General features: G+C 59.0%; 811 protein-coding genes, 19 tRNA genes, 1 other RNA gene, 9 pseudogenes and 2 riboswitches (2 of these 842 running past the window's edge). Of the genes and pseudogenes, 364 read left to right on the top strand and 476 right to left on the bottom strand.

What is annotated here, in order from left to right; translation table 11 throughout:
* Nucleotides 1-569, top strand: the 3' portion of a protein-coding gene (locus ACZZ0A_RS06750) for a DNA cytosine methyltransferase (protein WP_463542687.1). The gene continues 1,237 nt to the left of window position 1, outside the view; 569 of the gene's 1,806 nt are visible here — the last part of the coding sequence; its start codon lies beyond the left edge, outside the window; it ends in the stop codon at nt 567-569.
* 48 nt (nt 570-617) lie between these two features.
* On the opposite strand, the gene ACZZ0A_RS06745 is transcribed toward ACZZ0A_RS06750, so the two are convergent.
* Complete coding sequence (locus ACZZ0A_RS06745; protein WP_463542686.1) at nt 618-1,181, bottom strand: hypothetical protein; 564 nt, start codon at nt 1,179-1,181, stop codon at nt 618-620.
* A gap of 103 nt (nt 1,182-1,284) precedes the next feature.
* On the opposite strand from ACZZ0A_RS06745, the gene ACZZ0A_RS06740 reads away from it, so the two are divergent.
* The 7 genes from ACZZ0A_RS06740 to ACZZ0A_RS06710 all read left to right on the top strand — a co-directional run bounded on the left by ACZZ0A_RS06740 (nt 1,285) and on the right by ACZZ0A_RS06710 (nt 5,099).
* Nucleotides 1,285-1,599, top strand: coding sequence for a hypothetical protein (locus ACZZ0A_RS06740; protein WP_463542685.1), 315 nt, complete (start codon nt 1,285-1,287; stop codon nt 1,597-1,599).
* On the top strand, nt 1,596-2,234 hold the full coding sequence (locus ACZZ0A_RS06735; protein ID WP_463542684.1) for a hypothetical protein: 639 nt from the start codon (nt 1,596-1,598) through the stop codon (nt 2,232-2,234). The genes ACZZ0A_RS06740 and ACZZ0A_RS06735 overlap by 4 nt, the downstream gene beginning before the upstream one ends.
* A 73-nt stretch (nt 2,235-2,307) precedes the next feature.
* Nucleotides 2,308-2,646: a hypothetical protein gene (locus ACZZ0A_RS06730; protein WP_463542683.1), complete on the top strand. Its 339-nt coding sequence runs from the start codon at nt 2,308-2,310 to the stop codon at nt 2,644-2,646.
* A gap of 297 nt (nt 2,647-2,943) precedes the next feature.
* A complete protein-coding gene (locus ACZZ0A_RS06725) occupies nt 2,944-3,336 on the top strand; it encodes a hypothetical protein (RefSeq protein ID WP_463542682.1) in 393 nt (130 codons plus the stop codon).
* A 54-nt stretch (nt 3,337-3,390) separates the two neighbouring features.
* On the top strand, nt 3,391-3,594 hold the full coding sequence (locus ACZZ0A_RS06720; protein ID WP_463542681.1) for a hypothetical protein: 204 nt from the start codon (nt 3,391-3,393) through the stop codon (nt 3,592-3,594).
* A gap of 36 nt (nt 3,595-3,630) precedes the next feature.
* Nucleotides 3,631-4,047, top strand: a complete 417-nt coding sequence (locus tag ACZZ0A_RS06715; RefSeq protein ID WP_397478964.1) for a hypothetical protein — start codon at nt 3,631-3,633, stop codon at nt 4,045-4,047.
* Nucleotides 3,948-5,099, top strand: coding sequence for a tyrosine-type recombinase/integrase (locus ACZZ0A_RS06710; protein ID WP_463544078.1), 1,152 nt, complete (start codon nt 3,948-3,950; stop codon nt 5,097-5,099). The genes ACZZ0A_RS06715 and ACZZ0A_RS06710 overlap by 100 nt, the downstream gene beginning before the upstream one ends.
* A gap of 82 nt (nt 5,100-5,181) precedes the next feature.
* On the opposite strand, the gene ACZZ0A_RS06705 is transcribed toward ACZZ0A_RS06710, so the two are convergent.
* From ACZZ0A_RS06705 to thrS, 9 genes are all read right to left on the bottom strand, one after another.
* Nucleotides 5,182-5,258 (bottom strand) — tRNA-Pro (locus ACZZ0A_RS06705).
* Nucleotides 5,259-5,346: 88 nt separating this feature from the next.
* Nucleotides 5,347-5,703, bottom strand: coding sequence for a MerR family transcriptional regulator (locus tag ACZZ0A_RS06700; protein ID WP_003179985.1), 357 nt, complete (start codon nt 5,701-5,703; stop codon nt 5,347-5,349).
* On the bottom strand, nt 5,684-5,986 hold the full coding sequence (gene ihfA / locus ACZZ0A_RS06695) for an integration host factor subunit alpha (RefSeq protein WP_002553164.1): 303 nt from the start codon (nt 5,984-5,986) through the stop codon (nt 5,684-5,686). The genes ACZZ0A_RS06700 and ihfA overlap by 20 nt, the downstream gene beginning before the upstream one ends.
* Before the next feature lie 3 nt (nt 5,987-5,989).
* Complete coding sequence (gene pheT / locus ACZZ0A_RS06690; RefSeq protein ID WP_463542680.1) at nt 5,990-8,368, bottom strand: phenylalanine--tRNA ligase subunit beta; 2,379 nt, start codon at nt 8,366-8,368, stop codon at nt 5,990-5,992.
* Nucleotides 8,369-8,394: 26 nt separating this feature from the next.
* Nucleotides 8,395-9,411: a phenylalanine--tRNA ligase subunit alpha gene (pheS, locus tag ACZZ0A_RS06685; protein ID WP_003226365.1), complete on the bottom strand. Its 1,017-nt coding sequence runs from the start codon at nt 9,409-9,411 to the stop codon at nt 8,395-8,397.
* Between the two features lie 109 nt (nt 9,412-9,520).
* Complete coding sequence (rplT, locus tag ACZZ0A_RS06680) at nt 9,521-9,877, bottom strand: 50S ribosomal protein L20 (protein ID WP_007913489.1); 357 nt, start codon at nt 9,875-9,877, stop codon at nt 9,521-9,523.
* Nucleotides 9,878-9,905: 28 nt separating this feature from the next.
* Complete coding sequence (rpmI, locus tag ACZZ0A_RS06675; protein ID WP_002553160.1) at nt 9,906-10,100, bottom strand: 50S ribosomal protein L35; 195 nt, start codon at nt 10,098-10,100, stop codon at nt 9,906-9,908.
* A 60-nt stretch (nt 10,101-10,160) separates the two neighbouring features.
* On the bottom strand, nt 10,161-10,712 hold the full coding sequence (gene infC, locus ACZZ0A_RS06670; RefSeq protein ID WP_171057393.1) for a translation initiation factor IF-3: 552 nt from the start codon (nt 10,710-10,712) through the stop codon (nt 10,161-10,163).
* A complete protein-coding gene (thrS, locus tag ACZZ0A_RS06665) occupies nt 10,712-12,634 on the bottom strand; it encodes a threonine--tRNA ligase (RefSeq protein WP_007913488.1) in 1,923 nt (640 codons plus the stop codon). The genes infC and thrS overlap by 1 nt, the downstream gene beginning before the upstream one ends.
* A 371-nt stretch (nt 12,635-13,005) precedes the next feature.
* Between thrS and ACZZ0A_RS06660 the strand changes: the two genes are divergently transcribed.
* On the top strand, nt 13,006-13,308 hold the full coding sequence (locus ACZZ0A_RS06660; RefSeq protein WP_095111728.1) for a hypothetical protein: 303 nt from the start codon (nt 13,006-13,008) through the stop codon (nt 13,306-13,308).
* Between the two features lie 288 nt (nt 13,309-13,596).
* Nucleotides 13,597-13,809 (top strand): cold-shock protein, encoded by a 213-nt coding sequence (locus ACZZ0A_RS06655; protein WP_003179963.1) that lies wholly within the window; start codon nt 13,597-13,599, stop codon nt 13,807-13,809.
* 72 nt (nt 13,810-13,881) lie between these two features.
* Here ACZZ0A_RS06655 and ACZZ0A_RS06650 read toward each other — a convergent pair whose 3' ends face one another.
* Together ACZZ0A_RS06650 and ACZZ0A_RS06645 are read right to left on the bottom strand one after the other, a co-directional pair.
* On the bottom strand, nt 13,882-14,199 hold the full coding sequence (locus ACZZ0A_RS06650; protein ID WP_007913486.1) for an I78 family peptidase inhibitor: 318 nt from the start codon (nt 14,197-14,199) through the stop codon (nt 13,882-13,884).
* A gap of 169 nt (nt 14,200-14,368) precedes the next feature.
* Entirely contained in the window at nt 14,369-14,674 is a 306-nt protein-coding gene (locus ACZZ0A_RS06645) for a hypothetical protein (protein WP_007913485.1), read from the bottom strand.
* Between the two features lie 131 nt (nt 14,675-14,805).
* Here ACZZ0A_RS06645 and ACZZ0A_RS06640 point away from each other — a divergent pair, with 131 nt between their 5' ends.
* Entirely contained in the window at nt 14,806-15,018 is a 213-nt protein-coding gene (locus tag ACZZ0A_RS06640; protein ID WP_007913484.1) for a hypothetical protein, read from the top strand.
* A 32-nt stretch (nt 15,019-15,050) separates the two neighbouring features.
* On the opposite strand, the gene ACZZ0A_RS06635 is transcribed toward ACZZ0A_RS06640, so the two are convergent.
* The 8 genes from ACZZ0A_RS06635 to ACZZ0A_RS06600 all read right to left on the bottom strand — a co-directional run bounded on the left by ACZZ0A_RS06635 (nt 15,051) and on the right by ACZZ0A_RS06600 (nt 22,669).
* Complete coding sequence (locus ACZZ0A_RS06635) at nt 15,051-16,079, bottom strand: nucleoside hydrolase (protein WP_007949847.1); 1,029 nt, start codon at nt 16,077-16,079, stop codon at nt 15,051-15,053.
* Nucleotides 16,080-16,111: 32 nt separating this feature from the next.
* Entirely contained in the window at nt 16,112-16,516 is a 405-nt protein-coding gene (gene rbsD / locus ACZZ0A_RS06630; RefSeq protein WP_007913481.1) for a D-ribose pyranase, read from the bottom strand.
* Entirely contained in the window at nt 16,513-17,430 is a 918-nt protein-coding gene (rbsK, locus tag ACZZ0A_RS06625; protein WP_095111731.1) for a ribokinase, read from the bottom strand. The genes rbsD and rbsK overlap by 4 nt, the downstream gene beginning before the upstream one ends.
* Nucleotides 17,431-17,454: 24 nt before the next feature.
* Nucleotides 17,455-18,474: a LacI family DNA-binding transcriptional regulator gene (locus ACZZ0A_RS06620; protein WP_007913479.1), complete on the bottom strand. Its 1,020-nt coding sequence runs from the start codon at nt 18,472-18,474 to the stop codon at nt 17,455-17,457.
* Nucleotides 18,475-18,477: 3 nt separating this feature from the next.
* Nucleotides 18,478-19,455, bottom strand: a complete 978-nt coding sequence (locus ACZZ0A_RS06615; protein WP_007913478.1) for an ABC transporter permease — start codon at nt 19,453-19,455, stop codon at nt 18,478-18,480.
* Nucleotides 19,452-21,005, bottom strand: a complete 1,554-nt coding sequence (locus tag ACZZ0A_RS06610) for a sugar ABC transporter ATP-binding protein (protein WP_463542679.1) — start codon at nt 21,003-21,005, stop codon at nt 19,452-19,454. The genes ACZZ0A_RS06615 and ACZZ0A_RS06610 overlap by 4 nt, the downstream gene beginning before the upstream one ends.
* A gap of 56 nt (nt 21,006-21,061) precedes the next feature.
* Nucleotides 21,062-22,018, bottom strand: a complete 957-nt coding sequence (locus tag ACZZ0A_RS06605) for a sugar ABC transporter substrate-binding protein (protein ID WP_007913476.1) — start codon at nt 22,016-22,018, stop codon at nt 21,062-21,064.
* A gap of 201 nt (nt 22,019-22,219) precedes the next feature.
* Complete coding sequence (locus tag ACZZ0A_RS06600; protein WP_007913475.1) at nt 22,220-22,669, bottom strand: hypothetical protein; 450 nt, start codon at nt 22,667-22,669, stop codon at nt 22,220-22,222.
* Between the two features lie 348 nt (nt 22,670-23,017).
* Between ACZZ0A_RS06600 and ACZZ0A_RS06595 the strand changes: the two genes are divergently transcribed.
* The 3 genes from ACZZ0A_RS06595 (at nt 23,018) to ACZZ0A_RS06585 (ending at nt 25,268) form a co-directional block, all read left to right on the top strand.
* The gene (locus ACZZ0A_RS06595) at nt 23,018-24,106 is read left to right on the top strand and encodes an asparaginase (RefSeq protein WP_463542678.1); all 1,089 of its coding nucleotides are present in this window, start codon (nt 23,018-23,020) and stop codon (nt 24,104-24,106) included.
* Nucleotides 24,107-24,304: 198 nt separating this feature from the next.
* Entirely contained in the window at nt 24,305-24,574 is a 270-nt protein-coding gene (locus ACZZ0A_RS06590) for a DUF1654 domain-containing protein (protein WP_090282667.1), read from the top strand.
* 4 nt (nt 24,575-24,578) lie between these two features.
* Nucleotides 24,579-25,268 (top strand): endonuclease, encoded by a 690-nt coding sequence (locus ACZZ0A_RS06585; RefSeq protein ID WP_007913472.1) that lies wholly within the window; start codon nt 24,579-24,581, stop codon nt 25,266-25,268.
* A 57-nt stretch (nt 25,269-25,325) separates the two neighbouring features.
* Here ACZZ0A_RS06585 and ACZZ0A_RS06580 read toward each other — a convergent pair.
* Nucleotides 25,326-25,557 (bottom strand): annotated as a pseudogene (locus tag ACZZ0A_RS06580) (SIP domain-containing protein); the annotation flags it as partial.
* 16 nt (nt 25,558-25,573) lie between these two features.
* Nucleotides 25,574-25,942: a hypothetical protein gene (locus tag ACZZ0A_RS06575; protein WP_007913471.1), complete on the bottom strand. Its 369-nt coding sequence runs from the start codon at nt 25,940-25,942 to the stop codon at nt 25,574-25,576.
* Between the two features lie 250 nt (nt 25,943-26,192).
* Between ACZZ0A_RS06575 and csrA the strand changes: the two genes are divergently transcribed.
* Nucleotides 26,193-26,387: a carbon storage regulator CsrA gene (gene csrA, locus ACZZ0A_RS06570; RefSeq protein WP_003179932.1), complete on the top strand. Its 195-nt coding sequence runs from the start codon at nt 26,193-26,195 to the stop codon at nt 26,385-26,387.
* 218 nt (nt 26,388-26,605) lie between these two features.
* Here csrA and ACZZ0A_RS06565 read toward each other — a convergent pair whose 3' ends face one another.
* Together ACZZ0A_RS06565 and ACZZ0A_RS06560 are read right to left on the bottom strand one after the other, a co-directional pair.
* The gene (locus ACZZ0A_RS06565) at nt 26,606-27,061 is read right to left on the bottom strand and encodes a DUF2214 family protein (protein ID WP_463542677.1); all 456 of its coding nucleotides are present in this window, start codon (nt 27,059-27,061) and stop codon (nt 26,606-26,608) included.
* Between the two features lie 579 nt (nt 27,062-27,640).
* Nucleotides 27,641-27,717: transfer RNA gene (locus ACZZ0A_RS06560), tRNA-Val, on the bottom strand.
* A 183-nt stretch (nt 27,718-27,900) separates the two neighbouring features.
* Between ACZZ0A_RS06560 and ACZZ0A_RS06555 the strand changes: the two genes are divergently transcribed.
* Nucleotides 27,901-29,184, top strand: coding sequence for an NAD(P)/FAD-dependent oxidoreductase (locus tag ACZZ0A_RS06555; protein ID WP_095111744.1), 1,284 nt, complete (start codon nt 27,901-27,903; stop codon nt 29,182-29,184).
* 42 nt (nt 29,185-29,226) lie between these two features.
* On the opposite strand, the gene ACZZ0A_RS06550 is transcribed toward ACZZ0A_RS06555, so the two are convergent.
* The 23 genes from ACZZ0A_RS06550 to leuC all read right to left on the bottom strand — a co-directional run bounded on the left by ACZZ0A_RS06550 (nt 29,227) and on the right by leuC (nt 54,440).
* Nucleotides 29,227-30,198, bottom strand: a complete 972-nt coding sequence (locus ACZZ0A_RS06550) for an XdhC family protein (RefSeq protein ID WP_463542676.1) — start codon at nt 30,196-30,198, stop codon at nt 29,227-29,229.
* Between the two features lies 1 nt (nt 30,199).
* Nucleotides 30,200-31,435: a c-type cytochrome gene (locus ACZZ0A_RS06545; RefSeq protein ID WP_414894140.1), complete on the bottom strand. Its 1,236-nt coding sequence runs from the start codon at nt 31,433-31,435 to the stop codon at nt 30,200-30,202.
* 2 nt (nt 31,436-31,437) lie between these two features.
* Nucleotides 31,438-31,977: a (2Fe-2S)-binding protein gene (locus ACZZ0A_RS06540; RefSeq protein ID WP_463542675.1), complete on the bottom strand. Its 540-nt coding sequence runs from the start codon at nt 31,975-31,977 to the stop codon at nt 31,438-31,440.
* On the bottom strand, nt 31,970-34,801 hold the full coding sequence (locus ACZZ0A_RS06535) for a xanthine dehydrogenase family protein molybdopterin-binding subunit (protein ID WP_414894141.1): 2,832 nt from the start codon (nt 34,799-34,801) through the stop codon (nt 31,970-31,972). The genes ACZZ0A_RS06540 and ACZZ0A_RS06535 overlap by 8 nt, the downstream gene beginning before the upstream one ends.
* A gap of 473 nt (nt 34,802-35,274) precedes the next feature.
* Nucleotides 35,275-35,351 (bottom strand) — tRNA-Asp (locus ACZZ0A_RS06530).
* A gap of 94 nt (nt 35,352-35,445) precedes the next feature.
* Nucleotides 35,446-35,522: transfer RNA gene (locus tag ACZZ0A_RS06525), tRNA-Asp, on the bottom strand.
* A 56-nt stretch (nt 35,523-35,578) separates the two neighbouring features.
* Nucleotides 35,579-35,654: transfer RNA gene (locus ACZZ0A_RS06520), tRNA-Val, on the bottom strand.
* Between the two features lie 216 nt (nt 35,655-35,870).
* On the bottom strand, nt 35,871-36,647 hold the full coding sequence (locus tag ACZZ0A_RS06515) for an SDR family oxidoreductase (RefSeq protein WP_007913464.1): 777 nt from the start codon (nt 36,645-36,647) through the stop codon (nt 35,871-35,873).
* On the bottom strand, nt 36,644-37,855 hold the full coding sequence (locus ACZZ0A_RS06510) for an O-succinylhomoserine sulfhydrylase (RefSeq protein ID WP_007913463.1): 1,212 nt from the start codon (nt 37,853-37,855) through the stop codon (nt 36,644-36,646). Before ACZZ0A_RS06510 ends, ACZZ0A_RS06515 begins: the two co-directional genes overlap by 4 nt.
* A 73-nt stretch (nt 37,856-37,928) precedes the next feature.
* Nucleotides 37,929-39,434, bottom strand: coding sequence for an amidophosphoribosyltransferase (gene purF / locus ACZZ0A_RS06505; protein ID WP_007913462.1), 1,506 nt, complete (start codon nt 39,432-39,434; stop codon nt 37,929-37,931).
* A gap of 41 nt (nt 39,435-39,475) precedes the next feature.
* Entirely contained in the window at nt 39,476-40,036 is a 561-nt protein-coding gene (locus ACZZ0A_RS06500) for a CvpA family protein (RefSeq protein WP_007913461.1), read from the bottom strand.
* 98 nt (nt 40,037-40,134) lie between these two features.
* Nucleotides 40,135-40,785: an SPOR domain-containing protein gene (locus ACZZ0A_RS06495; RefSeq protein ID WP_463542674.1), complete on the bottom strand. Its 651-nt coding sequence runs from the start codon at nt 40,783-40,785 to the stop codon at nt 40,135-40,137.
* Nucleotides 40,769-42,076 carry a bifunctional tetrahydrofolate synthase/dihydrofolate synthase gene (folC, locus tag ACZZ0A_RS06490; RefSeq protein ID WP_414894143.1) on the bottom strand — a complete coding sequence of 436 codons (1,308 nt, stop codon included), beginning with the start codon at nt 42,074-42,076 and terminating at the stop codon, nt 40,769-40,771. Before folC ends, ACZZ0A_RS06495 begins: the two co-directional genes overlap by 17 nt.
* Complete coding sequence (gene accD / locus ACZZ0A_RS06485; RefSeq protein WP_007913458.1) at nt 42,073-42,993, bottom strand: acetyl-CoA carboxylase, carboxyltransferase subunit beta; 921 nt, start codon at nt 42,991-42,993, stop codon at nt 42,073-42,075. Before accD ends, folC begins: the two co-directional genes overlap by 4 nt.
* Before the next feature lie 226 nt (nt 42,994-43,219).
* On the bottom strand, nt 43,220-43,840 hold the full coding sequence (locus ACZZ0A_RS06480) for a phosphoribosylanthranilate isomerase (RefSeq protein ID WP_007913453.1): 621 nt from the start codon (nt 43,838-43,840) through the stop codon (nt 43,220-43,222).
* A gap of 65 nt (nt 43,841-43,905) precedes the next feature.
* A complete protein-coding gene (gene truA / locus ACZZ0A_RS06475; RefSeq protein ID WP_034152768.1) occupies nt 43,906-44,730 on the bottom strand; it encodes a tRNA pseudouridine(38-40) synthase TruA in 825 nt (274 codons plus the stop codon).
* A gap of 244 nt (nt 44,731-44,974) precedes the next feature.
* Nucleotides 44,975-47,626: a motility hub landmark protein FimV gene (locus ACZZ0A_RS06470; RefSeq protein WP_414915420.1), complete on the bottom strand. Its 2,652-nt coding sequence runs from the start codon at nt 47,624-47,626 to the stop codon at nt 44,975-44,977.
* A 208-nt stretch (nt 47,627-47,834) separates the two neighbouring features.
* Nucleotides 47,835-48,845, bottom strand: coding sequence for an aspartate-semialdehyde dehydrogenase (locus tag ACZZ0A_RS06465; RefSeq protein ID WP_463542673.1), 1,011 nt, complete (start codon nt 48,843-48,845; stop codon nt 47,835-47,837).
* 276 nt (nt 48,846-49,121) lie between these two features.
* Nucleotides 49,122-50,234, bottom strand: coding sequence for an aspartate-semialdehyde dehydrogenase (gene asd / locus ACZZ0A_RS06460; RefSeq protein ID WP_007913448.1), 1,113 nt, complete (start codon nt 50,232-50,234; stop codon nt 49,122-49,124).
* Nucleotides 50,235-50,300: 66 nt separating this feature from the next.
* Nucleotides 50,301-51,383 (bottom strand): 3-isopropylmalate dehydrogenase, encoded by a 1,083-nt coding sequence (leuB, locus tag ACZZ0A_RS06455; RefSeq protein WP_463542672.1) that lies wholly within the window; start codon nt 51,381-51,383, stop codon nt 50,301-50,303.
* A 54-nt stretch (nt 51,384-51,437) separates the two neighbouring features.
* Nucleotides 51,438-52,205 (bottom strand): class I SAM-dependent methyltransferase, encoded by a 768-nt coding sequence (locus ACZZ0A_RS06450; RefSeq protein ID WP_463542671.1) that lies wholly within the window; start codon nt 52,203-52,205, stop codon nt 51,438-51,440.
* Between the two features lie 160 nt (nt 52,206-52,365).
* Nucleotides 52,366-53,010 (bottom strand): 3-isopropylmalate dehydratase small subunit, encoded by a 645-nt coding sequence (leuD, locus tag ACZZ0A_RS06445; protein ID WP_007913445.1) that lies wholly within the window; start codon nt 53,008-53,010, stop codon nt 52,366-52,368.
* 11 nt (nt 53,011-53,021) lie between these two features.
* Nucleotides 53,022-54,440, bottom strand: coding sequence for a 3-isopropylmalate dehydratase large subunit (gene leuC, locus ACZZ0A_RS06440; protein ID WP_007913443.1), 1,419 nt, complete (start codon nt 54,438-54,440; stop codon nt 53,022-53,024).
* Between the two features lie 140 nt (nt 54,441-54,580).
* Between leuC and ACZZ0A_RS06435 the strand changes: the two genes are divergently transcribed.
* From ACZZ0A_RS06435 to ACZZ0A_RS06425, 3 genes are all read left to right on the top strand, one after another.
* Entirely contained in the window at nt 54,581-55,465 is an 885-nt protein-coding gene (locus ACZZ0A_RS06435; protein WP_463542670.1) for a LysR family transcriptional regulator, read from the top strand.
* Between the two features lie 74 nt (nt 55,466-55,539).
* The gene (locus ACZZ0A_RS06430; protein ID WP_095111755.1) at nt 55,540-58,818 is read left to right on the top strand and encodes a sensor domain-containing protein; all 3,279 of its coding nucleotides are present in this window, start codon (nt 55,540-55,542) and stop codon (nt 58,816-58,818) included.
* An 86-nt stretch (nt 58,819-58,904) separates the two neighbouring features.
* A complete protein-coding gene (locus ACZZ0A_RS06425; RefSeq protein ID WP_414915417.1) occupies nt 58,905-60,596 on the top strand; it encodes an Hsp70 family protein in 1,692 nt (563 codons plus the stop codon).
* On the opposite strand, the gene ACZZ0A_RS06420 is transcribed toward ACZZ0A_RS06425, so the two are convergent.
* The 12 genes from ACZZ0A_RS06420 to gltX all read right to left on the bottom strand — a co-directional run bounded on the left by ACZZ0A_RS06420 (nt 60,593) and on the right by gltX (nt 70,189).
* Entirely contained in the window at nt 60,593-63,295 is a 2,703-nt protein-coding gene (locus ACZZ0A_RS06420; protein ID WP_463542669.1) for a DUF805 domain-containing protein, read from the bottom strand. The two genes, ACZZ0A_RS06425 and ACZZ0A_RS06420, sit on opposite strands and share 4 nt — an antisense overlap.
* Nucleotides 63,292-63,987 (bottom strand): DUF1266 domain-containing protein, encoded by a 696-nt coding sequence (locus tag ACZZ0A_RS06415; RefSeq protein ID WP_007913435.1) that lies wholly within the window; start codon nt 63,985-63,987, stop codon nt 63,292-63,294. Before ACZZ0A_RS06415 ends, ACZZ0A_RS06420 begins: the two co-directional genes overlap by 4 nt.
* Nucleotides 63,988-64,175: 188 nt before the next feature.
* A complete protein-coding gene (locus tag ACZZ0A_RS06410) occupies nt 64,176-64,622 on the bottom strand; it encodes an Hsp20 family protein (protein WP_007913433.1) in 447 nt (148 codons plus the stop codon).
* Between the two features lie 121 nt (nt 64,623-64,743).
* Nucleotides 64,744-65,703 carry a tRNA dihydrouridine synthase gene (locus ACZZ0A_RS06405; protein WP_007913426.1) on the bottom strand — a complete coding sequence of 320 codons (960 nt, stop codon included), beginning with the start codon at nt 65,701-65,703 and terminating at the stop codon, nt 64,744-64,746.
* Between the two features lie 164 nt (nt 65,704-65,867).
* Complete coding sequence (locus ACZZ0A_RS06400) at nt 65,868-66,305, bottom strand: acyl-CoA thioesterase (RefSeq protein WP_123374808.1); 438 nt, start codon at nt 66,303-66,305, stop codon at nt 65,868-65,870.
* A 46-nt stretch (nt 66,306-66,351) separates the two neighbouring features.
* Nucleotides 66,352-67,185, bottom strand: a complete 834-nt coding sequence (locus ACZZ0A_RS06395) for an alpha/beta fold hydrolase (RefSeq protein ID WP_007913423.1) — start codon at nt 67,183-67,185, stop codon at nt 66,352-66,354.
* A 30-nt stretch (nt 67,186-67,215) separates the two neighbouring features.
* Nucleotides 67,216-67,755 carry a TetR/AcrR family transcriptional regulator gene (locus ACZZ0A_RS06390; RefSeq protein WP_007913421.1) on the bottom strand — a complete coding sequence of 180 codons (540 nt, stop codon included), beginning with the start codon at nt 67,753-67,755 and terminating at the stop codon, nt 67,216-67,218.
* Between the two features lie 182 nt (nt 67,756-67,937).
* Nucleotides 67,938-68,013: transfer RNA gene (locus tag ACZZ0A_RS06385), tRNA-Glu, on the bottom strand.
* A 78-nt stretch (nt 68,014-68,091) separates the two neighbouring features.
* Nucleotides 68,092-68,167, bottom strand: a tRNA-Ala gene (locus tag ACZZ0A_RS06380).
* Between the two features lie 53 nt (nt 68,168-68,220).
* A tRNA-Glu gene (locus tag ACZZ0A_RS06375) sits at nt 68,221-68,296 on the bottom strand.
* A 79-nt stretch (nt 68,297-68,375) separates the two neighbouring features.
* Nucleotides 68,376-68,451, bottom strand: a tRNA-Ala gene (locus ACZZ0A_RS06370).
* A gap of 256 nt (nt 68,452-68,707) precedes the next feature.
* Nucleotides 68,708-70,189: a glutamate--tRNA ligase gene (gene gltX, locus ACZZ0A_RS06365; protein ID WP_007913414.1), complete on the bottom strand. Its 1,482-nt coding sequence runs from the start codon at nt 70,187-70,189 to the stop codon at nt 68,708-68,710.
* 228 nt (nt 70,190-70,417) lie between these two features.
* On the opposite strand from gltX, the gene ACZZ0A_RS06360 reads away from it, so the two are divergent.
* Entirely contained in the window at nt 70,418-71,467 is a 1,050-nt protein-coding gene (locus tag ACZZ0A_RS06360) for an HlyD family secretion protein (RefSeq protein ID WP_095111759.1), read from the top strand.
* Nucleotides 71,457-73,007, top strand: coding sequence for an MDR family MFS transporter (locus ACZZ0A_RS06355; RefSeq protein ID WP_007913412.1), 1,551 nt, complete (start codon nt 71,457-71,459; stop codon nt 73,005-73,007). The genes ACZZ0A_RS06360 and ACZZ0A_RS06355 overlap by 11 nt, the downstream gene beginning before the upstream one ends.
* 115 nt (nt 73,008-73,122) lie before the next feature.
* On the opposite strand, the gene uvrB is transcribed toward ACZZ0A_RS06355, so the two are convergent.
* On the bottom strand, nt 73,123-75,138 hold the full coding sequence (gene uvrB / locus ACZZ0A_RS06350) for an excinuclease ABC subunit UvrB (protein WP_007913411.1): 2,016 nt from the start codon (nt 75,136-75,138) through the stop codon (nt 73,123-73,125).
* Nucleotides 75,139-75,475: 337 nt separating this feature from the next.
* Between uvrB and ACZZ0A_RS06345 the strand changes: the two genes are divergently transcribed.
* Both ACZZ0A_RS06345 and ACZZ0A_RS06340 read left to right on the top strand, forming a co-directional pair.
* Nucleotides 75,476-76,672, top strand: a complete 1,197-nt coding sequence (locus tag ACZZ0A_RS06345; protein ID WP_463542668.1) for an amino acid aminotransferase — start codon at nt 75,476-75,478, stop codon at nt 76,670-76,672.
* 225 nt (nt 76,673-76,897) lie between these two features.
* The gene (locus ACZZ0A_RS06340; protein WP_038363595.1) at nt 76,898-77,098 is read left to right on the top strand and encodes a hypothetical protein; all 201 of its coding nucleotides are present in this window, start codon (nt 76,898-76,900) and stop codon (nt 77,096-77,098) included.
* On the opposite strand, the gene ACZZ0A_RS06335 is transcribed toward ACZZ0A_RS06340, so the two are convergent.
* The gene (locus tag ACZZ0A_RS06335) at nt 77,095-77,325 is read right to left on the bottom strand and encodes a hypothetical protein (protein WP_007913405.1); all 231 of its coding nucleotides are present in this window, start codon (nt 77,323-77,325) and stop codon (nt 77,095-77,097) included. The two genes, ACZZ0A_RS06340 and ACZZ0A_RS06335, sit on opposite strands and share 4 nt — an antisense overlap.
* 220 nt (nt 77,326-77,545) lie before the next feature.
* Here ACZZ0A_RS06335 and ACZZ0A_RS06330 point away from each other — a divergent pair.
* A tRNA-Asn gene (locus ACZZ0A_RS06330) sits at nt 77,546-77,621 on the top strand.
* A 229-nt stretch (nt 77,622-77,850) separates the two neighbouring features.
* Here the strand turns inward: ACZZ0A_RS06330 and ACZZ0A_RS06325 are convergent.
* Complete coding sequence (locus ACZZ0A_RS06325; RefSeq protein WP_007913403.1) at nt 77,851-79,374, bottom strand: nucleobase:cation symporter-2 family protein; 1,524 nt, start codon at nt 79,372-79,374, stop codon at nt 77,851-77,853.
* 210 nt (nt 79,375-79,584) lie between these two features.
* Between ACZZ0A_RS06325 and ACZZ0A_RS06320 the strand changes: the two are divergent.
* The 4 genes and pseudogenes from ACZZ0A_RS06320 (at nt 79,585) to ACZZ0A_RS06305 (ending at nt 81,322) form a co-directional block, all read left to right on the top strand.
* A pseudogene (locus ACZZ0A_RS06320) lies at nt 79,585-80,084 on the top strand (PAAR domain-containing protein).
* 48 nt (nt 80,085-80,132) lie between these two features.
* Nucleotides 80,133-80,297: a hypothetical protein gene (locus ACZZ0A_RS06315; RefSeq protein ID WP_463542667.1), complete on the top strand. Its 165-nt coding sequence runs from the start codon at nt 80,133-80,135 to the stop codon at nt 80,295-80,297.
* Nucleotides 80,298-80,560: 263 nt separating this feature from the next.
* Nucleotides 80,561-80,890 carry a hypothetical protein gene (locus ACZZ0A_RS06310; RefSeq protein ID WP_463542666.1) on the top strand — a complete coding sequence of 110 codons (330 nt, stop codon included), beginning with the start codon at nt 80,561-80,563 and terminating at the stop codon, nt 80,888-80,890.
* Complete coding sequence (locus ACZZ0A_RS06305) at nt 80,891-81,322, top strand: DUF4952 domain-containing protein (RefSeq protein ID WP_463542665.1); 432 nt, start codon at nt 80,891-80,893, stop codon at nt 81,320-81,322. It begins immediately after the preceding gene.
* Here ACZZ0A_RS06305 and ACZZ0A_RS06300 read toward each other — a convergent pair.
* Nucleotides 81,304-82,146 carry an arylamine N-acetyltransferase family protein gene (locus ACZZ0A_RS06300; RefSeq protein WP_463542664.1) on the bottom strand — a complete coding sequence of 281 codons (843 nt, stop codon included), beginning with the start codon at nt 82,144-82,146 and terminating at the stop codon, nt 81,304-81,306. The genes ACZZ0A_RS06305 and ACZZ0A_RS06300 overlap by 19 nt on opposite strands.
* 101 nt (nt 82,147-82,247) lie before the next feature.
* Nucleotides 82,248-83,042, bottom strand: coding sequence for an exodeoxyribonuclease III (gene xth / locus ACZZ0A_RS06295; protein ID WP_007913395.1), 795 nt, complete (start codon nt 83,040-83,042; stop codon nt 82,248-82,250).
* A gap of 129 nt (nt 83,043-83,171) precedes the next feature.
* On the opposite strand from xth, the gene ACZZ0A_RS06290 reads away from it, so the two are divergent.
* Entirely contained in the window at nt 83,172-83,753 is a 582-nt protein-coding gene (locus ACZZ0A_RS06290; protein ID WP_463542663.1) for a GNAT family N-acetyltransferase, read from the top strand.
* A 3-nt stretch (nt 83,754-83,756) separates the two neighbouring features.
* Here ACZZ0A_RS06290 and ACZZ0A_RS06285 read toward each other — a convergent pair whose 3' ends face one another.
* From ACZZ0A_RS06285 to ACZZ0A_RS06270, 4 genes are all read right to left on the bottom strand, one after another.
* Nucleotides 83,757-85,199, bottom strand: a complete 1,443-nt coding sequence (locus tag ACZZ0A_RS06285) for a mechanosensitive ion channel family protein (RefSeq protein ID WP_127926561.1) — start codon at nt 85,197-85,199, stop codon at nt 83,757-83,759.
* Between the two features lie 209 nt (nt 85,200-85,408).
* Nucleotides 85,409-86,035, bottom strand: a complete 627-nt coding sequence (gene ycaC, locus ACZZ0A_RS06280; RefSeq protein WP_007913392.1) for an isochorismate family cysteine hydrolase YcaC — start codon at nt 86,033-86,035, stop codon at nt 85,409-85,411.
* A gap of 56 nt (nt 86,036-86,091) precedes the next feature.
* On the bottom strand, nt 86,092-86,775 hold the full coding sequence (locus ACZZ0A_RS06275; RefSeq protein ID WP_038363568.1) for an isochorismatase family protein: 684 nt from the start codon (nt 86,773-86,775) through the stop codon (nt 86,092-86,094).
* A gap of 86 nt (nt 86,776-86,861) precedes the next feature.
* Nucleotides 86,862-87,728, bottom strand: coding sequence for a pirin family protein (locus ACZZ0A_RS06270; protein ID WP_123374800.1), 867 nt, complete (start codon nt 87,726-87,728; stop codon nt 86,862-86,864).
* Nucleotides 87,729-87,832: 104 nt separating this feature from the next.
* Here ACZZ0A_RS06270 and ACZZ0A_RS06265 point away from each other — a divergent pair, with 104 nt between their 5' ends.
* On the top strand, nt 87,833-88,741 hold the full coding sequence (locus ACZZ0A_RS06265) for a LysR substrate-binding domain-containing protein (RefSeq protein ID WP_007913389.1): 909 nt from the start codon (nt 87,833-87,835) through the stop codon (nt 88,739-88,741).
* Nucleotides 88,742-88,903: 162 nt separating this feature from the next.
* Nucleotides 88,904-89,707, top strand: coding sequence for a 2,5-didehydrogluconate reductase DkgB (gene dkgB / locus ACZZ0A_RS06260; RefSeq protein WP_463542662.1), 804 nt, complete (start codon nt 88,904-88,906; stop codon nt 89,705-89,707).
* Nucleotides 89,708-89,718: 11 nt separating this feature from the next.
* Here dkgB and ACZZ0A_RS06255 read toward each other — a convergent pair whose 3' ends face one another.
* From ACZZ0A_RS06255 to ACZZ0A_RS06225, 7 genes are all read right to left on the bottom strand, one after another.
* Nucleotides 89,719-92,937, bottom strand: a complete 3,219-nt coding sequence (locus ACZZ0A_RS06255; protein WP_463542661.1) for a transporter substrate-binding domain-containing protein — start codon at nt 92,935-92,937, stop codon at nt 89,719-89,721.
* A gap of 10 nt (nt 92,938-92,947) precedes the next feature.
* A complete protein-coding gene (locus ACZZ0A_RS06250) occupies nt 92,948-93,574 on the bottom strand; it encodes a response regulator transcription factor (protein WP_007913386.1) in 627 nt (208 codons plus the stop codon).
* 135 nt (nt 93,575-93,709) lie between these two features.
* Nucleotides 93,710-94,153, bottom strand: coding sequence for a chemotaxis protein CheY (locus ACZZ0A_RS06245; RefSeq protein ID WP_463542660.1), 444 nt, complete (start codon nt 94,151-94,153; stop codon nt 93,710-93,712).
* Between the two features lie 173 nt (nt 94,154-94,326).
* Nucleotides 94,327-95,043, bottom strand: a complete 717-nt coding sequence (locus ACZZ0A_RS06240) for an MgtC/SapB family protein (protein ID WP_007913384.1) — start codon at nt 95,041-95,043, stop codon at nt 94,327-94,329.
* 135 nt (nt 95,044-95,178) lie between these two features.
* On the bottom strand, nt 95,179-97,878 hold the full coding sequence (gene mgtA, locus ACZZ0A_RS06235; RefSeq protein WP_463542659.1) for a magnesium-translocating P-type ATPase: 2,700 nt from the start codon (nt 97,876-97,878) through the stop codon (nt 95,179-95,181).
* Nucleotides 97,879-98,455: 577 nt separating this feature from the next.
* A complete protein-coding gene (locus tag ACZZ0A_RS06230) occupies nt 98,456-99,790 on the bottom strand; it encodes a lysine N(6)-hydroxylase/L-ornithine N(5)-oxygenase family protein (RefSeq protein WP_463542658.1) in 1,335 nt (444 codons plus the stop codon).
* Between the two features lie 131 nt (nt 99,791-99,921).
* A complete protein-coding gene (locus ACZZ0A_RS06225) occupies nt 99,922-100,404 on the bottom strand; it encodes a sigma-70 family RNA polymerase sigma factor (protein WP_042704912.1) in 483 nt (160 codons plus the stop codon).
* 321 nt (nt 100,405-100,725) lie between these two features.
* Between ACZZ0A_RS06225 and ACZZ0A_RS06220 the strand changes: the two genes are divergently transcribed.
* Genes ACZZ0A_RS06220 through ACZZ0A_RS06210 form a run of 3 tightly spaced genes read left to right on the top strand, consistent with a single transcriptional unit; the run spans nt 100,726 to nt 105,265 of the window.
* A complete protein-coding gene (locus ACZZ0A_RS06220; protein ID WP_095111774.1) occupies nt 100,726-101,889 on the top strand; it encodes an efflux RND transporter periplasmic adaptor subunit in 1,164 nt (387 codons plus the stop codon).
* On the top strand, nt 101,890-103,863 hold the full coding sequence (locus ACZZ0A_RS06215) for a MacB family efflux pump subunit (protein ID WP_463542657.1): 1,974 nt from the start codon (nt 101,890-101,892) through the stop codon (nt 103,861-103,863). It abuts the gene before it with no gap.
* Between the two features lie 7 nt (nt 103,864-103,870).
* Nucleotides 103,871-105,265 (top strand): efflux transporter outer membrane subunit, encoded by a 1,395-nt coding sequence (locus ACZZ0A_RS06210; protein WP_414894161.1) that lies wholly within the window; start codon nt 103,871-103,873, stop codon nt 105,263-105,265.
* Between the two features lie 180 nt (nt 105,266-105,445).
* Here ACZZ0A_RS06210 and pvdP read toward each other — a convergent pair whose 3' ends face one another.
* On the bottom strand, nt 105,446-107,071 hold the full coding sequence (gene pvdP, locus ACZZ0A_RS06205) for a pyoverdine maturation tyrosinase PvdP (protein WP_095111777.1): 1,626 nt from the start codon (nt 107,069-107,071) through the stop codon (nt 105,446-105,448).
* A 207-nt stretch (nt 107,072-107,278) separates the two neighbouring features.
* Between pvdP and pvdM the strand changes: the two genes are divergently transcribed.
* From pvdM to ACZZ0A_RS06180, 5 genes are all read left to right on the top strand, one after another.
* Nucleotides 107,279-108,649 (top strand): pyoverdine-tailoring dipeptidase-like protein PvdM, encoded by a 1,371-nt coding sequence (pvdM, locus tag ACZZ0A_RS06200; RefSeq protein WP_463542656.1) that lies wholly within the window; start codon nt 107,279-107,281, stop codon nt 108,647-108,649.
* On the top strand, nt 108,646-109,932 hold the full coding sequence (pvdN, locus tag ACZZ0A_RS06195) for a pyoverdine-tailoring periplasmic protein PvdN (RefSeq protein ID WP_463542655.1): 1,287 nt from the start codon (nt 108,646-108,648) through the stop codon (nt 109,930-109,932). The genes pvdM and pvdN overlap by 4 nt, the downstream gene beginning before the upstream one ends.
* A 37-nt stretch (nt 109,933-109,969) precedes the next feature.
* Nucleotides 109,970-110,857, top strand: a complete 888-nt coding sequence (pvdO, locus tag ACZZ0A_RS06190) for a dihydropyoverdine dehydrogenase (protein ID WP_007913354.1) — start codon at nt 109,970-109,972, stop codon at nt 110,855-110,857.
* 109 nt (nt 110,858-110,966) lie between these two features.
* Nucleotides 110,967-112,616 (top strand): cyclic peptide export ABC transporter, encoded by a 1,650-nt coding sequence (locus ACZZ0A_RS06185; RefSeq protein ID WP_095111780.1) that lies wholly within the window; start codon nt 110,967-110,969, stop codon nt 112,614-112,616.
* A 114-nt stretch (nt 112,617-112,730) separates the two neighbouring features.
* On the top strand, nt 112,731-115,211 hold the full coding sequence (locus ACZZ0A_RS06180) for a TonB-dependent siderophore receptor (RefSeq protein ID WP_007913351.1): 2,481 nt from the start codon (nt 112,731-112,733) through the stop codon (nt 115,209-115,211).
* Nucleotides 115,212-116,484: 1,273 nt separating this feature from the next.
* On the opposite strand, the gene ACZZ0A_RS06175 is transcribed toward ACZZ0A_RS06180, so the two are convergent.
* From ACZZ0A_RS06175 to ACZZ0A_RS06145, 7 genes are all read right to left on the bottom strand, one after another.
* Nucleotides 116,485-117,441 carry an alpha/beta hydrolase gene (locus tag ACZZ0A_RS06175; protein WP_463542654.1) on the bottom strand — a complete coding sequence of 319 codons (957 nt, stop codon included), beginning with the start codon at nt 117,439-117,441 and terminating at the stop codon, nt 116,485-116,487.
* Nucleotides 117,442-117,515: 74 nt separating this feature from the next.
* A complete protein-coding gene (locus tag ACZZ0A_RS06170) occupies nt 117,516-129,836 on the bottom strand; it encodes a non-ribosomal peptide synthase/polyketide synthase (protein ID WP_463542653.1) in 12,321 nt (4,106 codons plus the stop codon).
* Nucleotides 129,837-129,849: 13 nt separating this feature from the next.
* Nucleotides 129,850-137,673 (bottom strand): amino acid adenylation domain-containing protein, encoded by a 7,824-nt coding sequence (locus tag ACZZ0A_RS06165; protein ID WP_463542652.1) that lies wholly within the window; start codon nt 137,671-137,673, stop codon nt 129,850-129,852.
* Nucleotides 137,670-141,071 carry an amino acid adenylation domain-containing protein gene (locus ACZZ0A_RS06160; protein ID WP_463542651.1) on the bottom strand — a complete coding sequence of 1,134 codons (3,402 nt, stop codon included), beginning with the start codon at nt 141,069-141,071 and terminating at the stop codon, nt 137,670-137,672. Before ACZZ0A_RS06160 ends, ACZZ0A_RS06165 begins: the two co-directional genes overlap by 4 nt.
* Nucleotides 141,072-141,249: 178 nt before the next feature.
* Entirely contained in the window at nt 141,250-142,233 is a 984-nt protein-coding gene (locus ACZZ0A_RS06155) for a TauD/TfdA family dioxygenase (protein WP_095111786.1), read from the bottom strand.
* A gap of 37 nt (nt 142,234-142,270) precedes the next feature.
* A complete protein-coding gene (locus ACZZ0A_RS06150) occupies nt 142,271-143,011 on the bottom strand; it encodes a thioesterase II family protein (RefSeq protein WP_007917127.1) in 741 nt (246 codons plus the stop codon).
* Between the two features lie 72 nt (nt 143,012-143,083).
* Nucleotides 143,084-144,256, bottom strand: a complete 1,173-nt coding sequence (locus ACZZ0A_RS06145) for an MFS transporter (protein WP_447784384.1) — start codon at nt 144,254-144,256, stop codon at nt 143,084-143,086.
* A 241-nt stretch (nt 144,257-144,497) separates the two neighbouring features.
* Here ACZZ0A_RS06145 and ACZZ0A_RS06140 point away from each other — a divergent pair, with 241 nt between their 5' ends.
* From ACZZ0A_RS06140 to ACZZ0A_RS06130, 3 genes are all read left to right on the top strand, one after another.
* Nucleotides 144,498-145,298: a glucose 1-dehydrogenase gene (locus ACZZ0A_RS06140; RefSeq protein ID WP_414893378.1), complete on the top strand. Its 801-nt coding sequence runs from the start codon at nt 144,498-144,500 to the stop codon at nt 145,296-145,298.
* Entirely contained in the window at nt 145,291-147,117 is a 1,827-nt protein-coding gene (locus ACZZ0A_RS06135) for a glycoside hydrolase family 15 protein (RefSeq protein ID WP_007917130.1), read from the top strand. The genes ACZZ0A_RS06140 and ACZZ0A_RS06135 overlap by 8 nt, the downstream gene beginning before the upstream one ends.
* A gap of 311 nt (nt 147,118-147,428) precedes the next feature.
* Nucleotides 147,429-147,818 carry a hypothetical protein gene (locus ACZZ0A_RS06130; protein ID WP_007917131.1) on the top strand — a complete coding sequence of 130 codons (390 nt, stop codon included), beginning with the start codon at nt 147,429-147,431 and terminating at the stop codon, nt 147,816-147,818.
* On the opposite strand, the gene ACZZ0A_RS06125 is transcribed toward ACZZ0A_RS06130, so the two are convergent.
* Both ACZZ0A_RS06125 and ACZZ0A_RS06120 read right to left on the bottom strand, forming a co-directional pair.
* Entirely contained in the window at nt 147,790-148,422 is a 633-nt protein-coding gene (locus tag ACZZ0A_RS06125; protein WP_463542650.1) for a hypothetical protein, read from the bottom strand. The two genes, ACZZ0A_RS06130 and ACZZ0A_RS06125, sit on opposite strands and share 29 nt — an antisense overlap.
* 76 nt (nt 148,423-148,498) lie before the next feature.
* Nucleotides 148,499-149,482 carry a GlxA family transcriptional regulator gene (locus ACZZ0A_RS06120; RefSeq protein WP_463542649.1) on the bottom strand — a complete coding sequence of 328 codons (984 nt, stop codon included), beginning with the start codon at nt 149,480-149,482 and terminating at the stop codon, nt 148,499-148,501.
* 89 nt (nt 149,483-149,571) lie between these two features.
* Between ACZZ0A_RS06120 and inhA the strand changes: the two genes are divergently transcribed.
* From inhA to ACZZ0A_RS06100, 4 genes are all read left to right on the top strand, one after another.
* Complete coding sequence (gene inhA, locus ACZZ0A_RS06115) at nt 149,572-150,258, top strand: isonitrile hydratase (RefSeq protein WP_414893380.1); 687 nt, start codon at nt 149,572-149,574, stop codon at nt 150,256-150,258.
* 231 nt (nt 150,259-150,489) lie between these two features.
* A complete protein-coding gene (locus ACZZ0A_RS06110; protein WP_007917138.1) occupies nt 150,490-151,281 on the top strand; it encodes a CPBP family intramembrane glutamic endopeptidase in 792 nt (263 codons plus the stop codon).
* Between the two features lie 102 nt (nt 151,282-151,383).
* Nucleotides 151,384-152,949, top strand: a complete 1,566-nt coding sequence (locus ACZZ0A_RS06105) for a methyl-accepting chemotaxis protein (RefSeq protein ID WP_007917140.1) — start codon at nt 151,384-151,386, stop codon at nt 152,947-152,949.
* A gap of 205 nt (nt 152,950-153,154) precedes the next feature.
* On the top strand, nt 153,155-153,679 hold the full coding sequence (locus ACZZ0A_RS06100) for a hypothetical protein (protein WP_463542648.1): 525 nt from the start codon (nt 153,155-153,157) through the stop codon (nt 153,677-153,679).
* A 177-nt stretch (nt 153,680-153,856) separates the two neighbouring features.
* Here the strand turns inward: ACZZ0A_RS06100 and ACZZ0A_RS06095 are convergent, their stop codons facing one another.
* From ACZZ0A_RS06095 to ACZZ0A_RS06085, 3 genes are all read right to left on the bottom strand, one after another.
* Nucleotides 153,857-154,222, bottom strand: a complete 366-nt coding sequence (locus ACZZ0A_RS06095; RefSeq protein WP_463542647.1) for a DUF6124 family protein — start codon at nt 154,220-154,222, stop codon at nt 153,857-153,859.
* 605 nt (nt 154,223-154,827) lie between these two features.
* Nucleotides 154,828-155,193, bottom strand: coding sequence for a DUF6124 family protein (locus ACZZ0A_RS06090; RefSeq protein ID WP_463542646.1), 366 nt, complete (start codon nt 155,191-155,193; stop codon nt 154,828-154,830).
* 1,061 nt (nt 155,194-156,254) lie between these two features.
* Nucleotides 156,255-156,935 carry an alpha/beta family hydrolase gene (locus ACZZ0A_RS06085; protein ID WP_463542645.1) on the bottom strand — a complete coding sequence of 227 codons (681 nt, stop codon included), beginning with the start codon at nt 156,933-156,935 and terminating at the stop codon, nt 156,255-156,257.
* 95 nt (nt 156,936-157,030) lie between these two features.
* Between ACZZ0A_RS06085 and ccoN (ACZZ0A_RS06080) the strand changes: the two genes are divergently transcribed.
* From ccoN (ACZZ0A_RS06080) to ACZZ0A_RS06035, 10 genes are all read left to right on the top strand, one after another.
* A complete protein-coding gene (gene ccoN / locus ACZZ0A_RS06080; protein WP_008082029.1) occupies nt 157,031-158,455 on the top strand; it encodes a cytochrome-c oxidase, cbb3-type subunit I in 1,425 nt (474 codons plus the stop codon).
* Nucleotides 158,456-158,465: 10 nt separating this feature from the next.
* Nucleotides 158,466-159,074, top strand: a complete 609-nt coding sequence (ccoO, locus tag ACZZ0A_RS06075) for a cytochrome-c oxidase, cbb3-type subunit II (protein WP_003223389.1) — start codon at nt 158,466-158,468, stop codon at nt 159,072-159,074.
* Between the two features lie 5 nt (nt 159,075-159,079).
* Nucleotides 159,080-159,277 carry a cbb3-type cytochrome oxidase subunit 3 gene (locus ACZZ0A_RS06070; protein WP_007917155.1) on the top strand — a complete coding sequence of 66 codons (198 nt, stop codon included), beginning with the start codon at nt 159,080-159,082 and terminating at the stop codon, nt 159,275-159,277.
* Complete coding sequence (ccoP, locus tag ACZZ0A_RS06065) at nt 159,274-160,227, top strand: cytochrome-c oxidase, cbb3-type subunit III (RefSeq protein WP_007917157.1); 954 nt, start codon at nt 159,274-159,276, stop codon at nt 160,225-160,227. The genes ACZZ0A_RS06070 and ccoP (ACZZ0A_RS06065) overlap by 4 nt, the downstream gene beginning before the upstream one ends.
* Before the next feature lie 482 nt (nt 160,228-160,709).
* Nucleotides 160,710-162,152: a cytochrome-c oxidase, cbb3-type subunit I gene (gene ccoN / locus ACZZ0A_RS06060; RefSeq protein WP_007917159.1), complete on the top strand. Its 1,443-nt coding sequence runs from the start codon at nt 160,710-160,712 to the stop codon at nt 162,150-162,152.
* Nucleotides 162,152-162,760, top strand: a complete 609-nt coding sequence (gene ccoO, locus ACZZ0A_RS06055; protein WP_007917161.1) for a cytochrome-c oxidase, cbb3-type subunit II — start codon at nt 162,152-162,154, stop codon at nt 162,758-162,760. The genes ccoN (ACZZ0A_RS06060) and ccoO (ACZZ0A_RS06055) overlap by 1 nt, the downstream gene beginning before the upstream one ends.
* A gap of 5 nt (nt 162,761-162,765) precedes the next feature.
* A complete protein-coding gene (locus tag ACZZ0A_RS06050; protein ID WP_003175465.1) occupies nt 162,766-162,951 on the top strand; it encodes a CcoQ/FixQ family Cbb3-type cytochrome c oxidase assembly chaperone in 186 nt (61 codons plus the stop codon).
* Nucleotides 162,948-163,931, top strand: coding sequence for a cytochrome-c oxidase, cbb3-type subunit III (gene ccoP, locus ACZZ0A_RS06045; RefSeq protein ID WP_007917163.1), 984 nt, complete (start codon nt 162,948-162,950; stop codon nt 163,929-163,931). Before ACZZ0A_RS06050 ends, ccoP (ACZZ0A_RS06045) begins: the two co-directional genes overlap by 4 nt.
* Before the next feature lie 530 nt (nt 163,932-164,461).
* The gene (locus ACZZ0A_RS06040) at nt 164,462-164,716 is read left to right on the top strand and encodes a type II toxin-antitoxin system Phd/YefM family antitoxin (RefSeq protein ID WP_042705038.1); all 255 of its coding nucleotides are present in this window, start codon (nt 164,462-164,464) and stop codon (nt 164,714-164,716) included.
* Entirely contained in the window at nt 164,716-165,135 is a 420-nt protein-coding gene (locus ACZZ0A_RS06035) for a type II toxin-antitoxin system VapC family toxin (RefSeq protein ID WP_007917175.1), read from the top strand. Before ACZZ0A_RS06040 ends, ACZZ0A_RS06035 begins: the two co-directional genes overlap by 1 nt.
* A gap of 37 nt (nt 165,136-165,172) precedes the next feature.
* Here the strand turns inward: ACZZ0A_RS06035 and ACZZ0A_RS06030 are convergent, their stop codons facing one another.
* Nucleotides 165,173-166,177 carry a metallophosphoesterase family protein gene (locus tag ACZZ0A_RS06030; RefSeq protein ID WP_463542644.1) on the bottom strand — a complete coding sequence of 335 codons (1,005 nt, stop codon included), beginning with the start codon at nt 166,175-166,177 and terminating at the stop codon, nt 165,173-165,175.
* A 149-nt stretch (nt 166,178-166,326) separates the two neighbouring features.
* On the opposite strand from ACZZ0A_RS06030, the gene ACZZ0A_RS06025 reads away from it, so the two are divergent.
* The 7 genes and pseudogenes from ACZZ0A_RS06025 (at nt 166,327) to hemN (ending at nt 173,969) form a co-directional block, all read left to right on the top strand.
* Complete coding sequence (locus tag ACZZ0A_RS06025) at nt 166,327-166,719, top strand: hypothetical protein (RefSeq protein ID WP_463542643.1); 393 nt, start codon at nt 166,327-166,329, stop codon at nt 166,717-166,719.
* Nucleotides 166,719-168,135: pseudogene (gene ccoG / locus ACZZ0A_RS06020) on the top strand (cytochrome c oxidase accessory protein CcoG). The gene ACZZ0A_RS06025 and the pseudogene ccoG overlap by 1 nt, the downstream one beginning before the upstream one ends.
* Before the next feature lie 11 nt (nt 168,136-168,146).
* A complete protein-coding gene (locus ACZZ0A_RS06015) occupies nt 168,147-168,686 on the top strand; it encodes a FixH family protein (protein WP_007917181.1) in 540 nt (179 codons plus the stop codon).
* Between the two features lie 365 nt (nt 168,687-169,051).
* On the top strand, nt 169,052-171,502 hold the full coding sequence (locus ACZZ0A_RS06010) for a heavy metal translocating P-type ATPase (protein ID WP_463542642.1): 2,451 nt from the start codon (nt 169,052-169,054) through the stop codon (nt 171,500-171,502).
* A 24-nt stretch (nt 171,503-171,526) separates the two neighbouring features.
* Nucleotides 171,527-171,739 carry a cbb3-type cytochrome oxidase assembly protein CcoS gene (ccoS, locus tag ACZZ0A_RS06005; RefSeq protein ID WP_007918328.1) on the top strand — a complete coding sequence of 71 codons (213 nt, stop codon included), beginning with the start codon at nt 171,527-171,529 and terminating at the stop codon, nt 171,737-171,739.
* The gene (locus ACZZ0A_RS06000; protein WP_016984739.1) at nt 171,732-172,415 is read left to right on the top strand and encodes a sulfite exporter TauE/SafE family protein; all 684 of its coding nucleotides are present in this window, start codon (nt 171,732-171,734) and stop codon (nt 172,413-172,415) included. The genes ccoS and ACZZ0A_RS06000 overlap by 8 nt, the downstream gene beginning before the upstream one ends.
* Nucleotides 172,416-172,586: 171 nt before the next feature.
* Nucleotides 172,587-173,969 carry an oxygen-independent coproporphyrinogen III oxidase gene (hemN, locus tag ACZZ0A_RS05995; protein ID WP_463542641.1) on the top strand — a complete coding sequence of 461 codons (1,383 nt, stop codon included), beginning with the start codon at nt 172,587-172,589 and terminating at the stop codon, nt 173,967-173,969.
* On the opposite strand, the gene ACZZ0A_RS05990 is transcribed toward hemN, so the two are convergent.
* Entirely contained in the window at nt 173,966-174,448 is a 483-nt protein-coding gene (locus tag ACZZ0A_RS05990; protein ID WP_447784365.1) for a hypothetical protein, read from the bottom strand. The two genes, hemN and ACZZ0A_RS05990, sit on opposite strands and share 4 nt — an antisense overlap.
* Before the next feature lie 153 nt (nt 174,449-174,601).
* Here ACZZ0A_RS05990 and fnr point away from each other — a divergent pair, with 153 nt between their 5' ends.
* Nucleotides 174,602-175,336, top strand: coding sequence for a fumarate/nitrate reduction transcriptional regulator Fnr (gene fnr / locus ACZZ0A_RS05985; RefSeq protein WP_007918332.1), 735 nt, complete (start codon nt 174,602-174,604; stop codon nt 175,334-175,336).
* A 78-nt stretch (nt 175,337-175,414) separates the two neighbouring features.
* Nucleotides 175,415-175,963 carry an adenine phosphoribosyltransferase gene (locus ACZZ0A_RS05980; protein ID WP_024012326.1) on the top strand — a complete coding sequence of 183 codons (549 nt, stop codon included), beginning with the start codon at nt 175,415-175,417 and terminating at the stop codon, nt 175,961-175,963.
* Nucleotides 175,964-176,073: 110 nt separating this feature from the next.
* Here the strand turns inward: ACZZ0A_RS05980 and ACZZ0A_RS05975 are convergent, their stop codons facing one another.
* The 5 genes from ACZZ0A_RS05975 to dnaX all read right to left on the bottom strand — a co-directional run bounded on the left by ACZZ0A_RS05975 (nt 176,074) and on the right by dnaX (nt 181,839).
* Complete coding sequence (locus tag ACZZ0A_RS05975; RefSeq protein WP_007918334.1) at nt 176,074-177,222, bottom strand: acyl-CoA dehydrogenase family protein; 1,149 nt, start codon at nt 177,220-177,222, stop codon at nt 176,074-176,076.
* Nucleotides 177,223-177,375: 153 nt separating this feature from the next.
* Nucleotides 177,376-177,978: a recombination mediator RecR gene (recR, locus tag ACZZ0A_RS05970; protein WP_007918335.1), complete on the bottom strand. Its 603-nt coding sequence runs from the start codon at nt 177,976-177,978 to the stop codon at nt 177,376-177,378.
* Between the two features lie 66 nt (nt 177,979-178,044).
* On the bottom strand, nt 178,045-179,079 hold the full coding sequence (locus ACZZ0A_RS05965) for an NADP-dependent oxidoreductase (protein ID WP_007918336.1): 1,035 nt from the start codon (nt 179,077-179,079) through the stop codon (nt 178,045-178,047).
* Between the two features lie 276 nt (nt 179,080-179,355).
* On the bottom strand, nt 179,356-179,694 hold the full coding sequence (locus ACZZ0A_RS05960; RefSeq protein WP_007918338.1) for a YbaB/EbfC family nucleoid-associated protein: 339 nt from the start codon (nt 179,692-179,694) through the stop codon (nt 179,356-179,358).
* A gap of 66 nt (nt 179,695-179,760) precedes the next feature.
* The gene (gene dnaX / locus ACZZ0A_RS05955; protein WP_463542640.1) at nt 179,761-181,839 is read right to left on the bottom strand and encodes a DNA polymerase III subunit gamma/tau; all 2,079 of its coding nucleotides are present in this window, start codon (nt 181,837-181,839) and stop codon (nt 179,761-179,763) included.
* 145 nt (nt 181,840-181,984) lie between these two features.
* Here dnaX and ACZZ0A_RS05950 point away from each other — a divergent pair, with 145 nt between their 5' ends.
* Nucleotides 181,985-182,734: a substrate-binding periplasmic protein gene (locus ACZZ0A_RS05950; RefSeq protein ID WP_095111807.1), complete on the top strand. Its 750-nt coding sequence runs from the start codon at nt 181,985-181,987 to the stop codon at nt 182,732-182,734.
* Between the two features lie 211 nt (nt 182,735-182,945).
* On the opposite strand, the gene ffs is transcribed toward ACZZ0A_RS05950, so the two are convergent.
* From ffs to ACZZ0A_RS05920, 6 genes and pseudogenes are all read right to left on the bottom strand, one after another.
* An RNA gene (ffs, locus tag ACZZ0A_RS05945) (signal recognition particle sRNA small type) lies at nt 182,946-183,042 on the bottom strand.
* Nucleotides 183,043-183,176: 134 nt separating this feature from the next.
* Nucleotides 183,177-184,340 carry a zinc-binding metallopeptidase family protein gene (locus tag ACZZ0A_RS05940; RefSeq protein ID WP_463542639.1) on the bottom strand — a complete coding sequence of 388 codons (1,164 nt, stop codon included), beginning with the start codon at nt 184,338-184,340 and terminating at the stop codon, nt 183,177-183,179.
* A 151-nt stretch (nt 184,341-184,491) separates the two neighbouring features.
* Nucleotides 184,492-186,850 (bottom strand): annotated as a pseudogene (ligA, locus tag ACZZ0A_RS05935) (NAD-dependent DNA ligase LigA).
* Between the two features lie 158 nt (nt 186,851-187,008).
* Nucleotides 187,009-187,872 carry a cell division protein ZipA gene (gene zipA, locus ACZZ0A_RS05930; protein ID WP_007916269.1) on the bottom strand — a complete coding sequence of 288 codons (864 nt, stop codon included), beginning with the start codon at nt 187,870-187,872 and terminating at the stop codon, nt 187,009-187,011.
* 259 nt (nt 187,873-188,131) lie between these two features.
* Nucleotides 188,132-191,620: a chromosome segregation protein SMC gene (gene smc, locus ACZZ0A_RS05925; protein ID WP_414893390.1), complete on the bottom strand. Its 3,489-nt coding sequence runs from the start codon at nt 191,618-191,620 to the stop codon at nt 188,132-188,134.
* Between the two features lie 2 nt (nt 191,621-191,622).
* Nucleotides 191,623-192,282, bottom strand: a complete 660-nt coding sequence (locus ACZZ0A_RS05920; RefSeq protein ID WP_007918384.1) for a GntR family transcriptional regulator — start codon at nt 192,280-192,282, stop codon at nt 191,623-191,625.
* Nucleotides 192,283-192,550: 268 nt separating this feature from the next.
* Here ACZZ0A_RS05920 and xdhA point away from each other — a divergent pair, with 268 nt between their 5' ends.
* The 4 genes from xdhA (at nt 192,551) to guaD (ending at nt 198,718) form a co-directional block, all read left to right on the top strand.
* Complete coding sequence (gene xdhA, locus ACZZ0A_RS05915; protein WP_463542638.1) at nt 192,551-194,005, top strand: xanthine dehydrogenase small subunit; 1,455 nt, start codon at nt 192,551-192,553, stop codon at nt 194,003-194,005.
* A complete protein-coding gene (xdhB, locus tag ACZZ0A_RS05910; RefSeq protein WP_463542637.1) occupies nt 193,998-196,397 on the top strand; it encodes a xanthine dehydrogenase molybdopterin binding subunit in 2,400 nt (799 codons plus the stop codon). Before xdhA ends, xdhB begins: the two co-directional genes overlap by 8 nt.
* A 145-nt stretch (nt 196,398-196,542) precedes the next feature.
* Nucleotides 196,543-197,400, top strand: coding sequence for a xanthine dehydrogenase accessory protein XdhC (gene xdhC / locus ACZZ0A_RS05905; RefSeq protein ID WP_095111812.1), 858 nt, complete (start codon nt 196,543-196,545; stop codon nt 197,398-197,400).
* Between the two features lie 13 nt (nt 197,401-197,413).
* Nucleotides 197,414-198,718, top strand: a complete 1,305-nt coding sequence (guaD, locus tag ACZZ0A_RS05900; protein WP_463542636.1) for a guanine deaminase — start codon at nt 197,414-197,416, stop codon at nt 198,716-198,718.
* Between the two features lie 182 nt (nt 198,719-198,900).
* On the opposite strand, the gene ACZZ0A_RS05895 is transcribed toward guaD, so the two are convergent.
* Nucleotides 198,901-199,665, bottom strand: a complete 765-nt coding sequence (locus ACZZ0A_RS05895; protein WP_007918375.1) for a GntR family transcriptional regulator — start codon at nt 199,663-199,665, stop codon at nt 198,901-198,903.
* A gap of 354 nt (nt 199,666-200,019) precedes the next feature.
* On the opposite strand from ACZZ0A_RS05895, the gene ACZZ0A_RS05890 reads away from it, so the two are divergent.
* The gene (locus tag ACZZ0A_RS05890; protein ID WP_042704944.1) at nt 200,020-201,210 is read left to right on the top strand and encodes a benzoate/H(+) symporter BenE family transporter; all 1,191 of its coding nucleotides are present in this window, start codon (nt 200,020-200,022) and stop codon (nt 201,208-201,210) included.
* A 256-nt stretch (nt 201,211-201,466) separates the two neighbouring features.
* On the opposite strand, the gene ACZZ0A_RS05885 is transcribed toward ACZZ0A_RS05890, so the two are convergent.
* Nucleotides 201,467-201,811: a YggL family protein gene (locus ACZZ0A_RS05885; RefSeq protein WP_007916365.1), complete on the bottom strand. Its 345-nt coding sequence runs from the start codon at nt 201,809-201,811 to the stop codon at nt 201,467-201,469.
* Nucleotides 201,812-202,045: 234 nt separating this feature from the next.
* Between ACZZ0A_RS05885 and dacB the strand changes: the two genes are divergently transcribed.
* Nucleotides 202,046-203,506 carry a D-alanyl-D-alanine carboxypeptidase/D-alanyl-D-alanine endopeptidase gene (gene dacB, locus ACZZ0A_RS05880; RefSeq protein ID WP_007916366.1) on the top strand — a complete coding sequence of 487 codons (1,461 nt, stop codon included), beginning with the start codon at nt 202,046-202,048 and terminating at the stop codon, nt 203,504-203,506.
* A gap of 137 nt (nt 203,507-203,643) precedes the next feature.
* On the opposite strand, the gene ACZZ0A_RS05875 is transcribed toward dacB, so the two are convergent.
* Both ACZZ0A_RS05875 and rlmKL read right to left on the bottom strand, forming a co-directional pair.
* Entirely contained in the window at nt 203,644-206,025 is a 2,382-nt protein-coding gene (locus ACZZ0A_RS05875) for a sensor domain-containing diguanylate cyclase (protein WP_414916901.1), read from the bottom strand.
* Nucleotides 206,026-206,170: 145 nt separating this feature from the next.
* A complete protein-coding gene (rlmKL, locus tag ACZZ0A_RS05870; protein ID WP_007916371.1) occupies nt 206,171-208,441 on the bottom strand; it encodes a bifunctional 23S rRNA (guanine(2069)-N(7))-methyltransferase RlmK/23S rRNA (guanine(2445)-N(2))-methyltransferase RlmL in 2,271 nt (756 codons plus the stop codon).
* Nucleotides 208,442-208,973: 532 nt separating this feature from the next.
* Between rlmKL and rmf the strand changes: the two genes are divergently transcribed.
* Nucleotides 208,974-209,189: a ribosome modulation factor gene (gene rmf, locus ACZZ0A_RS05865; protein WP_003223300.1), complete on the top strand. Its 216-nt coding sequence runs from the start codon at nt 208,974-208,976 to the stop codon at nt 209,187-209,189.
* 256 nt (nt 209,190-209,445) lie between these two features.
* Here the strand turns inward: rmf and ACZZ0A_RS05860 are convergent, their stop codons facing one another.
* Nucleotides 209,446-210,465 carry a quinone-dependent dihydroorotate dehydrogenase gene (locus ACZZ0A_RS05860; RefSeq protein ID WP_007916374.1) on the bottom strand — a complete coding sequence of 340 codons (1,020 nt, stop codon included), beginning with the start codon at nt 210,463-210,465 and terminating at the stop codon, nt 209,446-209,448.
* A 223-nt stretch (nt 210,466-210,688) separates the two neighbouring features.
* Here ACZZ0A_RS05860 and ACZZ0A_RS05855 point away from each other — a divergent pair, with 223 nt between their 5' ends.
* The 8 genes from ACZZ0A_RS05855 (at nt 210,689) to cobA (ending at nt 222,522) form a co-directional block, all read left to right on the top strand.
* Nucleotides 210,689-211,900, top strand: a complete 1,212-nt coding sequence (locus ACZZ0A_RS05855) for a CmpA/NrtA family ABC transporter substrate-binding protein (protein ID WP_447784337.1) — start codon at nt 210,689-210,691, stop codon at nt 211,898-211,900.
* Nucleotides 211,901-211,915: 15 nt separating this feature from the next.
* Nucleotides 211,916-212,491, top strand: a complete 576-nt coding sequence (locus tag ACZZ0A_RS05850) for an ANTAR domain-containing response regulator (RefSeq protein WP_007916390.1) — start codon at nt 211,916-211,918, stop codon at nt 212,489-212,491.
* Between the two features lie 465 nt (nt 212,492-212,956).
* Complete coding sequence (locus ACZZ0A_RS05845; RefSeq protein WP_095111816.1) at nt 212,957-214,168, top strand: nitrate/nitrite transporter; 1,212 nt, start codon at nt 212,957-212,959, stop codon at nt 214,166-214,168.
* 7 nt (nt 214,169-214,175) lie between these two features.
* The gene (locus tag ACZZ0A_RS05840) at nt 214,176-215,846 is read left to right on the top strand and encodes a protein kinase domain-containing protein (protein WP_463542635.1); all 1,671 of its coding nucleotides are present in this window, start codon (nt 214,176-214,178) and stop codon (nt 215,844-215,846) included.
* Nucleotides 215,847-216,259: 413 nt separating this feature from the next.
* Nucleotides 216,260-218,713: a nitrite reductase large subunit NirB gene (gene nirB, locus ACZZ0A_RS05835; RefSeq protein WP_463542634.1), complete on the top strand. Its 2,454-nt coding sequence runs from the start codon at nt 216,260-216,262 to the stop codon at nt 218,711-218,713.
* Nucleotides 218,710-219,027, top strand: coding sequence for a nitrite reductase small subunit NirD (gene nirD / locus ACZZ0A_RS05830; protein WP_008076837.1), 318 nt, complete (start codon nt 218,710-218,712; stop codon nt 219,025-219,027). Before nirB ends, nirD begins: the two co-directional genes overlap by 4 nt.
* Nucleotides 219,027-221,741, top strand: coding sequence for a nitrate reductase (locus ACZZ0A_RS05825; protein WP_463542633.1), 2,715 nt, complete (start codon nt 219,027-219,029; stop codon nt 221,739-221,741). The genes nirD and ACZZ0A_RS05825 overlap by 1 nt, the downstream gene beginning before the upstream one ends.
* 13 nt (nt 221,742-221,754) lie before the next feature.
* A complete protein-coding gene (cobA, locus tag ACZZ0A_RS05820; RefSeq protein ID WP_007916397.1) occupies nt 221,755-222,522 on the top strand; it encodes a uroporphyrinogen-III C-methyltransferase in 768 nt (255 codons plus the stop codon).
* 97 nt (nt 222,523-222,619) lie between these two features.
* Here the strand turns inward: cobA and ACZZ0A_RS05815 are convergent, their stop codons facing one another.
* The 8 genes from ACZZ0A_RS05815 to ppsA all read right to left on the bottom strand — a co-directional run bounded on the left by ACZZ0A_RS05815 (nt 222,620) and on the right by ppsA (nt 230,775).
* Complete coding sequence (locus ACZZ0A_RS05815) at nt 222,620-223,654, bottom strand: OmpA family protein (protein WP_007916399.1); 1,035 nt, start codon at nt 223,652-223,654, stop codon at nt 222,620-222,622.
* 107 nt (nt 223,655-223,761) lie between these two features.
* Entirely contained in the window at nt 223,762-224,352 is a 591-nt protein-coding gene (sigX, locus tag ACZZ0A_RS05810) for an RNA polymerase sigma factor SigX (protein ID WP_011333251.1), read from the bottom strand.
* A gap of 90 nt (nt 224,353-224,442) precedes the next feature.
* Nucleotides 224,443-225,267 (bottom strand): mechanosensitive ion channel family protein, encoded by an 825-nt coding sequence (locus tag ACZZ0A_RS05805; RefSeq protein WP_007916401.1) that lies wholly within the window; start codon nt 225,265-225,267, stop codon nt 224,443-224,445.
* Nucleotides 225,268-225,269: 2 nt separating this feature from the next.
* Nucleotides 225,270-225,515 carry a hypothetical protein gene (locus ACZZ0A_RS05800; RefSeq protein WP_007916402.1) on the bottom strand — a complete coding sequence of 82 codons (246 nt, stop codon included), beginning with the start codon at nt 225,513-225,515 and terminating at the stop codon, nt 225,270-225,272.
* Between the two features lie 63 nt (nt 225,516-225,578).
* Nucleotides 225,579-226,574 (bottom strand): zinc transporter ZntB, encoded by a 996-nt coding sequence (locus ACZZ0A_RS05795; RefSeq protein ID WP_007916404.1) that lies wholly within the window; start codon nt 226,572-226,574, stop codon nt 225,579-225,581.
* A gap of 22 nt (nt 226,575-226,596) precedes the next feature.
* A complete protein-coding gene (rraA, locus tag ACZZ0A_RS05790; protein WP_047599043.1) occupies nt 226,597-227,088 on the bottom strand; it encodes a ribonuclease E activity regulator RraA in 492 nt (163 codons plus the stop codon).
* A gap of 225 nt (nt 227,089-227,313) precedes the next feature.
* A complete protein-coding gene (locus ACZZ0A_RS05785; protein WP_095111821.1) occupies nt 227,314-228,303 on the bottom strand; it encodes an alpha/beta fold hydrolase in 990 nt (329 codons plus the stop codon).
* A 96-nt stretch (nt 228,304-228,399) separates the two neighbouring features.
* Complete coding sequence (ppsA, locus tag ACZZ0A_RS05780; protein WP_007916410.1) at nt 228,400-230,775, bottom strand: phosphoenolpyruvate synthase; 2,376 nt, start codon at nt 230,773-230,775, stop codon at nt 228,400-228,402.
* Nucleotides 230,776-230,949: 174 nt separating this feature from the next.
* Here ppsA and ppsR point away from each other — a divergent pair, with 174 nt between their 5' ends.
* The gene (gene ppsR, locus ACZZ0A_RS05775; protein WP_007916411.1) at nt 230,950-231,768 is read left to right on the top strand and encodes a posphoenolpyruvate synthetase regulatory kinase/phosphorylase PpsR; all 819 of its coding nucleotides are present in this window, start codon (nt 230,950-230,952) and stop codon (nt 231,766-231,768) included.
* Between the two features lie 123 nt (nt 231,769-231,891).
* Here the strand turns inward: ppsR and ACZZ0A_RS05770 are convergent, their stop codons facing one another.
* Nucleotides 231,892-233,301, bottom strand: a complete 1,410-nt coding sequence (locus ACZZ0A_RS05770; RefSeq protein WP_463542632.1) for an aminotransferase-like domain-containing protein — start codon at nt 233,299-233,301, stop codon at nt 231,892-231,894.
* A gap of 114 nt (nt 233,302-233,415) precedes the next feature.
* Between ACZZ0A_RS05770 and ACZZ0A_RS05765 the strand changes: the two genes are divergently transcribed.
* Nucleotides 233,416-234,330: a DMT family transporter gene (locus ACZZ0A_RS05765; protein WP_463544077.1), complete on the top strand. Its 915-nt coding sequence runs from the start codon at nt 233,416-233,418 to the stop codon at nt 234,328-234,330.
* An 89-nt stretch (nt 234,331-234,419) separates the two neighbouring features.
* Here ACZZ0A_RS05765 and prpD read toward each other — a convergent pair whose 3' ends face one another.
* The 6 genes from prpD to ACZZ0A_RS05735 form a co-directional block, all read right to left on the bottom strand.
* Nucleotides 234,420-235,904, bottom strand: coding sequence for a 2-methylcitrate dehydratase (prpD, locus tag ACZZ0A_RS05760; RefSeq protein ID WP_463542631.1), 1,485 nt, complete (start codon nt 235,902-235,904; stop codon nt 234,420-234,422).
* A 437-nt stretch (nt 235,905-236,341) separates the two neighbouring features.
* A complete protein-coding gene (gene prpF, locus ACZZ0A_RS05755; protein ID WP_463542630.1) occupies nt 236,342-237,532 on the bottom strand; it encodes a 2-methylaconitate cis-trans isomerase PrpF in 1,191 nt (396 codons plus the stop codon).
* A 54-nt stretch (nt 237,533-237,586) separates the two neighbouring features.
* Nucleotides 237,587-240,142 carry a Fe/S-dependent 2-methylisocitrate dehydratase AcnD gene (acnD, locus tag ACZZ0A_RS05750; protein ID WP_463544076.1) on the bottom strand — a complete coding sequence of 852 codons (2,556 nt, stop codon included), beginning with the start codon at nt 240,140-240,142 and terminating at the stop codon, nt 237,587-237,589.
* A 246-nt stretch (nt 240,143-240,388) separates the two neighbouring features.
* Nucleotides 240,389-241,516 (bottom strand): bifunctional 2-methylcitrate synthase/citrate synthase, encoded by a 1,128-nt coding sequence (gene prpC / locus ACZZ0A_RS05745; RefSeq protein ID WP_463542629.1) that lies wholly within the window; start codon nt 241,514-241,516, stop codon nt 240,389-240,391.
* Between the two features lie 126 nt (nt 241,517-241,642).
* Entirely contained in the window at nt 241,643-242,533 is an 891-nt protein-coding gene (prpB, locus tag ACZZ0A_RS05740) for a methylisocitrate lyase (RefSeq protein WP_007916432.1), read from the bottom strand.
* Nucleotides 242,530-243,252 (bottom strand): GntR family transcriptional regulator, encoded by a 723-nt coding sequence (locus ACZZ0A_RS05735; protein WP_172828118.1) that lies wholly within the window; start codon nt 243,250-243,252, stop codon nt 242,530-242,532. The genes prpB and ACZZ0A_RS05735 overlap by 4 nt, the downstream gene beginning before the upstream one ends.
* Nucleotides 243,253-243,609: 357 nt before the next feature.
* On the opposite strand from ACZZ0A_RS05735, the gene rloA reads away from it, so the two are divergent.
* The 4 genes from rloA to pabB all read left to right on the top strand — a co-directional run bounded on the left by rloA (nt 243,610) and on the right by pabB (nt 248,346).
* Complete coding sequence (gene rloA, locus ACZZ0A_RS05730) at nt 243,610-244,146, top strand: retropepsin-like aspartic peptidase RloA (protein WP_007916436.1); 537 nt, start codon at nt 243,610-243,612, stop codon at nt 244,144-244,146.
* 5 nt (nt 244,147-244,151) lie between these two features.
* Entirely contained in the window at nt 244,152-245,687 is a 1,536-nt protein-coding gene (gene rloB / locus ACZZ0A_RS05725) for an osmotic stress tolerance membrane protein RloB (protein ID WP_007916437.1), read from the top strand.
* A complete protein-coding gene (locus ACZZ0A_RS05720) occupies nt 245,687-246,673 on the top strand; it encodes an alpha-L-glutamate ligase-like protein (RefSeq protein ID WP_095189425.1) in 987 nt (328 codons plus the stop codon). Before rloB ends, ACZZ0A_RS05720 begins: the two co-directional genes overlap by 1 nt.
* A 329-nt stretch (nt 246,674-247,002) precedes the next feature.
* Nucleotides 247,003-248,346, top strand: a complete 1,344-nt coding sequence (pabB, locus tag ACZZ0A_RS05715) for an aminodeoxychorismate synthase component I (protein WP_463542628.1) — start codon at nt 247,003-247,005, stop codon at nt 248,344-248,346.
* A 131-nt stretch (nt 248,347-248,477) separates the two neighbouring features.
* Here pabB and thrH read toward each other — a convergent pair whose 3' ends face one another.
* Nucleotides 248,478-249,095 carry a bifunctional phosphoserine phosphatase/homoserine phosphotransferase ThrH gene (gene thrH / locus ACZZ0A_RS05710; protein ID WP_007916444.1) on the bottom strand — a complete coding sequence of 206 codons (618 nt, stop codon included), beginning with the start codon at nt 249,093-249,095 and terminating at the stop codon, nt 248,478-248,480.
* A 165-nt stretch (nt 249,096-249,260) separates the two neighbouring features.
* Here thrH and ACZZ0A_RS05705 point away from each other — a divergent pair, with 165 nt between their 5' ends.
* The 3 genes from ACZZ0A_RS05705 (at nt 249,261) to ACZZ0A_RS05695 (ending at nt 252,896) form a co-directional block, all read left to right on the top strand.
* Nucleotides 249,261-249,995: a phosphoadenylyl-sulfate reductase gene (locus ACZZ0A_RS05705; RefSeq protein ID WP_414893405.1), complete on the top strand. Its 735-nt coding sequence runs from the start codon at nt 249,261-249,263 to the stop codon at nt 249,993-249,995.
* Between the two features lie 578 nt (nt 249,996-250,573).
* On the top strand, nt 250,574-252,112 hold the full coding sequence (locus ACZZ0A_RS05700; protein WP_123374751.1) for an NCS1 family nucleobase:cation symporter-1: 1,539 nt from the start codon (nt 250,574-250,576) through the stop codon (nt 252,110-252,112).
* A gap of 55 nt (nt 252,113-252,167) precedes the next feature.
* Entirely contained in the window at nt 252,168-252,896 is a 729-nt protein-coding gene (locus ACZZ0A_RS05695; RefSeq protein WP_007916448.1) for an aspartate/glutamate racemase family protein, read from the top strand.
* A gap of 120 nt (nt 252,897-253,016) precedes the next feature.
* Here the strand turns inward: ACZZ0A_RS05695 and ACZZ0A_RS05690 are convergent, their stop codons facing one another.
* Nucleotides 253,017-253,943, bottom strand: coding sequence for a LysR family transcriptional regulator (locus tag ACZZ0A_RS05690; RefSeq protein ID WP_463542627.1), 927 nt, complete (start codon nt 253,941-253,943; stop codon nt 253,017-253,019).
* Nucleotides 253,944-254,070: 127 nt separating this feature from the next.
* Between ACZZ0A_RS05690 and ACZZ0A_RS05685 the strand changes: the two genes are divergently transcribed.
* The gene (locus ACZZ0A_RS05685) at nt 254,071-254,817 is read left to right on the top strand and encodes a 3-oxoacyl-ACP reductase family protein (RefSeq protein WP_007916450.1); all 747 of its coding nucleotides are present in this window, start codon (nt 254,071-254,073) and stop codon (nt 254,815-254,817) included.
* 72 nt (nt 254,818-254,889) lie between these two features.
* Here ACZZ0A_RS05685 and ACZZ0A_RS05680 read toward each other — a convergent pair whose 3' ends face one another.
* A complete protein-coding gene (locus ACZZ0A_RS05680) occupies nt 254,890-255,585 on the bottom strand; it encodes an HAD-IA family hydrolase (RefSeq protein WP_007916451.1) in 696 nt (231 codons plus the stop codon).
* 246 nt (nt 255,586-255,831) lie between these two features.
* On the opposite strand from ACZZ0A_RS05680, the gene ACZZ0A_RS05675 reads away from it, so the two are divergent.
* Together ACZZ0A_RS05675 and ACZZ0A_RS05670 are read left to right on the top strand one after the other, a co-directional pair.
* Complete coding sequence (locus tag ACZZ0A_RS05675; protein ID WP_463542626.1) at nt 255,832-260,610, top strand: RHS repeat-associated core domain-containing protein; 4,779 nt, start codon at nt 255,832-255,834, stop codon at nt 260,608-260,610.
* Nucleotides 260,607-261,038 carry a DUF6896 domain-containing protein gene (locus ACZZ0A_RS05670; RefSeq protein ID WP_463542625.1) on the top strand — a complete coding sequence of 144 codons (432 nt, stop codon included), beginning with the start codon at nt 260,607-260,609 and terminating at the stop codon, nt 261,036-261,038. Before ACZZ0A_RS05675 ends, ACZZ0A_RS05670 begins: the two co-directional genes overlap by 4 nt.
* A gap of 145 nt (nt 261,039-261,183) precedes the next feature.
* Here the strand turns inward: ACZZ0A_RS05670 and ACZZ0A_RS05665 are convergent, their stop codons facing one another.
* The 4 genes from ACZZ0A_RS05665 to ACZZ0A_RS05650 form a co-directional block, all read right to left on the bottom strand.
* Complete coding sequence (locus tag ACZZ0A_RS05665; RefSeq protein ID WP_007914082.1) at nt 261,184-261,351, bottom strand: hypothetical protein; 168 nt, start codon at nt 261,349-261,351, stop codon at nt 261,184-261,186.
* Nucleotides 261,352-261,473: 122 nt separating this feature from the next.
* Nucleotides 261,474-261,899 carry a glycine zipper domain-containing protein gene (locus tag ACZZ0A_RS05660; RefSeq protein WP_095124920.1) on the bottom strand — a complete coding sequence of 142 codons (426 nt, stop codon included), beginning with the start codon at nt 261,897-261,899 and terminating at the stop codon, nt 261,474-261,476.
* Nucleotides 261,900-262,036: 137 nt separating this feature from the next.
* Complete coding sequence (locus tag ACZZ0A_RS05655; protein ID WP_007914079.1) at nt 262,037-262,408, bottom strand: glycine zipper domain-containing protein; 372 nt, start codon at nt 262,406-262,408, stop codon at nt 262,037-262,039.
* 324 nt (nt 262,409-262,732) lie between these two features.
* Nucleotides 262,733-262,921, bottom strand: a complete 189-nt coding sequence (locus ACZZ0A_RS05650; protein WP_007914078.1) for a hypothetical protein — start codon at nt 262,919-262,921, stop codon at nt 262,733-262,735.
* Between the two features lie 240 nt (nt 262,922-263,161).
* Here ACZZ0A_RS05650 and ACZZ0A_RS05645 point away from each other — a divergent pair, with 240 nt between their 5' ends.
* On the top strand, nt 263,162-263,440 hold the full coding sequence (locus ACZZ0A_RS05645; protein ID WP_007914077.1) for a hypothetical protein: 279 nt from the start codon (nt 263,162-263,164) through the stop codon (nt 263,438-263,440).
* A 60-nt stretch (nt 263,441-263,500) separates the two neighbouring features.
* Here the strand turns inward: ACZZ0A_RS05645 and ACZZ0A_RS05640 are convergent, their stop codons facing one another.
* Entirely contained in the window at nt 263,501-263,821 is a 321-nt protein-coding gene (locus ACZZ0A_RS05640; protein WP_007914076.1) for a YbjQ family protein, read from the bottom strand.
* Nucleotides 263,822-263,963: 142 nt separating this feature from the next.
* Nucleotides 263,964-264,053 (bottom strand) — tRNA-Ser (locus ACZZ0A_RS05635).
* A 295-nt stretch (nt 264,054-264,348) separates the two neighbouring features.
* Between ACZZ0A_RS05635 and ACZZ0A_RS05630 the strand changes: the two genes are divergently transcribed.
* From ACZZ0A_RS05630 to ACZZ0A_RS05620, 3 genes are all read left to right on the top strand, one after another.
* Nucleotides 264,349-265,038 carry a crotonase/enoyl-CoA hydratase family protein gene (locus tag ACZZ0A_RS05630; RefSeq protein WP_007914074.1) on the top strand — a complete coding sequence of 230 codons (690 nt, stop codon included), beginning with the start codon at nt 264,349-264,351 and terminating at the stop codon, nt 265,036-265,038.
* A gap of 216 nt (nt 265,039-265,254) precedes the next feature.
* Nucleotides 265,255-265,977: a lysophospholipid acyltransferase family protein gene (locus ACZZ0A_RS05625; protein WP_007914073.1), complete on the top strand. Its 723-nt coding sequence runs from the start codon at nt 265,255-265,257 to the stop codon at nt 265,975-265,977.
* Between the two features lie 134 nt (nt 265,978-266,111).
* Nucleotides 266,112-267,083, top strand: a complete 972-nt coding sequence (locus ACZZ0A_RS05620) for a magnesium and cobalt transport protein CorA (protein ID WP_007914072.1) — start codon at nt 266,112-266,114, stop codon at nt 267,081-267,083.
* Nucleotides 267,084-267,191: 108 nt separating this feature from the next.
* Here ACZZ0A_RS05620 and ACZZ0A_RS05615 read toward each other — a convergent pair whose 3' ends face one another.
* The 3 genes from ACZZ0A_RS05615 to ACZZ0A_RS05605 all read right to left on the bottom strand — a co-directional run bounded on the left by ACZZ0A_RS05615 (nt 267,192) and on the right by ACZZ0A_RS05605 (nt 271,382).
* A complete protein-coding gene (locus ACZZ0A_RS05615; RefSeq protein WP_463542624.1) occupies nt 267,192-267,914 on the bottom strand; it encodes an amidotransferase in 723 nt (240 codons plus the stop codon).
* Between the two features lie 93 nt (nt 267,915-268,007).
* Nucleotides 268,008-270,152 carry a 3-hydroxyacyl-CoA dehydrogenase NAD-binding domain-containing protein gene (locus ACZZ0A_RS05610; RefSeq protein ID WP_463542623.1) on the bottom strand — a complete coding sequence of 715 codons (2,145 nt, stop codon included), beginning with the start codon at nt 270,150-270,152 and terminating at the stop codon, nt 268,008-268,010.
* A 24-nt stretch (nt 270,153-270,176) separates the two neighbouring features.
* The gene (locus tag ACZZ0A_RS05605) at nt 270,177-271,382 is read right to left on the bottom strand and encodes an acetyl-CoA C-acetyltransferase (protein ID WP_007914069.1); all 1,206 of its coding nucleotides are present in this window, start codon (nt 271,380-271,382) and stop codon (nt 270,177-270,179) included.
* Between the two features lie 585 nt (nt 271,383-271,967).
* On the opposite strand from ACZZ0A_RS05605, the gene ACZZ0A_RS05600 reads away from it, so the two are divergent.
* Nucleotides 271,968-272,789: a c-type cytochrome gene (locus tag ACZZ0A_RS05600; protein ID WP_463544075.1), complete on the top strand. Its 822-nt coding sequence runs from the start codon at nt 271,968-271,970 to the stop codon at nt 272,787-272,789.
* Between the two features lie 119 nt (nt 272,790-272,908).
* Here the strand turns inward: ACZZ0A_RS05600 and ACZZ0A_RS05595 are convergent, their stop codons facing one another.
* From ACZZ0A_RS05595 to ACZZ0A_RS05550, 10 genes are all read right to left on the bottom strand, one after another.
* Nucleotides 272,909-273,712, bottom strand: a complete 804-nt coding sequence (locus ACZZ0A_RS05595; RefSeq protein WP_007914065.1) for a transglutaminase family protein — start codon at nt 273,710-273,712, stop codon at nt 272,909-272,911.
* Nucleotides 273,709-274,659, bottom strand: a complete 951-nt coding sequence (locus ACZZ0A_RS05590; RefSeq protein WP_007914063.1) for an alpha-E domain-containing protein — start codon at nt 274,657-274,659, stop codon at nt 273,709-273,711. The genes ACZZ0A_RS05595 and ACZZ0A_RS05590 overlap by 4 nt, the downstream gene beginning before the upstream one ends.
* 12 nt (nt 274,660-274,671) lie before the next feature.
* Nucleotides 274,672-276,081, bottom strand: a complete 1,410-nt coding sequence (locus tag ACZZ0A_RS05585; RefSeq protein WP_463542622.1) for a circularly permuted type 2 ATP-grasp protein — start codon at nt 276,079-276,081, stop codon at nt 274,672-274,674.
* A gap of 487 nt (nt 276,082-276,568) precedes the next feature.
* Nucleotides 276,569-276,916, bottom strand: a complete 348-nt coding sequence (locus ACZZ0A_RS05580; protein WP_007914059.1) for a ribonuclease E inhibitor RraB — start codon at nt 276,914-276,916, stop codon at nt 276,569-276,571.
* A gap of 209 nt (nt 276,917-277,125) precedes the next feature.
* Nucleotides 277,126-277,359, bottom strand: coding sequence for a hypothetical protein (locus ACZZ0A_RS05575; protein ID WP_007914057.1), 234 nt, complete (start codon nt 277,357-277,359; stop codon nt 277,126-277,128).
* Between the two features lie 219 nt (nt 277,360-277,578).
* Nucleotides 277,579-278,454 carry a polyamine aminopropyltransferase gene (speE, locus tag ACZZ0A_RS05570; RefSeq protein ID WP_007914055.1) on the bottom strand — a complete coding sequence of 292 codons (876 nt, stop codon included), beginning with the start codon at nt 278,452-278,454 and terminating at the stop codon, nt 277,579-277,581.
* 237 nt (nt 278,455-278,691) lie between these two features.
* A complete protein-coding gene (locus ACZZ0A_RS05565) occupies nt 278,692-278,883 on the bottom strand; it encodes a PLDc N-terminal domain-containing protein (RefSeq protein ID WP_007914053.1) in 192 nt (63 codons plus the stop codon).
* Nucleotides 278,884-278,954: 71 nt separating this feature from the next.
* Nucleotides 278,955-279,485, bottom strand: a complete 531-nt coding sequence (locus tag ACZZ0A_RS05560; RefSeq protein ID WP_007914051.1) for a hypothetical protein — start codon at nt 279,483-279,485, stop codon at nt 278,955-278,957.
* A gap of 164 nt (nt 279,486-279,649) precedes the next feature.
* Nucleotides 279,650-280,168 carry an ankyrin repeat domain-containing protein gene (locus ACZZ0A_RS05555; RefSeq protein WP_123374706.1) on the bottom strand — a complete coding sequence of 173 codons (519 nt, stop codon included), beginning with the start codon at nt 280,166-280,168 and terminating at the stop codon, nt 279,650-279,652.
* A gap of 96 nt (nt 280,169-280,264) precedes the next feature.
* Nucleotides 280,265-282,103, bottom strand: coding sequence for a long-chain-acyl-CoA synthetase (locus ACZZ0A_RS05550; RefSeq protein WP_463542621.1), 1,839 nt, complete (start codon nt 282,101-282,103; stop codon nt 280,265-280,267).
* A gap of 390 nt (nt 282,104-282,493) precedes the next feature.
* Here ACZZ0A_RS05550 and ACZZ0A_RS05545 point away from each other — a divergent pair, with 390 nt between their 5' ends.
* Complete coding sequence (locus ACZZ0A_RS05545) at nt 282,494-282,772, top strand: DUF3509 domain-containing protein (protein WP_008080936.1); 279 nt, start codon at nt 282,494-282,496, stop codon at nt 282,770-282,772.
* Nucleotides 282,773-282,962: 190 nt separating this feature from the next.
* Here ACZZ0A_RS05545 and mtnC read toward each other — a convergent pair whose 3' ends face one another.
* The 5 genes from mtnC to aroC form a co-directional block, all read right to left on the bottom strand.
* The gene (gene mtnC / locus ACZZ0A_RS05540; protein ID WP_007914045.1) at nt 282,963-283,646 is read right to left on the bottom strand and encodes an acireductone synthase; all 684 of its coding nucleotides are present in this window, start codon (nt 283,644-283,646) and stop codon (nt 282,963-282,965) included.
* Nucleotides 283,647-283,650: 4 nt separating this feature from the next.
* The gene (locus ACZZ0A_RS05535; RefSeq protein WP_007914042.1) at nt 283,651-284,196 is read right to left on the bottom strand and encodes a 1,2-dihydroxy-3-keto-5-methylthiopentene dioxygenase; all 546 of its coding nucleotides are present in this window, start codon (nt 284,194-284,196) and stop codon (nt 283,651-283,653) included.
* Between the two features lie 94 nt (nt 284,197-284,290).
* A complete protein-coding gene (locus tag ACZZ0A_RS05530; RefSeq protein ID WP_007914040.1) occupies nt 284,291-284,917 on the bottom strand; it encodes a methylthioribulose 1-phosphate dehydratase in 627 nt (208 codons plus the stop codon).
* Nucleotides 284,914-286,059 carry an MFS transporter gene (locus ACZZ0A_RS05525; protein ID WP_007914038.1) on the bottom strand — a complete coding sequence of 382 codons (1,146 nt, stop codon included), beginning with the start codon at nt 286,057-286,059 and terminating at the stop codon, nt 284,914-284,916. The genes ACZZ0A_RS05530 and ACZZ0A_RS05525 overlap by 4 nt, the downstream gene beginning before the upstream one ends.
* Before the next feature lie 31 nt (nt 286,060-286,090).
* Nucleotides 286,091-287,182: a chorismate synthase gene (gene aroC / locus ACZZ0A_RS05520; protein ID WP_007914036.1), complete on the bottom strand. Its 1,092-nt coding sequence runs from the start codon at nt 287,180-287,182 to the stop codon at nt 286,091-286,093.
* Between the two features lie 130 nt (nt 287,183-287,312).
* Here aroC and ACZZ0A_RS05515 point away from each other — a divergent pair, with 130 nt between their 5' ends.
* Together ACZZ0A_RS05515 and ACZZ0A_RS05510 are read left to right on the top strand one after the other, a co-directional pair.
* Nucleotides 287,313-288,266, top strand: a complete 954-nt coding sequence (locus ACZZ0A_RS05515; protein WP_042704995.1) for an alpha/beta hydrolase — start codon at nt 287,313-287,315, stop codon at nt 288,264-288,266.
* A gap of 99 nt (nt 288,267-288,365) precedes the next feature.
* The gene (locus ACZZ0A_RS05510; RefSeq protein ID WP_007914033.1) at nt 288,366-289,157 is read left to right on the top strand and encodes a hypothetical protein; all 792 of its coding nucleotides are present in this window, start codon (nt 288,366-288,368) and stop codon (nt 289,155-289,157) included.
* A gap of 93 nt (nt 289,158-289,250) precedes the next feature.
* Here ACZZ0A_RS05510 and prmB read toward each other — a convergent pair whose 3' ends face one another.
* Nucleotides 289,251-290,159: a 50S ribosomal protein L3 N(5)-glutamine methyltransferase gene (gene prmB / locus ACZZ0A_RS05505; protein WP_007914027.1), complete on the bottom strand. Its 909-nt coding sequence runs from the start codon at nt 290,157-290,159 to the stop codon at nt 289,251-289,253.
* Between the two features lie 239 nt (nt 290,160-290,398).
* Between prmB and ACZZ0A_RS05500 the strand changes: the two genes are divergently transcribed.
* The 5 genes from ACZZ0A_RS05500 (at nt 290,399) to ACZZ0A_RS05480 (ending at nt 293,170) form a co-directional block, all read left to right on the top strand.
* Nucleotides 290,399-290,989: a cysteine hydrolase family protein gene (locus ACZZ0A_RS05500; protein ID WP_007914026.1), complete on the top strand. Its 591-nt coding sequence runs from the start codon at nt 290,399-290,401 to the stop codon at nt 290,987-290,989.
* 130 nt (nt 290,990-291,119) lie between these two features.
* Nucleotides 291,120-291,440, top strand: coding sequence for a hypothetical protein (locus tag ACZZ0A_RS05495; RefSeq protein ID WP_007914024.1), 321 nt, complete (start codon nt 291,120-291,122; stop codon nt 291,438-291,440).
* 74 nt (nt 291,441-291,514) lie between these two features.
* Nucleotides 291,515-292,072 (top strand): Smr/MutS family protein, encoded by a 558-nt coding sequence (locus ACZZ0A_RS05490; RefSeq protein WP_463542620.1) that lies wholly within the window; start codon nt 291,515-291,517, stop codon nt 292,070-292,072.
* A gap of 77 nt (nt 292,073-292,149) precedes the next feature.
* Nucleotides 292,150-292,695, top strand: coding sequence for a GTP cyclohydrolase I FolE (gene folE, locus ACZZ0A_RS05485; RefSeq protein WP_003204506.1), 546 nt, complete (start codon nt 292,150-292,152; stop codon nt 292,693-292,695).
* A 103-nt stretch (nt 292,696-292,798) separates the two neighbouring features.
* Nucleotides 292,799-293,170 (top strand): glutathione S-transferase N-terminal domain-containing protein, encoded by a 372-nt coding sequence (locus tag ACZZ0A_RS05480; RefSeq protein WP_007914020.1) that lies wholly within the window; start codon nt 292,799-292,801, stop codon nt 293,168-293,170.
* 165 nt (nt 293,171-293,335) lie between these two features.
* On the opposite strand, the gene ACZZ0A_RS05475 is transcribed toward ACZZ0A_RS05480, so the two are convergent.
* Complete coding sequence (locus ACZZ0A_RS05475) at nt 293,336-294,502, bottom strand: aminotransferase-like domain-containing protein (RefSeq protein WP_463542619.1); 1,167 nt, start codon at nt 294,500-294,502, stop codon at nt 293,336-293,338.
* An 82-nt stretch (nt 294,503-294,584) separates the two neighbouring features.
* On the opposite strand from ACZZ0A_RS05475, the gene ACZZ0A_RS05470 reads away from it, so the two are divergent.
* The 9 genes from ACZZ0A_RS05470 (at nt 294,585) to ACZZ0A_RS05430 (ending at nt 309,698) form a co-directional block, all read left to right on the top strand.
* The gene (locus tag ACZZ0A_RS05470; protein ID WP_007914011.1) at nt 294,585-295,031 is read left to right on the top strand and encodes a MarR family winged helix-turn-helix transcriptional regulator; all 447 of its coding nucleotides are present in this window, start codon (nt 294,585-294,587) and stop codon (nt 295,029-295,031) included.
* Nucleotides 295,032-295,321: 290 nt separating this feature from the next.
* Entirely contained in the window at nt 295,322-296,671 is a 1,350-nt protein-coding gene (locus tag ACZZ0A_RS05465) for an NCS2 family permease (RefSeq protein WP_007914003.1), read from the top strand.
* A gap of 90 nt (nt 296,672-296,761) precedes the next feature.
* Complete coding sequence (locus ACZZ0A_RS05460; protein ID WP_007914001.1) at nt 296,762-297,391, top strand: LysE family translocator; 630 nt, start codon at nt 296,762-296,764, stop codon at nt 297,389-297,391.
* Nucleotides 297,392-297,919: 528 nt separating this feature from the next.
* Nucleotides 297,920-301,468, top strand: coding sequence for a calcium-binding protein (locus tag ACZZ0A_RS05455; protein WP_463542618.1), 3,549 nt, complete (start codon nt 297,920-297,922; stop codon nt 301,466-301,468).
* Between the two features lie 190 nt (nt 301,469-301,658).
* Nucleotides 301,659-301,862, top strand: a complete 204-nt coding sequence (locus tag ACZZ0A_RS05450; protein ID WP_463542617.1) for a hypothetical protein — start codon at nt 301,659-301,661, stop codon at nt 301,860-301,862.
* 230 nt (nt 301,863-302,092) lie between these two features.
* Nucleotides 302,093-303,943: a hypothetical protein gene (locus tag ACZZ0A_RS05445; protein WP_463542616.1), complete on the top strand. Its 1,851-nt coding sequence runs from the start codon at nt 302,093-302,095 to the stop codon at nt 303,941-303,943.
* 191 nt (nt 303,944-304,134) lie between these two features.
* Nucleotides 304,135-305,844 (top strand): hypothetical protein, encoded by a 1,710-nt coding sequence (locus ACZZ0A_RS05440; protein WP_463542615.1) that lies wholly within the window; start codon nt 304,135-304,137, stop codon nt 305,842-305,844.
* A 91-nt stretch (nt 305,845-305,935) separates the two neighbouring features.
* Nucleotides 305,936-307,768, top strand: coding sequence for a hypothetical protein (locus ACZZ0A_RS05435; RefSeq protein ID WP_463542614.1), 1,833 nt, complete (start codon nt 305,936-305,938; stop codon nt 307,766-307,768).
* A 49-nt stretch (nt 307,769-307,817) separates the two neighbouring features.
* The gene (locus ACZZ0A_RS05430) at nt 307,818-309,698 is read left to right on the top strand and encodes a hypothetical protein (protein ID WP_463542613.1); all 1,881 of its coding nucleotides are present in this window, start codon (nt 307,818-307,820) and stop codon (nt 309,696-309,698) included.
* 172 nt (nt 309,699-309,870) lie between these two features.
* Here the strand turns inward: ACZZ0A_RS05430 and uraH are convergent, their stop codons facing one another.
* Nucleotides 309,871-310,224: a hydroxyisourate hydrolase gene (gene uraH, locus ACZZ0A_RS05425; protein WP_007913983.1), complete on the bottom strand. Its 354-nt coding sequence runs from the start codon at nt 310,222-310,224 to the stop codon at nt 309,871-309,873.
* A 431-nt stretch (nt 310,225-310,655) separates the two neighbouring features.
* Here uraH and puuE point away from each other — a divergent pair, with 431 nt between their 5' ends.
* The 8 genes from puuE (at nt 310,656) to ACZZ0A_RS05385 (ending at nt 318,822) form a co-directional block, all read left to right on the top strand.
* Nucleotides 310,656-311,582, top strand: coding sequence for an allantoinase PuuE (gene puuE, locus ACZZ0A_RS05420; RefSeq protein WP_007913981.1), 927 nt, complete (start codon nt 310,656-310,658; stop codon nt 311,580-311,582).
* On the top strand, nt 311,579-312,094 hold the full coding sequence (gene uraD, locus ACZZ0A_RS05415) for a 2-oxo-4-hydroxy-4-carboxy-5-ureidoimidazoline decarboxylase (protein ID WP_007913979.1): 516 nt from the start codon (nt 311,579-311,581) through the stop codon (nt 312,092-312,094). The genes puuE and uraD overlap by 4 nt, the downstream gene beginning before the upstream one ends.
* A gap of 88 nt (nt 312,095-312,182) precedes the next feature.
* Complete coding sequence (alc, locus tag ACZZ0A_RS05410; RefSeq protein WP_007913974.1) at nt 312,183-313,178, top strand: allantoicase; 996 nt, start codon at nt 312,183-312,185, stop codon at nt 313,176-313,178.
* A gap of 141 nt (nt 313,179-313,319) precedes the next feature.
* Nucleotides 313,320-313,823: an ureidoglycolate lyase gene (locus tag ACZZ0A_RS05405; protein WP_007913973.1), complete on the top strand. Its 504-nt coding sequence runs from the start codon at nt 313,320-313,322 to the stop codon at nt 313,821-313,823.
* A gap of 51 nt (nt 313,824-313,874) precedes the next feature.
* A complete protein-coding gene (locus tag ACZZ0A_RS05400; RefSeq protein WP_007913971.1) occupies nt 313,875-315,188 on the top strand; it encodes a urate hydroxylase PuuD in 1,314 nt (437 codons plus the stop codon).
* A gap of 169 nt (nt 315,189-315,357) precedes the next feature.
* Nucleotides 315,358-316,716, top strand: coding sequence for a nucleobase:cation symporter-2 family protein (locus tag ACZZ0A_RS05395; RefSeq protein ID WP_007913967.1), 1,359 nt, complete (start codon nt 315,358-315,360; stop codon nt 316,714-316,716).
* Nucleotides 316,717-316,878: 162 nt separating this feature from the next.
* Nucleotides 316,879-317,664: an outer membrane protein OmpK gene (locus tag ACZZ0A_RS05390; RefSeq protein WP_123374693.1), complete on the top strand. Its 786-nt coding sequence runs from the start codon at nt 316,879-316,881 to the stop codon at nt 317,662-317,664.
* Between the two features lie 372 nt (nt 317,665-318,036).
* The gene (locus ACZZ0A_RS05385; protein ID WP_077571766.1) at nt 318,037-318,822 is read left to right on the top strand and encodes an outer membrane protein OmpK; all 786 of its coding nucleotides are present in this window, start codon (nt 318,037-318,039) and stop codon (nt 318,820-318,822) included.
* 63 nt (nt 318,823-318,885) lie between these two features.
* On the opposite strand, the gene ACZZ0A_RS05380 is transcribed toward ACZZ0A_RS05385, so the two are convergent.
* From ACZZ0A_RS05380 to ACZZ0A_RS05370, 3 genes are all read right to left on the bottom strand, one after another.
* Nucleotides 318,886-321,684 (bottom strand): RHS repeat domain-containing protein, encoded by a 2,799-nt coding sequence (locus tag ACZZ0A_RS05380; protein WP_463542612.1) that lies wholly within the window; start codon nt 321,682-321,684, stop codon nt 318,886-318,888.
* 73 nt (nt 321,685-321,757) lie between these two features.
* The gene (locus ACZZ0A_RS05375; RefSeq protein WP_150794444.1) at nt 321,758-322,927 is read right to left on the bottom strand and encodes a patatin-like phospholipase family protein; all 1,170 of its coding nucleotides are present in this window, start codon (nt 322,925-322,927) and stop codon (nt 321,758-321,760) included.
* 35 nt (nt 322,928-322,962) lie between these two features.
* Nucleotides 322,963-323,895 (bottom strand): lipid A biosynthesis lauroyl acyltransferase, encoded by a 933-nt coding sequence (locus ACZZ0A_RS05370; protein ID WP_095114336.1) that lies wholly within the window; start codon nt 323,893-323,895, stop codon nt 322,963-322,965.
* 117 nt (nt 323,896-324,012) lie between these two features.
* On the opposite strand from ACZZ0A_RS05370, the gene minC reads away from it, so the two are divergent.
* From minC to ACZZ0A_RS05330, 8 genes are all read left to right on the top strand, one after another.
* Nucleotides 324,013-324,750, top strand: coding sequence for a septum site-determining protein MinC (gene minC, locus ACZZ0A_RS05365; RefSeq protein WP_026000431.1), 738 nt, complete (start codon nt 324,013-324,015; stop codon nt 324,748-324,750).
* Nucleotides 324,751-324,919: 169 nt separating this feature from the next.
* Nucleotides 324,920-325,732, top strand: coding sequence for a septum site-determining protein MinD (gene minD, locus ACZZ0A_RS05360; protein ID WP_007913953.1), 813 nt, complete (start codon nt 324,920-324,922; stop codon nt 325,730-325,732).
* On the top strand, nt 325,732-325,986 hold the full coding sequence (gene minE / locus ACZZ0A_RS05355) for a cell division topological specificity factor MinE (protein WP_003223146.1): 255 nt from the start codon (nt 325,732-325,734) through the stop codon (nt 325,984-325,986). The genes minD and minE overlap by 1 nt, the downstream gene beginning before the upstream one ends.
* A 169-nt stretch (nt 325,987-326,155) precedes the next feature.
* On the top strand, nt 326,156-326,791 hold the full coding sequence (locus ACZZ0A_RS05350) for an RluA family pseudouridine synthase (RefSeq protein WP_034151766.1): 636 nt from the start codon (nt 326,156-326,158) through the stop codon (nt 326,789-326,791).
* Between the two features lie 176 nt (nt 326,792-326,967).
* Nucleotides 326,968-328,257, top strand: a complete 1,290-nt coding sequence (locus ACZZ0A_RS05345) for a M18 family aminopeptidase (protein ID WP_095114335.1) — start codon at nt 326,968-326,970, stop codon at nt 328,255-328,257.
* Nucleotides 328,258-328,426: 169 nt separating this feature from the next.
* Nucleotides 328,427-328,603, top strand: coding sequence for a hypothetical protein (locus ACZZ0A_RS05340; RefSeq protein WP_163004785.1), 177 nt, complete (start codon nt 328,427-328,429; stop codon nt 328,601-328,603).
* 77 nt (nt 328,604-328,680) lie between these two features.
* Nucleotides 328,681-330,834 carry a mechanosensitive ion channel domain-containing protein gene (locus tag ACZZ0A_RS05335; RefSeq protein WP_414893417.1) on the top strand — a complete coding sequence of 718 codons (2,154 nt, stop codon included), beginning with the start codon at nt 328,681-328,683 and terminating at the stop codon, nt 330,832-330,834.
* A 64-nt stretch (nt 330,835-330,898) separates the two neighbouring features.
* Nucleotides 330,899-332,233 carry an amidohydrolase gene (locus tag ACZZ0A_RS05330; RefSeq protein ID WP_463542611.1) on the top strand — a complete coding sequence of 445 codons (1,335 nt, stop codon included), beginning with the start codon at nt 330,899-330,901 and terminating at the stop codon, nt 332,231-332,233.
* Nucleotides 332,234-332,798: 565 nt separating this feature from the next.
* Here ACZZ0A_RS05330 and ACZZ0A_RS05325 read toward each other — a convergent pair.
* Nucleotides 332,799-333,512 (bottom strand): UTRA domain-containing protein, encoded by a 714-nt coding sequence (locus tag ACZZ0A_RS05325; RefSeq protein ID WP_007916338.1) that lies wholly within the window; start codon nt 333,510-333,512, stop codon nt 332,799-332,801.
* A 351-nt stretch (nt 333,513-333,863) separates the two neighbouring features.
* On the opposite strand from ACZZ0A_RS05325, the gene ACZZ0A_RS05320 reads away from it, so the two are divergent.
* From ACZZ0A_RS05320 to ACZZ0A_RS05295, 6 genes are all read left to right on the top strand, one after another.
* Nucleotides 333,864-334,931, top strand: a complete 1,068-nt coding sequence (locus ACZZ0A_RS05320) for an ABC transporter substrate-binding protein (protein ID WP_007916337.1) — start codon at nt 333,864-333,866, stop codon at nt 334,929-334,931.
* A gap of 133 nt (nt 334,932-335,064) precedes the next feature.
* On the top strand, nt 335,065-335,871 hold the full coding sequence (locus ACZZ0A_RS05315) for an alkaline phosphatase family protein (RefSeq protein ID WP_007916336.1): 807 nt from the start codon (nt 335,065-335,067) through the stop codon (nt 335,869-335,871).
* Complete coding sequence (locus ACZZ0A_RS05310) at nt 335,868-336,713, top strand: ABC transporter permease (protein WP_463542610.1); 846 nt, start codon at nt 335,868-335,870, stop codon at nt 336,711-336,713. Before ACZZ0A_RS05315 ends, ACZZ0A_RS05310 begins: the two co-directional genes overlap by 4 nt.
* Nucleotides 336,700-337,500 (top strand): ABC transporter permease, encoded by an 801-nt coding sequence (locus ACZZ0A_RS05305; RefSeq protein ID WP_007916333.1) that lies wholly within the window; start codon nt 336,700-336,702, stop codon nt 337,498-337,500. The genes ACZZ0A_RS05310 and ACZZ0A_RS05305 overlap by 14 nt, the downstream gene beginning before the upstream one ends.
* A complete protein-coding gene (locus ACZZ0A_RS05300; RefSeq protein ID WP_463542609.1) occupies nt 337,497-338,486 on the top strand; it encodes an ABC transporter ATP-binding protein in 990 nt (329 codons plus the stop codon). Before ACZZ0A_RS05305 ends, ACZZ0A_RS05300 begins: the two co-directional genes overlap by 4 nt.
* A 34-nt stretch (nt 338,487-338,520) precedes the next feature.
* The gene (locus tag ACZZ0A_RS05295) at nt 338,521-339,174 is read left to right on the top strand and encodes an HAD family hydrolase (protein WP_007916329.1); all 654 of its coding nucleotides are present in this window, start codon (nt 338,521-338,523) and stop codon (nt 339,172-339,174) included.
* A gap of 145 nt (nt 339,175-339,319) precedes the next feature.
* On the opposite strand, the gene ACZZ0A_RS05290 is transcribed toward ACZZ0A_RS05295, so the two are convergent.
* Nucleotides 339,320-340,282 (bottom strand): zinc-binding dehydrogenase, encoded by a 963-nt coding sequence (locus ACZZ0A_RS05290; RefSeq protein ID WP_007916328.1) that lies wholly within the window; start codon nt 340,280-340,282, stop codon nt 339,320-339,322.
* 138 nt (nt 340,283-340,420) lie between these two features.
* Here ACZZ0A_RS05290 and ACZZ0A_RS05285 point away from each other — a divergent pair, with 138 nt between their 5' ends.
* Together ACZZ0A_RS05285 and ACZZ0A_RS05280 are read left to right on the top strand one after the other, a co-directional pair.
* Nucleotides 340,421-342,505 carry a carboxy terminal-processing peptidase gene (locus tag ACZZ0A_RS05285; RefSeq protein ID WP_176472379.1) on the top strand — a complete coding sequence of 695 codons (2,085 nt, stop codon included), beginning with the start codon at nt 340,421-340,423 and terminating at the stop codon, nt 342,503-342,505.
* A gap of 133 nt (nt 342,506-342,638) precedes the next feature.
* Entirely contained in the window at nt 342,639-344,429 is a 1,791-nt protein-coding gene (locus tag ACZZ0A_RS05280) for a bifunctional diguanylate cyclase/phosphodiesterase (protein ID WP_463542608.1), read from the top strand.
* 37 nt (nt 344,430-344,466) lie between these two features.
* On the opposite strand, the gene ACZZ0A_RS05275 is transcribed toward ACZZ0A_RS05280, so the two are convergent.
* The 7 genes from ACZZ0A_RS05275 to ACZZ0A_RS05245 form a co-directional block, all read right to left on the bottom strand.
* Nucleotides 344,467-344,883: a hypothetical protein gene (locus tag ACZZ0A_RS05275; RefSeq protein ID WP_463542607.1), complete on the bottom strand. Its 417-nt coding sequence runs from the start codon at nt 344,881-344,883 to the stop codon at nt 344,467-344,469.
* 8 nt (nt 344,884-344,891) lie between these two features.
* Nucleotides 344,892-349,652, bottom strand: a complete 4,761-nt coding sequence (locus ACZZ0A_RS05270; RefSeq protein WP_463542606.1) for an RHS repeat-associated core domain-containing protein — start codon at nt 349,650-349,652, stop codon at nt 344,892-344,894.
* Between the two features lie 238 nt (nt 349,653-349,890).
* A complete protein-coding gene (locus ACZZ0A_RS05265) occupies nt 349,891-350,298 on the bottom strand; it encodes an SEL1-like repeat protein (RefSeq protein WP_463542605.1) in 408 nt (135 codons plus the stop codon).
* The gene (locus ACZZ0A_RS05260; protein WP_003223109.1) at nt 350,299-350,670 is read right to left on the bottom strand and encodes a hypothetical protein; all 372 of its coding nucleotides are present in this window, start codon (nt 350,668-350,670) and stop codon (nt 350,299-350,301) included.
* Nucleotides 350,667-351,008 carry a helix-turn-helix domain-containing protein gene (locus ACZZ0A_RS05255; RefSeq protein ID WP_007919748.1) on the bottom strand — a complete coding sequence of 114 codons (342 nt, stop codon included), beginning with the start codon at nt 351,006-351,008 and terminating at the stop codon, nt 350,667-350,669. The genes ACZZ0A_RS05260 and ACZZ0A_RS05255 overlap by 4 nt, the downstream gene beginning before the upstream one ends.
* A 113-nt stretch (nt 351,009-351,121) precedes the next feature.
* Complete coding sequence (locus ACZZ0A_RS05250) at nt 351,122-351,577, bottom strand: YkvA family protein (RefSeq protein ID WP_007919749.1); 456 nt, start codon at nt 351,575-351,577, stop codon at nt 351,122-351,124.
* Nucleotides 351,578-351,871: 294 nt separating this feature from the next.
* Nucleotides 351,872-352,588 (bottom strand): FKBP-type peptidyl-prolyl cis-trans isomerase, encoded by a 717-nt coding sequence (locus ACZZ0A_RS05245; RefSeq protein WP_007919751.1) that lies wholly within the window; start codon nt 352,586-352,588, stop codon nt 351,872-351,874.
* Between the two features lie 270 nt (nt 352,589-352,858).
* Between ACZZ0A_RS05245 and ACZZ0A_RS05240 the strand changes: the two genes are divergently transcribed.
* Both ACZZ0A_RS05240 and ACZZ0A_RS05235 read left to right on the top strand, forming a co-directional pair.
* Nucleotides 352,859-354,667 carry a di-heme-cytochrome C peroxidase gene (locus ACZZ0A_RS05240; protein WP_414916975.1) on the top strand — a complete coding sequence of 603 codons (1,809 nt, stop codon included), beginning with the start codon at nt 352,859-352,861 and terminating at the stop codon, nt 354,665-354,667.
* Nucleotides 354,664-355,830: a catalase family protein gene (locus ACZZ0A_RS05235; protein ID WP_463542604.1), complete on the top strand. Its 1,167-nt coding sequence runs from the start codon at nt 354,664-354,666 to the stop codon at nt 355,828-355,830. Before ACZZ0A_RS05240 ends, ACZZ0A_RS05235 begins: the two co-directional genes overlap by 4 nt.
* A 113-nt stretch (nt 355,831-355,943) precedes the next feature.
* On the opposite strand, the gene ACZZ0A_RS05230 is transcribed toward ACZZ0A_RS05235, so the two are convergent.
* The 4 genes from ACZZ0A_RS05230 to ACZZ0A_RS05215 form a co-directional block, all read right to left on the bottom strand.
* Nucleotides 355,944-356,020, bottom strand: a tRNA-Asp gene (locus ACZZ0A_RS05230).
* 19 nt (nt 356,021-356,039) lie between these two features.
* Nucleotides 356,040-356,115 (bottom strand) — tRNA-Val (locus tag ACZZ0A_RS05225).
* A 191-nt stretch (nt 356,116-356,306) separates the two neighbouring features.
* Nucleotides 356,307-356,383, bottom strand: a tRNA-Asp gene (locus ACZZ0A_RS05220).
* 19 nt (nt 356,384-356,402) lie between these two features.
* A tRNA-Val gene (locus tag ACZZ0A_RS05215) sits at nt 356,403-356,478 on the bottom strand.
* Nucleotides 356,479-356,637: 159 nt separating this feature from the next.
* Here ACZZ0A_RS05215 and rdgC point away from each other — a divergent pair.
* From rdgC to sugE, 3 genes are all read left to right on the top strand, one after another.
* Nucleotides 356,638-357,558 carry a recombination-associated protein RdgC gene (rdgC, locus tag ACZZ0A_RS05210; protein WP_007919763.1) on the top strand — a complete coding sequence of 307 codons (921 nt, stop codon included), beginning with the start codon at nt 356,638-356,640 and terminating at the stop codon, nt 357,556-357,558.
* Nucleotides 357,559-357,709: 151 nt separating this feature from the next.
* A complete protein-coding gene (locus ACZZ0A_RS05205) occupies nt 357,710-358,675 on the top strand; it encodes a bile acid:sodium symporter family protein (RefSeq protein ID WP_095114098.1) in 966 nt (321 codons plus the stop codon).
* A 119-nt stretch (nt 358,676-358,794) separates the two neighbouring features.
* Nucleotides 358,795-359,109, top strand: a complete 315-nt coding sequence (gene sugE / locus ACZZ0A_RS05200) for a quaternary ammonium compound efflux SMR transporter SugE (RefSeq protein ID WP_003223093.1) — start codon at nt 358,795-358,797, stop codon at nt 359,107-359,109.
* 114 nt (nt 359,110-359,223) lie between these two features.
* Here the strand turns inward: sugE and ACZZ0A_RS05195 are convergent, their stop codons facing one another.
* The 4 genes from ACZZ0A_RS05195 to ACZZ0A_RS05180 form a co-directional block, all read right to left on the bottom strand.
* Entirely contained in the window at nt 359,224-361,098 is a 1,875-nt protein-coding gene (locus ACZZ0A_RS05195) for an MFS transporter (RefSeq protein ID WP_123374682.1), read from the bottom strand.
* A gap of 99 nt (nt 361,099-361,197) precedes the next feature.
* Nucleotides 361,198-362,349 carry a TDT family transporter gene (locus ACZZ0A_RS05190; RefSeq protein ID WP_463542603.1) on the bottom strand — a complete coding sequence of 384 codons (1,152 nt, stop codon included), beginning with the start codon at nt 362,347-362,349 and terminating at the stop codon, nt 361,198-361,200.
* A gap of 105 nt (nt 362,350-362,454) precedes the next feature.
* The gene (locus tag ACZZ0A_RS05185) at nt 362,455-362,766 is read right to left on the bottom strand and encodes a cupin domain-containing protein (protein ID WP_095114101.1); all 312 of its coding nucleotides are present in this window, start codon (nt 362,764-362,766) and stop codon (nt 362,455-362,457) included.
* Nucleotides 362,767-362,817: 51 nt separating this feature from the next.
* The gene (locus tag ACZZ0A_RS05180; protein WP_463542602.1) at nt 362,818-364,005 is read right to left on the bottom strand and encodes an MFS transporter; all 1,188 of its coding nucleotides are present in this window, start codon (nt 364,003-364,005) and stop codon (nt 362,818-362,820) included.
* 91 nt (nt 364,006-364,096) lie between these two features.
* On the opposite strand from ACZZ0A_RS05180, the gene ACZZ0A_RS05175 reads away from it, so the two are divergent.
* Nucleotides 364,097-364,639 carry a TetR/AcrR family transcriptional regulator gene (locus ACZZ0A_RS05175; protein WP_095114103.1) on the top strand — a complete coding sequence of 181 codons (543 nt, stop codon included), beginning with the start codon at nt 364,097-364,099 and terminating at the stop codon, nt 364,637-364,639.
* A 257-nt stretch (nt 364,640-364,896) separates the two neighbouring features.
* Nucleotides 364,897-368,367, top strand: a complete 3,471-nt coding sequence (locus tag ACZZ0A_RS05170) for a hybrid sensor histidine kinase/response regulator (RefSeq protein ID WP_463542601.1) — start codon at nt 364,897-364,899, stop codon at nt 368,365-368,367.
* A gap of 100 nt (nt 368,368-368,467) precedes the next feature.
* On the opposite strand, the gene ACZZ0A_RS05165 is transcribed toward ACZZ0A_RS05170, so the two are convergent.
* Together ACZZ0A_RS05165 and ACZZ0A_RS05160 are read right to left on the bottom strand one after the other, a co-directional pair.
* Nucleotides 368,468-369,832, bottom strand: a complete 1,365-nt coding sequence (locus ACZZ0A_RS05165; protein WP_177321054.1) for a DNA recombination protein RmuC — start codon at nt 369,830-369,832, stop codon at nt 368,468-368,470.
* A 175-nt stretch (nt 369,833-370,007) separates the two neighbouring features.
* A complete protein-coding gene (locus ACZZ0A_RS05160; protein ID WP_007919780.1) occupies nt 370,008-370,331 on the bottom strand; it encodes an SEL1-like repeat protein in 324 nt (107 codons plus the stop codon).
* Nucleotides 370,332-371,293: 962 nt separating this feature from the next.
* Between ACZZ0A_RS05160 and ACZZ0A_RS05155 the strand changes: the two genes are divergently transcribed.
* The 3 genes from ACZZ0A_RS05155 (at nt 371,294) to ACZZ0A_RS05145 (ending at nt 373,693) form a co-directional block, all read left to right on the top strand.
* A complete protein-coding gene (locus tag ACZZ0A_RS05155; RefSeq protein ID WP_003214941.1) occupies nt 371,294-371,518 on the top strand; it encodes a hypothetical protein in 225 nt (74 codons plus the stop codon).
* Nucleotides 371,519-371,792: 274 nt separating this feature from the next.
* Nucleotides 371,793-372,275 carry a hypothetical protein gene (locus ACZZ0A_RS05150; protein ID WP_007919783.1) on the top strand — a complete coding sequence of 161 codons (483 nt, stop codon included), beginning with the start codon at nt 371,793-371,795 and terminating at the stop codon, nt 372,273-372,275.
* A 146-nt stretch (nt 372,276-372,421) separates the two neighbouring features.
* Nucleotides 372,422-373,693, top strand: a complete 1,272-nt coding sequence (locus ACZZ0A_RS05145) for an OmpP1/FadL family transporter (protein WP_007919786.1) — start codon at nt 372,422-372,424, stop codon at nt 373,691-373,693.
* A 182-nt stretch (nt 373,694-373,875) separates the two neighbouring features.
* Here ACZZ0A_RS05145 and ACZZ0A_RS05140 read toward each other — a convergent pair whose 3' ends face one another.
* From ACZZ0A_RS05140 to cobO, 14 genes are all read right to left on the bottom strand, one after another.
* On the bottom strand, nt 373,876-374,436 hold the full coding sequence (locus tag ACZZ0A_RS05140) for a glutathione peroxidase (RefSeq protein ID WP_123374677.1): 561 nt from the start codon (nt 374,434-374,436) through the stop codon (nt 373,876-373,878).
* 54 nt (nt 374,437-374,490) lie between these two features.
* Complete coding sequence (locus ACZZ0A_RS05135; RefSeq protein ID WP_256586225.1) at nt 374,491-374,613, bottom strand: hypothetical protein; 123 nt, start codon at nt 374,611-374,613, stop codon at nt 374,491-374,493.
* Complete coding sequence (locus ACZZ0A_RS05130) at nt 374,610-375,818, bottom strand: MFS transporter (protein WP_123374676.1); 1,209 nt, start codon at nt 375,816-375,818, stop codon at nt 374,610-374,612. Before ACZZ0A_RS05130 ends, ACZZ0A_RS05135 begins: the two co-directional genes overlap by 4 nt.
* A 53-nt stretch (nt 375,819-375,871) precedes the next feature.
* The gene (locus ACZZ0A_RS05125; RefSeq protein ID WP_007919794.1) at nt 375,872-376,276 is read right to left on the bottom strand and encodes a MarR family winged helix-turn-helix transcriptional regulator; all 405 of its coding nucleotides are present in this window, start codon (nt 376,274-376,276) and stop codon (nt 375,872-375,874) included.
* Between the two features lie 176 nt (nt 376,277-376,452).
* Entirely contained in the window at nt 376,453-377,184 is a 732-nt protein-coding gene (locus ACZZ0A_RS05120; protein WP_463542600.1) for an adenosylcobinamide-GDP ribazoletransferase, read from the bottom strand.
* 1 nt (nt 377,185) lies between these two features.
* Nucleotides 377,186-377,761, bottom strand: coding sequence for an alpha-ribazole phosphatase family protein (gene cobC, locus ACZZ0A_RS05115; RefSeq protein WP_463542599.1), 576 nt, complete (start codon nt 377,759-377,761; stop codon nt 377,186-377,188).
* Nucleotides 377,758-378,813, bottom strand: coding sequence for a nicotinate-nucleotide--dimethylbenzimidazole phosphoribosyltransferase (gene cobT / locus ACZZ0A_RS05110; protein ID WP_463542598.1), 1,056 nt, complete (start codon nt 378,811-378,813; stop codon nt 377,758-377,760). Before cobT ends, cobC begins: the two co-directional genes overlap by 4 nt.
* Nucleotides 378,810-379,331: a bifunctional adenosylcobinamide kinase/adenosylcobinamide-phosphate guanylyltransferase gene (cobU, locus tag ACZZ0A_RS05105; protein ID WP_123374673.1), complete on the bottom strand. Its 522-nt coding sequence runs from the start codon at nt 379,329-379,331 to the stop codon at nt 378,810-378,812. The genes cobT and cobU overlap by 4 nt, the downstream gene beginning before the upstream one ends.
* A 151-nt stretch (nt 379,332-379,482) precedes the next feature.
* Nucleotides 379,483-380,934 (bottom strand): cobyric acid synthase, encoded by a 1,452-nt coding sequence (locus ACZZ0A_RS05100; protein WP_463542597.1) that lies wholly within the window; start codon nt 380,932-380,934, stop codon nt 379,483-379,485.
* Nucleotides 380,931-381,923: a threonine-phosphate decarboxylase CobD gene (cobD, locus tag ACZZ0A_RS05095; RefSeq protein ID WP_007919813.1), complete on the bottom strand. Its 993-nt coding sequence runs from the start codon at nt 381,921-381,923 to the stop codon at nt 380,931-380,933. The genes ACZZ0A_RS05100 and cobD overlap by 4 nt, the downstream gene beginning before the upstream one ends.
* Entirely contained in the window at nt 381,916-382,824 is a 909-nt protein-coding gene (cbiB, locus tag ACZZ0A_RS05090; protein ID WP_463542596.1) for an adenosylcobinamide-phosphate synthase CbiB, read from the bottom strand. Before cbiB ends, cobD begins: the two co-directional genes overlap by 8 nt.
* Nucleotides 382,821-383,471 carry a 5,6-dimethylbenzimidazole synthase gene (gene bluB, locus ACZZ0A_RS05085; RefSeq protein WP_123374669.1) on the bottom strand — a complete coding sequence of 217 codons (651 nt, stop codon included), beginning with the start codon at nt 383,469-383,471 and terminating at the stop codon, nt 382,821-382,823. The genes cbiB and bluB overlap by 4 nt, the downstream gene beginning before the upstream one ends.
* Entirely contained in the window at nt 383,468-384,868 is a 1,401-nt protein-coding gene (locus ACZZ0A_RS05080; protein WP_463542595.1) for a cobyrinate a,c-diamide synthase, read from the bottom strand. Before ACZZ0A_RS05080 ends, bluB begins: the two co-directional genes overlap by 4 nt.
* Nucleotides 384,865-385,476, bottom strand: a complete 612-nt coding sequence (gene cobO / locus ACZZ0A_RS05075) for a cob(I)yrinic acid a,c-diamide adenosyltransferase (protein WP_463542594.1) — start codon at nt 385,474-385,476, stop codon at nt 384,865-384,867. The genes ACZZ0A_RS05080 and cobO overlap by 4 nt, the downstream gene beginning before the upstream one ends.
* Before the next feature lie 82 nt (nt 385,477-385,558).
* Nucleotides 385,559-385,789, bottom strand: a riboswitch (cobalamin riboswitch).
* Nucleotides 385,790-385,952: 163 nt separating this feature from the next.
* On the opposite strand from cobO, the gene ACZZ0A_RS05070 reads away from it, so the two are divergent.
* A complete protein-coding gene (locus tag ACZZ0A_RS05070) occupies nt 385,953-386,537 on the top strand; it encodes a hypothetical protein (RefSeq protein WP_095114116.1) in 585 nt (194 codons plus the stop codon).
* Nucleotides 386,538-386,603: 66 nt separating this feature from the next.
* Nucleotides 386,604-387,917 carry a PQQ-dependent sugar dehydrogenase gene (locus tag ACZZ0A_RS05065; RefSeq protein ID WP_007919824.1) on the top strand — a complete coding sequence of 438 codons (1,314 nt, stop codon included), beginning with the start codon at nt 386,604-386,606 and terminating at the stop codon, nt 387,915-387,917.
* Nucleotides 387,918-388,049: 132 nt separating this feature from the next.
* On the opposite strand, the gene ACZZ0A_RS05060 is transcribed toward ACZZ0A_RS05065, so the two are convergent.
* From ACZZ0A_RS05060 to ACZZ0A_RS05040, 5 genes are all read right to left on the bottom strand, one after another.
* Nucleotides 388,050-388,586, bottom strand: a complete 537-nt coding sequence (locus tag ACZZ0A_RS05060) for a C40 family peptidase (protein ID WP_007919825.1) — start codon at nt 388,584-388,586, stop codon at nt 388,050-388,052.
* 219 nt (nt 388,587-388,805) lie between these two features.
* Nucleotides 388,806-389,423: a C40 family peptidase gene (locus ACZZ0A_RS05055; protein WP_007919826.1), complete on the bottom strand. Its 618-nt coding sequence runs from the start codon at nt 389,421-389,423 to the stop codon at nt 388,806-388,808.
* A 214-nt stretch (nt 389,424-389,637) separates the two neighbouring features.
* Nucleotides 389,638-390,342 carry a DnaA regulatory inactivator Hda gene (gene hda, locus ACZZ0A_RS05050; RefSeq protein ID WP_007919828.1) on the bottom strand — a complete coding sequence of 235 codons (705 nt, stop codon included), beginning with the start codon at nt 390,340-390,342 and terminating at the stop codon, nt 389,638-389,640.
* 207 nt (nt 390,343-390,549) lie between these two features.
* A complete protein-coding gene (locus tag ACZZ0A_RS05045; protein ID WP_463542593.1) occupies nt 390,550-391,623 on the bottom strand; it encodes an AI-2E family transporter in 1,074 nt (357 codons plus the stop codon).
* A 34-nt stretch (nt 391,624-391,657) separates the two neighbouring features.
* Nucleotides 391,658-392,716 carry a DUF2066 domain-containing protein gene (locus ACZZ0A_RS05040; protein ID WP_463542592.1) on the bottom strand — a complete coding sequence of 353 codons (1,059 nt, stop codon included), beginning with the start codon at nt 392,714-392,716 and terminating at the stop codon, nt 391,658-391,660.
* Nucleotides 392,717-393,089: 373 nt separating this feature from the next.
* Here ACZZ0A_RS05040 and purM point away from each other — a divergent pair, with 373 nt between their 5' ends.
* From purM to ACZZ0A_RS05025, 3 genes are read left to right on the top strand one after another with little or no spacing between them, the layout of a single operon-like run.
* Nucleotides 393,090-394,148, top strand: a complete 1,059-nt coding sequence (gene purM, locus ACZZ0A_RS05035; protein ID WP_007919839.1) for a phosphoribosylformylglycinamidine cyclo-ligase — start codon at nt 393,090-393,092, stop codon at nt 394,146-394,148.
* A complete protein-coding gene (purN, locus tag ACZZ0A_RS05030) occupies nt 394,148-394,798 on the top strand; it encodes a phosphoribosylglycinamide formyltransferase (RefSeq protein WP_007919841.1) in 651 nt (216 codons plus the stop codon). Before purM ends, purN begins: the two co-directional genes overlap by 1 nt.
* A gap of 8 nt (nt 394,799-394,806) precedes the next feature.
* Complete coding sequence (locus ACZZ0A_RS05025) at nt 394,807-395,520, top strand: DUF3108 domain-containing protein (protein WP_095114118.1); 714 nt, start codon at nt 394,807-394,809, stop codon at nt 395,518-395,520.
* A gap of 286 nt (nt 395,521-395,806) precedes the next feature.
* Here ACZZ0A_RS05025 and ACZZ0A_RS05020 read toward each other — a convergent pair whose 3' ends face one another.
* Both ACZZ0A_RS05020 and ACZZ0A_RS05015 read right to left on the bottom strand, forming a co-directional pair.
* Nucleotides 395,807-397,432: a methyl-accepting chemotaxis protein gene (locus ACZZ0A_RS05020; RefSeq protein WP_095114119.1), complete on the bottom strand. Its 1,626-nt coding sequence runs from the start codon at nt 397,430-397,432 to the stop codon at nt 395,807-395,809.
* A gap of 130 nt (nt 397,433-397,562) precedes the next feature.
* On the bottom strand, nt 397,563-398,618 hold the full coding sequence (locus tag ACZZ0A_RS05015) for an amidohydrolase family protein (protein WP_463542591.1): 1,056 nt from the start codon (nt 398,616-398,618) through the stop codon (nt 397,563-397,565).
* Between the two features lie 128 nt (nt 398,619-398,746).
* On the opposite strand from ACZZ0A_RS05015, the gene ACZZ0A_RS05010 reads away from it, so the two are divergent.
* Complete coding sequence (locus ACZZ0A_RS05010; protein ID WP_007919858.1) at nt 398,747-399,163, top strand: OsmC family protein; 417 nt, start codon at nt 398,747-398,749, stop codon at nt 399,161-399,163.
* 61 nt (nt 399,164-399,224) lie between these two features.
* Entirely contained in the window at nt 399,225-400,091 is an 867-nt protein-coding gene (locus ACZZ0A_RS05005) for a pirin family protein (protein WP_095114121.1), read from the top strand.
* Nucleotides 400,092-400,337: 246 nt separating this feature from the next.
* Here the strand turns inward: ACZZ0A_RS05005 and ACZZ0A_RS05000 are convergent, their stop codons facing one another.
* From ACZZ0A_RS05000 to ACZZ0A_RS04985, 4 genes are all read right to left on the bottom strand, one after another.
* A complete protein-coding gene (locus ACZZ0A_RS05000) occupies nt 400,338-401,066 on the bottom strand; it encodes a dienelactone hydrolase family protein (protein ID WP_463542590.1) in 729 nt (242 codons plus the stop codon).
* 68 nt (nt 401,067-401,134) lie between these two features.
* Entirely contained in the window at nt 401,135-403,039 is a 1,905-nt protein-coding gene (gene htpG, locus ACZZ0A_RS04995; RefSeq protein WP_034156253.1) for a molecular chaperone HtpG, read from the bottom strand.
* An 82-nt stretch (nt 403,040-403,121) separates the two neighbouring features.
* Nucleotides 403,122-403,574: a PaaI family thioesterase gene (locus tag ACZZ0A_RS04990; protein ID WP_007919863.1), complete on the bottom strand. Its 453-nt coding sequence runs from the start codon at nt 403,572-403,574 to the stop codon at nt 403,122-403,124.
* Nucleotides 403,571-404,047 carry a PaaI family thioesterase gene (locus ACZZ0A_RS04985; RefSeq protein WP_463542589.1) on the bottom strand — a complete coding sequence of 159 codons (477 nt, stop codon included), beginning with the start codon at nt 404,045-404,047 and terminating at the stop codon, nt 403,571-403,573. Before ACZZ0A_RS04985 ends, ACZZ0A_RS04990 begins: the two co-directional genes overlap by 4 nt.
* Nucleotides 404,048-404,205: 158 nt before the next feature.
* On the opposite strand from ACZZ0A_RS04985, the gene ACZZ0A_RS04980 reads away from it, so the two are divergent.
* On the top strand, nt 404,206-404,442 hold the full coding sequence (locus tag ACZZ0A_RS04980) for a hypothetical protein (protein ID WP_007919867.1): 237 nt from the start codon (nt 404,206-404,208) through the stop codon (nt 404,440-404,442).
* 78 nt (nt 404,443-404,520) lie between these two features.
* Here ACZZ0A_RS04980 and ACZZ0A_RS04975 read toward each other — a convergent pair whose 3' ends face one another.
* From ACZZ0A_RS04975 to sdhC, 12 genes are all read right to left on the bottom strand, one after another.
* Nucleotides 404,521-404,922, bottom strand: a complete 402-nt coding sequence (locus tag ACZZ0A_RS04975; protein ID WP_463542588.1) for an MAPEG family protein — start codon at nt 404,920-404,922, stop codon at nt 404,521-404,523.
* Complete coding sequence (locus ACZZ0A_RS04970; protein ID WP_007919871.1) at nt 404,922-405,659, bottom strand: DUF599 domain-containing protein; 738 nt, start codon at nt 405,657-405,659, stop codon at nt 404,922-404,924. The genes ACZZ0A_RS04975 and ACZZ0A_RS04970 overlap by 1 nt, the downstream gene beginning before the upstream one ends.
* A gap of 257 nt (nt 405,660-405,916) precedes the next feature.
* Entirely contained in the window at nt 405,917-407,230 is a 1,314-nt protein-coding gene (gene brnQ / locus ACZZ0A_RS04965) for a branched-chain amino acid transport system II carrier protein (RefSeq protein WP_007919876.1), read from the bottom strand.
* 402 nt (nt 407,231-407,632) lie between these two features.
* The gene (gene sucD / locus ACZZ0A_RS04960; protein WP_007919877.1) at nt 407,633-408,514 is read right to left on the bottom strand and encodes a succinate--CoA ligase subunit alpha; all 882 of its coding nucleotides are present in this window, start codon (nt 408,512-408,514) and stop codon (nt 407,633-407,635) included.
* Complete coding sequence (sucC, locus tag ACZZ0A_RS04955) at nt 408,514-409,680, bottom strand: ADP-forming succinate--CoA ligase subunit beta (RefSeq protein ID WP_007919879.1); 1,167 nt, start codon at nt 409,678-409,680, stop codon at nt 408,514-408,516. Before sucC ends, sucD begins: the two co-directional genes overlap by 1 nt.
* A gap of 199 nt (nt 409,681-409,879) precedes the next feature.
* Nucleotides 409,880-411,316 carry a dihydrolipoyl dehydrogenase gene (gene lpdA / locus ACZZ0A_RS04950; RefSeq protein WP_007919881.1) on the bottom strand — a complete coding sequence of 479 codons (1,437 nt, stop codon included), beginning with the start codon at nt 411,314-411,316 and terminating at the stop codon, nt 409,880-409,882.
* Between the two features lie 97 nt (nt 411,317-411,413).
* The gene (odhB, locus tag ACZZ0A_RS04945) at nt 411,414-412,634 is read right to left on the bottom strand and encodes a 2-oxoglutarate dehydrogenase complex dihydrolipoyllysine-residue succinyltransferase (RefSeq protein WP_007919883.1); all 1,221 of its coding nucleotides are present in this window, start codon (nt 412,632-412,634) and stop codon (nt 411,414-411,416) included.
* 44 nt (nt 412,635-412,678) lie between these two features.
* The gene (locus tag ACZZ0A_RS04940) at nt 412,679-415,510 is read right to left on the bottom strand and encodes a 2-oxoglutarate dehydrogenase E1 component (protein ID WP_007919886.1); all 2,832 of its coding nucleotides are present in this window, start codon (nt 415,508-415,510) and stop codon (nt 412,679-412,681) included.
* Between the two features lie 251 nt (nt 415,511-415,761).
* Entirely contained in the window at nt 415,762-416,466 is a 705-nt protein-coding gene (locus ACZZ0A_RS04935) for a succinate dehydrogenase iron-sulfur subunit (protein WP_007919888.1), read from the bottom strand.
* Between the two features lie 11 nt (nt 416,467-416,477).
* Nucleotides 416,478-418,250: a succinate dehydrogenase flavoprotein subunit gene (gene sdhA, locus ACZZ0A_RS04930; protein WP_007919889.1), complete on the bottom strand. Its 1,773-nt coding sequence runs from the start codon at nt 418,248-418,250 to the stop codon at nt 416,478-416,480.
* Nucleotides 418,251-418,253: 3 nt separating this feature from the next.
* Complete coding sequence (gene sdhD / locus ACZZ0A_RS04925) at nt 418,254-418,622, bottom strand: succinate dehydrogenase, hydrophobic membrane anchor protein (protein WP_007919900.1); 369 nt, start codon at nt 418,620-418,622, stop codon at nt 418,254-418,256.
* Nucleotides 418,616-418,990 (bottom strand): succinate dehydrogenase, cytochrome b556 subunit, encoded by a 375-nt coding sequence (gene sdhC, locus ACZZ0A_RS04920; protein ID WP_038363944.1) that lies wholly within the window; start codon nt 418,988-418,990, stop codon nt 418,616-418,618. Before sdhC ends, sdhD begins: the two co-directional genes overlap by 7 nt.
* A gap of 362 nt (nt 418,991-419,352) precedes the next feature.
* Here sdhC and gltA point away from each other — a divergent pair, with 362 nt between their 5' ends.
* Nucleotides 419,353-420,642, top strand: a complete 1,290-nt coding sequence (gltA, locus tag ACZZ0A_RS04915; RefSeq protein WP_007919904.1) for a citrate synthase — start codon at nt 419,353-419,355, stop codon at nt 420,640-420,642.
* Between the two features lie 1,039 nt (nt 420,643-421,681).
* Here the strand turns inward: gltA and ACZZ0A_RS04910 are convergent.
* From ACZZ0A_RS04910 to ACZZ0A_RS04900, 3 genes are all read right to left on the bottom strand, one after another.
* Nucleotides 421,682-423,340, bottom strand: a complete 1,659-nt coding sequence (locus ACZZ0A_RS04910) for a cation acetate symporter (protein ID WP_007919906.1) — start codon at nt 423,338-423,340, stop codon at nt 421,682-421,684.
* The gene (locus tag ACZZ0A_RS04905; protein WP_007919908.1) at nt 423,337-423,648 is read right to left on the bottom strand and encodes a DUF485 domain-containing protein; all 312 of its coding nucleotides are present in this window, start codon (nt 423,646-423,648) and stop codon (nt 423,337-423,339) included. Before ACZZ0A_RS04905 ends, ACZZ0A_RS04910 begins: the two co-directional genes overlap by 4 nt.
* A gap of 242 nt (nt 423,649-423,890) precedes the next feature.
* Nucleotides 423,891-424,742: a glycine betaine ABC transporter substrate-binding protein gene (locus tag ACZZ0A_RS04900; protein WP_007919916.1), complete on the bottom strand. Its 852-nt coding sequence runs from the start codon at nt 424,740-424,742 to the stop codon at nt 423,891-423,893.
* Between the two features lie 286 nt (nt 424,743-425,028).
* Here ACZZ0A_RS04900 and ACZZ0A_RS04895 point away from each other — a divergent pair, with 286 nt between their 5' ends.
* Nucleotides 425,029-426,624, top strand: a complete 1,596-nt coding sequence (locus ACZZ0A_RS04895; protein ID WP_463542587.1) for a glycoside hydrolase family 17 protein — start codon at nt 425,029-425,031, stop codon at nt 426,622-426,624.
* Nucleotides 426,625-426,746: 122 nt separating this feature from the next.
* Here ACZZ0A_RS04895 and ACZZ0A_RS04890 read toward each other — a convergent pair whose 3' ends face one another.
* A complete protein-coding gene (locus ACZZ0A_RS04890; RefSeq protein WP_463542586.1) occupies nt 426,747-427,115 on the bottom strand; it encodes a hypothetical protein in 369 nt (122 codons plus the stop codon).
* Between the two features lie 224 nt (nt 427,116-427,339).
* On the opposite strand from ACZZ0A_RS04890, the gene ACZZ0A_RS04885 reads away from it, so the two are divergent.
* Together ACZZ0A_RS04885 and ACZZ0A_RS04880 are read left to right on the top strand one after the other, a co-directional pair.
* A complete protein-coding gene (locus ACZZ0A_RS04885) occupies nt 427,340-428,638 on the top strand; it encodes a serine protein kinase PrkA (protein ID WP_007919928.1) in 1,299 nt (432 codons plus the stop codon).
* The gene (locus tag ACZZ0A_RS04880) at nt 428,631-429,419 is read left to right on the top strand and encodes an MlaA family lipoprotein (protein WP_123374660.1); all 789 of its coding nucleotides are present in this window, start codon (nt 428,631-428,633) and stop codon (nt 429,417-429,419) included. Before ACZZ0A_RS04885 ends, ACZZ0A_RS04880 begins: the two co-directional genes overlap by 8 nt.
* A 92-nt stretch (nt 429,420-429,511) precedes the next feature.
* On the opposite strand, the gene ACZZ0A_RS04875 is transcribed toward ACZZ0A_RS04880, so the two are convergent.
* Nucleotides 429,512-430,426: a DUF808 domain-containing protein gene (locus ACZZ0A_RS04875; RefSeq protein ID WP_414916248.1), complete on the bottom strand. Its 915-nt coding sequence runs from the start codon at nt 430,424-430,426 to the stop codon at nt 429,512-429,514.
* A 135-nt stretch (nt 430,427-430,561) separates the two neighbouring features.
* Here ACZZ0A_RS04875 and ACZZ0A_RS04870 point away from each other — a divergent pair, with 135 nt between their 5' ends.
* Complete coding sequence (locus ACZZ0A_RS04870; RefSeq protein ID WP_141130011.1) at nt 430,562-431,167, top strand: TetR/AcrR family transcriptional regulator; 606 nt, start codon at nt 430,562-430,564, stop codon at nt 431,165-431,167.
* Between the two features lie 131 nt (nt 431,168-431,298).
* Here ACZZ0A_RS04870 and ACZZ0A_RS04865 read toward each other — a convergent pair whose 3' ends face one another.
* The gene (locus ACZZ0A_RS04865) at nt 431,299-431,757 is read right to left on the bottom strand and encodes an REP-associated tyrosine transposase (RefSeq protein ID WP_042704959.1); all 459 of its coding nucleotides are present in this window, start codon (nt 431,755-431,757) and stop codon (nt 431,299-431,301) included.
* Nucleotides 431,758-431,968: 211 nt separating this feature from the next.
* The gene (locus ACZZ0A_RS04860) at nt 431,969-432,409 is read right to left on the bottom strand and encodes a GlcG/HbpS family heme-binding protein (RefSeq protein ID WP_007919933.1); all 441 of its coding nucleotides are present in this window, start codon (nt 432,407-432,409) and stop codon (nt 431,969-431,971) included.
* 268 nt (nt 432,410-432,677) lie between these two features.
* Between ACZZ0A_RS04860 and gcl the strand changes: the two genes are divergently transcribed.
* The 8 genes from gcl (at nt 432,678) to ACZZ0A_RS04820 (ending at nt 442,318) form a co-directional block, all read left to right on the top strand.
* A complete protein-coding gene (gene gcl / locus ACZZ0A_RS04855; RefSeq protein ID WP_007919935.1) occupies nt 432,678-434,453 on the top strand; it encodes a glyoxylate carboligase in 1,776 nt (591 codons plus the stop codon).
* A 192-nt stretch (nt 434,454-434,645) separates the two neighbouring features.
* On the top strand, nt 434,646-435,428 hold the full coding sequence (gene hyi / locus ACZZ0A_RS04850; protein ID WP_414893355.1) for a hydroxypyruvate isomerase: 783 nt from the start codon (nt 434,646-434,648) through the stop codon (nt 435,426-435,428).
* A 143-nt stretch (nt 435,429-435,571) separates the two neighbouring features.
* Nucleotides 435,572-436,465, top strand: coding sequence for a 2-hydroxy-3-oxopropionate reductase (locus tag ACZZ0A_RS04845; RefSeq protein ID WP_007919937.1), 894 nt, complete (start codon nt 435,572-435,574; stop codon nt 436,463-436,465).
* A gap of 163 nt (nt 436,466-436,628) precedes the next feature.
* Complete coding sequence (locus tag ACZZ0A_RS04840; RefSeq protein ID WP_447784218.1) at nt 436,629-437,903, top strand: glycerate kinase type-2 family protein; 1,275 nt, start codon at nt 436,629-436,631, stop codon at nt 437,901-437,903.
* A complete protein-coding gene (gene pyk, locus ACZZ0A_RS04835) occupies nt 437,900-439,315 on the top strand; it encodes a pyruvate kinase (protein WP_095114130.1) in 1,416 nt (471 codons plus the stop codon). Before ACZZ0A_RS04840 ends, pyk begins: the two co-directional genes overlap by 4 nt.
* Before the next feature lie 139 nt (nt 439,316-439,454).
* Complete coding sequence (locus tag ACZZ0A_RS04830) at nt 439,455-440,369, top strand: urea transporter (protein WP_463542585.1); 915 nt, start codon at nt 439,455-439,457, stop codon at nt 440,367-440,369.
* A 21-nt stretch (nt 440,370-440,390) separates the two neighbouring features.
* Nucleotides 440,391-441,215: an ion transporter gene (locus ACZZ0A_RS04825; RefSeq protein ID WP_007919942.1), complete on the top strand. Its 825-nt coding sequence runs from the start codon at nt 440,391-440,393 to the stop codon at nt 441,213-441,215.
* Between the two features lie 104 nt (nt 441,216-441,319).
* A complete protein-coding gene (locus ACZZ0A_RS04820; RefSeq protein WP_007950301.1) occupies nt 441,320-442,318 on the top strand; it encodes a sulfate ABC transporter substrate-binding protein in 999 nt (332 codons plus the stop codon).
* 255 nt (nt 442,319-442,573) lie between these two features.
* Here ACZZ0A_RS04820 and ACZZ0A_RS04815 read toward each other — a convergent pair whose 3' ends face one another.
* Complete coding sequence (locus ACZZ0A_RS04815; RefSeq protein ID WP_007919944.1) at nt 442,574-443,185, bottom strand: DUF5666 domain-containing protein; 612 nt, start codon at nt 443,183-443,185, stop codon at nt 442,574-442,576.
* A 241-nt stretch (nt 443,186-443,426) separates the two neighbouring features.
* On the opposite strand from ACZZ0A_RS04815, the gene ACZZ0A_RS04810 reads away from it, so the two are divergent.
* Complete coding sequence (locus tag ACZZ0A_RS04810) at nt 443,427-444,614, top strand: MFS transporter (RefSeq protein ID WP_007919947.1); 1,188 nt, start codon at nt 443,427-443,429, stop codon at nt 444,612-444,614.
* A 69-nt stretch (nt 444,615-444,683) separates the two neighbouring features.
* Here the strand turns inward: ACZZ0A_RS04810 and ACZZ0A_RS04805 are convergent, their stop codons facing one another.
* The 12 genes from ACZZ0A_RS04805 to ccmA form a co-directional block, all read right to left on the bottom strand.
* Nucleotides 444,684-445,088, bottom strand: coding sequence for a type II toxin-antitoxin system HicB family antitoxin (locus ACZZ0A_RS04805; RefSeq protein ID WP_038363904.1), 405 nt, complete (start codon nt 445,086-445,088; stop codon nt 444,684-444,686).
* A complete protein-coding gene (locus ACZZ0A_RS04800) occupies nt 445,088-445,300 on the bottom strand; it encodes a type II toxin-antitoxin system HicA family toxin (RefSeq protein WP_007919951.1) in 213 nt (70 codons plus the stop codon). Before ACZZ0A_RS04800 ends, ACZZ0A_RS04805 begins: the two co-directional genes overlap by 1 nt.
* 208 nt (nt 445,301-445,508) lie before the next feature.
* Entirely contained in the window at nt 445,509-445,913 is a 405-nt protein-coding gene (locus ACZZ0A_RS04795) for a hypothetical protein (RefSeq protein ID WP_463542584.1), read from the bottom strand.
* A 25-nt stretch (nt 445,914-445,938) separates the two neighbouring features.
* Nucleotides 445,939-447,141: a c-type cytochrome biogenesis protein CcmI gene (gene ccmI, locus ACZZ0A_RS04790; RefSeq protein WP_007919959.1), complete on the bottom strand. Its 1,203-nt coding sequence runs from the start codon at nt 447,139-447,141 to the stop codon at nt 445,939-445,941.
* Nucleotides 447,138-447,608 carry a cytochrome c-type biogenesis protein gene (locus ACZZ0A_RS04785; RefSeq protein WP_463542583.1) on the bottom strand — a complete coding sequence of 157 codons (471 nt, stop codon included), beginning with the start codon at nt 447,606-447,608 and terminating at the stop codon, nt 447,138-447,140. Before ACZZ0A_RS04785 ends, ccmI begins: the two co-directional genes overlap by 4 nt.
* On the bottom strand, nt 447,605-448,141 hold the full coding sequence (locus tag ACZZ0A_RS04780; protein ID WP_007919961.1) for a DsbE family thiol:disulfide interchange protein: 537 nt from the start codon (nt 448,139-448,141) through the stop codon (nt 447,605-447,607). The genes ACZZ0A_RS04785 and ACZZ0A_RS04780 overlap by 4 nt, the downstream gene beginning before the upstream one ends.
* Nucleotides 448,138-450,126 (bottom strand): heme lyase CcmF/NrfE family subunit, encoded by a 1,989-nt coding sequence (locus ACZZ0A_RS04775; protein ID WP_007919962.1) that lies wholly within the window; start codon nt 450,124-450,126, stop codon nt 448,138-448,140. Before ACZZ0A_RS04775 ends, ACZZ0A_RS04780 begins: the two co-directional genes overlap by 4 nt.
* A gap of 3 nt (nt 450,127-450,129) precedes the next feature.
* Nucleotides 450,130-450,585, bottom strand: a complete 456-nt coding sequence (gene ccmE / locus ACZZ0A_RS04770) for a cytochrome c maturation protein CcmE (protein ID WP_007919964.1) — start codon at nt 450,583-450,585, stop codon at nt 450,130-450,132.
* Nucleotides 450,582-450,758, bottom strand: coding sequence for a heme exporter protein CcmD (ccmD, locus tag ACZZ0A_RS04765; protein WP_019692354.1), 177 nt, complete (start codon nt 450,756-450,758; stop codon nt 450,582-450,584). Before ccmD ends, ccmE begins: the two co-directional genes overlap by 4 nt.
* The gene (locus ACZZ0A_RS04760; protein WP_016987487.1) at nt 450,755-451,510 is read right to left on the bottom strand and encodes a heme ABC transporter permease; all 756 of its coding nucleotides are present in this window, start codon (nt 451,508-451,510) and stop codon (nt 450,755-450,757) included. The genes ccmD and ACZZ0A_RS04760 overlap by 4 nt, the downstream gene beginning before the upstream one ends.
* 78 nt (nt 451,511-451,588) lie before the next feature.
* On the bottom strand, nt 451,589-452,257 hold the full coding sequence (gene ccmB / locus ACZZ0A_RS04755; RefSeq protein WP_007919970.1) for a heme exporter protein CcmB: 669 nt from the start codon (nt 452,255-452,257) through the stop codon (nt 451,589-451,591).
* Nucleotides 452,254-452,889 carry a cytochrome c biogenesis heme-transporting ATPase CcmA gene (gene ccmA, locus ACZZ0A_RS04750; RefSeq protein ID WP_007919971.1) on the bottom strand — a complete coding sequence of 212 codons (636 nt, stop codon included), beginning with the start codon at nt 452,887-452,889 and terminating at the stop codon, nt 452,254-452,256. The genes ccmB and ccmA overlap by 4 nt, the downstream gene beginning before the upstream one ends.
* 197 nt (nt 452,890-453,086) lie before the next feature.
* On the opposite strand from ccmA, the gene fliK reads away from it, so the two are divergent.
* Nucleotides 453,087-454,661, top strand: a complete 1,575-nt coding sequence (fliK, locus tag ACZZ0A_RS04745; protein ID WP_007919973.1) for a flagellar hook-length control protein FliK — start codon at nt 453,087-453,089, stop codon at nt 454,659-454,661.
* On the top strand, nt 454,658-454,987 hold the full coding sequence (locus ACZZ0A_RS04740) for an EscU/YscU/HrcU family type III secretion system export apparatus switch protein (RefSeq protein WP_141128997.1): 330 nt from the start codon (nt 454,658-454,660) through the stop codon (nt 454,985-454,987). Before fliK ends, ACZZ0A_RS04740 begins: the two co-directional genes overlap by 4 nt.
* A 96-nt stretch (nt 454,988-455,083) precedes the next feature.
* Here the strand turns inward: ACZZ0A_RS04740 and ACZZ0A_RS04735 are convergent, their stop codons facing one another.
* The 14 genes from ACZZ0A_RS04735 to flhA all read right to left on the bottom strand — a co-directional run bounded on the left by ACZZ0A_RS04735 (nt 455,084) and on the right by flhA (nt 469,649).
* On the bottom strand, nt 455,084-455,476 hold the full coding sequence (locus tag ACZZ0A_RS04735) for a DUF2802 domain-containing protein (protein WP_007919978.1): 393 nt from the start codon (nt 455,474-455,476) through the stop codon (nt 455,084-455,086).
* A complete protein-coding gene (locus ACZZ0A_RS04730; RefSeq protein WP_007919980.1) occupies nt 455,477-455,962 on the bottom strand; it encodes a chemotaxis protein CheW in 486 nt (161 codons plus the stop codon). It abuts the gene before it with no gap.
* 90 nt (nt 455,963-456,052) lie between these two features.
* Entirely contained in the window at nt 456,053-457,012 is a 960-nt protein-coding gene (locus tag ACZZ0A_RS04725) for a CheW domain-containing protein (RefSeq protein ID WP_123374654.1), read from the bottom strand.
* 116 nt (nt 457,013-457,128) lie between these two features.
* Nucleotides 457,129-457,917 (bottom strand): ParA family protein, encoded by a 789-nt coding sequence (locus ACZZ0A_RS04720; protein ID WP_007919990.1) that lies wholly within the window; start codon nt 457,915-457,917, stop codon nt 457,129-457,131.
* Nucleotides 457,918-457,960: 43 nt separating this feature from the next.
* Complete coding sequence (gene motD / locus ACZZ0A_RS04715; protein WP_007919992.1) at nt 457,961-458,851, bottom strand: flagellar motor protein MotD; 891 nt, start codon at nt 458,849-458,851, stop codon at nt 457,961-457,963.
* Nucleotides 458,852-458,863: 12 nt separating this feature from the next.
* Entirely contained in the window at nt 458,864-459,604 is a 741-nt protein-coding gene (locus ACZZ0A_RS04710) for a flagellar motor protein (protein WP_003222929.1), read from the bottom strand.
* On the bottom strand, nt 459,604-460,752 hold the full coding sequence (locus tag ACZZ0A_RS04705) for a protein-glutamate methylesterase/protein-glutamine glutaminase (RefSeq protein ID WP_123374653.1): 1,149 nt from the start codon (nt 460,750-460,752) through the stop codon (nt 459,604-459,606). Before ACZZ0A_RS04705 ends, ACZZ0A_RS04710 begins: the two co-directional genes overlap by 1 nt.
* 49 nt (nt 460,753-460,801) lie before the next feature.
* Nucleotides 460,802-463,084, bottom strand: coding sequence for a chemotaxis protein CheA (locus ACZZ0A_RS04700; RefSeq protein ID WP_463542582.1), 2,283 nt, complete (start codon nt 463,082-463,084; stop codon nt 460,802-460,804).
* A gap of 54 nt (nt 463,085-463,138) precedes the next feature.
* On the bottom strand, nt 463,139-463,927 hold the full coding sequence (locus ACZZ0A_RS04695) for a protein phosphatase CheZ (protein WP_007920000.1): 789 nt from the start codon (nt 463,925-463,927) through the stop codon (nt 463,139-463,141).
* A gap of 18 nt (nt 463,928-463,945) precedes the next feature.
* Nucleotides 463,946-464,317: a chemotaxis response regulator CheY gene (locus ACZZ0A_RS04690; RefSeq protein WP_161986607.1), complete on the bottom strand. Its 372-nt coding sequence runs from the start codon at nt 464,315-464,317 to the stop codon at nt 463,946-463,948.
* 166 nt (nt 464,318-464,483) lie between these two features.
* The gene (gene fliA / locus ACZZ0A_RS04685; RefSeq protein ID WP_007920004.1) at nt 464,484-465,224 is read right to left on the bottom strand and encodes an RNA polymerase sigma factor FliA; all 741 of its coding nucleotides are present in this window, start codon (nt 465,222-465,224) and stop codon (nt 464,484-464,486) included.
* Nucleotides 465,221-466,051: a flagellar synthesis regulator FleN gene (fleN, locus tag ACZZ0A_RS04680; protein WP_003222917.1), complete on the bottom strand. Its 831-nt coding sequence runs from the start codon at nt 466,049-466,051 to the stop codon at nt 465,221-465,223. The genes fliA and fleN overlap by 4 nt, the downstream gene beginning before the upstream one ends.
* Nucleotides 466,052-466,167: 116 nt before the next feature.
* Nucleotides 466,168-467,508 carry a flagellar biosynthesis protein FlhF gene (gene flhF, locus ACZZ0A_RS04675; RefSeq protein WP_007920012.1) on the bottom strand — a complete coding sequence of 447 codons (1,341 nt, stop codon included), beginning with the start codon at nt 467,506-467,508 and terminating at the stop codon, nt 466,168-466,170.
* 11 nt (nt 467,509-467,519) lie between these two features.
* Nucleotides 467,520-469,649, bottom strand: coding sequence for a flagellar biosynthesis protein FlhA (gene flhA / locus ACZZ0A_RS04670; protein WP_463542581.1), 2,130 nt, complete (start codon nt 469,647-469,649; stop codon nt 467,520-467,522).
* A gap of 629 nt (nt 469,650-470,278) precedes the next feature.
* On the opposite strand from flhA, the gene ACZZ0A_RS04665 reads away from it, so the two are divergent.
* Entirely contained in the window at nt 470,279-470,638 is a 360-nt protein-coding gene (locus ACZZ0A_RS04665) for a DUF6124 family protein (RefSeq protein WP_463542580.1), read from the top strand.
* Nucleotides 470,639-470,776: 138 nt separating this feature from the next.
* Here ACZZ0A_RS04665 and ACZZ0A_RS04660 read toward each other — a convergent pair whose 3' ends face one another.
* The gene (locus tag ACZZ0A_RS04660; protein ID WP_463542579.1) at nt 470,777-471,445 is read right to left on the bottom strand and encodes a hypothetical protein; all 669 of its coding nucleotides are present in this window, start codon (nt 471,443-471,445) and stop codon (nt 470,777-470,779) included.
* Between the two features lie 261 nt (nt 471,446-471,706).
* On the opposite strand from ACZZ0A_RS04660, the gene ACZZ0A_RS04655 reads away from it, so the two are divergent.
* Together ACZZ0A_RS04655 and ACZZ0A_RS04650 are read left to right on the top strand one after the other, a co-directional pair.
* Nucleotides 471,707-472,807: a hypothetical protein gene (locus tag ACZZ0A_RS04655; RefSeq protein WP_463542578.1), complete on the top strand. Its 1,101-nt coding sequence runs from the start codon at nt 471,707-471,709 to the stop codon at nt 472,805-472,807.
* Between the two features lie 649 nt (nt 472,808-473,456).
* Complete coding sequence (locus ACZZ0A_RS04650) at nt 473,457-473,816, top strand: DUF6124 family protein (protein ID WP_463542577.1); 360 nt, start codon at nt 473,457-473,459, stop codon at nt 473,814-473,816.
* 167 nt (nt 473,817-473,983) lie between these two features.
* Here the strand turns inward: ACZZ0A_RS04650 and ACZZ0A_RS04645 are convergent, their stop codons facing one another.
* The 55 genes from ACZZ0A_RS04645 to ACZZ0A_RS04375 all read right to left on the bottom strand — a co-directional run bounded on the left by ACZZ0A_RS04645 (nt 473,984) and on the right by ACZZ0A_RS04375 (nt 536,862).
* Complete coding sequence (locus ACZZ0A_RS04645; protein WP_095114143.1) at nt 473,984-474,220, bottom strand: hypothetical protein; 237 nt, start codon at nt 474,218-474,220, stop codon at nt 473,984-473,986.
* A gap of 139 nt (nt 474,221-474,359) precedes the next feature.
* Nucleotides 474,360-475,499, bottom strand: coding sequence for a flagellar biosynthesis protein FlhB (gene flhB / locus ACZZ0A_RS04640; RefSeq protein ID WP_463542576.1), 1,140 nt, complete (start codon nt 475,497-475,499; stop codon nt 474,360-474,362).
* Nucleotides 475,500-475,502: 3 nt separating this feature from the next.
* Entirely contained in the window at nt 475,503-476,288 is a 786-nt protein-coding gene (gene fliR, locus ACZZ0A_RS04635) for a flagellar biosynthetic protein FliR (protein WP_007920024.1), read from the bottom strand.
* 3 nt (nt 476,289-476,291) lie between these two features.
* Entirely contained in the window at nt 476,292-476,561 is a 270-nt protein-coding gene (gene fliQ / locus ACZZ0A_RS04630) for a flagellar biosynthesis protein FliQ (RefSeq protein WP_007920026.1), read from the bottom strand.
* Entirely contained in the window at nt 476,558-477,316 is a 759-nt protein-coding gene (gene fliP, locus ACZZ0A_RS04625; protein ID WP_007920027.1) for a flagellar type III secretion system pore protein FliP, read from the bottom strand. Before fliP ends, fliQ begins: the two co-directional genes overlap by 4 nt.
* Complete coding sequence (gene fliO, locus ACZZ0A_RS04620) at nt 477,316-477,768, bottom strand: flagellar biosynthetic protein FliO (RefSeq protein WP_007920029.1); 453 nt, start codon at nt 477,766-477,768, stop codon at nt 477,316-477,318. The genes fliP and fliO overlap by 1 nt, the downstream gene beginning before the upstream one ends.
* Nucleotides 477,769-478,218, bottom strand: a complete 450-nt coding sequence (fliN, locus tag ACZZ0A_RS04615) for a flagellar motor switch protein FliN (RefSeq protein WP_007920031.1) — start codon at nt 478,216-478,218, stop codon at nt 477,769-477,771.
* Between the two features lie 56 nt (nt 478,219-478,274).
* Nucleotides 478,275-479,243: a flagellar motor switch protein FliM gene (gene fliM, locus ACZZ0A_RS04610; RefSeq protein WP_007920032.1), complete on the bottom strand. Its 969-nt coding sequence runs from the start codon at nt 479,241-479,243 to the stop codon at nt 478,275-478,277.
* A gap of 9 nt (nt 479,244-479,252) precedes the next feature.
* The gene (gene fliL / locus ACZZ0A_RS04605) at nt 479,253-479,756 is read right to left on the bottom strand and encodes a flagellar basal body-associated protein FliL (protein ID WP_007920033.1); all 504 of its coding nucleotides are present in this window, start codon (nt 479,754-479,756) and stop codon (nt 479,253-479,255) included.
* A gap of 599 nt (nt 479,757-480,355) precedes the next feature.
* Nucleotides 480,356-481,726 (bottom strand): flagellar hook-length control protein FliK, encoded by a 1,371-nt coding sequence (locus tag ACZZ0A_RS04600; RefSeq protein ID WP_463542575.1) that lies wholly within the window; start codon nt 481,724-481,726, stop codon nt 480,356-480,358.
* A gap of 104 nt (nt 481,727-481,830) precedes the next feature.
* Entirely contained in the window at nt 481,831-482,178 is a 348-nt protein-coding gene (locus ACZZ0A_RS04595; protein WP_007920035.1) for an Hpt domain-containing protein, read from the bottom strand.
* Between the two features lie 31 nt (nt 482,179-482,209).
* Nucleotides 482,210-483,913, bottom strand: coding sequence for an ATP-binding SpoIIE family protein phosphatase (locus ACZZ0A_RS04590; protein WP_463544074.1), 1,704 nt, complete (start codon nt 483,911-483,913; stop codon nt 482,210-482,212).
* 5 nt (nt 483,914-483,918) lie between these two features.
* Nucleotides 483,919-484,224, bottom strand: a complete 306-nt coding sequence (locus ACZZ0A_RS04585; protein ID WP_095114148.1) for an STAS domain-containing protein — start codon at nt 484,222-484,224, stop codon at nt 483,919-483,921.
* Nucleotides 484,225-484,382: 158 nt separating this feature from the next.
* Nucleotides 484,383-484,835: a flagellar export protein FliJ gene (fliJ, locus tag ACZZ0A_RS04580; protein ID WP_007920039.1), complete on the bottom strand. Its 453-nt coding sequence runs from the start codon at nt 484,833-484,835 to the stop codon at nt 484,383-484,385.
* A gap of 6 nt (nt 484,836-484,841) precedes the next feature.
* Nucleotides 484,842-486,200 (bottom strand): flagellar protein export ATPase FliI, encoded by a 1,359-nt coding sequence (gene fliI, locus ACZZ0A_RS04575; RefSeq protein ID WP_007920040.1) that lies wholly within the window; start codon nt 486,198-486,200, stop codon nt 484,842-484,844.
* Nucleotides 486,190-486,996 carry a flagellar assembly protein FliH gene (gene fliH, locus ACZZ0A_RS04570; RefSeq protein WP_007920041.1) on the bottom strand — a complete coding sequence of 269 codons (807 nt, stop codon included), beginning with the start codon at nt 486,994-486,996 and terminating at the stop codon, nt 486,190-486,192. The genes fliI and fliH overlap by 11 nt, the downstream gene beginning before the upstream one ends.
* A gap of 4 nt (nt 486,997-487,000) precedes the next feature.
* Complete coding sequence (gene fliG, locus ACZZ0A_RS04565) at nt 487,001-488,020, bottom strand: flagellar motor switch protein FliG (protein WP_007920042.1); 1,020 nt, start codon at nt 488,018-488,020, stop codon at nt 487,001-487,003.
* Entirely contained in the window at nt 488,013-489,800 is a 1,788-nt protein-coding gene (gene fliF / locus ACZZ0A_RS04560; RefSeq protein ID WP_463542574.1) for a flagellar basal-body MS-ring/collar protein FliF, read from the bottom strand. Before fliF ends, fliG begins: the two co-directional genes overlap by 8 nt.
* Before the next feature lie 15 nt (nt 489,801-489,815).
* Nucleotides 489,816-490,145, bottom strand: coding sequence for a flagellar hook-basal body complex protein FliE (gene fliE / locus ACZZ0A_RS04555; protein ID WP_007920044.1), 330 nt, complete (start codon nt 490,143-490,145; stop codon nt 489,816-489,818).
* A gap of 128 nt (nt 490,146-490,273) precedes the next feature.
* Nucleotides 490,274-491,665: a sigma-54-dependent transcriptional regulator gene (locus tag ACZZ0A_RS04550; protein ID WP_007920046.1), complete on the bottom strand. Its 1,392-nt coding sequence runs from the start codon at nt 491,663-491,665 to the stop codon at nt 490,274-490,276.
* Nucleotides 491,666-491,670: 5 nt separating this feature from the next.
* Nucleotides 491,671-492,879 carry a sensor histidine kinase gene (locus tag ACZZ0A_RS04545; RefSeq protein ID WP_007920048.1) on the bottom strand — a complete coding sequence of 403 codons (1,209 nt, stop codon included), beginning with the start codon at nt 492,877-492,879 and terminating at the stop codon, nt 491,671-491,673.
* A 110-nt stretch (nt 492,880-492,989) separates the two neighbouring features.
* Nucleotides 492,990-494,465 (bottom strand): sigma-54 dependent transcriptional regulator, encoded by a 1,476-nt coding sequence (locus tag ACZZ0A_RS04540; RefSeq protein WP_007920053.1) that lies wholly within the window; start codon nt 494,463-494,465, stop codon nt 492,990-492,992.
* 172 nt (nt 494,466-494,637) lie between these two features.
* Nucleotides 494,638-494,934, bottom strand: a complete 297-nt coding sequence (locus tag ACZZ0A_RS04535) for a hypothetical protein (RefSeq protein WP_007920054.1) — start codon at nt 494,932-494,934, stop codon at nt 494,638-494,640.
* An 11-nt stretch (nt 494,935-494,945) separates the two neighbouring features.
* Nucleotides 494,946-495,344, bottom strand: a complete 399-nt coding sequence (gene fliS / locus ACZZ0A_RS04530) for a flagellar export chaperone FliS (RefSeq protein ID WP_007920055.1) — start codon at nt 495,342-495,344, stop codon at nt 494,946-494,948.
* Between the two features lie 129 nt (nt 495,345-495,473).
* Complete coding sequence (fliD, locus tag ACZZ0A_RS04525) at nt 495,474-496,916, bottom strand: flagellar filament capping protein FliD (protein ID WP_007920056.1); 1,443 nt, start codon at nt 496,914-496,916, stop codon at nt 495,474-495,476.
* 82 nt (nt 496,917-496,998) lie between these two features.
* The gene (locus ACZZ0A_RS04520; protein ID WP_007920057.1) at nt 496,999-497,355 is read right to left on the bottom strand and encodes a flagellar protein FlaG; all 357 of its coding nucleotides are present in this window, start codon (nt 497,353-497,355) and stop codon (nt 496,999-497,001) included.
* Nucleotides 497,356-497,428: 73 nt separating this feature from the next.
* Nucleotides 497,429-498,280, bottom strand: coding sequence for a flagellin domain-containing protein (locus ACZZ0A_RS04515; protein WP_007920059.1), 852 nt, complete (start codon nt 498,278-498,280; stop codon nt 497,429-497,431).
* Nucleotides 498,281-498,522: 242 nt separating this feature from the next.
* The gene (locus ACZZ0A_RS04510; RefSeq protein ID WP_007920062.1) at nt 498,523-498,789 is read right to left on the bottom strand and encodes a hypothetical protein; all 267 of its coding nucleotides are present in this window, start codon (nt 498,787-498,789) and stop codon (nt 498,523-498,525) included.
* On the bottom strand, nt 498,786-500,075 hold the full coding sequence (locus tag ACZZ0A_RS04505) for a motility associated factor glycosyltransferase family protein (RefSeq protein WP_007920063.1): 1,290 nt from the start codon (nt 500,073-500,075) through the stop codon (nt 498,786-498,788). The genes ACZZ0A_RS04510 and ACZZ0A_RS04505 overlap by 4 nt, the downstream gene beginning before the upstream one ends.
* Before the next feature lie 88 nt (nt 500,076-500,163).
* Complete coding sequence (locus ACZZ0A_RS04500; RefSeq protein WP_007920064.1) at nt 500,164-501,090, bottom strand: ketoacyl-ACP synthase III; 927 nt, start codon at nt 501,088-501,090, stop codon at nt 500,164-500,166.
* Nucleotides 501,091-501,316: 226 nt separating this feature from the next.
* A complete protein-coding gene (gene pseI, locus ACZZ0A_RS04495) occupies nt 501,317-502,369 on the bottom strand; it encodes a pseudaminic acid synthase (protein WP_095050171.1) in 1,053 nt (350 codons plus the stop codon).
* The gene (gene pseG, locus ACZZ0A_RS04490) at nt 502,362-503,867 is read right to left on the bottom strand and encodes a UDP-2,4-diacetamido-2,4,6-trideoxy-beta-L-altropyranose hydrolase (RefSeq protein WP_463542573.1); all 1,506 of its coding nucleotides are present in this window, start codon (nt 503,865-503,867) and stop codon (nt 502,362-502,364) included. The genes pseI and pseG overlap by 8 nt, the downstream gene beginning before the upstream one ends.
* Complete coding sequence (gene pseF / locus ACZZ0A_RS04485; protein WP_123376260.1) at nt 503,864-504,559, bottom strand: pseudaminic acid cytidylyltransferase; 696 nt, start codon at nt 504,557-504,559, stop codon at nt 503,864-503,866. The genes pseG and pseF overlap by 4 nt, the downstream gene beginning before the upstream one ends.
* Nucleotides 504,556-505,176, bottom strand: a complete 621-nt coding sequence (locus ACZZ0A_RS04480; RefSeq protein WP_007920069.1) for a pseudaminic acid biosynthesis-associated methylase — start codon at nt 505,174-505,176, stop codon at nt 504,556-504,558. Before ACZZ0A_RS04480 ends, pseF begins: the two co-directional genes overlap by 4 nt.
* Nucleotides 505,177-505,207: 31 nt before the next feature.
* Nucleotides 505,208-506,365, bottom strand: a complete 1,158-nt coding sequence (gene pseC, locus ACZZ0A_RS04475) for a UDP-4-amino-4,6-dideoxy-N-acetyl-beta-L-altrosamine transaminase (RefSeq protein WP_414916121.1) — start codon at nt 506,363-506,365, stop codon at nt 505,208-505,210.
* On the bottom strand, nt 506,362-507,363 hold the full coding sequence (gene pseB / locus ACZZ0A_RS04470; protein WP_007920072.1) for a UDP-N-acetylglucosamine 4,6-dehydratase (inverting): 1,002 nt from the start codon (nt 507,361-507,363) through the stop codon (nt 506,362-506,364). Before pseB ends, pseC begins: the two co-directional genes overlap by 4 nt.
* 23 nt (nt 507,364-507,386) lie before the next feature.
* Nucleotides 507,387-510,302: a glycosyltransferase family 2 protein gene (locus ACZZ0A_RS04465; RefSeq protein WP_463542572.1), complete on the bottom strand. Its 2,916-nt coding sequence runs from the start codon at nt 510,300-510,302 to the stop codon at nt 507,387-507,389.
* A gap of 54 nt (nt 510,303-510,356) precedes the next feature.
* Nucleotides 510,357-511,094 carry a cephalosporin hydroxylase family protein gene (locus ACZZ0A_RS04460; protein ID WP_007920080.1) on the bottom strand — a complete coding sequence of 246 codons (738 nt, stop codon included), beginning with the start codon at nt 511,092-511,094 and terminating at the stop codon, nt 510,357-510,359.
* A 17-nt stretch (nt 511,095-511,111) separates the two neighbouring features.
* The gene (locus tag ACZZ0A_RS04455; protein ID WP_007920082.1) at nt 511,112-512,182 is read right to left on the bottom strand and encodes a class I SAM-dependent methyltransferase; all 1,071 of its coding nucleotides are present in this window, start codon (nt 512,180-512,182) and stop codon (nt 511,112-511,114) included.
* Nucleotides 512,179-513,030 (bottom strand): NAD-dependent epimerase/dehydratase family protein, encoded by an 852-nt coding sequence (locus ACZZ0A_RS04450; protein ID WP_463542571.1) that lies wholly within the window; start codon nt 513,028-513,030, stop codon nt 512,179-512,181. Before ACZZ0A_RS04450 ends, ACZZ0A_RS04455 begins: the two co-directional genes overlap by 4 nt.
* Nucleotides 513,027-514,253 (bottom strand): methyltransferase domain-containing protein, encoded by a 1,227-nt coding sequence (locus tag ACZZ0A_RS04445; protein WP_463542570.1) that lies wholly within the window; start codon nt 514,251-514,253, stop codon nt 513,027-513,029. Before ACZZ0A_RS04445 ends, ACZZ0A_RS04450 begins: the two co-directional genes overlap by 4 nt.
* Complete coding sequence (locus ACZZ0A_RS04440) at nt 514,250-514,810, bottom strand: dTDP-4-dehydrorhamnose 3,5-epimerase family protein (RefSeq protein WP_007920088.1); 561 nt, start codon at nt 514,808-514,810, stop codon at nt 514,250-514,252. The genes ACZZ0A_RS04445 and ACZZ0A_RS04440 overlap by 4 nt, the downstream gene beginning before the upstream one ends.
* Entirely contained in the window at nt 514,807-515,889 is a 1,083-nt protein-coding gene (gene rfbG, locus ACZZ0A_RS04435) for a CDP-glucose 4,6-dehydratase (RefSeq protein WP_007920090.1), read from the bottom strand. The genes ACZZ0A_RS04440 and rfbG overlap by 4 nt, the downstream gene beginning before the upstream one ends.
* The gene (gene rfbF, locus ACZZ0A_RS04430) at nt 515,871-516,644 is read right to left on the bottom strand and encodes a glucose-1-phosphate cytidylyltransferase (RefSeq protein ID WP_414893332.1); all 774 of its coding nucleotides are present in this window, start codon (nt 516,642-516,644) and stop codon (nt 515,871-515,873) included. The genes rfbG and rfbF overlap by 19 nt, the downstream gene beginning before the upstream one ends.
* A 782-nt stretch (nt 516,645-517,426) precedes the next feature.
* Complete coding sequence (locus tag ACZZ0A_RS04425) at nt 517,427-519,415, bottom strand: calcium-binding protein (protein ID WP_463542569.1); 1,989 nt, start codon at nt 519,413-519,415, stop codon at nt 517,427-517,429.
* Nucleotides 519,416-519,685: 270 nt separating this feature from the next.
* A complete protein-coding gene (locus ACZZ0A_RS04420) occupies nt 519,686-522,706 on the bottom strand; it encodes a beta strand repeat-containing protein (RefSeq protein WP_463542568.1) in 3,021 nt (1,006 codons plus the stop codon).
* Between the two features lie 227 nt (nt 522,707-522,933).
* Nucleotides 522,934-526,527 (bottom strand): glycosyltransferase, encoded by a 3,594-nt coding sequence (locus ACZZ0A_RS04415; protein ID WP_007920102.1) that lies wholly within the window; start codon nt 526,525-526,527, stop codon nt 522,934-522,936.
* Between the two features lie 108 nt (nt 526,528-526,635).
* Entirely contained in the window at nt 526,636-528,204 is a 1,569-nt protein-coding gene (locus ACZZ0A_RS04410; protein WP_095114164.1) for a flagellar hook-associated protein 3, read from the bottom strand.
* A gap of 13 nt (nt 528,205-528,217) precedes the next feature.
* On the bottom strand, nt 528,218-530,263 hold the full coding sequence (gene flgK, locus ACZZ0A_RS04405; protein ID WP_463542567.1) for a flagellar hook-associated protein FlgK: 2,046 nt from the start codon (nt 530,261-530,263) through the stop codon (nt 528,218-528,220).
* A 24-nt stretch (nt 530,264-530,287) separates the two neighbouring features.
* The gene (gene flgJ, locus ACZZ0A_RS04400) at nt 530,288-531,580 is read right to left on the bottom strand and encodes a flagellar assembly peptidoglycan hydrolase FlgJ (protein ID WP_414916114.1); all 1,293 of its coding nucleotides are present in this window, start codon (nt 531,578-531,580) and stop codon (nt 530,288-530,290) included.
* A gap of 11 nt (nt 531,581-531,591) precedes the next feature.
* A complete protein-coding gene (locus ACZZ0A_RS04395; RefSeq protein WP_042704956.1) occupies nt 531,592-532,680 on the bottom strand; it encodes a flagellar basal body P-ring protein FlgI in 1,089 nt (362 codons plus the stop codon).
* Nucleotides 532,681-532,707: 27 nt separating this feature from the next.
* Nucleotides 532,708-533,403: a flagellar basal body L-ring protein FlgH gene (flgH, locus tag ACZZ0A_RS04390; RefSeq protein WP_007920116.1), complete on the bottom strand. Its 696-nt coding sequence runs from the start codon at nt 533,401-533,403 to the stop codon at nt 532,708-532,710.
* A gap of 52 nt (nt 533,404-533,455) precedes the next feature.
* Nucleotides 533,456-534,241, bottom strand: a complete 786-nt coding sequence (flgG, locus tag ACZZ0A_RS04385) for a flagellar basal-body rod protein FlgG (RefSeq protein ID WP_007920118.1) — start codon at nt 534,239-534,241, stop codon at nt 533,456-533,458.
* Nucleotides 534,242-534,286: 45 nt separating this feature from the next.
* Entirely contained in the window at nt 534,287-535,027 is a 741-nt protein-coding gene (locus ACZZ0A_RS04380; RefSeq protein WP_007920119.1) for a flagellar basal body rod protein FlgF, read from the bottom strand.
* 272 nt (nt 535,028-535,299) lie between these two features.
* Complete coding sequence (locus ACZZ0A_RS04375; protein ID WP_007920121.1) at nt 535,300-536,862, bottom strand: sigma-54-dependent phenylalanine hydroxylase transcriptional regulator PhhR; 1,563 nt, start codon at nt 536,860-536,862, stop codon at nt 535,300-535,302.
* Nucleotides 536,863-537,235: 373 nt separating this feature from the next.
* Between ACZZ0A_RS04375 and phhA the strand changes: the two genes are divergently transcribed.
* From phhA to ACZZ0A_RS04345, 6 genes are all read left to right on the top strand, one after another.
* Entirely contained in the window at nt 537,236-538,027 is a 792-nt protein-coding gene (gene phhA, locus ACZZ0A_RS04370; RefSeq protein WP_007920123.1) for a phenylalanine 4-monooxygenase, read from the top strand.
* 117 nt (nt 538,028-538,144) lie between these two features.
* Complete coding sequence (locus ACZZ0A_RS04365) at nt 538,145-538,501, top strand: 4a-hydroxytetrahydrobiopterin dehydratase (RefSeq protein ID WP_003222798.1); 357 nt, start codon at nt 538,145-538,147, stop codon at nt 538,499-538,501.
* Nucleotides 538,501-539,694: an amino acid aminotransferase gene (locus ACZZ0A_RS04360; RefSeq protein ID WP_463542566.1), complete on the top strand. Its 1,194-nt coding sequence runs from the start codon at nt 538,501-538,503 to the stop codon at nt 539,692-539,694. Before ACZZ0A_RS04365 ends, ACZZ0A_RS04360 begins: the two co-directional genes overlap by 1 nt.
* 267 nt (nt 539,695-539,961) lie before the next feature.
* Nucleotides 539,962-540,093 (top strand): hypothetical protein, encoded by a 132-nt coding sequence (locus ACZZ0A_RS04355; protein ID WP_016987951.1) that lies wholly within the window; start codon nt 539,962-539,964, stop codon nt 540,091-540,093.
* 70 nt (nt 540,094-540,163) lie between these two features.
* Nucleotides 540,164-540,346 (top strand): hypothetical protein, encoded by a 183-nt coding sequence (locus ACZZ0A_RS04350; protein ID WP_025113527.1) that lies wholly within the window; start codon nt 540,164-540,166, stop codon nt 540,344-540,346.
* 114 nt (nt 540,347-540,460) lie between these two features.
* On the top strand, nt 540,461-541,648 hold the full coding sequence (locus ACZZ0A_RS04345; protein WP_177321057.1) for an MFS transporter: 1,188 nt from the start codon (nt 540,461-540,463) through the stop codon (nt 541,646-541,648).
* Here ACZZ0A_RS04345 and arfB read toward each other — a convergent pair.
* Entirely contained in the window at nt 541,645-542,058 is a 414-nt protein-coding gene (arfB, locus tag ACZZ0A_RS04340) for an alternative ribosome rescue aminoacyl-tRNA hydrolase ArfB (RefSeq protein WP_007920134.1), read from the bottom strand. The two genes, ACZZ0A_RS04345 and arfB, sit on opposite strands and share 4 nt — an antisense overlap.
* A 455-nt stretch (nt 542,059-542,513) precedes the next feature.
* Between arfB and ACZZ0A_RS04335 the strand changes: the two genes are divergently transcribed.
* The 7 genes from ACZZ0A_RS04335 (at nt 542,514) to queC (ending at nt 551,680) form a co-directional block, all read left to right on the top strand.
* Entirely contained in the window at nt 542,514-542,777 is a 264-nt protein-coding gene (locus tag ACZZ0A_RS04335) for a PAAR domain-containing protein (RefSeq protein WP_007920142.1), read from the top strand.
* A gap of 116 nt (nt 542,778-542,893) precedes the next feature.
* Nucleotides 542,894-547,564: an RHS repeat-associated core domain-containing protein gene (locus ACZZ0A_RS04330; protein WP_463542565.1), complete on the top strand. Its 4,671-nt coding sequence runs from the start codon at nt 542,894-542,896 to the stop codon at nt 547,562-547,564.
* On the top strand, nt 547,561-548,025 hold the full coding sequence (locus ACZZ0A_RS04325) for a hypothetical protein (protein ID WP_095114477.1): 465 nt from the start codon (nt 547,561-547,563) through the stop codon (nt 548,023-548,025). Before ACZZ0A_RS04330 ends, ACZZ0A_RS04325 begins: the two co-directional genes overlap by 4 nt.
* A gap of 490 nt (nt 548,026-548,515) precedes the next feature.
* Nucleotides 548,516-548,917: a hypothetical protein gene (locus ACZZ0A_RS04320; RefSeq protein ID WP_463542564.1), complete on the top strand. Its 402-nt coding sequence runs from the start codon at nt 548,516-548,518 to the stop codon at nt 548,915-548,917.
* Nucleotides 548,918-549,333: 416 nt separating this feature from the next.
* Nucleotides 549,334-550,065 (top strand): hypothetical protein, encoded by a 732-nt coding sequence (locus tag ACZZ0A_RS04315; RefSeq protein ID WP_463542563.1) that lies wholly within the window; start codon nt 549,334-549,336, stop codon nt 550,063-550,065.
* Nucleotides 550,066-550,326: 261 nt separating this feature from the next.
* On the top strand, nt 550,327-550,713 hold the full coding sequence (locus ACZZ0A_RS04310; RefSeq protein ID WP_463542562.1) for a hypothetical protein: 387 nt from the start codon (nt 550,327-550,329) through the stop codon (nt 550,711-550,713).
* Nucleotides 550,714-550,981: 268 nt separating this feature from the next.
* Nucleotides 550,982-551,680 (top strand): 7-cyano-7-deazaguanine synthase QueC, encoded by a 699-nt coding sequence (queC, locus tag ACZZ0A_RS04305; RefSeq protein WP_401044028.1) that lies wholly within the window; start codon nt 550,982-550,984, stop codon nt 551,678-551,680.
* A 67-nt stretch (nt 551,681-551,747) separates the two neighbouring features.
* Here the strand turns inward: queC and ACZZ0A_RS04300 are convergent, their stop codons facing one another.
* Complete coding sequence (locus tag ACZZ0A_RS04300; RefSeq protein WP_007919658.1) at nt 551,748-552,626, bottom strand: queuosine precursor transporter; 879 nt, start codon at nt 552,624-552,626, stop codon at nt 551,748-551,750.
* Nucleotides 552,610-553,215 carry a helix-turn-helix transcriptional regulator gene (locus ACZZ0A_RS04295; protein ID WP_042704939.1) on the bottom strand — a complete coding sequence of 202 codons (606 nt, stop codon included), beginning with the start codon at nt 553,213-553,215 and terminating at the stop codon, nt 552,610-552,612. The genes ACZZ0A_RS04300 and ACZZ0A_RS04295 overlap by 17 nt, the downstream gene beginning before the upstream one ends.
* 532 nt (nt 553,216-553,747) lie before the next feature.
* Between ACZZ0A_RS04295 and ACZZ0A_RS04290 the strand changes: the two genes are divergently transcribed.
* The gene (locus ACZZ0A_RS04290; RefSeq protein WP_463542561.1) at nt 553,748-555,097 is read left to right on the top strand and encodes a serine hydroxymethyltransferase; all 1,350 of its coding nucleotides are present in this window, start codon (nt 553,748-553,750) and stop codon (nt 555,095-555,097) included.
* Nucleotides 555,098-555,165: 68 nt separating this feature from the next.
* Here the strand turns inward: ACZZ0A_RS04290 and ACZZ0A_RS04285 are convergent, their stop codons facing one another.
* Nucleotides 555,166-556,584, bottom strand: coding sequence for an amino acid permease (locus ACZZ0A_RS04285; RefSeq protein WP_007919666.1), 1,419 nt, complete (start codon nt 556,582-556,584; stop codon nt 555,166-555,168).
* 299 nt (nt 556,585-556,883) lie between these two features.
* On the opposite strand from ACZZ0A_RS04285, the gene ACZZ0A_RS04280 reads away from it, so the two are divergent.
* The 3 genes from ACZZ0A_RS04280 to ACZZ0A_RS04270 all read left to right on the top strand — a co-directional run bounded on the left by ACZZ0A_RS04280 (nt 556,884) and on the right by ACZZ0A_RS04270 (nt 558,651).
* Complete coding sequence (locus ACZZ0A_RS04280; RefSeq protein WP_463542560.1) at nt 556,884-557,270, top strand: hypothetical protein; 387 nt, start codon at nt 556,884-556,886, stop codon at nt 557,268-557,270.
* A 207-nt stretch (nt 557,271-557,477) separates the two neighbouring features.
* Nucleotides 557,478-557,615, top strand: a complete 138-nt coding sequence (locus ACZZ0A_RS04275) for a hypothetical protein (RefSeq protein WP_003222780.1) — start codon at nt 557,478-557,480, stop codon at nt 557,613-557,615.
* A 70-nt stretch (nt 557,616-557,685) separates the two neighbouring features.
* Nucleotides 557,686-558,651 carry a M29 family metallopeptidase gene (locus ACZZ0A_RS04270; protein ID WP_095114467.1) on the top strand — a complete coding sequence of 322 codons (966 nt, stop codon included), beginning with the start codon at nt 557,686-557,688 and terminating at the stop codon, nt 558,649-558,651.
* Nucleotides 558,652-558,882: 231 nt separating this feature from the next.
* Here ACZZ0A_RS04270 and rluB read toward each other — a convergent pair whose 3' ends face one another.
* The 6 genes from rluB to ACZZ0A_RS04240 all read right to left on the bottom strand — a co-directional run bounded on the left by rluB (nt 558,883) and on the right by ACZZ0A_RS04240 (nt 563,879).
* A complete protein-coding gene (rluB, locus tag ACZZ0A_RS04265) occupies nt 558,883-560,103 on the bottom strand; it encodes a 23S rRNA pseudouridine(2605) synthase RluB (RefSeq protein WP_038363752.1) in 1,221 nt (406 codons plus the stop codon).
* Between the two features lie 143 nt (nt 560,104-560,246).
* Nucleotides 560,247-560,438: a DUF1289 domain-containing protein gene (locus tag ACZZ0A_RS04260; RefSeq protein WP_007919669.1), complete on the bottom strand. Its 192-nt coding sequence runs from the start codon at nt 560,436-560,438 to the stop codon at nt 560,247-560,249.
* Nucleotides 560,439-560,543: 105 nt separating this feature from the next.
* A complete protein-coding gene (gene scpB / locus ACZZ0A_RS04255; protein ID WP_095114463.1) occupies nt 560,544-561,539 on the bottom strand; it encodes an SMC-Scp complex subunit ScpB in 996 nt (331 codons plus the stop codon).
* A gap of 11 nt (nt 561,540-561,550) precedes the next feature.
* Nucleotides 561,551-562,249 carry a segregation and condensation protein A gene (locus ACZZ0A_RS04250; protein WP_172828192.1) on the bottom strand — a complete coding sequence of 233 codons (699 nt, stop codon included), beginning with the start codon at nt 562,247-562,249 and terminating at the stop codon, nt 561,551-561,553.
* A 123-nt stretch (nt 562,250-562,372) separates the two neighbouring features.
* A complete protein-coding gene (locus tag ACZZ0A_RS04245) occupies nt 562,373-563,002 on the bottom strand; it encodes an L-threonylcarbamoyladenylate synthase (RefSeq protein WP_095114461.1) in 630 nt (209 codons plus the stop codon).
* A 13-nt stretch (nt 563,003-563,015) separates the two neighbouring features.
* Entirely contained in the window at nt 563,016-563,879 is an 864-nt protein-coding gene (locus ACZZ0A_RS04240; protein ID WP_095114459.1) for a PHP domain-containing protein, read from the bottom strand.
* 87 nt (nt 563,880-563,966) lie between these two features.
* Between ACZZ0A_RS04240 and ACZZ0A_RS04235 the strand changes: the two genes are divergently transcribed.
* From ACZZ0A_RS04235 to ACZZ0A_RS04210, 6 genes are all read left to right on the top strand, one after another.
* Complete coding sequence (locus ACZZ0A_RS04235; protein WP_007919675.1) at nt 563,967-564,566, top strand: septation protein A; 600 nt, start codon at nt 563,967-563,969, stop codon at nt 564,564-564,566.
* A 1-nt stretch (nt 564,567) separates the two neighbouring features.
* Nucleotides 564,568-564,867, top strand: coding sequence for a YciI family protein (locus tag ACZZ0A_RS04230; RefSeq protein WP_007919677.1), 300 nt, complete (start codon nt 564,568-564,570; stop codon nt 564,865-564,867).
* A gap of 149 nt (nt 564,868-565,016) precedes the next feature.
* Nucleotides 565,017-565,427, top strand: coding sequence for an SH3 domain-containing protein (locus ACZZ0A_RS04225; RefSeq protein ID WP_038363742.1), 411 nt, complete (start codon nt 565,017-565,019; stop codon nt 565,425-565,427).
* 7 nt (nt 565,428-565,434) lie between these two features.
* Nucleotides 565,435-566,112 (top strand): response regulator transcription factor, encoded by a 678-nt coding sequence (locus ACZZ0A_RS04220; RefSeq protein ID WP_007919679.1) that lies wholly within the window; start codon nt 565,435-565,437, stop codon nt 566,110-566,112.
* Between the two features lie 176 nt (nt 566,113-566,288).
* A complete protein-coding gene (locus ACZZ0A_RS04215; protein WP_007919681.1) occupies nt 566,289-566,738 on the top strand; it encodes a Spy/CpxP family protein refolding chaperone in 450 nt (149 codons plus the stop codon).
* A gap of 175 nt (nt 566,739-566,913) precedes the next feature.
* Nucleotides 566,914-568,254, top strand: a complete 1,341-nt coding sequence (locus tag ACZZ0A_RS04210) for a sensor histidine kinase (RefSeq protein ID WP_007919688.1) — start codon at nt 566,914-566,916, stop codon at nt 568,252-568,254.
* A 313-nt stretch (nt 568,255-568,567) separates the two neighbouring features.
* Here ACZZ0A_RS04210 and ACZZ0A_RS04205 read toward each other — a convergent pair whose 3' ends face one another.
* Nucleotides 568,568-569,134, bottom strand: coding sequence for a nitroreductase family protein (locus tag ACZZ0A_RS04205; RefSeq protein ID WP_007919690.1), 567 nt, complete (start codon nt 569,132-569,134; stop codon nt 568,568-568,570).
* A 121-nt stretch (nt 569,135-569,255) separates the two neighbouring features.
* Between ACZZ0A_RS04205 and ACZZ0A_RS04200 the strand changes: the two genes are divergently transcribed.
* Complete coding sequence (locus tag ACZZ0A_RS04200) at nt 569,256-570,710, top strand: TrkH family potassium uptake protein (protein WP_007919691.1); 1,455 nt, start codon at nt 569,256-569,258, stop codon at nt 570,708-570,710.
* Here the strand turns inward: ACZZ0A_RS04200 and ACZZ0A_RS04195 are convergent.
* Nucleotides 570,667-571,728, bottom strand: a complete 1,062-nt coding sequence (locus ACZZ0A_RS04195) for an AraC family transcriptional regulator (RefSeq protein ID WP_202949280.1) — start codon at nt 571,726-571,728, stop codon at nt 570,667-570,669. The two genes, ACZZ0A_RS04200 and ACZZ0A_RS04195, sit on opposite strands and share 44 nt — an antisense overlap.
* A gap of 164 nt (nt 571,729-571,892) precedes the next feature.
* Here ACZZ0A_RS04195 and ACZZ0A_RS04190 point away from each other — a divergent pair, with 164 nt between their 5' ends.
* Together ACZZ0A_RS04190 and ACZZ0A_RS04185 are read left to right on the top strand one after the other, a co-directional pair.
* On the top strand, nt 571,893-572,204 hold the full coding sequence (locus ACZZ0A_RS04190; protein WP_414916104.1) for an Mpo1-like protein: 312 nt from the start codon (nt 571,893-571,895) through the stop codon (nt 572,202-572,204).
* A gap of 14 nt (nt 572,205-572,218) precedes the next feature.
* Nucleotides 572,219-572,809, top strand: coding sequence for an HD domain-containing protein (locus ACZZ0A_RS04185; protein WP_150692154.1), 591 nt, complete (start codon nt 572,219-572,221; stop codon nt 572,807-572,809).
* Between the two features lie 117 nt (nt 572,810-572,926).
* Here the strand turns inward: ACZZ0A_RS04185 and ACZZ0A_RS04180 are convergent, their stop codons facing one another.
* Nucleotides 572,927-573,742 carry a UDP-2,3-diacylglucosamine diphosphatase gene (locus ACZZ0A_RS04180; RefSeq protein ID WP_007919701.1) on the bottom strand — a complete coding sequence of 272 codons (816 nt, stop codon included), beginning with the start codon at nt 573,740-573,742 and terminating at the stop codon, nt 572,927-572,929.
* A 135-nt stretch (nt 573,743-573,877) separates the two neighbouring features.
* Between ACZZ0A_RS04180 and ACZZ0A_RS04175 the strand changes: the two genes are divergently transcribed.
* Both ACZZ0A_RS04175 and ACZZ0A_RS04170 read left to right on the top strand, forming a co-directional pair.
* Entirely contained in the window at nt 573,878-574,642 is a 765-nt protein-coding gene (locus ACZZ0A_RS04175) for an AraC family transcriptional regulator (RefSeq protein WP_007919703.1), read from the top strand.
* A gap of 284 nt (nt 574,643-574,926) precedes the next feature.
* Entirely contained in the window at nt 574,927-575,820 is an 894-nt protein-coding gene (locus tag ACZZ0A_RS04170) for a DMT family transporter (protein WP_463542559.1), read from the top strand.
* Here ACZZ0A_RS04170 and ACZZ0A_RS04165 read toward each other — a convergent pair.
* Entirely contained in the window at nt 575,814-576,101 is a 288-nt protein-coding gene (locus tag ACZZ0A_RS04165) for an Rdx family protein (protein WP_007919707.1), read from the bottom strand. The genes ACZZ0A_RS04170 and ACZZ0A_RS04165 overlap by 7 nt on opposite strands.
* A gap of 71 nt (nt 576,102-576,172) precedes the next feature.
* On the opposite strand from ACZZ0A_RS04165, the gene ACZZ0A_RS04160 reads away from it, so the two are divergent.
* The gene (locus ACZZ0A_RS04160) at nt 576,173-578,374 is read left to right on the top strand and encodes a patatin-like phospholipase family protein (RefSeq protein ID WP_007919709.1); all 2,202 of its coding nucleotides are present in this window, start codon (nt 576,173-576,175) and stop codon (nt 578,372-578,374) included.
* A 123-nt stretch (nt 578,375-578,497) separates the two neighbouring features.
* Here the strand turns inward: ACZZ0A_RS04160 and ACZZ0A_RS04155 are convergent, their stop codons facing one another.
* From ACZZ0A_RS04155 to recQ, 3 genes are all read right to left on the bottom strand, one after another.
* On the bottom strand, nt 578,498-580,258 hold the full coding sequence (locus ACZZ0A_RS04155) for a motility hub landmark protein FimV (protein WP_123376280.1): 1,761 nt from the start codon (nt 580,256-580,258) through the stop codon (nt 578,498-578,500).
* 127 nt (nt 580,259-580,385) lie between these two features.
* Nucleotides 580,386-580,820, bottom strand: a complete 435-nt coding sequence (locus tag ACZZ0A_RS04150) for a MarR family transcriptional regulator (RefSeq protein WP_007919713.1) — start codon at nt 580,818-580,820, stop codon at nt 580,386-580,388.
* 313 nt (nt 580,821-581,133) lie between these two features.
* On the bottom strand, nt 581,134-583,263 hold the full coding sequence (recQ, locus tag ACZZ0A_RS04145; RefSeq protein WP_123376281.1) for a DNA helicase RecQ: 2,130 nt from the start codon (nt 583,261-583,263) through the stop codon (nt 581,134-581,136).
* A gap of 376 nt (nt 583,264-583,639) precedes the next feature.
* On the opposite strand from recQ, the gene ACZZ0A_RS04140 reads away from it, so the two are divergent.
* The 3 genes from ACZZ0A_RS04140 to ACZZ0A_RS04130 all read left to right on the top strand — a co-directional run bounded on the left by ACZZ0A_RS04140 (nt 583,640) and on the right by ACZZ0A_RS04130 (nt 586,973).
* Complete coding sequence (locus tag ACZZ0A_RS04140) at nt 583,640-584,227, top strand: UPF0149 family protein (RefSeq protein WP_007919726.1); 588 nt, start codon at nt 583,640-583,642, stop codon at nt 584,225-584,227.
* Between the two features lie 10 nt (nt 584,228-584,237).
* Entirely contained in the window at nt 584,238-584,633 is a 396-nt protein-coding gene (locus ACZZ0A_RS04135; protein WP_123376282.1) for a YbaN family protein, read from the top strand.
* 291 nt (nt 584,634-584,924) lie between these two features.
* Nucleotides 584,925-586,973, top strand: coding sequence for an Ig-like domain-containing protein (locus ACZZ0A_RS04130; protein WP_463542558.1), 2,049 nt, complete (start codon nt 584,925-584,927; stop codon nt 586,971-586,973).
* Between the two features lie 60 nt (nt 586,974-587,033).
* Here ACZZ0A_RS04130 and ACZZ0A_RS04125 read toward each other — a convergent pair whose 3' ends face one another.
* From ACZZ0A_RS04125 to ACZZ0A_RS04115, 3 genes are all read right to left on the bottom strand, one after another.
* Nucleotides 587,034-589,322 (bottom strand): autotransporter outer membrane beta-barrel domain-containing protein, encoded by a 2,289-nt coding sequence (locus ACZZ0A_RS04125; protein WP_463542557.1) that lies wholly within the window; start codon nt 589,320-589,322, stop codon nt 587,034-587,036.
* 182 nt (nt 589,323-589,504) lie between these two features.
* Nucleotides 589,505-591,445 (bottom strand): hypothetical protein, encoded by a 1,941-nt coding sequence (locus ACZZ0A_RS04120; protein ID WP_463542556.1) that lies wholly within the window; start codon nt 591,443-591,445, stop codon nt 589,505-589,507.
* A 150-nt stretch (nt 591,446-591,595) separates the two neighbouring features.
* Complete coding sequence (locus ACZZ0A_RS04115) at nt 591,596-593,509, bottom strand: hypothetical protein (protein WP_463542555.1); 1,914 nt, start codon at nt 593,507-593,509, stop codon at nt 591,596-591,598.
* 339 nt (nt 593,510-593,848) lie between these two features.
* Between ACZZ0A_RS04115 and ACZZ0A_RS04110 the strand changes: the two are divergent.
* Nucleotides 593,849-593,955 (top strand): annotated as a pseudogene (locus ACZZ0A_RS04110) (DUF6124 family protein); the annotation flags it as partial.
* A 217-nt stretch (nt 593,956-594,172) separates the two neighbouring features.
* Here ACZZ0A_RS04110 and ACZZ0A_RS04105 read toward each other — a convergent pair.
* Complete coding sequence (locus tag ACZZ0A_RS04105; protein WP_463542554.1) at nt 594,173-603,517, bottom strand: retention module-containing protein; 9,345 nt, start codon at nt 603,515-603,517, stop codon at nt 594,173-594,175.
* Nucleotides 603,518-604,049: 532 nt separating this feature from the next.
* On the opposite strand from ACZZ0A_RS04105, the gene ACZZ0A_RS04100 reads away from it, so the two are divergent.
* The 3 genes from ACZZ0A_RS04100 (at nt 604,050) to ACZZ0A_RS04090 (ending at nt 609,133) form a co-directional block, all read left to right on the top strand.
* Nucleotides 604,050-605,408, top strand: a complete 1,359-nt coding sequence (locus tag ACZZ0A_RS04100) for a TolC family outer membrane protein (protein WP_007914523.1) — start codon at nt 604,050-604,052, stop codon at nt 605,406-605,408.
* Nucleotides 605,409-605,601: 193 nt separating this feature from the next.
* Nucleotides 605,602-607,761: a type I secretion system permease/ATPase gene (locus tag ACZZ0A_RS04095; RefSeq protein ID WP_123376288.1), complete on the top strand. Its 2,160-nt coding sequence runs from the start codon at nt 605,602-605,604 to the stop codon at nt 607,759-607,761.
* Nucleotides 607,762-607,771: 10 nt separating this feature from the next.
* A complete protein-coding gene (locus tag ACZZ0A_RS04090) occupies nt 607,772-609,133 on the top strand; it encodes an HlyD family type I secretion periplasmic adaptor subunit (protein ID WP_007914514.1) in 1,362 nt (453 codons plus the stop codon).
* 144 nt (nt 609,134-609,277) lie between these two features.
* Here ACZZ0A_RS04090 and ACZZ0A_RS04085 read toward each other — a convergent pair whose 3' ends face one another.
* Nucleotides 609,278-609,874 (bottom strand): tRNA-uridine aminocarboxypropyltransferase, encoded by a 597-nt coding sequence (locus ACZZ0A_RS04085; protein WP_095113736.1) that lies wholly within the window; start codon nt 609,872-609,874, stop codon nt 609,278-609,280.
* Nucleotides 609,875-609,879: 5 nt separating this feature from the next.
* Nucleotides 609,880-610,773: a LysR family transcriptional regulator gene (locus ACZZ0A_RS04080; protein ID WP_007914510.1), complete on the bottom strand. Its 894-nt coding sequence runs from the start codon at nt 610,771-610,773 to the stop codon at nt 609,880-609,882.
* 396 nt (nt 610,774-611,169) lie between these two features.
* Between ACZZ0A_RS04080 and speB the strand changes: the two genes are divergently transcribed.
* The 6 genes from speB (at nt 611,170) to ACZZ0A_RS04050 (ending at nt 616,744) form a co-directional block, all read left to right on the top strand.
* Nucleotides 611,170-612,120: an agmatinase gene (speB, locus tag ACZZ0A_RS04075; protein ID WP_003222717.1), complete on the top strand. Its 951-nt coding sequence runs from the start codon at nt 611,170-611,172 to the stop codon at nt 612,118-612,120.
* A 10-nt stretch (nt 612,121-612,130) separates the two neighbouring features.
* Entirely contained in the window at nt 612,131-612,553 is a 423-nt protein-coding gene (locus ACZZ0A_RS04070; RefSeq protein WP_123376289.1) for a YybH family protein, read from the top strand.
* A gap of 55 nt (nt 612,554-612,608) precedes the next feature.
* A complete protein-coding gene (locus ACZZ0A_RS04065; RefSeq protein WP_463542553.1) occupies nt 612,609-614,111 on the top strand; it encodes a purine-cytosine permease family protein in 1,503 nt (500 codons plus the stop codon).
* A 151-nt stretch (nt 614,112-614,262) separates the two neighbouring features.
* Complete coding sequence (locus ACZZ0A_RS04060) at nt 614,263-615,642, top strand: sodium:solute symporter family protein (RefSeq protein ID WP_007914497.1); 1,380 nt, start codon at nt 614,263-614,265, stop codon at nt 615,640-615,642.
* 85 nt (nt 615,643-615,727) lie between these two features.
* Nucleotides 615,728-616,453: an MBL fold metallo-hydrolase gene (locus tag ACZZ0A_RS04055; protein ID WP_123376291.1), complete on the top strand. Its 726-nt coding sequence runs from the start codon at nt 615,728-615,730 to the stop codon at nt 616,451-616,453.
* Nucleotides 616,454-616,495: 42 nt separating this feature from the next.
* Complete coding sequence (locus ACZZ0A_RS04050) at nt 616,496-616,744, top strand: phosphopantetheine-containing protein (protein ID WP_095113740.1); 249 nt, start codon at nt 616,496-616,498, stop codon at nt 616,742-616,744.
* A 105-nt stretch (nt 616,745-616,849) separates the two neighbouring features.
* Here the strand turns inward: ACZZ0A_RS04050 and ACZZ0A_RS04045 are convergent, their stop codons facing one another.
* Both ACZZ0A_RS04045 and ptrR read right to left on the bottom strand, forming a co-directional pair.
* Nucleotides 616,850-616,978 (bottom strand): PA1414 family protein, encoded by a 129-nt coding sequence (locus ACZZ0A_RS04045; RefSeq protein ID WP_007914492.1) that lies wholly within the window; start codon nt 616,976-616,978, stop codon nt 616,850-616,852.
* A 142-nt stretch (nt 616,979-617,120) separates the two neighbouring features.
* Nucleotides 617,121-618,014 (bottom strand): putrescine utilization regulator PtrR, encoded by an 894-nt coding sequence (gene ptrR, locus ACZZ0A_RS04040; protein WP_007914490.1) that lies wholly within the window; start codon nt 618,012-618,014, stop codon nt 617,121-617,123.
* Between the two features lie 104 nt (nt 618,015-618,118).
* On the opposite strand from ptrR, the gene ACZZ0A_RS04035 reads away from it, so the two are divergent.
* Complete coding sequence (locus tag ACZZ0A_RS04035) at nt 618,119-619,300, top strand: MFS transporter (protein ID WP_463542552.1); 1,182 nt, start codon at nt 618,119-618,121, stop codon at nt 619,298-619,300.
* Here ACZZ0A_RS04035 and ACZZ0A_RS04030 read toward each other — a convergent pair.
* The 3 genes from ACZZ0A_RS04030 to ACZZ0A_RS04020 all read right to left on the bottom strand — a co-directional run bounded on the left by ACZZ0A_RS04030 (nt 619,245) and on the right by ACZZ0A_RS04020 (nt 621,728).
* Nucleotides 619,245-620,177 carry a DMT family transporter gene (locus ACZZ0A_RS04030; RefSeq protein ID WP_463542551.1) on the bottom strand — a complete coding sequence of 311 codons (933 nt, stop codon included), beginning with the start codon at nt 620,175-620,177 and terminating at the stop codon, nt 619,245-619,247. The two genes, ACZZ0A_RS04035 and ACZZ0A_RS04030, sit on opposite strands and share 56 nt — an antisense overlap.
* A 266-nt stretch (nt 620,178-620,443) precedes the next feature.
* Nucleotides 620,444-620,845: a DUF2177 family protein gene (locus ACZZ0A_RS04025; protein WP_007914485.1), complete on the bottom strand. Its 402-nt coding sequence runs from the start codon at nt 620,843-620,845 to the stop codon at nt 620,444-620,446.
* Nucleotides 620,846-620,891: 46 nt separating this feature from the next.
* Complete coding sequence (locus ACZZ0A_RS04020) at nt 620,892-621,728, bottom strand: CvfB family protein (protein WP_007914483.1); 837 nt, start codon at nt 621,726-621,728, stop codon at nt 620,892-620,894.
* Nucleotides 621,729-622,069: 341 nt separating this feature from the next.
* On the opposite strand from ACZZ0A_RS04020, the gene ACZZ0A_RS04015 reads away from it, so the two are divergent.
* The 3 genes from ACZZ0A_RS04015 to ACZZ0A_RS04005 all read left to right on the top strand — a co-directional run bounded on the left by ACZZ0A_RS04015 (nt 622,070) and on the right by ACZZ0A_RS04005 (nt 624,129).
* On the top strand, nt 622,070-622,258 hold the full coding sequence (locus ACZZ0A_RS04015) for a hypothetical protein (protein WP_016985943.1): 189 nt from the start codon (nt 622,070-622,072) through the stop codon (nt 622,256-622,258).
* A 206-nt stretch (nt 622,259-622,464) separates the two neighbouring features.
* Nucleotides 622,465-623,181, top strand: a complete 717-nt coding sequence (locus tag ACZZ0A_RS04010) for a TorF family putative porin (protein WP_447784114.1) — start codon at nt 622,465-622,467, stop codon at nt 623,179-623,181.
* A 78-nt stretch (nt 623,182-623,259) separates the two neighbouring features.
* Nucleotides 623,260-624,129: a DUF6279 family lipoprotein gene (locus ACZZ0A_RS04005; protein WP_007914478.1), complete on the top strand. Its 870-nt coding sequence runs from the start codon at nt 623,260-623,262 to the stop codon at nt 624,127-624,129.
* A gap of 87 nt (nt 624,130-624,216) precedes the next feature.
* Here ACZZ0A_RS04005 and ACZZ0A_RS04000 read toward each other — a convergent pair whose 3' ends face one another.
* Nucleotides 624,217-624,609 carry a transcriptional regulator gene (locus ACZZ0A_RS04000; protein WP_463542550.1) on the bottom strand — a complete coding sequence of 131 codons (393 nt, stop codon included), beginning with the start codon at nt 624,607-624,609 and terminating at the stop codon, nt 624,217-624,219.
* Nucleotides 624,610-624,785: 176 nt separating this feature from the next.
* Between ACZZ0A_RS04000 and ACZZ0A_RS03995 the strand changes: the two genes are divergently transcribed.
* The 4 genes from ACZZ0A_RS03995 to ACZZ0A_RS03980 all read left to right on the top strand — a co-directional run bounded on the left by ACZZ0A_RS03995 (nt 624,786) and on the right by ACZZ0A_RS03980 (nt 627,330).
* A complete protein-coding gene (locus tag ACZZ0A_RS03995) occupies nt 624,786-625,523 on the top strand; it encodes a DUF899 domain-containing protein (RefSeq protein WP_463542549.1) in 738 nt (245 codons plus the stop codon).
* 71 nt (nt 625,524-625,594) lie between these two features.
* Nucleotides 625,595-625,870, top strand: coding sequence for a hypothetical protein (locus ACZZ0A_RS03990; RefSeq protein ID WP_007914473.1), 276 nt, complete (start codon nt 625,595-625,597; stop codon nt 625,868-625,870).
* Between the two features lie 263 nt (nt 625,871-626,133).
* The gene (locus ACZZ0A_RS03985; protein WP_007914472.1) at nt 626,134-626,718 is read left to right on the top strand and encodes a papain-like cysteine protease family protein; all 585 of its coding nucleotides are present in this window, start codon (nt 626,134-626,136) and stop codon (nt 626,716-626,718) included.
* A 12-nt stretch (nt 626,719-626,730) separates the two neighbouring features.
* A complete protein-coding gene (locus tag ACZZ0A_RS03980) occupies nt 626,731-627,330 on the top strand; it encodes a hypothetical protein (protein WP_007914471.1) in 600 nt (199 codons plus the stop codon).
* A 54-nt stretch (nt 627,331-627,384) separates the two neighbouring features.
* Here the strand turns inward: ACZZ0A_RS03980 and ACZZ0A_RS03975 are convergent, their stop codons facing one another.
* The 12 genes from ACZZ0A_RS03975 to speD all read right to left on the bottom strand — a co-directional run bounded on the left by ACZZ0A_RS03975 (nt 627,385) and on the right by speD (nt 640,302).
* Nucleotides 627,385-628,725: a DEAD/DEAH box helicase gene (locus tag ACZZ0A_RS03975; protein ID WP_007914470.1), complete on the bottom strand. Its 1,341-nt coding sequence runs from the start codon at nt 628,723-628,725 to the stop codon at nt 627,385-627,387.
* Nucleotides 628,726-628,896: 171 nt separating this feature from the next.
* On the bottom strand, nt 628,897-630,237 hold the full coding sequence (locus tag ACZZ0A_RS03970) for an MATE family efflux transporter (protein WP_095113743.1): 1,341 nt from the start codon (nt 630,235-630,237) through the stop codon (nt 628,897-628,899).
* Nucleotides 630,237-631,064: a dimethylarginine dimethylaminohydrolase family protein gene (locus ACZZ0A_RS03965; protein WP_463542548.1), complete on the bottom strand. Its 828-nt coding sequence runs from the start codon at nt 631,062-631,064 to the stop codon at nt 630,237-630,239. Before ACZZ0A_RS03965 ends, ACZZ0A_RS03970 begins: the two co-directional genes overlap by 1 nt.
* Nucleotides 631,061-632,017, bottom strand: a complete 957-nt coding sequence (locus ACZZ0A_RS03960; RefSeq protein WP_463542547.1) for a fatty acid desaturase family protein — start codon at nt 632,015-632,017, stop codon at nt 631,061-631,063. Before ACZZ0A_RS03960 ends, ACZZ0A_RS03965 begins: the two co-directional genes overlap by 4 nt.
* On the bottom strand, nt 631,998-633,482 hold the full coding sequence (locus ACZZ0A_RS03955) for an ABC-F family ATP-binding cassette domain-containing protein (protein WP_463542546.1): 1,485 nt from the start codon (nt 633,480-633,482) through the stop codon (nt 631,998-632,000). Before ACZZ0A_RS03955 ends, ACZZ0A_RS03960 begins: the two co-directional genes overlap by 20 nt.
* Entirely contained in the window at nt 633,469-634,893 is a 1,425-nt protein-coding gene (locus tag ACZZ0A_RS03950) for a phenylacetate--CoA ligase family protein (protein WP_463542545.1), read from the bottom strand. Before ACZZ0A_RS03950 ends, ACZZ0A_RS03955 begins: the two co-directional genes overlap by 14 nt.
* Nucleotides 634,894-634,897: 4 nt before the next feature.
* A complete protein-coding gene (locus ACZZ0A_RS03945) occupies nt 634,898-635,809 on the bottom strand; it encodes a hypothetical protein (protein WP_007914458.1) in 912 nt (303 codons plus the stop codon).
* Nucleotides 635,802-636,968 carry a type III PLP-dependent enzyme domain-containing protein gene (locus tag ACZZ0A_RS03940; protein ID WP_007914456.1) on the bottom strand — a complete coding sequence of 389 codons (1,167 nt, stop codon included), beginning with the start codon at nt 636,966-636,968 and terminating at the stop codon, nt 635,802-635,804. Before ACZZ0A_RS03940 ends, ACZZ0A_RS03945 begins: the two co-directional genes overlap by 8 nt.
* Nucleotides 636,965-637,879, bottom strand: coding sequence for a fatty acid desaturase family protein (locus ACZZ0A_RS03935; protein ID WP_463542544.1), 915 nt, complete (start codon nt 637,877-637,879; stop codon nt 636,965-636,967). Before ACZZ0A_RS03935 ends, ACZZ0A_RS03940 begins: the two co-directional genes overlap by 4 nt.
* Before the next feature lie 17 nt (nt 637,880-637,896).
* Complete coding sequence (locus tag ACZZ0A_RS03930) at nt 637,897-639,003, bottom strand: amidinotransferase (RefSeq protein ID WP_007914450.1); 1,107 nt, start codon at nt 639,001-639,003, stop codon at nt 637,897-637,899.
* Between the two features lie 2 nt (nt 639,004-639,005).
* Complete coding sequence (locus ACZZ0A_RS03925; protein ID WP_007914449.1) at nt 639,006-639,878, bottom strand: spermidine synthase; 873 nt, start codon at nt 639,876-639,878, stop codon at nt 639,006-639,008.
* Between the two features lie 61 nt (nt 639,879-639,939).
* On the bottom strand, nt 639,940-640,302 hold the full coding sequence (gene speD / locus ACZZ0A_RS03920; protein WP_463542543.1) for an adenosylmethionine decarboxylase: 363 nt from the start codon (nt 640,300-640,302) through the stop codon (nt 639,940-639,942).
* A gap of 524 nt (nt 640,303-640,826) precedes the next feature.
* Here speD and ACZZ0A_RS03915 point away from each other — a divergent pair.
* Nucleotides 640,827-642,125, top strand: a complete 1,299-nt coding sequence (locus ACZZ0A_RS03915; protein WP_007914447.1) for a mechanosensitive ion channel family protein — start codon at nt 640,827-640,829, stop codon at nt 642,123-642,125.
* Between the two features lie 20 nt (nt 642,126-642,145).
* On the opposite strand, the gene ACZZ0A_RS03910 is transcribed toward ACZZ0A_RS03915, so the two are convergent.
* From ACZZ0A_RS03910 to ACZZ0A_RS03900, 3 genes are all read right to left on the bottom strand, one after another.
* Nucleotides 642,146-643,012: a carboxylate/amino acid/amine transporter gene (locus ACZZ0A_RS03910; RefSeq protein WP_007914446.1), complete on the bottom strand. Its 867-nt coding sequence runs from the start codon at nt 643,010-643,012 to the stop codon at nt 642,146-642,148.
* A gap of 271 nt (nt 643,013-643,283) precedes the next feature.
* Complete coding sequence (locus ACZZ0A_RS03905; protein WP_463542542.1) at nt 643,284-643,883, bottom strand: FMN-dependent NADH-azoreductase; 600 nt, start codon at nt 643,881-643,883, stop codon at nt 643,284-643,286.
* 229 nt (nt 643,884-644,112) lie between these two features.
* Nucleotides 644,113-644,427: a 3-phosphoglycerate kinase gene (locus ACZZ0A_RS03900; protein ID WP_463542541.1), complete on the bottom strand. Its 315-nt coding sequence runs from the start codon at nt 644,425-644,427 to the stop codon at nt 644,113-644,115.
* A 49-nt stretch (nt 644,428-644,476) separates the two neighbouring features.
* On the opposite strand from ACZZ0A_RS03900, the gene ACZZ0A_RS03895 reads away from it, so the two are divergent.
* The 5 genes from ACZZ0A_RS03895 to aqpZ all read left to right on the top strand — a co-directional run bounded on the left by ACZZ0A_RS03895 (nt 644,477) and on the right by aqpZ (nt 649,590).
* Nucleotides 644,477-645,400 (top strand): LysR family transcriptional regulator, encoded by a 924-nt coding sequence (locus ACZZ0A_RS03895; RefSeq protein WP_007914443.1) that lies wholly within the window; start codon nt 644,477-644,479, stop codon nt 645,398-645,400.
* Nucleotides 645,401-645,414: 14 nt separating this feature from the next.
* Complete coding sequence (locus ACZZ0A_RS03890) at nt 645,415-646,218, top strand: alpha/beta fold hydrolase (RefSeq protein WP_463542540.1); 804 nt, start codon at nt 645,415-645,417, stop codon at nt 646,216-646,218.
* A 3-nt stretch (nt 646,219-646,221) separates the two neighbouring features.
* Nucleotides 646,222-646,779 (top strand): peptidylprolyl isomerase A, encoded by a 558-nt coding sequence (locus tag ACZZ0A_RS03885; RefSeq protein WP_007914440.1) that lies wholly within the window; start codon nt 646,222-646,224, stop codon nt 646,777-646,779.
* An 88-nt stretch (nt 646,780-646,867) separates the two neighbouring features.
* Entirely contained in the window at nt 646,868-648,700 is a 1,833-nt protein-coding gene (locus ACZZ0A_RS03880; protein WP_007914438.1) for an ABC transporter ATP-binding protein, read from the top strand.
* A gap of 194 nt (nt 648,701-648,894) precedes the next feature.
* Nucleotides 648,895-649,590, top strand: a complete 696-nt coding sequence (gene aqpZ, locus ACZZ0A_RS03875; RefSeq protein WP_064586473.1) for an aquaporin Z — start codon at nt 648,895-648,897, stop codon at nt 649,588-649,590.
* Between the two features lie 55 nt (nt 649,591-649,645).
* On the opposite strand, the gene ACZZ0A_RS03870 is transcribed toward aqpZ, so the two are convergent.
* Nucleotides 649,646-650,770, bottom strand: a complete 1,125-nt coding sequence (locus ACZZ0A_RS03870; protein ID WP_463542539.1) for a GNAT family N-acetyltransferase — start codon at nt 650,768-650,770, stop codon at nt 649,646-649,648.
* 283 nt (nt 650,771-651,053) lie between these two features.
* Here ACZZ0A_RS03870 and ACZZ0A_RS03865 point away from each other — a divergent pair, with 283 nt between their 5' ends.
* Entirely contained in the window at nt 651,054-652,376 is a 1,323-nt protein-coding gene (locus ACZZ0A_RS03865; RefSeq protein ID WP_007914428.1) for a putative porin, read from the top strand.
* A 195-nt stretch (nt 652,377-652,571) separates the two neighbouring features.
* On the opposite strand, the gene ACZZ0A_RS03860 is transcribed toward ACZZ0A_RS03865, so the two are convergent.
* The 5 genes from ACZZ0A_RS03860 to aceK all read right to left on the bottom strand — a co-directional run bounded on the left by ACZZ0A_RS03860 (nt 652,572) and on the right by aceK (nt 660,902).
* Nucleotides 652,572-652,811: an anti-sigma factor family protein gene (locus ACZZ0A_RS03860; RefSeq protein WP_007914426.1), complete on the bottom strand. Its 240-nt coding sequence runs from the start codon at nt 652,809-652,811 to the stop codon at nt 652,572-652,574.
* The gene (locus tag ACZZ0A_RS03855) at nt 652,805-653,416 is read right to left on the bottom strand and encodes an RNA polymerase sigma factor (protein ID WP_007914424.1); all 612 of its coding nucleotides are present in this window, start codon (nt 653,414-653,416) and stop codon (nt 652,805-652,807) included. Before ACZZ0A_RS03855 ends, ACZZ0A_RS03860 begins: the two co-directional genes overlap by 7 nt.
* 137 nt (nt 653,417-653,553) lie before the next feature.
* Nucleotides 653,554-654,675 carry a beta-ketoacyl-ACP synthase III gene (locus tag ACZZ0A_RS03850; protein ID WP_007914423.1) on the bottom strand — a complete coding sequence of 374 codons (1,122 nt, stop codon included), beginning with the start codon at nt 654,673-654,675 and terminating at the stop codon, nt 653,554-653,556.
* A 319-nt stretch (nt 654,676-654,994) separates the two neighbouring features.
* Nucleotides 654,995-658,906: an ATP-dependent RNA helicase HrpA gene (gene hrpA / locus ACZZ0A_RS03845; RefSeq protein WP_414915350.1), complete on the bottom strand. Its 3,912-nt coding sequence runs from the start codon at nt 658,904-658,906 to the stop codon at nt 654,995-654,997.
* Between the two features lie 274 nt (nt 658,907-659,180).
* Nucleotides 659,181-660,902 (bottom strand): bifunctional isocitrate dehydrogenase kinase/phosphatase, encoded by a 1,722-nt coding sequence (gene aceK, locus ACZZ0A_RS03840; protein WP_007918081.1) that lies wholly within the window; start codon nt 660,900-660,902, stop codon nt 659,181-659,183.
* 400 nt (nt 660,903-661,302) lie between these two features.
* Between aceK and ACZZ0A_RS03835 the strand changes: the two genes are divergently transcribed.
* Together ACZZ0A_RS03835 and ACZZ0A_RS03830 are read left to right on the top strand one after the other, a co-directional pair.
* Entirely contained in the window at nt 661,303-662,928 is a 1,626-nt protein-coding gene (locus tag ACZZ0A_RS03835; RefSeq protein ID WP_095113752.1) for a methyl-accepting chemotaxis protein, read from the top strand.
* Nucleotides 662,929-663,013: 85 nt separating this feature from the next.
* Nucleotides 663,014-663,922 carry a DMT family transporter gene (locus ACZZ0A_RS03830; protein ID WP_463542538.1) on the top strand — a complete coding sequence of 303 codons (909 nt, stop codon included), beginning with the start codon at nt 663,014-663,016 and terminating at the stop codon, nt 663,920-663,922.
* An 88-nt stretch (nt 663,923-664,010) separates the two neighbouring features.
* Here the strand turns inward: ACZZ0A_RS03830 and ACZZ0A_RS03825 are convergent, their stop codons facing one another.
* On the bottom strand, nt 664,011-664,874 hold the full coding sequence (locus tag ACZZ0A_RS03825; RefSeq protein WP_447784091.1) for a DMT family transporter: 864 nt from the start codon (nt 664,872-664,874) through the stop codon (nt 664,011-664,013).
* A 449-nt stretch (nt 664,875-665,323) separates the two neighbouring features.
* Here ACZZ0A_RS03825 and ACZZ0A_RS03820 point away from each other — a divergent pair, with 449 nt between their 5' ends.
* Nucleotides 665,324-665,857, top strand: coding sequence for a hypothetical protein (locus ACZZ0A_RS03820; RefSeq protein ID WP_463542537.1), 534 nt, complete (start codon nt 665,324-665,326; stop codon nt 665,855-665,857).
* A 48-nt stretch (nt 665,858-665,905) separates the two neighbouring features.
* Nucleotides 665,906-666,085 carry a hypothetical protein gene (locus ACZZ0A_RS03815; protein WP_463542536.1) on the top strand — a complete coding sequence of 60 codons (180 nt, stop codon included), beginning with the start codon at nt 665,906-665,908 and terminating at the stop codon, nt 666,083-666,085.
* A gap of 45 nt (nt 666,086-666,130) precedes the next feature.
* Here the strand turns inward: ACZZ0A_RS03815 and ACZZ0A_RS03810 are convergent, their stop codons facing one another.
* Entirely contained in the window at nt 666,131-667,069 is a 939-nt protein-coding gene (locus ACZZ0A_RS03810) for an aspartyl/asparaginyl beta-hydroxylase domain-containing protein (protein WP_007911288.1), read from the bottom strand.
* Nucleotides 667,070-667,253: 184 nt separating this feature from the next.
* A complete protein-coding gene (cysK, locus tag ACZZ0A_RS03805) occupies nt 667,254-668,228 on the bottom strand; it encodes a cysteine synthase A (RefSeq protein ID WP_007911289.1) in 975 nt (324 codons plus the stop codon).
* A 127-nt stretch (nt 668,229-668,355) separates the two neighbouring features.
* Between cysK and ACZZ0A_RS03800 the strand changes: the two genes are divergently transcribed.
* Complete coding sequence (locus tag ACZZ0A_RS03800) at nt 668,356-669,432, top strand: DUF748 domain-containing protein (RefSeq protein WP_150692119.1); 1,077 nt, start codon at nt 668,356-668,358, stop codon at nt 669,430-669,432.
* 7 nt (nt 669,433-669,439) lie between these two features.
* On the opposite strand, the pseudogene ACZZ0A_RS03795 reads toward ACZZ0A_RS03800, so the two are convergent.
* Nucleotides 669,440-669,697 (bottom strand): annotated as a pseudogene (locus tag ACZZ0A_RS03795) (DUF2442 domain-containing protein); the annotation flags it as partial.
* A 279-nt stretch (nt 669,698-669,976) separates the two neighbouring features.
* Between ACZZ0A_RS03795 and ACZZ0A_RS03790 the strand changes: the two are divergent.
* Both ACZZ0A_RS03790 and ACZZ0A_RS03785 read left to right on the top strand, forming a co-directional pair.
* Nucleotides 669,977-670,822 (top strand): AAA family ATPase, encoded by an 846-nt coding sequence (locus tag ACZZ0A_RS03790; RefSeq protein ID WP_095113756.1) that lies wholly within the window; start codon nt 669,977-669,979, stop codon nt 670,820-670,822.
* A 12-nt stretch (nt 670,823-670,834) separates the two neighbouring features.
* Complete coding sequence (locus ACZZ0A_RS03785; protein ID WP_007911295.1) at nt 670,835-672,013, top strand: vWA domain-containing protein; 1,179 nt, start codon at nt 670,835-670,837, stop codon at nt 672,011-672,013.
* A 64-nt stretch (nt 672,014-672,077) separates the two neighbouring features.
* Here ACZZ0A_RS03785 and ACZZ0A_RS03780 read toward each other — a convergent pair whose 3' ends face one another.
* From ACZZ0A_RS03780 to ACZZ0A_RS03760, 5 genes and pseudogenes are all read right to left on the bottom strand, one after another.
* Nucleotides 672,078-672,626, bottom strand: a complete 549-nt coding sequence (locus ACZZ0A_RS03780) for a hypothetical protein (protein WP_095113757.1) — start codon at nt 672,624-672,626, stop codon at nt 672,078-672,080.
* Nucleotides 672,627-672,744: 118 nt separating this feature from the next.
* Nucleotides 672,745-673,662 (bottom strand): 5-oxoprolinase subunit C family protein, encoded by a 918-nt coding sequence (locus ACZZ0A_RS03775; protein WP_123376305.1) that lies wholly within the window; start codon nt 673,660-673,662, stop codon nt 672,745-672,747.
* Nucleotides 673,659-674,363 (bottom strand): 5-oxoprolinase subunit PxpB, encoded by a 705-nt coding sequence (pxpB, locus tag ACZZ0A_RS03770; protein WP_463542535.1) that lies wholly within the window; start codon nt 674,361-674,363, stop codon nt 673,659-673,661. The genes ACZZ0A_RS03775 and pxpB overlap by 4 nt, the downstream gene beginning before the upstream one ends.
* Entirely contained in the window at nt 674,360-675,112 is a 753-nt protein-coding gene (locus ACZZ0A_RS03765; RefSeq protein ID WP_007911313.1) for a 5-oxoprolinase subunit PxpA, read from the bottom strand. Before ACZZ0A_RS03765 ends, pxpB begins: the two co-directional genes overlap by 4 nt.
* Nucleotides 675,113-675,174: 62 nt before the next feature.
* Nucleotides 675,175-676,462, bottom strand: a pseudogene (locus ACZZ0A_RS03760) (MFS transporter).
* Between the two features lie 159 nt (nt 676,463-676,621).
* Here ACZZ0A_RS03760 and ACZZ0A_RS03755 point away from each other — a divergent pair.
* Nucleotides 676,622-677,536, top strand: coding sequence for a LysR family transcriptional regulator (locus tag ACZZ0A_RS03755; RefSeq protein WP_007911319.1), 915 nt, complete (start codon nt 676,622-676,624; stop codon nt 677,534-677,536).
* 109 nt (nt 677,537-677,645) lie between these two features.
* Here ACZZ0A_RS03755 and ACZZ0A_RS03750 read toward each other — a convergent pair whose 3' ends face one another.
* From ACZZ0A_RS03750 to ACZZ0A_RS03740, 3 genes are read right to left on the bottom strand one after another with little or no spacing between them, the layout of a single operon-like run.
* On the bottom strand, nt 677,646-678,188 hold the full coding sequence (locus tag ACZZ0A_RS03750) for a DUF2937 family protein (protein WP_007911321.1): 543 nt from the start codon (nt 678,186-678,188) through the stop codon (nt 677,646-677,648).
* A gap of 13 nt (nt 678,189-678,201) precedes the next feature.
* Nucleotides 678,202-678,978, bottom strand: a complete 777-nt coding sequence (locus ACZZ0A_RS03745) for a class II glutamine amidotransferase (protein ID WP_007911322.1) — start codon at nt 678,976-678,978, stop codon at nt 678,202-678,204.
* A gap of 15 nt (nt 678,979-678,993) precedes the next feature.
* Complete coding sequence (locus tag ACZZ0A_RS03740) at nt 678,994-679,491, bottom strand: hypothetical protein (protein ID WP_007911323.1); 498 nt, start codon at nt 679,489-679,491, stop codon at nt 678,994-678,996.
* A gap of 225 nt (nt 679,492-679,716) precedes the next feature.
* Between ACZZ0A_RS03740 and ACZZ0A_RS03735 the strand changes: the two genes are divergently transcribed.
* Together ACZZ0A_RS03735 and ACZZ0A_RS03730 are read left to right on the top strand one after the other, a co-directional pair.
* Nucleotides 679,717-681,771, top strand: a complete 2,055-nt coding sequence (locus ACZZ0A_RS03735) for a S9 family peptidase (RefSeq protein ID WP_463542534.1) — start codon at nt 679,717-679,719, stop codon at nt 681,769-681,771.
* Between the two features lie 198 nt (nt 681,772-681,969).
* Nucleotides 681,970-682,443, top strand: coding sequence for a cyclic nucleotide-binding domain-containing protein (locus ACZZ0A_RS03730; protein ID WP_007911332.1), 474 nt, complete (start codon nt 681,970-681,972; stop codon nt 682,441-682,443).
* Here ACZZ0A_RS03730 and ACZZ0A_RS03725 read toward each other — a convergent pair.
* The gene (locus ACZZ0A_RS03725) at nt 682,440-682,724 is read right to left on the bottom strand and encodes a hypothetical protein (protein WP_095113762.1); all 285 of its coding nucleotides are present in this window, start codon (nt 682,722-682,724) and stop codon (nt 682,440-682,442) included. The genes ACZZ0A_RS03730 and ACZZ0A_RS03725 overlap by 4 nt on opposite strands.
* Nucleotides 682,725-682,804: 80 nt before the next feature.
* Between ACZZ0A_RS03725 and ACZZ0A_RS03720 the strand changes: the two genes are divergently transcribed.
* From ACZZ0A_RS03720 to ACZZ0A_RS03705, 4 genes and pseudogenes are all read left to right on the top strand, one after another.
* A complete protein-coding gene (locus tag ACZZ0A_RS03720) occupies nt 682,805-683,491 on the top strand; it encodes a spermidine synthase (RefSeq protein ID WP_414893534.1) in 687 nt (228 codons plus the stop codon).
* A 48-nt stretch (nt 683,492-683,539) separates the two neighbouring features.
* A pseudogene (locus ACZZ0A_RS03715) lies at nt 683,540-683,905 on the top strand (YajD family HNH nuclease); the annotation flags it as partial.
* Between the two features lie 210 nt (nt 683,906-684,115).
* The gene (locus ACZZ0A_RS03710; RefSeq protein WP_007911337.1) at nt 684,116-684,586 is read left to right on the top strand and encodes an RNA methyltransferase; all 471 of its coding nucleotides are present in this window, start codon (nt 684,116-684,118) and stop codon (nt 684,584-684,586) included.
* Between the two features lie 81 nt (nt 684,587-684,667).
* Entirely contained in the window at nt 684,668-685,045 is a 378-nt protein-coding gene (locus ACZZ0A_RS03705) for a YgaP family membrane protein (protein WP_007911338.1), read from the top strand.
* A 96-nt stretch (nt 685,046-685,141) separates the two neighbouring features.
* Here ACZZ0A_RS03705 and ACZZ0A_RS03700 read toward each other — a convergent pair whose 3' ends face one another.
* Nucleotides 685,142-686,371: a hypothetical protein gene (locus tag ACZZ0A_RS03700; protein ID WP_463542533.1), complete on the bottom strand. Its 1,230-nt coding sequence runs from the start codon at nt 686,369-686,371 to the stop codon at nt 685,142-685,144.
* 34 nt (nt 686,372-686,405) lie between these two features.
* Entirely contained in the window at nt 686,406-686,855 is a 450-nt protein-coding gene (locus tag ACZZ0A_RS03695; protein ID WP_007911343.1) for a YcgN family cysteine cluster protein, read from the bottom strand.
* A 279-nt stretch (nt 686,856-687,134) separates the two neighbouring features.
* On the opposite strand from ACZZ0A_RS03695, the gene ACZZ0A_RS03690 reads away from it, so the two are divergent.
* Nucleotides 687,135-687,728 carry a nitroreductase family protein gene (locus ACZZ0A_RS03690; protein ID WP_463542532.1) on the top strand — a complete coding sequence of 198 codons (594 nt, stop codon included), beginning with the start codon at nt 687,135-687,137 and terminating at the stop codon, nt 687,726-687,728.
* A 132-nt stretch (nt 687,729-687,860) separates the two neighbouring features.
* Here ACZZ0A_RS03690 and ACZZ0A_RS03685 read toward each other — a convergent pair whose 3' ends face one another.
* From ACZZ0A_RS03685 to ACZZ0A_RS03670, 4 genes are all read right to left on the bottom strand, one after another.
* Complete coding sequence (locus tag ACZZ0A_RS03685; protein WP_007911347.1) at nt 687,861-688,793, bottom strand: D-2-hydroxyacid dehydrogenase; 933 nt, start codon at nt 688,791-688,793, stop codon at nt 687,861-687,863.
* Between the two features lie 104 nt (nt 688,794-688,897).
* Nucleotides 688,898-689,191, bottom strand: coding sequence for a YcgL domain-containing protein (locus ACZZ0A_RS03680; protein ID WP_007911350.1), 294 nt, complete (start codon nt 689,189-689,191; stop codon nt 688,898-688,900).
* Nucleotides 689,188-690,321 (bottom strand): ribonuclease D, encoded by a 1,134-nt coding sequence (gene rnd / locus ACZZ0A_RS03675; RefSeq protein WP_463542531.1) that lies wholly within the window; start codon nt 690,319-690,321, stop codon nt 689,188-689,190. Before rnd ends, ACZZ0A_RS03680 begins: the two co-directional genes overlap by 4 nt.
* Before the next feature lie 163 nt (nt 690,322-690,484).
* Nucleotides 690,485-692,134 carry a phosphoethanolamine transferase gene (locus ACZZ0A_RS03670; protein ID WP_463542530.1) on the bottom strand — a complete coding sequence of 550 codons (1,650 nt, stop codon included), beginning with the start codon at nt 692,132-692,134 and terminating at the stop codon, nt 690,485-690,487.
* Nucleotides 692,135-692,539: 405 nt separating this feature from the next.
* Between ACZZ0A_RS03670 and ACZZ0A_RS03665 the strand changes: the two genes are divergently transcribed.
* Together ACZZ0A_RS03665 and ACZZ0A_RS03660 are read left to right on the top strand one after the other, a co-directional pair.
* Nucleotides 692,540-693,733, top strand: a complete 1,194-nt coding sequence (locus ACZZ0A_RS03665) for a cyanate transporter (RefSeq protein WP_463542529.1) — start codon at nt 692,540-692,542, stop codon at nt 693,731-693,733.
* Nucleotides 693,734-693,909: 176 nt separating this feature from the next.
* Complete coding sequence (locus ACZZ0A_RS03660) at nt 693,910-694,845, top strand: LysR family transcriptional regulator (RefSeq protein WP_007911368.1); 936 nt, start codon at nt 693,910-693,912, stop codon at nt 694,843-694,845.
* A 3-nt stretch (nt 694,846-694,848) separates the two neighbouring features.
* Here the strand turns inward: ACZZ0A_RS03660 and ACZZ0A_RS03655 are convergent, their stop codons facing one another.
* The 6 genes from ACZZ0A_RS03655 to ACZZ0A_RS03630 all read right to left on the bottom strand — a co-directional run bounded on the left by ACZZ0A_RS03655 (nt 694,849) and on the right by ACZZ0A_RS03630 (nt 700,528).
* On the bottom strand, nt 694,849-695,214 hold the full coding sequence (locus ACZZ0A_RS03655; protein ID WP_093438263.1) for a 5-carboxymethyl-2-hydroxymuconate Delta-isomerase: 366 nt from the start codon (nt 695,212-695,214) through the stop codon (nt 694,849-694,851).
* A gap of 165 nt (nt 695,215-695,379) precedes the next feature.
* A complete protein-coding gene (locus tag ACZZ0A_RS03650) occupies nt 695,380-696,300 on the bottom strand; it encodes a LysR substrate-binding domain-containing protein (RefSeq protein ID WP_007911372.1) in 921 nt (306 codons plus the stop codon).
* A gap of 72 nt (nt 696,301-696,372) precedes the next feature.
* Nucleotides 696,373-698,469: a DUF6311 domain-containing protein gene (locus ACZZ0A_RS03645; RefSeq protein WP_463542528.1), complete on the bottom strand. Its 2,097-nt coding sequence runs from the start codon at nt 698,467-698,469 to the stop codon at nt 696,373-696,375.
* The gene (locus tag ACZZ0A_RS03640; RefSeq protein ID WP_095113770.1) at nt 698,466-698,852 is read right to left on the bottom strand and encodes a GtrA family protein; all 387 of its coding nucleotides are present in this window, start codon (nt 698,850-698,852) and stop codon (nt 698,466-698,468) included. Before ACZZ0A_RS03640 ends, ACZZ0A_RS03645 begins: the two co-directional genes overlap by 4 nt.
* Nucleotides 698,849-699,559 (bottom strand): class I SAM-dependent methyltransferase, encoded by a 711-nt coding sequence (locus tag ACZZ0A_RS03635; protein WP_463542527.1) that lies wholly within the window; start codon nt 699,557-699,559, stop codon nt 698,849-698,851. The genes ACZZ0A_RS03640 and ACZZ0A_RS03635 overlap by 4 nt, the downstream gene beginning before the upstream one ends.
* 3 nt (nt 699,560-699,562) lie before the next feature.
* Nucleotides 699,563-700,528, bottom strand: a complete 966-nt coding sequence (locus ACZZ0A_RS03630) for a glycosyltransferase family 2 protein (RefSeq protein ID WP_007911386.1) — start codon at nt 700,526-700,528, stop codon at nt 699,563-699,565.
* A gap of 276 nt (nt 700,529-700,804) precedes the next feature.
* On the opposite strand from ACZZ0A_RS03630, the gene ACZZ0A_RS03625 reads away from it, so the two are divergent.
* Complete coding sequence (locus ACZZ0A_RS03625) at nt 700,805-700,996, top strand: YegP family protein (protein ID WP_007911387.1); 192 nt, start codon at nt 700,805-700,807, stop codon at nt 700,994-700,996.
* A gap of 438 nt (nt 700,997-701,434) precedes the next feature.
* On the top strand, nt 701,435-703,432 hold the full coding sequence (locus ACZZ0A_RS03620; RefSeq protein WP_463542526.1) for an acyltransferase family protein: 1,998 nt from the start codon (nt 701,435-701,437) through the stop codon (nt 703,430-703,432).
* A 546-nt stretch (nt 703,433-703,978) separates the two neighbouring features.
* On the opposite strand, the gene ACZZ0A_RS03615 is transcribed toward ACZZ0A_RS03620, so the two are convergent.
* The 5 genes from ACZZ0A_RS03615 to dapA all read right to left on the bottom strand — a co-directional run bounded on the left by ACZZ0A_RS03615 (nt 703,979) and on the right by dapA (nt 707,673).
* A tRNA-Ser gene (locus ACZZ0A_RS03615) sits at nt 703,979-704,068 on the bottom strand.
* A gap of 83 nt (nt 704,069-704,151) precedes the next feature.
* Nucleotides 704,152-704,865 (bottom strand): phosphoribosylaminoimidazolesuccinocarboxamide synthase, encoded by a 714-nt coding sequence (gene purC / locus ACZZ0A_RS03610; protein WP_007911389.1) that lies wholly within the window; start codon nt 704,863-704,865, stop codon nt 704,152-704,154.
* A 28-nt stretch (nt 704,866-704,893) separates the two neighbouring features.
* Nucleotides 704,894-705,655: an MBL fold metallo-hydrolase gene (locus tag ACZZ0A_RS03605; RefSeq protein WP_007911390.1), complete on the bottom strand. Its 762-nt coding sequence runs from the start codon at nt 705,653-705,655 to the stop codon at nt 704,894-704,896.
* A 6-nt stretch (nt 705,656-705,661) separates the two neighbouring features.
* Entirely contained in the window at nt 705,662-706,777 is a 1,116-nt protein-coding gene (bamC, locus tag ACZZ0A_RS03600; RefSeq protein ID WP_095113787.1) for an outer membrane protein assembly factor BamC, read from the bottom strand.
* Nucleotides 706,778-706,794: 17 nt separating this feature from the next.
* The gene (gene dapA / locus ACZZ0A_RS03595; RefSeq protein ID WP_007911392.1) at nt 706,795-707,673 is read right to left on the bottom strand and encodes a 4-hydroxy-tetrahydrodipicolinate synthase; all 879 of its coding nucleotides are present in this window, start codon (nt 707,671-707,673) and stop codon (nt 706,795-706,797) included.
* Nucleotides 707,674-708,001: 328 nt separating this feature from the next.
* Between dapA and ACZZ0A_RS03590 the strand changes: the two genes are divergently transcribed.
* Nucleotides 708,002-708,562, top strand: a complete 561-nt coding sequence (locus ACZZ0A_RS03590) for a glycine cleavage system transcriptional repressor (protein ID WP_007911394.1) — start codon at nt 708,002-708,004, stop codon at nt 708,560-708,562.
* Between the two features lie 10 nt (nt 708,563-708,572).
* Nucleotides 708,573-709,046 (top strand): peroxiredoxin, encoded by a 474-nt coding sequence (locus ACZZ0A_RS03585; protein ID WP_007911395.1) that lies wholly within the window; start codon nt 708,573-708,575, stop codon nt 709,044-709,046.
* Nucleotides 709,047-709,185: 139 nt separating this feature from the next.
* Here ACZZ0A_RS03585 and ACZZ0A_RS03580 read toward each other — a convergent pair whose 3' ends face one another.
* Entirely contained in the window at nt 709,186-710,256 is a 1,071-nt protein-coding gene (locus ACZZ0A_RS03580) for an AI-2E family transporter (RefSeq protein WP_007911397.1), read from the bottom strand.
* A 30-nt stretch (nt 710,257-710,286) separates the two neighbouring features.
* A complete protein-coding gene (locus ACZZ0A_RS03575; RefSeq protein ID WP_007911399.1) occupies nt 710,287-710,526 on the bottom strand; it encodes a sulfurtransferase TusA family protein in 240 nt (79 codons plus the stop codon).
* A 98-nt stretch (nt 710,527-710,624) separates the two neighbouring features.
* Between ACZZ0A_RS03575 and ACZZ0A_RS03570 the strand changes: the two genes are divergently transcribed.
* Complete coding sequence (locus tag ACZZ0A_RS03570) at nt 710,625-712,058, top strand: M48 family metalloprotease (RefSeq protein WP_016984698.1); 1,434 nt, start codon at nt 710,625-710,627, stop codon at nt 712,056-712,058.
* Nucleotides 712,059-712,139: 81 nt separating this feature from the next.
* On the opposite strand, the gene ACZZ0A_RS03565 is transcribed toward ACZZ0A_RS03570, so the two are convergent.
* The 4 genes from ACZZ0A_RS03565 to rpoE all read right to left on the bottom strand — a co-directional run bounded on the left by ACZZ0A_RS03565 (nt 712,140) and on the right by rpoE (nt 715,957).
* Nucleotides 712,140-713,573, bottom strand: a complete 1,434-nt coding sequence (locus ACZZ0A_RS03565) for a DegQ family serine endoprotease (RefSeq protein ID WP_463542525.1) — start codon at nt 713,571-713,573, stop codon at nt 712,140-712,142.
* A gap of 210 nt (nt 713,574-713,783) precedes the next feature.
* Nucleotides 713,784-714,749 carry a MucB/RseB C-terminal domain-containing protein gene (locus ACZZ0A_RS03560; RefSeq protein ID WP_007911407.1) on the bottom strand — a complete coding sequence of 322 codons (966 nt, stop codon included), beginning with the start codon at nt 714,747-714,749 and terminating at the stop codon, nt 713,784-713,786.
* 8 nt (nt 714,750-714,757) lie between these two features.
* The gene (locus ACZZ0A_RS03555; RefSeq protein WP_007911408.1) at nt 714,758-715,345 is read right to left on the bottom strand and encodes a sigma-E factor negative regulatory protein; all 588 of its coding nucleotides are present in this window, start codon (nt 715,343-715,345) and stop codon (nt 714,758-714,760) included.
* A gap of 30 nt (nt 715,346-715,375) precedes the next feature.
* Entirely contained in the window at nt 715,376-715,957 is a 582-nt protein-coding gene (gene rpoE, locus ACZZ0A_RS03550) for an RNA polymerase sigma factor RpoE (RefSeq protein WP_003172477.1), read from the bottom strand.
* A gap of 557 nt (nt 715,958-716,514) precedes the next feature.
* Between rpoE and nadB the strand changes: the two genes are divergently transcribed.
* Nucleotides 716,515-718,131 carry an L-aspartate oxidase gene (gene nadB, locus ACZZ0A_RS03545; RefSeq protein WP_095113788.1) on the top strand — a complete coding sequence of 539 codons (1,617 nt, stop codon included), beginning with the start codon at nt 716,515-716,517 and terminating at the stop codon, nt 718,129-718,131.
* Here nadB and ACZZ0A_RS03540 read toward each other — a convergent pair.
* Complete coding sequence (locus ACZZ0A_RS03540; protein WP_095113789.1) at nt 718,100-718,552, bottom strand: protein YgfX; 453 nt, start codon at nt 718,550-718,552, stop codon at nt 718,100-718,102. The two genes, nadB and ACZZ0A_RS03540, sit on opposite strands and share 32 nt — an antisense overlap.
* On the bottom strand, nt 718,536-718,790 hold the full coding sequence (locus ACZZ0A_RS03535; RefSeq protein WP_007911418.1) for an FAD assembly factor SdhE: 255 nt from the start codon (nt 718,788-718,790) through the stop codon (nt 718,536-718,538). The genes ACZZ0A_RS03540 and ACZZ0A_RS03535 overlap by 17 nt, the downstream gene beginning before the upstream one ends.
* Nucleotides 718,791-718,940: 150 nt before the next feature.
* On the opposite strand from ACZZ0A_RS03535, the gene ygfZ reads away from it, so the two are divergent.
* Together ygfZ and ACZZ0A_RS03525 are read left to right on the top strand one after the other, a co-directional pair.
* A complete protein-coding gene (ygfZ, locus tag ACZZ0A_RS03530) occupies nt 718,941-719,882 on the top strand; it encodes a CAF17-like 4Fe-4S cluster assembly/insertion protein YgfZ (protein ID WP_463542524.1) in 942 nt (313 codons plus the stop codon).
* A gap of 35 nt (nt 719,883-719,917) precedes the next feature.
* The gene (locus ACZZ0A_RS03525; RefSeq protein ID WP_007911420.1) at nt 719,918-720,739 is read left to right on the top strand and encodes an HDOD domain-containing protein; all 822 of its coding nucleotides are present in this window, start codon (nt 719,918-719,920) and stop codon (nt 720,737-720,739) included.
* A 106-nt stretch (nt 720,740-720,845) separates the two neighbouring features.
* On the opposite strand, the gene ACZZ0A_RS03520 is transcribed toward ACZZ0A_RS03525, so the two are convergent.
* Nucleotides 720,846-722,231 (bottom strand): sensor histidine kinase, encoded by a 1,386-nt coding sequence (locus tag ACZZ0A_RS03520; protein ID WP_007911421.1) that lies wholly within the window; start codon nt 722,229-722,231, stop codon nt 720,846-720,848.
* On the bottom strand, nt 722,224-722,895 hold the full coding sequence (locus ACZZ0A_RS03515) for a response regulator (RefSeq protein ID WP_007911422.1): 672 nt from the start codon (nt 722,893-722,895) through the stop codon (nt 722,224-722,226). The genes ACZZ0A_RS03520 and ACZZ0A_RS03515 overlap by 8 nt, the downstream gene beginning before the upstream one ends.
* Before the next feature lie 236 nt (nt 722,896-723,131).
* Between ACZZ0A_RS03515 and ACZZ0A_RS03510 the strand changes: the two genes are divergently transcribed.
* Genes ACZZ0A_RS03510 through ACZZ0A_RS03490 form a run of 5 tightly spaced genes read left to right on the top strand, consistent with a single transcriptional unit; the run spans nt 723,132 to nt 728,513 of the window.
* Nucleotides 723,132-724,424 carry an OprD family porin gene (locus tag ACZZ0A_RS03510; protein ID WP_007911430.1) on the top strand — a complete coding sequence of 431 codons (1,293 nt, stop codon included), beginning with the start codon at nt 723,132-723,134 and terminating at the stop codon, nt 724,422-724,424.
* Between the two features lie 53 nt (nt 724,425-724,477).
* Entirely contained in the window at nt 724,478-725,455 is a 978-nt protein-coding gene (locus ACZZ0A_RS03505) for a Bug family tripartite tricarboxylate transporter substrate binding protein (RefSeq protein ID WP_007911432.1), read from the top strand.
* Between the two features lie 56 nt (nt 725,456-725,511).
* Complete coding sequence (locus ACZZ0A_RS03500) at nt 725,512-725,970, top strand: tripartite tricarboxylate transporter TctB family protein (protein WP_007911434.1); 459 nt, start codon at nt 725,512-725,514, stop codon at nt 725,968-725,970.
* 1 nt (nt 725,971) lies between these two features.
* Nucleotides 725,972-727,486, top strand: a complete 1,515-nt coding sequence (locus ACZZ0A_RS03495; RefSeq protein WP_007911435.1) for a tripartite tricarboxylate transporter permease — start codon at nt 725,972-725,974, stop codon at nt 727,484-727,486.
* Entirely contained in the window at nt 727,479-728,513 is a 1,035-nt protein-coding gene (locus ACZZ0A_RS03490) for an AbrB family transcriptional regulator (protein ID WP_463542523.1), read from the top strand. The genes ACZZ0A_RS03495 and ACZZ0A_RS03490 overlap by 8 nt, the downstream gene beginning before the upstream one ends.
* An 85-nt stretch (nt 728,514-728,598) precedes the next feature.
* On the opposite strand, the gene ung is transcribed toward ACZZ0A_RS03490, so the two are convergent.
* The gene (ung, locus tag ACZZ0A_RS03485) at nt 728,599-729,291 is read right to left on the bottom strand and encodes a uracil-DNA glycosylase (protein WP_007911441.1); all 693 of its coding nucleotides are present in this window, start codon (nt 729,289-729,291) and stop codon (nt 728,599-728,601) included.
* A 132-nt stretch (nt 729,292-729,423) separates the two neighbouring features.
* Between ung and ACZZ0A_RS03480 the strand changes: the two genes are divergently transcribed.
* On the top strand, nt 729,424-730,536 hold the full coding sequence (locus ACZZ0A_RS03480) for an enoyl-CoA hydratase/isomerase family protein (protein ID WP_463542522.1): 1,113 nt from the start codon (nt 729,424-729,426) through the stop codon (nt 730,534-730,536).
* 68 nt (nt 730,537-730,604) lie between these two features.
* Here the strand turns inward: ACZZ0A_RS03480 and ACZZ0A_RS03475 are convergent, their stop codons facing one another.
* The 4 genes from ACZZ0A_RS03475 to ACZZ0A_RS03460 form a co-directional block, all read right to left on the bottom strand.
* Complete coding sequence (locus tag ACZZ0A_RS03475; RefSeq protein ID WP_463542521.1) at nt 730,605-734,906, bottom strand: calcium-binding protein; 4,302 nt, start codon at nt 734,904-734,906, stop codon at nt 730,605-730,607.
* A 203-nt stretch (nt 734,907-735,109) separates the two neighbouring features.
* Nucleotides 735,110-736,153, bottom strand: coding sequence for a hypothetical protein (locus ACZZ0A_RS03470; protein ID WP_463542520.1), 1,044 nt, complete (start codon nt 736,151-736,153; stop codon nt 735,110-735,112).
* 2 nt (nt 736,154-736,155) lie between these two features.
* Nucleotides 736,156-737,010, bottom strand: a complete 855-nt coding sequence (locus tag ACZZ0A_RS03465; protein ID WP_463542519.1) for a hypothetical protein — start codon at nt 737,008-737,010, stop codon at nt 736,156-736,158.
* Nucleotide 737,011: 1 nt separating this feature from the next.
* Nucleotides 737,012-738,256, bottom strand: coding sequence for a glycosyltransferase family 4 protein (locus tag ACZZ0A_RS03460; RefSeq protein WP_007911448.1), 1,245 nt, complete (start codon nt 738,254-738,256; stop codon nt 737,012-737,014).
* A 387-nt stretch (nt 738,257-738,643) separates the two neighbouring features.
* Here ACZZ0A_RS03460 and ACZZ0A_RS03455 point away from each other — a divergent pair, with 387 nt between their 5' ends.
* Nucleotides 738,644-743,935, top strand: a complete 5,292-nt coding sequence (locus tag ACZZ0A_RS03455) for an SET domain-containing protein-lysine N-methyltransferase (RefSeq protein ID WP_463542518.1) — start codon at nt 738,644-738,646, stop codon at nt 743,933-743,935.
* Between the two features lie 132 nt (nt 743,936-744,067).
* Here the strand turns inward: ACZZ0A_RS03455 and ACZZ0A_RS03450 are convergent, their stop codons facing one another.
* A complete protein-coding gene (locus tag ACZZ0A_RS03450; RefSeq protein ID WP_007911452.1) occupies nt 744,068-744,475 on the bottom strand; it encodes a hypothetical protein in 408 nt (135 codons plus the stop codon).
* Between the two features lie 180 nt (nt 744,476-744,655).
* Nucleotides 744,656-744,919: a hypothetical protein gene (locus ACZZ0A_RS03445; protein WP_007911455.1), complete on the bottom strand. Its 264-nt coding sequence runs from the start codon at nt 744,917-744,919 to the stop codon at nt 744,656-744,658.
* 283 nt (nt 744,920-745,202) lie between these two features.
* A riboswitch (guanidine-I (ykkC/yxkD leader) is annotated at nt 745,203-745,303 on the top strand.
* Nucleotides 745,304-745,366: 63 nt separating this feature from the next.
* Between ACZZ0A_RS03445 and ACZZ0A_RS03440 the strand changes: the two genes are divergently transcribed.
* The 13 genes from ACZZ0A_RS03440 to ACZZ0A_RS03380 all read left to right on the top strand — a co-directional run bounded on the left by ACZZ0A_RS03440 (nt 745,367) and on the right by ACZZ0A_RS03380 (nt 759,919).
* Nucleotides 745,367-746,434, top strand: coding sequence for a putative urea ABC transporter substrate-binding protein (locus tag ACZZ0A_RS03440; protein ID WP_007911457.1), 1,068 nt, complete (start codon nt 745,367-745,369; stop codon nt 746,432-746,434).
* A gap of 18 nt (nt 746,435-746,452) precedes the next feature.
* The gene (locus tag ACZZ0A_RS03435; RefSeq protein WP_007911459.1) at nt 746,453-747,268 is read left to right on the top strand and encodes an ABC transporter permease; all 816 of its coding nucleotides are present in this window, start codon (nt 746,453-746,455) and stop codon (nt 747,266-747,268) included.
* Nucleotides 747,265-748,053: an ABC transporter ATP-binding protein gene (locus ACZZ0A_RS03430; RefSeq protein ID WP_463542517.1), complete on the top strand. Its 789-nt coding sequence runs from the start codon at nt 747,265-747,267 to the stop codon at nt 748,051-748,053. Before ACZZ0A_RS03435 ends, ACZZ0A_RS03430 begins: the two co-directional genes overlap by 4 nt.
* Nucleotides 748,054-748,078: 25 nt before the next feature.
* The gene (locus ACZZ0A_RS03425; RefSeq protein ID WP_042704882.1) at nt 748,079-748,804 is read left to right on the top strand and encodes an urea amidolyase associated protein UAAP1; all 726 of its coding nucleotides are present in this window, start codon (nt 748,079-748,081) and stop codon (nt 748,802-748,804) included.
* Nucleotides 748,805-748,815: 11 nt separating this feature from the next.
* Nucleotides 748,816-749,457, top strand: coding sequence for an urea amidolyase associated protein UAAP2 (locus tag ACZZ0A_RS03420; protein ID WP_463542516.1), 642 nt, complete (start codon nt 748,816-748,818; stop codon nt 749,455-749,457).
* 278 nt (nt 749,458-749,735) lie between these two features.
* Entirely contained in the window at nt 749,736-753,368 is a 3,633-nt protein-coding gene (uca, locus tag ACZZ0A_RS03415; protein ID WP_463542515.1) for an urea carboxylase, read from the top strand.
* Nucleotides 753,369-753,392: 24 nt separating this feature from the next.
* The gene (gene atzF, locus ACZZ0A_RS03410) at nt 753,393-755,165 is read left to right on the top strand and encodes an allophanate hydrolase (RefSeq protein WP_463542514.1); all 1,773 of its coding nucleotides are present in this window, start codon (nt 753,393-753,395) and stop codon (nt 755,163-755,165) included.
* 384 nt (nt 755,166-755,549) lie between these two features.
* A complete protein-coding gene (locus ACZZ0A_RS03405) occupies nt 755,550-757,037 on the top strand; it encodes a sensor domain-containing diguanylate cyclase (RefSeq protein WP_095113801.1) in 1,488 nt (495 codons plus the stop codon).
* Nucleotides 757,030-757,260 (top strand): cysteine-rich CWC family protein, encoded by a 231-nt coding sequence (locus tag ACZZ0A_RS03400; protein WP_463542513.1) that lies wholly within the window; start codon nt 757,030-757,032, stop codon nt 757,258-757,260. Before ACZZ0A_RS03405 ends, ACZZ0A_RS03400 begins: the two co-directional genes overlap by 8 nt.
* 33 nt (nt 757,261-757,293) lie before the next feature.
* Nucleotides 757,294-757,986: a pseudouridine synthase gene (locus tag ACZZ0A_RS03395; RefSeq protein ID WP_447784004.1), complete on the top strand. Its 693-nt coding sequence runs from the start codon at nt 757,294-757,296 to the stop codon at nt 757,984-757,986.
* A gap of 316 nt (nt 757,987-758,302) precedes the next feature.
* Nucleotides 758,303-759,187, top strand: a complete 885-nt coding sequence (locus ACZZ0A_RS03390; RefSeq protein WP_007911470.1) for an alpha/beta fold hydrolase — start codon at nt 758,303-758,305, stop codon at nt 759,185-759,187.
* 158 nt (nt 759,188-759,345) lie between these two features.
* Nucleotides 759,346-759,419 (top strand) — tRNA-Gly (locus ACZZ0A_RS03385).
* A gap of 254 nt (nt 759,420-759,673) precedes the next feature.
* The gene (locus ACZZ0A_RS03380) at nt 759,674-759,919 is read left to right on the top strand and encodes a hypothetical protein (protein WP_007911471.1); all 246 of its coding nucleotides are present in this window, start codon (nt 759,674-759,676) and stop codon (nt 759,917-759,919) included.
* On the opposite strand, the gene ACZZ0A_RS03375 is transcribed toward ACZZ0A_RS03380, so the two are convergent.
* Entirely contained in the window at nt 759,875-760,393 is a 519-nt protein-coding gene (locus tag ACZZ0A_RS03375; protein WP_042704881.1) for a BRCT domain-containing protein, read from the bottom strand. The genes ACZZ0A_RS03380 and ACZZ0A_RS03375 overlap by 45 nt on opposite strands.
* A 366-nt stretch (nt 760,394-760,759) precedes the next feature.
* On the opposite strand from ACZZ0A_RS03375, the gene ACZZ0A_RS03370 reads away from it, so the two are divergent.
* The 4 genes from ACZZ0A_RS03370 (at nt 760,760) to ACZZ0A_RS03355 (ending at nt 763,114) form a co-directional block, all read left to right on the top strand.
* Entirely contained in the window at nt 760,760-760,939 is a 180-nt protein-coding gene (locus ACZZ0A_RS03370) for a type II toxin-antitoxin system HicA family toxin (RefSeq protein WP_007911472.1), read from the top strand.
* A 36-nt stretch (nt 760,940-760,975) separates the two neighbouring features.
* Nucleotides 760,976-761,383 (top strand): type II toxin-antitoxin system HicB family antitoxin, encoded by a 408-nt coding sequence (locus tag ACZZ0A_RS03365; RefSeq protein WP_463542512.1) that lies wholly within the window; start codon nt 760,976-760,978, stop codon nt 761,381-761,383.
* Nucleotides 761,384-761,526: 143 nt separating this feature from the next.
* Entirely contained in the window at nt 761,527-761,844 is a 318-nt protein-coding gene (locus ACZZ0A_RS03360) for a helix-turn-helix domain-containing protein (protein ID WP_007911474.1), read from the top strand.
* Nucleotides 761,837-763,114, top strand: a complete 1,278-nt coding sequence (locus ACZZ0A_RS03355) for a type II toxin-antitoxin system HipA family toxin (protein ID WP_463542511.1) — start codon at nt 761,837-761,839, stop codon at nt 763,112-763,114. The genes ACZZ0A_RS03360 and ACZZ0A_RS03355 overlap by 8 nt, the downstream gene beginning before the upstream one ends.
* 58 nt (nt 763,115-763,172) lie before the next feature.
* On the opposite strand, the gene ACZZ0A_RS03350 is transcribed toward ACZZ0A_RS03355, so the two are convergent.
* Nucleotides 763,173-763,535, bottom strand: a complete 363-nt coding sequence (locus ACZZ0A_RS03350) for a DUF6124 family protein (RefSeq protein WP_007911476.1) — start codon at nt 763,533-763,535, stop codon at nt 763,173-763,175.
* Nucleotides 763,536-764,108: 573 nt separating this feature from the next.
* Here ACZZ0A_RS03350 and ACZZ0A_RS03345 point away from each other — a divergent pair.
* Nucleotides 764,109-764,837: a class I SAM-dependent methyltransferase gene (locus ACZZ0A_RS03345; protein WP_463542510.1), complete on the top strand. Its 729-nt coding sequence runs from the start codon at nt 764,109-764,111 to the stop codon at nt 764,835-764,837.
* Between the two features lie 160 nt (nt 764,838-764,997).
* Here the strand turns inward: ACZZ0A_RS03345 and tam are convergent, their stop codons facing one another.
* Nucleotides 764,998-765,768 (bottom strand): trans-aconitate 2-methyltransferase, encoded by a 771-nt coding sequence (tam, locus tag ACZZ0A_RS03340; RefSeq protein WP_463542509.1) that lies wholly within the window; start codon nt 765,766-765,768, stop codon nt 764,998-765,000.
* Nucleotides 765,769-766,145: 377 nt separating this feature from the next.
* On the opposite strand from tam, the gene ACZZ0A_RS03335 reads away from it, so the two are divergent.
* From ACZZ0A_RS03335 to ACZZ0A_RS03325, 3 genes are all read left to right on the top strand, one after another.
* Nucleotides 766,146-766,649, top strand: a complete 504-nt coding sequence (locus ACZZ0A_RS03335; protein ID WP_007911481.1) for an inclusion body family protein — start codon at nt 766,146-766,148, stop codon at nt 766,647-766,649.
* 125 nt (nt 766,650-766,774) lie between these two features.
* Nucleotides 766,775-767,314 (top strand): AidA/PixA family protein, encoded by a 540-nt coding sequence (locus tag ACZZ0A_RS03330; protein ID WP_007911482.1) that lies wholly within the window; start codon nt 766,775-766,777, stop codon nt 767,312-767,314.
* A gap of 121 nt (nt 767,315-767,435) precedes the next feature.
* Complete coding sequence (locus ACZZ0A_RS03325; RefSeq protein ID WP_007911483.1) at nt 767,436-767,846, top strand: low affinity iron permease family protein; 411 nt, start codon at nt 767,436-767,438, stop codon at nt 767,844-767,846.
* Between the two features lie 86 nt (nt 767,847-767,932).
* Here the strand turns inward: ACZZ0A_RS03325 and ACZZ0A_RS03320 are convergent, their stop codons facing one another.
* The 8 genes from ACZZ0A_RS03320 to ACZZ0A_RS03285 all read right to left on the bottom strand — a co-directional run bounded on the left by ACZZ0A_RS03320 (nt 767,933) and on the right by ACZZ0A_RS03285 (nt 773,754).
* A complete protein-coding gene (locus tag ACZZ0A_RS03320; RefSeq protein ID WP_007911484.1) occupies nt 767,933-768,436 on the bottom strand; it encodes a DUF4142 domain-containing protein in 504 nt (167 codons plus the stop codon).
* A gap of 76 nt (nt 768,437-768,512) precedes the next feature.
* The gene (locus ACZZ0A_RS03315; RefSeq protein ID WP_007911485.1) at nt 768,513-768,668 is read right to left on the bottom strand and encodes a KGG domain-containing protein; all 156 of its coding nucleotides are present in this window, start codon (nt 768,666-768,668) and stop codon (nt 768,513-768,515) included.
* 116 nt (nt 768,669-768,784) lie between these two features.
* The gene (locus ACZZ0A_RS03310) at nt 768,785-770,134 is read right to left on the bottom strand and encodes a sensor domain-containing protein (protein ID WP_095113809.1); all 1,350 of its coding nucleotides are present in this window, start codon (nt 770,132-770,134) and stop codon (nt 768,785-768,787) included.
* A 79-nt stretch (nt 770,135-770,213) separates the two neighbouring features.
* Nucleotides 770,214-770,852: a LysE family translocator gene (locus tag ACZZ0A_RS03305; RefSeq protein WP_095113810.1), complete on the bottom strand. Its 639-nt coding sequence runs from the start codon at nt 770,850-770,852 to the stop codon at nt 770,214-770,216.
* Between the two features lie 60 nt (nt 770,853-770,912).
* Nucleotides 770,913-771,329, bottom strand: coding sequence for a fosfomycin resistance glutathione transferase (gene fos / locus ACZZ0A_RS03300; RefSeq protein ID WP_095113811.1), 417 nt, complete (start codon nt 771,327-771,329; stop codon nt 770,913-770,915).
* Between the two features lie 4 nt (nt 771,330-771,333).
* Nucleotides 771,334-772,050 (bottom strand): PA3715 family protein, encoded by a 717-nt coding sequence (locus tag ACZZ0A_RS03295; RefSeq protein WP_007911492.1) that lies wholly within the window; start codon nt 772,048-772,050, stop codon nt 771,334-771,336.
* A gap of 37 nt (nt 772,051-772,087) precedes the next feature.
* Entirely contained in the window at nt 772,088-772,822 is a 735-nt protein-coding gene (locus ACZZ0A_RS03290) for a PA3715 family protein (RefSeq protein ID WP_463542508.1), read from the bottom strand.
* Between the two features lie 20 nt (nt 772,823-772,842).
* Nucleotides 772,843-773,754 (bottom strand): LysR family transcriptional regulator, encoded by a 912-nt coding sequence (locus ACZZ0A_RS03285; protein ID WP_463542507.1) that lies wholly within the window; start codon nt 773,752-773,754, stop codon nt 772,843-772,845.
* 78 nt (nt 773,755-773,832) lie between these two features.
* Between ACZZ0A_RS03285 and ACZZ0A_RS03280 the strand changes: the two genes are divergently transcribed.
* Nucleotides 773,833-774,321 carry a DMT family transporter gene (locus tag ACZZ0A_RS03280; protein ID WP_463542506.1) on the top strand — a complete coding sequence of 163 codons (489 nt, stop codon included), beginning with the start codon at nt 773,833-773,835 and terminating at the stop codon, nt 774,319-774,321.
* Between the two features lie 167 nt (nt 774,322-774,488).
* On the opposite strand, the gene ACZZ0A_RS03275 is transcribed toward ACZZ0A_RS03280, so the two are convergent.
* Nucleotides 774,489-775,811, bottom strand: coding sequence for an NHL repeat-containing protein (locus ACZZ0A_RS03275; RefSeq protein WP_463542505.1), 1,323 nt, complete (start codon nt 775,809-775,811; stop codon nt 774,489-774,491).
* Nucleotides 775,812-776,030: 219 nt separating this feature from the next.
* On the opposite strand from ACZZ0A_RS03275, the gene ACZZ0A_RS03270 reads away from it, so the two are divergent.
* The gene (locus ACZZ0A_RS03270) at nt 776,031-776,636 is read left to right on the top strand and encodes a hypothetical protein (RefSeq protein WP_463542504.1); all 606 of its coding nucleotides are present in this window, start codon (nt 776,031-776,033) and stop codon (nt 776,634-776,636) included.
* Nucleotides 776,637-776,650: 14 nt separating this feature from the next.
* On the opposite strand, the gene yiaY is transcribed toward ACZZ0A_RS03270, so the two are convergent.
* Nucleotides 776,651-777,799, bottom strand: a complete 1,149-nt coding sequence (gene yiaY, locus ACZZ0A_RS03265; RefSeq protein ID WP_007911504.1) for an L-threonine dehydrogenase — start codon at nt 777,797-777,799, stop codon at nt 776,651-776,653.
* A 156-nt stretch (nt 777,800-777,955) separates the two neighbouring features.
* On the opposite strand from yiaY, the gene ACZZ0A_RS03260 reads away from it, so the two are divergent.
* Complete coding sequence (locus tag ACZZ0A_RS03260; RefSeq protein WP_463542503.1) at nt 777,956-778,975, top strand: DUF4917 family protein; 1,020 nt, start codon at nt 777,956-777,958, stop codon at nt 778,973-778,975.
* 111 nt (nt 778,976-779,086) lie between these two features.
* Here ACZZ0A_RS03260 and ACZZ0A_RS03255 read toward each other — a convergent pair whose 3' ends face one another.
* Entirely contained in the window at nt 779,087-779,629 is a 543-nt protein-coding gene (locus ACZZ0A_RS03255) for a helix-turn-helix domain-containing protein (protein WP_007911509.1), read from the bottom strand.
* Nucleotides 779,630-779,735: 106 nt separating this feature from the next.
* Here ACZZ0A_RS03255 and ACZZ0A_RS03250 point away from each other — a divergent pair, with 106 nt between their 5' ends.
* Both ACZZ0A_RS03250 and ACZZ0A_RS03245 read left to right on the top strand, forming a co-directional pair.
* The gene (locus ACZZ0A_RS03250) at nt 779,736-780,518 is read left to right on the top strand and encodes an aldolase (RefSeq protein WP_007911518.1); all 783 of its coding nucleotides are present in this window, start codon (nt 779,736-779,738) and stop codon (nt 780,516-780,518) included.
* A gap of 22 nt (nt 780,519-780,540) precedes the next feature.
* Nucleotides 780,541-781,422: a dihydrodipicolinate synthase family protein gene (locus ACZZ0A_RS03245; RefSeq protein ID WP_414893900.1), complete on the top strand. Its 882-nt coding sequence runs from the start codon at nt 780,541-780,543 to the stop codon at nt 781,420-781,422.
* A 138-nt stretch (nt 781,423-781,560) separates the two neighbouring features.
* On the opposite strand, the gene ACZZ0A_RS03240 is transcribed toward ACZZ0A_RS03245, so the two are convergent.
* From ACZZ0A_RS03240 to ACZZ0A_RS03230, 3 genes are all read right to left on the bottom strand, one after another.
* Nucleotides 781,561-781,905 carry a YegP family protein gene (locus ACZZ0A_RS03240; RefSeq protein WP_463542502.1) on the bottom strand — a complete coding sequence of 115 codons (345 nt, stop codon included), beginning with the start codon at nt 781,903-781,905 and terminating at the stop codon, nt 781,561-781,563.
* 192 nt (nt 781,906-782,097) lie between these two features.
* On the bottom strand, nt 782,098-782,403 hold the full coding sequence (locus tag ACZZ0A_RS03235) for a ribbon-helix-helix domain-containing protein (RefSeq protein WP_007916314.1): 306 nt from the start codon (nt 782,401-782,403) through the stop codon (nt 782,098-782,100).
* Between the two features lie 13 nt (nt 782,404-782,416).
* Complete coding sequence (locus tag ACZZ0A_RS03230) at nt 782,417-782,998, bottom strand: DJ-1/PfpI family protein (protein ID WP_007916312.1); 582 nt, start codon at nt 782,996-782,998, stop codon at nt 782,417-782,419.
* Between the two features lie 269 nt (nt 782,999-783,267).
* On the opposite strand from ACZZ0A_RS03230, the gene ACZZ0A_RS03225 reads away from it, so the two are divergent.
* Nucleotides 783,268-784,158 (top strand): DMT family transporter, encoded by an 891-nt coding sequence (locus tag ACZZ0A_RS03225; protein WP_007916309.1) that lies wholly within the window; start codon nt 783,268-783,270, stop codon nt 784,156-784,158.
* A gap of 24 nt (nt 784,159-784,182) precedes the next feature.
* Here the strand turns inward: ACZZ0A_RS03225 and ACZZ0A_RS03220 are convergent, their stop codons facing one another.
* From ACZZ0A_RS03220 to ACZZ0A_RS03205, 4 genes are all read right to left on the bottom strand, one after another.
* Nucleotides 784,183-785,400 carry a class I SAM-dependent methyltransferase gene (locus ACZZ0A_RS03220; RefSeq protein ID WP_463542501.1) on the bottom strand — a complete coding sequence of 406 codons (1,218 nt, stop codon included), beginning with the start codon at nt 785,398-785,400 and terminating at the stop codon, nt 784,183-784,185.
* Between the two features lie 334 nt (nt 785,401-785,734).
* The gene (locus tag ACZZ0A_RS03215; RefSeq protein WP_007916305.1) at nt 785,735-786,352 is read right to left on the bottom strand and encodes a TPM domain-containing protein; all 618 of its coding nucleotides are present in this window, start codon (nt 786,350-786,352) and stop codon (nt 785,735-785,737) included.
* Between the two features lie 33 nt (nt 786,353-786,385).
* Complete coding sequence (locus ACZZ0A_RS03210; RefSeq protein WP_447783974.1) at nt 786,386-787,141, bottom strand: TPM domain-containing protein; 756 nt, start codon at nt 787,139-787,141, stop codon at nt 786,386-786,388.
* Nucleotides 787,142-787,154: 13 nt separating this feature from the next.
* Nucleotides 787,155-787,763 (bottom strand): LemA family protein, encoded by a 609-nt coding sequence (locus ACZZ0A_RS03205; RefSeq protein WP_007916301.1) that lies wholly within the window; start codon nt 787,761-787,763, stop codon nt 787,155-787,157.
* A gap of 261 nt (nt 787,764-788,024) precedes the next feature.
* Between ACZZ0A_RS03205 and bglX the strand changes: the two genes are divergently transcribed.
* Entirely contained in the window at nt 788,025-790,316 is a 2,292-nt protein-coding gene (gene bglX / locus ACZZ0A_RS03200) for a beta-glucosidase BglX (RefSeq protein ID WP_007916298.1), read from the top strand.
* A 132-nt stretch (nt 790,317-790,448) separates the two neighbouring features.
* Here bglX and ACZZ0A_RS03195 read toward each other — a convergent pair whose 3' ends face one another.
* The 5 genes from ACZZ0A_RS03195 to ACZZ0A_RS03175 form a co-directional block, all read right to left on the bottom strand.
* Nucleotides 790,449-791,606 carry a phospholipase D-like domain-containing protein gene (locus ACZZ0A_RS03195; protein ID WP_447783969.1) on the bottom strand — a complete coding sequence of 386 codons (1,158 nt, stop codon included), beginning with the start codon at nt 791,604-791,606 and terminating at the stop codon, nt 790,449-790,451.
* 1 nt (nt 791,607) lies between these two features.
* Nucleotides 791,608-792,198, bottom strand: a complete 591-nt coding sequence (locus ACZZ0A_RS03190; RefSeq protein ID WP_007916295.1) for a YceI family protein — start codon at nt 792,196-792,198, stop codon at nt 791,608-791,610.
* 220 nt (nt 792,199-792,418) lie between these two features.
* Nucleotides 792,419-792,715, bottom strand: a complete 297-nt coding sequence (locus ACZZ0A_RS03185) for an amidase (protein ID WP_463542500.1) — start codon at nt 792,713-792,715, stop codon at nt 792,419-792,421.
* On the bottom strand, nt 792,712-793,785 hold the full coding sequence (locus ACZZ0A_RS03180; protein ID WP_414893906.1) for a serine hydrolase domain-containing protein: 1,074 nt from the start codon (nt 793,783-793,785) through the stop codon (nt 792,712-792,714). The genes ACZZ0A_RS03185 and ACZZ0A_RS03180 overlap by 4 nt, the downstream gene beginning before the upstream one ends.
* 166 nt (nt 793,786-793,951) lie before the next feature.
* The gene (locus tag ACZZ0A_RS03175) at nt 793,952-794,830 is read right to left on the bottom strand and encodes an acyl-CoA dehydrogenase middle domain-containing protein (protein WP_463542499.1); all 879 of its coding nucleotides are present in this window, start codon (nt 794,828-794,830) and stop codon (nt 793,952-793,954) included.
* Nucleotides 794,831-794,983: 153 nt separating this feature from the next.
* Between ACZZ0A_RS03175 and olsB the strand changes: the two genes are divergently transcribed.
* Nucleotides 794,984-795,739, top strand: coding sequence for an L-ornithine N(alpha)-acyltransferase (olsB, locus tag ACZZ0A_RS03170; RefSeq protein WP_007916280.1), 756 nt, complete (start codon nt 794,984-794,986; stop codon nt 795,737-795,739).
* The gene (locus ACZZ0A_RS03165) at nt 795,739-796,530 is read left to right on the top strand and encodes a lysophospholipid acyltransferase family protein (RefSeq protein WP_007916278.1); all 792 of its coding nucleotides are present in this window, start codon (nt 795,739-795,741) and stop codon (nt 796,528-796,530) included. The genes olsB and ACZZ0A_RS03165 overlap by 1 nt, the downstream gene beginning before the upstream one ends.
* A gap of 124 nt (nt 796,531-796,654) precedes the next feature.
* Here the strand turns inward: ACZZ0A_RS03165 and ACZZ0A_RS03160 are convergent, their stop codons facing one another.
* Complete coding sequence (locus ACZZ0A_RS03160; protein ID WP_123376352.1) at nt 796,655-797,233, bottom strand: acyl carrier protein phosphodiesterase; 579 nt, start codon at nt 797,231-797,233, stop codon at nt 796,655-796,657.
* A gap of 170 nt (nt 797,234-797,403) precedes the next feature.
* Here ACZZ0A_RS03160 and ACZZ0A_RS03155 point away from each other — a divergent pair, with 170 nt between their 5' ends.
* From ACZZ0A_RS03155 to ACZZ0A_RS03145, 3 genes are read left to right on the top strand one after another with little or no spacing between them, the layout of a single operon-like run.
* Entirely contained in the window at nt 797,404-797,706 is a 303-nt protein-coding gene (locus tag ACZZ0A_RS03155) for an ArsR/SmtB family transcription factor (protein WP_007917068.1), read from the top strand.
* A 34-nt stretch (nt 797,707-797,740) separates the two neighbouring features.
* Nucleotides 797,741-798,907 (top strand): MFS transporter, encoded by a 1,167-nt coding sequence (locus tag ACZZ0A_RS03150; RefSeq protein WP_007917078.1) that lies wholly within the window; start codon nt 797,741-797,743, stop codon nt 798,905-798,907.
* Between the two features lie 28 nt (nt 798,908-798,935).
* Nucleotides 798,936-799,985, top strand: a complete 1,050-nt coding sequence (locus ACZZ0A_RS03145; protein WP_463542498.1) for an alkene reductase — start codon at nt 798,936-798,938, stop codon at nt 799,983-799,985.
* A gap of 374 nt (nt 799,986-800,359) precedes the next feature.
* On the opposite strand, the gene emhR is transcribed toward ACZZ0A_RS03145, so the two are convergent.
* On the bottom strand, nt 800,360-800,992 hold the full coding sequence (gene emhR, locus ACZZ0A_RS03140; RefSeq protein ID WP_007917080.1) for an efflux system transcriptional repressor EmhR: 633 nt from the start codon (nt 800,990-800,992) through the stop codon (nt 800,360-800,362).
* A gap of 266 nt (nt 800,993-801,258) precedes the next feature.
* Here emhR and ACZZ0A_RS03135 point away from each other — a divergent pair, with 266 nt between their 5' ends.
* The 5 genes from ACZZ0A_RS03135 to ACZZ0A_RS03115 all read left to right on the top strand — a co-directional run bounded on the left by ACZZ0A_RS03135 (nt 801,259) and on the right by ACZZ0A_RS03115 (nt 809,734).
* Complete coding sequence (locus ACZZ0A_RS03135; protein ID WP_007917081.1) at nt 801,259-802,416, top strand: efflux RND transporter periplasmic adaptor subunit; 1,158 nt, start codon at nt 801,259-801,261, stop codon at nt 802,414-802,416.
* Between the two features lie 3 nt (nt 802,417-802,419).
* Entirely contained in the window at nt 802,420-805,569 is a 3,150-nt protein-coding gene (gene emhB / locus ACZZ0A_RS03130) for an efflux RND transporter permease subunit EmhB (RefSeq protein WP_007917083.1), read from the top strand.
* The gene (emhC, locus tag ACZZ0A_RS03125; RefSeq protein ID WP_095113831.1) at nt 805,566-807,026 is read left to right on the top strand and encodes an efflux RND transporter outer membrane subunit EmhC; all 1,461 of its coding nucleotides are present in this window, start codon (nt 805,566-805,568) and stop codon (nt 807,024-807,026) included. The genes emhB and emhC overlap by 4 nt, the downstream gene beginning before the upstream one ends.
* A 439-nt stretch (nt 807,027-807,465) precedes the next feature.
* Nucleotides 807,466-808,725 (top strand): OprD family porin, encoded by a 1,260-nt coding sequence (locus tag ACZZ0A_RS03120; protein WP_414893909.1) that lies wholly within the window; start codon nt 807,466-807,468, stop codon nt 808,723-808,725.
* Nucleotides 808,726-808,930: 205 nt separating this feature from the next.
* Nucleotides 808,931-809,734 (top strand): methyltransferase domain-containing protein, encoded by an 804-nt coding sequence (locus ACZZ0A_RS03115; RefSeq protein WP_463542497.1) that lies wholly within the window; start codon nt 808,931-808,933, stop codon nt 809,732-809,734.
* Nucleotides 809,735-809,865: 131 nt separating this feature from the next.
* Here the strand turns inward: ACZZ0A_RS03115 and pcaC are convergent, their stop codons facing one another.
* The 11 genes from pcaC to pcaR all read right to left on the bottom strand — a co-directional run bounded on the left by pcaC (nt 809,866) and on the right by pcaR (nt 820,888).
* Nucleotides 809,866-810,258, bottom strand: coding sequence for a 4-carboxymuconolactone decarboxylase (pcaC, locus tag ACZZ0A_RS03110; protein ID WP_007917093.1), 393 nt, complete (start codon nt 810,256-810,258; stop codon nt 809,866-809,868).
* A gap of 13 nt (nt 810,259-810,271) precedes the next feature.
* Nucleotides 810,272-811,060 (bottom strand): 3-oxoadipate enol-lactonase, encoded by a 789-nt coding sequence (pcaD, locus tag ACZZ0A_RS03105; RefSeq protein WP_123376356.1) that lies wholly within the window; start codon nt 811,058-811,060, stop codon nt 810,272-810,274.
* Nucleotides 811,061-811,072: 12 nt separating this feature from the next.
* Complete coding sequence (locus ACZZ0A_RS03100) at nt 811,073-812,437, bottom strand: 3-carboxy-cis,cis-muconate cycloisomerase (RefSeq protein ID WP_463542496.1); 1,365 nt, start codon at nt 812,435-812,437, stop codon at nt 811,073-811,075.
* A gap of 46 nt (nt 812,438-812,483) precedes the next feature.
* Nucleotides 812,484-813,779: an MFS family transporter gene (locus ACZZ0A_RS03095; RefSeq protein ID WP_007917096.1), complete on the bottom strand. Its 1,296-nt coding sequence runs from the start codon at nt 813,777-813,779 to the stop codon at nt 812,484-812,486.
* A 187-nt stretch (nt 813,780-813,966) separates the two neighbouring features.
* Entirely contained in the window at nt 813,967-814,533 is a 567-nt protein-coding gene (gene pcaG / locus ACZZ0A_RS03090; protein WP_102902710.1) for a protocatechuate 3,4-dioxygenase subunit alpha, read from the bottom strand.
* 1 nt (nt 814,534) lies between these two features.
* Nucleotides 814,535-815,239 (bottom strand): protocatechuate 3,4-dioxygenase subunit beta, encoded by a 705-nt coding sequence (gene pcaH, locus ACZZ0A_RS03085; protein ID WP_007917099.1) that lies wholly within the window; start codon nt 815,237-815,239, stop codon nt 814,535-814,537.
* 36 nt (nt 815,240-815,275) lie between these two features.
* Complete coding sequence (gene pcaF / locus ACZZ0A_RS03080) at nt 815,276-816,481, bottom strand: 3-oxoadipyl-CoA thiolase (protein WP_463542495.1); 1,206 nt, start codon at nt 816,479-816,481, stop codon at nt 815,276-815,278.
* Nucleotides 816,478-817,260, bottom strand: a complete 783-nt coding sequence (locus tag ACZZ0A_RS03075) for a CoA-transferase subunit beta (protein ID WP_176472360.1) — start codon at nt 817,258-817,260, stop codon at nt 816,478-816,480. The genes pcaF and ACZZ0A_RS03075 overlap by 4 nt, the downstream gene beginning before the upstream one ends.
* Nucleotides 817,257-818,114 (bottom strand): CoA transferase subunit A, encoded by an 858-nt coding sequence (locus ACZZ0A_RS03070; RefSeq protein WP_007917105.1) that lies wholly within the window; start codon nt 818,112-818,114, stop codon nt 817,257-817,259. Before ACZZ0A_RS03070 ends, ACZZ0A_RS03075 begins: the two co-directional genes overlap by 4 nt.
* Nucleotides 818,115-818,404: 290 nt before the next feature.
* Nucleotides 818,405-819,751 carry a 4-hydroxybenzoate transporter PcaK gene (gene pcaK / locus ACZZ0A_RS03065; RefSeq protein ID WP_007917107.1) on the bottom strand — a complete coding sequence of 449 codons (1,347 nt, stop codon included), beginning with the start codon at nt 819,749-819,751 and terminating at the stop codon, nt 818,405-818,407.
* 294 nt (nt 819,752-820,045) lie between these two features.
* Complete coding sequence (gene pcaR / locus ACZZ0A_RS03060) at nt 820,046-820,888, bottom strand: pca regulon transcriptional regulator PcaR (RefSeq protein WP_007917109.1); 843 nt, start codon at nt 820,886-820,888, stop codon at nt 820,046-820,048.
* Between the two features lie 650 nt (nt 820,889-821,538).
* On the opposite strand from pcaR, the gene ACZZ0A_RS03055 reads away from it, so the two are divergent.
* From ACZZ0A_RS03055 to ACZZ0A_RS03045, 3 genes are all read left to right on the top strand, one after another.
* Complete coding sequence (locus ACZZ0A_RS03055) at nt 821,539-821,739, top strand: hypothetical protein (RefSeq protein WP_008080067.1); 201 nt, start codon at nt 821,539-821,541, stop codon at nt 821,737-821,739.
* Between the two features lie 374 nt (nt 821,740-822,113).
* Entirely contained in the window at nt 822,114-823,589 is a 1,476-nt protein-coding gene (locus ACZZ0A_RS03050; protein WP_007917114.1) for an inorganic phosphate transporter, read from the top strand.
* 825 nt (nt 823,590-824,414) lie between these two features.
* Nucleotides 824,415-825,598 (top strand): IS3 family transposase gene (locus tag ACZZ0A_RS03045; RefSeq protein WP_208867554.1). Its coding sequence is split into 2 segments (ribosomal slippage): nt 824,415-824,679 and nt 824,679-825,598, totalling 1,185 coding nucleotides; the frame shifts between segments, so codons are not numbered across the junction.
* A gap of 480 nt (nt 825,599-826,078) precedes the next feature.
* Here the strand turns inward: ACZZ0A_RS03045 and ccoM are convergent.
* From ccoM to ACZZ0A_RS03030, 3 genes are all read right to left on the bottom strand, one after another.
* Complete coding sequence (ccoM, locus tag ACZZ0A_RS03040) at nt 826,079-826,192, bottom strand: cytochrome c oxidase subunit CcoM (protein ID WP_003222396.1); 114 nt, start codon at nt 826,190-826,192, stop codon at nt 826,079-826,081.
* 146 nt (nt 826,193-826,338) lie between these two features.
* Nucleotides 826,339-826,500, bottom strand: a complete 162-nt coding sequence (locus ACZZ0A_RS03035) for a hypothetical protein (protein WP_007918490.1) — start codon at nt 826,498-826,500, stop codon at nt 826,339-826,341.
* A 96-nt stretch (nt 826,501-826,596) separates the two neighbouring features.
* Entirely contained in the window at nt 826,597-826,938 is a 342-nt protein-coding gene (locus ACZZ0A_RS03030) for a hypothetical protein (protein ID WP_003222394.1), read from the bottom strand.
* 252 nt (nt 826,939-827,190) lie between these two features.
* Between ACZZ0A_RS03030 and rapA the strand changes: the two genes are divergently transcribed.
* Nucleotides 827,191-830,037, top strand: coding sequence for an RNA polymerase-associated protein RapA (gene rapA, locus ACZZ0A_RS03025; RefSeq protein WP_095113838.1), 2,847 nt, complete (start codon nt 827,191-827,193; stop codon nt 830,035-830,037).
* Nucleotides 830,038-830,223: 186 nt separating this feature from the next.
* Here the strand turns inward: rapA and ACZZ0A_RS03020 are convergent, their stop codons facing one another.
* Nucleotides 830,224-831,573, bottom strand: coding sequence for a spinster family MFS transporter (locus tag ACZZ0A_RS03020; protein WP_007918495.1), 1,350 nt, complete (start codon nt 831,571-831,573; stop codon nt 830,224-830,226).
* A gap of 301 nt (nt 831,574-831,874) precedes the next feature.
* On the opposite strand from ACZZ0A_RS03020, the gene ACZZ0A_RS03015 reads away from it, so the two are divergent.
* Both ACZZ0A_RS03015 and ACZZ0A_RS03010 read left to right on the top strand, forming a co-directional pair.
* The gene (locus ACZZ0A_RS03015; protein WP_007918504.1) at nt 831,875-832,243 is read left to right on the top strand and encodes a YkgJ family cysteine cluster protein; all 369 of its coding nucleotides are present in this window, start codon (nt 831,875-831,877) and stop codon (nt 832,241-832,243) included.
* A 149-nt stretch (nt 832,244-832,392) separates the two neighbouring features.
* Nucleotides 832,393-834,675, top strand: a complete 2,283-nt coding sequence (locus ACZZ0A_RS03010; RefSeq protein ID WP_463542494.1) for a putative bifunctional diguanylate cyclase/phosphodiesterase — start codon at nt 832,393-832,395, stop codon at nt 834,673-834,675.
* Here ACZZ0A_RS03010 and ACZZ0A_RS03005 read toward each other — a convergent pair.
* Nucleotides 834,566-835,462 (bottom strand): NAD(P)-dependent oxidoreductase, encoded by an 897-nt coding sequence (locus ACZZ0A_RS03005; protein WP_463542493.1) that lies wholly within the window; start codon nt 835,460-835,462, stop codon nt 834,566-834,568. The two genes, ACZZ0A_RS03010 and ACZZ0A_RS03005, sit on opposite strands and share 110 nt — an antisense overlap.
* A gap of 197 nt (nt 835,463-835,659) precedes the next feature.
* Between ACZZ0A_RS03005 and ACZZ0A_RS03000 the strand changes: the two genes are divergently transcribed.
* Nucleotides 835,660-837,858: a hypothetical protein gene (locus ACZZ0A_RS03000; protein WP_064119773.1), complete on the top strand. Its 2,199-nt coding sequence runs from the start codon at nt 835,660-835,662 to the stop codon at nt 837,856-837,858.
* A 303-nt stretch (nt 837,859-838,161) separates the two neighbouring features.
* Here ACZZ0A_RS03000 and ACZZ0A_RS02995 read toward each other — a convergent pair whose 3' ends face one another.
* Nucleotides 838,162-838,482, bottom strand: a complete 321-nt coding sequence (locus ACZZ0A_RS02995; protein ID WP_007918516.1) for a DUF2288 domain-containing protein — start codon at nt 838,480-838,482, stop codon at nt 838,162-838,164.
* 352 nt (nt 838,483-838,834) lie between these two features.
* Here ACZZ0A_RS02995 and ACZZ0A_RS02990 point away from each other — a divergent pair, with 352 nt between their 5' ends.
* From ACZZ0A_RS02990 to ACZZ0A_RS02950, 9 genes are all read left to right on the top strand, one after another.
* Complete coding sequence (locus ACZZ0A_RS02990) at nt 838,835-839,962, top strand: branched-chain amino acid ABC transporter substrate-binding protein (protein WP_007918518.1); 1,128 nt, start codon at nt 838,835-838,837, stop codon at nt 839,960-839,962.
* Between the two features lie 231 nt (nt 839,963-840,193).
* Nucleotides 840,194-841,117 carry a high-affinity branched-chain amino acid ABC transporter permease LivH gene (gene livH / locus ACZZ0A_RS02985; protein WP_007918526.1) on the top strand — a complete coding sequence of 308 codons (924 nt, stop codon included), beginning with the start codon at nt 840,194-840,196 and terminating at the stop codon, nt 841,115-841,117.
* On the top strand, nt 841,114-842,370 hold the full coding sequence (locus tag ACZZ0A_RS02980; RefSeq protein WP_038358181.1) for a high-affinity branched-chain amino acid ABC transporter permease LivM: 1,257 nt from the start codon (nt 841,114-841,116) through the stop codon (nt 842,368-842,370). The genes livH and ACZZ0A_RS02980 overlap by 4 nt, the downstream gene beginning before the upstream one ends.
* Nucleotides 842,367-843,134: a high-affinity branched-chain amino acid ABC transporter ATP-binding protein LivG gene (gene livG, locus ACZZ0A_RS02975; protein ID WP_007918535.1), complete on the top strand. Its 768-nt coding sequence runs from the start codon at nt 842,367-842,369 to the stop codon at nt 843,132-843,134. Before ACZZ0A_RS02980 ends, livG begins: the two co-directional genes overlap by 4 nt.
* Complete coding sequence (locus ACZZ0A_RS02970; protein WP_007918536.1) at nt 843,135-843,836, top strand: ABC transporter ATP-binding protein; 702 nt, start codon at nt 843,135-843,137, stop codon at nt 843,834-843,836.
* A gap of 292 nt (nt 843,837-844,128) precedes the next feature.
* A complete protein-coding gene (locus ACZZ0A_RS02965) occupies nt 844,129-844,434 on the top strand; it encodes a BufA1 family periplasmic bufferin-type metallophore (RefSeq protein ID WP_007918537.1) in 306 nt (101 codons plus the stop codon).
* A gap of 25 nt (nt 844,435-844,459) precedes the next feature.
* Nucleotides 844,460-845,347: an MNIO family bufferin maturase gene (gene bufB / locus ACZZ0A_RS02960; RefSeq protein ID WP_463542492.1), complete on the top strand. Its 888-nt coding sequence runs from the start codon at nt 844,460-844,462 to the stop codon at nt 845,345-845,347.
* Nucleotides 845,344-846,102, top strand: coding sequence for an HvfC/BufC N-terminal domain-containing protein (locus ACZZ0A_RS02955; protein WP_463542491.1), 759 nt, complete (start codon nt 845,344-845,346; stop codon nt 846,100-846,102). Before bufB ends, ACZZ0A_RS02955 begins: the two co-directional genes overlap by 4 nt.
* Nucleotides 846,099-846,575, top strand: coding sequence for a DoxX family protein (locus ACZZ0A_RS02950; protein ID WP_123374644.1), 477 nt, complete (start codon nt 846,099-846,101; stop codon nt 846,573-846,575). The genes ACZZ0A_RS02955 and ACZZ0A_RS02950 overlap by 4 nt, the downstream gene beginning before the upstream one ends.
* Nucleotides 846,576-846,690: 115 nt before the next feature.
* Here the strand turns inward: ACZZ0A_RS02950 and ACZZ0A_RS02945 are convergent, their stop codons facing one another.
* The gene (locus ACZZ0A_RS02945; protein WP_095113845.1) at nt 846,691-847,605 is read right to left on the bottom strand and encodes a LysR family transcriptional regulator; all 915 of its coding nucleotides are present in this window, start codon (nt 847,603-847,605) and stop codon (nt 846,691-846,693) included.
* A 104-nt stretch (nt 847,606-847,709) separates the two neighbouring features.
* Between ACZZ0A_RS02945 and ACZZ0A_RS02940 the strand changes: the two genes are divergently transcribed.
* The 3 genes from ACZZ0A_RS02940 to ACZZ0A_RS02930 all read left to right on the top strand — a co-directional run bounded on the left by ACZZ0A_RS02940 (nt 847,710) and on the right by ACZZ0A_RS02930 (nt 850,733).
* Nucleotides 847,710-848,309: a short chain dehydrogenase gene (locus ACZZ0A_RS02940; RefSeq protein WP_007918548.1), complete on the top strand. Its 600-nt coding sequence runs from the start codon at nt 847,710-847,712 to the stop codon at nt 848,307-848,309.
* 59 nt (nt 848,310-848,368) lie between these two features.
* Entirely contained in the window at nt 848,369-849,022 is a 654-nt protein-coding gene (locus ACZZ0A_RS02935; RefSeq protein WP_463542490.1) for a COG3650 family protein, read from the top strand.
* Nucleotides 849,023-849,119: 97 nt separating this feature from the next.
* Complete coding sequence (locus ACZZ0A_RS02930) at nt 849,120-850,733, top strand: NAD(P)/FAD-dependent oxidoreductase (protein ID WP_414894625.1); 1,614 nt, start codon at nt 849,120-849,122, stop codon at nt 850,731-850,733.
* A gap of 130 nt (nt 850,734-850,863) precedes the next feature.
* Here the strand turns inward: ACZZ0A_RS02930 and ACZZ0A_RS02925 are convergent, their stop codons facing one another.
* Complete coding sequence (locus tag ACZZ0A_RS02925; RefSeq protein WP_463542489.1) at nt 850,864-851,958, bottom strand: PLP-dependent cysteine synthase family protein; 1,095 nt, start codon at nt 851,956-851,958, stop codon at nt 850,864-850,866.
* Between the two features lie 251 nt (nt 851,959-852,209).
* Here ACZZ0A_RS02925 and nhaA point away from each other — a divergent pair, with 251 nt between their 5' ends.
* The 6 genes from nhaA (at nt 852,210) to ACZZ0A_RS02895 (ending at nt 856,451) form a co-directional block, all read left to right on the top strand.
* Nucleotides 852,210-853,397 carry a Na+/H+ antiporter NhaA gene (gene nhaA / locus ACZZ0A_RS02920; RefSeq protein ID WP_414916515.1) on the top strand — a complete coding sequence of 396 codons (1,188 nt, stop codon included), beginning with the start codon at nt 852,210-852,212 and terminating at the stop codon, nt 853,395-853,397.
* Nucleotides 853,398-853,519: 122 nt separating this feature from the next.
* The gene (locus ACZZ0A_RS02915; protein ID WP_007918554.1) at nt 853,520-853,789 is read left to right on the top strand and encodes a hypothetical protein; all 270 of its coding nucleotides are present in this window, start codon (nt 853,520-853,522) and stop codon (nt 853,787-853,789) included.
* Nucleotides 853,786-854,526, top strand: coding sequence for a zeta toxin family protein (locus ACZZ0A_RS02910; protein WP_007918555.1), 741 nt, complete (start codon nt 853,786-853,788; stop codon nt 854,524-854,526). The genes ACZZ0A_RS02915 and ACZZ0A_RS02910 overlap by 4 nt, the downstream gene beginning before the upstream one ends.
* Before the next feature lie 189 nt (nt 854,527-854,715).
* Entirely contained in the window at nt 854,716-855,945 is a 1,230-nt protein-coding gene (locus ACZZ0A_RS02905) for an S-type pyocin domain-containing protein (protein WP_095113850.1), read from the top strand.
* Nucleotides 855,946-855,953: 8 nt separating this feature from the next.
* Nucleotides 855,954-856,208 carry a colicin E3-like toxin immunity protein gene (locus ACZZ0A_RS02900; protein ID WP_007918564.1) on the top strand — a complete coding sequence of 85 codons (255 nt, stop codon included), beginning with the start codon at nt 855,954-855,956 and terminating at the stop codon, nt 856,206-856,208.
* A gap of 9 nt (nt 856,209-856,217) precedes the next feature.
* Complete coding sequence (locus ACZZ0A_RS02895; RefSeq protein WP_007918565.1) at nt 856,218-856,451, top strand: DUF7683 domain-containing protein; 234 nt, start codon at nt 856,218-856,220, stop codon at nt 856,449-856,451.
* A 60-nt stretch (nt 856,452-856,511) separates the two neighbouring features.
* Here the strand turns inward: ACZZ0A_RS02895 and ACZZ0A_RS02890 are convergent, their stop codons facing one another.
* The gene (locus ACZZ0A_RS02890; protein ID WP_007918566.1) at nt 856,512-856,976 is read right to left on the bottom strand and encodes an outer membrane lipoprotein; all 465 of its coding nucleotides are present in this window, start codon (nt 856,974-856,976) and stop codon (nt 856,512-856,514) included.
* A gap of 180 nt (nt 856,977-857,156) precedes the next feature.
* Between ACZZ0A_RS02890 and ACZZ0A_RS02885 the strand changes: the two genes are divergently transcribed.
* Nucleotides 857,157-857,393: a hypothetical protein gene (locus tag ACZZ0A_RS02885; RefSeq protein ID WP_123374638.1), complete on the top strand. Its 237-nt coding sequence runs from the start codon at nt 857,157-857,159 to the stop codon at nt 857,391-857,393.
* 5 nt (nt 857,394-857,398) lie between these two features.
* Here the strand turns inward: ACZZ0A_RS02885 and pdxH are convergent, their stop codons facing one another.
* The 5 genes from pdxH to dinG all read right to left on the bottom strand — a co-directional run bounded on the left by pdxH (nt 857,399) and on the right by dinG (nt 865,346).
* Complete coding sequence (pdxH, locus tag ACZZ0A_RS02880) at nt 857,399-858,046, bottom strand: pyridoxamine 5'-phosphate oxidase (RefSeq protein WP_123374637.1); 648 nt, start codon at nt 858,044-858,046, stop codon at nt 857,399-857,401.
* Nucleotides 858,047-858,070: 24 nt separating this feature from the next.
* Complete coding sequence (locus ACZZ0A_RS02875; RefSeq protein ID WP_095113852.1) at nt 858,071-859,177, bottom strand: OmpA family protein; 1,107 nt, start codon at nt 859,175-859,177, stop codon at nt 858,071-858,073.
* Nucleotides 859,178-859,290: 113 nt separating this feature from the next.
* Entirely contained in the window at nt 859,291-860,436 is a 1,146-nt protein-coding gene (locus tag ACZZ0A_RS02870) for a serine hydrolase domain-containing protein (protein ID WP_463542488.1), read from the bottom strand.
* A 189-nt stretch (nt 860,437-860,625) separates the two neighbouring features.
* Nucleotides 860,626-863,106 (bottom strand): beta-agarase, encoded by a 2,481-nt coding sequence (locus ACZZ0A_RS02865; RefSeq protein WP_463542487.1) that lies wholly within the window; start codon nt 863,104-863,106, stop codon nt 860,626-860,628.
* A gap of 95 nt (nt 863,107-863,201) precedes the next feature.
* Complete coding sequence (gene dinG / locus ACZZ0A_RS02860) at nt 863,202-865,346, bottom strand: ATP-dependent DNA helicase DinG (RefSeq protein ID WP_007918588.1); 2,145 nt, start codon at nt 865,344-865,346, stop codon at nt 863,202-863,204.
* Nucleotides 865,347-865,445: 99 nt separating this feature from the next.
* Here dinG and ACZZ0A_RS02855 point away from each other — a divergent pair, with 99 nt between their 5' ends.
* Nucleotides 865,446-865,910 carry a CopD family protein gene (locus tag ACZZ0A_RS02855; protein WP_007918589.1) on the top strand — a complete coding sequence of 155 codons (465 nt, stop codon included), beginning with the start codon at nt 865,446-865,448 and terminating at the stop codon, nt 865,908-865,910.
* A 207-nt stretch (nt 865,911-866,117) separates the two neighbouring features.
* Here ACZZ0A_RS02855 and ACZZ0A_RS02850 read toward each other — a convergent pair whose 3' ends face one another.
* From ACZZ0A_RS02850 to ACZZ0A_RS02835, 4 genes are all read right to left on the bottom strand, one after another.
* Nucleotides 866,118-866,876, bottom strand: coding sequence for a hypothetical protein (locus ACZZ0A_RS02850; protein WP_007918591.1), 759 nt, complete (start codon nt 866,874-866,876; stop codon nt 866,118-866,120).
* Nucleotides 866,869-867,150, bottom strand: coding sequence for a DUF1145 domain-containing protein (locus ACZZ0A_RS02845; RefSeq protein WP_038358130.1), 282 nt, complete (start codon nt 867,148-867,150; stop codon nt 866,869-866,871). Before ACZZ0A_RS02845 ends, ACZZ0A_RS02850 begins: the two co-directional genes overlap by 8 nt.
* A gap of 163 nt (nt 867,151-867,313) precedes the next feature.
* Nucleotides 867,314-868,036: a PA1041 family peptidoglycan-binding anchor lipoprotein gene (locus ACZZ0A_RS02840; protein ID WP_007918595.1), complete on the bottom strand. Its 723-nt coding sequence runs from the start codon at nt 868,034-868,036 to the stop codon at nt 867,314-867,316.
* 91 nt (nt 868,037-868,127) lie between these two features.
* Nucleotides 868,128-868,823 carry a PA1041 family peptidoglycan-binding anchor lipoprotein gene (locus ACZZ0A_RS02835; protein ID WP_007918596.1) on the bottom strand — a complete coding sequence of 232 codons (696 nt, stop codon included), beginning with the start codon at nt 868,821-868,823 and terminating at the stop codon, nt 868,128-868,130.
* A 199-nt stretch (nt 868,824-869,022) separates the two neighbouring features.
* On the opposite strand from ACZZ0A_RS02835, the gene ACZZ0A_RS02830 reads away from it, so the two are divergent.
* From ACZZ0A_RS02830 to ACZZ0A_RS02815, 4 genes are all read left to right on the top strand, one after another.
* Nucleotides 869,023-869,520: a DUF6231 family protein gene (locus ACZZ0A_RS02830; protein WP_095113856.1), complete on the top strand. Its 498-nt coding sequence runs from the start codon at nt 869,023-869,025 to the stop codon at nt 869,518-869,520.
* Between the two features lie 4 nt (nt 869,521-869,524).
* On the top strand, nt 869,525-870,001 hold the full coding sequence (locus ACZZ0A_RS02825; RefSeq protein WP_007918599.1) for a YchJ family protein: 477 nt from the start codon (nt 869,525-869,527) through the stop codon (nt 869,999-870,001).
* A 122-nt stretch (nt 870,002-870,123) separates the two neighbouring features.
* On the top strand, nt 870,124-870,618 hold the full coding sequence (locus ACZZ0A_RS02820; protein ID WP_095113857.1) for an LEA/WHy family protein: 495 nt from the start codon (nt 870,124-870,126) through the stop codon (nt 870,616-870,618).
* Nucleotides 870,615-870,821, top strand: a complete 207-nt coding sequence (locus ACZZ0A_RS02815) for an SEC-C metal-binding domain-containing protein (protein ID WP_007918601.1) — start codon at nt 870,615-870,617, stop codon at nt 870,819-870,821. The genes ACZZ0A_RS02820 and ACZZ0A_RS02815 overlap by 4 nt, the downstream gene beginning before the upstream one ends.
* 148 nt (nt 870,822-870,969) lie before the next feature.
* On the opposite strand, the gene ACZZ0A_RS02810 is transcribed toward ACZZ0A_RS02815, so the two are convergent.
* Nucleotides 870,970-871,527 (bottom strand): cysteine hydrolase family protein, encoded by a 558-nt coding sequence (locus tag ACZZ0A_RS02810; protein ID WP_463542486.1) that lies wholly within the window; start codon nt 871,525-871,527, stop codon nt 870,970-870,972.
* 146 nt (nt 871,528-871,673) lie between these two features.
* Between ACZZ0A_RS02810 and ACZZ0A_RS02805 the strand changes: the two genes are divergently transcribed.
* The 11 genes and pseudogenes from ACZZ0A_RS02805 to pdeM all read left to right on the top strand — a co-directional run bounded on the left by ACZZ0A_RS02805 (nt 871,674) and on the right by pdeM (nt 885,954).
* Nucleotides 871,674-872,318: a glutathione binding-like protein gene (locus ACZZ0A_RS02805; protein WP_007918604.1), complete on the top strand. Its 645-nt coding sequence runs from the start codon at nt 871,674-871,676 to the stop codon at nt 872,316-872,318.
* A gap of 225 nt (nt 872,319-872,543) precedes the next feature.
* Nucleotides 872,544-874,994 (top strand): penicillin acylase family protein, encoded by a 2,451-nt coding sequence (locus ACZZ0A_RS02800; protein WP_414916522.1) that lies wholly within the window; start codon nt 872,544-872,546, stop codon nt 874,992-874,994.
* 411 nt (nt 874,995-875,405) lie between these two features.
* Nucleotides 875,406-876,440 carry a ligase-associated DNA damage response exonuclease gene (locus tag ACZZ0A_RS02795; protein WP_007918606.1) on the top strand — a complete coding sequence of 345 codons (1,035 nt, stop codon included), beginning with the start codon at nt 875,406-875,408 and terminating at the stop codon, nt 876,438-876,440.
* A pseudogene (locus ACZZ0A_RS02790) lies at nt 876,437-878,124 on the top strand (ATP-dependent DNA ligase). Before ACZZ0A_RS02795 ends, ACZZ0A_RS02790 begins: the two are co-directional and overlap by 4 nt.
* 325 nt (nt 878,125-878,449) lie before the next feature.
* Complete coding sequence (locus ACZZ0A_RS02785; RefSeq protein WP_007918608.1) at nt 878,450-879,232, top strand: transporter substrate-binding domain-containing protein; 783 nt, start codon at nt 878,450-878,452, stop codon at nt 879,230-879,232.
* Between the two features lie 56 nt (nt 879,233-879,288).
* Nucleotides 879,289-880,017 carry an ABC transporter permease gene (locus ACZZ0A_RS02780; RefSeq protein ID WP_007918609.1) on the top strand — a complete coding sequence of 243 codons (729 nt, stop codon included), beginning with the start codon at nt 879,289-879,291 and terminating at the stop codon, nt 880,015-880,017.
* A complete protein-coding gene (locus tag ACZZ0A_RS02775; RefSeq protein WP_007918610.1) occupies nt 880,014-880,724 on the top strand; it encodes an ABC transporter permease in 711 nt (236 codons plus the stop codon). The genes ACZZ0A_RS02780 and ACZZ0A_RS02775 overlap by 4 nt, the downstream gene beginning before the upstream one ends.
* A gap of 12 nt (nt 880,725-880,736) precedes the next feature.
* Nucleotides 880,737-881,855, top strand: a complete 1,119-nt coding sequence (locus ACZZ0A_RS02770; RefSeq protein ID WP_095113861.1) for a succinylglutamate desuccinylase/aspartoacylase family protein — start codon at nt 880,737-880,739, stop codon at nt 881,853-881,855.
* A 13-nt stretch (nt 881,856-881,868) separates the two neighbouring features.
* On the top strand, nt 881,869-882,633 hold the full coding sequence (locus ACZZ0A_RS02765) for an ABC transporter ATP-binding protein (RefSeq protein ID WP_007918612.1): 765 nt from the start codon (nt 881,869-881,871) through the stop codon (nt 882,631-882,633).
* Nucleotides 882,634-882,811: 178 nt separating this feature from the next.
* On the top strand, nt 882,812-885,301 hold the full coding sequence (locus ACZZ0A_RS02760) for a ligase-associated DNA damage response DEXH box helicase (protein ID WP_463542485.1): 2,490 nt from the start codon (nt 882,812-882,814) through the stop codon (nt 885,299-885,301).
* On the top strand, nt 885,298-885,954 hold the full coding sequence (gene pdeM, locus ACZZ0A_RS02755) for a ligase-associated DNA damage response endonuclease PdeM (protein ID WP_007918614.1): 657 nt from the start codon (nt 885,298-885,300) through the stop codon (nt 885,952-885,954). The genes ACZZ0A_RS02760 and pdeM overlap by 4 nt, the downstream gene beginning before the upstream one ends.
* A gap of 46 nt (nt 885,955-886,000) precedes the next feature.
* Here pdeM and ACZZ0A_RS02750 read toward each other — a convergent pair whose 3' ends face one another.
* Together ACZZ0A_RS02750 and dcd are read right to left on the bottom strand one after the other, a co-directional pair.
* Nucleotides 886,001-886,210, bottom strand: a complete 210-nt coding sequence (locus tag ACZZ0A_RS02750) for a hypothetical protein (protein ID WP_007918615.1) — start codon at nt 886,208-886,210, stop codon at nt 886,001-886,003.
* A gap of 106 nt (nt 886,211-886,316) precedes the next feature.
* Nucleotides 886,317-886,883: a dCTP deaminase gene (gene dcd, locus ACZZ0A_RS02745; RefSeq protein ID WP_007918616.1), complete on the bottom strand. Its 567-nt coding sequence runs from the start codon at nt 886,881-886,883 to the stop codon at nt 886,317-886,319.
* Between the two features lie 354 nt (nt 886,884-887,237).
* Between dcd and ACZZ0A_RS02740 the strand changes: the two genes are divergently transcribed.
* On the top strand, nt 887,238-887,447 hold the full coding sequence (locus tag ACZZ0A_RS02740; RefSeq protein ID WP_002554837.1) for a cold-shock protein: 210 nt from the start codon (nt 887,238-887,240) through the stop codon (nt 887,445-887,447).
* A 164-nt stretch (nt 887,448-887,611) separates the two neighbouring features.
* On the opposite strand, the gene ACZZ0A_RS02735 is transcribed toward ACZZ0A_RS02740, so the two are convergent.
* A complete protein-coding gene (locus ACZZ0A_RS02735) occupies nt 887,612-888,619 on the bottom strand; it encodes a DUF481 domain-containing protein (RefSeq protein WP_463542484.1) in 1,008 nt (335 codons plus the stop codon).
* Nucleotides 888,620-888,783: 164 nt separating this feature from the next.
* On the opposite strand from ACZZ0A_RS02735, the gene ACZZ0A_RS02730 reads away from it, so the two are divergent.
* From ACZZ0A_RS02730 to ACZZ0A_RS02715, 4 genes are all read left to right on the top strand, one after another.
* Nucleotides 888,784-889,137, top strand: coding sequence for an MGMT family protein (locus ACZZ0A_RS02730; RefSeq protein ID WP_007918619.1), 354 nt, complete (start codon nt 888,784-888,786; stop codon nt 889,135-889,137).
* Between the two features lie 43 nt (nt 889,138-889,180).
* The gene (locus ACZZ0A_RS02725) at nt 889,181-890,740 is read left to right on the top strand and encodes an AmpG family muropeptide MFS transporter (RefSeq protein WP_007918629.1); all 1,560 of its coding nucleotides are present in this window, start codon (nt 889,181-889,183) and stop codon (nt 890,738-890,740) included.
* A gap of 129 nt (nt 890,741-890,869) precedes the next feature.
* Nucleotides 890,870-892,585 (top strand): proline--tRNA ligase, encoded by a 1,716-nt coding sequence (locus ACZZ0A_RS02720; RefSeq protein ID WP_007918631.1) that lies wholly within the window; start codon nt 890,870-890,872, stop codon nt 892,583-892,585.
* A gap of 17 nt (nt 892,586-892,602) precedes the next feature.
* Entirely contained in the window at nt 892,603-893,556 is a 954-nt protein-coding gene (locus ACZZ0A_RS02715) for a hypothetical protein (protein WP_007918633.1), read from the top strand.
* Between the two features lie 102 nt (nt 893,557-893,658).
* Here ACZZ0A_RS02715 and dinB read toward each other — a convergent pair whose 3' ends face one another.
* On the bottom strand, nt 893,659-894,720 hold the full coding sequence (dinB, locus tag ACZZ0A_RS02710; protein ID WP_095113865.1) for a DNA polymerase IV: 1,062 nt from the start codon (nt 894,718-894,720) through the stop codon (nt 893,659-893,661).
* 280 nt (nt 894,721-895,000) lie between these two features.
* Here dinB and ACZZ0A_RS02705 point away from each other — a divergent pair.
* From ACZZ0A_RS02705 to ACZZ0A_RS02690, 4 genes are all read left to right on the top strand, one after another.
* Nucleotides 895,001-895,077, top strand: a tRNA-Met gene (locus ACZZ0A_RS02705).
* 221 nt (nt 895,078-895,298) lie between these two features.
* Nucleotides 895,299-895,375 (top strand) — tRNA-Met (locus tag ACZZ0A_RS02700).
* 279 nt (nt 895,376-895,654) lie between these two features.
* The gene (gene mprF, locus ACZZ0A_RS02695; protein ID WP_095113866.1) at nt 895,655-898,294 is read left to right on the top strand and encodes a bifunctional lysylphosphatidylglycerol flippase/synthetase MprF; all 2,640 of its coding nucleotides are present in this window, start codon (nt 895,655-895,657) and stop codon (nt 898,292-898,294) included.
* The gene (locus tag ACZZ0A_RS02690; RefSeq protein WP_095126537.1) at nt 898,294-899,589 is read left to right on the top strand and encodes a virulence factor family protein; all 1,296 of its coding nucleotides are present in this window, start codon (nt 898,294-898,296) and stop codon (nt 899,587-899,589) included. Before mprF ends, ACZZ0A_RS02690 begins: the two co-directional genes overlap by 1 nt.
* Before the next feature lie 878 nt (nt 899,590-900,467).
* Here ACZZ0A_RS02690 and ACZZ0A_RS02685 read toward each other — a convergent pair.
* Nucleotides 900,468-901,166: a nucleotidyl transferase AbiEii/AbiGii toxin family protein gene (locus ACZZ0A_RS02685; RefSeq protein WP_007918643.1), complete on the bottom strand. Its 699-nt coding sequence runs from the start codon at nt 901,164-901,166 to the stop codon at nt 900,468-900,470.
* A 1-nt stretch (nt 901,167) separates the two neighbouring features.
* Complete coding sequence (locus ACZZ0A_RS02680) at nt 901,168-901,935, bottom strand: hypothetical protein (protein WP_007918645.1); 768 nt, start codon at nt 901,933-901,935, stop codon at nt 901,168-901,170.
* Between the two features lie 640 nt (nt 901,936-902,575).
* Between ACZZ0A_RS02680 and ACZZ0A_RS02675 the strand changes: the two genes are divergently transcribed.
* Nucleotides 902,576-902,914, top strand: coding sequence for a DUF3077 domain-containing protein (locus ACZZ0A_RS02675; protein WP_007918647.1), 339 nt, complete (start codon nt 902,576-902,578; stop codon nt 902,912-902,914).
* 68 nt (nt 902,915-902,982) lie between these two features.
* On the opposite strand, the gene ACZZ0A_RS02670 is transcribed toward ACZZ0A_RS02675, so the two are convergent.
* A complete protein-coding gene (locus ACZZ0A_RS02670; RefSeq protein ID WP_371857960.1) occupies nt 902,983-904,824 on the bottom strand; it encodes a potassium transporter Kup in 1,842 nt (613 codons plus the stop codon).
* A gap of 349 nt (nt 904,825-905,173) precedes the next feature.
* On the opposite strand from ACZZ0A_RS02670, the gene rimO reads away from it, so the two are divergent.
* The 6 genes from rimO (at nt 905,174) to tsaA (ending at nt 910,647) form a co-directional block, all read left to right on the top strand.
* Entirely contained in the window at nt 905,174-906,511 is a 1,338-nt protein-coding gene (gene rimO / locus ACZZ0A_RS02665; protein ID WP_123374629.1) for a 30S ribosomal protein S12 methylthiotransferase RimO, read from the top strand.
* Nucleotides 906,512-906,947: 436 nt separating this feature from the next.
* The gene (locus ACZZ0A_RS02660) at nt 906,948-907,421 is read left to right on the top strand and encodes a GNAT family N-acetyltransferase (protein WP_463542483.1); all 474 of its coding nucleotides are present in this window, start codon (nt 906,948-906,950) and stop codon (nt 907,419-907,421) included.
* Between the two features lie 189 nt (nt 907,422-907,610).
* Entirely contained in the window at nt 907,611-908,321 is a 711-nt protein-coding gene (locus ACZZ0A_RS02655) for an rRNA pseudouridine synthase (RefSeq protein WP_042704893.1), read from the top strand.
* Between the two features lie 72 nt (nt 908,322-908,393).
* On the top strand, nt 908,394-908,864 hold the full coding sequence (locus ACZZ0A_RS02650; RefSeq protein ID WP_007908719.1) for a YehS family protein: 471 nt from the start codon (nt 908,394-908,396) through the stop codon (nt 908,862-908,864).
* A 129-nt stretch (nt 908,865-908,993) separates the two neighbouring features.
* Nucleotides 908,994-909,764 (top strand): SDR family oxidoreductase, encoded by a 771-nt coding sequence (locus tag ACZZ0A_RS02645; protein WP_463542482.1) that lies wholly within the window; start codon nt 908,994-908,996, stop codon nt 909,762-909,764.
* Between the two features lie 175 nt (nt 909,765-909,939).
* Nucleotides 909,940-910,647 carry a tRNA (N6-threonylcarbamoyladenosine(37)-N6)-methyltransferase TrmO gene (tsaA, locus tag ACZZ0A_RS02640; RefSeq protein ID WP_463542481.1) on the top strand — a complete coding sequence of 236 codons (708 nt, stop codon included), beginning with the start codon at nt 909,940-909,942 and terminating at the stop codon, nt 910,645-910,647.
* A 158-nt stretch (nt 910,648-910,805) separates the two neighbouring features.
* On the opposite strand, the gene fpr is transcribed toward tsaA, so the two are convergent.
* A complete protein-coding gene (gene fpr, locus ACZZ0A_RS02635) occupies nt 910,806-911,585 on the bottom strand; it encodes a ferredoxin-NADP reductase (RefSeq protein ID WP_007908723.1) in 780 nt (259 codons plus the stop codon).
* A 133-nt stretch (nt 911,586-911,718) separates the two neighbouring features.
* On the opposite strand from fpr, the gene ACZZ0A_RS02630 reads away from it, so the two are divergent.
* The gene (locus ACZZ0A_RS02630; protein WP_007908725.1) at nt 911,719-912,645 is read left to right on the top strand and encodes a LysR family transcriptional regulator; all 927 of its coding nucleotides are present in this window, start codon (nt 911,719-911,721) and stop codon (nt 912,643-912,645) included.
* Here ACZZ0A_RS02630 and ACZZ0A_RS02625 read toward each other — a convergent pair.
* From ACZZ0A_RS02625 to ACZZ0A_RS02615, 3 genes are all read right to left on the bottom strand, one after another.
* On the bottom strand, nt 912,642-913,004 hold the full coding sequence (locus ACZZ0A_RS02625; protein WP_095188899.1) for a diacylglycerol kinase: 363 nt from the start codon (nt 913,002-913,004) through the stop codon (nt 912,642-912,644). The two genes, ACZZ0A_RS02630 and ACZZ0A_RS02625, sit on opposite strands and share 4 nt — an antisense overlap.
* A 74-nt stretch (nt 913,005-913,078) precedes the next feature.
* Entirely contained in the window at nt 913,079-913,729 is a 651-nt protein-coding gene (erdR, locus tag ACZZ0A_RS02620) for a response regulator transcription factor ErdR (RefSeq protein WP_007908734.1), read from the bottom strand.
* 223 nt (nt 913,730-913,952) lie between these two features.
* Nucleotides 913,953-914,702, bottom strand: coding sequence for a tRNA-uridine aminocarboxypropyltransferase (locus tag ACZZ0A_RS02615; RefSeq protein WP_007908736.1), 750 nt, complete (start codon nt 914,700-914,702; stop codon nt 913,953-913,955).
* Between the two features lie 186 nt (nt 914,703-914,888).
* Here ACZZ0A_RS02615 and ACZZ0A_RS02610 point away from each other — a divergent pair, with 186 nt between their 5' ends.
* Nucleotides 914,889-915,314: a PA3611 family quorum-sensing-regulated virulence factor gene (locus ACZZ0A_RS02610; protein ID WP_007908738.1), complete on the top strand. Its 426-nt coding sequence runs from the start codon at nt 914,889-914,891 to the stop codon at nt 915,312-915,314.
* On the opposite strand, the gene ACZZ0A_RS02605 is transcribed toward ACZZ0A_RS02610, so the two are convergent.
* A complete protein-coding gene (locus ACZZ0A_RS02605; protein ID WP_007908740.1) occupies nt 915,315-915,509 on the bottom strand; it encodes a hypothetical protein in 195 nt (64 codons plus the stop codon).
* 351 nt (nt 915,510-915,860) lie between these two features.
* On the opposite strand from ACZZ0A_RS02605, the gene ACZZ0A_RS02600 reads away from it, so the two are divergent.
* Nucleotides 915,861-916,979, top strand: coding sequence for an LOG family protein (locus tag ACZZ0A_RS02600; protein WP_095112454.1), 1,119 nt, complete (start codon nt 915,861-915,863; stop codon nt 916,977-916,979).
* 55 nt (nt 916,980-917,034) lie between these two features.
* Here ACZZ0A_RS02600 and recX read toward each other — a convergent pair whose 3' ends face one another.
* The 9 genes from recX to ACZZ0A_RS02555 all read right to left on the bottom strand — a co-directional run.
* A complete protein-coding gene (recX, locus tag ACZZ0A_RS02595) occupies nt 917,035-917,505 on the bottom strand; it encodes a recombination regulator RecX (protein WP_007908744.1) in 471 nt (156 codons plus the stop codon).
* A gap of 8 nt (nt 917,506-917,513) precedes the next feature.
* Nucleotides 917,514-918,569 (bottom strand): recombinase RecA, encoded by a 1,056-nt coding sequence (gene recA / locus ACZZ0A_RS02590; protein ID WP_007908746.1) that lies wholly within the window; start codon nt 918,567-918,569, stop codon nt 917,514-917,516.
* 83 nt (nt 918,570-918,652) lie between these two features.
* The gene (locus tag ACZZ0A_RS02585) at nt 918,653-919,153 is read right to left on the bottom strand and encodes a CinA family protein (protein WP_257357170.1); all 501 of its coding nucleotides are present in this window, start codon (nt 919,151-919,153) and stop codon (nt 918,653-918,655) included.
* 67 nt (nt 919,154-919,220) lie between these two features.
* Nucleotides 919,221-919,739, bottom strand: a complete 519-nt coding sequence (locus tag ACZZ0A_RS02580) for a lysis system i-spanin subunit Rz (RefSeq protein WP_007908749.1) — start codon at nt 919,737-919,739, stop codon at nt 919,221-919,223.
* Nucleotides 919,718-920,284: a glycoside hydrolase family 19 protein gene (locus ACZZ0A_RS02575; RefSeq protein WP_007908750.1), complete on the bottom strand. Its 567-nt coding sequence runs from the start codon at nt 920,282-920,284 to the stop codon at nt 919,718-919,720. Before ACZZ0A_RS02575 ends, ACZZ0A_RS02580 begins: the two co-directional genes overlap by 22 nt.
* A 36-nt stretch (nt 920,285-920,320) precedes the next feature.
* Nucleotides 920,321-920,575 carry a hypothetical protein gene (locus ACZZ0A_RS02570; RefSeq protein ID WP_007908751.1) on the bottom strand — a complete coding sequence of 85 codons (255 nt, stop codon included), beginning with the start codon at nt 920,573-920,575 and terminating at the stop codon, nt 920,321-920,323.
* Entirely contained in the window at nt 920,575-921,735 is a 1,161-nt protein-coding gene (locus ACZZ0A_RS02565) for a glycine-rich domain-containing protein (RefSeq protein WP_463542480.1), read from the bottom strand. Before ACZZ0A_RS02565 ends, ACZZ0A_RS02570 begins: the two co-directional genes overlap by 1 nt.
* Nucleotides 921,736-921,744: 9 nt before the next feature.
* Nucleotides 921,745-922,185, bottom strand: coding sequence for a phage tail assembly chaperone (locus tag ACZZ0A_RS02560; protein WP_463542479.1), 441 nt, complete (start codon nt 922,183-922,185; stop codon nt 921,745-921,747).
* A 2-nt stretch (nt 922,186-922,187) separates the two neighbouring features.
* Nucleotides 922,188-922,746, bottom strand: partial view of a gp53-like domain-containing protein gene (locus ACZZ0A_RS02555; protein ID WP_463542478.1) — the 3' portion only. 425 nt of this gene lie beyond the right edge of the window; the window shows 559 of its 984 coding nt (coding positions 426-984); the start codon falls outside the window, past its right edge — the gene reads right to left on this strand; the stop codon is at nt 922,188-922,190.

Below are 922,746 nucleotides of genomic sequence, written 5' to 3'. Positions count from 1 at the left end.
ATGGCGGCTTCTACAAAGGCGACGGCCGATCGGCCTACGATCCAATATCCACCATCTGCCAGTCCGGCGCCAACCAGCGGCTGGTGAGCGCATATCTGGTGAAGTATTACGGCAACGAGAAGGACGGCATCTCGCTCAACGAGCCGATGCACACGCTGCCGACGAAAGATCGCGTCGCGGTTGTGGAAACGGTGCAGGTGCCCGACACGCTGACTCCCGAGCAGATGGAAGGCGCACGCCGCTGCGCCGCGTTTATGCACAAATATCTACCGGAGCAATTCAAAGACCCGGCCGAAATGGTGATGGTCGGCGGCTATGTGCTAATCGATATCACGTTGCGCATGCTGCAACCGCCTGAGCTGAAGGCCGCGCAAGGCTTCGACAAGGATTACATCATCGATCGTGGGCTGTTCGTCGACCCGGTCACTGGCGCCGAGGAATGGCGGGACATCAAAAAGGTCGACCAGGTGCGGCTGATCGGCAACAGCGTTTGTCCGGATGAAGCAGAAGCACTTGTCGCCGCTAACGCAGCCGATATTATTGAGTTCTACCGAAAGCTCGCGGCGTAGCACGTTTCAACCTGAAAATTGCATCTAGCGACAGATGAATATCGTAACTCACATAAGTTTGAACTCGTAGTTTTTGACCGTTGTGGAAACTAGAACTCGTACATTCCCGCGCTTTCCTTCAAGGTTCCTTTCTACGAAATCGTCTAAAGTTTTCGAAAAGTCGTCTCGAAACTTAAATGTCGCATCGTCACCGTAACTCAAAAATACTGGAAGCGTGGAACTTCCCCACCCCCACTGCGCAACATACAAATGCATTTTCGCACCTGGGCCAGCAATACTTATAGAACGGACTTTTGCTGGACGCTTTCCCTTACTGACCAGGGTTAGGGCAAAAAAATCGCTTGAACCATCTGTAGCTACAAAAAAATTACCATCAAGGAGCTCTGTATCTTCCGTTGCCTGTTTATGTGCGAGCCAGAGAGAAACAGCTACCGCGCCTAATGTTCCAATACCTGCGATCCAGCTACCTATCATGCTGAGCACGGGAACCCAGTAATCTTTGAAACTGGAAGAGTCAGTAGTTGCGCCAAATGAAAGACCAAGCGCAAAACTGACGAAAACAAAAAATGAAATTGTGATCACGCCAAAAACAAACAAAAGCTTTTTATCCATGTCTACACCTCTGATCCGCAATTAGGTTTTTTGCTAAAAAAGACTTACCACAGTAACTCCCTCCCCCTTCAAAGTCAGCCGCTATAGCGGCAAGGACGAAGTCATGCCTGAAGAAAAGTTGATTGGCCCCGTCGAAGTCGTGCGCGATGAAGACGGGTACTGGTATCACCCGAACATTCCAGACTTCGACGAAGACGCCGAAGCATGGAAAGCGTGGCTCGATGCCCAAGGCCTGAAGGTCGTAGGCTGGCACATGGATTCGGACTTGGAATCCCATCCCTACTGGGAAGACGATTCGGCTCACTGCCTGGGCTGGGTGCCAGAGACTCCGTCAGACGATGGCTGGTTCCTGCTCGGTATTTTCGACACGGACGACGGCCCCTATGTGCAGTGGGCACGCTGCGATGTGACGCCATGACCGCTATCAAGGAACGGCCGGTCCTGTTCTCGTCGCCGATGGTGCGCGCCATTCTGGATGGCAGGAAGACGGTTACGCGGCGGCCGGTGAAGGTTCAGCCGCGTTCACGGGCCGACATTGGCAGCTACGGCACAGGCCAGCCGTTCATCCGCAACCCAGACGTCACGAAGCGCAACCCGGAATGCCCCTTCGGAAACCCCGGCGATCGGCTGTGGGTTCGCGAGACCTGGTACTGCGATCACAACGAGGTCATGTGCGGCCCTTACCTCAAACCGGATGACTTGGATGTCATCGAGGCGCGCGACGACGGCACGCTGGTGTACGCCGCCGACGGACTTACCCCATATGAAGCCGATCAGCCAGTCTGGAAGCCAAGCATCCATATGCCGCGCTGGGCATGCCGCATCCTTCTGGAGATCACCGACGTCCGCGTCGAGCGGTTGAAGGACATCAGCCGGTCCGATATCCGAGCCGAAGGCCTGCAATGCCCGCCGGAACTGGCAAGCGATGACGTTTCGCCAAACTACCGAGATTGGTATCCGGCGGCATGGCGGGAGTTGTGGGAGTCCACCGGCGGCGACTGGGACGCCAACCCGTGGGTCTGGGTCGTCGAGTTCAAGCGGGTGCAGCCATGATCACCAAGTGCATTGCCGGCTGCACCCTCTTCTTCTGGCTTCCATTGGTACTGACCATAAAGGCGGTGATCGGATGAGTGACCATTCAAAACTGAAACAACTGGCAGAGGATGCTGATCTGGTCGGGGGGTATATATCCGCCCCAGACTTCGAGGCGATAGGGCTGAATGCAGAGGATGCGGCTTTCGCTGCGTCCGCCAACCCCAAAGCAGTCCTGGCACTGATCGCCGAGAACGAAGCATTGCGCAGGAACGCTAACCGCTATCTGGTGCTGCGGCAGGCTGATGTCGACACCATCCATAACGGCGGCCTGTTCGCCGGGCTAACGCCGGACAACATCGTGATCAACGGCCACCATCTGGACGAGCAAACCGACGCGGTGATTGCCGCTCGCAAGGAGGTGACATCATGATCTTCGCCCCGCTCTACATGGCCTACCTCATCTACAAGGGGCCGTGGCGATGAGAACAGTCACTCGCATCATTGCCGACCCGTCGGCCAAATGGGGTTTCCGCAGAGAGCCATCCACTTATGAGGAGGCCGAGAAAATCACCGGCTTTCGTCTGGATCGGCGTTCCAACTTCCTGATCAACCGAGACAACGAGGTCGAGCAGGAGGCGCAGTGCACAATGGAATGCTCAGGCTGTAGCTGCGACTGCTCAAGCTGCAGCTACGGATACAACGCCCATCCGGCCGCCGGATGCCAAGAGTGCGGCTACACAGGCAAGCGGCGGATGTTCTTCGGATTTCCGCCATCGCCGCCGAAGGCATCGAGCGCTACGCGATGAACCGCATGGTCAGCGTCCGCACAGAGGAACTGACCGGCCCGGCGCTGGACTGGGCAATCAACGCGATAGAGGGTAATCAGCAGCCCGGTACCGGTCAGCTAGATCTCTTCGCCCTGCCCGACGCCGAGCACCTGATCACGAAGTACGGCGTCTGGGTCGATGTTGGCCGCCGGCACCCTTGGCTGGCCGACATGACCAACGATCCTTTCAACCGCCAGCCCGGCGAGACCAGAACTATCGCAGTGTTTCGCGCCGTGGTCTTCGCCAAGCGCGGCGCCGCAGTGAAGGTCCCCGCCGAACTCATTCAGTTGTAAACCAAAAATTGACAACTCAACAGCCTGCCGGTGTACGGCGGGCGAGGTGTACGCATGTTTATTTGCGCAGAAACCAAGATCGGGCGGTGCAAATCGCTCGGCGATCAGGTGCGCGTTCTGGCGCTTCGCCTCGGTGGCGGATGGAGCCAGGCCCGCGAGGATCTCGCGAAAGAAGCAGAGCGATGGTTTGGCCGCGAACCGGTTACCACAAAACAGGAATGGCGCGCGGTTCGAGCCGAAGTCTTCCGCACCGAATAACCACCTTCTGCCGCCACGCGCGGCATGGAGCACCACATGTCAAATCGAAGCGCGGCCCAGGTCGCGCCCATCCTCCCGCGCTTCATTCGCGCCGGCGAGGCATACGGCTACCTCGGCATGTGCCGGGACGAATTCAACAAAACGGTGCGCCCGAACGTTCGCGAATTCCCGATCGGGAAACAGGGCATCGGCTTCGACCGTCTCGAGCTGGACGAGTGGGCCGACCGTTACATCGAGTCGATGGCAATTGAAAAGGCCGCCAATCAGGACAACAATCGCCCTCGCAGCGAGCGCCAGGGCAAGAAGAAAGGAGCAACGCCGTGGCCCAAAAAGCAATCACCGGCCTCCAGCAAATGCCGAACGGCATCTGGAAGATCGACAAAAAGTACAGAGGAGAACGAATTCAAGAGAGTACTGGCACTTGTAACCGCACCGAAGCAGAGCAGTACCTGATCCACAAGCTGGAGCAGTTGCGCCAGCAGAAGGTGTACGGCGTCCGACGAGTCAGGACGTGGCGGGAGGCGGCGACTCGCTTCCTGCTGGAAGTGAAGGATCAGGCTTCCATCCACATCTCGGCCACCTATATGGAGCAGCTCGACCCGTTCATTGGCGATATGCCGCTGACCCACATCGACGACGATGCCCTCGCGCCTTACATCCAGTCGAAGCTGAATCCAGCGGTAGGGAAGCCAGTCACGAACCGGACAGTGAATATCGCGCTTCAGCGGGTCATCCGTGTGCTGAACCTCTGCGCGCGAAAGTGGCGAGACGAGGAGCGACGGCCGCTGCTGGATGTGGTGCCGATGATTTCCCTGCTGGACGAGAAGACAAACAGCCGAAAGCCCTACCCGCTTTCATGGGAAGAGCAGTCGATCCTGTTCGCCGAACTCCCGGCGCACCTTCAGACAATGGCCATGTTCAAGGTCAATACAGGTTGCCGGGAGCAGGAAGTTTGCAAGCTTCAGTGGAATTGGGAGATTGCGGTACCGGAGCTGGGAACGAGCGTGTTCCTGATACCGGCGGGATTTGGGGGAAGGAGCGCCAGGTCTGGCGTGAAGAACCGAGACGAGCGTCTGGTCGTAATGAATGACGTTGCCAAGTCAGTGATCGAGAAGCAGCGCGGCAAGCATCCGCTCTACGTGTTCCCGTTCGGCAAGCCAGATGGTGATGGGAATGAAACGACGGTTCACCGCATGAATGACTCGGCCTGGAAGAAGGCTCGGATCCGAGCGGCGAAGAAGTGGCAGGAGAAATTCTTGCGGCCGGCACATGACGGCTTTGCCAGAATCCGAATTCACGACTTGAAGCACACCTTTGGGAGAAGGCTGCGTGCGGCTGGCGTGACTGAGGAGGATCGCAAAGCGCTGCTCGGCCACAAGAACGGGAGCATCACCAGCCACTACTCGGCAGCGGAGTTGGATCAGCTCATTGCGGCGGCAAATAAGGTATCAGCAACCGACTCGCGCGCACCAGCGCTGACGATTCTGAAAAGGAGGGAAGCATGATCGAAAATGCCAAGGTCACTCGGAAAGTCACTATGGCAGAAACAAAAAAGCCGCTCGAAAGCGGCTAAGTCATTGAATTATATGGTCGGGACGGAGTGATTCGAACACTCGACCCCTAGCACCCCATGCTAGTGCGCTACCGGACTGCGCTACGCCCCGACTGGTCTTGCAACTCGTTCTTCACCTCGAAGAACGCTCAAGAATATAGCGCAAGCGTTTGAAAACTGGAAGTATTCAAACGCTGCTTTTATTTCTTGAGAACCACCAGTACATCTTCCAATTCGGCAATCATCTGCCGAATCATCTGCTTGTATTGGGTCGTGTCGTCTTTGGCTTCATCGCCGGACAAACGCAGTCGTGCGCCGCCGATGGTGAAACCCTGATCGTAAAGAAGCGCGCGGATCTGCCGGATCATCAGCACGTCCTGGCGCTGATAATACCGGCGGTTTCCGCGGCGTTTGACGGGGTTGAGTTGAGGAAACTCCTGCTCCCAGTAGCGCAGCACGTGTGGCTTTACGGCACACAGCTCGCTGACTTCACCGATGGTGAAGTAGCGTTTGCCCGGGATGACGGGTAGTTCGTCGTTATGACTTGGTTCCAGCATAAGCCTCAACTCGGGCCTTCAACTTCTGCCCTGGACGAAAGGTGACCACACGGCGAGCCGTGATCGGGATTTCTTCCCCCGTTTTCGGGTTGCGGCCAGGCCGCTGGCGTTTGTCCCGAAGGTCGAAATTGCCGAAACCGGACAATTTGACCTGCTCGTTGTCTTCAAGAGCGTGCCTGATTTCCTCGAAAAACAGTTCTACCAATTCCTTGGCTTCCCGCTTGTTCAGGCCCAGCTCTTCATACAGACGTTCCGCCATCTCAGCTTTCGTCAAAGCCCCCATACGTCACTTCCTTAACGTGGCGTTCAACCTTTGTTCGAGCGAGGTGAGGATATTTTGCGTCGTCGAATTCACCTCATCGTCATTAAGAGTGCGCGATGGATGCTGCCAGGTCAAGCCAACTGCAAGGCTTTTTCTATCAGGATCAATACCTTTACCCTGATACACGTCAAACAGCCTGAGATCTGTGAGCCATTCGCCTGCATTTTCACGGATTACGTCCAGTACGGCTGCAGACGCGACGTCTTTGTGCGCAATCAGTGCAAGGTCACGACGCACTTCAGGAAAGCGCGACAACTCATGGAATTTCGGCATTTTACCGAGTGCCACTTCTGCCAGAACCAGTTCGAAAACGAAGACCGGACGATCCAGACCCAAGGCTTTCGACAATTCCGGGTGGATGGCACCGATGAAGCCGACTTCACGCCCTTCGCGCTCGATGCGCGCGGTTTGACCCGGGTGCAGCGCCGGGTGTTTGCCCGGTGCGAAGGTGAACGAATCCAGTGCACCGGCAAAGCCCAGCACCGCTTCCACGTCAGCTTTGACATCGAAGAAATCGACGGTGTCGCGACCTTGTGCCCAGCCTTCCGGCAGACGGCTACCGCAAACCACGCCGGACAGCATCGGCTCTTGCTTCAGACCTTCCAGCTGACCAACGAAGCGCAGACCGCTTTCGAACAGACGCACGCGATCTTGCTGGCGGTTGAGGTTGTGCTGCAGCGCTTTGACCAGACCCGGCCACAGCGACGAACGCATGGCGGCCATGTCATTGGAGATCGGATTGGCCAGCAACAGCGGCTCGACGCCCGGGTTGAACAGTTCGAACTGACGCGGATCGATGAAGCTGTAAGTGATCGCTTCCTGATAACCACGCGCTACCAACAGACGACGCAGTTCCGGCAGATCGCTACGCGCTTCAGCCTTGGCTTGCGGCGCCAGGCGCGCTTGCGGGTAACGAACCGGCAGACGGTTGTAGCCGTACAGACGGGCCAGCTCTTCGATCAGATCGACTTCCAGGCTGATGTCGAAGCGATGGCTTGGCACTTCTACGCGCCACTGGCCTTCACCGTCGGCAGCAATGCCAAGACCCAGGCCGCCGAGCAAACGCTCAACCTGGGCGGAATCCATTTCCATACCGAGCATCTGAGTGATGCGCTGGGAACGCAGAGTGATCGGCGCGATCGACGGCAGATGCTGCGCACTGACGGTCTCGATGATCGGGCCGGCTTCACCGCCAGTGATTTCCAGCAGCAGGCCAGTGGCGCGCTCCATGGCTTCACGGGCCAGTTGCCAATCGACGCCACGCTCGTAGCGGTGCGAAGCATCGGTGTGCAGGCCATAGGAACGGGCCTTGCCCGCCACTGCGATCTGATCGAAGAACGCACTTTCCAGAAATACGTCGCAAGTGGTCGCGGAAACACCACTGTGCTCACCACCCATCACACCGGCAATCGCCAGCGCGCGAGTGTGGTCAGCGATCACCAGCGTATCGCTACGCAGGCTGACTTCCTGACCGTCGAGCAGCACCAGCTTCTCGCCCTCTTCCGCCATGCGCACACGGATGCCGCCATTGATTTCGGCGAGATCGAAGGCGTGCAGCGGCTGACCCAGCTCGAGCATCACGTAATTGGTGATGTCGACGGCAGCGTCGATGCTGCGCACGTCAGCGCGACGCAGACGCTCAACCATCCACAGCGGCGTCGGCCTGGACAGATCAACGTTGCGGATAACGCGGCCCAGGTAACGTGGGCACGCGGCAGGCGCCAGCACTTCTACCGAACGCACTTCGTCGTGCACGGCAGGAGTGGCCATGACCACCGGACGGGTCACCGGCGCGTCGTACAGCGCGCCGACTTCACGAGCCAGACCAGCCAGGGACAGGCAGTCGCCGCGGTTCGGGGTCAGGTCGACCTCGATGCTGGCGTCTTCCAGATCCAGATACACACGGAAGTCTTCGCCCACCGGCGCATCAGCCGGCAGCTCCATCAGACCGTCGTTGCCTTCACCGACCTGCAACTCGGCTTGCGAGCACAGCATGCCGTTGGACTCGACGCCGCGCAGTTTGGCTTTCTTGATCTTGAAGTCGCCCGGCAGCTCAGCGCCAATCATGGCGAACGGAATCTTCAGGCCCGGACGCACGTTTGGCGCACCGCACACGACCTGGAAGGTTTCCGCGCCATTGCTGACCTGGCACACGCGCAACTTGTCGGCATCAGGGTGTTGCTCGGTGCTCAGCACCTCGCCCACGACCACGCCGCTGAAAACACCGGCAGCCGGGGTCACGCTATCGACCTCAAGGCCAGCCATCGACAGACGAGCAACCAGCTCGTCGCGATTTACCTGCGGGCTAACCCAGCCACGCAGCCATTGTTCACTGAATTTCATCCTGCTCTCCTAAGAATTCGTTACGACTAGCGAAATTGCGCGAGGAACCGCAAGTCGTTGTCGAAGAACAGACGCAAGTCGTTCACGCCGTAACGGAGCATGGCCAGACGCTCGACGCCCATGCCGAAAGCAAAGCCGGAGAACTCTTCCGGGTCGATGCCGGACATGCGCAGCACGTTGGGGTGAACCATGCCGCAGCCCATCACTTCCAGCCAGCCGGTTTGCTTGCAGACACGGCAGCCTTTACCGCTGCACATCACGCATTCCATGTCGACTTCAGCGGATGGTTCGGTGAACGGGAAGTACGAAGGACGGAAACGTACGGCCAGCTCTTTTTCGAAGAACACCCGCAGGAATTCTTCGATGGTGCCTTTGAGATCGGCAAAATTGATGTCGCGATCAACCAGCAGGCCTTCGACCTGGTGGAACATCGGCGAGTGAGTGATATCGGAGTCACTGCGATACACGCGGCCTGGGCAGACGATGCGGATCGGCGGCTGCTTCGATTCCATGGTGCGGACCTGTACCGGCGAGGTATGGGTGCGCAGCAGCATGTTGGCATTGAAATAGAAGGTGTCATGCATCGACCGGGCCGGGTGATGGCCTGGGATGTTGAGCGCTTCAAAGTTGTGATAGTCGTCTTCGACCTCAGGGCCTTCGGCAATGCCGTAGCCGATACGGGTGAAGAACTGCTCTACGCGTTCCAGAGTCCGGGTCACCGGATGCAGACCACCGGAGGTCTGGCCACGGCCCGGCAATGTCACGTCAATGGATTCGGCAGACAGTTTGGCAGCCAGTTCGGCTTCTTCAAACAGAGCCATGCGCGCATTGAGAACGCCTGTAACACGTTCCTTGGCAACGTTGATCAGCGCACCGACTTGCGGACGCTCTTCTGCCGGCAAATTCCCCAGGGTCTTCATCACCTGAGTCAATTCACCCTTTTTGCCAAGGTATTGAACCCGGATTTGCTCCAGGGCATTGATATCTTCAGCGCTTTGCACAGCCTCTAGTGCTTGAGAGACCAGCGCATCCAGGTTTTCCATGTACAGACTCCAGATACAAAATAGGGGAAGAGCTTGAAGGCTCTTCCCCTATTTAAGACGTTTACCACCTGGCCCCACGGAAGTGAGGCCGGGTGATTGTCGGGGGTACTTAAGCCAAGGTGGCTTTAGCTTTCTCGACAATCGCAGCAAACACCGCTTTTTCGTTCACTGCCAGATCAGCCAGAACCTTACGGTCGATCTCGATGGACGCTTTTTTCAGGCCAGCGATGAAACGGCTGTAGGACAGACCGTTAACACGAGCACCAGCGTTGATACGAGCGATCCACAGAGCGCGGAACTGACGTTTTTTCTGACGACGGTCACGGTAGGCGTATTGGCCTGCCTTGATTACCGCTTGCTTGGCAACACGGAATACGCGGGAGCGTGCGCCGTAGTAGCCTTTAGCAAGTTTCAGAATTTTTTTGTGACGCTTACGGGCAATGACGCCACGCTTTACACGAGCCATGAGTTACTTCCTCTATTCTTGACTAAAATTAACGAAGGCGCAGCATGCGCTCGACTTTTGCTACGTCAGACGGATGCAGCAAGCTGCTACCGCGCAGTTGACGCTTACGCTTGGTCGACATTTTAGTCAGGATGTGGCTCTTGAAAGCGTGCTTGTGCTTGATACCGTTAGCAGTTTTCAGAAACCGCTTAGCAGCACCACTTTTGGTTTTCATTTTTGGCATGTTCGGATACTCCGCATTCAGTTGATAAACATAATCAGAAGGCCTGCCGTGCCCTGTTGATTACTTCTTCTTTTTCGGGGCGATGACCATGATCAGCTGGCGTCCTTCCATCTTAGGATGCTGTTCGACCGAACCGTACTCGAGCAGGTCAGCTTCAACCCGCTTGAGGAGTTCCATCCCCAGCTCCTGGTGGGCCATCTCACGGCCGCGGAATCGCAAGGATACCTTGGCCCTGTCCCCATCACTCAGGAAACGTACCAGGTTGCGCAGTTTTACCTGGTAATCCCCTTCCTCCGTCCCTGGACGAAACTTGATTTCTTTTACCTGAATCTGCTTCTGGTTCTTCTTCGCCGCGGCAACCTGCTTCTTCTTTTCGAAGATCGATTTGCCGTAATCCATCACACGGCAAACCGGTGGGATTGCGTCTGCGGAGATTTCCACCAGATCAAGCTTTGCTTCTTCAGCAATACGAAGCGCTTCATCAATCGAGACGATGCCAATCTGCTCGCCATCAGCGCCAATTAACCGAACCTCGCGTGCCGAGATATTCTCGTTGATCGGGGCTTTCGGTGCAGCTCGTTTATCTTGTCTCATTTCACGCTTAATAATAATTACTCCGAATCTGGGCGACCACGCCGGGAAACCGCTTGCGCGAGAAACTCAGCGAACTGGGCGACGGGCATCGAGCCCAGGTCAGCACCTTCACGAGTACGCACAGCGACAGTCTGCATCTCGACTTCCTTATCTCCGATAACCAAAAGATAGGGAACCTTGAGCAAAGTATGCTCGCGGATTTTAAAGCCGATCTTTTCATTTCTCAAGTCGGACTTGGCACGAAATCCGCTTTCGTTGAGAGTTTTTTCAACTTCTGCAACAAAATCTGCCTGTTTATCAGTGATATTCATGATCACCGCCTGCGTTGGCGCGAGCCAGGCAGGGAACGCACCTTCGTAGTGCTCGATCAGAATCCCGACAAAACGCTCGAAGGAACCGAGGATCGCACGGTGCAACATCACTGGGTGTTTGCGGCTGTTGTCTTCAGAGACGTATTCAGCGCCCAAACGGACAGGCAGGTTAAAATCGAGCTGCAGAGTACCACATTGCCAGACGCGGCCGAGGCAGTCTTTCAGCGAGAATTCGATCTTCGGACCGTAGAATGCACCCTCACCCGGCTGCAGATCGTACGGCAGGCCCGCAGAATCAAGGGCTGCAGCCAGTGCGGCTTCAGCGCGATCCCACAGTTCGTCGGAACCGACGCGTTTTTCCGGACGAGTGGACAGTTTCATCTCGACATCGGTAAAGCCGAAGTCACGATAAACGTCCATGGTCAGCTTGATGAACGCTGCGGATTCGGCCTGCATCTGCTCTTCAGTGCAGAAGATGTGGGCGTCGTCCTGAGTAAACGCACGTACGCGCATGATGCCGTGCAGCGCACCCGATGGCTCGTTACGGTGGCAGGCACCGAACTCGGCCAGACGCATCGGCAGTTCGCGGTAGCTCTTCAGGCCTTGGTTGAACACCTGCACGTGGCATGGGCAGTTCATTGGCTTGATGGCGTAGTCGCGGTTTTCCGACTGGGTGGTGAACATGTTGTCGGCGTAGTTGGCCCAGTGCCCGGATTTCTCCCACAGGCTGCGGTCAACGACTTGAGGAGTCTTGATTTCAAGGTAGCCGTTATCGCGCTGGATCTTGCGCATGTATTGCTCGAGCACCTGGTACAGAGTCCAGCCGTTCGGGTGCCAGAACACCATGCCCGGGGATTCTTCCTGGGTGTGGAACAGGCCCAGACGCTTGCCGATCTTGCGGTGATCGCGTTTTTCAGCTTCTTCAATGCGCTGGATGTAAGCCGCCAGCTGCTTTTTGTCTGCCCAAGCGGTGCCGTAAACGCGCTGCAATTGCTCGTTCTTGGCGTCGCCGCGCCAGTAGGCACCGGACAGTTTGGTCAGCTTGAAGGATTTCAGGAAGCGGGTGTTCGGCACGTGCGGACCGCGGCACATATCGACGTATTCTTCGTGATAGTACAGGCCCATGGCCTGCTCGTTCGGCATGTCCTCGACCAGACGCAGCTTGTAGTCTTCGCCGCGGGCCTTGAACACTTCGATCACTTCAGCACGCGGAGTGACTTTCTTGATGACGTCGTAATCTTTCTCGATCAGCTGCTGCATGCGCTGCTCGATAGCAGCCATGTCGTCCGGCGTGAAAGGACGCTCGAAGGCGATATCGTAATAGAAGCCTTCGTCGATGACCGGCCCGATGACCATCTTCGCAGTCGGGTACAACTGCTTGACCGCGTGGCCAACCAGGTGGGCGCAAGAGTGACGAATGATCTCCAGCCCCTCTTCATCCTTTGGCGTGATGATTTGCAGGGTCGCGTCGCTGCTGATGATGTCGCTGGCGTCGACCAGTTGGCCATTGACCTTGCCGGCCAGAGTGGCTTTGGCCAGACCGGCACCAATGGATGCGGCGACCTCGGCTACGGAAACCGGGTGATCGAATGAACGTTGACTGCCGTCGGGAAGAGTAATAGTTGGCATGGCGCCTCCTCTCCTAGTGGTGACCCCTACCAAAGGTCACGTGGGTTGGGATGAGCCAGTACAAGATCCGATCCAGGCCATTCAATGACGAACGCCTGCCTTACAGCGGCAGGAGCCTTGCGGCCAACCGGAAAACCGAACCAGAGTGACTGGGATTCAAATCGAAATATTCGTACGTTGACCGCTGCCGGGACTGAAGGTCTGCCGGAGCCTGAGAACGCTTGAGCCCGGCATGCTAGCACAGATGAGCGGTCACTTATGCCTCTGTTTTGCCAGAAGGCAAATCGTCCGTTTTTATGCCAGAGTGATGAACTTGATGGCCCCTTCAGCCCTCAGATAACAAGACATTGACCCACAAGGAGCATCCTCGCATGCGTCTGAATACCCTGTTCGCCGTCGTCGCCCCTATCGTTATGCTGCTACCGCTGAGCGCCCACGCCGACTGGCCGAAGGGCGAGCGTGAGAAGTACATGGCGCAGTGCACCCAAGCGGCAACTCCGCAAATTGGCGCTGCTGCAGCCAAATCGCACTGTGCTTGTGGTGCTGATGCCATCAAGTCCTATCCTGCCGCCGACATTCAGGCGCTGATGGACAATAAGGCCTCCCCAGAACTGCAGCAAAAAGCACTGGGTCAAATTGCCAAATGCAAGGCAAATACACCGGCGAAAAAGTGATCAAAACACCTTTCTGACCCGGCTCAGCGCCCCTGAAACGGGCTGATTTTGAGCCTTTTCAGACGATTTATGCAGGTTTTACAGGTTTTTTTATTGTCTTTACGTTCTGCCAAAAGCCTTGTAAACCGGGGCTTTCAGCCGAATCAGGCAGTAAAGAAAACACGACTGATTGGCAAACAGCACGTCCGGGGGGCTACCAAAGCGAACATTTCGACTATGATACCCGGGTGTGCCCAGTTGGCCTGAGCAGCACAGTACTGAAAAATATATGTTTCTTGGAGATACACCATGTCTAATCGCCAAACCGGCACCGTTAAGTGGTTCAACGATGAAAAAGGCTTCGGCTTCATCACTCCTCAAGGTGGCGGTGACGACCTGTTCGTACACTTCAAAGCTATCGAATCCGACGGTTTCAAAAGCCTGAAAGAAGGCCAGACCGTCTCCTTCGTGGCTGAGAAAGGCCAAAAGGGTATGCAAGCTGCACAGGTTCGCCCAGAGTAATTTCTGCGCGCACTAAAAAAACCCCGTCCATGTGACGGGGTTTTTTATGCCTGCAACAAAAGCCTTCGCTGATCAGCCGCAGTTGACGCGTGTGATCACCAGGTTGTTGTCGGTGTTCAGATTCAAGCGATCCGAGCGGTACTCGAGCGTGATCATGTCATTCGGCTTGAGGAAGCGGGCATTCTGCGCCCCGGCTTTGTTGCGCGCCTGCTCCAGCAGCTCTGGCGAAGCTTTCTTGCCAATGGCGAACTCCGCCGCCGTGGCTTCACAGCGGCTGTGACCGGCTTCGGTCGCCGCAGATTCCTTTGCCGACTCGCTGGAGGTCGTGCTGCAACCGGCCAACATGGCGGCGGCCATAAGTGCACCCAGTGTCGCGAACTTCAAAGGCATGAAGCCTCCTTGTTTTCAAAATAGTTAAGCTGAGATCGTGCGACCGCCATTCCGGCGTTTGGTTTCACGGCCAAGGCCATCACCCTGCCCCACGATTGGAAAAACGCCGAGTGTGCCTGAGCGGCATGCGTCTATTCATCAATCAATCGTGACTGAATATTAACGGCGCTCAGTAGACGTCGATGTAGTCATACGGTGGATTCGGCCAGTTGTCCTTCAGCGCGTTGAAAATCTGCATCACCCACACCTCATCACTGGCCGCGACATTGCCCACATACCCTGAACCCTTGGCCCAGGTTTCCAGGCGAAACAGCAAACCGTCGATATCCTGCCCACCGGTAACGCCGGAAGAAATGTAAGCGATACCGCCCTTGGTCACGCGCAGTTGCGTGTGTTCGTCATCGCTGGCCGAAGCGAGCAACTGGCGCACCGCATCGAGCGTGAGGCCGTCAGGGGTATTCAAATCGATCTGCACAGAACGGTCCTTGGAAAGCCTTGAAATACCAAGTGTCGCATAGCGCTCCGTTCATGCCTAAGTCGCAGTGCCAAATGCCCGACAAAATGGTTAACTCGAATCCATGATCTTCCGACTTTTCGAGCGCTCTCATGACCACCATCAGCATCGACGCCGCCATTAATGCCAAATGGACAGACGGACACAGCTCTTACAGCCCGGGAACCACCGAGGAGCTTGCGCTGATTGGTATCGATCTATTGGTCAAGGAGTTGGGCACTGAAGCGGCCAAGCACTTCATCAAGCAGATTTTCGAGCGTTACCCGACCGAACAGGTCGCGCATAAACACGCAGAGAAGGGATAAAACCCGCAGGCTGGCACCTGCGGGCGAATGATTTACTTCAGACGCTTCAGACGCTCGGTCAGCAAGTCAAAGAAACCCTGAGCATCGCCATTTTCAACCCAAAAGGCGTTCTTGGGTGCCTTCAGGCCGTCGTACCAATCGACGATGGTCTGACCAAAAGTCGGCCCTTCACGACTATCCACCACAACATTCACCGAACGACCGGTGAACAGTTCCGGCTTGAGCAGATAAGCCACAACGGTCGCGTCATGCACCGGGCCACCCGGAATACCGTAGTGTTCCATATCGCCTTTGATGTACTCGTTGAGAATGTCGCCGACAATCTTGCTCGCGTTGTTGTTCAGTGCAGCGATTTGTTTCAGGCGTGCATCACTGGTGAGGATCTTGTGGGTCACGTCCAGCGGCAGGTAAGTCAGTTTCACGCCGCTTTTCAACACGACTTCAGCCGCTTGCGGGTCAGCAAACAGGTTGAACTCGGCCACTGGGGTGATGTTGCCTCCGTTGAAGTGCGCACCGCCCATGATCACCACTTCCTTGATGCCCTGAACGATTTCAGGCTCCTGGATCAGCGCCAGCGCCAGGTTGGTCTGCGGCCCGAGCATGGCGATGGTGATGCTGTGCGGCTTGGCTTTTTTCAGGGTATCGATCAGATAGTTGACGGCATTACCTTCAGCCAGACCCTTTTTCGGTTCGTGCACGGTGACACCCGACAGGCCTTCCTTGCCATGGATGTTCTCGGCGTAGATAGGGGTGCGCATCAGCGGCTTCGGCGCACCGGCATAAACCGGTACGTCTTCGCGCCCTGCCCACTCGCGAGCCAGTCGTGCGTTACGCGACGTCTTGTCGAGGCGCACATTGCCGGCCACGGTGGTCAGCGCGCGAATGTTCAGCTCGTCCGGCGAGGCCAGGGCGAACAGCAAGGCAACCACATCATCGGCACCCGGGTCGGTGTCGATAATCAGGTCGATTTTCTCCGCCGCCTGGGCGCCGGTGGCAGTGATTACGGACAAAAGCAGAAAGCTCCGGATGAATTGATGCAGTTTCTGAGCATAGCGTTGCATGGCGCATTCCTTGTGCATGTGGAATCGAAAAATCAGAACGTAACTCCGGCGACCAGCACGATATTGCAGTACGGCTGGCATTCGCCTGTACGAACAATCGCCCGAGCCTGTCGGCTGAGAACCTTGAATTGCTCGTGACTGAGCAGATCACGACGACCGAGAGCACCTTCCTCATTCAACGCATCCAGCGTATTCAACGCGGTCGGCTGTTTGTCGAAGATTTCCTTGGCCAGTGCATGGCTTTCCACCTGCATCTCGCTGAGCACGACTTTCAGGGTGCTGACGAAATCCGGTACGCCATGGGTCAGCGCCAGATCAATCAGCTCGACACCAGGCGGCACCGGCAACCCGGCGTCACCAATGACCACCATGTCGCCGTGGCCCAGAGAAGCAATCAGCCGCGACAATGCGACGTTGAGCAGAGGAGTCTTTTTCATGCGGGTTTAAACGCCTGTACGTCGGACTGGGTTGGAATTGACGGTTGCGCACCGGCGCGGGTTACCGACAGCGCGGCGGCAATCTGTCCGTAGCGAATCGCCTCGGCCTCGGACTTGCCATTGGCCAGCGCCGCCGCAAAACCACCGACAAAAGTGTCTCCGGCGGCAGTGGTGTCGACAGCCTTCACTTTCGGTGCCGGGAAATGCTCAAAGCGTTGGCCATCGGCAAACAGCGAACCTTGAGCACCGAGCGTAATGATGACTTTGCCCGCCCCCATGGCGATCAACTGGCTGGCGGCACTTTCTGCGCTTTCCAGCGAGCCCACCGATAATCCGCTCAACACGGTCGCTTCGCTCTCGTTGGGGATCAGGTAGTCGATCGCGGTAAACCAGTCTGCCGGCAGTGGACGACTGGCTGGCGCCGGATTAAGGATGACAACTTTACCCAGCGCGCGCGCACGTTTGAGCGCATGCCCCACTGTCGCATCCGGAATTTCGAGCTGGCAGATGATCACGTCGGCGGCCTGCAGCACCGCATCAAAACGGTCGATCACTGCGGGCGTCATGGCGCCATTGGCGCCGGCGACAATGACAATGGCGTTCTGACTGTTGTCATCGACCACGATCAACGCCACACCACTGGAATCAGCGACCGTGCTGACGGCCTGACAATCGATCTGCTCGGCCAACAAGGCGTTGCGTAATTGCACGCCATAGTCGTCATTGCCAACGCAACCGACCATCGCGACCTGAGCACCCAAACGCGCCGCCGCCACCGCCTGATTGGCACCCTTGCCGCCGGACACCGTGGCAAACGAATGACCGATCAGCGTTTCACCGCCGACGGGCAGCCGCGGCGCCCGGGTCACCAGATCCATGTTCAGGCTGCCTATTACCACTACATTTGCTGGCATACATCATTACTCGTCAATTCGGTTTCAGCGATATTCGGTGAACACGCCGGACAACGGTGCGGTCGATTCGCGCAAAACAATACTCGGGGTCACGATCCGCTGATCAGTGCCCAGATTCGGCGTAGCGATCCTTCGCAGCAGTACTTCGGCCGCCATCTCGCCCAACTGCAGGATCGATTGCCCCACAGTGGTGAGTGCCGGATACACGTAACGACTCATCTGGATATCGTCGAAACCGATCACCGACAACTCGCTCGGCACACGAACATTGCGCTCTGCCGCGGCGCGCAGCACGCCGATACCGATCATGTCGTTACCGGCAAAGATTGCGCTGGGCGGGTTACCCTCAAGCAGAATCGCCGCTGCGCTGTATCCACCCGTACTGGTGAAATCACTTTCCAGCATGCGCTCCGGGCGGACTTCAACGCCCGCCTCTTTCAGCGCTCGGCAATATCCGGCCAGACGCATCTGCGCCACACTGGTACTCGCCGGACCGCCAATGGTGGCGATGTCGCGATGCCCCAATTCCAGTAAATGCCGGGTCGCGAGGTAAGCGCCGTATTCATGGTCGATACGCACCAGATCGGCATCGACACCGTCCAGACCACGGTCGACGATGACCATCGGCGTTTTCACCCCGGCCAGCCCCTGAGCCAGTCCGCTGTCACCGCCAGCGGAAGCGACGATCAAACCGTCGATGCGCTTCTCCAGCAACACACGCAAATAGCTGCGCTGCTTTTCAGGATTGTCGTCGGAGTTACAGAGGATCACGCAGTAGCCGTTACGCTCGCAGTAATCCTCGATACCCCGCGCCAGTTCCGCAAAGTACGGGTTGAGACTGTTCGGCACCAGCAGGCCAATGGTTGCAGTGGTCTTAGCCTTCAGCGAGCGCGCTACCGCACTCGGCACATAGTCGAGGCTCTTGATCGCCGCCTCGACTTTCAGCCGCACCTCCTGACTGACCGGCCGGGTGTTGTTCACCACATGCGACACCGTCGTGTAGGAAATTCCCGCGAGGGCTGCCACATCCTTGATCGTTGCCATGTTTTAGCCCCGGCGACTGGCGCGCTGACTGCGATAAGTGTCGAGCACCACCGCGATCACAATCACCGCACCGGTGATGATACGTTTGGTCGGCTCGGTCGCGCCGATCTGCGCCAGACCCGCCGCCAGCACGGAGATGATCAACACACCAAAGAAAGTGCTGATCACCGAGCCGCGCCCACCCATCAAACTGGTACCGCCAATGACCACAGCAGCGATCACTTGCAGCTCCAGACCGGAACCAGCGTTCGGGTCAGCGGCTTCCAGACGGGAAATCTGAAACAGCGCGGCGATACCGGCCAGCAGGCCCATCAAGCTGAACACCAGAATCTTGTAGGGTTTCGGATTGATCCCCGCCAGACGCACCGCCTCTTCGTTGGTGCCGATGCCGATCAGGTAGCGACCGAATACGGTGCGGGTCAAAACCGCTTGAGCAATGATGATCACCAGCAAGGCAATGATGAACGATGGCGAGATGCCGAACGCGATCGGGTTCGACAGCCAGGCGAACGAATCACCGATGTACGCGGTGCGCGATCCGGTCATCTGATACGCCAGACCCCGAGCCATTTCCAGCACACCCAGAGAGACGATGAACGATGGAATCCGCCACGCAACAGTAATCGAACCGGTGACGGTACCGGCCAGTGCCGCCACCGCCATGCCGAGCAATGCCGACGGCAAAACGCCCCAGCCCCAGCCGAGAATCGCGACGCTGACGGTCGAAGCGGCCAATGCGAGCACCGAGCCCACCGACAGGTCGATGCCGCCGATGATCAACACGAAAGTCATGCCGACCGCCAGCACCATCAGGTCAGGAATCTGGTTGGCCAGGGTGCTGAAGGTGTTATAGGACAAAAAGTGGCTGCTCAAGACCGAGAACAGCGCAATCATCGCCAGCAAGGCACCGGCCAGGCCCAGATAAGTGCCCAGACCATAGAAGTTGCCACTACGTTTGCCGGCAGGAGATGCAGTTTTCATGGGAGATCCCTAGGCGCCGCTTCGTTGAGCAACGCATCACGTTTTTGGTAGCCGGCGAACGCGGCGGCAAGCAAGTCATCCTGGGTCCAGCTGTCGCGCTCGAAGGTGTCAATCAGCCGCCCGGCGGACAGCACGCCGATCCGGTCGCAGATCAGCATCAGCTCACGCAGGTCACTGGACACCACCACCAGCGCTTTGCCCTGGCGCGTCAGTTCGCCGAGCAGGGCATAAATGTCAAACTTGGCGCCGACGTCGATGCCACGGGTCGGTTCGTCGAACAGCAGCACTGAACAGTCGCGCTCCAGCCAGCGGCCGATCACGACCTTTTGCTGGTTGCCACCGGACAACTCTGAAACCAATTGTGTCGGGCTCGAGCTACGGATGCGCATGGCGTCGATCTGACGCTGCGCCAGAGCGATCTCGTCGCCGTTGTTGACGACACCGCCACTGGAAATTTCCGGCATGTTGCCGAGTGCGATGTTGGCACTGATCGACTGACTGAGCAGCAGGCCTTCACCCTTGCGGTCTTCGGTAATCAACGCGATACCGTTGCGCACCGCATCGACCGGCGAGCGCACACTGACCACTTTGGCCGGGGAGCCGAGCGCGATGGTGCCGCTGTCGGCAACGTCCGCACCAAAAATCAGGCGCAGCAGTTCTGTGCGCCCTGCCCCGATCAGTCCGGAAATCCCGAAGATCTCGCCGGCACGCACTTCGAACGAGACATCGCGCACTTTGTCAGAGCGAGTCAAACCCGTGACAGTCAGCGCCGGAGCACCGATCTTGCGCGGGCCCATGTCGATCTGCTCGCCCAGTTCGCGACCGACCATCAGCGTGACCAGTTGCTCGCTGTTGTAATTGGCCATCGGCTCGACGCAGACCAGATTGCCGTCACGCAGCACGGCAATCCGTTGCGCGACGCGGGCCAGTTCTTCGAGACGGTGGGAAATGTAGATGATCGAGACGCCGCGTGCCTGCAAGCGGGTGATCTGCTCAAAGAGCATTTCGACTTCACGTGCGGTCAGCATCGCGGTCGGCTCATCGAGAATCAGCACGTGGCAATCGCCGATCAGGTTACGGGCGATTTCGACCATCTGCTGATGCCCGATACCCAACTCGCCAACCAGCGTATCCGGATCGATCGCGTCGAGACCGACCTGCGCCATGGCTTCGATCGCGGCTTTGCGCAACTGCTTGCGGCTGATCCAGCCGCCGTTGCTTGGCAGGTTGTCGAGAAACAGGTTCTCCGCCACCGACAGGGTCGGCAACAGATTGAGTTCTTGCATGACCATACGCACGCCGAGCTCTTCAGCCTGGGTACGGCTGCCCGGACGATAGTCCTTGCCGTGGAATTGCATCTGGCCGGTGGTCGGTGTGACCAGTCCGCCAATGATTTTCGACAGGGTACTTTTGCCGGCGCCATTCTCGCCGGTCAGCGCCAGCACTTCACCGCGCATCAGCGTCAAGTCGATGCCGGTAAGCACCGGTTGCGCATAGGTCTTACCGATACCGCTGACCGAGAGGACAGCGTTCGGGGCGGAAACTGACATAAAAACTCTCCATGCGCTCGCCCGGACGGACGAGCGCCGTTGTGTCGCCAGAAGACTTACTGGGTGACCAGCTCGACCGGTGTTTCGATCACACCATTGGCGCCGCTGTCGACTTTCTCGCCCTTGATGATTTTCAACGCGGTTTCGATACCGAACACAGCTTGCTTGGCAGCGAACTGGTCAGCGGTGGCCAGCACGCGGCCATCTTTCAACATCGGCTTGATGGCATTGATGTTGTCGTAACCGACGACCTTCACCTGCCCAGCCTTGCCGGCGGCACGCACAGCAGAGACAGCGCCTACTGCCATGCTGTCGTTGCCGGCCAGCAGCGCTTTGACGTCCGGGTATTCGCTGAGAATCGAAGCGGCAACCTTGTTGCCTTTGTCGATTTCCCAATCACCGGATTGCAGGGAAACGATCTTGATCTGTGCAGCGTCCATCGCATCCTTGAAGCCAGCGGTGCGCTGCTGGGCGTTGGTGGTCGTGGATACACCTTCAATGATGCCGACTTCGTCACCGGCCTTGAGCTGCTTGGCCAGATATTCACCGACCAGACGCGCACCTTTGCGGTTGTCCGGACCTACGAAGGGCACGCTGATGTTTTTGCTTTTGACGATGGCCGGATCGAGCTGGTTGTCGATGTTGATCACGGTGATGCCGGCATCGACGGCTTTCTTGATCACCGGCACCATGGCTTTGGAGTCAGATGGGGCGATAACCAGCGCGTTGACCTTGGCCAGGATCATCTGCTCGACGATGCGAGTCTGGCCGGCAGTATCCGTTTCGTCCTTGATACCGTTGGAGATCAGGTCGAAATCGGCGGAGTGTTCTTTCTGGTAGGCCTTGGCGCCATCTTCCATGGTCAGGAAGAATTCGTTGGCCAGTGACTTCATGACCAGCGCGACTTTGGGTTTCTCGGCAGATTCGGCGAATGCCGAAGAGACAGGTAGTGCGGCGGCTGTGGCAGCCAGCATAGCGACAGCAAGAAGACGTCCAGCGAATGGCAGCTTCATGGGTTCACTCCGATCTTATGATTATTGTGAGCAACGCTTGCGCTGACGTAAGCTACATGGCTTTCTTGCGGGCCATACAGCGCCGTGAAAGCCGCGCAAACGTTTGCGTAGACCGAACTATGCGAATCCCGCCGACATTTGTCAACAATCAGAAATCGTCATTTGTTGTAGGGCGAATCGTCGGACTCGCCCCTTCACTGCTTATGCCGTGGTGCTGACCAGATTACCGCTGGTGGAACTCTTCGTCATTTCCTTGACCAGTGCACCGGCCACTTCTGCCATCGCAGCGCTGGTTTGCGCGATTTGCCCCTGAATGGACATCACCGCTTGCGATTTGGCCTCAGGCGTCGGATAGGTCTTGGCTTGTGCGGCCGCCAGTTGTTGTTGCTGCTCCTGAAGTTGCTTTTGCAGTTCCTGCATTCGCTTGAGCAGCATCTTGACCGTGACGCTCAGGTTGTCGCCGCTTTCAGCCTTGCTGTCTTCTGGCGCGGCGGCGCCACCGGTCCTGACCTGATTGTTCGATTCCTTCTCAGTGCCCAGCGCCTCGGTGGAAGCCTCCGCTCCCGCCTCGCTCAATGCATTGATAGTCGCTGCGGTTTTGCCGCCGATGGTGACTGCCGCAGGATTAGATAAACCGACCGTCAGTGACATGTGAACTCCGTAGATTCTGTTTCCTTGGACAACCATCGGCCCCCGCGAAAGTTTCTTTAGCAGAAAAGCCGAAACCGGCCACTCGAAATACTCGACAAAAGCAGTAGTCCTTTTCGGAGAGCCGAACGCGAAAGTGCCCATCGTTCGGAAAACCGGATAAACGATTCACCCCGATATTTTCAAACCCATAAAATCTTGATGTAAATCATCAAGTTAAACATTTCTCTGACGCAAAGTACGGCTGGTACAGATCCTGCTCCCCTCACCGCACCCCAGGCATTCAGATCGGCTTGGGGCGCATCTAGATGAACCTGCATCAGCACCGTCTCACTACTAGAGAGAAAAATAATGAAATCTGCTTTCAACACTTTGGTTCCGGGCGCTTTGGCCCTGCTTCTGCTCTTGCCTTCCGCCCTTCAGGCGAAAGAAGTCGAAACCCAGACCAAGCTCGCTAACGTCGTGGTACTTGCAACAGGCGGCACCATCGCCGGTGCCGGCGCGAGCGCCGCCAATAGCGCCACCTATCAGGCGGCAAAGGTTGGCGTCGAACAATTGATCGCCGGCATTCCCGAGCTGAGCAAATTGGCGAACGTGCGTGGCGAACAAGTCATGCAGATTGCTTCGGAAAGCATCACCAACGAAAACCTGCTGCAACTGGGTCGTCGCGTGGCCGAACTGGCTGACAGCAAAGACGTCGACGGCATCGTCATCACCCACGGCACCGACACCCTGGAAGAAACCGCTTACTTCCTCAACCTGGTAGAAAAAACCGACAAGCCGATCATCGTCGTCGGCTCGATGCGTCCGGGCACGGCGATGTCCGCCGATGGCATGCTCAACCTCTACAACGCCGTGGCCGTGGCCAGCAGCAAAGAAGCGCACGGCAAAGGCGTACTGGTGACCATGAACGATGAAATCCAGTCCGGTCGCGACGTCAGCAAAATGATCAACATCAAGACCGAAGCGTTCAAAAGCGCCTGGGGTCCATTGGGCATGGTGGTTGAAGGCAAATCCTACTGGTTCCGCTTGCCAGCCAAGCGTCACACCATGGATTCGGAGTTCGACATCAAAAATATCAAGAGCCTTCCTAACGTAGAAATCGCTTATTCCTACGGCAACGTCAGCGATACCGCCTACAAGGCCCTCGCACAATCCGGTGCCAAAGCCATTATCCATGCCGGTACAGGTAACGGTTCGGTATCCTCCCGCGTGGTTCCGACCCTTCAAGCGCTGCGCAAGGATGGCGTGCAAATCATTCGTTCGTCCCACGTCAACGCTGGAGGCTTCGTTCTGCGTAACGCCGAGCAGCCAGACGACAAGTACGACTGGGTTGTGGCTCACGACCTGAACCCGCAAAAGGCCCGCATCCTGGCAATGGTCGCTTTGACCAAAACCAACGACAGCAAAGAGCTGCAACGGATGTTCTGGGAATACTGATTGACCTTCGCCCGATCAATTCTCGATCGGGCACCCTGCGCACTACTCGCCCAATGGGCGGGTGGTGCATCGCTTACAACTCTCTCGCACTTTTCCCACAAAAAAATCGACACGGCCTACACCAAATTCTGAAAACCGCTGTCAGAGGATTTTCTTGAATTTTAAGCAGTTGCGAAAATGCTTACAGTTAAATACTGTATGCACGTACAGCTTAATAAGGATAACCTCGTGGCCACTTCCCCAGATGCTCCTGACGCTTACGAACGCATGGGTATGCGCGTTCAAAAAATCATCAATTCGCCCACCGCTCAAAAAGCCAAAGCCGCACTGATCTTCCGCTTGCCCGACGAGCCGATGGACGACTGGGAGCGCCTGCTCGAGGAAATCGACGAGAACGACAACGTCACCCTCGCCTATCGCGACGACGGTGGCGTGCAGATTTTTTGGGTTGTGCCGAAGGAAGATTGATTCAATGAGTGTCCGTTGTTTTGCTTTGCTTTTTTTGTTCATCACCATGGGTGCCCAGGCTGGTGCACCCCGCACATTTACCGAAGCCAAGAAGGTCGCCTGGAAGCTGTACGCGCCACAGTCCACAGAGTTTTATTGCGGGTGCAAGTACACCGGCAACAAGGTTGATCTGAAAGCCTGCGGTTACGTACCGCGCAAGAACGCCAAGCGTGCGTCACGTATTGAATGGGAGCACATCGTGCCGGCTTGGCAGTTCGGCCATCAGCGTCAGTGCTGGCAGGAAGGCGGAAGGAAGAATTGCACCCGTTACGACCCAAGCTATCAGAAAGCCGAAGCCGACTTGCATAACCTGGTACCGAGCATTGGCGAGGTCAACGGAGACCGCAGCAACTTCAGCTACGGTTGGTTGCCGGTGCAATCCGGGCAATACGGCTCATGCCTGACCCAGGTCGACTTCAAGGCGAAGAAGGTCATGCCCCGCCCTTCGATTCGCGGCATGATCGCCCGTACGTACTTTTACATGAGCAAGCAGTACGGCTTGCGCCTGTCGAAACAGGATCGACAATTGTACGAGGCATGGGACAAGACTTACCCGGTGCAGGACTGGGAGCGTCAGCGCAATCAAAGCGTGGCGTGCGTGATGGGGCGCGGCAACGAATTTGTCGGGCCGGTGAACATGAAAGCCTGCGGTTGATTGCAGCACGAAAAAGGCCTCGAACATAACGTTCGAGGCCTTTTTATTTTGTGCTTGGCTGGCCGTCTTATTGTGCCGCCAGTAGCCCATCAGATTAAGTGTCTCACGAGGTATGAACGCGCTCTTTGATCTGGTATCTGCGCAAGCTCATCACGGCTGCCGACTCTCCGGCAATCCAGCCGTAAAAGCCTTCAGTGGCGGTGTCGGCGATTTCCCAGAGAATGTCCTTTTCTATGTCGACGTCAGCCAATTCAATCGTTTGTCCCGCTGAAGACGCATGAACGGGCAGAAACACGCGCGCACGTTTACGGCGCGAGCGGATGCTCGACCAACACCGATTCAACGTTCTGCTTCTTGGCCTTCACCAAAGCCGCATCCACCTGCACCTTACGCGCCTCAGCTTCAGCCTGAGAGTTGAACGGACCAATCAGAATTCGCGTTTTGCCGCTGCTGTCCTTGATCACCGTAGGCACAAAGGCGTGCTCGATCAGCCAGCCACTCAGGTCGCTGACAGCTTGTGGCGTTTCGCCGCGCACTTCGAGATCCCATTGTGGTGCCACAGCCGCCGACGGCGCCGTTACTGCAGCCGATTGTGGTTTTGGTGCGTCTACACTCTTGCCTTCACCACACCCTGCCAATACCAGTGCCGCGACTACCCAAACCAATTTGCGCACAACGCTTTCCTCGAAATTCTCAAAGCCGCGATCTTATCATTCATAAATACTTCGCGAGGCCCGCAAAATGGGCACAAAACAACGAGATTGATGGTTGCAGCCTCTGTATAGTTACGCCCTGGGAATTAATGCCGCTTCTGCGCGTCAGAAAGAGGCACCCAAACCGTGAGACTTCGCACTAATCTATACGTACCACCGACCTCTGCACTGTCTGAATCAGGTGCCCTACAAAGCAATCAAGGAGAAGACCATGCTGATACTCACCCGCAAAGTCGGTGAAAGCATAAACATTGGTGATGACATTACGATCACCATTCTGGGCGTAAGCGGCCAACAGGTCCGCATTGGTATCAACGCTCCGAAAAACGTTGCCGTGCACCGTGAAGAGATTTACCAGCGCATTCAGGCTGGCCTGACCGCCCCGGACAAGCCACAAACTCCCTGAGCCGCATCGCAGTCAGTAGCCAGTCCGTTTACCTCGTGGAATGACTGGCTAGAGATTCACGCGCCGTTTTGCCATCCGCTTCCCAAGCTCCTTGGGCACGGCGCCTGACACATGATCCTTCCGCGTTATCCTCCCGCCCTTTCTGCTGATCGATACTACCGAGCATTCTCAAGGCTGGCTGTCGGACATTTCCGATAGAGCGAAGGGAATTCGCCTTCCTACCCGAACGTCACACCACGTGCCATGCCTGTGGCTGCAACCATCATCAGCACCATTAGCAGCGCTTCGACGTGACTGATGCGTGCAAACAACTTTGCTCTCCCGGTATCGAGTACCGTCCCCCGCGCCTTGGTGATCCGCCATTTGATCAGCGTGATCATCGGCGCAAGCTCCATCAACAGAATCAGAACGAACAGCGTCATCTTCAGGTGAAACAGCGGCTGATGAAGATAATAGTCAGTGCCTTTTTCGTAACCGCCAAAGGCTCGCATCCCGCCTGTGATCAACAAGATCAGCGCGCAAATCCCCCAGAAATTGTCAGCCAGCAGAACCCGACCGGCCTCCCCCGTCCCGGCCGCCAGGCGACTGAACGCCGTCCCACGCGTCAGTACCGCCCAAAAACCCAAGGCAAATGCCAGCAGATGAACAGCTGCAAGAAACCAATGAACCAGCATCGATACACCCTCATCAGAAAGAGTTGAAAATCGGCCAGTCAGTAGTAGTTGAAAAAACAAGGATTTGCCTGCGGGGTGTCGCCAGGCTTTCAGGAGAGATCGAAAGGAGAGATTTCAGCCAGTTGAGGTAAATCGCAGGCAAAAAAAATCCCAAGCAGCTGATGGAAGCTTGGGATTTAAAAATGCATAAACCGTGGTGGTGAACGCGGGGCGGATGTTACTTAATTCAACGGACAGTAACAACGTTTTTTTGATAACTGGCTGGTTAGTAACACTCGTAAGCTGTTCAATATCCACACTTTTTCAAAGGATGCATGCGACGAGTGGCGATTTTTCAAGCGCCCGACGGAATCATTTGCACCAAAAGCAAAACCTGCCTCGGCGTAGGAACCGTTGGCGAAGCAGTAAGAACCAAGAAGGTCTACTTATGGAAATTCGAATGCCCTGAGATCGTCTAAACGCGAAGTCGAGCAGGCGCCCTGATGAGGGCTTTGCAAAAGTTTTGCAAATCGCAGACAACAAAAAAGGGCTCACCTTTCGGTGAGCCCTTCTAGACCGCCCAGCAGAGCGGATTTTGTTTGGTAGGCGCGATTGGACTCGAACCAACGACCCCCACCATGTCAAGGTGGTGCTCTAACCAACTGAGCTACGTGCCTGCTGTGAGGCGGCATTCTACGGAATTCCGGAGGGGTGTCAACACCTTTTTTTCACCTAACCCTATGAATATGCAAAATATTTAATTTCGGGGCTCCGACGAAGATTTTCCGGTGGCTGGCGGAGGTTTTTCAACTCGGGTAGGATCGACGCACTCGTAAAATATATTAAACAGAGGCTGCAGGATGGCGAACACCCTTTACCCAGAGTCCTATTACGCTGCGTCGGCCAACGCCGTACCGCCCCGCCCTGCCTTGCAGGATGATGTGGAGACGGACGTCTGTGTGATCGGCGCCGGGTATACCGGATTGTCTTCTGCCCTGTTTCTGCTGGAGAACGGTTTTCGCGTCACCGTACTGGAAGCGGCCAAGGTCGGGTTCGGCGCCTCCGGGCGTAATGGCGGACAGATCGTCAACAGCTATAGCCGTGACATTGACGTCATCGAACGCAGCGTCGGCCCCAAACAGGCGCAACTGCTCGGGCAGATGGCGTTCGAAGGCGGCAGGATCATTCGCGAGCGCGTGGCCAAGTACAACATCCAGTGCGACCTGAAGGACGGCGGCGTATTCGCAGCCCTTACCGCCAAGCAGATGGGCCATCTGGAATCGCAGAAACGCCTCTGGGAGCGTTTCGGCCATACGCAACTCGAGTTGCTCGATCAACGCCGCATCCGCGAAGTGGTTGCCTGCGATCAGTACATTGGCGGCATGCTCGACATGAGTGGCGGCCATATTCATCCGCTGAACCTTGCGCTCGGCGAAGCAGCGGCGGTCGAGTCACTCGGCGGCACGATCTATGAACAGTCACCCGCCGTACGCATCGAGCGCGGCGCCAACCCGGTGGTGCACACGCCGCAGGGCAAGGTCAGGGCCAAGTTCATTATCGTCGCCGGCAACGCTTACCTCGGCAATCTGGTGCCGGAACTTGCGGCCAAATCGATGCCGTGCGGCACGCAAGTAATCACCACCGAGCCGCTGGGTGACGAGCTGGCGAAAGCGCTGCTGCCGCAGGACTACTGCGTTGAAGACTGCAATTACCTGCTCGACTACTACCGCCTCACGGGCGACAAGCGCCTGATCTTCGGCGGTGGCGTGGTGTATGGCGCGCGCGATCCCGCCAACATCGAATCGATCATCCGCCCGAAAATGCTCAAGGCCTTTCCGCAACTCAAGGATGTGAAGATCGACTACGCCTGGACCGGAAATTTCCTGCTGACTCTGTCGCGCTTGCCACAGGTTGGGCGCCTGGGCGACAACATCTATTATTCGCAAGGCTGCAGCGGCCATGGCGTGACCTACACGCATTTGGCGGGCAAGGTCCTCGCCGAAGCATTACGCGGTCAGGCCGAGCGCTTCGATGCATTTGCTGACTTGCCGCACTACCCGTTCCCCGGCGGACAACTGTTGCGCACGCCGTTTGCCGCACTGGGCGCATGGTATTACGGGCTACGCGATAAATTCGGGATGTAAAAAAGGGCCGCTGATCGCGGCCCTATTTATTGAACACGGCACTCAGAGCTGATCCCGAGCAATCCCGCTGCGGATCCGCAAGATATCTGCCAACACTGCCAAGGCAATTTCCGCCGGCGTCTTGCTGCCGAGGTTCAGACCAATCGGCGCATGAATCCGCGCCAGCTCAGCCTCGCCCAAGCCGCCAATCCGACGTAACCGCTCGAAGCGCTTCTGCGAGGTCTGCAGCGAACCCATCACGCCAATGTAGAACGCTTCGGTGCGCACCGCCTCCATCATCGCCAGATCGTCGATGCGCGGGTCATGCGTCAGCGCCACCACCGCCGTATCACGATGACAGCCACCATCAGCAATAAACACCGACGGCAATTGCCGACGAATTTCCACGCCATCCAGCACCACGCCTTCGAGCACTTCATCGCGCGGATCACAGAGAATCACCTCAAACCCGAGGCCAACGGCAAACTCGGCACACGCCTGCGCCACACTGGAATACCCAGCGAGCAACAAACGCTGGGCCGCGCCAACGCGAATGCGCACCCGATCAATCTCGTGCTCGATCCGCGCACCCTGCTCGCGATCAGCGAACAGACTGCGCGCACCACTGGCCAGATCGACCTCGCGAATCAAGCGGCGCTGACCAAGCAGCGCCGACTCCAATTCGCGCAGATGCGCCTGCACCTCGCAGCCAGCGTCAAATTTCTCTACCAGCACATCGAGAATGCCGCCACAGGGCAGACTGACCCGCGAGCGCGGATCGTCGCCTTCGCCGTAACGCACGACATTGACTGTATCGAGAAACGCACCTTCGGCGACGCGCTCAAGGAAATCTTCCTCGACGCAACCACCCGAAAGCGAGCCGATCCACTGTCCGCCATCGTTCACCGCCAGCAGCGAACCCGGCGCGCGCGGTGCCGAGCCGTAAGTGGTCAGCACGGTGCAGAGCCAGATGCGCCGCCCTGCCACCGACCACTCCAGCGCTCGCCGCACTACTTGTAGATCGAGATGCTGCATATCAGTGGGCCTTGTGCTCGATGGACGGTGCGTCGGCCTGCAGTTTCTGCACATCGCTCACCGCCAGTTCAGCCGACTGACCGCCCCAACCTTGACGCAAGTAGTTGAGCAGGTCGGTCAGTTGTTCAGGCTTTAGCTTGCCGGCGAAACCCGGCATCGGTTGCATGTGCTCGAAGCCGGAGAACTTCTGCTCGCCGATACCGTCCTCGATCACCCGCAACAGGTTGCGTGGGTCTTCCAGGCGCAGCGTGGTGTTGCCGCGCATGGCCACCGCAATGTGCGGCTTGCCTTCGCCACCGACCGCATGACAACCGGCGCAGACGTTCAGGTATTCCTGCTGGCCGCGCTGAGCGCTGGCGCTGAGTTTCTCTACCGGCACTTCAACCAGCGCTTTGGCTGCCGGCGGTTTGTCGCCGAGCAGGAACGTCGCCATCGCCGCCAGATCGGTATCGTTCAGGCCCTGCGTGCTGTTGTGGAACACCGGGAACATCTCGTTGAACATCGTCCCTTGCGCACTCATGCCGTGCTTGAGGAACGTACTCAGGTCCTGCTCGTTCCAGCCGCGCGCGGCCAGATCAGTGGCCAGCAGGCTCGGCGCCAGGTAGCCATTGAGGATGCCGCCGGTCAGGCGCTTATCCAACTGCATCGCGCCCGGCAGGCCACGTGGCGTGTGGCATTCGCCGCAGTGACCGAGCACTTCGACCATGTACTGGCCGCGCTTCCAGGCTTCACTTTTGCCTTCGGCCGACTCCAGCTTCAGCGCTTTGCCGTACATCATGTTCCAGCCGATCAGGCCCGGACGCACGTTGAACGGAAAGCTCAGGCTGGTGACCGGTGCTGCGCGCTCGATCGGCTCGATGGTTTTCAGGTACGCATGGATCGCGTCCGAATCTTCACGCGGCATCAGGTGATACGAGGTGTACGGCATCGCCGGATAGAGGTTGGCGCCGTCACGACGCTTGCCTTCAGTCAGCGCAGCAAAGAACTCGTCATCGTTGTACAGACCGATGCCGTGCTCTTTGCTCGGTGTGATGTTGGTGCCGTAGATCGTGCCGAACGGTGAAACGATCGGCAGACCACCGGCAAACGGTGCGCCGCCCGCTGCCGTGTGGCAGGCCATGCAGTCGGCCGCGCGGGCAAGATACTCGCCGCGCTTGACCTGATCATCGGCGTGGGCAAACAACACTGGCGCAGCCAAGCCGACCGCCAGGGTCAGGCGGGTCAGAAAGAGCTTCATGCTTAACCCTCCTTGACCAGGCCGAGATCGGTCAGCACGTTGCGGGTGGCGTTGTAATAACGCACGTACCCGGTGCAACGGCAGACGTGATGGCCGAGGCTGTCCTCGATGACTTGTTCGAGCTTGCTTTGCACGGTCGGCTGGCGCTGCAGCTTTTCGACCAGCACGGTCGCGGCGTTGACGAAGCCCGGTGCGCAGTAGCTGCACTGGAAGGCGAACTCGTCGACGAAGCGCTGCTGGATCGGGTTCAGCTCGGTGACCTGGCCCGATTCGTCACGCTTGGCGTGGGATTCGATGGTGCGGACTGTCTTGCCTTCGAAGTAATGCGCGCCGGTGATGCAGGTGCGCACTTCCTCGCTGGTGCCGTCCGGGTTGTCGACGATCACCACGCAAGCGTGGCAGATGCCTTGGCCGCAGCCCAGACGCGAACCGGTGAGGTTTTTGTATTCGTGCAGGTAGTCGATCATCGGCAGATCATCAGGGATGTCCACCGGGCCGACGGATTGACCATTGAGGGTCAGTTGAAGCGGACGGTTAGCCATTGAGGGCCTCCTTGATGCGCGCAGCAGTGATGGGCAGATCGCGAACACGTTTACCGATGGCGTGCGCCACGGCGTTACCGATGGCACCGACGATCGGGATCATCACCACTTCGGCGATGCCTTTGGACGGATCGCTTGGCGACAGCGGCGGCAGAATCTCCGCGGTCTGCTTCCACACCGCAACGTGGCGCGCCATCGGCAGACGGTAACGGTTGAAGTTCCAGTCACCCTCCCCCGGCCCACCTTCGTACAGCGGCATCTCCTCCATCAAGGCGTGACCGATGCCCATGGCGATACCGCCTTCGAGCTGGCCCTTGACCAGTTCTTCGACCAGCACACGACCGCACTCGACCCACGAATGGTGATTGAGCACTTCGACTTCCGCCGAGCCTTTGTTGACCTTCAGCTCGACCAGCGTGGCGACCGGGCTGTAGTAAGTCACCGCAGCGTTGTTCAACTGCACAACCGGGTAATTGATGTTCTGGCGATCCAACAGGTGGAAACCAGACGTGGCCATCAACGCTTTCTTCGCTTTCGGCGCGCCATCACCGTATTTCACGGCGAGACCATCGAGCGGCAGGCGCTCGCGCACGCCGTCGATGCTGTATTCGGCTTCGGCCCAGCTCCAGCGGTTGAATGCGTGAACGGTGGCGCCAGTCACCAGACCACGCTCGTGAGCGCGCTTGGCCAGCTCTTCGAAGCTCAGCGGCTGCATGCCGTTAGCCGTGAGTTTGCCGTCGACCCAATGCGCATCTTCGCGACGCACAACGTAAGGGTTGGCTTGACCGCCGTAAGGACCCTGACGCCAGATTTCCATGGCCGCCGGCCACAAACCATTGTTGAACAGCACTCGCGCCGCTTCACGGGTGGCGTGACTGAAGTAGTACGCCGAGTTGGTCGCCGACGAGGCCGAAGCCAATTTGCCGACCCAACGCGGGTTGCGCAGCAGATTGTCCTGTTCGGCCTGGCTCATGATGTAAGGGTTGCCGCTGGTGATTAGCTGCATTTCCTTCCATTCGGTTTCGCCAGTCTTTACTTCGTGCGCCGGGCTGCCAAGGAAATCAGCTACGACCAAGGCTTGCGAGGTGGACATGCCGGTACCGATTTCAATGCCGATATGGCGCAGGGTGATGCGACCGTCAGCAGTGAATTCGATACTGGCCATCGGCGCTTCCGAACCTGTGCCGAAGTCCTTCTGGCAGATGGCGAAACCGACGCCGTACCAGTTATCCGGGTCTGCGGCTTCGCGTTGTTTCTTGATCGCGTCGCGGTTTTTCCAGACTTCGTGCACCGAGGCCTTGTCGAGGATTTCGTGCAGGCGCAAGGCACCGGCCGGGATCGCGCCCTGGGTATTTTTCATACCGGAACGCAGAGCATTCTTGCGACGCAAGTCGATGGCATCGACACCGAGGCGGTTGGCGATTTCGTCGACCATCATCTCGGTCGCCGCCATGCTTTGCAGGGTGCCGTAACCACGCATCGAACCGGCCTCAACACCACGCGAGTGGTAGGCAGTAACTTGCAGGTCGTTCTGCGGCATGTAGTAGATCGACTGCGCCGCCGTGGCGCCAACTGCGGCTACCGATGGGCTGTAGTTGATCCGGCCACCACCGTCGACGCTCATTTCGGCGCGGAAAATCTTGAAGCTGTAGTCGTTCTTGTCCACGGCCAATTGGTAGCGGATGTCGAACGGGTGACGCTTGATACCGCTCTGGAATTGCTCGTAGCGGTCGTTGGCCAGACGCACCGGCACACCGGCGCCGTACAGCGCAGCAAGGGCTGCGTAGTAGACGAAGATGTTGTGGTCTTTGGAACCGTAACCGACGGTGTAACCCGGGTGCATGTTCAGGTTATCGAGGCCGAAACGCGACGGCGCGATCATTTTCGCGGTCTCGGTCGCAGCTTCCAGTGGGCACTGGGTGGCTACCACGAAGTGCAGAGTCTTGGTTTTCGGATCGTACCAGCCGTTGCCGTTGTCCGGCTCCATGGCGGCCGGTTCGATCGACGGGGTTTTGTAGCGCTCGTCGAACACCAGCCAGTTGTCCGGCGGAGTATCGATCTCTTGCTTCATGCGGTCGGCGTAAAACAGGCCACGCTCGGTCAGGTTGCCGTGCAGGTTCGGCTGGGAATTCCATACCGGACGACGGTTTTTCAGCATCGGGAACAGGATCGAGTCCTTGAGGCTGGCGAATTCGTCTTCGTCTGCCGAGGTCGCGCCACCCACACGTACGTAGCGGAAGCTGCCATACGGATCGCCTTCGTAGAACGGCACTTTTGCACCGTAACGAATCGCTTTGTCATTGAATTTGAGTTTGTTCTTGGCCTGACGGAAACGCTCGAAGTCGTTCCAGATCAGGATCGCCACAGGATGACCGATGAACATCGGCACCTTGCCTTCCGGCAGCAGTGGATCCGGGGCGTGCTCTTCCGGGAAGACGATGCCGTCCTTGTCCAGATCTGCGGCAGTGACGATGCGATCAGGCTGCAAATCGGCGCCGAGCCACGACAGGTCGTAACCGGCGTAGATGCGGTCAGCCTTGATGGTTTTCAGCAGCATGGCGTGGCCTTGCTGCTCAGGCCAGCCCGGCATGTCCTTGGAGCGGATGTCGCGGGCAAAGACTTTGCTGCCGCAGACTTTGGACAGTGCGTCGTTACGCTGACGCGCCTTGCCATTGTTGCCGAGCCATTTCTCGGACGGCACGGTGACGCTGTTTTCCATCAAGGCAGCCAGCGCCTGACTGCTGAGCGGCGTGAGCGTGACGCTCACACCCGCCACCAGCCCGCCCTGGAGGAACGAGCGCCGGGATATTTCACGGTTGGACATGGATCATCCTCTGGGCGGTTATGTGTCCGCCCTTCTGGTTATCTACTGGGGAATCTCGAGTCTTGCAGAAGCCCTTTCTGGCGAAACAAAGGGCGTGTTGACAGTGCAAAGCTGACCGAAGGGTTAACTTTAAAGGTTTCTGCGCTCGCAGCAAACAACCAGTTACGAAAATTTGACTAAAGAATCAAAAAATCAATGCGACGTGGCACCGCAGGATGTTTACAGGCATCCCTTGCAGGAGCTGTCGAGTGAAACGAGGCTGCGATCTTTTGATCCTGTTTTTTACCATCAAGATCAAAGGATCGCAGCGTGCCGCAGCTCCTACAGGGAGCCGGGTTGCGTGATGGGAGCGGAAGGCAAATTTCAGACACAAAAAACCCCGGTCTTTCGACCAGGGTCTTTGCTATCGATTCCGAATCAACCAAAGGTTGCTTTCGGTGCTTCAAGGCGTTCAGTGGTCCTTGAAGCAGATATGGCGCAGCGGACGGGACTCGAACCCGCGACCCCCGGCGTGACAGGCCGGTATTCTAACCGACTGAACTACCGCTGCGTATCGCTTTGAGCTTGCGCTCAAGTAACTCGTTTTGACTGCAGGCTTCGGTGCCTTGCAATCGCGAACCAGACAATGCCTGACTCGTAAAATATGGCGCAGCGGACGGGACTCGAACCCGCGACCCCCGGCGTGACAGGCCGGTATTCTAACCGACTGAACTACCGCTGCGCGTCGGTGCAGGCACTTTCAGCCTACGTTCTTGCTTACGCAAGTTTCTCGGGGAGTGGTGGGTGATGACGGGATCGAACCGCCGACATTCTGCTTGTAAGGCAGACGCTCTCCCAGCTGAGCTAATCACCCGTTTGCATCTCCGAGGCCGCGAAATTTACGCAGGTAGCAGACCTAAGTCAATAGCAGGATTGAAGTTTTTCTGAAAAAGACGAAATTGTTTCCATCCTGCAAAACCGCTTTCGCGAGCGAACCCGCTCCCACAGGGGGTCTGCATTCCAAATGCGGGAGCGAGCCTGCTCGCGAAGGCGTCAGTTGATTCAACGCAAATTCAGAGAAAAAGGCGATCTACTCGCTGTAGATCATCTTTTTCGTCATGCCGCCATCGACGACGAACTCCTGCCCGGTGACAAACCCGGCATTCCTCGACAGCAACCAGGCGACCATGGCCGCCACGTCCTCGACCGTCCCTACCCTGCCCGCCGGATGCTGAGCATGATCAGCATCCGCCAAAGGCTCCGCTCGACGTGCAGAAGGATCACGCGCATCGATCCAGCCCGGACTGACGGCGTTGACGCGAATCTCCGGCCCCAGACTGATTGCCAGCGCATGCGTCAGCGCCAACAAACCGCCCTTGCTCGCCGCATACGCCTCGGAGTCCGCTTCCGACTGCCGCGCACGAGTAGAGGCCAGATTGACGATCGAACCGTTGTGCGCACGCAGATACGGCGCACAGTGCTTGGCCAGCAACATCGGCCCGCTGAGGTTTACCGCCAGCACGCGATTCCAGTAAGCCAGGTCGAGGCTTTCGAGCGTGATGTTGTGCGGGTCAGCGACCGCCGCATTGCACACCAGTGCATCGAGGCGACCAAACTGTCCCAACACCTCAGCGACACCCAGCGCAACCTGAGCCTCATCAGCAACGTCCATCGCGATGAACCAGGCATTTTCGCCCAGCACCTTCGCCACTTTCGAACCGCGCGCACGATCCAGATCCGTCAGCACCACTTGCCAGCCTTCGCTGATCAACCACGCCGCAATCCCCAGACCGATGCCACGCGCGGCCCCCGTGACCAGCGCAACGCGGCCATGGGTACCCGCTGACGGAGTGGACAACTCGATCACAACGCCGCCAGACCGCGCGCCAGGTCGGCTTGCAGGTCGACTACGTCTTCCAGACCGACCGCGATGCGAATCAGGCTGTCACGAATGCCCGCAGCTTCACGCTCCTGCGGCGCCAGGCGGCCGTGAGACGTGGTGCTCGGGTGCGTGATGGTGGTTTTGCTGTCACCGAGGTTGGCCGTGATCGAAATCAAGCGGGTTGCATCGATAAAGCGCCACGCGCCCTCTTTGCCGCCCTTGACTTCAAAACTCACCACCGCACCGAAGCCCTTCTGCTGACGCCGGGCCAACTCGTGCTGCGGATGACTCTTGAGACCGGCGTAATGGACCTTCTCGATGCCGTCCTGCTGCTCCAGCCATTCGGCCAGCTCCTGGGCATTGGCACAGTGCGCCTTCATCCGCAGGTTCAGGGTTTCCAGACCTTTGAGGAAGATCCATGCGTTGAACGGGCTCAAGGTCGGCCCGGCAGTGCGCAGGAAGCCGACGACTTCTTTCATCTGCTCGCTGCGACCGGCAACCACGCCGCCCATGCAACGGCCCTGGCCGTCGATGAACTTGGTTGCCGAGTGCACAACGATGTCAGCCCCCATTTTCAGCGGCTGCTGCAAAGCGGGCGTGCAGAAGCAGTTATCGACCACCAGCATCGCGCTTTTGGTGTGAGCGATTTCAGCCAGTGCGGTGATATCGACCAGTTCCGCCAAAGGATTGGATGGTGATTCGACGAAGAGCAGTTTGGTGTTGGACTTGATCGCCGCATCCCAGGCCGACAGATCGGCCAACGGTACGTAATCGACTTCAACGCCGAAACGCTTGAAGTACTTCTCGAACAGACTGATGGTCGAACCGAACACACTGCGCGAAACCAGCACGTGATCGCCGGCGCTGCACAAGCTCATCACCACCGCCATGATGGCGGCCATGCCGGTGGCGGTCGCAACGGCTTGCTCGGCGCCTTCCAGCGCAGCAATGCGCTCTTCGAACGCACGCACGGTAGGGTTGGTGTAACGCGAGTAAACGTTACCCGGCACTTCGCCGGCAAACCTTGCGGCCGCATCGGCGGCGGTGCGGAACACGTAGCTGGAGGTGAAGAACATCGGATCACCGTGCTCGCCTTCCGGCGTACGGTGCTGACCGGCACGTACGGCCAGGGTATCGAACGCTACGCCTTCGAGATCGCTGTCCAGCCGACCGGCATCCCATTCCTGACTCATGCTGTCACTCCTTGCCCTGTTCGCGAAAATTGAAAGTCAGATACAAAACCGGCCCCTCAGGGCCGGTAGAAACTCAGTTGTTGTACAGATCGATGATCGCACTGACCGCCTGGGTCTTGATCTTCGAGGAGTCGTTACGCGCCTGTTCGATCTTGTTCAGGTACGCCTCGTCGACGTCGCCGGTGACGTACTTGCCGTCGAACACTGCGCAATCGAAGTTCTCGATCTTGATCTTGCCGCCACCGACCGCTTCGATCAAGTCAGGCAGATCCTGATAGATCAGCCAGTCAGCACCGATCAGATCCGCCACGTCCTGAGTCGAGCGATTGTGCGCGATCAGTTCGTGCGCGCTCGGCATGTCGATGCCGTAGACGTTCGGGAAGCGAACCGCTGGAGCCGCCGAGCAGAAGTAGACGTTTTTCGCGCCGGCTTCGCGGGCCATCTGGATGATCTGCTTGCAAGTGGTGCCGCGCACGATCGAGTCGTCGACCAGCATCACGTTTTTGCCGCGGAACTCCAGCTCAATGGCGTTGAGCTTCTGGCGTACCGACTTCTTGCGCGCAGCCTGGCCCGGCATGATGAAGGTACGGCCGATGTAACGGTTCTTGACGAAACCTTCGCGGAATTTCACGCCCAGGTGGTTGGCCAGTTCCAGTGCCGCGGTACGGCTGGTGTCCGGAATAGGGATAACCACGTCAATGTCGTGCTCTGGACGCTCGCGCAGAATCTTCTCAGCGAGCTTCTCACCCATGCGCAGACGGGCCTTGTAGACCGAAACGCCGTCGATGATCGAATCCGGACGCGCCAGGTAGACGTGTTCGAAAATGCACGGAGTCAGGGACGGGTTGGTCGCGCACTGACGGGTGTGCAGCTTGCCGTCTTCAGTGATGTAGACCGCTTCGCCCGGCGCCAGGTCGCGAATCAGGGTAAAACCAAGCACGTCCAGCGAAACGCTTTCCGAGGCGATCATGTACTCGACGCCTTCGTCGGTGTGACGCTGGCCGAACACGATCGGACGGATGCCGTGCGGGTCGCGGAAACCGACGATGCCGTAACCGGTCACCATGGCCACTACCGCATAACCGCCGACGCAACGGTTGTGCACGTCGGTCACGGCGGCAAACACGTCTTCTTCGGTCGGTTGCAGCTTGCCGCGCTGGGCCAGCTCATGGGCGAACACGTTGAGCAGCACTTCCGAGTCGGAACTGGTGTTGACGTGACGCAGGTCGGATTCGTAGATCTCTTTGGCCAACTGTTCAACGTTGGTCAGGTTACCGTTGTGCGCCAGGGTGATGCCGTAAGGCGAGTTGACGTAAAACGGTTGGGCTTCGGCCGAAGTCGAGCTGCCCGCGGTCGGGTAACGGACGTGACCGATGCCCATGTGGCCGACCAGACGCTGCATGTGACGCTGTTGAAACACGTCACGCACCAAGCCATTGTCCTTGCGCAGGAACAACCGGCCATCATGGCTGGTCACGATACCGGCAGCGTCCTGGCCGCGGTGCTGGAGCACGGTTAGCGCGTCATACAGCGCCTGATTGACGTTCGACTTACCGACGATACCGACGATGCCACACATGCGACGCAACCCCTACTTAATGGATCTGAACTGAACAACACTCACTGAGGCGTTTTCGCCGACGGCAAGAGTTGCTCCTTGAACGGAATATCAGCGGGTACGCTGATTCCGCTGGCAAGCCACTGACTGCTCCACCCGAGAATCAGGTTTTTGGACCAATCAGCGACCAATAGAAATTTTGGTACGAGCTGTGATTCTTTCCACCACCCGTCCTGCTGTACCGGCCCCAGGCTCAACAGCCCGACCGCCACGACCACCAGCAACACGCCACGCGCTGCGCCGAAGGCCATGCCGAGGAATCGATCGGTCCCGGACAACCCGGTGACACGTACCAACTCGCCGATAAGATAATTGATCATTGCGCCCACGATCAGTGTGGCGACAAACATGATGGCACAGCCCGCGATCACGCGAGCCGATGGGGTTTCGATGTATCCGGCGAGGTACTCGGACAATGAGCCACCGAACATCCAGGCGACGACTCCTGCGATGATCCAGGTCACCAGCGATAATGCTTCCTTGACGAAGCCGCGGCTCAAACTGATCAAAGCGGAGATGGCGATGATTGCAACGATCGCCCAGTCAACCCAGGTAAATGGCACAGTGCAGCCTACAGACGGATAAGGCGGCGCATTTTAGCAGAGCGCATGCCTCTCGGTAAGCTGCGATTGTCAGTGCATTTCAATCGAGGTGATAGTTTTCAACCGCGCTCAGGCTGGAAGCGTACAACAAAACCCTTGAGGTTCTGCTGACGACCCAACAGATCACGCAGACGATCAGCCTCGGCACGCTCGATCAGCGGGCCGACAAACACCCGATTCTTGCCATCGGCCGAGCGGATGTAGGCGTTATAGCCCTGACTGCGCAGGGTTTTCTGCAGGCTTTCGGCGCTGGCGCGGCTCGACAGACTGGCCAGTTGCACCGACCAGCTCACCGACAGGCCGTTGGCATCGACGCGGCTTTTCGTGGTGTCCGGCTTGCTCGAGGATGCAGTGATCGGCTGAGCAGGTGCCGGAATCGGCTTGGCCACCGCGGGCGGCGCAACAGGCTTGGTGATCATGATAGGCGCTGTTGGCGCCGGTGCGACGGGCGCAGCAGGCGCTGTGTCTTCGGCGACTTCTTCATCCGTTGGCACTGGCTCCTGCGGCAAGGCTTGCGGCTCAGGCACGGCCACCGTTTCCATTTGCACTTGCGGCATGGCCGGCGCTTGCGGAGCTGCCGGCGCCTCAACGGTGACCTGACGCTGCTCGTCCTGGCGGGAAAACAGCATCGGCAGGAAGATCACCGCCAGCGCAACCAGCACCAAAGCGCCAACCATGCGCTGCTTGTACGCTTTATCCAGCAAAGCCATTTGCCGCTTCCTCCGTGGAGCGCCGGGCTAACCATTCAAGGGCCTCGGCGACACAATAAAATGATCCGAACAACAGAATCTCGTCGTCGCTGGTGGCTACCGCGCACTGCCCTTCCAGCGCGGCGGCGACACTGTCATAAGACGTGACGGACGCACCAAGGTTCTGCAGGGCCGCATGCAACTCACTCACCGGCCGAGCACGCGGTGAATCCAGCGGCGCTACCGCCCAATGCTCGACACTAGCATTCAACTCGCCGACAACACCATCCAGATCCTTGTCCGCCAGCAGACCAAACACCGCCAGGCGCTTGCCGACCGGTGGTCGCGAGGCCAGCCGGCGGGCCAGATACTCGGCCGCATGCGGATTGTGCCCAACATCCAGCAACAGATTCAGACGCTTGCCGTTCCACTCGAACGAGCGACGATCCAGTCGACCGACCACGCGCGTCGCCTGCAATGCCGCCACAATCTGTTGCGAATCCCACGGCAAACCGAGCAGCAGATACGCCTGCAACGCCAGTGCGGCGTTTTCCATCGGCAGATCGAGCAGCGGCAAGTCACGCAGTTCAACCACTTGCCCCTGCGCATCGGTGCCGCGCCATTGCCAGTGCTGATCAGTAATACCGAGGTCGAAGTCACGCCCACGCAGGAAAAACGGACAGGCCAGTTCACGCGCCTTGTCCAGCAATGGTTGCGGAGGATTCAGATCGCCGCACAAGGCAGGTTTGCCCTGACGGAAAATTCCGGCCTTCTCGAAAGCCACGGACTCGCGGGTGTCGCCCAGATAGTCGGCATGATCGACGCCAATGCTGGTGACCAGCGCGATATCGGCGTCGACCACATTGACCGTATCCAGACGCCCGCCCAGACCGACTTCCAGCACCACCGCATCAAGCCCGGCCTGTTGAAACAGCCAGAACGCCGCGAGGGTGCCCATTTCGAAGTAAGTCAGCGAAGTATCGCCGCGCCCGGCCTCGACCGCCGCGAAGGCTTCACACAGCTGCGCGTCAGTAGCTTCGACGCCATTGATCTGCACCCGCTCGTTATAACGCAGCAGGTGCGGGGAATTGTAGACACCAACGCTCAGGCCCTGCGCCCGCAGCAATGAAGCCACGAAAGCGCAGGTCGAACCCTTGCCGTTGGTGCCAGTGACCGTGATCACCCGAGGCGCCGGCTGGCCCAGCCCCATGCGGGACGCTACCTGTTGCGAACGCTCCAGACCCATGTCGATGGCCGACGGATGCAACTGCTCAAGGTAGGCGAGCCATTCGCCAAGGGTGCGCTCGGTCATAGGCCAGCAGGTACCGGAGGAACCACGATTGGCTCGATTGGCGCGGCGACGAATTTCGGCGTCGGCTTGCCAGTCATCTGTGCCAGCAGGTTACCCAGGCGCGGGCGCAGTTCCTGACGGTGGATAATCATGTCGATCGCACCGTGCTCCAGCAGGAATTCGCTGCGCTGGAAGCCTTCCGGCAGTTTTTCACGCACGGTTTGTTCGATAACGCGCGGACCGGCGAAGCCGATCAGGGCTTTCGGCTCACCGACGATCACGTCGCCAAGCATCGCCAGACTCGCCGAAACACCACCGTAGACCGGGTCGGTCAGTACGGAGATGAATGGAATGCCTTCTTCACGCAGACGCGCCAGCACAGCCGAAGTCTTGGCCATCTGCATCAGCGAGATCAGCGCTTCCTGCATGCGCGCACCACCGGAGGCGGCGAAGCAGATCATCGGGCAGCGATTTTCCAGCGCGTAGTTGGCGGCGCGCACGAAGCGCTCACCGACGATGGCACCCATGGAACCGCCCATAAAGGCGAATTCAAAGGCCGAAACCACCACTGGCATGCCCAGCAAGGTACCGCTGACGGAGATCAGCGCGTCTTTTTCGCCAGTCTGCTTTTGGGCAGCGGTCAGGCGATCCTTGTACTTCTTGCCGTCACGGAATTTCAGACGGTCAACCGGCTCCAGATCGGCGCCCAGTTCATTGCGACCTTCGGCATCGAGGAAAATGTCGATGCGCGCACGTGCGCCGATGCGCATGTGGTGGTTGCACTTGGGGCACACGTCCAGGGTCTTTTCCAGCTCCGGACGATACAGCACCGCCTCGCAAGACGGGCATTTGTGCCACAGACCTTCAGGGACCGAGCTCTTCTTGACCTCGGAACGCATGATCGAAGGGATCAGTTTGTCTACTAACCAGTTGCTCATGCTTTCTTTCTCCAGTACCGGCGGCCCGAACGCTCTGGTTCGCAGCCCCGCGTATGCCCTTCAGCTAAATTCATGTGTGTGGCGATGGTTGCCGGACTGCCACGATCAGCGCGAAACATGACCTGCGTGCGATCCAGAACCCTCAGCCGCGCCTGCTTTGTGCAAGTGCATTGATGGACGGCGGCAGACTGCCAGCCGTCACATCAATATCGGAACCGGCAGGTTCCTATATTCCTTTTACGGCGTTGATGAACGCGCGGATCTTTGCGTGATCCTTGATGCCTTTGCTCGCTTCCACCCCGCCACTGACATCCACCGCATACGGTTTTACCCGCTCCACGGCATCTGCGACGTTCTCCGGGGTCAAACCACCCGCGAGAATCAACGGCTTGCTCAACGTCTGCGGAATCAATGACCAGTCGAACGCCTCACCGGTTCCGCCGGGCACACCTTCGACATAAGTGTCGAGCAGCACGCCACTGGCGCTCGGATAGGCATCAACCGCCGCCGCAATGTCATCACCGGCCTTGACCCGCAACGCCTTGATGTACGGACGATGCCAGCCTTCGCAGTCTTCAGCGTCTTCATCACCATGAAACTGCAACAAATCCAGCGGCACGGCGTCGAGGATTTCACCCAACTCGCAACGGCTGGCATTGACGAACAGCCCTACGGTAGTCACAAACGGCGGCAATGCCTGAATAATCGCCCGCGCCTGCTGTACGGTTACCGCACGCGGACTCTTGGCATAGAACACAAACCCGATCGCATCCGCCCCGGCCTCAACGGCGGCCAGCGCATCTTCTATGCGGGTAATCCCGCAGATCTTGCTGCGAACGGCTGACATATCGAGAAAAACTCCGAGGCAAAATCCGGGAAAGTCCCGGATGGTAACAAAAGCGTTCGAGGGCGTCAGCCGTCAAGTTCGGAGAACCCCGTAAGGAAATGTGGCCCGATAAAACGCTCGGGCAACGGAAATTCATCGTGGTACTCGACCTGCACCAGATACAAGCCGTACGGATGCGCGGTCACCCCACCGGAGCGGCGCTCGCGGCTTTCGAGGACTTCCTTCATCCACTCCACCGGACGCTCGCCAGCACCAATGGTCATCAGCACGCCAGCGATATTGCGCACCATGTGATGCAGGAAGGCATTGGCGCGAATATCGAGCACGATCATCTTGCCGTGACGGGTCACGCGCAGGTGATGCATCTTCTTGATCGGCGACTTGGCCTGGCACTGACCGGCGCGGAACGCGCTGAAATCGTGAGTGCCGATCAGATACTGCGCGGCCTCGGCCATGCGCTCGACATCCAGCGGGCGATGATTCCAGGTGATTTCTTCATTGAGATGCGCCGGGCGAATCTGATCGTTGTAGATCACGTAGCGATAGCGCCGGGCGATGGCTTTGAACCGCGCATGGAAATGCGCCGGCATCACCCGAGCCCAACTGACGCTGATGTCATGGGGCAGATTGATGTTGGCGCCCATGACCCAGGCTTTCAGCGAACGATCGACCGTTGTATCAAAGTGCACCACTTGTCCGCAGGCATGCACGCCGGCGTCGGTGCGTCCGGCGCACTGTAGCGAAACCGGTGAGTTGGCGACTTTCGACAGGGCTTTTTCCAGCTCTTCCTGCACCGTCGCCACACCCGTCAACTGACGCTGCCAGCCGCTGTAACGCGAGCCTTTGTACTCAACGCCCAACGCGACGCGGTAAAAGCCGTCGGGAGCCATTTCGGCGACCGGGTTATCTATGTTTGCCAAGGTGGGACAGCCTGCTGTTTGTGCAAAGGCGGGCATTATAAGGCTGTGGACCGGGGATACCAGTTTCAAGATCAAAAGATCGCAGCCCTCGGCAGCTCCTACATGAGATGGCGTTCCCCTGTAGGAGCTGCCGAAGGCTGCGATCTTTTGATTCAAAAAAGACAAACAAAAACGGCAGCCTCAAAGGGCTGCCGTTTTTTGTTTACCGCTGGATTTATGCCAGGTGCGAAAGCATTTCCTGAGCTTCTTTTTTCTGTGCCTCGCTCCCCTCACTGGCGACCTCGTTGAGGATGTCGCGTGCGCCGTCGCTGTCGCCCATGTCGATGTAGGCCTGAGCCAGATCAAGCTTGGTAGCGGCTTCATCAGTGCCAGCGAGGAAGTCGAAATCGTCTTCACCCAGATCACCACCGATTGCCGCATCGGCTTCGGTGAAGGTCGGCTCGGCAATGGTTTGCGACAGACGATCCAGCTCGGCGTTGACGTCATCCAGTTCGGCAGCGAACGCATCCGGCTCAGCCGCAGGATTGCTGTCCATTTCGTCGGCCAGTGACAGATCGAAATCGGCCGGCAGCTCCAGATCATCTTGTGGCACGTCAGCCACCACCGGCGGTTCGACTGGCGGCAGATCCTTCACGCCTTCGTCCAGATCCAGCAGGAAGTCATCGTCCGCCAGGTCAACCGCAGGCGCCGGTTCGGCACCCAGGTCCAGATCGAGGTCGAAGTCCGACAGATCATCCAGGTTCTCTTTGATATCGGTCTGCTGTTGCAGCACCGATTCGAAGCTCAGGTCGTCGTCCGCCGGGAATTCATCCAGCTCGACCGGCGCTTCAGGCTCAACCACCGGAGCCGGCTCAACCGGCGTGATGTTGTCGAGATCGTCCAGACTCAGATCAAACGCGCTGTCCAGATCGTCTTCCACAGGCGCTGGCGCCGGTGCTTCAGGCTCATCCAGCAGCAAATCCTTGACGTATTGCGCGTCCAGTTCGGCGGCCACGGCAGCAGCGGCCAGACCTGTCGCAGCGACGACGGCCATGGCCGGGAAGCGGCTTTTCAGCTCTTCGACCTTGGCGAAGTTGTCACCATTGGCCACCAGTTGACGCTCTTGACCGACGAACGCATCGCGGTCGCCCTGCTGACCGTAGACTTCCATCAGCTTCAGACGCAGATCACTGCGTTGCGGCTCCAGGCTGACGCCCTCTTCCAGCAGTGCAGCAGCCTGATTCAGGCGACCGGCGTTGATGTGCGACTGCGCCTTGTCGAGCACGTCATCCGAGCGCTCGGCGGCCGGCGCCACCAGCGGCGCCGCAATCGGTTCAGCCATCACGATCGGGGCAACTACCGGAGCCACTACGGGTGCCGGAGCAGGTGCTGGCGCCGGCGTGTTGAGCTTGACGCTCGCCGCCGGGGTTTCCAGACCTTCGAAGCTGCTTTCCGGCAGATCCTGCTCGGCGGAGAACTCTTGCTCTTCAGACAGAGCGCGGGCCATGCGCAGATGTTTCTCAGCTTCCTGCTGGGCCTTGCGGCGACGTGCCAGCAACAACAGCAGGAGCAGCAGAACCACTACACCGCCACCGACCAGACCCAACAGGATCGGATTGGTCAGCAGCTCATTGAAGGTTTTCTCGTCATCGACAGGCGGCTTCGGCGCCACCACTGGCTCGACGACTGGCGTTTCAGCCGGTGGCGCAATGGCGGACTCTGGCGTCGGCGCCGCTTCTGCCGGAGTGGCTGGCGGCGTGGCAGCCAGTTCAGCCGTGATCGCAGGCACCGCCGGTGCAGCAGCGTTGGCGGCCGGCGCAGCGCCCGCCCCTTCGGCCTGCAGTTTTGCCAGCTGATTGTTCTTCAGCTCGATCAGTTTTTGCAGCTTGTCCAACTGACTTTGCAGATCGGACATGCGGCTTTTCAGTTCCTCGTTATCACGACGGGTCGTGTCGAGGCTTTCCTGAGTGACCGCGAGCTTGTTGCTCAAGGCTTTAGCATCACCCGCCGGGCCTTTGCCGCGGGACTTGGCGCTTTCAGCAGAAACCAGACTCAGATTGTCCTGAGCGTTCTGCGCAGCACCGGTATTGCCGCGACCACGATTGGTCGCATCGAGCTGCTGCTGACCGGTGCCCGGTTTGGCCACATAACGACGGCCCTGACGCCAGGCTTCGTTCTGCGCAGCGACTTCGGCAATGGCCTTCGACTGTGGCAACGCAGTGCTTTGCACGGAATCCGGCAGGCGCAGCACCTGACCGGTCTTCAGGCGGTTGATGTTGCCACCGATGAACGCATCCGGGTTCAGCGCTTGAATGGCCAGCATGGTCTGCTGCACCGAACCGCCGGTACGCGCTTTCGCAGCGATTTCCCACAGGGTGTCGCGCGGCGTGGTGGTGTATTGCGTCGAGTGCGTGGCGCCCGTGGTCGGCGCAGTGATGGTCTGCGACGGCGCCGGTTGCGCGGCGGCATCAGCGGTCTGCGGCGAGAATTTCGAGGGATCGAGCAGCACGCTGTAGTCGCGCAGCAGACGGCCGTTCGGCCACATCACCTGGACGAGGAATTTCACCATCGGTTCCGACAGCGGTTTGCTCGAGGTCACGCGCAGCACGCTTTTGCCGCTGGCGTTGAGCACCGGGGTGAAGGTCAGATCATTGAGGAAGGCCTGGCGATCGACGCCGGCCTTGGCAAAGTCTTCAGCTGAAGCCAGGCTCGGCACCACTTCGGCAGCGGTGAGATCCTTGACGTCGAGCAGCTCGATTTCAGCCACCAGCGGCTGGTTCAGGGTCGACTTCAGGGTCAGCTCCCCGAGCCCGAGGGCATGCGCCATACCGGAGGACAGCGCCGAGGCGGCCGCTATTGCTAACACCAGTTTGCGAACTTGAACCATAGCCTCATCCTTTGTTTGAACGTTCCTCGGCCAGCGAGAAGATGTTGAATACCGCTGCCGTAAGGCATTGCGCGCGACGACGACAGATGCCGCGCGCGATCATTTCTTTGATGCCCCGGAATGTCCCGGAGGGTGACACGTTATCAAGCGATCTGGGCAAGCATAGCGCTCACCTAGAATCAGTCGACAAATTGTTGCCAAGTATCTTTTACAGCAGGTCTTTTATCAACAACTCAGCCACCTGCACAGCGTTAAGGGCCGCGCCCTTGCGTACGTTATCTGACGTCAGCCACAGATTAAGTTCCGCTGGGTCGTCAACACCGCTGCGCACGCGACCGACATAGACAACATCCTGCCCCACCGCGTCACCGACAGCAGTCGGGTAATCACCGGCTTCGACCAGCTCGATACCGGCCGCGTCTTCGAGTGCAGCGTTGACTTTTGCCAGGTCGACAGCCGACGCTGACTGCAAGGTCACGCTAAAGCTATCGCCAAAAAACACCGGGGCTTGAACGCAAGTTGCGGAAATCTTTAATAAAGGCAGCGCCAGCACCTGACGCAACTCGCGCACCAGACGTTTTTCCAGCAGCGTGTGGCCCTGCGCGTCAGGCGTGCCGACCTGCGCCAGCAGGTTGAAGGCCATCTGCCGATCAAAGAAGGTCGGTTCCAGCGGGCGCATGTTCAGCAGCTCGGCGGTCTGTCGCGCCAGCTCGGTCACGGCTTCACGACCTTGGGCGGAAACGGCCAGATTGGCGGTGACATTCACATATTGCAGATCGATCAGGTCGAGCAGCGGCGCCAGCACCACGGCGAGCGAAGTGGCCGACGGGCTTGGGCTGCTGACCTGGAACGGTGCTTTCAAACTGGCGAGTACTGCGGCGTTGGCTTCCGGCACCAATTGCGGCGCCTGATCGGCCGGCAGCGCACCGGACAGGTCAATCAGCGAGCAACCGGCGGCGTGGGCACGCGCGGCGTAGCTCAAGGTGATGGCCGGGCCGGCGGCGAAGAACACCAGTTTGACCTTGCTGAAATCGAATTCATCGACTTCACGAACGCGCACGTTCTTGTTGCGAAACAGCACCGAACTGCCAGCAGATTCGCTGCTCGCCAGCAGGTGCAGGTTGCCGACCGGGAAGTCGCGCTCTTCGAGAATCTGTACGAGGGTTTCGCCGACAGTACCGGTGGCGCCGATCACGGCAATATCTAGGGTCTGGGTCATGGTGCGAGCCTCTGGCGAAACGGGGGGAGCGGCACTTTACCGGGTGACCGCCATGCAGGCAATTTCTGCCGAGGATTTGCGGCGCCTGCACCGGCCTCATCGCTGGCAAGCCAGCTCCCACAATGGGCGGTGCGATTCACAGATTTTATGTACTCCACAAATCCCTGTGGGAGCTGGCTTGCCAGCGATGGGGCCAATCCAGACACCCGAGAAACCACAGGCATAAAAAAACCCGCACCTCTCACAAGGCGCGGGCTCTTTCATTGCTGCAAACGATCAACGCTCAAGCAAAATCCGCAGCATGCGACGCAGCGGTTCGGCCGCGCCCCACAGCAGTTGGTCGCCGACGGTGAAGGCACCGACGAATTGCGAACCCATGTTCAGCTTGCGCAGACGACCCACCGGCACATTCAGGGTGCCAGTGACCTTGGTCGGGCTCAGCTCCTGCATGCTGATCTCGCGCTGGTTCGGTACCAGTTTGACCCAAGGGTTGTGCTGGCTGATCAGCCCTTCGATATCAGCGATCGGCACGTCTTTGTTCAGCTTGATGGTCAGCGCCTGGCTGTGGCAACGCATGGCGCCGATGCGCACGCAGATGCCGTCGACCGGAATCGGGCTCTTGAAGCGGCCGAGGATCTTGTTGGTCTCAGCCTGAGCTTTCCATTCTTCGCGGCTCTGGCCGTTCGGCAGTTCCTTGTCGATCCACGGAATCAGGCTGCCGGCCAGCGGTACGCCGAAGTTTTCGGTCGGGTACGCTTCGCTGCGCATGGCATCAGCAACGCGACGGTCGATGTCGAGGATCGCGCTGGCCGGATCGGCCAGTTGATCAGCGACAGCGGCGTGGGTCGCGCCCATTTGCTTGATCAGTTCACGCATGTTCTGCGCGCCGGCACCGGAAGCCGCCTGATAGGTCATGGCGCTCATCCACTCGACCAGACCGGCCTCAAACAAGCCGCCCAGGCCCATCAGCATCAGGCTGACGGTGCAGTTGCCGCCGATGTAGTTCTTGGTGCCCGCATCGAGCTGCTGGTCGATGACCTTGCGGTTGACCGGATCGAGAATGATCACCGCGTCATCGTTCATGCGCAGGCTCGAGGCCGCGTCGATCCAGTAACCCTGCCAGCCGGCTTCGCGCAGTTTCGGGAACACTTCGCTGGTGTAGTCGCCGCCCTGGCAGGTCAGAATCACGTCGAGGGTCTTCAGCTCATCAATGCTGTAAGCATCCTTGAGCGGAGCAATGTCCTTGCCCACGGACGGGCCTTGGCCACCGACGTTGGACGTGGTGAAAAACACCGGCTCGATTAGATCGAAATCCTGCTCTTCCAGCATCCGCTGCATGAGCACGGAACCGACCATCCCGCGCCAACCGATCAGACCTACACGTTTCATCGCAACTACACCTTCTTGAAAAGTGGGCCGCTGCTTTGTATTGAATTTCGCAGCGGGCCCGAGAGATTACAGATTCCGCAGCGCGGCGACTACTGCGTCGCCCATTTCCTGCGTACCGACTTTGCTACAACCGGCCGAATAGATGTCGCCAGTGCGCAACCCTTGATCGAGCACAACGCTGACGGCTTTCTCGATGGCATCGGCCGCGTCATGCAGATTGAAGCTGTAACGCAGCATCATCGACACCGACAGAATGGTCGCCAACGGGTTGGCGATGCCTTTACCGGCGATGTCCGGAGCGGAACCGTGGCAAGGCTCGTACATGCCCTTGTTGTTGGAATCCAGCGAGGCCGACGGCAGCATGCCGATGGAACCGGTGAGCATCGACGCTTCGTCGGACAGAATGTCGCCGAACATATTGTCGGTGACAATCACGTCGAACTGCTTCGGTGCGCGCACCAGTTGCATGGCGGCGTTGTCGACGTACATGTGGCTCAGTTCGACTTCCGGATAATCCTTGGCCACTTGCTCGACCACTTCACGCCACAGTTGACTGGACGCCAGCACGTTGGCCTTGTCCACCGAGCAGAGCTTCTTGCCACGGACCATGGCCATGTCGAAACCGACGCGGGCGATGCGGCGGATTTCGCTTTCGCTGTACGGCAGCGTGTCGTAGGACTGACGCTCGCCATTTTCCAGGGTACGGCTGCCGCGCGGCGCGCCGAAGTAGATGCCGCCGGTCAGCTCACGAACGATGAGGATGTCCAGACCGGCAACGATTTCCGGCTTCAGGCTCGAAGCGTCGGCCAGTTGCGGGTACAGGATCGCCGGACGCAGGTTGCCGAACAGGCCCAGTTGGGCACGGATTTTCAGCAGGCCGCGCTCAGGGCGGATATCACGCTCGATGGTGTCCCATTTCGGGCCACCGACGGCGCCCAACAATACGGCGTCAGCAGCGCGGGCGCGGTCGAGGGTTTCATCGGCCAGCGGCACGCCGTGCTTGTCGATGGCGGCGCCACCGATCACGTCATGGCTCAGCTCGAAGCCCAGGTTGTACTTGTCGTTGGCCAGCTCCAGCACCTTGACCGCTTCGGCCATGATTTCAGGACCAATACCGTCACCTGGGAGAATCAGAATCTGCTTGCTCATGCTTTCCTCGTGTCTTCAGTCGGTGCGCCACCTTAGGCGCGCCCGGAAAAATTCTTATCGCTCGGCCATCAGCACGATTACATCTGTACTGAACGAGCCATCGGCATCAATCTCAAAATATTCGCGCACTTCATTGCCCATCGACTGCTGCAACTGGCGGATCGCCGCGCGCATTACTTCAGGCGTGCGCATGCGCTCAACCCAACTGGTGTATTCCAGACGCAGGCGCTGACGCGTGGTACTGCGCACATGCAAACCGGCCTCGCTGACCTGCCGCAGCCACTCAGCGGCGGAATAATCGCGCACATGACTGGTGTCGCGCAGCACTTCGACGCTTTGCAGGTAAGTGTCGAACAACGGACTGCCCGGTGACAACACATCCACGAATGCCGCCACACCGCCCGGCTTCAGCACCCGACGCACTTCGCGCAGGGCGACACCGAGATCGCTCCAGTGATGCGCCGAATACCGGCTGAACACGAAGTCGAACTCGCCATCGGCAAACGGCAAACGCTCAGCGGCGCCGTTGACCGTGGCGATGTTGGTGAAACCGCGATCAACAGCAGCGGTGGCGACCACGTCGAGCATTTGCTGTGACAGGTCGTAGGCGACCACTTCCCTGACCAGCGGTGCCACGTGGAAACTGACGTGACCGGCGCCACAACCCAGATCCAGCACCCGGGCGTCGCCCTGCCCGACCAGCTCAGCTTGTAGCAGAGCGAATTCGGTGCCCTGAGCGTGAACGGCGCTGCTCAGGTAGGCTGCGGCCTGTTCACCGAATTGCTTCTGGACAACCTGGCTGTGTTGGGCGGTGCTGGTCATGGGATCTTTCCTTGAATCTTATGGTGCTTGTTCCGGCCTCATCGCTGGCAAGTCGAATCGTCGCACCGCAGCTCCCACAGGTTTTGTGAACAACGCAAATCCCTGTGGGAGCTGGCTTGCCAGCGAAGGGGCCGGCCCTGACTACATCAATCTCGAATCATTATGCGTCGCGGAACAACCAAGGCTGGCTCACACGATGCTTGGCCTCAAACGTCGCAATCGCATCGCCGTCCTGCAAGGTCAAACCGATATCGTCCAGACCGTTCAACAGGCAGTGCTTGCGGAACGCGTCGATCTCGAAGCTGTACACCTTGCCATCCGGACGGGTCACGGTCTGCGCTTGCAGATCGACCTGCAGTTGATAACCCGGCTCGGCCTCGACCTGCTTGAACAACTCATCGACTTCAGCGTCGCTCAAGATGATCGGCAACAAACCGTTCTTGAAGCTGTTGTTGAAGAAGATGTCGGCGTAGCTCGGCGCGATGATGCTGCGGAAACCGTATTCTTCCAGCGCCCATGGCGCGTGCTCACGGCTGGAGCCGCAACCGAAGTTCTCGCGGGCGAGCAATACGCTGGCGCCCTGATAACGCTCGGCGTTGAGGACGAAATCCTTGTTCAACGGGCGCTTGGAGTTGTCCTGATACGGTTGCCCGACATCCAGGTAACGCCACTCGTCGAACAGGTTCGGGCCGAAACCGGTGCGTTTGATCGACTTCAAAAACTGCTTCGGAATGATCTGGTCGGTGTCGACGTTGGCACGATCCAAAGGCGCGACAAGACCAGTGTGCTGGGTAAAAGCTTTCATGCTGCGCTCCTTTAGATCAATTCACGAACGTCGATGAAACGACCGTTCACCGCTGCCGCCGCCGCCATGGCCGGGCTGACGAGGTGGGTACGGCCACCGGCGCCCTGACGGCCTTCGAAGTTACGGTTGGAGGTCGAGGCGCAATGTTCGCCGGACTCCAAACGGTCCGGGTTCATCGCCAGACACATCGAGCACCCCGGCTCACGCCATTCGAAACCGGCTTCGAGGAAAATCTTGTCGAGACCTTCGGCTTCTGCCTGAGCCTTCACCAGACCCGAGCCCGGCACCACGATCGCTTGCTTGATGGTCGAGGCGACTTTGCGGCCCTTGGCGATTACCGCCGCAGCGCGCAAGTCTTCGATCCGCGAGTTGGTGCAGGAACCGATGAATACGCGATCCAGCTGAATGTCGGTGATCGCCTGATTGGCAGTCAAACCCATGTATTTCAAGGCGCGGACGATCGAGTCGCGTTTGACCAGATCCATTTCTTTGGCCGGGTCCGGCACGTTTTGGTCAACGGCCAAAACCATTTCCGGAGACGTGCCCCAACTGACTTGCGGCTTGATCTGCGCAGCGTCGAGTTCAACCACGGTGTCAAATTTGGCATCGGCGTCGGAGACCAGATCTTTCCAGGCTTCGACGGCCATGTCCCACTGCTCACCTTTCGGTGCGAATGGACGGCCCTTCACGTAGTCGACGGTTTTCTGATCCGCTGCCACCAGGCCAACACGGGCACCGGCTTCGATGGACATGTTGCAGATGGTCATGCGGCCTTCGACGGACAAGTCGCGGATCGCGCTGCCAGCGAATTCGATCGCGTGACCGTTACCGCCGGCGGTGCCGATCTTGCCGATCACCGCGAGAACGATGTCCTTGGCGGTCACGCCGAACGGCAATTGCCCTTCAACGCGCACCAGCATGTTCTTCATTTTCTTCGCGACCAGGCACTGGGTGGCGAGCACGTGCTCGACCTCGGAAGTGCCGATACCGTGGGCCAGAGCGCCGAACGCGCCGTGGGTCGAGGTGTGCGAGTCGCCGCAGACCACGGTCATGCCCGGCAAGGTCGCGCCCTGCTCCGGGCTGATGACGTGGACGATGCCTTGGCGCACGTCGTTCATCTTGAACTCGACGATGCCGTATTCATCACAGTTGTCATCGAGGGTCTGAACCTGCAAACGCGAGACCTGATCGGCAATGGCTGCGATGCCGCCCTTGCGCTCCGGGGTCGTCGGTACGTTGTGGTCCGGGGTCGCGATGTTGGCATCGATGCGCCAAGGCTTGCGCCCGGCCAGACGCAGGCCTTCGAAGGCTTGCGGCGAAGTCACTTCGTGGATGATGTGACGATCGATATAGATCAGCGCCGAGCCATCGTCGCGCTGCTTGACCAAATGCGAATCCCAGAGCTTGTCGTAGAGCGTTTTGCCGGCCATCAGACGGTTCCTCATCAGCTTGTTTCTATGCCCTGGGCTTATCAATAACCCTTTGGCTTGTGAGGCCGATCCTATGGGGTTAGATTAAATAACTCAAATTCATATTTTTTATGCTTTGGATAACCAACTGGAATACGAACATGGATCTGGCCAACCTCAACGCTTTTATCGCGATTGCCGAGACCGGCAGCTTCTCCGGCGCCGGCGAACGCCTGCACCTGACGCAGCCGGCGATCAGCAAACGCATCGCCGGGCTGGAGCAGCAGTTGAAGGTGCGGTTGTTTGATCGGCTGGGCCGTGAAGTCGGCCTGACCGAGGCCGGCCGCGCCCTGCTGCCGCGGGCTTATCAGATTCTCAACGTGCTCGATGACACTCGCCGCGCGCTGACCAATCTGACCGGCGAAGTCAGCGGGCGCCTGACACTGGCGACCAGTCACCACATCGGTTTGCACCGTTTGCCGCCGCTATTGCGGGAATTCACCCGTCGTTACCCACAGGTTGCGCTGGATATTCAGTTCCTTGATTCGGAAGTGGCCTACGAAGAAATTCTCCATGGCCGCGCCGAACTGGCGGTCATCACCCTGGCGCCGGAACCTCACGCACTGGTCAAAGCCACACCCGTCTGGGACGACCCGCTGGATTTCGTGGTTGCCCCGGAGCATTCGCTGATCAGCAATGGCTCGGTCAATCTGGCGGACATTGCCGGTCATCCGGCGGTTTTCCCCGGTGGCAACACCTTCACCCACCACATTGTCCAACGCTTGTTCGAGGCCCAAGGCCTGACGCCGAATATCGCCATGAGCACCAACTATCTGGAAACCATCAAGATGATGGTCTCGATTGGCCTGGCCTGGAGCGTTTTGCCGCGCACCATGCTCGATGAGCAGGTGGCAAGCATCGTATTGCCGGGCATACAGCTCAGTCGCCAGCTAGGCTATATCCTGCACACTGAACGGACGCTCTCGAATGCGGCACGGGCCTTTATGGCCTTACTGGATGCACAAATCGATCTGCCAGGGACTTGAGGCCAACTTGTGCTACTCCTATAGAGCCGCTGCCCCTGTGCCTAACGCCACCATCAGCTCAAGGCCTGTCCACGATGCCGAAATCTGTTGACCGAATTCCGCCGATGCCGCGTATTCAGGCGATTGACCCGCGTCATTCCGAGCAGAGCTGGGAAAGCGCGCCGCAATTGCTGGCGGCGCTCAACGGCGCGCGGCTCGGCGCCTGGTATTGGGACATCGAGCGCGGGCAGATCAGTTGGTCGCGTGGCACCCAGGCCTTGTTCGGCTTCGATCCTCGGCAACCGCTGCCCGAAGATCTGGAATACCTCGACCTGCTGCCGCCGGAAGACCGGGCGAAAACCGTTCGCGCCTTCCACGCGGTGATTGCCGGGGCGCCGCTGGAACAAGCGATGCACCACCGTATCCGCTGGCCTGATGGCAGCCTGCACTGGCTGGAGATCAGCGGCAGCCTGCTGCCGGATAAAAACGGCCGCCCCCGAATGATCGGGGTGATTCGTGAAATCACCCACCAGCGCCAACGCGAACAGGCCCTGAGCAGTTCGGAGAAACGTTTCGCGACACTTTTTCACCTGTGCCCGAACATGGTCCTGCTGACCCGTCAGGAAGACGGCCTGATCAGCGAAGCCAATCAGTATTTCGAAAGCCTGTTCGGCTGGCCGGTGCAGAGCGCCATCGGCCGCACCACTCTGGAGCTGGGTTTGTGGGTGCATCCGGAGCAACGCGGCGAACTGGTCAAGAAGACCAACACCAAGGGCGAATTGATCAGCATGGAGGTGCAGTTTCGCGCCAGTAACGGGCAGATTCACGACGGCATTCTCAGCGCACAGAAGGTCGAACTCGAAGGTCAGCCCTATCTGCTCAGCACCTTCCTCGACACCACCGAACGCAAAGCCGCCGAACACGCCTTGAAGGACAGCCAGGAACGCCTCGATCTGGCGCTGGACTCGGCACAGCTCGGCACCTGGGACTGGCACATTCCCAGCGGCATGCTCTACGGCTCGGCGCGGGCCGCGCAACTGCACGGTCTGGAGCCGAAACCGTTTCATGAGTCGTTCGAAGAGTTTTTCGAAGGCGTGCCCGGTGAGGAACGCGACAGCATGCGCGACGCCTACCGCAGCCTGCGCGAAGGCCCGGCGGGCAATTATCAGCTGACCTATCGCGTGCAACTGCCGGACGGCAGCTCGCGCTATCTGGAAAGCCGCGCCCGCCTCTACCGCGACGACAACGGCGCGCCGCTGCGCATGGCCGGCACGCTGCTCGACATCACCGATCAGGTCGAACGCGAACAGCGGCTGGTGGCCTCGGAAGAGAAGTTCGCCACGCTGTTCCAAGTCAGCCCGGACCCGATCTGCGTCACCCGCCAGGACAGTGGCGAGTTCATCGAAATCAATAACAGCTTTACCCAGACGTTCGGCTGGAGCGCCGCCGACGTCATCGGCCACACCGCCGAAGAAATCGGCCTGTGGGACGCCTCGGCGAAAAGCCTGCAACGCATCGAACGAGTGATTCGCGAACAGGGCCTGAGCAACGTCGCAATCATCGTTCAGCACAAGGATGGCCAATCACTGACCTGCGTGATTTCCAGCCGGCAGATCAGCGTCGGCGATCAACCGTGCATCGTCACCACCCTGCGTGACATCACCCAACAACAGCGTTCGGAAGCGGCGCTGAAAGCCAGTGAAGAGAAATTCGCCAAGGCCTTTCACTCCAGCCCCGACGCGATCACCATCACCGAGCGCGACACCGGGCGTTATCTGGAAGTCAACGACGGCTTCTGCCGCCTCACTGGCTACCGCGCTGAAGAAGTCGTGGGCAAAACGGTTTATCAGGTCGGGATTTGGGCTGAGGAAAAACAGCGCTCGGCATTACTCGCCGAATTGCAGATCAAGGGCCGCGTGCACCATCAGGAAATGCTCGGGCGCAACAAGCGCGGGGAGATGCTGACGGTGGAAGTCTCGGTCGAGCCGATCACCCTCAATGAAACGGCGTGCCTGCTGCTGACCGCGCGCGACGTCAGCCTGTTGAAAAACGCCGAAGCGCAAATTCGCCATCTGGCCTATCACGACCCGCTGACCAACCTGCCCAACCGCGCCTTGCTGATGGATCGCCTGAGCCAGCAGATCGCCCTGCTCAAGCGCCACAACCTGCGCGGCGCGTTGCTGTTTCTCGATCTCGATCACTTCAAGCACATCAACGACTCCCTCGGCCATCCGGTCGGGGATACGGTGCTGAAGATCATCACCGCGCGGCTCGAAGCCAGTGTGCGCATGGAAGACACGGTCGCACGCCTCGGCGGCGACGAATTTGTCGTGCTGCTCAGCGGTCTCGAAGGCTCGCGCAACGAAGTCAGCACGCAAGTGCGCAATCTGGCCGACACCCTGCGCGAATTGCTCTCGGAACCGATGTTCCTCGACGGCCAGCGCCTGCAAGTGACGCCGAGCATCGGCGTGGCGCTGATTCCCGATCATGGCTCGACGCCGACCGATCTGCTCAAACGCGCCGACATTGCTCTGTACCGGGCCAAGGATTCCGGGCGTAACACCACGCAGATGTATCACAACACCATGCAGAAAGCCGCCAGCGAGCGGCTGCGCATGGAGACCGACCTGCGCCTGGCGCTGTCGCGCGGTGAATTCAACGTGCACTTTCAGCCGCAGGTCGATGCCCGCGACAACCGCATCATCGGCGCCGAAGCCCTGGTGCGCTGGAATCATCCGGAATTGGGCGCGCAGTCACCCACCGAGTTCATCAAAGTACTGGAAGACAGCGGCCTGATTCTCGAAGTCGGCACCTGGATCCTCGACGAAGCCTGCAATGCCTTCAAACAACTGATCGCGCAGAAACGGGTCGACCCGCTGAATTTCAGCCTGTGCGTGAACATCAGCCCACGACAGTTCCGTCAGAATGACTTCGTCGAGCGCATCGAACACAGCATGAGCAGCCACGGCCTGCCCTGCTCGCTGCTGAAACTGGAAATCACCGAAGGCATCGTCATCCAGAATCTGGAAGACACCATCAGCAAAATGCGCCGCCTGAAAAAGCTTGGCGTGAGCTTCGCCATGGATGACTTCGGCACCGGTTATTCGTCGCTGACTTACCTCAAGCGGCTACCAGTGGACACACTGAAAATCGATCAGTCGTTTATCCGCGATGCGACGACCGATCCGAACGATGCCGAGATTATCCGCGCGATCGTCGCCATGGCGCGCAGTCTGGAGCTGGAGGTGATTGCCGAGGGCGTGGAAACCCCGGAACAACTGGCGTTCCTGCAAGGCTTGGGCTGCCATTTGTATCAGGGTTATCTGCACAGTCGACCGGTTGCACTGGAGGATCTGAAAAAGCTCCTGCCATAACCGGTGCACGTTGCAACAGACGCGCAATTGCCACGGTTTGCGGCAACCTGTAGGGTCGCGTTTTTTGCGCCGTTTCGAGATCTTTCATGCAGGATGCAACCCTCCTCCGCCCGGCTCTGCTGGGCATCGACCTTGGCACCACCAACAGTCTGATCGCCGTCTGGCAGGACGGTCAGGCCCGACTGATTCCCAACGCTCTGGGCGATGTACTGACGCCCTCGGTGGTCAGCCTCGATGAAGACGACACCATTCTGGTCGGCAAAGCCGCCCGCGCCCGCCTGACCACGCACCCGGAGCGCAGCGCTGCAGCGTTCAAGCGTTTTATGGGCAGCGATAAACGCGTCCAGCTCGGTGCACGTCAGTTCAGCCCGGAAGAATTGTCGGCGCTGGTCCTCGGTTCGCTCAAGCAGGACGCCGAAGCCTTTCTCGGCCACCCGGTGTCGGAAGCGGTAATTTCCGTGCCGGCGTATTTCAGTGACGAGCAACGCAAACGCACGCTGTTTGCTGCTGAACTTGCCGGGCTCTCGGTGACACGCCTGATCAACGAGCCGACCGCTGCGGCCATGGCTTACGGGCTGCATGAGCAGAAATTCGAACGCACGCTGATCTTCGATCTGGGCGGCGGTACTTTCGACGTCACGGTACTGGAATACGCGTTGCCACTGATCGAAGTGCACGCCTCCACCGGCGACAACTTTCTCGGCGGCGAAGACTTCACTGCCGCGCTGTTGCAGGCCTGCCTGAAACATTGGCAACTGACTCCGGCAATGGTCGATGCGCAAAGCATGGCCAGCCTCGGCGACGCGCTGGAGCAACTGAAATGCAAACTCGCTGAAGGTGTTCAACATCTGAGCTGGCGCCATGGCGACAAGACGCTCGAATGGTCGCTGGACGAAGCGGCGGCAGTGAAAATCTGGGAGCCGCTGCTGGCGCGTTTGCGCGCGCCGATCGAACAGGCGCTGCGCGATGCCCGACTCAAGCCCCGTGACCTCGACAGCCTGGTGCTGGTCGGCGGCGCCACGCGCATGCCGGCGGTGCAGCAAATGGTCGCCACGCTGTTCGGACGCCTGCCGTACCGGCATCTTGATCCGGACACGATTGTTGCGCTGGGGGCGGCGACGCAAGCGGCGTGCAAGGCGCGTGACGGGGCGGTTGAAGAGTTGATTCTGACGGATGTCTGCCCGTATACGCTGGGGATTGCGACCATGCGTGGAGAAGACATCAAAGGTGCCTTCTCGCCCATCATCGAACGTAACACCATCATTCCGACGTCAAGGGTGGAGCGTTATTACACCACCCAGCCCAAGCAATCGCTGCTGCGCATCGCCGTCTATCAGGGTGAGCGGCCGTGGGTTTGCGACAACATTCTGATTGATGCTTTCGATGTCACGTTGACGCCCACTGAACACATCCAGGAACTGGACGTGCGCTTCAGTTATGACATCAACGGTCTGCTCGAAGTCGACGTCACCCTGCTCGAAACCGGCGAGCGTCACAGTCACAGCATCGACCGCAGCCCCACGGGTCTGGATGAGCAAGCACGCCGAGACAGCCATAACCGGCTGTCCACTCTGAAAGTCCATCCACGCGACGCGCTGCCCAACCGCACGTTGCTCGCCCGTCTGGAGCGGGCATGGATGCAAAGCCTCGGCACGCAACGCGAGCACATTGCCGAATGGCTGCACAACTTCACTACCGTGCTCGCCGGCCAGCAACCCTCGGAGATTGCCAGCCATCGCTCAGAGCTGAACAAGGCGCTGGATCAACTACGCCTCTAACCGTTGAGCCGCCGCAAGGCAGCCTGCAAGCCGCCGGACAGCATTTCGGAATCACCGCTGTCCGGCGGCACACCATAGCGGTTGGGCAACTTGTCACCGGGAAAGCCGAACAGCACCAAAGGCAGGAATGGCAGAACCGGCGTCAGCGCCATGAAGATCAGCAACGTCGGAATGCCCCGGCCCATGTCGTGCAAACGGCGCAGAATGGCGCCGAACAACAGCAGCACGGCCAATAGCAGGATAAGAATGCCTGCGCCCGTAGTGCCACTGATCAGCCCTGCCACCGGCGCAATCACCACGCAGGCCAAGACCTGAGCGATAAAAGCCTTACGCCCCAACCGCGATCCCAGACGCCAGATCGCTGTCGCCGGTACCGGCTGAACATCGCTTTTCGCCAGCAGCAATCGTTCCGACCAGGACAATAATGCGCACAAGGCCAGGCGCAGCCCGATGCTGTTCTGCACATCGTCCTTGCCCTGTTGCAGTTGGCGCAGGACGCGCGTTTTCGGCACCCCGGCAGCGCCATAGCGAATCAAGCCCTTGAGCGCATCCAGCGCTTCATACGCCAGCAGTTTGTCGACAGCAAAATCGGTCAGCACTTTGCGCGGCGGCCACACCGGTTCGCCTTTGATCAAACCGTCGCGGAAGCCTTCGAACCAATCGTCCTCACAACTGATCGCCGCGATCGATTGCAACAATGCGCGATGCTGCTCGGCACTCAGGCTCGGATCGTGATAGAGCACGCCCCAGAACATCATCAAACCCAGTAAATCGTCGCCACAGGCAGCACGATCACTTTCGAGGCAGGTGTAAAGCAGGCTATTGGCCGGCAACCGCACGCTGTCGAGTGCCTGCTGCACGCTGAACAATTGCTGCACCAACAAACCGTGCACCGGGTCATTGCCTTGCAGCCATCCGAGCAAACCGGCGCAATGGCCTTGCTCACGCTGCAAGCGCCGCAACAACGGTTGCAGACGACTCAACGGATGGGCCGGATTGAAAGGCAGGCGCTCCACGCACTGCGCGTCAACCATCTGCAGCCAGCGTTCGGGTTGTTCCAGCAATGCCAGCAAAAACAGGGTCTGCGCGTGCCACTCCCAAGTGGCTTCACCCAGCCCGACTGGCGGCAACGGGATCCCGCGCCGGCTTAACTGCAGAATCAAATCGAGTTCGGACAAGTCGCAGTCGTCTTTGACCGCAGCCAGCTTGAACGCGTCTGCCAGTCGTTCCAGCGCAATGTCGTTGTAAGGCCGCAAGCGACGCAGCCACAGCCGACAGACCTTGTGCGGCTCGCCCTCCGTCAGTACCTGCGGCAATGCCTGCGAAACCGAATTTGCGTCGCTGAACGCGCTCATGGCCAGCGCAATCGGTGCCCCGCCCAGCCAACGCAGGTGTTGCGCGGCCTGATATTTGAATCCGCTCATCACCAAGCTTTCGAGGGCATCGATCGGCAGCGGTGCATCCACAATCTGCTGCAACAACGCCGAATCACCCCGATGCAACGCCCAGGCGTGGCGGTACAGATGCAGCAATCGGCTGTCGGCATTTTCGCCGAGCAATTGCGCGAGCAATGGCAGTTCATCACCGCTCATGCGCCAATCGACAAAGCTTTGCGCGAGGCTATCAAGCGCTAATCTTCCGACACCCAGCCAACGGTTCAGCGTCTCGGGATGTTGTGACGGGCTGCCATACACCTGGCCGTCATCGCCGAGATCCTCCGACCAGTCAGAGCAGTCCTCGAGGCGATCGAATGCCTGAATCAGCAGAGGCAGAAAAGTCGGCTGGCGCTTGGCACACAGCTCCAGCAGACGACTTTCCGCCATCGGATGGCGATGCTCGTTCCACAGCCGGATCCAGCACGGCAATGCCTGATCGTCTCGCCCCAGCAGACTGTTCTGGCACGCCAACAGGTAAAGCCAGTCGACATCATCCGGTGCGGCAAGCTGCTGTTCGATACAGCACTGCAAAAACGTCGGCCCGCCGATGCCTGCCTGAGTGAACTGCACCAACAGGCGCTTGAGGAACGCGGCATCATTCGGCAATGGCAGGCAGGTGTGCCGACTGGCGAAGTCGGCGAACTCATGGAGTGGGCGCTGGGTGAAGATAAAATCGAGGCTACGGGCGTACCACAGCGATTCGGTCTGTGCAGCCTCTGACCAAGTTCCCATCAGATCCGTGTCGAACGGGTCAGGCGTTGCGATTCGCTGTAGAAAGGATTCGACCTGATGGGCGTCGTCGAACGCAAGATCCAGCAACTGCTGATCCCAGGCCATACGTTTGGCCAACAGATTCGCGCAGCGGTACGACAACGGGCCGGCGTCGGCCAGCCGGTGGTAAAGCCCCCAACTGAGTTCATCGAGCACGTCCAGTGACAGCTCATCCAGCCCCCGGACAAACACCTGCCACGCAGCAAAATTGAACCGGCGGGCGGGATCATCCAGCAACTCGCAGAAATCCACGAACGCCTGAGGGACCTCGACGACCTCCTGCTCTAACGCTGGTGATTGTTCCTCGTACTCTTCTTCCTCATCCCCTTCCTCTCGCGCCAGACGCAGGGCGTTTTCGTAGGCCATGCGCAGCGCCTGAAACCCTTGCGGATCGGTCTCCGGGTGATGCGCCGGCAAACGTGCGCGGTAGGCGTTGCGAATCAGGTTTTCGTCGTTAGTAGGCTCGATGCCCAGGCGGATCCAGCAACTCATGACCAGTCGAACTCCTTGAGCGATGCCGGGCGCGGCGGCAAATCAATTTCCATGTGCCACGGCAAATCAGCAAGGAACTGAGGGATGTTCTCGGCAAGACCGCGGGCAATCCGCACGTTAAGGGCGTTGGCGCCTTGTCGATCCAGCTCACGCGCAAGCTCATCGTCGCTGGCGCTCAGGCACGACCAAAACGTCCGGCCCACCACAAAGCCATCGAAGTAAGCCATCCAGCTGCCGTAGTGAAATTGCGCTCTGAGGGCCAAACGACTGTGCAGCCAGTTGCTTTCGTCCAGATCGATCCACTGATTGCGCACCGCGCAACGCAAGAGAAAGCCCATGCGGCCATAGTCCCAGGACAAAATCCCGCCCGGCCCACAACTGCCGAACGTGCGACTGGCAAACTCATGCAGGATGCGTTCGCGGGGAGTGAGATCTTCAAGCAAGGCCTGCCATTCACTTGGCAGACAACGCTGCCAAGCCAAATAGGCCGCGCTGAGGTGCTTGGCATGGCCGTCGTCGGTCATCCGTTCGAGCATGTCGAACAATTGCCCACGGTCGTCGATACCCCAGCTGTCTTTCAGGTCGATGTAGCGATCGTTGCAGAAGGCCGGGTCGTCGTAGCTGGCGCCGGTATTGATCGCCGCCATTGGCGCAGACAAAGCGCACAGCCAGCGCTGTTGAATATCGTCCATGAAAAAAGGCTCCAGGCCGACCGGTGAGGAATGGGGGTCGGCAAAACTGCCGCGGATTGTAGAGAAACCGCCGCCAGCGGCAAAGTCGAACAACGGTTTTCTTTCGCCCACAAAAAAGGCCCCGACGTAGCGGGGCCTTCATTCAGCGGCTCATCGTCCGTTCAGACGATTGTGTTGCGGCACGTGACTCAGTGCTGCAACGCCGGCTTCTGCGTCCCGTTGATCGGGATGCGTTTGGCTTTCGCCTCTTCCGGGATCACACGCAGCAGGTCGATGCTCAGCAGACCATTGCTCAGATCCGCAGCCTTGATCTCGATGTGATCGGCCAGGCGGAAGGACAGCTTGAAAGCACGCTGGGCAATGCCCTGATGCAGGAAGGTCACGCCTTCATTGGCATCACGCTTGCCGCCACTGATGGTCAGCACACCTTTTTCGACTTGCAGCTCCAGGTCTTCTTCCTGGAAACCGGCTGCCGCTACAACGATGCGGTATTGGTCATCACCGTGCTTTTCCACGTTGTAAGGTGGGTAGCTGCTGCCCGGCTCGTTGCGCAGAGCGGTTTCGAACAGGTCGTTGAAACGGTCGAAACCCACCGAGGAACGGAACAGTGGTGCGAGGGAAAATGCAGTACTCATGGTTCAAATCTCCTGAAAACAATCAGCAAGGTTTTTTGACTCCGCGACCCGAATTCGGCATCGCGTAACCCTTAAATAGGGACCACTGAAATGATTTCAAGAGATTATTTGCAGATTTTTTTCAGGCCGCTTCGGCAACCGGCAGACCGAGTAAACGCGAGACATGATCCGGCTCAGTTTCACGACGCAGCACGGTAAACAGTTCAGTGGCCTCGGGATAATTGCGCGTCAGCATGGCCAGCCATTGCTTCAAACGGCCCGGCGACTGACGTGCAGTCATCTGCGCTTTGGCTTGCAGCCAGAAGTCCTGGATCAGCGGCATCAGCTCGGCCCAGGTCATCTCGACCACTTCTTCGCCAGCGCGGGCGGCAGCGATTTGCCTGGCCAGATCCGGACGCGACACCAGTCCGCGGCCGAGCATGATGTCTTCCACGCCACTGATTTCGCGGCAACGACGCCAGTCCTCGACGCTCCAGATATCGCCGTTGGCGAACACCGGGACTTTGACCACGTCTTGTACGCGTGGAATCCACTCCCAATGTGCGGGCGGTTTGTAGCCGTCCATTTTCGTACGGGCGTGAACCACAATGTGCTCGGCGCCGCCCTCAGCCAATGCCGTGGCGCAGACCAGCGAACCGTCGGGGCTGTCGAAGCCCAGGCGCATTTTCGCGGTCACGGGAATGTGCGCGGGTACGGCGCGGCGCACGTGCTCGACGATCTGGTTAAGCAATTCCGGCTCTTTGAGCAGCACGGCGCCGCCCCGGGATTTGTTCACAGTCTTGGCCGGGCAGCCGAAGTTGAGGTCGATCACTTCGGAGCCGAGTTCGCAGGCCAGTGCAGCGTTTTCCGCCAGGCATACAGGATCGGAGCCGAGCAATTGCACGCGCAATGGCACGCCGGATGCGGTACGCGCGCCATTGAGCAGCTCAGGGCCGAACTTGTGAAAGTAGGCTGGAGTGAGCAACTGGTCGTTGACGCGAATGAATTCGGTCACGCACCAGTCGATGCCGCCAACGCGGGTCAGCACGTCGCGGAGAATGTCGTCGACCAACCCCTCCATGGGTGCCAGAGCAATTTGCATGGGGAAAACACTACTTATGGAAAAAACGTGCGGCAGTTTACTGGATATCGCGCAAATCCGCAGATCCCTTGTAGGAGCTGCCGAAGGCTGCGATCTTTTGATTTTGCTGTTTGCAGATCAAGATCAAAAGATCGCAGCCTTCGGCAGCTCCTACAGGGATCGGGTCAGGCTAGTGCCAGGATCGCCGGTCCGTAGCCCTCGACGAACTCGACCGGCATGCGCTTTGGCTTGCCCGTGGACAGCTCGATACAGACGAAAGTGGTTTGCGCACGCAACAGCGTGGTGTTGTCACTCGGGCGCTTGAGCTGGAAATGCCGGGTCATTTTCAGGCGCTGATCCCAATCGACAATCCAGGTCGCCAATTGCAGTTCGTCGCCTTCATAGGCCGCAGCCAGATAATCGATCTCGTGACGAACCACGGCCATTGCCCGATCCAGGCGCCGATACTCGACCAGATCCAGGCCCAGACGCTGCGAGTGGCGCCAGGCGCAGCGCTCCAGCCAGGTCACGTACACCGCGTTGTTCGCGTGCCCCAAGCCGTCGATATCCTCGGCGCCTACTTGCAGATCAATGGTAAACGGCGTTGCCCGATCCCAGCCCATGCCCCACTCCCGGTCAATGTATTCAACCGGGGCAGTGTAACGGAGCTCAGGCTGATTGGCGCGCCTGGAGGCTGCGGCCGGCCAGCAGTGATAACACGCCATCAACCACGCGAGGGTCGGCCAGCACGCGCTGATGACCGCCGCCCTCAAGCCGCAGCAAGCGACTGTCGAACCAGGATTCGTGGATCAGTTGCGACTCTTTGACCGAGACAAAGTTGTCGTCCTCGGCATGCACGATCAGGCCGGGCATATCCAGTTGATAGTGGGCAACGTCGAGCGTAGCGGCGCGCATCCCGACATCTTGCTCGACCTGGCGGATGAAGGCGGAACGCGCTCGCGGCGGCATACCGACGTAGCGGGCAAAACCGCGCAGCACACCAAGAATTCGCGCAGGTGCGGCGATGCTGACGAGGGTTTCGGTGCGCAAGCCCAGTTGCACAGCGAGCATGGCGCTGGCGCCGCCCATGGAGTGACCGATCACCGCTTGCAGTGGCGGCAGTTCGGCAGCGGCTTCGAGCATTGCCCGAGCGAACAACACGACATTGGCTTCACGCCCCGGCGAACGACCATGGGCCGGACCATCGAGCGCCACAACGGTGTAACCGGCATCGACCAGTGCAGTGATCAGCGCGGCAAACTGGGTTGGCCGCCCTTCCCAACCGTGCATCAGCAGCACCGTCGGGCCTTGACCCCAGCGCAGCGCCGAGAGGCCAAAGCGCAAGGTGATCCGTTCAGAGCTCGCCAACAACGGCAACTCCCAATCCCGCAGCGGCAGCGAACGCGGCGTCATGAACGCCAGGCGCATTTTGCTCGCCACTCGTTGCGGTGCAATCCAGCCCAAGGTGCCATTAACGCCACGAACCCACTTCAACGTGTTCATCGCTCTCTCCTCAGGCGTGCTGCCTTCAGGTCAACGCACCGCCGACTTGGCAGCGCGCAGCAATCGATCGGATAAATCTCCCGGGCCCAGCGCCCTGGCGAGCGCCAGACCACCCACCATCAAGGCCACGTCGGCCAGGGCTTTGTCGGTGTCCTCGGGACTGGACGCCAACTGCGCGATCATCAACTCCAGGTGTTCGTTCAGCGCGATGCGGAACGATTCCGGCAAACGACCCAACTCGCCAATCGAAGCTGGAATCGGGCACGCGGCATCGCTGGAATCACGGTGCTTGCGCGACAGATAGAACGCGGCAACCAAGGCGCGGCGCTCTTCGCCGGTCAATTCGGCATCCATGTCGGCAATCAGGTCGCGGCGGCGACCGAGTAATTGCTTGAACGCTTCGAGCATCATTGCGTCCTTGCTTTCGAAGTGCGCATAGAAGCCACCGACGGTGAGGCCGGCTGCGCCCATCACTTCGCCCACGCTAGGGTCCGCCGGGCCACGCTGAATCAATGCAGCGCTGGCAGCCTTGAGGATGCGTTCGCGGGTTTGAGCTTTTTTATCGTTCATCGTTGCCTCCGAATATTACGACTAGAATATTATTCGCATAATAATATTCTGCAAGTCAAGGATATGACCGCTGGTCTGAAGCACAGTGTAAGGAAAAAGGAGAATTGGCCAAACGCCAGACAAACAAAAGGGCCATTCAATAATTGAATGACCCTTATAAAATCCCGCAGAGCGGGTAATCGTGGCGTCCCCTAGGGGACTCGAACCCCTGTTACCGCCGTGAAAGGGCGGTGTCCTAGGCCACTAGACGAAGGGGACACAAACCTTCTATACAACTGATCAGCGCTGAGAACTGATCGATTCAAGGCCGGTGTGGCCAGACCTTGAATTGTAAATTGGTGGAGCTAAGCGGGATCGAACCGCTGACCTCCTGCATGCCATGCAGGCGCTCTCCCAGCTGAGCTATAGCCCCGGATTTTTCGCCTCGCGGCGGAGCGACATTTTGCAACATCGCTTCTGTAAAACTGGCGTCCCCTAGGGGACTCGAACCCCTGTTACCGCCGTGAAAGGGCGGTGTCCTAGGCCACTAGACGAAGGGGACGCAAACCCTTCTATACAACTGATCAACGCTGAGTGTTGATCGCTTCAAGGCCGGTGTGGCCAGACCTTGAAGTGTAAATTGGTGGAGCTAAACGGGATCGAACCGTTGACCTCTTGCATGCCATGCAAGCGCTCTCCCAGCTGAGCTATAGCCCCTCATCGTTGATGTCATCGCTGAGGACGGGGCGAATCTTAAGGGCGTATCGAAAGCCTGTCAAACTTATTTTTGAAATTTTTCAAAGTTTTTCGTCGGCATAACAATCACTTACCGCCCTCCCCCGTAAATCCGGGACTTGGGATAAAGCATGCCCCTGTAGGAGCTGCCGCAGGCTGCGATCTTTTGACGTTGCCGTTTAAAGATCAAGATCAAAAGATCGCAGCCTTCGGCAGCTCCTACAGGGGGGTTAAGTTATCAGGCGATAGCGCCCAGCAGTTTTTCCCACTCTTTGTTTTCTTTCTTCGACACGCCGCCCAGCAGGTCGATCGCCTGACGCAGACGATAACGGGTCAGGTCCGGGCCAAGGATTTCCATCGCATCGAGTACCGACACCGAACTCGCCTGCCCGGTGATCGCCGCGAACATCAGCGGCATCGCATCGCGCAGCTTCAACTCCAGCGATTCGACCACTGCCTGAATCGTCGCGGTGATGTTGTCCTTCTCCCACTGACGCAGGCTTTCCAGCTTCCACAGGATCAACTGCATCAACTGGCGAACCTGATCACCCGAAAGCTTCTTCGATTCGAACAGCTTGGCATCCGGGTTAACGCCACCAGCGAAGAAGAACCCGCCCAGCGGTGCAACCTGGCTGAAGGTTTCGACGCGACCCTGAACATGCGGCGCGATCTTCATCATGTATTCGGAATTGAACGCCCACTTCTGCACGCGTGCGGCGAACTCTTCCACCGGCAGATCACGCAGCCACTGGCCGTTTAGCCACGACAGCTTCTCGATGTCGAAGATCGGCCCGCCCAGCGAAACACGCTTGAGGTCGAAGTTGTCGACCATTTCCTGCAGCGAAAACTTCTCGCGCTCGTCCGGCATCGACCAGCCCATGCGACCGAGGTAGTTGAGCATCGCTTCCGGCATGAAGCCCATGCGCTCGTAGAACGTCACCGAAGTCGGGTTCTTGCGCTTGGACAACTTGCTCTTGTCCGGGTTACGCAGCAGCGGCATGTAGCACAGCTCTGGTTGCTCCCAGCCGAAGTATTCGTACAGCAGAATCAGTTTCGGTGCCGATGGCAGCCATTCTTCGCCGCGCAGGACGTGGGTGATGCCCATCAGGTGATCGTCGACGACGTTGGCGAGGAAGTACGTTGGCAGGCCGTCGGTCTTCATCAGCACTTGCATGTCCATGCGATCCCACGGGATCTCGACATCACCACGGAGCATGTCCGGCACCACGCAAACGCCTTCGCTCGGCACCTTCATGCGGATCACGTGGGGTTCGCCAGCGGCCAGACGAGCGGCGACTTCTTCTTTCGACAGCAGCAGCGCGCGGCCGTCGTAGCGTGGCGTTTCGCCGCGAGCCATTTGCTCGGCGCGCATCTGATCCAGCTCTTCAGCGGTGCAGAAGCACGGGAACGCATGGCCCATGTCGACCAGTTGCTGGCAGTACTTCTGATAGATGTCGCCACGCTCGCTCTGCCGGTACGGGCCGTGCGGCCCGCCAACGTCCGGGCCTTCGCTCCAGTCGATGCCCAGCCAGCGCAGGGCGTCGAAGATCTGCTGTTCGGACTCGCGGGTCGAACGCAACTGGTCGGTGTCTTCGATGCGCAGGATGAACTCACCGCCATGCTGCTTGGCAAAGCAGTAGTTGAACAATGCGATGTAAGCGGTACCTACGTGGGGATCCCCGGTAGGCGATGGCGCGATGCGAGTGCGGACGGTGGTCATGGCATGTCTCGAAAAGAATGAAAAGCAAAACAATCAAGCGGCGAATGGTAACAGGCGACACCCGCCCCGCTCCAGCAGGCAGGGCATTTAAGCCAAGTTTGCGTCTGTAACGCCGGTAAGCCGTGGTGAATGGGCAAATATCAGCGGATGGCATTTACCGTTTATCGGCTGTATGCCAGATTCGCCTGCTGATAACTTTCCTTACAATTCCTCGACTACAGTTTGCCCATGCCTGCCCAACTCAAGCGTCGCCTGTTGATTTTCCTGCTGCTGGTCCTGTTGATTGCCGGGGGCTTCTTCGCCCACTGGTTTTTCAAGGGACGCTTTTATGAAAGCACCGACAACGCCTATGTCCAGGGCGAAATCACCCGTGTGTCGAGCCAACTGAGCGCGCGCATCGATGAAGTGCTGGTGCAGGACAATCAGCACGTGGAAAAAGGCCAGCTACTGGTGCGCCTGGAACCGAATGATTTCCGCCTGGCCATCGATCGCGCCAATGCCGCCCTCGCCACCCGCGAAGCCGAGCGCCTGCAGGCGCAAAGCAAATTGACTCAGCAATCGAGCCTGATCGCCGCCAGCGATGCGCAAGTGGCGACCACCCAAGCGACACTTGGCCGCTCGCAGATGGATTTGTCGCGCGCCGAAACCCTGCGCAAACCCGGTTACGTTTCCGAAGAACGCGTGACCACCCTCTCCGCCGACGCCCACATTGCCCGCTCGCAAGTGGCCAAGGCGCAAGCCGACGCACAAGGCCAGCGTCAGCAAGTCAACGCCCTGAACGCCGAAATCAAACGCCTCGACGCGCAGATCGCCAACGCTCGCGCCGATCTCGCGCAAGCCGAACTCAACCTGACCCGCAGTGAAATCCACGCACCGATCAGCGGTCTCGTCGGCCAGCGCGCCGCGCGCAACGGCCAAGTGGTGCAGGCCGGTGCCTATCTGCTGTCGATCGTCCCGGACGAAGATATCTGGGTGCAGGCCAACTTCAAGGAAACCCAGATCGGCCATATGCAACCCGGTCAGAAAGCCGAACTGACCTTCGACGCCTACGGCGACACACCGATCGAAGCGCGGGTCGACAGTCTGTTCGCCGCTTCCGGTGCGCAGTTCAGCCTGCTGCCACCGGACAACGCCACCGGCAACTTCACCAAAGTCGTGCAGCGGATTCCGGTGAAGTTGACGTTCAAGGCCGACAACCCGCTGCACGGCAAGATCCGTCCGGGCATGTCCGTCACCGCCACCGTGAACATCAAAGACGCCCCGGACAATGGCCGGTGATTCGCTGATCCGCCCGGTCGGCGAGCCGACTCGGCGCGACTGGATTGCGGTGATGAGCGTAATGCTCGGCGCTTTTATGGCCGTGCTCGACATCCAGATCACCAACTCTTCTTTGAAGGATATTCAGGGCGCCTTGTCGGCGACACTGGAAGAAGGCTCGTGGATTTCCACCTCGTATCTGGTCGCGGAAATCATCATGATCCCGCTGACCGCGTGGCTGGTGCAGTTGTTGTCGGCGCGTCGGCTGGCGGTGTGGGTGTCGCTGGGTTTTCTGGCTTCGTCGTTGCTCTGCTCGATGGCGTGGAGCCTGGAGAGCATGATCGTCTTTCGCGCCATGCAGGGTTTCACCGGTGGCGCGCTGATCCCGCTGGCGTTCACCCTGACCCTGATCAAACTCCCCGAACACCACCGCGCCAAAGGCATGGCGATGTTCGCCATGACCGCCACGTTCGCGCCATCAATCGGTCCGACGCTGGGCGGCTGGCTCACGGAAAACTGGGGCTGGGAGTACATTTTCTATATCAACATCCCGCCGGGCCTGATCATGATCGCCGGACTGATGTACGGACTAGAGAAGAAAGAAGCGCACTGGGAACTGCTGAAAAGCACCGACTACACCGGCATCCTCACGCTGGGAGTCGGCCTCGGTTGCCTGCAAGTCTTTCTTGAAGAAGGCCATCGCAAGGACTGGCTCGAATCGAGCCTGATCGTGACCCTGGGCAGCATCGCCCTGCTCAGCCTGATTACCTTTGTGATCGTGCAGATTTCCAAACCGAATCCGCTGATCAACCTTGGCATTCTGCGCAATCGCAACTTTGGCTTGTCGAGTATTTCCAGCCTGGGCATGGGTGTCGGGTTGTACGGTTCGATCTATCTGTTGCCGCTGTATCTGGCGCAGATCCAGAACTACAACGCCCTGCAGATCGGCGAAGTGATCATGTGGATGGGCGTGCCGCAGCTGTTCCTGATTCCGCTGGTGCCGAAGCTGATGAAGTTTGTTTCGCCGAAATGGCTGTGCACGATCGGCTTTGGGCTGTTCGGGCTGGCGAGTTTTTCTTCGGGGGTGCTCAACCCGGACTTTGCCGGGCCGCAGTTCAATCAGATTCAGATCATTAGGGCGTTGGGGCAGCCGTTGATCATGGTGACGATTTCGCTGATTGCCACGGCGTACATCCTGCCGCAGGACGCGGGGTCGGCGTCGAGTCTGTTCAATATTCTGCGTAACCTCGGCGGTGCGATCGGCATTGCCTTGCTGGCGACGCTGCTGGATGCGCGCACCAAGACTTACTTCGATTATTTGCGCGAGGCGGTGGTGCCGACCAATCCGCAGGTGGCTGAGCGGCTGGCATCGATGACGGATCGGTTTGGCAGTGACACGGCGGCGCTGGGCAAACTGAGTGAAATCGTCCATCAACAGGCGGCGATCATGGCTTACAACGATGCGTTTCACTTTGTCGGGATTGCGCTGGGGATCAGCATGTTGGCGATCTTGTTGACCAAGAAACTGCCGCAAGGGCTGAAGGCTGGGGAGTCACACTAACTGCAACTGATCGTTCCCATGCTCCGCGTGGGAATGACTCCGGTGACGCTCTGCGTCACAGCGGACGCGGAGCGTCCGGGCTGCATTCCCACGCAGAGCGTGGGAACGATCCTCCTTACACAGCCAAAAGCCGCTCGCGCAGTTTGGCAATCTCATCACGCATCTGCGCCGCCGCTTCAAACTCCAGATCCCGCGCCAGCTGATACATCTTCTCTTCCAGCGCACGAATGCGTTTGGTGATCTCGCTCGGCGAACGCAATTCGGCTTCGTACTTGGCGTTCTCTTCGGCGGCCTTGGCCATGCCTTTGCGCTTCTTGCTGCGCGAGCCCGGCACGGTGGCGCCTTCCATGATGTCGGCGACGTCCTTGATCACACCGCGCGGGGTGATGCCGTTTTCCAGGTTGAAGGCGATCTGCTTGTCGCGACGCCGCTCGGTCTCGCCGATCGCGCGCTCCATCGAACCGGTCATGCGATCGGCATAGAGAATCGCCCGACCATTGAGGTTACGCGCCGCGCGGCCAATGGTCTGAATCAGCGAACGCTCGGAGCGCAGGAAACCTTCCTTGTCCGCATCGAGAATCGCCACCAGCGACACTTCCGGCATGTCCAGACCTTCACGCAGCAAATTGATCCCGACCAGCACATCAAAAGTGCCAAGGCGCAGATCGCGGATGATCTCGACTCGCTCAACCGTATCGATGTCCGAGTGCAGATAACGCACACGCACGCCATGGTCGGCAAGGTAATCGGTAAGGTCTTCGGCCATGCGCTTGGTCAGCGTGGTGACCAGCACCCGCTCTTCGACCGCCACGCGTTTGCTGATTTCCGAGAGCAGATCGTCGACCTGAGTCAGCGCCGGGCGCACCTCAACCTGCGGGTCGACCAGACCGGTCGGCCGTACCACTTGCTCGACCACGCGCCCGGCGTGCTCGGCTTCGTAATTGCCCGGGGTCGCCGAGACAAAAATGGTCTGTGGGCTGACCCCTTCCCACTCGTCAAAACGCATCGGCCGGTTATCCAGTGCCGACGGCAGACGGAAGCCGTATTCGACGAGGGTTTCCTTGCGCGAACGGTCGCCCTTATACATCGCGCCGACCTGCGGCACGCTGACGTGGGATTCGTCGATCACCAGCAAGGCATCGGCCGGCAGGTAATCGTAGAGCGTCGGCGGCGCAGCGCCGGCCGGACGCCCGGACAGATAGCGCGAGTAGTTTTCGATACCGTTGCAGTAACCCAGTTCGAGGATCATTTCCAGGTCGAAACGGGTGCGCTGCTCCAGCCGCTGAGCCTCGACCAGTTTGTTGTTGCTGCGCAGGTATTCGAGGCGCTCCTGCAATTCGACTTTGATGTGTTCGATGGCGTCGAGCAGGGTTTCCCGAGGCGTCACATAGTGGCTCTTCGGGTAGAAGGTGAAACGCGGCATCTTGCGGATGACTTCGCCGGTCAGCGGGTCGAACGCGGAAATGCTTTCGACTTCGTCATCGAACAGCTCGATACGGATCGCTTCCAGATCGGATTCCGCCGGATAGATGTCGATCACGTCACCGCGAACACGGAAGGTCGCGCGGGCAAAATCCATGTCATTGCGGGTGTATTGCAGGTCGGCCAGACGCCGTAGCAGCGCACGCTGATCGAGTTTGTCGCCGCGATCGACATGCAGCACCATCTTCAAATAGGTTTCCGGGCTGCCCAGACCGTAGATACACGACACCGTGGTGACGATGATCGCGTCCTTGCGCTCGAGCAGCGCTTTGGTCGCGGACAGACGCATCTGCTCGATGTGGTCGTTGATCGACGCGTCCTTCTCGATGAAGGTGTCGGACGACGGCACATAGGCTTCGGGCTGATAGTAGTCGTAGTAGGAAACGAAGTATTCAACGGCGTTATTCGGGAAAAACGCCTTGAACTCGCCGTACAACTGCGCGGCGAGGGTCTTGTTCGGCGCCAGCACCAGCGTCGGGCGCTGAATCTGCGAGATGACATTGGCGATACTGAAGGTCTTGCCCGAGCCGGTCACACCGAGCAGCGTCTGGTGCGCCAGCCCGGCTTCGATACCCTCGACCAATTGGCGAATGGCTTCCGGTTGATCGCCGGCGGGCTCGAAGCGGGTGACGAGCTGGAATTCGGACATATACACCTCTGGGATCGCGGCATTCCGAACAAAGCGGAGCACCACGGGGACGACCGTAAACGACCGGTGTCGCGCAAGAAAAAACCTGGATTGTGCTCAATGTGGTGGCGATTGCCTCACCTTTCAAGGCAAACGTCCTACATCCGGTAAAGACTCTGACACGCGCAGTCGACTAACGGTCAAGAAATAATCGGAAAAACTTGCCTGAAAAGCCGAATCGCCTGTCGCCATTGTTCCGTAATGGCCTCTATACTAGCTCCCCGTTTGTGCACCGCTCTAGTGCATCCGGCTGGAGCGCGACACGTCCCTCCATTCTCCATTCAGAGCCGCCGCAATAATGAGCCTGTTCTCCGCTGTCGAAATGGCACCCCGCGATCCAATCCTGGGCCTCAACGAAGCATTCAACGCCGATACCCGGACCACCAAGGTCAACCTGGGCGTGGGTGTTTACTGCAACGAAGAGGGGCGAATTCCACTTCTGCGCGCCGTGATCGAAGCCGAGACGATTCGCGTCGCTCAACACGCTTCGCGCGGTTACCTGCCGATCGATGGCATCGCTGCCTACGACCAGGCCGTGCAAAAGCTGCTGTTCGGCAACGACTCGCCGCTGATCAGCGCCGGTCGCGTCATCACCACTCAGGCCGTCGGCGGGACCGGCGCACTGAAAATCGGTGCCGACTTCCTCAAGCAACTGCTGCCGAACGCTGTCGTGGCGATCAGCGACCCGAGCTGGGAAAACCACCGCGCCCTGTTCGAAACCGCCGGTTTCCCGGTGCAGAACTACCGTTACTACGACGCCGCCACCCACGACGTAAACCGTACCGGCATGCTCGAAGACCTCAACGCCCTGCCGAACGGCTCGATCGTTATCCTCCACGCTTGCTGCCACAACCCGACCGGCGTCGACCTGACCCCGGCGGACTGGAACAACGTGCTGGACGTGGTTAAAGCCAAAGGTCACGTACCGTTCCTCGACATGGCCTACCAGGGCTTTGGCGACGGTATCGACGAAGACGCCGCTGCCGTGCGCCTGTTCGCTGAATCCGGCCTGACCTTCTTCGTTTCGAGCTCGTTCTCCAAGTCGTTCTCGCTGTACGGCGAGCGCGTTGGCGCCCTGTCGATCATCAGCGAATCGAAAGAAGAAAGCGCGCGCGTGCTGTCGCAAGTCAAACGCGTGATCCGCACCAACTACTCCAACCCGCCAACCCACGGCGCAAGCATCGTAGCGGCCGTGCTGAACAGCCCGGAACTGCGCGCACAGTGGGAAGCCGAGCTGGCTGAAATGCGTCTGCGCATTCGTGGCATGCGCGAGCAGATGGTTGCCCTGCTGGCCGAGAAAGCGCCGGGCCGCGACTTCAGCTTCGTCGGTCGTCAGCGCGGCATGTTCTCCTACTCCGGCCTGACCACTGAGCAAGTGCATCGCCTGCGCAACGAGTTCGGCATCTACGCCCTGGATACCGGTCGTATCTGTGTGGCAGCGCTGAACCAGAGCAACATCAAGGCAGTAACGGATGCGATTGTTCAGGTCATCTGATTTCGCTGCGTGATGAAAAACGGGAAGCCTTGGGGCTTCCCGTTTTTTTATTGCCACGAAACAATCCCCATACCCTCTAAACTGCACACAAATCCCATTGTAGGAGTGAGCCTGCTCGCGATAGCGTTTTTTCAGCCGAAGCATCACTGTCTGACACACCGCTATCGCGAGCAGGCTCACTCCTACAGGGTTTTGTGTTTATCCGAGTATTTTGTGAGAAGCCAAATGAAAAACGACAACCTGCGCGCCGACCGTGACGATCTGGATGACTTCATCCCCCGCGCCTCAGCCAAACGCGAAAAAAGCCTGGTGCTGCAAGTAGCGGCCGGGGTGTTTCTCGGTGGTCTGGCGCTGTGGCTGGTGCAACTGGCGGCCACCGCGGCTTACGCCAAACTGATGATGGGCACCATCACCTTCGGCAGTTAAGCCAGTTCGCTCGCACGCTGACTCGCGGCATCGTCATAAACGACGTACAGCGATTCGGCGATCTGGCTTTTGATCGCCTTGGTGCTTTCAAGGCCCAGGACGAAGCCTTCGGCCTTGCCACCGGCGCGGTTCAATTCCTCAGCGGTGCTGGCCTGGGTGATTGCATCAAAGAGTTTTTCGGCGTGGGGACCGACGCCTTTGGGCAGGCTGATTTGCGCGATGCTCATGCGAACACCTCGCTGTTACAGGACAAACGGTTCATGACGCGGACCTTTTTCGGCAAATGGCCGGCAGCGCGTGTGACCACTTCCGGGCAGCCATGGTAGACCTCTGCTGCGGTTCTGGTAACCGCCAATCGCTGACAAGTCATCGTCCGTCCCGAGAATTCATTTAATTTTTCCGCCCATGCTTGACTTCTCTTTTTGAATCAGTAACATACGCACCAATTCCGCAATAGCTCAGTTGGTAGAGCAAATGACTGTTAATCATTGGGTCCCTGGTTCGAGTCCAGGTTGTGGAGCCAAATAGCAAAGCCCCTGAATCGAAAGATTCAGGGGCTTTTTTGTGGGCGCTCGAAAAGATCAGAAGATCGCAGCCTTCGGCAGCTCCTACAGATTCAGCGTTCATCCGCAGAATCGGCGGAGTATGAGATCTGTGTAGGAGCTGCCGAAGGCTGCGATCTTTTGATCTTGAAATGAAAAAGGGCCGATCTGCGGTTAACAGATCGACCCTTTTCTATTCAGCTACAGCGGTCAGACATGCTCGCTGCTTTTCACCTGCACCTTCGGCGCACCGTGCCCATGATCGTGGTCATCTGGCTCGATCACCGGCACTTCCTTGCCATCGCAGTCATGCAGCTTACCGTCGCTGAAGTAATCGCCTTCACGCAGCGCCGCCAGATCGCGATAGCGCAGGGTCCGCTCTTCCGCCGCCGCAAACACCGACTGCTGATCCGAGTTACCGGCAGTGAAGTGGTTGAACGCCAGGTTGAGCAGGATCGCCATGATCGCCGACGAACTGATGCCCGAGTGGAAAATGGTCGCGAACCAGCTTGGGAAGTGATCGTAGAAGTTCGGCGCAGCAATCGGGATCATGCCGAAACCGATCGAGGTGGCGACGATGATCAGGTTGACGTTGTTGCGGTAATCCACCTTGGACAGCGTGCGGATACCGCTCGCCGCCACCGTACCGAACAGCACGATACCGGCGCCGCCGAGTACCGACGTCGGCACTGCTGCGATAACCCGGCCCATGAACGGCAGCAGACCAAGGATCACCAAGAAGATACCGCCAGTCGCCACTACATAGCGGCTCTTGATTCCGGTCACCGCCACCAGCCCGACGTTCTGGGCGAAGGCGCTCTGGGTGAACGAACCGAAAATCGGCGCAAACATACTCGACAGCATGTCCGCCCGCAGGCCATTGCCCAGACGTTTGGAATCGACTTTGGTGCCGATGATCTCACCGACCGCCAGAATGTCTGCCGACGTTTCCACCAGGGTCACCATGACCACGATGCACATCGACAGGATCGCGGCGAAGTGGAAGGTCGGCATGCCGAAGTGGAACGGCGTCGGGAAGCCGAACATCGGCCCGGTGGTGACGCTGGAGAAATCCGCCATGCCGAGGAACACCGCCAGCACCGTGCCGATCACCATGGCCAACAGGATCGACAGACGCGAGATGGTCGAGCTGCCGACCTTGCTCAGCAACAGCACCAATACCAGCGTCACCGCCGCCAGACCGATGTTCTGCATGCTGCCGAAATCCGGCGCGTGACTGTTGCCGCCCATCGCCCAGCGTGCGGCCACCGGCATCAGCGTCAGGCCGATGGTGGTGATCACGATACCGGTGACCAAGGGCGGAAAGAACTTGGTGATTCGCGAGAACACCGGCGTGATCAGTAACCCGATCAAGGACGCCGCTATCACCGCGCCGAGCACCGACTGGAAGCCGCCCTCCCCGCCACTGCTGACGATTGCGACCATGGTCGCCACGCCGGAGAACGACACACCCTGCACCAGCGGCAACTGACAGCCAAAAAACGGCAGACCCAGGGTTTGCAGCAGCGTCGCCAGCCCCCCCGCAAACAATGAAGCAGCAATCAGCAAACCGATGTCCGCCGGCGACAGGCCGGCCGCCTGGCCGATGATCAGTGGCACCGCAACGATACCGCCGTACATGGTCAGAACATGTTGCAGGCCGTAAGCCATATTCGCGCCGACCCCGAGATTTTCGTCCTCGGGCCGTTGGTGTGAAACATGGGGCGTTTTCATGGTGGGGGGTTCCCTGGTTTTTGTTATGCGCACACTGTATTCAAAACTCGCGACAAGTGTCCATGGTTTTGTATACAAAATATCCGGAGCGGGTTACTCGTCACTCAAACGGCCTGATGACTTGAGGACCCCCTCATCACGTGGCACGATCAAAAGCCATGCCGTACGGATCAACGGATGCCCCCCGCCGGGCAAGAAAAGGAAGTCACCATGAGTGGAAAACCCGCTGCACGCGCCACAGACGCCACAACCTGCCCTGCCCTGCCCATGCGGCGCAGAAAATAGTTGCCGGCTCTCCCGACGTATTCTTCGATGGTTTGCCAGCCGCGCGCCTCGGCGACACAGCCTCTTGCGGCAGTTCCATCAGCGGCAACATTTCCGCAACCGTCTTCATCAACGGTAAAAACGCCGCCACCCAAGGCAGTCTTGGTAGCCATGGCGACGTTATCGTCGGCGGTTCCGGCACCGTCATCATTGGCCAGAGCGGCGGTGGCGCTGCGATCAGCCCCGTTCCGCCGATCAACCTCGGTTTCGACGAACAGTTCACGTTGCTGGACGCCGACGGCGAGCCTGTCCCGGACTTCGCTTACAAAATCACCACCGCGTCCGGCAAGGTAATCCGCGGCATCACCAATGAGCGCGGACTGACCCAGAGAGTCTCGACCCGAGCGAGCGAACTGCTGCATCTGGAGCCTGACGACCTGGCCTGAGCAGGAAAAACCAGTGGCTGAATTCACCTGAAGGGAGTTGTAACCAGCATGGCGCAGGCAATCCTCAACAATAACCGGGCTCCCTCGAACCGGCAGAGTGGCAGTACGCATCCCGCAGTCGTTGTCACCAAATACACCAAACGGGCTGACGAAAACGGCTGGCTGAGTGTAAAACTCGAACCTAAAGGCACGCTCGTCGCCCTCTGCGAATAAACCAAAGTGACCTTCACCAAGGAGTCCGGTGGTCGAACCTACTTCCGGATCGCCGACGGCAATTCGGAGTTCGTCGGGCAGACGGCCAGCCTGAAAACCGAAAATGCCTTGAAGTACCTGATGGACACCCCGCCAACGGCGCCTGCCACCGTCAAGGTCAAGTACACCGGTGCACCGGTGCACCGGCCCATGCGGTCTCGGAGTTCAAAGGCAAACTGCTGCAGCAATGGGCACAGGTCAGCTTCAATGGCAAAACGGCGAAGGTGACGCTGAACAGCCAGTGGGGCGGCGAATTTACCCCGATCCCACCCGGACGCCATCGGATCATGGCGCCTGACCGCTCCCACGGAAATATCTCCACGGATGGCTACAAGGTACAAGGTAATCTGCATTGCACCGACGTCTGGTTTCCAATCGAACTGCAAGGTACAAAAGGCAACAGCAGCCGTTACATCCATGTCGGTCATTTGTCCGACGGCTGTGTCACCTTTTATGAGTTGATAAAATGGAACGACATCTACGACTACCTGATCTGCCAGCGAGTCAAAGGTGAAGGCGGGAAATATGTCGGTGAATTGCTGGTGGAGAAATAATTGAAACGGTTGCTACTTATCCGATGGATACCCGCGCTGCTGCTGGTCATTGCCAGCAGTGCCAGTGCCAGTGCCGACTTTGGCTGTGATGACTTTCTTTCGAAGCTCGCAGACAAGCCATCGTTTGTTGAATTCAAAGGCTGCAAACAGGCGCTTGACCGCATGGGCCAGCCATTTTCAGCCAGCTATGAAGTATCCGGGGCCAATGCTTCGAAAGCCGAACAGTACCTTGAACAGCACTTCGGGATTTTGCCGATCACGCGCGCCTGTTGTGTCTGGGACTCGACCCAAAATGGTTTCAGAGATCCAGCAACAGGCATCAACTACCTCATCAGCATTGGCTCAGAGGAAACAGAGGTCAGGCAACGGGAATTGTGGGCCAAGATCAATCGCTTCACGATCCAGGTCGATGCTTACGCTGAGGATCCCTGACCAGGCTGGATAAGGCGTCCGAGCACCGGCCTCAACAACTGTGGACTCGCGACCCGTATCCCGAACTCAACCTCAATCAGATCGAGTAGATCCTCGACGTCCGCGACCTCACGCCGCTCGCTCTCGGCGCCCATGCGATGAATGGCGAAACTGCCGTTGTTCAGCGTCTTGCGCCAGCCATCGCCGGTACGCGCGACCATCAGACGTTGGGTAAACGGTGACTCGGGGTGTGTCGAGACGTACCAGTTGCCGATGGTGTAATCGATGTCTTCCTGGCGTTGCAGATCGAACAGGTACATCGATCGCCACTCACCCGCCACCTTGGCACGCAGCATGTAGCCGTCGGCCTGTTTTTCAATGCGATAAGGTTCGTGAGGGGTCGCTTGCTCAGTCTCGGTATCGAGAAGCAGCGGCGCGGTCGGCACCATGCCACCGAAACCGACATCGGTGATGTAGCGCACATCGTCGATGGTCACCAGACTCAAACGGTGTGTACGCGCTGTCCAACTGCCTTCGGGCTGATTCATTACCACGCGCCCGCTGATGGCCCGAGCTTCGAACCCCAGTTCCAGCAACAGGGCAAAGAACAGGTTATTCAGTTCATAGCAGTAACCACCGCGCCCACCGAGCAAGACTTTTTCTTCAATGGACGGCAGGTCGATCAACACCGGCGCCCCGCTGATCGTCGCCAGGTTCTCGAACGGAAACACGCCGGTATGACGCAATTGCAGCAGACGCAGGGTCGCAAGTGTGGGTTCCGGTGGCTTTTCAAAACCCAGACGTTGCAGGTACAGCTTCCGATTCGTCAGGCGTGGCTCACTCATTGCTCGATCCTTATGCATGGGGCCGCAGGTCACTGCGTTGATGGTCGCCATGTATACGGGATCCGGCACTGTTTTCGACAATTGATTTCGCCAATCGCCTGCTAGCGTTTCTTGCGTGAACCGATACGGATCCACGTCGGCGCATGGTCACTGGCGTGCGGTTCGTTGCGCACCCATGCGTCTACGCCGGCTTCATGCAGATAAGGACTCAGCGCCGGGTTGAGCAGCAGATGATCGATGCGCAGACCGGAGTTGGTTTGCCAGTGTTGGCGGAAGTAGTCCCAGAAGGTGTAGAGCCGATCCTCGGGATACAGATGCCGCAGCGAATCGGTCCAGCCCTGATCGAGCAAGCGCTGATAACACTCGCGACTCTCAGGTTGCAGCAGCGCATCCTTGAGCCAGGAACGGGTGTTGTAGATGTCCATGTCGGTGGGCACGACGTTGTAGTCACCGGCCAGCACCACCGGGTGATCGCTGCTTTGCAAATCCTTCGCATACGCGATGAGCCGTTCGAACCAGGCCAGTTTGTAATCGAATTTCGGTCCCGGTTGCGGGTTGCCATTGGGCAGGTACAGGCAGCCGACCAGCACGCCGTGCACCGCCGCTTCCAGATAACGGCTGTGCTTGTCATCCGGATCGCCGGGCAAACCGCGACGACTTTCCAGCGGTTGCGCGTCGCGGGCGAGAATCGCCACGCCGTTCCACGAAGCCTGGCCCTGCCATATCGCGCCGTAGCCGGCGGCCTCCAGCTCTGCGGCGGGGAATGCCGTGTCGACAGACTTGAGTTCTTGCAGGCAGGCGATGTCCGGTTGCTCGCGCTTGAGCCAATCCAGCAGATTCGGCAAACGTGCGCGCAGGCCGTTGACGTTGTAGGTGGCGATCCGCAGGTTTTTCATCGGCTGAGGCTCCTGCCCATGGGCTGTGAAAATTCTGACCTCGTGAACATCGCGCCGGTTGCATCGGATCCACCCGCTGCGGCGTAATAGGCGCTCGCCATTCGCCCGCTCCGCCGAGACCTGAACCCCATGCAAACCACGCTGCAAGGTCAGCGCATCCTTTTGCGCCCGCTCCAGTATTCAGATGCCGCTGCCCTGCTCCACGCTGCCGCTGACGGCGAATTGTGGAACCTCACCGTCACGGTCGTGCCGTCGGCGAGCACCGTCGACAGCTACCTGAAAAAAGCCCTCGATGGCCGTGACGCCGGCTCGGTGCTGCCGTTTGTCATTGTGCTCAAAGAGAGCGGCGAAGTGATCGGCTCTACACGTTTCTGGAAGATCGACCCGCTCAATCGCAAGCTGGAAATCGGTAGCAGCTGGATTTCCGCGAGCTGGCAAAAATCCTTCGTCAACACCGAAGCCAAATACCTGATGCTGTGTCACGCCTTCGACGTGCTCGATTCCGTGCGGGTGCAGTTCACCACCGACGAGAATAACCAGAAGTCACGCAATGCGATTCTGCGCCTTGGCGCACAGCAGGAAGGCATCGTCCGTCATGAGCGGATCATGCCGGACGGGCGCAAGCGCAATTCGGTACGGTTCAGCATCATCGACGACGAGTGGCCGCAGGTGCGTCTGCACCTGGAACGGAAACTCGCTGCCCACGCATAACCATCAGGCGCGGCTGCGCAGCCATTGCAGGAAGCCTTTCTTCGGCGCCACCACCGGCGCTTCCTCGGTCAGCGATTGCGCCTTGTGCAGGCGATAATCGAGCAAGGCTTGCATCGCGTCGTTGATGTCGTGACGGGCGTCGAGGCACGGCTTCAGGTAGGACTTTTCAATGCGGTACAGCACGCAAAAGGTTTTCGCCGAAAAGTCCGCCGGCAGCGAGGAATCGGACAGAATCCCCGCCTCGCCGATGACCTCGCCCGGCCCCATGCGCCCGGATTCGAACGGCGTGCCGTGACGCTTCAAAGTCACCGACACCACACCGGACTCAATAATGAACAGATGATCGCTGACCTCGCCGCCCGCGAGAATGACTTCGCCGGCACGGAAGGTTTGCAGGCTCATGTTCTGACTGAAGGTGTCTTTTTCTTCCTGGCGCAGGGTCGAGAAGATCGGCGAACTGTCGAGCAGCGCCCGTGGTCGCGACAAATTGGTCGGCGCAGTGCTTTCATCACTCGACAGCAGGTTGACCCCGGACGCCTGCAAGTGCCGATACGCCAGGTCAAACAGTTGATTGCGCACCACCCGCTTCTCACCCATCGAAGCGACGAAACCGCTGATCTCGTATTCCGCGCCACTGCTGCCGGAGCTTTTCAGGGCGACGCTCGGTGCAGGCGTGTCGAGCAATTGCCGGCAACCCTGCATGGCCCGCTCCAGCGCATCGATCACCGAACTGGGCCGCGCATGCGGGCTGACCTGCACACTGACTGCGACGCCAAACATATTGCTCGGCCGACTGAAGTTGATGATCTTGGCCTTGGCCGCCAGCGAGTTGGGAATCACCGCCATGCTGCCCTGACTGGTTTGCAGGCGCGTGGCGCGCCAGTCGATGTCGGTGACCCGTCCTTCGGTGCCGTCGATCGAGATCCAGTCATCCAGTTGATAAGGCTTGGTGGTGTTGAGGACGATCCCGGAAAACACATCGCTGAGCGTGCTCTGCAAGGCCAGACCGACGATGATCGCCAACGCTCCGGAGGTGGCCAGCACGCCTTTGACCGGCAGATCCAGCACGTACGCCAGCGCGGCAATGATCGCGATGAGGAAAATCACCGCGCCGAGCAAATCCTGCAACAGCCGCCCGGTGTGCCCGACCCGTTGCATCATCACCGCGCCGATCAACACCGTCAGGGTGCGCGCACCGAACAGCCACCAGCCAATCTGCAACCCGGTCGCTGCCAGGTGCAGCGGCACGTTGTCGGCCCACGGTGCGGGCTCCATCGGGTTGAGGCCTTCGTTGAACAGCAGCACGCTGAACAGCGTGAAAATCAGCACCCGCACCAGCAGTTTCCACTCGCTGCCATGGGAACTGATCAGACGCCACAGGCCCAGATCGAGGAGGATCAGGATCAACGCGCAGAACAACGGGTGTTCGGTGAGCAGAGACAGCATCAAACAACTCCGACGGGGGCCAATCGCGAGAAGATCGCACAGATTGAGCAAGTGTAGGAGCAATTGATTTCAGAGCATGAATGCCCGCGCAAAAACACCGCAAAACCCATGTAGGAGCGGCCGCAGGCTGCGATCTTTTGATCTTGAAAAAACAACATCAAAAGATCGCAGCCTGCGGCAGCTCCTACACAGGTTTACGGGGTGGCGGGTTATTTATCGTTGCTCAGGCTGTTGTAGCTGGTGAACAGGTTGCGGTAGTCCGGGATGTGGTTGGAGAACAGCGTGCCCAGCCCTTCAATATCGTTGCGCCAGTCGCGGTGCAGTTCGCAGGCCAGCCCGAACCAGGTCATCAATTGCGCGCCAGCGCTGGACATACGATTCCATGCCGAATCGCGGGTCAGTTCGTTGAACGTACCCGAAGCATCGGTGACCACGAACACATCAAAGCCTTCTTCCAGTGCCGACAGCGCCGGAAACGCCACGCAGACTTCGGTGACCACGCCAGCAATGATCAACTGCTTCTTGCCGGTCGCCTTGATCGCCTTGACGAAATCCTCGTTGTCCCAGGCGTTGATCTGGCCTGGACGGGCGATGTACGGCGCGTCCGGGAACAGCGCTTTCAGCTCCGGCACCAGCGGGCCGTTGGGGCCGGTTTCAAAACTGGTGGTGAGGATCGTCGGCAGCTTGAAGTACTTGGCCAGATCGGCCAGTGCCAGCACGTTGTTCTTGAACTTGTCCGGATCAATATCGCGTACCAGCGACAGCAGCCCGGCCTGGTGGTCGACCAGCAGCACTGCGGCGTTGTTCTTGTCCAGACGTTTGTATTGAGTGGTCATAGCAGTAATCCTCGCGGGTGGTAGAGGCCGACGGGGGGCGGCCTCAGGGGACTCGATCAGCGCTGGGAATCCAGCACTTCGTGTTCGTTCGCGACTTGCTGAGCCTTGAGGTAGCTCTCGATCAGCAATTGATAATGCGGCATGGCCTGGGCGTAGACCGCCGCCCACTGTTCGGCATCGGGACGGTTCCACGAGCCTTGCAGCTCGGAAAGCGTAGCCATGATGTCGATCGGCACCACCCCGGCCTGGGCCAAACGGGCAACGGTCAGATCAGTGGCGAGTTTTGAGTGATTGCCGGACGCGTCGACCACGGCAAACACCCTGTAGCCTTCGTGCACGGCGGCGATGGACGGGAACGCCAGGCACACGCTGGTCAGGGTTCCGGCGATCACCAACGTCTTCTTGCCGGTGGCTTTGACCGCTGCGTGAAATTCCGGATTGTCCCAGGCATTGATTTCGCCTTTGCGCGCCACGTATTGCGCATGCGGCGCCGCTTCGTGAATCTCCGGGATCAACGGCCCGTTCGGCCCTTGCGGCACGGAGGCGGTGGTGATTACCGGCATCTTCAACAGGGTCGCGGCTTTGGCCAGCGCAACGGCATTGGCGCGCAATTGCGGCACGTCGATGTCCTTGACGATCTGGAACAGACCGCTCTGGTGGTCGATCAGCAACATCGCTGCGTCGCTGGCATCGATGGTCGGTTTCTGGCCGTCGAAGTTCGCTGCATTGACAGTGTTCATGTGCGTGTCCTCTTTTCTATAGGCGACAGCCATCCCTGGCCTGCGAACCGGCCTACGCATCCTGTGTAGAGCGGAGTGGTGGTGCGTTAAGCGTGCATCTGGCCGAAGCGGCCGGACTGGAAGTCGGCGAACGCCTGATGGATTTCCTGCTCGGTGTTCATCACGAACGGGCCGTGGCCGACGATCGGTTCGTCGATCGGCTCACCGCTGAGCAGCAACACCACCGCGTCCTGGCTGGCTTCGAGCGTCATCTGATGGCCGTCACGCTCGAACAGCGCCAACTGCCCTTCGCGCACCGATTCCACACCGTTGACCTGCACCGAGCCTTTGAGCACCACCAGCGCGGTGTTGCGGCCTTCGTGCAGATCCAGCGTCAGCAACTTGCCGGCGTTGAGGCGCAAGTCCCACACGTCGATCGGTGTGAAGGTGCGCGACGGGCCTTTGTGGCCCTCGAACTCACCGGCGATCAGTCGCAGGCGGCCGGCATTGTCCTTGAGCGCGATGCTCGGAATGTCGCTGTCGAGAATGGTCTGGTAGCCCGGCGCGGCCATTTTGTCCTTGGCCGGCAGGTTGACCCACAACTGGACCATTTCCAGTTTGCCGCCGGTTTTGGCGAAGTTTTCCGAGTGAAACTCCTCGTGGAGGATCCCGGAAGCGGCGGTCATCCATTGCACATCGCCCGGGCCGATCACACCGCCGCTGCCGGTCGAGTCGCGGTGCTGCACTTCGCCTTCATAAACGATAGTCACGGTTTCGAAACCACGGTGCGGATGCTGACCAACGCCACGCCGTTCGGAGGTCGGGGTGAAATCGGCAGGGCCAGCGTGATCGAGCAGCAGGAACGGGCTGATGTGTTTGCCCAGGTTGTCGTAGGAAAACAGCGTGCGAACCGGGAAACCATCGCCGACCCAATGGCCGCGCGGGCTGGTGTAGATACCGATGATGTTTTTCATGGTTGTCTCCAATGGGGTGAGTGATGCGATGGATTAAGCTTAAATCCATGACCATTAATGCACTAGACTGCAAAAATCAGCCTTAGCGTTCTATCTGGAGAACGATGGTGGAAGACCTCAATACCCTCTACTACTTCACCCAAGTGGTCGAACACCACGGTTTCGCCGCTGCCGGGCGCGCACTGGACATGCCCAAATCAAAACTCAGCCGGCGTATTTCCGAACTGGAAGAGCGCCTCGGCGTACGCCTGCTGCACCGCACCAGCCGCCATTGCTCGCTGACCGAAATCGGCCAGGCGTATTACCAGCGCTGCCTGGCCATGCGCGTCGAAGCCGAAAGCGCCGCCGAGCTGATCGAGCGCAATCGCTCCGAACCGCAGGGCCTGGTGCGCCTGAGTTGCCCGACGGCGCTGCTCAACTCGTGGGTCGGGCCGATGCTCACGCGCTACATGCTCAAATACCCGCTGGTGGAATTGTTTATCGAGAGCACCAACCGCCGCGTCGATCTGCTGCACGAAGGCTTCGACATTGCCTTGCGCGTGCGCTTTCCGCCGCTGGAGAACACCGACATGGTCATGAAGGTGCTGGGCAACAGCACGCAATCGGTGGTCGGTAGCCCACAGTTTGTCGAACGCCTGTCGTCACCGCCCTCGCCCGCTGACCTCAATGGTTTGCCGAGCCTGCATTGGGGCGCGGCGCAGCGTGAATATCAATGGGAGTTGCTGGGGCCGAATGACCACACGGCGCTGATCCGCCACACGCCGCGGATGGTCACCGATGATTTGATCGCGTTGCGTCAGGCGGTGATTGCCGGGGTTGGCGTGGCGCACTTGCCGAGTGTGGTGGTGCGTGAGGATATTGCCGCCGGACGCGTCGTCGAGCTGATTCCGGGTTGGGCGCCGAAGTGCGGGGTGGTGCATGCGATCTTTCCGTCGCGGCGCGGGTTGTTACCGTCGGTGCGCACGTTGATTGATTTTCTCGGCGAGGAGTTTGCCCACAGTGACATTGCCTGAATCGGTGGTGCGCCCGCTCGCGAAGAGGCCAGTCCGGACAACACAAATCCTGGAAAAGATTCATGACTTCTGATCAACAGTGCTTTGCCCCACCAGCGGTTTTTCTCAACGATTCAGACACGGATACTCCTGCCCATTCCCACTGCAACCCTGGAGTCTTTCATGTCTGTACCCGCTTTCGGTCTTGGTACGTTTCGTCTGCAAGGCCAAGTGGTCATCGATTCGGTGAGCACCGCCCTTGAACTCGGCTACCGGGTCATCGACACCGCGCAAATCTACGAAAACGAAGCCGATGTCGGCGCGGCCATTGCGGCCAGCGGCATCCCACGCGACGAGCTGTTCCTCACCAGCAAGATCTGGGTCGCCAACTTCGCCAAGGATCGGTTGATCGACAGCCTCAAGGAGAGCCTGCAGAAATTGCAGACCGACTACCTCGACCTGACGTTGATTCACTGGCCATCGCCGGAAAACCAGGTACCGGTCGAAGAATTCATGGGCGCGCTGCTGGAGGCCAAGCGCCTGGGCCTGACCCGGCAGATCGGCGTGTCCAACTTCACCATCGATTTGATGCAGCAGGCTATTGCTGCGGTCGGTGCAGAAAACATCGCAACCAACCAGATCGAACTGCACCCGTACCTGCAAAACCGCAAAGTAGTCGAGTTTGCCCGCAGCCAAGGCATCCACATCACCTCGTACATGACCCTCGCCTACGGTGAAGTGTTGAAAGATCCGTTGCTCCAGCAGATCGCCGAACGTCTGCAGGCGACGCCGGCACAAGTCACCCTGGCCTGGGCGATGCAGTCGGGCTACGCGGTGATCCCGTCGTCGACCAAACGTGACAACCTGCAAAGCAATCTTGCTGCCACCGCGCTGACGCTAAGCGACGCCGATATGGCGCTGATTGCCACACTCGATCGCGGCCATCGCCTGACCAGCCCGAAAGGCATCGCGCCTGATTGGGACTGACCCGACACCCGTCAGCTTTGCAGACGTTGCGCGAGGCCGGCCATGGCCTCACGCAACGTCTCGACCGCGATGCCCAGCGTTGCCGCTTGCGCCTGTTGACTCGCCAGCTCCAGATCAACACACGCCGCCACTACCCGCGCTGCGCCCACCATCTGCGCCCCGCCCTTGATGTGATGAGTGAGCTCACGCAGCCCTGCGCGATCCTGCTCAGGCTGCAAATCATCAAGGCGTTGCAGATCGAGCTGCAAACTGTTCAACACTTCCTTGCGCAACTGTTCGATCAGGGCATGATCATCCCCGGCCATTTGCTCCAGGGTGCTCAGGTCGATTTCCGCCAACACCGGCGTTTCGCCGGGGGCAGCCGCGATGTCGCAATGACTGGCCGCCGTCAATGCCTGCGCCAGGTCGTGCAAGCGGATCGGCTTGAACAGACAGTCGTCCATGCCGGCATTCAGGCAGCGCGTGCGCTCCTCAACCTGAGCGTTGGCGGTAAAGCCGAGGATCAGACAGGGTTCGCGACCAGCCGTTGCTTCTTCATCACGAATGGCCTGCGCCAGTTGATAACCGTTGCGCCGCGGCATGTTGCAATCGGTGATCACCACATCGAACGCCTGTGCACGCCAGCGCTCCAGCCCTTCATCGCCGTTCACGGTGTCGACCGTGCGATGGCCGAGTTCACTCAACTGCCAGCACAACAGCAAACGGTTCACCGGGTGATCATCCACCACCAGAACACTCAGTGAACACGTAGCGGCGATCAGTGTGTAGGACGGCGCCGGGGCCTGAGCGAGGGCTTCCAACAGCGGCAGCTCGAGGCTGACTTCGACCTGCGTTCCTTCACCCTGTGCACTGTCGAGTCGCAGCGTGCCGCCCATCATTTCGCAGAGGCTGCGACTGATCACCAGACCCAGTCCGGAGCCGCTGCGGGCCGCTTGCGAATCAGCGCCCGCCTGCACGAACGGGCTGAACAGCCGTCGCCGGTCATCGTCGCTGATCCCCACCCCACTGTCTTCAATCAGTACCTTCACCGCCAGGTGTTCAGCGACCATTGCGGTCACCACCAGCCGCAGACTGACCTCGCCCTCCTCGGTGAACTTGATCGCGTTGCTCAACAGATTCGACAGCACCTGTTTGAAGCGCGTCGGATCGATCAGCACGTCAACATCGCTGCGAGCATCAAGTTCGATGTGCCACAACAAACGCTTCTGGCGCGCCAGCCCTTCAAACACCCGACACACCGACACCACCAGTTCGCGCAGGTTGGCGCGTTCCGGCGCGAGGGACAAATGCCCGGTCTCGATCCGCGCGATGTCGAGAATGTCGCCGATCAGCGCCAGCAATTGTTGCCCGGCATTGGAGGCCACCTGAATGGCCAAACGATCGGTCTGGCCTTCCTCGGCGCGCTTCAAGGCCAGTTCAAGCATGCCGATCAAGGCGTTCATCGGTGTACGGATTTCATGGCTCATGGTCGCCAGAAACGTGGTTTTCGCCCGATTGGCGTCGTCCGCCGCCTCCTTGGCTTCCTGCAATTGCTGCAACCATTGCTGGCGCCGACGAATCTGCTGGCGCTGAAAAACGATCCAGGCCAGCGCCAGCGTCAGCAAAACCGCGGCACCAGCAAAGCCCAGCAGAATTTCGCGACGATGCCGTAACCAGTAACTGTCATCCACAACCACATCGTGGCTCCAGCGCTCAACCAATTCGTCCATCTGTTGCGGGGCGATGCTCAGTAAAGCCTTGTTCAGGATCGAATGCAGTGCCGGCATGTGCGGCGCCGTCGCCAGCGCAATGCGCGCCGGTTGATCACCGACCGTGCCGCTGATGCGCAGACGCTCGCGGTAGTGACGGGCGATCAGAAAGCGCGCTACCAGCAACGAGCTGACCGTGGCGTCGACCTGGCCTTTGGCGATCAACGCCATGCCTTCGGCGGGGCTTTTGACTTCGATCAGACGGATGCGCGGCACCCGTTCCAATAAATATCCGCGTAACGGATGGCCGCGATAAATCGCCAGCCGTTTATCGTTCAGATCATCAAGGTTGAGCGGCCCCTGCACGGTGATTGCACTGACCAGCACAAACGGATTGTTCAGATAGGCGCGGGTAAATTGCAGTTCGGTTTCGCGCTCGCTGCTCGGTGTCACCACCGGCAATACATCGAGTTCACCGGCCTTGAGCTGTTCGATCTGGCGATCCAGCGACGTTCCGCGCACAACTTCGAAGTTCAGCCCGCTACGCTGGCTGATCAAGCTCAGCAGTTGCGCCGACAGCCCGCTGAAACGGCCATCGGCATCAAAAAAAGTCAGCGGTGCGAAATCTTCGATGGCACCGACGCGCACCACCGGATGCTGGTCCAGCCACTCCTGCTCGCTGGCACTGAGTTGCACCCGCGACTGTTCAGCCATTTCGGCAAGGCCTGCGCTCCAGCGTTGCTCGATACGTTGCCGGCGCTCCATGGGGATGGCGGTCAACGCTTTATCGACGATGCGTTTGAGGCGCGCGTCGCTGCGCAACAGGGCAAAGCCGAACGAATTGGCGTCCAGTCCCGCCGGGCCGGCCAACTGAAGGTCGTTACGATAATTGGTGTTGATCAGGTAGTTGGCACTGATGAAGTCGCCCAGATACACGTCATCCGCGCCGAACGCCACCGCCCCGAGCGCATCCATCGCCGAAGGGTAGCGCTGCACGCTGGCCTGGGGATAGAACGCTTGTACGCTGACCAGTGGCAGATAGTCCTCGACCATGGCCAGACGCTTGCCGGCCAGATCGCTCGGCAACCGCTCTTCGAGCCGAGTCACCAGCATCGGCTGATCTTCGGCGTAAGCACGGGACAGAACGAAGTCCGGGTCGGCGGCTTCAAAACTGTTGGAAGTCCCCAGCAGATCAAGATCACCGCGTTTGAGTGCCGCCATCACGGCATCGCGGTTGGCAAAACGCTGCACTTCGATGCGCACACCGAGCAACTGCGCCAGCAGATCAGCGTAATCGGCCGTCAACCCTTCGAGTTCATGCTGATTGCGGGTGATCTCGAACGGTGGGTAATCCGGACCAGAAACGCCCATGCGCAGTACCGGGTGCTGACGCAGCCATTGCCGGTCCTGTTCGTCCAGGCGCAACTGGTTGTTTTCCGGCCCGCTGCGGGTCAGCACTTGCAGCACTTGTGGCGTGTCACTCGCCCAGCAGGTGGCTATCAGACTCAGCCACAGCCAGAAAATCTGCCATCCCTGCTTCATGTCCGCTCGCTCAGATCACATGATTGCGCTTGGCGAAATCGCGCAAGTGCACCGCTGAGCGGACCCCGAGCTTTTTCATCAGACGGGTTTTATAGGTGCTGACGGTTTTGTGGCTCAGGTGCATGTCCTCAGCAATCGCCTTGTTGGACTTGCCCTGCCCCAGTTGCTGGAAAATGCTCAACTCACGATCGGAGAGCTGATCGATCATCTGTTTCTCCGTGGTTTGCACGGCATTCAGCGTGCTGAAAATGTCCGGGAGCGTAGAAAAATAGGTATGCCCCGACATCACCGCCCGAATGGCGTTGCGCAATTGCTCCAGTTGATTGGTTTTGGTCACGTAGGCCATGGCCCCGGCACGCACGCAGCGATCCTGATAGAACATGGGTTCGTGTGTGCTGAACACCAGCACGCGGCAAGCAAAATCATTGGCCTTGATCCGGGCAAGAACCTCCAGCCCACCGAGTACCGGCAAGTTCAGATCGAGTATCACCAATCGAGGCTGGTGTTCCCGAATCAGCGACACCACCTCGTTGCCTTGGGACGCCTCGTAGATCTCTTTGAATCCTGCAGCTTGCAACACGATCCGGATGGCGGCGCGCACCACTGGATGATCGTCGACGATCAGCGCTGACTTCATGGCCACTCCCGGTGCAGAGTCTGACGAACAGGCCACCGATGGGGGCTGATCCAGACTCAGTGGCTGCGCCGGGACTGTTACATGGAACGGCGAGCAAATCACCTGTCAGACCTGACAGTTGCGGCCAGTGTTTTTTTATGCATGAGCAGCGAATTTTAGCGGTGAATATGGCTGGCTGGCTGACAAAAGATGCCGCCTCGCAGGTGTATCGACCAGCGCCATCAACTGACTGATCGACTGTTTTGAGGGCAGTGCCAAATGGCTGATTTGCACATTTTCCTGGGCGAAACCCGAAGCCTGTTGTAATGGCGCGGTGGATTCGTTGTAGATCAGCGCCTGACAAACTTGCGGGTTATCCAGGAAAAACCCCAGCAGATCCAGCGAACCTGCGGCCAGCTCCGCATTGATGACCACCACATCGAACGGCTCGCAACCGTAGTCCACCAGCGTCAGCAGTTCGGTGAGGCTCTGTGCCGGAGCCACGCGGTAGTAATCGAGGCTGTTGAACAGACGTTCGATTTTCATCCGGTGGAAATGCTGCGTGTCGGCGATCAGGATGCGCAGGGTTTTCGTGATCATGGTCAATCTCCCGGGATTTGCGTTTTCTGGGTGTGGCAAGACTACGCAAGCCCTACGGCGGGTTCTGTAGGAATATTCCGAAAAATACGGCTATTCATCGCAGGCTCAACGAGCCAGCCCCCTCACTCGACGTTTTAGTGACCGACTGAAACCCCTTGAAGATGAAGAGCGCTTTATTCGGTGGTACTCGGACTCCAGAACGCCTGCACCACCAATGCCGACGTCGAGATTCTTGCGACCAGCGCATCCAGTTCATCACCATCGACCGACGTCGTCGCCAGCGTCGCTTCGATTTCGATTTCATCGGCGCCGAAGGCGTGCACATCGACATCGCTGGCCGGGTAGTTGCTGCGTTCAAGCTCGGCTTCGAGCAACGCGAACACGGCGGTTTGCTGGGAGCGCCGGGCGATGACGTAGACGATGTTGGTGACTTCAGCCGAAACCACGTCCAAGGGCTGGCGGTTGATGTTGTTGACGATTGGCCGCAGCAAGGTGTTGGCGGCCAGAATGAACAGCGTGCCGAGCACCGCTTCGGCAAGCAGGTCGGCACCGGCACAGGCGCCGACCGCCGCTGAAGTCCACAGCGTCGCGGCGGTGTTGAGGCCGCGCACATTGCCCTCTTCGCGCATGATCACCCCAGCGCCGAGGAAACCGATGCCGGAGACCACGTAGGCGACCACGCGCACCGCACCTTCAGCACCGGCGAGCCGGTTGGCCATGTCGACGAAAATCGCCGCGCCGACCGCGACCAGCACGTTGGTGCGCAGGCCGGCCGTGCGTTGCCGGTACTGGCGCTCGAAGCCGATCAGACCACCGAGAATGAACGCAGCGCTGAGGCTGACCAGGGTGTCGAGCAGCGAATCGAGGTTGAGGTTGTTGATGGCTTGCATAGTAATTTCCCTGAATACACACAAATCCCCCTGTAGGAGCTGCCGCAGGCTGCGATCTTTTGATCTTGTCTTTTAAAAACAAAATCAAAAGATCGCAGCCTGCGGCAGCTCCTACAGGGGAGAGCAATCCTGCTGTTATTGCCAGCCGAACCGGCGGATGTAGAAGCCTTTCACCGCCTGGGTCAGCGCCATGTACGCCAACAGAATCACCGGCAGGAACACGAAGTACAGCGATGGCAGCGCCTGCAATTTGAAGTAGTGCGCCAGCGGCCCCATCGGCAGAAAGATGCCGACCGCCATGATGATCCCGGTCATCACCAGCAGCGGCATGGCGGCGCGGCTTTGCAGGAACGGAATCTTCGGCGTGCGGATCATGTGTACGATCAGCGTCTGGGTCAGCAACCCGACCACGAACCAGCCGGACTGGAACAGGGTCTGGTGATCCGGGGTGTTGGCATCGAATACGTACCACATCAAAGCGAATGTGGTGATGTCAAAGATCGAACTGATCGGGCCGAAGAACAGCATGAAGCGCCCGACGTCGCCCGGCTGCCAGCGTTGTGGTTTCTTCAGCATTTCCTCATCGACGTTATCGAATGGAATCGCAATCTGCGAAATGTCGTAGAGCAGGTTTTGCACCAGCAGGTGCATCGGCAGCATTGGCAGGAATGGAATGAACGCACTGGCGACCAGCACCGAGAACACGTTGCCGAAGTTGGAGCTGGCGGTCATCTTGATGTACTTGAGCATGTTGGCGAAGGTGCGCCGTCCTTCGAGCACGCCCTCCTCCAGCACCATCAGGCTCTTTTCCAGGAGGATGATGTCAGCCGCTTCCTTGGCGATGTCCACCGCACTGTCCACGGAAATGCCGATGTCGGCGGTACGCAGCGCGGGCGCGTCGTTGATGCCGTCGCCCATGAAGCCGACCACATGGCCATTGCCTTTGAGGATGCGCACGATGCGCTCCTTGTGCGACGGCGTCAGTTTAGCGAAGACGTTGGTCTTCTCTACAGCCACCGCCAGTTCGGCGTCACTCATGCGCTCGACGTCATTGCCCAGCAACAGACCTTGTTGCGCAAGCCCTACTTCGCGGCAGATTTTCGCCGTCACCAGCTCGTTGTCGCCGGTCAGCACCTTCACGGCCACACCGTGTTCAGCCAAAGCCTTGAGCGCTGGCGCGGTGCTTTCCTTCGGCGGATCGAGGAACGCCACATAGCCGATCAGCGTCAGTTCATTTTCATCAGCCAGACTGTAAGTGTCGCGACCTTCCGGCATCGAGCGTGCGGCCACGGCCACCACGCGCAAGCCTTCAGCGTTGAATGCTGCGGTGACCTGACGAATCCGGGTCAGCAATTCATCGCTCAAGGCTTCATCGACCTCGCCATGACGCACGCGGCTGCACACCGCCAGCACTTCTTCCACCGCGCCTTTGCAGATCAGCTGATGCGGCTGGCCGCGCCCTTCGACCACCACCGACATGCGTCGGCGATTGAAGTCGAACGGGATCTCATCGACCTTGCGAAACGCCGTGCCGACTTTCAGTTCACGGTGGACTTCCACGTGTTCCAGCACCGCGACGTCGAGCAGGTTTTTCAGACCGGTCTGGTAGTAGCTGTTGAGGTAAGCCATTTCCAGCACGTCATCGGAATCTGCGCCCCAGACATCGACATTGCGCGCGAGGAAGATCTTGTCCTGGGTCAGGGTGCCGGTCTTGTCGGTGCACAGCACGTCCATGGCGCCGAAGTTTTGAATCGCATCAAGACGTTTGACGATGACTTTTTTACGCGACAGAAACACCGCGCCTTTGGCCAGCGTCGAGGTGACGATCATCGGCAGCATTTCCGGGGTCAGGCCAACGGCAATCGACAGCGCGAACAGCAGCGCTTCAGTCCAGTCGCCCTTGGTGAAACCGTTGATGAACAGCACCAGCGGCGCCATGACGAACATGAAACGGATCAACAGCCAGCTGACTTTGTTGACGCCTTGCTGGAACGAAGTGACCGCGCGATCAGTGGCGCCGACACGCTGGGCCAAAGCACCGAAATAGGTGCTGTTGCCGGTGGTCAGAATGACCGCCACAGCGGTGCCGGACACTACGTTGGTGCCCATGAACAGGATGTTGTCCAGCTCCAGCGGATTGCGCGTGTCGCGATCAGCCTGACGCGGAAATTTTTCCACCGGCATCGATTCACCGGTCATCGCCGCTTGGCTGACGAACAGATCCTTGGCGCTGAGCACGCGGCAATCGGCGGGAATCATGTCACCGGCCGAGAGCACGATCAGATCGCCCGGCACCAGTTGCTTGATCGGCAATTCGCTGCGCGGCGCATCACGGCGCATCACCGTGGCGGTGTTGCTGACCATGGCTTTCAGCGCGTCGGCGGCCTGGTTGGATTTGCTTTCCTGCCAGAAGCGCAGCAGCGTCGACAGCACCACCATGGAAAAAATCACCACGGCGGCTTTGAGGTCTTCGGTCAGCCACGAGATCACCGCCAACAACGTCAGCAGCAGGTTGAACGGGTTTTTGTAGCAGTGCCACAGGTGCGTCCACCACGGTAGAGGCTGCTCATGTTCGACTTCGTTGAGACCGTATTGCGCACGCAGCGCATCGACTTCGAAATCAGTGAGGCCATCGGAGTGCGTGCCCAGTGAAGACAGCAACACACCGCTGTCGCACTGCGCGGCATCGACCAGGGTGTTGGCCAAAGTCGGCGGGACTTCACGGCTGACCGTGGTGTCGTTGATCGATTCCAGCAGCGCCAGGCGACGGAAGTGCCGGGCGATGTGGCGGGTCCGCAGAAAACCTGCGAAGAATTCCTTGAGCGTAAGTTTCATGGCTGTTGCCCCTATGGTCAGCCGGGAAACCGTCAAGCAGGTACGGCCGCGCCTCGTGCGCCGGAAAAACCGGCACGGCAAGGCCTGGCGCGCCGGTCAGAAAAGACAGGCGTGTCGATAGGGCTGCGATCACAACAATAAAGTCGCAATCACGCTCTGTTCAGCGTCGATGAGAAGGAACGTCCAGACATGGCCCAGGACGGGTCATGCACGGGGTGCCGCTGCTCGCTGTTACGGCGAGACAACGGCAGAGAAAGGCTGCGCGTTATCTTGCCGAGAATCTGCCGGTTACCGAGACCGGCCGACAACTGTCACTCGAACAAGTACCCACTGTGGGTCTCCGCTATTGATGAAAACGCGCGAAGCTTACGCCCCGATGATGTGAGAGTAAACCGGCAAAAGGAGGTGTGTCGGGGAATGTGGGGGATGTTCAGGAAGGGTTCAGGATGATCGTTCCCACGCTCTGCGTGGGAATGCAGCCCGGGACGCTCCGCGTCCCTATCGAAGGCCGAACGCGGAGCGTCTGTTGAGGCATTCCCACGCAGAGCGTGGGAACGATCTGGCCTGGAAATCGGCGTTAGCTGGCAGTCGCCAACAACAGATCCGCCATCGCACGATGCCCACGGTTCTTGCCATGCTCATACAGCGAGCCGGCAATCTCGTCCGCGCGAATCGGCAACACCGACAACAGCGTATCGCTCAGACCATGGCTGGCCTGGCAGAAGCCCTGCATGTAGATGCCGGCCTTGCAGCGTTCGTCGGTGATCAGTTTGTAGTTGCGATCGACCTCGAAGTCGCCGAGGTATTCTTCCAGCGGTGCCAGCAGTTTGCGGTGCATCTGCCGCTCGTAACCGGTGGCCAATACCACCGCATCATAGTTGCGCACGGTGACTTCGCCGGTGGCGTTGTTGCGCACAGCCAGTTCGATACCGTTGTCGGTGGCGGTGGCTTTCTCGACGGTAGTCAGGGTGCGGAACGCGTGGCGGGCAATCCCCGAGACTTTCTGCCGATAAAAGATGCCGTAGATGCGTTCGATCAGGTCGATGTCGACCACCGAATAGTTGGTGTTGTGGTACTCGTTGACCAGACGTTCGCGCTCGGCACTGTTCTGCTGGAACACCAAATCGGTGAACTCCGGCGAGAACACTTCGTTGACGAACGGGCTGTCATCGGCAGGTTTCAAGGCCGAGCCGCGCAGGATCATGTCGACCTGCACCGACGGGAACGAATCGTTCAGGTCGATAAAGGCTTCTGCGGCGCTCTGCCCGCCACCGATGATCGCGATGCTCATCGGCTGATTGTTCACGCACGGCTGCTTGGCCATTTGCGACAGGTATTGCGAATGGTGGAACACACGGGTGTCGCCTTTCAGTGCCTTGAACGCCTCCGGAATGCGCGGCGTGCCACCGGCGCTGACCACCACCGAACGGGTGGTCCGTACATGCTGCTGGCCGTCGCTGCCACGGGAAATCACGCGCAGCGCTTCAACCTGTTGGTTGTGCAGCACCGGCTCGATGGTCAGCACTTCTTCGCCGTAACGGCTCTGCTCGGTGAACTGCCCGGCGACCCAGCGCAGGTAGTCGTTGTACTCCATGCGGCACGGATAGAACGTGCCGAGGTTGATGAAGTCGACCAGACGACCGTGGTGTTTGAGGTAATTGACGAACGAGTACGGGCTGGTGGGATTGCGCAGGGTCACCAGATCCTTGAGGAAGGAAATCTGCAACTCGCTCTGCGTCGACAGGGTGTTGCCGTGCCAGCTGTAGTTGGCCTGCTTGTCGAGGAACAGCACATCCAGCTCGCCGTGGGTCGGCCCGCGCTCTTGCAGAGCGATGGCCAGCGCCAGGTTCGAAGGGCCGAAACCGACGCCGATCAGGTCGTGAACGATGGGCGATGCAATTGCCTGTGTCATTTCCAGTGTCCTCTGGATGAACCCCTCAACGCGGGGATAAAGCCTGGGTGGCCTGACCGGCCTGAATCAGGTCAGCAGGTCGTCTGTTGAGTAGGAACGAGGACGATGAACGGAAATTTAACCAGCAAGGATCAATGGGCATCCCATTGTTTAATCCGCAAGCGGCAATGTTTCATGGCGTTGACGATGTGTTTTTCTACCAACGCCTTGGAAATCCCGAGGTGCTCGGCAATTTCCGGATGGGACAGACCTTCGATCTTGCGCAGCAGAAAACTTTCACGGCAACGCGGCGGCAACTCGGCCAGCGCGCGCTGGAGCATCTCCAGACGCTGGCCGTGGTCAAGCGTGCCATGGGGCGACGGGGTGAAATAGCGTTCTTCACTGTCCAGCACATCGAGTGATTCGACCTGACGCAAGGCGTTGCGCCGATGATCATCGATGACCAGGTTCAATGCCGTGCGGTAAAGGAAGGCCCGCGGTTGTTCGATCGGCGTGTCGCTGGAACGCTCCAGCACCCGCACATAAGCGTCATGCACCACATCTTCGGCCACCTGACGGTTGCCCAGCTTGGCGTTAAGGAAACACACCAGCTCACGATAGTAGTTTTCCAACATGACTCCCGACCGCATCGATGCAGTTCCTGTCCTTGAGCACACTGATCCCGCCACGGAATTGGCAGTAGCAAGATAGTGGCAACTTGAGGTGCGTAATTTATAGTAATTCTCATATAGATTTAAAGAGCTGATTCCACATCCCGACCAAATAGTCCTGCCCGGACACCTGTTACATGATGTGTGGGCGCTTAAATTCCCTTGCCCATGCATCGTTTACAGGACAGCTCCCCGTATCTGTCGTGCCATGCGACAGCGTTCAGCGCCCCTGCACGCCTGTGTACTGGCCGAATGACGGGCCGAACCCACTGGCCGGAACCCTGCATGAAACGTCCCCGCCCCGCCCGACGCGCCTTGTTCGCCGCCCTTTGTCTGATTCCCGTGATCGCCGTTGCCGCGTGGCAAGTCCTGCCGCCGGGGCGCGACGCCCTCGCCACGGTGCAAGTGACTCGCAGCAGTATCGAAAACAGCGTGACCGCACTGGGCACGTTGCAGCCACGCCGTTACGTGGATGTCGGTGCGCAGGCCTCCGGGCAGATTCAGAAGATTCATGTCGAGGCTGGCGATACGGTCAAGGAAGGCCAGTTGCTGGTGGAGATCGACCCCTCCACGCAAAAGGCCAAACTGGATGCCGGGCGGTTTTCCATCGAGAACCTCAAGGCGCAGCTGCAGGAGCAACGCGCCCAGCACGATCTCGCGCAACAGAAATACCAGCGCCAGCAAAAGCTCGCCGCCGGTGGTGCCACCCGTGAAGAAGACGTGCAGACGGCTCGCGCCGAAGTCCGCGCGACACAGGCCCGCATCGACATGTTCCAGGCGCAGATCCGTCAGGCTCAGGCCAGCCTGCGCAGTGACGAAGCGGAACTTGGCTACACACGCATTTATGCACCGATGAGCGGCACAGTCGTGGCCGTCGGCGCCCGGGAAGGCCAGACGCTCAATGCGCAACAGCAAACCCCGCTGATCCTGCGCATCGCCCGGCTCTCGCCGATGACCGTATGGGCCGAGGTTTCCGAAGCGGACATCGGCCACGTCAAACCCGGCATGACCGCCTACTTCACCACCCTCAGCGGCGGTAGCCGACGCTGGAGCAGCACGGTGCGGCAGATTCTGCCAGTGCCACCGCGCCCGCTCGAACAGAATCAGGGCGGCAGCCCCACCAGCGGTCGCAGCGGCAGCGAACGCGTGGTGCTCTACACCGTGTTGCTCGACGTCGACAACGCTGACAACAGCCTGATGACCGACATGACCGCGCAGGTGTTCTTCGTTGCGCAACAGGCACAGGACACCCTCACCGTGCCGACCGCCGCCCTGCAACCCGGCTCACGGCCGCAGTGGCAACGCGCGCAGATCGTCGCCGCCAACGGCGAAATCCAGGCACGTGACGTGCGCACCGGCATCAGCGACCGTTTGCGCACACAAGTGCTTGAAGGCCTGGTCGAAGGCGATCACATCCTCAGCGCGCCGGCCACCGGCAGCGGAGGCTGAATGCAAACCCCTCTGATTGACCTGCGGCAGATCCGCAAATCCTACGGCGGCAATGACAGCCCGCTGGTGGAAGTATTACGCGGTATCGACCTGTCGATTCATGCTGGCGAGTTCGTCGCCATCGTCGGCGCATCCGGCTCCGGCAAATCGACTTTGATGAATATTCTCGGCTGTCTCGACCGCCCTACCAGCGGCGAATATCGCTTCGCCGGCGAAGATGTCGCCCAGCTCGATACCGATGAACTGGCCTGGCTACGCCGCGAAGCATTCGGTTTTGTGTTCCAGGGTTATCACCTGATTCCGTCCGGCTCCGCCCAGGAAAACGTCGAGATGCCGGCCATCTACGCCGGCACCCCGGCCGCCGAACGCCACGCCCGGGCCAGTGCCTTGCTGGAGCGGCTCGGCCTGAGCAGCCGCACCGGCAACCGCCCGCATCAGCTTTCCGGCGGTCAGCAACAGCGGGTGTCGATTGCCCGGGCGTTGATGAACGGCGGCCACATCATTCTCGCCGACGAACCCACCGGTGCCCTCGACAGCCACAGCGGCGCCGAGGTCATGACCCTGCTCGACGAACTCGCCGGTCAGGGCCATGTGGTGATTCTCATCACCCACGACCGCGAAGTCGCGCAGCGGGCCAAACGCATCATCGAGATTCGTGACGGGCTGATCATCAGCGACACCGCCGAACAGCCGTCAGCCCCGCCGCGCAGCGCCAACCCCGGCGCCTTGCAAGCCGTGGATCTGCGCCAGCGCCTGAGCACCGGCAGCACCGAGACCGGCGCCTGGAAAGGTGAACTGGTCGACGCCGTGCAAGCGGCGTGGCGGGTCATGTGGATCAATCGTTTTCGTACCGCGCTGACACTGCTGGGGATCGTCATCGGCGTGGCCTCGGTGGTGGTGATGCTGGCGGTGGGCGAAGGCAGCAAACGCCAGGTGATGGCACAGATGGGCGCCTTCGGTTCCAACATCATTTACCTCAGCGGCACCGCGCCCAACCCGCGCACGCCACCGGGCATCATCACCCTCGACGACGTCGCCGAGCTGGCCGCCCTGCCCCAGGTGGAACGGATCATGCCGGTCAACGGCTCGACCGCTGGCGTGCGTTTCGGCAACGCCGACCACAGCAGTTACGTCGGTGGCAACGACACCAATTTTCCAACCATTTTCAACTGGCCGGTGGTTCAGGGCAGTTACTTCACCCAGGCCGATGAAGACAGCGCCGCCGCCGTGGCGGTGATCGGTACCAAAGTGCGCGACAAGCTGCTCAAGGATGTCGCCGACCCGATCGGCCAGTACATCCTGATCGAAAACGTGCCGTTTCAGGTGCTCGGCGTTCTTGCGGAAAAGGGCTCGAGCTCCGGCGATTCCGACAGCGACAACCGCATCGCCGTGCCCTACTCGGCGGCCAGCACGCGCCTGTTCGGCAGCCGCAATCCGGAATACGTGGTGATCGCCGCCAAGGACGCACGCAAGGTCAAAGACGCCGAGCAGGCGATCGAACAGGCGATGCTGCGGCGGCACAACGGCAAGAAGGATTTCGAACTGACCAACAACGCCGCAATGATTCAGGCCGAAGCACGCACGCAAGGCACGCTGTCGCTGATGCTCGGCGCCATTGCTGCAATCTCTTTGCTGGTCGGCGGTATCGGGGTGATGAACATCATGCTCATGACCGTGCGCGAACGCACCCGGGAAATCGGTATCCGCATGGCCACGGGTGCACGACAGCGCGACATCCTGCGCCAGTTCCTCACTGAAGCGGTGATGCTCTCGGTGGTCGGCGGCATTGCCGGCATCAGTCTGGCGATGCTGGTCGGCGGCGTGCTGTGGTTCAGCGGCGTGGCGATCGCGTTTCAATGGCTGGCCGTCATCGGTGCTTTCGCCTGCGCGCTGGTCACCGGCGTCCTCTTCGGCTTCATGCCTGCCCGCAAGGCTGCCCGGCTCGACCCGGTCACGGCCCTTACCAGTGAATGATCGATCTATGAAAGCGCCACTGACACTCCTTGCCGCCAGCCTGTTGCTGGCGGCCTGCAACAGCCCTGCGCCGCGCCCCGACAGCGGCGTGCAGCCACCGCCCGCGTGGCAGTCGCCTGAGCAGCCCGGTGCCGTGCAGAGCAACCGCCAATGGTGGACGCAGTTCGGCAGCCCCGAACTTGATCGACTGGTCGAACAGGCGCGACTGGGCAGCCATGACCTCGGCGCCGCTGTTGCGCGAGTCAGGCAAGCCCAGGCCAGTGCGACGATTGCCGGCGCCCCGCTGCTCCCGGAAATCAAGGCCGGGCTCAATGCCAATCGACAGAAACTGTTGCACGGCAAAGGCTATAGCCAGCTGGACGTCAGCCCGGATAATCGCTCGCTGGATTATTACGACGCCGAGTTGAGCGCCAGTTACGAAATCGACTTCTGGGGCGGCAAACGCGCGGCCCGCGACAGCGCCGTATTCGGCGTCCAGGCCAGCGAATTCGACCGTGCCACCGTCGAGCTGACCCTGCAAAGCGGCGTGGCCAGCAGCTACACCCAAGCCTTGGCGTTGCGCGAACAGGCGCGCATTGCCGAACTCAATCTGGCCAATGCGCAGAACGTCCTGCACCTGGTGCAAACCCGTTTCGACGCCGGCAGCGCCACCGCGCTGGAACTGGCCCAGCAAAAAAGCCTGGTAGCGGAACAGCAGCGCAAATTGCCGCTGGTGCAACAACAGGCCCGCGAAGCCTTGATCACCCTCGCCGCCCTGCTCGGCCAACCAGTGCAGACACTGTCGTCACCGCAACAGTCGTTCGAACAGTTGCAGTGGCCGAATATCGCCAGTGGCGTGCCCAGCGATCTGCTGAGCCGGCGTCCGGACATCGCCAGCGCCGAAGCCAAACTGGCAGCGGCTCAGGCTGACGTCACCGTCGCTCGCGCGGCCATGCTGCCGAAAATCACCTTGACCGCCAGCCTCGGCACCGGCGCCGATCTGGCGGCGGACCTGCTGCGCACCACGTTCTACAACCTGTCTTCCGGATTGACCGCACCGATCTTCAACAACGGTCGCCTGAGCGCCGAGCGCGACAAGGCCAAGGCGCGTCAGGACGAACTGCTGGAAACCTATCGAGGGGCGATCATCAATGGCTTCGCCGACGTAGAAAAAGCCCTGAGCAGCATTCGCGGCCTCGACGAACAGCGCCAGTGGCAAAGCGAAGAGCTGAGCCAGGCGCAGACTGCGTTCGACATCGCCCAGAGCCGTTATCAGGCCGGTGCCGAAGACTTGCTGACGGTGCTGCAAACCCAGCGCACTTTGTATGCGGCGCAGGATATGAATGTGCAACTGCGCTTGTCGCGACTGCAGGCGAGCATTGCCTTGTACAAAGCGTTGGGCGGTGGCTGGCAGGTTATCTGACAGCAACATCTCTTGTAGGAGCTGTCGAATGCAACGAGGCTGCGATCTTTTGATCTTGCTTTTAAGAGTCAAGATCAAAAGATCGCAGCCTTCGGCAGCTCCTACACGGGATCGCGTCGTGACTGATTGAATTCTCGGGGCAAAAAAAATCGCAGCATCAGGCTGCGATTTTTTTTGCGCTTAGAGTTGCCGGCCTTTCACTTTCAAATGTCGCGCGTACCACGGCCGCTGCGGCACTTTGCGGAACAGGTCGGCCATGTTGTCTTCATCGCCAAACGTGATGCGCAACGCCAGCTTCATGGTTTCCGGGTCCATTTCCACCGAACGGCCGATTTGCAACCCCGGCACGGTGCTGCAGCCATGGGTGTCCGGCCCCAGCCAAGGATCGTCGACCTCAACCCAGCGCCCCGGCGCAAACCACGGCACACCGTTGACTTCCAGCCGGCTGACTTCTCCCGGGTGGAAACGCTCATGTGCACGGAACCAGTCTTCGATACGGTCATCGATCCAGCCGTGGAAACGCCAGAACACCGGGTTCACATGGGAGGAAAACGGGTCGCCGAGAAAGTCGTTTTCCGGCGCATACCAGCGCGCCGCGAAGTCCGCCTGATCGCGCGCCATCGGCACCGGAATGTTGTTGGACGGATCCCGCGCCACCGACGCCCAGCGCATGTGCAGCCAGTCGTGCAGGCCCAGTTCGACTTCCGAGCCGAACTGGCCGAGGCTGAGTTTCGCCAGGTAGCGTGGGTCGCGGTACTGCGATTCCCACACCTGGAAATTGCTGTGGTAGGTCTCGGCCGCTTTGATGTCGCTGACCCACTTGGTGTACTCGTCGTCACCTTCGGTCAGCCAGGTGGGCGGCAGCGCGTCACCGTCGTGATTGTCGAAGTAGCGGGCGAAGCCCTGGCGGTCACGCTCCAGTTCCGGCTGCGGCATCGGGAAGGCCTGCCATGACGGCAGATCCTGCATCGAACGGGCCTTGCCGAGCATGTGCCGGTGCATGAAGAAGAAGTCGATACCCGAACCATTGCGATCCTTGCTCGGCCCACGGGCATCGCGCTCCTTGTCACGGGGGCCGGGTTGCCAGCCGATACCGCGCAGGGCGTCGCGTTTTTTCTCCGAGAGTTTGTGCCACTTGTCGCGGCTGGCGTGCCAGAGCTGGTGGAACAGGCGATGTTCCGGCGCGACCAGCCACGCCAACAGCGTCGGGTTCAACCCGGTGCGTTCGCGGGCCTCGGGAAAACGTCGCTTGATGGCGATGAAGTGATTGTCCAGTTCGGGCAGCGCCAACGGCCGATCCAGGCGCAACACTTGCCCGGTGAACGTGCCACTGCCGGCATTGCCGAATGCCGCCCAGACTTCGTCGAGTTTGACTTTGAATTCGTAGACCGGCGGCGCGTGCGGCGCATCGGTACGCATCAGCCGCCAGTACAATTCGGCGCCGTTGCCCGGTGCCAGATCGCCGATCACTTGATAACGCGCAGGTTCTGCTGAACGCAGATTGGCACCGGTATCGAGAAACCCACGCAGGCCGCGACCCCGGTGGGCAATGTCGAGAAACAGCTCCAGGCCTTCGCGTGGCAAGCCATCGAGCCCCGCCGCAGCGCCGCTGAAACGGATATCCCAGACGCCGCGCAGGTTGTCCGCCAACTGTTGACCAGCCGTATCGGCCAGGTCGACCGTGGCCTCTCCCGGGGTGATCGGAAACTCCTCGCGGGTCAGCTCACGATGTGCATAAAAAGCGGCAGGCAGCGCGGCGCCCGTGAGTGCCATGCCCGCCATGAACCAGCGTCGAGAGATCGTCATTGCCCTACCTGTGTCAGCCATGAAGCAGGCTTTATCCAAGCTAGAACGTTTGCTCGCCGGGGAAATTTACGGCCCCGGCAAAAGATCGCGATGCGCCGTCAGCGCTTTTCCTACGCGCGACTAAATTACCCGCCCGGCCACTCGTTCCTCCCAGATAGCAAAGGCCCCTGCGCCTGCACCTCGACGGCGAACCTGAATGAGATGGCAATGACAAAACCGCGTTCGAAAAAGGCTCTATTTATCGGCCTGCCGCTGGCCTTGGCGATCAGCGCCGGCGCAGGGTTTCTGGCTTGGGATTACTGGTTTCGGGACAACCCCGGCTACCCGGTAAAGGTGATGAAGCAGGCGACCGAATTGCAGGATCGCATCCTCTCGTTCGACAGCCACATCACCGTACCGCTGAGTTTCGGCGCCCACGGCAACGAAGCCGACAAGGACGGCTCCGGCCAGTTCGACCTGATCAAGGCCAATCGCGGGCGCTTGTCGGGCGCTGCGCTGACCGTGTTCGGCTGGCCGGAAATGTGGAATGGCCCCAATGCCCCGCATCGCCCCACCGAAGGTTTTGTCGAAGAAGCCCGCAACCAGCAGGAAGTCCGTTACAAGATCATCACCGGCATGGTCCGCGACTTCCCCAATCAGGTCGGCATCGCCTACACCCCGGATGATTTCCGCCGCCTGCATGGCGAAGGCAAGTTTGCGATTTTCATCAGCATGCTCAACGCCTATCCGCTGGGCAGCGACCTGAGCAAACTGGACCTGTGGGCCGGGCGCGGCATGCGCATGTTCGGCTTCAGCTACATCGGCAACAACAGCTGGGCGGACTCGTCGCGGCCGCTGCCGTTCTTCAATGACTCGCCGGACGCCCTCGACGGTCTCTCCGATATCGGCAAGCAAGCGGTGCAGCGTTTGAACGATCTGGGCGTGATCATCGACGTTTCGCAGATGTCGACCAAAGGCCTGGAACAGGTTGCGCAGTTGAGCCGCACGCCGTTGGTGGCCTCGCACTCGGCGCCGCGTGCGGCAGTGGATATTCCGCGCAACCTCAGCGACAAGGAACTGCAACTGATCAAGAACAGCGGCGGCGTGGTTCAGGTGGTTGGTTTCTCGCAGTACCTCAAACCGCTGACTCAGGGCACGCAGGACAAACTCAACGCCCTGCGCGCACGCTTCGATCTGCCGCCACTGCCAAACCTGGCCATGGCGCTGATGCCGGGCGATCCGATCATCACCGCCTGGTCGGAACAGAAACTCGGCCAGTACGCCAGCGGCCTCTACGGCATCCTTGAAGAAGAACCCAAAGCGACCCTCAAGGATCTCGGTGACGCCATCGATTACACGGTGCGCAAAATCGGTATCGACCATGTCGGCATCTCGTCCGACTTCAACGACGGCGGCGGCATCAAGGGTTGGGAGAACGTTGGCGAAATCCGCAACGTCACCGCCGAACTGATCCAGCGCGGCTACTCCGAAGCGGACATCGCCAAGCTGTGGGGCGGCAACTTCATGCGCGTCTGGGATCAAGTGCAGAAAGCCGCGAAACCGGCGCTGATTTCCCGTCAGGACACTGCCAAGCCATGACTGACCGCCGGACCTTTCTGAAACAGGCCGGTGTGATGGCGGCTGCCCTGCCATTCGGCGCCAGCCTCGCGGCGCCGGCAATGGCCACGACTTCGCCAGTGGCTTCTGCGAACAAATGGACGCAATTGCGCCAGCTGTTCGATCAGGACCCGCAGGCGATCCACTTCGCCAACTTCCTGATCACCTCCCATCCCAAACCCGTGCGCGAAGCCATCGAACGCCATCGCGCCACGCTCGACCGGAATCCGGGACTGGCGATGGATTGGGATCTGGGGAGCAACGAACAATTGCAGCAAAACGTGCGGGTCTGGGCCGGCAAGTATCTGCAAGCCAAGCCCGGCCAGATCGCCCTCACTGGCAGCACCACCGAGGGGCTGGCGATGATTTATGGCAGCGTGCAGGTGCGCACGGATCAGGAAATCCTTACCACCGAACACGAACACTATTCCACGCGCAACATCCTCGATTTCCGCAGCCGCCGCGATGGCACCCGGGTGCGCAAACTCAAACTGTTCGAAACGCCGCAAAGCATTTCCACGGATCAGGTGCTCGACACGATCAACCGCAACATTCGCCCTGAGACCCGCGTACTCGGCATGACCTGGGTGCATTCGGGCAGCGGCGTGAAATTGCCGATCAGCGATATTTCGCGGCTGGTCGATGAACACAACCGTCAACGTGACGACAAGGACCGCTTGATCTACGTGGTCGACGGCGTGCACGGCTTTGGTGTCGATGATCTGAGTTTCCCGCAGATGAACTGCGACTTCTTTATCGCCGGCACCCACAAGTGGATGTTCGGCCCACGCGGCACCGGCATCGTTTGCAGCCGCAGCGAAGAACTGAAGTACGTCAGCCCGAGCGTACCGACGTTCTCCGAAGCCACTTCCTTCGCCACCATCATGACCCCGGGCGGCTATCACGCCTTCGAGCATCGTTGGGCGGTGGACGAAGCGTTCAAATTGCACCTGCAACTGGGCAAGGCCGACGTTCAGACGCGCATTCATCAGCTCAACAGCTACCTGAAACAGCGTCTGCGCGAACACGCGGACATCGAACTGGTGACCCCGCTCGAGCCGAAATTTTCTGCCGGTTTCACGTTCTTCCGGGTCAAGGGCCAGGACAGCGACGAAGTGGCCGCCTACCTGATGCAAAACCGGGTGATCTGCGATGCGGTCAGCCGCGACGTCGGCCCGGTGATTCGCACGGCGCCCGGCCTGCTCAACAACGAAGCCGAGGTGGAGCGTTTCATGGCCCTCCTCGAAAAAAAACGGCGCGCCTGATCCCTCGACTCCAGTTTTCCTTTCACAGAGACGACTCATGAAAAAGCCTCACGCCTGTTTCACCTTCAAGGCCCTGCCCGCGCTGGCCCTGACCGCGCTGTGCGCCGGCCTGCTGCCTGGTGCTGCTCAAGCGGCGACGCCGCCGGCGCCGGGCAAAGTGTTCAAGGACTGCAAGGACTGCCCGGAAATGGTCGTGCTGCCGACTGGCACCTTCACCATGGGCACCCCGGATGACGAAGTCGGCCGCGAACCGGACGAAGGCCCGCGCCACGACGTGACCTTCAGCAAACCGTTCGCCATCAGCCGCTTTCAGGTGCTGGTCGGCGAGTGGGACGCGTATGTGCGCGAAACCGGCAACAAGCCTTACGACTTCGATGATCGCCCGGGCCGCCGCTGCACCGCTGGCAAACCGGAATTCAAACAGACTGCCCGCGACCCGGCCGTGTGCATGAACGTCGCCGAAGCCCAGGGCTACATCGATTGGTTGTCGAAAAAAACCGGTCATGCCTATCGCCTGCAAAGCGAATCGATCCGCGAGTACGCCGCACGCGGCGGCAGCAGCGGGCCCTTCCCTTTCCCGTTCGATGAAGGCAACAACTACCAGATCTCCAAACACGCCAACACCTATGGCGCCGCCGACGGTTACAACTTCACCTCCCCGGCAGGCACATTCCCGGCCAATGCCTTCGGCGTTTACGACGCTCACGGCAACGTCTACGAATGGACCGCCGACTGCTATCACAAGGATTATTCCGGCGTACCGAACGACGGTCGCCCATGGACTCAGGAAAACTGCGAACGCCAGGTCATGCGTGGCAACGACTGGGGCGAGGCGCCGGTGTTCTCGCGTTCCGGCAACCGCAACAGCAGCTGGCCAACCAGCAAGGGCGACTGGCTCGGGTTTCGCGTAGTGCGCGACCTCTGATCCTGCCCGCCACGACCGCAGTGCCGTCTGCGGTCGTTTAAAGAAAGTCCGTGACCATTCGTTTTCCTTTAGTACCGGCACTCCCTCCGCACCGAAGCAGGAATCCTCCATGACCAAGCCTACGCGTGGGGCGATCAACGAATTGTTCGCCTTGCTCAAGCCCTTCCGCCTGATCGTCTCTGTGTCCATCGTGCTCGGCATGATCGGCGGCCTGAGCGTCACCGTGCTGCTGGCAACCATCAACAATGCCCTGCACTCCGACGACGGCCTGACCCGCACGGTGGTGATGATTTTCGCCGGCCTCTGTGCGCTGGCCTTGCTGACGACGATCCTGTCCGACATCGGCACCAACTACGTCGGCCAGCACATCATCGCCAAATTGCGCAAAGAGCTGGGGGAGAAGGTCTTGTCGGCGCCAATCGACCAGATCGAACGCTATCGCAGCCACCGGTTGATCCCGGTGCTGACCCACGACGTCGACACCATCAGCGACTTCGCTTTCGCGTTTGCCCCGCTGGCGATATCCATGACCGTCACCCTCGGCTGCCTCGGCTATCTGGCCATGCTGTCCTGGCCGATGTTCCTGATGATGCTGGTGGCGATTGCCATCGGCACGACCATTCAGGCGATTGCCCGGGCCAAAGGCATGCGCGGTTTCTACGCCGCCCGTGATTCCGAAGACGAACTGCAAAAACACTACAACGCGATTGCCGAGGGTGCCAAGGAACTGCGCATTCATCGCCCGCGTCGCCAGCGTATGTTTGTCGCCGGGATTCAGAAAACCGCCGAGAAGATCTGCGACACCCAGATCAAATCCATCAACACCTTCGTCATCGCCAAGTCCTTCGGCTCGATGTTGTTCTTCGTGGTGATCGGCATGGCGCTGGCCCTGCAATCCTTCTGGCCCAGCGGCGACAAAGCGGTAATGAGCGGCTTCGTCCTGGTGCTGCTGTACATGAAGGGGCCGCTGGAGCATCTGGTCAGCACGTTGCCGATCATCAGCCGCGCGCAGATTGCCTTCCGCCGCATCGCCGAGCTGAGTGAGCAATTCTCCTCACCCGAACCGCACCTGCTGCTGGAAGATCAGGGCAAGAAACCCGGCGCGGTCAACAGCCTCGAACTGCACAACGTGCGTTACGCCTTCCCGCCTGTGGAAGGCAGTGAGCCGTTCCGTCTGGGGCCGGTGAACCTGCGTATTGAACAGGGCGACATCGTGTTTATCGTCGGCGAAAACGGTTGCGGCAAAACCACGCTGATCAAGTTGTTGTTGGGTTTGTATGCGCCGACCGAAGGCGAGATCCGCGTCAACGATCAGCCGATCACCGCGCTCAACCGCGATGACTACCGGCAGAATTTCACGACGATTTTTGCCGACTATTACCTGTTCGACGATCTGATTCAGGGCGACCGCGAAGTCCCGCAGGACGCGACTCGCTACCTCGAACGTCTGGAGATCGCGCACAAGGTCAGCGTGCGCGACGGTGCGTTCAGCACCACCGATTTGTCCACCGGCCAGCGCAAGCGTCTGGCATTGGTCAATGCCTGGCTCGAAGAGCGGCCGGTGCTGGTGTTCGATGAATGGGCGGCCGATCAGGACCCGACGTTCCGGCGTATTTTCTACACAGAGTTGTTGCCAGACCTCAAACGTCTGGGCAAGACCATCATCGTGATCTCCCACGATGACCGTTACTTCGACGTCGCCGATCAACTGGTGCGCATGGAGGCCGGCAGGGTCAAGAGCGAACTGCAAACCGCTTGATCGACGCGGCCGCGGCCAGGCCGGAAAAATAATTTTCCGGTTTGCCGCGGCTTCCTCGTCTTAATGAGATGAATAAGAACCATTAACAACTATACCTGCCAAGGTCTTAACCTCATGTCCGCATCCCGTTTCATGCTTCGCCCTCTGACTCGAGCCCTGCTGGTGCACGGCGCGACACGCACTCGACTGGCCGGCACCGGCCTTGGTCTGGCACTGACACTCACGGCAGCGCCGTATGTCCAGGCCCAGGAATGGACCCTGAACATCCCGTCGCAGCCACTGGCTCAAGCGCTGCAAACCCTTGGCCAGCAGACCAGCCTGCAAATCATCTACAGCCCGGAAAGCCTGCAAGGTTTGCGCTCCAGCGCACTCAACGGCCGCTACCAGGACGATGAGTCACTCAAGGCGATGCTCAACGGCACCGGCATCCGCTACCAGCGTGACGGCAACACCGTGACCGTCCTCGGCCCGGCCACCGGCAGCGCGATGGAACTGGCCCCGACCAACGTCAACGCCAGCCGCCTGGGCGCCACCACCGAGGGCAGCAACTCCTACACCACCGGTGGCGTGACCATTGGCAAGGGCGTGCACTCGCTGAAGGAAACCCCGCAGTCGGTCACGGTGATGACCCGCAAGATGCTCGATGACCAGAACCTCAACACCATCGAACAGGTGATGGAAAAGACCCCGGGCATCACCGTGTATGACTCGCCCATGGGCGGCAAATATTTCTACTCTCGCGGCTTCCGTATGACTGGCCAGTACCAGTACGACGGCGTGCCGCTGGATATCGGCAGCAGCTACGTGCAGGCCGACAGCTTCAACAGCGACATGGCCATCTATGACCGCGTGGAAGTCCTGCGTGGCGCGGCCGGCATGATGAAAGGCGCAGGCGGCACCGCCGGAGGCGTCAACTTCGTGCGCAAACGCGGCCAGGACACTGCGCACACGCAACTGTCGCTGTCGGCAGGCACCTGGGACAACTATCGTGGCCAGGTCGACACCGGCGGCCCGCTGAACGACTCCGGGACCATCCGTGGTCGCGCCGTGGTCACCGAACAGACCCGTCAATATTTCTACGACGTGGCCAGCCGCAAGGATCAGATCTACTACGGCGCCCTGGACTTCGACCTCAGCCCCGATACCACCCTGGGTCTGGGCTTCGCCTGGGAAGATGTTGACGCCACCCCGTGCTGGGGCGGCCTGCCGCGTTACGCCGACGGCTCCGACCTGCACCTCAAGCGCTCCACCTGCCTGAACACCGCGTGGAACAACCAGCGCAGCAAACGCGCCACCTACTTCGCCGACCTGAAACACCAGTTCAACGACGACTGGTCGCTGAAAGTCGCCGGGGTGTACTCGCGTAACACCCAGGACATGGAATACGCCTTCCCGAGCGGCGCGGTACCGGTCGGTGCCACCGCATCGAACACCCTGATGCTGGGCAGCATTTACGACTACGACCAGCGCGATTACGGCTTCGATGCCTATGTCGACGGCAAATTCGACGCCTTCGGTCAGCAACACGAACTGACCATCGGCGCCAACGCCAGCCGTTCGCACAAGGATGACTTCTACGCCGTCGCCGCGCTGCCACAACGGCAGAACGTGCTCGACCCCAACCACCACATCCCGCAACCGGACGAAAGCTACTACCTGGCCAACGCCTCCCGTGGCGGCCCGGTGGACATGCACATCAAGCAATACGGCGCCTACTCGATCGCCCGCCTGAAACTGGCTGATCCGCTGACCCTGGTCCTGGGCAGCCGTGTCAGCTGGTACAAGTCCGATACCGATTCGGTGCAGTACTTCCGTGGCGAAGGCACCCAGGTCGATACCAAGTCCACCGAAACCGGCCAGGTCACGCCGTTCGCCGGTGTGCTGTTCGACCTCAATGACAACCTGACTGCCTACGCCAGCTACACCGACATCTTCACCCCGCAAGGCGCCTACAAGACCATTGATGGCAGCACCCTCAAGCCATTGGTCGGGCAGAGCTACGAACTGGGGATCAAAGGCGAGTGGTTCGACGGTCGTCTGAACAGCTCCTTCAACCTGTTCCGCACCATTCAGAAAGATGCCGCCCAGGATGACCCGCGTTGCGAGGACAGTTCTTGCTCGATCAACTCCGGCAAGGTTCGCGCGCAAGGCTTCGAAGCTGAAGTCAGCGGTGAAGTGATTGACCGCCTGCAATTGCTCGCCGGTTACACCTACACCCAGACCAAGGTGCTGGAAGATGCCGACGCCACTCAGGATGGCGTGGTTTACAACTCCTATGTGCCGCGCCACTTGCTGCGTGTGTGGGGTGACTACAGCCTGAGCGGGCCACTGGATCGCGTGACAATCGGTGCGGGTGTCAACGCGCAGACGGGCAACTACCGGACTTCGCCTTTGGGCGGTGACAACATTGATGGCGCCGGTTATGCGGTCTGGAACGGTCGCATTGGCTACCGTATCGATGACACCTGGTCGGTGGCGCTTAACGGGAACAACCTGTTTGACAAGCGTTACTACTCGACCATCGGTACCGAAGGGTTCGGTAACTTCTATGGTGATCCGCGTAACTTCGTGATGTCGGTCAAGGCTGACTTCTGATTGGGTGTGATGTGAGAGAGCCCCGCTTTGGCGGGGCTTTTTTTCGCCTGTTGGTCTTGGCGGCCTTGGCGGCTCTGGGGCCGACCATGCTCCTTGGGTTTTGGGGGCATATCCGTTGCTGCGGGTGGTGCCGCTGGCGGTTTCGCTCTTACAGCGAGTCACCTTTTCCAAACGCCGAAAAGGTAACCCAAAAGGCTTTGCCCCGGCGTACGGCACTTCGCTGAGGCTCAGTGTTCCCTCGCTACGGTGTCCATCCGGGGGCATCGCCTACGGTTTGCTTCGCTGCACCTCCTCTCGATGTGTTCGACTTCGTCGAACGGCGCTGCGCGCCTACCCCCCGGATGAACACCTCCGCTCGGCCTGCCGAAGGGGCAAAAAATCAAAAGCCAAAGCCAGAGCAAGATCAAAAGCCAGATCAAAAGCCCCTCACCCTAACCCTCTCCCGGAGGGAGAGGGGACTGATTGAGGTGTTTGGGAGAGCTATACCGACTTGCGATACCGCATTGAACTCAGGCTCTAAAAAAGCAAACCAATCAGCCCCTCATCCTCCAAAAAAAAGAGAGGAATGATTGAGGTAATTGGGCGAGCTACGCTGACATGCGATACCGCGCTGAACTCAGGCTCTAAAAAGCAAACAAATCAGCCCCTCACTCTCCAAGAAAAAGAGAGGACCGATCGAGGTGTTTGGGCGAGCTACGCCGACGTGCGATACCGCGCTGAACTCAGGCTCTGAAAAGCAAACAAATCAGCCCCTCACCCTCCGAGAAGAGGGGACTGACTGAGATGTTTGGGAGAGCTACGTCGAAGTGAAATACCGAGTCGAACTCAGATTTTGAAAAGCCCAAAAATCGGCCCCCCTCTCCCTCTGGGAGAGGGCTGGGGTGAGGGGTGAATCCAACACCAATCCTAAGCCGAACACGCTGTTGCTCCTCACCACTCAACAGGATGAGCGTTAGCTCGGCTGCGGCTTTTGATCTGCAAGGCGACGTCGGAAGGCTGAGTGGAGGGATTGATCCGGGCGTGGGAGCGCAGCGACCGTTTGGCGCAGCCAAACACAGCGAGAGGAGGTGCAGCGAAGCAAACCGTAGGCGCTGCGCCCGGATCGATACCGCAGCGAAGGAACCCCGAGCCTCAGCGAGCGGGCCGGACGTAGGAGCAAGCCTTTTGGGTTACCTTTTCGGCGTTTGGAAAAGGTGACCCGCCGTAAGGGCGGAACCCTAATCAGCCGTTACCGCAGCAACGGATATTCACCCTAAAACCAACCAATATCCAATCACCCCAACACCCCCGCCAACGCCCGGCTCAGGCGTTCATGCACCCGCAAAACATCAGGCATCACCGAAGCCATCCGCAGCAAATCATGCGTCAGCCCCGGACAGTGCTCAACCTCGACACTCACCCCCTGCCCACGCAGTTTGTCAGCATAAGCCTGCCCCTCATCAAACAATGGATCGAAGCCCGCCAACAACACAATCGCCGGCGCCACACCGCGCAGATCCTCCGCCAACAACGGCGAAAAGCGCCAATCCAGATAGTCTTGCGGACTGCGAGCGTAATGCTGATAAAACCAGTCAAGCGTATCGTTCTCCAACAGATAACCCTCACTGAACAACAACCGCGAATCGTGCACGCGCGATGCATCGGTCACCGGATAGCACAACAACTGTGCCTTGGGTGCGATGGCCACAGTGTGCGGTTGCACCACCGCCTGCAGCGCCAGCACCGTGGCCAACGTGGCACCGGCGCTGTCGCCACCAAACGCCACGCGCGAGGCATCAAGGCCAAGACTTACGGCGTTTTCCGCCAACCATGACAAAGCGTCTTCGCCATCCTCCAGCGCCGTCGGAAAACGATGCTCCGGGGCCAGTCGGTAGCCGACCGACAACACCGCACACGGCGTGCGCTGGCAAAACTCGCGGCACACACCGTCGTGCGAATCGAGGCTGCCGACAACAAAACCACCACCATGGAAATACACCAGCACCGGCATCGGCGAGGCCCCAGCATTGGGGCGATACAGACGCAGTGCCAACGGCGCACCATCACGTGCCGAGGTGTCGATTTCGCTGACCATCAGGTCTTGCGGCGCCGGCCAGCGCAATTGCGCAGTGGTCTGCTCGAAAGTCGTGCGGGCTTCGCTCGGGGTCATTTGGTGCATGGCCGGCAGGCCGGCGTCCTGGCTGTCTTGGGCCAGGTCGAGAAAGGCTTCCAGATCAGGGTGTAACGACATCGCTAAAATCCTTGTATCGGCAAAAAAGGGGCGCACCTCGGCAGCGCCCCCGGAGATGACTGAGCGCGTGGCGATCAGCCCACGCGTGCCATGCAATGCTCGACCAACGCCTCCAGCTCACGCTGGAAATCGTCCATCAAGGCATCCATCGTGCCGGCGCGATAACGCTGGCTGCTGTAGATGCAACGCAAGGCCAACTGACCGTCATAGACCTGGCCGACAATTTCCAGCCAGTTGCCCAGATTGGCTTTCAGGCTGTAGTTGTCGCCGGTTTCTTCCAGCGCTGGCACCAGCAGTGCCTGCTCGTCGAAACTCTGGTCAAACTGCCCCAGGTAGTTGAACGTGACCCGTGCTTGCGGCAGTTCGGCCAGTTGCCGCGCCACCTCAGCCCCAGCCAGATGACGCAATACGCCATAGCCGATGCCCTTCTGCGGTACCGCTGCCAACTGTGCCTGCACATTGACGATCGACTGGCCGATGTCGTCGCTGTCGGGGCGCAAACGCACCGGGAACATGCTGGTGAACCAGCCCAGGCTGCGGCTCAGGTCGATGGACTCGAACAGGTCTTCACGACCATGGCCTTCGAGCAGAATCAGCGCCGACGGTTGTTGACTCCAGCGGCACAGGGCACGACTGAGCGCCGACAACAGCAGGTCGTTGATCTGCGTGCCGTATACCGCCGGAGCCTGTTTGAGCAGTTGTTCAGTGTGCTCGCGAGACAGTTTCAGTCGCGCCTGCGCCTGCTGACGCACGAGGTTTTTGCCCCGCAGGTTGTCGCAAGGCAGGTCGACGCCCGGCTGATCCAGTTGCTCCCGCCAGTACGCCAGTTCCTGCTCGGCAATCACCGGCGCCTGCGCCTGCAAAGCCTCGGCGAACGATCGGTAACTGCTGGTGCGAATCGGCAGTTTCGGTTCGAGCCCCTGCACACACGCCTCGTATGCCACTTTCAAATCGTCGAGCAGAATTCGCCACGACACGGTGTCGACCACCAAGTGGTGAATCACCACCAGCAGGCGCGCCTGGCCATCCGGCAAGGCGACATGCATCACCCGCCAGACCGGCCCGTCGTCGAGTTTCAGGCTGCGCTGGGCGAGGTTGGCCAAGGCTTCGACCTGTTCGCTGTTGTCCGCCTCGCGGCGCCAGAGCAACGCTTCGCCCTGTTCACTGAGGTCACAGTAACGCTGCAACCAGCGCCCGCCTTCGTGGGAGAACCGCAGGCGCAGCGAGTCGTGATGTTGCTCGATCCAGCCCAGTGCCTGCTCCAGTGCATCGAGGTCCAGCGGCTGGCGCGCACTCAACAGCAATGACTGGTTGTAGTGATGCGCCTCGGCCATGCCTTCGGCAAAGAACCACTCCTGAATCGGCAGAAGATTGAACAAACCCTCGGCGGCGACGTGCGTGACGTCCGCCTGCGGTTTTGGCGTGCCCTCCTTCGCCGCTTCCTGCTCGACGATGCCGGCGATGGTTTGATAACGCATCAGGTCGCGCAGCTTGAGATCCATCTGCAACGTCGGATGGTTTCTGACGCGGGAGATCACCTGCAAACTCAGAATCGAGTCGCCGCCCAGTTCAAAGAAATTATCGCTGATGCCCACTTGTTCGACCTGCAGCACCTGCGCCCAGATGTCCGCGAGCAGGCATTCCTGCTCGTTGCGCGGGGCCAGGTATTGCTCGGTTTTGAACTCGGGTTCCGGCAGCGCCTTGCGATCAAGCTTGCCGTTCGGTGTCACCGGGAAAGCACTCAGGCAAACGATCTGCGCCGGCACCATGTATTCCGGCAACGAGGTGCGCAGACCCGCCTTGAGTTCATCGCCAATGTCTTCGCCGGTCGCAGTGACCACATAACCGATCAGTTGCTTGCCGGAAGCATTGTCGCGGGCGATCACCAGTGCGTCGGTGACCGACGGCAACTGGCGCAGACTGGCCTCGACTTCGCCCAGTTCGATGCGGAAGCCGCGGACCTTGACCTGATGGTCGATACGGCCGACGTAATCGACCACACCGTCGGCACGCAAACGCACCAGGTCGCCGCTGCGATACAGGCGTTCACCCGCCGCGAACGGATTGGGCACGAAGCGCTCGCAAGTCAGCTCCGGACGGCCGTGATAACCCCGGGCGACGCCATAGCCGCCGATGTACAACTCGCCGGCAAAGCCTGGCGGCAGCGGGTTCATATCCTCGTCCAGCACGTACAGCGAGCGTGCGCCCACCGCACGGCCGATCGGCGCATACGCGGCTTCGCAATGCTGGCTGACCGGGACTTTCCAGAGCATCGGCGTGACCACGGTTTCGGTCGGCCCGTAGCCGTTGGTGAAGTACTGCGGACGCAGCGCAGCCTTGACCTGCTCGAAGGTCTGATCCGGCACCGCATCACCGCCGAAGCAGTAGATGCGCACTGGTGGCGGCGCGATACCGCTGGCCGCGGCGTACTCGGCCAGCTGCTTGAGATAGGCCGGCGGGAAGCAGGCAATGGTGATGCCGTAATCATGCAGCGCCTGATAGGTCTGCTCCGGTGTCCACAGGCAACCGTCGCGAATCACCAGACGACCGCCGCTGTACAGGGTGCTCAACCAGCGCTCATGAGCACCGTCGAAGGCGAACGACATGAAGTGCAGTTCGCAACTGCTGGCGTCCATTTCATACAACTCGGCGATGGCCTGACAGTGCATGCTCAGCGGGCCTTGCGTCACCGCGACGCCTTTCGGTCGGCCGGTGGAACCCGAGGTGTAAACCAGATACGCCAGGCCCTGTTCCTGCACCCGGCAATCGGGGGCGTGGTCGGCATAACGGCTTTCATCAAGGTGATCGATTTCCAGGCGCAGCAGACCTTGCGGCGTCGGCAAGGTCGCTCGCAGGCTGCTCTGGGTCAACAACAGCGCCATGCCCGAATCTTCGATCATGTACGCCAGACGCTCCGGCGGATACTCGATGTCCAGCGGCACATACGCCGCTCCGCTCTTGAGCACGGCGAGGAAGCTCACGACCATTTCCAGCGAGCGTGGCAAGGCCACGCCGATCACCACTTCCGGACCGGCGCCGTGTTCGATCAGGCAGTGCGCCAGTCGGTTGGCGCGTTGCTCGAGTTCGGCGTAGGTCAGGTTCATCCCGGCGCATTGCAGAGCAATAGCCTGCGGCTGTTGTTGCGCGTGACGGCTGATCAATTCCGGCAACAGCGCCGCTTGATGGGTATGCGCCGGTTCAGCACTCCAGACCTGCGCCGCTTGCCATTGCTCACCGCTCAAGCGCTGCAAATTACCGAGGCGTTCGTACGGCGCCGCCAGCATCGCGGCGAGGGTGTTTTCCATGGTCTGGCGAATACCGACGACGGCCTCGGCGCTGAAGTGGCTGCGCAAATACAGGTATTCGATCGATAACTCGTCACCGAGCATCACCGCGAGGTCCATCGGCACGTTGGTCACACCGTGGCCGATGGATTTGCCGAAGGTCAGGTCAGTGTCGTTTTCTTCCTGCAGACGGTCGTCGATCGGGAAGTTTTCGAACACCACAATGCTATCGAACAACGCCTGACCACCGAGGCTGGACCAGCGCTGTACATCGGCCAGCGGCGCCTGGGAGTAATCGCGAATGTCGAGGTTGTAGGCCTGCACTTCGCCCAGCCAGTCAGCCAGACGCTGATCGGCTTGCGGCGTCTGAATGATCGGCAAGGTATTGATGAACAGACCGAGCATGTTGCCGACATTCGCCAGACTTTCCGGACGCCCCGACACCGTGGCGCCAAAGGTCACCGTCTGCTGCCCGGTGTAGCGTTGCAACAGCAGCAACCATGCGCCCTGAATCAGCGTGTTGGGGGTGATGCGCAGGTCGCGGCAGAACTGCAACAGCCGCGCGGTCTGCGCTGTGTCCCAGTTCGAATAGATCGCATCGTGACCGGCAACATCGGCGCTGTGGCGCGGGTGCATCGCCTGGCTCAGTGCCGTCGGCTCGCTGACCACCGCCAGGCGCGCCTTCCAGAACAACTCCTGGGCGTCCTGATCCTGTGCCTGCAGCCAGGCGATGAAGTCGCGGTAACGACCGTTCTCGCCGATGATTTCGCCCTTGGCGTAATACTGCAGGACCTCACCGAACAGCCGCGAACTGCTCCAGCCGTCCATGAGGATGTGGTGGCTGGTCCAGATCATCTGGTACTGATCGTCGCTCAGGCGCAGCAGGGTCACCCGCAACAAACGCGCATCGGCCAGATTGAAACCGAGCGCGCGGTCATCGCTGGCAAACGCGGCAATCCGCTCCTCACTGGTCTCCTGACCACGCCAATCGAGCACCTGCATTTGCAACGGCGCATGGCGATGCACCACCTGCAACGGTTTGGCCAGGCCGTCCTGCCAATGGAAACTGGTGCGCAGAATCGCCTGACGGGCGATGACAAATTCCCACGCCTGGCGGAAGCGTTCCACATCCAGGCCCTTGATCGGCAGGCTGACCTGCTGCACGTACAGGCTGCTGCCGTTATCCGACAGGGTGTGGAAGAGCATGCCTTCCTGCATCGGCGACAGCGGGTAGACATCCTCGATCATGTCCGCCGGCACTGGCAACGCATCGAGCTGCGCCTGATCCAGTTCGGCCAACGGATAATCCGCAGGCGCCTCGCCAGTCGAGTGCTCGAGTGAGACCACTGCAGCCAGCTTCTGCACGGTCTGCTGCTGGAACAGGTCTTTGGGGGTGAAGCCAATCCCCTGCTGACGCGCGCGGCTGACCAGTTGAATCGAGATGATCGAGTCGCCGCCCAGCGCAAAGTAGTTATCGGTCACGCCGACCCGCTCGATCTTCAGGATGTCCTGCCAGACCTCGGCCAGTTGCTGCTCCAGCGGCGTCGACGGCGCGACGTATTCACGCTGCGACTGGCTGACGTCCGGTGTCGGCAAGGCCTTGCGGTCGAGTTTACCGTTGGGGGTCAACGGCAACTGTTCGAGGAACAGCCACTGCGCCGGCACCATGTATTCCGGCAGGTTCGCCTTCAGCGCGGCCTGCAGCGTTTCACTCAAATCGTCCAGTTGTTCGAGGCTGAGGCTGCTGTCACTTGGCACCACATACGCGACCAGTTGCTGGCCACTGTGGCCATCCACCGCCAACACCACACCTTCGCGCACATTGTCCTGAGCGAGCAGACGCGCTTCGATTTCACCCAGCTCGATACGGAAACCGCGCACCTTGACCTGATGATCGATACGCCCGACGTATTCGATTCGGCCGTCCTCCGTGAAGCGAGTCAGGTCGCCGGTGCGGTACATGCGCTCGCCACTGCTCGAGAATGGATTGGGCACGAAACGTTCGGCGGTCAGGCCCGGGCGGAACAGGTAGCCACGGGTGATGCCATCGCCGGCCAGATACAACTCGGCCGCCACGCCAATCGGTGCTTGCTGCAATTGCTCATCGAGCAGGTACGCCGTGGTGTTGACCAGCGGCCGGCCGATGTTCGCCTGACCACCAAGTTCGCGGCGGGTGCAGGTCGAATAGGTGGTGTCTTCCGACGGCCCGTACAGGTCGTAGACATGCGCCACCGCCGTCTCGCGGTAGAGCGTGTCGACCAGGCTCTGCTTCAACGGCTCACCGGCGAGGTTGATGATGCGCACGCCCGGCGGAATTTGCCCGGTGCGTTGCAGCGCGGCAATCGCCGACGGCACGGTGTTGATCAGGCGCACCTGATCGCGCTCCGGCAAGTCCGGCAGCTCCAGGGCATTGCGCGCCATGACGATCGAGCCGCCGCGTGCGAGGGTGACGAAAATCTCCCACACCGACAGGTCGAAGCACACCGACGTCGACGCCAGCACACCGTGCAGATCGTCTTCGCTGTAGACCTCGGCAGACCAGTGAATCAGCGCCTGTACGTTGCGGTGGGCGATGGCAACACCTTTCGGTTTGCCGGTGGAACCCGAGGTATAGATCACGTAGGCCAGATTGGCCGAATCAGCGCGCGCCGGAAGATTATCCGCAGGCTGCTCGGCAAACGCCGCACCACCCGCCTCGACCAGCACCACCTGCGCATCGGTCTGCGGCAGTTGCGCCAGCAGCGACTGCTGCGTGAGCAAGACTTTCGCCTGACTGTCGTCGAGCATGTAGGCCACGCGATCCGCCGGGTAATCCGGGTCCAGCGGCACATAGGTGCCACCGGCCTTGAGCACCGCCATCAGGGCAATGACCAGCTCCGCCGAACGCGGCATCGCCACGCCTACACGGATTTCCGCACCGACACCCAGTGCGACAAGATGATGAGCCAACTGGTTGGCGCGTTGATTGAGCTCGGCATAGCTCAGGGCGACGCCGGCATGACTCAGCGCCAGTGCCTGCGGATGTGCCGCGACGCGACGTTCAAAACTTTGCGGGATCAACCGCTCAGCCGGATACGCGGCCTGATGGTCGTTCCATTGCGCCAGGGTCTGGCGTTCGGCGAGTGGCAACAGGCCGGTCTCACCGAGCAGACGCTGCGGCGCCTCGATGAATTGACGCAGCACTTCTTCCAGATGCCCCGCCAGACCTAGCACGCTGCGTTCGGCAAAGTGTTCGGTGAGGTAGTTGAAGTCCAGGTTCAAGACATCGCTGGCCCCGGCGATCAGGGTCAGGCCGTAGTTGGTTTGCTCGCGATGCTCCAGGCCAGCGAAACGCAGACCGCCCGGATTGGCTTCCAGCGCTTCGGACACCGGATAGTTTTCAAACACCAGCAAGGTGTCGAACAGCGCTTCGCCACTCAACTGAGCCAGACGCTGGATGTCCTGCAACGGCGTCTGCTCGTAGTCGCGCAGCAACAGGTTTTTGTCCTGCACGCTGCGCACCCAGTCGCCGACGCTGAGCGTGGCCTGCGGGCTGGCGATTACTGGCAAAGTGTTGATGAACAGGCCCAATTGCTGCTCGATACCCGGCAGATCCACCGGACGCCCGGACACCGTGGCACCAAAGGCCACCGTGGCCTGGCCGGTGTAGCGCTGCAACACCAATAGCCATGCGGCTTGTACCAGGCTGTTGAGGGTCACTTGCTGCTGACGGGAGAAACCGTTCAGGCGCTGAGTGAAGGCTTGGTCAAAATGCAGGCGATGCATCTGTTTGCCCGGCCCCGGCACGGTACGCCCGTGGCAAGCCGAGGCCAGTCGGGTCGGTTCCTCCAGTGCGGCCAGCTGTCCGCGCCAGAAATCCTGTGAGGCGGCTTTGTCCTGACCTTGCAGCCAGACCAGGAAATCACGGTAACGACCCTGCGCGCCCGGCACCGGTTGACCGGCGTAATCCTGCAACACCTCGCCGAACATCCGCGAGTTGCTCCAGCCATCCATGAGGATGTGGTGGCAGGTGAAAATCAGCCGATGGCGATCATCAGCCGTGCGCAGCAGGCACAGACGCAGCAGCGGCGGATTCTGCAGATCGAAACCGCGCTCGCGATCAGCCTGCGCCCGCGCCTCAAGCACGGCCGGCAAGTCCGCCACACCGCGCACATCGACTTCGGGCATTTCCAGGGTCAACTGGCGATTGATCACTTGCAACGGCGCATCGAGACCGTCGCGGCCCCAGATGAACCCGGCACGCAACACTTCATGACGATCCACCACGCGTTGCCACGCCTGCTGGAAACGCGCCACGTCGAGGCCGTCGATATCCAGCAGCATCTGATAGACGTAGGCGCTGGCATCGGCGTCGTACAGGCTGTGGAACAGAATGCCTTGTTGCATCGGCGCCAGCGGATAGATGTCCTCGATGCGTTGGGCGGCGATCGGCAAGCTGTCCAGGTGCGCCTGGGACAACCCGGCCAACGGCACATCCGACGGCGTCAAACCACCGCTTGGATGGCTCAGGCAATGGTCGATCAACTCGCTCAGCGCCACTTCATAAGCACGGGCCAAAGCGTTGATGGTGGAGTCTTCGAAGACATCGCCACTGTAAGTCCAGGTCAGGCTCAGTTGGCCCTGATAGACCCGGCCATCGATGGTCAGCCAGTTGGCCATCGGCGCGTTTTCGTCCTGGCCGGCGCCCTTGTCTTCGGTAGCCGGCACCCACAGGGCGCCTTCGTCGAAGTTGTTGTCGAACTGGCCGAGGTAGTTGAACGTCACTTTCGGATGTGCGAGATCGTTCAATGCTGCTTGCGACTCGGCGCTGCCCAGATAACGCAGCAAGCCATAGCCGATGCCTTTGTGCGGGATCGCGCGCAGTTGCTCCTTGATGCCTTTGATCGAGGTTTCCAGACTCGCGTCCGGGGTCAGGCGCACCGGGAACATGCTGGTGAACCAACCCACCGTGCGGCTCAGGTCGACGTCATCGAACAGGTCTTCCCGACCGTGCCCCTCAAGCTGCACCAGTGCGCTGTCGGTGTTGGTCCATTGGCACAGCACGCGGGCCAGCGCGGTCAGCAGCAGGTCGTTGACCTGGGTGCGATAAACCGCCGGCGCCTGTTGCAGCAACTGACGGGTGCGTTCGACGTCGAGACGCGTATCGACGCTGCGTTCGAAACGGTTGCTCAACTGGCCCTGTGGATTGTCCAGAGGCAGTTCGACCGACACATCGCGCAGCTGCCCGCGCCAGTAATCCAGTTCGCTTTCCAGCTCGGCACTGCGGGCATGCTCCTGCAGACGCTTGCCCCAATCCTTGAACGCGCTGGTCTTGGCCGGCAGACGCACAGCCTGACCGCTGCTCAACTGTTGATAGGTCGTTTGCAAATCCTCCAGCAGGATCCGCCACGACACGCCATCGACCACCAGGTGATGAATCACCAGCAACAGACGCTGGCTGGCGTCCGGCAAGTCAACCAATGCCGCGCGAATCAACGGGCCATCGAGCAAATCCAGACTGCGCTGCAACTCCTGGCAAAGCGCGGGCAATGCGGCGCTGTCGTCCAGTGTGACCGTGCGCAGCAAGGCGTGCGCCTGATCCGCAGGCGCGTGGCTCTGCTGCCAGCCGTCGTTAGTCTGGCAGTAGCGCAGGCGCAGGGCGTCGTGGTGGCGTTGCAGGTGCAACAGCGCCTGCTCCAGTGGCGCCGCTTGCAGCGTGGTAGCCGGGGTCAACAGGATCGACTGGTTCCAGTGATGCCGCGCCGGGATGTCGCTATTGAAAAAGTAATGCTGGATCGGTGTCAGCAGCGCGTCGCCGAGCACTTCGCCCTGCTGCATCTGCACCGCGTCGCTCTGTTGCGCGACAGTCGCCAGACGTTGCACGGTCTGGTGCTGGAAGATGTCTTTGGGGGTGAAGCGAATGCCCGCATGACGGGCGCGGCTAACCACCTGAATCGAAATGATCGAGTCACCGCCCAGCTCGAAGAAGTTGTCGTTGAGCCCGACACGCTCGACCTTCAGCACGTCCTGCCAGATCTCGGCCAGACGCTGTTCCAGTGGGTTGCGCGGCGCGGCATACACTTCCTGTACCTGCGCAACTTCCGGATGCGGCAGTTGCTTGCGATCGAGCTTGCCGTTGGCCGTCAGCGGCAGACGCTCAAGGAACGCCCAACTGACCGGGACCATGTAGTCCGGCAGGGTCTCGCGCAAATGTGCCTTGATCGAATCGCGCAGTACACCCTGCCCTTCGCCGTCCAGTTGTTCTTTCGCGACGATCCACGTCGCCAGTTGCTGGCCGCTGATACCGTCGACCGCCAGCACCACCGCTTCGCGCACCTCAGGGTGCTTGAGCAGTTGCGCTTCGATTTCGCCCAGCTCGATACGGAAACCACGAATCTTCACCTGATGGTCGATCCGCCCGATGTACTCGATCACGCCATCGCCGCGCAGCCGCGCCAGGTCGCCGGTGCGATACAGGCGCTCGCCGGCCTGCGGATTGAACGGATCGGGAACGAATCGTGTGGCGGTCATGCCGGCCTGATTCAGGTAGCCCCGGGCCAGACCGGCACCGGCGATGTACAACTCACCGATGCAGCCTTGCGGCACCAGATTCAGCGAGCTGTCGAGCAAGTACCACGACAAGTCGACAATCGGCTCGCCGATCGGGCTGCTGTGGCTTTGCTCAAGATCAGCCATCGACAACGGTCGGTAAGTCACGTGCACGGTGGTTTCGGTGATGCCGTACATATTGATCAGCGTTGGCGCGCGGTCGCCGAAACGCTCGAACCACGGGCGCAGGCTCTGCACTTCCAGCGCCTCGCCACCAAACACCACGTAGCGCAATGAGTTGCTGCGCGTCGACTCGCTGGCGACCTGCATCAATGGCTTGAACGCCGATGGCGTCTGGTTCAGCACGGTGACGTTTTCATCGCACAGCAGGGTGTAGAAATCTTCCGGAGAACGGCTGATGTCATGCGGCACCACCACCAGTTTGCCGCCATACAGCAGCGCGCCGAAAATCTCCCAGACCGAGAAGTCGAAGGCGTAGGAGTGGAACAGCGTCCAGCTGTCCTGCGGGCCGAAATCGAACCAGTGCTCGGTGGCACTGAACAGCCGCATGACGTTGCCGTGCGGCAGCAATGCGCCTTTCGGTTTGCCGGTGGAGCCAGAGGTGTAAATGACGTACGCCAGGCTGTCCGGCGTGGTCAGGCACAGCGGATTGGTTTCAATGCTGTGTTCTGGCGCCTGATCCAGATCGAGGCACGCCAGCCCCGACGGCACCGGCAGTTGCGCGAGCAGATGGCCTTGGGTCAACAGCAGCTCGATGCCGCTGTCCTCGATCATGTAGCTCAAGCGATCATCCGGATAACCCGGATCCAGCGGCACATAAGCGCCACCGGCCTTGAGCACGGCAAGGATGGCGACAATCATGTCCAGCGAACGCTCGACCGCCACGCCAACACGCACATCCGGGCCGACGCCACGGGCGATCAACGCATGCGCCCACTGGTTGGCACGGCGATTGAGTTCGGCGTAGGTCAGGCGTTGCCCGTCATACGTCACGGCGACCGCGTCGGGATAACGCTCGGCCTGCGCTTCAATGGCTTGGTGAATGCACTGCTCAAGCGGTTGCTCGACAGACTGAGGATTCCACTGCGCCAGCAATTGTTGCTGCTGACCGGCATCGAGCATCGGCAATTGGCCGATACGTTGCGTCGGCTCGGCGACGATGGCCTGCAACAACGTGTTCCAGTGTTGCGCCAGACGCTCGATGGTCACCGCGTCGAACAGATCCGTGGCGTACTTGAGCACGGCTTCGATGCCATGGGCCTGTTCGGTGGTGTTGAGGGTCAGGTCAAACTGCGCAGTCTGGCTCTGCCATTCCAGCGGCTCGATGTTCAGGCCATTCAAACGGGTTTCGACACTCGCGCGGCGCTCGGCCTGATGGTTGAACATCACCTGGAACAGCGGACTGTGACTGAGGCTGCGGCCCGGTTCCAGCGCTTCGACCAGTTGCTCGAAGGGCAAGTCCTGATGGGCCTGCGCTTCCTGCGCGGTCTGTTTGACCTGACGCAGCAGATCGACAAAGGACATCTGCCCGTCGATGTCGGCCTTGAGCACCTGAGTGTTGACGAAGAAGCCGATCAGCCGCTCGATTTCCACCCGCCCACGGTTGGCATTCGGCACGCCGACGCGGATGTCGGCCTGACCGCTATAACGGTGCAACAGGGCCTGGAACGAGGCCAGCAAGACCACGAACAGGGTGACGTTTTCTTGCCGGGCGAAGGCCTTGAGCGCGTGGCTCAGCGCCGGGTCGAGAATCAGGTTGTGGCTGGCGCCGGCGAAGCTTTGCTCGATGGAGCGCGGGCGATCCATCGGCAGTTCGAGGACCGGTTGTTCGCCGCCGAGTTTCTCTTGCCAGTAAGCCAGTTGCCGCTCCTGCTCACCGGCCTCCATCCACTGCCGTTGCCACAAGGCGTAGTCGGCGTATTGAATCGGCAAGGCCGGCAGACCGGCATCGTGACCGAGGTTGAAACCGGCGTAGAGCTGCACCAGTTCCTCGATCATCACTTGCAGCGACCAGCCATCGGAGACGATGTGGTGCAGGGTCAGCACCAGCACATGGTCATTGGGGGTGACTTGCAGCAGCGCTGCGCGCAAGAGCGGGCCGTGCTGCAGGTCGAACGTTTTCTGGCTCTGGGTCTGCACGAACGCCTGGATCAAAGCATCCGCGTCGTTGGTCAGCTCAGCGCTCAGTTGATGAGTCTCCAGTGCAAAGGGTCCTGCGGGCAGGACCACTTGCAAGGGTTGCGCGGTTTCCTGAGAGAACACCGTGCGCAAGGTTTCGTGTCGTTCGATCAGCGCCTGAACACTGCGCTCCAGCGCGCTGACATCCAGCGGGCCCTGCAAACGTAGGGCCGTCGGAATGTTGTAGGCCGCACTGTGCGGCGCCCACTGCCAGAGAAACCACTGGCGCTGCTGAGCGTAGGACAGCAGCAACGGCTCCTCAGCCGTGCGCTTGAAAACCGGGGCAATGTCAAAGAGGTTGACGCCTTTCTGCTTGAGCAGAACCGCCAGAGCCTTTCTTTGCTTAGCCGAAAGTTGTCCTACCGACTCGATTAACTCTTGCACGCGTTTTTCCCTCTCAAGAAATCAGTTTTTCCAGATCATCGAGGGATAGACGTTTGAGGGCCTCCAGGGATTTAGCCAATTCATCCTGAACGGGCGACATTTCGACGCGCAAGGCCTCGATTCGCGCACAGAACGCCTTGAGGGTGTCGGTTTCGAACAGCTCTTTGAGCGGCACCTTGTCGCCCAGACGCTCCTTGATCCGGGTCACCACCAGCGTCGCCAGCAACGAGTGCCCGCCAAGCTGGAAGAAGTTGTCCGCGAGGCCCACCTGCTCAACCTCCAGCACTTCCTGCCAGATCGTCGCCACTTCCCACTGCAAATCGCTTTGCGGCGGTTGGTAATGCTGCTGCGCCGGGCCGTCGCCCAAGGCCATCAGTGCCTTGCGATCGAGCTTGCCGTTGGGGGTCAGCGGGATGGCGTCGATCAGGTGCACGTGGCCCGGCACCATGTGCGCTGGCAAGCGACTGGCCAGTGCACTGCGCAAGCGTTCCACCCACACCGTTTGATCGACCACTGCCTGCGCCACCACGTAGGCGTGCAGGTGTTTACCGGCGGCACCGTCTTGCGCGAGCACCACGGCTTCGCGGATCTCGTCCTGCTCCAGCAGCCGCGCTTCGATTTCGCTGAGTTCGATACGGAAGCCGCGAATCTTCACCTGATGGTCGGCCCGGCCGATGTACTCGATGTTGTCATCGCTGCCCTGGCGTACCAGATCGCCGGTGCGGTACAGGCGCTCGCCGTTGCTGGCGTACGGATTCGGCACAAAGCGCTCGGCGGTCAGTGCCGCGCGCATCAGATAACCCCGGGTGACACCGGCACCACCCAGGTACAACTCGGCGGGCACGCCACTCGGCAATACTTGCAACTGGCTGTCGAGCAGATAGGCCACGGTGTTCGGCAACGGTCGGCCGATGTTCGCCTGGCCCTGGGGTGTGCGCAGGGTGAAGGTCGAATAGGTGGTGTCCTCCGACGGCCCGTAGAGGTCGTAGACCAACTGCACCGACGTGCTCGCGTACAGCGTGTCGACCAGGCTTTGCTTGAGCGGTTCGCCGGCCAGATTGATGGTCGCCACCGAATGCGGAATCTGCCCGGCCCGTTGCAGCGCGGCAATCGCCGACGGCACCGTGTTGATCAGCGTGACCTGTTCGCGGGCCGGCAAATCGGCCAGCGCCAGCGCATTGTCCGCCAGCACCAGGCAACCACCGCAGGCCAGGGTGACAAAGATTTCCCAGACCGACAGGTCGAAGCAGATCGACGTCGAGGCCAGCACACCGCGCAGTTGGTCTTCGTGATAGACCCCGGCCGACCATTGAATCAACGCCGACAGGTTGCCATGGGTGATGGCCACGCCTTTCGGTTTGCCGGTGGAGCCGGAGGTGTAGATGACGTACGCCAGATTCTGTGCAGTGACATTCACCAGCGGTGCCGTTGTCGGGAACGCGCTCAACGCGCCCTCTTCCACCAACAGCACCTGCGCGCTCAACGTCTCAGGCAACAGCGCCAGTGCGGCCGGCTCGGTGATCAGCACGGCGGCGCGGCTGTCGTCGAGCATGTGCAACAAGCGTTCCTGTGGATAGTCCGGATCCAGCGGCACATAGGCGCCACCCGCCTTGAGGATCGCCAACAGCGCCACGAGCATGTCCGGCGTGCGGCGCATGCACACCCCGACCCGCACCTCCGACCCGACGCCCAGTGTTTGTAGCTGGTGCGCCAGGCGATTGGCCCGGGTATCGAGGCTCTGATAATCGATCCGTTGCTCGGCGAACAGCACCGCATGTGCTTGTGGCTGACGCTGCACCTGCGCAGCGAGATGTTCCAGCACTGTGCGCGCGTCCGTTGCCGTAACGTCGGCCTTGCCCCAAGCGATGGCCTGTTGACGCTGTGGTTCGGCGAGCAATTGCAGCGCACCCAACGGCTGAGAGGCATCGACGAGGAACTGCGTCAGCAGGCTCTGCAGTTGCGCGCTCAAACCGCTGATTGCGGCCGCATCGAAACTGGCCCGGTCGTAACTGATCCCCAGGCTCAGTTCACGCCCGGTCACCGCCACCAGCGTCAACGGGTAGTTGGTCTGTTCCTGACGACGAATCGCCGAGAACGTCAGCCCCGTGGCCGGGCCCTGTTGCAGCGCTTCGGCCATCGGGTAGTTTTCGAACACCAGAATGCTGTCGAACAACGCACCGTTACCCGCACCGGCCCAACGCTGAATGTCGTAGAGCGGCGTGTGTTCGTGCTCGCGCAGGGCCAGATTGACGTCTTGCACCTGTTGCAGCCACTGGCTGACGACGATCTCGGCGGACGGCGCCGCGACCACCGGCAAGGTGTTGATGAACAGACCGATCTGCTGCTCGACGCCCGGCAAATCCGTCGGACGCCCGGCGACGGTGGCGCCGAATGCCACATGGTCCTGCCCGGTATAACGCTGCAACAGCACCAGCCACGCCGCTTGCACCAAGGTGTTGAGGGTGACTTTCTGCTCGCGGGCGAAGCGGTTCAAGTCCGCCGTCAAGGTTTCGCTGAATACATGCTCGTGATCGGCGTAACCGCTGGCCGCGTGCTGCCCGCCCGACACGGCACTGGCCAGACGCGTCGGCTCATCAAGATCAGCGAGGGCTGTCGTCCAGAAATCACGACTGGCCTGCTGATCACGCTGACCCAGCCATTCGATGTAATCGCGATAACGCCCCTGCCCGACCGCCGGGGTCAGGCCGGCATAACGCTGCAGCACTTCGCCGAACAACTGCGAGGTGCTCCAGCCGTCCATGAGGATGTGGTGGCAGGTGTAAATCAGGTGATGCGTAGCCTCACCCGTGCGCACCAGCGTCACCCGCAACAGCGGCGCGCCGGTCAGGTCGAAACCGCTGGCCAAGTCCTCGCTGGCCAGTTGCTCCAGCGCCGCACCGATGTCAGCACGACCGCGCCAGTCCTGCATGCGCCATGGCATCTGAGCACTCTGACGAACCACTTGCACCGCCGCGGCGGCATCCTGTGGCCAGACGAATGCCGTGCGCAGGATCTCGTGGGCATCAACGGTTTGCTGCCACGCTAGACGGAAACGCTCGGCGTCGAGGTGTTGCACATCGACGCGCAATTGATTGGTGTACGCCGGACTGTCCGGATCGTTGACGCTGTGGAACAGAATGCCCTGCTGCATCGGCGACAACGGATAGAGGTCGACGATGTCGCGGGCCGGGATCGGCAGCGCCGACAGCTGTGCCTGGGTCAGTGTTGCCAGACTGAAGTCCGACGGCGTCACAGCCGCCTCGCCACTGTCGCAGCAATGCTCGATCAAACGCTCCAGCTCGCGACGATAGGCCTCGGCCAGCGCCTCGACCGTTTCTGTGCGATACATGCCGGTGCCGAAGGTCCAGGTCAATTCCAGCTCACCGCCATAGACCTGACCATCAACGCTCAGCCAGTTACCCAACGGTGCAGCCGCGTCCTGATTGGCGCCGGTGCTTTCACCACTCGGCAAGAACAGCGCGCCGGCGTCGGCGTTGAACGCGCCGTCGAACTGGCCGAGGTAGTTGAAGGTCACGCGCGGCTGCGGCAATCCCTGCAACTCGGCGGACTGGCTCAGGTAACGCAACACACCAAATCCGATGCCTTTGCCCGGCACCGCACGCAATTGCTCCTTGATCGCGCAGAGGGACGCACCCGGCGTAGCCTCGGGTGTCAGGCGCACCGGGAACAAGCTGCTGAACCAGCCCACGGTGCGGCTCAGGTCGATGTCGTCGAACAGGTCCTCACGGCCATGACCTTCGAGCTGAATCAGTACCGAAGGCTGTTCGCTCCAGTCACACAACACCCGCGCCAGGGCCGCCAGCAGCAGGTCGTTGATCTGCGTGCGATACGCTGCCGGCGCCACTTTCAGCAGTTTGTGGGTCAGTGTCTGGCTCAGGCGCGAGCTGGCGCGGCCCGCCTGTTCGCGGGTCTGGGTGTCCTGGGGGAAATCGCGTGGCAGTTGCGCGTCGCTCGCCTCCAGGGTTTGCCGCCAGTAACCACTTTCAGCGGCCAGCACCTCACTCTGCCCGTAACGATGCAGATGTTCGGCCCAACTGTGCAGCGAGCTGCTTTTGCCCGGCAAGACCAGCGGCGTGCCCGCCGCCAGCGCAGTGTAAGCGTGCTGCAGATCTTCCAGCAGAATGCGCCACGACACGCCATCCACCACCAAGTGATGAATAACCAGCAACAGGCGTTGCTCAGCGTTCGGCAGATTCACCAGCACCGCCCGCACCAAACGCCCTTGTTGCAGATCGAGACTGCGCTGGGCGTCGTCGGCGAGTGCCGGCAAAGCGTCCACGCTGGCAAGTTCGCGCACCCACAACAGCTCCGGATCACGTTGGGTCTGCGGCATTGCCTGCCACACGTCGCCGGACGCCTGGAAATTCAGCGTCAATGCTTCGTGCTGTTCGATCAGCGCCGCCAGCGCTGTGCGCAGAGGCGCGGCGTCGAGCGGTGTGGTCGGCTGCAGCATCACCGACTGGTTCCAGTGCTGACGCTGGGCAATCGCGGTTGCGAAGAACCGTGCCTGAATCGGCAGCAATGGCAACGGTCCGCGAGCGGCCGGTACCGCAGCCGTAACGGGTTTGGCTTCGATCAGCTTGGCCACAGCGGCCAGTTGGCCGATGGTCTGTTTTTCGAACAGTTGCTTGGGGCTCAGCTTGATGCCCTGGCGTTTGGCGCGAGCGATGATTTGCAGGCTGAGGATCGAGTCGCCGCCCAGCTCGAAGAAGTTGTCGGTGCTGCCCACGCGCTCCAGTTTGAGCACGTCGGCCCAGATCGCCGCGAGTTTTTCTTCGATTTCACCCACTGGTGCGACGAAGTGTTGAGTGACCACACCCGGCACCGGCAAGGCACGTTTGTCGAGCTTACCGTTGGCCGTCAGCGGCAATGCTTCCAGTAACACAATCTGTGTGGGAACCATGTAGTCCGGCAGGCACGCCTGCAATTGCTCGCGCAGCGCCTGCGCCTGCAAGGTCAGCCCCGCCGTTGGTACACACCACGCAACCAGTTGCAGACGCGTCGGGTCGTCATCCAGAGCCAGCGCCAGCACCGCCGCTTCGCTGACGCCGTCCAGGCCCAGCAACACCCGCGCGACTTCCGCCGGCTCCACGCGATAACCGCGCACCTTGACTTGGTCGTCGGCGCGGCCGATGAATTCCACCGTTTGCTGACGATTGCGGCGTACTCGGTCGCCGCTGCGATACACCCGCGCACCCGGCGCGCCGAACGGATCCGGCAGGAAGCGCTCGGCGGTCAGCCCTGGCTGATTCAGGTAGCCCAGCGCGACGCTGTCACCACCGATATACAACTCGCCGGCCACCTGATCGGCAACGTTGTTCAGCACATCGTCGAGCACGTAAACGTGAGCGCCGGCCAGTGCGCTACCGACCGGTACGCTGCGCGCCAGGGTCAGATCACCGACTTCATGGGCCAGTACGCCCACCGTGGTTTCGCTCGGCCCGTAGTGGTTGATGATGCGGCAGCCCGGTTTGAGCTCGCGCACGCGCTCCACCAGTGCTGGCGAGCATGCTTCACCGCCGACGATCAGCGCGTGTTCCGGTAGCACGTCGGCAGCCCGCGTGGCCTGCAGCAACGCGGCCAGATGGCCCGGGACGATTTTCAGCATGCCCACTTGATGCCTGGCCATGTACTCGGCAAACCGGTCCGGATCGAAGCCCAATTCTTCCGCCAAGACATGCAGCAGTCGTCCCGAACACAGCGCACCGAACAGCACGGTAAAACCAAGGTCGGCGGCGATGGTCGAGACCAGCGCCATGCTGGCGTCCGCGGTCGGCGCCAGTCGCTCAAGCACACCGCGCACATAACTGCCCAGCGCGCCATGGCTGACCAGTACGCCTTTCGGTTGCCCGGTGGAACCGGAAGTGTGAATCACATACGCCGGTGATTGCGCGCACAGCGTCACGGCGGGGCAAGTGTCCGGCATGGACTGCCACTGCTGCGCTGCAAAGGCGATGCCCTGACAACCATCGACCGCCAGCGCGGACACGCGTGCATCGCCGTTGGCGCACAACAGCAGCCGTGCTTTCGCAGCGCCGAGCATCTGCTGCAAACGTGCGTCCGGCGCTTTGACGTCCAGCGGCATGTACACCGCACCCGCCTTGAAGATCGCCAGCACCGAAGTCAGCCAGTCCAGCGAACGCTCCATCAGCACCGCCACCGGCTGGCCATCGCGCACGCCTTGGGCGCGCAAATGATGGGCCAGCCGATTGGCCGCCTGATCCAGCACCCGATAACTCAAGGCCTGATTCAGGTCGCGCGCAGCCAGCGCTTCAGGCTGGCGGGCGACCTCACGATCCCAGTGCTGCAACACCGACAACGCCGGTTCGGCGGGTGCCGGGAGTGGCGCTGGCGAGATCTGCGCAACACTGTGCAACGGCGCTTGCGGCGCTTTCAGCAATTCGCTGAACAGACCGAGCAAGGCCGGCACAAAAGCTTCGACGGTTTCCGCCCGATAGAGGTCGCTGGCATAGGTCATCTGGCCGTGAATCAGCGTGCCATCATCGGTAATGTCCAGCGCCAGATCGAAGTGAGTGCCATCCTTGTCCAGCGGATACTCGGCCACGCTCAGCCCGGGCAGCGCCATCGAACGCTGCTTCTGCATACCGACGTTCTGGTTGAACTTGGCCTGGAACAGCGGGTTGTGGCCCAAGGTGCGTTCTGCCACCAACTCGTCCACCAGTTGCTCGAACGGCAACTCCTGATGCGCCTGCGCACCGAACGAGGCTTCACGCACCCGCGCCAGCAAATCCTCGAAACTGCCGCGCTCATCCACCTCGCATCGCAGCACCTGAGTGTTGACGAAAAAGCCGATCAGCCCTTCGACTTCAGCACGGCCACGGTTGGCATTCGGCACGCCGACGCGAATGTCACGCTGCCCGGCCTGCCGCGACAGGAACAACGAGAACCCGGCCAGCACCAGCATGAACAGACTGATGCCCTGGCTACGGGCAAAGGCGTTGAGTTGCAGGGACAGCGGCGCACCGAAATCAAAACTCAGGGTCTGGCCCTCGAAGCTTTGCGTCAGTGGCCGGGCAAAGTCCGGCGCGACTTCCAGCAGCGGGTGTTCTTCACCCAGTTGCTGACGCCAGTAATCGAGTTGCCGTTCGCCCTCGCCGGCCTCCAGCCAGCGGCGTTGCCAGATCGCGTAGTCGGCGTATTGCAGCGCCAGCGCTGGCAATTGCGGTTCGCGTTCGAGGCTGAACGCCTGATAGCACTGGACGAATTCCTTGACCATCACGTCCATCGACCAGCCGTCAGAGACGATGTGGTGCATGCTCACCACCAGCACGAACTCTTCGTCGGCCAGCGCAAACAGACTGGCGCGCAGCAGCGGCCCGTGGCGCAAATCGAATGGCCGTGCGGTGACGCTCTGCACCTGTTGCGCCAACGCCTGCTCGCGCTCTGACGGCGGCAGCCCGGTCAGGTCAATGCGTTCCACGGCCAGGGGTTGCTGATCAAGGATGACCTGGTGTGGCTGATCACCGTCAGTCTGGAACACCGTGCGCAGGACCTCATGGCGCGCCACCAGGTGATCGAAGGAGCGCTGCAGCGCCGCTTCGTCCAGACGCCCGTTCAGGCGCAGGCCGGCGGCCATGTTGTAGGCGGCGCTTTGCGGTTCGAGTTGCCAGAGAAACAGCAGACGCTGCTGAGCGAACGACAACGGAATCGGCGCGACATCGTGCCGACTGACCGGCAGCGGCAACAGGCTGAAGTCCTTGCCGTCCTCGCGCAGCTTGGCCAGAAACAGCCGACGCTGTTCCAGCGGCAAGCCGACGAACCTCTTCGCGATACGTTCCGCCATGGTGCCGCTCATACTTCTTCTCCTTGCAAAGCATTCATGAACTGATCCATATCGGACCAGTCGTCGTTCGTTGCACTGTCAGCCAGTTGCGCCAGCACCCCCGCCAGTTCACCCAGCAGCGGTTTCTCGAACAGGCTGCGCAGCGGCAACACCACGCCCAATTGAGTTTTGATGCGCGCGATCACCTGCGCGGCCAGCAGCGAATGGCCGCCCAATTCAAAGAAGTGATCATCCAGACCGACCCGTGCCACTTGCAGGACCTCTGCCCAGATTTGCGCCAGTTGTTGTTCGGTATCGGTTTGCGGCGGGCGATAGTCGCCTTGCAGTTGACTCGGATCCGGTGCCGGCAAGGCCTTGCGATCGAGTTTGCCGCTCGGTGTCAGCGGCAGGTTCGCCAGCAACAGCAGATGGCCCGGCACCATGTAATCCGGCAGATTGGCTTGCAGCGCCGCGCGGATTTGCTGACGGAACGCCGTTTGCGTCGCTGCACTTTGCAGCACCGCCGGATCGCTGACCACGTAGGCCACCAGTTGCAAACCACCGCTTAGCGGAACTGCCAGCACCACCGCCTCGCGGATGCCGGGGCATTGCTGCAGGCGCGATTCGATTTCGCCCAGTTCGATGCGGAAACCGCGAATCTTCACTTGATGATCGACCCGACCGATGTACTCCACCGCGCCGTCAGGTCGCAGTCGCGCGCGGTCGCCGGTGCGGTACAGGCGCTGGCCGTCGGCGAACGGGTCGGCGATAAAGCGCTCGGCGCTGAGGGTCGGCTGGCGGTGATAACCCCGCGCCAGGCCAGGCCCGCCGATGTACAACTCGCCCACCGCGCCTTGTGGCAGCAGGTTCAAATCATCGTCGAGCACGTACAGGCGGCGTGCGTCGAGACCGTGACCGATCGGGATGCCGCGCCACGACACGGCGTCGGCCGTCAGCGCGGTGCAGTCGTGAATGGTCGAAACCACCGTGGCTTCGGTCGGCCCGTAGGTGTTGAGCAAGCGCACATGGCCCAAACCGGCCTGTTGCCACAGGCGCAAACCGTCTACCGCCATCGCCTCGCCGCCGACGTGAATCTGCCGCAGCGCAGCGAAACCGGCCGGTGGATTAGCGGCGTATTCCTGCACCAGCCAATACCAATAAGCGGCCGGCAGATCAGCCAGGGTGATGCCATGTTCGACAATGACCTGATGCAACGCCGCGCTGTCCCACAACCGCGCATCACGCAGGACGACTGCGGCGCCGTGACACAACGGCGGGAAAAACTGCTCGACGAAGCCGTCGAAGCTGCTGGTGGCGAACTGCAAAACGCGATCGCCTTCGCGCAAGTCGCTGTAATCGATGGCGCGGGCGATGAACTCGCTCAACGCGCCATGATTGACCGCGACGCCTTTCGGGCGGCCGGTCGAGCCTGAGGTGTAGATCACGTAGGCGAGGTTTTGCGCGGCGACCGTCACAGGCAGATTGTCGGCAGGATCACTGTCGGCCAACTGCTCCAGACACAGGCAATCGACGTCATCCAGATCCGGCAGGCTGGCGAGGCTTTCGCGATCGGTCAGCAGCAGTTTCAGGCCACTGTCATCGAGCACGTGGCGCAAACGTTCGGCCGGTGTCTGCGGATCCAGCGGCACGTAAGCGCCGCCGGCCTTGAGCACCGCCAGTAATGCCACTGCCAGTTCCAGCGAGCGCCCCAGCGCCACGCCGACCAGCACGTCAGGGCCGACACCGCGAGTGCGCAACTGATGGGCCAGACGATTGCTGCGGGTGTTCAACTCGGCATAGCTGAGTGACGGCGACGGCTTGGTCGCGAGAATCACCGCCGCTGCCTGCGGCGTGCGCGCCACCTGCGCTTCGAACAGGGTCTGCACACTGGCGAAAACCGGTTCTGCCTTGGTGACTTGAATCAGTTGTGCACGTTCAGTCTCCGCCAGCAGTTCGACTTCGCCGACGATTTGCTGCGGATCACGGCACACGGACGCGAGGATGTTGCGCCAATGCCCGGCCATCGCAGCGATGGTTGCGGCATCAAAAATATCGGTGGCATAGGTGAAGGCCGCGAACAACTGCTCGCCCTCCTCGCGGGTGTCGAGCATCAGGTCGCTGGTGGCGGCATGTTGGCGACCGCTGCCGGCCAATTGCTCCTCAGTCAAATAGCCCACCTGCAAACCGGACTCGAGTTGCACGTGCTGCAAGTCGGTCACCAGCGGCTGGTGGTTGAACATCACCTGGAACAGCGGGTTGTGGCTTTGGCTGCGCGCCGGTTGCAAGGCTTCGATCAAGGCGTCGAACGGCAGATCCTGATGAACCTGCGCGCCGAGTGCGGCCTGACGCAGGTTCTGCAACAGATCGGCAAAACGTGTTTGCGCGGTGACTTCGCTGCGCAGGATCTGCGTGTTGACGAAGAAGCCGATCAGCCCTTCGGTTTCGCTGCGGGTGCGGTTGGCGATCAGCCCGCCAACGCGAATATCGGTCTGGCCGCTGTAGCGATGCAGCAACGTTTTGAACGCGGCCAGCAACACCACAAACAGTGTCACGCCCTGACGCTGGGCAAGGCTTTTCAGCTCCTGACGCAGCGCTGCGTCGATCACCGTTTCCAGACGCGCGCCCTGATGACTGGATTGCGCCGGATAGGCACGATCGGTCGGCAGCTCCAGCACCGGATGCTCGTCGCCCAATTGCGTGCGCCAGTAATCCAGCTGACGCTCGCGCTCACCGGCCTCCAGCCAACTGCGCTGCCACAGCGCGTAATCGCGGTAATGCACGGTGAGCGCCGGCAACGACGGCTCGCGCCCCGCCACCCGTGCGTCATAGATGCGCATGAACTCATCGATGAGAATGTTCATCGACCAACCATCGGCGATGATGTGGTGCAGAGTGAGCAGCAATACATGCTCCTGCTCGGCCAGGCGCAATAACCGCAGGCTGAGCAGCGGGCCGTTCTCGAGATCGAAGGCTTGACCGGCCTCAGCCATCATGTGCTGTTGCGCCAGCGGCCAGCGCTGGGCTTCGGGCACCGCACTGAGATCGGTGATCGCCAGTTTCAACGGCTGCGGTTCAGCGACGCGCTGAACCGCGCGCTCACCATCCTGACCGAAGGTGGTGCGCAAGCACTCGTGCCGCGCCGCCAACTGACTGAACGCCTGCTCCAGCGCCTGCGCTTGCAAGTCTCCCGTAAGACGTACCGCCATTGGCAAGTTGTAAGCAGCGCTGTGCGGGTCCAGTTGCCAGAGAAACCACATCCGCTGCTGGGCATACGAAAGTCCGTCTCGCTCGGCGATCCCGTCACAGGCAGTCATGGGCAGCTGCGCAAAATCGATGCCCTCACGGGCCATACCGGCGAGGAACAAACGGCGTTTGTCCTGTGGCAGTTCGATAAAACGACGGGCTAGTTTCTGGGCGTCTGCGGCATTCATGCATGGGGTCCTTGCTGATCGGCGGCGTGACCAGGAGACCCGGTCGTATCAACAAGAACGAATGACAAACGCGATGATTTAGCGCGCTGGCGCAACAGCGGCTCGACGGTAGACACACAAATGCCGAAGCCGGTACGAGACCGGCTTCGGCAGCTTTACCAACAGATGTGGGAATTGCTCAGAGCGGACCCTGTGAATGCCCTTCAGCCATGGCGACAATCACTTTACGCGGACCTTCGAACGGCGAACGCGCGTGCGCCGAGAGCATGTTGTCGAGCATCAGCACATCGCCCTCCTGCCAGGGAAAGCTGATCGCGCACTCATCGAGCACCGCGCGAATCTGCGCCAGCACCTCGTCTTCAATCGCCGAGCCGTCACCGTAGTAAACGTTACGCGGCAAGTCTTCTTCGTCGACAATGTCCAGCAGGCTTTCACGCACTTCCGCTTGCAGGTTGGAAATGTGGAACAGGTGCGCCTGATTGAACCAGACGTTGTCACCGGTCACCGGATGGACCGCCACCGCCTGACAGGTCTGGCGGGTGCGCAGTTCACCGTCATCCTTCCATTCGCAGACAATGCCGTGGGCCTTGCAGTAGGCCTCGACGACCTCGCGATCTTCGGTGTTGAACACGTCTTCCCAAGCCACATCCAACCCGTTGCCGAAGTTGCGCACATACATCAGCCCTTTGCTGACGAAGCGCTCGCGAATCGCCGCGGGAATACGCCGATAGACTTCACGGCTGTCGGCAATCGGCGTCTCGCCACCGGACTTTGCCGCGATCATGCTGTAGAACCAGATTTTCATCGGCCAGTCGCGGGAGTAGGCCTGCTCGTTGTGCAGCGGAATGCTCTGGTGCGCCGGGTATTCGGTCGAGGTGTACACGCCCTGCGTCACGTTGGTGCGCGGCGTCGAGCCGAATTCATAGTTCAACAGCGGATGGCCAAAACTCGCCGCGAACTGCCGGAACTGTTCGGCACCGTTCAGACGAAAACCGCGAAACAGTACCCCGCCGTCGCGCAGCAGATGCTCGTCCACCAGTTCTTTCAATTCATCGAACACTGCCAGCAAGTCAGTGTCCGCATCGGTCGCTTCCACCAACAACGGCAAGCGCCCCCGTTGCGGCAGCAGTGGCCGAACGGAAAATCCCACAGCAACAGCCATGACTGGCCTCCTGTAATCACTCGATAGGTGAACCGCGCTAAAAGGCCGGCGCCGCTGCCTGGGCATGACGGCGGTGATGGACTTCCAGATGGGTCTTGATCGTGCGAATGACCCGGGCTTCGTGCTCATGAATGAAGAAGTGCCCACCGGTCATCATGTCCACGGAAAAACTGCCCAGGGTTTCCTTGCTCCAGCCGATCAGTTGCTCGGTGGTCGCGCGGTCTTCCTTGCCGCCCAGCACGTGCACCGGACAATTGAGCAAGGGCCGCTGCGCCGGTGTGAAACGCCCGCACATCATGAAGTCGGCGCGCAGCACCGGCAGGGTCAGGCTCATCAGCTCTTTGTTGGCCAGCACTTCTTCACTGGTGCCCTGAAAAGTGCGCAGTTGATCGATCAATTCCTCATCGCTGCGCGCTTCGGCAAAGCCGCGATCATAGTCACTGCGCAGGGTCGGCGCGGCCGTGCCGGAAGCGAACAGCGCCACCGGCTCCGGCGCACCGAGCTCGCGAAAAGCATGTGCCAGCTCGCACGCCAGCAGCGCACCGAGGCTATGCCCGAACAGCGCGTAAGGCGTTTGCAAGCCGGGCTTGTGCTCGCGGGCCAATTGCCGGGCCAGTGCACGCATGTCGATTTGCAGGGGTTCGTCGAATCGGGCACCGCGCCCGGGCAATTCCACCGGTTGCAGGTGCAACCACGACGGCAGTTGGCGCCGCCAGCGGCTGTAGACCATGGCGCTGGCGCCCGAATAGGGCAGGCACAGCAGTGTCAGCTTTGTCACCGCGTTTACCTCAATAAGGTTATCTGTAAAAGAGAACGGATGAGGTGACGCGGGAATTAGTCGGTTGGCCGATCACTTCAGATGACGGAAACTCTGCACCGCCGACGCGAGGACTACTGCCCCGGCAGCAATCGCCAACCAAAAGCCGCTGCGTGCGCCGAAAGCATCGACCAGCGCGCCCGAACCAGCGGCGCCAATGGCAACGCCGATACTCAAACCAGTCACCAGCCAGGTCAGCCCTTCGGTGAGCTTGGCCGGCGGCACGATGCGTTCGACCAGTGCCATCGCGACAATCAAGGTTGGCGCGAAGAACAGGCCGGCAATGAATACTGCCAGCGCGAGGCCGATAATATTGCTCGCCAGCAACAGTGGCAGCGTCGTCACTGCCGTCGCCACCCCGCCATACAGAAACAATTGCGGCAACGGCAGTTTCGAGCGCATCGCCCCAAACGCAATCCCGGCCAGACACGAACCGATGGCATACACCGACAGCACAATGCTCGCCGCCGCCGGTTGCCCCTGTTGCTGAGCGAACGCGACGCTGACGACATCGACCACACCGACGATCACGCCCATGGCGATCATTAACGCCAGCAACAGCTGAATGTCCGTCGAACCAATGATTGAGCCGTGGTGCTCGAGGGCGTGCGGATGCACCGGCGGCTCGGTGCTGCGCTGGGCGACAAACGCCGTCACGCCGATCGCCAGCGCCAACAGCGCCGCCAGCGGCCCGGCCTCGGGGAACACCGCCACGCACAAGCCCACCGACAGCGGCGGACCGACAATAAAGCAGACTTCATCGAGTACCGACTCCAGCGCGTACGCCGTCTGCAGTTGTGGCTGGCCGCGATAGATTTCCGTCCAGCGCGCCCGCACCATCGCCGACATGCTCGGCATGCACCCGGCCAGCGCGGCGAAGACGAACAGCGTCCAGGTCGGTGCCTGCAAACGCGTGCACAGCAGCAACATCAACAGCGCCCCGCCGCCGATCAATGCCGATACCGGCAGAATCCGCCCCTGACCGAAGCGATCAACCAGCCGCGAAACCTGTGGCGCACAGAACGCCGTTGCCAGCGCGAACGTCGCCGCCACCGCACCGGCCAGCGCATACCCGCCCTTCAACTGCGAGAGCATGGTGATCACGCCGATACCGGTCATGGAGATCGGCATGCGCGCGATCATTCCGGCCAGCACAAAATTGCGTGCACCGGGGGCGTTGAACAATTCGCGGTAGGGGTTTGCCATGGGTTGCAGCCTCGTCAAGGGCCGCCAAGTTGCCATAGGGTCGCGAGGCGTGGAAGCGAGGAATTGTTGGTGGAATGTGAAGGCCTTGCAGATCAAAAGATCGCAGCGTGCCGCAGCTCCTACTGGAGATCGCATTCCATGTAGGAGCTGCGGCACGCTGCGATCTTTTGATCTTCGAGCTGAACTCTCATCGCTCGCCACCAGTCAGCTTTATAAGCCCTCACTCAAGGCGAGACCCCGCATGCACATCTCCCTCACCGGACAAACAGCCCTGATCACCGGCGCCAGTTCCGGCATCGGCCACGCGTGCGCAAAAGCCCTCGCCGCCGCCGGCGCCGCAGTAATCATCAACTACAACCGGCAGGCAGAACCAGCCGAGGCACTGGCCCGACAGATCATTGCCGATGGTGGCCAAGCCATCGCCATCCGCGCCGACGTATCAAAGGAAGACGAGGTTGAACGGCTGTTCGCCGAAACCCTCGATGCCTTCGGTTCACTGGACATTCTGGTGGCCAACTCGGGTATGCAAAAAGACGCCGCCGCTGTGGATATGTCGCTGGACGACTGGAACGCAGTGATCGGCGTCAACCTCACCGGGCAGTTCCTCTGCGCCCGCGCTGCCCTGCGCATCTTCAATCGCCAAGGCATTCGTGAAGGCGTGTCCCGTGCGGCCGGCAAGATCATCCACATGAGTTCGGTGCACCAGCGCATTCCCTGGGCCGGGCACGTCAATTACGCCGCGTCCAAGGGCGGCGTCGACCAACTGATGCAGACCCTCGCGCAGGAAGTCAGCCACCAACGCATTCGTATCAACGGCATTGCGCCGGGGGCCATTCGCACGGCGATCAATCAAGACGCCACTGAAGGCGCTGCCGGCGAAAAGCTGCTTGAGCTGATTCCCTACGGCCGCATCGGCGACGCTGAAGACGTCGCCAATGCGCTGGTCTTTCTCGCCTCCGACGCCTCCGATTACATCGTTGGCACCACCCTGTTCATCGACGGCGGCATGAGCCTCTATCCGGAGTTTCGCGGCAATGGCTGAGCATCACCTGGAACGACAAAGCCCGATCGACGCCCACGGCATCATCGGCGACATGCGCAGTGCGGCACTGATCAACGACCGTGGCAGCGTGGATTTTTTCTGCTGGCCGGAGTTCGACAGCCCGTCGATTTTCTGTTCGTTGCTGGACACCCCCGACGCGGGGATTTTTCAGTTGGCGCCGGACCTGCCCGATGCCCGCCGCGAGCAGATTTACCTGCCAGACACCAATGTTCTGCAAACCCGCTGGCTGAGTGAGCGTGCGGTAGTCGAGGTCACCGACCTGCTGCCGATCGCCGATAACGCAGACGATTTGCCGTTGCTGATGCGCCGGGTGCGCGTGGTCAGCGGTGAAGCGACCTTCCACGTGCGTTGCGCGGTGCGCCATGACTATGCCCGCGCCGCCACCCGCGCGCGGATGGACCAGCAAGCAGTGATCTTCAGTGCCGATGGCCAGCCATCGATGCGGCTGACCTCGGATCAACCACTGCACATCGAGACCGACGCAGCGGTAACCTCATTTACCTTGAAACAGGATCAGACAGCCGCGTTTCTGCTCGGCGGCGAAGACGATCCGCGCTTCGAGGAAGGCGCTGCGCAATTGTGCATGGAGCGCACGCTGAAGTTCTGGCGCGACTGGCTCGGGCAGTCAATCTATCGTGGACGCTGGCGCGAAATGGTCAACCGTTCAGCCCTTGCGCTCAAGTTGCTGACCTCGCGCAAACACGGCGCGATTCTCGCCGCCGCCACCTTCGGTCTGCCGGAAACGCCGGGCGGCGAGCGCAACTGGGATTACCGCTACACGTGGATCCGCGACGCCTCGTTCACGGTGTACGCGTTCATGCGTCTGGGCTTTGTCGGCGAAGCCAACGACTACATGGGCTGGCTGCGCGGACGGGTCAGCGATTGCCACGGGCAACCGATGAAACTGAATATTTTGTACGCCATTGACGGGCAACAGGAATTGCCGGAAACCGAACTGACCCATCTGTCCGGACACGGCGGCGCGCAACCGGTGCGCATCGGCAATGGCGCGTACGATCAGATCCAGCTCGACATCTTCGGCGAGCTGATGGACGCGGTGTATCTGGTCAACAAATATGGCGACGCGATTTCCCACGAGGGCTGGCGACACGTGCGCGAAGTGGTCGATCAAGTCTGTGAAACCTGGCAGACCACGGACGTCGGCATTTGGGAAATGCGCGGTGAGCAACATCATTTTCTGCATTCGCGGCTGATGTGCTGGGTGGCGCTGGACCGGGCCATTCGCCTGGCTTCGAAACGCTCGCTGCCGGCCCCGTTTGCGCAATGGGACAAGACCCGGCAGGCGATTTACGCCGACATCTGGGACAACTTCTGGAACGAGGAGCGCGGGCATTTCGTCCAGTACAAGGGCGGTACGGCGCTGGATGGCTCGATGTTGTTGATGCCGCTGGTGCGTTTCGTCAGCGCCAAGGATCCGCGTTGGCTCGCGACCCTCGCGGCCATCGAAAAGACCCTGGTGCGCGACGGCATGGTTTACCGCTATCGCAATGACGACAGCAATATCGATGGCCTGGCCGGCACCGAAGGCGCCTTCGCTGCGTGCTCGTTCTGGTATGTCGAATGCCTGGCTCGCGCGGGGCAGGTTGAAAAAGCCCATCTGGAGTTTGAGCAATTGCTGCGCTATGCCAATCCGCTGGGCCTTTACGCCGAAGAGTTCGACGCCCATGGCCGGCACTTGGGCAATACCCCACAGGCATTGACGCATCTGGCGTTGATCAGCGCGGCGAGTTTTCTGGATCGGCGTTTGAGCGGGGAAAAGAGTGAGTGGCAGCCTTGAACTCGTCCGATTCTTCGTCAGCGTCTGTCAGATAAATCGCATTTTAAACGCCTCTTGTGGGAAGCCGGCCTACACGCCACACACATCACCCAGCGCCGAGTTTCGGCGCTGGGCCTTGCAGCGGTTACCTGCGGCGACACTTTGTGTAAATCAATGCCCGCAAAAAACTCACAAACACCACGCCAAGCTCCCCTCGTAACTTGCACTTACACCCCGAAATACCTTGTTGCCAGCGGTTACATCCGCCCCTACCATCCACCGCAACGGGCACAGCGGAGCTGTCCAACAAAACCCGAATTCAAGGAACCAGAATGAGCCAGCACGTCCAGCGCAACATCGCCGCCCCTCTTCGCACGGGCCTGACCCGCACCCAGCTCTGGGAAGCTGCCGACCAGGGTCTGATCAAATGCTGGGAAGTCGGCCGACAGCGCGCCGCGCGTTTCCCCCATATCGCCCAACAGTGCCTCGACGGTGAACTGCCGGTGCTCGGCTGGAAAGGTGGCGTGAGTCGCAGCCTGAAAAAGCTCGAAAAATACGGCTCGCTGAAATACCTGGCGCAGTGGCAAGGCTTGCGCGGCGAGGATCTGAATATTGATTTGAGTGAAGAGCGTTCGCTGACGTGCTCGCGGACGAAGATGGTGGTGACGTTTACCCCGGACCGGACGAAGTACTTTAATCAGATGGCGGAAGCCGAGGCTTAGCCGAACGGAAGTCCGCTCGGTAGCAATCCGGGAACAGCGCGCAGACGCCGTACTGGGCATCCAGATCGGCCATGTGCTGGTAAAACTGCTCAATTTCCCAGAACGTCTCATCCGCGACGGTGATCAAGTAGAAGTAACTGAGTTGATGATCATTGGGCAGCACCAGCGCAAACTCTGGCAGCGCGTCCATCCTCGGCGCATTGGCCAGCGCCGTGAGCATAGGTGTCGGCGCCTGGGACAACTGTTCGAAGTACTTCGCTTTATAAGCCGCCAGGCCGATAGCTTCGCCCTTGGCCCTGGCATCGATCAGTTGCGCCAGGTTGGCGCGGCGCTGCTGCCAGTACGCGGCTGGCAGGTCGACATTCATTTGTTGCTTATGCTTGGCCACTGCCTCATCTGCAGAGATTTGGCGTTTTGGTTCGCCCGGCTCGGCGGCGGCGCGTGCGTCGAGTTCCTTGAACGACAGCATGATCGTCGACTTGGCAAACATGCGCTCCATCAGTTCACGGCGTTGCGGGGTGTCCGGCAGTGACGGTGGCGGTGAAGCGCAACCAGCCAGCATCGCGACGAATACCAGCAGAGCAAGCAGCGATTTGAGTGACATGCATCGTCCTTGAAGTCGGTCGGCAGAATTAGCTGTGCAGTCTATCTGAACCCGGAGAGAGCCCCGCCGGAAATGCTCAAGGCATTACCGGATCTACTGCAGTGCTGAGCGAAAACCGCTCGCGATACGCCTGCGGCGTCACGCCAATCGCCCGTAGAAAGCTACGGCGCAAGGTTTCTTCACTGCCAAATCCGCAATTGGCCGCGATCCGTTTCACCGGCAGGCCGGTGTCGCTGAGCAAGCGCCGCGCCGTCTCGACACGGATCAGTTCAATCGCCCGCGCCGGGGTCTGGCCTGTGTCGGCACGATAATGGCGGGTGAAACTGCGTTCGCTCATGCCCGCCTGCTCGGCAAGGGTCGGCACGCCAAGATCGCAGGTCAGGTTTTCGGCGACCCACGCGTGCAGTTCATCAAACCGATTGCCCTGATTCTGCAGTGACAGGGTCACGCTGAACTGCGATTGCCCACCGGGGCGCTTGAGGAACACCACCAGATGGCGGGCGACGTCCAGCGCGATGTCGCTGCCCAGATCTTCTTCGACCATCGCCAGAGCCAAGTCGATGCCAGCGGTGACACCTGCCGAGGTCCAGACGGGGCCGTCGTTGATGAAGATCGGATTGGCCTCGACGTGCAAATTCGGATGTTGCTGCGCCAGTTGTTCGCAGCGGGTCCAGTGGGTGACGACTCGGCGACCGTCGAGCCAGCCGCTGGCTGCCAGCAAAAACGCGCCGGTGCAGACCGAGGCCACGCGTCGACATTTGGCGGCGTGTTCGCGCACCCAATCCACCAGCGCCATGTCTTCAGCCGCCGGATAGATGCCCCAGCCACCGGCGATGATCAATGTGTCGCTGGGCGCTTCGGGCAACGGTTCGGCCAACACCGCCAGACCAGCCGACGACATCACCGCCCCGCCGCCGCTGGCAATCACGCTCGGCGCATACGGAATGGGCAAACGGCGCTGACGGGCGATGTCGTTGGCCGAAGCGAACACCTGCAATGGCCCGGTGACGTCGAGAATCTGCATGTTGGCAAACGCGAGTACGTGGATGGCTTTGGGCATTTGGCGTAATTCGTGGGGTGATTGGCGTATGCGCCAGAACCTACGCGCCTACAGTGAAGCCGTCCACCCCTTTTCATGGAGCAAGAACAATGACGCTGCAGATCGGTTTTCTGTTGTTTCCGCAGGTTCAGCAACTCGACCTGACCGGGCCGTACGACGTGCTCGCCTCGTTGCCGGGCGTGCAGGTGCATCTGATCTGGAAGGATCTGATGCCGGTCACCGCCAGCACCGGCCTGCTGCTGAAACCGACCATCACGTTTGAGGATTGTCCCAATCTGGATGTGATCTGTGTGCCCGGCGGTGGTGGCGTTGGGGCGTTGATGGAAGACCTAGTGACGCTGGACTTCATCAAGCGTCAGGCTGCTCAGGCGAAGTACGTGACATCGGTGTGCACCGGCTCGCTGGTGCTCGGCGCGGCAGGCCTGCTGCAAGGCAAACGCGCGACCACGCATTGGGCGTATCACGATCTGCTGCCGACACTGGGCGCGATTGCAGTGAAGGATCGGGTGGTGCGTGACGGCAATCTGTTTACCGGCGGTGGGATTACGGCGGGGATCGATTTTGCCTTGGTGTTGGCGGCTGAGTTGGTGGATGCCGACACCGCGCAACTGATCCAGTTGCAACTGGAATATGCGCCGGCGCCGCCGTTCAACGCGGGCAGCCCGGAGACTGCGCCGGGGGCGATTGTCGATGAGGCCCGTTTGCGCGCCGCGCCATCGCTGAAGCTGCGCACGGAAATCACCGAGCGTGTGGCCGCGAAACTTAACCTGCACTGATTCCCAGCCATCCACAAAACCCTGTGGGAGCTGGCTTGCCAGCGATAGCGGTGGACCAGTCGATGAAGATGTCGGCTGTGCAGGCCTCATCGCTGGCAAGCCAGCTCCCACAGGGGACCAGTGTTGGTCACAGGTTCGCGCACTGTCCCGGTTTGCCACCACACCTTCACTTGTCCCCACGCCCCCACCCGTGTAGAAAGCCCTTCCACAAAATTTGCACAGGGACTTTCGATGAAGGCTTTGCCATGGCTCTATCTGGCGCTTCTCAGCCTCGGTTACGGATGGGCGCTGAGTTACGGTCACCTTGGCTGGCTGGCGTTGATTTCCGTCGGGCTGCTGGTATTCGCAGGCTTTGCCGTGCGCCAACAACAGGTGCCGGTCGCACGTTTTCTCGGCCATGGCCTGTTTATCGTGCTGGCTTTGGCGCTGGCCCTGCATTGGCTGCCGGGTTTCGCCAACGGTCGCGCCATTGACCCGCAGCGCTTCACCGACAACGCCGTGCCGTTTTCGATGTACCTGAATCTCGACAAACCACTGATTGGCTTCTGGCTGTTGCTGGTCTGCCCGTGGATTGTCGGGCGACGTTCGTTGCGCCTGAGCGTGTACGCCACCGCCCTCGCCCTGACGCTGAGCGCAGTTCTGGCCCTTGGCGGTGCGCTGTTGCTGGGTGTGATTGCCTGGGCGCCGAAGTGGCCGGATCAGGCGTGGCTGTGGGTGCTGAACAACCTGCTGCTGGTGACTTTGGTCGAGGAAGCGCTGTTTCGCGGCTATATACAGGGCGGCCTCAGCCAGCGCTTCAAACACCTGCCGTACGGTGAAAACCTCGCCCTGCTGCTGGCCTCGCTGCTGTTTGGTCTGGTGCATGCCGGCGCGGGCTGGACGTGGGTGTTGCTGGCGGGTCTGGCGGGTGTCGGCTATGGTCTGGCCTACCGTTTTGGCGGGCTCGGCGCGGCGATCGCCACGCATTTCGGCCTGAACCTGCTGCATTTCGGTTTGTTCACCTATCCGATGCTCGCTGGCTGAAGCAAGCGCCGTTTTGCGACGCTGTGCTGATTATTGAAAAAAAATTTCAATAAAAAGCTGTCACCGCCGACAACCTTTCAAAGCCTTGCGGATTGAAAAACCATGCGTAACAACCAGCCCATTACACAACGCGAACGGACTTTCCCGGCTCAGCAGCGGTTGATCTCCACAACCGACGCCAAGGGCGTGATCACCTACTGCAACGACGCCTTCGTCGAGATCAGCGGGTTTTCGCGTGAAGAACTGATCCGTGCGCCGCACAACCTGGTCCGTCACCCCGACGTCCCGGCGGCGGTGTTTTCGCACATGTGGGGCACACTGAAACAAGGCTTGCCATGGATGGGCATTGTCAAGAATCGCTGCAAGACCGGTGACCATTACTGGGTTAACGCCTATGTAACACCGGTGTTCGACGGCAATCAGGTAGTCGGTTACGAGTCGGTGCGGATCAAACCCACCGCCGAACAGATCCGCCGTGCCGAAGCGCTCTACCAACGCATCAACCAAGGCAAGTCGGCGATCCCTTCCAGCGACAAATGGCTGCCGGTGCTGCAAGACTGGCTGCCGTTCATTCTGGTCAGCCAACTGAGCTTCGTGATCGGCGCGACCCTGAACTCGCAGTGGGGCTTCGCCCTCGCCGCCGGTCTTTCGGTGCCGCTGGGTCTGATGGGCCTGCAATGGCAGCAACGCGGGCTCAAGCGCCTGCTACGTCTGGCCGAACAGACCACCTCCGACCCGCTGATCGCGCAGATGTACACCGACAGCCGTGGCGCCCAGGCGCGTCTGGAAATGTCGATCCTCAGCCAGGAAGCGCGCCTGAAAACCTGCCTGACCCGTCTGCAGGACACCGCCGAACACCTGACCGATCAGGCCAAGCAATCCGACCGACTGGCACACAGCAGCTCGACCGGCCTGGAACGTCAACGCGTGGAAACTGAACAAGTCGCCACCGCCGTCAACCAGATGGCCGCGACCACTCAGGAAGTGGCGAGCCACGTGCAGCGCACCGCTGACGCGACTCAAGAAGCCAATCGCCTGACCGGTCGCGGTCGTGACATCGCCGGCGAAACCCGCGAAGCCATTCAGCGCTTGTCCGTGGTTGTTGGGGAAACCGGCCTGACCGTGACCCAACTGGCCAAGGACAGCGACGAAATCGGCGGCGTGGTCGATGTGATCAAAGGCATCGCCGACCAGACCAACCTACTGGCACTGAACGCTGCGATCGAAGCCGCGCGTGCCGGTGAGATGGGCCGTGGCTTTGCCGTGGTGGCTGACGAAGTGCGTCAACTGGCGCAACGCACCAGCGAATCGACCGGGCAGATTCATGCCCTGATCGCCAAGTTGCAGCAGACGGCTTCGAGTGCCGTGCAAACCATGGAAGCCGGGCATCGTCAGGCTGAAGAAGGTGTGGCGCGAGTGCTGGAAGCGGATCAGGCGTTGGTCGGGATCAGTGAAGCGGTGGCCAACATCACCGACATGACCACGCAGATTGCTGCGGCGACGGAAGAGCAAAGTGCGGTGGCTGAAGAGATCAGCCGCAACATCAGCAATATTTCGGAGCTGGCGGATCAGACTTCCGAGCAGGCGCATAACTCGGCGTTGCTGAGTGAAGAACTGACGAAGACGGCTAACACGCAATACTCGTTGGTGGAGCGGTTTAACCGCTGATTGTTCTAGCAGGATAAAAAAACCGGACAGCGAAAGCTTCCGGTTTTTTATTACCTGAAAAAAAGAAAAAGGCGAAAATGCACATTCCGCGAACTTTGTCTAGCTGACAACTCTGACAGTAGACAACATTCTAACAACTGAATATCTATGAAATACCGCTCGATCAATCGACGGGATACCCCCTACGAGACAGAAGGATTTCATCGTGAACTTCAGAGATTTTTATAACGAAGACAACACCCCTCAGACAAATAACTTCGAAACAGAGGACAACGAATTTCAGTGGCAGATCGATTCTTTATCCACCGAAGCGCAAAGAACATTATTCTATAAATCAAGCACGACAACTAACAACTTATGGATATTTTACGGCTCCGTAGGCTCCGTCGACTCAGAGAATCTTTTTGGTTTTATGCTCGCAGTGCCGTATATCAACGAAGACATACTGAAAGACACTTATACACTTGCAACGGGCTTGTACTGTGACCACAGACATTCAATCAATAAGGGCGGACTGAAAGGCTGGCGAGTTATCCCAGCGGGTGATGCGATATTGAGCATTAAGCTTGATCCTGTACAAGGGACTGTTGAAGGTGAATTCGAAGCGACATTTACAAAAACAAAACCCGACGACACGCTCGAACAAATAAGACCCAAAGGTACTTTCAATTTAAAAAGAGATGACTTGAAAGCCAAACAGTATTTTGAGGCATTGCCGGATACTGTTTGATGTACCGCAAAGAAATAGCGGGAAGTTGGCCTGTGATTTTTTGGTGTTGTCTGTGATGCCGCTTTCGCGAGCAGGCTCGCTCCTACATTGGATATGCGGTGGTCACAGATATGTGCCCGACAACAATCCCCTGTAGGAGTGAGCCTGCTCGCGATGCGGCCATAACAGCCAGTTAAATTATTGAGGCAACTTCAGCTTATCCAGCAGCCGATTGACCAACAGCTCGATGAGCATGATCACCTGTTGTAGCGCCAGCAACGGTTTGCGCTCCGGGCCGCCGATTGAGTTGGCGATGTTGCCGGCCATGGCGTGGGCGTATGAAAGCGACTCGCTAGCCTCGACCAGGAGGGTTTCGTCATCCAGCGTGGGGTCGACGAGATAGACGGGGCGAAACTTGGGCGAGCTTGGTGGAGCACCCAGGGCTTCGGGTCGGAGGTAGTAGTCGAGGGCGCGGTCGGTTGCTTCTTTGATCTTTTGCGGGCTGAGCGCTGGGTCGTGGGGGATTGGATCAGTGGCTGGAGGGTTGGGCGTGATTTTGAACATGGATGAAACTCCTATCGCAGTTTAAGGAACCATCACCCTCGCTACCAAACGAGTGGGTGGTGGCCGTACGCGGGTTGGTAGACCGGCTGCAATAGGAACCCGGCGCTCACGAGTGAGCCCCACGCATGACCACCATTGAACTGGGCCTCTACAAAGAGACAGAACAGGGTGTTGCCACACGGCTATTACAGACGGGCTACCAAACCCGATCACTGATTTGCAGTGACAGGCAAACGATATAGCCCGGCCCATAGCCGCGTAAGCCGGCGGATTCTGGCGTACGCGTAGGTAACGGCGCAAGGTGTTGTAGGCCCGATGGCGTAACGGATTGTGTGATTTAAACGTGCTTACAGGATTGCGTTTGCGGGCAGAAAAAGCGCGAAGTCGGGCTGTGATTTTAATGTTTTCTGTGATGCCGCTTTCGCGAGCAAGCTCGCTCCCACATTTGGACCGGGTGCATCAGTGAGAGGTTGGTTAGTCGTCAGGCCGTCATCGCGAGCAGGCTCGCTCCTACATTGGATATGCGGTGGTCACAGATATGTGCCCGACAACAATCCCCTGTAGGAGTGAGCCTGCTCGCGATGCGGCCATAAGAGCCAGCGAAATTACTGAGGCAACTTCAGCTTATCCAGCAGTCGATTGACCAACAGTTCGTTGAGCATGATCACCTGTTGCAGCGCCAGCAACGGTTTGCGCTCCGGGCCGCCTATCGAGTTGGCGATGTTGCCGGCCATGGCGTGGGCGTATGAAAGCGACTCGCTAGCCTCGACCAGGAGGGTTTCGTCATCCAGCGTGGGGTCGACGAGATAGACGGGGCGAAACTTGGGCGAGCTTGCTGGAGCACCCAGGGCTTCGGGTCGGAGGTAGTAGTCGAGGGCGCGATCCGTCGCTTCTTTTGTCTTTTGAGACTCAAGCGCTGGGTCGTGAGGGGTTGGGTCGATGCCCGGAGGGTTTGGCGTGGCTTTGAACATAAATATCTAATTCCTGATCAAGGGCCGCGACCGTTCTCTACTAAAAGAAGGGTGGCGGCTGTGCGCAGGTTAGTAGACCGGAGGAATTAGCAAGACCGGCGCGCTCGAAAGCGCCCTGAGCACAGCCACCATTGAGTACAGGCAGATGCGCCTGACTTTATGGGACCTATGCACTTACTAAAACCATACGAGCTACTAAACCCGACCACTGATGGGCAGTGGCAGGCAAACGATATAGCCCGCGCTATGGTCGTGTAAGCCGGCGGATTCTGGCGTACGCGTAGGTAACGGCGCAAGGTGTTGTAGGCCCGATGGCGTAACGGCTCGTGTACTTTAAACGCGCTCGCGGAATCATGTTTACGCACAGGAAATGCTGGGTAGTGAGCGCTACCAGTTCTTGATCGTATCAGCGAAATAGCCCCTCACCCTAGCCCTCTCCCAGAGGGAGAGGGGACTGATCGAGGTGTTTGGTAGAGTTACGCCGACGTGAAAGTCCGAGTTGAACGCAAATTTTGAGAGGCCCACCATCGGCTCCCTCTCCCTCGGGAGAGGGCTGGGCGGGCGGCGTTCCGATGAGGGGCAAGAGCACCACAAAACCAAAGCCGAACACCCGCTTTTCACCACTCAATAGGCCGAGTGTCAGCTCGCCTGCTTTTGATCTTGATCCACGGGCGACGTCGGAAGGCTGAGTGGAGGGATTGATCCGGGGGTGGGAGCGCAGCGACCGTTTGGCGAAGCCAAACACAGCGAGAGGAGGTGCAGCGAAGCAAACCGTAGGCGCTGCGCCCGGATCGATCCCGGAGCGAAGGAACCCCGAGCTTTAGCGAGCGGGCCGTACGTAGGAGCAAGCCTTTTGGGTTACCTTTTCGGCGTTTGGAAAAGGTGACCCGCCGTAAGGGCGGAACCCTGAGCGGCCTTTACCGCAGCAACGGATATGTACCCAAAACGAAAAACCGTGTCGCATCTGAAATCGATCCCCCTCACCCCAGCCCTCTCCCCCATGGGGGCGAGGGGGAAAGGGAGCAGATCTTCATGCAGTTCAAAATCTCAACCCAGCTCGGTCAGTTGCTGAGAAACTCGGCTATTTTCTGCGCAGCGCTGGCCAAATGCTGTTCATGGGTAAACCCGGAAACCTTTAATGGCTTGAGATCATGATCGCCGGCAGCTAACCACGCCACCTCAATACTCGGTGACAAGGTGTAAGCCTCGACAGCCTCACGATTACCCAGCGCATCCCGCTCACCCTGCACAATCAAAGTCCGCGTCTGCAAAGAAGCCAAATGCTCAACCCGAGGCTTCTCCGGCTTCCCCACTGCATAAAACGGATATCCCAGACACACCAGCGCATCAGCCCCCAACTCATCAGCAAGCAGACTCGCCATCCGCCCACCCATCGACTTCCCGCCAATGGCCAAAACCCCAGCGACATGACGCCGCACCTCGGCATACACCTCACGCCAACATTCCTGCAGTTTCGCAGCAGGATTCGGCGGCCGCTTCACCCCATCCACCCGCCGCTGCGCCATATACGCAAACTCAAACCGCAACACATTCACCCCAAGCCCGGCAAGGCGCCCAGCCATATCATTCATCCAGTCACTGTCCATCGGCGCCCCCGCCCCATGCGCCAGGATCAACGTCGCAGAAACTTCACCATTGGCGGCATCCCAAAGCCACCCATGATCACGCACGCACTGCGCCCATTGATCCCCGTCAATACTGGCCTTGTGCTGTTTGTCCATGCTTGCCTCGCTTTTAGTCTGCCTATAACTCCAGACGAAGGATTCGCCGCGTGTTGCGCGCGCGCTCACTTCGGCTGAACCGTGGATGGGGAACCATGAACACTTCTATCAGTACCGCCTACAACTACAAGGTGGTCCGCCAATTCGCCATTATGACGGTGGTGTGGGGCATCGTCGGCATGGGCCTCGGGGTTTTTCTCGCGGCCCAATTGGTCTGGCCCGAACTCAACTTCAATTTGCCCTGGACCAGTTTCGGCCGTCTGCGCCCGCTGCACACCAACGCGGTGATCTTCGCGTTCGGTGGCTGTGCGCTGTTCGCCAGTTCGTTCTACTCGGTGCAACGCACCTGCCAGACCCAGTTGTTTGCACCAAAAATCGCCGCGTTCTGCTTCTGGGGCTGGCAGTTGGTGATCCTGCTGGCGGCGATCAGCCTGCCACTGGGTTACACCAGTTCCAAGGAATACGCTGAGCTGGAATGGCCGATCGACATCCTGATCACCATCGTCTGGGTCGCCTACGCCATCGTGTTCTTCGGCACGATCATGCAGCGCAAGACCAAGCACATTTATGTGGGCAACTGGTTCTTCGGCGCGTTCATCATCACCGTGGCGATTCTGCACATCGTCAACAACCTTGAGTTGCCGGTGAGTTTCACCAAGTCGTACTCGGTGTACGCCGGTGCAACCGACGCGATGGTGCAATGGTGGTACGGCCACAACGCCGTAGGCTTTTTCCTCACCGCCGGTTTCCTCGGGATGATGTACTACTTTGTGCCGAAACAGGCCGAGCGCCCGGTGTATTCGTATCGCCTGTCGATCGTGCACTTCTGGGCCCTTATCACCCTGTACATCTGGGCCGGCCCGCACCACTTGCACTACACCGCGCTGCCGGACTGGGCACAGTCGCTGGGCATGGTGATGTCGCTGATCCTGCTGGCACCGAGCTGGGGCGGCATGATCAACGGCATGATGACCCTGTCGGGCGCCTGGCATAAGTTGCGCAGCGACCCGATCCTGCGTTTCCTCGTGGTCTCGCTGGCGTTCTACGGCATGTCGACCTTCGAAGGTCCGATGATGGCGATCAAGACCGTCAACGCCCTCTCCCACTACACCGACTGGACCATCGGCCACGTACACGCCGGCGCCCTCGGTTGGGTGGCGATGATTTCCATCGGCGCGCTGTACCACATGATCCCGAAAATCTTCGGCAAAGCGCAGATGCACAGCGTCGGCCTGATCAACGCGCACTTCTGGCTCGCGACCATCGGCACCGTGCTCTACATCGCCTCGATGTGGGTCAACGGCATCGCCCAAGGCCTGATGTGGCGCGCAGTGAACGAGGACGGCACGCTGACCTACTCCTTCGTCGAAACCCTGGTGGCCAGCCATCCAGGCTTCGTCGTGCGGCTGATTGGCGGGGCGATCTTCCTCAGCGGCATGTTCCTGATGGCTTACAACACCTGGCGCACCGTGCGGGCCTCGCAGCCTGCTGACGTCGTTGCTGCCGCGCAGATGGCCTGAGGAGTCCGCCATGAAACACGAAACGATTGAAAAGAACGTCGGCCTGTTGATGTTGCTCATGGTGTTCGCCGTGAGCATCGGCGGCCTGACCCAGATCGTCCCGCTGTTCTTCCAGGACGTTACCAACAAACCGGTGGAAGGCATGAAGCCCTACACCGCGCTGCAACTGGAAGGCCGCGACATCTACATCCGCGAAGGCTGCGTCGGTTGCCACTCGCAGATGATCCGCCCGTTCCGCGCCGAAACCGAGCGCTACGGGCACTACTCGGTTGCGGGCGAAAGCGTCTGGGATCACCCGTTCCTGTGGGGTTCGAAACGAACCGGTCCGGACCTGGCCCGGGTCGGCGCACGCTACTCGGATGACTGGCACCGCGCGCACTTGTACAACCCGCGCAACGTCGTACCGGAATCGAAAATGCCGGCCTACCCATGGCTGGTTACGCAAGCGGTCGACAGCAGCCACACCGAAACCAAGCTCAAGACCATGCGCACCCTCGGCGTGCCGTACACCGACGACGACATCAGCGGCGCGGTGGCCAGCCTCAAGGGCAAGACCGAAATGGACGCCCTCGTCTCCTACCTGCAAGTGCTCGGCACTGCGATCAAGAGCAAGAGGTGAGCACGATGATCATTGAAATGAGTGCAGGTCTGATTCGCGGCCTCGGCACGGTCGTGGTGTTCGTCGCCTTCGTCGGTTTGACGCTTTGGGTGTTCAACCGCAAGCGCACGCCGGAATTCGCCGAAGCACGTCTGCTGCCGTTTGCCGACGAGCCACAGCCCGAACAAAACCAAGCATCTGAAACAAGGAGTACCCGGCCATGACCACCTTCTGGAGTACGTGGATCTGCGTACTGACCATCGGCAGCCTGATCGGCCTGACGTGGCTGCTGATCGGCACCCGCCGGGGCGAAACCAAGGGCAGCGTCGACCAGACCATGGGCCACAGCTTCGACGGCATCGAGGAATACGACAACCCGCTGCCGCAGTGGTGGTTCATGCTATTCGCCGGCACGCTGGTGTTTTCCGTGGGCTATCTGATCCTCTATCCGGGTCTGGGCAACTGGAAAGGCATCCTGCCGGGTTACGAGGATGGCTGGACCGGCGTGCACGAGTGGGAAAAGGAGATGAACAAAGCCGATGCCAAGTTCGGGCCGATCTTCGCCAAGTTTGCCGCCATGCCGGTGGAAGAAGTGGCGAAGGATCCACAAGCGCTGAAAATGGGTGGCCGCTTGTTCGCCTCCAACTGCTCGGTATGCCACGGCTCCGACGCCAAAGGTGCGTTCGGTTTCCCTAACCTCGCCGACAGCAACTGGCGCTGGGGTGGCGAAGCCGAGACCATCAAGACCACCATCATGGGTGGCCGGATGGCGGCGATGCCGGCCTGGGGCGAAGTGCTCGGCGAGGCCGGGGTGAAGAACGTGGCCGCTTATGTGCGTCACGAGCTGGCCGGTCTGCCATTGCCCGCCGACAGCAAGGCCGACCTGCAAGCCGGACAGCAAGCGTTCAGCACCACTTGCGTAGCCTGTCATGGGGCAACCGGCCACGGCACTGAAGCCATGGGTGCGCCGAATCTGACGCACCCGGCCGGGTTTATCTACGGCACCAGCCTGACCCAACTCGAGCAGACCATTCGCCATGGTCGTCAGGGTCATATGCCGGCGCAGAACGAACTGCTGGGTAACGATAAAGTGCAATTGCTGGCCGCTTATGTGTACAGCCTTTCGCACGGATTGAATACAGAAAAACTGATTACTGAAGACAACAAGAAGTAATCATTGCGTACACCTCTGCCGCACCATTCTCGGTGCGGCAGCATCCAGCCCCTTTGCGACGCATTGTCGCACCCCTTCACACCCTCTCCTTTCGGTTCCTCTGATTCGGGTCTACGCTTGCTCGATGCGGACTGGCTTGTGCCGGTTCCAGGTCAACGCTGACTGCTGTGTTCCGCGAACCGGCTGACTGATGTGGCCGCAAACGCCGGTAGATACCGGCTGTCGTGCCATTCACCGTCCGTCACCCGAACCGAGCGTTTGAACACACCCCGTTACAAGCGACCTGAACCCCTCGCTTTTTTCGTCCGCTGCGACATTTTGTCCGAGGCTGATTTTGTCCTTACGCGGCGCATGGAAAGGCCGCAGAATCAGCGTTGGAAAGCATTGACCCAGGTCATGGCGCGTTGCAATGACCCCCTGCTCTCTGCATACTTGCGGCCGATTTTAATCCTAATAAAACACCCAAACCGTGGAACCTTAGAATGAGCACAGCAATCAGTCCGACTGCTTATAACTATAAGGTAGTCCGCCAGTTCGCCATCATGACGGTGGTCTGGGGGATCCTTGGCATGGGGCTCGGTGTCTTCATCGCCTCGCAACTGGTTTGGCCGGAGTTGAACTTCGGTCTGCCGTGGACGAGCTTTGGACGCCTGCGCCCGTTGCACACAAACCTGGTGATTTTCGCCTTCGGTGGTTGTGCACTGTTTGCCACTTCCTACTATGTCGTGCAGCGAACCTGCCAGACGCGACTGATTTCCGACAGCCTCGCCGCCTTCACCTTCTGGGGCTGGCAAGCGGTAATCGTCGGCGCAATCATTACCTTGCCGCTGGGTTACACCACCACCAAGGAATACGCGGAACTGGAATGGCCGATCGCCATTTTGCTGGCCATTGTCTGGGTCACCTACGGTCTGGTGTTCTTCGGCACCATCACCAAGCGCAAAACCAAGCACATCTACGTGGGTAACTGGTTCTACGGTGCGTTCATCGTGGTCACGGCGATGCTGCACATCGTCAACCACATGTCGCTACCGGTGAACCTGTTCAAGTCCTACTCCGCCTACTCGGGCGCGACCGATGCGATGATCCAGTGGTGGTACGGCCACAACGCCGTAGGCTTCTTCCTCACCACCGGTTTCCTCGGGATGATGTACTACTTCGTGCCGAAACAGGCCGAACGTCCGATCTACTCCTATCGCTTGTCGATCGTGCACTTCTGGGCACTGATCACCCTGTACATCTGGGCCGGCCCGCACCACTTGCACTACACCGCCCTGCCGGATTGGGCACAATCGCTGGGCATGGCGATGTCGATCATCCTCCTGGCGCCAAGCTGGGGCGGCATGATCAACGGCATGATGACCCTGTCGGGCGCCTGGCATAAGCTGCGCACCGACCCGATCCTGCGCTTCCTTGTGGTCTCGCTGGCGTTCTACGGCATGTCGACCTTCGAAGGTCCGATGATGGCGATCAAGACCGTCAACTCGCTCTCGCACTACACCGACTGGACCATCGGCCACGTACACGCCGGCGCTCTGGGCTGGGTGGCGATGATCTCGATCGGCGCGATCTACCACATGATCCCGCGTCTGTTCGGCCGTGCGCAGATGCACAGTGTTGGCCTGATCAACGCGCACTTCTGGCTCGCGACCATCGGCACCGTGCTGTACATCGCGTCGATGTGGGTCAACGGCATCACTCAGGGCCTGATGTGGCGTGCAATCAACGACGACGGCACCCTCACCTACTCGTTCGTTGAAGCGCTGCAAGCCAGCCACCCGGGCTACATCGTCCGTGCGCTGGGCGGTGCATTCTTCGCCAGCGGCATGTTCCTGATGGCTTACAACGTCTGGCGCACCGTGCGCGCCTCGAACCCGGCTGAAGCCGAAGCCGCTGCCCAGATCGCTGTCGTTGGAGCTCACTGATGAAGCATGAAGCTGTCGAGAAGAATATTGGCCTGCTGGCCTTCTTCATGGTCATCGCCGTCAGCGTTGGCGGCCTGACCCAAATCGTTCCGCTGTTTTTCCAGGACGTCACCAACAAGCCGGTCGAAGGCATGAAGCCGCGTTCGGCGCTGGAACTGGAAGGCCGCGACGTTTACATCGCCAACGGTTGTGTCGGCTGCCACTCGCAGATGATCCGACCGTTCCGCGCCGAAACCGAACGCTATGGCCACTACTCGGTCGCCGGTGAAAGCGTCTGGGATCACCCGTTCCTGTGGGGTTCCAAACGTACCGGTCCGGATCTGGCTCGCGTCGGTGGTCGTTACTCCGATGACTGGCAACGTGCGCACTTGTACAACCCGCGCAACGTGGTGCCTGAGTCGAAAATGCCGGCTTACCCGTTCCTCGTGGAAAACAAGCTCGACGGCAAGGAAACCGCCAAGAAAATGGAGGTTTTGCGCACCCTCGGCGTCCCTTACACCGACGAAGACATCGCCGGTGCACAGGATGCCGTGAAGGGCAAAACCGAAATGGACGCGCTGGTGGCCTATCTGCAAGGCCTGGGCACCATCATCAAAAGCAAACGGTGAATCAGATGGATATCGGGATGATTCGTGGCCTGGGCACCGTTGTTGTGATGGTGGCCTTCATCGGTCTGGCGCTGTGGGTGTTCAGCCCCAAGCGCAAGTCGGAGTTTGAAGACGCGACCTTGCTGCCTTTCGCGGATGATCCCGAAGCCATCAAGCACGTCGAGCAAGCTTCTAGGAGTAACAAAGAATGACTACATTCTGGAGTCTGTACGTCACAGTCCTCAGTCTCGGTACGATCTTCGCCCTGACCTGGCTGCTGCTGTCGACCCGCAAGGGCCAGCGCAGCGAGCAGACGGACGAGACGGTCGGGCATTCCTTCGACGGAATCGAGGAGTACGACAACCCACTGCCGAAATGGTGGTTCATGCTGTTTGTCGGCACCATCATTTTTGCCCTGGGTTACCTGGTGCTGTACCCGGGTTTGGGCAACTGGAAAGGCCTGCTGCCGGGCTATAACTACCTCGATAACGACAAGCAGACTGCGTTCGCCAACGGCCAGACCGGCTGGACCGGCGTGCACGAGTGGGAAAAGGAAATGGCTCGCTCGGACGCCAAGTTCGGTCCGATCTTCGCCAAATTCGCTGCCATGCCAATCGAAGAAGTCGCCAAGGATCCGCAAGCACTGAAGATGGGCGGCCGTCTGTTCGCCTCCAACTGCTCGGTGTGCCACGGTTCCGACGCCAAGGGTGCCTACGGTTTTCCTAACCTGACCGACGCCGACTGGCGCTGGGGCGGCGAGCCGGAAACCATCAAGACCACCATCATGGGCGGTCGTCACGCGGTGATGCCGGCCTGGGCGGAAGTCATTGGTGAGCAAGGCGTTGCCGACGTGGCAGCGTTTGTCGTGACCAATCTGGATGGGCGCAAACTGCCGGAAGGCACCAAGGCTGATCCGGCCAATGGCGGCAAACTGTTCGCCGCCAACTGCGTGGCCTGCCACGGTCCGGCCGGCAAAGGCACTCCCGCCATGGGCGCGCCTGACCTGACCCACCCGGGTGCGTTCATCTACGGTTCGAGCTTCGCGCAACTGCAGCAGACCATTCGTTACGGCCGTCAGGGTCAGATGCCTGCGCAGGAACAACTGCAAGGCAACGATAAGGTGCACCTGCTGGCGGCGTATGTTTACAGCCTGTCCCACGGTGAAAAAGCACCGGAAGCGAACGCCGAGTAAGGCCATCGCTTGAAACAGAAAAGGCCCCGCCAATCTTGATTGGCGGGGCCTTTTTTCATGCTGGCATTCATGACTTGAAACGTTTGCTCGATAGACCTGAGGAAAGGTGCCCTGTAGGTTTTTATCACCCCGATGAGCAGCATCGGGTCAACCTTCAAGGATGAAGCCTACATGTCAAAAAATGACGAAAACACATTGCCAAAACGTTTGCAGCCCTGCCCTGATCATCACGCAACACCGGTAAAAACGCCTGCTGCGCCCGCACGCTCAACATCGCCAGACACCATGGACCATCCAGGTAACGGCGGCGGTCTGGACGGTCTCGGCGGCGGGCGATTGCCCTGACGCGGAGCAGCAAAACACAGCGAAAATTTGCCCAATACCCAGCGCCCCTGCCTTCTGGCAGGGGCGCTTTCGCCGGTGCCGTTATGACAGTGATAAACCGATCGTCCGCAACCCGCCTTTTCGATTGCAGCACAAACTTCAAGGTAGTAACGTTTCTACACCCGAATCACTGGAGGCCAAAAATGATGGCCATCACGACCATTTCCAGCCGCGAATTCAATCAGGACACCAGCGCTGCGAAAAAAGCCGCGCATCAGGGTCCGGTCATCATTACCGATCGTGGCAAGCCTGCCCATGTACTACTGAGCATTGAGGAGTACCAGAAGCTGACCGGTAGCCAGGCGAGCATCGTCGATCTGCTGGTCATGCCGAATGCGTCTGACATCGAATTCGAAACCGAGCGCGCCGTCATCACTCCTCGTAGCGTGGATCTGTCCTGATGTTCCTACTCGATACCAATGTCGTTTCCGAGCTGCGAAAACCCCAAGCCGACCAGCACGTGGTGACATGGGCAAACAGCGTCGCTCCGGCCAGCCTGTATCTATCGGCAATTACCGTGCTGGAACTGGAAACCGGCATTCTGCGCATCGAACGCCGTGACCCGCCACAAGGAGCAAGGCTGCGTCACTGGCTCGAGCGTCACGTCAAACCCGCATTTTCGGGAAGAATCCTCTCGGTCGATAGCGCCGTCGCTACCCGATGCGCACAGTTGCATGTGCCTGATCGCAGCAATGAATGCGACGCCTTGATCGCCGCCACCGCGCTTGTACATGGGCTGACGTTGGTCACCCGTAATGTTGCCGATTTTCAACTCAGCGGCGTGCATCTGATCAATCCATGGACCTCTGCCAATCCCTGAATCCGAAAGCCCCGCCAGATCACTGGCGGGGCTTTGATCATGGACGGTTGGCAAAGATTGAATGCACCGCCGTGGTATCGATCAGCGTTCGATTGCGCCACTGATTGTTCCTCACCAGATAGACCTGCAACTGCTTGCGGTCCTCGGTAAAACTGGCAATCAGATAGGTTTGCTGAGACGTACTGCCGCTCAGGTACATGGGCACGCTCCCCTCCCAATAGGCATCACCGCCATCCTTATGCAAATGGCCAGCAAAGATCGCCGTCACTTGATATTTGTTGACCATGTCGTGAAAGCGTTTCTGCTGGGCCTGGGTCCCTTTGTGGTCCAGCGGCTTGTGCATATTGATGATGATCGCGTACCCCGAGGCTCGGGCCAGTCTCAGGTCCTTCTCGAGCCAGTCCAGTGCATGGTTGATTTCAAACGTCGTCGGGTTCAGTGGATGAGCGATCCGTGTGGTGTAAGTCGGCTCGTTATTGAGCTGAACCATATGAACTTCGCCGATATTTTTAGAATAGGCAAGACTGCCGGAATACGTCTTGCCGAGAAATCCACTGGTGATATTCAGATCAAAGCTGTCCACCTTGCCTTCATGATGCTCCTTGAATTCGACGATACTTCCCGCCGCACAGCTATTGCTAAAACAATCATCAACATTGTTTTCATAATCGTGATTACCCAAGCCATACAAGTACTCACCCTTAAAGTACTTGTTCAACATATCTTTCATAAAAGACCGCTGCCAGCCATGACCGAAAGCGGTTATATCACCATTGATCATCAGTGGCACCTGGGCTTGCGAACCATGCTGATTTCTGAAATCAGCAATACTCGCAAGCTGACTGTCGACCAGCCACTTGGAGCGAACTTCGAATTCCGAGTCGGATTCGGGATCACGGTTATCTGTCTTGTCGGTCCAGGGATATTGAGTATCCGAGGCAAACACCATGTGTTTCGGGGTTCCAGTCACAGCCTGAGCGGAGACGACCGAAGCCCATAAACAAACCCCCAGCACTATGCTTGTAAACTTATTGAAAGCCATACTTATAATTCCATTTAAATTAATCAAATACACGCGAACACGTTTTCGCGACAACAGAACTTATTAGAAAAAAGAAAACCTCAAAGCACCAAGCCACAACAATCAAGTAGATATGTTTCCGACACAAAAAAAACCTACAACAATGCCTGATGCAAAAAGCAATGTTCAACGTTGCGCCTTTAACTATTCATTCGGAATCTTGTGCAATTGATAACCTGAAGATGACATCGTCCATGCTCGCCGCCCTCAAGTCGGTCCGGTTTTTTTCACGGCTTGCAGTGGCAATCGCATCGAACCGATCCGCCCTGAACAACAATGGATTAGCCGCTGCGCCAAAACCGTCCATACTCAACAAGTCAATTGACCTGCATCAGGCTTTGCTGCATTCGCTACACCATTCAGGTTTTTTACCCAACGCGACCAAAGGTCGCACCCTTGACCCAGAGCGACCGGCGTATCATTGCGCCACTGCAACACCCCTTTTTGACCTTGGTTCGCACGTATCGACCGAGGCATTTTTCCACTGCCGTGGGATGCAATGATGAGCAATCAGATTCCGGTACACGACGTCACACCACCAAGCAAAAACGCGAACAACAGCGTTGACCTTTACGCCTCAAGAGAAAAAATCTACACCCGTGCCTTCACCGGCCTGTTCCGCAATCTGCGGATGATGGGCGGTGCCGCCTTGTTCCTGCTGTATTTCGGCACGGTTTGGCTGAACTGGGGCGGCCATCAGGCCGTGTGGTGGAATCTGCCGGAGCGCAAGTTCTTCATTTTTGGCGCCACCTTCTGGCCGCAGGACTTCATCCTGCTCTCAGGCCTGTTGATCATTGCCGCGTTCGGTCTGTTCTTCATCACCGTGTATGCCGGGCGCGTCTGGTGCGGTTACACCTGTCCACAAAGCGTGTGGACGTGGATTTTCATGTGGTGCGAGAAGGTCACCGAAGGCGACCGCAACCAGCGCATCAAGCTCGACAAGGCGCCGATGAGCGCCAACAAGTTGCTGCGCAAAGCCGCGAAACACTCGATGTGGCTGCTGATCGGTTTTGTCACCGGCATGACCTTCGTCGGCTACTTCTCGCCAATCCGCGAACTGGTCTTCGAGTTCTTCACCGGCCAAGCTGATGGCTGGTCGTATTTCTGGGTCGGTTTCTTCACCCTCGCCACCTACGGCAACGCCGGCTGGTTGCGCGAGCAGGTGTGCATCTACATGTGTCCGTATGCGCGTTTCCAGAGCGTGATGTTCGACAAGGACACGCTGATTGTTTCGTACGACCCGCGTCGCGGCGAAAGCCGTGGCCCGCGCAAAAAAGGCATCGATTACAAGGCCCAAGGTCTCGGTGACTGCATCGACTGCACCATGTGTGTGCAGGTCTGCCCGACCGGTATCGACATCCGCGATGGTCTGCAAATCGAGTGCATCGGCTGCGCCGCGTGTATCGATGCCTGCGACAGCATCATGGACAAAATGGACTACCCGCGCGGGTTGATCAGCTACACCACCGAACACAACCTGTCCGGGCAGAAAACCCATAAACTGCGGCCACGCCTGATCGGCTACGCCGTGGTGCTGCTGGCGATGATCAGCCTGTTGGTCACCGCGTTCTTCATGCGTTCGCTGGTCGGTTTTGACGTCAGCAAGGACCGCGTGCTGTACCGCGAAAACGCTGAAGGCCGGATCGAAAACGTCTACAGCCTGAAGATCATGAACAAGGATCAGCGCGACCACACCTACGTGCTGGAAGCCAGCGGACTTGCCGGATCTGCGCCTGCAAGGCAAGCGCGAGATCAAGGTCGCGGCCGGCGATATCGTCAGCATGCCGGTCGAGTTGTCGAGCGCACCGGAACAACTGCCGTCAAGCACCAACGAGGTGAAATTCCTCCTCAAGGATGCCGATGACGACAGCGTCCACGTTGAAGCCAAGAGCCGATTCATCGGCCCACAAATCCGTTGAGAGAACTGAACATGCCCGCAGCAAACGCCGCAAGTCCCTGGTACAAGCACCTTTGGCCATGGATCATCATCGGGATTCTGGCCTGTTCGGTGACTCTGACCCTGTCCATGGTGACCATCGCGGTGAACAACCCGGACAACCTCGTCAACGACAACTATTACGAGGCCGGCAAAGGCATCAACCGTTCGCTGGACCGTGAACTGTTGGCGCAGACTCTGAAGATGCGTGCGGCGGTGCATCTGGATGGCGTGACCGGTGAAGTCGATTTGCGCTTGAGCGGTGACAGTCAGCCGAAGACTCTGGAACTGAATCTGATCTCACCAACTCAGCCGGAGAAGGATCGCAAGATCGTGTTGACCCGCAGCGAAACTGAAACCGGGCGTTACATCGGTCAATTGGGTGACAAGGTCGAAGGTCGCCGGTTTGTCGAATTGCTCGGCAGTCAGGATGATCACGTGTGGCGCATGTTCGAGGAAGAGCTGGTGAGCCATGACAAGGATCTGTTGCTCGGTGATGAGCCGCTGCAAGGTGCCGAAGACTTGAAGAAGTAAACAACTTCAAAAGCCCCCTCACCCTAGCCCTCTCCCCCAGGAGAGGGAACTGATCTCGAGCGTTTGCACGTTTTGTGTATGACAGTGAAAATCCAGGCTCACACCGATCGGCTCCTTCTCCCTCCAGGAGAGGGAACTGATCTTGAGCGTTTGCACGTTTAGTGTATGACAGTGAAAATCCAGGCTCACACCGATCGGCTCCTTCTCCCTCCGGGAGAGGGAACTGATCTCGAGCGTTTGCACGTTTTGTGTATGACAGTGAAAATCCAGGCTCACACTGATCGGCTCCCTCTCCCTCCGGGAGAGGGCTGGGGTGAGGGCAAGCGGACAACCCTAATGCAAGGGCTTAACCCCTCAACGATGCCATGACCACCCCACTCCCCTGCTACCACTGCGCCCTGCCCGTTCCGTCCGGCAGCCGCTTCACCGCTGTTGTACTCGGGCAATCCCGCGAATTCTGCTGCCCGGGTTGTCAGGCCGTGGCTGAAGCGATCGTCGCCGGTGGTCTGGAAAGCTATTACCAACACCGCAGCGAAGCCTCGGCCAACCCCGAAGCATTGCCGGTGCAACTGACCGACGAACTGGCGCTGTACGACCGCGCCGATGTCCAGCAACCCTTCGTCCGCCACGAAGGCGAACTGGCCGAAACTACCCTGTTGATGGAAGGCATCAGTTGCGCCGCCTGCGGCTGGCTGATCGAAAAACACCTGCGCACGCTGCCTGCCGTGGCCGAAGCGCGACTGAACCTGTCCAACCATCGTTTGCACGTACGCTGGGCCGATGCGCAATTGCCGCTGAGCCAAGTGCTCGCCGAACTGCGCCACATCGGTTACGCCGCCCACCCGTATCAGGCCGATCGCGCCAGCGAACAACTGGCCAGCGAAAACCGCCTCGCCCTGCGCCAGCTCGGCGTCGCCGGGCTGCTGTGGTTTCAGGCGATGATGGCGACCATGGCAACCTGGCCGGAATTCAACATCGACCTCAGCCCCGAGCTGCATACGATTCTGCGCTGGGTCGCACTGTTCCTGACCACGCCGATCGTCTTCTACAGCTGCGCGCCGTTCTTCAAAGGCGCAATGCGCGATCTGCGCACGCGCCACCTGACCATGGATGTTTCGGTGTCGCTGGCGATCGGCAGTGCCTACATCGCCGGGATCTGGACCTCGATCACCGGGGTCGGCGAGTTGTATTTCGATGCGGTCGGCATGTTTGCACTGTTCCTGCTCGCCGGGCGCTATCTGGAACGTCGTGCCCGCGAGCGCACCGCCGCCGCGACGGCGCAACTTGTGAATCTATTGCCTGCCTCGTGTCTGCGGCTGGACAAAAACGGCCAGAGCGAACGCATCCTGCTCAGCGAGCTACGCCTCGGCGAGCGGATTCTGGTGCAGGCCGGCTCGATTCTGCCGGCGGATGGCAAAATCATCGACGGCCAGTCGAGCATCGACGAATCGCTGCTCACCGGCGAATACCTGCCGCAACCGCGCGTACCGGGCGATGCGGTCACTGCCGGCACGCTCAACGTTGAAGGCGCGCTGACCGTGGAAGTGCAGGCGCTGGGCCAAGACACGCGCCTGTCGGCCATTGTCCGTCTGCTCGACCGCGCCCAGGCAGAGAAACCGCGACTGGCGGAAATCGCCGACCGCGCCGCGCAATGGTTCCTGCTGCTATCACTGATCGCCGCAGCCGCCATTGGCCTGCTCTGGTGGGAGCTGGATTCATCTCGGGCGTTCTGGATTGTCCTGGCCATGCTCGTCGCCACCTGCCCGTGCGCCCTGTCGCTAGCGACGCCGACCGCGCTCACGGCCGCCACCGGCACCTTGCACAAACTTGGGTTGCTGCTGACTCGCGGCCATGTGCTGGAAGGCCTGAATCAGATCGACACAGTGATCTTCGACAAAACCGGCACCCTCACCGAAGGGCGACTGGTGCTGCGTTCGATTCGCCCACTTGCGGCGCTCGACAGTGATCAATGTCTGAGCCTCGCCGCCGCTTTGGAAAACCGTTCGGAGCACCCGATCGCCCGCGCTTTCGGCCGTGCGCCGCTGGCCGCCGAAGACGTCCACAGCACGCCGGGGCTTGGCCTCGAAGGTCTGGTGGGTGGGCAGCGTTTGCGCATCGGCCAGGCGGAGTTTGTCTGCGCCCTCAGCGGCGCTGCAACACCGTCGATGCCGGACGAGGCGGGCCAGTGGCTGCTGCTTGCCGACACTCAGGGGCCACTGGCCTGGTTCGTCCTCGATGATCGCCTGCGCGACGATGCCCCTGCCCTGCTCGCCGCCTGCAAGGCACGCGGCTGGCGCACATTGCTATTGTCCGGCGACAGCTCGCCGATGGTCGCCAGCGTTGCCGCTGAACTCGGTATCGACGAAGCCCGTGGCGGCTTGCGCCCGGACGACAAACTGCAAGTCCTACAGCAGTTGCACAAGGAAGGTCGCAAAGTGCTGATGCTTGGCGACGGCGTAAATGATGTGCCGGTGCTCGCGGCGGCCGACATCAGTGTCGCCATGGGTTCGGCCACCGATCTGGCGAAAACCAGTGCTGATGCGGTGCTGCTGTCCAACCGCCTCGACGCCTTGGTGCAGGCGTTCACCCTCGCGCGCCGCACCCGTCGGGTAATCATCGAGAACCTGCTGTGGGCGGCGCTGTACAATGGCCTCATGTTGCCGTTCGCCGCCCTCGGCTGGATCACGCCGGTGTGGGCCGCCGTCGGCATGTCGATCAGTTCGTTGACCGTGGTGCTCAACGCGCTGCGCCTGACTCGCTTGCCGAGTCCGCCGCCCGCCAGCACCCGATCGCACACCCGCCCGCTGCCGGCCTGAGCCGCGCGGGCGCCTGGAGTACAGATGCCAGCTCTTTACGTGATGATTCCGGCCGCGCTGCTGATCGTGGCCATCGCCGTGTACATCTTTTTCTGGGCGGTGGACAGCGGTCAGTACGACGACCTCGACGGCCCGGCGCATAGCATCCTGTTCGATGATCAGGATCCGAACCACACCGCCGCCGTGGACGAAGCCAATTCCAACAAACCCGACGACAAGGCCCCACCCCATGCTTGAACTGGCGCCCTTGCTGGTCTCGGCATTGATCCTCGGCCTGCTCGGTGGCGGTCATTGTTTGGGCATGTGCGGCGGTTTGATGGGCGCGCTGACCCTGGCGATTCCCAAGGAACAGCGCAGCCGCCGCTTTCGTTTGCTGCTGGCGTATAACCTTGGGCGAATTCTCAGTTATGCCACGGCGGGCCTGCTGATCGGCTTGGCCGGGTGGGCGGTGGCGAACAGTCCGGCGGCGCTGTTCATGCGTGTGCTGGCCGGGTTGTTGTTGATTGCCATGGGTTTGTATCTGGCCGGCTGGTGGAGCGGGCTGACGCGCATTGAAAGTTTGGGGCGCGGTCTGTGGCGCTACATTCAGCCGGTCGCCAATCGCTTGCTGCCAGTGTCGAGTCTGCCTCGCGCGCTATTGCTTGGCGCGTTGTGGGGCTGGCTGCCGTGTGGGCTGGTTTACAGCACATTGCTGTGGTCGGCGAGTCAGGGCAATGCACTGGACAGTGCGTTGCTGATGCTTGCGTTTGGCCTCGGCACCTGGCCGGTATTGCTCGCCACGGGCCTTGCGGCAGAACGCGTCACGGCCATTTTGCGCAAACGCAGCGTGCGCATGGCCGGTGGATTGCTGGTGATCCTGTTCGGGATCTGGACCCTGCCTGGCCCTCATCAGCATTGGCTCATGGGCCATTAAGATCAGAAGATCGCAGCCTTCGGCAGCTCCTACCTTTGGAATGCGTTTCCCTGTAGGAGCTGCCGAAGGCTGCGATCTTTTGATCTTATGCTGTTGATGCAAATCAAGAGCCCCATCGCCGCCCCCCGATAGACTCGCTCACACTGCCAGCCTATCCGGGGGAATGCCCGCATGCTCGACGCCATTCGTTGGGACTCTGATCTGATCCGCCGCTACGACCTGGCGGGGCCGCGCTACACCTCGTATCCGACCGCCGTGCAATTTCACAGTCAGGTCGGCACGTTCGACTTGTTCCATGCCCTGCGCGACAGCCGCAAGGCTCTGCGCCCCTTGTCGCTGTACGTGCATGTGCCGTTCTGCGCGAACATTTGCTACTACTGCGCGTGCAACAAGGTCATCACCAAGGATCGCGGCCGCGCGCTGCCCTACCTGCAGCGGCTGGAGCAGGAAATCCAGTTGATCGCCTGCCACCTCGACCCGGCCCAGAAAGTCGAGCAATTGCACTTTGGCGGCGGCACCCCGACCTTCCTCAGCCATGACGAACTGCGCCAGTTGATGGCGCACCTGCGCAAGCACTTCAATCTGCTGGACGACGACTCCGGCGACTACGGTATCGAGATCGATCCGCGCGAAGCCGACTGGTCGACCATGGGCCTGCTGCGCGAACTCGGCTTCAACCGGGTCAGCATCGGCCTGCAGGATCTTGATCCGGCGGTGCAGCGCGCGGTCAATCGCCTGCAAAGTCTGGAGGAAACCCGCGCAGTGATCGATGCGGCGCGCACCCTGCAATTTCGCTCGATCAATATCGACTTGATTTACGGCTTGCCCAAGCAGACCCCGGAAAACTTCGCCCGCACCGTTGAAGAGGTTATCAGCCTGCAACCGGACCGACTCTCGGTGTTCAACTATGCACACCTGCCGGAGCGCTTCATGCCGCAGCGGCGGATCAATGGCAATGAGTTGCCGGCGCCGGCGCAGAAGCTGGAAATGCTCGAGCGCACCATCGAACAACTGACCGCCGCCGGCTATCGCTACATCGGCATGGATCACTTCGCGCTGCCTGACGATGAACTGGCCATTGCCCAGGAAGAGCAGACCCTGCAACGCAACTTCCAGGGTTACACCACCCACGGCCATTGCGATTTGATTGGTCTGGGGGTGTCGGCCATCAGCCAGATCGGCGACCTGTACTGCCAGAACAGCAGCGACCTCAACTCCTATCAGAACACCCTCGCCGCCGCGCAACTGGCGACCAGCCGGGGTCTGGTGTGCAACGCCGATGATCGCTTGCGCCGAGCGGTGATCCAGCAACTGATCTGCAATTTCAGTCTGGAATTCGCCGAGATCGAGCAGCAGTTCAACATCGATTTTCAGGGTTATTTCGGCGCGCTGTGGCCGCAACTGCAAGGCATGGCCAACGATGGCCTGATTGAGCTGGATCGCGAGCGGATTGCCGTGTTGCCGGCGGGGCGCCTGCTGGTGCGCTCAGTGTGCATGGTGTTCGATGCGTATCTGGAACAGCAAAACCGCCAGCGGTTTTCGCGGGTGATCTAGTTTTTCGTCAGCAACGAACCGACTTTCATATTCTGATCCGCCGTCAGGCCCGACTGCCCCACCACTTTGGACAAGGCCAGGTTGGCGGTGATCAGACCCGTATTCAACGCGGCGATGGCGCCGCGCAGAGCGGCCACCTTGATGATCTTTTCTTCGTTGGAAAGGCGCTTGTCGGCCATGACCGCTTCGATGAGCGCCTTTTTCTCGGCAATCTGCTTTTGCAATTTGCGGATCATTTTCAGCAATTGCTGGATGTTCTCCGGCAAGCCGCTGTCTTCGATGTCGCTGTTTTCGCCACCAGTACTGGCAGCCTTTTCAATCGATGCACCGGACAGCGACACTTTGACGCCCTCGACCAAGGTCGGGGTTGCCTCTTCGGACGAACCCGGGTCGCGTGCATTGCCTGACGCCGCTTTAAACGTTTCCGGCACTGCCGCAACGTCGCTGTTACCGGGGCCCAGCGTGCCAATGACGGCCATCGATTCGTTCCTTGTATGCACTTTGATACCTGTTTATCGGCTGCTGGCCCTGTGGCTTTACGCCTGTGGGCAAAGTCGCCCCAGACTGGCCTGAATGTCCTCCCGTGAGTTACCCTTACGGCTTATGTGTGTTTTCCCACAAGGATCTAAGAAATGTCCGAGCCAGTTAAACTGCGCGCTCACAACCAGGCCCATTGCAAGGATTGCAGCCTGGCCCCTCTCTGCCTGCCACTTTCTCTGAATCTGGAAGACATGGATGCGCTGGACGAAATCGTTAAACGCGGCCGCCCGCTGAAAAAGGGCGAGTTCCTGTTCCGCCAGGGCGACACGTTCGATTCCGTTTATGCAGTACGCTCCGGCGCCCTGAAGACCTTCAGCCTGAGCGACAGCGGCGAAGAACAGCTCACCGGTTTCCACCTGCCGAGCGAACTGGTCGGCCTGTCCGGCATGGACACCGAGAAGCATCCGGTCTCCGCCCAAGCGCTGGAAACCACCTCGGTCTGCGAAATCCCGTTTGAACGCCTTGACGAGTTGGCCCTGCAACTGCCGCAGCTGCGCCGCCAGTTGATGCGCGTGATGAGCCGGGAAATCCGCGATGACCAGCAAATGATGTTGCTGCTGTCGAAGAAAACCGCCGACGAGCGCATCGCCACGTTCTTGGTCAACCTGTCGGCTCGCTTCCGCGCTCGCGGTTTTTCCGCCAACCAGTTCCGCCTGAGCATGTCGCGCAATGAAATCGGTAACTACCTCGGTCTGGCGGTAGAAACCGTGTCCCGCGTCTTCACCCGTTTCCAGCAGAACGAACTGATCGCCGCCGAGGGCAAGGAGATTCATATCCTCGACCCGATCCAGCTCTGCGCGCTGGCCGGTGGCTCGATCGAAGGCTGATCTCGATCCGCGGTTGAGCGAAGCGTTTCAGCCGCGGGTATACTGCGCCGTTTGCAGCCCTGCCAGGACACCTCGACGATGGTCTTCGACTCCTTCGACATCAAATCGCTTATCCGCCCTGTGATCGACTTCCCGAAACCGGGCGTGATCTTTCGCGACATCACCCCGCTGTTCCAGTCGCCAACGGCCCTGCGCCTGGTGATGGACAGCTTCGCCCACCGCTACGTCGAAGCCGACTTCACCCACATCGGTGCGATGGATGCCCGCGGTTTTCTGATCGGTTCGGTATTGGCCTATCAGTTGAACAAGCCGCTGGTGCTGTTCCGCAAGCAAGGTAAATTGCCAGCTGATGTGTTGGCGGAAGGTTACGCAACCGAATACGGCGAAGCGTTCCTCGAAGTGCACGCCGACAGCCTGTGTGAAGGCGATTCGGTGGTGATGTTCGATGATTTGATTGCCACTGGCGGCACGCTGATTGCGGCGGCCAACCTGATTCGCCGCATGGGCGCGCGGGTGCATGAAGCGGCGGCGATTATTGATTTGCCGGAGTTGCAAGGTTCGCAGCGCCTGCAGGACATGGGTATCCCTACCTTCTGCCTGACGCAGTTTGCGTTGACCGATAAGTAAGCGGCGCCCTTCAGGCCGACATCGCGAGCAGGCTCACTCCTACAATTTGGAATGCGTTCCACTGTAGGAGTGAGCCTGCTCGCGATGAGGCCGGTCGCCTCACCAACAAATCAAAGCCCCATCTGCTTGCTGATGATCTCGTTCATCACCTCTCGCGTGCCGCCGCCAATCGACAAGATGCGGTTATCCCGATACAACCGCTCCACCAGACTCTCGCGCATATAGCCCAGCCCACCGAGAATCTGCACCGCCTCCGTGGTAATCCGGTCCGAGGTGTCCGTGGCAAAGTTCTTCGCCATGGAAATCTCCTTGATCACGCTCTGCCCCGCCGCCATCTTCGCCGCTTGCCGGTAAGTGAACTCCCGCGACACTTCCAGCGCCGTGGCCATCTCCGCCAAGCGATGTTTGATCACCTGAAACTTGCCGATCGGCTTGCCAAACGCTTCGCGCTCGCGTGCCCATTGCAGGCTCTCTTCCAACGCTAACTGTGAAGTCATGTTGGCCATCAGCGCCAACGCCAGCCGTTCGCTCTGAAAGTTGCCCATGATGCAGGCGAAGCCCATGTTCTCGGCGCCGATCAGATTGCCCACAGGTACATGGCAGTCGTCGAAGAACAATTCGGCAGTGTCCGACGCCCACCAGCCCATTTTTTTCAACTGACGGCCGACGGTGAAGCCCGGCGTGCCCTTTTCGATCAACAACAGACTGATACCGCCAAACCCCGGCGCACCGGTACGCACCGCGACGGTGTAGAAATCAGCGCGTACGCCACTGGTGATAAAGGTTTTACTGCCGCTGACGCGATAGACATCGCCGTCGCGCACGGCGCGGGTTTGCAGGTTGGCGACGTCGGAACCGCCGCCGGGTTCGGTGACCGCCAGGGCGCTGATCCTTTCGCCGCTGAGCACTTGCGGCACAACGCGCTCACGCACTTCGGGGCGCGCCCATTTGACGATCGGTGGCAGACCGATATCCAGCGATCCCAGCCCCGCTACCAGGCCGCCAGAGCCACAGCGCATCAATTCCTCACTGGCGGCAACCTTGGCGAACAGATCGCCTTCATGACTGCCTCCGAGAGCTTCGGGATAGCCGATGCCGAGAATGCCCGCCGCACCAGCCTTCAGGTACAGCTCACGGGGGAAACTTTCGGCTTCTTCCCATTGATCGATGTCCGGCAGGATCTCGCGTTCGACGAAACGCCTGACGCTGTCGCGAACCAATTGGTGGCTGGGGTCGAAGTATTCCTGAAAGGCAGGCATGGGCGAGCTCCACGGAAGGGTCCGCCGAACTTAACCGAGCGCTTGCTTGGTTTACAAGGTACAGAAGATCAAAAGATCGCAGCCGTCGGCAGCTCCTACAGGGAAACGCGTTCCAAGGTAGGACTGCCGACGGCTGCGATCTTTTGATTTTTATTAGAGGGAAATCGGTTTACGCCCGGCAAACGAATGCGCCAGCGTGCCGCCATCGACCAGTTCCAGCTCCCCACCCAACGGCACGCCGTGAGCGATCCGCGAAGCGATCAGGCCTTTGTTGCTCAGCAGCTGGGCGATGTAATGCGCCGTCGCCTCACCTTCCACGGTCGGGTTAGTTGCGAGGATGACTTCGGTAAACGTTCCCGCCTCTTCGATTCGCGTCATCAACTGCGGAATGCCGATCGCCTCAGGTCCCAGGCCATCAAGCGGCGACAAATGCCCCTTGAGCACAAAGTAGCGGCCACGGAATCCGGTCTGCTCGACCGCATACACGTCCATCGGCCCTTCCACCACACACAACAGCGTGTCGTCACGGCGGGTGTCGGCACATTGCGGGCACAGATCGTCTTCGGTCAGCGTGCGGCACTGGCGGCAGTGGCCGACCCCTTCCATGGCCTGGCTGAGGGCCTGGGCCAGACGCAAGCCGCCGCTGCGGTCACGCTCGAGCATCTGCAACGCCATGCGCTGGGCGGTTTTCTGACCCACGCCCGGCAAAGTGCGCAAGGCGTCGATCAGTTGGCGAATCAAAGGGCTGAAGCTCATGGGTAAAAAGTCCGACAAAACAACGAGACGCGGTTTATACCCGCGCCTCCGGCCAGCGTCAAATACTCAGTCCTGGGCAACCTTCACCACCAGTTTGCCGAAGTTGCGCCCCTCCAGCAGGCCGATAAACGCCTCGGGTGCCTGCTCCAGACCTTCCACCACGTCTTCGCGGAATTTCACCTTGCCGTCGCGCACCCACGGCACCATATGGCTGATGAATTCCGGCTGACGATCACCGTAGTCGTCGAACACGATGAAGCCCTGAATGCGCACGCGCTTGGTCAGCAGCGTGCGTTGCAGCATCGGCAGACGATCCGGGCCTTGCGGCGCTTCGGAAGCGTTGTAACCGGCGATCAGGCCGCACAGCGGAATGCGCGCCTTGGGGTTGAGCAACGGCACCACGGCATCGAACACATGACCGCCGACGTTCTCGTAATAGATGTCGATGCCATCAGGACAGGCCTTGGCCAATTGCTCGGCAAAGTCGGTAGCCTTGTGATCGATGCAGGCATCGAAACCCAGCTCCTCGACCACGTATTTGCACTTCTCGGCTCCGCCGGCCACACCGACCGTGCGCAGGCCTTTGATCTTCGCCACTTGTCCGACCACCGAGCCGACCGCGCCGGATGCCGCAGCAACGACTAGCGTTTCGCCCTCTTTAGGTTGACCGATGTCCATCAAGCCCATGTACGCGGTCATCCCCGGCATACCCAGCACACCCAGCGCCATCGACGGGCTCGGCAGCCCGGCCGGGATCGGAATGATGTTGCGGCCGTCGCTGATGCTGTGGCTCTGCCAACCGGTGGCGCCAACCACCAGATCGCCTTTATGGAATTTCGGATGACGCGAATCCTCGACACGGCTGACCGCGCCGCCGGTCATCACTTCGCCGATTTGTACCGGGGCAGCGTAGGACGGCGCGTCACTCATGCGTCCGCGCATGTAGGGGTCGAGGGACAGATAGAGGGTTTTCAGCAGCACCTCACCGTCCGCAAGATCCGGCAGCGCTTCGCGTTCGAGGCGGAAGTTTTCCGGGGTCGGCGCACCGACCGGGCGCGAGGCGAGGACGAAGCGTTGGTTGAGAGTAAGAGGGTCGGACATGTCAGCGTCTCCTGTGAATGGTGAATTCAGCGGGTATAGGGAGCAGACCGTTGAGGCTTTTGCGCGTTCGATGTTTATTCAGATGGCCGGGATTGATCGTTCCCATGCTCCGCATGGGAATGCCTCAACGGACGCTCCGCGTTCGGCTCTGTACTTGGGACGCGGAGCGTCCCGGGCTGCATTCCCACGCAGAGCGTGGGAACGATCAGTCAGAAACAAAAATGCCAGGCGCAAGGCCTGGCATTTTGTGTAGCTCATCTGCCGCCGATTGGCGAATCAGAATGGCAGCTTCATACCGGCTGGCAGGTTCATGCCGGCGGTCATGTTGCCCATTTTATCCTGGCTGTTTTTTTCAATCTGACGCACGGCGTCATTGACGGCAGCAGCGACGATGTCTTCCAGCGTCTCTTTGTCAGCGTCGTCCAGGCCCGGAATCAGGCTAGGGTCGATCATTACCTTTTTCACATCATGACGCCCGGTCATGACGACGCTGACCAATTTGCCACCGGCCACACCAGTGACTTCGGCGTTGGCCAGTTCTTCCTGCATCTTGGCCATTTTTTCCTGCATCTGCTGCGCCTGCTTCATCAGGCCGGCCATGCCACCTTTCATCATGGGAATCACCTCAAAGTACTTGGATCAAAACAGCGCCCGGCCAATGGAGCCGAACGCCTTCAGTTATTAGCCCTGAGTGACCAGGGCCTCGACAGGTTCAATAGTATCGTGTCGCACCACCGCGCCGAACTGCTGAACCATCTGCTGGATGAACGGATCGCCGTGAATCGATTCCTCCGCTTCGCGCTGACGGTTGGCACGGCGACGGGACGCGGCCTGGGCCGGGGTTTCCTGCTCGGGCTTGATCAGCTCGATGGTCAGGCTCAGCGTGCGACCGTGGAACTGGTTCAAGGCATCGTTCAGACGCCGCTGCTGCGTGGCGTTGAACAGTGCGCTGTGCGCCGGGTCGAGGTGCATCAGCCAATGGTCGCCATCGACCGCGATCAGCGTGCAGTTGGCGGCAATGCTGCCGGTCATGCCGGAAATCGGCAGTTTCGGAAACAGCTCCAGCCATTGCAACGCCAGACCGGTGGCCGGTGCCGCAGCCGGTTCTGGCTCGGGCTCCGGGGCCGGCTCGGCGGCGTGCTCACTGGCCAGTTCGTCGAGATAGCTGTACGCCGAGTCCATGTCCGGCTCGATGTAATCCTCGTCCAGCGGCGGCTCATCGTCCATGTCCATACCCGGGGTAGCGGCATCGACGTCGGCGACTGACGGCTCGGGGATCGGCGCAGCAGCCCACTCAGGCGCCTCCGGGACGACGCTGTCCGGGGTCGGCAGCGGCATCGGCGGCAACTCGGGCTGCTCGGCAGCGGTTTCCAGCACCGGTTCGACGGCGGGTTGCTGCGCTGGTTCGGGCTCTGGCTCGGGTTCAACCGGGTCATTCCACGGCAGGTCGACGACAGCTTCGGCGACGACCGGCGCGGGTTCAGGTTCCGGCTCAGCAACGGCAGCAACCGGCGCAGGCTCGGGAGCCGGTGCAGGTGCTGCAGCAGGCGCTGGCACAACCGCCGCAGCGACTACCGGCGCAGGTTTAGGCGCGGCAGCCACGGAGTTTGCGGAATCAACTGTGGCCTGGCTGATCCCCACTGGCTTTAGCGGTTGCCTCGGGGCGTCCACCGTATCTGCCGGCCGGAAGGCCAGCATCCGCAGCAAAACCATTTCGAAACCACCGCGCGGATCTGGCGCCAGCGGTAAATCGCGACGACCGATCAGGCCCATCTGGTAATAGAACTGCACATCTTCGGCCGGCAAGGCCTGCGCCAATGCCAACACGCGATCGCGATCGCCGTGCCCGTTGTCGACACCTTCCGGCAACGCCTGAGCGATGGCCACGCGGTGCAGCACGTTGAGAATTTCCGAGAGCACGCCGTTCCAGTCCGGGCCTTGCTCGGCCAGATGACGCACGGCTTCAAGCAACGCCTTGGCGTCGCCTTCGATCAACGAATGCAGGACGTCATAGACCTGACCGTGATCCAGCGTGCCGAGCATCGCCCGCACGTCGGTAGCGAGAACCTTGCCTTCACCGAAGGCGATGGCCTGATCGGTCAGGCTCATGGCGTCCCGCATCGAACCGTCAGCGGCGCGACCGAGCAGCCACAGCGCATCGTCTTCGAACGGCACGTTTTCGGCGGTCAGTACGTGGGTCAAATGCTCGACCACACGCTCCGGCGTCATGTTCTTCAGCGAGAACTGCAGGCAGCGCGACAAAATCGTTGCCGGAAGTTTCTGCGGGTCAGTGGTCGCGAGGATGAACTTGACGTACGGCGGCGGCTCTTCGAGGGTTTTCAGCAGCGCATTGAAGGAATGGCTGGAAAGCATGTGCACTTCGTCGATCAGGTAGACCTTGAAGCGCCCACGGCTTGGCGCGTACTGCACGTTGTCGAGTAGTTCACGGGTGTCTTCGACCTTGGTGCGGCTCGCGGCGTCGATCTCGATCAGGTCGACGAAACGACCCTCGTCGATTTCACGGCATACCGAGCACTCGCCGCAGGGGCTGGAAGTGATACCTGTCTCACAGTTCAGGCATTTGGCAATGATCCGCGCAATCGTGGTTTTACCCACCCCGCGCGTACCGGTGAACAGGTACGCGTGGTGCAGCCGCTGGCTGTCCAAGGCATTGATCAGAGCCTTGAGCACATGGGTCTGGCCGACCATTTCGCGGAACGAGCGCGGACGCCATTTACGTGCAAGAACCTGATAACTCATCGAAAACCGTCGCAACGAAGGAAGCTGAAGCGGCTAATGCTAGCGGAGCAAGGGCAAAATTGCATCCGGTGTCCTCGTCTAATATGGCTAAGCTGCATGAGCAGAGGCTTTTATCGGCTCGGGATCGGGAATTACCGGAGCGTTTATGCGTTGGGCCTTGGGGGCACTGCTGGGAATCAGCCTGAGCGTAACGGCAGCGGAAACCCCGTTGCGCTTCGCCATGCCCGACAGCTGGGCGATGCCGATGGTGCAATACGAACGCGGCCGCCCGACCCAGGGCATCCTTTACGACCTGATGCTCAGCCTGGCCACGCAGGTCGGCGTACCGGCCGAGTTTCACGTCCTGCCCCGCGCCCGCGTGCAGACTGCCATGGAGCATGGCGAGATCGACGTGCGCTGCTATGCCGCACAGTCGTGGCTGCCGAATCAGTCGGGGGATTACATCTGGAGCATCCCGCTGCTGTTTCAGCGAGATCTATTGATCAGCCGCAAGGATCAACCGGCCAGCGCCGATCCCGCCCGCCTGCCCCGCCAGTCCATCGGCACCGTGCTTGGTTATACCTACCCTACCCTGCAACCGCTGTTCGACGCTGACCAACTTCAGCGTGAAGATGCGCGCAACCAAGAGCAGGTGCTGGAGAAGCTGCTGGCCGGGCGTTATCGCTATGCGGTGAGTAATCAGTGGACGCTGGACTGGTTTAATCAGCGGTTGATGCCCGCGCAACAACTGCAAGGTGTCGCCGTGTTGCAGGAGCAGAAGGTGGGTTGCTATGTGAGGAATGACCCGAAGGTACCGGTGCAGCGGATCTTGCGCACGTTGTTGCGGATGAAGATGTCGGGGGAGATTGATGAGATTATCCGGCTCTACACCGGCCACTCCGACAACACCCCATAACCTTGTGGGAGCTGGCTTGCCAGCGATTGCGGATTTTCAGTCAAATAGATGAACCTGACACACCGCTATCGCTGGCAAGCCAGCTCCCACAGGGTCATCTTCAACAGGGGGAATATGTGTCGATTTGGCAAATCGCAGGCACAAAAAAACCGCAGTGGGCGAAACCCATGCAGTTCTGGTTGAAGCGTTCGATTGTTCGTTAAGGTGGTAACCCCACCAGCCACACCCCGGCACACAATGTTCCCGCTGTGGCTGCTGCCTTCCGGCTCTGACCAGGTTCACGGGTAATCGTTGCGGGGGGACCGATGGGGTCACCATAACGACGCTTGCCTGTCGGCGAGCCGCGCCATTGTACCTATCTGAGACGAAGTTACAACCGTTGGTTGCAGATTAAAAATATGAACGGGTTCAAGGACATAAAGATCGCAGCCAGCGGCAGCGCCTACAGGGCCAGAACTTCATCCGCCCTGCCACCCGCCTGCTGGATCACCAGATGAATGAAGTGCAGCTTGGCAATCGCTGGCGCCGGTAGCACGAACGGGTAGAAATCCGGCTGGCCCATGCTGCGTGACAGCTCATTGAGCATGCCGGCCAGTTCGATCCACGCGTTGACGAACGACAGAAACGCCTCGCCACCGGGATGCTCCGGGTCGTACAGCGTGCTGGTGGGAAACGGCTGGTAATCAAAATCCATTTCCCGCGCGCTCATGCCAAAACCCAGCGCGGTGTCCACAGCGTCCATCATGTGCAGGTAATGCGCCCAGGTTTCCGCCCAGTCTTCCCACGGATGCATGGTTGCGTAGGCGCTGACGTAGTGCTGCGGCCAGTCGAGTGGCGCGCCTTGCTGATAGTGACGATCGAGCGCCTCGGCGTAACTGGCGCGCTCGTCGCCGAACAGGTTGCGGAATGAGCCGAGCCACGGGCCGTTGGCGATCAGGCGATCCCAGTAGTAATGCCCGACCTCATGACGAAAATGCCCGAGCAGTGTGCGATAGGGTTCGTGCATCGCCGCCCTCACCTGCTCGCGGTGGGCGTCGTCGGCTTCTTTGATGTCGAGGGTGACCAGGCCGTTGGCGTGGCCGGTCATCGGCGCGTTGCCTTCAAGGTCGACGCCGATGAAATCGAAGGCCAGCCCTGTGTCTTCATCCACGGTTTTCGGGATGACCTGCAAGCCGAGGGTAATCAGTTGCGCGACGAGACGCCGTTTGGCGATTTCGACTTTGCGCCAGCGCTCAGGGTTGTCCGGATCAGACAGGTCGGGGATGGTGCGGTTGAGGCTGCAAGCGATGCACAGGCTGTCGTGGTCGTTGGCTGGCAGCAGCCAGTTGCACGCGGCGGCAGTGTCAAGGTTGGCGCAGCGGCGGAACAATCCCGAGTCGGGATCGGCGTCGAGCGTCCAGGTGCCCGCGTATGGCCCCGGCTGCAGCGAGGTCAGGCGGCTTTCTTCGGGTTGATAACCGAGCAAGGCATTACACGCCAGGCACTGGCTGTTGCGAAAGAACAGCGACTGGCCGCAGCGGCACGGCCAGACTTTGCTGTTGCGTGAGGATTCGCCCATGAACGGCGCGATGATGCGGGAACTGAGCTGCTCGAAAAAGCGGTGCATGGCGATCTCTCCCTGGGGCTTGCCAAGACTAGATCATTCCCGCGCGATGATCGTTCCCACGCTCTGCGTGGGAATGCATCCAGTGACGCTCTGCGTCACAGCGGACGCGGAGCGTCCGGGGCGGCATTCCCACGCGGGAGCGTGGGAACGATCAAACGTTCAGGCCGTGGGTTTTGAGGAAGGCGATAAAGGTTTCTTCGTCCATCACTTTCACGCCCAACTCGTTGGCCTTGGTCAGTTTGGAGCCGGCGCCGGGGCCTGCAACCACACAATGAGTCTTCGCCGACACGGAGCCGGCAACCTTGGCGCCAAGGCTTTCCAGGTGTTCCTTGGCGACATCACGGCTCATCAACTCAACCTTGCCGGTCAGCACCCAGGTCTCGCCGGACAGCGGCAAACCTTCGACGACTTTCTTCTCGCTCTGCCAGTGCATGCCGAAATCGCGCAGTTGCTTTTCGGATGCCTCAGCCAGTCGCCGGTTCTCAGGCAGTGCAAAAAACTCGCGCACCGAATTCGCCTGCTTCTCCGGCAAGGCCTGACGCATGTCCAGCCAGTCAGCATTCATCACCGCTTCCAGCGAGCCGAACTTGTCCGCCAGTTTCTGCGCGCCGCCCGGGCCGACCGAAGGAATGTGCAGCTTGTCGAGGAAGCCACCCAATGTGGTGCTGGCGGCAAACTCGGCGCCCAGTTCACCCTGATCCTGAATCTGCAAACCATGCCCTAGCAACTCGGTGATGACCTGCTGGTTATGCGCATCTTCAAAGAAGCTGTGAATCTCGTGCGCTACTTCCAGACCGACATCCGGCAGGTAGGTCAGCACTTGCGGCAGCGCCTGCTGCACACGCTCCAGCGAACCCAGCGAGCGCGCCAGCACCTTGGCCGTCTCCTCGCCGACATCGGGAATGCCCAGCGCATAGATGAAACGCGCCAGCCCCGGTTTCTTGCTGTCTTCAATGGCCGCGAGCAACTTGTTGCTGGAGACTTCGGCAAAACCTTCCAGATCGACGATGTCATCGAACTTCAGCGCATACAGATCGGCCGGCGAACTGACCAGACCTTCATCGACCAACTGCTCGACGCTCTTGTCGCCCAGGCCTTCGATGTCCATCGCCCGGCGCGAGACGAAGTGAATAATCGCTTGCTTCAGTTGCGCGCCACAGGCCAGTCGACCCACGCAGCGATACACAGCGCCTTCACTGACGGTTTCCTTGCCCTTGCTGCGTTTGATCAGTTGCGTGCGCTCGACGTGCGAGCCGCACACCGGGCAGCTCTTCTGGAATCTGTACCGCGCGCGCGTTTTCCGGACGGCGATCCATGACCACTTGCACTACTTGCGGAATCACATCACCGGCGCGGCGAATGATCACGGTGTCACCGATCATCAGACCCAGACGCGCGACTTCGTCCATGTTGTGCAGCGTGGCGTTGGCCACGGTGACGCCGGCAACCTTGACCGGTTTCAGGCGCGCCACTGGCGTCACGGCGCCAGTACGGCCAACCTGAAACTCGACGTCGAGCAATTCGGTGAGTTCTTCCATCGCCGGGAATTTATGCGCGATCGCCCAACGCGGTTCGCGGGCGCGGAAGCCCAGTTCGCGCTGGTCGGCAATGCTGTTGACCTTGAACACCACGCCGTCGATTTCGTAAGCCAGCGAGTTACGGCGCTCGCCGATGTCGCGGTAGTAGTCCAGGCATTCGCCGATGCCCTTGGCCAGTTTCAGCTCGTGGCTGATCGGCATGCCCCACTGCTGCAACTGCTTGAGGTTGCCGATGTGCGTGTCGGAGATGTCGTGGGAAACCTGGCCGATGCCGTAGCAGCAGAATTCCAGCGGACGGTTGGCGGTGATCTTCGAATCGAGCTGACGCAAGCTGCCGGCGGCGGCGTTGCGCGGGTTGGCGAAGGTCTTACCGCCGACTTCCAGTTGCGAGGCGTTAAGACGCTCGAAACCAGCCTTGGACATGAACACTTCACCGCGCACTTCCAGGGTCGCCGGCCAGCCTTCGCCGTGCAATTTCAGCGGGATGTTGCGCACAGTGCGCACGTTGACGCTGATGTCTTCACCGGTGGTGCCGTCGCCGCGCGTGGCGCCGCGTACCAGCACACCATCCTGATAAAGCAGGCTGACCGCCAGGCCATCGAGTTTCGGTTCGCAGCTGTATTCCACCGCCGCACCGCCACCGAACAGATCACCGGCCGGCAGATCCAGACCTTCGGTGACGCGGCGATCAAATTCGCGCATGTCGGTTTCTTCGAAGGCGTTACCGAGGCTGAGCATCGGCACTTCGTGACGCACCTGAGTGAACGCGGTCAGCGCCACGCTGCCGACGCGCTGAGTTGGCGAGTCGCTGGTGATCAGCTCCGGGTTGGCCGCTTCCAGCGCCTTGAGCTCGTGGAACAACCGGTCGTACTCGGCATCCGGAATACTCGGCTCGTCGAGGACGTGGTAACGGTAGTTGTGCTGATCGAGTTCAGCGCGCAGCTCGAGAATGCGGTTTTTGGCGGCGGTCATGGGTGTTCTCTCATAAAGCAAAAGAGCAGCCGAGGCTGCTCTAATTCATCTATCTCTGGCAGCAGAAGCAAAAGATCGCAGCCTTCGGCAGCTCCTACAGAAATCATTCCTGCAGGAGCTGTCGAGTGAAACGAGGCTGCGATCTTTTGATCTTGGCCTTAGCGCTTCTGGGTCAGGGCGCGGCGTTCGAATTCAACGATGCGCTGACGGTAGTGCTCGATGGTCTGCGCGGTCAGGACGCTGCGCTGATCATCTTTCAGTTCGCCGTTCAGTTCCTGCGACAGCTTGCGAGCTGCGGCCACCATCACGTCGAAGGCTTGCTTCGGATGACGCGGGCCTGGCAGGCCGAGGAAGAAGCTCACCGCCGGGGTGCTGAAATGGTCGATGTCGTCCAGATCGAAGATGCCCGGCTTGACCGCATTGGCCATGGAGAACAGCACTTCACCGTTGCCGGCCATGCTTTCGTGACGGTGGAAAATATCCATCTCGCCGAAACGCAGACCGCTTTCGAGGATGTTCTGCAACAGTGCCGGGCCTTTGAAACCGGCAGCGTCACGGCAGATCACGCTGATCACCAGCACTTCTTCAGCTTGCGGCTGGTCTTTGTCGACCACCGCCGGCGAAGGCTTGGTGTCTTCGGCGAAATCGTCGTCACGGCTGCTGAAGCTCGGGCCGCCGTCCAGATCCAGGTCGAGGTTCAGGTCACCCTGCGCCGGACCGTTGCTGCCACGCTTGCCACGTTTCGAACCGGATTCGCGAGGCTCGCGTGCTTCGCGGGCCGGCATGCTCACCGACGGCAGATCGTGTTCGTCCAGCTGTGGTTCTTTATGGTTGTCCAGAACACGGGCCGGGCCCAACAGCTCAGCGCTGGTGTCCTCGTCCGGCAGGTTGGACAGACTTCGGTCAAGACGGAATTTCAGTTTTCCCTTGCCGCCGCGCATACGGCGCCAGCCATCGAAAAGAATACCGGCTATCACAATGATGCCGATGACGATCAGCCACTCGCGCAGACCGATTTCCATGTAATCCCGTGCCTCTATAAAAAATGCTGAAAAATAAGGGGTTTACATTGTGCAAACCGCTTTAAAACGTGGCGCCAACTCTATGTTCTGACAGGCGTTTTGCCCACGTATACGAAAAATTGACATTAAACTAGCACGACCAAAGACAACTTTACACCGTCTGTCTCATTGGCTTGCGCGAATATGTCGATTGGCCAGCAAGTCGAACCCGGTAAAAAAGTCCTACAACACCAAATTACCTTTCCGACACCACGCTGACTCAGGCATCCACCATCGCCATCGCCTCCTCGACATCCACGGCCACCAGTCGCGAACAACCCGGTTCATGCATCGTCACGCCCATCAACTGCTCGGCCATTTCCATGGCGATCTTGTTGTGGGTGATATAGATGAACTGCACGGTCTGCGACATCTCCTTAACCAAGCGTGCGTAGCGTCCAACGTTAGCGTCATCCAGCGGTGCGTCAACTTCATCGAGCATGCAGAACGGCGCCGGGTTCAACTTGAAGATGGCAAAAACCAGTGCCAGTGCGGTCAGGGCTTTTTCCCCGCCGGAGAGCAAATGGATGGTGCTGTTCTTCTTCCCTGGCGGCTGCGCCATGATCGTTACCCCTGTATCGAGTAGATCTTCGCCCGTCAGTTCCAAATACGCGCGCCCGCCACCGAAAACTTTTGGGAAAAGCGCCTGTAAACCACCATTGATCTGATCAAAGGTATCTTTGAAGCGGTTACGAGTTTCCTTGTCGATCTTGCGGATTACGTTCTCAAGTGTCTCCAGCGCTTCAACCAGATCGGCATCCTGCGCATCCAGATAACGTTTACGCTCGGACTGTTGCGTGTATTCGTCGATGGCCGCGAGGTTGATCGCGCCCAGACGCTGAATCCGCGCATTGATGCGTTCGAGTTCTTCTTCGGCTTCGCGTTCACTGGCTTGCGCGGTTAATGTCGCGAGCACGCCGTTGAGATCGTAACCGTCTTCGAGCAATTGATCCTGCAAGGCCTTGCGGCGCACGGTCAGGGCTTGCCACTCCATACGCTGCTGTTCGAGTTGGCCGCGAATCAGCTGCGATTGCTGCTCGGCCTGAGTCCGGCGTTTTTCCGCGTCGCGCAATTCGCGATCGGCATCTTCCAAAGCGATCTGCGCGGTCTTGAGTTCTTCATCGACGGTCATGCGCTTGTCGAGCAGTTCTTCGAGTTTCAGACGCAGCTCTTCCAGCGGTGCCTCGCCCTCCTCCAGGTTCAGACTCAACTGTTCGCGTTTTTCCGTCAGACGCTCGGCCTGCATTTCCAGACGCTCCAGCGCCTGGCGCGTGGAGTCGTGCTGCGCGCGCAATGAGCCAAGACGCACGGCCAATTGATGGGCGTGATCCTTGTGCTGCCGCGCTTCCTGACGCACGCGGTCGAGGCGTTCGCGCAGACTGTCGCGCTGAGCCAACAGCAATTCGCGTTGCTCGGTGTCCAGCGCCATGGCATCCAGCGCTTCCTGCAATTGCATGCGCGCTTCGCCGATCTGTTCGTGCTCGAGCTCGCGTTGTTCGCCGAGTTCGACCAGCTCTTCATCGAGACGGGTACGACGCAGCGTCAACTGTTCGGCCTTGGCTTTGCCGGCGGACAGCTGTGCTTTCAATTCGCCCTGCTGACGCGCTTCGTCTTGCAGCAAACGGCGCAAATGTTCGCGGCCGTTTTCCTGCTGACGCTGTTGCGCGCGCAGGGTTTGCAGACGAGTTTCCATGGCCTCGACCGTGGCTTCTTTTTCTTCCCGCTCGAGATGCAGCGCTTCGATTTCCTGGCCCCGGGCGAGCATGCCGCTTTCCGCTTCGCTGGCCCGGCGCACGCGCAAGAAATGCCGGCCGACCCAGTAACCGTCGCGGCTGATCAAACTCTCGCCAGCGCTCAACTGCCCGCGCAAGGCCAAAGCCTGTTCAAGGCTGTCGACCGGTTTGACCTGACCGAGCCACGGCGACAGATCGATCTGCGCGTCGACCTTGTCGAGCAAGCTGCCAGCGACGCGCACGCCATCGCTGGCCGGGCTGAGCAGGCGCAGATCGCCTTGGGTGAAACCGGATAAATCGAAACCGCTGAAATCGTCGACCAGCACCGCTTGCAGGTCAGCGCCGAGCACAGTTTCCACCGCCAATTCCCAACCGGCCTCAACCTTCAGGCCTTCGGCCAGACGCGGACGCTCGGCGAGGTTGTGTTCCTTCAGCCATTCGGCGGTGCCGGTGCCCGGGTCGAGCGCGGCTTGCTGCAAGGCTTCAAGGGAAGCCAAACGACCGTTGAGGCGCTGCAGGTCACCCTGCGCCTGTTGTTGCGCGGTCAGCGCCTGCTGCAATTCCTGACGCAGTTGTTCAAGCTTTTCGACCTGCGCTTCTTCGCTGGTCTGCAAATCTTCGAGCGTCGCTTCCGACTCGGCGAGCTGCTCGTTGAGTTCCATGATCGCCGCGTCTTCCGGGTCAGCCGAGAGCAGCGCGCGCTCTTCGCCGAGACGTTTTTGCCGGTCGGCGAGACGCTCCATGCTGGTTTCCAGCTGCTGGATGCGCGACTGTTGCACTTCGGCCTGACGACGCGGTTCGGCAGCGGTCAGGTTGAAAGCGTCCCACTGCTCCTGCCAGCCGTGCATGACCGATTCGGAATCTTCCAGCGCGGCAGCGGCTTCTTCGGCGGCGGCGCTGGTGACTTCCTGCTCGGGGGTGAGCATGTCCAGCTCTTCGCCGAGGGTCAGCAGCAACGTGCGGTCGTGGCCCAGGTGCGATTCGGTTTCCAGGCGTGCGCGTTCGGCTTCTTTCAAGTCGTCCTGCAACTGCCGCAGACGTTGCTGGCCGTGCTGAATACTCTGTTCGACCCGGGCGATGTCGCCGCCGACCGAATAGAAGCGCCCCTGCACCAGATTGAAGCGCTCGGACAGGTCATGGTGACCGTCACGCAGGCGTTCGATGGCCGCATCCGCATTACGCTGCTCAGCAACCAAGGCTTCGAAACTGATTTCCTGGGTACCGATGATTGACTCGCGCTGGCCGACCTGATCGTTGAGATCCTGCCAGCGCAAGGCCGACAGTTGCGCCTTGAGCTGACGCTCCTCGGCTTTGAATTCCTGATACTTCTTCGCCGCTTCGGCCTGGCGGTGCAGGCGCTCGAGTTGACGCTCGAGCTCTTCGCGCAGGTCAGTCAGACGCGCGAGGTTTTCGTGGGTGCGGCGGATACGGTTTTCGGTCTCGCGGCGACGCTCCTTGTACTTGGAGATGCCGGCCGCTTCTTCGATGAAGTTACGCAGGTCTTCGGGTTTGGACTCGATCAGCTTGGAGATCATCCCCTGCTCGATGATCGAATAGCTGCGCGGGCCGAGACCGGTGCCGAGGAAAATATCGGTGATGTCGCGACGACGGCATTTGGTGCCGTTGAGGTAATAGGTGGTCTGGCTGTCGCGAGTGACTTTGCGGCGGATGGAAATCTCCGCGTAGGCCGCGTACTCGCCGAGCAAGGTGCCATCGGAGTTGTCGAAGACCAGTTCGATACTGGCCTGACTCACCGGTTTGCGGCTGGTCGAGCCATTGAAGATGACGTCGGTCATCGACTCGCCACGGAGGTTCTTCGCCGAACTTTCGCCCATCACCCAGCGTACGGCGTCGATGATGTTCGACTTGCCGCAACCGTTCGGCCCGACGACCGCCGCCATGTTACTGGGGAAGTTCACCGTGGTCGGGTCGACGAAGGATTTGAATCCCGCCAGTTTGATGCACTTGAGCCGCACGCTTAGGCAACCGTCAGGGCGGAAACCACCAGATCGCAGCTGCGCTGGGCATAAGCCGTCAGCACGATGCGGATCTGCGGTAAATCACGGGCAAGCACGGCGGCCAGCAGGCGTTCGAACAGTTCGAGGAACTCGCTCATTGAAGCCTTGCGCTGTTCGAGGGCGAGGAAGTAGGCGCGGCTCATCGCCGGTTGCAGGTTCTCGACGGTCTCTTGCAGGTACGGGTTGTTGGCGAACGGATAGGCGGCGCGCATCACGGCGAAGCTTTCATCGACGAAGCTGCGGATGTCCTGACGCTCATAGCTGGCGGTCAGGCGCTGCTGGATCTGCACGAACGGCGCCATGTCCGACTGCACTTGCCAGCCATTGGCCACTGAATTGCCGAGCAGGATGTACAACTCGCTCATCAGCGTGCACAGGCTCTGCACCTTGTGTGGCGTCAGCTCGGTGACGTGCGCGCCACGACGCGGCAGGATCGCGATCAGGTGGCGGCGTTCGAGGATCAGCAAGGCTTCGCGGACCGAACCGCGGCTGACGTTCAGCGCCAGCGTGACCTTCTGTTCCTGGATGCGCTCTCCCGGCTTCATTTCGCCACGAATGATGCGTTCGGCGAGGTGGTGAGCGATTTGCTCGGCGAGGCTGTCCGGCGCCTTGAACGTCATGGTTGTCCTTCAAACTCTATCGATCTGCACAAGCGGCGCAGTGTAGCGCAAATGCACGGTCATGGCGGAGTGCCCACTCAGCGGTTTTTGGCACGATTCCCGCAAAAAAGCAGGGGATCCAATGAGGGTCAATACTGAATAGACACGTAGTTGATCGACGAAACGCATTTTCCTGACCTTTAAGTCAGAAAACCATTGACCGAAAAGTCAGACCTGCTAAATTCGGTTCACGTCGGTTAACAACAATAATGAGTCTGCGAGGCCTTCCGTGATCCAGTTTTTACTTAACCAGGAACTCCGTAGCGAGCACGCCCTGGACCCGAATCTGACTGTGCTCAATTACCTGCGTGACCACGTGGGCAAGTCCGGCACCAAAGAAGGTTGCGCCAGCGGTGACTGCGGCGCCTGCACCGTGGTGGTCGGCGAGTTACAGACGGATGACGCTGGCCGCGAACACATTCGCTATCGCAGCCTCAACTCGTGCCTGACCTTTGTGTCGTCGTTGCACGGCAAACAACTGATCAGCGTGGAAGACCTCAAACACCAAGGCGAACTGCACAGCGTGCAGAAAGCCATGGTCGAGTGCCATGGCTCGCAGTGCGGTTTCTGCACCCCCGGCTTCGTCATGTCGCTGTTCGCCCTGCAAAAGAACAGCGATGCACCGGATCAGGCCAAGGCCCACGAAGCGCTGGCCGGCAACCTCTGCCGCTGCACTGGCTACCGGCCGATTCTGGCCGCTGCCGAACAATCCTGCTGCGGCAAGCAAGCGGATCAGTTCGATGCCCGTGAAGCGGAAACCATCGCCCGCCTGAAAGCCATCGCCCCGACCGATATCGGCGAACTCAACAGCGGCGACAAACGCTGCCTGGTGCCGCTGACCGTCGCTGATCTGGCCGACCTTTATGACGCGTACCCACAAGCGCGCCTGCTCGCCGGCGGCACCGATCTGGCACTGGAAGTCACTCAGTTCCACCGCACTTTGCCGGTGATGATCTATGTCGGCAACGTCGCCGAAATGAAGCGCATCGAAACCTTCGAAGACCGCATCGAAATCGGCGCTGCCACCGCCCTCTCCGACTGCTACGAAGCGTTGAACGCCGAGTACCCGGACTTCGGCGAACTGCTGCACCGCTTCGCCTCGCTGCAAATCCGCAACCAGGGCACCCTCGGCGGCAACATCGGCAACGCCTCGCCGATCGGTGACTCGCCACCGCTGCTGATCGCCCTCGGCGCGCAGGTGGTGCTGTGCAAAGGCGAAACCCGCCGCACCCTGAACCTCGACGATTACTTCATCGATTACAAAGTCACTGCCCGTCAGGAAAGTGAATTCATCGAGAAGATCATCGTGCCGCGCGCCAGCGCCGAGCAACTGTTCCGCGCCTACAAAGTCTCCAAGCGTCTGGACGATGACATCTCCGCCGTCTGCGCCGCGTTCAACCTGCGCGTCGAAAACGGCGTAATCACCGATGCGCGCATGGCGTTCGGTGGTATGGCCGCGATCCCGAAACGCGCCGCCCACTGTGAAGCCGCACTGATCGGTGCGCCGTTCAACAACGCCGTGGTCGAGCGCGCCTGCGCTGCGCTGGCGGAAGATTTCACCCCGCTCTCGGACTTCCGCGCCAGCAAGGAATATCGCCTGCTCAGCGCGCAGAACCTGCTGCGCAAATACTTCATCGAACTGCAAACACCGCACATCGAGACTCGGGTGACCGCTTATGTCTAACCATCACGGCGTAGAGAAAACTCAAGCTGAACTGGCTGAATTGTTCGCCAAGGACCTGACCTCCGGTGTCGGCCGCAGCGTCAAGCACGACAGCGCCGCCAAGCACGTGTCTGGTGAGGCGCAGTACATCGATGACCGCCTGGAATTTCCGAACCAGTTGCACCTGTACGCACGCCTGTCGGACCGCGCCCACGCGAAAATCATCAGCATCGACACCTCGCCGTGCTACGCCTTCGAAGGCGTGCGCATCGCCATCACCCACGAAGACGTGCCGGGCCTGAAAGACATCGGCCCATTGTTGCCGGGCGACCCGCTGCTGGCCATCGATGACGTGCAATTCGTCGGTCAGCCAGTGCTCGCCGTCGCCGCGAAAGATCTGGAAACCGCGCGCAAAGCCGCGATGGCGGCGATCATCGAATACGAAGATCTCGAGCCGGTGCTGGACGTCGTCGAAGCCCTGCGCAAACGCCATTTCGTGCTCGACAGCCACACCCACCAGCGCGGCGATTCGGTCTCCGCACTGGCGACCGCTGAACATCGCATTCAAGGCACGCTGCACATCGGCGGTCAGGAACACTTTTATCTGGAGACACAAATCTCCTCGGTGATGCCGACCGAAGACGGCGGCATGATCGTCTACTGCTCGACGCAGAACCCGACCGAAGTGCAGAAACTGGTCGCCGAAGTGCTCGACGTGTCGATGAACAAAATCGTCGTCGACATGCGCCGCATGGGCGGTGGTTTCGGCGGCAAGGAAACTCAAGCCGCCAGCCCGGCGTGCCTGTGCGCGGTGGTTGCGCACCTCACCGGTCAGCCGACCAAGATGCGCCTGCCGCGCGTCGAAGACATGCTGATGACCGGCAAGCGTCACCCGTTCTACGTCGAATACGACGTCGGCTTCGACAGCACCGGGCGCCTGCACGGGATCAACATGGATCTGGCCGGCAACTGCGGCTGCTCGCCGGACTTGTCCGCGTCGATCGTTGACCGCGCGATGTTCCACTCGGACAACTCGTACTACCTCGGCGATGCGACCATCAATGGTCACCGCTGCAAGACCAACACCGCGTCGAACACCGCTTACCGTGGTTTCGGTGGCCCGCAAGGCATGGTCGCGATCGAAGAAGTGATGGACGCGATTGCCCGTCACCTGCAACTCGACCCACTCGCGGTGCGCAAGGCCAACTACTACGGCAAGACCGAGCGCAACGTCACCCACTACTACCAGACCGTCGAGCACAACATGCTCGAAGAGATGACCGCTGAACTGGAAGCCAGCAGCCAGTACCACGAGCGGCGCGAAGCGATCCGTCGTTACAACGCCAACAGTCCGATCCTGAAAAAAGGCCTGGCGCTGACCCCGGTGAAATTCGGTATTTCCTTCACCGCGAGCTTCTTGAACCAGGCCGGCGCGCTGATCCACATTTACACCGATGGCAGCATCCACCTGAACCATGGCGGCACCGAAATGGGTCAGGGCCTGAACACCAAAGTCGCGCAGGTCGTGGCCGAAGTGTTCCAGGTCGAAATCGATCGGGTGCAGATCACCGCGACCAACACCGACAAGGTGCCGAACACCTCGCCGACGGCAGCGTCGAGCGGTGCCGACTTGAACGGTAAAGCGGCGCAGAACGCGGCGGAAATCATCAAGAAACGCCTGATCGAATTCGCTGCCCGTCACTTCAAAGTCACTGAAGAAGACGTTGAATTCCACAACGGCCATGTGCGTGTTCGCGACCATATCCTGACCTTTGAAGCGCTGATCCAGCAGGCGTATTTCAATCAGGTGTCGCTGTCGAGCACTGGCTTCTACAAGACTCCGAAAATCTACTACGACCGCAGCCAGGCGCGTGGGCGTCCGTTCTACTACTTCGCCTTCGGCGCGGCGTGCTGCGAAGTGATCGTCGACACCCTGACCGGCGAGTACAAGATGCTGCGCACCGACATTCTTCACGACGTCGGCGCCTCGCTGAACCCGTCCATCGACATCGGTCAGGTCGAGGGTGGCTTCATCCAGGGCATGGGCTGGCTGACCATGGAAGAGCTGGTCTGGAACAACAAAGGCAAGCTGATGACCAACGGCCCGGCCAGCTACAAGATCCCGGCGGTGGCGGACATGCCTCTGGATCTGCGGGTGAAACTGGTGGAAAACCGCAAGAACCCGGAAGACACCGTGTTCCATTCCAAGGCTGTCGGTGAACCGCCGTTCATGCTCGGGATTGCTTCGTGGTGTGCGATCAAGGATGCGGTGGCAAGCCTCGGTGATTACAAGCATCAGCCGCAGATCGATGCGCCGGCGACGCCGGAGCGGGTGTTGTGGGGTTGCGAGCAGATGCGTCAGCTGAAAGCGGTGAAAGCCGTTGAAGCTGAAACCGAGTTGGCTCCGCTCTAAAGACCGAGGCGCGGCCAATCGCTGGCAAGCCAGCTCCCACAGGTTTTTGTGGCGTTTAACCGATAGGCGTTACACCGCAAATCCTGTGGGAGCTGGCTTGCCAGCGATGAGGCCCGAACAGACAACGATGTTGTAGGGGTGAACTATGTACAACTGGATCGACGCCCTCGCCGACCTGCAGAACCAGGGCGAACCCTGTGTGCTGGTGACGATCATCGAAGAACTCGGCTCGACGCCACGTAACGCCGGTTCGAAAATGGTCATCAGCGCGAACCAGAGCTTCGACACCATCGGTGGCGGGCATCTGGAATACAAAGCCATGCAGATCGCCCGCGACATGCTCGCCAGCGGCAAGCAGGACACTCATCTGGAGCGCTTCAGCCTTGGCGCCAGCCTGGGCCAGTGCTGCGGCGGCGCCACCGTGTTGCTGTTCGAACCGATGGGCCAGGTGCAGGCGCAAATCGCCGTGTTCGGTGCCGGTCACGTTGGCCGCGCTTTGGTGCCGCTGCTCGCCAGCCTGCCCTGCCGGGTGCGCTGGATCGATTCGCGCGAGGCCGAATTCCCCGAACAGATCCCCCACGGCGTGCGTAAAATCGTTTCCGAAGAGCCTGTGGATGAAATCGATGAGCTGCCCGCCGGCAGTTATTGCATCGTCATGACCCACAACCATCAGCTCGACCTTGAACTCACTGCCGCGATCCTCAAGCGCAACGACTTCGCCTACTTCGGCCTGATCGGTTCGAAGACCAAACGCGCCAAGTTCGAACACCGCCTGCGTGATCGCGGTTTCGACAGCGGCGTCGTGCAACGCATGCGCTGCCCGATGGGCATCGGCGAAGTCAAAGGCAAACTGCCTGTGGAAATCGCCATCTCCATCGCCGGCGAAATCATCGCCACCTACAACGCCAACTTCGGCCAGCAGACTGCCAGCGCCGAACCGATTGCCAAACTGCTGCCGGTTTCGCGGCGCAGTCAGGCGACCAAACTCAAAGCCTCAAACTGATTAGAGAACCCTCATGCCTCTGACTCGCAAAGCCTACCGCGCCGCCATCCTGCACAGCATCGCCGACCCCGCCGAAGTCGGGATCGAAGCCTCCTACGAATATTTCGAGGATGGCCTGCTGGTGGTCGATGGCGGCAAGATCAGCGCCCTCGGCCACGCCAGCGAATTGTTACCGACCCTGCCGGCGGACATCGAGATCGAGCACTACCAAGACGCGCTGATCACCCCGGGCTTCATCGATACCCACATTCACTTTCCACAAACCGGCATGGTCGGTGCCTACGGCGAGCAACTGCTCGACTGGCTGAACACCTACACCTTCCCGTGCGAAAGCCAGTTCGGCGACAAGGCCCACGCCGACGAAGTCGCTGACATTTTCGTCAAGGAACTGCTGCGCAACGGCACTACCACTGCGCTGGTGTTCGGCAGCGTGCACCCGCAGTCGGTGAACTCGTTCTTCGAAGCCGCCGAAAAACTCGACCTGCGCATGATTGCCGGCAAGGTGATGATGGACCGCAACGCGCCGGACTACCTGACCGACACCGCCGAATCGAGCTACGTCGAGAGCAAGGCGCTGATCGAGCGCTGGCATGGCAAGGGTCGCCTGCACTATGCGGTCACCCCGCGCTTCGCACCGACCAGCACCCCGGAACAACTGACCCTCGCCGGGCAACTGCTGACTGAATACCCGGATCTGTACATGCAGACCCACATCAGCGAAAACCTCAAGGAAATCGAGTGGGTCAAGGAGCTGCTCCCGGAGCGTAAAGGCTATCTCGACGTTTACGATCACTACCAATTGCTCGGCGAGCGCTCGGTATTCGCCCACGGCGTGCACCTGTGCGACGACGAATGCGCGCGCCTGGCGGAAACCGGCTCGGCGATCTCGTTCTGCCCGACCTCGAACTTGTTCCTCGGCAGCGGCTTGTTCAACTTGCCGATGGCCGAGAAGCACAAACTCAATGTCGGTCTGGGCACTGACGTCGGTGGCGGCACCAGTTTCTCGCTGCTGCAAACACTGAACGAAGCGTACAAAGTGATGCAACTGCAAGGTGCGCGACTGAGCCCGTTCAAGTCGCTGTATCTGGCGACGCTGGGCGGCGCGCGGGCGCTGCGTCTGGAAGACAAGATCGGCAACCTGCAACCGGGTTCGGATGCTGACTTCCTGGTGCTGGATTACAACGCCACACCGCTGCTGAGCTACCGCTTGAAGCAGGCCAACAACATTGCCGAGACGTTGTTTGTTCTGATGACGCTGGGCGATGACCGCACGGTGCAGCAGACGTATGCGGCAGGTGCTTTGGTGCATCAGCGCTAAGCTTTTCCAAGGCATAAAAAATCCCTTGGTGGTGTGTACCCCGGGGGATTTTTTGTTGCCTGTCAGATTGCTATCGCTGGCAAGCCAGCTCCCACAGGTTTCTCGATGTATCGCAGATTTGGTGAACCCCACAACTCCCTGTGGGAGCTGGCTTGCCAGCGATTGGGGCGACTCGGTGTCATTTAGAGCTTGGCCGCAGGGCGCCCCGGCTTCTTGGTCTGCAACAAATGCGAGAACACCGCATGCAGATCATCCGACGCGCCTTCCTCGTCGAGATTGAGCTTGCTGTCGATGTGATCCATGTGATGCATCATCAGATTCACCGCCAGCTCACCGTCGCGCTTCTCGATCGCGTCGATCAACTGGGTGTGTTCGTCATACGAGCAGTGCGAGCGGTTGCCGCTTTCGTACTGGGCAATGATCAGCGACGTCTGCGAAACAAGGCTGCGCTGGAAGCTGATCAACGGGGCGTTCATCGCCGCTTCCGCCAGCTTCAGGTGGAATTCGCCCGACAGACGAATACCGGCGCCGCGATCGCCACGGGAGAAGCTGTCGCGCTCATCGTTGACCATCTGCCGCAGCTCGGCGATCTGCTCGGCGGTGGCGTGTTGCACGGCCAACTCTGTGATCGCGCGCTCGACCAGACGGCGAGCGAGAAACACCTGACGCGCCTCTTCAACACTCGGGCTGGCGACGACGGCGCCCCGGTTCGGCCGCAACAGCACCACGCCCTCATGGGCCAGACGCGAGAGCGCGCGGCGAATGATGGTGCGGCTGACCCCGAAGATTTCCCCCAGCGCTTCTTCGCTCAATTTTGTGCCGGGCGCCAGACGCTGTTCGAGGATGGCCTCGAAGATATGCGCGTAGACAATATCGTCCTGGGTTCCGCTGCGGCCGGCTTTGCCTGCTCGCGGTTGTTTCTTGAGGGGTTGCAACTGTTCGTTCATGGGCACTCGAGTCGGGAGAACTGCGGCGAATAGACCGTGACTGTAATACGGCACAGTAGGTCGCTGGCAAGTATCGCGTAAAAAACAGCGCGATTGTACACAATGGATGGTGGCAACACGACTGTATGGCTGTTTGTGACCTCCGCTGTATTGCAACGATCCGTTACGTTTGAGTTTAGGCTTGATCGCAGAATCCGCTGCCAGAACACCACCTACCCTGTAGGAGCTGCCGAAGGCTGCGATCTTTTGACTTTGATTTTGAGAAGCAAGATCAACAGATCGCAGCCTTCGGCAGCTCCTACAAGGGTTTGCGTTATGGCGGACATCTTCATTGGTATAAGGAACACCGTTGTCATGAACGACGCCACGCACACTCAACTGCGGCCCTTCTCCGACACCTCGCCGTCGGCCATCGTCGCCGGTTTCATTGCGATGATGACCGGCTACACCAGCTCGCTGGTGCTGATGTTCCAGGCCGGGCAAGCGGCGGGCCTGACCAGCGGGCAGATTTCTTCGTGGATCTGGGCGATCTCGATCGGCATGGCGGTGTGTTCGATCGGCCTCTCGCTGCGTTATCGCACGCCCATCACCATCGCCTGGTCGACACCGGGCGCAGCGTTGCTGATCACCAGCCTCGGCGGCGTCAGTTATGGCGAGGCCATTGGCGCCTACATCACCTGCGCCGTGCTGGTGACGATCTGCGGCCTGACCGGCAGCTTCGAACGCCTGGTAAAAAAGATCCCGGCCTCCTTGGCGGCAGCATTACTGGCGGGGATTCTGTTCAAGATCGGCAGCGAAATCTTCGTTGCCGCGCAGCATCGCACCGGGCTGGTGCTGGGAATGTTCTTCACTTATTTGCTGGTCAAGCGTCTGTCGCCGCGTTATGCCGTGCTCGCCGCGCTGCTGATCGGCACCGCGCTGTCTGGCTTCATGGGGCTGCTGGATTTCAGCGGCTTTCATCTGGAAGTGGCGACGCCGGTGTGGACCACGCCGCACTTCTCGTTGGCAGCGACCATCAGCATTGGCATTCCGCTGTTCGTGGTCGCGATGACCTCGCAGAACATGCCCGGCATCGCCGTCCTGCGCGCCGACGGTTACAACGTCCCGGCCTCGCCGCTGATCACCACCACCGGCATCGCTTCACTATTACTGGCGCCGTTCGGCTCCCACGGCATCAACCTCGCCGCCATCAGCGCGGCGATTTGCACCGGGCCGCATGCCCATGAGGATCGCAACAAGCGCTACACCGCTGCGGTCTGGTGCGGGATTTTCTACGGGATTGCCGGGGTGTTCGGCGCCACGTTGGCAGCGCTGTTTGCCGCGCTGCCGAAGGAATTGGTGCTGTCGATTGCCGCGCTGGCGCTGTTTGGTTCGATCATCAATGGTTTGAGCATTGCCATGGCCGAGGTGAAGGAACGGGAGGCGGCGTTGATTACCTTTATGGTCACGGCGTCGGGGCTGACGTTGTTTTCCATTGGTTCGGCGTTTTGGGGGATTGTCGCGGGGGTTTTGACGCTGGTGATTTTGAATTGGCGTAAAGCCTGAGGTCAAAAGCCCCTCACCCTAACCCTCTCCCCGAGGGAGAGGGGACTGACCGAGGTGTTTGGAAGACATACGCCGACGTGGGATACCGAGTTGAACTCAGGCTTTGAAAAGCCCACAAGTCGGCTCCCTCTCCAGGGGGAGAGGGCTGGGCGGGCGGCGTTCCGATGAGGGGTAGACTCACCGCAAATCCCAAACCGAACCCCCAAACACCAGACGAAAAAAAACGGCGACCCTCAGGTCGCCGTTTTTTTCAGTATCACTTAGCCGCGTTGATCGGCTTTTCCGGATACCAAACGTCCAGCAACGGGCTGACTTCATACTTGGTCAGCTCGGAGCGGGTTTTCAGCCAGGCTTCAACGGCAGCGCGCTGCTCTTCGTTGACCGAGCCACGCTTCTGCAGGCATACCAGACCGAAGTCGTCGCCGCCAACATAACCCAGACCGTTGGCTTCCATGGCTTCTTTGATGAATGCTTCGAGGAAAGCGTCAATGGCTTCTTCGGACAAGTCTTCTTTGAAGTCCAGGTTCAGTTCGAAACCCAGCTCTTGAAATTCATCAACGCACAGTTTTTTGCGCAGACGCTGGGAACGGTTAGTCGCCATTGGAACAATCCTCTTAAGTAAATACGGCGGGCACTTTACCAGTTTAAGCAATCGATTGCCCGCCTCTCTGGACACAGCGGCCGACCGTCTGTAAAAAAATCAACGAATCGCCACCCCGAGGACGGCACAATCGGTTACACCTTGGGGCATAATGCCGACACTTTCGTGACCACTGAGGACCTTTTCATCCATGTCCTCGTCTTTTTTCCCCTCGGCTGTAGGGTTTTATTTCATATGATCAAATCGTTGCGTCCACTGTTTCTCGCCGGCCTTCTTCTGCCACTGGCCCTGAATGTTTCTGCTGCCACCATCAACACCTCCCTCACCCCGAATGTCGAAAAAGCCCTCAAGGCGAGCAAATTGCAGCCCAGCGCCCTGTCGCTGGTGATGGTGCCGCTCGACGGCCCGGGCACGCCGACCGTGTTCAACGCCGACGTGTCGGTCAACCCGGCCTCGACCATGAAACTGGTGACTACCTACGCGGCGCTGGAAATGCTCGGCCCGAACCATCAGTGGAAGACCGAGTTCTACACCGACGGTGACCTCAACGGTGGCATTCTCAACGGCAACCTCTACCTCAAGGGTGGCGGCGATCCGAAACTGAACATGGAAAAACTCTGGCTGCTGATGCGCGACCTGCGCGCCAACGGCGTGACGCAGATCACCGGTGATCTGGTGCTCGACCGCAACTTCTTCGTGCAGCCAGTGCTGCCGGAATTCAACGATGACGGCAATGACGAGAACAAGCCGTTCCTGGTCAAACCCGATTCGTTGCTGGTCAACCTCAAAGCCCTGCGCTTTGTTGCCCGCAACGATAACGGCCGGGTGCTTATCTCGGTTGAGCCGCCAATCGCCAGCGTGCGCATCGAAAACACCGTCAAGGCGTTGCCCTCCAAGCAATGCACCGGCGGCGTGCGCTACAACCCCGTGCCGCAAGCCGATGGCAGCGTGACCGTGACCGTGGCCGGCCAGTTGGGCGAAGGCTGCAGTTCGCAGACTTATCTGTCGCTGCTCGACCACGCGACTTACACCGCCGGCGCAGTGCGCGCGATCTGGAAAGAGCTGGGCGGCAGCATTCAAGGCAAGGATCGTCTGGCCTCGACACCGGGCAACGCCAAACTGCTGGCTCGTGCCTACTCGCCAGATCTGGCGGAGATCATCCGCGACATCAACAAATACAGTAACAACACCATGGCCCAGCAGCTGTTCCTCAGCCTTGGCCAACGCTTCCGCAACGACGCCGACGGTGACGACGCCAAGGCAGCGCAACGCGTAGTGCGTCAGTGGATGGCGAAGAAAGGCATCACTGCACCACATCTGGTGATGGAAAACGGCTCCGGTCTGTCTCGCGCAGAACGGGTCAGCGCCCGCGAGATGGCAAGCATGCTGCAAGCGGCGTGGCACAGCCCGTATGCCGCCGAGTACATCAGCTCGCTGCCGATCGCCGGCACCGACGGCACCATGCGCAAGCGCCTGAAAACCACGGCGATGCGCGGTGAGGCGCACGTCAAGACCGGTACTTTGAACACCGTGCGGGCGATTGCCGGTTTCAGCCGCGACGTGAATGGCAATACCTGGGCGGTGGTGGCGATCCTCAACGACAAGGCGCCGTTTGGTGCATCGTCGGTGCTGGATCAGGTGCTGCTGGATCTGTACAAACAGCCGAAACTGGCGCAGACCGCTTCGGTTTTGTAACGCAGTTCAAGCAACACCACAAAAACCTGTGGGAGCTGGCTTGCCAGCGATTGCGGAATGTCAGTCACTGAATATGCTGACTGAAATGACGCTATCGCTGGCAAGCCAGCTCCCACAGGGGTTGCGCTGTATTGAAGTCAGCTCATCTGTTCGACACGATCACGCCCGCGCTGCTTTGCCATATACACACCCGAATCCGCCCGCAGCAACAGCGCATCCGCGCCCTCCCCCGGTCGCCAACTGGCGATACCGAAACTCGCGGTGACCACGCCGACCACATCCACCGGCGCACTGCGCAAACCCTGCCACAGCTCAACCGCCAACATGTACGCGTGTTCGCCGTCGATGTCCGGGCACAGCACCATGAACTCTTCGCCGCCCAACCGACAGAACACATCGGTACGCCGCAGACGATGGCCGATGCGCTCGCACACCGCTTGCAGCACCCGGTCGCCCACAGCGTGACCGTACTGATCGTTGATACGTTTGAAATGGTCGATGTCGAGCATAATCACCGACAGTTCGCCCCCGCCGCGCTCGACCCGGGCCATTTCCGTGGTCAGGCGTTCCTGGAAATAGCGGCGGTTGTGGATACCAGTCAGCGAATCGGTCACCGACAGCGCGCGCAATTCTTCTTCCACACGTTTCAGGTCGGAAATATCCGAAATATAGCCATGCCACAGCACGCCGCCGCCCGGCAGTTCTTCCGGCGTCGCTTCGCCGCGCACCCAGCGCAAGCCGCGCTCGGGCAATTGCACGCGGTATTCTTCGCGCCACGGGCTGAGGCTGTCGGCCGAAGCGCGAATGGAAGAGCGCACACGGGTGACGTCCTGTGGATGAATGCGCGTGAAGATCGCCTCGGCGTTGAACAGCAGCACATCCGGCTCCAGTTCGTAGATCTCGCGGATGCCGTCGCTGGCGTAGATCACACTGAAGCGCCCATCGAATTCCATCTTGAACTGATAGATGCCGCCGGGCACATGCGCGCTGAGTTTCTTCAGCAACACGTCCCGCGCCGCCAGCACCTCGTGCACGCGCTTGCGCTCGGTGATGTCGATGCAGATCGCCAGATGTCCGACCCACAAACCCTGCTCATCGAGCACCGGGGTGGCGAGCATGTTCACCGGAATATGGCTGCCATCGCTGCGTACCAGCGTCCATTCGCGAGCCTCGTGGCCACCGACTTCGCCGCCCTCGACCAACATCGCGTGGCAGGTCGGGATGCTTTTACCGTAACGCGCACTTAGCTCGGCGGCGCGGGCTGTCAGTTCTCGGGGCAGATGCAGGTTTTCCAGGGTCATGTGCCCGACGACATCGGCGCTGCTGTAGCCGAGCATTTGTTCGGCGCCGGGGTTGAACGTGTTGATCACCCCGCGCAGGTCGGTGGCGATGATCGCCACCTGCGTCGCCGCATTCAACACGCCGCGCAACTGACCGTGGGTGCCGCGCAATTCCTGTTCGCTGGCGTGCAGCTCCTGGGTGCGCAGTTCGACCATGCGCAAGGCGCGCTGACGCTGACTGACCAACACGTAGAGCAAGGCGCTGAGCAGCAGACTGAGCAAGCCACCGAGGATGATTACGCTGCCGACCGACGAATGATTAGCCTGTGCGAAGGCGTCGCTCGGCAAGATATCGACCTGATAGTCGTGATCGGCCATGCGCAGTAACCGCGTGGCCGACAGGTCGCTCGGTGCCGGCTCGTTGGTCGACTCGAACAACACTTCGTGCTGATCATTGGTCGACATGTCGAGAATGCGCACCGACAGATAGTCATGGAAAGCGTCCGGCAAACCGTCGGCCAGCAACTGACGCATGCTGATCACCGCCATGACGTAGCCAAAGGATTGCTGCTCGCCACTGTGACTCACGGGCGCCACCAGCAGCACGCCGCGCGCGTAGGACGGCTCAATGCTGACTAGGTGCATCGGTTGCGACACCGCCAGTCCGCCGAGCTTGTCGGCCCGTTGCAGGGTGTCACGACGCAAGGGTTGCGCGAGCAGGTCATAACCCAACGGTGAGCCGAGCCGGCTTTGCGTCTGGCTGTAGAGCACCGGCACGTATTCATCGCGCACGCCAGCCAGTTGCAGCTCGCCCTGGGCATTCAGTTCACGCAAGGTGAAGTTACTCAGGCCTTCATCACGCACCCGCTGCTCGAATGCGGCGCGCTCGGCTCCATTGACCTTGAGGGCAAACGAATAGGCCTGGGTACGCATCAATAAGGGTTGGGTGTAACCGTCGAATTCGGTGCGGGACACCGATTCAGAGTTGGCGAAGAAGCGGCGCAGGCCGTCGAGGCGTTGCTCCTGGTCCTGAAAGCGTTCTTCGATGCGGGTGTAACGTTCGTTGGTCAGCAGCTGAAAACGCTGGCGGGTTTGTTGCTGAAACTGATTGAGGGTGGCCCAGGCGAGCAGCCCCGTGAGAATCCCGCCGGCGAGCAATACCAGCACCGCGACCAGCCAGGCCGAGACGTCTTCGCTGATAAAACCCAGAATCTTTGGGCGCACGGGGTGCAACGACATAAGGACAACTCACTACGCCAGCATTTACGGGAAAACCCCATTGACCGTGTGTGAGTTATAGCTATTAGCCACTAATTTAGCTAGCGCGGGCAGATCCACGGAGCCTTTAAAAATCAAGGCTCTGTGGATCCAATTGCGCAAAGCGTCAACGAGCCGTAATTTTCCAGGCGCGGTGGATCTTGGTGTTACGGGCGAAATCCGGATCGATGGTCTGCGCGCTGATTTCCTCGACCGCGTAACGCTCGGCGAGGTTTTCTTCCAACTGGAACTTGCGGAAGTTGTTGGAGAAATACAGCACACCGCCCGGCGCCAGACGTGCCATGGCCAGGTCAATCAACTGCACCTGATCACGCTGCACGTCGAAGATGCCTTCCATGCGCTTGGAGTTGGAGAAGGTTGGCGGATCGATGAAGATCAGGTCGTACTCGTCGCGGCTGCTCTCCAGCCACGCCATCACATCGCCCTGCTCCAGACGGTTCTTGTCGGAGAAACCGTTCAACGACAGGTTGCGACGCGCCCAGTCGAGGTAGGTTTTCGACAGGTCAACGCTGGTGGTACTGCGCGCACCGCCCTTGGCCGCGTGCACGCTGGCGGTCGCGGTGTAGCAGAACAGATTGAGGAAGCGCTTGCCGGCGGCCTCTTTCTGAATACGCATGCGCATTGGCCGGTGGTCGAGGAACAGACCGGTGTCGAGGTAGTCGGTGAGATTGACCAGCAACTTCACGCCGCCCTCGCTGACTTCATTGAACTTGCCTTGCGCAGCCTGACGCTCGTACTGCTTGGTGCCGCTCTGGCGTTCGCGGCGTTTGACCACCACGCGGCTCTTGTCGACGTTCAGCGCCTGCGGAATGGCCGCCAGGGCATCGAACATGCGCGCCGAGGCTTTTTCCGGGTCGATGGATTTTGGCGCGGCGTATTCCTGGACGTGCACCCAATCGTGGTACAGGTCGATCGCCATCGCGTACTCGGGCATGTCGGCATCGTAGACACGGTAGCAATCAATGCCTTCGCGCTTGACCCACTTGCCCATGGCCTTGAGGTTTTTTTGCAGACGGTTGGCAAACATCTGCCCGCCTTCGCTCAAGCGCGGCTGCTCGATCACTGGCGCCGGAGCCGGCGTCGGTTTGATCGGGTTGCCGTTCTTGTTGAACTTGCGTTCTTGCGGCTCGTCCGGGGTCTGATCGTAAGCGGCTTGCTCGCGCTCGGCCTGACGCTGTTCCGGAGTGCGACGCTCACCGGTGACGAACTGATCCGGCAGCACTTTGATCAACAGCAGTTTGCACGGCAGCGCGCCGTTCCAGAACGAATACTGTTTGTGGCTGCGGATACCCATGCGCTTGCCCAGATCCGGCGCGCCGGTGAACACCGCCGCTTCCCAGTTCAGGCAAGCCTGACGCAGACGCTCGCCGAGGTTCTGGTAGAGGTACAACAGGCTGGCTTCGTCACCGAGACGCTCGCCGTACGGTGGGTTGCAGATCACCAGACCTTTCTGGTTCTGATCCGGACGCGGCTCGAAAGTCGCCACTTCGCCCTGGTAGATCTTGATCCACTCGCTCAGGCCGGCACGCTCAACGTTGTTGCGGCCCGGCTGAATCAGACGCGGATCGGCTTCGTAGCCACGAATCCACAACGGTGGCTTGGCCAGACCGGCAGCGGCACGCTCGACGGCCTCTTCATGGAGTTTTTTCCACAGTGCCGGCACGTGACCGAGCCACGCGGTAAAGCCCCACTGCTCACGACGCAGGTTCGGCGCCATGTCGGCGGCAATCATGCCGGCTTCGACGAGGAACGTACCGACACCGCACATCGGGTCAGCCAGCGCGCCGCCTTCAGCGGCAATGCGCGGCCAGCCGGAACGGATCAGGATCGCCGCCGCGAGGTTTTCCTTCAGCGGTGCAGCGCCCTGCTGCAGACGGTAACCGCGCTGATGCAGGCTGTGGCCGGACAGATCAAGGGAGAGAATCGCTTCGCCGCGATCCAGACGCAGGTGAATGCGCAGGTCCGGGTTGAGCTTGTCGATCGACGGACGGTCGCCCTGTGGGGTGCGCAGTTTGTCGACGATGGCGTCTTTGACTTTCAAGGCGCCGAAGTGGGTGTTGTCGATACCCGAGCCATGGCCACTGAATTCAACAGCCAGGGTGCCATCGCTGAGCATGTGATCCTGCCAGTCGATGTCGAGCACGCCGTGGTAGAGGTCTTCAGCGTCTTTCATCGGGAAACGCTTGAGCACCAGCAGCACGCGGTTGGCCAGACGCGACCAGAGGCACAGGCGATAAGCGGTTTCCATGGTCGCCATGCCACGCACGGCGGAAGTGTGCTCGCGCGCTTCTTCAAGGCCAAGCCCGACGGCTTCCTCGATGAGCAGGCCTTCAAGGCCTTTAGGGCAAGTGAGGAAGAGTTCGAAACGGTCGGACATGGTATTTCCAGAGCCTTTGGCTAGTGAATCGGCAACGCATTGCCGATCCGGTTTTCAATCAGGCGCTTTTCTAAAAGAACGCCCGCGTGGCACGAAGGTGTGCCGTTCCATCCCCGCTGCTCGGGTTAAAAGAGCTTAGATGCCGGGACAGATAAAAAAGTTGATGAAACAAAAAGTCTTAAAGCGACCCTTCGTCGCTTTATACCCCAGCGCAAACGTGGGTCATTCTCACTAAAGAATTAACCCCATCATCCAGCGCGGGGCCGATCATACCGGGGTTTGCTGAAAAACCGTGCATGAAACCCGTCGTTACTTATGGCTGTAGCACTAATTTCGTTACGTCCTTATGACAAAACGATCATTCCCTCGGTGTGACTCATTGGTTAGAACTGAACACAGGTTGACGTCGCAACGGCGTCAACACCTTGGCTCGCCACGCCGGCAGCGAGCCGCACCATGGCAGGTTTTTTCTGCCAGACCTCAGTTGAGGTCAACGCGATACAAAACAGTCAACAAGTGAGGGAAACACCCTATGAGAAGACTTAAGCGTGATCCGTTGGAAAGAGCATTTTTGCGCGGATATCAATATGGCGTTGGTGGCAAATCCCGTGAGCTTTGCCCATTTACTCTACCGTCGGTACGTCAAGCCTGGATTAACGGCTGGCGAGAAGGACGCGGCGACAACTGGGACGGTATGACCGGCACTGCGGGAATCCACAGACTCAACGAACTTCACGCCGTCGGCTGACACAGGGCACTTATTCCGACACGACAATCTGAATTTGTAACGACTTACCATGCACGTCCTTCCCGGACGGCGGGCTGCGGCCCAGGGGCTCCTTCGAGGAGCCCTTTTTTATGCCTGTCACATTATCTGTGCCCTACACAAAACCTGTAGGAGTGAGCCTGCTCGCGATAGCGGTCTGTCAGTCGCTGATGAAGTGACCGAAAGAAAGCTATCGCGAGCAGGCTCACTCCTACAAGGGAACAGTGGTGTCTATGGATCAGCGCAAGGCGGCGATTGCGTCTACCGATTCGCGAATCAGCGCCGGGCCTTTATAGATGAAGCCGGAGTAGATCTGCACCAGGCTCGCACCGGCGAGGATCTTCTCCGCCGCATGCTTGCCTTCGGTAATCCCGCCAGCCGCAATGATCGGCAACCGCCCCGCCAATTCACTGGCCAGCACCTTCACGGTATTCGTACTCTTCTCACGCACCGGCGCGCCAGACAAACCGCCCGCCTCGTCGCCATGCTCCATGCCTTCAACGCCAACACGGCTGAGGGTGGTGTTGGTCGCGATCACCGCGTCCATGCCGGTTTCGATTAACGCCTGGGCGACCTGCGCGGTTTCTTCATCGGTCATGTCCGGCGCGATCTTGATCGCCAGCGGCACATGCTTGCCGTGACGCAGGGCCAGTTCGGCACGGCGCGTGGCCAGATCCGCGAGCAATTGCTTGAGCGAATCGCCGAACTGCAGGCTGCGCAGGCCCGGGGTGTTCGGCGAGCTGACGTTGACCGTGACGTAGCTGGCGTGGGCATAAACCTTGTCCAGGCAGATCAGGTAGTCGTCGACCGCGCGTTCAACCGGGGTATCGAAGTTCTTGCCGATATTGATGCCCAGCACGCCTTTGTATTTCGCTGCGGCCACACGCGCCAGCAGGTTATCGACACCGAGGTTGTTGAAACCCATGCGGTTGATGATCGCCTCGGCTTCCGGCAAGCGGAAAATCCGTGGTTTCGGATTGCCCGGCTGCGGACGCGGGGTCACGGTGCCGATTTCAACAAAACCGAAACCCAGCTGTGCGAAACCGTCGATGGCCGCGCCATTCTTGTCCAGACCGGCCGCCAGACCTACCGGGTTCGGAAACTCGAGGCCCATGACCGTCACCGGTTTCTTCGCCGGCGCCTTGCACAGCAAGCCGTTGAGGCCCAAACGCCCACCCGCGCCGATCAGATCCAGCGACAGATCGTGGGAGGTTTCCGGGGAAAGTTTGAACAACAGCTGACGGGCCAGGGAATACATGGGCGGCAATGACTCGGGCGGCGAAAAGAGGCGGCGATTATAGCCGGGCATCGACCTGCCGCGCGAGGCGCACGCGCAAATCACTGGCAGTGGCATATGCCTTGCACCCTCCTTGACTATCAGCGCGCAGGCCAATGACGGCAGGCGGGCAAGGACAATGGCGTCGTCCCGGGTTTTGCCTGCGCAAAGTCCGCGGCGGCGCTTTTTTTCGAGGTGGCGGTGTATGAATGAACCTTCGGTAGGGCCACTGGCCTGGGTCAATGGCAGCGATGCGCCGGAAAAGACTGCAGTCAACCTCGGTTTCATGGCGTTGAGCGACTGCGCATCGGTTGTCGTCGCGGCCACGCAGGGCTTTGCCCAGCCTTACGGGCTGACCCTGAATCTCAAGCGCCAAAGCTCCTGGGCCAACCTGCGCGACAAACTGGTCAGCGGTGAACTGGATGCTGCGCACAGTCTGTACGGTCTGATCTACGCCGTGCATCTGGGCATTGGCGGTGGGGCGTCGAGCGACATGGCGGTGTTGATGGGGCTGAACCAAAACGGTCAAAGTCTCAACCTGTCCCACGGCCTGCAGAACATTGGTGTGACCAGTCCTGAAGCGCTGGACCGCCACGTGCACCAAAGCCGCGCAAAACTCACCTTCGCCCAGACCTTTCCCACTGGCACTCATGCGATGTGGCTGTATTACTGGCTGGCGAGTCAGGGCATTCATCCGTTACAGGATGTCGACAGCGTGGTGGTGCCGCCGCCGCAAATGGTTGCGCATCTGCAAGCCGGACGCATCGATGGTTTTTGCGTCGGCGAGCCTTGGGCCGCCAGCGCGGTGCAGCAGGATCTCGGTTTTACCCTGGCGACCAGCCAGACCATCTGGCCCGATCACCCGGAAAAAGTCCTTGGCTGCACCCGTGAATTTGTCGAGCAGTATCCGAACACGGCACGGGCGCTGGTGATGGCGATCCTTGAAGCCAGTCGCTTTATCGAAGAAAGTCCGGAAAACCGCCGCAGCACCGCGCAGTTGCTCAGCGCGCCGGAATATCTGGACGCTCCGCTTTCGTGCATTGAGCCGCGTTTTCTCGGTGACTATGCCGATGGCCTTGGCAATCGCTGGCAGGATCCGCACGCGCTGCGTTTTCACGGTAACGGCGAAGTGAATCTGCCTTATTTGTCGGACGGTATGTGGTTCATGACCCAGTTCCGCCGCTGGGGCCTGCTGCGCGAAGATCCGGATTACCTCGCCGTCGCCCGCCAGGTTCAGCAACTGGATATCTACCGCGACGCCGCCACCGCTGTCGGCGTGGCGGCGTGGGGCACCGACATGCGCAGCAGCCAGTTGCTCGACGGCAAAATCTGGGACGGCAGCGACCCGGCCGCTTACGCGCGCAGCTTCAAACTGCATGCGTTGAACGACGACGCTCCCCTTCTCGCCCGCCGCTGACAGGAGACCGCGAACATGTTGCGCATTCTGCTGATCAATGACACGGCGAAAAAAGTCGGTCGCCTGAAAGCCGCGCTGACTGAAGCCGGTTTCGAGGTGATCGACGAGTCCGGCCTGACCATCGACCTGCCCGCGCGCGTCGAAACGGTGCGCCCGGACGTGATTCTGATCGATACCGAGTCACCGAGCCGCGATGTCATGGAGCAAGTCGTGCTGGTCAGCCGCGACCAGCCACGGCCAATTGTGATGTTTACCGATGAGCATGATCCGGGTGTGATGCGCCAGGCAATCAAGTCCGGGGTCAGCGCCTACATCGTTGAAGGCATTCATGCACAGCGTCTGCAGCCGATTCTCGATGTAGCAATGGCGCGCTTCGAGAGTGATCAGGCGTTGCGGGCGCAGTTGCAGGCGCGTGATCAGCAACTGGCTGAGCGTAAGCGCATCGAGCTGGCCAAGGGGTTGCTGATGAAGATGAAGGATTGCAATGAGGAAGAGGCTTACACCCTGATGCGGCGCCAGGCGATGAGCCGGCAGCAAAAGCTGATTCAGGTGGCGGAGCAGATTATTGCCATGAGTGAGTTGCTTGGCTGAAAGTACTGAACGCTTGAAAAGCCCCTCACCCTAGCCCTCCCGAAACGTCGGACCGCCCATAGGGAGAGGGGACTGACCTAGGTGTCTGGCGTCAAACATCGACCTGAAAGACCGAGTCGATTATGGATTCACAGCAGAAAATCACAGGTCGGCGTACTTCTCGAGCATCCCCCAATCAGTCCCCTCTCCCTCTGGGCGGTCCGACGTTTCGGGAGGGCTAGGGTGAGGGGCTTTTGATTTTCCGCCTGTTGGCACAAATCTCGCTAAGTAAAACGCACAGGTAACCAACGGCGGTTGCCCCACCCACGACAAAGACGTCGCTCACCCGTTCGCCCCAACCGGCGCATCAGGTAGCGGCGTTTTTGCGTTTTGGCCCCACAGCCCGGGGTCGGTGGTGCGGCCGTGGCGGCGCCCCACCTGCTGTTGCATGACTCCTTTCGAGACTCTTTTCAGCTGAGGTGCGCGATGAATTCAAGCTTCTGGAAATCCGGCCACACCCCGACCCTGTTCGCGGCCTTCCTCTATTTCGACCTGAGCTTCATGGTCTGGTACCTGCTCGGCCCGCTGGCGGTGCAGATTGCCGCCGACCTGCACCTGACCACACAACAACGTGGCCTCGTCGTCGCCACGCCGATCCTCGCTGGCGCGGTGCTGCGCTTTGTGATGGGCATGCTCGCCGATCGGCTATCGCCGAAAACCGCTGGGCTGATCGGCCAGGTCATCGTGATCTGCGCACTGTTCGGTGCCTGGAAAATCGGCATTCATAGCTACGAGCAGGCGCTGATACTCGGCCTGTTCCTCGGCATGGCTGGCGCATCGTTTGCCGTCGCTCTGCCACTGGCGTCGCAATGGTACCCGCCGCAGCATCAGGGCAAAGCCATGGGCATCGCCGGTGCGGGCAACTCGGGCACCGTATTTGCCGCACTGCTCGCTCCGGTACTGGCGGCTGCGTTCGGCTGGAGCAATGTCTTCGGCTTCGCGTTGATTCCGTTGATCCTGACGTTGGTATTGTTCGCCTGGCTGGCAAAAAACGCCCCTGAGCGGCCGAAAGCCAAAGCCATGGCTGACTACTTCAAAGCCTTGGGCGACCGCGATAGCTGGTGGTTCATGTTTTTCTACAGCGTGACCTTCGGCGGCTTCATCGGTCTGGCCAGCGCCCTACCCGGCTATTTCAACGATCAATACGGTCTGAGTCCGGTGACGGCCGGTTACTACACCGCCGCCTGCGTGTTCGGCGGCAGTTTGATGCGACCGCTGGGTGGCGCACTGGCTGATCGCTTTGGCGGTATCCGCACACTGCTGGCGATGTACACCGTCGCCGCCGTCTGCATCGCCGCGGTCGGTTTCAACCTGCCGAGTTCCTACGCGGCGCTGGCACTTTTCGTCTGCACCATGCTCGGTTTAGGGGCAGGCAACGGCGCGGTGTTCCAACTGGTGCCGCAGCGTTTTCGCTTGGAAATCGGCGTCATGACCGGACTGATCGGCATGGCCGGCGGCATCGGCGGTTTTGCCTTGGCCGCCGGCATGGGCGCGATCAAACAGAGCACCGGCAGTTATCAACTGGCCCTGTGGTTGTTCGCCAGCCTCGGCGTGTTGGCGTGGTTTGGCCTGCACGGCGTCAAGCGTCGCTGGAGAACCACCTGGGGTTCGGCGGCGGTGACGGCGGCGCGGGTCTGAAGCGTCGATGGCCCTGCAACTGAGTTTTGCCGAAGCCAGCGCCACCGGCCCGCGTGCGGAGAATCAGGACGCTTTGCGCTTGGTCACGCCCGCTCCGGCGCTGGCGGCGAGCAAGGGCTATCTGTTCGCTATCGCTGATGGCGTCAGCCAGTGTGCCGATGGCGGACTGGCTGCGCGTTCGACCTTGCAGGCGCTGGCGCTCGACTACTACGCCACGCCGGAAACCTGGAGCGTGGCGCAGGCACTGGATCGCCTGCTGCTCGCGCAAAATCGCTGGTTGCAGGCCAACGGTGGTGGGCAACCGTTGCTCACCACGGTCAGTGCTTTGGTCATGCGCGGTCGGCGTTTTACCCTCGCCCACGTCGGCGATTGCCGGGTGTATCGCTGGCACGACGATAGTTTGCAGCGGATCTCGGAGGATCATGTCTGGGAGCAGCCGGGCATGCAGCATGTGCTCAAGCGTGCATTGGGGCTGGATCAGCATCTGGTGCTGGATTTCCTCGACGGTGAACTGCGTGACGGTGAAAGCTTTGTGCTGCTCAGTGACGGAGTCTGGTCGACGCTGGGCGATACCGCGATTGCCGCGATTCTGCGTGATCAGCCGGATCTGCAAAGCGCCGCGCAGACGCTGGTCAATGCCGCGCATCTGGCGGGGAGTCAGGACAATGCCAGCGCATTGCTGGTGCGCGTCGATGCGCTGGGTGAAGCGAATATCGGCGATGCATTGATTCATTTGCAGCAATGGCCCCTGCCGCCGCCGCTGAAACCTGGCCAATCCTTCGAAGGCTGGCAGGTGCAGGGGATTGTCGCTCAGAGTCAGCAATCGCTGCTGTATCGGGTTGTCGATGGACAAGGCCAGGCATGGCTGTTGAAAACCCTGCCGTCGCGCTCCAGCGATGATACTCGCGCCGGGCAAGCGCTGCTGTCCGAGGAATGGTTCCTGAAACGCGTGGCCGGCCGGCACTTTCCTGAAGTCCATGCCTGCCAGCAGCGTCAGCATTTGTACTACGTGATGCGCGAATATTCCGGGACAACGCTGGCTCAGTTGTTTCAGCAGTCCGGCCCATTGCCGCTGGCGCAATGGCAGGATATCGCCGAGCGCCTGCTGCGCGCGGTGGGGCTTTTGCATCGGCGGCAGATTCTGCACCGGGACATCAAACCGGAAAACCTGCATTGGGGTGACGACGGCGAGTTACGCCTGCTGGATTTTGGCTTGGCGTATTGCCCGGGCTTGTCCGAAGACGCGCCGTCAACGCTGCCCGGAACCCCAAGTTACATCGCCCCGGAAGCGTTTCGCGGTGATCCGCCGAGTGCGCAGCAGGATTTGTATGCAGTCGGCGTGACCCTGTATTTCCTGCTTACCGGGCATTTTCCTTATGGCGAGATTGAAGCGTTTCAACGGCCGCGATTTGGTCTGCCGGTGATTGCCAGTCGCTATCGGCCTGATCTGCCGGAATGGTTGGCGCAGAGTCTGCAGCGTGGCGTGGCGGCGGATCCGCAACAACGGTTTGAAACGGCTGAAGAGTGGTTGTTGGTGCTGGAACAGGGCGAGCGGCAGAGTTTGAGTGTGCGGCCTCGACCGTTATTGGAGCGGGAGCCGCTGAAGGTCTGGCGGACGATGGCATTGCTGGCGTTGCTCGGGAATCTGGTGCTTCTGGTTTTGTTGTTTCATCACTGACACCGCGTCGCGGCCATCGCGAGCAGGCTCACTCCTACAATTCGAAACGCGTTCCACTGTAGGAGTGAGCCTGCTCGCGATGACGTCAGCCCAATCACCACAAATCCATCTACCTGAGCGCCCCACGAACGAGCAACCCGCCTCGATTCAGTGCAAAAAATCACCCTCAGAACCTGCCAAACCCCAATAAACCCGCCACTGTTCCCACTTGGCACAACCACTGCATTAGCCCACTCAGCACACACATAAAGCCCAACCTTCAACGACGAAGGCTGCGCTTCCCGAGAGAACGGGACCAGGACAAAGGCGTCCTCGCTAGGCAACTAGCGGGACGCCTTTTTTTGTTTGCGCAAAATTTGTCGAGCAAGGCCTGACTGCCCACAAGAGGCCAGCCGCAGCTCCCGGAGAACCTGATGAAAAAACTCAAACTGGTGATGATCGGCAATGGCATGGCCGGGGTCCGCACCCTCGAAGAATTGCTCAAGCTGAGCAACGAGCTGTACGACATCACCGTCTTCGGCGCCGAACCACACACCAACTACAATCGCATCCTGCTCTCGCCGGTGCTGGCCGGTGAGCAGACCTTCGAGGAGATCGTGCTCAACGACCTCGACTGGTACCTGGAAAACAACATCAAGTTGTTGCTCAACCGCAAAGTGGTGGAGATTGACCGGGTCAAACGCCGGGTGATCGCCGAGGACGGCACCGAAGCCGAATACGATCGCCTGCTGATCGCCACTGGCTCGACACCGTTCATCTTGCCGATCCCCGGCAATACCCTGCACGGCGTGATCGGCTATCGCGACATTGCCGACACCCAGGCGATGATCGACACCGCGAAAACCCACAAACACGCGGTGGTCATCGGCGGTGGCCTGCTCGGCCTCGAAGCCGCCAATGGCCTGATGTTGCGCGGCATGCACGTCACCGTGGTGCACATCGGCGAATGGTTGCTGGAACGCCAACTCGATAAAACCAGCGGTCAACTGCTGCAAAGCGCCCTTGAATCCCGTGGCTTGCATTTCCGTCTGTGCGAACAGACCCAGGCCTTGCATGACGCCGGCAATGGCCGGGTCGGCTCGGTGCAATTCAAGAACGGCGACATTATCCCCGCCGACCTGGTGGTGATGGCCGCCGGTATTCGCCCCAACACCGAACTCGCGGAAAAGGCCGGCATCCCGTGCAATCGCGGGATCCTGGTCAACGACACCCTGCAAACTTACGACCCACGCATCTACGCCATCGGCGAGTGCGCCAGCCACCGTGGCATTGCCTACGGTCTGGTCGCGCCACTGTTCGAGCAGGCCAAGGTTTGCGCCAACCACCTCGCACAACTGGGCTTCGCCCGTTATCAGGGTTCGGTGACCTCGACCAAACTCAAAGTCACCGGCATCGACCTGTTTTCCGCTGGCGACTTCATGGGCGGCGAAGGTACGGAAACCATCACCCTCTCCGACCCGATCGGCGGCGTGTACAAAAAACTGGTGATCAAGGATGACGTGCTGGTCGGCGCCTGTCTGTACGGCGATACGGCAGATGGCGGTTGGTATTTCCGCCAGATTCGTGAGAATCACGCCATCGGCGAGATCCGCGATCACCTGATGTTTGGCGAAAACGCTTTGGGTGACGTAGGACATCAGGGCCAGGACAAAGCCATGGTCATGGCCGACACCGCCGAAGTCTGCGGCTGCAACGGTGTGTGCAAAGGCACTATCGTCAAAGCCATTCAGGAACACGGCCTGTTCAGCGTCGATGAGGTGAAGAAACACACCAAAGCGGCCAGCTCCTGCGGCTCCTGCGCCGGACTGGTCGAGCAGATCCTGATCAACACCGTCGGCGGCGCAGCGGATGTCAAACCGAAAAGCGAAAAAGCCATCTGCGGTTGCAGCGACCTCAATCACGGGCAGATTCGCCAAGCGATTCGCGAACAGCATCTGCTGACCATCGCCGGCACCATGAGCTACCTCAACTGGCGCACGCCGAACGGTTGCGCAACGTGCCGCCCGGCTCTCAACTATTACCTGATTTCCACCTGGCCCGGCGAAGCCAAGGACGATCCGCAATCGCGCCTGATCAACGAACGTGCACACGCCAACATCCAGAAGGACGGCACGTATTCGGTGGTGCCACGGATGTGGGGCGGCGTAACCAATCCTTCGGAACTGCGACGGATTGCCGACGTGGCCGACAAGTACAACGTGCCGATGGTCAAGGTCACAGGCGGGCAGCGCATCGATTTGCTCGGCATCAAGAAGCAGGACTTGCCCGGCGTCTGGAAAGACCTCGACATGCCGTCCGGGCACGCCTACGGCAAATCCATCCGCACCGTGAAGACCTGCGTCGGCAGCGAGTTCTGCCGCTTCGGCACGCAAAACTCGACACAACTGGGCATCGAGCTTGAGCACGACCTGTTCAACATGTGGTCGCCGCACAAGGTGAAACTGGCTGTCTCCGGATGCCCACGCAACTGCTCGGAAGCGGGGATCAAAGACGTAGGAATTATCGGTGTCGACTCCGGTTGGGAGATGTACATCGGCGGTAACGGCGGGATCAAAACCGAAGTCGCCGAATTCTTCGTCAAGCTGAAAACCGCCGCAGAAGTGCGCGAATACAACGGCGCGTTCCTGCAGCTGTATCGCGAAGAAGCCTTCTACCTCGAACGCACCGTGCACTACCTGCAGCGGGTCGGCATGGAGCACATCAAGAAAGCCGTGCTGGAAGACCCCGAGCGCCGCAAAGCCCTGAACGAGCGCCTGCAATTCTCCCTGTCGTTCGAACAGGATCCGTGGAAAGAACGTCTGGCGCAGCCGCAACTGAAGAAAGAATTCGACGTGATCCCCGTGAAAAATCTGGAGGTGCCAGCATGAACTGGCTGGATATCTGTGCCTTGGAAGAGATCAACGCACTCGGCTCGCGGATCATTGCCGGGCCGAAAGGTGACATTGCGATTTTTCGTACGAGCGACGACGAAGTTTTCGCCCTCGACGACCGCTGCCCACACAAGGGTGGGCCGTTGTCACAAGGTTTGATCTACGGAAAACGCGTGGCCTGTCCGCTGCACAATTGGCAGATCGACCTGCAATCCGGCGAGGCGCAGGCGCCGGACATCGGTTGCGCGCACCATCACCCAGCGCGAGTCGAAAACGGTCGTGTGCAACTGGCTCTGCGGGACGCCATCTGATGAACCGCCAGACGACCGCCTCGACCTGCTGTTATTGCGGGGTCGGCTGCGGCGTGCTGATCGAGCATGACGGCGAGCGCATCCTCGGCGTCAGCGGCGATCCGGCGCACCCGGCCAACTTCGGCAAACTGTGCAGCAAAGGCTCGACCCTGCACCTGACCGGCGACCTCGCGGCCCGCGCGCTGTACCCGGAACTGCGTTTGGGCAAAGGCTTGGCGCGCAGCCGCACGGATTGGGACACTGCGCTGCAACATGCCGCCAACGTGTTCGCCGAAACCATCGCCGAACACGGCCCGGACAGCGTCGCGTTCTATATCTCCGGACAGTTGCTGACCGAGGACTACTACGCCTTCAACAAACTGGCGCGGGCGTTGGTTGGCACCAACAACATCGACAGCAATTCACGCCTGTGCATGTCTTCAGCCGTGGTCGGCTACAAACGCAGCCTCGGCGCCGACGCCCCGCCGTGCAGCTATGAGGACCTGGAACTCAGCGATTGCGTAATGATCGTCGGCAGTAACATGGCCTACGCCCATCCAGTACTTTTTCGTCGGCTGGAGGAAGCAAAATCCCGCCGCCCGCAGATGAAAGTCATCGTCATTGATCCACGACGCACCGACACCTGCGACCTCGCCGATCTGCACCTGGCGATTCTGCCCGGTACCGATGTCGCTTTATTCCATGGGATTTTGCACCTGCTGTTGTGGGAAGACTGGATTGATCGCGACTTCGTCAAGGCGCACACCGATGGCCTCGCCGAATTGAAGAATCTGGTGCGCGATTACACCCCACAAATGGTTTCACAGTTATGCGGCATCAGCGTCGAGCAACTGCAGCAATGCGCCGAATGGGTTGGCACTTCGCCGAGTTTTCTGTCGTTGTGGTGCATGGGGCTGAACCAGTCCACGGCTGGCAGTGCGAAGAACAGCGCGCTGATCAATCTGCATTTGGCCACCGGGCAAATTGGCCGTCCGGGTGCAGGACCTTTCTCTCTCACCGGTCAGCCAAATGCCATGGGCGGACGGGAAACTGGCAGTTTGTCGAACCTGTTGCCGGGTCATCGTGACGCGGCCAACCCGGAACACCGCGCCGAAGTTGCGGCTTATTGGGGCGTTGATCGGTTGCCGGAAAGCACTGGTCTCAGCGCCATCGAACTGTTCGAGCAAGTGCGCAGCGGCAAGATCAAGGCGTTGTGGATTGCCTGCACCAACCCTGCGCAATCGATGCCGGATCAGAGTGCGGTGCGCGCGGCGCTGGAAGCTTGCCCGTTTGTGGTTCTGCAAGAAGCCTTTCGCACGACTGAAACCGCAGCATTCGCCGATCTGCTGCTGCCCGCCGCCAGTTGGGGCGAGAAAGAAGGTTCGGTGACCAATTCCGAGCGACGCATTTCCCACGTGCGCAAAGCCATTCTCCCACCGGGTGAGGCGCGGCCGGATTGGGCGATTACGGTAGATTTCGCGCAGCGTCTGGAGAAACGTCTGCGCCCCTCTGCATCGAGCCTGTTTACTTTCACCCAACCTGCGCAACTGTTCGATGAATTCAAAGGGCTGACGCGTGGGCGGGATCTGGATATGTCCGGGATCAGTCACGCGCTGATCGACGAGATCGGACCGCAGCAATGGCCCTTCCCTGTCGGAGCGCGGCGAGGAACGCCACGACTGTACGAAGACGGGATTTTCCCAACCGCCAACGAGCGCGCGCAATTCATCGCCGACCCGTATCGTGCCGCCAAAGAACAACGCGATGCACGCTTTCCACTGACGTTGATCACTGGCCGCTTGCGTGATCAATGGCACGGTATGAGCCGCACCGGTACGGCGGCGCAACTGTTCGGGCATGTCAACGAAGCGGTGTTGAGCCTGCATCCAGACGAAATGCGCAGGCATCGTTTGCAGCCGGGCGATCTGGTCAATCTGAAAAGTCGTCGCGGCGCGGTAATTGTTGCGGTCGCTAGTGATGACAGCGTACGTCCGGGACAAGCGTTTCTACCGATGCACTGGGGCGATCGCTTCCTCAAGGGCGGCGTGAACAGCCTGACCCTGCCGGCCTTCGATCCTTTGTCGAAACAACCGGAACTCAAACACAGCGGCGTGCGCCTGGAACCGGTCAATCTGCCGTGGCAGCTTTTCGCACTGATCGAAGGTGATGTTCAACGGCACTTCGAGACGCTACGACCGCTCTGTGAGGCATTTTCCTACGTTAGCCTCAGCCTTGTCGGACGTGAACGATCGGCATTGCTGATACGCGCTGCCAGCAGCGAGGCACCGGATGCGCAATTGCTCAGTGAAATCGACCGATGCCTGTCGCTGATCGACGGTCCGGTTTTGGCCTATGACGATCCGCGCCGGGCCATTGGCAAGCGCGTGCGTATTGAAAACGGCCGAATCACCGCGATTCGCCTGGCCGGCGAAACCCTCGCCCGGCATTGGCTGCAAGGGTTGTGGCTGGAAGGCCGTGCCGACGAACAACTGCGGCGCTGGTTGCTGGCACCGATGAGTGCGCCGCCGGGCAGTGCCGGGGCGCAGATCGCTGCGGATAAGACCCTGTGCAACTGCAACAACGTCAGCCTCAACGCGGTCTGCGCCGGTATTCGCCAAGGGCTGGATCTGCAAGGCTTGAAAAGCAATTTGGGTTGCGGCACGCAATGCGGTTCGTGCGTCCCGGAAATAAAGCGTTTGCTGGCTGCCGAGTTGCAGCCGGTCGCCATCATCTGATGAGGAAAGCAGCATGAATGCAAAAGTCTGGCTGGTAGGCGCGGGCCCCGGCGATCCGGAACTGCTGACCCTCAAAGCGGTGCGCGCTCTGCGCGAGGCCGACGTGGTGCTGATCGATGATCTGGTCAACGAGGCGGTGCTGGAGCACTGCCCTGATGCGCGCATCATTGCCGTGGGTAAACGCGGTGGTTGCCGCTCGACACCGCAAGCGTTCATTCATCGACTGATGCTGCGCTATGCCCGCCACGGCAAGTGTGTGGTGCGGCTCAAGGGTGGCGATCCGTGCATTTTCGGTCGAGGGGGTGAAGAGGCGCATTGGCTGCGTGAGCGTGGCGTCGAGGTGGAGTTGGTCAATGGCATCACCGCCGGGCTGGCCGGGGCGACGCAGTGCGATATTCCGCTGACGTTGCGTGGGGTCGCACGCGGGGTGACGCTGGTGACTGCGCATACTCAGGATGACAGCCAGTTGAACTGGCAGGCACTGGCGCAGGGCGGCACAACGCTGGTGGTTTACATGGGGGTGGCCAAGCTAGGCGAGATTCGCGATCAGTTGCTGGCGGGCGGGATGGCAGCGGATACGCCGGTGGCGATGATCGAGAATGCGTCGTTGCCAGAGCAGCGCGAATGCCGGAGTGATCTGGCGAGCATGAGTGCTGATGCGTTCAGGTTTGGGCTGAAAAGCCCGGCGATTTTGGTAATTGGTGCGGTGGCAGCCATTGTTGAAGAGCAAAAGATCGCAGCCTGCGGCAGCTCCTACAGGACGTATGCAGATTTCATGTAGGAGCTGCCGAAGGCTGCGATCTTTTAAAACTGCAAAGCCAAATCGCAGACAAAGAAAAGCCCGGCCTAAACCGGGCTTTTCTCAGAGCGGCAGCTAATTACTTAGCTTGAGCTTCAACCTGCGCTTCTACGCGACGGTTTACAGCGCGGCCAGCTTCAGTTTTGTTGTCAGCAACTGGGCGGGATTCGCCGTAGCCAACAGACTGAACGCGGGACGATTCAACACCGTACTGGTTGGTCAGAACTTGCTTAACGGCGTTTGCACGACGCTCGGACAGTTTCTGGTTGTAAGCGTCAGGACCGACGGAGTCAGTGTGACCTTCAACAGTAGTGGTGGTGGATGGGTACTGCTTCATGAAGTCAGCCAGGTTCTTGATGTCGCCGTAGCTGTTTGGCTTCACAACCGACTTGTCGAAGTCGAACTTAACGTCCAGCTCAACACGAACAACTTCAGCAACTGCTGGGCAGCCGTCAGCGTCAACAGTTACGTTGGCTGGGGTGTCCGGGCACTTGTCAACGTTGTCGCAAACGCCATCGTTGTCGCTGTCGGAGCAGACTTCAGCTGGTGCTGGAACTGGAGCAGCAGCAGGCTTGGAGCCGCCACCGAAGTTCACACCGATACCAACGCTAGGAGCCCACTCGGTGTCGCCCTGGTCGATGTTGTACTGAGCTTCAACGCCGGCACGGGCGTAGAAGTTCTCGGTGAAGTACAGCTTGGCACCGCCGCCAACGTTGGCGAAGGTGGAACGGTTACGACCGCCGGAACCGTTCTGACCGATGCTCTGATCGGAGAAACCAGCCGATACGTACGGACGCAGCATGTCGCCTGGGTTGTTGAAGTGGTACAGAGCGTCCAGAGCGGTGTTCGCGCCCTTGATGTTACGACCGTCGTCGGAACGCACGTTGTGCACTTCGTCGTAGCCCAGACGCAGTTCAACGTCGTCGGTCAGGAAGTAACCGATCGAACCGCCGAACAGGTTGCCGTTGTTCTTGAAGTTACGAGCGCTGTCGAATTGTTCTTTCTTTGCGAAGCCTTCGATTTCAACTGCGCCTTGGCCTTGTGCCAGAGCGCCGAACGAAGTGGCGGCAATCAGAGAACCAATGGCCAAGCCCAAGGTGTTTTTCAGTTTCATCCGTTAAATCCCCATCTGGTGATTGTGAAGCAGTCCCGCAAACCGGGGGACAACTCGGCGGCAAGTCTATCAGAACTTGCCTACACGTAAGAGATATTTGCGCTGAACTAAGTTTCAGCAATGCCTGCAAATTTCTCACGCAATTTATCTAGAGCACGTTTGTAACGCATTTTTGTCGCACTCAAACCCATGTGCATGATGTCTGCGATCTCCTGAAATTCCAGCTCTGCGACAAATCGAAGCACCAGAATTTCACGGTCAATCGGGTTCACATACACCAGCCAGCGATCAAGCCCGCCCTTCTCCTCGGGTTTCGGCGCCTTTTCTTCGGACGCTTCCTCGAGGGGGTCAAGACTCAATGCGTCCATCAAGCGACGCTTTCGCCGTTCCTTCCGATACTGCGTAATACATTCGTTGTACGTGATGCTGTAGAGCCACGTTTTGAACTTCGATTTCCCCTCGAAGTTCTTCAGGCCATACAGCACCTTCAACATGACTTCCTGACAGACATCGTCTGCGTCGCGATCGTTCCCAAGATATCTCGCACAAACGTTAAATAATGTTCGCTGGTAACGCCGCATCAGTTCTTCATAGGCGCGCGTTACGTGAAACAGCTCGGTATGCGAGCGCGCGACCAACTCCTCATCAGAGAGCTCGCGGGGGTCGTAGCGCGTGGATAGCGTTTGGGCTTTATTCAAAACAAGTCGTGCCGACAGTCAGGTCAATGTCCACCGCGACCAGCATCAGCTGGCATTTCGCGGCGGCATACATTAGCAGGGTTTGCCGGATTAGCGGCTACTCACATGCTGTTCCAGCAGGATCCGATTGGAAAGAGAGACTAGCTCACCCTCATCGGTCAGCAATGTGGTTTTAACCGTGCCGATCTCCTCGATCTGGCCTTCGACCTCGCCAACACGCACTTGTTGCCCAACCTGATACAACTCACGCACATAGATTCCCGCAAGAATCTGACCGGCAATTTCCCGGCTTCCCAAACCCATGGCCAGCGCAACGGCCAGACCAACGGTAATCAAAACGATGACAATCACATGGTTCAGCAGGTCGGTCTTGACCTCAAGCTGACTGATCGCGACCGAGATGCTGATGATGATCACCAGCCCCTGGGCAATTCGCCCAAGCCCCGAAGCGTAGTCCAGGCCTACGCCTTCTGCCGCCCCGCGCACCAGCCCGTTGGCCAGTTGTGCGAGCAAAACACCCACCAGCAACACCAGCGCCGCGCCGAATACTTTCGGCAAATAGAGCGCCAACATATCCAGCGTAGCCGAAACTCGCTCGAGGCCAAGGGATTCTGCTGCAGAAACCAGAAAAATCAGCAGAACGAACCAGTAAACGATTTTACCGATCAGCGTTGAAATCGGAACTTGCAGCCCCGCACGCGACATCAACTTGGTCAGCCCGGTACCACCCATCAGGCGATCAAGACCCAGTTTGGCGAGCAGCTTGGAGAGCAAGGTATCGAGCAGCTTGGCCACAACGAAACCCAACAGCAGCACGACCAGTGCGCCGAACAGGTTCGGGATGAAGTTGGCTACTTTGGTCCACAACGCAGTCATTGCAGTGACGAGGCTCTGAGTCCAGAGGTCGAGTTCCATATTCAATCAGCCTTATCAGCAGTGCGAGCGGTAGGTTTACGACGGGAAACCGGCGAGACATGGGCCGAGCCGTTATTCAGGGCGATCATCAGCGCGGGCAGCCAGCGGCCCAGCAGGCTGAACAAATCACCGGCGCCGACCTGGCGGTTGGCGGTTTTGAGTACGCGGCCCAGGCACGCATCGTCGTCGCGGCTGGACGGCGAAGCGTTGAGCATGTCGCGCAAAGACTGTTCAAACGGATCGTGCATACGCACCTCTCGTGATGTCTGTGAAAGACGCGGGCAGATTTGGTCGGGTCACATGCGCCATCGTCAGACCCAGCGCAAACGACGGAATAACCACCACTGACCGAAGGCCAGGGCGAGCACCGTCAAGCAGGCGATCAGGAAACCATAAGGGCTGCTGGAGAACGGAATTCCGCCGACGTTGATGCCCAGCAGACCGGTGATAAAACTCATCGGCAAAAAGATGCAGGTGATGATGCCGAAGCGGTACATGGTGCGATTCATGCGCTCGCTCAAACGCCGATCTTCAGCCTCCAGCACAAGCCCCACGCGCTCTCGGGTCAATTCGAGTTCTTCGAGATAGCGGGTCAGGCTGTTGTTCAATTCGTTCCAGTAATCGGCATCGTCATCGACAAACCACGGCAGTTTTATCCGCGTCAGTTGTCCGAAAATATCCCGCTGCGGCGCAAGAAAACGCTTCAACCCAGCGGCCCGGCGGCGGATGTGCAGAATGGCGCCATGCTCGGGGGTATACCGTTCGTCGGCATCCATTTTTTCTTCTTCCTCATCGGCGATTTCCGAGAGGCAAGTGACCAGATCCTGCACCTTGTTGGTGAGGAACTGCGCTAGATAAAGGATAAGTTCAGACGAGGTTTTCGGGCCTTTGCCGTCCGCCAATTGCACCAGCAGTTCATCGGTGGCGCGCAATGGACGCAAACGCAGGGAAATCACCCGCTGAGCTGAAGCGAAAATGCGCACCGAGACCATGTCTTCCGGCTCTGCACCCGGATTGAGATTGACCCCACGCAGAAACAGCAGCAACTCGGAATCCGGCAACGGCAACAGGCGCGGTCGAGTGTTCTCTTCCAGCAGCAGATCGCAGGTGAATTCATTTAGACCGCTGGATTTGCGCAGCCAGGTCTGCGTTTGCGGATGGCTGCGATCCCAATGCAGCCACAGACTTTCATGGGCCTGCAGCTGCAAATCGTCGAGCTCAGTCCGGGCTATCGAACGCGCACCGCCTTTTCCGTCCAGCACCAGGGCATGCACCAGCCCCCATTGCGCGTTTTCTTCCTCGAACATCCGCATCCCTTTGTCGAAAATCTTATTCAGGCATCTGCAGCGGACTCGGCGAGACGATCACGCCGTTGTTGTCCGCATAAATGTAGTGGCCCGGGTGGAACGTCACACCAGCGAAAGTCACCGGGACGTTGAGGTCACCAATGCCGCGTTTTTCGGTTTTCATCGGGTGGCTGGCCAACGCCTGCACGCCCAGATCGGTCTGCGCAATGACGTCGACGTCACGGATGCAGCCGTAGATGACCAGCCCTTCCCAGCCGTTTTTAGCGGCTTTCTCGGCGATCATGTCACCCAGCAGCGCGCGACGCAGCGAACCGCCGCCATCGACGACCAGCACTTTGCCGTTGCCCTTGAGCTCAGCCTGTTCCTTGACCAGCGAGTTGTCTTCGAAGCATTTGATGGTCACGATTTCGCCACCGAACGAATCACGGCCGCCGAAATTGCTGAACATCGGCTCCAGCACCTGCACCAGCTCCGGATAGGCGTCGCACAGGTCAGGCGTAAGGTAATGGTTCATCGAAAAACTCCTGTAAAAAGCAAGACGATCAAGGATGCCGCGTTCTGAAGAGACGAGTGCCGGTGGTCGCTGTTTACCTTAGCTCATTGAATGTTCGCTGAATGAACCTGAACAAACGCTGAAACGTAATCGCTAAACTGCCACCGAATATGACCAGAACCGCACAATTCGTCATATCTTAGCCGCAAGCCGACCTTTACGAAATGCCCTTTACCCAGCCCCGTCTCAGACCGCAGCAGCCAGATCAGGCTTCTCGCCTAGTAACGGCGTGTGCTGATCGTTCAACCAGCGCGCGACCAAGGGCCACACTTCATTCTGCGCCGCTTTGCTCACCAACATTTCAACATGACCGAAATTATCGGTGAAACCCTGCTCGCGCCCCAGATTGACGAATTGCTTGTGCTCGGAGCCGATCTGTTCGAACAGTTTGCGACAGGCCCAGGCCGGATCCTGATGATCCCCCGCCGCCGTCACTGCCAGCACCGGCACCTTGACGTCGGCCAGACCCGCCCACCAATCCTTGTCCTTGTCACCAAAACGGCCGAACAAGCCGTACCAGCGCATGCTTTCCAGCGCCAGGCCGATCGGCTCATCTTCCGGGCCACGCTTGAGGCGCGAACCCGACAGTTGCGCGAAGCGCTTGAGAATAAAGCGCCCACTCCACTCCACTGGCGGGATTTTCAGCGGCCAATAGGTGCGGCTGACCTGAGTACCGAAAAACGCCGCAGAAGCTACGGCAGGCTCGCCAAGGTATTCGCCACCGAGCGCCGCGGCCAAGGTGATGCCGCCCAGCGAATGGCCGATCCAGTGCGGAATCTGCCCGCTCTGCTCTCGCACGAATGCGGCAATCGCCGGCAGATCGTAACGGGCATAGTCGGCGACACGGTTGCGTCGGTATTCCTCATTGCGCTGCGACAGGCCGTGACCGCGCATCTCCGGAATCCAAACGTCGAACCCCAGTCGCGTCAGATATGCGCCCAGGCCCAGGCCTTTGGGTGAAAACCAGAAGCGTCGATTGGAAAAACTGCCGTGCAGCAAAATCACCGGCACACCGCGAGGCGCCGTGTCATCGGCCATGCCCAAGCGGGTCACAGCGATTTCCACGGACCAGTCGGGACTGTTGCCGGGTTTCAGTCGATACACGTCTTCGCTCAGATCACCACGCCGTTCAGCGCTGATCAGGGCGACAGGAAATAAGTTGCTGCTGCTTTGCATAATGCTCTTGCACAAAAAAGGGCGGCATCTACAGGAGCCCGCCCTACTTGAATCTCAAGGCCCGCCCCCTGTGGGAGCGGGCCGTTCACATACTCTTTAAGCCGGTGTCTGACCTTCGGCGAGGAAGAACCAGGTTTCCAGCACGGTATCCGGGTTCAGCGACACGCTTTCGATGCCCTGCTCCATCAGCCACTTGGCCAGATCCGGGTGGTCCGAAGGACCCTGACCGCAGATACCGATGTACTTGCCGGCCTTGTTGCACGCGGCAATCGCGTTGGCCAGAAGCTTCTTGACCGCCGGATTACGCTCGTCAAACAGGTGCGCGATGATACCGGAATCGCGGTCCAGACCCAGGGTCAACTGCGTCAAGTCGTTGGAGCCGATCGAGAAGCCGTCGAAGAATTCGAGGAATTCTTCAGCAAGGATCGCGTTGGATGGCAGTTCGCACATCATGATCACGCGCAGACCGTTTTCGCCGCGCTTCAAGCCGTTTTCGGCGAGCAGATCGACGACCTGACTCGCTTCGCCCAAGGTACGAACGAACGGCACCATGATTTCGACGTTGGTCAGGCCCATCTCGTTGCGCACACGTTTCAGCGCACGGCATTCCAGTTCGAAGCAGTCACGGAACGATTCGCTGATGTAACGCGAAGCGCCACGGAAGCCCAGCATCGGGTTTTCTTCTTCCGGCTCGTACAGCTTGCCGCCGATCAGGTTGGCGTATTCGTTGGACTTGAAGTCCGACAGGCGCACGATGACTTTCTTCGGCGTGAACGCCGCCGCCAGGGTGCTGATGCCTTCCACCAGTTTGTCGACGTAAAAGTCGACCGGGTCGTTGTAACCGGCGATACGCTTGTCGACGCTGTCTTTGATTTCCTGCGGCAGACCGTCGTAGTTCAACAGCGCTTTCGGGTGGACGCCGATCATGCGGTTGATGATGAACTCCAGACGGGCCAGGCCGACACCGGCGTTCGGCAGTTGCGCGAAGTCGAAGGCACGATCCGGGTTGCCGACGTTCATCATGATCTTGAACGGCAGCTCCGGCATGGCGTCGACGGAGTTCTTCTTGATGTCGAAGCCCAGTTCGCCTTCGAAGATGTAGCCGGTGTCGCCTTCAGCGCAGGACACGGTCACGCCCTGGCCATCCTTCAGCAGTTGGGTGGCATTGCCGCAACCAACCACAGCAGGAATACCCAGCTCGCGAGCGATGATCGCTGCGTGGCAAGTACGCCCGCCACGATTGGTGACGATGGCGCTGGCGCGCTTCATCACCGGTTCCCAGTCCGGGTCGGTCATGTCGGAAACCAGCACGTCGCCCGGCTGGACTTTGTCCATCTCGGAGACGTCCTTGATGATGCGCACTTTACCGGCGCCGATACGCTGGCCAATCGCACGACCTTCCACCAGCACGGTGCCGGTTTCTTTCAGCAGGTAACGTTCCATGACGTTGGCCTGGGTGCGGCTTTTCACGGTTTCCGGACGCGCCTGCACGATGTACAGCTTGCCGTCGTCACCGTCCTTGGCCCACTCGATGTCCATCGGGCAGCCGTAGTGCTTCTCGATGATCATCGCTTGCTTGGCCAGTTCGCTGACTTCAGCGTCGGACAGGCAGAAACGCGCGCGGTCAGCCTTGTCGACGTCGATGGTCTTGACCGAACGACCGGCCTTGGCTTCGTCGCCGTAGATCATCTTGATGGCTTTGCTGCCCAGGTTGCGACGCAGGATCGCCGGGCGACCGGCCTCCAGCGTGCCCTTGTGCACGTAGAACTCGTCCGGGTTGACCGCGCCTTGTACGACGGTTTCGCCCAGGCCGTAGGCGCCGGTGATGAACACCACGTCACGGAAACCGGATTCGGTATCGAGGGTGAACATCACGCCGGCAGTGCCGGTTTCCGAACGCACCATGCGCTGCACGCCAGCCGACAGGGCAACCAGTTTGTGGTCGAAGCCCTGGTGCACGCGGTAGGAAATCGCACGGTCGTTGAACAGCGAAGCGAACACCTCTTTGGCGGCGCGGATAACGTTTTCCACACCACGGATGTTCAGGAAGGTTTCCTGCTGACCGGCGAACGAGGCGTCCGGCAAGTCTTCGGCGGTGGCGGAAGAACGCACGGCCACGGCCACGTCAGGGTTGCCGGCCGACAGCGCGGCAAACGCGGTGCGGATTTCGGCATTCAGTTTTTCAGGGAATTCGGCTTCCATGATCCATTGACGGATCTGCGCGCCGGTCTTGGCCAGGGCGTTGACGTCATCAACGTCGAGCGCGTCGAGGGCCTGGTGGATCTGGTCGTTGAGGCCGCTCAGTTCGAGGAAATCACGATAAGCCTGAGCCGTCGTGGCGAAGCCGCCGGGGACCGAAACACCGGCGCCTGCCAGGTTACTGATCATCTCGCCCAGGGATGCGTTCTTGCCCCCCACATGCTCAACATCGTGTTTGCCGAGCTTATCGAGGGAAACTACGTACTCTACCAAGGTGATCTCTCCACTAACTGTGTTGGAAAAGCTCAGAAACCGGCGGCCCGGGGGAGCCTTGGCCGGTTGTATGGCCTGGACCTGGAAAATAAGTGAGAATGCGGGCCAATCGCGGCCGACAAATCGCGCCTATCATATCCAAGATTCGTTACTAGCTTAAGGCCCAAGGTGCAAATGAAACGATCTGCTTTCTTCATCTCCGATGGCACCGGCATCACTGCCGAAACCCTGGGTCAAAGCCTTCTGGCGCAGTTCGAAAACATTACCTTCAGCAAATTCACGCGACCGTACATCGACAGCGTGGATAAAGCGCGGGCCATGGTACAACAAATCAACAAAGCCGCCGAAACCGACGGCTTCCGCCCGATCATCTTCGACACCATCGTCAATCAGGACATCCGTGAGATTCTCGCAACGTCCAATGGTTTCATGATCGATATTTTCTCGACCTTCCTCGCCCCGCTTGAGCAGGAACTGACCGAGCATTCTTCCTACACCGTCGGCAAGTCCCACTCGATCGGGCACAACTCCAATTACATGGAGCGCATCGAGGCGGTGAACTTCGCCCTCGACAATGACGACGGTGCGCGCACGCACTATTACGACAAAGCCGATTTGATACTAGTGGGCGTGTCGCGATGCGGCAAAACGCCGACGTGTCTGTACATGGCCATGCAGTTCGGCATCCGCGCGGCCAACTATCCGCTGACCGAAGACGACATGGAGCGCCTGACCCTGCCAACGGCCCTGCGCGCCCATCAGCACAAGCTGTTCGGCCTGACCATCGACCCGGACCGCCTCACCGCTATCCGCAATGAGCGCAAGCCCAACAGCCGTTATTCGAGCTACGCCCAGTGCGAATTCGAAGTGCGCGAAGTGGAAAACCTGTTCCGCCGCGAGAACATCCCGAACATCAACTCCACGCATTTTTCGGTGGAAGAGATTTCGGCGAAGATTCTGGTGGAGAAAGGTGTGGAGCGGCGCTTCAAGTAGATTGCTGGTGTCTGTGCGACCGCTATCGCGAGCAGGCTCACTCCTACAGTTGATCTTCAGCGGGCACAGATCATGTGGACGACAGAGATTCATTGTAGGAGTGAGCCTGCTCGCGATGAACGATTACACGATCTCTGTCAGTGCCCGGCTTAAAGCTTCAAAACCTGCAAGCAACAACCGATCATCCCCCACCGCATTACACACACTCACCCGAATAAATTGCGGCACCGCTGCATGCCCCACCGCAAACGCCTCAGCGGTGGCCACCAGATAGTTGTTCTCCTTCAACTCCGCCGCAATCTGCGACGCCCGCCACAGCTCAGGCACTTGCACCCAGAAATGCGGACTGTAAGGGTGAGTCTTGTAGTCCAAGCCTTGCAGAACAGGTGCCACCAAAGCCTTGCGCCGAGCGATCTTGCTGATCTGTTCGTCCAGCAAACGCTCGGCCATACCGCTTTCAATCCACAGACTGGCCACTTCCATCGATAACGGATTGGCCATCCAGCACGTTGCGCGGATGGCGGCGCTCAAACGCCCGATCAACGCTTGCGGCGCGTGCAGATAACCGACGCGCAATCCGGCAGAAACAGCCTTGCTCAGGCTGCCGATCAACACCGAACGTTCCGGCGCGAAATAACTCAGCGGCAACGGGCGCTGACGATCCAGCACGGCATGGGCTTCATCCTCAATGATCAGCAGGTTGTACTGGCGACAGAGGTCGGCAATCGCCTCGCGCCGTGGGATCGACATCACAGCGGCTGTAGGATTCTGGATCGTTGGGGTGCAATACAGTGCAGAAACGCGATGCTGACGGCAGATTTCTTCCAGTGCCGACGGCACAAGTCCTTCGTCATCCATCGCCGCGCCAATGAGTTTTATCCCGAGCTGACGTGCGACGCCGATCAATCCCGGGTAGGACAAATGCTCGGTCACAACGGTGTCGCCGGCCTTGAGCAAACCCATCAACGCGCACAACAGACCATGTTGGCCGCCGTTGACGCACAACACCTGATCGACATGCGGGACAAACGTCCCGTGCTGCAACCAGACCGCACCCGCCAAGCGGTGCCGTGCCAGCCCACCTTCAGCGGTGTATCCAGTCAACTGCTGTAACACCCGTGGATCACTCGCCAAGTCCTGGAGACTCTGGCTCATGAACGCCGCCTCTTGTCCTGGCATCGGCTGATTGCGGCTCATGTCGAAGCAGGCTGACGGCTCATCGCTGACATTACGAAAGCCTTTGTCCTGCGGCCGCTCCATCCCGCGCTGACACACATAGGTGCCATCTCCTACGCGAGCAACCACCAATCCGACACGCTCAAGTTCACCGTAAGCACGGCTGATAGTGCCAATGGTCACGCCCAGGCTGTCAGCCAGCAATCGGTGGGGCGGCAACTTGCATCCCGTATCGATCACACCTTCGTCGATGGCCTGTGCGACCGCATCGGCCAAGCGTTTGTATTTCACGCCGACGCCATTGGCGAGGCCGTCGCGGAGGATTGACACCATGGCAATACTTACTTTGACAGTCATTCTCGCCCCGAATAGCGTACTGAAAACAGGTTCAATCAGAAATAGACCGTTTCTACGATCAGGTCAATTCCACCGTTCGGAGCACGCCGCATGTCGACCGCCGTCAGCACACCGATGAACATCAGCAAACCCTGGCTCGCCGGATTGCTCACCAGCACGCTGTTTCTGATCGTCTGCCTGAGTTGGGGTACGACGTGGCTGGGGATCAAGATCGCGGTGGAAAGCGTGCCGCCGCTGACCGCTGCCGGCCTGCGTTTTCTGATCGCCTTTCCGCTGTTCCTGAGCTTTGCGCTGTTGCGCAAGGAACCGCTGTTGTTTCCTCGACCAAGCCGCTGGTTTTTTGTGTTCGTCACGCTGTCGTATTTCAGTCTGCCCTACTACCTGCTCAACTATGGCGAGATGCACGTGTCGTCCGGCCTGACAGCGCTGCTGTTCAGTTGCATGCCGGTGTTTATCCTGTTGTTTTCCGCGCTGTTTCTGCGCGAGAAAATCTACCCGTCGCAAATGCTCGGTATCGCGATCGGTTTCGGCAGTCTGTTCATGATTATTCGCAGCCAGGGTCTGCATCTGGATCAGGCCGAATGGCTTGGCGTGTTGGCGATTCTGTGTGCGGCGGTGATGCATGCGCTGTGTTACGTGGTGACGAAAAAACATGGCAGCGCGATCAGCGTGATTACCTGCAACACGCTGCCGATCGGCATTGCCGGAGCGATGTTATTTATTGTCGGATTGAGCGTCGAAACGCCGGTGTTTGCGCAAGTGACAACACGCTCGTGGGCCGCCCTGTTCTATCTCGGGCTGGTGGCCTCGGTCGGCGGATTCATCGTTTACTTTTTGCTGCTTAAACGCCTAAGCCCAATCATCCTGTCGTTCGTGTTTATCATTTTCCCGGTGTTTGCCGTGATCATCGGCGCCTGGTACGAGGGACAAACCCTGTCCCGGGAGCTGATGATCTATTCGGCGATTTTATTGAGCGGCTTTGCGATCACCAAATTGCCCATCGAAAAATGGCGTACGCGGTCCATGTAGGAGCTGCCGAAGGCTGCGATCTTCTGATCTTGTTTTTTACAATCAAAGTCAAAAGATCGCAGCCTGCGGCAGCTCCTACAGGTTTTTCGTCAGATCACAAATAGGTCGACGAAACGGTTTACCGGGGTGGACTCCAGCTGCGTCTGATCCTTGCACAACGCGAAGATTTCGCCGCTGCGCTGGCCGGTGAAACGCGTGGCCAGGTTGGCTTTGAACTTGTCTTCCAGCAACGGAATGCCCTCGACACGGCGGCGGCGATGACCGATCGGGTATTCCACCACGACGTTGTCGGTGCTGCTGCCGTCCTTGAAAAACACCTGCACGGCGTTGGCGATCGAGCGTTTGTCGGCCTCCAGATATTCGCGAGTGAAACGCGGATCTTCGACGATAATCATTTTCTCGCGCAGCACATCGATGATCGGGTGCGCCTTGTGGAAATCATCTTCGTACTGCTCGGCGACCAGATTGCCGAACGCCAGCGGCACGGCGGTCATGTACTGGATGCAGTGGTCGCGGTCGGCGGCATTGGCCAGCGGCCCGACTTTGGAAATGATGCGAATCGCCGATTCGTGAGTGGTGATGACGATCCGGTCGATTTCATGCAGACGATTGCGCACCTGCGGGTGCAGTGTCACCGCTGCTTCACAGGCGGTCTGCGCGTGGAACTCGGCGGGGAAACTGATCTTGAACAGCACGTTTTCCATCACGTAACTGCCGAACGGCCGCGAGAAACTGAAGGCGCGTTTGTTCTCGGGTTTCAATGCCAGATCACTGTTGGTGTGGCTGAACAGCACGTCATAAAAACCCCACTGTTTCGCAGTCAGCACTCCGGGAATGCCCATCTCGCCGCGCAGGGCAATATCGGCCAGACGCACGCCACGACTCGACGCATCCCCCGCCGCCCAGGATTTTCGTGAACCGGCGTTTGGGGCGTGCCGGTAAGTGCGCAGCGCCTGACCATCGGCAAACGCGTGAGACAACGCCGACAACAGTTGCTCACGGTTGGCGCCCATCAGTTTGGCGGTGACAGCGGTTGAAGCAACTTTCACCAGAATGACGTGATCGAGTCCTACGCGGTTGAAGGAGTTTTCCAGGGCGATCACGCCTTGAATCTCGTGGGCCATGATCATCGCTTCCAGCACATCGCGAATGGTCAGCGGCGCTTCAGCGTTGGCCAGACGCTTCTGTGAGAGGTGATCAGCCACCGCAAGAATCCCGCCGAGGTTGTCGGATGGATGACCCCACTCGGCGGCGAGCCAGGTGTCGTTGTAGTCGAGCCAGCGGACGATGCAGCCGATGTCCCACGCGGCTTTGACCGGGTCGAGGCGATAGGAGGTACCGGGAACGCGTGCGCCGAACGGGACGACGGTGCCTTCGACAATCGGGCCGAGGTGCTTGGTGCATTCGGGGAAACGCAGTGCCAGCAGGCCACAGCCCAGTGTGTCCATCAAGCAATTGCGGGCGGTGTCGAGGGCTTCGGCAGAGGGGGCTTTGAAGGTGAGGACGTAATCGGCGATGTCCTGCAGGACATGGTCGTAGTCGGGACGGTTGTTCAGGTCGACGTTGGCGCTCATTGCGGTTCTCCTGTGCGGGAATGATGAGTGGTGCGGTCTTCCTCAGGGCTTGGCGGGTTTGGTTGATTGCAGGTCTGGGGTGCCTGCTTGTTTGGTGTTTCTTCAGTGGGTGGAGCCCCTCACCCTAGCCCTCTCCCGAGGGAGAGGGAACTGATTGGGGGATGCTGTAGAGGTTCACCGACGTGAACGATCGCCATTGAATCCATAATCGATCTGGTCAATGCATAATTTCAAACACCTCGGTCGGCCCCTGAACCCATAATCGACTCAATCTTTCAGGTCGATGTACAACCCCAGACACCTCGGTCGGCTCCCTGAATCCATAATCGACTCGATCTTTCAGGTCGATGTACAACCCCAGACACCTCGGTCGGCCCCCTCTCCCTTTGGGAGAGGGCTGGGCGGGCGGCGTTCCGATGAGGGTAAAAGATCTCGAATCAGAAAGAGTCACCGGGAATGCGCACGTAACCCTCCATCAGGACACGCGCGCTACGGCTCATGATGGCTTTCTTCACCACCCACTCACCGTTCTCCAGACTGGCTTCAGCGCCAACGCGCAACGTCCCGGATGGATGCCCGAAGCGCACGGCATTACGTTCAACGCCACCCGCTGCAAGGTTGACCAAGGTGCCGGAAATCGCTGCCGCCGTCCCGATCGCCACCGCCGCCGTGCCCATCATCGCGTGGTGCAACTTGCCCATCGACAACGCGCGCACCAGCAAATCGACATCCCCAGCGCCAACCGCTTTACCACTCGACGCCACGTAATCCGCAGGCTTGGCAACGAACGCGACTTTCGGTGTGTGTTGCCGTTTCGCCGCTTCATCCAGATTCGATATCAGACCCATGCGCAACGCGCCATAAGCCCGAATCGTCTCGAACATCTGCAACGCTTGCGGATCGCTGTTGATCGCGCTCTGCAGTTCGGTGCCGGTGTAACCGATGTCTGCGGCGTTGACGAAGATCGTCGGGATACCCGCGTTGATCATGGTCGCCTTGAACGTGCCAACACCCGGCACTTGCAGCTCATCGATGAGATTGCCGGTGGGGAACATCGAACCACCGCCGCCCTCTTCCTCCGCCGCCGGGTCCATGAATTCGACTTGCACTTCAGCCGCCGGAAAGGTCACGCCGTCGAGCTCGAAGTCACCGGTTTCCTGCACTTCGCCGTTGGTGATCGGCACGTGGGCGATGATCGTCTTGCCGATGTTGGCCTGCCACACGCGCACCACCGCGACACCGTTGTGCGGAATGCGGCTGGCATCGACCAGGCCATTGCTGATGGCAAACGAACCGACCGCTGCCGAGAGGTTGCCGCAGTTACCGCTCCAGTCGACGAAGGGCTTGTCGATGGAGACCTGACCGAACAGGTAATCGACGTCGTGATCAGCCTTGATGCTTTTCGACAGAATCACGGTTTTGCTGGTGCTTGAAGTCGCGCCGCCCATGCCGTCGATTTGTTTGTCGTAGGGGTCGGGACTGCCGATCACGCGCAGCAATAAAGCGTCGCGAGCCGGGCCTGGAATCTGCGCCGCTTCGGGCAGATCCTTGAGGCTGAAGAACACGCCTTTGCTGGTGCCGCCGCGCATGTAGGTGGCGGGGATCTTTATTTGTGGTGCGTGAGCCATGATGCTCCTTACCGAGGGCACGGGACTTAAAATCCCCTGCCCACATCAGTTGATTTAAACGGCAACCGCCGACTCTTCAAGGAAGTCCTGAGCGAAACGCTGCAACACGCCGCCAGCCTCGTAGATCGACACTTCTTCAGCGGTATCCAGACGGCAGGTCACCGGCACGTCAACGCGCTCGCCGTTCTTGCGATGGATCACCAGCGTCAGATCCGCACGCGGTTTGCGCTCGCCGATCACGTCATAGGTTTCGCTGCCGTCGATGGCCAGCGTGTGACGGTCGGTGCCCGGCTTGAACTCCAGCGGCAACACGCCCATGCCCACCAGGTTGGTGCGGTGAATGCGCTCGAAACCTTCTGCGGCAATCGCCTCGACACCGGCCAGTCGCACACCTTTCGCCGCCCAGTCGCGGGACGAACCCTGGCCGTAATCGGCGCCGGCGATGATGATCAGCGGCTGCTTGCGCTCCATGTAGGTTTCGATCGCTTCCCACATGCGCATCACTTTGCCTTCCGGCTCGACACGCGCCAGCGAACCCTGTTTGACCTTGCCGTTTTCCACGACCATTTCGTTGAACAGTTTCGGGTTGGCGAAGGTCGCGCGTTGTGCGGTCAAGTGGTCGCCACGGTGGGTGGCGTAGGAGTTGAAGTCCTCTTCCGGCAGGCCCATTTTTGCCAGGTATTCGCCGGCGGCGCTGTCGAGCATGATTGCGTTTGATGGCGACAGGTGATCGGTGGTGATGTTGTCCGGCAGCACCGCCAGCGGGCGCATGCCCTTCAGCGGACGGGCGCCGGCCAGTGCGCCTTCCCAGTACGGTGGACGGCGGATGTAGGTGCTCATCTCGCGCCAGTCGTACAGCGGCGTGACTTTCGGGCCTGTGTCTTCGTGGACGGCGAACATCGGAATGTAGACCTGACGGAACTGCTCAGGCTTGACCGAAGACTTCACCACCGAGTCGATTTCTTCATCGCTCGGCCAGATGTCTTTGAGGCGGATTTCCTTGCCGTCCACAACACCGAGCACGTCTTTTTCGATATCGAAACGGATGGTCCCGGCAATCGCGTAAGCGACCACCAGCGGCGGTGACGCGAGAAACGCTTGCTTGGCGTACGGGTGGATGCGGCCGTCGAAGTTGCGGTTGCCCGAGAGCACAGCGGTCGCATACAGATCGCGGTCGATAATCTCTTGCTGGATCAGCGGATCGAGCGCGCCGGACATGCCGTTGCAGGTGGTGCAGGCGAAGGCGACGACGCCGAAACCGAGCTGCTCCAGTTCAGTGGTCAGCCCTGCTTCGTCGAGGTACAGGGCGACGGTTTTTGAACCCGGCGCCAGCGAGGATTTCACCCACGGTTTGCGGGTCAGGCCGAGCTTGTTGGCGTTGCGTGCGAGCAGGCCGGCGGCAATGACGTTGCGCGGGTTGCTGGTGTTGGTGCAACTGGTGATGGCGGCGATGATCACCGCGCCGTCGGGCATTTGCCCCGGCACGTCATCCCACTGCCCGGAGATGCCTTTAGCGGCCAGATCCGCCACCGCGACGCGGGCGTGCGGGTTGCTCGGCCCGGCCATGTTGCGCACCACCGACGACAGATCGAAAGTGAGACCGCGCTCGTATTGCGCGCCTTTCAAACTGTCGGCCCACAGGCCGGTGAGCTTGGCGTATTGCTCGACCAACTGCACTTGCTGGTCTTCGCGGCCAGTGAGTTTCAGGTAATCGATGGTTTGCTGGTCGATGTAGAACATCGCCGCCGTGGCGCCGTATTCCGGAGCCATGTTGGAGATGGTTGCGCGGTCGCCGAGGGTCAGCGCCGCCGCGCCTTCGCCGAAGAATTCCAGCCATGCGCCGACGACTTTCTGCTTGCGCAGGTATTCGGTCAGCGCCAGCACCATGTCGGTGGCGGTGATGCCCGGTTGCAGCTTGCCGGTCAGTTCGACGCCGACGCTTTCGGGCAAACGCATCCACGACGCGCGACCGAGCATCACGCTCTCGGCTTCGAGGCCGCCGACGCCGATGGCGATCACGCCCAGCGCATCGACGTGCGGGGTGTGGCTGTCGGTGCCGACGCAGGTGTCGGGGAACGCAACGCCTTCACGCACCTGAATCACCGGCGACATTTTCTCCAGGTTGATCTGGTGCATGATGCCGTTGCCCGGCGGGATCACATCGACGTTTTTGAAGGCCTTTTTGGTCCAGTTGATGAAGTGGAAACGGTCTTCGTTGCGCCGGTCTTCGATGGCGCGGTTTTTCTCGAACGCTTGCTTGTCGAAACCGCCCGCTTCTACTGCCAACGAGTGGTCGACGATCAATTGCGTCGGCACTACCGGGTTGACCTGCGCCGGGTCGCCGCCCTGCAAGGCGATGGCGTCGCGCAGGCCGGCAAGGTCGACCAGCGCGGTCTGGCCGAGAATGTCGTGGCAGACCACACGCGCCGGGAACCACGGGAAGTCGAGGTCGCGTTTGCGCTCGATCAATTGCTTGAGGGAATCGGTGAGCGTGGCCGGGTCGCAGCGACGCACAAGGTTTTCCGCCAGCACGCGGGAGGTGTACGGCAGGGTGTCGTAACTGCCGGGCTGAATCGCCTCGACAGCCGCGCGGGCGTCGAAATAATCCAGAAGGGCTGCCGGGCAGGGTTTTGCGGAATTCTGTGTTCATCGGGTCAGGACTCGGGTCACGGTAGTTTCAAAGGGTGGGGCCAGACACCGACCTCAAAATTCACACTGAATCCTGTGGGAGCTGGCTTGCCAGCGATGCGGTGGGTCAGTCAGCATCATTGTTGGATGTGACGCCGTCATCGCTGGCAAGCCAGCTCCCACAGGGATTTAGGTGAGCTTCGAGATCAGTATTCGGCCCTCACCATTTCAGCGACGTTCGATTGGCACGAACTTGCGCTGTTCGACGCCGACGTACTCGGCGCTTGGACGGATGATGCGGTTGTTGGCGCGTTGTTCGAACACATGCGCAGCCCAGCCGGTCAGGCGCGAGCAGACGAAGATCGGTGTGAACAGCTTGGTCGGAATGCCCATGAAGTGGTACGCCGAGGCATGGTAGAAATCGGCATTCGGGAACAGTTTCTTCTGCTCCCACATGGTCTTGTCGATGGCTTCCGAGACCGCGAACAACACCTTGTCACCGACTTCATCGGCGAGTTTTTTCGACCAGCCCTTGATCACCTCGTTGCGCGGATCGCTGTCCTTATAGATCGCGTGACCGAAGCCCATGATCTTGTCTTTGCGCTCGAGCATGCCGAGGGTGCCTTTGATCGCCTCTTCCGGCGACGAGAAGCGCTCGATCATTTCCATCGCCGCTTCGTTGGCGCCGCCATGCAGCGGGCCGCGCAGCGAACCGATCGCCGCCGTTACGCAGGAGTACAGGTCGGACAGGGTCGAGGCGCATACGCGGGCGGTAAAGGTCGAGGCGTTGAATTCGTGCTCGGCGTAAAGGATCAGCGAAACGTTCATCACTTTGACATGTAGTTCGCTTGGCTTCTTGTCGTGCAGCAAATGCAGGAAGTGGCCGCCGATGGTTGGCTCGTCGCTGACGCAATTGATGCGTTTGCCGTCGTGGCTGAAGCGATACCAGTAGCACATGATCGCCGGGAACGCGGCGAGCAAGCGGTCAGTCTTGTCACGCTGCTCGGAGAAGTCTTTCTCCGGTTCGATGTTGCCGAGGAACGAGCAACCGGTGCGCATCACATCCATCGGGTGGGCGTCGGCGGGGATGCGTTCGAGCACTTCTTTCAGCGCTTGCGGCAAGTCGCGCAGCTTGCTCAGCTTGCCTTGGTATTCGTCGAGTTGCGCCTGGGTTGGCAGCTCGCCGTACAGCAGCAGGTACGCGACTTCTTCAAATTGTGCATCGGCTGCCAGTTCACGCACGTCGTAGCCGCGATAGGTCAGCCCGGCACCGGCCTGGCCCACGGTGGACAGTGCGGTTTGCCCGGCAACCTGGCCACGGAGCCCGGCGCCACTGAGTACTTTTGCTTCGGCCATTGTTTTCTCCAATCTTGAATTTGTTAGGGAGTGTGGCGAAAAGATTGCAGCCTCGTTGCACTCGTCAGCTCCTACAGGGGAATGCGGTTCATGTAGGAGCTGCCGCAAGCTGCGATCTTTTGATCTTTATTTTTTCGCGGCAAACAACGCGTCGAGCTTCTGCTCGAACGTGTGGTAATCGATGCGATCGTAAAGCTCCATGCGAGTCTGCATGGTGTCGATGACATTCTGCTGCGTGCCGTCGCGACGGATCGCGGTGTAGACGTTTTCCGCCGCCTTGTTCATCGCGCGGAACGCCGACAGTGGATACAGCACCAGCGACACGTCGGCGCCGGCCAGTTGCTCGGTGGTGTACAGCGGTGTCGAACCGAACTCGGTGATGTTGGCCAGGATCGGCGCTTTCACGCGGTTGGCGAACAGCTTGTACATCTCCAGTTCAGTGATGGCTTCCGGGAAGATCATGTCGGCGCCGGCCTCGATGCACGCCGCTGCGCGATCGAGAGCCGACTCCAGACCTTCCACCGCCAGCGCATCGGTACGCGCCATGATTACAAAGCTGTCATCGGTACGGGCATCGACGGCGGCTTTGATGCGATCGACCATTTCCTGCTGACTGACGATTTCTTTGTTCGGACGGTGGCCGCAGCGCTTGGCGCCGACCTGATCCTCGATGTGAATCGCCGCCGCGCCAAACTTGATCATCGACTTGACCGTGCGCGCGACGTTGAACGCCGACGAGCCAAAACCGGTGTCGACGTCGACCAGCAGCGGCAGATCGCAAACGTCAGTGATCCGCCGAACATCGGTCAGCACGTCATCCAGACCGGTGATGCCCAGATCCGGCACGCCGAGGGAACCTGCGGCCACCCCGCCACCGGACAGGTAGATCGCCTTGAAACCGGCGCGCTTGGCCAGCAGCGCGTGGTTGGCGTTGATCGCGCCGACCACTTGCAATGGGTGCTCGCTGGCGACCGCATCGCGGAAACGCTGGCCTGGAGTGCTGTGCTTGGAACTCATGACTCACCTCGTTCAGTGGCTGTCTTATTGTGGGCGCCGTCCTGATAGTGACGGGCGATGTTGCGTTTCGAGGCGCCGATGTGACGGCGCATCAACAATTCCGCGAGTTCGCCGTCACGGTCGGCGATGGCATCGAGAATCCGGTGGTGTTCGGCAAAGGCCTGGCGCGGGCGGTTCGGCGTGGTGGAAAACTGGATGCGGTACATGCGCACCAGTTGATACAGCTCGCCGCAGAGCATCTGCGTCAGCGTGCGGTTGCCGCTGCCCTGGATGATCCGGTAGTGGAAGTCGAAATCGCCTTCCTGCTGGTAATAACCAACGCCGGCCTGAAACGCGGCGTCGCGCTCATGGGTTTCCAGCACTCGGCGCAGTTCGTCGATTTCTTCGACGCTCATGCGTTCGGCCGCCAGACGGCAGGCCATACCTTCGAGGGATTCGCGGATTTCGTAGAGTTCGAGCAGTTCGGCGTGGCTGAGCGATACCACCCGTGCGCCGACGTGCGGCACGCGCACCAGCAGGCGCTGACCTTCCAGCCGATGAATCGCCTCACGCAACGGCCCACGGCTGATGCCGTAGGTGCGCGCCAACTCCGGTTCGGAGATCTTGCTGCCCGGGGCGATTTCGCCTTTGACGATGGCCGCCTGAATGCGTCGGAAGACGTTTTCCGAAAGCGTCTCGGAATCGTCGCCGCTGATGACCGGGGGATCGAGTTGATCCAGCATGATTGTCGACACCTTTAAATCCAATGCGGCAAAAACTAGCCAATTCGCCCGCATCAGTCAAAGGATAAATAGACATTGTCGACAATCGTCTAATAACCTTAAAAGATCGCAGCCTTCGGCAGCTCCTACAGGGCGCACGCAAATCCAATGTAGGAGCTGCCGAAAGCTGCGATCTTTTGATCTTTTATAGACCGGTGCAGGCGCTGGCGCCATAAACCCACCGTGCTAGAATGCCGCCCGCATTTGCTGGCCATTTGTACGGCTTGTCATAAAAAGCTGATAGGCACACGAAGGGCCTTGCGCAAGTTTTGCCAAGGACCTGAACCGAAAACGGAACGCTGCGCACCAGGATTTATGAGACTCAAGCCTTTCCCCACATTCTTTGCCCTGTTTTGCCTGCCCGGCCTCGCCGCCGCGGGGGAAAAAACCGTGTACGGCCTCAACGAATACGCTTCGCTTGACGGCATCAATCTGGAAGTCGCGGCCAAACTCGACACCGGGGCGAAAACCGCCTCGCTGAGTGCCCGCGACATCAAACGCTTTAAACGCAACGGTGAGTCCTGGGTGCGCTTCTACCTGGCCATCGACGCCGCGCATTCGCACCCGATCGAACGGCCGCTGGCGCGGGTCAGCAAGATCAAGCGCCGCGCCGGCGACTACGACCCGGAAGAAGGCAAGAAGTACACCGCCCGTCCGGTGATCGAGCTGGATATCTGCATGGGATCAGCGCTGCGCAGCATCGAAGTGAACCTGACCGACCGAAGTGCGTTCCAATACCCGCTTTTGATTGGCTCCGAGGCGCTGAAACGCTTCGACGCGCTGGTCGACCCCAGTCTTAAATACGCTGCCGGCAAACCCGCCTGCACCATCGCCGCTCATACCGCCGAGTAATTTCCATGCGTTCTCTAACCTTCCACCTGAAAATCCTGATCACCATTCTGGTGCTCCTGGGCGTTTCGGTTACGGCCTATCAGATTTTCGTGCTCGGCATTCCGGTGACCGAAGATGCGACCGACGACTTGTGGAACATCGACGCCAAGGTCGAATTCGTCGCCAGCACCAAGGATCCGGTGAAGATCCAGATGTTCGTGCCGCCGTTGAGCCGCGATTACGTCAGCCTCAACGAGAGTTTTATCTCCAATAACTACGGCGTCGCCGTGAACCGCGTCGACGGCAACCGCAAGGTCACCTGGTCGGCGCGCCGGGCCAAAGGGAATCAGACGCTTTATTACCGTCTGGTGCTGACCAAGCGTTACACCGCGGAAAAATCCAAGATCAAAGGCCCGACCTTCCGCGACAGCATGGTCATCGAAGGCCCGGAGAAAATCGCCGCCGAAGCACTGCTCGCGCCGATCCGCCAGCATTCCGCCGACGTCGAAACGTTTATTGGCGAGGCGATCAAACGCGTCAACAACGTTAACGACGACAACGTGAAACTGCTGCTGGCCGGCGATCCGTCGACGCCGCACAAAGCCAAAATCGTTGAACTGCTGTTGTCCATCGCCCACGTGCCGGTGGAAAAAGTCCACACCATCCGCCTCGTCGCCGACCAGCCGCAAACGCCTGAACTGTGGCTGCGCAGCTTCAACGGCAACGACTGGCTGTACTTCAATCCGGAAACCGGCGAACAAGGCCTGCCGACCGACCGTCTGCTGTGGTGGACCGGCGATGAGAACCTGATCACCGTCGACGGCGGCAAGAAGGCCAACGTGACCTTCAGCCTGAATAACAGCGAGATGAACGCGATTCGTCTGGCCAAGCTGACCGACGAAAACACCGACGCCAACTTCCTCGAATACTCGCTGTACGGCCTGCCGCTGCAGACCCAACAGACGTTCATGATCATGGTGATGATCCCGATCGGTGTGCTGGTGATCCTGATCCTGCGCAACCTGATCGGCCTGCAGACCCTCGGCACGTTCACCCCGGTACTGATCGCCCTCGCCTTCCGCGAAACGCAGCTGGGCTTCGGCATTCTGCTGTTTACCGTGATCACCGCGCTGGGTCTGTCGCTACGTTCGTACCTGGAACACCTGAAGCTGCAAATGCTGCCGCGACTCTCGGTGGTGCTGACCTTTGTCGTGGTGTTGATCGCGGCGATCAGCCTGTTCAGCCATAAGCTCGGTCTGGAGCGCGGCTTGTCTGTTGCGCTGTTCCCGATGGTGATTCTGACCATGACCATCGAACGCCTGTCGATCACTTGGGAAGAGCGCGGTGCCAGCCATGCGATGAAAGTCGCGATTGGTACGCTGTTTGCCGCCTCGCTGGCGCACCTGATCATGACCGTGCCTGAGCTGGTCTATTTCGTGTTCACCTTCCCGGCGATCCTGCTGATTCTGGTTGGCTTCATGCTGGCGATGGGGCGTTATCGCGGCTACCGCCTGACTGAACTGGTGCGTTTCAAGGCTTTCCTGAAGAAGGCTGACGCCTGATGTTCGGTTTCTGGAAGACCTGGAAGGCCCTCGAGGCGCGGGGCATCATGGGCATCAATCGGCGTAACGCCGACTACGTGCTCAAGTACAACAAGCGCAGCCTGTACCCGATCGTCGATGACAAGATCATCACCAAGGAGCGCGCCATCGCGGCCGGCATTCACGTGCCAGAGCTGTATGGCGTGATTTCCACCGAAAAGGAAATCGACAAGCTCGGCGAGATCATCGGCGGGCGCAGCGACTTCGTGATCAAACCGGCCCAAGGCGCTGGCGGTGACGGCATCATTGTCATCGCCGACCGTTTCGAAGGTCGCTATCGCACGGTATCGGGCAAAATCCTCGCCCACGAAGAGCTTGAGCATCACATCTCGAGCATCCTCACTGGCCTGTATTCGCTGGGCGGCCATCGTGACCGGGCGCTGATCGAATACCGCGTGACTCCGGATCAGATCTTCAAAAGCATCAGCTACGAAGGTGTGCCGGACATCCGCATCATCGTGCTGATGGGTTATCCGGTGATGGCGATGCTGCGCCTGCCGACCCGGCAGTCGGGCGGCAAGGCCAACCTGCACCAGGGCGCGATTGGCGTGGGTGTCGATCTGGCGACCGGTTTGACCCTGCGCGGCACCTGGCTGAACAACATCATCACCAAACACCCCGACACCACCAACGCGGTGGACGGCGTGCAACTGCCCTACTGGGACGGTTTCATGAAACTCGCCGCGGGCTGTTATGAGCTGTGCGGGTTGGGCTATATCGGCGTGGACATGGTGCTCGATCAGGAGAAAGGTCCGCTGATTCTGGAGCTGAATGCGCGGCCGGGGCTGAATATCCAGATCGCCAATGACTGTGGGCTGACATTGCGCACGCACGCGGTTGAAGCGCGTCTGGAAGAGCTGAAGGCGCGTGGGGTGACGGAATCGGTTGAAGAGCGGGTGGCGTTTACTCAGGAAATGTTTGGGCATATTCCTGCTGTCGAAGGCTAAGAGCTGCAAAACTAAAAGCCCCTCATCGGAACGCCGCCCGCCTACCCCTCTCCCAGAGGGAGAGGGGACTGACCGATGTGGATGTTCGAGGTACGCCGACCTGAACGTCTTGAGTCAAACTCAGGCCTTGAAAAGCATGCAGATCGGCTCCCTTCACCCAAAATATCGAGCCGAACCCAAGTTTTGAAAAGCCCCCGATCTGCTCCCTTTCCCCCTCGCCCCCCTTGGGGGAGAGGGCTGGGGTGAGGGGGTAGGCTTTTGATTTTGATCTGACAGCCGAGAGAGGACTACAATCCCCACCCCGCCTCAACGGCCGATCTGCCCCGCCCATGTTGACCTGCTCCGTACACCCGCTGCCCTACCGCGCCAATCCCGCCGACTATTTCGCGGCCATCCGCAACGCGCCTGGCGCCGTGCTGCTCGACAGCGGCCGACCGAGTGCCGACCGTGGCCGTTATGACCTGCTCAGCGCCTGGCCGCTGGAACAACTGGCGGTAATGCCGGACGAAAGCGGCGATCACTTCCTGCAGCGTCTGCGCGACAATCTGAATCGCCTCGGCGAAGCTGATTTGCCAACGGGTTTCGACCTGCCCTTCGCCGGCGGTTTGATCGGCTATCTGAGCTACGACTTCGGCCGCCATCTGGAAAACCTGCCGAGCCAGGCCCGCGATGATCTGCAATTACCGGATGCACGTTTTGGCCTGTACGCCTGGGCACTGATCAGCGATCACCAGACGGCCAGCAGTCAACTGGTGTTTCATCCATCCGTGATCGATAGCGAGAAAAAGCGGCTGATCGCGCTGTTCAGTCAGCCGCTTGTCGAGTTGATGGCGCCGTTCAAACTGAACCAGCCAATGACCGCCGATCTCTCGGCTGACAACTACCGTCAGGCCTTCGAACGCATTCAGCATTACATTCAGGCCGGCGACTGCTATCAGGTCAACTTCGCCCAACGCTTCCGCGCTTCGTGCCAGGGCGACCCATGGCTGGCTTACTGCGCATTGCGCAAGGCCTGCCCAACGCCGTTCTCCGGTTTCCAGAGCCTGCCCGATGGCGGCGCCGTGTTGAGCCTGTCGCCAGAGCGCTTCGTCAAAGTCAGCCAGCGTCAGGTGGAAACCCGGCCAATCAAAGGCACTCGCCCCCGTGGCCTGACGCCAGCCGAAGATACCGCGAACGCCGCCGAACTGCTGGCCAGCCCCAAGGATCGTGCGGAAAACCTGATGATCGTCGACCTGCTGCGCAACGACCTCGGGCGCACTTGCCGTATCGGTTCGGTGCGGGTGCCGGAGTTGTTCAGCCTGGAAAGCTATCCGAACGTGCATCACCTGGTCAGTAGCGTCACCGGTGAACTGGCCGATGATCGCGACGCACTGGATTTGATTGCCGGCAGTTTCCCCGGCGGCTCGATCACCGGCGCGCCGAAGATTCGTGCAATGCAGATCATCGATGAACTGGAGCCGACCCGGCGCGGGTTGTATTGCGGCTCGTTGCTGTACCTTGACGTGCGCGGCGAGATGGACAGCTCCATCGCGATTCGCAGTCTGTTGGTCAAGGATGGGCAGGTGTGTTGCTGGGGCGGTGGCGGGATTGTCGCTGACTCGGATTGGCAGGCTGAGTATCAGGAGTCGATCACCAAAGTCAGAATCCTCCTCGAAACCCTGCAAAACCTCTGAGTAATGATCGTTCCCACGCTCCGCGTGGGAATGCAGCCCGGGACGCTCCGCGTCCCATCCAAAGCCGAACGCGGAGCGTCCGTTGAGGCATTCCCACGCAGAGCGTGGGAATGATCGTCAGGTGGTTGGGTTTACAGGCTGAGGTCGCGGTTTGAGGCCTTAAGGAATTCCTGCTTCAACTCGGCAAAGGTGTGCACCGCGGGGAACTGCGGGAACTCGCGAATCACATTCTCCGGCGCGTGGAACAGAATCCCCGCATCCGCCTCGCCCAGCATCGTCGTGTCGTTATACGAATCCCCCGCCGCAATCACCCGGTAATACAGGCTTTTGAACGCCAGCACCGACTGGCGCTTGGGATCTTTCTGACGCAACTGATAGCTGGTCACCCGCCCGGTTTCGTCAGTGATCAGACGATGGCAAAGCAAGGTCGGGAAGCCCAACTGGCGCATCAGCGGCTGTGAAAACTCGTAAAACGTATCCGACAGAATCACCACCTGAAAGCGCTCGCGCAGCCAGTTGACGAACTCCACCGCGCCGTCCAGCGGCTTCAGTGTGGCGATCACTTCCTGAATGTCCGACAGCTTCAAACCGTGCTCATCGAGGATGCGCAGCCGCTGTTTCATCAGCACGTCGTAATCGGGAATGTCCCGGGTGGTGGCCTTGAGGGATTCGATTCCGGTTTTTTCGGCGAAGGCGATCCAGATTTCCGGCACCAACACCCCTTCAAGATCCAGGCAAGCAATTTCCACAAGACACTCCCGTTTGTATTGATTATTTGAGTCGAGCGAGGGCGAACTCTAGCGACTCACAGGCAGACGCGCAACGCACGGCAGGCCCCCGAGCCGTGCAGCTTTTTGTTACCATCGGCCCCATATAGAGCGCCCAGCGCCACCGACCTGTAGGAAGCCGCCCTGATGAGTGCAACGTTCGACGTCGTGGAACTCGCCACGACCTATGCCAACAAATCCGCGCAAGACATTCTCAAACTCGCGTTTGCCGAGTTCGGCGATGACTTGTGGATATCTTTCAGCGGCGCCGAAGATGTGGTGCTGGTGGACATGGCCTGGAAGCTCAACAAGAACGTCAAGGTGTTCAGCCTCGACACTGGCCGTCTGCACCCGGAGACCTACCGCTTCATCGATCAGGTGCGCGAGCACTACAAGATCGACATCGAACTGGTGTCGCCGGACTACACGAAACTGGAACCGTTCGTGAAGGAAAAAGGCCTGTTCAGTTTCTACAAGGACGGCCACGGCGAATGCTGCGGCATCCGCAAGATCGAACCTTTGCGGCGCAAACTGTCCGCCGTCAACGCTTGGGCAACCGGCCAGCGCCGCGACCAGAGCCCGGGCACTCGTAGCGCCGTGGCGGTGATGGAAATCGATACCGCGTTCTCCACCCCGGAGCGCACCCTGTACAAGTTCAACCCGCTGGCGCAGATGACCAGCGAAGAGATCTGGGGTTACATCCGCATGCTCGAGCTGCCGTACAACAGCCTGCATGAGCGCGGCTTTATCAGCATCGGCTGCGAACCGTGCACCCGCCCTGTCCTGCCGAACCAGCACGAGCGCGAAGGCCGCTGGTGGTGGGAAGAGGCGACGCAGAAAGAATGCGGGTTGCATGCCGGGAATATCATTAGCAAAGCGTAACTCCCTGCCGCGCTGATTTCCCCCTGTAGGAGTGAGCCTGCTCGCGATAGCGGTGTCTCAGTCGATGAATTTTTTGGCTGATACACCGCTATCGCGAGCAGGCTCACTCCTACATGGATTTGTAGCGACTCCAGAAATGTGTACACACGAATGTCACCATCGGTGCCATTTATGTGTGCACTTTTTACTTTCAGCGCCCTGAAAAGTTACATCCCTGCCAAAAACACCTCGCCTCCGCCCGCTATCAAAATCCCCCGCCAAAAATAAATACCTGTTCGAACGGTCAATTTTTAACCAGCCAATTTCAAAGACTTAGCACTCATCGATAACTTTTCGAAATGAACACGGCCGCCTATAGATCCGCAACTGGCACAAATCTGGCTTTGGTGCATGCATGTTTTGTATACAAAACTGCAAAACATAAAACCACTTTCGATCCGCAAGCCTGAAGCGCCCTATCCCGTACAGGCTGCAGATGCCCCGTAACCAGTGATGCTTTCACTGCTGCGACGAAGATTTGTCGAGCCTGACGGCTTATGCACAGTCATCGCAGCCTTGAACATCAGGAGCCTGCCGGAATGCGTACAAGTCTCTCCAACAACATCGCGCTGAATCTGCCCGCCTCTGTCCCCGCTCAACCGTTACCTCATGACGGTCTGAGCGAGCCGTTACAACTCAGTCCGCGCCTGCACAACAATGATCTCGCGCCGACCAAGGCCGAAGGTCGGCGCTGGGGCAAATACAGCATCTTCGCCCTGTGGACGAATGACGTGCACAACATCGCCAACTACTCGTTCGCCATCGGCCTCTACGCCCTGGGTCTGGGTGGCTGGCAGATTCTGCTGTCGCTGGGGATCGGCGCGGCGCTGGTGTACTTCTTCATGAACCTGTCCGGTTACATGGGGCAGAAAACCGGCGTGCCGTTTCCGGTGATCAGCCGGATCAGTTTCGGCATCCACGGCGCGCAAATTCCTGCACTGATCCGGGCAGTAATCGCCATTGCCTGGTTCGGGATTCAGACGTATCTGGCGTCAGTGGTTTTCCGCGTACTGCTGACTGCCGTGCATCCGGGCTTCGCCGAGTACGACCACGACTCGATTCTTGGCCTGTCGACGCTGGGTTGGGTGTGCTTCGTGGCGATCTGGTTTGTGCAGCTGGCGATTCTGGCCTATGGCATGGAGATGGTTCGCCGTTATGAAGCGTTTGCCGGGCCGGTGATTCTGCTGACCGTGGCCGCCCTCGCCGCGTGGATGTACTTCCAGGCGGACGCGACCATCGCCTGGTCGATCCGCGAACCGCTGACCGGTGGCGAGATGTGGCGCAACATTTTTGCTGGCGGCGCGTTGTGGCTGGCGATCTACGGCACGCTGATTCTGAATTTCTGCGACTTCGCCCGCTCTTCGCCGTGCCGCAAGACCATCAAGGTAGGAAACTTCTGGGGTTTGCCGGTGAATATTCTGGTGTTCGCTGCGATTACCGTCCTGCTGTGCGGTGCGCAATTTCAGATCAATGGCCGGATCATCGAGAGCCCGACCGAGATCATTGCCTCGATTCCCAACACCTTCTTTCTGGTACTCGGTTGCCTGGCGTTCCTGATCGTCACCGTGGCGGTGAACATCATGGCCAACTTCGTCGCCCCGGCCTTCGTGCTCAGCAACCTGGCGCCGAAGTACCTGACCTTCCGCCGCGCCGGGCTGATCAGCGCCACCATCGCCGTGTTGATCCTGCCGTGGAATCTCTACAACAGCCCGTTGGTGATCGTGTACTTCCTGTCTGGCCTCGGCGCCCTGCTCGGCCCGTTGTACGGCGTGATCATGGTCGACTACTGGTTGATCCGCAAAGGCCGGATCAACGTGCCGCAGCTCTACAGCGAAGATCCCAACGGCGCCTATTACTACAGCCGAGGCGTCAATTTCCGCGCGGTGGCGGCGTTTATTCCTGCGGCGTTGATTGCCATCGTCCTGGCGCTGGTCCCGGGTTTCCACAGTGTCTCGCCGTTCTCCTGGCTGATCGGCGCCGGGATCGCCGGAATGCTCTATCTGATCATCGCCAAACGCCAACCGCACTACGCCGACATCAGCGGCGAATCGATCGCTGTCGACAACGTCTGCCATTAACTCCCTCGCGGCCCGGACTTCGGGCCGCAGAACTGCCCGCTATAAGGATTTCCCCATGCGTATTCTCGTGGTCAACGTCAACACCACCGAATCCATCACCGAAGCCATCGCCCGCTCGGCGCAGGCTGTTGCGTCACCCGGTACCGAAATCGTCGGTTTGACGCCGTACTTCGGTGCCGACTCGATTGAAGGCAACTTCGAAAGCTATCTGGCGGCCATCGCGGTAATGGATCGGGTGATGTCTTACGATCAGCCGTTCGATGCGGTGATTCAGGCCGGTTACGGCGAGCACGGCCGCGAAGGCCTGCAGGAATTGCTCAATGTGCCGGTGGTGGATATCACTGATGCGGCGGCGAGTACGGCGATGTTTCTCGGCCATGCCTATTCGGTGGTGACCACGCTGGATCGCACCGTGCCGTTAATTGAGGATCGGCTGAAATTGTCCGGTCTGTGGGATCGGTGTGCTTCAGTTCGGGCCAGTGGTCTGGCCGTTCTAGAGCTGGAGCACGAACCACAACGCGCCCTGGAAGCGATCGTGCATCAGGCTGAACTGGCGGTGACGCAGGACAAAGCCGAGGTGATTTGCCTGGGTTGCGGTGGCATGGCCGGGCTGGATGAACAGATTCGTCGACGCACTGGCGTGCCGGTGGTGGACGGGGTGACAGCAGCGGTGACGATTGCGGAATCGCTGGTGCGCTTGCGCTTGTCGACGTCGAAAGTGCGGACTTATGCAACGCCACGGCCGAAGAACATCATTGGCTGGCCGGGGCGGTTTGCCCGCTGAGGTCATCAGCGAAAACCGAGTCAACCCATTCGCGAGCAGGCTCGCTCCCACAGGGGAAATGCACTCCAAATGTGGGAGCGAGCCTGCTCGCGAAGGCCACACCTCGGTCTGATACCTTGCTCAGATAGCACTGAACCGCCGCGCCACCCCCTGCTCCGCAAACTGCTCAATCACATAATCGACAAACGCCCGAGTCTTGCCCGGCAACAACTTATGCTCGGCGTAGTAAATCGAAATGTTGCCATCATCGACAAACCATTCCGGCAGCACTCGCTGCAACGTCCCCGCCTCCAGATACCCGACCGCAAACGGCATGCTCACCAGCGCGATGCCCAAGCCTTGTGCTGCTGTCCTGCAAGCGGCCTCGGAATCACTCATGGTCATCCGCGCCTTGAGCATCAACGGCTGACAGTTCTGTGGATTGCGTCCGGTCAATTGCCAGGAACGCACGCGTCCGGTCTGCGGCGAGCGGATCAGAATGCCGTCGTGATGATTAAGGTCATCCGGCTCGATGATCGGCGGATGGGCCTGTAAATAGTCGGTAGACGCGACCAATATCCGGTGCGCCGGGCTCAGCTTGCGCGCGATCACGCCTTGCGGCAGTTCGAAACCGCCACCGATGGCCGCATCAAAGCCCTGGGCGATCAGATCGACCTGTCGATTATCGAAATGCCAGTCCGGATTGATCGCGGGGTAGCGCTGCAGAAACTCACCCAGCATCGGCACGATATGCAGACAGCCAAACGCGGCGCCCATGCTGACTTTCAGCGTTCCCGCCGGCAGCCCTTCGACGCTGGAGAGATTGGCCACGGCATTTTGAATGGTGGTCAGGCTACCGCTGACTTGATCCAGAAACAGTTGTCCGGCCTCGGTCAGTGTCAGGCTGCGTGTACTACGCTGGAACAGCCGCACGCCGAGCCGAACCTCGAGTTTGGCCACGCTCTTGCCGACGGCTGCCGGGGTCAGACTCAAGCGTCGTGCGGCCTCGGCAAAGCTGCCGACTTCGGCACTGCGCACGAAGCATTCAATGCTGCTGAAGGTTTCCATGATCGCCACTATAAACTTCTGGTTTACACAGACTATAGCAATCATGGTCTACACAGTTGTCGATACTACGCCGATACTCGCCACCAACACCAAGGCACTCCCGCCTTGAACACTCTGGAGATCGAACATGACCACTCAACACCTCGGCGGCAAAGTCGCTCTGATTCAAGGCGGTTCCCGTGGTATCGGCGCAGCCATCGTCAAACGTCTGGCCGCTGAAGGCGCTGCAGTAGCCTTCACTTACGTCAGCTCCGCGGCGAAAGCCGAAGAGTTGCAGAACAGCATCACCAGCAACGGCGGCAAAGCCCTGGCGATCAAGGCCGACAGCGCCGATGCCGCCGCCATCCGCCACGCCGTCAGCGCCACGGTCGAAGCCTTTGGCCGCCTCGACATTCTGGTCAACAACGCTGGCGTGCTGGCTGTTGCACCGCTGGAAGACTTCAAACTCGAAGATTTCGACCAGACCGTGGCAATCAACATTCGCAGCGTTTTCATCGCTTCCCAGGAAGCCGCCAAACACATGGGCGAAGGCGCACGCATCATCAACATCGGCAGCACCAACGCCGACCGCATGCCCTTCGCCGGCGGCGGTGTGTATGCGATGAGCAAATCGGCGCTGGTCGGTTTGACCAAAGGTCTGGCCCGCGACCTCGGTCCTCGTGGCATCACCGTCAACAACGTGCAACCCGGCCCGGTCGATACCGACATGAACCCGGCGCACGGTGATTTCGCCGAAAGCCTGATCCCGCTGATGGCGGTCGGTCGTTACGGCAAAGCCGAAGAAATCGCCAGTTTCGTTGCCTATCTGGCAGGCCCGGAAGCCGGTTACATCACCGGTGCCAGCCTGACCATCGACGGTGGTTTCGGCGCCTGATTTATCTGAGTCGACTGAACGAAAAACGCCGCCCCTCTGTTTACACAGGGGCGGTGTTTTTTTGTCAGATGTTTACGCCCATTCCAGCGCCGGCAAGCCACAGGCACTTGGCGTGAACGCTTTCAGGCTACGAAGAATCCCGTCAGCGTGTGCGTATTTTTCATCGGCCATGGCGGCATCGGGGATGGCGATCGCGGTCATGCCGGCGGCTTTCGCGGCGGTCACACCGAACGGTGAATCCTCGAACACCAGGCAATCCTCAGGTGCCACGCCCAAGCGTCGGGCAGCGGTCAGAAAGATATCCGGCGCCGGTTTGGCCGCGCCGACTTCCGGATCGTCTGCCGTGACAATGAAATCGAACAGCGCGAACCAGTCGCGGTGCAGCGTGGTTTTCTGGCCGAACGACTGACGCGAGGAACTGGTCCCCACGGCAATCGGGATGTTGTGCGCCTTGAGATGGCGGATCAACTCTTCGGCACCCGGCATCGCTTGTGCGGTGGGAAAACGCTCGCGCATCAGCGGCTCGCGAATCACCAGAAATTCTTCGGCGGTGATCGGTAGATCCAGTGCCTGCACCACGTAATTGGCCAGATCGTTGGCCCCGCGACCAATGATGTTCTGCTTGATGCTCCAGTCGAAAGTGCGCCCGTAACGCTGGGCAATCAGCGAGGTGACTTCGGTGTAAATGCCCTCGGTGTCCAGCAGCAAACCGTCCATATCGAAAATCACGGCCTTGATCGGGCCGAACGCCTTCAGCGGTGCATTCATCATCGGATCCGTTAACAAAGACATCCCGGGCGGCACGGTTGGTGCCGCTACGCGGATCTGATTAAAGGGTTCAGCAGCATAACGAGCGCGACGGACATTGAGCAACGGGCAATGTTTGTTGGGCGATGAACTACTCGCAGATATTTAGCGAAACATCCTACAGATAACGCCTACTCGCCCGACTTCTTTCCTGATTGATCCCCCGCAAAGTCCCCGCACCTTTTTGATGTGCGCGAGAGACTGCGAATGCTTCCAACCGATCGGCTTCTGGTCCTGAACAACAGCATCGGCCTGCTCGTTGTTGCTGCTTTGAATCCCGATGAGCCGGACTTCGAACACCTGATCCGCGAGTTTCGCCTGTGTCTGAACCACTACGACGCTTGGGCCGAGCAGTTCTGGACCGGGACCGCGCTGGATGTCGAGCAGGTGTTTACTGTCGGCAACGACGTGCGCCTCAGCGCGCCGATCAAGTCGCGCCAGCCGCTCAGTTCATCGGTGGTCATGTGCCCGGCCAGCGGGGCGCTGACGCTGGTGCACATGTTCGACGCCGCGCGGTTTGTGCCGATTGGCGATACCCCGGTGACCCTCGAGACGGTGCTTGCCGATGTCGGCGGCGTGCTGACTTTCGGCGAAGCGCTGCATTACACCATCGGCCCCAGCGGCATTCTGCAGGTGACCGACTGCGATCGGGGCCAGCGTTATCGCATCACCTTCTTTCCCGATGTTTCCACCGACCATGTGCGTGCTCTGTATGCCTCTTATCAAGGTGTCATTGCAGGCCTGGAGGGCTGGCTGCGCTCTGAGTGGGCAGGGTTTCAACCACAATGGACGGAGTTTTCCAGCGCCGGATTTCTTGAGCGTTACGGTCAGCTGCAACAGGCCGACTGGCGTGGATTCGAGAGAGCACTGAATGGTGTTTGGGATGACATCCGCCAGGTATTCGCCCTGCTCGCCGATTTGCAGGCCAACAGTGAAAAATTGCTGGAATACCTCAGCGAGGCCGAGCTTGAGGCGTTGTTGAATGCCTCCAGCGACGCCATTGCCAACGGTCTGCTGGTCCTCAGTGACGAACCGCTGCTGTTCATTCATCTGGCCGCGTTTACCAGTTGGCTGAAGATGCTCCCGCCGCAGTATCTGGCTGAAGTGGTGGCCGAGGTGCGGGCCGAACTGCTGATCGGTTTTCTGCTGACGTCGTTGTCGGGTGGCGTCGGCGTGCCACTGCGTTTGAGCAGCAAAGTGCTGGCGAAGATCAAGTCGCCCCGGGCTCGAGAGTGGTTGGCGGCATCCGCGTTGCGGTTGGCGGAACTGACTTCTGCGCCGGAGCTGAATAGACACGCGGGCGCGTTGAAGCCACTGATGTTTCACGCGCGTGACGTTGAGTTGAAACCGACACCGTCGATACCGCTGAACATTCGTCAGGCCGATTCGCTGGTGTTGACGGTGCCGAATCCGGCGCCTGTGGTGCGGGACAAGCCTGGCGCTTCGAGCCGAATGGAACGGCATGAGCCTCACGACGACTCGCCGGATCAGGCGAAAAACCCTAACGGCGACAGCGCTGATTGCGTGCCCTTCACCTGCACCAACGGTTGTCCGGTGTCGATGGTCACCGGCGAAGAACTGCTGACCCTGAGCGATGCGGTGCTTGATGGCGTGTTGCCGTTTGAGTTTGCGCGGTTGTATCGCTCCAGCGCTGCTGAGATCAATGTCGGGCTGGGGTTTGGCTGGAGCCATTCGCTGGCGCATCGGCTGGAGTTTTTCGCTGATGAGGTGGTTTGGGTCGATCACGAAAACCGGCGTACGCGGTTTCCGTTGCCGAGCGTTGAAAGACCGGCGATTCACAACAGTCTGTCGCGGGCGGCGATCTTTCTGGGGGATGAACCGGAGGAGCTGATCCTCGCGCTGGCCGGGGAAACAGCGCGCTTTTATCACTTTCGTGCAGGACGGCTGACGGCGATCAGCGATGGCTATGGCAACCGTCTGACGGTGCAGCGCGATCGCTCTGACCGGGTGCAGCGACTGGACAACGGCGCCGGGCGTTCGCTGCTGTTGCGCTATGACCGCGCGCAGTTGGTTGGTGTGGATTACCAGGTGTTTCGCGACGGTGCCTGGAGCACCGAACAGGCGCTGGTCAGTTACCGCTACGACGCCTATCAGCACCTGATCGAAGCGACCAACGCCGTCGGTGACAGTGAGCGTTACGACTACGACGACGCTCACGTGATCCTGCAACGACAACTGGCGGGCGGGGCGAGTTTTTTCTGGGAGTGGGAACGGTCGGGCAAGGCTGCGCGTTGCGTGCGCCACTGGGCGTCGTTTTCGCAGATGGACACGCGTTACGTCTGGAACGACGACGGCAGTGTCGCAGTGCATTACGTCGATGGCACCGAAGAGACTTACGTCCACGATGATCGTGCGCGGCTGGTGAGTAAAGTCTCAGCGGATGGTGGCAAGCAGCTCAAGGCCTATGACTCTTCGGGGCGGTTGATCGCCGAACAGGATGCCTTGGGTGCGGTCACCGAATACCGCTACGACGAGGTCGGACGGCTGGTGGCGCTGATTCCGCCGGCTGACGCGCCAACGTCCTACGAGTATCGCAACGGTTTCCTGCATAAACGCTCTAGCGGTGACGCGGTGTGGATCTACCGGCGCAATGCCGAGGGCGATGTCACCGAGGCGGTCGATCCGGACGGCCAAGTTACGCATTACTACTACGACACCCGTGGGCAGTTGCTGTCGATTCGCTACCCGGACAGCAGTCGGCATCGGTTGGTCTGGAATGCCCTCGGCCAACTCATTGAAGAGACCTTGCCCGACGGTGGCGTGCGGCGTTTTTCCTACGACGCGCTGGGGCGGCGGACCACAACCGCCGACGAACACGGTGCGGTCACCCGTCAGCATTGGGATGCGGTTGGCCGACTGATCCAGACGACATTTCCTACCGGCAGCACCCGCGCTTACAGCTACGGCGCCTACGGTCAGGTCACCGCCGAGCGCGATGAACTGGGGCGCATCACCCGTTATGAATACGACGACGATCTGCATCTGGTCTCGCGGCGGATCAACCCCGACGGCACGCAGGTGCAGTACCGCTACGACCATGCGCAACTGCTGCTCACCGAGATTGAAAACGAGTCCGGGGAAAAATACCGGCTGGACTACACGCCGACCGGGCTGATTCGTCAGGAGGTCGGTTTTGACGGCCGCCGCACCGCGTACGTCTATGACCTCAACGGGCATCTGCTGGAGAAGACCGAGTTCGGTGATGACGGCTCGACGCTGATTACTGGATATGCAAGAGATGCTGCCGGGCGCCTGTTAATCAAGACCCTGCCCGACGGCATCAAGGTCACCTACCAATACGACCGCCTCGGCCGTTTGATTGGGGTCGACGACGGCCAGCAACACCCGCTGGCCTTCGAGTACGACCGTCAGGACCGCTTGATCACCGAGCATCAAGGCTGGGGCTCCCTGCGTTACCGCTACGATGCCTGCGGCCAGCTCAAGCGCATGCGCCTGCCGGACAACAGCGTGCTCGACTACCGCCACGCCAAGGGTGGCGCGCTGACCGACATCGACCTCAACGGCACGCCGCTGACCCGTCATGTCTATCAGTCCGGACGCGAACGGCAACGCCAGCAGGGTTTGCTGCTCAGCGAATACACCTACGACGATCAGGGCCGATTACTCGCGCATGCCGTAGGCCATCAGCGCGATGCGTTGTTCCGCCGCGATTATGCCTACAACGCCAACGGCAATCTCGCGCACATCGCCGACAGCCGCCACGGCCAGCGCACCTACGGCTACGACGCCCTCGACCGCCTCATCCGCGTACGCCACTCACGTGACGAACTGCCGGAAAGCTTCGCCCACGACCCGGCCGGCAACCTGCTGATGCAGGACCGCCCCGGCCCGAGCCAGATCAAAGGCAACCGCCTGCTGATGCAGGGCGACCGCCACTATGACTACGACGCCTTCGGCAACCTGATCCGCGAACGTCGCGGCCGCGCCCAGACCCTCGTAACCGAATACCGCTACGACAGCCAGCACCGCCTGATCGGCCTGACCCGCCCCGACGGCCAGACCGCCAGCTATCGCTACGACGCCTTCGGCCGACGCATCAGCAAAACCGTCAACGGCGAGACCACCGAGTTTTTCTGGCAGGGCGATCACCTCGTCGCCGAAAGCAGCGAACGCGAATACCGCAGCTACGTCTACGAACCCGGCACCTTCCGCCCGCTCGCCTTGCTCGACGGCAAAGGCCCGCAAAAAGCCTGCCCGTTCTACTACCAACTCGACCACCTCGGCACCCCGCAGGAACTCACCGACTACAGCGGCGACATCGTCTGGTCCGCGCAATACGACGCCTACGGCAAAGTCGCCGCGCTGACCCTCGCCGGCGACGACTACCTGAACCAGCCGCTGCGCTTTCAGGGACAGTACTTCGATGCGGAAAGTGGGCTGCATTACAACCGGCACCGGTACTACGACCCGAGGCAGGGGCGGTATCTGACGCCGGATCCGATCAAGTTGGCCGGTGGGCTGAATCAGTACCAGTACGTGCCGAATCCGACGGGGTGGGTGGATCCGTTGGGGTTGAGCTCTAACTGCCCGCCGCCGAATAAGCCGGGTTGTGAGATGTCGGGTGGGGTTGCTGGGGCTAAGGTAGATGAGGGTGAGCCACAATTACCGGGCTTGATTCATGGCGTTGACCCACATTCAGTGAAGCGAACGCACGCAATTATGGGGAAAAAATCAACTAAACACGTCGAAAAAATAAGGGATGCAATGCGAGCAGATGGGTACGACATGAACTATCCCATAGATGTAGCGGAACATCAGGGCACCCTCTATATTCTAGATGGGCATCACCGTGCAGCGGCTGCAAAACAAACAGCTACTCCTATAACTATAAAATTGATCACAAACATCAGAGAACACAAAGGAGAACTTAATACCATCGAAGAAGTAATTGAATCAGCTGAAAATGTCGGACACGACCGATTGGAGCATCACAGAAGAAGATGAACACAGACGATAAAAATCTTGAGGATCTAATAAATGACTTTCTTTCAAAAGTAGACTACGGCACGGAGTTACTACTAAAAAAATTCGGCACTCGAAATATTTTAAGACTTTGGCGGAGCAAGAAAATCGAACGTTGCGGTGAAATAACTAATGGAATTCAATATGAACTGCACGGCGTAGGGTGCGCCATTCATTTCCCATCAGAATCAGTGGACTTCGACTATGGATCGGACAACAGAATCGACGGCTTTGATGTGTGGCGCCTCTACATTTACGCTAGCGACAGGCCATCTAAATACAAAAAATACTGCGATAAAAAAATAGTTGAAGAGGAGTTTAAAGAATACATCTCATCAGGCCGAATAGAAAAAATGTCGCCATCAGACAACCTTTATATACGCGTCAACCATGCTTTAACTGCGAAATAACAAAAAATTAACGGCGACCTCTTCCGCTCCAACATTTTTACCAACGTTAACCTTCGCAAGCAAACCAATCAGAATCAAGGGGCCTGAAGTATAGGCCCCGGATATTTAAATTCAGTGCGCTGCCATGCTCGACTCTCAAGACAGCTTATTGCTCATCCTCATCCTCTTCATACTCCATATCCGCCTCATCCGAATCATTCAGCGGCACCGTCGCATCATCCATCAGTGAGCCCGGATCTTCATTCCCCGGATCATTGATAAACGGCAATCCACTCGAACCTTTCTCTTCCTTGCCCTCAGTTTCGGGAGTCATGGCAAACCTCATCATCTCGTGGCGTGTATAACGTTCGAAAAGCCCCACAGCCAATCGTTCCGAAGTCTGACGAGCAAATACAAAAAACCCGGCAAAATGCCGGGTTTCCGTTTAACCATCCATCAATGATGGCGGTTTTTATGTTTGTTCTTGTTCTTGTGCTTGTGGCCACCACCCGAATGAGATCCGCCATCGTCACCGAGGTTATTGCCGACCGCACCACCGGCCGCGCCGCCCAACCCAGCGCCAATGGTCGAACCGGTCGAGCCGCCGAGGCTGTTGCCGACGACCGAGCCGCCCGCCGCGCCGAGACCACCGCCAATGGCGGCTTCGGTTCGATTGCGTTTGTTCGCCCCGACGGCACTGCCGGCCGCGCCGCCAACGCCTGCACCTACCGCTGCGCCAGTACTGCCACCGAGTTGTCCACCGACCACATTGCCGAGCGCGCCGCCCAGGCCACCACCCACAGCGGCGGTGCCATCACCAGCGGCCATCGCCCCTTGTGCTACCAGCAAACCGAAAAACAGTGCAGATAATGACAAGCGCATATGAACCTCACAGTTCCCGAAGCGGGACAGTCCGCCCAGACATGGGCCTATGTGAGATTGGAGACGCAAACCGGGAAAACGTTCAGCCATGAAAAAGCCCGACATTGAGCCGGGCTTTTTCTGACAAACGATCAGTCTCAGTGACGCTTGTGTCCTTTGGACAAGTTGCTGCCCACTGCGCCGCCAGCTGCGCCACCCAAGCCTGCACCAATGGTCGCGCCGGTCTTGCCGCCCAGGCTGTTGCCGATCACCGAACCACCGGCTGCGCCAACACCGCCGCCAATCGCCGCTTTGGTCCGGCTACCCTTGCGCGCCGCCACTGCGCTGCCCGCCGCGCCTGCTACGCCAGCACCAATGGCCGCGCCAGTGCTGCCGCCCATTTTCTGGCCGACGACATTACCCAGCGCGCCACCCAAACCACCGCCCAGCGCCGCAGTGCCATCACCGGCAGCCATTGCACCTTGAGCAACCAGAAGCCCCAGAACCAGAGCGGGCAGTGTTAAACGCATGACGTAAACCTCAAAATAGGGATGACAAAAAGGGCCGGGATTTAATGCCGTCGCCGCGCAAAAGTCCAGACGAAATCAGAGGCTTCGCGCACATGGCGCCGATTGGACAGCGATTCTGCAAAAGGTTTTATGACAGGCAAAAAAAAGCCCGCTGGGGAGACGGGCTGGAGACTTGCTTTCTAACGGATGGCTTCACCCTACTGCGGCAGACGTGAAAAGTTTGTGAAAGCAAATTGATTTTTGCCGCCATCGAATGTAAGAAATTTCTTCACACGCACAGTCATAAAAAAACCCCGATCGATGACGGGGTTATTCAGACAAAGATTATTTTCTGGCTCGCGTGGTGACCTTGGGGAGAAATTTCGCCTTCGGTCCCTTGGGTGCCGTGGATTTGATCTTGCCGATCTGCACTGGATCTTCGCCAAATCCAGACTGATACTCAGTCTGGCCGCACCGTACGCAGTTGTTGAAGGAAAATTCAGAGCCATCGTCTTCGATATACGGATCAGTCATATCTTCGCCCCTTCGCAACAGATCGACACCGGCAAAACCCGTTTTGCCTGAAAAATATCGACCTCCAATGCTTTTGAGACTAGTTGGTCACTCTTGGACTTGTGATTCAGATTAGCTGGCGCCCGACGAGTGGCCTCAAAAAAATTAAACTCGACCACGAACCGCTGGTCTTGCTTTGCTAAAGAATTCTGCCGACAGGCCGTTGCCCTTTTTCATACAAATGAATCTCAAGGAGAGAACATGCAAATCAACGGATTCCCGAATCTACCCGTCGTAAAGCTCACGGACGAACAAATCGCTGCCGGCAAAGCCGGGGGTGAACTGCTCAAGGACAAGATCGCTTCCGGTGAAATCACCATCAAGTATCCGGACAAGCCGATTCTGCAGCCTGGTGTCATTTACCATCCAAGCGAGCCAGCGCAACCGAGCCAACCTTCGGACACGCCTACTCTTGTCGCCATCGACACACCACTGACCTACGACTCGAGAGGCACCGTAATCCTCAAGCCACAGGGCTGATGGCGTAGAAAAAGAGCCCATCCATTATCTGGATGGGCTCACATGACCAGCAATCGACATTCAGCGCAATTTCACCGCCGTCCCCGTCGCAAACACCACAACCATCCCGCCCTTCCCGCCAGGCATGCTGATCTCGAAGTCCACCCCGACCACTGCATCCGCCTGCAAAGCACGCGCCCTCTCCCTGATTTCTTCGGTGGCCTGAACACGCGCCTCCTTCAAAGCCCGCTCTAGCGTCTGCGAACGTCCGCCGAAAAAATCGCGCATACCGGCGAACATGTCACGAATCACATTGACGCCCTGCACCGACTCGGCACTGACAATGTCCAGGTATGCCGTGATTTGCCGACCTTCAATGGTATGAGTGGTGGAAATGATCATGGATGTCGTCCCTATACGGAGGAATAAATTCGCGATTGTAATGGCTCAAAGCGGACTTCACGCCGCTGCCAATAAAATCCAGACGCCAGAAACCACAAAACCCCTGACTTCTTTCGAAATCAGGGGTTTTGTGTACTGAATATGGCGGTGAAGGAGAGATTCGAACTCTCGATACAGTTTCCTGTATACACACTTTCCAGGCGTGCTCCTTAAGCCACTCGGACACTTCACCGTATCTCTTCAAACATGTTCTGTCTGTCGAGGCGCGCTAATGTAGTCGAAAGCTTTTGCGATGGCAAACTTTTTTTCAGAATTTTCATGCGGTTAAGAGAAAAAGTCGTTTTGCCCGCTGGCAGCCCATGGCAAACCGGCCAATCTTCGGTGGGCGCGGCCCTTCTATATAGAAGCAGAACGCCTCGCCACGCTGGACGGGCCGGGAAACGGTGACTGGCGGGTCAGTCACGGCGCTTTACCTGGCCTGCGGCGGTGGGTAACGTCTGCCCATCTTTCTTACAAGGAATAGCGTCATGAGTGAGTTGATTTCCTACCACCTCGAAGACGGTATCGCGACCCTGACTTTGAGCAACGGCAAGGTCAATGCCATTTCTCCGGACGTGATTGCGGCATTCAACGCGGCGCTGGATCAGGCGGTAACTGATCGTGCCATCGTGATCATTACCGGTCAGCCGGGGATTCTGTCCGGCGGCTATGACCTGAAAGTGATGACTGCCGGCCCTAAAGAGGCGGTGGCACTGGTAACTGCGGGGTCGACGTTGGCGCGTCGCCTGCTCTCCCACCCGTTTCCGGTGATCGTCGCTTGCCCGGGTCATGCCGTGGCAAAGGGCGCTTTCATTCTGTTGTCTGCCGATTACCGTATCGGTGTCGACGGACCGTTCAGCATCGGTCTGAACGAAGTGCAGATCGGTATGACCATGCACCACGCCGGTATCGAACTGGCGCGTGATCGTCTGCGTCGCTCGGCGTTCCACCGCTCGGTGATCAACGGCGAGATGTTCGATCCGCAAAGCGCTGTAGATGCCGGTTTCCTCGACAAGGTGGTTGCCGCCGAGGAGCTGCAAGCTGCCGCCCTCGCCGCTGCGCGTCAGTTGAAGAAGATCAACATGCTCGCGCACAAGAATACCAAGTTGAAAGTACGCAAGGCGCTGCTGGAAACCCTGGATAACGCGATCATCCAGGATCAGGAACACCTGGGTTAACCACCCGTTTATCTCTTCAAGAACAGCCCGACCGTCGTGTCGGGCTTTTTCTTGCACGCCTGGTTTAAAAGTCTGCGGCCGCTCTAGGACAGGTCTGACCCTCCATTCGGAAACATGCGCTTAAACATCGGCTATCTCCGGACTCTATAGTGGCAATTGCCGAAAACAGTGCACATCCGTACACTGCGCCACCTTTTGTCCCGGTGGGGCCTGAAAATGCTGTTCGTGTTTCGTATGTTATTGATGGGCCTGCACTTTATTCTGGCCGGCGTGCTCGGAGTGATTCTCGGGATCTGCCGCCCGTTCAATCCGGACAACAGCCGACTGTGCGCCCGCCTCTACGCGCTGCCGGCAATGTGTATTTTGCGTTTACGGGTGAAGTCCGATGTCAGTGGATTGATGAACAAACCTGACAGCTGCGTGATCATCGCCAACCATCAGTCCAACTATGACTTGTTCGTGTTCGGCAACGTAGTGCCGCGTCGAACCGTGTGCATTGGCAAGAAGAGCCTCAAGTGGGTTCCGTTGTTCGGGCAATTGTTCTGGTTGGCCGGCAATGTGTTGATCGACCGTGGCAATGCGCACAAGGCGCGCCAGTCGATGCTCACCACTACCAATACCTTGCAGAACGAAGACACCTCGATCTGGGTGTTCCCGGAAGGCACGCGCAACCTCGGCGAAGAATTGCTGCCCTTCAAAAAAGGCGCGTTCCAGATGGCGATTGCCGCCGGTGTGCCGATCGTTCCGGTTTGCGTCAGCAGCTACATCAAGCACATGCGCCTGAATCGCTGGCGCAGCGGGAAAATCCTCATACGCTCGCTGCCGGCGATTCCTACAGCCGGACTGACCATGGATGACATGCCCATGCTCATCCATCAGTGCCGCGAGCAGATGCGCGAGTGCATTGAATCGATGGACCGGCAACTGCAAGCCGCCTAAGAAGACAACCCGCCCTGTGCGGGTTTTCTTTTGCCCGGTGAACTGTACAGATTTCACTGACTCTCAAGCAGCGACACGGCTAAGCTGAAGCCTTGTATTCCCTGCCACCTGCCAAGAAGAAGTGAATCACCACCATGGGTCGAGTTGTTGCTGCTGCGGTATACAGCGCAGGCAAGAAAGTCACCAATATTACCCTCGACGAAGGCGCCGCCTGGGCCGCGAAAACCGGTCACTTTGTCTGGATCGGTCTGGAAGAGCCGGACGCTCAGGAGCTGTCCAATCTGCAACGTCAGTTCAACCTGCACGAACTGGCCATTGAAGACGCCCTGGAAAAACACAGTCGGCCGAAGCTGGAAACCTTTGGCGACGCTTTGTTTATCGTCACCTACTCGCCCATCCGCGAACACGGCGTTCTGCAGTTCATCGAAACGCACATCTTTGCCGGCAAGGGCTACATCATCACGGCACGTAACGGTCACTCGGCGTCCTACGCCCATGTCCGCCAACGTTGTGAGGCACGCCCGCTCTTGCTGGAACACGGGGAAGATTTCGTACTGTATGCGCTGCTCGATTTCGTCATCGAGAACTACCAACCGGTGGGCGAAGCCATTCATGCCGAAATCGATGAACTGGAACGCAACGTGTTGTGTAGCGCGTTGAACGAGCGTGACATCCAGAAGCTGCATGGCTTGCGCCGCGATGTCGTGCGCCTGCGCCGGTACGCGGCGCCGATGGTGGAAATTGGCGAGGAACTGCAGAAGCTGAGCTTCCCGTTTATCGACAAGAACATGCGCCCGTACTTCCGCGATGTGCAGATCCACGTAACCCGGCAGATGGAAGACCTGAGCACACTGGCCGATATCGCTAGCCAGACCATCGAGATCGGTGTGTTGCTCGAGGCTTCAAGGCAAAGCGTGGTGCAGCGCAAGTTTGCTGCCTGGGCGGCGATTCTGGCGTTTCCGACGGCAGTGGCGGGGATTTACGGGATGAACTTCCAGAACATGCCGGAACTGAGTTGGCACTATGGCTACTTCGGTGTGCTGGGGTTTATTACGGTGGGATGCGTGAGTTTGTGGGCGAGCTTCAAGAAGTCCGGGTGGTTGTAGAGCGGACCGAGTTGTCTGGAACATTCGCGAGCAGGCTCGCTCCCACATCAGATTTTCGGTGCGCCACCGATCAATGCGGGAGCGAGCCTGCTCGCGAAGCTTTTGGCCTTAGACAGTTTCTGGCTTGTGCGCGACAAACCGCATCATCCATTCCGCAACCGTAGCGCCATGGTGTTCCTGCTCCAGACTGGCTACGCCTTTGCTGTAGATCTGCGAACCCAACGCTTCCTGACGCAGATCCAGCAGCGCACGCGAGTAATCGTGGATGAATTCCGGGTGGCCCTGGAAGCACAACACCTGATCGTTGATGTGGTAAGCCGCAAACGGGCAAAAATCGCTGGAAGCAATCACCGTGGCGTTTTCCGGCAGCGCTGTGACCTGATCCTGGTGACTGATCAGCAGTGTCAGTTCCTCACGCACCGGGCTCATCCACGGCGCCTTGGCCGCGAGTTTGTAGTTATGGGTGCCGACACCCCAACCTTGCGTGGCGCGCTCACTCTTGCCGCCGAGCAGCAGCGCCAGCAGTTGATGGCCGAAGCACACGCCGAGCAGTTTGTCGCCGCGCTCGTAACGCGTCAGCAGGTATTCCTTGAGGGTCTGGATCCACGGATCAGTGCCGAACGAATCGGCCTTGCTGCCGGTGACCAGATACGCGTCGAACGTCTGGTCGTCGCTTGGGTATTGGCCCTGCATCACGTTGTAGACGGTGAACTCGGCGGCAATCGGTTGCTGCGAGAACAGGCGCTGAAACATCTGCCCGTAACCCTGATATTGATCGACCAGCTCCGGACGCAGGATGTCGGTTTCCAGAATGCAGATGCGTAGCGACATAAAAAATACCTGACACGTGATGGGAATAATGAACACCCCCAGAGCCTGCCCTGAAACACCTTGGCAAGGCAAGCCCCGGAATGCTCGCTGCCCTTAGAACATTTCACCTTTCGCTGCTTTATCCAACAGCAACGCAGGCGGCGCAAACCGCTCGCCATATTGCTCAGCCAGATACTGCGCGCGAGCGACGAAATCTTTCACGCCGTACTGGTTGATGAACTGCAACGCACCGCCGGTCCACGGCGCAAACCCGATACCGAAAATCGAGCCGACGTTGGCATCCGCTGTCGAGGTCAGCACGCCCTCTTCCACACAGCGCACGGTTTCAATGGCTTGTACAAATAGCAGCCGATCACGCACATCCTTGGGCGAAATCTGCCCGTCGGTTTTCTCGAATCGCGTCTTCAGTTCGGGCCACAAATGTTTCTGCGCACCGCTTGGGTAATCGTAAAAACCGCCACCCGCCGCTTTGCCCGGACGCTTGTATTCGTTGAGCAGCAAGTCAATCACGGCAAAGGCCGGGTGCTCAATCAGCGGTTTCCCTTCTGCCTGTAGGTCCTTGGCTGTTTGCTGACGGATATGGCTCATCAGGCTGAGGGAAACTTCGTCAGAGATCGCCAGAGGTCCGACCGGCATCCCGGCTTTGCGCGCTTCGGTCTCGATCATCGGCGCACTCACGCCCTCGCCGACCATGGCAATACCTTCGTTGGTGAAGGTGCCGAACACCCGCGAAGTGAAGAAGCCGCGACTGTCGTTGACGACGATCGGGGTTTTCTTGATTTGCACAACGAAATCGAAACCGCGCGCGAGGGTTTCATCGCTGGTCTGCGCGCCCTTGATGATTTCCACCAGCGGCATTTTTTCCACCGGACTGAAGAAGTGCAGGCCGATGAATTTGCTTTGATCCGGTACGGCAGCCGCCAGACCGGTGATCGGCAACGTCGACGTGTTGGAGGCGATGACCGCTTCGGCGCCAACAACTCGCTGGGCTGCAGCAGAGACCCTGGCCTTGAGGTCGCGGTCTTCGAACACCGCTTCGATGATCAGATCGCAACCCGCGAGGTCGGCATCATTTTCGGACGGCTTGATCCGCGCCAACACCTCATCACGCTTTGAAGCATCCATCTGTCCGCGAGAGACTTTCTTGTCCAGCAACGCGGCAGAGTGTGCTTTACCTTTTTCGGCAGCAACCAGATTGACGTCCTTGAGCACCACTTCAATACCCGCCGAAGCACTGACAAACGCAATACCCGCGCCCATCATTCCTGCGCCAAGCACGCCGAGCTTCTGCGTCTTGTAAGGCGCAAAGCCCTGCGGCCGCGAACCACCGGCGTTGATCTCATTGAGTTGAAACCAGAACGTGCCGATCAGGTTTTTCGAAATCTGCCCGGTGGTCAGTTCGGTGAAGTAACGGGTTTCGATCAAGTGCGCGGTATCAAAATCGACTTGAGCGCCCTCCACCGCCGCGCAGAGGATCTTTTCCGGCGCCGGCATCGTCCCTTGAGTCTTGCTGCGCAAAATCGACGGTGCAATTGCCAGCATCTGCGCGACTTTCGGGTTCGACGGCGTGCCGCCCGGAATCTGATAACCCTTCACGTCCCATCGCTGCACCGCTGTCGGGTTGGCCACGATCCAGGCTCGTGCTTTGGCCAGCAACTCATCGCGATCCGCTGCGAGTTCATCGATCAGCCCCGCCTGCAATGCCTGTTGCGGCCGCACCTTCTTGCCTTCAAGCAAATAAGGCAGCGCTTTCTCGATGCCGAGCATGCGCACCATGCGCACTACCCCGCCGCCGCCCGGCAACAGGCCGAGGGTTACTTCCGGCAGACCGAGTTGCACCGATGCATCCTCCAAAGCCACGCGGTGATGACAGGCAAGGCAGATTTCCCAACCACCGCCCAGCGCCGCACCGTTGATCGCCGCGACCACCGGTTTGCCGAGGGTTTCCAGGGTGCGCAACTGCGCTTTGAGGGTCAGCACCATGTCATAGAAGGCTTTGGCTTCAGGCTTGCCGACCTTGATCAGTTCGTTGAGGTCACCGCCGGCAAAGAAGGTTTTCTTCGCCGAGGTGATGATGACCCCGGCAATCTGGTCTTTTTCAGTCACCAAGCGTGCAACGCAGGCGGCCATGGCCTCACGGTACACGGCGTTCATGGTATTGGCGCTCTGGCCCGGCATGTCGATGGTCAGCACGACGATGGCGTCCTGGCCTTTTTCGTAACGGATGGCTTCGCTCATAACAAGGTTCCTTGAATTCGGGGCTCAGAGGCGTTCGATGATGGTGGCAATGCCCATGCCGCCACCGACGCACAGCGTCGCCAGGCCATAGCGCAGGCGCCGCGCTTCCAGTTCATCGAGCAGCGTTCCGAGGATCGCGCAACCGGTGGCGCCCAGCGGATGACCCATGGCGATCGAGCCGCCGTTGACGTTGACCTTGTCCGGGTCGACGGCCATGTCCTTGATGAACTTCAGCACCACCGAGGCAAACGCCTCGTTGACCTCGAACAGGTCGATGTCTTCAACGCGCAACCCGGCCTTGGCCAGTGCCTTGCGCGTCGCCGGTGCCGGGCCGGTGAGCATGATGGTCGGATCAGTGCTGGTGACCGCCGTGGCGACAATGCGCGCCCGGGGTTGCAACCCCAGCGCCCGGCCTTTGGCTTCGGAGCCGATCAGCATCAGTGCAGCACCGTCGACGATCCCGGAGCTGTTGCCCGGTGTATGTACATGATTGATTCGTTCGACATGGCTGTAGACCCGCAACGCCGTGGCGTCGAAACCCATCTGGCCGATCATTTCAAAACTCGGCTTGAGCTTGCCCAAGCCTTCAAGGGTCGATTCAGCGCGGATGAACTCATCGTGGTCGAGTAGTATGATGCCGTTCTGATCCTGCACCGACACCAACGACTTGTTGAACGAACCGTCAGCCCGCGCCCGTGCGGCTTTCTGCTGCGAGTGCAGCGCGTAGGCATCGACGTCGTGACGACTGAAACCCTCAAGCGTAGCGATCAGGTCGGCACCGACGCCTTGCGGAGTGAAATGACTGTGCAGATTAGTCTGCGGATCGAGCGCCCAGGCGCCGCCGTCGCTGCCCATCGGCACCCGCGACATCGACTCGACACCGCCGACCACCACCAGATCTTCGAAACCCGAGCGTACTTTCATCGCGCCGAGGTTGACCGCTTCCAGGCCCGAGGCGCAAAAGCGGTTGATCTGCACACCGGCAACGCTGACATCCCAATCGGCCACTTGCACAGCGGTTTTGGCAATGTCCGAGCCTTGATCGCCAATCGGCGTGACGCAGCCGAGCACCACGTCATCGACCTGACTGGTATCGAGCGAGGTGCGTTCTTGCAGCGCGGTCAGCAGACCGGCAACCAGATTCACCGGTTTGACGCTGTGCAAGGCGCCATCGGCCTTGCCTCTGCCACGGGGCGTGCGTAACGCATCGAATATCAAAGCTTGGGTCATGACGTCCTCGAACCTGTGCGGGGAGTGATTGCTTGTGTCCCCACTCTTGGCCCGAGCGGCCATGGATTCAATGACCACAGTGCTCAATGCGCTTGACCCACACGCTCAGACGGACGGTCATTAACTGTCAGGTGAACCGGTTCAGGTCGGCGAGTTGTCTAGCCAGCGGGCGGCAAAGAAGCTGGCAATAAGCCTCATGCCTTTTTTATCGCACATGGCAAGCGCTCCATATGAAATGGATCTAAGCCAAGCGTGACGTGGCCCCTAATGTAGAACATGTACGTCATGGTCGTCGGGTTTTGCCGAGGCAGACGTTCTTCAACAGGAAGTGCAGCGCTTGCCGTCATGGATATGCAGGCAAGCATCAGGAAATAACAATAAAGGCGGTCAAGCCATGTTCAAGCAACCGAAAGTTCGTCAAGCAGGGCTCATTCTTTTCGCCACGACGCTGTTGTTGATTTTGCCGAATCTGACCAAGGTCATCGGCTGAATCGAGCGGCAGGTGCTGTTTATCGCCACTGAAAATGTGACTGGCCCGCTACCCGGGCCAGCGTGGCTGTGCCAACCTTGGCGCACTCCCACGACATGGATGGCGATCATTTGAAAGCCCTTATTGTGTTCGGGGCCATGCTGCTGAGCATGCCCTTGTCTGCCGCACAGTTGGATCTGCAACTGGGCGCAAGCAGCCGCACCTGGCAGACCGAGGCATTGCTCAAGCATCCTCAGGTACAAACCCTCACCATCAAAAACGATGTGTCCTACAAGAAGGACATGACCTATCGCGCCGTGCCCGTGGCTGCGCTGCTGACCGGGATCAAACCGCAAGATAACCTGCAAGCGGTGGCACTGGACGGCTTTGCCGCCGAGCTGGCTGCAGCGCCGCTGCTCAATACAAATGGCGCACGGGCCTGGCTGGCCATTGAGGATCCGGCTCAGCCCTGGCCAGCGCTGTCTGAGGGCAAGCACAGCGCCGGGCCGTTCTATCTGGTCTGGACCGATCCGCAGGCCGGCAATATCAGCCCGGAGCAATGGCCATTCCAGGTCGCGAGCATCAAGCGCATGGCACCCGTGGCCGAACGCTTCCCGGCCCTGCTACCGGATCCTGCGTTGAAGGCGAATGACCCGGTGAATCTGGGGTTTGCGCTGTTTCAGAAGAACTGTCTGGCGTGTCACCGGTTAAACGGCGCGGGGGACGCGCAATTCGGGCCGGACCTGAACATTCCGTATAACCCGACCGAGTATTTCGGCGTGGATTTCTTGAAGCGTTACATTCGCGATCCGCAGAGTCTGCGGCAGTGGCCGCAGGCGAAGATGCCGGGGTTTTCGGTAGAGGTTTTGCCGGAGGGGGATTTGGAAATGCTTGTGGGGTATCTCCAGCACATGGCCGGACGCAAAGTTAAGCCCTGAGCACATTTCCTTGTAGGAGTGAGCCTGCTCGCGATAGCGGAGTGTCAGACACTGATAATTCAACTGTCAGACCGCTATCGCGAGCAGGCTCACTCCTACAAGGGTTTTGTGTGAGCCCGTTACTGTTGCTGGACGGAGATGATCGGCGTTGGCGAGACGAACACCTTCGCATGCATCTGCTCACACCCACCGCCACGGCGCATGCCGCGCACCGGGCAGGCATCCAGATAATCCAGACCCACCGCCAGCTTCAAATGCCGTTCCGGCCGCGCCAGCTCATTGGTCACGTCAAAGCTGTACCAGGCGTCATCCAGCCATGCTTCCGCCCAGGCATGGCTGGCCAGATGCTCGCAATCCTCGCTGTACAGATACCCCGACACATAACGCGACGGAATCCCGAGACTGCGCGCGCAGGCCAAAAATGCGTGAGCGTGATCCTGACAAACCCCGGCACGCCCGGCGAAAGCTTCCGCCGCGCTGGTGTCTACTTCGGTCGAACCGGGCGTGTAGGTCATGTGCTGATTCAAACCGTGCATCAAATCAATCAGCGCCGTGCGATCGCGCCGTTGCTTGCAGGACTTTTCGGCAAACGCGCGCAAGGCCTCGTCCGCCTCGGTCAATCGGGTAAAACGCAGAAACGGCAACGCCGACTGGCTCTCATGCTCCGCCTCACGCAGCTCATCGATATCGACCTGCCCGCGCGCGCCGATGATGATCGCTTCGTGCGGCTCGTCCATGGTCAGCACGTGCAGAATATTGCCGAACGGATCGAGCTGCGCGCGCACCGGGCGCGGCAGATCGAGTTGCCAGCTCAACACGTGCTGACGCTCGCTGTCGTGGGGGGTCAGTCGCAGGTACTGGATGCTCGCCCGCACCTGATCTTCGTAGTGATAGGTGGTCTCGTGGCTAATGGAAAGTCTCATGCAGCCTCCAGGTAGGAACTGTGAATGGCGTTACCCAACTGGCGCACCAGCGGGATGAATTCGGTCAGCCAGGCGTGCAGGCCTTCCTCGAGAATTTCGTTGATGCCGGTGTAGCGCAGGCGCGCATCCATCTCTGCCGCCAGACGTTGAGCCGGACGGCCATTGGCGCCGGGCAGTTGCGCGAGGATCTGATCGATCTCTTCGGTGCAGGCACGCAGTGAACGCGGTACGTCGGCACGCAACAGCAGCAACTCGGCGACATGTCTGGCGCCCGGCGCATCACGGTAGATTTCGGTGTAGGCCTCGAATGACGACAAGGCACGCAGCAAGGCACTCCACTGGTAATAGGCGTGGGCCGTGCCGTCGCTGACCGCTTCGGCCTGATCGCCAGCCATTTCGTAACGGGCATCGAGCAGTCGCAAGGTGTTGTCCGCACGCTCGATAAACGTCCCGAGACGAATAAAACGAAACGCATCGTTGCGCATGATTGTGCCGTACGACGCACCACGGAACAGGTGCGAACGTTCCTTGATCCACTCGCAGAAACGGCTCATGCCATAGCGACTGAGACCCTGTTCGGCGATTCCGCGAATCTCCAGCCACGTCGCATTGATGTTCTCCCACATGTCCGCCGTGATGCGTCCGCGAACCGCGTGTGCACTGGCTCGCGCTGCACCGAGGCAACTGTAGATGCTCGCCGGATTGGCCGCATCGAGGGCGAAGAAGTGCAGCAGCCGTTCGGCATGCAACGCGCCGTGACGCTCCAGGTAATCGTCGAGGGTGCCGGTAATCAGCAGCGGCATGGCCAATTCGTGCAGACCATCACCGCGACCGTCCTGCGGCATCAGCGACAGCGAATAACTGATGTCGAGCATCCGTGCGAGGTTTTCCGCCCGCTCCAGGTAACGCGACATCCAATACAGATCCGAGGCAGTTCTACTTAACATGGCAAGCTTCCTTCAATCCTCGACCACCCAGGTGTCCTTGGTACCGCCGCCCTGGGAGGAATTCACCACCAGGGAGCCTTCACGCAGTGCCACACGGGTCAAACCACCGGGCACCACGCGGGTTTCGCGCCCGGACAAGACAAACGGGCGCAAGTCGATATGGCGCGGCGCAACGCCGTTTTCGACAAAGGTCGGACAGGTCGACAGCGACAGCGTCGGTTGCGCGATGTACGCATGGGGCTTGGCCTTGATGCGTTCGCGGAAGGCATCGATTTCCGCTTTCGTCGATGCCGGCCCCACCAACATCCCGTACCCGCCGGACCCCTGAGTTTCCTTGACCACCAGATCTGGAAGATTGGCCAGCACATGGGAAAGTTCAGACGGGTTGCGGCACTGCCAGGTCGGCACGTTCTTCAGGATCGGCTCTTCATCGAGGTAGAAACGGATCATGTCGGTGACAAACGGGTATACCGATTTGTCGTCCGCCACACCGGTGCCGATGGCGTTGGCCAGCACCACGTTGCCAGAGCGATAGGACGACAGCAGCCCCGGCACGCCGAGCATCGAGTCGGGATTGAACGCCAGCGGATCGAGGAACGCGTCGTCGAGGCGGCGATAAATCACGTCCACCGCTTTCGGGCCGTCGGTGGTGCGCATGAAGACCTTGTCGTCACGCACAAACAGGTCCGCACCCTCGACCAGTTCAACGCCCATTTCCCGCGCGAGAAACGCGTGCTCGAAGAACGCGCTGTTGAAGCGCCCCGGCGTCAGCACCACCACGCTTGGGTCATCAATCGGGCTGGAGCTTTTAAGGGTGTCGAGCAACAGGTTCGGGTAATGATCGATCGGTGCGATGCGCTGGGCGGCGAACAGCTCCGGGAACAGGCGCATCATCATCTTGCGGTCTTCGAGCATGTAGCTGACGCCGCTCGGCGTACGCAGGTTGTCTTCGAGCACGTAATAGGTGCCGTCGCCGTCGCGCACCAGATCGACGCCGGAGATGTGCGAATAGATATCGCGGTGCAGATCCAGGCCTTGCATCGCCAACTGGTATTGCTCGTTGGCCAGCACCTGTTCGGCGGGAATGATCCCGGCCTTGATAATGCGCTGCTCGTGATAGAGGTCGGCGAGGAACATGTTCAACGCCTTGACCCGCTGGATGCAGCCACGCTCGACGATCCGCCACTCACTGGCAGGGATGCTGCGCGGGATGGTGTCGAAAGGAATCAGTCGCTCAGTGCCCTGCTCGTCGCCATAGAGCGTGAAGGTGATGCCGGCGCGATGGAACAGCAGATCGGCCTCGCGTCGCCGCTGGGCCAGCAGTTCGTCTGGCGTATCGGCCAGCCAGCGGGCGAACTCCCGATAATGCGGGCGAACCTGGCCGCCGGCATCGTACATCTCATCAAAATAGGTGCGGATCATGCCGTACTCCTTGTCACCCGGACATACAGGCCTTCGCAAGGCCCGTGCCATCGGCATAAACGCTTTGATTTCAATCGGTTGGAAATACACGCCGCAGGCACCGCACCATTCCTGTGCGGCAAATGCCCCAACCGGATTGCCCCCGCTTCATTGCGACGCACTGCATCGCCTATCACCAGCATAGTCAGAGTTGATTTCACTGCCCGGCGCTGCCTGCGGATAATCCGCGCATTCGCTGCAAAACTTCGCCGACTACAACGTCACGAAGCGCCCAGCTCAACTGATTGGGCTTGCCTCGGCAGCCCGCCCCGCTGTAACCCTGACCGGTTTCCTCTCCTTATCGGTCTTCCCTTTTAGCCACCCTCTCCGGTGGCTTTTTTTTGCCTCGGTTTCTTGTTTCAGGGTTTTGCCAGAGCATTTCGCTTACGCCGGAAATGACAACGGCCAACCCGAAGGTCAGCCGTTGTTCAACAAATGAAACCAGAGATCAGTTCAAACGGTGGCGGTTGCGCACCTCCTGTTTCACACCCCAGCCTTCGATAATGCCGCCCAGAGGTTCAACCACGGCAGAGAATCCCTGCTCGAAGTCGCCAATATCGTCATACGTCGCATACATCACTTTGCTTAATTCCAGCGCCCACGCACCGTCATCACGCACGCTGACCTGGGCATTGATGGATTCACCGCGAAATTTGCCTGCCGCCCTGCGCGCCCGCTCCTCGTCCGGGAAAATGGCGTAGAACTCGATGGGATGGAATCGGGAAAAATCGAAACCGCCTTCTTTCATGCGGCGCAGAACATTGCTGCTGATGTCTTCTTGATAGGCTGTGCTCATGAATCGTCCCCCTCGCATAGATGGATAGACTTTCCGTATTCCCGCCCCGGGCCTTTGGCCAAAGTACTACGGCAACGTGGTTGCACGCGGGAACAAGCATGTAGCTGACAAGACCAGACCTTAGCGATCCGTTCGCTGATCTCGCTTGCAGAGTAGCCCCAAGTTAGAGCTGCTGCCAAGGCCTGGTGTGAAAGGTGACAGGAAGAATGTCAGATGGGAGTGATGCTGCGGATTTCAATGCTGTTCTGGGTTTTCAGACTTTTCACGCCAGCATCGGCGGTACGCCCTTCCAGATCGTTCAGGTCCAGTTCGGCGGCGACGGGCAGAAGCCGTGCTTTGATCAATCGAGCGGCCTCATCGTCACTGGGGCATTCCGCGCGCTCGAACACCTCATCGACAATTTCACCATGATCGTCCACGAAAGTGACTTTCCACTTTTGCATCGGTGCCTCCTCGATCAAACCCGCAAATGGGCTTACACCTATCTCGACTGTATGCGCCGAAAGTTGGTTCAAAAGGATTACAGCGGACAAAGATGAAAAAAACGACATTTACTGTAGGAGTGAGCCTGCTCGCGATAGCGATTTCTCATCCAACGCTGATGTTGGTAGACAAACCGTAATCGCGAGCAGGCTCACTCCTACAAGACTTGCAGCGATTATTCAGTCGTTGCTTGGCTTGTTGATCGCCTGCAGCACGTACTGCGGCAAGGCAAACGCGCCGATGTGGATTTCCGGGTTGTAGTAGCGGGTGACGATACCGCTGCCAATGAAGCGCTGTTGCAGGGTTTCACGGCTCAGCTTGCGGTAAGCCGGGTTGGTCGAGCCCCAGGCGAAAGTCATCGAGCCACCGATGTAGGTCGGTACGGCCGCTTGGTAGAAGTGCCAGTCCGGGAACAGACTGTTCAGGCGACCGGCGGTGGTTTTCACTTCGTCGATCTGCATGAACGGCGTGCCGTTCTGGGTCACGAGGATGCCGCCCTCGTTCAGGCAACGATGGCAGGCCTGATAGAAGTTTTCCGAGAACAGCACTTCACCCGGGCCGATCGGATCGGTGGAGTCGGAGATGATCACGTCGAATTTTTCCGTGGTGGTGGCGACGAAACGCATGCCGTCGTCGATCACCAGGTTCAGACGTGGATCGTCGTAGGCGCCGCTGGAGTGGTTCGGCAGGAACTCTTTGCACATGTCGACCACGGTGCCATCGATCTCGACCATGGTGATGTGCTCGACACCGGCGTGCTTGGTCACTTCGCGCAGCATACCGCCGTCACCGCCGCCGATGATCAGCACACGCTTGGCGCTACCGTGGGCGAGGATCGGCACGTGAGTGAGCATTTCGTGGTAGATGAATTCGTCGGCTTCGGTGGTCTGGATCACGCCGTCCAGCGCCATGACCCGGCCCATGCGCGGGTTCTGGAAAATCACCAGGTGCTGGTGTTCGGTGCGCACTTCGTGCAGCAGTTTTTCCATGCGAAAACGCTGGCCGTAGCCTTCGTAGAGGGTTTCCAGGTACTCGCTGGTTTGGGTAACGGTCATGGTCAAGTGCTCCGATGAATGCGCGGGCGTCAATCGTGGGGACGATTGCCCGGGAAAGGCGCGCATTCTACGTTGCCGAAGATGACAGGTCGAACCTCACTTCATCGGCCCACCACAATCCTTGTGGGAGCTGGCTTGCCAGCGATAGGGTCAACTCGGTTCATCAGTGACACCGCAGTGATCCTATCGCTGGCAAGCCAGCTCCCACAGGTTTTGGGATGCTCACGAAGTTTGTGGCTAGATCCGCACGTTGCCGCGTGGTCCGGCGATTGCCCAGATGATCAGGCCCAGTACCGGCAGGAGGATGATCAGCAGCACCCAGACGATTTTCATCCCGGTGGTCGCGCCGCTTTTCAACACGTTGATGATGGCCCAGATGTCGAGGGCAAGGATGATCAGGCCAATCAGACCGTTGAACGTGGAACCCATGGTGTCGCTCCAGAATAGTGGCATGCACTTTTAGGATAGACGGTCGCGCGCAGGGTTCCTTTTTATTGCACTCAGACGTGAACGGCGATCTTCAACGCTTCGAGCGATGGCGCGGCGGCGATGCCGACTTCGGCGCACAGTTCTAGCACCCGTGGCACGTCGTTGCCGAAGACCAGCACCATTTGCAGTTCGTCGTCGAGCAACTGGCTGAAGTTCATCAGCGTGTAGCCGCCGTTTTCCTTGTTCATGCTGCTCATCTGCACCTGGATGCGGTTGAGTGCGACCAGCGCTTCGGTCTTGGCCAGTTGCTTGGGCTTGAGGTTGAAATCCACACCCGGACCGAACGAGGCGACGATCTGCGCGAACAGGTCAACGTAGGTGTCAGCCTGGAACAGCACGGTTTCCGGCAGGCTGCCGACGACGACCCACTCACCCAACGGGATCGGGAAGGTGTCGTCATAGTTGATGTCCGGGTTGGCGGTCAGAAAAGCACCGGCATCGGCGTAGGCTTGCGCGGCTTCATCGGCCACTTTCAGGATCTCGTCCTCGCCCATGCAGCCGGAGCTGATTTTGCTGATGAGTTCGACGAGTGCGGCTTTCATGAGGGCGGATCCTGTGGAAGGTGAAATTTGAGGGCGCGGAGGATAGCGCACAAAGCAAAAGATCGCAGCCTTCGGCAGTTCCCTACCGACTCAGCATCGTCCGCGAAACAGACGGCGAACGCATCATCGTAGGAGCTGCCGCAGGCTGCGATCTTTTGATCTAATCAACCCAACAGTTTTTCCAGCTGCGCGGTGGTATCAACCGCGCCCATCGTGCGGGCCGCATCCAGCGCCGTGACGCCATTGGCATCCTTGGCTTGCGGATTTGCGCCTTTGCTGATCAGGTAATCAACGATTTCCACACGATTGAACATCGCCGCCATCATCAGCGCCGTACGACCATCAAACGACGAGCCTTCGATCTCGGCGCCCGCCTCGACCAACGCCTTGACCACCGCCAGATCGCCCTTGAACGCCGCACCGGCAATCGGGCTCTGGCCGTTGCCATTGCGCATTTCCGGATCGGCCTTGTGTTTAAGCAGCACTTGCACTGCATCGACATGGCCGTAATAGCTGGCCAACATCAACAACGTGTCGCCCTTGCTGTTCTTCAGGTTGACCGGCAAACCGGCCGTGACCAGGCGATCAAGCATCTCGGCATCACCGTCGCGCGCCTTGTTGAAAACCTGCTCGGTGAATTCGGCAGCTTCTTCAGGGGTCATCTGGCGGCTTTGGTCGGACATGGGCAACTCCACTTTCGGTCTATCGGAAAGTCGACAGTTTCCCGAGCGAGGCGCTGGCTGTCACCCCCTTTTTCTCAAGTCGCGCCATAGCCAGATTCAATAACGATGCTTGCCCTGATGAATTTCCGCCAATACCTCATGGGTAACTCGAACGTAAGTCTGCGTGCCAGGCAGCCAAGCGTAAATCGGGTCATCGCCCGCCTGGCCGGGGTCGAAGCCTTCATTTTTCAATCGGGTTTTCTGGTATTTGAACGTGCCGGTGGTTTCCATTTTTACCTTCACTCGCAGAAACAACGGTACGGCGTAGGCCGGCATGCGCTCCCGGGCAAAGGTCAGCAACTCGGCGAAATCCAGGGTCGCGAGGGATTCCGCCGGCGTGATCGCCGCCATGCCGGCGCGGCCGTTGGTGTTGCGGATCTCCACGCCATAGGCCACCGCCTCGGAAATCTGCGGGTGTTGCAGCAGAAGGTTTTCGACTTCAGTGGTCGAAACGTTTTCGCCCTTCCAGCGGTAGGTATCACCGAGCCGATCAACAAATTGTGCGTGGCCGAAACCGATGTTGCGCAACAAATCGCCAGTGTTGAAAAACCGATCGCCTTTGCTAAACACGTCGTGAAGGACAACCTTGGCGGTTTTTTGCGGATCGGTGTAACCGTCCAGCGGCGCCTTTTCGTCGATCCGCGCCAGCAGCAAGCCCTGCTCGCCCTTGCCAACCTTGCGCATGAAACCGTCGGCGCTGCGCAGCGGCTCGCCGCTTTCATGGTCGTAGGCGACCAACTCCCAGGCCATCAGCGAGAAACCGATGGTGTTGTCGAAGTTGAGAATGTTGGTGAACCCGATGTTGCCGTCGCTCGCCGCGTACAGCTCACAGATGTGAGCGACGCCGAAACGCGTTTTGAACTCAGCCCAGGCACCCGGGCGCAAGCCGTTGCCGATCATCTTGCGCACATCGTGACGACTGTCATCGGCGCTGGCCGGTTGATCGACCAGATAACGGCACAATTCGCCGACGTAGCCAATGGTGGTCGCGCGGTAGCGGCGTACGTCGTTCCAGAACTGACTGGCGCTGAACTTGCGGCGGATCGCGAAACCCGAGGCGCCATTGACCGCCGAGCCCCAGCACACGCAGAGACCGGTGGCGTGGTACAGCGGCAAGGTGCAATAGACGACGTCGTCGGGGCCCATGTTGAGGGCGATCATGCCGAAACTGGCGGAGCTGCGCATCCAGCGCCCATGCTTGAACACCCCAGCCTTGGGCAGGCCGGTCGTGCCCGAGGTGTAAATGTAGAAACACGGGTCGTCAAAGAAGATCTGCTGGCTGCTCGGTGGATTCTCGCTGGAGGCATCGGCACTGGCGCTGATCAGGTTGACGTAGCCCTCGGGCGCAATGCCCGGATGGCTGTAAGTGTCTTGATCTGCCACGAACCAGGTACGAGGCGCGGCGATCGTCACTTGATCGCGAATGGCCGCATAAGCTGGAACCAGTTCATCGCCAACGACGATCGCCACCGGTGCCACCAGATTCACACTGTGGATCAGTGTGTCGCGAGTCTGTGAGGTATTGAGCAGCGCGCTGACCGCACCGACCTTGGCCAGCGCCAGAATGGTTACCAGCAGTTCCGGGCGGTTTTCGATGAACACCGCGACCACGTCGCCCTTGCCGATGCCTTGCCCGTTCAGATAGTGAGCGATGCGGTTGGCCCACTGGTTGACCTGCGCATAGCTCAGCCGCACATCGCCCTGCAATAACGCCGGCCCCTCGGGGTTGCGCAGCGTCGCTTGCTCGAACGTCCAGCCAAGGCCACAGCTTTGGGTCGGATCCGTGACGTTGGCCACCTTCATGCCTTTGACCACCCGTGGGATGGCCTTGGCGATCATCGGCAATTTGCGGAGCATCATGCCCCAGGTAATCGTGTCGCTTGGCGCGTGACTCATGGATGCTCCCCGTCCGACCTTGGCGTGCAGGTCGATGTTTTTATTTTTCGGGCTTTGGCTTGCAGCAACCGGCACATTCGAGCGCGGGTCGAGATCGAAAATACGTCAGCGCTTCTCGCGCTGTACACGCGGTTTTTGCAATGTTTTGTATCTGCTGATCGGCCGACGGCTGCGGTGATCATCGGGTAAGCGATTGGTTCCGTTGTTTCGACAACGATCCCGCAAAATGCAGGATGCACGATGGCCATTCATGCAGTTTGCACGACGCCTGGAATTTTCATATTTTTTAACTCATTGATTTACAAGGAATTTATTATTTTCAAATGCTGGCACAATCGCTGCAACCTCCTCTGCATGCTTGCCATTCAAGTGCATACGGAGCTGAAAGACATGAGCCTGATCCAAGAAAAATTTACCTCCCTGTTCTCCAACTTCGACGTCACCACTGCGCCACGTCCCGATGGCGGGATCCTGCTGACCCTGCGCAGCAGCGACGGCAAAGTGTTTAAACGTGCACTGACTTACCAGCAACTGCATGCCGGTGACCAACTGTCGTGGGCGATCAGTGCCATTCGTCGTGACCTGGCGGAACAAGCCAGTGAGCTGCCGCAAATTGCCATGCTGCAGAGCCAGCAGCGTTTTGCCCTGCCGACCTATCATTCGCTGTAATTTTTAAAGCGCTTTAAACAAGACAGGCCGTGGAGCTTTCGCTTCACGGCCTGTTTTTTTGTGCGCGATCTTTACTGCGATCTCTAACTCTTTGTAGGAGCTGCGGAACGCTGCGATCTTTTGATCTTGTTTTTGAAGATCAGGATCAAAAGATCGCAGCGTTCCGCAGTTCCTACAGGGATTGTGTGGGTTAGAAAGCTTCGGGTTCTATGCCGGTGAAGGTGTCGACGGTGAAGTGGCTGCCCAGCTCGCCGCCTTCACGGGCGAGGCCGCAGGTTTGCAGGCCGGCTGCTTGCGCGGCGTCGAGCTCTTCGACGATATCCGAGAGGAACAGGATTTCTTCGGGTTCGACGCCAATGGCTTTCTGGATATTGGTGTACGACTGCGCCTCACGCTTAGGCCCGGACGTCGTGTCGAAATAACCACTGAACAGCGGCGTCAAATCCCCCGCCTCCGAGCAGCCGAAAATCAGCTTCTGCGCCTGAATCGAACCCGACGAATACACAAACAGTTGATAGCCCGCCGCATGCCAGCGTTGCAGTGCGTCAACCGCATCCGGGTAAACATGCCCCTTCAACTGCCCGGCGTGATAACCCTGGGCCCAGACCATGCCTTGCAAAGCCTTGAGCGGCGTGGCTTTGCGATCCTCCTCGATCCAGCTCAAGAGAATTTCAACAACCCGTTCAACATCGGCCTGCGGCGCATTGCTGTCACGGCGCACGGCGTCGAGTTGCTCGGCAACATCGGCGCGTTCGGCGTTCTGGCGCACGAATTCCGGCAAATGCTTGGCCGCGTACGGAAACAGCACGTCAAACACGAAACTCACTGCGCTGGTGGTGCCTTCGATGTCAGTGACAATGGCTTTGATCGACATCGAATCAGTCCTCCAGACGCGGGAAACGACCGGCGATGTCTTCGCCGGTGAAGTTGGCAACCCAGCCTTCAGGGTTGTTGAACAGGCGAATCGCCACGAAGTGCGGATGCTCGCCCATGTCGAACCAGTGTTTGGTGCCGGCCGGCACCGAGATCAGGTCATTCTTCTCACAGAGAACCGCGTAGACGTAATCGTCGATGTGCAGGGTAAACAACCCACGACCCGCGACGAAAAATCTGACTTCGTCTTCGCCATGGCGGTGTTCTTCGAGGAACTTGGCGCGCAGTTCGGCTTTTTGCGGGTGATCGCTGTTCAGGCTGATGACGTCGACGGTGATGTAACCGCGCTCGGTCATCAGTTTGTCGATCTGCTCTTTATAGGCGCTGATCACTTCTTCCTGGGTCGCGCCCGGCTGGATCTTCGCCGCCGCTTGCCAGCGGTCAAAGCGTACGCCCTGCTCGGCCAGGGTCGAGGCGATGTCTTCAAAGTGGGTCAGCACTTTGTTGGGAATATCGGGGCTGGAAACGTGATAGACGGACAGGCTGCTCATTGGGGCAATTCCTCGGTATCGGCCTTGCCGTCCGGTTCTTGCAGACCGGTCGGGCACAGCATTTCATCAGGCAAATGGACTACTTCTGGTGAAGTCAGCCTTGGCGGTTCATGACGCTGCGGGTTTTCAACTCGCATTCAAACAGAAATTCAAAGGCCTCGATCTGCCGCAGCGCGTCGCTCATCTGCGCGCCCCAGGTGTAGAGGCCGTGACCGCGAATCAGATAACCGACGCAATCAGGATGGGCGTCGAGCCAAGGCTGCACCTTGGCGGCGAGGCGCGCAATGTCCTGATCGTTGTCGAAAATCGGCACGCGCACTCGCGATTCGTGGGTCGAGATGCCGCTGAAGGCTTTTTGCAGTTCGTAATCTTCGAACTCGATAAATTCGTCCGGCGTCAGGCGCGACAACACCGTGGCGTTCACCGAATGGGTGTGCAGCACCGCGCCGATCTCTGGTCGCCAGCTGTAGAGTTGGGTGTGCAGCAAGGTTTCGGCAGAGGGCTTTTTGCCCGGTTCCAGGCTGTTGCCCGACAGATCGGTGGCGAGCACATCGTCCAGACCCAACTGGCCTTTGTGCTTGCCCGACACTGTCAGCAGCGCTTCGCTCGGCGACAGGCGCGTCGAGTAGTTGCTGCTGGTGGCCGGCGACCAGCCGCGACCATAGAGAAAGCGCCCGGCATCGACGATTTGCTGGGCGAGTTGTTCACGCGTAAGGCTCATGGCCTGTCCTCTTGCATACGTGTGGCAATGATAACGGCAGCAGCGAGCGCCGCGAGACTGGCAATACTAAAGGTCAATGTCGCGCCGAGGGCATTCCAGCTGTAACCGGAATACAACGCGCCGAGCGCACCGCCGGTACCGGCCAGTGCTGCGTACAACGCCTGGCCCTGCCCTTGCTGGCGCGCGCCGAAGCTACGTTGCACGAAGGCGATGGCAGCGGCGTGAAAACTGCCGAAGGTCGCTGCGTGCAGCACCTGCGCGAATAACAGCACCCACAGAAACTCGGCGAACGAACCTAGCAGCAACCAGCGCAGCGCCGCCAGCAGAAAACTCGCCATCAATACGCGGCGCAGGGAAAACCGCGCGAGAATCCGGCTCATCGCCATGAACATCAGCACTTCGGCGACGACACCCACGGCCCAGAGCATGCCGATGGTGCCGCGTGTGTAGCCGAGGCGCTCAAGGTGCAAGGTCAGAAAGGTGTAATACGGGCCGTGGCTCATCTGCATCAGCGCGACACAAGCGTAAAACGCCAGCACGCCGGGATTGCGCAGCTGTTTGAGAAACCCCTCGCCGTGCGGCCGATTGCCTTGCGGTGGTTGCGCGTTCGGCACCCACAGACTGCTGAGGACGATGCCGGCCATGATCAGCACCAGCGCCGCCGGGTAGATATCGAGGCTCAGCCATTCGAACAGCCGGCCCAACGCAACCACGGTGATGATGAAACCGATCGAGCCCCACAGGCGGATCTGACTGTAACGCGAGGTCTGGCCCTGCAAATGCGCCAGCGTGATGACTTCGAACTGCGGCAGCACCGCGTGCCAGAAGAATGCGTGTAGCGCCATGACCATCGCCAGCCAGGCGTAGGTCTTGCTGACAAAAATCAACGAGAACGTCAGCAGCGTACACACTGCGCCAAAGCGCACGATGGCCAGGCGTCTACCGGTGTAATCACCGAGCCAGCCCCAGATGTTCGGCGCCACGCAGCGCATCAGCATCGGGATGGCAACCAGTTCACCGATTCGCGCCGGACTGAAGCCGAGGTGATCGAAATACAGCGCCAGAAACGGCGCCGTCGAACCGAGCAAGGCGAAATAGAACAGATAGAAACTGGACAGCCGCCAGTAAGGGAGCGCCGCCACGGTTATGCCGCGACGGCTTCAAGGCCTGCCATCAAAGCTGACCCAGCACCGGCGTGCTCACGCGCACATCGGCGTTCTGCCCACGATGACGCAGCAAGTGGTCCATCAGCACGATCGCCATCATCGCTTCGGCGATCGGCGTGGCGCGGATGCCGACGCACGGATCGTGACGGCCCTTGGTGATCACGTCGACCGGATTGCCGTGGATGTCGATCGAACGGCCCGGAGTGGTGATACTCGATGTTGGCTTCAGCGCCAAATGGGCAACAATCGGCTGACCGGACGAGATACCGCCGAGGATGCCGCCCGCATTGTTGCTGAGGAAGCCTTCCGGGGTCATTTCATCGCGGTGTTCGGTACCGCGCTGGGCGACCGAGGCGAAACCGGCGCCGATTTCCACGCCTTTGACCGCGTTGATGCTCATCAGCGCATGGGCCAGTTCGGCGTCGAGACGGTCGAAAATCGGCTCGCCCAGGCCCGGCATCACCCCTTCGGCAACCACGGTGATCTTCGCCCCGACCGAGTCTTGGTCGCGGCGCAACTGGTCCATGTAGGCTTCCAGTTCCGGAACCTTGTCCGGATCCGGGCTGAAGAACGCGTTCTCCTCCACCGAGTCCCAGGTCTTGAACGGGATTTCGATCGGGCCGAGCTGGCTCATGTAGCCACGAATGACGATGCCCTGAGTTGCCAGATATTTCTTGGCGATCGCACCGGCGGCCACGCGCATCGCGGTTTCGCGCGCCGAACTGCGGCCACCGCCACGGTAGTCGCGCTCACCGTATTTGTGGTGGTAGGTGTAGTCAGCGTGGGCCGGGCGAAACAGATCCTTGATCGCCGAGTAGTCCTTGGACTTCTGGTCGGTGTTGCGGATCAGCAGGCCGATCGAGCAACCGGTGGTGCGCCCTTCGAACACGCCAGAGAGGATTTCGACTTCGTCGGCTTCCTGGCGCTGGGTGGTGTGGCGGCTGGTGCCCGGCTTGCGGCGATCGAGGTCGCGCTGCAGGTCTTCGAGGGAGATCTCCAGGCCCGGCGGGCAGCCGTCGACAATGGCGACCAACGCCGGACCATGGCTTTCGCCAGCGGTGGTGACAGTGAACAACTTGCCGTAGGTATTGCCGGACATGCAGGACGCTCCGTGAAATCAAACCCAAATTCGTGATGCGCGCCAGTATACGCAGGCTAACCGAGTAGTTCATCCTCGAACCTTAGTGGTGCTGGCGAGTCCAACCGGCACCTTGGCGAATGATGGCGTGATGATGCTGCGAGTTTTGATCTTGAGTCTTACCCTCTTTACGGGCTTTGCCCAAGCGACGGTCCTACAACGCCCGGTAACTTTGGATACCGGCACCGGTGAGCTTTTCGGTTCGCTGTTGCTGCCAAAATCCGACAGTCCGGTGCCGGTTGTCCTGATCATTTCTGGCTCGGGTCCTACGGATCGCGACGGAAACAACCCCGACGGCGGGCGCAACGACAGCCTCAAGCGCCTGGCGTGGGTGCTGGCCAAACACAACATCGCCAGCGTGCGTTACGACAAGCGCGGTGTTGCGGCGAGCCTGGCGGCGACCCCGGATGAGCGCAATTTGTCGGTGGAGGCCTATGCAGCAGATGCGGTGGCGTGGGGGCAAAAGCTCAAGGCCGATCCACGTTTCGGCAAGCTGATCCTGCTGGGCCACAGTGAGGGCGCGCTGATAGCCAGCCTCGCCGCGCCGAAAGTCGATGCGGCGGCGGTGATTTCCCTGTCCGGCAGCGCCCGACCGGTCGATCAGGTGATCCGCGAGCAATTGGCCCGCAGTCTGCCGCCACCGCTGATGCTGCGCAGTAACGAACTGCTCGACAGCCTCAAGGCCGGTCACACCGACGACAATGTGCCGCAGCCGTTGCAGGTGATTTTCCGCCCGAGCGTGCAGCCGTATCTGATTTCACTGTTCCGTCAGGATCCGGCGAAAGCCTTCGCGCAATTGAAAATGCCGGCACTGATTGTTCAGGGTAGCAATGACATGCAGGTCGGCGTTGGCGATGCGCAGGCGCTGAAAGCCGCTAAACCCGACGCCGAACTGGTGGTCATCGAAGGCATGAACCACGTCATGCGCATCGTGCACAACGACATGAAGCGGCAATTGGCCTCGTACAAGGACCCGAATTTGCCGCTGGCCGCAGAACTGGGCAGCAAAATCATCGAGTTTATTGACGGACTTCGCACCCGTTAACCGTTGTTTGCCCTCTAGTCCTGACAGAAACGGCCGATAAGCCTTTGTCGCCAGCGCAACCGCTGGCGACAAGCAGGGCTTGGACAGGATCTCGCCGTTATGACTGATACCCAGACTTCACCCGACACCACCGCTGAAAAAGACGCACCGCCAGCGGCCGAGCTGCCGTGGGCGGATGTCCATGTCGAGCACCACAAGATGCTCCGCCTGGCCCCGTTGCAAACCGACCGCAACACCGGCGGGCGGCCGTTGCGCTTCGTCGAATTCGGTTACGCCGAGCGCAACAGCAAAGAAAAAAGCCTGATGCGCATGGCAATCAAGCTGCCGAGTCAACGCGTTCGCAAAGAGCAGAATCATCTCGATGTGTGGGTCGATCACACCACCAAGCGCGTCAGCTTTGGCCCGGACAGCGGCTTGCAAATCGAACCGTTGAACCGTGGCATCGGCCGTTTCATGGCCGCACAAGGCATCAACTGGGCGAAAAAACGCTGGCCCGCCTACACCGTCGATGGCATGGACTTGAACAACAAGGACGCGCTGAATGAAGACACGCGCCTGCGTCGCGATCATTTCCTGCGGGTGCATGGTTTTGATGTGGTGTACGCCGATGCCCAGCACTTGAAGGGCAGCGTCAAGGATGTGTTGGTAGGTGATCTGCTCGGTGACTGGAACAGCGAAAAGCTGCAGATCGTCGAGATTCTCGAGGCGGCGCAGATGCTTCAGCAGGCCGAGCAGAATCTGGCCGAGCAGGAAGTGAAGCTGAAGAAGCAGGAAGAGAAAGTCAGCAAGTTCAAGCGTGAAGACGCTGGTTTGCGTTTCACCATCACGTGTCTGGTGGCGTTTGCGGTGTTTCAGGCGGGGTTGCTGATCTGGATTGCCACGCACCGGTAGATCAAAAGATCGCAGCCTTCGGCAGCTCCTACACTGGAATGCGGTAATCCCTGTAGGAGCTGCCGAAGGCTGCGATCTTTTGCTTTTAACGGGTCAGACGCGGGAGGCGAACAGCGCCTGATGATCGCGGCACTGCTCCGCCGTCAACATGAACACGCCATGGCCACCACGCTCGAATTCGAGCCAGGCGAAATCGACTTCCGGGTACAGCGCGTCAACGTGCACCTGGCTGTTACCCACCTCGACAATCAACAAGCCCTTCTCGGTCAGGTGATCCGCCGCTTCGGCGAGCATGCGTCGAACCAGATTCAGACCATCATCGCCACAGGCCAGACCCAGCTCCGGTTCATGCTGATACTCATCCGGCATATCTGCGAAATCTTCTGCATCCACGTAAGGCGGATTCGACACGATCAAGTCGAAACGCTGCCCCGGCAAACCATCGAAACCATCGCCCTGCACGGTGTACACACGCTCATCGACGCCATGGCGCTCGATGTTCTGGTTGGCCACTTCCAACGCCTCGAAGGACAAATCGGCCAGCACCACTTCGGCGTTCTGGAACTCGTAGGCGCAGGCAATGCCGATGCAACCGGAACCGGTGCACAGGTCGAGAATCCGCGCCGGCTCGGTGCCGATCCACGGCGCAAAGTGATTTTCGATCAGTTCGCCAATCGGTGAACGCGGGATCAACACGCGCTCGTCAACAATGAACGACATACCGCAGAACCACGCCTCGCCCAACAGGTAAGCGGTCGGAATGCGTTCCTCGATACGACGCTTGAGCAGGCGTTGCAGATTGACCAACTCATCGTCTTCCAGCGCGCAATCGAGGTAGCTGTCGGCGATTTCCCATGGCAGGTGCAATGCACCGAGCACGAGTTGCCGGGCTTCGTCCCAGGCATTGTCGGTGCCATGGCCGAAAAACAGATCCTCCCCATGGAAGCGGCTGACGGCCCAACGGATGTGGTCGCGCAGGGTACGAAGTCGGGAAGTGATCACGGGGCAGAACTCCAGAAAAAACGACTGGCGATTCTACCAGCCAAAACGCCTGACGACGACGCAGGAAAAACATCGCGACGACGGTAGGAGTTTTCTGTTTTTTGCATCAGCTATTGAACAGAACGTGTAACTTGACAAGGCTGCAGGCCAATAACGACGGTGCCTACGATGGTAGCGATTCACAGAACCGCTCCGCCAGAGGACAATGTCGCAAAAGCCCCACCCCAAGGAGCCCCAGAATGTCCGTTCCAAAAACGATGTTTCAACTCAGCGGTCGCGGTTACGCAGCGGCCACACTGAGCCATGCCACCGTGGTCATCATCGATGCCCAGAAAGAATATCTCAGTGGCCCGCTGGCCCTGAGCGGCATGGACGCGGCCGTCGCGAACATCAAACAAGTGGTTGCCGCAGCCCGTGCAGCCGGTCGGCCGATCGTGCACGTGCGTCATCTCGGCACCGTCGGAGGCCTGTTCGACCCGCAGGGTGAACGCGGCGAATTCATCCCGGGCCTCGAGCCACAAGGTGATGAAACCATTATCGGCAAACTGCTGCCGAGCGCGTTCCATGGCACCGAGTTGCTGGACCGTCTGCAAAACCTTGGCTCGCTGGACTTGATCGTCTGCGGTTTCATGAGCCATTCCAGCGTCAGCACCACCGTGCGTGCAGCAAAAAACCTGGGGTTCCGCTGCACCCTGGTGGAAGACGCCTGCGCGACCCGCGACTTGCCGTTCAAGGGCCGCGTGCTCAGCGCCGCCGTGGTGCAGGAAGCTGAAATGGCGATCATGGCGGACAACTTTGCCACCCTCGCGTTGACTCAAGACCTGATCTGATCTGCTTTGATGAGCGGCTCAGCACGCCGCTCATCCGCAAATTCCTCTCATTTGCCGCAAATGCCATAGCCTCAGGAACAACCCGGTCAACTCCCGGTCGAAGGGCCGATACCCATTGAGGAAGGTCGGAATGAAGTTATCCGATGGATTTGACGCACGCCGCTTGCGGCCCAAAGGCCAAAGCAACTGGCGTTTTCGATTTGGCGCGGCGATCGCGGCCATTCTGGCCACGTTCGGCGTGCTGCTGGCGATGGCCGGAGCGGCCAGCCTGCTCGGGCGCCCACCGGCACTCGGTGACTTGAACGCTACGCCGATGGGCTCGGCGATCATTCTGGCAGTCGGTTTGCTGTTTCTGTATTTCGGTGTCGCCCTGTGGCGTCGCTGCCGCCGTCGCGCACGGCAATCGCGGGAACTGAACATGTCCCCGCACCTGATGAAAAAACACGACTGACTCACCGGCCTGGCTTTTTGCCGGGCCGTTTTGTTTCGACTTGGGTAAACTGGCCGCCCTTCGCGGAGGCTGACATGCAAGACGACGATTTTTCCCTGTTCAAAAGTGCGATCCAAGGCGTCAAGCCGATCAAGCACGATCGCGCCGACACCGGTAAACCCAAGGCTGACCGCGCTCAGATCGCCAAGCTGCGCCAGTCCGCCACCGTGCGCACCGATACCGCGACCGTCGATGGGTTGTCCGATCAGTTTGTGATTGATGTCGGCCCGGAAGACGAGTTGATGTGGTCTCGTGACGGCGTGCAGGAAAGTCAGATGCGCAAGCTCAAGGTCGGGCAGATCCCGTTCGAAGGCAGTCTCGACCTGCACGGCATGAGCGTGGAAAAGGCACGCGAGACCTTGTGGGCTTTTCTTGCCGAAGCGGCCAAGTTCGAAATTCGCTGCGTGCGCGTTACCCACGGCAAGGCTGTACGCCTGGACGGCAAGCGACCAATGATCAAAAGCCACGTCAACACCTGGTTGCGCCAGCATGCCCAAGTGCTGGGTTTCTGCTCGTGCCAAGCCAGACACGGCGGTGCCGGCGCGGTTTATGTGATGCTCAAACGCACCATGATGGAAGGCCGCGACGAATAATCCCGTTACACCGAACTTGCAGGGTTGTGTCCGCCACCGTACCCTTGCCCTTTGCGAAAATCCCCACAGGTAGTTTCATGTCCCTGGAACAGAATTACACCGCGATTCTCGGCCAATTGGGCGAGGACGTGTCCCGCGAGGGCCTGCTCGACACGCCAAAGCGTGCCGCCAAAGCCATGCAGTACCTCTGCCGCGGTTATGAACAGACGCTCGAAGAGGTCACCAACGGTGCCCTGTTCAGCTCCGACAACAGCGAAATGGTGCTGGTCAAGGACATCGAGTTGTACTCGTTGTGCGAACACCACCTGCTGCCGTTCATCGGCAAGGCACACGTCGCCTACATCCCGAGCGGCAAAGTGCTGGGCCTGTCGAAGGTCGCGCGGATCGTCGACATGTACGCCCGTCGCCTGCAGATCCAGGAAAACCTCAGCCGTCAGATCGCCGATGCTGTGCAACAAGTCACCGGCGCGTTGGGTGTGGCCGTGGTGATCGAGGCCAAGCACATGTGCATGATGATGCGCGGTGTCGAGAAGCAGAATTCGTCGATGATCACTTCGGTGATGCTCGGTGAGTTCCGTGAAAACGCCGCGACCCGCAGCGAATTCCTCAGCCTCATCAAGTAATTTGCGCCACGAAGAAAACCGGCACTCATCGCCGGTTTTTTTTCGTCCGTGAAAAATCGGGTAAGCTGCGCGCCTTCTCAATTTGCACCGTGAGGCTTTAAACGTGTTCGTCAAAGCGCTTCGTGTCGGCCTCGGCCAACTGGTTATCTTCATCGACTTCATCACCCGCCCGGGCAAGAAACAGCGTCCTGCCGAAACTCAGGCCCAGGTCAACGCCGCCGCGAAAGGCCTGACCCTGTATCAGTTCCATGCTTGCCCGTTCTGCGTGAAAACCCGCCGCACGCTGCGTCGCCTGAATGTGCCGGTGGCGTTGAAGGATGCGAAAAACAATGAGCAGGATCGTCAGACGCTGCTGGATCAGGGCGGCCGGATCAAGGTGCCTTGCCTGCGGATTGAAGAGAATGGCCAGACCACCTGGATGTATGAATCCAAGGTGATTATTGATTATCTGGACAAGCGCTTTGCTGCTGTCTGAGATTATGTGGTGATGCTGATGGCCTCATCGCTGGCAAGCCAGCTCCCACAGGTTTTGTGAACGCCACAGATCACTGTGGGAGCTGGCTTGCCAGCGATTAGGCCCTCTCAGCCACCGCAAATCCCAGTCAAAAATAAACCGGCCCTTGAGCCGGTTTATTTGTTTTCAGGCCGCTTTCTCTAGCTGCGCCCGACGTACCACCGCCGCCAGACGCTTCAAACCTTCATCCAGCCTCGCCGGATCGATGTGGCTGAAATTCAAGCGCAAATGCCCATGATGGTTATCCGGCTCCGGAAAGAACGGCTCCCCCGGCATGAACGCCACGTCATTGGCCAACGCCTCATTGAGCAACGTTCGCGTGTCCAGCGGTTGCTTCAGTTTCAGCCAGAAAAACAGCCCGCCCTGCGGCATGTTCCAATGCGCCAGATCAGAAAAGTGCATTTCCAGCGCTGCTTGGAAAGCATCGCGCCGCTGCCGATAGAAGCAACGCAATTCGCTCAAGTGCTGCTGATATTTCTCAGTGCCGATCCATTGCAGCGCCTGCCACTGACCGATGCGGTTGGTGTGCAGATCCGCCGATTGCTTGAGCTTGAGCAGATGCGGGAACAGATCGGGACTGGCAATCAGGTAGCCAACACGCAAACCAGGCAGCAGGGTTTTCGACACGGTGCCGGTGTAAATCCAACTCGCCTTCTTCAGGCGCCCGGCAATCGGTTTGGCGCTACCGCCATCGAAAGTCAGTTCACGATAGGGTTCATCTTCGATCAGGGTGACGCCGAATTCATCGAGCAATGCGGCGACGGCAGCACGCTTGGCCTCGCTATAGCGCACGGCGGACGGGTTCTGGAACGTCGGAATCAAGTAGATGAACGCCGGACGATGCTGCTCCAGACGCTCGCGCAGTTGCGCCAGGTTCGGCCCATCAGACTCTTGCGGCACGGTCAGGCAATCGGCGCCGAACAGTTGGAAGATTTGCAACGCGGCCAGATAGGTCGGCGCTTCGAGCAGAATTTCCGTGCCTTTGTCGATGTACAGCTTGGCCGCCAGATCGAGGGTCTGCTGGGAGCCGCTGACCACCAGCACCTGACTGGCCTCGCACTCCAGGCCCAGCGCCCGCGCCTCCGCCGCCAACGCTTCGCGCAACGCCGGCTCGCCTTCGCTCATGCCGTATTGGCCGAGCGCCAGCGGCATGTCCGCCCACTCGACCTTCGGCAGCATGGCTTCGGCCGGCAAGCCACCGGCGAACGACATCACCTCAGGACGCTGGGCAGCGGCGAGGATTTCACGAATCAAAGAACTTTTAAGGCGCGAGACACGTTCGGAAAAAGCCATGGCGGTCACCGGTAGCAAGGGATGCAAAAAATAAGTCAAACTGGTTGACTGAAATTACGACAGCCTGAGCGAGTACGTCAACATGCTTGACCTTAAAAACCCTGCAAGCCAACAACAGGCCATGGAAGCGTTTTTCTTCGGCTACCAGGCGTTCACCGCCAAAGCTGATGAAATGCTGGAACGCCGTGGCTTGTCGCGGGTGCATCAGCGCATTGTGTTTTTCATCGCGCGCTATCCGAATTTGAGCGTGAAAGAGCTGCTGGCCTTGCTCGGTGTGAGCAAGCAAGCGCTGAACATGCCGCTGCGGCAGTTGCAGGAAATGCATCTGGTGGACAGCGTCGCCTCGGAGGCTGATAAGCGTAAGCGCCTGCTGGAGTTGACAGCGGAAGGCGCGAAGTTCGAGCAGGCGTTGCGCCGTGAGCAGGTGAAGTTGCTGGAGCGGGTATTTGCCGAGGCCGGGGAAGCGGCGGTGAATGGATGGTTGGCGGTGAATCTGGCATTGGGGAAAACTCAGACGGCTCTCGATTGAATGGGAATACCTCTTCGCGAGCAGGCTCGTTCCCACAGGGGGACGCATACCAATGGGGGAGCGAGCTTGCTCGCGAAGGGGCCGGCACAGGCGATATATCCCTATTGACGGAACTTTCGTAAACAAAACCAAAAACAATATTTGCTTTATTTGTACACAAAAGCATAATCCACAGCGTGCGAGTTCCTGACCGCATGGTCAACAAATTCGCGTAAGCCTCAAAGGGCCGCTGCCACCCCTCATGGGTCCGGCCCTGGAAATAACAATAAAACTCTTGAGGAGTACTCGCTGTGGAAAGCCGCAAATCCGAAGCATCGACGCTGGACCTCTCGCCGCCATTACGCAGTGGCTTGCTGGAACGTCTGTTTAAACTCAGCTTGCATGGCACCACGGTGAAGACCGAGCTGATTGCCGGTCTGACAACCTTCATCACCATGGCTTACATCATCTTCGTCAACCCGAACATCATGGCCGATGCCGGGATCGATCACGGTGCAGCCTTCGTCGCCACCTGTATCGCCGCGGCATTGGGCTGCCTGTTGATGGGCCTGTACGCCAACTGGCCGGTGGGCCTGGCACCGGGCATGGGCCTCAACGCCTTCTTCACCTACACCGTGGTCGGCACCATGGGCTACAACTGGGAAACCGCGCTGGGTGCGGTATTTGTCTCCGGTGTGTTGTTCATGATCCTGACCTTCTCGCGGATTCGTGAGTGGCTGCTCAACAGCATTCCGGTCAGTCTGCGCTTTGCAATGGGTGCCGGTGTTGGTCTGTTCCTCGGTCTGATCGGTCTGAAAACCGCCGGGATCGTCGTCGACAGTCCAGCGACCCTGATCAAACTCGGCTCCCTGCGCGAACCCGGCCCACTGCTTGCGGCCATCTGCTTCCTGATGATTGCGATCCTCAGCTACCACCGCGTGTTCGGTGCGATCCTCATCAGCATCATCACCGTGACCCTGGCCGGCTGGGGCCTGGGCATCGTTCACTATGAAGGCATCATGTCGACCCCGCCGAGCCTGGCGCCGACCTTCATGGCGATGAACGTGGCCGGCGTGTTCAACGTCAGCATGATCAGCGTCGTACTGGCTTTCCTCTTTGTGCACATGTTCGACACCGCCGGCACGTTGATGGGCGTTGCCCAGCGCGCCAATCTGGTGAACGCCGACGGCCGTATCGAAAACCTCTCCCGCGCGATGAAAGCCGACAGTGCTTCCAGCGTCTTCGGCGCCGTGGTCGGTGTCCCGCCCGTCACAAGTTACGTAGAAAGTGCCGCCGGTGTGGCCGCTGGTGGTCGGACTGGTCTTACCGCAGTTACCGTAGGTGTGCTATTTATAGCAGCGATGTTTTTCGCACCGCTGGCCGGCATGATTCCCGCTTACGCCACCGCCGGTGCACTGATCTATGTAGCGATGCTGATGATGGGCGGCATGGCCCACATCGAATGGGATGAAGCCACTGACGCCATTCCGGCCATCGTCACTGCGATCATGATGCCACTGACCTTCTCGGTCGCCGATGGCATCGCGCTGGGCTTCATCACCTACGTGGCGTTGAAGGCCGGTACCGGCAAGTACAAGGAAATTTCCGTGAGCCTGTGGGTGCTCTGCGCGATCTTCATCGCCAAGTTCATCTTCTTGTAAGCGTCACGCGGTTCAAGCTTCAACACAGCCTCACCCTGACCGGTGGGGCTTTTGCACATTCTTGAGTACAACAAAAAAAGGAGGAAAGTGATGAGTCTGGAAACCTGGCTGCTGTTCAGCGGCGCTGCGCTGGTGGTGATCCTGATTCCGGGGCCACTGTCGTTGTTGATGATCAGCAACAGTCTGAACTATGGGTTGCGCCGCTCGTATCCGGCATTTCTCGGCGGCGTCAGCGCTTCAATCTGCCTGCTCAGCGCCTCGGCCCTGGGACTTGGTGCATTGTTGCTCGCGTCGGAAAAACTCTTCAGCGCCCTGAAGATCGTTGGTGCTCTGTACCTGTTCTACCTCGCCTGGCAGAGCTGGCAGCAATCGCGTCAGCCCTCGGTCGGCGCCGAAGTACCACAAGCAGCGCCGGTGCCACGTTTCCGCACGCTGTTCGGCCGCGCTTTTGTGCTGGGCGCAAGCAACCCGAAAGACATCCTGTTCTTCGCCGCATTCCTGCCGCAGTTCCTCAACGCCGAACAACCGTTCCTTGCGCAGTTGCTGGTGATGATCGCAACCTGGACAGTGCTCGATCTACTCTGCAAGCTGGCCTACGGACTGGGTGCCCATGGCGCTGCCCGTTATCTGCGCAGTGGTAAAGGCCAGAGCTGGTTCAACCGGATCAGTGCCGGTTTGTTTGGCGGTGCCGGCGCGGCGTCCTTGCTTAGTAGCCACTGAAACGCTGGCGGGCTCATCCTCACTGAATCAGCCCGCCGTGTTACACGCAGCCTGGAGAATCGCTCTCCTCCAGTTACGTCAAACGTATTGCCTCGTTTGCCTTCGCTTCAAGACATATGTACCGCACGCGGCCACTGACTTTTCCGCCCCCCTGACTGCCGAGTTCACTCGGCGCCACGTTGCACATCCGGCTTTCATGGATGCCGATTCAACAAGTCTGTTTAAAAATCCCGCTGGCGTCAGGTCGCTGTCGCCACTTGTGTACCCTGCCTGCGAAACAAAAAGTTACTGCGTCAACCCGACGACAAGGTCGTATCACGATGGCGACTTGATTTTTTAGTGTGTTCTGGATGGAATAACAAGTAACTCTCATTTGAAACAAGACGATTCATAGTTATTCAAACCGCTGACTTCCTTTCACTTATTTAATTGCAACACATCAGTTCTTTACTCGCACTACATGAAGTTATATCTCTATCTGCAACGTTGCCCTGCATGCTGCAGACTATATTGAACAAGGATGTTTCAATGTTAAAACCCATACCGGTTAAAAGCCACTATGCCCAGTTTGACACCTTCGAAGTGTTGGACATCGGCGTGCAAACCAATGAACGCACCGCCGAGACAATCGACTTCGAAGCGACGGGCGCCGATGATGCGGGAAAGACGCCTGCCTCGACTGGCCAACGAAAGCCCGGTCAGCTCAAGATGCTCGACGAGCTGTTCGGACCGTTCAAAATAGGTTCATACACAGTGACACGCCGAGCGCTGGATGCTATGGGAGCGACCATCGATGGCCAGCCGCTAACCGGTCATAACACCCAGTTCCGCCGGCCAAGTCGATCGTTCGTCAACGCCCTGCAACTCAGTTATGCCGCCATCGAACAGCGCATGAAAGTCTCCACCTTCGGTGATGACTATTTGCTGCCTTCCTTTTTGTTCGAACTCGCCAGTCTGCGTCCTTCCACTGCCCTTCCGGTCATCAGCGAAGACATCGGGACAAGTGTCGAGGATGGCGGATACGCGAAAAAAATGGCTCGCCTGTTGAAATCGGCGCAGACCCTCGATTTGCACTTGGTCTATTCAAGCAAGCGCAGCAATCCGGACTGGCTCATCATCAAGAACCATTCCATGATCGGCGCCAGTGTCGGCATTCAGGCTTTTGGCATATTCATGGGAATTCGCGGCATTTACGATGCCGTGAAGAATAATGATCAGGATGAAATCATTTTCAATGGCATCGGGATCGGCACCGAGGTGGCCTCGATTATCACCGACGTAGCTGTGACCAAAGTCGGCCAGCGCATGATCGAGGCAGGCAGTGGCGCCTTGAGCGACTTCACCAAAACCCGTGCCGGGATCCGCCTGGGCCGTTCCGGCGGACTCATTGGCGGTGCACTGACATTACCGTTCGATATCTACAGCGCCGTCAGAGAATTCAACGCCGCCAGCAATAAAACCGGCAAAGAGGCCATGGATCATTACGTCAGCGGCGGTTTGAACATTGCCAGTGCCGCTATGACCGTCATTCTCGGCAGCGCCGCCATGGCCGGTTTTTCCTTCGCCGGCCCGGTCGGCCTCGCGGCGGGTGCGCTGATGGCGATAGGATCGCAGGTCTACGGTGCCGTACGCATGGTGGATGAAATCGATGACTACATCGAACTCACCGTTGAAGAGCGCTGGCGCACCGGATGGTTTTCCTTTCTGCCATTGAAGGACATAGACCAGGACATCAAAAATCGTTACGAACTGGCCAAAGCCAAAATCGAAACCGCCAAACGAATGCAAGCGAGCGCCAGCCAGATACTCAACGAGACGCAGAAGGACACCATCGAAGCCGTCGTGCATGGCCGTTATGAAGACCGCCTGACGAAAAGACGCAAGCGCGTAAAACACTGGTGGGGAGTCGAAACCATGCCGATTGACTACGTCCCTGAAGTAGTCGGTCTTGACGATACCATTGACGCTCGCGACGGCGTAACGGCTCAAACCCCTGGTGCCGTGTTGGGAACGCCGGGGAAAACCAAAGGCATTTTGTGGCTGATCGGTAGTGGCAAAGACACCATCACCGGTGTCGCGGAAAAGCCTAATGCCTTTTATTACACGGAAGGCATAAAGGATCTCACGGGGGGCGACAAAGATGACAGGTTCACTGCCCAGGATGCGGCGGATGACCTGGCAAGATATATCGAAAGCAGTGAATTTTCCCGACTCGACGGCGGTGCCGGCAGCGACACTTTGATATTGGATGGCAACCAGTCGCATCCGATCACCGGCCGTGGCTACGCCATCGATCTGGCGGCGGGCACCTTGCGCATCTATACGCCGAACCCGGATGCGTCTGTAGTGGATGGCGAGACGTACTCGCTCAAGACACTACTCGAAAGCGTTGAAAACGTTCAGACGCTGCAAAACGGAAGAAGCATTGTCACGGGCACCGCAGCACCCAACGTGATTTCCTCAAGAGGCGCAGACACCATTAATGCTGGCGCCGGTAACGACTCGATTTATATGTACAAGGCAAACGCCACCGCATTCGGTGAATCGGGAGTGGATTTTTATCACGTGGAATTGGCGGAGGGTTCAGTTCTCATCTCGGAAGATGGTGTAGACGAAAGCAAGATATCGCTGGGCTGGCGAATGGACCAGATCGAGAAATGGGAGGTGGACAGATGCCGTCTTTCCATCGAAGTGAGCTTCGACTTTCATTACGGTCGCCGAAGCAAAATAGTCATCGATAACGTGTACAAAAAAACCGACGGCCGTCGGGTTTTGCACAATGACAAATTAATAATCATTACTCGCGATGGATATCACCTGAAACCGGATCTGCCCAAAACAATCGAACACGACCATCCCGTCAAGATACACACAGAAAAAACCAAAGGGGGACGCCCTGAACCAACGACCTTTGTCCACGCAACAGTGTGCAATGTACCCACCCGACAAAACACCCACTATTACGTTCAGCGCTACAACCTGCACACTCAATTCATAACCGGCAGCTCCGCCGATTCCAATTACGGCACGCGCATCTTTCTTGATTACGACTATGCCGAAATGACCAGTGCACATGTTGCTTTTGCCACCACCCCCGCCATTTTGATGAACGAAGCGGCGGACAAAGACAAGGTCAATGTCTCGTGTGATTTTCTGTTCTACTTCGGCAAGAGCCTGTTGCAGATCGCCGGCGTCGGCCAGTATTCAGAAACAACACTCGATGCTGCCCTGAAAAACCTCGCAGCCAGCGTCTCTACCCATGGCTATCAGCTGGTATTTCGCGATGGAAAATCCCATACGCTGATCCTGGAGAAAGAGTACGCCGTACCTCCGGCACACTATAAACACAGCGTTGTCGCCAATACACTGACCAGTCATGACTTGCGTTTCCCGCTGAGAACCCACGACAAAGCGGTTTTCGAATTACCCGTATCCCTCACGGAGAAACTGGATCACGTTTCTTCCTGCGTCAGGTTCTTGCCTTTAACCGAACAAACTGCAATCGAAAACTTTGCGGGTGCAGGTGCCACCTATACGATGCATTTGCGCGAAAACAGGGTGATACGGATTTCGACGCCGGGCGGCCTGGCAACTGCCAAAGTTCGGTTGAACAACTCATCCACCTGGCAAATCGATGCGACGCAAATCAAAGATTTCAAGATCGTATTGTCCGGCAATCAGCTGTACATCGGAACGGTCACTCTGCATCTACCGCAGTACGGTCCTGACGATCTGATTGATCAGATTTTTGTCATCGGACCAAAAGGCGTGATACATACCGTAGACCTGACTTTCGACCGGGTTTATATCGACAGCCTCGACGCCAGATATTTTGAACCGCCTACGATGGAAGATTTGCCCGAGGAATTTTCCGCGCTTGCTCAACGCGAACTGTACGTGCGCAACATTGCATTGAGCGACGGTACTCGAGGTAGGTTGAAGTACAATCTGGCGAACCGTAAATGGATTCTGGACAGTAACAAATCTCGGCAAATAACTTATTCGCAGCTGGAAATTTTCAATCGTTGCAACCATAAGTCAAAGCGGGTGCCGCCACTGTCACTGCCCGATAATTGACCACTGGCCAAACGACGTCAGCGCCTGAATAAACCGGCCCTCGGGCCGGTTTATTGTTTTCAGGCTGCGTTTTCCAGCAGCACCCGCCGCGCGCAATACACAGCAACAACCCGTTGATATACAGCGTTCAAAAATCGATCGTATTATCACGCCTCGCCTGACAAAAACCTGCCAGAACAAGGAAGTTCAGATGGCCACCACCGTACGCAAAGCGTCATTGGCAACAGCAAAAATTACTGACGCCGTCGTCATCACAGATATGCGCTTTGAAAGCGATGAGCACAATGCTTCGACCATTGATCGCAAACACAGCACTGATGAAATAACGAGCAAAAAAACCAAAAGCAAAGTAGATCAGTTGAAGCTCGCCGACTCAGTGTTCGGTCCGCTGTAACCATCAAGATCTCACCCTCTTCACGCCGCCGCCCTTGATGCATAGGCCTGCAACTTTGCACGCCGTACATCAGGCAAACCCGAAAACATGCGCGCGCACCGAAGTGTAAGTCATCGAACCTCTCCATCGTTTTCCCAACCTGGATTTTCCGGGATGCAGACGAGTGCACCTGAAAAATGCGGCGAGGCACTTCCGTGCGTTACGCATCATCCCTCAATGAGTAATTTCACATGGCGAAACCACCCAAGAAAGTTCCGGTGACAGCACCAGCCGATACAACGGTTACAACAAGACCTGCGCAGCCAGGCTCGGGCACCCGCGTCACCCCAACCTTGCCCGACACCCCATTGTCTGGCGTCGATTCAACCAGCGGGGCACACGCCACTGGCACCTCCACCCATCGACCGCCCGCCGTCATCGTCAACGAAATACCCGACACTTACAGGACCGCCCGCAGTGCAATTGCCTGGCCTCAGGACCGATTGCACGAACTGACGCCGATTGGAGAAAATACCGGCTTGTTCACCGGACCGGATCAGCGGACCTACGCACAAATCGGCAGCGAAGGCCGGTTCGTCGTCGAACGGGATTTGCAGGGCAATTATTACGTTCCTCTGACCTTTGCGCCCGGTGTTCCCGGGCCAGTACTGACCAGGACAGAAGGCCAGTCCAGTTGGCTTATCCAGCGCCCTGGCTGGCAATCGACAGTGTCTCGGACCGAAACACCTGTCACCCCGCCCCCCCTCTCCTACCTTGCGCCCGAAGACGCAAATACGCTGACCCGTGCAGAGCTTTCAGCGCATGCACTGCGTTACAACAAGCTCAACCATACCTTCGTCGATACGGCAGAAGGCACGGTCATGGTCCGTAAAAACCAACAAGGTGAGTATCAACTGGCCTCGCCGACGAGCAGGGAATCTCCCGATATTTTTTTTGAACAGATTCCCGGAACAGTACTCTGGCGCCGCAAGAGCCCGAACTCACCCACCAAAGAAAACCCTGTTGCCGGCACGTCTCGACCGATTGCCGAACCGGACGAAGCGCAACCAGGCCCAAGCAAACGACCACGGCTCGACGCACCTGTAGATCCAGTTCTGCCAATGCGCCTTGACGCGAGCGCCCCGACCGAGCAAACACCGCTTTTCTGGCTACCGTGGGGCCATCTGAACAAACCACCGCTGGTGGAGTCCGTGCAACTCGGCTGGTTTCATTATCCGATTGTGCCTGTCGGCTCCAACCGCACACCCAAAGTCTACTTTGTCCAACATCCAGACTTTACGCCTGCAGGCTTCGAGGCGTTCGACCAAATGCTCTATACAGCGCCCTTGTTGCAGCCCGTTGCAACGTTTCGCCTAGGTAACGATCCGGGAGAAATAAACCCCGGTAAACGTTTTTTTACTGAACCGATATCGCGGTCGGTTGCCAAGGCATTTCCCGACTTTTCTGATGCCACTGCACATGCCGTCGCCAAGAGATTGTTTGAACTCGCGGACAACTCACCTGTGATTACCGGCACCGGACTGATCAATATTCAGGCCGTCTTGCATCAGTGGAAGCAACGGCCGTTTCCCACGACACCAGCGTACGCCGACCCGCTAAACATGCTGAAGGTGGCACCCTCCATTGATCGCGACGGAAAAAAAATCATCCGGATGCCCTCCCAGGTCGACGGCGAGCTGCAACGGCTCAATTTCGATCCAACACGTTTTCCCGTCGAATGGAATCACTACAAAACCTATCCGACAGATCTGAACCTCAGGCGTCTGATTGGCGCCTTGCTGGTACGCAGCGGCTACGACGTCTTTCCTCTGACTTATGAGCATCGCATGCCCACTCTGGTTTTCCGGCGCAACTCCCATGACCAGATCTATTTCCTGAAACTGGGCGCAGTGGAACATGTCGGCTTTTCCCACACCCCAGGCAATGAGCTGGCAGACCCGAGCTTGCCGGCCAGGATTGGCACCGACGCGTTGCAAGCCCTGACAACCGCCACGGCACAGAACAAAGTGGTGTGGCTGATCGGTGGCGTATTGAGGGTGCAGTCGAATCCCGAAACCGTGTTCATTTTCAGAGAGCGGTAAAGGCCGATGCGAAACTCTCGTCGGCAGCGCGTCGATGAGAGTTTTTTACACATCCGACGGATTGCGCAACATCCTGCGGCAAATGCTGGCAGGACATTACATATGTACCGCACATCCGGATGATCTTTTCCCGACCATGGCTCCCCACCCCGATGCAAACGACTGGATAAACAATCCAAAGGAGTCATTCAATGGCCAAGCCACCGAAGAAAATTCCGCGTACGCTTTCGCCCGACGCGTCCGCAACCCCCGTCGAACTGTCAGGCAATCCTCTCGGAGCTACGGCCGGGGAAATCATTCATCCTGGCCCAGGCGGCGACAATGTGCCTGGCGCAGCCGGCGCGTCTTCAACTGCCTTACCGGCAGTAACGTCACCCCAAACGGTCACTATCCACCCCTTGGCGGACGTGACTTCCCCGCGCCCCACAATCACCGTCCACCACTTCCCTGAGAGCTCAGGTTCATCACGTGCCGCCGATTGGGTATCCCTGCACTTCAGCGAACGCCAGCAGGCAGCCGCCGCAAGCACCGCCACCAGCGCGAGTGTGCAACATCCGGTGTTCATCCATGCCGAATCGGCAAGCCAACTAAAACTTCAGGAAGGCACCGCAGAAGGTTTTCGCTACGACAAGTACAAGAAAGCGTATGTCGAAATGCACGACGGCATGGTCATGGTCGGCAAAACCGCGGATGGCTGGCGTCAGACACACGCCGGGGAAGCGTCTCCGACAGGTAAATGGGTTGAACAGATTCCGGGGACAAAACAGTGGCGTGAAATCGACGAGCCGCGACACCGCCTTCAAGCCGCAACCGACCCAGTGCCCACCGAAACGACCGACGCTCTACCCGGTCCGAGCAATCGCCCATACCCGGTCCAGGAAAGCGACGTCGCATCGACGACAGGCGTGCTGATCGAACGTCTGTCAGCCCAGCGGCCGGCTGCACTGGATCTGTCGGTAGCACAGTGGAAAAACTGGGGAAAAACCACCAAACCGGAAACAGGCGAGTCGATAGAAATAGAAAAATTGCACTATCCGCTGGTCAGGCAGGTTCTACGCGCCGACACCGATCTGGTTTATCTGCAACACCCGAGGTTTAAACCTCAAGGTTTCGACGAATTCGAAAACATGCTGCGCAATGACCCTTCGATACAGCCGAAATGGGCGCTGAAACGCAATGGCCAGTGGAAGGTTCTGGACAACCACGCGCCGTTCGAAATGTCGGCAACGCAATATGTATCCAGCGCCCTGAACTCTCTGTCCGAACGCTCGGCAAATAACCTCGCCAGAGCTGTATTTGAGCGTGTGTCCACGCCTCAAGGGATTGATGCCGGTGGACTTTCAGCATTGACGCTGACGCTCCGCCACTGGACCGACAGAGTCAACAACACCTCGCCCCACCCCAGTTTTTCAGACCCCTTGATGCTACTGCCCATTTTGCCCGCCCGGCACAATGACCAATACGCCGGAGGGCTGCTCGCTTTGCCGGCGCCTGTTTCGAGCCGTTTGCAGCGTCTGGACTTCGACGTCCAGCAACTGGATTCGATGCCGAGTGCTTCAAGCACACGCGACGTATTCGGAAGAATCCTTGGCCTCAGCGGTTACAGCATCAACCCGAACAGACACCCGCATCCAAGTGGCGAAGACGTGATGATTTTTCACCGAGAAGGCGTCGCTGCTGTTTTCGTATTGAAGTTGACCCCTGTTACGCAGACGCCTGTACCTCGTTACTCCGTTGTCGGCTCCGAAATTGCCAGCCCGCAGTTCCAGAGCAGACTCAGCGAAGCGGACAGACAGGCGCTGGCCGAACATCTCAAAAGTTACAAAGTGATTTATCTGGTGGGCGGCAAACAACAGATTTCCCCTGATAACTCGACCCTGTTCATTGTTAGAGAAGGGTGAATACACAACCCGGCATCTCCGCAACTTGTCCGCAGATTTTTGTGGACAAGCCTCAATAAAACCTCTTGTTCCATACACCGAGTTCAAATCAATGGTCAAACCACCGAAGCGCGTGGCCGGGGTCACTGCGCCCGATATTCGCCCAAATATGGCAAACACATCTCCCCGACTACCGGCAACCACAACACTCCCCGCAGCGCTGCCGGACGCCTCGGCGCAGCCCCCGTCAGTGCAGGTCAACGACATGCCTGCATCCTACTCAGCGCAAGTTGCCTCAGCACTGCAAGCAATCACCTGGCCTGCCGATCAAGCCCATCTGCTACAACGGCTGGATCACGACAGCGGTCTGTTCACCAGTCCGGATGGCAAGTTATATGCCCGTGTTGAGAATGAAGGCCATCTGCTGGTCGAGATGCAGCACGATGGCCGCTATCAGATTCCCTTCAATTTCTCCCCGCGTCTGCCTGGCCCCTTCTTGATCAGAACAGAACGCCAGCCCGTCTGGACGTTCGAACGGCCGGGTTGGCTGGCGCACAACTCGGAAAGTGACCGGCGAAATGCAGCCGCCGAGAGTCTTGCTGCGGAACAGCCAACCTACCTGGCACCCGATGCAGCGGCCCTGCTCTCCCCCTCCCGGCAGACGCCAGACGGAATCCGCTACGACAAGCACCGCAAAACCTACATCGATACGGCCGAAGGAACCGTCATGGTGCGAAAAAACGCCAACGGTGAGTATCAGCAAAGCTCTGCGACCGTGCGCGATGCCTCCGCATTATTGTTCGAACAGATTCCCGGGACGCGACTGTGGCGCCGCAAAACCGGTTCTGAACCGGAGCGTTCGCTACAGGAAAAACGCAAAGCCTCAACCGATACGCCGGAGCCCATGGCCGTCCCGGGCAAGCGTCTGCATCAGGAAGAAGGGACAGATGCCAGCCAAGCGCTGACCGATAGCTTGCTGTCCGCCAATCCCGAGGCGATCAACTTGAGTTTCGGGTTATGGCGAAACTGGGGACAGAGTGTCCGTCCACAGGTGGGCCATCATATCGAGATAGACGGGCAGTATTACCGGGTGATGCAACAGGACATGAGTGCCAACCCGCGACTGGTCTATCTGCAACATCCGTTGTTCTCACCCGTCTTGTACGACACCTTCGAATACATGCTGCGGGAAAACCCGTCGTTGCAGCCCAAGTGGGCGGTTAAACAGAACAACCAATGGACAGTGCTGGACAGTGTCGTGCCTTTTGAGATGCCGCTCACTCAATACATTTCCAGAACCTTCAAATACCTGTCGGATCAATCGGTCAACTCACTCGCCCGAGCCATGTTCAATCAGGCAAACCGATCTGAAATCATCATTGCCCCCGGTTTGGCGCTCATGAATCAAGTGTTTCGTTACTGGGCCAACAGGGATCAGCACACAGCGCCGCGTCGAGAACTGGCTGACCCGTTACTGATGTTACGGCCTCTTTACGGACCGGAAGAAAACCTGGCGATTCCCTCCTCACTGGGGGAAGGCTTGATGCGACTGGATTTTGACCCCGGACGCTTCTCCCGGCATTGGAACGAGTACGCCGCGACGCCAGACGGGCCCGGTTTGCGCAAGCTGTTCAGTCAGCTTCTGGAGGATGACGGGTACGTGCTGAACCACTCGACAAATACGCTTGCCGAGAACGAATTGCTCTTTTACCGGGAGAAAATCGACCACGTATTCGTGCTGAAACTGCCTCCTCTTATTAACGGGAGGTTGCAGCGATTTCAGCCTGAGCGCTTTGAACGCAGTGAGGCCGTGGTGCAAACATCCAGCAGCGAACCAAAGCCTCTGTCGGCTTACAGCAAAGATAAAAAGATCAGCTATCTGCTGGGTGGAACACAGACAGATGTTCTGGGGCAAACAACGCTGTTCATTTTCAAAGACCAGTGATTGAGCAGAACAGAGAGGAATGCACCATGAATCGCTCAGAGAAAGTTGAATGACCAGACCCACAAAGACCACCATTCGCCCTGCGTTGCCCGATACCTCGACGACCAACAGGTCTAACGCTGGCAATGGCAGCGGAACGAATCCTGGCGGCTCCAACATTTTTGCGCCAGGTACGAATCGACTGCCGGGGCCATCCATTTCCGCTCCATCTGGCAGCGAAGTAACTGATTACCCACATGTCGTGGTGAGTCACATCACGGACCCGGTGATCACCGAAGCCAATGCCAGACTGGCCGAGATATCCCTGCCGGTTTTACAAACCCATCTGCTACAACCGCACGAAACCATCGACGGGTTATTCGTGGCCCCGGGCGGTCAGACTTACGCGCACCTGGAAGACGGCCGTCATTACCGGGTTGAACGCAACACAACCGGGGACTATCAGATTCCCTGGCCAGCAGCGCCGGGCGTGACACCACCGATCCTGAAAAAAATCGACGGTTTGCCACTGTGGCGAGTCGAGGCCCAGTGGTACACGGCTCAATCCAGACAGAGGAAGCGATCGGCGCAACGGATTAACGAACCGTCACACGCGATTCCTTTCGTCGACCCGCACCTGGCGGCGCTTCTTCCTGCAGCGCAAGGTTCCCCGGACGGCATCCGCAAAGGACCGCGCGGGAGAACCTATATCGATATCGCCGACGGCACCATCCTGGTTCGCAGGAATGAACAAGGCGAATACAAACTGGCGTCTGCAACAACGACCAATGTGCCGGATATCACGTTCGAGCAGATCCCTGGGCAATTCGTCTGGCGCCGCAAGTTGCAGGCCTTCGCAAATACGCAGCAGGATCCGCAGCCAGGCAGTTCTCGCCACCTCACTCAGCCAGAAAAGCCCGGCCCCAGCCCAAGCAAGCGCCCTCGACTGTCAGAAGACAGTGATCCTCTCGATCCCTTCGTACTCATGGGCATCAGTGAACTATGGAAAGCCTGGGGAACAACGAAACCGCCAGCCGGCGACTCCGTGGAAATAGGCGGCAAGCACTTTGCGCTGCTTGACCAGGCGACCCACGCCGTTGACGGTTTTGCCTTCATCAAGCCTCCTCAGTTCTCTGCTTATCGTTTCGATGCTTTTGAACAATTACTGCTGACCAATCCTGAGTTACAACCCCGGGGGGTGGTGAAGTCGGCGGACAGGACGGCGCAAGGCAGTGAAGCATGGAAAATTGCAGGGAGTCGGCCATTTGAAAAAAGCCTCACTCAATATGTCAGCGATCAGTTCCCCTTCCTTTCTGATCACTCCGCAAGCGAAACCGCACGGGAGATGTTCAATCGGGCCAGTCACTCCAATAAACTGAGCGGGTCCGGGATCAGTGCATTGGTCGAGACTTTCAAGTACTGGGAAAATCGTTCTAAGTTCGTGGGCGATAACCGAGTCGTTCGTCAAGACTTGAGCGACCCGCTAATGCTTCTCTCGCCGCTTGCAGCCGACGTAAATGACTACACGCGTATGCCGCTCCCTTCCGCTGAAGGTCTGCACAGAATCGACTTCAATCCGAAGCTGTTATCCGGTTCACAACATCAAAGAGGTCGGCGAACAACGCGGACACTGTTCAAAGATCTTCTCAACGCACACGGCTACTACATTGCCCATGATTTCGGCGCCAACCAGGGGAACGCCTTACTGATCAAGCGAACGGGTGTTGAGCATATCTTCATCATGTTCATGGACAGGATTCAGAACAAAACTGTTTTTCTCCCAGATCCAATTGCCTGGCTCAAAAAAAGAGTCTTTGTCGACAACATGGACGCCCATATCAACAACGACCTGATGGAACACTTGCACACGAACAGGATCATTTTTTTGCTGGGCACCAACGAGCCTCTCCCCACTCACGAATACAACCTTGTCGTCAGCCGACACAGCTGAATAACCTTATCGTTAATGCTTACCCGAACGCGAAGCCGCGCGCTCCAGAGTTCTCCGGGGCGCGCGGCCATGCACAAAATACAGGCATAAAAAAAGCCCGCAGTGTGAGCGGGCGAAAGACCAAAGAAGCTATATGCGCAGTCGCTTCCCGGTGGGGGCAGCTGCTTGGGGGTCAGCTGCCCCGGTACGTGGAATAGCTGTACGGCGAAATCAGCAATGGCACATGGTAGTGATCCTGTTCGGCAGAGATGCCGAAGCGCAGCACAACCACGTCGAGGAATGCCGGTTCCGGCAACTGAACGCCACGGGCGCGGTAGTAATCGCCCGCATGGAACTGAACCTGATAAACGCCGGTACGATAATCATCGCCTTGCAGCAGCGGTGCATCGACCCGGCCATCGCTGTTGGTGACGGCACTGGCGACCAATTCCAGGTGCGATCCTTCAACGCGGTACAGCTCGACCTTGATCGAACTGCCCGGGCAACCGTGTGCAGCGTCCAAAACGTGTGTAGTCAAACGTCCCATTGATTCTGCGCGCCTGCCTGCACGGAGCAGTCAGACTTCGCGCCTCCCGAAGTCAGATAAAAAGGAAACCGCACCGATTCGGAGCACGAAAAGCTGCGGCGAGCGATTGATTAAGACACTTTTCAAAAAAATTGTACACAATAAAAACGACATTTTTCACATCACCCCCGCCATTCGGGGGTTTCCTGCCGATGAGCCAGCAATACGCCTATTCATTGCACCTCCTATCCATTAGCTGACTGGTCAGGCAGGTTTCTTGCAGGCTCACGCCAATAGCAGGAAAAGATGACAGTCGGTGAAAAATGCGAAAATTCAGGCTTACAAATTGCGAATAAAGTTGTATACAATCAGCCCATCGCTGTGACGCCAGCCTGTTAATTCACCGCCAGGCCGCCACACCAATCTGTCAACGAATAAGAAGGAAGACTGCAGTGAGCGCTGACTACCCACGCGACCTGATCGGTTACGGCAGTAACCCTCCTCACCCACACTGGCCGGGCAATGCCCGCATCGCCCTGTCCTTCGTACTCAATTACGAAGAAGGCGGCGAGCGCAACATTTTGCACGGCGATAAAGAGTCCGAAGCCTTCCTCTCCGAAATGGTTGCCGCTCAGCCGCTGCAAGGCGCGCGCAACATGAGCATGGAATCGCTTTACGAGTATGGCAGCCGTGCCGGCGTCTGGCGGATCCTGAAACTGTTCAAGGAGTTCGATATTCCGCTGACCATTTTCGCGGTGGCCATGGCCGCTCAGCGCCACCCGGATGTGATCCGTGCGATGGTCGATGCCGGCCACGAGATTTGCAGCCACGGCTACCGCTGGATCGACTACCAGTACATGGACGAAGCGCAGGAACGCGAGCACATGCTCGAAGCGATCCGCGTCCTCACCGAAATCACCGGCGAGCGCCCACTGGGTTGGTACACCGGCCGCACCGGCCCGAACACTCGTCGCCTGGTCATGGAAGAAGGTGGTTTCCTCTACGACTGCGACACCTACGACGACGACCTGCCCTACTGGGAACCGAACAACCCGACCGGCAAACCGCATCTGGTGATCCCGTACACCCTCGACACCAACGACATGCGCTTCACCCAAGTGCAGGGTTTCAACAAGGGTGACGACTTCTTCGAATACCTCAAAGACGCGTTCGACGTGCTCTATGCCGAAGGCGCTGAAGCACCGAAGATGCTCTCGATCGGTCTGCACTGCCGCCTGATCGGCCGTCCGGGTCGCCTCGCGTCGCTCAAACGCTTTATCGAATACGCCAAAAGTCATGAACAGGTGTGGTTCAGCCGTCGCGTCGACATCGCGCGTCACTGGCACGAAACCCACCCGTACCAAGGGGCCGCCAAATGAGCCGCTTTCAAACCCTGCAACCGTCGAGCCTGAGCCGCGACGCCTTCGTCAAAGCTTTTGCCGACATCTACGAACATTCGCCATGGGTGGCCGAGAAGGCCTACGACCTGGGCGCAGATGCCTCGATCGACGAGATCGAAACCCTGCACCAGCGCATGAGCGACATCCTGTTGAGCGCCGATCACGCCAGCCAGCTTGCGCTGATCAACGCTCACCCGGACCTGGCCGGCAAAGCTGCCGTCCAGGGCCAACTGACCGAAGCCAGCACCAATGAACAGGCTGGCGCCGGTATTCACCAATGCACGGCCGAAGAGTTCCAGCGCTTCACCGAGCTGAACGACGCCTACAAAGCCAAGTTCAAGTTTCCCTTCATCATGGCGGTAAAAGGCAGCAACCGGCATCAGATCCTCGCGGCGTTCGAAACGCGTATTCACAATTCGGTCGACACCGAGTTCAAATGCGCGCTGGCGGAGATCAACAAGATCGCCCTGTTCCGTTTACTGACTCTTTAGCGAAGCCTGACCCGAGTGCATCAGACGCGGAGAGCACCCAGGGTCTTGCAAGCATCCCCAGCCACTTTTTTAAAGGCAGACAAGAAGAATGAAAGCTTACGCCGTACCTTTCGAAAAATTCGTCAACCTGGCCGATGCCCGTCTGGGCACCAAAATCATCTCGGTCACCGATGACTGGTTCGCAGACGCCAATCGTCTGTTCCAACCGACTCCGGCCGTATGGAAGGAGGGCGTGTTCGATGACAACGGCAAGTGGATGGACGGCTGGGAATCGCGCCGCAAGCGCTTCGAAGGCTTCGACAGCGCCGTGATCCGTCTGGGCGTACCGGGCTCGATCAAAGGCGTGGACATCGACACTTCATTCTTCACCGGCAACTTCCCGCCATCGGCCTCTCTGGAAGCGTGCTTCCTGGCGTCGGGCGAGCCTGATGAAAACACCCAGTGGACGGAAGTGCTGTCGGCCGTCGAGCTGCAGGGCAACAGCCACCACTACCACGAAATCAGCAACGACCAAGCGTTCAGCCACCTGCGCTTCAACATCTACCCGGACGGCGGTGTCGCCCGTCTGCGCGTGTACGGCATTCCGTTCCGCGACTGGTCGGCGGTTGGCGACAACGAGCAAGTCGATCTGGCAGCAGCCCTCAATGGTGGCCGCGCCCTCGCCTGCTCCGACGAACACTTCGGCCGCATGAGCAACATCCTCAACCCGGGCCGTGGCATCAACATGGGCGACGGCTGGGAAACTGCACGTCGTCGCACGCCGGGCAATGACTGGGTGATCGTCGCGCTGGGTCACCCGGGCGAGATCGAGAAGATCGTCGTCGACACCCTGCACTTCAAAGGCAACTACCCAGACACTTGCTCGATCCAGGGCGCGTTCGTCAAGGGCGGTACTGACAGCCAGATCGAAACCCAATCGCTGTTCTGGCGTGAACTGCTGCCAAGCCAGAAGCTGGAGATGCACGCCGAACACACCTTCGTCGAGCAGATCAAGGCACTGGGCCCGATCACTCACATCCGCCTGAACGTGTTCCCGGATGGTGGTGTGAGCCGCCTGCGCGTTCTCGGCAAGGTCGCTAAATAACAACGCAATGATCGTTCCCACGCTTTGCGTGGGAATGCATCACTGGACGCTCTGCGTCCACTCTGGATGTGACGCGGAGCGTCACGGGCTGCATTCCCACGCGGAGCGTGGGAACGATCACTCAACGAAAAGAAGAACAGCATGCGCACACTACAGATTGAACCGCTGACCAAAGAAGCCTTCGCCCCTTTCGGTGACGTCATCGAAACCGACGGCAGCGATCACTTCATGATCAACAACGGTTCGACCATGCGCTTCCATAAACTGGCGACGGTCGAAACCGCTCAGCCTGAGGACAACGCGATCATCAGCATTTTCCGCGCCGACGCGCAGGACATGCCGCTGACCGTTTGCATGCTGGAACGCCATCCGCTGGGCAGCCAGGCTTTCATTCCGCTGCTCGGCAACCCCTTTCTGATCGTGGTCGCGCCACTTGGCGATGAACCTGTATCAGGCTTGGTCCGCGCCTTCGTCACCAACGGCAGGCAGGGCATTAATTACCATCGCGGCGTTTGGCACCATCCGGTGCTGACGATCGAAAAGCGGGATGACTTCCTGGTGGTTGATCGCAGTGGCACAGGCAATAACTGCGATGAGCATTTTTTCAAAGAGGATGAGCGTTTGATCCTCGCCCCCCACCAATAAGAGAAGGTCTGATCACTCGACAACAAGAGTGACAGGCGAGAGGTAAAGACTGTGGAAGCACATCTGTTGGAATGGCTGAACCTGAGCGTGCGCTGGGTTCACATGATTACTGGCGTGGCCTGGATCGGCGCGTCGTTCTACTTCGTCTGGCTGGAGAACAACCTCAACCGCGTCAACCCGAAAACCGGTCTGGCCGGTGACCTGTGGGCGATCCACGGTGGCGGTATCTATCACCTGGAAAAATACAAACTGGCCCCGCCGGCGATGCCGGAAAACCTGCACTGGTTCAAATGGGAAGCCTACTTCACCTGGATGTCGGGTATCGCGCTGCTGTGCGTGGTGTTCTACTCCAATCCAACGCTCTACCTGCTGGCTCCGGGCAGCACCCTGAGCGGCCCTGAAGGCGTGGCCATCGGTATCGGCTCGCTGTTTATCGGCTGGTTCATCTACTCCTTCCTGTGCGACTCGGCCCTGGGCAAACGCCCTGCTCTGCTCGGTTTCATTCTGTTCGTGCTGATCATCGGCGCGGCGTATGGCTTCAGCAAAGTGTTCAGCGGTCGTGGTGCGTACCTGCATGTCGGCGCGATCATCGGCACCATCATGGTCGGCAACGTGTTCCGCATCATCATGCCGGCGCAACGCGCACTGGTCGCGGCGATTGCCGAAAACCGCACGCCGGATCCGGCGCTGCCAGCCAAAGGCTTGCTGCGTTCGCGTCACAACAACTACTTCACCCTGCCGGTGCTGTTCATCATGATCAGCAACCACTTCCCGAGCACCTATGGCAGCCAGTACAACTGGTTGATCCTGGCCGGGATCGCGGTGTTGGCGGTGTTGGTGCGTCACTACTTCAACACCCGTCATGACAGCCACAAGTTTGCCTGGACCCTGCCAGTGGCAGCGGTGGGCATGATCAGTCTGGCGTACGTCACCGGCCCAATGCCGATGTCGACCGCGCCGGAAGTGGCCAAGGCGCCAGCGAAAATCGAGTACCAACCGCTGCCGGAAACGGCATTGGGCGGTGGCTTGAAACCGGCTGAAGCGGCGGCACCTGCTGCTCCGGCAGCCCCTGCCGCAGCACCGGCGCAAGCCTCCAACGCAGGTCCGGCCTTTGACAAAGTGCACAACGTGATTCAAGAACGTTGCGCGGTTTGCCACTCGGCCAAACCAACCAGTCCGTTGTTCAGCGCAGCTCCGGCGGGTGTGATGCTCGACACCCCTGAGCAGATCCGTCAGAACGCGGCACGCATCCAGGCGCAAGCCATCACCACGCAGATCATGCCACTGGGCAACATCACGCAGATGACCCAGCAGGAACGTGACCTGATCGGTGCATGGATCGCCCAGGGAGCACAGACCAACTAAGCAGTAAAAGCATCGCTGGCAAGCCAGCTCCCACAGGGTTTTGCACTGCCTGTGTGGGAGCTGGCTTGCCAGCGATTCGCCGCAACGCGGTTTCTACCTGATGCAAAGAAACAGCTGTGAGCAACCCGGCAGCTGTTAATCACAAGAATAAAAAGATCCGAGGTGTTGCATGTCCGAGCTGTCCAAAGCGCGCATCCCCGACGCACCCGCCATTCAGCGATTGCCCCTTTTGCAACTGATCCTGGTCGGTTTGCAACATGTACTGCTGATGTACGGTGGTGCCATCGCGGTGCCGCTGATCATTGGACAGGCCGCTGGCCTGAGTCGTGAAGAAATTGCCTTCCTGATCAACGCCGACCTGCTGGTCGCCGGTATCGCCACCATCGTCCAGTCCATGGGCATCGGCCCGATGGGCATTCGCATGCCGGTGATGATGGGTGCCAGTTTTGCTGCAGTCGGCAGCATGGTCGCCATGGCCGGCATGCCCGGTATCGGTCTGCAAGGCATCTTCGGTGCGACGATCGCTGCCGGTTTCTTCGGCATGCTCATCGCGCCGTTCATGTCCAAGGTCGTGCGCTTTTTCCCGCCGCTGGTGACCGGCACGGTCATCACCTCGATCGGTTTGTCGCTGTTCCCCGTGGCCGTGAACTGGGCCGGTGGTGGCGCCGCTGCTGCTCAATTCGGCTCACCGATTTATCTGGCCATCGCCGCATTGGTGTTGGGCACTATTCTGCTGGTCCACCGCTTCATGCGCGGTTTCTGGGTCAACATTTCCGTACTGATCGGCATGTGCTTCGGCTACATCCTATGCGGCGCGATTGGCATGGTCGACCTGAGCGGCATGGCCAACGCGCCATGGGTTCAGTTCGTCACTCCGCTGCATTTCGGCATGCCGAAATTCGAACTGGCACCGATCCTGTCGATGTGTCTGGTAGTCGTCATCATCTTCGTCGAGTCCACCGGGATGTTCCTCGCCCTAGGCAAGATCACCGGCCAGGAAGTCTGCCCGCGCATGCTACGTCGCGGCTTGCTGTGTGATGCCGGCGCCTCGTTTGTCGCTGGTTTCTTCAACACGTTTACCCACTCCTCTTTCGCGCAGAACATCGGTCTAGTGCAGATGACCGGCGTGCGCTGCCGTTCGGTGACCATCGTTGCCGGTGGCTTGCTGATCGTGTTGAGCCTGCTGCCGAAAGCAGCGTTTCTGGTGGCGTCGATTCCGCCGGCGGTACTCGGCGGCGCAGCAATTGCGATGTTCGGCATGGTCGCCGCGACCGGGATCAAGATTCTCCAGGAAGCTGACATCGGTGACCGTCGCAACCAGTTGCTGGTGGCGGTGAGCATCGGCATGGGCTTGATCCCGGTGGTACGCCCGGAATTCTTCGCGCACCTGCCGCTGTGGATGAGCCCGATTACCCACAGCGGCATCGCCATGGCCACGCTCAGCGCGCTGACGTTGAACCTGCTGTTCAACATTCTCGGCGGCAAAGAGCGTGCGGCGATCAACGACTGCCACGCCCACCAGCATTAACTGAAAAACGCTATCCCCCTGTAGGAGTGAGCCTGCTCGCGATGTCGTTATCAGATTCAACAGATTCGTTGACTGATTCACCGCTATCGCGAGCAGGCTCACTCCTACAAGGGCGCGCAACAGCTCTGCGCCTCAAACAATAAAAACAAGAGGGAGCAACAGATGATTCGCACGCAAACCAACGTTCTGTTGAGTGGCGGCCTGCTGGCCGCGAGTCAGGCCATGGCCGGCGATCTGCTGCTGTGGCAAACCAACAGCCTCAGCTACCTGTACGGCAAGAACTTCGCGATCAACCCGTCGATCCAGCAGACGCTGACCTTCGAGCACGCCGACAAGTGGAAATACGGCGACAACTTCCTGTTCGTCGACAAGATCTTCTACAACGGCAAGGAAGACGCGAACAAAGGCCCGCACGCGTTCTACGGTGAATTCACCCCGCGCCTCTCGTTCGGCAAGATCTTCGACCAGAAGCTCGAGTTCGGCCCGATCAAAGACGTCCTGCTGGCGATGACTTACGAATACGGCGAAGGCGACAGCGAGGCCTATCTGATCGGCCCCGGCTTCGACCTCAAGGTGCCCGGCTTCAACTACGTCACCCTGAACATCTTCCGCCGCCAGACCGAAGGCCCACGCCCCGGTGACGGCGTCTGGCAGATCACCCCCGGCTGGTCCTACAGCTTTCCCCTGGGCAATTCCGATGTGCTGATCGACGGCTACCTCGATTGGGTGGTCGACAACGATGAGAACTCGCGCGGCACCTACCACGCCAACCTGCACATCAATCCGCAGATCAAATATGACTTGGGCAAAGCCTTGGGCTGGAGCCACAAGCAACTGTATGTCGGCACCGAATACAGCTATTGGAAAAATAAATACGGCGTCGAAAACACCCACAACTTCGACACCAACCAGAACACCGCCAGCCTGCTGGTCAAGGTGCACTTTTAAGATGGCCCGCAACCGTGCCCCATACCTGTCGTCGGTGCTCTGTTGCGGGGCACTTGAGACCTGGCCGTTGAGTCAGTATTCTCCGCGGCCTCTTGAATTCGGTCTAAAAAAAAGCCCGAATTTAATTCCTGACCGAAAAGCCAACTTATCCCGGCCCGGTCAGTACCGAGGCATCCCGAAAACACACTCAATCGACTGTTTTTCAGCAGCCGAGCGGGTGTTTTTTTGCTTTTCGAAAGCCTTGGCTCGGCTCTTGCTAACAGCAACGAAGCTGACCGATCGGATGACTTTTGCAGCAACGAAAAAAGGCGCCACACCAGAGCGCCGATCTTAAAAAAAATAACGTGGAACACCTACTTTGGGAGCAACCGAATGAAACGTATGTGCACCAGCCTGATGCTCGCGGGATCGATGTTGGCCGGCGGCCAGGCCATGGCCGAAGGCCTGCTGCAGTGGCAGAACAACAGCCTGACCTACCTGTATGGCAAGGACTTCCAGGTCAACCCGCGCATCCAGCAGACCGTCACCTTCGAGCACGCCGATGCGTGGAAGTACGGGGATAACTTCTTCTTCCTCGACAAGATCTTCTACAACGGTGGCAAGGACTTCAGCAACGGTCCGAACACCTACTACGGTGAGTTCAGCCCGCGCATCTCGCTGGGCAAAGTGCTCGACCAGAAGATCGAGTTCGGCCCGATCAAAGACGTCCTGGTGGCGATGACTTACGAGTTCGGCGAAGGCGATACCGAGTCGTACCTGATCGGTCCAGGCTTCGACCTGGCAATCCCGGGCTTCGACTACTTCCAGTTGAACTTCTACCAGCGTCACACCCAAGGTGCTCGCGCCGGTGACAACGTCTGGCAGATTACTCCGGTCTGGTCCTACACCATCCCGGTCGGCAAGTCGGACATCCTGATCGACGGCTTCATGGACTGGGTCACCGACAACGACTCCAACTCCAAAGGCGATTACCACGCCAACCTGCACTTCAACCCGCAAATAAAATACGACTTGGGCAAGGCGCTGAGTTTCGGCGAGAAGCAGTTGTATGTCGGTGTTGAATACGACTACTGGAAAGACAAGTACGGCATCGACGACACCGGTGCGTTCAAGACCAATCAGAGCACCACGAGCTTCCTGGTGAAGTTCCACTTCTGATTGATATCGTTGCAGGCAGGCTTATCACGACAACCGTGAAAAGCCTGCCTGCACGGACCAATTTTAAGATAGTCCCTTCGACGGATAAGCTTTCGCTTTTGTTTCTCTTAGCTCTCGCGGATATGGCGGCGGTGGTGAACCATTCAGCGCGAACGATAAAGTTTTAACAAAGAAACTTAATACTCCCGCGTCCTGCATCAAAATGCTGGCTCTTATGCTTGGGTCTTCCTTGAGTTTACCCTCCAGACCAGACAAACCCTTTGATCCAAAAAAGTATTTTATGTCTGGTAGTCGAAGGCGATCAATGGCACGAGAAACAATCACACCATCAAACTCGCCACTTATCAGGTCCTCTCCGAAATAGGCAGTGGCATCCGGTGCAATCATCGGATACCCCCTCGTGTAGGGCATCACTTCGTGAGCGCCAAGACCTATTGCCGCAGCGTGAATAAAAGCAATATCAAGTGTGCCCTCGCTATTCAGTTCATCTTCAGTGATCACCATACGCTCCATGGGATCTTTGGGAACAATACGAACGCCGGCATAAAGCCTCTCGGCATCACGTCCCTCACCCGTCGCACGTTTGACATAAGGTCGATTAACAAAAAGAACATTCCCCGGGAGCAAGGAGTAAAAAGTCAGCACTTCCTTCATTTTGCCCAATGTCTCAACTAATGCAGAGAAATCCGCTTGCGGCCCAAAAGTGTTATCAACATAGTACGATGCCAAAGGGTCAATCCCCCTCTCGCCCTCTGAACCCAGTGAAGACTCCACAACTGCAATAGCAGCAATTGCGGCATCCAGCCCACCTTGTACAGTTTCAACTATTCTTTCTCCGGCACTACCCTCTTGCTCATCGAGATAAGTTGTCGGGCCATACCTCGATCGAAACCTTGATTCGCTCCACTGCAATCCTTGATGGTCAACCTTTGATACCGGTCCATTCCCACAAAACATAAAAAAATTCAAACCGTCTACATCACCCGCAGGATCAGCACTTAGCCATCGCTGTAACCAAGGCGCGTAATACCGATAACCGTAATAAACAAGTCCAGTCGCATCACGCTCCTTCCCCGAATAACGGACCGTTTTGTATTTGGCCTTGATCTCACTAGTGCCCGCCCATATAGCCGTTCCGCCATAAGCGTAATAGACTTCCCGACTCAACAACGCACCCCGCTCATCCAGGTCCAGAGTGCGCGAGTTTAAATGGTCGCTCAGACTAAACCTCAACTGGTCGCTACCAGTATCCCGAGGCGACCGGGTTACCCAGTGCAATGCACGAACCTTACATCGTCCAGCGTCAACACTTACAACGTGCCGTTCCTCTCCAGTGGCCATGTCACGATGGACTTCCAGCCCCGGCAAATAGCGAACTTCAGAGAGCAGCGTGCGACGAGCGGATTGCGTCGATCGGACTTTGCGCAAGCGCTGACCCGGGCGTTCGTAGCGATAACTTTCAGTGTCATCCGGACCGTCGACACGACTGACCATCGTCACGCTGCTTAACTGGTTGCGAACGTCCCACGTCATTTGCTGGCCGCGTGAAAGCTCCAACTGGTTGCCGTTTGCATCAAAGCCGCCAGTCAGATTGCTTTCTTCTGCAACGCTGCGATTGCTGTGCAACGAAGTGAACATCTCGAAGGTTTCCGCACCAGAGTGATGTCGTGTTTGAAGATTGCCGGCGGCGTCGTAGTTGAAGATTTGCGTGTAGTTGCGTAACTGATTGGGGTCCAGCGGCGTGGTTTGCCAGATCGGCAGCGCCGGGCCGTAACTCAGTTGGCTGACTTCACTGCCGATCGCTTTGATCAGTTGATAAAGGCTGTCATAGGTATATCGGCAAAGCGGATCGATACGCTCCTGGTTGAAGTGCCGGGCGAGTTGAGCCTTGTCTTCGATTACGGTGACGTTGCCGACAGGATCGTATTCATAATTAAAATCCTGCAGCGTTTGGCCATTAGCATCGCTGGATTGCAATTGCAGCAAACGCCCATCGTCAGCAGCGAAGCGAGCCGTGTTCAAGAGGCTGTTGCCTGCTCGTTCGCTAACGTTGTTGCCTAGCGCGTCGTAGTGGATTTCGCTGACCAGCAAGCTTGGTACGTCGCCAGAATCGGCAAGCTTGAGTCGGGTGTCACTCAACTGACCCGCCCTGTTGTAATTGAAAAGTCTGATGTTACCCTTGGCGTCGGTCTGACTGTGCAGCTCCCCCAACGGACTGTAGCGGTGCGCAGTCTCAAAAACCTCGTCTTCCAGGTTAGCGTGAGTACTTTCGTCAAGCCAGTCAGGCTCCTGCAGATCGCGCAGAAAACGCGTCTGCTCTGACAGCGGCAAACCCGTCACACCGTACTCGTCGAGGCCGCGACTGCCGGCAGGATGGTAGTGTCGGATGAGCTGACCGCATTGGTTGTGATCGGCAAACTCGCCAACCGCACTGCCATAGATAAATCGGTCGCAAACCTTAGGTGACTCGTGCATCAGATGTTCCGAGACAATTGTCGGACGCTGAAGCTCATCGTATTGAGTATGCCGCTGGTTGCCACGACCATTCCAGAATGAACACGTCTCACCTGTCTCATTCAACAAGCTCAACTGCCAGCCAGCGTCGACGCTATCAATCAGCAGAGGCCGGCCTTGCAAATCAAAGGTGTTTTCAAGGTTCGGTTTCGACGCTGCTTCCCGCAATCGCGGGTCCCAACAAGCCGCAAGCCTACCGACCGCATCAAATCGATTTTGCGTAATCCGAGCCTCAACAGCCGGATTCAACGGACTCCGGCAATAGCCAACATTGCGCACAGCAAAACCGCGCGAATCCACTACCGACAGTGACGGTGTGTGAGCATCAGTCCATTGTGCGGTCGTCATTGGCAAACCCTCTGGGCAAGGGCTTCAACTTATAGAGGTAAACGCACACACGTCTACTGTCAAACCTGACAGGTCAAGCGACTTCAGGTATCGAGACCCCGAGAAACCGGCACAACTCCTCGCGCTTGGCCAACGCATCGCGCCGTCCCAGATCAATCAACTCGCTGCAATACCCCGCCTCGAACAGCAGATAACTCAACACCCCTGCCCCACTGGTCTTGGTCGCCCCCGGCCCGCGCAGAAACAAACGCAACGCCGCCGGCAGCTCCTGGCGATGCCGTGCCGCAATCTCATCGATCGGCTGACTCGGCGAAATCACCAGCACCTCCACCGGTGCCACACCCAACTCGCGCGTCGGCGTGCCGGCAGGCATCAAGTGGCTGAACTGGTTGAGACGCTGGAGCAACTCGATGTCGCTCTCCAGGCTGTCAATGAACGTGCTGTTGAGCATGTGCCCGCCAATCTGCGCCAGCGTCGGTTGTTGCCCGGTGTAGGCGCGCTCCAGCGGCTGCTGCGGATCAAACCCACGCGGGTTGCCGCTGACACCGACCACGAGCACCCGGCTCGCCCCTAAATGCAGCGCCGGGCTGATCGGCGCCGATTGCCGCACCGCGCCATCACCGAAATATTCATCACCGATTTTCACCGGCGCGAACAACAACGGAATCGCCGAACTGGCCAGCAAGTGATCCACCGACAGTTGCGTCGGCACACCAATACGTCGATGGCGCAGCCATGAATCGATCTTGCCGCCGCCCTGATAGAACGTCACCGCTTGCCCCGACTCATAGCCGAACGCAGTTACCGCCACGGCATGCAATTGCTTGCGCGCGATCGATTCGGCGATACCGGGCATGTGCAGTTTTTCATTGAGCAGTTCGCGCAGCGGCGAACTGTTGAGCAGCGCCACCGGCAGTTGCCGACCGAGGCCGAGCAGGCTGTGACTGACAAAGCGGCTGGCCTGACGGATAACACCGGGCCAGTCACTGCGCAGCACGCGATGGCTGCGAAAGCCCTGCCAGAACAAGGTGAGGCGTTCGATGGCGGCGCGAAAGTCCGTGGCACCACTGGCCAGGCTGACCGCATTGATCGCCCCGGCCGAGGTGCCGACGATCACCGGAAACGGATTGTCCGCGCCCAACGGCAGCAATTCGGCAATCGCCGCCAGAACCCCCACCTGATACGCCGCCCGAGCCCCGCCGCCGGAAAGAATCAAACCTGTGACCGGTTCAGCTGGGCTCATCGCAACGCTCCATGGTGCTTATAGGGGTGGGTCAATCAACCGCGTTTGGCGTACAACTTCGGCTCGCCCGGTGGGCGGCTCTTGAAGCGTCGATGCGCCCACAGATACTGCTCAGGGCAGGCACGCAAGGCGCTCTCGACCCACTGATTGATGCGGATGCAGTCGGCTTCTTCGGTTTCGCCTGGGAAGTCTTCCAGCGGCGGATGAATCACCAAGCGATAACCGCTACCGTCAGCCAGACGCTCCTGCGTGAACGGCACGACCAGCGCCTTGCCCAGACGGGCGAATTTCGTCGTCGCCGTCACGGTCGCTGCCTGAATGCCGAACAACGGCACGAAGATGCTTTGTTTGGCGCCGTAGTCCTGATCCGGTGCGTACCAGATCGCGCGACCGGAGCGCAGCAACTTGAGCATGCCGCGCACGTCGTCACGCTCCACTGCCAGCGAATCGAGGTTGTGCCGCTCGCGGCCTTGACGCTGAACATAGTCAAACAACGGATTCTTGTGTTCGCGGTACATGCCGTCGATGGTGTGCTGCTGGCCGAGCAGCGCCGCGCCGATTTCCAGCGTGGTGAAATGCGCGGCCATCAGAATCACGCCTTTGCCTTCGCGCTGGGCCTTTTGCAAATGCTCCAGGCCTTCAACGTGGGCCAGCTTGGCCAGACGTTCACGCGACCACCACCAGCTCATGGCCATTTCAAAAAAAGCGATGCCGGTGGAGGCAAAATTTTCCTTGAGCAGGCGTTTGCGCTCGGCGGCGGATTTTTCCGGGAAGCACAGCTCTAGATTGCGCTTGGCAATGCGCCGCCGGTCGCCGGCCACGCGATACATCAAGGCGCCCAAAACTCGACCGATGGTCAGCAACGCCGGATACGGCAACTGCACGATCAGCCACAAAAGCCCCAGACCGCACCAGAGCGGCCAGAAGCGTGGCGATAAAAATGCTTTTCGAAAACGCGGGCGATCCATTAAAGCTTCCGTAAATACAGTGGCCGCGCATTCTACATCGTTCGACCCGGCTTGCGGCCTGCGGGCGTTCTCGTTATAAGTCTCGGCACTTTTAGTGACAAGCCGTTGTATGCCGACATGAGCCAAACCGAACCGTTAGACCAAGATCCCGTATTCCAGCTCAAGGGCAGCATGCTGGCCATTACTGTGCTGGAACTGGCCCGTAACGACCTCGAAAGCCTCGATCGGCAATTGGCCGCCAAAGTTGCCCAGGCGCCGAACTTCTTCAGCAACGCGCCGCTGGTTCTGGCGCTGGACAAACTGCCGCCGAGCGAAGGCGCCGTCGATCTGCCGGGCCTGATGCGCGTCTGCCGTCAACATGGCCTGCGCACCCTGGCAATTCGCGCCAGCCGCATCGAAGACATCGCCGCCGCCATCGCCATCGATATTCCGGTGCTGCCGCCGTCGGGCGCCCGTGAACGGCCGCTGGAAACACCGGAAGCCGAAGTCAAAAAGAAGCCGGAAAAACCGCCTGAGCCAACGGTCAAACCGACCCGCGTCATCACCACGCCAGTACGTGGTGGCCAACAGATATATGCCCAGGGTGGCGATTTGGTCGTGGTGTCTTCGGTCAGTCCGGGGGCGGAACTTCTCGCCGATGGCAACATCCATGTATACGGCCCGATGCGTGGTCGGGCGCTGGCCGGCGTGAAGGGTGACACCAAGGCACGGATTTTCTGTCAGCAATTGAGCGCTGAACTGATCTCCATCGCCGGTCATTACAAGGTCTCCGAAGATTTGCGCCGCGACCCGATGTGGGGCTCGGGCGTACAGGTCAGCCTGTCGGGCGACGTGTTGAACATCATTCGGCTTTAACGGATACTGCCGCATTTTCCAAGCATCTCTAAAACGTAGCGAAAACGGCTCAAACGAAGTAGGAAAAAGGCTCAACGCCGAATTCCAGCCAAGGCTGTCCGACTGCAGTAGTTTTCAAGAGATGTTTTTCAGGGGCTAAAAAGTCCTTCTTCCTTAGGGGTGAAACACCTTGGCCAAGATTCTCGTGGTTACATCCGGCAAGGGTGGTGTGGGTAAGACCACCACCAGCGCCGCTATCGGTACCGGCCTCGCTCTGCGCGGCCACAAAACAGTGATCGTCGACTTCGACGTGGGCTTGCGTAACCTTGACCTGATCATGGGTTGCGAGCGCCGCGTGGTGTATGACTTCGTCAACGTGGTCAACGGCGAAGCCAACCTGCAACAAGCGCTGATCAAAGACAAGCGCCTGGAAAACCTCTACGTACTGGCCGCCAGTCAGACCCGCGACAAAGACGCGCTGACTGTCGAAGGCGTGGAAAAAGTCCTGATGGAGCTCAAGGAACAATTCGAGTTCGTCGTCTGCGACTCCCCGGCCGGCATCGAAAAAGGTGCACACCTGGCCATGTACTTCGCTGATGAAGCGATCGTCGTGACCAACCCGGAAGTGTCCTCGGTACGAGATTCGGACCGCATGCTCGGCCTGCTGGCGAGCAAATCGCGTCGCGCCGAACGTGGCGAAGACCCGATCAAGGAACACCTGCTGATCACTCGCTACCATCCAGAGCGTGTTGAAAAGGGCGAGATGCTGGGCGTTGAAGACGTCAAGGAAATCCTCTCGGTAACCCTGCTCGGCGTGATCCCGGAATCCCAGGCGGTGCTTAAGGCATCCAACCAGGGCGTCCCGGTGATTCTCGACGACCAGAGCGATGCCGGTCAGGCTTACAGCGATACCGTCGACCGCCTGCTGGGCAAAGAAAAAGCCCACCGTTTCCTCGATGTCGAGAAGAAGGGATTCTTCGAGCGCCTGTTTGGAGGTAGGTAATGAACCTTTTTGACTTCTTTCGTGCCAACAAAAAGCCAAGTACCGCCTCGGTAGCGAAAGAGCGTCTACAGATCATCGTGGCGCATGAGCGCGGCCAGCGCAGCACGCCGGATTACTTGCCAGCCTTGCAGAAGGAACTGGTCGACGTGATCCGCAAGTACGTCAACATCGGCAACGACGACGTACATGTTGCACTGGAAAGCCAGGGCAGTTGCTCGATTCTGGAACTCAACATCACCCTGCCTGATCGCTGAGTCGATTTGGCAGTCGCTACGGCGGCTCGGACTATTGATGCTTGTGTAGGAGCTGCCGAAGGCTGCGATCTTTTGATCTTCAAAGTCAAAAGATCGCAGCCTTCGGCAGCTCCTACAGGGTTATCAGCAGTTCCGAGCCGCCGTTGGCATTTGTTACGAGGCTGTTTTAATGCCGCTGTCCAACATCCACATCATTCATCAGGACGCCGCCGTACTGGTGGTGAACAAACCGACATTGCTGCTCTCGGTGCCGGGTCGCGCCGACGACAACAAGGATTGCCTGATTACCCGCCTGCAGGAAAACGGCTACCCGGAAGCGCGCATCGTCCATCGCCTGGACTGGGAAACCTCCGGCATCATTCTGCTCGCCCGTGACGCCGACACGCACCGCGAACTGTCGCGCCAGTTTCACGACCGCGAAACCGAAAAGGCCTACACCGCTTTGGCCTGGGGTCAGCCGGAACTCGACAGTGGCAGCATCGACCTGCCTCTGCGTTACGACCCACCGACCAAGCCGCGTCATGTGGTCGACCACGAATTCGGCAAACACGCGCTGACCTTCTGGCGTGTGCTGGAGCGTTGCGGTGACTGGTGTCGCGTTGAGTTGACGCCGATCACCGGCCGTTCGCACCAGTTGCGCGTGCACATGCTGTCGATCGGGCATCCGCTGCTCGGCGACGGGCTCTACGCCCACGAGCAGGCTCTGGCCGCCTGGCCACGTCTGTGCCTGCACGCGAGCATGCTCAGCTTCACCCATCCGCAAACCGGCGAACGCCTGCGCTTCGAGTGCCCTGCACCGTTCTGACCACATCACCGTCCCCTGTAGGAGTGAGCCTGCTCGCGATAGCGCTCTGTCAGTCAATCAATAATGATCTGACACACCGCTATCGCGAGCAGGCTCACTCCTACAAGGGCTCCGGTTCGGATTCAATTGTCCGGCCGATGCGTTAAACTCCCGCCCACTGCTGTCTGGAGTTTCTTATGCGCGAAGAGTTGAACCAAGGCCTGATCGACTTTCTCAAGGCCTCCCCTACCCCGTTCCACGCCACTGCCAGTCTGGTACAGCGTCTGGAGGCTGCCGGTTTCGTGCGCCTCGACGAGCGCGAGCCATGGGCCACCGAGCCGAACGGCCGCTATTACGTCACCCGTAACGACTCCTCGATCGTCGCGATCAAAATGGGCCGCACTTCGCCACTGCACGGCGGCATCCGCCTGGTCGGCGCGCACACTGACAGCCCGTGCCTGCGGGTCAAGCCGCAACCGGAACTGCAGCGTCAGGGCTTCTGGCAACTGGGCGTTGAAGTCTACGGCGGCGCGCTGCTGGCACCGTGGTTCGACCGCGATCTGTCGCTGGCCGGCCGCGTGACCTTCCGCCGCGACGGCAAGGTCGAAAGCCAGTTGATCGACTTCAAAGCGCCGATCGCGATCATTCCCAACCTGGCGATTCACCTCAACCGTGAAGCCAATCAGGGCTGGGCGATCAACGCGCAGACCGAACTGCCGCCGATCCTCGCGCAATTTGCCGGTGACGAGCGCGTCGATTTCCGCGCCGTGCTCACCGATCAACTGGCCCGCGAACACGGCTTGAACGCCGACGTCGTGCTCGATTACGAGCTGAGCTTCTACGACACGCAAAGCGCTGCAGTCATCGGCCTCAATGGCGACTTCATCGCCGGCGCGCGTCTCGACAACCTGCTGTCGTGCTACGCCGGCCTGCAAGCCTTGCTCACCGCCGAAACCGACGAAACCTGTGTGCTGGTGTGCAACGACCACGAAGAAGTCGGCTCCTGCTCCGCCTGCGGTGCCGATGGCCCGATGCTCGAACAGACCCTGCGCCGTCTGCTGCCGGAAGGTGACGAATTCGTCCGCACCATTCAGAAATCCCTGCTGGTCTCGGCCGACAACGCCCACGGCGTGCACCCCAACTATGCAGAAAAGCATGACGCCAACCACGGCCCGAAACTCAACGCTGGCCCGGTGATCAAGGTCAACAGCAACCAGCGCTACGCCACCAACAGCGAAACCGCCGGTTTCTTCCGCCATCTGTGCATGGCCGAAGAAGTCCCGGTGCAAAGTTTCGTGGTGCGCAGCGACATGGGCTGTGGCTCGACCATCGGCCCGATCACCGCCAGCCACCTCGGTGTGCGTACTGTCGATATCGGCCTGCCGACCTTCGCCATGCACTCGATCCGCGAACTGTGCGGCAGCCACGACCTGGCACATCTGGTCAAAGTGCTGAGTGCGTTCTACGCCTGCCGCGAGTTGCCATAAAAACTTCGGCAAAAATGCGATTCAATGTAGGAGCTGCCGAAGGCTGCGATCTTTTGATCTTAAAAACAAAATCAAAAGATCGCAGCCTTCGGTTGCTCCTACTCAGATCAATACCGGCCGGCAGAAACCGACCTAGACTTACATCATTCATTTCGACAAGGCAGTCTCCATGATCTCGATGTCTTCGTTCCACGCCATGCTCATTCCGATTCTGAGCGGAATGATCCTGCTGGCCATCGGCTTCAACTTCCGTGACAAGAACGCCGGCGTATTCGCCATGTGGATCGGCATGCTCACGATCCTCGCCACCGTGGTCTACAAGATCCTCGCCAAACTCAACGAATAAATCCGCGCCCGGCTCGCATTGCTTTAGTGGGCCTCGTACACTCCAGCGAATCCGCCCCTTGCGAGGTTGACCGCCTAGTGTTCGCTCGTCTTTTTGCTTTGCCCAGTTTGTTCCTCGTCTGCCTGATGACGCTGCTGCCGCTGGCCCCCGCCCACGCGGTCGGCTTGCCCGGTCTGCTCAACACCAACAAAGCGCAGCCCGAAGCGCAGGAGCCGCTCGGCCAGTCCCTCGACGAAGTCATCAAGTCGCTGGAAAACGACAAGCAACGCGCACAGTTGCTGAGCGATCTGAAAAAGCTGCGCGACGCCACCAAAAAAGCCCAGGCCAGCCCTGAAGAAGGCGTGCTCGGCTTGATCGGCGGCACTTTGTCCAACTTCGAAAAACAATTTACCGGCGCTGACAGCCCGCTCAACCGCTGGGGCAACGAGTTCGATCTGGCCAAGGACGAACTGAGCGCGATGATGCTGCCGGCCAACGAGTGGCTGCCGATCATCTTCGGCTTCGCCATGATCCTCGCAGTGTGGAGCCTGCTCGCTGCCGCGCTGATCTGGCTCGGCCATCGGGTGCGCATGCGTTTCGGCCTCACCGAAGAACTGCCGCAACATCCCAAAGCCCTCGACATGCTGCGCTTCGCTTTGCGCAAGCTCGGGCCGTGGCTGATCGCACTGGTGATGACCGTCTACATGAGCTACGCCTTGCCGTCGTCACTGGGCAAAAGCCTGGCGATGGTGTTGGCCTATGCGCTGGTGGTCGGCACCTGTTTTTCGGCGATCTGCGTGATCGCGTTTTCCCTGCTCGATGGCCCGCACCGCCATCGCGCGCTGTACATTCTGCGTCATCAGGCGTTCCGGCCGCTGTGGCTGATCGGCAGCTTCGCCGCGTTCGGTGAGGCGCTGAACGATCCACGCCTGATCGAAAGCCTCGGCGTGCATCTGGCTCACACCGCCGCGACCATCGCCAATGTCCTCGCGGCGCTGTCGACCGGTCTGTTTATCCTGCGTTTCCGCCGACCGATTGCGCACCTGATCCGCAATCAGCCGCTGTCACGGCGCCTGACCCGCCGCGCGCTCAGCGACACCATCGAAATCCTCGGCACCTTCTGGTACGTGCCAGCGCTGGTACTGGTCGGCATCTCGCTGTTCGCCACCTTCGTCTCCGCCGGCGACACCAGCACCGCCTTGCGCCAGTCGCTGATTTGCACCGTGCTGCTGGTGATGTGCATGGTGATCAACGGTCTCGTCCGCCGCCATTCCTTGAAACCGCAACGCGGGCCGAAACGCCACGCGCTGTACTCCGAACGCCTGAAAAACTTCTTCTACACCCTCGCGCACCTGGTGGTCTGGCTGGTCTTTATCGAACTCGGCCTGCGCGTCTGGGGCCAGTCGCTGATCGGTTTCGCCGAGGGCGAAGGGCATGATGTCAGCGTCAAACTGTTCAGCCTGATCGGCACACTGATTTTCTCCTGGCTGATCTGGATCCTCGCCGACACCGCCGTGCACCACGCCCTCACCCGCTCGCGCAAAGGCCTGGCGAATGCCCGTGCGCAAACGATGATGCCGCTGATTCGCAACGTGCTGTTCGTGGCGATCTTTATCATTGCGCTGATCGTCGCGCTGGCGAACATGGGCATGAACGTCACGCCACTGCTGGCCGGTGCCGGCGTGATCGGTCTGGCCATCGGTTTCGGCGCGCAGTCACTGGTCGCGGACTTGATTACCGGCCTGTTCATCATCATCGAAGACTCGCTGGCCATCGATGACTACGTCGATGTCGGCGGCCACCTCGGCACCGTCGAAGGGCTGACCATCCGCACCGTGCGCCTGCGCGACATCGACGGCATCGTCCACACCATCCCGTTCAGCGAAATCAAAAGCATCAAGAACTACTCGCGGGAATTCGGCTACGCGATCTTCCGTGTGGCGGTGCCGTACAACATGGAAATCGACGACGCGATCAAACTGATGCGCGAAGTCGGGCAGAAGATGCGCACCGATCCATTGCAGCGACGCAACATCTGGTCGCCGCTGGAGATACAGGGCGTCGAAAGTTTCGAATCCGGCAGCGCGATCCTGCGCGCGCGGTTCAAGACCGCGCCGATCAAACAGTGGGAAGTGTCCCGAGCCTTCAACCTTTCGCTCAAACGCCATCTCGACGAAGCCGGACTCGATCTGGCGACGCCGCGCATGAGCGTGCAAGTGATCACTGCCGGTGGCGGTCAGCCGAAGGAATAGCACTCAGGCGCGCGGTTGCAGTCACAGGCAGGGAAGCCCGACAACAATAATCAAGGAGAACCCGATGCAACTGACGCGCATTGCCCAAGCCGTTCTATTCACCCTGTTCGCCAGCCACGCTGGCGCCGCGACGCTGGAAAGCACCCGCACGCAAATCGCCGAACAAGCGCAAAAGCTCGAGCCGGAACTGCTGGAAACCCGCCGCGACATCCACGCCCATCCGGAGCTCGGCAATACTGAAAAACGCACCGCCGAACTGGTCGCCAAACAACTCAAGGCCATGGGCCTGGAAGTCAAAACCGGCGTCGCCCGCACCGGTGTAGTCGCCATCCTCAAAGGCGCCCTGCCCGGCCCGACCGTGGCCCTGCGCGCCGACATGGATGCGCTGCCGGTCAAGGAAGTCGCCGACCTGCCGTTCGCCTCGAAAGCCAAAGGCATCTATCTCGACAAAGAAGTCGACGTCATGCACGCCTGCGGCCACGACGCCCACACCGCGATCCTGCTGAGCACGGCGAAAATTCTCACAGGCATGCGCGACACGCTGCCCGGCACCGTGGTGTTCTACTTCCAGCCCGCCGAAGAAGGCCCAAGCGACTTCATTCCCGACGGCAAAAACACCTGGGGCGCAAAAATGATGGTCGAGGAAGGCGTGATGAAATCACCGAAACCCGACGCCGTTTTCGGCCTGCACGTCTGGGCCGGCGTCCCCGCCGGCCAGATCGCCTACCGCCCAGGCGCCACCCTCGCCAGCTCCGACGACCTGCGTATCAAAATCCTCGGCAAACAAACCCACGCCGGCCGCCCCTGGGACGGCATCGACCCGATCACCGTCGGCGCACAAACCATCGTCGGCCTGCAAACCGTAGTCAGCCGCCGCACCGATATCTCCTCTTATCCGTCAGTGGTCAGCATCGGCACCATCAACGGCGGCACGCGCTACAACATCATTCCCGAATCCGTCGACATGACCGGCACGATCCGTTCCTACGACTACGGCATCCGCCAGAAACTGCATGCCGACGTCCGCCAGACCGTGGAAAAAATCGCCGAAAGCGGCGGTGCGAAAGCGGATGTCACCATCATCGAAAAATACGACCCGACCATCAACAACCCGGCGCTGACGGAAAAGATGCTGCCGACGCTGAAGTGGGCGGCCAAGGATGATGTGGTGAATGCACCGCTGGTGGGGGGCGCGGAAGACTTTTCGTTCTTTGCCAAGGAAGTGCCGGGGCTGTTTGTGTTTCTCGGCGTGACACCAAGAGACCAGGACATGAGCAAGGCAGCGCCGAATCATAATCCCGGGTTCTTTGTGGATGAGTCGGCGCTGGTGGTGGGCGTGAGGACATTGGCGTCGCTGGCGACGGATTATTTGTATGCCAATGCGGGGGCAGGTAAGTAGAGATGAGGTGACTGTGGGAGTGCCTTCGCGAGCAGGCTCGCTCCCACATTTGGACCGTGTGCAGTCTGCCAGAAATTGGTCGGCTCCCAGGCCGCATCGCGAGCAGGCTCACTCCTACAAGGGATCGAGTACATCCGCAAGAAACAGGTCGGCTCTCAGGCCGCCATCGCTGGCAAGCCAGCTCCCACAAGGATTGAGTCCAACCGGCAAACCAATATCGCTTCTGCTTCTCACCACTCAACACAATGAGCGCAAGCTCGAGTACCGCTTTTGATCTTGATCCACGGGCGACGTCGGAAGGCTGAGTGGAGGGATTGATCCGGGGGTGGGAGCGCAGCGACCGTTTGGCGAAGCCAAACACAGCGAGAGGAGGTGCAGCGAAGCAAACCGTAGGCGCTGCGCCCGGATCGATCCCGCAGCGAAGGAACCCCGAGCCCCAGCGAGCGGGCCGCACGTAGGAGCAAGCCTTTTGGGTTACCTTTTCGGCGTTTGGAAAAGGTGACCCGCCGTAAGGGCGGAACCCTAAGTAGCCGTTACCGCAGCAACGGATATACCCCCAAAACGCTCAAACAACATCCACCCCGACATGAATCGCATCATGCCGCCAAAACTCCAGATCACAATCAATCAACCGCTCATGCTGATCATAATTAACCCGAGCAATCCGCAACCCCGGACTCCCGACAGAAACTCGCAAGGCCGCCGCCGCATCCACCGACAATGACGTCGGCACAATCTCAAAGCGCACCCGCCCATAGTGCAAATCGTAATGCCGCGCATACAACTCGGTCATCGACTGATTCAAATCAAACTCAAGAATCCCCGGAAAAAACTGCGGATTCAAATAGTGCTCCACATACAACACCAACCGCCCATCAATGCGCCGCGACCGGCAAATCTGAATCACGCTCGACAACGCCGGCAGTTGCAACCACGCACACACCGCCGCCGAAGCCGGCTGCAAACGCGCCGAAATCACCTCAGTCGACGGCACCCGCCCCTGCGCACTGACCATCGCGTGAAAGTGACTTCTCTGCATCAGGTTGTAGGCCAGACGCGGCGGCGAGACGAACCAGCCACGGCGCTCCTCACGATAAATCTGCCCCTGCGCCTCCAGTTGCAACAACGCCTCTCGCACAGTAATCCGCGTCGTGCCGAACAACTCACTGAGCTTGCGCTCGGCCGGCAGCTTGCTGCCTGCCGCCAACAACCCGTGATCAAGCTGCTCCTGCAACACCTGGCCAATCGCTGTCACCGCTTTTGTTGCCTCATCGCGCATCAACGTTACCTATCTGGACTAGACCAGCACTGTTTCGGGGCAAAACCGCACGGCGATCAAGCCGTTTCCTGATATTGCAAGCCTAGGCAGTGCAGATGACCGAGAGATGACAAAACTACCGAACGGTCGTCCTCACGACTTGCAATACATCGGCCAAGTCCCTTGCTCTGCGGGCCTTTGAGCATGGTCTACGCTTATCTGGCAGCCGCCAATACCGGGCAAACAAGAGGCCTGAAACAAGGCCGCCGACATCAAAGTGTCATCCAGCCCCCTTAAATTGGCTCAGGTATTGCTGACCTAGACCAACACACACCGCAATCGCAGCGTTGAACACGACCAAGGAGCTTCGGAATGAAACAGCTTTTCCTGGCAACACTGTTAGGCTCGACCATTGCAATGTGCACCTCCGCCATGGCGGCCGGCACCGATCTGAAAACCCTCGAAGCCGCTGCGAAAGCGGAAGGCGCCGTCAACAGCGTCGGCATGCCCGATGACTGGGCCAACTGGAAAGGCACCTGGGAAGACCTGGCCAAAACCTACGGCCTCAAGCACATCGACACCGACATGAGTTCGGCCCAGGAAATCGCCAAGTTCGCCGCCGAAAAAGACAACGCCACCGCTGACATCGGCGACGTCGGTGCGGCCTTCGGCCCGATCGCGGTCAAGCAAGGTGTGGTGCAACCGTACAAGCCAAGCACTTGGGATCAAGTCCCGGACTGGGCCAAGGACAAGGATGGCAACTGGGCGCTGGCCTACACCGGCACCATCGCCTTCATCGTCAACAAAAAGCTCCTGCACGGTTCCGAAGTTCCGACCAAATGGGCAGACCTCAAGGGCGGAAAATACAAGGTTTCCATCGGTGACGTGAGCACCGCCGCCCAAGCCGCCAACGGCGTTCTCGCGGCGGCACTGGCCAACGGTGGCGACGAGAAAAACATCAAACCCGCCCTGCTGCTGTTTGCAGACATCGCCAAGCAAGGTCGCCTGTCGATGGCCAACCCGACCATCGCCACCATGGAAAAAGGCGAAATCGAAGTCGGTGTGGTCTGGGACTTCAACGGCCTCAGCTACAAAGCCAAGATGGCCAACCCGGATGACTACGTGGTGCTGATCCCGTCCGACGGTTCGGTGATTTCCGGCTACACCACGATCATCAACAAGTACGCCAAAAACCCTAACGCCGCCAAGCTGACCCGCGAATACATCTTCAGCGACGCCGGCCAGACCAACCTCGCCCGCGGCAACGCCCGTCCGATCCGCGCCGAGCACCTGCAACTGCCGGAAGACGTCAAGGCCAAACTGCTGCCGAACGAGCAGTACAAAAAGGTCACCCCGATCAAAGACGCCGATGCGTGGGAGAAGACTTCCAAGGCCCTGCCACAGCAGTGGAACGAAGAAGTCATCGTAGAGATGAAGTAATCCTTCATCTGTAGGAGCTGCCGCAGGCTGCGATCTTTTGATCTTGCCCTTTAAAAGCAACATCAAAAGATCGCAGCCTGCGGCAGCTCCTACAGGGGTTGGTTCCAGTTTTGTTTTCGGAGTTTTTGCCCCTATGAAGCACAACGTCATCCTTGTCGTGCTCGACGGCCTCAACTACGAGGTCGCGCGTCACGCCATGGGGCATCTGCAGGCTTATGTTGGCGCAGGACGCGCCGCGCTCTATCAACTGGAGTGCGAACTGCCGGCCCTGTCCCGACCGCTTTATGAATGTATCCTCACCGGCGTGCCGCCGATCGACAGCGGCATCGTCCACAACAATGTCTCGCGCCTGTCCAACCAGCGCAGCATTTATCACTACGCCCGCGACGCCGGCCTGAAAACCGCAGCAGCGGCGTATCACTGGGTCAGCGAGTTGTACAACCGCTCACCGTTCGTAGCCGCGCGCGACCGCCATACCGATAATCTGTCGCTGCCGATCCAGCACGGGCATTTCTACTGGAGCGATCACTACCCGGATTCGCACCTGTTCGCCGACGCCGAAAACCTGCGCCTGCGCCACGATCCGAATTTCCTGCTGATCCACCCGATGAACATCGACGACGCCGGGCACAAACACGGTCTCGATTCTTCGCAATACCGCAACAGCGCGCGCTTCGCCGACATCATCCTTGCCGACTATCTGCAGAACTGGCTCGACGCTGGCTATCAAGTGCTGGTAACTGCCGACCACGGCATGAACAACGATCGCTCACACAACGGCCTGCTGCCGGAAGAACGCCAGGTGCCGCTGTTTGTCCTCGGTGAAGCCTTCAGCCTCAACGCCGATGCCGCACCGAAACAGACGGAAATCTGCGGCACCGTCTGCGAACTACTCGGCGTGCCCCACGACAAACCTGTGTGCCGGGAGTTGCTCAAGTGAACTCAATAATTCGCGGCAAATGGCTGGCGACGCTGTGCGTGGTGCCCTTCGCGCTGTTCTTTATCGTCTTCGAAATCGCCCCGCTGACCTGGGTGATGATCAGCAGTCTGCAATCGGAAGAGTTCGGCTGGGGCTTGGCCAACTTCAGCAAGATCTTCAGTTCGAAGTTCTACTTGCAGGCGATCCAGTACAGCCTCGAAATCAGCTTCTGGTCGAGCTTGTTCGGCATCATCATCGCCGTACTCGGTGCGTATTCCCTGCGCCGGGTCGACTCGAAACTGCGCAATTTCGTGAATGCCTTCGCCAACATGACCAGCAACTTTTCAGGCGTACCCTTGGCCTTCGCGTTCATCATCCTGCTCGGTTTCAACGGCAGCATCACCATCATGCTCAAGCAGTCGGGGATCATTCAGGACTTCAACCTGTACTCGAAAACCGGGTTGATCATTCTCTACACCTACTTCCAGATTCCCCTCGGCGTGTTGTTGCTCTACCCGGCCTTCGACGCTTTGCGTGAAGACTGGCGCGAGTCCGCCGCACTGCTTGGCGCCAATGGCTGGCAGTTCTGGCGGCATATTGGTTTGCCTGTGCTGACGCCTGCATTGCTCGGGACGTTCGTGATTCTGCTGGCCAACGCCCTCGGCGCCTACGCCACTGTCTATGCGCTGACTACCGGCAATTTCAACGTGCTACCGATCCGTATTGCAGCGATGGTCTCCGGTGACATTTCCCTCGACCCGAATCTGGCCAGCGCCCTGGCCGTGGTGCTGGTGGCGTTGATGACCATCGTCACCGTCGTGCATCAACTGCTGTTGAAGAGGAGCTACCATGTCTCGCGCTGAATCCGGCCCGGCCGGCCTCTACCACCGCGTCGTGGTTTATCTGTTGTTCGCCATCCTCTTGCTGCCACTCGTGGGCACGCTGGTCTATTCGATCGCCAGCAGTTGGTCAGCGACCATCCTGCCCAGCGGTTTCACCTTCAAGTGGTACATCCAGTTGTGGAGCGATCCGCGTTTCCTGCACGCATTCGGCCAGTCATTGCTGGTCTGCGTTGGCGCGCTGGTGCTTTCAGTCGTGCTGATCCTGCCGCTGCTGTTCGTCGTGCATTACCACTTTCCGAAACTCGATGCGCTGATGAACATCCTCATCCTGCTGCCCTTCGCGGTGCCGCCGGTGGTGTCGTCGGTGGGACTGTTGCAACTTTACGGTTCCGGGCCGATGGCCATGGTCGGTACACCGTGGATTCTGATCGGCTGCTACTTCACCGTGGCGCTGCCGTTCATGTACCGGGCGATCACCAACAACCTGCAAGCGATCAACCTGCGCGACCTGATGGACGCTGCGCAACTGCTTGGCGCCAGCACCTTTCAAGCGGCGTTTCTGGTGGTGCTGCCGAATCTGCGCAAAGGCCTGATGGTCGCGTTGCTGCTGTCGTTCTCGTTCCTGTTCGGGGAGTTCGTTTTCGCCAACATTCTGGTCGGCACGCGCTACGAAACCCTGCAGGTTTATCTGAACAACATGCGCAACAGCAGCGGTCACTTCACCAGTGCGCTGGTCATCTCGTATTTCTTTTTCGTGCTGGTCCTGACCTGGATCGCCAACATCTTGAACAAGGACAAAAGCGAATGAGCTATGTCAGCGTCCAACACCTGCAGAAAAGCTACGCCGGCACGACCGTGTTCAGCGACATCGACTGCGAAATCAACAAGGGTGAATTCGTCACCCTGCTCGGCCCCTCCGGTTGCGGCAAATCCACACTGCTGCGTTGCATCGCCGGCCTGACACCGGTCGATGGCGGCAAGATCCTCCTTGATGGCGTCGATATCGTGCCGTTGAGTCCGCAGAAACGCGGGATCGGCATGGTGTTTCAGAGCTATGCGCTGTTCCCCAACATGACCGTGGAACAGAACGTTGCCTTCGGTTTGCGCATGCAGAAGGTCAATGCCGACGACAGCCATAAACGCGTTTCCGATGTGTTGAAACTGGTTGAACTGAACGACTTCGCCAGCCGCTATCCGCATCAGTTATCCGGTGGTCAATGCCAGCGGGTGGCCCTCGCCCGTTCGCTGGTCACGCGTCCGCGTCTGTTGCTGCTGGACGAGCCGTTGTCGGCGCTCGACGCACGGATTCGTAAACACCTGCGCGAACAGATCCGCCAGATTCAGCGCGAACTGGGCCTGACGACGATTTTCGTTACCCACGATCAGGAAGAAGCGCTGACGATGTCTGATCGCATTTTCCTGATGAATCAAGGAAAAATCGTACAAAGCGGCGATGCCGAAACCCTCTACACCGCCCCCGTCGATGTGTTCGCCGCCGGCTTCATCGGCAACTACAACCTGCTCGATGCCGACGACGCATCAAAGCTGTTGCAGCGCCCGATCAACCACCGCATCGCGATTCGCCCGGAAGCCATCGAGCTGAGCCTGGAAGGCGAACTCGACGCGCAGATCCGCAGCCACAGTCTGCTCGGCAACGTCATCCGTTACCGCATCGAAGCGCGGGGCGTGGAACTGGTGGTGGATGTGCTCAACCGCTCGGCGGCCGATCTGCATCCCGACGGTCAGCGTCTGGCGCTTTCCATCGATCCGACGGCCCTGTGTGAGGTAGCCTGATGACTTTGCTGACGTTGAAGAGAGAACTGCACTGATGGCTCTGGCAATTTTTGATCTGGACGAAACCTTGATCCACGGCGACTGCGCCACCCTCTGGAGCGAGCAGATGGGGCGCCTGGGCTGGGTCGATCCTGAATCGTTCATGCGCAAGAACAACGAACTGATGGACGCCTACAGCCATGGCAAATTGCGCATGGAAGACTACATGGAATTCAGCCTGGAACCGCTCATCGGCCGCACACCGGAAGAAGTCGAGCATCTGGTTGGCCCGTGGGTGGAAGACTTCATTGAACCGATCATCTTCAGCGACGCGACCAAAACCATCGCCGCCCACCGCAAGGCCGGCGACCGCATTCTGGTGATTTCGGCGTCGGGGACGCACCTGGTCAGACCGATTGCCGATCGATTGGGCATTGATGAAATTCTGGGGATTGAACTGGAAGTCGCCCATGGCGTTTACAGTGGGCATACCGTTGGCACCCTGACCTACCGCGAAGGCAAGATCACCCGCTTGCTGGAATGGCTGGATGCTGAAGAAGAGAACCTGGAAGGTGCGAGTTTCTATTCCGACTCGCGTAATGATTTGCCGTTGTTGCTGAAGGTGGATTTCCCGCACGTGGTGAATCCGGATCCAGTGCTGCTGGAACATGCCGAAAAGGCCAACTGGCCAATCCATCTCTGGAAATGACAAAGATTTAATCTGCACAGGCAGGCTGATATTCCAAACCTGAGTTCGACCCGATGCATCAGGTCGATGTAGCCCGGTAGAACAACCCGGTCAGTCCCCTCTCCCTTTGGGAGAGGGTTAGGGTGAGGGGCTTTTTGCCTTGATCTCAGCTCAGACTTTCGTCAATCACCAATACCAGTTTGCCCGCCACCGTATTACTCGCCAGTTCCGCAAACGCCGCCTCGGCATCCTTCACCGCAAACGCCTTGGCCAACTGCGGACTCAAGCGCCCCTCAGCAAACAACGGCCACACCTGCTGACCCAGATCACTCAACAGATCCGCCTTGAACTGATCGTCACGACTGCGCAACGTCGAGCCCAGCAGTTGCACACGCTTGGCCAACACCTGCGCCAGATCCAGCTTCGCCTCACGCCCGCCCATCAAACCGATCAACACCCAGCGTCCATCCAGCGCCATCAGCTTCAGGTTCAGCGCCGAATAATTACCGCCGACCGGGTCGAGAATCACGTTGAACGGCCCAAAATCGCGCAGGCTCTCCAGATCATCGGTGCGCACCACCCCGCCCTGCGCACCCAGCGCTTCACAGTAGGCCAAACGCTCAGCCGAACCGACGCTGACCCAACATGGATTGCCAAACGCCTTGCACAACTGAATCGCGGCTGAACCGATTCCACTTGCGCCGGCGTGCAAGAGAACTTTCTCACCCGGTTTGAGCGCCGCAAGTTGAAACACATTCAGCCAGACTGTTGCATAAACCTCGGGCAATGCGGCCGCCTCAATCAGCGAGACGCCTTCGGGAACCGGCAGCACGTGCCGCCCGTCGACGACCACCTCTTCGGCCATGCCACCCCCGGCCAGCAAGGCGCAAACCCGATCGCCGACCTGCCACGCACTGCCCGCGCCGACCTCGCTGATCACCCCGGAACACTCAAGACCGAGCACTTGGCTGGCCCCTGGCGGTGGCGGATAAAGCCCTGCTTTCTGTAATAAATCGGCGCGATTGAGGCCCGCTGCCGCCACTCGGATGCGGACTTGTCCTACATCACACGTAGGACTCGGCTCTTCAACCCATGCCACTTGACCGTCAACGCCTTGCAATGCCTTCACAGTGCCTCCATAGTGAGTCTGGACTGAGCCCGAAGCTGTAGCGCCGGGCTTTTTGCATTATGCGACCGGCTCTCGTAGAACCGGCGACTTCAAAGACGGCCTAATATGCGTTATCAATTGTCCCCGCGTCGAATCAGCATGAAGCATTTGCTCCCCAGCACCGCCCTCGCTCTTTTCATCGGTATCGGTTTGTTGCCGGTGTCGGGCAATACATTCGCAGCCAACAGCTGGGACAAATTGCAGCCTGATCGCGATGAAGTCATCGCCAGTCTGAACGTCGTCGAGTTGCTCAAGCGTCACCACTACAGCAAGCCGCCGCTTGACGATGCCCGCTCGGTGATCATCTACGACAGCTACATAAAGCTGCTGGATCCGTCGCGCAGCTACTTCATGGCCAGCGACATCGCCGAGTTCGACAAGTGGAAGACCCAGTTCGACGACTTCCTCAAAAGCGGCGACCTCAACGCCGGGTTCACCATCTACAAGCGCTACCTGGACCGCGTCAAGGCGCGTCTGGACTTCGCCCTTGCCGAGCTGAACAAAGGCGTCGACAAGATGGATTTCAACACCAAGGAGACCTTGCTGATCGATCGCAAGGACGCCCCTTGGCTGAAATCCACCGCAGAGCTGGATGACCTGTGGCGCAAACGCGTCAAGGACGAAGTCCTGCGCCAGAAGATCGCCGGCAAAGAGCCGAAGCAGATTCAGGAAACCCTGACCAAGCGCTACAAGAACCAGTTGGCGCGCCTGGACCAGACCCGTCCGGAAGACATCTTCCAGGCGTACATCAACACCTTCGCCATGTCGTACGATCCGCACACCAACTATCTGTCGCCGGATAACGCGGAAAACTTCGACATCAACATGAGCCTGTCCCTCGAGGGCATCGGTGCCGTGTTGCAGAGCGACAACGACCAGGTGAAAGTCGTGCGTCTGGTGCCGGCAGGCCCAGCCGACAAGACCAAACAGGTCGCCCCGGCCGACAAGATCATCGGCGTTGCCCAAGGCAACAAAGAAATGGTCGACGTGGTCGGCTGGCGTCTGGATGAAGTGGTCAAGCTGATCCGTGGTCCGAAAGGCACCGTGGTGCGTCTGGAAGTGATTCCGGCGAGCAATGCACCGAACGACCAGACCACCAAGATCGTGCCGATCACCCGTGAAGCGGTGAAGCTCGAAGACCAGGCGGTGAAGAAGTCCGTGCTCAACCTGAAACAGGACGGCAAGGACTACAAACTCGGCGTCATCGAGATTCCAGCCTTCTACCTCGACTTCAAGGCGTTCCGTGCCGGTGATCCGGACTACAAGAGCACCACTCGCGACGTCAAGAAGCTGCTCACCGAGCTGCAGAAAGACAAAGTCGACGGCGTGGTCATCGATCTGCGCAACAACGGCGGCGGTTCCCTGCAGGAAGCCACCGAGCTGACCAGCCTGTTCATCGACAAAGGCCCGACCGTACTCGTACGTAATGCCGATGGCCGTGTCGACGTACTCGAAGATGAAAACCCGGGCGCGTTCTACAAAGGCCCGATGGCACTCTTGGTCAACCGCTTGTCCGCCTCGGCTTCGGAGATTTTCGCCGGCGCCATGCAGGACTACCACCGCGCGCTGATCATCGGTGGCCAGACCTTCGGTAAAGGCACCGTGCAGACCATTCAGCCGTTGAACCATGGCGAACTGAAACTGACCCTGGCCAAGTTCTACCGGGTTTCCGGTCAGAGCACCCAGCATCAGGGCGTGTTGCCGGACATCGACTACCCGTCGTTGATCGACACCAAGGAAATCGGCGAGAGCGCACTGCCGGAAGCCATGCCGTGGGACACCATCCGCGCGGCAATCAAACCGGCGGCCGATCCGTTCAAGCCGTACCTGGCGCAGCTCAAGTCCGAACATGACACACGCACCGCCAAAGATGCCGAGTTCGTGTTCATCCGTGACAAGCTGGCCCTGGCGCAGAAACTGATGGAAGAAAAAACCGTCAGCCTTAACGAAGCCGAGCGTCGCGCGCAACACACCGATATCGACGCCAAGCAACTGGCCATGGAAAACATCCGTCGCAAAGCCAAAGGCGAAGAGCCGCTCAAAGAGCTGAAGAAAGAAGACGACGACGCCCTCGCGGCCGCCGAGCCGGACAAGGTCAAACCAGAAGACGATGCCTACCTGAGCGAAACCGGGCGAGTACTGCTGGATTACCTGAAGCTGAGCAATCAGGTGGCCAAGAAGTAAGGTGATGGCAATTTAATGCTGACGATCCCCGGATCGTCATCGAACAGTCATCATTCTGTCGTGCAATAAAGGACTGGGAGCCACTCTCTTCATCGAGAGCGCTCCCAGTCCTTTTTTATCGCCAGAGATAGCCATGACCACGACCGAACAGCTGAGTGCCTTGAGCTCGATCCTGACTCAAAGCGGATTACACAGCTTGTTCCAACCGATCATCTGTCTCTCCGAACGCCGCATTCTCGGCTACGAAGCGCTCACGCGCGGCCCGTCAAATAGCCCTCTTCACTCGCCCATCGCGCTGTTCGCCGTGGCCCGTCAGGCCGGGCGTTTGAGCGAACTCGAGATCGCCTGCCGCCAGAGCGCTTGCCGCCGCTTCAACGAGCAGCAACTGCCGGGCAAACTGTTTCTCAACGTCTCGCCGGAATCCTTGCTTGAAGCCGCCCATCAACCGGGGCGCACGTTGCAGTTGCTGCAGGATTTCGGCATTCCGCCCAGTCAGGTGGTCATCGAGCTGACCGAACAGACGCCCATCGACGATTTCCAGTTGCTGCAAACCGCCTTGCATCACTATCGGGCGATGGGATTTTCCATTGCGCTGGATGATCTCGGTGCCGGTTACTCAAGCCTGCGGTTATGGTCGGAATTGCGCCCGGATTACGTGAAGATCGATCGGCACTTCATCGATGGCATTCATCAGGACGCGCTGAAGCGCGAGTTCGTCGGCTCGATCCTGCAAATCGCCAAAGCCTCTCGCGCACAAGTCATCGCCGAAGGTATCGAGTTGCCGGAAGAACTCGCGGTGCTGACGGAAATGGGCGTCGATCTGGTGCAGGGCTACCTGCTTGGCCGCCCCCAAGAACACCCGCCCCGCGACGCCCGCGCCTTGATGCCCAAACACGACAGCAGCAGCGTTGCGCTGAACGACGAAGGCAGTGATCTCAGCGCCCTGCTCAACGACCAACCGGCCGTGCATCGCGACACACCGACCGCCACTGTGCTGGAAGCCTTCCGCCGCCAGGCCAACCTCAACTCACTGGCGGTACTCGACGAACAAGGCCAACCCTGCGGCATCGTCCACCGCCACTCGTTATCGGATGCCCTGCTCAAACCGTTCGCCACCGACCTGTTCGCACGCAAACCGATCAGCCGTCTGATGAACGACGATTTCCTCGCCGTGGAAATGAGCCAGTCACTGCAACAAGTCAGCCGCCTGATCACCAGCCGCGCGCGGCAACGCATTGAAGAAGACTTCATCATTACTCTTAACGGCGGCTACCTGGGTCTTGGCCGGGTGATCGACGTGCTTAAACTGATCACCGAGTTGAAGATTCAACAGGCGCGGTATGCCAATCCGCTGACTTTGTTGCCGGGGAATGTGCCGATCCAGCAATGCCTGACGCGGTTGCTGCAGCAGGGGCGCGAGTCGGTCATCTGCTATGTCGACATCGACAGTTTCAAACCCTTCAACGATATCTATGGCTACGGGCGCGGCGATGAAGTTCTGCTGTGTTTGGCGCAATGCCTCAACGAACGCGTCGACCCGTCCCGCGACTTCGTTGGTCACATTGGTGGCGACGACTTCCTCCTTGTCCTCGGTCCGGACGACTGGCGCAAACGCCTCAATCAACTGCTTGATGACTTTCAGAGCCAATGCCGACGTTTCTACCGTCCCGAACACCTTGAGGCGGGATGTTTTATTGCGCCGAATCGCCAAGGGGTGCGGCAGGAGTTTCCGCTGTTGTCACTGTCCATTGGCGTGGTGCATTTGCACCCCGAAGCCTGCGCACACCTTGATGCTAGCCAACTCGCGGAGATGGCTTCGCAGGCGAAGCATCATGCTAAGAATGTTCCGGGGTATAGCGTGCATGTGATTGATAGTCTCACTGCTCCAGACCTCCATCCATCGCAACTAGCCGGCCAACGTTGATTTCTTCAACTTCGCGAATTAGCCAGATCAATAAAAATCACCATTGTGTTTGATCTTCAAGACTCGCCCGAAGTAAATCATCCTTCCATGACTCACTTACGACTTCGTATATATGTTCAAAAAAACCACGAGCGTCTATTATTTGTGTTTCGTCCCATGCGAGCACTCTCGGATCTTCATAGTCACTTTCAAACTCTCCAGAAAAATCAAAACAAGCATCCTGCAAATGGCTTTCAATGAGATTGTAAATCAAATATCTATGACGATAGGTTAAATAATCAAGCTCAGGAACAATGAAATTTTTAATTATTTCTTGTCGATCATCATACTTATTTGGATCGTAATCCCACAATACCTGACCAAGCGTCTCTTCCCGATCATAAATCGATATCCCACTCAGAACGTTAGAGAGCCGGGGCTCATATGGCAACCTTGTAAATGGTAGCATCAACATAAGTTCACCTATCTTGGAAAGCCAGTAAATGGTCGTGTAACATCTCTCTTATCAAACTTCACTTCTGCCCCATCCAAGCTATCTATATAACGAGGATTACTTAGATCTCTTGTATTGGGCTTGTAGCCACGGCCTGCCCCTGGCAGTTTCATCCTAACAATAGGGTTTTGGTCAGCATCATATCCTGTCGGCTCAGGATTTTTTTTATGCATTCTAGATAAAGCAAAATGCAACGCTCGAAACTGCATCATCCAACTACTGAATTGAGAACTCGGCCCCACAATTCCCCTAACGCCTTTTTTTGTTGGATGCGAGCCGTCTATTGACCTCTGCTTTAAAGCTGCATCATCAATTTCTGGCCCATGTTTTTCTACTGAGTGCATTCTGTATTGTCTGTTCCAAGCTAGTACCTGACGCTTAGCTTCAGCTTCATTTTTCGGCCCATCTTTGCCAATAGCCGGAACGATAGGCAACCCTTGATTTGCGCTAGGGCTGTTAGCTTGAATTGGTACTGAGCACTTCTGGTTCTTATTTTTTTGGGGCGGCGGACAGTTAGAGCTCAACCCCAACGGATCCACCCACCCCGTCGGGTTCGGCACGTACTGGTACTGATTCAGCCCACCGGCCAACTTGATCGGATCCGGCGTCAGATACCGCCCCAGCCTCGGGTCGTAGTACCGGTGCCGGTTGTAATGCAGGCCACTTTCCGCATCGAAATACTGCCCCTGAAAGCGCAGCGGCTGGTTCAGGTAATCCTCGCCGGCCAGGGTCAGTGCGGCGATTTTGCCGTAGGCGTCGTATTGCGCGGACCAGACAATGTCGCCGCTGTAGTCGGTGAGTTCCTGCGGGGTGCCGAGGTGGTCGAGTTGGTAGTAGAACGGGCAGGCTTTTTGCGGGCCTTTGCCGTCGAGCAAGGCGAGCGGGCGGAAGGTGCCGGGTTCGTAGACGTAGCTGCGGTATTCGCTTTCGCTGCTTTCGGCGACGAGATGCTCGCCTTGCCAGAAGAATTCGGTGGTCTCGCCGCCGACGGTTTTACTGATGCGCCGGCCGAAGGCGTCGTAGCGGTAGCTGGCGGTTTGGCCGTCGGGGCGGGTCAGGCCGATCAGGCGGTGTTGGCTGTCGTAGCGGTATTCGGTGACGAGTGTCTGGGCGCGGCCGCGACGTTCGCGGATCAGGTTGCCGAAGGCGTCGTAGTCGTAGTGGCGGTCGCCCTGCATCAGCAGGCGGTTGCCTTTGATCTGGCTCGGGCCGGGGCGGTCCTGCATCAGCAGGTTGCCGGCCGGGTCGTGGGCGAAGGATTCCGGCAGTTCGTCGCGCGAGTGGCGTACGCGGATGAGGCGGTCGAGGGCGTCGTAGCCGTAGGTGCGCTGGCCGTGGCGGCTGTCGGCGATGTGCGCGAGATTGCCGTTGGCGTTGTAGGCATAATCGCGGCGGTACAGCGCATCACGCTGATGGCCTACGGCGTGGGCGAGTAATCGGCCCTGATCGTCGTAGGTATATTCGCTGAGCAGCAAACCCTGCTGGCGTTGCCGTTCGCGTCCGGACTGATAGACATGACGGGTCAGCGGCGTGCCGTTGAGGTCGATGTCGGTCAGCGCGCCACCCTTGGCGTGGCGGTAGTCGAGCACGCTGTTGTCCGGCAGGCGCATGCGCTTGAGCTGGCCGCAGGCATCGTAGCGGTAACGCAGGGAGCCCCAGCCTTGATGCTCGGTGATCAAGCGGTCCTGACGGTCGTACTCGAAGGCCAGCGGGTGTTGCTGGCCGTCGTCGACCCCAATCAAACGGCCGAGGCGGTCGTATTGGTAGGTGACCTTGATGCCGTCGGGCAGGGTTTTGGCCAGAAGACGCCCGGCAGCATCGCGCTCATAAGCGGTAAGCAAACAAGAGCCGTCATCACCGAACTCGGTCTTTTCCAGCAGATGGCCGTTGAGGTCATAGGCGTACGCTGTACGCCGACCGTCAAAATCACTTTCCTGGCGAATCAGCCCGGTCGGCGTGTAATCCAGCCGGTACTTTTCCCCGGACTCGTTTTCAATCTCGGTGAGCAGCAGTTGCGCATGGTCGTAGCGGTACTGCACCTGCGTGCCGTCGGGGTTGATCCGCCGCGAGACCAGGTGCAGATCGTCGTCGTATTCGTAGCGGGTGATGCGCCCGAGTTCATCGCGCTCGGCAGTGACCTGACCGTAGGCGCCGTAGCTGTAGGCGCGGGTGCTGCCGGTAGGAAATGTCGTCTGGATCAGTCGGCCAACCGCATCCCAATGCTGACGGGTGACCGCACCGTGTTCGTCGGCGGTTGTGGTCCGCCGCCCCAGCGCGTCGTAGGAAAAACGCCGCACGCCACCGTCGGGCAAGGTCTCTTCGATCAACTGACCGAGGCTGTTCCAGACCAACCGATGGCGGCTGCTGTCCGGGTAACGGATCGACAGCAACTGGCCACGAGTGTCGTAGTAGTAATGGGTGACCTGGCCATCGGGATCGACCGCTTCGGTGACATCGCCCTCGGCATTGCGCCGGTAGATCCACACCGCGTCACCGCGAGAGCGTTTATGCAGGAAACCGTTGCGATACTCGTAGGACGTTGGCGCGTCAGCCGGCGGAATCAGCGCGCTCAGCCGTCCGACCTCGTCGTAGCGGTATTCGGTGACCGCCCCCAAGGCATCCTGCTCGGCAATCAACCGCCCCGCAGCGTCATAGGCCTTGAGCTGTTCGCCACCATCCGCCGAGACTTTACTCACCAGCCGCGCACGCTCGTCGTGCACGTAAGTCTCTTCGGTGCCATCGACGTAATGCACTGCGACGCTGCCGTCGTCATTCCAGACGTAACGCGTGTCCATCTGCGAAAACGATGCCCAGTGGCGCACGCACCGCGCCGATTTCCCCGAGCGTTCCCACTCCCAGAAGAAACTCGCCCCGCCCGCCAGTTGCCGCTGCAGGATCACGTGGGCGTCGTCGTAGTCGTAACGCTCGCTGTCACCGACGGCGTTGCTGGCCTCGATCAGGTGTTGATAAGCGTCGTAGCGGTAACTGACCAGCGCCTGTTCAGTGCTCCAGGCACCGTCGCGAAACACCTGGTAATCCACACCGAGCAACTGCGCGCGGTCATAGCGCAACAACAGCGAACGCCCGGCGCCGTTGTCCAGTCGCTGCACCCGGTCAGAGCGATCGCGCTGCACCGTCAGACGGTTGCCATAGCTATCGCTGATCGCCGTCAGCCGTCCTGCGCGAAAGTGATAGAACCGCGCCGTGTCCCCGGCCAGCGCGAGGATCAGCTCCTCCGGTTCATCCCCCAGAAAGATCGCCGCCCGCGACAGACTGTTGTGAATCGCCGGTCTTTCAACGCTCGGCAACGGAAACCGCGTACGCCGGTTTTCGTGATCGACCCAAACAACCTCATCAGCGAAAAACTCCAGCCGATGCGCCAGCGAATGACTCCAGCCAAACCCCAACCCGACATCGATTTCGGCGGCACTGCTGCGATACAACCGCGTGAACTCAAACGGCAACACGCCATCGAGCACCGCATCAGTCAGGGTCAGCAGTTCTTCACCGGTGACCATCGATACCGGGCAGCCATTGGTGCAGGTGAAGGGCACGCAATCGGCGCTGTCGCCGTTGGGGTTTTTCGCCTGATCCGGCGAGTCGTCGTGATGCTCGTCTTTCTTCAACAAGGTGTTGCGCTGCGCATTCCAGCGCAATTGCATCCGGCCCTTTTTCACCCCGGTGGCGATGCCTCGGGCGGCAACGCTTTTGTATTGATCGACGTATTTGATGAACCCTTCGACGATGCCGAACATCGCCTTCACCAAACGCTTCACCGCCGACAGCAATTGCACGGCGCGATCCGCCAGACGCAGCGTCAGATAAGCGATGCCTGCGCCACCACTGACGAACGTCAAGACGACGCTGATCAGCACATCGATAAGCAACTGCACCATCATCATCGACGCCGCTTCAGCAGTTTTGCCGGCGACTTCACTGGGCGGCAGCATCTCAAGCCAAAGGCTGGCAGTGCGCAGCAATAAGCACAGTGCAGCTTCGTCACTGACCAGCAGTTGCAGCTTCTCCATGACCTCGGGCGCAGTTTTCGCCAGCTCGATCAGATCTGCCGCGCCACTGCCCAAGCGCTCAGCAAACTGGCCGGGATCCTTGAGAATGTCCGAGAGCAAACCAATGCTGTCCCACACCCCCTCGATGGCCGCCCAGCTCCCGGCGAGCATGCCGTTGCCTGCCGCCGTCGCCACCGACTGCGACCACTGCGGCTTGAAACTCTTCCATTCACTGCGTAGCCAGCCATCCAGCTCAGCGGTCAGGCCGTCATAAGCTTTGAAAAGGTCCTCGACCTGATCCGGAGTGACATCGCTGTGCACCTGCACCCGGTAGAACCTGCCAGGTATTCCTTTGAAAGAGCCCTTGCCTTGCTCATCAAGGGTGATAGGGGTGGTTACGCCACCGTCCATGGCGATCACATCGACCACGATGTTGCCCAGCGGAATGTCGTAGACCGACTCGAACTTGCTCTCGATCTGCATCAACCCGCCCTTCGGGCACTGGACGACACCTGAGAAAAATTCGTTGTCGGTGCTGCTGACGGCAGTGCTATCGGAGCCGAAGCGAATGATCCGCTCCATGCCCATCAGCGACGGCAGATCCGCAGCGTGGCTGACCTTGTCCGCCGCGTGACTGGCCCAATGCTTGAGCTGTTCGCGGTAAATACTGAGGGTGGCGGGAAAGCTGTCGAGTGCTTGCTCGATGCGGGTGACGGCGTCCATCAGCGCACGCGGGTGTGCGAAGTGGACTGAATAAGCGGATCAAACATGAGCGTTCCCTCGCGCAAAAATTAGGCGCGGGAACTGTGCGGGGGATCAATCAGGAAAGAAGTCAGGCAAGTAGGCGATGACTGTAGGACTTATCTGTAAAGCATCACCAGCAGCTAAACAGGTGCACAGAAACGCAAACGCGGCGTGAGGAAAACCTCACGCCGCGTTTATCGTGCGGACACAAATGGATTTACTGCGTTGAATCCCGAGCGCTCAGCTCTTTCAATTTGAGCTCAGCCAACGGATGCCCGGCTTTGGCAGCCATCCCCCACCAGCGTGCGGCTTCGACAGGGTCCGGGAGTTTACCCAGCGTCCCGGCCAGACTGATCACACCGACCTGATAAGCCGCTTTGCCATCGCCTGCGAGCGCCGCCAAGCGCAACAGGCGCACACCTTCTTCACGCGCGCCCAAGCCGACACCGCGAAAGGTCAGGATGTGCCCATAGAAGCTCTGCGCACCGACATCGCCAAAGTTGGCCATGCGCGCAAACTGCCCTTCGAGCCAGCGCCAGCCACGCGGTTGTCGAACGAACCATGACCAGTGAAACAGCCGACGGGCCAGCCAGTAACTGGCCCGCGCCTTGAGTCGTAAAAACACTCAGGCCTCCGCCGATTCCGGGTACTCGTATTCAAAAACACGGACAACTTCCGAAGCATGCCAAGAGGCCGCAGCAACACCATCGGACGGCCCGGAAAAACGCCCCAGACGTTCAACACACTCAAAGAAACCGGTACGCGGCAGGCGACTGGCACCTTGGCTGATCACCAGTGAACTGCGCAACGGTTGTTCGGCCTTGGCATCCAGCGCGGCCAGATGCTCAAGCGCGGCGGTCAAGGTTTGCATGGCCGGTGTCGGCAATTGCAAACGCTCGAGCAAGGCCCGATAAGTCAGTAGATGGCGCTGACGGCGCGCTTGATCCAGTTCTCCGAGCAATCCGTCCCAATGTTGACGACTGATGCGTACGCTCACGATTCATCCCTCCACCCTGGCACCGTCAATTCCCAGGCCAGGCTGCGGCGAATCGCGGCGTCGGGCTGACGCTCGCCACTTTCGATCATGGCCAGATAAGACGGGCTGATGCCTACCGTGCGGGCCAACGCCTCAATGGCGATGCCCTTCCCTTCGCGCAAACTGCGTAGTTGATCCAGACCTGGAAGAATCGTGTCTGGTGAGGCCGCGAGCGGCGTAGGTGCCGGACGCGACGGTGTTTCATTAATGCCTGCTGCTTTTAGTAGAGCCTGATACTGAGCCCACGGCAGAACCGCGTATTCGGGTTCGCCATCGCGTGCAATTATCTGAATATCCATGACTACCCCGTAGGACAACAACACTTAGCGAGTCGGCACTTTTCCCTAGAAGTGTAATCCTAACAGCGGCCAAGGTCGCGGGGGGTATCTATCTGTAGGCGGGTGTTGAGGAATCAGGTTTTTTTCGGCCCCTGAAGTTGCAGTTGCTCGGGGGTATCCGGCAGGCGTTCGACGACTGCGAGCTTTTCCGGTTGCTGACGATTGCGCCACAGGCGAAAGGCATTGAGCTCATCGTCGAGGGTTTTCATCAGCCAGGCGAGGACGGCGATGTCGTCGAGCATGCCGAATACGGGAATGAAATCCGGAATCGCATCCACCGGGCTGAGGAAATACATCAAACCCGCCACCACCGACACCAGCGCTTTGCCACTGATGGCGCGGTACTCGCCGCGCCAATAGGCCAGGCACAAAGCCTGGAGTAAACGTAAATCGTCCTTGAGTTTACCGAGGCGATTGCCCTGCGCAGCGCCTTTGCTGGCAACCGCAAACAATAAGGTCGGCAAACGGCCGCGTGCGAGCAGGCGGCCGGCCAAGGGCAGGAATCGAGCAAAATTCCACGGAGCTTTCATCTATTCCTCCCGTTGAAATGTTATCCACACAAATTGTGGATAACCTTGTGAACAGAGCTGCATTTCAGCGCTGAAAGCCCCGTTTCATAAGGGCTGCGCTCAGATCGGGCGTTTTTTACTCACATAAAAAACCCCAATATTTCATTGACTTGGCTGCTCAGGGCGGCTAGCGATGGCAGTCTCATTGGCTATGACTCTCCCGACCGCCATCGGTTCGCTCTGTTTACCCTTGCCAGGGTCCAGATGCAACAACGCCCCGCATAAGCGAGGCGTTGTTGTTGAAGCCTTTACCAATTACTTGGCAGCAGCGGCTTCTTTGGCTGGATCCTTGATGGCCAGCAGTTCCAGGTCGAAGACCAGAACCGAGTTGGCCGGGATTGCCGGGCTTGGCGACTGAGCGCCATAAGCCAGATCGCTAGGGATGTACAGTTTGTACTTCTCGCCAACGTGCATCAGTTGCAGACCTTCAACCCAACCCGGAATCACGCCGCTTACCGGCAGATCGATCGGGCTGCCGCGCTCGACGGAGCTGTCGAATACGGTGCCGTTGGTCAGCTTGCCGGTGTAGTGAACAGTCACTACGTCAGTCGGCTTGGGCTGTGGGCCGTCGGCTTTCTTGACCACTTCGTATTGCAGGCCGGAAGCAGTGGTGGTTACACCCGCCTTCTTGCCGTTTTCTTCGAGGAACTTCTTGCCAGCCGCAGCCGACTCTTCGCTCATTTTGGCCATACGCTCTTCAGCACGCTTTTGCAGCGCGGCGAAGGCTTCGACCAGTTCTTCATCTTTCAGCTTCTGTTCTTTCTTGCCGACGGCATCTTCGATGCCCTGGGCTACCGCTTTGGAGTCCAGATCATCCATGCCTTCCTGAGCCAGGCTCTTGCCCATGTTCAGGCCGATACCGTAGGAAGCTTTTTGCGCCGGGGTTTTCAGCTCTACGCTGGTCTGCGAATCACAACCCGCGAGGACCAGGCTAACCAGGGCAACCGCCGCCGCCAACCGATGCTGTTTCATGCTATTTCCTTGTTCATGCGCCGAAAGGGCAATCGAGTAAAGCCGCGAGCTTATCAGGCCGCCACGACCAATGGCTACCGGCATGAGAGCAGGAAACTTCCGATAAGTTCAGGGATTAAAACGCATCGAGGCGAAGCGACGATGAAGCTTCTGTCATCTTGTCCCGACAATCAGCGTCGTTCCTTCTCGCATCATCTGGCGTAATGGCCACTTGCCGCATGGGGGCGTGCTCAGGCATAACAGCGGAACAAATCGACAAGGATGTTTATCTTGCGCCTCTTATTCCGTGTGCTGACCCTGATCGTCGTGCTGCTGGGACTGGTTCTTGCCGTGGTCCTGTATTACGTCGCCAACCCGAAATTGCCCTTCTACACCCCCGCCGAGCAGGTGCATTACCTCGATCAGTGGAGTGACGAAGACCGGCAAACCTACTATTTCACGCCTCAGGGTACGCAGGTCAAAGGCCTTCGCTACGAGTGGTTCCAGGCCTTGGAGCTGCCTTTTTCTGAACAGCGTTTCGCGTCCTCCGATTACCTCGCGCGCTTCGGTTTTCTGATTGATCCGCAGCACAAAGCCACGGCGAACAACCCCGGCAACCTCCCCGTCGGTTTTGCCCGCCATCAGAATCCCGGCAGCTCTGAGCAATATCTGGACATTACTTGCGCCGCTTGCCACACCGGCGAATTGCGCATCAACGGCCAGGCCGTGCGAATTGACGGGGGTACCGCGCAACATGTGTTGCCTTCCAGTGTTCCTACTTTGCGTGGTGGCAGTTTCGGACAGGCATTGGTGGCAAGTCTGACCGCGACTTACTACAACCCATGGAAATTCGAACGTTTTGCCAGAACCGTGCTGGGCGACGAATACGACACGCGTCACGAGCAATTGCGCAAAGACTTCAAAACCTCACTGAATACATTCCTCAAAGTCGCCTGGAACGATACCCATCGCGGCCTCTACCCGACCGAAGAAGGTCCCGGCCGCGCCGATGCTTTCGGACGCATTGCCAATGCGACGTTTGGCGATGCGATTTCCCCCGCCAACTACCGCGTGGCCAATGCTCCGGTGGATTACCCGCAGCTCTGGGACATGTGGACGTTCGATTGGGTGCAGTGGAACGGCTCGGCGCAGCAACCAATGGCGCGCAATATCGGTGAAGCGTTAGGCGTCGGCGCCACCCTGAATTTTTTCGATGCCAACGGCCAGCCGCTGCAAGGCGAAGCACGTTATGCCTCCAGCGTGCGCGTGCGTGATCTGCACAAAATCGAAGAAACCCTGCAAAGGCTCAAGCCGCCAGCCTGGCCAGAGGATCTGTTTGGCGCCATCGACAAACCCTTGGCAGCCAAGGGCCGCACGCTATTTGTCGAGAACTGCGCCGGTTGTCACGTACCGCGCCAGACTCAGGAAGGTGAGCGCTGGGTGCAGCATTTGCACATGCTGCCGGTCAATGTCATCGGCACCGACCCGACCGCTGCCGACAATATCGCCAACCACCGTTTCGACCTGACAGCCCTGCAGTGGGATCTGAAAGAACTGGAAAAAATGGACGTCAAGCTGCATCCGACACCCAAGGAGCCACTGGACTTGAGCCAGTTATCGGTGGCCAAGGGCTTGGCTTACGTCACCGCTTTCGTCGAAGACCGCGCCTATCGCGAAGCCAACGTCACGCCGCAGGAAAAACCACGCATGGACGGCTTTGGCCTGCCGATCGGCGTTCGCGAAAAAGTCGCTTACAAGGCCCGCCCGCTGGCCGGTATCTGGGCCACCGCTCCGTTCCTGCACAACGGTTCGGTACCGAACATCTATCAGTTGCTGTCGCCGCAGGATGAGCGCGCCACAACCTTCTTCAAAGGCACCTTTGAATACGATCCGCGACATCTGGGGTATCGCACCGAAGCGTTTACCAATGGCTTCCTGTTCGATACGCGGATCACCGGCAACCACAACAGCGGCCATGAGTTCCGCGCCGGCGAACGTGGCAACGGCGTGATTGGCCGGCTATTGCAGCCCGAAGAACGCTGGGCGCTTCTTGAGTACCTGAAAGTCCTCGGCGGCCCACTGGAGGCGCAACTGCCATGATCTCAACCTTCAAGAAAGAACAGTCGCTGCTGGCCAGAATCTGGTTGTGGCTGGGTCGTTTGCTAGGCAAGGTTCTGTTGATAGCGCTTGTCATCGGCTTGCTCGGCTGGGCCATCGCTACGGTCTGGTTTGCCTGGCAACACCGTGGCCCGGTGTCGGCGCAGGAGCAGATTCCCACCGGCGAAGCGGCGATGACCCAGGACGTGGTCCAGACCGCCGTACGCATCGTCGATCAACATCGAGAAAGCACACGGTATCTGCGCGACGCCCATGCCAAGGCTCATGGTTGTGTAAAAGCTCAGGTGCAGGTGTTGCCGCAACTCGCGCAGTCGCTGCGACAAGGCGTGTTCAGTGAGCCCGGCAAAACCTGGCAAGCGATGATTCGCCTGTCCAATGGCAATGCCTACCCACAGTTCGACAGCCTCCGCGACGCGCGGGGCATGGCGATCAAACTGCTGGACGTATCGGGAAAACAGCTGCTTGGCAATCGCCAGTCACAGCCTGAGCAGGATTTCGTGATGTTCAGCCACCCGAACTTTTTTGTCAGCGATGTCGCCGAGTACCGTCAGAATGTGGCGGCGCAGGCTGACGGCAAAAAGGTCATGGCGTTTTTCCCCGGCTGGGATCCGCGCAGCTGGCAGATCCGCCATTTGTTTATTGCCTTGGCAACGCTATCGCCGCCACCGGACAGCCCGACAGCGACGACATACTTTTCGGTTTCGCCCTACAAGTTCGGGGAAGCCAATGCAAAGTTTCGTGTTGCACCCGATCCGGACAGTTGCCCTGCCTATACACTGCCCAAACAGAACCACGACCTGCCGAATTTCCTGCGCAGCGCTTTGACTCAGCAGTTGTCGACGGACCGGATACCAGCCTGTTTCGTACTGCAGATCCAGCGCCAGGATGCCAACAAGTACATGCCGATCGAAGACACCAGCATCGAATGGCGCGAGCAGGACTCACCCTTTGAAACGGTCGCGCGGATTACCCTGCCGCCGCAGGATTTCGATACCCCGGCGCTAAATCTGGCGTGTGACAACCTTTCGTTTAATCCGTGGTTCGGGCTTGAGGCGCATCGGCCGATTGGCGGGATCAACCGCTTGCGTAAAACGGTATATGAGGCAGTGAGCGACTATCGACACAGCCAAAATGCTGCGCAGTAGCACGGTGTCATGACACCGTGGAAACTTGAAATCAACAAATCCGGGACAGCAAAAAGCCCGCACTAGGCGGGCTTTCTGTGGAATCTGGCGTTCAGTGTTCCAGATTCCGAATATGGCGCAGCGGACGGGACTCGAACCCGCGACCCCCGGCGTGACAGGCCGGTATTCTAACCGACTGAACTACCGCTGCGCGAAACGCTTGAAACGAATGGTGGGTGATGACGGGATCGAACCGCCGACATTCTGCTTGTAAGGCAGACGCTCTCCCAGCTGAGCTAATCACCCTTCGCTTCGTTACGGGACGCATTATGCCACAAGTTTTCGTAAAGTGTTGATTTAATTGAAGTTTTTTTCAAATAAATCCGAAAACCGGTAAAACGACACATCCCGCGGGTACAACCTTGGAGCAGAAAAAAACCCGCCTTGGCGGGTTTTTCCGTGGTGACCTGGCGTTCAGTGGTCCAGGTTACCGAATATGGCGCAGCGGACGGGACTCGAACCCGCGACCCCCGGCGTGACAGGCCGGTATTCTAACCGACTGAACTACCGCTGCGCTAAACACTTGAAACGAATGGTGGGTGATGACGGGATCGAACCGCCGACATTCTGCTTGTAAGGCAGACGCTCTCCCAGCTGAGCTAATCACCCTTCGCTTCGGTGTGGCGCGCATTCTACGGAGCGACCCAACCTCTGGCAAGCACTTTTTTAAATAATTTTCTCAGGCCTTCCAAAGGCTTAGAGAAGGGTTGGCCTATGAGACGGCGAAGACAATAATGCCCCCCTTTGTATAAAGGAGAGACTCACCCCATGTGGTTCAAAAACCTGCTTATCTATCGCCTGACCCAAGACCTGCCTGTCGATGCCGAGGCGCTGGAAACTGCACTGGCCACCAAACTGGCGCGTCCATGTGCAAGCCAGGAGTTGACCACCTACGGTTTCGTCGCGCCGTTCGGCAAAGGCGAAGATGCTCCATTGGTGCACGTCAGCGGTGACTTCCTGCTGATTTCCGCCCGTAAAGAAGAACGCATTCTTCCGGGCAGCGTCGTGCGTGACGCGGTCAAGGAAAAGGTCGAAGAGATCGAAGCCGAGCAGATGCGCAAGGTCTATAAGAAGGAACGCGATCAGATCAAGGATGAAATCATCCAGGCGTTCCTGCCGCGCGCCTTCATTCGTCGCTCGTCGACCTTCGCCGCCATCGCGCCGAAACAGGGCCTGATTCTGGTCAACTCGGCCAGCCCGAAACGCGCCGAAGACCTGCTGTCGACCCTGCGTGAAGTGATCGGCACCCTGCCCGTCCGTCCGCTGACGGTAAAAATGTCGCCTACCGCGACCATGACCGAATGGGTCACCACGCAGAAAGCTGCCGACGACTTCTATGTGCTGGACGAATGCGAGCTGCGCGACACCCACGAAGACGGCGGCATCGTCCGTTGCAAGCGTCAGGACCTGACCAGCGAAGAAATCCAGCTGCACCTGAGCACTGGCAAAGTGGTTACGCAGCTGTCGCTGGCCTGGCAGGACAAGCTGTCGTTCATGCTCGATGACAAGATGACTGTCAAACGTCTGAAGTTCGAAGATCTGTTGCAGGATCAGGCGGAGCAGGACGGTGGCGATGAAGCGCTGGGGCAACTGGATGCCAGCTTCACGCTGATGATGCTGACCTTTGGCGATTTCCTGCCGGCGCTGGTGGAAGCGTTGGGTGGGGAAGAGACTCCGCAGGGGATCTGATCGGTTTTTTGTGTGAACGCTTAAAAGATCGCAGCCTTCGGCAGCTCCTACAAAGGACGTGTTTTTCTGTAGGAGCTGCCGGAGGCTGCGATCTTTTTGCTGGCGACGTATGCTTAGCTTCCTAACGCTTTCACATAATAAGGATCAAGCCATGCGCGCACTGGCTGCACTCAGCCGCTTTGTCGGCAATACCTTCGCTTACTGGGTTCTGATTTTCGCGGTGATTGCGTTCCTGCAACCGGCGTGGTTCCTCGGCCTCAAAGGCGCGATCGTACCGTTGCTGGGCCTGGTGATGTTCGGCATGGGCCTGACCCTCAAACTTGACGACTTCGCTGCCGTCGCCCGCCATCCGTGGCGCGTGGCGCTGGGCGTAGTCGCGCATTTCGTGATCATGCCCGGTGTGGCGTGGTTGCTCTGCCAAGTGTTCCACCTGCCGCCGGAAATTGCCGTCGGAGTAATTCTGGTCGGTTGCTGCCCGAGCGGCACTTCGTCCAACGTCATGACTTGGCTGGCTCGCGGCGATCTGGCGTTGTCGGTGGCCATTGCCGCCGTCACCACCCTCCTCGCCCCACTGCTGACCCCGGCGCTGATCTGGCTGCTGGCTTCGGCATGGCTGCCGGTATCGTTCATGGAGCTGTTCTGGTCGATCCTGCAAGTGGTGTTGCTACCGATCATTCTTGGCGTGGTTGCCCAGCGTTTGCTTGGCGACAAGGTTCGTCACGCCGTCGATGTGTTGCCGCTGGTGTCGGTGGTCAGCATCGTCATTATCGTGACCGCCGTGGTGGCGGCCAGTCAGGCAAAGATCGCCGAATCCGGTCTGCTGATCATGGCCGTGGTCATGCTGCACAACAGCTTCGGTTATTTGCTGGGCTACTTCACCGGGCGTCTATTCAAGCTGCCGCTGGCCCAGCGTAAGTCGCTGGCGCTGGAGGTGGGTATGCAGAATTCGGGATTGGGCGCTGCATTGGCCAGTGCGCATTTTTCGCCATTGGCGGCGGTGCCGAGCGCGTTGTTCAGCGTTTGGCACAATATTTCCGGCGCGCTGCTGTCGACCTACTTCCGGCGCATGAGTGAAAAAGAAGATCGCGAGACCCTGGCGCAGCAAGCGGCTGACTGACCTCGAAACTTGATCCCCGGGTTAATGCTGGTCAAACTAGCGCGCAACGCGGGGACGACCCTGCGGCTCGATCGAGTCATTAATCTGGGGACGACCCCGTCAATCGATGGAGGTCTTGCATGTCCTGGATCATTCTGTTTTTCGCCGGCCTGTTCGAAGTCGGCTGGGCCGTCGGCCTGAAATACACCGACGGCTTCACCCGCCCGCTGCCCACCGTTCTGACCGTTGCGGCCATGGCCATCAGCCTTGGCCTGCTTGGCCTTGCGATGAAGGAATTGCCGCTGGGCACGGCCTATGCGATCTGGACCGGTGTCGGTGCCGTGGGCACGGTGATTGCCGGGATCATTCTGTTTGGCGAGTCGATGGCGTTGATTCGGCTGGCCAGTGTGGCGTTGATCATTACCGGGTTGATTGGCCTCAAGGTCAGCGCTTAAGCCACTAGCGCTTTCGCGAGCAGGCTCGCTCCCACATTAAACCGCGTTCCGTCAGAGGAATACGATCAACTGTGGGAGCGAGCCTGCTCGCGAAGAGGCCCTTAAAATCGCCGACTATCTGACGGCCCCGCGCAACTCCCCCACCAACACTTGCAACTGCGCCGGCTCAGCAGCATCCACGCCCACCGGCGCACCCGCCACCAACGTCACCCGCGACCACAACCGCCGAAACACACCTTTATTCGGATCGCGACTGAAGAAACTCCCCCACAACCCCTGCAACGCCAACGGAATCACCGGCACCGGCGTCTCCTCGATAATCCGCGTCAGCCCACCGCGGAATTCGTTCATCTCGCCATCGGCAGTCAACTTGCCTTCCGGGAAGATGCACACCAACTCACCATCCTTCAGATATTGAGCAATGCGCGTGAAGGCCTTTTCGTAAATCTGGATGTCTTCATTACGTCCGGCAATCGGAATTGTTCCCGCTGTGCGGAAGATAAAGTTCAGCACCGGCAAGTTGTAGATCTTGTAGTACATGACAAAGCGAATCGGCCGACGCACCGCGCCGCCAATCAGCAACGCATCAACGAACGAAACGTGGTTGCACACCAGCAATGCCGCGCCTTCATCGGGAATCGCCTCAAGGTTACGGTGCTCGACGCGGTACATGGAATGGCTGAGTAGCCAGATCATGAAACGCATGCTGAACTCGGGGACGATTTTGAAGATGTAGGCGTTGACGCCGATATTCAGCAGCGACACCACCAGGAACAACTGCGGGATCGACAGCTTGGCCACGCTCAACAGCACGATCGAAACGATGGCCGAAACCACCATAAACAACGCGTTGAGAATGTTGTTGGCGGCAATCACCCGCGCCCGCTCATTCTCGGCAGTGCGCGACTGGATCAAGGCATACAGCGGCACGATGTAGAAACCACCGAAGATGCCGAGACCGAGAATATCGACCAACACCGCCCAGGTGTGCACGAAGCCCAGCACCTCAATCCAGCTATGGCCAGTGACACTGTCGGGAATTCCGCCGGAGTGCCACCAGAGCAGCAGGCCGAACACAGTCAGACCAAATGAGCCGAACGGCACCAGACCGATCTCGACCTTACGCCCGGACAGCTTCTCGCAAAGCATCGAACCCAGCGCAATACCGACCGAGAACACCGTGAGAATCAGCGTTACAACGGTTTCATCGCCGTGCATCCATTCCTTGGCGTAAGCCGGAATCTGCGTCAGATAAATCGCCCCGACAAACCAGAACCACGAGTTGCCGACAATCGAGCGTGACACCGCCGGAGTCTGGCCCAGACCGAGTTTCAACGTCGCCCACGACTGGCTGAAGATGTTCCAGTTCAGGCGCATTTCCGGGGAGGATGCCGCTGCACGGGGAATGCTGCGACTGGCCAAATAGCCCAGCACGGCAATCCCGACGATGGCGCAGGACACCAGCGGCGCGTAGTGCGAGGAAGACATGATGACCCCGGCGCCAATCGTCCCGGCGAGAATCGCCAGAAACGTGCCCATCTCCACCAGGCCGTTGCCGCCAACCAGTTCATCCTCGCGCAGCGCTTGCGGCAGGATCGAATATTTCACCGGCCCGAACAGCGCCGAATGCGTGCCCATGGCGAACAGCGCCACCAGCATCAGCGACAAATGATCGAAGAGGAAGCCGACCGATCCTACGGCCATGATCGCGATTTCCGCGAGTTTGATCAGACGAATCAGCGCGTCCTTGGCGAACTTTTCGCCAAACTGCCCGGCCAGTGCCGAGAACAGGAAAAACGGAAGGATAAACAGCAACGCACACAGGTTGACCCAGATCGAACGGTCACCCTCGATGGTCAGCCGATAGAGAATGGCGAGGATCAGCGACTGTTTGAACACGTTGTCGTTGAAGGCGCCGAGCGACTGCGTGATGAAGAACGGCAAGAAGCGCCGGGTGCGCAGCAGGTTGAACTGTGAGGGGTGACTCATCTTCCGTGTTTCCCTGATGTTTAAGGTAGAGAGGCCTGGGTACTGCTTATTGGATTCTCGAAGCGCGATCCAGGCCACACCTTACCTAAACTTTTCAGGTTATTTCTTCAAACCTGCAATGCACGGCGAGACAAACAGCTCGCCACGCCAGGCGCCCTGCACGGTGCGTTTACCGACGATCAGCCACATCACCGCCAGCAACATCACCAACAGCGTGCCGACGACGCTGAAAAACGTCAGGTTCAGGGTGCTCGCCAGCTTCAAGGTTGCCAACGAATAAACCCCTAACGGAAAGGTAAATCCCCACCAGCCAAGGTTGAATGGGATGCCGTCACGCAAGTACCGCACGGTGATCAGCAGCGCCATCAGCATCCACCACAGCCCAAAGCCCCACAGGGTAATGCCGGCAATGAGGCCCAGACCCGAAGCGATCTCGCCGATGCCCGGCAGACCGTTTGCCGCGAAGATCGCTGGCGCATCACCGCCGAGCAGCAACATGCCCAGCGCACCGGTACCGATCGGACCGAGGGCCAGCCAGCTCGAAGCGGCCATGTTTTCGTGGGGCAGTTTATGCAGGGCCATGCGCAGCAGCAGAATCGTCAGAATGCTGAACGCTACCGGCAGGGAAAAAGCCCAGAGCACGTAGCTCGTCGTCAACACCACCAGTTGCGAGTGGGCATCGGTGAGATGCGGTGCGAGCAAACCACCGCTGGCCGCTGCCACTTCTGCCGCCACGACCGGCAGCAGCCAAACGGCGGTCATCTGGTCGATGCTGTGTTCCTGACGGGTAAACATCATGTACGGAATCAACACGCCGCAAGCCAGTGACATGGCCACATCAATCCACCACAGCACTTCGGCAAGATGAATCACACCGTCGCCCCAGCGCGGCAGGCCGAACAGCAGAAATCCGTTGATGATCGTCGCGAGACCCATGGGAATCGTGCCGAAGAACATCGACACGGTGGAGTGGCCGAAAATCCGCCGCGCTTCATCGAAGAACAAGATCCAGCGTGCGGCATAGGCAGCGGCAAACACGCTGAACAACAGAATGTTGAACAACCACAAACCTTCAGCGATGGCGTGCAGGCCTGGAATGGCCAAAGGCAATTGCGCCAGCGCCAACGCCAGCACACCGGTGCCCATGGTGGCAGCGAACCAGTTCGGGGTGAACTGACGGATGACTTCGCGTGGATGCTGAAGCTGGCTGAACGGCTTGATGCCGGGTTTGGCGCTATTGGGGCAAATCATCATGAACTCCTGTCCTCCGGTGAGGTTGAGTCCATGGTAGAACCGAATCGAATATCTATATAACGGGTAATATCTCTAACTGTTATCTGTTTTACCAATAAGCATTCAGACGCTGCCCTCGCTCTCGATCACCAGAATCCGCGCAGAGCCTTGCGGATGGGCGACGTGCTCGGTGCCGACGCTCGCATAGAAGATGTCACCGACATCCAGCTGCACCTGTTTTTCTTCGCCCAGTTCGCGGTAATGCATCAGCACTTGCCCATCCAGCACCACAAACACTTCCTCGCCGTCGTTGATGTGCCATTTGTACGGCTGATCGGTCCAGTGCAGGCGCGTGGTGATGCCGTTCATGTTGGCGATGTCCAGCGCACCCCAGGCGCGCTCGGCGGTGAAGGTTTTGCTGCGAATAATCTTCATGAGTCAATCCGTGAGAAGAAGGCGCGCCAAGGCTAACCGAAACCGCAGTGATTATGGAGCGCGGCACACTTTGGCTGGCGCAGGACGCAGGCTGAGCAACAACGCGGCGACAGCCAACACGATCAAAATCGCCCCGTAACCATCGGTGGTCGCCAGCAATCCGTAGCTGCGCGACAAGTGCCCGGCGAGCAACGCCGGCAGGCAGAACGCCAGATAACTGAGCACGTAATACGCGGCCATCAACCCCGCGCGCTCATGGGCCAAGGCCAGCGGCACGAGGCTGCGCACCGCACCGAGAAATCCTGCACCGAAGCCGCAACCGGCCACCAGCGTGCCAAGGAAAAACAGCGCCAGACTGGCGCTGTGCACACCCAGCAGAATCAACACCAGACCAATCGGCAGCAGGCTCGCGCCTAGCTGCAATGCCCGTGCGGCGGGACGATTGCGCAGGGTGAAAATCATCAATGCACCGGTCACTGTCAGGGCGGCCACGGTTGCGCCGCCGATCAGATTGGACGTCGAACCGGTGGCGGTGCGCACCAATGACGGTGCCAACGAGGCGTAGAAACCGCCGAGCGCCCACGTTGCCGTATTCAGCGGCAACACGCGCCACAAGGTGGCCCGCGCTTGAATCGGCACGTGCAATGTCGGCCGCAACGAGGCCCAAGCCCCCGCTAGCGGAGTGACGCTTTCCGGTAAGCGCCAGACATAAATGCCCTGCAATACAAACAGTGCGAGCAGCAGCCAATAGCTCAGTTGCAACGGCGCCGGCGCAAATTCGGCCAGCAAACCGCAGCCCATACCGCCCAATGCCATGCCAAGCAACGGCGCCACACTGTTGATCAACGGTCCTTGCTGACGGTCGGTGTCGAGCAACGTCGCGCTTAAAACGGCGGTGGCCATGCCGGTCGCAAAACCTTGGAGTACACGCGCACTGATCAGCCAAGTCACACTGTCGGCGTAGATAAACAGCAGCATCGCCAACGCGTTGAGCACCACAGCGGTGAAGATCACCGGTTTGCGCCCGAGGTGATCAGACAGCGAGCCGACTGTTAATAGCGCCGCCAACAGACTGAGTGCATACACGCCAAAGATCAGCGTCAGCACCGCGGCCGAGAAGTGCAGTTGATCCTGATAGAGGTGATACAACGGCGTCGGCGCCGTGGAGGCGGCGAGAAAACTCAGTAAAGTCATCGCCAGAAAGCACAGGCTGGATCGGTTGTTAGCAAGGCTGGTCATGGGCACACTCCGCAAAAGCTAATTTTTTGCTTTTGCGGAGTGTGCTACTGCCTCGCGCTTAAAGCAAATTCTTTGTGTTAAGGTCTGCCGCATGGCTATTAAAGAAGGTTTACGCCCCGGCGGCCGCAGTGCCCGGGTGCAAGATGCAATTCATTCGGCAGTTCGAGCGCTCCTGCAAGAACAGGAGCGCTCGACCGTGACCGTCCCGCAAATTGCCGCGCGCGCCGGGGTGACGCCGTCGACGATTTACCGGCGTTGGGGTGATCTGTCGGCGTTGCTGGCAGACGTCGCCCTTGCCCGCATGCGCCCGGACAGCGAGCCGGCGCAAACCGGCAGCTTGCGCAGCGATATCCGCGCGTGGGCCGAGCAGTATCTCGACGAGATGAGCTCCGAGCCTGGGCGCAACATGATGCGTGACGTGCAAGCGAGCGCGACGCCGGGGTATTGCGTGACGATCATCGGCGCGCAGTTGCAGACGATCATCGAGCGGCATCCGGATGAAGTGGCACCGAGTGTCGATCGGCTGATCAATCTGGTGGTCGCGCCGGTGGTGTTCCGCATTCTGTTTTCGGCGGCGGCGCTGGAGGTGGATGAGTTGCATCGGTTGATTGATATTGCGCTGCGTCAGGACTGACACCGATATTCATGTAGGAGCTGCGGCACGCTGCGATCTTTTGATCTTGATTTTGAAAGATCAAAAGATCGCAGCCTCGTTTCACTCGACAGCTCCTACAGGGTTCGATGCCTGGCAATGTCAACGCACAACGCCTCCATTCAACCTGCGACACCCCGCCACGCCACGACCTTGGTCGACACTGACTAACCGCCCCGCGCATGCGAGACTGTCCGCCCGGGCAGGAGTGCCGGGGAGTCATTTGTCGGGAGTGTTGCATGTCGCTGTCCACCGGGCTGATCGCCGCCGTCGCCCTGGCCTATATGGCCATCATGTTCGCCATCGCCTTCTACGGCGACCGCCGCAGCGCGCCGTTGCCGCCGCGCATGCGTGCCTGGGTGTACAGCCTGTCGCTGGCGGTTTACTGCACCAGTTGGACGTTCTTCGGCGCAGTCGGTCAGGCGGCGGAACAACTGTGGTCATTCCTGCCGATTTACCTCGGACCGATCCTGCTGTTGGTGGGCGCGCCGTGGGTCCTGCAGAAGATGGTGATGATCAGCAAACAGGAGAACATCACCTCCATCGCTGACTTTATCGCCGCGCGTTACGGCAAATCGCAATCGCTGGCGGTGGTCGTTGCGCTGATCTGCCTGGTCGGCGTCCTTCCTTATATCGCCCTGCAACTCAAGGGCATTGTCCTCGGCGTGAACCTGCTGATCGGCGCCGGTGCCGACGCCATGGGTACCCGCGCCCAGGACACCGCGCTGATCGTGTCGCTGGTGCTGGCGCTGTTCACCATAGTCTTCGGCACGCGCAACCTCGATGCCACCGAACACCACCGTGGCATGGTGCTGGCGATTGCCTTCGAATCGCTGGTCAAACTGTTCGCGTTTCTCGCCGTCGGCGCCTTCGTCACTTATGGCCTGTATGACGGTTTCGAAGACCTGTTCAACCAAGCCATGCTCGCCCCACGCCTCGAGGAATACTGGAAAGAAACCATCAACTGGCCATCGATGGTGGTGCAAACCGGCGTGGCGATGATGGCAATCATCTGCCTGCCCCGGCAGTTCCATGTGACGGTGGTGGAGAACATTGATCCGCAGGATCTGCGCCTGGCCAAATGGGTGTTTCCAGCGTACCTCGCATTGGCTGCTTTGTTTGTAGTCCCGATCGCTTTAGCCGGTCAGATGATGCTGCCAAGTGACGTCTTGCCCGACTCCTTCGTGATTAGCCTGCCACTGGCTCAGGCGCACCCGGCGCTGGCGATGCTGGCGTTTATCGGCGGCGCGTCAGCGGCGACCGGCATGGTGATTGTCGCCAGTGTGGCGCTGTCGACCATGGTCTCCAACGACATGCTATTGCCGTGGTTGCTGCGCAGAAATAACGCCGAGCGCCCGTTCGAAGTATTCCGCCAGTGGATGCTCTCGGTGCGCCGCGTGAGCATCGTGGTGATTCTGCTGCTGGCGTACGTCAGCTATCGCTTGCTTGGCTCCACTGCCAGTCTGGCGACCATCGGCCAGATTGCCTTCGCTGCGGTGACCCAACTGGCACCGGCCATGCTCGGCGCCTTGTACTGGAAACAGGCCAACCGCCGCGGTGTTTTCGCAGGCCTGGCCGCCGGTACTTTCCTGTGGTTCTACACGTTGATCCTGCCGATTGCCGCGCACAGCCTCGGCTGGTCGCTAAGCAGTTTTCCGGGACTGGCTTGGCTGCACAGCAATCCGCTGAACCTGCCGATCACCCCACTAACCCAAGGTGTGGTGTTGTCACTGGCCGGTAACTTCACCTTGTTTGCCTGGGTTTCGGTGTTATCCCGCACGCGCGTGTCGGAGCACTGGCAGGCCGGGCGTTTCATCGGTCAGGAAATCAGCGCACGGCCGAGTGCACGCTCGATGCTGGCGGTGCAGATTGACGATTTGCTGCAATTGGCCGCGCGTTTCGTCGGTGAGGAACGTGCGCGGCAGAGCTTTATTCGTTTCGCTTACCGTCAAGGCAAAGGCTTCAACCCGAACCAAAATGCCGACGGCGAGTGGATCGCCCATACCGAGCGTTTGCTGGCCGGTGTGCTTGGCGCGTCCTCGACCCGCGCGGTGGTAAAAGCCGCCATCGAAGGTCGGGAAATGCAACTGGAGGATGTAGTCCGAATCGCCGATGAAGCTTCGGAGGTCCTACAGTTCAACCGCGCCCTGTTGCAGGGTGCAATCGAGAACATTACCCAGGGCATCAGCGTCGTCGATCAGTCGCTGAAACTGGTGGCGTGGAACCGGCGTTATCTAGAGCTGTTCAACTACCCGGACGGCTTGATCAGTGTCGGCCGACCGATTGCCGACATTATTCGCTACAACGCCGAGCGCGGTTTGTGCGGCCCCGGTGAAGCGGAAGTCCACGTTGCTCGTCGTTTGCACTGGATGCGCCAGGGCCGCGCGCATACGTCTGAGCGGCTGTTCCCCAACGGCCGGGTGATCGAGTTGATCGGCAACCCGATGCCGGGCGGCGGCTTCGTCATGAGTTTCACTGACATCACCGCATTCCGCGAAGCCGAACAGGCGCTGACCGAAGCCAATGAAGGATTGGAGCAACGGGTCAGCGAACGTACCCAGGAACTGTCGCAACTCAACGTCGCCCTGACCGAAGCCAAGGGCACTGCCGAGGCGGCCAATCAGTCGAAAACCCGTTTTCTCGCGGCAGTCAGCCATGACTTGATGCAACCGCTGAACGCCGCCCGGCTGTTCTCCGCCGCCCTCTCCCATCAGGACGACGGCTTGAGCGGCGAGGCACAGAAACTGGTGCAGCACCTCGACAGTTCGCTGCGCTCGGCCGAGGATCTGATCAGCGATCTGCTGGATATCTCCCGACTGGAAAACGGCAAGATCAACCCGGATCGCAAGCCGTTCGCCGTCAATGAGCTGTTCGACACTCTCGGTGCCGAGTTCAAGGCACTGGCACAGGAACAAGGTCTGACCTTCCGTGTGCGCGGCAGTCATCTGCGCATCGACAGCGACATCAAATTGCTGCGCAGGATTCTGCAGAATTTCCTTACCAACGCTTTCCGCTATGCCAAGGGCCCGGTGCTGCTCGGGGTGCGTCGACGCGGCGGCGAACTGTGCCTGGAAGTGTGGGATCGCGGGCCGGGGATTCCGGAAGATAAACAGCAGGTGATTTTCGAGGAATTCAAACGCCTCGACAGTCATCAGACCCGCGCTGAAAAAGGCCTCGGGCTGGGTTTGGCAATTGCCGATGGCTTGTGCCGTGTACTCGGCCACACCTTGCGTGTGCGCTCGTGGCCGGGGCGCGGCAGTGTGTTCAGCGTCAGCGTGCCGCTGGCTCGCTCACAAGCCGTGCCGGCCAGCGCCGTCGCTGAATTGAATGGCAAGTTGCTGAGCGGCGCGCAGGTTCTGTGCATCGACAATGAAGACAGCATTCTGATCGGCATGAACAGCCTGCTGAGCCGCTGGGGCTGTCAGGTGTGGACGGCGCGCAATCGTGAGGAGTGTGCGGCGCTGCTGAGTGACGGCGTGCGACCGCAACTGGCGTTGGTCGACTATCACCTCGATCACGGGGATACCGGTACGGAGTTGATGGCGTGGTTGCGCACACGCCTGGGCGAACCGGTGCCGGGGGTGGTGATCAGTGCTGACGGGCGACCTGAGATGATCGCGCTGGTGCACGCGGCGGGCCTGGATTATCTGCCGAAACCGGTGAAGCCGGCGGCGTTGCGGGCGTTGTTGAGTCGGTATTTGCCGCTATAGAAGCAAAAGATCGCAGCTCCGGCACCTCCTACATGGGTATGGCGTACACCCTGTAGGAGCTGCCGGAGGCTCGGGCCGCGTTCGGACGATCTTTTGATCTTTATTCAGGGAGCTCGACGAGACCATCGACATCGGTCATCGCCCGCTCCAGCAAATCCGCCGGCAAACTCTTGCTCGCCCGTGCACCGAGCAACTTGAGCTGTTCACTGCGACTGACCAGATTGCCGCGCCCTTCTGTCAGCTTGTTACGCGCTGAGCTGTAGGCTTTATCCAGCTGTTGCAGTCGATTGCCGACCTCATCGAGATCCTGAATAAACAGCACGAACTTGTCGTACAGCCACCCGGCGCGCTCGGCGATTTCCCGAGCGTTCTGACTTTGGCGCTCCTGCTTCCACAGACTGTCGATCACGCGCAACGTTGCCAGCAACGTGGTCGGACTGACGATGACAATGTTGCGGTCGAAGGCTTCCTGAAACAGTGATGGCTCAGCCTGCAACGCCGCCGAAAACGCAGCTTCTATCGGCACGAACAGTAAAACGAAGTCGAGGCTGTGCAGGCCTTCCAGACGTTTGTAATCCTTGCCGGCCAGGCCTTTGACGTGATTGCGCAACGACAGGACGTGCTGCTTGATCGCGATCTGCCCGAGGGTGTCGTCGTCGGCAGCCACGTATTGCTGATACGCGGTAAGACTCACCTTGGAGTCCACCACCACTTGCTTGTCGCCCGGCAGGTAAATGATCACGTCAGGCTGGAAGCGCTCGCCGTCCGGGCCTTTGAGGTTGACCTGGGTCTGGTACTCGCGGCCCTTTTCCAGACCGGCGTGTTCGAGCACACGCTCAAGAATCAGCTCGCCCCAGTTGCCTTGGGTTTTCTGGCCTTTGAGGGCACGGGTCAGGTTGGTGGCTTCGTCGCTCAGACGCAGATTGAGCGCCTGCAAGCGCTCCAGTTCCTTGGCCAGCGAGAAGCGCTCGCGGGCCTCGGCCTGATAGCTTTCTTCCACACGTTTTTCGAAGGATTGAATGCGCTCCTTGAGCGGATCGAGCAACTGTCCGAGCCGTTGCTGACTGGTCTCGGCAAAACGCTGCTCGCGCTCATCGAAGATCTTCCCGGCCAGTTCGGCAAACTGCGCCCGCAGTTCATCGCGCGAACCTTGCAGGTCGCTGAGGCGTTGCTGATGACTTTCCTGCTGTTCGCGCAGTTCGGCGTTCAGTGAGGCGGCCTGTGCGTCGAGGCGGCGCAGTTCTGCTTCCTTGTTCGCACGTTCGAGGTTCCAGGCGTGGGAGGCATCGCGAGCGTCGTCGCGTTCGATCTGCAGCAGTTCGACTTCCCGGCGCAGAGCCGCCAGTTCAGCTTGCTTGGCGGCATTGGCCTGACCGAGATCGGCGATCTCATCGCGACTGGCGTCGAGCTGCGCGTTGAGCCCGTCCTGTGCCAGTTGCGCCATGGCCAGACGTTCTTCGAGCAGAGCCACCTCGGCCTGCCCATTGCTCGCCCGGCGTTGCAGTTGCCAGGCCAGCGCCAGCAGTGGCAATCCCGCTGCTGCAAGCCCCAGCAATACGCTGGTCAAGTCCATAGCCATAGCCACTCCCGCCGATCTTATAAAGCCTGAAGGTTAACCAAGGTGTCAGGTCTTGGACAGCTCAGTCTTCGAGCAGACCGAGTTCCTGCTGCGCACGACGGTCGCCGGCGCGAGCAGCCTGGCGCAACAGATCCTGACCGATGCGACGGTCCCGTGCGTTACCGCATTCGCGGCACATCAATTGGCCGAGACGGCTTTGCGCAACCACCACGCCATCACGCGCCGGTTGTTTGAGCAGGCGGCCAGCGAGGTGTTTGGCATTGTGACTGTCGCTCAGGCGCGGGCTGTCGAGCAGCCATTCGGCAACGCGAACGGAAAATCGCTTGGGCGGGGTAACAGGAGAAGGCTGTGAGGTAACAGAGTCTGATACTGAGCGAAACTTCATAAAGCACTGTGGGACGAATCGGAAGGCGCGCCACTCTACTCTCTTTTTCTTACAGGTAAAGTCGAAAAACAACCCGGCACGCCCGTCCTAGAGCAAGCGCTCGGGACAATCCACAGAAGCTGTGGATAACTCAGTGGACAACCGCCCTCCAACCCTCGCAAAGCCTTATGGAATGGGGCTCGCAGTCAAACTGACGATTTTTTCACCAACAAAAAAAAGCGATGTTTTTCATTGACTTAAACTTTCGTTGCAGGCAGCCATCGGGGTCAGGATTGGTATGACAGCGCCGTTACAGCCTGCGCAACTAATGTGCACAAGTACCTGTTACCTGGTTATATCGCTGCGCTTTTTCGGGTCGTTTTGGCGATCAGTGGGGGGATAAACCAGTCTGGCGCGCGCCTCGATGAAAATATCTTCACCGACCGACGGTCAATCAATGCGCCAATTCCGGGCATTTGAGCAAACACGCCAAGCAGCCTCAAGCTGTGGCTGCGATGTTTTTCTACACGAAGTTTGCTTTACCCGTTTCGATCCGTTAGTATCCGCGGCGTTAGTACCAAGCTGAAAGTCAATTCCGGTCGAACACATCCCCACGGTCAGCCTTCTACCAAGAAGCCCTACCGAAAAAGCGGGAACGACCCCTCGATGGTTTCCAGGTAAATCTTGCGACGACACTGCCTTCGAATGATGCGAAGGGTGTTGCGAAGAACACTTACTCTGACCGAACCAACCTGCAAATTGATCAGGATCTTCACCCCGGGCCCAGAACCTTTGCCCTCGTTGTGATGCCTGCCCTCCTAAGTACCTACCTGCCAGCCCAAGCGCGCCAACTTATCAGCGCTTCAAACTGGCTGCTTTGTTCCAGTCGGGTTCTTCGTTTGACCAATGGTGGTCGACGTTACTGGAACGTTTTAACGTTGCACGGTTCTTATCCGTGTCATTTGTAGGAACACCTAATAACTATGTCTACTCAAATCCATACTCAGGATGCCATTCGCACCCTAACCAATGCTTTTGCACCAATGAACTGCCTGATCATGGCCGCTCGCAAAGGCTGCTTCAGCTTCACACTGGTCAACGAACACGGTATCGCCCGCCACAGCGAGCGTCTGTACCCCGATCAGTACTCCAGCGCTGAACCGCTGCAGGCCGTGATCGATCGTACCCGTCAGGCACTGGTTGCCTGAAAGCCGAAAAGGCTGCAAAAGCAAAAGCCCCGCACAAAATGCGGGGCTTTTTATTGCCCGATGTTTCGCTTTTACCCCTCAGCGGCTAAGCACCATCGGATATAACGAATATTCCCCGCAGCCGGAAATATTTTAAAAACAGGCCTTTACGTCGCGAATATGACACTACACTTCAACTCAAGCGGCGTGATCCGCTTGCGGCGAGCCTGAACCGATCCACAGCTGCCAAGCCCCCCTTCAGGACTCGCCATTAATAACAAGAACCGAGGGTTTTATGGGTATCGCTGCCAGCGAACTGTGCCGCTACGTGATCCGTCCTACGCTGATCTACCTGGGACGTCACAGCGCGACTGCCGAATCTCTGCTGCTGGGCATCGCCGCCAGCCAGTCAGCCTTGGGTTCCGCCCTGCATGACCGCCGTGGGCACGGCCTCTACCGCATCGCCGAGCATCGCCATCAGGCCCTCTGGGATGATTATCTGGCGCTCGACCCGGAACGCGCGAGCCTGGTGCGCGGCCTCGCCAGTCAACACGCTTTCCTCAGCGGCCCCCACCTGGAACTTACGGTCAATCTGCGTTACGCCACAGCGATTGCCTGGCTGCTGGTAGAAGAACAAAACCCCACTCTCCCCGATTCCAACGATTTGCTGGGGATGGCGCGTATCTGGCGCCAGACCTTTCAACCCCAAGGTCGTCTGCGCGACTTCACTTATGCCTGGCACACCTGTGTTTCAACGGTGAATCAGGTCGCTTGCTGACCGCCGGGTTTCAAAAGATCTGCCAACAGGTCGCGAATCTGGTCGGATTGTCCTACAAAACCGCTCTAACTCAAGGCATACGGACTATAGCGCTGGGGCGAAAATGTTGGTAATTTTCGCCCCGGTGATCACCAGGAGTTCTAATAATGAAAAAAGTCATGCTCAAAACCACCCTTAGCCTCGCCGTTACCATGGCATCCACCCAGATCTTCGCAGCTGGCTTTGCCATCAACGAACACAGCATCAGCGGGATGGGCACTGGTTACGCTGGGCGATCTTCTTCTGCCGACGACGCAAGCACTGTTTATGGCAACCCTGCCGGCATGTCGCGCCTCAAGCGCGAACAAGTCACTGGCGGCGTTGCATTCCTCGATGCAAAAACCGATATCAGCGATGCCAGCTCCAGCCCTAACGGCGGCAGCAACAAAGGCGACATGGTGCCCTTCACCTCAGTACCTATGGGCTTCTACGTCAAACCGATCGATGATCATTGGGCATTCGGCCTTGGCGTGTACGTGCCATTCGGCCTGATTACCGACTACGAAAAAGGCTTTGCCGGCCGTTACTTCGGCAGCAAGTCCGAAGTACAAGTGATCACCTTCCAGCCAACCGTCAGCTACGCCTTCAACGATAAGGTATCGATCGGTTTCGGTCCAACCATCAACCGCATTGACGGCTCGCTGGAGTCCAACCTGTCGATCACTCAAGCCCTGCCGGACGGCAAGGTCAAGATCAAGGGTGACGACACCGCACTGGGCTACAACGTCGGCCTGCTGGTACAAGCCACCGACAGCACTCGCGTCGGCCTGACGTACCACTCGAAAGTCGACTACAAGCTCGAAGGCGACACCAAGGTCAACTACGGCGCACTGGCCCTGGTCGGTGTGGGCGCCAACCAGAAGTACGACGCTTCGCTGAAGATCACTACCCCTGAATCGGTCGACCTCTCGGTAACCCAGGCGATCAACGATCGCTGGAACGTTTATGCCGGTACTACCTGGACCCGCTGGAGCCAGCTGGAGAAAATCACCGTCAAGAACTCCGGTGTGCAGCCGCTGCTGGCCGGTCAGTTCGGCGAGATCACCGAAGACCAGAACTGGCACGACTCCTGGGCTTACGCCGTGGGTACTTCGTACCAGCTGAACAAGGAATGGGTACTGCGTACCGGTCTGACTTTCGACCAGTCGCCGACCAACAACGTCGACCGCTCGCCACGCATTCCTACCGGCGACCGGACGATCTTCAGCATCGGTGCCGGCTGGAGCCCGACCGAAGATCTGACCATCGACGTGGCCTACTCGTACCTGAAGGAAGAGTCGGTCAACATCCGCAACCAGAACGATCGTGGCCAGAGCTACAACTCGAAGTATGAAAACTCGGCAAACGGTTTCGGTGTCGGCGCTACCTACCGCTTCTGATGCTGCGCGGCGAGGCTAAGCCCTTCGCCCACAAAAAAGCCCCGCTCTCTTTACAGAAAGCGGGGCTTTTTAATGCCTGAATTTTGTGCGACTCGTAGGAGCTGTCGAGTGCAACGAGGCTGCGATCTTTTGATCTGTTTTTTTAAAATCAAAAGATCGCAGCGTGCCGCAGCTCCTACAAATCAGGGTTTCAGCGGTTTCGAGGCAATCGCCTTTTCGATCGCGGCGATAAACTCCGGATCATCGGGTTTGGTCAGGCTGGAGAAATTGGCGATCACCTTGCCCTGGCGATCAACCACATATTTGTAGAAATTCCACTTCGGTGCGCTGCTCTGTGCCGCCAGCACCTGGAACAGATGCGTAGCGTCATCGCCACGAACCTTCTGCGGCTCGGTCATCGCGAACGTCACGCCATAGTTGGCATAGCAGACCTTGGCGGTCTCGGCGCTATCCTTCGATTCCTGCTTGAAGTCGTTGGAGGGCACACCGAGCATTTGCAACCCTTGCGGCTCAAAGCGCTTATGCAGCGCCTCAAGCCCTTCAAACTGCGGCGCAAAACCACAGAAACTCGCGGTATTGACCACCACCAATGGTTTGTCGGCGTACTGCTTGCACAGATCGATGGATTCCTTGGCTCGCAACTTGGGCAACGAGCCTTGCAGCAATTCGGGACAGTCAGCGGCCTGGACCAGGCCAGCCATCGCCATCAGCAACGCGGGAACAGCACACCAGCGCATCAGCATGTCGAACATCCTTGAGCAATCGTCAGACTTCGACGTTACTCGCCACGCCTCGTTCTAGCAAATGCTCATGCCCAACTGCATCAGCGCCAGGCCACCCTGATGCCAGCCCCACCACACCAGCGCCAGCAATGCGGCGCCGAGTGCGGTGATGACGATTCGTGACCAGAGTTGACTCATACGGCGCTCGCAGCGGCTTGCAGACGTGCGACCGGACGCTCGCGCACCGGCCAGTTCAGCGCCGCCGCCAGCAGACTCAAGAGAATCGCCACTTGCCAGATCAAGTCATAACTCCCGGTTCGGTCATACACCACCCCGCCCAGCCAGCCGCCGAGAAACGAGCCGAGCTGATGGAACAGGAACACGATGCCGCCGAGCATGGACAGGTTTCGCACACCAAACAAGGTCGCCACCGTACCGTTGGTCAACGGCACCGTCGACAGCCACAGGAAACCCATCGCCATGCCAAACAGGTAGGCCGACGTGGTCGTCACCGGCAGCCACAGAAACAGCACAATCACCACCGCGCGCAACAGGTACAACGCTGTCAGCAGACGCGGTTTGGACATGCGCCCGCCCAGCCAGCCGGCAGTGTAAGTGCCGAAAATATTGAACAGCCCGATCAACGCCAGCACCGTGGTGCCGACACTGGCGGGCAGATGCTGATCGACCAGATACGCAGGCAAGTGCACACCGATGAACACCACCTGAAAACCGCAGACAAAAAAGCCGAACGCCAACAACCAGAAACCCGAATGCGAACAGGCTTCGCGCAGGGCCTCGGACAAGGTTTGTTCATGGCCAAGCACCGGCAGCGGCTTGTCCTTGAGCATGCTCACCAGCGGCACGATCAGCGCCACCAGCAGGCCCAGCACCAGCAGCGCGGCCGACCAGCCGAGCCAGCCGATCAGGCCCAGCGTGCCCGGCAACATGGCGAACTGGCCGAAAGAACCGGCGGCGCTGGCGATACCCATGCCCATGCTGCGTTTCTCTGGCGGCACAGCACGACCCACGACACCAAGAATGACCGAAAACGAAGTGCCCGAAAGACCGATACCGATCAGCAGACCGGCACTCAGTGACAGCGTCACCGCCGAATCAGACAGGCCCATGCACACCAGGCCCGCCGCGTAGAGGATCCCACCGACCAGCACCACTTTTGCCGCGCCGAAACGGTCAGCCAGTGCGCCGGTAAACGGTTGTGCCAGGCCCCAGATCAGATTCTGCAAGGCAATGGCAAAGGCGAACACTTCACGCCCCCAACCGAACTGCGCACTCATCGGTGACAGGAACAAGCCGAAACCATGCCGCACGCCCAATGACAACGCCAGGATCAGCGCACTCCCGACCAACACCCAACCGCACGTACGCCACATCGATGTCATTATTGTTCTCCGCTTGCGGGTATATACCCGCTTGAGTTTGGAAAAAACCGGCCTCAGGCCAGTTCATCCAGCAATCTGAGCAAGGTTTCGCGCTTCTCGGCGCCCAGTCTGTCGATCAATCGCTGCTGCGCCGCTTCCCAGGCCGGCAGTGCCGCTGCCAGGCGTTGTACGCCGGTTTCGGTGAGCTTGACGATGCGATTGCGCATGTCCTCGCCTTCGGCCAGCGCCACCAGCCCCTCACCTTCCAGCACCCGCAGATTGCGCCCGAGGGTGCTGCGGTCCAGACCCATCGCCTCGGCGAGTTCCGAGATGCTCGGTTGATCCAGACGCTGCAGGTTGCACAGCAAAGAATACTGGGCAACGTTGATCCCGAAGCCGTCGAGAGCGCCGTCGTAATGCCTGCTGACGCCACGAGCGGCGCGACGCAGGTTGGTGCACAAACACTGAGAAGGAAGCATGATGCGTGTATATACCCGCGACTGTGTTAAATCAAGTTACAGATGAGTTTACCCATAACATTTGTGGCGCCTGACACACCGCTATCGCGAGCAGGCTCACTCCTACAGGGGAATGCATTTCAAATTGTAGGAGTGAGCCTGCTCGCGATGGGGCCAGCCCATCCAGCAATAATCTCTTAGACCAAAACCAATCCCACCAGCACCACCATCTCCAGCAATTCCAGCAACGCCCCCGCCGTATCGCCTGTCGTCCCGCCCAACCGCCGCATCATCACCTGCCGCAGCCAGACAAACACAACGACCGAAATCACCAACGCAACAACAGCGCCAAACCCGGCGATAAACACGCAGCCCAGAGCACTCAAGCCCAGCACCCACCAACCGGCCTTGCGCGGCAGATGATCCGCCAACGACTGTCCCAATCCGCCCGCACGCACATAGGGCGTGGTCAGAAACAACCCGAGCAACGCCGCACGCCCGAGCAACGGCACGATGATCAGTGCCAGACCTTGCTGCTGTTCGATCAGCGCCAGCAGCGCAGCAAACTTGAGCAACAACACCAACACCAGCGTGACCACCGCAATCGGCCCGCTACGCGGGTCTTTCATGATCGTCAGCGTACGCTCGCGATCACCAAAACCGCCGAGCCAGGCATCGGCGCTGTCGGCCAGACCATCCAGGTGAAGTGCGCCGCTGAGCACCACCCACGCCGTCAGCAGCAACGCCGCATGCAGCAGCAACGGCGCGCCGCTCAAGGCAAGATTCAGCGCCCACAGGATCAGCCCGAACAACAGCCCCACCAGCGGATAAAACAGCAGCGATCGCCCAAGCTGTTCCGGCTCAGGCATCCCCGGCAAACGAATCGGCAGGCTACTGAGAAATTGCAGGGCGATCCACAGCGGCAACATGTCAGTGACCTTCCTTGAGCGAACCACCGGGTTCAACCTTCAGTGCAAACAACGCGCCGTGAGCGACTTCAACATTGAGCAGTTGTTCGCGTGGCAGCCCTCGCGCTTGCGCCAACAGCAGACGCATCACGCCGCCATGACTGATCAGCAAAACCCGCTCACCGGCGTATGCAGTGTGCAGGCGCGCAACCGCTGCCAATACTCGCGAGGAAAACTCGCTGACCGGCTCACCCTGCGGCGGCGTAAAGGAATACGGATCAGCCCAGAACAGCCCCAAGGCCTCGGCATCCGTCTCCATCAACGCCGCTGCGCTCTGCCCTTCCCATGCGCCGAAATGCAGCTCTTGCAGTTCCTTGTCCAATTGCACTGGCAGATCCAACTGCTCACCCAGTTCGGCGGCAAAGCGAGCGCAACGCTGCAACGGCGAACTGACAATCCGCTGCCACGGCCCGCCCTCGACCACCGCCGCACGCATCTGCGCCCAGCCCTTTTCGGTCAGTGCATCATCGAGACTGCCACGCAGGCCACCGCCCAGTTCGGTCTCACCATGGCGCAGCAGATCCAGATTTAATGTCATGCCGGACGATCCGCCACCGCCGCTTCAGCGAACGTCGCCATCTGCCCGTGCAGATCACAGGCCAGACGTAACAAGGGCACCGCCAGCGCCGCGCCACTGCCCTCGCCCAGACGCAGACCGAGTTCCAGCAGCGGCTCGGCCTGCAGGGTTTCCAGCACATGGCGATGGCCCGGCTCGGCACCGCGATGACCGAACAACAACCACTCGCGGCAGGCCGGATTCAAGCGCACCGCGACCAGCGCCGCGACCGTGCAGATAAAGCCGTCGACCAGCACCGCAACACCTTCTTGAGCCGCGGCCAGATAGGCACCGACCAGCGCGGCGATTTCAAAACCACCCAGATTGAACAGGATCTGCAACGCATCGCTACGCTGTGCGGCGTGCAATGCCAGCGCCCGCTCGATCACTTGCGCCTTGTGGCTGACACCTTCGGCATTCAGTCCGGTGCCGGGACCGGTCAGATGCGCCACCGGGCAATCGAGCAAGGCACAGGCCAAGGCACTCGCTGCCGTGGTGTTGCCAATGCCCATTTCGCCACCAATGAACAACTGCGCGCCCGCCACTTTTGCGCGCAGCAGACTGTCGCGACCCGCCTGCAATGCCTGCTCGCCCTGGGCCTGAGTCATCGCCGCGCCCTGCACGAAGTTCGCCGTGCCCGCGCCGATGTTCAAATGGCGCACACCCGGCAGGTTCAGCGCTGGATTCACTGTCCCCAGATCGACCACCTCCAGCTGCGCGCCGAGCTGACGCGCCAGCACGCTGATCGCCGCGCCACCGCTGACAAAGTTGAGCAGCATCTGCCCGGTGACTTCTTGCGGGAACGCCGAAACACCTTCAGCCACCACGCCGTGATCACCGGCAAAAATCGCGATCCACACCTGCTCCAGAGTCGGTTTGACCTGGCCTTGCAGACCGGCCAGTTGCACCGCTACCGATTCCAGTCGACCGAGCGAACCGGCCGGTTTGGTCAGTTGCTGCTGCCGCGCCGCCGCTTGTTCAACGACGTTGATGTCGACTGGTTTGCACGGGTTCAGCCACCAGGATTGAGTCATAACGCAGGTCCTTTCAGAGTCAGGGGCAGGCCGGCGACGGTCAGGACAACACGCTGACAGCGCTCGGCCAGAGCTTGATGCAGCCAACCGGCTTCATCGACGTAACGGCGAGTCAATTCGCCCAGCGGCACGACACCCATTCCGGTCTCGTTGCTGACAAAAATGATTTCACCCGGCAAGGACGCCAGGCAGTCGAGCAAGGCTTGGCGCTCGGCGGTGAGGCGTTCGGCGTCATCGAGCATCAGCAGATTCGTCAGCCACAGCGTCAGGCAATCGACCAGCAGGCAACGCTCGGCGCTGGCGGATTCGCGCAGGACGCGAGCAAGTTCCAGCGGCTCTTCGATGAGCGCCCACTCGGCAGGTCGGCGCGCGCGGTGATGGGCGACGCGGTCGCTCATCTCGCCATCAAGAGGTTGGCTGGTAGCGATGTAGGTGACCGAAAGGTTGCTGTCGCTGGCGAGTTTTTCGGCCAGACGACTTTTGCCGGAGCGGGCGCCGCCGAGGATCAGTTGGAGCATGGGGGACATCCTGAAAATTATGTGTTGAAGCCATAGGCGCTATCGCGAGCAGGCTCACTCCTACAAGGGATCTCGAGCAACCCAGAGTTTTGTGTAAAACACATAACCCTGTAGGCCTTCGCCTGCTCGCGATGAGGCCATTAAATTCACCTCAAATCCCACAGAGCTGTCGCAACAACTCGGTATCCAGATGCTTCTCCACCAGATCCGCCAGCCGCTCGATATCGCGTTCGCGCAAGCCGTGATAATCCACCGCCTGCACATCGCTCAACCCGGCCCAGCGCAGCAACGCCCCACTCGCCGTCGGCGATTCGAACAAGCCATGCAAGTAGGTGCCGAACACTTGCCCGTCAGCACTCTGCGCACCGTCGCAACGGCCGTCATCCAGATGCACCGCAGCGTTTTCCAACGCCGGTCCGCTGGTCACGCCGGCATGAATTTCATAGCCGCTGACGTCGGCATCTTCCAGCACCAATCGTCCGCGCACATTGCGCAACTGCTTCTCGGCCTCAAGCGTGGTTTCCAACGCCAACAAGCCCAAACCGGCACTCGTGCCCGGCGCGCCTTCGAGGCCGAGTGGGTCATGCACCTGCTCGCCAAGCATCTGCAGACCGCCGCAAATCCCCAGCACCTTGCCGCCGTAACGCAAGTGCCGAGAGATCGCCGCATCCCAGCCACTGGCGCGCAGGTAGGCCAGATCGCTGCGCACGCTTTTCGAGCCCGGCAGAATGATCAGGTCAGCCGCCGGAATCGCCTGCCCTGGCCCGACAAATTGCAGATCGACCTGGGGATGCAGACGCAGTGGATCGAAGTCAGTGTGATTGCTGATGCGCGGCAGCACCGGCACCACCACTTTCAGCACTTGTTCGGCCTTGTCGGTCTGGCGTTGATCAATGCCGTCCTCGGCCTCAAGGTGCAGATCCATCACATAAGGCAACACGCCCACCACCGGTTTGCCGGTGCGTTGCTCGAGCCAGTCGAGACCCGGTTGCAGCAAGGCGATGTCACCGCGAAAACGGTTGATGATGAAGCCCTTGACCCGCGCCTGTTCGCTCGGCGAGAGCAATTCCAGGGTGCCGACCAGATGCGCGAAAACCCCGCCGCGATTGATGTCGGCAATCAGCAGCACCGGGCAATCCACCGCCTCGGCAAAGCCCATGTTGGCGATGTCACCGGCGCGCAGATTGATCTCCGCCGGCGAACCCGCGCCTTCGACCATCACCAGCGGATACGCAGCGCTGAGCCGCTCGTGGGACGCGAGCACCGCTTTCATCGCGATGGCTTTGTAATCGTGATACGCCACGGCGTTCATCGACGTCACCGCGCGACCGTGGATGATCACTTGCGCGCCGGTGTCGCTGTTGGGCTTGAGCAGTACCGGGTTCATGTCGGTGTGCGGATCGAGGAATGCCGCTTGCGCCTGCACCGCTTGCGCGCGACCGATCTCACCGCCGTCGGCGGTCACAGCACTGTTGAGCGCCATGTTCTGCGGCTTGAACGGTACGACCGCCACGCCTTGACGCGTCGCCCAGCGGCACAGCGCCGTCACCAGTGTGCTTTTACCGGCATCGGAGGTGGTGCCTTGCACCATCAGGGTGGTCATGCGTGATCCTTGGCGAAAGCGATTAAAGCGTGTTCCAGACGCGCCTCTTCAGCCGCGTCGGCAGGCAGGCCAAAACGCAAACTGCTGTTGTGAGTAAAGATGCGCAGGAGGATGCCGCGACGGGCCATGAACGCGTGCAACGCCTCGGCGTGTTCGGTGATCAGCCACTGGAACAGCGCGCAACCGCCCTGCGGCTTGAAGCCGTAGCGTTCAAGCAGCGCTGCCAGTCGTTCACTGGCTTCATCGCTGCGAATCCGTTGGCGTGTGTGCCCTTCGGTGTCTTGCAGACACGCTTGACCAAGCACCCGCGTCGGTCCGCTCACCGCCCAAGGCCCGACCTGTTCGGCGAGCAGCTTGAGCAACTTGCGCTCGGCCAGCACAAAGCCCAGACGCACCCCGGCCAGACCGAAAAACTTGCCGAACGAACGCAACACAATCAGCCCGACTTGATGGGCATGCGGTGCCAGGCTCAGTTGCGGCGTGTTGTCCATAAAGGCTTCATCGACCACCAGCCAGCCGCCACGCCGGGCAAGCCGCGCATGCCAGTCAAGCAGGCGTGCCGGGGTCAGGCTCAGGCCGGTCGGATTGTTCGGGTTGACCACCACCAGCACGTCGAGGCTGTCGAGAAAGAACTCGACTTCCTGCTCCAGCACTTCGCGCACGATGTAACCGCTGCGGCGCCAGGCTTCGGCATGCTCGGCATAACACGGCGACAACACACCGACCTTGCCGGCACGACGCAAACGCGGCAACAACTGGATGGCCATCTGCGAACCCGCCACCGGCAGCACTTGCGCAGCACCGTAGTAATCACACGCAGCTTGCTCCAGACCGTCATCGGTTTCCGGCAAGCGTGCCCAGGCGCGCAGCGGGATCTCCGGGATCGGAAACGGCCACGGCGCCAGACCGCTGGACAGGTCGAGCCAGTCAGCTTCAGCGATGCCGTAATCGAGTGCAGCCTTGCGCAGCCGGCCACCGTGCTCAAGCATAGAATTCAGCCCCCACGCAGAGAATCAGCAGCCATAACCATACCCCGCGCTGAACCAATTGCCAGCCACGGTCGATGGAATCTGCATCGGCGGGAACGCCTTCACCCAGTTGCGGACGGTCGTGAAGTTCGCCGTGGTAAATCGCCGGCCCACCCAATTCCACGCCCAGCGCACCGGCGCCGGCCGCCATCACCGGGCCAGCGTTGGGGCTGTCCCACTTCGGCGCCTGTGTACGCCAGCACTTCAACGCAAGTCGGGTTTTGCCGAGCAGCGCGTAGGTCAACGCCACCAGACGCGCAGGAATGTAGTTCAACACGTCGTCGATTTTCGCCGCAGCCCAACCAAAGCGCTCGAAGCGTTCGTTGCGATAACCCCACATCGCATCGAGCGTGTTGCTCAAGCGATAGAGGACCACGCCCGGCGCACCCGCCACGACAAACCAGAACAGCGCGGCAAACACCGCATCGCTGCCGTTTTCCAGCACCGACTCGGTGGCGGCGCGGGCGACGGCGGTGCTGTCGAGTTCATCGGTCTGGCGGCTGACCAGATAGCCCACGCGTTTGCGCGCCTCGTCCAGATCATCTGCGCGCAAAGCAGCGGCCACCGGCGCGACATGCTCGCCGAGGCTGCGCATGCCGAGGGCGCAATACAATGCAAGAATCTCGACAACCCAGCCCACGTACGGCGCCCAGGACAATGCGGTGGCGAGCAAGGTCAGCGGCAGCACCGCGATCACCCACGCTGTGACGCCATGACTGCGCCAGCCACGACCACCGGCGTTGAAACGTTGTTCGATGCGCCCGGCGAAATTGCCGAACGCCACCAGCGGATGCCAGCGTTTCGGTTCACCGAGCAGCGCATCCAGCGCGACCGCGGCGACACTCAACAACGCCACACTCATTGACTCACTCCCCAATAATTTTCATACAGCAACTCATTGAGCGGCCGCGCCTGCGCCCACCCTTCGAGTACCAGCATCGGCGCCGGATAGAATTCCTTGACCGGGCCCAGACACAAAACGGCGAGAGGTTTGGCGCCTGCGGGCAATTTCAGCAAATCCGCCAGTGCCTGCGGCTCGAACAGCGAAACCCAGCCCATGCCCAGACCTTCGACGCGCGAGGCCAGCCACAGATTCTGAATCGCGCAGGACAGCGAGGCCATGTCCATTTCCGGCAGCGTGCGGCGACCGAAGATGTGTTTTTCGCGATCGTCCATCAGCGCGGCGACCAGCACTTCGGCGCAGTCATGGATGCCTTCGACCTTGAGTTTCATGAACTCGTCACTGCGCTCGCCGAGGGCTTCTGCGGTGCGGATGCGTTCTTCTTCCACGAGGTTCTGGATCTGGCCACGCAAGGTTCTATCGCTGATGCGGATGAAACGCCACGGCTGCATGAGGCCGACGCTCGGGGCCTGGTGGGCGGCTTCCAGTAGTCGGCGCAGCAATTCCGGCTCGACGGTGCCGCCGGTGAAGTGGCGCATGTCGCGGCGTTCGGCGATGGCTTTGTAGACCGCTTGGCGTTCGGCTTCGGAAAATGCGTTGTCTGTCATGGCCCCATCGCTGGCAAGCCAGCTCCCACAGGGGATTGCATTTCTTCAGGAAGCTCACCGCCCACTGTGGGAGCTGGCTTGCCAGCGATGGCGGCATGGAGGTCGGGTGCAAACAATGCTGCGATAGCCGCGGGACTCGACGGGAAGTAGAAGTGCACATAAGAGGCCGTCATCCGCCCCTCACGATAAACCGCCTCAGCACCGCGTCCGCCATTCGGACTCAAGCCACGCGCAATCGGCGTCAGCTCAGTCGTCGTCAACGAATGATGATAAGTGTGCCCACGCAACGATCCTTCCGGCAAATCCACTGCTTGCAGCGCCAGTGCAGCCAGACGCTTCTGCATCACCGCGTCGCCCTTCAGCAGCCCAACCAACTCAGCGCGAGAGCCTTCAACGTCAGTCAAAGAATCCAGCAAATACAGCATCCCGCCACATTCGGCGAGCAACGGTTTGCCCGCTGCGTGATGCGCACGAATCGCCTCCAGCATCGCGGTGTTCTGCGACAACGCAACGTGGTGCAATTCCGGATACCCACCGGGCAAATACAGGCTGTCCGCCTCAGGCAATTGCGTGTCGCGGATCGGCGAGAAGAAACTCAACTCGGCGCCCATCGCCCGCAACAGATCGAGACTCGCGCCGTAGGTGAAGGCAAACGCCTCATCACGGGCAACGGCGATTCTCACATTCTTCAGCAGCGGCTCTACAGCGATCACATCAGGCGCGGCGAATTCCACGGCCGGTGGCAGCGCTACCTCGCAACTGCTGGCCAATGCATCGGCGGCGGCATCGAGACGCACATCGAGGTCATTCAGTTCGCTGGCCTGCACCAGGCCGAGATGACGACTCGGCAGTTCGATACCGGTCTCACGGGACAACGCGCCATACCAACGCAAACCTTCCGTGAGGCTGCCTTCGAGCAATTGCGCATGCCGCAAGGTGCCGACGCGATTAGCCAGTACACCGGCAAACGGCAGGTCCGGCTGATACTTCGCCAAGCCCAGCGCCAGCGCACCAAAGGTTTGCGCCATGGCCGTGCCGTCGATCACGCCGAGCACCGGCACGCCGAAGTGCCGCGCCAGATCGGCGCTGGACGGCGTGCCATCGAACAGGCCCATCACGCCTTCGATCAGAATCAGATCCGCCTCATTGGCGGCTTCCCACAACAGACGACGACTTTCCTGCTCGCCGACCATCCACATGTCCAGTTGATACACCGGCGCACCGCTGGCGCGTTCGAGAATCATCGGATCGAGAAAGTCCGGGCCGCATTTGAACACGCGCACCTTGCGCCCCTGATTGCGATGCAAACGGGCCAGTGCGGCGGTGACGGTGGTCTTGCCCTGACCGGAAGCCGGCGCGGCGATGAGCACCGCCGGGCAGTGACGTGGCTGATTCAAAGTTCGACGCCTTTCTGCGCTTTGATGCCAGCCTGGAAGGCGTGTTTGAGCATGCCCATTTCAGTCACAGTGTCGCCCATTTCGATCATTTCCGGCTTGGCCGCGCGACCGGTGACGATCACATGCTGCATCGGCGGACGCGCCTGCAAATCGCTGAGCACCAGATCGAGATCGAGGTAACCATGTTTGAGGGCGATGTTGAGTTCGTCGAGCACCACCAGACCGATCGACGGATCGCGCAGCAGTTCGCGGGACACGGCCCACGCGGCTTCGGCGGCGGCGATGTCGCGCTGACGATCCTGGGTTTCCCAGGTGAAGCCCTCGCCCATCACATGAAAGCGCACTTGCTCAGGGAAGCGGCGAAAAAACAGCTCTTCGCCGGTGCTGTTGCGGCCCTTGATGAACTGCACCACGCCGCACTGCATGCCGTGGCCCATGGCGCGGGCGAGCATGCCGAACGCCGAGCTGCTTTTGCCTTTGCCATTGCCGGTCAGCACCAGCACCAGCCCGCACTCGTCAGGCGAGTTGGCGATGCGTTCGTCGATCACGGCTTTTTTGCGCTGCATACGCGCCAGATGGCGTTCGTCGCGCTCGGGGGAATCGGTCATGGGGGGAGCTCTCCGTTGAGGCTGGATAACGGCGGGCAGGCACAAGAATAGACGGCAAAAAGCCTGGCATCGCCCACCGTGATGCCGCTGGATGGATCAGGCCGGTCTCCGGGCTCATGAGCGGCGTTTCGCCTGACTGCGCGCCTTCCCGCTTCTTTCGAGGCAGTGGCTCAAGGCGCAGTTTTCACTCATTTACCGTTGCGGGGGCAGCGCCGGGATCGTGGTGGTTCTTCGCTTGAAGACAACCCTCACCGGCTTCCCTGTTTCACTCTGTCGACGCAGGTCACAGAGCACCTGAAACAAGCCGCGAAGGTTAGAGGGTTGGGGGTGGAGCGTCAATTAAAGAGGCGGTCATCGGGCGAATAACTGCCGCCGATCAATTATCTGACGCCAATCTTGTGCCACACTGATACAAATGATATCAAAGAGCCATGCTTTTACCGAAAAGCCCACTACAACAATAAAGGATGATGACGATGCAAGGCATGATCATCAGCAACCCGCGCCTGGAATTCCTGCGCCCGGTGCTTGAACGCTGGTTTGACTGTATCGACCGTTACAACGCCGTGCGCGGCGACAGCGACACCCCTTACTGGCATGACGAGAAAGCCAATCTCGGATTGCTCTCGGCCGCAGCCTGGATGGCTGAGCTGGTGACTTTGAACGGCACTGCCACGCGCAAGCAGAATGAAGAAGGCGAGCGCAATGCCCGCGCTGATCTGTTTCTGGCCGGCGCCGAAGACCGCGCCTTTATCCAGGCCACCCAGCGCTGGCCAAAGGTTACCAACCTCAATCTGACCCAAGCCCTGCTGGACATCACCAACGACGCCAAACGCATCAGCTACGCCAGCGACCTCAAGCTCGGCTGCCTGTTTGTCGCGCCGCAAAAAGCCCAGCACAGCGCCAGCCCCGAAGAGCTGCAGGACATGGTCGACGACCTGCAAAAGGAACACACTTGCGCGGTCGCCTGGTATTTCCCCTACGCCTACCGCAAGTTACGCAGCGAAGCCGGCAATTATCACCCGGGCATCGCCGTGCTGTTCAAGGAAGCGCGCGGTTGAGCAGTTGAACCATCGGGCTTGCGCCCTCCTCTATGATTAGGAATGCATTCATAGGGAAGATCAGCAATGCGCAAGCCCCAGCTCGTTTTTGTCATCGCCTTCGCCGGAGGACTCGCCGCCTGCGGTGAAACCTCCAGCCTGCAAGTCTCCGACGGCACCGGCCCGTCACCGAAGCTGCCCGAACCGAACAAGACCCTGATCCCGACGGTGAATATCGCCCCGGCGATCGGCTGGCCCGACGGCGGCAAACCGACAGCGGCGGCTGGCACCCAGGTCGCGGCATTCGCCGAAGGCCTCGATCATCCGCGCTGGCTCTATGTGCTGCCCAATGGCGATGTGTTGGTAGCGGAAACCAATGCCCCACCGAAACCGGATGACAGCAGCGGGATTCGCGGCTGGGTGATGAAGAAGGTCATGGGCAAGGCTGGCGCTGGCGTGCCAAGCCCAAACCGCATCACCCTGCTGCGTGACGCCGATCACGATGGCGTCGCCGAGACCCGCACGGTGTTTCTGCAAAACCTCAACTCGCCGTTCGGCATGACCCTGGTTGGCAATGACCTGTACGTCGCCGATACCGATCGCCTGCTGCGTTTCAACTACGAACCCGGCGCGACCGAGATCAAATCGCAGCCGATCAAGGTCGTCGATCTGCCCGGCGGCACGCTGAATCACCACTGGACCAAAAACGTCATCGCCAGCAAGGACGGCAGCAAACTGTACGTCACGGTCGGCTCGAACAGTAATGTCGGCGAAAATGGTCTGGATAAAGAAGAAGGCCGCGCGGCGATCTGGGAAGTCGATCGGGCGACCGGCAATCACCGCATCTTTGCCTCGGGCATCCGCAACCCCAATGGCCTGGCCTGGGAGCCTGTCAGTGGCGCGCTGTGGACAGCGGTCAACGAACGCGACGAGATCGGCAGTGATCTGGTGCCGGACTACATCACTTCCGTGAAGGACGGTGGTTTTTATGGCTGGCCGTTCAGCTACTACGGCCAGCATGTCGATGTGCGTGTGTCGCCGCAAAATCCGGACCTGGTGGCCAAAGCCATCGCCCCGGATTACGCAGTCGGCCCGCACACCGCCTCACTGGGTCTGAGCTTCGCCGAGGGCAACACGCTGCCGGCGCAGTTCAAGGAAGGCGCGTTCATCGGCCAGCATGGTTCATGGAACCGTAAACCGCACAGTGGCTACAAAGTGATTTTCGTGCCGTTTACCGGTGGCAAGCCGAGTGGCAAACCGGTGGATGTGCTGACCGGTTTCCTCGACAAGGACGAGAATGCACTCGGTCGCCCGGTGGGCGTGGTGATCGATCAGCAAGGTGGCTTGCTGGTGGCGGATGATGTCGGCAACAAGGTGTGGCGAGTGTCGGCCAGCAAATAATTTTCGCCATGCACAAACAACTGTAGGAGTGAGCCTGCTCGCGATAACTTCGTATCAGTCGACATCATCATTGACTGAACGACCGCTATCGCGAGCAGGCTCACTCCTACATGGGATTGTGGGCTGCTTGAATTACGGGTTATGCGCCAGATGCTCCGGCTGCAACACCCGCTTGGCACTCAGATAAGCTTTCTGCCAGTACGCCTTCGACAGGCTGTCCAGCTTCACCGTGCCGCCCGTGGCCGGCGCATGCACGAAGCGCCCTTCCCCGACGTAAATCCCCGCATGACTGACCTGCGAGCCGCCATTGGTGGCGAAGAAGATCAGATCGCCAGTCTGCAAGCCTTCTTTGCCGACATTCGGTGCCTGCATGACGATCAGCTCACGCGTCGAACGCGGCAAAGAGATGCCCGCCGCATCACGGTAGACAAAACCGATCAGCCCGCTGCAATCAAACCCTGAATCCGGCGTGTTGCCGCCCCAACGATAGGGCGTGCCGACCAGACCGAGCGCGCGAAACAGCACGTCTTCAGCAGCAGGCGAAAAAGCTTGGGAGGGGCCGAACACGACCGGTGCGCGAACCACCGGCGCAGGAGGCGGTGTGCGACTGGCGCAGGCGCTGAGCAGCGCTGCGAAGAAGATCAAAGTGAGGCGGGCCGACATCGTCATAAGCAGAACATCCTGATCTGGCTGCGGCTTTTTCTGCCGATGGACAGAAAACAAAACCGCCTGCGTGAGCACGCAGGCGGTTTGCCATCAATATAGATACAGGATTCTAGCGGCTACGCGGCAAACTTCAAGTAAGACTTTAACTTCACCTTGTAAAGTCTAAGTCTACTCCGTTACCGCAAGCCTGATTGTCGCCGCGAACGCAGCGACAACAAGGGATTACTTGCGAGCAGTGACTACAGTTGGAGCGTTGGCCAGAGCGCGTTTCGCTTCGATGAAGGTCTTGCTCCAGTAGCTGTCACCCAGGCTGTCGATGCGAACACCGCCGCTGCGACGACTGCTGGAGTGGATGAACTGGTTGTCACCGAGGTAGATCCCGGCGTGACTGACACGACCGCGACGACCGTTGGTGGCGAAGAACAGCAGATCGCCCGGCTCAAGGTTGCTGCGCGAGACCAGCGGCGCATCAACGTTGATCATTTCGCGGGTCGAGCGTGGCAGGTTCATGCCGGCTTCTTCGCGGAACAGGTAGCCGATGAAACCGCTGCAATCGAAACCGGCTTCAGAGGTACCGCCGAAACGGTAACGGGTACCGATCAGGGACATGCCGCGTTCGAGGATGCTGTCGGCCAGAACAGGAAGCTGATAAGGCTTCTTGCCATTGAATTCGTTGAGTTCTTTTTCGGTGTCCAGCTCTTCCTGATAAATAACGGAAGATTGGGCCGTGGCAGAATTTTTAACCTGTTGAGGCTGCTCTTGAACTGGAGAATGAGCAGCGCAACCGTACAACAGGGTGACGAGTGCGAGAGGCACGAGGGGTGCGAAGCGCTTTAGCATGGGCACGACCGTGGCTGATAGTTGTAAAGAAGCCGAGACTATGCCCGCTATCAGCCTCATTTGCAAATTCAATCGATCTTTTTGTGACTTCTCGGTTTCTCGTTTACATCTAAGCGCTTAAGCCCATTTGAACCGAGACGCGGCCTGCACAGCTTGCAGGAAAGCGGATTTTCTGGCGCCTGAATTATGCCGAAACACGCTGAAAGCCGCGCCGTTACCAGCCTAGGGTTTCTTTCAGGAAGGGAATGGTCAGCTTGCGTTGAGCCTGCAACGAGGCCTGATCGAGCTGCTCAAGCAAGTCGAACAGCGCACTCATGCTGCGGGTGCCGCGCGTCAAAATAAAATGCCCGACTTCATCGGTCAGGTGCAGACCGCGACGCGATGCGCGCAACTGCAAGGCGCGCAATTTGTCTTCATCGGAGAGCGGGCGCATCTGGAAAATCAACGCCAGAGTCAGGCGCGATTTCAAGTCAGCCAGTTTGACCGGCAGTTCACGCGGAGAGGTTGACGCGGCGATCAGCAGACGCCGACCGCTGTCACGCAGACGGTTGAACAGATGAAACATCGCCTCTTCCCAGTCAGCCTTGCCGGCAATCACCTGCAAGTCGTCCAGGCAAACCAGTTCGTACTGCTCAAGGTTGTCGAGGATTTCGACGCCGCGATCCATCAACTCGGCCAACGGCAAGTACACCGCCGGCTCGCCCATTTGCTCAAAACGCAGACACGCTGCCTGCAACAGATGCGTACGCCCTACGCCGTGTTTGCCCCACAGGTAGATCAGGCTTTCTGTCCAGCCGGCGTCGGCTTCGCATAGACGCTCGACATAGCCGAGTGCAGCGGCATTGGCGCCTGGGTAGTAGTTGATGAAGGTGGCGTCGTCACGCAGACGCACACCTAGGGGCAGCTGAATCGGTTTCATGCTGACTGAACAGTTCTCAAGGAACCGTTAGTGGCCTCTGTGTAAAGTTTGCGAAGTTTATACCCGTGAAGCTGAGCGCACAATGCGACAGAGTCCAAGCAAAATCAAAGGTTTGCGTTAACGCACCGGTTTTATGACAGATTCCTTGGCGCCAGCGCCTGCAGGACACGGGCCAACCCGGCGATTTGCCGGGCCGCCCCTGCGCCATTACAACTGCGGATCGTCAACACCACTATAGATGTCGGAATCCTTGTACAAGTCGTGCACATGGCGCACCAGCACCATGATCACCGCCGCCACCGGCAACGCCAGCAGCACACCGGTAAAACCGAACAGCTCGCCACCGGCCAGAATCGCGAAGATCACCGCCACCGGATGCAGACCGATGCGATCGCCCACCAGCAGCGGGGTCAGCACCATGCCTTCCAGCGCCTGACCGACCATGAACACCGCGACGATCCCGACCATCGGGTACAGATCGCCACCGAACTGGAACAAACCGGCAATCAACGCCGCGCCAATACCGATCACAAAGCCCATGTACGGCACGATCGCCGCCAGGCCCGCGATCAGACCGATCAACAGCCCCAGCTCCAGCCCGATAATCATCAGGCCCGCCGCGTAAATCACGCCCAGCGCCACCATCACCAACAACTGCCCGCGAACAAACGCGCCCAGCACCTCATGACATTCATCGGCCAGCGATACGATAGTCTCCTCCCGATCGCGCGGCAGCAGACTGCGGATCTTGGCCATCATCACGTCCCAGTCACGCAGCAGGTAGAAACTCACCACCGGAATCAGCACCAGATTCGCCAGCCAGCCAATCAGCGCCAGACTCGACGCGGTCGCCTGACTGAGCACCACACTGACGATGTCGGTGGTCTGGCCCATGTGTTCGCTGATCGCCGCTTTGACCTTGTCGAACTTCCAGAAACCATCCGACAGACCCAGCTTCGCCTGCGCCCACGGCAACGCCGTGTGTTGCAGCCAGTCGAGCATTTGCGGCGCCAGTTCGTATAACCGCAGCAACTGCTTGGCGAGCATCGGCACCAGCACCAGTAACAGCGCGGTGACGATCAGGGTGAACAAGGCAAATACCGCGATTACCCCCCACGTACGCGACAGCCCGAGTCTTTCCAGGCGATCCACCAGCGGATCGAACAGATAAGCCAGCAGCAGCGCCACCAGAAACGGCGTGAGGATCGGGTGCAGCAACCATACAAACGCGCAAAGCAGGATTACCCCACCGAGCCAGAACCAACGCCGCGTATCGGCCATGTACCACTCCTGTAGCTTCTATATAAGGAAAGACTTACCAGCGAAACCGCAACGAAGGTGCTGCTGGTGCCGGGGCCGGAGCCACGACAGGTGCTGCGCCCGCAACCGCAGGTTGTGGTACTGCGACCGGCACCGGGGCTTCAGCCGGCAACTCCTGCAACTTCGCCAGCGACAATTGCGCGCGCATTTGATCTGCACTGCCGTTGACCCGATAGACGATGCGATCGCCATCAACACTTTGCAGACGCACGCCAAACGGCTCGAGTAACCGCAACAGCGCCGCGTAGTGTTCAAGATTCATCCCCTGCACTTCCAGAGTCTGCTGCCCCGAAGCGCCCGGCTTGGCAACAAACCGAGGCGCCAGCCGCTCAGCCACCGCCAGCATCACCGCGTCAGCGACCGCAGCCTGATCGGCGCCCTGCACACTGCCCGCCTCTTTCTGATCGCCCAGCCACAAGTGCCACTTGGCCTGCCACTGCCCGCCCTCTTCACGGGCATGCACCGCGAGCAAGGCATCAGCGTTGTAGCGTTCGGACGCGCCGCGCAACGGCGCCGGATCGGTGCCTTCCAGCGCTGGCGCCGTGGCAACCAATTGCTCACTCAAGTCCGCCAGCGGCAAACGCAATGGCAAGCCGCGATGTTGAGCTGCCGTACGCAACGGCGCCGCAGCGGCCTGACCATCACCGACCAGACTGGAACCCTCAGCCGAATCGTTGAGCCACCAGCTCAGAATCGACGGGCGACTCGCACCCCACACCGACAACCCGGCACGCCGCAGCGCCTGCTCGGTGGTCGCCGGATCGAAATCGACTTTCAGCACCTCCGGCGGCCCGGCATCAAAACCGAATTGACTGATGATCTGCTGCGGATCCTTGCGAATCGCCGCCAGCCCCGGGTTTTGCGCAGCCTTCGGATCACCAGTCAAACGCAAGACCAACGTGTCGAGCGCCGCCTGCGTGGCGCGATCACGCTCTTCCGGTGCCTGGCCATTGACCGGCTCACGTACTTGATAGAGGCCTTTGAGGTTTTCGGCGTGACTCGCCAGGCTGATCAGCGACAAGCAACCCACAAACAACAATTTACAAAAACGCATGGAAAATTCCCGTCGACAGGAGCGGCTGGAACAGGCCGCGTGAATCGGTTGAGCAAGGCTGTGACAATCTGCCAGCACCAAACATTCACACGACAGCGGTAAGTTTTTGCACAGTGATAACGATAGACGGTTAATCGCCACACCTTATACAGGCACCCGCAGGCCTTAATTGCAAAAAATTTCCCGAGATATGGCCCTGCCCGTCGGTGCGAGGATGGCCGCTGCCCCTCAAGCCTGATAAAATCGCGCGCCTTCGCAGACCGGCAACAGCCGGGCACCTCGAAACTCGCGTGAGGCCATCGCCCCGTCGATTTCGAAGTTCCCGCTGAACTCGGTCGTTACCCCTGAATCCCCTCCCCTAAAGGCCTGGATCATGAGCAAGCAACCCTCCCTGAGCTACAAGGACGCCGGTGTAGACATCGACGCCGGTGAAGCATTGGTCGAACGCATCAAGAGCGTCGCCAAGCGCACTGCGCGCCCGGAAGTCATGGGCGGCCTGGGCGGTTTCGGCGCCCTCTGCGAAATCCCGGCCGGCTACAAGCAGCCCGTACTGGTTTCCGGTACCGACGGCGTCGGCACCAAACTGCGTCTGGCGCTGAACCTGAACAAGCACGACAGCATCGGTATCGACCTGGTTGCCATGTGCGTCAACGACCTCGTGGTTTGCGGCGCTGAGCCACTGTTCTTCCTCGACTACTACGCCACCGGCAAGCTGAATGTCGACACCGCTGCCCAGGTGGTCACCGGCATCGGCGCTGGCTGCGAACTGTCGGGTTGCTCGCTGGTTGGCGGCGAAACCGCTGAAATGCCTGGCATGTACGAAGGCGAAGACTACGACCTGGCCGGTTTCTGCGTCGGCGTCGTGGAAAAATCGGAAATCATCGACGGCTCGAAAGTCGCCACCGGTGACGCCCTGATCGCGCTGCCATCCTCCGGCCCGCACTCCAACGGCTACTCGCTGATCCGCAAGATCATCGAAGTCTCCGGCGCCGACATCGAAAACATCCAGCTTGACGGCAAACCGCTGACCGACCTGCTGATGGCCCCGACCCGCATCTACGTGAAGCCGCTGCTCAAGCTGATCAAAGACACCGGCGCCGTCAAAGCCATGGCCCACATCACCGGTGGTGGCCTGCTCGACAACATCCCGCGCGTTCTGCCAAAAGGCGCTCAGGCGGTGGTTGACGTGGCTAGCTGGACTCGCCCGGCAGTGTTCGACTGGCTGCAAGAAAAAGGCAATGTTGACGAAACCGAGATGCACCGCGTGCTGAACTGCGGCGTTGGCATGGTTATCTGCGTGGCTCAGGAACACGTAGAAGTTGCCCTGAACACCCTGCGTGACGCCGGCGAACAGCCTTGGGTCATCGGTCAGATCGCTGCCGCTGCCGAAGGCGCTGCCCAGGTTGATCTGCAGAACCTTAAGGCTCATTAATGTCCGCAACCTGTGATGTCGTGGTGCTGTTGTCCGGCACCGGCAGTAACTTGCAGGCTTTGATCGACAGCACGCGGACCGGCGACAGCCCGGTCCGCATCGCTGCAGTGATTTCCAATCGCGCCGACGCCTACGGCCTGCAACGCGCCAGTGACGCGGGTATCGCCACCCGCTCGCTGGATCACAAGGCATTTGAAGGCCGCGAGGCCTTCGATGCTGCTCTGATCGAACTGATCGACGAATTCCAACCGAAACTCGTGGTGCTGGCCGGTTTCATGCGCATTCTCAGCGCTGATTTCGTTCGCCACTACCAGGGGCGCCTGCTCAACATCCACCCGTCGCTGCTACCCAAATACAAAGGGTTACACACTCATCAGCGCGCGCTGGAAGCCGGCGACACGGAGCACGGCTGCTCCGTGCACTTCGTCACCGAGGAACTCGATGGCGGACCACTGGTCGTACAGGCAGTATTACCGGTAGAGTTGCACGATACGCCGCAGAGTCTCGCGCAGCGAGTACACGTTCAGGAACACCTGATCTACCCGATGGCAGTACGCTGGTTTGCCGAAGGCAGGCTGGCACTCGGTGAACACGGTGCTTTACTGGATGGCCAGTTACTCGCGGCCAGCGGCCACTTGATTCGAAACTAGGAGATATTATGCGTCGCGCCCTGCTCTTCGCTTGCGCTCTGCTCGCCCTGCCCTTCGCGCAGGCAGCCGAACTTCAACCGTTCTCCGCCAGCTACACCGCCGACTGGAAGCAACTGCCCATGAGCGGCACCGCCGAGCGCAGTCTGGTCAAGGAAGCCAACGGCGTCTGGAAGCTCAGCTTCAAGGCCTCGATGATGATCGCCAGCCTGACTGAAGAAAGCACCCTGACCCTGGACAAGGACACCCTGCTGCCGCAGTCCTACCACTTCGAACGTGGCGGCCTGGGCAAAGCGAAAAAGGCTGATCTGGATTTTGACTGGAACAGCAAAATGGTCACTGGCACCGACCGTGGCGACGCGGTGAAAATCCCACTGAACCGTGGCATGGTCGACAAGTCCACCTATCAACTGGCGCTGCAGCATGATGTCGCTGCCGGCAAGAAGACCATGAGCTATCAAGTGGTCGATGACGGCGAAGTCGATACCTATGACTTCCGCGTGCTGGGTTCGGAAAAAGTCGAGACCAAGGCTGGTCAGATCGATGCAATCAAGGTCGAGCGCGTACGCGACCCGACACAAAGCAAGCGCATCACCGTCCTGTGGTTCGCCAAGGATTGGGATTACCTGCTGGTTCGCCTGCAACAGGTTGAAACCGACGGCAAGGAGTACAACATCATGCTCCAGGACGGCACGGTCAACGGCAAAACCGTTAAAGGCAGCTGATCCGCCGCTACATCAAAGAGCCCCGCGAAATGCGGGGCTTTTTTTTGCGTGCTGGATTGGAGATTTGTACCTGGCTCGCCCCTCACCCCAGCCCTCTCCCGAGGGAGAGGGAGCTGACCGAGATGTCTGGCGCCATGCATCGACCTGTAAAGTCGAATCGATTATGGATTCCCCAAAGCAAGATCAGGTCGGCGTAACTCGCTAATCCTCCACGGTCAGTCCCCTCTCCCTCTGGGCGGTCCGACGTTTCGGGAGGGTTAGGGTGAGGGGCTTTTGAAGGCGAACCTCAAACCGAAAACTTCGCCACCATGCTGTTCAGATCCACCGCCAACCGCGACAGCTCCTGACTCGCCGCACTCGTCTGATTAGCCCCCGCCGAGGTCTGCATCGCCAGATCACGAATGTTCATCAGATTGCGATCCACCTCCCGCGCCACCGCTGCCTGCTCTTCCGAGGCACTGGCGATCACCAGATTACGCTCGTTGATCAGTGTGAATGCCGAGGCGATCTCTTCAAGTGCAGTCCCGGCAGCCTTGGCCAATTCCAGCGTCGAACGCGCCCGCACATTGCTTTGCTGCATCGAACCGACCGCTGAATCAGTGCCCTGCTGAATGCCGCCAATCATCTGTTCAATCTCTTGCGTCGACTGCTGGGTGCGATGCGCCAAGGCCCGCACCTCATCCGCCACCACGGCAAACCCGCGCCCGGCATCACCGGCCCGTGCAGCCTCGATCGCAGCGTTCAACGCGAGCAGATTGGTTTGTTCGGCAATCGAACGAATCACATCCAATACTTTGCTGATGCCATGAACCTTCTGCGCCAGATCTTCGACCTGCGACGCATTGTTGGTCACGTCTTCGGCGAGCAACTCTATCGACGAAACGGTTTGGCGCACTTGTTCACGGCCATGCTGAGCAATGCGATCGGACTCACGCGAAGCTTGCGAGGTGGCCACCGCATTGCTGGCCACCTCCTCCACCGCAGCGGTCATCTGATTGACCGCAGTAGCGGCCTGCTCGATTTCCAGACTCTGCTGATGCAGCCCGCGCGTGGCGTCTTCCGTGACGCAGCTCAGCTCTTCCGAGGCCGAGGCCAATTGGCTGGAAGACTCGGATATTTGCCGGATAGTGTCGCGCAGGTTGTGCTGCATGCTCTTGAGCGCATGAAGCAGTCGCGCTGGTTCGTCCTTGCCGCTGATGCTGATATCACCGGTCAGGTCCCCACCCGCCACCACCTCGGCGACACCCAACGACTGCGCCAGCGGCAGCACAATGCTGCGCGTCAGCAGCAGGGCGAGGCCGATGGTGATCAGCGCGGTCACGCCGATCATCACCCCGACCCACACCCGCGAATTGATAAACACCAGTCGCGCCGCTTCAGTGGCGAGATTGGCATTGTGTTTATTCAGTTCGACCAGCTCGCGCAGCAGCACCGCGATTTCGTCGGCCAGCGGACTCATCTGGCCGTTGAGAATGGTCGCGGCTTCTTCCACGCGATTCTGCGCAGATAACTGCATGACCTGCGCCTGAAACTCCAGGTACTGATGCTCGGCAACCTTGAAGCGATCAAACAGCTTGCGCTCTTCGGGCAGCACGATCAGCACGTCGTAACGCTGCTGAGCCTCACTCAGCACCCCACGCAGCTCATTGAGTTTGACGACATTCTGCTCCAGCGCCTGCGGATCGCGATTGAGCAACAGGCGCATGGTCAATGCGCGCAGGCGCAGCATGTCCTGACTCATCTCACCGACCGCCATGACGCTGGGCAGCCAATTGTTATCGACCTCGTCAGATTGGGCGCGCATGTTCGACATTTGCAGCAAAGCGAACGCCCCGAGGGCAAACACCATCAGCGCCAACAGCCCAAAACCGAGGCCGGCGCGCGGGGCAATATTGAGACTACGGATACTCATTGCTCTGGTTCCTTCCAAAAGCGCTGCATCAACCCTGCAGCTGGTTGCTTTAGAAGGTATCGGCCCGGCGAAAATTTGCGTAAGACCAAAACGTGATATCAAAAGGCCTTAATACTCCGAACCGTGGGCATTAACGATTCAGCGCGGTTTTGCCGGACTTGAGCACCGTTCGCGGCAAGATCGCCAGGAAATTATCCCGAGCGACTTTTTTCGCAACGTCCTCGGGCAAGGCATCAAGGAACGGCTTGAAGCTATGCATTTCCTCACCGAGCTTGTTGAAACGCCCTACCACGTCCGAGCCAAGCATGAAGCGGTCCGGGTACTTCTCGACCAGCGCCAGCCATTCCGGGCGCGGCTTGCCCTGCTCGTCCAGCAGATACGGCGTGAGCATGCTCCACGACAAATCAATGAACAAATTGGGGTAAGCCTCGAGCATGCGCGTCAGGGTCGGCAGCAAAAACGGCAACTGTGTCTGATGCCGATGAATTTCAGCACTGGTGCCTGCGTGTGCCCAGATAAATCGCGTGTGTGGGTGATTACGCAGCGGCTCTTCGACTTCCTTCAGATACAGCGGATTCTTCTCACGCTTGGAGGTGATATTGGAATGCAGCATCACCGGCAGATCGTTCTCGGCGGCGAGATGATAGATCTTGGTCATCGCCTCGTTGTTGGCCCGCGGCGTGTCGCCGGACGTCAGCGCCGTGAGGTCGTCATGCCGGGTGAACACCTCGCCGATGCCCTGCCACAGCCCCGGATACAGATCGAGCATGCGCTGGATGTGTGCGGCAGAGTTCTTGTCGTTGGGGTTGAAGCCCGACAGAAACGGATGAAAGTACGGCCGCTGCTCGGCGCTCAGCTTTTGCACGGCGTCGGCGACAATCACGTCGGTCGCACTGTACCAATAGGCATCAGCGTCATCGCCAGCGTAGTAGCGCGGACGCTTGGGTTCGTCCTCATGCCATTTTTTCGCCACCGGAATGCCAGAAATCATCACATGCTCGACGGAACCGTTCTTCATCGCCGTCAGCAGTTTCGCCATGCCTGCGCTTTCCTGGAAAAAATCCACGTAATGCAGGTGCGCATCGCTGTAGGTGTATTCGCGGGCGCTGACGTTGCCGGCAAGCAGCAGAAGACAGGCAAGACTCAAACGATACAGGGACACAAGTAATCTCCGGCAAGTAGGCATAGCCTAGACCCCGCCCTGACGACAAGGGTTCATCCCGCAGGAAAGTGGAACGCGTGCCAGTGGGAATGCTCTATAACTGCAAGGTCTTTTTTGATCGAACGACTTTTCCTACTGCCAGTGAGGTTCCCATGACCGTTACCGTCAATACCGTCTCCGCTGAAGGTTTTCGTCACACCGTACAGATTGATGACCACGAACTGTTTGCCGACGTGCCGAAATCCGCCGGCGGCGAAGGCTCGGCGCCTGAGCCGCACGACTATTTCGATGCCGCCCTCGGCGCCTGCAAAGCGCTGACCCTGAAGATGTACGCGAAGAAGAAAGACATTCCGCTGACCGGCGTCGGGGTCGACGTCAAACGCGACAACAGCGAAGAACAAAAAGGCAAATACGTCCTGCACGTCACCCTCACCCTCAAAGGCGTACTCACCGATGCCCAGCGTGAGGAACTGCTGCGCGTCGCCGACCGCTGCCCGATCCATAAACTGATGACCACAACCGACGTCAGCATCGAAACCCACGCCCCGCAAGGCTTCGACAGCCAGTAATCCTCCTCATGCCAGCGGCGGGTTATGCTTCTGGCATCACCCGCTCAGCCTGGAATGCACCATGGACACGCAACCTCTGATCATCCGCCCGCGCGCCGAAGACGTCGAAGGCCAGCCGATTCTGCGCCCGCTGCCGTCAGCCAAATGCCGCAGCGTCGGGCCTTTCGTGTTTTTTGATCACATGCTCGAGACGGTTTATCCGACGGGCAAAGGCATGAACATCCGACAGCACCCGCACATTGGTCTGTCGACGCTCACGTATCTGTTCGAAGGACAGATCCAGCACAAGGACAGCCTTGGCTCGGATCAGGTGGTCAGCGCTGGCGATGTCAGCTGGATGACTGCCGGTAGCGCGATTGCTCACGTTGAACGCACGCCTGAGCCGTTGTGGGACAAAAGCTTCACCATGCACGGTTTGCAGATCTGGCTGGCGTCGCCCAAGGATCACGAGCAAGGCCCGGGGCATTACAGCCATCACCCGGCAGCGACGTTGCCGGTCAGCGATAACCTCGGTGTACAGATCCGGATGATTGCCGGGTCAGGCTTTTGCCTGGAATCGCCGGTGCCGGTGCTTTCTCCTACGTTGTATGCGGAAGTGCAGATGCAAACGGCGACCACGTTGCTGATTCCGACCGAGCATGAAGAGCGGGCGGTTTATGTGCTGAGTGGGGATGCGCAACTGAACGGTGAAGCGCTTGAACCGCATGCGCTGGCGGTATTGCCGGCCGGGGAAGAGATGAGTCTGTTTGCCGAGAGTGATGTTCACGCCGTGGTGTTTGGCGGCGCGCCGCTGGACGGGCCTCGGCGGATCAACTGGAATTTTGTGGCGAGCGATCCGGCGGCGATCGATGAAGCGCGGCGCAAGTGGGCGACCGGGGACTGGCCGACGGTGCCAGGGGAAGTTGAGCGGATCGAGTTGCCGCGCTGAAAAGCCACCCTCACCCCAGCCCTCCCGAAACGTCGGACCGCCCGGAGGGTGAGGGAGCCGACCGAGGTGTGTTAAGTCATCCATCGACCTGATATATAGCGTCGATTATAGGTTCAGCTAAACACAGCAGACGATTTCGGATTCACATAAGCATTTTCAGGTCGGCGGACCTCTGAAATATCCCCCAATCAGTCCCCTCTCCCTTTGGGAGAGGGTTAGGGTGAGGGGCTTTTGCTTTTCAGGCTTTTAGCCCTTGAACACTTCATCCAGCAAATCATGCATCGACTTGAACGCACGCTTGGCGGTCTTCGCGTCGTACATCATCTTGCCCGGCACATTGGCATGCGGATCGGTAAAGGAGTGCACCGCACCGCCGTAGCTCAGCAGTTGCCAGTCCACTTTCGCCGCGTTCATCTCGTCTTCAAACGCCGGCAACTGTTCTTTCGGCACCAACGGGTCAGAAGCACCGTGCATCACCAATACCGAACCCTTGATATTCTGCGCATCGGCAGGATTCGGCGAATCCAGCGTACCGTGGAACGACACCGCAGCCTTCACCGCCGCGCCAGTGCGCGCCAGATCCAGCGCACAGCAACCGCCAAAGCAGAAACCGAACACCGCCAGTTTCGACGTATCGACCGCTGCTTCGCCCTGCTTCTGCAATTGCTCGAACGCCGCTTGCATACGTTTGCGCAGCAGCGCGCGATCATCCTTCAACGGCATCATCGCCGAGCCAGCCTGATCAGCGTTTTGCGGACGCACCGCCTGACCGTAGACATCCGCAATCAACACCACGTAGCCCTTGGCCGCGACCGATTTGGCGATTTCTTCTGCAGCGGCGCTGACGCCCATCCAGTTCGGCGCCATCAACAAACCCGGAAGCGCGCCGTTGTGCTCGGCGTCGAATGCCAAACGACCTTCATAAGGCTGGCCGTCGATCTGATAGACCACGGAACGTACAGTGACTTGGCTCATTTCTGACTCCTGATTGGTTAAACACCAGAATGAAAAAACCCGCCGAAGCGGGTTTTTCTACGACTTGGTTAAACCGACAGCTCAACCAGCAGCTTGTTCAGACGGCGCACATAGGCGGCCGGATCCTTCAAGCTGTCGCCGGCAGCCAGGGCTGCCTGATCAAAGAGGATGTGCGACAGGTCGCCAAAACGCTCTTCGCTCTGCTCGCCATCGAGTTTCTCGATCAGCGGGTGGCTTGGGTTGAATTCGAAGATCGGCTTCGAATCCGGCACTTTCTGTCCGCTGGCTTCGAGGATCTGACGCATTTGCAGACCCAGATCCTGTTCGCCGATGGCCAGAATGGCCGGCGAATCGGTCAGACGATGCGAAACCCGTACTTCAGCCACGGAATCGCCCAGCGCAGTTTTCAGACGCTCGACCAGACCTTCTTTGGACTTGGCGACTTCTTCTGCGGCTTTCTTGTCCTCTTCCGAGTCCAGGTTGCCCAGATCGAGGTCACCACGTGCCACGTCGACAAAGGTCTTGCCGTCGAACTCGCTGAGGTAGCTCATCAGCCACTCGTCGATACGGTCGGTCAGCAGCAGCACTTCGATGCCTTTCTTGCGGAAGACTTCCAGGTGCGGGCTGTTTTTAACCTGCGCGTAGGTTTCGCCGGTGAGGTAGTAGATCTTGTCCTGACCTTCCTTGGCGCGGGCCAGGTAGTCGGCCAGACCGACGATCTGCTCGCCGTCGTCGCCATTGGTCGATGCGAAACGCAGCAGACCGGCAATTTTTTCCTTGTTGGCGAAGTCTTCTGCCGGGCCTTCTTTCATGACCTGACCGAAATTCTTCCAGAAGCCCTTGTATTGCTCAGGCTCGTTCTTCGCCAGTTTTTCCAGCATGTCGAGCACGCGCTTGGTCAGCGCGGTCTTCATCGAATCGATAATCGGGTCTTTCTGCAGAATTTCCCGCGACACGTTCAGCGACAGGTCGTTGGAGTCGACCACGCCTTTGATGAAGCGCAGGTACAGCGGCAGGAACGACTCGGCCTGATCCATGACGAACACGCGTTGCACGTACAGCTTCAGGCCTTTCGGCGCTTCACGCTGGTACAGGTCGAACGGTGCGCGGGCCGGCACGTACAGCAGCGAGCTGTATTCGAGCTTGCCTTCGACTTTGTTGTGGCTCCAGGCCAGCGGGTTTTCAAAGTCGTGCGCGATGTGCTTGTAGAACTCCTGGTATTCCTCGTCCTTCACTTCAGTGCGCGGACGGGTCCACAGAGCGCTGGCGCGGTTGACGGTTTCCCATTCAACGGCCGGAGCCTCTTCGCCTTCGGCAGCTGCCGCTTCTTTCGGCAGCTCGATCGGCAAAGCGATGTGGTCGGAATACTTCTTGATGATGTTGCGCAGACGCCAGCCATCGGCGAATTCGTCTTCGGCGGCTTTCAGGTGCAGGACGATACGGGTGCCGCGCTCTGGCTTGTCGATGGTGGCGACTTCGAACTCGCCCTCGCCTTTCGACGACCAGTGCACGCCTTCGCTGGCCGGGGTGCCGGCGCGACGGCTGTACACGTCAACCTGGTCGGCAACGATAAAGGCAGAGTAGAAGCCCACACCGAACTGGCCGATCAAGTGCGAATCTTTCTTCTGATCGCCAGAAAGATTCTTCATGAAATCGGCAGTGCCGGATTTGGCGATGGTCCCCAGGTGGGTGATCACATCGTCACGGTTCATGCCGATACCGTTGTCTTCGAGGGTGACGGTCTTGGCGTCCTTGTCGAAACTCACACGGATTTTCAGGTCAGCGCCGCCTTCAAGCAGCTCTGGCTTGGCCAGGGCTTCGAAGCGCAGTTTGTCGACAGCGTCAGAGGCGTTCGAGATCAATTCGCGAAGGAAAATTTCCTTGTTGGAATACAGCGAATGGATCATGAGGTGCAGCAGCTGCTTTACCTCGGTCTGGAAGCCCAGGGTTTCCTTTTGAGTTTCCACACTCATGGTCATCAAACTCCAATCAGATGGCAGTGGCCGCGACCCGAAATGGTCGGCGGCGGGTTGTCTTGTGAGTTTGGGGCGCTGTTCAGGATTTCAAGGGCTCATCGATTTTGAAGTGCGCGCGAGCGGTGGCAATCGGTTCGCTTTCGGTACTTTGCCAGGCGGTGATGGCGACGTTGGCTACACGCCGGCCCTGGCGACACACCTGACATTTGGCCCAAGTGTCGCGAAACTGCCCGGCGCGTAGGTAATCGAGAGAGAAGTCGATGATCTTCGGCACCCCGGGCGCACCGGTGAATATCAACAGATGCAGGGCGGCGGCCAGCTCCATGAACCCGGCGATCACCCCGCCATGGATTGCCGGCAATAAAGGGTTACCAATGTTGTCCTTGTTCGCAGGAAGCTTGAACAGCAATTCATCGCCGACGCGTGAGCATTCGATGCCGATCAGCCCGGCGTAGGGAATCAACTGCAACAGCGGCGCGTAATCGCCCTGCGCGTGAGCCTTGAGCAATTGCTGCTTGAGGTCATCGCTCATTGCCCTTCTCCCTTTATTACACCGCCAAAGCCTTTTGTGCCTTTGAGGGCCTTGCCCATGCGCATGAACGTACCGACCACATGGGCGATCGGCTGCTCGGGATCGTCCTGATAGGCGAAACCGCGAGCGAAGATCACGTCGGTGGTCACCCGGTAGCACTGAGCGAAGCCATACACATCTTTATCGGGTTCGGCGGCATGCATGTAGTCGATGCGCAGGTCGAGCGTCGGGCAGACCTCGAATTCCGGCAAAACGCACAGCGTGGACATTCCGCAGGCGGTGTCCATCAACGAAGTGATTGCGCCGCCGTGGATCACGCCGGTCTGTGGATTACCTACGATTTTCGTGCTGTACGGAAGGATCACCGTAAGCCCTTCGCTGGACGCGCTGTGCACGCGCAATCCGAGTACCTGACAGTGTCGCAGCGCGGAGAGAAACCGCGTCGCGCGCTCAAAAACGGGGTTTCCATCCATTTGATAATTACTCTCGTTAGAGCCTTTTGCCAGTAGTAAGCAATACAGCAAAAGTTCCGTGTAAAAACAAACTTATATATCTGAAAGAAATGAGGAACTTAACCTGTAGCGCCGAGTTCTTAAGGCCAGTAGTTATTTTCCATAAGGAGAAACACCCCATGCGTAAGACTTTTGCTATTGCCTTGATGTTGACCGCTTCCCTCGGTCTCGCTGCCTGCGATAAAAAATCCGAGGACAAAGCTCAAGATGCCAACCAACATGCTGAACAAGCTCAGCAAGACATGAACAAAGCTCAGGATAAAGTGAACGACGCTGCGAAAGAAAACGCCGAAGCTGCCAAAGCTCAGGCTGAATCGAACGCTGCTGCACAAGAAGAAGCTGCCAAGAAGCAATAATTCGCTTTTTGCTGCAGAAAAAAGAAAACCCGCCAAGTGCGGGTTTTCTTTTGCCTGTCATCTAGCGCCAGGCTCGTCTTAGAGCAAGACAGTTCTAAAAGTCGGACTAATCATCAGTAGCAACGAGCACAGTACGCCAACTACCCAAACCAGGCTGCGCAGCTTGGGTTGGTCGGCCAGATAGAGCCACACATAGAGAATCCGCGCGATAACAAAAACGATCGCCAATGTATCGATCAGCCATCCTGCCGTCTGAGTGGTGTGCGCCATCAACACGCCGACCGCGAACAACATGAACGCTTCAATCGTATTCTGATGCGCCGCCAGCGCCCGCGCGCCGTAGCCGGTCAGTTGCGCCTGTTGCTGACGCGGCAGGTGGTTGTTGTAACCGCCCTGCTCTTTCATCGCCTTGCCCACCGGCATACGCGCGATATAAATCAACAGCGCAGTGATAAACACACACCAGAACGGAATACTCATCAAGCGACCTCTTTGTTTGTCTCGGGAATGGGAGCTTCTGTAGGGGTATAGACCATGACATCGAGAACGTCGGAATGAAACTCGCGGCGGTACAAGACCAACACCACCCCGGCGCTCATCAGCATGAACAGCCACGGGCTGACGAACCACGCCAGCATGGTCATGCCGAAGTAGTAAGAGCGCAGCCCGAAGTTGAACTGGTTCGCCGCCATCGAAATCACCCGCGCCGCCCGCGCCGCGAACGCCTTGCGCTCCTGTTCGGAGACATGTCGCTCACCGATCATTGGCGCCGACCCGACCAAAACCGCCGCAAAATTGTACTGACGCATACACCAGCTAAAGGTGAAGAAGGCGTAGACGAACACCATCGCCAGACACAGCAACTTGATTTCCGACATGCCCTGCGATGCCTGCTGCACCATCGGGATGTCAGCCAGCAACGACACCGCCCGCTCCGAGGCACCAAGCACGGTGAGAATGCCGGCGAGGATGATCAATGTGCTGGAGGCGAAGAACGAGGCGTTGCGTTCAAGATTACCAATTACGCTGGCGTCGGCGATACGGTTGTCACGCAACAGCATGCGGCGCATCCAGTCTTCGCGGTACAGGTGCAGCACGCTGGCCAGACACGCTGTATCGCGGCCTTTCCAGGAGGCATAACGGGTATAACCACCCCAGCAGATGACAAACCAGATGGCGGCGAGCAAGTGAATCAGGTTGGCTTGGATGAACGACATGCAATTCCCTGTGGATATAGATGCTGTACCTGTAGGAGTGAGCCTGCTCGCGATAGCGGTGTGTCAATCACCATTGAAGTTGCCTGACACACCGCTATCGCGAGCAGGCGAAGGCCTACATAAAAGCGATGCAACCCTTCGACGTTAGCTCAGGGAAAAAGACACTGCCTGACGCGCATAAAAAATGCCCCGTATCGATTGATACGGGGCATTTCTGTTTAAGCGTTGAAGACCCGCTTATGGCGGGTCAGGCAACGTCAGGCAACCGCTTCGCTGCGCTTGCCCAGCATGCGATCGCAAACCACTGCAACCACCAGCGTCATCACACACGGCACCAACCAGGCCAGACCCTGCTCGCTCAGTGGCAGGTGCGACAACTGCGATGGCATCCAGCCGGCCAGACCGGCGCCTTTCAACGCGTCGATGGTGCCGAAGATGAACGACACCAGCATCACCGGACCAAGAATGCGGCCGTGTTCATGCCAGAAGTCTTTGCAGAAGCTCAGCGCGACCAAAACGATGCACGGCGGATAGATTGCGGTCAGCACAGGAATCGAGAACGCAATCAGCTTGGTCAGGCCCAGGTTGGACACCAGCAGCGAGAATGCCGCCAGAATGATCACCAGGGTCTTGTAGGACAGTGGCAGCACACGGCTGAAGTATTCGGCACACGCACAAGTCAGACCGACCGCCGTCACCAGACACGCCAGCGAGATCAGCACTGCGAGGAAACCGCTGCCCAGCGAACCGAAGGTGTGTTGCACATACGCGTGCAATACCGCCGCGCCATTGGTCGCGCCCGCTGCTACTTCGTGGCTGCCGGAACCAAGGCGGAACAGGCTGACATACACCAGCGCCAGACCGACACCGGCAATCAGGCCAGCGATGATCGCGTAACGGGTGATCAGCGCCGGCGACTCGACGCCACGGGAGCGGATCGCGTTAACGATGACGATGCCGAACACCAGCGCGCCGAGGGTATCCATGGTCAGGTAACCATTGATAAAGCCTTGGGAGAACGGTGCCGCCACATACTCAGGCGTGCCGTGACCGATATCACCCGCCGGCAAGGCGAATGCAGCGATGCCGAGCACTGCCAGTGCGATGATTTTCAGCGGCGCGAGGAAGCGGCCAACGGTGTCCAGCAAACGCCCAGGGTAGAGCGAGATGAAGAACACCAGCAGGAAGTACACCGAGCTGTAGAGGAACAGTGCCAACGGGCTTTCGCCGGTCAGCGGCGCCAAGCCTACTTCAAACGATACGGTCGCAGTACGCGGGGTGGCGAACAACGGGCCGACCGCCAGGTAGCACGCAGCCGCGAGAATGCCGCCAGCGATCTTGCCGATCGGGCTGCTCAGCGCATCCATTGCCCCACCGACCTTGGCCAATGCAACGACGGTGATCACCGGCAGACCCACCGCGGTGATCAGGAAGCCCAGCGCGGCCATCCAGACGTGAGGTCCGGCCTGCAAGCCAACGATCGGCGGGAAAATGATGTTGCCAGCCCCAACGAACAGGGCAAATGTCATAAAGCCAAGTGCCAGGATGTCCTGACCTTTCAAAACTTTCATTAAGGTAATACCACACTACTGAATCGGAATTTAGAGGGGGATTGCCCTGTGTAATTAGGGAAATGCTGTCGATCCGTATGGGACTGACCCTTAAAGCGCGTTGCATGCCTTGTGGGCGGCAGACGCAAAAATGGCTGCTAGCCTAACGAATTTGGCCTGCAAACGCACTGTTAGAGGGCGAACTATCCGATACGCGACGTTTCTGTGTCGCGTTTACGTATCTATTTTTCGTTGGTACGGCAAAGATCAAAAGATCGCAGCCTTCGGCAGCTCCTACAGGGGATCGCAATTCTCTGTAGGAGCTGCCGAAGGCTGCGATCTTTTGATCTTCCAAATTGCAGAAACAACAAAGGCCACCCGAAGGTGGCCTTTGTCAGCAGAGTTGCAAGCTAAGCGCGAGGCTTACTTGACAGCCCAACCGGTCAGCTCGGCCAGGGCCTTGCCGATGTCTGCCAGCGAACGCACGGTTTTCACGCCTGCGTCTTGCAGCGCAGCGAATTTCTCGTCTGCAGTGCCTTTGCCGCCAGAGATGATTGCGCCAGCATGGCCCATGCGCTTGCCCGGAGGAGCAGTCACACCAGCGATGTAGGAAACAACCGGCTTGGTCACGTGTGCCTTGATGTAGGCAGCCGCTTCTTCTTCAGCCGAACCGCCGATCTCACCGATCATTACGATCGCTTCGGTCTTCGGGTCTTCCTGGAACAGCTTCAGGATGTCGATGAAGTTCGAACCCGGGATCGGGTCACCACCGATGCCGACGCAAGTCGACTGACCGAAACCGGCGTCAGTAGTCTGCTTCACAGCTTCGTAGGTCAGGGTGCCGGAACGGGAAACGATACCGACCTTGCCTGGCAAGTGAATGTGACCTGGCATGATGCCGATCTTGCATTCGCCTGGAGTGATCACGCCTGGGCAGTTAGGGCCGATCAGGACTACGCCCAGCTCGTCGCACTTAACTTTAGCGTCCAGCATGTCCAGGGTAGGAATGCCTTCGGTGATGCAGACGATCAGCTTGATGCCGCCGAATGCCGCTTCCAGGATCGAATCTTTGCAGAAAGGAGCCGGAACGTAGATCACGCTGGCGGTAGCGCCAGTGGCCGCTACTGCGTCTTTAACGGTGTTGAACACTGGCAGACCCAGGTGCTCGGTGCCGCCTTTGCCAGGAGTAACGCCACCAACCATTTTGGTGCCGTATTCGATGGCTTGCTGGGTGTGGAAACTACCTTGCGAACCGGTAATACCCTGGCAGATAACTTTGGTGTCTTTATTGATCAGGACGCTCATTATTTGCCCTCCGCAGCTTTGACAACTTGTTGAGCAGCGTCGGTCAGGCTGGTAGCAGCGATGATGTTCAAACCGCTTTCTGCCAGTACTTTAGCGCCCAGCTCAGCGTTGTTGCCTTCAAGGCGAACAACAACCGGGATTTTCACGCCGACTTCTTTCACAGCGCCGATGATGCCTTCGGCAATCATGTCGCAGCGAACGATGCCGCCGAAGATGTTGACCAGTACTGCAGCGACGTTGGTGTCGGACAGGATGATCTTGAACGCTTCAGTTACGCGTTCTTTGGTAGCGCCACCACCTACGTCGAGGAAGTTGGCTGGCTTGCCGCCATGCAGGTTGACGATGTCCATGGTACCCATGGCCAGGCCAGCACCGTTGACCATGCAGCCGATGTTGCCTTCCAGTGCTACGTAGTTCAGTTCGAACTTGGCAGCGTGCGCTTCGCGCGGATCGTCTTGCGACGGATCGTGGAAAGTCTTCAGCTTAGGCTGACGGTACATTGCGTTGGCGTCGATGTTGATCTTGGCGTCCAGGCAGTGCAGATCGCCGTCAGCCTTGATCACCAGCGGGTTCACTTCCAGCAGAGCCAGGTCGTGATCCTTGAACAGCTTGGCCAGACCTACGAAGATCTTGGCGAACTGAGCAACCTGCTTGCCTTCCAGACCCAGCTGGAATGCCAGCTCGCGACCCTGGAATGGCTGAGCGCCAACCAGTGGATCGATAGTGGCCTTGAGAATTTTTTCTGGAGTGTCGTGAGCGATTTTCTCGATGTCCACGCCACCTTCGGTGGAAGCCATGAACACGATGCGACGGCTCGAACGGTCAACGACAGCGCCCAGGTACAGCTCTTTAGCGATATCAGTGCACGATTCAACCAGGATCTTGGTGACTGGCTGGCCATTGGCGTCAGTCTGGTAAGTCACCAGACGCTTGCCCAGCCACTGCTGTGCGAAGGCTTTGGCGTCTTCTTTGCTGCGAACCAGCTTGACGCCGCCCGCTTTACCGCGACCACCGGCGTGGACCTGGGCTTTGACAACCCACTCACTGCCGCCGATTTTGTCGCAAGCTTCTGCTGCTGCTTCCGGGGTGTCTACTGCGTAACCAGTGGAAACTGGCAGGCCGTATTCAGCGAACAGCTGCTTACCCTGATACTCGTGAAGATTCATGCTTTTTACCGTCTTCGTTAGGTACTGCGCATTCGGCGCTGCGCTCGTTTGAGTGCCGCGCCACCTGTGACTGCTGCTTGCGTAGCCTTTCCGGATAACCGGTGCAGCTACGCAAGACTGCGTCCAGCGGACATTCCGCGGTGAGACTTGCTCGCAAGGCTCACGACGGGCCGTTACCGCCGTGGTTTCTTATTGTCTGTTAACGCTTTTTGCGGTTGGCAATGTGGATGGCGCCGCCATTCACAGCCAGAGCAGCTTCGTGCAAGGCTTCAGACAGGGTCGGATGGGAGAAAACCATCATGCCCAGGTCTTCAGCGCTGGTGCCGAATTCCATACCGATCGCGCCCTGCTGAACCAGTTCTGCAGCGCTCGGGCCAATCACGTGCACGCCCAATACGCGGTCAGTCTTGGCATCAGCGATGACCTTGACGAAACCACCGGTATCGTTGGCGGCCATGGCACGGCCGGAAGCGGCGAACGGGAAGGTGCCGACGTTAACTTCAACGCCTTCAGCTTTCAAGGCCTGCTCGGTTTTGCCAACCCACGCGATTTCCGGGTGAGTATAAATAACCGAAGGGATCAGGTCATAGTTCATCTGGGCTTTGTGGCCCTTGATGCGCTCGACAACCATGATGCCTTCTTCGGATGCCTTGTGCGCCAGCATCATGCCGCGAACCACGTCACCGATGGCGAAAACGCCCGGTACGGTGGTCGCGCAGTGATCGTCAACGTGCACGAAACCGCGCTCGTCGAGGGTCACGCCGCTGTCGGCAGCCAGCAGATCAGTGGTCACCGGACGGCGACCAACGGCTACGATCAACTTATCGAACGTGATGGTCTGCTCGCCGTTGGCATCGGTGTAGTTCACAACGACTTCGTCGCCATTCACTTTCGAGCCGGTTACGCGAGCGCCCAGTTTGATGTCCAGACCTTGTTTGGTCAGGGTTTTCAGCGCTTCCTTGGAAACAGCGGTGTCCGCAGCCATCAGGAAGGTGTCCAGAGCTTCGAGGACAACCACTTCCGAACCCAGACGCGACCACACCGAACCCAGTTCCAGACCGATCACGCCAGCGCCGATCACGCCCAGACGCTTAGGTACGGATTGGAATTCCAGAGCGCCAGTCGAATCGACGATGACTTTCTGATCAACCGGAGCTGGTGGAATGTCGATCGGACGCGAACCTGGAGCCAGGATGACGTTTTCAGCTTCGATGACTTCAACCGAGCCGTCTGGCTTGGTGACTTCGACCTTCTTGCCAGCCAGCAGTTTGCCGTGGCCCTGGATCGAAGTAACGCCGTTGGCCTTGAACAGGGTGGCAACGCCGCCGGTCAGGTTCTTGACGATGCCAGCCTTGCGGCCAACCATCGCAGCGACGTCCATTTTGACTTCGCCAGTCGAGATACCGTGAACGTTGAAGCTTTCTTTCGCTTCCTTGTATTTCCAGGAACTGTCGAGCAGCGCCTTGGAAGGAATGCAGCCCACGTTCAGGCAGGTGCCGCCCAGGGCTTGCTTGCCTTCTGCGTCGGTGTACTTCTCGATGCAGGCAGTGGTCAGACCCAGCTGCGCGGCCTTGATGGCAGCCACGTAGCCACCAGGGCCAGCACCGATCACTACTACGTCAAATTTCTGCGACATTCAAAAAATCCTCTTTAGCGAAAAGCTTCAAGCCGCGCGCCCCAAGCCAAGCTGCCCTTTCCTGCAGCTTGAAACTTGAAGCCCGCGACTGCTTCTATCAGATATCCAGCAACAGACGAGCCGGATCTTCCAGCAGGTTCTTGATGGTCACCAGGAAGGTCACAGCTTCTTTGCCATCGATCAGACGGTGATCGTAGGACAGTGCCAGGTACATCATCGGACGGATAACGACCTGACCGTTGATGGCCATAGGACGCTGGATGATGTTGTGCATGCCCAGAATCGCTGCCTGCGGCGGGTTGACGATCGGGGTCGACATCATCGAACCGAAGGTACCACCGTTGGTGATGGTGAAGGTACCACCGGTCATCTCGTCCATCGACAATTTGCCGTCACGGGCTTTCTTGCCGAAAGTGGCGATGCCGCCTTCGATTTCAGCCAGGCTCATCAGCTCGGCGTTACGCAGAACCGGAACAACCAGGCCACGGTCGCTGGAAACGGCAACGCCGATGTCCGCGTAGCCGTGGTAAACGATGTCGCCGCCGTCGATCGACGCGTTGACAGCCGGGAAGCGTTTCAGCGCTTCGGTAGCAGCCTTGACGAAGAACGACATGAAGCCCAGGCGTACGCCGTTGTGGGACTTCTCGAACAGATCCTTGTACTTCGAACGCAGGGCCATGACTTCAGTCATGTCGACTTCGTTGAAAGTGGTCAGCATCGCCATGTTCGACTGTGCTTCAACCAGACGCTTGGCCACGGTGGCACGAACGCGGGTCATCGGTACGCGCTTCTCGATGCGGTCGCCAGCGGCGAACACAGGAGCGGCAGCCGAAGGAGCAGCAGCCTTGGCAGGCGCGGCAGCCGGAGCGGCTTTCTTGGCAGCAACAGCAGCCACCACGTCTTCCTTGGTCACACGACCACCTTTGCCGGTGCCGGCAACGGAAGCGATGTTGATGCCGTTTTCTTCAGCCAGCTTGCGCGCAGCAGGAGCAGCAACAGGATCGTCTTCGCCTTCGCCAGCAGCTGGAGCGGCGGCAGCAGCAGCCGGAGCAGCAGCGGCGGCTGGAGCAGCGGCAGCGCTGCCCTCTTCGATCGAGCCCAGTACCTGGTTGGAAAGAACGGTATCGCCTTCGTTGGCAACGATTGCGCCCAGCACGCCGTCAGCTTCAGCCAGGACTTCGAGTACGACTTTGTCGGTTTCGATGTCGACGATCAGGTCGTCACGCTTGACGGCCTCACCTGGTTTCTTGTGCCAAGTGGCAACGGTGCCATCGGCAACCGATTCCGGGAATGACGGGGCTTTGATTTCGATAGCCATTATCTGTGGGTCCTTAAAATTCGGTTTCAGTCAGCGCGAAGGCGTTAAACAGTGAAAGCATCTTGCAGCAGTTTTTCCTGCTGCTCGGCGTGCATCGATGCGTAACCACAAGCAGGTGCAGCAGAAGCCTCACGGCCCGCGTACTCAAGTACGAGAGACTTGTCGAGGTTACCGATGCTACGGCGCAAGTGATGCTGGCTGCAGTACCAGGCGCCCTGGTTCATCGGCTCTTCCTGACACCAAACGGCATTTTTGACGTTGGTGTACGGAGCCAGGACTTCTTTCAAGTCGTCCTCAGGGAATGGATACAGCTGCTCGATCCGCACGATGGCGATATCTTCACGGCCTTCGGCACGGCGTTTTTCCAGCAGGTCGTAGTAGACCTTGCCGCTACACAGAACAACACGCTCGACCTTTTTCGGGTCCAGAGTATCGATTTCCGGGATCACGGTCTGGAACGAACCTTCGGCCAGATCTTCCAGGGTCGAGATGGCCAGTTTGTGGCGCAGCAGCGACTTCGGCGTCAGCACGATCAACGGCTTGCGCAGCGGGCGAATCACCTGACGACGCAGCAAGTGGTAGATCTGCGCTGGCGTGGTCGGTACGGCGACCTGAATATTGTGCTCGGCGCACAGTTGCAGGTAACGCTCAAGACGTGCCGAGCTGTGCTCAGGGCCCTGACCTTCGTAACCGTGTGGCAGCAACATGGTCAGACCGCAGAGACGGCCCCACTTGTGCTCGCCGCTGGTGATGAACTGGTCGATAACAACCTGTGCACCGTTGGCGAAGTCGCCGAACTGGGCTTCCCAGATCACCAGCGCATCCGGCGTGGTGGTCGAGTAACCGTATTCGAAGGCCAGTACCGCTTCTTCCGACAGGAACGAGTCGTACAGGTCAAAGCGTGGCTGACCGTCGTACAGGTGCTGCAGCGGAATGTAGGTGCCCGCGTCTTTCTGGTTGTGCAGAACAGCGTGACGGTGCGAGAACGTACCGCGGCCGATGTCCTGACCGGTCATGCGGATCGGGTGACCTTCGAACGCCAGGGTCGCGTACGCCATGGTTTCGGCGTAACCCCAGTTGATCGGCAGGCCGCCGGCTTGCATCTTCTGACGGTCTTCGTAGATCTTCGAGACCTGACGCTGAACCACGAAGCCTTCCGGAATTTCCAGCAGCTTGGCGGACAGTTCTTGCAGGGTCTTCAGATCAAAACGCGTGTCGTGACGCGCAGTCCAGGCGTGGCCCAGATACGGACGCCAGTCCACGAACAGTTCTTTGTTCGGCTCTTTGACCAGCGATTTCACTACATGCAGACCGTTGTCCAGCGCGTTGCGGTATTCGTCGACTTTCGCCTGAACACGCTCTGCGTCCAGTACACCGCCCTGGGTCAGACGATCAGCGTACAGCTCACGGGTGGTGCGCTGCTTGGTGATCTGCTGATACATCAGAGGCTGAGTACCGCTTGGCTCGTCGGCCTCGTTGTGGCCGCGACGACGGTAGCAGACCAGGTCGATCACCACGTCACGCTTGAACTGCATGCGGTAGTCGATGGCCAGTTGGGTCACGAACAACACGGCTTCCGGATCATCACCATTCACATGGAGGATTGGCGCCTGGATCATCTTGGCAACGTCGGTGGCGTACTCGGTGGAACGCGAGTCCAGCGGGTTGCTGATGGTGAAACCGACCTGGTTGTTGATCACGATGTGCACGGTACCGCCGGTCTTGAAACCGCGGGTCTGCGACATCTGGAAGGTTTCCATGACCACGCCCTGACCTGCGAATGCAGCGTCACCGTGGATGGAGATCGGCAGAACCTTCTCACCGGTCGGGTCGTTACGACGATCCTGACGGGCGCGAACCGAACCTTCTACCACCGGGGAAACGATTTCCAGGTGGGACGGGTTGAACGCCATGGCCAGGTGAACTTCACCGCCGGCGGTCATCACGTTGGACGAGAAGCCCTGGTGGTATTTAACGTCACCGGAACCCAGCTCGACCTTCTTCTTGCCTTCGAACTCGTCGAACAGCTCGCGCGGGTTCTTGCCGAAGGTGTTGACCAGCACGTTCAGACGGCCACGGTGGGCCATGCCGATGACGACTTCCTTGGTGCCGTAGGAACCGGAACGCTGGATCAGTTCGTCGAGCATCGGAATCAGGCTTTCGCCGCCTTCCAGACCGAAACGCTTGGTGCCCGGGTATTTGGTGCCCAGGTATTTTTCCAGGCCTTCACCGGCAGTCACGCGCTCAAGCAGGTGGCTCTTGATGTCGGCGGAGTACGTCGGACGACCACGCACGCTTTCCAGACGCTGCTGGAACCACTGGCGCTGCTCGGAATCGGTGATGTGCGTAAATTCAGCGCCGATGGTGCGGCAATATGTCTGCTGCAACGCTTCGTGAATTTCGCGTAGGCTCGCTTCCTCTTTGCCGATGAACAGGTCGCCGGCACGGAAGGTCGTATCAAGATCGGCATTGGTCAAGCCGTAATGATTGATCGACAGGTCTGCAGGTGCAGGACGCTGCCACAGTCCCAGCGGGTCAAGCTGGGCTGCCTGGTGGCCACGCATACGGTAGGCCTGGATCAATCGCAGCACTTCAACCTGCTTCTTCTCGTGCTCACTGCTCACGCTGCCGGCGGAAACCGGTTGGGCGCGGCGCTGGTTCTTTGCCAGCAGCACGAAATGATCGCGAATTGTGGAGTGCGAAACATCAGTGGCAGAGTTGCCGTCGGCAGGCAACTTCTGAAAGTAGGTGCGCCACTCTTCTGGCACAGCGTTAGGGTCGTGCAGGTAGAGCTCATAAAGCTCTTCCACATAGGCAGCGTTTCCACCTGAAAGGTAGGCGCTGTTCCACATGCGCTGCATCACGCTTTCTTGCATGCTTGGTCACCCTCGGTTAGGGGAACACCATCGATGTCGACACCGAGCAAACTTGCAGAAGTCCGAATGCAGCGACTAAAACAAGCCACTTAGGATCACACTGATAGTCCGGGTACCAGCCCGGATGCCCCTGCTTGTCTCATTTCTTCAAAATAAGAGCGGCAGCTTGTGGCTACTGCTCTGGTTATAGCCATGACGCGGGTTGAAGCCCGCGCCACAGCCTCTACGGTGCAGCGGTTACAGCAGCTGAATCACACGCCGCTCGAAAGCAGCATGTTACGGATGTGACCGATGGCCTTAGTCGGGTTCAGGCCTTTCGGACATACGTTGACGCAGTTCATGATGCCCCGGCAGCGGAAGACGCTGAACGGGTCATCGAGCGAAGCCAGACGCTCGTTGGTCTTGGTGTCACGGCTGTCTGCCAGGAAGCGATAAGCTTGCAGCAGCGCAGCTGGACCCAGGAACTTGTCCGGGTTCCACCAGAAGGACGGGCACGAAGTCGAGCAGCAAGCGCACAGGATGCACTCGTACAGACCGTCGAGCTTTTCGCGCTCTTCTGGCGACTGCAGACGCTCGATGGCCGGAGCCGGCGTGTCGTTCTGCAGGTAAGGCTTCACCTTCTCGTATTGCTTGTAGAAGATGCTCATATCGACGACCAGGTCACGGATAACCGGCAAACCTGGCAGCGGACGAACAATCAACTTGTTACCTTTTACAACGGCGGACAGCGGCGTGATGCACGCCAGACCGTTCTTGCCGTTGATGTTCATGCCGTCGGAGCCGCAGACGCCTTCACGGCAAGAGCGACGATAGGAGAAACCCTCGTCCTGCTCTTTGATCAGGGCCAGCACGTCCAGCACCATCAGGTCTTTACCACCGGTATCGACCTGGAATTCCTGCATGAACGGCGCAGCGTCCTGATCAGGGTTGTAGCGATAAACACTGACTTTCAACATGGCGGTCACCCTTAATAAGTCCGGACTTTAGGTTCAAAAGTCGGAACAGTCTTCGGCGAGAAGTTCACGGCACGCTTGGTGACGCGCTTGTCACCCGGGAAGTACAGGGTGTGGCACAGCCAGTTTTCGTCGTCACGATCTTCGAAGTCCTCACGGGCGTGAGCACCGCGCGACTCTTTACGGACTTCGGCAGCGATGGCGGTAGCTTCAGCCACTTCCAGCAGGTTTTGCAGTTCCAGCGCTTCGATACGGGCAGTGTTGAACGCCTGCGACTTATCGTTGATCTTCACGTTGGCGATGCGGGTACGCAGGTCAGCGAGCTGAGCGATACCTTTCTGCATGTATTCGCCGGTACGGAATACGCCGAAGTAGTTCTGCATGCAGCTTTGCAGCTCGCGACGCAGGGTTGCCACATCTTCGCCATCAGTACGGCTGTTCAGCGCGTTCAGACGCGACAGGGCAGCTTCGATGTCGGCTTCGGTAGCGTCGTCGTATTCGATGCCATCAGTCAGCGCTTTTTCCAGGTGCAGGCCGGCAGCGCGGCCGAATACCACCAGGTCGAGCAGCGAGTTGCCGCCCAGACGGTTGGCACCGTGCACCGATACGCAAGCCACTTCACCTACTGCGAACAGACCAGGGATGATCTGATCCACGCCTTCGGCGTTCTGGGTGATCGCCTGGCCGTGGATGTTGGTGGCAACGCCGCCCATCATATAGTGGCAAGTCGGAACAACCGGAACCGGCGCAACAACAGGGTCAACGTGAGCGAACGTCTTCGACAGTTCGCAGATGCCTGGCAGACGGCTGTGCAGCACTTCCTCGCCCAAGTGGTCGAGTTTGAGCATTACGTGGTCGCCATTCGGACCGCAACCGTTGCCGGCGATGATTTCTTTAACCATCGAACGAGCAACCACGTCACGACCGGCAAGGTCTTTGGCGTTCGGAGCATAACGCTCCATGAAACGCTCGCCGTGCTTGTTGATCAGGTAACCACCTTCACCACGGCAACCTTCTGTAACCAGTACACCGGCGCCGGCGATGCCGGTCGGGTGGAACTGCCACATTTCAATGTCTTGTACCGGCACGCCAGCACGCAGAGCCATGCCGACGCCGTCACCGGTGTTGATCAGGGCGTTGGTGGTGGAAGCGTAGATACGACCTGCACCGCCGGTAGCCAGTACGGTGGCCTTGGCGCGGATGTAGGTGGTTTCGCCGGTTTCGATGCAGATCGCGATCACACCGACGAATTCGCCTTCCTGGTTTTTCACCAGATCAACAGCGTAGTACTCGTTCAGGAACGTAGTACCGGCTTTCAGGTTGCCCTGATAAAGGGTGTGCAGCAGTGCGTGACCGGTACGGTCGGACGCCGCGCAAGTACGTGCAGCCTGACCGCCCTTGCCGTAGTCCTTGGACTGACCACCGAACGGACGCTGGTAGATACGGCCTTGCTCGGTACGCGAGAACGGCAGACCCATGTGGTCCAGCTCGAAAACCGCGGCCGGGCCTTCCTGACACATGTACTCGATAGCGTCCTGGTCACCGATGTAGTCGGAGCCCTTGACGGTATCGTACATGTGCCAGCGCCAGTCATCGTTCGGGTCAGCGGACGCGATTGCGCACGTGATGCCGCCCTGGGCGGACACAGTGTGCGAACGGGTCGGGAAAACCTTGGTGATCACGGCAGTCTTGTGACCGCCCTGCGCCAGTTGCAGCGCAGCGCGCATGCCGGCACCGCCACCACCAATAATGATGGCGTCGAAAGAAATCGTTGGAATGTTAGCCATGAATCAGATACCCCAGAGAATCTGCACACCCCAGACGAAGTAAGCGAACATCGCGATGCCGCAAACTGCCTGGAAAAGGAAACGTACTGCAGTCGCGGACTTGCCCAGCGCCATTGGCGTCAGGTAGTCGGTCGCGATGGTCCACATGCCGACCCAGGCGTGAGCGCCAAGGGCAACGAGGGCCAGCAGACTGAAGATACGCATCCCGTTGTGAGCGAACAGGCCGTGCCACTGGTCGTAGCCAATGCCCGGATTCGCTGCAAGGTATCCGATCAGGAAGATGAAATAAGCCGCGAGAACAACCGCAGACACACGTTGCGCCATCCAGTCATAGAGGCCCGAACGCGAAAGGTTCGTAACGCTGGTTACCATATCCAAACTCCTGCCAGAACGATCAGCACCACGGAAATGGCGATGATGATTTTCGAGCCCAGGCGGCCGCCTTCCAGCGTCTCACCGATGCCCATGTCCATGATCAAGTGGCGCACACCGGCTACCAGGTGATACAGCAGAGCGGACAGGAGGCCCCATGCTACGAACTTGGCCAGCGGGCTGGTCAAGCATGCCTTCACTTCGGCAAAACCTTCCTCGGAACCCAGAGACTTGCCCAATGCATAAAGCATGAAGCCGATACCCAGGAAGAGGATGATGCCGGAAACACGGTGAAGAAACGACGTAACGCCGGTGATGGGGAGTTTGATGGTCCTTAGGTCTAGGTTTACAGGTCGTTGGCTTTTCACGGCTTTTTTTTCACACTGAAGAGCCCCTAACAATCAGGGCAAAGTTGTTGGGGAGTGCACTGGTCAGGTAACCACCACCCAGGGATGCGACCCCCAACAAAGCTGGCCCAAAAGCCCTTGGCGGTCGGTGGCCGAGTATAGACAGTTAGGTTACTAATGACAACGCAATCACCTACCCCAAATAGCTGATTGCACAAGTCGTATAAAAGGCGTAAATGGCAGTCAATTTCGAGGAAAAAGTGCGCTTAAAGCCTTCTGGAGCAAGACTTTAGGCAAATTGACATTCGAATTTATCTCACTATAGTGGTGCGGGCCCTGCGTGGGGGGTCTGTCTGATGGTTCAAGCATAAATAGGAGGCCACATGGCTGACAAAAAAGCGCAGTTGATCATCGAGGGCGCAGCCCCCGTCGAGCTGCCCATTTTAACCGGCACCGTTGGTCCCGATGTAATTGATGTTCGGGGCCTGACGGCCACGGGCCGCTTCACGTTCGACCCTGGTTTCATGTCGACCGCCTCGTGCGAATCGAAGATCACCTATATCGACGGCGACAACGGCATTCTGTTGCACCGCGGCTACCCGATCGAACAACTGGCTGAAAAATCGGACTACCTGGAAACCTGCTACCTGCTGCTCAACGGCGAACTGCCGACCGCAGAACAGAAGGCCCAGTTCGTCAGCACCGTGAAAAACCACACCATGGTTCACGAGCAGCTGAAAACCTTCTTTAACGGTTTCCGTCGCGACGCCCACCCGATGGCCGTCATGTGCGGTGTAGTCGGCGCCCTCTCGGCCTTCTACCACGACTCCCTGGACATCAATAACCCGCAGCATCGCGAAATCTCCGCGATCCGTCTGGTTGCCAAGATGCCGACCCTGGCAGCGATGGTTTACAAGTACTCCATGGGCCAACCCATGATGTACCCGCGCAACGATCTGACGTACGCGGAAAACTTCCTGCACATGATGTTCAACACCCCGTGCGAGATCAAACCGATCAGCCCGGTGCTCGCCAAGGCCATGGACCGGATCTTCATCCTCCACGCCGACCACGAGCAGAACGCTTCGACCTCTACCGTGCGCCTGGCCGGCTCTTCGGGTGCCAACCCGTTCGCCTGTATCGCCGCCGGTATCGCTGCACTGTGGGGCCCTGCCCACGGCGGTGCAAACGAAGCCGTGTTGACCATGCTTGACGAGATTGGCGATGTTTCGAACATCGACAAGTTCATCGCCAAGGCCAAGGACAAGAACGATCCGTTCAAACTGATGGGCTTCGGTCACCGCGTTTACAAGAACCGCGACCCTCGCGCGACTGTAATGAAGCAGACCTGCGACGAAGTGCTGAAGGAACTGGGCATCAACAACGATCCGCAACTCGAACTGGCCATGCGCCTGGAAGAGATCGCGCTGACCGACCCGTACTTCATCGAGCGCTCGCTGTACCCGAACGTCGACTTCTACTCGGGGATCATCCTCAAGGCGATCGGCATTCCGACCAGCATGTTCACGGTGATTTTCGCGCTGGCACGTACGGTTGGCTGGATCTCCCACTGGAAAGAGATGCTCTCCAGCCCGTACAAGATTGGCCGTCCGCGCCAGTTGTACACTGGTTACGAGTCGCGTGACATTTCCAAGCTGGAAGACCGCAAATAAGACTTGTCTTGCGATGAAGTCTTAGCTTTACCGGGAACGGCCTCTATTTATATAGGGGCCGTTTTTGTTTGTCTGGGATTTGGGGTTTGGGATTGGGGGCATATCCGTTGCCGCGGGTGGTGCTGCTGGCGGTTTCGCTCTTACAGCGAGTCACCTTTTCCAAACGCCGAAAAGGTAACCCAAAAGGCTTTGCCCCGGCGTACGGCACTTCGCTGAGGCTCAGTGTTCCCTCGCTACGGTGTCCATCCGGGGGCATCGCCTACGGTTTGCTTCGCTGCACCTCCTCTCGATGTATGCGGCTACGCCGCACGGCGCTGCGCGCCTACCCCCGGATGGACACCTACGCTCGGCCTGCCGATGGGGCAAAAGATCAAAAGCCAAAGCCAAAGCCAAAGCAAGATCAAAAGCCAGATCAAGAGCCCCTCACCCTAGCCCTCTCCCGGAGGGAGAGGGGACTGACCGAGTGGTTTGGTAGAGGTACGCCGACGTGCGATACCGCGTTGAACTCAGATTCTGAAAAGCTCACAAATCGGCTCCCTCTCCCTCGGGAGAGGGCTGGGCGGGCGGCGTTCCGATGAGGGGCAAATCCACCACCGAACCAAAGCCGAACACACGCTCTTCACCACTCAACAGGATGAGCGTTAGCTCGGCTGCAGCTGTTGATCTGTAAGCGACGTCGGAAGGCTGAGTGGAGGGATTGATCCGGGCGTGGGAGCGCAGCGACCGTTTGGCGCAGCCAAACACAGCGAGAGGAGGTGCAGCGAAGCAAACCGTAGGCGCTGCGCCCGGATCAATCCCGCAGCGAAGGAACCCCGAGCCCCAGCGAGCGGGCCGGACGTAGGAGCAAGCGTTTTTTGCTTACTTTTTTTGGCGTTTGAAAAAAAGTGAGTCGCCGTAAGGGCGAAACCCTAATCAGCCGTTACCGCAGCAACGGATATACACCCAATAAAAAACACACCAAAGTCCGATAACCGCCCACAAAAAATGCCCCGATCTCTCAACCGGGGCATTCAGCAAACATTACAAAACCATCAAACCATCAATGCGAAACCGCCCCACTCGCCCCCAACCCCGTCTGCGAACGCACAAACTGCGGGAAGAACAACGCCCGCTCATTGTCCGCAGCCGCCGACTTGTCAGTAATCGAGAAGAACCAGATCCCCACAAAGGCAATGATCATCGAGAACAACGCCGGATACTCGTAAGGGAAGATCGCCTTCTCATGATGCAGAATCTGCACCCAGATGGTCGGGCCAAGGATCATCAGGCCAACCGCACTCACCAGACCCAACCAGCCGCCAATCATCGCCCCACGAGTGGTCAGCTTCTTCCAGTACATCGAAAGCAACAGCACCGGGAAGTTACAGCTGGCAGCGATCGAGAACGCCAGGCCAACCATGAACGCAATGTTCTGACTTTCAAACAGGATGCCCAAGCCAATCGCCAGCACCGCCAAGGCAATGGTGGTGATCTTCGAGACACGAATCTCGTCCTTCTCGTTCGCCTTGCCCTTCTTGATCACACTGGCGTACAGGTCGTGAGAAACCGCCGAAGCACCGGCCAGGGTCAGGCCTGCCACTACCGCCAGAATGGTCGCGAACGCCACCGCCGAGATAAAGCCGAGGAAGATACTGCCACCGACCGCGTTGGCCAGGTGCACCGCCGCCATGTTGTTGCCGCCCAACAGCGCGCCAGCAGCATCTTTGAAGGCCGGGTTAGTGCTGACCAGCAGGATCGCGCCGAAGCCGATAATGAACGTCAGGATGTAGAAGTAGCCAATGAAACCGGTTGCGTAGAGCACGCTCTTGCGGGCTTCTTTTGCGTCACTCACGGTGAAGAAGCGCATCAGAATGTGTGGCAGACCAGCCGTACCGAACATCAGCGCCAGACCCAGCGAGAACGCCGAAATCGGATCCTTGACCAGACCGCCCGGGCTCATGATCGCTTCGCCTTTGGCGTGAACCTTGATCGCTTCGGAGAACAGCGTGTTGAAGTCGAAGCCTACGTGCTTCATCACCATCAGCGCCATGAACGAGGCGCCGGACAGCAACAGCACAGCCTTGATGATCTGTACCCAAGTGGTCGCCAGCATGCCGCCGAACAGCACGTACATGCACATCAGCACACCCACCAGAATCACCGCGACGTGGTAGTCCAGACCGAACAACAGCTGAATCAGCTTGCCGGCACCGACCATTTGCGCGATCAGGTAGAACGCCACCACCACCAGCGAGCCGCAGGCAGACAGGGTGCGGATCTGGGTTTGCCCGAGGCGGTAGGACGCCACGTCGGCAAAGGTGTATTTACCCAGGTTACGCAGGCGCTCGGCGATCAGGAACAGAATGATCGGCCAGCCCACCAGGAAGCCGATCGAGTAGATCAGGCCATCGTAGCCGGAGGTGAACACCAGCGCGGAAATCCCCAGGAAGGACGCCGCCGACATGTAGTCACCGGCGATCGCCAGACCATTCTGGAAACCGGTGATCTTGCCGCCCGCCGCATAGTAGTCGGCCGCCGAATTGTTTTTCTTCGAGGCCCAGTAGGTGATGTATAAGGTCGCGCCAACGAACGCGACGAACATCAGGATCGCCGGAATGTTCAGTGGCTGTTTGGCCACTTCACCGGTCAACGCGTCAGCCGCCCAGACACTCGGCGCGAACGCCGCAACACTCAATAAAGCCAGTAGACGCCGGATCATTGCTGAGCCTCCTTGAGAATCGCATTGTTCAAGTCGTCGAACTCGCCATTGGCGCGGCGCACGTAGATAGCGGTGAGGATGAATGCAGAAAGAATGAGTCCGACACCGATTGGAATTCCCCAGGTAATCGAGGATTCCGGACTGAGTTTCGCGCCCAGAATGTGTGGCCCGTAAGCGATCAACAGGATGAAGCCAGAGTAAAGCCCGAGCATGATCGCCGAGAGTATCCAGGCGAACTTTTCCCTTTTTCGCACCAGCTCCTTGAATCGGGGACTGTTTTGAATCGAGAGGTAAATGCTGTCGTTCATTGTTTTTATCCTCGCAGCACAGATTATTGTTGGAACGTAGCTAATGTATGCGGCTGCGAGCGTGGTAACAGACGACCTTAGTAGTAGAACGCCATGACACTTTTGCCAATTTCCGGTACGCCACAAAACAACTGTAGGAGTGAGCCTGCTCGCGATGGCGTCGTATCAGTCGACATTTTCATCAACTGACAGGACACTATCGCGAGCAGGCTCACTCCTACAGGGGTACAGCGGTGAGGCGGTTATTTAGTCCAGTCAGCCACGCGATCCGGGTGTTTGGCTACCCAATCCTTGGCCGCTGCGTCAGGCTTGGCACCGTCCTGAATCGCCAGCATGACTTCGCCGATTTCGTCTTTCGACGCCCACTGGAAGTTCTTCAGGAACTTGGCCACTTCCGGTGCTTTGGTCGCGAGTTCTTTGCTGCCGATGCTGTTTACGGTTTCGGCTGCGCCGTACACGCCTTTCGGGTCGTCGAGGAAGCGCAGTTTCCACTTGGCGAACATCCAGTGCGGCACCCAACCGGTGACCGCGATGGATTCGTTTTTCTTCTCGGCACGGGTCAGCTCGGCAATCATGCCGGCGCCGGAACTGGCTTTGAGGCTGTATTTGTCGAGACCGTAGTCCTTGATCGCCTGATCGGTCTTGAGCATCACGCCTGAACCGGCGTCGATGCCGACGATGCGATTCTTGAAGGTGTCGTCGGTTTTCAAGTCTTCGATCGACTTGGCTTTCACATACTCCGGCACGATCAGGCCGATTTTCGCATCCTTGAAGTTCGGGCCGTAATCGACGACCTGATCCTTGTTCTTCGTCCAGTATTCACCGTGGGTCACGGGCAGCCAGGCCGAGAGCATGGCATCGAGCTTGCCGGTGGCAACGCCCTGCCACATGATCCCGGTGGCGACGGCTTGCAGTTTCACGTCGTAACCGAGTTTCTGTTTGATCACTTCGGCCGCCACGTGAGTGGTCGCCACGCTGTCGGACCAGCCGTCAACGTAACCGATGTTCAGGGTCTGTTTTTCTGCGCTGGCGAAAGTGGAACTCATCGCAAGCACCAGAGCAGCACTTGCGCCTAAAAGTCGTCGCATCTTCATCGTTACTTCCCCGAAATGCTGCGCCCGACGGATGACGGGCGGCGTCAACGTATTGTTATGGTGCACGGCGCCCCCATCACGCCTGACCGCAAACTCGTTAGAACATCAGCGGAGCACTGATGGCTTGATCATCAACCTCAGGCGGCAGTCGACCTGCTCTGCCAGCGACCTCAAGACAACGAGAAACGACATCACAAGGCCATTAATGACGTCTGAATATTTGGCGCCAGACAATCCGCCCGAACTTTGCATGTCAAAATCATGCGAGCCACCAACCCCTCTATAAATGCAGGTAACATGCGTCGCTTTGCAGCCACTCGGCCTGACCATGTCCGCGACCTCCCGCTTCCCTTTTCTGCCTTATCTCTTCGCCTGCCTGCTGGGGCTGTTTGCACTCGCTGGCTTCTGGTACGGCCTCGGCCAACCGGTGATCCTGCCGGACGCCGCTACGCCGACGCATAAATTGCAATGCGCCTCCTACACCCCGTTCGATAAAGACCAGTCGCCGTTCGACGTGCCGTTCAAGCTGCGCCCCGAGCGCATGGACGCTGACCTCGCGCTGCTGGCGACACGTTTTGAGTGCATTCGCACCTATTCGATGACCGGCCTCGAGGCGCTGCCGGATCTGGCGCGCAAACACGGCTTGAAATTGATGATCGGCGCGTGGGTCAACAGCAACCCGGTAGACACCGAGAAAGAAGTCGACCTGCTGATCAAATCAGCCAACGCCAACCCGGACGTGGTCAGCGCGGTGATCGTCGGCAACGAAGCGCTGCTGCGCAAGGAAGTCACTGGCGCGCAACTTGCCCGGTTGATCAACAAGGTCAAGGGCCAGGTCAAGCAACCGGTCACCTATGCCGATGTCTGGGAGTTCTGGCTCAAGCATCCGGAAATCGCACCGGCGGTGGATTTCCTGACCATCCACTTGCTGCCGTACTGGGAGGATGATCCGTCGAACATTGACGTCGCCCTGCAACATGTCGCGGATGTGCGTCAGGTGTTCGGCAATAAATTCGCGCCGAAAGACGTGATGATTGGCGAAACCGGCTGGCCGAGCGAAGGCCGCCAGCGCGAGACCGCCCTGCCGAGCCGGGTCAACGAGGCCAGGTTCATTCGTGGTTTTGTCGCGATGGCCGAGAAAGAAGGCTGGCATTACAACCTGATCGAAGCGTTTGACCAGCCATGGAAGCGCGGCAGTGAAGGCGCGGTGGGCGGTTACTGGGGACTGTTCGATGCTGATCGTCAGGACAAAGGCGTACTCGCCGGACCGGTGACGAATGTACCGTTCTGGAAAGAATGGCTGGCGGTCGGCGGGTTGATTTTCCTTGGCACGCTGATCCTTGGCGGTCGCGTTCGTACCACGCGCTCGGCGCTGGTGTTGCCGCTGCTGGGCGCCCTCGCCGCTTGCTCGATTGGCGCCTGGGGTGATCTGGCGCGGGTGACCACGCGGTTCACCAGTGAGTGGCTGTGGGTCGGTTTGCTGACGGCGCTGAATCTGTTGGTACTGGCACACGCGGCACTGACGCTGAGCGCGCGAACTGGCTGGCGTGAGCGGGTGTTCTATCTGCTGGAGCGGCGCGCCGGATGGCTGGTCGCGGCAGCAGGCTTTGCCGCAGCGGTGATGATGCTGGAGATGGTGTTTGATCCGCGTTATCGCAGCTTTGCAAGCATGGCGTTTGTGCTGCCGGCGCTGGTTTATCTGTGCCGGCCGGTCAGCGTGCCGCGTCGCGAGATTGCGTTGCTGACGTTTATTGTCGGCGCGGGGGTTGCGCCGCAGTTGTATCAGGAAGGGTTGCAGAATCAGCAGGCGTGGGGTTGGGCGTTGGTCAGCGCTCTGATGGTCGCTGCGTTGTGGCGCTGCCTCCGCGTTCGCAAGGCCTGATCTTTAGCGCCTTCCAAGCCCTCATCGCTGGCAAGCCAGCTCCCACAGGATATTGATTGAACACAACATGTGTGTACGACACAAAAACCTGTGGGAGCTGGCTTGCCAGCGATGACTGACTGTCAGACGCGACGAGACTCCCTGACCAAACGCAACCCGGCAATCACCAGCGCAAACACTGCCAACGTGGTGTTGTACAACGCCAGTGCCGGCATCCCAAACACCAGCGCCAGCACCGCCAGCCACCACCCTGCCCGCCCCGGCAAGACAAAACCGATCAACGCCGCACCCAGCGCCGTCCAGCCCAACACCTTGAAGTGAATCATCAAGCCAAGGTTCGACCGCACCTGACATTCCCAACGGCTGGCCTCGTCGACGCAGATGCCCACCCACTTGCCGTCTTCCATAAAGCCATACCGCGCGCCATAACCGGCGGCCAGCCACAACGGCAACAGAACGAGCAGTAAAATCACGGGCAAACGGCGGGACATGAAACACTCCAATCTTCGGAAATCGGCGGCCAGCTTAATCTGCCGCCAGCCGTGTGCAAGAACTAACAACTGTTAACTGTTCATTCAGGGCGTGCAAAGTGTATCGTCCAGCTACTATTACTCCGAATTCTGCCTGTTTGGTGCCGCAGCATGGCACTTTGGCGCAACCCCGGTGGTCATAGCCTGCGAACTTCATTCGGCACCTTCCTCTAAGGGATCTAGTCATGCTCCGTTCCTTGCGCTTCGCCGCGCTGTTCAGCGGCCTTATTTTGAGTGCGTCCGCACTGGCGGTGGATATCGACGCCGCCAGTTATGGCTACCCCCTGACCAACCCGTTCGAGGCGACCATCGCCACGACGCCGCCGGACTTGCGCCCGGAATTGCCGCTGGACGACGACATCAATCAGTCGGACCGCAGCCTGACCTTGCGCCCGGAGCGAGAGTTCATCCTGCCGGACAACTTCTGGGCGGTGAAAAAGCTCACCTACCGCATCGCCACCCAGGACAAACCGGCCCCGCTGATCTTTCTGATTGCCGGCACCGGCGCACGTTATGACAGCACGCTCAACGAATACCTGAAAAAGCTCTACTACAAGGCCGGCTACCACGTCGTGCAGTTGTCGTCGCCGACCAGTTTCGACTTCATCAGCGCCGCCTCACGCTTCGCCACCCCGGGCGTGACCAAGGAAGATGCCGAAGACATGTACCGGGTGATGCAAGCCGTGCGCGCGCAAAACCCGAAACTGCCGGTGACCGAGTACTACCTGACCGGTTACAGCCTCGGCGCCCTCGATGCTGCTTTCGTTGCGCATCTGGACGAGACGCGCCGCAGCTTCAATTTCAAGAAAGTCCTGCTGCTCAATCCGCCGGTCAACCTCTACACCTCGGTGACCAACCTCGACAAGCTCGTGCAAACCGAGGTGAAAGGCATCAACACCAGCACCACATTCTACGAGCTGGTGCTGTCCAAGCTGACCCGCTACTTCCAGCAGAAAGGCTACATCGACCTCAATGACGCGCTGCTTTACGACTTCCAGCAGTCCAAGCAGCACCTGACCAACGAACAGATGGCGATGTTGATTGGCACCTCGTTCCGTTTCTCGGCGGCCGACATTGCCTTTACCTCGGACCTGATCAACCGTCGCGGCCTGATCACCCCGCCGAAATTCCCGATCACCGAAGGCACCAGCCTCACACCGTTTCTCAAGCGTGCGTTGCAGTGCGACTTCGACTGCTACCTGACCGAACAGGTCATTCCTATGTGGCGTGCACGCACCGACGGCGGCAGCCTGCTGCAACTGATCGATCAGGTGAGCCTGTATGCGCTCAAGGATTACCTGCACGACAGCCCGAAAATCGCCGTGATGCACAACGCCGATGACGTGATCCTCGGTCCGGGCGACCTCGGTTTCCTGCGCAAGACCTTCGGTGATCGACTGACCGTTTATCCACTCGGCGGCCATTGCGGCAACCTTAACTACCGCGTCAACAGCGACGCCATGCTGGAGTTCTTCCGTGGCTAAACATCTCCTGCTGATTGCAGCGCTACTCTGCGCAGGCGTGGCCCAGGCCGACAACAGTAAAGCCAACGCGCCCGTGGTGGTCGACAGCGACGGCTTCAAAGAGCCGCTGTCCAAACTCAAGTTCAATCCGGGGCTGGATCAGCGCGAATTCGAGCGTTCGACGCTCAACGCGCTGAACGTCTACGACCCGCTGGAGTCGTGGAACCGCCGGGTTTACCACTTCAACTATCGCTTCGACCAATGGGTGTTCCTGCCGGTGGTCGATGGCTATCGCTACATCACGCCGAGCTTCGTGCGCACCGGCGTAAGCAACTTCTTCAACAACCTCGGTGACGTGCCGAATCTGGTCAACAGCCTGTTGCAGTTCAAAGGCCAGCGCTCGATGGAAACCACCGCGCGCCTGCTGCTCAATACCACCATCGGCATCGCCGGTCTGTGGGACCCGGCTACTGCCATGGGCCTGCCGCGCCAGAGCGAAGACTTCGGTCAGACCCTGGGCTTCTACGGTGTACCGGGCGGCGCCTACTTCGTGCTGCCGATCTTCGGACCGTCGAACATCCGTGACACTGCCGGTCTTGCCGTGGATTACACCGCCGAATCGGCGATCAACTTCCTCAACGTCTCGGAAGTCAGCTCCAACCATCCGGAAGTCTGGGCGTTGCGTGCAGTCGACAAGCGTTATCAGACCAGCTTCCGTTACGGCCAGATGAACTCGCCGTTCGAGTACGAGAAGGTGCGTTACGTGTACACCGAAGCGCGCAAGTTGCAGATCGCCGAATAGTTTTTGGCAGGTACAAAAAAGGGCCATTCGATGCGAGTCGAATGGCCCTTTTTCAATGGCACAACACTCCTACAAAGGTTATGTGTTGTTGATTAGTTTTTCAGGGCTTTCCAGATCTTGCCGACAACGGCAACCACCGCCAGCACCACCGCGCCAGCGATGATCCCCGCCACACCATTAAGCAACATCGGCACCGCAAACCCGGCACTACCGGCTGCCGCACCAACGCCTTCAATCCAGTCATGCACTACCGGCACGCCATGGGTGAGGATGCCGCCGCCGACCAGGAACATCGCCGCCGTACCGACCACCGACAAGGTTTTCATCATGTACGGCGCCGCACTCAGGATGGCGCTGCCGACTTTCTTGGCAAACTGCCCAGGTTTCTGCGTCAGCCACAGGCCGAGATCGTCGAGTTTGACGATGCCCGCCACCAGGCCATAAACGCCCACCGTCATCACAATCGCAATGCCGGACATCACGATCACTTGCTGAGTCAGCGAGGCCGTTGCCACGGTGCCCAGAGTGATGGCGATAATCTCTGCCGAAAGGATAAAGTCAGTGCGAATCGCGCCTTTGATCTTGTCCTTTTCGTACGCCACCAGATCGGTCGCCGGATCAGCTACCGCCTCAGTCAGTTGCGCATGTTCGGCCTCGTCTTCAGCCTTGCTGTGCAGAAACTTGTGCGCAAGCTTCTCGAAACCTTCGAAACACAGATACGCACCACCCACCATCAACAACGGTGTTACCAGCCACGGTACGAACGCACTGATCGCCAGCGCCGACGGCACGAGGATCAATTTGTTGACGAAAGAACCTTTGGCCACAGCCCAGACCACCGGGATTTCCCGCTCGGCACGCACGCCGGAGACCTGCTGGGCGTTGAGCGCCAGATCATCGCCGAGCACCCCGGCGGTCTTCTTGGCAGCCATTTTGGTCATCAACGCCACGTCGTCCAGCACGGTGGCAATATCGTCGATCAGCACCAGCAAACTGCTTCCTGCCATGAATCCTGTTTCCTTTTATGTATGAATGTTGCGAAGCATAACGCGACCGCAGGCCACATGGGGCATTGTTGAGCGCTGCGCGAGGCCGGTGCTACCATGCGCAACCGCCAGAACAGGCAAGGAACCACCGGGTTTATGAGCACAATCCGCGAGCGCAACAAAGAACTGATCCTGCGTGCCGCCAGTGAGGAGTTTGCCGACAAGGGCTTCGCTGCGACCAAAACCAGCGACATCGCCGCCAAGGCGGGATTGCCCAAGCCCAACGTCTACTACTACTTCAAGTCCAAGGAAAACCTTTACCGCGAGGTATTGGAAAGCATCATCGTGCCGATTTTGCAGGCCTCGACCCCGTTCAATCCGGACGGCGTACCGAGCGAAGTGCTGAGTGGCTACATCCGCTCGAAGATCCGCATCTCCCGCGACCTGCCCTTCGCCTCGAAAGTATTTGCCAGCGAAATCATGCACGGTGCACCACATTTGAGCGCCGATCTGGTCGAGCAACTCAACGGCCAGGCCAAGCACAACATCAACTGCATCCAGAGCTGGATCGACCGCGGGCAAATAGCCCCGATCGACCCCAACCACCTGATGTTCAGCATCTGGGCCGCGACCCAGACCTACGCCGACTTCGACTGGCAGATTTCTGCGGTGACCGGCAAAGACAAGCTGGACGAGGCGGATTATGAAGCGGCGGCACAGACGATTATCCGGTTGGTGTTGAAGGGGTGTGAGCCGGACTGAAGTATTGCGGTGACGCCATCGCTGGCAAGCCAGCTCCCACAGGTTTATGTGTTGAATTCAGATTTGGCAAACAACACAAATACCTGTGGGAGCTGGCTTGCCAGCGATGGAGGCAACTCGGTTCAAAATTGTTAAAGCCAAACGGCATCCCACAGCGGATAGTCGCCAATCTTTTCGACGAGTCCCGCCCGTAAAGGGTTGGCTACGACATATCGCGCCATTTTCACCAGATCCTCTTCCCGCCGCAGCGCACGATCGTGAAAGCCCTGCTGCCAAAGCGGACCTTTCCTGTTGATAGAAATATTCACTTCCCGCGTAATCAACGACTTGGTTTCGCGCATCAGCTTTTTGAGCGAACAATTTTCCAGTTCGACCAGCCAGTGAAAATGATCGGGCATGACAACCCAAGCCAGTGAGTTCGCTAATCCGAGGTCTTGTGCCCGCCGAAATTGATGAACCACCAATCTGCCCAAAACGAAATCGGCAAAGATCGGTTCGCGATCAAGTGTGTTAGTGGTCAGTAGATAGATTCTATTAGGCTCGGCATAGCGGCCGGCACGCAGACGATGTGAAGCAGGAAGATCAGGCAATCCATTGCCCCTTCATGATGAGTTCATCAAAAGGCTAGACCTCAGTGATCTATTTGGCTGGACATGTCTTTTTTCATGATGTGTCAGTCAGGCCGCCATCGCTGGCAAGCCAGCTCCCACAGGGTTTTGTATTGGTTACAAAATCTCAATACGACAGAGAACCTTGTGGGAGCAGGCTTGCCAGCGATGACTTTCGGTCAGACGCTACAGATCAAGCAGCCACCCCCGCATCCGCCCGCAACTCCAGCGCCTCCACAGCTTTAATCGCCACCTGCTCATCAATGTCCGACAAATCCCCGCTAATCCCGATCGCGCCCAGCACGTTCCCCGCCTGATCCCGAATCAACACACCACCCGGTGCCGGCACGACGCTGCCCTGGCCCATGCTGTTCAGCGCGGCAATAAACGCCGGGCGTTGTTGGGCGTCGAGTGCCAGCAGGCGTGAGCCTTTGCCCAGGGCGATGGCGCCCCAGGCTTTGCCGATGGCGATGTTCGGGCGCAGCAGGCTGGCGCCGTCTTCGCGTTGCAAGGTGATCAGGTGGCCGCCGGTATCGAGTACCGCGATGGTCAGCGGCGCGGCGTTGATGCCGCGCCCTGCATTGATGGCCTGATTGACCAGGTTGACTGCGACTTTCAAGGTTAAAGCGCTCATGGTGCCGTCCTCATTTTGTTATAGGGAAAGTCGTGGGCCTGCGGTTTTGTGCCGCAGGCCGATGCAACAAATAGAACACAATGAGTTATTTTTTTGTATACAATAATTCTCGAAAAGCGCCACATGCGACGAAAAGCCACACTCAGACAGGCTTCCGACGAATGAAACAGGCGCTTGAGAAAATGGATTGACCTGCGCCGTCCGCCGTGAATACACTCTGCGCAAAGCCACTTGTATACAATTACAAAACGTAAAGAGGCACAAAACCATGAGCAAAATGAGAGCAATCGAAGCCGCCGTTCTGGTGATGCGCCGTGAAGGGGTTGATACCGCTTTTGGCATCCCGGGCGCTGCCATCAACCCGCTGTACTCCGCCTTGCAGAAAGTCGGTGGCATCGATCACGTCCTTGCTCGCCACGTTGAAGGCGCCTCGCACATGGCCGAGGGCTACACCCGCACCAAGGCCGGCAACATCGGCGTGTGCATCGGCACTTCCGGCCCTGCCGGTACCGACATGGTCACCGGGCTCTACAGCGCCTCGGCCGACTCGATTCCAATCCTCTGCATTACCGGCCAGGCACCCCGCGCCCGTATGCACAAGGAAGACTTCCAGGCTGTCGACATCACCAGCATCGTCAAGCCAGTGACCAAGTGGGCAACGACTGTTCTGGAACCGGGCCAAGTGCCTTACGCGTTCCAGAAAGCCTTCTTCGAAATGCGCTCCGGCCGTCCAGGCCCGGTGCTGATCGACCTGCCGTTCGACGTGCAGATGGCCGAAATCGAATTCGACATCGACGCCTACCAGCCACTGCCATTGGCCAAACCGACCGCGACCCGCGTTCAGGTTGAAAAAGCTCTGGCGCTGCTTGATCAAGCTGAGCGTCCATTGCTGGTTGCCGGCGGCGGCATCATCAACGCCGACGCCAGCGATCTGCTGGTTGAATTCGCTGAACTGACCGGCATTCCGGTGATCCCGACCCTGATGGGCTGGGGCACCATCCCGGACGATCACCCGTTGATGGTCGGCATGGTCGGTCTGCAGACTTCGCATCGTTACGGCAACGCCACCATGCTGAAATCCGACGTGGTGTTGGGGATCGGTAACCGTTGGGCTAACCGTCACACCGGTTCGGTTGACGTTTACACCGAAGGTCGCAAGTTCATTCACGTCGACATCGAAGGCACGCAGATCGGTCGTGTGTTCACCCCGGATCTGGGCATCGTTTCCGACGCCGCCGCTGCGCTGACCGTGTTCATCGAAGTGGCCCGTGAATGGCAAGCCGCCGGCAAGCTGAAAAACCGCAGTGCCTGGCTGCAAGACTGCCAGCAGCGCAAAGCCAGCCTGCATCGCAAGACCCACTTCGACAACGTGCCGGTAAAACCGCAACGCGTTTACGAAGAAATGAACCAGGTGTTCGGCAAGGACACCTGCTACGTCAGCACCATTGGTCTGTCGCAAATTGCCGGCGCGCAGTTCCTGCACGTCTACAAGCCGCGTCACTGGATCAACTGCGGTCAGGCCGGCCCGTTGGGCTGGACCATTCCGGCTGCGCTGGGCGTGGTCAAGGCCGATCCGAGCCGGAAAGTCGTGGCCCTGTCGGGGGACTATGACTTCCAGTTCATGATCGAAGAACTGGCGGTCGGCGCTCAGTTCAAACTGCCATACATCCACGTCGTGGTGAACAACTCGTACCTGGGTCTGATCCGTCAGGCCCAGCGCGGGTTCGAAATGGACTACTGCGTGCAGCTGTCCTTCGATAACCTGAACGCGCCGGAACTCAACGGTTACGGTGTTGACCACGTCGCAGTGGCTGAAGGCCTCGGCTGTAAGGCACTGCGTGTGTTCGAACCATCGGAAATCGCCCCTGCCCTGCGCAAGGCCGAACAGATGATCGAAGAGTTCAAGGTGCCGGTGATCGTCGAGATTATTCTGGAGCGTGTGACCAACATCTCCATGGGCACCGAGATCAACGCCGTCAACGAATTCGAAGACCTGGCGCTGGTCGGCAACGATGCGCCAACGGCGATTTCGCTGCTTGATTGAACGTAGCTAGCCCCCTCTCCCTCCGGGCGGTCCGACGTTTCGGGAGGGCTGGGGTGAGGGAAAGGTTTTGCGGTGCTCGCAAAATTCGGATCAGACTCAGGGTCCCCCTCACCCTAACCCTCTCCCCCAGGAGAGGGGACTGATCGCGAACAATCTGACCCACCGTGTCACATCCGTTTTTAGGAGACCACCATGCCGCGTTTCGCAGCCAACCTGTCCATGCTGTTTACCGAACAGGATTTCCTTGCCCGTTTCGACGCCGCCGCCAAGGCTGGTTTCAGCGGTGTCGAGTACCTGTTCCCGTACGACTTCAGCTCTGCCGAAATCAAGGCCAGGCTCGACGCCAACGGTCTGACTCAAGTGCTGTTCAACCTGCCGGCCGGAGACTGGGCCAAGGGCGAGCGCGGTATCGCGTGCCTGCCGGATCGGGTCGAAGAGTTCCGCGCCGGTGTCGATCTGGCGATTGCCTATGCGCAAGTGCTGGGCAACACCCAGATCAACTGCCTGGCCGGTATTCGTCCACAAGGCGTTGACGATGCCACGGTAGAAAAAACCTTCATCGCCAACCTGAAATACGCCGCCGACAAGCTGCAGGCAGCGGGCATCAAACTGGTGATGGAAGCGATCAACACCCGCGACATCCCGGGTTTCTACCTGAACAACACGGCGCAAGCCCTGTCGATTCGCGAGCAGGTCGGCAGCGCCAACCTGTTCCTGCAATACGACATCTATCACATGCAAATCATGGAAGGCGATCTGGCCCGCACCCTGCAATCGCATCTGGGCGAGATCAACCATGTGCAGCTCGCGGACAACCCGGGCCGCAACGAACCCGGCACTGGTGAAATCAACTACCGCTTCCTGTTCGAACACCTTGATCGCATCGGTTATCAGGGTTGGGTGGGTTGTGAATACAAGCCGCTGACCACCACCGAAGCAGGCCTCGGCTGGCTGAAAACCCACAACGCAATCTGAACGAACACATGACCCTGTAGGAACTGCCGAAGGCTGCGATCTTTTGATCTTGTTTTTACAGATCAAGATCAAAAGATCGTCCGAACGCGGCCCGAGCCTTCGGCAGCTCCTACGGCTGTTTATAAAAACAAGAGGATTTTCTCATGGCTAAAATCGGATTTATCGGCACCGGCATCATGGGCCACCCAATGGCTTCGAACCTGCAGAAAGCCGGTCACAGCCTGTTCCTGTCGGCGCACCACGACGCCGCCCCGGCCGACCTGGTCGCCGCTGGCGCCGTCGCTCTGGCCAACCCGCGCGAAGTGGCGCAGGAAGCTGAATTCATCATCGTCATGGTCCCGGATACCCCACAGGTCGACGACGTACTGTTCCGCGCCGACGGTGTTGCCGCCGGCCTGAGCAAAGGCAAAATCGTTATCGACATGAGCTCGATCTCGCCAACCGCCACAAAGGCTTTCGCGGCGAAGATCAACGAGAAAGGCGCGCAGTACCTCGACGCACCGGTTTCCGGTGGTGAAGTCGGCGCCAAAGCCGCGACCCTGAGCATCATGATCGGTGGTGACGCCGATGCCTTCGAACGCGCCCTGCCGCTGTTCCAGGCCATGGGCAAGAACATCACTCTGGTCGGTGGCAATGGCGACGGTCAGACCGCCAAAGTCGCCAACCAGATCATCGTTGCGCTGAACATTCAGGCCGTCGCTGAAGCCCTGCTGTTCGCTTCGAAAAACGGTGCTGATCCAGCCAAGGTGCGTGAAGCACTGATGGGCGGTTTCGCCTCTTCGAAGATCCTCGAAGTGCACGGCGAGCGCATGATCAAAGGCACTTTCGATCCAGGCTTCCGCATCAGCCTGCACCAGAAGGACCTGAACCTGGCCCTGCAAGGCGCCAAAGAGCTGAACATCAACCTGCCGAACACCGCCAACGCCCAGCAAGTGTTCAGCACCTGCGCAGCGATCGGTGGCAGCAACTGGGACCACTCGGCGCTGATCAAAGGCTTGGAACACATGGCCAACTTCTCGATTCGCGATAACAAATAAGCCCTGCCCCGTCGCTCGTTCCCACGCTCTGCGTGGGAATGCAGCCCGGGACGCTCCGCGTCCCTGCCGAAGCGGACGCAGAGCGTCCATTGAGGCATTCCCACGCAGAGCGTGGGAACGATCATCAGCACTAAACCAAGAACAATAAGATTGGGAGCCCGCCATGTCGGTCGATCCGCAACAACTGCTGCGCGAGCTGTTTGCCACAGCCATCGACGCGGCCCATCCGAACCAGGTCCTCGAAGCCCATCTGCCTGCAGATCGTAGCGGCCGGGTGATCGTCATCGGTGCCGGCAAAGCTGCCGCCGCGATGGCGCAAGTGGTCGAGCGCTGCTGGGAAGGTGAAGTATCTGGCCTGGTTGTAACCCGCTACGGTCACGGCGCCCCCTGCGAAAAAATCGAAGTGGTCGAAGCCGCGCATCCGGTACCGGACGCTGCCGGCCTGGCCGTAGCCAAACGCGTGCTCGAACTGGTCAGCAACCTGACTGAAGACGACCGCGTGATCTTCCTGCTCTCCGGTGGTGGCTCTGCCCTGCTGGCGTTGCCGGCCGCAGGCATCACCCTCGCCGACAAGCAGTCGATCAACAAAGCCCTGCTCAAATCCGGAGCGACCATCGGCGAGATGAACTGCGTGCGCAAGCACCTCTCGGCGATCAAGGGTGGGCGTCTGGGCAAGGCTTGCTGGCCTGCCACTGTTTATACCTACGCGATTTCCGATGTACCGGGCGACCTCGCCACGGTCATCGCTTCCGGCCCGACCGTGGCCGACCCAAGCACTTCCGCTGAAGCGCTGGCGATCATCAAACGCTACGGCATCGAGATCCCAGCTTCCGTGCGCAACTGGCTGCAAAGCCCTGAGTCGGAAACCGTCAAACCCGGAGATCCGTCGCTCGCGCGCAGCCACTTCCAGTTGATTGCCCGTCCTCAGCAATCGCTGGATGCGGCGGCGGTGAAATGCCGTCAGGCCGGTTTCAGCACGCTGATCCTCGGCGACCTCGAAGGTGAGTCGCGCGAAGTGGCGAAAGTCCATGCCGGCATCGCCCGCCAGATCATCAACCACGGTCAGCCACTGGCGGCGCCGTGCGTGATTCTCTCCGGCGGCGAAACCACCGTGACCGTGCGCGGCAATGGCCGTGGCGGACGCAACGCCGAATTTCTCCTCAGCCTCACCGACAGCCTCAAGGGCCAGCCCGGCGTCTATGCGCTGGCCGGTGACACCGACGGCATCGACGGCTCGGAAGACAACGCCGGCGCGATCATGACCCCGGACAGCTACGCCCGCGCCGCCGCCCTCGGTTTGAGCGCCAGCGACGAGCTGGATAACAACAACGGCTACGGCTATTTCGCGGCGCTCGATGCGCTGATCGTCACCGAGCCGACCCGCACCAACGTCAACGACTTCCGCGCCATTCTGATCCTTGAGAGCTGCAAATCATGACGCCTGATAAAAAGGTCAAAATCCTCGCCACCCTCGGGCCAGCTGTCGATGGCATCGAAGACATCCGCGAACTGGTCGAGGCCGGGGTGAATATCTTCCGCCTGAACTTCAGCCACGGCGATCACGCCGACCACGCCAAGCGCTATCAGTGGATCCGCGAAGTCGAGCGTCAGCTCAACTATCCGCTGGGCATTCTGATGGACTTGCAGGGGCCGAAACTGCGCGTCGGCAAGTTCGCCGACGGCAAGGTGCAACTGCATCGCGGTCAGGCCTTCCGTCTGGATCTGGACGCGACACCGGGCGATGAGCGCCGAGTAAACCTGCCGCATCCGGAGATCATTGCCGCGCTGGAAGCCGGCATGGATCTGCTGCTCGACGACGGCAAGCTGCGTCTGCGCGTGGTCACCAAATACGCCGACGCGATCGACACCACCGTGCTCAACGGCGGCGAATTGTCGGACCGCAAAGGCGTCAACGTGCCGCAAGCGGTGCTCGACCTCAGCCCGCTGACCGCCAAGGATCGCCGCGATTTGAGCTTCGGCCTGGAACTGGGTGTGGACTGGGTCGCGCTGTCGTTTGTGCAGCGCCCACAGGACATCATCGAAGCCCGCGCATTGATCGGCGACAAAGCCTTTCTGATGGCGAAAATCGAGAAGCCGTCAGCCGTTGAACAACTGCGCGAAATCGCTGAATTGAGCGACGCGATCATGGTTGCCCGTGGCGACCTCGGCGTCGAAGTGCCGGCCGAAAGCGTGCCGCAGATTCAGAAAAACATCATCACCACTTGCCGCGAACTGGGCAAACCGGTGGTGGTGGCGACGCAGATGCTGGAATCGATGCGCTTCTCCCCTGCTCCGACCCGCGCTGAGGTGACGGACGTTGCCAACGCCGTGGCCGAAGGCGCTGACGCGGTGATGCTGTCGGCGGAAACCGCGTCCGGCGAATACCCACTCGAAGCTGTGCAGATGATGAGCAAAATCATTCGCCAAGTGGAAAACGGCCCGGACTATCAGACTCAACTCGACGTTAGCCGGCCGAAAGCTGAAGCGACCGTTTCCGATGCGATCAGCTGCGCGATCCGGCGCATCAGCAACGTGCTGCCGGTGGCGGTGCTGGTCAACTACAGCGAATCGGGCACCTCGAGTCTGCGTGCAGCGCGGGAACGGCCGAAAGCGCCGATCCTCAACCTGACGCCGAACCTGCAAACCGCACGGCGTTTGAGCGTGGCGTGGGGGATTCATTCGGTGGTCAACGATCGTCTGCGTCAGGTCGATGAGGTTTGCTCAACCGCGCTGGAAATCGCCCAGGCCCAAGGCATGGCGGAGCGTGGCGACACACTGCTGATCACTGCCGGCGTGCCGTTCGGCCAGCCTGGATCGACCAACTCGCTGCGGATCGAAACATTGATTTAACCGCCCACCATGATCGTTCCCACGCTCCGCGTGGGAATGCGGCCCGGGACGCTCTGCGTCCCAAGAGCAGACGCAGAGCGTCCTTTGAGGCATTCCCACGCAGAGCGTGGGAACGATCATCTGCCCAGATTTTCTCAACATGCCTGCCAATCATTTCAACACCCACTGCCCCGACTGGGCCGAGGCTTTGCTCAACGGTTTCAGTCAGATATTCCTCCAGCGCCATCCGCTGTGCGGCCTGCTGTGCCTGTTGGCGATCCTGCTGACCGCACCGGTGCTGTTCGCCGGTGCGCTGCTCGGTGCCGTCGCCGGATTGCTCACGGCGCAACGGCGCAACTACGCCAAGGCTGATCGCCAGGCTGGACTGTTCAGCTACAACGGCATCTTGCTCGGTCTGTTGCTGAGCCTGTATTTCCCGTGGTCGCCGCTGCTGCCGCCGCTGATTCTCGCCGCTGGCGGCCTGAGCGCGATGATCACGCAGCAGTGGCTTAAATACGTGTACAGCAGCCGATCGATCCCGGCCTATACCTCGCCGTTCGTGGCGATGAGCTGGGTTCTGCTGCTGTTTGCCGAACCTTCGGCACCGATAGCGCACATCGAGATGAATACGGTCAATCTGCTCGCTGCCGAACTACGCGGTTTGGGCCAAGTGATGTTCCTCGGTCATCCGCTGGCCGGCGCGCTGATTGCTGCCGGATTGCTGATCGCTGATCGTCGCGCGTTTTGCTGGGCGATGCTGGCTTCTGCAATCGGCCTCGCCTCCAACCTGCTGCATCACGAAACCAGCTCCGCTTTGCTCGGTCTCGGCAGCTACAACGCCGTGCTCGCCGCACTCGCCTTCTCCTCGCAACGCCAACAACCGTGGCTGCCGCTACTCGGCATCGTGCTGGCGCTGCTGGTCACTCCGCTATTTGCTGCCGTCGGCCTCGCCACTCTGACCGCGCCATTCATCCTCGCTTGCTGGCTGATCCGCGCCGGCATCCAGATGCTTGGCAAAGCCGTCGTCGAGCGTGCGCCTTGCGCTCATGGGGAGAATCAACCTAGGCTGCGCTGATCTTCGATTCAGGCGTTATCCATGGACAGCAGCAACAGTTGGCGCGAACGGCTTTACGTGATGATTTTCCAGAGCGATACCCGCGCCGGGCGTCGCTTCGACGGCATCCTGCTGTTGATCATCCTCGCCAGTCTGGTGATCGTGATGCTCGACAGCATCGACAGCATTCACCAGAACTACGCCGACGTGCTGGCCTACATCGAGTGGGGCTTCACGATCATCTTTCTCGGCGAGTACATCCTGCGCCTGTACTGTTCGCCCAAGCCGTTGCGCTACGCCTTCAGCTTTTACGGGCTGGTGGATTTACTGGCAATCGTGCCCGGCATCCTCGCACTGTATTACAGCGATGCGCAGTACCTGCTGATTATCCGGATCATCCGCATGTTGCGGATTTTCCGTGTGCTCAAGCTCAGCCCGTACCTCAAGCAAGCCAATTACCTGATGTCGGCGCTGCGCGGCAGCAAGCAGAAAATCGTTGTGTTTCTGGTCAGCGTCTGCACCTTGGTGACGGTGTTCGGCACCTTGATGTACGTGATCGAAGGCCCGGAGCATGGTTTCACCAGCATTCCCAAAGGCATCTATTGGGCGATCGTCACGCTGACCACCGTGGGTTTCGGCGACATCGTGCCGAAGACCCCGCTGGGCCAAGTGATTTCGTCGCTGGTGATGATTACGGGTTACTCGATCATCGCCGTGCCGACGGGGATTTTCACCGCCGAACTGGCCAACGCCATGCGCGGTGAACAGCTGCAACACGACTGCCCGGTGTGCAAGAAAAACAGCCATGAACATGGTGCGGCGTTTTGCTCGCGATGCGGCAATGCATTGTTCAAGAAACTGGAATAAGCAAAGAGCTTTTTAATCTTTAAACGACTATGCGCACCCCGTTATAGTCAGTGGCAATTGAACATCACCCCCTGCTCCTACACAGATAAAACAAGGAATGCGCAGTGAAAAAACTCTTTGGCGCCTCACTTCTCGCCGCCGGTCTGGCCTTGGCCAACATCGCTCAGGCAGCCCCGACGCTGCTCAACGTTTCCTACGACGTGATGCGCGATTTCTACAAGGACTACAACACTGCGTTCCAGAAACACTGGCAGGCCGAGCACAACGAAAACATCACCGTGCAAATGTCCTTCGGCGGCTCGAGCAAGCAAGCGCGCTCGGTGATCGATGGCCTGCCGGCTGACGTCATCACCATGAACATGGCCACCGACATCAACGCCCTCGCCGACAACGGCAAACTGGTGCCGGAGAACTGGGTCACGCGTCTGCCGAACAACAGCGCGCCGTTCACCTCGGCCACGGTGTTCATTGTGCGCAAAGGCAACCCGAAAGCCCTGAAAGACTGGCCGGATCTGCTCAAGGACGGCGTGCAAGTGATCGTGCCAAACCCGAAAACCTCGGGTAACGGCCGCTACACCTATCTGTCGGCCTGGGGTTATGTGCTGAAGAACGGTGGCGATGAGAACAAGGCCAAAGACTTCGTCGGCAAACTGTTCAAGCAAGCGCCGGTACTGGACACCGGTGGCCGCGCCGCCACCACGACCTTCATGACCAACCAGATCGGCGACGTGCTGGTGACCTTCGAAAACGAAGCGGAAATGATTGCTCGCGAGTTTGGTCGTGATCAGTTTGAAGTCGTCTACCCGAGTGTTTCGGCTGAGGCCGAGCCGCCGGTATCGGTGGTCGATAAAGTGGTCGACAAGAAAGGTTCGCGCGCGGCGGCGGATGAGTACCTGAAGTACCTGTGGTCGCCGGAAGGTCAGGAAATTGCGGCGGCAAACTACCTGCGTCCGCGTGATCCGGCGGTGTTGGCGAAGTACACCGATCGTTTCCCGAAAGTTGATTTCCTCTCGGTGGAGAAGACCTTTGGTGACTGGCGTACGGTGCAGAAGACCCACTTTAATGATGGTGGGGTTTTTGATCAGATTTATAGCGGGCAGTAAGGTTTAAGCAGGCGTGAAAAAGGCGATCCACTGAGGTCGCCTTTTTTTGTGGCCGCTTTACCCTCACCCCAGCCCTCTCCCAGAGGGAGAGGGGGCCGACCGAAGTGTCTGGCGTCAGACATCGACCTGAAATATCGAGTCGATTATGGATTCACTGAAGCAAGTTCAGGTCGGTGTACCTCTCAAGCATCCCCCAATCAGTCCCCTCTACCTCCGGGCGGTCCGACGTTTCGGGAGGGCTAGGGTGAGGGGCTTTTACATCGGCGGCGTCACCCCATCCTTACCCGCAGAAATCGATTGCGCCGTCAGCGTGCCATCCGCACCCTGCGTGACGAACGTAACAATCTTCACCCCAACCTTCAGCAAGCTCCGATCCCCCGGCTCGAGATTCACGATCGGCACATCCTCCGGCACCAGAATCTTCTGCTGCCCGCCCTTGTAGTTCACCGTGAGCACCCGCCCGTTGCTCACCACCAGATCGCCGACGCTGCCATTGGTCATGCTGCTGCCCTTGGCCAGATCGAACGGTCGATGACCATCGCCACTTCCGGCTAATTCCGGCGGAAACACATGCACTTCCAGCGCCTTGAGCGTGCCGTCCTCCTGTGGCATCGCCGCCGAACCAATGTAACTGCCGGGTTTGATGTCTTCGATATTGGCCAGGGTGACCGCGCGAACCTTGGTGTCGCCTGTCAACTGGATCACCACGTTCTCGCCGCTGTTGACGTGGACTTTCAGTGAATCGGCGCTGACCCCGGTAATCTCGCCGCGCACGCCGAGGCGCATCCCCGGTGCATCAGCGGCCTGCACGCTCGTCGCGCCCAGCAGGCTGATCAGAACAATCGTTGCAGTAAGGCGAAGCTTCATTGCAATCCTCCGGTCATCAATGTTGTACAAGCCAATGCAAACATAAGCACGCTATCGAACAGGATGTAAGTGAATGTATCATCGCCCCCTGACGGTCGGACGCAAGGTTCGCCGATGGATGACATGCGACAGCCACGGTCATTCCGCAACGGAATAACTGATATCGACCGAAGGCGCCTTCTGCCCATCGGGTTTGTCCCATAGCCTCACCGCATTCCCTTTCGCTGGATCGAGAAACCTTATGACCGCCACCACTCACGCAATGACCCGAGGCATGGTGCTGCTGTTCGCCTTTTGCTGCGGCGCCATCGTTGCCAACATCTACTACGCGCAGCCGATCATCGGCCTGATCGCGCCGGACATCGGTCTCTCCGACACCATGGCCAGCTTCATCGTCTCGCTGACGCAGATCGGTTATGCGCTGGGCCTGTTTTTCCTCGTGCCGCTGGGTGATCTGCTGGAGAACCGCCGGTTGATGATCATCACCACGGTGGTGGCGATTGCCAGCCTGTTGGCGGCGGCGTTTACCGATCAGCCAAATGTCTTTCTGCTGATCTCGTTGCTGGTGGGTTTTAGCTCGGTGTCGGTGCAGATTCTGATTCCACTGGCAGCGCATCTCGCGCCGGAAGAGTCTCGCGGTCGTGTGGTCGGCGGGATCATGGGTGGTTTGCTGCTGGGTATTCTGTTGGCACGGCCGGTGTCGAGCGTGGTGGCCGACCATTTGGGCTGGCGCGCGATGTTCATGATTGCCGCCGCATTGATGGCAGCGATCAGCGTTGTATTGGCGTTGACCGTGCCCAAACGCCAGCCTGATCACAGCGCCACCTATGGTCAGTTGATCGGTTCGCTGTGGACCCTGCTGCGCCAGCAACCGGTACTGCGCCAAAGGGCGTTTTATCAGGGCTGCATGTTCGCCACGTTCAGCCTGTTCTGGACCGCCGTGCCGCTGGAACTGGCGCGCAACCATGGTTTGTCGCAAAGCGAAATCGCCATCTTCGCCCTGGTCGGCGCCATCGGTGCCATCGCCGCGCCGATCAGCGGACGCCTGGCCGACGCCGGCCACACCCGCATCGCCTCGCTGCTGGCCATGCTCTTCGCCAGCCTGAGTTTCCTGCCCGCCTTCATCCACCCGGCCTACAGCGTCATCGGCCTGGCCGTGACCGGCGTGGTGCTCGATTTCTGCGTACAGATGAACATGGTCCTAGGCCAGCGCGCGGTGTACTCACTGGACGCGAAAAGCCGTGGCCGGCTGAACGCGCTGTACATGACCAGCATCTTCATCGGTGGCGCCTTCGGCTCGTCGGTGGCCAGTGCGGTGTACGAGCATGGCGGCTGGTTGTGGATCGTGATTGTCGGCAGTGTTTTTCCGCTGTTGGCGCTGTTGCGGTTTTTGAGTGTTTCGCAGCGTGGTTCATTGGCAGCGGCGTAAGGCGGCAAAAGCTTCGCGAGCAGGCTCGCTCCCACAGGCTATTCACTGAGCCTGGGGGAGCGATGAAGCTTAATAACGAACCAGTTTCTCCATCGCCGCATCCGCCAGAAAGGAGGAGCGGCTTTTGACGTTGTGTTCGCGCACGTAACGGTCGATGCGCTGAATCACGTAACCGGGCAGCGTTACGTTGACCTTTTCGGTTTTGCCGAGATAGGGCGAAATATCCAGCTCAAGCATGCCCCAGCCCATCTCGGCAAATTCTGGATTACTGCGATGAGCGGATGCCGAAGTCGGCATAGGAATCGACTCCCCGTCCGCCGCAATCTCCTGCAGCATGATGTGGGCGACTTCGACCGCCGCCTTGTAGGCATCTTCAAAGCTGTCCCCTGCCGTAACGGCGCCGGGAATATCGGGGATCTGAATACCGATGGCAGTGTTCTCGTCTCCCCACTCGATACAGATTGGATATTGCATTACGGATCTCCTTCGAAACTGGCTGGCGGGTTGTACAACCCGGCACGCCGCCTGATGCTTTTGACCGTTCCCAACGGCAAATCCTTTTTCAGATGTGGGACGGGAATCGTGTACGGGTTGTATCGGTGCTTGAAGATGTGATGACTGCCGGTGACCCGATCCAGCGTCCAGCCTGCCTCCTCCAGCTCCTTGATCAATAGCCTGCTCTGCACCAACCGCCTCCTTGCCTTGGTCTCACAAAAATAACTCTAGGGTTATATTTACTCAAGCACAGAAATTGGCAGAACGACGTCTGGTTGTTTTACAGGGTGTGATTGAAACTGCTGAACCCTGAGCGCTGTGCAGCACTTCCATGAGCAATTTCTGTGAGAACCCAGCAGGCACACAGCAAAACGGCGATCCGAAGATCGCCGTTTTCATTTACTGCCCGAATTGCTTGCCCAACCCCGGTGGCACGCCGTGGATGTTGGTGTCTTCCCACGGGCCGTTAGGGCCGACGGAGCGGCTCCAACCGTTGTTCCAGCGGTAGTAGGTGCGCTGGCGGTAGAAGGTGTTGGTCTGGTCGTCGAGGACGTAGACGCCGAGTTTCTGGTCCCAGTGGCTGTTGCCGCCCGGTGGCGGGGCGAAGCTGGCCGAGGTGCGCGGCACCGGTTTGGCCGGTTTCGCCGGGATGCTTTTGCCAGGCGTCGGCGAAGTCGACGGGGTCGGGCTTGGCTGCGACGGCGGAATTGGCGGCAAATTCGTCGTCGGTTCCGGTCGTTGCACCGCACATGCACTCAAGCCCAGGGCCAGTGTGAGGACTGTGATTCGGGCGATGGTGTGCATGGCGATGCTTTCCTGTTGTGTCCGGCTATTTGTCCGGGCTGTCGATGGTCAGTTTTTGTAGCGCAGTGGTGCTGCTGGCCAGTGGGCCGCTGCGACCGACCCACTCGCCGGCAGTCGGTTGGCCGGCGCGGGAGATGCGCGCAACCAGTTGGACTTCAGGGAAGTTCGACAGTTTCAACTGCGGCATCATTGCGTCAGCATCGCCCAGTTCGACGGTCACCGGCAGATCGGCCACGGTCAGGCGTTTGGCTGCCAGCGGTGCCGGTGGACCGGAGGTGGCGCGGGCGAAAATGAACACGCTGTCGCCCGGTTGCACTTTGCTTCTGAGTTCGCTGGCCAGATCGACGCTGACTTTCAACAGTGCGGCTTTCGCGGCTACCGGTGCCTGAGCGACTTTGCCACCGCTGGCTTCCAGACGTTCGGCGGCGCGTTTGATCCCGCCTTGCAGCGCGGCGCGGGAGCTATCCTCAGGCGGCAGTTGCGCCAGCAGACGGTTCCAGTAATCGATCGCTTCCTGATAACGCTCGCCTTCAAACGCAGCGATACCGAGCAAACCAAGGCTGGTCACTTCTTTCGGATCCGCCTTCAGCGCTTCGTCAGTCAGGGCCTGAATCTTCGCCGACCACTTTTTGCCATCAGCAAAATACTGCGCCTGCGCCCACTGACCGAGCAGCTCCGGTTGACGTCCGGCCAGATTGGCAGCGCGTTCGAACATCTTCGCCGCGTCCGCCGGACGCTCTTGCGCCATGTAGGTACGACCGAGGAAATACAGGCCTTCGGCAGAATCCGGTTGCGCCGCAACAGCACGTTCCAGACGCTGGGTCATTTCTTCCATCGACTGCGGTGCCTGGGCAAATTCGCGGGTCAGCTCGACTTTGTCGGCAGCACCGAAGTGCATATACAGGCCGAGGCCCAGCACTGGCACCAAGACTGCCGCCAGCAGCGGCAACGGTTTGCCCAGTTTCGAGATACGCGGTGCGGCAACCCCTTCGGTATCGGCCAGCAACTCACGCGCCGCCTCGGCACGACCGCTGTCCATTTGCGCGGCGTCGAGCACGCCTTCAGCCTGTTGCGATTGCAACTCGGCGACGCGCTCCTGATAAAGCGCAACGTTCAGGGCAGTACGATCCTCTTCACGCTGGGCGCGACGTTCGCGCAAAACCGGGATCAGCAGAAAACTCAGGGCGACCAGAAGCAACAGCCCTGCGGCAAGCCAGAAATCAATCATTCTTGGTTTTTATCCAACAGTTGGTCGAGGCGCTGACGCTCTTCGCTGGACAGCGCTTGCGGAGTCTCGGCACGCTGGCCGCGACGACGGCGGACGATCACCGCGATCACCACCAGACCACCGAGCAGCAGGCCGGCCGGGCCGAACCACAGCAGCGCAGTCTTGGCGTTGAGCGCCGGTTTGTAGCGAACGAAATCTCCGTAGCGATCGACCATGAAGTCGATGATCTGCTGGTTGTCCTTGCCCTCGCCGAGCATGCGGAAAATCTCTTTGCGCAGGTCCGCGGCAATCGGTGCGTTGGAGTCAGCGATGTCCTGGTTCTGGCACTTGGGGCAGCGCAGTTCCTTGGTCAACTCGCGAAAACGCTCACGATCGCCTTCTTTGGCGAACTCGTAGGTGTCGATGGCGGCATGGGCGACACCGACCAGACTCAAACCCAATATCAGCGCAGCCAGAAAGCGCTTCATGGCTTGGCCTCATCGACCAGCGCCTGATACTTGGCTGCGAGTTTTTCGCGCCAGACTTGTTCATCAATCACGCCGACATACTTGTCGCGGATAATGCCCTTGGCGTCGATGAAAAAGGTTTCCGGCGCGCCGTAGACGCCGAGGTTCAGGCCCAGCGAGCCTTCATCGTCACGGATGTCCAGCGCATACGGATTGTGGAATTCGGCCAGCCACTTCAAGGCATCAGCGTTGGTGTCCTTGTAGTTGATGCCGTAGATCACCACGCCGCGCTCGGCGAGTTTGTTCAGCACCGGATGCTCGACCCGGCAGGAAATGCACCAGGTGCCCCAAACGTTGACCAGCGCCGGTTTGCCGAGAATGTCAGCTTTGGTCAGGCTCTTGTCGCCCTGCACGTTGGGCAGGGAAAACTCCGGGAACGGCTTGTTGATCATCGCCGACGGCAACTCCGCCGGATCGAGATACAGACCGCGATAAAGAAACACCGCCACCAGCAGAAAAATCGCCAGTGGCACCAGCATCAACCAACGTCTCATGCAGCCGCTCCCGTCATGCCCAGTGCTTCACGCACCTTGGCTTTCACCTTGACCCGATAACGTCGATCCAGCGCCGCCAGCAATCCACCAAAACCAGTGAGCAAGCCGCCGAACCAGATCCAGCGCACGAACGGTTTGACGTGCACGCGCACCGCCCAGGCGCCGTTGTCCAGCGGTTCACCGAGGGCGACGTAAAGGTCACGGGTGAAACCGGCGTCGATACCGGCTTCGGTCATCACCGAGTTCTGCACGGTGTACAGACGTTTTTCCGGGTGCAGCACGCTGACTTCCTTGCCGTCACGAATGACCCGAATCGTGCCTTTGTCCGAGGTAAAGTTCGGCCCTTCGAAGTGCTTGGCGCCTTCGAAGACAAAGTGATAACCGGCCAGATCCATCGACTCGCCCGGTGCCAGACGCAGATCGCGTTCGGCACTGTTCTGACTCGACAACACCACGCCGAGCGCACACACGGCGATGCCGAGGTGCGCGATCTGCATGCCCCAATAACTGCGGGTCAGGGTCGGCAGGCCTTTGATCAAACCTTTGTGGCGAGTCTTGTCGACGATGTCGCGCGCACCGGCGAGCAATACCCACGCAGCGAGCAGGAAGGTCGCGATCACCGCCCAGTTGAAATCGCCGTAAGCGACACCGGCCACCACCGCCAGCGCGACGCTGCCGAGCAGCACCGGGGTCAGCATGCCGGCCAGCCATTTCACCGGCGTGTCTTTCCAGCGCACGATCACGCCGACCGCCATGACCATCATCAGCAGCGCCATCAACGGAATGAACAGCGCGTTGAAGTACGGCGGGCCGACCGACATTTTCGCGCCGCTCAGGGCATCAAGAATCAGCGGATACAGCGTACCGAGCAGAATCATCGACGCAGCAACGACCAGCACCAGGTTGTTGCCCAGCAGCAGGGTTTCCCGCGACCACAGGTTGAAGCCGACCTGACTCTTGACCACGGGTGCGCGCAGGGCGAACAGCGTCAGCGAGCCGCCGACCACGAACAACAGAAAGATCAGGATGAACACGCCGCGCTCCGGATCGGAGGCAAACGCATGCACCGAAGTCAGCACGCCGGAACGCACGAGGAACGTACCAAGCAGGCTCAGCGAAAACGCAGCAATCGCCAGCAACACCGTCCAGCTCTTGAACACGCCACGTTTTTCCGTGACCGCCAGCGAGTGAATCAGCGCGGTGCCGACCAGCCATGGCATGAACGAGGCGTTTTCCACCGGGTCCCAGAACCACCAGCCACCCCAGCCGAGTTCGTAGTACGCCCACCACGAACCGAGGGTGATACCGATGCCGAGGAAGGCCCAGGCGACGATGGTCCAGGGACGCGACCAGCGCGCCCACGCGGCATCCAGTCGACCGCCCATCAACGCGGCGATGGCGAAGGCAAACGCCACCGAAAAGCCGACGTAACCCATGTACAACATCGGCGGGTGCACGATCAGGCCGATGTCTTGCAACAGTGGATTGAGGTCAGCGCCATTGCTGGGCATTTGCGGCAGGATGCGTTTGAACGGGTTGGACGTGAGGATCAGGAACAGCAGGAAACCGGTGCTGATCATGCCCATCACCGCCAGCACTCGCGCCAGCATGACTTGCGGCAACTGCCGCGAGAACACCGATACGGCAAAGGTCCAGCCGCCGAGAATCAATGCCCAGAGCAGCAACGACCCTTCGTGAGCGCCCCACACTGCACTGAATTTGTAGTACCACGGCAACGCGGTATTGGAGTTGTTCGCCACATAGGCGACGGAGAAGTCATCGGTCATGAACGCGTAGGTCAGAATGCCGAACGCGAACAGCAAAAACGCAAACTGCCCCCACGCGGCAGGCTGGGCCAGACTCATCCAGAAACGGTCGCCGCGCCAGGCGCCAATCAATGGCACCACGGCCTGCACCAGCGCAAAACACAGCGCCAGGATCATCGCCAGATGACCGAGTTCAGGAATAAAAATTGCCGATGTCATCGATCAACCCTCCTTCGCAGGCGTTGGTGCCGATTGACCGCTGTCTTTCAAGGCTTTGGTCACTTCCGGCGGCATGTACTTCTCGTCGTGCTTGGCCAGCACTTCATCGGCCACTACCACGCCGTCGGCGTTGAGCTTGCCGAGGGCGACGATGCCCTGCCCTTCGCGGAACAGATCCGGGAGGATGCCGCGATAGGCGATGGTCACGGATTTATTGAAGTCGGTGACGACGAATTTGACGTCCAGCGAATCTTTCGAGCGCTGCAACGAACCGGCCTCAACCATGCCTCCGGCGCGAATGCGCGTGTCTTGCGGCGCTTCGCCGTTGGCGATCTGGGTCGGCGTGTAGAACAGATTGATGTTCTGCTGCAGGGCGCTGAGGGCCAGGCCGACGGCAGCGCCGACGCCGACCAGAATGGCCAGAATGATGATCAGACGTTTCTTGCGCAGCGGATTCACTTGCTGTTCTCCCGGCGCAGACGACGCGCCTCTTGTTGCAGATAGCGCTTGCGGGCCAGGATCGGTGCCGCCACGTTAAGAGCCAACACCGCCAGACAGATGCCGTAGGCCGACCAGACATACAGGCCATGATGGCCCATGGCGAGGAAGTCGCCGAATGAAGCAAAACTCATCGAGCGGCCTCCAGACTGTGCTGCACTTCTTCTTTCACCCAACTGGCGCGGGCTTCGCGCTTGAGCACTTCAAGGCGCATGCGCAGCAACAGCACGGCGCCGAAGAAGCAGTAGAAACCCAGCACAGTCAGCAGCAGTGGCAGCCACATTTCCGCCGGCATCGCCGGTTTTTCGGTGAGGGTGAAGGTCGCGCCCTGGTGCAGGGTGTTCCACCACTCCACCGAGTATTTGATGATCGGAATGTTGATCACACCGACGATGGCCAGCACCGCGCAGGCTTTGGCGGCGCTGTCGCGGTTGCTGATGGCATTGCCCAGCGCGATCACGCCGAAATACAGAAACAGCAGAATCAGCATCGAGGTCAGACGCGCGTCCCAGACCCACCACGAGCCCCACGTCGGTTTGCCCCAGATCGCCCCGGTGACCAGCGCTACGGCGGTCATCCACGCGCCGATCGGTGCGGCGCATTGCAGGGCGACGTCGGCCAGTTTCATCTTCCACACCAGCCCGACCACACCGCACACCGCCAGCATCACGTAGATCGACTGTGCGAGCATCGCGGCAGGTACGTGGATATAGATGATGCGAAAGCTGTTGCCTTGCTGATAATCCGGCGGCGCGAAGGCCAGGCCCCAAACGACGCCGACGCCAATCAGCAGCAACGCTGCGATGCTCAGCCATGGCAAGAACTTGCTGCTGATGCCGTAGAACCACTTGGGCGAGCCGAGCTTGTGAAACCAGGTCCAGTTCATACTGTTTCCATCACGGGTGCCGCTCATCGGTGTGAGCAGTCTCAGGGTCTTTGCTGGTTAAATTTTAACCAGACCTCATTATTCGCCGACGCTGATCTTCAGGCCAGCAGCTATTGCAAACGGTGTCAGGGTGATCGCCAGGGCGGTCAGGCTACCCAGCCACAGCAGATACCCGGTCGCCGGCATGCCTTGTAGAGCGGCCTGCAAGGCGCCACTGCCAAGGATCAACACCGGGATGTACAACGGTAAAATCAGCAGCGCCAGCAACAGGCCGCCACGCTTCAAACCGACCGTCAGCGCCGCGCCCACCGCGCCGAGCAAGCTCAGCACCGGTGTTCCCAGCAGCAACGAAAGCAGCAAAACCGGCAAACAGGCGGCAGGCAAACCGAGCATCAACGCCAGCAGCGGTGAGAGCAGAACCAGTGCCAGACCGGAGAAAAGCCAGTGTGCCAGCACCTTGGCCAAGACCAGAAGTGGCAGCGGGTGCGACGAAAGGACCCACTGTTCCAGCGATCCGTCTTCGAAATCACTGCGGAACAGCCCGTCCAGCGAGAGCAGGACCGACAACAGCGCCGCCACCCAGACTAACCCGGGGGACAGGTTTTGCAACACTTGAGTTTCCGGGCCGACGGCCAGCGGGAACAATGCGATGACGATGGCGAAGAAAATCAGTGGATTGGCCAGTTCCGCCGGGCGGCGAAACAGCAATCGGGATTCACGGGCAACCAGCAGGCCAAACACACTCATACTGACCAGTTCCCCAGATCGATGTCGCGATAACCGGCCGGCATCCGGCTCAGCGTGTGGTGCGTGGTCAACACCACCAGACCACCGCGTTCGCAGTGCCCGGCCAGATGTTCTTCGAGCTGCGCCACGCCTTGCTTGTCCAGCGCGGTGAACGGCTCATCGAGAATCCACAGCGGCGGGCTGTCGAGATACAAGCGTGCCAGCGCCACGCGGCGCTGCTGACCGGCGGACAGGCTATGGCAGGGAACATCTTCGAAACCGCGCAATCCTACAGCTGCCAGCGCTTGCCAGATGGCCTCGCGTTCGGCGGGATGATGCAGCGCGCAGAGCCAAGACAGGTTTTCTTCCGGGGTCAGCAAATCCTTGATCCCGGCGGCGTGGCCGATCCACAGCAGGTTGCGTGCGAGTTCGCTGCGTTGTTCGCTCAGCGGCTGGCCATTGAGCAGGACTTGCCCGGCGGTCGGCTGCATCAACCCGGATAGCAGGCGTAACAGGCTGGTCTTGCCGCTGCCGTTGGGTCCGCTGATCTGCACCATATCGCCACTGGCGAGTCTCAATTCGAGATTTTCGAAGAGCAGCCGCAGATCACGTTCACACGCGAGGGCAACGGTTTGCAGGACAGGACTGGTCAAGGGATCACGGGCCTTATACGGTTCAAGTCGGCTCTGGCGCGGCCGTTAAAGAGATGCAGCATAGATGCATTGACGGCTCGATCTAGAGAGCTGGGTCAAACAATTGCTATGTTTTTTGTTCGAAGCGCAAGACGGGCGGCATTATACATGTCGTGCCTTACTCTCAAGAGTGCAATTTCCTCAGGTTGTGTCCGCGTATGACAGGCGAAATGAACATCCTCCCGCTCCCGCCCACCACCCCGGCGACCGTTCGCCCGCAGGTCGGTGAGCTGCTCAAGCTGCTGACCCCGGTCGAAGGCCTGATCGGCGCCGGGCAAAGCGCCAAAGCCGAGGTGTTGTCGCTCAAACAGGCGGATCAGACTTTTCAGTTATTGCTCAAGGTGACCGTCGACGGCGGACGCCAAACCACCGTGCAGGCGACCAGCAATCTGCCGTTGCCCCAAGGCACCAGCCTGGCGATCACCCAGCCCTCGGCGGGCAACCTGGCGATTACCGTGCAGCAGGCGATTGCCAGCAGCGTCGCCACCCTCACCCGCATCGACACCGCGCAATTGCCGGTCGGCACGCTGCTGCAAGGCAAAGTGCTGACCTCGCAGGCGCTACCGCAGACGCCGGGGCAGGCAGCGGTGTTCCGCTCGCTGGTCAGCCTGCTCAACACCGCACAGAGCGGCAGCACATTGACCATCGACAGCCCGCAGCCGCTGCGCATTGGCACCTTGCTGTCGGCGTTGGTGGAAGACTCACAAACCCTCAAGTTTCTGCCGATGAGCAGCCGCCAGGAACAACTGGCCGTCAGTCAGCAACTGCTCGGCCAGCAAAGTCGTCAGGCATCCCTGACAGGGTTGTTGAATGCTTTGCAAAATCTGCCGAGCGATACCGATCAGACATCGCAGGATTTGCGCGCGGTGGTCGACAAACTCCTTGCCAGCCTGCCGGACGTGCAACAACTGAGCACCGCCAAAGGCGTCGCGCTGGCGCTGGCCAACAGCGGCGCGTTCCTCGAAGCAAAACTGCTGACCGGCCAGAACCCGACGCTGGCTCCGGACATGAAAGCCGATCTGCTCAAGCTGATCGCACAACTGACCCCGGGCCTGCCGAGCAGCACCAGTTTCAACGCGATCATCGCCGCCAACACCTTGGCGCAAGCGCTGCCGAGCTTCGTCCGTAACGCCCTCGGCATGCTCGGCCAGGTCAGCGCCAAACCGGTGCCCAGCAGCTTCCCGCTGCCCGAGCGTTTGCTGCAAAGTCAGGACGGCGAAGGCGATCTGGAGCAATTGTTGCGCCTCGCTGCTGCCGCTGTTTCACGCCTGCAAAGCCATCAACTGTCGAGCCTGGAGCAGACCGGCGTCACCGACGATGGGCGCCTGCTCAGCACCTGGCAACTGGAAATTCCCATGCGCAATCTGCAGGACATCGTGCCGTTGCAGGTCAAGTTTCAGCGTGAAGAAGCGCCGGAGCGAGAACCGCAACCCAACGAACGCCGCGACGAGCGCGAACCCAAGCAGCAACTGTGGCGCGTCGATCTGGCGTTCGACATGGAGCCGCTCGGGCCGATGCAGATTCAGGCGCAACTGATCGCCGGCAGCCTGTCCAGCCAACTGTGGGCCGAACGGCCGTACACCGCGGACCTGATCGGCAACAACCTGTTCGCCCTGCGCCAACGCCTGCTAGATCGCGGGCTCAACGTCGGCGACCTCGACTGCCACCTCGGCACCCCGCCGCAGGGCAACCAAACCCGCCTCGAACACCGCTGGGTCGACGAAACCGCATGAACGATTCCACTGCCCCACGCCAGGCCATCGCCCTCAAGTACGACGGCAACCACGCCCCGACCCTCACCGCCAAGGGTGATGATGAACTGGCCGAAGAAATCCTGCGCATTGCTCGCGATTGCGAAGTCCCAATCTACGAGAACGCCGAGCTGGTACGGTTGTTGGCGCGCATGGAATTGGGCGACAGCATTCCTGAAGAGCTGTACCGCACCATCGCCGAAATCATCGCGTTTGCGTGGAATCTGAAGGGCAAATTCCCCGAGGGGCAGGACCCGAATGCGCCGATGGTCGAGAAGGATGTGACCCTGCGCGGCGATGATTATTAAACCCTAAAGCACAAGATCGCAGCCTTCGGCAGCTCCTACATTGGAATGCGTTTCCCTGTAGGAGCTGCCGAAGGCTGCGATCTTTTGATCTTGCTTCTAGTTCTTGTGAAGCTTGCGCATCAACTCCGCCTCAGCCTGGGTCAACCCACAGGACTGAGTCAGTTCATCGACGCTTGCGCCCATGCCTACCAGTTTCGCCGCCTGGGCGAATGACAGGCTCGACGGGTCGCGTTGTTCAAGCGCGACAATCTTGTCCGGCAACGGACTCACCACCGCGCGCAACTCGTGCAGGGCGTCGCCCATGCGCACATTGCCGTTCTGGTAATCGTCGACACGCTTGGCCAGTTCCTTGATGCGCTGATCACGCAGCGCATCGCCCTGGGCCTGTTGCGCAGCGATGACGCGCTGCGCCTTGATGTACGACACAAACATTGCCAGCGTGCCTGCCCAGAAGAGGAACAGGACAATGACCGCGACCTCGAGAATCAATCAGATATTCTCCAGGTCCGACCATTCTTCTTCGCTCATCATCTTGTCCAGCTCGACCAGGATCAGCAACTCGTTGTTCTTGTTGCACACGCCCTGGATGAACTTGGCCGATTCTTCGTTGCCGACGTTTGGCGCCGTCTCGATTTCCGACTGACGCAGGTAAACCACTTCGGCCACGCTGTCGACCATGATGCCGACGACTTGCTTATCGGCTTCGATGATGACGATACGGGTGTTATCGCTGATCTCGCCGCTGTTCAGGCCGAAGCGCTGACGGGTGTCGATCACGGTGACCACGTTACCGCGCAGGTTGATGATGCCCAGCACGTAGCTCGGTGCACCTGGCACTGGAGCGATCTCGGTGTAGCGCAGCACTTCCTGAACGCGCATCACGTTGATGCCGTAGGTTTCGTTGTCCAGTTTGAAGGTTACCCATTGCAGGATCGGATCTTCAGAACCTTTTGCATTCGTCGCCTGACTACTCATACCCTGACCCCTCGAAAAAACCGCTCTGAGCGGTGTGTGTTCTGTGTGGCGGCATTCAACAATGCCGTCGCCTGATTGTTATGTCGGCAGCTATGTCGGTTTATGTAGCGGCTTGTGGCCGCCGAGGTGCTTTGCCCCACCGCTGGCGATCAACTCGGCCAGTGCGGAAACGTCAAGCAATGCACACATGTGCTCAATCACGGTGCCGGCGAGCCATGGCCGCTGACCCCGGTGACTTCTCCATTTGATTTCATTCGGGTCCAGACGCAACGAGCGACTGACCTGATGCACCGCCAAGCCCCACTCGTAACCTTGTACCGAAATCACGTACTGCAGGCCCTGACGGAAGTCATCGCGATAGCGATCGGGCATGACCCAGCGCGCGGTGTCCAGCACTTTCAGGTTGCCGGCCTGGCTCGGCAGAATCCCGAGGAACCATTCCGGCTGACCGAACAACGGCGTCAGCTCATGGCCAGCCAGCGAATAGATCGAGCCGAGGCACACCAGCGGCACGGCCAGGGTCAGGCCAGCGACGTCGAACAGCAGGCATTCGAAGGCTTCCGAGGCCCACGCCGGACGACCATCGGTTTCCACCGGTGGCGGCGTGTTGTTCGGCGGCAGATGCACTTCCACCAGCGGCGGGACCAGCGTTTGCTCGACGGGCGCGGGTGCGACTGGTGCCGGAGCCGGTTCGACCACGGCCGGTTCCGGCGCGGTTTTCAGCAATTGGGTTTGCAGCAGCGGAGCGAGCGTCGAGACCGATGCACGAACCGGCGCTGCTTCCTCGATCAAAGCCACCGGCGCTTTGGCAACCGCTGCAACGGCAGGCGCGGCAACCGGCGCAGCAGGCCTGGCCGCTTTCTGTGCGTCACGCGCCTGCTCTTCCAGTACCGCGGCCTGAAACTCGTCCAGCGCCTCGCTGCTTTCCACAACTTCAGGCTGCGCCTCAATGACCGGCGGCAGCTCCTCAGGAATTTCCTGCAGCAAATTATCCAGATAAGACTGCAGCGCCAATTGCGGCTTCGACGTCAACTTGACCGGCCGATTCATACGCAACCCCATGTAGGAGCTGCCGCAGGCTGCGATCTTTTGATCTTTTCAGGAACGCCAAAAAGCCGGATCAAAAGATCGCAGCCTGCGGCAGCTCCTACAAGGTTCAACGTCATTCAAGCCACCTGCGGAACAAGTTGTTGCGCCAACAGATGCTTGAGCAGCGCGCGATACGCCAGCACGCCACGGCTCTTGCCGTCGAATTGCGAAGGCGTGACACCGGCACGACTGGCATCGCGCAGACGAGTATCGACCGGGATATAACCCTGCCAGATCTCTTCTGGGAATTTGTCGCGCAGCACACGCAAGGTATGCATCGATGCCTGCGTACGGCGATCGAACAGGGTCGGCACGATACTGAACGGCAACGCCTGTTTGCGCGAACGATTGATCATCGCCAGGGTGTTGACCATGCGCTCCAGACCTTTGACGGCCAGATGCTCGGTCTGCACCGGGATCACCAGTTGCTGGCTCGCTGCAAGGGCGTTGACCATCAGTACGCCGAGCAACGGCGGGCTGTCGATCACCGCGTAATCGAAGTCCTGCCACAGCTGCGCCAGACTCTTGGCGATTACCAGACCCAGGCCACTCTGCCCCGGCGACTGACGCTCAAGGGTTGCCAGCGCGGTGCTCGATGGCAGCAGCGAAATACGTTCGTCACTGGTCGACAACAGCAGCTGCCCCGGCAGGCCTTGCGGCACGCTGCCCTTGTGCAGAAACAGGTCGTAGTTGCTGTGTTCCAGGCTGTCGGGGTCGTAGCCGAAATAGCTGGTCATCGAGCCGTGCGGGTCGAGATCGACCACAACCACGCGCTTGCCCGCCTCGGCCAGCAATCCGGCTAAAGCGATGGAAGATGTGGTTTTACCGACACCACCCTTTTGATTGGCGACTGCCCAGACTCTCATTCGGTTCGTTCCTCCCGGCCGATATGCTCGACCGAGACATAGCTCAGCGTGTTAATGCGGGTGACGGAGAATTGACGGCACTCTCGCGTCCCGGCGTCTTGACCGGGGTCGGTGCAGTTTGTGTGCCAGCCCGCTTCAATGCAGCGTCCGGTTGCGCATTGGCGGTTCCGGTGCCCGTGAGGCTGCGGCGCACATCGAGATTGCGCGACACCACCAGCACCACACGACGGTTTTTCGCACGGCCTTCAGCGGTGGCGTTATTGGCGACCGGCTGGAACTCACCGTAACCGACCGAGGCCAGGCGGCCAGGATTGACACCCTGCATCGCCAGCATGCGCACGATGCTCGCCGAACGCGCCGAAGACAGCTCCCAGTTGGTCGGGTACTGCGCGGTGCGGATCGGCTGATCATCGGTGAAACCTTCGACGTGGATCGGGTTATCGAACGGCTTCAGAATCGCCGCGACCTTGTCGATGATGTTGAAGGCGATGTCGCTTGGCATGGCGTCACCGCTGCCGAACAACAGGCTGGAGTTGAGTTCGATCTCGACCCACAGTTCGTTGCCACGCACGGTCATCTGATTAGAGCTGATCAAGTCACCGAAGGCGGCGCTGATGTCATCGGCAATGCTTTTCAGTGGATCGCTGGCGCCGGCGATACCGGCGTCGACCTGTTCGGCGTCCTTGACCAGCGGCTTGGCCGGGGTCACGGTCTTCGGTCGTTCATCACCAATCGGGATCGGTTTGAGCGAGCGGTCGGAGTCGGTGAAGACCCCGATCAGCGCTTCGGAAATGACTTTGTACTTGCCTTCGTTGATCGACGAAATCGAGTACATCACCACGAAGAACGCGAACAGTAGCGTGATGAAATCCGCGTAGGACACAAGCCAGCGCTCGTGATTGACGTGTTCTTCCTGGTGGCGACGACGAGCCATGAGGTTATTCCCTTAATCCATGAAGCCTTGCAGCTTCAACTCAATGGAGCGAGGGTTTTCACCTTCGGCGATCGACAGGATCCCTTCCAACAACATTTCGCGATAACGCGACTGCCGCAACGCGATTGACTTCAGCTTGGCCGCCACCGGCAGCAACACCAGGTTGGCACTGGCCACGCCGTAAATGGTCGCGACGAACGCCACGGCGATGCCGCTGCCCAGTTGCGTCGGATCGGCGAGGTTGCCCATCACGTGAATCAGGCCCATCACCGCACCGATGATGCCGATGGTTGGCGCGTAGCCGCCCATGCTTTCAAAGACTTTCGCCGCCTCGATGTCGCGGGCTTCCTGGGTGTAGAAATCCACTTCGAGGATGCTGCGGATCGCTTCCGGCTCAGCGCCGTCGACCAGCAGTTGCAGGCCCTTGCGCGAGTAGTTGTCCGGTTCGGCATCGGCTACGCCTTCCAGACCCAGCAGGCCTTCCTTGCGCGCGGTGAGGCTCCAGTTGACCACGCGATCAATGCCACCGGCCAGATCGACCCGTGGCGGAAACAGAATCCAGGCGAGGATCTGCATGGCGCGTTTGAACGCGCTCATCGGCGATTGCAGCAGTGCGGCACCGATGGTGCCGCCCAGTACGATCAATGCCGCCGGGCCGTTGGCCAGCGCACCGAGGTGACCACCTTCAAGGTAGTTACCGCCGATGATGGCGACGAACGCCATGATGATCCCGATAAGGCTTAAAACATCCATCAGAGACACGCCTCGACAATGTGTTTGCCGATGTCGTCGAGGCTGTATACCGCGTCGGCGAGGTCGGCTTTAACGATGGCCATCGGCATGCCGTAGATCACGCAACTGGCTTCGTCCTGCGCCCACACCGCGCTGCCGCCCTGCTTGAGCAGACGTGCGCCTTCACGGCCGTCAGCGCCCATGCCGGTCAACACCACCGCCAGAACTTTGTCGCCGTAGGATTTCGCCGCCGAACCGAAAGTGATGTCCACGCACGGCTTGTAGTTCAGACGTTCGTCGCCCGGGAGGATTTTCACCGCGCCACGGCCGTCGATCATCATTTGCTTGCCACCCGGCGCGAGCAACGCCAGGCCCGGACGCAGGATGTCGCCATCCTCGGCTTCCTTGACGCTGATGCGGCAGAGCTTGTCGAGACGTTCGGCAAATGCCTTGGTGAATGCCGCCGGCATGTGCTGGATCAGCACGATCGGCGCGGGGAAATTCGCTGGCAACTGAGTCAGCACGCGTTGCAGCGCCACCGGGCCGCCCGTCGACGTACCGATGGCAACCAGTTTGTAGGCTTTGCGTTTCGGTGCCGGCGACGAAGCGCTGGCAGCCGGAGCACGGCTTGGAGCAGGTGCATGCACAGGCGCGGGTGTCGGACGTGCCGGTGCGCTGGTGCTGTGGCTGCTGAAGCTGGATGGCGCCGGAGCAGGCGTCGGTGCCGGCGCTGCGGCTGGAGCCGGCGCACTGTAAGCACTGAAACGACGGTTACTGCGCGAGATGCTATGCACCTTTTCGCACAGCAACTGCTTGACCTTCTCCGGGTTACGCGAGATGTCTTCGAAATTCTTCGGCAGGAAATCCACCGCACCGGCGTCCAGCGCATCCAGGGTGACCCGGGCGCCTTCGTGCGTCAGCGAGGAGAACATCAACACCGGGGTCGGGCAGCGCTGCATGATGTGCCGCACTGCCGTGATGCCGTCCATCATTGGCATCTCGTAGTCCATGGTGATCACGTCCGGCTTGAGTGCCAGCGCCTGATCGATCGCCTCTTTACCGTTGGTGGCGGTGCCGACCACCTGAATGCTCGGATCCGCTGAAAGAATTTCCGAGACGCGGCGGCGGAAAAAACCCGAATCGTCCACCACCAGGACTTTGACTGCCATAAACACTCCATTAGGTGCAGCGGGACGTTGTCGCCCCGCCGCCCCGGATTCAAATACGCCGTGCGGCGTAACGCTTGAGCATGCTTGGAACATCGAGAATCAGCGCGATGCGGCCGTCACCGGTAATGGTGGCGCCGGACATGCCCGGAGTGCCCTGCAGCATTTTGCCCAATGGCTTGATGACCACTTCTTCCTGACCGACCAGTTGATCGACGACAAAGCCGATCCGCTGCGTGCCCACCGAAAGGATCACCACGTGGCCTTCACGCTGCTCTTCGTGAGCGGCGGAGCTGACCAGCCAGCGCTTGAGGTAGAACAATGGCAGCGCCTTGTCCCGCACGATCACCACTTCCTGACCGTCGACGACGTTGGTGGTCGACAGGTCGAGGTGGAAGATTTCGTTGACGTTGACCAGCGGGAACGCAAACGCCTGATTGCCGAGCATGACCATCAGGGTTGGCATGATCGCGAGGGTCAGCGGCACCTTGATGACGATCTTCGAGCCCTGGCCCTTGGTCGAGTAGATGTTGATCGAGCCGTTGAGCTGGGAAATCTTGGTCTTCACCACGTCCATGCCGACACCGCGGCCGGACACGTCGGAGATCTCGGTCTTGGTCGAGAAACCCGGGGCGAAAATCAGGTTGTAGCACTCGGTATCGCTGAGGCGATCGGCCGCGTCCTTGTCCATCACACCGCGTTTTACCGCGATGGCACGCAGGACATTCGGGTCCATGCCTTTGCCGTCATCGGAAATCGACAGCAGGATATGGTCGCCCTCTTGCTCGGCTGCCAGCACCACGCGACCACCACGGGCCTTGCCCGACGCTTCGCGTTCTTCTGGCGACTCGATGCCGTGGTCGACGGCGTTGCGCACCAAGTGGACCAGCGGGTCGGCCAGGGCCTCGACAAGGTTTTTGTCGAGGTCGGTTTCTTCACCCACCAGTTCCAGGTTGATCTCTTTCTTGAGCTGACGCGCGAGGTCGCGAACCAGACGCGGGAAGCGCCCGAAGACCTTCTTGATCGGCTGCATCCGCGTCTTCATGACCGCGGTCTGCAAGTCAGCGGTGACCACGTCGAGGTTCGACACGGCCTTTTGCATGGCTTCATCGCCGCTGTTCAGGCCCAGGCGCACCAGACGGTTACGCACCAGCACCAACTCGCCGACCATGTTCATGATTTCGTCGAGACGTGCGGTGTCGACGCGCACGGTGGTTTCGGCTTCGCTCGCCGGTTTTTCCGGTGGCGGTGTCGCCGGCGCACGGGCCGGAGCCGGTGCAGCAGCGGCAGCCGGTTTTGGCGCTTCGGCTTTTGGCTCAGGCTTGGCGGCAGCCTTGGGCGCTGCAGCAGCGGCCGGTGCCTTGGCGGCAGGTGTGGCGACGGTCGAAGCACTGCCAGCAGCGGCGGTGCCGACTTCGGAGAACTTGCCTTTGCCATGCAATTCGTCGAGCAGCGATTCGAACTCGTGATCGCTGATCAGATCGCTGCCGGCAGCGGCGGCCACTGGAGCAGCCGGCGCAGGTGCCGGCGCAGGTGCCGAAGCAATCGCCGACTCCAGCGCATCCACGGCAAAGTTGCCCTTGCCATGCAACTGATCGAGCAAGGCTTCGAATTCGTCGTCGGTGATATCAGAGCTGTCGCCCTTCGCCGGTGCCGCTGGGGCTGCCGCCGCTGGCGCAACCGCGTCCACCGCGAACTGGCCCTTGCCGTGCAACTGATCAAGCAACGACTCGAACTCGGCATCGGTGATTTCATCGCTCGCAGCTTCACTGGCCGTTTGCGCAGGTGCAGCAGCGGCCGGGGCTTCCGCTTCAGCCTTGACGGCGTTCAGCGAATCCAGCAGCTGTTCAAATTCGTTATCGGTGATGTCGCCCGACGCGTCGCCTTCGACGACCAGCTCTTCGATCATCTCGGCCACTGGCGAAGCCGGGGCTTCGTCCGCCGATTGCGGTTCGGCCAGACGCGCCAGGGCGGCCAGCAGTTCCGGGGTGGCGGCGGTGATCGGAGCACGCTCACGAACCTCAGTGAACATGCTGTTCACCGCGTCCAGTGCTTCGAGGACAACGTCCATCAGTTCTGCATCAACGCGACGCTCACCCTTGCGCAGGATGTCGAACACGTTTTCGGCGATGTGACAGCACTCCACCAGCTCATTGAGCTGAAGGAAGCCGGCGCCCCCTTTTACAGTGTGGAAACCGCGAAAAATTGCGTTGAGCAGATCTGCGTCATCCGGACGGCTTTCCAGCTCGACCAGTTGTTCGGACAGTTGCTCAAGAATCTCGCCGGCCTCAACCAGGAAATCCTGAAGGATCTCTTCATCGGCGCCGAAGCTCATTAATGGGGTGCTCCTACAGGTCTAAAAACCCAAAAAACCTAAAATTCCAAAACTCTAGAACCCGAGGCTGGATAACAAATCGTCCACATCGTCCTGACCGGACACAACGTCTTCTCGTTTATCGGCATGAATCTGCGGACCTTCACCCTGCGAGAGATGTTTTTGTGGATCTTTTTCTGCAAGCATCGCGGCGCGGTCATGTTCGATGCCCGCAAAGCGGTCGACCTGACTGGCCATGAGCACGAGTTTGAGCAAATTGCTTTCGACTTCGGTGACCAGTTGGGTCACACGCTTGATCACCTGACCGGTCAGGTCCTGGTAATCCTGGGCCAGCAGGATGTCGTTGAGATTGCTCGACACCGCACGGTTGTCCGTGCTGCTGCGTGACAGAAAACCGTCGACCCGGCGCGCCAGTTCACGGAACTCTTCAGCCCCGACCTCGCGACGCATGAAGCGGCCCCAATCGGCGCTCAAGGTCTGGGCTTCATCAGCCAGACTGTTGACCACCGGCGTGGCGCTTTCCACCAGATCCATGGTGCGGTTGGCCGCGGCCTCTGTCAGCTTGACCACATAGCCCAGGCGTTCGGTGGCGTCGGTGATTTGCGACACTTCCTCGGCCTGCGGCATGTTCGGGTCGATCTGGAAGTTGACGATCGCACTGTGCAGTTCACGTGTGAGCTTGCCCACTTCCTGGTACAGGCCACGGTCACGGGTCTGATTGAGCTCATGGATCAGTTGCACAGCGTCGCCGAACCTGCCTTTTTCAAGGCTTTCGACCAGTTCGACCGCGTGTTTTTTCAGGGTCGACTCGAAATCGCCCTGTGAAGATTCGTTATGCTCCATAGCTCCCCCGCGCGTTCATCAGCCGATGCGTTCGAAAATCTTCTCGATTTTGTCTTTCAACGCCTGAGCCGTGAAAGGTTTGACTACGTAGCCGTTTACACCGGCCTGAGCGGCTTCAATGATCTGCTCGCGCTTGGCTTCTGCAGTCACCATCAGCACTGGCAGGTGCTTGAGCTTTTCATCGGCACGCACGTGGCGCAGCAGGTCGATACCGGTCATGCCCGGCATGTTCCAGTCCGTTACCAGAAAGTCGATGCTGCCGCTGTTGAGCACTGGAATGGCAGTCACGCCATCGTCAGCCTCGACGGTGTTGGTGAACCCAAGATCACGCAGCAGGTTCTTGATGATCCGCCGCATCGTTGAGAAGTCATCAACGATGAGGATTTTCATGTCTTTGTTCAATTCGACCTCCAAGCAGTCTTAAACGCGCCCAGCACCTGGACGCGCCACTTCAATCAATCGGCTTAGCACTCGAAGACTGTCTGGAGCACAACAGAGCAAGACCGGTGCCGTTCATCACCGCACCAGCCTCGTTCGCAGTGTCCCCACACCGCCTTCAGCGCGCTCGCCACTCCCCCAAACGCCCCCGCAAACGGGCCGCGCACTGGCTGTGTAACTGGCTGACCCGCGATTCACTGACGCCAAGGACTTCACCGATTTCCTTGAGGTTCAGCTCTTCGTCGTAGTACAGCGCCAACACCAGTCGCTCACGCTCCGGCAAATTGGCAATCGCGTCCGCCAACGCAGCCTGGAAACGTTCATCTTCCAGATCGCGCGACGGCTCAAGATGAGCACTCGCGCCATCCTCGTGCAGCCCTTCGTGTTCGCCGTCCTGCAGCAGGTCGTCGAAACTGAACAGGCGGCTGCCCAAGGTGTCATTCAAAATCCCGTAGTAATCGTCGAGACTCAATTGGAGTTCGGCTGCAACCTCGTGATCTTTAGCGTCACGGCCGGTTTTAGCTTCAATTGAGCGAATTGCGTCACTGACCATACGGGTATTGCGGTGAACCGAGCGTGGCGCCCAGTCCCCTTTGCGCACTTCGTCGAGCATCGCGCCGCGGATTCGAATGCCCGCGTACGTTTCAAAACTGGCGCCTTTGCTGGCGTCATATTTGGTCGAGACTTCGAGCAGACCGATCATTCCGGCCTGGATCAGGTCTTCGACCTGCACACTCGCCGGCAAACGCGCCAGCAAGTGGTAGGCAATGCGTTTGACCAGTGGCGCGTAACGCTCGATCAGTTCGTACTGCGCGTCACGTGCCGACTTCTTGTAGTAGTTCATACCGCTTGCGGTCATAGCACGGGCCCTGCCGTTTGCTGCACGAGGCGCTCGACGAAAAACTCAAGGTGGCCACGCGGGTTGGCGGGCAGCGGCCAGGTGTCGACCTTCTGCGCGATCGCCTTGAACGCCAGTGCGCACTTGGAACGCGGGAAGGCTTCATACACCGCACGCTGCTTCTGCACCGCTTTACGCACGCTTTCGTCGTAAGGCACGGCGCCGACATATTGTAGGGCCACGTCAAGGAAGCGATCCGTGACCTTGGTCAACTTGGCGAACAGGTTGCGCCCTTCCTGCGGGCTCTGCGCCATGTTGGCGAGGACGCGGAAGCGGTTCATGCCGTAATCGCGGTTGAGCAATTTGATCAGCGCGTAGGCGTCGGTAATGGACGTCGGCTCGTCGCAGACCACCAGCAACACTTCCTGGGCTGCGCGCACGAAACTGACTACCGAGTCACCAATACCCGCAGCGGTGTCGATCACCAATACGTCGAGATTGTCGCCGATGTCGCTGAACGCCTGAATCAGGCCGGCGTGTTGCGCCGGACTCAGGTGGACCATGCTCTGCGTGCCGGACGCCGCCGGCACGATGCGAATGCCACCGGGGCCTTGCAACAGCACGTCGCGCAATTCGCAACGGCCTTCGATGACGTCGGCCAGCGTGCGCTTAGGGGTCAGCCCCAACAATACGTCAACGTTCGCCAGACCGAGGTCGGCGTCCAGCAGCATGACCCGACGGCCAAGCTCTGCCAGCGCCAGCGACAAGTTCACTGACACGTTAGTCTTGCCGACGCCACCTTTGCCGCCGGTCACCGCGATCACCTGTACGGGATGCATGCTGCCCATGTTATTTCTTTACCTTGTCTTGCATAGACGGAGGCCACATTACTGGCTGCGCGTTCACAACCGGAACAATGCATGGCAGACCATCGATGTAGGTACAAAAACTGTTCATGAATACCTCAGCCTACCTGCTTGGTCGGGCTGTGATAGATATCAGCGAACATGTCAGCCATGGCTTCTTCGCTGGGTTCTTCCTGCATTTGCACGCTGACGGCGCGGCTGACCAGTTGATGACGACGCGGCAGATGCAAATCATCCGGAATCCGTGGGCCATCGGTCAGGTACGCGACCGGCAATTCATGACTGATCGCCAGGCTCAACACTTCGCCAAGGCTGGCCGTTTCATCCAGTTTAGTCAGGATGCAGCCGGCAAGCCCGCAACGCTTGTAACTGTGATAAGCGGCGGTTAGAACCTGTTTCTGGCTGGTGGTTGCCAAGACCAGATAATTTTTTGACCGAATGCCACGCCCGGCCAGACTTTCGAGCTGCATGCGCAGGGCTGGATCGCTGGCTTGCAGGCCGGCAGTATCGATCAGCACCACGCGTTTGCGCAGCAGTGGATCCAGCGCCTGCACCAGCGATTGGCCCGGATCGACGTGGGTCACCGGCACATTGAGAATGCGACCCAGCGTCTTCAGCTGTTCCTGAGCGCCGATACGGAAACTGTCCATGCTCACCAGCGCGACATTCTGCGCGCCGTATTTCAGCACATAACGCGCGGCAAGCTTGGCCAGCGTAGTGGTCTTGCCCATGCCGGCCGGGCCGACCATGGCAATCACACCGCCCTCTTCCAGCGGCTCGACTTCCGGTACGGCAATCATCCGTGCCAGGTGCGCGAGCAACATGCGCCAGGCCTGACGCGGCTCTTCGATATCGGTGATCATCGCCAGCAGATCGCGCGACAACGGGCCGGACAGGCCGATACGTTGCAGACGGCGATACAGATTGGCTTGCGCCGGACGGCTGCCTTGCAGCTGATTCCAGGCCAGGGTACCGAGCTGGACTTCCATCAGCTCGCGCAGGCTGTTCAATTCAAAACGCATCGAATCCAGTGCGCGCGGATCAACACCGCCGGAAGACTGCGCAGGTGCCGGGGCTGGACGCGCCGGAGCGGCGTAGGTCGGCTCGGTCAGCGGTTCAGCTGCGGTCAGCGGCAGGCCGGCCGTCAACGGCAGGCCGGCGAAAATCTGGCGATTGCTGTTGCCATCGGCTTCGCCACGCAGGCTCAACTCGGCCTGAGCGGTGACGATGCGCGACTGGGTCTTGCGCAGCTCGTCTTCGAGCTCCATGTTCGGAACCCGTGGCGCCAGCGCCGACAATTTGTAATCCAGTGCCGCCGTCAGCTCGACACCGCCGGCAATGCGGCGGTTGCCAATGATGGCGGCATCAGCGCCCAGCTCATCACGAACCAGCTTCATGGCCTGACGCATATCGGCGGCAAAGAAACGCTTAACTTGCATAAACCACTACCTCAGCCGTTGGGCCCTACTGTCGCAACGATGGTCACTTGCTTGTTGTCCGGTATTTCCTGGTAGGCCAGCACATGCAATCCAGGGACTGCGAGGCGGCCAAAGCGCGAGAGCATCGCGCGGATCGGGCCAGCGACCAAAAGGATCACCGGCTGACCTTGCATTTCCTGACGCTGCGCCGCTTCGATGAGCGAACGCTGCAGCTTCTCGGCCATGCTTGGCTCCAGCAGAACGCCCTCTTCCGAGCCTTGTCCTGCCTTCTGCAGACTATTGAGCAATATTTGTTCCAACCTTGGTTCCAAGGTGATCACAGGCAGCTCCGACTCAGTGCCTACAATGCTTTGGACGATGGCGCGCGATACGCCGACGCGCACCGCAGCCACCAACGCGGCGGTATCTTGACTCTTCGCAGCGTTGTTGGCGATGGTTTCGGCAATACTGCGGATATCGCGCACCGGCACGTGTTCGGCCAACAGCGCTTGCAGCACTTTGAGCAGTTGCGACAGCGAAACCACGCCCGGCACCAGCTCTTCCGCCAGTTTCGGCGAGCTTTTGGCCAGCAATTGCATGAGTTGCTGCACTTCCTCGTGGCCGATCAGCTCACTGGAGTGCTTGTACAGAATCTGGTTCAAGTGCGTGGCGACCACGGTGCTGGCATCGACCACGGTGTAACCGAGCGATTGTGCCTGGGCACGCTGGCTGATTTCGATCCACACCGCTTCCAGACCGAAAGCCGGATCTTTGGCATTGATACCGTTGAGCGTGCCGTAGACCTGGCCCGGGTTGATCGCTAGCTCGCGATCCGGGTAGATCTCGGCTTCGGCGAGGATCACGCCCATCAGAGTCAGGCGATAGGCGCTCGGCGCCAGATCGAGGTTGTCGCGGATGTGCACGGTCGGCATCAGGAAGCCCAGATCCTGCGAAAGCTTCTTGCGCACGCCCTTGATCCGCGCCAGCAATTGCCCACCCTGATTGCGATCCACCAGCGGGATCAGGCGATAACCGACTTCCAGACCGATCATGTCGATCGGCGTGACGTCATCCCAGCCCAGCTCCTTGGTTTCCATGGCGCGGGCCGGCGACGGCAGCAGTTCCTGCTGGCGCTTGACCTCTTCCAGCGCCACGACCTTGGCCACGTTCTGCTTCTTCCAGAACAGGTACGCGCCACCAGCGGCCAGCGCAGCCATGCTCAGGAAGGAGAAGTGCGGCATGCCCGGCACCAAGCCCATCACGGCCATCAAACCGGCCGCCACCGCCAACGCTTTCGGCGAGGCGAACATCTGGCGATTGATCTGTTTGCCCATGTCTTCCGAACCGGAAGCACGGGTCACCATGATCGCCGCCGCTGTCGATAACAACAGTGATGGCAATTGCGCCACTAAACCGTCACCGATGGTCAGCAAGGCGTAAACCCGACCGGCATCGCCGAAGCTCATGCTGTGCTGGAAGATACCGACGGCCATGCCGCCAATAAGGTTGATGAACAGAATCAACAGACCAGCGATGGCGTCACCCCGGACGAACTTGCTGGCACCATCCATCGAACCGTAGAACTCGGCCTCTTGGGCGACTTCCTGACGGCGCATCTTGGCCTGGTTCTGGTCGATCAGACCGGCGTTGAGGTCGGCGTCGATCGCCATTTGTTTGCCGGGCATTGCATCGAGGGTGAAGCGCGCGCTCACCTCGGAAATCCGCCCGGCACCCTTGGTCACCACGACGAAGTTGATGATCATCAGGATCGCGAAGACCACGATACCGACCACGTAGTTACCGCCGATCACCACCTCACCGAAGGCCTGAATCACCTTACCGGCAGCGGCGTGGCCGTCCTGACCGTGCAGCATGACCACCCGCGTCGAAGCTACGTTCAACGCCAGCCGCAGCAACGTCGCGACCAGCAGAATCGTCGGGAACACCGCAAAATCCAGCGGCCGCAGCGCGTACACGCAGACCAGCAGAACGACGATCGACAGCGCGATGTTGAAGGTAAAAAACACGTCGAGCAGGAACGGCGGCACCGGCAACATCATCATCGCCAGCATCACCAGCAGCAACAACGGCACGCCCAGATTGCCCCGACTGAGGTCGGCAACGTTTGTGCGAGCAGTGTTGAATAACTGAGAGCGATCCACCGGTTTTCCCCGTTCCTTTAAAGCAAACTTTTGACGCCCAGAGCGGGCTCACGGCGGGTACTGCAAGAAGCTTTCCAACTTTTGCCGGGGAATGAAATCGGGAGAGAAACATGCCCCCTGTAGGAGTGAGCCTGCTCGCGATAGCGGCGTGTCATTCAAAAAATTCGTCAACTGACACTCCGCTATCGCGAGCAGGCTCACTCCTACATTTGGTGTGCATTTCACTCTTACATTTGGAATGCAGTCTCTTCTGGGAGTGAGCCTGCTCGCGAAGAGGCCAGTGAAGTCCGCCAAATCGCCTTTTAAACTCAGGCGTTTAAAAGACACCTCCAGACACGCCTTCCAGGCTACAAATCCTTGCGCCATTGCCTACAGCCAAGCCAGAATCCGCCGGCTTGTGCGTCTTGGGGTCGGGTTCTATTGTGGGTCGGTCGCTGACGAATCAGCGATCGGGTCTCGCAGCCCGTCGATCTCTGGACGCACAACACCCGCTTTTTTATGGCGGCTGTACGTGGGAGACCTTCGGGTCTGCCGGTTCTAGAGTCCCGGTCTGCGACCCGCGTATAGCTGCCACCCTCATTCGTCTCGCAGCGAACGTTGGCAGCTCCAATGACTCTAGGAGCTTCACCATGATCAAACCAACACCCAACCCACCCGAAACCGACCCCACCTCCCCCTACGAATCCCTCGATTCCAAAAAGCTCCACGACGCCGCCGACCGCGCCCTCGATCACTACCTCTGCCCACCCGGCTCGACCCCGCCGCCACGTAAAACCCGTCGGATGTACGCCGTCACCGCAGATTTCAAGAACGAGGAACTGCTGGCCGATGCCAGCGAAACACTCGCCTCCGCCAGAACCATCGCCCATGACTTCGCCCATCTCATCCCCGCATCACAGCGCAGGACATTGTTGGGGATCGCGCAATTAATCATGCTTGGCGAGCTGGCGGTGAATCGGGCGCTGGATAATCTGGAGTTGCCGCAGTAGCACGGCTCGGTGGCACGCCTTGAGTGAGGCGTTGTGACTGCTGACGTCTTCGTTGGATCGCCGCTCGGAGCAACCCGTGTTTCCAGGCATAAAAAACCGCCGCACCGCGCAATCGGGACGGCGGTTTTTTAACGCCGGTTACTTCGCGGTCAGTATCTGCTTGGGCGCAATATTGCCGAAGCCGAGCTGGTCGCGGCCAACATAGCGCGTACCCCGTAAAACTTGCTCACCTTCGACCTCAACGAAGTCCTCATCCATGTACATCAGCACGACCTTGGTCACTGGCGCAATGACTCCCGGGACCGTCAGATCACTTTGCAGCAGATTGAGCGCCCAATGAAACTGGATGACCGGCAAATCTCCGATTTCGATCTGACCCGTGTCATCCAGCGATCTGAAATCTCTGCGCGCAGTCACGCGTAACTTGTGCCCGACCAGGGCAAACTCCGGTTTGCCATAACGCACCTGCCGACGAGGGCCGGTCGCCCATTGATCGTTGTAATACCCGGGTGAGGTGAAGAGTTCGAACAACGTCTGATTGTCGCGGACGTTTCCCGCTGCACCGAACAGGTAGTTGTAGGAATAGTGATCAGCCAGGCCATCCAGTTCAGGCCTGATCGCATTGATCGGGTTGTCGAGATAGTTCGGAATATAAGCATTGGCCATTTGTTTGAAATGGGTGAAATCCAGGTCCATGTCGAAAGTGACGGTGTAACGGATGGCCCGCTCTTTCGGATTATGTTCCAGTCGCCCTGACACATATTCCAGGCTCATGCCCTCGAGTTTTCGGTAAATGCGCTCTGCCATGATCACTCTCCTGATTCGGTAAACTTGCGCCCCTATCTCGACGTCATGGACAGCCGTCCGTCTACTGTAAGAGTTGACAGGTGAATGGCACTTCCAGACCAACGGTCTCTCGACGACTAGCCAGCCAAAAGAGGACATCTGCAAAGCCACCGTTCATCGGAAATACTCGATCACCTGTCAGATCTGACAGTGGCGAGAATTCGTACTTCCTGCATCAAATGGAGCCTTTCCAGGCAATCACTCGAACGCAGGAGACACCTCATGAACTCAGTTTCAGCAGTCACCGATCCAGCGGCGCCAAAAGTACTTGAAGCACATGGCTCTGCGGGCGATCAACTCGACTTCAATAATGTCTATTACGCCCAATGCATCACCGCTCAAGTCCCGCACTACACCGGTATGGCCCGCGGTCATACGGTTCGCATTACATGGGAAAACCCTCGGCACACCTACCACTCGGAAGTGATCACGGTGGGGACACCTGGCACCATCGACATCCGCATTCCGCGCTTGGAGGTGATCGATAGCATTGGCCATACGGTGAAGGTCTTTTACACGGTACGTACGGCCCCGGGCACGACCTTGATTCCTTCGCGCTATTTGCTGCTGCACATTCTCCCTCAGTCATTCGATCTCCTGGCACCGACCCTGTCGAGTGATCAGAAAACTGTTAGCGTCAACTACGCAGGCATGACGACGGGCTATACGGTACGTGTGCGCGCTACCGCCAACACGCTATGGGAAAGTGATACGCGACCTGTTCAGGCAGGTGTCACGCCAGTCTTTACACTTCCTTCTGACTGGCGAACAAACAATCGCGGCGCCGATGCCCTGATCAATTACACCGTGTACAAATCGGGAAGCGGTGAGCGGTTGATGTTTTCGAAGGTGTTGAGGGTGCGGGTAGGCGAGGCGGTACCAGGACCCGATCTGCTCGAAAACTTTGATTCATACTCTGATCGCTCTATCTCGCCCGGCCAAAGCTTCAATCTTGCGAGCATGAAAGTCACAAACCTTGGCAGTCAAGGACTGGTCAGACTTACAGATGCCAGCCCAATTTACATCCCAGGACAAATCGAGCACAAAGTGCTGGTAACAGATGGGACCATTTCCACACTAAGGCTGGACTTAAACTCAACCTATTCACGTGTTCGCTTTTGGTACCAGGACGTGCACATCGCTGCAACCGCTATGTTCTACGACACAGCCGGTAATCCACTCGGAAAAAAAGAACTGGTTAATTACAATCCGGGCAACAGCCCTAAGCAGCTTGATTTCTCGGCCCATGGCATCGCGCGTATAGATATTCAAAACCCCACTAGCGACGTTGTCCGATACGATAATTTCGAGCTGACCAACTGAGAACCGACGCCTGAATTTCGGAAGTTTTTCCTTTTCCAGCATCCGGATCTAGCAGCGCCATTCAGAAAACGCGCCGGGACTAAACGGGGCCAGCCTACGTTTTTCCAGCATTCCGAATCAAAAGATCGCAGCCTTCGACAGCGCCTACATGGTTATTTGTAGGCGCTGTCGAAGGCTGCGATCTTTTGCTTTTGAAGCTCGCGCCAAGGAACTCTCGGGGACAGACCACGTATTAATCCCCTGTGGGAGCTTGCTCGCGAGGGGTCAGTGAAGTCAGCGCAAATTGCGTTTTAAACTCGGTTGTTTAAAAGACACCTTCAGACACGCCTTACAGGCTACAAATTCTTGCGCCATTGCCTACAGCTACGCCAGAATCCGCCGGCTTGTGCGCTTTGGGGTCGGGTTCTATTGTGGGTCGGTCGCTGACGAATCAGCGATCGGGTTTAGCGACCCGGACCATCTCAGTGCATCAGCGTTCGTGGCTTCGTTGTGGGACTCTTCGCCCGCAATTACGTTATGGCGGCTGTATGCGGGAGACCTTTGGGTCTACCGGGGTGCCTGTGACCGGTTCGCTAACCTGCGTACAGCTGCCACCTTCACTTGTTTAGCGACAGGGAAAGAGTGGCTCCATAACCTCAGGAGCTTCACCATGATCAAACCAACACCCAACCCACCCGAAACCGATCTCGCCTCCCCCTACGAATCCCTCGATTCAAAAAAGCTCCACCAAGCCGCCGACCGCGCCCTCGATCACTACCTCTGCCCACCCGGCTCAACCCCACCGCCACGTAAAACCCGCCGGATGTACGCCGTCACCGCGGACTTCAAAAACGAGGAGCTGCTGGCCGATGCCAGCGAAACCCTGGCTTCGGCCAGAACCATCGCCCATGACTTCGCCCACCTCATACCCGCGTCACAGCGCAGGACGCTGCTGGGTATCGCGCAGCTGATCATGCTCGGCGAGCTGGCAGTGAATAGGGTGATGGATAATCTGGAGTTGCCGCAGTAGCGACACGCGATGATCGTTCCCACGCTCCTGCGTGGGAATGCCTCAACGGACGCTCCGCGTTCGGCTTTGGAAGGGACGCGGAGCGTCCCGGGCTGCATTCCCACGCAGAGCGTGGGAACGATCATAAAAAACCGCCGCCCGTTTTCAGCGGCTTTGCGGACAGTTGGTCAATACCGCAGGATTTTCACTTTTCCATTCTTGCTCTTGGATAATTCGAACTCGACCTCGCCGCCCACCTTGACGCTCGCCTGCAGGACATCAGCCAATGGAATGCTGAATCGGTACTCTTTGGCGGTCAGAAAAAAACCCGTGGCCTCAGCAAAGGAAAGGCATCGTCCGGATGGCTTCGGCGTGATGGTGCCTTTACCGGTTTTTTCATCGTAGCTACTGAAAATACCTTTCATTGCCTTGCTCCCTTTCACTCGCCCGCCCGGCCGCGCCAGCGCGCGACAGCACCTTGCATCAAACTGCAAAATCACGGCGACTGCACCTGTCAGAGTTGACAGTAAAGGGAGGTCTCAGACCAATGGCCGCAAGGCAACGTCAGGAATCGCGACGCAGATCCGGCGGGATCGGCAAGTCGTCCTTGAGCGGATCCGGACGTTTGCCCTTGCCCGCACGGAACTGGCGGATCTGGTAGACGTAGGCCAAGACCTGAGCGACTGCCAGGTACAGCCCGCCGGGAATTTCCTGATCCAGCTCAGTGGAGTAGTAGATCGAGCGCGCCAGCCCCGGCGATTCGAGGAGCATGACGTTGTTGGCGACGGCGATTTCGCGGATTTTCAGCGCGAGGAAGTCGCTGCCCTTGGCCAGTAATATCGGCGCGCCGCCCTTCTCCGAGTCGTACTTGAGCGCGACGGCGTAGTGGGTCGGGTTGGTGATGACCACGTCGGCGTCGGGAATCGCTGCCATCATGCGGCGCTGGGACATTTCGCGCTGGGTCTGGCGGATGCGCTGTTTGACCTCCGGACGACCCTCCTGATCCTTGTGCTCGTCGCGCACTTCCTGCTTGGTCATCAGCAGTTTCTTGTGCGCTTCCCAGAGCTGCACCGGCACGTCGACGGCGGCAATGATGATCAGGCCGCAGGCCAGCCACAAGGTACTCCAGCCCACCAGCGTGACGCTGTGAATGATCGCCATTTCCAGCGGCTCGTGGGCGATCCGCAACAAGTCATCGACGTCCGCCGACAACACCACCAACGCCACACCCAAGGTAATCAGAAACTTGGCCAGCGCCTTGAGCAGCTCGACCACAGCCTTGAACGAAAACATCCGTTTGAGGCCCGCCGCCGGGTTCATCCGGCTGAACTTGGGCGCCATGGAACCCGCCGCAAACAGCCAGCCACCGAGGGAAATCGGCCCGATCAGCGCCGCGAGCAACAGGGTGATCATGAACGGCTGGATGGCCAACAACGCCATCTGACCCGACTTCAACAGAAATGCCCCCATGGAACCCTGATCCATGATCACCTCACGCGACAGCGTGAAGTTCAGGCGCATCAGCTCCATCAAGTCTTCGGCGAGCATGCCGCCGAACACCAGCAGCGCGCCGGCGCCGGCCATCATCACGGCGAGGGTGTTGAGTTCTTTGGAACGAGCAATCTCGCCCTTCTCACGGGAGTCTTTTTTGCGTTTGTCCGTGGGGTCTTCTGTTTTGTCCTGACCGCTTTCGCTCTCTGCCATGACTCAGCGCGCCCGTGCCAGTTCGCGTAGCAGCTGCAAGGCTTCAGTGGCCAGCGGCTGATACTGATTGAGAATGTCCGCCAGACCAACCCAGACGATAAACAGACCGAGGACCAAGGTCAGCGGAAAACCGATGGAAAAAATGTTCAGTTGCGGTGCGGCGCGAGTCATTACGCCAAATGCGATGTTGACCACCAGCAGCGCCGTAACTGCCGGCAATACCAGCAGCAACGCCGCACCAAGGACCCAGCCGAGTTTGCCGGCCAGCTCCCAGTAATGCGCGGTCATCAGACCGCTGCCGACCGGTAGCGTGGTGAAGCTTTCGGTGAGCACTTCGAAGACCACTAGGTGGCCGTTCATCGACAGGAACAGCAGCGTCACCAGCATGGTGAAGAATTGCCCGATCACTGCCACCGAGACACCGTTGGCCGGGTCGACCATCGAGGCGAAACCCATGCCCATCTGGATCGCGACAATCTGCCCGGCCACGGCGAAGGCCTGGAAAAACAGTTGCAGGGAAAACCCGAGCACCGCGCCAACGAGAATCTGCTCGGCTATCAGCAGCAAACCGCTGAGGTCCAGCGGGCTGACCGCCGGCATCGGCGGCAGGCTCGGCGCAATGCACACGGTGATCGCCACCGCGAAATACAGGCGGATCCGGCGTGACACCAGGGTGGTGCCGAACACCGGCATCACCATCAGCATCGACGCCACGCGAAACAGCGGCAACATGAACGACGCCACCCAGGTACTGATCTGGGTGTCGGTCAGCTGAAGCAGCGATTGCATGGCTTAGCCGATGACCATCGGGATGTTTTTGTACAACTGAATGATGTATTCCATGAACGTCTGCACGATCCACGGACCGGCGACGATCAACGTCACCAGCATCACCAGCAGACGCGGCAGGAAGCTCAACGTCTGTTCGTTGATCTGGGTCGCAGCCTGGAACATCGCCACCAGCAAGCCGACCAACAGGCTGGGCACTACCAGAATCGCGACCATCAATGTGGTCAGCCAAAGGGCTTCACGAAAGATATCGACCGCAACTTCCGGCGTCATGGCGAGACACCTCCAAAACTGCTGGCCAAGGTGCCGATGATCAGCGCCCAGCCATCCACCAGCACGAACAGCATGATCTTGAACGGCAGCGAAATGATCAGCGGCGAGAGCATCATCATACCCATCGCCATCAGCACACTGGCCACGACGAGGTCGATGATCAGGAACGGAATGAAGATCATGAAGCCGATCTGGAACGCGGTTTTAAGCTCGGAGGTGACGAACGCCGGCACCAGAATGGTCAGCGGCGCCTGATCCGGGGTGGCGATGTCGGTGCGCTTGGACAGGCGCATGAACAGCTCCAGATCGCTGGTGCGGGTCTGGGCGAGCATGAAGTCCTTGATCGGCACCTGGGCTTTTTCTACCGCTTGCTGGGCGGTGAGTTTTTCCGCCAGATACGGTTGCAGCGCATCGTTGTTAACCCGATCGAACACCGGGGCCATGATGAACAGGGTGAGGAACAGCGCCATGCCGGTGAGGATCTGGTTCGACGGCGTCTGCTGCAGGCCGAGGGCCTGACGCAGGATCGAGAAGACGATGATGATCCGGGTGAAACTGGTCATCAGAATCACGGCCGCCGGAATGAAGCTCAGCGCGGTCATGATCAGCAGGATCTGCAGACTGACCGAATACTCCTGCGCGCCATCGGCGTTGGTGCCCAGCGTGATCGCCGGGATCGACAACGGATCGGCGGCGAACGCCAGCGGCGCGGCCAGCAACAAGGCCAGCGTCAAGACGATGCGTAACGCACCCATTACTTCGTATCCTTCTGATCCTTGCCGAGTATCTTCAGCAACTGCTGGGCAAAATCCGGAGTGGCTTTTTCACTGGTGCTCGGCACTGGCACCGGCTCCTTGAGCACGTGCAGCGCGGTGATGGTGCCGGGGCTCAAGCCGAGCAGAATTTGCTCGTTGCCGACCTGCACCAGCAACAAACGGTCACGCGGCCCGAGCGCGCGCGAACCGATCAACTCGATCACTTGCCCCTTGCCGGCCGGCCCTGCCTGCTGCACCCGGCGCAACAGCCAGGCGAGGAAGAAGATCAACCCCAGCACCAGCAACAGGCCGAACACCAGTTGCGTCAGTTGCCCGGCCACGCCGCTGTTGACCATCGGCGCGGTGGCGGCAGGCACTGTGGTGGTCGTCGACGGTTCGGCGGCCAGCACGCTCAATGGCAATGCCAGCAAAGCCCAGAGAAACCGTTTCACTCAGCGCAGCTTCTTGATGCGTTCGCTTGGGCTGATCACGTCAGTCAGGCGGATGCCGAACTTCTCGTTGACCACTACCACTTCGCCGTGCGCGATCAGCGTGCCGTTGACCAGCACGTCCAGCGGCTCACCGGCCAGACGATCGAGCTCGATCACCGAACCCTGGTTGAGTTGCAGCAGGTTGCGGATGTTGATGTCGGTGCTGCCGACTTCCATCGAGATCGATACCGGGATGTCGAGGATGACGTCCAGGTTCGGGCCGTCGAGGGTCACCGGATCGTTGTTCTTCGGCACGCTGCCGAACTCTTCCATCGGCAGACGCGAGCCGCTGGCTGCGTCGGCGGCCAGCAGGGCGTCGATGTCAGCTTGACCGTCACCGGTTTCTTCCAGGGCCGCAGCCCATTCGTCAGCCAGTGCCTGGTCGTCCTGGGCGTTCATATCGTCGTTCATCATGTGTCCTCGGCGGGCAACAATTCAGTTAATGCAAAAGGGGGTGTGGCGCCGTTTCAGCGGCGCTCGATCGGCTCGATCACTTGCAACGCGAGGTTGCCTTTGTGTGAGCCCATCTTGACCTTGAAGGCCGGCACGCCGTTGGCGCGCATGATCATTTCGTCCGGCATCTCGACCGGGATCACATCCCCCGGCTGCATGTGCAGGATGTCACGCAGCTTCAACTGGCGCCGCGCGACGGTGGCACCGATCGGCACGTCGACGTCGAGCACGTCCTGGCGCAGGGCGTTGACCCAGCGCTCGTCCTGATCGTCGAGGTCGGACTGGAAACCGGCATCGAGCATTTCGCGCACCGGTTCGATCATCGAGTACGGCATGGTCACGTGCAGATCGCCGCCACCGCCATCGAGTTCGATGTGGAAGGTGGAGACCACGATCGCTTCGCTCGGGCCGACGATGTTGGCCATGGCCGGGTTCACTTCCGAGTTGATGTACTCGAAATTGACTTCCATGATCGCCTGCCAGGCTTCTTTCAAATCGACGAAAGCCTGCTCCAGCACCATGCGCACCACGCGCAGTTCGGTCGGGGTGAATTCACGCCCTTCGATCTTGGCGTGACGGCCGTCGCCACCGAAGAAGTTGTCCACCAGTTTGAACACCAGTTTGGCGTCAAGGATGAACAGCGCGGTGCCGCGCAACGGTTTGATCTTGACCAGGTTGAGGCTGGTCGGTACGTACAGCGAGTGCACGTATTCGCCGAACTTCATCACCTGCACGCCACCGACGGCAACGTCCGCCGAGCGGCGCAGCATGTTGAACATGCTGATGCGGGTGTAGCGGGCAAAACGCTCGTTGATCATTTCCAGAGTCGGCATGCGTCCACGGACGATGCGATCCTGGCTGGTCAGGTCGTAGCTTTTGACACTGCCGGGTTCGGCAGCGTTATCGGTCTGTACCAGACCATCGTCGACGCCATGCAACAGCGCGTCGATTTCATCCTGGGACAGCAGATCCTGCACGGCCATGTCGTGTTCCTACTGCAGTACGAAATTAGTGAAAAGCAACTGTTCGATCACCACTTTGCCCAGCTCTTTCTGCGCCACTTCCTGGACGCTGGCGGTGGCCTTCTGGCGCAACATCTCCTGGCCGACCGGGGTCGCCAAGGTGGCGAAATCCTGACCGGAGAAGAGCATCACCAGGTTGTTGCGGATAACCGGCATGTGCACTTTGAGCGCTTCCAGATCAGCCTGATTACGCGCCAGCATGGTGATGCTCACCTGCATGTAGCGCTGACGGCCGTTCTGGTTGTAGTTGGCAACGAAGGCCGGCGCCATCGGCTCGAAAATCGCCGGTTGCTTGCCGACAGGCGCTGCATCGGCGGCCTCGGCAGGCTTGCTCTGGGCACTGTGCATGAAGAACCAGGTCGCCCCCACGGATGCGCCAATGGCCAATAGCAACGCCAGCACGATCACAATGATCAGCTTGAGTTTGCCTTTGGTTGCGGGGTCTTTCACTGCTGCTGTTTCGCTCTTCGCCATGCCAATAATCCGTCACTATTCGGGTTTTCACAGTCGCACGGCAAGGCAAGAGCAAGTGTTATGCCAGAAGTGTCGGAGGTCGTGGAGACAACGCTAAAGTCAAAGGCACCCTCACCCCAGCCCTCTCCCGGAGGGAGAGGGGGCCGACCGAGTTATTTTGCCGTGATACGTCGACCTGAAGTACCGAGTCGACTATGGACTCACAGCAAAAGTATCAGGTCGGCGTACTTCGCCAGCATCCCCCCAATCAGTCCCCTCTCCCACTGGGAGAGGGCTAGGGTGAGGGTTTTCAGAGGCCGACCGAGGTGTCTTGCTTCATACACCGAGCTGAAAGACCGGATCGATTATGGATTCACGGCAGAAGTATCAGATCGGCGTACTTCCCCAGCATCCCCCAATCAGTCCCCTCTCCCTCTGGGAGACGGCTAGGGAGGGTTTTCAGAGGCCGACCGAGGTGCCTTGCTTCATGCATCGACCTGAGAGACCGTATCGATTATGGATTCACAGCAGAAGTATCAGGTCGGCGTACTTCGCCAGCATCCCCCAATCAGTCCCCTCTCCCACTGGGAGAGGGCTAGGGTGAGGGGCTTTTGATTTGATCAGGCGTAATAGTCGACCGCGCTGCTGCCGATCACGCTGGTGGTTTGCGCAGCGGCATCAGCAATGGCGGCAGGCGCCAGTTCTTCATCCGCCGAATCGAGGCGACCACCGGCAGCGCGGGTGTGGCCACTCTGGCCCTGTTGCGCCTGCTCCTGACCTTGCTGGCCCTGCCAGCCACGGCTCTGATCGGAGACATTGACGTCAACCTGGCCCATGCCCTGCTGGTTGAACATTTCACGCAGGCGATGCATCTGCCCGTCCAGCGCTTCACGCACACTTGGATGCGCGCTCATGAACGTGACCTGGGTCTGTTGATCCGGGACCATGTTCACGCGGATGTCCAGACGTCCCAGCTCCGCTGGCTGCAACTGAATGTCCGCCGCCTTCAGATTGGCGCTCGACAGATACATGACGCGGTTGACCACTTCCTCGGTCCAGCCGCTCTGGTGCATGGCAATCGGCTGATTCACCGGCACCGCATTCGCGGTCTTCGGCGTAGCCGCCTGCGTCAGTGCCGCCAGACGGTTGGCGAAGTCATCCACACGGGTATCGCTGGTCGCAGTCTTGAGATCTTTGAGGCCATCGTCGATCAACCCGCTGAAGGCTTTTTCGCCGCCCTGGCTGGTGCTGTCCTTGTCGGCTTGTACGTCGAGCATGCTGGCCATGCCAGCGGCAAAGTTCTGCGCCGCAGTCAATTCGCCGTCGGCCTGAGCCTGAGCTGGCGACGCTTTCGGCTGCGCCTGGCTGGCAGCGGAAATGTGCCCGCCCTGCTCCATCGCCATGCGCACGGCCGGCATCGAATCGAGGGGATCGGCCGAAGGGTCGAAATCGCTGTCGGTGGCCGGTGCCGGATCTTTGACCGTACCTGGTAGCGCGGCAACGGCTGGGGTTTCGGTTTCAGGCTGGGCAGTCGCGACGACCGCCGGAGTCTGCACAACCGGCGCCGCAACCACCGGCTGCACAGCGGTTGCCAATGCCGGATCGAGTGTCGGATCAACCGGCGTCGCGTCTACGACTGGAGTCTGGGAGGTGTCAGTGTTGTCGTCGCTGCTGGCGGTACTGTCATCGGTCGCCGCGGTTTTATCGGCAGGCAAGTCGTTGCCGCTATCGGCAACCGCCGGCTGCGCAGCGGCAGACTGATCTTCGCCAATGTCCTTTTTGCCGCTGTTGTCAGCGACCTTGTCACGCGACGACTTGGGCGAATTGTCAGCGGTGGCGACAGGCTTGCTCGATCCCTGGTCGGCGAACACTTTAGCGAAGCTTGAGGCCTTATCCCCGGTATCTACGGCCATGGCCGACGTTTTCGCAGAGGCGGCTTGCGCCTTGGCCTGAGCGGCGTTCTGAAGAAGGATGTTGGGGGTCGCAGGCATGAAACGGTCTCCGCTGCACTGGGATCGTAGGTACAGTTGCAGAGATAAATGCAAGTGCCGGGCCAGATTTGCCCGGCGCTTGAGAAAAGCGCCGGACGGCGGGATCAGTGCGTGTGAGCGGGATGTTTTTCGCTTTCGTAAACCGGGCGAACTTCAGCAAATTCGCCGCTGATCTCAGCGACCAGTTTGACTATTTCCGCCGGGCTCTTGTCTTTGGCGTCCGATTCGAGTTCCTGGCAGAGCGCCGCCAAGCGGACAGCTCCCATATTGCTGGCGCTGCCCTTGAAGCTATGGGCAACATCCGACAACACCTTGGCATCAGAGGTCTTTTGCAACTCGCCCAAGCGACTTTCGGAATCCGCCAGAAAGGTATCCAGAAGCTCCGGATAACCCTCCTCCATGACTTCGCGCAGTACGCTCAGCGCCTCGCGATCAATATGTGTGTCAGTCACTTGTTCACTCCTTGATCAAGAATTGCGCGGATTATGCCTCAACCTCCCAGGAAAACTCCACGCGAGCACTACGACCTTCGTCCGACCAACTCGCATTACGCCCCAATTGCCGGACCAGACTGACGCCGCGCCCCGACAAACGGACACCATCCAGCGGCCGCTCCATGACCCGCGCCACATCAAAGCCCTTGCCGCTGTCTTCAACACGAATGATCAGTCGGCCGCCCTCGCCGTGTGGCTGCACCTGCAAATGCACGCGCACGAAACCGTCCTGCAGTGACTCCAGCCGATCATTGCGCTGCTGGTAGTAACGAGCGAACCCCGCCGCATCGCGCTTGAGACTGGAATCCAGACCGAGCACGCCATGCTCCAGCGCATTGGAATACAACTCGGCCAGCACGCTGTACAAAGCACCACTTTGCGCCCGCAGCCCATGCACCTCAAGCAGCAACTGCAACAGATACGGCAAGGGATTGAAGCGCTTGAGCGTGGCGCCACGGAATTCGAAACTCACCGACCAGTCCAGCGGACAGGATTGGCCGCTGTCGGAATACACCGGCGCCGACGGCTTGACCTGCGCCGGCTCCAGCAGGCTGACCTCGACCATGCTGACATCGTCGCGCGCCTCGCCGCGAAAATCCCGCAGTGCCTGCTCGATATCCTCGAACAAGCGATCCGGCTCGCGGTTGGCGGCGAACACCTGCTGCAAACGCTCGACACCGAACAGTTGATCACTGGCGTCACTGGTGTCGATCACCCCGTCGGACAACAGAAACACCCGATCGCCGACGGCCATCGGATGCACTTCCGTACGGTCATCGAACGCCTGCGCACTCAGTACCCCCAGCGGCAAGTGCCGTGCGGCCAGTGGTACACGCTCGCCAGTAGCAATCCGATGCAGATAACCGTCAGGCATGCCGCCATTCCACACTTCGACCGAACGCCGCTGAAAGCTCAGACACAACAGCGTGGCGCAACAGAACATGTCGACCGGCAGAATGCGTTTGAGCTTGGCATTCATCTCGCGCAGGGTTTCGGCCAGGCCATAGCCCTTGGCGGTCATGCCGTAGAACACCTCGGCCAAAGGCATCGCCCCGACCGCTGCCGGCAGGCCATGACCGGTAAAATCGCCCAACAGCACATGCATGTCGCCCGCCGGCGTGTACGCCGCCAGCAGCAAGTCGCCGTTGAACAAGGCATAGGGCGATTGCAGGTAGCGAATGTTCGGCGCGCTGAGGCAACCGGAGTGCGCAACCTTGTCGAACACCGCTTTGGCCACGCGCTGTTCGTTGAGCAGGTAATCGTGGTGTTTGGCGATCAGGTCGCGCTGTTGCAGCACGGTTGCCTGCAAACGCCGCAAGCGATCCATCGCCTTGATTTTGGCGGCGAGGATCACTTGGTTATAGGGCTTCGCCAGAAAGTCGTCACCCCCGGCCTCCAGACAACGGGCCAGCGCTTCGCTTTCCGTCAGCGACGTGAGGAAGATGATCGGCACCAGCGTCTCGCCCGCCAGCGCCTTGATCTGCTGCGCTGCTTCGAAGCCGTCCATGACCGGCATCATCGCGTCCATCAGTACCAGATCGGGTTGCTGGCGACGAAACAAGTCGACCGCTTCGGCACCGTTGGCCGCCGTCAGGACTTCATGGCCCTGGCGGCGGACGATGGTCGACAGCAACAGGCGATCGGCGGCGCTGTCTTCAGCGATCAGGAGGGTCAGCGGCTCTTGCGCCTGCATGGCCGTCAAGTGATGTCGAAGAGTTTGTCGAAATTGGAGATGGCGAGGATCTTGCGCACGTCGGAGCTGCTGTTGACCACACGCACGTCCGACTCGTCACCGCCGGCGTGATCCCGCAACAGGAGGAGCATGCCCAGTGCGGAGCTGTCGAGGTAGGTGGCCTTCTTCAGATCCACCACTATGGACTCAGGCTTCGCATTGAGTCGCTCATAGGACTCGCGAAACTCCTGATGCCGACCAAAATCGAATCGCCCCTCGATCGAAATCGTCAGTTTTTTCCCATCCGGAGAGACTTCTGTAACGACTGACATTAACTGGCTTCCTTGTCATTGACGAACCTGTACAAGGTTTAGCACCTGCACAGGGTTGCAGCAAGGTTAGAAGCCAGATCAAGAGATCGCAGCCTTCGGCAGCTCCTACACCGATCCCTTGTAGGAGCTGCCGAAGACTGCGATCTCTTGATCTTGTTTTAGAACGGGTTTTGTCGTGGCAAACGCTGGGACAGTTCATCAAGCAGCTTCTGCTCACGTTTGTCTTCAAGGCGTTGCGCCTCTTCGCGATAACGCTGCACCAGTTTACGCAGCCCCTCGACCTTGGCGAACGCCTGTTGCCATTCTTCACGCGCCTTGTCGAGTTTGTTCTGATGCCAGACCAGACTCTGGCGCTGCTGGTCGACGGCGGTGTCGAGTTGCGCCAGAAAGCCCTGAAAACCCAGCAGCCATTGCCCACTCACGCCGGTACTGCCGCGCACGATCCATTGCTCGGAATAATCCAGACGGAAGGCATTGAGGTCGGCCAGTTTGCTTTCCGCAACTTTCACCTGCCCCTGAAAATAGCCCAGGCGTTGCACGGCGGCTTTCTCGGCCTGTTCGGCCATGTCCACCACCGGCGCCAGACGCGCGGCTCGACTGACAGTGGCCATGAGCGGTTAGCCGCCCGCCGCTGGGGCAAACAGGGTTGCGAGGTAAGCCTGGCTTTCACCCATGTTGATTTTGTCGTTCAGCCCCTGACGCTGGTAGCGAACCAACTGCGGTTGCAGGGAGATCGCCAGATCGGTCTCGCGATCGCCGCCGGCAACGTAGGCGCCAACACTGATCAGATCGCGGCTCTGCTGATAGCGCGACCACAACTGCTTGAAATATTGCGCGCGTTGCATGTGCTCCGGCGAGACCACCGCCGGCATGACCCGGCTGATCGACGCTTCGATGTCGATGGCCGGATAGTGACCTTCCTCGGCCAGACGCCGGGATAGCACGATGTGGCCGTCGAGTACGCCTCGGGCCGAGTCGGCAATCGGATCCTGCTGGTCATCGCCTTCGGACAACACGGTGTAGAACGCGGTAATCGAACCACCGCCCTTCTCCGCATTACCGGCACGCTCGACGAGTTTCGGCAACTTGGCGAACACCGACGGCGGATACCCCTTGGTCGCCGGCGGCTCGCCGATGGCCAGGGCGATTTCCCGCTGGGCCTGGGCGAAACGGGTCAGCGAATCCATCAGCAACAGGACGTTCTTGCCCTTGTCGCGGAAATATTCGGCGATGCGCGTGCAATACATCGCTGCGCGCAGGCGCATCAACGGCGCATCGTCTGCTGGCGAGGCAACCACCACAGAGCGCTGGAGGCCTTCTTCACCGAGGCTGTGCTCGATGAACTCCTTAACTTCTCGCCCCCGCTCACCGATCAGGCCGACGACGATAATGTCGGCCTCGGTGAAGCGGGTCATCATGCCCAGCAATACGGATTTACCGACACCGGTACCGGCAAACAGACCCAGACGCTGGCCACGACCGACCGTCAACAAACCGTTGATGCAACGGATGCCAACGTCCAGCGGCACGCTGATCGGGTCACGGTTGAGCGGATTGATTGTCGGGCCGTCCATCGGCACCCAGTCTTCGGCTTTCATGCCGCCTTTGCCGTCCAGTGCGCGCCCGGCACCGTCGAGGACGCGACCGAGCATGCTCATGCCCATCGGCAAGCGCCCGGTATCAGCCAGCGGCACTACGCGGGCGCCCGGGGCGATGCCGGCGACACTGCCGACCGGCATCAGAAAGACTTTGCTGCCGGAGAAACCCATGACTTCCGCTTCCACCTGGGAGGGGTGATAGCTGTCGTCATTGATCACCAGGCAGCGCGTGCCCATGGCGGCGCGCAGGCCTTCGGCTTCGAGGGTGAGGCCAACCATGCGCAGCAGGCGACCTTCAAGAATCGGCGCACCGGCAATCTCGGTGGCCTCAGCGTAAGTACTCAGGCGCTTGGCGAAACTGGTGCGTTCAAGGCGCATCGGGGTCGTCCGCGAGCGGCTCTTCAGGTGTGGCCGCCGGTTTTACGTCTTCTGGAATGTCCAGACTCAGATCCGCTTCAGCCGGATGCAAAGCCTGCTCGTGCAATTGATCGAACAACTTCGCCATGACCTGGATCACGCGGGTTTCGATGCTGGCATCGATGCGGCTGTGCTCGGTTTCAACCCGGCAACCGCCCGGCAATAGCGATTCATCTTCGACGATGCGCCAGGTTTCCTCATGACGTTCGCGCAAAGCCTTGGCCTGTTCGAAGTCCTGCGGATTGACGTACAGGCGCACATTCTCGACGCCCAGCGGCAACAGCTTGAGGGCGTCGCGCATGACGTGTTCGATCTGGCTGGAATCGATGGCCAGTTCGCGCTTGATCACCTGTTTGGTGATGTGTTGCACGAGGTCGACCAGCGATTTCTCGATTTGCGTGTCTTGCTCGGCGATCGGTTCGAACAGGTTCGCCATCAACTGCTCAAGGCTGGCAAGTTTTGCCGCCAGCGCAACCTCCGCTTCCTGACGCACCTTGAGGGTCGCACTGTGAAAACCTTCTTTCTCGCCGATGCCAAAGCCTTCGTTGTAAGCCTCCTGACGGATGCTTTCGAGTTCTTCCAGGGTCAGTGGCTGGACTTCTTCCAGCGGCACTTCTTCCATTTCCGGCGGTTCGGGCTCCGGCTCAGGCTCGGGTTCCGGCTTCGGCGGGTCGAAGCTGGGCATGGCCCAGGATTCGAAACCACGGACATCGCGGGCACGGATCAGATCCGTCACATCGTCGTCGTGCTTGTCCATGGGCTTAGATCATTTCCTCGCCACCCTTGCCACCGAGTACGATTTCGCCGGCTTCGGCCATACGACGGGCAATGGTGAGGATTTCTTTCTGTGCGGTTTCGACGTCGCTGACGCGCACCGGGCCTTTGGCCTCGAGGTCGTCACGCAACAGTTCGGCGGCACGTTTGGACATGTTCTTGAAGATCTTCTCTTTGACGCCTTCGTCCGAACCCTTGAGGGCCAGCACCAGCACGTCGGAAGACACTTCGCGCAGCAACGCCTGGATGCCACGATCGTCGACATCGGCGAGGTTGTTGAACACGAACATGAGGTCTTCGATCTGACCGGACAGGTCTTCGTCGACTTCGCGGATCGAGTCCATGAGCTGGCCTTCGATCGAGCTGTCGAGGAAGTTCATGATGTCCGCCGCACGCTTGATGCCACCCAGGGTGGTGCGCGAGGCATTCGAGTTGCCGGAGAACTGCTTCTCGAGAATCTGGTTCAGCTCTTTCAGGGCCGCCGGCTGTACGGTGTTCAACGACGAGACGCGCAGGATGATGTCCAGACGCACTTTGTGGTCGAAGTTGCCGAGTACTTCACCGGCCTGATCCGGGTCGAGGTACGCGACCACGATCGCCTGGATCTGCGGGTGTTCGTAGCGGATCACGTCGGCAACGGCGCGCGGCTCCATCCATTTCAGGCTGTCGAGGCCACTGGTGTTGCCACCGAGCAGGATGCGGTCGATCAGGCCGTTGGCCTTGTCTTCACCCAGGGCCTGGGTGAGCATTTTGCGCACGTAGTCGTCGGATCCGACGCCGAGGCTGGTCTGGTCGCCGACGATGTCGACGAACTCGCTCATGACCTGCTCGACCTGCTCGCGATGGACGTTGCCCATCTGCGCCATGGCCACGCCGACGCGCTGAACCTCTTTCGGGCCCATGTGGCGCAGCACTTGTGCGGCATCGGTCGAACCCAGGGACAGCAGCAGAATCGCGGCTTTGTCGACCTTGTTCAGTTTGACGGTTGCGGCTCGGTTATCACTCATCTGCGTTAATCCACTCTTTCACGACCTGAGCCACGCGACCCGGATCCTCGGCCACCAGACTCTTGATTGCATTCAGTTGCGCGTCATAACCCTCACTTGGGCTCGGCAACAGAATGCTCTGCGGACCACCGAGGCTCACGCGGTCGTTGGAAAGTTCGCCGTCCAGGCCGCCCATGCCACCGAGTTCCACGTCGCTGCCAAGACCGGCCAGCTCCTTGCCTTTGCCGCCGCCGGTGATGTTGTTAAGCACCGGACGCAGCACACCAAACACCAGCACCAGGATGAACAACACACCCAGCACTTGTTTGACGATGTCCCAGAACCATGGCTGGGAGTAGAACGGAATATCGGCAATCACTTCACCGCGCTCGGCGGAGAACGGCATGTTGATCACGCTGACACTGTCGCCACGGCTGGCGTCGAAACCGACGGCGTCCTGGACCAGACGGGTGAAGCGCGCCAATTCGTCGGCGCTCCACGGCGCACGGCTGGTTTCGCCGTTGGCCGCGTTGACCTTGACCTGATCGTCGACCACCACCGACACCGACAGACGATTCAGGCGACCCTGCTGCTGTTTGGTGTGGCTGATGGAACGGTCAAGTTCGAAGTTCTTGGTCGATTGTTGACGCTTGTCTGCCGGGTACGGCGCGAGCATTGGCTGACCGGTGGTCGGGTCCATGATCTGCTGACCATTGGCGTCAACCAATGGCTGACCAGGCTGGACCATGGCGGCCGGCGCGGCGGTGCCGCCGGTAGTTTGCGGGGCCGAGGCTGGCGACGGTGGCTGGTTGCTCAGGGCACCCGGCACGCCTTGCGGGCCATTGCTGGCGGTGCGTTGCTCGTTGACCGACTGCTCGCTGCGCAACGCCGGCTGATCCGGGTTGAACTGCTCGGCAGTCGACTCGACGGCATTGAAATCGATGTCGGCCGAGACTTCAGCCTTGTAACGATCATTGCCCAATACCGGCTGCAAAATGTTGTGTACACGCTGGGTGAGCATGCTTTCCATGCGGCGGCTGTAATCGAACTGCTTGCCGGCCATGGTCATTTCGGAGTTTTCCGCCTGATCAGAGAGCAAGGTGCCCTTCTGGTCGACGACGGTGATCTGCGATTTGCTCAGCTCGGGAACGGAAGTCGCCACCAAGTTGATGATCGCAATCACCTGACCCGGCTCCAGCGAACGACCGCTGTACAGTTCAACCAGAACCGAAGCACTTGGCTTGCGCTCATCACGGACGAACACCGAACTCTTCGGAATCGCCAGATGCACGCGGGCACCCTTGACGTTGTTCAGGCTGGAAATGGTCCGCGCCAGTTCACCCTCGAGGCCGCGACGATAACGCGTCGCTTCCATGAACTGGCTGGTGCCCAGACCCTGTTCCTTGTCGAGGATTTCGAAACCGATATTGCCGTCGCTGGGAGTGACACCAGCAGCAGCGAGTTTCATCCGCGCACGGGACAAGTCATCGGCCTTGACCAGCAAGGCGCCGGAATTGGGCTCGACGTTGTAAGGAATGTCAGCGGCGGCCAGAGTATCCATGACCTGCTTGGCGTCCATGCCGGCAAGGCTGCCGTACAACGGACGGTAATCCGGCTGCTGCGACCACAGCACCACGGCAAAGCCAATCGCCACGCTCGCAGCCAGGCCGACCAACAGGCCCACCTGACGCAGCATGGTCATCTCGGAGAGGTTTTCCAGGAAGGACAGACCGAACAGCGGCGGTTTGCCGTCTATCGGGGTGGCCTTGGCCGGAACGTTATCGGCGACTGCTTCTGCCATGACTCAATCTCGTCCTTAAACCGGCATCTGCATGATGTCTTGATAAGCCTGAACCAGTTTGTTGCGAACCTGGGTCAGAGCCTGGAACGACACGCTGGCTTTTTGCGAAGCGATCATCACGTCCGTCAGATCGACGCCGCTCTTGCCCACTTCAAAGGCATTGGCCAACTGAGTCGACGCGGTCTGGGTATCGCTGACCTTGTTGATCGCCTGACCGAGCATGTCGGAAAAGCTGCTGCCTCCCAGCTCAGGGACAGCGGTCGTCGATTTCGGCGCAGACATGGCATCCAGCTTCATGGCCTTCATGTCTGTCATCAACCGATTAAATTCAATACCTTGGCTCATGGTCTACTCTCTTGGGCGGCCCGCAATTTTTTGACACTCACTCGGCGGGTACACAGGTATTAGCAACAAGGGTGCCAGCTCATGGGCAGCCCTTTCAGAAAAGCGTTTTCAACGTTTTGCAGCACGGCTCAGGTGGCGAACAGATAACCTTCGACGTCCATCCCGGCATCGCGCATTTGTGCCAGTTTGTAGCGCAGGGTGCGCGGGCTGATGCCGAGCTTTTCCGCCGCTTCCTTGCGGCGTCCACGCTCGGAGCGCAGGGTGTCGATGATCATCTGAAACTCCCGGCGGCGCAGGTCATCGCCCAGCGCACCGGCCGAATCCGCTTCGATTTCCACTTCGCGAATCACCGCAGTCAGCGGCGCGGCGACAGGCACTGCGGTGTACGTCACGGGACCTGCCAGACAGAAATCCTGCGGCTGAATCAAACCGCCCTGCTGCAAGATCAGCGCACGTTGAATGGCGTTATCCAGTTCACGCACATTACCCGGCCACGGATACGCAATCAGGCAAGCTTGCGCGTCAGGCGAGAGTTTCGCTGCGGCGTGCTTCATTTTATTGACGTGTTTGGCCAGCAACCTTTCGGCCAGCGGCAGGATATCGGCAGTGCGCTCGCGAAGTGGACGCCAGGCCAGTGGGAAAACCGACAAACGGTAATAGAGGTCTTCACGGAAACGCCCCGCCGCCACTTCGCCCGCCAAGTCGCGGTTAGTGGTGGCAACCACGCGAATATCCAGGGCGATCGGCTTACGCGCACCGACGCGCTCGACTTCGCGCTCCTGCAACACGCGCAGCAGTTTGGCTTGCAGGCCAAGGGGCATTTCAGAAATTTCGTCGAGCAGCAACGTGCCGCCGTCAGCCTGCTCGAACTTGCCGGCCTGCGCGGCGATGGCGCCGGTGAACGAGCCTTTCTCGTGACCGAACAGCGTCGCCTCGAGCATGTTGTCCGGGATCGCTGCGCAGTTGATCGCAATGAACGGCTGACTGGCACGGTGGGATTGCTGGTGAATGTAGCGCGCCAGCACTTCTTTACCCGTACCGGATTCGCCGGAGATCAGCACCGTGGAATCGCTGCGTGCCACTCGTGCGGCCAATTCGAGAAGTTGCGCACTGGCCGGCTCGACAGCGATAGGACCTTCACTTTCGCTCACGCCAATATTGCCCAGTGCATGCCGCGCCACCAGATCGAGCAAAGCCTTGGGCTCGAACGGTTTGACCAGATAATCCGCCGCACCCTGACGCATCGCATCGACTGCACGTTCGACCGCGCCGTGAGCCGTCATCAGCAACACGGGTAATTGCGGCTGACGAGCACGCAACAGGGCAAGCAATTGATGACCATCCATGCCGGGCATGTTGACGTCACTGACCACCAGACTGAACGCCTCGCGCGACACTGCCGTCAGCGCGTCTTCAGCGCAACCGACCGCGTGGTAATCGTGGCCGGCCAGCAACAACGTATCGGCCAGCGCCTCGCGCAACGAGCGGTCATCCTCGACCAGCAAAACCTTGATGCCCATGTCTTTCACTCAGCTCCCTGTACAGCGGAAAACAGCGGCAGGATCACCTGCGCGCACGTGCCACGCCCAACTCGCGAACGCAGGTGCAATTCTCCCTGATGTGCCCGGGCCACAGCCTTGACCACGGTCAGGCCCAGGCCGGTGCCGGTGACTTTGGTGGTAAAAAAGGGTTCGCCGAGCCGCGCCAGAACCGCGGGCTCGATGCCGCTGCCACTGTCGCTTATGCTCAGGCGCAGCGTGTTGTCGCGGGTGTAGCAATGGACTTTAAGACGAATGTCGCTGGCACTGGCCTGAATCGCATTTTCGATCAAATTCAACAGCGCCCCGACCAGTGTGTCGCGATTACACAGCAGTTCGCCGGTATGGCTGTCGCACTGCCAGCGGATTGGCAGATCCTGCACATGGGTCAGCGCCGCCGCCTGCAGCGCCTGCATCAAGGCATTGGGGGTGAGGCGATCGGTCAGCGGTAACTCACCGCGAGCGAACACCAGCATGTCGCGCACCTGGTGCTCCAGCTCGTGCAGACGCTCTTTCAGGCGCCCGGCGAAGCGCTGCTGAGTGGCGACCGGCAACTCCTGCTCAGTCAAATGACTGGCATAGAGCAAAGCGGCGGACAGCGGCGTGCGGATCTGATGCGCGAGCGAGGCGACCATGCGCCCCAGCGAGGACAAACGCTCGTGGCGCGCCAGTTGATCTTGCAGATGGCGGGTTTCTGTCAGGTCGTTGAGCAGCACCAATTGCCCCGGCTCGGCGTCCAGCGAGCGGGTGGCAATCGACAGGCGTCGACCGTTTTTCAGGGAAATTTCATGACCGTCGTCTTCACGCGGGGCGAAGCAGCGCGAAATCACATGGCGCCACAACTCACCCTCAAGCGGCAGGCCGAGCAGTTCGATGGCGGCCGGGTTGGCTTCGCGCACCCTGCCGTGACCGTCGATGACGATGACGCCACCGGGCAACAGATCAAGGAGGTTTTGCAGACGGTTGGCCAAGCGTTCTTTTTCCGCCAGCTCCTGCATGCGCTGGGCGCTGACCACCGCCAGCTCACCCTTGAGCTCGGTTACCCGCGCTTCAAGCATGCTGTAGGAGTCCGTCAACTGGCTGGACATCTGGCTGAACAGCTCGAATGCCTGCTCAAGGCCCTGTCGGCTTGCCTGCTCTACGGAGGACGGCTGCCCCTCGGGACTGGAGGCAGAAGACATCTGGGCTTGGGGCATTGTGCTTTCTCGCTTGGCTGACCGTCAGTTAAACGGAACGTTGCGAGGGCTGTAGCAATACCCGTGCCTAAAAAAAACTGCTTATAAATGAAGCAGTTGAAAAACAGGCGTCAATCCTCCGCCTGTTCATCTCCATCGCGGCGGCTCATGCCGTACTTGCGCATCTTCTCGACCAGGGTGGTACGACGGATACGCAGGCGCTCAGCGGCACGCGCCACAATGCCATTGGCATCGTCCAGCGCCTGTTGAATCAGGCCCTGTTCCAGACCACCGAGGTAGTCCTTCAGGTCTAGACCTTCCGGCGGCAGCATGGCGTTGGCGGTGAAGTCAGGCGTATGGCCGTTGATCGCCACGCGCTCTTCGAGATCGCTGCGCAGGCTGTCGACCATTTGCTCGTCTTCGTCGTCGACGTAGCGGAATTTCTTCGGCAGTTCGACCACGCCGATCACCCCGTACGGATGCATGATCGCCATGCGCTCCACCAGGTTGGCCAGCTCGCGGACGTTGCCTGGCCAGCCGTGACGGCACAGCGACATGATCGCCGCCGAGTTGAAGCGGATCGAACCACGCTTCTCGTGCTCCATGCGCGAGATCAGTTCGTTCATCAGCAGCGGAATATCTTCGACGCGCTCACGCAGCGGCGCCATCTCGATCGGGAACACGTTCAGGCGATAGTAGAGGTCTTCGCGGAAGGTGCCGATCTCGATCATGCTTTCGAGGTTCTTGTGCGTCGCCGCGATGATGCGCACGTCAACGCTCTGGGTCTTGTTGCTGCCCACGCGCTCGAAGGTGCGTTCCTGCAGGACGCGCAGCAGTTTGACCTGCATCGGCAGCGGCATGTCGCCGATTTCGTCAAGGAACAGCGTACCGCCGTTGGCCAGTTCGAAGCGGCCGGCACGACTGGTGATCGCGCCGGTGAAGGCGCCCTTCTCGTGACCGAACAATTCGCTTTCGAGCAGCTCCGCCGGGATCGCCCCGCAGTTGACCGGCACGAATGGCGCATCGCGACGCTTGGAATGGTAATGCAGGTTGCGCGCGACCACTTCCTTGCCGGTCCCGGACTCGCCGAGGATCAGCACACTGGCGTCGGTGTCGGCGACTTGCTGCATCATCTGACGCACGTGCTGGATCGCCCGGCTGGTGCCGACCAGGCTGCGGAACAGATTGGGCTCGCGATGACGGCCGCGCTCGCGAGCCTGGTCATACATCTCGCGATAGACCTGGGCACGGTGCAGGGAGTCGAGCAATTTGCTGTAGCTGGGCGGCATTTCGAGGGTCGAAAGCACGCGGCGACGCTGGTCTTCGGGCAGGTCGACGGAAGAATTATCGCCCATCAACAAAACCGGAAGGAACTCATCCCAGGTTGAGAGTGTCTTTAACAAGCCCAAAAGCGCGCCAGGAGCATTAACGGTCCCGATCAGTACGCAAATGACCTCACGACTAGACGACAAAGAGCCGACTGCCTGCTGCCAGTCATGGCTGCCGCAGGGTAAATTTTCTTCGCCAAGAAAATTTAAAATCACCGCCAGGTCGCGGCGGCGGACGCTATCGTCATCGATCAGCAGAATTTTGGTTTCACGCCACATGCAATAGCAACTTCCCTAGTCAACTCAATGCCCGAAATTAGGGGCAAGCGAGACGCTTGCAGGACACCATGTGCCTGTAGACGCCTGAAATCTGAAAACAGCCACTAGTTAAGTCAAAAAACCGTGCACAGTCAAATTTATGGCGCACATGCCTGGATTAACTGGGGGGCAATTAACCAAACAGATGGTAAACCTTTGCCGCCTTCTGCGCTTGGGTGATCTGCGACATCTCGTTGGCTATCGCCTGCCGCTCACCCATCGCCACCTCAAGAAGCTCTTTGTAGACGTGTAGCAACTCTTCAAGATTGTTGCGCAACGCGTCTTCATCCAGCGCAGCTTCAGCCATGACGTCTTCCATGCAGGAACGGCAAGCCAGATCCAGCTCGCCGATGGCTTCCCAATTGCGTTCGGCGAGGGCAGTAACCAACGCTTCACGGGTATCGGCGATTCGCTGCAATACAAGACTCATGACGATCTCCTTCAGAACTGCGGAGCAGGCACGGGGGCAATAGCATCCCAGCCTTCCTTGACCGTGCTCAGCAAGCCGGCAACCTCATCAAGAATGCGCGGGTCGCTGCTGATGTTCGCCTCGGCGAGGCGCTTCATCATGTAGATATACAGCCCATCCAGATCAGCCAGGGTATCTGCACTGTTTTCCAGATCGAGGCCTTCACGCAGACCGCTGACAATGCCAATCGCCTTGCTGATCGAAGTGCATTTGCTTGGAATGTCCTTGCGCTCGATGGCGCCTTTGGCCTGAGCGATACGGGCCAGTCCACCTTCCATCAACATTTGCACCAGACGGTGCGGGCTCGCTTCGGATGTCTGAGCGTGTGCGCCGACTTTCTGATACTGCCGAAGGGCTAACATCGGATTCATGTTCTACCTCATTGCCACAATGACTCGTATAACCAGTGTATCGCCAACGAATCACAGAACTTTAGATCAAAAGACAAAAACCCGGCGCACGCCGATGAAGCGTAGCCGGGTTTTTGTCGTACCTGCCTGTTACTTCGCGGACTGCTGAGCGTTCAGCGAGCTGAAGAACGACGTGATGTTGCTCGCCGTAGCCTTCATCTGCCCTACCAGCAAGTCCATGGCGTTGTACTTGGCCGTCAGCGTCTTGGTCAGGTTGGCGACGCGCAGATCCAGCGCCAACTGCTGCGACGTGAGGCTGCGGGTATTGTTGTTCAGAATGGTCATACGCTGATCAAGCAGACCGCTGGTGGTTTTGCCATCAGCAGAAGCTTTGAGGTACGGATCGACCGCTTTGCTCATTCGCGCCAACAGACCGTTTTTGTCGTCGGTGCCGGAGAACAGCTGCTGCACCTGACCAGTCATGCCTGGCTGAGACATGGCCTTGTTGAAAGCCGTCGCGTCCAGCGTCAGCTTACCGGTGTCGCGATCAGTCATGACGCCGATCTGCGACAGCACACCCAGCTCGCCAGGCGACGAAGTGGTCAATTGGGCACGAATGTCCGCAATCAACGTCCGCGGCAGAGAATCACCGGTAAACGCGGCCTGCACCGTCAACTTGCCATCTTCGTCCGGCGTTGCCTTGGACAGGCTATCGATGGTGGTCTTGAGCGTGTTGAAAGCGTCGACGAATTGCTGAACCGAAGCCTGCAAGCCCTTGGTGTTGGTATCGACAGAGACCTTGACCGCAGTGGGGCTGGCTTCCACCAGGTTCATGGTCAAGCCACTGATGGCGCCGCTCACTGTGTTGCTCTTGCTGGTAACGGCAAGACCATCAATGGTCAGCTTCGCATCCTTGGCAATATCGCCCACAGCCCCTGAGTCACCAGCGGCCGGGGTCGCAGACATGACCTTGGTGCCATCGATTTCCAGACCGGCAATACCACTGACCGTCAGGTCGGAGCCCGCGCCCGTCTTGTTGGAGCTGATCACCAGACGCGAAGCGCCCGAGCTGTCGGTCACGATGTTGGCGGAAACACCGTTGACACCCTGCGCCTTGTTGATGGCATCACGGGTAGTCTGCAAGGTGGCATTGGCCGGAATATCGACATTGTAATCAGTGCCATTCTGACTGATTTTCAGGGTACCACTCGGAATGGCACTGGCCGCGCCGCCGGCAAAGGATGCACTGGCTACTTTCGAGCCGGTGGCCAAGTTATTTACCACGACACTGTATGTGCCCGAAACAGCCGTGTTATCGGAAGTAGCGGTCAGCGTTGTCGGGGTAGCCGAGGTCGCCGCGTAACCGGCAAACGCAGGGTTGGTCTTACTGCCCAGATCGGTCATTGCCTTCTGGTAGGCCGCCAATGCGTTTTTCAGCGCACCGACACCGGAAATCTTCAGGGTGTTGGTTTTGGTCGCAGAATCGATCTGCGTCTGCTTCGGCGACTTGTCGGCGTTTACCAGCGCGGTCACGATTGCGCCGATGTCCAGGCCGGAACCCAGTCCGGAACCCGGTAGAATTGGACTTGCCATGTGCATCTCCCTTCAGATTGTTGCCATTCTTTTGACCGTTACACGCATCTTGAGAACGGACAAACATAATTCATGCCAGCTATCAGACTTTGGCGTCAAACAATACGTGACTCGCATTGGCGAGGCTGTCTGCCAGCTTGAGGGCTTCTGCGGAGGGAATCTGTCGAACGACCTCACCCGTCTCGCTTGCGATCACCTTGACGATGACCTTCCCGGAGTGTTCATCAATCGAAAACTCCAGATTGCGCTTGATCGACTGTACAAACTTTTCGATCTCCTGCACCGCCAGTTTCAATTTGGCGTCGTCCGAATCCTGACTCTTCGCAGCGACCGGCGCTTCAGTCTTGGCAACTTTAGGCGTCTCTGACGGTTTGTCAGCAACCGGCGTTACTGGCTTGGGAGCCGGATAAGACACGTTAAGCTTTACGCTCATGTCCATGCCCATCACCTCTTAACGTAAAAAGGCGAGAGAGCGCGACCAGCGCACCCCCCCGCCCAAACTCGATCCGAAATTACTGAAGCAGCTTCAGTACAGCGGAAGGCAGTTGGTTGGCTTGAGCCAGAACAGAGGTCGAAGCCTGTTGCAGGGTTTGCTGCTTGGTCAGGTTAGCAGTCTCTGCGGCGAAGTCGGTATCTTGTACGCGACCTTGTGCAGCAGTGGTGTTCTCGGTGATGTTCTGCAAGTTCTGGATGGTGCTGGTCAGACGGTTTTGCGAAGCACCCAGGCTGGCACGAGTTGCACCGATGGCAGCGATGGCAGCGTCGATCGCGGTGATCGCGTTGTCGATGTTCTGCGAAGCGCCAGTTACGGTAGCACCGGTCAGGGACAGAGTACCGCTACCTACCGACAGGCTTACTGCGTCGAACTTGGAGCTCAGTACCAGGTCGATGTGGTTAGCCGAACCGGTGTTTGCGCCTACTTGCAGGGTCACAGTACCAGCCGAACCGTCCAGCAGGTTTTTGCCGTTCAGGTTGGTCGAAGCCGAGATACGGGTGATCTCGTCGGACATCTGAGCGAATTCAGCGTTGGTAGCGGTCTGGTCAGCAGTGCCGTTGGTACCGTTACGTGCTTTAACAGCCAGTTCACGCATACGCTGCAGGATGTCGGTAGTAGCTTGCAGAGCGCCTTCAGCAGTCTGGGCAACGGAGATACCGTCGTTGGCGTTCTGGATGGCTTGGGTGTTACCACGGATCTGCGAGGACATACGGTTCGAGATCTGCAGGCCAGCGGCGTCGTCTTTAGCGCTGTTGATTTTCAGGCCGGAAGACAGGCGCTGCATCGAAGTCGACAGAGCGTCGGAAGCGCGGTTCAGGTTTTTCTGAACGTTCAACGACGTGGTGTTGGTGTTTACTGTTAAAGCCATGACGAATTCCTCGTTGGTTGGGTACTGCGGCTTCCGGCCCTGGCAACCGCCGGGTATGGCCTAGAGAACCTTCGTAATAGTTATCGTCGGGATTGCAGGTTGCTTGAGGGCTTTTTGAAAAAAATTTGCCATCACCCTGCCACCCCCGAGAAAACAAAGACTTAGCAGCCCATCCACCGCGAAAAAATGACGTCATAAAACCGACTGCCGCGCAAACCTGCGGGCCAGTGCTGTCGGCGTGTTCAGACCGGGACACTTCCCAGCAAATCCACCAGCTCGTACTCCATAGAGTCAGCCAGCCCCAACCAGTCCTGGCGCTCCTGGCATTCGAGCATTTGCATTAACAGCTGCGCCCACACCTGCTGAACCTCTGCCGGGGCAGACGCTAAACATTGCTGGGCCTTTTCAAACACATCGACCATCGTCAGCGCCGCCTCGACATCGCGCCCGAGGCGAAACAAACCCGCACACTGGCGACATTCATCCTTGCAGAGGCTCAGCGTACTCATTGCACAAACTCCGGGTTGAAACCGGTACCGGCGATCAGCGCCCCGGAGCGGCTGCTGTTGAGAAATTCGACCTGTGGATGTGCAGCGATATAGCGCTCCAGCACACACAAATAACCGCGAAAGTTGAGCTGTGTGGTCACCCGCTGACCATGGCCATCGCGCACCCAATGCCGCGCCTGATTCACCGGTGGCCCCAGCTCGCCGTCGTTCCAGCCTGCATGGGTCTTGTTCATCGGGAAGGCGAAGTCAGCACCAAACAGCGTGATGCCGGTGGCACCCATCTTTACCGCCAGATCCACCGCCGGGTGAATCACACTGCCGCCCACGTGCAACTGCGCTCGCGGGTGTTGCTCACGCAGATTCGCGTAGATCGGACTCGCGGAATAACCACCGTAACGCTTACCCTTCCACGCCTTCAACACCGACGGATCGCTCATCGGCAGATACACCAGCGGGATGCCGTCGGACTCCTCGAACGGCAGATGGCGAAAGCTGATGCGCTGATCAATGCTCACCACCAGGTCAGGCACAATCCCGTGTTCGCGCAGCGGTCGATACGCGGTGTCGACACAGATGAACAACGGGCGTTCGGCGCGCTGACGGATTGCCGCCAGGCGCTGGTAGTGTTGCTCCAGCGTCGGCCCGGTGGCGATCACATAGACTTCCCGGCCGGCACAGGTGCCGAACAACTGCGCCACATCCGCATCGGCGAGCAGCACCGGCAGGCATTCCTGCAAACGCTGTTGAATCTGCGGTGACTGCGGATCGAAATCCCGATTGTTGAAGCTCAGGTGCACTTCGCTGACCAAGCGATCACGCACTTTCGCGTTGAAATCGTCGGCCAGCAGCATCTCGGCAGGCAGGGCAAAAAACGGCGTAAAAAAGTCTGGATGGTCGCCGGCGTAAAACAACTCGACGCGCGGATCTTCCAGCCAATGGCGCTGATCGAGCAGTTGCACCACCAGCGCGAACAATGCGCCATTGAGGATGTGCACGTACAGACGCTCAAGCCCTTCACGCTCCAGTAGCACGCTGGGCAAATCGCCGAGGCCGGTACCGTAGACATGCAATTGCGGCTTGTCCGCCAGGCTTGCCGCCTGAATCCGGGCTTCATGGATGCGGTCATGGCGACTGGTGAGCTGAACACCATTGACGCTGAGCGTCGAACCCAACCCCTGCACCAGTTCGGCCTGGACTGCCGCACTGTCTTCCGTCATCAGTCGTTCGAACAGCGCCGGCCAGCGCCGTTGCAACACCTCGGCATTGGCTTGAAAAAACTCGCTCATGGCGCCTCGCGCTCCCTCTTCAGGCAAAAAAATAGCGTTCAAGGTTAACCTTGAACGCTATTTTTGTATCCGCCGTTTTTACTCTGGCTTAAGGGCGATAGATGATCGCCGAGCCCCACGACAGACCGACACCAAAACCGCTCAGCGCAATACGCTGCCAATCGGAATCGATAACGTGTTTTTCCAGCAGCAACGGAATGCTCGACGACACGGTATTGCCGGTCTCGACCATGTCCTTGATGAATTTTTCCGGCTCGCCTTCGAAACGTCGCGCCACCGCATCGACAATCGCCGCACTGCCCTGGTGAATGCAGAACGCATCGATGTCATCAGCCTTGAGGCCGGAATCATCCAACAGTTCGTGCAAGTGTGCCGGCACCTTCAGCAGAGCAAAGTTGAAGACCTGACGACCGTTCATGAAGAACACGCCATCGGTGACTTTCAAGTGCGGCGCACCGGAACCGTCGGTGCCGAACTTGGCCTTGCCCAGCGCCCAGGTCGGATCTTCGCCCATCCACGTAGCGGTGGCGGCATCGCCAAACAGCATGGTGGTGTTGCGGTCTTCCGGATCGACAATCTTCGAATACGGATCAGCGGTGATCAGCAGGCCGTTCTTCAGGCCGGCGGCTTCCATGAAACCCTTGATCGCGTAGATGCCGTAGACATAACCCGAGCAGCCCAGGGAAATGTCGAACGCTGCCACGTTGGTCGGCAGACCGAGTTTGTCCTGCACGATTGCAGCGGTGTGCGGCAGGCCTTCTTCGTCACCGTTCTGGGTGACGACGATCAAGGCGTCGATCGATTCACGTTTCAGATCCGGGTTGCTGGCAAACAGCGCATTGGCCGCTTCCACGCACAGGTCGGAGGTTTCTTGTTCAGCGTCTTTGCGCGGCAGGAATGCCGAACCGATCTTGCCAAGGATGAATTCTTCATCCTTCTCGAATTTTGCACCTTGTGCGTAATTGTCCACGCCGGCTACAGGAACGTAGCTCGCAATGCTTTTTATGCCAATCATTACGGCTTCCCAATAAAAAACAGCCCAAGACCACCGCTCGCAAGGATTTCGAGGGGCGCCGACAAACAGAAAACGGCCGCCACAACGGGCAGCCACGGGGAGCGCAAAGGGCTATCACTGGAATCGAAAACGAGCCAGGCGCCATCTCCCCGATCAATACAATACAGTGAAGATGCGCGTTATGACTCGCAGGTCACGCTATTTTGCCGAATCGGTGCAGATCGGGTTATTCGACCAACGACCAGTCCAGCGGCGTGCCGCGCTTGATCGGCGCGCGGGCGCGGCGGCCGAGGACGGCGTCGGTGTGCTTGGGCGGCAAACCGAGACCGGGGCGAATGGCGCGCAGATTGTCCCCGGTAAAGGTGTCACCGGCGGCCATGTCGGCCGTGACATACAGCGAGCGGCGATAGACCAGCGACTTGCGCTCGGCCTCGGTAACGCCGTAATGCACCTGGCCCATGGCTTGCCAGGCGCGCTCGGTTTCCACCACCAGGCTAGCCATTTCCGCCGGTTCCAGCGAGAAACTGGCATCGACGCCACCCGCTGAACGGTCGAGGGTGAAGTGCTTTTCCACCACCGTCGCGCCAAGCGCCACGGCTGCCACCGACACGCCAACGCCCATCGAGTGATCGGACAGCCCCACTTCGCAACCGAACAACTCACGCAGATGCGGAATCGTGCGCACGTTGCTGTTGAGCGGTGTCGCTGGATAAGTGCTGGTGCATTTGAGCAACACCAGATCTTTGCACCCGGCCTCGCGCGCGGCGCGAACGGCCTCATCGAGTTCAGCGATGCTGGCCATGCCGGTGGAAATGATCAGCGGCTTGCCGGTGGCGGCCACACGACGGATCAACGGCAAATCGGTGTTTTCGAAACTGGCGATCTTGTAGGCCGGAACATCGAGGCTTTCGAGAAAGTCCACGGCGCTGTCATCGAACGGTGTCGAGAACGCGAGCATCCCCAGTTCCTTGGCACGAGCAAAAATCGGTGCATGCCACTCCCACGGTGTATGGGCTTTTTCATACAAATCGTAGAGCGAAGTACCCGCCCACAGACTGCCCGGATCCTTGATGAAGAATTCGCCCTCAGACAAATCCAGCGTCATGGTTTCGGCGGTGTAGGTTTGCAGCTTCAGCGCATGCGCCCCCGCCTTGGCCGCTGCCTCGACAATTTGCAGGGCGACGTCCAGGGACTGGTTATGGTTGCCGCTCATCTCGGCGATGATGAAGGGTGGCGCGTCGGCACCGATCAAGCGGTTGCCGATCTTGAAACTAGTCATGCGGGTGATCCTTCAAAACACGGGTGAACGCACAGGCACTCTGAGTGAACCCGGCGTCACGAAACACATTCAACGAGGGACGATTGTCCGGCAACACCCGAGCGGTGATGACCGTCAGTTGCGGCCAGTGCGCGACAACAAATGCCTCGCCACTGGCCAATAGCGCCCTGCCCCACCCCAGCCCCATCCGCCGTTCGAGCAGGTAAATAGAAACTTCGGCTTCAAACCCGCGCAGGTCATACCGCACAACGCCGACCGCGCCGTCATCCGCCTCGGCGATCAGCAGCAGGCGCTGTGGATTACGCAAACTCGCCGTCAGCCAGTTCAGGTGCTGCGGCCAGTCGATCACGCCGCTGTCCAGCGACCAGCGACGTACCGTTTCGGCATTACGACCATCGAACAGCAACTGCGCATCGTCCAGGGTCGCCGCACGCACCTTCAGCACCGCACCGGCCAGTGCCACCGCGACACGCTCGGCACCGCGCCCGTCGACCAGTTGTCGCGAGCGTTCGGCCAGGCTTTGGCGCAAATAATGATTGCCGGTGACAAAGCCGATGGCGTCGCGCAACTGCTCGACACTGACTTGCTCACGAGCGCCCATGAACACATGTGCGCCCGCCGCTGCCATGACTTCGCCGTTGGCCTGCTGATTGTTCGACACGGCAATACAGATCGTCGGCAGCCCCATCGCCGCCCGTTCCCAACTGGTACCGCCCCCGGCGCCGATAAACAGATCCGCTTCAGTCATGCGCTGATGGAAATCGCTGACGAAACTGTGCAGGCGCCAGTTCGGCCGCGTCTCGGCCAACGCCTGCATCTGCGCCCACGCCGGGTTCTCGGCACCGGCGACAAAATCTACCTGCAACTGTTTGAAATCAGCGAGCGCGAGCATCGCGTGATGAGTCTGCATGGCCGCATCGAAGCCACCGAAATTCACCAGTACCCGGCGAGCCGTGGGCTTGATCTCGATGGCCGGGCAATTGAACTCTTCACGCAGCATGGCGTAGCGCGGGCCCAGCAAGGTGCGGCACCCCTCGGGCAACAGCGGTGAGTAATTTTCACTGAGGCCGGACAAGTTCTGATTGAGCAAAAGATCAACGCTGTAGCGCCGGGTAGCCAGATCGTCGACTGCCGCTATGCGCTGCGCCCAGCGCCGGGCGGCGGTTTGCCAGTGATGATCGAGGCCGTAATGATCGACGATGATCCAGTCGAACCCGGCATGGCCGGCCAACAAAAGATCCAGCGCGTCGATGTCGGCCTGCCACGGCAGCATTGATTCGATGGCTTGCTGTGGGTCTTCATCACAATAGAGATCCGGCAACGCAAATGTCTCGAACCCTTCGGCGCTCAGCATATCGAGCCGATGCCCCGGCAATTTCCGGCAGGCAAACGCGACGTGGCTGCCCTGCCCGCGCAACACTCGCGCCAGCGTCAGGCAGCGGGCAATGTGGCCGCTGCCGATGGTTGGCGAGGCGTCGGCACGAATCAGCACTCTCATTGCAGCTCTCCACCCGCCTTGAGCGCGGCGTATAGGTATTCGGCGCGCTTCCAGTCTTCAAGGGTGTCGATGTCCTGCACCAGATGCCGGGGCAGAATCACCGGCAGGCTGGCTGGCGAATAGAGCACCTCGCCGCGCAACCACGCCTCACTGCGGCCCCAGTAGAACTGACCGGCATCCTGAAACGCTTCGGGCAAATCCTGCGAACGTGTATTGCGAAATTCCGGATACAAAGCGGTCAGCGCGCCCTGCCCGTCCAGCGTCAGCGCACGCTGCACCGGAAAACCGAAACTGCACACGGAAAACGCAAAGGACCGGTCGGGATGCTGTTCCAGTAACTCCAGTCCCTGATGCAGATAGCGCGCCTGCAGTAGCGGCGCCGTGGCGTACACACAGCAGGCGTAATCGAAGGCTGGCAGTTGCTGCAAGGCATGCACGATCACTGCCGCCGTGCCGGTGAAATCATCGGCCAGGTCTGCCGGGCGCAAAAATGGCGCCTGCGCGCCATGGGCTCGCGCGACATCGGCAATTTCGGCATCGTCGGTGCTGACCACCACCTGCTCAAACAACCCTGAATCCAGCGCGGTGCGGATCGAGCGGACAATCATCGGCACGCCGTCGAATGGCAAGAGATTCTTGCGCGGGATGCGTTTGCTGCCGCCACGGGCCGGGATGATTGCAACGTTGCTCAAGGACGTTTTTCCAACAGGAACCAAGTGATGTCGTCCGCCGGGAATTGCGGATCGCGGTGATAGGCAAAACCATAATCGAGAAGGTGCAGATCGGCATAGCGATCGAGCATCTCACCGGCAAAATCGCGCTTGAACAGCTTGCCGCTGTTGCCACGATAGGACACTTCCACCGGTGCCGGATTGTAATACTCGGCGATCAGGATGTAGCGCTGGCTCAACGCGTACAACTGCGCATAAGCGGTCGGCAACAGCTCCGGGGCCAAGTGAATCAGCACGCCTTTACTCAGGGTCAGGTCGTAGCGGCGCTCGCGCGGGAAATCGAACAGCGAGCCATGCCAGATCTGTGCAATATCCAACGCCCGTGCCTGAGCACAGGCGCTGTCATTGATCTCGACGCCGAACAGCTCGCAACGCGGCAGCAGTTGATGCAACGCCTGCAAATTGTTGCCGGCGTTAGTGCCCAGTTCGACCAGGCTCTCGATGCCTGCGGCACGGCTCAGGGCTTTGGCAAACAACGCCAGATTCGTCGCCACCAGCGGTTGGCCGACATTGCGCTCGACGTACTGGTTGCCGAACTCACCCTGCCAGAACTTTTCCTGCTCACTCAGATCACGCATGACTCAGTCTCACCCACCGCCACGGCGGCATTCATTCGGTCAGTCGACGCAATTGTTCGACTACATAATCCTGCTGCTGATCACTCAGCAACGGGTACAGCGGCAAGCTGATGGCCTCGGCGTAATAGCGTTCGGCCTCGGGAAAATCGCCCTCGGCAAAACCCAGATCACGGTAGTAGGGCTGCAAATGCACAGGAATATAGTGCAGGTTTACGCCGATCCCGGCGGCACGCAAGCCTTCGAACACCTGACGGTGGCTGAGGCCGATGCGATCGCTCTGCAAACGAATCACATACAGATGCCACGCCGATTGCGCCTCGGGCTGAGGGCTGGGCAGCGTCACCGGCAAGTACGCCAGCAGACGATCGTAACGCGCCGCCAGCGCCCGACGCCGGGCGATGAAATCGTCCAGCTTGCCCAGTTGCGACAGGCCCAACGCCGCCTGCAAATCGGTGATGCGGTAATTGAAACCCAGCTCGACCTGTTGGTAGTACCACGGCCCATGACTGGATTCGGTCATTTGCTGCGGATCACGGGTCATGCCGTGGCTGCGCAGGCGTTGCAGGCGCTCGGCCAGCTCCGGGCGGTTGGTCAACACCATGCCACCCTCGGCGCTGGTGATGATTTTTACCGGGTGAAAACTGAACACGGTCATCGCCGCGAACTCACCGCAACCGACCGGACGTCCGGCGTAACTGGCGCCGACGGCGTGCGAGGCATCTTCAATCACGGTGAAGTTGTAGCGCTCGGCCAGTTCGGCAATCTTGCGCATGTCGCAGCTCTGCCCCGAGAACGCTACGGCTACCAGCACTTTCGGCAATGTGCCGTCCTGTTCGGCCTGATCGAGCTTCGCTGCGAGGGCGAAGGCATCAAGGTTCCAGGTCAGCGGATCGATGTCGACGAAATCGACTTCGGCGCCGCAATAGCGTCCGCAATTGGCCGAGGCGAGAAAGGTGTTCGGCGTCGTCCACAACCGATCACCCGGCCCCAGGCCTGCGGCCAGACAGGCAATGTGCAGCGCCGCCGTGGCGTTGCACACCGCGACGGCGAAGTCAGCCTGGCAACGCTCGGCCATTGCCTGCTCGAAACGCTCGATGCTCGGCCCTTGGGTCAGCCAGTCCGATTGCAGCACCTCGACGACCGCATCGATGTCTGCCTGATCGAGGCTCTGCCGACCGTAGGGAATCATACCGAGAGCTTCGCGTGCAGATCGGCGATCTGGCCGACCGAAAGAAAATGCGGGTTGGTGTCGGAGCGATACTCGAAATCTTCGCTGACGACACGCCCCTGCTCACCGAGTCTGTCGACGGCGAAATCGACATCGACACTGGTGAAACGAATCGACGGCTGGATGGTGTAGTGATCTTCGAACTCAAGGGTCATCCGCGCATCGTCCAGCGGCACCATCAACTCATGGAGCTTTTCACCGGGTCGAATGCCGACGTTCTTGTGCGGCAAATGTTCAGCCATACCGCGCGCCAGATCGACGATGCGGATCGACGGGATCTTCGGCACGAACACTTCGCCGCCGTGCATCCGCGCAAAGCTGTCGAGGACGAACTGCACGCCGTGGTCGAGGGTGATCCAGAACCGCGTCATGCGTTCGTCGGTGATCGGCAACTCTTGAGCACCGTCGGCGATCAGCTTGCTGAAGAACGGCACCACCGAACCGCGCGAGCCGGCCACGTTGCCGTAGCGCACCACGGCAAAACGGGTTTCCTGCTCACCGGCAATATTGTTGGCGGCGACGAACAATTTGTCCGAGAGCAACTTGGTCGCGCCGTACAGATTGATCGGGCTGGCCGCCTTGTCGGTGGACAGCGCGACAACTTTTTTCACGCCGTTATCGATGGCGGCGGCGATGATGTTCTCCGCGCCATTGACGTTGGTGCGGATGCATTCGGTCGGGTTGTATTCCGCCGCCGGCACTTGCTTCAACGCCGCGGCATGCACCACATAGTCGATGCCGCGCATGGCCTGACGCAGACGATCGGCGTCACGCACATCACCAATGAAGTAACGCATGCACGGCGCGTTGAACGTCTGCTGCATTTCGTACTGCTTCAGCTCGTCGCGGGAGAACACCACCACGCGCTTGGGCTGGTATTGCTCGAGCAGTCGGGCGATGAATTTGCGCCCGAACGAACCGGTGCCGCCAGAGATGAAAATCGATTTACCGTTGAACATAGGTTGATTCCTGTCCGGCACGCTTAGGCGAGCAACTGTGCCCAATTGATCGAGGCATTTTCACCCAGAGTGAAACCTTTGCCGGTCAAGGCCAGGTTGGCGTTGTAAGCCGGATCCTGCGCGAAGACGCCGCTCCATTTTTCACGCAGTGTCGCCAGTGCTTGCGGCGCCTGCGGCAGCTCACCGGTATGCAGCACCTGCACCAAAGGCGTCCACACGGTGAGGTAACCGGCCTGACCGGCCTTGAGGCACAGGTCGACATCGGCATAACCCTCGGCGAACGTCACTTCATCCAGTCCGCCAAGGGCGTTGAACAGCTCTTTGCGCGCCATCAGACAGACCTTCGACACGGCCGAGTAATTCTGCTCGACAGTCAAACGATGCATATAGCCGTCTGCCGCGTGTTTTTCGCCGATGAAGGGCGAACCCACGCCATCGTTCAGGCCGAGAATCAGACCGGCCTGAGCAATCTTGCCGTCGCGATCGACCAGTTTGGCACCGACGATACCCACTTCCGGACGCTGGGCGTGGTTGAGCAGCGAATCGATCCAGTTCGGGTTGACGACTTCACTGTCTGCGGCCAACAGCACCAGATACTCACCCTGAGCCTGCTCGCTGGCGGCGTTGTACAGTGCGACTTCGCTCAGCGGCTGATCGGCACGCAGCACATTGACCTTGGCGTGGCGCAGCGTGCCAAGCCAGTCGTTGACCGCTGCCGATTGATTGGCGTTTGCCGCCAGCAACACTTCATAACGACTGTAACGGGTTCTGAGCAACACGCCTTCCAGGCAGCGACGCAGCACCGCAAGATCGTCGATGACCGGCACAATGATCGAAACCATTGGCTGTTCGGTGTGACGGTAATCGATCTGCCAGGTACCCGGCACCGTCGATGTGACCTTGGCCTTGTAGCCGCGATTACCTAGATGACGCAGCAACGCCTGGCGTTCATGGGCATTTTCTTCAAGCTCCGCCGCCCGAGTGATCAGCAGCGGCTCGTCGAGGTGCGCCAGGCCGTCAAGGCCACCCTGCTCAATGATGCGCAGCAACAGGTCAAATTCCAGCGCCTTACTGAAGTCAGCCTGATAACCGCCGGCTTCGAGCAAGACTTCACGACGGATCAACCAATGACGCGCCATCAGTGACGGCACGCTTTGCAGCAGATCCAGATTGAAACCGGGGCGGAACACGTCAACCAACGCGCCATTGTCCTTGCGCTGGACCTCGTCGGTGGCGACGGCACGCACCCCCTCGGCGGACATCAATTCCAGACTGGCGCGCAACAGGCCGCTGGCGGTGAACTGATCACCCGCCTCACCCAGCAGCAACCAATCGCTTGGCGACTGCTGAGCGGCCTGGTTGAGCTTGTCGACAAAGTTGCTTTGGGAGACTCGAACAAAGTGCAGCGTGTTTTGTGCAGTAGTCGCGGCCGGTGCTTCGCCGGTGGTGAACACGACAATCCTGAACGCTTTGCAGTGACCTTCGAGCAGGCTGTCGAGCGACACCTGCAACTTGTCGATGTCGTTATCCAGGTCGAGCAGGAAAATACCGAACTGCGGGCCGCCGCCTTCAGTCGCCAGATGCCGGCCAATCGACTCAAGCTGTTCGTTCGCCGGCGCGCGAGCCACCAGCCACTGCAACAGGCGGCCGGACTTCATTTTGCCGAAGACCGGCTGATGATCGTCGACCGTCAGCGTTTCGAGACGGGCAATCCACTCGTGCATGGCTTGCGCGGCGCTCTCGTCACCGACAACGTCCAGTTGCGCCGCCAGACGTTTGACCACAGTCTGGTTGAAGGCGTTGAGATCATGGGCCTGCCACAACCGGTCAACCACACTTTCCGGCGTGTCGTTATTGCGCGCCTGCAACAGGTGCGCCTGACGGGCCCACACGCCTTCCAGCCCCTCCAGTTGCATGCGACCGGCCGGCAGCGCGTGCAACATGAATTCGAACTGCTCCAGACGATCGAAGAATGCCTGGTTGTAAAACGGCATTTCGACATACTGCAGCGGGCCAAAACGACGATCTGGCGCCTTCAACGCCTGGTTCCAGGTCGATTCGAAAATCAGCTCGGCAGTCAGCGCACGCCCGGACTTCAGGCTGTCGGCCATCGCCTCGAAACTTTCCAGGGCAAAGGCCTTGGCCTGCGCGATATCCAGCCCTTCGATAGCGGTAGGCAGCGAGACGAGGAACTCGGCAAAAGCCTCTCGTTCGGCGACCGACTTGGCATCGACGTAGGTCAGCGAGTGATACACGTCGGTATTGTGCTCGGAGACGCCGTAGTTGATCTCGCGCACCACATAAGGAATCGGCAGGATGCGGGCCTTGGCACTGGCCAGCAGGTAGTAGACATGTCCGATTTCCTGCCACTGGAAATTGGTCCCCGGCGGCAACGCCGAATGCCAGTTTTTCATCAGGTCAGTACGGGTTACCGCGTAGAACGGCGGGATGTACTGGCTCATGTAATCGAGGACACGATCCTGCGCGCGCTCGGACGCATAGTCTTCCTGGACTTTCTTGTCGCGGCGGTAGTAGTTCACGCCATGAGCCAGTGACAGGTACATCAGGCAATAGCCGTGGCACATGCCGTAGTCAGGGTTGGCATGCAGGAAGCCGACGGACTCTGCCAGTGAATCGTGCAGGATGAAGTCGTCGTCGGCCGCCAGCACCATGTATGGCGTGGTCAGATGCTCGACACCATAGGCCAGTTTGGCCTGCATGCCCCAGTAGGCGAACTGCGGGACATGGTGGTAATCGACGGCGCAGAAGTCGCCTTCAGGTCGTTCGAGGGTCGAATCGAGCACCATGATTCTGCAGGACAAGCTGCTGTAATACTTCACCGCCCGGCGCAGGAACGCCGGACGATTGTGAGTAATCAGCACCACCGTCAATAGCTCGTTGAGCGGTAGCGCCAGTTCAGAACTGTACTTGCCTTGCATAACTTCTCTCCACAACCGGCGACTCGCCGAAACAACGCTTGGTGATGTTGCGAATTAACGGACGCGACGCAGATAGCCGTCCGGCGCCACGGTGATCAACAGCTTGTTCTGCAACTGCTGGTCGATCTCGAAATCCTGGTTCTCTTCGAGGTATTTCCACACAGCGGTTTTCGGGTTGTCGCCCGGGCCCCACGGACGATCCGGGAAGAAATCGGCCGGCATGTCTTCAACCACGGTGTCCATGACCACGCAGTAGCTGTCGACCGACACCAGCGGTGCGTACAGACGCAGCTCTTCCAGTACGTGATCGTGGGTGTGGTTGGAGTCGAGTACCAGAATGACTTTCTTGCCTTTGGCCGCAGCCTGCACCTGGGCGGCAATGCCGGCGTCGATGCTCGAACCTTCGATCATCTTGATGCGCTTGGCCATCGGGTGGCTTTCGATCGCTTCGCGGTTGTGCGGGCGAATGTCGAGGTCGATGCCCAGCACTTCGCCGTGGCCTTGCAGCTCCAGCAACGAGGCGTAGTAGATGATCGAACCGCCGTGGGCGATGCCGCACTCGATGACCAGATCCGGTTTGACCTGCCAGATGATCTCCTGCATGGCCATCATGTCTTGTGGCAGCTGGATGATCGGACGACCCATCCACGAGAAGTGGTAGCTGTACTTGTGCTTGGCCGATTCGTTGAAGAAATCGCGGGCCAGGCCGGTGAGTTTCTGGTCGTCACCCTGCAGGGCAATCTGTTCCCGGCACTCGGCTTCGAAGGCTTGGTTGATGCTGTTGTCGGTCATTTTAATAATCTCAAGGGTCACTGAAACGAAGCGCTGTCGACGGCGTGATAGACGTAGCGTCCACCGGTCATCCGCTTGATCTCTTCGAGGTAATTGGAATTCATCACAAACAGGTTGGCGCCTTCGGGCAACGCGTCCATCGCCTCTTGCGGCGAGGACACCCGCGCGCCGCTCAACGGCAGATAACGCCCCTGCTTGGCCGGGTTGATATCCACCACACGGTCCACCGCGACACCGGCACGTTGCAGGAACAGCGAATAGATCACGCCTTTGGACGAAGCGCCCCAGATCGCCGAACCCTGCTCGGGGGCGGACTGAATGATCTGCACGGCGCGATCGAGGCTGGCGGTGAAACCGTCAGGCAGGCTCAGGCGCGGCACCGGTTGATCCGGAGTCAGGCGCAAGGTCGACAGGTCGGCGACGATGTACAGGTATTGGCCACCGAACAGGTGACCGGCCTCGTGCACCGTGCCAAACAGCCGGCGCAGGTCATCGAGGCGAAAATAATTGACGTGTTCGTAGAACAGGTCGAACCAGGCTTTGTGCTCAAGAATCCAATCGAAGCACGGCACTTCGATGTAGATCTGCCCGCCCTGATTGGCGTTGGCGATTTCGGCGAGAAAGCTCAGCGGATCCTGAATATGCTCCAGCACATGGCGCAGGACGATGGCGTCTGCCGCCAGCCCGAGACCACGGGTGAACGGCGCCTTGATCACGTCGGCGTTTTCGCCTTCGTACGCCGGGTCGATGCCGGTGATCGAATAACCGAGGCCCTTGAGCAGCTCAAGGAAATAGCCTTTGCCGCAGCCGACTTCGATCAGTTCCTGACCCTTGAAGTGCTTGGCGATGATGCCTTCGACGTCACTCAAATGCTTCTGGAACTGGCCGGAATGCGCCTGCTCGTTCTGGTAATCGGCGTCGTAGCTGAGCTTGTCGGCGTCGAACGCGGCGTTGAAGATCAGACCGCTGCGCTCGTCCTGCACCAACAGCATGTCGGCACTGGCCGAGGCCTGCGCCGACGCGGGATCGGCAAAGGTGCGGTTCTGCAGCACCGGTAGGTCAGTAACCCGATACAACTCGTGCCTCATTGCGGCTCTCCCAGTAACTGTTGCAAACGCTCGGTCACCGCCCAGAACGCCAGCGGTTCGTGGGTTGGGTATGGGTAGTGGCCGAGGTTCAGATGCAGCGACACGTCGCGTTCGCGCAGGCGTTGTTCGACCAACGCGCGCACGGACACCGGTTGGCCGCTGGCGCAATTGATCACGCCGTTGAAGTCGGTTTTTTGCAGGATCGCGGCGAGGTAGCCGGCAGCGCGTTCAATCGGCAGAAAATCGCGCAACTGCTCACCGGCGGACATGTTGAACGACGCCTCACCGGCATCGATCGCCCGGTCCAGCGCGGCCAACAGACTGTTGGGGTTTTGCCCTTCGCCATGCAGATAGAACAGGCGCGCCCACTGCAAAGTGAACGGCAACTCCTGCTGCAGGTTTTGCAGAAACAGGTGCAGCGTGTGCTTGGCCAGACCGTAAGGATTGCTCGGCTTCGGCTCGGTGCTTTCGCTGAGTGGCCCACTTTGCATGCCGTACTCGAAACAGGTGCCGGTCACCAGCACCTGCTGCACGCCCGCCTCGACCGCGCTTTTGATAAAGCGGTAATCGGCCATCAGGTTGTGCTCCAAATGGAACAGCGCCCGGTAGTTCGGCAAGCCCGGCCAGGCCAGATGCGCCAGTGCATCGATACCCGCGGTCAACGCGTGGATATCGAGATCGGCGGCGTGAATATCCGCTGCGATGAACTCGACGTCGTTGATCCACGGCATGCCTTGCGCCGTTTCTGGGTTGCGCGCCACGGCGCGGATTTCACAACCACGCGCCAGCAATGCGGCAACCAGATGCCGGCCGACAAAGCCTGTGGCTCCGGTGACCAGAACCTTCACAGCACTTTCAACTCAGGCACGGCGATCACGAAGCGGCCGTCCCACCGACGCACTTGCGCCAGTTGCTGACTGACTTCGTGCAGCAGGTTCCACGGCAGCACCAGCACGTAATCCGGTTTTTCGAGATCAATCTGCGCCGGCGCCACAATCGGAATGCGGCTACCCGGCAGGAACTTGCCCTGCTTGTGCGGATTGGCATCGGCGACCCAGGCCAGCAGGTCCGGTTTGACCCCGGCGTAATTGAGCAAGGTGTTGCCTTTGGCCGCCGCGCCATAACCGACCACACGTTTACCGTCAGCCTTGGCCTGCAACAGGAAACGCAGCAGTTCATGCTTGATGCGTTCAGCGGCGGGCGCGAGGGTCGCGTAGTACTCGGCGGTTTTCACCCCGGCATCCAGTTCGGCTTGCAACTGTTGTTGCACCGCCGCTTGTACCGCGCGGCGCTCGCCGTCCTTGCGCTGGACGAATACACGCAACGAACCGCCATGGGTGGTTAGTTGGCTGACGTCGAACACTTCCATGCCATTGCGCTCGCACAGGGTCTGCACGGCGGTCAGCGACAAGTAGGAATAGTGTTCGTGATACAGCGTGTCGAACTGCGCGCCGGCCATCAGTGTCAGCAGTTGCGGGAATTCGAAAGTGGCCACACCGGTCGGCTTGAGTAGCGTCGCGAAACCGCCGAGGAAATCATTGATGTCCGGCACATGCGCGAGCACGTTGTTGGCCGCCATCAGATCGGCGCCCCAGCCTTCGGCTTGCAACTGCTCAGCAGTCTCACGACCGAAGAACAGTTCACGAATTTCCAGGCCTTTTTCCCGAGCCGCTTGCGCGGTGCTGCGCGTTGGTTCAACACCGAGGCACGGAATGCCCCGGCCCGCCACGTATTGCAACAGGTAACCATCGTTGGCGGCGACTTCCACCACACGGCTATCGGCGGTCAGGCCAAAGCGCTCGACCATCTCGGCGACATAGCGCTCGGCATGAGCCAGCCAGGTGCTGGAGAACGAACTGAAGTAAGCGTACTCGGCGTCGAACAGGCTATCGGCGCTGGTGTAATCCTCGGTCTGCACCAGCCAGCATTGCTGGCACACGGCGACCTTCAGCGGCACCCACTGCTCGGCCTGTTCCAGGCGATCGGCGTGCACGTAGGCGTTGGACGGTGGCGAGGTGCCGAGGTCGATCAGCGGCAGGCTCAGCGGTGCGGCGCACCCACGGCAGTTCATAGACGCACTCCAGCAAAGTGTTGATCGAGCGCGGGATGGCTGGAATCACGCGCTGACAAATTATTGACAGGCAACGGCCAAGCAATCGCCAGCCGTGGATCGTTCACCGACAGACCGCCCTCGTGCTCCGGCGCGTAATCGACGCTGTGCAGGTAAAGCAGTTCGGCGTCCTCGGTGAGGGTCTGGAAACCATGGGCGAAACCGGCCGGGATCAACAGGCTGCGGCCATCGCCAGCCTTGAGGTGCTCGGCGTGCCAGTGCAGAAACGTTTCGGAGTCAGGACGCAGATCCACCGCAACGTCCCACACTTCACCGCGCAGACAGGTGATCAATTTGGCTTCCGGCGCATTGGCATTCTGATAATGCAGACCGCGCACACTGCCCTTTTCACGGGTGCAGGAATGGTTGATCTGACGGATATGGAACTCAGCGCCGAACGCACTCAGGCTGCCTTCGCAAAACAGCCGAGCGAAGTGCCCGCGCTGGTCTTCGAAACGTTTGTGCTGAACGCTGAACAACCCGGCCAGCGGCAACGCCTTCAGGGAAAACTCGCTCACAGCGCGCCTCGGTACAGGTTCAATTGGCCGAGGGTGACGCTGCGCATGTCATCGCCGTTCTGCCACGCCAGGTGCCAGTCGAGGGTCTGCGTCAGGCACTGCTGCAAGGTCCAGCGCGGCTGCCAGCCGAGTACCTGGCGGGCGCGGCTGCTGTCCAGACGCAGCAGGCCGGCCTCGTGCAGTTCGCTTTTCTCGATGCGCAAACCGCGCGCCTGCGGCCAGCGGCTGGCAAGCAATTCAACCACTTCGCCGACGCTGCACATGTCCGCTTCGCCCGGGCCAAAGTTCCACGCCCCGGCGTATTCCGGGCCTTGTTCGTAGAGGCCGGCGGCCAGTTGCAGGTAACCGGCCAGCGGCTCCAGCGCGTGCTGCCACGGGCGTACGGCTTGCGGATAGCGCAGGGTCACCGGTTCGTCGGCGGTCCACGCTTTGAGCACGTCGGGAATCAGTCGCTCAGGAGCGAAGTCACCGCCGCCCAAGACGTTGCCGGCACGCGCCGTGGCCAGGGCCAGACCGTGTTCGGCGTATTTGTCCGCCGGGAAAAACGACGCGGCATAAGACTGTGCGAGCAATTCACAGCAAGCCTTGCTGCTGCTGTAAGGATCGTGGCCACCGAGGGCTTCGTCTTCGCGGTACGGCCACAGCCATTCCTTGTTGGCGTAGACCTTGTCGGTGGTGACCAGCACGCAGGCACGCACGCAACCGACCTGACGAATCGCTTCGAGCAGATTCAGCGTGCCCATGACGTTGCTGGAATAGGTCCCGAGTGGATCGCGATAACCTTCGCGCACCAACGGCTGCGCGGCCAAGTGCAGCACGATCTCCGGCTCGGTGTCGGCGATGATTTCCAGCAAGGCGCCGAGATCACGCAAATCACCACGCTGATCGTTGATGCCTTCGTGCACGCGCGCCAGTTCAAACAGGCTCGGCTCGGTCGAAGGATCAAGGGAGAAACCGCTGACTTGCGCGCCGAGACTTTGCAGCCACAGGGTCAGCCAACTGCCTTTGAAACCGGTATGTCCGGTGACGAGAACGCGTTTGCCGCGCCAGAAATCCGCACTCAGGCCCATTGCTTCCATGGGGCCTCCCCGCTCAGCCACAGCGCTTCGAGGTGGTTCTTGTCGCGCAGGGTGTCCATCGGGTGCCAGAAGCCTTCGTGCTCAAAGGCTTTCAACTGTTCGTCGGCCGCCAGACGCGCCAGCGGCTCGGCTTCCCAAGTGGTAGCGTCATCGGCGATGTACGGCAGCACTTTTGGCGAGAGCACGAAGAAGCCACCGTTGATCCAGCCACCGTCACCACGAGGTTTTTCGGTAAAGCCCAGCACTTGATCGCCTTGACGCTCAAGCGCGCCGTAACGACCCGGCGGTTGCACAGCGGTGACGGTCGCCAGACGACCGTGAGCTTGGTGGTAATCCACAAGCTGAGCGATGTTGATATCGGAAACGCCGTCGCCATAGGTGAAGCAGAACGCCTCTTCATCCTGCAGATAACGGCCGGCCCGCAGCAGCCGGCCACCGGTCATGGTTTCCTCACCGGTGTCAATGAGCGTGACGCTCCACGGCTCGCTGTAATTCTGGTGCACATCCATGCGGTTCTCGCGCATGTTGAAGGTGACGTCGGAGGTGTGCAGGAAGTAGTTGGCGAAGAAGTCCTTGATCGCATAGCCCTTGTAGCCGAGGCAGATCACGAAGTCATGAATCCCGTGGGCGGAATACTGCTTCATGATGTGCCAGAGAATTGGCTTGCCGCCGATCTCGATCATCGGCTTGGGCTTGAGGTGCGACTCTTCACTGATGCGCGTGCCGAGGCCACCCGCCAAAATAACTGCCTTCATCGTCTCCCCTCTTGTTCTACACCGGGCTGCGCGCCGCTTTCTTGAGCTTTGCGGGCCTTCTGGCTAAACCTTTTGCCGATCCGTGCGCCGCTGGAGTGACCGCGAGCGCTCGTTTTATGGCGATTTACAGGGGACTTGCAGGAAACGCGCCAGCTCCACAAGCCCCTCACCCTAACCCTCTCCCAAAGGGAGAGGGGACTGACCGTTGTGTTTGGGCGAGGTACGCCGACGTGCGATACCGAGTCGAACTCAGGCTTTGAAATGCACACAAACCGGCCTCCTCGACCTCCGGGAGAGGGCTGGGGCAGCGGGAAAACCCACCACAAATCAAAAGCCGAACACCCGAGCTCCTCACCACTCAATAGGCCGAGTGTCAGCTCGCCTGCTCTTGATCTTGATCCACGGGCGACGTCGGAAGGCTGAGTGGAGGGATTGATCCGGGCGTGGGAGCGCAGCGACCGTTTGGCGCAGCCAAACACAGCGAGAGGAGGTGCAGCGAAGCAAACCGTAGGCGCTGCGCCCGGATCGATCCCGCAGCGAAGGAACCCCGAGCCCCAGCGAGCGGGCCGCACGTAGGAGCAAGCCTTTTGGGTTACCTTTTCGGCGTTTGGAAAAGGTGACCCGCCGTAAGGGCGGAACCCTGATCAGCAACACCCGCAGCAACGGATACACACCCACCCCCAAGAGCATGGTCGGCCCAAAGGCCGCCAAGCCCCAGACAAAAAAAGGGATGAACCCAAAGATTCATCCCTTTCCACAAGCCAGATCAACAATGCAGACGATTACCCAAACATGGCAAACCCATCACCACTAACCGGCACCTCAAAAGCCTGACCATCGGCAGTCTGAAGGTGCTCGATGTTGTTGAACCCGGCGTACCAGCCCGCCAGTTTCACGCCGTTGTCCGGCACACCAGTGCTACCGTCATTGGCACTGTGCAAATAAGCGTCATCACCGATGCGGGTAACGTTCAACTGGCTGGCGTTGGCGATCGTGTTGAGGATCAGGGTGTCGTTCAGATCCCAGCCCTCATCCTGGATCGTCACCAGGCCGGTGGTGTTGACCACGTAGGTGTCATCGCCCTGACCGCCATAGGCACTGCCGCCGGAGGTCGACTGACCGGCCAGATTGAGGATCAGCAGGTCGTCGCCTTCGTCTCCTGTCAACGTGTAGTGGCTACCAGTGCCGGTGATCACGTCATTGCCTTGACCGCCATGGGCGAGGCCACGGCCGAGCGTAATGATGTCATTGCCCTCATCGCCGCTGACCCACGTGAACAGATCGTCGCGCGCAGCAACGATGACATCATCACCCGCACCACCGGACAAGCTGTCGGACTGCCCCGCAACGTCGAGACCTGAAGCCAGACCGCCGTAGATGTGATCGTTGCCATCGCCACCCTGAATCTGGTCGTCGCCCGCGCCGCCTTCAAGAATGTTATCGCCCCAGTCGCCCTCAAGAACGTCATTGAACTGGCTACCACGCAAGCCTTCGATATCGATGTAAACATCGTGGAACGCAATACCACTCTGCACGCCCCATTTCAGCGAAGCGCTCAAGCCTTCGCTACTGTCGTCATAGCTGACGATGTCGATACCAGCGCCACCCTCAAAGTTATCGGCACCCGCACCGCCCAACAGCACATCATTGCCGGCGCCGGAGACGATGGTGTTGTTCTCGTCATTGCCGTAGCCAACGAAGTCAGCGCTGCCGGTATACGTCAGATGTTCAACGAACGCACTCAGTCTCAACTCGGACAGGCTGGTGTACACGCGATCGGTCCCCCCCATGTAGCCTTCGATTTCCTCGACGGTCACACCGGTGCTGTTGATTGTGTAGACATCGTCACCGCCACCGCCAGCGACGACCACACCACTGGTGTTCACGGTGAAGTGGTCGGCATCGGTGGAACCAATAACCTCTTCCACATTAATCAGCGTGTCGCCCGCCGCGTTGACACCGCCGCCGATCAAAATGTTGACCGGATCGAAAGCGTAGCGATAACTCACGGTGTCATGGCCGTCACTACCGTCGATGCTCATAAAGTCTTTGTGACGATAAATCACATCATCGAAGCCCGAACCCTGCAGCGCTTCAATGCCGGTGAAGGTGTCACCGTAGGCAATGGTCAGCCCGTCAAAGTTGGCAAAGTCTTCGACTCTCACGCCTTCAAGACTGTCGCTATAGCTGACCGTATCGTAGCCATTACCACCAACGAAGTGATCGGCACCATCCCCACCCCACAGCCAGTCGTTACCGGCACCGCCAATGATTTCGTTGTCACTGGCATTGCCGTAAGCCTTGAAATCGCCGGTGCCGGTGAAGGTCAGCTTTTCAATGAACGGGTCCATCTTGAGGGTGTTGAGGCTGGTGCGCAGTTCGTCATAACCCGCATTGTCTTCCTCGACAATTGCCACACCCTCACTGTCGACGATGTACAGATCATCCCCGACGCTACCCTCGAACGTCACACCGCCGACCGAACTGGTAAACGTATCGTTGTGGAACGTACCGAAGACTTTCTCGACACCGATGAGGGTGTCGACCTTGCCTTCAGCCCCTGCGACAGTCGTGGCATCTTTGCCGAACTCGACACTGACACCCGACGACATCGCGTAATAGGTCGCCGTGTCGAACCCTTCTCCGCCATCCAGCACATCAGAACCTGCACTGCCGATCAGTACATCATCCGACTCCAGTCCATAGAGTTCGTCATTATCGTCGGAGCCCAAGAGGACATCCGCTTCACTCGTTCCATTCACTACTGACATTTGCGTCTTCCTTGCGTTGTTGTTGAAAGCGGTTCTGTCGGCAGAGAGAGACCGTTCAAGCGTGCAATCCCTGCCGGATGAGTAAACGAATAAAGAGGTATCGACTGCAAAAACCCAAACCTTGAGCCTGCACACGAGAAAGTGTCGACGGGTGTGTAAGAAGGTTTCTCCAGAGACAAGAAAGGGCGAACCCGGAGATCGGGTTCGCCCTCAGCAGTATTGCCTACACCCTCAATCCCGTTGCGGGAGCGATGGTGTTCGATTCAGCGATCAGCCAAACATGGCAAACGCGTCACTGTTGGCCGGCAGGTTGATGACTTCTCCGTTGGCCGTCTGGATTTGCTCGATGGTATCGGAACCGGCGAACCAGTCTTTGAGCCGCACACCCTCCTGTGGAGTGTCACCCACGTTGAAACTCAATCGGTGCAGATAAAGATCATCGCCGACACGATCGATCTGCAATTCAGAGCTTTTGATGTACGACAACACTAGCTTATCGCCATGACTTACACCGTCATCCTGGATCGTCACCAGTCCCGGCGTGCCGATCGTGTAAATGTCGTCACCTTCACCACCATTGGCAAAACCGCTGGATTTGAGCACCAGTTGATCATCCCCGGCACCGCCAAACAGAGCAAAGCCCAGACCTGTTCCTGTGAGCAAATCGTTGCCCTCACCGCCATCGGCCATGCCGGAATTCACTGTAATAACATCACTGCCCGCCTCGCCGTAAGCCCGGCTGCCGGTGTCATTGGCGGCAGTCAGGAGGGTGTCGTTACCATTTCCGCCATACAACGTGTCAGCCTGCGCACCGGTATCGGCTCCTGGATTGGTAAGAGGGCCGATCAAAGACGCCAGACCGCCGTAGATGTAGTCTGCCCCGTCACCGCCATAAATAACGTCGCTCCCGGCATAGCCTTCGAGAAAATCAACGGCTGAAGTCCCCGTCAATGTGTCGTTGTATTGGCTGCCGATGACTCGTTCGATGTTGAGCAGGACGTCTCCTTGCGCATCCCCGCCCTGATTGATGTTGGTTTGCAGATTAACCGTCACGCCAGCCGTGCTGTTGGCGTACCAGGCAACGTCATGCCCTTCGCGCCCGTCAATCCGGTCGGCGCCCGCACCGCCGATCAAGTTGTCGCCAGAAGCCGTTCCGGACAAGGTGTCGTCAAAGCTGCTGCCTTGGAAAAACTGGATCGAGGCGTAGGTATCGCCAGCCGCATCGCCGGCATTGATACCGGTTTTCAGATCAATGGTGATAGCACCGTCAGAGTGTTCGTAGCTGACCATATTGAAGCCACCCAAACCATCGAAAGTGGTGGCCGTATCGGCGCCGATGAAAACGTCATTGATTGCTGTGCCTCTGAAAGCCTCGATACCGACGTAAGTATCTCCAGCAGCAATACCGGAATTGATCCCTGTTTTCAGGTCGATGCTGACGCCCACCGCACTGTCGTTGTAACTGACGGTATCGATACCCGCGCCGCCGATAAACAGGTCGGCACCTGCACCACCGTAAAACAGATCATTGCCCGATCCGCCAGTGATGATGTTATCGCTGGCGTTCCCCCAGCCAATGAATGCTCCGGAGCCGGTGTAGGTGAGGCGCTCGACATTGGCGCTCAGGTAGATCTGGCCGAAGTTGCTGCGCACTTCGTCATAGCCGCCACCTGCCTGTTCGATGACCGTACCGCCGGCACCATTGATGACATAAACGTCATCGCCGCCCCCCCCTTCAAACGTTGCAGTGGCACCGTCGACATTGAATGTGTCGTTGAGCGCCGTGCCGATGACCTTCTCGATATTGAACAGGGTATCGCCCTGAGCATCACCGCCGATGCCGGCACGACCCGCTCCCCCGCTGCGGATATCGACGTTGATGGACTCGGCAGATGTCGAGTAGTCAACCACATCACCGGTTCCACCACCGCCATCAAACGCAAACACTCGGCTGTCGGCAATGAACGTGTCATTGGCGCCCGAACCCTTGATTGCCTCAATGCTCGTGTAGGTATCACCCGCGCCGATTCCGGAGTTCACTCCAGTCTTGAAGTTGAGCGTCACGCCCACCGGACTGTCGGTGTAATCAACGGTGTCCATGCCCGCACCGCCGATGAACTGGTCTGCACCGCCACCGCCGAGCAATATATCGTTGCCGATGCCACCCGTGATGATGTTGTCACTGGCGTTACCGTAACCGGTGAATGCCGTTGTACCGGTGTAGGTCAGTCGTTCGACGTCGGCGGCCAGCGATTGAATATCGTAGTTGGTACGCACTTCATCGTTGCCACCACCCGCCTGCTCGATCACTGTGGTGACGCGAGTGCCATTGATGATGTACACATCATCGCCGGCACCGCCTTCCAGGGTGAACGTACCGCCATTGACACTGAGCGTGTCGTTGAATGCCGTACCGATGACTTTTTCGATACCGGTCAGCGTATCGCCCTGAGCATCGCCACCGATGCCGGCACGACCTGTTCCTGCAGAAACCAGATCAACATTGATCGCTGCGGACGATGTCGAGTAATCGACCACATCGCCAGTTCCGCCACTGCCATCAAAAGCGAACACCCGACTGTCGGCAATGAACGTGTCATTCGCGCCCGACCCTTTGATCACCTCGATGCCAGCGTAAGTATCTCCCGCCGCGATCCCGGAATTGACCCCGGTTTTCAGGTTGATGCTGACACCCACGGTGCTATCACCATAACTGGCGGTGTCGATACCGGCGCCGCCTATAAACTGATCGGCACCCGCACCGCCATACAACAAGTCGTTACCAACGCCACCTGTGAGGATGTTATCGCTGGCATTGCCCCAGCCAATGAAATCCCCCGTACTGGTATACGTCAGGCGTTCGACGTTAGCGCTCAGATAGATCTGACCAAAACTGGAGCGCACTTCATCATCGCCGCCCCCCGCTTGCTCGATCACCGTACCGCCATTGTTGAGGATGTAAACGTCATTCCCTGCGCCGCCCTCAAAGGTGGCGCCACCCTTTTGCGCGGTGAATGTGTCGTTGAACGCCGTGCCGATAACCTTCTCGATGTTGGTCAGGGTATCGCCTTGAGCGTCGCCCCCCGTACCGGCCAGACCCGAGAGGTCAACGTTGATCGCTTGCGCAGACGCCGAGTAATCCACCACGTCAGCGGTCCCGTCACCGCCATCAATCTTGTCCGCACCGGCACTGCCCTTAATCAGATCATTACCGGCCAGACCGTTGATCTCGTCATCCCCACTGGTACCCGTCAGCGTATCCGCGCCGTTTGTTCCGTTAATAACCGCCATTACTTCTTCCTTGCCTTGTTGTGAACCGGTACCGGCATGCGCGGCGATCAACATCCTCGCGGCAAGCGCTCTAAACCCACGAATGTGTTGATATCGACTGCAAAGACGCGAAGCTTGAGCGTCGGCAAAAATTTGTATCGAAACTGGTGCAAAGACGATTTTCAGAAGCAAAAAAAAACAGGTGACTATAAAAGTCGCCTGTTTTTTTCAGATCACGCCTGGCTCGATCAATCGGCCAGCCAGCCGTATTCCCAGTAGCGCAGGTTATCGCCGCGCAACACGTAATCGCGCAGCACCACCTCACGCAATTCATCGCCCATGCGATAACTGGCATCCGGATCCGCCAGGTGCATGCGGATCGCTTGCAGCCATTCATCCGTGGAGTTGGTCTTGATCCGCGTGCACGGCAAGTAACCGCGATAGGCCTCGGTGTCGGTGCAGATCACCGGGTAACCGCAGGCGCCGTACTCCAGCAGCCGCAAGTTGCTCTTGCAGTCGTTGAAGATATGGAATTCCAGCGGCGCCAACGCGAGATCGAGGTTGAGGCTGGCCAGTTTCGCCGGGTACACGTCCAGGCCGATGACGCCATGGAACTCATGCATGTACGGCCGCAGATCATCCGGGCACATGCCGAAAAATACCCAGTCGACTTCATTGGCCAGTTCACGAACAACCTCGGCGATCACCGCCAGATCACCGTGGTGACTGGTGCCGCCGCCCCAGCCGACCCGCGGTTTCTTCGAGGTCCGACGCTGGCTGCGCAGGTGGCCCCACAAGTCCTTGGCCAACATGTTAGGGACGACACGAATGTCGTGGTGCATGTCCGACAGCACGTTGGCCAGCGGCGCGGTGGATACGACCGCGCGATCACACAGCCCGATGGCACGCCGCACCATACGCTCCATGTCCTGCTTGCTCGGCATATTACGGATGTGCGCATTGCGGTGGGGAACATCAATGACGTAGTCGTCGAGTTCGAAGATCCGTCGAGCGTTGAAGTACTTTTTCAACGGTGGGATTTCATCGATGGCGTGCTCCGAGTAGCGCCCTTGCAGAACGATCACATCAGGTGACTGACGTTCGATATCGATGATCGACGGCAAACCGTAGCAAATGCGCCCTTCTGCCCGATTGGCCGCTTCCAGCTCGATCATCGGCTGGCTCATGCGGTAATGGCCGATGGCTGAAGCGTTGATCGGCACCACCAGCAGATTGGGCAGCTGTGCCTTGGAGAACGCACTCCAACCGGTGCGCAGGCCAGGCTCCAGACTGAAGTTGGTGGCGCCCACGCCCTGCAACGTCAGGTTGACGTTGTAGGCCGGATCGCGCGCCACGAGCGGCAGCCAGCGCTGGTAAAACGTCTCCCTCTCCTCGGTGTGCTGCGCTTCTTCCTCAGGCGTCGCCATTGCACTTGGCCGTGCCCCCACGGCCAGCACCGCATGAGGGTTGAGCACCACCAGATAACCGTCACGGCCAACACGCAGACACAGATCGACGACATTGAGCGTTTGCTTGAGGTCCTGCTCGTCCAGCCCGCCGACCGCTTCGTACACCGACCGGCGAATCATCAGGCAATCACCACCGACGGCACTCAGGTCATGCACTGCTTGCAGGCGGTGCATGTACCCTTCCGACTGCATCGGCTGGCCATAGAACGGCAACCCGACCGGCCCGTTCAAGCCAAGAATCAGACCCGCGTGCAGCACGCCACCGTCCGGGTTGAACAGCTTGGCGCCGACCACCCCGACCTCCGGTCGTTGCGCATGATTGAGCAGTTCGTCGAGCCAATCGCTCTGGGTGATTACCGCGAAGGCATTGAGCATCAGCACATACTCACCGCGCGCTTGGCCGACGGCAAAGTTGTGCACCGCTGCCGCATTGCCCTTTTGCAGGTAGCTCAGCACACGTATCCGCTCGCTGCCCATTTGCGCCATACCGTCCAGCCACGCCAGCGCTTCGGCGCTTTCGCTGCCGTTGTCGACCAAGAGCAATTCGTACTCGGTGTAGGCAGTCTTTTCCAGCAGGGTCTCGACGCAGCGCTGCAACGCGGCGGTCTGGTCCTGCGTGACAATGACCACCGACACCAGCGGGCGCCGGGCATGGTGATAGTCGACACGATTGAGCAGCCCGCTATTACCGACACGGACTTCATGAGCGATGCCAAGGCGTTGCAGATGCGCTTCGAGGATTCGCGGACTTTGCTCGACGACGCCGGGATTGATAAGCCATTGCGACAGGTCGTATTTCGACTCCAGCAGCACTTCAGCAATGTGCCCGACGACTTGCAGGCCATCACTTTCAACCATGCGCCACAGCACATCGTGGGGCGCCAGTTCGGCGAACGTCGAGGTAAAACCGCCAAGGGCCAGAAACCGTTCGCGCTGGAATGCCAAGGCGCGCCCGACGTAGGGATAGCTACGCATGAGATCAAGGTTGAAATCAGGTTTGAACGCAGGCTCTGCCGACTCGCCATCGCGCAGGCTGCCTTCGTCGCTGTACAGGCATGTCAACGAGCTTGCGTGCGCAATGCGATCGGCCATCACCAACAACGCTGGCACCACCGGGCAGTCACCTGGCTGCAGCAGATAAAACCAGTCGGCGCCTTCCAGTTGCGGCAGCAGAGCGTTGATCTGCTCCAGGCCGTCACCCTGCAACGGCATGTGGAACACCCGACCGTCCAGCTTCGCTTCGCTGCAAACCGTGGACAGCACCAGCACCAGCTCCGGCGGATAATCCTGAGCGGCGAGCGCATCAAGCGTACGTTCCAGACCATCGCGGCTGCCTTGCCCATCAATGATGATCGGCACGATGCGCGGCTGATGCGACCAGCCGGCGAGGGTTTCCGGCAGCCATTTGCGCTGTGCCGCGGTCAGCACCCGACACGCCAGCCACTGCGCATAGAGTTCGCCGAAACTGAAGCTGTCGACACCGACCCCCAATTCCTGACGGCTCTGCTTGGAACCCAGGGTACGGCTCAGCGGCAGTTCTTCCCAGACCCGAGGTGTCTCGTCGGCCTTGGTCAATTGCACATAGCGCACCCATCCCGGCGCCGGCGCCGACTCTCCGCTGCGGACCTTGAGCATTTGCGAGATCCACTCGCGCTCGATCTCCGCCGCGTCTTTCATCGGTTGCTGCGCGCTCAGACGCTCGGGGTAAAGTCGTTCGGCACTCAGCACATTGTTGGAGACCACCAGGTTGCCGCGCCGCAGCAGGCAGACATACAAAGCAAAATCCAGGGTCGCGACGAAGCAGGCTCCATCCTCGGTAAGGGCCGGCAGCAGTTCGGCGACATCGGCGCGCCGGAACATTGCGCTGCTGAAACCGCCGAGCACGTTGACTGGAAATTTTTCGAAGATGCTTAGTACGTCGTCGCCTTTGAGCAAGCCACTGGCCGGCGATAACGAGCTGTTTTCCAGACGTGCGGGCAGGATGATGTCGTTGGCATCCCACAGCAACCGTTGCGCGACCACCAGACTGACTTCTTCGCGCTGCATCTCATGGGCTTGCTGTTCGATACAGGCCGAATACAGCAGATCATCGTCACACAGGAATTTGATGAACTCGCCCCGGGCTTGCTCAAGGCAGGCCTTCAGGTTACCAACCAGGCCCAGCGTTCGTGAGTTGCGCACGTAACGCACTGCAAACCCGGTCTGCTCTGTCACCTGCGTAACGATGTCTTCGATCTCGTGGCCACGATTGTCATCGCATACGATGATTTCAAGATTGGCGTAATTCTGGCTGACGGCGCTGTTCAGCGTCCGCTCGAAAAAGCGCGGATTGAAGGCGGGAATAACGAGGCTGACAAGAGGAAGTGAATTCACGGCGGGCTCACAGGCGGTACGAGCCCGCTCGGAAAAGCGAGCCCTTGATACCGCTAAAAAACATGACTGAGGGACAAGGCAAACGGGCGCTTACACGCCCGTTGAGGATCAGATCTTGTTGAACAGACCCAACTGGCTGATCTTGCTGAACGCAAGCTGCGAAGCTTGCAGCATGGTCTGCTGCAGGGTCAAACGAGTCATCACTTCAGCCGGATCCGAATCGCGAATGGAGCCTTGAGTGGTGGTGTTCGCGGTGCTCAGGCTGTCATTGGTGACGGCCTGCATATCCAGCGCCTGACCACGTGCTCCAATCTCGGTCACCGCGGCGCCGATTTGATTGTTGGCCGCGTCGATGTTGCCGAGGCCCGCTTCCATTGCGCCCTGGAATTTCTGCTTGGCCACCGGATCCCCATCGATCGGAGTGTTCAACGCCGTGATCATCTGGCCCAGGGTGTCGAGCACGTTCTGGGTCTGGTGGTCGTTCGGCTGGATCGAAAACTGATCACCGGCAGCCGGGGCAGCGCCCAGTGCGAACGTGACGCCCGCCGCAGTAGCGTTGTTACCCACGATAGTGCCTGAGGACACGGGTTTGCTGTCGGCAGTGACCGGCGCTGCGTACAGATCGAAGGCGGTGGCGCTGGTGAACTTGAGGACGGCGCCGCCCTGCGGGAATGCCGCGGTGTAGGCGGCCTGGTCGGTGATGCTGGAGCCGGTGATCACGGCGGTCGACGGGTTACCCGGGCTGCGCGTGGTGGTGAACGAGTCCGGCGCGGTCGACAACTGGAAGCTGTGGCCAGCTATCACCGCGTCCGGGTTGGTGTCGCCGGTCTTCAAGTTGATATTCAACTTCATGTCGACGCCACGGAAGCTCACCGTCTGGTTGGCGCCGCTGCTGTTGCTGACCAGACCGTTCTGGCTCGCTTCAGCGGTCACGTCATTGCCCAGGGCATCAGTGATTTTCAGCTGAGTGCTGCTGAGGAAGCTGACGGTGTACGGCTGGCCGGCAGTGAATTTGGAATCATAGGTGGCGGCAGTGCCGACCGTACCGTTGGACAGCACAACGCGGCCGTCGTCCACGGCCGGCGCAGTCATGGTGACGTTGGTGCGCGCGGTATTGATGGTCTGCTGGAAAGCGGCCCAACCGGTGGTGTTGGTGCCAACAGTCATGCCGTCGCCGATGCCCAGATTGATCGTGGTCTGGTCACCGTTGTAGGAGTAGGTGCCATCGGCGTTCTGCGAGTACGGCGCGGTATCGGTTTTCGAACCGGAGAACAGGTAATTGCCGCTGGCATCCTTGGAGTTCATCAGGCCCAGCACTTGTTGCTGGATCTGGCCCAGCTCCGACGCGTAAGCCTGGCGGTCCTTGTCGGTGGCCGTGCCGTTGTTGGCTGCCAGGGCAAGTTCCTTGGCGCGTGCCAATGCGGTGGTGATGGAGTCCAGTGTCGACTCCTGCACGGTCAACGAACTTTTGGTGGTGTCGACGTTGGTCTTGTACTGATCGAGCATCGCGGCCTGCTGGCCCAACTGCAGCAAACGCCCGGCACCGATCGGATCATCGGCCGCTGTGTTGATGCGCTGCAGGCTGCTAGCCTCGCTGGCGGTGGCGACTGCCTTGTTGAAGTTACGCTGATAGTCCGACGCTTGCGTGCCGTAATACTGGGCGGTGGAAATGCGCATGAATTACGACTCCTTAAAGGCTGTTGATCAGCGTGGCGAAAGTTTCCTGCGCAGCTTTGATGATCTGCGAAGACGCTGTGTAGTACTGCTGGTATTTGACCAGGTTGCCGGTTTCTTCATCCAGGTTGACGCCGGACAGCGAATCGCGCGCGCCTTTGGCGTTATCCAGAATCGCCGAGGTCGCGGCGCTGTCGGACTTGCCTTGAGCGGTCTTGGTGCCGACGTTGGTCACCAGCTTGTTGTAAGCGTCAGTCAGGCTGATGCCTTTGCTGGCGGAACCGGTATCGACGGTCTGCGCAGTTTGCAGGGCGACCAGCGATTGCGCGTTGCGGTTGTCCGAGGACGCCGCACCGGTGAGGTTCATGGTGAAGGTTTCGCCAGGCTTCGGCGTGCCGCCAACGGTGGTCTGTACGGAGAAGGTTTTCTGTACGTTCGGCGTAACGCTGGTGTCCAGCACCGGGTTGCCGCTGGCATCGACGATGCCGACTTTAAGTTCCAGCGCGTTCGATTGACCGGGAACGATAGTGCCGCTGCTGATGAGGCCGCCCTTGGCATCCACAAAAGTGTAAGACTGGCTGCCCCCGGAGACCGCACCGAACACCAGTTTCACCGGCGTCGAATTCTTCAGCGCCGCCTGCATGTCAGCCTGGGAAGTCGGGTTGTAAATATCGATCTTGCTGTTGAGCGTCGGCTGGGTGAAGGTGCCCAGACCGCTGGCGCTGGCCACACCGGTCAACGGACCGGCCGCAGCGATTTTCTTCGGATCGGTGAGCACCGTCTGGATGCTCGCCGCCGCATTGCGGGTCGGGGTGATTTTGAAGCTGTCACCGGCGCTCAATGCCCCACCCTTGAGGGCGAGGGTGAATCCGTCGATCACTGGCGGCGGATTGGTTGTGGTGCTGAAGGCGCCCATGTCGGTGCCGTCGGAACGCTTGACGGTGTAGTCCGTGGCGCTGGTGAACGTCACTTGGTAATCGCTGGTGGTCAGCTTGCCGGTGTCCTTGATGGTGACATCGAGGTTTCCGGAACCGGTGCTGTTGCCCGACTGCGCGATGCTGCGCGAACTGATCAGCGCGGCACTGTTGATGTTGTTGAAAATCGCCGCACCGAAGTCACCGTTCTTGTCGATGCCTTGCGCTTGCTGGCTGTTGACCTGATCAGCGATCACCAGCGCCACTCGGCCCAGCTCGTTGAGCGACGGGTCGAGGACTTCTTTGCGGTAAGTCAGCAGGCCACCGATTTCGCCACCGCTCATCGCCGAGGTGATGTCGATGGTGCTCGAACCGCGATCCATCTGGATGGCCATGCGCGACGGGTCGTCTTTGCTTGCGACCATGCTCAGCGTGTTGGTGGTGTTGCCGATCACCAACGGCTGACCGCTGCCGATGTAGACATCGAAACTGGTGCCACGCTCGACGATCTGTGCACCGGTCAGTTCGGAGAGCTGGCGTACGGCTTCGTTGCGGCTGTCGAGCAGATCGTTCGGCGCACCACCGCTAGTGGAGATCTCGCCGATCTTCTGGTTCAGGTTGGCAATCGAGGTGGCCAGCTTGTTCACCTGGGCCGTCATGTCGCCCAGGCTGCCGTTGAGGGTGGTGTTCTGGTCGTTGAGCTGTTTGGCAATGGTGTTGAAACGACTGGTCAGCGCCTGCGCACCGGTCAGCACCGATTGACGGGAAGTGTCATCGGTCGCCGAGGTCGAAACGCCCTGCATCGTGGTAAAGAATTTTTGCAGCACGCCGGTCAGGCCGGTGTTGGTGTCCGACAACATGGAGTCCAGCGGCGTGGCCTGGGCCAGAAACGCGGCCGATTCGCTGTCGAGCGAAGTAGCAGTGTGCAGTTGGCTTTCCAGGTACGAGTTGTACACCCGGCGCACGTCAGCCAGGGTGGTGCCCGTACCGATGAACACGGTGCCGTACTGCTGCGAGGATTTGGTGCCCTGCACGGTTTGCTGACGTGAATAACCGGCGGTGTCGACGTTGGCAATGTTGTTGCCTGTCGTAGCCAAAGAGGACTGGCTGGCCGACAGTCCCGACATCCCGATATTGAGCAAACTCATGGTTCAGACCTTATACCTTGTGCCTTATAAAGGCGTGGTGGATACACCCGCCGCAGCGTAGTTTTGGAAACTGTTCATCTGCTTGGCTATCTGCGAAATCTTGCTTGCGTAGTTCGGGTCGGTGGCGTAACCGGCCTTTTGCAACTCGCGTACAAACTGTTCTGGGTTATCGGCAGACTTCACGACATCTTGATAGCGATTATTGCTCTGCAGCAAAGTCACCAGATCGTGGAAGCTGTCCTTGTACGAGGCGTAGGAACGGAACTCGGCCGTCTCCTTGACCATCTCGCCATTACGGAACTCGCTGGTGATCGCGCGGGCCGAATCGCCCTTCCAGTTGCTGCTCGCCTTGATGCCGAACAGGTTGTGGCTGCTACTGCCATCCTGGGCGCGCATGACCGACTTGCCCCAACCGGTTTCCAGCGCCGCTTGCGCCACCAGATAACGCGGATCGACGCCGATGCGGTCGGCCGCTTCCTTGGCCATCGGCAGCATGGTGTTGACGAATTCGTCGGCGGAACTGAAGGCTTTCTTCGCCGGCGCCAACGGGATCTGCGCCATGGCGCGACCGTAAATCTGCATCTGCCCGCCGGAGGCTTTTTCGCCCTCGGCGCGTGCCAGCCAGTCGCCGTTGTACAGCGGGCCGGCGCCAGTGGTGGCCGCGGTAGTCGCGCGTTGCGGCAATTGCGTGGCCACTGCCGGCGTAGCCGATGGCACCAGGCCTGCGAGCAAACGATCGGCCAGTTTCGGTGGCAGAGCCAGACGACGCTGATTGATCAGTTCCATGTCATTGCGATGAGCCAGTTGCGTGTTCGGCGCGCTCACCGAACGCGAAGCCCACAGCGGACGCTCGCCATTGAGCCGCGACAACGGGCCGTTGGTAGCAACGGTGCCAGCGGCAACCGGTGTGACCACGGCCGCAGCTTTCGCCTTGGCCTCTTCCTGCTTGGCGGCGGACGCGACCGCAGCCTCTCCCGGCGCCAGCGGTTTGTTCTTCGACATCTGCCGCATCAGCACGTCGGCCAGACCGATACCACCGCCCTCGCGGGACATGGAAACGGCCAGTTGCTGGTCGTACATTTCCTGATACTGCTTGGCCGCCGGCGTGTTCAGCGGGTTGTCTTCACCCAAGGCGTTGGTCGCCGAGCGCATCGACTTGAGCATCTCGCCGAGGAACAGCGATTCGAATTCCTGCGCCACTTTGCGCAGGTTCGCATCGCTGTTCTTGTCGCCGACCTTGAGCTGGTTCAGGCGATTGAGGTCCGAGTAGGAACCCGAATCGCTGCTGCTGACCAGACCGCTTTTGCGCATATCCATAAGGGTCGGCCTCAGATCACGATCAGGTCGGCTTGCAACGCGCCGGCCTGCTTCAAGGCTTCGAGAATGGCCATCAAGTCACCCGGTGCCGCGCCGACCTGGTTCACCGCCCGCACGATCTCGTCGAGGGTGGTGCCCGGGCCGAACTTGAACATCGGTTTGGCTTCCTGCTCGGCATTCACCCGCGAGCGTGGCACGACAGCGGTCTGGCCATTGGACAGCGGGCCCGGCTGGCTGACGATCGGGTCTTCGGTGATGGTCACGGTCAGGCTGCCGTGGGTCACGGCGGCTGGCGACACTTTCACGTTCTGGCCGATGACGATGGTGCCGGTACGCGAGTTGATGATGACTTTCGCCACCGCCTGACCCGGATCGACTTCGAGGTTTTCCAGGATCGACAGGTAGTCGACGCGCTGGCTCGGATCGAGTGGCGCGGTGACGCGGATCGAACCGCCATCGATGGCTTGCGCAACGCCAGGGCCGAGCATGTCGTTGATCTTGTCGACGATACGTTTGGCGGTGGTGAAGTCGGAACGGTTGAGGTTCAGCGTCAGGCTGTTGCCCTGGTTGAAACCACTCGGTACCGAACGTTCCACCGAGGCACCGCCAGGGATGCGACCGGCCGACGGAACGTTGACGGTGATCTTCGATCCGTCACGGCCCTCTGCGTCGAAACCGCCGACCACGAGGTTGCCCTGAGCGACTGCGTAGACGTTGCCGTCGATACCCTTGAGCGGGGTCAGCAACAGCGTACCGCCGCGCAAGCTCTTGGAGTTACCGATCGAGGACACGGTAATGTCGACCTGCTGACCGGGCTTGGCGAACGCCGGCAAGTCGGCACTGATCGACACCGCCGCGACGTTTTTCAACTGCACGTTGCCCGATCCCGGCGGCACCTTGATGCCGAACTGCGAGAGCATGTTGTTGAAGGTCTGCAGGGTGAACGGGGTTTGCGTCGTCTGGTCGCCGGTGCCGTTAAGCCCGACCACCAGGCCGTAACCGATCAACTGGTTGGAACGCACGCCGGAAATGCTGGCGATATCTTTCAGCCGCTCGGCGTGGGCACCAAAAGCGGCGGACATCAGGGTCGCCGCCAGCATGAAGCTTTTCAGATTCAACGTAGCCACCTAGAAAGGGAACAGCGGGCTGAGGAAGAAACGGTCGAACCAGCCTGGCTGACTCGTATCGGCAAACGCGCCGGTACCCGAGTAGGTGATGCGTGCATCGGCGACCCGGGTCGACGACACGGTGTTGTCCGTGGCGATGTCATCGGCGCGCACCAGGCCGGCGATGCGCACCAGCTCGTCACCGGTGTTCAGCGTCAGCCACTTCTCGCCACGCACGGCGATAATGCCGTTGGGCAGCACGTCAGCGACGGTCACGGTGATCGAACCGGTCAGGCTGTTGCTCTGCCCGGACTTGGCGTCGCCCTTGGTCGAACGGTCAGCGCTATAGCCGGCGTTCAGACTCAGGTCACCGCCACCAATCGGGTTGTTGGTGGTCAGGCTGGAGCCGAACAACGAAGTCAGACCGACACTGTTATCGCTGTTCTTGTCCATCTGCGAGTTGGCGTTCTTGCTCGCCTGCGTGCGCTCGTTCAGGGTGATGGTGATGATGTCACCGACCCGGAAAGCCTTGCGGTCGCTGTACAGGTTCTGCTCGAAGCCGGCCTGATAGATCGAGCCATTATTGGCGGCAGCCGGCAACGGCGTGCGCGGCAACACCGGGGCGTAGTAAGGGTCATTGGGCTTGGGCGTCGGGGCGACGCAGCCCGCGAGCGAGACGACCCCACTCAATGCCAGAACAGATACAAAGCGATTCATGACCCTACCTCACGGTGTTGCAGGCGACCTCATGGCCGCCTCATAGACTTGATTACAGATTCTGCGTTACGAACGAGAGCATCTGGTCAGCGGTGGAGATCACCTTGGAGTTCATCTCGTAAGCGCGCTGAGTGGTGATCATGTTGACCATCTCTTCAACGGTGCTGACGTTGGATGTTTCCAGGGTGTTCTGCAGGGTGGTACCGAAACCGGCCAGACCCGGGGTGCCGACTTGCGGCGCGCCGGAAGCGGCGGTTTCCAGGAACAGGTTGTTGCCCACGGCCTGCAGACCAGCCGGGTTGATGAAGTCGGCGGTTTGCAGGTTGCCGATCACCTGCGACGCGGCGTTGCCAGCGACAGTGATGGACACCGTGCCGTCACGGCCGACGGTGAAGGTCTGGGCATCGTTCGGAATGACAATGGCCGGTTCCAGAGCGAAACCACTGGCGTTAACAATCTGGCCATTGGAATCGAGGTGGAAGGTACCGTCACGGGTGTACGACGTGGTGCCGTCCGGCTGCAGAATCTGGAAGAAACCGCGACCGTCGATAGCCATGTCCAGCGGCTGCTCGGTGGTTTGCAGGCTGCCGGCGGTGAAGTTTTTCTGGGTGCCGACAATGCGCACACCGGTACCCAGTTGCAGACCCGACGGCAGTTCGCTGTCCTGGGTCGACTGGGCGCCTGGTTGACGCTTGATCTGATAGAGCAAGTCCTGGAACTCGGCGCGATCACGTTTGAAACCCGTGGTCGACACGTTTGCCAGGTTGTTGGAAATGGTGGTCAGGTTGGTGTCCTGGGCGGACAGACCGGTTTTGGCAACCCATAGAGCCGGAAGCATTCGATTCTCCTCGTGCGCCTGTTTTACGGCGCGACGTTCTGATAATTAGCTGATCTGCAAGACCCGAGCCATGGCCTGGTCGTCGTCTTTGGCGGTGTTCATCATTTTGACGTGCAACTCGAACTGCTTGGCCAAGGCCAGCACCGAGGTCATCTCTTCAACGGCGTTGACGTTGCTCGACTCAAGGAAACCCGACACCAGTTTGACGTTGGCATCGGCCGGCGCAGGCTGGCCGTCCTTGGTGTAGATCGAGCCGTCGAGGCCCTTGTTCATGTTCTTGATGTCCGGGTTGACCAGTTTGATCCGGTCGACTTCCGCCATGACGCGCGGGCCTTCGCCCATCGCACGAATACTGATGGTGCCGTCTTCACCGACTTCGATCTGCTGCTCGGGCGGCACGGCGATCGGACCGCCGTTGCCGATCACCGGCATGCCGTTGCCGGCGCGCAAAACGCCGAGGGCGTCGACGTTGAGGCTGCCGGTGCGCACGTAGCTTTCGCCGCCGTTCGGGTTCTGTACGGCAATGAAGCCGTTGCCGGTCACCGCGACGTCGAGGTCGCGGCCGGTCTGCACCAGCGAGCCCGGGGTGAAGTCGGTTGCAGGCCGTTCGCTCATGGCAAACGCACGCGCCGGAAAGCTGTCACCGAACACCGGCATCGAACGCGCCTGCTCCAGGTCGCGCTGAAAACCGTTGGTGGAGATGTTCGCCAGGTTGTTGGCATGCGCCTTTTGCGCCAGCGCATTCTGGCTGGCGCCGGTCATTGCCACATAAAGGTACTTGTCCACACTCTTTCCTCTGCATGCCGGACGTTTGCCGCCCACCGCTGTACTGCTGAGCCATAAGCAATTTGCAGACCAACTTTTTTCTGGCGCACAAAGGCCCGGTAAACAAAGGACTTGGGGGATGGCGAGGGGAAATTTGAAATGTATCGAAGTCGAAAAACCGGCGGTGTTATGCCGCTTGGCGGCAAAAGATCAAAAGATCGCAGCGTGCCGCAGCTCCTACATTTGAAATGCGTATTCCTGTAGGAGCTGCCGAAGGCTGCGATCTTTTGATCTTAAGCTTCGGGATCTTTGCCGACCTCATATTCACGCAGTTTGTTGGCAATCGTGGTGTGCGAAACCCCCAGCCGCTTACCCAACTGCCGACTGCTCGGATGCTCGGAATACAGCCGCTCCAGCACTGCTTTCTCGAAGCGCCCGACAATCTCGTCCAGCCCACCCTCCAGCGAGAAATCGCCAAGCGGCTGACGCACGCCGTAATCCGGCAGACGAATATGCTCAGCTTTCACCGTGCCGCCATCGCACAGTGAAACTGCCTGGAACAAAACGTTTTCCAACTGCCGCACGTTGCCCGGCCAGTGGTAATGACTGAGGCGATCCATCGCCGCCGGCGCCAGTTTCGGCAGCGAGCAGCCGATCTGCCGACTGGCCTGATCAAGAAAATGCTCTACCAGTGGGGTTAACCCGTCGAGGCATTCGCGCAGGGGCGGGATGTGCAAGGAGAGCACGTTCAAGCGGTGATACAAATCCTGGCGAAACTCGCCCCGTGCGCACAGCTCAGACAAGTCCACCTGGGTGGCGCAGATCACCCGCACATCCAGATAAACCTCCTCATCACTGCCGACCCGGCGGAAGCAACCGTCCTGCAGAAAACGCAGCAACTTCACCTGCAAGCGCGGACTCATTTCACCGACACCGTCGAGAAACAGCGTGCCGCCCGCGGTCAATTCCAATAGCCCAAGCTTGCCCTCAGCGCGCGCGCCTTCGAACGCACCCGGGCCATAACCGAACAACTCGGTCTCGGCCATCGACTCGGGCAGGCCGGCGCAGTTAAGCGCCATCAACGGCGACTGCCCGCGCGGACTGGCGAGGTGGCAGGCACGCGCCAGCAACTCCTTACCGGTGCCGGTTTCGCCTTCAATCAATAGCGGCGCATCCAGTGGTGCCATACGCCGCGCTTCCCGCACCACGGCGGCCATGACTTTCGAACTCTGGAAGATGCTGTCGAAGCCACGCAACTCTTGCTTGCGCACGTTGTAGATGCGCTCGCCAACGCGGTCGGCGCGATGCAAGGTCAGCACGGCACCGGCCATCGCTTCACTGTCGTCGTGCTCCGATTGCAGCGGTGCGATGTCGGCCAGAAAGATATCGCCCTTGACCTTGACCCGCATGCCATTGATTCGCGATTTATTCGCGCGCACCAGCTCCGGCAAGTCGAAATCTTCGGCGTAGCGCGACAACGGAATCCCCGGCACCTCATCAACGCGCACACCGAGCAACTGCGCCGCCGCGCGGTTGGCCGCGACGATCGAGCCACCCATGTCGATCGACAACACCGGAAACTCCAGTGCGCCGAGCAGCGCATTCAACTCCATGTGCCGCCGCTCGCTGGGCATCAGCCCTACCCGCTTGACGCCAAACACCCCGGCGATCGCTTCGAACTTGGGGCGCAGCGCTTGAAACTGAATATTGATCAGGTTCGGACAGTGCAGGTAGATCGCATTGCCATGCTCGCCACCGACCTCGCCGCGCGCGACGTTGATGCCGTAGGCAACCAGCAGGTTGAGAATGTCGCGCAGGATGCCGATGCGGTTCTGGCAGTGGACTTTGATGCGCATATAAATCGCCCGAATAAACGATGAGAAACCTGTAGGAGTGAGCCTGCTCGCGATGGCTTTGGGTCAGTTGATATTGATGCTGACTGATACACCGCTATCGCGAGCAGGCTCATTCCTACAGGGGACCGCGCCAGACTTTTCTATGGTGGCACGCAGATAGTTGTCAAGATTATGTGACAGCCATCGGCCTTTTCAAACCCGTGAATCACCGTAAAAGCGAGATATCCGTCAAACCGTAACGATAACTTTACGAATTAAAGAGAAATTTCCTACGCGCAGGCCATTCAACCTGCTGCACATCAACCCGCTCTCAGGTAATTCTGAATCCATCGCTGGACATAACAAGAACGAATTCCCCTAGCAGGAGAGCAGTATGAAGCAGACGCAATACGTGGCCCGCGAGCCCGATGCGCAAGGTTTTATCGACTACCCCGCCGAAGAACATGCGGTGTGGAACACGCTGATCACTCGCCAGCTAAAAGTGATCGAAGGGCGTGCCTGCCAGGAATACCTGGACGGTATCGAAAAACTCGGTCTGCCCCACGACCGCATTCCGCAACTCGGCGAGATCAACAAGGTGCTCGGCGAGACCACCGGTTGGCAGGTCGCCCGCGTTCCGGCGCTGATCCCCTTCCAGACGTTTTTTGAACTGCTGGCCAGCAAGCAATTTCCGGTCGCTACATTCATTCGTACCCGCGAAGAGCTGGACTACCTGCAAGAGCCGGATATTTTCCACGAGATCTTTGGTCACTGCCCGCTGCTGACCAACCCGTATTTCGCCGAATTCACCCACACCTACGGCAAACTCGGTTTGCAGGCCACCAAGGAAGAACGCGTTTATCTAGCGCGTCTGTACTGGATGACCATCGAGTTCGGCCTGGTCGACACCCCACAAGGCAAACGCATCTACGGCGGCGGCATCCTGTCCTCACCGAAAGAAACCGTTTACTCGCTGTCGGACGAGCCTGAGCATCAAGCCTTCGATCCGCTCGAAGCCATGCGCACGCCGTATCGCATCGACATCCTGCAACCGCTGTACTTTGTCCTGCCGAACCTCAAGCGTCTGTTCGATGTGGCCCATGAAGACATCATGGCCATGGTTCGCCAAGGCATGCAGCTGGGTCTGCACGCACCGAAATTTCCGCCGAAACCGAAAGCCGCGTGAACCGCGACTTTTGCTGACAATTGAGCCTGTCAGTCGCCGCCAGTTTGGTTTAGCGTGACGGCATTGACAGCTCAAACGCTTTAATAAAAAAAACACACTCGATTTCAGGAATACACCATGTCGACTTTGAACCAAGCCCACTGCGAAGCCTGCCGCGCCGATGCGCCACAAGTCAGCGACGAAGAACTGCCGATCCTGATCAAGCAGATCCCTGACTGGAACATCGAAGTGCGCGACAGCATCATGCAACTGGAGAAGGTCTTCCTGTTCAAGAACTTCAAACACGCACTGGCCTTCACCAACGCTGTCGGCGAGATCTCCGAGGCCGAAGGTCATCACCCGGGCCTGCTGACCGAGTGGGGCAAAGTCACTGTGACCTGGTGGAGCCACTCGATCAAAGGTCTGCACCGCAACGACTTCATCATGGCCGCGCGTACTGACGAAGTGGCCAAGACCGCAGAAGGACGCAAGTAATGCATTTTGACGCCATCGGCCGGGTACCCGGCGACCCGATCCTCGGCTTGATGGAGGCGTATGCGCAGGACAGCAACCCGCGCAAATTCGACTTGGGCGTTGGCGTCTACAAGGACGCTCAGGGCCTGACGCCAATCCCGGAAGCGGTGAAACTCGCCGAAGCGCGCCTCGTCGAAAGCCAGGACACCAAGACCTACATCGGTGGCCACGGCAACCCGCTGTTCGGCAAAGCCATCAACGAGCTGGTGCTCGGTGCCGACTCGAAGCTGATTGCCGAACAACGTGCCGGCGCTACTCAGACCCCGGGCGGCACCGGTGCCCTGCGTCTGGCCGCCGACTTCATCGCCCAATGCCTGCCGGGCAAAGGCGTGTGGCTGAGCAACCCGACCTGGCCGATCCACGAAACCATTTTCGCCACGGCCGGGGTCAAGGTCAGTCACTACCCATACGTGGGCAGCGACAACCGCCTCGACGTCGAAGCCATGCTCGCGGTGCTCAACGAAGTGCCGAAAGGTGATGTGGTGCTGCTGCACGCGTGCTGCCACAACCCGACCGGTTTCGATTTGAATCATGACGACTGGCAGCGTGTACTGGACGTGGTGCGCAGCCGCAATCTGCTGCCACTGATCGACTTTGCCTACCAGGGCTTTGGCGATGGCTTGGAGCAGGATGCCTGGTCAACCCGCTTGTTCGCGGCAGAAGTGCCAGAGTTGCTGATCACCAGTTCCTGCTCTAAGAACTTCGGTTTGTACCGCGACCGTACCGGTGCGCTGATCGTCTGCGCGAAAACCGCCGACAAGCTCATCGACATCCGCAGCCAACTGGCCAACATCGCTCGCAACCTGTGGTCGACGCCGCCAGATCACGGCGCGGCAGTGGTCGCGACCATCCTCGCCGATCCAGAACTGAAAGCCCGTTGGGCCGATGAAGTGGAAGCCATGCGCCTGCGCATTGCGCAACTGCGCAGCGGCCTGGTTGAAGCGCTGGAACCGCACGGCTTGCGTGAACGCTTTGCGCACATTGGCGTGCAACGCGGGATGTTCTCCTACACCGGCCTGTCACCGGAGCAAGTGAAACAACTGCGTGAGCACCACAGCGTGTACATGGTCAGCTCGGGCCGGGCGAACGTCGCCGGTATCGACGCAACGCGCCTCGCCTTGCTGGCCGAAGCCATCGCCAACGTCTGCAAATAATCCCTCCCATTGCTCGCTCCCACGCTCCGCGTGGGAATGCAGCCCGGGACGCTCTGCGTCCCAACAGCGGACGCAGAGCGTCCATTGAGGCATTCCCACGCAGAGCGTGGGAACGATCAATCTCTCGTCTGGGCCTCCCCTGCGGCCATCTGTCGCATTAATTTGAATTAAAAGTCTGATTGTCATTTTTCCTGCTGTATCCTGCGCAGGCTTTCAAGAAGCGCGGATCTACCAGATCTATCAACAGACTTAGCGAGGAGCGCAACCATGCACGAGATTCCTAATCTCCCCTTCCCAAGCCTGCACGTACCTGAGCAGACGACCACGCAACAAGCCGGCGCGGGGCAACCCGAGCCGAAAGAAGCCGTTGAGAGCCGCCCGGCCGACAACGAAGAGTAAGACCCGTCGTACAGACCGTGTGGAAAGCGCTAACATGCGCTTTCCACACTGCCTGAACCCAGAGCCCGCCATGACCGACGAATTCTCCGAAAGCCAAGCTGCCGTACTGATCGGCGCCACCGAGAAAATGATCGAGATCTGGAATCGTCTCTCGCCTGAGAAACAAGCCGCCCTGCTCGCCCGTTTCGGCAGCGAAGAAAATGCCCTGGCGGCGCTGGTCACCACACAACTGGTTGCCCCGGCCAAATCCTGAAGCGTCCACCCGGCAAATAGTTTTACTTTTCCCGCCCCAGATCCGTCGGCGTCGGTATCATAAGCAGCCTATCTAATCTGCCGTTCCCGTGGATCGTTACCCATGTCGTCCTCTATGCCAGAACCCCAGCGCCCCCTGGCGGTTACGCTGCAAGTCGTTTCCATCGTCCTCTTCACCTTTATCGGATACCTGAACATCGGTATTCCGCTCGCGGTATTGCCGGGCTATGTCCACAGTGACCTGGGCTTTGGTGCGGTGATCGCCGGTCTGGTGATCAGCGTGCAATACCTCGCCACCCTGCTCAGCCGCCCGTACGCCGGCAAGATCATCGACAACCAGGGCAGCAAACGCGCGGTGATGATTGGCCTCGCCGGGTGTGGCTTGAGCGGTGTGTTCATGCTGATTTCGGCGTGGACACCGAGCATGCCGATGCTCAGTTTGATCAGTCTGTTGATCGGTCGACTGGTGCTGGGCAGCGCGGAAAGCCTCGTCGGCTCCGGCTCGATCGGCTGGGGCATCGGCCGGGTCGGCGCAGCGAACACCGCCAAAGTGATTTCCTGGAATGGCATCGCCAGTTATGGCGCACTCGCGGTCGGCGCACCGTTCGGTGTGTGGCTGGTCAGCCAGTTGGGTCTGTGGAGCATGGGCGTCAGCATCATCTTGCTCGCCGCGCTGGGCCTGTTGCTGGCCTGGCCAAAAACGCCGGCACCGATTGTCGCCGGCGAGCGTCTGCCGTTCATGCATGTGCTCGGTAAAGTGTTTCCCCATGGCTGCGGTCTGGCGCTGGGCTCGATCGGCTTCGGCACCATCGCCACCTTCATCACCCTGTATTACGCGACTCAACATTGGGACAACGCCGTGTTGTGCCTGAGCCTGTTCGGCGCCAGCTTCATCGGCGCGCGGCTGTTGTTCGGCAACCTGATCAACCGCCTCGGCGGCTTTCGCGTGGCGATTGCCTGTTTGTCGGTGGAAACCCTTGGTCTGCTGCTGTTGTGGCTGGCGCCGGACGCGCACTGGGCGCTGGCCGGTGCGGCGTTGAGCGGGTTTGGTTTCTCGCTGGTGTTCCCGGCGCTGGGCGTGGAAGCGGTGAATCTGGTGCCCGCATCCAGCCGTGGCGCAGCGGTCGGCGCCTATTCGCTGTTCATCGACTTGTCGCTGGGGATCACCGGGCCGCTGGCCGGGGCGATTGCGGCAGGCTTCGGTTTTGCGTCCATCTTCCTGTTCGCCGCCCTCGCCGCGCTAAGCGGATTGGCACTGAGCGTGTATCTGTACAAGCACACCGCCAAGTATCGCGAAGACTAGAAGTCCACTTTGCCGCGCCCGGCCTTGATGCTGCCGCGCTTGGTTTTCGATTCGAGCCGACGCTTCTTTGAGCCGAGGGTCGGCTTGGTCGGACGGCGTTTCTTTTCGACTTTGGTCGCGCTGAGAATCAGCTCGACCAGACGCTCCAGCGCATCGGCGCGGTTGGCTTCCTGCGTGCGGTATTGCTGGGCCTTGATGATCAGCACGCCATCGCTGGTGATGCGACTGTCACGCAGCGCCAGCAGCCGCTCCTTGTAGAACTCGGGCAACGACGAGGCCGGTATGTCGAAGCGCAAGTGCATGGCGCTGGAGACCTTGTTGACGTTCTGCCCACCGGCGCCTTGCGCGCGGATGGCGGTCAGTTCGATCTCGGCATCCGGCAGATGCACGTTGTTGGAAATCACCAGCATGGAAAAGCGTCCGTAATCAGAACCCGCAGGATACCGCGAAACAGACCTCGAACCTGCTGAAGATCCACTGCCGGCCTTCCCCTGTTCGCGATGAAGCCAAAGCAATCGCCATCGATTTGTCAGAAATCGATCAGCCGCCCAACTGCGCAACTTCTTGCGCACCTGTCGTCAAAAAAACGCCCGTCAATAGTCTCCAGCCCATGTCACACGGGCCCTGTAGCCGAGTGCGCAAGAAGTTGCACAGCACTGCGCAACTTCTTGCGCACTTTGAACCGTTTTCCCCAGCAAAAATCGATTTATCCCGCAGTCATCCGGCGCAAACCCTTGCTGCGTAATGGCCATATAGTGGCTGGCACGGATTTTGATATCAAATCGGCACTAACGCCTGCTGAACGCAGGCAGGAAAGACAGGGTAGCTCGCCGAGCCAGCCACCCTCGGTCAAAGGAATGACGCAATGAAAGACGCAATTCGCTTGGGCGACTCCACCACTCACGGTGGCAAAGTCCTCGAAGCCTTCTCCCGCACCGACCTCAACGGCAAGCCGATTGCCGGGGTCGGGCACAAGGTCAGCTGCCCGTTGTGCAAAGGGGTTTTCCCGATTGCCGAGGGCAGCAGCACCTATACCGTCGATGGCACCCCCATCGCACTCGACGGCATGAAAACCGCCTGCGGCGCCGCACTGATCGCCAGTGGCCCGAAAGGCGCTGTCGTCAGCTAATTCCGTTTTTTCACTTTGATGCGTACCTCTGAGAGGCGGCTTTTTCTCGCCCGCTCGTTGAGGTCTTCAATTTTTGCCCGCGAAGCCCGGACCTTGTCGCCGGGTGAGATGACGTAATGACCACTGAAACTGCTGTCGCAAAACGTGAGCCCCAAGCTGCCATCGTTCCACTCAATGCCATCGACGTTCAGGACGTCGCCAGCAGTGCGGCGGCTTTCGATGCCTGGCTGCAATCCGCCACCGATGGTGTGGTTACGCTTGACCGGATCAAGAACTACGCCGGCTTCTTGCCGGTGGTCGGCAACATCATGGCGCTGGTCGATGCGCTGAGTGACATCGTCACCCTGTCGGACGCCAAGCAACGCGACTTGCTCACGTGGGCCAGCCTTGGCATCAACCTGATTGGCGTATTGCCTTTGCCGCCGTCGATGGCGGCGGCGCGCATGACCCTGCGGCCGACGCTGTTTCTGGTGCGACAGGAGATGAGGGCCAGCAGCAAGTTGTTGCTCAGCACCTCGGTGATCGAGGTGCTGGTCGGTCACCTGAACGCCTCGATCATCGGCACCCTCGATGACTTTGTTGAGCAAGCCAAAGGCAAGTTACCGGGGATTCTGGCGGACGCTGGCAAGCTCGGCGAACAAATCATCAACGAGATTGCCACCGGTATCGAAACAACAGCCCTTGGCCGGCTGGATGCCAAGGGTGATCTGGAGGAAGCCAGCGCAAGAGCAAGCGTCGGCCGCGGCCAACTGCTCAACGACCCCCTCGCGACGGCCGACAACTTTTTAGCGGCCGCCAACAGCGCCTTGAAAGCGGCAGGCAAAGGGATGGTCAACAGCGTCGCGCAGAATCTGCTGCCAAACGATCTCCAGAAACAGATCACCACCGAGACCGGCAAACTGCGCGCGATGGGCCCGGAACTGCGCACGCAGTTGAGCAAGCTCGACGATAAAAATGTGCAGAACTCCATCGGCTGGCTGCTGCAGATCCTCTCCAGCGCCGTGACCCTGTGGCGCAAGCGCAATGCCCATGGCCAGAACGCCGCGGTCCATACGGAGAAGACCGGTAAGGCCACCCACACGGCAGCGGAAGGCGAATTGGGTGTTAACAACAAGCAAGCCCCAGCGAAAAGCGCGCCCAATCCGGAGAAAGGTCCCTGTAAATGCGCCACTGAATACAGCATCAACTTTGCCCTGGGTTCGGAAAGCCTCAGCCATACCGATTTCAGCCTGCCCGGCCCCTTCCCGATCGAATGGACGCGCACCTACAACTCGCGCCTCGAAGCCTACGATCAGAGCGAACTCGGCGCTCGCTGGATCAGCGAATTCACCACACGTTTCGACTGCGTGGACGATGGCCTGACGTTCTACGGCGCTGACGGCCGCGACCACAGCTATCCACTGCCAAAGGTCGGCCTGTTTCACTACGACGCCATCGAAGACATCACCCTGGTCCGCAACAGCGAAGATCAGTTGCTGCTGTGCCGTGGTTTCGAGCGCAAAGAAACCTACGTCCGCCGCGGCCAGCGTTTCGTGCTGAGCAATATCTCACTGCGCAACGGCGCCGGGATCATGCTGCATTACGAGCATCGCCATGGCGAACACTCGGTGCTCTCCGACCTGATCACCTATCAGGAAAACGACTTCACCAAAGTCCATTTGCACCTCGGCACGATGATCGACGATCACGGCCGGTTTATCGGCCTCTGGCAGATCGTTGACGGCGAACCGCTGCGCCAGCTCTGCGCCTATCAGTACGACACCTGTGGCGACCTGATTCAGGCGCAGGACGAGAACGGCGCCGTCTGGGCGTATCAGTTCCAGCACCACCTGATCACCCGCTACACCGACCGCACCGGGCGCGGCATGAACCTGCAGTGGAACGGTTCAAGCGCCAAGGCCAAAGCCGTGCGCGAATGGGCCGATGACGGTAGCTTCGACACGCGCCTGGAGTGGGACGAAAACATCCGTCTGACCTACGTCACCGATGCCCTCGGCAACGAGACCTGGCACTACTACGACATCCTTGGCTATACCTACCGCATCCGTTACGCCGACGAGCGTTCGGAATGGTTCTTCCGCGACGAGGCGAAGAACATCGTGCGCCGTGTGAATGCCGACGGCAGCACTGATCGCTACAGCTACGATGAGCGCAGCAACCTGCTCGAACACATCCGCGCCGATCACACGGTGATGCATTACGCCTACGATGATCAGGATCTGCTGATCAAGATCAGCGATGCCGAAGGCGGTCAGTGGCAGCGCGCCTATGACGATCAAGGCAACCTGGTCGAAGCGCTCGATCCGCTGGGCAACAAAACCGAATACGCCTACAACAAATCCGGCCAGCCCACCGCGATCAAGGACGCCAACGGCAACGAAAAAACCCTCGACTACAACGACGCCGGGCAACTGGTCGAGTACGTCGATTGCTCGGGCAAAACCAGCGCGTGGGAGTACAACGAACTGGGGCAGATGATCTGCTTCACCGACGCTGCCGGCAACGCCACCGAATACGAATACAAGGCCGGCCAATTGGTGTTGATCAAGCACCCGGACAAGACCGAAGAGCGTTTCGAGCGAGACGCCGAAGGTCGGTTGTTGGCGCACGTTGATGGACTTGATCGTTGCACCACGTGGAGCTACAGCGCCGCCGGTTTGATCGCCGAACGCATCGACGCAGCCGAACAAACCCTGCGCTATCGCTGGGACCGTCTCGGACGGTTAACGGCTTTGGAAAACGAAAACGAACAACGCGCGCACTTCCACTACGACCCGGTCGGTCGTCTGCTCGAGGAACGCGGTTTCGACGGCCGCAGCACGCGCTATCAGTACGACCCACTCACCGGCCGCCTCGCGCAATCGATCAATGGCCAACGCGTCATCTCTTTGAGCTTCGACCCGATGGGCCGCTTGACCGAGCGTCGCGCCACTCTGGGCGACCAGTCGCAAAGCGAAACCTTTGCCTACGATGGCAACGGCAATCTGGTGCTGGCCGACAACGCCGACAGCCGCCTGCAATGGTTCCATGACCCGGCCGGCAATCTGCTGCGCGAGCACCAGCATTATCTCGGCCTGGAAAAGCCCACCGTCGCGATCTGGCAGCACGAGTACGACGTGCTCAACCAACGAGTCGCCACCGTTCGCCCCGACGGCCACCGCGTCAGCTGGCTGACTTACGGCAGCGGCCACCTGCTGGGCCTGCGCCTCGATGAACACGAACTGATCGGCTACGAGCGTGACGACCTGCACCGCGAAGTCGCCCGCCATCAAGGCAACCACCTGCTGCAAACCCAAAGCTGGGACCCGGCCGGCCGCTTGCAGGAACAGTTGCTGGGACGCAGCGACGACAAATCCACCCTGCTCAAACGCGAGTACAGCTACGACGCCGCCGGCCAACTGACCGACATCAACGACAGCCGCCGCGGGCCGCTCGCCTATCGCTACGATCCGGTCGGCCGACTGCTCAGCGCCACCACACGTCAAGGCGTGGAAACCTTCGCCTTCGACCCGGCCGGCAACCTGCTCGACGACAAGGCGACAGAGATTCGCCGCCCACTGGACCTGACCCCACCACGCAGCAAACTGGTCGACAACCTGCTGCGCGAATACGCCGGCACCCACTACGAATACGACGAACGCGGCAACCAGATCCAGCGCTGGCACAACGGCCAACGCAGCGACCTGCGCTGGGACCTGTTTGATCGACTGGTGCATTTCGAAGACCCGCGCCTAAGCGTGGATTTCGCCTACGACGCACTGGGACGCCGCCTGCACAAAAACTCCCGCGCGCATTACAAACAACGTCCTGAAGCAGGTTCCCTCTGGAACAGAAACGAGCACGCGCGCAAACAACGCGAACTCGGCTGCGGCTTCACCTTGTACGGCTGGGATGGCGACAACCTCGCCTGGGAAAGCAGCCCAGCGCAAAGCGATGGTGAACCGGGTCGCACGGTGCACTACGTCTTCGAACCGGGCACTTTTGTCCCTGTGGCACAGGCTGTACGGCACGCGCCAATCGATCTGATTGGGCTGCCGGATTACAGCGGTGAATACAGCCTCGATGAAGACCCGGTGTGGAATCACAAGGCAACGGCTTTACCGTTTGATGCGTTGGCCTGGTATCAGTGTGATCACCTCGGCACACCGCAGGAATTGACGGACTCGCAAGGCAACCTTGCCTGGACCGCGCAATACAAGGCGTGGGGACAGGTGACGGAGCAGCGCTCGGAGTGGGCGCGGCAGCATGGCGTGATGAACCCGATACGGTTCCAGGGGCAGTATCACGATCATGAGACGGGGCTGCATTACAACCGGCATCGGTACTATGATCCGGGGGTTGGGCGGTTTGTTAGTAAGGATCCGATTGGCTACGCGGGGGGAATCAATCTTTATGCTTATGCGCCGAACCCGGTACTGTGGACCGATCCATGGGGGCTAAGTAACGAACCACTGGGTAGCGAAAATAATCCCTTTGTTACGTCTAGAGCAGCTCGACGCGAAGCCATGAGGCAAGCCGGTATACCCACAAGTCAGCAACCCAGCGGTCAATCCAAAAATAAATCCGGGTGGGAATATCGTTACGACTCACCACAACCAGGTGGAGGTAACGGACAATCATCCGTACAACAACAAACAATGGACGTAAGTCATCCAGACAAACCACATTGGGAAGCAGGTAAAGTAAAGCTTGACGATAACGGAAGTCCAAGGATGAGTAAACATGGCCGCCCTCAGTTACGCAACGGTAAAGGGAAAGCTTTCTATAAACAAGGGTGCTGCAAATGAATATAGATCCTTATAAAAGAGAAGTTCTTTATAGAAAGGCTCAAGGAAAAAAACTGCTTAGTCACTATCAAGAAAAGTTAGCCTCACTTGTAGCTCTACCTTTTGATGGATCGCTGCTTTTAAGTTTACCGGAAACAGATAGCGTAATCGCAGCGCTAATGACGAAGCGCGAGATCTCCTGTGTGCGCAAAGAATATTCGTTATCCACTGAAGCAATTAACTTTTCTTCGTCAGCAATCGAGAATCGGAAATACTATTTATTTATAGATGAGGACTGGAAATATTGTGGAGCCTACATGCTCGCAAGCGGCGCCTCCCTATGTGCGAGTTTTGATTTTGATAAATCCAAAAGTGATGAGATCAGGTTAATTGACGCCGAACTTTCTATGCAAATCTCTGTTGATTATAGTGAAATTTGCGGAGAGAAAATATTTGAATGCTGTATAAAAAAATATGAGTGAGCGACAGGAAATACTTGATGTTCTTGATAATTTTTTAGGCGATATTTACGAAAAGGCTTCGAGGCATCTAAATATTGTATTAAAAAGAAATTACGGTCACTACGAGTATTCGGGCGATAGATTCAGTGCCTACTTGACGTTTCTTCCAAGTGAAGTAGAGCTATTATTCGACGGAGAGGAGGTTGATGCTGAAAACTTTATTACTCCTTGGATTTGTGTACCTCCGATGGAGAAGTACTTGGTAGGAAAATAGTATCTGCAAGTGGAAATTCTGCCGAGATTGGTGTGATATTGGCCTCTACTGGTGAGCCCGTCCTTACACAGTTATTAGCGTTCTTGAATAACAGCATTACGGTTTAATTCATTGGAAAGGTCCACGATCAAAAAAAGTATGGATTGCTGACACTGATACCTACGGTGACTATATGAGCAACATAAGAGCGGGCAGGAAAAATATAAACTTTAAATCTTTGAAGTGCAAGAATGCTAAATGATTACGTCTGCTGAAGAATTTGTCGCGCTGCGCGATAGTGAAATAAAAGTCGATTATGATCGAGCAGCAATGGAAGAGGCTCCTCTTTCAGTGTGGCGCGAAGTAATTGAAAGATTTCCTGAGCATAGAAGATGGGTGGCTCACAATAAAACAATACCACTGGAAATTCTTGAAGAGCTATGTGCGTTCGATGCCAGTGCCCGACGTTTCGTTGCATCCAAGCGAAAATTATCACTTACATTGTTCGAGCGACTTTCCCTGGATCCCTGCTCCGTGGTGAGAGGTGCAATAGCTGCAAATAGAAAAACACCTATCGAAATTCTTGAAAAGCTGCTCAATGATGAAAGCGAGAACGTTGCAAGAGTGGCGGAGTGTAATTACAAAGAAAGAAAGCCTTGATTGTGCGGCCTTAAAGTAGATCTTGCGGAGCATATAGGGGGTGGATCATATGGTCAAAAAACCAACATACACCGTCTACCCCTAACAAGATCGGCACCCTAACATCTGTTCTTGATCCGCAAGCCGTCTATTTTAATTCAAGTAAAGTGCGTCAGGGTTGATAATCCGCCCGAACTAACACTATATTAGCTTACAAAAAGCCCTGACCCATATATGATTTCTACTGATTCCCATAAGCTGATTTAGCTGTTTATAGCTGGGATGGATAATCTCCACGTCGCCTAGCTTGGCTTATTGAATTTCTTGAATATAGTCCACCCCTGAAAAAATTAAGATAATGTCACCCCGTCCTTTTCTAACGTTTTAAATGAAGAACATTAGCTATATGAGAACCAAGATTCAAAAGGGTAGCCACAATGAAAACCATCGTTGATATCGGGTCTGTTCTTGCTACCAAATCTGGTGGGTTTCACTTTGATAACTCATGCGACTCATTATGGTATCTGGCTACAGGCTATGATTACGGGTCGATCTTTGATTATTTGGCTCCAATTTTCTTTCGATATAATATATATACCGTACTTGCTACCGAACTCGATTCAAGTAGCAGTATCGCGAAAAAACTAGGCCTACATAAAAGAGCATTTGGAAAGCTTGGTTTGGCCGCGACGAACAAAAGAAGACATCTCGAATTAAACTTAGACATTGAGGGGAGGCATAATTTCTGCGACCTCTCAACCACATCCAGTAGCGAAGAAATAAAAACACTTTTGACAGCCATATACAAAGGATGGAATGCGTTAATATTTTTGTCAGAGACGGAATTGAATGAAAGTGATAAAAAAGAGAGCCTTAGTGTAATTAGTGAAATTTATAGAGCTTCAGGTACAGACTTCTCTCAAGCCTCCTCATTAAAGTTATTTCATAAAGTGATAGCAGTACTATGTTCGAAAAAATGCATTGTCGTCATGCTAGGTGAAGACCAATCTGATACTCGAGCAATATTAATCTCTGACCCTCCCGAACAGATAGTAGAATTTTCAGAGCTTGCGAATAACTTGGTTGAAGCCGACTCCGCCCCTACTCCAACACCGTTTACTCGTGACTTTATACTTAAAACTCCTTTCGTGAGACGGCGTATGCTTTAGATATAAAGAAAATCCTAAAGCTGCATTACTCTCTTCGCGCTCCAATGGTTAATTTGACTTTCGTGCACAAGCACAAAGAATCTCTCGTAAAAAGACCAAGTTATTGAAGATCAAACAAACGAAGTCTGTCCCTGGTAGAATCGACAACTTCTCATCTAGTCATGATCAGGGGTGCCGTCCACCTCAAACCAAGTGCGGCCCATCAGAGATGAGGAGTAACCCAATCAGGTATGCAATCCTCACCACCTATAGGTAGTGTCTATGGAACAAGTAAGCAAGGTTTCGGAGGCCTTTCATCGTTTTGAAGATGGGTTAATTCTTTCTTTCGAATTTTTTTACCTTCCCAACGAACCCCTTGCCGCGCAAGTAATATTCCATGCCAGAGATCATAGAGTTAAAGGCAACGTATGGAAGAAAGTAAAGGTGATAGTAGGGGCGGTGGAGGAGTTAAGTGCAAAAATCAAAGGCAATCAGTTTAACTCAATATGCTCTGGGGTTAGGATCTCGAAATTTGACGACGTCTGGTGTGTGGAAATTGATGGAAATTACGACATGGATGCCGACCCCTCTTCACTTGCCCAGATACGCGAGGATGGAGAGCTTTACATAATTGGCCGACAGATAAAAATCCTCGAGATTGAAGACTGATTTTTATCGGTTTAGTTTTCGAAAAATCGAACCGTTGCGGAACTTCGTCCCGCGTGAGCATCCTCCACGGGACACGCTAACCGCGATCTAGCGTTTGCACCTTTGAGCACCTGCAAGGAGAGGAAATCCTCGGGGACTAGCCTCACTCCACTTTAAGATAGCCGCTCACGGACTCACGCGCGCATCTGGACTCTGCACCGAACTCCATCCCTATTTCGAGTATCATCTCCACCTTTGCCCTCAAGACCTCAATGCAGGAAGCATAACCATGACCAACAAAGCAGTTATCGTATTCAGCGGCGGGCAGGACTCCACCACGTGCTTGATCCACGCCCTGACCCACTACGATGAAGTCCACTGCATCACGTTCGACTATGGTCAGCGTCATCACGCGGAAATTGAAGTGGCGCAGCAGCTGTCGAAAAAGCTCGGTGTGACCGTGCATAAAACGCTGGATGTGTCCTTGCTCAATGAGCTAGCCATCAGCAGCCTGACCCGCGATAACATTCCGGTGCCGACCGTGAACAGCTCTGGCGAGAGTCTGCCAAGCACCTTCGTTCCGGGACGGAACATTCTGTTTCTGACCCTGGCCTCTATCTATGCCTATCAAGTCCAGGCCAAAACGGTCATTACCGGTGTCTGTGAAACCGACTTCTCGGGCTATCCCGATTGCCGGGATGAGTTCGTCAAGGCCTTGAATAAAGCCCTCGAATTAGGCATGGATTACAAGCTGCAACTGGATACGCCATTGATGTGGCTGAACAAGGCAGAAACCTGGGCCTTGGCTGATTACCACCATCAACTGGATCTGGTTCGCGAAGAAACACTGACTTGCTACAACGGCATCAAAGGCACTGGATGTTCCGATTGCGATGCCTGTAATCTTCGCGCCAAAGGCTTGAATGAGTTCCTGAACAATAAAGTGCAGGTCACTCAAAGCTTGAAAGAGAAACTTGGCTTAAAGTAATACTGCAACAAGGAGCGCTCACTCAAGCATGTTGGCAACAACGTGCCGAGTGAGCGCCCTCCTCTGCTTACTGCGTTTGCGCACCCGTCAGGTACTTCTTGAACAATGATCTTGCGCCGTAGGCCGGCAAGATATTAAAGAACGCAAAACCTACCTTGATTGCGATCTGAACGTAGATCATGCCCAGTATCGCGCTATTTTCCATTGTTCCGTAAAACGCAATATAGCAGAACAGAAAACTGTCGATGATCACGGCAAACAACGTGCTTAAAAACACTCGCAAAAACAGAAACCTGGAATTTGTCAGCTCTTTAATCTTGCACAACAGGTACGAGTTTATGTTCTCGGAAACCAGAAACGATATAGAAGACGCTACCAGAACTGCTGACAACTGACTGATAACATCATTGTAAGCGCCATCGAGTTTCCAGCCCGGCAATCCCGGAAGATGGGTCGTGATGGCCAGCAGAATGATAATCGCGGCGTTGCTGATGAACGCGAACAGAATCGCTTTTCGCGCGAGCCTCAGGCCAAACGTTTCATTGAGCAAGTCAACGATCAGAAACGTCAGCGGATAGAGGAAAGTGCCCGGCGTTACGACAATATCGAAATACTCGAGGTAGATCGGTTTTGTCGCTGCAATACTGGTAAAAATGTAAAGCGTGAACAGCATCAGGTTCAGGATGATGTAGATCATCCAGGAACTCTCATGACGGTCATTGATTTCGTAAGCGGTGAGTGCTCCGCCCTGGGAGTAAAACTTCTTGTAGAGGTTTTTCACTTCGATTTTATTCAGATTATCCATAATCTCACTATTCAACACTTCACTTAGCTTTATTTTAATTATTTTGCCTGTTGCGATGACCATGATGACGGCCAGGCTTTTTCCATTTTCGAATCCCAGCAACTTGTACTTGCTGTTTTCCAACTCAACACTGCAATCCATTAAATCGTTCCTCGATTACATCTCCGATCACGCATACACGATCCGTATCAAAGTTGCCTTCATGGCTTATAGATAACTTCGCTGTGATTTTGTCATACACCAGCTTTTCCCTGTCGCTGGTCGACGCTCCTTTCTGCACGATCAATAGATCGCCGGGTTCATTCATGCCGCTGATTTCATTTTCCAGCAAAACGCCAATCAGATTAAAGGACGCGCCAAAATAGTAAGTCAGTGGATAAATCGTGGCCAACTCACCAATTCTCTTATCCAGACTTTGCAGCAGCAGACTTTCTTTAATCACCGGAACCGCCGCCGGATTCATATTCCCCTGTGGCGAAATACTGCTTTCGATGATTTCCTTTTCTTCAAAATCAATCGTCTCTATTTCCTCGTAAGACACTCCGAAGAAATCAGAAATCTTGCGCACAGTGGACTGTTGTACATTGACCACTTTACCTTCAAGAATGTTATAGATGGTCGTGCGGGTCAAACCACTGGAGTGACACAAGGACAACTGCGTCTCCCCGCGACTCTTTATCAGGTATTTGATGTTGTTCTTCAGATTCTCCGATCTTTCTCTTCTGTGCATCACATGCTTATCATCCATTTTTAACTGCAATCAATGTCACATCCCGAATGATCATTCCGGACATACACAAGTGAGGTAGGAAATTGCAGTTATATCCCTGTCAGTGCCGCGCAGGATCATAGCATTCTCCCTCCCTGGGTTCGGTATAAAAAGTCAGCTTTCACAGGCTGCTTCCGCCAACGTGCGGGGGTCATTTCAGCCTCCGTACGGACTCGTCAGTTCCTTTCGACTTCCACCCAAGGCCGGAAAATCGGCACCGGGCAATGCCTGTTTTACACCCGACGCGACCACAAAAAGAATCATTTTCTTTGAAGAATGTTCATTTTTTTGATTAATTCTGTGGCGTTCCTCACTGAAAAATTTATGATGCGTCAATCCGGCGTCCCATTCTCGAGAGTGAAAGGACGAAAAAACGGGGGGCCTGTACAGGGTTTAGTTTTGCGCGCACAGCGGTCAAAACACGGATTCGCCTGTACAGATCTGGCAAGCAAGGACATGCGCAAATCACGCAAAACCAGGGAAGGAATAAGCAATGGCAGTCATTACTGAACCACTCAAGAACCAGGCTGACTTGCTGCGACGCGGCCTGGCAGATCTCCGCGCAGAAGACGCCGAACTGGCGGCCATTCTCGACGCTGAAGTGACGCGCCAACAGCACACGCTTTCACTGGTCTCCTCCTCCTGCGCAGTCCAGCCGCGAACCTTGGCGGCCTGCGCTTCCGTGTTGGTCAACGTGACCGCTGAAGGCGTCTCCGGCAAGCGTCACAGCGCAGGGTGCGAGAATGTCGAGCTGGTCGAATCGCTGGCCATCCGCCGGGCGCGGCAACTGTTCGGCGCGCAATACGCCAACGTGCAGCCACACTCAGCGTCGAACGCCGTTTACCAAGTGCTCACAGCTTTGCTAGAGCCGGGCGATACCTTGCTGGGCATGGCGGTGGAACACGGCGGTCATCTCACGCATGGCAGCCTCGCCACGTTTTCCGGCGCCTACTACAAGGCGATCCAGTACGGCACGACAGCAGACGGCCTGATCGATTACGACAAGGTTCGCCTGCTCGCACTCGCCCATCGCCCACGCGTCATCCTCTGCGGCGCCACCGCCTATTCGCGCGTGGTGGACTTCCAGCGGTTTCGCGAAATTGCCGATGAAGCCGGGGCCATCCTGCTCGCCGACATTTCGCATATCGCCGGGCTCGTCGCCACCGGACGACACCCAAGTCCGATCGACGCCGCCCACGTCACCGTCACCTGCACGCACAAGCAACTCGCCGGGCCTCGCGGTGGCGTGATTCTCAGCGGTGCTGATGCGAACACCAAGATTCCCGGTTTGCGGACCACCTTCAGTCGCCTGCTGGATCAAGCCGTTTACCCGCGAATGCAGGGCGCGCCGGCCGCCAACATGATCGCTGCGAAGGCTGCCGCGCTAGGCTATGCAATGTCCGCAGCATTCGACGCCTGCATGGCGCAGATCCGCCGTACGGCGGATGAAATGGCCAAAGCGTTTCAGGGCAAGGATTATGAAGTGGTCGGCGGCTGCAGTGAAAACCATACGGTGCTGGTTCGCTTGCGGGGTGGCATCACGGGGGCTATCGCCGAGGCGGCGCTGGGGCACTGCGGGATCATCGTCAACAAACATCGCGTACCCGACGATCCCCGTTCGGCACTTGTCACCAGCGGGCTGCGTATCGGCACCGCTGCGCTGGCGCAACGTCGGGTCGATGTCCACGGCAGCCGCCAGATCGTCGATTTGATCGTGCGGATTCTGAACACGGTAGCGCCGCTCGGCGAACAGGATTACACCCTGGAACCGCTGCTCCTCGCGCAGTTTCGTTCAGAGGTCGAAACCCTGTGCAGGGACTATCCTCTCGCCGACTATCAATAGCGCACCAATATTTGCACCCATAAAAAAACCCGGCACTCAGGCCGGGTTTTGTGTTTCTGCGTCAGCGCTTACTTGGCAGCACCTGCCGCGTGCACGGCCTGCTGCGCACCGCGCTTGTTCTTGATCACGTAGCAGACCCACATGAACACGACCCACACCGGAATCGCGTACACCGAGATCTGAATGCCCGGAATCAGCAGCATCACGCCGAGGATGAACGCGACGAACGCCAGGCAGATGTAGTTGCCGTACGGATACCACAGCGCCTTGAACAGCGGCGTCTGCCGGGTCTTGTTCATGTGCTGACGGAACTTGAAGTGCGAGAAGCTGATCATCGCCCAGTTGATCACCAGCGTCGCAACCACCAGCGACATCAGCAGTTCCAGCGCGTGCTGCGGGATCAGGTAGTTGAGCAGCACAGCGACCAGCGTCACCGCCGCCGAAGCCAGAATCGACCGCACCGGCACGCCGCGCTTGTCGATTTTCGCCAACACTTTCGGCGCATCGCCCTGCTCGGCCATGCCCAGCAGCATACGGCTGTTGCAGTAGGTGCCACTGTTGTACACCGACAACGCAGCAGTCAGGACCACGAAGTTGAGGATGTGCGCGGCGGTGTTGCTGCCGAGCATCGAGAACACTTGCACGAACGGGCTGCCGCTATACGAATCGCCGGACGCGTTGAGGGTTTCCAGCAGGCTGTCCCATGGGGTCAGCGACAGCAGGATCACCAGTGCACCGATGTAGAAAATCAGGATCCGGTAGATCACTTGGTTGATTGCTTTCGGGATCACGGTTTTCGGCTTGTCCGCTTCAGCAGCGGTGAAACCGAGCATTTCCAGACCGCCGAAGGAGAACATGATGATCGCCATAGCCATCACCAGACCGCTCACACCGTTCGGGAAGAAACCACCGTGCGACCACAGGTTGCTTACCGAGGCTTGCGGGCCGCCGTTGCCGCTGACCAGCAGGTAGCTGCCGAGCGCAATCATGCCGACGATCGCCACGACCTTGATGATCGCGAACCAGAATTCGGCTTCACCGAAGACTTTGACGTTGGCCAGGTTGATCGCGTTGATCAGCACGAAGAAGGCTGCCGCAGATACCCAGGTCGGAATGTCCGGCGCCCAGTAGTGGATGTATTTACCGACCGCGGTCAGCTCCGACATGCCCACCAGAATGTACAGAATCCAGCAGTTCCAGCCCGACAGGAAACCGGCAAAGCCGCCCCAGTACTTGTGCGCGAAATGGCTGAAGGAACCGGCCACCGGCTCTTCGACGATCATCTCGCCGAGCTGGCGCATGATCATGAAGGCGATGAAGCCGCAGATGGCGTAGCCGAGGATCATCGACGGGCCAGCGGATTTCAGTACCCCGGCCGAGCCGAGGAACAATCCGGTACCGATCGCGCCACCGAGGGCGATCAGTTGAATATGGCGATTTTTCAGGCCGCGTTTCAGCTCGCCTGATTGCGAGGGTTGTCCACTCATGAAAAAGGTCTCACGCAAGGTTTGATGATGTTCAGTAGACGTTGCTGCCAGGTTGCGATTTCAAGCAGCCCCGATCAAACCCCAGCGCAGGCACCAGGAGTTCAGCTTATTTACAACGGTCATGCGTCACCTGTTTGTTTTTATCTGTGACGAAATCGAACCCGAAACGCTTGTGGCGCGACGGAGTGAACAAGGCGGAAAGCCTTGAGATTTGCGCGATTACGCAGAGGGTCACAGTTAAAACGCGGCGCATTGTACACCGCTAACCCCCTGCTGCCAGACCCCGCTGGATCAGCGTGATGGTTGCCGGGATTGCGTGTGTCCGCTTCGAGATGCTCGAGCGGCTGCAAAAAATGAGTCAGGCCTTTGCAGGCCATCGGCGTGGACGAGGAAAAAACCGTCCCACGGAGAGAGGTGGAGATCAGTCACGGCGTTCATTGCGCCTCCTTCTTGTTATGCACCTGCACGACAGGCATGGGGCGCATCTCACCTTGCAAACGCCGCTGAAACAAGCGCGCCAGAGCCCTGCGCAGCCTGCGGCGGAGCAGACTGCGGCAGCTTTTCCTTACAGCGCTCATGGCGGGTTGGATTCACTCGGTTTTAGCGGCATTTTCGTAAACATTTCTTTACGACGCGTAACGCAGAGTTTCCATTTCAGAAAATTCTGTCAGACGTCTGCAAATTGACGGTAGCTAGCTTGCTAATGAAAACCATGACTTAGTTTTTTGTTTTTAAATAAGAAAAACCGAGCGTAAAAACAGAATAAAAAGTCTATTTAAAAATTAAATGAATAATTTTTTGCATTACAAAAAACCCTGAACTAGGTTCTTCACGTCTTGCCGGCCACCTCGACCGGCCAGTCACAACCGTGAAAGTCATCTAGGAGATCGACCATGCAAGCACTGGAAAAAGACTTGGATACCGAACTGCAACTGGACGAATGGTTTGAAGCACCGACCCACGAGGCGGCTGTAGAAATGATGCAAGCCGACGCGGTAGTTCCGTTCGGCACGGCGATGTGGCCTCTGTAGACATCCCCGGGCAGGCACGATCCGGCCGGTCGTGCCTGCCGCTTTCTTCACGGTCAGTCAGGGAGGACTCATGGATAAGCCCCGCGCGATCTCGCATTTCCTTTACTACCTCGAACATCACCCTGCCCTTGCCGGCCTCGACTCGGCGAAGGTATTGCTCGGCCACACGGCTGATTACGCAGCGCTGACCGGCGCGATCGCCGAACAGGCCGGCGATCATCCTCGCTTCCACTTCAGCGCCCGACGTCTGGACCTGGAAAGCACTGCAGCGCTGACCTCGGCAATCACCGACAGCGATCTGTACATTTTCTTCTACGACTCTTCCACCCTGCCCAACCCACGCCCCGACGGCCCGGAATTCGTCCGTGCACTGCAAGGCGTGATGGCGGAAAACTGGAAGAAGTCGCTGCTGTTCAAGGACTACGGCGAGTATTTCTACGACACCTTCAGCGTCACCCCGCAGCGGATTGCCGGGCTCAACAGTCACCTGATCCAGCGCATGTCACAGGCGACCACGCTGAGTTTCAAGGACGACGACGGCTCATGGTTTGAAACGCCGCTGAGCAGCATCAAGAAGTGGACCGACATCAACGGCGTCGGCAACTTCGACCTGGCCCCCGGCGAAATCGCGACCCACAGTGAAGCCATCAACGGCCATGTGAAATTCAAGGGCACATTCCTCAGCACCATTCCGTTTGCGCGCAAATACGGAGTTCTGGAATCGCCACTGGAGTTGTGGATCGAAAACTCGACCATCAGCCGCATCGCCACCGACGTGCCGGGGCTGGAGCATGATTTCAACAAGTACCTGGACGCCAATCCGTCGAACCGGCGGATTGAAGAGCTGGGGATTGGCACTAACGAAGGCGTGAAAGATCTGTATGCGCGCAATGCCGGGTTTGAGGAGCGGCACTGCGGGTTGCACCTTGGTTTGGGCGGTGGGGCCAAGGGCAGTCATCACCTGGACCTGATCTTCTCGGGCGGCGTTTTGGCGCTGGATGACAAGCCGGTGTTTGACGGACGGTTTGTCTTCTGATCCTGAAAATTAGGTGGCTGCACTGGCCTCATCGCCGGCAAGCCAGCTCCCACAGGTTTTTGTTGCGCTGCATAAATCCTGTGAACACCGCAGATACATGTGGGAGCTGGCTTGCCAGCGATGAGGCCCTCAAAAGCACCACATACCTTTCGCCAGACAAAAAAAACGCCAACCCTGCGGTTGGCGTTTTTGCTTTGGCTTGAAGCTTGCCGCTAGAAGCTCACAGCTGCCTTATTCCGGCTTCTTGCGACCAAACCCCGGACGCTGACCGGAACCGGCCGGTGCACCACGACGCTTGCCCGACGGCTTGTCGCCATCAACCAGTTTGATCCCCGGACGCTTCGGCGCAGGCTTGGCCGGGCGCTTGTTGGTGGTGTCCGCTGGACGATCCGCCACTGGCGTACCACGACCGGCAGGTGCACCACGCTCGCCACGCTCAGTGCGACCGTTGGCCGGACGCGGAGCGCGCTCGCCGTCACGGGCGACTGGTTTGCGACCTGGACGTTCGCCTTCGATCTGCGGCTCGCGGCTTGGACGTGGGCCAGTCGGCGCGCCAGCGGCTGGACGCAGGGTGCGGACGCGCTCGGTCTTGCCCATCGGGCGCGACGATTTGCGCTGCATACGCTCAAGCTTGTCTTTGCTCTTGGCGTTCAGTTGCGGCATCGCCACCGGCGTCAGGCCGACTTCAGCACTGAGGATGTCGACTTCGTACTGGCTCATTTCGCGCCAGCGGCCCATCGGCAGGTCGGAGTTGAGGAACACCGGACCGAAACGCACGCGCTTCAGACGGCTGACCACCAGACCTTGCGATTCCCACAAGCGACGAACCTCACGGTTACGACCTTCCATCACCACGCAGTGGTACCAGTGGTTGAAGCCTTCGCCACCCGGCGCCTGCTTGATGTCGGTGAACTTGGCCGGGCCGTCTTCCAGCACCACGCCAGCCTTCAGACGCTCGATCATCTCGTCGTCGACTTCACCGCGTACGCGCACGGCGTATTCACGGTCCATTTCGTAGGACGGGTGCATCAGGCGGTTGGCCAGTTCGCCGTCGGTGGTGAACATCAGCAAACCGGTGGTGTTGATGTCGAGACGACCGATGTTGATCCAGCGGCCTTCTTTCGGACGCGGCAGCTTGTCGAACACGGTCGGACGGCCTTCCGGGTCGTCACGGGTGCAGATCTCGCCATCGGGTTTGTTGTACATGATCACGCGGCGGACCGATTCGGCCGCCTCTTCGCGCTTGATCACCTTGCCATCAATGGTGATGGCGTCGTGCATGTCGACGCGCAGACCGAGGGTGGCGTCTTTGCCATTGACCTTGATCCGGCCCTGGCTGATCCAGGATTCCACGTCACGGCGCGAGCCGACGCCGATACGGGCGAGGACTTTCTGCAGCTTTTCGCCTGCTGGGCCGATTTCCTGGTCGTCTTTCTGAATGATGTCGCTCATCTGGGCACCTCCCGGTGTGGTCTGTTCAGGCGGCGCCCGAAGCATTGAAATCTGGGTACTCAGCCGAAGGGATCGGCGAAGGGTCGCGAATCATACGCGGATGCGCGCCGTCGCGCATCAGAGACTAGCTGATCAATGGGCAGTTATTTCTTTTTCCGCCGACCGGCGCCACCGAGTTTGATCAGGCGCAGCGCGGCTTCGGCCAGCACCGTGCGCTTGTCGTCCTTGTCGAGTTTCTTCCAGGCCTTGATTTCGCGCTTGCTGCGGCCGCAGCCGAGGCAGATGTCGTCGGTGAATTTGCAGAGGCTGATGCACGGGTCTTTTGTTGAACTCATTTGAATACCTTTGGGAGATCAAAAGATCGCAGCCTTCGGCAGCTCCTACAGGGGACGTATTGCAATGTAGGAGCTGTCGAAGGCTGCGATCTTTTCAGCGCCCCCTCAGTCTTCGAACTCGCGGCGTTCGGCTTCGATGGCTTCGGCCAGGGCGCGGGCTTCGGCTTCTTCTTCGCTCAGCTCGGGTTCGGGTTCGGGCGCCGGTTGTTCGAGGGCGGCGACGGCAGCCAACAGCTTTTCGCGGGCTTCGGCGACGCCAAGAATGTCCTCTTCCGGTTCGGCTTCTGGCTCAGCTTCAAGTTCAACTTCGATGGTTGGCTCGGCGATCTGCGGCGCAGGCTCAGTCTCGATTTCTGCTTCAGGCGTCGGCACTTCACCATCCGCCGCATCCCGCAGCAAATCGTCGAAGTCGGTCTTGATCCCCTCCTCCATGCTGTCCAGTTCCAGCAACAACGTATGGAAACTGGTTTCCTCCTTCTCTTCCTCCGGCTCGGCGCTGGCGTCGGCCAACTCCTGCAAACCCTGCGGCACCGGCGCGTCGTCAAAATCGAGCACCGGGTCGGTTTCCATTTCGCGCAGCTCGGCCAATGGCGGCAGATCTTCGAGGTTCTTCAGGTTGAAGTGATCGAGAAAACCTTTAGTGGTGGCAAACATCGCCGGCTTGCCCGGCACATCGCGGTAACCGACAACCCGGATCCACTCACGCTCAAGCAAGGTTTTGACGATGTTGCTGTTCACCGCCACACCGCGCACGTCTTCGATCTCGCCACGGGTGATCGGCTGGCGATAGGCGATCAGCGCGATGGTTTCCAGCAAGGCGCGGGAATAGCGCTGCGGGCGTTCTTCCCAGAGTCGGCCAACCCACGGCGAAAACTTCTCGCGGATCTGCAAGCGATAGCCGGACGAGACTTCCTTGAGCTCGAAGGCGCGGCCCTCGCAGGACTTGCCCAGCAGTGTCAGGGCTTTCTTGAAAACCGCAGGCTCGGGACGTTCACCTTCTTCGAACAGTTCAAACAGGCGTTCAAGGGATTGCGGCTTTCCCGAGGCCAACAGAAAGGCTTCAAGCAGGGGCGCCAGCTCGCGGGGTTCAGTCAGGTTCATGTTTCGACTCGTTATTCGGCTCGGGCTCGCACGTGGATCGCGGCGAACGGCTCATTCTGCACCAGCTCGACCAAGGATTCCTTGACCAGTTCAAGGATCGCCATAAAGGTCACCACCACACCCAGCCTGCCCTCTTCGGCAGTGAACAGCTCGACGAACGGCACAAAACCGCCGCCCTTGAGCCGTTCCAGCACATCGCTCATGCGCTCGCGGGTGGACAATGCCTCGCGGCTGACCTGGTGGCTTTCAAACATATCGCCACGGCGCAGCACTTCGGCCATGCACATCAAAATCTCTTCCAGCGCGACATCCGGCAACAGCTTGCGCGCCCGGGCTTCCGGGGCGTCGAGCTTGGGCACGATCACATCACGGCCGACGCGGCTCAGACCATCGATACCTTCGGCGGCCGCCTTGAAGCGCTCGTATTCCTGCAAGCGACGGATCAGTTCGGCGCGCGGATCGTCTTCTTCGTCTTCGACGGTTTCGGCGCGCGGCAGGAGCATGCGCGACTTGATCTCGGCGAGCATCGCGGCCATCACCAGATACTCGGCGGCCAACTCGAGGCGCACCGACTGCATCAGCTCGACATAGCCCATGTACTGGCGGGTAATTTCCGCCACCGGGATGTCGAGGATGTTGATGTTCTGTTTGCGGATCAGGTACAGCAGCAGGTCGAGCGGGCCTTCAAAGGCTTCGAGAAAGACTTCCAGCGCATCCGGCGGGATGTACAGGTCGAGCGGCATTTCCATGACCGCCTGGCCATAGACCATGGCAAACGGCAACTCTTGCTGAGCGCCGGCCTGGGGATCGGCAACGGTTTCCACTGCGGACATTCAGGCCTCGACCATGAACGGCGTCGGATCGCCGCAACCGACGCGGACCACTTCCGGGTCATCGCCGGTCAGGTCGATCACGGTGGACGCTTTGATGCCGCCAAAGCCGCCATCGATGATCAGGTCCACCTGATGTTCGAGCAATTGACGCATTTCGTACGGATCGCTCAGCGGGTCTTCATCGCCGGGCATGATCAGGGTCACACTCATCAACGGCTCGCCCAGTTCGGCCAACAGCGCCAGCGCGATCGGATGGCTGGGCACGCGCAGGCCGATGGTGCGCTTCTTCGGATGCAGCAGCAGACGCGGCACTTCGCGGGTGGCGTTGAGAATAAAGGTGTAAGGCCCCGGCAGATGCGCCTTGAGAATACGGAAGGTGCCGGTGTCGATCTTCGCGTAGTTGCCCAGTTGCGACAGGTCGCTGCAGATCAGCGCGAAGTTGTGCTTTTCATCGAGTTGACGCAAACGGCGCACGCGCTCGATGGCGGTCTTGTCGCCGATCTGGCAGCCGATGGCGTAGGAAGAGTCCGTGGGATAAACCACCACCCCGCCTTTGCGGATGATTTCGACCGCCTGTTTTATCAGGCGCGCTTGTGGGTTTTCCGGATGTATCTGGAAAAATTGACTCACATTCTCTACCTGTTCAGACGGCGGCAATATCTGTGTCATGTTTGAACCGACACCACAGGGGTGGAAGGTCCTCGGGAACCGGCCGGTACTGGCCGATCTCGGACCAGCCGCCAGGGCCATGGAAGTCACTGCCGGCGCTGACCAGCAGACCGAACTCACGGGCAAGGATTGCCAGGCTGCCCACCTGTTCCGCAGGCTGATGGCCATTGACCACCTCGATCGCATGCCCGCCTGCTTGAATATAGTCGGCAATCAGCTTCCGGCGCTTGCTGCGGGTGAAATCGTAGTGCCACGGATGCGCCAGGCTGACCCAGGCCCCGGCGGCGCGCAGTGTGCCAACGGTGTCTTCCAGCGTCGGCCAGTGCAACTTGACGTCACCGAGCTTGCCGGCGCCGAGCCATTTGCGGAAGGCTTCGGCGCGATCCTTTACAAAACCTTCACGCACCATCCAGTCGGCGAAATGCGGACGGGCCGGGGCGTTGCCGCTGTCGCCCAGTTCCTGCTGAACCTGCCGGGCGCCTTCGAGGGCACCGGGCATGCCCTTGAGGGCGAGCTTGCGGCTTATTTCTTCCGACCGCAGCCAGCGGCCATCGTGCAATTTGGCAATCGCCTCGACCAACGGCGCGGCATTCACATCAAAACCGTAGCCCAACACATGAATGGTCGCGCCGCCCCACGTACAGGACAATTCGACGCCGTTGACCAGTTGCATGCCCAACTCAGTCGCAGCCGTGCGCGCTTCGGCGAGGCCCTCGAGGGTGTCGTGGTCGGTCAACGCCAGGACTCGCACGCCGTTCTCGAACGCACGCGCAACCAGAACCGCAGGCGCCAGGGCGCCATCGGAGGCCGTGCTATGGCAGTGCAAATCAACATTCACGGGGAGTTGTAACCTCAAATCAGCTGGCGCTATCGCGCGCCCATATGTTTGTTATTATGCCGCCACATCCAGCTTCTGGCTCTCACTGTGAAACAATTCATCGATTTCATCCCGCTTCTGCTGTTCTTCATCGTTTACAAACTTGATCCACGGGTCGTCGACATCGCTGGCCATGAAGTGACTGTAGGCGGTATTTACAGTGCCACGGCGATGCTGATCATCAGTTCCCTGGTGGTGTACGGCGCGTTGTTCATCAAACAGCGCAAGCTGGAAAAAAGCCAATGGCTGACGCTGATCGCCTGCCTGGTGTTCGGCAGCCTGACGCTGGCGTTCCACAGCGAGACCTTCCTCAAGTGGAAAGCGCCGGTGGTCAACTGGCTGTTCGCGGTCGCCTTCATCGGTAGCCACTTCATCGGTGACCGCTTGCTGATCAAACGCATCATGGGCCACGCGCTGACCCTGCCGGACCCGGTCTGGACCCGCCTGAACATCGCCTGGATCGCCTTTTTCCTGTTCTGCGGCGCTGCCAACCTGTTCGTCGCCTTCACCTTCCAGAGCTACTGGGTAGACTTCAAGGTGTTCGGCAGCCTGGGCATGACCCTGGTATTCCTGGTCGCACAGGGCATTTACCTGTCGCGTCATCTGCACGATGCCGATACCACAACAACACCAAAAACCGAGGACTGACATGCTCTACGCCATCATTGCCACCGACGTCGCCAACTCGCTGGAAGCACGCCTGGCCGCGCGTCCTGCGCATCTGGAACGCCTGCAAGCGCTCAAGGGCGAAGGCCGCATCGTATTGGCCGGCCCGCACCCGGCCGTCGACAGCAATGATCCGGGCGCAGCGGGTTTCACCGGCAGCCTGATCGTCGCCGAGTTCGATTCCCTGAGCGCTGCGCAAGCGTGGGCTGACGCCGATCCGTACATCGCCGCTGGCGTCTACGCCAATGTGGTCGTGAAGCCGTTCAAGCAAGTCCTGCCTTAAATGCCCGTGATGAGGGGATTTGTCCCCTCATCACTCGCGACACGGCCACTGACAATGAACCTTCCTGGTTCTTGCTGCTCTCAATCGCTCATTATTCTCGTTTGCCTGCCGACAACCTGCCCAATATCCATTTGGAAGCAGGTGTCGCGATGCGCAAGGGTCCGTTGTGTCTGATGTTGGTCACGTTGTCGATCATGGCGCCCGCCCATGGTGAGGAAACCACCGAAGGCGGCAGCTCCACGCCATTGTCGTTAAGCGCCGGCAGCCAGATCACCGAGTTGCAGCAGCGCCTCAAAGCCAGTGAGCAGCAGCGGGAAGAACTGAGCAAACAACTGCAAAATGCCGACAATACCCGCGAAAGCGCCCAGCTTGCCCGGTTGCGCCAAGAGAACCAGCGCTTGAAGCTGCAACTCAAGGAAGCCCAGGCCAGTCCGCTGCCGCGTCTGCTGACCGATCAGCAGCAGTGGTTCGTCACGGGCGCCGGAGTAGCGCTATTGGCGCTGCTCTGCGGTATCTTTGCCAGTGGAGCAAGCCGAAAACGTCGGCAATGGCTAAATTGAGTGAGTCATGAGCGAGCTGTTACTGATTGATGATGACCAGGAGTTGTGCGAACTCCTGAGTAGTTGGCTGAGCCAGGAAGGCTTTCAGGTGCGCGCCTGCCACGATGGCCAGAGCGCGCGTAAAGCGCTGGCCGAAACCGCCCCGGCGGCGGTGGTGCTGGACGTGATGCTGCCCGACGGCAGCGGTCTGGAGCTGCTCAAGCAATTGCGCAACGATCACGCTGATCTGCCGGTGCTGATGCTCTCGGCCCGTGGCGAGCCGCTGGATCGTATCCTCGGTCTGGAATTGGGCGCCGACGATTACCTGGCCAAACCGTGCGACCCGCGCGAACTGACCGCGCGCCTGCGCGCGGTGTTGCGCCGCAGCCATCCGGCAGCGGTGTCGACTCAGCTTGAGCTGGGCGATCTGAGTTTCAGTCCGGTGCGCGGCGTGGTCAGCATCGACGAGAAAGAGCTGACCCTGACTGTTTCAGAAAGCCGCCTGCTCGAAGCCCTGCTCAAGCAGCCGGGCGAACCACTGGACAAACAGGAACTGGCGCAGCTCGCCCTCGGCCGCAAGCTGACCCTGTACGACCGCAGCCTCGACATGCACGTCAGCAACCTGCGCAAGAAGATCGGCCCGCACCCGGACGGTCGTCCTCGCATCGTCGCTCTGCGCAGCCGCGGTTACTTCTATAGCCTCTGAACCGCGCCCATTCCCACTGTAGGAGCTGCCGAAGGCTGCTCCTACACAGGGCATGTGTAAGGTGGGACGCGAAGCGTCTTTACCCAAGCTTTACGCAGTGCTGACCGCCGCTGACCTTGATCTCCGTAATCTGTACTCATCCGGAACGTACCGGGAACGAGACAAGGAGATACACCATGCGCAAGACTCTTATCGCTCTGATGTTCGCTGCCGCTCTGCCAACCGTCGCCATGGCCATGCCACAAGACGGCGGCCCGATGGGTGGCCCGCTTGACGGTCCACGCCACGGCGGTCAGATGCACGGCATGCACGGCAAAGGTCCGTACAGCCAACTCGACCTGTCCCGCGAGCAGCGTGAGCAGATCCGCAAGATCATGGGCGAGCAGATGCACGAGCGTAAGCAAGTGGTCGACAAGTACCTGGAAAAACTCTCGCCGGCTGACCAAAAAGCCATGAAAGACGAGATGGCCGCCAACCACAAGAAAGCCGAGTCCGATGTGCGTGCGCTGCTGAAACCGGATCAACAGAAGAAATTCGACGAGATCCAGAAAAAGCAGGCCGAGCGTCGCGCCGAATGGGCCGAGTTCAAGGCGTGGAAAGCGCAACAGGCGCAAAAGGCGCAATAATGATCTAACTTCAGGCCCGACGGCTCACCCCGTCGGGCCTGTTTTCATCGATCCAAATGTAGGAGTGAGCCTGCTCGCGATAGCGGTGTGTCAGTTGACAGATTTTTGTCTGACCCTCCGCTATCGCGAGCAGGCTCACTCCTACAGGGGTTTTGCATTGTTCTGAGGATTTTCTGTGCGTTCATTGTTCTGGCGTATTCTCGCGAGCTTCTGGCTGGCCATCGCACTGGTGGCCGGCCTGTCCATTCTGCTTGGGCACATGCTCAACCAGGACGCGTGGATCCTCAGCCGCCATCCGGGCCTCAACACGCTGGCCGGCGAATGGACACAAACTTACGAAGCCCAGGGCGAAGAAGCCGCCCAGGACATCCTCGAACAGCGCAAGCGCCAATATCACATCGACGTTCAGGTGCTCAACGAAAGCGGCGACCCGGTAGTACGCGGCACCTTCCCGCGTCGCGCCGCCGCCTTCGAAGCACGCCAGAACAACGATGACCGACGCCTGCCATGGCGTCGCCTCACCGACGAATTCACCAGCGAAAAAACCGGTGACACCTACCTGTTCATCTACCGCATCCCGCACCCGGAACTCGACTCATGGCACCGCGAAAGCCTGCTTTGGCCATTGAGTGCGTTAGGCATCGCGTTGGTGGTACTAACCCTGTTCAGTTTGCTGGTGACCTTCTCCATCACCCGCCCGCTCAGCCGTTTGCGCGGCGCGGTGCATGATCTGGGGCAGACGACTTACCAGCAAAACAGCCTGGCGAAACTGGCCAACCGTCGTGATGAATTCGGCGTGCTCGCCAATGACTTCAACCGCATGGGCGCGCGCCTGCAAAGCTTGATTGGCAGTCAACGTCAGTTGCTGCGGGACGTCTCCCACGAATTGCGTTCACCACTGGCTCGGTTGCGCATTGCCTTGGCACTGGCGGAACGCGCCAACCCTGAAGAACGGGAAAAACTCTGGCCACGCCTGACCCGCGAATGCGATCGGCTGGAAGCGCTGATCAGTGAAATACTGGTGCTGGCACGGGTTGATGCGGACAACGCCAGTGCCGAAGACGTGGATTTGAATGCGCTGCTCGGCACTTTGCAGAAGGACGCAAAACTCGGATCGCCCGAGCAGATCGTCCGTCTCGATGCCGAACCGCAACTGAATCTGAAAGGCTGGCCGACCATGATCGAACGCGCCGTCGATAACCTGCTGCGCAATGCCCAGCGCTTCAATCCGGAAGGTCAGGCGATTGAAATGCAGGCCTCGCGTCAGGGTGAAAAAATTATCGTGAGTGTGCGTGACCATGGGCCGGGTGTGCAGGCCGAACATTTGAGCCAGTTGGGCGAGCCGTTTTACCGTGCTCCGGGGCAGACGGCGGCAGGGCATGGCTTGGGGCTGGCGATTGCGCGAAGGGCGGCGGAGCGGCATGGCGGGAGTTTGACGTTGGCCAATCATCCGCAGGGTGGGTTTATTGCCAGTCTGGAATTGCCGCTTGTCCCCGGTGCAGTTGTCCAACCCTAAAAGCCACCCTCACCCCAGAAAAGCCCCTCACCCCAGCCCTCTCCCAGAGGGAGAGGGGGCCGACCGAGGTGTCTTGCGCAATACATCGACCTGAAGAATCGAGTTGATTATGGATCCGGAAGGCACGTGAATCGTCGCCGACTCTGGATTCGAAATGCATCGGAACCGTTATCGACTCCGAGTTCGAAATGCATTGGAGCCGTTATCGACTCTGGATTCAGCTGAGCACTTTCAGGTCGGCGTACCTCTACAGCATCCCCCAATCAGTCCCCTCTCCCTCCGGGAGAGGGTTAGGGTGAGGGGCTTTTGATCTTCAGGCCTTACCCGGCCAGGCGCTGACAAACTCAGCCAGATCAACCTTCTCCGCCACACGCGGTTCTTTCTGCGGCGTGCCGAGGTACAAGAACGCAATCACTTCTTCACCCTCAACCAAGCCCAAGCCTTTGGCCACATGCTGGGAGTAAGCCAGATCCCCCGTACGCCAAACCGCACCAATCCCCTGCGCATACGCCGCCAGCAAAATCCCGTGCGCCGCACACCCGGCAGCGAGCAACTGCTCGGCCTTCGGATATTTAACGTGCTCCTGCAATTTAGCGATCACCACAACCACTAGCGGTGCACGCAGCGGGCCGTTGCGCGCCTTGTCGATCATCGCTTCGGTGACTTCGCCTTCCTGCAGTTGCGCAGCCTCGGCCAGCAACTCGCCCATTTGCTCGCGTGCCGCACCTTCGATGGTCAGAAAGCGATACGGCTGCAAGTGCCCGTGATCCGGCGCGCGCAACGCGGCACCAAACAGGGCTTCGCGCTGCTCGGCAGTGGGGGCCGGTTCGACCAGTCGTGGAACGGAAACACGGTTGAGCAACGCGTCGAGAGCCTGCATCGGCCACCTCCTGAGAAAAATGTGCGGCTATTCTAGCTTCATCTGCCAACAGGATGCCGGTTTACATGCCCTGCCCCACGGGTAGAATGGCGCCCTTCCCACATCAGCCCGAGCGGACTTCATGGCGTTGCCGACCTTACGGATCATTGGTTTCATCATCGGCATCTTCCTGATCACCTTGGCCGTGGCCATGGTCGTGCCCATGGCCACCCTGGTGATTTTCGAGCGCACCAGCGACCTGCCGTCGTTCCTCTGGGCGAGCATGATCACCTTTGTCGCCGGCCTCGCGCTGGTGATTCCCGGCCGCCCCGAACACATACATCTGCGCCCGCGCGATATGTATCTGCTGACCGTCAGCAGTTGGCTGGTGGTATGCATTTTCGCTGCGCTGCCGTTTCTGCTGACTCAGCACATCAGCTACACCGACTCGTTTTTCGAAAGCATGTCGGGCATTACCGCGACCGGCTCGACCGTGCTCAATGGCCTCGACAACATGTCCCCCGGGATCCTGATGTGGCGCTCGTTGCTGCACTGGATCGGCGGCATCGGCTTTATCGGTATGGCGGTAGCGATTCTGCCGCTGCTGCGGATCGGTGGCATGCGCCTGTTCCAGACCGAATCCTCGGACCGTTCGGAAAAGGTCATGCCGCGCTCGCACATGGTGGCGCGACTGATCGTGGCGGCTTATGTCGGCATTACCATCCTCGGTAGTCTGGCGTTCTGGTGGGCCGGAATGAGCCCGTTCGACGCGATCAACCACGCGATGTCGGCGATTTCCACCGGCGGGTTCTCGACCTCCGACCAGTCGCTGGCCAAGTGGACGCAACCGGCGGTGCACTGGGTCGCGGTGGTTATCATGATTCTCGGCAGCCTGCCGTTCACCCTGTACGTGGCGACGTTGCGCGGCAACCGCAAGGCGCTGATCAAGGATCAGCAAGTGCAGGGTTTGCTCGGGATGTTGCTGGTGACCTGGCTGGTGCTCGGCACCTGGTACTGGTGGACAACCAATCTGCATTGGCTGGAGGCGCTGCGCCACGTGGCGCTGAACGTGACGTCGGTGGTCACCACTACCGGTTTTGCCCTTGGCGACTACAGCCTGTGGGGCAACTTCTCGCTGATGCTGTTTTTCTATCTGGGTTTTGTCGGCGGCTGTTCCGGGTCGACGGCGGGCGGGATCAAGATCTTCCGTTTCCAGGTCGCCTACATCCTCCTCAAGGCCAACCTTAATCAGTTGATTCACCCACGCGCGGTGATCAAACAGAAGTACAACGGCCACCGTCTCGACGAAGAGATCGTCCGTTCGATTCTGACCTTTTCGTTCTTCTTCGCCATCACCATCTGCGTGATCGCCCTGCTCCTGTCGCTGCTTGGCGTCGACTGGATGACCGCGCTGACCGGCGCCGCCAGCACCGTGTCCGGCGTCGGCCCGGGCCTGGGCGAAACCATCGGCCCGGCGGGCAACTTCGCCACCCTGCCGGATGCGGCCAAGTGGATCCTGTCGTTCGGCATGCTGCTCGGCCGCCTGGAGATCATTACGGTGTTTGTGCTGTGTATTCCGGCCTTTTGGCGTCACTGACCGCACCCGGCGCCTGCAACAACCGCGTCCGGTAATCGCCGGGCGTGGTGTCGAACCAGCGACGGAACGCGCGAAAGAAGTTGCTCGGGTCGGCAAACCCCAACAGATAAGCGATTTCCAGCAAGGTCATGCTCGGCTGCGCCAGATACTGCTCGGCCAGTTCACGGCGGGTGTCGTCGAGCAGTTGCTGAAAACTCGTGCCCTCCTCCTGCAAACGACGCTGCAAAGTGCGCTGCGACAAATGCAGGGTCTGCGCCACGGTATCGCGCTTCGGCTCGCCCTGCGGCAGCAACCGGCACAGCACCTGCCGCGCCTTGTGGGTCACGCGGCTTTCGGAAAAACGCGCCAGGTATTCCCCGGCAAAGCGGTCATGCAACAGCGCCATCGCCTCGTTGGCGGTGGGCAGCGGCGCTTCCATGTCGGCACGCTCGAAGATCAGCGCATCGTACGGTGCGTTGAACATCAGTGGCGCGTGGAAAGCTTGTTTATAGGGTTCCAGGTCATCCGGTTCGGCGCCCTGCACCAAGACTTTGACCGGGTGCAGCGTGCGTCCGGTCAACCAGCCACACAAGCCCAGCGCACAGGCCAGCGAGGCTTCGGCGCTTTGCCGGGTCGGCGGCAGATGGTCGCCGTGCACCGTCAGAATCAGCGCGTAACCTTCATCCAGCAAACGGAAACTCAGGTCGGCACTTTCGGCGATGATGCGCTGATAGCGCACCAACCGCTGGAAGCCTTCGGCCAGGGTATTGCTCGACATCAGCGCATAACCGGCGACATGAAACGACGCCGGGCGCACCACTTTGCCCATGTTCAGGCCGATCGCCGGATTACCGGACAACTCGACCGCCCGTTGCCAGAGGCGGGTCATGGAATCTTGCGGGAAGCGCGCATCCGGATCATCCAGAGCCGTGTAATCGAGCCCCAGTTGCTTGAACAGAACCCGGCAATCCAGGCCGTCCATCTCCAATGCTTTGACAATCCCCATCGCCCAGCTTGCAGAAGTCGTTCGTTCGCTCATGGCGTTTTTCTTTTACATGAGGGGCCGCATGCTACGGCCTGATTTGCCAAGGATACTAAAGTGGCGCCGATTGTCACTGGCCCACGCCAATGATCACTCTAGACTCAAATAAGCTACCCGCAGAACAACTCGTCGCCAGAACAATAACCACAGAGAACGCGGTCGTGGAAAACATCAAGCATTTCAACAGCTTCGCTGAGTTCTATCCGTACTACCTCAGCGAACACAGCAACAGCACCTGCCGGCGCCTGCATTTCATCGGCACCACGCTGGTGATTTTCATTCTGGCGATGACCATCGCCAAGGGCGCGTGGCTTCTGCTATTGGCGGTGCCGCTGGCCGGTTACAGCTTCGCCTGGGTCGGGCACTTCTTCTTTGAAAAGAACCGGCCGGCGACTTTCCAGCATCCGCTGTACAGCCTGTTCGGCGACTTCGTCATGTACCGCGACATGATTCTGGGTCGCGTGGCGTTCTGAATGAGGGTCAGCCAATGAATGCCAATGCCCGCTTCACTCATATGAAGGACGGTACGCAGGAAGACTGGGCGATCATCGCCGCCGACTTCAGTGCCTACGCCAAACAACTGCCTTCGCGAATCCTGACTCACCTGAAACTGCTCGAAGGCGACTTCGGTGGTTTCCCGGTGGATCGTCTGACTCACTCACTGCAAACCGCCACCCGCGCCTTTCGTGACGGGCGCGACGAGGAGTATGTGGTTTGCGCGTTGTTGCATGACATCGGCGACACCTTGGGTTCCTACAACCATCCGGACATTGCCGCAGCGATCCTCAAGCCGTTCGTCAGTGCCGAAAATTTGTGGATGGTCGAGAAGCACGGGGTGTTTCAGGGTTATTACTTTTTTCATCATTTGGGCATGGATCGGCATCTGCGCGAGCAGTTCGCCGGTCATCCGCAGTATCAAGCGACTGCCGAGTTCTGTGCCAAATACGATGCGGCGGCGTTTGATCCTGACTATGACACGCTGCCGTTGAGCTTCTTTGAGCCGATGATGGAACGGTTGTTTGCGCAGCCGAAGAACTCGATTTACAAAGCGGCAATGGAAGAACACAGCCCGGCCTGAGTGTCTTCGGGAACCGCTGCGCGGTTCATCGCGAGCAGGCTCACTCCTACAGTTGAAATGCGTACCCCTTGTAGGAGTGAGCCTGCTCGCGATGAGGCCCTCTAAAACACCCGAGAATCAGGCGAGTTCGGCGACTTTGGCCGCTTTCAGCTCCGCCTCGCGCGCCTGCGCGTCAGCCAGCCGATACAGCTCGATCGTGCCGTCCCAATGCTCGATCAGCGCCGTGCACGACTCCACCCAATCGCCGCAATTGAGGTAATCCACCTCCCCCACCTTGCGGATTTCGGCATGGTGAATGTGCCCGCACACCACGCCATGCAACTCGCGCTTCACGCATTCATGGGCAATGGCTTCTTCAAAGTCGCTGATGAAACTCACCGCGGTCTTCACCTTGTGCTTCAGGTACGCCGACAACGACCAGTAGCCGTAGCCATACCGCGCGCGCCAGTGGTTGAGCCAGCGATTGAGGGTAAGGGTGAATTCGTAGGCCGAGTCGCCGAGGAAGGCCAGCCAGCGGTGATAACGGGTGATGACATCGAACTGATCGCCGTGAATCACCAATAGATGCCGCCCGTCTGCGGTGACATGCACCGCCTCGTCAACCAACTGGATATTGCCCAGAATCAGCTTCGAATACCGACGCAGGAATTCGTCGTGGTTGCCGGTGACGTAGATCACCTCGGTGCCGCGCTTGCTCATGGTCAGCAAACGCCGGATCACGTTGGTATGCGCTTGCGGCCAGTACATGCCGCCGCGCAGTTTCCAGCCGTCAATGATGTCGCCGACCAAATAAATCTTGTCGGCATGGTAGCCCTTGAGAAATTGCGACAAGTGCTCGGCCTGGCAATCCCGCGTGCCCAAGTGCACGTCGGAGATCCACAGGGTGCGCACGCGTTGTTTGCGACTGGGTCTGGCGAGCTCGGCGCTGGTCATGGGCAACCCTCTGCGATGTTTTCGCCACTTTGCGCCTGCCCGGTTAATCGACCATGACAAGCGTGAGTCAGTCCTGTGACAACGCATCCGGTGTGCGCCGGTGTAGACTGGCGACCACTTCGGAGACAACCTGCCATGCGACCGATCCTCACCCTGCGTCAGTACACCCACGATTTGATCGTCCACAGCCACGACCACGCGCAATTGGTGTTCGGGCTGTCCGGTGCGCTGGATTTCGAGGTCGAGGGTTGTGGCAGTCAGGTGCGTCAGCAGAGTTTTGTAGTTATCCCTTCCGGCGCTCATCATGCCTGCGGCAGTCCCAATGGTAGCCGCTGTCTGGTACTGGATATCCCGGACGGCCAATGGCTGACGGATTCACTGGGCGAGCATGCCGACGCCAGCCATCGTCTGCTCGATCAACCGGCGCGCTTGTCGCTGGATTCGGGGCAAAGTCAGTTGGTCAGCTGGCTGGCAAACAGTCCGGTCAGCGATCCATTGATTGCCCAGCAAGGCGCGGTGTTGCTGCTGGCCAGCCTGAATCACGCGCAACCTGCGGAACACGCCATTCGCCGCCTGCCCTATGCCGCGCTGGATGCGCACATCGAGCAATACGCCGCGTATCCGCTGCAAGTCGCCGATCTGGCACGGGTGGCAGGATTGTCCAGCGCGCGTCTGCATGCGCGTTTCATGGCCGAATGCGGGCAGACGCCGATGGATTACATCCGCAGTCGGCGCCTGCATCTGGCCGTGCAAATGCTCCGCGACACAGCCCTGCCGATCGGCGAAGTTGCCAGTCGCGTCGGCTACAGCTCGCAGAGCGCTTTCTCGGCCGCCGTCTTACGCGAGTTCGGTTCGTCACCCGGCCAGCTTCGGCGCGATTCCTGCGACAAAAGACGATAGCCTGCCGACAGACTTACTGAGCTCTACACGCTTAAATGTAGGAGCTGCCGAAGGCTGCGATCTTTGATCGTTCCCACGCTCCGCGTGGGAATGCAGCCCGTGACGCTCCGCGTCACTGGACGCAGAGCGTCCCTAGAGGCGTTACCACGCAGAGCGTGGGAACGATCAAAAGCAAGATCAAAAGATCGCAGCCTTTCGGCAGCTCCTACAGTAAATGATCATTCCCACGCTGCTGCGTGGGAACAATCAATAGTTGAGATTGTGTTTGAGATAGAAGGATTGCAATGACTCCGCGTACCGCCCTCGGCGCTCTGCATATCGGTGCTTTGATGTTTGGCCTGACGGGTGTGTTCGGCAAACTCGCTGCCGCCTCCCCCGCTGTGATCGTGTTCGGTCGCGCGGCTTTCGCCGTTGTCGCCTTGGCGTTCTTCGCCCGCTTCGCCAGCCAGAGCGGCTGGCAGAAACTTCAGGCCGTGGATTGGCGGCGTCTGGCCCTCAGCGGCGTGTTGCTGGCCGGGCACTGGGTGAGTTTCTTCCTGTCTGTGAAGATCGCTGGTGTCGCCATCGCGACGTTGGGTTTTGCCAGTTTCCCGGCCTTCACGGTGATTCTCGAAGGACTGATCTTTCGCGAACGCATCCGCGCCAATGAAATACTGCTGGTGGTGTTGGTCAGCATCGGCCTGATTCTGGTGACCCCGGCCTTCGATCTCGGCAGCGGCGCGACCATTGGCTTGCTCTGGTCGGTGCTTTCGGGGCTGCTGTTTTCCCTGCTGTCGCTGACCAACCGCGCCAGCTCCGGGCGGATTCCGGCGGTGCAAGCGGCGCTGTGCCAAAACGTCGTGGTCGCGCTGTGTCTACTACCAGTTGCAGCACCGCAACTGAGCGAAGTGCGCGCACTCGACTGGCTGTGGATTGCGCTGCTCGGGGTGTTCTGTACCGGCGTCGCACACAGCCTGTTTGTAGCCAGTCTGGCGGTGATCAAGGCGCGCACGGCAGCGGTGGTGTTTGCCATGGAGCCGGTCTACGGTATCACCGTCGCCTGGTTGCTGTTCAATGAAAACCCGACGCCGAAGATGTTGATCGGCGGCGCATTGATCATCGTCGCCATCGTTGTGTCGGCGCGGATGTCAGGCCATGCCGACAAGAAAACCGTCGCCGCCGAGGCCGCGTCTCACTGAGTGCGGTCGTTGTGACCGAGGTCGCGGTCAGGATCGATCTGATCGCGAACTCGCTGCTTCAAGATTTTAGCCTCGGGAAAACCGCCGTCAGCCTTGCGTTCCCAGATCTGCACGCCGGCGCAGCTGATGTGAAACACCCCGCCGGTGCCGGGCACCAACGAGACTTTGCCGAGATCATCGCCGAAGGTGCTGAGCAGCTCCTGCGCCAGCCATGCAGCGCGCAGCAGCCACTGGCATTGGGTGCAATAAGTGATGACAACTTCTGCTTTTGCGACAGTCATATTCGCTGGAACTCCTGAGACAGAGGGCGCCGCTATAATAGCCGGCTTTATCGCTTGCCCCGAGACTCACAATGCGCCGTCTGCTGTTTTGCCTGCTGCTTGGTTTCCTCCCTTTGTTCGCTCACGCCGGCGTCGATGCCAGTGACGCGACGCGACCGAAAGTCGGCCTCGTGCTGTCCGGCGGCGCGGCGCGCGGGCTGGCGCACATCGGCGTGCTTAAGGCGCTGGAGGAGCAAGGCATCAAGATCGATGCGATCGCCGGCACCAGCATGGGCGCGGTGGTTGGCGGGCTGTACGCCTCGGGTTACAAGATCGATGAGCTGGAAAAACTCGCGCTGAACATCGACTGGCAAGCCGCGCTGTCCGACGCGCCGCCGCGCGAAGATGTGCCGTTTCGGCGTAAACAGGATGACCGCGACTTTCTGGTCAAACAGAAACTCAGCTTTCGTGACGACGGCAGCCTTGGCTTGCCACTGGGTGTGATTCAGGGCCAAAACCTCTCGTTGCTGCTGGAAAGCCTGTTGGCCCACACCAGCGACACCCGGAATTTCGACAAACTGCCGATTCCGTTCCGCGCTGTCGCCACCGACATCTCCAACGGCGAAAAAGTGGTGTTCCGCAAAGGTCATCTGCCCCAGGTGATCCGCGCCAGCATGTCGATCCCGGCGGTGTTCGCCCCGGTCGAACTCGACGGCCGGCTGCTGGTGGACGGCGGCATGACCGACAACATCCCGCTGGATGTCGCGCGGGAAATGGGCGTCGACGTGGCCATCGTCGTCGACATCGGTACACCGCTGCGCAACCGCAAGCAACTGACCACCGTGGTCGATGTGTTGAACCAGTCGATCACCCTGATGACCCGCAGTAACTCCGAAGAACAACTGGCCGCGCTGAAATCCTCCGATGTGCTGATCCAGCCCGCGCTGGCAGCGTTCGGTGTCACTGATTTCGGCAAGGCTCAGGAGATGATCGATGCCGGTTATCGCGCCACGCGAATCCTCGATGCGCGCCTCGCCGTCCTCAAACCCAAAGAATCCCAGGACGCCGAACTCAACGCCGCACGTTCGCCGGGTCAACGCACACCAATCATCACGGGCATCCGCGTCGAGAACGACTCGAAAGTCGACGACGATGTGATCCGCTACTACATACGCCAGCACATTGGCGAGCCGCTGGATCTGGCCCGATTGCACTCGGACATGGGCACTTTGTACGGCCTCGACTACTTCGAACAAGTGCAGTACCGCGTGGTGCACAAGGGCGAGGATCACACACTGGTGATCAGCGCTCGGGGCAAGCGCAGCGGCACCGATTACTTGCGGGTCGGCCTCAATCTGTCGGACGACATGCGCGGCGACAGCGCCTTCAATCTCGGCGCCAGCTATCGCATCAACGGTATCAACCGCCTCGGCGCGGAATGGCTGACCCGCGCGCAGATTGGCGACAAACAAGAGCTGTACACCGAGTTCTATCAACCGCTGGACGTCGGCTCGCGTTACTTCGTCGCACCGTACGCCTCGTTCGAGGCGCAGAACGTTGAAGCGGTGCTCGACAACGATCCGATCGCGCAGTATCGCGTCGAGCGCTACGGTTTCGGCCTCAACTTCGGCCGACAGATCGGCAACAACGGCGAAGTGCGTTTCGGTGTCGGCGAGGCCTGGGGCAAGGCCGATGTGCGGATTGGCGATCAGGATCTGCCGAGTGAAAACTTCAACGAAGGCTTCTACGCGCTGAAGTATTCCTACGATTCGCTGGATAACGTCTACTTCCCTCATGAAGGCAAGGACGTCAGTCTGACGCTGATGCAGTTCGAACCGGGCCTGGGTTCGGATACGCGCTACCGACAGTGGGAATTCAAACTCGACAAAGCCATGAGCCGTGGCCCGGATACGCTGATTCTCGGTGGTCGTTACGGGCGTACGCTGGACGATGCCAACGTGGTCACGTCAAGCTTCCTGCTTGGCGGTGCGCGGCAGTTGTCGGGGTTCAGAGAAGACGCGATTTCCGGGCAGAACGTCAGCCTGATGCGCGCGGTGTACTATCGCCGGCTGACGCCGCGCTCGTATCTGCCACTGGACTTCCCGCTGTATGCCGGCGCCTCGCTGGAGCGTGGACGGGCGTGGAACAACGACAATGAGTTCGACAGCGGCTATATCAACGCGGCCAGCGTGTTCATCGGTTTTGACACGCCGCTGGGGCCGTTGAATTTCAGTTATGGGTTAAATGATGCGAATGAGCAGGCGGTTTATCTGAACCTTGGGCAGACCTTCTGATCAGGTCGCCTGACAATCCGCCTTCGCGAGCAGGCTCGCTCCCACAGGGGAACGCATTCCAATGCAGGAGTGAGCCTGCTCGCGAAGGCGGTATCAGCTCAACCGCAAATCGGATCGGAGGCTTCAGCGAATTCCCGCCAGCAACGTCCGCGCCGTTTGCTTCAAAGGTTCATCGCCCTCTTTGAGCAATTCATTGAGCAACGCAATCGCACTGTCGATATCACCGTCATCAATGCACGTCTGCGCCTGTTCGAGTTTGCCGGAGTTGGCGTCGTGTACCAGCTCCGGCTCCTGCAAACCCAACGGTTGCAACGCCAGTGACGGCTCGGCATCAGCAAACTCATTGAGAAAATCTTCATCCAGCGGCCCGGCTTCCGATTCAGGGATCCACTCGAGTTCGGCCTCTTCGCTGGGCTCGGGCAATTCAAAGTCCTGAGGCAGAACCTGCAGACCGGAGCCGAGCGCCGAGGTGTCTGCCGCAGGTTCAGCGGTGGCCGGGCGACTGTCTTCCAGATCCCAACTGGAATCCATCGACAGCTCGCCCAGATTCAGTTCGAAATCATCTTCAGGCGCCGGTTGGGCAGCGGCAATCGGGGCCGCTGCAACAATCGGCGGTACCACGGCCAACGGTGCTGCACCCACCAGTTTCGGGTGCCGCGCGCGAACATCCTGCAACGTCCGGGCATCCACACCCAGCTCATGCAAATGACTTTCCTGTTGTTCATACGCGGCGCTGTCACCCTGACGTCCCAGCACTTCTAGCAACTGCAAACCGATATCAGTGCGCGCAGGCTCCTTGTGCAAGGCATCGCGCAACAGCCCGGCGGCTTCGCCCAATCGGCCATAAGCCAGATAGATCCCCACCGCCTCCAGCACATCACCAGCGGCGGGTTCTTCGCGGTGTTGGTCTGATGTGTGAATTCTGACCGACTCGGTGTTCTCGGCCTCCGCCGCCTCCGGCTCATTGCCTTGCGGCAACAGTGGCAGCGGCTCGGCAACCTGCCGCTGTTGTTGCCGTCGACGGTGCACAAACAACCCGGCCAATGCGCCCAGCAACAGCAACAGGCCGCCGAGCAATGACCAGTTCAAACCGTCATCGCTGGATTCGACCGGTGCAACGACTGGCGCAGGAGCAGGTGCCGGGGTCACCACAGTCGGGGGCGGCGATTTCTGCAACTCGACCAGACGTGTTTGCAAGTCACTGATCTGCTTCTTGCCGTCGGCAATCTGCACATCCTGTGTCTGCAGTTTTGCGTTCAATTCGTCGACGGTCTTCTGCAGTTGCTGATTCAGCAACACATTGGCGGCCAACTGCTCGGCCAGTGCATCGCTGGCAGGCGGGGGTGCTGGCACGGTATCGCGCTTGGCTTGAGGTGCCTGTGGCGCTGCCACGACAGGCTCGACAGTGGGAAACGCGGAGGATTGCGCACGTGGATCCGGCTCATCGGTGGCCGGCACGATACCCGGCGAACCCGGTGGATCGATCAACACGGTGTACTCACGCAGCAACCGGCCGTTGGGTTGATCGAGCTGCACGAGGAAATTCAGAAAGGGTTCGTTGACCGGTTTGCTGGACGTCACCCGGATCATCTGGCGATTGCCATGCAGGATCGGGATGAACTTGAGGTCGTTGAGGAAGAACACCCGCTCGACCCCGGCCTCGGCGAATTCATCCGCCGTGGCCAGGCGCGCGGCCAAATCGTTTGGCGTCAGCCCGCCGACATCGACCAAGGCAATGTCGGCCTTGAGCGGCTGATTGAGGCCTGAATGGACGGTGATATCACCCAGCCCCAAGGCCATCGACCAGGCCGAATAACTCAATACACCAGCGACCAGCAGCCATTTGGCGCCGCCGCGCAGTACCACGTGCCGACTTGCGAGCATGAGCATCCCTTAAATAAGCAAAACCGACTTCTATGCGTTCGCACATCCGGTACGAACACGATATTGCCCAGTAGTTCTTATAGTCGGCGCAGCGCGATCTCTCAAAGATACGGCACGTGGATGTGCCTCAAGATTTTTCCAGGTTAGCCAGAATGTGCCCGTGAACCCGCATGCACACCTTCAAATCCGCCTCGTCGACGCCTTCGAACAACTCATGACGCAACTGTGTGGCAATGGTTTCGATTTGCTCGATCAGCGGCAGGGCCGGTGCGCAGAGGACGATTTTTTTCGCCCGGCGGTCTTCCATTACAGACTGGCGTTGCACCAGGCCCTGGCTTTCCAGACTATCGAGCAAGCGCGCGAGGGTCGGCCCTTCGACGCCGACACTCTGCGCCAGCTCCCGCTGGGTCGGTGCTTCTTCAAAACGCGCCAGATGCAGCAGCACCAGCCAGCGCGCCTGGGACAACCCCAGCCCGGCGAGGCGTCGATCCAGTTCGGCACGCCAGCCACGGGACATCTGGGCCAGTTGCATGCCAAAGCGGTGTTGATCGGTTAACGGCATAAAACACTCACGGTTAGACTGAAAATAAAGAATTTCTAATTATTAGCCAGCTAAGCATGAGCTGCAGTTATAGGCAAGTGGCGGTCTGTACTGAATCGTTACATCTTGAAGCCCCTCACCCTAGCCCTCTCCCAGAGGGAGAGGGGACTGAATGGGGGATATTTGGGAATTACGCCGACGTGGCAGATCGGCGCTGAATCCATAATCGACTCGGTCATTCAGGTCGATGTATTTCGCAAGACACCTCGGTCGGCCCCCTCTCTCTTTGGGAGAGGGCTGGGCGGGCGGCGTTCCGATGAAGGGTACGGCCAAATTACATTTCGAATTCCGATTGCAGCGCAGCACGCACGCAATACAGCACGCCTTCCGGCACACGCCCGGCAAACAGCTCGGCCACCTCGGCGACCGACGGCAACTCGCCTTCTCCATCAAGGAACGCGTCCTGCACTTCGCCCATCAATTCTTCAGGCAAATCCAGCGCCTGTTCCAGCGACAACTGCTGCTTGCCGATCGCCTCGGCGAGCATGGTGTAGACGTTCTTCTCCGAGCACTGCAACTGACCGGCGATTTGCATCGGGGTCATGCCGGCGCGTGCCAGGGTGATCAGTTCGTGGCGCACGTCGGCCACCGCTTTCGGCGCCTCGACCTCGCCGCCGAGCACTTCGAGGAAGGCATCGCCATAGCGTTCCAGCTTGCGCGCGCCGACCCCGCTGACCCGGGCCATTTCCGCCAGCGAAGTCGGTTGGCTGCGGAGCATTTCCAGCAACGTCGAATCGGGGAAGATGACGTACGGTGGCACGCCATGTTCTTCGGCCAGTTTGCGCCGCAGCGCGCGCAGGGCTTCCCACTGTTCGCGCTCTTCGCCGCGCACCAGTTGGCTGGCCGGGCTCTTGCTGGCGGTTTTGGCGGTGACCTGCGGCTTGAGATCGCGGCGCAACTCCAGCGTGACTTCACCCTTGAGCAATGGCCGGCAACTGTCATTCAGACGCAGACCGCCATAACCTTCGTGATCGACATCCGCCAGACCGCGCGCGACCAATTGACGGAACAGCGAGCGCCACTCGCTCTCGCTCAGTGCCTTGCCGACGCCGTACACCGACAGATGCTGATGGCCAAAACTGCGGACTTTTTCGTTGTCCTTGCCCAGCAGCACGTCGACCAGATGACCGACGCCATAACGCTGGCCGGTGCGGAAAATCGCCGACAATGCCTGACGTGCGGGCTCGGTGGCATCCCAGGTCTGCACGCCATCGACGCAGTTGTCGCAATGCCCGCAAGGCTCGGGCATGTCTTCATCAAAGTACGCCAGCAGGGTCTGGCGACGGCAGCGGGTTTCTTCACACAGCGACAGCATCGCGTCGAGCTTGTGTTGCTCGAGACGCTTGTGCCGCTCGTCGCCTTCAGAGTTTTGCAGCATCTGCTTGAGCATCACCACGTCTTGCAGACCGTAGGCCATCCAAGCATCCGCCGGCAGGCCGTCACGGCCGCCGCGACCGGTTTCCTGGTAATACGCTTCAAGGGATTTCGGCAGATCGAGGTGCGCGACAAAACGTACGTTGGGCTTGTCGATGCCCATGCCGAACGCCACGGTGGCAACCATGATCAGGCCTTCCTCATTGAGGAAGCGCTTCTGGTTGAAGGCACGTAGCTCATTGGGCAAACCGGCGTGATACGGCAGCGCCGGGAAGCCCTGCTCGCTCAGGAACGCCGCGACTTCCTCGACTTTCTTGCGCGACAGGCAATAGACGATGCCGGCATCGCTGCGCCGCTCGGCGAGGAACGCCAGCAACTGCTTGCGCGGCTGCTCTTTGGGGACGATGCGGTAAAAAATGTTCGGGCGGTCGAAGCTCGACAGGAAGCGCTCGGCATTTTGCAGGTGCAGGCGGGTGACGATTTCTTCGCGGGTACGCTTGTCGGCAGTGGCCGTCAGGGCGATGCGCGGTACGTCAGGGAACATCTCGGCCAATTGGCCCAGTTGCAGGTATTCCGGACGGAAGTCGTGGCCCCACTGCGACACGCAGTGCGCTTCATCGATGGCGAACAACGCGATGTTCAGGCTCTGCAGGAATGAGAGCATGCGCGGCTGTACCAGACGCTCTGGCGCCAGGTAGAGCATCTTCACTTCGCCACGTTTGATTCGCGCGGCGAGGTCGCGCTGCTGTTCGGCGCTCAGTGTCGAGTTCAAGGCAGCGGCGGCCACGCCCAGCTCTTCGAGGGTGGCAACCTGATCGTCCATCAGTGCGATCAGCGGCGATACCACCACCGCCAGGCCCTCGCGCAGCAGCGCCGGCACCTGGAAGCACAGCGACTTGCCGCCACCGGTAGGCATCAGTACCAGCGCATCACCGCCACTGGCCACGCGCTCAATGATTGCACCCTGACGGCCACGGAAACTGTCGTAGCCGAAGATGTCCTTGAGGACGCGCTGAGCCTGTTCGAGCATAAAAACTCCAAAAATCTACCGATACATCCCTGCTCAGGCTGGTTCAGAACAGCCACGGCTGCTTAAACAAAACGTAAGAGCGCATTGCATGACAGCCGCAATGCGGCAGGGATCGCAAAACGCGGCAGTATACCCGAGCCCTTCCCTGCACAGGGCGACACCCGTCGATACAATCGCTGATACCTGTGTAGGTGCTGCCGAAGGCTGCGATCTTTTGATTTGCTTTTAATAAAGACAAGATCAAAAGATCGCAGCCTTCGGCAGCTCCCACAGGGTGTATGCAGGGTATGGCAGGTCAAATCTGCCATGCGGCTGGCTTGAGCGCGCAAGAAAGCCTAGAATTCCCGCATTGTTTATTCCCCAAGGTAGCCCCGTAATGTCCTTCGCTGAGCAACTGACCCGCCTGCAAGTCTTCCTCGACGCCGACGAGCTGCATGACGAGGCGCTGGATTACGTGGCCGCTCACGGCTACCTGACCGCGCTGTCTATCTGCGCCGAAGACGTACCGGAGCGTGAGTGGATCGACGCCCTGTTCGCTGAAGAGCCGCATTACAGCAGCGACGCCCAGCGCGAAGAGATCGAAGCCACCCTGATCGGTCTCAAAGCCCACATCGCCCGTCAACTGGCTTCGGATGAAGAATTCGAATTGCCATGCGAACTGGATCTGGGCGAAGAGCCGGACGATTCCGAACTGCGCGGCTGGTGCATCGGTTTCATGGAAGGCGTGTTCCTGCGTGAAGCGGCCTGGTTTGAAACCGCCGAAGAAGAAGTCAGCGAAATGTTGCTGCCGATCATGGTCGGTTCGGGCCTGTTCGACGAACAGCCAGAATTCGAAGACATCGCCAAGGACGCCAACCTGATGGACGACATGATCGTGCAAATTCCGGAAGCCCTGACCGCGCTGTACCTGCTGTGCCAGGCGCCCGACGAAAAACCGGCGATCCTCAAGCCACGTCACCACTAAGATCCGGCCTATGGACAATCCCATAGGCAACCGCCCCCTGATGTTGCGCTACTTCCTGCTGGCCGTCGGCTGGCTCAGCGTGGCATTGGGGGTGATCGGGATTTTCCTGCCCGTCCTGCCCACCACCCCTTTCCTTCTGCTCGCCGCGGCCTGTTTCGCGCGCAGCTCTGCGCGTTTCTATCAATGGCTGGTCGAGCATCCACGACTCGGGCCATGGATCCGCGATTACCTCGATGGCAACGGCATTCCGCTCAAGGGCAAGGTCTACGCGATCGGGCTGATGTGGGCGAGTATTCTGTTTTCGTGCTATCTGGTGCCACTGCCGTGGGCGCGGGGGTTCATGTTGACCAGCGCGGTGTTGGTGACGGTTTACATTTTGCGGCAGAAAACGCTGTACAAACCTTGAGTCGTCGGTAAATGCCTGGCTAAAAACAGCGTCCCGTCGAAACCGTTCATCTGAAAGCTTTGCATACCTGTCAGATCTGACAGGTGCGCTAACCCATCAATACAGGTTCAAATCACTCCATCACCCGACCGGAGTGCCTTCCTGTGTTCGTCAACTACCTCAAGCCGGAATCCCCGCTAATCCCCGCTAATCCCCGCTAATCCCCGCTAATTCCCACTGATTCCCACTGAGTGAGAACTGCACCGGTCGTCATCAAAAAGCGCCTGAATGCTCTTCAAGAGGACTTGCCTGATGCCTTCTCACAAGCGTTTCCGCTTCCCTCCCCTGACGGAAGGCAACAATCCACTGACGGTGCTGCGTCCCCTGCTGATTCCGGGGATGGTCGAGCCGGTGCAAGTGACGGATTCACGGGGCCCGGTGGCAGAGGACGGCAAAACCCGCGACGAAAAAGTCACCGTCACCGGCACGGCCACGCGCGGCGAAACGGTCGAGCTGTTCGATGGAACGACGACATCGATGGGTACGGCGCTAGTGGGCGCCGACAGCACCTGGAGCCGCGAGATCGGCCCATTGACCGAGAAGTCTTACCGCATCAGCGCCAAGGCTCTTTATGGCGCCGACCCGGTGTCCAGCGAGCCGCGAACATTCACCGTGAAATTCGCCCAGACCCCGGAAATTCTTGCGGTCAGCGATTCACGGGGGGACGTCGCCCAAGGGGCAACCACCTATGACAACAGTGTGCTGGTGGCAGGCAGCGCGACGCCAAACCTGCAGATCAAATTGCTGGAAAACAAACAGTCGCTCATTACCCTTGATGTCGACGATAAAGGTGACTGGAACCACCGCATCAACGATCTGAAAGTTCGCTCCTACAGCCTCACTGCCGAGGCGTTGTACGAGATTGACTCTGCGACCAGTCCGCCGCGGGATTTCGTCGTGGCGCAAGCGGTCACGCCGACGATCTCTCGCGTGAATGACCTGCGCGGTGAAGTCGCCGCCAATGGCACGACCTACTACCGGACCGTCAACCTCACGGGTAAGGCCAGTCCAAACGAAAAGATCATTCTGCTCAATGCCGGTGCGAACGTCGAAACGGTGGATGTCAACGGCAGCGGCGATTGGCAACATGTTTTCAGCAGCCTGAACCTGACCACTTACCGCCTGACCGCGCGAGGCGATTACGGCAGTAACCCGGAGTCCAGCCCTCCCCGGGTCTTTACAGTTGCAGCCTTTGTTTCACCGACGATTACCGCGGTCACCGACTCGGTCGGTACGGTGGGACCGAATGAAACGACCTATGAGACTGCAGTGACCGTCAAAGGTGAAGCCACCCCGCGCGAGCAGATTCAGCTGTACGACAATGGCGCCCCCGTCGGTACGCCGGTCAGCGTCAATGCCGATAAACAATGGACAACGTCTGTCACCGGTCTGGCCATCCGCTCCCACAGTCTGACGGCCAAGGCCATGTATGACGCGGTTCCGGTAGAGAGCCCGGCGAGAAACTTCAACGTCGCCGCCCACATCGCGCCGACGCTGACGTCTGTGCATGACGGCATCAGTGAAATAGGCAATGGCGGGCAAACCAAAAGCGCCACGGTGACCCTGCGTGGTTCGGTCACCCCGAATCGTCAGGTCCAGATTTATGACAACAACAGCCCAAGGCACACGGTGACTGCCGTGGGCAGCGCCTGGAACACTACCTTGTCGGTGGGTTTGGGCGGGCATTCGCTGAGAGTAAAAGCGTTGAGTACCGGGCAGGATTCAAATACGCGGACCTTCACTGTGATCTCACCGATTCCGCCGTTGAATTTCAACACGGGCAGCGTGACATTGAGTGGCAGGTGTTACCTCATACCTAACTGGGCTGCATATCCAAACTTCGGTCCTGGCACATATGTACAGCACACGGCAAGCGGCGGAGTTCCTCCCTATCGTTACACGTCGAGTAACAACAACGTCGCCGCGGTAGACGGTTCAGGGTTGGTGACTGTCAGAGGTAATGGGCTCTCAACGATCACTGTCATCGACAACGCAAGCCAATCAAAGAGTTACAACGTTCATGTCACAGGAGTGAAATTCGTTTGGGGGCTGGACGGTGGAAGCTGGAACACGATCAGAGACAGGGCAGCAGCCCGAGGAAAGCGATTGCCATCAATGGGTGAGTTGCGGGAAATCCATAACGCTTGGGGTGGTCGTTGGCCGATGGGTGACTATTGGTACTGGTCCGCTGACTCCGCAGGTGGCTGGCCAGCTCGGTACTGGTTAAAAAACCTGGTCAATGGCGCAGAAGGGCACGTCCAGTACTACGGATCTGCCTTGGGAGTTTGCATTGACCCTTAGGGATGAAAAACGCCCCGCAAATCGTGGGACGCCTTCACTTGGGGTCATCCCGATGGCTCTTTACCAAAAATACCGTAACCCCAGATTCACCCCGTAAGGCTGCTCAATATGCTCCCCTTTGGCATAGTCCAGATCAGCATGCACCTGCCACCGCTCGGACATCGCCACAGCCACCCCCGCCCCAAACTCGGCCCGGGAGCCGGACAAGTCATTGTTGAACACGTTGTTGTTGACCTTCACTTCGTTGTTGGAAGCGAACTCATGAGCAACCGCCGCACGCACATAAGGCTGGGCGACTGCGCCGTTCCCGAAACCGAAGTTGCGTCCGACCGTGGCCCCGGCCTTGCCGAGCAGTGAGCGCATACGATCACCGTCGGCGTCCATGTCGTTGTCCAGCGTGTAGTGTTTGCCCTGGATCTGCACCGCCGACAGTTGCGCGAACGGTTCGACGAAGTAGTCGTTGGCCAGTTTGATATGCCGACCGAACTCGGCAGAACCGCCTACCCCCCAGTTGTCGTAATCACCTTTGGTGCGGCTGCCGTCGCTCAGGTTGACCTTCGACTCGTTGCGAAAGCGGTTGAACTTGAGCACGCCGTCAAAGTAGTAACCGGTATCACTGTCGAGCCAGGTGAGATAAGGCCCGACGTAGTAACTTTTCACCGTACCCGAAGTACCGCGATTCAGATCCAGATCGGACTCACTCGTGCCGGCGAGCACCCCGACCAGCACCTGGCTTTCGCCCAGTCGAGCGTCGGCGCCAAGGGACAAACCCTGTTGCGTCTGCTGATAGCCCACGCCCGAGCCATCGGCAACGTTGTACTTGTTGCCGTAGGTGCGGATCCAGCCGCCGGCCTGGCCACCGTTGAAACGCAATTCGCCCATGCGGCTGCGCAACGAACTCAACTCGCCGTACCACACGGTCGGAGCTGTGTTGAACAAGGCCAGTACCGAGCGCGCGCCGGGGCTGATGACTTCGGTGGTCGGGTCGAGAAACCACTCCTTCGCTCCCCCCTCGATTTCCCGACTGGCCAGGCTGTAAGACCATGTGCCGACATCAACCCGTTGATCGCCGGCCAAGGCAAAATTCGCACCGTCGAGGGTGCCGGTACGCACCAGCGTCAACGCCTGCGGTGAAGCGGCGTCCAGGCCAGAGGCCGCAACCGCCAGCGCAAAGTCCCCCGCCGAAGCACCGATGACATTGAGAAAATCATGCTCACCGCTGGCGAAATCGCCCTTCATTGCAAAGGTCCCATTGCCGGAAAGTGAGCCGACATTGAGCGTGTAATACGTACCGGGAGCGCCCTGGGCGCCAAAGGTGACGGTGCCACCGTTCATGCCCAGTGCACCGATCGAATCGTTGCCGGTGAGTGTCCAGTTGGAGTTGCTGTTGACGTTCACGCTGTCGACATTGTCGAGGCGACCGGTGAATTGTGAGAGGTTGTCCAGCGTGACAGTAGCGGTAGAGCTGCCATCGACCAGCACGTCCCCGGTTATTCTCCCTTGGTCGAAAACGAGATTGGCCGTGCTGTTATCCGCCACGCTGATGTTGCCATTCAGCGTGCTGTCGGCAACGGTCATGCTGGCGGTGGATGAGCCTTGAACATCCAGTAATCTGCCGTTGCCAGCGAGAACGCTGGAACCGTTGGAGACGACTATCGTGGCCTGAGTCCCGCGATCCACCAGAATCGCAGAACCGCTGACACCTTGCACCGTCGAGTTATCCAGCGACAAGGTAGGACCGCCCACGTTGACAGCGTCATTGACCATCCGCACACCTGTCGCTTGACCGGTGATGGTCGTGCGCGCGGAAGCACTCACCTCGCCACCAAGGATATTTACACCTATGCCATCGCTGGCCGCGCCCATGATTTGCGTATTGCTCAATGACAGGGAACTCAGCCCTGTGACCTGTGACCCAATCAGTTGTCCACTGACCTGGCTATTGGAGACCGTCACCTTGGATCCGCCAGCCGCGACACTGGAACGGTTGACCGCAAGCCCGATTTCATCACTGGTCACGGTCGTTTGATCAATGGTTGCCTGACTGCTGGTCACTGTTACCCCATCACCACCGTTGTTACCGACGATGGTGGCGCCATTGAGGTTTAACAACGATCCGGACTGCGCCGTGATCGATCGGGTATTGGCGCCGGACGCGTTCAATACGCCATTGTTGCGCACCAGATAGTCGGTAGACGCAGCCGATGAATCGATATCCAGCGTGGTGTTATCGACGATAGTTGCCGAATGTGCAAAACCTGCGAAAAAAAAAACGGCCGGTAGGCAGAGCGATACTCCGAACCTGCCTGTTGGAAAAACGCGAACGTGTGATACATCCAACATGTTCATGATTGATTCACCTCAAAATAATTACAGGCCAAAGCAGCTCCGTAGCGTTAGCGGGCGTACATTAACGTTACCTACTCCCTGAAAATGTAGGAAAAGTCCTCAATACACATTAGAAAAGTCCTAGCGCCTGGTAATCCTTATAAGAAAAAGGGAGGCATTTAATGCCTCCCAGACTTCGAATATCAGATATCACACACTGATCCATCACCCTTTTTCATGTGCACCCTGACAAGGTGTCGCTGAGCTTGCACCGGGCGTCCGTCAATCATTGCCGTGTAAGTTATATCGCCCCACGCACTCTCCGTTGCCAAAATTTTCTGATAGGGAATTTTCACGATAAACCCGGCATTCGCTTCCTGTAACGATGGCGTATATGTGACCTTTTCTTCAGTACCAGGTTTTTTATTAGTACCTGCCGAATCGGTATAACCCTGATAGATAAATTCCAGTGCCTGATCGGCCAACTGCGGTTCACCAGGAGAAATCAGCACTTCTGCACATTTGACCAGTACCGGATCTGATCGCAGGGAGCCACAGTTGAACCAGTCTGTGAAGTCCGGATCAAGATGCTGAAATTTGATTTCAGGAACAACACCGGGCCGAATATTTACATCGACATCTCGGGGCAGTGAGCGGACCTCATTATCATTGATATCAGGGTTGGTAATTTTATAGGTGACTGGCAGCGGGTTACCGTTGCCGCCCGCGTCCACAACTTCCCAAAGAACATCGAACGTCAAATTCCCGGTTTCCGTACCGTTCAGTTCTATAACGCCACCTTGCGCCTGCGTGACCTCGACGCCTTTCCATATCAGCGTCATGATGTCTCCATCTTTGACACCAGCAAAAACAGCTACAGTTACACCGACATTACCAACCGAGTCGGCAGCCGTCAGAATGTTCTGGCCATTACCACCCGTACCTTGCACAGTTACCAGAGCCAGATTGGGATCCGGGTTTTCTCCACCGTCACCGTCTCCAGGCCGGCGCAGATCGACATCGACATCTTTTGCAGGCGCCGGTGTTCCCAATGGGTAGCGCAAGGTATGGCGTTTGATCCGATAACTGACGGCTACCTTTTTTTCATCCAGGTCGCCGTTGAATACATCCCGGTAAGGAATGTTCACATAGAAGGGAAAAGTATTGATTGTCTGCGCAGGTTGCACGATACCGTCATATGTCACTTCCAGCTGATCGATACCCTCCAGGTAGTTTGTGTACTCAGCCAGAATACCGACCCCCAGTGGCGCCTGAGCATCAGCCAGATCCACCAGTTTTGGAGCTGCGTCGTCATCAAAGAGCGGAATGCTGGGTTCCAGAAGCCCTTCGGGTGGGTCGGTCAGAGTGACATTAAGCTCGGTGTAATATTGTGGTGTATTGCGGTTCCCCTTGCGGTCGCTGAGGTAATAAAAAACCGATCTTAAACCTTCCTCGGTACCGACCAGCGCGGGAGTCAATTCAAACGTGATCGCAGCTGTGGGGTCCGTTATGGTCAACTCGCCGACCAGCGTCGGGGTTGGCAAACTCGAGCCAAAATAGCACTCAACAAAGTCACCGAGCTTTTTACTCCCATAGTTCGGAATGGTGATCAATACAAAACCGTTATCATCGAGGTATTTTTTTGTAATACCATCTCTTTCCACTTCGGGGGGAACAGTCGCCTTGCCGAAAGCTATCGGTGCTGTTGTATCAATATTGATTTCAAGGGGTGTTACATCAGACGGATTACCACCGAAGTTCAACACATAACTCAGCTCATGAGGCCCCGGGGCCGATGTATAGCCTTCAGGCAAAACAAGATCAAATTCGGTAGTACTTGCATCAACGGGGGTAGTGAAAGGTACTCGAGTAGAACGTATATTGGTGCCGTCCCACATTAGTTCAAGAAATCCTTGAACACCGTTTGGATCATCCGCCTCAGCAAATCGCGGGATTTGTACCTTCAGAGGAAACCCTTGAAAGCTTGAATGCAGTTGGTTGGGACTATCATCCGTTTCATCATCCAGCAACGGATTATCCGGATGAAGTGTCGGTGGTAGGGCTGCAGCTTTCGGACTGCGAAAACGAACACCAAAAAAACGTTCGCGATTCTGCGCCGGTGTCAACGAGTGAAAACTTGTCATCTTTTATCATCCTCTCAGCAACTTGATTGACTGACACAGGGCAAACAGCCGCTTTGCCAGAGTTTTTACACAATGACTGCATGGGTTAAACAGAATTTAAATAGAACCTGAAACCAACTTCGACCAATACAGCGCCAGCACTTCTACAACTTACTCTTCACAAAGATCGTTATCAGGACCACACACTTCACCACTCGGCAACGTTCGATTGATGATGACAAACTCAGGTTTTGAATTGCCGATGCCACCGTTGGCTTTTCTCAGGTGATAACTACACAGCGCCGAGCCATCGTTTACCATTGGCGAAATCAGACGCTCGTAATCACTGACATGCACATCAAAACCTTCACGAGCCTGACTGGCAGTGAGTTTTGTCTCGAATGTGTCGTAGATTCCGTCAATCGGACTGGTCCCATTCGGACCAAAACACCCCTGCCAGGACAATTCGACGATATCGTCTTCATCAAAGAAAGCATTGCCGTTGATATGTACCCAGACACCTTCCCACAACCTGGGTTTGGCGCAGCAGTGAAGTGTTCCATCACGGTTGGCGTGGGGAAACGTCGGTTCCGGCATGTTCTCGATCACGATGATCGCCACTTCAACGGCCGTCACATCAGCCTGCTGCAGATTCACACCATTACTGGTGGTGTACCACGTCAGCAGCGAGGGATTTACTTTGTCCTGTTCGATTGCCTCCCAAGGAATGAGGAACCTGATCGGCTTACCGGCGACGTCACCGGATTCAACCTCGTACTCGGCGACTGGTGTGCCAATTGCGCCCCAATAGAGGAAGAGCTTTTCACCTGGCACCGGAGTGTCATAAAGGGCCAGATGTGCTTCGGCCGCCTCGCCGTAATCTACGGTTAACAGCTTGTTCCGTTGTTTCGATATGGCACCGTAAACTTCCAGCCGGGCCAATGTGGTATTCAACAAGGCCGGGGCGTTGGCATGATCCTGCCCGGCGACTGTCAGATTCACCAGCACTCGCGTTTCGGCAGATGGCAAGGTCGGTGTGCCGCCACGCAGAATGCGGTAGCTCACTCGAACGTCCAATGGCCCTGGCCCATCTGCCATCAAGGTCAGCCATGGCACGGTAGCGACTTGCGGAAACTTGCCAGGATCGACGTCAAGCGCGGCCAGATCATGCCCGTTCCACTGGATCAGGACCCCGTCGGAAGGATCCGGGTTCTCATACGTATCAATTTCGACAGTGACAGCCCGCTGATTCACCGCGCCTTCACGCGCATGTTGACGGTCAATCAAGCCGCGGGCTGACAACGGCACTCTCGGCGGTTTGAGAATGCCCGGAGCCGGATTCAAATTGACAAAAACCGCCAAAAGCGTTGAGCGCGGCCCGCGATTTCCCGCCCAGTCACGGAGCCGATAGTAAACGTAGCGTTGCCCGGGACCACGTCCACGAATATCTGCCTCATACATCGTGATGATCAGACGCTTCTGGTCGATGTCTTGCTGGCTGAACGCTTGCTCACGAATTTCGGTTTCCGAATCCGGTGGATCCGGGTTGTCTGTCCAGTAATAGATCGCACGATCCCTGGCTTTGACGTCGACATACAGCGGTACCTGGAACCGGACTTCGCCATACCGGGAGAGGTAGTCATCAGTGATATCGCCTGTGACATCCAGCATGATCAGACGATCGGGTTCCTGATTATCGTTCGGCGGCGATCTGTCGACGGTGACTCGCTTAATCGCCGAGTCCAACGGGTTGCCACCGTAGTTGACTCTGTACGACAGGGAATAAGTGCCGGGATCCAGCTTGTCTCGCGGGACGATAAGCGTCTTCTCTCCGGGGGAATCGAACTCCTGACGAAAGACCTCGGTGAACAGACCGCCTGCCAGTACCCAACTGACAATTACGATGTAAGGGATGGGATCAGTAAAAGGAGTGCTCCAGTCAGGAACGATAACCGTCAGGTCATCTGCCAAAGCGGCACGCGGCAGCAGCCCGTCGAGACTCTCCTTTCCCTCTTCGTCCTTGAGGATGGCAGGTACGCTTGGCACCTCAAGCAGCTCATCATTCCTGTGTTCAGAGCGTGTCATTGAACGAACTCCCTCGCATCAAACCAAGCAGGAAATGGGCAAATGACCAAGGAATCTATGGGTCCTTGCTGTGATTGATTTAACGACGCTGGAAGCGTCCTGCCTACTGTCAGAAATTACAGGTATTGCTACCGCTCGTCGGATTCAGTGCTCGTGCCGAGAAAGTTAAACAGGTGCGCTTCTCAGAAATGTGCAGACAACGAATCGAGCTATATGATCTTGCGTGAACGCCTGCAGCAACGATGGCAGCGCCAATGATTCCAGGAGCTTCACCATGATCGAACCCACACCCAACCCGCCCGAAACCGACCGGGCCCTCGACCATTACCTCCGCACGCCCTGCTGCCGGCCTCGCAACGCCGAACGCTGCTGGGGCTTGCGCAATTGATCATGCTCGGGGGCTGGCGGTGAATCGGGTGCTGGATAATCTGGAGTTGCCGGGGTGAAGCTGGGATCAAGAATCCCTGCTGATTGATCGGGTGACAGTCATGGCCCCTTCGCGAGCAAGCTCGCTCCCACAGGTATCTGCGCAGATCACAAATCCCTGTTGCACCGTCAGACTTGCTTGCGAAGGCTGACTGACAGGCAATGCATCTCTACAGGCAGAAAAAACCCGCCGCCCCGGTTGAACGGGACGGCGGGTTTTGTCGTTTCAGACTGCGCTTACACCGTATCCACCTTCAACGAATGATCATTCAGCATGCCGCTGATGATCGTCGCCGTGTCATGCCCACCGGCAACCACGCCACCAGCCCCTGGCGTCACACCGTAGTGGCTGGCGAGGTTGACGCCGGCCAGGTCGATGGTCTGGTTTGGCGTGGCGCCGGCCATGGCGCTGACGTCGATGCTGGTGAGCACCGAGGCGCCGCTGCCGCTGACGGTGAAGTGCAGGTAGTCATCCAGTGAGGCGGTGGTGCCGTTTTCACCTTGCAGCAGTTGCGACAGGTCGAGTTTGTCGGTGCCGGGGGTGAAGTCGGTGATCAGGTCGTGGCCGCTGTTGCCCTTGAGCCACTGGAAGGTGTCGGCCCCGGCGCCACCGGTCAGGGTGTTGTTGCCCATGCCGCCAATCAGCAGGTCGTCACCGCCGCCACCGTTGAGGATGTCGTTGCCGAGGCCACCGTTGATCACGTTGTTATTGTTATCGCCGGTGAGGGTGTCGTTGAAGTTCGAGCCGACGAGGTTTTCGATGCCGGTCAGGCTGTCGGTGCCGGCGCCGAGGGTGTTTTGCGCACCGAGCAGGCCGAGGTTGACCGTGACCCCGGCCGTGGCGTGGGCGTAGCTGGCGGTGTCGCTGCCAGTACCGCCGTCGAGCAAATCGTTGCCCGGGCCGCTATAGAGCAAGTCGTTACCGGCGCCGCCGTGCAACTCGTTGTTGCCTGAGCCTGCGGTGAGCACATCGTTGCCGTCGCCGGCGTTGATGATGTTGTCGCCGCTGCCGGCCACCAGCACGTCATCCCCCGCGGTGCCGGTGAGGGTGTGGCCGTCCTGATAGCTGATGCTGACGTTGGCGGTGTCGCTGCCGCCATGGTTGTCGTTGGCGGTGTAGCTGCCGTGGAAGTCCGGGGTGATGTCGTGAGCCCCGGCGTAGTTGAGGGTCATGGTCAGCTGATAGTTTTCCGCCGCGTTGGGGTTACCGCCGCCGGTGGGGTTGGTGATGTTGGTGATGTGGATCTGGTAGACCCCGTCCGACGTCGCGGTGAGGGTTTGCCCATCCGCCAGCGCGATGTAGGCGCCACCGTTGATTGAGTACTCCATGCTGACTTGACCGGCCGCCAGGTTGTGATCGAGGTTGAGGGTTTCGCCCTGGCGCAGGTTGACGGTGATGCGGTCTTCATCGTTGGCGTTGCTGTTGGTCACCGCACCGAGATAGCCACTGACCACCAGCACAGCAGTCATGGTCGCAGCGTTGGCACTGAACGAATTACGCACGTTGGCCAGGTTCTGGTTGGCGGCGGTGTTGACGTTGGTGCCGGTGAAGTTGATCGCCCCGGTGCCGGTGAAGTCCGCCGCTTTCGAGATCCAGCCGGTGTTGAAACTGGTGGGCGTAGCGTTGAGCGTATCGCCGTTCGGATCGGTGTCATTGGCCAGCAGCAGTTCGCCCGGTACGACAATATTGCCCGAGAGCACGTTGGTGATGACGTGGTCGTCCACCGCCACTGGCGGCGCGTTGGGGATCACTTTCACGGTCAGCGTCGAGCTGGCGAGATCGCCGTCGTTGTCACTGACGGTGAAGCCGATGTTTTCGGTGATGACCACCGCCGTGGTTTTCTGCGAGGTGTAGGTGTAGTCGCCGCTGTCGAGGTTGATCAGCAGTGTGCCGCCATTATTGGTGGCGATGCTCAGCGTGTTGTTGGCGGTGTTGAAGGTGCCGTGATTGATGCCGCCACTTGGCGTCAGCGAGCCTTGGCCGCTGAGGGCTTTCGGGTCGTAGGTGTAGGTGGTGCCGTCGACCACGATGGATTTGATGAAGCCGCCATCGGCGCCGAAGGTGCCGCCCTCGCCCAGCAACGAACCAGTGACCGGCGCGCCCTGCACAGTGCCCGACAGCACCGAGTTGAGTTGATTGAGGTCGGTGACCACCACCGCATTGGTGTTGGTGTGGCTGATGCCGTCATACGCCAGCGGGTCGAGGTTGGCGTTGCTCACGCCGCTGCCGAGGCCGATCGCGTAGTTCTTGATGTTGTTGGCATCGAGGAAGTTTTTCAGCGCGGCTTCGTCAGCGGCGTTGATGTCGCCTTCGTTGGGTTTACCGTCCGAGAAGAAGTAACCGACGTTCTGTGCGCCGGTGAGTTTGCCCGAGGTGTTGAACGCGGTTTGCATGACCGCCACCGCAGCGTCGTAGTTGGTGCCGCCACCCGCCGACAGGCTGGCGAGAATCGTCTTCGCGGTCGCCACATCGACCCATACCGACGTTCTGTCAGTGGCGTTGCTGCTGAAGGTGACGAGCTGGACTTTGACATCGCCAAGGTCGTCGTACTTGTCGAGCAAGGCACTGATCGCCTGCTTGGCCAGGTCCAGCCGCGACAGGCCCGGCACACCCGAGGCGTCGGCCATACTGCCGGAGATATCAAGAACGATGAGCAGGTTGGAATCGATCTCCACTGCCGCCACCGAACGATCCGAGGCCACGGCTTTTGGCACGTCATCAACGATGTTCACCACAAGGGTGCTGGTGGTGCTGTTGCCCAGTGCATCGGTGGCTTTGTAGGTGAAACTTTCGCTCAGCGTGTTCGCCCCGTCGTTGGCGTTCGGGGTGGTTTTCGGTGCAGAAGTCAGCGTGTAGGTATAGGTGCCGTCGGCATTGAGTTGAATCTGCCCGTAGCTGCCGGTGGCGCTGCCGACCAACGTGTAAGTGATCGCGCCCGTACCGCCGGTAACTGCGCCGACCAGCGTGCCGGTCGCGGTTTCACCGGTGTTGGTCGGATCGCTGCCGGTGACCGTACCGGCGGCCAGATCCTGGCCGTCCTTGCTCAGGTCGAGGGCTTTTTCATAGACCGTTACGTCCTGATCAACCGAGGCCATCAGTTTGCTGTCGGCGACGTTGATGGTGATGGTCGTGGTGCTTTCATCGCCGTCGCTGTCACGGATGGTGTAGGTGAAAGTGTCAGTGGCGCCCGGTGGGCTCACCGAGTTCGGGTTGCTGTGATAGACGGCGTTGCCGGCCGCATCGAGGGTCAGATAACCGAAGTTGCCATTGATGTTGCTGTTGAGGCCGCCAATGGCCGAAGTGCCGGTATTACTGCCGGCGCGCACGCCGACCACTGTCGCCGCGCCATCGGCACCACTGACGTCATTGCCGAGCACGCTGACATTGAGCGTGCCGCCCTCGGCCACCGAGCCGGTGTCGGGTTTGGCGGTCGGCAGATCGTCGATGATGTTGACGTTGATCTGGCCGTTGGCGGTGCTGCCATCGGTATCGGTGGCCACCACGTTGAAGTTCTCGGTGAGGCTGTTGGCACCGTTGGCGGTCGGGTGGGCTTCGTTGTCGACCAGGGTGTAGCTGTAACTGACCACACCGGTGGCCGGGTTGTAACCGGTAACGGTGAAGGTGCTGCCCAGCGGCGAAACCACCGATTGCGGGAAGCCTGCAGCGACACCGTTGGTCACCACGGCGATGCCGCCGACGGTGAGGGTTTGCAGACCATCGAGCGCAGTCACGGTGAAGGTGCCGCTCTGGGTCAGCGCCGGGGTGTCGGGGCTGGTGCCGTCGCTGAGGTTTTTCTCGTAGACGGTGAGTTCGCCGCCATTGACGTCGAGGCCGTTGAGCACCACCGGATCGTCGTTGTTGTGGATGTTCAGCACCAGGTTGGCAGTGCTGGTGTCGCCATCGGCATCGGTCAGGGTGTAGGTGAACGTCTCGGTGCCATTGCCGCCGCCGTGCAGGTTTTTGAAGTCGGCATCGTTGGGGTTCAGCGTGTAGGTGTACGTGCCGTTGGCGTTGAGCACGAGCGTGCCGTAAGTCCCGGTGAACGTGCCGGCGGTGATCGGCCCGGCATTCGGTCCGGTCGCCACCACATCGGCGCCTTGCACATCGTTGGTCAGCACATTGCCGGTCAGGGTCAGTTGCGTTTCCGAAGCGCTGTTGGCGTTGCTGTCGTTCACAGCTTTTGGCACGTCATCGACGATGCTGACGACAATGGTGCTGGTGACGATGTTGCCGAGCGAATCGGTGGCCTGATAGGTAAAGGTTTCGGTCAGGCTGTTGGCGCCGTCGTCGGCATGTGGCGTGGTGGTCGCCGGCGAGGTCAGCGTGTAGGTATACGTGCCGTTGGGGTTGAGGACGATTTGCCCGTAGTTGCCGGTGGCACTGCCAACCAGCGCGTAACTGATCGCACCGACTGCCCCGGTGACCGAACCGACCAACGTGCCAGACGCGGTTTCGCCGGAGCTGGTCGGGTCGCTGCCGGTGACTGTACCGGGCGCCAGATCCGCGCCGTCCTTGGTCAGGTCGAGGGCTTTCTCGAAGACGGTGACGTCGGTGTCGCTGGTCGCGCACAGCTTGCTGTTGGCGACATCGATGGTGATGGTGGTAGTGCTTTCATCACCGTCGGAATCGCGCACGGTGTAAGTGAACACATCCACTGCGCCCGGGCCGTTCACGACGTTGGGATTGCTGTGGTAGACGGCGTTGCCGTTGGCGTCCAGGGTCAGATAGCCATAGGTGCCGTTGATGTTGCTGTTGAGTCCGCCGATGGCCGAAGTCGAGGTGTCGGCGCCGGCGCGCACGCCGACCACTGCACCGGTTACGGCCGGACCGTCGGCGCCACCAATGTCGTTGTTCAGCACGTTGCCGCTGACCGTGCCGCCCTCCGCCACCGATGCGGCGTCAGGATGGGCGCTCGGCAGATCATCGACGATGTTGACGTTGATCTGGCCGTTGGCGGTGCTGCCATCGGTGTCGGTGGCGACGACGTTGAAGTTCTCGGTGATGCTGTTGGCGCCGTTGGCGTTTGGATGAGTTTCGTTGTCGACCAAGGTGTAGCTGTAACTGACCACGCCGGTGGCGGGGTTGTAACCGGTAATGGTCAACGTGCTGCCCAACGGCGTGACGATCGATTGCGGGAAGCCTGCGGCCACGCCGCCGGTGACCACGTTGATGCCGCCCACGGTCAGGGTTTGCAAACCGTCGAGGGCGGTGACGGTGAAGGTGCCGCTCTGGGTCAGCGCCGGAATGTTGGGGCTGGTGCCGTCGCTGAGGTTTTTCTCGTAAACCGTCAGTTCGCCGCCGTTGACGTCAAGGCCATTGAGGTAGACCTGATCGTCATTGTTATGGATGTTCAGCACCAGGTTCGCGGTACTGGTATCACCGTCGGAATCGGTGATGGTGTAGGCGAAGGTTTCCGTGCCGTTGCCGCCACCGTGCAGGTTTTTGAAGTCGGCGTCGTTGGTGTTCAGCGTATAGGTGTACGTGCCGTTGGCATTGAGCACCAACGTGCCGTAAGTCCCGGTGAAAGTGCCAGGGGTTACCGGTCCAGTCGGTACGCGATCGGCACCTTGCACGTCATTGGTCAGGACGTTGCCAGTCAGGGTCAGCAAGGTTTCCGAGGCGGTGCCGGTGTTGCTGTCATCCACGGCTTTTGGCAAATCGTCGACGATGTTCACGTCGAGAGTGCCATTGGCGGTGGTGCCGTTATCGTCGACCACGGTGACGGCGAATTGCTCAGGCAGATTGTTCGCACCGTTGGCGTTTGGATGAGCTTCGTTATCGGCCAGGGTGTAGCTGTAGCTGACCACGCCGGTGGTGGCGTTGAAACCGGTGATCGTCAGCGTGCTGCCCAACGGCGTGGTGACCGATTGCGGGAACCCTGCGGCCACGCCATTGGTGACGACAGCGATGCCGCCGATAGTCAGCGTGGTCACGCCGTCCAGCGCAGTGATGGTGAACGTGCCGCTCTGGGTCAGCGCGGTGGCATCCGGCGTGCTGCCGTCAGTGAGGTTTTTCTCGTAGACGGTGAGTTCGCCGCCATTCACGTCAAGGCCGCTGATGACCACTGGATCGTCGTTGTTGTGGATCTGCAGGACGAGGTTCGCGGTACTGGTATCACCGTCGGAATCGGTGATGGTGTAGGCGAAGGTTTCCGTGCCGTTGCCGCCGCCGTGCAGGTTTTTGAAGTCTGCGTCGTTGGTGTTCAGCGTGTAGGTGTAAGTGCCGTTGGCATTGAGCACCAAGGTGCCGTAAGTGCCGGTGAAAGTGCCAGGGGTTACCGGTCCAGTCGGTACGCGATCGGCGCCTTGCACATCGTTGGTCAGAACGTTGCCGGTCAGGGTCAGCAAGGTTTCCGATGCGGTGCCGGTGTTGCTGTCATCCACGGCTTTTGGCAAATCGTCGACGATGTTCACGTCGAGGGTGCCATTGGCGGTGGTGCCGTTGTCATCGACCACGGTAACGGCGAACTGCTCAGGCAGATTGTTCGCACCGTTGGCGTTTGGATGCGCTTCGTTATCGGCCAGGGTGTAGCTGTAGCTGACCACGCCGGTGGTGGCGTTGAAACCGGTGATCGTCAGCGTGCTGCCGAGCGGCGTGGTGACCGATTGTGGGAAACCTGCGGCCACGCCATTGGTGACGACAGCGATGCCGCCGACGGTCAGCGTGGTCACGCCATCGAGTGCGGTGATGGTGAACGTGCCGCTCTGGGTCAGCGCGGTGGCATCCGGTGCGCTGCCGTCAGTGAGGTTTTTCTCGTAGACGGTGAGTTCGCCGCCATTCACGTCAAGGCCGCTGATAACCACTGGATCGTCGTTGTTGTGGATCTGCAGAACCAGATTCGCCGTGCTGGTATCACCGTCCGAATCGGTGATGGTATAGGCGAAGGTTTCCGTGCCGCTGCCGCCGCCGTGCAGGTTTTTGAAGTCGGCGTCATTGGTGTTCAGCGTGTAGGTGTAAGTGCCGTCGGCATTGAGCACCAAGGTGCCGTAAGTGCCGGTGAACGTGCCAGGGGTTACCGGCCCAGTCGGTACGCGATCGGCGCCTTGCACATCGTTGGTCAGAACGTTGCCGGTCAGGGTCAGCAAGGTTTCCGATGCGGTGCCGGTGTTGCTGTCATCCACGGCTTTTGGCAAATCGTCGACGATGTTCACGTCGAGAGTGCCATTGGCGGTGGTGCCGTTATCGTCGACCACGGTGACGGCAAATTGCTCAAGCAGATTGTTCGCGCCGTTGGCGTTTGGATGCGCTTCGTTGTCGACCAGGGTGTAGCTGTAGCTGACCACGCCGGTGGTGGCGTTGAAACCGGTGATGGTCAGCGTGCTGCCCAACGGCGTGGTGACCGATTGTGGGAAACCTGCGGCCACGCCATTGGTGACGACAGCGATGCCGCCGACGGTCAGCGTCGTGACGCCATCGAGTGCGGTGATGGTGAACGTGCCGCTCTGGGTCAGCGCGGTGGCATCCGGTGCGCTGCCGTCAGTGAGGTTTTTCTCGTAGACCGTCAGCTCCCCGCCTTCGACGTTCAGGCCATTGATAATCACCGGATCGTCGTTGTTGTGGATCTGCAGAACCAGATTCGCCGTGCTGGTATCACCGTCCGAATCGGTGATGGTATAGGCGAAGGTTTCCGTGCCGCTGCCGCCGCCGTGCAGGTTTTTGAAGTCGGCGTCGTTGGTGTTCAGCGTATAGGTGTAAGTGCCGTTGGCATTGAGCACCAACGTGCCGTAAGTGCCGGTGAAAGTGCCTGGAGTGACGGGCCCGGTGGGCACGCGGTCAGCCCCTTGCACGTCATTGGTCAGCACGTTGCCGGTCAGGGTCAGCAAGGTTTCAGAGGCGGTGCCGGTGTTGCTGTCATCCACGGCTTTTGGCAAATCGTCGACGATGTTCACGTCGAGAGTGCCATTGGCGGTGGTGCCGTTATCGTCGACCACGGTGACAGCAAATTGCTCAGGCAGATTGTTCGCACCGTTGGCGTTTGGATGCGCTTCGTTATCGGCCAGGGTGTAGCTGTAGCTGACCACGCCGGTGGTGGCGTTGAAACCGGTGATGGTCAGCGTGCTGCCCAACGGCGTGGTGACCGATTGCGGGAATCCTGCGGCCACACCGTTGGTGACAACGGCAATGCCGCCGACAGTCAGGGTCGTCACGCCGTCGAGTGCAGTGATGGTGAACGTGCCGCTTTGAGTCAGCGCCGTGGCATCCGGCGTGCTGCCGTCAGTGAGGTTTTTTTCGTAGACGGTGAGTTCGCCGCCATTCACGTCAAGGCCGTTGATGATCACCGGATCGTCGTTGTTGTGGACCTGCAGGACGAGGTTGGCAGTGCTGGTATCACCGTCGGAATCGGTGATGGTGTAGGCGAAGGTCTCGGTGCCGTTGCCGCCGCCGTGCAGGTTTTTGAAGTCGGCGTCGTTGGTGTTCAGCGTATAGGTGTAAGTGCCGTTGGCATTGAGCACCAAGGTGCCGTAAGTCCCGGTGAAAGTGCCAGGGGTTACCGGTCCGGTCGGTACGCGATCCGCACCTTGCACGTCGTTGGTCAGGACGTTGCCAGTCAGGGTCAGCTGAGTCTCTGACGCCGTGCCATTGCTGTCATCGAACGCTTTCGGCACGTCGTCGGTAATGTTGACGTCGAGCGTGCCGGTCGCGGTGTCGCCATTGCTGTCGCCGGCAATCACTGTGAACTGTTCGCTGAGATTGTTCGCGCCGTCGCCGGCCGCGTGGTTTTCGTTGCCGTTGAGGGTGTAGCTGTAGCTGACAACGCCAGTCGCCGGGTTGTACCCGGTGATGGTCAGGGTGTTGCCCAGTTGCGAGGTGATCGATTGCGGAAAGCCGATCGCCACACCGCCAACGATAACGTTGATGCCACCAATGCTCAGGCTGGTCAGACCGTCCGGCGCCGACACGGTAAAGCTGCCGCTTTGCGTGAGTGCGCCAGGGTTGGCCGCCGAGCCGGCAGGCAGATTGGCTTCATTGAGACTGAGTTCGCCGCCCGCCACGTTCAGGCCAGTGAGGGTTACAGGATTGTTGACCGGTGGCGGCACCACGACTGGCGGGGTGTCGTCACCGTTGTCGATGACCGCGTTGTGGCGTTCTTCGGGGAATTCAGGAATACCGCCAAACCCGGCAGTCGGGAAACCGATGATCGGGTCGACCCGACCGCCAACTTCCGTCAGCAAGACAAAACTGTGACCACCGCCCAGTTCACCCGGTGTACCACCCGGTGCATTCGGACCGGCGGCGGTGGCTTCGGCGCTTTTAGTCGGGTCATCACCGGCGGCGATGGCTTTCTGGATCTGCTCGACGTCGGTCAGTTGCGCGTCGCTCGGGGTCACGGCCTCCGCGGCATTGACATGCGCCGCCTGACCCGCCAGCAGTTCACCGGTCATGGTCATGCTGCTGCCGCGTCCGAGAGTCAGTTCCTGGCCGTTTTGCAGATGAACGGCGACGGCGCCTTCTGCGCCGGTGATCAGTTGATCGCCGGCAAACAGGCGATCCCCTTCAACCAGTGCGCGCTTAGTACCGTCGGCTGACTGGGCGAAAACCTGGCCAATGACTTTAGTGACTGTGCCGATGAGCGTTGCCATGTGAAATCCTCCGCTGCCGACCACCGTCGGCACTGGTAAGCGAAGCAGCCCATGGCTCAATCGGGTTGTTGCAGGTGACGCTCGCACCTTCAACAGTTCGTTTCGCAGGTGGCTTCTTCTGGAAACATCAGTGCTATCAAGCACTTCCGCATCCTGATCAAAGCACTACGCCCGCTAACGCTACGTAACGCTGGTGAATCACTCGAGTGACAAAAATCTGTCGCTCATCAGCGGTTACGCGTCCCTCCCCTTCAGCAGTACTTCGCCGTATGTCGCAAAGTGAATGGAACTTTCCTCAAGCCTTTTTGCGCTCCCTAAAGCGCATAAAACAAAGGCTTTCATGCTGAACAATGTGCTGGTTTTTACGAAGCGCATAAGTTTTTTTCGGCATAAGCCTTATGAAAATTTTTTCTTAGCTACGCTTCAGGATGTTCTTAGCTCTGTTGTTACAAGAGTGAAACGCCTACACCTAAAAATATCGTCAAATATTTGGCGACAGTAACACACCATCAGGACTCAGGGAGATGCACCCATGCGCGTTCTAACCCCCCTCTGCAGCGCGGTTTTGCTGGCCATGGCTTGCACTTCACAAGCCCAGGCCATGAACCTCACCGAGGCGATTCAAAGTACCATCGCCACTCACCCGGAACTGGCCTCGCGCGTGGACGCCCGCCTGTCGGCTGATGAACAGGTCAAAGTGGCCAAGGGCGGCTTCTATCCGTCCGTCGATTTGAACGCTGCGTATGGCCGTGGCTACAGCGACAACACCAACACCCGGGCCTTCGGTAATCACCACACCGAAATCCTCAATTACACCCAGTCCGAGCTGCGCCTGCGGCAAATGCTGTTCGACGGTTTCAACACTGCCAACGAGGTCGAGCGCACCAAAGGCGTGTCCAATTCGCGCGCTTACTACGCGCAAGGTACCGCTCAGGATCTGGCCCTGCGCACCATCGAGGTTTACCTCGAAGTGCTCAAGCGCCGCGAACTGGTGACCCTGGCCCGCAACAACTTGCAAGCGCACTTGCGGGTCAACGATCAGATCGGCCTGCGCACCGAGCGTGGCGTCGGCAGCACCGCCGACTCGGATCAATCGGTCGCGCGTAAGGCGCTGGCACAAAACAACCTCGATACCGCCGAGGTCGATCTGTCTGACGCCGAAGCCAATTTCTACAGCGTGGTCGGGCGCATGCCCGATGAGCTGGAAACGCCGGCCTCGACCCGTGGCGAACTGCCGACCGAATTGCGTGAAGCCCAGCAGAGCATGGTCGACAACAACCCGTATCTGAAATCCGCCCAGGCTGACGTGCAGTCGGCCGAGAGCCAGTATGAAGTCGCCAAATCACCCTTCTACCCGCGCTTCGATGCCGAAGCCGCCGTCGGCGCGAACAACAACGTGCAAGGCGATGAAGGCCACGACAACGAATGGCGTGTGGGTGTGGTGATGAACTACAACCTGTTCCGTGGCGGCAGCGACAAGGCGCGTCTGGCGGCGAACGCGCACGATATCAATCAGGCGATGGACATCCGCAACAACGCCCTGCGCCAGCTCAACGAAAACATTCGCCTGGCCTGGAACGCCATGGAAAACGCCAAGAAGCAGACTCCGACCGCCCGCGAATACGCCGAGACCACCAAGCGTGTGCGCGCCGCCTATCAGGATCAGTTCGGCCTCGGCCAACGCACCCTGCTCGACCTGCTCGACAGTGAAAACGAGCTCTACAACGCCAACCGTCGTTACACCGAAATCCGCTACACCGAGGAATATTCGATGTATCGCGTGCTGGCGAACATGGGCCAGTTGCTGAGCAAGCAACGGGTGGTGCTGCCGGCCGATGCGATCGCCGCGACCGAAGTGAAAAACGAAGCGCGCCTGCCCGAGCTGAAATAAACGGTGCAGGAGCTGACTTTGCCCTGACCTGATCGTTCCCACGCTCTGCGTGGGAATGCCTCTAGGGACGCTCTGCGTCCAGTGACGCGGAGCGTCACGGGCTGCATTCCCACGCAGAGCGTGGGAACGATCACGCATCGACCGTAGAGCGTGGGAACGATCAACCTGAGTCCGTTCAACAGAGGCGATCAATATGACCAGCATGGAACCCGGCCATTCCGGGGTCGATCCGCGGCTGAGCTTCGATGACCCGTTGCTCGACGGTCTGTTGATCCTCTGCAAACTGCATGGCGCGACGGTCAGCCGGGCCAGCCTGAGTGCCGGGCTGCCCCTCAACAAACAACGCCTGAGCCTCGATCTGCTGCCCCGCGCCGCCGCCCGGGCCGGGTTGCAGGCGCGGATTCTGCGGCGTGATCTGAAAGACATCTCGCCGCTCAATCTACCGATTCTGCTGCTGCTCAACGACGGCCGCACCGCTGTTCTGCGGCGTTTCGGCGACGACGGCAAAGCGCTGATTCTGCCCAGCGAAGCCGATGGCGGCGAACAATGGATCAACCGTGAAGAACTCGCCGAGCACTACAGCGGCCAAGCCTTGTTCGCCCGTCCGCGCCACGAACTCGAAGACCTGCGCTCGCCGCTGGTGCCGCGGGTGCATGCATGGTTTCGCGACACCCTGAAGCTGTCGAAATGGCTCTACAGCGATGCGATCCTCGCCAGTTTCCTGATCAACCTGTTAGGCCTGATGGTGCCGCTGTTCGTCATGCAGACCTACGACCGCGTGGTGCCCAATCAGGCCACCTCGACCTTATGGGTGCTGTCGATCGGACTGCTGATCGGCACCGGTTTCGAACTGGTGTTGCGGGTGGTGCGTGCGCACCTGCTCGACACTGCCGGCAAGAAAACCGATGTGATCCTTTCCGCGACTTTATTCGAGCGCATTACCGGCATGTCGATGAAAGCGCGGCCGGCAACCATCGGCGGTTTTGCCCAGAGCATTCATGACTTCCAGGGCCTGCGTGAATTCCTCACGGCGGTGACCCTGACCAGCCTGATCGACCTGCCGTTCGTGGTGCTGATGCTGGTGGTGATCGGTCTGCTCGGCGGCTGGCTGGTGGTGATTCCGCTGCTGGCGTTTCCGATCACCATCGTCTTCGCGATGATCATTCAGGTACGTCTGCGTGACACCGTGCAGAAGAGCCTGAGCCTCGGCGCTGAACGCCAAGCGGTGCTGATCGAAACCCTCGGTGGCCTGGAGACCCTCAAAGCCTGCAGCGCCGAAAGCGAGCGCCAGCACAAATGGGAAAGCACCCACGGCGCCCTCACCCGCCTCGACAGCCACGCGCGCAATCTGTCGGCGCTGGCCACCAACGGCACGCTGTTCATTCAACAGTTTTCGGGGATGGCGACCATTGTCGCCGGGGTCTACAGCATCATCGCCGGTAATCTCAGCGTCGGTGCGCTGGTCGCCAGTTACATGCTCGGCAGCCGCGTGCTCGCGCCGCTGGGGCAGATTGCCGGGCTGATCACCCGTTATCAGCAAGCGCAACTGACCATGAAAAGCACCGACGCATTGATGGCCCTGCCGCAGGAACGCGACGGCAAACAGCGGCCGCTGGAACGCACGCAACTGCAAGGCGCGCTGGACGTCAGCGGCGTGACCTTTCACTACAACGGCCAGAACGCGCCGGCGCTGAGCAATGTCAGCTTCAGCCTGAAACCCGGCGAGCGGGTCGGCATCATCGGCCGCAGCGGTTCGGGCAAAAGCACCCTGGCGCGATTGCTCATGGGCTTTTACGAACCTGAGGAAGGTCAGCTCCTGCTCGACGGCCTCGACCTGCGCCAACTCGATGTCGCTGACCTGCGCCAGCAGATCGGTTACGTCGCCCACGACCTGCCGCTGCTGGCCGGCAGTCTGCGTGACAACCTCACGCTCGGCGCACGTTACATCAGCGATTCACGCATGCTCGAAGTGGCCGAACTGACCGGCGTTACCGAACTCGCTCGTCAGCATCCGCAAGGTTTCGACCGGCCGGTAGGCGAACGCGGGCAATTGCTCTCCGGCGGCCAGCGTCAGGCGGTGTTGCTCGCGCGATCCTTGTTGCTCGACCCGCCGATCATGCTGCTCGACGAACCGACCAGTGCCATGGACAACAGCAGTGAAGACTTGCTGCGGCAGAAGCTGCACGGCTGGGTGCAAGGCAAGACGCTGCTGCTGGTCACCCACCGCACCTCGATGCTGAGCCTGGTGGACCGCTTGCTGGTGCTGGACAACGGCCGGGTCGTCGCTGACGGCCCGAAAGAAGCGGTCATCGATGCACTGCGCAAGGGCCGTGTCGGCTCGGCGGCGGTCTAGGAGTTGCCCCATGTCTGCTTCCTCCGATAGCAAAGATCGTGGCTACTTCGACAGTTTCGGCAAAAGCGCCGAAGCCGAATTCATGCCGGAAACCGCCGGCGCGTCCTTGCAGGATTCGCCGCGCTGGTCGCGGATCACCGTGTGGCTGGCCGCAGCGTTGCTGATCAGCGCGGTGGTCTGGGCCAAATTCGCCGTGCTCGAAGAAGTGACCATGGGTGAAGGCAAGGCGATTCCGTCGAGCAAGGTTCAGGTGATCCAGAACCTTGAAGGCGGGATCGTCACCGAGATCTTTGTGCGCGAAGGGCAAATGGTGAACAAGGGCGATACCTTGCTGCGCCTGGATGACACACGCTTTCGCTCGAACAAGGGTGAGAGCGAGGCTGATCGTTATGCGCTGACGGCGCAGGTCGAGCGGCTGTCGGCAGAGGCCGAAGGTCGGCCGTTCAAGCTCTCTGATGAAGTGATTGCCAAGGCGCCGCAAGTCGCCGAAGACGAACGTTCGCTGTACGAACAGCGCCAGCGTCGGTTGGCCAGCGAGCAGCGTACGCTGAGCGAGCAACTGCGACAGAAGACTCAAGAGCTGGCGGAGTTTCGCTCCAAGCAGGGCCAGTTCAGTTCCAGCCTGGCGTTGCTGCAACAAGAGATGAACATGTCCGAACCGCTGGTAAAAACCGGCGCGGTGTCACCGGTGGAAATTCTCCGGCTCAAGCGCAGCGCGGTAGAAATCCGAGGCTCGTTGAACGCCACGACCCTGGCGATTCCCCGCGCCGAATCGGCGATTGCCGAGATCCGCAGCAAGATCGACGAGTCGGAACAGACCTTCCGTTCCGAGGCGGCGAAAGAGCTGAATGAGAAACGCACCGACCTGTCGAAAATCACCGCCACCAGCATCGCCATCGATGACCGTGTGACCCGCACCACGGTCACTTCACCGGTGCGCGGTGTGATCAAGCAAATGAAGGTCAACACCATCGGCGGCGTGGTCCAGCCGGGCAGTGACATGGTCGAAATCGTACCGCTGGAAGACAACCTGCTGATCGAAGCCAAAGTGCGCCCACAGGATGTCGCGTTCCTGCATCCGGGCCAGAAAGCCATGGTCAAGTTCAGCGCTTACGACTACACGATTTACGGCGGGCTGAGCGCCAAGCTTGAGCTGATCGGTGCTGACACGATCACCGATGACAAGGGCAACAGCTTCTATCTGATTCAGGTGCGCACCGATAAAAACCATTTGGGCGGGGATGTGAAACCGCTGCTGATCATTCCGGGGATGGTGGCGACGGTGGACATTATTACCGGGGAGAAAAGCGTCCTCGATTACCTGCTGAAACCGGTTCTGAAAGCCCGGACCGAGGCGATGCGTGAACGCTAGAGATATCCGGATTTTGTGGTGAATTGACTTGCCCCATCGCTGGCAAGCCAGCTCCCACAGTGTCCGTGTCGGCCACAAAACCTGTGAACACCTCAGAACCTGTGGGAGCTGGCTTGCCAGCGATGAGGCCAGCAAGAACACCGACTATTTTTCAGCATGATTACGCTGGAAAGTCTCCTCCCCCATCGCCGCAATCTGCCCTTCGATCAAGGCCTCGAACGGCTTGAGCAACGGCTCGAATGACGTCGGTGCTTCCAGCGTCTGCAACGCCTGCACAATCGCCTCAATGGTCGACAACGCCCCCGGCCCCGGTGCCTTGCGCAAGCGATAGCGCGACACGCCACCCTCGGCCAGCGTCACCCGTGGCAACGCTGCCAGCAGCGGATTGAGGTGCAGCATCTTGCGCGCCTTGCGCCAGGTGCCATCCGGAACGACCAGCAACAGGGGTTCATCGGACTCGCCGTAAGCCTGCATCGGCTGCGCATCATCAGCGGGAAACAACAACCGCGCCCGATAGCCCGGACGGTTCAGCAGCGCCGGCAAATCCTCGAACACTTCGCCAACAATCAACTCGGCATTGCTCAACCCGAGTGCCGCCAACCGCGCGGTATTCAACGCATGATTAACTTCACTTGGATGCTGCAACAGCAACACCCGCGTGCGGCTGTCGAGGCTCGGGATCAACGGGCACAGGCAATGGGTTTGTGGGCGCAGGCAGCGCGGGCATTGAATTCTGGACATCGGTCTTAAGCCTGATTGAGCTGTGCTTTGAGCAAATCACGGAAGGTCTGGATCAGCGGTTCGCGGCTACGGCCGCGGCGCATGATCATCGAAAACGGTGCCTGATAACCAAACGTCGCCGGTAGCAGCACGCGCAAATCGCCCTTGTCGGCCCACGCCTGAGCGTAGTGTTCTGGCAAGTAACCGATGTAGGCGCCGGACAGCACCAGAATCAGTTGCGCTTCCATACTTTCCACGGTGGCGGCGCTGTGTTTGAAGCCGTGGCGGGCCAATTCGGCCTGACTCCAGTACCCACGCCCAACCATGCGCTGCTGGGTGATGACTTGCTCGGGAATCCGCCGCTCGTTGAACAACGGATGGCGGCTACTGCAATACAACCAATGTTGTTCGCGGTACAGCGGCATGTAAATCAGTCCGCTCATGCGTGTGGAAAACGCACCGATGGCCAGATCGAGACGGTTGTCCTGCACGCCGAGTTGCAACTCGTAGGGGCTCATCACCGACAGGTGCAAATGCACCGCCGGGTGTTCCTGGCTGTAGGCGCCGATGGCTTCGGCGAACGGCAAGGCCTTGTCGCTGACGGTGGAGTCGATCACACCGAGGTTGAGCGTGCCGCGCAGTTCGCCCTTGAGCGCGGCGGCGTATTGCTCGAAACCTTCGAGTTCGGCGAGCAGGCGTAAGGTTTCCTGATGGAACAGCTCACCTTTGCTGGTCAGGCTGAACCCGCCGCGCCCGCGATGGCATAGCACTAGGCCGAGCGCGGCTTCGAGCTGGCTCATGTAAGTGCTGATGGCCGAGGTCGACAGGTTGAGTTCCTGTTGCGCGTTGGCAAAACCCTGATGACGGACGACGCTGACGAAGATGCGCAATAGTTTCAGGTCGGGTAAAGCGTTGGCCATGTCTACTCCGGGCTTTGCAACTGTGTGTCTGTGGGAAAAGCCCCTCACCCCAGCCCTCTCCCCGAGGGAGAGGGAGCTGATCTCCATGGCTTTCAAATCCTGAGTTCGACTCGTTTTTTCAGGTCGCTGCAGATTCCGCTGACAACTCGGTCGGCCCCCTCTCCCTCCGGGAGAGGGCTGGGGTGAGGGGGCCGCGATGTTCAGCCAGGCAAGAATCTCAAGATCGCAAAGTCTAATCCCAGCCTCGCCATTAGTTTAGAAAAATCTGAACTAAGTTTTTGCCCGTAGCGATTCTTCCGCCGCACTACATTTCGCATCATCGGCCCCACAGCGGCGTCCGCCCCCTGCTCTACGGCGCGCCGACATAAATAAAACAAAGACGATGAGGCCCTACCCGTGGACAAGATTCTTCACCAACCACTGGGCGGCAACGAAATGCCGCGCTTCGGCGGCATCGCCACCATGCTCCGACTCCCCCATGTACCGACCGCTGCCGGCCTGGACGCTGCCTTTGTTGGCGTGCCCCTGGACATCGGTACTTCGCTGCGCCCCGGCACCCGCTTCGGGCCTCGCGACATCCGCACCGAATCGGTGATGATCCGCCCGTACAACATGGCCACCGGCGCGGCGCCATTCGACTCGCTGTCGGTCGCCGACATCGGTGACGTGGCAATCAACACCTTCAATCTGCTCGACGCCGTGCGCATCATCGAAGAAGCCTACGACAACATCCTCGAGCACAACGTGATCCCGATGACCCTGGGTGGCGACCACACCATCACCCTGCCGATCCTGCGCGCGATTCATAAAAAGCACGGCAAGGTCGGTCTGGTGCACATCGATGCCCACGCTGACGTCAACGATCACATGTTTGGCGAGAAGATTGCTCACGGCACGACCTTCCGTCGCGCCGTCGAAGAAGGTCTGCTGGATTGCGACCGCGTGGTGCAAATTGGTCTGCGCGCGCAGGGTTACACCGCTGACGACTTCAACTGGAGCCGCGATCAGGGCTTCCGCGTAGTTCAAGCCGAAGAGTGCTGGCACAAGTCGCTGGCGCCGCTGATGGCTGAAGTACGCGAGAAAGTCGGCGGTGGTCCGGTGTATCTGAGCTTCGACATCGACGGCATCGACCCGGCCTGGGCGCCTGGCACCGGCACCCCGGAAATCGGTGGTCTGACGACCATTCAGGCGATTGAAATCGTCCGTGGCTGCCAAGGCCTCGACCTGATCGGTTGCGATCTGGTAGAAGTCTCGCCCGCTTATGACACCACCGGCAACACCTCGCTGCTGGCCGCCAACCTGCTGTACGAAATGCTCTGCGTACTGCCTGGCGTGGTCCATCGCTGAGGGTCGGGTCATGAACGAACGTGATCAGGTTTTGCGAGCGGCCGCCGAGCTGGTGGCCGCCTTCGCCCGCAACGATCGCGAAGCTTACTTCGGCGCCTTCAGCGCCGATGCGAGTTTCGTCTTCTACACCCTCGAACAGCCGCTGCTGTCGCGCGATGCCTATCAGGCCTTGTGGGACAGTTGGCGCGCCGAGGATGGCTTCGAGGTGCTTGCGTGCACGTCGAGCAACGCCTTCGTCAGCCTGCAGGGTGACGTGGCGATTTTCATCCATGACGTGGCCACCGAGCTGCGCATGCAAGGGGAGCAACACTTCAGCCAGGAGCGCGAGACGATTGTGTTCAAGAAACACGCGTCGAGCCTAGAACAACAAGGCCATTGGCTGGCCTGCCACGAACATTTGTCCGCAATGCCGGAAGGGCTGCCATCCCCTTAGCCAAGACAGGTGACGCTCACGCACGATGAGCGCGCCTTTATGATCGGAGCAGATCATGAATAACAACAACAACGACCAAAGCCTTACGCAGATTGAAACCCACGGGGTCGAACAGATCCCGGACCACGAACGCAGCGCAGGTCCGACGGACTTGTTCCGGATGATCTTCGGTGGTTCGAATACCTTTGCCACCGCCGTGCTCGGCAGTTTCCCGGTGCTGTTCGGTCTGTCTTTTCAGGCCGGCGTCTGGGCGATTGTGCTGGGCGTGCTGCTCGGCTCACTGATCCTCGCACCGATGGGCCTGTTCGGCCCGCTCAACGGCACCAACAATGCCGTGTCGTCCGGCGCACACTTCGGCGTGCACGGGCGGATCGTCGGTTCGTTCCTGTCGCTGTTGACCGCTATCGCGTTTTTCTCGCTCTCGGTGTGGAGTTCGGGCGATGCGCTGATCGGCGGCGCAAAACGCCTGATCGGTCTGCCGGAAACTGATCTGACTCTGGGCCTGGCCTACGGTCTGTTCGCGATTCTGGTGCTGACCGTGTGCATCTACGGCTTCCGCTTTTTGCTGTGGGTGAACAAGATCGCGGTGTGGAGCGCCAGCCTGTTGTTCCTGCTGGGCATCTTCGCCTTCGCCGGTCCTTTCGACGCGCATTACGCTGGCACCGTCAGCCTCGGTCAGCCAGGCTTCTGGGCCGCGTTCATCGGTGCTGCGCTGGTGGCGATGAGCAACCCGATTTCCTTCGGTGCGTTTCTCGGCGACTGGTCGCGCTACATCCCGCGTGAAACCTCCAAGCAACGCATCATGGCGGCCGTGGTGCTGTCGCAGATCGCCACGTTCATCCCGTTCCTGTTCGGCCTGACCACCGCGACCATCGTCGCGATCAAGGCGCCGGACTACATCGCGGCGAACAACTATGTCGGCGGTTTGCTGGCGGTGTCGCCGAGCTGGTTCTTCCTGCCGGTGTGCCTGATTGCGGTGATCGGCGGCATGTCCACCGGCACCACCTCGCTGTATGGCACCGGGCTGGACATGTCCAGCGTGTTCCCACGGGTGCTGTCACGGGTTAAGGCGACGCTGCTGATCGGCGCGCTGTCGATTGCCTTCATCTTCATCGGCCGTTTTGCGGCGAACCTGGTGCAGAGCGTGTCGACCTTCGCCGTGCTGATCATCACCTGCACCACCCCGTGGATGGTGATCATGATCATCGGCCTGTTGGTGCGTCGCGGCTTCTACTGCCCGGATGACCTGCAAGTGTTCACTCGCGGCGAACAGGGCGGACGCTACTGGTTCAGCCACGGTTGGAACTGGCGCGGTCTGGGTGCATGGATCCCGAGCGCGGCGGTTGGCCTGTGCTTCGTGAATTTGCCGGGGCAGTTCGTTGGCCCGCTAGGTGAAATGGCCGGCGGCATCGACATCAGTTTGCCGGTGACCCTGGGCCTTGCCTCGGTGGTGTACCTGACGCTGCTGAGCCTGTTCCCGGAACCGCGCGAAGTGTTCGGCCCGAAGGATGCCCGGCGTGAAGCCGCAGTAAAACCTCAACTGCGTCAGGCCGCCTGACGCAGATCCCTGTAGGCCTTCGCCTGCTCGCGATGACTTCAGCACATCCAATAAAGATGTGACTGACAGACCGCTATCGCGAGCAGGCGAAGGCCTACAAGGGAAATGATTTTGGCCTCAACATAAAAAAGACAATCGGAGACACGCCATCATGGCTTTGGATTTATTCGTCGTCCTCATCTACGCCGCCGGCATGCTCTTGCTCGGCTACTTCGGCATGCGCAAGGCCAAGACCAACGAGGACTTTCTCGTTGCCGGTCGTAACCTCGGCCCGAGCCTGTACATGGGCACCATGGCCGCGACCGTACTCGGTGGCGCGTCCACCGTCGGCACTGTACGTCTGGGTTACGTGCATGGCATTTCCGGTTTCTGGCTGTGCGCGGCACTGGGTTGCGGCATCGTTGCGCTGAACCTGTTCCTCGCCAAACCGCTGCTGAAACTGAAGATCTACACCGTTACCCAGGTCCTGGAAAAGCGCTACAACCCGATGGCCCGCTCGGCGAGCGCGGCGATCATGCTGGCCTACGCACTGATGATCGGCGTGACCTCGATCCTGGCGATCGGCACCGTCCTGCAAGTGCTGTTTGACCTGCCATTCTGGGTTTCGGTACTCGTCGGTGGTGGCGTGGTGGTGATCTACTCGGCGATCGGCGGCATGTGGTCGCTGACCCTGACCGACATCGTCCAGTTCATCATCAAGACCGTGGGCCTGATGTTCATCCTGTTGCCGATCTGCCTGTACCGCGTCGGCGGTTGGGACGAACTGGTGCTGAAACTGCCGGCGACTGCCTTCAGCTTCACCACCATCGGCTGGGACACGATCATCACCTACTTCATGATCTACTTCTTCGGCATCCTGATCGGTCAGGACATCTGGCAACGGGTGTTCACCGTCAAGACCGCCAAAGTCGCGCAATACGCCGGCAGCATCGCGGGTATCTACTGCATCCTCTACGGCCTGGCTTGCGCGCTGATCGGCATGGCTGCACACGTGCTGATCCCGGATCTGGACAACGTCAACAACGCTTTCGCCGCCATCGTCAAACTGTCGCTGCCGGACGGCATCCGTGGTTTGGTGATCGCTGCGGCACTCGCTGCAATGATGTCCACCGCCAGCGCCGGCCTGCTCGCCGCGGCCACCACGCTGACGGAAGACCTGCTGCCGAAACTGCGTGGCGGTAAACCGTCGAGCCTGGGCATCAACCGCCTGTTCACCCTGCTGACCGGTGTGGTCGTGCTGGGTATCGCGCTGGTGGTGAATGACGTGATCAGCGCCCTGACGCTGGCGTACAACCTGTTGGTGGGCGGCATGCTGGTCCCGCTGATCGGTGCGATTTTCTGGAAACGTGCGACCACCGCCGGCGCCATCGCCAGCATGGGCCTGGGTTTTGCCACCGCGCTGCTGTTCATGTTCAAGGACGGTCTGGATGCGAACACGCCGATCTACTACAGCCTGGCTGTAGGTCTGGTGAGCTTTGTGGTGGTGAGCCTGGTCTCTCCTCGCCCGGCAACCGTGGCGAGTGCGATCTAAGCTCTGATGTAACGACTTGATGCTTTCTTCGACGGGTGTGGCGTCGGTTGCCACACCCGTTTTTTTCGTCTGAAGGAAAGTGCTGATGAAGATTGTTTCTCGCGATAAATGGTTCGAAGTACAACACCTGAGTGACGGCATTCGGCTGATTCACGAGCCGTATATTCGGCCGTTTTACCGATGCAACCTCTGGCACGTTCAGGGCCGTGACAAAGACTTGTTGCTGGATAGCGGTTCAGGGCTGGTCAGCCTTCGTGAGCAGTTGCCGTGGCTGACTGAACGCCCGTTAGTGGCAGTGGCCAGTCATTGCCACTTCGACCATATCGCCGGCCACCATGAATTTGCCGAACGACTGGTGCATCCCGCCGAGGCAGACATTCTGGCGGCGCCGGATGGCGAAAACGATTTGAGCCGCGCCTTCGTCGGCGACGACATGTTTGAAGCGCATCCGGACTGCCCGTTGTGCTACGCCGAATACCGGGTCAAAGCCGCGCCGGCCACCGGGTTTGTCGAGGACGGCGATGTGCTCGATCTGGGCAATCGCACACTGCAAGTGCTGCACACGCCGGGGCATTCGCCGGGTGGCATCAGCCTGTATGAGGCGGCGACGCAAACCCTGTTCAGCGGCGACATCATTTACGACGGGCCGCTGATCGAAGACGCCTACCACTCCAATCTTGAGAATTACGCCGCCAGTCTGCGACGTTTGCGGGCGTTGCCGATCCGCACGGTGCATGGCGGGCACTTCGACAGCTTTTCCGGGGAGCATTTGCGCTCGATGATTGACGAGTGGTTACGCGGCCACGCCTGAGGCCTGCTTCACTCAAGCACAACAACAATCAGAAAATCTGCCATGAGAAGAGCTGCCGTGCGTGCCGCCGTGCATCGATATATCCGGCGTCTGCTGGAAACCCATGAATTCAACGACAACACCAGCCTCGTGCAATTGGGCCTGGAGAAAGCTGATATAGAAGATTTGATCTTTCATCTGGAAGATGAATTCGGACTGACGGCGTTCACCGCCGAGGAAGACCGCATGCTCAAGACCGCGAAGACCGCGAATGACTTGAGCCGGTTTTTGCTGGAGATCGGCCGTCATTAAAAGCAAGAGATCGCAGCCTGCGGCAGCTCCTGCATTAATCCATGTAGGAGCTGCCGCAGGCTGCGATCTCTTGACCTTGAATCCTTTGATCTCGGATCGGGGGCGTTACCGGCGCCGTTGTTGACGGCGGCGCTGCTCGTCATCGGTGCGGATCGGTACAGGTTGCAGAGGCGGTTCGATCAAGCCGAGGGCAACACCCAAGTCGTGCAGCCAGTTTTGAATTTTCTCTTTCATCGTCATGCCCCCTTCAGGGTGGTGCTGAGCGGCCGGAATTCTGAGGCCGCTTCGCACTGATAATAGTCCGAAGTCCTACGCAATGCTCGGCCAAATCCGCAATGATCTGTTACTGAATTGAACAGGAATCGCCGGCATTGGTTCAGGCGGTTTCGCGGGTTTCGATCTGAGCCGCAGGATAGACAGCCTGCTGCACCTCGATCCAGGCATTGAGGTTGGCGCCGACCATGCCTTTGCGCCACATGAGCCATGTTGTCGCACCCACGAATGGCTCGGCCAACGGGTGCGCGGCGACGCTCTCGCGCCCCGGCAGGCTGGCCAGCATCGACTCCGACATGAGCGCCACACCACTGCCGGCGATCACACAGGCGAGCATGCCCTGATAGGACTCGATCTCCATCGCCCGGCCCATCGTCGCCTGGTAGTGCGAAAACCACGCCTCCAGACGCATGCGATAAGAACACCCGCGACGAAAGGTGAACACCGACCGCCCTTCGACATCCCGGGCGCCACGCACCGGCGGATGATCAATTTCGGTGATCAACACCAGTCGTTCCTCGCACAACGGCACACCGTCGAGGCCAGCCAACTCCAGCGGGCCATCGACCAACGCGGCATCCAGGCGTCCGGTCAGCAACCCCTCCAACAACTCACCACTCGGTGCCGACTGCACCTGCAGATTCACCGCTGGATATTGCTTGTGATAACGCGCCAGCAACGCCGGCAGATGAATCGCCGCCGTGCTGTACATGGTGCCCAGAGCAAAATCACCGGCCGGCTTGCCACCCATCACCGCCGCGCTGGCCTGATCGCGCAGGGCAAAGAGTTTGGCGGTGTAGTCCAACAGGACTTTTCCTGCAGGCGACAGTTGCAAACGCTGACGCTCACGGACGAATAGCTCGACACCGAGCTGCTCCTCCAGTTGCTTGAGCCGGGTCGATAGATTCGACGGCACGCGGTGCAGGCGTTCGGCGGCGCGGGTGATTGACCCCTCTTCGGCCACGGCCTGAAAGATCCGCAGTTGGCTGAACTCCACAACCTTTCTCCAGAACAGAACAAGTTACTCACTATTATTCAATTTTAAAGAAAGTCAATCAGTCCTAGCCTGACGGTCATTGATCCTTCAACGGAATCCCGACCATGTCGCCATTGATTCGCTTATCCGCCTGCTTCGTGGCCCTGATGATGGCCATGGGCATCGGGCGTTTCGCCCTCACCCCGCAAATGCCACACCTGCTCAGCGAAGGGCAGATCGACCTGACGGCCGCTGGTCTGATTGCCGCGGCCAATTACCTCGGTTATCTGCTCGGCGCGGTGGACGCGATGTTTGCGCATCGCCCGCAGCAGGTGCAACGGCGCCTGCACGGCGGCTTGTGGTTGTGCGTGCTGCTGACCCTGGCGTCGTTCTGGGCCAATGGCTTCTGGTCGCACTTGCTGTTGCGCTTCGGCACCGGGGTGGCGAGCGCCTGGGTGCTGGTGATGATCACGTCTTTAAGCCAACCCTTGGCGGCGGCAGCGGGTCGCCCAGGTTTGGGTGCTCTGGTATTTGCCGGGCCAGGTCTGGGGATTTTTCTGACGGGGGTGTTGGCGCTGGTCTCACATCTGCTGAATCAGACGTCCGCAACGTTGTGGCTGATTTATGCCGCAGCGGCGTTGGTGATGATGTTGTGTGTCTGGCGTCTGCTGCCAACGCCTGTCGCAACGACAACGGCGGTTGCTGCGCCGGTCAGTCCGTCGAATCGGGGCATTGGCCGGCTGGCGGTGATCTATGCGCTGTACGGCGTCGGCTACATCATTCCGGCGACCTTCCTCTCGCAAATGGCCAATGCGCAGTTTCACGGGCAATGGCAGGCGGATCTGTTCTGGCCCTGCTTCGGTCTTGGCGCTGCGATTGGCGTGTTGCTGGTGAGCCTGCGGCGTCAAGATCGCGCAACGACCCGTCACTGGTTGATGGCGACGCTGTGGCTGCAAGCGGCCGGGGTGTTTGCCTGTCTGCTGGGCAGCGGACTTGGCCTGGCAATGGGTGTGATCCTGTGTGGCATGCCGTTTCTGGCTTGCATGCAACTGGTCATGCAGCGCTCGCGGGAACTGGCGCCGCACGCCACCCAGCGCAACGCCGGGATGCTCACTGCATGCTTTGCGGTCGGCCAGCTCAGCGGCCCGCTGCTGGCCGCGTTGAGCAGCCATTTCAGCGGCGGTTTGCAGCCCGCATTAGTGATCGCCGGCAGCGGTTTGCTGCTGGCCGGCGGCCTGGCGATGCAATCGACTAACGTTGGCCGAGCGCTTTGCGCAAACGCCGGCGCAACCACTGCTCGGCGCTGACAAAGGTGATACCGAGCAACACCAGCACCGCGCCGATGATGAAGTTCACGCTCAGTTGTTCGCCGAGCAGCAACACGCCAAAGGTCACGCCGAACAGCGGCGTCATGAACGAGAACACTGCAAGGTTCGCCGCCAGATAACGGCGCAGCAACCAGAACCAGATCAGGTAACTGAAGAACGATACGACGAGCCCCTGAAACAGCACACTGGCGACGGCCACAGTGGTGAGGCTGACATGAGTGATCTGGCCGCTGAAAAGCGCGATCAACAGCAGGCCGAGGAAACCGACGATCAACTGATAAAACAGGGTCAACGTCACCGGCGCTTCCGACAATCGCGAGGCGCGCACCACCACCGTGGTTGCGCCCCAGCAGGCACCGGCCAAGACACCAAAGGCATCGCCCAGGAGCATGCGCCGATCAAGGTCATTCCAGGACACGCCGCCAGCGAAAGCAATCGCAATGCCGATAAACGCGAGCAGAATCCCCAACCATTGCAACGGTCGCAGTCGCTCACTGGCCAACAGGAAATGCACGCCCAGCGCGGTAAAAATCGGCGCGGTATAGAGGAACACCGACATGTGCGCGGCAGTAGTCAGTTGCAACCCTTCGGCGATGAAGAAGAACTCCAGACCGAACAACGCACCGGCCAGCAGCCCGCCACGCCAGGTCAAGCCAACCTGATCCCAGCCGCCTTTCCAGCAGATCAGCAATCCCACCAGCAACGCAGAGATCCCCGAGCGCGCGGCCGCTTGCATGACTGGCGCGATGTCGGGCGCCGCCCATTTGATCATCACCTGCTGCACACCCCAGATCAGGCACAGACCGATCATCACTTGCAGGGCAAAACTGTCGGCATTGCGCCGCTCGACACTCACCGCAACACCTCGAACACACACAACATGGCAGGCCATCCAATGGTCAAAAACAGTGCCAGGGATTATCAATCAGTCAGAGGGAAAAAGCCGTCTGGAAAAGACATTTAGTTCTTCAGTGGCGGCAGGGGTGAATGGCTGTCGGCTGCGCCGCCATTCGCTGGCAAGCCCGCTCCCACAGTGACAGGTTGTCCGCTATTCCACTGTTCGACACAAAACCCTGTGGGAGCCTGGCTTGCCAGCGATGGCGTCAGTTCAATCAACCCTGCTCATGGATCTGAATGCAGTCGTTTAGCCAACAAAAACCCAACGCTACAAGCCACTGCCGTGGCAAACGTCCCCCACGCCCAATCCATCAATGACACCTGCACCGACCACCCGCGCAACGTCGCCCAATTGGTCAGGTCGTAAGTGCCATACGCCACCAGCCCCAATAACGCCCCCCGCTTCGCCGCCCATTGCCACGTCACGGCCGGCAGCACCACAAACACCACACAACCAAAAACATACAGGCAATAAAAAACCGCTGCCGGAACCAGCAGCGGTTTTTCGAGCATCAGCGGACCGAGCAGTTCGCGATAGGTCGGCGCCATCAACAGGCCGAGCCAGATACCGTCGAGCAACAGAAACGTCACCAGCGTGGCAACGTAGGCAATCAGCGCTTTTTTCATCGACCCGACCTCGTGTGTGCCCCATGCAACATGGGCCACCCAAGGCTCAGGTTAGTTCAATGCGATCGGCATGAATGACGATCTTGCCTTCCTTGTACAGCGCACCGATGGCCTTCTTGAAGTTGCCTTTGCTGACGCCGAACAGGCTGCTGATCAATGCCGGATCGCTCTTGTCGCTGACCGGCAATGTGCCGCTGTTGTCGCGCAACTTGGCGAGGATCTTCGAGTTCAGGCTGCTGGCCGCTTCCTGGCCAACCGGTTGCAGGCTCAGAGCGATCTTGCCGTCGGCACGGATTTCCTTGATATAGCCCTTCTCGATCATGCCGGCGCGCATGAACTTGAAGATTTCGTTCTTGTGAATCAAACCCCAGTGCTTGTTGTTGATGATCGCCTTGAAGCCCATGTCGGTGGCTTCGGCAACCAGCAGATCAACTTCCTGGCCCTGGCTGTAGTTGGCCGGGGTCTTGTCGAGGTAGCGATCCAGACGCGCGGTCGCGGTGATGCGGCGGGTGTGCTTATCGAGGTAGACATGCACCACGCAGTATTCGCCGGCGGTCATCTGGCGCTTTTCTTCGGAATACGGCAGCAACAGATCCTTCGGCAGCCCCCAATCGAGGAACACACCGATGCTGTTGACTTCAACGACTTTCAGACTGGCAAATTCGCCGACCTGAACTTTGGGTTTTTCCGTGGTGGCGAGAAGTTTGTCTTCGCTGTCCAGATAAACAAATACGTTGAGCCAATCTTCATCTTCGGTAGGAATATCTTTCGGAATATAACGATTGGGCAAAAGAATCTCGCCGTCAGCACCGCCGTCCAGATATAAACCGAAGTTAGTGTGTTTCACCACTTGCAAACTGTTGTAACGCCCGACTAAAGCCATTTTCCGAAACCCTCATTGCGTGGGCGGCATTCTACCCGTTTTTGGCGTGCCCGTCGGGCGGCAGATCCGCACGCTGTTGAAACCCGCTCAACGCCTTGATTTTCCTTGCTCGCGCCAGTGCTTGAGTGCCGCTCGTCAGGCAGGCACAAGCGCTCGCGGGTGAATACCTGAATGCCGCAACACCTGAATGTTCTTATTTAAAACAGCAGGTTAGCCGAATATTTCGAACATTTAATCGAGAATAATGCAGCAATGAGGTTGGTTATTCCCGGGGATATTTACCAAGCAATTGTCAAGTTATTCCTGTACGATGCCTGGCCGAGTTACTTTTCTACAGGTTAATGGCCGCCATGCGTGTAAAAGCATCCACCAGCAAAGCAAAGCCAGCTCCAGCCGTTGAAACCAGCGAATCGATCAACGATCAGATCGCAGCGTTCCTCAAGTCCGGCGGCGAGATTCAGCAAATTGCCAAAGGCGTCAGTGGCCAGACATTCGGCCCGTCCAAGCAGATCAGCCTGGGCAAGAAGTAATACCCGGTTTACACCCGTCCAGAGGCGCTTTGAGCTTCGAAGCGTCTGGACTGGCACCGCGCAACATACCCTCCGCATTAAACAAAAATCCCTTTAAATCGACGAACGGCCTTCAACGCCGAGCATTCGCCGGTATCCTTGCACGCGTCTAGATCAAGCGTTTCAGCAGGCCCGCCGCCCTGCCCTCGCTGTTCATGGAGTGACGCATGCGCAAAACATCCTGTTTATTAATCGTAGGCCTATTGGCCAGTGCGACCGCGCACGCGCAGATTTTCCAGCGTGAACTGGGCGACTTCGACCTCAAACTCGGCACCACGCCGACACGTAGCATGGCCCAGGGTCTGGTCAAACCCGCGGCAATCGGTTCCTTCCACGGCGGCCTCGACCTAAGCCACGACAGTGGCCTCTACGTTGGCCAGTACGCGCCGAGCATGGGCATCACGCCGGGCAAGAACCTCGAGATCGACTCCTACGTCGGTTTTAAACAGCCTTTCGATCAAACCCTTGGTTACGAAGTCGGGATGATCCACTACAGCTATCCCAAGGTAGAAACGCTCGACAGCCAGGAGCTGTTCGGTGGTTTGACCTTGCTCGGCAGCCGCTTCGGCGTGGCCTTCAGCAACGACCCGGATAAACAGAACAACACCTTGTTTGCCGATCTTGGCGGCAATCAACCGTTCGGCATCGGCGTCAGCATGAAATACACCACCCACCAACTGAACACGCCGGTAGCTGTGGACGGTGGTTATGTCGGCAGCTTTACCGATTGGTCAGTGAAATTGTCCCGGCCATTCATGGGCGTCGATCTCGACCTGATCTACAGCAACTCCAGCCTCAGCGGCAGCGATTGCTCGGCCTACTCCGGGCACAACAGTCAGTGCGACGGCCTCGTCACCCTCAAGGCTGAACGCGCGTTCTATTGATCGGCTGAACTGCCGGGTTCATTCTGCGTTCACATAGGAATCAGTCCCTCGAAGCCAGGCTCACGCAAGGATTCGCCCATGTCTCGCTGGTTCAAACACATCGCCGCGCTACTGATCTTCACCCTCGCCCTCGGCGCCTGCAGTCGCGTCGGCCTGGCCTATCGCAATCTCGATGTGATCATTCCATGGACGCTCGGCGATTACCTGGACATGAACGGCGAGCAGAAAGACTGGTTCAACGAACGCCTCAAGGACCACCTGAGCTGGCATTGCACCACGCAATTGCCGGGCTACCTGGACTGGCTTGATCGCCTGCAGACAATGGTCGAAACCAATCAGGTCACCGATGCCGCGCTGCAGGCCCGCACGGTGGAGGCCAAGCAGGCCATCGCCGAAACAGCGCGGGAAATCACCCCGTCCGCCGTCGAGCTGTTGCAAGGTCTGGACGACAAACAGGTGGCGGAAATGAATGACGCGTTTGCCAAGGATTTGCGCAAGCGTCAGCAGGAATACCTGAAACCACCGCTTAAGCAGCAAATTGCCGAACGTGGCGCGCGCATGGTTAAACGTCTGAACGATTGGCTGGGGCCACTGAGCGCCACGCAGGAGCAGCGGGTCATGGCGTGGTCGACCGCGCTGGGCGATCAGTACACGCAATGGATCGCCAATCGCGCCCATTGGCAGAAGCAGTTCAGTGCCGCAGTCGCACAACGCAAAAGTCCCGAATTCCCACAGAGAATCGAGACGCTTCTGGTCAATCGCGAGACCTTATGGACAGCGGATTACCGCAAGGCCTTTGCCGATACTGAGGCGCAGGGACGCTCGCTAGCAGTGGATCTGATGGCCGAAAGCACGCCGCAACAGCGGCAGCGGTTGTTGAAGAAGATCGAAGGGGTGCGCAAAGACTTCAACGACCTCAAATGCCTCAAGGCCGCGAAGCAGAATTAGAAGATCAAAACATCGCAGCCTTCGGCAGCTCCTACACCGATTTCTGTAGGAGCTGCCGAAGGCTGCGATCTTTTGCCCTGTGGAAAATCAGGCGATCTGGGCTTTTGACGCCACTCCATCAAACGTCGCCTCAGCCAGCGCATCCTCCTGCTCATCCAGCACCTGACGCGGGTGATCGTTGCCGGGAATGCTGCTGTCGATCAGGCTCAGCAAGCTGGAACCGCGCGGCGTCAGGACAAAATTGTTACCCGTGCTGCCCTCCTCATCCGGACGCGGTGCGATGTAGCCGCGCAACAGCAGCAACCTTTCATAGTCGCAAGCCAGCGTTTTCAGATGATCCAGATTCTCGATCGGCTCGCCAGCGCTGGCTTTCGCCGCGGCATAGTCTTCGGCGTAGGCCCGTGGGGCAAGACTGTGGCCGGCGCTGTTCTGCACTTCGTGCAGCAAGCGTTCAATCAAATCCCAGTTATAAGTCGTCATCCTGATACAACCTCCGGTGCGCGTGATTTATGGCGCGTTCATAGGTTGTGACCGGAGTGGCTGTCAGCCGTTCAGCCGCATTTCCCGAGCCGACCGACCGGCGGTCTGTCGATTTTCAGCAGGGTTAAACGACTAGTCTGAAACAGACGGTTTCAACCCCCGCAGGAGAAATCATCATGAACATTGAGAATCATCCGGTGGTATCGCGCGAAGAATGGCTCGCCGCCCGTAAGCAACATCTGATTCACGAGAAAGCCTTCACCAAGGAACGCGACCGGCTGAGCGCGGAACGTCGCGCTTTGCCATGGGTGAAGGTCGACAAGGACTACCACTTCCAGGGTCCGAACGGTGAATTGAAACTCGCTGACTTGTTTGGCAAACACAGCCAACTGGTGGTTTACCACTTCATGTTTGCCAAGGATTGGGAGGAAGGGTGCCAGGGGTGCTCGTTCCTCAGTGACCATATCGATGGCGCCAATCAGCATCTGGCCCATCACGACATCGCCGTTGTGGCTGTTTCTCACGCCCCATTCAATGAGTTCCAGGACTTTAAACGGCGCATGGGCTGGAAGTTTGATTGGGTGTCGTCAGAGGGTTGTGACTTCAACTACGACTTCGGTGTTTGCGCCCGGGCAGAAGATGTCGCGGCGGGAAAGGCTACGTACAACTACGAAAAAACTGACAGCGCCGAGGAAGAAATGCCCGGGCTGAGCGTGTTTTATCGCAACGCGAATGGAGACATTTTCCACACCTACTCAACCTATGCTCGCGGTCTCGACATGCTGGTCGGCGCCTACAACTACCTCGATCTCACGCCCAAAGGCAGGAATGAAGACGAGATCATGGAATGGGTTCGGCATCATGATCGTTATGAGCAAGGTGCTAAATCGAGTTGCTGCCACGAAGAGCAATAAGCACTGAACTTTTCCCGCGCTCAAGGCCTCAACCGGTTAACCCGCCTTAACCGGAACTGAGGCCTGCCCCGATGAAAACCCTGATCAAGCTCACCCTCGCCGCCACCCTCGCTTGCGCCCTGCCCGTCTGGGCCTGTACGCCGGAGGAGGCCACCGCCAAACGTGAACAACTGGCCAAGGAAGTCGCCAAGCTCACCGAACAGAATCCGGCCAAGGCCAAAGAGATCAATGCCGAGTTGCAGAAAATGGATCTTGGTACGGCCAGCAAGGACCTGCCGGACAAGTGCCAATTGATTGATCAGCGGTTGAAAGAATTGAGTACGGCTGAGAAAAAAGCCGAAAGCTAAAAGCCAGGTCAAAACATCGCAGCCTGCGGCAACTCCTGCATCGATCGCTGTAGGAGCTGCCGCAGGCTGCGATCTTTTGCACCTGAAAATGCATTAATGCATTTATTTATTTGCATTACTGCATATCCCTGACTAGGGTTACCTCGAGCAAGGAGATCGGAACCGGCCACAGAAGATGGCAACCGTTAAGCACCGATCGCTCAGCAATACCGCAACACCCTCACAAGCAAGATGCTTGTTTTCATTCATGGAGGATTGAAAAAATGTTAACCACAGAAGCAACACGATTCACCGGCGAATCACTGCCAAGGTGCCTGGCCAGCCATCTGCTCGACCCGCAACTGGTCGAAGTCGAGGCCGCTGAACAGATCAGCGCCCTCGCCGCTGGCAGCCTCAACTTCAACATGCAGAAACAGACCCAGACCAACTGGTGCTGGGCCGCCGTGTCCGCCTCGGTTGGCAACTATTACGGCACCGGAAACTGGACGCAGTGCGGCGTGGCCAGCACCCAGCTCGACCGCAACTGCTGCAATCAGCCGGGACCGTGCAACGTCTACGGCTATCTGGATTCCGCTCTGCAAACCACCCGCAGTTACAACGGCATGAATCAGGGCTCGCTACAGATGTCGGCCATTCAGAACCAGATCAGCATGGGCCGCCCGGTCGGCTTGCGCTGCGCCTGGTACGGCGGCGGTGCGCACTTTCTGACGATCTACGGCACCAATGGCGATTACGTATTGGTTGCAGACTCGATCTACGGCTATTCGACCCGCGCGCTGAACGCGTTCCCCCGTGCCTATAACGGCGGCGGCAACTGGACCCACACTTACTTCACCGTGAAAAACTAGGAGGGCGACATCATGCAACTGACTTATCCAAAGGCGCCTTCCAACGGCGTACAGACCTTGCGTCCGGCGCTGCAAGCCGCTTTGCAAACCCATGGCTTTGGCGCCAATCGCCAGTTCGCCAATGCAGCACCTGCGAAGATCAGCCTGAGCGAGGCCTATCGTGGCTACTCGCTGAGTCTGGATGACCTGAGCCAAGGCAAAGGCCTGAAAGATGCCCGCCTCGGCGACTGGCATTACCTGGTGTTTGCCGACGGCGTAACGATTGCCGATGCGCAATTGGCCGAGGTGCGCGGGCATGTTGAATTCGCCTCGCTGAATCACGGCGATCACGCCGCAGCTACGGTGGGTGCGCTGAAACTGGCGGAACAAGCGCCGCAATTACAGGGCAAAACCGTTGAGCTGCGCGTGCTGTTTGTCTCGGCACTGCACGTTGTGGCGATCTGGCTGCATGCCGATGGGGAAGATGTGCTGATCCCGATCGAGCCGACGCCCAAGGAATTGGCGGGTACCGGGTTGTACAGCGAAGCAGCACTGCTTGCCGCATTGAAACCAGCGGCCGATCAGGCTAAACGGCGCTTTGACGCCGACACCAGTGGCCAGCTCGGCAACTGATGGACGAAAAAAAACCCGGACAGTGTCCGGGTTTTTTTGTGCGCCTGAAACGCCTTACTCAGCCGCAGGTTCTGCCGGCTTGCGGCGCTTCAGCGGCGCCATGCCATCGCTGCTCACCAACGAGTCCGGCTTCGGACGGTTGGCGCTCTTGCGCTTGGTCGGCGTCTTGGCAGCGGTTTTTTTCTTGTCGCCCTTGGCGTCAGTCTTTTTCTTCTTCACGCCAACGGCTTTGCCCGAAGCCTTGACCTTTTTCGGTCCGCCGTAGGTGCCTTTGACTTCCTTGATGGTACGGCGCTCGAAGCTCTGCTTCAGGTAGCGCTCGATGCTCGACATCAGGTTCCAGTCGCCGTGGCAAATCAGCGAGATCGCCAGACCGTCGTTACCGGCACGGCCGGTACGACCGATGCGGTGCACGTATTCGTCGCCGCTGCGGGGCATGTCAAAGTTGATCACCAGATCCAGACCATCCACGTCCAGACCACGGGCCGCGACGTCGGTCGCTACCAGAATCTTCACGCCACCCTGCTTCAGACGGTCGATCGCCAGTTTGCGATCCTTCTGGTCTTTCTCACCGTGCAGCACGAACGCTTTGTATTCCTGAGCCACAAGGCGGCCGTAGATACGGTCGGCCATGGCGCGGGTGTTGGTGAAGACGATGGCCTTCTGGTAGGTCTCGTTGGCCAGCAACCAGTTCACAATCTGCTCTTTGTGCTGATTGTGGTCGGCGGTGATGATTTGCTGGCGGGTGGTCGAGTTCAGTTGGCTGACCGCGTTGAGCTGCAAGTGCTCAGGGTTGTTCAGCACCTTGCCGATCATGTCGCGCAGTCCAGAACCACCGGTGGTGGCCGAGAACAGCATGGTCTGCTGACGGTTCGGGCATTCGTCCACCAGACGCTGGACGTCTTCGGCGAAGCCCATGTCGAGCATGCGGTCGGCTTCGTCGAGCACCAGCACTTCGACTTCTTTGAGGTCAAGGTTGCCGGCGTTGAGTTGCTCGATCATCCGGCCCGGGGTACCGATGAGGATGTCCGGCACTTTGCGCAGCATCGCAGCCTGGACCTTGAAGTCTTCACCGCCGGTGATCAGGCCGGACTTGATGAAAGTGAACTGCGAAAAGCGCTCAACTTCCTTCAACGTCTGCTGGGCCAGCTCGCGGGTCGGCAGCAGGATCAGCGTCTTGATGCTGACGCGAACCTTGGCCGGGCCGATCAGGCGATTGAGGATTGGCAGAACGAAAGCGGCGGTTTTGCCGCTACCGGTTTGCGCCGTCACCCGCAGATCACGCCCTTGGAGCGCCAGCGGAATGGCCGCGGCTTGCACAGGCGTTGGCTCGACAAATTTCAGCTCGGCCACAGCTTTAAGCAGGCGTTCGTGCAGGGCGAATTGGGAAAACACGGGTGCTACCTCGAAGATATGCAAAAAAACAGCTGCATAGGTTACCGGTTTCGAGCGCTCAGGCCGAGTTTCTTTATACAAACGGCAAAAAATAACGCCATCGGGTGGACTCAACTGCGTCCTGAAAACGCCTTCCGAGCCATCGACACATCTTCTATCTGTCAGCACACCTCAGGAAGTCAGAGAGCGAGCTTTTGAGTCAAGTCGCTGTTCCTTATCACGAAAAATCACCAGCAAAACCATGCCTGCAAACGTGAATAAATGGCCGGCTGCCATGCCATACCATATCCCTTTGGCGTCAAAACCTCCCGCATAAGCCAGCGCAAGTCCCAAACCGAGACCTATCGGCCAGTTACCCAAGAGGCTGATAAAAAGCTGTTTTCCGGTTTCACCATAGCCCTGCATAACTCCGCGCAAAATAATGGCTACCGAATCAAAGACAAACAAGAACAATGCAATCTCGATGAAGTCTTCGGTGAGCTGCAAGGTATCAGCTGACCCAGAGGAATCGGGTAAAAACAAAATGGGAATATCCCCTTTGAAAGCAAACATAACCAACAGCAATACGATCGAAAACAACAAACCAGCAAACAGGACAGAAATGATGTTGCGCCGTGATTCCGACAACGAAATGGACTTTGAAACCAATATCGCAGAAGCGTCACTGAAGCCGAACATCAAAACGATGACGATTTCTATAGAGAGCACAGCCAAGGCATTGGCCGCAATCGCCGACTCGCCGAAGGGTGACATGAAAAACGCAGCAACCATGGTCGAGGCAATAGTCGAGAGTTCGAGCAGCCCGATCGGTGTGCCAATAGCAAGAACCTGCGATACCAAGTGCCGACTGAATTTGAATCTATTCGCAGAGAACACGATTCGCCGCTTTCGATACAGATGATCACCCGCCACCAAAATCGCCATGAAGCTGCAGAGCAATGTCGAAATCCCGACACTCGGAAGCCCCACGTCGAACACCGTGAACAGACAGTAGCCAACAAGCAACTTCGCCAACAAATACAGCAGCGATTGCTTGAAAACCTCCCATGGTGCATGCAGCACAGAAAGATAAGTAACCAGAATGGTAAATACAAAAGACGGCAGCAAACTGATCGTGAGAGAGAGAAAAAGCGGAAACATAAGACTGGTCAGTTCACGCGGCTGCTCGAGAACATTGAGCAACCATTCGCCACCTATCAAAAAGGGACTCGCCAGCAATGACACAACCGCCAACGCGATTACACTGTTCAGGACAACCTGCGTGGCCTCTTTATACGCGCCGGCCTCAACCAACTTCCCTAGCATCGGGATGATCGCAAGAATAATTCCATCCCCGAGAATTTTTATAAAAAAATACAGGTTAAACGCCAGGGAAGCGGCCGCAAGTTCTTGCTCCCCCAGTCGCCCAATAAAAAAATAATCGATCGCTCCCGAGGCAAATACGATCAAATTCGAAACAGCCAGAGGCAGCGCCAGTCGGTAAACACCTAATATATTACTCAAGCGAATCATCAATAGTCCTTTAGCGTCTTTCTGGCAATGCACTGTATTAAACAATGAGGGCCACCATCGTCCATTATAAATTCAGACAGATCTACTTCGACCAACATACAGCCGAGCTTCTGGAACACTGCCCTGGTTGCGGGGCAAAGTACAGTTGTCAATAGCACACCGTCGCCGAGATTGACAAAATTACAGGCAAACGGCGTTTCGGTTACGTCCACTGGAATGCAGTCAATCCCTTCCGTCCTTAATCGGTCTATTTCCTCTTCATCAATCTTTCCAGCAGCATAGACAATCGTATGCTTATCAATAACGCCCACGGCGACGTCAAGATGCCTCAGTGTGACGTCGTAATTGACTATTAATGCCTTCCAGCCGTTGTCTATGAATAAATCCTGAATTTCAGTCGCACCTGAATGGGATGTCCTCAATTGGTTCGTCCCGATGACAACCAGACCGTTTCGTACAACGATGACGTCTCCGCCCTCCAACGTCCCTTGTTGAGCCTCATGTGCTAGAGGCCATCCATGATCAGATGCAAACTCTTTGATCAACTGCGTCTCTTTCTCTCGCTCACAAAAACCCATGTTATTTACATAGACGCCGAACGGCGTAAAAATGCTGCTATCTCGGGTATAACATTGATAGGGCAAATCAAGCTCAGACTTTACATATAGGCAGTGAATATCCCGCTTTTCCAACTCACTGACTAACCTGGCGTACTGGCCCAAGGACTTCTCGGTCGGAAACTCAGGACAGGCGTGACTGAGCAAAGGCTGAGACAACAAAACCGCTTCGAGTTTTTCGTATTCGTTATCTATACATGGTGTAATCAAGATTCCGCTCCCTTGGATATCTTCCTGCACCAAGACTCAATTACGCTATGCGTCCCGGTAAAATAAGTATAGCAGTGTTCTGCCTTGTTATAATCCGGCACTACCAATAGTACCTCATGAACTTTCTTGAGGTTGTGATACGGCACCGTCGGCAATAAATGGTGAGTCAAATGCAAACCATTGAAATGCGGATGAACCATTTTCCTCAGGAACCCCGTGGAAGGATGGTTTCTGGCGAAGCTCATGATTCCACCGGGAACAAGACCAACATGATCCGATATGATCACAAAGCTGATGATCGCGTGATAAACGGTTGCTCTGGAAATAATCCAGAGCCCGACGAAAACAGCAACGGCCTCCAGACCAGAAAAATAAAATATCAATCCAAGGACTGCACTCCACCATAGCAAACAATTCAATGCCAACTTCAGTTGCACCGGCAAACCAAAAGCATTACCCAACCACGACTCCAGGCTTAATAGCTCAGAGCAGTAAAGCTTTATCCAGCCCTTTTCAACCAACTGGGGATCATGCAGATAGTCACTGTCTTTTTCCGGATCACCGAGATATCGATGGTGCTGCCCGTGAATACTTCTATATGAATCAAGCGATATGATCATCGGCAATGCACAAAACAACTTGGTCATGACGTCATTCAGTAAAGCACTAGCGGAAAGATTACGGTGTGAACCTTCGTGCACCAATACGACGAGTGCACGCTGCCGCGCGCCCATAAGAATGACGCTTAACGGAATAAACCAATAACTGAAATTCAACACCAGGCAAACCGAAAACGCAATGATGAAATATTCCAAAGCGATATAGCAGATGCTTTTCAGAGTCGACTGACGCATGAGAGCAGAGATATCCTCGCGCAACTTCAACGCGTCCACATCTGATCTTAACTTCTTTAAATCCAGTCTGATCTTATCCTCAAAAAGATTCCTCTCCATGAAAGGCCCCCTCCACCAGAACACCACCTTTTATTGAAAAAAATCTGTTCCCGACATTCTCAACAAAACGTCGATCGTGAGAAACAATTAATGCCGCAGAGTTCATGCGCCTGATTTCATCCTCCAACATTTCCTGGGACTTGATATCAAGGTGGTTCGTGGGTTCGTCCAACAGCAAAAAATTTGGTTTGGTCTGCCGTAGCGCCAACAGAGACAGTCGCGCCCTCTCGCCGAAGCTGGTTCGCAGCATGCTTTTTTTTGTATCAAGATAGGTGAAACCCGCCGAAGCCAGCAGTGCAACAGCCCGAGTTGAATCGGGCTCAGCGTTTTCTAAAACAAAATCGAGTATGGATTTATCAACTGATAGCCTGGATGAGCTCTGCTCGAAGTACCCCACTCGAGCGCTAGGAGTCAGTTCCAGCGCGTCGCTCGACAATCCCGCGATAACACGAAGAAAAGATGACTTGCCAGACCCATTGGCGCCGGTGATAACAATCCTGTCACCTCGTTTTATTTCCAACTCTGGAACCGTGAACAACAACTCTCCCGAAGGATTATTCACCTTGAAATCATAGAGTTTGATCAGATACTTCGCCTCGATCGACTCGGTTTCCAATTTGATTTGCACAGTATCAACGGTCTGTCGATCGGGTAACGTCGTCTTTAGCACTCTTATCTTTTTTTCGATCTGCTTGGCTTTCTGAGAGGCCTTGTCAGAAAAATTATTGACACCCAACTGACGTTGTAATTTCGCACTTTGAGTCAATCTTTCAATTTCTGACTTTCGGTCCTGCAGGGAGTTCTCGAGTTCGCGTTCCTTCTCATACATAAAGCCTTTTGCACGAGAATACGAGTAGGGAAATCTGTATACCCCTATCCGATCAAGGAAAAGTGTTTGCTGAGTCACAGCGTCGAGAAAAAAACGATCATGGCTGGCAACCAACAACGTATTGACCCAGCCAACGGTTTGCAAAACATCAACGAGAATATCTGTCCTGTACATATCCAGGTGATTGGTCGGCTCATCAAGGATCAACAGATCAGGCTCGGATATCAGAGCAGCTGCAAACATCAACATTTTGTTCCAGCCACCGCTTAACTCACGGATTTGCAACTCCCGATACTTCTTCGGAAATTTCAATGACTCAAAAGTGTAGTCAATTTTCCAGTCATCCACGGCATCCGTGAGATAACCACGCAGAAAAACGTCGCATGTCACATTACCTTGAGCGAGCTCAATCAAACCTTGATGGACATAGAAGGATTTCAGACCTTTTTGTCTGGTCAGTGATCCGCTGTAATCATCTGAACTACCGGAGATACATTTGAGCAGGGACGACTTGCCGGAACCGTTGCTACCCACCAGGCCTAATCGGTCACCCTCGGCAAGAGACAGCGCCACGCCTTCAAATACCGGTTCTGCGCCGTAACCCAAAGATAAATCTTCTAGTTTAACCAGGGACATGATTAGATTTACTCCAGTCTCTTACCAGGCACTTTCTTTTATATGATTTCACATCGGCCAATGCTGCGACTTCCTGATGATGCAGATTTACAGAGTAACCAAACAGAGCGATCAGTCTTTCGTTGAAATGACCAAGCAACTTCGGCATTTCGCAGTATGTCGGGCCGCTGTAAATCGTCTGCAATAAAACGTCGGTAGCGCTGGTTTGAATAACGCGAAACTCATTCAGATTAAGATCGTGTTCCACCAGGACATCATCGACAGCTGCGAGAATCGATGCACTGGGCACTACGCGATTATCCGCAGTCAGAAACGCGTCATCACTTCTGCCGTTGACTTCAGAAATCCGCGCCCCATGACGCCCACAACTGCAAGCTTCATGAGCAGAAACTTCGCGAGCGAGATCACCGTGTTCAAATCGAATCAAGGGCATGAACCAGTTGTTCAGATCTGTACAGATGACCGTCCCCAACTCGCTGGCATCTTTATCAATAATTTCGACATGCACACCGTCCTCAACCACGTGATACATACCGTGACTGCATTGAGTGGCGATTAAACCAAACTCCTCGGAACTGTACTCATCAAACACGGCGACACCCAACTCCCTAGCGTAAAAATCACGCTCGGATTGCGGGCTGTATTCAGAGTTTGTCACTATTGCCTCTACGCCATAGTCGCTCAGCCGCAGGCCCATTTCTTTGATGAGTGGCAGGTAACTCGGTAACGTCGATATTACGCGTGGCCGGAGAAACTCGAGGTGTTGACCCAGCGGTGTGGCCGGGAAGAGATCGGGCAATTGAAATGTTCGATACGTTCCGTCAAAGGAAGAAACCCACAACCCGGCGTGGTGGATCAAATAGATCCAGTCACCTGACTCCAGCGGACGTTTCAGACAGCTGTTATAAAACCGCAACACCTCTGAGTAGTCCCGCAAGATATCCGGTTGATCGTGAAAGCTGATAAACGGTGTGCCGCTGGAGCCGGAAGTCCTTGTGGAGGGTGTACTGATTATTTTATCTGGCGAGGAGACTCGTTCGACCATCTCAAATTCCCGCAACTGCCTTTTTGTCACGATCGGCAACTTGGAAAAATCCTCAAGGCTAGCAATCGCCCCGGGTTCATACCCTACGCTCGTGTAGAGCTGCCGATAGAACGGTACTTTTTCATAAGCGAAATCAACCAGGCGCTTCAATCGTTCAAGTTTGAACTGATTGATATCTTCTTTAGAAAAATGCTGGAACTTCTCCATCGCCTGCGCGTTGGCTGACCAAAAACGCAACGCATCAAGTTGTATGACCCGGGAATCGGTATCCGGTTTCGAAACGCTCTTCGCCAGTTCTTCAATCTGTTCGATCGCATTCGTAAACTTCTGACAATCGTATGTCATCAATCCAGCATCCATGCTCAAGTTACTAATCCTCTACCGTGCAAGATTTATGATGCATCAGTACACACAGCCTGGATGAGCGTCCAGGTTGATCCGGGGAGATATGCGGAATGCCTCTGCTACCGCAAGCCTCACCGTCCTTGATCTGTCCATCGTAGATCAGGATATCGCCCGAATATGTCTTCCACAGAGCGTGTTCAAAGGCAAGTTCAAACGTTTCCTGCAGGCCTATCGATTCATCGTCTTCGCCAAAATGAGCCATTTTCACGTCAGGCATGAACAACGCCCCGCCATGCCCTTCCCAGCCAGTCTCGAGAAGTGAAGTAATGGCTGTTTCGCGAACACCGTAATACATATCCGAATGGAGGAATGGCGTTAGTGTTCCTTGTGACGCCATTTCGTCTTTAGAGATGATGATCGACAGTTGCTCAACGAAGAAGCTTGCTCCAGAACGTTCTACCTCCGCCAAAACGTCAAGGAGCCTGTTGACGAACAGGTCGCCAAGTTCAGTTTTACCGCGAACAGAATGCGCACGACTTTGCCACCAACTCAGACCTCCCACCTCTGAGTCGCGGACATCGTAGCTCCTCAACTCCAGCGTAAGATGAATATTCCCGTCAGGTCGGCCGTTAAGTCCTGCCGCTTTTTCCAGAATCGACATTGATTCTGCGACCAGATCGCCCTCCTCCGGATACTTCATCACCCAACGCCATTCAGAAGGTGCGAACGCTTTGACTAGCTCAATAGGCCAATCGGCGCGCGCGAAGTGACGCTTCAACCCTTCGTTCAAGAACCCTTCTTTCCAGACCAACAATGCCGACTGATGACCCAGTGCACCGTCGCGTTCAGACAACGCTGCATAATCGCCATCGACAATCACGCTCTCGCTGGAATGACAAAGTTCATAATTCTCTACTATCGACGGTAGTCTATGCATTAACGTAATCCTCAAATGCATAAGCCTTGATATTTTTTATCTTGTTATCCGAAGACCACAGGTAAATATCCGGCTTGGCTACACCATTGAAAAAACTGCTTTTAACCATAGAATAAGGGAGCATGTCTTCAAACACGACTTTGGAGCCGACATGGAGCTCGGCATCAAACTCATAGGTACCCACTACATCACCCGACATGCAGGACAAGCCACATAACGTGTATGAAAACTGACTCACTGCAGCCACTTTTCCATTGATGACGCGCGGGCTATATGGGATCTCGAGCACATCTGGAATGTGCGCAGGTACGGAAATATCCAATATCGCGTTTTTATTTTCCCTTCCGTTAATATCCAGCACCCCTGCTACCAGGTACCCGGCGTCCAGCACCCATGCTTCGCTCGGTTCCAAGTAAATGTCCAGATTATACTTATCGCGAAACGTCTTTAGTCGGTAAATGATCCGATCCAGATCGTAACCCGGCGAGGTGAATAAACTTCCTCCACCAAAGTTTATCCACGTCAAATTCCCGCCTCGTATGACCACGTCGAGTTTTTGCTCGATGAGGTCCAGATTAGTACAGAACTCCTGTGCATCTCTTGACTGGCACATATTATGGATTAGGATCCCGCTGTAGGCAGTGTCCAAAGCATCGAGTTCGGTAAGCTTGATTCCCAAGTGAGAGTTGGGTCTGCAAGGATTATATAAATCCTTTTCCACGACGGATATTTCCGGATTAACCCGCACGCCGATTCTGGCATGTAGCTTTATGTCGTGACTCCCTTGCAAGCTCTGGAAAAGCTTAAGTTGCTCTGCAGAATTAAAAACCAGAAAATCAGCTTTCGCGGAATATTCCAGAATTTCCGCCTGGGTAAATGCGGGCTTATAAATACTCAGCACCGCTGGTTTTCTCAACCCGCCTTCAGTGACACTTCTGAATTCGAAAGACGAACCTGTTGAGTAACCAGACACACGCCCATCAAAAAACTCATTGAGGATACCGACAGCATTGAACGACTTCATCGAAAACAGCACCGTACATCCTGCACGTTGCTCAATCATGTTCATAATGGATACATTGCGCTCGAGCAATGACGAATCACATAAATAATAAGGCGTCTTAACTTCAGTGTTCATGGCCATCAAGACATCTTTCATGTCGCATGCCCGCCCAGCTTGACAAGTTTATGATAAAAACCATGTTCCATCTGTCCATACTCTGGCCACATTTCTACCAACCAGTTATGAGCTTCCTGCATTCTTTTATTCGGAATAGCAGGAAACAAGTGATGTACCAGGTGAAAACAGTCATGTCGTGGAAATGCTATAGATCGCATAACCGGGTTCTTGATATAGCAATTCCTGGATTTATAGAGGGCATCCACATTATCAAGGAGGCCACCATGATCAAGATAATCTGTCAGGTATTTTATAACTTGGTATGCAGTGGCAAATGGCACAAGAAAATAGGCAAAAAATACCAGCGGGGAAAAGGTTGCGAAGATAATGAGAAGTACGATATAGCTGCCCCGGACAATTTTCGCCCACAATGGATCTCGCTTCACATAGATCTTCACAAATATATATTCACGCAAGTGTCGCAACGACATGGCAAACAACAATTGCTTCCATACCGCGACGGGCGTAACCGCCTGAGAGAACCCAAACTTTTCAAAGCCACGGAAATCCCCGTCCGCTTGGTAGTCTCCCAAATATCTGTGATGGCTGGCATGCTCCTCTCTGAAGTCACAGTAAGAGCCAAACTCGATAATCCCGAGAATGACTCCAATCCGTTCGTTCCATTTTCTTTCCCGAGTGAAATACAAATGAAAACACTCGTGCGACATGTTATTTATTGCCCGCCATCGAGTACCAATGAAGAATATCAACGGGAAATACAAGACCATGCCCAGCATCAGGCTATAGGTAAAGACAAAATAACTTAATGCCGCAGCCACGATACCGGCGGAGATATGCATAATTGCAATACCGCATGCCATCAGCCTGGAGACTTTACCTCCTTTGAACTGAGCAATTCCCTGTTCTAGCATTTCCCATTGAGTATTCATAAGCGATCCTTCGCTATTCAAGTGTACCGTTGATATTTGCCTGACCTTCTCACATCCAGTGTTGCACAATGGAACGAGCCACCGAATGACTGAAAGTTTCGGAAGTCACAAGGAATCACCTCGTATCCCCAACGTCTGAAGGCGGCAATAAAATCGGCTTCCTGCCGTTCGACAATAACGGTGCGGTCATCCAGCGAGAGCACGTTGGTGTGAATCCATTTGCTGGTCATATATAGCGGGTGCGAGTCTGGAATCGTACTGGGAGGCGGGACCAAAATTTCCCAATCCTTGAAAAACTCCGGCAGTTTGCTTACCCATGCCTTATTGACCAGCACTCGACCGGGAGACAGCGGCATGATTGTGGTGTCGATGTGCATGGGTGAGGCGTCATCAAACTCATAAATATGTATTTTATAGTTTTCTCCAAGCTCTCTTTGCAGCCACTGCACCCCCAACATGTTAGTGACATGGCTGCGTTGCCCGACGATGTCTGCACCAATCCGAAGAAAATCGGCAGCGTCAAAGAGAGGCTCATGCTCTTCGATCACTTGATCAAAGTACTCCTCGGGAAAGGAGTGCCCCTGTTTCCACATCGTATCCCTGAGCATTGGCTTCGGCGCGGATGTAATGTGCGCACCGCGTTTAAAGTAATCGTTCAGAATATCCCTGAATGGAAAAGTCTCAAAGTAGCGACTGCGCCAGGCCATGGGTGTTTCGATAATCTTGTTGCCCAACGCAAACATGCCATCTCTAGGCATGGCGCTGTAATACCCTCCATTCGTAGAGAAGAATGGCGTGACAATGGGTCTGAAATGATCGTGTTCGTTAGGCCTTTTGACCGTAATACCCAATCCTTCGAGCAGTGATGCCAGCCCATCAACCTCTTTTCGAGCGCGCGTCACGTGTTCTTTGTCAAAGCGCTTGCCAGAGTTATCAATAAAAAACTGCTGGGTTCTTTGCGGTATCACTGCCTTCAGGTTCGTGTCCCACTCTGGAATCCTGAAGTCATCAATAATACCTACGATGACCTCTTCCAGCGGATCCCACTCGGTGTAAACACTCACAGGTGATTGAGTGACTTCCTGTTCGATCAATTCACTCTTTTGAATACTTTGAAATTCCATTTTCAATAATCCATGCGCATTACTTTGGGGGCGATCACCGATCTCGATAGCGATACCGCGTCGATGTACTGTGGATCGTATTTGCTGCTACTGAGTTTTCGCTGCATTTGTTCAGTAGACAGTTCTACTTTCCCCGCATGGCCAACCAGCCAGACCCAATCCTGTTCATCAACTTCGAAGTAGGTGACGTGGTGAAATACCTTCTGCATCCGCTCGTAAGACTCTTTCAGGGTCTTGCACCGCCATAAGCAAGAGTTACCTGCCTGGGTAATGAATGCGCCATCCGGACTCAGCAAGGATTTTACATCGGCCCAAAAAGACTCATTATAAAGCCCTTCTGTTTCCGGCCCTTCATCGGGTATATCCATCACGATGAGGTCGTAGGTTTTTCCCTTGCCGAGCAAGTTCGTTATGTACTCCTTGCCATCACCGATAATTATTTTTATGGCGCTGTCATCATTGGCACTGACATACCTTTTTATTTCTTCTTCGGTGTACCCATACGGAAGGTGTTCACCGCAGGCTCGCATGCACTCTTCGTCGATATCTACATGAGTGATTTGACTCACCCCTGCTTCCTGAAGAATTTTTACCGCCACCCCCTCGGACGAGCCAATAACCAACGCCGACTGCGGTAAATTTGGCATACTGAGAAGCGCTGGCATTACTTGCCCTTCATGATAAGCCAATTGGCTTAACTCGGAGCTTTGCCGCTCGTTATTACAGAACAGGGTTCTACCGTGGGCGGTATCCGCAATAAGGATATCCTGAAATCTCGTGCGCCCCTGGAAATGCGTTCTGTATATCTGCCACGTTCTGCTGACCCCATCCGATATAGGCTCTTGCAGCAACATAGGTTCAGAAACTTCGCTCATCCTCACTACCCTCCTCATGCTGTAACATCCTCATCCATTGATGACTTACATTGAGCTTTACTTACTGACAGCCACGCCTCACAGTCTTTATTTGATGCTCATCACATTCGAGTGCAGCACAGATAAACTCGAAAGCCTTATCCGGATCGCACTGCGTCCCACAAGTGAAAATATCGAGAAATAGCGCGCCGAGTTCCGGGTAGGTATGAAAGGAAGCATGAGACTCTTCCAGTAAAACCAGAACTGTAACGCCTTGCGGATCAAACTGTTTGGACACAGTTCCACAGACTGTTGCGCCCGCTTTAGTCGCCGCAGCGCACAAGAGCTCAGTCAGAAAACTTAGATCGTTTAGTTTTTTCGGAGCGACATTATAAAGCTCGCCAAGAGTGTGCTTTCCGAAGAAAGCTCCAGAGTTGTTTTCCATGCAAGTTCCGTCTGCAAGGTAGAAAGTTTTTGCAGACTACATTTGCGCTGAACGATAAGTAAATCCGTAGAAGTGTAACTAAATGTTACATTATTTAAAGCACTTCAAAATCATCAACTTAAAACTACTAATAAGCGCTAAAAACCCATAACTAACGATTAGTCAGGATGGTGCGACGTCCATTTTGCTGACCTCTATCAGTGCAAAACTTATTTATTGTGACTTGCCAAAATTAACGTTCTGGATAGATACGCTTCGAGTTCCCAGGCGCTTTACAGGTTTCGCGCCAACCGACAACTTTCTGACGTCATTAATCAATCTAAAAAAAGACGTAAATTCACAAATTCATCTATGCGAACAGCGATCATTCAAACCTTGTACGGCGCGCCCGGACAGTGCTATGCCGAGCCCCCCACACACCAATGCAGGCGCATTTTTTGTTGCCTGATTTATCATCAACGGCAATACCGCGCGTTTTAAATGCTCTAATTACTCATCGCGTCTCACAGAAGAATCGTTCTCCCATGGATTTCAAACAGCTCTGGCTTACAGCCCAAGACCTCTGGGGCACCCTGGAACAGCATCCGTTTCTGCAATCCGGCCTGGCGCTGATGTTGCTGTTGGTCATCGCGCTAGTGCTCGGACGAGTTGCGCGCTACCTGATCCTGCACGCCAGCCGCATGCTCGGCCGCCAGCCGGCGCTGCACTGGATCAATGACTTTCGCCATAACAAGGTGTTTCAGCGCCTGGCGCAGATGACGCCGTCGTTGGTCATCCAGTTCGGCCTGCATCTGGTGCCGGAATTAAGCAAAACCGCCATGATCTTTCTTGGCAATGTGGCGTTGTCGTTCACCATTCTTTTCCTGCTGCTCTCGGTCAGCGCCCTTCTCAATGCGTCGCTCGACATCTATGCACGTACCGAACACGCCCGGACGCGCTCGATCAAAGGCTACGTGCAACTGGCGAAGATGGTCTTGTATGTGTTCGGCGCGATCATCATCGTCGCCACACTGATCGACCGCTCACCGCTGTTGCTACTGTCTGGTCTGGGTGCAATGTCGGCGGTGATTCTGTTGGTCTACAAGGACACGCTGCTGTCGTTCGTTGCCAGCGTGCAGTTGACCAGCAACGACATGCTGCGTGTCGGCGACTGGATCGAGATGCCACAGGTCGGCGCTGACGGCGATGTGGTCGACATCACCCTGCACACGGTCAAGGTGCAGAATTTCGACAAGACCATCGTCTCGATCCCGACTTGGCGGCTGATGTCCGAGTCATTCAAGAACTGGCGCGGCATGCAGCAATCGGGTGGGCGACGGATCAAGCGCAGCCTGTTCATCGACGCCAGCGGCGTACGTTTCATCCGTGATGACGAGGAGGAAAAGCTCTCCCAGGTGCATCTGCTCACCGATTACATGAGCCGCAAGAAAGCCGAATTAAAAGCGTGGAACGAGGCCCAGGGCAATGTCGCGGCGATGTCGGCCAACCGTCGACGCATGACCAATATCGGCACTTTCCGCGCCTATGCGCTGGCGTATCTGAAGAGTCATCCGGAGATTCAGCCAAACATGACCTGCATGGTGCGGCAGATGCAGACCACTGCGCAGGGCATTCCGCTGGAGATCTACTGCTTCACCCGCACCACGGCGTGGGCCGATTACGAGCGGATTCAGGGGGATATTTTTGATTATCTGCTGGCGGTATTGCCGGAGTTCGGGCTGAGTCTGTATCAGCAGCCGAGTGGTGGGGATTTGCGCTCTGGATTGCTGCCGGCGGTGCTCGGCGCAGCCAGCATTCCTGAACCGCAGAAACACCTCATGTAACCCCACCACTCCTACAGGGGTTATGCAGTGGCTGGGGATTTGCGGATGCCCAGTCGGCTGATCCATACGGCGGCAAGGATGACGCTGCCACCGAGGAACAATCTTCCAAGTTCCTCATGCTGATTCCAGATCAGCAGATTCAGCAGCAACCCCACCGGTACATGCAAATTGTTCATCACCGCCAGCGTGCCGCCGTTGACCATGCACGCGCCCTTGTTCCACCAATACATGCCCAGCGCGGTCGAGACCAGGCCGAGGAACAGCAACACGCCCCACTGCAACGGTGCTTCCGGCAGGAAATTCGCTTTGCCGAACATCAGGAATGCGGGCAACACCACCGCCAGCGCGCCGAGGTAGAAGAAGCCGAAACGCCGGTAATGCGGCAGGTCGCTCGGGTGCTTGGCCACCAGATGCTTGTACATCACCTGGCCCGCGGCGTAGGTGAAGTTGGCCAGTTGCAGGAGCAGGAAGCCCATGAAGAAGTCCGGACTGATGCTGTCGAAGCGAATCACCGCCGCCCCGCTCACCGCCACCAGCGCCGCAATCAGCGCCCATGGGTTGAAGCGGCGGTTCAGCGCATCTTCGATCAGCGTCACGTGCAGCGGCGTGAGGATGGTGAACAGCAACACTTCGGGCACCGTCAGCACCCGGAAGCTCAGGTACAAGCAGACGTAGGTCACGCCGAACTGCAAGGCGCCGATCAGCAGCATGCCGCGCATGAATGAAGGTTCCACCGAACGCCAGCGGGTCAGTGGAATGAACACCAGCCCGGCCAGCACCACACGCACCAGCACCGCGAAATAGCTGTCGACATGACCGGCCAGGTATTCGCCGATCAGACTGAAGGAAAACGCCTGGATCAGCGTGACAAAAAGTAGATAGCCCATGCTCGCCTCGAAATCGAATGGCGGCGACGATAGCGGTTTTTCCACCCCGCAACCAACAAAAATCCCCCTGTAGGAGCTGCCGCAGCCTGCGGCAGCTCCTACAGGGGATCGGTGAGTTACGGGCAAAAAAAAGCCCGATCTCGCTAATGCGTTCAATCGGGCTACAGCACTCAGGAGCAACAAGTGCAAAGGGAGGTTCGATGCGCGTAGAGCCTTGAAGGGGTTGCGCCAGGTCACTTAAACAATCGGGGATTATCTGGCGATTAACCTATCAAGCGACCTGGGACAGCTTGGCGTTGGCCTGATTCAGGCCTTTCTCCTGGAAGTCGCCACCGAGATTCATGCCTTCGGCGTGAATGAATGTCACGTCGTTGATGCCGATGAAACCCATGACCTGACGCAGGTACGGTTCCTGATGATCCGCCGGGCCGCCGGCGTAGATGCCGCCGCGAGCGGTGAGTACGTAGGCACGTTTGCCGCTGAGCAAGCCTTGCGGGCCGGTTTCGGTGTACTTGAAGGTCACGCCGGCACGCAGCACGTGGTCGAGCCAGGCCTTGAGGGTGCTCGGGATGGCGAAGTTGTACATCGGCGCGGCCATGACCAGCACGTCGGCGGCGAGCAATTCATCGGTCAATTCGTTGGAGCGGTTCAGCGAGGCTTGTTCGCTGTCGTTGCGCTGCTCGGCCGGCTTCATCCAGCCGCCCAGCAGGTTGCTGTCCAGGTGTGGCACCGGGTTCGCGGCGAGGTCACGTACGGTGATCTGATCGTTAGGATGCGCCACCTTCCACTGACTGATGAAAGTCTGGGTCAGTTGACGGGAAACCGAATCTTGTTGGCGGGCGCTGCTTTCAATGATCAGAACGCGGGACATGGTGTGTAGCCTCCATCCGAGAATGTTGTAGGTCGATGGAGTGAAGGTTAAACAGAGTCGAATCGATGAAAAAGCGCAAATATTTGCTGCAAAGTATCGAATAATTCGTTTAGATGCTGAACCATACTCCTGTAGGAGTGAGCCTGCTCGCGATAGCGGTGTGTCAGCTACATCTGTGTTAACTGAAACACCGCTATCGCGAGCAGGCTCACTCCTACAGGGATCGGTGTTATTTCGGGCTGCAGGTCAGTTTGATGCGCAGCTTGATGATCTCGCGGGTGAACTTGGCCGTGGCGTTTTTATGTTTGCCGGCCGGTACCTCGATTGTGCGGGTGCGCGGTGCTTCCGGACCATTGCTGAACACCGCTTTGCAGGATGCATCGACATCACCGTAGTTGGCCACCCGAATCGAGCCGATGTCGTTATCGGTGTCGAAGGTTTCGTAATCGATCTTCAGGCCATTGAGATCTTTCTGCACATCGATCGGATACGCAAAAGCAGTCAGCGGAAGCAACGCCAGCAGCACACAACAGAATTTTTTCATTCGGCAGTCTCCATGAGGGACGGCCAGCTTAGGACAAGAGGAGCTATTGATGAAAGCGCCCCGCGTGACCCTGGATCAATGGCGAACATTGCAGGCCGTGGTCGACCACGGCGGATTCGCCCAGGCTGCCGAGGCCTTGCACCGTTCGCAATCGTCGGTGAGTTACACCGTCGCCCGTATGCAGGACCAGCTCGGCGTGCCGTTGCTGCGCATCGATGGGCGTAAAGCCGTGCTCACCGAGGCCGGCGGCGTGTTGCTGCGTCGTTCGCGACAATTGGTGAAACAGGCCAGCCAACTGGAAGACCTCGCCCATCACATGGAACAGGGTTGGGAAGCCGAGGTGCGGCTGGTGGTCGATGCGGCCTACCCGAGCGCACGCATCGTTCGCGCACTGACCGCGTTCATGCCGCAGAGTCGCGGCTGCCGCGTACGTCTGCGTGAAGAAGTATTGTCGGGTGTCGAGGAAGTGCTGCTCGAAGGTGTAGCCGACCTGGCCATCACTGGCCTGAGCATTCCCGGTTACCTCGGTGCGGAATTGAGCGACGTCGAGTTCGTCGCCGTCGCCCATCCAGATCACCCGCTGCATCGACTCAATCGCGAACTGAGCTTTCAGGATCTGGAGACCCAGATGCAAGTGGTGATTCGCGACTCCGGCCGCCAGCAACCACGGGACGTCGGCTGGCTCGGCGCCGAACAGCGCTGGACCGTTGGCAGCCTTGCCACGGCTGCCACGTTCGTCAGCAGCGGCCTCGGTTTTGCCTGGCTGCCACGGCACATGATCGAGCGCGAACTGAAAGATGGCTCGCTCAAGCTGCTACCGTTGGACAGGGGCGGCAACCGCAACTCCAGCTTCTATCTGTATTCGAACAAGGACAAACCCTTGGGCCCGGCCACGCAAATCCTCATCGAACTGCTGCGTACCTTCGACACTTTGCCGCTGGACGCACCGTTCGCCGCCCCTGAACAAGCCTGACACGGAGTTCACCGATGGCGTATTTCGAGCACGAAGGTTGCAACCTGCACTACGAGGAATATGGCCACGGTACGCCGTTGCTGCTGGTTCACGGGCTCGGTTCGAGCACACTGGACTGGGAAATGCAGATCCCGGCACTGGCCGCGCATTACCGGGTGATCGTCCCGGATATTCGCGGCCACGGGCGCTCGGACAAACCGCGCGAGCGCTACAGCATCGCCGGTTTCAGTGCCGATATGCTGGCGCTGATCGAGCACTTGAACCTCGGCCCGGTGCACTACGTCGGGCTGTCGATGGGCGGCATGATCGGCTTCCAGTTCGGCGTCGATCAGCCGCAAATGCTGAAAAGCCTGACCATCGTCAACAGCGCACCCGAAGTCAAAATCCGCAGCCGCGACGATTATTGGCAATGGTTCAAACGCTGGAGTCTGATGCGACTGCTGAGCCTCTCCAGCATCGGCAAAGCCCTTGGCGGCAAACTTTTTCCGAAACCGGAACAAGCCGATCTGCGGCAGAAAATGGCCGAACGCTGGGCAAAAAACGACAAACGTGCTTATCTCGCCAGCTTCGATGCGATTGTTGGCTGGGGCGTTCAGGAACGACTTTCCCGAGTGTTCTGTCCAACGCTCGTCATCAGCGCCGACCGTGACTACACGCCTGTCTCGCTGAAAGAAACCTATGTAAAACTGCTGCCGAATGCGCGGCTGGTGGTGATCGCCGATTCGCGCCACGCCACCCCGCTGGATCAACCCGAACGCTTCAACCAAACGCTGCTGGAGTTCCTCGCCGCAGCCGATACTCAATCTCAGGATCACTGACCCATGTTGAAAAAACTCGCCCTCGCCGCTGGTACTGTGCTGTTTGCCGCCAACCTGATGGCTGCCACGCCGGCCAAAGCACCGCACGTGCTGCTGGACACCACCAACGGCCAGATCGAAATCGAACTGGACCCGGTCAAGGCGCCGATCAGTACCAAAAACTTTCTCGATTACGTCAACAGCGGCTTCTACAACAACACCATTTTCCACCGTGTGATCCCGGGCTTTATGGTCCAGGGCGGCGGCTTCACTCAACAGATGCAGCAAAAAGAAACCAAGGCCCCTATCAAGAACGAATCCAAAAACGGCCTGCATAATGTCCGTGGCACACTGTCCATGGCCCGCACCTCTGTACCTGACTCGGCGACCAGCCAGTTCTTCATCAACGTCAAGGACAACGACTTCCTCGACCAAGGCGACGGCTACGCAGTATTCGGCAAAGTGGTCAAAGGCATGGACGTTGTCGACATCATCGTCAACTCGCCAACCACCACCAAAAGCGGCATGAAAGATGTACCTGCCGACCCTGTTTTCATCAAGTCGGCCAAAGTCATCGACTAAGCTGTACAGGGCGTATCGAGCGGCGCTGGCCTGATCCCGCGCCGCTCACACCGATAAAAGGAGAGCCCGTACTCCGGGCGGTTATCTGATGCTCTATCGCCGTTTCGAACAACTGATCGACATATTCCGCGAGGCGCCGACGGCGTCCCCTCCAGATCGCGTCTGGCCCTTCTATACCTATTACCTCAAACAAGTCTGGCCAAGTTTTGCCGCCCTGCTCGTCGTCGGCCTGTTCGCCGCGTTGATCGAAGTGGCACTGTTCAGTTACCTGAGCCGTATCATTGATCTGGCCCAAGGTACACCGAACCCGAATTTCTTCAGCGACCACGCCCTCGAACTGACGTGGATGCTGGTGGTTGCCCTCGTCCTGCGGCCGATTTTCTTCGGCCTGCACGACCTGCTGGTGCATCAAACCTTGAGCCCCGGCATGACCAGCATGATCCGCTGGCAGAACCACAGCTACGTGCTCAAGCAAAGCCTGAACTTCTTCCAGAACGACTTCGCCGGGCGCATCGCCCAACGCATCATGCAGACCGGCAACTCGCTGCGTGATTCGGCGGTGCAAGCGGTGGATGCGCTGTGGCACGTAGTGATCTACGCAATCAGTTCGCTGGTGTTGTTCGCCGAGGCCGACTGGCGCCTGATGATCCCGCTGCTGACGTGGATCGTCGCCTACATCGGCGCGTTGTATTACTTCGTTCCGCGCGTGAAAGATCGCTCGGTGGAAGCCTCCGATGCGCGCTCGAAACTGATGGGCCGCATCGTCGACGGCTACACCAACATCGCCACGCTGAAGCTGTTCGCCCACACCAACTTCGAACAGCACTACGCCAAGGAAGCCATCGAAGAACAGACCGTCAAAGCGCGAATGGCCGGCCGCGTCGTCACCAGCATGGACGTGGCGATCACTGCCATGAACGGCCTGCTGATCGTCGGCACCACCGCGTTGGCCCTGTGGTTGTGGACGCAGTCGTTGATCACTGTCGGTGCGATTGCCTTGGCCACCGGCCTGGTCATCCGCATCGTCAACATGTCCGGCTGGATCATGTGGGTGGTCACCGGCATTTTCGAAAACATCGGCATGGTCCAGGACGGTTTGCGCACCATCTCGCAACCGGTCAGCGTCACCGATCACGAACAGGCCAAACCGCTGGACGTGGCCCGTGGCGAAGTGCGTTTCGAGCACGTGGATTTTCACTACGGCAAGAAGCGCGGGATCATTGGCGACCTCAACCTGAACATCAAACCGGGCGAAAAAATCGGTTTGATCGGGCCGTCCGGTGCCGGCAAATCAACGCTGGTCAACCTGTTGCTGCGCCTCTACGACGTCGAGGGCGGGCGGATCATGATCGACGGTCAGAACATCGCCGAAGTCGGCCAGGAAAGCCTGCGCGCGCGGATCGGCATGATCACGCAGGACACCTCGCTGCTGCACCGTTCGATCAGAGACAACTTGCTGTACGGTAAACCCGATGCGACCGATGCCGAGTTGTGGGATGCGGTGCACAAGGCGCGCGCCGATGAGTTCATTCCGCTGTTGTCGGACGCTGAAGGTCGTACCGGGTTTGACGCGCATGTCGGTGAGCGCGGGGTGAAATTGTCCGGTGGCCAGCGCCAGCGCATCGCCATTGCGCGGGTACTGCTCAAGGATGCGCCGATCCTGATCATGGACGAAGCGACCTCGGCGCTGGACTCGGAGGTTGAAGCGGCGATTCAGGAAAGTCTGGAAACCCTGATGCAGGGCAAAACCGTAATCGCCATTGCCCACCGTCTCTCGACCATTGCGCGCATGGATCGGCTGGTGGTGCTGGAGAACGGCAAGATTGCCGAGAGCGGCACCCATGCTGAATTGCTCGCCCACCGTGGTCTGTATGCACGGCTATGGGCGCATCAGACCGGGGGGTTTGTCGGCATCGACTGACCCCTCCAAGAGCGTGGGAACGATCACCGCCACAGCCCGCCAACCACGGGCGCTGGCAGTTTTTTTGTGGCCGCTGGAAATCGGCAAAAAGCCTGCTGTACTCAGCCAAGGCTCCGGAACGGAGCCTGTCGTAAGTCTGCAAGGACGCACAACTCGATGCAGTCTCGATAGCAGGGCTATCAAGGACGCCTCTCATGTCTCTGTTCAAACGTTCAGTCACTGAGTTGTTGGGTACGTTCTGGTTGGTATTGGGTGGTTGCGGCAGCGCGGTGATCGCCGCGTCTTCACCGTTGGGAATCGGGGTGCTGGGGGTGGCCCTGGCGTTTGGTCTGACGGTGCTGACCATGGCGTTCGCCATCGGCCACATCAGCGGATGTCACCTCAACCCGGCCGTTTCGGTCGGTCTGTTCGTCGGCGGTCGGTTTCCGGCCAAAGAGCTGCCCGCTTACATCATTGCCCAAGTGCTCGGCGCAATTCTCGCGGCAGCGCTGATTGCGCACATCGCCAGCGGCAAAGAGGGCTTCGATATCGCCGCCGGCCTGGCGTCCAACGGTTATGGCGAACACTCGCCGGGCAAGTATTCGATGGCCGCCGGGTTTGTCACTGAGTTGGTGATGACCGCGATGTTTGTGATCATCATCCTCGGCGCCACCGATAGACGCGCACCACCAGGACTGGCACCGATCGCCATCGGCCTGGGCCTGACGCTGATCCACCTGATCTCGATTCCGGTCACCAACACTTCGGTAAACCCGGCCCGCAGCACGGGGCCGGCACTGATGGTCGGGGGCTGGGCGATCGCGCAACTGTGGATGTTTTGGGTCGCGCCGTTGATTGGCGCGGTGGTCGGTGGCGGGATTTATCGCTGGTTGGGCAAGGAAGAAACCTGAGGGGGGGCCTAAGATCCCTTTGTAGGAGCTGCCGAAGGCAGCTCCTACAGGGGATTTATGTCTGACGGTAGGGTAAGGCTGTTTTGGCTTCTTCGGCGTAGGCGAGGATGCCGGCGCGTTCCTGATGCAGGAAATCTTTCACTGCTGCTTTCAGACCTGGATGCCGCAGATAATGCCAAGAGTGGGTGATCACCGGTTCAAACCCACGAATCAGCTTGTGCTCGCCCTGAGCGCCAGCATCGAAACGCTGATAACCCTGTGCAATCGCGTAATCCATGCCCTGATAAAAACAGGTCTCGAAGTGCAGTCGATCAAACTCCGCCAGACAACCCCAATAGCGGCCGTAGAAACTGTCGCCACCGACCAGACTGAAGGCCATTGCCACCGGCCGTGAGCACTGTTTGGCCAGCACCACGCGAATCGCCTCGGGCATGCGCTCGGCCAGCAGACTGAAGAACTCCCGCGTCAGGTAGGGCGTTTGCCGACGCACTGCATAGGTATTGGCGTAACAGGCGTAGACAAAATCCCACTGCGCCTCGTCCAGCTCGCGCCCCTCCAGCCATTCGAACTCGAAGCCCTGCCCCGCCACCTGCTCGCGTTCCTTGCGCATCTGCTTGCGCTTGCGCGAACTGAGCACGTCGAGGAAATCCTGGAAGTCACGATACCCGCGATTCTGCCAGTGATACTGACAGCCGATGCGTTGCAGCCAGCCCGGTTGTTCGGCCATCGCCGCGTCGGTAAACGGGTCGGTGAAATTGATGTGCGCGCTTGAAAGCCCTTCGATCTCCAGGTAACCAGGCAGGCTCTTGAGCAGTTCAAAACCGTCTTCGACATTGGCCGCCAACAAGCGCGGGCCGCTGACCGGACTGAATGGCACGGCGCTCAACAGTTTGGGGTAGTAATCGATGCCGGCGCGGGCGCAGGCGTCGGCCCAGCCATGATCGAACACGTACTCGCCGTAGGAATGCCACTTGCGATAACTGGGTAACGCGGCGATCAGACGATCATCTTCGATGTGCAGCAAATGCTCAGGTTGCCAGCCGGTGTGGGGGCCAACGCTGCCGCTGTCTTCCAGCGCACTGAGAAAGGCATGGCGCAGAAATGGCTGGTTTTCAGGCACCAGCGCATCCCAGCTTGCGGGAGCGATTTGCGACAGGTTTTGCAGGCGTTGCAACGGCATCAAAAAGCTCTCCACAACAGGACTTCAGCGCCCGGCGAGTATCGCCGATTGCGCGGCATTGCACACCCGCAATCGGCCGACAGCGCTCTAGATCAATAGTTCAGGGCGAATCGATATCGTCATCAACCTGCCATCACTGTGCCACTGCTCTGTCATAAACCATCGCGATACTGGCGCCTGTTTTTAGAGCGCCGGGTTCTACCCGGACACTGTTTTCCGACGCTCGAATCGTCGGTTGTGCCCCGGATGGCTGTGCCATCCCCTCTCATCTTCGGAGATTGCTATGCGTCTTGCTTCCACGAAAACTGCGGCGGCCCTGTGCGGTGGCTTGTTGCTGGCCATGAGTGTTCCGGCCAGTGCTGCAGTCGACGCCAAACTGCTCGACATGCTCAAGGCTAACGGTTCCATTTCCCAGGCGCAGTACATCGAACTGCAAACTGAACTGGCCAAGGATCAGAAGGCTCAGCAAATCGCGCAGCAGGCGCAACAAGAGACCAACGAACAAGTCGCTGCTGTTGCGAAGAAGACCAACGAGCAAAGCGTCTTCGACCAGAAACTCGCTTGGGCCGCAAAGACCCAGTTCAAGGGCGATGTGCGGATCCGTCAGGAAACCATCAAGATCGACGGCGAACCGAACAACGGTGGCCGCGACAAGGATCGTCAGCGCATCCGTGCCCGTCTGGGTGCCTACACCGAGATCAACCCGCAAGTCGACACCGGCATCCGTATCGCCACCGGCGGCGGCGATGATGCCCGTTCGACCAACCAGGACCAGGACAACTACTTCGACAAGAAGCAGATCTGGCTCGACCTGGGTTACATCGACTACCACCCTGATCAGATCAAGAACCTGCACATCATTGGCGGCAAGATGCTCCAGCCGTGGGTCAGCATGGGCGACGTGATCTGGGACAGCGACATCAACCCGGAAGGTCTGGCCGTTACCTACAAATACCCGTTGGGCAGCAGCGCCGAATTGTTCGGCAGCCTGGGTAACTACAACCTCAAGGACAACGTCGACGGCGATGGCGTGCAATTCCGTCACGACCTGCGTCTGACCGCTGGCCAGTTGGGTAGCCGCTTCAACATCACCGACAACCTGAAAGTCACCTTGGGCGGCAGTGTCTACGCCTACCAGAACGACGAAGACAGCCGCTGCACCGGCACTTCCACACCGTGCGCCCTGGCGGTCAACGGCAACTCGGCCAACAACGAATTCCGTCTGTATGAAGGGTTCAGCCAGGTTGATATCGGCGGTCTGCCGATGCCGCTGTCGTTCTACGGTCAGTACGTGAAGAACAACGATGCCGTAACCGATCAGGACACCGCGTGGCTGTTGGGTGCCAAGTCGAAAGTCTTCGGCCTGAACCTCGATTACAACTATCGTGACGTGCAGCGCAACGCTGTGGTCGGCGCCTTCACCGACTCTGACTTCGCCAACGGCACCACCGGTTCGCGTGGCCACAAGTTCAAGGTCGGTTACGACATCGACAAGAACTTCGCCATTGGCGCGACGTACTTCCTGACCAAGGCCGACTTCGCCAGCCGTACCCAGCGTGACGCTGACGCCAACACCCTGCAGCTGGATGCGGAAGCCAAGTTCTAAAACGCTTCACCCTTTAGCCCGGTGCGGGCGGGACGATCCCCATCATCCGTTCGTTTCGCTCGCGCCGGGCTATTTCTGCAGGATGCAAAAATCCCCTGTAGGAGCTGCCGAAGGCTCGGGCCGCGATCGGACGATCGTTTGATCTTGATCTTAAAAAAGATCAAAAGATCGCAGCCTCGTTTCACTCGACAGCGCCTACAGGGGATTATCTTTTCGTCGTTGCTCGGCCAGACGTTCGGCCAGTTCTTCGACGCCTTCTTCCGGTTTCTCCGGCAGCGCCTTCAAGGTCGCTTGCATCAAACGCATCTGACGAATGAAACGCCGACAGTTCGGGCAAAACATCAGGTGATGACGCACCATCAGCTTTTCGCGAAAGCTCAATTGGCCATCGAGATAATCACTGGAGCGCGCCACTTGTTCCTTACAGGTCAGCATTCTCCGGTCTCCTCAAAATGCTCCACGGTCGCGAAGACTTTCAGCCGCGCACGATGCAGCAGCACACGGACATTGGAGAGCGAAATCTCCAGAAGATTACAGATCTCCTCCAGCTCCAGCCCCTGGCGCTCGCGCAACAGCAAAACGCTGCTTTGCAGTTCCGACAGGCTCAGCAGTGTGTGCTCGAGACAGTCGCGCAATTCGCCTTCAGTGAGCAGCGCTTCGGGGGTGTCCTGGTGCCAGGCGAATGGAGCGACCAGCCAATGGCCGTCACCGGGAGAAAAGCGGTCGTCGTCGATCGTGCCATGAGGCGATGGCAAATCATCCATCAACACTTCCCGGCGATTTTGCTTATAACGACTTTTGGCCGAGTTGGCCGTGATGGTCAACAGCCAGGTCTTGAGACTGGAGCGGCCTTCGAAGCTGGCAATGTGACGCACCACCGACAACCAGGCGTCCTGCACCACTTCTTCGACGTGACGCTGGCCGACAATCGCATACGCCACGGCACGCATGGCGCTCTGATACGTCGTTACCAGTTCCTTGAAAGCCTGTTGCTCGCCCGCCAGCAGGCGCGCAAGCAGTTGGGTGTCGTCAGCCGCCATCCAGAAATTTCCTTGTGCCGATTCCGAAAATGATAGCGGCAGGTCTTCACCTGCCGCCATTTCCGAAAAATTACAGCGTTTGAGCCGATTCGGATGTAGGAAAGGTCGGCGCGATTAAGAGGAAATTAAACCTCTTTTCAACGCTTGCGCAGAATCACGCTGCCGATCGAATAGCCCGCACCGAACGAACTCAAGACAGCCAGCGAACCGGCAGCCAGATCGTCCTGATATTTGTGGAAGGCAATCACCGAACCGGCGGAGCTGGTATTGGCATAAGTATCGAGAATCACCGGCGCTTCTTCTTCGGTGGCCTCGCGGCCGAGCAGTTTGCGCACGATCAGGTGGTTCATGCTCAGGTTGGCTTGGTGCAGCCAGAAACGTTTCACATCGCCGACATTGAGCTGGTTCTCTTGCAGATGCTCGCCAATAAGTTCGGCAACCATCGGGCAGACATCCTTGAACACCTTGCGGCCTTCCTGCACGAACAGCTTGTCGCGGGTACCGATACCCTCTTCCGCTGCGCGGTTGAGGAAGCCGAAGTTGTTGCGGATGTTGTTGGAGAACTTGGTCAGCAGTTTGGTGCTGACCACGTCGAACTGGTGCTTGGACGTCGCAGTGTCAGCACGCTCGATGATCACCGCAGTCGCGGCGTCGCCGAAGATGAAGTGGCTGTCGCGGTCGCGGAAGTTCAGGTGACCGGTGCAGACTTCCGGGTTGACCATCAGGATCGCCCGGGCCTGGCCCAGTTGCACGCTGTTGGCCGCTGCCTGAATGCCGAAGGTCGCCGAGGAGCAGGCCACGTTCATGTCAAAACCAAAGCCTTGAATGCCCAAGGCTTCCTGGACCTCGATGGCGATGGCCGGGTAAGCGCGTTGCAGGTTGGAACAGGCAACGATCACACCGTCGATGTCAGCGGCAGTTTTGCCGGCGCGTTGCAGGGCCTGTTCGGCAGCGCCAATGGCCATTTGGCAAAGCACCGACCATTCGTCGTTGGAACGCTCCGGCAGGCGTGGGGCCATGCGTTGTGGATCAAGGATGCCGTCCTTGTCCATGACAAAGCGGCTCTTGATGCCAGAAGCCTTTTCGATGAACGCGGCGCTGGATTCGGTCAGGGCCTGGACTTCGCCGCTGGCAATGGCCTCGGCGTTGTCGGCGTTGAACTGGGCGACGTAGGCGTTGAAAGACTGCACCAGCTCTTCGTTGGAGATGCTGTTGGCCGGGGTGTACAGGCCGGTGCCGCTGATGACGACGTTATGCATGGTCGTTTCTCTAATCTGTTCAGGCAGAAAGTGCTGGAACCGTCGTACCAACACACAAAGGGTCTATTCCCATCCGGGGGACGCAAACCTGGCATCGCTTTATTCCATCTCGCACCACGGCCGAAGGCTCTGGGTCGCGAAACCGGCGTTTATGGTCGCGAAGTTTGCCATAAACGCAGGATTTTGGCGCCTTTCTCAAAATCAACACGGATGATCGTTCCCACGCTCCTGCGTGGGAATGCAGCCCGTGACGCTCCGCGTCACTGGACGCGGAGCGTCCCCAGAGGCATTCCCACGCAGAGCGTGGGAACGATCAGCGTTACGGTTCGACCTGGCTCCACTGTTTGTTCAGGCGTTTGTCGGAAATCGGCACTTTGGTGCCCAACTGTTGGGCAAACAGTGAGACCCGGTATTCCTCCAGCCACCAGCGATACAGCTCAAGCTGCGGGTCGCGTTTGCCTTCCTGGGCATGTTTCGCCGCGCGGGTCTGGTATTGCGCCCAGAGGCCGGCGAGCTCACCGCTCCAGACGCGATCCTTCTGCACCTGCGCGCCGAGTTTTTCGAAACGCTGCTCGACCGCTTTCAGATAACGCGGCAACTCTTTGAGCCACTGCATCGGCGTCTCGCGGACGAAACCCGGATACACCAGATTGTTGATCTGCTGCTTGATGTCATTCAGCGCCACGGCTTGCGCCAGATCGATCTTGCCCTTGAAGCGCTTTTGCAGGCCGTGCCAGAGCTTGAGAATCTCCAGCGTCAACCGGGCCACGCGCTCGGCGTGCTCGGTCCAGTTGCCGCGTTTGCGCTCGGCCAATGCCGCCAACCCGGCGCCATCACGGGGCAACGGGTCTTCGCCTTCAAGAATGCAGCTGTCGAGACTGGCCAGCAGAATGTCTTCAACCAGCGCATCAACGCGGCCCAGCTCGCGATAGAGCAAGCCCAGTTCGGTCTGCCCCGGCAACTTGCCGCGCAAGAATTTGGCCGGCTCCGCCAATTGCTGCAGCAACAAACGCTGCAAGGCGCGACGATGCTGGAACTCAGCCTCGGCCGGGGTCGAGAAGCGCCCTTCCTTGACCGTACCGCCCTCTTCGACCAGTGCCGGATACACCGTCATCGACAGCCCGGCGATCTTCTGCTGGGTCTTTTCCGCCACCGGGGCGAAGACTTTCGCCTCCACCGGTTGCTGGCTTTTCGCGCTCTGCGGCACGGCCAGTGCAGCCTGACTGGCTTCGGCAAACCGCGCAGTCAGCTCGGCCAGGTCGCGACCTTCACCGAGGAATTTGCCCTGACCATCGACGATTTCCAAGTTCATCCGCAGATGCCCTTCGACGCCTTGCTCAGCTTCTGCCCACGCCTCATCGCTGACCCGCGCGCCGGTCATGCGCAACAACTCGCGGCCCAGCGCCTGCGGCAACGAACCGTCGGCAAAGGTCATGCGTTGCAAGGCAGCCTTGATGAAGTCCGGCACCGGCACAAAATTCTTGCGCAGCGCTTTCGGCAAGTTGCGCACGAGTGCGATGCACTTGGCCTCGATCAGCCCCGGCACCAACCACTCCAGGCGTTCTGGCGGCAACATCGGCAGCAGCGGCGCCGGCACGCGCAGGGTCACGCCGTCGCGCGGGTGATTGGGTTCGAAGTGATAGGTCAGCGCCAGTTCCAGATCGCCGATGTGCAGCGTGTCCGGGTAATCGCGCGCGGTGACTTCACTGGCCTCGCGGGCCAACACGTCTTCTTCGCGCATGATCAACAGCTGCGGATTCTTCTGGCTGTTGATCCGGTACCAACTGTCGAAGGTCGCGGTCTGGTGAATCTCCGCCGGCAGCCGCGCATCGTAAAACGCATACAAGGTTTCTTCGTCGGCGAGAATGTCGCGGCGACGAGCCTTGGCTTCCAGTTCGTCGAGCTGTTCCAGCAGTTGCTGGTTGGCGGTCAGGCACTTGGCTTTCGACTGAATCTCGCCACGCACCAGACCTTCGCGGATAAACAGCTCTCGCGAAACCACCGGATCGACCGGGCCGTAATGCACCGGACGGCGGCCGACCACGATCAGCCCGAACAGGGTGATCTGTTCAAACGCCACGACCTGACCGCGCTTCTTCTCCCAGTGCGGTTCGAAATGGTTTTTCTTGATCAAGTGCCCGGCCAGCGGCTCGATCCAGTCGGCATCGATCTTGGCGACCATGCGCGCGTAAAGCTTGGTGGTTTCCACCAGTTCGGCGGTCATCAGCCATTGCGGACGCTTCTTGCCGATGCCCGACGACGGATGAATCCAGAAGCGTCGCTGACGCGCACCGAGGTAGTCACCGTCTTCGGTTTTCTGGCCGATCTGGCTGAGCAACCCGACCAGCACGGCTTTGTGCAGTTTCGGATAATCCGCCGGCTCTTTATTCAGGCTCAACTGCATGTCGCGGCAGATCAGGCTCAACTGGCGGTGAGAATCACGCCACTCGCGCAGACGCAGGTAGTTGAGGAAATTCTTGCGGCACCAATTGCGCAATGGGCTTGCGGTCAACGCCTGGCGCTGCTCTTCAAAACCGCGCCACAGATTCACCAGACCGGCGAAGTCCGAATCGACATCCTTCCACTGTGCGTGAGCCTGATCGGCCGCTTGCTGACGCTCCGGCGGACGCTCGCGCGGATCCTGAATCGACATGGCACTGGCGACAATAAGCACTTCCTGCAAACTACCGAGTTTCGCCGCTTCGAGCAGCATACGGCCCATCCGCGGGTCGACCGGCAGGCGTGCCAACTGACGACCGAGCGGCGTCAGCTGGCTGTTGCGATCGACTGCCGAGAGTTCTTGCAGCAGGTTGAAACCGTCGCTGATCGCCTTGCCATCCGGCGGCTCGATGAACGGGAACGCGGTGATCTCGCCGAGGCGCAGATGCAGCATCTGCAAAATTACAGCGGCGAGGTTGGTGCGCAGAATCTCCGGGTCAGTGAATTCCGGGCGACCGAGGAAATCTTCTTCGCTGTACAACCGAATGCAGATGCCCGGCTCGACCCGGCCGCAGCGACCTTTACGCTGATTGGCGCTGGCCTGGGAAATCGCCTCGATCGGCAAGCGCTGGACTTTGGCGCGATAGCTGTAGCGGCTGATGCGCGCGGTGCCGCTGTCGATCACGTAGCGGATGCCCGGCACGGTCAGCGAAGTCTCGGCAACGTTGGTCGCCAGCACCACGCGACGACCCGGGTGCGACTGGAAAATCCGCTGCTGTTCGGCCGGCGACAGGCGCGCGTACAACGGCAGAATTTCAGTGTGTTTGATTTGCGCTTTGCGCAGCATGTCGGCGGCGTCACGAATCTCGCGCTCGCCGGGCAAGAACACCAGCACATCACCGGGACTGCGACGCTCGCTGCGCTCGTAAGCGGCGATTTCGTCGAGGGTCGCGAGGATCGCCTGATCCACCGTCAGGTCATCCTCGACGCGGTTGCCCTCTTCGTCCTGCTCCAACGTCAGCGGGCGATACCAGGTGTCCACCGGGAAAGTGCGACCGGACACTTCAACAATCGGCGCATCATCGAAGTGCTTGGAGAAGCGCTCCAGATCGATGGTCGCCGAGGTGATGATGACTTTCAGATCCGGGCGACGCGGCAGCAGGGTTTTCAGGTAACCGAGCAGGAAATCGATGTTGAGGCTGCGTTCGTGGGCTTCGTCGACGATGATCGTGTCGTAGCGTTCGAGGTAGCGGTCGTTCTGGGTTTCCGCGAGCAGGATGCCGTCGGTCATCAGCTTGATCAGGGTGTTGGAATCGCTTTGATCCTCGAACCGCACCTGATAGCCGACCAGCGCACCGAGCGGCGTGCCGAGTTCTTCGGCGACGCGGCTGGCGACGCTGCGAGCAGCGATTCGGCGCGGTTGGGTGTGGCCGATCAGACCGTGCTGACCGCGACCGATTTCCAGGCAGATTTTCGGCAACTGGGTGGTTTTGCCCGACCCGGTTTCGCCGGCGATGATCAACACCTGATGCTTTTCCAGCGCCTTCTTGATCTCGTCGCGCTTGGCCGCAATCGGCAGACTGTCGTCATAACGAATCACCGGCAGGCTGGCCTTGCGCGCCAGCACCTGATCACAGGACGCCTGCATGCGCGTCACCCACTGGGCCAGTTTGTCCTCGTCAGGCTTCTTGCGCAGCTCAAGCAACTGCCGCCGCAGCCGGTGACGGTCGGCAAGCATGGCGTGATCGAGGTTTTTCAGCAGTTTGTCGATGGAGGGCGATTCGTCGGTCATCGGGTAGGCAATTCGGTCGTCTATATGTGCAGGGGGCGGATTGTCGCAGATTTGGCGGATTTGTGGCGTGTCAGGGGGATTGCGGCCCTCACCCTAGCCCTCTCCCTGAGGGAGAGGGAACCGATTGGGGGATGCTTCAAAGGTACATCGACCTGAAAGAGCTTTGCCGAACCCATAATCGCCAAAATCTTTCAGGTCAATGTTTGGCGCAAGACAACTCGGTCGGCTCCCTCTCCCTCTGGGAGAGGGCTGGGGTGAGGGGCTTTTAAAAGAGTTATTCGTTATCGAGGCCTTTGCGCCGATACGGGAAGACGTCGATGACTTTGCCGGCGCGAATCGCCTCCTGCAAACTCTTCCAGTAATCAGCGTTATACAACTCGCCATGCAACTGATCGAACAACTTGCGCTGCCCCGAATCAGCAAACAGAAACGGCGGAAATTCCTCGGGAAACACATCCAGCGGCCCGATCGAATACCACGGTTCGGAGGCCATCTCATCTTCGGGCGTGCGCGGCGCAGGAATGTGACGGAAGTTGGCCTCGGTCAGAAAGCAGATCTCGTCGTAGTCATAAAACACCACACGGCCGTGCCGGGTGACGCCAAAGTTCTTCAGCAGCATGTCACCGGGAAAGATATTCGCCGCCGCCAGTTGCTTGATCGCCAGGCCGTAATCCTCCAGCGCCTCGCGCACCTGCGCGTCGTTGGCGTTCTCCAGATACAGATTGAGCGGGGTCATCCGCCGTTCGGTCCAGCAGTGGCGGATCAACACGGTGTCGCCTTCGACTGAAACCGTCGACGGCGCCACTTCCAACAATTCCTCAAGACAGGCCGGATCAAACTTGCTCAGCGGAAAACGGAAGTCGGCGAACTCCTGGGTATCGGCCATGCGCCCTACCCGGTCGACACTTTTCACCAATCGGTACTTCTCGATCACCGTGGCGCGATCGACGTTTTTCGACGGCGAAAAACGGTCCTTGATGATCTTGAACACGGTGTTGAAGCCCGGCAGGGTGAACACGCTCATGACCATGCCGCGCACACCCGGCGCCATGATGAACTGGTCGTCGGTGTTGGCCAGATGGTTGATCAGTGCGCGGTAAAACTCGGATTTGCCATGCTTGTAGAAACCGATCGAGGTGTACAACTCGGCAATGTGCTTGCCCGGCAAAATGCGCCTCAGGAAGCCGATAAACTCCGCCGGCACCGGTACGTCGACCATGAAATACGAACGGGTGAACGAGAAGATGATCGACACGTCAGCTTCGTCGGTGATCAGCGCGTCGATCTGAATCCCGCGCCCTTCGCGGTGCAACAGCGGGATCACCAGCGGCCATTGCTCGTCGCGGGTGTAGATGCGCCCGACCAGATACGCGCCCTTGTTACGGTACAGCACCGAGGAAAACAGCTCGACGCTGAGTTCCGGGTCCTTGCACACCCAGTCCGGCAGGTTCTCGCGCAGTTGCGCTTCGAGCCGGCGCAGGTCACCCGGCAAATCGGCGTAGTCCTCGCTGAAACGGTAGTCGGCAAAAATGCTCGCGAGCATCCCCGACAGTTGTCCCTGCGGCTTGTATGTGCGGGTTTGCGCAGCGCGGGCGCGGCGCAGGCTCGGGCGCGTGGTGTGGATGAACATGCAGCCGTCGCTGATCAGGTCATGGCTGAACAGCCCGCAGAAAATCGAGTTGTACCAGGTCTCGGACAGCTCATCATCGAAGCGCAGGTCGATGACGCTGATGTAGGCGCTTTTCACCAGCGGCCAGCAACTGACATTCATCAGCGTTTCATCGTCGAAGTACTCGCGCAGGCGGGCGATGGTTTCGCCGACCTTTTCTTCATAGAGATTGATCCGCGCCGCCGACGCCGTCTGCGTCTCCTGCCAGCGTGCCTGCTCGAAGCGCTCCCGGGCACCGTCGGTGATGCGCCGGAAATGCTCGCGGTAATCGTCAAAGCCATCGAGGATCATGCGGGCGATGTCGGTGGCTGGCCATTGCTGCGGCATAGATAAGACCTCGGCGTGCATTGGGAAATCTGTGCCTGAGCTTAGCCACGGATACGCGCGCAGGTGAAGTGCAATTTCTGCCAAATCTGCGTCAGGGTTGTACAGCGACACAGTTTTTAGCAAAGTTTTTTAAATCGACCGTTCGGTCAGTTAATCACCTTGTCGGTCCCTCTGGCCGTCCTGCGCCAGCCCGCGAATTCTCTGGGCTTCGGATCCAATACTGATCAGGCGCGTCTAGTTCGTGGCTTTGCTGCCAATGCACTTACCGTCAGTGCCGATTCCAGATTGGTCTTACCAAAATAGTGGCACTTTGATATACAGCCCGCCATTACCCGCCTCATAACAAGATCCTCGCTGACGAGGACGACCTCCCCCCCTTCAAAGATCAAGGAGCACACTGATGTCTATCCGGAATCTGCGCATAGGTTTGCGCGCCAGTTTGAGCTTTGCCGTTTTGGCCGCTCTGCTGGTGGTGGTCGGCCTGTTCGGGCTGGGCCAGATGAAAACCCTGCGTGAAAGTGCAGCGGTGATCGAAGAGTCATGGATGCCCAGCATCGAGAGCATTCATGACGCGGCGGCGAATATCGCCAGCATCCGTCTCGAATCCTTGCGTCTGATCGCCATCACCCAACCCGCCGTGCGCGACAGAAGCAAAGGCATCCTCAAAGCCCAACGCGATGAGTTGCTCAAACGCCTCAACGATCACAAAGCCTTGATTGCCAACGATCAGGAACAAGCGATGCTCGACGGCTTGAACGCAGCCGTCGGCAAATACCTGAGCATTCTCGATCAGATTGTCAGCCAGATTGACGCCGGTCAGAACGAGCAGGCGGCCACCCGTTTGAGCAACGAGCTGGCACCTCAGGGTACTGTGCTCGACAAGACGCTGGAGCAGATGATCAGCCTCAATCAACAAGGTGCCGACGCCGCCGCCGATGCCGCCGCAGCCATGTACCAACGGGCATTGTGGATCGTCGCGACCATCATCGTGATTGCCCTGATTGCCACGCTGCTGTTGGCCTGGCAGTTGACGCGCAGCATCACCACCCCGATCAATCAGGCACTGGGTGTAGCGCGACGCATTGCTGCCGGTGATCTCAGCGGCCAGATCGTCAGCACTGGTAAAGATGAGGCTGCGCACCTGCTCGACGCCTTGGCCGAGATGCAGGGCAATTTGCGCTCGACCATTCGAGGAATTAGCGAATCGGCACAGCAACTGGCTTCCGCTGCCGAGGAAATGAGTTCGGTGATGGAGCAAAGCACCCGCGGCCTGCAACAACAGAACGATCAGATTGAACAAGCCGCTACAGCAGTCACCGAGATGAGCACAGCGGTGGACGAAGTCGCGGCCAACGCGGTGTCCAGCGCCGAAGCGTCTGCCGCGTCGAATGAAGACAGCAAGCACGGCCACGTGCAGGTCAGCGAAACCATCAGTTCGATTCAGGAGCTGGTCGATGCGGTACTCGGTGCTTCCGAACAAGCCGAGGGCCTGGCCACTCAGGCACAGGACATCAGCAAAGTGCTGGAGGTGATTCGCGGGATTGCCGGGCAGACCAACTTGTTGGCGCTCAATGCGGCGATCGAAGCGGCGCGCGCCGGTGAAGCCGGGCGCGGTTTTGCCGTGGTCGCCGACGAAGTGCGTTCGCTGGCACAACGCACGCAGAATTCCACCGAAGAAATCGAGCTGATGATCAGCAGCATCCAGCAAGGCACCGGGGCAACAGTGGGCGCGTTGCAGAGCAGTGCCGAGCAGGCTGGCCAGACGTTGCGCCGAGCCAACAGCGCGGGTCAGGCGCTGGAGAAAATCACCGCGTCGATCTCGCAGATCAACCAGCGCAACCTGGTGATCGCCAGCGCGGCCGAGCAGCAGGCACTGGTGGCGCGCGAAGTCGATCAGAATCTGGTGACCATTCGTGACCTCTCCACGCAAACCGCCGCCGGGGCGACTCAGACCTCGGCGGCGAGCCAGGAGTTGTCGCGTCTGGCGGTCGATCTCAACGGTCTGGTGACACGCTTTGTGATCTGAGCGCAAAGTTGAATGCCCGAATAGCGGTTGCCATCGTCAGGGCGCTCGGCAACACTCTCGTCCCGATCAAGGAAGGAGACCCGCCGTGAGCCCTGTCGATATTTTCCGTATGTTGTCGCTGGCGGCCATCTGGGGCGCGAGTTTTCTGTTCATGCGCATTATTGCGCCGGTGATTGGCACGATCCCGACCGGTTTTTTTCGCGTGTCGATTGCGGCCGTTGGCCTGCTGGTGATCCTCGGGCTGATGCGCGTGCGCTGGGATTTCAAAGGCAAATTGAAAACCGTGATGCTGCTGGGCGTGATCAATTCGGGGATTCCGGCGACGCTGTATTCCGTTGCGGCTCAGGTGTTGCCAGCCGGCTACTCGGCGATTTTCAATGCCACCACGCCGTTGATGGGCGTGCTGATTGGCGGGTTGTTCTTCAGTGAAAAACTCACTGCTGCCAAGTTGGGTGGGGTGTTCCTCGGCCTGTTCGGTGTTGGCGTGCTGACCCGCGCCGGCCCCGTGGCGTTCGACTTGCAGTTGTTGATGGGCGCCGTCGCCTGCCTGCTGGCGACCACTTGCTATGGCTTCGCCGGTTTCCTCGCGCGGCGTTGGCTGGATCAGGCCGGTGGACTGGACAGCCGATTGTCGGCGCTGGGCAGCATGCTCGGTGCGACGTTGTTCCTGTTGCCGCTGTTCGGCTATAGCGTAATCACTGCACCGCCAGTCAGTTGGGGCGGCTGGAATGTCTGGCTGTCGCTGTTGGGCCTGGGGTTGGGCTGTACGGCGTTTGCCTACATCATTTATTTCCGCCTGCTCAGTTCGATCGGTCCGGTGAAGTCGATGACCGTGACCTTCATGATTCCGCCGTTCGGGGTTTTGTGGGGGGCGTTGTTGCTGGATGAGCCGTTGTCGATGGCGCACATTTATGGCGGGGTATTGATTGCGCTGGCGTTGTGGCTGGTGTTGAAGCCGGCGTCGGTGAAACCTGCGCAGGCGGCAGCCCGCTAGACTTCTGGCGCTGCTGAAATGGCTATCGCGAGCAGGCTCACTCCTACAGGGGAATGCATTCCAATGTGGGAGCGAGCCCGCCTGTCAGCTAGTCAGTTTTACGGAAGACAAACGCCAGACCGACAATGATCAACAGCATACCCAGCACACTTAACGTCGCCAGGCGATTGCCGAAAATCAAGTAGTCCATCACTGCCGTCACCGCCGGCACCAGATAGAACAGACTGGTGACATTCACCAGATTGCCTCGCGCGATCAATCGATACAGCAACAGCGTCGCCAGCACCGAGACCACCAGCCCCATCCACAAAACAGGCACGATAAAGCCTGTGCTGTGTTCAAAGTGGAACGGCTGGAACGGCACGAAAATCCCGCACAACAACAGCCCGGCCAGATACTGCACCGGCAGTGTGCCGAGGGGATTGTCGGTGATGCGCTTCTGCATGATCGAGCCCAGCGTCATGCTCGCCAGCGCCAGCAGACCAAACAGCATCCCCGCCCAGGACATCCCGGCCAGACCGATGCCTTGGTAAACCACCATGATCAGCCCCGCCAGACCCAACGCCAGACCAAACATCCGGCTCGCCGAGCGCTGCCGCTCCATCAACACCACCGTGAGAATCGGCTGCACGCCCATGATGGTTGCCATCACCCCCGGGGTGACTTTGGTGTTGAGCGCCAGCAGATAGAAAATCTGATAAGCCCCCAACAACACCACGCCGGTGGCGATCGCAAACAGCATCGGCCGTCGACCCTTGGGCAACTTCAGTTTGAGCAGCGGCGCCAGCAGCACCAGCCCGCACAAGGCAATCACAAAGCGAATCAACAGAAAGGCAAACGGCGAAGCATGGGCCAGGCCCCATTTGGAGAAGATCGCACCGCTGCTCCACAGCAGGACGAACAGGCTCGTGGACGCAGCCGCGAGCGCGGTTTTTTTCGACAGGACAAACATGAATACCACCTGTAGTCAGGCAAATAGCCAACTCAGCCGAAGCTGAAATTCAGTAGGTTTTTCTGGCGGGCGCAGGGGTCAGCAAAAACTGCCGATCAGCCCGAAACGCCAACGCCCGGCGGTGATACGACTGCGCACACCGGCGTGCTACTGACAGGTGGAGGGTAATGACTGATCTGCTGGGGCTGCTGATTCCCGCACGGCACGACGCCAGCGTTGACCGCTGAATCGACTACCGCGTTGATGAGGGATGCAGGCATAGGGGCAGATCTTTTTTGAAGGGCTGGAAGGTGAACCATGGGGCTCACGAGCGCCGACTATAACCAGCGGGCGACATCGATTGCAATGATTTGGGCAAAGGGCCGGCAGGGACAGTTGGCTGCAAGGTGAATAGGCTGGATCGCAATTGCGACACCCCACCATCGAGGACAAGGAATGCACGGGATCACATGCCAAGGGAACGGACGTATTTGCGCTACCAAGTGTATAAATCACAGGCCAGAAAACAGGCTGGGGTTACTTTCGCAAAGCTGCACAAAGACTTGTTGCAGCAAGGGATAGTGGATGTTGATCACTCCAGAGTTCGTTTCGAAGCAATCGATGCTCAAGCGCTGAGTGCCTATGAAGAATGGTTTGATCCTCATTTCTCTTGGCGAGATGTTGTCAGGTGGAAGGCCAAAGAACCCCTTAGCTTCGATTTAGCAATCTGGTTTGATCAGGAGTTATGCGGACTCTGCTTTGCGAACCCTAATCAGAGCCGGTTACGAGTGAAAATTGTGCGTCTGGAAGGAAAGCCCGATAACGATCACCCTCTCAAAAGCCGAGTTGCGACATTTGCCTTGACCGCCGTGACTCACTTCGCGCGAATCATCGGCAGTACCCAACTTGAAATTCAGGAACCTCTCCCTGGAGTGATTTCCCTGTACCGGCAACTGGGTTTTGAATTCGACTCGGAGGGTAGGCTTGTGAAGCTGATTTGGTAAGACTAGTATCGGGCAACTGCTCATTTAATGATCAACGCCGGAGGCACCATGAAGGCTGCCGTTGAAAAAAAGGCGCCAGGCGCCAGGCCGATAAAAGCTGATAGAAAACGCTCTTCTGGAAAGTTGTCTGAACAGGAGTTGCATCGAATCAGAGAAGCATTGGTGAATCCAGCCGCGGAAGAGCCAGGAGGCGTCCTCGCTGGCGCTTCGTTCACCTTCTCTTCATAAAAAAACCGCTCACAAGGAGCGGTTTTTTTATTACAACCTCCAGCCTCAACCAAACAGCCAATACCCCAACAACGTCAACACCACCACCGCCAGCACCGGTCGCATCACGCGGTAGGCCTTCGGATGACGGCGTTTCCACTGTTTGACCACTCCACTGAACTTGTCGCTGAAGTTCTTGCTCCAGGCGTAAGCCTGGTTGATCCCGCCGACGCGCTCGTCGTCAAGGTTCTGCGGTGCGGTGGCGCGGCCGAGCCAGGCGCTGATCGAGCGGTTGATGCGGGTCATGAGGCGGTTGCTCAGCGGACGCTCGACGTCGCAGAACAGGATCACGCGAGTTTGTTCGGTTTCGTTCTTGACCCAGTGCACGTAAGTTTCGTCGAACATCACGTCTTCGCCGTCACGCCAGGCGTAAACCTGACCATCGACGAAAATCCGGCAATCGTCGGAGTTCGGCGTCGACAAGCCGAGGTGATAACGCAGGGAGCCGGCGAACGGATCGCGATGCGGGTTCAAGTGGCTGCCACCCGGCAACAACGCAAACATCGCACCTTTTACGTTGGGAATCGCACTGACCAGTGCCACGGTCTTCGGGCACAGGGTTTCAGCCGACGGCAGCGGTTTGTCATACCACTTGAGGTAGAAACGTTTCCAGCCCTTCTTGAAGAATGAGCCGAAACCGGCGTCGTTGTTCTTTTCCGCCGCGCGAATATAGCCTTCATCGAACAGATGCATGGCCTCGTCGCGAATGGTTTCCCAGTTGTCGCGTAGTACGTCCAGTTCCGGGAATTTGCTGCGATCCAAATACGGCTTGGACGGCACGCCGGAGAACAGGTACATCAAGGCATTGTACGGAGCGAAAAGTGCCGAGTGGTTGACGAACTGGCGCAGAACCGGCAAACGCGCCTTGCCGCGCAAATGCACATAGAGGATGCTGCCCACAAACAGCAGCAGCACCGACACCTTGGCGGCTAACGAAAAGCTCATCAACGACTCCTTGAATAAAGACAACGCTGCGCAATGCCCTTTACCCGACATGGCAGCCGGCCATGATAAACACTACCGGCTTCGGACAAAACCCGCCTTACACAAGATTCAGTGTTAAGCATTGCGCAACAAAGCATTTATTAGCATAACGATCCTGAACCCCGGCTGACCTGAATCAACTGGATTACTGCTGAGTCTCCTGCTCAGTGAACAGATCGCTGAACAACATGCTCGACAGATAACGCTCACCCGAGTCCGGCAGAATCACCACGATAGTCTTGCCCTGCATCTCCGGCGTCTCCGCCAGACGCACTGCTACCGCCATCGCTGCACCGCAGGAGATGCCGCACAAAATCCCCTCTTCCTGCATCAAGCGCAGGGCCATGGCCTTGGACTCTTCGTCGGTGACCTGCTCAACCCGGTCGACCATCGACAGATCGAGGTTCTTTGGCACAAAACCGGCGCCGATCCCTTGAATCTTGTGCGGGCTCGGTTTGATTTCTTCACCCGCCAGCGCCTGGGTGATCACTGGCGACGACATCGGCTCCACCGCCACCGACAGAATCGGTTTGCCCTGGGTATTCTTGATATACCGCGAAACGCCCGTGATGGTTCCGCCCGTGCCAACCCCAGCCACCAGTACATCCACCGCACCATCGGTGTCGTTCCAGATTTCCGGACCGGTAGTTTTTTCGTGAATCGCCGGGTTTGCCGGGTTATCGAACTGCGCCGGCATGAAATATTTGTCGGCATCGCTGGCAACGATCTCGGCAGCCTTTTCGATGGCGCCTTTCATGCCCTTGGCTGGCTCGGTCAACACCAGCTCGGCGCCCAGAGCCTTGAGGACTTTACGGCGTTCGATGCTCATCGAAGCCGGCATGGTCAGCATCAACTTGTAACCACGGGCAGCAGCAACAAACGCCAGACCGATCCCGGTGTTACCCGACGTCGGCTCGACAATGGTCATGCCCGGCTTGAGTTTGCCGCTGCTTTCGGCGTCCCAGATCATGTTGGCGCCGATCCGGCACTTGACCGAATAACCGGGGTTGCGCCCCTCGATCTTGGCCAGAATGGTCACGCCACGCGGCGCGATGCGGTTGATCTGCACCAGCGGCGTATTACCGATGGAATGGGCGTTGTCAGCGAAAATACGGCTCATGGCTGGGTCCTTATGCAGCATTGAATTCAGCCTTCAAAGGTATGCCTGTTGCCCATCACAGTCCAGTCGGGTCGAACGTCTGCGCGACGTAACAGTCAATCGCTTACATCGTCAGGGAATTGCCGTCATGAAGCGTCGCTACAGTTGGCCATTAGGGATTTTCGCCGTCGTCGTTGTGCTGCTGATCGCGCTGCACATCGCCCTGCCCTACATGGTGCGCGACTACCTGAACGGCAAACTGGCGGACATGGGTGACTATCGGGGCCAGATCACTGATGTCGACTTGGCCCTATGGCGCGGCGCCTACAAGATCAATGGGCTGAAGATCGTCAAGGTCGACGGCAAGGTACCGGTACCGTTCGTCAACGCACCGCTGATCGATCTGGCAGTCAGCTGGCATTCGCTGTGGTACGACCATGCCGTCGTGGCGCAGGTGAGATTCGTAAATCCTGAAGTCAATTTCGTCGATGGTGGCGCTAACAAACAGAACTCACAAACAGGTCAAGGCACCGACTGGCGCGCGCAACTGGGCAAATTGCTGCCGATCACTCTCGACGAAGTACAGATTCAGGACGGCAAGATCAGTTTCCGCAACTTCAATTCAAAACCTCCAGTGAACATGAACGCGACCAATGTCGACGCGAGCATCTACAACCTGACCAACGTGGTCGACAAACAGGGCAAGCGCGACGCCCGCTTCGAAGGCAAAGCCCTGCTGCTGGGTCATGCACCGCTGGAAACCACCGCAACGTTCGACCCTCTGAGCAATTTCGAAGACTTCGAGTTCCGCCTGCGCGCCAAAGACATCGAACTTAAACGCATGAACGACTTCGCCTCGGCCTACGGCAAATTCGACTTCAACGCCGGCCACGGTGATGTGGTGATCGAAGCCCAAGCCAAAAAAGCCCAGGTCAACGGCTACATCAAACCCCTGCTGCGTGACGTCGAAGTGTTCAACTGGCAGCAGGACGTGGAAAACAAAAACAAGAGCATCTTCCGCTCAGTCTGGGAGGCTTTGGTCGGTGGTACTGAAACCGTGCTGAAGAATCAGGCGAAAAACCAGTTCGCCACCAAGGTCGAACTCAGCGGCAACGTGCATCAGCAAAACATCAGCGCGTTCGAAGCATTTTTGCAGATTTTGCGCAATGGTTTCGTACAGGCATTCAATGCCCGGTATGAGCGGCCGAAGCCAGATGCGGGTTAGGGTTCATTTCTGGAAAAGCATCCAGATATAGAGTATCGGCGCCAATCTGAATATCCGGGGCCGGCCATTCAACGGTCCAACCGTTATCGCCCAAGATGGCAGTCGCAAAGACTTGGGGATCAAGCAAGGGCTGCAACTGCTTATACGTTTGAATATCTCGACTCAAATCGAGTGTCAGCGCGCGACCATCAACAAAGCAGAGTGCAAGCCGACTATCAGAGAGCGCAGTAACTGCCGCCAAGCGTGGTCGTTTCATGGATAACATCAATTCAGCGCCTCCGGGCAGATGGGGACTGCTTCGCAGCCCAGCGGGAGCAAGCTCCCTCGCCACAGATTCAGTGGACATCCTGAAGGCTATCGCCAAATCGGCGATACCTGAATAATGGCCATCGGCCGAGACTGAGTCAACATGTGACGCCCCATTCAGAGACTGAATAAGCCGTCTGCGTTCACAGTCGACCGGGCTGCGCGTTATAGTCGGGCATCCGATTATTTCGCCCCCGCCCTGCCCGTCAGGTCGGCGTTACCGTTCGAGGATTAGCAGATGAAGTTCGAAGGCACCCAGGCCTACGTCGCCACCGATGACCTGAAGCTGGCGGTCAACGCCGCCATCACCCTGGAGCGGCCGCTGCTGGTCAAGGGCGAACCGGGCACCGGCAAGACCATGCTCGCCGAGCAATTGGCCGAATCGTTCAATGCCAAGCTGATCACCTGGCACATCAAGTCCACCACCAAGGCCCATCAGGGTCTGTACGAGTACGATGCGGTCAGCCGTCTGCGCGACTCGCAACTGGGCAATGAGAAAGTCCACGATGTGCGCAACTACCTGAAGAAGGGCAAACTCTGGGAGGCTTTCGAGTCCGAAGAGCGGGTCATTCTGCTGATCGACGAGATCGACAAGGCCGACATCGAGTTCCCCAACGACCTGCTGCAAGAACTCGACAAGATGGAGTTCTACGTTTACGAGATCGACGAAACCATCAAGGCGAAGAAGCGCCCGATCATCATCATTACCTCCAACAACGAGAAAGAACTGCCGGACGCCTTCCTGCGCCGCTGCTTCTTCCACTACATCGCCTTCCCGGATCGCCCGACCCTGCAGAAAATCGTCGACGTGCACTACCCGGACATCAAGAAGGATCTGGTCAGCGAAGCGCTGGACGTGTTCTTTGACGTACGTAAGGTGCCGGGTCTGAAGAAGAAGCCATCGACCTCGGAACTGGTCGACTGGCTGAAGCTGCTGATGGCCGACAACATCGGCGAAGCGGTATTGCGCGAACGCGATCCGACCAAAGCGATCCCGCCACTGGCCGGTGCCTTGGTGAAGAACGAACAGGACGTGCAACTGCTTGAGCGCCTGGCGTTCATGAGCCGTCGCGGCACCCGCTAAGAGGCTGATGCCATGCTGCTCAACCTGTTCAATGAAATGCGTGCTGCCAAGGTGCCGGTGTCGGTGCGCGAGTTGCTCGACCTGATCAACGCGCTGAAACAGCGCGTGACCTTCGCCGACATGGACGAGTTTTATTACTTGTCGCGGGCGATTCTGGTGAAGGACGAACGCCATTTCGACAAGTTCGACCGCGCGTTCGGCGCCTACTTCAATGGCCTCGAAAAGCTCGATGATCACTTGCAGGCGCTGATTCCCGAAGACTGGCTGCGCAAGGAATTCGAGCGTTCGCTGAGTGACGAGGAGCGCGCGCAGATCCAGTCCCTTGGCGGCCTCGACAAGCTGATCGAAGAGTTCAAGAAGCGTCTGGAGGAACAGAAGGAACGCCACGCCGGCGGCAACAAGTGGATCGGCACCGGCGGCACCAGTCCGTTCGGTTCCGGCGGTTTCAACCCGGAAGGCATTCGGGTCGGCGATGCCGGCAAGCGCCAGGGCAAAGCGGTGAAAGTGTGGGATCAGCGTGAGTACAAGAACCTCGATGATTCGGTGGAACTGGGCACGCGCAACATCAAGGTTGCCCTGCGCCGCTTGCGTAAATTCGCCCGTCAGGGCGCAGCGGAAGAACTCGATATCGACGGCACCATCGACCACACCGCCAAGGACGCCGGTCTGCTGAACATCCAGATGCGCCCTGAACGCCGCAACACGGTGAAGCTGTTGTTGCTGTTCGACATCGGCGGTTCGATGGACGCCCACGTGAAGATTTGTGAGGAACTGTTCTCGGCCTGCAAGACCGAGTTCAAGCATCTGGAGTACTTCTACTTCCACAACTTCGTTTATGAATCGGTGTGGAAGAACAATATGCGCCGCACCTCGGAACGCACTTCGACCCAGGACCTGCTGCACAAGTACGGCGCCGACTACAAAGTGATCTTCATCGGTGACGCCGCCATGGCGCCGTATGAAATCACCCAGGCCGGCGGCAGTGTCGAGCACTGGAACGAAGAGCCGGGTTACGTGTGGATGCAGCGCTTCATGGAGAAGTACAAGAAACTCATCTGGATCAATCCGTATCCGAAAGACACCTGGGGCTATACCTCGTCGACCAATATCGTGCGCGATCTGATCGAGGATCAGATGTATCCGTTGACGTTGCGCGGGCTTGAGGAAGGGATGCGGTTTTTGTCCAAGTAAGATTGCGAAGGTAAATACTGAAAGGCAGACCGTATGAAAGCGGCTGCCTTTCAGGCTCGCGAATTTACCAATCTGTCGCGAGATAAGACTTGCAGAGCCGGTCCATGAAAGAGGTGTCCAGAATCGCGGGGCCGACAGCAGTCGTTTTTTGCCCGCGGCGTTTTTTCTTCCCTCTGGCGACAACTTTCGCCCCGCCATTTTCCAGCGCTACCCTGCGATTTTTTTCAATGTCCGTTTCAGGACTCAGGGTCACTTCACTCTTCATTTCGCCCTCTGGCGCCAGAAAGCGAAACCTTACGCTTTTCACCTCAGCACCCGCGTTGGTCTCCACGGTCATCAGCTCCATGGCGTTACCACTCGCCTCCGTGCGGTGATTCCAGTGAAACATACGCATCATGTCGACGGTTGCGGTGGACATAAATGTCTCGATACGCGCAACGATGTCCTGATGACCGGCCCGGTCGGCGTCCAGTCGTTGCACATTGTAGAAACGATCGATGCTCGCCCGATAAACCGGCACGCAGTCCACACCCTCATAAAAACCGACAATGTGCCCATCGACACTGTTCGCACATTCGCCCTTTGATTGGGCCATTACTGTCATAAAACGCATCTGTAACTTCCTTGTAAAAGATGAAGACCGATAGTTCCACACCCCTTAGACAAGTGATGTAGGGCGACTTACCTAAACGTGGGGAATCGTCTCGGTCTTCAGTCCGAAGTACGGACACTTACAAGTAGGACTGCAGGTAGTGGATATGGTCTTGCCATGCACGTTCCTGCATGACCGGGGTGAACCGAACCTTGTCACCCGGCAGACGCTGCGCCAGCCGCGCCAGTGCCAACGGCGTCAACGCCCCCAAGCGTGGATAACCACCAATGGTCTGACGATCATTGAGCAAGACGATCGGCTGCCCGTCTGGTGGCACCTGCACCGCACCGAGTGGAATGCCTTCGGAAATCATCGGTTGCCCCTGATAGTGCAAGGCGCTGCCCAACAAGCGAATGCCCATGCGATCAGCGCGACTGTCCAGCGACCAAGCCGTGTTGAACACATCAAACAGGCTCTGCCCGCTGAACTGGCCGATCTGCGCGCCGAGCACCAGATCCAGCGGTGCATTCGATTGCAAATCCGGCCGTAATGCCAAAGGCACTTCGCGAAGCAACAGCGATTCACCGCGATAACTCAGCGCCGCCCCCTTGGCCAGCGGCACGCCCAGGCCATCCAGACCACCGAACTCTTCACGCACAACCGTCGCGCTGCTGCCCAAGACCTTGGGGGCCTCGAAGCCACCGGGCGCCGCCAGATAAGCCCGGGCACCGAGCAGCGGTTGCGTGAACAGCAACTTCTGTCCTTTACCCAACTTGAAACTGCGCCACGGCGCCAGCGGTTGACCATCAATCTGTGCGCCAAGATCAGCTCCGGCCAGCGCCAGCAAACAATCCTCTGCAGCGACGACGGCAAACCCGCCGAGGGTGATTTCGATCACCGTTGCATCGAGGTTATTGCCGAGCAACCAGTTGGCCCAGCTCATCGAACACCAATCCGCCGCACCGCCCTGGGTCACGCCCAGATGGCGCACGCCGAAACGTCCCGCATCCTGCAACAGACAGAGCGGTGTACTCGCTTCAATCGTCAGTCGGCTCATGCCAGTGCCTCCAGTGGCGTGTCATCACCGCCCAGATTGACGAATTCGGCATGACTGACCGCTTCGAATCGCACGGTGTCGCCCGGTTGCATCAGGCTGTAGCCGTCACGATTGCGGTCGAACAGTTTGGCCGGAGTGCGACCGATCAGGTTCCAGCCGCCGGGAGAGACCACGGGGTAAGCCGCCGTCTGCCGTTCGGCAATGCCGACGCTACCGGCAGCGACTTTTTTGCGTGGTGTGTTCAGGCGAGGCGCGGCAAGCACTTCTTCGACCAACCCCATAAACGCGAAACCCGGCGCGAAACCAAGGGCGAATACCTGATACTCACGTCCGCTGTGGCGACGGATCACTTCATCCACCGCCAGACCGCTGCGCTCGGCCAGCAAACTCAACTCAGGGCCGACACTCAAGTCATACCAGACCGGCAACACATGACATTGGCCGCCAGTTCGCGCATTCGGTGACAGATCGATCAGCGCTTCGGCGATCAATTCCCGCGCCTGACTCGGACTCAGTGCAGTCAAATCGTAATGCACCATCAGCGTCGTATAGGACGGCACCAGATCGATCAGTTGCTCACCGAATACCGCACGCAAACGCTCACTGGCAGCGAGCATCCACGGCATGTTGGCTTCGGCGATTTCATCGAACAGACGCAGCATCAGGCAATCCAGTGCCACCACTTCAATCCTTGGGTTCATAAGGCGCTCTGCTGATTCAGGGCCTCGCGAATGCGCTGCACGGCCGCTACCGAACTGGCGTTGTCGCCGTGCACGCAAAGGGTGTTGGCGTGCAGGCGCAAGGCGCTGCCGTCGCTGGCGCTGAGGTTGTCGCCACGGGCAATGGTCAGGGCTTGCTCGATGATTTTTTCCGGATCGTGATGCACCGCGCCCGGCAATTGCCGTGAAACCAGTTTGCCGGCACTGTCGTAAGCGCGGTCAGCGAAGGCTTCGAACCACAATGTCACGCCATATTCATCGCCGATCTGCTGCGCCGCCGAGTTGTCGCGGGTGGCCATCAGCATCAACGGCAGGCTGCGGTCATAAGCGGCCACTGCCTGAATCACCGCCCGCAATTGCGCCGGATTGGCCATCATGTCGTTGTACATCGCGCCGTGGGGTTTGACGTAACTGACGCGCCCGCCCTGGGCTTTGCAGATACCATCAAGGGCGCCGATCTGATAATGCAGGATGTCTTGCAGCTCTTGCGCCGAATACGCCATGGAGCGGCGACCGAAACCGACCAGATCCTGATAGGCCGGGTGTGCACCGATCTGCACGCCGTGGCTCAATGCCAGGCTGACGGTCTTGCGCATGATGCTCGGGTCGCCGGCATGGAAACCGCAAGCCACGTTGGCACAATCGATGAAGGGCATGACCTCGGCATCCAGACCCATGGTCCAGCTGCCGAAGCTCTCGCCAATGTCGCAATTCAATAGCAGGCGGCTCACGGTGAACACTCCTGTAGGTGCTTGTCTTTTTATCTGTAGGACTGTGCTAAGCAGGTTATCAGTTACTGCGCATCGAGTTGCTTGCCACGGGTTTCCGGCAGGCTCAATGCCGCGATAATCACCACGCCGTAAGACACCGCCGCAAACGCGCCAATGCCGACACTCAACGGCACCTTCTGGCTAAGCAAGCCGATCAGCAGCGGAAACAAAGCCGCCAGTGCCCGACCGATGTTGTAGCAAAAGCCCTGCCCCGAACCGCGAATTCGCGTAGGAAACAATTCAGTCAGAAACGCGCCCATGCCGCTGAAAATCCCTGAAGCAAAGAAGCCCAACGGGAAGCCCAGCCACAGCATCACGCCATTGCTGACCGGCAGTTGCGTGTAGAGCAGAACGATGGTGAACGAGCCGACTGCGAACAGGATGAAGTTCTTTTTCCGCCCGAGCAGGTCAGTCAGATAAGCGCTGATCACGTAACCGACGTAGGAGCCGACAATCACCATCGCCAGATAACCGCCCGTACCGAGCACGCTCAAACCGCGTTCGTTTTTCAGAAAGGTCGGCAGCCAGGAAGTGATCGCGTAGTAACCACCGAGGGCGCCAGTGGTCAGCAGTGAAGCGCGGAACGTGGTGAAGAGCATGCCCGGCGCGAAGATCTCGTAGAACTTCGATTGATTCTCCGGCGTTTGTTGGGCTTTAGCCTCGCGATAGATCTCCGGATCTTTCACCAGTCGACGGACGAAAATCACGAAAATCGCCGGCACGATGCCGAGGATGAACAGCGCACGCCAGGCATCTTCCGGCGGCAACACCGAGAACAGCAGCGCATATAGAATCGCTGTGAGCCCCCAGCCCAACGCCCAGCCGGATTGCACCATGCCCACCGCTTTGCCCGCGATCCTTGGCGCGGATCACCTCGCCGATCAGTACCGCGCCAGCCGTCCATTCGCCGCCGAAACCGAAGCCCATCAAGGTCCGGGCGATCAGCAGTTGTTCGTAGTTCTGCGCGAAGCCGCAGAGGAAGGTGAAGAAAGCGAACCACAACACCGTGAGTTGCAGGGTGCGCACGCGACCGATGCGGTCTGAGAGAATCCCAGCGACCCAGCCGCCGATGGCCGAAGCGATCAACGTGCTGGTGTGGATCAGCCCCGCTTCGCCGGTGGTGATGCCCCACATCGCAATCAGCGTCGGCACGACGAAGCTGAGCATTTGCGTGTCCATGCCGTCCAGACCGTAGCCGATCTTGCAGCTCCAGAACGTACGGCGCTCCTGCTGATTGATGTTGCGATACCAGTCGAACGGCCCGGGGCGCGCCGTTGCCGTGGATGCTTCTAGGGTGTCGGGAGCACGCATGGCTTATCTCCGCAGGTTTTTTATTGGTCTTGTTCGTAGCCCCGACGACGCCTATCGTGGGGACCGGATGCGTCGATTTTTCGTCGCGCGGCCCTGCTGCGTCCAACGAATAAAACCCCGCCTTAGCCATAAGAAAAATTTGTCACCCGAGCCTTGCCCATGAACCTGAAGTTTCTCGAGACCTTTGTCTGGGTCGCCCGACTGAAGAGTTTTCGCCTGACCGCCGACAAGCTGTTCACCACCCAGGCGTCGATTTCCAGCCGCATTGCGGTACTGGAAGGCGAGCTGGGGGTGAAGCTGTTTTTGCGCGATTCACGCGGTGTCAGCCTGACGCCCGAAGGGTTGAAAGTGCTGGAGTACGCCGAGCAGATGCTCGACACCATGTCGGCGCTGAAACAGTCGATCGAGACCCGCTCGAGCAAAGTCGGCCGCGTGCGCATTGGCGTGATGGACACGGTGATTCACACCTGGCTCAGCCCGTTGGTGGCACAGATGACGGACCTGTATCCACGGGTGGAAATCGAGCTGGTGGCGGATACTTCGTTGAACCTCTGCGATCAGTTGCAAAAAGGCTTTCTCGATATCGTTCTGCAAACCGATCTGATCCGCCATGAAAGCGTGCGCAGTCTGGAGCTGGCCAGCCATCCGCTCGGCTGGATCGTCGCCAGCAATTCGATCTACAACCGCGACTATGCCGACCTTGCCGAACTGGCGCAGGAACGGATCATCACCTACTCGAAAAACTCCCGACCGCATCAGGATCTGTTGGCTTTGATGCAAGCCAGTGGCGTACTCGCGCCACGCTTGAATTGCGTGAACTCGGTGTCGGCGATTACCCGCTTGTTACGCGATGGATTTGGGATTGGTGTGCTGCCGCCGGTGCTGGTTGCGGAGGAGCTGGCGCGGGGCGAATTGACCTTGCTCAACATCGATCAACGGCCACCGAATCTGCAGGTGGTGGTGTCGTGGCGGGTGGGGGTTGAGTGGGTCGAGGAGATTGTGACGTTGTGTCAGCAGGTGCTGGAGGGGTATGCGATCAAGATGGGCACTGACTATATCGCCCTGACACCGTGATCATTCCCACGCTCCGCGTGGGAATGCAGCCCGGGACGCTCCGCGTCCCTCGAAAGCCGAACGCGGAGCGTCGGTTGAGGCGTTCCCACGCAGAGCGTGGGAACGATCATCAGAGACCGCGCACATCGCGGTCTTCGATCGGCCGGCTCTGGCGCAGACGCCGGCCACCGAGTACGACCCAGTCGATCAAGCGGAACAGGCATTCAATGCCGAACGACAGCAGCAACGCGCCGCTCATGCCCCAGATCATCGCTTCCGGCGTCAGCAGGATCTGATAGCTGTAACCGTTCCAGGTTTCCTTGCGGATATCCGGATCCGCGGCCAACACCACTTGCAGGAAGCGGATGTACCACGGCCCTTGCATCGCCTGGAACTGCTTGTCCAGCGCGATCTGGCGGCTGAGCAAGGTGCTCAGGCTGTCAGCATCGCTGCGAAATACCGGGTCTTCACTGGCGCGATAATGCGCGACCAGCGCCTGCATATCACCCTTGAAGAACTGCTCGGCGGTGCCCTGAAAACCGCGCAAGCCAGTCTGCGCTTCGATCAGATGCGCCTCCACGCGTTTCGCGTAATCGTTGATGAAACCCGGCACCTGGACACCGATCAACAGGCCCGCCGCAAACAACACCAGCCGTACATAACTGAGCAACATCGGGGATAGATCCTTATTCGGTCTTGCCTTGGCTGACACATTCGCCGCGTCGCCACAGGCTCCATTGGCCCGGTTCGTAGCGGGTCCAGGTTTCGTTTTCGGTCAAAGGTTCGGTGGCAATCACCGTGACCACGTCGTTGGGCGTGGTTTCCGCCTGGAAATCGACGATAACGTCGACATCCTTCAGGCGCGCCGGGCCGAACGGGGCGCGACGGGTGATCTGTGCGAGTTTGGTCGAGCAATAGCAGAACAGCCAGTCGCCGTCGCTGAGCAGGCAGTTGAACACGCCTTTGCTGCGATATTCAGCGCACGCGGCGACCAGATCCGGCAACAGTTCTTCTATATCGACCGGTTCCGGGAATGCTGCACGCACGCGGTTGAGCAAATCGCAGAACGCCGCTTCGCTATCGGTATCGCCGACCGGGCGGTAGAAGCTTTTGATCGGGGTGAAATCGGCCAACTGGCCGTTGTGCGCGAAGCACCAGTTGCGTCCCCACAGTTCGCGGACGAACGGGTGGGTGTTGGACAGGCAGACCTTACCGACGTTGGCCTGGCGGATGTGGCCGATGACCACTTCGCTTTTGATTGGATAGCGCTGCACCAGATTGGCGACTTCCGACTCGCAACTCGCCGCCGGGTCCTGAAACAGACGCAAACCCCGGCCCTCATAGAAGGCAATGCCCCAGCCGTCGCGGTGCGGGCCGGTGCGACCGCCACGCTGCATCAGGCCGGTGAAGCTGAACACGATATCGGTCGGCACGTTGGCACTCATGCCCAGTAATTCACACATGTGCGGACTCTCGGGTTACAGGCGCGGCTCGACCCGCATGCGCTGCGGGTTGTTCGGCAAGGGTGGACGACCGTAGCGGTCATCACCGGCGCCGCCAAACGGTTGATCGTCATCGCGGTCATCGGCGCGGGCGGCAGCTTTCGCGGCTTCGGCCTGCTCGCGGCGCGCACGCGAAGCACGCTCGATCGGCAAGCGGATCAACACGAAAATCAGGTAGATGCCGAACGCGATCATGCTGTACATGAACAGATCGGAGATCGCCCGCCAGGCGTTGTTGCCGACCTTGAAGGCCAGGTCCAGCGCGGTGATGGCAATGGACGGCGCAACCTTGGCTTTCACCGGGTCGATGATGGTCGGGCTGAACAGCAACACCGCCATCAGCACACGCAGCGGTTCGCGCAACCAGCGCCACATCCAGGTGGTCAGGCGCATCCATACCAACAGGCAGCCCACAGCGGCAAAGGCGTAGAGGCCCCAGGCGATCAGATAGTCGTTCTCGGTCATGGTGTCCATGGCAAGGCAGGCAAAGAGGCGCTTATAGTAACGACTTTTCGCCCGTGCGGCTTGTCCCAATAGACATGCGACCTGTGGGAGCGAGCCTGCTCGCGAATACGGACTGTCAGTTGAAACATTGTTGTCTGACCCACCGCTTTCGCGAACAAGCTCGCTCCCACAGGGGCCTGCGACGGTTTCAAAAGCTGCGAAAACCCCATTCCGTAATTTGTCCGAGAGCCTTCCATGCCCCAATCCGCCAACGTCATCAGTGCTCCGATTGCCCACAAGGCGCCCGGTGCCGACCCGTATGCCTGGCTGCAGGAGCGCGACACCGACGCGGTGCTCGATTACCTCAAGGCCGAAAACGCCTGGCAGGAAACGCAAACCGCCGATCAGGCCGAGCTGCGTGAAACCCTGTTCGAAGAGATCAAGAGCCGAATCCTCGAAACCGACCTGTCCCTGCCCTCACCTTGGGGCCCGTATCTGTATTACACGCGCACTACGGCGGGCGACGAATACGCCCGGCACTACCGTTGCCCGCGACCGGCGGACGATAGCCTGACCCTCGATGAAAACCGCGAACAACTGCTGCTCGACCCGAATGTGCTGGCCAACGGCGGGTTCTTCTCACTCGGTGCGTTCAGCATCAGCCCCGATCACCAGCGTCTGGCCTACAGTGTCGACGCCTCGGGCGATGAGATTTACACGCTGTTCGTCAAGGAACTGGCCAACGACAAAGTCAGCGAACTGGAATTCGAAGACTGCGACGGCAGCATGACTTGGGCCAACGACAGCCTGACCCTGTTTTTCGGCGTGCTCGACGACACCCATCGTCCACACAAGTTGTTCCGCTATCGCCTCGATGGCACTGCTGCCGAAGAAGTTTTTCACGAGGCAGACGGGCGTTTCTTCCTGCATTGCTACCGTTCCAGCTCCGAGCAGCAACTGCTGCTCTCGCTGGGCAGCAAGACCACCAGTGAAGTCTGGGCGCTGGATGCCAATCAACCGCACCTGCCGTTTAATTGCCTGGCCCCGCGTGTCGAAGACCATGAATACGATGTCGATCACGGCCTGCTCGATGGCGTGTGGACGTGGTTTATCCGCACCAACCGCGACGGCATCAACTATGCCTTGTATCAGGCGCCGGACACCGGCATCGCGCCGACCGAAGCCGAGTGGCAAAACCTGATCCCCCACAGCGATACGGTGATGCTCGATGGCGTCAGCCTCAACACCGAGGCCATGACCCTGAGCCTGCGCGAGGGTGGCCTGCCGATCATCGAAGTTCACCCACACGGTCTGACGCCTTATCGCGTGCAATTGCCGGACGCGGCCTACAGCCTCTATGTGCAAAACAGCCTGGAGTTCGAGAGCGACCGTATTCGTCTGCGCTACGAGGCGTTGAACCGCCCGGCACAAGTTCGCCAACTGATCCTCGCCAACGGCGAACAAACGGTGTTGAAAGAAACCCCGGTGCTCGGCCCGTTCGACGCCGATGCCTACGTTAGCCAACGCCTGTGGGCGACGGCGCCGGACGGTACGCAAGTGCCGATCAGCGTGGTGATGAAGCGCGAAATGGTCGGCAAAGCGGTGCCGCTTTATCTCTATGGCTATGGCGCTTACGGTTCGAGCCTTGATCCGTGGTTCTCCCATGCGCGCCTGAGCCTTCTGGATCGTGGCATGGCCTTCGCCATCGCCCACGTGCGTGGCGGCGGCGAGTTGGGCGAAGCCTGGTATCGCGCCGGCAAGCAGGAGCACAAGCACAACACCTTCAGCGACTTCATTGCCTGCGCCGAGTTTCTGATCCTCAACGGCATTACCACAGCGGACAAATTGGCAATCAGTGGCGGCAGCGCGGGTGGTTTGCTCATCGGTGCCGTGCTCAACCAGCGTCCGGATCTGTTCGGCGTGGCGATTGCTGAAGTGCCGTTCGTCGACGTGCTCAATACCATGCTCGACCCGGAACTGCCGCTGACCGTCACTGAGTACGACGAGTGGGGCAATCCCGAGGAGCCGGAAGTCTACGAGCGGATCAAGGCTTACGCGCCCTACGAAAACGTCAGCGCGCAGGATTATCCGGCGACGCTGGTAATCGCCGGCTACAACGACAGTCGCGTGCAGTACTGGGAAGCGGCCAAGTGGGTGGCGAAACTGCGCGCGACCAAGACCGACGACAACGTCCTGCTGCTGAAGACTGAACTGGGCGCCGGGCACGGCGGGATGAGCGGGCGCTATCAGGGATTACGTGACGTAGCACTCGAATACGCATTTGTTTTCAAGGTTTTGGGCCTGGCCTGAGGAACTCCGACGGTCACTTGGGTCTTAATTGCAGACCCAAGAGGCCGATACCCCACAGATCCCTGTAGGAGCTGCCGAAGGCTGCGATCTTTTGATTTTGATTTTTTCAAAGGCAAGATCAACAGATCGCAGCCTTCGGCAGCTCCTACCAGGGACGTGTGAAGCCTGAAACAGTGAAAACAAAAAGACCGTGACGACATGTCAGAACCGACCTTCCTGAACAACGAAATCCGCGACTGGCTGATGGACTGCGGCCTGTTCGATCAATTGCAGCTGGCCGACTTTGCGGCCGCTTCCGGCTACTTCAGCATCAGCACCGTGGCTGAGGGCGAGGCGATTTTCCGTGAGGGCGATGCCGGCAGTTTCATGTGCATCATTCACACCGGTCAGGTCGCCGTGCAGAAAACCGGGCCCGATGGCCAGGTCATCACCATGGCCACCCTGCGCAGCGGTAGGGCGTTCGGTGAAATGGCCGTGCTCGATGGAGAGCGACGTTCGGCCACCTGCATTGCCGCGAGCAACTGCCAGTTGCTGAACCTCGGCAAGGATTCGCTGGAAAAAATGCTCAACGACGCGCCGAAGATCGCCGCGAAGATCATCCGCGCCCTCGCTGTTTCCCTGTCGAAACGCCTGCGCATGGCCGACGGCCAACTGGCGGCGCAACAGGTTTAACCGCCGGGAGATTTTGCCTTGCTGCCGCTCGGTTCAATGCCCGGCACCGGTTGATCCTTGCTCGGTGGGCTGGGCATTTCGATCGGCACCAGCGGCGGACTGCCACTGCCGGCACCGGACTTGGGAATGTTGATCGGCGTGATCTGCGGATACGGCGTCGGCGTTGCGGTACCGGGCGAGCCGGGTTGCGGCGCCGGGCTGACCGGAATGGTCTGTTGCGCCTGCACTGCAGTAATCGAGAGCGCGGCCAGGGCAATGACCGTTAGAATGGTGCGCTTCATCAAGGGCTCCGTTTGGCCTCTAGTCTGCGCTCAGGCTACTCCCAACGGGCCTGCTTGCCTTCCCCCTTGTAGAGATTTCCATGAAACGTTTCGTTCTGCTCGACACCACCCCGATCCCTGAAAGCGGCGGTGCCCTGTGCCTGTTCGAATATGGCGAGGATTTCGTCATCAAGATCCAGGGCGGCGACGGCGGGCAATTGATGAACACGCGCATGCACGGCTCTGAAGATGCCTTGGCCGAGATCCCTTGCCGCAAGGTCGCCGGGCGTCCGGATTCGCGGGTACTGATCGGCGGTCTGGGCATGGGTTTCACCCTCGCCTCCGCGCTCAAGCATCTGGGTAAAACTGCCCAAGTGGTGGTCGCGGAACTGGTGCCCGGCGTGGTCGAGTGGAACCGTGGCCCGCTCGGGGAAAAGTCCGGTCGTCCGCTGCTCGATCCGCGCACGGTGATCCGCCAGGAAGACGTGGCCAAGGTGCTGCAAAGCGAGCCGAACGGCTTCGACGCGATCATGCTCGACGTCGACAACGGCCCCGAAGGCCTGACGCAAAAGGCCAACAGTTGGCTGTACTCCGCCGCTGGTCTGAATGCCTGCGCCAAAGCCTTGCGCCCCAAAGGCGTGCTCGCCGTATGGTCGGCCAGCGCCGACCGGCTGTTTTCCGACAAATTGAAGAAGGCCGGTTTCAAGGCCGAAGAAGTCCAGGTCTTCGCCCACGGCAACAAGGGCACGCGCCACACGATCTGGATTGCCGAGAAGCTCAAGGGCTGAGCTAAACTCTGCCCATAACCGTCATCAGTCTTTTACAAAGGTGAACCCATGAGTTCGTCCACCCCAACCAATACGTCGAAGCTGGATCGCATCCTCGCCGACAACCAGCGCGACAAGGAAATGGGCTACCGCGACAAAGCCCTGAAGATGTACCCGCACGTCTGTGGCCGCTGCACCCGTGAATTTTCCGGCAAGCGCCTGAGCGAACTGACCGTGCACCACCGCGACCACAACCACGACAACAACCCGCAGGACGGCTCGAACTGGGAGCTGCTCTGCCTGTACTGCCACGACAACGAACACTCGCGCTATACCGACCAGCAGTATTTCAGCGAAGGCTCGCTGAGCACGCCGAAGATTGCCAAGGCAACGCACAACCCGTTTGCCGCGTTGGCCGGGTTGATGAAGAAGAAGACTGATCTTCATTGCCTGAACTGGCCTCATCGCTGGCAAGCCAGCTCCCACAATGATTTTGATCGCTCACAAATTTTGTGAACACCCGAGATCCCTGTGGGAGCTGGCTTGCCAGCGATAGGGCCAGAGCAGACACCGCAGATCTCGAACCTGCCACCCCTGCCCCAATCCCCGTATAATCGCGCTCTTTTTCCCGAAGGCACCCCGCTCGTGGCAGACAAACGGTACAGCTGCATTGGTTTGTATAACCCCAAATCACCGGAGAACGTCGGTTCGGTGATGCGCGCCGCAGGCTGCTATGGCGTGGCGTCGGTGTTCTACACCGGCAAGCGTTATGAACGCGCCGCCGACTTCGTCACTGACACCAAACGCGTGCACTACGACATCCCGCTGATCGGCATCGACGATCTGAAAAAGATTCTCCCGCTCAACTGCGTGCCCGTCGCCGTGGAACTGGTCGAGGGCGCCCGCCCGCTGCCGGAATACACTCACCCGGATCGCGCCCTGTACATCTTCGGCCCCGAAGACGGCTCGCTGGATAAAGAGATTCGCGACTGGTGCGAAGACGTCGTGTACATCCCGACCACCGGCTGCATGAACCTCGCCGCGACGGTCAACGTCGTGCTCTATGACCGCATGGCCAAGGGCTTGAACACTCGCTCCGGGCCAAAATTCCGCTAAAACATCGCATATTCGATGGAACGAGCTGACCGCTCTGGCAGTCAGCTAATTTATCCATTACTCATTGCCTGGAGAAAGATCATGACCGAGCTCAAACGCGTCGAACGTATCGAATCCACCCCGTTCCAGAGCCGTTCCGAGCAGAACGTCGAAGGCTGGGAGCGCATCGGCTCGCTGGCTGGCGGCGTGATCATGGTCGGCAAAGGCCTGCGCCGCGGCGGGGTGTTCGGCTTGATTCAGGTGGCGATTGGCGGCGTGGCGATGGCGCGTGGGATTACCGGGCACAGTTCGGTGAAGAGCCTGATCGAGAAGAGTCGTCAGGACATGAACAATGTGCGCGCGAAGATCGAGCGGGCTGGGGAAGAGTTGAGCAAGCTGAAGGCGAATGCCGAGGCGGCGACCAGCACCGCTACGGTGACCGGCAATGATTCGGTGAAGTCGCCGAAAGCCGGGGTTTGATCGCTTAAAAAGCAAAAGATCGCAGCCTTCGGCAGCTTCTACAGGAAAAACGCATTCCAAAGGTAGGAGCTGCCGAAGGCTGCGATCTTTTGATCTTTACTGTAGCAACGCGGTATCAAGGACTTTGGAGGACTCACCGAGAACGCTCTCGGCCAGTTGCAAAAACTCCTTGGTACTCACCGTCCCCAAATGCATCGCCCCACGCAACACATCATCCAGCGAACGCTTGTTGCGCGTCTTCAAGCGAATCTCGCGATCCAGCTCCTGCAATACCACCACCGCCTTCGAAACCTGTGCCGGGCTGATCTGCTCGCCGCGCAAGGTCATGACTTTCTGGCTGTCCCTGGCCAGTTTCGCCTGCAAACTTTGATAACGCTCATCGCTCATGCCACCGGCGCGGCGCACCAGTTCAATGGCGTAATACTCGGCAAAACCCTCGCTGATCCAGTCGCTGCGCTGCTCGTCGTTGATCCGCCCGAACACCTGCGCCAGCTCACGCACCAGCGCGCTGCTGCCGCTTTCGCTGACCAGCGGCAACCGTGTGTTCACGTAGATGGATTCATGCGCACCGAGGCTGCCGCGCCACATCGGGTCGTTGGCGCCGACGATCAACAGTTTGGTCGGATGGCGCGGATAAACCGCCTGCACCTGCGGCCAGACGAACGTCAGCAACGTCATCACGTCCATCCTGCGCATGCCCTGCCCTTGCGGCGAGGCCACGGTGACTTCGGTTTCGCCCAAACGTGTGCGGCGGCTGCCGAGTTGGCCGGCGAGCATCCAGCCGGTCGGGCGGTCGAACAGGCGTGAAGGGTTGTCGATGCGGAATTTGTTTTTGCCGATGCGCGGCCAAGCGGTTTCGATGCTCTTCCAACCGTCGGGCAATTCGAATTGCAGACGCGCGACCAGTTCGGTGCCGTCCTGTTGATCAAGTTTGGCTGGCGGTACCAGTTCGTCGCCACGCATCAACGCCCAAGTCGGGGTCATGCGCGTATCGAAACTACCGTTCTTGCGGCCGTGGCTGATGCGCACGCGGTAGCTCAGGCTGGACTTTTCGCTGGCGGGACGCCAGACCCCGCGCGCCTGTTTACCCGGGCTCAGCAGCCACTGGCCGTCAGCCTTGAAGTCGCTGTAATGGCTGCCGTCGCCAAGATCGAAATCGAGACTGCGCACCGCCTCACCTTTGGCCAGGGTCAGACGCACCTCGGCCTGATCACTTTGTGGCAACAGGCGCACGTGATAATCCAGATCGACTTTCTTCGCCGCCCAGACCGGCGCACTCAGTGCCAGCAGCGCGATCATCAACGCCCGCTGCAATCCGACAGCCATACACACTCCCTGGTAAAGCTTGCGTGCGCAGGGATCAGCCTGCGCGGAAAATCAGATGATCTTCCCAGTCATCCTCCGGCACGCTGCCTTCAGCGAGCATGCGCCCGGATTGGGAGATCCGTTCATGGTGCACCGCATCGCGGTCACCGCACACCAAGTGGTGCCACAGCGGCAGATCCTTGCCTTCGCTGACCAGTCGATAACCACAGGTCGGCGGCAGCCATTTGAATTCTTCAGCCTGGCCCGGGGTGAGCTGGATGCAATCCGGGACAAACTTCAGGCGATTCGGATAATCGCTGCACTGACAGGTTTTCAGGTCCAGCAGTTTGCAGGCGATGCGCGTGTAGTAAACGCTGTTGTCTTCCTCATCCTCGAGCTTTTGCAGGCAGCACAGACCACAGCCGTCGCACAGCGATTCCCATTCCTGGTGATCCAGTTGATCGAGGGTTTTGCGTATCCAGAACGGTTCGACTTTGGCGACCATGGCTCAAGCATCAACATCAGGTGGTGAAAAGGCCGCCAGTCTAGTGCTCAAGGCCTTGCGGGCCAAGCGTTGGCGACTGCCGGTTATGCGGGACTTGTCAGTTTTTGTGGCGGCGCGTAGCTTTGCCAGTCGCAAGGAGCCTTGCCCGCAAGCCATTAACGCTCGACCGCGTTGCATTGTGGTGAACCCTCAGGCTCGGAAAACCCCATCGTTCAGCGCAACTGATCCCGCCGGGTTTTCATTCAAATCCCTGACTCAAACGTAGCAAGGAATCTCTCGATGAGTGCCAACCCTCGCGTTGCCGATTACGCCATTCACCCACAATTCACCGACCGCTGGTCGCCGCGCGCCTTTACCGGCGAAGCGATTCTAGAAGAAACCCTGCTGAGCTTCTTCGAAGCGGCACGCTGGGCGCCCTCGGCGTACAACTCGCAACCTTGGCGTTTTCTGTACGCGCGTCGCGATACGCCAAACTGGGAGCGTTATCTGGGCCTGTTGAATGAGTTCAACCGTAGCTGGGCGCAGCATGCGTCGGCGCTGGTGATCGTGATTTCGAAAACCACGTTCACTGCACCGGGCGCCAGCGAAGAAACTCCAGCGTTGTGGCACACCTTCGACACCGGTTCGGCGTGGGGTCATCTGGCGCTGCAAGCGAGCCTCAGCGGCTGGCACACCCACGGCATGGCCGGGTTCGATCAGGAGCTGACGCGCAAGGAGCTGAACATTCCTGAAGGTTATGCACTGCACGCAGCGGTGGCCGTTGGCAAACTCGGTGACAAGGCAACGCTGGCTGAATACCTGCAGGCCCGTGAAGAGCCGAGCCCGCGTCGCCCGCTGAGCGAACTGGCGGCGGAAGGCGACTTCACCCTCTAAGCCACAGCGCAAATGATCGTTCCCACGCTCCGCGTGGGAACGACTCAAGGGACGCTCCGCGTTCCAATGGGACGCGGAGCGTCCCCGGCTGCATTCCCACGCGGAGCGTGGGAACGATCTGAAGCAAGGAGATCAGTAGCCGCGGTTGAAATCCACTTCCCCGCGCAACGCCTCACCCGCCTGATACGCCTTCAGGTTCTCGACAAACAGCTGCACCATCAACGCCGGTGACGTCGGCGCCGAACTGTGCCCGGTCAGCAGCAAACCCCACGCGGTCCAGAACGGATGCCGCTGTGGCAATGGCTCCTGACGGCAAACGTCGATCACCGCCCCCGCCAGATGCCCTTCCTTCAGGGCTTCCACCAGATCCGCGTCAACCACCGCGACACCGCGCCCGGCGTTGATGAACAACCCGGTCGGCTTGAATTGCTTGAACAGCGCCGCGTCGTAAATATCGTGCGTGTGCTCGGTATTCGGCAGCAGATTGACCACGTAATCCACCTCGCCCACCAGCCGTGGCAGATCGGCCATCGAGCCGACTTCGACAAACGGCGCCTGCTCGCGGGCAGTGCTGGCGATGCCGTATAACTCGATGCCGAACGGCAGCAGGAACTGCGCCACGCTCTGGCCGATGTCACCGGTGCCGACGATCAGCACTTTGCGTCCGACCAGGCTCTGGCCGCTACGATTGTCCCACTTGCGTTCGACCTGGCTGACCAGGCGCGCCAGCACTTCGCGCTCATGGCCGAGGATATAGGTCAGCACGTACTCGGCCATCACCTGACCGAAAATCCCCACTGCACGGGTCAAGCGGTAATCACGGCGCAAACCGTCCGCGAGTAACGGCGTAATGCCGGCCCAGGTCGATTGCAGCCACTGTGGCTGGTGCCCTTGGCGCAGCAGGGTCGCCAATAGATCCGGTTGCCCAAGCCACACCGGGCAATCGGCCGCCTGCCGGGCCAGCTCGGCGGAGTCGCCGCTGGTCAGTACTTCAAGCTCGGGCGCTGCCTGACGCAGCAGCCGGGCGTATATCGCGTGGTCGTGTTCAGCAATCAGAACGCGCATCTTCAAACCTTTCGCAAACCGTGCAAACGGCCGCCGGATTCGGGCGGCCATCGCGGTAAAAACAGTTCCAGGGTAAACCGAGACTCAGAACAGAGCCTCGCAGATCAGACCGGGTCGTTGCGTCGCAACAACTCTTCGGGCAAGTGCTCGATGTACTCGTCCTCGGCCGGCGGCATCTGCAGGTGGTAGCCCTGCTTGTCGAGGTTCTCCAGGACCACGACGATGTCTTCGCTGGCCAGTTTGCGCTCGGGCGACAGCACCAGATCGAAGGAATGCTTCGGCTTGCCGAACGCCAGCATCAGCGCTTCCGGCACACGCTCAAGCGCATCGCTCTTGAGCACGTAAAGGTACATGCCGCTGCGCTTGGAGCTTTGGTAGATGGAACAAATACGTTTCAAGGCTGTTCTCCGGCGGTGGCCAGGCTGTCGAGCAGCTTCTGACCCATGAGTTCGCGGCGCCAGCCACGCAACGACTCAGGCAATTGGTAAGGACCCTCGGGATAACCGCTTTTGACCAGGGCTTCGAGGGTTTTCTTGCGCAGCATCAGTTCCGGGGCAATGCCCAGACGCTCGGCCTCCGCCTGACCCAATGCGCGCAGTTGTTTGATCAACGCAGCGGCTTCGATCGGCAATGGCTCCGCTACGGCCGGCGGCCATTGATCAGGCCCCACACTGCCAGAGCGCTTGATCAGATCAAGCAGAAATTGGCCGTCCTGACGCACGGTACGCGGGTGCATGTCTTCGATCTTGCCCAGGGCGGCGAGGTTGTCCGGTTGCGTGCGGGCCAGCGGCCACAGCGAATGCTCGCGGACAATGCGGTTGCGCGGCAGATCGCGGGCGCGGGCTTCGGTTTCCCGCCAGGCGCACAGTTCACGCAGTACGGCCAGTTGCGCACGCGAGAGTTTCCACGCCAGTTTGGCCTCGCGATAAACCTCGTAAGGATCGGTTTCGCGGCGCAGGTTGGCGACCAGTTCGGCACCGTCCTCCAGCACCCAGGCGAATTTGTCGTCAGACAGTTTCGGCCGCAGCTGTACGAAAACCTCCGCCAAGTGCACGGCGTCTTCGGCGGCGTAGCTGATTTGCGTGTCGGACAACGGACGCTGCAACCAATCGGAGCGAGTCTCGCCCTTCGGCAGTTCGATGCCGAGCACTTCCTGCACCAGCCGCGAATAGCCCATCGAGAAACCGAGGTTCAGGTAAGCCGCGGCCAGTTGTGTGTCGAACATCGGCGCCGGCAGGCTGCCGGTCAGGCGCAACAGCACTTCGAGGTCTTCGCTGCACGCATGCAGGACTTTGAGCACTGCCGGGTTTTCCAGCAGAGCGGCCAGCGGTTGCCAGGCATTGATGGTCAGCGGATCAATCAGGTAGGCGCGTTTGCCGTCGCCCACCTGCAGCAGGCCGGCAATCGGGTAGAAGGTGTCGACCCGCATGAATTCGGTGTCGAGGGCAACGAACGGCAGCTGCTGCCACTCGACGCAAAACTGCGCGAGGCTTTCGTTGTCGCGAATCCAGTGAATATCGATGGCCACACGGCTCTCCCTTGAAGAATGGCGCGCAGTATATATCGCCACCGGCGATTTACGCGCCTGTGAAGGGCAAGAGCTGTAACGAAATGTCCTGCCAGAGAGCAAGAATAGTCTGACAGTGGAAACAGACAGGCCCGACGCGTCAGCACGACGGAGCCGATTGGACTCATTCCTTGGCGAGCACGCCGTCGATCACCGCGCCACGGCAACCGGCAAACATGTCCAAATCCGACTGATAGACCTTGCTCTTGACCTCCAGCAGACCCAGCATCGAGTGGAACAGGTTGTCCTGGCTCAGCGGTTTATCGCGGCTCATCTGCAGGCAATGGGTGTCGACCGAATAAGCCTTCTGATAGTTATCGGAGAACCACGCCAGCATCGCGACATGCTTTTGTTGCTCCGGCGCCAGCATGTAAGGCGTACCGTGCAGGAACAGATTGTATTCACCAAGCGACTCACCGTGGTCCGACAGGTACAACATGGCGGTATCGACTTTGTCCTGATTGCTGCGCAATACATCGATCAGGCTCGACAGCACATGGTCGGTATACACCAGCGTGTTGTCGTAACCGTTGACGATACTTTCGCGGCTGCAGTTATTCAGCGCGTTACTTTCACATACCGGGGTGAAGTGCTCGTATTCCTTCGGATAACGCTTGAAGTATTCCGGGCCATGGCTGCCCATTTGATGCAGAACCAGAACGGTGTCCTTGTCGAGATGATCGATAAAACTCTGCAGGCCTTGCAGGAGGATTTCGTCGCGGCACTCGCTGTTGGCGCACAGCGCCGGGTCTTTCAGGTTGCTGACATCTTGCAGGGTGACGCGATCGCAAGTGCCTTTGCAGCCGGACTGGTTGTCACGCCAGATCACGTCGATACCGGCACGCTTGAGCACGTCGAGCAGACCTTCTTCATTCTTCGCCTTGCTGGCGTCGTAATCCTTGCGACCCATGTTGGAGAACATGCACGGCACCGAAACAGCCGTTTCCGTGCCGCAGGAATGTACATCGGTGAAGGCAATCAACCCGGCTTCCTTATCGAGTTGCGGTGTTGTATCGCGGTTGTAGCCGAGAATGCCGAAGTTCTCCGCACGGGCGCTCTCACCCACAACCAGCACGGTCAGGGATTTGCGCGGCTGGAGTTTCAGATCGGGATTACGCTGGGCGTCTTCGCCGATCTTGACGAACGGTTGCTGCGCCGAAACCACTTGCTCACGCAGGTAACCAGCCGAAGCGCCAATGTAATTGCTGGGCACCAACATCAGGCGAATTTCGTGATGGTTGCGAAACAATGAAGACAAGCCCTGATAGTTGGCCAGGGCTACGCCGCCAATTACCGCGACCGAGGCGACACTGACAATAACTTTACTGAGCAACTCACGGTGCCAGCGACGATAATTAATCGGTAACTTCCACAACAAAAATGAAGGCAAGACACCGAGCAACAGAAGATAAGCAAACAACTTTAACGAGAGCAGATCTCGCACTTCCGTTGCATTGGTTTCGGCAAAGTTACGAAACATGCCGGCATCGATCATGACGCCATATTGACTCATGAAATAAGCCACGCCGGCGCTGACCAGGAATATCAGCGTCAACAGCGGTTTGAGCAGCGGACGAAAGGCCAGAAACGTCAGCACAATGTTAAATGCCGCGAGGATCATTACCCCGAACGCCACGCGCATGGCGATGCCCTTGCCATCGGCGCCGGTAATCTCGAACAGGTGTTGCCAAAGGACAACATTGCAGCCGATTAAAAGAAAGGCACTGGCAATCAACGTCACCCATTCCGGGCGCACGGCTTTTAACTTCAACATAGAAAGGGCAATTCCTGAAAAGAAGAGCCTCGGTCCATGAAAGAAATTTCAATTGTGAAAATTTCATTAACTAAGGCACGAGAAACTTTAAGCAGGCAAGCATCAATTTTTTGTGAAAAAGACGCCAACGAATAGTTGGCTTTTGGCAACGCGCTTAAACTTGCGAAGTATTTGAGAATGGTTCAGCTTTTATTCAGTAAACAATGCGGCCCCTGTAGGAGCTGCCGCAGGCTGCGATCTTTTGATCTTGATCTTTAAAGCCAGATCAAAAGATCGCAGCCTCGTTGCACTCGACAGCTCCTACAGGGATCGGTATTTGATTTTTAAAAAGGGCTGTGGATTTTCTGGTTTGCCCGAAGCAGACGGTTCCGCGCCTAATCGTCGGCCCCGCTCAAAGGTCTGATGATGGAAAACGTCCGCGCCACTGCTCGCCCCGCTGTCTGGCTGATGCTCGCGATCATGCTCGTCGCCCTCAATCTGCGTCCGTCGATGGCGGCGGTCGGCCCGTTACTGTCGGCCATTCGCGCTGACATCCCGCTGAGTTTCAGCGTCGCGTCACTGCTGACCATGCTGCCGGTGATGGCCATGGGGCTGGCGATGTTTTTCGGCATTGGCATCAGTCAGCGGCTGGGCGAGCAACGGACGGTTTTCCTGTCACTGCTGATCATTGGCCTGGCGACGCTGTCGCGGCTGTTTATCGAATCGGCAGCCGAACTGATCGTCAGCGCCGTGTTCGCCGGCCTCGGCATTGCGCTGATTCAGGCATTGATGCCGGCGCTGATCAAATCGCGCTTCGCCGACAACGTCGCTCTGTGCATGGGCTTGTATGTCACGTCGATCATGGGCGGCGCCGCCATTGCGGCCTCGTTCGCACCGCTGGTGATGGTGCAGACCGGGAGCTGGCGCAGCGGTTTGGCCATCTGGGCGATTCTGGCATTACTCGCGTTGCTGTTCTGGTGGTCGCAACGCAGCCAACTGTCATCCACGGTGATGGCGGCAACCAGGAAAGATTCGTTGTTTGCCCATTCCCGTGCCTGGTTATTGGCCATCTTCTTTGGTCTGGGGACGGCGTCCTACACCTGCGTGCTGGCCTGGCTCGCGCCGTACTACGTGGAAAAAGGTTGGAGCGAACAAAACGCCGGGCTGTTGTTAGGTTTTCTGACGGCCATGGAGGTGATTTCCGGCCTGGTGGTGCCCGCGATCGCCAATCGCAGCCGGGATCGGCGGGTGATGCTGATGGCGTTACTGATGCTGATCATCGCCGGGTTTTGCGGCCTGATCCTCAGCCCGCAACAGCTCAGCCTGCTGTGGCCCTGCCTGTTAGGGCTGGGCATTGGCGGTTTGTTTCCGATGAGCCTGATCGTCTCGCTCGATCACCTCGACAACCCGCAACGTGCCGGTGGGCTGACCGCATTCGTGCAGGGCATCGGTTACTTGATCGCCGGCCTTTCGCCGCTGCTGGCCGGAATGATCCGCGATTGGCTCGGGAGTTTCGAGTGGGCCTGGTGGTCGCTGACCGTTGTGATGGGAGTGATGCTGTTGATGGTGTGGCGCTTCGATCCCAGGCATTACGCCCGACACTTTCCCTCGTCGAGCTAAAGGCTTCTGGCCATCTTTCAGCGGTTTGAGTAGCGACGTCGTGTTACTAAAACTTTCTGTCCCACAACTGACTGTGAAACGTCCTACAGGGCTTTGTCCTGGCACCATCGTTCCGTTAGGATCGTTCGCACACGTTTGCGCGGATTCAGCGCAAGGAGCACAGCGAGACAGAACGGATGCTGAACAGTAACTTGCTTCGAAAGCTCGACATGCAGGATCTCATGGTGTTTATCGCTGTTTATGAGCAAAGCAGCGTTACCGATGTGTCAGAAACCCTGTTCGTCAGCCAGTCCACCGTCAGTTACTGTTTGAAAAAACTGCGCACCAGTTTCGAAGACGAACTGTTCATCAACACCCGCACCGGCATGCGTCCGACCTACAAGGCCAGCACCATGTATGGCCATGTGCAGAAGATCCTCGAAAGCATCAACCTGTGCCACGCCGGCGCCCCCACGTTCGACCCGACCCGGCAAGCCGTCACCTTCAACATCTGCGCGCCGGAATACTTCGAGCAACTGATTCTGCCGCGCCTGTTGAAACGTTTCGATTTCGATGACTTACCGGTGATGGTCAACATGCACAAGTTCGAGACCGACGTCCCGGCGGATGAACTGCGCGACGGCAGCCTTGATCTGGTGATCAGTTTCGGTCCCAATTTCCACCGCCATCACACTGACCTGAAATCACGGATGCTGCTGGAGGATGATCTGGTCTGCGTTTTCGACAAACGCGCCACGCCACTGGAACCGCGCCTGAGCCTGCAGGCCTTTACCGAACGTCGGCATGTGTTTCCGACGCCGTGGACATCGACCACCAACATGGTCGACGGCTGGCTCGCGCGGCAGGCGCAAAAACGCCAGATCGTCGCGCGCTCGAACAGCTACAGCGCGGCATTGAAAATGATCACCGGGACTGACTTCATCCTCACCCTGCCCCGCCGCATCCAGCGCTTGCTGACCAACGAAGCGGTGTTCAATCACTGTGAGGCACCGAACGGCTTGCCAGGCTTCACCCTCGACATGCAGTGGAGCCAGAGCGTTGATCAGGACAGCGCCAACCTGTGGTTGCGCGAGCAAGTGGTGAAGGTGTGCAGCGAACTCGAAGCGGCCTGAGTCCTACACGCCAATCGCGGTTTTGCTGTAGGACTCGCGATCCATGTCGACCAGCTCAACGCACAGCTGCACCTCGACACCGGCCGGCCATTCGCACAGGTCCTGCAAGACTGCCAACAGGCTTTCTGACAACTGCTTCTTGATCTGCGGCGAACGCCCGCTGAGCAGCGCCAGCTTCACATAGACGAAGGCGCGCTCGGCCATAGCGGTACCGACCTTGAAGGTCTCGACTTTTACCGCACGGCTCTTGATATCGAACTCCGCCGCGAACTGACCGGAGCCCACCAGGGTGTTGTTGAGCCGCATCAACGCGACGTCGGCGTTCAACTGCGGCAGGTTGGCGGTGTATTCCATGTGCAGGTGTGGCATTGCAGATCCCCGATGAGTTGGCAGAAAGGTCGTACATATAGCACATGTGGCTCATCACCAATCCCTGTAGGAGCTGTCGAGTGAAACGAGGCTGCGAACTTTTGATCTTGAGATTTGAAGATCAAAAGATCGCAGCGTGCCGCAGCTCCTACACGGTGTTGTGGCTCAGGATGGGGTCAGTGGTCGTTCGCTCATGAATTGCTCCAGCCGCGAACGCAACCAGCGTTCGGCCGGATCGCTGTCCACATGGCTGAGCCAGACCATCGACAAATCCAGCGTCGGCGTCTTGAACGGAAAGGGTTCCTTGAACAGCAGCCCCGAAGTGGCCATGGCCGCGGCGGTGTAATCCGGCAGGCTGGCAATCAGGTCGGTGCCGGCCAGCAGCGCCGGCAACGCACTGTATTGCGGCACCGACAGCACCACCTGACGCGTGCGCCCCAGCTCTGCCAGCCACTCATCGGCAAACCCACTGACGTTGGCCGTGTGCGAAACCAGCACGTGCGGCCGCGCGCAATATTCATCCAGCGTCAGCGGCGTATCGCTAGCGTCGGCGCGCAGGATGCTCGGCTGGATGTGCCGCAGCAATTTGCGTTTGGCATTGGCCGGCAGACCTCGGGTCTGGCTGATGCCGACCGTGATATCACCCGCCGCGAGCAGGTCGGGGATGCGCCAGTAATCAACGTGTTGCACCACAAACACCACGTTCGGCGCTTCCTGGCGCAGCGCACGCAACAGCGGCGGCAGCAGGCCGAACTCGACGTCATCGGAAAGGCCAATGCGGAAGGTCATGGTGCTGACGGCCGGGTCGAAATCGCGGGTCAGACTCAGCGCGACCGAAAGTGAATCCAGCGCCGGCTTGAGGTGGCGGAAAATATCTTCGGCACGGGCCGTCGGTTCCATGCGATGGCCGACGCGGATAAACAGCGGATCGTTGAGCATCGTGCGCAAACGATTGAGCGCCGAGCTGATGGTCGGCTGGCCAAGGAACAGCTTCTCGGCCGCCCGGGTCACGTTGCGTTCGAGCATCAAGGTCTCGAACACCACCATCAGGTTGATGTCGGCCTTGCGAAGTTCATTGCGGTTCATCCATTGCCCCCTGCCCCCGGAATACCGGCAGTGTAGAAAGGCCGAAGCCCCGGCGTCCATCGCCACGGTGCGTCAGTTCACCGTCAAGCGCTTCAAGCCAAGCCCCATGACCCGGGAATCGTCGTTCAGACCCAATTGTTGCGGACTGATGGCATCGGGCAAATGAAACTCGATTGTCAGGCGATCATCGTCCGCTAAATGCTGACGGATCGCAGGACTGATCGGGATCTCCAAATGATTACCCTGATGTTGCACCAGGCGCGTAGTCAGCACCTGCTCGCCATTCACACTGACGATCACTCGCTGCGCCGGGTGTTGCGGCAAAACGAATGCCATGACATCCAGCGCAATCGAGCGCGCCTCGGGTGTCACCCGTAAGTCGAGTTGCGCCTGCTGCCCCGCCGACCATGTTCCCCAGTTTTCCGCGGTCGACCAGCCGCTGACCAACTGCCGGGCGGAGTAGTTGAAGATCAGCGTCTGACCGGGACGCATCAATGCCAGTAGTGACATCCGCCGCCCTTCATCCGGCATGCTCAGACACTGCGAACAACGCTTCCAGCCCGGCGCGAGCACCACCAGACCATCCACTCGGGTCAGCAGATCCGTTTCACTGTTGACGCTTTTGGCGGCATCGGCGAGCACCGTATCGTCGAGGATGTACAACGAGTCGGCATCGTACTGCCCTGATTCGAGCATGCGCTGCGTTTTCTGCCGGGCCTGCTCAAGCGCAGTGGAACTCATGCGCCCCAGATAAACGGCGTCGGTTTTCAGGCCGTGAGTCGCGGCAAAATCGGCGATCACTTGCCAGCGCTCAGACTGATTCTGCGGCATCAGACTGCGGATATTCGGGTAATGCGCCGCCGCACTCGCCCAGAACGGATCACGCATCGGCGTTGCCCATTCTGCGGACGGCGTCATCATCTTGCCGTTGCGCAAGCCCATCCAGCCGTTGCGCGTGTCGACGACCTGCAACGTCAACGCCAGCGCCAGCAGCGCGACGACGATGCGTGGCCGGTAACCGCGCACCAGCAGGAACATCACCATCAGGATGAGCGCGTACAACACCGGCCAGAACATCCGCCCCGAGGCGCGAAAAACGTTCGCCAGTTTGATGGCGATTTTCGGTAGCGGGTAGCTGAACGTGTGTGCGCCGACGCCGATCTGGTTCGATAGCGCAAACAACGATAAACCGATCAACGCCAGCATTAGCCAAGGGCGAACGCGAAGCTCATCCTTCAGCGGTTGGCGGTTTCTCAGCCAGGCAATCAGCGCCAACGGCACCAGCAACAGCACACCCAGCCCCGGATAATTGAAGCCTTCGTAATCGCCGCTGGCTTTTGGCAGGTCCGGCAAAATCAACGACCAACCTGCCGGATCCAATGGCGACAGCAAGTTCATCCGGTACAAACCGAAACCGCCGGATTGCGCGCCATCAGCAATAGCGAAGTAACCGACCTGCCAGCAACACACACTCACCACGGCAAACAGCGAAACGCCTTCGAGCAGACCCTGTCGCCGCGTCAATTGTTGGCTGAAGGTCTTGCCGAGCAGATCCGCCACCCAGATCAGCGCCACCATCGCCAGCAGGTACGCATGCACCATGGCGGTGACCGCCAACAGCGCACCCCAGGCCAGACGACGTCGATACAGGTTCGGTAATAACGCCAGGTACAGCGCCGCCAGAATCAGGAAATGCCCGGACAGGGAAAGGTGCCCGCCCATGCGCAGGAACATCGGCGGCGAAAACACCAATAAACCTGTGCCCAGCAAGCGAATCAGCGGATTCCCCGTCATCAGCCCCAGCAGTTTCCAGCCAAACCACGCTTGCAAGACGAAACACGCCAGCAGCCACAGGCCGAAGTACTGGAAGGTCGCCGGTAACCACGCGTTGAACGGTTTGAACAGCAACGCCAGCAGCGGATTGGAGTCGGAGAAAATAATCGAATTGCCCAACTCCAGACCATAGAACGGGTTAAGCCCGAGCGGAAAGGTCCAGGGGGAGTGCCGGAAATATTCCCAGCCCAGATAATGCGTCGCCGGATCGCCCTGCTCCAGCCAGGCAATGTTTTGCGGATCCAGCGCTTGCGGCCCGATCACGCAGAAAAACGCCAATACGCCGAGCAACAACGGCAAAAGACCGAGCACCGGATGGTTTGGTGAAGCCTTCATCGATACGTCCAGAAATTGTGCAAGACAAAGGTGAACGCTGGAATCGTCAGTGCCACCGCAACAATACCCAGCAGATAGTGCAGCCCGGCAATCTGCGCAGCCCAGGCAACGAACATCGCCAGGAAAAAGCCCCCCACGGATACCAGCAGGAAGCGCAGCAGCGTTCGGCCGTGCAAACGGGCAGAAAAACTCCAGGTGGTGTTGATCACGTAGGACACCACCGTCGCCACGGCAAATGCCACGCCGTTGGCCAGCGGCGGTTGCGCGGCGATGAAGTTGATGAACAGCACCGCCACCAGCGCATGCAGCGCGGTGACGAACAGCCCGGTCACGGCAAAGCGCACACCACGCTGGATCAAGGCTGATTTTTGCGCCGAGGTCACGGTTTTTGAGCCAGCACGAACACGCTCAACCCGGCCAAGCGGTTCATGCCCAGCAACGGCAGTTCGAGGCGGCACAAGGCCTTGAGGACACCGTTCACCAGCGGATGATGACGCTTGAGTTGCGAACGCGGCGGCTGGGCTTGCGCGCCTTGCGGCAGCAAGCGCAACGCCACCGCAATCGGAAACACCGCGCCGAAATAATAGGCACCGCGCTGCACCGTCAAACCAGCATCACGCGCCAGCGTTTCGAACTGAGCCAGCGTGTAGCGGCGCTTGTGCTCGAGAAAGTCGTCGTGACCGCTCCACAAGAACTGGAACGCCGGCACTGTCATCAGGAATCGACTGCCCGAGGGCACTTTATCAACGTACATCTTGAGCAAACCGAGATCGTCATCGACATGCTCCAGTACGTCCATCAACAACACCAGATCGGCATCGATGGTTTCGATCCCGCGACGGTAGTGCACCGGTTTGCCGGCGGTGGTCGCGCTGGAGTCGGCGGGATAGCTGATATCCACGCACCACGCTTCGCGTGCATCGGTGTGCCTCAGCAAATGGTGGGAGAAAAACCCCGAACCGGCGCCGACATCGAGGATTCGGCTGATGGGCGCATCTCCCAGCAAACGCCGGGTGGCCGCGGCTTTCGAACAGTAATACCAATGCTCGTTGATGGCGTCGCCGAGGATGTCGGTTTCCTTGAGATCCATGTATCAGTCCTTGGGGTCGTAGACGCGACGCACCAGAAAAACCGGCCGGCGTTTGGATTCGATATACGTGCGGCCCAGGTACTCGCCGAGCACTCCGATGCCGATCAATTGCAGCCCACCGAGAAAGGTCACGGCCACCATCAGCGAGGCATAACCGGGCATGTCGACACCGTGGATCAATGTGCGCAAGACAATGAAAATGGCGAAGGCAAACGACACCAGCGACACTAGCGCACCGACATACGTCCAGACCCGCAATGGCTCGGTGCTGAAACTGGTGATGCCCTCCAGCGCGAAATTCCACAACCGCCAGCCATTGAACTTGCTCTGCCCCGCCACCCGCTCCGGACGCTCGTAATCGACGTGGGTGGTGCGAAAGCCGACCCACGCGAACAGGCCTTTCATGAAGCGTCGGGATTCGGGCAAGGTCAGCAAGGCATCGACCACGCAGCGATCCATCAAGCGAAAATCACCGACGTTCTCGGGTAAAGGCTGTTCGGCAATTTTGTTATGCAGGCGATAGAACCAGTGGGCGGAAGTCTGCTTCGCCCAGGTGTCGCTGCGGCGGCTGATGCGGTGACCGAGCACCACTTCAAAGCCTTCTCGCCAGCGCTCGATCATCAGCAGAATGACTTCCGGCGGGTCCTGCAAATCGGCATCGATGGGTACCACGATCTGTCCAGTCGCGATCTGCAAACCGGCGGACAGCGCCGCTTCTTTGCCGAAGTTGCGGCTCAGGTCGACGATACGCAGGCGCACATCCTGACGCTGATGCTCGAGCAGGCGTTCGAGCGTGGTATCGGTGCTGCCGTCATTGACGAACACCAGTTCAAGATCGATTGACGTCTGCGTCTGAAAGACTTCATTGATGCGCCGCAAAAACGTGTCGAGGCTGTCCTCCTCATTAAAAACGGGGACCACCAGCGATAACGTCACCTGCCCGGCCTGCTGCGTTCCGTGCTCAGTCAAAGGAGTGCTCTTTTTATAGTGATTGTCGGTCGCCGAACGATATTCGACGCCATGAGCCGTTCCGTATTAAGCAGCAGCGTCGACAACGTTGCAAGGATCAGACGGCGTCATTTTGGCCAATCCACAGGCCTATTGCTGCGCTCTAGCCCGCGCTCTTCAGAAACATCCGCCAACGATTGGAAACAAATGTCCGATAGCCAAAAAACCCGTCTGCGCTAGGCTTGCGACCATGCGCCACACAGGCTGTCGCACAATGAATCGCATGGAGCGAACTGAATGTATTTCGAGATTTACAGGCAATCCAAAGGCACCCCGAGCACCGGCAAAGGACAATGGCGCTGGAGACTGAGGGCGGGCAACCACGAGACCATCGCCAGTGGCGAGTCTTATGTGAACAAGGCGGATTGTTTGCATGTGATCGGACTGATCAAGGCTGTGCAGGGGGAGACGCCGGTTAAGGAGATTTAACCGCGCGGGTCGATGCAGTCTTAGTCCCCATGCCAGGGAAGAAGTGAAAAAACTTATTAAGATCGGTATGCAAGGACAAGGCGATGCATAACTCGACGCATAGCGATGTGTATGACTTGATCAAACGGAAGCTGGTGCATTCGCAGTCGTGAATGCCTGATGTGGAGGCGATGTTGCTTCTGCTGAAATGAGAAAGCCCCATAGATTTTCATCTACGGGGCTTTTTCCGTGTAATGGCGAAGAGGTAGGGATTCGCCGCCCTTATTAACCCCCTGACGAAATCTCCCTTTCGCAGCAGATTTCGCTAAACGCCTAAGCTGTTTTCCTTTTGCTGCTCGTCGCGGCAATTCGACCGGAGTTTCCTTGGCAACGAAATAATGGCACTATCGCGACCTCCCGCCCTCACCCTGCAACTAGCAAGAAAATGAGCCAACGTCAATGACAAACCCCAATTTAAAATACAGAAGAGACATAGACGGCCTCCGCGCGCTGGCTGTTATTTCTGTTGTGATTTTTCACGCATTCCCGACTCTGGTGCCTGGGGGATTCGTAGGCGTTGATATATTCTTTGTCATATCCGGCTTTTTAATCGGCACCATACTACTTAAAAGCATTGACCGAGGCACTTTCAGTTTTTCAGATTTTTACGCCAGAAGGATACGTCGAATCTTTCCAGCCCTGACCCTGGTGCTAATAACCTGCTGGGTTGTTGGAAAGCTTGTCTTGTTACCGAATGAGATGACCGAACTCTCCAAGCACATCGCAGCAGGCGCAGGATTTGTAGCAAATTTTGCATTCTGGTACGAGAGTGGATATTTCGACACCGCAGCAGAACTAAAACCATTACTGCATCTATGGTCACTCGCAATTGAAGAGCAATTCTACCTGCTTTTCCCCATGATACTTTGGGCGGCCTGGAAGGTAAGACTTAGCGCTATCAAGCTAATTTTGGCTATTGGATTAGTATCACTGATTTTGAATCTCTACTTCATAGGTGTAGATCCAAACGCCACATTCTACCTACTGCCGACCCGCGCATGGGAACTGCTGGCAGGCACCTTGCTGGCTTGGGCCTGTTTACAGCCGTGGTGGGCGTCGAAGTTCGAAGGACAGCAATCCAGACTCAATGACGCGCTCAGCGCTGCCGGGCTCGCACTCATATTCTTCGCACTATTTAGCTTCAAGCCGAGCGATCAATTCCCCGGCTGGCGCGCAATACTTCCTGTGCTGGGGTCGGTACTCCTAATAGCAGCAGGACCTTCATCTGTAATTAACCGAAGAATTTTCTCAACACGGGTGGCTGTCGCCATAGGTTTGATCAGCTTTCCGCTGTACCTCTGGCACTGGCCTCTGCTTGCGTTCGCCCGCATAGTCCAAAGTGAAGAAACCAGTATCGAGATAAGATCGGCGGCGGTCGCAGCATCAATATTACTAGCATGGATTACTTATTCATTAATCGAGAAGCCGCTTCGCGCCGGAATAGTAAAGCAGCCGCGCCAAACCCCGGCTTTTGTCGGGTTGATGATAGTTATCGCGATTGGCGGATTTGCAACCTATAAACACCCAGCCGCTACCCCGCTGGAGACCAAAAACGAAGTAGCCCGAGCCATCGAGATAAATACCGCAATTTCGCTGACGAACTGCGCAACCAGATTTCCCGACTGGAACACCATGACTGATAACCCGTGCCTGATTCAGGATGGCTTGATTACCAACGCAGTCATAGGCGACTCACATGCGGCACACCTGTTTGCAGGTCTAAGCACCTACTCTAAGGCCGACAAGGGTTTAGCTGTTTTTCCGGCCAGTTGCGCTGCGCCATTTTACGATACATCTACTGCACAAAAGGACAAAGCCGCCGCGAAGGTTCGCGCGAATGCCTATCGCCTCATCAATGAGGCATATGATTACGCCTCAAAAGACAGCAGCGTAGTAAACGTACTTCTCGCGCATAACCCAAAATGTTCTTGGGAGGACGCTGTAGACATTCGAAACCCTGGCGAGAAGGATTTCAGAAAAGTTCTGGAATCAGGCATGAGGAGATCCTTCGAAATGCTATCTGAAGCCAAGAAGAATATTGTGGTGGTGCTAGACAACCCAACCCTGCCGTTTGACCCATCGGCATGTGTCACACGCCCTTTCCGAATTACCGAAAAGAATGATGGCTGCTCATTCCCAAGGAAAGTTTACGATCAGGACAGCGTAAATTCCGCCTATAACGAAATTGTTCAACGCGTGGCAAAAGACTTTACCAACGTAAAAATAATCGACTTAGCGTCGTTGTTCTGCGATTCCGACAGTTGCTACGCTGCGAAGGGCGGAAAAGTTCTATACAACGACAGAAACCACCTATCTATGTACGGCTCGCAATACGTTGCTCCGTACATTCTAAAGTCCCTGCGCCACGAGAAAAATGAGCGCACCACGCAGCTTTAGTCGATATGGATGGATGACCCGGGCAGAGCTGAACGGGCTGAAATCAAGGATGACAATATGAAATTTCGTGCACTCGGGAAAGATTGCTGAATGCACGCTGTCTTTGGCCAGGTCAGCACTGACATGATCAATGCGAGTGCAAACGGATTACATTGATAAAAGCTTGGCACAGACGGGGTGCAATCAGCCCCCGTTCGCCGATGTCTCTGATGCCCCATAACTCCAGTCAATCTGCCAGCCCATTGGGGCCACCACTGTCTTACGAGCGATAACCTCGCCCCCTCCCGATCTGCCAGCGAGTGCAGCTCGAACGCCACCCAATATACGCGACCGACTCAGAGCCCCCTTGCAGCCCCTCAAGCAGCTCAGGGATGCGCAGCAGTCGCTCATTGCCGAACAGAGCCAGACTGCAGTGTAGGGAACCGCGCAACACCCCAAAGCGCCCTTACGGTTCCTTTTGCCCTGGAAACGCCCTGAACGAAAGCCCGAAAACGAAAAAGCCCCCGTAATCAGCAATGATTACGGGGGCTTCGTCTTGTTCAATAATGGCGGAGAGATAGGGATTCGAACCCTAGGTACCGGTGAAGGTACAACGGATTTCGAATCCGTCCCATTCGGCCACTCTGGCATCTCTCCAACGGCGCGCATCATAACAACACTTTTACCGAAAGCAAACCCTCTTTCGAAAATTTCTTCGTGCTATCAGATGCTTGCGTCGATTAAAGCGGTACGCCCAGACGATTGGCGACTTCTTCGTAGGCTTCGATGACATCACCGAGGCCCTGGCGGAAGCGGTCTTTGTCCATCTTCTTCTTAGTGTCCTTGTCCCACAGACGGCAGCCGTCCGGGCTGAACTCGTCGCCGAGGACGATGGAGCCGTCGCTGAACACGCCGAATTCAAGCTTGAAGTCGACCAGCAGCAGGCCGGCGTCGTCGAACAGCTTGGTCAGGACTTCGTTGACCTTGAGCGACAGTTCTTTCATGCGAACCAGTTGCTCGGCGGTGCCCCAACCGAATGCCACAACGTGGGATTCGTTGATGAACGGGTCGCCCTTGGCGTCGTCCTTCAGGAACAGTTCGAAGGTGTAAGGGTTGAGCTTCAGGCCTTCTTCGACACCCAGACGCTTGACCAGGCTGCCGGCGGCGTAGTTACGCACGACGCACTCGACCGGGATCATGTCGAGCTTCTTCACCAGGACTTCGTTGTCGGCCAGCAGTTTGTCGAATTGGGTCGGTACGCCGGCCGCTTCGAGTTTCTGCATGATGAAGGCGTTGAACTTGTTGTTGACCATGCCTTTGCGGTCGAGCTGCTCGATGCGCTTGCCGTCGAACGCCGAGGTGTCGTTGCGAAACAGCAGGATCAAGCGGTCAGCGTCGTCGGTCTTGTAAACCGATTTGGCTTTGCCGCGGTAGAGTTCTTCACGTTTTTCCATGATGGGCTCCGCTTGCTAAGTAGGTGGGCTAGGCGATGTGGCGCCAGTCGAGCCCTGAATCTTGATCGGCCAGTTGCAGCCAGTCCGGGTCGCACCCGAGGGTGTCGACAAAACATTGCCGGGCCAGCTGCGGCAGGTTGTTCTTGCTGCTCAGGTGGGCCAGGACCAGATGTTGCAAGCCCTGCCAGCCCAACTCGGACACCAGGAATGCCGCCTGATGGTTGTTCAAATGTCCCAGCTCGCCGCCCACCCGTTGCTTGAGAAAGTACGGGTAATGACCACGGGCCAGCATGTCACGACAATGGTTGGACTCGATCATCAACGCATCGAGGTCCCGATAACCGTCCAGCACCCGCTCGCAGTAGGACCCCAGGTCCGTCAGCAGGCCGAAACGCCGCTGCTCGTGATCACTGAAGACATACTGGGTCGGTTCCTGCGCATCATGGGCCACGGCAATGACCCCGATGTTCAGTGCGCCGATCTGCAGTTGCTCGCCGCCGGCCAGAAAGCCCGCGGGTTCAATCGGTTTGCGCATCCCGCGCAGTGTGCCGCGACTGAGGTAGACCGGTAGATTGTAGCGCCGAGACAGCAAACCCACGCCATGCACGTGGTCGGCATGTTCGTGGGTTACGAGTATCGCGCTCAGTTGCGCCGGGTTTACACCCAGGCGCAACAGGCGTTTTTCGGTTTCCCGCAGGGAAAAACCACAATCCACCAGCACGTACGTATCAGCACTGGCGATCAGCGTGCCGTTCCCTTGGCTACCGCTGCCGAGAACGGCAAAACGCATGGTTGATCAGCCCAGGTTGTCCTGAATCACGCTCAACACTTTGCGTGCCACTTCAGCCGGCGCGACGGTGTTGATGTTTTTCTCGACGGTGACCTGAATGTTCTCGCCAACCTTGCTCAGGCGAACCTGATAACGCTCGGCACGGGCTTCAACTTCTTCCTTGCTCGGCGCGCTGCCGAACAGGCTGCTGAAGAAACCAGGCTTGTCGTCTTTCTTCTCGGCTTTTTCGGCCAGGTTGATGTAGTACAGGCCGAGGCTGCGGTTGATGTCTTCAACGCGCCATTCGCCTTGTTCCAGTGCACGGCCAACGCTCGACCAGGCACGGTCCAGATCGTTACCGACGTTCAACACCGGGTTACCGCTGCCGTCTTCGCTGAGGCTGACACGGCTCGGCGTATCGAAATCACGCGAGGCCAGCATCGACACCGAACCGCCCTTCTCGGAGATCCGGCTCATGCTTGCGAGCATGTCATCGACCAGCGCCGCGTCCAGACCCGTGTTGACCGAACGGTTGGTGAAGGCCACATCGGCAGTGCTACCGGCAGGACGCTCGGCGCTGACCACGTAGATTTCACTGGTGTTGCGCTGCACGCCCGGCTCGATACGCACACGCACGCGGGTTTCGCTGTCGCTGGCGATACCGGCTGCGCTCAGGCGCTTGGCCATGGACGCGGACAGTTCGTCGGAATGCTGCCAGGTGGTGGTGAATTCGCCGGTTTGCGGGCGCTGTTCATCCAGACGGAAACCGTTGTCCTGGAAGAACTGCACCGCCACTGGCCAGACTTCGGCCGGTGGGTGCTGGGCTACGACCCAACGCGAATCACCGCTCTTCTGCAGCGAGTAATCGCTGGCATCGGCAACGGCCGACAGCGGCTGAGGACGCGGCACAATGTATTCGCCCTTGGCGGTGTCATCAGCAACGTTGCGCGGGATCGGCAACAGCGGATCCAGACGCTTGGAAGTGCTGACATCCGGTGGCAGTTGCATCGGTGCAGTCTGTTGCGCTTCCAGGTAATCGCTACCACGGTCACGGAAATAACCTTCCGGGCCCCAGACCCATCCGCAGCCACTGGTGCTGGAGATAATCAAGGCAAGTGCGGAAAGTCCGGCCATTCGCTTCATGCGTTGTACTTCCTCAATTAAACCAGGACGCTGCACTGGCGCAGGGCCGAGCGCAGCGTTTCATGACAAGGTGTGCTCAGCCAGGTCAGTGGCAGGCGGATGCCTTCGTGCATCAGGCCCATTTCAACCAAAGCCCACTTCACCGGAATCGGGTTGGCTTCGATGAACAGGTCTTTGTGCAGCGGCATCAGTTTTTCGTTGATCGCCCGTGCGGTGTCAGCGTCGCCTTTCAGCGCGGCCTCGCACAGATCAGCCATTTCGCGCGGAGCGACGTTGGCGGTCACCGAGATGTTGCCTTTGCCGCCCAGCAGGATCAGTTCAACGGCGGTCGGATCATCGCCGGACAGCACGATGAAGTCCTTGCTCACGCCATCAATGATCGCTTTGGCACGTTTCAGGTCGCCGGTGGCTTCCTTGATACCGATGATGTTCGGCACGGTGGACAGGCGGATCACGGTCTCGGCCTGCATGTCGCAAGAGGTGCGGCCAGGAACGTTATAGAGAATCTGTGGAATGTCGACAGACTCGGCGATGTGTTTGAAGTGCTGGTACAGGCCTTCCTGAGTCGGCTTGTTGTAGTACGGAACGACCAGCAGGCAGGCATCGGCGCCGGCTTCTTTGGCGTTGCGGGTCAGCTCGACGGCTTCGCGGGTCGAGTTGGCGCCGGTGCCGGCGATGACCGGGATGCGCCCGGCAACCTGTTTGACCACGGCTTTGATGACGGCGATGTGTTCTTCTACATCAAGGGTTGCCGACTCGCCGGTAGTACCGACCGCGACAATGGCATGGGTGCCGTTCTTGAGATGGAAGTCCACGAGTTTGCTGAGGCTGTCCCAGTCAAGACGCCCTTGTGCATCCATGGGAGTGACCAGTGCCACCATACTGCCCGCAATCATGAAACCGCTCCTGCCGGAAAAAGAGAGCGGTAATGGTACTGGCGCCAAGATGCTTGCACAAGCGAAGTACTGCGCTGCCGCCATTCCCCTTGGCGCCGCTTTTCGCTACCCTTCAGACTTTGATCGGTACTGATCAGCTTGTACGCCGGGTTCCAGCCTCCCTTTTCGGCCTCCCAGACCCCGTTCCTGCGTCGCATCGGCGCGCTCCCGCTATAGTGGAGCGAGCCGCGAGCTTGCCGGGCCTCTTTGTACGGACCGCCAGAACAGGCACTCCACGGCAGCCAACGCCCGTAAACCTACCGACCGCTCATCGCTTTAGGAATGCTGCATGTCCACCCCCACAGTTCGCGAACAATTCCTTGTCATCAGTGCCCTCGGCGCCAACCCCATGGAGCTGACTAACGTCCTGTGCCGCGCCAGCCATGAAAATCGCTGCGCCGTGGTTACTTCGCGCCTGACTCGCCATGGCGAGTGCAGTGCGCTGATCCTTGAGGTCTCCGGCAGCTGGGACGCCCTTGCTCGCCTGGAAGGCAGTCTGTCGGGCCTGTCCAAGAAACATGCTTTCACCGTCAACGTGGTGCGCAGCGCGCCGCTGGAAAATCGTCCGCAGGCGCTGCCGTACGTGGCGTATGTGAGTTCGGCGTATCGCCCGGACATCATCAATGAGCTGTGCCAGTTCTTCATGGATCACAACGTCGAACTGGAAAACCTGACCTGCGACACCTATCAGGCGCCGCAGACCGGCGGCACCATGCTCAACGCCACGTTCACCGTGACCCTGCCGGCCGGCACCCAGATCAGCTGGCTGCGCGACCAGTTCCTCGATTTCTCCGATGCGATGAACCTGGATGCACTGATCGAGCCTTGGCGCCCACAAAACCCAATGTAAGGAAGCTTTCATGGCCGTTGTCATCGACCAACCGGTTGCCGATTTCGAAGCGCCTGCCACTAGCGGGCAGACCGTCAGCCTGTCTGCCCTGAAGGGCAAGCAAGTGGTGATCTACTTTTACCCGAAGGACAGCACGCCGGGCTGCACCACTGAAGGTCAGGGCTTTCGTGATCAGTACGCCGCGTTCCAGGCAGCCAATACCGAGATATTCGGTATCTCCCGCGACAGCCTGAAGTCCCACGAGAACTTCAAGTGCAAGCAGGAATTTCCGTTTGAGCTGATCAGTGACAAGGACGAGGCTGTCTGCCAATTGTTCGACGTGATCAAGTTGAAAAAGCTGTACGGCAAGGAATACCTGGGCGTTGATCGCAGCACGTTCCTGATTGATAAGGACGGTGTGCTGCGTCAGGAATGGCGCGGTGTGAAAGTGCCGGGGCATGTGGATGCCGTATTGGCTGCTGCTCAGGATCTGAATAAAGCCTGATGGTTTTGCGTCATTTTTACTGACGCCTTCGCGAGCAGGCTCGCTCCCAGATTGGATCTGTGGCGCTCACAAGCCCAATGTGGGAGCGAGCTTGCCCGCGAATGGGCCCTAAGTGTCACCAAACAATTTGCATCAACCGCTACAGCAGTGGCGCCACCGCCGGCTCTCGGCGCGGCCACGCATCCAGCACCGCCTTGAACAGCGTCGCCAGCGGGATCGCAAAGAACACGCCCCAGAATCCCCACAACCCGCCAAACAACAGCACCGCGCAGATAATTGCCACCGGGTGCAGGTTGACCGCCTCCGAGAACAGCAATGGCACCAGCACGTTGCCATCCAGTGTCTGAATGATGCCGTACACCGCCATCAGATAGATGAACTGATCACTCCAGCCCCACTGGAACAATGCGATCAACAGCACCGGCACGGTCACGACCACAGCGCCGACATACGGCACCACCACCGACACACCGACCAGCAACGCCAGCAGTGCGGCATAGTTGAGCCCAAGGGCGACAAAGGCGATGTAGGTCACACCGCCACAAATCACGATTTCAATGACCTTGCCACGAATGTAGTTGGCGATCTGCCGGTTCATTTCCTGCGCAACCCGAGTGATCAGCGCGCGCTCACGTGGCAGATAACCACGCACCCACTCGCCGATCATCGCCCGGTCCTTCAGGAAGAAGAACACCAGAATCGGCACCAGCACCAGGTAGATCATGATGTTCACCAGCAGCGGCAGACTCGACAGCGAGAATGTCAGCGCCCACTGGCCGAACTTGCCGATCTCGCCGCGCGCGGCCTCGATCGCCTGCAAAACCTGCTCGTCGGACACCAGATGCGGATAGCGCTCGGGCAACAGCAACAGCAGCGATTGCCATTTGGCGAGCATCCCGGGCAGCTCGTTGAACAGCGTGATCAACTGATGCCAGAGCAACGGCAGCACCACGACGATAAACAGCATCAGCACGCCCATGAACAGCGCAAACACCAACCCTACCGCCACGCCACCCGGCACGCGCAGACGTTCCAGCGTGACCACCAGGCCCTGCATCAGATACGCCAGCACCATCCCTGCCAACACTGGCGCGAGCATGCCGCCAAGTGTGAGCACGGCCGTGAAGGCGAGAAACAGCAGCACCGCCAGCACCACGGCTTCTTCATCGGAGAAGTAGCGCTGAATCCAGTCGCGTAACACTTTGAACATCAATAATCCTTAGATTTAACGCTGTCGGTTTCAGGCCTTTTTCAACCAGTAACGGTAGACGCCTGCTTCGTCTTCTTCGCGCAGCAGCGTATGACCGGCCAACTTGGCAAAGGTGCGAAAGTCGCGCTGTGACCCCGCATCAGTCGCGATGACTTTGAGAACAGCGCCACTCTGGAGCTTGTTGAGTTCCATTTTTGCCTTGAGCAACGGCAACGGACAATTCAGGCCACTGGCGTCCAGTTCCACGTCATGGGCTACAGCGTCAGTCATTGCGTCACTCCGGTTCGGGTCGTCGAGCTGCCTAGAATATCTGGTCGCAGCTCCGGTGTCCGGCTACAGTAAGGTCTTTGTCTTCTAAGGCTTTGTGCATGACTTTTCTGCGCCCTACCCTGCTGACGCTCGCTTGCCTGCTCGCCTCACCAGGCTTTGCCGACGATCTGCCGTCACTCGGCGACGCCAGTTCTGCCATTGTCTCGCCGCAACAGGAATACCAGCTCGGCCGCGCCTGGCTGGCGATGTTGCGCAGCCAGGTTTCACAGCTCAACGATCCGCAGCTCAAAGACTACGTCGAATCCAGCGTGTACAAGTTGGTGGAGACCAGCCAGGTCACTGACCGGCGCCTTGAATTCATTCTGATCAACAGCCCGCAGCTCAACGCTTTTGCCGCGCCGGGTGGTGTGGTCGGGGTCAACGGCGGCTTGTTCCTCAACGCACAGACCGAGGGGGAATACGCCTCGGTACTCGCGCACGAATTGGCGCACTTGTCGCAACGCCACTTTGCTCGTGGTGTAGAGGCTTCGCAACGGATGCAGGTGCCGATGATGGCCGCGCTGCTGGCCGGGATCGTCATTGCGGCAGCCGGCGGCGGTGACGCCGGTATCGCGACCATCGCCGGCACTCAGGCGGCGGCGATTCAATCGCAGCGGACCTTCTCCCGTCAGAACGAACAGGAAGCCGACCGTATCGGCATTCTCAATCTGGAAAAGGCCGGGTATGACCCGCGCTCGATGCCGACCATGTTCGAACGCTTGATGCGTCAATATCGTTTCGACGCCAAGCCACCGGAATTCCTGCTGACTCACCCGGTGACCGAATCGCGTATCGCCGACACCCGCAACCGCGCCGAACAGGCCAAACCGGGCGGCATTGAAGACTCCAAGCGCTATCAGTTGATCCGCGCGCGCGTGCAGTTGATCTACGAAGAAACCCCGGGCCTGGGCGCCAAGCGTTTCCGTGCGCAGCTGGATGAGAATCCGAAAAACGATGTGGCGCGCTACGGTCTGGCGATTGCACAGATCAAGGGCGGCCAATTGAATGAGGCGCGTGAGAACCTCAAGCAATTGCTGGCAACATCGCCTAACGAAATCATCTACAACCTTGCTCAGGTCGATCTGGACATTACCAATAATCGTTTGCCGGATGCGCAATCGCGGGTTGACCGCATGCTCACGCAATATCCGGGCAACTATCCCCTGAATCAGGTTCGGGTGGATCTGCTGCTGAAACAGAATCGTGCGCCGGATGCCGAAAAAGCACTGGAAGCATTACTCAAGTCACGTCCGGATGATCCGGACGTCTGGTATCAGGTCGCAGAGACCCGTGGCTTGTCGGGCAATATCATCGGCCTGCATCAGGCGCGCGCAGAATATTTCGCACTGGTCGGCGACTACCGCCAGGCCATCCAGCAACTGGACTTCGCCAAGCGCAAGGCTGGCAGCAACTTCCCGCTGTCCTCGCGGATTGACGCCCGTCAGCGTGAGCTGATGGAGCAGGAGCGGATGATCAAGGACATGATGGGCTGATCGTTACCCACCAAGACAAAAGCTTCAGGCATAAAAAAACCGCCTCTTTCGAGGCGGTTTCTTTTTTACCTTACCGCTGGGTTATTCAGCCAGCTTGAAGGTGATGAAGCTGGCGCGACCTTGACGCAGCACGCGCATCGACACCGAGCGGTTCTTCGGCAGCGCTTTGGCGATCTCACCGAACTCCTTGCTGGAGCCGATGGCCTGGTTGTTCAGGTGAGTAATCACGTCACCTGGTTGCAGACCGATCAACGCTGCAGGACCGTCCTGCACTTCCTTGATCACCACACCACCTTTAAGGTCGTAGGTTTTCTTCTGCTCGGCAGTCAGTTCGCCCACGGCAACACCGAGACGGTTGCTGGTGGTTTCAGCGCCAGACTTTGGCAGTGCATCCAGTTCTTTGTCTTCGTCCGGGATCGCGCCAACCGTCAGTTCGACGTTCTTGCGCTTGCCTTCACGAATCACTTCCAGATTGGCTTTGGCGCCAGCCTTCAGCGCGCCGACCAGATGTGGCAGGTCAGCAGACATGACGATCGGCTGGCCGTTCATGCTCAGGATCACGTCACCGACTTGCAGACCGCCCTTGGCTGCCGGGCCGTCATCCTGAATCTGGGCGACCAGCGCGCCGGCCGGTTTATCCAGACCGAACGACTCGGCGAGATCCTTGTTCACTTCCTGGATGACCACGCCCAGCCAGCCACGGCTGACCTTGCCACCGCTCTTCAGTTGGTTGGACACATCCATTGCCACGTCGATAGGAATCGCGAACGATACGCCCATGAAGCCGCCCGAACGGGTGTAGATCTGCGAGTTGATGCCGACCACTTCACCGCTCAGGTTGAACAGCGGACCACCGGAGTTGCCCGGGTTGATCGGCACGTCAGTCTGAATGAACGGCACATAGTTTTCGTTCGGCAGACTACGACCGACGGCACTGACGATGCCTTGGGTCACGGTGTGGTCGAAGCCGAACGGCGAACCGATAGCGACGACCCACTGGCCGGCTTTCAGGTCCTGGGATTTGCCAAGCTTCAATACCGGCAGATCCTTACCTTCGATTTTCAGCAGCGCCACGTCGGAACGTGGGTCGGTGCCGATCAGCTTGGCTTTCATTTCGCTGCGGTCGGCGAGGCGGACGAGAATTTCGTCGGCATCGGCAATCACGTGGTCGTTGGTCAGGATGTAGCCATCCGGAGAGATGATGAAGCCCGAGCCCAGCGACTGCGCTTCACGCTGACGACCACCACCGCCCGGCGAACGCTGTTGAGGCGGCATGCCACGTTCGAAGAACTCGCGCAGCATCGGCGGCAGGCCTTCCAGATCAGGCATCTGCTGGTTCACTTTGCGATCCGGCAGTTTCTGCGTGGTACTGATGTTCACCACGGCTGGCGACGCTTGTTCGACCAATTGGGTGAAGTCAGGCAGATCGGCTGCTTGCGCAGCAGGTACAGCCTGACCGAGCAACAGCACGGTGGCGAAAATGGAGAGATAAGATTTCAAACTTGGTATCGACATACAGCTCCCGTTACGACGAGCAGGGTTAAGCGATATGGAGCAAGGAACACCGGAAACCACCGACCGGCATTTTTGTTCCGGCAACAACAAACAAGGCCAGAGCCGTGAGGCTCTGACCTATAAAAAATTTTCAGGGTATTTGCAAATGAAAATGCTCAGCAAACATTTCATCTACGTCTCGACAAAGAAGTGGTAACGACTGAAATCAGCTCACTGCTTGCTGGTTGCAGTGCCATCGGTATTACGCATCGACAGAGCAATTCGTTCGGCAGTACCAATCGGGATCTCGCCGACCACGGTGACCATCATTTCGCCCTCAGGCGTGGTCAGGCGGCGGGAAACGGCAACGGTCGGGCCCAGCTGTGTCCGCGTGTCAGTGACGGTTTCGCCGTTCAATGGCTCAAGGAAAACCGAAAAACGCGCCAGACCGTCGTCATACAGCAAGCTGTTGACCTGAGTCTTGGTTTCCGGATCTTTGTGCGAAGTACTGCTGGTCAGTTCGAAGCCCGGCGGCAACCATTCAGAGTGCCATACCTGAGCGGCCTTGACCGCCGAAGCCTTGTCGCTGTCCAAAGTAACTGCCTTGCAGTCAGCGTCAGCCTGCAAATCTTTGTCAGACGGGACTTCATCAGTATCAAGACTGGTGAACTGGAAGCGCTCGAGCAACTGCCCCTTGTCGTTTAGCAGTAACGACTTCAGCGGCAAGCCCGTTTTCTTGTCCAGATGCAACTCAAAACCGTAACGATGCTGATCGCGAGGCGTCAGCGAAACAATCACTGCGTCCCGCCCAGCCACACGCGACTTGCCAATGACGGCGAGGTCATACCAGTTTTTCAGCTTTTGCGGATCGAGAGGACGAGCGGCCGAGTTGGGAGAATCCCCCAGACCGGCAATCAGGGTGCCGCTGACGCATTGAGTGTGTCCATCAATGCGCACGACTTCCTGCGCCGAACCATCGAGCTGAAGTAAACGCTCGCGGACCTGGCCATTCTGGACGCGATGCCAGATGTTATGGGTAGAAAAGCTACCGTTACGCTCGTAAACGAATGTGCCGTGAAAGCTTTGCTGCTGCTCGGCCTGGCCCAGACGGGTCAACCAGTCCTGGGCCTCATCAGCGTGGGCTGGAACAATGAACCAGCCACTGAGCAGAAGCGAAAGTAGAGGTATGGCGCGCATGATCCTCCTTAACGGTTTTCCAGGCTTGCAGCACGTGCGTATGGCAACGCGCTTTCAGTACCTTTCAGTGCAGCCTGCTGAGCGTGCTGACGCAGGTAGCCTGGCAGACGCTGATCGTGCCAGCCTGGCTGACCTTGCAGTACGCCGTTGGCCATCGGGCCAGTGGCTTCCGAACTCTCACTATAGCCTGCCAGAACAGCCGGGCCTTTGACCTGTGGGGTCGCCAGAGTTGGCTGATTGGATTGCTGAGCCAGTTCGACACCAGCGATTTCGTCCTGGTTGTACAGGCGAACACCGGCCAGAACGGCAACAGTCACCGAGGCTGCAACAGCCAGACGGCCAAGGTTACGCCATGGGCTGCGCGATACTTTGGCCGGAGCCGTTTCGTCTTCCAGTGCAGCAGACACTGCCGCAGCGATGTCCAGACGTGGCAGCAGCAGATCCTTGTGCATGGCTGCCCGAGCGATCTGGTAACGAGCCCAGGTCTCACGGGTTTCTACGTCGTCCAGTGCATTGAGCACCCGACGCAATTCCAGTTCGTCCGCTTCGTTATCCATCACTGCGGACAGCGATTCCTGCAGGGCTTCACGACTCATGGCGTTCCTCTCTTGGCTGTCGCCGCTGTCTCAGTTTTCCTGCAACAACGGCTGCAGGGCTTTATCGATGGCCTCCCGGGCGCGGAAAATCCGGGAGCGCACGGTACCCACCGGACATTGCATGACGCTCGCAATGTCCTCGTAACTCAGACCATCGAATTCACGTAAAGTTAAAGCTGTACGCAAATCCTCTGGCAGTTGCTGGATGGTTCGATGGACGGTGCCTTCGATCTCATCCCGCAGCAGTGCACGTTCTGGTGATTCGAGATCCTTGAGGCCGTGATCGCCATCGTAGAACTCTGCATCCTCGGAACTTACATCGCTGTCCGGCGGCCGACGGCCGCGTGAAACCAGGTAATTCTTCGCCGTGTTAATGGCAATACGGTACAGCCACGTATAAAACGCACTGTCGCCGCGAAAGTTTCCAAGTGCTCGATACGCCTTGATAAAGGCTTCCTGAGCCACGTCCTGGGCTTCATGGGTGTCGTGCACGAAACGCACGATCAACCCGAGAATCTTGTGCTGATATTTCAGCACCAACAGATCGAAAGCTCGCTTGTCGCCGCGTTGAACGCGCTCGACCAGCTGCTGATCCTCTTCCTGGGTTAGCATGAACACTCCTCGATAAGCCCGAAGGAGACTTGCATAACTAAACGACCAGACTTGCAAACATAGACTCGGGCTTTTCGCAAAAGTTCTCCCCCTCCAGGCAAGTTTCCTGCGGGCTCTGATTTGGCACGCACGAAAAACGCAGCTCGGGATAAACCGGCTGCGCGAATAATCTTGTCATCGGTTTCGCCGGCAGGAATCCAACCGCGGATTCCGCACTGAAGCCGACACTGTCCCTTATCTCTGGCACCGACTATTGATCTTGGGCCTTTGGCAAAAGTTCCAATTATTTATAGCCGTCGCCACCCGACATTGGGCGACTCTGTGCAGAAAACGTCTGTTTCAGCGCCGATACAGTCGCCTTTCCCCCAAACAGGGAAAAAAAACTTCCGACGAAGCACACCTTTTTCCCGTCACAGTAGTTTCACAATGCCATATCGGCCCGGCTATTGTGCCGTCCCCCCCCTCTATATACTAGTGGGCTGTGTGGCTGTCTTGACTTGCCGATCCAGCTGTCTTGCGCCACCCCCGACCCGGGTCGCTTTGAGCGGAATCCTGTAATGAGCCAACAATTCCAACACGATGTTCTGGTCATAGGCAGCGGTGCTGCCGGTTTGAGTCTCGCGCTGACCCTGCCAGGTCATTTGCGCATTGCCGTATTGAGCAAAGGTGATCTCGCCAACGGTTCAACTTTCTGGGCCCAGGGTGGCGTCGCCGCCGTGCTCGATGACACTGATACTGTCGAATCCCATGTAGACGACACCCTGAACGCCGGCGGCGGGCTGTGCCATGAAGACGCCGTGCGCTTCACTGTGGAGCACAGCCGCGAAGCCATCCAGTGGCTGATCGATCAAGGCGTCCCCTTCACCCGCGACGATCAGTCAGGTACTGAAGACGGCGGGTTCGAGTTCCATTTGACCCGAGAGGGCGGCCACAGCCATCGGCGCATCATCCACGCCGCTGATGCTACCGGCGCGGCCATTTTCAAAACCTTGCTGGCCCAGGCCAAAGAGCGTTCGAACATCGAGCTCCTGGAGCAGCGGGTTGCTGTCGATCTGATCACCGAACGACGTTTGGGCATGGACGGCGAGCGCTGCCTCGGCGCCTACGTACTAAATCGAAAAACCGGCGAAGTCGACACCTACGGTGCACGCTTCGTGATTCTGGCCTCCGGCGGTGCCGCCAAGGTCTACCTCTATACCAGCAACCCCGACGGCGCTTGCGGTGATGGCATCGCCATGGCCTGGCGTTCGGGTTGCCGGGTGGCGAACCTGGAATTCAACCAGTTCCACCCGACCTGCCTGTATCACCCGCAGGCCAAGAGTTTTCTGATCACCGAAGCCCTGCGTGGCGAAGGCGCGCATTTGAAGTTGCCCAATGGCGAACGCTTCATGTATCGCTTCGACAAACGCGCCGAACTGGCACCGCGCGACATCGTCGCCCGGGCCATCGACCACGAAATGAAGCGCCTGGGTGTCGACTGCGTCTATCTCGATATCAGCCACAAGCCCGAAGACTTCATCAAGACGCACTTCCCCACTGTTTATGAGCGCTGCCTCGGATTTGGCATCGACATCACCAAACAACCAATTCCCGTCGTACCGGCGGCGCACTACACCTGCGGTGGCGTGATGGTCGATCAACATGGCCGCACCGACGTGCCGGGCCTGTACGCGATCGGCGAAACCAGTTTCACCGGCCTGCACGGCGCCAACCGCATGGCCAGTAATTCGCTGCTGGAATGTTTCGTCTATGCCCGTTCGGCAGCAGCCGACATTCTCGCGCAACTGGACGATATCACCGCGCCAAACGCCCTGCCCGTCTGGGACGCCAGCCAGGTCACCGACTCGGACGAGGATGTGATCATCGCGCACAACTGGGATGAACTGCGGCGGTTCATGTGGGACTACGTCGGTATCGTGCGCACCAACAAGCGCCTGCAACGGGCGCAACACCGTGTGCGCCTGCTGCTGGACGAGATCGACGAGTTCTACAGCAACTATAAAGTCAGCCGCGATCTGATCGAGTTGCGCAATCTGGCGCAAGTCGCCGAACTGATGATCTGCTCAGCCATGGAACGCAAGGAGAGTCGCGGCCTGCATTACACCCTCGACTATCCTGATCTGCTGCCCGAGGCACTCGACACTATTCTGGTGCCGCCCACCTACGCCGGCTGAACTTGAGCCGTACTCGCAGGCGTCGGTGCAGATCCGCCGCCTGCGAGTCCCGGGGCACACAGATCGATCTGACCCGCCACTCGCCGCGCAGGCGAAAACGCAGAACCACGATCAATGGCAGCGCGAGGCTGTCCTGGCGCAACTGCACCGACTGCCAACCATCAGCCTGATTCCACAACTGCCAGCCATCGACGTCCCGGCGCAATCCGCGAAAAGCCCGACGGTGATTCAGCAGAATCTGCCGAGGCAACACCCAGACGCCATGAAGCAGGCAGGCGAAAGCCCCGAGCAGACTGGCCCAGAGTGGAATCGATAGCAGAAACAATGCACCCAGTGCGAACGCCTGGGCCAGCAGATACGCCGCCAGCAACTGCCGTGAGGCATGCCAGCGGCATTCGAACGTGTTACTTGGGCTGGACACGGTCCAGGATCATGCGAACCATGCGCTGCAGTTCCGGATCTTCAGACTCGCTGCGCTCCATGAACCAACCGAACATGTCCTGATCCTCGCACGTCAGCAGACGGACATACAGATCGCGATCCACCTGGTTCAACGTCGCGTAAACCTCCTGCACGAACGGCACCAGCAACACGTCAAGCTCAAGCATGCCGCGACGGCTGTGCCAAAAGAGGCGATTCAGTTCAACTTGTTCGACCATGGAGCCCTCCTCAAATTTGGCGGCAAGTATACAGCCCCGAGACAGGTCGCACAGTCGGCTTTGGTCGGGGACCACCGATCCTTTATCAACTACCCATTTCAACAACGCGCCCTTATGATGTGCCCCAGTCTATTTACCCTGCGATGACCCATGGCCGATTCTGCTTTTTTCTGCACCCTGTCTCATGAAGGCGTTCTCGCGGTTCGCGGCGCGGATGCCGGAAAATTCCTGCAAGGCCAGTTGACCTGCAACCTCAATTACCTCAGCGACACTCGCGCCAGCCTCGGCGCCCGCTGCACGCAGAAAGGCCGGATGCAGTCGAGCTTCCGCATTCTGCTCGAAGGTGACGGCGTGGTTCTGGCGATGGCCAGCGAGCTGCTGGAGCCGCAACTGGCGGACCTGAAAAAATACGCGGTGTTCTCCAAATCGAAACTGACCGACGAAAGTGCCGCTTGGGTACGTTTTGGCCTGGAGCATGGCGATAACGCCTTGACCAGCCTCGGTCTGGACCTGCCGGAGGAAACCGACAGCGTTGTGCGTAATGAGGGTCTGATCGCGATTCGCGTCTCGCCGGATCGCGCCGAACTCTGGGCACCGGCCAATCAGGCTGACGCGATCAAAGCCAAATTGTCCTCAGCCCTGCCTGAAGCCGAGCTGAATCAATGGCTGCTGGGCCAGATTCGTGCCGGTATCGGTCAGGTCATGCCAAGTACCCGCGAGCTGTTCATCCCGCAAATGCTCAACCTGCAAGCCGTTGGCGGCGTGAGTTTCAAGAAAGGCTGCTACACCGGCCAGGAAATCGTCGCGCGCATGCAGTACCTGGGCAAACTCAAGCGTCGTCTGTACCGCTTGAGCCTGGACGCTGCTGACCTGCCAGAACCTGGCACACAACTGTTTGCACCAAGCCACAACAGCTCCATCGGCGAAGTGGTGCTGGCCGCCAAGGCCGGGCAAAACATTGAACTCCTGGCGGTGCTGCAGGCCGAAGCTGCCGAAGCCGGTGATTTGCATCTGGGCACCCTCGAAGGTCCCGCGCTGCATCTGCTCGACCTGCCTTACGAACTGGATCGCGACCGCGAAATCCAGCGCTGATCGCAGCATTTGTTGCAACACCCTAGAGAGTTTAAATGAGCGAACTGGCGGAAAAAGTCCAACAGGATTTGGTTGAGGCCATCGATAACGATGACCTGGTTCTGCCCACGTTGCCGGAAGTGGCCCTGCAGATTCGCAAGGCCGCTGAAGACCCGGAAATCAGCGTCAGCGACCTGAGCAAAGTCATCGGCCGTGACACGGCGCTGTCAGCGCGCCTGATCAAAGTGGTCAACAGCCCGCTGCTGCGCGCCGCACAGGAAGTCACCGACCTGCACACCGCCATCACCCGGCTGGGCATCAACTACAGCAGCAACCTGGCGATCGGTCTGGTAATGGAGCAGATCTTCCACGCCCGCTCCGAAGTGGTCGAACAGAAGATGCGCGAAGTCTGGCGCAAGAGCCTGGAAATTGCCGGGGTCAGTTACGCGTTGTGCCGCCGCTACACACAACTCAAACCCGATCAGGCAGCGCTCGGCGGGCTGGTGCATCAGATCGGCGTGTTGCCGATTCTGACTTACGCCGAAGATCACTATGAGCTGCTGTCGGATCCGGTCAGCCTCAACCATGTGATCGATCACATTCATCCGTTGCTGGGCGACAAGCTCCTGCGGGTCTGGGAGTTTCCGGAACGTCTGGTGGAGTTGCCGGGGCGCTATCAGGACTTCAAGCGCGATTCGACGGCCATCGATTACGTCGATCTGGTGCAAGTGGCGAGCCTGTATTGCCACAAGGACACTGATCATCCGTTTGCGCGGATTGATCCAATGACAGTTCCGGCGTTCAGGAAGCTAGGGATCGACCAGGAGAACAAGGAACTGTGCGCGGATCTGGAAGAGTCGCGGACGATGTTTTACTGATCCGAGACCGAGGCGCGCCCTTCGTGAGCAGGCTCGCTCCCACAGGAAAATGCATTCCAGAGTGGGAGCGAGCCTGCTCGCGAAGGGGCCAGCAAAACCACCACAATCACCCGGCTATAAAACTGACCCGCACCTTCAACCCCGCCTGCTCGCCATCATGCAAGCTGATCTGGGCCAGATGCGCTCGACAGATCTCACCGACGATTGCCAGCCCCAGCCCTGAGCCCGCCACCTGCTGATTACGTCGGTAGAACCGCTCGAACACGCGATCGCGATCCTCCAGCGGAATACCCGGCCCGTCATCTTCAACCTCAAGTACCGCCGGCGCGGTCACCCGTAGAATCACGTTGCCGCCCGGTGGGGTATGCGCCAAGGCGTTGTCCACCAGATTGCTCAGCAACTCGTTCAGCAACGTCGGCTCACCGCGCAGCCAGACCGGTTCGTCCGCCTCCAGCGCCAGTGCCACCCCGCGTTTGTGCGCCAGCGGTGCCATGGCCATGCCAAGTTCCCGGGCCAACTGACTCAGATCGAGCAACTGCGCGCCGCCCTCGGCAATCGCTCGGGCGCCGTTTTCAACGCGTGCCAGCGACAGCAACTGATTGGCCAGATGAGTCAGGCGATCAGTGCTTTGTGCCGAAGACTCCAGCGTCGAACGCCAGACTTCCGCATCGTTGGAGCGCAGGCCCAACTCAAGCCGCGCCTTCAGCGCTGCCAAAGGCGTACGCAACTCATGGGCCGCATCGGCGATGAACTGCGCCTGCCGTTCAAACTGCCCACGCAGGCGCTCGGTGAAATGATTAAGTCCACGCACCAGCGGCCATAGTTCATGCTGCACTTCGACCAATGGCAACGGACGCAAGTCGTCGGGCTGACGCTCTTCCACCGCCGTGCGCAGGCGCTCCAATGGGCGCAGTGCCGCACTGACCGCGAACCAGACCAACAACAACGCGCCGATCGCCAGCATGCCCAATCGCAGCAAAGTATCAGCCGCCAGACTGCGCGCCATGCTCACCCGTGCCTCATCGGTTTCGGCGACGCGGATTTCCGCCATGCCGTTCATGTTCGGTTCGGTCACTGCTTTAAGCAGGCTGACCACGCGCACGTTTTGCCCTTTGTAGGTGGCGTTGTAGAAACGCGCCAACGCGGGATAACTGTCGGTGCGTGGTGTCCCCGGTGGCGGCCCGGGCAGGTTTTCGTAGCCGGAAATCAGCTTCTGATGGATGTCATTGACCTGATAGTAAATCCGCCCGGCGCTGTCATAAGCGAAAGTGTCGAGTGCCACGTAAGGCACATCGGCGCTCAATGTGCCGTCACGTTGCGACAGGCCTGCGGCGATGGTTCGCGCCGAGGCCAGCAGCGTGCGGTCGTAGGCGGTGTCGGCGGCTTCGCGACCATTCCAGTAGGCACTCAAGCCGCTGGCGAGCATCAGCACCACCAGCAGCAATGCAAGGTTCCACAGCAAGCGCCAGCGCAGGCTGCTGGGCTTATGCATCGCGGCTTTCCAGTAGATACCCCAGACCACGGAACGTCACGATCGCCACCGGTTGGCCGTCGAGTTTCTTGCGCAAGCGGTGCACGTAGATTTCGATGGCATCGGGGCTGGCCTCTTCGTCGAGACCGAACACCTGGGAGGCCAGTTGCTCCTTGCTCATCACCCGCCCCGGCCGGGCAATCAGCGCTTCCAGCACCGCTTGCTCGCGGGACGTCAACGTCAGCAATTCTTCGCCAAGGGTGAAACGTCGGGTGTCGAGGTCGTAGGCCAGCACGCCACAGCGCTGCTGGCGTTCGCCACCGAGCACACTGCGACGCAGCAAGGCTTTGACCCGCGCTTCCAGTTCGGTCAGTTCGAACGGTTTGGCGAGGTAATCGTCGGCGCCCAGATTGAGGCCGTGGACGCGATCCTTCACATCGCTACGCGCCGTCAGCATCAACACCGGCAGATTTTTTCCACGTGCCCGCAACCGCGCGAGGACCTCGAAACCGTCCATGCGTGGCAGGCCGACATCGAGGATCGCCACGGCGTATTCCTCACTGCCCAGCGCCAGATCGGCGGCCACGCCATCGTGCAACACATCCACGGTCAGACCGGTGCTCTTGAGCGCCTGCGCAACGCTTTCGGCCAATTGCAGATGGTCTTCGACGAGCAGAACACGCATGGATTTTTACCTCATTGAGTGATGGCCAACGCCACGCTTTGCCGCGGAGTTTACAGCCGCAACCGCCGCTGTGAAGCCCGAAAACCTTGAAAGTCTGCTGAAAGGTTAGCGAAAGGTTAGCTGGTTAGAGTCGGCCCACGGACAGTTCCGACTGCCGTCGCTGATGCCACACAGCGCAACGAAAAACGCCTCGAAGCGTTTTCGACCAATAAGAACAATAAACGGAGTACACCCGCATGCCGTCCATGCAGCCTCAGGCGTCCACGCCTGTTCGCCCTTCCCGTTTCAGCCACACCGCCCTCGTCAGTGCCGCCGCTCTTGCCGGTTTTTCGCCGTTGAGTTTTGCCGACTTCATTGAAGACAGCAGCGCCACCTTCGAAACCCGCAACATGTATTTCAACCGCGACTTTCGCGATGGCACCAGTGCCCAGCAGTCCAAGCGTGACGAATGGGCTCAAGGCTTCATGCTCAATCTGCAATCGGGATACACCGATGGCACCGTCGGGTTCGGTGTCGATGCGTTAGGCATGCTTGGCGTCAAACTTGATTCGAGTCCGGACCGCACCGGCACCGGCCTGCTGCCGACCCACGATGATGGGCGCGCGGCTGACGAATACTCGAAAGTCGGCCTGACCGGAAAAGTGAAAATTTCTGCCACCGAACTTAAAATCGGCAGCCTGATTCCCGAACTGCCGATCCTCAAACCGAATGACGGACGCATTCTGCCGCAGACCTTTGAAGGCGGTTTACTGACCTCCAAAGAGATCAAGAACCTGACGTTCACCGGTGGCCGTCTGGAGAAAGCCAAGGATCGCGACAGCACCGATTTCGAGGACATCGCCCTCAATAACAAGAACAGCCGTTTTGCCGGCACCGCCGCCGGCAAGCACTTCGATTTTGGCGGCGTGGATTACAAGTTCACCGACAAGATCACCGGCAGTTACCACTTCGCTCAACTCGACGAAGTCTATAACCAGCACTTCTTCGGCCTGGTCGCCTCACGGCCAATGGGCCCGGGCACGTTTGCCACTGACCTGCGTTTCGCCGTCAGCGATGACCAAGGCGCAGCCCGTGGCGGCGAGATCGACAACCGCTCGCTCAACGGCCTGGTCAGCTATGCGCTGAGCGGGCACAAGTTCAGCGCCGGTTATCAGCACATGTCCGGCGACAGCGCCTTCCCGTATGTCGATGGCAGCGACCCGTATCTGGTCAACTTCGTGCAGATCAACGATTTCGCCGGCGCAGAAGAACGCTCCTGGCAGGCTCGCTACGACTTTGACTTCGCCAAGCTCGGCATTCCAGGCCTGAGCTTCATGAGCCGCTACTTGAGCGGTGACAACATCAAGCTCAAGAACGGCGAAGAAGGCAAAGAGTGGGAACGCAACACCGAGATCAAATATGTAGTACAAAGCGGCGCCTTGAAGGATGTCGCCGTGCGTTTGCGTAATGCCACTTACCGCTCCAACTACTCGGCTCGCGATGCAGACGAAGTGCGTTTGCTGGTGAGCTACAGCGTTGCGTTGTGGTAATGGCCGGCTGAAGAAAAACACGTCGAATAACAACAATGCCCGTGGAGAATCGAATGAACCTGTCACTGCGTAAAGTTGCACTGGCCGCCAGTTGCATCCTGTTTGCCGGCCAACTGATGGCTGAACCGAAACGTCCGGAATGTATCGCCCCGGCCTCCCCCGGCGGTGGTTTCGACCTGACCTGCAAACTGGTGCAGAGCGCACTGGTCAACGAAAAACTGCTGACCAAACCGATGCGCGTCACCTACATGCCCGGCGGTGTCGGCGCGGTGGCATACAACGCCGTGGTCGCTCAGCGCCCTGCCGATGCCGGCACGCTGGTGGCGTGGTCGAGCGGTTCGTTGCTGAACCTGGCCCAAGGCAAGTTCGGGCGCTTCGATGAAACCAACGTGCGCTGGCTGGCAGCGGTTGGCACCAGCTACGGCGCCATCGCGGTGAAAAGCGATTCGCCCTACAAGACCCTCGACGATCTCGTTCAGGCTCTGAAGAAAGATCCAAGCTCGGTGGTGATCGGTTCCGGCGGCACCGTCGGCAGCCAGGACTGGATGCAAACCGCCCTGATCGCCAAGGCTGCCGGGATCAACCCGCGTGACCTGCGTTACGTCGCCCTCGAAGGTGGCGGCGAAATCGCTACCGCCCTGCTCGGCGGACACATCCAGGTCGGCAGTACCGACATCTCCGACTCCATGCCGCACATCCAGAGCGGTGACATGCGTCTGCTCGCAGTGTTCGCCGACAAGCGTCTCGACGAGCCGGAAATGAAAGACATCCCGACCGCGCGCGAGCAAGGCTACGACATCGTCTGGCCGGTAGTGCGCGGCTTCTACCTGGGGCCAAAAGTCAGCGACGAAGATTACGCCTGGTGGAAAGACTCGTTCGACAAACTGCTGGCCTCGCCGGAGTTCGCCAAGCTGCGCGATCAGCGTGAACTGTTCCCGTTCGCCATGACTGGCCCGGAACTGGACACCTACGTGAAGAAGCAGGTCGCTGACTACAAAGTGCTGGCCAAAGAGTTCGGCCTGATCCAGTGATCGTCCCTGTCTAGCGGCTGCGTTCCCGCTGACGGGGACGCAGCACAGGAGCTCCCATGCTTATTCAACGCATTTTCGCCTCCGTGTTGTTGCTGGTTTGCGCCGGCCTGGCATTGATGGCGTGGCCGTACCAAGCGGCTTTTTCCTACGAACCGGTGGGCCCGCGCGCCTTCCCTCTGCTGATGCTCGGCCTGATGGGCGCGGCGCTGCTGTACATGGTGTTCCGTCCGGCGCCGATCAAACACAGTGAAGACGAGCCGCCACTGGATCGCGAAACCCTGACCAAGATCGCTATTTGCGTCGCACTGCTGCTGGTGTTCGCCGGCCTCTTCGAACCGCTGGGTTTCATCCTCAGCAGCATCCTCATCGGCATTCCGATGGCGCGCCTGTATGGCGGTCGCTGGATGCCGAGCATCGTGGTGACGACGCTGATGGCCATCGGTCTGTACCTGCTGTTCGACCGTGTGATGGACGTTCCGCTGCCCCTTGGCCTGCTCGACGTGCTGGAGAACTGATATGGATACCCTCGGTTATTTGGGTCAAGGCTTCGGCGTCGCGCTGAGCCCGTACAACCTGGTCACGGCCCTGACTGGCACACTGATCGGCACTGTCGTCGGCCTGCTGCCGGGCCTCGGTCCGATCAACGGCGTGGCACTGCTGATTCCGATTGCCTTCGCCCTCGGCCTGCCGCCGGAGTCGGCGTTGATCCTGCTCGCGGCGGTATATCTGGGCTGCGAATACGGTGGGCGGATCAGCTCGATTCTGCTGAACATTCCGGGCGAAGCGTCGACCGTGATGACCACCCTCGACGGCTACCCGATGGCCCGCAAAGGTCTGGCCGGTGTAGCGCTGTCGCTGTCGGCGTGGAGTTCGTTTATCGGCGCGTTTATCGCCACCTGCGGCATGGTGTTGTTCGCGCCGCTGCTGGCGAAATGGGCGATTGCCTTTGGTCCGGCGGAATACTTCGTGCTGATGGTGTTTGCGATTGTCTGTCTCGGCGGCATGGCCGGTGATCGACCGTTGAAAACCTTTATCGCGGCGTTGATCGGCCTGTTCCTGTCGAGCGTCGGCATCGACGCCAACAGCGGCGTTTACCGCTTTACCGGTGACAACATTCACCTGACTGACGGCATTCAATTCGTCGTGCTGGTGTTGGGCCTGTTCTCGGTCAGTGAAATTCTGTTGCTGCTGGAGAAAACCCATCGCGGCCAGGAAGCAGTGAAAGCTACCGGCCGGATGATGTTCAACTTCAAGGAAGCGTCTTCGGTGTTCGTAGTGAACATCCGTTGCGGCCTGCTCGGTTTCATCATGGGCGTATTGCCGGGTGCCGGCGCGACGCTGGCCAGTGCCGTGGCCTACATGACCGAAAAACGCATCGCCGGCGCCAGCGGCAAATTCGGTCAGGGTGATGCCCGTGGCCTCGCCGCGCCGGAAACCGCCATTGGCGCGTCGGCCTGCGGTGCGCTGGTGCCAATGCTGACGCTGGGCGTGCCAGGTTCGGGCACCACGGCGGTGATGATCGGCGCGCTGTCGCTGTACAACATCACCCCGGGCCCGCTGCTGTTCCAGCAACAACCGGACATCGTCTGGGGCCTGATCGCCTCGCTGTTCATCGCCAACATCATGCTGGTGATCCTCAACATTCCGATGATCCGCATCTTCACCCGCATCCTCGCGGTGCCGAACTGGGCACTGGTGCCGGTGATCGCGATCATTACCGGGATCGGCGTCTACGCGGTGCACGCCACCACGTTCGACCTGTTCCTGATGGTCGGCATCGGTATCTTCGGCTACATCCTGCGCAAACTCGACTTCCCGTTGTCGCCAGTGCTGCTGGGCTTCATCCTCGGTGGTCTGATGGAGCAGAACCTGCGTCGTGCGCTGTCGATTTCCAACGGTGCGCTGGAGATCCTCTGGTCGAGCCCGATCACCTTCGGTGTCTGGGTGCTGACCGCGATCATGCTGCTGATGCCGCTGCTGCGCATCTGGCGCAAACGTTCGGTCGCGCGTCGCGCCATCGCCGATGTTTGATCGCGCCTCACTGAAATCCTGGTGGGGAACCCCGCTGGTCGGTCTGCTCGGCGGTTATCTCGCCAGTCAGATCGGCTGGCCACTGCCGTGGATGGTCGGCTCGTTGCTGGCGATCATCCTCGTGCGCTGCCTGACCCCGTGGCAACTCACGGAAATCCCTGGCGGCCGCAAGTGCGGCCAGTGGATTGTCGGCATTGGCATCGGCCTGCACTTCACCCCGGTGGTGATGGAACAGGTGCTCAGTCATTTCGGATTGATCTTCTTCGGCGCGCTGGTCACCAGCCTGTCGGCGGTGGTCGGTGTGTGGTTGATGCGCCGTACTGGCGAGGATCGCGCCACGGCGTTTTTTTCCAGCATGCCGGGGGGGTCGGGGGAGATGGTCAACCTCGGCGCGCGCAACGGCGCGATGCTCAGTCATGTTGCGGCGGGGCAGAGTTTGCGCGTGCTGGTGGTGGTGCTGTGCGTGCCGGCGGCGTTCAAGTATTTGCTTGGCGATGGCACACCGATTTCTCATGCCGGCAGCGTCGATTGGCGCTGGCTGGCGTTTCTATTTCCGGCGGGTGGTTTGCTTGCGTGGCTCTGGCAGCGTTTGCGCCAACCCAATCCGTGGTTGTTCGGGCCGTTGCTGGTGAGTGCGGCGGTGAGCATTGGCTGGGATCTGCACATTGGCTTGCCCAATGGCGGCAGTCAGATTGGCCAGTGGTTGATTGGCAGCGGTTTGGGTTGCCACTTCAATCGGCAGTTTTTCCGTCGCGCGCCATCCTTTATGGGGCGGACGTTGATTGGCACGGCGTTGACCATGTTGATCGCCTCACTGGCGGCGTTGGGCTTGAGCGCGCTCACTCATCTGGATCTGCGTTCACTGACGCTGGGCATGATGCCTGGCGGCATCGCCGAAATGAGCCTGACGGCGGAGACGCTGCAACTGTCTGTGCCGCTGGTGACAGCGATGCAGGTGATGCGGTTGCTGTTTGTGCTGTTTCTGGCGGAGCCATTGTTCAAATACTGGAATCGTAATCCCGAGTAAGACCGAGTTGCCCCCATCGCGAGCAGGCTCACTCCTACAGGGGAGCGCATTTCAACTGTAGGAGTGAGCCTGCTCGCGATGCTTTTTAGATCGGCGGCAAACGCCACTCGATCGGCGTCTCGCCATTCTGCTCAAGAAACTTGTTGGTGCGGCTAAAGTGCCCACAACCCAAAAACCCGCGATACGCCGACAACGGCGACGGATGCACCGACGTCAGCACCAGATGCTTGGTCGCGTCGATCAGCTTCTGCTTGCTCTGCGCATGGGCGCCCCAGAGCATGAACACCAGATGCGGCTGGCGCTCGCTGACCAGTTCAATGATCCGATCAGTAAAAAACTGCCAGCCCTTGTCCTTGTGCGCATTGGCGTTGGCGCGCTCGACGGTCATGGTCGTGTTGATCATCAGCACGCCCTGATCGGCCCAGCTCTGCAGGTAGCCGTGATTGGGAATGTCGATGTTGAGGTCGCGCTTCAACTCTTTATAGATGTTGACCAGCGACGGCGGTGCCGGCACGCCCGGTTGCACCGAGAAGCACAAACCGTGGGCCTGCCCCGGGCCGTGATACGGGTCCTGGCCGAGGATTACCACCTTCACTTTATCCAGCGGCGTCGAGTTCAAGGCATTGAAAATCATCGGCCCCGGCGGATAGATTTCCTTGCCGGCCGCCCGCTCCTGCTGCAGAAACTGGCGCAACTCTGCCATGTAAGGCTGGTCGAATTCAGCACGCAGTGCCTCCTTCCAGCTCGGTTCGAGTTTGATACGGTCGTCAGCAGTCATGGTCATACCCGGCAAAAACAATGGGGCGAACCCTAGGAAAGCCGACCACGCTTGTCAATTGATCTGACGCAGATCCGGCACTTTCCCACACAACGATCATACTGATCGTTCAAATTCCCGATCGAGGTCACGATGAATCTGCACTTCGAAGAACTCACCGGCACCGACGGCGCCCGCATCGGTATCGCCAGCCTGGATGCTGAACAATCGCTGAACGCGCTATCGCTGCCGATGATCAACGCCCTCAGCGACAAACTGAACGCCTGGGCCAAGGATCCGCAAATCGTCTGCGTGCTGCTGCGCGGCAACGGCGCCAAGGCCTTCTGCGCCGGCGGCGAGGTGCGCAGCCTGGTCGAGGCCTGTCGTGCCCACCCCGGCGAGGTACCCCCGCTGGCCGCGCAGTTTTTCAGCGCGGAATATCGTCTGGATTACAGCCTGCATACCTATCCGAAACCGCTGATCTGCTGGGGCCATGGTTACGTGCTCGGCGGCGGCATGGGCTTGCTGCAAGGCGCGAGTACGCGGATCGTCACGCCGAGCAGTCGTTTGGCCATGCCGGAAATCACCATTGGTCTGTATCCGGACGTCGGCGCCAGTTGGTTTCTCGCCCGGCTGCCGGGCAAGCTCGGCTTGTTTCTGGGCCTGACCGGTGCGCACATGAACGGCCGTGATGCGATCGATCTGGATCTGGCCGATCGCTTCCTGCTCGACGAACAACAGCCGCAACTGATCGAAGGCCTGTTGCAACTGAATTGGCAGGAACAGACCGACATGCAACTCAACAGCCTGCTCAAGGCCCTGCAGCAGGAAGCCGTGGCGCAGTTGCCCGAGGCGCAGTGGCTGCCACGGCGGCAGCAGATCGACGAACTGCTCGACGTCAGCGATGTGGCCTGCGCCTGGAAAGCCATCAGCCTGCAGCGCAACAGCAGCGATCCGTTGATTGCCCGAGCAGCGAAAACCATGAGCGAAGGCTCGCCGCTGACCGCGCATCTGGTCTGGGAACAGATCATCCGCGCCCGGCACATGTCGTTGGCCGAAGTCTTTCAGATGGAGTACACCCTGAGCCTCAATTGCTGCCGGCATCCGGAGTTCAGCGAAGGGGTTCGCGCGCGGTTGATCGACAAGGATCAAAAGCCGCACTGGCACTGGCCGGATATCAACAATGTGCCGGATGCGGTGGTTGACGCGCACTTTCACAAGGTTTGGGAGGGGCGGCATCCGTTGGCGGATTTGACGCAGTATTGAACTGACGCGATGCTCGCGATGACGACTGGATTCCCATCGCGAGCTGGCTCAATCAGTCGCCATACGACTCAGACATTCAGCTCGTAAAACTGAATGATCTCCGTCATCGCCCGCTGCGCTTCTTCGTCGCCCTTTATCAAAATGTCTTCGACATCCCTCAATGGCGGAAGCGGGTGCAGACGTTCAGCAATCTGCATCGCGCTGTAGTCTTGAGTCGCTGTTCCTTCGCTGGCTCTTATGAAGCCGATTGCGCTTTCGCCTGCGGCAAAATGATTGGAAACCCGGATTTTCGGTGCCATGCCGTAATCCACCACGATCACCAGATCATCGCGCTCACGGTGAAACTTCAAGCTGTCGATCGTCAGCCTGCGTTCGGAAAAGTCGATCCCGTCAAGGCCGTCTCCGCGATTGATGATCACGTCCCTGCCGAGGCCATCGTATCGGTAGATATCATTTCCGGCGCCGCCGGTCAGCGTGTCATTGCCCGGCCCACCCAACAGCAGATCATCACCGGGGCTGCCCGTGAGCACGTCATCCCCTTCCATGCCTCGGATTTCCCCCGCGCCGCTTATCGTGTCGTTGCCTCGACCACCGACTAACGGCAGCGCCCGTCCGTCTCGTAGAGACGTAAAACGCGTTGAATTGTTAACGGCTACACCCGTATGAAAAGTCTCGGGCGCAGGGCCCAGCTGACTTGACTCCAAGAGTTGCTTCAAACTCACGACCGACCCATCGGCGAAATTCAAGAGCTCAATCCCGGCCCCCTCAAGTTCACCGTTGAGGGGCAGGACGATGCGAACTTTCTGTATCCCACCCCAATTGATATCGAGTGTCGGATGGAGCATTTTCGCTCTTGGCGGATTGCGGTGTGCCCCGCGACCAGGGTTGGGTTCCAGCTCGACATGTGTGGTTTCTATCAGCGCAGCACCCCAGCTCAATTGCAGTGCATTGCGCTGCGCATCTGCTGGAAGGACGACCGTGTCCTGATCGATCAATCCGTACTTGTCTTTCCACCCCGCTGCGCCAACTTCTGCTCGGTGGAAAAAAGGGTTCGGCACATCCGCAATCGTGGTAGTTGCTCCGGCGTGCGCTTGCACGATGTAGGTGTCGGCACCGTCTTCACCGTAAAGCCAATCATCCCCTGCCCCGCTGACCAGATAGTCAGCGCCCTCGGAGCCCAGCAAGGTATCGTCACCTGCACCTGCGGATAAAAACGCGCCCGGTGTTCTGTCGCCGACAGTGCCGTAGTCAAGTGGGGAGCCTGCATAAGCGACAATCAGATCGTCTCCCGCACCGCCGTGGAAAACGTTTTCCACTTCGACGTTGACTCGCCCGCCGGCATCGTCGCCAGAGACGATTTTGCGTTTGATCGTTTCAGTTGTGACATCCCAGCGAAACGCCTTGGGCACCGTTTCCCCCGAACCGAAGCTTGCTGCCGGATAGATGTACCAGCCCTCAAGCGTGCCGGATTCCTTACGGTCTTCAACCAATACATCTCCGGTATTGAATGAAAAGCCGTTGGCCGAGCCGGATCGATAATAGCGAGGCGCCTGACTCGAAGAGGCTATCGCCCCATCGGCTTTCACCTGCTTATGTTCGACACGGGTTGTGGTTTTCGACTGCCTTTCACTGACCACGGCATGCCCTGCATCAACCTTCATCCATGGCGGCGCGTCAGACAGTGTTCCCGTTTCGACGCCGTCATCGCTCAGCTCGGTGTGAGTGATGTAACCGGTGTCGCTAGTCGTGATATGACTGCGAACCCAGACGCCTTGATCACTCAAGGTGAAACCTGTGGCGTGTTTGCGGGCGTAGCGCTTGGATTTGATTTGCGCGAGGAATTTTTCAGTCCAGTCAACGGGGTGATCAGATGCCACAGGGCGTTGCGCCGCGATGGTTACATCGTCTGGCTGAACCGGATCTTCAACTTTGCTTTGCTGGATTCCTGAGGCGGTTACAACTTCCGGTACAGGTGACTCGGGCACCTTTATCGGCGGCAATGTTTTACGCAGGACATCCTCATAATCAAGTACAACGCCATCGCTGAAACTGAATGTGGAATCCTTCCACTGCTCGTGACTCTTGATGAGTATCGCGTCGCCCGCGCCGTTGGCCAGCCGCAATACCGTGCCGACGGCAACTTCAATAATGTCGGCTTTCAGACTTTGTGCAGAAAAGCCTGCGCCGAACCTGATGATGTTGCGGCCGCCGGCATCGGTAACAGTATCCAGACCATCGCCAGCGCCGAAATAGTAAACATCAGCACCGTCATGGCCTTCCAGCACGTCGTTACCGGCACCGCCATCAAAAACGTTATTGCCGGAATCGCCGCGAAGGTGGTCTACGCCCTCCCCGCCCAATAACGTGTCGTTGCCACCACCGCCCAACAAGGTATCGTTGCCTGATCCACCGTCCAGATAATCTGCGCCGTGTTCGGCCTCGGCTGTCTGCTCATAGTCGCCGGATAAAATGTCATCATCAGCGCCGCCATAAAGCGTGTCGGCGCCCAAGCCGCCCAAAAGGGTATCGTTTCCTTCATCGCCTTGAAGGTAATCATTGTTGATTCCACCTGACTGCAGGTTGGACACATCGCCATCCATCGCGTCAGCTCCTGCCCCACCGATCAGGGTATCGGAGCCACCCATTCCCTGAAGTGTGTCATCGCCCGCTCCACCATCAAGTAAATCATTGCCGTGATAACGAACCGGATGCTCAGCATAATCCCCGGCCAGCGCGTCGTTACCTTCACCTCCGAGCAGCAGATCATCCGCCCCACCGCCCCAGAGCTTGTCGTCTCCTGCACCACCGTCCAGCAGGTCATTTCCAAAAAAGTGGGCGGCGTCCCCGGCAACGCCGTTCAGTACATCGTCATCCCCCTTGAGAGTGTCATTGCCTGAGCCACCATAAATCGCGTCGGCTCCACCGTTACCAGTGAGCCAATCATCGCCACTGCCACCGTCCAATACATCGTTGCCATGGTGTTTGCTTTGCAGGCCACCGCCCCAGTCGAGGTTATCGCCCATCATTGTGTCGTTACCGCTTCCTCCGGCCAGCGTGTCATTTCCACCATCCCCCGAAAGAAGATCATCTTCAGTTCCGCCATCAAGCAGGTCCTCGCCCCATCCACCATTGAGAACATCACGACCGCCCTGGCCGTAGAGAACATCGTTATCACCCTGCGTCGAACTGTTGAAGGAGGCCCTTGAAAAGACAGTTCGGTGACTGGTGACACCACCATCTATAAGAACGTCGACGCGTTTGAATCCCCATTTCTGCTCCAGCGCGCCGGTCGTTTCATCGCCTGATAAAATGTCATCCCCCGCACCTCCAATCAGCGTATCCCGATCGTTACCGCCCAGAAGCACGTCCTGGGATGCCGTACCGATGAGCAAATCGTGACCTGCTCCTCCATCAAGCCAATCACCTCGAGCTGTTTTCCCTTTAACGTCGCCAGCGGCCATGGCTTTTTCGAGCGTCGTCTGTTTATCCCCAAACAATTGATCGTTTCCATCCTTGCCGAACAATCGATCAGAACCGCCAAGTCCGAGAATGACGTCGTCCTTGGCAGAGCCGTAAAGCACATCGGCCTTGTTTCTCTGTTTTACGTTGGCCAATAGCAAGGCGTTGCCCAGCTCATCGTATGAGAACTGATCCCCGGGCACATTGGGGTCGAAATCTTTCGCTTTCCAGTCGCCCTTAAGAACCAGATCGGGAGCAGAGACCGTATGGCCTTGGTATTCAGGAAGTCGGATGCCAAGCAGCCCGGAGCGGAAGTTCTTGATAACGACGAGGTCGTTCAGGCCATATTTGATGTTGAGCGTGGGTTCAGTGAGTTCTTCGATGAGGGTCAGGGTGATGGCCTGATCCTCGGTCGACCAGATATTGCCCAAAGGGGCGCGACGTTTGAGTGAAGGAATCGGCGAGCCGTTGATCCATAGCTGCCCATTTGGGGTGGCGTCGAAGATTTCATCGATGCCATCACCGCTGGAAAACTCATAGCGGTCGCTGCCCTCGCCACCGATCAAAGAGTCGTTACCCTTTCCTCCGACCAGAACATCATCACCGGCCATTCCGTGCAGCGCATCATTGCCGTCGCCTCCGGCAAGCAAATCGTTGCCGCGTCCCCCCTCAATGACATCGTGACCTGCCAGCCCGTTGATCGTGTCATTGCCCGCGCCACCATAAAGATGATCAGTGTTCGCACCGCCCGCGAAAGACCGCGCGCCGTCATCACCGAACATGACCAGCGAGTTCAACACACCCGTGGTCATCGGCACCTGTTTGGCTGAGGCGAGATCGGAGTAGGAAAACTTCTGCAGCGAGTGTTCTCCAAACGAGCGCTGAGTTCGGGCAATCAAACGGGCCAACATCTGCGCACGATCGGTGAGCCATTGCGCGGTAATGAAACCTTCGCCAGTCAGCGGATCGTAGAGCTCCAGTCCGCGTCCGGGGTAACCGTCAGCTCGCTCAAGGACGATTTCACTGAGTTGCTTCAGGGAATTGCGCAGCGCCAGGCCGATGGGTGTCGACTCGCCAGCCAGTTTTGCCCATGAATTCGCGTTTCCGTATTCACCTATTGATCGGGTGACGATGCTTTAGGACTGCTCTGCTCTGGTGGAAATGCCGAGAAGAATGCGTAAGCGTTGGTGGCGAAGCTTTCATCCGTGGTAGGTGGCGCTGCTGAATCGCCGTCGTAGGTGCGCTTGAACATGTCCAGAAATTCATTCTGGCCGTAACGCAACATCAGGTCGACCACGGCGGAAACCGGCGTGCCTTTCACGACATGCTGAATCAGGGGATTGAGGCTGCCACTGGCGAGCGCGATATTGATTTGCTCCGGCACGACAGAAAGCAGACTTTGCAATGGATTGATGCCGAAATTGCTGATCGCCGCTCGCAGGCCGACACTGTATGAATCGATGGCGAACAGAATATTTTTATAGTCATCGAGCCTGTTGGCTTGTGCCTGAATTGGTGGGCCGCCATCTTCCCGCTCCGCATCACCAGCGGAGATTAATCTCCAGGTTTCATAGGGTGGCATTCCACCCAGCAGGCTGAACCCGACTGTCCCGGACCAACCGGCGTTATGGCTCACGGCTGTATCTTTCTCTCCGCAAGCCTCACTAAACAGTGCCTTGCCGATCGCACTGGCATCAATCTCTGCAATCTGGCTGATGGACGGCACCGTCCAGGGTGCCAGTCGACCGGCGAGAGATCCGTCGATCAAGGTATTGATGAAATTGGCGGCGACCTGATTCGATGACAGTTGCATCAGCTCTTCACTGAAAATTTTATTCAATCTCAGTTCACCTTGCCGCGACGTATAACCGCGAATCAGAGCGGAGTAGGCACCGTTTCCACCGTTGGCATCAATGGCCACGGCAAGCCAGAGCCTGGCACTTTTCAGAATTTCTCCCGCTTCTTGATCGACAGCGGTAACCTCAGAAACTCTTTTGCCGATAATATCGAATAGCTTTTGATACAGGGGAGCGCAGTTAGCCCCCGCTATTCCCAGTGCCTCGTACTCAATTTTTTTTGAGAGAAGCCTCATACCTTTGCAAATATTGGCTGCGTTAAAGATCGCTGTTTTTTCCATATCGCTAAAAACATAACTCATCGTTACTTCCTTGTAATAACTGAGCGTGAAAGATAATCACTGAGAAACTTGAGCATCTCAGGTGCTTCGCGTAGTGACGATAGACCGAGGTCTACGCTGCCGTGCCCCCCAGCAAAGTCAAAGCTATCCAGATTGACAGTGCAGAAAAAGTTCAACTTGCCAAAATCCAGATTTTCCAATTCTGCTCTGCTGAGCCTTGCCAATTTCTCGTCAGTCAGTTGTTCCTCGGAAGCCGGGCGAATCAAACCGTCACAGTCTATCAACCGAGGGGTGCCATCACGCCGCGGCCAGCCAGTAATGACAAACGTTCTGACGGAATCCACATTCTTGAAATGCGGCGGCGGAGCATCCAGCCAAATCTCTAACCCCGGATAATTTTTCAACTTCACAATCAACTCATCCGGCCAGTTGATGTGGCGATAGCCCCGTTCATGAGGCTCGGTGGTTTCTTTTTTTGTATAAAGCCCGGCGTTCAGTTTATAAAGACGCCAACTTTCAGGAATCGACTTCAGGCTCTGATCCTGGTACCGGCGCAAGCCCGTCCCGGTCCACCAGAAATGCCCCTTGAGCGTATTGGCCAGACACGCTTTCTTATTCGCCAATTCAGGCATGCCCACATAAAACTCCGGGACCAGAGTCTTATCCACATAGCTGCCGCCCAGTATGGGCACCTGCTTCAGGCTCGCCAGCTTCTTTTGACAGGCCTCCTGATCCGCGTAATAGATTGCCATTGCCTCGGCGACTTCTTCTTTACGGATATAAAAATCAACCACGCAGTAACAGACATAAATAAACAAGCCGTATTTCAACAAGTTTTTAAACCATTTAACCCATTGCTTACGCGACATCCCGAGCATTTCAAAGCTCCCGGTCAAACTGAGTTTCAGGCTGTTTCTTGAGATGTCCGGACATCGCGCTTTCAAATACCTCAAAGTAGTGTTTAGTGCCGTACTCCACATCAAATCTGCTCGCCGTCAACTTCGCGGCGCTGCGCAGGCTGTCGTACTCATCAACGGAATCAAGAACCTTGGTAATACGTTTGGCGATACCGTGATGATCGAAGAAATCCACCAGCATTCCATTGTGACCATCGACGATCACCTCCCTTACCGGAGCCGTATCTGACGCTACTACCACACACCCAGCCGCCATCGCCTCCAATAACGACCACGACAAAACAAACGGATACGTCAAATAAACATGAATCTTTGAGCAGTCCAGAATCGCGCGGTAAGTCCGGTAAGGAAGCTTCCCAGTGAAATGAACGGTGGAATGATCGAAACTTACCTCTGCCTGCATCCTGCTGCGCCAATTTGCATAGCCAACCGGCTTACACCCATAACTGACGTCATCACCGCCCACTACGATTATCTGCGCATGGGGACACTCAGCCTGAATATGCGGGATCGCTCGCATAAAACTGTGAAACCCGCGATAAGGCTCAAGATTCCTCGCGACATAAGTAACGATCGGCTGCCCGGCTCTCAGCTCGACGCCATTGGGCAACCTGACGGCCCCAACTTTCGCCAAGCAAGAACTTTGAATGACGCCCTCGTGAATAACCCGAATGGCCGACTGATGAGCGGCCGGAAACAGACTGCGCTGCCACCGCGTAGGCGCAATGGCAATGTCACATTGTTCGAGATTCAAAAGATGCAGCGAATTGAGCACTCGCAGCCTTGATGACTCTCTTGTGGCTCGCGGGAATTCAGGGTCGAACCCAGAGTCCGCGCCCTGCGCTCGATAGTAATATTCGCAATAGTGAATAAGCGGCGTGTCAGGATAGACATCCTTGACGAAGAGCGTTTCCCCCCATCCGGGATGAGCAAGAATCACGTCCGGCCGATAACCCGAATGTTTCAGTCGGCTCAGAATTTGAAAAACTTTCTCTCCATCAGTCACCGCTTGTTCGTAACGGATCAGATAGGGGTGAATAGCGCCCGCTGCTCTGCTGGCGGCGCGGTATCGATATATTTTCACCTCTGCGATACCCGGCGCCGTATCCCGACCTATCGCCAAAACCTCGTGACGCCTGTCAATCGCCGCCAGCACCACGTGACGGAACTGGCCCGGAAAGTTTTGGTGAATCACAAGAAGCTTCATAGCGGCATCGTCCTTTTATTCGCCGCTAATGAACTGAGTTTTGCTCACCTCGATCGGCAGGAACAAACGCTAACAAATGCAAGGAAATGAAACTGTAGGAAGCGTCCGGGAATGCCCTAGGAGAAGGCTAATGGGACGACTTTTCGACGGGCATAAAAAAGCGGTGCGGCACCCGTTGGCGGATTTGAGGGTTTACTGAGCCTATCGCCGGATTGGACAGGAAGTCCGTTTACATCCTCTCCGGCCGCGCGACACTGGGCTCATCTGACCTGTACGCAAAGTCTCACACTTGGTTTATGGCGTTTGTTCACGGAGTGTTTTTACTCTCGTGAACGCTGGAAGCACCCCGCGTTTCCCAAGGACGACTCTTTGACTATGGACAGTCTCATGACGGGCAATACCCTCGTAATCACACCTTCGCAGATTCACCCGCTCCCCCTTGACGATCAATCCACGCCAGAACCTGACGACATCGACTCGTCAAACGCAGGTACCGGCAGTGCCATCCGGCAACCGCTGGGTAATCCGGGTGGGGCGTTGTCCTGGCCGATTCCACTGAGTCCAGACGAACAACGGCGCTTGCGCCTGATCACGATGAATCATGCGCACCATTTGGGCGATCAGCCGCTGGTGATGCAAACCAAGGGCGGTGTGCTGGAGTTTCTGCGCTATCGCTGCCCACTCCCGGATAACATCGTGAACGATCCTGCCCGGGTACTTGAAACCCTGCTCGGCTGTGCGCAAGGGCAACTGATGGGCAGAGCTTTGCAACAGAAAATGCAAGGCATTGACAGCGCAAGCAGTGCGATCGATTACCTGCTGGCGGGCATCACACTGCAGCTGGACCCCGAATCGATCACAACCCCTGATCGGCACAAAACAGCCGGCTTTGATCTGGCCAGTGATCGGCATTGGGGTCGGCACGCCTCTGAAGTTGCAGGTGAACTGGCTGCTCATTTAAGCCGTGAAGGTAGAACCAGCGCTGACTTGGCGAAAGCCGGTGCGTACCTTTTGTTGGCCAGGCTGGCCCCGCAGTTTCTGATTGCAGAGACTCCTCAGAATGTGAAAGTTGGCAGTCTGGCTTGGGCCAACCTGACCATGGCAGCAACGGCCATCGAAGCTCAAACACCGGGCAAAGTCCCCGGCCTGACGTTTGCCCAGGTCATGAGCATGGCGCAAAGTGCCCGCCTGGCAGACCCTGCGTCTACCCAGCGCATTCAGACAGCTGCAGTACTCGATTGGGCCGTGGCCAACGAAATCATCCTGAAAATAAACGATGACAGCTACACCGCCGGACAACTTGAAACGATAAGAGCGACATTTAACCAGGAGCTGGATGAGCGGCTTGCTGCCGCCAGAATACTGGACAAGGAATTACCGACACGAAAAGACATTGCCCTGGCCATATTGATGGAGCGATTTGGCGATTTGGGTCCGCTTTTCGACGTCAAGGCACTCCACACGGATACGTATCGCGGCGAGCGTGGTCAGACGGGTTTTAGTGGCATTCATTCGCTACTGGATTACGCGATGATGGATTTGCCGAATCCACGGCCGCTGGCATCGAGTGACTCGCGTATTCCCTTGGAGGCATTGAACAGTAACCCGACATTTGGCGTGCGAGAGGCATTCGAACAGCAATTCACGCGCGCCATCGAGGCTAAAAAAACCGCTGTCAATACAACGGTCAGGCACATGATCTCCCTGCTCCCACGGGAGGACCGAAAGAATTTCGAGTTTGGAAAAATCAGCTTTTTCCAGCAAGGATCATTTTTGTCAGATGGCTTTTTCAACCATACCCCCTGCCCGAACGCGCCCGGACTGCTCATTGGAACGCAGTTGAGCGGCCACTTCCACGCGTATGAAATCAACATCAATAAAGACACGATCGAACGCATAGCCCCGCACAAGGCAAAGCATCAGGATTCCAGGGAAGCCAACAAATATTTTACGACCAGAGAGCTTGTCCCCCGTGAGGCGGCAAATGAACTGGGTCGTGAGCGCACCGTCAGCGAATCACTTTTGAACAGTTTCAACAGCGCTCGGTCCCGTGCGATTGCCGATACCTTTGTACAACATCTTGATCTGGATGACCCCACAATCAAAGAGCTGGCACGCGGGCAGACGCCTATGGACGAATATTACCGGCCCAAGGCGCTGGGGGAGTTTTTGTTGAACCTGATTCCCTTCAGGTCCGCCATCGTCAATTTTCAGAAGGGCAACTACGGCGAGGCGGTATTTGATCTCACAGTGGATGTATTCGGTTTTCTCACTGCGGGCGCCGCCACTGCCGGAAAATTGATCAGGATCGGCAGGACAGCTCTTTCCGCCGGGACCAAGGCACTGAAGACTGTTCATGTTATCGGCGTCGCCACCATCGAGGTGCTCAACCCGGTGGGTGGCCTGGGAAATCTGGCCAGACTCCTCGCTACCGGCGGCGCTCATCTACTCTCCCGAGGTGCCAAAGCCGTCAACCGGCTCAGGGGCGCCGCTGACAGCTACGACGTATTGAAAGCTGTCAGCACACAATATGATGCGGCGGCAACAGGCACCATAAAAGTGGCTGGCCAGACTGTGGAAGGCGCCGCCGTGTTGAAGAATGGTCAATGGTATTCATTTGATGCCAACACGATGCGACCTTATGGCAGCCCGATCGAGGATTTCGCGGTCGTCACCCAGGCGGTCGCCGGCAGAGTGATCACTTCACACGTCGATGAGTTACTCGAGCTGAGCCATGATCTGTTCGGGCATTACGGTGTGCCCGAGTCCACAATCACCGGGCTCTCTCGTAACAGCCAAGGGGTATATGTTGCCGCCGATGGGCATCTCTCCCACATACGCCATACCGATAGCAGCGGTAAATCGGCGGTGTACGAGGTCAGACAGATCACTCGCACGGAAGACGGCATTGTGCAGGCGCGGGTCTATCACAATAACCGGCAAACCGAATTGCTGATTCAGCATCTCCGGGATGAGCAGTGGCAACGACTGGGCGCGCAAGGGGCTGGGCGGGAGATTACCGCATTGCATTTGCGGATATGGGAAGGATTGTCGACGGCGCAACAGCAACAAGTTACTCGCAGCGGCTTCGCCCGACAGTATCTGCTACCTCGCAAAACATTTGAGTATTACGTCAAGCCTGATGGCCAATTGAACGCCACGGGCGTGCTGGTGCGCGACCGCCCCGTTGACACGCCATTCAATCTGCCGAGCGAAGCGCATGTCCGCGAATGGCAGAAAATGACGCAGAACGCCCGTGACGTAATGACCATGGGCGGATTTGCCGGTCTGCATCACCTGAACCCGGCAACCTTCAGAAGTTACGTCAGGGCCGACGGTCGCCTGGGGCCGGCTGGCGATGTGCTGCTGCACAGAGCGGCCGGGGGTACCTATAACCCATTTACAGATGACTATCTGCACCAGTGGAATGCGCTCTTCAGGCAGCCGGACAACGCGATGACAGCCACGCAGTTCATGCATCAACATCAGCTCAACCCCTTCATATGGCAGAAGCACGTCAAGCAAGATGGATCGCTGACAGAGGAAGCTGTCAAACGTCTCGATAAGGCGGGACAAAACATCGATCAGCCTGTCTCGCTTCAGCAAGCAGAAGCGCAGGTGATTCGGCAGATCGAGGTGCCCGGCAAGAGTCCGAAGGGCAAGACCCAGAGGGTCACTGCCGAGCACCTGCGGCGATGGGAGGCACTACCTCAAGCAGAACAGCAGCAGCTAACCCGAGAAGGCTTTGCACTGCAGAATAATCTGCCGCGAAAAACATTCGAGTACTACGTGAAGCCTGACGGCCGATTGAGCGAAACCGGCGTACTCGTACGCGACCGTCCGACAGACAAAACCTTCAATCGGACAAGCGAAACGCACGTCCGTGATTGGCAAAACATGACTCAGCAAGAGCGTGACACCATCACAATTCAAGGATTTTCCGGTCATCATTATCTTCAACCAGAGACCTTTGCGGGCTATGTGTACGCCAATGGAAGCTTGAGGCCAGCCGGACAATCGCTACTGCACCGCGCGGCCGGTGGCACCTATAACATTTTGACCGATGAACATTTGCGTCAGTGGTACGGGCTTTCCAGACAGCAAGACAACACCCTCACGGCAGAAGATTTTGTCCGTCGGCACTCACTCAATCCTGCTACATGGCAATCGAAAGTCAAAATCGATGGAACCCTCAGAACCGCAGCCTTACGGCGTATCGAAAGCGGAGCACAAAGCACAAGAGTGCGCAAACAAAGGATCACTACCGAACATTTGCGGAACTGGCTGGCGTTACCGCAAGCGGAGCGACAGAGCCTCACCCGCGCAGGCTTTGCCCGACAGAACAATCTGCCGCGGAAAACATTTGAGTACTACGTGAAACCTGACGGCGAGTTGAGCGCGACCGGCATATCAGTACGTGACCGTCCTGCCGACCTGGCCTTCAACCAGCCGGATGAAACACATGTCCGTGACTGGCAGAAGATGTCTCAGCAGGAGCGAGACACAATGACCGTGGAAGGTTTTGCCGGTCATCATCATCTTCATCCGAATACACTTTACAGTTATGTCCGGGCCGATGGAGGTCTGGGGCCACGGGGGCAGGCCTTGATGCACAAGGCCGCAGGCCATACTTACAACGCAATTACCGACGAACATTTACGCCGCTGGGACGTGCTTTTCAGGCTTGCGGACAACACCGTCTCGGTGACCGCGTTCGGGCGCCAGAACGGACTCGATCCCCGCCAATGGATGAGCTACGTCAACATTGACGGCACGTTAAAAGACACAGCCTTGCGACGTCTCGAAGGAGTGGGGCAAAGTACCCTGCCACGCCTTGAAGACCAGCCCCCTGAAACGATTGCGCCACAAAAGCGCCCGGCGCCGGTCTCGCTGGACTCACCGCAACCGAAGAAGCCCGCCGAGGCGCCAGAGCGTGTCGACGAAATTCCAGGCCCCTCTTCCGACATCTTGCCAGTCACCATCAAGATTGAACCTGGGGCTTCCTCGTCGTTGCCTCATCAAGCCGACAACACATTGCCGATCCTGCAAGACCCGCAAAACCCGACAATCAGCCGGACCTTATCCGTAGAGGGGCCGATTGATGACATCCGTATCGCCAACTGGAGTGGCCTGCTTGACGGTCTCGATAGCGCAAGCAAACAACACGTATCAACTCAGATCAAGGAATCGATCAAAGACTGGTTGCGTACCGAAGGGCAGCATCAGGCGAGGTTTGATCAGACTCTGGAAGTGCTCACGGCCCTGGATGACGGTGGACCCAATCGCGGCGCGTCGGTATGGGCGCGCCGCGATATTGCCAAATTTGAGGTGCTTGGACCGTACGCGGGCAAATTCCACGAATCAGAAGCGTCATTGTTTCGGGAGATACGCAAACAAGGTTCACGGGCTGTACTGACCTATTTGTTCGGCACACGTTCGGGCAATCGCTCAGTGAGTGCGCTGCACACGGGCAATACCCTGAGCCTGATCAATACCTCGCAACTGGGCAATGGCCCGGCATGGAGGTCGAATAACGTCATTACCATCGCCGCGGGGAAAAACCTGACCTTCTACGTGGCGCTGAATGACATTCGCAAGGGAGATGAATTACTGGTGGATTACGGCCTGTCCTACAAGCCGGTGCCTGATATAGCGATCAAACCGGACCCTAGTCGCTGATCATCAGATTCAAGCGCCAAAGCGACCGCGGCCTTAAGTCATTTAGTGCGCTTAACAGTTGGTCTTCATCCTGACGATATCCTCAGGCACAAAAAAGCGGCGCTTCAAGCGCCGCTTTTCATTTGCGGGTGATTACCAGCGGTTACCACGCCCATTGTGATCGCCGCGTCCACTGTGTCGGTCGTAGTTGCCACGACCGCGATGGTCGTTATCCCAACCGCCGCGACGGTGGCCATTCCAGCGCCCGCGATCATTGTCGTGCCAGCGACGGCTTTCGTAGTAGCGCGGGGCCGGTTGGTAGTAACGCGGCGCCGACTGGTAATAGCGCGGTTGCTGGTAGTACCGCGGGGCTGGCTGGTAGTAACGTGGCTGCGCGTAATACGTGCTGCCACCCCGGTAATAGGTGCCGCCTGTGTTGTAGTAGGCCGGTGCGGGTGACGTGTAGACCTCTGAGCTGTAATACGAGTCCGCGTAAGAGTACGGGACGCAACCGGCAACGGAAAACATCAACGCAGCAAGCAGAAGAATTCGTCTATACATGGCGGCCTCCTGGACCGCGGGTTGGCCACACCAGCGACGCTGGCAGGCGACAGTCATTTAATCGGTGACTGTCGAAAAATCAGACAGCGTTTTCGGCATCTGGTGCGTTCCTGCAACAAGTTGAAACAAGTGATTAATGAAATCCTGTTCATTTGGAAAACGCTGTCATTCAGCCGCTGATTAATGGTGGCCACCGTGATATCCGCCGCCGTGATAACCCCGTCCGTAACCACCCCGATACCCGTAGCCACCGTGGTAATAACGCGCACCGCCGTAGTAGCGTGGCCCGTAATAACCACCGTAGTAATAAGGCGAGTAATAGCCGGGATAGTAGTAGGTGGACGGATACGCATCGTAGGGACCGGCGTAGTAATAACAACCGGACAGACCGAAACCGAGCACCGCTCCCAGCAGCGCCCTTCGCAACGTTTTTTGAATGAGCATGGCGGCCTCCTGAAAGACCCGCGACAGCAGTCGGCACAGACCGGCTGACATCTGTTTTGACTGGCGAAGCCATGCCGAGTGCCAACACCGCAAAACCATCAGATCAGCGGCAACCACGCTGCATGACGGTGCAGCCGCGCACCAACACAAAGCGCCACATCGCCCTCACCTGCAAACCGATGCCACCCGCGCGCCCGAGCCAGAGCGCCTGACGCAACTTGGCACGCGTCTCGCTTTAGCAAACCTGTGCAGGAGTCATCACAGGTTCGCGGCACCACAATTTGCAATGGCTGACTAGGGTTCCGGCTCGCAATCGCGAGTGGCTGGTCCGAGAGTTGGCGACCTCCAGTTGAGGTTACACGGCGGGACAAAAGCCCGGGAGACAAGCCACCGTTCGCGGTGCCGCGTTGCCTTCCTGTCCGCCCTTGATCAACTGGAGAATCCACCATGACCCGACTACGTTTGCCCGCCCTGCTCGCCGCCGCCTTCGCCGCGCTCATCAGCACGCAATCCCCCGCCGCCCAGAAAGACCACTTCAGCGTGTGCTGGACGATTTACGCCGGCTGGATGCCCTGGGAATACGCCGGCAGCCAGGGCATCGTCGACAAATGGGCGAAGAAGTACGGGATCAAGATCGACGTCGTGCAGCTCAACGACTACGTCGAATCGATCAACCAGTACACCGCCGGCCAGTTCGACGGCTGCACCATGACCAACATGGACGCGCTGACCATTCCGGCCGCCGGCGGCGTCGACAGCACCGCGTTGATCGTCAGCGACTTTTCCAACGGTAACGACGGCATCGTCCTCAAGGGCGCCGGCAAGAAAGTCGCCGACCTCAAGGGCATGGACGTCAACCTGGTCGAACTGTCGGTCTCGCACTACCTGCTGGCCCGCGCGCTGGATTCGGTCGACCTGACCGAGAAAGACCTGAAAGTGGTCAACACTTCCGACGCCGATATCTCCGCCGCTTTCAACACCGAACAGGTCAACGCCGTCACTACTTGGAACCCAATGCTCTCGGACATCAAGGCCAAACCGGGCGTGACCGAGGTGTTCAATTCCAGCCAGATTCCTGGCGAGATCATGGACATGATGGTGGTCAACAGCGCCACCCTCAAAGACAACCCGGCGCTGGGCAAAGCGCTGACCGGTGCGTGGTTCGAAGTGGTCGAGTTGATGAACGCCAAGAACGCCGCGAGCAAAGCTGCGCTGGAGCACATGGCCAAAGCTTCGGGCACCGACCTCGCTGGATTCCAGGCACAACTCGACACCACCAAACTGTTCGCCACGCCAAGCGAAGCGCTGAACTTCGCCACCAGCAAACAACTGCCGGAAACCATGCGCAAGGTCGCCGAATTCTCCTTCCAGCACGGCTTGCTCGGCGAAGGCGCGAAAGACACCAGCGCGGTCGGCATGGCCTTCGCCAACGGCGTGACCAGTGGCGACACCGGCAACCTCAAGCTGCGTTTCGATCCGACTTACGTGCAGATGGCCGCCGACGCCAAGCTGTAAGCCACGGAGGATTTGGCCATGCGCCTGATCAATCGCCACCCGGATCGCCCCAGTCGCCTGCTGTTGGTGATCCTGCCGTTCGCGCTGGTGTTGTTCGCCTACTTCATGGGTTCGGCCGAGCGCCTGGCGGACAACCCCAACGACAAACTGCTGCCCAGCGCCGTGCAGATGAGCGACGCGGTCAAACGTCTGGCCTTCAATGCCGACAGCCGCACCGGTGACTACCTGTTGTGGCAGGACACCGCGTCGAGTCTGCGGCGTCTGGCCATCGGCCTCGGCATCGCTGCATTGGCCGGGCTGTGCCTGGGCATCGCCGCCGGCACGCTGCCGTTGTTCGGCGCGCCGTTGTCACCGCTGCTGACAGTGCTGTCGATGGTGCCGCCGCTGGCGATCCTGCCGATTCTGTTCATCGTCTTCGGTCTGGGCGAGTTGTCGAAAGTCATGCTGATCGTGATCGGCATCACCCCGGCCCTCGCTCGCGATCTGGAACAGCGCGCACGGGAAATTCCCGTCGAACTGCTGATCAAGGCGCAGACCCTCGGCGCCTCGACCTGGACATTGATGCTGCGGGTGGTGTTGCCGCAACTGCTGCCACGCTTGCTGATTTCGTTACGGCTGATGCTCGGTTCAGCGTGGCTGTTCCTGATTGCCGCCGAAGCGATCGCCTCCACCGACGGCCTCGGCTACCGGATTTTTCTGGTGCGGCGCTATCTGGCGATGGACGTGATTCTGCCGTACGTGGTGTGGATCACACTCCTCGCCTGGCTGATGGATTGGGGCCTGAAATACCTGACCCGTCGCGCCTTCCCTTGGTATGAGGGGGCGGCCAAATGAGCTTCATCACCGTGAAAAACGTCTGGCAGCAATACGCCGATCAGGTGGTGCTGGAAGGCTTGAACCTGAGCGTCAACGAGGGCGAGTTCTGCACCCTGGTCGGCGCGTCCGGTTGCGGCAAATCGACCTTCCTGCGCCTGCTGCTCGGCCAGGAAACAGCGAGTCGCGGCGAGATTCTGCTCGACGGTCAAGCGCTGGCCAGCGAACCGGATGCCAGCCGTGGCGTGGTGTTCCAGCGCTACTCGGTGTTCCCGCATTTGAGCGTGCTCGACAACGTCGCCCTCGGCCTCGAATTGCCGCGTGCGCCGCTGATCGGTCGGTTGTTCGGCAGCGCCAAACGTGAGGCGCGCGAACAAGCGGCGGCATTGCTGAATAAAGTCGGCCTCGGCCATGCCCTCGACAAATACCCGGCGCAGTTGTCCGGCGGCATGCAGCAACGCTTGGCGATTGCCCAGGCACTGATCATGAAACCGCGGGTGTTGCTGCTCGACGAACCGTTCGGCGCACTCGATCCGGGCATCCGCAAAGACATGCACGCCTTGCTGCTGGAGCTGTGGCGCGAGACCCAGTTGACCGTGTTCATGGTCACCCATGACCTGTCCGAAGGTTTCAGCCTCGGCACCCGTCTGCTGGTGTTCGACAAGGTGCGCCTCGACCCGCACGCCCCCGGCGCCTATGGCGCACGCATCACCTACGACATCCCTTTGAACAGCGACCGCCGCGCCCAACGCGCCGCCGTCGACGCCTTGCCGTTGACACTGGCAGGCGCCCTTCGCACCGCTTGAGAGGACTGCTCCAATGAATAAACCGATGACTGATTCGACCCAACTGTTCCCACCGTTTGCCGAAGAAATGCTCCCCGGTGGCGGCCACCGTTCCTTCGTGTTGAAGCGCGGCCAATTGCTGCGCCTGACTGATCTGCGCGGTGGCGCCAACGTCAGCCTGACCCTGCTCAACGCCAATGAAAAAACCGAGCGGCTGAACCTGCCCGACAGCCTCAAGTGCCAACACACCGCCAAACTCACCAGCGGCCACTGCCTGTACTCGGACATGGGCCGCGTACTCGCCGCAATCACTGCCGACACCTGCGGCTGGAGCGACAGTCTCGGCGGTGTGCTCTGCGCCGAAGAAGTCGCAGAAAAGTACGGCCAGGGCCGCTATCAGGAACTGCGCAACGGCTTCTTCCGCAACGGCACCGACAACCTGTTGGTGGAACTCGGCAAGTGGGGTTTGGGCCTGTCCGACCTGCTGATGACGCTCAATCTGTTCAGCCGCGTGAATGTAGATGAGGCCGGGCGTTTCCACTTCGTCGAGGGCAATTCCAAGGCCGGCGACTACATCGAACTGTACGCGCCGATGGACACGCTGGTGGTGCTCACCGCGCTGCAACACCCGATGGATCCGGCGCCGGAATACGCACCAAAACCACTGAAGCTGAGCTGGATGAACGCCGACGCCAGCGTCGCCGAACACTGCCGCACCTCGCGCCCGGAAAATGAGCGCGGCTTTATCAACACCGACCGTTTGTTCGCCTGAGGATCGCTGCCATGTCAGTTGCTATCGCCACTTCGCAAAAACAACCCGACGCAGCGGTGTACCGCGCCACAATCCCGGCCGGTGAACCGTGGCTGATGGAGGTCAAGGCTGGCCAGACCCTGCGCATTCTCGACCTGGAAGGCAATCAGGCCGTCGATACCTTGTTCTACAGCCTCGCCAACCCCAAGGAACGCTACGACGTGCAGCGCACCTTGCGTCGGCAGAACAGCGTCTACCTGAGCACCGGCAGCGTGCTGTATTCCAACCTCGGCCACGCGATGCTGACCATCGTCGCCGACACCTGCGGACGCCACGACACCCTCGGCGGCGCGTGCGCGCAAGAGAGCAACACCGTGCGCTACGCCCTGGAAAAACGCTACATGCACAGCTGCCGCGACAACTACCTGCGCGCCTGTGCCCATGATGGGCGACTGGGCAAAGGTGACATCGGGCCGAACATCAATTTCTTCATGAATGTGCCGGTAACGGCGGATGGCGGGCTGACCTTCGAGGACGGGATTTCGGCGCCGGGCAAGTACGTCGACTTGAGTGCGGAGATGGATGTGATTGTGTTGATTTCCAACTGTCCGCAGTTGAACAACCCGTGCAACGCCTACAACCCGACACCTGCGGAGCTGCTGGTATGGAACTGAAAATCAGCCGTTTGCGCCGTTGGCTTTTCGCCCTGTGCCAGGCCCGTTCCGGGCAATGCCTTAAAAAGTGAAACCAGCACAAATCCCATTGTAGGAGTGAGCCTGCTCGCGATCGCGGTGTGTCAGACACATCAGTTTTGATTGATCCGACGCTATCGCGAGCAGGCTCACTCCTACAGGGGCTCGGTGGTGATCTGAAGTGGTTTTTTCATCCGGGACGGCCCGGATGTCTGTCGAAAAACAGCGGGACGGCCCGCTTCCCCTTCAGGGGTTATGCCATGTTCGAAAAAGTCCTCATCGCCAACCGTGGCGCCATTGCCTGCCGCATCCTGCGCACCCTCGGCGCACTGCAGGTCAAAGGCGTGGCGGTGTATTCCGAAGCCGACGCCGCCAGCCTGCACATCCTGCACGCCGATGAAGCGCACAGCCTCGGTGAAGGCGCTGCCGCCGGCACCTATCTGGCGGTCGAAAAAATCCTCGCCATCGCCAAGCAAAGCGGCGCCACCGCGATCCATCCCGGCTACGGATTCCTCTCGGAAAACGCCGCGTTCGCCGAAGCCTGCGCAGCGCAGAACATCGCCTTCATCGGCCCGACGCCGGAGCAACTGCGCGTGTTCGGCCTCAAACACACCGCCCGCGCGTTGGCCAAACAACATGGCGTGCCCATGCTCGAAGGCACAGAACTGCTCGACAGCCTCGACGCAGCGCTGATTGCAGGCGAACAAGTCGGCTACCCGGTGATGCTGAAAAGCACCGCCGGCGGTGGCGGCATCGGCATGCGCGTGTGCCGCAGCGCCAGCGAACTGAGCGAGTCGTTCGAAGCGGTGAAACGCCTCGGTCAGAACAACTTCAGCGACGCCGGCGTGTTTATCGAGAAGTACATTCAGCGCGCCCGGCACCTGGAGGTGCAGATGTTCGGCGACGGACGCGGCGAGGTCATCGCCCTCGGCGTGCGCGACTGCTCGGTGCAGCGGCGCAATCAGAAAGTCCTCGAAGAAACCCCGGCGCCGAACCTGCCCGACGGCATGGCCGACGAGCTGTGCGCGGCGGCGATCAAACTGGCGAAGGCGGTGAACTACCGCAGCGCCGGCACGGTTGAATTCGTCTTCGACAGCGACGCGCAGCGCTTCTACTTTCTCGAAGTGAACACGCGGTTGCAGGTGGAGCATGGCGTCACTGAGCAAGTATGGGGCGTGGATCTGGTGCGCTGGATGGTTGAGCTGGCGGCGGGAGATTTACCGCCGCTGAGCGAGTTGTATCGTCAGCTGAAACCCGAGGGCCACGCGATTCAGGCGCGCCTGTACGCGGAGGATCCCGGCCGCGATTTTCAGCCGAGCCCAGGCTTGCTGACAGCCGTGGAATTCCCGCCGGCCAACGGTATTCAACTGCGCATCGATACCTGGGTTGAGGCCGGTTGCGAGATTCCGCCGTACTTCGATCCGATGATTGCCAAGGTCATCACCTGGGCGCCGAGCCGCGAACAGGCGCGCGCCGAGTTGCATCAAGCGTTAGGCGACAGTCTGTTGTACGGCGTGGAAACCAACCGCGATTACCTGCGGCAGATTCTCCTCGACGCGCCGTTCGCCAGCGGTGAGCCGTGGACCCGTTGTCTGGAAGGTCTGGTCTATCGCGCCAACACTTTTGAAGTGCTCAGCGCAGGCACGCAAACCAGCGTGCAGGATTATCCCGGTCGCCTCGGTTATTGGGCTGTCGGTGTACCTCCATCGGGGCCGATGGACAGTCGCGCGCTGCGTTTGGGCAATCGTCTGCTCGGCAACGCTGACGGCGCGGCGGCGCTGGAAATCACCATGAGCGGGCCGTTGCTGCGCTTCAATTGCACAGCAGTGGTCGCGGTGACGGGGGCGCCGATTGCCTTGACGCTTGAAGGCACAAGCGTGCCGATGAACACCGCGCTGCTGATCCCGGCGGGCGCGACGTTGCATCTGGGCAGCATCAGCGGCGCCGGAGCACGCAGTTATCTGTGCCTGCGCGGTGGTTTGCAGGTGCCGGATTATCTGGGCAGCAAAAGCACTTTCACCCTCGGCCAGTTTGGTGGGCATGGTGGTCGGGCGTTGCGTGCCGGGGATGTGTTGCATATCCCTGCGCTGACTGACCGCAGTGCTGGCCAGCAGTTGACCGAGCAGCACATCACCGCGTTACCAGCGGTGCGGCAGATCAGGGTGATTTACGGCCCGCACGGCGCACCGGAATATTTTACGGAAAACTACATCGGCAGTTTTTTTCAAACCCAGTGGGAAGTGCATTTCAACTCCAGCCGCACCGGTGTCCGCCTGATCGGGCCGAAGCCGGAATGGGTGCGTGCCGACGGTGGCGAGGCCGGGTTGCATCCATCGAACATTCACGACAATCCGTATGCCATCGGCGCGGTGGATTTCACCGGTGACATGCCGGTGATCCTCGGCCCGGATGGCCCGAGCCTTGGCGGGTTTGTCTGCCCGGTGACGGTGATCGAGGCGGATCTGTGGCAGCTTGGACAGCTCAAGGCTGGCGATAAAATCCAGTTCATCCCCGTCGACCTCAAAACCGCCCGCGATCTCGCCCTGAAATGGGATAACTGTGGGAGCTGGCTTGCCAGCGATGGGGCCCGTCCAGACACCGCATTAACTTCATCGCTGGCAAGCCAGCTCCCACAGGATCTTGTGTCGCCTGTGGTGCTGGAGTTGGGTCAGGGTGATATGCGCTTGGTTGGGCGGGTCTCTGGCGATACTCACCTATTGTTGGAAATCGGCGAACCTGAACTCAATCTCGTCCTGCGCTTCCGCGCCCACGCCCTCATGCAAGCGCTGGAACACAAATCCCTGCACGGCGTGATCGACCTCACCCCCGGCATTCGCTCATTGCAAATCCACTATCAACCCGAGCAACTGCCGCTGGCCGATCTGCTCGGCATCGTCGCCGGTGAATGGGACGCGGTGTGCGCCGCCAACGACCTGCAAGTGCCGTCGCGCATCATCCATTTGCCGCTGTCGTGGGACGACCCGGCCTGCCAGTTGGCCATCGAGAAATACATGACCACCGTGCGCAAGGACGCGCCGTGGTGCCCGAGCAATCTGGAGTTCATCCGCCGTATCAACGACCTGCCCAACCTCGACGAAGTGCAGCGCACGGTGTTCGATGCGAGCTATCTGGTGATGGGTCTTGGCGACGTTTATCTCGGTGCGCCGGTGGCCACGCCGCTGGATCCGCGTCATCGCCTGGTCACGACCAAATACAACCCGGCGCGCACCTGGACCGCCGAGAATTCGGTGGGCATCGGCGGCGCCTACATGTGCGTGTACGGCATGGAAGGCCCCGGCGGTTATCAGTTTGTCGGGCGTACCCTGCAGATGTGGAACCGCTACCGCGAAGTCGCCGCGTTCGACGGCAAACCGTGGCTGCTGCGCTTCTTCGATCAGATTCGCTTCTACCCGGTCAGCGCCGAAGAACTGCTGCGCATCCGCCGCGATTTTCCGCTGGGGCGTTTCGAGCTGAACATCGAACACAGCCAGCTCAACCTCGCCGAGTATCAGGCGTTTCTCCGCCGTGAAGCCGAGAGCATCAACGCGTTTCGTGCTCAGCAACAAGGCGCATTCAACGCCGAGCGCGAACGCTGGATCGCCAGCGGTCAGGCGCATTTCGACAGCGAAGAAGCCGTGGCGGAGTCCAGCGAAGACGCTCCACTGGCCGACGGTGAGCACAGCGTCGACAGCCACATTGCCGGCAATCTCTGGCAGGTGCAGGTCGAGGCCGGCAGCCGTGTCGCGGCGGGTGACGTGCTGGTGATTCTCGAGTCGATGAAGATGGAAATCCCGGTACTCGCGCCGATGGCCGGGGTGGTGCGCGAGATCCGCGTGCAGCCCGGTTCGGCGGTGCGCGCCGGACAACGGGTCGTGGTGCTGGAACTCGACTGAAGCCAATTGGATAAGGATCAACTCATGAATCTGCAACTCGATGTTCTGCGCCAGGCCTATCGCAATGGCGACACAACACCACGTCAACTGCTGGCGAAACTGCGCGAGAAAGCTGCCGCGCTGAACCCGGATTATCACCTGTTCATTCATCTGCTCAGCGTCGTTGAACTGGAGCCCTACCTTGCCGCCCTCGACGGCCGCGACCTCGACAGTCTGCCGCTGTATGGCGTGCCGTTTGCGATCAAGGACAACATTGATCTGGCGGGTATTGCCACCACCGCCGCGTGCCCGGACTTTGCTTATGTGCCGGAGCGCTCGGCGACCATCGTCGAGCAGTTGATCGCCTTGGGGGCGATACCGCTGGGCAAGACCAATCTCGATCAGTTTGCTACGGGACTTAACGGCAGCCGCTCGCCGTATGGCGCGTGCCCGAACAGCGTGCTGACGGAGTATCCGTCCGGTGGCTCCAGCGCCGGTTCGTCGCTGGCGGTGGCGTTGGGCGTGGCGAGTTTTGCCTTGGGCACTGACACCGCAGGCTCCGGTCGAGTGCCGGCGGCGCTGAACAATCTGGTTGGATTGAAGGCGAGCAAAGGCCTGATTTCCACGGCCGGTGTGCTGCCCGCATGCCGCACGCTGGATTGCGTGACCACGTTTACCGCGACGGCGCGTGAAGCCAGTCAGTTGCTCGCGTTGACGGCAAAAGTTGATCCGCGCGATGAGTACAGCCGTCGCAATCCATCGTGGAATGACGGCTCGGCGTTTGGTGCGCCACGCGCATTTCGATTCGGTGTGCCGCGCGCGCAGGATCTCGAGTTTTTCGGCTGCGTCGAAGGCCCGCTGCTGTTCGGCGATGCCATCGACCGGCTCAAGGCCTTGGGTGGCGAAGCGGTTGAACTGGACCTGTCGCCATTCCTTGAAGCCGCGCGCCTGCTTTACGAAGGGCCGTGGGTCGCCGAACGCTATAGCGTGGCAGGCGAGTTGATGGAGCAGAATCCCGAAGCGGTTTTGCCGGTGATTCGTGCCGTGCTGGCCAAGGCGCCGGCGGTGAGCGGCGTACAGACCTTCCGTGCGCAATATCGGCTGCAAGCCTTGAAAGCGCTGTGCGATCAGGCACTCGAAGATCTCGACTGCGTACTCACACCGACTATCGGCCGCCCGGTGACACTGGCCGAACTGCACGCCGAACCGGTTTTGCGTAACTCCGAACTGGGTTACTACACCAACTTCATGAACCTGCTCGACTACGCCGCCGTCGCCGTGCCGAGCGGGTTTATGGCCAATGGATTGCCGTGGGGCGTGACGCTGTTTGGCCGGGCGTTCACCGATCAATATCTGCTGAGCGTGGCCGATGCGCTGCAGCGTCAGCAGGACTCGGCATTGCCCACGCCCGCAAACGTTGCGCGCCATGATCGCGCACGCATCGTGGTGTGTGGCGCGCATTTGCAAGGGTTGGCGTTGAACTGGCAACTGACGCAGCGTGGCGGGAGATTGCTGGAGACGACGTTGAGTTCGCCGGACTATCAACTGCACGCGTTGGCCGGCGGCCCACCGCTGCGTCCGGGCATGGTGCGGGTCAAGGCTGGCGGTGTGGCGATTGCGGTGGAGGTGTGGGAATTGCCGAGCAGTGAGTTGGGCTCGTTCCTCAGCGGGATTCCGGCACCGCTTGGGTTGGGCAAGGTGCAACTGGCGGATGGACGTTGGGAGAGCGGGTTTATTTGTGAGCCGTATGGTCTGGAAGGGGCGCTGGACATCAGCCATTTGGGGGGCTGGCGGGCGTATCTTGAAACTCGGAGTTGATCCAGAAACCAGCCCTCACCCTAGCCCTCTCCCGGAGGGAGAGGGGACTGACCGAGGTGCCTGTGAGGGGATTGCCATTCAGTGATAATCCGTCGAACTCAGGTTTTGAAATCACCACAATTCAGCCCTCACCCCTGAGGGAGAGAGAACTGACCGGGGTGTCTTTAAGATAGTTGCCATTCGGTGATACCGAGCCGAACACAATTTTTGAAATCACCACAATCTAGCTCCCTCTCCCTCCGGGAGAGGGCTGGGGTGAGGGAGCGATCCTCCAGACACACCCTCAACGTCATATCCCCCGCCATTTCAGGCATAAATCCCGCAGTCTTTTCCCGGCCATCCCACTAGAATGCATGCCATCGGGCCACTGCTAACGGATCTGCCATGCCGCTTCGTTCTCCCCTGTACTCGCAACGCTCACTGGTCCTGACGCTGATCGCCCTGCTCGGCGCCGGGTTCCTTGCCACGTCGTTACTCAGCTACTACGCCTCCCGCGAGTCGATCCGCGACAACATCGTCAACACCGAACTGCCGCTGACGTCCGACACGGTCTACTCGGAAATCCAGAAAGACCTCGTCAGGCCGATCCTGATTTCCTCGATGATGTCCCGCGACACCTTCATGCGCGACTGGGTGGTCAACGGCGAGCAAAATCCCGAGCAGATGACCCGCTACCTCGACGAAGTCATGACCCATTACGGCGCCTACACGGCTTTCTTCGTCTCCAACAGCACCCTCACCTACTACCACGCCAAAGGCGTGCTCAAGCAGGTCAAGGTCGATGAGCCGCGCGACGCCTGGTACTTCCGCGTGCGCGACATGAAGGACCCGTACGAGATCAACGTCGACCCGGATCTGGCTAACAAGGACAACCTGACGTTCTTCATCAACTACAAGGTTTACGACTATCACAATCGCTTCATCGGCGCGGCCGGGGTCGGTCTGACCGTGGACGCGGTGATCAAGTTGATCGACAAGTATCAACAGCGCTATCAACGCAGCGTGTACTTCGTCGACACCTTCGGCCGACTGGTGTTGACCGGCGCCGAGGGCGGGCCTGAAGGCGCGCACATCGGTCAGAGCCTGAGTGAACTGGAGAGCATGAAAAGTCTGGTGAGCCAGTTGCCGAAACCGCACAGCGGAAGCTACGAATATTCCGCTCATGGGCAAGGGCATTTCCTCAACGTACGGTTTATTCCGGAGCTGAACTGGTACCTGTTTGTCGATAAACGCGAAGACGGCGCGCTGAGTGAGATTCGCCAGTCGCTGTACCTGAATCTGCTGATCTGCCTGCTGGTGACGCTGATCGTTCTGGCGCTGCTCAACCGCGTGATCAAGCGTTATCAAAGCAAAATCCAGGCGCAGGCCATTCTCGACAGTCTCACCGAACTGCCCAACCGCCGTGGCTTCGACATTCTCGCCGCGCAGGCTCTGCACGAAGCCCAACGCGAAACCAAACCGCTGACGGCGTTGCTGCTCGACCTCGATCATTTCAAGGTATTGAACGACACCTACGGGCACATGGCCGGCGATCAGGTATTGATCGGTTTTGCCCGCGACCTGCAAAGTTGCCTGCGCCACGCTGACATTGTCTGCCGCTGGGGCGGTGAGGAATTTATCGTTTTACTGAAGGACACCGACGGCGACACCGGTCAGAAAATTGCCGAAAAGATCCGCCAACACGTCGAACAGCACGAATATGCCTACGACGGCCACCGCCTCCATCTGACGGTAAGCATCGGCGCCACCACCCTGCAACGCGATGACACCTTGCACAGCCTGCTGTCGCGGGCCGATCATGCGATGTACCGGGCCAAACAAACCGGCCGCAATCGCACCTGCGTGGAAATGCCTCACTCGACTTATGCCTGATTCTAACGTTAAACCCGACCATTGCCCGGCCTGCGGCGCCCGCAACGACTGCAGCCTCGCCGACCCGCGCAGCGCCGACCGCGAATGCTGGTGCTATGGTGTGAGCATCGACCCGGCCGTGCTTGAAGCGCTGCCGCCAGAACTGCGCAACCAATCCTGCCTGTGCCCGCGTTGCGCGCAGGTCGAGGCGCAACTGCAAGCAGCCAAGCGGCCGATCCCGTAAGATGCGCGCCCCTTCATTTACTGAAACCTGAACATGCGCGTCGACCGTTTCCTCAGCAACCTGCCCCGCTACAATCGTCAGCAGGTTCGTCTGTTGCTGGTGGAAAAGCGCGTGCGGATTGACGGAAAAGTCGTCAGCGATCCGCACAGCGAAGTGCTGGAATTCAGCCGTGTCGAAGTCGATGACGAAGTGCTACAAGTCGGCAAAGCGGCGCGCTACTTCATGCTGCACAAGCCACCGGGCTGCGTCAGCGCCACCCGCGATCCGCAACATCCGACCGTGCTCGACCTGTTCGATGAGCCGGACAAGGACGATCTGCACATCGCCGGACGCCTGGACTTCAACACCACCGGCCTGATGCTGATCACCAACGACGGCGCGTGGTCACGGCGCCTGACTCAACCGCAGACCAAACTGCCGAAGGTCTATTACGTCGAGACCGAGCAGGAGATTGGCGCGCACTATGCGAGCACCTTTGCCGAGGGGATCTACTTCGCTTTCGAAGACCTGACCACCCAGCCGGCGCAGCTGGAGCTGCTTGGCCCACGGTCGGCGCGGCTGAGCATCGTCGAAGGTCGCTACCATCAGGTGAAGCGCATGTTTGGTTTCTTCAACAACAAAGTCCTGCGCCTGCACCGCGAATCCATGGGGCTTCTACACCTCGATAACGCGCTAAAACCGGGCGAGTACCGCGCTTTGCGCACCGAAGAGATCCATTTGTTCTAAGCCGGCGACCGCTCAGCAGAAGTTGTCGAACAATTTACCAACGGCACTTGCGCGATCCCGACTCCCCTGCTTGAATCAGGACGTCGGCCAGATTGTGACCGATGAGTCACAACATACATCCAAGAAACTTTTTGCCGGTAGAGAGCCTTCAAGGCTCCGCCTCAGCCGGCAGACTGCCCGCCAATAACAATACCCGTCGACCGCAGTCATGGATCGACATGGGCCAAGCAAATTCCAGGCGTATGCCTACCTGTCACAAAGCTCGTGCAATCTCTATTTGCGCGCATACCCGCTTGCTTGCCAGGAGTCTTATGACATGAGGCCAGAAATCGCTGTGCTGGATATACAGGGTCAGTATCGGGTTTACACGGAGTTCTATCGCGCAGACGCCGCAGAAAAGACCATCATCCTGGTCAACGGCTCGATGGCCACGACTGCGTCGTTTGCACAGACTGTGAAAAACCTGCACCCGCAATTCAACGTGGTCTGCTACGACCAGCCCTACGCGGGCCGGTCAAAAGCCCACAATCGCCACGAGAAACATCTGACGAAGGACGTCGAAGGGCAGATTCTGCTCGAGCTGATCGACCACTTCGCCGCCGAACACGTGCTGTCGTTTTCCTGGGGCGGCGCCGCGACCCTGGTCGCTCTCGCCCACCAGCCACGGCGCATTGAACGGGCGGTGATCAGCTCGTTCTCGCCAGTGATCAACGCGCACATGCTCGATTACCTCGAGCGCGGCGTCGACTACCTCGGCCAGCGCGACGGCGACCGCGTCGGCCATCTGGTCAACAGCACCATCGGCAAACACCTGCCGTCACTGTTCAAGCGCTTCAACTATCGCCACGTCAGCAGCCTCGCCGAGCACGAATACGGGCAGATGCACTTCCACATCAGCGACGTACTGCACAGTGATCGGCAGTGCTATCTGAACGCAGCGAAAAAGATCAACGTGCCAGTGCTGTTTCTAAACGGCGAATGGGACGAATACACCGCTGCCGAAGACGCCCGCCTGTTCGGCAACCACGTGGCGCAGAGCACGTTCACCACGCTGCAAGCCACCGGGCACTTTCTCGACATGGAACACAAGGCTGCGTGCCGCGATAGCCAGAACGCCTTGCTCGGCTTTCTGAAACCGGCACAGCAGACCAGCCGAACGCGTTACTCGTTTGTTCAGGATCAACATGCATTGGCTATTTGAAAGAGTGTCATCGCGCGCGAGGCTGCGGGGCTGGGATTTTGCTTTACGCACCGCAGTGCTCGCCCGCGATTGACCGTTTTCAGTGATTTAAAGCGTTCATGAGTAAAAGAAAAACTTCAAATCCGTGGCCGAGTCTGGTACAAAGTCAGCCGCTCTGAGCGGGTATAGTTTAATGGTAGAACAGTAGCTTCCCAAGCTTCCGACGAGGGTTCGATTCCCTCTACCCGCTCCACTCAAATTTTGTCTCACGTTGTTTTTTTTGACGGGGGATGCAGCGATAGAAAAAACCGGCCTATAGGGCCGGTTTTTTTGTGGCTGGGATTTGAGGTTGGCCAAATGGGGCAGTTCGGAACCTTTCAGAAACACTCCGCTAGTTGAAGATGCGCTCTCCCCCTGTACGCTTTTGTTCTCTCTAACGACAATCCTTGAGAAGCGTGCGAGGCACGAAATGGTGCCCATGCTCGGGATCTATGACGGGGCAATTCCATGACAATCGAATTCGAAGGGGAGTACGCAAGCCCATTCGCAGACTTCATCCGTAATGCGAAATCCCATGAAAAAAAGCGTGTTTACCGTGAAGTGCTGACCGCAGCTACCAAGAAGCAGAATGAGGTGATGCTGGCTGCATGTAACAAGCATTCGGCGGTTGGTGCAGTTTCAATGCGCAGGCTGAGCGAAGTGATGACTTCAGGGGATTTCTCCCGTTGTGATCAGATTCAAGAATTGCTCTGAGTTGATGATGAAAGCTCCAGCCTCAAGTGCCTTGGAAACTTTGGTTGGCCCCGCATTTTCACCATAACAAAGAAACGTCAGCGTCTTGCCTGCCGTACTCATGACCTTCAACCCATATTCCACTGCCTTTTGCTCAAGCTCAGCCCGTTGTGCAGCTGCGAACCCAGTGAAAAGAATTTGATTGATCCTACCCGGTGACATTTTCGGATCAGGCGTTTGCGAAGCGGCTTCTGAAGCAACGAGCGCCGGTGGCTTTCGATCGTGCTGAAGCCTCGGAGAAGGAGGAGCGGCCTCCTTTAAGAGCAGCTCAGCCCCAAGCAATACTTCGATGATGCGATCCTTGCGATAGGTTTTAGGAAAGGTATCGCTGGCCGATCGTCCTTGAATGTAAACCGAATTCTCTGACCATTGAATCAACTCCCGCTGACTTAAATCGCCCTTTGCATCTCTATAGCTGAATTTTAGAGTCGACATCCGTTTCACTCCCTTCTGACGATCACATGGGCAAATTCCATGCATAACTACGCTGGCTATATCGAGAGGTGATTTCCTTTCAACAGGCTCGTTGAGGGTCCATGACCTTCGCCCATTAGAGTTCAACGTTAGCAGCCCGAGCAGTGACGTCAGAAAAAGATGTGTTCCATTATTTTGCAGCGGAAGATCGCCACATGAACATAAGCAAAACCCGGTAACACACCCACCTCACCATCGCTTCTGCCTTATCTAGACTGCGCTAAGCGACCCCGCCCGTCAGAGGACCACTACCGCCCGGTGGTTATAGTGTTGATCATATTAGTTCAATGGGTATAGTACCCACCAAGCACACCACAGGGAGGTGTTGTGAATAGCCGTTTTTTAATCGGCCAACTCGTCGCAGACGGTTGGTATCTGGTAAGGATCAAAGGAAGTCACCATCACTTCAAGCACCCGAGCAAACCAGGACTGGTCACCGTGCCACATCCAAAAAAGGATCTGCTGAAGAAAACGGCCATCAGTATTTTGCAGCAGGCGCTGCTTTGACTCTCTGAGTCAGTTGCGCCATGGAGGACAACGAATATGCTCTACCCGATTGCGATTTCAATTGGCGATGACCATCACGCCTGGGGTGTAGAAGTCCCGGACATTCCTGGATGCTTTTCCGCCGGAGAGGATATGGACGATGCCGTCGCCATGGCTCGCGAAGCCATCGAAGGTCATTTCGAGATTCTGGCGGACGACGACGCCCCCATTCCAGCGGCCAGCAAACTGAGCCTGCACGTGGCCAACCCGAAATACGCCGGTTGTGCATGGGCCGTGGTGGATATCGATGTGCTCAAGTATTTGGGCAAAGCCCAAAAGCTCAACATCACCCTGCCGGGCCATTTGCTCAATCGCATTGATGAGTATGTGTTGCATCACCCGGAAGAGAAAAGCCGCTCGGGCTTTCTGGCGTCGGCGGCTCTGAAAGTTTTGCAGCAGGGTTGAACCTTGGCGCGTCAACCCGTGCTGGCCTATCCTACCCATTAAACCTAATTACATTTTCTTGTGAGTTAAATGATATTTTCAGGTTTAATCCACAGTATATTGCGTACTGAGAATCAAAACTGAACGCCGACGGTACACACGACATGCTGGATTTAAGCCTCACCACCGCAAGCGAGATCGTCAAACGGATTTGCCACCGCCTGCGCACAGAACGATTGGCTTTGGAGATGACACAGGCAGACGTGGCCGCTCGCGCGGGCATTGCGACGAATACGGTGTCAAACCTTGAAGCCGGTCGTAATGTGAGTTTCGACAACATGGTGCGAGTGGCAATGGTTCTCGGGCGCGAAAAGGAACTCGAAGGGTTGTTTCTGCCAAGGCTCGAAACTCTAGACGATATCATTCGCTACGAAAAAACGGCCAAGCGTCATCGCATCAAAAGGAAAGCCGACAATGCTTGAACAAGTGGACGTCTACTACGAGGGCTGGGGTGAACGTTGGCGGTGGGGCACACTTGCTTCGACGAAAGCCCTGACCGGTCGCCCGCAGGTCATGTTTGAGTACAGCGATGAGGCAAAAAACAGAGGGCTGGAACTCTCCTCCTTGAGGCTTCCATTACAGGGAGCCAGGTTAAACCGGGATTTCCCGTCACATCAGTTGGGACTGCCTGGGCCGGTTTATGACTCGCTGCCAGATGGCTGGGGCATGTTGCTGATGGACCGATTGTTCAAACGTCGAGGCCTCAACCCCGCGCGCATAGGCCCCTTGGAGCGGCTAGCCTACATTGGCAACAATGCCATGGGGGCCATGTCGTTTGAACCTGTTGCACCCGAGGCGCTGGAACCGCAAATGCATGTTCCCATCGAGTTGCTCGCGTCCGAAGTGCAGGAAGTACTCAAAGGTAAAGGTGGAGAGCTTCTCCAGAAGCTGCTACTGGTCGGAGGTTCTCCACAAGGCGCCCGACCAAAAGCGCTGGTGTATCGCGATCCGCACACTGACGCCTTTACTACGGCTGCCACTCCCGGTTTCGAAGCCTGGTTGGTGAAGTTTCCGGCTCAGAAAGAACATCCCGAGGTGTGCGCCATCGAAATGGTCTATGCCGAATGTTTACGCTTGTGCGGTATCCAAACCCCTGACACTCGTTATTTCAGCCTGTCTGAAGGAATGGCCGCTTTTGCCACCAAACGCTTTGACCGACAAAACGACTTGCGGGTGCCCATGCAGAGTCTTGCAGCCTTTACCGGTGCGGACTTCAGATCCCCAGGGGCGCTGGACTACGTCAACTTCTTGCGTGCGACTCATAAGTGCAGCAATGACGTACGAGAGAAAGCCGTAGCGTTTGAGCGGGTCGTCTTCAATGTCGCATTCAATAACCGAGACGACCATCCGAAGAACTTTGCTTACATCATGTCGCCTGGCGGAGACTGGAAATTAGCGCCGGCCTATGACGTCACTTTCTGCGAGGGGCCGGGAGGCTATCACCAGATGGACGTGATGGGTGAAGCCTTGGAAATTGGAAGAGAACACCTGCTCAACCTTGCAGTGGAGGCTGAAGTAAACGCCGCTACGGCCGCCGACATCATTGACCGATTTTGCGAGGTGGCTAGCCGATTCACAGCCATGGCTGAAAGTTTGTATCCGGGTGTGATCACCCAGGAAACCTTGCGCACCATTCAACAACGCATCGACCAAAACATCGGGCTACTTGCCGGAAGTCGTGCTGCCAGGTAGCCGTCTCGAGAAACCGGCACTCATTGGCCGGTTTCTTTGGCTTCTTGAAGCGAAAGGATTAACCCGCCGGCACAACCTTATCCAGCGCCTGATTCACCGCCAATTCCCCCAACATGACGACCTGCGCGATGCCGAGTGCAGTCTTGCGGTGCGAGGTGTCGAGCAGCGCGGCGAAGTTGTTGAGCATGGTGGTGGCCGAGCCGAGGGTTTCGCTGGCGTTGGCCAGCAACGATTCGGTGTCATAGGCAGGGTTGGCGAGGTACATCGGTTCAGGTTCGCGGGTGGAACCCATGATCTGCGCGGTCGGGCTGAGGTAGTGGTCGAGCGCGCGTTCGGCGGCTTCGTGGAATTTCTTGGAATTGGGTGATTCGTAGGGGGATGCCGGATCGGTTTCCGGCGGATTTGGCGTTACTTTGTACATGGGCTTGGTACCTATCAATAGGGGCCGCAACCAATCTCGCTACTAAACGGATGGGAGGCAGCTGTGCGCAAGTTAGTAGACCGGACCCCAAACCCTAAATCCGGCGCACCCGAGGGCGCCATGCGCACAGCCACCATCGAGTACAAGCATTCGCCTGTTTGAATGGTACTTGTGCAGCCATTTAGGGGGGATTCCGGGCTACTAAACCCGATCACTGGAAATCAGTGACGCGAACCAAGTTACCGACCGCCCCCCAAGCGCACAAGCCGGCGGATTCTGGCGTAGCGGTAGGCAACGGCGCAAGGATTTGTAGGCTTCAGGACGTAACACCGCACGCCTCTAAACACTTCAGTCGGAACATGTTTATGAAGCGATAACAAATAGCGATTTCCCCGACATTACAGATCCACAACACTCCACCGGTTTTCACCTCCCGCCCAACCGACTAGCATTTCCTCATCAACCACCACCCTCCCCCTGCGCGGCCATCGACGAATACGCGCCATCACTTTCGAGGGATTCCAATCGCGGCCACATTGCCGCTGACGACCGAACTCAAAAGAGCACTTCACCATGACCCAAAATATTTACGACGATCCCGAATTCTTCCAGGGTTACAGCCAGATGAACCGTTCCATCGGCGGCCTCGACGCGGCGCCGGAGTGGCCAGCGCTCAAGGCGCTGTTGCCCTCCATGCATGGCCTGAACGTGGTGGATCTGGGCTGCGGTTATGGCTGGTTCAGTCGCTGGGCCATTGAGAATGGCGCGGCCAGTGTCTTGGGGCTGGATGTCTCGGAAAAGATGCTGGAGCGGGCACGGGAGACCACCACGACGGCGAATATTCGCTATGAGCGCGGCGACCTGGAACAGCTCGACCTGCCCGCCTGCAGTTTCGATCTGGCTTACAGTTCGCTAGCGCTGCATTACATCAAGGATCTGCCGGGGTTGTTTGCGCACCTGTACGCGGCGCTGAAACCGGGTTCGCATTTTGTGTTTTCCATTGAGCATCCGATCTTTATGGCGCCACGTAATCCGGGTTGGTTGATTGACGCTGAAGGCAACAAGCGTTGGCCGCTGGACAGCTATCAGTTGGAGGGTGAGCGGGTGACGAACTGGCTGGCTGAGGGCGTGATCAAGCAGCATCGAACGATGGGGACATTGCTCAATTCGCTGATCGATGCTGGGTTCACGATTCGACATGTCAATGAATGGGGGCCGAGCGATGCTGAAGTCGCGGCGCAACCGGCTCTGGCAGAAGAGCGAGAGCGGCCGATGATGATGTTGGTGGCGGTGCAGCGCTGAGCCCTCACCCTAACCCTCTCCCAGAGGGAGAGGGGACTGACCGCAGCGCCAGTACGAGCTACGCCGACGTGCGAAATCGAGTCGAACTCAGGTTTTGGAAGCGACACCAATCGGCTCCCTCTCCCTCGGGAGAGGGCTGGGGTGAGTGGGCCAATTTATTTCAGCGCGTCGCAACGATAAACAACCGTGGAAATGGCAACAACACCGAGCCATCCGCCAATGCCGGATAAGCCTTCTCAACCTCCGCCAGATATTGCTCCAGGTACTGCGCCTTTTCCGCCTCGCTCAACGGACTCAAAAACGGAATCAACCCGCTCCCCTTGAACCACTCCACCACCCCCGCCGCCCCGCCGGACAGCTGATGGTGATAGGTCGTACGCCACACATCGACCCGCGCGCAGTGTGGTCGCAGCATCGAGAAATAATCACTGGCGCAGGCCATGTCGGTACGTTGCCCCGCAGCGCCGGAAAGCTTGCTCGCCCACGGGCCATTCGCAGCGACTTCACGCATCAAGCGGTGTGAGGATTCATTGAGGTTGTCCGGCATCTGGATCGCCAGGCTGCCACCGGCCGACAACTTGCTGGCCAACGCCGGCAACAACGTCGCGTGATCCGGCACCCACTGCAACACGGCATTGGCGAAGATCACATCGAACGGCCCGGCATCAGCCCACTGATCAATCTCGGCCACCTCGAACTGCAAATCCGGCAAGCGCTTGCGAGCCGCGTCGATCATGTCTGCCGAGCTGTCCAGCCCGCTGACCTTCGCCCCGGGAAAACGCTGCACCAGCAACTCCGTCGAGTTGCCGGGACCGCAACCGATATCGACCACAGTTCGCGTTTCAGGCGTAGGAATCGCGGCGAGCAGATCGCGGGCCGGGCGGGTGCGTTCATCTTCGAAAGCGACGTATTGTTTGGCGGACCAACTCATTGCGTTCTCCTGTCGGGACATACCAGCGGTTCGTCACGATACAGGCCGCACAGCAAACAGTTCCAGAGCGACTGAATTGCAAAGGGTGTCGGACCAACCCATCGGCTTATCGCCAATGGGTTGGTTCTAATAAATCAGGTGACCGTCCGTCGAGCCAGACAAAAGCGATTTTGACAGCTAAAAAATCATACCTATAGTCAAGGAGCGGCAATCGGAAGGAACCCGAATCAGTCGATTTCGTGCAAGGAGCACGGCCTGTTCATTTCTCGTGATCAGTGGGTTCCCCCCAGTAGTGTGCTCGCAAAAGCCATACGGCAAGCAAGCGTCGTCGTGCCTGGATTGCAGTCCGACGTTCACTATGAAAAAGGAGCATCACCATGTCTCGAGTGACGGATATTCTGGTTTCCATCGACACCGAAACCATTCTGAAAAAATATCCAAACATCAGCAAGGATCCGAAGAACCCAACGCTGATTGATTGGAAACATGTGTACATGGTCACCAATCAGGACAACGTCGTCAGTGGTCAGGCCGGTGGCGAACTGGATCTCAAGGCTCAGGTCGGCGATCTGATCCGCTGGCGTGAAACCAGCCTGTCGCAGAGCTTCGAACAGGCGGTAATTTTCTACAAATTCGTCCCCAACGCCGGAGAAAACCTGATCTCGCCGCCCTCGCCGCGCAAGGCCACAGCGTGCGTTGCTGTGCCCAACACGAGCAATCCATCCGTACCAAGCTGCCAGAAAGTCGACAACCACTATTGGTCATCCGAAACCCTCGACTGTGGTCGCGTGACCTATCACTTCCACTTCCTGATCGTCGATCGCAACTGCCAGATCATCGGCTGCTGTTCGTGGGATCCGTTCATCTCCATTCATAACTGATGATGTGTCGAGCCCTTTGGTGACAAGGGGCTCAACCGATCCGCTGCCGCTGCGGCCGGAACAGGAAGTGTTGCCTTGACCGAAGCGGCTGTCGTTTTGTGCCAACATCATGAAAGGAATCCATGATGACCAGCGAACCGATCCCGTCGCCCTCATCCGGCGTTAGCAGCGCACACAACGTGTTGCTGATCGTCGATGCCGAATCAGTACTGAAGCATTACCCAAATCCAAGTCTGGACGCCGCCGCGCCGACGAGCATTACCGATGGTTTTATCTTTTTCGCAACTGGTAACAATCCGAAAGAAATAGTCATAAATGACAGCTCAATAACAATCCAGGTCGAAACTGGCTGCGACCTGCACGTTCGTGGACGCTCCGTCAGCCTGATCGCCGAACACAGTGTGGTTGTGTACCGCATGACCGTGGCTGACAGCGGTGTGCTTTCCGAACCGAACCTGCAAATTCATACCAACCTGACGGTGCCCGCCCCCAACCCGGACGACCCGACCACGCTGGGCAGTCGAAAAGCTGACGACCACTATTGGACCTGCACGCCGAAGAAACCTGGCGATGTGCAATGCGAACTGAGTTTCATGCTGGTCAATCAGCAGTGTGAGGTGGTGGGTTACTTCCACTGGACCGTCGACGTCGAACTCGAGGTTTAGAGTACCAATGCCAAAACCGGTCGTGAGGCCGGTTTTTCAGGGACATCTTGCACATCAGTAGAATTTTCATAACGCCGCCAATGTCTGAATTTCAAGCACTCCCCCAATAAGGAACACGGCTATGAAATTCGCAAAAATCTCCCAGAAGCTCGCGATGGTGGCCGGTAGTCCCAAGACCTTCATGGGCGCGTTGATCTTGATCGGGTTGTGGGGTTTGAGCGGGCCGATCTTTGATTACAACGACACCTGGCAACTGATCATCAACACCTCGACCACCATCATCACCTTCCTGATGGTGTTCCTGATCCAGAACACGCAGAACCGCGATACCGATATTCTGCATTTGAAGATCGATGAGTTGCTCTTGGTGACCAAAGAGGCGCAGAACGCGATGCTTGGGCTGGAGGCGCTGGATCTGAAGCAGTTGGAGGCGTTGCGCAGGCACTACCGCTCGCTGGGCGAGGGTGAGGTGTTCAATCTTGAGGGATTGGGCGAGAAGAGTAAGTCGAAGCAGGATTTAAATGAGTGTTGAGGATTGAAAGCAAAAGATCGCAGCCTTCGGCAGCTCCTACAGGGATTGAGTAGGAGCTGCCGAAGGCTGCGATCTTTTGCTCTTGATTAGCGGCTGGCCTGCAACTGGCGAGCCATCTCCAGATGGCTTTGCAGTTTCGGCAAGGTCTCGTCAGCAAACGCCTTGATCTCCGGCACGTCGGTGGTCTGCGCTTCCTGCTGAATCTGCTCGATGGCCTCTTCAGTGGCTTTGACCTGACTGGCGGCGTAGGCCTGATCAAAGGAGGCGCCGTCGGTCACTTGCGGCATCAATTCCTTGGCCTTGTCGGCCAGCTCTTCACGAGGCGCGACGGGCAGGTCAAGTTTCTTGGCGATTTTCGCCAGGTGCTGGTTGGCCGTCGTGCGGTCGTTGATGACGACGATGGTGTAGTCCTTGACCTCTTTCGATTCGGCCTTGCTGTGGGCCAGACGACTGGCCTCGATGTCGGCCATGCCTTTGGCCGAGGCATCGTTGATGAAATCGGCGGGCGACTGGGCAAAAGCGCTGCTGGCACAGAGGCCCAATAGCGATGCAAAACTCATGGTGCGTATACGGGTGGCCATTCGGCTCATGGTCGCGCCCTCCTTACTTGCAAAATTCAAGCGGGAGCTTACGCCCCCGCCTCTCAATCAAAACTACCTTCACCGACTACTTCGATTTCTGAGCGGGCTTGCGGCCCATGTCTGGTTTTGGCTCTTTGTCGACGGTCGTTGTGGTGGTTTTCCCACCTTTGCGACCTGCTTCAGAGGCCTTCGTTCGATCGTTGGCGAAGTTTCCCGAGTTCGAGTTTCTTGAGTTAGGCATGATTCTCTACCTCTTGGTAATGATCGTGGCGAGCAGGTGCCCGCCTAGATTGAGAATTTTCTGGCCGGCAAAGGTTTAGAAAAATTGCAGTCGCTGCGACGAACGGCGGCCCCGGATCAACTATTCAACGCGTGATGGTTCAAGCGTTTGGCGGCGTACATCGCCTGATCTGCATGGCGGAACAGTTGCTGTTCTTCACTGCCGTGCTCTGGATAGCGGGCCACGCCGATGCTTGGTTCGATGTGCAGGTTGTGGCCATCGAGACGCATCGGTTGCACCAGCACCTGTCGGATTTTTTCCGCCACGCCGTCAGCATCTTCCGAGACCTGGACACTGTGCAGCAACACGACAAATTCATCGCCGCCGATTCTGGCCACGGTATCGGTTTCCCGCACGCAGCCCTTGAGGCGATTGGCTACGGTTTGCAGGAGCATGTCGCCGACGGCGTGACCAAAGGTGTCATTGACCTGTTTGAAGCGGTCCAGATCGACATACAACAAGGCCATGTGCCCGGATTGCTCGCGCGCGCTGGCCAACGCAGCCTTCAAGCGATCGCGCAGCAATTCACGATTGGGCAGCTGCGTCAGCTGGTCGTACTGCGCCATACGTCGCAGGCGGGCGTGCAATTGCTGTCGCTCGATGGCCGTGGCGACCTGGGCGCAAACGTACTGCAGCAGTTCCTTGTCTTGCTCGGTGTAGCGCTCGCCGCCGGGCAGGCTTTTGACGATCAAGGCGCCGATGGTGCCGTTTTTCGAGTTCAACGGCACGCCGAGCCAGCAAGGCGCGTTCTGCCCCGCCACCAACTCGGCGAAATCGGCTGGGGAATCCGCACTGTCCGGTGTCAGAAGAATCGGCTGGCCGCTACGGATAACTTCCGTGCACAGCCGCCCGGTGACGGTGCCCGGTTGCTCGGGCTGCAATTCGTGATCGTCGACGTGATAAGGGAAATTCAGTTGTGCGCAGTGCTCGTCGTACAGCGCCACGGAGAAATTCATCGCCGGCAGCCATTCGCCGATGATCAGATGAATACGCTTGAACAGCGCCAGCAGATCTTCCGCCGCATGGGCCGCTTCGGAAATCGCGTACAACGCTGCCTGGCGCGACTCGGCCTGCTTGCGCTCGGTGATGTCGCGCGCGACGGCGATGCGCAGTTGATCGACTTCCGACCAACGCGCCGACCAGAGGATATGCACGACGCTGCCGTCCTTGCGCAGGTAACGGTTTTCGAAGTTGAGCTTGGGTTCGCCGCCCATGATTTCGTTTGCGGCTGCGAGAGTGCGCTGCCGATCCGCCGGGTGCACCAGCTCGATCATTTGCCGGCCGATCAACTCTTCAGGCGAATAACCGAAAACACGCTCACAAGCGGCACTGACAAAAACGAAACGACCCTGCTTGTCGACCGCGCAGACGGCGTCCAGCAACAGATCGATAAAACTCGCCAACGGCGCGGAATTTCGGCTTTCCATGGTTCAGCGTGGGTGTCCGGACAATGCAGCACTGATCAACCATCCCTGACCTTTTTATTGCGCCTCCCTGCACACATTTTCAAGCCTTGTTCGGCATCAGCCCCGGCAGTGCATGCACCAGCGCGTTGATGGCAAAACCGATAAACATCACGCCGCACAAGCGGGTGATAAGCAACTCATGACGCTGATACAGCGTGCGAACCCGTTGCGCGCCAACCACGCCAATCAGAATAGCGTAGGCCAGCAGGCCGCCGAGGAAACTCAGGGCAATCAACGCCGGCAGCATCGACCAGTTGAGCAGTTCGGCGCGGCTCGACAACAGCGCGGTGAAGGTCGCGACCGCCACCGGATAGGCCTTGGGATTGGTCAAGCCGAACAGAATGCCGTGCCAGAACGGATTGCGCGCCGCGCCCTGCGGCTCGTCACCGTTGCGACGCTGGGCGCGCACCGCGCGCCAGCCGAGCCAGAACAAGTACAAACCGCTGAGCACACCGAGCACATCAAACGCGGTGCTGCCGATTTCCCGGGCGCCGACAATCGCGATCAGCGCCGTGCTGCACCAGACCACATCACCGAGCAGGTGCCCGCAAAGAAACCCCGCCCCGGCCCGCCGCCCGTGGGCTGCACCGATGCCGAACACCGCCAGCACCCCCGGCCCTGGCGTAATGCCGTAAATGAAACCCGAGGCCAGCACGGCCATTAGCAACGATGGAGTCATGGAAAACCTGCAAGCGCCAGAACACGTGGCCGCCAGTCTATAACAGACAAATGTGTCTGATCATGACTCGTCGTAAAAACGCATGCCGGCGTACGGTTTTTGCCGACACGCCCCCAGTCGCGAAGCGAGATCGCCGACGTGAATTTCCAGCTTGTGGCCGTCGGGATCGAGAAAGTAGAACGACGCACCTTCGCTGCGGTTATCGCGCCATTCCTGCACATTCGCCGCTTTTAGCCTTGCTACGAACGTTGAGAAATCGGCTGCATTGAGGCTGAAAGCGTAATGGGTGTAATCGGCGCACGGTTCGCTTGAACGCAGCGGATCAAGCGACAGACACAACCACAGCCCCGGCAGCGACAGGTAAGCGCCGGCGTCCCACGTGGCTTCGACGCGCAGTTGCAACACATCGCGATAGAACGCCAGACTGCGCTGCAAATCGCCGACGGCGAGGGTCAAGTGGTTGAGGCCGGTGAGCATGCGGTCAGTAACCTCTGAGGTCTTCGGGGACGATGTATTGCTGGCCGTCGTAGGTCAGGGTGATCTGTTTTTGCTTCAGACGTGTGGTATTGGAAACGCACTCTTTACCCGACTGGGTGTTTTTCATTTTGCTGCCGCTGGTCGTGACGATCAAATCGGCCAGACCATGATGACTGGAAGAGCCGATCTCGACGGTTCGGCGAATCGTCTTTGTGTAGCCTTCGCAATCATTCATGAACTCGCCATTGCTCTTGGCAACCACCAAGCCCTCCAGCACCGGACGCAACTCATTGCCTTCGCGAACATACAGCGCCAGATCGGTTTTCTCGTAGGGAATGGCGTGGGAACTGTGCGCGAACTTTGAACGCAAGCCGAAAGCCCGAACCTCCGGCGCCAGTCGATAACGGGCAGTGTCGATGCGCAGATCCTCAAAGCGCACGGCATCGGAGTTGTAAGCCCCCGGTTTACGGTAAGTGACGATGGGGTTGTAAGTGCTCGCATTGACGATCGACAGATCCAGATCGAACACCCCGGCCTCATCGTCGCCGGCGTCGGCAAGGTAAGTGGATTTAACCGAAATCGCCTGGCTCTGCACGGCCGGCCAGACTTTGCAGCGCGACAGGGATTTGCCGTCGAAGTCTTTGGTCTGGCAAGCGGCCTGGGCTTGAGGAACGAGGGCCAGAATACTGAGGGCTATAAGGAGTCTGGTGGGCGTGAGCATTGTTCTTCCTTGATAAAAGTCGGGTTAAGCAGGCCGGTTAAAGGCCTTTGAATTCTTGCGGCAGGACGTACGCTTTTCCGTCGTAGCGGAGCGTGGTCAGCACGGGCTTGTCGTTCGTAGTCTTCATTTCGCAATTGTCAGGCGATCCTTCTCCGACGAGACCGGTGGTGACTGATTTAACGACAAGGTCGGCAAAACCATGAGAGCTGGTTTTACCCATTTCGATGGTGCGAACAGTGGTCGCGCGTTCTCCCGCGCAATTGCCGTCCCATTCACCACTGAAGCGGTAAACCACTAATCGATCCAACACAGGACGCAGTTTGCTTCCCTCTTTCACATAGAGCGACAGCACGGTTTCATCCAATGGATTAACGCGAGACGAGCCTTTGAAATTTGCCCGAATACCAAAAGCACGAAGTTCAGGCGTGAGTTTGTAGCGCGCGGTGTCGATCTGCACGCTATCCAGCGCGAACGCATCAGAAAAAAATGCAACAGGTTGATGGTAAGTGGCGATGGGGGTTGGGTCGTCTGCTGATAAAACGGATAAACCCAAATCGTAAGAGCCAATCTTACCGCCATCGGTGTCAACTGGATCCGGCTCAAACTTCAATAGCAAAGAGATGGTCAGCCCTGGATAAGCAGGCCAATCCTTGCACTGGCCAAAGTCCCAGTTTCCCGACACCGCGGGTGGCGTGCAATCGGCCAATGCCTGCCCCGCCAGCAACCACCCGCACAATGCCGCACACCCGATCCAGCCAGACTTCACTGTCACTTCCTTCTCCTTGTACCTTTTCAGCCGCGCACTATCCCCTCCTCAATCGTCCGATTCAACCAGTTCAACGCTTGATCCCCGCCCCGCCGCTTATGCCACGCCAGCACAAACGTGAATGGCGCAATCTCGAACGGCGGCGGCACCACGATCAGTTCGCGCTGATCAAGCTCGCGCACGCTGCGTGAAGACACCGTAAGAATCAGATCCGTGCCACTGATGAACTGCGGCGCGACGTTCCAGTGCGGCAGGCTGATCGCGACGCGGCGACGCTCACGCAATGACGTCAATGCGCGCTCGATTTCCGGCGTGCCGCTGCCGCGCATTTCCAGCAGTACATGTGGACGTGACAGGTAGGTCGGCAAATCCAGAACTCCGTTGACAGGCAACGTCTGGCGATCCAGCAGGCAGACGTAGCGCTCTTCAAACAGTACTGAGCTGCGCAGTTCGTGGGGCATTTCCGGGAAGACGCCGGCGGCGACATCGATATCGCCATTGAGCACGCCTTCCAGCATGCCTTCGCGACTGGCATGGCTGATTTGCAGGTCGATGCCCGGCGCTTCCCGGCGCAGGGTGCGGATCAGCGTAGGCAGAATGATCGCTGCGCCGTAGTCCGACATCGCCACGCGAAACGTCCTGCGCGCACTCGCCGGATCGAAGGTGTTCGGCGCCAGCAGCGATTGCACCTGAGCCAACGCTTCGGCCAGCGGCGCGACCAGTTCCAGCGCTCGCGCGGTGGGCACCAGCGTCGAGCCGGCCCGCACCAGCAGCGGATCGCCGAGCAGATCGCGCAACCGTGCCAGCGCATGGCTGACCGCCGGTTGACTGAGGTGCAAACGCTCGGCGGCGCGGGTGACGTGCTGCTCGCTGAGCAGGGTGTCGAGGATCACCAACAGGTTGAGGTCGATACGGCGCAGATCATTCATCTGATGCATGTACTGGATGACGAAACGGAATTTAAATCTGCTCGACGAATACCCTAGAGTCCAGCAAAACCTCTTGGAGTGATGAACATGAGTACGTTGCAGTGGGCCGGTTTGCTGGTGCTGGCCGCGTTTGCCGGGGCGGTGGTGCCGTTTCAGAGTGCGATCAACAGCAATCTTGCGCGTGGGCTGGGACATCCGTTGTGGGCGACATTGGCGTCGTTGCTGGTCAGCGTGATCGTGTTGCTGCCGGTGATTCTGGCGTTGCGTTTGCCGTTGCCGTCGTTGGCGTTTATCAGCAAGGCGCCGTTGTGGATGTGGGCCGGTGGTGCGTTTGGTGTGTGTTTTGTTGCGTTGGCGGTAGCGTTGTTGCCCAAGCTTGGCGCTTCAGGGTTTGTCGCGCTGGCGTTGGCAGGGCAAGTCATTGCGTCGATGGCGCTGGATCACTTCGGGTGGTTCGGGCTGGTTGAAAAACAACTGACGGTATCGCGGGTATCGGGCGCGCTGTTGTTGATTGCCGGAGTGGTGTTGATTCAGTTTGGCGGGGTGTTTGAGAAGAATACAGTGGCTGCTGGATGATCGTTTGAATCGATGTTTTTCAGTGTCTGGAAGTCAGTCTTCGCGAGCAGGCTCGCTCCCACAGGGGATCGAATTTCAATGTGGGAGCGGGCTTGTTTGCGAACGCGTCACAGCAGGCCACCGATCTCGGAGGATTGCCGTTCTGCCAATCAACCGACGGGGGGATTTCACAGATCACTGACCGATGCGGTTAGCAAGCGAATCAGTTGCACCCTGCCATTTCTGTTCCCCAAGACCAGCACCGATGAATTCTGCATACAGGCACTCTTCGCAGGCCACTCGATCTGCGCCGCACCCTCGACGTTGAATGCCGGATCCACGGCGCCATTTGCCAAAAAGCCTCCCGTCAGTAAACCTCGTGTGCCCCCCGAGGTTTGTCCAACCGTGACGATTCGATGGCCGGCGCTGTCATCCAGGGCGAACCCTTCCGTCCAGCTCCTGAGATCGAGGGTCCCTGTCGCAGGGGTGATAACCGGATATTTGCCATTGAATGTTTCATCCTTTTCGCCGGTGTGGGTGATGCCGCTGATAAACGCGTGCTGGAATTTGTCCCCTGCCGACGCTTCGACCGCCGAACCGAGCAAGAGCAAGCGCTCTGACGTTTGCACAATGACCTGCTCGACCGAGCTTTCGAGCGGCTTGTCATCCTGTTCAAGGTTCAACAGCAATGTCCCCTTGTTGCCAAACGCCTCTGCGACGTTTCCGCTGCTGTCGAACGCCATGACCAATCCCTGATTGGTTATTTCCGTTTTGCCATGCACCAGAATAAGCCCATCGTCGAGTTGGATGATCCCTCGCAATGAAATTGCCACCTCCTTAAGCGTCAGGACAATCCAGCCGTTGGCAGCGAACGATGAGTCGTCGGAGCCATCCAGTAGGAAGCGCGTCAGCAAGCCACTGCCCTTTTGCGAGGTCACGAAAAGCAGCCTGTCCGGCTCCGCCGCCAGGGGCGTGGACTTCGCCAGAATCAGACCGCCACCCGTGGCGCCTGTCAGCAGAGGAATACGCGTGGGCACAATCCGATAACCGCTTTTATGGTCATCGTCATCGTCGCCGAACCCGGTATCCGGCGAGCCGTCGGGCATGAATCGAGCGATGACCTGTTGGTATTCGATGGCGGTGTCTTTGCTCTCGCCAATCACGCCGCACAGGTAGATCCGGCCGGTTGCATCCACGATCAACTGTCCGGCTTGCGAGAGCAGACCATTGCCAAATCGGCCGCGAAGATAGCCGCCATTACCAAAGCCCGGATCTGGATTGCCATTGGCATCCAGACGCGCCAGGCCGTAGTACGGAAGGCCCGATACCTCAACGGTTGCGCTGACCATGATTTGCCCTGACGGCGTTATCGCCACCCCATGGCCAATGGTCTTGCTCGCTCCGGGAAAATTCAGCGTGCGCAGGCCAAAGCGATCATCCAGCTCTCCCGCTGATTGTGCTTTTGCTGTTTTGGGGGCTTTCGATACTGTGGGTGCTGTGGCTTTCGGCATGTTCGTGTGCTCCTTGAGAGATCGACGTCGACCCCCGTTGTCAGAGCATTCGATCCGAAGCAGCCACGCCAGACAACTGACAGAAATGACAGTTTTTTAGAAGAAAATGAAATTACGTATCAAGCAAAAAAAGCTAAAAAACTGGTAGTTTTTACAGGTTCGAAACGGGACACGCCGTGCCAGTGTTTCGTTTCAAATCAGCCTGAAACGAGAAACACAATGAGCACTCCCGACAAGCCCAACACGCAACCTGTCCCGCCCCCGACCATCACGTACCCCGAAAAGGACAAGAACACGGGGGTTGCAACACTGTTTCTCGGCAGCGGTATACCGGGTGCTCTGGTGCAGGTTTGGAACATTGAAGAGACGCATTCGCTGGGTGGAGGACAGGTCAGCAAAAATGGACGATGGGCGTTCAGCTTCAGCGGAGCCCAGTCCTCGGGGGAGCATGGGATTAAAGCCCGCCAGGAGTTGGAAGGCGTCGAGTCAGGTTGGAGCGAGGAGCGCAAATACAAGGTGCACTTGCGGCCCCCCATCAACATTCCGGTCGTTATGGAACCGGAGGAAGAAGCCGAGGTAGATGCCGTTCCGGACTTTTATGGCGATGTCACGCAGCCCACTGGCATCGTTAGCATTATCGATTTGGACAACGACCTGGAGATTGCCAGAGCCGACGTCGACAGCGAAAAGCAATGGCATACTCAACCTACCCTCCCCCTGAAGGAAGGCAGGTATCGAATATCCGCCATTCACAATATCAATGGAAAATTGTCAGATTGGGGCCGTGTTCGAACGTTTACGGTGACTTCTGAGAGCAAGGGCTGACCCGTCGTAACCGCTCAAAACGCGTTACGAAAAATCTCCTCGATCTGGCGCTGATCCGCCGCCCGAGGATTGGTCAGACCGCAGGCGTCTTTCAGCGCATTGCTGGCGAGCAGCGGAATGTCACTGAGTCTGGCGCCCAATTCGCGCAGGCCATCGGGAATCTCGACATCTTTGGCCAGGCAGCGGATCGCATTGATCGCCGCCTGCGCCCCCTCTTCGGCGCTGAAACCGCGAATGTCGGCGCCCATGGCGTGAGCAACATCGGTCAGCCGATCGGCACACACCAGCGCGTTGAACGTCTGCACATGAGGCAGCAGCACCGCGTTGCACACGCCATGGGCCAAGTCGTAGAACCCGCCCAATTGATGCGCCATCGCATGCACGTAGCCGAGCGAGGCATTGTTGAAGGCCATGCCGGCGAGGAACTGCGCGTAAGCCATATTTTCCCGCGCGGCGAGGTCGCTGCCGTCACGCACAGCCAGGCGCAAATTGTTGCTGATCAGGGTCATGGCTTTCAGCGCACAGGCGTCGGTGATCGGATTGGCGGCAGTCGAGACATACGCCTCGATGGCGTGGGTCAGCGCATCCATGCCGGTGGCGGCCGTCAGACCTTTGGGCATGGCGACCATCAGCTCGGGGTCATTGACCGACAGCAGCGGTGTGACGTTGCGGTCGACGATGGCCATTTTCACGTGCCGTGATTCGTCGGTGATGATGCAGAACCGGGTCATCTCGCTGGCGGTGCCGGCGGTGGTGTTGATCGCGATCAGCGGCAGTTGCGGCTTGCTCGATTGATCGACGCCTTCGTAATCACGGATCTGCCCGCCATTGGTCGCGCACAGGGCAATGCCTTTGGCGCAGTCGTGCGGCGAACCGCCGCCCAGCGAGACGACGAAATCGCAGCGACTTTCCTTTAGCAGCCCCAGACCCGACTCGACATTGGCAATGCTCGGGTTCGGTTTGGCGCCGTCGAAAATCACCGAATCGATGTCCTGCATCGCCAGTTTCTCGGCAACCATCGTGGCCACGCCAGCCTTGGCCAGCCCCGTGTCAGTGACGATCAACGCTTTGCGAAAACCGTAGTTGCGAATGGCGACCATAGCTTCATCGAGGCAGCCGTTGCCCATGATGTTTACCGCCGGAATGAAAAAGGTGCTGGTCATGCGCGCATCTCCTGACAGGGGCCGAATCGACTGCTCCGGTTCGGCGGATAGACACAGCATCGACCGATCGGTCACGAGCGATCTTGATCTGGCTCAATGCCGGCTCGTGATAAAGTCGCCGTCCATCAGCCCCTTTGTTTTGAGACCGCCTACGCAATGACCGATTTTCTCGATGTCGACGCCAGCCTCGAAGACTGGAACACCCTGCGCGCCGCGACCGACTTCAACGGTCTGTTGGTAGGCAATGGCGCCAGCCGTGCGGTGTGGGACGACTTCGGCTACGACTCGCTGTTTGAAAACGCCCGCACCGTCGAAGAAAAACCGCTGAGCCCGTCGGAACTGGCGGTGTTCGACGCGATGCAGACGCGCAGTTTCGAGCAGGTACTCGGCGCACTGAAAACCACCAGCCGGGTCAACAAGGCGTTGGCTGTCAGCTCGGCGGCGCCGCGCAATCGTTACTACGCGATCAAGGAAGCGCTGATCAACACCGTGCACGCGGTGCACATTCCGTGGCGACTGGTGAAGCCTTCGACGCTGGTGACGTTGAACGAAGAACTGGCGCGCTATCGCACCGTGTTCACCACCAACTACGACTTGCTCAATTACTGGGCGCTGCAACATCAAAGCGACGCCATCGACGACCTGTTCAACGGCGCCAATGCGAGTTTTGATCTGAGCGAAACTGCCACCGACAAACCGCGCCTGTTGTACCTGCACGGCGGTCTGCATCTGGTGCGCAATCAGGACGGCACGGCGCGCAAACTGACTTCAACCGAGGGCACGTTGCTCGGTAGTTTTGCGATCAACAACACGATCAAGACACTGGATGACGTGCCGCTGTTCGTCACCGAAGGACCGAGTGCGGACAAGCTCAAGACTATTCGCAGTTCGGATTACCTGTCGTTCTGTTATGAGCAGTTGCTCGGGCATGGCGGCAGTCTGTGCATCTTTGGCCATGCCTTGAGCGAGCAGGATGCGCACATCGTTCGGGCGCTGCGCTTGGCGAAACCTGCAACGGTGGCGATCTCGATTTATCCGCGCAGTGCGGCGTTCGTTCAGCATCAGAAGCGGCATTACGCGCAGGTGTTCGAAGGCACGGGCGTTGAGTTGCGGTTTTTTGATGCCAAGAGCCATGCGCTCGGCAGCCCTAAGTTGTCGGTGCCGGTCGAGGTTTAAAGCAAGATCAAAAGATCGCAGCCTTCGGCAGCTCCTACAGTTGGAATGCGTTCCCCTGTAGGAGCTGCCGAAGGCTCGGGCCGCGTTCGGACGATCTTTTGACTCTAAGGTTCATTCTTCGCTGCTGTGTACCACCACCAGCAACTGCGCCTGCACCTCGCCAACCGAGCGGATCCGGTGAGGTTTCTGCGCATTGAAGTGCAGCGCGTCGCCGCGCTCCAGAAGCACCTTCTCGTTCATGAAATCCACTTCGACCTGCCCTTCGTGGACGAACAGAAACTCCTCGCCCAAATGCTCCTTGAAGGTTTTGTCAGTGAACTCGCTCGGCGGGTAGATGATGAACGGCAGCAGGTTGCGCTCGCTGACCTGATGCGCGAGCACGGCATATCCCGGACTCTGGTCATTGGCCGCCAATGACTGGCGCTCATGGCTGCGCACCAGGCTGTAGCTGTCGAGGCTGACGTTGTCTTCGGAGAACAATTCCTCGACTTTCACGTTCAACGCCTTCGCCAGTTTCAACGCGGCAGCAATCGACGGGGTGTTCAGCCCGCGCTCGACTTTCGACAGATAACTCTTGGTCATGCCGGACTTTTCGGCCAGCGCCTCAAGGGTTACGCCAAGTTTTTTTCTTAACAATTTCAAACGGATAGACATGCGCGGCGGTTATTCCAGCAAGGAAGCGACGATTTGTGCTTGCCAATGACACTTTGTGTCATATAGCCTCTTTCGTGTCATTTGCAATCACCCAAAGGACACAGACATGGCCAAGACATTAGCACTACCCAAAGACCAACTGGTCAAGCAAGCACTGACCCAGATGCAAAAAAGCCTGGCGGATAATACGTGGACGGACCGGCAAAAGCTGGCCCTGACTTGCCGGATTCTCTTCGAGAACGGTCACGACTCAGGCCTCGCCGGCCAAATCACCGCCCGTGGCCCGCAGCCCGGCACCTATTACACTCAGCAATTGGGCCTGGGTTTCGACGAAATCACCGCGAGCAATCTGTTGCTGGTCAACGAGGATCTGGAAGTCCTCGAAGGTCACGGCATGGCCAACCCGGCCAACCGTTTCCACAGCTGGGTGTACCGCGCACGCCCGGATGTGAATTGCATCATTCACACCCACCCGACGCACGTCGCGGCGTTGTCGATGCTGGAAGTACCGCTGCAGATTTCCCACATGGACCTGTGCCCGCTGTACGACGACTGCGCATTTCTCGAAGGCTGGCCGGGTGTGCCGGTGGGCAACGAAGAAGGCGAGCTGATTGCCGGTGCGCTGGGCGACAAACGCGCGATCCTGCTTTCGCACCACGGTCAGCTGTCGACCGGTACGACGATTGAAGAAGCCTGCGTCATCGCTCAATTGATCGAACGCGCGGCCAAACTGCAACTGCTGGCGATGGCCGCCGGCACGATCAAACCGATCATCCCTGAGCTGGGCCGTGAGGCGCACGACTGGATCGCAAAGCCGAAGCGCCACGCCGCTGCGTTCAACTACTACGCCCGGCAGAACCTGCGTCAACACGCCGATTGCCTGAACTGAAACCTGTTACGGAGAGATTCCCATGTCCACTATTCACGGCATCATCGGCTACACCATCACCCCGTTCGGCGCCAATGGCGAAGGGCTGGATTTGCCAGCGCTCGGACAATCTATCGATCGTCTGATCGACAGCGGCGTCCACGCCATCGCCCCACTGGGCAGCACCGGCGAAGGCGCTTACCTGAGCGACGCGGAGTGGGATCAGGTCGCCGAGTTCAGCATCAAGCATGTGGCCAAACGCGTGCCGACCATTGTCAGCGTGTCCGACCTGACCACCGCCAAAGCCGTACGCCGCGCGCGTTTCGCTGAAGCCCATGGCGCCGATGTGGTGATGGTGCTGCCAGCTTCGTACTGGAAACTCAGCGAAGCGGAAATCCTCGCCCACTACCGCGCCATCGGCGAGCGCATCGGCGTGCCGATCATGCTCTACAACAACCCGGCCACCAGCGGCACTGACATGTCGGTGGATTTGATTTTGCGCATCGTCAATGCCGTGGACAACGTGACCATGGTCAAGGAGAGCACTGGCGATATTCAGCGCATGCACAAACTGCAACTGCTCGGCGAAGGTCAGGTGCCGTTCTACAACGGCTGCAATCCGCTGGCGCTGGAAGCGTTTGCCGCCGGGGCGAAAGGCTGGTGCACGGCGGCGCCGAACCTGATCCCGCAGTTGAATCTGGATCTTTATGACGCGGCCATGGCCGGCGATCTGGATCGCGCGCGGGATTTGTTTTACCGCCAGTTGCCGCTGCTGGATTTCATCCTCAAGGGTGGGTTGCCGGCGACGATCAAGGCCGGATTGCGTCAGACCGGGCTGGAGGTGGGTGATCCGCGCTTGCCGGTATTCCCGTTGAGTGAGGCGGGCCAGACGCAGCTGCAAGCAATCCTGAAAACCCTGCGCTGATCCACTGACAACGCAAAAACCTGTGGGAGCTGGCTTGCCAGCGATGGCGGTGAATCATTCAACATCAATGCTGAATGAAATGGCCTCATCGCTGGCAAGCCAGCTCCCACAGGAATGGTGTTGGATTTGAAAGCGGGTTTAGAGAACCGGCAAAGTCTTGTCCTTGATCACTTTGCTCGGCCCGTTCACCTTGACGCTGGCAATGCCCTTATCGCACGCCGCATCCGATGAATACGCTTCGCTGCTGCCGATGACCTGATGATTGGCCGCTTTCAGGTTGAAGTACGGATGGCCGTCCTTCGTCGATTTCTTCTCGTAGCGTTCATCCAGCGGGCTGTTGGTTTGCACCGCCGTGATGCCGCCTTCGGCCGCTGCGCGAGTGGTGTACAGCTCGCTGGTCAGAATCGTTTCGGCATTCGCCGCTTTCAACACGAACCTGAACTGGCCGTTGCTGCTTTTACTGAGTTCGTACCATCCGGACATGTTCGTTGCTCCTTGGCGATTGAGAGATTTCGCGCAAATGAGTAAAGACCAGCCCCAGCCTTCTGTCGCCTGTACCGGCCCAATCGCTGGCAAGCCAGCTCCCACAGGGGTCTGTTGTGTGCCCTATAACTGTGCCGCATCACAATACCTGTGGGAGCTGGCTTGCCAGCGATGGGGTCAACCCGGTCTGGCCTATTTCACCACCGCCCGCACCACCGACAACTCCGGCGCACTCACCCGCCGCTGACTCAGATAGCGCATACAACTCACCCGCAGGAACGAGGCAAAATTCACCACCTCACCGCGATAATCCATGACCTCTTCATACAGCTTGGCGATCAGTTGGTTGGTGGTCATGCCGTCGACCTCGGCGATTTCGCTGAGGATGTCCCAGAACTGATTCTCCAGGCGCAGCGTCGTCACCACGCCGCAGATGCGCAGCGAACGCGAGCGTGACTCATAAAGAATCGGGTCAGCCTTGACGTAGAGCTCGCACATCAGCGGATCCTCGTTACAGGGTGATTTTAGTGCCGAGCAAGCCGAGGAAACCCGCCAGCCAGTTCGGATGCGCCGGCCATGCCGGCGCCGTGGCCAGATTGCCTTGAACGTGGCCGTCCGTCACCGGAATATCGATGTACGTCCCGCCCGCCAGTCGCACTTCCGGCGCGCAGGCTGGATAGGCGCTGCATTCGCGACCTTCCAGAATGCCCGCTGCTGCCAGCAGTTGCGCGCCGTGGCAAACGGCAGCAATCGGTTTACCGGCCTTGTCGAAGGCACGCACCAGGTCGAGGACTTTTTCGTTCAGGCGCAGGTATTCCGGGGCACGACCGCCGGGGATCAACAGCGCGTCGTAATCGGCTTCGCTGACCTTGGCGAAGTCGAAGTTGAGGGCGAACAGGTGACCGGGCTTTTCGCTGTAGGTCTGATCGCCTTCGAAATCATGGATCGCGGTGCGCACGGTTTTGCCGGCAGCCTTGTCCGGGCATACGGCGTGAACGGTATGACCAACCATTTGCAGGGCCTGGAATGGCACCATCACTTCGTAGTCTTCGACGTAATCGCCGACCAGCATCAGGATCTTTTTCGCGGCCATGGGGAGGTCTCCTCTGGGGGAATGCTTGGGAGTATTCAAGGTAGACCTATTCGAGAGTGACGGGTAACAACGGGCTACTACCGAGTTGACGCCATCGCGAGCAGGCTCACTCCTACAGGGGTACGCATCTCAACTGTAGGAGTGAGCCTGCTCGCGATGGCGTCAGCAAACTGTACGGATAAGTCTGTGCCTAGCTGTAACAGCCCGCAACGCCCGGTTTATGGCTTGATGAAGGTCATTCCCAACCACCTTCAATTTCGGTCCCCATCATGTCCTCGCGCGAAAACACCGGCATGGCCCTCGGCCTGCTCGGCGTGGTGATTTTCAGCCTCACCCTGCCCTTCACCCGCATCGTGGTGCAGGAACTGCACCCGCTGCTCAACGGTTTGGGCCGCGCATTGTTCGCAGCGATTCCGGCGGCGCTGCTTCTGTTATGGCGGCGCGAAAAGTGGCCAACCTGGCAGCAAATCAAAGGCCTGAGCCTGGTGATCGCCGGGGTGATTCTAGGTTTTCCGGTGTTGTCGGCGTGGGCCATGCAAACCTTGCCCGCGTCCCACGGTGCACTGGTCAACGGCTTGCAACCATTGTGCGTTGCGCTCTATGCCGCATGGCTGTCCCACGAACGTCCATCGAAAGCCTTCTGGGCCTGTGCGGCGTTGGGCAGTGCATTGGTGCTCGGTTATGCGTTGTACACCGGGGCCGGCAGTATTCAGGCCGGTGATCTGTTGATGCTCGGCGCGATTGCCGTCGGCGGCTTGGGTTACGCCGAAGGTGGCCGGTTGGCCAAGGAGATGGGTGGCTGGCAGGTGATCTGCTGGGCGCTGGTGCTGTCGACGCCGCTGTTGATCGGGCCGGTGCTGTATCTGGCGCTTCAGCATCAGGGCGCGGTATCGGCCAAGACTTGGTGGGCGTTTGGGTATGTGGCGTTGTTTTCGCAGTTTCTTGGGTTCTTTGCGTGGTACGCCGGGCTGGCCATGGGTGGGATTGCCCGGGTCAGTCAGATCCAGTTGTTGCAGATCTTCTTCACCATTGCATTCTCAGCGCTGTTCTTTGGTGAACATGTCGAGCCGATTACCTGGCTGTTTGCCTGTGGCGTGATTGCAACGGTCATGCTCGGTCGTAAAACCGCGGTGCGCCCGGCGCAACCTGCCACAGCTTGAACACATAACCTTGTAGGGACCGAGTCAGGCGAGATAGCCATCCGCGCGCAGCAAGGTTTCCAGGCAGTGTTCGCTGATGTTGTAGAACGCTTTCAACTCTTCGATCTTCACCAACAACTGCGCTGGGTCGACCGGCTCGGCGCGTTTCACCGCCAGAATCATTTTGTTCTTGTTGGTGTGTTCCAGCGAGATGAACTCGAACACCTTGGTCTCGTAACCACAGGCTTCAAGGAACAACGCACGCAGGCTGTCGGTGACCATTTCCGCCTGCTGACCCAGGTGCAAACCGTATTGCAACATCGGTTTGAGCAGCGCCGGGCTCTGGATCTGCAGGCGAATCTGTTTGTGGCAGCACGGCGAGCACATGATGATCGACGCGCCTGAGCGGATGCCGGTGTGGATCGCGTAGTCAGTGGCGATGTCGCAGGCATGCAGGGCGATCATCACATCCAGCTCGCTCGGCGCCACGCTGCGCACGTCACCGCACTTGAACACCAGCCCCGGATGATCGAGTTTCGCGGCGGCAGCGTTGCACAGGTTGACCATCTCTTCGCGCAACTCGACGCCGGTGACTTCGCCTTCCGCCTTAAGCGTGTTGCGCAGGTAATCGTGAATCGCGAACGTCAAATAGCCCTTGCCCGAACCGAAATCCGCCACGCGTACAGGTTGGTCCAGCGCCAGCGGCGACGAGGTCAGGGCATGGCTGAATACTTCGATGAACTTGTTGATCTGCTTCCACTTGCGCGACATCGCCGGGATCAGCTCATGTTGCGCGTTGGTCACGCCCAAGTCTTTGAGGAACGGTCGGCTCAACTCAAGAAAACGGTTTTTTTCACGGTTGTGCTCGGCGGACGGCGCCTCGCGCAATTGCTGAGGTTTGCTCTTGAACAGCGAAGGCTTGCCCTTTTTGCTGTATTCGAGCTGGGCTTCGTCAGTTACCGCGAGTAAATGCGCATTCTTGAACGAGGCCGGCAACAGCGCGGCAATCGCCGCCACGCCGTCGACCAGGGTCAGGTTTTTGGTGATGTCGCGGGTTTTGTAGCGATAGACGAACGACAGATTCGGCTGCGCCTTGACCGTCACCGGTTTGATGATGACTCGCTGCAGATCCGCCTCGTCACCGACGTACTTGGCCAGCACCAGTTTGATGAAGCCGTTCTGGTCGAGGCTGGTTTGCAGCAGCTCGATGAACTGGGCGTGGTGATCGGGCGCGGGCTTGGTGGCAGGTGCAGTAACGGACATGGAAAAGCGGCCTCGGACGGGCGAAATCGGGAATGGCGGGTATTTTAGGGGGGATGGGGGTTGGGGACACGCTCTTATTTACCCAACGGTTTTAAAAGCGGCCCTCACCCTAGCCCTCTCCCAGAGGTAGAGGGGACTGATTGGGGGATATTGACGAGATACACCGACTTGAACGATTTGCCTTGAATCCATAATCGACACGGTTTTTCAGGTCGATGTCGAGCGCAAGACACCTCGGTCGGCCCCCTCTCCCTCTGGGCGGTCCGACGTTTCGGGAGGGCTGGGCGGGCGGCGTTCCGATGAGGGTTTGGATCTAAAACAGGAAAAAAGTACTTCAGCCCAACACCACCAACCGATTCGGCAACTCATTCCTCACCTGCGTCACCGGCACATGCACTTTCAGCAACTCCCCACACGCCTCGATACACGTCACAAACCCTTCCAGCGTGCGCCCCTGCCTGACCTGCTCGGTAAACGCCGCGACAATCGCATCCCAGGATTTATTATCGAGCCGTTTGGAAATCCCCTCATCCACCAGAATCTCCACATACCGCTCAGCTTCACACACAAAAATCAGCATTCCCGTGCTGCCCACCGTGTGGTGCAGGTTCTGCTCGAGAAACTGCCGGCGCGCCAGGTTGGAGGCGCGCCAGTGCCGTACGCGGCGCGGAATCAGATGGGTGGTGATTTTCGGCAAACGAAACAGCAGGCACAGCACGATAAACGCGCCCCATTGCACCAGCAGCAGACTGCGCAGGGTCAGCCAGCCGGTCAGGTAGTGCACGACGCCCGGCACCACCAGCGCCAACAGGCTCGCCCACAGCAGCGGGATGTACGCGTAGTCATCAGCGCGCGCCGCGAGCACCGTTACCAGTTCGGCGTCGGTGTCGCGCTCGACCCGGGCAATCGCCTCGGCGACTTTGCGTTGTTCGTGTTCGGTCAGTAATGCCATGTTGAAAAGTGCCTGCTCATTATTCTTCTGATTTCACCAGCCGCCGGACGAACCACCGCCGCCGAAACTGCCCCCGCCGCCGCTGAAGCCCCCGCCTCCACCGCCGCCGCCAAAACCGCCACCACCGCCGAAGCCGCCCCCTCCTCCGGAGCCACCCCGGCCGGCAGGCAGGATACCGAGCATCTGGCAGACAAACACCGTCAGGATGAACAACATCACCAAAAACACGAACAATCCCGGGTGCCGCGAGATGAAATCATCGGACGGATCACCACTGGACTCATAAACCGTCGATGGCTCATCCAGCGGATTACCACCGAGCACCACCAGCATCGCCGCGACGCCGTCGCTGATGCCTTTGCTGAAGTTGCCGCTTTTGAATGCAGGAGTGATGACTTGATGAATGATCACTGAAGTCTGCGCGTCGGTCAGCCGGTCTTCGAGGCCATAACCGACTTCGATGCGCAGTTTGCGCTCGTCACGGGCAACGATCAGCAGCGCGCCGTTGTTCTTGTCCTTCTGACCGATGGCCCAATGTCGACCGAGCTGAACGCCGAAGTCCTCGATGGTTGTGCCTTGCAGATCCGGCAGCGTGACCACGACTAACTGCTCGCCGGTCGCCTGCTCGTGGGCCTGCAACTGCTGGCTCAGTTGCGCACGCACCGATGGCTCGAGCATCTGCGCTTCGTCCACCACCCGCCCGCTCAGCGTCGGGAACGTCAACTCGGCGTGGGCGCTGAAGGCTAATACCCACAGCACCAACACCAGGCCCATTTTCAACACGCGCATGGACAACCTCGAATCAGAATTTCACTTCCGGGGCCTTTTCCGCGCCGGGCGTGGTGGCTTCGAAGGTTTCGCGGATCGGCAGATCGCTGTACATCACGCTGTGCCAGAGGCGACCGGGAAAGGTGCGGATCTCGGTGTTGTATTTCTGCACCGCCAGAATGAAATCGCGGCGTGCCACGGCAATGCGGTTTTCCGTGCCTTCCAGTTGCGATTGCAGGGCGAGGAAGTTCTGGTTGGCTTTCAGGTCCGGATAACGCTCGGAGACCACCATCAAACGGCTCAATGCGCCGCTCAGTTGATCCTGCGCCTGCTGGAACTGCTTGAGCTTCTCGGGATTGTCGAGAGTGCTGGCGTCGACCTGAATCGACGTGGCTTTCGCCCGCGCCTCAATCACTGCCGTGAGAGTTTCCTCTTCATGCTTGGCGTAACCCTTGACCGTCTCCACCAGATTGGGGATCAGGTCGGCACGGCGCTGGTACTGGTTCTGCACCTGGCCCCATGCGGCTTTGGCCTGTTCGTCGAGGGTCGGGATATTGTTGATGCCGCACGCGGTCAACAGCGTGGCCAGCACCAGCAGTGTGGCGACCTGCAAACGTGAGCGATTGGTTGGGCTTACATTCATCGCGGTGATGCTCCTTGGCACATATCATTATAAAAACCGAGCGCGAAACATTCTCAGCGGGCTCTTGGGGCATAATCGGCCGCGTCGCTGGATTACGACGGGGCAATGGGCTAAAAAGTGCCCTGCGTGATCATGCGGCCAAGTGTCGGCTGCCGTTTTTGGCTCTGTTTCTTTGAGCCTGTACCCGAACAACAATAGTCGCTCCCTAAATTTTGGCTGGCCGGCGTTGCATCGCCGCTTGGGCCCTTGAGAAAACTATTCATGAAGAAGCTGTGTTTGCTGGGTCTGTTCGTCAGCCTGGCCAGTCATCAAGTATTGGCCGCCACGACCCCGGTACCCCTGGAAAACAAGGATGCGTTCATCAGCAACCTGATGAACCAGATGACCCTCGATGAAAAGATCGGCCAGTTGCGCCTGATCAGCATCGGCCCGGAAATGCCCCGCGAGCTGATCCGCAAAGAGATCGCTGCCGGCAATATCGGCGGTACGTTCAACTCGATCACCCGCCCGGAAAACCGACCGATGCAGGACGCTGCGATGCGCAGCCGCCTGAAGATTCCGATGTTTTTCGCGTACGACGTGATCCACGGTCACCGTACGATTTTCCCGATTCCGCTGGCCCTCGCCTCGAGCTGGGACATGGACGCCATCGGCCAGTCCGGACGTGTTGCTGCCAAAGAAGCAGCCGCCGACAGCCTCGACATTACCTTCGCGCCGATGGTCGACATCTCCCGCGACCCGCGCTGGGGCCGTAGCTCCGAAGGTTTCGGTGAAGATACCTACCTGACCTCGCGCATTGCCGGCGTCATGGTGCGCGCCTATCAGGGCGCCACCCCGAGCGCAGCCGACAGCATCATGGCCAGCGTCAAGCACTTCGCCCTGTACGGCGCGGTCGAGGGTGGTCGCGACTACAACACCGTCGACATGAGTCCGGTGAAGATGTACCAGGATTACCTGCCGCCGTACCGCGCTGCGATCGATGCTGGCGCCGGTGGCGTGATGGTTGCGCTGAACTCGATCAACGGCATTCCGGCCACGGCCAACACTTGGCTGATGAATGATCTGCTGCGCAGGGACTGGGGTTTCAAAGGCCTGGCGGTCAGCGACCACGGTGCGATCTTCGAACTGATCAAGCACGGCGTGGCCCGCGACGGTCGTGAAGCGGCGAAGCTGGCGATCAAGGCCGGCATCGACATGAGCATGAACGACACCCTGTACGGCAAAGAGCTGCCGGGGCTGCTCAAGTCCGGTGAGATCGAGCAGAAAGACATCGACAACGCCGTGCGTGAAGTGCTCGCGGCCAAGTACGACATGGGCCTGTTCAAGGACCCGTACCTGCGCATCGGCAAAGCTGAAGATGATCCGGCCGACACCTACGCCGAGAGCCGTCTGCACCGCGCCGAGGCCCGTGAAGTGGCGCGTCGCAGCATGGTGCTGCTGAAGAACCAGAACGAAACGCTGCCACTGAAGAAAGACGCGAAAGTCGCGCTGGTCGGCCCGTTGGCCAAAGCCCCGATCGACATGATGGGCAGTTGGGCTGCCGCCGGGCGCCCTGCGCAATCGGTGACGCTGTTCGATGGCATGAGTTCGGTGATCGGCAACAAGTCGAACCTGATCTACGCCCGTGGCGCCAACATCACCAGCGACAAGAAGGTGCTCGACTACCTGAACTTCCTCAACTTCGATGCCCCGGAAGTGGTCGACGATCCGCGCCCGGCCAACGTGCTGATCGACGAAGCAGTGAAAGCTGCCAAGGATGCTGACGTGATCGTTGCAGCGGTAGGTGAATCCCGTGGCATGTCTCACGAATCCTCCAGCCGCACCGACCTGAACATCCCGGAAACCCAGCGCGAGCTGATCCGCGCGCTGAAAGCCACCGGCAAACCGCTGGTATTGGTGCTGATGAACGGCCGCCCGTTGACCATTCTCGAAGAGAACCAGTCGGCTGACGCGATTCTGGAAACCTGGTTCAGCGGCACCGAGGGCGGCAACGCCATCGCCGACGTGCTGTTCGGCGACTACAACCCGTCGGGCAAACTGCCGGTGACCTTCCCGCGCTCCGTGGGCCAGATCCCGACCTACTACAACCACCTGAGCATCGGCCGACCGTTCACGCCGGGCAAACCGGGCAACTACACCTCGCAGTATTTCGATGACACGACTGGCCCGCTGTTCCCGTTCGGGTATGGCCTGAGCTACACGCAATTCGCCCTGAGCGACATGGCGCTGTCGTCGACCACGCTGAACGCCACCGGCAAGCTCGACGCCAGCGTCATGGTGAAAAACACCGGCAAGCGCGACGGCGAAACCGTGGTGCAGTTGTACATCCAGGATGTCACCGGCTCGATGATCCGCCCGGTGAAAGAACTGAAGAACTTCCAGAAAATCATGCTCAAGGCCGGTGAACAGAAAGTCGTGCACTTCACCATCAGCGAGGATGACCTGAAGTTCTATAACGCCCAGCTCAAATATGCGGCAGAGCCTGGCAAGTTCAACGTGCAGATCGGCCTGGATTCCCAGGACGTGACGCAGCAGAGCTTTGAACTTCTGTAATTTTTCAGGCAACACATAAACCTGTGGGAGCTGGCTTGCCAGCGATGAGGCCGGCACATTCAACATCTCTGTTGACTGATACTCCGCCATCGCTGGCAAGCCAGCTCCCACAGTGTTTTTTTGGTGTAGCAACTATCCCCGGCGATCCAGCAGATTGACCACCACCCGATCCACCCAGCCCCACACCCGCTGCTTGACCCGCCGCCACAACGGCCGGCGCCGCCACTCTTCCAGACTCACTTGCTGACTCAGCCCGAAGTCCTTGACGAAACTCGCCTCTACCGCTGCCGTTAATGACGGATCCAGCGCCTCCAGATTTGCCTCCAGATTGAAGCGCAGGTTCCAGTGATCGAAGTTGCACGAACCGATGCTCACCCAATCGTCGACCAGCACCATTTTCAAATGCAGAAAGCACGGCTGGTATTCGAAGATCCGCACCCCCGCCTTAAGCAGTCGTGGGTAGTAGCGATGCCCGGCGTAGCGCACTGACGGATGATCGGTGCGCGGCCCGGTGAGCAGCAGCCGCACATCGACACCGCGCGCAGCAGCCTTGCGCAGGGAACGGCGGATTTTCCACGTTGGCAGGAAGTACGGTGTGGCCATCCAAATGCGTTTTTGCCCACTGTTCAAGGCGCGAAACAGCGATTGCAGAATGTCGCGGTGCTGGCGGGCATCGGCATACGCCACGCGGCCCATGCCTTCGCCCTTGTCCGGTACGCGCGGTAATCGCGGCAAGCCAAAATGCGCGGCCGGGCGCCAGGCGCGGCGATAGCGGTTGGCGATCCACTGGCGATCAAACAACAATTGCCAGTCGATCACCAACGGGCCGCTGATCTCGACCATCACTTCGTGCCATTCGCTGGTGTCGTGCCCCGGCGTCCAGAACTCGTCAGTGACGCCAGTACCGCCGACCACGGCCAGACGCTGATCGACCAGCAGCAATTTACGGTGATCACGATAGAAATTACCGATCCAGCGCCGCCAGCTCAGGCGATTGTAGAAACGTAGTTCGACTCCAGCGTGTGTCAGGCGCTGACGCAGATTGAGCGTAAACGCCAGGCTGCCGTAATCATCGAACAGGCACCGCACACGCACGCCACGTTCGGCCGCCAGCACCAGCGCTTGCACGATGGTTTCGGCGCAGGCGCCGGCCTCGACCAGATACAGTTCGAGTTCGATCTGCTCCTGCGCGCCAGCGATCTGCTCGAGCATGCGCGGAAAGAAATGCGGGCCGTCGATCAACAGTTCGAACCGGTTGCCATCCCGCCACGGGAACACCGCGCCGCGCATGTCAGCGCGCCGTGAAGATCAGCACCGCACCCACCGGCACCGACAGACTGATCGCCGACAGATCGGCGAGTTTGCGCAGGCTTTCCAGCCCCGGCACGAGGTCGAAATCCTCGGCGTTGATCACCAGCGGCTCGAGGGTGACCACTTGAAAACGACGATCATCGAGACGCGTCGCCAGCAGTTCGGCGGGATATTCGTGTTGTTTGCCGTGCAAATTGACGGTGAGTGGCAGGCGCAATTCCAGCTGCGCACCGGGGGCCAGATCGTTGATCGGGCGCAAATCAATCTGCGTGGTGATGGTCGCTTCTGGAAATTGCTCGATCTGGAACAGCTCCTTGCGCATGCGCTCATCGCGCAGCGGGATGCCGCTGTTGATCGAATCCAGCTCGACTTCGACTTCGGCGCGCCCATTGGGGTCGACCTTGCCGTGCAGCACCAGAAAGCGCTGCACTTCGGAAACATTGGCGTTTTTCGTGCTGACGAACGACAGCCGCGACGACTCGCCGTCCAGATACCAATTGGCCTGCGCCGGCAGCGCGACGGCGGCGAGCAGCAGGCTGGACAGGGTTGCACAGAGGGAGCGGTTGAACATTGAACACTCGTGGGGCCGATAAACCTGCACGAACCTTAACCGCCTATGCCGTTATTGCAAACTCGGTCGCCGCAAATCTATCAATTGATGAAAATCCCTGTGGGAGCTGGCTTGCCAGCGATGGCGGTGTATCAGTCACACAAATATTGCCTGTGCCGACGCAATCGCTGGCAAGCCAGCTCCCACAGGGGGCCTCTGTTCACAGGAGGATTGCGGGTTTTCAGGGGTTCAGGCGGCAGCCCAAGCGTTCGCTCAACCACTGGGCGCGGTTGCTGCGGCCCATGCCGCTGACCGTGATGGTTTTGCTGGCAGGGTCATCGGTGAAACCGCTGGTCGGCAGCCACTGCTTTACGTAGCCACGGCAGTATTGCGCGTCGTTATTCATCACATAGCGGCACGAACAATATTCCTTGGCGGTGTACGCACTGATGATGTCGGGGAAGGCCCACAGATTTTCGCGCTCGTAGACGACCCAGCCGAGCAGCAAAACCAGCAGCAACAGCAAAAAGCGCTTCATGGCCGCACCGCCTTCAGCACGCGTTTGAGCAATTCGTTGTGTCGATAACTGCCGTCGCGGTCATCGGCGTAGCGCACGATCACCAGGTTGGCGCTGGGGATTACGTACAGCGCCTGGCCCCAATGGCCAAGCGCGGCGAAGGTGTCGGGCGGTGCATCGGGCCACGGTGACAAGGCGCCATCGGCCGGACGATTGAGCCACCATTGGCCGCCGGGCACCGCTTCGTCCTGATGAGCCTTGTAACCGGCGAAGGGCTGCCGATTGAAGTCGACCCAATCCTTGGGCAGCAATTGCCGATCGTTCCAGCGCCCGTCACGGGCCATCAACAGCCCGACGCGCGCCAGATCCCTTGCCGTCAGGTAAGCGTAAGACGACGCGACAAACGTGCCGCTGGCATCGGTCTCCCAAACGGCGTGGCGAATGCCCAACGGCTCGAACAACGCCTCCCACGGATAATCCGCATAACGCTGCGGGCCGACGATCGTTTTCAACGCTGCCGCCAAGAGATTGCTGTCGCCACTGGAATAGCGGAAGGCCTGCCCCGGTTCGGCGTAGGCATCGTGATCGGCGGTAAACGCAGCCATGTCGCGATGACCACGGGTATAGAGCATCGCCACCACCGAGGATTTCAGCGGGGCGTATTCGTAGTCTTCCTGCCAATCGATACCAGAGGCCCAGTGCAGCAGATCGGCGATTTTTATCGCCGGGTATTTGGTCAGTAACGGGTAAAACTTCGCGGCCGGATCGTCGAGTTTGAACAGGCCCTCGCCGTAGGCCACACCGAGCACGCTGGCCATCAGGCTTTTGCTGATTGACCAGGTCAGGTGCGGGGTTTGTGCTGTGGTCGGGCCGGCGTAGCGTTCGTAGATGATCTGGCCGTCGCGGATGATCAGCAGCGCGTCGGTGCGGATGCCTTGGCGGGTGCTGTCATCGCGGGGCGGGAAGGCGTAATGATCCAGCGCCTCTGTATCGGTGACCTTCGGGCCGGTTGGCCATTCTTCACCCGGCCATTGTTCGGCGTGAACGGTGAAGGTGATCAGCAGCAGAAACAGCGACAGGCCTTTGCACATGGTGGGGGCTCATGGAAAGAACCTGCTGAGACTAGTCGGGGTTTATGACAAGTATGCGGTGTTATTTAGATTGCTATCGCGAGCAGGCGAAGGCCTACAGGGGCTCGCATTTCAACTGACGAAACTCGATCAACTGTAGGCCTTCGCCTGCTCGCGATGAGGCCCTTCAGCCCGCCGCCAAAGCCTTGGCCAAGCGCTTGGCCCTGGCCCCTGCGGCCAACTGCATCACCCCTTGATCGCGCTGCCACATCTGCGCCCATTCTGCCGGCCCGTCAGCCAAGGCCTGACTCACCTCCCCCTCCAGCGCCGCAAACTGCGCAAACAACCCACCCAGCAACACATGTCCGGCGGGATTGTTCGGCGGTTGCCGGCTCGCCTCGGCACACCCGGCCAACAGCGCCAGCAAACGCAATTGCAGCGCTTGCGGCCAGTCGCTGTCCTGTCCGACGCCATACAGCCACGCGGTCATCGCGCTCAGCACATAAACGTCCTCCAGGGTGCGGAACGGTTTGACGTAAGCGTCCCAACCATCGCCGGCCAACAACTCGCACAACGCGTTATCAAGCTGCAGCCGACCATGGCTGATGTCCGGCATCAATGGCAGCGCCGGCAGTTTCTCTACCGTCACACCGGGCTCGCCGGGATACACCACCGCCAGACTCAAGCGCGGCGTTTCACCGGGTGCTTCACTGCGCGCAGCGATCAGCAACCAGTCCGCCGCATCGCCGGCCGTGACGAAATCCTTGCGCCCACTCAGGCGCAAATCGCTCAGCCGCGTGAGCATGTCAGACGGACGCAGACTGCGCTGTTCGGTCGCACACAACGCACCGAGGCTCAGCGGCGCACTCGGCCACAACATGCGCAAGGCCGCCTGATATCCGACTAAAAACGCCAGCCCCGGCGTCGCCATCCGCCGCCCGCCCGCGACCGCCAATTCGAACGGCGTGACGTTGCCCAGTTGCTGCAACAACGTCGCAAAACCCTCGGCCAGGTCAGCAACGGCGGGCAATCGGTCAGGGCTGTGCAGCAGATCTGGCCAGGGCATAAGAGGCTCCTCGTGGTCTGTCATATAAGCATCACCAAAGGTTCATGGCGATGACACCGGGGCTACATAGCCTGACTTTGCACAACACGGCTGCATAAAGAAAGTCGATCGGCTGCAACCCACGACGGGTTAAAGGCCCGTACGGAGATTCACATGACTCAGATCGCCCGCATCAGCGACACCGGCAATGAACGCCGCCTGCAAGCCGAACGCCTGATCGGCGCCGAGGCCTTGCAGCAAGCCCAGGCCCTGCGCTTCAACGTCTTCAGCGGCGAGTTCAACGCCAAATTGAAAGGCGCGGAGCTGGGTCTGGACATGGATGATTATGATGTTCACTGCAGCCACATCGGCGTGCGTGATCTGAACACCGGCCGTTTGGTCGCGACCACGCGTTTGCTTGATCACACCGCCGCCAGCAGCCTCGGCAAGTTCTACAGCGAAGAAGAATTCAGCCTGCACGGCCTCGCCCATCTGCAAGGCCCGATCCTCGAAATCGGCCGCACCTGCGTCGACCCGGCGTACCGCAACGGCGGCACCATTGCGGTGTTGTGGGGCGAGTTGGCCGAAGTGCTGAATCAGGGCGGCTACAGCTATCTGATGGGTTGCGCGAGCATCCCCATGCAGGACGGCGGCATCCAGGCCCACGCGATCATGCAGCGCCTGCGCGAACGTTATCTGTGCACCGAACACCTGCGCGCCGAGCCGAAAAATCCGCTGCCGACGCTGGATATTCCATCGAACGTGATCGCGGAAATGCCGCCACTGCTCAAGGCTTATATGCGTCTGGGCGCGAAGATCTGCGGCGAGCCGTGCTGGGACGAAGATTTCCAGGTCGCCGACGTGTTTATCCTGCTCAAACGCGACGAACTCTGCCCGCGCTACGCCAAGCACTTCAAGGCGGCCGTGTGATGAGCCGGTTGCGCGTATACGCGCGGATCGCGCGGGTGCTGCTGGTGGTGGCGCTGGGGTTGACCATGGCCAGCGTCTTTGGCGTGTTTGAACGCATTGGCCTGGCGCATTCGATGGAGCGGCGTCAGCGCTGGTCGCGCTTCTTCATGGCGCGCCTGAGCAACGCCCTGCCCTTTCGGGTGACGGTGCACGGTGAGCTGCCGAAGCAGCCGATGCTGTGGGTCAGCAATCATGTGTCGTGGACCGACATTCCGCTGCTCGGCATGCTCACGCCGCTGTCGTTTCTGTCCAAGGCCGAAGTGCGCACCTGGCCGGTGGCCGGTTGGCTCGCGGCGAAGGCTGGCAGCCTGTTCATCCGTCGCGGTTCGGGCGACAGCCAGTTGATCCGCAAGCAGATGACCCGTCATCTGCAAACCGAGCATGCGTTGCTGATGTTTCCGGAAGGCACCACCACCGATGGCCGTTCGCTGCGCACCTTTCACGGCCGTTTGCTGGCGGCGGCGATTGATTCCGACGTGATGCTGCAACCGGTGGCGATTCGTTATCTGCGTGACGGCGAAATCGACTCGCTGGCACCGTTCATTGGTGATGATGATCTGCTCTCGCACCTGATGCGCCTGTTCAGCAATGATTGCGGCGATGTTGAAGTGCACTTGCTCAAGCCGATGGCCTGTCAGGGACGAGAGCGTGCTGCGCTGGCGTTTGAAGCGCAGCAGGCGGTGCAGAAGGCGTTGTTTGGCGCAATTCCGGAAACCCTACAATCCCCAATGCGTCCGGCAATCGCTGCCTGAAATACAAATCCTGAAATCGCCTTGGCCCCTGTGGGAGCTGGCTTGCCAGCGATAGCGGTAGACCAGCCGACACGAATGTTGAATGTGCTGACGCCATCGCTGGCAAGCCAGCTCCCACAGGGATTCAGGGTGTTGGTGGGGATTGGGCGAAGTCCTGGAGTTGCGGGTAGAAGAGCCGGAAGTCTTCACTGAGCGGCTCATACAACCGCCGCAATTCCTGCATCGCACCCGCCAGTTCCTCCGGCCGGCTCAAGCGCCGCGCGATCCCGCGCAACACCTGCTCCAGCACTTCAAATTCCTGATACGAACCCAGCCAGTCATTGGCGACCATGTGCGGGGCAATCTTCGCCAGTCGCTCGGGCAGTTGCCGCTCGCGGGTCAGAACCCGATAAACGTCAGCGGTGAAAACCTCCAGCGGCTGATCGGCATACAGCCGCCAGTCCCGCGCCAGGCAATGATCGAAAAACACATCGAGCACAATCCCGGCATAACGCCGGCGCGTGTCGGAAAACCGCCCCAGGGCGATATCCACCAGCGGATGGCGATCGGTGAATACATCGATCCGTCGATGCAATTGAATGGCCGCCTCGACCTCGGGCGCAAACTGCCCTTGCAGCCGGCCTTTGACGAAGTCGCCATACAGACTGCCGAGCAGTTGCCCGGGGCGCTGGCCACCGAGGTGTAAATGTGCGAGATAGTTCATGGGCGCAGCTTAGCACTGCGGCCCATAAGCCATACACCTATGTATCGTTATAACGCGATATACCAATTTATGCTGGCGTCAGATCAAAATCATATTGGTGTATCGCGATCTAACGATTTATATTTCGCCACATCGCGATATAACGTTGTACACATTGTGAGCACCCTGCCATGAACCTCGACCTCGACGAAATAATAAAAGCCCTGGCGCACCCAGTACGGCGAGACATCCTCAACTGGCTGAAAGACCCGAAGAACGAATTTCCGGAACAGTTGCACAACCACGAGTACGGCATCTGCGCCGGGCAGATCGATCAGCGCTGCGGTTTGTCGCAGTCGACCGTTTCTGCACACCTCGCGACGTTGCAACGCGCCGGTCTGATCAGCAGCCAGAAGGCCGGTCAATGGCACTTTTTCAAACGAAACGAGGACGTGATCCAGGCGTTCCTCAGCACCCTCAGTAAAGAGCTCTGACCCTTAACGTCAGCCAGCCGACAAGGAAACCTGCATGCCCCTCTCGCTCCTCATCCTCGCCTTGAGCGCCTTCGCCATCGGCACCACCGAATTCGTCATCATGGGCCTGCTGCCCAATGTGGCGGCTGACCTCGGTGTGTCGATCCCCGGCGCCGGCTGGCTGGTGACCGGATACGCCCTCGGCGTGGCCATCGGTGCGCCGTTCATGGCGATGGCCACCGCCAAACTGCCGCGTAAAGCAGCACTGGTGGCGTTGATGGGCATCTTTATTGTCGGCAACCTGCTCTGTGCGATTGCCAGTGATTACAACGTGCTGATGTTCGCCCGGGTGATCACTGCGCTGTGCCACGGTGCGTTCTTCGGCATCGGTTCTGTCGTCGCGGCCAATCTGGTGCCAGCGAATAAACGCGCTTCGGCAGTGGCCTTGATGTTCACCGGCCTGACCCTGGCCAACGTCCTCGGTGTGCCGCTGGGCACTGCGCTGGGTCAGCAATACGGCTGGCGCTCGACCTTCTGGGCGGTGACCGTCATTGGTGTGATTGCGCTGATCGGCCTGATCCGTTTCCTGCCGGCCAAACGTGACGAAGAGAAGCTCGACATGCGCGCCGAGCTCGCCGCCCTCAAAGGTGCCGGAATCTGGCTGTCGCTGAGCATGACCGCGCTGTTCGCCGCGTCCGTCTTCACCCTGTTCACCTACGTTGCCCCGCTGCTCGGCGAAGTCACCGGTGTGTCGCCGCGTGGCGTGACCTGGACGCTGATGCTGATCGGCCTGGGCCTGACTGTCGGCAACATCATCGGCGGCAAACTCGCCGACAAGGGCATGGCCGCGACGCTGATCGGCGTGTTCATCGCCATGGCCGTGGTCTCGACCGTACTGACCTGGACCAGCGTCGCGCTGATCCCCACCGAAATCACCCTGTTCCTCTGGGCCACCGCGTGTTTTGCCGCCGTACCGGCGCTGCAAGTCAACGTGGTGACCTTCGGCAAAGCCGCACCGAATCTGGTCTCGACCCTGAACATCGGCGCCTTCAACGTCGGCAACGCCCTCGGCGCCTGGGTCGGCGGCAGTGTCATCGCTCACGGCTACGGCCTGACCAGCGTGCCACTCGCAGCCGCCGCGCTGGCCGTGCTCGCTCTGCTGGTGACCCTGATTACTTTCCGTCAGAACGGCAATGCCGATCTGGCCCCTGCTACCAACTGATTAACTTTCACCTACGAGGGTTGTAGACATGGCAACTATTTTTGATCCGATCAAACTGGGCGACATCGAACTGGCCAACCGCATCATCATGGCCCCGTTGACTCGCTGCCGCGCCGACGAAGGCCGTGTGCCGAACGCGCTGATGGCTGAATACTATGTACAGCGTGCTTCCGCTGGCCTGATCCTCAGCGAAGCCACGTCGGTGACGCCGATGGGCGTTGGCTACCCGGACACCCCGGGCATCTGGTCCAACGATCAAGTGCGCGGCTGGGCCAACGTGACCAAAGCCATTCACGGCGCTGGCGGCAAGATCTTCCTGCAACTGTGGCACGTCGGTCGCGTCTCGCACCCGTCGTACCTCAACGGTGAAGCACCGGTGGCACCTAGCGCCATCCAGCCGAAAGGTCACGTCAGCCTGGTGCGCCCACTGGCCGACTACCCAACCCCGCGTGCCCTGGAAACCGCTGAAATTGCCGACATTGTCGACGCCTACCGCACCGGTGCCGAGAACGCCAAGGCCGCCGGTTTCGACGGCGTGGAAATCCACGGCGCCAACGGTTACCTGCTCGACCAATTCCTGCAAAGCAGCACCAACCAGCGCACCGACAACTACGGCGGCTCGCTGGAAAACCGTGCACGCCTGCTGCTGGAAGTGACTGACGCCGCGATCGAAGTCTGGGGCGCCGGCCGTGTCGGCGTGCACCTGGCACCGCGCGCCGACTCCCATGACATGGGCGACGACAACCTGGCAGAAACCTTCACTTACGTGGCTCGTGAGCTGGGCAAACGCGGCATCGCGTTCATCTGCTCCCGTGAGAAAGAAGGCGCCGACAGCCTCGGCCCGCAACTGAAAGAAGCCTTTGGCGGCCCGTACATCGCCAACGAACGCTTCACCAAGGACAGCGCTAATGAGTGGCTGTCCAGCGGCAAGGCTGATGCCGTGGCGTTTGGTGTGCCGTTCATTGCCAACCCGGATCTGCCGGCGCGCTTGAAGGCGGATGCGCCGTTGAATGATGCGCGTCCGGAGTTGTTCTATGCGAAAGGCCCGGTGGGTTATATCGACTATCCAGCGCTGTAAGCACTAGAAACATAAAGCCCCCGACTTGAGAGAATCGGGGGCTTTTTTGTGTTCGCCGGGAGATTGATTGCGCGGCTGAGTACGCAGCCCCTCACCCCAGCCCTCTCCCGAGGGAGAGGGGGCCGATTTGTGTAGTTTTCAAATTCGGAGTTCGACTGGGTTTTTCAGGTCGGTGTAACTTGCAAGAACACCTCGGTCAGTCCCCTCTCCCTCTGGGAGAGGGCTAGGGTGAGGGCAAGCGGCTCACACTCATTCACACAGAAGACACAAATTCCCTACAAAATGCGTAGCTCGCTACGTTTAAACTCCCCCCGCTGCGAAGCTATATAAAGGCAGGCCAATTGACATAGGCTGTGCCAATTACGCATTTTGTTTCATTTGCGCAGGCTGGGGCTCAGGCGCAGCATATCCAACCCTGTATCGACCCAACGTTCGGCCTCGGCATGCAGCTCAAAGCTGTCCGGCGCCAGAAGCCATCCATACAGAAGGCCATCGATATAGCTGTGAATGCTGATGGCCGCACGGGCAGTGTCGAGATCTTCCGGCAATTGGCCGCGATTTACCGCATTACGCAACGTCAGAGCGATGCGCTCATTGCAATCGAGACTGACGTCCCTGCGCTGCTGGCGCAAATCGCACATTTCATCGGTGAACTCGCACTTATGAAACAGAATTTCGTTGATACGCCGGGTTTTCGGGTCCAGCGCAACTTGATGAAACAAATGAATCAGCAGTTGGCGCATGCAGCCCAGTGGATCGAGTTCATCTTCGCTTTCGCTGGCCCTGGCCAACTCATCCAGCGGCTCACGCAGCGAATCCAGCATGGCCTGGACCAGGTCGGCCTTGTTGCTGAAATGCCAGTAAATGGCACCGCGCGTGACCCCGGCCAAGGCCGCGATGTCGGCCAACGTCGTACGAGCGACGCCCCTTTCATAAAAGGCTTTCTCCGCCGCTTCCAGAATCTGGCTACGGGTTTCTTGAGCTTCCTCTTTGGTACGACGGACCATGACAGTAAAACCTCAAACAGGATGTTTCAGGGATGGCTGAATATCCGCTGAATAAAGAGGGGGCGATCTCTCACGGATCAGCTCCCCGGCCTACAATTTCAAACCTTGCGACGAGTTTTGTAACAGGGTGGATACGACGCCAAGGTATTTACAAACAACCATGAACGTAAGTATATTCCTTAGCAAGCTACTTATCCACCCGGTATCCTTTTTTTACCCTTACACACTTCTTGTGCGCTTTTTGCGCGCCTGACCCGAGGATCTTCATGCAATTCAAGCCAGCTGTTACCGCTCTGGTCACTGCCGTCGCCCTGGCATCGCTGCTCAGCGGATGTAAAAAGGAAGAAGCGGCACCGGCCGCTCCTCCGCCTCAGGTCGGCGTCGTCACCCTGCAACCACAAGCCTTTACCCTCACCTCCGAGCTGCCGGGTCGCACCAGTGCGTTCCGTATTGCGGAAGTTCGACCGCAGGTCAACGGCATCATTCTCAAGCGTCTGTTCAAGGAAGGCGGCGATGTCAAAGCCGGCCAACAGCTGTATCAGATCGATCCGGCGGTCTATGAAGCGACCCTGAAAAGCGCCGAAGCCAGCCTGCGTTCGACCAAGTCGATCTCCGACCGCTACAAGCAACTGGTCGACGAGCAGGCCGTGAGCCGTCAGGAATACGACACGGCCGTGTCCAACCGCATGGAATCGGAAGCGTCGCTGCAGAGCGCGCAGATCAACGTGAAATACACCAAGGTCTATGCGCCGATCTCCGGCCGCATCGGTCGTTCTTCGGTCACCGAAGGCGCACTGGTCAGCAATGGTCAGGCCGACGCAATGGCGACGATCCAGCAACTGGACCCGATCTACGTTGACGTTACCCAGTCTTCGGTTGAACTGCTGGAACTGCGCCGTGAGCTGGAAAGCGGTCGTCTGCAAAAATCCGGCGAAAACTCGGCAGCAGTCAAACTGACCCTGGAAGACGGCAGCCAGTACAAGCTCGACGGTAAGCTGGAATTCTCCGAAGTCACGGTCGACCCGACTACCGGTTCGGTGACCCTGCGTGCAGTGTTCCCGAACCCGGATCACACCCTGCTGCCAGGCATGTTCGTCCGCGCCCAGTTGCAGGCCGGTGTCAACGCCGCCGCCATTCTGGCACCGCAACAAGGCGTGACCCGCGACCTCAAAGGCACTCCGACCGCACTGGTCGTCGGCCCCGACAACAAGGTTGAACTGCGTCAGCTCAAGGCCAGCCGCACTGTCGGCAGCCAGTGGCTGATCGAAGACGGCCTGAAGGCCGGCGATCGCTTGATCACCGAAGGCCTGCAGTACGTGCGCCCAGGTGTTCAGGTCAACCCGTCCGAAGCCACTAACGTAGGCAACAAGAACCCGGCCCCCGCTCAGGCAGCTGACAAAGCCGCCGGCGGCAAAGGGGAGTAATCCATGTCAAAATTCTTCATCGACCGTCCGATTTTCGCTTGGGTAATTGCCCTGGTGATCATGCTGGTCGGGGCACTTTCGATCCTGAAACTGCCGATCAACCAGTACCCGAGCATTGCGCCGCCAGCCATTGCGATCTCCGTGACCTACCCGGGTGCTTCGGCGCAAACCGTGCAGGACACCGTGGTCCAGGTGATCGAGCAGCAGCTCAACGGTATCGACAACCTGCGTTATGTGTCCTCGGAAAGTAACTCCGACGGCAGCATGACCATCACCGCGACCTTCGAGCAAGGCACCAACTCCGACACCGCGCAGGTACAGGTTCAGAACAAGCTGAACCTGGCCACCCCGCTGTTGCCGCAGGAAGTGCAGCAACAAGGTATCCGCGTGACCAAGGCAGTGAAAAACTTCCTCTTGGTCATTGGCGTGGTATCGCGTGACGGCAGCATGACCAAGGACGACCTGTCCAACTACATCGTGTCGAACATGCAGGATCCGATTTCGCGGACCGCCGGTGTCGGTGACTTCCAGGTCTTCGGTGCCCAGTACGCGATGCGCATCTGGCTCGATCCAGCCAAGTTGAACAAGTACAACCTGACCCCGGCTGACGTCAGCTCCGCCATCTCGGCGCAGAACGTTCAGGTGTCGTCCGGTCAGCTCGGCGGTTTGCCGGCGCTGCCAGGCCAGCAACTGAACGCGACGATCATCGGCAAGACCCGTCTGCAGACCGCCGAGCAGTTCAAGGCGATTCTGCTCAAGGTCAATCAGGACGGCTCGCAAGTGCGCGTCGGCGACGTCGCCGATGTCGGTCTGGGCGGTGAGAACTCGACCATCTCGGCACAGTTCAACGGCAAGCCATCGTCCGGTCTGGCGGTGAAACTGGCCAACGGTGCCAACGCCCTCGACACCGCCAAAGCCCTGCGCAAGACGATTGACGAACTCAAGCCGTTCTTCCCGCAAGGCATGGAAGTGGTGTTCCCGTACGACACCACCCCGGTGGTAACCGAATCGATCAAAGGTGTGGTTGAAACCCTGGTCGAAGCGATCGTGCTGGTGTTCCTGGTGATGTTCCTGTTCCTGCAGAACTTCCGCGCCACCGTCATCACCACGATGACCGTGCCGGTGGTATTGCTCGGTACGTTCGGCATCCTCGCGGCGTTCGGTTTCAGCATCAACACCCTGACCATGTTCGGTATGGTGCTGGCCATCGGCTTGCTGGTGGACGACGCCATCGTCGTGGTGGAAAACGTCGAGCGGGTGATGAGCGAAGAAGGCTTGTCACCGAAGGAAGCGACCAAGAAGTCCATGGGCCAGATCCAGGGCGCACTGGTCGGTATTGCTCTGGTTCTGTCGGCGGTACTGTTGCCGATGGCGTTCTTCAGCGGTTCCACCGGTGTGATCTACAAGCAGTTCTCGATCACCATCGTCTCGGCCATGGCCCTGTCGGTACTGGTCGCGCTGATCTTCACCCCGGCGCTGTGCGCAACCATGCTCAAGGCGATTCCGAAAGGCGAGCACGGCACACCGAAAAAAGGCTTCTTCGGCTGGTTCAACCGTAACTTCGACCGTGGCGTTCGCAGCTACGAGCGCGGCGTTGGCAACATGCTGTCGCGCAAAGCCCCGTATCTGCTGGCGTATCTGCTGATCGTTGTTGGCATGATCTGGCTGTTCACCCGTATTCCGACCGCGTTCCTGCCGGAAGAAGACCAGGGCGTACTGTTCGCCCAGGTGCAAACCCCGGCCGGTTCCAGTGCCGAACGTACGCAAGTCGTGATCGACGAAATGCGTTCCTACCTGCTGGAGAAAGAATCCGGCGCGGTCGCCTCGGTGTTTACCGTGAACGGCTTCAACTTCGCCGGTCGCGGTCAGAGTTCGGGTCTGGCGTTCATCATGCTCAAACCGTGGGACGAGCGTGACGCGAGCAACAGCGTGTTCGCCCTCGCCCAACGTGCGCAGCAACACTTCTTCAGCTTCCGCGACGCGATGGTGTTTGCTTTCGCCCCGCCAGCGGTACTGGAATTGGGTAACGCCACCGGTTTCGACGTGTTCCTGCAGGACCGCGCCGGTATCGGTCACGAAAAACTGATGGAAGCGCGCAACCAGTTCCTCGGTCTGGCAGCGCAGAGCAAGGTGCTCTATCAGGTGCGTCCGAACGGCCTGAACGACGAGCCGCAATACCACCTGGAAATCGACGATCAGAAGGCCCAGGCCCTCGGCGTGAGCATTGCCGACATCAATAGCACGCTGTCGATCTCCTTCGGTAGTAGCTACGTCAACGACTTCATCGACCGTGGTCGGGTGAAGAAGGTGTACGTGCAAGGTCAGGCCGGTGCTCGCATGAGCCCTGAAGACTTGAAGAAGTGGTACGTGCGCAACAGCGCCGGGACCATGGTGCCGTTCTCCGCGTTCGCCAAGGGCGAGTGGATCTACGGATCGCCGAAACTGGCGCGTTACAACGGTGTAGAAGCGATGGAGATCCTCGGTTCTCCGGCGCCGGGTTACTCCACCGGTGATGCGATGGCCGAAGTCGAAGCGATTGCCAAGAAGCTGCCGGCGGGTGTCGGTATCTCCTGGACCGGTCTGTCTTATGAGGAACGTCTGTCCGGCTCGCAAGCGCCGGCGCTGTACGCCCTGTCGCTGCTGATGGTGTTCCTGTGTCTGGCGGCGCTGTACGAGAGCTGGTCGATTCCGATCGCGGTTATGCTCGTGGTGCCGCTGGGGATCATCGGTGCGCTGCTGGCCACCAGCCTGCGCGGTCTGTCCAACGACGTGTACTTCCAGGTGGGGCTGTTGACGACCATCGGTCTGGCAGCTAAAAACGCCATTCTGATCGTCGAGTTCGCCAAGGAACTGCATGAACAGGGACGCAGCCTGCGGGACGCGGCGATTGAAGCCTGCCGCATGCGTCTGCGACCGATCATCATGACCTCGCTGGCCTTCGTCCTCGGTGTTGTACCGTTGGCGATCTCCACCGGCGCCGGTTCAGGCAGTCAACATGCGATCGGTACGGGCGTGATTGGCGGTATGCTCACGGCCACGATCCTGGCGATCTTCTGGGTCCCACTGTTCTTCGTTACGGTTTCGTCCCTGGGCCAGCGTAAAATCGCTGACGAGGATGAGGCTACTGAAACTCCTAAAGAGGCTGGCCAATGAGCAAGTCGCTACTCTCCATCGCAGTCGCCGCCTTCGTGCTGAGCGGTTGCTCGCTGATACCTGACTATCAGCAGCCTGAGGCTCCGGTCGCAGGTCAGTACCCGCAGGGGCCGGCGTACTCGCCGGCCCAGGCTCCGGCGCAGGCCGCTGCCGAGCAAGGCTGGAAGCAGTTTTTCCATGACCCGGCGCTGCAACAGCTGATCCAGGTTTCGCTGGAAAACAACCGCGACCTGCGTGTCGCGGCGTTGAACATCGACGCCTATGCGGCTCAATACCGCATCCAGCGCGCCGACCTGTTCCCGGCGGTTTCGGCCAATGCCAGCGGCAGCCGTCAACGTCTGCCGGCTCGCGCGTCGACGACTGGCGACTCGATGATCAGCAGTTCGTATTCCGCCACCGTCGGCATCAGCGCTTATGAACTCGACCTGTTCGGTCGCGTTCGTAGCCTGAGCGAGCAAGCGCTGCAACAATACTTCGCCACTGAAGAAGCACGCCGCAGCACCCAGATCAGTCTGGTCGCCAGCGTCGCCAACGCTTACCTGACCTGGCAAGCGGACAAGGAACTGCTCAAGCTGACCCAAGACACCCTCGGTGCCTTCGAAGAAAGCTACAAGCTGACCAGCCGCAGCAACGAAGTCGGTGTCGCTTCGGCACTGGACCTGGCGCAATCGCGCACCTCGGTGGAAAACGCCCGGGCACAACTGGCGCGTTACACCCGCCAAGTGGCTCAGGACGAAAACAGCCTGACCCTGCTGCTCGGCACCGGTATCCCGGCCAATCTGCAAACGGCCAAGCCGCTGTCCGATGACCTGCTCAGCGACGTGCCGCCGGGTCTGCCTTCTGACTTGCTGCAACGTCGTCCGGACATTCTGCAGGCCGAGTACAACCTGAAAGCGGCCAACGCCAACATCGGCGCGGCCCGTGCAGCGTTCTTCCCGAGCATCAGCCTGACCGCCAACGCGGGTAGCCTGAGCCCGGATCTGTCCGGTTTGTTCAAGGGTGGTTCGGGGACGTGGCTGTTCCAGCCGCAGATCAACCTGCCGATCTTCAACGCCGGCAGCCTGCGCGCCAGCCTCGACTACGCCAAGATCCAAAAGGACATTGGCGTGGCGAACTACGAGAAGTCCATTCAAACGGCCTTCCAGGAAGTCGCCGACGGCCTCGCCGCCCGCCAGACCTACACCGAACAGCTGCAAGCGCAGCGTGACTTCGTGCAGGCCAACCAGGATTACTACCGCCTGGCCGAGCGTCGCTACCGCATCGGTGTCGACAGCAACCTGACCTTCCTCGATGCCCAGCGTCAGCTGTTCAGCGCGCAACAAGCGCTGATCACCGACCGCCTCGCGCAGCTGACCAGTGCGGTCAACCTGTACAAGGCATTGGGCGGTGGCTGGAATGCACAAACCGCGCAGAACGAACCGCTGAAAGAAGAAGCACCGAAGATGAAGTTGTTCTGATCATCAGGTGAACACAAGGAGCCCACCGATTGGTGGGCTTTTTGTTGCCTGTCTGAAAGTTGTGGTGTCTGGGCTGGCCCCATCGCTGGCAAGCCAGCTCCCACAATGTTCTGTGGTGTACCCAACATTGTGAACGACACAAAAACCTGTGGGAGCTGGCTTGCCAGCGATGAGGCCCTCCCATTCACCCAAAACCCCGAGCAAATCTTGCGTTCGATAATCGCCCAAAAACCGCTTCTGCCGATTGAATCCCCACCACCGCCCCCCGCACCATTCGATCAACAAAACCAATAACAACAGGTTCGACACCATGCTCCCGCGCCCTGCTCCGACCGGCTGATCGCCGTCGCCTCACCCCCTGAATTCATCGCATTTCTGCACCGTAAAAAACGGCCGCAGCGCACCCGTTCGCCCTAAAAAAACAAGAGAGACCCCAGCTATGACAACCTCCCCTGCGCCTTACGCATTTCCCGGTCTGATCGTCCTGGCCTTGGCCGGCGCGGCGCTGCCCGCTGCGGCTGAAGAGGCCGGTTTCATCGAAGGGGCCAAGGTCAACCTGAACCTGCGCAACTTCTACATCAACCGCAACTTCACCAATCCGACCAAAGCTCAGGGCAAGGCCGAAGAGTGGACGCAGAGCTTCATCCTCGACGCGAAATCCGGCTTCACCCAAGGCACCGTCGGTTTCGGCCTGGACGTGCTCGGCTTGTATTCGGTGAAGCTCGATGGCGGCAAAGGCACCGGCGGCACCCAATTGCTGCCACTGGATCGCGATGGACGCCCAGCGGACAACTTCGGCCGCACCAACGTCGCCTTCAAAGCCAAGCTTTCGCAGACCGAAGTGAAGGTCGGCGAGTGGATGCCGGTGCTGCCAATCCTGCGTTCGGACGACGGCCGCTCGCTGCCGCAGACCTTTCGTGGCGGGCAGATTACCTCGAAAGAAATCGACGGCCTGACCCTCTACGGCGGCCAGTTCCGCGCCAACAGCCCGCGCGACGACAGCAGCATGAGCGACATGTCGATGACCGGCAAAGCGGCGTTCACCTCTGATCGCTTCAACTTTCAGGGCGGTGAATACGTTTTCAACGAAAAACGCACACAGATCGGCCTGTGGAATGCCGAACTCAAGGACATCTACAGCCAGCAATACGTCAACCTGATTCACAGCCAGCCACTCGGCGACTGGACCCTCGGCGCTAACCTCGGCTTCTTCTATGGCAAGGACGATGGTAGCGCCCGCGCCGGCGATCTCGACAACAAGACCTGGTCGGGCATGTTCTCGGCGAAGTACGGCGGCAACACCTTCTACGTCGGCCTGCAGAAACTCACTGGCGACAGCGCCTGGATGCGGGTCAACGGCACCAGCGGCGGCACGCTGGCCAACGACAGCTACAACGCCAGTTATGACAATGCGCAGGAACGCTCCTGGCAAGTGCGCCATGACTACAACTTCGTGGCGATGGGCATCCCCGGCCTGACCCTGATGAACCGCTATATCAGCGGCGACAACGTGCACACCGGGACGATCACCGACGGTAAGGAATGGGGCCGCGAATCGGAACTGGGCTACACCGTGCAGAGCGGCGCGCTGAAGGATCTCAACGTCCGGTGGCGCAACTCGACCATGCGCCGGGACTTCAGCAACAACGAGTTCGACGAGAACCGCTTGATCGTCAGCTACCCGATCAGCCTCCTCTAAACACCGATCCACCCCTGCGGCAGCTCTACATTGGAATTCTCGCCACTGGTCAGGAGAAGTGGCACTTTGCCGGTCGGCAGGTAAAGTGACAAAACCTGAAGGACTCAGGTGCTTCACCTTTCCGCTTCCGTCGTCGTAGTCGGTCCTCAAGCTGGGAGCCAGGTTGTCATCGGAAGACACCAACGATCACCGGAGGACCCCCTCAATGATCTCTCGTCTCGCAACACCCGACTGGGACGCCAAGGCGTACCAGCAGTTTTCCCGTCTCAGGCAACGCCCGGTCAATGAATTGCTCGACCGTGTCGACCTGCCGAACCCGCAACGTATTTACGACCTTGGCTGCGGCACCGGCATTGCCACGCAGTTGCTGGCCGAACGCTGGCCGCGCGCGCAGTTGCAGGGCGTCGACAGCTCCACGCAGATGCTCGATGAAGCGCGCTGTCTGCCGATCCGGGCGCAGTGGAAGTGTTGCGATCTGCTCGACTGGCGGCCGGAGCAGCCAGCGGATCTGCTGCTCGCTGCCGCCGTACTGCACTTTATCGGGGGCCATGAAACGCTGCTGCCGCACCTGCTCGGTTATCTGAATCCCGGCGGTTGTCTGGCGGCGCACATGCCGGACTGGCGCGATGCGCTGTGGTATCGGCTGATGCTCGACACCCTCGAAGACGGCGGCCCCGGCGGCACGCCAATAGGCACACCAGAACTGCGTCAGCGCATGACCGCACGGCCGTTGTTGGCACTGGAGGATTACTACCGTTTGCTCGCGCCGCTGACCTCGTCGCTGGATATCTGGGAGACCGAGCAGTTGCAGGTAGTCGACGGCAAATCACCGGTGTACGACTGGGTGAAGGTCTCGGCGCTGCGGCCGGTGATGCAGGCGCTGAATTCAGCGGAACAGACGCGGTTTATTTATCACTACCTGATGCGGGTGCATGAGCATTATCCGCAGGAGGGGGATGGGCATACGTTGTTTGCGTTCAAGCGGATATTTATTGTTGCCACGGTTTGATTGGTCGCGGCCACTATTGCTATCGCTGGCAAGCCAGCTCCCACAGGGATTTTCAGCGAACACAGATTTTGTGCACACCTGAAAAACCTGTGGGAGCTGGCTTGCCAGCGATGGCGTCAGCTCAGGCAACATCACTCCCGGGATTCGACTCCTAGCTCATCCCAAACCGATTCAGCCAGATGAAACGTCGCATTCGCCGCCGGAATCCCGCAGTAGATCGCGCTCTGCATGATCACTTCCTTGATCTCGCCCCGGCTCACACCATTATTGGCCGCCGCGCGCAGATGCAGTTTCAGCTCGCCTTCGCGGTTCATGCCGATCAGCATGGCGATGGTGATCAGGCTGCGGGTATGCCGAGGCAAACCCGGACGCGTCCAGATATCACCCCAAGCATGCCGGGTGATCATCTCCTGAAACTCCGAGTTGAACTCGGTCAGCGTGGTCAGGCTGCGATCGACATGCGCATCACCGAGCACCGCGCGGCGCACTTGCATGCCTTCGTCGTAACGTTGTTTCTCGTCCACGAAAATCCCCTTATCAGGCGTTTAGAAACGCCAACACACGATCACTGAAATCCGCGCCAGCCTGCACGTTGGACAGGTGCGCCGCGTAGAACTCGGCGTACTGGGCACCGCGTACATGCTCCTGAATGAAATGCCCACCGGCCGGCGGCGTCACCGCGTCTTCAGTGCCGGCAATCACCAACAACGGCACGTTGATCGACGCCAGTTGCTCGCGGAAATCGGCATCACGCACCGCCGCGCAGTTGGCCGCATAACCTTCAGGCGAAGTGGCCGCGAGCATGTCGGTAATCTGCTTGGCTGCGGCCGGATGTGCAGCGGAAAAATCCGGGGTAAACCAGCGAGCAATCGATGCATCACGCAAGGCAACCATCGCCGCCGCGCCGTCACGCAACACGGTTTCGATGCGTGGATTCCACACCGACGGATCGCCGATTTTTGCCGCTGTGTTGCAGACGATCAGCTTGTCCAGGCGATGCCCGGCGTTGATCCCCAGCCATTGGCCGATCAAGCCGCCCATCGACAATCCACAGAAATGCGCACTCTCGATATGCAGTGCATCCAGCAGACCGAGCACGTCATAACCCAGTTGTTCGATGCTGTAAGGCCCCGGCGTCACCAGCGATTGGCCATGGCCACGGGTATCGAAACGCAGCACGCGAAAATGCTCGGTAAATGCCGGCATCTGCGCGTCCCACATGTGCAGATCAGTGCCCAGCGAGTTGGACAGCACCAGCACCGGCGCATCGACCGGACCTTCAATTTGATAGTGCAGTTCGCCATCGGCGAGTTGAACGAAAGCCACAGCCCTCTCCTTTCAGACAGACAATGCGTTGTGTTCGGCCACCGCACGCTCGACCCAGACTTGCGCCTGACCGAGGTAATGGGCGGGGTTCAAAAGTTGATCGAGTTCAGCGCTGCTCAACTCGGCGGTGACTTGCGGTTCGTCACCGAGCACGGCGCGCAAATGGCGTTGTTCGGCCACCGCGCGTTTGCAGCATTGCTCAAGCAGATGATGCGCGGTGTCGCGGCCAACACGCTGGGCAAGGACGATGCTCACGGCTTCGGCCAGCACCAGCCCCTGCGTCAATTCAAGGTTTCGGCCCATGCGCTCGGCATCGACTTCCAGTCCATCGGCGAGTAACCGAGCCTGTTGCAGCGACCCCGAAACGAGGCAGCAAATCTCCGGCAAGGTTTCCCATTCGGCATGCCACAGGCCGAGGCTGCGTTCGTGCTCCTGCGGCATCGCGCTGAACAGCGTCGAGACCAGACCGGGCACGCGCGTCGCTGCGCCAATCAACACCGCTGCACCCACTGGATTGCGCTTGTGCGGCATGGTCGACGAGCCACCCTTGCCCGGTGCCGATGGCTCGAACACTTCTGCTGCTTCGGTCTGCATCAACAGGCTGATGTCGCGGCCGAATTTGCCGAGGCTGCCGGCGATCAAACCGAGCACTGCGCCGAACTCGACCACGCGATCACGCTGGGTGTGCCACGGTTGTTCGGGCAAGGTCAGTTGCAGTTCTTCGGCCAACGCTTGGGCAATCGGCAAGGCCTGTTCGCCCAACGCGGCGAGGGTCCCGGATGCACCACCGAATTGCAGCACTAGCAAACGCGGTTTGAGTTCGCGCAGGCGCTGACGACTGCGAGTGACAGCGCCCAACCATCCGGCGATTTTCATGCCGAGGGTTACCGGCGTCGCATGTTGCAGCCAGGTGCGTCCGGCCAGCGGCGTGGCGGCGTAACGTTGCGCCTGAACCGCGAGGGAATCGGCCAATTGCGCCAGATCGCTTTCAATCAGTGCCAGCGCCTGCCGCAATTGCAGCACCAGCCCGGAATCCATCACGTCCTGACTGGTCGCACCCAAATGCACATAACGCTCGGCTTGTGCATCGGTCGCGGCAATCTGTTTACCCAACGCCTTGACCAGCGGAATCGCCGAATTGCCGGCCGTGGCAATCGCCTCGCCCAGTGCCGCGAAATCATACAGACCGGCACTGCAAGCCGTCGCAATCGGTGCCACCGCAGAGGAAGGAATCAAACCAACCCGCGCCTCGGCCCGGGCCAGCGCCGCTTCAAAGTCGAGCATCGCCTGCACGCGGCCCTGATCGCAGAACACTTCGCGCATATCGCGGGCAGTGAAGTAGGCATCGAACAATTGATTGCCCGGTCGCTGAGTCATAAACAGTCCTTGCCGGCGCGGGCCATGACAGCCCGGGCACTTCGGGTTAGAGATCGTGGTGCAAATACGCCGCCTGTTTTGGCAGGCGCAGACTGAACAGGAACGCGATCGCCATCATCGCCGTCACGTACCAGTAGAAGGAGTTTTCCATGCCGATGTTCTTCAGGCTCAGGGCGACGAATTCCGCCGAACCGCCGAAGATCGCATTCGCCACCGCGTAAGCCAAACCGACGCCGAGGGCGCGGACTTCCGGCGGAAACATTTCGGCTTTAACCAGGCCGCTGATCGAGGTGTAGAAACTGACAATCGCCAGCGCTACGGTGATCAACACAAACGCGAGGAACGGGCTGCTGACGCTTTTCAGGCTCAACAGAATCGGCACAGTAAACAGCGTACCGAGCGCGCCGAACCAGAGCATCGAATTACGTCGACCGATCTTGTCGGCGAGCATGCCGAACAGCGGCTGCATGCACATATACAGGAACAGCGCGCCGGTCATGATGTAGCTGGCGGTCTTGGCGTGCATGCCGGCGGTGTTCACCAGATACTTCTGCATGTAGGTGGTGAAGGTGTAGAAAATCAGCGAGCCACCGGCGGTGTAGCCGAGCACGGTGATGAACGCAGCTTTGTGATCGCGGAACAGCGCGGCGATGCTGCCGGCATCCTTGTGTTCGCGGGTTTCCTTGTTGGTGGTTTCTTTCAAGCTGCGACGCAGGAACAGCGAAATCAACGCCGCCACCGCACCGACCACAAACGGAATCCGCCAGCCGTAGGCGCGCAGATCTTCTTCGGTGAGGAATTGCTGCAGCACTACCACTAGCGACACGGCCAGCAGTTGGCCGCCAATCAACGTCACGTACTGGAACGAGGCGAAAAATCCGCGCTGGCCCTTGAGGGCGACTTCGCTCATGTAGGTGGCAGTGGTGCCGTACTCACCGCCGACCGACAGGCCTTGCAGCAAACGTGCGAACAACAGCAGGACCGGTGCCCAGACGCCGATGTCTTTATAGGTCGGCAGGCAGGCGATCAGCAACGAGCCGAAGCACATCATCAGAATCGAGATGAGCATCGAATTCTTGCGCCCGTGCTTGTCGGCGACCCGGCCAAAAATCCAGCCACCAATCGGGCGCATCAGGAAGCCGGCAGCGAACACGCCAGCGGTGTTGACCAGTTGCACCGTCGGGTTGTCGGAGGGGAAAAACGCCGGGGCGAAATAGATCGCGCAGAAGGCGTAGACGTAGAAGTCGAACCATTCGACGAGGTTGCCGGACGAGGCGCCGACAATGGCAAAGATGCGCTTGCTGCGCTCTTCACCGGTGTAATGGGAGGTAGTGGTTGTCATTGTTTTTCACTCGATAGGGACAGTGAGAGTCTAGACATACTTTGCAACAGTCCCGTTCCACATCCTATATCGATCGTTCCCACGCTCCGCGTGGTAACGCATTCGGTGACGCTCCGCGTCACAGTGGACGCGGAGCGTCCATGGCGGCATTCCCACGCAGAGCGTGGGAACGATCAGTTGTCAGCGATCAGTAATCGAAGAACACGGTTTCGGCATCAGTGCCCTGCAGAATCACATTCCACTGGTAAACACCCGAAGCATCCTGTTTGGCCAGCAACGTACTGCGACGTTCAGCCGGCACACATTCGAGCAACGGATCATCAACGTTGGCCGGCTCGCCCTCAAAGTAGATCCGCGTCAGCAAGTGCTTCACCAGGCCACGGGCAAACACCAGCACCACCAGATGCGGCGCCTGGGTCGAGCCCTTCAGGCCTTCAACCGTGCCCGGTTTGATCGTGGTGAAGCGGAAGCGCCCTTCCGCATCCACCGGCACCCGGCCAAAACCTTCAAAGTGCGGATCGAGCGGTTTGTCCTGCTCGTCTTCCGGGTGGTCGTACTTGCCGGCGGCATTCGCCTGCCAGACTTCGAGCATGGCGTCGTTGACGACATCGCCGTTGCCATCCACCACTTGCCCGGTGATCGCCACGCGTTCGCCCAGAGTCTGTTCGACGGTGAGGTTTTCGCGGTTCAGCCAGGTCAGGCCGATGTGGTAGTACGGCCCGACGGTGTGGGACGTGGTCGCAGTCAGCGTCATCTTATTTCTCCATCGGCGTGGCTTCACGCCCGCGCAGCACGATGTCCCAGCGATAACCGAGGGCGTAGGACGGAATGGTTTTTTCCAGATCGAAACTGGCGATCAGGCGTTCCTTGGCCGAAGTATCCGGCACGCAGTTGTAGATCGGGTCGTAGGCCAGCAGCGGATCGCCCGGGAAATACATTTGCGTGACCAGACGGGTGAGGATGCTCGGCCCGAACAACGAAAAGTGGATGTGCGCCGGGCGCCAGGCGTTGTGGTGGTTGCCCCACGGGTAGGCGCCGGGTTTGATGGTCTGGAATTGATACCAGCCGTCGGCGTCGGTGACGGTGCGGCCGGTGCCGGTGAAATTCGGGTCCAGCGGCGCGTCGTGCAGGTCGCGCTTGTGGTTGTAGCGGCCGGCAGCATTGGCCTGCCAGATCTCCACCAGAATCCCCGGCACCGGCAGACCATTTTCATCGAGCACGCGGCCGTGAATGATGATGCGTTCGCCCTGCGGCTCGCCTTCGTGCTGCGCGGTCAGGTCATTATCGGTGTCGCCCACGTGCTCGGCGCCGATGGTCGGGCCGGTGATTTCCGACAGCGAGTGCGGCAGAAACACCAACGGCTTCGACGGCGAGCGCAGGTTGGTGGATTGATACGTCGGGTGCAGGTACTCAGGCTGAGTGCCTTCCTGCGGACGACGGTAACCAGGCTTGTCAGACATGTCGCTTTCCTCTGTTCTTTTTCGTCACGGCTTGCGTCAGACGCGTTCGATGGCCAGGGCCAGACCTTGGCCGACACCGACGCACATGGTCGCCAGACCTTTCTTGCCTTGAATCTTTTCAAGCTGATGCAGCGCGGTCAGCACCAGACGCGCACCGCTCATGCCCAACGGATGACCGAGGGCGATCGCGCCGCCATTCGGATTGACCTGCGCGGCGTCATCCGCCAGACCCAGTTCACGCAGTACCGCCAAACCTTGGCTGGCAAACGCTTCGTTGAGTTCGATCACGTCGAAATCGCTGACCGCGACGCCAAGACGCTCGATCAATTTGCGCACCGCCGGCACCGGGCCGATGCCCATCACCCGAGGTGCGACGCCGGCGCTGGCCATGCCGAGCACTTTGGCGCGGGCGGTCAGGCCATGTTTTTTTACGGCTTCGGCGGACGCCAGAATCAGCGCGGCGGCACCGTCGTTGACGCCGGAGGCATTGCCGGCGGTGACGGTTTTGTCCGGGCCGTTGACCGGTTTCAGCTTGTTCAGCGCTTCGAGGGTCGTGTCGGCGCGAGGATGTTCATCTTGGCTAACCACGGTTTCGCCCTTCTTGTGGGCGATGCGCACTTCGACGATTTCTTCAGCGAAGTAGCCAGCAGCCTGCGCAGCGGCGGTACGTTGCTGGCTGCGCAGGGCAAAAGCGTCCTGATCGGCGCGCGAGACTTTATAGTCGTCGGCGACGTTATCGGCGGTCTGTGGCATCGCGTCGACGCCATACTGCGCCTTCATCAACGGGTTGATGAAACGCCAGCCGATGGTGGTGTCTTCCAGCTTCATGTTGCGCGAAAACGCTGCGTCAGCCTTGCCCATCACAAACGGCGCGCGGGACATCGACTCGACACCGCCGGCAATCGCCAGCTCCATCTCGCCGCTGGCGATGGCACGGAATGCCGTGCCGATCGCATCCATGCCCGAAGCGCAAAGACGATTGAGGGTCACGCCCGGCACGCTGTCCGGCAGGCCTGCCAACAGCAGCGCCATGCGCGCGACGTTGCGGTTGTCTTCGCCGGCCTGGTTGGCGCAACCGAGGAACACTTCGTCGATGGCGCTCCAGTCCACCGACGGATTGCGTTCCATCAGGGCCTTGATCGGCACAGCGGCCAGGTCGTCGGCGCGAACGGCAGACAAACCGCCGCCGAACCGGCCAATCGGGGTGCGAACCGCGTCGCAGATATAGACTTCACGCATCATGCTTCTCCCGGTGCCTGGCCGTGGGCGGCGGCCGTGCGCGCTTCGAGATCGCGCAGCGCCGTCAGTTCGACGTCAGTCGGTTCAGCGGTGGTTTCGACGTTGTCAGCAAAACGAACCGCCCAACCGGTGGCCGCGACCACTTGCTCGCGGGTTACGCCCGGATGCAGTGCGGTGACCACAAATTCGTGGGTGCCCTCTTCCGGCTCCATGATGCACAGGTCGGTGATGATCCCGACCGGACCGGCGCCCGGCAGGCCCAGACGTTTGCGCGAATCACCGCCCTCGCCGTGACCGACCGAGGTGATGAAATCGAGTTTGTCGACGAACGAACGCGCCGACTGTTTAAGGATGATCAACACGCTTTTCGCCGAACCGGCAATTTCCGGCGCGCCACCGGCACCTGGCAGACGCACTTTCGGCGAGAAGTAATCGCCGACCACGGTGGTGTTGATGTTGCCGAAACGGTCGACCTGCGCGGCGCCGAGAAAACCGACGTCGATGCGCCCGCCCTGCAACCAGTAGCGAAAAATCTCACCTGTCGGTACGACGGTGTCAGCGGTTTCAGCGAGTTCGCCGTCACCGATCGACAGCGGCAGCACACTTGGCTTGGCGCCAATCGGACCCGATTCGTAGATCAGCACCACGTCCGGCGAAGAAGTCAGGCGCGCAAGGTTGGCGGCTTTCGACGGCAGGCCGATGCCGACGAAGCACACCGAGCCGTTCTTCAGTCGACGGGCCGCGGCGACGGTCATCATTTCATTGGTGGTGTAAGTCATTATTTGGCCTCCGAAGCAGCGGCCAACTTGGCCTGGAACGCGCTGAAGTCAGCGCAGCCATGGATGTATTCGTTGATCCACGCAGTAAACGTCTCACGGTCTCGGGCGATCGGATCCCACGCCTGATAGAAACGATTGTCGCGCTCGTTGTAACCGTGGGCGTAGGAAGGATGTGCGCCGCCGGGAACATGGCAGACCGCGCTCAAGGCCCAGGTCGGCAATACACAAGAGTTCATCGGCGCGTTGAGGTCATCGACGATTTCTTCAACCGTGACGATGCAGCGCTTGGCGGCCAGAGCGGCTTCTTTCTGCACACCAAGAATGCCCCACAGCAACACGTTGCCCTGGCGGTCGGCTTTCTGTGCGTGGATCACGGTCACGTCCGGACGCACCGACGGCACCGCCGCCAACACTTCACCGGTGAACGGGCAGGTTACGGTTTTGATCAGCGGATTGACCTTTGGCAGGTCGGAACCGGCGTAGGCTCGCAGCACCGCGAACGGTAGGCCGGAGGCGCCGGCGACGTAGGCATTGGCCAGGTCGGCGTGGCTGTGCTCTTCGATTTCGAGAGCGTGCGGCCATTGCTTCTCGACCGCATCACGCAGACGGTGCAGCGAACCCACGCCAGGGTTGCCGCCCCAGGAGAAAATCAGTTTGCGGGCACAACCGGCACCGATCAGTTGGTCGTAGATCAGGTCAGGCGTCATCCGCACCAGCGTCAGATCTTTCTTGCCCTGACGAATGATTTCATGACCCGCTGCTGTAGGGATCAGGTGAGTGAAGCCTTCGAGTGCGACGGTGTCACCGTCATTGACGAATTGCTTCACCGCGTCGTGCAGCGAAAGGATCTCAGCCATGGAGCGGGCTCCTGTTTTTGTAATGAATCGCCAGTGATAAAAAGGCGCGAGGTTCAGCGCCGGAGTGACTGAAGATTAAGCCTGGGAAAATCACCAAACAATCCGATAATCGACTGAGTGTTCGTTTATCGAACAGATTGTTGTCAACCTATCGGTTCGTGTTTTGATCGTTCCCACGCTCCGCGTGGGAATGCAGCCCGGGACGCTCCGCGTCCCTTTCAAAGGCCGGAACGCGGAGCGTCCCTAGAGGCGCTCCCACGCAGAGCGTGGGAACGATCATGCGCAGATACTCAAGTCGCATCCGCATGACTGACCATGCCTTTGATCAGCACCGCCGTGGTGGCCAACGCCGCCGGAATCACCAACGCCGTCAGCACCTGCTCGAAATTCCAGCCCAGGCCCAACAACGTCGCGCCCATCCACGCCCCGAGAATCGCACCAAAGCGGCCAATCCCCAGCATCCACGAGACCCCGGTCGCCCGCCCTTGGGTCGGATAAAACCGCGCCGCCAGTGACGGCATCGCCGACTGCGCACCGTTCACGCACATCCCCGCCACCAGCACCAACGTCGCCAGCAACGTGATATTGCCCAGGCTCTGCCCCACCGCGTAGGCAAACACCCCGGCCAGCAGGTAGAACGTGCCGATGACCTTGTGCGGATTGAAGCGGTCCATTGCCCAGCCCACCGCCACCGCACTCAACACCCCGCCAAACTGGAACAACGCACCGATAAACGCGGCTTGTTCCATGCTCGCGCCACTGTCACGCATCAGCGTCGGCAGCCAACTGGTCAGCAGGTAAACGATCACCAGGCCCATGAAATAGGTCAGCCACAGCAGCAAGGTGCCAGTGCTGTAAGTACCGGAGAAAATCACCGCGAACACGTTTCGCGCCTTGACGGTTTTCTGTTCCGGCACGCTGAAGCTGGAAGCCTGGGCCACAGTGAGCGGATCAATCGGCGCCAGGGTTTTGCGGATTTTGTCAGTGCCACGATTGCGGACTACAAGGTAGCGCGCCGATTCCGGCAGCCAGAACAGCAGCACCACGGCGAGGATCAGCGGCAAGATCCCGCCGATCAGCAGCAGGCTGTGCCAGCCGAACGCGGGGATCAGCTTGGCGGAAATAAACCCGCCACCGGCCATACCGAGGTTGAAACCGCAGAACATGCTGGTCACCAGCAGCGATTTCTTGCGCTCCGGGGTGTATTCCGAGAGCAGCGTGGTGGCGTTGGGCATGCCGGCGCCCAGACCCAGACCGGTGAGGAAACGCAACACCAACAGTTGTTCGACGTTGGTGCTGTACGCCGACGCCAGACTGAAGGCACCGAACAGCACCACAGCGCCGACGAGTACGACTTTTCGCCCGAAGCGGTCAGCCAATGGACCGGAACCCAGTGCGCCGAAGACCATACCGATCAACGCCGCACTCATCACCGGGCCAAGACTGGCGCGGTCGATGCCCCAGTCCTGCGACAGCGCCGGGGCAATGAAGCCCATCGCGGCGGTGTCGAGGCCATCGAGAAAGACAATCAGGAAACACAAGATCACCACCCGCCACTGATAGCGCGAGATCGGTTGGGCATTGATGAAGGTCTGCACGTCGAGGCAGTTACCTACAGCGGACTGAGGCTGGTTCATTATTTTTATTCCACGCAAAAAACGCAGTCGAACGGCGGCCGGCCAGAGAGCGGCACGGTCACAAGAATAGAAGGTCTGGATCAGGCGTTGCGGGAAACCCGGCAACAGCGGGTGGAGCGGAGACAGTCGGAGAGCGTGCGCATGGTGAGTTGCCTCTTGTCATTATTATGGGAGTCGACAGTCCGGCGGGCTCATTCACATCAGCGCCGGATGACGCTGCCGCGACATTAATGATCCGAGGGTTTTAGCGTCAATTCGATAAACGCAACACTGTGCGTTTATCGAACAGCTTCATCAGGCGAACAGCTGTGCGCTGAGGTCGCGACTGGCACTGAGCAAGCCCGGCAGGAAGCGCTGCTCCAGCTCGGTCCGACTGACGCGACCGGCGTGGGTACTGACGTTGAGCGCCGCCACCACTTGGCCCGAGGCATCGTAGACCGGCACGGCAATCGAACGCAGGCCTTGTTCCAGTTCCTGATCGACAATGCACCAGCCTTGCTGCCGCACTTCCTGCAGACATTCGAGCAACGCATCAGGGGTATGGATCGTGCGACTGGTCTTGGCGACCAGTTCGGCGTGATCGAGGTACTCACGCAACGACGTATCGTCGAGGGCTGCCAGCAGAATCCGGCCCATCGATGTGCAATACGCCGGCAACCGACCGCCCACCGACAGATCCACCGATATCAGCCGTTGGGTGGTCGCCGAACGCGCGATGTAGAGAATGTCGTCGCCTTCAAGCGTGGCCATGTTGCAGGCTTCGTGCAGTTGCTCGCTCATGCGGTCGAGGTAGGGCTGGGCGGACACCGCCAACGGCGTCGACGACAGATACGCGTGGCCGAGGGTCAGCACTTTGGGCAGCAACGAATAGGTGCGCCCGTCGGTGGTGGCGTAGCCGAGTTTGATCAGCGTATGCAGACACCGGCGCACGGCGGCGCGAGGAATTTCCGTGCGGTGACTGATTTGGGCGATGGTCAGATGACGCTTGCGCTCCTGAAACGCCTGCACCACCGCCAAGCCCCGGGCCAGCGAGGTCATGAAGTCCGGATCACCGGTCAACGCCTGGATGCGTTTGGCCGGCGAGGCGACGATCGGCGGCGCCACGGAGGTGAAAGAGTTGCGCATTTGATCGTTCATTTCTTGTCCTTTTATCCGGCACGGATCAATGGGCTATACAAGCGGCTCGCCAACAAATGCACAAGCGTCGGACCTGCAAGATTGGGCGATTATCGAACCGCGGGCCGATAATCGCAATCAGCCATGCGGCTCGCGTCAACGCTCCAAGGGTTCGGCTGAACTTTGGCTTTTATCTGAATCACGGCCTTAGTTGTTCGACTAAATGGCGCCAAAAACAGATCGCTCGCTAAATAGTGGGCGTCTGCACTTCAACTAGCGAGAAAAGTTGCGAGTCACAAAACAATCACACATTCAGAACCGTTTTTAACTTGGCAAAGATAGTCATTCCTGAATCGACCGCTATAATGCACCTCAGTGGCACCTCGTTTTTAAACGCCGAGGTCGTCACCCGCTGCGGCGATGTCCATCGCCAACAGCCCGGCCAGCGCCTGACGCGCATCACTCATGCAACGCCTGCGCTCGCTGAAACAGGAAACTGATGCTGCGTCAGTTTTTATCTGGTGCCGTAGCCGCCTGTAACACGGAAGTCTTGATCGCCCCACCGATTACACCAATGCCTGTTCAGGTGCTGGATGCTCGGTGGCTTCGTTCAATCGATTCGTTGCAGTGCGTTTCACCAGACACTTAACTCAACTCATACAGGTAGCACTGTGACGAAAGACGAACTGCGCGCGGAACTTGAGCGCCAGGAACAACGTTACAAGGAAGTTTACGGCGGGGAAGTCACCACCTACGCCGCTCAGCCCGAACCGGAACGCAAAGCGTGGCGTAAACGCCCGACCGTTCAGGATCAGGTCTTCAAGCAAGAAATCGAAAAGATCGAAAAGGAACTCAAAGCCGAAGAGCCTTGAGCCACAGTTTTTCGATCGTTGAAGGTTTTACGTCCACACCGGTTACAAGCGCGGTGGAACGACGATGCCTTGCGCGCCCGCTACCCGCGGGCAGCGGCCATCATCCGATCTGGCAGACTGAGGACGGGCGTCCTACAGGTTTCACAGATATTTCAGACAAGCGTTCGAGACCTCTCCGCGACGATGAAATCGCCTGCGAAATGAGCCTTTTACCATATAAATCAATGACTTGAAAAACCCTGTGCTGCGCTGGGTTTTCATGCGCTGCAACAAATTAAATCGAAGAAGTGTGTAACCGATGAGCAGGTAGGGGATCGATTTCCAGTCTTTTCTGGCATAATCGCGCCCCCTTACGACCGGGTCAGAAAACCTTCATGATCGATTTATTCAGCGGACTGGATGCTTGGGTGCTTGTGAGCCTCTTGCTCGCCCTGACGTTTGTCCTCGCCTTCGAGTTCATCAATGGATTTCATGACACCGCTAACGCGGTAGCCACTGTTATCTACACCAAAGCCATGCCGCCCCACCTGGCGGTGTTCTTTTCCGGTGTGTTCAATTTCCTCGGCGTGCTGCTGGGCGGCGTTGGCGTGGCGTATGCCATTGTCCATTTGCTGCCGGTTGAACTGCTGATCAATGTGAACACCGGCCATGGCCTGGCGATGGTGTTCTCGTTGCTCGCCGCGGCAATCGCCTGGAACCTGGGCACCTGGTACTTCGGTATCCCGGCTTCCAGCTCGCACACCTTGATCGGCTCGATCCTCGGTGTTGGCCTGGCCAACGCCCTGATCAACGACATTCCGTTGGCCGACGGCGTGAACTGGCAGAAAGCGATCGACATCGGCGCCTCGCTGGTGTTCTCGCCAATGGCCGGCTTCCTGATCGCCGCGCTGATTCTGATCGGCCTGAAATGGTGGCGTCCGCTGTCGAAGATGCACAAGACACCGGAACAGCGCCGCAAGATCGACGACAAGAAGCATCCACCGTTCTGGAACCGTCTGGTCCTGGTGATCTCGGCCATGGCCGTGAGCTTCGTGCACGGCTCCAACGATGGTCAGAAAGGCATCGGCCTGATCATGCTGGTGCTGATCGGTATCGTGCCTGCGCAGTTCGTCCTCGACCTGAACAGCACCACGTATCAGATCGAACGCACCCGCGATGCGACCCTGCACCTGAGCCAGTTCTACCAGCGCAACGCCGATTCGCTGGGTGAATTCCTGGCCCTGGGCAAGAGCGTGGAAGGCGACCTGCCGGAGAAATTCCGCTGCAACCCGCAGCAGACCGAACCGACCATCAGCGCCCTGCTGCACACCCTTAAAGGTGTAGCGGACTACCACTCGCTGTCGTCGGAAAGCCGCATCGAAGTGCGTCGTTACCTGCTCTGCCTGGACGACACCGCGAAGAAGGTTGGCAAGCTGCCTGGCCTGGAAGCCCGTGAAAAGGCTGACCTCGACAAGCTGCGCAAAGACCTGACCACCACCACTGAATACGCGCCGTTCTGGGTGATTCTGGCGGTTGCACTGGCCTTGGGCCTGGGCACCATGGTTGGCTGGAAACGCGTGGTGCTGACCATCGGCGAGAAGATCGGCAAGCAGGGCATGACCTATTCCCAGGGCATGTCCGCGCAGATCACTACTGCCAGTTTGATCGGCATGGCCAACATCTTCAGCCTGCCGGTGTCGACCACTCACGTGCTGTCTTCGGGCGTGGCGGGCACCATGGTCGCCAACAAGAGCGGCCTGCAGGGTGGCACGGTTCGCACCATTCTGTTGGCTTGGGTGTTGACCTTGCCGGCGACTGTGGCGCTGTCCGCTGGGTTGTTCTGGCTGGCTTCGAAGGCGTTGGGTAGCTGATAGATAGCGGGACATGAGAAAGGCGCGATTCGAGAGGATCGCGCCTTTTTTTGTGTTTGGGGGTTTGGGATTGGGGGGGGCATATCCGTTGCTGCGGGTGTTGCCGCTGGCGGTTTCGCTCTTACAGCGAGTCACCTTTTCCAAACGCCGAAAGGTAACCCAAAAGGCTTTGCCCCGGCGTACGGCACTTCGCTGAGGCTCAGTGTTCCCTCGCTACGGTGTCCATCCGGGGGCATCGCCTACGGTTTGCTTCGCTGCACCTCCTCTCGATGTATGCGGCTGCGCCGCACGGCGCTGCGCGCCTAACCCCCGGATGAACACCTCCGCTCGGCCTGCCGAAGGGGCAAAAGATCAAAAGCCAAAGCCAGAGCAAGATCAAAAGCCCCTCACCCTAGCCCTCTCCCAGAGGGAGAGGGGACTGACCGAGGTGTTTGGGAGAGGCACGCCGACGTGAAATACCGTGCCGAACTCAGATTTTGAAGCCTTGAAGCAAGAGCCCCTCACCCTAACCCTCTCCCAGAGGGAGAGGGGACTGATCGAGGTGTTTGGGAGAGGCACGCCGACATGAAATACCGTGCCGAACCCAGATTTTGAAGCCTTGAAGCAAGAGCCCCTCACCCTAGCCCTCTCCCAGAGGGAGAGGGGACTGACCGTGGTGTTTGGGGAAGGTACGCCGACGTGCGATACCGCGTTGAACTCAGATCTTGAAAAGCCCACAAATCGGCTCCCTCTCCCTCGGGAGAGGGCTGGGGTGAGGGGCATGCAGTGGTCTAATTTCCCCGGACACCCCGATAGGTGGAAAATACATCTATCGAGGAGTTATTCATGACTAAAAAACGCAGGGCATTCGACGACAGCTTCAAGCTGCAAGTCGTGAAGATGATCAAGGATCAGGGACTCACCGTTGTACAGGTTTGCCAGGATCTGAACATTGGTGAGACAGCCGTTCGACGCTGGGTTCAGCAATACGAGGCAGAGCAACTGGGGCAGGCCGGAATCGGCAAGCCATTAACGGCAGAGCAACAGCGCATCCGGCAATTGGAACAAGAAAATCGGCAGCTCAAGATGGATAACGACATCTTAAAAAAGGCTACCGCCTTCTTTGCCCGCGAGCTGAAGTAAGGTATCGACTGGTTCGGCAGCTGCAACAGAAGGCTTACTCAGTGGCACATGTCTGTCGGTTGCTGAGCATCAGTCGTTCAGGCTTCTATGAGTCTCAGAAGCGTGCTGATGCGCCTGTTCGGCAGAGTTGTCCTGTTCTTGTGCAACTCAAGGCGTCTTTCGCCGAGAGTGGAGGCTGCTACGGCAGCCGCCCTTTGCGCGACGCTTTGCGCGGTAAAGGCATGCTTGTCGGGCTGTATAAAATCCGTCGATTGATGCGGGCTAACGGACTGCGTTCAGCCTGGAAGCGCAAGTTTGTACACACAACCGATAGTAATCATGACCTGCCGATTGCAGAGAATGTACTGAACAGAAAATTTGATCCAGTAGCGCCAAACAAGGCCTGGGTAGCCGACATCACTTATATCCGCACCCGCAGTGGCTGGTTGTATCTGGCCGTGGTGTTGGACTTGTTTTCACGCAAGATAGTGGGCTGGTCGATGGCTCCGAACATGCCGGCAGAGCTGGTGTGCACCGCGATGCAACTGGCAATCGCGCAGCGTCAACCGCCGCCAGGCTTGATTGCCCACTCAGATCGGGGTAGCCAATATGCGAGTGCAACTTACAGAGAATTACTGGCAAGAAACGACATGCAGCAGAGCATGAGCCGTAAAGGTAATTGCTGGGACAATGCAGTGATGGAGCGCTTCTTTTTGAGTTTGAAAATGGAGCGAGTATGGCGACGTGACTACGCGAACCACGCTGAAGCGATCCGCGACATCACCGAATACATCGTTGGGTTTTACAACAACGAACGGCTGCACTCGAAACTGGGATATCTGCCACCGACCGTTTACGAGCGGGCGATGGCGTCAAAACCACCTATCGAGGTGTCCGGAATTAGTTGACCACTGCAGCAAACCCACCACAAATCCAAAGCCGACCACGCCCCGCTCTTCACCACTCAACAGGATGAGCGTTAGCTCGGCTGCAGCTTTTGATCTTGATCCACGGGCGACGTCGGAAGGCTGAGTGGAGGGATTGATCCGGGGGTGGGAGCGCAGCGACCGTTTGGCGAAGCCAAACACAGCGAGAGGAGGTGCAGCGAAGCAAACCGTAGGCGCTGCGCCCGGATCGATCCCGCAGCGAAGGAACCCCGAGCCCCAGCGAGCGGGCCGCACGCAGGAGCAAGCCTTTTCGGTTACCTTTTCGGCGTTTGGAAAAGGTGACCCGCCGTAAGGGCGGAACCCTAAGCCGCCGTTACCGCAGCAACGGATATTCACAAAGCACACCCAAAGCATGGTCGGCCCAAAGGCCGCCAAGACACAAAAAAAAGGGGCAACCGAAGTCGCCCCAAAATGCCTTGCGTGCTCATCAATCCAGAAGAATCACTTCTTGCGCTTATTCGCATCCTTCCAGATAAAAAATCCAAACCCTGCAAAAAACAGAACCATCAGCCCTACAGTCAGGACCCCGGCAAACACCACGTTATCGAAAAACATGACTGGCCTCCTGGGCCTCTGCTCTGCTGCGATGGAACTAAGTTACCAAACACACAGGCGCACAAATTGACCGGGATCAATACCAGCAACGAAGGAGAGTAAAGGAGGGAAATTAAATGACCTGCATCAACGGATGCAGGCAGAGATCAACGCTTTTTCGGCTTGTTTTTCGACTTTTTCTTGGCTTTTCCCAGCGGCATCGCCTGTTCGAACGCCTGGCGCACTTCGTTCAGCCGCTTCTCTTTAATGTCATGCACGCGCTTGGCGCGTTCAGTACTGAGGTCAATCAGTTTGTCGTCTTGGCTCATGGCGTCAGTACATCACTTGAAAGAATCACAACTGCCACATCACCGGCAGGACTGCGCCAATAATGCAACGTCACACCAGCGCTGACCAGCCGAAGATCAGATCTCGATATCGACCCACAAGCCCTGACGCGGCTGATCTTCCATCAACGGCACCACCGGCACGGTGTTGTCAGCATTCAATTCGGTGCCGGGCACGGCCAGGTGTTCTTCCGGGTCTTCATCGGCTTCGCGACGACGGCGATCACGTTCTTGCTGACGGCGCTGCTCTTCACGCGCCAGCAGTCGATCCTCTTCAGGATCGCGCTTTTGCAAATCGATCGTGCTTTCGTTGGAGCTTTCCTGCACCGGCACCACCGGAGGAATGTCCGGCCGCTGGCGGATCGGATCCTGCTGGGAAGTGATCGGCACAGCGCTCAGGGGGAGCATCGGTGGCAACATATATGGGGTCTCCTGTCAGCAGGCTATCGGCTGCGGCAAAGGCGCCTTGAGCCATCCGTCGCAAATCTGTGACGCACTTGGCACGTGTAGGAGCTGCCGAAGGCTGCGATCTTTATCAGACAGCTCAAACCTCAAGGGTTCTCAAAGATCAGAAGATCGCAGCCTGCGGCAGCTCCTACGCCAGTAATCTTTGGCCCTGAAGCCCTCATTCCGTTAAGATAGCCCGCTTTTTCAAGGTGGGAGTCAGGCAGCATGGCGCAGCAGTATCAACCGGGGCAACGCTGGATCAGTGACAGCGAAGCAGAGCTTGGTTTAGGCACCGTTCTGGCACAGGACGGCCGCTTGTTGACCGTGCTTTACCCGGCCACTGGCGAAACCCGCCAGTACGCGCTACGGAATGCGCCCCTGACCCGCGTGCGGTTCTCGCCGGGTGACAGCATCACCCACTTCGAAGGCTGGAAGATGACCGTGCAGCAAGTCGACGATGTCGACGGCCTGATGGTCTATCACGGTCTCAACGGGCAGAACGAAGCCGTCACCCTGCCGGAAACCCAGCTGTCGAACTTCATCCAGTTCCGTCTGGCCAGCGACCGTCTGTTCGCCGGCCAGATCGATCCGCTGGCGTGGTTCTCGCTGCGTTACAACACTCTCGAACACACCAGCCGCCAGTTGCAATCATCGCTCTGGGGCCTGGGTGGCGTTCGCGCGCAGCCAATCGCGCACCAATTGCACATCGCCCGTGAAGTCGCCGACCGTATCGCCCCGCGCGTTCTGCTGGCGGACGAAGTGGGTCTGGGTAAAACCATCGAAGCCGGCCTGGTGATCCATCGCCAACTGCTCTCGGGCCGCGCCAACCGCGTGCTGATCCTCGTCCCGGAAAACCTCCAGCACCAGTGGCTGGTGGAGATGCGCCGCCGCTTCAACCTGCAGGTCGCGCTGTTCGACGAAGAACGCTTCATCGAAAGCGATGCCACCAACCCGTTCGAAGACACGCAACTGGCGCTGGTCGCGCTGGAGTGGCTGGTCGATGACGAGAAGGCTCAGGACGCACTGTTTGCTGCCGGTTGGGATCTGCTGGTGGTCGACGAAGCGCACCACTTGGTCTGGCACGAAGAAAAGGCCAGCCCGGAATACTCGCTGGTCGAGCAACTCGCCGAAGTCATCCCGGGCGTGCTGCTGCTCACCGCCACCCCGGAACAACTCGGTCAGGACAGCCACTTCGCCCGTCTGCGCCTGCTCGACCCGAACCGTTTCCACGACCTGGCTGCCTTCCGCGCCGAGAGCGACAACTATCGCCCGGTGGCCGAAGCCGTGCAGGAACTGCTCGACAAGGGCCGACTCTCGGCCGAAGCGCACAAAACCATTCACGGCTTCCTCGGCAACGAAGGCGAAGCCCTGCTGACCGCGGTCAACGATGGCGACACCGAAGCCAGCGCCCGCCTCGTGCGCGAACTGCTCGATCGCCACGGCACCGGTCGCGTGCTGTTCCGTAATACCCGCGCCGCCGTGCAGGGTTTCCCGGAGCGCAAACTGCACCCGTACCCGCTGCCGTGCCCGGACGAATACCTCGAACTGCCGCTGGGCGAACACGCTGAGCTGTACCCTGAAGTCAGCTTCCAGGCCCAGCCGGACGCCAGCGAAGAAGAGCGCTGGTGGAAATTCGACCCGCGTGTCGAGTGGCTGATCGATCAGCTGAAAATGCTCAAGCGCACCAAAGTGCTGGTGATCTGCGCCCACGCCGAAACCGCGATGGACCTGGAAGACGCCCTGCGCGTGCGTTCCGGCATCCCGGCCACGGTGTTCCATGAAGGCATGAACATCCTTGAGCGTGACCGCGCCGCCGCTTACTTCGCCGACGAAGAGTTCGGCGCACAAGTGCTGATCTGCTCGGAAATCGGCAGTGAAGGTCGCAACTTCCAGTTCGCTCACCACTTGGTGCTGTTCGATCTGCCGTCGCACCCGGACCTGCTCGAGCAGCGGATCGGGCGTCTCGACCGGATCGGCCAGAAGCACATCATCGAACTGCACGTGCCGTACCTGGAAACCAGCCCGCAAGAGCGCCTGTTCCAGTGGTATCACGAAGCGCTGAACGCGTTCCTCAACACCTGCCCGACCGGCAACGCCTTGCAGCATCAGTTCGGCCCGCGCCTGCTGCCGTTGCTCGAAGAAGCCGACGACAGCGAGTGGCAAGCGCTGATCGACGAAGCGCGCAGCGAGCGCGAGCGTCTGGAAGCCGAGTTGCACACCGGCCGTGACCGTTTGCTGGAGCTCAACTCCGGCGGCGCTGGCGAAGGTGAAGCGCTGGTCGAGGACATCCTTGAGCAAGACGATCAGTTCGCCCTGCCGATCTACATGGAAACCCTGTTCGACGCGTTCGGCATCGACAGCGAAGACCATTCGGAAAACGCCCTGATCCTCAAGCCGAGCGAGAAGATGCTCGACGCCAGCTTCCCGCTGGGCGACGACGAAGGCGTGACCATCACCTACGACCGCAACCAGGCGCTGTCGCGCGAAGACATGCAGTTCATCACCTGGGAACACCCGATGGTGCAGGGCGGCATGGATCTGGTGCTGTCCGGTTCGATGGGCAACACCGCCGTCGCGCTGATCAAGAACAAGGCGTTGAAGCCAGGCACCGTGCTGCTCGAACTGCTTTATGTCAGCGAAGTGGTAGCGCCGCGTTCGCTGCAACTGGGCCGTTACCTGCCGCCGGCCGCCCTGCGCTGCCTGCTTGATGCCAACGGCAACGACCTGTCGGCGCGCGTCTCGTTCGAAACCTTGAACGATCAGCTGGAAAGCGTGCCACGTGCCAGCGCCAACAAGTTCATCCAGGCCCAGCGCGATCAGCTGACGCCACGGATCAACGCCGGTGAAGACAAGATCGCCCCGCGTCACGCCGAGCGCGTGGCCGAGGCGCGTCGCCGTCTGGCGGCCGACACCGACGAAGAACTGGCGCGCCTGACCGCGTTGCAAGCGGTCAACCCGACCGTGCGCGACAGCGAACTGGTGGCGCTGCGTGAACAGCGTGAGCAAGGTCTGGCGATGCTGGATAAGGCTGCGTTGCGACTGGAAGCGATTCGGGTGTTGGTGGCGGGTTAAACCACCCTGCTCCAGCGCTGAAAACAACAAGGCCCGCAGCGATGCGGGCCTTTTTTGTTGCCTGTGATTTTTCAGCTGATGCTGATGGCCTCATCGCTGGCAAGCCAGCTCCCACAGGTTTCGGGTCGTTTACAGATTATGTGTACGACTCGGTCACTGTGGGAGCTGGCTTGCCAGCGATGACGGCTATGCGGTCGCCGCAGCAACCTCTGGCTCAACCACAGCAACCAAGCCCTCCTTCATCCGCTGCGCATCGCGCACAAAACACCGCGCCGCCAGAAACAGAAACACCATGGTCAGAAACAGCGCCACCGGAATCAGGTACATCGCATCATGCAGGCCGACTGCCTTAAAGGCCTCGGTCATCTGCTCCGCACCGGCCGCCAGCATCGCCGTGTGCGCAAAATGATCCGACAAACCACCCACCACCACCGGCCCCAACCCACCGCCGAGCAGATACAACCCGGCAAAGAACAACGCCATTGCCGTGGCCCGCAGGCGCGGTTCGACCACGTCCTGAATCGCTGTATAAACACATGTGTAAAAGTTGTAGGCAAACAGCCAGCCAACACTGAACAGCGCGACAAACACACCAATCTCGATACGCCCCGAATGCAGCGCCCACGCCGTACACAGCGTCGAGATAATCAGACTGAACGCGGCAAACAGCAGCCGCCCATTGGCCACGCGCTGGTGAATCTTGTCGGCAATCCAGCCGCCCAGGGTCAAACCGACCAGTCCGGTCACGCCGACAATCATCCCGGTCGCCACCGCCGCTTCCTGCAACGGCATGAGGAAATAGCGTTGCAGCATCGGCACCAGAAACGAGTTGCAGGCATAGGTGGCGAAGTTGAAGCACAACCCGGCCATCACCAGCCAGAGAAAGGTCGGCACCGCCAGAATCCGGCGGATCGGCTTGTCGACTTTCTCTTGCGAAACCTGCACGGTCTCCGCTGCGCCGCGCTTCGGCTCTTTGATAAAGAACATGAAAATCGCCAGAAGCAGACCCGGCACCGCTGCAATAAAGAACGGCGCACGCCAGCTGTCGAACGCCTTGACCATCCAGCCGATGGTGAAGAAAGCCAGCAACAGGCCCAACGGCAAACCGAGCATGAAAATGCCCATGGCCCGCGCCCGACGATGCGCCGGAAACAGATCACCGATCAACGAATTGGCTGCCGGTGCATAACTGGCCTCACCAATGCCGATGCCCATGCGCACGATCAGGAAACTCCAGAAACTGCCGACCAGACCGTTGACCGCCGTCAGCGCACTCCACGTCGCCAGGCCCCAGCCCATCAGTTTGCTGCGCGAACCGGTATCGGCCATGCGCCCCAGCGGCAGGCCGGCGATGGCGTAAACAATGGTGAATGCGGTGCCGACGATCCCCAACTGGAAGTCGCTGAGGTGCCATTCCATGCGGATCGGCTCGATGATGATCGCTGGAATGGTGCGGTCGAAGAAGTTGAACAGGTTGGCGAGGAACAGCAGGAACAGAATGCGCCAGGCATTCGCCGCTTGGGTCGAGTTCTGCATGGGTCCGTCTCTTTATTGTTATAGGGCTTCACTGCCAACGCATCCGAGCCCGGAACCTGCAATCTAGTCAGCCACGCAAAGGCTGTCTGTGATCATTCGTCTGCCTGATATCGGCCCATGGCACTGTAACGAAACGTAAGCCCTTGATAAGTCTGTAATCCCCCGAAAACCGGGGCTTTTGCGGCAAAACCTTGCCACAAAAAAATAGTTTCGCGCCCCCCTTCCCAAGTCCGCGGCAAAGCCTAGAATGGCCGCCGGATCCGTCCGGATCTCCCGATCAATCCCTTTGATACCCTCGCCCATGTCTGAAGTCAGTCCGTGTCTGAATTGCGGTGCCTGCTGTTCCCATTTTCGCGTGTCTTTCTTTTGGGGTGAGTGCTCATCTTCCGGCGGCACGGTGCCTGATGAACTGGTCACACAGATCAGTCCAAGCCGGGTGGCGATGAACGGCACCGACTGCAAATCGCCACGTTGCACGGCGCTGGTCGGTGAAGTCGGCAGCGAGGTGAAGTGCTCGATTTATGAACTGCGCTCCAGCCCCTGCCGTGAATTCGAATCTTCATGGGAAAACGGCGAACAGAATGTCGACTGCGACAAGGCCCGTGCACGTTTCGGCTTGCCGCCGCTGCAGCCGGACTGGGCGCAAATCCCTTTCGAACAGATCGCGTAAGCCTTTAGCGCCAATCGCTATGGCGCTAATGCCGAAATCATTAGCGCCAATGTGCCACTACCACTTGCACCCCGAAATCGGCCTCTATACTCCTGACATTCAACTGCGTTCAACGCGCACTCGGGACGACTTCAGAGACGGGGCATGCTATGGAGTGGCTTGGTTTGCAGTTTGTTACCGAGCTGCCGGAGAGCGGGCAGGTCATTTTAGATTGCACACATAATCCCTTGTTGGTACTGGTGGCCTATCTGGTCGCCTGGGCGGCGAGCTTTGCCACTCTCGACATGGCCGAACGGGTCGCGCACGCAGAAGATCTCGGCTCGCAACGGCTCTGGCGCTGGATCGGCGCGACCTGCCTGGCCGGCGGCATCTGGGCCATGCACTTCATTGGCATGCTGGCTTTCCAGGCGCCGATCGAAATCCATTACGATTTGTCCATCACGCTGTTCTCCCTGCTGATCGCCCTGCTCGCCTCATGGCTGGCCATGCACACGCTGAGTGAAGCGCAGCCCAGTCTTTTGCTGTACCTGAAAACCGCCATCGTCATCGGCCTGGGTATCGCCGGCATGCATTACGTCGGCATGGCGGCGATGGAGTCGAGCGCCACGGCCTACTACCAGCCAACGCTGTTCGTGCTGTCGATCGCCATTGCCATCGGCGCCAGTTTCGCCGCGCTGTGGGTCGCCGGATATTTGCGTGAAAACAGTGGCCTGTTCCATCAGATGCTCAGGTACAGCGCGGCACTGCTTCTCGGCGCCGGCATCTTCAGCATGCATTTCACCGGGATGGCCGCGCTGAATCTGGTCTTGCCCGAAAGCAGCCTGCCGATACCGGTAGCCGAAACCAACCATCTGCAATTGGGCCTTACCGTAGCGCTGATTACCTTGCTGATCCTTGGCAGCGCGATCAGTGCGGCGCTGGCCGACAAGAAACTGCAGAACAAGGAAGAAGACCTGCGCCGCGTCAACGCCCTGCTCAGCCAGCTCGATCAGGCGCGCATGTCGCTGCAACAAGCGGCCAACTACGACGCCCTGACCAACCTGATCAACCGCCGCGGGTTCAACCAGATCTTTGCCGAGAAACTCTGCCAGAAAGCCACCGAGGGCGGCATGCTCGCGGTGATGTTTCTCGACATCGACCACTTCAAGCGGATCAACGACAGCCTCGGCCATGACGCTGGTGACGAGCTGCTCAAGGTCATCGCCAATCACATCAAAGGTTCGGTGCGCAGCCATGAAGACGTGGTCGCGCGCTTCGGCGGCGACGAGTTCTGCATCCTCATCAACCTGCATGACCGCGAAGAGGCCCGCAACATGGCCCAGCGCATCATGCTCAAGATGAAGGAGCCGATCGAGCTGGCCGGGCGCCGCATGGTGATGACCACCAGCATCGGCATCAGTCTGTTTCCGGAGGACGGCACCACCTGCGAAGAACTGCTCAAGCACGCCGACCTGGCGTTGTATCAATCCAAGGGCGCAGGACGTAACGGCCTGCACTTTTTCAGTTCCAACCTCAAGACCCGCGCCAGCTTCGAGCTGCAACTGGAAGAAGAACTGCGCCATGCCCTGCGCGAAGAAAACGGTTTGATGCTGTATTACCAACCGATCTTCGAACTGAAAACCGGCCGCGTCACCAAGCTTGAAGCGCTGATTCGCTGGCAGCATCCGCTGCATGGCTTGCTGACCCCGGATCGTTTCATCTCGATTGCCGAAAACAACGGCTTGATCGCCGAACTGGACAACTGGGTGCTGCGCCGCGCGTGCAAGGATCTGGGTGAACTGTCGCGCCATGGCTGCGAAGAACTGAAAATCGCCTGGAACTGCTCGCCACTCAATCTCACCCGGGATGAGCTGGCCAACGAAATCGAAGGTGCCTTGCGCACCGCCGGGGTGGCACCGGAGCGGCTGGAACTGGAAGTCACCGAAAACGCGCTGATGGGCAACATCGCCAACACCCTGGTGTTACTGCGGCAGATTCGTGCCCTGGGTGTATCGCTATCGATCGACGACTTCGGCACCGGCTACTCGTCGCTGGCCTACCTCAAGCGCCTGCCGCTCAACACCTTGAAGATCGACCGCTCGTTCATCCTCGATATTCCCACGGCGACCGCCGACATGGAGATCGTCCAGGCGATCATCGTCATGGCGCACACCCTGCATTTGCAAGTGGTCACCGAAGGCGTGGAAAGCCTGGAACAGTACGAATTCCTTGAACGCTCAGGCTGCGACTTCATTCAGGGTTACCTGCTCAGCCGTCCGGTGCCGCTGGACGAGCTGCGCCCGGTGCTGGAAGAAATCAATCAGCGCAAACATTCACACGCGGTCAATCCGTTGATTCTGGCGCGCGGTACATTTGCACCAGTGTCGCTGGATCCTGCGCCAAATAGCCTTGCGCCCCATGCAGGCGCATCAGTTGTGCGGCCAATCCGCTGATCGGCGTCGCCGAACCCTGTTCGCGGGAAAACTTCACTGCCGTATCAAGATCCTTGAGCAAGGTGCGCACGTGCCATTTGATCGGTTCGAAACGGCTTTCGGCCATTTGCGGGGCGAGGATCTGCAACGGTTTCGAATCGGCAAAACCACCCGCCAGCGCCTCGGCGATCAGGCTCGCATCGACCCCGGCCTGCTCCGCCAGCGCCACCACTTCGGCGATCACCAGTGCGTTGCAGGCGACGATCATCTGGTTGCAGGCCTTGGTCACCTGCCCCGCGCCGATGCCGCCCATGTGCGTGACGCGCTGACCGAGGTTGAGCAATACCGGGCGCACACGCTCCAGATTTGCCGCATCGCCGCCGACCATGATCGCCAAACTGCCCGCCTCGGCACCGACCACGCCGCCGGACACCGGTGAATCCAGCCAGGCCATGCCGGTTTTCGCCAGCAGTTGCGCCGCCATCTCGCGAGTGGCCGTTGGTTCAAGGCTGGAAAAGTCCACCAGCAACTGGCCGTTTTTCGCGCCTTCGGCGATACCGCCAGCGCCAAACACCACCTCGCGAACCACTGCCGTATCGGCCAGACACAACATCACCACTTCTGCGTGTTCGCACAATTCAGCGGCAGTCGCCACCTGCCGGGCACCGGCCTCGACCAGTGGCGCGCACTTGGCCGGGTTGCGATTCCACACGGTAAACGGGTAACCCGCCGCCAACAAACGGCGGCACATAGGCAGGCCCATCAGACCGATTCCGGCGAACCCCAACGAAGGTAGCGTTGACATCATTTTGCCTCTTTTCGATTAAAGATCGCCGAATAATGGCCGATTCATCAACGATCAGGAAAGGATTCCCCCCAGCGACAGTCAGGCCAAAACCCTGACGCTCGGGCTCAATTCGCGCAATTAAAAGACGCGAGATCTTATTCCGTGAGGTTCGCAGGCAACTGGCCAGCGAGCCAACCAGTCCAGGTATATGGCGCACAATGACTTCTAAAAATAATCCCGCCACTGCGGTATCCGATCTGACTTTGAGCCCCGCCGCCAACAGCCCGTCATCGTCGAAGCCATTGGTCCCGTCGCGCCCGCTGTCAACCCAGCAATACCTGTACTTCACCGAAACCAATACCGACCGCATCCTCGACAACCTCGACGGCCTGCGTGATCTGGTGTTCCCGCGCCCACCGCACCTGGAAGGCGACAACGAACAGCACAACGACCAGGAATTCCCCTCGGTGTGCCTGATCGGCCTCGGTCGCTGCGGCTCGAACATCGCCCTTGATGTCGCGGAGCTGGTGTACAACGCGCGCAAGTTCTACCTCAACGAATTCAATAACGAAGACCGCGCGGCGGATCGCCGACTGGCCGACAAGGGTTACAGCCCGGCGCAGTGGATCAAGAACAACCTGCGCATCGGCCCGAACAAATCGACCAAACCGGTGTTTCTGGTCGAACCGCTGGTGATGCTCGGCGACCTCGACAAGGACATCGCCGGGCGCATCCGTTTCTCGCGCAAGGGCGAGAAAAGCGGCTTCCTGCGCGACTACAGCAAAATGAAGATCATGGACTTGTCCGAAGTCCACGCCGGTGGCGCCGGTAACGCGCCGATCCTCGGCCAGTACCTGGCGAAGATCATCCTCAACAAGGACACCCAGCGCTTCTCCAGCCCTGACTGGAAAATGATCCACTCGTACCTGATCGACAGCTGCGGCATCAAGGCCAACCAGTCGCGCCTGTATTTCTCGATCTTCAGTGCCGGCGGCGGTACCGGTTCCGGCATGGCTTCGGAATTCGGTCTGGCCCAGCAGCACTCGTACATGAACAAGACGTTCGACACCAAACCGATGGACGAGCATGACGGCAAGAGCGGTCATTCGTTTGTGTTCGAACCGATCTTCACCAGCGGCATCTGCGTGCTGCCGAACATATCCGATCACCGCAGCGAAATGTCCGAGGCGCTGCACATCAACGCCGGGCGCCTGCTGTGCAAATACCTTTCGGAAGAATGGGATTTCTCCTACAACTTCGCCAATGAAGACAGTAGCGAAGCCAGCGTCATGGGCCGTATCCGCCCATGGAACGCAATGATGCTGATCTCCAACGACATCATGCGTTACGCCGAAGAAAGCGATGACGGCAACATCCAGAACATTGATGTCAATGCGATGGAGAAGCACGCCAACCAGTACATCTCGCAGCAGATCTTCAACATTCTCACGGCGCAGGCAGTCACCACTGACTACGACCAGAACTACTTCCGCCGCGCCGGCATCGACATTGGCGAAACCATTCGCCTCGACGCCAACGACCTGTTCATGAGTCTGGCAGGCCCGGTGGCGATTGCCTACGCAGAATCGGTGGTACCGGAAACCCCGCCGCCGAGCAGCGACAAATTCAAGGTGTTCGATAAAGAGCCGCAGCGTCTGAACATCGATGACCTGTTCTTCCGCTCGATCGATCTGCCGCATTTCAACAAAGTGACTCAGGCCATCGAAGGCATCAGTCTGCTGCCGATCGAGTCCAAGCGTTATCGCGCTTCGCTGGAACAGTACAAGAACTCCGGCTACGACGCCGCGGCCCTGCACGACCTGCACTTCTTCAAGAACTGCTCGTCGGTGGTCTCGATCGTTTCGCTGCCGAAAGACTACAAGCTGTCGTACATGGACCTGAACCGGTTGAAGACGCACCTCAACAGCCTGTTCCCCAACACCACGCTCAAGCGTTACGCACTGGTAATCGGCGCCTCGGCCAACCTGTCGCTGACCACGTTGATTGCGAAGAGCCCGTGCCTGTCGGACGACTTTCTGACCCTGATCGTCGCGTTTATCAAGCGTTGCTTCGCGAAGAACCCGTACCGCTTCGACGAGACCCTCGACAACTCGATTCTTGATTTCATCATCAACGAAGAATTCGACGAAGATCGCATCGACGACCTGCTCAACGAATTCGAGAACCCGGCGAAGATCCTCGACACCAACTGGTACGCGATCAAACCGATGTACGAGAAGAAGTACCGCGAGCTGATCAACGACAAAGAGAAGTTTGTCTCGATCAATGACATTCGCCTGTCGCGTGATTGCGTGAAGAAGTCGATCAAGTACCTGCGCGAGATCTACCGCCACCGGATTGGCAAGACCAAGGTTATTTCGCTGAATAACCATACCGGCAAGTCGTTTACGGTCTGATCGAAGGCCGAGTCGCCGCCATCGCTGGCAAGCCAGCTCCCACAGGGTCCGGGTGAACACAATTATTGTGTAAACCACAAAACCTGTGGGAGCTGGCTTGCCAGCGAAGAGGCCCTGAAATTCACTGAAGATTTCAGCCTTTCCAATATCCAGAAACAATTAAGCAGCCGTTAGGCTGCTTACTAAACTGTTCCCGTTACGTTTACGTCACCGTGAGGTCACCCGCGCTTGTGGCGATTCTTCACGGCAACGTGCCATCACGCTACTCCGCTACACACTTTCCGCTGACGGCCGGTCGCACCATCAAGGTGCGACGTCAGCAGCGACCGCCCTTTCCTGGATCAGAATCCACGGCGAAACCACCACTGCCCACAGCTGTGGATCACGTTCGAAAAGATCCAGCGCCCGCGATTCAGACAGCTTGGCGACTTTGTCTGCGGCCAGCCAGGCAGCCACTTTCTCGCCTTCATCCGACGCCACGGCCTCGGCAGCGGCGATCAAATCGAGCATAGGGTCGACCCACAATAGGGCACCCTTGGCGAAGAACGGCTCCAACTCTTTCCAGGTAATAGATGCGGTTTCACCAAGCAGCTTGGCATAGAGGGTGCTAGGTTCTTGATTCATGGGAGCTGTCCGGAAAAGAAATCGACGCGAATAATAACGTCGGTGGTCCGTCAGCAAAACCCGGTTGCAAATGGCTGTACCGAACGAAAAGAGCAGGAACGCCAGGGAATGCTGCTGATTGGGCTATATGCCCACGAACGCCCCGCCGCAATTCTGTCTTTTTCATTCAAAAATGCGACACCCCCAAGTTTTGCCCCTCGGCGCCCGCTTCCCAGGCTGACAACCGGCGCTCTACACTGTACCGGTACAGTTGCCGGGGGCATTTCCGGAGGGTATCGCAAAGATATCTGACCCGGTTCTGCTGCTACGGCGCCAGAACTCAAAAAAATTACAACAGTAAGAGTGGAGCACTATGACTAAGGCTACTAAGCAGATTTCCAAACTGTTTGCCGCTATGGTTCTGGCCGGGGTTGCCAGCCATTCGTTCGCAGCTGACACCATCAAAATCGGTATCGCCGGTCCTAAAACCGGTCCAGTAGCCCAGTACGGCGACATGCAGTTCAGTGGCGCAAAAATGGCCATCGAGCAAATCAACGCCAAGGGCGGCGTCGACGGCAAGAAACTTGAAGCCGTTGAATACGACGATGCCTGCGATCCAAAACAAGCGGTAGCGGTTGCGAACAAGGTCGTCAACGACGGCGTCAAGTTCGTCGTCGGTCACCTGTGCTCCAGCTCCACTCAACCGGCTTCGGACATCTACGAAGACGAAGGCGTGATCATGATCACCCCGGCTGCCACCAGCCCGGACATCACCGCCCGTGGTTACAAAATGGTCTTCCGCACCATCGGTCTGGACAGCGCCCAGGGCCCTGCCGCCGGTAACTACATTGCCGACCACGTGAAACCGAAAATTGTCGGCGTCCTGCACGACAAGCAACAGTACGGTGAAGGCATCGCCACCGCGGTGAAATCGACCCTCGAGAAGAAAGGCACCAAAGTTGCCGTGTTCGAAGGCGTCAACGCCGGCGACAAAGACTTCTCGGCGATCATCGCCAAACTCAAGCAAGCCAACGTCGACTTCGTTTACTACGGCGGCTACCACCCGGAGCTGGGTCTGATCCTGCGTCAAGCCCAGGAAAAGGGCCTGAAAGCCAAGTTCATGGGTCCGGAAGGCGTGGGTAACGACTCGATCACTCAGATCGCCAAGGACGCGTCCGAAGGCCTGCTGGTGACCCTGCCGAAATCCTTCGACCAGGATCCAGCCAACATCGCCCTGGCCGATGCCTTCAAAGCGAAGAAAGAAGATCCAAGCGGTCCGTTCGTGTTCCCGTCCTACTCGGCGGTTGAAGTGATTGCCGAAGGCATCAAGGCAGCCAAGTCCGAAGACGCGACCAAAGTGGCTGAAGCCATTCACGCCGGTACCTTCAAGACCCCGACTGGCGACCTGAGCTTCGACGCCAAGGGCGACTTGAAAGACTTCAAATTCGTGGTCTACGAGTGGCACAACGGCAAACCTAAAACTGAAGTATCGCCTCAGTAAGGCGCTGCCTGACTGACTGCCAATAAAGCCCACGGCGTGCCGTGGGCTTTGTTTTACGAATGTATTGGGCCGCGCTGGCGTGATCCGCCAGTCTCCCCACCTGAAAATCTCAAAACCGTCATCAGCGGTTCGCTGGCAAAACCCGGATTCGAAGTGGATAAAGATCCACGGGGCCGGGCGGGAAAATGACTCCACCAGTGAAATGCGTATCAGGTTTTTAGGAGCGCTGTAATGCCTGACATCTATCACTTCTTCCAACAGCTGGTTAACGGCCTGAACGTTGGCAGCATGTATGCCTTGATCGCCATCGGCTACACGATGGTTTACGGCATCATTGGAATGATCAACTTCGCCCACGGCGAGGTGTACATGATCGGCTCTTACGTGGCGTTCATCGCCATCGCCGGGTTGACCATGATGGGACTCGACAGTGTCCCGCTGTTGATGACGGCGGCGTTTATCGCCAGCATCGTCGTCACCAGTTCCTACGGTTACAGCATCGAACGGATCGCCTACCGCCCCCTGCGCGGCAGCAACCGTCTGATCCCGCTGATTTCCGCGATCGGTATGTCGATCTTCCTGCAGAACACGGTTCTGCTGGCGCAAGACTCCAAGGACAAAGCTATCCCCAACCTGATTCCGGGCAACATTGCCTTCGGCCCAGGTGGTGCACAAGAAGTGCTGATTTCCTACATGCAAATCGTGGTGTTCGTGGTGACCCTGATCGCCATGCTCGGCCTGACGCTGTTCATCTCCCGCTCTCGCTTGGGTCGCGCCTGCCGCGCCTGCGCCGAAGACATCAAGATGGCCAACCTGCTCGGCATCAACACCAACAACATCATCGCCCTGACCTTCGTCATTGGTGCCGCGCTGGCAGCCGTTGCGGCTGTGCTGCTGAGCATGCAATACGGGGTGATCAACCCGAACGCCGGTTTCCTCGTCGGCCTCAAAGCCTTCACCGCTGCGGTACTTGGCGGTATCGGCAGCATCCCCGGCGCCATGCTCGGCGGGCTGGTGCTTGGGGTGGCAGAAGCCTTTGGTGCCGATATCTTCGGCGACCAGTACAAGGATGTCGTGGCTTTCGGCTTGTTGGTTCTGGTGCTGTTGTTCCGTCCGACCGGCATTCTGGGCCGTCCGGAGGTTGAGAAAGTATGACTAGGAATCTTAAACAGGCACTGTTCAGTGCCTTGCTGGTGTGGGCCGTGGCCTACCCGGTACTCGGTTTGAAACTGACCATCGTCGGCATCAACCTGGAAGTGCACAACACCAGCCCGACCGTGCTGGCGACCATCGCCATCTGTTCGGTGCTGATGTTCCTGCGCGTGCTGTTCAACCAGCAGATCAGCAAAGCCTGGCGTGCGTCGCCGGGCCTGCCGCTGATTCCGGCCAAGGCGAGCAACTTCCTCACCCTGCCAACCACCCAGCGCTATTTCATCATTGCGCTGATCCTGGTGGCGCTGGTGTGGCCGTTCTTCGGCTCCCGTGGCGCGGTGGATATCGCGACGCTGATCCTGATCTACGTGATGCTCGGCCTCGGTCTGAACATCGTCGTCGGTCTGGCCGGTCTGCTCGACCTCGGTTACGTCGGCTTCTACGCCGTGGGTGCCTACAGCTACGCGCTGCTGTCGCACTACTACGGCCTGAGCTTCTGGATCTGCCTGCCGATTGCCGGCCTGATGGCGGCGACGTTCGGCTTCCTGCTGGGCTTCCCGGTGCTGCGTTTGCGCGGTGACTATCTGGCGATCGTGACCCTTGGTTTCGGTGAGATCATCCGTCTGTTCCTGCGTAACCTGACCGACATCACCGGTGGCCCGAACGGCATCAGCAACATCGAGAAACCGACGTTCTTCGGTCTGACCTTTGAACGCAAGGCTGCGGAAGGCATGCAAACCTTCCACGAGTATTTCGGCCTGCAATACAACTCGATCAACAAGGTGATTTTCCTCTACCTGGTTGCGCTACTGCTGGCGCTGGCGGCGCTGTTCGTCATCAACCGTCTGCTGCGCATGCCGATCGGCCGTGCGTGGGAAGCGCTGCGTGAAGATGAAATCGCTTGCCGTGCACTGGGTCTGAATCCAACGATCATCAAGCTCTCCGCGTTCACTCTCGGCGCTGCATTCGCCGGTTTCGCCGGTAGCTTCTTCGCTGCGCGTCAGGGTCTGGTGACGCCGGAGTCGTTCACCTTCATCGAGTCGGCGATCATCCTCGCCATCGTTGTGTTGGGTGGCATGGGCTCGCAGTTGGGCGTGATCCTGGCGGCCGTGGTGATGATCCTGTTGCCGGAAATGATGCGTGAGTTCAGCGAGTACCGCATGTTGATGTTCGGTGCCCTGATGGTGTTGATGATGATTTGGCGTCCACAAGGTCTGCTGCCGATGCAACGCCCACACATGGAGTTGCGAAAATGAGCCGCGAGATCCTTAAAGTCGAAAACCTGAGCATGCGCTTCGGCGGTTTGCTCGCGGTCAACGGTGTGGCCCTGACCGTCAAAGAGAAACAGGTGGTTGCATTGATCGGGCCGAACGGCGCGGGCAAGACCACCGTATTCAACTGCCTGACCGGTTTCTATCAGCCCACCGGCGGCAGCATCCTGCTGGACGGTGAGCCGATTCAAGGCCTGCCGGGCCACAAGATCGCCCTCAAAGGCGTGGTGCGTACCTTCCAGAACGTGCGCTTGTTCAAGGACATGACGGCGGTCGAGAACCTGTTGATCGCCCAACACCGTCACCTCAACACCAACTTCCTGTCCGGCCTGTTCAAGACCCCGGCGTTCCGCAAAAGCGAGCGCGAGGCCATGGAATTTGCCGAGTACTGGCTGGAAAAGGTCAACCTCAAAGAGTTCGCCAACCGTACCGCCGGCACCCTGGCCTATGGTCAGCAACGGCGTCTGGAGATCGCCCGCTGCATGATGACCCGTCCGCGGATCCTCATGCTTGACGAACCGGCCGCTGGTCTGAACCCGAAAGAAACCGAAGACCTCAAGGCGCTGATAAGCGTGCTGCGTGAAGAGCACAACGTGACGGTGCTGTTGATCGAACACGACATGAAACTGGTCATGAGCATTTCCGACCACATCGTCGTGATCAACCAAGGCACGCCTCTGGCTGACGGCACGCCGGAACAGATCCGCGACAATCCTGAAGTGATCAAAGCCTACCTGGGGGAAGCGTAAATGCTGCAGTTCGAAAACGTTTCCACCTTCTACGGCAAGATCCAGGCCCTGCACAACGTCAACGTCGAAGTCCGTCAGGGCGAGATCGTGACCCTGATCGGCGCCAACGGTGCCGGCAAGTCGACGTTGCTGATGACGCTCTGCGGTTCGCCGCAGGCGCACAGCGGCAGCATCCGCTACATGGGTGAGGAACTGGTCGGCCAGGACTCGTCGCAGATCATGCGCAAGAGCATTGCCGTGGTGCCGGAAGGTCGTCGGGTGTTCGCCCGTCTGACCGTTGAAGAAAACCTGTCCATGGGCGGCTTCTTCACCGACAAGGGCGACTATCAGGAGCAAATGGACAAGGTCCTTGGCCTGTTCCCGCGCCTGAAAGAACGCTTCAACCAGCGCGGCGGCACCATGTCCGGCGGCGAACAGCAGATGCTCGCTATCGGCCGTGCGTTGATGAGCAAGCCGAAACTGTTGCTGCTCGACGAGCCGTCGCTGGGCCTGGCACCGATCATCATCCAGCAGATTTTCGACATCATCGAAATGCTGCGCAAGGATGGTGTGACGGTGTTTCTGGTCGAGCAGAACGCCAACCAGGCGCTGAAAATCGCTGACCGGGCGTACGTTCTGGAGAACGGTCGCGTGGTCATGCAAGGCACCGGTGAAGCGCTGCTGACCGACCCGAAAGTACGCGAGGCGTATCTCGGCGGTTGATGCATGTCGCCAAACAAACAAACGGCCTTCGGGCCGTTTTTTTGTGCCTGCACAATTTTCAGATTCTCCAAAAATCCCTTGTAGGAGTGAGCCTGCTCGCGATGGCGTCGTGTCATTCAACATCGCCAGTATCTGACATGACGCCATCGCGAGCAGGCTCACTCCTACAGGGTTTTGCGTTTTTCCAAAAAGATTATGAGCGGGCTGTAACGCAACGCCACCTCGTTTCTCTAGAGGGACAAGCAAGCGCAAACGCGCTTGTAAAAACCCTGACCAAGACTGGAGAAACATCATGACTGCTACCACTCGCACCCTGTCCGCCACCGCCCTGGTTCTGGCCCTCGGTTCTGCCCTGAGCATGGCTGCTGTATCGACCGTCCACGCCGCTGACGCCGACATGGAAAAATGCTTCGGCGTGGCCATGAAAGGTCATAACGATTGCGCCGCCGGTGCAGGCACTACCTGTGCCGGCACGTCGAAAATGGACTATCAGGCCAATGCCTGGAAACTCGTTCCAAAGGGCACCTGCGCCACCACCGAGAGCAAGACTTCGCCGACCGGTTTCGGTCAGATGGAAGCCTTCAAAGCCAAGTCCTGATCGTTGGTCTGCCTGAGTGACGATCATGCTCACAATCAACGACCATGTTCCCTCCGGCACTCAGGCAGCCCGCACCGGGCTCCCGTCCCGTGCCGGGCTGGGGCTCAAGACCGGGCACTTTCGTGAAGTGCTCGGCTCACAACCGGACATCGGTTTCTTCGAAGTCCACGCCGAAAACTACATGGTGGCCGGCGGTCCGTTTCATCATTTTCTCGGTTTGATCCGCGAGCAGTATCCGCTGTCGCTGCACGGTGTTGGCTTGTCCATCGGTGCTGAAGGGCCGTTGGATAAACAACATCTTCAACGCCTTGCCGAGCTGATTCAGCGCTATCAACCGCAAGCCTTTTCCGAACATCTGGCCTGGTCGAGCCACGGCCCGGTGTTTCTCAATGACCTGCTGCCACTGGCCTATGACACGCCGACGCTGAACCGCGTTTGCGAGCATATTGATCAGGTGCAGAACACACTCAAACGTCCCATGTTGCTGGAGAATCCAGCGACCTATCTGGCCTTTCAGCGTTCGACCATCGATGAGCCTGACTTCATCGCCGAGGTCGTACACCGCAGCGGCTGTGGACTGTTGCTGGACGTCAACAATGTCTACGTTTCCTGCGTGAACCATCAGCGTGATCCACTGGCGTATCTCGATGCGCTGCCATTACACACGGTGGGTGAAATTCATCTGGCCGGGTTTGCCGAGGACTGCGACGACCTCGGCGACCGTTTGCTGATCGACGATCACGGCGCGCCGATCGATCAAGCCGTCTGGGGTTTGTACCGGCAAGTGCTGCAACGCATCGGTCCGGTGGCGACGTTGATCGAGCGCGACAATCAAGTGCCGGCGTTTGCGGTGCTGCTGGCGGAAGCTCAGCAAGCTGATGCACTTTTGCTGGATGCTGGAGCACGCACATGAGTACTCAACGCGCTTTCGCTGCCGCGCTGATCGACACCCGGTTACCCTGCCCCGAAGGCCTGTGCAGCGCCAACGGTGCTGATCCGGCGAGCCGTTTCGCGGTGTATCGCAACAACGTACAGGCTTCGCTGATCAATGCGTTGAGCGACAGTTGCCCGGTGGTTGCGCAATTGGTCGGCGATGAATTCTTCCACGCCATGGCGGCCGTTTTCGTACAACAGCTGCCGCCGCAGAGTCCGTTGATGAGTCGCTACGGAGAAGCATTTGCGGACTTCATTGCAGCGTTTGAACCGGTCGGCAGCGTGCCTTATCTGGCAGACGTGGCGCGCCTTGAGCACCTGCGTACCCTCGCCTATCACGCGGCCGACACCCTGCCCGTCCGGCCAGAAGAAATCACGGCAGCACTGGCTGATGCGCAAACGCTGAGTGAGCTGCGCCTCAACCTTCATCCCTCCCTTCACCTGCTCGACTCAGCCTATGCCGTAGTCGCGATCTGGGGCGCACATCAACACAACTCGACGCTGGAAGGCGTCGACATCAACCAAAGGCAACACGCGCTGGTGTTGCGCAACGGCCTGGACGTCGAAGTGTTTGCCCTCGACCCCGGCGCCAGCAGGTTTATCCGCAACCTGATCGATGGCCAGCCACTGCTGGCAGCGGCTGAAAACAGCCCTGAATTCGACCTCGCGCAAACCCTCGGCTTATTGATCGCGCGCAACGCCATTACCCAATTGAATAACAAGGAACTGCCATGAAAACGCTCATCACCCGCGCCATCGCGCTGCTGGAAAAAATCCCCCACAGCCTGATCGCGTTCATTGCGCGTTTCTCGATTGCCGCGGTGTTCTGGAAATCAGGGCAGACCAAGGTTGAAGGCCTGGCCATTGACCTGATCGACGGCAGCTTTCAACTCGGCTGGCCACGTCTGGCCGACTCGACGATTCCGTTGTTCAAGAGCGAATACCACGTACCGCTGCTGTCCCCAGAGATTGCCGCACACATGGCGGCGTTCGCCGAGCACTTCTTTCCGATGCTGATTCTGATTGGCTTCGCTACGCGGTTTTCGGCGCTGGCGTTGTTGGGCATGACCCTGACCATTCAACTGTTTGTGTATCCCGATGCCTATCCGACTCACGGCACCTGGGCGGCGGTGTTGCTGTATTTGATGGCGACGGGGCCGGGCAAGTTGTCGATTGATCATCTGATCGCCCGCCACTTCGCCAACTGAACGCCGACCTGTAGGCGCTGCTGAAGGCTGCGATCTTTTGATCTTGCTTTGAAAAAAACAAAATCAAAAAATCGCAGCCTTCGGCAGCTCCTACATGGGGTTTATGTTCATATGATCAGTGCTGAAGTCGATCCAGCGCCTCGCCGCTGCGCTTGAACCAACCGATCAGATAATCCGCGAGCACTTGCGTGCGTTTTGGTAATCCGCCCTGATACGGATGCACCAGGTACATCGGCATACGTCGGGTCTGAAAGTCACGCAGGAGCCAGCGCAATCGGCCGTCAGCCAATTCCGCCTGCAGCAAGTAGGAAGGCAACCGCGCAATCCCGGCGCCACTGAGTGCGGCTTTCTTCAGCAAGTTGTAATGGTTGCTGGCAAACGGTCCTGATACTCGCACCCGTAACAATTCATGCTGCTGGTGATACAGCCATTCCTCACGTCCGCTGTAGTGGCTGTTGAGCAAGCAGCGATGCTCGGCCAGAGCCTGTGGCGTCAGCGGTTCACCGAAACGCTCGAGATACGCCGGGCTGGCGCAGGTCATTTCCTGCCAGGCCAACAACGGCTTGGCCACCAGCCGTTCGTCATTGGCCACCTCACTGCGGATCGCCAGATCAAAGCCGTCCCGTGACAGATCGCGGTAACTGTTGTTCAGCTCCAGCTCAATCTGCACCTCAGGGTATTGATGCGAGAACTCCAGCAACAAACCATCGAAGAAGGTTTCCCCCAACGAAACCGGCACCGTCATGCGCACCGGGCCGGCCATATCGTCCTTCAACCGCGCCAAGGCCTGACGCGCCCTTTCCACCTGGACGACCAGCGCCTGCGCTTGTGGTAACAATGCTGCGCCGGCAGCGGTCAGGCTCAAGCGTCGAGTGGTACGTTGCAGCAACACCACAGAAAACCGCGCTTCGAGCTGGCTGATGCGCTTGGACAACTGCCCTTTGCTACAACCCAATTGCTGCGCCGCCAAGGTAAAACTGCCCGCTTCGATCAGCACCGCGAACGCCGCCAGATCATCCATTTCGCTCATGGATTGTTTCCATTTGAAAACCAAAGGTTGCCTATTAGCGCGCTTATCCACAGAAAAAACCACTCTAGACTGAAACCTCGTTCAATCACTTGAGGTACAGCTCGATGAAGATTCTGTTGATAGGCGCTGGCGGCACCATTGGTTCGGCGGTGGACAAAGAACTCTCGCAACGCCACGAAGTCATCCGCATCGGCCGCAACAGCGGTGACTTGCAGGTGGATATCAGCGACAGCGCATCGATCCGCCAGCTGTTCGAAAAAACCGGCAAGTTCGACGCACTGGTGTGCGCCGCCGGCAACGTCACCTTCGCACCGCTGGGTGAGATGACGGAAGACAGCTTCGCTCTCGGCCTCAAAGACAAACTGATGGGCCAGGTCAATCTGCTGCTGATTGGCCGCGAGTTCGCCAACGACGGCGCGTCATTCACCTTCACCACCGGCGTGCTCAGCCACGATCCGATCCGCAGCGGCGCCTCGGCAGCGTTGGTCAATGGTGCGCTGGACAGTTTTGTACGCGCAGCGGCCATTGAATTGCCGCGTGGCCTGCGAGTGAACTCGATCAGCCCGACCGTACTGCTCGAAGCCATGGGCAGCTATGCTCCGTATTTCCGTGGTTACAAGCCGGTTCCTGCGGCAGATGTGGCATTGGCCTACGCGAAAAGTGTCGAAGGCCTGCAGACAGGTCAGACATTTCACGTGGGCTAAACCCTTGTGATGAACGGTCAGGCTGCGTAACGTGGCGGCACTTGTCTGGAGAGCCGAAGATGCGTGTTGCCCGTTCGTTAGTCCTTGTTGCCCTGCTGCCGTTGTTTGCCGCTTGCCAGTTGCTCGATGGCCAGCGAGAAAGTGCCTCGCACGTCGGGCAGACACGGATGCAGGGTCAACTGACCGCCGCTGACGGCAAACTGGTGTTCCAGCCATGCCAGGATCAGCGCCAACTCGTCGTCAATGACATTGGTGGCACCAGCATTCTGCAAGAGGCTGCAACCCTCGCCGACGAGCAAGGCAAACTGTTTGCCGACGTCCGCGGCAAAGTCACCGGTGATCGACTCGACCTGACGCAACTGTATCGCGTCGAGCGTTCCGGCACTGCCTGTGATGATCCGAATTTCAAACTGCTGATCCTGCGCGCCGCCGGTCACGGCCCGGAATGGAATGTCAAAGTCAGCGGCAAAGGCATGGTCATCGACCGCGCAGGTCAGCCGCCACTTGCCGTGCCGTATATTGAAGATCAATTGGGCGACGGTCGCTTCAATCTGAGCAGCGAAGCCAATAACCAGCGCATCGAGTTGTGGGTCGCGCCGCAGCGCTGCGTCGACAGCAGCACCGGCAGCGTGCAACACATGAGCGCCGAGTTGCGCATCGACGGTCAGGTGCAACGCGGTTGCGGGTATTTCGGCGGATCGCGCAACGACTGAGCGTTTTAGCCTCACCGGATCCGGCCTTTGCGGCTTATAATCGCGGCCTTCAAACGCCCTGGCGCAGTTGTGCGCCCCGCGAACCCGGATCCTCGCCATGTTACGAATCACTGAACTCAAGCTGCCAATCGACCATCCCGAAGAAGACCTGCGCGTTGCCATCGTGCAACGTCTGGGCATCGCCAGCGATGATCTGCTCGATTTCACCTTGTTCAAGCGCAGCTACGATGCGCGCAAAAAGTCCTCCGAACTGTGCTTCATCTACACCGTCGACCTCGAAGTGCGCGACGAGGCCAAGGTGTTGGGCAAGTTCGCCGACGACCGTAACGTCAACATGGCGCCGGATGTCAGCTACAAATTCGTCGGCGAAGCGCCGAGCGACCTGAGCCAGCGCCCGATCGTCGTCGGTTTCGGCCCGTGCGGGATCTTCGCCGGCCTGCTGCTGGCGCAAATGGGCTTCAAACCGATCGTCCTAGAGCGCGGCACCGAAGTCCGCCAGCGCACCAAGGACACCTGGGGCCTGTGGCGTAAAAGCGTGCTCAACCCCGAGTCCAACGTGCAGTTCGGCGAAGGCGGCGCGGGCACGTTCTCCGACGGCAAGCTATACAGCCAGATCAAGGATCCGAAGTTCCTCGGCCGTAAAGTCCTGCACGAGTTCGTCAAGGCCGGCGCGCCGGAAGAAATCCTCTACGTCAGCAAGCCGCACATCGGTACATTCCGTCTGACCGGCATGGTTGAAAACATGCGCGAGCAGATCCGCGAACTGGGCGGCGAAGTGCGCTTCCAGGAACGCGTCACCGACGTGCTGATCGAGGACGGCCAATTGGTCGGCGTACAACTGGCCAGCGGCGAAACCCTGCATTCGAAACACGTGGTTCTGGCCCTCGGCCACAGCGCCCGCGACACCTTCCGCATGCTCCACAGCCGTGGCGTGTTCATGGAAGCCAAGCCGTTTTCGGTGGGTTTCCGCATCGAACACCCGCAATCGCTGATCGACCGTGCGCGCCTGGGCAAGTACGCCGGCCACCCGAAACTGGGGGCCGCCGACTACAAACTGGTGCACCACGCCAAGAACGGCCGCTCGGTCTATAGCTTCTGCATGTGCCCGGGCGGCACCGTGGTCGCGGCGACCTCCGAGCCCAATCGCGTGGTCACCAACGGCATGAGCCAGTACTCGCGTAACGAGCGCAATGCCAACTCCGGCATCGTCGTCGGCATCACCCCGGAAGTCGATTATCCGGGTGGCCCGCTGGCAGGGATCGAGTTGCAGGAACGCCTGGAATCCCACGCGTTCATTCTCGGTGGCAGCGATTACAAGGCGCCGGCGCAACTGGTTGGCGACTTTATCAACGACATTCCATCGACCGAGCTGGGTGAAGTCGAGCCGTCGTACAAACCGGGCGTGGCGCTGGGTGATCTGGCCTTGGCCTTGCCGGACTTTGCCATCGAGGCAATCCGCGAAGCCTTGCCGGCGTTCGAGAAGCAGATTCGCGGGTATTCGCTGCATGATGCGGTGTTGACCGGGATCGAGACGCGTACTTCGTCACCGCTGCGCATCACTCGTAACGAAACGCTGCAGAGCATGAACGTGAAGGGCTTGTTCCCGGCCGGTGAAGGCGCGGGTTATGCGGGTGGGATTCTGTCGGCAGGTGTTGACGGGATTCGCATTGCCGAAGCCGTGGCACGCGACATCCTCGGCCTGACTGACTAATCATCTGAACCGACACAAAACCCTGTGGGAGCTGGCTTGCCAGCGATGAAGGAATCAGATTCAACATAGATGTTGACTGACCCTCTGCTATCGCTGGCAAGCCAGCTCCCACATTGTTATGTGTATTTCTTCAGATGTTGGCGCGTAGCACTGAAGTCGGCAGCGCCTCACCGTGCTCGGCACTCGCCGCCACCGCTTCGATCAACCCATTCAATTCATACCCCTGCGCCTTCAACCAATCCTGATCGTAATAGGTGTCGGCATACCGCTCGCCACCATCGCACAAAATCGCCACGATCGACCCCGACTCCCCCGCCGCTTTCATCTGCTGCGCCGCCATCAAGGCGCCGATCAGGTTGGTCCCGCTCGACCCACCGACATGCCGCCCCAGCCGCTGCGCCAGATAATGCATGGCCGCCAGCGACAAGGCGTCGGGCACTTTGACCATTGCATCGATCACCTTGGGCAGGAACGACGCCTCAACGCGTGGCCGGCCAATGCCTTCAATGCGCGAACCGCACTCCAGGCGCAAGCCGGCGTCGCCGGTCTGGTAGTAATCGAAGAACACCGAACGCTCGGCATCCGCGCACAGCACGCGGGTGCAATGCTGGCGATAGCGCACGTAACGACCCAGAGTTGCGGTGGTGCCGCCGGTGCCAGGGCTGGAAATCAGCCAGCTCGGTTCCGGGTGCTTCTCGTAACGCATCTGCTGGAAGATCGATTCGGCAATGTTGTTGTTCGCGCGCCAGTCGGTGGCGCGTTCAGCGTAGGTGAACTGGTCGATGAAGTGGCCGCCATGCTCGCGGGCCAAACGCTCGGATTCGGCGTAGATCTGCGTCGGATCTTTCACCAGATGGCTCTGACCACCGTAGAACGCGATCTGGGCGATCTTCTCTTTCGAGGTAGTCGCCGGCATCACCGCTATAAACGGCAAACCGAGCATCCGTGCAAAGTACGCCTCGGAAATGGCTGTAGAACCGCTGGACGCCTCGATCACCGGGGCGCCGGGCTTGAGCCAGCCGTTACACAATGCATAGAGAAACAGCGAACGAGCCAGGCGATGTTTAAGGCTGCCGGTTGGATGACTGGACTCATCCTTGAAATACAACGCGATACCCGCAAAACCTGGCAGCGGCAAAGGGATCAGGTGGGTGTCGGCGCTGCGCTGAAAATCCGCCTCGATGATGCGGATGGCTTCGCGGGCCCACTGTCGGTTGTCGCTCATGGTGATGGTTCTCGTTGAATCGGGCAGGAGAGGAATCTATTCGAATGGCTCGCTCATCAGCTTAGGAAAAATCCTATAGCGCGCACAGATACAGCTGAGTCTCAATATGTCAGGCAACTGCTAGGCTCAGCGTGGCTTGAGCCAGACGCCTTGTAACGCCATATAACAAAAAAGAATATAACTTTTGTTTTAACAACTAACAGTACGGGTTAGGGTGTCCCACCTTTTTGACTATTCGATGGAGAGCGACCTTGCCTCTGCGTAGCACTTTCACGCGTTTCTTTCAGTTGGAAGCTGCCAGCGGTCTGTTATTGATCGCCGCTGCTGTCCTCGCCCTGATTATCAACAACTCGCCACTGTCGTGGCTGTACACCGGCCTGCTCGACACCCCGGTGGTGGCGCAGATCGGTGCGTTGAAAATCGCTAAACCTCTGCTGCTGTGGATCAACGACGGTCTGATGGCGATGTTCTTCCTGCTCATCGGCCTGGAAGTGAAACGCGAAGTCCTCGACGGCCAACTGTCGAAGCCTTCACAGATCGTCCTGCCCGGTGCAGCCGCTATCGGCGGCATGCTGGTGCCGGCGCTGATCTACTGGTTCCTCAACCGTGACAATCCGGCAGCCCTCGACGGCTGGGCGATCCCGACCGCGACCGACATCGCCTTCGCCCTCGGCGTGCTGGCCTTGCTCGGCAAGCGCGTGCCGGTATCGCTGAAGCTGTTTCTGATGACCCTGGCAATCATCGATGACCTCGGCGCCATCGTGATCATTGCGATCTTCTACTCCGGCGAACTGTCGACTCTGTCGCTGGGGCTGGCGGCAGCGTGCATTGCAGCGCTGGTGGCGATGAACCGGCTCGGGGTGGTCAAGCTCGGGCCGTACATGATCATCGGCTTGATCCTCTGGGTTTGCGTACTCAAGAGCGGCGTCCATGCCACATTGGCCGGCGTGACCCTGGCCTTCTGCATTCCATTGCGCACGAAAAACGCGGAGCCGTCGCCGTTGCTGACCCTCGAACATGCGCTGCACCCATGGGTGGCCTACGGCATTCTGCCGCTGTTCGCCTTTGCCAACGCTGGCCTATCGCTGAGCGGCGTCACCGTGGAAAGCTTCACCCATCATGTGCCGATGGGCATTGCGGTGGGCCTGCTGTTGGGCAAGACGGTCGGTGTTTTCGGCCTGACATGGCTGGCCGTGAAGATCGGCATCGCCACCCTGCCCCAAGGCGCCAACTGGGGCCAGGTCATGGGCGTAGCTATCCTTTGCGGTATCGGCTTCACCATGAGCCTGTTTGTCGGTTCGCTGGCGTTTGAGCCGGGTGTGAGTGACTACGCTGGCATGGACCGGATGGGCATTTTGACCGGCTCGATTCTGGCGGCGCTGATTGGTTATGCGGTGACGGCGGCGGCGAGTCGCCGGAATACTCTGAAAAACGCTTGAGACGCATTTTTCTACAAAAGTCGAGGCCCTTCTATCCAGAGGGGCTTGGCTCTGAACCTCGCAAGTGTGCTATATCTTTGGTCGACAGCCGCACCTTCTCAGCACCGATTCTGGAGTCATCCATGTCACGTAAAGCAGAAAAACGCCCAATGACGGACGATCAGATTTCCATACAGGAGTCTCGGATTCCGGACATCGCTCTGAAGGCATTCAGCAACGCCTACAGAATGGCGCTCGCCAATGGTGCTGCAGTGCTCGTTGCTAAAGATGGTCAGCTATTTGAAGTGACAGAGAAGAGTTCTGTTGTTTTGCGCACAATCGGTACCTATGGAAACCTGAAAAGCGGCACCCGCCTGCACATCAACAAATCCTCGAAACAGGTTAATTCTTGAGCACACCGAGAATACGGATATTCGCAGGCCCGAACGGGTCAGGAAAAAGCACGTTCAATCGACTGGTTCCAGCGCATTTGCTGGGAAATTACATAAATCCTGATGACATAGAACGCTCAATCAAAGATACAGGGTATTTTGACTTCACCTCCTATCGCATCGAAGCTCACAAAGAAGACATCTTTGAATTCTTTCGTGAGCACGCTCTACTCAAGAAATCCCCTCACTCATTGGCAAAGCTGGATTCCCTGACAATCGACGGTGAACGGCTTAGCTTCGCAAATACTGTAATCGACTCGTACGTCGCATCAGCCCTTTCCGACTTCATACGAAGATCTTTGATCAAAGAGCGAATCAGCTTTACGTTTGAAACTGTCATGTCGTCCTCTGACAAGGTCAAACTGCTCGCCGAAGCTCATGCTTCCGGTTACCGGGTTTATGTTTACTACGTCGCTACCGCCGACCCTCAGATCAACATTGCCAGGGTTGCGTATCGTGTTAAACAAGGTGGGCACAGCGTTCCTCCTGAAAAGATAGAGGCGCGGTACTGGAGATCTTTGGAGCTTCTGTCTGATGCCATCCTGACCTCCAACAGAGCCTACATTTTCGACAACTCGGATGAAGGTAGCGAAGGCCTCACGCAGGTTGCGGAGATCACCGATGGCGAGCTGATTGAGATCAAATCAGATACTCAGCCACCTTGGTTCAAAGAGTTCGTGCTCGACAAATTACTGTAGTGCGCTGAACAAATTTTTCCTGCGGGCTCAGTCCTCTGAGTCTCGAACAACAGCCTATCTACAGATCAGCATCCGTCGAACAATCCCCACGTCTTTAGAGACGAGTCCTACAGCCACCATTTTCCTGCTTCGTTAACGTTGCGCAGCCCTTTGCGAAGGGCTGTCGATGGATGAGCAAAAGGACGATCAGTGGCTGGCAACAAGGACATTCCTCGGGTTTCCAACCCACCGCAAGGCGACGGGCATCACGTCACCTACCGCTACATGACGGCCACTGAACTGGCCGAGCGCGACGCCAGACAAAACGCTTACGACGCCATGCTGGCGCGGCAGGAGGCTTTCGAGCGCAGCCGTGAGGTGGCGGTCAAAAAGACAGAGCCCGTCCGTGCCGGCTGCGTATTCGCCAAGTCCTGCAAATTGCCGGATGCGATTATCGATTACTCCAGTCCTTCGGGGATGGTGCCGACCGACAGCCTGAAGGATTACGGCGACCTGATCCTGCTGGGCGCGCGTGAAGCCGATGAAAGCGGCGCAGTTCCTCTCAAGAAAATCGGCGCAACTGCTATTCCCGCCGGATTTGGCAGTCTGGTTTTGGCGGGATCGGTGTTTGAAACACTGCCCGCAGCTGTATCTAGTGCGGCTGTTGCGCCTTTAGTTGGTTTGGTTGCGCTGTTCATGCCATCGAGCCTTGGTGACAGCGCGCTCTATACCGACGAACAACTGCGTGGACTTGAACAGGCGCGAACGCGTGTTCGGTTGAGGGTCGAACAGCAGGCCGACGGCAGCCTGAAGGGCTACGGCTTCTACACCGGCAAGAATCGCGATTGGGAAATGGTTGATGTCGTGCAGTTCACCGTGCGAGACAGCCAGTTCATTGCGGATCTGGGCGAAGGCGTCGAGCTGATCTGGACGCCCGCCGTGGATGGCTCAGACATCCTCGGTATTCCCGCGCTGGAGGCTGCACCGCAGGCACCGCACATCTGGGTTTATCCGCCGACGAAAGCGGCGGATGGAATTCTGGTGAATCCGGTTTATCCGCCAGAGTATCGGGATTTCATTTTGGTGTTTCCGGCTAATTCGGGTGTTAGGCCGGTATACATCGTAGTCAGTACATCATCACGTAAAGGCTTACCGTCCGCGGGGCATAGTTATCATAGGCCTCCAAAAGCAGAGGAAATCACTGCATTTCCCGGACTGATAAAGGTGCAGAAAAAGAATCCTATACAAGGAGGCGGAGGACTTCGGGAACGGTGGAAAGATGCGAAAGGTAGAAAAATCTACGAGTGGGACTCGATGCACGGAGAGTTGGAGGTTTACCGAGCAAGTGACGGAACTCACCTAGGCGCGTTTGACCCTTTTACGGGGGAGCGACGCGAAGATGCGAAAGATGAAAGAAGCATCAGAAAAAAATATTTGTGAGGTTGATGATGGGATTAAAACTGAGGCTAGAGTGGTACGACAAGCAAACTGATCTGTGCGAAGGCGAAGAGTATTCCAAGGATTTAGGGGATGATGAGGGCGTTTTGAATGCCTTGGGAATACCGGTGGAAAACAACATAAACAATGGCGGTTTCAATGTTTTCGAAGAATGGGTTCCAATCATTCAGCCGTATTTTCAACATGGCATCGTCTTCAAAACTTACGATTATCAGATCTCTTTTGACTACAGCGATGTCTGGTGACGGTCTCTTATGATTTATAGGATTGAAGCATTCGATAGGAAAACAGAGTTTCTCGTTTTTGAAGAAGACCTGCCTAGCGGATGTGACGAGAACTTGGCTGCCATCATGAATTGGTCTTGTAAGCAGGAAGGCTGGGAGGGTTACGATCTTTCAAATGATCAGCTTGCCGCGCTGGAGAAACTGCTGGGAAGGAATGTCTTCGATCCGAAGGTCACCTTCCAACTGACGTGCAATGGACGTTGAAACGCATTAAAAAACCCCGACCAGTCACCTGATCGGGGTTTTCTTTACCCTGAATTCCGCTTAGTGCGAAACGCGGCTGGTCCCGCCAACGGTGGAGATGCGCACGCGCTCGCCTACGCGGAACACTTCATTCTCCTGAACCTGCTGCACATAGGCACGCATGCTGCCGTCGTCTTCACGTACGGTGATTTCCACACCCTGGGTACGGGTCAGACCTTCTTCGGTTGCCGAACCGATCAAACCGCCCGCCACTGCACCGATGACTGCAGCAACGATGCTGCCCTTGCCGCCGCCGATGGCGCTGCCGCCGACGCCGCCGACCGCTGCACCAGCGAGGCCGCCGATCGGGGTTTTGGTGCCTTCGATTTTCACCGGGCGCAGGGATTCGATGGTGCCCATGCGAATCGTCTGCACGCGACGCGCTTCGTCACGGGAGTAGGAGTCACCGGTCAGGCTCGATTGGCAACCGGTAAGCAACATCGCCATCGTGGAAAAGGAAGCAACCAGCAGAACAGACTTACGCATAGCATCAACTCCAAAGAAACATATAGTCATTAAACTCCGTGGCTTGACGCCTGTCACGACACTGCCCGGATAAATTGGCTTTCATTCAGGCGCTGTACAGACACCTGCACGCTCTCCCTGACGTAGCCCCTACAGTAGCGCCAAATTGGCAAATCTGCGCCACCGACACCAAGGATTTTCATGGATTACTTCATCATCGTCGTCACCACTGCCGCCGGTTTGTACTTCCATGGGTGGTTGTACGTGCGGATCAAACGCTGGATGGATCGCGACCTGGCGCTGTCATTGGCCGGCGAGGACGAGGGCAAGCGTGCCTTCATGCTCGAACAACTGGCTCGCGCTCAGGCGCAAAAGATCAAGCGCCGGGATCTGCCGAAGTGGCTGGAGGCCGCCGCGGCAGACTATCCCGCTCGGTAGACTGCTCAGGGTGCCAGACGTTCAAGAATCCAGTCGGCGCCCTGCACACGGTAGTTGAGGCGATCGTGCAGACGGCTCGGACGGCCCTGCCAGAATTCGATGCGCTCAGGCAGCAAGCGGTAACCGCCCCAGTGTTGCGGGCAGTCGGGCTGAGTATCGGAGAAACGCTGCTCGGTGGCCCTGAGCAAATCTTCCAGTTCACCGCGCCCGTTGATCACCCGGCTCTGCGGTGATGCCCAGGCACCGAGACGGCTACCCAGCGGACGCACCTGATAATACGCATCGGACTCCGCGGGCGTGACCTTGACCACCCGCCCTTCGATGCGCACCTGACGTTCCAGGGTCGGCCAGAAGAAGGTCATGGCGGCGAACGGGTTGGCCGCCAGGTGCTGGCCCTTGGCGCTGTCGTAGTTGGTGAAGAAGGTGAAGCCCTGCTCGTCCAGGCCCTTGAGCAGCAGAATGCGACAGTGCGGTCGCCCATCCTGGTCGACCGTGGCCAGGGTCATGGCGTTGGCTTCCACCGGCACCTGTTCGGTTTTCACCGCGTCGGCGAACCACTGGTGGAACAGCGCAAAAGGCTCGGCCGGGGCTTGCGCCTCGGTCAGACCATCCCGGGTGTAATCACGACGCATATCTGCCAGAGCCTGGGTCATGGCGCATTCCTTTTCGTTAGCGGATCACTTCTTGGTGGCATCGGTCGCGGCGACTTTCTTGTCGGTCGCGGCGGCTTTGGCTGGCGCAGTCTTTTTCGCTGGGGCCTTGGCCGGGGCCTTTTTAGCCGGCGCCTTGGCAGCAGCTTTTTTCACCGGAGCTTTTTTGGTCGCTGGCACAGCTGCTTTTTTCGCGGCTGGGGCCGGGGTCACCGGTTTGGCCGCTGGCTTGACGTCTTGCGCGGCGACCATGGTCACTGGCTTCGGTGCCGGCATGTTGTACTTGCTCAACAGGGCAACCATGGTGTTCTGCGGGGTCACCAGCAGTTCAACGCGACGGTTCAGGGCACGCCCCTCAACGCTGTCGTTGGCGGCACGCGGCGCTTCGGAACCCATGCCGCGCAGCATCAGGCGATCACGCTGCAGGCCGCTGAGACGGAAGATCGCCGCAATCGATTGGGCACGTTCCTGGCTCAGCTTGATGTTGGCAGGCGCAGCACCACTGGAATCGCTGTGGCCAAGGACCAGCACGGCCGTTTTCGGGTCGGCTTCAAGGATTTTCGCCACGCGGGTGAACGGGCCGAGGGTGACCGGCAGCAACATGGCTGGACGATCCGGGTTGAACGAGCCTTCGACCGGTGCAGTCACGACCAGCACGTTGTCACGGCGTTCGAGTTGCAGATTGCTGTCCTTGACCGCTTCGCGCAGGCGCGGCTCGTAGTCGTCGAGCCAGGCTTGAGTGACTTTCGGATCGGGCATCGGCACGGCTTTGGTGGTTGGCTGATCCTTGCCGCCAAACGGCCACCACCATTTGCCACCCGCGTCGGCTTCAGCTTTGGCCACGGTTGCCGGTTTTTTCGCTTCCGGGGCGACTTCAGCCTTCATGTCGGCTTTGACCGCTTCATCATCAGAACCGAACGGCCAGTACCACGGGTTGCTGCTTTCAGTCTTGGCCACGGGTGCGGTGGCCGCAGGTTTCAGAGGGGCTGGAGCCGGTGCTGGCTCCTTGGCCGCAACCTTGTCGGAAGAACCGAACGGCCACCAACTGCCGCCGTCCGCATCGTTTTTCGGGGTCTGTGCACAACCGGTGATCGCTACACACAGGGCCAGGGCGAGGGTCTTTTTAGATGACATTGAAAATCCACAAAATGAAGTAATGAAAAATCAGAGCTCTTTCGCCCGGATAAACAGCCGTTTTGAAACGAAAAACCGCTTGAGGTTCCGACCCTGGGACCTCGGATGCAACTTTACAGACAAGTGGCAAGCACCCGCGCGAGCTTCTGCGCGCGCGGATCCATCAAGACGTACGGCCCAAGGGTATTTGTCACAAAACCGAAGGCAACATCATGCTCAGGATCAGCGAAACCGATGGAACCGCCCGCGCCCGGATGACCGAATGCACGAGGGCCGAGACCATAAGTGGCGTTGGGCACATCCGGTTGATCAAGCATGCAGCCCAGACCGAAACGGGTCTGGGTCAACAGTGTCTTGTCTTCGCCGAGGCTGTGTTCGCGGGTCAGCTCTTCGAGCATGTCGCTTTCGAGGAGGCTGCCATCAAGCAGGCCCGCGTAGAAACCGGCCAGACTGCGCGCATTGCCGTGGCCATTGGCCGCCGGTTGCTGCATGCGCCGCCACTCCGGCTTGTTGGTGCTGGTGAGCACTGAAGGTGGGTTGGTAAAAGCGCGGGTGGTCATCGCGGTGGGCTCGCGCATGGTCACCTGCAGCAGACGTTGCGCGGCGGCATCGCCAGCGTTGCCTTTGCCGCGGGCAATGTGCGCCACACGGTGGAACTCTTCGTCAGCCAGACCGACGTGAAAATCCAGACCCAAAGGTTTAGCAACACGAGCAACGATCGATTCGCCCGGCCCACGACCGTCAGCGCGGCGCAGCAACTCGCCGATCAGCCAGCCATAAGTGATCGCGGCATAACCATGACCAGTACCCGGTGTCCACCATGGTGCTTCGGCCGCAAGGGCATCGACCATGGTTTGCCAGTCGTAGAGGGCTGCCGGCGCCAGCAGCTCGCGCAGCGCCGGCAAACCGGCCTGATGACAAAGCAATTGGCGCAGGGTCACGGACTCTTTGCCGGCGGCGGCGAATTCCGGCCAGTAGCGGGCGACCGGAACATCCAGTTGCAGCTTGCCTTCGGCGACCAGTTGCAGGGCGGTGACAGCGGTAAAGGTTTTGGTGCAAGAGAACAGGTTGGCGATGGTGTCGCTGTGCCAAGCCTCAGCACCATCTTTGTCGGCAGTGCCGGACCAAAGATCGAGGACGGTTTCTCCGCCGACCTTGATGCACAGGGCTGCGCCGCGTTCCTGGGGATCGTCGAACAGGGCGGCAAAAGCTTCGCGCACCGCTTCGAATTGAAGCTCGTAATGTCCCTGAATCTGCACCCGCAACTCCCCGCAAAAACGCTCTACAAAGTGGCCCGCATTGTTCCAGCCCCAGAGGGATTTGGGAACAGCTGCGGGCCAGACGGTTAAAAGCCAAGTCAAAAGATCGCAGCCTGCGGCAGCTCCTACATGGATTGCGTTTCTCAGTAGGAGCTGCCGCAGGCTGCGATCTTTTTAAAGCGTCACGCGTTAATGACCATTCCCCGAATGCCCACCGGCATGCCCTGCCCCCGGCCCTTTGCCGGCCTCGCCTTTGCGCCCGCCCTCAGCCTCATGCCCCGCCGCTGCGGCCGCTTTCTCAGCCTCTTTGCCAAGCTGATCAATGGCCTGCAAGTTGCTCTTGCGCACCGATTCGACAAAGCCCTGATACGGCAGATCCGTCACCCCGACCAGACCGAAATGACCGTTCTCACCATCGAGCAAACGCCCGGTCACCGGTTGATCGAGATACTGGAACCAGTGCACGCCGACAATCGACGGTTCGCTCAAGGCCTGCTTGAGGAAGTTGGCGTACGCCGGGCCGCGATCGTCTTCCTTGGCCACTGGCGTGACGCCGCCCCAGAACGGGCCACGATCCGCTGAGCCAAAGTTGAATTCGGTGATCAATACCGGTTTGTCCAAAGCGCCCAACGCAGCAAAGTCATAACCATCCTGCGGTTTGAGCGTGTACATATTGAAACTCAGCACATCGCAATACTGCGCGCAGGACGCCACGGCTTCCGGCGTACTGATGGCGAAACGGCCGCCGAGCAGCAACTGGTTCGGCGCGTGCCATTTCAGCGAGTCGGAAATGGTTTTGAAGTAGGTGTCAGCGAAGACTTTCTGGAAATATTTGAAGTCCGCTTCGATTTCCGGATGTTCCGGGCTCGGCAGCGGAGGCACAAAACCCGGGTCTTCCATCAATTCCCACGCCGGCAGATCGATGCCCCATGCCTTCGACAGCCCGGCCTGATTGCGGTATTTGTCGCGCAGTTGCTTGAGGAACGCGCGTTTGGCCGGCACGTCGGTGGTCATTTTCAGCGTGCCATAGGCCAGCGCGTAGCGGGATTTCGGATCGTCACCGGGACCGGCCCAGGCCAGTTCGTTGTCGGCGTAATAGCCGATCAACCACGGATCATCGCGATGATCGCGGGCAGCGATGGCGACGGCGCGCTCGGTGGCCATGGCGAAACGCGGATCGAACGGATCTGGCATGCCGCCCCACCAGTCGCTGCCGGTGCTGATGCTGGTGTAGTCGCCAACGATCGACAACGGCAAGGTGTACGGCACACGATCTGCATCACTTAGCGAATCGGCACTCCAGTTGCCAACCGTGTTGAAGCCCCAGGCTTGCAGACGATCAAGCGTGTGGCTGGCCCACTGTTGCTCATCGATGGTGGCCTTGCACGGTTCGGCAGCTTTTTCTGTTGTCGCTTGTACGGTTTCGGTTTTGGCCGCTTCAGCGACGCCGGACTTCGGCTCGGCAGGCACTGGGGCAGGCTCGGCGGCTTGGACGGCGGCCGTTTCAGCGGCTGCAGACTTCGCCGCTTCCGCTACCCCGGACTTGCTTTCACTGTCGGCTTTGCACGGCTCACCGTACACGCGCTGCAGGTTGGCGCCGTAGAAGTCGTACCAGCGCCCGCTGCCATAACCGCGACCCTGATCAACACCATTGCCGCCACGGTTGTCACCCTCGCCAAAGTGCTTGGCCAACGGGTCTTCAGGTTTAGGCAAGGATTCGAACATGTACTCACGACCGGCCACGTAGGTCTGGTTGACCTGCGGGCTGACGGTGTTCACGCCCAGCGAGTAAAACGGATGCCCTTCAGGCGTGACCAGATACCAGCGGCCATCACGTTTTTCGGTGCGGAAGAAACCGCTCGCCTTGAACGCCGGGCCTTTGTTCCAGCCACCGAATTTGTCCAGCGAGGACTTCTCACGCTCGGCCAGCCAGGTTTTCAGCTGTTGCTGTTCCTTGGCGGCGGCGGATTTCAGTTGTTCATCGTTGCTGACCTTTTCCGGCCACTTGCTGCGGGTCGATTGCCCGTAGGCGTCGACCAGATTGCCGTACACCGCTTGGGTAACCGAATCGCCGTCCTGCACGCCGAAACGCTCCAACAGCAAGCTCTGGGCGACTTTCGGCTGATCCATCGACAGGCTCACCGAGACCACTTGGCTGCGATCGATTTCGCCGCTGCTGGCGGCCAGCAGGATCCGCTGACCATCGACTGTCATCGGCATCGGCGGCCCGGCTTTCATGCCCTGACTCAGCGGCGTCGATGCCACTAGCGGTACCAACAGGGTTTGCGCAGGACCTGCTGGCAAGTCGACGCGACTGACCAGTGTCCGACCGTCGTTGCTCTGAATCTGCACGTAGACCGTCACCGCCCAGTCCATTGCGCTCTGCAAACGCAAGGTCATCATGCCTGACTGCGACCAGTCCCAGGCGCCAGCCTGCGGCGTCAGGCGCAAGGTCGGGCGGGCCACCGGATTGAACGTCACCCGGCGCAGCACTTCACCTTCCGGTGTCTGTTCGGCGTTGGCCTGCGGCAGATCCGCGTTTTCGGTGGCGATTTTCACCACGTCGGCAGGACGGACAAAGTTGAACAAGGTCTGCTGACCCGCAGGCGCCGCGAACAGCGGCGTGGCGAAGATCAAGGCGAATACGGCAGGCAACGAACGGCGGATCATAAGAACGGAGTTCTCCCTAACGACCAACAATGGCCAATGGAAAAGCGATAGCAGAGAGATAGACAACACGGCGGGCAAAACTGCCCACCGTTGTCTCAGGATATTTCACGACGGAAAGGAGGCAACGCATTGAGGATCGCCTTGCCATAGCGCTGAGTGACCAGGCGCCGATCAAGCAAGGTGATGGTGCCGCGGTCTTCTTCGGTACGCAGCAGACGCCCGCAAGCCTGAACCAGCTTCAGCGAAGCATCGGGCACGGAGATTTCCATGAACGGATTGCCGCCACGGGCTTCGATCCATTCCGACAGCGCCGCTTCGACCGGATCATCCGGCACCGAGAACGGGATCTTGGCGATCACCACGTGCTCGCAGTAGGCACCCGGCAAGTCGACACCTTCGGCAAAACTGGCGAGACCGAACAGCACGCTGGAATCACCGCCATCGACCCGCGCCTTGTGCTTGTTCAGGGTTTCCTGTTTCGACAGGTTGCCTTGAATGAACACTTGCTTGCGCCAGTCGCGGTCGAGGCCGTCGAACACGTCCTGCATCTGTTTGCGCGAGGAAAACAGCACCAGGGTGCCGCGCGAACCTTCGACCAGATCGGGTAACTCACGAATGATCGCTGCCGTGTGGGCCGCCGCATCGCGCGGGTCGGCCTTCAGATCCGGCACGCGCAACACACCGGCGTCGGCGTGATGGAACGGGCTCGGCACCACGGCGGTAACGGCTTTTTTCGGCAGGCCGGCGCGCATGCGGAAGCGGTCGAAGGTACCCAGAGCGGTCAGCGTTGCCGAAGTCACCAGACAGCCGTAGGCCACGTTCCACAAGCTACGACGCAAGGTTTCCGCCGCCAGAATCGGGCTGGCGTTGACCTCGATGTCGAATAGCGAACCGCTTTCGGCCAACGTCAGCCAGCGCGCCATCGGCGGGCTGTCTTCCGGATCTTCGGCGGTAAAGGCTGTCCACAACTCCCAGTTGCCCGAAGCACGGGACAACAGGCTGCCGAACAGCGGGTACCACTCTTCGGCCTGATTGCTGGCGATGCCGATGTTGACCTCGCCGTCCATGCCTTCCTTGAGCAGGTCGGTGAGGCGCGTGAACAGATCGTTGAGACGGGCAAAGCCTTTCTTCAGCTCGATGCCCATTTCGCGCATGTGCTCGGGAATCACCCCGGCGACGAAACGATGGCGTGGACGCTCACGGCCCTCGACGTCTTCGCCCGGTTTGAAATCGGCGACCTGCTCGCAGGCGCTGAACATGAACTGCTGCTGGGCCTTGATCTCCCGCGCCAGCTCCGGCACTTGCTCGATCAATTTGCCGAGGTCGCCCGGCAGCGGGTGCTGGGCCAGCAATTTGGTCAGGTTCTTCGCGGTGGTTTCCAGCCAGTCGGCGGTGGAACGCAGGCGTGTGTAGTGGGCGAAGTGACCGATCGCCTTGTCCGGCAGGTGGTGACCTTCGTCGAACACGTAAATGGTGTCGCGCGGATCCGGCAGTACCGCGCCACCGCCCAGCGCCAGGTCAGCCAGGACCATGTCGTGGTTGGTGACGATGACGTCGACCTTGCCCATGCCTTCGCGGGCCTTGTAGAAGGCGCACTGGCCGAAGTTCGGGCAATGCCGGTTGGTGCACTGGCTGTGATCGGTGGTCAGGCGCGCCCAATCGGCGTCTTCCAGCGCATTCGGCCAGCTGTCACGGTCGCCGTCCCACTTATTGCCGGCGAGTTTCTCGATCATGCTGGTGAACAGCTTCTGACTGGCCTCATCGACCTCGATCTTGAAGCCTTCTTCTTCGAACAGCTGGGCAGTGGCGGTTTGCGCGTGGCCTTCCTGCAACAGCATGTCGAGCTTGGACAGGCACATGTAGCGGCCACGGCCCTTGGCCAGCGCAAAGCTGAAATTCAGCCCGCTGTTGCGCATCAGGTCGGGCAAGTCCTTGTAGACGATCTGCTCTTGCAGGGCGACGGTCGCGGTGGCGATCACCAGGCGCTTGCCGGCCAGTTTCGCGGTGGGGATCGCGGCCAGGCTGTAAGCGACTGTCTTGCCAGTACCGGTGCCGGCTTCCACCGCAACAATCGCGGGGTCGCCACTGCGCCGGCCTTCGTCGTCGGTGTCGATATCCCCGAGGACTTTGGCGATTTCAGCGATCATCAGGCGCTGACCGTAACGCGGCTTGAGGCTCTTGGCCTCTAGAAAACGCGAGTAGGCGCCCTGGATCGTGGTTTTGAGTTCAGTGCTGATCATTGAGTGTCGGGCGCAAAAAACGCTGGATAAATTTTCAGTGGTTTGGATCGGCGGCTATCATACCCCGCGAATCGATCCTGCGCAGAACGGAGTAACCCAATGACACTTTTTAGCCTCGTCTACCCGCTGCATGTCTTGTCCGCCCTGGTCTGGGTCGGCGGCATGTTTTTCGCCTGGATGGTCCTGCGCCCGGCGGCTGTGAAGGCCCTCGACGGCCCAGCCCGCCTGACCTTGTGGGTGGAAGTGTTTCAGGGTTTTTTTCGTTGGGTCTGGGTTGCGGTGATCCTGTTGCCGATCAGCGGTGTGGGCATGTTGCATTTGCAGCAGGTCGGCTTTGAGACCGCGCCGAAATATGTGCAGGTGATGATGGGCTTGTATGTGGTGATGACGGCGCTGTTTATCCGCATTCAGGGGCTGATGCTGCCGGAGTTGCGTACGGCGGTGGACGCGAAAGACTGGCCGGCGGGTGCGGCAGTGCTGGGGCGGATTCGCCGAGTGGTGGGGCTCAATCTGATTGTCGGGTTGGTGTTGGTGGCGATTGCGGCGGCAAGACCGATGATCTGAAAATCAAAAGCCCCTCACCCTAGCCCTCTCCCGGAGGGAGAGGGGACTGAATGGGGGATATTGAAGAGTTACGCCGACCTGAAGGATTAGCTTTGAATCCATAATCGACACGGTTTTTCAGGTCGATGGATAGCCTGAGTCACCTCGGTCGGCCCCCTCTCCTCCGGGAGAGGGCTGGGCGGGCGGCGTTCCGATGAGGGTCTGCCTTTAAAGGCGTTGCACAGTCACAGCCCCCGCCGCCCCCACTGGCCCAGGCTGTCCATCCGCCCCGGCCTTGCCGTTCTTGCCGCCATCGGCGCGATACACCAGGCAGCCCTTGGACTTGCCACCCTTCCCTGCTTTGCCGCCAACGCCTGCCGGACCGCCAGCACCGCCCGCGACATTGACCTTGATCAGCTCGGCTGGAAACTCGCGCGGCACTTCAAGGCGCACCAGCGCTCCCGGTGCACCCGGTTGGCCGTCGCTGCCGTTACTGCCATCAAAACCGTGCCCGGCCGAACCGTAGGTGCAGCCCGGGTCTTCGCCATTACCGCCATCGAGGCCGACAAACCCCGGCGCACCGGTGCCGCCACGGGCATCGACCAACAGTTGCGGCGCGTTCAAAGCTTTGAATTGCAGATTCAGATTGCGCCCGGCACGGGCGGCTTTCTCATAAGTCCCCGGTGCACCCCGTGCAGTAATCCGGCTGCCATCGCTCAGCTCTGCACGAGCTACCTTCATCTCCAAAGCGTTCTCGCTCGGAACGATCGCGATACGGGCTTCATGGCCAAGACGTAACTCGCCCACGGTCAGTTCGGTCACGTTGGCAGGAATCAGCAACGTGCCGTAATCGGCCACTTCGAGTTTTTCCAGCTGCAACGTGCTGGCGGTGTTGGGCAAACGCATCAGCGAGTTGGTTTCAACGCTGACCACCTGGGCACAGGCCAATGGGCTGATAAATGCAGCGAGCAGGCAAAGTTTACGCATGGGAAGAAGCCTCCGGAGCGGCCGGGGCCGGGATGGATTGCAAGTGGAATACGCCGAACAGCAGGATGCGGCCACGGTCACGCCAAGGGTGCGGACGGCCTTTGAGGCTGCGATTGCACAGCAGCACTTCGAGTAGATGAATCAGCAACAGCAGGCCGCCGGCCAGATTGACCAGCAGATGCAGCGGATGTACGAACGGCACCAACTGATTGGCCAGCACCACGCAGCAGAACAGCAGGGTCAACAACCGCCCCAGCCCCCAGAACACTTTCATACGCTCCCCCGTGTTGCGAATTATTCTTTGGGCGCACAGTAACGGCTTCTGCGGGGGATAAGCCAGAGGCACAAATGAAAAAACTTCGCCGCGCCGCCAAATGGCTGCCGGAACGACTTTGATAATCGTCCGGCAGCTCTAGCCTGCGCCCTACAGAGGCGTCCTAGCGATTGATATGCAACTCCACGCGACGGTTCTGCGCGCGCCCTTCATCGGTTGCGTTATCGGCCACCGGTTCACTTTCTCCGCGCCCTTCGCTGGTGAGCTTGTTCGGCGCCAGCCCCTGACTCAGCAGATACGCCGCGACACTACTCGCCCGCCGTTCCGACAAGGCCTGGTTGTAGGCATCCGAACCTTTGCTGTCGGTGTGGCCAATGACCTTGATGCTGACCACGTCGGCATTGCGCAGCTTGTCCATCAGCGTATCGAGCTGGGCTTTCGCCGCCGGGGTCAGGTCGGATTTGTCGAAATCGAACAGCACGTTGCCGGCATCGCTGAGGGTGATGACTTCAGTTTGCGGCGCAGGCTCCGGCACTTTTTCCGTGACCGGGTATTGCGGTAGCGGGCAACCACGGTGATCGACCGGGGTATTTTCCGGGGTGTCCGGGCAACGGTCGCGGCGGTCGAACACGCCGTCGCCGTCTTCATCGCCGTCCTGGGCATAACAGATCAGTCCGCCGGTAAGAATCCCCAGCGCTGCGCCGCCACCGGCCCAGCCGCCACTTTCAATGGCGCCGAGACCGCCACCGACCAGCCCGCCGATAAGGCTGCAGATCGGCCACGTACGTTGATTGAGGGGTGCAGTGCCATCGCTGTGGGTGGCGCAACCGGTAAGCAAGCTGCCAAGCAGTAGCACCGGCAAGACGGACCTTGAGAAAACAGTCATTGTGAAAGCTCCTGTGTCACCGGCCCATACCGGTTACACAGGAGTAAAGACCCGCATCCGCGACTGCACAAGCCGCGGATGCGAGAGGGGCTTAACGCTGGATTTTGATTTCGGTACGACGGTTTTGCGCGCGACCGTCAGCGGTTTTGTTGTCGGCCACTGGCTGGCTTTCACCCAGACCGGACACCGAAACGAAGCTGGCGCGTGGCACACCTTGCTGGATCAGGTAGTCCACCACCGAATGCGCACGACGATCCGACAGTTTTTTGTTGTAGGCATCGCTGCCCACGCTGTCGGTATGACCGGTCACGGTCAGTTGCGCCGTCGAGGATTCCTGTTTCAGGCGGGTGGCGACCTTGTCGAGCACTTGCTTGTCAGGGCCGGTCAGCGTCGCTTTGTCGAACTGGAAGTGCACATCACGGATGACAATGGTTTCTTCCTTGACCACTACCGCTTCTTCAACCACCGGCGCAGGGGCTGGTGGAGGGCAACCGTCAGCGTCGACCTGTACGCCTTTAGGCGTGCCCGGGCACTTGTCGCGACTGTCCGGCACACCATCGCCGTCTTCGTCGCCATCACCGTGAACCCAGCAATAGGCCGCTGCCGTGCCGCCGACCAGCAACGCACCGTAGCCGGCCCACGCCGAACTTTCGGTCGCGCCGAGACCGGCACCGACAACACCACCGACCGCCGCACAGGTCGGCCAGTCGGTTTTCTGTAAACCTGCGCAACCAGTCAACACACTGGTTAGCAGAATCAAAGGTAATGCTGTCCGAACTATGCTCATCTGGTTTTCTCCTGAGGGATCGGCTTAAAACCGATTCAGGGAGTAAAGACCGGAGTTTTAATCTCCGCCAGCAATAGGCCACCGCTGTTTGCGAGCCTGTTCACAGGACTTCGGCACATTTGCCGCAAACGGGCGGAACAGGGCTCTTTGCCCGCACCGTCAGGCAGGCTAGTCTTGGCGGTCTGATTGAGGAGCTTTGATGAACGTCGCCATTTCTTCCCGCACGCCGCAACAGGCGCTGGCCGCTTTGCTGGATCGCTACGCCCCGGCGCGTCTGCTGCTGATCGGCGCCAGTGAGTTTCCGGCCTTGAGCGCTTTTAAACAGGCGCATCCAGACACCACCGTGGCCCATGCCGCGCCGGGCCCATTGCCTGCTGAACTGGCGGCGCAGCGTTTCGACCTGGCGCTGGTGGTCGATTGTCTGGAACATTTGCCCAAACGCGATGGCCTGAACCTGTTGGGCGGGATTCGCAATCTCAACGCCAGCCGCATCGCCGTGCTGGCAGACCTGTCAGCCAGCGGCTGGCAGGAAACCGACTTCTATTCGCTGGCGCTGCAAGCCAGTGAACGTTTTCAACGCGACGATCAAGTGCTGACACTGTTCACCTATGATCTGCTTGACTACAAACAAGTCCCCGACTGGCTCAACTCACGGTTCTGGGCCAATCCGGAAAACTTCGGGAAATACTGGTGGTAATGCAATGAGTACAGCCATTTGCCCGTGCGGCAGCGGCAATCTGCTGGAGGCCTGCTGCGGCCACTATCACGACGGCCACCCGGCGCCGTGCGCCGAAGCGCTGATGCGTTCGCGCTACAGCGCCTATGTGCTGGGTTTGATCGATTATCTGGTGGCGACCACCCTGCCTGCTCAGCAAGCGGGACTGGATCGCCAGTCGATCAGTAACTGGAGCGCGCAGAGCACCTGGCTTGGCCTTGAGGTCGAGAGTTCGGAAGTGCTCGGCGGTCAGCCAGAACACGCCTTCGTCACTTTCACCGCGCGCTGGCACGATGATCAGGGTGAGCACAGCCACCGCGAGCGCTCCTCGTTCGTGCAGAACGCCGGGCGCTGGTACTTCATTGATCCGACGGTGCAGTTGAAGCTGGGGCGCAATGACAGTTGCCCCTGCGCCAGCGGGCAGAAGTTCAAGAAGTGCTGTGCGGGGTATTTCGGCGCTTGAGGTTGAAGATCAAAAGATCGCAGCCTGCGGCAGCTCCTACACAGGATTTGCGTTTCCCCTGTAGGAGCTGCCGCAGGCTGCGATCTTTTAGCGTCTAGACTGGCACCAAAGGGAGTTAAACCATGCTCGGTCGTCGGCGCACCTGCCAATGCTTCATTCTGATGCTGATGCTCAATCTCGGCGGTTGCGCGTCGTGGTTCAGCGATGACAGCGTCGATCCCGCCGTGCATCTGGTCAAAGTCGAAGTGGTGCGCGCCAAACTGCTCGAACAGAAATTCATCCTGCACTTTCGCATCGACAACCCCAACGACAGCGACCTGACCGTGCGCGGCCTGGACTACCGCATTCATCTGGCCGATATGCTGCTGGCCGAAGGCGAGCATGAACACTGGTTTACGGTCGGGCCGAAACGCAGTGCCTACTTCAAGGTGCCGATCCGCACCAACCTGTGGCCGAAGGTAAAAGACGTGGTGAAAATGCTGAAAAATCCGAATCAGCAGATTCCCTATCGTTTGCAGGGTGAGATGGAAACCGGTTTATTCATCGCTCACTACGTGCACCTTGAGCGCAATGGCGTGATAATCCCCGCCGATTTAATTCCGGAGCAACACCGATGACTCAGCAACCTCATGTCCATGGCCCTGACTGCAACCACGATCATGATCATGACCATCACGATCATGACCACGGCCACGTTCACGGCCCGAACTGCGGCCACGCCCACCAGGAACCGGTGCGCAACGCCCTGAAAGACGTCGGTCGCAACGACCCTTGCCCATGCGGCAACGGCAAGAAATTCAAGAAGTGCCACGGCGCTTGATGCTCGGGGCGAAGACCCTCTTCGCCTGACAGACCGCTTTCGCGAGCAGGCTCGCTCCCACAGTCAATCGAGTTCCTTCAGTTGGAATACGGCCCACTGTGGCAGCGAGCCTGCTCGCGAAGGGGCCGGCACATACGACGAAATTTTTTCAGCCAGCCTTTAGAATCTGCGCAGCACTGACCACCGTCGCATACTCCCCGTGCAAATTCCCCAGCGACATCCCGTGCACCTCTTCAGCGGTACGCAGCGTGCCGAAATAGTCGGCCTTGTCGAAGGTGAAACAGGCATCCTCCGCGACCCACGCATCGAACCCCAGATTGCCCGCCGTGCGCGCCGTGGATTCCACGGAGTTGTTCGTCGCCACGCCAACAATGATCAACTGCCCGATCCCCGCCTCACGCAACCGCGCCTCTAACCCGCTAGCACAAAACGCATCGGGCACCTGTTTCTGAATCAGCCATTCACCGTCCTGCGGCAAAAACCGCTGCTGAAACTCCACCCCCTCCTGTTCCGGCCAAAATACCGAATCCGGCTCGCGCGACAAATGCTGCACATGCACCACCGGCCGACCGCTACGCCGCCAAAGCCCCAGCAGATCGCGGATTCGCTCCTCCGCCTGAGGATTATTCCTTCGCCCCAAACGCGGCTGCAGGATGCCTTTTTGCTGGTCGATGATGATCAGTGCAGCGTTGGCCTGAAGCTCCATGGCGATTTTTCTCACGCGGGGTCATTGAATTCTGCGCAGTTCAGCATCACCTCTTCCTACTAAGCAAGCTATCGAACGCACACGGGACGACCTGACGCCGGCGTTTGCTGTCCGCACACACGTCCATTTCTGCTTTGGAGTTTTCCATGATCGATCTGTATTACTGGACCACCCCCAACGGCCACAAGATCTCCCTGTTCCTTGAAGAAGCCGGCCTGCCGTACAACGTCCATCCGATCAATATCAGCCAGGGTGAGCAGTTCCAGCCGCACTTTCTGAAAATCGCGCCGAACAACCGCATTCCGGCCATCGTCGATCATGAACCGGCCGATGGTGGCGAGCCGCTGTCGCTGTTCGAATCCGGGGCGATTCTTTTGTATCTGGCGGAGAAAACCGGAAAGTTTCTGCCCAAAGACCTGCGCGGTCGGCAAACGGCGCTGCAATGGCTGTTCTGGCAGATGGGCGGACTGGGGCCGATGGCCGGACAGAATCACCATTTCAGCCAGTTCGCACCGGAAAAAATCCCCTATGCAATCAAGCGCTACATTGATGAGACGGCGCGGCTGTATGGCGTATTGAACAAACAACTGGCCGATAACGCATTCGTCGCCGGCAGCGAATACAGCATTGCCGACATGGCGATTTATCCGTGGATCGTCTCGCACAAATGGCAGAGTCAGAATCTCGAAGACTTCCCCCATGTGCAGCGCTGGTTCAACCACATCAAGGATCGCCCAGCGACAGTGAAGGCCTACGCGTTGGTGCAGAAAATCAATCCACCGAAGTCCTGAATCGCCGTGATTCTGATCGTTCCCACGCTCTGCGTGGGAATGCAGCCCGGGACGCTCCGCGTCCCTTCAAAGCCGAACTCGGAGCGTCCGTTGAGGCATTCCTTTGCTGCGCGCTGAAACGATCGTCGAGAACTGAAGAAATAACTCTGTCGCCCGCTTGCGCGGCACCCTCCTGCTCACTAACGTAGCGCCTTTACTGACGCTACCCCCCGCAGGAGCTTTGCCATGGCCTCGCCAGCCCTCACACATTTTCTTCCCCGGTTCGGCGTTGCCGCAGCAGTGGCCGGTGTTTTGGGCCTGTCCGGTTGCCAGACCTGGAACGCTCAGGACACCCTCCCGCCGACCTCCGGTGTGCAACCGCTCAAGGGCCTGGCGCAGAACGTGTCGGTACGCCGCAATGCCATGGGCATGCCGTTGATCGAAAGTAATACTTTCCACGACGCGCTGTTCAGCCTCGGCTATGTGCACGCCAGCGACCGCATCAACCAGATGGTCACCTTGCGCCTGCTCGCTCAGGGCCGTCTGGCGGAAATGTCCGGCGCGTCGATGCTCGACGCCGACCGCTACATGCGCGCGGTCAATCTGAAGAAAAGCGCCGGCGAGCTGTACAAAGCCTCGTCGCCACGCCTCAAGCGTTTCTTCGAAGTCTATGCGCGGGGTGTCAACGCCTACCTGTTCCGCTACGCCGACAAGTTGCCGGGCGATCTCGCCTCCAGCGGTTACAAGCCTGAATACTGGAAGCCGGAAGATTCGGCACTGATTTTCGCCCTGCTGAATTTCAGCCAGTCGGCCAACCTGCCGGAAGAAATTGAATCCTTGGTGCTCGCGCAAACCGTGACCAGCGACAAACTGGCCTGGCTGACGCCGTCCGCGCCGGACGAAAACCTGCCACTGGCCGAGGCCGACAAGCTGCAAGGCCTCAAGCTCAACGGGCAAATCCCCGGTCTGACCGAGCTGAGCAACGCCAGCCAGCAACTGTCGGCGCTGAACCTGCTGGGCACCACGTCTTCAAACAACTGGGCGATCGCCCCGCAACGCAGCCGCAGCGGCAAGAGCCTGCTGGCCAGCGACGCCCATGGGCCGCTGGCCGCGCCGTCGCTGTGGAGCTTCGTGCAGATCCGCGCGCCGAAATATCAGGCGGCGGGCGTCACCGTCGCCGGTTTGCCGCTGGTCCTCGGTGGCTTCAACGGCAAAGTGGCGTGGAGCACGACCAGCGTGCTCGGCGATAACCAGGATCTGTTCCTGGAAAAAATCCGTCGCCAGGGCAGCAGCCTGACCTACGAGGTCAACGGCAAATGGCAACCGCTGGGCGTGCGCAACGAAACCTACTTCGTCAAAGGCCAGCGGCCGATTCGCGAAGCGGTGTACGAAACCCGTCACGGCGCGTTGCTCAACAGCGCTCAAGCGGCGGCGCAAGGCAGCGGTTTCGGTCTGGCCTTGCAAACCCCGAGCTTCACTGACGATAAATCGCTGGACGCATTTTTTGACCTGACCCGCGCACAAACCGTCGAGCGCGCCTCGGATGCCAGCCGTGAAATCCGCGCCATCGCCCTGAATCTGGTGTTCGCCGATGCGAGCAACATTGGCTGGCAAGTCACCGGGCGTTTCCCCAATCGGCGTGAAGGCGAAGGTTTGCTGCCATCGCCGGGCTGGGAAGGTCGCTATGACTGGGACGGTTACGCCGACCCGATGCTGCACCCGTACGATCAGGACCCGGCACAAGGCTGGCTCGGCACCGCCAACCAGCGCGTGATTCCACACGGTTACGGCATGCAGTTGTCGAACTCCTGGGCGGCGCCGGAGCGTGGCGAGCGTCTGGCGGAGCTGGCCGGCAGCGGCAAGCACGACAGCCGTAGCGTGATCGCCATGCAATACGACCAGACCACCACCTTCGCCGCCAAGTTGAAGAAAGTCTTCGAAGCACCGGGCATGAAACAACCGCTGAAACAGGCGATTGACGCTCTGCCGGAAGCGGATCGCAGCAAGGCGCGTGAAGCGTTCACGCGGTTGATGGCGTTCGACGGCAAGCTCAGCCCGACCTCGGCGGATGCGGCGATCTATGAGTTGTTCCTGCAGGAAAGCATGAAGCAGATCTTCCTCGACGAACTCGGCCCGGAATCGAGCGCGGCGTGGAAAGCGTTTATTGCCAATGGTGATTTGTCCTACGCAGCGCAGGCCGATCATCTGTTGGGACGCGAAGACAGTCCGTTCTGGGATGACATTCGCACGCCGCAGAAAGAGGATAAAGCGCTGACTCTTGCCCGTAGCTTCGCGGCGGCGATCAGCGCTGGCGACAGTCAGTTGGGCGGCGATCACCGGGCCTGGCAGTGGGGCAAATTGCACAGCTATGCGTGGAAGAACAGCAATGGACAGATCGTGCGCGGGCCTCTGGCGGCGGGTGGCGATCACACCACGTTGAACACTTCGGCGTTCACCTGGGGTCAGGATTTCACCACCACCCGCGCGCCGTCGATGCGCTTCATCGTTGACTTCGGTCAGGCTGAGCCGCTGATGGGCCAGAACGGTACGGGACAATCGGGTAATCCGGTCAGCCCGAACTACCTCAATGGCATCGATGCGTGGCTGAAGGGCCAGTACATCGGCTTGCCGATGCAGCCGCAGAACTTTGATCGGGTCTATGGCAAAACTCGTTTGACCCTAACTCCCGGCAAATAAGCTGAACGGCAAAAGCCCCTCACCCTAACCCTCTCCCAAAGGGAGAGGGGACTGACTGGGGATGCTTGAGTCATACGCCGACCTGAACGTGCACTGCCGAATCCAGAATCAACTCGGTTCGTGCCTTGCCGAATCCGTAATCGACTCGGTCTTACAGGTCGATGTAGCTGGCCAGACACCTCGGTCAACCCCCTCTCCCTCCGGGAGAGGGCTGGGGTGAGGGGCTTTTGATCTGGTCCAGAATCTGTGCTCGACTCGGTTTTTTCAGGTCGATGTCAATCGCCAGACACCTCGGTCGGCCCCCTCTCCCTCTGGGAGAGGGCTGGGGTGAGGGTTGCTCTTCAAAGTCGATAGAACTTCCGGACACGCGCCAACCTCATAGCTAACAAGCCCCCCATTTCTGGTAACGACATGGACCTTGTTATCGCCCGCCCCGAAGGCCTTTATTGCCCTGCGGGAGATTTCTACATAGATCCGTGGCGCCCCGTCGAGCGCTCGGTCATTACCCATGCCCACGGCGATCACGCCCGTACCGGCAACCAGCATTACCTCGCCAGCAGCGCCAGCGAAGGGATTTTGCGCGCGCGTCTGGGGCAAGACATCAACCTGCAAACCCTCGCCTACGGCCAGCGCCTGACGCACCACGGTGTCACCTTGAGCTTTCATCCGGCCGGCCACGTGCTCGGTTCGGCCCAAGTGCGTCTGGAATACGGCGGCGAAGTCTGGGTCGCGTCCGGCGATTACAAGATCGAACCGGACGGCACCTGCGCCCCGTTCGAACCGGTGCGCTGCCACACCTTTATCACCGAATCGACCTTCGGCCTGCCGATCTACCGCTGGCAACCACAGGCGCAGGTGTTCAGCGAGATCAATCAGTGGTGGGCGGCGAATATTGCCGCCGGCAAGGCCAGCGTGTTGTTCTGTTACTCGTTCGGCAAGGCCCAGCGGATTCTCCACGGCATCGATGAATCCCTCGGCCCGATCCTCAGCCACGGTGCGGTCGAACCGCTGAATCGGGTCTACCGCGAGGCTGGTGTGTACCTGCCGCCGACGATCTACGCCGGCGACTTGAAAAAAAGCGATCCGATCATGCGCCAGGCCCTGGTCATCGCTCCGCCCTCGGCCGGAGGCAGCACCTGGATGCGTCGCTTCGGCGAGTTCAGCGACGCGTTCGCCAGCGGCTGGATGCGTTTGCGCGGCACCCGGCGGCGGCGCGGCGTCGATCGTGGTTTCGTGCTTTCCGATCACGCTGACTGGCCCGGCCTGCTCTGGGCCATTGAGCAAACCGGCGCAGAGCGGGTGATGGTCACCCACGGCTCGATCGGCGTGCTCGTGCGGCATCTGCGCGAACAGGGTCTGGATGCCCAGGGTTTCAATACCGAATACGGCGATGACGAAGAAGAAAACCTCGCCACCGAACCGACCATCGCCGAGATGCCAGCATGAGAGCATTCGCCGAGTTGTACGCCGAACTCGACGCGACCACGTCAAGCAACGCCAAACTGGCGGCAATGCAAACTTACTTCGCCCAGGCCGAACCGCATGACGCCGCGTGGGCGGTGTACTTCCTCTCCGGGGGCGGCCCCGGCAACTGGTGCCGGTCCGAATCCTGCGCGAACTCGCCGTCTCAGTCTCCGGCCTCGAGCCGTGGCTATTCGAGGAAAGCTATCAAGCGGTCGGCGACCTGGCGGAAACCATTTCTCTGGTACTCGCGGAAAACCTGCACAGCTCCGACGCCGGCCTCGCCGAATGGATCGAAGACAAACTTCTGCCGCTGCGCGGTGAAACTCCGGAATACCTCAGCCGACAACTGCCCGCCCTGTGGGCGCAACTGGATCGATCGAGCCTGATGCTGTGCATCAAATTGATCACCGGCAGTTTCCGCGTCGGCGTCTCGAAACTGCTGGTTACCCGCGCCTTGGCGTCGATGGCCGGGCTGGACAGCAAACGCGTGGCGCAGCGTCTGGTCGGCTACACCGACCTGTCCAATCGGCCGAGCGCCGCCAGCTACCTGAAACTGATCGCCCCGGAATCCAGCGATGAGCATGCCCAGCGCGGCGGCCAGCCCTACCCGTTTTTCCTCGCCCACGCCTTGTCGCAACCGGTGGAAGAATTCGAAGCGCTGATCGGCCCGGCCAGCGACTGGCAAATTGAATGGAAATGGGATGGCATCCGTGCACAAGTGGTCAAGCGTGAAGGCCGGCTGTGGATCTGGTCGCGGGGCGAGGAACTGGTGACCGAGCGTTTTCCCGAATTGGAAGTGCTGGTACACGGCTTGCCCGACGGCACGGTGATCGACGGCGAAATCGTCGTGTGGAAAAGCACGCATCCGCGTACTGAAGATGCTTTCGATCCGCAATCGACCGAACCTGCGGCGGTGCAACCCTTCGCCTTGCTGCAACAACGCATCGGCCGCAAAACCCTCGACAAGAAAATCCTCGAAGACGTGCCGGTGGTGGTGCTCGCTTACGACTTGCTTGAATGGCAGGACGAAGACTGGCGCAACCAGCCGCAGGCCAAACGTCGCGCGCAACTGGAAGACGTCATCGGCCGCTGTAACAGCCCGGTATTACTGCCCTCACCGGTGCTGACCGGCAGCGACTGGTTCGACCTCGCCCGCCAGCGCGAGTCATCGCGGCGCTTGGGTGTCGAGGGCATGATGCTCAAGGCGCGGGATTCGCTGTACGGCGTCGGCCGCACCAAGGACATGGGCGTGTGGTGGAAATGGAAGGTTGATCCGTTCAGTGTCGATGCCGTGTTGATTTACGCCCAGCGCGGTCATGGTCGGCGGGCCAGCCTGTACAGCGATTACACCTTTGCCGTGTGGGACGGCCCACCCGAGTCCAGCCAACGCGCGCTGGTGCCGTTTGCCAAAGCCTATTCGGGGCTGACCGATGAAGAAATGCGCCAGGTCGACAGCATTGTGCGCAAGACCACGGTGGAGAAATTTGGGCCGGTGAGTAGCGTGAAACCGAGTCTGGTGTTTGAGCTGGGCTTCGAAGGCATCGCCCTGTCGCGGCGGCACAAGAGCGGCATCGCGGTGCGTTTCCCGAGGATGTTGCGCTGGCGGCAGGATAAAACCGTGGAAGAAGCGGATAGCCTCGCGACCTTGCAAGATCTGTTGGCCTGACCCCAATCTCCCGGACATTGATCGTTCCCACGCTCCGCGTGGGAATGCAGCCTGGGACGCTCCGCGTCCCCCCAAAAGCCAAACGCGGAGCGTCCGTTGAGGCATTCCTTTGCTGCGCATGGGAACGATCAGCCACAAAACAGTGCATGCTTTCTGCAATGCCCATTTCCGGGCATTCAAACGCCCTCATCCCTCCGCGCCCAACCTTTTAAAACACTTGTTCGGGACTCTGGTTCGGAAATTGCTACTTTCTATAGGTCGTACGCGTTCCAGTAACAATAATTCTGCGCCACAAGCGCTCATATTGGTTCTTAGGGATTGAATAATGAAAAAAGCATTGCTGACCCTTTCTGCACTGGCGTTGTGCATGGCCGCTGGCTCCGCGCTGGCCAAGGAATACAAAGAGTTGCGCTTTGGCGTTGACCCTTCGTACGCACCGTTCGAGTCGAAAGCGGCCGACGGCAGCCTGGTGGGCTTCGACATCGATCTGGGCAACGCGATCTGCGCCGAACTGAAGGTCAAGTGCAAGTGGGTCGAAAGTGACTTCGACGGCATGATTCCGGGCCTCAAGGCCAACAAATTCGACGGTGTGATCTCGTCGATGACCGTGACCCCGGCCCGCGAAAAAGTCATCGACTTCTCCAGCGAGCTGTTCTCCGGCCCGACCGCTTATGTGTTCAAAAAAGGCTCCGGTATCACCGCAGACGTCGCATCCCTCAAGGGCAAAACCGTCGGCTACGAGCAGGGCACCATTCAAGAAGCCTACGCCAAAGCCGTGCTGGACAAGGCCGGCGTGAAAACCCAGGCCTATCAGAACCAGGATCAGGTGTATTCCGACCTGACCTCTGGCCGTCTCGACGCCGGTATCCAGGACATGCTGCAAGCCGAACTGGGCTTTTTGAAGTCGCCACAGGGCGCCGACTATGACGTCAGCAAGCCAGTCGACAGCGAATTGCTGCCAGCCAAAACCGCTGTCGGTATTAAGAAAGGTAACACTGAGCTGAAAGCGCTTTTAGATAAAGGTATCAAAGCGTTACACGATGACGGCAAATACGCCGAGATTCAAAAGAAACACTTTGGCGATCTGAATCTGTACAGCGGCAAATAATGCCCCGGCGCCCATCCTCGATGGGCGCCTTTTCCATCCGCTCAGGTTGCTGATTTATGTTCGAAAACCTCTTACAAAATCTGGGGCTCTCCGCCTTCAGCCTCAAGGGTTTTGGCCCGTTGCTGTTGGAAGGCACCTGGATGACCATCAAATTATCGGCGTTGTCGCTGTTGGTGGCCGTGTTGCTCGGCCTGCTTGGCGCCAGTGCCAAACTGTCAAAAGTCAAACTGGTGCGCCTGCCCGCGCAGCTCTACACCACGCTGATTCGCGGGGTGCCGGATCTGGTGCTGATGCTGCTGATCTTCTACAGCCTGCAGACCTGGCTGACGTCTCTGACCGATTATCTGGAATGGGAATACATCGAAATCGACCCATTCAGCGCCGGGGTGCTGACCCTCGGCTTCATCTATGGTGCGTATTTCACCGAAACCTTCCGTGGCGCGATCCTCGCTGTGCCACGCGGACAGGTTGAAGCGGCCACCGCGTATGGCCTCAAACGCGGCCAGCGCTTTCGCTTCGTGGTGTTTCCGCAAATGATGCGCTTCGCCCTGCCGGGTATCGGCAACAACTGGATGGTGATGCTCAAGGCCACCGCGCTGGTGTCGATCATTGGTCTGGCCGATCTGGTCAAAGCCGCGCAGGACGCCGGTAAAAGCACTTATCAACTGTTCTACTTCCTGGTTCTCGCCGCATTGATCTATCTGCTGATCACCAGTGCCTCGAATTTCATCCTGCGCTGGCTCGAACGTCGCTACGCCGCCGGTGCCCGGGAGGCCGTACGATGATCGAACTTTTGCAGGAATATTGGCGAGCCTTCCTTTATACCGATGGCCAGAACATTACCGGGCTGGCGATGACGATGTGGCTGCTCAGCGCCTCGATCTTCTTCGGTTTCCTGGTGTCGATTCCGCTGTCGATTGCACGGGTTTCGCCGCACTTCTACATTCGCTGGCCGGTGCAGTTTTACACCTACCTGTTCCGTGGCACGCCGTTGTATATCCAGTTGCTGATCTGCTACACCGGGATCTACAGCCTGGCCGCCGTGCGTGCGCAGCCGTTGCTCGACAGTTTCTTTCGCGATGCGATGAACTGCACGATCCTCGCCTTCGCCCTCAACACCTGCGCCTACACCACGGAGATTTTCGCCGGGGCGATCCGCAGCATGAACCACGGCGAGGTCGAAGCGGCCAAGGCTTACGGGCTGACCGGCTGGAAGCTGTATGCCTACGTGATCATGCCGTCGGCGCTGCGCCGTTCGTTGCCGTATTACAGCAACGAAGTGATCCTGATGCTGCACTCGACCACCGTGGCCTTCACCGCGACCATCCCCGACATCCTGAAAGTCGCCCGGGACGCCAACTCGGCGACCTTCCTGACTTTTCAGTCGTTCGGCATCGCCGCGCTGATCTACCTGACCATTACCTTTGCGCTGGTCGGCTTGTTCCGCCTTGCTGAACGCCGATGGCTGGCTTTCCTCGGGCCGACTCACTAGGACACCTTTGCAATGCGCCACCTGATTCATGACTTGCTGGCCCCGCTGCCGGGGACCGCACGACAGATCCACAGCTTCCACTTCGGCCCGGAACAGGCCAAGGGCAAGGTTTACATTCAGTCTTCGCTGCATGCCGACGAATTGCCGGGCATGCTCGTCGCCTGGCATCTCAAACAGCGTCTGGCCGAGCTGGAGGCCGCCGGCCGCCTGCGCAGCGAAATCGTGTTGGTGCCGGTGGCCAACCCGGTCGGCCTCGAACAAGTGCTGATGGACGTGCCGCTGGGCCGTTACGAACTGGAGAGCGGGCAGAACTTCAACCGCTGGTTCGTCGACCTCAGCGAGGAAATCGGCAACGCTATCGAGGGCAGGCTGAATGACGATGCACAGCACAACCTTGAACTGATCCGCAGCCATCTGCGCAATGCCCTCGCCCGCCAGACTGCCAGCACGCAACTGCAATCCCAGCGCCTGATCCTGCAACGGCTGGCCTGTGATGCGGATATGGTGCTCGACTTGCACTGCGACTTCGAATCGGTGGTTCACCTCTACACCACGCCCGAAGCGTGGCCGCAGGTCGAACCGCTGGCGCGCTATATCGAAGCCCAGGCGAGCCTGCTGGCCACTGACTCCGGCGGTCAGTCGTTCGACGAATGCTTCACGCTGCTGTGGTGGCAATTGAAAGAGCGCTTCGGCGAACACTTCGAGATTCCGCTGGGCAGTTTCTCCGTGACCGTCGAGTTGCGCGGCCAGGGTGACGTTACTCATCCGCTCGCCAGCCGCGACTGCCAGGCACTGATCGATTATCTGATCCAGTCCGATGCGATCGTCGGCGAGACCAAACCGCAACCACCGCTGCCGTTCCCCGCCACGCCGCTGGCCGGTGTGGAACCGGTGACCACCCCGGTCGGCGGCCTGCTGGTGTATACCGCCACGGCGGGGCAATACCTCGAAGCCGGGCAGCAGATCGCCGAAATCATCGACCCTATCCACGACCGGGTCACCCCCATTCATTGCACCAGCGCCGGCGTGATGTACGCCCGTTCGCTGCGACGCATGGCCACTGCCGGCATGGTCATCGCCCACGTCGCGGGCGCTGAAGCCTATCGCAGCGGCTACCTACTTTCGCCTTGAGGATGTCTGTCCCATGTACAAACTGACCGTTGAAGGCCTGCACAAAAGCTATGGCGACCATCAGGTGCTCAAAGGCGTTTCGCTCAAGGCCAAGACCGGCGACGTGATCAGCCTGATCGGTGCCAGCGGCTCGGGCAAAAGCACCTTTTTGCGCTGCATCAACTTTCTCGAACAACCCAACGACGGCGCCATGAGCCTCGATGGCCAAGCGATCCGCATGGTCACCGACCGCCACGGCATGCACGTCGCCGATGCCGATGAACTGCAACGTTTGCGCACGCGGCTGGCGATGGTGTTCCAGCATTTCAACCTGTGGAGCCACATGACCGTGCTGGAAAACATCACCATGGCCCCGCGCCGGGTGTTGGGTTGCAGCAAACAGGAAGCCGACGATCGTGCGCGGCGTTATCTGGACAAGGTTGGTTTGCCGGCGCGAGTGGCCGATCAATACCCGGCGTTTCTCTCCGGCGGCCAGCAACAGCGCGTAGCGATTGCCCGGGCGCTGGCGATGGAGCCTGAGGTGATGTTGTTCGATGAACCGACCTCGGCGCTCGATCCGGAATTGGTCGGTGAAGTGTTGAAGGTGATTCAAGGGCTGGCGGAAGAAGGCCGGACCATGATCATGGTGACCCATGAGATGAGCTTCGCTCGTAAGGTTTCCAGCCAGGTGTTGTTTCTGCATCAAGGTCTGGTGGAAGAAGAAGGCGCCCCCGAGGAAGTCCTCGGCAACCCGAAAAGCGAACGCCTCAAACAATTCCTCAGCGGAAACCTCAAGTAGCCCACGTTCCCCTGTAGGAGCTGCCGAAGGCTGCGATCTTTTGATCTTGATCTTGATCTCTACAAAACAAGATCAAAAGATCGCAGCCTTCGGCAGCTCCTACACGGTCACCCTGATTAAACCTTTCGCCAACTGATGTGGTCACTGGAAGAACCCCTCCAGAGCGCGCGCAGCCCGCATGGCGAAATCCTCCGACCTGGCAAAAATCTGGTTCAGCGCCCGCGGCTGGAAGCCGTTCGCCTTTCAGAAAGATGTATGGGCGGCGGTCAAAAAAGGCGAATCCGGCCTGCTCCACGCCAGCACCGGTGCCGGTAAAACCTATGCCGTGTGGTTTGCCGCGCTCAATCGCTTCGCGCGCTCGCAGCCTGCCGTCGAAACACCGCGCAAACGCAAATCACCGGCCGAACCGCTGACCGTGCTGTGGATCACCCCCATGCGCGCCCTCGCCGCCGACACCGCGCGCGCTTTGCAAACACCGGTCGATGACCTGCAGATCCCGTGGAACATCGGCCTGCGCACCGGCGACACCAGCAGCAGCGAGCGCGCTCGCCAGAGCCGACGCCTGCCGACCACGCTGATCACCACCCCGGAAAGCCTGACCCTGCTGCTCGCCCGCGCTGATGCACAGGTAGCGCTGTCGACTCTGCGCATGATCGTCGTCGATGAATGGCACGAACTGCTCGGCAACAAGCGCGGCGTGCAACTGCAACTGGCCCTCGCCCGCCTGCGGCATTGGCAGCCTGAGCTGATCGTCTGGGGCGTCTCGGCCACCCTGGGTAATCAATCCCACGCCGAGCAGGTGCTGATCCCACAGGGCGGCGGCATCAGCATTCAGGGGCAAAGCGAAAAAACGCTGAAGGTCGACACCCTCCTCCCACCGGCCATCGAGCGTTTTCCCTGGGCCGGGCATATCGGTCTGAAGATGCTGCCGCAGGTCGTTGCCGAACTGGATGCTTGCGCCAGCACCTTGGTCTTCACCAATACGCGGGCGCAATCGGAAATCTGGTATCAGGCGCTGCTGGAGGCACGGCCGGACTGGGCCGGGCTGATCGCGTTGCATCACAGCTCCCTGTCTCGCGAGACTCGCGACTGGGTCGAACAGGCCTTGAAGAACGGGCATTTGAAAGCCGTAGTCTGCACTTCAAGCCTGGACCTGGGCGTGGATTTCCTGCCCGTCGAGCGCGTACTGCAAATCGGCTCGGCCAAAGGTGTCGCGCGCCTGATGCAACGTGCCGGACGCTCGGGCCATGCACCGGGGCGCACGTCGCGGGTGACGCTGGTGCCGACGCACAGCCTTGAGTTGATCGAAGCCGCCGCCGCCCGCGATGCCGTCGAACAACGGCGCATCGAACCACGCCTGTCACCGCACAAACCGCTGGATGTGCTGGTGCAACACTTGGTCAGCATGGCCCTCGGCGGTGGGTTTACTCCTGAAGAGTTGTACGAAGAAGTCCGCGGCGCCTGGGCCTATCGCGACCTGACACCCGCTGACTGGAGCTGGGCGCTGGCTTTCGTACGCCATGGCGGGATGTCTCTGACAGCCTATCCGGATTACCGCCGGGTCGAGCCGGACGAGCACGGCGTCTGGCGCGTACCGGATGCGCGATTGGCGCGGCGCCATCGCATGAGCATCGGCACCATCGTCAGTGACGCGAGCATCCATCTGAAATTCTGGAGCAAGGGCGGCGGTGGCAAGCAGCTGGGCAGTGTCGAGGAAGGCTTTATCGCGCGGCTTAAACCGGGTGACGGTTTTCTCTTCGCCGGGCGTTTGCTGGAGTTGGTGCGGGTGGAAAACATGACCGCTTACGTCAAACGCAGCACGGCGAAGAAAGCCGCGGTGCCGCGCTGGAATGGCGGGCGGATGCCACTTTCCAACGAGTTGGCCGAAGCCGTGGTCAGGCGCTTCAGTGCCGCCGCGCAGGGTGAGTTTGTCGGCCCGGAAATGCAGGCGTTGCGACCGTTACTGGAAACGCAGATGCACTGGTCTGGCTTGCCCACCGCCGAAAATCTGTTGGCCGAAGTGCTGAAATCCCGCGAAGGCTGGCACCTTTTTCTCTACCCGTTTGCCGGGCGCCAGGTGCATCTGGGGCTGGCGAGCCTGCTGGCCTGGCGTGTCAGCCAGCGCCAGCCCGTGACGTTCTCGATCGCGGTGAACGATTACGGCCTGGAATTGCTCAGCGCCACGCCCGTCGACTGGGCCGAGCATTTGAATACACAACTGTTCAACGCCGATCACCTGTTAAAGGATGTACTGGCCAGCCTCAACGCAGGCGAATTGGCGTTGCGACGCTTCCGTGAAATCGCCCGGATTGCCGGGCTGGTCTTCGCCGGTTACCCCGGTGCGCCGAAAAGCACCCGGCAGGTACAGGCGTCCAGCGGTTTGTTCTTCGAAGTGTTCAAACAATACGACGCCGACAACCTGTTGCTCGCACAGGCCGGGGAAGAAGTCCTACGAGAGGAATTGGATATTCAACGTCTGGAACAGACACTGGAGCACATCAACCGGATGAAACTCGACGTGCATCAGATAAAGCGTCCTACACCCCTGGGGTTTCCACTGCTGGTGGAGCGCATGCGCGAAAGCATGAGTTCAGAGAAACTCGCCGACCGCATCAGACGGATGGTTGGAGACCTGGAAAAATCCGCCGACAAGGGCAAACACCGATGAACGCGCCCTACCCTGTGCGACTGGCGGGTGAAGACCTCTGGTTGCTGCCGGAAAAGGCCCTGTACTGGCCGGCGCAACAGGCCTTGCTGATTGCCGATGTGCATTTCGGTAAAGCCGCCGCCTACCGCAGCCTCGGTCAACCGGTCCCGCAAGGCACTACCGCGAGCAATATTGCAGTGATTGACCGATTGCTGGCGAAAATGCCCTGCCGACAGCTGATATTCCTTGGCGATTTTCTCCACGGACCCGGCTCGCATGCCGTGGGGACTTTGCGCGAACTGGCCGAATGGCGTGCGCGCCATGTTGATCTGCCGATGACGCTGATCCGCGGCAATCACGACAAACGGGCGGGCGATCCGCCGGAATCGCTGAATATCCGGGTCGTGCCCGAACCGCTGCTGATCGGGCCATTCGCCCTGCAACATGAACCGGACCCGCATCCTGAACGACACGTACTGGCCGGTCATGTGCATCCGGTCTATCGGTTACATGGCAAGGGCCGACAAAGCTTGCGCCTGGCGTGTTTCAGACTCAGCGAAGGCATCAGCCTGCTGCCGGCCTTTGGCGCGTTTACCGGGGGATATCCGGTCGAGAAGGAGCAAAGCTGCAGAATTTTCGTCATCGGTGACAACGAAATATGGCCAGTCAGTTGACGTCTTCACAGACCTCATCTGACTGGCCATTGGTTTTCAATGCAGATCAGGCAACCGGTGCCGGTGGCGGCTCGTCTGGAAGGGTCGGTTCGCCCGGCTCGGTCGGTTGTTCGTTGGGGGTATCGGGATCGGGCTGTCCGGGAATTCCGCCGGCCATGCTCAGTGGCGGATGCGCCAACAAGGACCAGGCCAATACGCCAATCTGATTGGGCTCGAGCCTTGCCAGTTCGGCAGTGATTTGCGGATCGATCTTCATAGGGCACTCCTCGCGAAGGCCCGTTTTGCCGAAAGCAAAAACGGGCAGTACACCCCATAGAGTGTCTGCCCGCCAAAGAATTCCCGCGATCTGTCGGATGGACCGATCAGGTGCGCGGCAAGGTCACGCCACGCTGGCCCTGGTACTTGCCACCGCGATCCTTGTAGGACACTTCGCATTCCTCGTCGGATTCAAGGAAGAGCATCTGCGCCACGCCTTCGTTGGCGTAGATTTTCGCCGGCAGGTTAGTGGTGTTGGAGAATTCCAGCGTCACGTGGCCTTCCCACTCTGGCTCAAGCGGGGTGACGTTAACGATGATGCCGCAGCGCGCGTAGGTGCTTTTACCCAGGCAGATGGTCAATACATTGCGCGGAATGCGGAAGTATTCGACGGTGCTGGCCAGTGCAAAGGAGTTCGGCGGAATGATGCAGACGTCGCTGTGGACGTCGACGAAGCTGCCCGGGTCGAAGTTTTTCGGGTCGACGATGGACGAGTTGATGTTGGTGAACACCTTGAAGTGATTGGTGCAACGTACATCGTAGCCATAGCTCGATACACCGTAGGAGATCACACGGCTGTCATCGCTGCCGCGCATCTGGCGCTCGACGAACGGTTCGATCATGCCGTGTTCCTGCGCCATGCGGCGAATCCACTTGTCCGATTTGATGCTCATGGCGGGGTGTCCTGAATAGCGAGGTGGAAAAATTCTGTCCGGCATCTTACCGGGCGCGCCGCCGGGTTCAAAGTGCGCGGTGCAATTCTCGCCGAACACCCATGAAATACGAGCTTTGGCGACGAACCGTCACACCGCCGATCCCGAAAACAGAGAAACCTTCGCAAGAAGCATTGGCACTTCTCGGAAACTGGGTTAAGGTGGCGTCACTGTGTTGCTTGTGTCACTGAGAATCTCTACACGATATGTTGAATTTCGATCCAACCATCTACAAGAATTTTTCCTGCTCTTTGCACTCAGTCTCGGCCAGGGTTCTTCCTGAGTCGCAGTTATCTTTGTTCAAGGAGTTACACCATGTCTAATCGCCAAACCGGTACCGTTAAGTGGTTCAACGATGAAAAAGGCTTCGGCTTCATCACTCCACAATCCGGTGACGACCTGTTCGTTCACTTCAAAGCTATCCAATCCGACGGCTTCAAAAGCCTGAAAGAAGGCCAACAGGTTTCTTTCATCGCTACCCGCGGTCAGAAAGGCATGCAAGCTGAAGAAGTACAAGTTATCTAACTTGTAGCTTCTTTAGAAAAGAGCCCCGCCCTTAAAAGCGGGGCTTTTTTGTGGGCGTCTGTTTTTCAGCTCGCAAAAAAAGATCGCAGCCTTCGGCAGCTCCTACAGGATTTACATCAATTCTCTGTAGGAGCTGCCGAAGGCTGCGATCTTTTGCTTGTGCCTTACCAGGCCACGCCAAACCCGGCGGTATAACGGGTCTTGCTCAGATCGGCATCGTTGGTGCCACTGATGATGTCGCGCTCAGCCTTGAGGTTAAGCGAAGCCCAGTCGGTGACCTTGTAACGCAGCCCCAATTCAGCATCCAGTGCGTAATCAGCAACTCCGGACAGTGGTTTGCCCACTTCACCGTTGGTGAAGAACTCGACTTTCTTGCCAATCAGGTAACGGTTGTAATCCCATTTCATGGCGACAGAGTAGAAGTTGTCCTTGCTGCCATCGCGGTACTCATAGTCCGTGCGGTTGAGCAGCGAGCCCAGCGAGAACGCGCCCAACTCGTCATCCCAGAACTGGTAGCCAGGACCGGTACCAACCACGCGCTGACGCGCCAGCTCTTCGATGTGATCGCGCTTGTAATTCAGACGACCCTGCCAGAACCATTTATCGGTCAGGAAGCGGTCGAGTGCATATTCGGCGCGCCAGTTGTTGGTGGTGGTCTCGTCGTCCTGCACTTCGCGGTTGTACTCGCCTTCGGCGGTATGACGCCAGCGACCATGACGTGCCGTGGTCTTGAAGCCGACATCGTAGTCATCGGTGTCCTTCTCGGCGCGCTGATAATCCAGCGCCAAGTCGACATTGCCCTTCCAGACCAGATCCTCGACCACCGGTTTCGGTTTGAGAATCTGCTGAATGCTCGCCAGCTCGACGGTTTTCGGCGCCTCGCCATTGGCCAGGGTGACCTTGCCATCTTCGGCGGCCGTCAGCGACTTGGACACTTCGCCGGTGTAGGCATCCTGTTTGACCAGCAAGTGCTGATCGCTGTCCAGCGTCTTGACCTCTTTCCAGTCGATGGTGACCGCACCGGCGTATTTGGTCTGGATCAACAGCTTGCCGCCGTCGAATACCGTAATGGTACCGCTCAACTTGTCACCGTTCTTCAACCAGACGGTATCGGCAAGCAGGGGCGTGGACGCGCTGAAAACAGCAAGGCACAGCAAGGATCTGGAAAACATAAGCGAATCGAAGGCTCAAGTTTGCGAAAAAGGTCGGCATTATCCGTAGGAATAAGACCCTGACAAGGACTGACCGAACGATTTGCGATGAGTTCATTTCTCAATTGCGCGATCACCGATTACTCTGAAAGCCATCAAACTGTTCATGCTCAGGAACCGCGTACGTGACAGACCCGCTCGACAGCGTTGAAAACGATGCGCAAATCCGACGCACGGCGCTCTACTCGACGCTCGCCCAAGTGCCCGAAGGCAAAGTCGTCAGCTATGGTCAGTTAGCTGAACTGGCCGGGTTGGGGCGCGCCGCCCGCTGGGTCGGCCGCACCTTGAGCCAGCTACCCGGTGATACCAAACTGCCCTGGCACCGAGTGCTGGGCGCCGGCGGTCGGATCAGCCTACCGGTGGGCAGCCCATCGGGTGATGAACAACGGGCCCGATTGCGCATGGAAGGCATCACCGTCCTGAACAATCGTGTGGATATTCAGCGCCATGGCTGGCGTCCGGTAGAGCACAGCGGTTAGAGTGCGCGCTTTGTTTTCGCAATCTTGAGGCAGACTTCAGCCCATGCCCCGTAAAACCTGGCGCGCCGCGCTAGCCGCTTATGCCAGTCCTTCGACGCTCGTGCTGTTGTTGCTCGGTTTCGCCGCCGGCCTGCCGTACATGCTGGTATTTTCAACGCTTTCCGTCTGGCTGCGTGAAGCCGGTGTCGCCCGTGAAACCATCGGCTACGCCAGCCTGATCGGCCTGGCTTATGCGTTCAAATGGGTCTGGTCACCACTGCTCGACCAATGGCGCCTGCCGTTGCTGGGCAAACTCGGCCGTCGCCGTTCGTGGCTGGTGCTCTCGCAGGCCTTGGTGATTCTCGGCCTGGTCGGCATGGGCTTCTGCGATCCGCAGAAGCATCTGTCCTGGCTGATCGCCATTGCCGTCGTCGTCGCCTTCGCCTCCGCCACCCAGGATATCGCGGTGGATGCCTATCGCCTGGAAATCGCCGAAGACAACCGCCAGGCCGCCCTCGCCGCCAGTTATATGTCCGGGTACCGCGTAGCAGCGCTGCTGGCCACCGCTGGCGCACTGTTTTTCGCTGAGGGCTTCGGCTCCACAGGTTTCAATTATCAGCACTCGGCCTGGGCCGGCACTTACGCGCTGTTCGGCGCATTGATGATTCCTGCCCTGCTGACCACGCTGTTGATGCGCGAGCCGCCAGTGCCGCTACGCACTCAATTGCAGGCCGGGCGCTATACCTTCATGCATCAACTGATGTCGGTGTTTGTGCTGATTATCTTGCTGGTCTCGGTACCGGCGATGTTCACCCAGCTCTACAACACCGATTTTGCCAGTGTGCTGTTCGGCGACATGAGTCCGCTTGACCTGCTGCTCGAAGACCGCGCCTTCCTGCGCGCGATTCTCTATACGCTGCTCACCGGTCTGTGTCTGTCGACCATGGGTCGTCGCGGCCTCGCACCGGTGCTGACACCGGTCAATGACTTCATTCTGCGCTACCGCTGGCAGGCACTGCTGCTGCTCGGCCTGATCGCCACCTATCGGATGTCGGACACGGTAATGGGCGTCATGGCCAACGTGTTCTATATCGATCAGGGTTTCACCAAGGATCAGATTGCCAGTGTCAGCAAGATCTTCGGCCTGATCATGACGCTGGTCGGCGCCGGCATGGGCGGTCTGCTGATCGTGCGCTTCGGCATTCTGCCGATTCTGTTCATCGGCGGCGCGGCCTCGGCCGCCACCAACCTGCTGTTCGTCATGCTCGCCGACATGGGTCCAAACCTGCAGATGCTGATGGTGACCATTTCCCTCGATAACTTCAGTTCGGGTCTGGCGACGTCGGCGTTCGTTGCCTACCTGTCGAGCCTGACCAACCTGAAGTTCTCCGCCACCCAATACGCCCTGCTCAGCTCGATCATGCTGCTGTTGCCGCGCCTGATGGGCGGCTATTCCGGGGTTCTGGTCGAGAAGTTCGGTTACCACAGCTTCTTCCTGATCACTGCCCTGCTCGGCGTGCCGACGTTGATTCTGATCGCGTTGCACTGGTTTCAGGAAAGCCGCCGCGAAGGCCCGACGCCAACGCCCGAGCCTGTGCCGACGCCGGTCGCAGAAGAATCGTAAGACGTTTCGGCAACGGCGGGAGGAATCTCGCCGTCGTGCCTCCCCACTGACCTCACGCCTGTACGTCGGCAAAACTCGCCGGTACACTGCGGAGTCATTTCCAGTCATAGCAACCGACAACGGCCAACCATGCGCACCAGTCAATTTTTGCTCGCCACACAGAAAGAAACGCCTTCCGACGCGGTCGTGATCAGCCACCAGCTGATGCTGCGCGCCGGCATGATCCGCAAACTCGCCTCGGGCCTGTACACCTGGCTGCCGATGGGCTTGCGAGTCATGCGCAAGGTTGAAGCCATCGTTCGCGAAGAGATGAACGCCGCCGGCTCTCTGGAAGTGTTGATGCCGAGCACCCAACCGGCCGAGCTGTGGCAGGAATCGGGGCGCTGGGAAGAATACGGCCCTGAGCTGCTGCGCATCAAAGATCGCCACGGTCGCGACTTCTGCGCGGGCCCGACCCACGAAGAAGTGATCACCGATCTGATGCGCAACGAGTTGAGCAGCTACAAACAGCTGCCAATCAACCTGTACCAGATCCAGACCAAATTCCGTGACGAAATCCGCCCACGCTTCGGTTTGATGCGTGGCCGTGAATTCATCATGAAGGACGCGTACTCGTTCCACGCTGATCAGGCGTCGCTGCAGGTCACTTATGACCGTATGCACCAGGCGTACTGCAACGTGTTCAGCCGTCTGGGCCTGAAATTCCGTCCGGTTGAAGCCGACAACGGTTCGATCGGTGGCGCCGGCTCGCACGAATTCCACGTACTGGCCGAGTCCGGCGAAGACGACATCGTCTTCAGCAACGGCTCCGACTACGCAGCGAACATCGAAAAAGCCGAAGCGGTGCCACGCGAAACCTCGCGTGCCGCTGCGACCGAAGAGCTGCGCTTGGTCGATACCCCAGACACCAAGACCATCGCGGCGCTGGTGGAAAAATTCAATCTGCCGATTGAGAAGACCATCAAGACCCTGATCGTGCGTGCCGAAGAAGAAGGCAAGCTGATCGCGCTGGTGATTCGAGGCGACCACGAACTCAACGAAATCAAGGCTGCCCAGCAACCGGGCGTTGCCAGCCCGCTGGTCATGGCCACCGATGCCGAACTGCGTGACGCCATTGGCGCCGGCGCCGGTTCGCTCGGCCCGCTGAACCTGCCGCTGCCAATCATCATCGACCGCTCGGTCGAACTGATGAGCGACTTCGGTATCGGCGCGAACATCGACGACAAGCACTACTTTGGCGTGAACTGGGAGCGCGATCTGCCGGTTCCGACCGTGGCCGACCTGCGTAACGTAGTCGCCGGTGACCCAAGCCCGGACGGCAAAGGCACGCTGGAAATCAAACGCGGTATCGAAGTCGGCCACATCTTCCAGCTGGGCAACAAGTACAGCAAGGCGATGAAGTGCGAAGTGCTGGGCGAGAACGGCAAGCCGGTAACCCTGGAAATGGGCTGCTACGGCATCGGCGTGTCCCGCGTGGTGGCGGCTGCCATTGAGCAGAACAACGACGAAAACGGCATCATCTGGAGCGACACTCTGGCGCCGTTCCAGATCGCTCTGGTTCCGCTGCGTTATGAAACCGAGCAGGTGCGCGAAGCCACCGACAAACTGTACGCCGAACTGACGGCCGCCGGTTTCGAAGTGCTGCTGGACGATCGCGACAAGAAAACCAGCCCGGGCATCAAGTTCGCGGACATGGAGCTGATCGGCATTCCTCACCGGATCGTGGTCAGCGACCGCGGCCTCGCCGAAGGCAACCTGGAATACAAGAGCCGTACCGAAGGCGAAGCGCAAGCATTGCCGGTGGCCGACGTATTGTCCTTCCTGCAGGCCCGTATCCGCCGCTGAAACCAGATAGAGACGTCATGTTCAAGCGAAACACCTTAGGCCTCGGTGGCACCGCCCTGTGCGGTGCCCTGCTGGTCAGCGGCTGTGCCAATCACATGTCACAACGCAGCGAGCACGAAGAGCGGGTCGAGCGGAAGTTGCTCGACCATAGCCTGCAGATTGATGTCGGCGAGCCTAAGGCGCTTGAGCTGCCGCAGCGACGCGTGAAGATCAACGAACAGAAGACTTTCGAAGTCACCGAGTTCGAAGTCACCCGTCGCTACGATCGCTACACGCCTTACCAGCCTTGGCGGGAGGTCTACGAGATCCCGCTGGGCGTGGTGGCCGTGGTCGGCGGCGTCGGCGCGAACGTGGTCAACGTTTTCGCTCTCGGCAATCTGCCGGACAGCGTCACCAAGGACTGGCTGAGCTACGGTTTTGCCGGGCTCAATCCATTCATGAACGTGCAGTCCAATGGTCGCGCGCAGCAGAACCTGGCGGGTATCGATGAAGTCCAGCGCGACAAGCGCACGGAGTATTCGAGCCTGCCGTGGAGCGAGCGCCCGGTGCAGGTCAAGGCTGGCAAGCAGACCTTCGACATGACCACCGATCGTAACGGTGTGCTGCGTCTGAATCTGCTCGACAGCCCGTTTGCCGAAAATGACCTCAATCATGTCGGCAAGCTGCAGATCAGCGTCGAAGACAGCAAGGATGACGTGCACTCTGATTCGTCGCTGATGATCAGCAGTCATCTGCGCGGCAAATTGCTGGAGGCGCACGGGCTGATTTACGACGACCTGGAAGACGACGAAGTGAGCCAGTGGGTACACCGGGTCAAACGTCTGTCGGAACTGGGTCTGGAAGAAGAAGCCAGCGAGCTGGAACAAAGCCTGATCGAACTGACACGCAACGATCCTGAGCTGCAGACTGAGTTTCTCAAGTCGCTGACCAAGGATGCCGGGCGTCTGGTGGCAGATCCAGGACCGAATTAAGGCCTATTAAAAGATCGCAGCCTGCGGCAGCTCCTACATTGGAACGCATTTCAATGTAGGAGTGAGCCTGCTCGCGAGGAGGCCCTTACATTCCGCAAAAATCTACCGCTCAAACAACTCCATCTGCTCAAACCCGCCGCGCAAATCCTCAAGCCTGACCCCCACCCCCAACAACCGCACCGGCTTCCCGCCGCGATTGAACGCCTGCGTCAGCATCAACTGATAGCTACCGAGATCCCGCCCTGCCCCGGCCTGCTCCAGCGTCGTCTGGGTAAAGTCATGAAACTTCACTTTGACGAACGGCTTGCCCGGCCGATAACTGCTGTCGATCCGCGCCATACGGGTTTTCAGGGTTTCCAGCAGCTCCGGCAGTTTGTCGAGGCAACTGCGTAGATCCGGCAGATCAACGTCGTAAGTATTTTCCACACTGATTGACTGACGCCGGCTGTCGTTGTGCACCAGCCGGTCATCAATCCCACGGGCCAGACTCCAAAGTCGCTCGCCAAAACTGCCGAATTCGCGCACCAACGCGAGCTTGTCCCACTCGCGCAGGTGCAGGCAGTCGACGATGCCGAGCCTGCCCAGTTTGTCGGCGGTGACCTTGCCGACGCCGTGCAGCTTGCTTACCGGCAAATCGCTGACAAAGTCTTCGACCTGATCCGGCGTAATCACGAACAAGCCGTTGGGCTTTTTCCAGTCACTGGCAATTTTCGCCAAAAACTTGTTCGGCGCCACACCGGCAGAAACGGTGATGTGCAATTGATTGGAGACTCGACGACGAATGTCTTGGGCGATGCGTGTGGCGCTGCCACCGAAATGCGCGCTGTCCGATACATCCAGATAAGCCTCATCCAGCGAAAGCGGCTCAATCAGGTCGGTGTAATCGGCAAAAATCGTATGAATCTCTTTCGAAGCCTCGCGGTACGCATCCATACGCGGCTTGACGATGGTCAGGTCCGGGCACAGCTTCAAGGCATGCCCCGACGCCATCGCCGAACGCACGCCATACGCGCGCGCTTCATAGTTGCAGGTGGCGATCACCCCGCGCCGGTCCGCCGAGCCACCCACCGCCAACGGCTTGCCGGCCAGACGCGGGTCATCGCGCATCTCGATGGCGGCGTAGAAACAGTCGCAGTCAATGTGGATGATTTTTCGCTGAGTCATGTCAGAAAAGGAAACGTGGCGAACCGGATCGGCAGTATCTCACTGACACCTGTATATAGCACCAGTGGTATGAATGTTCTTTCCAGGTGGTAGGAAATGTCCTTTGAATTTATTTTCTCAATCGACGAGTGGCCGCCAATAGAGCTGGAAGCCTTGCCCCGCCTGACCTGCAGCGTGACAAACACCCGAGAAAAAGCGCTAACCGATTGAACCTCAACAGTTTTTATCCAGATTGCGGGTTGACACCCCGGCGTTCCTCTGTAGAATGCCGACACACAGACGCGGGATGGAGCAGTCTGGTAGCTCGTCGGGCTCATAACCCGAAGGTCGTCGGTTCAAATCCGGCTCCCGCAACCAAACATCAAAAAAGGCTACTCGAAAGAGTGGCCTTTTTTGTGCGCGTCTGTTTTGTAGATTTCCTCTTCTTATAGAGAAGGATCGCCAAACAGGAATTCTTTGCATTTCCGAAACTTAACGCACCACCTGCGACCGTTTGACGCGATTGCACACTTATTTGACCCTTTACGGGATTAGCGGTTGACACCTCGCCGTTCGCCTGTAGAATGCCGCCACACAGACGCGGGATGGAGCAGTCTGGTAGCTCGTCGGGCTCATAACCCGAAGGTCGTCGGTTCAAATCCGGCTCCCGCAACCAAACATCAAAAAAGGCTACTCGAAAGAGTGGCCTTTTTTGTATCTGTTGAAAAAGTCCTTTCGCAACAATGATCTGTCACTGTGCAGTGAACCGCTTGGGATCTTCAGAAGTGCTGAGTTGCGACTATGCTTGAGTCGCAGGCCAGGCCTCTGCAATCCAGGAACTGCCCTCGCCGATACCCGGTGAGAGGCGTAGTATTTTGTGATTATTTTTTTCTACAGGGATTGGTAACTTGGCTGGATACCTCCATCCTGTCGCGCACAATCCAAGAGGTGATTGATGCGCGCCAACTCGTCTGATCCACAAGACACCGTCACAGCGGAACACCCGATCAAACCCGAGCGTCTGCGCTTGCTGGATCGGTTGAGCAAATACCGACAACCGATTGGTCTGGCGGTGACTTTGCTGCTGTTTGCCATTGCGCTGATTGCCTGTCGTCATCTGCTCGCCGAACTCGATCTCGATGCGCTGCACGACTCGATTCTCGACGTACCGAAACCCGCGCTGATCGGCGCCTTCGCTGCGACCGTGGTCGGTTTCATTATTCTGCTCGGCTACGAATGGTCGGCCAGTCGCTATGCCGGCGTGACCTTGCCACCGCGCACATTGGCGCTGGGCGGATTCACCGCGTTTGCGATTGGCAATGCAATCGGTCTGTCGCTGCTGTCCGGCGGCTCGGTTCGCTACCGTTTATATGCTCGACTGGGTCTGGGGGCGTCGGAAGTCGCGCACATGACCTTGTTCGCCAGTCTGTCGCTGGGTTGCGCCTTGCCGCCGCTGGCTGCACTGGCAACGCTGAGTGACCTGCCTGCTGCCTCTCAGGCGCTGGGGTTGTCCGAAGGCCTGCTCGGCACAGTGGCCGCTGTCGTGCTGTTGCTTGGCGCAGTACTGGCTATCGGCATCTACCGTCGGCGCCTGCCGGAACAACCGTTGCGCGACAACCTGCTGGTCAGGGTTGGCCGCCGCACGCTGCGCTTGCCGGGTCGGCGCCTGACGTTCCTGCAACTGATCATTACCGCCCTCGACGTTGCGGCTGCCGCCACTGTCCTTTATCTGTTGCTGCCGGAAGCGCCACCGTTTGGTGCGTTCCTGCTGGTGTACCTGCTGGCATTGGCTGCCGGCGTACTCAGCCACGTCCCCGGCGGCGTCGGTGTGTTCGAAGCGATCCTGCTGGCCGCTTTCGCCGATACTCTTGGTGCCGCACCACTGGCCGCGGCGTTGCTGCTGTATCGCTTGATCTATGTGGTGCTGCCGCTGCTGGTCGCCTGTGTATTCCTGCTGATCAACGAAGGTCAGCGCCTGTTTCAGACTCAGACCATGCGCGCGGCGTCTGGTCTGGCGGCACCGATTCTGGCGGTGCTGGTGTTCTTGTCCGGTGTGGTGCTGCTGTTTTCCGGCGCCACGCCCGAGATCGACACACGTCTGGAACACATTGGTTTTCTGATCCCGCACAGGCTGGTCGACGCGTCGCACTTCGGCGCCAGCCTGATCGGCGTGCTCTGCCTGATGCTCGCTCAGGGCCTGCGTCGTCGCCTGTCGGCGGCGTGGATGCTCACCACCATTCTGTTGCTGGTTGGCGCGCTGCTCTCGCTGCTTAAAGGCTTCGACTGGGAAGAAGCAACGCTGATGACCCTGACGGCTGCGCTGCTCGGTGTGTTCCGTCGCTCGTTCTATCGCCCGAGTCGCCTGACCGAACTGCCCTTCTCGCCGCTGTATCTGGTGGCCAGCCTGTGCGTCCTCGGTGCCTCGACGTGGTTGCTGCTGTTCGCCTATCAAGACGTACCGTACAGCCATCAACTGTGGTGGCAGTTCACCCTCGACGCTGACGCGCCACGCGGCCTGCGTTCGCTGCTCGGCGCTGCGGTGCTGTTGCTGGTAATCGCGCTGACCTGGCTGCTGCGCACCGCACGCCCGGTCATTCACCTGCCGACGCCTGACGAACTTGATCGTGCGGCGAAAATCCTGATGGCGTCGTCGCAACCCGACGGTGGCCTGGCGCTAACCGGTGACAAGGCACTGCTGTTTCACCAGAACGACGAAGCGTTCCTGATGTACGCGCGCCGTGGCCGCAGTCTGGTGGCGCTGTACGACCCGATCGGCCCTGGCCAGCAACGCGCCGAGATGATCTGGCAGTTCCGCGACCTCTGCGACATTCACCACGCCCGCCCGGTGTTCTACCAGGTGCGCGCGGAGAACCTGCCGTACTACATGGACATCGGCCTGACCGCGATCAAACTGGGCGAAGAAGCCCGGGTCGATCTGCATCGCTTTGACCTGGAAGCCAAGGGCAAAGAGATGAAGGACCTGCGTTACACCTGGAACCGTGGCACCCGCGACGGTCTGTCGCTGGAAATCCATGAGCCGGGTCAGGCGCCGATGGACGAGCTGAAAGTGATTTCCGATGCATGGCTGACCGGCAAGAACGTGCGTGAGAAAGGCTTCTCCCTCGGCCGTTTCAGCGACGATTACCTGAAGCATTTCCGCATCGCAGTGATTCGCTTCGAAGGCCGCCCGGTGGCGTTCGCCAACCTGCTCGAGACTTACAGCCATGATCTGGCCAGCCTCGACCTGATGCGCGCGCACCCGGACGCCCCCAAGCTGACCATGGAATTCATGATGGTCGGCCTGATTCAACACTATAAGAGTCACGGATACGCGCGCTTCAGCCTGGGCATGGTGCCGTTGTCGGGGTTGCAACCCCGGCGTGGTGCACCGCTGACCCAGCGTCTGGGCTCGATGGTTTTCCGCCGTGGTGAGCAGCTGTACAACTTCCAAGGCTTGCGCCGCTTCAAAGACAAGTTCCAGCCTGACTGGGAACCCCGTTATATGGCCGTGCCCGCCGGACTCGATCCGCTGGTGGCGCTGGCCGATACTGCTGCCCTGATCGCGGGCGGCTTGACTGGATTGGTGAAACGCTGATGATTCAACGCTCCCTGAAGTACATCCTGGCCGCACTGATCGTGCTGGCCGTGATTGCCGGCGGCGGTTTCTGGTACCTCAAACGTCCGGCACCAGAACCGACGCTCGAACCTGTTACGGCGGCAGACGGCACCGTTTTGACCCGCGTCATCCCCGGCACCAAACCCAAGGCGCAGGTGCTGGTCGCGGTCAACGACGACCAGAAACTCTCTGAAAAACAACTGACCACCCTGAGCCGCAGCGCCTCGGCGCAAATCGTTCAGGTGATTCTGCCCAAGGACTGCCTGCTGCAAAGCCGCGCCCTGCAAACCGGTCTGCGCGAACTGAACGGCCCGGCTACGCTGGTCAGCGGTATCGGCCCCGGCGCGGTATTGGCCTGGCGTTGGTTGTCCGAGCAAAAGGACGACAAGGCCCAAGCGATTTCCGTGGACCTGGCGCTGGAAAAACCTGGCTGCACTCACCTGTTGCCGAAATCCGCCGCGCATGGTCACTGGCTGGTGGCATGGAACGACAACCCGGATGATGCCAGCGCGGGTTTTGTACGCGATCAGCCGAACGCCGAAACCAGCATCAGCGACTACGACATCAACCTGCCGCAAGTGCTGAACAACGAACTGCGCAAGATCCTCGTCGGCGGCGACAAGGCCAACGGCGGTCTGGCGATCCCGGTGGTTGAAGTGCCGGCCGGCCAAGCGAAAGACACCGTGACCCTGTTCCTCTCCGGTGACGGCGGCTGGCGCGACCTCGACCGCGACGTGGCCGGTGAAATGGCCAAGATCGGCTACCCGGTGGTCGGCATCGACACCCTGCGCTACTACTGGCAGCACAAGAGCCCGGAGCAAAGCGCGCTCGACCTGACCGAACTGATGCAGCACTACCGGCAGAAATGGGGCACCAAACGCTTCATCCTCACCGGTTACTCGTTCGGCGCTGACGTCCTGCCAGCGATCTACAATCGCCTGCCTGAAACCGAGCAGCAACGCGTCGACGCAATCATCCTGTTGGCCTTCGCCCGCACCGGCAGCTTCGAAATCGAAGTCGAAGGCTGGCTGGGCAACGCTGGCAAAGAAGCCGCCACCGGCCCGGAAATGGCCAAACTGCCAGCGGCCAAGGTTGTGTGCATCTATGGTGAAGAAGAGACGGATGAAAGCGGTTGCACGGACAAGACTGCAGTGGGTGAAGCGGTGAAACTGCCAGGCGGCCACCACTTCGACGAGAACTATCCGGCGCTGGCCAAGCGTTTGGTGGATTTGATCGAGAAGCGTCAGAGCAAGGACTCGGTCGCCGAAGAGTGATCTGAGCCACGCCCACAAAAAGCCCCCGCAACTTCGCAGTTGCGGGGGCTTTTTACATTCAGCAGCCACGAAAATCCCCTGTGGGAGCGAGCCTGCTCGCGAAAGCGGTGGGTCAGTTTACAGATTCGTCGACTGACACTACGTCTTCGCGAGCAGGCTCGCTCCCACAGGGGTATTGGGCTGGATTCAGACAACCCGTCAGTCTCGCTGGCCAAGCTGGACATCTATCCACGTGACATCATCGTCGCCAACGCTAAAGTAGCTATCCCGCGCCGCCAACAAACTGCTTTGCTGCACTTGCGTCAAGTCCGCCCAAAAGCCATCAGTGACAAACACCAAGCGCTCAACAGCGTCCAGTGCACAACAAACAAAGTCAGGGTTCGGGACCCGATTGATCTTCAAGCATCGTGTTACCGAATTTCGCGCCGGGTCTTGTGCCAATTCACAGTGCGAACGGTCGCGCCGCCAATTGGCCTTGCAGTGAGGTGGCGTAATCCACTCGATGGCTCCCGCCAGCGGCACAATCCCGCATGAACAGTCACCTTCGTACGCAACGGCGAGTCGGCCATGAGCTACCAAGCCAATCAGGTAACAGATGGCTCCCGCCTGATCAGCAGGCAACGACGCATGAAAATCCGACAGTATTGAACCCAATAGACGCTCAACAGCTGCGGGGTCTGCAGGATAGCCCCCCTGCTCCATCTGTGTGGAATGAGCCGCCAACATGCCGCTTACGAAGCTTTCAGCCAGCTGTCCACTGCCGCGCCTGGAAGTGCCATCCGCGACAACAAAAAACCCACTGTCACCTTCACAGGTAGCTCCGGCATAGTCATTATTTGCCCTGCTGGCTTGCCCAGTGATTGATCGGGAGTGGTATCTCATGCGCTGGCCAGCGCTTTCAAACGCCGGTGAATAATCTGCCCTCTGCCTGGATTCGCCTGCACCGAGCCTGAACTTTCGATCACATAGCCAACCCCGTCGAGCGCCATCAGTTTGTGGATTCCATCTGTGACGAACGCCTTAAGGTCGCTGTCAGCCTGGCCCACCTCCTCCAACAGCTCAGGCCGACCATCGATCAAGATGATCATGTCCTCGACATCCTTGTGATAAGGATCACCATTTCCGCGACCGGCGAAAGCTTCCAGTTTCGTCGCGAGAAAATATGTGGGCTGGAATATCTGGATGACAGTGCCGCTGGGTAGGGTGAATTTATCCGCCCTCGCCAGCCCCTCGACGAACCAGCGGTTGGCATAGCCGAGCACTGCAGGGTCGGAAGGCATGACATCCACAACAACGTCATTGAAGCGAAAACGACAATTGACCTCGTCCTCACCGGTGATCTTGAATCCCTTGGCAGCCAGCCGTTCAGTGAGTTGGTTCCAGGCGCTGATACCGGCCAACTCGATCACTAGATCAACGTCATCAGTGAAACGAATGTCGTCCAGCACTGCTGTATCTGTAACCAGCATGGCGGTTGTGCAACCGCCAACAAAAGCAACTTCGGCGAGAAACGCCTCGCCCAAGCCTTCAGCCACGAACTCAATAAGTTCGTAGTTGTGATCCGCGTTTGACGACATGTTATTTAAGCCCCATCCCTGCCTTCAGAATACTGATTGCCACACCACACTCACGCGGACCACCCAGACGGATTGCATCAGCGAGCGCCAGATAGTGGTAAAGGATCCGGTCTTTTTTCACCGCTTCCGGCACTGTTTTGTAAAGCGGCTCTATCGCTTGGCCTCGCTCGGTTCCATGCGCATCCGGCCAGACCGGAATCAAACCACCCGCACTCTTGATGCTTTTGGACAGCGCGGGTGCCGCAAAGCCTGTGGGTATGCCACGAACCATCGCGCCAGGCTTGACCGGGAAGAAGTACTTCAGCGCGTGCTCGGTAATTTTCAGCAGTTCCCGGCGGTGCACTTTGGCAAGCCCGGTATCGTAGTCATGAATGAGCAATCCAGATTCCCGGCACCGGGCGAGAGCATTTGAGACTTCGCTTTTGCTCAGCCCGAGAGAGGCGGACAGCGCACGCAGAGAGTAGCGGTCGCTCCAACTTGTCAGCGGTGGATCAGATGCTGGTTCCGCCCATCCCTCCCAGCCTGGCCCATCAGCGAAAGGCGAATCGAATTCGCGGCGCTGGAAGAGTGTGTCTTCCCCATCAGTGGAATAGGTGACCAATGGCTTCCCCACACTCGCCCCAGCGGTCATTCGGCTGACGACATAAGGCCTGAGCAGCTCTTCGACCCTGTCCGAATTCGACTCGGCCTCCATCTCCCCCAAGAGATTCTCTTCCTGAGCATGGAGACTGGCCATTTTGAACAAAAGCAAAATATCTTGACTCTTCATTTAGTTCAAAACCTCAAGTGTCCACATTCCATAAAACGTGGACACTTGTCTCACTGCCGAGGCCGGGTCGTCAAGCCCTTGGGTCGATCACTAATCGCTGCATACCTTGCCCGCATATCGTCATGGCTGATTGCGTGGGCCAAATCAAAGATGAGCAGTCGTTCACTGGCCTTCTTTTCGATCCGAAGGTCCTTTGGTTCATCCTGTAATTCTTGTTCCGCTGATGCCGTCATACGTACCTGAATGCTTTGCACACGTCGGTTCGTGCGTGACGTTTAGTATCGTTTACTTCCAGTCTCGCAATATCGGATGACGCCCACAGACCTTGTAGGCAAACTCCGAAACTCGTGTTGGGGCGCTTTGCCGCTCTATTGCGCTGTTTTTCGACGGGATACTCTCCGGATGTCGCTGACCCATTCAGCGATCGGGTGTGGTAACCCGGTTAGGCAAAGTGCAACAGTGCCTCCATCACGACATCAGGCGTTCTTTTACGCCTGTAATTTACTGTCATGGCAGCTGTACGTGGGAGACCTTCGGGTCTGCCGGTTTCTTTGCTCTCCCGGTTTACCACCCTGCGTACAGCTGCCACCCATTCGTGTGGTAACGAATGCGGCAGCTCCTCGTTTTAGGGAGCAAAACAATGAGCAAAGAAATTCCGTCAACGCCTTCAGACCTTACAACCATCGGCTTCACCCCTTTCCTCTACCACTCGGATCAAGCGTTCTTCAACGTCCGCGCCGGCATCCCGATCATCGATGCCTTGTCCCAATCCTCCGACCTGCTATCCCTCGCAAAATCCTTCGCCGAGGACGCTGCCTTCATCAAAGACACCGATCGCCATGCCTGGGCCGCGCATTACCTGACGGTGATGGGCAAAGCCTTGATTGATGATGTGATTCAGGCGTTGATGCCACGACCTGCGCGGACGAAGACCGAGTCTGAAGCAGAGATACCTGAAGGCTGCGATCTTTTGATCTGAAGTTGCCGCCCACAAAAAAGCCCCCGCCAGCCACTAGGCTGACGGGGGCTTTTCAGTTGAAGCGAGGCTTACATTTCTACCTGCGTGCCGAGTTCAATCACCCGGTTCAGCGGCAGATTGAAGAAGCGCAAGTTGCCGTTGGCATTCTTCAACATGAACGCAAACAGCGCCTCACGCCAACGCGCCATGCCCTCAAGTTTCGAGGCAATCACCGTTTCGCGGCTGAGGAAGTAGGTCGTGCGCATCGGGCTGAAGTCCAGATCATCGAGATGACACAGCTTCAGCGCCTGCGGCACGTCCGGCTCGTCGGTGAAGCCGAAGTGCAGGATCACCCGGAAGAAGCCTTCGCCGTGGGCCTCGACTTCGAAGCGTCGCGATGGCGGTACACGCGGGATGTCTTCGTAGACCACCGTCAGCAACACCACTTGCTCATGCAACACCTGGTTATGCAGCAGGTTGTGCAACAGCGCGTGCGGCACGGCGTCGGAGCGCGCGGTGAGGAACACAGCGGTGCCCTGCACGCGATGCGGTGGTTGCACGCGGATGCTGCTGATAAAGATCGGCAGCGGCAGTGCGCCTTCGTCGAGGCGATCGACGAGCAACTGCTTACCGCGTTTCCAGGTGGTCATCAGCACAAACAGCGCGATACCGGCGATCACGGGGAAGGCACCGCCCTGAACGATCTTCGGCACGTTGGCGGCGAAGTACAGACCATCCACCAGCAGGAAGCCGATCAGCACCGGCACCGCGAGGATCGGCGGCCATTTCCACAGCAGCAGCATCACTGCCGACACCAGAATGGTGGTCATCAGCATGGTGCCCGTCACCGCCACGCCATAGGCCGAGGCCAGTGCGCCAGAGGATTCGAAACCGAGCACCAACAGGACCACGCCGACCATCAGCGCCCAGTTCACCGCACCAATATAGATCTGGCCCTGCTCATCGCTGGAGGTGTGCTGGATGTACATGCGCGGGATGTATCCGAGCTGAATCGCCTGACGGGTCAGGGAGAATGCACCGGAAATCACCGCTTGCGAGGCAATCACCGTGGCCAGGGTCGACAGACCGACCAGCGGAATCAACGCCCAGCTCGGCGCCAGCAGATAGAACGGGTTACGCGCCGCTTCCGGGTTTTCCAGCAACAAAGCGCCCTGCCCGAAGTAGTTGAGCACCAGCGCCGGCAACACCAGGATGAACCACGCCCGGGCAATCGGCTTGCGGCCAAAGTGGCCCATGTCGGCGTACAGCGCTTCGGCACCGGTCAGCGCCAGCACTACGGCACCGAGAATCGCTACGCCCATGCCCGGATGAACGACGAAGAAATTCACCGCCCAGATCGGGTTCATCGCATGTAACACTTCTGGCGCGTGGCTGATGCCATACACACCGAGGGCGCCGAGGACGAGGAACCAGGTGACCATGATCGGCCCGAACAGAATGCCGATCCGCGCCGTACCGTGTTTCTGAATCAGAAACAGCGCCACCAGCACCACCAGCGACAACGGCACGACCCAATGGTCGATACCATCAAACGCCAGCCCCAGACCTTCAATCGCCGACAGTACGGAAATCGCCGGGGTGATCATGCTGTCGCCATAAAACAGCGCCGCGCCGATCAGTCCGCACACCACCAGCAACGAGCGCAGCTTCTTGCGATGCCCCGCCGCCCGCCGTGCCAGTGCGGTGAGCGCCATGATGCCGCCCTCGCCCTGGTTGTCGGCGCGCAGCACGAACATCATGTATTTGATCGACACGACCCAGATCAGCGACCAGAAGATCAACGACAGAATACCCAGCACGCCATCGTGATTGACCGATACGCCGTAAGCGCCGGAAAACACTTCTTTGAGGGTGTACAGCGGGCTCGTGCCGATGTCGCCGTAAACCACCCCGACCGCCGCGACCAGCATGCTCAGCGGCTTGGAGGCCGAACCCTCGGCGCCTGCCGCATGACTACTTGCCTGACCCATCCAACACTCCTACTTCTCAGAACCGGCTTCTTGAATGAAGCACTATGCTTTGTGGTGCAGCATGCGCTGTTTTACCTGTTGTTACAGACGTTTTGTTGACTGTAAAAAATTGGTAAAGCTCAACGGCGCGAAGCATAGCGCAGCACTCGTCGTATTTCCCTGCATAAAGCTGGTCAACTGCGTTGCCCGCCGCTAGAATTGCGCACTTTTTGATCAGAGGCGCGCCCTAAGCGCCCATCCGTCGGCTTTCGCACCAAGAAAGCGATGTCACAAAATACCGAGGTTAGACATGTCCACCACTCCTGCGCCGGCCAATCCGAAGGTTGGCTTTGTATCTCTGGGTTGCCCGAAAGCACTGGTCGACTCCGAGCGCATCCTGACCCAGCTGCGCATGGAAGGTTATGACGTGGTGTCCACCTATCAGGACGCCGACGTTGTAGTCGTCAACACCTGCGGTTTCATCGATTCGGCCAAGGCTGAGTCGCTGGAAGTGATCGGCGAAGCGATCAAGGAAAACGGCAAGGTGATCGTCACCGGTTGCATGGGCGTGGAAGAAGGCAACATCCGCAACGTGCACCCGAGCGTGCTGGCCGTGACCGGTCCGCAGCAGTACGAGCAAGTGGTCAATGCTGTGCACGAAGTGGTGCCGCCGCGTCAGGATCACAACCCGCTGATCGACCTGGTGCCGCCGCAAGGCATCAAGCTGACCCCGCGCCACTACGCCTACCTGAAGATTTCCGAAGGCTGCAACCACAGCTGCTCCTTCTGCATCATCCCGTCGATGCGCGGCAAACTGGTCAGCCGTCCGGTCGGTGATGTGTTGGACGAAGCTCAGCGCCTGGTCAAATCCGGCGTTAAAGAGTTGCTGGTGATCTCGCAAGACACCAGCGCCTACGGCGTTGACGTGAAATACCGCACCGGTTTCTGGAACGGCGCGCCGGTGAAAACCCGCATGACCGAACTCTGCGAAGCGCTGAGCACCCTCGGCGTCTGGGTGCGTCTGCACTACGTTTACCCGTACCCGCACGTCGACGAGCTGATCCCGCTGATGGCCGCCGGCAAGATCCTGCCGTACCTGGACATCCCGTTCCAGCACGCCAGCCCGAAAGTGTTGAAGTCGATGAAACGCCCGGCCTTCGAAGACAAGACACTGGCGCGGATCAATAACTGGCGCGAAATCTGCCCGGACCTGATCATCCGTTCGACCTTCATCGTCGGCTTCCCGGGCGAAACCGAAGAAGACTTCCAGTACCTGTTGAACTGGCTGACCGAAGCCCAGCTCGACCGCGTCGGCTGTTTCCAGTACTCGCCGGTAGACGGCGCGCCAGCCAATGATCTGGATCTGGAGATCGTTCCGGACGAGGTCAAGCAGGATCGTTGGGATCGCTTCATGGCGCACCAGCAAGCGATCAGCTCGGCCCGCCTGCAAATGCGCATCGGCCGTGAGATTGAAGTGCTGGTCGATGAAGTCGACGAGCAAGGCGCGGTTGGCCGCTGCTTCTTCGATGCCCCGGAAATCGATGGCAACGTGTTTATTGATAACGGCAGCAATTTGAAGCCGGGCGATAAGGTCTGGTGCAAAGTGACTGACGCTGACGAATACGACCTGTGGGCTGAGCAGATCTGATCTGAAGATCAAAAGCCCCTCACCCCAGCCCTCTCCCAGAGGGAGAGGGAGCTGACCGTGTTGTTCTTTCGAGGTACATCGACCTGAGCTATCCGGTCGAACTCAGGTTTGAAAAGCACGAAGTTCAGCTCCCTTCCCCCTCGCCCTCTCTGGGGGAGAGGGGACTGATCGAGGTGCTCTTCAGAATGACGGCGACTTGAAATATCGAGTCGAACTCAGCTTCTGAACAGCACGAAGATCAGCTCCCTTCCCCCTCGCCCCCTCTGGGGGAGAGGGTTGGGGTGAGGGGGAGAGATCTTGCTGGCGACAGAAATAGCCAGCCAGACACCGCAATAAATACGGAAAGCCCCGCTCTTTTTACGAGATGCGGGGCTTTTTTACGGCTATCGTTTAGCGGGGGACGGACTCCCTTGAAACGGACAAGAGGCAGACGGGCATGCGTCACCATTCGGTCATCCACACGCCGAAACTCAGCGATTACCAGGAACTGACCCGGGTCTGGGAGGCCTCGGTTCGCGCGACACATGATTTTCTGCCGGACAGCTATATCGAGCTGCTGCGCAATCTGGTGCTCACCCGCTATCTCGATGCAGTAATGCTGATCTGCACCAAGGACGCCAATCAGCGCATCACGGGGTTTGCCGGTGTCGCGGCGGGCAAGATTGAAATGCTGTTCATCGATCCCGACCACCGCGGTAAGGGTTTGGGCAAGAAACTGCTCGACTACGCGATGCAGCACCTGAATGCTGATGAACTCGACGTCAACGAACAGAATCCGCAGGCACTGGGGTTTTACTTCAAGCAGGGTTTTGAAGTGATCGGCCGCTCGGAGGTGGATGGCATGGGCCAGCCGTATCCGTTGCTGCATATGCGGTTGCGTCAGAACCAGCAGCGCTCCAGTAACGGCTGACACACCATGGCCCCCTGGGGGAGCTGGCTTGCCAGCGATGCAGACGCCTCGGTCTGACAGATGCACCGAGGTGATGCCATCGCTGGCAAGCCAGCTCCCACAGGGAATACGGACACCGTGAAAATGGAACCGGACTTAACCGGCGCCACACAGGTACAATGCCCACCCCTTTTTTGTTACGGCCCTGTCATGACTGACCCGATTCGCCTCTCCAAACGCCTCATTGAACTGGTCGGTTGCTCCCGCCGGGAGGCCGAGCTGTTCATTGAGGGCGGCTGGGTCACCGTGGACGGCGAAGTGATTGACGAGCCGCAATTCAAGGTCGGCGACCAGAAGGTCGAGCTCGACAAGGACGCCAAGGCCACCGCACCGGAGCCGGTAACCATCCTGCTCAACGCGCCGGCCGGTATGGACGTCGAGACTGCCATGCAGTCGCTCAGCGCCGAAACCCTCAGCGAAGAGCACCGTTTCAGCAAGCGCCCGTTGCGCGGGCACTTCCTGCGCCTGACCGCCAGCGCCGACTTGCAAGCCAAGGCCAGCGGCCTGCTGGTGTTCACTCAGGACTGGAAAATCCTCCGCAAGCTCACCGCCGACGCCGCGAAGATCGAGCAGGAATACGTGGTCGAGGTCGAAGGTGACATGGTCGCTCACGGCCTCAACCGTTTGCAGCACGGCCTGACCCACAAGGGCAAGGAGCTGCCGCCGGTCAAGGCCAGCTGGCAGAACGAAAACCGTCTGCGTTTCGCCATGAAAAATCCGCAGCCCGGCATCATCGCCCAGTTCTGCGAAGCGGTCGGCCTGAAGGTCATCGGCATCCGCCGCATCCGTATCGGCGGTGTCTCGATCGGCAAAGTCCCGGTCGGCCAATGGCGCTACCTGTCCGGCAAAGAGAAGTTCTAAGACTTCCACTGCCGCCACACATTCCGGTAGCGCGCCCGCGTGCTGCCCACAACGCTTATCAGGATGACTCACATGATTCATAACGACGTATTGCGCAGCGTGCGCTACATGCTCGACATCAGCGACAAGAAGGTTGTCGAGATCATCAAACTCGGCGGCATGGAAGTCGCGCTCGCCGACGTGGTGACCTGGCTCGACAAGAAAGAAGAAGACGAAGAAGGTTTCGTGCGCTGCCCGGACGAAGTCATCGCGCACTTCCTCGACGGTCTGGTGATCTTCAAGCGTGGCAAGGACGAAAGCCGTCCGCCGCAGCCGATCGAAGTGCCGGTGACCAACAACATCATTCTGAAAAAACTGCGCGTGGCCTTCGAATTGAAAGAAGACGACATGCACGCGATTCTCAAGGCTGCCGAGTTCCCGGTGTCCAAGCCTGAGCTGAGCGCACTGTTCCGCAAAGTTGGTCACACCAACTATCGCCCGTGCGGCGACCAGTTGCTGCGCAACTTCCTCAAGGGTCTGACCCTGCGCGTTCGCCCGGCCTGATCCCCTTCTGCGGTGGCGACTGATGGTCGCCGCCGCAACGCATGATTGTTCATTCCCTCCAGAAATAATGGCTCCGCTTCGTGCGGCTGACGACTAGGGTGTACTGATCCCTAATCCTCAGGACTCGCCATGCACCCGTATTTCTCCCTGCAAGGCCGCACCGCTCTGGTGACCGGCGGCACCCGTGGTATCGGCAAGATGATCGCCAAGGCCTTTGTCGAGGCTGGTGCCCGCGTCTATGTCTGCTCGCGCGATGCCGAAGCCTGCCATCAAACGGCTGAAGAACTCAGTGCCCTGGGCAAATGTCATGGCATCGCCGCGAATCTGGCGACGGAAGAAGGCGTACAGGAGCTGGCCGCGCGCCTGGGTGAGCAGATCACGCATCTGGATATTCTGGTGAACAACGCCGGCACTACTTGGGGCGCGCCGCTGGAGAGCTATCCGGTCAAGGGCTGGGAGAAGGTCATGCAGCTCAACGTGACGTCGGTGTTCAGTTGCATCCAGCAATTTCTGCCGCTGTTGCGCAAGGCTGGCTCAGCGGCGAATCCGGCGCGGATTATCAACATTGGTTCGGTGGCGGGGATTTCTTCGTTTGGTGAGCAGGCGTACGCCTACGGGCCGAGTAAAGCCGCCCTGCATCAATTGTCGCGGATTCTGGCGCGGGAGCTGGTGAGCCAGCACATCAACGTCAATGTGATTGCGCCGGGGCGGTTTCCGAGCAAGATGACTCAGCATATTGGTAATGATGAGAAGGCGCTGGCTGAGGATTCGGCTTTGATTCCGATGAAGCGTTGGGGGCGGGAGGAAGAGATGGCGGCGCTGGCGATCAGTCTGGCAAGTACGGCTGGGGCTTATATGACCGGGAATATTATTCCGCTGGATGGCGGGTTCAGTCTCTGAGATCGGCGGTGCGGCTTCGCTGGCAAGCCAGCTCCCACAGGTTTTTTTTGGTGTACCTGGATTATGTGGCCACTCGATAACCCTGTGGGAGCCGGCTTGCCAGCGATGGCGGCCGCCCGACCACCACCAGACTTGAGGGCTGTCGGGTTATCATGCCCACCCTGCCCCGCTTCGAATGCAAACCATGACTTACAGCGTCTCCCCCATCGGCTTCGTGCGCTCCTGCTTCAAGGAGAAATTCGCCATCCCACGCCAGCCACAACTGGCCCCCGCCGCCCGTGGCGTGCTGGAACTGGTGGCGCCGTTCGATCAGGGTGACGCCGTGCAGGGTCTGGAACAGGTCAGCCATGTCTGGCTGCTGTTCCTTTTCCATCAGGCGCTCGAAGATAAGCCGCGCCTGAAAGTCCGCCCTCCACGCTTGGGCGGCAACAAGTCCATGGGCGTGTTCGCCACCCGCGCGACTCACCGGCCGAACGGCATCGGTCAGTCAGTGGTGAAACTGGACAAGGTCGAAGCCCATCGGCTGTTCATCTCCGGGATCGACTTGCTCGACGGCACGCCGATTCTCGACATCAAACCCTACGTGCCTTACGCCGACATCATTCCCGAAGCTTCCAACAGCATCGCCAGTGCAGCACCGCAGCTGATTGACGTGCAGTGGACGGACTCAGCACTGAAACAGGCGCACACACACGCTCAGCGCCTTGGCGAACCCTTGGTTGAACTGATTAAACAGTGCCTGGCGCAGGATCCGCGCCCGGCCTATCAAACCCCGGTGCCTGAGCGTGAATATGGCGCACAGTTCTGGGATCTGGACGTGCGCTGGCATTACCCGACACCGGAGCAGATCCGCGTGCTGGAAGTCATTCCTGCCGGGGCCTGACCCCGGAAACGAAAAAGCCCGCGCTGCCTTCACAGGCAACGCGGGCTTTTTGCTTTTCTGTAGGAGTGAGCCTGCTCGCGATAGGGCCGTGTCAGTCGACATCCATCTTGACTGATCCATCGCTATCGCGAGCAGGCTCACTCCTACAGTTTTGGGGATTACTTCTCGACGAACGCACGCTCGATCAGGTAATCACCCGGCTCGCGCATCCGCGCCGAGATCTTCAGGCCGAAGCTGTCGAGCACTTCGCTGGTCTCGTCGAGCATGCTCGGGCTGCCGCAGATCATCGCGCGGTCGTCCTGCGGGTTGATCGGAGGCAGGCCGATGTCGCTGAACAGCTTGCCGCTGCGCATCAGGTCGGTCAGACGGCCCTGATTCTCGAAAGGCTCGCGGGTCACGGTCGGGTAGTAGATCAGCTTGTCACGCAGCGCTTCGCCGAAGAACTCGTTCTGTGGCAGGTGCTCGGTGATGAATTCGCGGTAGGCGACTTCGTTGACGTAACGCACGCCGTGGACCAGGATCACTTTTTCAAAGCGCTCGTAGGTTTCCGGGTCCTGAATGACGCTCATGAACGGCGCCAGGCCAGTGCCGGTGCTCAGCAGATACAGGTGCTTGCCCGGGTTCAGGTCGTCCAGCACCAGGGTGCCGGTAGGCTTCTTCGAGATGATGATCTCGTCGCCTTCCTTCAAGTGCTGCAGTTGCGAAGTCAGCGGGCCGTCCTGCACCTTGATGCTGAAGAACTCCAGATGCTCTTCCCAGTTCGGACTGGCGATCGAGTAAGCGCGCATAAGCGGGCGGCCGTTGGGCTGTTGCAGGCCGATCATCACGAACTGACCGTTCTCGAAGCGCAGACCCGGATCGCGGGTGCACTTGAAGCTGAACAGAGTGTCGTTCCAGTGATGAACACTGAGGACACGCTCGTGGTTCATGTTGCTCATGTACGTTTGACTCCTGGAGATTGGGTCTGCGCTGGCTTTTGAAGGCGACGGTGCGCAATTGCATCGCATTCTAATAGCGACGACAATATCTGTTAACTGGATTATTAAGATAAGGGTTATCGGTTATATCGATATGCGATTTACTCTCCGTCAACTGCAAGTCTTCGTCGCCGTCGCCCAGCAGGAAAGCGTATCCCGTGCTGCGGGTCTGCTCAACCTCTCGCAGTCGGCCGCGAGCACCTCGATCACCGAGCTCGAGCGCCAATCCAGCTGCCAGCTGTTCGACCGCGCCGGCAAACGGCTGAGCCTCAACGCCCTCGGCAAACAGCTGTTGCCACAAGCGGTGGCGCTGCTCGATCAGGCCAAGGAAATCGAAGACCTGCTCAACGGCAAATCCGGTTTCGGCTCGCTGTCGGTGGGCGCAACGCTGACCATCGGCAATTACCTGGCGACGCTGCTGATCGGCAGTTTCATGCAACGCCACCCGGAAAGTCAGGTGAAGCTGCACGTGCAGAACACTGCCAATATCGTGCAGCAAGTCGCCCATTACGAAATTGATCTGGGTCTAATCGAAGGCGATTGCAGCCACCCGGATATCGAAGTGCAGAGCTGGGTTGAAGATGAGCTGGTGGTGTTCTGCGCGCCGCAGCATCCACTGGCCCAACGCGGTACGGCGACCATGGAGGAGCTGACGCACGAGGCATGGATTCTGCGCGAACAGGGTTCCGGCACGCGGCTGACCTTCGATCAGGCCATGCGTCACCATCGCAGTGCGCTGAATATTCGTCTGGAGCTGGAACACACCGAAGCGATCAAACGCGCGGTGGAATCAGGACTGGGGATTGGCTGCATCTCGCGGCTGGCGCTGCGTGACGCGTTCCGACGCGGCAGCTTGGTGCCGGTGGAGACGCCGGACCTGGATCTGGCCCGACAGTTTTACTTCATCTGGCACAAGCAGAAGTACCAGACTTCGGCCATGCGCGAATTTCTCGAGCTGTGCCGCGCTTTCACCGCCGGGGTGCAGCGCAGCGACGAGATCGTTTTGCCGACAATCGCTTAAAGCAGAACCACTGCCCACACCAGCGCAATCATGCTCAGTGCGACGAATTGTGCGGCGCTGCCCATGTCCTTGGCGTTCTTCGACAGCGGGTGCAGCTCCAGCGAAATGCGGTCGATGGCCGCTTCCACCGCCGAATTCAGCAACTCGACGATCAGCGCCAGCAGGCACACGGCAATCAACAGTGCCTGCTCAACGCGGCTGACATTGAGGAAGAACGTCAGCGGAATCAGCACCACATTGAGCAGTACCAATTGGCGAAAGGCTGCTTCACCGGTGAAGGCTGCGCGCAGGCCGTCCAGCGAGTAACCGGAGGCGTTGAGGATGCGTTTCAGGCCGGTCTGGCCCTTGAAAGGTGACATAAAGTAGAAACCAACCAAAAAGGAGTGGGAAAGCTAGAGCAACAAAAGTCAAAAAAGCGTGAAGACGCCAGCCTTTATTGGCTCGGAATTGACTCAAGTTGTTGCAGCAGTAAAGCCGCTTGCGTACGAGTGCGCACATTCAGCTTGCGAAAGATCGCCGTGACGTGGGCCTTGATGGTCGCTTCCGACACACTCAGCTCATAGGCAATCTGCTTGTTCAGCAGGCCTTCGCAGACCATGGTCAAGACGCGGAACTGCTGCGGGGTCAGGCTGGCGAGACCATCGCTGGCGGCTTTGGCTTCATCGGAAACGGCGACTGCCTCGAACGCCTGCGGCGGCCAGAAAACATCGCCATCGAGCACTTTGCGCACGGCCTCCTGAATCACGCTGAGGTCGCTGGACTTGGGGATAAAACCACTGGCGCCGAACTCACGGGATTTGACCATCACCGAAGCTTCTTCCTGCGCCGAAACCATCACCACCGGAATCTGCGGGTACTGCCCGCGCAGCATGACCAAACCGGAAAACCCGAAAGCGCCGGGCATGTTCAGGTCCAGCAGGACCAGATCCCAGTCAGCCTTTTCGGTCAGGCGAGATTCCAGCTCGGCGATGCTCGCCACTTCTACCAGCCGGACGTCCGGGCCAAGGCCCAGCGTCACCGCTTGATGCAGGGCGCTACGAAACAGAGGGTGGTCATCGGCAATCAGGATGTCGTATGTGGCCATTTTTCAAATGATCCTGTTTTTGATGGCAGACCCGGTGCATTCCGGTCTGGCCAAAGCAACTCAAGATGCCGCTTGAAAGCGGTATCTACAGGGGCACGTTCAACGCCAATCAACAGCAAACACGGCGTTTCAAACCTTGGCCGCACCCCAATCGGCGCCAAGCATGCCCAGCGAAGACGGGGTGGTCAAGCAGCACGGCCGCTGGCTTGTACAGTATGGGCCACTATTGGGCCAACTCCGGCTGCGGCTTTCGTATATAGGGCAACAACTCGGCGTGAGCCGGCGTTGACTCATTCATGTCCAGTTGCTGTTTGGCGCCCAGATAATGCTGGCTGAACACGTCAAAATAGGCGTCCAGCGCAGAGGCGGCGTCGCTGTCACCAGCCAGTTCCAGGCACAATGCCGCGACTTCGGCGGTGCACAGGTGCTCGCTGCGGGTCGAACGGCGCAAGCGGTAACGCGAGAGTTTGTCGGGCAGCAGACTGAGAATCGGCAAGCGATCAAAATACGGGCTCTTGCGGAAAATCTTCCGCGCTTCGGTCCAGGTCGCATCCAGCAGAATGAACAACGGGCGCTTGCTGCTATCGATCGCGACAGTATTGGTCACTCGCGACGGCTCGACGTATTCGCCGGGAAACACCAGATACGGTTGCCATTGCGGATCATTGAGCAGCGCCAGCATCTGCGGATCAGGCTCGGTACGCGACCAGATAAACGCATGGTTATCGCGCACCACGTCGGCAATCAGCCAACCGGTGTTGCTCGGTTTGAACACTTCCTTGCCGGTCATGATCAGGCACACGCCCGATCGGGTTTCGACACTCGGACGCCAGGCGCACAAACAATGGCTGATGATCACCCGGCAGTCGCGGCAACGCTCGGAGCGAAAGCCACGGGCCTGAATCGGCTTGATGCCCTCGTCCTCGCGCTGATCGCGCAAGCGGGCTACGGCGTTGGGGGCATGATGGGTCACGGGCAACGCCTTACGGCAGGAAAACTCGACACGCACAGCACTCGGCAAGGCTATAAAGGCGGGCAGTTTACCAGAGCGGCGAGTGCAAACCTGTACCGTCCCGACCGGCTCCCCTATAATCCGGCGCCACTGAACGCACAGCCACAGGGCTGGTCGAACCACCAGTCACTGAATCAGGAGAGTTTCATGCTGCGCCTTATCGTTCCTACCGCTGCCATTCTGCTGGCGTCGTCCTTCACCGCTCAGGCTGCATCCCTGAGTGAGCAGAATCTGAACCGAGAGCTGCGCAACGTCGCCGCCCAGAGCAGCGTCGGCACGCCTCGGGCAATCAATGAAGACATTCTTGATCAAGGCTACACCGTTGAAGGCACTCAGTTGATCAACCACCTGAGCGTACAGAAGAGCCACGCCGACAAAATGCGCGCTGACCCTAAAGCCGTGTATTTCCAGTTGGGCGCCTCGGTATGCAACAACCCGTCGTACCGCAAGCTGATGGCCAAGGGCGCGATCATGCGTTACGACTTTACGGAAGTGAAAACCAACAAAGCGATCGGCTCCGCCAGCTATCAGGAATCGGATTGCCCGAAAGCCGCCCCGGCGAAGAAGAAGTAACTATCGCGAATTGGCGCGCCGCTGTTCATCCTCGGCGCGCAGTTCAGCCAGCAAAGCCTGTAAATAGTGCGAACGACGCTCGCCACCCGCCAACCGCCGGCAGCACTCCTCTTCGAGACTGAGTTGATTGGTCTCGGCTGATGCCTTCAACATCCGATACAACTGCGTATCGATCTCCAGAATCACTCTGGCCATGTGTCCCGCCTCCTTGCCACCCGCAAATCCTTGAATCGCGTGCACCTTGCGTACGGTTATTGACCTAAAGCTGTCGTAAGGCGCCTGTACGTTAGTTAATCAGAGGGTTTGCCATTCGGTGCACGTTCGGACGAGCGGTGAAGCAACGCGCGGAAAATCAACAAACGATTGCCAGCCAAAACTTTACGGCGCAATGATCAAGTCAGCGCAAATGCGCGCAAGGGTCTAGATTCAGAGTATTCCCGATCATTTTTCAACGGCAGACAAGGAACTGCCGATCGTGTGTTTTTTGCAGCGCGGCACTGACGCCGCTCGTCAGGGCCATCCGCTCTGTGCAGAAGGAGACGTTGAATGCCTTACCAACCGAATGACCTCTTGAGCCGTCATTTTCAGGAAAGCGGTCCCGACCTCATCAGTAAGGTCGAAGAACAACTCAACCGTGTTTCACCCAACAGCCCGAATATCCCCATCTACCGCGACATGATCCTGACCGTGCTGCGCATGGCCCAGGAAGACCATAACCGCTGGAATGCCAAGATTACCTTGCAAGCCCTGCGCGAACTGGAGCAGGCGTTTCGGGTCCTGGAGCAGTTCAAAGGCCGACGCAAAGTCACGGTATTCGGTTCGGCGCGCACGCCGGTCGAGCATCCGCTGTATGCGATGGCCCGTGAACTCGGCGCGGCGTTGACCCGCTCGGGGATGATGGTCATCACTGGCGCCGGGGGCGGCATCATGGCTGCCGCGCATGAAGGTGCCGGCCGCGATCACAGTCTCGGCTTCAACATCACCCTGCCCTTCGAGCAGCATGCCAATCCTACGGTGGACGGCACCGGCAATCTGTTGCCGTTTCACTTCTTCTTCACGCGCAAACTGTTTTTCGTCAAAGAAGCCGACGCGCTGGTCTTGTGCCCAGGCGGTTTCGGCACGCTGGATGAAGCGCTGGAAGTGCTGACATTGATCCAGACCGGGAAAAGTCCATTGGTGCCGGTGGTGCTGCTGGATGCGCCGGGCGGCACATTCTGGCAAGGCGCGATGGACTTCATTCGCCAGCAACTGGAGGAAAACCATTACATCCTGCCGACCGATATGAGACTGATGCGTCTGGTTTACTCCGTTGAGGAAGCGGTGGAACAGATCGCCCAGTTCTACAGCAACTTCCACTCCAGCCGCTGGCTCAAGCGCCAATTCGTGATTCGTATGAATCACAAGCTCAGCGATCAGGCGTTGGCGCACATGCAGGAAGCATTCGCCGATCTGTGCCTGAGTGACCAGTTTCATCAACACGCCTACGCCGGCGAGGAACACGATGAAGCGCAGTTCAGCCATCTGGCACGACTGGCCTTCGCTTTCAATGCCCGAACGCACGGGCGTCTGAGGGAGTTGATCGATTACATCAATCTGCCGGAAAACTGGGCCGATTCAAAACCGCAAACAGCGCAACGCAGCCGCGAGCCGTCAAAGGCAATTTGAAGGCAAAAAAAAACGGCCCGCTATTTTCATAGCGGGCCGTTTTTATTGAAGCGGTTTAATCGTCCATGCCGCGACCGCTGAACAAGCGGTTGATCATCTCCATCGAGAACCCCCGATACGCCAGAAACCGGCCTTGCTTGGCCCGTTCTTTCGCATCAATCGGCAAATGTCCGGAGAACTTGCGTTGCCACGTTTCCTGCAGTTGCTCCTGCCAACTGATACCGCTTTCGCGCAGGGCGAGTTCGATATCGGCACGTTGCAAACCGCGCTGGCTGAGTTCTTCGCGGATCCGCAGCGGGCCATAGCCGGAGCGGGCGCGGTAGGAAACAAAGCTTTCAAGGTAACGGGCTTCGGAAAGCAGCCCCTCTTCCGTCAAACGGTCGAGGGCTGTTTCGATCATCTCCGCTTCAGCGCCGCGCTGACGCAGTTTGCGCGTCAGCTCGACTCGACCGTGCTCGCGGCGTGCGAGCAGGTCCATGGCGGTTCGCCGCACAGCGACGAGGGTATCGAGTACGGCGGTGGTCATCGCTGCAATCAGATGTCAGCGTCGGCCAGGTCGTCTTCAGTCTCTTTGACTGCAGAAGCCTTGGAGTCGATCACTGCAGGCGTCAGCAGTTTGTCACGCAGTTGCTTCTCGAGCTTCGCGGCGATTTCCGGGTTGTCTGCCAGGAACTTGGCCGAGTTGGCCTTGCCCTGACCGATCTTGGTGCCTTCATAGGCATACCAGGCGCCGGACTTCTCGACGAAACCGTGCAGCACACCCAGATCGATCATCTCGCCGTTGAGGTAGATGCCTTTGCCGTAAAGAATCTGGAACTCGGCCTGACGGAACGGCGAAGCGACCTTGTTCTTCACAACCTTGACGCGGGTTTCGCTGCCGACCACTTCGTCGCCTTCCTTCACCGCGCCGGTACGGCGGATGTCGAGACGGACCGAAGCATAGAACTTCAGCGCGTTACCACCGGTGGTGGTTTCCGGGCTACCGAACATCACGCCGATCTTCATACGAATCTGGTTGATGAAGATCACCAGGCAGTTGGCGTTCTTGATGTTACCGGTGATTTTACGCAGCGCCTGGGACATCAGACGGGCTTGCAGGCCCACGTGCATGTCACCCATTTCGCCTTCGATTTCAGCCTTCGGTACCAGGGCTGCCACGGAGTCGACGATGATCACGTCAACGGCGTTGGAGCGCACCAGCATGTCGGTGATTTCCAGCGCCTGTTCGCCGGTGTCCGGCTGCGACACCAGCAGGTCGTCGACGTTGACGCCCAGCTTGCCGGCGTACTCAGGGTCGAGGGCGTGTTCGGCGTCGACGAATGCGCAGGTCGCGCCGGCTTTTTGAGCCTGGGCGATCACGGACAAGGTCAGTGTGGTTTTACCGGAGGATTCAGGACCGTAGATTTCAACGATACGGCCTTTTGGCAGGCCGCCAATGCCGAGCGCGATGTCCAGACCCAGAGAGCCAGTCGAGATAGCCGGGATCGCCTGACGGTCTTGATCGCCCATACGCATCACGGCACCCTTGCCGAATTGACGTTCGATCTGACCCAGGGCCGCAGCCAAGGCTTTCTTCTTGTTGTCGTCCATTAAAGTCCTCACGTAATCAATAAGGCCTGACGGCCAACACCTGTATAAGTAGCCAGTATTATTCCACAGCGTTCGCGGATCGCCTACCCCTGATTTTCGATTTCTCGTGCCGCTAGTCGCAGGAGCCCCTCTAGCGCGGCCTTCACCGTTTGTCGGCGGACTTCATCGCGGTTACCGGGGAAGTGCTGAACCTCACTGGTGACCGTTTCGCCAACACCCCAGGCCAGCCACACAGTGCCCACCGGTTTGTTCGGTGAACCACCGTCCGGCCCGGCCACCCCGCTGACCGCCACGGCAAATCGCGCCAGGCTTTTGTCCTGCGCACCACGCACCATCGCTTCAACCACCTCGCGACTGACCGCGCCCACCGTTTCGAACAACTCGGTTGGCACATTCAACTGCTGGGTTTTCTGTCGATTGGAATACGTGACGTAGCCCGCCTCGAACCACGCCGAACTGCCCGGGATCCGCGTGATGGCTTCGGCGATCCCGCCACCGGTACAGGACTCAGCGGTGGTGACGTGGGCATTGAGCAGTTGCAGACGTCGGCCAAGGTCGGCGGCCAGTTGAGTGATCTCTTTCACGGCGTGCTCCGGATCGTGTGGAATGCCTCCACCGTACACGAGCCGGTTGCGCTTTCAATACACAGACTCATTCAAAATGTTCGGGCGCGAGCGCTCTGACATACGCCTGACACGCCTGCAAGGCGATCAGTCCACGGTCGCCGGTGTCGGTGATGGCGATAATTCGTTGAGCATGCGCCGGGTCAAGTCGGGCGCGTACGGTTGCATGATCCACGTTGCCGGCGCCGGCGGTGGCTGGCACGTTGCAGCCTGGGGCAGCGTCGCTGGCGTCGAGAAGGACTGACAGGCGCACATCAGCAGTGGCAAGACGATCGCGCAGGCGATCCTGATCACGTTGGGCATCGCTCAGCGCTCGGTAATGGGTTTGTTCACTGGCCGCGAGCCGCTGCTCCAACGCCAGACGTTTATCCTGCTCGGCCTGCTGCGCTGCAGCGGCGGTCTGCGTCAGTTGATTGAGGGTTTCGGCGTTTAACCGGGCCTGCTCGGCCAATTGCCGTTCGTAGCGCCACCCCTGAAACTGCCAGGCCGCAGCAAAAGCACCAGCGGCCAGCAATAAGATGCCGATCACTCGCCAGGGGATTGGCATAGCACTGCCCTCGCCCGCGCCCAGATTTCCAGGCGATCCTGCAAGCCGTTCAACCCGCCGTTGATTCGCCGGGTGATGGTGTTGAACTGATCGCGATCGGCCAGTTCATTCAAGCCGTTCTGCTCCCAGAACCATGCCGCGGACTCGGCAGCCCATTGTGGCTGTTCGAGCAGTTCGGGCAGGGACAACAGACGTTCATCACCGAACAGGCCAACGCTGCACTGGCGATAGTTGCTGCGACCAGTGATCTGGATCAGTCCGCGACCACGATACTTCTGCCCGTCGCCGTCAGCCTCGGGCGTGTTGCCCAGGCGCAGCGCCAGCGTGCCGGTGTCGTATTTGCTCAGGTATTGGTTGTTGCCCAACTCCCGCACATAGCGCAGTTGCCCGGACTCGTGCCCGACCTGCGCGAGGAACGCCGCGACGCGTTTGGGCGAGTCGATATGACGGCGCGCCATCGCGCTGTTGAGTGCAGAAACAAAAACGCCCGCTTGGGAGCGGGCGTTCGGCATGATGTCGATAAGGTTGCTTTCAGTTATTTGCATAATGCTTGATCCTCCCTGGATATTGCCCCGATTGAATCATGGTTGGCGGCCAATGCCCGTCAGCCATTTTTTTGCCAGAGTTTTCAGCGTGCTGTCCGGTGCAAGTTCTTCGGGCACGTCGAACACCCAACCGAGGGTACCGAAGTGGGCGGTCCAGTCGATTTGCGGTACCGGAGTGATTTCAGTGATGTCGACCCAGAGCAGATCCGGATGAAACATCTCGGCCATATTGCCATCGGTGGAGAACAGCTCGACCACGGTGCTGTTGAAGATGCGTGCGTAGGTTTTCATCAGGCGTACTCGTAGATGATCACGGCGCCCGAGGCACCTGCGCCACCTGGTCTGCCAGGTTGATTGGGGGCGTTGGCGATTCCTCCCGCACCGGAGCCGAAACCGGAACCGGGTGCAGCCAGAGAGCCTGCTGCGCTGCTGCCAAAACCGCCTCCGCCCCATGGCGAGCTGCCACCGTGCCCAGCAAGGGTTGAGCCGTTGACAGATATCCCGGGGGCGCCCGCATTTCCCGCACTATTGACGATGTTGCCGCCACTGGCCGTCTGACCGGGATAGCCTCCGGTATAAAGCCCCATGCCCTGATTCGCGACAAAGCCAATCCACGGCGACCCTCCACCACCGGCAGCAGAAACCAGCGAGCCAAAAGAACTGGTACCACCACCTCCGGCATTCGCCGCTGCGAGTCCCGCGCTTCCGCCAGCCCCCACCGTGACAACCTGACGAGAACCAATAGTCTCGGAAGGTAACCACGCTTCAGCATAACTACCGGAGGCACCGCCGCCCACGGTTGCATACTGGGAAGTTGTGGTCGCCCCGACTCCCGCACTTCCACCACCACCGCCCACAACCTTGACCAGAACGTGCTTCGTCCCGGCTATCGGCTCATAGGTACCGGATACGGTAAACGTCTTTACCCCCAACAACCGGCCGCTCGCAGCACTACCACCGCTCGCATACACCAGCACCCAACTGTCCAGCGCCGCGCTATACACCACCGAACACACACTGCTGCCGACAATCTCCGCTGGCCGCAACGCACTCAGCCCAAGGCTCAATAGCGGCCGGGGCATCAACCCGTTCGGTGCAAACGTACTCGCCCCGGTATTGGCATTACCGGCAGTAAAGCGCAGCGCCAATCCGTCCTTCAGTGCGGTGACGGCAGGCACATAATTGGCCATGTAGAGATTGGCCGCGCCGATGTCAGTGGCATGTTTGTTTTCACCTGCCTGACTGAGCTTTTTCATCGCTTGCAACAACTGGGTTGCATCGGCTTCGCTCGGCTCAAGGCCGGCGGATTTGACGACGTTCAACAATTCATCGGTAACGCTGTTGCCCCAGGTCGCAGGGATCAACGATCCGGGCAATCCCGCGACGACGTCTTCATTGACGAATTTGCCATTCACCAGCCCGACGCTGGGAACGCTTTTTGGATAATCCACGTTAGTTCCTCAACTGCCTGTCCGAAGCAAGCCTTCCAGCCAGTCAGGCTCAACTGGTCGGGAAGGTAAACTCGGAAAGTCCGGATCATTCGGCCAATCGCGCAGTGCCTGCCGATACGCCAATAGTTGTTTGAATTCCTCGGAACGCAAAGTCGTGCCCTCGCCCACTTCCAGTTCTTCGGCATCACGAAACACCAGCCACTGGGTGTTCTGCAGAACGTAGTTGCGCCATGCGCGCTCGTGGCTGGCAAGCGTTGCAGGAGAAATGACGGGGTCGATCAAAACGGGCTGACCACTGGCACTGGCGCTGATGACTTTGCCGCTTGCCTGCCCGGCGAACAGTTCGGCGTATTGCGCCTTGGTGATTTCTACTGCACCTTCAGGTAAGTCCGCGCCGGCTTCTTCGATATGATCGAATCCAAGCGTCTGAGCAAAAAAGTAAATAGCCATGGTTATCTCCCCCAAACCAATACTCGACCCGAAATTCCCGGCGACACTTTTACACCATTGCTATCAATGCTCCTGACCCGCGCAAAAGCCACCGTAGTAGTCGAATTTCCCAAATCGAACCCCCAAACGCTGGTATTCGCGGTAGACCAGCCGATCGGGTTACCTTCATTGGCGATACCCCCCAACACGACGTTAGGAAACCTGATAGGCAACGTTACCCTCATCTCACCGTTTGCATCCGAAGATCCCAACACCCACTGGACGATCAGGCCACTGGGGAGCTTTTGATAACCCGCCGTCTCGAATTGCGCAGCGTACGAGGAGGAATATTTGAGGCTGGCAGTGCCATAAACCACCCACACTCCAGACTCTCTGACAAAGTTCGCACTCTCACCATTGTTCAAAACGATCCACGCCAGATACGCCCCTTGCGGACTGATTTGCGTGCCGGTTTTACTGGCCACCGTGACGGGCGCACTGTTACGGCAATGCAGGCTGATCGTGACGCCGTTCGGCACCGCAGCGGCATCCGGCAGCGTAACGGTGTACGCCGCGTTGCCG

Source organism: Pseudomonas sp. AC242, assembly GCF_979258655.1.
This window is presented reverse-complemented; position numbering and strand designations above follow the sequence as displayed.

Excerpts from the sequence above, each read along its gene's own strand:
- ccoO (WP_003223389.1), top strand. The coding sequence starts at position 158,466 with ATGAAACACGAAACGATTGAAAAGAACGTCGGCCTGTTGATGTTGCTC.
- ACZZ0A_RS05295 (WP_007916329.1), top strand. The coding sequence starts at position 338,521 with ATGGCTCTGGCAATTTTTGATCTGGACGAAACCTTGATCCACGGCGAC.
- sdhD (WP_007919900.1), bottom strand. The coding sequence starts at position 418,622 with ATGGTAACCAGCGTTACGAACCTTTCGCGTTCGGGCCTCTATGACTGG.
- guaD (WP_463542636.1), top strand. The coding sequence starts at position 197,414 with ATGCCTCTGACTCGCAAAGCCTACCGCGCCGCCATCCTGCACAGCATC.
- ACZZ0A_RS05975 (WP_007918334.1), bottom strand. The coding sequence starts at position 177,222 with ATGCCTGCCTTTCAGGAATACTTCGACCCCAGCCACCAATTGGTTCGC.
- bglX (WP_007916298.1), top strand. The coding sequence starts at position 788,025 with ATGAAGAAGCTGTGTTTGCTGGGTCTGTTCGTCAGCCTGGCCAGTCAT.
- ACZZ0A_RS05140 (WP_123374677.1), bottom strand. The coding sequence starts at position 374,436 with ATGCTGATGCGCTGGTGTGCTGTTCCCGCGTTGCTGATGGCGATGGCT.
- aceK (WP_007918081.1), bottom strand. The coding sequence starts at position 660,902 with ATGCCGCAGCAATGGCCAGCCACCGACATCGCCCGCATGATCCTCGAT.
- ACZZ0A_RS06025 (WP_463542643.1), top strand. The coding sequence starts at position 166,327 with ATGCAAAAAGCAATGTTCAACGTTGCGCCTTTAACTATTCATTCGGAA.
- queC (WP_401044028.1), top strand. The coding sequence starts at position 550,982 with ATGACCAACAAAGCAGTTATCGTATTCAGCGGCGGGCAGGACTCCACC.
- hda (WP_007919828.1), bottom strand. The coding sequence starts at position 390,342 with ATGAAACCGATTCAGCTGCCCCTAGGTGTGCGTCTGCGTGACGACGCC.
- ACZZ0A_RS05305 (WP_007916333.1), top strand. The coding sequence starts at position 336,700 with ATGTCTCGCGCTGAATCCGGCCCGGCCGGCCTCTACCACCGCGTCGTG.
- folE (WP_003204506.1), top strand. The coding sequence starts at position 292,150 with ATGTCCCTGGAACAGAATTACACCGCGATTCTCGGCCAATTGGGCGAG.
- ACZZ0A_RS03335 (WP_007911481.1), top strand. The coding sequence starts at position 766,146 with ATGTCTCGAGTGACGGATATTCTGGTTTCCATCGACACCGAAACCATT.
- ACZZ0A_RS06610 (WP_463542679.1), bottom strand. The coding sequence starts at position 21,005 with ATGTCAGTTTCCGCCCCGAACGCTGTCCTCTCGGTCAGCGGTATCGGT.
- ACZZ0A_RS03020 (WP_007918495.1), bottom strand. The coding sequence starts at position 831,573 with ATGCAGAACTCGACCCAAGCGGCGAATGCCTGGCGCATTCTGTTCCTG.
- ACZZ0A_RS05450 (WP_463542617.1), top strand. The coding sequence starts at position 301,659 with ATGGCCACCACCGTACGCAAAGCGTCATTGGCAACAGCAAAAATTACT.
- ACZZ0A_RS05025 (WP_095114118.1), top strand. The coding sequence starts at position 394,807 with ATGCGTCGCGCCCTGCTCTTCGCTTGCGCTCTGCTCGCCCTGCCCTTC.
- ACZZ0A_RS04115 (WP_463542555.1), bottom strand. The coding sequence starts at position 593,509 with ATGACACGCTCTGAACACAGGAATGATGAGCTGCTTGAGGTGCCAAGC.
- ACZZ0A_RS04465 (WP_463542572.1), bottom strand. The coding sequence starts at position 510,302 with ATGCAAGGCAAGTACAGTTCTGAACTGGCGCTACCGCTCAACGAGCTA.
- ACZZ0A_RS05600 (WP_463544075.1), top strand. The coding sequence starts at position 271,968 with ATGGATGGCGATCATTTGAAAGCCCTTATTGTGTTCGGGGCCATGCTG.
- ACZZ0A_RS03480 (WP_463542522.1), top strand. The coding sequence starts at position 729,424 with ATGAATCTGCACTTCGAAGAACTCACCGGCACCGACGGCGCCCGCATC.
- bufB (WP_463542492.1), top strand. The coding sequence starts at position 844,460 with ATGCTCACAATCAACGACCATGTTCCCTCCGGCACTCAGGCAGCCCGC.
- ACZZ0A_RS03825 (WP_447784091.1), bottom strand. The coding sequence starts at position 664,874 with ATGTTTGTCCTGTCGAAAAAAACCGCGCTCGCGGCTGCGTCCACGAGC.
- phhA (WP_007920123.1), top strand. The coding sequence starts at position 537,236 with ATGAAGCAGACGCAATACGTGGCCCGCGAGCCCGATGCGCAAGGTTTT.
- ACZZ0A_RS04445 (WP_463542570.1), bottom strand. The coding sequence starts at position 514,253 with ATGAACTGCCGTGGGTGCGCCGCACCGCTGAGCCTGCCGCTGATCGAC.
- ACZZ0A_RS03855 (WP_007914424.1), bottom strand. The coding sequence starts at position 653,416 with ATGGCGGCTGACGACACCCAACTGCTTGCGCGCCTGCTGGCGGGCGAG.
- pabB (WP_463542628.1), top strand. The coding sequence starts at position 247,003 with ATGTTGACCTGCTCCGTACACCCGCTGCCCTACCGCGCCAATCCCGCC.
- ACZZ0A_RS05875 (WP_414916901.1), bottom strand. The coding sequence starts at position 206,025 with ATGTCGTTGCACCCCGTGCGCCCAAAGATTCTGGGTTTTATCAGCGAA.
- ACZZ0A_RS03155 (WP_007917068.1), top strand. The coding sequence starts at position 797,404 with ATGAACCTCGACCTCGACGAAATAATAAAAGCCCTGGCGCACCCAGTA.
- ACZZ0A_RS04905 (WP_007919908.1), bottom strand. The coding sequence starts at position 423,648 with ATGAACGACAGCATTTACCTCTCGATTCAAAACAGTCCCCGATTCAAG.
- ACZZ0A_RS04285 (WP_007919666.1), bottom strand. The coding sequence starts at position 556,584 with ATGAGTGGACAACCCTCGCAATCAGGCGAGCTGAAACGCGGCCTGAAA.
- ACZZ0A_RS05545 (WP_008080936.1), top strand. The coding sequence starts at position 282,494 with ATGAGCCTGATCCAAGAAAAATTTACCTCCCTGTTCTCCAACTTCGAC.
- ccmI (WP_007919959.1), bottom strand. The coding sequence starts at position 447,141 with ATGATTGATTTCTGGCTTGCCGCAGGGCTGTTGCTTCTGGTCGCCCTG.
- ACZZ0A_RS06650 (WP_007913486.1), bottom strand. The coding sequence starts at position 14,199 with ATGCCTTTGAAGTTCGCGACACTGGGTGCACTTATGGCCGCCGCCATG.
- ACZZ0A_RS02805 (WP_007918604.1), top strand. The coding sequence starts at position 871,674 with ATGATCGATCTGTATTACTGGACCACCCCCAACGGCCACAAGATCTCC.
- ACZZ0A_RS04730 (WP_007919980.1), bottom strand. The coding sequence starts at position 455,962 with ATGAGTAGTCAGGCGACGAATGCAAAAGGTTCTGAAGATCCGATCCTG.
- uvrB (WP_007913411.1), bottom strand. The coding sequence starts at position 75,138 with ATGTCCGAATTCCAGCTCGTCACCCGCTTCGAGCCCGCCGGCGATCAA.
- ACZZ0A_RS04200 (WP_007919691.1), top strand. The coding sequence starts at position 569,256 with ATGGCGTTGCCGACCTTACGGATCATTGGTTTCATCATCGGCATCTTC.
- ACZZ0A_RS04010 (WP_447784114.1), top strand. The coding sequence starts at position 622,465 with ATGCGCAAAACATCCTGTTTATTAATCGTAGGCCTATTGGCCAGTGCG.
- ACZZ0A_RS06740 (WP_463542685.1), top strand. The coding sequence starts at position 1,285 with ATGCCTGAAGAAAAGTTGATTGGCCCCGTCGAAGTCGTGCGCGATGAA.
- ACZZ0A_RS05890 (WP_042704944.1), top strand. The coding sequence starts at position 200,020 with ATGAACGACGCCACGCACACTCAACTGCGGCCCTTCTCCGACACCTCG.
- ACZZ0A_RS04170 (WP_463542559.1), top strand. The coding sequence starts at position 574,927 with ATGACTCCGCGTACCGCCCTCGGCGCTCTGCATATCGGTGCTTTGATG.
- atzF (WP_463542514.1), top strand. The coding sequence starts at position 753,393 with ATGAATCTGCAACTCGATGTTCTGCGCCAGGCCTATCGCAATGGCGAC.
- ACZZ0A_RS05675 (WP_463542626.1), top strand. The coding sequence starts at position 255,832 with ATGCTTCCAACCGATCGGCTTCTGGTCCTGAACAACAGCATCGGCCTG.
- ACZZ0A_RS06155 (WP_095111786.1), bottom strand. The coding sequence starts at position 142,233 with ATGGCTGTTGCTGTGGGATTTTCCGTTCGGCCACTGCTGCCGCAACGG.
- ACZZ0A_RS02855 (WP_007918589.1), top strand. The coding sequence starts at position 865,446 with ATGACACTTTTTAGCCTCGTCTACCCGCTGCATGTCTTGTCCGCCCTG.
- ACZZ0A_RS03350 (WP_007911476.1), bottom strand. The coding sequence starts at position 763,535 with ATGTACAAAGTAACGCCAAATCCGCCGGAAACCGATCCGGCATCCCCC.
- ygfZ (WP_463542524.1), top strand. The coding sequence starts at position 718,941 with ATGGCCGATTCTGCTTTTTTCTGCACCCTGTCTCATGAAGGCGTTCTC.
- ACZZ0A_RS05285 (WP_176472379.1), top strand. The coding sequence starts at position 340,421 with ATGAAGCATTTGCTCCCCAGCACCGCCCTCGCTCTTTTCATCGGTATC.
- ACZZ0A_RS03605 (WP_007911390.1), bottom strand. The coding sequence starts at position 705,655 with ATGCGTTTTGCCGTTCTCGGCAGCGGTAGCCAAGGGAACGGCACGCTG.
- speE (WP_007914055.1), bottom strand. The coding sequence starts at position 278,454 with ATGACCGTTACCCAAACCAGCGAGTACCTGGAAACCCTCTACGAAGGC.
- ACZZ0A_RS05430 (WP_463542613.1), top strand. The coding sequence starts at position 307,818 with ATGACCAGACCCACAAAGACCACCATTCGCCCTGCGTTGCCCGATACC.
- rpoE (WP_003172477.1), bottom strand. The coding sequence starts at position 715,957 with ATGCTAACCCAGGAAGAGGATCAGCAGCTGGTCGAGCGCGTTCAACGC.
- ACZZ0A_RS04775 (WP_007919962.1), bottom strand. The coding sequence starts at position 450,126 with ATGACATCGGCAATTTTTATTCCTGAACTCGGTCATCTGGCGATGATC.
- ACZZ0A_RS03425 (WP_042704882.1), top strand. The coding sequence starts at position 748,079 with ATGACTGATTCGACCCAACTGTTCCCACCGTTTGCCGAAGAAATGCTC.
- ACZZ0A_RS06230 (WP_463542658.1), bottom strand. The coding sequence starts at position 99,790 with ATGACACAGGCAATTGCATCGCCCATCGTTCACGACCTGATCGGCGTC.
- ACZZ0A_RS03275 (WP_463542505.1), bottom strand. The coding sequence starts at position 775,811 with ATGCCGAAAGCCACAGCACCCACAGTATCGAAAGCCCCCAAAACAGCA.
- ACZZ0A_RS04100 (WP_007914523.1), top strand. The coding sequence starts at position 604,050 with ATGCGCGTTCTAACCCCCCTCTGCAGCGCGGTTTTGCTGGCCATGGCT.
- ACZZ0A_RS06715 (WP_397478964.1), top strand. The coding sequence starts at position 3,631 with ATGTCAAATCGAAGCGCGGCCCAGGTCGCGCCCATCCTCCCGCGCTTC.
- ACZZ0A_RS04655 (WP_463542578.1), top strand. The coding sequence starts at position 471,707 with ATGAACTCAGTTTCAGCAGTCACCGATCCAGCGGCGCCAAAAGTACTT.
- pdeM (WP_007918614.1), top strand. The coding sequence starts at position 885,298 with ATGAACGCGCCCTACCCTGTGCGACTGGCGGGTGAAGACCTCTGGTTG.
- minE (WP_003223146.1), top strand. The coding sequence starts at position 325,732 with ATGAACCTTTTTGACTTCTTTCGTGCCAACAAAAAGCCAAGTACCGCC.
- pvdP (WP_095111777.1), bottom strand. The coding sequence starts at position 107,071 with ATGACGATCTCTCGACGCTGGTTCATGGCGGGCATGGCACTCACGGGC.
- ACZZ0A_RS06470 (WP_414915420.1), bottom strand. The coding sequence starts at position 47,626 with ATGGTTCAAGTTCGCAAACTGGTGTTAGCAATAGCGGCCGCCTCGGCG.
- ACZZ0A_RS05350 (WP_034151766.1), top strand. The coding sequence starts at position 326,156 with ATGCCGCTGTCCAACATCCACATCATTCATCAGGACGCCGCCGTACTG.
- ACZZ0A_RS03305 (WP_095113810.1), bottom strand. The coding sequence starts at position 770,852 with ATGACTCCATCGTTGCTAATGGCCGTGCTGGCCTCGGGTTTCATTTAC.
- pcaF (WP_463542495.1), bottom strand. The coding sequence starts at position 816,481 with ATGATGCGTGAAGTCTATATCTGCGACGCGGTTCGCACCCCGATTGGC.
- ACZZ0A_RS03195 (WP_447783969.1), bottom strand. The coding sequence starts at position 791,606 with ATGCGCGGCGCGGTGTTCCCGTGGCGGGATGGCAACCGGTTCGAACTG.
- ccoP (WP_007917163.1), top strand. The coding sequence starts at position 162,948 with ATGACTACATTCTGGAGTCTGTACGTCACAGTCCTCAGTCTCGGTACG.
- gltA (WP_007919904.1), top strand. The coding sequence starts at position 419,353 with ATGGCTGACAAAAAAGCGCAGTTGATCATCGAGGGCGCAGCCCCCGTC.
- ACZZ0A_RS06040 (WP_042705038.1), top strand. The coding sequence starts at position 164,462 with ATGGCCATCACGACCATTTCCAGCCGCGAATTCAATCAGGACACCAGC.
- ACZZ0A_RS06550 (WP_463542676.1), bottom strand. The coding sequence starts at position 30,198 with ATGCAGCATCTCGATCTACAAGTAGTGCGGCGAGCGCTGGAGTGGTCG.
- inhA (WP_414893380.1), top strand. The coding sequence starts at position 149,572 with ATGACGCTGCAGATCGGTTTTCTGTTGTTTCCGCAGGTTCAGCAACTC.
- ACZZ0A_RS02895 (WP_007918565.1), top strand. The coding sequence starts at position 856,218 with ATGATTTATAGGATTGAAGCATTCGATAGGAAAACAGAGTTTCTCGTT.
- ACZZ0A_RS03785 (WP_007911295.1), top strand. The coding sequence starts at position 670,835 with ATGCTGCTCAACCTGTTCAATGAAATGCGTGCTGCCAAGGTGCCGGTG.
- ACZZ0A_RS04095 (WP_123376288.1), top strand. The coding sequence starts at position 605,602 with ATGACCAGCATGGAACCCGGCCATTCCGGGGTCGATCCGCGGCTGAGC.
- ACZZ0A_RS05490 (WP_463542620.1), top strand. The coding sequence starts at position 291,515 with ATGCAAGACGACGATTTTTCCCTGTTCAAAAGTGCGATCCAAGGCGTC.
- ACZZ0A_RS03365 (WP_463542512.1), top strand. The coding sequence starts at position 760,976 with ATGCTCTACCCGATTGCGATTTCAATTGGCGATGACCATCACGCCTGG.
- ACZZ0A_RS05045 (WP_463542593.1), bottom strand. The coding sequence starts at position 391,623 with ATGGCCGATACGCGGCGTTGGTTCTGGCTCGGTGGGGTAATCCTGCTT.
- ACZZ0A_RS04890 (WP_463542586.1), bottom strand. The coding sequence starts at position 427,115 with ATGTCCCGCCGTTTGCCCGTGATTTTACTGCTCGTTCTGTTGCCGTTG.
- sugE (WP_003223093.1), top strand. The coding sequence starts at position 358,795 with ATGTCCTGGATCATTCTGTTTTTCGCCGGCCTGTTCGAAGTCGGCTGG.
- ACZZ0A_RS06745 (WP_463542686.1), bottom strand. The coding sequence starts at position 1,181 with ATGGATAAAAAGCTTTTGTTTGTTTTTGGCGTGATCACAATTTCATTT.
- ACZZ0A_RS02850 (WP_007918591.1), bottom strand. The coding sequence starts at position 866,876 with ATGCGTAAACTTTGCCTGCTCGCTGCATTTATCAGCCCATTGGCCTGT.
- ACZZ0A_RS05195 (WP_123374682.1), bottom strand. The coding sequence starts at position 361,098 with ATGAGTCACCCCTCACAGTTCAACCTGCTGCGCACCCGGCGCTTCTTG.
- ACZZ0A_RS05270 (WP_463542606.1), bottom strand. The coding sequence starts at position 349,652 with ATGGACGCCGTCACCCGCATCGAGCAAGCACTCGACAGCTTTCCCGCC.
- mprF (WP_095113866.1), top strand. The coding sequence starts at position 895,655 with ATGCGCGCCAACTCGTCTGATCCACAAGACACCGTCACAGCGGAACAC.
- cobO (WP_463542594.1), bottom strand. The coding sequence starts at position 385,476 with ATGACCGATTCCCCCGAGCGCGACGAACGCCATCTGGCGCGTATGCAG.
- ACZZ0A_RS04900 (WP_007919916.1), bottom strand. The coding sequence starts at position 424,742 with ATGAAGATGCGACGACTTTTAGGCGCAAGTGCTGCTCTGGTGCTTGCG.
- ACZZ0A_RS03050 (WP_007917114.1), top strand. The coding sequence starts at position 822,114 with ATGATCGATTTATTCAGCGGACTGGATGCTTGGGTGCTTGTGAGCCTC.
- ccoN (WP_007917159.1), top strand. The coding sequence starts at position 160,710 with ATGAGCACAGCAATCAGTCCGACTGCTTATAACTATAAGGTAGTCCGC.
- ACZZ0A_RS05860 (WP_007916374.1), bottom strand. The coding sequence starts at position 210,465 with ATGTATTCCCTGGCCCGTCAGCTGTTGTTCAAACTTTCCCCGGAAACC.
- ACZZ0A_RS02840 (WP_007918595.1), bottom strand. The coding sequence starts at position 868,036 with ATGACTGTTTTCTCAAGGTCCGTCTTGCCGGTGCTACTGCTTGGCAGC.
- ACZZ0A_RS05250 (WP_007919749.1), bottom strand. The coding sequence starts at position 351,577 with ATGAAAGCTCCGTGGAATTTTGCTCGATTCCTGCCCTTGGCCGGCCGC.
- ACZZ0A_RS03905 (WP_463542542.1), bottom strand. The coding sequence starts at position 643,883 with ATGTCCCGCGTTCTGATCATTGAAAGCAGCGCCCGCCAACAAGATTCG.
- fliH (WP_007920041.1), bottom strand. The coding sequence starts at position 486,996 with ATGGACAAGCACGACGACGATGTGACGGATCTGATCCGTGCCCGCGAT.
- ACZZ0A_RS05590 (WP_007914063.1), bottom strand. The coding sequence starts at position 274,659 with ATGTTAAGTAGAACTGCCTCGGATCTGTATTGGATGTCGCGTTACCTG.
- pseB (WP_007920072.1), bottom strand. The coding sequence starts at position 507,363 with ATGTTCAACGGTAAATCGATTTTCATCTCTGGCGGCACCGGTTCGTTC.
- prpC (WP_463542629.1), bottom strand. The coding sequence starts at position 241,516 with ATGGCCGAAGCAAAAGTACTCAGTGGCGCCGGGCTCCGTGGCCAGGTT.
- ihfA (WP_002553164.1), bottom strand. The coding sequence starts at position 5,986 with ATGGGGGCTTTGACGAAAGCTGAGATGGCGGAACGTCTGTATGAAGAG.
- ACZZ0A_RS04940 (WP_007919886.1), bottom strand. The coding sequence starts at position 415,510 with ATGCAAGAAAGCGTGATGCAGCGCATGTGGAACAGCGCCTACCTTTCA.
- ACZZ0A_RS05825 (WP_463542633.1), top strand. The coding sequence starts at position 219,027 with ATGAACCGCCAGACGACCGCCTCGACCTGCTGTTATTGCGGGGTCGGC.
- ACZZ0A_RS02820 (WP_095113857.1), top strand. The coding sequence starts at position 870,124 with ATGCTCGGTCGTCGGCGCACCTGCCAATGCTTCATTCTGATGCTGATG.
- scpB (WP_095114463.1), bottom strand. The coding sequence starts at position 561,539 with ATGAACCTGACTGAACCCCGCGAGCTGGCGCCCCTGCTTGAAGCCTTT.
- ACZZ0A_RS04840 (WP_447784218.1), top strand. The coding sequence starts at position 436,629 with ATGTCGGTCGATCCGCAACAACTGCTGCGCGAGCTGTTTGCCACAGCC.
- bluB (WP_123374669.1), bottom strand. The coding sequence starts at position 383,471 with ATGACAGACAACGCATTTTCCGAAGCCGAACGCCAAGCGGTCTACAAA.
- ACZZ0A_RS06175 (WP_463542654.1), bottom strand. The coding sequence starts at position 117,441 with ATGTCGTTACACCCTGATCTGGAAGCCTTTCTCGACCTGGCCCAAGAC.
- ACZZ0A_RS06180 (WP_007913351.1), top strand. The coding sequence starts at position 112,731 with ATGTCCGCATCCCGTTTCATGCTTCGCCCTCTGACTCGAGCCCTGCTG.
- ACZZ0A_RS05695 (WP_007916448.1), top strand. The coding sequence starts at position 252,168 with ATGCGTATTCTCGTGGTCAACGTCAACACCACCGAATCCATCACCGAA.
- ACZZ0A_RS03245 (WP_414893900.1), top strand. The coding sequence starts at position 780,541 with ATGTCCACTATTCACGGCATCATCGGCTACACCATCACCCCGTTCGGC.
- rplT (WP_007913489.1), bottom strand. The coding sequence starts at position 9,877 with ATGGCTCGTGTAAAGCGTGGCGTCATTGCCCGTAAGCGTCACAAAAAA.
- ACZZ0A_RS05700 (WP_123374751.1), top strand. The coding sequence starts at position 250,574 with ATGCGTACAAGTCTCTCCAACAACATCGCGCTGAATCTGCCCGCCTCT.
- ACZZ0A_RS06635 (WP_007949847.1), bottom strand. The coding sequence starts at position 16,079 with ATGCAACGCTATGCTCAGAAACTGCATCAATTCATCCGGAGCTTTCTG.
- ACZZ0A_RS03220 (WP_463542501.1), bottom strand. The coding sequence starts at position 785,400 with ATGTCCGTTACTGCACCTGCCACCAAGCCCGCGCCCGATCACCACGCC.
- ACZZ0A_RS05015 (WP_463542591.1), bottom strand. The coding sequence starts at position 398,618 with ATGCCTACTTGCCGGAGATTACTTGTGTCCCTGTATCGTTTGAGTCTT.
- ACZZ0A_RS05565 (WP_007914053.1), bottom strand. The coding sequence starts at position 278,883 with ATGGGTTCCACGTTCAACGGTCTGATTGGCCTGATCATCCTTGCCCTC.
- ACZZ0A_RS03505 (WP_007911432.1), top strand. The coding sequence starts at position 724,478 with ATGAACCTGTCACTGCGTAAAGTTGCACTGGCCGCCAGTTGCATCCTG.
- ACZZ0A_RS05595 (WP_007914065.1), bottom strand. The coding sequence starts at position 273,712 with ATGAGACTTTCCATTAGCCACGAGACCACCTATCACTACGAAGATCAG.
- ACZZ0A_RS05645 (WP_007914077.1), top strand. The coding sequence starts at position 263,162 with ATGCAAATCAACGGATTCCCGAATCTACCCGTCGTAAAGCTCACGGAC.
- ACZZ0A_RS02775 (WP_007918610.1), top strand. The coding sequence starts at position 880,014 with ATGATCGAACTTTTGCAGGAATATTGGCGAGCCTTCCTTTATACCGAT.
- leuC (WP_007913443.1), bottom strand. The coding sequence starts at position 54,440 with ATGGCCGGCAAAACGCTCTACGACAAGCTCTGGGATTCGCATTTGGTC.
- dcd (WP_007918616.1), bottom strand. The coding sequence starts at position 886,883 with ATGAGCATCAAATCGGACAAGTGGATTCGCCGCATGGCGCAGGAACAC.
- fnr (WP_007918332.1), top strand. The coding sequence starts at position 174,602 with ATGTCCGAGCCAGTTAAACTGCGCGCTCACAACCAGGCCCATTGCAAG.
- prpB (WP_007916432.1), bottom strand. The coding sequence starts at position 242,533 with ATGAGTTCCAAGCACAGCACTCCAGGCCAGCGTTTCCGCGATGCGGTC.
- ACZZ0A_RS05800 (WP_007916402.1), bottom strand. The coding sequence starts at position 225,515 with ATGCACGATCCGTTTGAACAGTCTTTGCGCGACATGCTCAACGCTTCG.
- fliE (WP_007920044.1), bottom strand. The coding sequence starts at position 490,145 with ATGAGCCAAGGTATTGAATTTAATCGGTTGATGACAGACATGAAGGCC.
- flhB (WP_463542576.1), bottom strand. The coding sequence starts at position 475,499 with ATGGCAGAGAGCGAAAGCGGTCAGGACAAAACAGAAGACCCCACGGAC.
- ACZZ0A_RS06410 (WP_007913433.1), bottom strand. The coding sequence starts at position 64,622 with ATGAGTACTGCATTTTCCCTCGCACCACTGTTCCGTTCCTCGGTGGGT.
- ACZZ0A_RS05320 (WP_007916337.1), top strand. The coding sequence starts at position 333,864 with ATGAAACAGCTTTTCCTGGCAACACTGTTAGGCTCGACCATTGCAATG.
- ACZZ0A_RS06335 (WP_007913405.1), bottom strand. The coding sequence starts at position 77,325 with ATGAGCATCGCGCAAATCAGCCTGCCCAAAGGCGTCGGTCCCCACGCC.
- ACZZ0A_RS03850 (WP_007914423.1), bottom strand. The coding sequence starts at position 654,675 with ATGCATAACGTCGTCATCAGCGGCACCGGCCTGTACACCCCGGCCAAC.
- ACZZ0A_RS02650 (WP_007908719.1), top strand. The coding sequence starts at position 908,394 with ATGATTCATAACGACGTATTGCGCAGCGTGCGCTACATGCTCGACATC.
- ACZZ0A_RS02970 (WP_007918536.1), top strand. The coding sequence starts at position 843,135 with ATGCTGCAGTTCGAAAACGTTTCCACCTTCTACGGCAAGATCCAGGCC.
- cobD (WP_007919813.1), bottom strand. The coding sequence starts at position 381,923 with ATGCTTGAGCACGGTGGCCGGCTGCGCAAGGCTGCACTCGATTACGGC.
- minC (WP_026000431.1), top strand. The coding sequence starts at position 324,013 with ATGAGCCAAACCGAACCGTTAGACCAAGATCCCGTATTCCAGCTCAAG.
- ACZZ0A_RS04275 (WP_003222780.1), top strand. The coding sequence starts at position 557,478 with ATGCAAGCACTGGAAAAAGACTTGGATACCGAACTGCAACTGGACGAA.
- ACZZ0A_RS03225 (WP_007916309.1), top strand. The coding sequence starts at position 783,268 with ATGTCCTCGCGCGAAAACACCGGCATGGCCCTCGGCCTGCTCGGCGTG.
- ACZZ0A_RS03450 (WP_007911452.1), bottom strand. The coding sequence starts at position 744,475 with ATGTATAGACGAATTCTTCTGCTTGCTGCGTTGATGTTTTCCGTTGCC.
- dacB (WP_007916366.1), top strand. The coding sequence starts at position 202,046 with ATGATCAAATCGTTGCGTCCACTGTTTCTCGCCGGCCTTCTTCTGCCA.
- ACZZ0A_RS05620 (WP_007914072.1), top strand. The coding sequence starts at position 266,112 with ATGGGTCGAGTTGTTGCTGCTGCGGTATACAGCGCAGGCAAGAAAGTC.
- ACZZ0A_RS03120 (WP_414893909.1), top strand. The coding sequence starts at position 807,466 with ATGACAACCTCCCCTGCGCCTTACGCATTTCCCGGTCTGATCGTCCTG.
- ACZZ0A_RS04720 (WP_007919990.1), bottom strand. The coding sequence starts at position 457,917 with ATGAGAGTCTGGGCAGTCGCCAATCAAAAGGGTGGTGTCGGTAAAACC.
- ACZZ0A_RS04130 (WP_463542558.1), top strand. The coding sequence starts at position 584,925 with ATGCCTTCTCACAAGCGTTTCCGCTTCCCTCCCCTGACGGAAGGCAAC.
- ACZZ0A_RS06290 (WP_463542663.1), top strand. The coding sequence starts at position 83,172 with ATGCAAACCACGCTGCAAGGTCAGCGCATCCTTTTGCGCCCGCTCCAG.
- ACZZ0A_RS03190 (WP_007916295.1), bottom strand. The coding sequence starts at position 792,198 with ATGTTCAACCGCTCCCTCTGTGCAACCCTGTCCAGCCTGCTGCTCGCC.
- ACZZ0A_RS05000 (WP_463542590.1), bottom strand. The coding sequence starts at position 401,066 with ATGAGCCAAGTCACTGTACGTTCCGTGGTCTATCAGATCGACGGCCAG.
- ACZZ0A_RS06360 (WP_095111759.1), top strand. The coding sequence starts at position 70,418 with ATGCCTGCCCAACTCAAGCGTCGCCTGTTGATTTTCCTGCTGCTGGTC.
- ACZZ0A_RS03115 (WP_463542497.1), top strand. The coding sequence starts at position 808,931 with ATGATCTCTCGTCTCGCAACACCCGACTGGGACGCCAAGGCGTACCAG.
- ACZZ0A_RS05160 (WP_007919780.1), bottom strand. The coding sequence starts at position 370,331 with ATGAAGTTTCGCTCAGTATCAGACTCTGTTACCTCACAGCCTTCTCCT.
- thrS (WP_007913488.1), bottom strand. The coding sequence starts at position 12,634 with ATGCCAACTATTACTCTTCCCGACGGCAGTCAACGTTCATTCGATCAC.
- ACZZ0A_RS06035 (WP_007917175.1), top strand. The coding sequence starts at position 164,716 with ATGTTCCTACTCGATACCAATGTCGTTTCCGAGCTGCGAAAACCCCAA.
- ACZZ0A_RS04860 (WP_007919933.1), bottom strand. The coding sequence starts at position 432,409 with ATGAGCGCTTTAACCTTGAAAGTCGCAGTCAACCTGGTCAATCAGGCC.
- htpG (WP_034156253.1), bottom strand. The coding sequence starts at position 403,039 with ATGAGTGTGGAAACTCAAAAGGAAACCCTGGGCTTCCAGACCGAGGTA.
- flgJ (WP_414916114.1), bottom strand. The coding sequence starts at position 531,580 with ATGGATATGCGCAAAAGCGGTCTGGTCAGCAGCAGCGATTCGGGTTCC.
- ACZZ0A_RS05785 (WP_095111821.1), bottom strand. The coding sequence starts at position 228,303 with ATGCAAAGCAGCAGCAACTTATTTCCTGTCGCCCTGATCAGCGCTGAA.
- ACZZ0A_RS06615 (WP_007913478.1), bottom strand. The coding sequence starts at position 19,455 with ATGAAAACTGCATCTCCTGCCGGCAAACGTAGTGGCAACTTCTATGGT.
- dnaX (WP_463542640.1), bottom strand. The coding sequence starts at position 181,839 with ATGAGTTATCAGGTTCTTGCACGTAAATGGCGTCCGCGCTCGTTCCGC.
- ACZZ0A_RS05550 (WP_463542621.1), bottom strand. The coding sequence starts at position 282,103 with ATGAGTCACGCGCCAAGCGACACGATTACCTGGGGCATGATGCTCCGC.
- ACZZ0A_RS06390 (WP_007913421.1), bottom strand. The coding sequence starts at position 67,755 with ATGAACGATAAAAAAGCTCAAACCCGCGAACGCATCCTCAAGGCTGCC.
- ACZZ0A_RS03865 (WP_007914428.1), top strand. The coding sequence starts at position 651,054 with ATGCGTCTTGCTTCCACGAAAACTGCGGCGGCCCTGTGCGGTGGCTTG.
- ACZZ0A_RS03015 (WP_007918504.1), top strand. The coding sequence starts at position 831,875 with ATGTCTGAAGTCAGTCCGTGTCTGAATTGCGGTGCCTGCTGTTCCCAT.
- ACZZ0A_RS06435 (WP_463542670.1), top strand. The coding sequence starts at position 54,581 with ATGGATCTGGCCAACCTCAACGCTTTTATCGCGATTGCCGAGACCGGC.
- ACZZ0A_RS03655 (WP_093438263.1), bottom strand. The coding sequence starts at position 695,214 with ATGCCACACCTGCACATGGAATACACCGCCAACCTGCCGCAGTTGAAC.
- ACZZ0A_RS03645 (WP_463542528.1), bottom strand. The coding sequence starts at position 698,469 with ATGAAGGCTTCACCAAACCATCCGGTGCTCGGTCTTTTGCCGTTGTTG.
- ung (WP_007911441.1), bottom strand. The coding sequence starts at position 729,291 with ATGACTGCTGACGACCGTATCAAACTCGAACCGAGCTGGAAGGAGGCA.
- ACZZ0A_RS03560 (WP_007911407.1), bottom strand. The coding sequence starts at position 714,749 with ATGCGCGCCATACCTCTACTTTCGCTTCTGCTCAGTGGCTGGTTCATT.
- nirD (WP_008076837.1), top strand. The coding sequence starts at position 218,710 with ATGAACTGGCTGGATATCTGTGCCTTGGAAGAGATCAACGCACTCGGC.
- ACZZ0A_RS05615 (WP_463542624.1), bottom strand. The coding sequence starts at position 267,914 with ATGTCGCTACGCATCTGCATTCTGGAAACCGACATCCTGCGTCCGGAG.
- csrA (WP_003179932.1), top strand. The coding sequence starts at position 26,193 with ATGCTGATACTCACCCGCAAAGTCGGTGAAAGCATAAACATTGGTGAT.
- ACZZ0A_RS04335 (WP_007920142.1), top strand. The coding sequence starts at position 542,514 with ATGAAAGACGCAATTCGCTTGGGCGACTCCACCACTCACGGTGGCAAA.
- ACZZ0A_RS04315 (WP_463542563.1), top strand. The coding sequence starts at position 549,334 with ATGAAAACCATCGTTGATATCGGGTCTGTTCTTGCTACCAAATCTGGT.
- ACZZ0A_RS04045 (WP_007914492.1), bottom strand. The coding sequence starts at position 616,978 with ATGAAAGAGAAAATTCAAAACTGGCTGCACGACTTGGGTGTTGCCCTC.
- uraD (WP_007913979.1), top strand. The coding sequence starts at position 311,579 with ATGAGCCGCTTTCAAACCCTGCAACCGTCGAGCCTGAGCCGCGACGCC.
- ACZZ0A_RS05855 (WP_447784337.1), top strand. The coding sequence starts at position 210,689 with ATGAATGAACCTTCGGTAGGGCCACTGGCCTGGGTCAATGGCAGCGAT.
- ACZZ0A_RS04480 (WP_007920069.1), bottom strand. The coding sequence starts at position 505,176 with ATGCGTGATCTGAGTGAGCAGGAAAAGTTCTGGCAGGGTGAGTTCGGC.
- ACZZ0A_RS02955 (WP_463542491.1), top strand. The coding sequence starts at position 845,344 with ATGAGTACTCAACGCGCTTTCGCTGCCGCGCTGATCGACACCCGGTTA.
- rlmKL (WP_007916371.1), bottom strand. The coding sequence starts at position 208,441 with ATGTCCGACCGTTTCGAACTCTTCCTCACTTGCCCTAAAGGCCTTGAA.
- ACZZ0A_RS05040 (WP_463542592.1), bottom strand. The coding sequence starts at position 392,716 with ATGCGTTTTTGTAAATTGTTGTTTGTGGGTTGCTTGTCGCTGATCAGC.
- ACZZ0A_RS03800 (WP_150692119.1), top strand. The coding sequence starts at position 668,356 with ATGAAGCGTCGCTACAGTTGGCCATTAGGGATTTTCGCCGTCGTCGTT.
- hemN (WP_463542641.1), top strand. The coding sequence starts at position 172,587 with ATGCTCGACGCCATTCGTTGGGACTCTGATCTGATCCGCCGCTACGAC.
- motD (WP_007919992.1), bottom strand. The coding sequence starts at position 458,851 with ATGGCTCGTCGTCGCCACCAGGAAGAACACGTCAATCACGAGCGCTGG.
- pvdM (WP_463542656.1), top strand. The coding sequence starts at position 107,279 with ATGACAAAACCGCGTTCGAAAAAGGCTCTATTTATCGGCCTGCCGCTG.
- ACZZ0A_RS02670 (WP_371857960.1), bottom strand. The coding sequence starts at position 904,824 with ATGCTGGTCGCGGCGGTCGGGGTGGTTTACGGCGACATCGGCACGAGC.
- ACZZ0A_RS03815 (WP_463542536.1), top strand. The coding sequence starts at position 665,906 with ATGAAGGCTGCCGTTGAAAAAAAGGCGCCAGGCGCCAGGCCGATAAAA.
- pcaH (WP_007917099.1), bottom strand. The coding sequence starts at position 815,239 with ATGTCTGACAAGCCTGGTTACCGTCGTCCGCAGGAAGGCACTCAGCCT.
- ACZZ0A_RS05135 (WP_256586225.1), bottom strand. The coding sequence starts at position 374,613 with ATGAGTCAACTCTGGTCACGAATCGTCATCACCGCACTCGGCGCCGCA.
- ACZZ0A_RS05435 (WP_463542614.1), top strand. The coding sequence starts at position 305,936 with ATGGTCAAACCACCGAAGCGCGTGGCCGGGGTCACTGCGCCCGATATT.
- ACZZ0A_RS04215 (WP_007919681.1), top strand. The coding sequence starts at position 566,289 with ATGCGCAAGACTCTTATCGCTCTGATGTTCGCTGCCGCTCTGCCAACC.
- ACZZ0A_RS06250 (WP_007913386.1), bottom strand. The coding sequence starts at position 93,574 with ATGAAGTCAGCGCTGATCGTCGACGATCATCCAGTGGTGCGCGCCGCC.
- ACZZ0A_RS04140 (WP_007919726.1), top strand. The coding sequence starts at position 583,640 with ATGTCCTTCGCTGAGCAACTGACCCGCCTGCAAGTCTTCCTCGACGCC.
- pcaG (WP_102902710.1), bottom strand. The coding sequence starts at position 814,533 with ATGACGCTGACTGCGACCACGTCCCACACCGTCGGGCCGTACTACCAC.
- ACZZ0A_RS03570 (WP_016984698.1), top strand. The coding sequence starts at position 710,625 with ATGACTTTTCTGCGCCCTACCCTGCTGACGCTCGCTTGCCTGCTCGCC.
- ACZZ0A_RS05455 (WP_463542618.1), top strand. The coding sequence starts at position 297,920 with ATGTTAAAACCCATACCGGTTAAAAGCCACTATGCCCAGTTTGACACC.
- fliR (WP_007920024.1), bottom strand. The coding sequence starts at position 476,288 with ATGCAATCGCTGCTTCAGCTGACCGACACCCAGATCAGTACCTGGGTG.
- ACZZ0A_RS02715 (WP_007918633.1), top strand. The coding sequence starts at position 892,603 with ATGTTCAAGCGAAACACCTTAGGCCTCGGTGGCACCGCCCTGTGCGGT.
- hrpA (WP_414915350.1), bottom strand. The coding sequence starts at position 658,906 with ATGACCGACGAATCGCCCTCCATCGACAAACTGCTGAAAAACCTCGAT.
- ACZZ0A_RS03215 (WP_007916305.1), bottom strand. The coding sequence starts at position 786,352 with ATGGCATTACTGACCGAACACGAACAACGCAAAGTCGCCGAGGCGATT.
- ACZZ0A_RS04460 (WP_007920080.1), bottom strand. The coding sequence starts at position 511,094 with ATGACCGACAACAGCATCAACCAAGCCTTCGAAGCCGAGTGCCGGGAA.
- ACZZ0A_RS03330 (WP_007911482.1), top strand. The coding sequence starts at position 766,775 with ATGACCAGCGAACCGATCCCGTCGCCCTCATCCGGCGTTAGCAGCGCA.
- ACZZ0A_RS06090 (WP_463542646.1), bottom strand. The coding sequence starts at position 155,193 with ATGTTCAAAGCCACGCCAAACCCTCCGGGCATCGACCCAACCCCTCAC.
- ACZZ0A_RS06585 (WP_007913472.1), top strand. The coding sequence starts at position 24,579 with ATGAGTGTCCGTTGTTTTGCTTTGCTTTTTTTGTTCATCACCATGGGT.
- ACZZ0A_RS03235 (WP_007916314.1), bottom strand. The coding sequence starts at position 782,403 with ATGTGCGAGCTCTACGTCAAGGCTGACCCGATTCTTTATGAGTCACGC.
- ACZZ0A_RS06590 (WP_090282667.1), top strand. The coding sequence starts at position 24,305 with ATGCACGTACAGCTTAATAAGGATAACCTCGTGGCCACTTCCCCAGAT.
- ACZZ0A_RS04510 (WP_007920062.1), bottom strand. The coding sequence starts at position 498,789 with ATGAGTACGCTGAGCCTCTGCAAGGATGAATGTCGCCAGTGTGCGGGT.
- ACZZ0A_RS03070 (WP_007917105.1), bottom strand. The coding sequence starts at position 818,114 with ATGGCTGAGATCCTTTCGCTGCACGACGCGGTGAAGCAATTCGTCAAT.
- ACZZ0A_RS02675 (WP_007918647.1), top strand. The coding sequence starts at position 902,576 with ATGAGCAAAGAAATTCCGTCAACGCCTTCAGACCTTACAACCATCGGC.
- ACZZ0A_RS05640 (WP_007914076.1), bottom strand. The coding sequence starts at position 263,821 with ATGATCATTTCCACCACTCATACCATTGAAGGTCGGCAAATCACGGCA.
- ACZZ0A_RS02980 (WP_038358181.1), top strand. The coding sequence starts at position 841,114 with ATGACTAGGAATCTTAAACAGGCACTGTTCAGTGCCTTGCTGGTGTGG.
- ACZZ0A_RS03930 (WP_007914450.1), bottom strand. The coding sequence starts at position 639,003 with ATGGAATTTCAAAGTATTCAAAAGAGTGAATTGATCGAACAGGAAGTC.
- ACZZ0A_RS05145 (WP_007919786.1), top strand. The coding sequence starts at position 372,422 with ATGAAAAAAGTCATGCTCAAAACCACCCTTAGCCTCGCCGTTACCATG.
- ACZZ0A_RS06600 (WP_007913475.1), bottom strand. The coding sequence starts at position 22,669 with ATGTCACTGACGGTCGGTTTATCTAATCCTGCGGCAGTCACCATCGGC.
- ACZZ0A_RS03870 (WP_463542539.1), bottom strand. The coding sequence starts at position 650,770 with ATGCCGTTGCAACGCCTGCAAAACCTGTCGCAAATCGCTCCCGCAAGC.
- ACZZ0A_RS04455 (WP_007920082.1), bottom strand. The coding sequence starts at position 512,182 with ATGAGGCACGAGTTGTATCGGGTTACTGACCTACCGGTGCTGCAGAAC.
- ACZZ0A_RS03240 (WP_463542502.1), bottom strand. The coding sequence starts at position 781,905 with ATGTCCGGATGGTACGAACTCAGTAAAAGCAGCAACGGCCAGTTCAGG.
- ACZZ0A_RS04420 (WP_463542568.1), bottom strand. The coding sequence starts at position 522,706 with ATGGCGGTTATTAACGGAACAAACGGCGCGGATACGCTGACGGGTACC.
- dkgB (WP_463542662.1), top strand. The coding sequence starts at position 88,904 with ATGTCTGTACCCGCTTTCGGTCTTGGTACGTTTCGTCTGCAAGGCCAA.
- fliI (WP_007920040.1), bottom strand. The coding sequence starts at position 486,200 with ATGCGCCTTGAACGCACCAGTTTCGCCAAGCGCCTGAGTACTTACGCT.
- ACZZ0A_RS05535 (WP_007914042.1), bottom strand. The coding sequence starts at position 284,196 with ATGAGCAGCCTGTCCGTCTATCACGTTTCCAGCCCCGATATTCCCAAC.
- ACZZ0A_RS04585 (WP_095114148.1), bottom strand. The coding sequence starts at position 484,224 with ATGTCAGTCGTTACAGAAGTCTCTCCGGATGGGAAAAAACTGACGATT.
- ACZZ0A_RS03735 (WP_463542534.1), top strand. The coding sequence starts at position 679,717 with ATGCCCCAATCCGCCAACGTCATCAGTGCTCCGATTGCCCACAAGGCG.
- sucD (WP_007919877.1), bottom strand. The coding sequence starts at position 408,514 with ATGAGCGTCCTGATCAATAAAGACACCAAAGTTATCTGCCAGGGTATT.
- ACZZ0A_RS06655 (WP_003179963.1), top strand. The coding sequence starts at position 13,597 with ATGTCTAATCGCCAAACCGGCACCGTTAAGTGGTTCAACGATGAAAAA.
- ACZZ0A_RS03915 (WP_007914447.1), top strand. The coding sequence starts at position 640,827 with ATGGATTTCAAACAGCTCTGGCTTACAGCCCAAGACCTCTGGGGCACC.
- ACZZ0A_RS03495 (WP_007911435.1), top strand. The coding sequence starts at position 725,972 with ATGGATACCCTCGGTTATTTGGGTCAAGGCTTCGGCGTCGCGCTGAGC.
- ACZZ0A_RS04540 (WP_007920053.1), bottom strand. The coding sequence starts at position 494,465 with ATGTGGCGTGAAACCAAAATTCTGCTGATCGATGACGATAGCGTCCGC.
- ACZZ0A_RS04660 (WP_463542579.1), bottom strand. The coding sequence starts at position 471,445 with ATGGCAGAGCGCATTTACCGAAAACTCGAGGGCATGAGCCTGGAATAT.
- ACZZ0A_RS04830 (WP_463542585.1), top strand. The coding sequence starts at position 439,455 with ATGCCTGCCAATCATTTCAACACCCACTGCCCCGACTGGGCCGAGGCT.
- ACZZ0A_RS06130 (WP_007917131.1), top strand. The coding sequence starts at position 147,429 with ATGAGCCAGCACGTCCAGCGCAACATCGCCGCCCCTCTTCGCACGGGC.
- rapA (WP_095113838.1), top strand. The coding sequence starts at position 827,191 with ATGGCGCAGCAGTATCAACCGGGGCAACGCTGGATCAGTGACAGCGAA.
- ccmD (WP_019692354.1), bottom strand. The coding sequence starts at position 450,758 with ATGAGTTTTGCTTCATTCGGCGACTTCCTCGCCATGGGCCATCATGGC.
- ACZZ0A_RS04035 (WP_463542552.1), top strand. The coding sequence starts at position 618,119 with ATGTCGCCATTGATTCGCTTATCCGCCTGCTTCGTGGCCCTGATGATG.
- erdR (WP_007908734.1), bottom strand. The coding sequence starts at position 913,729 with ATGGCCACATACGACATCCTGATTGCCGATGACCACCCTCTGTTTCGT.
- ACZZ0A_RS05920 (WP_007918384.1), bottom strand. The coding sequence starts at position 192,282 with ATGACGTTCAAGGCGCCGGACAGCCTCGCCGAGCAAATCGCTCACCAC.
- ACZZ0A_RS05460 (WP_007914001.1), top strand. The coding sequence starts at position 296,762 with ATGAGTCTGGAAACCTGGCTGCTGTTCAGCGGCGCTGCGCTGGTGGTG.
- ACZZ0A_RS05405 (WP_007913973.1), top strand. The coding sequence starts at position 313,320 with ATGCGCACACTACAGATTGAACCGCTGACCAAAGAAGCCTTCGCCCCT.
- ACZZ0A_RS04520 (WP_007920057.1), bottom strand. The coding sequence starts at position 497,355 with ATGGACATGAGCGTAAAGCTTAACGTGTCTTATCCGGCTCCCAAGCCA.
- ACZZ0A_RS06480 (WP_007913453.1), bottom strand. The coding sequence starts at position 43,840 with ATGTCAGCCGTTCGCAGCAAGATCTGCGGGATTACCCGCATAGAAGAT.
- ACZZ0A_RS02995 (WP_007918516.1), bottom strand. The coding sequence starts at position 838,482 with ATGAATCAAGAACCTAGCACCCTCTATGCCAAGCTGCTTGGTGAAACC.
- ACZZ0A_RS03185 (WP_463542500.1), bottom strand. The coding sequence starts at position 792,715 with ATGAAGCGCTTTTTGCTGTTGCTGCTGGTTTTGCTGCTCGGCTGGGTC.
- aroC (WP_007914036.1), bottom strand. The coding sequence starts at position 287,182 with ATGTCCGGCAATACCTACGGCAAGTTGTTCACTGTCACCACCGCTGGC.
- ACZZ0A_RS06400 (WP_123374808.1), bottom strand. The coding sequence starts at position 66,305 with ATGGGCTGGGATCGGGCAACGCCGTTTACCATTGATCTGCAAGTAGGC.
- ACZZ0A_RS02685 (WP_007918643.1), bottom strand. The coding sequence starts at position 901,166 with ATGTCGTCAAACGCGGATCACAACTACGAACTTATTGAGTTCGTGGCT.
- cobC (WP_463542599.1), bottom strand. The coding sequence starts at position 377,761 with ATGACATTAAATCTGGATCTGCTGCGCCATGGTGAGACCGAACTGGGC.
- ACZZ0A_RS04120 (WP_463542556.1), bottom strand. The coding sequence starts at position 591,445 with ATGACAAGTTTTCACTCGTTGACACCGGCGCAGAATCGCGAACGTTTT.
- ACZZ0A_RS05380 (WP_463542612.1), bottom strand. The coding sequence starts at position 321,684 with ATGACGACCGCACAATGGACTGATGCTCACACACCGTCACTGTCGGTA.
- ACZZ0A_RS06215 (WP_463542657.1), top strand. The coding sequence starts at position 101,890 with ATGCAAACCCCTCTGATTGACCTGCGGCAGATCCGCAAATCCTACGGC.
- ACZZ0A_RS03990 (WP_007914473.1), top strand. The coding sequence starts at position 625,595 with ATGAAAACCCTGATCAAGCTCACCCTCGCCGCCACCCTCGCTTGCGCC.
- ACZZ0A_RS03510 (WP_007911430.1), top strand. The coding sequence starts at position 723,132 with ATGCCGTCCATGCAGCCTCAGGCGTCCACGCCTGTTCGCCCTTCCCGT.
- ACZZ0A_RS02735 (WP_463542484.1), bottom strand. The coding sequence starts at position 888,619 with ATGTTTTCCAGATCCTTGCTGTGCCTTGCTGTTTTCAGCGCGTCCACG.
- ACZZ0A_RS04055 (WP_123376291.1), top strand. The coding sequence starts at position 615,728 with ATGAAGATTGTTTCTCGCGATAAATGGTTCGAAGTACAACACCTGAGT.
- ACZZ0A_RS05605 (WP_007914069.1), bottom strand. The coding sequence starts at position 271,382 with ATGACCCAAGCTTTGATATTCGATGCGTTACGCACGCCCCGTGGCAGA.
- ACZZ0A_RS04395 (WP_042704956.1), bottom strand. The coding sequence starts at position 532,680 with ATGCTGGCGGCGACCCTGATGTCCGCCGCTTTTGGTGCCCACGCCGAG.
- ACZZ0A_RS05650 (WP_007914078.1), bottom strand. The coding sequence starts at position 262,921 with ATGACTGATCCGTATATCGAAGACGATGGCTCTGAATTTTCCTTCAAC.
- ACZZ0A_RS05720 (WP_095189425.1), top strand. The coding sequence starts at position 245,687 with ATGTTCGGTTTCTGGAAGACCTGGAAGGCCCTCGAGGCGCGGGGCATC.
- ACZZ0A_RS04690 (WP_161986607.1), bottom strand. The coding sequence starts at position 464,317 with ATGAAAATCCTCATCGTTGATGACTTCTCAACGATGCGGCGGATCATC.
- rbsD (WP_007913481.1), bottom strand. The coding sequence starts at position 16,516 with ATGAAAAAGACTCCTCTGCTCAACGTCGCATTGTCGCGGCTGATTGCT.
- ACZZ0A_RS06000 (WP_016984739.1), top strand. The coding sequence starts at position 171,732 with ATGCTTGAACTGGCGCCCTTGCTGGTCTCGGCATTGATCCTCGGCCTG.
- gltX (WP_007913414.1), bottom strand. The coding sequence starts at position 70,189 with ATGACCACCGTCCGCACTCGCATCGCGCCATCGCCTACCGGGGATCCC.
- ACZZ0A_RS05120 (WP_463542600.1), bottom strand. The coding sequence starts at position 377,184 with ATGTTGCCGCTGTGGATCGCCCTGCAATTTCTCAGTAGCCTGCCGATT.
- fos (WP_095113811.1), bottom strand. The coding sequence starts at position 771,329 with ATGCTCACCGGCCTCAACCACTTGACCCTCGCCGTCGGCGATTTGCAG.
- ACZZ0A_RS05280 (WP_463542608.1), top strand. The coding sequence starts at position 342,639 with ATGACCACGACCGAACAGCTGAGTGCCTTGAGCTCGATCCTGACTCAA.
- ACZZ0A_RS05660 (WP_095124920.1), bottom strand. The coding sequence starts at position 261,899 with ATGCGCTTGTCATTATCTGCACTGTTTTTCGGTTTGCTGGTAGCACAA.
- ACZZ0A_RS03970 (WP_095113743.1), bottom strand. The coding sequence starts at position 630,237 with ATGATTCGCTTGAGTAATATATTAGGTGTTTACCGACTGGCGCTGCCT.
- ACZZ0A_RS03475 (WP_463542521.1), bottom strand. The coding sequence starts at position 734,906 with ATGTTGGCCCGTTTGATTGCCCGAACTCAGCGCTCGTTTGGAGAACAC.
- livG (WP_007918535.1), top strand. The coding sequence starts at position 842,367 with ATGAGCCGCGAGATCCTTAAAGTCGAAAACCTGAGCATGCGCTTCGGC.
- ACZZ0A_RS02930 (WP_414894625.1), top strand. The coding sequence starts at position 849,120 with ATGTTACGAATCACTGAACTCAAGCTGCCAATCGACCATCCCGAAGAA.
- ACZZ0A_RS06340 (WP_038363595.1), top strand. The coding sequence starts at position 76,898 with ATGAAAAACGACAACCTGCGCGCCGACCGTGACGATCTGGATGACTTC.
- ACZZ0A_RS03725 (WP_095113762.1), bottom strand. The coding sequence starts at position 682,724 with ATGAAGCGCACCATTCTAACGGTCATTGCCCTGGCCGCGCTCTCGATT.
- ACZZ0A_RS03255 (WP_007911509.1), bottom strand. The coding sequence starts at position 779,629 with ATGTCTATCCGTTTGAAATTGTTAAGAAAAAAACTTGGCGTAACCCTT.
- ACZZ0A_RS05840 (WP_463542635.1), top strand. The coding sequence starts at position 214,176 with ATGGCCCTGCAACTGAGTTTTGCCGAAGCCAGCGCCACCGGCCCGCGT.
- ACZZ0A_RS03895 (WP_007914443.1), top strand. The coding sequence starts at position 644,477 with ATGAAAGCGCCCCGCGTGACCCTGGATCAATGGCGAACATTGCAGGCC.
- ACZZ0A_RS03740 (WP_007911323.1), bottom strand. The coding sequence starts at position 679,491 with ATGGACACCATGACCGAGAACGACTATCTGATCGCCTGGGGCCTCTAC.
- ACZZ0A_RS06050 (WP_003175465.1), top strand. The coding sequence starts at position 162,766 with ATGGATATCGGGATGATTCGTGGCCTGGGCACCGTTGTTGTGATGGTG.
- ACZZ0A_RS04695 (WP_007920000.1), bottom strand. The coding sequence starts at position 463,927 with ATGGAGCATAACGAATCTTCACAGGGCGATTTCGAGTCGACCCTGAAA.
- ACZZ0A_RS06430 (WP_095111755.1), top strand. The coding sequence starts at position 55,540 with ATGCCGAAATCTGTTGACCGAATTCCGCCGATGCCGCGTATTCAGGCG.
- pseI (WP_095050171.1), bottom strand. The coding sequence starts at position 502,369 with ATGACTAGTTTCAAGATCGGCAACCGCTTGATCGGTGCCGACGCGCCA.
- ACZZ0A_RS03960 (WP_463542547.1), bottom strand. The coding sequence starts at position 632,017 with ATGGAGAGGAATCTTTTTGAGGATAAGATCAGACTGGATTTAAAGAAG.
- ACZZ0A_RS05495 (WP_007914024.1), top strand. The coding sequence starts at position 291,120 with ATGAAGTTATCCGATGGATTTGACGCACGCCGCTTGCGGCCCAAAGGC.
- ACZZ0A_RS06465 (WP_463542673.1), bottom strand. The coding sequence starts at position 48,845 with ATGACCCAGACCCTAGATATTGCCGTGATCGGCGCCACCGGTACTGTC.
- ACZZ0A_RS06220 (WP_095111774.1), top strand. The coding sequence starts at position 100,726 with ATGAAACGTCCCCGCCCCGCCCGACGCGCCTTGTTCGCCGCCCTTTGT.
- ACZZ0A_RS05390 (WP_123374693.1), top strand. The coding sequence starts at position 316,879 with ATGATTCGCACGCAAACCAACGTTCTGTTGAGTGGCGGCCTGCTGGCC.
- ACZZ0A_RS03005 (WP_463542493.1), bottom strand. The coding sequence starts at position 835,462 with ATGATGTCAACGCTACCTTCGTTGGGGTTCGCCGGAATCGGTCTGATG.
- ACZZ0A_RS02645 (WP_463542482.1), top strand. The coding sequence starts at position 908,994 with ATGCACCCGTATTTCTCCCTGCAAGGCCGCACCGCTCTGGTGACCGGC.
- ACZZ0A_RS06415 (WP_007913435.1), bottom strand. The coding sequence starts at position 63,987 with ATGGACGATATTCAACAGCGCTGGCTGTGCGCTTTGTCTGCGCCAATG.
- ccoO (WP_007917161.1), top strand. The coding sequence starts at position 162,152 with ATGAAGCATGAAGCTGTCGAGAAGAATATTGGCCTGCTGGCCTTCTTC.
- ACZZ0A_RS03345 (WP_463542510.1), top strand. The coding sequence starts at position 764,109 with ATGACCCAAAATATTTACGACGATCCCGAATTCTTCCAGGGTTACAGC.
- ACZZ0A_RS04205 (WP_007919690.1), bottom strand. The coding sequence starts at position 569,134 with ATGCAGGCTCTCGACGCGTTGCTCAACCGTGTTTCCGTTCCACGACTG.
- ACZZ0A_RS03160 (WP_123376352.1), bottom strand. The coding sequence starts at position 797,233 with ATGAACTATCTCGCACATTTACACCTCGGTGGCCAGCGCCCCGGGCAA.
- ACZZ0A_RS02925 (WP_463542489.1), bottom strand. The coding sequence starts at position 851,958 with ATGAGCGACAACCGACAGTGGGCCCGCGAAGCCATCCGCATCATCGAG.
- xdhB (WP_463542637.1), top strand. The coding sequence starts at position 193,998 with ATGTCTAACCATCACGGCGTAGAGAAAACTCAAGCTGAACTGGCTGAA.
- ACZZ0A_RS05255 (WP_007919748.1), bottom strand. The coding sequence starts at position 351,008 with ATGGATATTCAGATAATTGCACGCGATGGCGAACCCGAATACGCGGTT.
- ACZZ0A_RS05670 (WP_463542625.1), top strand. The coding sequence starts at position 260,607 with ATGAACACAGACGATAAAAATCTTGAGGATCTAATAAATGACTTTCTT.
- ACZZ0A_RS04175 (WP_007919703.1), top strand. The coding sequence starts at position 573,878 with ATGCGACCGATCCTCACCCTGCGTCAGTACACCCACGATTTGATCGTC.
- rbsK (WP_095111731.1), bottom strand. The coding sequence starts at position 17,430 with ATGCCAGCAAATGTAGTGGTAATAGGCAGCCTGAACATGGATCTGGTG.
- ACZZ0A_RS04230 (WP_007919677.1), top strand. The coding sequence starts at position 564,568 with ATGCTCTACGCCATCATTGCCACCGACGTCGCCAACTCGCTGGAAGCA.
- ACZZ0A_RS04845 (WP_007919937.1), top strand. The coding sequence starts at position 435,572 with ATGGCTAAAATCGGATTTATCGGCACCGGCATCATGGGCCACCCAATG.
- ACZZ0A_RS04425 (WP_463542569.1), bottom strand. The coding sequence starts at position 519,415 with ATGTCAGTAGTGAATGGAACGAGTGAAGCGGATGTCCTCTTGGGCTCC.
- ACZZ0A_RS03910 (WP_007914446.1), bottom strand. The coding sequence starts at position 643,012 with ATGGGCTATCTACTTTTTGTCACGCTGATCCAGGCGTTTTCCTTCAGT.
- ACZZ0A_RS05130 (WP_123374676.1), bottom strand. The coding sequence starts at position 375,818 with ATGACATCGATGTGGCGTACGTGCGGTTGGGTGTTGGTCGGGAGTGCG.
- ACZZ0A_RS03945 (WP_007914458.1), bottom strand. The coding sequence starts at position 635,809 with ATGCATAGACTACCGTCGATAGTAGAGAATTATGAACTTTGTCATTCC.
- ccoN (WP_008082029.1), top strand. The coding sequence starts at position 157,031 with ATGAACACTTCTATCAGTACCGCCTACAACTACAAGGTGGTCCGCCAA.
- ACZZ0A_RS04310 (WP_463542562.1), top strand. The coding sequence starts at position 550,327 with ATGGAACAAGTAAGCAAGGTTTCGGAGGCCTTTCATCGTTTTGAAGAT.
- ACZZ0A_RS02795 (WP_007918606.1), top strand. The coding sequence starts at position 875,406 with ATGGACCTTGTTATCGCCCGCCCCGAAGGCCTTTATTGCCCTGCGGGA.
- ACZZ0A_RS03580 (WP_007911397.1), bottom strand. The coding sequence starts at position 710,256 with ATGTTCAAAGTGTTACGCGACTGGATTCAGCGCTACTTCTCCGATGAA.
- ACZZ0A_RS03100 (WP_463542496.1), bottom strand. The coding sequence starts at position 812,437 with ATGACTCAGCGACCGGGCAATCAATTGTTCGATGCCTACTTCACTGCC.
- ACZZ0A_RS05965 (WP_007918336.1), bottom strand. The coding sequence starts at position 179,079 with ATGTCCGACCCTCTTACTCTCAACCAACGCTTCGTCCTCGCCTCGCGC.
- ACZZ0A_RS06605 (WP_007913476.1), bottom strand. The coding sequence starts at position 22,018 with ATGAAGCTGCCATTCGCTGGACGTCTTCTTGCTGTCGCTATGCTGGCT.
- ACZZ0A_RS06240 (WP_007913384.1), bottom strand. The coding sequence starts at position 95,043 with ATGCAAGCCATCAACAACCTCAACCTCGATTCGCTGCTCGACACCCTG.
- ACZZ0A_RS03665 (WP_463542529.1), top strand. The coding sequence starts at position 692,540 with ATGGAAAACGTCCGCGCCACTGCTCGCCCCGCTGTCTGGCTGATGCTC.
- xdhC (WP_095111812.1), top strand. The coding sequence starts at position 196,543 with ATGTACAACTGGATCGACGCCCTCGCCGACCTGCAGAACCAGGGCGAA.
- rimO (WP_123374629.1), top strand. The coding sequence starts at position 905,174 with ATGTCCACCACTCCTGCGCCGGCCAATCCGAAGGTTGGCTTTGTATCT.
- ACZZ0A_RS05155 (WP_003214941.1), top strand. The coding sequence starts at position 371,294 with ATGTCTACTCAAATCCATACTCAGGATGCCATTCGCACCCTAACCAAT.
- ACZZ0A_RS05020 (WP_095114119.1), bottom strand. The coding sequence starts at position 397,432 with ATGAGTATCCGTAGTCTCAATATTGCCCCGCGCGCCGGCCTCGGTTTT.
- ACZZ0A_RS02830 (WP_095113856.1), top strand. The coding sequence starts at position 869,023 with ATGAACGTCGCCATTTCTTCCCGCACGCCGCAACAGGCGCTGGCCGCT.
- ACZZ0A_RS06355 (WP_007913412.1), top strand. The coding sequence starts at position 71,457 with ATGGCCGGTGATTCGCTGATCCGCCCGGTCGGCGAGCCGACTCGGCGC.
- ACZZ0A_RS02875 (WP_095113852.1), bottom strand. The coding sequence starts at position 859,177 with ATGTCATCTAAAAAGACCCTCGCCCTGGCCCTGTGTGTAGCGATCACC.
- ACZZ0A_RS02625 (WP_095188899.1), bottom strand. The coding sequence starts at position 913,004 with ATGTCACCTTTCAAGGGCCAGACCGGCCTGAAACGCATCCTCAACGCC.
- ACZZ0A_RS05055 (WP_007919826.1), bottom strand. The coding sequence starts at position 389,423 with ATGCTAAAGCGCTTCGCACCCCTCGTGCCTCTCGCACTCGTCACCCTG.
- recA (WP_007908746.1), bottom strand. The coding sequence starts at position 918,569 with ATGGACGACAACAAGAAGAAAGCCTTGGCTGCGGCCCTGGGTCAGATC.
- ACZZ0A_RS03465 (WP_463542519.1), bottom strand. The coding sequence starts at position 737,010 with ATGCTCGGGATGTCGCGTAAGCAATGGGTTAAATGGTTTAAAAACTTG.
- recQ (WP_123376281.1), bottom strand. The coding sequence starts at position 583,263 with ATGCTCGAACAGGCTCAGCGCGTCCTCAAGGACATCTTCGGCTACGAC.
- ACZZ0A_RS06245 (WP_463542660.1), bottom strand. The coding sequence starts at position 94,153 with ATGATCACGAAAACCCTGCGCATCCTGATCGCCGACACGCAGCATTTC.
- ACZZ0A_RS03420 (WP_463542516.1), top strand. The coding sequence starts at position 748,816 with ATGTCAGTTGCTATCGCCACTTCGCAAAAACAACCCGACGCAGCGGTG.
- ACZZ0A_RS02900 (WP_007918564.1), top strand. The coding sequence starts at position 855,954 with ATGGGATTAAAACTGAGGCTAGAGTGGTACGACAAGCAAACTGATCTG.
- ACZZ0A_RS04780 (WP_007919961.1), bottom strand. The coding sequence starts at position 448,141 with ATGAGACGTTGGTTGATGCTGGTGCCACTGGCGATTTTTCTGCTGGTG.
- ACZZ0A_RS03375 (WP_042704881.1), bottom strand. The coding sequence starts at position 760,393 with ATGTCGACTCTAAAATTCAGCTATAGAGATGCAAAGGGCGATTTAAGT.
- ACZZ0A_RS03835 (WP_095113752.1), top strand. The coding sequence starts at position 661,303 with ATGTCTATCCGGAATCTGCGCATAGGTTTGCGCGCCAGTTTGAGCTTT.
- ACZZ0A_RS06640 (WP_007913484.1), top strand. The coding sequence starts at position 14,806 with ATGACCACCATCAGCATCGACGCCGCCATTAATGCCAAATGGACAGAC.
- cbiB (WP_463542596.1), bottom strand. The coding sequence starts at position 382,824 with ATGAGTGTGGCGTTGTTGAGTGTCGCCGCGGTCGCGCTGGATGCGCTG.
- ACZZ0A_RS03520 (WP_007911421.1), bottom strand. The coding sequence starts at position 722,231 with ATGCATAAGCCCAGCAGCCTGCGCTGGCGCTTGCTGTGGAACCTTGCA.
- ACZZ0A_RS02655 (WP_042704893.1), top strand. The coding sequence starts at position 907,611 with ATGACTGACCCGATTCGCCTCTCCAAACGCCTCATTGAACTGGTCGGT.
- pcaR (WP_007917109.1), bottom strand. The coding sequence starts at position 820,888 with ATGAACGATCAAATGCGCAACTCTTTCACCTCCGTGGCGCCGCCGATC.
- ACZZ0A_RS04150 (WP_007919713.1), bottom strand. The coding sequence starts at position 580,820 with ATGCCGTTAACCGATCAACACCGCTTTGGCATGCAACTGGCCCAGATG.
- ACZZ0A_RS03730 (WP_007911332.1), top strand. The coding sequence starts at position 681,970 with ATGTCAGAACCGACCTTCCTGAACAACGAAATCCGCGACTGGCTGATG.
- ACZZ0A_RS03325 (WP_007911483.1), top strand. The coding sequence starts at position 767,436 with ATGAAATTCGCAAAAATCTCCCAGAAGCTCGCGATGGTGGCCGGTAGT.
- ACZZ0A_RS03535 (WP_007911418.1), bottom strand. The coding sequence starts at position 718,790 with ATGGTCGAACAAGTTGAACTGAATCGCCTCTTTTGGCACAGCCGTCGC.
- pdxH (WP_123374637.1), bottom strand. The coding sequence starts at position 858,046 with ATGACCCAGGCTCTGGCAGATATGCGTCGTGATTACACCCGGGATGGT.
- ACZZ0A_RS02890 (WP_007918566.1), bottom strand. The coding sequence starts at position 856,976 with ATGCGTAAGTCTGTTCTGCTGGTTGCTTCCTTTTCCACGATGGCGATG.
- rloB (WP_007916437.1), top strand. The coding sequence starts at position 244,152 with ATGCGTTCTCTAACCTTCCACCTGAAAATCCTGATCACCATTCTGGTG.
- ACZZ0A_RS04535 (WP_007920054.1), bottom strand. The coding sequence starts at position 494,934 with ATGAGTCTTGTATTGCAGCGAATCGCCGATACCCGTGAAGCGTTGGTT.
- ACZZ0A_RS03395 (WP_447784004.1), top strand. The coding sequence starts at position 757,294 with ATGCGCGTCGACCGTTTCCTCAGCAACCTGCCCCGCTACAATCGTCAG.
- ACZZ0A_RS02945 (WP_095113845.1), bottom strand. The coding sequence starts at position 847,605 with ATGAGCGAAATGGATGATCTGGCGGCGTTCGCGGTGCTGATCGAAGCG.
- emhC (WP_095113831.1), top strand. The coding sequence starts at position 805,566 with ATGAGCAAGTCGCTACTCTCCATCGCAGTCGCCGCCTTCGTGCTGAGC.
- flgG (WP_007920118.1), bottom strand. The coding sequence starts at position 534,241 with ATGCTTCCGGCTCTATGGGTTGCCAAAACCGGTCTGTCCGCCCAGGAC.
- ACZZ0A_RS03585 (WP_007911395.1), top strand. The coding sequence starts at position 708,573 with ATGGCCGTTGTCATCGACCAACCGGTTGCCGATTTCGAAGCGCCTGCC.
- ACZZ0A_RS05125 (WP_007919794.1), bottom strand. The coding sequence starts at position 376,276 with ATGCTTCCTTCTCAGTGTTTGTGCACCAACCTGCGTCGCGCCGCTCGT.
- ACZZ0A_RS02605 (WP_007908740.1), bottom strand. The coding sequence starts at position 915,509 with ATGGCCAGAGTGATTCTGGAGATCGATACGCAGTTGTATCGGATGTTG.
- flgK (WP_463542567.1), bottom strand. The coding sequence starts at position 530,263 with ATGAGTTTGCTCAATATCGGGATGTCGGGACTGTCGGCCAGCCAGTCC.
- ACZZ0A_RS03525 (WP_007911420.1), top strand. The coding sequence starts at position 719,918 with ATGAGCGAACTGGCGGAAAAAGTCCAACAGGATTTGGTTGAGGCCATC.
- ACZZ0A_RS05205 (WP_095114098.1), top strand. The coding sequence starts at position 357,710 with ATGCGCGCACTGGCTGCACTCAGCCGCTTTGTCGGCAATACCTTCGCT.
- uca (WP_463542515.1), top strand. The coding sequence starts at position 749,736 with ATGTTCGAAAAAGTCCTCATCGCCAACCGTGGCGCCATTGCCTGCCGC.
- ACZZ0A_RS02810 (WP_463542486.1), bottom strand. The coding sequence starts at position 871,527 with ATGGAGCTTCAGGCCAACGCTGCACTGATCATCATCGACCAGCAAAAA.
- ACZZ0A_RS06620 (WP_007913479.1), bottom strand. The coding sequence starts at position 18,474 with ATGGCAACGATCAAGGATGTGGCAGCCCTCGCGGGAATTTCCTACACG.
- fliD (WP_007920056.1), bottom strand. The coding sequence starts at position 496,916 with ATGGCAAGTCCAATTCTACCGGGTTCCGGACTGGGTTCCGGCCTGGAC.
- ACZZ0A_RS05375 (WP_150794444.1), bottom strand. The coding sequence starts at position 322,927 with ATGAGCCCAGCTGAACCGGTCACAGGTTTGATTCTTTCCGGCGGCGGG.
- ACZZ0A_RS05560 (WP_007914051.1), bottom strand. The coding sequence starts at position 279,485 with ATGAAAGCCGCACTCGTCGAACTCATCAGCAAAATCAGCTCCGGCTGC.
- ACZZ0A_RS05245 (WP_007919751.1), bottom strand. The coding sequence starts at position 352,588 with ATGAAACAGCATCGGTTGGCGGCGGCGGTTGCCCTGGTTAGCCTGGTC.
- ACZZ0A_RS04500 (WP_007920064.1), bottom strand. The coding sequence starts at position 501,090 with ATGATTGGCATAAAAAGCATTGCGAGCTACGTTCCTGTAGCCGGCGTG.
- ACZZ0A_RS04740 (WP_141128997.1), top strand. The coding sequence starts at position 454,658 with ATGAACGATTCCACTGCCCCACGCCAGGCCATCGCCCTCAAGTACGAC.
- ACZZ0A_RS04000 (WP_463542550.1), bottom strand. The coding sequence starts at position 624,609 with ATGACGACTTATAACTGGGATTTGATTGAACGCTTGCTGCACGAAGTG.
- ACZZ0A_RS04410 (WP_095114164.1), bottom strand. The coding sequence starts at position 528,204 with ATGCGCATTTCCACCGCCCAGTATTACGGCACGCAAGCGTCGGACTAT.
- ACZZ0A_RS05150 (WP_007919783.1), top strand. The coding sequence starts at position 371,793 with ATGGGTATCGCTGCCAGCGAACTGTGCCGCTACGTGATCCGTCCTACG.
- ACZZ0A_RS06545 (WP_414894140.1), bottom strand. The coding sequence starts at position 31,435 with ATGAAGCTCTTTCTGACCCGCCTGACCCTGGCGGTCGGCTTGGCTGCG.
- fleN (WP_003222917.1), bottom strand. The coding sequence starts at position 466,051 with ATGGGCAGCATGCATCCCGTACAGGTGATCGCGGTGACCGGCGGCAAA.
- pvdO (WP_007913354.1), top strand. The coding sequence starts at position 109,970 with ATGAAAAAGCCTCACGCCTGTTTCACCTTCAAGGCCCTGCCCGCGCTG.
- ACZZ0A_RS04700 (WP_463542582.1), bottom strand. The coding sequence starts at position 463,084 with ATGAGCTTCGGCGCCGATGAAGAGATCCTTCAGGATTTCCTGGTTGAG.
- ACZZ0A_RS06535 (WP_414894141.1), bottom strand. The coding sequence starts at position 34,801 with ATGTCCAACCGTGAAATATCCCGGCGCTCGTTCCTCCAGGGCGGGCTG.
- ACZZ0A_RS03685 (WP_007911347.1), bottom strand. The coding sequence starts at position 688,793 with ATGCGCGTTCTGATTGCTGAACACGACCACGCGATATACGCCCGGCTG.
- fliK (WP_007919973.1), top strand. The coding sequence starts at position 453,087 with ATGACAGGCGAAATGAACATCCTCCCGCTCCCGCCCACCACCCCGGCG.
- ccoP (WP_007917157.1), top strand. The coding sequence starts at position 159,274 with ATGACCACCTTCTGGAGTACGTGGATCTGCGTACTGACCATCGGCAGC.
- ACZZ0A_RS05395 (WP_007913967.1), top strand. The coding sequence starts at position 315,358 with ATGTCCGAGCTGTCCAAAGCGCGCATCCCCGACGCACCCGCCATTCAG.
- ACZZ0A_RS03620 (WP_463542526.1), top strand. The coding sequence starts at position 701,435 with ATGACAAACCCCAATTTAAAATACAGAAGAGACATAGACGGCCTCCGC.
- ACZZ0A_RS06425 (WP_414915417.1), top strand. The coding sequence starts at position 58,905 with ATGCAGGATGCAACCCTCCTCCGCCCGGCTCTGCTGGGCATCGACCTT.
- arfB (WP_007920134.1), bottom strand. The coding sequence starts at position 542,058 with ATGCTGGTGATTTCCAACAACGTGCATCTGCCGGATGCCGAGATCGAA.
- ACZZ0A_RS03010 (WP_463542494.1), top strand. The coding sequence starts at position 832,393 with ATGGAGTGGCTTGGTTTGCAGTTTGTTACCGAGCTGCCGGAGAGCGGG.
- ACZZ0A_RS04785 (WP_463542583.1), bottom strand. The coding sequence starts at position 447,608 with ATGAAGCGCTTTCTGGCTGCGCTGATATTGGGTTTGAGTCTGGTCGGT.
- rfbF (WP_414893332.1), bottom strand. The coding sequence starts at position 516,644 with ATGAAGGCAGTTATTTTGGCGGGTGGCCTCGGCACGCGCATCAGTGAA.
- emhB (WP_007917083.1), top strand. The coding sequence starts at position 802,420 with ATGTCAAAATTCTTCATCGACCGTCCGATTTTCGCTTGGGTAATTGCC.
- ACZZ0A_RS05610 (WP_463542623.1), bottom strand. The coding sequence starts at position 270,152 with ATGAGCGAAGCCATCCGTTACGAAAAAGGCCAGGACGCCATCGTCGTG.
- ACZZ0A_RS04065 (WP_463542553.1), top strand. The coding sequence starts at position 612,609 with ATGAATAACAACAACAACGACCAAAGCCTTACGCAGATTGAAACCCAC.
- ACZZ0A_RS04760 (WP_016987487.1), bottom strand. The coding sequence starts at position 451,510 with ATGAACTGGACCTGGTTTCACAAGCTCGGCTCGCCCAAGTGGTTCTAC.
- cobT (WP_463542598.1), bottom strand. The coding sequence starts at position 378,813 with ATGACTCAATCCTGGTGGCTGAACCCGTGCAAACCAGTCGACATCAAC.
- pheS (WP_003226365.1), bottom strand. The coding sequence starts at position 9,411 with ATGGAAAACCTGGATGCGCTGGTCTCTCAAGCACTAGAGGCTGTGCAA.
- pseG (WP_463542573.1), bottom strand. The coding sequence starts at position 503,867 with ATGAGAGTGCTGATTCGTGCCGACGCCTCGCCAACCATCGGCAGCGGC.
- pseC (WP_414916121.1), bottom strand. The coding sequence starts at position 506,365 with ATGATTCCCTACGGTCGGCAGAGCCTCGATCAGGCAGACATCGATGCG.
- ACZZ0A_RS04060 (WP_007914497.1), top strand. The coding sequence starts at position 614,263 with ATGGCTTTGGATTTATTCGTCGTCCTCATCTACGCCGCCGGCATGCTC.
- ACZZ0A_RS04710 (WP_003222929.1), bottom strand. The coding sequence starts at position 459,604 with ATGGATGTTTTAAGCCTTATCGGGATCATCATGGCGTTCGTCGCCATC.
- ACZZ0A_RS03995 (WP_463542549.1), top strand. The coding sequence starts at position 624,786 with ATGAACATTGAGAATCATCCGGTGGTATCGCGCGAAGAATGGCTCGCC.
- ACZZ0A_RS06120 (WP_463542649.1), bottom strand. The coding sequence starts at position 149,482 with ATGCCCAAAGCCATCCACGTACTCGCGTTTGCCAACATGCAGATTCTC.
- ACZZ0A_RS03955 (WP_463542546.1), bottom strand. The coding sequence starts at position 633,482 with ATGTCCCTGGTTAAACTAGAAGATTTATCTTTGGGTTACGGCGCAGAA.
- ACZZ0A_RS02940 (WP_007918548.1), top strand. The coding sequence starts at position 847,710 with ATGAAGATTCTGTTGATAGGCGCTGGCGGCACCATTGGTTCGGCGGTG.
- ACZZ0A_RS04665 (WP_463542580.1), top strand. The coding sequence starts at position 470,279 with ATGATCAAACCAACACCCAACCCACCCGAAACCGACCCCACCTCCCCC.
- ACZZ0A_RS05705 (WP_414893405.1), top strand. The coding sequence starts at position 249,261 with ATGAGTGCAACGTTCGACGTCGTGGAACTCGCCACGACCTATGCCAAC.
- ccoS (WP_007918328.1), top strand. The coding sequence starts at position 171,527 with ATGCCAGCTCTTTACGTGATGATTCCGGCCGCGCTGCTGATCGTGGCC.
- ACZZ0A_RS04185 (WP_150692154.1), top strand. The coding sequence starts at position 572,219 with ATGAATGCCAATGCCCGCTTCACTCATATGAAGGACGGTACGCAGGAA.
- ACZZ0A_RS06185 (WP_095111780.1), top strand. The coding sequence starts at position 110,967 with ATGACCAAGCCTACGCGTGGGGCGATCAACGAATTGTTCGCCTTGCTC.
- ACZZ0A_RS05235 (WP_463542604.1), top strand. The coding sequence starts at position 354,664 with ATGATCTCAACCTTCAAGAAAGAACAGTCGCTGCTGGCCAGAATCTGG.
- ACZZ0A_RS02750 (WP_007918615.1), bottom strand. The coding sequence starts at position 886,210 with ATGAAGATCGATCCGCAAATCACTGCCGAACTGGCAAGGCTCGAGCCC.
- ACZZ0A_RS03890 (WP_463542540.1), top strand. The coding sequence starts at position 645,415 with ATGGCGTATTTCGAGCACGAAGGTTGCAACCTGCACTACGAGGAATAT.
- olsB (WP_007916280.1), top strand. The coding sequence starts at position 794,984 with ATGACTCAGATCGCCCGCATCAGCGACACCGGCAATGAACGCCGCCTG.
- ACZZ0A_RS05815 (WP_007916399.1), bottom strand. The coding sequence starts at position 223,654 with ATGAAACTGAAAAACACCTTGGGCTTGGCCATTGGTTCTCTGATTGCC.
- ACZZ0A_RS03755 (WP_007911319.1), top strand. The coding sequence starts at position 676,622 with ATGAACCTGAAGTTTCTCGAGACCTTTGTCTGGGTCGCCCGACTGAAG.
- ACZZ0A_RS04360 (WP_463542566.1), top strand. The coding sequence starts at position 538,501 with ATGCATTTTGACGCCATCGGCCGGGTACCCGGCGACCCGATCCTCGGC.
- ACZZ0A_RS06660 (WP_095111728.1), top strand. The coding sequence starts at position 13,006 with ATGCGTCTGAATACCCTGTTCGCCGTCGTCGCCCCTATCGTTATGCTG.
- ACZZ0A_RS04085 (WP_095113736.1), bottom strand. The coding sequence starts at position 609,874 with ATGTCCAGAATTCAATGCCCGCGCTGCCTGCGCCCACAAACCCATTGC.
- ACZZ0A_RS04105 (WP_463542554.1), bottom strand. The coding sequence starts at position 603,517 with ATGGCAACGCTCATCGGCACAGTCACTAAAGTCATTGGCCAGGTTTTC.
- folC (WP_414894143.1), bottom strand. The coding sequence starts at position 42,076 with ATGACCGAGCGCACCCTTGGCGAATGGCTCGCCTACCTTGAGCAGTTG.
- ACZZ0A_RS05005 (WP_095114121.1), top strand. The coding sequence starts at position 399,225 with ATGGACACGCAACCTCTGATCATCCGCCCGCGCGCCGAAGACGTCGAA.
- ACZZ0A_RS05895 (WP_007918375.1), bottom strand. The coding sequence starts at position 199,665 with ATGAACGAACAGTTGCAACCCCTCAAGAAACAACCGCGAGCAGGCAAA.
- ACZZ0A_RS03260 (WP_463542503.1), top strand. The coding sequence starts at position 777,956 with ATGACCGATTTTCTCGATGTCGACGCCAGCCTCGAAGACTGGAACACC.
- ACZZ0A_RS04020 (WP_007914483.1), bottom strand. The coding sequence starts at position 621,728 with ATGGCTTTAGTCGGGCGTTACAACAGTTTGCAAGTGGTGAAACACACT.
- ACZZ0A_RS06165 (WP_463542652.1), bottom strand. The coding sequence starts at position 137,673 with ATGAGCGGCACCATGGCGGAACGTATCGCGAAGAGGTTCGTCGGCTTG.
- ACZZ0A_RS05630 (WP_007914074.1), top strand. The coding sequence starts at position 264,349 with ATGAGTGAGTTGATTTCCTACCACCTCGAAGACGGTATCGCGACCCTG.
- ACZZ0A_RS05345 (WP_095114335.1), top strand. The coding sequence starts at position 326,968 with ATGCGCGAAGAGTTGAACCAAGGCCTGATCGACTTTCTCAAGGCCTCC.
- rluB (WP_038363752.1), bottom strand. The coding sequence starts at position 560,103 with ATGAGCGACATCATTCAGAAAGACGACCAGGAAATCGGCCCAGCAGGC.
- ACZZ0A_RS03880 (WP_007914438.1), top strand. The coding sequence starts at position 646,868 with ATGCTCTATCGCCGTTTCGAACAACTGATCGACATATTCCGCGAGGCG.
- ccoM (WP_003222396.1), bottom strand. The coding sequence starts at position 826,192 with ATGTTTTTCGATAACGTGGTGTTTGCCGGGGTCCTGACTGTAGGGCTG.
- purF (WP_007913462.1), bottom strand. The coding sequence starts at position 39,434 with ATGTGTGGCATCGTCGGTATCGTCGGTAAGTCGAACGTCAATCAGGCG.
- accD (WP_007913458.1), bottom strand. The coding sequence starts at position 42,993 with ATGAGCAACTGGTTAGTAGACAAACTGATCCCTTCGATCATGCGTTCC.
- flhF (WP_007920012.1), bottom strand. The coding sequence starts at position 467,508 with ATGCAAGTTAAGCGTTTCTTTGCCGCCGATATGCGTCAGGCCATGAAG.
- rdgC (WP_007919763.1), top strand. The coding sequence starts at position 356,638 with ATGTGGTTCAAAAACCTGCTTATCTATCGCCTGACCCAAGACCTGCCT.
- ACZZ0A_RS04195 (WP_202949280.1), bottom strand. The coding sequence starts at position 571,728 with ATGAGCGAACGAACGACTTCTGCAAGCTGGGCGATGGGGATTGTCAAA.
- ACZZ0A_RS04300 (WP_007919658.1), bottom strand. The coding sequence starts at position 552,626 with ATGGATTGCAGTGTTGAGTTGGAAAACAGCAAGTACAAGTTGCTGGGA.
- ACZZ0A_RS03430 (WP_463542517.1), top strand. The coding sequence starts at position 747,265 with ATGAGCTTCATCACCGTGAAAAACGTCTGGCAGCAATACGCCGATCAG.
- ycaC (WP_007913392.1), bottom strand. The coding sequence starts at position 86,035 with ATGACCACTCAATACAAACGTCTGGACAAGAACAACGCCGCAGTGCTG.
- ACZZ0A_RS04545 (WP_007920048.1), bottom strand. The coding sequence starts at position 492,879 with ATGCCCCAAGCCCAGATGTCTTCTGCCTCCAGTCCCGAGGGGCAGCCG.
- ACZZ0A_RS06345 (WP_463542668.1), top strand. The coding sequence starts at position 75,476 with ATGAGCCTGTTCTCCGCTGTCGAAATGGCACCCCGCGATCCAATCCTG.
- fliA (WP_007920004.1), bottom strand. The coding sequence starts at position 465,224 with ATGACCGCAAGCGGTATGAACTACTACAAGAAGTCGGCACGTGACGCG.
- pyk (WP_095114130.1), top strand. The coding sequence starts at position 437,900 with ATGACGCCTGATAAAAAGGTCAAAATCCTCGCCACCCTCGGGCCAGCT.
- ACZZ0A_RS06095 (WP_463542647.1), bottom strand. The coding sequence starts at position 154,222 with ATGTTCAAAATCACGCCCAACCCTCCAGCCACTGATCCAATCCCCCAC.
- ACZZ0A_RS02570 (WP_007908751.1), bottom strand. The coding sequence starts at position 920,575 with ATGAAAACCTACGCACGCATCTTCAACAGCACCGTGGTCGAGCTGTTC.
- ACZZ0A_RS02835 (WP_007918596.1), bottom strand. The coding sequence starts at position 868,823 with ATGAGCATAGTTCGGACAGCATTACCTTTGATTCTGCTAACCAGTGTG.
- cobA (WP_007916397.1), top strand. The coding sequence starts at position 221,755 with ATGAATGCAAAAGTCTGGCTGGTAGGCGCGGGCCCCGGCGATCCGGAA.
- ACZZ0A_RS06510 (WP_007913463.1), bottom strand. The coding sequence starts at position 37,855 with ATGAGTCAGGAATGGGATGCCGGTCGGCTGGACAGCGATCTCGAAGGC.
- ACZZ0A_RS04375 (WP_007920121.1), bottom strand. The coding sequence starts at position 536,862 with ATGCGCATCAAAGTCCACTGCCAGAACCGCATCGGCATCCTGCGCGAC.
- ACZZ0A_RS04805 (WP_038363904.1), bottom strand. The coding sequence starts at position 445,088 with ATGCAATATCCAATCTGTATCGAGTGGGGAGACGAGAACACTGCCATC.
- ACZZ0A_RS03440 (WP_007911457.1), top strand. The coding sequence starts at position 745,367 with ATGACCCGACTACGTTTGCCCGCCCTGCTCGCCGCCGCCTTCGCCGCG.
- ACZZ0A_RS02825 (WP_007918599.1), top strand. The coding sequence starts at position 869,525 with ATGAGTACAGCCATTTGCCCGTGCGGCAGCGGCAATCTGCTGGAGGCC.
- ACZZ0A_RS02780 (WP_007918609.1), top strand. The coding sequence starts at position 879,289 with ATGTTCGAAAACCTCTTACAAAATCTGGGGCTCTCCGCCTTCAGCCTC.
- rpmI (WP_002553160.1), bottom strand. The coding sequence starts at position 10,100 with ATGCCAAAAATGAAAACCAAAAGTGGTGCTGCTAAGCGGTTTCTGAAA.
- livH (WP_007918526.1), top strand. The coding sequence starts at position 840,194 with ATGCCTGACATCTATCACTTCTTCCAACAGCTGGTTAACGGCCTGAAC.
- ACZZ0A_RS06405 (WP_007913426.1), bottom strand. The coding sequence starts at position 65,703 with ATGCAAATTGCTCTGGCACCCATGGAGGGGTTGGTCGACGACATTCTC.
- pcaK (WP_007917107.1), bottom strand. The coding sequence starts at position 819,751 with ATGAACCAGCCTCAGTCCGCTGTAGGTAACTGCCTCGACGTGCAGACC.
- ACZZ0A_RS03705 (WP_007911338.1), top strand. The coding sequence starts at position 684,668 with ATGACCGAGCTCAAACGCGTCGAACGTATCGAATCCACCCCGTTCCAG.
- fliM (WP_007920032.1), bottom strand. The coding sequence starts at position 479,243 with ATGGCCGTGCAGGATCTGCTGTCCCAGGATGAAATCGACGCGCTGTTG.
- ACZZ0A_RS05960 (WP_007918338.1), bottom strand. The coding sequence starts at position 179,694 with ATGATGAAAGGTGGCATGGCCGGCCTGATGAAGCAGGCGCAGCAGATG.
- ACZZ0A_RS05585 (WP_463542622.1), bottom strand. The coding sequence starts at position 276,081 with ATGATCCGCACCTATTTTGATGAGATGTACGATGCCGGCGGCCAGGTT.
- sdhA (WP_007919889.1), bottom strand. The coding sequence starts at position 418,250 with ATGGCTAACATTCCAACGATTTCTTTCGACGCCATCATTATTGGTGGT.
- ACZZ0A_RS03250 (WP_007911518.1), top strand. The coding sequence starts at position 779,736 with ATGGCCAAGACATTAGCACTACCCAAAGACCAACTGGTCAAGCAAGCA.
- ACZZ0A_RS03490 (WP_463542523.1), top strand. The coding sequence starts at position 727,479 with ATGTTTGATCGCGCCTCACTGAAATCCTGGTGGGGAACCCCGCTGGTC.
- ACZZ0A_RS06270 (WP_123374800.1), bottom strand. The coding sequence starts at position 87,728 with ATGAAAAACATCATCGGTATCTACACCAGCCCGCGCGGCCATTGGGTC.
- ACZZ0A_RS03500 (WP_007911434.1), top strand. The coding sequence starts at position 725,512 with ATGCTTATTCAACGCATTTTCGCCTCCGTGTTGTTGCTGGTTTGCGCC.
- ACZZ0A_RS04295 (WP_042704939.1), bottom strand. The coding sequence starts at position 553,215 with ATGCACAGAAGAGAAAGATCGGAGAATCTGAAGAACAACATCAAATAC.
- ACZZ0A_RS02560 (WP_463542479.1), bottom strand. The coding sequence starts at position 922,185 with ATGGCTATTTACTTTTTTGCTCAGACGCTTGGATTCGATCATATCGAA.
- ACZZ0A_RS03460 (WP_007911448.1), bottom strand. The coding sequence starts at position 738,256 with ATGAAGCTTCTTGTGATTCACCAAAACTTTCCGGGCCAGTTCCGTCAC.
- ACZZ0A_RS06140 (WP_414893378.1), top strand. The coding sequence starts at position 144,498 with ATGCACATCTCCCTCACCGGACAAACAGCCCTGATCACCGGCGCCAGT.
- ACZZ0A_RS03750 (WP_007911321.1), bottom strand. The coding sequence starts at position 678,188 with ATGTTGCTCAGTTATGTACGGCTGGTGTTGTTTGCGGCGGGCCTGTTG.
- purC (WP_007911389.1), bottom strand. The coding sequence starts at position 704,865 with ATGGAAAAACGTGAAGAACTCTACCGCGGCAAAGCCAAATCGGTTTAC.
- ACZZ0A_RS03445 (WP_007911455.1), bottom strand. The coding sequence starts at position 744,919 with ATGCTCATTCAAAAAACGTTGCGAAGGGCGCTGCTGGGAGCGGTGCTC.
- ACZZ0A_RS06225 (WP_042704912.1), bottom strand. The coding sequence starts at position 100,404 with ATGTTGGAAAACTACTATCGTGAGCTGGTGTGTTTCCTTAACGCCAAG.
- ACZZ0A_RS02600 (WP_095112454.1), top strand. The coding sequence starts at position 915,861 with ATGCCTTACCAACCGAATGACCTCTTGAGCCGTCATTTTCAGGAAAGC.
- ACZZ0A_RS05885 (WP_007916365.1), bottom strand. The coding sequence starts at position 201,811 with ATGGCGACTAACCGTTCCCAGCGTCTGCGCAAAAAACTGTGCGTTGAT.
- ACZZ0A_RS05795 (WP_007916404.1), bottom strand. The coding sequence starts at position 226,574 with ATGTTCGAGGAAGAAAACGCGCAATGGGGGCTGGTGCATGCCCTGGTG.
- ACZZ0A_RS06285 (WP_127926561.1), bottom strand. The coding sequence starts at position 85,199 with ATGCTGTCTCTGCTCACCGAACACCCGTTGTTCTGCGCGTTGATCCTG.
- ACZZ0A_RS03270 (WP_463542504.1), top strand. The coding sequence starts at position 776,031 with ATGAGCACTCCCGACAAGCCCAACACGCAACCTGTCCCGCCCCCGACC.
- ACZZ0A_RS05665 (WP_007914082.1), bottom strand. The coding sequence starts at position 261,351 with ATGACTCCCGAAACTGAGGGCAAGGAAGAGAAAGGTTCGAGTGGATTG.
- ACZZ0A_RS06730 (WP_463542683.1), top strand. The coding sequence starts at position 2,308 with ATGAGTGACCATTCAAAACTGAAACAACTGGCAGAGGATGCTGATCTG.
- recX (WP_007908744.1), bottom strand. The coding sequence starts at position 917,505 with ATGACCACCGCCGTACTCGATACCCTCGTCGCTGTGCGGCGAACCGCC.
- ACZZ0A_RS02770 (WP_095113861.1), top strand. The coding sequence starts at position 880,737 with ATGCGCCACCTGATTCATGACTTGCTGGCCCCGCTGCCGGGGACCGCA.
- ACZZ0A_RS06145 (WP_447784384.1), bottom strand. The coding sequence starts at position 144,256 with ATGGCAAACCCCTACCGCGAATTGTTCAACGCCCCCGGTGCACGCAAT.
- ACZZ0A_RS05685 (WP_007916450.1), top strand. The coding sequence starts at position 254,071 with ATGACCACTCAACACCTCGGCGGCAAAGTCGCTCTGATTCAAGGCGGT.
- ACZZ0A_RS02720 (WP_007918631.1), top strand. The coding sequence starts at position 890,870 with ATGCGCACCAGTCAATTTTTGCTCGCCACACAGAAAGAAACGCCTTCC.
- ACZZ0A_RS06125 (WP_463542650.1), bottom strand. The coding sequence starts at position 148,422 with ATGTCACTCAAATCGCTGCTTGCTCTGCTGGTATTCGTCGCGATGCTG.
- ACZZ0A_RS03435 (WP_007911459.1), top strand. The coding sequence starts at position 746,453 with ATGCGCCTGATCAATCGCCACCCGGATCGCCCCAGTCGCCTGCTGTTG.
- ACZZ0A_RS04225 (WP_038363742.1), top strand. The coding sequence starts at position 565,017 with ATGCGCAAGGGTCCGTTGTGTCTGATGTTGGTCACGTTGTCGATCATG.
- ACZZ0A_RS04505 (WP_007920063.1), bottom strand. The coding sequence starts at position 500,075 with ATGAGCGAGTTTTTTCAAGCCAATGCCGAGGTGTTGCAACGGCGCTGG.
- ACZZ0A_RS04645 (WP_095114143.1), bottom strand. The coding sequence starts at position 474,220 with ATGAAAGGTATTTTCAGTAGCTACGATGAAAAAACCGGTAAAGGCACC.
- ACZZ0A_RS06450 (WP_463542671.1), bottom strand. The coding sequence starts at position 52,205 with ATGACCAGCACCGCCCAACACAGCCAGGTTGTCCAGAAGCAATTCGGT.
- ACZZ0A_RS04080 (WP_007914510.1), bottom strand. The coding sequence starts at position 610,773 with ATGGCCAACGCTTTACCCGACCTGAAACTATTGCGCATCTTCGTCAGC.
- ACZZ0A_RS06710 (WP_463544078.1), top strand. The coding sequence starts at position 3,948 with ATGCCGAACGGCATCTGGAAGATCGACAAAAAGTACAGAGGAGAACGA.
- ACZZ0A_RS03885 (WP_007914440.1), top strand. The coding sequence starts at position 646,222 with ATGTTGAAAAAACTCGCCCTCGCCGCTGGTACTGTGCTGTTTGCCGCC.
- leuD (WP_007913445.1), bottom strand. The coding sequence starts at position 53,010 with ATGAAAGCTTTTACCCAGCACACTGGTCTTGTCGCGCCTTTGGATCGT.
- ACZZ0A_RS04875 (WP_414916248.1), bottom strand. The coding sequence starts at position 430,426 with ATGGCAGGAAGCAGTTTGCTGGTGCTGATCGACGATATTGCCACCGTG.
- leuB (WP_463542672.1), bottom strand. The coding sequence starts at position 51,383 with ATGAGCAAGCAGATTCTGATTCTCCCAGGTGACGGTATTGGTCCTGAA.
- pheT (WP_463542680.1), bottom strand. The coding sequence starts at position 8,368 with ATGAAATTCAGTGAACAATGGCTGCGTGGCTGGGTTAGCCCGCAGGTA.
- ACZZ0A_RS05765 (WP_463544077.1), top strand. The coding sequence starts at position 233,416 with ATGAACATCAGCAAACCCTGGCTCGCCGGATTGCTCACCAGCACGCTG.
- alc (WP_007913974.1), top strand. The coding sequence starts at position 312,183 with ATGAAAGCTTACGCCGTACCTTTCGAAAAATTCGTCAACCTGGCCGAT.
- ACZZ0A_RS05575 (WP_007914057.1), bottom strand. The coding sequence starts at position 277,359 with ATGCAAAAGTGGAAAGTCACTTTCGTGGACGATCATGGTGAAATTGTC.
- ACZZ0A_RS04005 (WP_007914478.1), top strand. The coding sequence starts at position 623,260 with ATGTCTCGCTGGTTCAAACACATCGCCGCGCTACTGATCTTCACCCTC.
- ACZZ0A_RS04985 (WP_463542589.1), bottom strand. The coding sequence starts at position 404,047 with ATGGATGGAAACCCCGTTTTTGAGCGCGCGACGCGGTTTCTCTCCGCG.
- flgH (WP_007920116.1), bottom strand. The coding sequence starts at position 533,403 with ATGAATCGCTTTGTATCTGTTCTGGCATTGAGTGGGGTCGTCTCGCTC.
- ACZZ0A_RS04600 (WP_463542575.1), bottom strand. The coding sequence starts at position 481,726 with ATGCCTGCGACCCCCAACATCCTTCTTCAGAACGCCGCTCAGGCCAAG.
- ACZZ0A_RS03515 (WP_007911422.1), bottom strand. The coding sequence starts at position 722,895 with ATGCGTGTTCTGCTCGTCGAAGACCATCTGCAATTGGCCGAAAGCGTT.
- ACZZ0A_RS05100 (WP_463542597.1), bottom strand. The coding sequence starts at position 380,934 with ATGACCACCCTGATGGTGCAAGGCACCACCTCCGATGCCGGTAAAAGC.
- ACZZ0A_RS05315 (WP_007916336.1), top strand. The coding sequence starts at position 335,065 with ATGAAGCACAACGTCATCCTTGTCGTGCTCGACGGCCTCAACTACGAG.
- ACZZ0A_RS02935 (WP_463542490.1), top strand. The coding sequence starts at position 848,369 with ATGCGTGTTGCCCGTTCGTTAGTCCTTGTTGCCCTGCTGCCGTTGTTT.
- ACZZ0A_RS03980 (WP_007914471.1), top strand. The coding sequence starts at position 626,731 with ATGCAACTGACTTATCCAAAGGCGCCTTCCAACGGCGTACAGACCTTG.
- xth (WP_007913395.1), bottom strand. The coding sequence starts at position 83,042 with ATGAAAAACCTGCGGATCGCCACCTACAACGTCAACGGCCTGCGCGCA.
- ACZZ0A_RS04705 (WP_123374653.1), bottom strand. The coding sequence starts at position 460,752 with ATGGCAGTCAAAGTCCTGGTGGTGGACGATTCGGGTTTTTTCCGCCGC.
- ACZZ0A_RS02965 (WP_007918537.1), top strand. The coding sequence starts at position 844,129 with ATGACTGCTACCACTCGCACCCTGTCCGCCACCGCCCTGGTTCTGGCC.
- ACZZ0A_RS02915 (WP_007918554.1), top strand. The coding sequence starts at position 853,520 with ATGTCACGTAAAGCAGAAAAACGCCCAATGACGGACGATCAGATTTCC.
- ACZZ0A_RS06015 (WP_007917181.1), top strand. The coding sequence starts at position 168,147 with ATGCCCGCAGCAAACGCCGCAAGTCCCTGGTACAAGCACCTTTGGCCA.
- ACZZ0A_RS03145 (WP_463542498.1), top strand. The coding sequence starts at position 798,936 with ATGGCAACTATTTTTGATCCGATCAAACTGGGCGACATCGAACTGGCC.
- ACZZ0A_RS03035 (WP_007918490.1), bottom strand. The coding sequence starts at position 826,500 with ATGAGCCAAGACGACAAACTGATTGACCTCAGTACTGAACGCGCCAAG.
- ACZZ0A_RS04990 (WP_007919863.1), bottom strand. The coding sequence starts at position 403,574 with ATGAGCGATGACCTCAAGCAGCAATTGCTCAAGGCTCACGCGCAGGGC.
- ACZZ0A_RS05940 (WP_463542639.1), bottom strand. The coding sequence starts at position 184,340 with ATGCACCGCTTTTTCGAGCAGCTCAGTTCCCGCATCATCGCGCCGTTC.
- ACZZ0A_RS04165 (WP_007919707.1), bottom strand. The coding sequence starts at position 576,101 with ATGACTGTCGCAAAAGCAGAAGTTGTCATCACTTATTGCACCCAATGC.
- ACZZ0A_RS06420 (WP_463542669.1), bottom strand. The coding sequence starts at position 63,295 with ATGAGTTGCTGGATCCGCCTGGGCATCGAGCCTACTAACGACGAAAAC.
- ACZZ0A_RS04795 (WP_463542584.1), bottom strand. The coding sequence starts at position 445,913 with ATGCACACCATCGCCCGAATCACAGTCCTCACACTGGCCCTGGGCTTG.
- ACZZ0A_RS04970 (WP_007919871.1), bottom strand. The coding sequence starts at position 405,659 with ATGTCGTTCATCCAAGCCAACCTGATTCACTTGCTCGCCGCCATCTGG.
- ACZZ0A_RS03135 (WP_007917081.1), top strand. The coding sequence starts at position 801,259 with ATGCAATTCAAGCCAGCTGTTACCGCTCTGGTCACTGCCGTCGCCCTG.
- ACZZ0A_RS05325 (WP_007916338.1), bottom strand. The coding sequence starts at position 333,512 with ATGCGCGATGAGGCAACAAAAGCGGTGACAGCGATTGGCCAGGTGTTG.
- ACZZ0A_RS05690 (WP_463542627.1), bottom strand. The coding sequence starts at position 253,943 with ATGGAAACCTTCAGCAGCATTGAATGCTTCGTGCGCAGTGCCGAAGTC.
- ACZZ0A_RS03380 (WP_007911471.1), top strand. The coding sequence starts at position 759,674 with ATGACAATCGAATTCGAAGGGGAGTACGCAAGCCCATTCGCAGACTTC.
- ACZZ0A_RS03940 (WP_007914456.1), bottom strand. The coding sequence starts at position 636,968 with ATGAAAGATGTCTTGATGGCCATGAACACTGAAGTTAAGACGCCTTAT.
- ACZZ0A_RS02660 (WP_463542483.1), top strand. The coding sequence starts at position 906,948 with ATGCGTCACCATTCGGTCATCCACACGCCGAAACTCAGCGATTACCAG.
- ACZZ0A_RS03295 (WP_007911492.1), bottom strand. The coding sequence starts at position 772,050 with ATGCTCACGCCCACCAGACTCCTTATAGCCCTCAGTATTCTGGCCCTC.
- ACZZ0A_RS06210 (WP_414894161.1), top strand. The coding sequence starts at position 103,871 with ATGAAAGCGCCACTGACACTCCTTGCCGCCAGCCTGTTGCTGGCGGCC.
- ACZZ0A_RS03860 (WP_007914426.1), bottom strand. The coding sequence starts at position 652,811 with ATGCTGACCTGTAAGGAACAAGTGGCGCGCTCCAGTGATTATCTCGAT.
- ACZZ0A_RS06325 (WP_007913403.1), bottom strand. The coding sequence starts at position 79,374 with ATGAAAACGCCCCATGTTTCACACCAACGGCCCGAGGACGAAAATCTC.
- dapA (WP_007911392.1), bottom strand. The coding sequence starts at position 707,673 with ATGATTGCGGGCAGTATGGTGGCACTGGTCACTCCCATGGATGCACAA.
- ACZZ0A_RS05175 (WP_095114103.1), top strand. The coding sequence starts at position 364,097 with ATGGCTATTAAAGAAGGTTTACGCCCCGGCGGCCGCAGTGCCCGGGTG.
- ACZZ0A_RS02575 (WP_007908750.1), bottom strand. The coding sequence starts at position 920,284 with ATGCAAATAACTGAAAGCAACCTTATCGACATCATGCCGAACGCCCGC.
- ACZZ0A_RS02610 (WP_007908738.1), top strand. The coding sequence starts at position 914,889 with ATGCTGCGCCTTATCGTTCCTACCGCTGCCATTCTGCTGGCGTCGTCC.
- fliG (WP_007920042.1), bottom strand. The coding sequence starts at position 488,020 with ATGAGTGATAACCGAGCCGCAACCGTCAAACTGAACAAGGTCGACAAA.
- ACZZ0A_RS05275 (WP_463542607.1), bottom strand. The coding sequence starts at position 344,883 with ATGTTGATGCTACCATTTACAAGGTTGCCATATGAGCCCCGGCTCTCT.
- ACZZ0A_RS03745 (WP_007911322.1), bottom strand. The coding sequence starts at position 678,978 with ATGTGTGAATTACTGGGCATGAGTGCCAACGTGCCGACCGATATCGTG.
- ACZZ0A_RS06275 (WP_038363568.1), bottom strand. The coding sequence starts at position 86,775 with ATGAACACTGTCAATGCAGCGAACTTCGACGGCCAGAAACCGACCATC.
- ACZZ0A_RS05980 (WP_024012326.1), top strand. The coding sequence starts at position 175,415 with ATGGTCTTCGACTCCTTCGACATCAAATCGCTTATCCGCCCTGTGATC.
- ACZZ0A_RS04015 (WP_016985943.1), top strand. The coding sequence starts at position 622,070 with ATGGCCGCCATGCGTGTAAAAGCATCCACCAGCAAAGCAAAGCCAGCT.
- ACZZ0A_RS04280 (WP_463542560.1), top strand. The coding sequence starts at position 556,884 with ATGGTTGCCGGGATTGCGTGTGTCCGCTTCGAGATGCTCGAGCGGCTG.
- zipA (WP_007916269.1), bottom strand. The coding sequence starts at position 187,872 with ATGGAAATCGGTCTGCGCGAGTGGCTGATCGTCATCGGCATCATTGTG.
- ACZZ0A_RS03400 (WP_463542513.1), top strand. The coding sequence starts at position 757,030 with ATGCCTGATTCTAACGTTAAACCCGACCATTGCCCGGCCTGCGGCGCC.
- ACZZ0A_RS03390 (WP_007911470.1), top strand. The coding sequence starts at position 758,303 with ATGAGGCCAGAAATCGCTGTGCTGGATATACAGGGTCAGTATCGGGTT.
- ACZZ0A_RS04725 (WP_123374654.1), bottom strand. The coding sequence starts at position 457,012 with ATGAATCGGCCGGTCAAGTTGACGTCGAAGCCGCAATTGGCGCTGCAG.
- purM (WP_007919839.1), top strand. The coding sequence starts at position 393,090 with ATGAGCAAGCAACCCTCCCTGAGCTACAAGGACGCCGGTGTAGACATC.
- ACZZ0A_RS02885 (WP_123374638.1), top strand. The coding sequence starts at position 857,157 with ATGGATTACTTCATCATCGTCGTCACCACTGCCGCCGGTTTGTACTTC.
- ACZZ0A_RS06735 (WP_463542684.1), top strand. The coding sequence starts at position 1,596 with ATGACCGCTATCAAGGAACGGCCGGTCCTGTTCTCGTCGCCGATGGTG.
- truA (WP_034152768.1), bottom strand. The coding sequence starts at position 44,730 with ATGGCTCCCGACGGCTTTTACCGCGTCGCGTTGGGCGTTGAGTACAAA.
- ACZZ0A_RS03900 (WP_463542541.1), bottom strand. The coding sequence starts at position 644,427 with ATGAAAAAATTCTGTTGTGTGCTGCTGGCGTTGCTTCCGCTGACTGCT.
- ACZZ0A_RS03180 (WP_414893906.1), bottom strand. The coding sequence starts at position 793,785 with ATGTGCAAAGGCCTGTCGCTGTTTCTGCTGCTGATCACCTTCACCGTT.
- rfbG (WP_007920090.1), bottom strand. The coding sequence starts at position 515,889 with ATGGAAGCAATGGGCCTGAGTGCGGATTTCTGGCGCGGCAAACGCGTT.
- ACZZ0A_RS06555 (WP_095111744.1), top strand. The coding sequence starts at position 27,901 with ATGGCGAACACCCTTTACCCAGAGTCCTATTACGCTGCGTCGGCCAAC.
- ACZZ0A_RS05580 (WP_007914059.1), bottom strand. The coding sequence starts at position 276,916 with ATGAGCACAGCCTATCAAGAAGACATCAGCAGCAATGTTCTGCGCCGC.
- rloA (WP_007916436.1), top strand. The coding sequence starts at position 243,610 with ATGAGACTCAAGCCTTTCCCCACATTCTTTGCCCTGTTTTGCCTGCCC.
- fliL (WP_007920033.1), bottom strand. The coding sequence starts at position 479,756 with ATGGCGAAGAGCGAAACAGCAGCAGTGAAAGACCCCGCAACCAAAGGC.
- ACZZ0A_RS03175 (WP_463542499.1), bottom strand. The coding sequence starts at position 794,830 with ATGCCCTGGCCAGATCTGCTGCACAGCCCTGACCGATTGCCCGCCGTT.
- ACZZ0A_RS02785 (WP_007918608.1), top strand. The coding sequence starts at position 878,450 with ATGAAAAAAGCATTGCTGACCCTTTCTGCACTGGCGTTGTGCATGGCC.
- ACZZ0A_RS03310 (WP_095113809.1), bottom strand. The coding sequence starts at position 770,134 with ATGGAAAGCCGAAATTCCGCGCCGTTGGCGAGTTTTATCGATCTGTTG.
- ACZZ0A_RS03210 (WP_447783974.1), bottom strand. The coding sequence starts at position 787,141 with ATGCGCGTGTTGAAAATGGGCCTGGTGTTGGTGCTGTGGGTATTAGCC.
- ACZZ0A_RS03230 (WP_007916312.1), bottom strand. The coding sequence starts at position 782,998 with ATGGCCGCGAAAAAGATCCTGATGCTGGTCGGCGATTACGTCGAAGAC.
- rmf (WP_003223300.1), top strand. The coding sequence starts at position 208,974 with ATGAGAAGACTTAAGCGTGATCCGTTGGAAAGAGCATTTTTGCGCGGA.
- ACZZ0A_RS04590 (WP_463544074.1), bottom strand. The coding sequence starts at position 483,913 with ATGCAGGCGCAAGAGCCGCTGACCCTCCTGATCGCTGAAGACAGCGCC.
- ACZZ0A_RS04885 (WP_007919928.1), top strand. The coding sequence starts at position 427,340 with ATGCTCCGTTCCTTGCGCTTCGCCGCGCTGTTCAGCGGCCTTATTTTG.
- ACZZ0A_RS03670 (WP_463542530.1), bottom strand. The coding sequence starts at position 692,134 with ATGTTGAAGTTAAAAGCCGTGCGCCCGGAATGGGTGACGTTGATTGCC.
- ACZZ0A_RS04135 (WP_123376282.1), top strand. The coding sequence starts at position 584,238 with ATGGACAATCCCATAGGCAACCGCCCCCTGATGTTGCGCTACTTCCTG.
- ACZZ0A_RS05530 (WP_007914040.1), bottom strand. The coding sequence starts at position 284,917 with ATGAGCCTTACGCGTGAACAACTCGCCCAGCAAATCGTCGATGCCGGG.
- ACZZ0A_RS05070 (WP_095114116.1), top strand. The coding sequence starts at position 385,953 with ATGCAAGGCATGATCATCAGCAACCCGCGCCTGGAATTCCTGCGCCCG.
- emhR (WP_007917080.1), bottom strand. The coding sequence starts at position 800,992 with ATGGTCCGTCGTACCAAAGAGGAAGCTCAAGAAACCCGTAGCCAGATT.
- ACZZ0A_RS06105 (WP_007917140.1), top strand. The coding sequence starts at position 151,384 with ATGCGTAACAACCAGCCCATTACACAACGCGAACGGACTTTCCCGGCT.
- ACZZ0A_RS05680 (WP_007916451.1), bottom strand. The coding sequence starts at position 255,585 with ATGAATGCACCGCTGAAGGCGTTCGGCCCGATCAAGGCCGTGATTTTC.
- cobU (WP_123374673.1), bottom strand. The coding sequence starts at position 379,331 with ATGCTCCAACTGATCCTCGGCGGCGCCCGCTCCGGCAAAAGTCGTCTG.
- ACZZ0A_RS06315 (WP_463542667.1), top strand. The coding sequence starts at position 80,133 with ATGGCGCAGGCAATCCTCAACAATAACCGGGCTCCCTCGAACCGGCAG.
- ACZZ0A_RS06495 (WP_463542674.1), bottom strand. The coding sequence starts at position 40,785 with ATGGCTTTGCTGGATAAAGCGTACAAGCAGCGCATGGTTGGCGCTTTG.
- fliS (WP_007920055.1), bottom strand. The coding sequence starts at position 495,344 with ATGAATCCGATGTTAGCCCTTCGGCAGTATCAGAAAGTCGGCGCACAC.
- ACZZ0A_RS03635 (WP_463542527.1), bottom strand. The coding sequence starts at position 699,559 with ATGGATCTCAAGGAAACCGACATCCTCGGCGACGCCATCAACGAGCAT.
- ACZZ0A_RS05300 (WP_463542609.1), top strand. The coding sequence starts at position 337,497 with ATGAGCTATGTCAGCGTCCAACACCTGCAGAAAAGCTACGCCGGCACG.
- ACZZ0A_RS04815 (WP_007919944.1), bottom strand. The coding sequence starts at position 443,185 with ATGAAGCTTCGCCTTACTGCAACGATTGTTCTGATCAGCCTGCTGGGC.
- ACZZ0A_RS04180 (WP_007919701.1), bottom strand. The coding sequence starts at position 573,742 with ATGACCAGCGCCGAGCTCGCCAGACCCAGTCGCAAACAACGCGTGCGC.
- ACZZ0A_RS06540 (WP_463542675.1), bottom strand. The coding sequence starts at position 31,977 with ATGGCTAACCGTCCGCTTCAACTGACCCTCAATGGTCAATCCGTCGGC.
- ACZZ0A_RS05185 (WP_095114101.1), bottom strand. The coding sequence starts at position 362,766 with ATGAAGATTATTCGCAGCAAAACCTTCACCGCCGAGCGCGCCTGGGGT.
- pxpB (WP_463542535.1), bottom strand. The coding sequence starts at position 674,363 with ATGAACCCAAGGATTGAAGTGGTGGCACTGGATTGCCTGATGCTGCGT.
- fliJ (WP_007920039.1), bottom strand. The coding sequence starts at position 484,835 with ATGGCCACTGTCAGTCGAGCCGCGCGTCTGGCGCCGGTGGTGGACATG.
- ACZZ0A_RS06565 (WP_463542677.1), bottom strand. The coding sequence starts at position 27,061 with ATGCTGGTTCATTGGTTTCTTGCAGCTGTTCATCTGCTGGCATTTGCC.
- ACZZ0A_RS05475 (WP_463542619.1), bottom strand. The coding sequence starts at position 294,502 with ATGGCTTTTTCCGAACGTGTCTCGCGCCTTAAAAGTTCTTTGATTCGT.
- ACZZ0A_RS02680 (WP_007918645.1), bottom strand. The coding sequence starts at position 901,935 with ATGAAGAGTCAAGATATTTTGCTTTTGTTCAAAATGGCCAGTCTCCAT.
- ACZZ0A_RS04895 (WP_463542587.1), top strand. The coding sequence starts at position 425,029 with ATGCAGGTAACATGCGTCGCTTTGCAGCCACTCGGCCTGACCATGTCC.
- odhB (WP_007919883.1), bottom strand. The coding sequence starts at position 412,634 with ATGGCTATCGAAATCAAAGCCCCGTCATTCCCGGAATCGGTTGCCGAT.
- ACZZ0A_RS03650 (WP_007911372.1), bottom strand. The coding sequence starts at position 696,300 with ATGAACCGCAATGAACTTCGCAAGGCCGACATCAACCTGATGGTGGTG.
- brnQ (WP_007919876.1), bottom strand. The coding sequence starts at position 407,230 with ATGAAAGTTTTGAAAGGTCAGGACATCCTGGCACTTGGCTTTATGACA.
- ACZZ0A_RS05850 (WP_007916390.1), top strand. The coding sequence starts at position 211,916 with ATGTTGCGCATTCTGCTGATCAATGACACGGCGAAAAAAGTCGGTCGC.
- ACZZ0A_RS04350 (WP_025113527.1), top strand. The coding sequence starts at position 540,164 with ATGACCGACGAATTCTCCGAAAGCCAAGCTGCCGTACTGATCGGCGCC.
- gcl (WP_007919935.1), top strand. The coding sequence starts at position 432,678 with ATGAGCAAAATGAGAGCAATCGAAGCCGCCGTTCTGGTGATGCGCCGT.
- ACZZ0A_RS02815 (WP_007918601.1), top strand. The coding sequence starts at position 870,615 with ATGACTCAGCAACCTCATGTCCATGGCCCTGACTGCAACCACGATCAT.
- ACZZ0A_RS06070 (WP_007917155.1), top strand. The coding sequence starts at position 159,080 with ATGATCATTGAAATGAGTGCAGGTCTGATTCGCGGCCTCGGCACGGTC.
- ACZZ0A_RS05845 (WP_095111816.1), top strand. The coding sequence starts at position 212,957 with ATGAATTCAAGCTTCTGGAAATCCGGCCACACCCCGACCCTGTTCGCG.
- ACZZ0A_RS04050 (WP_095113740.1), top strand. The coding sequence starts at position 616,496 with ATGAGAAGAGCTGCCGTGCGTGCCGCCGTGCATCGATATATCCGGCGT.
- ACZZ0A_RS02800 (WP_414916522.1), top strand. The coding sequence starts at position 872,544 with ATGGCCTCGCCAGCCCTCACACATTTTCTTCCCCGGTTCGGCGTTGCC.
- prpF (WP_463542630.1), bottom strand. The coding sequence starts at position 237,532 with ATGGCTCACGCACCACAAATAAAGATCCCCGCCACCTACATGCGCGGC.
- ACZZ0A_RS03000 (WP_064119773.1), top strand. The coding sequence starts at position 835,660 with ATGACTTCTAAAAATAATCCCGCCACTGCGGTATCCGATCTGACTTTG.
- ACZZ0A_RS03575 (WP_007911399.1), bottom strand. The coding sequence starts at position 710,526 with ATGACTGACGCTGTAGCCCATGACGTGGAACTGGACGCCAGTGGCCTG.
- ACZZ0A_RS03775 (WP_123376305.1), bottom strand. The coding sequence starts at position 673,662 with ATGAGCCGACTGACGATTGAAGCGAGTACACCGCTCTGTCTGTTGCAG.
- ACZZ0A_RS02760 (WP_463542485.1), top strand. The coding sequence starts at position 882,812 with ATGGCGAAATCCTCCGACCTGGCAAAAATCTGGTTCAGCGCCCGCGGC.
- ACZZ0A_RS04155 (WP_123376280.1), bottom strand. The coding sequence starts at position 580,258 with ATGCTCGCAAGTCGGCACGTGGTACTGCGCGGCGGCGCCAAATGGCTG.
- ACZZ0A_RS04910 (WP_007919906.1), bottom strand. The coding sequence starts at position 423,340 with ATGATCCGGCGTCTACTGGCTTTATTGAGTGTTGCGGCGTTCGCGCCG.
- ACZZ0A_RS03455 (WP_463542518.1), top strand. The coding sequence starts at position 738,644 with ATGACGGGCAATACCCTCGTAATCACACCTTCGCAGATTCACCCGCTC.
- ACZZ0A_RS06300 (WP_463542664.1), bottom strand. The coding sequence starts at position 82,146 with ATGAGTGAGCCACGCCTGACGAATCGGAAGCTGTACCTGCAACGTCTG.
- ACZZ0A_RS06700 (WP_003179985.1), bottom strand. The coding sequence starts at position 5,703 with ATGCTGGAACCAAGTCATAACGACGAACTACCCGTCATCCCGGGCAAA.
- bamC (WP_095113787.1), bottom strand. The coding sequence starts at position 706,777 with ATGAAGCGAATGGCCGGACTTTCCGCACTTGCCTTGATTATCTCCAGC.
- ACZZ0A_RS04975 (WP_463542588.1), bottom strand. The coding sequence starts at position 404,922 with ATGAGTATTCCGTTCTGGTGTGTGTTTATCACTGCGCTGTTGATTTAT.
- ACZZ0A_RS05445 (WP_463542616.1), top strand. The coding sequence starts at position 302,093 with ATGGCGAAACCACCCAAGAAAGTTCCGGTGACAGCACCAGCCGATACA.
- ACZZ0A_RS05555 (WP_123374706.1), bottom strand. The coding sequence starts at position 280,168 with ATGTCCGACCAAAGCCGCCAGATGACCCCTGAAGAAGCTGCCGAATTC.
- ACZZ0A_RS06720 (WP_463542681.1), top strand. The coding sequence starts at position 3,391 with ATGTTTATTTGCGCAGAAACCAAGATCGGGCGGTGCAAATCGCTCGGC.
- ACZZ0A_RS03555 (WP_007911408.1), bottom strand. The coding sequence starts at position 715,345 with ATGAGTCGTGAAGCCCTGCAGGAATCGCTGTCCGCAGTGATGGATAAC.
- ACZZ0A_RS03700 (WP_463542533.1), bottom strand. The coding sequence starts at position 686,371 with ATGGCTGTCGGATTGCAGCGGGCGTTGATGATCGCGCTGCTGGCACTG.
- ACZZ0A_RS04160 (WP_007919709.1), top strand. The coding sequence starts at position 576,173 with ATGCGCCGTCTGCTGTTTTGCCTGCTGCTTGGTTTCCTCCCTTTGTTC.
- ACZZ0A_RS04270 (WP_095114467.1), top strand. The coding sequence starts at position 557,686 with ATGGATAAGCCCCGCGCGATCTCGCATTTCCTTTACTACCTCGAACAT.
- ACZZ0A_RS03935 (WP_463542544.1), bottom strand. The coding sequence starts at position 637,879 with ATGAATACTCAATGGGAAATGCTAGAACAGGGAATTGCTCAGTTCAAA.
- ACZZ0A_RS03285 (WP_463542507.1), bottom strand. The coding sequence starts at position 773,754 with ATGCATCAGATGAATGATCTGCGCCGTATCGACCTCAACCTGTTGGTG.
- ACZZ0A_RS05805 (WP_007916401.1), bottom strand. The coding sequence starts at position 225,267 with ATGGAACTCGACCTCTGGACTCAGAGCCTCGTCACTGCAATGACTGCG.
- ACZZ0A_RS04345 (WP_177321057.1), top strand. The coding sequence starts at position 540,461 with ATGCCAGAACCCCAGCGCCCCCTGGCGGTTACGCTGCAAGTCGTTTCC.
- nirB (WP_463542634.1), top strand. The coding sequence starts at position 216,260 with ATGAAAAAACTCAAACTGGTGATGATCGGCAATGGCATGGCCGGGGTC.
- ACZZ0A_RS05330 (WP_463542611.1), top strand. The coding sequence starts at position 330,899 with ATGCAACTGACGCGCATTGCCCAAGCCGTTCTATTCACCCTGTTCGCC.
- ACZZ0A_RS03355 (WP_463542511.1), top strand. The coding sequence starts at position 761,837 with ATGCTTGAACAAGTGGACGTCTACTACGAGGGCTGGGGTGAACGTTGG.
- ACZZ0A_RS03030 (WP_003222394.1), bottom strand. The coding sequence starts at position 826,938 with ATGTTGCCACCGATGCTCCCCCTGAGCGCTGTGCCGATCACTTCCCAG.
- ACZZ0A_RS04515 (WP_007920059.1), bottom strand. The coding sequence starts at position 498,280 with ATGGCTTTAACAGTAAACACCAACACCACGTCGTTGAACGTTCAGAAA.
- ACZZ0A_RS03590 (WP_007911394.1), top strand. The coding sequence starts at position 708,002 with ATGTCCACCCCCACAGTTCGCGAACAATTCCTTGTCATCAGTGCCCTC.
- ACZZ0A_RS03470 (WP_463542520.1), bottom strand. The coding sequence starts at position 736,153 with ATGAGTTATGTTTTTAGCGATATGGAAAAAACAGCGATCTTTAACGCA.
- ACZZ0A_RS05440 (WP_463542615.1), top strand. The coding sequence starts at position 304,135 with ATGGCCAAGCCACCGAAGAAAATTCCGCGTACGCTTTCGCCCGACGCG.
- ACZZ0A_RS05515 (WP_042704995.1), top strand. The coding sequence starts at position 287,313 with ATGATGCTGCGAGTTTTGATCTTGAGTCTTACCCTCTTTACGGGCTTT.
- prpD (WP_463542631.1), bottom strand. The coding sequence starts at position 235,904 with ATGAGCGCCAACGTCGACCTGAACAACCGTCCCGACTACGACCATGTC.
- asd (WP_007913448.1), bottom strand. The coding sequence starts at position 50,234 with ATGAAACGTGTAGGTCTGATCGGTTGGCGCGGGATGGTCGGTTCCGTG.
- ACZZ0A_RS05950 (WP_095111807.1), top strand. The coding sequence starts at position 181,985 with ATGCGTTGGGCCTTGGGGGCACTGCTGGGAATCAGCCTGAGCGTAACG.
- ACZZ0A_RS03565 (WP_463542525.1), bottom strand. The coding sequence starts at position 713,573 with ATGTCGATACCAAGTTTGAAATCTTATCTCTCCATTTTCGCCACCGTG.
- ACZZ0A_RS04330 (WP_463542565.1), top strand. The coding sequence starts at position 542,894 with ATGACCACTGAAACTGCTGTCGCAAAACGTGAGCCCCAAGCTGCCATC.
- ACZZ0A_RS05385 (WP_077571766.1), top strand. The coding sequence starts at position 318,037 with ATGAAACGTATGTGCACCAGCCTGATGCTCGCGGGATCGATGTTGGCC.
- ACZZ0A_RS03810 (WP_007911288.1), bottom strand. The coding sequence starts at position 667,069 with ATGAGCTTTTCGTTAGCCGCCAAGGTGTCGGTGCTGCTGCTGTTTGTG.
- ACZZ0A_RS02690 (WP_095126537.1), top strand. The coding sequence starts at position 898,294 with ATGATTCAACGCTCCCTGAAGTACATCCTGGCCGCACTGATCGTGCTG.
- ACZZ0A_RS02845 (WP_038358130.1), bottom strand. The coding sequence starts at position 867,150 with ATGAAAGTGTTCTGGGGGCTGGGGCGGTTGTTGACCCTGCTGTTCTGC.
- ACZZ0A_RS06265 (WP_007913389.1), top strand. The coding sequence starts at position 87,833 with ATGGTGGAAGACCTCAATACCCTCTACTACTTCACCCAAGTGGTCGAA.
- ACZZ0A_RS06395 (WP_007913423.1), bottom strand. The coding sequence starts at position 67,185 with ATGAACACGTTGAAGTGGGTTCGTGGCGTTAATGGCACCTTGGGCTGG.
- ACZZ0A_RS02630 (WP_007908725.1), top strand. The coding sequence starts at position 911,719 with ATGCGATTTACTCTCCGTCAACTGCAAGTCTTCGTCGCCGTCGCCCAG.
- ACZZ0A_RS03720 (WP_414893534.1), top strand. The coding sequence starts at position 682,805 with ATGAAACGTTTCGTTCTGCTCGACACCACCCCGATCCCTGAAAGCGGC.
- nadB (WP_095113788.1), top strand. The coding sequence starts at position 716,515 with ATGAGCCAACAATTCCAACACGATGTTCTGGTCATAGGCAGCGGTGCT.
- ACZZ0A_RS03405 (WP_095113801.1), top strand. The coding sequence starts at position 755,550 with ATGCCGCTTCGTTCTCCCCTGTACTCGCAACGCTCACTGGTCCTGACG.
- sucC (WP_007919879.1), bottom strand. The coding sequence starts at position 409,680 with ATGAATCTTCACGAGTATCAGGGTAAGCAGCTGTTCGCTGAATACGGC.
- speD (WP_463542543.1), bottom strand. The coding sequence starts at position 640,302 with ATGGAAAACAACTCTGGAGCTTTCTTCGGAAAGCACACTCTTGGCGAG.
- ACZZ0A_RS06160 (WP_463542651.1), bottom strand. The coding sequence starts at position 141,071 with ATGAATGCCGCAGACGCCCAGAAACTAGCCCGTCGTTTTATCGAACTG.
- ACZZ0A_RS05170 (WP_463542601.1), top strand. The coding sequence starts at position 364,897 with ATGTCGCTGTCCACCGGGCTGATCGCCGCCGTCGCCCTGGCCTATATG.
- ACZZ0A_RS02725 (WP_007918629.1), top strand. The coding sequence starts at position 889,181 with ATGCCCCGTAAAACCTGGCGCGCCGCGCTAGCCGCTTATGCCAGTCCT.
- yiaY (WP_007911504.1), bottom strand. The coding sequence starts at position 777,799 with ATGACCAGCACCTTTTTCATTCCGGCGGTAAACATCATGGGCAACGGC.
- fpr (WP_007908723.1), bottom strand. The coding sequence starts at position 911,585 with ATGAGCAACATGAACCACGAGCGTGTCCTCAGTGTTCATCACTGGAAC.
- ACZZ0A_RS04090 (WP_007914514.1), top strand. The coding sequence starts at position 607,772 with ATGTCTGCTTCCTCCGATAGCAAAGATCGTGGCTACTTCGACAGTTTC.
- lpdA (WP_007919881.1), bottom strand. The coding sequence starts at position 411,316 with ATGTCGCAGAAATTTGACGTAGTAGTGATCGGTGCTGGCCCTGGTGGC.
- tsaA (WP_463542481.1), top strand. The coding sequence starts at position 909,940 with ATGCAAACCATGACTTACAGCGTCTCCCCCATCGGCTTCGTGCGCTCC.
- ACZZ0A_RS03690 (WP_463542532.1), top strand. The coding sequence starts at position 687,135 with ATGAGTGCCAACCCTCGCGTTGCCGATTACGCCATTCACCCACAATTC.
- ACZZ0A_RS03165 (WP_007916278.1), top strand. The coding sequence starts at position 795,739 with ATGAGCCGGTTGCGCGTATACGCGCGGATCGCGCGGGTGCTGCTGGTG.
- pvdN (WP_463542655.1), top strand. The coding sequence starts at position 108,646 with ATGACTGACCGCCGGACCTTTCTGAAACAGGCCGGTGTGATGGCGGCT.
- ACZZ0A_RS03095 (WP_007917096.1), bottom strand. The coding sequence starts at position 813,779 with ATGACAACCACTACCTCCCATTACACCGGTGAAGAGCGCAGCAAGCGC.
- ACZZ0A_RS05990 (WP_447784365.1), bottom strand. The coding sequence starts at position 174,448 with ATGGCCGTCATTGGCACGCTGGGCCCCGGTAACAGCGACGTTGCGGCA.
- ACZZ0A_RS03695 (WP_007911343.1), bottom strand. The coding sequence starts at position 686,855 with ATGGTCGCCAAAGTCGAACCGTTCTGGATACGCAAAACCCTCGATCAA.
- ACZZ0A_RS04550 (WP_007920046.1), bottom strand. The coding sequence starts at position 491,665 with ATGGGCATCAAGGTTTTGCTGGTCGAGGATGACCGCTCGTTGCGCGAG.
- ACZZ0A_RS02765 (WP_007918612.1), top strand. The coding sequence starts at position 881,869 with ATGTACAAACTGACCGTTGAAGGCCTGCACAAAAGCTATGGCGACCAT.
- fliF (WP_463542574.1), bottom strand. The coding sequence starts at position 489,800 with ATGGCAGAAGCAGTCGCCGATAACGTTCCGGCCAAGGCCACCCCGATA.
- ACZZ0A_RS03660 (WP_007911368.1), top strand. The coding sequence starts at position 693,910 with ATGCTGAACAGTAACTTGCTTCGAAAGCTCGACATGCAGGATCTCATG.
- ACZZ0A_RS04980 (WP_007919867.1), top strand. The coding sequence starts at position 404,206 with ATGCGTAAGACTTTTGCTATTGCCTTGATGTTGACCGCTTCCCTCGGT.
- ACZZ0A_RS04320 (WP_463542564.1), top strand. The coding sequence starts at position 548,516 with ATGATTACGTCTGCTGAAGAATTTGTCGCGCTGCGCGATAGTGAAATA.
- ACZZ0A_RS03625 (WP_007911387.1), top strand. The coding sequence starts at position 700,805 with ATGTATTTCGAGATTTACAGGCAATCCAAAGGCACCCCGAGCACCGGC.
- ACZZ0A_RS05190 (WP_463542603.1), bottom strand. The coding sequence starts at position 362,349 with ATGATTTGCCCCAATAGCGCCAAACCCGGCATCAAGCCGTTCAGCCAG.
- recR (WP_007918335.1), bottom strand. The coding sequence starts at position 177,978 with ATGAGCTTCAGCCCTTTGATTCGCCAACTGATCGACGCCTTGCGCACT.
- ACZZ0A_RS04810 (WP_007919947.1), top strand. The coding sequence starts at position 443,427 with ATGACCGCCACCACTCACGCAATGACCCGAGGCATGGTGCTGCTGTTC.
- ACZZ0A_RS05625 (WP_007914073.1), top strand. The coding sequence starts at position 265,255 with ATGCTGTTCGTGTTTCGTATGTTATTGATGGGCCTGCACTTTATTCTG.
- fliQ (WP_007920026.1), bottom strand. The coding sequence starts at position 476,561 with ATGACGCCGGAAGTTGCGGTCGATATCTTTCGTGAAGCCCTTTGGCTG.
- ACZZ0A_RS02990 (WP_007918518.1), top strand. The coding sequence starts at position 838,835 with ATGACTAAGGCTACTAAGCAGATTTCCAAACTGTTTGCCGCTATGGTT.
- ACZZ0A_RS04025 (WP_007914485.1), bottom strand. The coding sequence starts at position 620,845 with ATGAAAAAAGCGCTGATTGCCTACGTTGCCACGCTGGTGACGTTTCTG.
- ACZZ0A_RS04260 (WP_007919669.1), bottom strand. The coding sequence starts at position 560,438 with ATGAGTTCAACAAAAGACCCGTGCATCAGCCTCTGCAAATTCACCGAC.
- ACZZ0A_RS03985 (WP_007914472.1), top strand. The coding sequence starts at position 626,134 with ATGTTAACCACAGAAGCAACACGATTCACCGGCGAATCACTGCCAAGG.
- ACZZ0A_RS05470 (WP_007914011.1), top strand. The coding sequence starts at position 294,585 with ATGCTTGACCTTAAAAACCCTGCAAGCCAACAACAGGCCATGGAAGCG.
- tam (WP_463542509.1), bottom strand. The coding sequence starts at position 765,768 with ATGAGTTGGTCCGCCAAACAATACGTCGCTTTCGAAGATGAACGCACC.
- ACZZ0A_RS02950 (WP_123374644.1), top strand. The coding sequence starts at position 846,099 with ATGAAAACGCTCATCACCCGCGCCATCGCGCTGCTGGAAAAAATCCCC.
- ACZZ0A_RS03790 (WP_095113756.1), top strand. The coding sequence starts at position 669,977 with ATGAAGTTCGAAGGCACCCAGGCCTACGTCGCCACCGATGACCTGAAG.
- ACZZ0A_RS06135 (WP_007917130.1), top strand. The coding sequence starts at position 145,291 with ATGGCTGAGCATCACCTGGAACGACAAAGCCCGATCGACGCCCACGGC.
- ACZZ0A_RS04125 (WP_463542557.1), bottom strand. The coding sequence starts at position 589,322 with ATGAACATGTTGGATGTATCACACGTTCGCGTTTTTCCAACAGGCAGG.
- uraH (WP_007913983.1), bottom strand. The coding sequence starts at position 310,224 with ATGGGACGTTTGACTACACACGTTTTGGACGCTGCACACGGTTGCCCG.
- ACZZ0A_RS04220 (WP_007919679.1), top strand. The coding sequence starts at position 565,435 with ATGAGCGAGCTGTTACTGATTGATGATGACCAGGAGTTGTGCGAACTC.
- ACZZ0A_RS05340 (WP_163004785.1), top strand. The coding sequence starts at position 328,427 with ATGATCTCGATGTCTTCGTTCCACGCCATGCTCATTCCGATTCTGAGC.
- ACZZ0A_RS05510 (WP_007914033.1), top strand. The coding sequence starts at position 288,366 with ATGACTGATACCCAGACTTCACCCGACACCACCGCTGAAAAAGACGCA.
- ACZZ0A_RS02865 (WP_463542487.1), bottom strand. The coding sequence starts at position 863,106 with ATGATCCGCCGTTCGTTGCCTGCCGTATTCGCCTTGATCTTCGCCACG.
- ACZZ0A_RS04070 (WP_123376289.1), top strand. The coding sequence starts at position 612,131 with ATGAACGAACGTGATCAGGTTTTGCGAGCGGCCGCCGAGCTGGTGGCC.
- ACZZ0A_RS05500 (WP_007914026.1), top strand. The coding sequence starts at position 290,399 with ATGTCCGTTCCAAAAACGATGTTTCAACTCAGCGGTCGCGGTTACGCA.
- ACZZ0A_RS05770 (WP_463542632.1), bottom strand. The coding sequence starts at position 233,301 with ATGACTGTCAAAGTAAGTATTGCCATGGTGTCAATCCTCCGCGACGGC.
- ACZZ0A_RS03315 (WP_007911485.1), bottom strand. The coding sequence starts at position 768,668 with ATGCCTAACTCAAGAAACTCGAACTCGGGAAACTTCGCCAACGATCGA.
- ACZZ0A_RS04325 (WP_095114477.1), top strand. The coding sequence starts at position 547,561 with ATGAATATAGATCCTTATAAAAGAGAAGTTCTTTATAGAAAGGCTCAA.
- fliP (WP_007920027.1), bottom strand. The coding sequence starts at position 477,316 with ATGGGTGCGTTACGCATCGTCTTGACGCTGGCCTTGTTGCTGGCCGCG.
- ccmB (WP_007919970.1), bottom strand. The coding sequence starts at position 452,257 with ATGAGTGTGTTTGGCCTGCTGGTTGCCCGTGAATCCCGATTGCTGTTT.
- ACZZ0A_RS03360 (WP_007911474.1), top strand. The coding sequence starts at position 761,527 with ATGCTGGATTTAAGCCTCACCACCGCAAGCGAGATCGTCAAACGGATT.
- ACZZ0A_RS04825 (WP_007919942.1), top strand. The coding sequence starts at position 440,391 with ATGGACAGCAGCAACAGTTGGCGCGAACGGCTTTACGTGATGATTTTC.
- ACZZ0A_RS03820 (WP_463542537.1), top strand. The coding sequence starts at position 665,324 with ATGCCAAGGGAACGGACGTATTTGCGCTACCAAGTGTATAAATCACAG.
- ACZZ0A_RS04870 (WP_141130011.1), top strand. The coding sequence starts at position 430,562 with ATGAGCACAATCCGCGAGCGCAACAAAGAACTGATCCTGCGTGCCGCC.
- ACZZ0A_RS06030 (WP_463542644.1), bottom strand. The coding sequence starts at position 166,177 with ATGGCTTTCAATAAGTTTACAAGCATAGTGCTGGGGGTTTGTTTATGG.
- purN (WP_007919841.1), top strand. The coding sequence starts at position 394,148 with ATGTCCGCAACCTGTGATGTCGTGGTGCTGTTGTCCGGCACCGGCAGT.
- ACZZ0A_RS05180 (WP_463542602.1), bottom strand. The coding sequence starts at position 364,005 with ATGACCAGCCTTGCTAACAACCGATCCAGCCTGTGCTTTCTGGCGATG.
- ACZZ0A_RS04365 (WP_003222798.1), top strand. The coding sequence starts at position 538,145 with ATGTCGACTTTGAACCAAGCCCACTGCGAAGCCTGCCGCGCCGATGCG.
- ppsR (WP_007916411.1), top strand. The coding sequence starts at position 230,950 with ATGAAACGATCTGCTTTCTTCATCTCCGATGGCACCGGCATCACTGCC.
- ACZZ0A_RS03925 (WP_007914449.1), bottom strand. The coding sequence starts at position 639,878 with ATGAGCGAAGTTTCTGAACCTATGTTGCTGCAAGAGCCTATATCGGAT.
- ACZZ0A_RS04355 (WP_016987951.1), top strand. The coding sequence starts at position 539,962 with ATGCACGAGATTCCTAATCTCCCCTTCCCAAGCCTGCACGTACCTGAG.
- ACZZ0A_RS06010 (WP_463542642.1), top strand. The coding sequence starts at position 169,052 with ATGACCACCCCACTCCCCTGCTACCACTGCGCCCTGCCCGTTCCGTCC.
- cysK (WP_007911289.1), bottom strand. The coding sequence starts at position 668,228 with ATGAGCCGTATTTTCGCTGACAACGCCCATTCCATCGGTAATACGCCG.
- ACZZ0A_RS05370 (WP_095114336.1), bottom strand. The coding sequence starts at position 323,895 with ATGGATCGCCCGCGTTTTCGAAAAGCATTTTTATCGCCACGCTTCTGG.
- ACZZ0A_RS03205 (WP_007916301.1), bottom strand. The coding sequence starts at position 787,763 with ATGAATGTAAGCCCAACCAATCGCTCACGTTTGCAGGTCGCCACACTG.
- ACZZ0A_RS06595 (WP_463542678.1), top strand. The coding sequence starts at position 23,018 with ATGAAATCTGCTTTCAACACTTTGGTTCCGGGCGCTTTGGCCCTGCTT.
- ACZZ0A_RS04650 (WP_463542577.1), top strand. The coding sequence starts at position 473,457 with ATGATCAAACCAACACCCAACCCACCCGAAACCGATCTCGCCTCCCCC.
- ACZZ0A_RS02580 (WP_007908749.1), bottom strand. The coding sequence starts at position 919,739 with ATGCCAATCCCCTGGCGAGTGATCGGCATCTTATTGCTGGCCGCTGGT.
- ACZZ0A_RS03320 (WP_007911484.1), bottom strand. The coding sequence starts at position 768,436 with ATGAGCCGAATGGCCACCCGTATACGCACCATGAGTTTTGCATCGCTA.
- mtnC (WP_007914045.1), bottom strand. The coding sequence starts at position 283,646 with ATGTCGATCAAAGCCATTGTCACTGACATCGAAGGCACCACCAGCGCA.
- fliN (WP_007920031.1), bottom strand. The coding sequence starts at position 478,218 with ATGAACGACGATATGAACGCCCAGGACGACCAGGCACTGGCTGACGAA.
- dinB (WP_095113865.1), bottom strand. The coding sequence starts at position 894,720 with ATGACTCAGCGAAAAATCATCCACATTGACTGCGACTGTTTCTACGCC.
- ACZZ0A_RS05655 (WP_007914079.1), bottom strand. The coding sequence starts at position 262,408 with ATGCGTTTAACACTGCCCGCTCTGGTTCTGGGGCTTCTGGTTGCTCAA.
- ACZZ0A_RS06255 (WP_463542661.1), bottom strand. The coding sequence starts at position 92,937 with ATGAAGCAGGGATGGCAGATTTTCTGGCTGTGGCTGAGTCTGATAGCC.
- ACZZ0A_RS05065 (WP_007919824.1), top strand. The coding sequence starts at position 386,604 with ATGCGCAAGCCCCAGCTCGTTTTTGTCATCGCCTTCGCCGGAGGACTC.
- ACZZ0A_RS06110 (WP_007917138.1), top strand. The coding sequence starts at position 150,490 with ATGAAGGCTTTGCCATGGCTCTATCTGGCGCTTCTCAGCCTCGGTTAC.
- ACZZ0A_RS05010 (WP_007919858.1), top strand. The coding sequence starts at position 398,747 with ATGACCGTTACCGTCAATACCGTCTCCGCTGAAGGTTTTCGTCACACC.
- ACZZ0A_RS04290 (WP_463542561.1), top strand. The coding sequence starts at position 553,748 with ATGGCAGTCATTACTGAACCACTCAAGAACCAGGCTGACTTGCTGCGA.
- ACZZ0A_RS03280 (WP_463542506.1), top strand. The coding sequence starts at position 773,833 with ATGAGTACGTTGCAGTGGGCCGGTTTGCTGGTGCTGGCCGCGTTTGCC.
- ACZZ0A_RS06085 (WP_463542645.1), bottom strand. The coding sequence starts at position 156,935 with ATGGACAAACAGCACAAGGCCAGTATTGACGGGGATCAATGGGCGCAG.
- ACZZ0A_RS03780 (WP_095113757.1), bottom strand. The coding sequence starts at position 672,626 with ATGCGTTTTATGACAGTAATGGCCCAATCAAAGGGCGAATGTGCGAAC.
- aqpZ (WP_064586473.1), top strand. The coding sequence starts at position 648,895 with ATGTCTCTGTTCAAACGTTCAGTCACTGAGTTGTTGGGTACGTTCTGG.
- rraA (WP_047599043.1), bottom strand. The coding sequence starts at position 227,088 with ATGAACCATTACCTTACGCCTGACCTGTGCGACGCCTATCCGGAGCTG.
- ACZZ0A_RS04935 (WP_007919888.1), bottom strand. The coding sequence starts at position 416,466 with ATGTTGAAAGTCAGTGTTTATCGCTACAACCCTGATCAGGACGCTGCG.
- ACZZ0A_RS03150 (WP_007917078.1), top strand. The coding sequence starts at position 797,741 with ATGCCCCTCTCGCTCCTCATCCTCGCCTTGAGCGCCTTCGCCATCGGC.
- ACZZ0A_RS02740 (WP_002554837.1), top strand. The coding sequence starts at position 887,238 with ATGTCTAATCGCCAAACCGGTACCGTTAAGTGGTTCAACGATGAAAAA.
- ACZZ0A_RS05060 (WP_007919825.1), bottom strand. The coding sequence starts at position 388,586 with ATGACGATGTCGGCCCGCCTCACTTTGATCTTCTTCGCAGCGCTGCTC.
- mgtA (WP_463542659.1), bottom strand. The coding sequence starts at position 97,878 with ATGAAACTTACGCTCAAGGAATTCTTCGCAGGTTTTCTGCGGACCCGC.
- hyi (WP_414893355.1), top strand. The coding sequence starts at position 434,646 with ATGCCGCGTTTCGCAGCCAACCTGTCCATGCTGTTTACCGAACAGGAT.
- dinG (WP_007918588.1), bottom strand. The coding sequence starts at position 865,346 with ATGATCAGCACTGAACTCAAAACCACGATCCAGGGCGCCTACTCGCGT.